General features: G+C 42.5%; 728 protein-coding genes, 3 tRNA genes and 1 riboswitch (2 of these 732 running past the window's edge). Of the genes, 284 read left to right on the top strand and 447 right to left on the bottom strand.

Annotated elements, in window-relative coordinates:
• Positions 1–961, top strand: the 3' portion of a protein-coding gene (locus AC57BQ_RS11345; RefSeq protein WP_496406390.1) for a M36 family metallopeptidase. The gene continues 611 nt to the left of window position 1, outside the view; only the last 961 of its 1,572 coding nucleotides appear in the window; its start codon lies off the left edge, out of view; it ends in the stop codon at positions 959–961.
• Positions 962–1,053: 92 nt separating this feature from the next.
• Here AC57BQ_RS11345 and AC57BQ_RS11350 read toward each other — a convergent pair whose 3' ends face one another.
• The 14 genes from AC57BQ_RS11350 to AC57BQ_RS11415 all read right to left on the bottom strand — a co-directional run bounded on the left by AC57BQ_RS11350 (position 1,054) and on the right by AC57BQ_RS11415 (position 26,628).
• Positions 1,054–1,791 (bottom strand): hypothetical protein, encoded by a 738-nt coding sequence (locus tag AC57BQ_RS11350; RefSeq protein ID WP_496406391.1) that lies wholly within the window; start codon positions 1,789–1,791, stop codon positions 1,054–1,056.
• 11 nt (positions 1,792–1,802) lie between these two features.
• Positions 1,803–2,057 (bottom strand): hypothetical protein, encoded by a 255-nt coding sequence (locus AC57BQ_RS11355; RefSeq protein WP_496406392.1) that lies wholly within the window; start codon positions 2,055–2,057, stop codon positions 1,803–1,805.
• A 13-nt stretch (positions 2,058–2,070) separates the two neighbouring features.
• A complete protein-coding gene (locus AC57BQ_RS11360) occupies positions 2,071–3,219 on the bottom strand; it encodes a hypothetical protein (RefSeq protein WP_496406393.1) in 1,149 nt (382 codons plus the stop codon).
• Positions 3,216–3,599 (bottom strand): hypothetical protein, encoded by a 384-nt coding sequence (locus AC57BQ_RS11365; protein ID WP_496406394.1) that lies wholly within the window; start codon positions 3,597–3,599, stop codon positions 3,216–3,218. The genes AC57BQ_RS11360 and AC57BQ_RS11365 overlap by 4 nt, the downstream gene beginning before the upstream one ends.
• Positions 3,600–4,539: 940 nt before the next feature.
• Positions 4,540–5,091 carry a hypothetical protein gene (locus AC57BQ_RS11370; RefSeq protein WP_496406395.1) on the bottom strand — a complete coding sequence of 184 codons (552 nt, stop codon included), beginning with the start codon at positions 5,089–5,091 and terminating at the stop codon, positions 4,540–4,542.
• A 139-nt stretch (positions 5,092–5,230) separates the two neighbouring features.
• Positions 5,231–6,778, bottom strand: a complete 1,548-nt coding sequence (locus AC57BQ_RS11375) for an FG-GAP repeat domain-containing protein (RefSeq protein ID WP_496406396.1) — start codon at positions 6,776–6,778, stop codon at positions 5,231–5,233.
• A gap of 103 nt (positions 6,779–6,881) precedes the next feature.
• The gene (locus AC57BQ_RS11380) at positions 6,882–8,657 is read right to left on the bottom strand and encodes a RagB/SusD family nutrient uptake outer membrane protein (RefSeq protein WP_496406397.1); all 1,776 of its coding nucleotides are present in this window, start codon (positions 8,655–8,657) and stop codon (positions 6,882–6,884) included.
• Between the two features lie 14 nt (positions 8,658–8,671).
• On the bottom strand, positions 8,672–11,932 hold the full coding sequence (locus AC57BQ_RS11385; RefSeq protein WP_496406398.1) for a SusC/RagA family TonB-linked outer membrane protein: 3,261 nt from the start codon (positions 11,930–11,932) through the stop codon (positions 8,672–8,674).
• Positions 11,933–13,113: 1,181 nt separating this feature from the next.
• Entirely contained in the window at positions 13,114–14,655 is a 1,542-nt protein-coding gene (locus tag AC57BQ_RS11390) for an SGNH/GDSL hydrolase family protein (protein ID WP_496406399.1), read from the bottom strand.
• Between the two features lie 75 nt (positions 14,656–14,730).
• On the bottom strand, positions 14,731–16,449 hold the full coding sequence (locus tag AC57BQ_RS11395) for a glycoside hydrolase family 99 protein (protein WP_496406400.1): 1,719 nt from the start codon (positions 16,447–16,449) through the stop codon (positions 14,731–14,733).
• Positions 16,450–16,800: 351 nt separating this feature from the next.
• On the bottom strand, positions 16,801–20,427 hold the full coding sequence (locus tag AC57BQ_RS11400; protein WP_496406401.1) for a glycoside hydrolase family 2 protein: 3,627 nt from the start codon (positions 20,425–20,427) through the stop codon (positions 16,801–16,803).
• Between the two features lie 87 nt (positions 20,428–20,514).
• Positions 20,515–21,645, bottom strand: coding sequence for a glycoside hydrolase family 99-like domain-containing protein (locus tag AC57BQ_RS11405; RefSeq protein ID WP_496406402.1), 1,131 nt, complete (start codon positions 21,643–21,645; stop codon positions 20,515–20,517).
• Between the two features lie 14 nt (positions 21,646–21,659).
• Entirely contained in the window at positions 21,660–23,387 is a 1,728-nt protein-coding gene (locus tag AC57BQ_RS11410; RefSeq protein WP_496406403.1) for a SusD/RagB family nutrient-binding outer membrane lipoprotein, read from the bottom strand.
• Between the two features lie 4 nt (positions 23,388–23,391).
• On the bottom strand, positions 23,392–26,628 hold the full coding sequence (locus AC57BQ_RS11415; RefSeq protein ID WP_496406404.1) for a SusC/RagA family TonB-linked outer membrane protein: 3,237 nt from the start codon (positions 26,626–26,628) through the stop codon (positions 23,392–23,394).
• Between the two features lie 388 nt (positions 26,629–27,016).
• On the opposite strand from AC57BQ_RS11415, the gene AC57BQ_RS11420 reads away from it, so the two are divergent.
• Positions 27,017–29,629 (top strand): galactose oxidase, encoded by a 2,613-nt coding sequence (locus AC57BQ_RS11420; protein ID WP_496406405.1) that lies wholly within the window; start codon positions 27,017–27,019, stop codon positions 29,627–29,629.
• Between the two features lie 220 nt (positions 29,630–29,849).
• On the opposite strand, the gene AC57BQ_RS11425 is transcribed toward AC57BQ_RS11420, so the two are convergent.
• The 4 genes from AC57BQ_RS11425 to AC57BQ_RS11440 all read right to left on the bottom strand — a co-directional run bounded on the left by AC57BQ_RS11425 (position 29,850) and on the right by AC57BQ_RS11440 (position 37,155).
• Positions 29,850–31,601 carry a RagB/SusD family nutrient uptake outer membrane protein gene (locus tag AC57BQ_RS11425; RefSeq protein ID WP_496406406.1) on the bottom strand — a complete coding sequence of 584 codons (1,752 nt, stop codon included), beginning with the start codon at positions 31,599–31,601 and terminating at the stop codon, positions 29,850–29,852.
• A gap of 52 nt (positions 31,602–31,653) precedes the next feature.
• Positions 31,654–35,103, bottom strand: coding sequence for a TonB-dependent receptor (locus tag AC57BQ_RS11430; protein WP_496406407.1), 3,450 nt, complete (start codon positions 35,101–35,103; stop codon positions 31,654–31,656).
• Positions 35,104–35,379: 276 nt separating this feature from the next.
• Complete coding sequence (locus tag AC57BQ_RS11435; RefSeq protein ID WP_496406408.1) at positions 35,380–36,513, bottom strand: FecR family protein; 1,134 nt, start codon at positions 36,511–36,513, stop codon at positions 35,380–35,382.
• Between the two features lie 69 nt (positions 36,514–36,582).
• Positions 36,583–37,155: an RNA polymerase sigma-70 factor gene (locus tag AC57BQ_RS11440; protein WP_496406409.1), complete on the bottom strand. Its 573-nt coding sequence runs from the start codon at positions 37,153–37,155 to the stop codon at positions 36,583–36,585.
• A 316-nt stretch (positions 37,156–37,471) separates the two neighbouring features.
• Between AC57BQ_RS11440 and AC57BQ_RS11445 the strand changes: the two genes are divergently transcribed.
• Genes AC57BQ_RS11445 through AC57BQ_RS11470 form a run of 6 tightly spaced genes read left to right on the top strand, consistent with a single transcriptional unit; the run spans position 37,472 to position 44,785 of the window.
• Complete coding sequence (locus tag AC57BQ_RS11445) at positions 37,472–38,320, top strand: ABC transporter ATP-binding protein (RefSeq protein ID WP_496406410.1); 849 nt, start codon at positions 37,472–37,474, stop codon at positions 38,318–38,320.
• Positions 38,313–39,083, top strand: coding sequence for a hypothetical protein (locus tag AC57BQ_RS11450; protein ID WP_496406411.1), 771 nt, complete (start codon positions 38,313–38,315; stop codon positions 39,081–39,083). Before AC57BQ_RS11445 ends, AC57BQ_RS11450 begins: the two co-directional genes overlap by 8 nt.
• Positions 39,084–39,094: 11 nt before the next feature.
• Positions 39,095–39,499, top strand: a complete 405-nt coding sequence (locus AC57BQ_RS11455) for a GntR family transcriptional regulator (RefSeq protein ID WP_496406412.1) — start codon at positions 39,095–39,097, stop codon at positions 39,497–39,499.
• Positions 39,486–40,229 (top strand): hypothetical protein, encoded by a 744-nt coding sequence (locus tag AC57BQ_RS11460; RefSeq protein WP_496406413.1) that lies wholly within the window; start codon positions 39,486–39,488, stop codon positions 40,227–40,229. Before AC57BQ_RS11455 ends, AC57BQ_RS11460 begins: the two co-directional genes overlap by 14 nt.
• Positions 40,226–41,113, top strand: coding sequence for an ABC transporter ATP-binding protein (locus AC57BQ_RS11465; RefSeq protein WP_090465172.1), 888 nt, complete (start codon positions 40,226–40,228; stop codon positions 41,111–41,113). Before AC57BQ_RS11460 ends, AC57BQ_RS11465 begins: the two co-directional genes overlap by 4 nt.
• Before the next feature lie 21 nt (positions 41,114–41,134).
• Positions 41,135–44,785, top strand: coding sequence for a hypothetical protein (locus tag AC57BQ_RS11470; RefSeq protein WP_496406414.1), 3,651 nt, complete (start codon positions 41,135–41,137; stop codon positions 44,783–44,785).
• Positions 44,786–44,981: 196 nt separating this feature from the next.
• Here AC57BQ_RS11470 and AC57BQ_RS11475 read toward each other — a convergent pair whose 3' ends face one another.
• The 5 genes from AC57BQ_RS11475 to AC57BQ_RS11495 form a co-directional block, all read right to left on the bottom strand.
• Entirely contained in the window at positions 44,982–48,653 is a 3,672-nt protein-coding gene (locus tag AC57BQ_RS11475) for an ABC transporter permease (protein WP_496406415.1), read from the bottom strand.
• A gap of 206 nt (positions 48,654–48,859) precedes the next feature.
• Complete coding sequence (locus AC57BQ_RS11480) at positions 48,860–51,016, bottom strand: c-type cytochrome domain-containing protein (RefSeq protein ID WP_496406416.1); 2,157 nt, start codon at positions 51,014–51,016, stop codon at positions 48,860–48,862.
• A 35-nt stretch (positions 51,017–51,051) separates the two neighbouring features.
• Positions 51,052–52,077, bottom strand: a complete 1,026-nt coding sequence (locus AC57BQ_RS11485; RefSeq protein ID WP_496406417.1) for an NHL repeat-containing protein — start codon at positions 52,075–52,077, stop codon at positions 51,052–51,054.
• Positions 52,078–52,093: 16 nt separating this feature from the next.
• The gene (locus AC57BQ_RS11490) at positions 52,094–53,551 is read right to left on the bottom strand and encodes a DUF1501 domain-containing protein (protein WP_090466782.1); all 1,458 of its coding nucleotides are present in this window, start codon (positions 53,549–53,551) and stop codon (positions 52,094–52,096) included.
• Between the two features lie 5 nt (positions 53,552–53,556).
• Complete coding sequence (locus tag AC57BQ_RS11495) at positions 53,557–55,884, bottom strand: PSD1 and planctomycete cytochrome C domain-containing protein (protein WP_496406418.1); 2,328 nt, start codon at positions 55,882–55,884, stop codon at positions 53,557–53,559.
• Positions 55,885–56,355: 471 nt separating this feature from the next.
• Between AC57BQ_RS11495 and AC57BQ_RS11500 the strand changes: the two genes are divergently transcribed.
• Positions 56,356–56,610 carry a hypothetical protein gene (locus AC57BQ_RS11500; RefSeq protein WP_496406419.1) on the top strand — a complete coding sequence of 85 codons (255 nt, stop codon included), beginning with the start codon at positions 56,356–56,358 and terminating at the stop codon, positions 56,608–56,610.
• 42 nt (positions 56,611–56,652) lie between these two features.
• Here the strand turns inward: AC57BQ_RS11500 and AC57BQ_RS11505 are convergent, their stop codons facing one another.
• Positions 56,653–58,662, bottom strand: coding sequence for a PAS domain S-box protein (locus AC57BQ_RS11505; RefSeq protein WP_496406420.1), 2,010 nt, complete (start codon positions 58,660–58,662; stop codon positions 56,653–56,655).
• Between the two features lie 263 nt (positions 58,663–58,925).
• Between AC57BQ_RS11505 and AC57BQ_RS11510 the strand changes: the two genes are divergently transcribed.
• Together AC57BQ_RS11510 and AC57BQ_RS11515 are read left to right on the top strand one after the other, a co-directional pair.
• On the top strand, positions 58,926–59,084 hold the full coding sequence (locus tag AC57BQ_RS11510; protein WP_496406421.1) for a lmo0937 family membrane protein: 159 nt from the start codon (positions 58,926–58,928) through the stop codon (positions 59,082–59,084).
• A 168-nt stretch (positions 59,085–59,252) separates the two neighbouring features.
• The gene (locus AC57BQ_RS11515; RefSeq protein WP_496406422.1) at positions 59,253–61,928 is read left to right on the top strand and encodes a DUF7133 domain-containing protein; all 2,676 of its coding nucleotides are present in this window, start codon (positions 59,253–59,255) and stop codon (positions 61,926–61,928) included.
• Positions 61,929–62,022: 94 nt separating this feature from the next.
• Here AC57BQ_RS11515 and AC57BQ_RS11520 read toward each other — a convergent pair whose 3' ends face one another.
• From AC57BQ_RS11520 to AC57BQ_RS11540, 5 genes are all read right to left on the bottom strand, one after another.
• Positions 62,023–62,547, bottom strand: coding sequence for a C40 family peptidase (locus AC57BQ_RS11520; protein ID WP_496406423.1), 525 nt, complete (start codon positions 62,545–62,547; stop codon positions 62,023–62,025).
• Positions 62,548–63,087: 540 nt separating this feature from the next.
• Positions 63,088–64,404 carry an amidohydrolase family protein gene (locus AC57BQ_RS11525; RefSeq protein WP_496406424.1) on the bottom strand — a complete coding sequence of 439 codons (1,317 nt, stop codon included), beginning with the start codon at positions 64,402–64,404 and terminating at the stop codon, positions 63,088–63,090.
• Positions 64,405–64,504: 100 nt separating this feature from the next.
• On the bottom strand, positions 64,505–67,594 hold the full coding sequence (locus AC57BQ_RS11530; protein ID WP_496406425.1) for an amidohydrolase family protein: 3,090 nt from the start codon (positions 67,592–67,594) through the stop codon (positions 64,505–64,507).
• Between the two features lie 260 nt (positions 67,595–67,854).
• On the bottom strand, positions 67,855–69,723 hold the full coding sequence (locus AC57BQ_RS11535) for a RagB/SusD family nutrient uptake outer membrane protein (RefSeq protein WP_496406426.1): 1,869 nt from the start codon (positions 69,721–69,723) through the stop codon (positions 67,855–67,857).
• 11 nt (positions 69,724–69,734) lie between these two features.
• On the bottom strand, positions 69,735–73,004 hold the full coding sequence (locus AC57BQ_RS11540; protein ID WP_496406427.1) for a SusC/RagA family TonB-linked outer membrane protein: 3,270 nt from the start codon (positions 73,002–73,004) through the stop codon (positions 69,735–69,737).
• 613 nt (positions 73,005–73,617) lie between these two features.
• On the opposite strand from AC57BQ_RS11540, the gene AC57BQ_RS11545 reads away from it, so the two are divergent.
• Entirely contained in the window at positions 73,618–74,541 is a 924-nt protein-coding gene (locus AC57BQ_RS11545) for a S1C family serine protease (protein WP_496406428.1), read from the top strand.
• Positions 74,542–74,613: 72 nt separating this feature from the next.
• Here the strand turns inward: AC57BQ_RS11545 and AC57BQ_RS11550 are convergent, their stop codons facing one another.
• The 13 genes from AC57BQ_RS11550 to AC57BQ_RS11610 form a co-directional block, all read right to left on the bottom strand.
• Positions 74,614–75,777, bottom strand: a complete 1,164-nt coding sequence (locus AC57BQ_RS11550) for an acyltransferase family protein (RefSeq protein ID WP_496406429.1) — start codon at positions 75,775–75,777, stop codon at positions 74,614–74,616.
• A 1-nt stretch (position 75,778) separates the two neighbouring features.
• Positions 75,779–78,013 (bottom strand): alpha-N-acetylglucosaminidase, encoded by a 2,235-nt coding sequence (locus AC57BQ_RS11555; protein WP_496406430.1) that lies wholly within the window; start codon positions 78,011–78,013, stop codon positions 75,779–75,781.
• 28 nt (positions 78,014–78,041) lie between these two features.
• Positions 78,042–79,574 (bottom strand): glycoside hydrolase family 28 protein, encoded by a 1,533-nt coding sequence (locus tag AC57BQ_RS11560; protein ID WP_496406431.1) that lies wholly within the window; start codon positions 79,572–79,574, stop codon positions 78,042–78,044.
• 138 nt (positions 79,575–79,712) lie between these two features.
• A complete protein-coding gene (locus tag AC57BQ_RS11565; RefSeq protein ID WP_496406432.1) occupies positions 79,713–81,311 on the bottom strand; it encodes a RagB/SusD family nutrient uptake outer membrane protein in 1,599 nt (532 codons plus the stop codon).
• Between the two features lie 19 nt (positions 81,312–81,330).
• Complete coding sequence (locus tag AC57BQ_RS11570) at positions 81,331–84,666, bottom strand: TonB-dependent receptor (RefSeq protein WP_496406433.1); 3,336 nt, start codon at positions 84,664–84,666, stop codon at positions 81,331–81,333.
• 196 nt (positions 84,667–84,862) lie between these two features.
• Complete coding sequence (locus AC57BQ_RS11575; protein WP_496406434.1) at positions 84,863–86,056, bottom strand: FecR family protein; 1,194 nt, start codon at positions 86,054–86,056, stop codon at positions 84,863–84,865.
• Between the two features lie 68 nt (positions 86,057–86,124).
• Entirely contained in the window at positions 86,125–86,724 is a 600-nt protein-coding gene (locus AC57BQ_RS11580; RefSeq protein WP_496406435.1) for an RNA polymerase sigma factor, read from the bottom strand.
• Positions 86,725–86,902: 178 nt separating this feature from the next.
• A complete protein-coding gene (ligD, locus tag AC57BQ_RS11585; protein WP_496406436.1) occupies positions 86,903–88,729 on the bottom strand; it encodes a DNA ligase D in 1,827 nt (608 codons plus the stop codon).
• A 20-nt stretch (positions 88,730–88,749) separates the two neighbouring features.
• On the bottom strand, positions 88,750–89,397 hold the full coding sequence (locus tag AC57BQ_RS11590) for a DNA polymerase ligase N-terminal domain-containing protein (RefSeq protein ID WP_496406437.1): 648 nt from the start codon (positions 89,395–89,397) through the stop codon (positions 88,750–88,752).
• Between the two features lie 2 nt (positions 89,398–89,399).
• On the bottom strand, positions 89,400–90,170 hold the full coding sequence (ku, locus tag AC57BQ_RS11595; protein ID WP_496406438.1) for a non-homologous end joining protein Ku: 771 nt from the start codon (positions 90,168–90,170) through the stop codon (positions 89,400–89,402).
• Positions 90,171–90,599: 429 nt separating this feature from the next.
• Positions 90,600–92,195, bottom strand: a complete 1,596-nt coding sequence (locus tag AC57BQ_RS11600) for a SusD/RagB family nutrient-binding outer membrane lipoprotein (protein WP_496406439.1) — start codon at positions 92,193–92,195, stop codon at positions 90,600–90,602.
• Between the two features lie 18 nt (positions 92,196–92,213).
• Entirely contained in the window at positions 92,214–95,525 is a 3,312-nt protein-coding gene (locus AC57BQ_RS11605; RefSeq protein ID WP_496406440.1) for a SusC/RagA family TonB-linked outer membrane protein, read from the bottom strand.
• 44 nt (positions 95,526–95,569) lie between these two features.
• Complete coding sequence (locus AC57BQ_RS11610) at positions 95,570–96,751, bottom strand: ROK family protein (RefSeq protein ID WP_496406441.1); 1,182 nt, start codon at positions 96,749–96,751, stop codon at positions 95,570–95,572.
• Between the two features lie 117 nt (positions 96,752–96,868).
• Here AC57BQ_RS11610 and AC57BQ_RS11615 point away from each other — a divergent pair, with 117 nt between their 5' ends.
• A complete protein-coding gene (locus AC57BQ_RS11615) occupies positions 96,869–98,218 on the top strand; it encodes an alpha-L-fucosidase (protein WP_496406442.1) in 1,350 nt (449 codons plus the stop codon).
• 160 nt (positions 98,219–98,378) lie between these two features.
• Here the strand turns inward: AC57BQ_RS11615 and AC57BQ_RS11620 are convergent, their stop codons facing one another.
• Positions 98,379–99,497 carry a Gfo/Idh/MocA family protein gene (locus AC57BQ_RS11620; protein ID WP_496406443.1) on the bottom strand — a complete coding sequence of 373 codons (1,119 nt, stop codon included), beginning with the start codon at positions 99,495–99,497 and terminating at the stop codon, positions 98,379–98,381.
• A 534-nt stretch (positions 99,498–100,031) separates the two neighbouring features.
• Here AC57BQ_RS11620 and AC57BQ_RS11625 point away from each other — a divergent pair.
• On the top strand, positions 100,032–101,051 hold the full coding sequence (locus AC57BQ_RS11625) for a class I fructose-bisphosphate aldolase (RefSeq protein ID WP_496406444.1): 1,020 nt from the start codon (positions 100,032–100,034) through the stop codon (positions 101,049–101,051).
• A 63-nt stretch (positions 101,052–101,114) separates the two neighbouring features.
• On the opposite strand, the gene AC57BQ_RS11630 is transcribed toward AC57BQ_RS11625, so the two are convergent.
• Entirely contained in the window at positions 101,115–103,229 is a 2,115-nt protein-coding gene (locus AC57BQ_RS11630) for a beta-N-acetylhexosaminidase (protein ID WP_496406445.1), read from the bottom strand.
• A complete protein-coding gene (locus tag AC57BQ_RS11635) occupies positions 103,226–103,831 on the bottom strand; it encodes a TetR/AcrR family transcriptional regulator (RefSeq protein ID WP_496406446.1) in 606 nt (201 codons plus the stop codon). Before AC57BQ_RS11635 ends, AC57BQ_RS11630 begins: the two co-directional genes overlap by 4 nt.
• A 170-nt stretch (positions 103,832–104,001) precedes the next feature.
• Here AC57BQ_RS11635 and AC57BQ_RS11640 point away from each other — a divergent pair, with 170 nt between their 5' ends.
• On the top strand, positions 104,002–104,751 hold the full coding sequence (locus AC57BQ_RS11640; RefSeq protein WP_496406447.1) for a hypothetical protein: 750 nt from the start codon (positions 104,002–104,004) through the stop codon (positions 104,749–104,751).
• An 83-nt stretch (positions 104,752–104,834) separates the two neighbouring features.
• On the opposite strand, the gene AC57BQ_RS11645 is transcribed toward AC57BQ_RS11640, so the two are convergent.
• Both AC57BQ_RS11645 and AC57BQ_RS11650 read right to left on the bottom strand, forming a co-directional pair.
• Positions 104,835–105,752: a collagen-like triple helix repeat-containing protein gene (locus tag AC57BQ_RS11645; RefSeq protein ID WP_496406448.1), complete on the bottom strand. Its 918-nt coding sequence runs from the start codon at positions 105,750–105,752 to the stop codon at positions 104,835–104,837.
• Positions 105,753–105,992: 240 nt separating this feature from the next.
• Positions 105,993–106,376 carry a winged helix-turn-helix transcriptional regulator gene (locus AC57BQ_RS11650; RefSeq protein WP_496406449.1) on the bottom strand — a complete coding sequence of 128 codons (384 nt, stop codon included), beginning with the start codon at positions 106,374–106,376 and terminating at the stop codon, positions 105,993–105,995.
• A 113-nt stretch (positions 106,377–106,489) separates the two neighbouring features.
• On the opposite strand from AC57BQ_RS11650, the gene AC57BQ_RS11655 reads away from it, so the two are divergent.
• On the top strand, positions 106,490–107,899 hold the full coding sequence (locus tag AC57BQ_RS11655) for an MFS transporter (protein WP_496406450.1): 1,410 nt from the start codon (positions 106,490–106,492) through the stop codon (positions 107,897–107,899).
• A gap of 653 nt (positions 107,900–108,552) precedes the next feature.
• A complete protein-coding gene (locus AC57BQ_RS11660) occupies positions 108,553–110,028 on the top strand; it encodes a hypothetical protein (protein WP_496406451.1) in 1,476 nt (491 codons plus the stop codon).
• 80 nt (positions 110,029–110,108) lie between these two features.
• Here AC57BQ_RS11660 and AC57BQ_RS11665 read toward each other — a convergent pair whose 3' ends face one another.
• From AC57BQ_RS11665 to AC57BQ_RS11715, 11 genes are all read right to left on the bottom strand, one after another.
• Positions 110,109–111,611, bottom strand: a complete 1,503-nt coding sequence (locus AC57BQ_RS11665; RefSeq protein ID WP_496406452.1) for a serine hydrolase — start codon at positions 111,609–111,611, stop codon at positions 110,109–110,111.
• A gap of 315 nt (positions 111,612–111,926) precedes the next feature.
• Positions 111,927–114,119, bottom strand: a complete 2,193-nt coding sequence (locus AC57BQ_RS11670) for an alpha-galactosidase (RefSeq protein ID WP_496406453.1) — start codon at positions 114,117–114,119, stop codon at positions 111,927–111,929.
• Between the two features lie 144 nt (positions 114,120–114,263).
• Entirely contained in the window at positions 114,264–116,357 is a 2,094-nt protein-coding gene (locus AC57BQ_RS11675) for an alpha-galactosidase (RefSeq protein WP_496406454.1), read from the bottom strand.
• A gap of 16 nt (positions 116,358–116,373) precedes the next feature.
• Positions 116,374–118,701 carry a glycoside hydrolase family 95 protein gene (locus tag AC57BQ_RS11680; protein WP_496406455.1) on the bottom strand — a complete coding sequence of 776 codons (2,328 nt, stop codon included), beginning with the start codon at positions 118,699–118,701 and terminating at the stop codon, positions 116,374–116,376.
• 13 nt (positions 118,702–118,714) lie between these two features.
• Positions 118,715–120,016, bottom strand: coding sequence for an alpha-L-fucosidase (locus AC57BQ_RS11685; RefSeq protein WP_496406456.1), 1,302 nt, complete (start codon positions 120,014–120,016; stop codon positions 118,715–118,717).
• A gap of 7 nt (positions 120,017–120,023) precedes the next feature.
• Positions 120,024–121,961, bottom strand: coding sequence for an SGNH/GDSL hydrolase family protein (locus AC57BQ_RS11690; RefSeq protein ID WP_496406457.1), 1,938 nt, complete (start codon positions 121,959–121,961; stop codon positions 120,024–120,026).
• A gap of 271 nt (positions 121,962–122,232) precedes the next feature.
• The gene (locus AC57BQ_RS11695) at positions 122,233–124,515 is read right to left on the bottom strand and encodes a glycoside hydrolase family 95 protein (protein ID WP_496406458.1); all 2,283 of its coding nucleotides are present in this window, start codon (positions 124,513–124,515) and stop codon (positions 122,233–122,235) included.
• Positions 124,516–124,695: 180 nt separating this feature from the next.
• Positions 124,696–125,127 carry an L-rhamnose mutarotase gene (locus AC57BQ_RS11700; RefSeq protein WP_496406459.1) on the bottom strand — a complete coding sequence of 144 codons (432 nt, stop codon included), beginning with the start codon at positions 125,125–125,127 and terminating at the stop codon, positions 124,696–124,698.
• Positions 125,128–125,138: 11 nt separating this feature from the next.
• Positions 125,139–126,794 carry a sodium:solute symporter gene (locus AC57BQ_RS11705; RefSeq protein ID WP_496406460.1) on the bottom strand — a complete coding sequence of 552 codons (1,656 nt, stop codon included), beginning with the start codon at positions 126,792–126,794 and terminating at the stop codon, positions 125,139–125,141.
• Positions 126,795–126,936: 142 nt separating this feature from the next.
• On the bottom strand, positions 126,937–128,166 hold the full coding sequence (locus AC57BQ_RS11710) for an enolase C-terminal domain-like protein (RefSeq protein WP_496406461.1): 1,230 nt from the start codon (positions 128,164–128,166) through the stop codon (positions 126,937–126,939).
• A 5-nt stretch (positions 128,167–128,171) separates the two neighbouring features.
• Positions 128,172–128,969: an SDR family NAD(P)-dependent oxidoreductase gene (locus tag AC57BQ_RS11715; protein WP_496406462.1), complete on the bottom strand. Its 798-nt coding sequence runs from the start codon at positions 128,967–128,969 to the stop codon at positions 128,172–128,174.
• A 347-nt stretch (positions 128,970–129,316) separates the two neighbouring features.
• Between AC57BQ_RS11715 and AC57BQ_RS11720 the strand changes: the two genes are divergently transcribed.
• On the top strand, positions 129,317–130,219 hold the full coding sequence (locus tag AC57BQ_RS11720) for an AraC family transcriptional regulator (RefSeq protein WP_496406463.1): 903 nt from the start codon (positions 129,317–129,319) through the stop codon (positions 130,217–130,219).
• A gap of 202 nt (positions 130,220–130,421) precedes the next feature.
• On the opposite strand, the gene AC57BQ_RS11725 is transcribed toward AC57BQ_RS11720, so the two are convergent.
• Positions 130,422–132,752 (bottom strand): GH92 family glycosyl hydrolase, encoded by a 2,331-nt coding sequence (locus AC57BQ_RS11725; RefSeq protein WP_496406464.1) that lies wholly within the window; start codon positions 132,750–132,752, stop codon positions 130,422–130,424.
• Positions 132,753–132,968: 216 nt separating this feature from the next.
• Positions 132,969–134,078, bottom strand: a complete 1,110-nt coding sequence (locus AC57BQ_RS11730) for a twin-arginine translocation signal domain-containing protein (RefSeq protein WP_496406465.1) — start codon at positions 134,076–134,078, stop codon at positions 132,969–132,971.
• Between the two features lie 338 nt (positions 134,079–134,416).
• On the opposite strand from AC57BQ_RS11730, the gene AC57BQ_RS11735 reads away from it, so the two are divergent.
• The 3 genes from AC57BQ_RS11735 to AC57BQ_RS11745 are packed head-to-tail and all read left to right on the top strand — an operon-like array spanning position 134,417 to position 137,245.
• Positions 134,417–135,796 carry an ATP-binding protein gene (locus tag AC57BQ_RS11735; RefSeq protein ID WP_496406466.1) on the top strand — a complete coding sequence of 460 codons (1,380 nt, stop codon included), beginning with the start codon at positions 134,417–134,419 and terminating at the stop codon, positions 135,794–135,796.
• A gap of 28 nt (positions 135,797–135,824) precedes the next feature.
• Positions 135,825–136,202, top strand: a complete 378-nt coding sequence (locus tag AC57BQ_RS11740; protein ID WP_496406467.1) for a response regulator — start codon at positions 135,825–135,827, stop codon at positions 136,200–136,202.
• Positions 136,202–137,245: an adenylate/guanylate cyclase domain-containing protein gene (locus tag AC57BQ_RS11745; protein WP_496406468.1), complete on the top strand. Its 1,044-nt coding sequence runs from the start codon at positions 136,202–136,204 to the stop codon at positions 137,243–137,245. The genes AC57BQ_RS11740 and AC57BQ_RS11745 overlap by 1 nt, the downstream gene beginning before the upstream one ends.
• Positions 137,246–137,373: 128 nt before the next feature.
• On the opposite strand, the gene AC57BQ_RS11750 is transcribed toward AC57BQ_RS11745, so the two are convergent.
• The 3 genes from AC57BQ_RS11750 to AC57BQ_RS11760 form a co-directional block, all read right to left on the bottom strand.
• Entirely contained in the window at positions 137,374–138,252 is an 879-nt protein-coding gene (locus AC57BQ_RS11750; RefSeq protein WP_496406469.1) for a YitT family protein, read from the bottom strand.
• 11 nt (positions 138,253–138,263) lie between these two features.
• Entirely contained in the window at positions 138,264–138,842 is a 579-nt protein-coding gene (locus tag AC57BQ_RS11755) for an HD domain-containing protein (protein ID WP_496406470.1), read from the bottom strand.
• A gap of 213 nt (positions 138,843–139,055) precedes the next feature.
• The gene (locus AC57BQ_RS11760; protein WP_496406471.1) at positions 139,056–141,449 is read right to left on the bottom strand and encodes a TonB-dependent receptor domain-containing protein; all 2,394 of its coding nucleotides are present in this window, start codon (positions 141,447–141,449) and stop codon (positions 139,056–139,058) included.
• A gap of 484 nt (positions 141,450–141,933) precedes the next feature.
• Here AC57BQ_RS11760 and AC57BQ_RS11765 point away from each other — a divergent pair, with 484 nt between their 5' ends.
• The gene (locus AC57BQ_RS11765; protein WP_496406472.1) at positions 141,934–143,154 is read left to right on the top strand and encodes a dicarboxylate/amino acid:cation symporter; all 1,221 of its coding nucleotides are present in this window, start codon (positions 141,934–141,936) and stop codon (positions 143,152–143,154) included.
• Between the two features lie 433 nt (positions 143,155–143,587).
• Positions 143,588–144,202: a trimeric intracellular cation channel family protein gene (locus AC57BQ_RS11770; RefSeq protein ID WP_090468586.1), complete on the top strand. Its 615-nt coding sequence runs from the start codon at positions 143,588–143,590 to the stop codon at positions 144,200–144,202.
• 52 nt (positions 144,203–144,254) lie between these two features.
• Here AC57BQ_RS11770 and AC57BQ_RS11775 read toward each other — a convergent pair whose 3' ends face one another.
• The 36 genes from AC57BQ_RS11775 to AC57BQ_RS11950 form a co-directional block, all read right to left on the bottom strand.
• The gene (locus tag AC57BQ_RS11775) at positions 144,255–145,787 is read right to left on the bottom strand and encodes a RagB/SusD family nutrient uptake outer membrane protein (RefSeq protein ID WP_496406473.1); all 1,533 of its coding nucleotides are present in this window, start codon (positions 145,785–145,787) and stop codon (positions 144,255–144,257) included.
• Between the two features lie 24 nt (positions 145,788–145,811).
• Positions 145,812–149,216, bottom strand: coding sequence for a TonB-dependent receptor (locus AC57BQ_RS11780; RefSeq protein WP_496406474.1), 3,405 nt, complete (start codon positions 149,214–149,216; stop codon positions 145,812–145,814).
• Positions 149,217–149,501: 285 nt separating this feature from the next.
• Positions 149,502–150,707, bottom strand: coding sequence for a FecR family protein (locus tag AC57BQ_RS11785; RefSeq protein ID WP_496406475.1), 1,206 nt, complete (start codon positions 150,705–150,707; stop codon positions 149,502–149,504).
• Positions 150,708–150,802: 95 nt separating this feature from the next.
• On the bottom strand, positions 150,803–151,408 hold the full coding sequence (locus tag AC57BQ_RS11790; protein WP_496406476.1) for an RNA polymerase sigma factor: 606 nt from the start codon (positions 151,406–151,408) through the stop codon (positions 150,803–150,805).
• Positions 151,409–151,576: 168 nt separating this feature from the next.
• Complete coding sequence (locus AC57BQ_RS11795) at positions 151,577–152,173, bottom strand: TMEM175 family protein (RefSeq protein WP_496406477.1); 597 nt, start codon at positions 152,171–152,173, stop codon at positions 151,577–151,579.
• Between the two features lie 15 nt (positions 152,174–152,188).
• Positions 152,189–153,412, bottom strand: a complete 1,224-nt coding sequence (locus AC57BQ_RS11800) for a glycoside hydrolase family 88 protein (RefSeq protein WP_496406478.1) — start codon at positions 153,410–153,412, stop codon at positions 152,189–152,191.
• A 115-nt stretch (positions 153,413–153,527) separates the two neighbouring features.
• Positions 153,528–154,292, bottom strand: coding sequence for a riboflavin biosynthesis intermediates N-glycosidase (ybiA, locus tag AC57BQ_RS11805; protein WP_496406479.1), 765 nt, complete (start codon positions 154,290–154,292; stop codon positions 153,528–153,530).
• Positions 154,293–154,303: 11 nt separating this feature from the next.
• Positions 154,304–156,502, bottom strand: a complete 2,199-nt coding sequence (locus tag AC57BQ_RS11810) for an outer membrane protein assembly factor BamB family protein (protein WP_496406480.1) — start codon at positions 156,500–156,502, stop codon at positions 154,304–154,306.
• Between the two features lie 9 nt (positions 156,503–156,511).
• The gene (locus AC57BQ_RS11815) at positions 156,512–157,822 is read right to left on the bottom strand and encodes a hypothetical protein (RefSeq protein WP_496406481.1); all 1,311 of its coding nucleotides are present in this window, start codon (positions 157,820–157,822) and stop codon (positions 156,512–156,514) included.
• A 624-nt stretch (positions 157,823–158,446) separates the two neighbouring features.
• On the bottom strand, positions 158,447–160,099 hold the full coding sequence (locus AC57BQ_RS11820) for an alpha-amylase family protein (protein ID WP_496406482.1): 1,653 nt from the start codon (positions 160,097–160,099) through the stop codon (positions 158,447–158,449).
• 339 nt (positions 160,100–160,438) lie between these two features.
• Positions 160,439–161,740 (bottom strand): sensor histidine kinase, encoded by a 1,302-nt coding sequence (locus tag AC57BQ_RS11825; RefSeq protein WP_496406483.1) that lies wholly within the window; start codon positions 161,738–161,740, stop codon positions 160,439–160,441.
• Entirely contained in the window at positions 161,724–163,097 is a 1,374-nt protein-coding gene (locus AC57BQ_RS11830) for a sigma-54-dependent transcriptional regulator (protein ID WP_496406484.1), read from the bottom strand. Before AC57BQ_RS11830 ends, AC57BQ_RS11825 begins: the two co-directional genes overlap by 17 nt.
• Before the next feature lie 21 nt (positions 163,098–163,118).
• Positions 163,119–164,306, bottom strand: coding sequence for an ABC transporter permease (locus AC57BQ_RS11835; RefSeq protein ID WP_496406485.1), 1,188 nt, complete (start codon positions 164,304–164,306; stop codon positions 163,119–163,121).
• A 27-nt stretch (positions 164,307–164,333) separates the two neighbouring features.
• Complete coding sequence (locus AC57BQ_RS11840; protein WP_496406486.1) at positions 164,334–165,563, bottom strand: ABC transporter permease; 1,230 nt, start codon at positions 165,561–165,563, stop codon at positions 164,334–164,336.
• Between the two features lie 24 nt (positions 165,564–165,587).
• Positions 165,588–166,253, bottom strand: a complete 666-nt coding sequence (locus AC57BQ_RS11845; protein WP_496406487.1) for an ABC transporter ATP-binding protein — start codon at positions 166,251–166,253, stop codon at positions 165,588–165,590.
• A 110-nt stretch (positions 166,254–166,363) separates the two neighbouring features.
• The gene (locus AC57BQ_RS11850) at positions 166,364–167,821 is read right to left on the bottom strand and encodes a TolC family protein (RefSeq protein WP_496406488.1); all 1,458 of its coding nucleotides are present in this window, start codon (positions 167,819–167,821) and stop codon (positions 166,364–166,366) included.
• A 54-nt stretch (positions 167,822–167,875) separates the two neighbouring features.
• Positions 167,876–169,123: an efflux RND transporter periplasmic adaptor subunit gene (locus AC57BQ_RS11855; protein ID WP_496406489.1), complete on the bottom strand. Its 1,248-nt coding sequence runs from the start codon at positions 169,121–169,123 to the stop codon at positions 167,876–167,878.
• A 408-nt stretch (positions 169,124–169,531) separates the two neighbouring features.
• Positions 169,532–170,326 (bottom strand): NIPSNAP family protein, encoded by a 795-nt coding sequence (locus AC57BQ_RS11860; protein WP_496406490.1) that lies wholly within the window; start codon positions 170,324–170,326, stop codon positions 169,532–169,534.
• Positions 170,327–170,433: 107 nt separating this feature from the next.
• Positions 170,434–170,712: a hypothetical protein gene (locus AC57BQ_RS11865; protein WP_143013897.1), complete on the bottom strand. Its 279-nt coding sequence runs from the start codon at positions 170,710–170,712 to the stop codon at positions 170,434–170,436.
• A gap of 122 nt (positions 170,713–170,834) precedes the next feature.
• Positions 170,835–171,605 carry a 3-keto-disaccharide hydrolase gene (locus AC57BQ_RS11870; RefSeq protein ID WP_496406491.1) on the bottom strand — a complete coding sequence of 257 codons (771 nt, stop codon included), beginning with the start codon at positions 171,603–171,605 and terminating at the stop codon, positions 170,835–170,837.
• Positions 171,606–171,740: 135 nt separating this feature from the next.
• Entirely contained in the window at positions 171,741–172,616 is an 876-nt protein-coding gene (locus AC57BQ_RS11875; RefSeq protein ID WP_496406492.1) for a sugar phosphate isomerase/epimerase family protein, read from the bottom strand.
• 51 nt (positions 172,617–172,667) lie between these two features.
• Complete coding sequence (locus tag AC57BQ_RS11880) at positions 172,668–173,561, bottom strand: hydroxypyruvate isomerase family protein (RefSeq protein ID WP_090468623.1); 894 nt, start codon at positions 173,559–173,561, stop codon at positions 172,668–172,670.
• Positions 173,562–173,565: 4 nt separating this feature from the next.
• Positions 173,566–174,813 (bottom strand): nucleoside permease, encoded by a 1,248-nt coding sequence (locus tag AC57BQ_RS11885; RefSeq protein WP_496406493.1) that lies wholly within the window; start codon positions 174,811–174,813, stop codon positions 173,566–173,568.
• A gap of 28 nt (positions 174,814–174,841) precedes the next feature.
• The gene (locus tag AC57BQ_RS11890) at positions 174,842–175,282 is read right to left on the bottom strand and encodes a c-type cytochrome (protein ID WP_496406494.1); all 441 of its coding nucleotides are present in this window, start codon (positions 175,280–175,282) and stop codon (positions 174,842–174,844) included.
• Positions 175,283–175,422: 140 nt separating this feature from the next.
• Complete coding sequence (locus tag AC57BQ_RS11895; RefSeq protein ID WP_496406495.1) at positions 175,423–176,730, bottom strand: MFS transporter; 1,308 nt, start codon at positions 176,728–176,730, stop codon at positions 175,423–175,425.
• 181 nt (positions 176,731–176,911) lie between these two features.
• The gene (locus AC57BQ_RS11900) at positions 176,912–177,964 is read right to left on the bottom strand and encodes a sugar phosphate isomerase/epimerase family protein (protein ID WP_496406496.1); all 1,053 of its coding nucleotides are present in this window, start codon (positions 177,962–177,964) and stop codon (positions 176,912–176,914) included.
• A 6-nt stretch (positions 177,965–177,970) separates the two neighbouring features.
• The gene (locus AC57BQ_RS11905) at positions 177,971–179,122 is read right to left on the bottom strand and encodes a Gfo/Idh/MocA family protein (protein ID WP_496406497.1); all 1,152 of its coding nucleotides are present in this window, start codon (positions 179,120–179,122) and stop codon (positions 177,971–177,973) included.
• Between the two features lie 94 nt (positions 179,123–179,216).
• Positions 179,217–179,783 (bottom strand): gluconate 2-dehydrogenase subunit 3 family protein, encoded by a 567-nt coding sequence (locus AC57BQ_RS11910; RefSeq protein ID WP_496406498.1) that lies wholly within the window; start codon positions 179,781–179,783, stop codon positions 179,217–179,219.
• A 115-nt stretch (positions 179,784–179,898) separates the two neighbouring features.
• Positions 179,899–181,329, bottom strand: a complete 1,431-nt coding sequence (locus AC57BQ_RS11915; protein WP_496406499.1) for a Gfo/Idh/MocA family protein — start codon at positions 181,327–181,329, stop codon at positions 179,899–179,901.
• Between the two features lie 30 nt (positions 181,330–181,359).
• Positions 181,360–183,039: a GMC oxidoreductase gene (locus AC57BQ_RS11920; protein ID WP_496406500.1), complete on the bottom strand. Its 1,680-nt coding sequence runs from the start codon at positions 183,037–183,039 to the stop codon at positions 181,360–181,362.
• A 324-nt stretch (positions 183,040–183,363) separates the two neighbouring features.
• Positions 183,364–185,076 (bottom strand): GMC oxidoreductase, encoded by a 1,713-nt coding sequence (locus tag AC57BQ_RS11925; RefSeq protein ID WP_496406501.1) that lies wholly within the window; start codon positions 185,074–185,076, stop codon positions 183,364–183,366.
• A 2-nt stretch (positions 185,077–185,078) separates the two neighbouring features.
• A complete protein-coding gene (locus AC57BQ_RS11930) occupies positions 185,079–185,633 on the bottom strand; it encodes a gluconate 2-dehydrogenase subunit 3 family protein (protein WP_496406502.1) in 555 nt (184 codons plus the stop codon).
• Positions 185,634–185,811: 178 nt separating this feature from the next.
• Positions 185,812–186,726 (bottom strand): sugar phosphate isomerase/epimerase family protein, encoded by a 915-nt coding sequence (locus AC57BQ_RS11935; RefSeq protein ID WP_496406503.1) that lies wholly within the window; start codon positions 186,724–186,726, stop codon positions 185,812–185,814.
• Positions 186,727–186,977: 251 nt separating this feature from the next.
• Positions 186,978–188,486, bottom strand: a complete 1,509-nt coding sequence (locus AC57BQ_RS11940; protein WP_496406504.1) for a TolB family protein — start codon at positions 188,484–188,486, stop codon at positions 186,978–186,980.
• 199 nt (positions 188,487–188,685) lie between these two features.
• Positions 188,686–189,762, bottom strand: a complete 1,077-nt coding sequence (locus AC57BQ_RS11945; RefSeq protein WP_496406505.1) for a fatty acid desaturase — start codon at positions 189,760–189,762, stop codon at positions 188,686–188,688.
• Between the two features lie 449 nt (positions 189,763–190,211).
• Positions 190,212–190,781, bottom strand: a complete 570-nt coding sequence (locus tag AC57BQ_RS11950; RefSeq protein ID WP_090468648.1) for an acyl-CoA thioesterase — start codon at positions 190,779–190,781, stop codon at positions 190,212–190,214.
• Between the two features lie 139 nt (positions 190,782–190,920).
• Between AC57BQ_RS11950 and AC57BQ_RS11955 the strand changes: the two genes are divergently transcribed.
• Positions 190,921–193,728: an outer membrane beta-barrel protein gene (locus AC57BQ_RS11955; RefSeq protein ID WP_496406506.1), complete on the top strand. Its 2,808-nt coding sequence runs from the start codon at positions 190,921–190,923 to the stop codon at positions 193,726–193,728.
• 64 nt (positions 193,729–193,792) lie between these two features.
• Entirely contained in the window at positions 193,793–194,482 is a 690-nt protein-coding gene (locus tag AC57BQ_RS11960) for a hypothetical protein (protein WP_496406507.1), read from the top strand.
• Between the two features lie 613 nt (positions 194,483–195,095).
• Here AC57BQ_RS11960 and AC57BQ_RS11965 read toward each other — a convergent pair.
• Entirely contained in the window at positions 195,096–195,593 is a 498-nt protein-coding gene (locus tag AC57BQ_RS11965; RefSeq protein ID WP_496406508.1) for an FKBP-type peptidyl-prolyl cis-trans isomerase, read from the bottom strand.
• 25 nt (positions 195,594–195,618) lie between these two features.
• Positions 195,619–197,631, bottom strand: coding sequence for a thioredoxin domain-containing protein (locus tag AC57BQ_RS11970; protein ID WP_496406509.1), 2,013 nt, complete (start codon positions 197,629–197,631; stop codon positions 195,619–195,621).
• A 255-nt stretch (positions 197,632–197,886) separates the two neighbouring features.
• On the opposite strand from AC57BQ_RS11970, the gene AC57BQ_RS11975 reads away from it, so the two are divergent.
• Positions 197,887–199,512, top strand: coding sequence for a sensor histidine kinase (locus tag AC57BQ_RS11975; RefSeq protein ID WP_496406510.1), 1,626 nt, complete (start codon positions 197,887–197,889; stop codon positions 199,510–199,512).
• A gap of 177 nt (positions 199,513–199,689) precedes the next feature.
• On the opposite strand, the gene AC57BQ_RS11980 is transcribed toward AC57BQ_RS11975, so the two are convergent.
• Positions 199,690–200,706 (bottom strand): DUF6438 domain-containing protein, encoded by a 1,017-nt coding sequence (locus tag AC57BQ_RS11980; protein ID WP_496406511.1) that lies wholly within the window; start codon positions 200,704–200,706, stop codon positions 199,690–199,692.
• Between the two features lie 130 nt (positions 200,707–200,836).
• Between AC57BQ_RS11980 and AC57BQ_RS11985 the strand changes: the two genes are divergently transcribed.
• On the top strand, positions 200,837–202,801 hold the full coding sequence (locus AC57BQ_RS11985; RefSeq protein ID WP_496406512.1) for a M1 family metallopeptidase: 1,965 nt from the start codon (positions 200,837–200,839) through the stop codon (positions 202,799–202,801).
• A gap of 84 nt (positions 202,802–202,885) precedes the next feature.
• Here AC57BQ_RS11985 and AC57BQ_RS11990 read toward each other — a convergent pair whose 3' ends face one another.
• Complete coding sequence (locus tag AC57BQ_RS11990) at positions 202,886–203,995, bottom strand: DUF4097 family beta strand repeat-containing protein (protein ID WP_496406513.1); 1,110 nt, start codon at positions 203,993–203,995, stop codon at positions 202,886–202,888.
• A 128-nt stretch (positions 203,996–204,123) separates the two neighbouring features.
• Between AC57BQ_RS11990 and AC57BQ_RS11995 the strand changes: the two genes are divergently transcribed.
• Together AC57BQ_RS11995 and fabV are read left to right on the top strand one after the other, a co-directional pair.
• The gene (locus AC57BQ_RS11995; protein ID WP_496406514.1) at positions 204,124–205,929 is read left to right on the top strand and encodes an alpha-1,3-galactosidase-related protein; all 1,806 of its coding nucleotides are present in this window, start codon (positions 204,124–204,126) and stop codon (positions 205,927–205,929) included.
• Between the two features lie 462 nt (positions 205,930–206,391).
• Positions 206,392–207,585: an enoyl-ACP reductase FabV gene (gene fabV, locus AC57BQ_RS12000; protein ID WP_496406515.1), complete on the top strand. Its 1,194-nt coding sequence runs from the start codon at positions 206,392–206,394 to the stop codon at positions 207,583–207,585.
• A gap of 242 nt (positions 207,586–207,827) precedes the next feature.
• On the opposite strand, the gene AC57BQ_RS12005 is transcribed toward fabV, so the two are convergent.
• The 3 genes from AC57BQ_RS12005 to AC57BQ_RS12015 form a co-directional block, all read right to left on the bottom strand.
• A complete protein-coding gene (locus AC57BQ_RS12005; protein WP_090468668.1) occupies positions 207,828–208,031 on the bottom strand; it encodes a helix-turn-helix domain-containing protein in 204 nt (67 codons plus the stop codon).
• A 2-nt stretch (positions 208,032–208,033) separates the two neighbouring features.
• Positions 208,034–209,017, bottom strand: coding sequence for a DUF2975 domain-containing protein (locus tag AC57BQ_RS12010; RefSeq protein ID WP_496406516.1), 984 nt, complete (start codon positions 209,015–209,017; stop codon positions 208,034–208,036).
• A 393-nt stretch (positions 209,018–209,410) separates the two neighbouring features.
• A complete protein-coding gene (locus tag AC57BQ_RS12015) occupies positions 209,411–210,172 on the bottom strand; it encodes an AAA family ATPase (RefSeq protein WP_496406517.1) in 762 nt (253 codons plus the stop codon).
• 620 nt (positions 210,173–210,792) lie between these two features.
• Between AC57BQ_RS12015 and AC57BQ_RS12020 the strand changes: the two genes are divergently transcribed.
• The 3 genes from AC57BQ_RS12020 (at position 210,793) to AC57BQ_RS12030 (ending at position 214,142) form a co-directional block, all read left to right on the top strand.
• Positions 210,793–213,090: an ATP-dependent helicase gene (locus AC57BQ_RS12020; RefSeq protein WP_496406518.1), complete on the top strand. Its 2,298-nt coding sequence runs from the start codon at positions 210,793–210,795 to the stop codon at positions 213,088–213,090.
• Between the two features lie 147 nt (positions 213,091–213,237).
• Complete coding sequence (locus AC57BQ_RS12025; RefSeq protein WP_076374337.1) at positions 213,238–213,606, top strand: helix-turn-helix domain-containing protein; 369 nt, start codon at positions 213,238–213,240, stop codon at positions 213,604–213,606.
• A 233-nt stretch (positions 213,607–213,839) separates the two neighbouring features.
• Entirely contained in the window at positions 213,840–214,142 is a 303-nt protein-coding gene (locus AC57BQ_RS12030; protein ID WP_090468675.1) for a hypothetical protein, read from the top strand.
• A gap of 24 nt (positions 214,143–214,166) precedes the next feature.
• Here the strand turns inward: AC57BQ_RS12030 and AC57BQ_RS12035 are convergent, their stop codons facing one another.
• Positions 214,167–215,606 carry a tetratricopeptide repeat protein gene (locus AC57BQ_RS12035; protein ID WP_496406519.1) on the bottom strand — a complete coding sequence of 480 codons (1,440 nt, stop codon included), beginning with the start codon at positions 215,604–215,606 and terminating at the stop codon, positions 214,167–214,169.
• 572 nt (positions 215,607–216,178) lie between these two features.
• Between AC57BQ_RS12035 and AC57BQ_RS12040 the strand changes: the two genes are divergently transcribed.
• The 4 genes from AC57BQ_RS12040 to AC57BQ_RS12055 all read left to right on the top strand — a co-directional run bounded on the left by AC57BQ_RS12040 (position 216,179) and on the right by AC57BQ_RS12055 (position 219,152).
• Positions 216,179–216,322: a hypothetical protein gene (locus AC57BQ_RS12040; protein ID WP_176852055.1), complete on the top strand. Its 144-nt coding sequence runs from the start codon at positions 216,179–216,181 to the stop codon at positions 216,320–216,322.
• A gap of 58 nt (positions 216,323–216,380) precedes the next feature.
• A complete protein-coding gene (locus tag AC57BQ_RS12045; RefSeq protein WP_496406520.1) occupies positions 216,381–216,524 on the top strand; it encodes a hypothetical protein in 144 nt (47 codons plus the stop codon).
• 260 nt (positions 216,525–216,784) lie between these two features.
• Positions 216,785–217,657, top strand: coding sequence for a hypothetical protein (locus AC57BQ_RS12050; protein WP_496406521.1), 873 nt, complete (start codon positions 216,785–216,787; stop codon positions 217,655–217,657).
• 118 nt (positions 217,658–217,775) lie between these two features.
• Entirely contained in the window at positions 217,776–219,152 is a 1,377-nt protein-coding gene (locus AC57BQ_RS12055) for a dipeptidase (RefSeq protein ID WP_496406522.1), read from the top strand.
• Between the two features lie 191 nt (positions 219,153–219,343).
• On the opposite strand, the gene AC57BQ_RS12060 is transcribed toward AC57BQ_RS12055, so the two are convergent.
• From AC57BQ_RS12060 to AC57BQ_RS12070, 3 genes are read right to left on the bottom strand one after another with little or no spacing between them, the layout of a single operon-like run.
• Positions 219,344–219,961: a gluconate 2-dehydrogenase subunit 3 family protein gene (locus AC57BQ_RS12060; protein WP_496406523.1), complete on the bottom strand. Its 618-nt coding sequence runs from the start codon at positions 219,959–219,961 to the stop codon at positions 219,344–219,346.
• A gap of 3 nt (positions 219,962–219,964) precedes the next feature.
• On the bottom strand, positions 219,965–221,722 hold the full coding sequence (locus tag AC57BQ_RS12065; protein WP_496406524.1) for a GMC family oxidoreductase: 1,758 nt from the start codon (positions 221,720–221,722) through the stop codon (positions 219,965–219,967).
• An 11-nt stretch (positions 221,723–221,733) separates the two neighbouring features.
• Positions 221,734–222,738: a sugar phosphate isomerase/epimerase family protein gene (locus tag AC57BQ_RS12070; protein WP_496406525.1), complete on the bottom strand. Its 1,005-nt coding sequence runs from the start codon at positions 222,736–222,738 to the stop codon at positions 221,734–221,736.
• Positions 222,739–222,877: 139 nt separating this feature from the next.
• Here AC57BQ_RS12070 and AC57BQ_RS12075 point away from each other — a divergent pair, with 139 nt between their 5' ends.
• Together AC57BQ_RS12075 and AC57BQ_RS12080 are read left to right on the top strand one after the other, a co-directional pair.
• Positions 222,878–223,654, top strand: a complete 777-nt coding sequence (locus AC57BQ_RS12075) for an NUDIX hydrolase (RefSeq protein ID WP_496406526.1) — start codon at positions 222,878–222,880, stop codon at positions 223,652–223,654.
• Between the two features lie 118 nt (positions 223,655–223,772).
• A complete protein-coding gene (locus AC57BQ_RS12080) occupies positions 223,773–223,898 on the top strand; it encodes a hypothetical protein (RefSeq protein WP_496406527.1) in 126 nt (41 codons plus the stop codon).
• A 42-nt stretch (positions 223,899–223,940) separates the two neighbouring features.
• Here the strand turns inward: AC57BQ_RS12080 and AC57BQ_RS12085 are convergent, their stop codons facing one another.
• Entirely contained in the window at positions 223,941–225,038 is a 1,098-nt protein-coding gene (locus AC57BQ_RS12085; RefSeq protein ID WP_496409472.1) for a mandelate racemase/muconate lactonizing enzyme family protein, read from the bottom strand.
• Positions 225,039–225,124: 86 nt separating this feature from the next.
• Between AC57BQ_RS12085 and AC57BQ_RS12090 the strand changes: the two genes are divergently transcribed.
• On the top strand, positions 225,125–225,493 hold the full coding sequence (locus tag AC57BQ_RS12090) for a hypothetical protein (protein WP_496406528.1): 369 nt from the start codon (positions 225,125–225,127) through the stop codon (positions 225,491–225,493).
• Between the two features lie 187 nt (positions 225,494–225,680).
• A complete protein-coding gene (locus AC57BQ_RS12095; protein ID WP_090468688.1) occupies positions 225,681–226,421 on the top strand; it encodes a DUF4290 domain-containing protein in 741 nt (246 codons plus the stop codon).
• Positions 226,422–226,484: 63 nt separating this feature from the next.
• Here the strand turns inward: AC57BQ_RS12095 and AC57BQ_RS12100 are convergent, their stop codons facing one another.
• Positions 226,485–226,874, bottom strand: a complete 390-nt coding sequence (locus AC57BQ_RS12100) for a protease inhibitor I42 family protein (protein ID WP_496406529.1) — start codon at positions 226,872–226,874, stop codon at positions 226,485–226,487.
• Between the two features lie 314 nt (positions 226,875–227,188).
• Here AC57BQ_RS12100 and murA point away from each other — a divergent pair, with 314 nt between their 5' ends.
• Both murA and AC57BQ_RS12110 read left to right on the top strand, forming a co-directional pair.
• Entirely contained in the window at positions 227,189–228,496 is a 1,308-nt protein-coding gene (murA, locus tag AC57BQ_RS12105; RefSeq protein ID WP_496406530.1) for a UDP-N-acetylglucosamine 1-carboxyvinyltransferase, read from the top strand.
• 185 nt (positions 228,497–228,681) lie between these two features.
• Positions 228,682–230,247: an ArnT family glycosyltransferase gene (locus AC57BQ_RS12110; protein WP_496406531.1), complete on the top strand. Its 1,566-nt coding sequence runs from the start codon at positions 228,682–228,684 to the stop codon at positions 230,245–230,247.
• A 6-nt stretch (positions 230,248–230,253) separates the two neighbouring features.
• Here the strand turns inward: AC57BQ_RS12110 and AC57BQ_RS12115 are convergent, their stop codons facing one another.
• Together AC57BQ_RS12115 and AC57BQ_RS12120 are read right to left on the bottom strand one after the other, a co-directional pair.
• Positions 230,254–231,108, bottom strand: a complete 855-nt coding sequence (locus AC57BQ_RS12115; RefSeq protein ID WP_496406532.1) for a hypothetical protein — start codon at positions 231,106–231,108, stop codon at positions 230,254–230,256.
• A gap of 123 nt (positions 231,109–231,231) precedes the next feature.
• A complete protein-coding gene (locus AC57BQ_RS12120) occupies positions 231,232–232,593 on the bottom strand; it encodes a pyridoxal-phosphate dependent enzyme (protein ID WP_496406533.1) in 1,362 nt (453 codons plus the stop codon).
• Between the two features lie 279 nt (positions 232,594–232,872).
• Here AC57BQ_RS12120 and AC57BQ_RS12125 point away from each other — a divergent pair, with 279 nt between their 5' ends.
• Entirely contained in the window at positions 232,873–238,722 is a 5,850-nt protein-coding gene (locus AC57BQ_RS12125) for a carboxypeptidase-like regulatory domain-containing protein (RefSeq protein ID WP_496406534.1), read from the top strand.
• 96 nt (positions 238,723–238,818) lie between these two features.
• Here AC57BQ_RS12125 and AC57BQ_RS12130 read toward each other — a convergent pair whose 3' ends face one another.
• The 8 genes from AC57BQ_RS12130 to AC57BQ_RS12165 form a co-directional block, all read right to left on the bottom strand.
• Positions 238,819–239,673: an AMP nucleosidase gene (locus AC57BQ_RS12130; protein ID WP_496406535.1), complete on the bottom strand. Its 855-nt coding sequence runs from the start codon at positions 239,671–239,673 to the stop codon at positions 238,819–238,821.
• A gap of 180 nt (positions 239,674–239,853) precedes the next feature.
• Entirely contained in the window at positions 239,854–241,092 is a 1,239-nt protein-coding gene (clpX, locus tag AC57BQ_RS12135) for an ATP-dependent Clp protease ATP-binding subunit ClpX (RefSeq protein WP_090468698.1), read from the bottom strand.
• Positions 241,093–241,260: 168 nt separating this feature from the next.
• Positions 241,261–241,989, bottom strand: a complete 729-nt coding sequence (locus tag AC57BQ_RS12140; RefSeq protein ID WP_090469314.1) for an ATP-dependent Clp protease proteolytic subunit — start codon at positions 241,987–241,989, stop codon at positions 241,261–241,263.
• 298 nt (positions 241,990–242,287) lie between these two features.
• On the bottom strand, positions 242,288–243,646 hold the full coding sequence (tig, locus tag AC57BQ_RS12145; RefSeq protein WP_496406536.1) for a trigger factor: 1,359 nt from the start codon (positions 243,644–243,646) through the stop codon (positions 242,288–242,290).
• Between the two features lie 102 nt (positions 243,647–243,748).
• Positions 243,749–244,738 carry a c-type cytochrome gene (locus tag AC57BQ_RS12150; protein ID WP_496406537.1) on the bottom strand — a complete coding sequence of 330 codons (990 nt, stop codon included), beginning with the start codon at positions 244,736–244,738 and terminating at the stop codon, positions 243,749–243,751.
• Positions 244,739–245,124: 386 nt separating this feature from the next.
• Complete coding sequence (locus tag AC57BQ_RS12155) at positions 245,125–245,844, bottom strand: head GIN domain-containing protein (RefSeq protein WP_496406538.1); 720 nt, start codon at positions 245,842–245,844, stop codon at positions 245,125–245,127.
• A gap of 176 nt (positions 245,845–246,020) precedes the next feature.
• Positions 246,021–246,635 (bottom strand): GIN domain-containing protein, encoded by a 615-nt coding sequence (locus tag AC57BQ_RS12160; RefSeq protein ID WP_090468704.1) that lies wholly within the window; start codon positions 246,633–246,635, stop codon positions 246,021–246,023.
• Positions 246,636–247,116: 481 nt separating this feature from the next.
• Complete coding sequence (locus tag AC57BQ_RS12165; protein ID WP_496406539.1) at positions 247,117–247,413, bottom strand: hypothetical protein; 297 nt, start codon at positions 247,411–247,413, stop codon at positions 247,117–247,119.
• 99 nt (positions 247,414–247,512) lie between these two features.
• On the opposite strand from AC57BQ_RS12165, the gene AC57BQ_RS12170 reads away from it, so the two are divergent.
• Together AC57BQ_RS12170 and AC57BQ_RS12175 are read left to right on the top strand one after the other, a co-directional pair.
• Positions 247,513–248,346 (top strand): AraC family transcriptional regulator, encoded by an 834-nt coding sequence (locus tag AC57BQ_RS12170; RefSeq protein ID WP_090468708.1) that lies wholly within the window; start codon positions 247,513–247,515, stop codon positions 248,344–248,346.
• A gap of 19 nt (positions 248,347–248,365) precedes the next feature.
• The gene (locus AC57BQ_RS12175; protein ID WP_496406540.1) at positions 248,366–248,905 is read left to right on the top strand and encodes a shikimate kinase; all 540 of its coding nucleotides are present in this window, start codon (positions 248,366–248,368) and stop codon (positions 248,903–248,905) included.
• 572 nt (positions 248,906–249,477) lie between these two features.
• On the opposite strand, the gene AC57BQ_RS12180 is transcribed toward AC57BQ_RS12175, so the two are convergent.
• Positions 249,478–250,461, bottom strand: coding sequence for a phytanoyl-CoA dioxygenase family protein (locus tag AC57BQ_RS12180; protein WP_496406541.1), 984 nt, complete (start codon positions 250,459–250,461; stop codon positions 249,478–249,480).
• 127 nt (positions 250,462–250,588) lie between these two features.
• Between AC57BQ_RS12180 and AC57BQ_RS12185 the strand changes: the two genes are divergently transcribed.
• A complete protein-coding gene (locus AC57BQ_RS12185; protein ID WP_496406542.1) occupies positions 250,589–251,449 on the top strand; it encodes a helix-turn-helix domain-containing protein in 861 nt (286 codons plus the stop codon).
• A gap of 67 nt (positions 251,450–251,516) precedes the next feature.
• Entirely contained in the window at positions 251,517–252,191 is a 675-nt protein-coding gene (locus AC57BQ_RS12190; RefSeq protein WP_496406543.1) for an SGNH/GDSL hydrolase family protein, read from the top strand.
• A gap of 66 nt (positions 252,192–252,257) precedes the next feature.
• Here AC57BQ_RS12190 and AC57BQ_RS12195 read toward each other — a convergent pair whose 3' ends face one another.
• The 5 genes from AC57BQ_RS12195 to AC57BQ_RS12215 form a co-directional block, all read right to left on the bottom strand.
• Positions 252,258–252,860, bottom strand: a complete 603-nt coding sequence (locus tag AC57BQ_RS12195; RefSeq protein WP_496406544.1) for a GIN domain-containing protein — start codon at positions 252,858–252,860, stop codon at positions 252,258–252,260.
• 269 nt (positions 252,861–253,129) lie between these two features.
• Entirely contained in the window at positions 253,130–255,025 is a 1,896-nt protein-coding gene (locus tag AC57BQ_RS12200; RefSeq protein ID WP_496406545.1) for a RecQ family ATP-dependent DNA helicase, read from the bottom strand.
• A gap of 130 nt (positions 255,026–255,155) precedes the next feature.
• Positions 255,156–256,442, bottom strand: a complete 1,287-nt coding sequence (locus tag AC57BQ_RS12205) for a citrate synthase (RefSeq protein ID WP_090468716.1) — start codon at positions 256,440–256,442, stop codon at positions 255,156–255,158.
• A gap of 189 nt (positions 256,443–256,631) precedes the next feature.
• Positions 256,632–257,165 carry a DUF3347 domain-containing protein gene (locus AC57BQ_RS12210; RefSeq protein WP_496406546.1) on the bottom strand — a complete coding sequence of 178 codons (534 nt, stop codon included), beginning with the start codon at positions 257,163–257,165 and terminating at the stop codon, positions 256,632–256,634.
• Between the two features lie 7 nt (positions 257,166–257,172).
• A complete protein-coding gene (locus tag AC57BQ_RS12215) occupies positions 257,173–258,420 on the bottom strand; it encodes an ABC transporter permease (protein WP_090468720.1) in 1,248 nt (415 codons plus the stop codon).
• A 247-nt stretch (positions 258,421–258,667) separates the two neighbouring features.
• On the opposite strand from AC57BQ_RS12215, the gene queA reads away from it, so the two are divergent.
• Both queA and AC57BQ_RS12225 read left to right on the top strand, forming a co-directional pair.
• Positions 258,668–259,717, top strand: coding sequence for a tRNA preQ1(34) S-adenosylmethionine ribosyltransferase-isomerase QueA (gene queA, locus AC57BQ_RS12220; protein ID WP_090468721.1), 1,050 nt, complete (start codon positions 258,668–258,670; stop codon positions 259,715–259,717).
• Positions 259,718–259,800: 83 nt separating this feature from the next.
• Positions 259,801–260,529: a 2-C-methyl-D-erythritol 4-phosphate cytidylyltransferase gene (locus AC57BQ_RS12225; RefSeq protein WP_496406547.1), complete on the top strand. Its 729-nt coding sequence runs from the start codon at positions 259,801–259,803 to the stop codon at positions 260,527–260,529.
• 42 nt (positions 260,530–260,571) lie between these two features.
• On the opposite strand, the gene AC57BQ_RS12230 is transcribed toward AC57BQ_RS12225, so the two are convergent.
• The 3 genes from AC57BQ_RS12230 to AC57BQ_RS12240 all read right to left on the bottom strand — a co-directional run bounded on the left by AC57BQ_RS12230 (position 260,572) and on the right by AC57BQ_RS12240 (position 261,683).
• Positions 260,572–260,718, bottom strand: coding sequence for a lmo0937 family membrane protein (locus AC57BQ_RS12230; RefSeq protein ID WP_143013900.1), 147 nt, complete (start codon positions 260,716–260,718; stop codon positions 260,572–260,574).
• Positions 260,719–260,821: 103 nt separating this feature from the next.
• Entirely contained in the window at positions 260,822–261,043 is a 222-nt protein-coding gene (locus AC57BQ_RS12235) for a DUF2795 domain-containing protein (protein WP_002996718.1), read from the bottom strand.
• 91 nt (positions 261,044–261,134) lie between these two features.
• Positions 261,135–261,683: a cob(I)yrinic acid a,c-diamide adenosyltransferase gene (locus AC57BQ_RS12240; protein WP_496406548.1), complete on the bottom strand. Its 549-nt coding sequence runs from the start codon at positions 261,681–261,683 to the stop codon at positions 261,135–261,137.
• Between the two features lie 252 nt (positions 261,684–261,935).
• On the opposite strand from AC57BQ_RS12240, the gene AC57BQ_RS12245 reads away from it, so the two are divergent.
• Positions 261,936–262,940, top strand: a complete 1,005-nt coding sequence (locus AC57BQ_RS12245) for a chitinase (RefSeq protein WP_496406549.1) — start codon at positions 261,936–261,938, stop codon at positions 262,938–262,940.
• Between the two features lie 14 nt (positions 262,941–262,954).
• Positions 262,955–264,004, top strand: coding sequence for a cyanophycinase (locus tag AC57BQ_RS12250; RefSeq protein WP_496406550.1), 1,050 nt, complete (start codon positions 262,955–262,957; stop codon positions 264,002–264,004).
• Between the two features lie 512 nt (positions 264,005–264,516).
• On the opposite strand, the gene AC57BQ_RS12255 is transcribed toward AC57BQ_RS12250, so the two are convergent.
• From AC57BQ_RS12255 to AC57BQ_RS12280, 6 genes are all read right to left on the bottom strand, one after another.
• Positions 264,517–266,166 (bottom strand): serine hydrolase domain-containing protein, encoded by a 1,650-nt coding sequence (locus AC57BQ_RS12255; protein WP_496406551.1) that lies wholly within the window; start codon positions 266,164–266,166, stop codon positions 264,517–264,519.
• Between the two features lie 60 nt (positions 266,167–266,226).
• Entirely contained in the window at positions 266,227–267,042 is an 816-nt protein-coding gene (locus AC57BQ_RS12260) for an AraC family transcriptional regulator (RefSeq protein ID WP_496406552.1), read from the bottom strand.
• Between the two features lie 49 nt (positions 267,043–267,091).
• Positions 267,092–267,832 (bottom strand): ABC transporter ATP-binding protein, encoded by a 741-nt coding sequence (locus tag AC57BQ_RS12265; protein ID WP_496406553.1) that lies wholly within the window; start codon positions 267,830–267,832, stop codon positions 267,092–267,094.
• Between the two features lie 136 nt (positions 267,833–267,968).
• Positions 267,969–268,259, bottom strand: coding sequence for an Asp-tRNA(Asn)/Glu-tRNA(Gln) amidotransferase subunit GatC (gatC, locus tag AC57BQ_RS12270; RefSeq protein WP_496406554.1), 291 nt, complete (start codon positions 268,257–268,259; stop codon positions 267,969–267,971).
• Positions 268,256–268,987: a lysophospholipid acyltransferase family protein gene (locus tag AC57BQ_RS12275; protein WP_496406555.1), complete on the bottom strand. Its 732-nt coding sequence runs from the start codon at positions 268,985–268,987 to the stop codon at positions 268,256–268,258. Before AC57BQ_RS12275 ends, gatC begins: the two co-directional genes overlap by 4 nt.
• 38 nt (positions 268,988–269,025) lie before the next feature.
• Complete coding sequence (locus tag AC57BQ_RS12280) at positions 269,026–269,769, bottom strand: lysophospholipid acyltransferase family protein (protein ID WP_496406556.1); 744 nt, start codon at positions 269,767–269,769, stop codon at positions 269,026–269,028.
• Between the two features lie 45 nt (positions 269,770–269,814).
• Here AC57BQ_RS12280 and trpS point away from each other — a divergent pair, with 45 nt between their 5' ends.
• From trpS to AC57BQ_RS12305, 5 genes are all read left to right on the top strand, one after another.
• Positions 269,815–270,810 carry a tryptophan--tRNA ligase gene (gene trpS, locus AC57BQ_RS12285; protein ID WP_496406557.1) on the top strand — a complete coding sequence of 332 codons (996 nt, stop codon included), beginning with the start codon at positions 269,815–269,817 and terminating at the stop codon, positions 270,808–270,810.
• A 139-nt stretch (positions 270,811–270,949) separates the two neighbouring features.
• The gene (locus AC57BQ_RS12290; RefSeq protein WP_496406558.1) at positions 270,950–271,564 is read left to right on the top strand and encodes a deoxynucleoside kinase; all 615 of its coding nucleotides are present in this window, start codon (positions 270,950–270,952) and stop codon (positions 271,562–271,564) included.
• A gap of 31 nt (positions 271,565–271,595) precedes the next feature.
• Complete coding sequence (locus tag AC57BQ_RS12295) at positions 271,596–272,276, top strand: hypothetical protein (RefSeq protein WP_496406559.1); 681 nt, start codon at positions 271,596–271,598, stop codon at positions 272,274–272,276.
• Complete coding sequence (gene kdsB, locus AC57BQ_RS12300) at positions 272,273–273,010, top strand: 3-deoxy-manno-octulosonate cytidylyltransferase (protein WP_496406560.1); 738 nt, start codon at positions 272,273–272,275, stop codon at positions 273,008–273,010. The genes AC57BQ_RS12295 and kdsB overlap by 4 nt, the downstream gene beginning before the upstream one ends.
• A gap of 124 nt (positions 273,011–273,134) precedes the next feature.
• Entirely contained in the window at positions 273,135–273,713 is a 579-nt protein-coding gene (locus AC57BQ_RS12305; protein ID WP_496406561.1) for a hypothetical protein, read from the top strand.
• A 35-nt stretch (positions 273,714–273,748) separates the two neighbouring features.
• Here the strand turns inward: AC57BQ_RS12305 and AC57BQ_RS12310 are convergent, their stop codons facing one another.
• Together AC57BQ_RS12310 and AC57BQ_RS12315 are read right to left on the bottom strand one after the other, a co-directional pair.
• Positions 273,749–275,254, bottom strand: a complete 1,506-nt coding sequence (locus tag AC57BQ_RS12310; RefSeq protein ID WP_496406562.1) for a TlpA family protein disulfide reductase — start codon at positions 275,252–275,254, stop codon at positions 273,749–273,751.
• Between the two features lie 266 nt (positions 275,255–275,520).
• The gene (locus tag AC57BQ_RS12315; RefSeq protein WP_496406563.1) at positions 275,521–278,559 is read right to left on the bottom strand and encodes a glycosyltransferase family 117 protein; all 3,039 of its coding nucleotides are present in this window, start codon (positions 278,557–278,559) and stop codon (positions 275,521–275,523) included.
• 342 nt (positions 278,560–278,901) lie between these two features.
• On the opposite strand from AC57BQ_RS12315, the gene pyrG reads away from it, so the two are divergent.
• From pyrG to AC57BQ_RS12330, 3 genes are all read left to right on the top strand, one after another.
• Complete coding sequence (gene pyrG / locus AC57BQ_RS12320; protein ID WP_496406564.1) at positions 278,902–280,512, top strand: CTP synthase; 1,611 nt, start codon at positions 278,902–278,904, stop codon at positions 280,510–280,512.
• A gap of 192 nt (positions 280,513–280,704) precedes the next feature.
• Positions 280,705–282,534: a membrane protein insertase YidC gene (gene yidC / locus AC57BQ_RS12325; RefSeq protein WP_496406565.1), complete on the top strand. Its 1,830-nt coding sequence runs from the start codon at positions 280,705–280,707 to the stop codon at positions 282,532–282,534.
• Between the two features lie 186 nt (positions 282,535–282,720).
• Positions 282,721–284,088 carry an exonuclease domain-containing protein gene (locus tag AC57BQ_RS12330; RefSeq protein WP_496406566.1) on the top strand — a complete coding sequence of 456 codons (1,368 nt, stop codon included), beginning with the start codon at positions 282,721–282,723 and terminating at the stop codon, positions 284,086–284,088.
• A 156-nt stretch (positions 284,089–284,244) separates the two neighbouring features.
• On the opposite strand, the gene mutS is transcribed toward AC57BQ_RS12330, so the two are convergent.
• Both mutS and AC57BQ_RS12340 read right to left on the bottom strand, forming a co-directional pair.
• Entirely contained in the window at positions 284,245–286,854 is a 2,610-nt protein-coding gene (gene mutS / locus AC57BQ_RS12335; protein WP_496406567.1) for a DNA mismatch repair protein MutS, read from the bottom strand.
• A gap of 169 nt (positions 286,855–287,023) precedes the next feature.
• Complete coding sequence (locus AC57BQ_RS12340) at positions 287,024–287,512, bottom strand: hypothetical protein (protein ID WP_496406568.1); 489 nt, start codon at positions 287,510–287,512, stop codon at positions 287,024–287,026.
• A 247-nt stretch (positions 287,513–287,759) separates the two neighbouring features.
• On the opposite strand from AC57BQ_RS12340, the gene AC57BQ_RS12345 reads away from it, so the two are divergent.
• The 4 genes from AC57BQ_RS12345 (at position 287,760) to AC57BQ_RS12360 (ending at position 290,662) form a co-directional block, all read left to right on the top strand.
• Positions 287,760–288,278: a hypothetical protein gene (locus AC57BQ_RS12345; protein ID WP_496406569.1), complete on the top strand. Its 519-nt coding sequence runs from the start codon at positions 287,760–287,762 to the stop codon at positions 288,276–288,278.
• Between the two features lie 406 nt (positions 288,279–288,684).
• Positions 288,685–289,089: a ribosomal maturation YjgA family protein gene (locus AC57BQ_RS12350; RefSeq protein ID WP_496406570.1), complete on the top strand. Its 405-nt coding sequence runs from the start codon at positions 288,685–288,687 to the stop codon at positions 289,087–289,089.
• A 2-nt stretch (positions 289,090–289,091) separates the two neighbouring features.
• Positions 289,092–289,862 carry an oxygenase MpaB family protein gene (locus AC57BQ_RS12355; protein ID WP_496406571.1) on the top strand — a complete coding sequence of 257 codons (771 nt, stop codon included), beginning with the start codon at positions 289,092–289,094 and terminating at the stop codon, positions 289,860–289,862.
• A gap of 5 nt (positions 289,863–289,867) precedes the next feature.
• Positions 289,868–290,662 (top strand): DUF817 domain-containing protein, encoded by a 795-nt coding sequence (locus AC57BQ_RS12360; RefSeq protein WP_496406572.1) that lies wholly within the window; start codon positions 289,868–289,870, stop codon positions 290,660–290,662.
• 214 nt (positions 290,663–290,876) lie between these two features.
• On the opposite strand, the gene AC57BQ_RS12365 is transcribed toward AC57BQ_RS12360, so the two are convergent.
• The 4 genes from AC57BQ_RS12365 to AC57BQ_RS12380 form a co-directional block, all read right to left on the bottom strand.
• Entirely contained in the window at positions 290,877–291,365 is a 489-nt protein-coding gene (locus AC57BQ_RS12365; RefSeq protein ID WP_496406573.1) for a hypothetical protein, read from the bottom strand.
• 62 nt (positions 291,366–291,427) lie between these two features.
• Positions 291,428–291,994 carry a hypothetical protein gene (locus AC57BQ_RS12370; protein ID WP_496406574.1) on the bottom strand — a complete coding sequence of 189 codons (567 nt, stop codon included), beginning with the start codon at positions 291,992–291,994 and terminating at the stop codon, positions 291,428–291,430.
• A 198-nt stretch (positions 291,995–292,192) separates the two neighbouring features.
• Complete coding sequence (locus AC57BQ_RS12375; RefSeq protein WP_496406575.1) at positions 292,193–292,612, bottom strand: hypothetical protein; 420 nt, start codon at positions 292,610–292,612, stop codon at positions 292,193–292,195.
• Between the two features lie 11 nt (positions 292,613–292,623).
• Complete coding sequence (locus AC57BQ_RS12380) at positions 292,624–294,291, bottom strand: hypothetical protein (RefSeq protein ID WP_496406576.1); 1,668 nt, start codon at positions 294,289–294,291, stop codon at positions 292,624–292,626.
• A gap of 658 nt (positions 294,292–294,949) precedes the next feature.
• Here AC57BQ_RS12380 and AC57BQ_RS12385 point away from each other — a divergent pair.
• The gene (locus tag AC57BQ_RS12385) at positions 294,950–295,198 is read left to right on the top strand and encodes a hypothetical protein (protein WP_496406577.1); all 249 of its coding nucleotides are present in this window, start codon (positions 294,950–294,952) and stop codon (positions 295,196–295,198) included.
• Here AC57BQ_RS12385 and AC57BQ_RS12390 read toward each other — a convergent pair.
• The 4 genes from AC57BQ_RS12390 to AC57BQ_RS12405 form a co-directional block, all read right to left on the bottom strand.
• A complete protein-coding gene (locus tag AC57BQ_RS12390) occupies positions 295,195–296,997 on the bottom strand; it encodes an alpha-L-fucosidase (RefSeq protein WP_496406578.1) in 1,803 nt (600 codons plus the stop codon). The two genes, AC57BQ_RS12385 and AC57BQ_RS12390, sit on opposite strands and share 4 nt — an antisense overlap.
• Before the next feature lie 494 nt (positions 296,998–297,491).
• A complete protein-coding gene (locus AC57BQ_RS12395) occupies positions 297,492–298,049 on the bottom strand; it encodes a sugar O-acetyltransferase (RefSeq protein WP_496406579.1) in 558 nt (185 codons plus the stop codon).
• 15 nt (positions 298,050–298,064) lie between these two features.
• Complete coding sequence (locus AC57BQ_RS12400) at positions 298,065–298,547, bottom strand: hypothetical protein (protein ID WP_496406580.1); 483 nt, start codon at positions 298,545–298,547, stop codon at positions 298,065–298,067.
• A gap of 72 nt (positions 298,548–298,619) precedes the next feature.
• Positions 298,620–299,555: a cation diffusion facilitator family transporter gene (locus AC57BQ_RS12405; protein ID WP_496406581.1), complete on the bottom strand. Its 936-nt coding sequence runs from the start codon at positions 299,553–299,555 to the stop codon at positions 298,620–298,622.
• Positions 299,556–299,755: 200 nt separating this feature from the next.
• Here AC57BQ_RS12405 and AC57BQ_RS12410 point away from each other — a divergent pair, with 200 nt between their 5' ends.
• Positions 299,756–300,166 carry a hypothetical protein gene (locus AC57BQ_RS12410; RefSeq protein WP_496406582.1) on the top strand — a complete coding sequence of 137 codons (411 nt, stop codon included), beginning with the start codon at positions 299,756–299,758 and terminating at the stop codon, positions 300,164–300,166.
• Between the two features lie 154 nt (positions 300,167–300,320).
• Here the strand turns inward: AC57BQ_RS12410 and AC57BQ_RS12415 are convergent, their stop codons facing one another.
• A complete protein-coding gene (locus tag AC57BQ_RS12415) occupies positions 300,321–300,878 on the bottom strand; it encodes a DUF6252 domain-containing protein (RefSeq protein ID WP_496406583.1) in 558 nt (185 codons plus the stop codon).
• 166 nt (positions 300,879–301,044) lie between these two features.
• On the opposite strand from AC57BQ_RS12415, the gene ppnP reads away from it, so the two are divergent.
• Positions 301,045–301,326, top strand: a complete 282-nt coding sequence (gene ppnP / locus AC57BQ_RS12420) for a pyrimidine/purine nucleoside phosphorylase (RefSeq protein WP_496406584.1) — start codon at positions 301,045–301,047, stop codon at positions 301,324–301,326.
• A gap of 146 nt (positions 301,327–301,472) precedes the next feature.
• On the top strand, positions 301,473–301,802 hold the full coding sequence (locus tag AC57BQ_RS12425) for a YbjQ family protein (protein WP_496406585.1): 330 nt from the start codon (positions 301,473–301,475) through the stop codon (positions 301,800–301,802).
• Positions 301,803–301,948: 146 nt separating this feature from the next.
• Here AC57BQ_RS12425 and AC57BQ_RS12430 read toward each other — a convergent pair whose 3' ends face one another.
• Together AC57BQ_RS12430 and AC57BQ_RS12435 are read right to left on the bottom strand one after the other, a co-directional pair.
• A complete protein-coding gene (locus AC57BQ_RS12430; RefSeq protein ID WP_090468778.1) occupies positions 301,949–302,146 on the bottom strand; it encodes a hypothetical protein in 198 nt (65 codons plus the stop codon).
• 31 nt (positions 302,147–302,177) lie between these two features.
• Positions 302,178–302,672, bottom strand: coding sequence for a hypothetical protein (locus tag AC57BQ_RS12435; RefSeq protein WP_496406586.1), 495 nt, complete (start codon positions 302,670–302,672; stop codon positions 302,178–302,180).
• Between the two features lie 282 nt (positions 302,673–302,954).
• Here AC57BQ_RS12435 and AC57BQ_RS12440 point away from each other — a divergent pair, with 282 nt between their 5' ends.
• Entirely contained in the window at positions 302,955–303,575 is a 621-nt protein-coding gene (locus tag AC57BQ_RS12440; RefSeq protein ID WP_496406587.1) for a magnetosome magnetite crystal formation protein family, read from the top strand.
• A 90-nt stretch (positions 303,576–303,665) separates the two neighbouring features.
• Here AC57BQ_RS12440 and AC57BQ_RS12445 read toward each other — a convergent pair whose 3' ends face one another.
• Positions 303,666–303,830 carry a hypothetical protein gene (locus tag AC57BQ_RS12445; RefSeq protein WP_440740528.1) on the bottom strand — a complete coding sequence of 55 codons (165 nt, stop codon included), beginning with the start codon at positions 303,828–303,830 and terminating at the stop codon, positions 303,666–303,668.
• A 421-nt stretch (positions 303,831–304,251) separates the two neighbouring features.
• Between AC57BQ_RS12445 and AC57BQ_RS12450 the strand changes: the two genes are divergently transcribed.
• From AC57BQ_RS12450 to AC57BQ_RS12470, 5 genes are all read left to right on the top strand, one after another.
• On the top strand, positions 304,252–305,178 hold the full coding sequence (locus AC57BQ_RS12450; RefSeq protein WP_496406588.1) for a hydroxypyruvate isomerase family protein: 927 nt from the start codon (positions 304,252–304,254) through the stop codon (positions 305,176–305,178).
• 19 nt (positions 305,179–305,197) lie between these two features.
• Positions 305,198–306,391 (top strand): M28 family metallopeptidase, encoded by a 1,194-nt coding sequence (locus AC57BQ_RS12455; protein ID WP_496406589.1) that lies wholly within the window; start codon positions 305,198–305,200, stop codon positions 306,389–306,391.
• Between the two features lie 3 nt (positions 306,392–306,394).
• Positions 306,395–306,946, top strand: a complete 552-nt coding sequence (locus AC57BQ_RS12460; RefSeq protein ID WP_496406590.1) for a GNAT family N-acetyltransferase — start codon at positions 306,395–306,397, stop codon at positions 306,944–306,946.
• A 143-nt stretch (positions 306,947–307,089) separates the two neighbouring features.
• Entirely contained in the window at positions 307,090–307,305 is a 216-nt protein-coding gene (locus AC57BQ_RS12465; protein WP_076371974.1) for a hypothetical protein, read from the top strand.
• Between the two features lie 274 nt (positions 307,306–307,579).
• On the top strand, positions 307,580–307,873 hold the full coding sequence (locus AC57BQ_RS12470) for a DUF3892 domain-containing protein (protein ID WP_090468788.1): 294 nt from the start codon (positions 307,580–307,582) through the stop codon (positions 307,871–307,873).
• A 16-nt stretch (positions 307,874–307,889) separates the two neighbouring features.
• Here the strand turns inward: AC57BQ_RS12470 and AC57BQ_RS12475 are convergent, their stop codons facing one another.
• The 6 genes from AC57BQ_RS12475 to AC57BQ_RS12500 all read right to left on the bottom strand — a co-directional run bounded on the left by AC57BQ_RS12475 (position 307,890) and on the right by AC57BQ_RS12500 (position 313,835).
• The gene (locus AC57BQ_RS12475) at positions 307,890–308,363 is read right to left on the bottom strand and encodes a CYTH domain-containing protein (RefSeq protein WP_496406591.1); all 474 of its coding nucleotides are present in this window, start codon (positions 308,361–308,363) and stop codon (positions 307,890–307,892) included.
• 57 nt (positions 308,364–308,420) lie between these two features.
• Complete coding sequence (locus tag AC57BQ_RS12480) at positions 308,421–309,005, bottom strand: O-methyltransferase (RefSeq protein ID WP_496406592.1); 585 nt, start codon at positions 309,003–309,005, stop codon at positions 308,421–308,423.
• A gap of 154 nt (positions 309,006–309,159) precedes the next feature.
• Positions 309,160–310,404 carry a PA2928 family protein gene (locus tag AC57BQ_RS12485; protein WP_496406593.1) on the bottom strand — a complete coding sequence of 415 codons (1,245 nt, stop codon included), beginning with the start codon at positions 310,402–310,404 and terminating at the stop codon, positions 309,160–309,162.
• A gap of 101 nt (positions 310,405–310,505) precedes the next feature.
• On the bottom strand, positions 310,506–311,921 hold the full coding sequence (locus tag AC57BQ_RS12490) for a serine hydrolase domain-containing protein (RefSeq protein ID WP_496406594.1): 1,416 nt from the start codon (positions 311,919–311,921) through the stop codon (positions 310,506–310,508).
• Between the two features lie 88 nt (positions 311,922–312,009).
• Positions 312,010–312,951, bottom strand: coding sequence for a nitrilase family protein (locus AC57BQ_RS12495; protein ID WP_496406595.1), 942 nt, complete (start codon positions 312,949–312,951; stop codon positions 312,010–312,012).
• An 80-nt stretch (positions 312,952–313,031) separates the two neighbouring features.
• A complete protein-coding gene (locus tag AC57BQ_RS12500) occupies positions 313,032–313,835 on the bottom strand; it encodes a DUF6597 domain-containing transcriptional factor (protein WP_496406596.1) in 804 nt (267 codons plus the stop codon).
• 148 nt (positions 313,836–313,983) lie between these two features.
• Here AC57BQ_RS12500 and AC57BQ_RS12505 point away from each other — a divergent pair, with 148 nt between their 5' ends.
• From AC57BQ_RS12505 to AC57BQ_RS12515, 3 genes are all read left to right on the top strand, one after another.
• The gene (locus tag AC57BQ_RS12505; RefSeq protein ID WP_496406597.1) at positions 313,984–314,568 is read left to right on the top strand and encodes an outer membrane beta-barrel protein; all 585 of its coding nucleotides are present in this window, start codon (positions 313,984–313,986) and stop codon (positions 314,566–314,568) included.
• Between the two features lie 313 nt (positions 314,569–314,881).
• On the top strand, positions 314,882–317,602 hold the full coding sequence (locus tag AC57BQ_RS12510; RefSeq protein WP_496406598.1) for a carboxypeptidase regulatory-like domain-containing protein: 2,721 nt from the start codon (positions 314,882–314,884) through the stop codon (positions 317,600–317,602).
• Positions 317,603–317,790: 188 nt separating this feature from the next.
• Complete coding sequence (locus AC57BQ_RS12515) at positions 317,791–318,195, top strand: DUF1761 domain-containing protein (protein ID WP_496406599.1); 405 nt, start codon at positions 317,791–317,793, stop codon at positions 318,193–318,195.
• A 30-nt stretch (positions 318,196–318,225) separates the two neighbouring features.
• Here AC57BQ_RS12515 and AC57BQ_RS12520 read toward each other — a convergent pair whose 3' ends face one another.
• Positions 318,226–318,711 (bottom strand): DUF6526 family protein, encoded by a 486-nt coding sequence (locus tag AC57BQ_RS12520; protein WP_496406600.1) that lies wholly within the window; start codon positions 318,709–318,711, stop codon positions 318,226–318,228.
• 75 nt (positions 318,712–318,786) lie between these two features.
• On the opposite strand from AC57BQ_RS12520, the gene AC57BQ_RS12525 reads away from it, so the two are divergent.
• Both AC57BQ_RS12525 and AC57BQ_RS12530 read left to right on the top strand, forming a co-directional pair.
• Positions 318,787–319,644: an aldo/keto reductase gene (locus AC57BQ_RS12525; protein ID WP_496406601.1), complete on the top strand. Its 858-nt coding sequence runs from the start codon at positions 318,787–318,789 to the stop codon at positions 319,642–319,644.
• Between the two features lie 79 nt (positions 319,645–319,723).
• Positions 319,724–320,137: a hypothetical protein gene (locus tag AC57BQ_RS12530; RefSeq protein ID WP_496406602.1), complete on the top strand. Its 414-nt coding sequence runs from the start codon at positions 319,724–319,726 to the stop codon at positions 320,135–320,137.
• A 921-nt stretch (positions 320,138–321,058) separates the two neighbouring features.
• Here the strand turns inward: AC57BQ_RS12530 and AC57BQ_RS12535 are convergent.
• Entirely contained in the window at positions 321,059–321,349 is a 291-nt protein-coding gene (locus AC57BQ_RS12535) for a YciI family protein (RefSeq protein ID WP_496406603.1), read from the bottom strand.
• A gap of 41 nt (positions 321,350–321,390) precedes the next feature.
• Positions 321,391–321,831, bottom strand: a complete 441-nt coding sequence (locus AC57BQ_RS12540; RefSeq protein WP_496406604.1) for a VOC family protein — start codon at positions 321,829–321,831, stop codon at positions 321,391–321,393.
• 222 nt (positions 321,832–322,053) lie between these two features.
• Here AC57BQ_RS12540 and AC57BQ_RS12545 point away from each other — a divergent pair, with 222 nt between their 5' ends.
• Complete coding sequence (locus AC57BQ_RS12545; protein ID WP_496406605.1) at positions 322,054–323,220, top strand: galactokinase; 1,167 nt, start codon at positions 322,054–322,056, stop codon at positions 323,218–323,220.
• A 106-nt stretch (positions 323,221–323,326) separates the two neighbouring features.
• The gene (locus tag AC57BQ_RS12550; RefSeq protein ID WP_496409473.1) at positions 323,327–323,857 is read left to right on the top strand and encodes an RNA methyltransferase; all 531 of its coding nucleotides are present in this window, start codon (positions 323,327–323,329) and stop codon (positions 323,855–323,857) included.
• A gap of 268 nt (positions 323,858–324,125) precedes the next feature.
• Here AC57BQ_RS12550 and AC57BQ_RS12555 read toward each other — a convergent pair whose 3' ends face one another.
• Entirely contained in the window at positions 324,126–325,097 is a 972-nt protein-coding gene (locus tag AC57BQ_RS12555; RefSeq protein ID WP_496406606.1) for a quinone oxidoreductase family protein, read from the bottom strand.
• 313 nt (positions 325,098–325,410) lie between these two features.
• On the opposite strand from AC57BQ_RS12555, the gene AC57BQ_RS12560 reads away from it, so the two are divergent.
• On the top strand, positions 325,411–326,043 hold the full coding sequence (locus AC57BQ_RS12560) for a YdeI/OmpD-associated family protein (RefSeq protein ID WP_496406607.1): 633 nt from the start codon (positions 325,411–325,413) through the stop codon (positions 326,041–326,043).
• 337 nt (positions 326,044–326,380) lie between these two features.
• On the opposite strand, the gene AC57BQ_RS12565 is transcribed toward AC57BQ_RS12560, so the two are convergent.
• Positions 326,381–328,954 carry a phosphoenolpyruvate carboxylase gene (locus AC57BQ_RS12565; RefSeq protein WP_496406608.1) on the bottom strand — a complete coding sequence of 858 codons (2,574 nt, stop codon included), beginning with the start codon at positions 328,952–328,954 and terminating at the stop codon, positions 326,381–326,383.
• Between the two features lie 293 nt (positions 328,955–329,247).
• Here AC57BQ_RS12565 and AC57BQ_RS12570 point away from each other — a divergent pair, with 293 nt between their 5' ends.
• Positions 329,248–331,395 (top strand): FUSC family protein, encoded by a 2,148-nt coding sequence (locus AC57BQ_RS12570; protein WP_496406609.1) that lies wholly within the window; start codon positions 329,248–329,250, stop codon positions 331,393–331,395.
• A gap of 562 nt (positions 331,396–331,957) precedes the next feature.
• On the opposite strand, the gene AC57BQ_RS12575 is transcribed toward AC57BQ_RS12570, so the two are convergent.
• The 7 genes from AC57BQ_RS12575 to AC57BQ_RS12605 all read right to left on the bottom strand — a co-directional run bounded on the left by AC57BQ_RS12575 (position 331,958) and on the right by AC57BQ_RS12605 (position 342,846).
• On the bottom strand, positions 331,958–333,364 hold the full coding sequence (locus tag AC57BQ_RS12575; RefSeq protein WP_496406610.1) for a RagB/SusD family nutrient uptake outer membrane protein: 1,407 nt from the start codon (positions 333,362–333,364) through the stop codon (positions 331,958–331,960).
• Between the two features lie 22 nt (positions 333,365–333,386).
• Entirely contained in the window at positions 333,387–336,584 is a 3,198-nt protein-coding gene (locus tag AC57BQ_RS12580; RefSeq protein ID WP_496406611.1) for a SusC/RagA family TonB-linked outer membrane protein, read from the bottom strand.
• Positions 336,585–337,131: 547 nt separating this feature from the next.
• On the bottom strand, positions 337,132–338,001 hold the full coding sequence (locus tag AC57BQ_RS12585; protein WP_496406612.1) for a helix-turn-helix domain-containing protein: 870 nt from the start codon (positions 337,999–338,001) through the stop codon (positions 337,132–337,134).
• A gap of 8 nt (positions 338,002–338,009) precedes the next feature.
• On the bottom strand, positions 338,010–338,366 hold the full coding sequence (locus AC57BQ_RS12590; RefSeq protein ID WP_496406613.1) for a VOC family protein: 357 nt from the start codon (positions 338,364–338,366) through the stop codon (positions 338,010–338,012).
• Positions 338,367–338,614: 248 nt separating this feature from the next.
• On the bottom strand, positions 338,615–339,241 hold the full coding sequence (locus tag AC57BQ_RS12595; RefSeq protein ID WP_496406614.1) for a response regulator transcription factor: 627 nt from the start codon (positions 339,239–339,241) through the stop codon (positions 338,615–338,617).
• 16 nt (positions 339,242–339,257) lie between these two features.
• Entirely contained in the window at positions 339,258–342,212 is a 2,955-nt protein-coding gene (locus AC57BQ_RS12600; RefSeq protein WP_496406615.1) for a sensor histidine kinase, read from the bottom strand.
• 157 nt (positions 342,213–342,369) lie between these two features.
• Complete coding sequence (locus AC57BQ_RS12605; protein WP_496406616.1) at positions 342,370–342,846, bottom strand: hypothetical protein; 477 nt, start codon at positions 342,844–342,846, stop codon at positions 342,370–342,372.
• A 232-nt stretch (positions 342,847–343,078) separates the two neighbouring features.
• On the opposite strand from AC57BQ_RS12605, the gene AC57BQ_RS12610 reads away from it, so the two are divergent.
• Both AC57BQ_RS12610 and AC57BQ_RS12615 read left to right on the top strand, forming a co-directional pair.
• Entirely contained in the window at positions 343,079–343,963 is an 885-nt protein-coding gene (locus AC57BQ_RS12610; protein ID WP_496406617.1) for a helix-turn-helix domain-containing protein, read from the top strand.
• On the top strand, positions 343,953–344,360 hold the full coding sequence (locus tag AC57BQ_RS12615; RefSeq protein ID WP_496406618.1) for a DUF983 domain-containing protein: 408 nt from the start codon (positions 343,953–343,955) through the stop codon (positions 344,358–344,360). The genes AC57BQ_RS12610 and AC57BQ_RS12615 overlap by 11 nt, the downstream gene beginning before the upstream one ends.
• A 989-nt stretch (positions 344,361–345,349) precedes the next feature.
• Here AC57BQ_RS12615 and AC57BQ_RS12620 read toward each other — a convergent pair.
• Positions 345,350–347,188 carry an ABC transporter ATP-binding protein gene (locus AC57BQ_RS12620; RefSeq protein WP_496406619.1) on the bottom strand — a complete coding sequence of 613 codons (1,839 nt, stop codon included), beginning with the start codon at positions 347,186–347,188 and terminating at the stop codon, positions 345,350–345,352.
• Between the two features lie 148 nt (positions 347,189–347,336).
• Between AC57BQ_RS12620 and AC57BQ_RS12625 the strand changes: the two genes are divergently transcribed.
• A complete protein-coding gene (locus AC57BQ_RS12625) occupies positions 347,337–347,981 on the top strand; it encodes an HAD family hydrolase (RefSeq protein ID WP_496406620.1) in 645 nt (214 codons plus the stop codon).
• An 8-nt stretch (positions 347,982–347,989) separates the two neighbouring features.
• Here the strand turns inward: AC57BQ_RS12625 and accC are convergent, their stop codons facing one another.
• The 8 genes from accC to AC57BQ_RS12665 all read right to left on the bottom strand — a co-directional run bounded on the left by accC (position 347,990) and on the right by AC57BQ_RS12665 (position 358,763).
• Positions 347,990–349,474, bottom strand: a complete 1,485-nt coding sequence (gene accC / locus AC57BQ_RS12630) for an acetyl-CoA carboxylase biotin carboxylase subunit (RefSeq protein ID WP_496406621.1) — start codon at positions 349,472–349,474, stop codon at positions 347,990–347,992.
• A 461-nt stretch (positions 349,475–349,935) separates the two neighbouring features.
• Positions 349,936–350,442: a GNAT family N-acetyltransferase gene (locus AC57BQ_RS12635; protein WP_496406622.1), complete on the bottom strand. Its 507-nt coding sequence runs from the start codon at positions 350,440–350,442 to the stop codon at positions 349,936–349,938.
• 61 nt (positions 350,443–350,503) lie between these two features.
• Positions 350,504–351,007, bottom strand: coding sequence for a c-type cytochrome (locus AC57BQ_RS12640; protein ID WP_496406623.1), 504 nt, complete (start codon positions 351,005–351,007; stop codon positions 350,504–350,506).
• A 221-nt stretch (positions 351,008–351,228) separates the two neighbouring features.
• A complete protein-coding gene (locus AC57BQ_RS12645) occupies positions 351,229–352,092 on the bottom strand; it encodes an SDR family oxidoreductase (protein ID WP_496406624.1) in 864 nt (287 codons plus the stop codon).
• Positions 352,093–352,244: 152 nt separating this feature from the next.
• The gene (locus AC57BQ_RS12650; protein WP_496406625.1) at positions 352,245–354,602 is read right to left on the bottom strand and encodes an ABC transporter permease; all 2,358 of its coding nucleotides are present in this window, start codon (positions 354,600–354,602) and stop codon (positions 352,245–352,247) included.
• A 171-nt stretch (positions 354,603–354,773) separates the two neighbouring features.
• Entirely contained in the window at positions 354,774–355,766 is a 993-nt protein-coding gene (locus AC57BQ_RS12655; protein ID WP_496406626.1) for a Hint domain-containing protein, read from the bottom strand.
• Positions 355,767–355,884: 118 nt separating this feature from the next.
• Positions 355,885–357,057, bottom strand: coding sequence for a pyridoxal phosphate-dependent aminotransferase (locus tag AC57BQ_RS12660; RefSeq protein WP_496406627.1), 1,173 nt, complete (start codon positions 357,055–357,057; stop codon positions 355,885–355,887).
• A 122-nt stretch (positions 357,058–357,179) separates the two neighbouring features.
• The gene (locus AC57BQ_RS12665; RefSeq protein ID WP_496406628.1) at positions 357,180–358,763 is read right to left on the bottom strand and encodes a flavin monoamine oxidase family protein; all 1,584 of its coding nucleotides are present in this window, start codon (positions 358,761–358,763) and stop codon (positions 357,180–357,182) included.
• Between the two features lie 265 nt (positions 358,764–359,028).
• Between AC57BQ_RS12665 and AC57BQ_RS12670 the strand changes: the two genes are divergently transcribed.
• On the top strand, positions 359,029–359,385 hold the full coding sequence (locus AC57BQ_RS12670) for a BlaI/MecI/CopY family transcriptional regulator (protein ID WP_090468871.1): 357 nt from the start codon (positions 359,029–359,031) through the stop codon (positions 359,383–359,385).
• Between the two features lie 11 nt (positions 359,386–359,396).
• Positions 359,397–361,154 carry a M56 family metallopeptidase gene (locus AC57BQ_RS12675; RefSeq protein WP_496406629.1) on the top strand — a complete coding sequence of 586 codons (1,758 nt, stop codon included), beginning with the start codon at positions 359,397–359,399 and terminating at the stop codon, positions 361,152–361,154.
• Between the two features lie 307 nt (positions 361,155–361,461).
• Here AC57BQ_RS12675 and AC57BQ_RS12680 read toward each other — a convergent pair whose 3' ends face one another.
• Positions 361,462–362,547, bottom strand: coding sequence for a DNA topoisomerase IB (locus tag AC57BQ_RS12680; RefSeq protein WP_496406630.1), 1,086 nt, complete (start codon positions 362,545–362,547; stop codon positions 361,462–361,464).
• 152 nt (positions 362,548–362,699) lie between these two features.
• Here AC57BQ_RS12680 and AC57BQ_RS12685 point away from each other — a divergent pair, with 152 nt between their 5' ends.
• Positions 362,700–363,713, top strand: a complete 1,014-nt coding sequence (locus AC57BQ_RS12685) for an aldo/keto reductase (RefSeq protein ID WP_496406631.1) — start codon at positions 362,700–362,702, stop codon at positions 363,711–363,713.
• An 88-nt stretch (positions 363,714–363,801) separates the two neighbouring features.
• Here AC57BQ_RS12685 and AC57BQ_RS12690 read toward each other — a convergent pair whose 3' ends face one another.
• Positions 363,802–364,338, bottom strand: a complete 537-nt coding sequence (locus AC57BQ_RS12690) for a hypothetical protein (protein WP_496406632.1) — start codon at positions 364,336–364,338, stop codon at positions 363,802–363,804.
• A gap of 215 nt (positions 364,339–364,553) precedes the next feature.
• Here AC57BQ_RS12690 and AC57BQ_RS12695 point away from each other — a divergent pair, with 215 nt between their 5' ends.
• Positions 364,554–365,069, top strand: a complete 516-nt coding sequence (locus AC57BQ_RS12695; protein ID WP_496406633.1) for a YceI family protein — start codon at positions 364,554–364,556, stop codon at positions 365,067–365,069.
• Positions 365,070–365,187: 118 nt separating this feature from the next.
• On the opposite strand, the gene AC57BQ_RS12700 is transcribed toward AC57BQ_RS12695, so the two are convergent.
• Positions 365,188–366,204 carry a threonine aldolase family protein gene (locus AC57BQ_RS12700; protein WP_496406634.1) on the bottom strand — a complete coding sequence of 339 codons (1,017 nt, stop codon included), beginning with the start codon at positions 366,202–366,204 and terminating at the stop codon, positions 365,188–365,190.
• A gap of 147 nt (positions 366,205–366,351) precedes the next feature.
• Here AC57BQ_RS12700 and AC57BQ_RS12705 point away from each other — a divergent pair, with 147 nt between their 5' ends.
• Positions 366,352–367,041, top strand: coding sequence for a hypothetical protein (locus AC57BQ_RS12705; protein ID WP_496406635.1), 690 nt, complete (start codon positions 366,352–366,354; stop codon positions 367,039–367,041).
• A gap of 112 nt (positions 367,042–367,153) precedes the next feature.
• Here the strand turns inward: AC57BQ_RS12705 and AC57BQ_RS12710 are convergent, their stop codons facing one another.
• Together AC57BQ_RS12710 and pdxH are read right to left on the bottom strand one after the other, a co-directional pair.
• The gene (locus AC57BQ_RS12710) at positions 367,154–367,651 is read right to left on the bottom strand and encodes an NADH-quinone oxidoreductase subunit C (protein WP_496406636.1); all 498 of its coding nucleotides are present in this window, start codon (positions 367,649–367,651) and stop codon (positions 367,154–367,156) included.
• A complete protein-coding gene (pdxH, locus tag AC57BQ_RS12715) occupies positions 367,648–368,295 on the bottom strand; it encodes a pyridoxamine 5'-phosphate oxidase (RefSeq protein WP_496406637.1) in 648 nt (215 codons plus the stop codon). The genes AC57BQ_RS12710 and pdxH overlap by 4 nt, the downstream gene beginning before the upstream one ends.
• Before the next feature lie 162 nt (positions 368,296–368,457).
• Here pdxH and AC57BQ_RS12720 point away from each other — a divergent pair, with 162 nt between their 5' ends.
• On the top strand, positions 368,458–369,021 hold the full coding sequence (locus tag AC57BQ_RS12720; protein ID WP_090468888.1) for a YqgE/AlgH family protein: 564 nt from the start codon (positions 368,458–368,460) through the stop codon (positions 369,019–369,021).
• 124 nt (positions 369,022–369,145) lie between these two features.
• Here the strand turns inward: AC57BQ_RS12720 and purE are convergent, their stop codons facing one another.
• The 5 genes from purE to AC57BQ_RS12745 form a co-directional block, all read right to left on the bottom strand.
• Entirely contained in the window at positions 369,146–369,643 is a 498-nt protein-coding gene (gene purE, locus AC57BQ_RS12725) for a 5-(carboxyamino)imidazole ribonucleotide mutase (protein ID WP_496406638.1), read from the bottom strand.
• Positions 369,644–369,676: 33 nt separating this feature from the next.
• Positions 369,677–370,027, bottom strand: coding sequence for a four helix bundle protein (locus tag AC57BQ_RS12730; protein WP_496406639.1), 351 nt, complete (start codon positions 370,025–370,027; stop codon positions 369,677–369,679).
• 68 nt (positions 370,028–370,095) lie between these two features.
• Positions 370,096–371,235 (bottom strand): 5-(carboxyamino)imidazole ribonucleotide synthase, encoded by a 1,140-nt coding sequence (locus tag AC57BQ_RS12735; RefSeq protein WP_496406640.1) that lies wholly within the window; start codon positions 371,233–371,235, stop codon positions 370,096–370,098.
• 57 nt (positions 371,236–371,292) lie between these two features.
• Complete coding sequence (locus tag AC57BQ_RS12740; protein WP_496406641.1) at positions 371,293–371,691, bottom strand: hypothetical protein; 399 nt, start codon at positions 371,689–371,691, stop codon at positions 371,293–371,295.
• A gap of 74 nt (positions 371,692–371,765) precedes the next feature.
• Positions 371,766–372,146 carry a hypothetical protein gene (locus AC57BQ_RS12745; RefSeq protein WP_090468893.1) on the bottom strand — a complete coding sequence of 127 codons (381 nt, stop codon included), beginning with the start codon at positions 372,144–372,146 and terminating at the stop codon, positions 371,766–371,768.
• A gap of 183 nt (positions 372,147–372,329) precedes the next feature.
• Between AC57BQ_RS12745 and AC57BQ_RS12750 the strand changes: the two genes are divergently transcribed.
• On the top strand, positions 372,330–373,784 hold the full coding sequence (locus AC57BQ_RS12750) for an NADP-dependent isocitrate dehydrogenase (protein ID WP_496406642.1): 1,455 nt from the start codon (positions 372,330–372,332) through the stop codon (positions 373,782–373,784).
• A gap of 807 nt (positions 373,785–374,591) precedes the next feature.
• Positions 374,592–375,185 carry a fasciclin domain-containing protein gene (locus tag AC57BQ_RS12755; protein WP_496406643.1) on the top strand — a complete coding sequence of 198 codons (594 nt, stop codon included), beginning with the start codon at positions 374,592–374,594 and terminating at the stop codon, positions 375,183–375,185.
• Between the two features lie 64 nt (positions 375,186–375,249).
• Here AC57BQ_RS12755 and AC57BQ_RS12760 read toward each other — a convergent pair whose 3' ends face one another.
• The gene (locus AC57BQ_RS12760) at positions 375,250–375,792 is read right to left on the bottom strand and encodes a GNAT family N-acetyltransferase (RefSeq protein ID WP_496406644.1); all 543 of its coding nucleotides are present in this window, start codon (positions 375,790–375,792) and stop codon (positions 375,250–375,252) included.
• Positions 375,792–376,289: a hypothetical protein gene (locus AC57BQ_RS12765; protein WP_496406645.1), complete on the bottom strand. Its 498-nt coding sequence runs from the start codon at positions 376,287–376,289 to the stop codon at positions 375,792–375,794. The genes AC57BQ_RS12760 and AC57BQ_RS12765 overlap by 1 nt, the downstream gene beginning before the upstream one ends.
• Before the next feature lie 112 nt (positions 376,290–376,401).
• Here AC57BQ_RS12765 and AC57BQ_RS12770 point away from each other — a divergent pair, with 112 nt between their 5' ends.
• Together AC57BQ_RS12770 and AC57BQ_RS12775 are read left to right on the top strand one after the other, a co-directional pair.
• Positions 376,402–377,013, top strand: coding sequence for a hypothetical protein (locus AC57BQ_RS12770; protein ID WP_496406646.1), 612 nt, complete (start codon positions 376,402–376,404; stop codon positions 377,011–377,013).
• A 549-nt stretch (positions 377,014–377,562) separates the two neighbouring features.
• A complete protein-coding gene (locus AC57BQ_RS12775; protein WP_496406647.1) occupies positions 377,563–378,699 on the top strand; it encodes an acyltransferase family protein in 1,137 nt (378 codons plus the stop codon).
• Between the two features lie 261 nt (positions 378,700–378,960).
• Here AC57BQ_RS12775 and AC57BQ_RS12780 read toward each other — a convergent pair whose 3' ends face one another.
• From AC57BQ_RS12780 to AC57BQ_RS12790, 3 genes are read right to left on the bottom strand one after another with little or no spacing between them, the layout of a single operon-like run.
• Complete coding sequence (locus AC57BQ_RS12780; protein WP_496406648.1) at positions 378,961–380,235, bottom strand: MFS transporter; 1,275 nt, start codon at positions 380,233–380,235, stop codon at positions 378,961–378,963.
• Between the two features lie 9 nt (positions 380,236–380,244).
• Positions 380,245–380,478: a hypothetical protein gene (locus AC57BQ_RS12785; protein ID WP_496406649.1), complete on the bottom strand. Its 234-nt coding sequence runs from the start codon at positions 380,476–380,478 to the stop codon at positions 380,245–380,247.
• Between the two features lie 5 nt (positions 380,479–380,483).
• On the bottom strand, positions 380,484–381,074 hold the full coding sequence (locus tag AC57BQ_RS12790) for a TetR/AcrR family transcriptional regulator (protein ID WP_496406650.1): 591 nt from the start codon (positions 381,072–381,074) through the stop codon (positions 380,484–380,486).
• Positions 381,075–381,272: 198 nt separating this feature from the next.
• Between AC57BQ_RS12790 and AC57BQ_RS12795 the strand changes: the two genes are divergently transcribed.
• On the top strand, positions 381,273–381,473 hold the full coding sequence (locus AC57BQ_RS12795; RefSeq protein WP_496406651.1) for a hypothetical protein: 201 nt from the start codon (positions 381,273–381,275) through the stop codon (positions 381,471–381,473).
• A gap of 210 nt (positions 381,474–381,683) precedes the next feature.
• On the opposite strand, the gene AC57BQ_RS12800 is transcribed toward AC57BQ_RS12795, so the two are convergent.
• The 3 genes from AC57BQ_RS12800 to AC57BQ_RS12810 are packed head-to-tail and all read right to left on the bottom strand — an operon-like array spanning position 381,684 to position 383,304.
• Positions 381,684–382,205, bottom strand: a complete 522-nt coding sequence (locus AC57BQ_RS12800; RefSeq protein WP_496406652.1) for a hypothetical protein — start codon at positions 382,203–382,205, stop codon at positions 381,684–381,686.
• 12 nt (positions 382,206–382,217) lie between these two features.
• Positions 382,218–382,700, bottom strand: a complete 483-nt coding sequence (locus AC57BQ_RS12805; RefSeq protein WP_496406653.1) for an NADH-quinone oxidoreductase subunit B — start codon at positions 382,698–382,700, stop codon at positions 382,218–382,220.
• Positions 382,690–383,304, bottom strand: a complete 615-nt coding sequence (locus AC57BQ_RS12810) for an NADH-quinone oxidoreductase subunit A (protein ID WP_496406654.1) — start codon at positions 383,302–383,304, stop codon at positions 382,690–382,692. The genes AC57BQ_RS12805 and AC57BQ_RS12810 overlap by 11 nt, the downstream gene beginning before the upstream one ends.
• Here AC57BQ_RS12810 and AC57BQ_RS12815 point away from each other — a divergent pair.
• Positions 383,303–384,517 (top strand): BaiN/RdsA family NAD(P)/FAD-dependent oxidoreductase, encoded by a 1,215-nt coding sequence (locus tag AC57BQ_RS12815; protein WP_496406655.1) that lies wholly within the window; start codon positions 383,303–383,305, stop codon positions 384,515–384,517. The genes AC57BQ_RS12810 and AC57BQ_RS12815 overlap by 2 nt on opposite strands.
• Positions 384,518–384,654: 137 nt before the next feature.
• On the opposite strand, the gene AC57BQ_RS12820 is transcribed toward AC57BQ_RS12815, so the two are convergent.
• From AC57BQ_RS12820 to AC57BQ_RS12830, 3 genes are all read right to left on the bottom strand, one after another.
• Positions 384,655–385,185 (bottom strand): hypothetical protein, encoded by a 531-nt coding sequence (locus tag AC57BQ_RS12820; RefSeq protein ID WP_496406656.1) that lies wholly within the window; start codon positions 385,183–385,185, stop codon positions 384,655–384,657.
• A 137-nt stretch (positions 385,186–385,322) separates the two neighbouring features.
• Positions 385,323–385,778, bottom strand: coding sequence for a hypothetical protein (locus AC57BQ_RS12825; RefSeq protein WP_496406657.1), 456 nt, complete (start codon positions 385,776–385,778; stop codon positions 385,323–385,325).
• Between the two features lies 1 nt (position 385,779).
• Positions 385,780–386,742, bottom strand: a complete 963-nt coding sequence (locus AC57BQ_RS12830) for a glycosyltransferase family 2 protein (protein ID WP_496406658.1) — start codon at positions 386,740–386,742, stop codon at positions 385,780–385,782.
• A 160-nt stretch (positions 386,743–386,902) separates the two neighbouring features.
• Here AC57BQ_RS12830 and AC57BQ_RS12835 point away from each other — a divergent pair, with 160 nt between their 5' ends.
• Positions 386,903–387,751 carry a cupin-like domain-containing protein gene (locus AC57BQ_RS12835; protein WP_496406659.1) on the top strand — a complete coding sequence of 283 codons (849 nt, stop codon included), beginning with the start codon at positions 386,903–386,905 and terminating at the stop codon, positions 387,749–387,751.
• Positions 387,752–388,021: 270 nt separating this feature from the next.
• Positions 388,022–389,218: an NADH-quinone oxidoreductase subunit D gene (locus tag AC57BQ_RS12840; RefSeq protein WP_496409474.1), complete on the top strand. Its 1,197-nt coding sequence runs from the start codon at positions 388,022–388,024 to the stop codon at positions 389,216–389,218.
• A gap of 184 nt (positions 389,219–389,402) precedes the next feature.
• Here the strand turns inward: AC57BQ_RS12840 and AC57BQ_RS12845 are convergent, their stop codons facing one another.
• A complete protein-coding gene (locus AC57BQ_RS12845) occupies positions 389,403–390,509 on the bottom strand; it encodes a S1C family serine protease (RefSeq protein WP_496406660.1) in 1,107 nt (368 codons plus the stop codon).
• A gap of 17 nt (positions 390,510–390,526) precedes the next feature.
• Positions 390,527–391,096: an RNA polymerase sigma factor gene (locus AC57BQ_RS12850; RefSeq protein ID WP_090468915.1), complete on the bottom strand. Its 570-nt coding sequence runs from the start codon at positions 391,094–391,096 to the stop codon at positions 390,527–390,529.
• A gap of 347 nt (positions 391,097–391,443) precedes the next feature.
• Between AC57BQ_RS12850 and AC57BQ_RS12855 the strand changes: the two genes are divergently transcribed.
• The 5 genes from AC57BQ_RS12855 (at position 391,444) to AC57BQ_RS12875 (ending at position 396,127) form a co-directional block, all read left to right on the top strand.
• Positions 391,444–391,635: a hypothetical protein gene (locus AC57BQ_RS12855; RefSeq protein ID WP_496406661.1), complete on the top strand. Its 192-nt coding sequence runs from the start codon at positions 391,444–391,446 to the stop codon at positions 391,633–391,635.
• A 324-nt stretch (positions 391,636–391,959) separates the two neighbouring features.
• Positions 391,960–394,584 (top strand): phosphoenolpyruvate synthase, encoded by a 2,625-nt coding sequence (gene ppsA, locus AC57BQ_RS12860; RefSeq protein ID WP_496406662.1) that lies wholly within the window; start codon positions 391,960–391,962, stop codon positions 394,582–394,584.
• 379 nt (positions 394,585–394,963) lie between these two features.
• Positions 394,964–395,182, top strand: coding sequence for a hypothetical protein (locus tag AC57BQ_RS12865; protein ID WP_496406663.1), 219 nt, complete (start codon positions 394,964–394,966; stop codon positions 395,180–395,182).
• A gap of 178 nt (positions 395,183–395,360) precedes the next feature.
• Positions 395,361–395,567 (top strand): hypothetical protein, encoded by a 207-nt coding sequence (locus AC57BQ_RS12870; RefSeq protein ID WP_496406664.1) that lies wholly within the window; start codon positions 395,361–395,363, stop codon positions 395,565–395,567.
• A 116-nt stretch (positions 395,568–395,683) separates the two neighbouring features.
• Positions 395,684–396,127, top strand: a complete 444-nt coding sequence (locus tag AC57BQ_RS12875) for a hypothetical protein (RefSeq protein WP_496406665.1) — start codon at positions 395,684–395,686, stop codon at positions 396,125–396,127.
• A gap of 75 nt (positions 396,128–396,202) precedes the next feature.
• On the opposite strand, the gene AC57BQ_RS12880 is transcribed toward AC57BQ_RS12875, so the two are convergent.
• The gene (locus AC57BQ_RS12880; RefSeq protein WP_496406666.1) at positions 396,203–396,655 is read right to left on the bottom strand and encodes a ferritin-like domain-containing protein; all 453 of its coding nucleotides are present in this window, start codon (positions 396,653–396,655) and stop codon (positions 396,203–396,205) included.
• 89 nt (positions 396,656–396,744) lie between these two features.
• Complete coding sequence (locus AC57BQ_RS12885) at positions 396,745–396,912, bottom strand: hypothetical protein (RefSeq protein WP_496406667.1); 168 nt, start codon at positions 396,910–396,912, stop codon at positions 396,745–396,747.
• A 280-nt stretch (positions 396,913–397,192) separates the two neighbouring features.
• Between AC57BQ_RS12885 and AC57BQ_RS12890 the strand changes: the two genes are divergently transcribed.
• From AC57BQ_RS12890 to AC57BQ_RS12905, 4 genes are all read left to right on the top strand, one after another.
• The gene (locus AC57BQ_RS12890) at positions 397,193–398,698 is read left to right on the top strand and encodes an ATP-binding cassette domain-containing protein (RefSeq protein WP_496406668.1); all 1,506 of its coding nucleotides are present in this window, start codon (positions 397,193–397,195) and stop codon (positions 398,696–398,698) included.
• A gap of 229 nt (positions 398,699–398,927) precedes the next feature.
• Complete coding sequence (locus tag AC57BQ_RS12895) at positions 398,928–402,221, top strand: T9SS type A sorting domain-containing protein (RefSeq protein ID WP_496406669.1); 3,294 nt, start codon at positions 398,928–398,930, stop codon at positions 402,219–402,221.
• 254 nt (positions 402,222–402,475) lie between these two features.
• Positions 402,476–406,012, top strand: a complete 3,537-nt coding sequence (locus AC57BQ_RS12900; protein WP_496406670.1) for a T9SS type A sorting domain-containing protein — start codon at positions 402,476–402,478, stop codon at positions 406,010–406,012.
• Positions 406,013–406,019: 7 nt separating this feature from the next.
• Positions 406,020–406,253 (top strand): hypothetical protein, encoded by a 234-nt coding sequence (locus AC57BQ_RS12905; RefSeq protein ID WP_496406671.1) that lies wholly within the window; start codon positions 406,020–406,022, stop codon positions 406,251–406,253.
• Between the two features lie 55 nt (positions 406,254–406,308).
• Here the strand turns inward: AC57BQ_RS12905 and AC57BQ_RS12910 are convergent, their stop codons facing one another.
• The 6 genes from AC57BQ_RS12910 to AC57BQ_RS12935 form a co-directional block, all read right to left on the bottom strand.
• Positions 406,309–406,962 carry a DUF4136 domain-containing protein gene (locus AC57BQ_RS12910; protein WP_496406672.1) on the bottom strand — a complete coding sequence of 218 codons (654 nt, stop codon included), beginning with the start codon at positions 406,960–406,962 and terminating at the stop codon, positions 406,309–406,311.
• A gap of 65 nt (positions 406,963–407,027) precedes the next feature.
• Entirely contained in the window at positions 407,028–407,600 is a 573-nt protein-coding gene (locus tag AC57BQ_RS12915; RefSeq protein ID WP_496406673.1) for a Maf family nucleotide pyrophosphatase, read from the bottom strand.
• Positions 407,601–407,695: 95 nt separating this feature from the next.
• Positions 407,696–408,217 carry a KdsC family phosphatase gene (locus AC57BQ_RS12920; RefSeq protein WP_090468938.1) on the bottom strand — a complete coding sequence of 174 codons (522 nt, stop codon included), beginning with the start codon at positions 408,215–408,217 and terminating at the stop codon, positions 407,696–407,698.
• A 91-nt stretch (positions 408,218–408,308) separates the two neighbouring features.
• Positions 408,309–408,551: a Fe-S cluster assembly protein IscX gene (gene iscX / locus AC57BQ_RS12925; RefSeq protein WP_496406674.1), complete on the bottom strand. Its 243-nt coding sequence runs from the start codon at positions 408,549–408,551 to the stop codon at positions 408,309–408,311.
• A gap of 166 nt (positions 408,552–408,717) precedes the next feature.
• Entirely contained in the window at positions 408,718–409,050 is a 333-nt protein-coding gene (locus AC57BQ_RS12930) for a 2Fe-2S iron-sulfur cluster-binding protein (RefSeq protein ID WP_090468941.1), read from the bottom strand.
• Positions 409,051–409,069: 19 nt separating this feature from the next.
• Complete coding sequence (locus tag AC57BQ_RS12935) at positions 409,070–409,891, bottom strand: Rossmann-like and DUF2520 domain-containing protein (RefSeq protein ID WP_496409475.1); 822 nt, start codon at positions 409,889–409,891, stop codon at positions 409,070–409,072.
• 51 nt (positions 409,892–409,942) lie between these two features.
• On the opposite strand from AC57BQ_RS12935, the gene AC57BQ_RS12940 reads away from it, so the two are divergent.
• Positions 409,943–410,866, top strand: a complete 924-nt coding sequence (locus AC57BQ_RS12940; RefSeq protein WP_496406675.1) for an alpha/beta fold hydrolase — start codon at positions 409,943–409,945, stop codon at positions 410,864–410,866.
• Between the two features lie 339 nt (positions 410,867–411,205).
• Complete coding sequence (locus tag AC57BQ_RS12945) at positions 411,206–411,934, top strand: hypothetical protein (RefSeq protein ID WP_496406676.1); 729 nt, start codon at positions 411,206–411,208, stop codon at positions 411,932–411,934.
• 83 nt (positions 411,935–412,017) lie between these two features.
• Here the strand turns inward: AC57BQ_RS12945 and AC57BQ_RS12950 are convergent, their stop codons facing one another.
• The 9 genes from AC57BQ_RS12950 to AC57BQ_RS12990 form a co-directional block, all read right to left on the bottom strand.
• Complete coding sequence (locus AC57BQ_RS12950; protein ID WP_496406677.1) at positions 412,018–412,245, bottom strand: hypothetical protein; 228 nt, start codon at positions 412,243–412,245, stop codon at positions 412,018–412,020.
• Between the two features lie 120 nt (positions 412,246–412,365).
• A complete protein-coding gene (locus tag AC57BQ_RS12955) occupies positions 412,366–413,091 on the bottom strand; it encodes a phytanoyl-CoA dioxygenase family protein (protein ID WP_496406678.1) in 726 nt (241 codons plus the stop codon).
• 448 nt (positions 413,092–413,539) lie between these two features.
• Positions 413,540–415,993, bottom strand: coding sequence for a cytochrome c biogenesis protein CcsA (ccsA, locus tag AC57BQ_RS12960; protein ID WP_496406679.1), 2,454 nt, complete (start codon positions 415,991–415,993; stop codon positions 413,540–413,542).
• 117 nt (positions 415,994–416,110) lie between these two features.
• A complete protein-coding gene (locus tag AC57BQ_RS12965; protein WP_496406680.1) occupies positions 416,111–416,521 on the bottom strand; it encodes a cytochrome c maturation protein CcmE domain-containing protein in 411 nt (136 codons plus the stop codon).
• 732 nt (positions 416,522–417,253) lie between these two features.
• Entirely contained in the window at positions 417,254–418,690 is a 1,437-nt protein-coding gene (locus tag AC57BQ_RS12970; RefSeq protein WP_090468954.1) for a Glu/Leu/Phe/Val family dehydrogenase, read from the bottom strand.
• A 152-nt stretch (positions 418,691–418,842) separates the two neighbouring features.
• Positions 418,843–419,052, bottom strand: coding sequence for a CcmD family protein (locus tag AC57BQ_RS12975; RefSeq protein WP_143013904.1), 210 nt, complete (start codon positions 419,050–419,052; stop codon positions 418,843–418,845).
• A gap of 4 nt (positions 419,053–419,056) precedes the next feature.
• On the bottom strand, positions 419,057–419,728 hold the full coding sequence (ccsA, locus tag AC57BQ_RS12980; RefSeq protein ID WP_255366941.1) for a cytochrome c biogenesis protein: 672 nt from the start codon (positions 419,726–419,728) through the stop codon (positions 419,057–419,059).
• 162 nt (positions 419,729–419,890) lie between these two features.
• Positions 419,891–421,084, bottom strand: coding sequence for a carboxypeptidase-like regulatory domain-containing protein (locus tag AC57BQ_RS12985; protein ID WP_496406681.1), 1,194 nt, complete (start codon positions 421,082–421,084; stop codon positions 419,891–419,893).
• Positions 421,085–421,442: 358 nt separating this feature from the next.
• Positions 421,443–422,126, bottom strand: coding sequence for a heme exporter protein CcmB (locus tag AC57BQ_RS12990; protein WP_090469355.1), 684 nt, complete (start codon positions 422,124–422,126; stop codon positions 421,443–421,445).
• A 393-nt stretch (positions 422,127–422,519) separates the two neighbouring features.
• Between AC57BQ_RS12990 and AC57BQ_RS12995 the strand changes: the two genes are divergently transcribed.
• Positions 422,520–423,005, top strand: coding sequence for a methylated-DNA--[protein]-cysteine S-methyltransferase (locus AC57BQ_RS12995; protein ID WP_496406682.1), 486 nt, complete (start codon positions 422,520–422,522; stop codon positions 423,003–423,005).
• A gap of 3 nt (positions 423,006–423,008) precedes the next feature.
• Here the strand turns inward: AC57BQ_RS12995 and AC57BQ_RS13000 are convergent, their stop codons facing one another.
• From AC57BQ_RS13000 to AC57BQ_RS13035, 8 genes are all read right to left on the bottom strand, one after another.
• Positions 423,009–424,937 carry a hybrid sensor histidine kinase/response regulator gene (locus AC57BQ_RS13000; RefSeq protein ID WP_496406683.1) on the bottom strand — a complete coding sequence of 643 codons (1,929 nt, stop codon included), beginning with the start codon at positions 424,935–424,937 and terminating at the stop codon, positions 423,009–423,011.
• Between the two features lie 20 nt (positions 424,938–424,957).
• Positions 424,958–425,548, bottom strand: a complete 591-nt coding sequence (locus tag AC57BQ_RS13005) for a chemotaxis protein CheB (RefSeq protein WP_090468960.1) — start codon at positions 425,546–425,548, stop codon at positions 424,958–424,960.
• Positions 425,538–426,368 (bottom strand): CheR family methyltransferase, encoded by an 831-nt coding sequence (locus tag AC57BQ_RS13010; RefSeq protein WP_496406684.1) that lies wholly within the window; start codon positions 426,366–426,368, stop codon positions 425,538–425,540. The genes AC57BQ_RS13005 and AC57BQ_RS13010 overlap by 11 nt, the downstream gene beginning before the upstream one ends.
• 1 nt (position 426,369) lies before the next feature.
• A complete protein-coding gene (locus tag AC57BQ_RS13015; RefSeq protein ID WP_496406685.1) occupies positions 426,370–429,819 on the bottom strand; it encodes a response regulator in 3,450 nt (1,149 codons plus the stop codon).
• A gap of 250 nt (positions 429,820–430,069) precedes the next feature.
• A complete protein-coding gene (locus AC57BQ_RS13020; RefSeq protein ID WP_496406686.1) occupies positions 430,070–430,525 on the bottom strand; it encodes a hypothetical protein in 456 nt (151 codons plus the stop codon).
• A gap of 120 nt (positions 430,526–430,645) precedes the next feature.
• Positions 430,646–430,975, bottom strand: a complete 330-nt coding sequence (gene gldC, locus AC57BQ_RS13025; protein ID WP_076372156.1) for a gliding motility protein GldC — start codon at positions 430,973–430,975, stop codon at positions 430,646–430,648.
• 85 nt (positions 430,976–431,060) lie between these two features.
• A complete protein-coding gene (locus AC57BQ_RS13030) occupies positions 431,061–431,327 on the bottom strand; it encodes a hypothetical protein (protein ID WP_090468967.1) in 267 nt (88 codons plus the stop codon).
• An 87-nt stretch (positions 431,328–431,414) separates the two neighbouring features.
• Complete coding sequence (locus AC57BQ_RS13035; RefSeq protein WP_076372160.1) at positions 431,415–432,761, bottom strand: DEAD/DEAH box helicase; 1,347 nt, start codon at positions 432,759–432,761, stop codon at positions 431,415–431,417.
• A gap of 415 nt (positions 432,762–433,176) precedes the next feature.
• Here AC57BQ_RS13035 and AC57BQ_RS13040 point away from each other — a divergent pair, with 415 nt between their 5' ends.
• Positions 433,177–434,511 carry a dihydroorotase gene (locus AC57BQ_RS13040; protein WP_496406687.1) on the top strand — a complete coding sequence of 445 codons (1,335 nt, stop codon included), beginning with the start codon at positions 433,177–433,179 and terminating at the stop codon, positions 434,509–434,511.
• 182 nt (positions 434,512–434,693) lie between these two features.
• On the opposite strand, the gene AC57BQ_RS13045 is transcribed toward AC57BQ_RS13040, so the two are convergent.
• The 4 genes from AC57BQ_RS13045 to AC57BQ_RS13060 form a co-directional block, all read right to left on the bottom strand.
• A complete protein-coding gene (locus tag AC57BQ_RS13045; RefSeq protein ID WP_496406688.1) occupies positions 434,694–435,149 on the bottom strand; it encodes a GyrI-like domain-containing protein in 456 nt (151 codons plus the stop codon).
• A 94-nt stretch (positions 435,150–435,243) separates the two neighbouring features.
• Positions 435,244–435,666, bottom strand: a complete 423-nt coding sequence (locus AC57BQ_RS13050; protein WP_496406689.1) for an SRPBCC family protein — start codon at positions 435,664–435,666, stop codon at positions 435,244–435,246.
• A 97-nt stretch (positions 435,667–435,763) separates the two neighbouring features.
• Entirely contained in the window at positions 435,764–436,240 is a 477-nt protein-coding gene (locus AC57BQ_RS13055; RefSeq protein WP_496406690.1) for an EVE domain-containing protein, read from the bottom strand.
• A 232-nt stretch (positions 436,241–436,472) separates the two neighbouring features.
• Positions 436,473–437,420, bottom strand: coding sequence for a helix-turn-helix transcriptional regulator (locus AC57BQ_RS13060; protein ID WP_496406691.1), 948 nt, complete (start codon positions 437,418–437,420; stop codon positions 436,473–436,475).
• A gap of 156 nt (positions 437,421–437,576) precedes the next feature.
• Between AC57BQ_RS13060 and AC57BQ_RS13065 the strand changes: the two genes are divergently transcribed.
• From AC57BQ_RS13065 to AC57BQ_RS13075, 3 genes are all read left to right on the top strand, one after another.
• Positions 437,577–437,993, top strand: coding sequence for a putative signal transducing protein (locus tag AC57BQ_RS13065; RefSeq protein ID WP_090468981.1), 417 nt, complete (start codon positions 437,577–437,579; stop codon positions 437,991–437,993).
• 233 nt (positions 437,994–438,226) lie between these two features.
• On the top strand, positions 438,227–439,234 hold the full coding sequence (locus AC57BQ_RS13070) for a glycosylasparaginase (RefSeq protein WP_496406692.1): 1,008 nt from the start codon (positions 438,227–438,229) through the stop codon (positions 439,232–439,234).
• 189 nt (positions 439,235–439,423) lie between these two features.
• On the top strand, positions 439,424–440,176 hold the full coding sequence (locus AC57BQ_RS13075; protein ID WP_496406693.1) for a copper homeostasis protein CutC: 753 nt from the start codon (positions 439,424–439,426) through the stop codon (positions 440,174–440,176).
• A 398-nt stretch (positions 440,177–440,574) separates the two neighbouring features.
• On the opposite strand, the gene AC57BQ_RS13080 is transcribed toward AC57BQ_RS13075, so the two are convergent.
• Positions 440,575–443,412 (bottom strand): TolB family protein, encoded by a 2,838-nt coding sequence (locus AC57BQ_RS13080; protein WP_496406694.1) that lies wholly within the window; start codon positions 443,410–443,412, stop codon positions 440,575–440,577.
• A 1,029-nt stretch (positions 443,413–444,441) separates the two neighbouring features.
• Here AC57BQ_RS13080 and AC57BQ_RS13085 point away from each other — a divergent pair.
• The 3 genes from AC57BQ_RS13085 (at position 444,442) to AC57BQ_RS13095 (ending at position 445,804) form a co-directional block, all read left to right on the top strand.
• Complete coding sequence (locus AC57BQ_RS13085; protein ID WP_496406695.1) at positions 444,442–445,014, top strand: RNA polymerase sigma factor; 573 nt, start codon at positions 444,442–444,444, stop codon at positions 445,012–445,014.
• A gap of 49 nt (positions 445,015–445,063) precedes the next feature.
• Positions 445,064–445,477 (top strand): hypothetical protein, encoded by a 414-nt coding sequence (locus AC57BQ_RS13090; protein ID WP_496406696.1) that lies wholly within the window; start codon positions 445,064–445,066, stop codon positions 445,475–445,477.
• Between the two features lie 111 nt (positions 445,478–445,588).
• Entirely contained in the window at positions 445,589–445,804 is a 216-nt protein-coding gene (locus AC57BQ_RS13095) for a hypothetical protein (RefSeq protein WP_496406697.1), read from the top strand.
• An 89-nt stretch (positions 445,805–445,893) separates the two neighbouring features.
• Here the strand turns inward: AC57BQ_RS13095 and AC57BQ_RS13100 are convergent, their stop codons facing one another.
• Positions 445,894–446,391: a VOC family protein gene (locus AC57BQ_RS13100; protein ID WP_496406698.1), complete on the bottom strand. Its 498-nt coding sequence runs from the start codon at positions 446,389–446,391 to the stop codon at positions 445,894–445,896.
• A gap of 72 nt (positions 446,392–446,463) precedes the next feature.
• Positions 446,464–446,694, bottom strand: a complete 231-nt coding sequence (locus AC57BQ_RS13105; protein WP_496406699.1) for a hypothetical protein — start codon at positions 446,692–446,694, stop codon at positions 446,464–446,466.
• Between the two features lie 175 nt (positions 446,695–446,869).
• Between AC57BQ_RS13105 and AC57BQ_RS13110 the strand changes: the two genes are divergently transcribed.
• Positions 446,870–447,484, top strand: coding sequence for a hypothetical protein (locus AC57BQ_RS13110; RefSeq protein ID WP_496406700.1), 615 nt, complete (start codon positions 446,870–446,872; stop codon positions 447,482–447,484).
• A gap of 14 nt (positions 447,485–447,498) precedes the next feature.
• Complete coding sequence (locus AC57BQ_RS13115) at positions 447,499–448,161, top strand: Pr6Pr family membrane protein (protein WP_496406701.1); 663 nt, start codon at positions 447,499–447,501, stop codon at positions 448,159–448,161.
• Positions 448,162–448,500: 339 nt separating this feature from the next.
• On the opposite strand, the gene AC57BQ_RS13120 is transcribed toward AC57BQ_RS13115, so the two are convergent.
• Both AC57BQ_RS13120 and AC57BQ_RS13125 read right to left on the bottom strand, forming a co-directional pair.
• On the bottom strand, positions 448,501–448,698 hold the full coding sequence (locus AC57BQ_RS13120; RefSeq protein ID WP_090466280.1) for a hypothetical protein: 198 nt from the start codon (positions 448,696–448,698) through the stop codon (positions 448,501–448,503).
• Between the two features lie 203 nt (positions 448,699–448,901).
• Positions 448,902–449,759, bottom strand: coding sequence for a glycoside hydrolase family 16 protein (locus tag AC57BQ_RS13125; protein WP_496406702.1), 858 nt, complete (start codon positions 449,757–449,759; stop codon positions 448,902–448,904).
• A gap of 220 nt (positions 449,760–449,979) precedes the next feature.
• On the opposite strand from AC57BQ_RS13125, the gene AC57BQ_RS13130 reads away from it, so the two are divergent.
• Positions 449,980–451,233: a metallophosphoesterase gene (locus AC57BQ_RS13130; protein WP_496406703.1), complete on the top strand. Its 1,254-nt coding sequence runs from the start codon at positions 449,980–449,982 to the stop codon at positions 451,231–451,233.
• Between the two features lie 9 nt (positions 451,234–451,242).
• Here the strand turns inward: AC57BQ_RS13130 and AC57BQ_RS13135 are convergent, their stop codons facing one another.
• Positions 451,243–451,647 carry a VOC family protein gene (locus tag AC57BQ_RS13135; RefSeq protein WP_496406704.1) on the bottom strand — a complete coding sequence of 135 codons (405 nt, stop codon included), beginning with the start codon at positions 451,645–451,647 and terminating at the stop codon, positions 451,243–451,245.
• Between the two features lie 195 nt (positions 451,648–451,842).
• On the opposite strand from AC57BQ_RS13135, the gene AC57BQ_RS13140 reads away from it, so the two are divergent.
• The 3 genes from AC57BQ_RS13140 to AC57BQ_RS13150 all read left to right on the top strand — a co-directional run bounded on the left by AC57BQ_RS13140 (position 451,843) and on the right by AC57BQ_RS13150 (position 454,010).
• Positions 451,843–452,133 (top strand): DUF3892 domain-containing protein, encoded by a 291-nt coding sequence (locus AC57BQ_RS13140; protein ID WP_090466287.1) that lies wholly within the window; start codon positions 451,843–451,845, stop codon positions 452,131–452,133.
• Between the two features lie 435 nt (positions 452,134–452,568).
• The gene (locus tag AC57BQ_RS13145) at positions 452,569–453,048 is read left to right on the top strand and encodes an Lrp/AsnC family transcriptional regulator (RefSeq protein WP_496406705.1); all 480 of its coding nucleotides are present in this window, start codon (positions 452,569–452,571) and stop codon (positions 453,046–453,048) included.
• An 8-nt stretch (positions 453,049–453,056) separates the two neighbouring features.
• The gene (locus AC57BQ_RS13150; protein WP_496406706.1) at positions 453,057–454,010 is read left to right on the top strand and encodes an EamA family transporter; all 954 of its coding nucleotides are present in this window, start codon (positions 453,057–453,059) and stop codon (positions 454,008–454,010) included.
• Positions 454,011–454,114: 104 nt separating this feature from the next.
• Here the strand turns inward: AC57BQ_RS13150 and AC57BQ_RS13155 are convergent, their stop codons facing one another.
• A complete protein-coding gene (locus tag AC57BQ_RS13155) occupies positions 454,115–455,122 on the bottom strand; it encodes an ABC transporter ATP-binding protein (RefSeq protein ID WP_496406707.1) in 1,008 nt (335 codons plus the stop codon).
• Positions 455,123–455,307: 185 nt separating this feature from the next.
• Here AC57BQ_RS13155 and AC57BQ_RS13160 point away from each other — a divergent pair, with 185 nt between their 5' ends.
• Positions 455,308–455,520 carry a hypothetical protein gene (locus AC57BQ_RS13160; RefSeq protein ID WP_496406708.1) on the top strand — a complete coding sequence of 71 codons (213 nt, stop codon included), beginning with the start codon at positions 455,308–455,310 and terminating at the stop codon, positions 455,518–455,520.
• Here the strand turns inward: AC57BQ_RS13160 and AC57BQ_RS13165 are convergent, their stop codons facing one another.
• Together AC57BQ_RS13165 and AC57BQ_RS13170 are read right to left on the bottom strand one after the other, a co-directional pair.
• Positions 455,521–456,435 (bottom strand): ChbG/HpnK family deacetylase, encoded by a 915-nt coding sequence (locus AC57BQ_RS13165; RefSeq protein ID WP_496406709.1) that lies wholly within the window; start codon positions 456,433–456,435, stop codon positions 455,521–455,523.
• 116 nt (positions 456,436–456,551) lie between these two features.
• A complete protein-coding gene (locus AC57BQ_RS13170; protein ID WP_496406710.1) occupies positions 456,552–457,802 on the bottom strand; it encodes a DUF2130 domain-containing protein in 1,251 nt (416 codons plus the stop codon).
• A gap of 116 nt (positions 457,803–457,918) precedes the next feature.
• Between AC57BQ_RS13170 and AC57BQ_RS13175 the strand changes: the two genes are divergently transcribed.
• Entirely contained in the window at positions 457,919–458,314 is a 396-nt protein-coding gene (locus tag AC57BQ_RS13175) for a hypothetical protein (protein ID WP_496406711.1), read from the top strand.
• A gap of 75 nt (positions 458,315–458,389) precedes the next feature.
• On the opposite strand, the gene AC57BQ_RS13180 is transcribed toward AC57BQ_RS13175, so the two are convergent.
• Together AC57BQ_RS13180 and AC57BQ_RS13185 are read right to left on the bottom strand one after the other, a co-directional pair.
• Positions 458,390–458,965 (bottom strand): YceI family protein, encoded by a 576-nt coding sequence (locus tag AC57BQ_RS13180; RefSeq protein WP_496406712.1) that lies wholly within the window; start codon positions 458,963–458,965, stop codon positions 458,390–458,392.
• A 183-nt stretch (positions 458,966–459,148) separates the two neighbouring features.
• The gene (locus AC57BQ_RS13185; RefSeq protein ID WP_496406713.1) at positions 459,149–459,370 is read right to left on the bottom strand and encodes a hypothetical protein; all 222 of its coding nucleotides are present in this window, start codon (positions 459,368–459,370) and stop codon (positions 459,149–459,151) included.
• A gap of 210 nt (positions 459,371–459,580) precedes the next feature.
• Here AC57BQ_RS13185 and AC57BQ_RS13190 point away from each other — a divergent pair, with 210 nt between their 5' ends.
• Positions 459,581–460,045, top strand: a complete 465-nt coding sequence (locus AC57BQ_RS13190; protein ID WP_496406714.1) for a hypothetical protein — start codon at positions 459,581–459,583, stop codon at positions 460,043–460,045.
• Between the two features lie 70 nt (positions 460,046–460,115).
• On the opposite strand, the gene AC57BQ_RS13195 is transcribed toward AC57BQ_RS13190, so the two are convergent.
• Positions 460,116–460,934, bottom strand: coding sequence for an N-acetylmuramoyl-L-alanine amidase family protein (locus tag AC57BQ_RS13195; protein WP_496406715.1), 819 nt, complete (start codon positions 460,932–460,934; stop codon positions 460,116–460,118).
• 231 nt (positions 460,935–461,165) lie between these two features.
• Between AC57BQ_RS13195 and AC57BQ_RS13200 the strand changes: the two genes are divergently transcribed.
• Positions 461,166–461,993: an alpha/beta fold hydrolase gene (locus AC57BQ_RS13200; protein ID WP_496406716.1), complete on the top strand. Its 828-nt coding sequence runs from the start codon at positions 461,166–461,168 to the stop codon at positions 461,991–461,993.
• Between the two features lie 16 nt (positions 461,994–462,009).
• On the opposite strand, the gene AC57BQ_RS13205 is transcribed toward AC57BQ_RS13200, so the two are convergent.
• The 5 genes from AC57BQ_RS13205 to AC57BQ_RS13225 form a co-directional block, all read right to left on the bottom strand.
• Positions 462,010–462,705 carry a hypothetical protein gene (locus AC57BQ_RS13205; RefSeq protein ID WP_496406717.1) on the bottom strand — a complete coding sequence of 232 codons (696 nt, stop codon included), beginning with the start codon at positions 462,703–462,705 and terminating at the stop codon, positions 462,010–462,012.
• Positions 462,706–462,997: 292 nt separating this feature from the next.
• Positions 462,998–463,222 (bottom strand): hypothetical protein, encoded by a 225-nt coding sequence (locus AC57BQ_RS13210; RefSeq protein ID WP_496406718.1) that lies wholly within the window; start codon positions 463,220–463,222, stop codon positions 462,998–463,000.
• A 258-nt stretch (positions 463,223–463,480) separates the two neighbouring features.
• Positions 463,481–463,762, bottom strand: coding sequence for a YciI family protein (locus tag AC57BQ_RS13215; RefSeq protein ID WP_496406719.1), 282 nt, complete (start codon positions 463,760–463,762; stop codon positions 463,481–463,483).
• 43 nt (positions 463,763–463,805) lie between these two features.
• Positions 463,806–464,174, bottom strand: coding sequence for a VOC family protein (locus AC57BQ_RS13220; RefSeq protein ID WP_496406720.1), 369 nt, complete (start codon positions 464,172–464,174; stop codon positions 463,806–463,808).
• A gap of 51 nt (positions 464,175–464,225) precedes the next feature.
• Positions 464,226–464,816 carry a TetR/AcrR family transcriptional regulator gene (locus tag AC57BQ_RS13225; protein ID WP_496406721.1) on the bottom strand — a complete coding sequence of 197 codons (591 nt, stop codon included), beginning with the start codon at positions 464,814–464,816 and terminating at the stop codon, positions 464,226–464,228.
• A gap of 659 nt (positions 464,817–465,475) precedes the next feature.
• Here AC57BQ_RS13225 and AC57BQ_RS13230 point away from each other — a divergent pair.
• A complete protein-coding gene (locus tag AC57BQ_RS13230) occupies positions 465,476–467,707 on the top strand; it encodes a tetratricopeptide repeat protein (RefSeq protein ID WP_496406722.1) in 2,232 nt (743 codons plus the stop codon).
• A 75-nt stretch (positions 467,708–467,782) separates the two neighbouring features.
• On the opposite strand, the gene AC57BQ_RS13235 is transcribed toward AC57BQ_RS13230, so the two are convergent.
• Positions 467,783–468,142, bottom strand: coding sequence for a hypothetical protein (locus AC57BQ_RS13235; protein WP_496406723.1), 360 nt, complete (start codon positions 468,140–468,142; stop codon positions 467,783–467,785).
• Between the two features lie 98 nt (positions 468,143–468,240).
• The gene (locus AC57BQ_RS13240; protein ID WP_496406724.1) at positions 468,241–468,549 is read right to left on the bottom strand and encodes a hypothetical protein; all 309 of its coding nucleotides are present in this window, start codon (positions 468,547–468,549) and stop codon (positions 468,241–468,243) included.
• 223 nt (positions 468,550–468,772) lie between these two features.
• Between AC57BQ_RS13240 and AC57BQ_RS13245 the strand changes: the two genes are divergently transcribed.
• Entirely contained in the window at positions 468,773–469,111 is a 339-nt protein-coding gene (locus AC57BQ_RS13245; RefSeq protein ID WP_496406725.1) for a hypothetical protein, read from the top strand.
• Positions 469,112–469,264: 153 nt separating this feature from the next.
• Here AC57BQ_RS13245 and AC57BQ_RS13250 read toward each other — a convergent pair whose 3' ends face one another.
• Positions 469,265–469,678 (bottom strand): hypothetical protein, encoded by a 414-nt coding sequence (locus AC57BQ_RS13250; protein WP_496406726.1) that lies wholly within the window; start codon positions 469,676–469,678, stop codon positions 469,265–469,267.
• Positions 469,679–470,108: 430 nt separating this feature from the next.
• Here AC57BQ_RS13250 and AC57BQ_RS13255 point away from each other — a divergent pair, with 430 nt between their 5' ends.
• Complete coding sequence (locus AC57BQ_RS13255; protein ID WP_496406727.1) at positions 470,109–470,810, top strand: S24 family peptidase; 702 nt, start codon at positions 470,109–470,111, stop codon at positions 470,808–470,810.
• 58 nt (positions 470,811–470,868) lie between these two features.
• Here AC57BQ_RS13255 and AC57BQ_RS13260 read toward each other — a convergent pair whose 3' ends face one another.
• Complete coding sequence (locus tag AC57BQ_RS13260) at positions 470,869–471,174, bottom strand: hypothetical protein (RefSeq protein ID WP_496406728.1); 306 nt, start codon at positions 471,172–471,174, stop codon at positions 470,869–470,871.
• Between the two features lie 836 nt (positions 471,175–472,010).
• On the opposite strand from AC57BQ_RS13260, the gene AC57BQ_RS13265 reads away from it, so the two are divergent.
• A complete protein-coding gene (locus AC57BQ_RS13265; RefSeq protein ID WP_496406729.1) occupies positions 472,011–472,364 on the top strand; it encodes a hypothetical protein in 354 nt (117 codons plus the stop codon).
• 94 nt (positions 472,365–472,458) lie between these two features.
• Here AC57BQ_RS13265 and AC57BQ_RS13270 read toward each other — a convergent pair whose 3' ends face one another.
• The 3 genes from AC57BQ_RS13270 to AC57BQ_RS13280 all read right to left on the bottom strand — a co-directional run bounded on the left by AC57BQ_RS13270 (position 472,459) and on the right by AC57BQ_RS13280 (position 474,908).
• The gene (locus AC57BQ_RS13270; protein WP_090466339.1) at positions 472,459–472,761 is read right to left on the bottom strand and encodes an RNA recognition motif domain-containing protein; all 303 of its coding nucleotides are present in this window, start codon (positions 472,759–472,761) and stop codon (positions 472,459–472,461) included.
• Positions 472,762–472,925: 164 nt separating this feature from the next.
• Positions 472,926–473,522: a hypothetical protein gene (locus AC57BQ_RS13275; RefSeq protein ID WP_496406730.1), complete on the bottom strand. Its 597-nt coding sequence runs from the start codon at positions 473,520–473,522 to the stop codon at positions 472,926–472,928.
• Positions 473,523–473,690: 168 nt separating this feature from the next.
• Positions 473,691–474,908, bottom strand: coding sequence for a BamA/TamA family outer membrane protein (locus AC57BQ_RS13280; RefSeq protein ID WP_496406731.1), 1,218 nt, complete (start codon positions 474,906–474,908; stop codon positions 473,691–473,693).
• A gap of 494 nt (positions 474,909–475,402) precedes the next feature.
• Between AC57BQ_RS13280 and AC57BQ_RS13285 the strand changes: the two genes are divergently transcribed.
• From AC57BQ_RS13285 to AC57BQ_RS13310, 6 genes are all read left to right on the top strand, one after another.
• On the top strand, positions 475,403–475,864 hold the full coding sequence (locus AC57BQ_RS13285) for a hypothetical protein (RefSeq protein WP_496406732.1): 462 nt from the start codon (positions 475,403–475,405) through the stop codon (positions 475,862–475,864).
• Between the two features lie 296 nt (positions 475,865–476,160).
• The gene (locus AC57BQ_RS13290; protein WP_496406733.1) at positions 476,161–477,414 is read left to right on the top strand and encodes a PBSX family phage terminase large subunit; all 1,254 of its coding nucleotides are present in this window, start codon (positions 476,161–476,163) and stop codon (positions 477,412–477,414) included.
• An 85-nt stretch (positions 477,415–477,499) separates the two neighbouring features.
• A complete protein-coding gene (locus tag AC57BQ_RS13295) occupies positions 477,500–478,240 on the top strand; it encodes a hypothetical protein (protein ID WP_496406734.1) in 741 nt (246 codons plus the stop codon).
• Between the two features lie 248 nt (positions 478,241–478,488).
• A complete protein-coding gene (locus AC57BQ_RS13300) occupies positions 478,489–478,932 on the top strand; it encodes a hypothetical protein (protein ID WP_496406735.1) in 444 nt (147 codons plus the stop codon).
• 168 nt (positions 478,933–479,100) lie between these two features.
• Complete coding sequence (locus AC57BQ_RS13305) at positions 479,101–481,224, top strand: hypothetical protein (RefSeq protein WP_496406736.1); 2,124 nt, start codon at positions 479,101–479,103, stop codon at positions 481,222–481,224.
• An 88-nt stretch (positions 481,225–481,312) separates the two neighbouring features.
• Positions 481,313–483,364, top strand: coding sequence for a hypothetical protein (locus tag AC57BQ_RS13310; RefSeq protein ID WP_496406737.1), 2,052 nt, complete (start codon positions 481,313–481,315; stop codon positions 483,362–483,364).
• Here AC57BQ_RS13310 and AC57BQ_RS13315 read toward each other — a convergent pair.
• The gene (locus AC57BQ_RS13315) at positions 483,361–483,540 is read right to left on the bottom strand and encodes a hypothetical protein (protein ID WP_496406738.1); all 180 of its coding nucleotides are present in this window, start codon (positions 483,538–483,540) and stop codon (positions 483,361–483,363) included. The genes AC57BQ_RS13310 and AC57BQ_RS13315 overlap by 4 nt on opposite strands.
• Positions 483,541–483,712: 172 nt before the next feature.
• On the opposite strand from AC57BQ_RS13315, the gene AC57BQ_RS13320 reads away from it, so the two are divergent.
• The 17 genes from AC57BQ_RS13320 to AC57BQ_RS13400 all read left to right on the top strand — a co-directional run bounded on the left by AC57BQ_RS13320 (position 483,713) and on the right by AC57BQ_RS13400 (position 500,303).
• The gene (locus AC57BQ_RS13320) at positions 483,713–484,282 is read left to right on the top strand and encodes a hypothetical protein (RefSeq protein WP_496406739.1); all 570 of its coding nucleotides are present in this window, start codon (positions 483,713–483,715) and stop codon (positions 484,280–484,282) included.
• Between the two features lie 795 nt (positions 484,283–485,077).
• The gene (locus AC57BQ_RS13325; RefSeq protein ID WP_496406740.1) at positions 485,078–485,584 is read left to right on the top strand and encodes a hypothetical protein; all 507 of its coding nucleotides are present in this window, start codon (positions 485,078–485,080) and stop codon (positions 485,582–485,584) included.
• 80 nt (positions 485,585–485,664) lie between these two features.
• Positions 485,665–485,943, top strand: coding sequence for a hypothetical protein (locus tag AC57BQ_RS13330; RefSeq protein ID WP_496406741.1), 279 nt, complete (start codon positions 485,665–485,667; stop codon positions 485,941–485,943).
• A 256-nt stretch (positions 485,944–486,199) separates the two neighbouring features.
• Positions 486,200–488,521, top strand: coding sequence for a hypothetical protein (locus tag AC57BQ_RS13335; protein ID WP_496406742.1), 2,322 nt, complete (start codon positions 486,200–486,202; stop codon positions 488,519–488,521).
• Between the two features lie 105 nt (positions 488,522–488,626).
• Positions 488,627–488,857, top strand: a complete 231-nt coding sequence (locus tag AC57BQ_RS13340) for a hypothetical protein (RefSeq protein WP_090466360.1) — start codon at positions 488,627–488,629, stop codon at positions 488,855–488,857.
• A 451-nt stretch (positions 488,858–489,308) separates the two neighbouring features.
• The gene (locus tag AC57BQ_RS13345; RefSeq protein ID WP_496406743.1) at positions 489,309–490,502 is read left to right on the top strand and encodes a head maturation protease, ClpP-related; all 1,194 of its coding nucleotides are present in this window, start codon (positions 489,309–489,311) and stop codon (positions 490,500–490,502) included.
• Between the two features lie 110 nt (positions 490,503–490,612).
• Positions 490,613–491,821 (top strand): hypothetical protein, encoded by a 1,209-nt coding sequence (locus tag AC57BQ_RS13350; protein WP_496406744.1) that lies wholly within the window; start codon positions 490,613–490,615, stop codon positions 491,819–491,821.
• A 164-nt stretch (positions 491,822–491,985) separates the two neighbouring features.
• Positions 491,986–492,573, top strand: coding sequence for a hypothetical protein (locus AC57BQ_RS13355; RefSeq protein ID WP_496406745.1), 588 nt, complete (start codon positions 491,986–491,988; stop codon positions 492,571–492,573).
• Positions 492,574–492,665: 92 nt separating this feature from the next.
• Positions 492,666–492,926: a hypothetical protein gene (locus AC57BQ_RS13360; RefSeq protein ID WP_143013852.1), complete on the top strand. Its 261-nt coding sequence runs from the start codon at positions 492,666–492,668 to the stop codon at positions 492,924–492,926.
• Positions 492,923–494,206 carry a hypothetical protein gene (locus AC57BQ_RS13365; protein WP_496406746.1) on the top strand — a complete coding sequence of 428 codons (1,284 nt, stop codon included), beginning with the start codon at positions 492,923–492,925 and terminating at the stop codon, positions 494,204–494,206. Before AC57BQ_RS13360 ends, AC57BQ_RS13365 begins: the two co-directional genes overlap by 4 nt.
• 93 nt (positions 494,207–494,299) lie before the next feature.
• Entirely contained in the window at positions 494,300–494,914 is a 615-nt protein-coding gene (locus AC57BQ_RS13370; RefSeq protein ID WP_496406747.1) for a DUF6712 family protein, read from the top strand.
• On the top strand, positions 494,914–497,655 hold the full coding sequence (locus tag AC57BQ_RS13375) for a hypothetical protein (RefSeq protein ID WP_496406748.1): 2,742 nt from the start codon (positions 494,914–494,916) through the stop codon (positions 497,653–497,655). Before AC57BQ_RS13370 ends, AC57BQ_RS13375 begins: the two co-directional genes overlap by 1 nt.
• A 2-nt stretch (positions 497,656–497,657) precedes the next feature.
• Positions 497,658–498,506 carry a YncE family protein gene (locus AC57BQ_RS13380; protein WP_496406749.1) on the top strand — a complete coding sequence of 283 codons (849 nt, stop codon included), beginning with the start codon at positions 497,658–497,660 and terminating at the stop codon, positions 498,504–498,506.
• A 402-nt stretch (positions 498,507–498,908) separates the two neighbouring features.
• Complete coding sequence (locus AC57BQ_RS13385) at positions 498,909–499,136, top strand: hypothetical protein (protein ID WP_496406750.1); 228 nt, start codon at positions 498,909–498,911, stop codon at positions 499,134–499,136.
• A complete protein-coding gene (locus tag AC57BQ_RS13390) occupies positions 499,133–499,603 on the top strand; it encodes a lysozyme (RefSeq protein WP_496406751.1) in 471 nt (156 codons plus the stop codon). Before AC57BQ_RS13385 ends, AC57BQ_RS13390 begins: the two co-directional genes overlap by 4 nt.
• Positions 499,600–499,851, top strand: coding sequence for a hypothetical protein (locus AC57BQ_RS13395; protein WP_496406752.1), 252 nt, complete (start codon positions 499,600–499,602; stop codon positions 499,849–499,851). The genes AC57BQ_RS13390 and AC57BQ_RS13395 overlap by 4 nt, the downstream gene beginning before the upstream one ends.
• Positions 499,848–500,303: a hypothetical protein gene (locus AC57BQ_RS13400; protein WP_496406753.1), complete on the top strand. Its 456-nt coding sequence runs from the start codon at positions 499,848–499,850 to the stop codon at positions 500,301–500,303. Before AC57BQ_RS13395 ends, AC57BQ_RS13400 begins: the two co-directional genes overlap by 4 nt.
• 24 nt (positions 500,304–500,327) lie before the next feature.
• Here the strand turns inward: AC57BQ_RS13400 and AC57BQ_RS13405 are convergent.
• Together AC57BQ_RS13405 and AC57BQ_RS13410 are read right to left on the bottom strand one after the other, a co-directional pair.
• Positions 500,328–500,411 (bottom strand) — tRNA-Leu (locus AC57BQ_RS13405).
• Positions 500,412–500,475: 64 nt separating this feature from the next.
• Positions 500,476–500,559, bottom strand: a tRNA-Leu gene (locus tag AC57BQ_RS13410).
• 181 nt (positions 500,560–500,740) lie between these two features.
• On the opposite strand from AC57BQ_RS13410, the gene AC57BQ_RS13415 reads away from it, so the two are divergent.
• Together AC57BQ_RS13415 and AC57BQ_RS13420 are read left to right on the top strand one after the other, a co-directional pair.
• Positions 500,741–501,760, top strand: coding sequence for a WD40/YVTN/BNR-like repeat-containing protein (locus tag AC57BQ_RS13415; RefSeq protein ID WP_496406754.1), 1,020 nt, complete (start codon positions 500,741–500,743; stop codon positions 501,758–501,760).
• 133 nt (positions 501,761–501,893) lie between these two features.
• A tRNA-Lys gene (locus AC57BQ_RS13420) sits at positions 501,894–501,966 on the top strand.
• 71 nt (positions 501,967–502,037) lie between these two features.
• Here the strand turns inward: AC57BQ_RS13420 and AC57BQ_RS13425 are convergent.
• Both AC57BQ_RS13425 and AC57BQ_RS13430 read right to left on the bottom strand, forming a co-directional pair.
• A complete protein-coding gene (locus AC57BQ_RS13425) occupies positions 502,038–502,754 on the bottom strand; it encodes a DUF3307 domain-containing protein (protein ID WP_496406755.1) in 717 nt (238 codons plus the stop codon).
• Positions 502,754–503,401: a hypothetical protein gene (locus tag AC57BQ_RS13430; RefSeq protein WP_496406756.1), complete on the bottom strand. Its 648-nt coding sequence runs from the start codon at positions 503,399–503,401 to the stop codon at positions 502,754–502,756. The genes AC57BQ_RS13425 and AC57BQ_RS13430 overlap by 1 nt, the downstream gene beginning before the upstream one ends.
• Positions 503,402–503,602: 201 nt before the next feature.
• Between AC57BQ_RS13430 and AC57BQ_RS13435 the strand changes: the two genes are divergently transcribed.
• The 4 genes from AC57BQ_RS13435 (at position 503,603) to AC57BQ_RS13450 (ending at position 507,600) form a co-directional block, all read left to right on the top strand.
• Positions 503,603–504,289 carry an NUDIX hydrolase gene (locus AC57BQ_RS13435; RefSeq protein WP_496406757.1) on the top strand — a complete coding sequence of 229 codons (687 nt, stop codon included), beginning with the start codon at positions 503,603–503,605 and terminating at the stop codon, positions 504,287–504,289.
• An 84-nt stretch (positions 504,290–504,373) separates the two neighbouring features.
• Positions 504,374–505,270 (top strand): NUDIX domain-containing protein, encoded by an 897-nt coding sequence (locus tag AC57BQ_RS13440; RefSeq protein WP_496406758.1) that lies wholly within the window; start codon positions 504,374–504,376, stop codon positions 505,268–505,270.
• 4 nt (positions 505,271–505,274) lie between these two features.
• A complete protein-coding gene (locus AC57BQ_RS13445) occupies positions 505,275–506,687 on the top strand; it encodes a nicotinate phosphoribosyltransferase (RefSeq protein ID WP_496406759.1) in 1,413 nt (470 codons plus the stop codon).
• Between the two features lie 7 nt (positions 506,688–506,694).
• Entirely contained in the window at positions 506,695–507,600 is a 906-nt protein-coding gene (locus tag AC57BQ_RS13450; protein ID WP_496406760.1) for a ribose-phosphate diphosphokinase, read from the top strand.
• Positions 507,601–507,667: 67 nt separating this feature from the next.
• Here AC57BQ_RS13450 and AC57BQ_RS13455 read toward each other — a convergent pair whose 3' ends face one another.
• From AC57BQ_RS13455 to AC57BQ_RS13465, 3 genes are read right to left on the bottom strand one after another with little or no spacing between them, the layout of a single operon-like run.
• A complete protein-coding gene (locus AC57BQ_RS13455; protein ID WP_496406761.1) occupies positions 507,668–508,045 on the bottom strand; it encodes a DoxX family protein in 378 nt (125 codons plus the stop codon).
• Between the two features lie 20 nt (positions 508,046–508,065).
• Entirely contained in the window at positions 508,066–508,725 is a 660-nt protein-coding gene (locus AC57BQ_RS13460) for an NAD(P)-dependent oxidoreductase (protein ID WP_496406762.1), read from the bottom strand.
• A 26-nt stretch (positions 508,726–508,751) separates the two neighbouring features.
• Complete coding sequence (locus AC57BQ_RS13465) at positions 508,752–509,228, bottom strand: hypothetical protein (protein WP_496406763.1); 477 nt, start codon at positions 509,226–509,228, stop codon at positions 508,752–508,754.
• A gap of 180 nt (positions 509,229–509,408) precedes the next feature.
• Between AC57BQ_RS13465 and AC57BQ_RS13470 the strand changes: the two genes are divergently transcribed.
• The 6 genes from AC57BQ_RS13470 to AC57BQ_RS13495 all read left to right on the top strand — a co-directional run bounded on the left by AC57BQ_RS13470 (position 509,409) and on the right by AC57BQ_RS13495 (position 516,915).
• Positions 509,409–510,035 (top strand): MarR family winged helix-turn-helix transcriptional regulator, encoded by a 627-nt coding sequence (locus AC57BQ_RS13470; RefSeq protein ID WP_496406764.1) that lies wholly within the window; start codon positions 509,409–509,411, stop codon positions 510,033–510,035.
• Between the two features lie 82 nt (positions 510,036–510,117).
• Positions 510,118–510,912 (top strand): DUF5995 family protein, encoded by a 795-nt coding sequence (locus AC57BQ_RS13475; RefSeq protein WP_496406765.1) that lies wholly within the window; start codon positions 510,118–510,120, stop codon positions 510,910–510,912.
• A 162-nt stretch (positions 510,913–511,074) separates the two neighbouring features.
• Positions 511,075–511,944 (top strand): alpha/beta fold hydrolase, encoded by an 870-nt coding sequence (locus tag AC57BQ_RS13480; RefSeq protein WP_496406766.1) that lies wholly within the window; start codon positions 511,075–511,077, stop codon positions 511,942–511,944.
• Between the two features lie 24 nt (positions 511,945–511,968).
• Positions 511,969–512,199 (top strand): DUF4287 domain-containing protein, encoded by a 231-nt coding sequence (locus tag AC57BQ_RS13485; protein ID WP_496406767.1) that lies wholly within the window; start codon positions 511,969–511,971, stop codon positions 512,197–512,199.
• A 930-nt stretch (positions 512,200–513,129) separates the two neighbouring features.
• Complete coding sequence (locus tag AC57BQ_RS13490) at positions 513,130–514,995, top strand: DNA topoisomerase 3 (RefSeq protein WP_496406768.1); 1,866 nt, start codon at positions 513,130–513,132, stop codon at positions 514,993–514,995.
• A 588-nt stretch (positions 514,996–515,583) separates the two neighbouring features.
• On the top strand, positions 515,584–516,915 hold the full coding sequence (locus tag AC57BQ_RS13495) for a hypothetical protein (RefSeq protein ID WP_496406769.1): 1,332 nt from the start codon (positions 515,584–515,586) through the stop codon (positions 516,913–516,915).
• Between the two features lie 213 nt (positions 516,916–517,128).
• Here the strand turns inward: AC57BQ_RS13495 and AC57BQ_RS13500 are convergent, their stop codons facing one another.
• From AC57BQ_RS13500 to AC57BQ_RS13520, 5 genes are all read right to left on the bottom strand, one after another.
• Positions 517,129–518,130: an NADP-dependent oxidoreductase gene (locus AC57BQ_RS13500; RefSeq protein WP_496406770.1), complete on the bottom strand. Its 1,002-nt coding sequence runs from the start codon at positions 518,128–518,130 to the stop codon at positions 517,129–517,131.
• Between the two features lie 21 nt (positions 518,131–518,151).
• Positions 518,152–518,919: an SDR family oxidoreductase gene (locus AC57BQ_RS13505; protein ID WP_496406771.1), complete on the bottom strand. Its 768-nt coding sequence runs from the start codon at positions 518,917–518,919 to the stop codon at positions 518,152–518,154.
• Positions 518,920–518,943: 24 nt separating this feature from the next.
• On the bottom strand, positions 518,944–519,756 hold the full coding sequence (locus tag AC57BQ_RS13510; protein WP_496406772.1) for an SDR family NAD(P)-dependent oxidoreductase: 813 nt from the start codon (positions 519,754–519,756) through the stop codon (positions 518,944–518,946).
• A gap of 137 nt (positions 519,757–519,893) precedes the next feature.
• The gene (locus tag AC57BQ_RS13515; protein ID WP_496406773.1) at positions 519,894–520,544 is read right to left on the bottom strand and encodes a TetR/AcrR family transcriptional regulator; all 651 of its coding nucleotides are present in this window, start codon (positions 520,542–520,544) and stop codon (positions 519,894–519,896) included.
• A gap of 344 nt (positions 520,545–520,888) precedes the next feature.
• The gene (locus AC57BQ_RS13520) at positions 520,889–521,992 is read right to left on the bottom strand and encodes an LptF/LptG family permease (protein ID WP_496406774.1); all 1,104 of its coding nucleotides are present in this window, start codon (positions 521,990–521,992) and stop codon (positions 520,889–520,891) included.
• Positions 521,993–522,234: 242 nt separating this feature from the next.
• Between AC57BQ_RS13520 and AC57BQ_RS13525 the strand changes: the two genes are divergently transcribed.
• The 17 genes from AC57BQ_RS13525 (at position 522,235) to AC57BQ_RS13605 (ending at position 538,105) form a co-directional block, all read left to right on the top strand.
• Positions 522,235–524,637, top strand: a complete 2,403-nt coding sequence (locus AC57BQ_RS13525) for an ABC transporter permease (protein ID WP_496406775.1) — start codon at positions 522,235–522,237, stop codon at positions 524,635–524,637.
• 39 nt (positions 524,638–524,676) lie between these two features.
• The gene (locus AC57BQ_RS13530) at positions 524,677–527,058 is read left to right on the top strand and encodes an ABC transporter permease (protein ID WP_496406776.1); all 2,382 of its coding nucleotides are present in this window, start codon (positions 524,677–524,679) and stop codon (positions 527,056–527,058) included.
• Between the two features lie 359 nt (positions 527,059–527,417).
• The gene (locus tag AC57BQ_RS13535) at positions 527,418–528,020 is read left to right on the top strand and encodes a phosphatase PAP2 family protein (RefSeq protein ID WP_496406777.1); all 603 of its coding nucleotides are present in this window, start codon (positions 527,418–527,420) and stop codon (positions 528,018–528,020) included.
• Between the two features lie 143 nt (positions 528,021–528,163).
• Complete coding sequence (locus AC57BQ_RS13540; RefSeq protein WP_496406778.1) at positions 528,164–528,649, top strand: hypothetical protein; 486 nt, start codon at positions 528,164–528,166, stop codon at positions 528,647–528,649.
• A 20-nt stretch (positions 528,650–528,669) separates the two neighbouring features.
• On the top strand, positions 528,670–529,335 hold the full coding sequence (locus AC57BQ_RS13545) for a hypothetical protein (protein WP_496406779.1): 666 nt from the start codon (positions 528,670–528,672) through the stop codon (positions 529,333–529,335).
• Complete coding sequence (locus AC57BQ_RS13550) at positions 529,316–530,113, top strand: sensor histidine kinase (protein WP_496406780.1); 798 nt, start codon at positions 529,316–529,318, stop codon at positions 530,111–530,113. The genes AC57BQ_RS13545 and AC57BQ_RS13550 overlap by 20 nt, the downstream gene beginning before the upstream one ends.
• A gap of 191 nt (positions 530,114–530,304) precedes the next feature.
• Positions 530,305–530,952, top strand: coding sequence for a response regulator (locus AC57BQ_RS13555; RefSeq protein ID WP_496406781.1), 648 nt, complete (start codon positions 530,305–530,307; stop codon positions 530,950–530,952).
• Between the two features lie 360 nt (positions 530,953–531,312).
• Positions 531,313–531,627 carry a hypothetical protein gene (locus AC57BQ_RS13560; RefSeq protein ID WP_496406782.1) on the top strand — a complete coding sequence of 105 codons (315 nt, stop codon included), beginning with the start codon at positions 531,313–531,315 and terminating at the stop codon, positions 531,625–531,627.
• Between the two features lie 67 nt (positions 531,628–531,694).
• Positions 531,695–532,246 carry a hypothetical protein gene (locus AC57BQ_RS13565; protein ID WP_496406783.1) on the top strand — a complete coding sequence of 184 codons (552 nt, stop codon included), beginning with the start codon at positions 531,695–531,697 and terminating at the stop codon, positions 532,244–532,246.
• A gap of 6 nt (positions 532,247–532,252) precedes the next feature.
• Complete coding sequence (locus AC57BQ_RS13570) at positions 532,253–533,074, top strand: HTTM domain-containing protein (RefSeq protein ID WP_496406784.1); 822 nt, start codon at positions 532,253–532,255, stop codon at positions 533,072–533,074.
• Entirely contained in the window at positions 533,059–533,478 is a 420-nt protein-coding gene (locus tag AC57BQ_RS13575) for a thiol-disulfide oxidoreductase DCC family protein (RefSeq protein ID WP_496406785.1), read from the top strand. The genes AC57BQ_RS13570 and AC57BQ_RS13575 overlap by 16 nt, the downstream gene beginning before the upstream one ends.
• Before the next feature lie 41 nt (positions 533,479–533,519).
• Positions 533,520–534,377 carry a lipase family protein gene (locus AC57BQ_RS13580; RefSeq protein WP_496406786.1) on the top strand — a complete coding sequence of 286 codons (858 nt, stop codon included), beginning with the start codon at positions 533,520–533,522 and terminating at the stop codon, positions 534,375–534,377.
• Between the two features lie 35 nt (positions 534,378–534,412).
• Entirely contained in the window at positions 534,413–535,261 is an 849-nt protein-coding gene (locus AC57BQ_RS13585) for a lipase family protein (RefSeq protein WP_496406787.1), read from the top strand.
• A gap of 166 nt (positions 535,262–535,427) precedes the next feature.
• Positions 535,428–535,658: a hypothetical protein gene (locus AC57BQ_RS13590; RefSeq protein WP_496406788.1), complete on the top strand. Its 231-nt coding sequence runs from the start codon at positions 535,428–535,430 to the stop codon at positions 535,656–535,658.
• 178 nt (positions 535,659–535,836) lie between these two features.
• Positions 535,837–536,655: a DUF6597 domain-containing transcriptional factor gene (locus AC57BQ_RS13595; protein WP_496406789.1), complete on the top strand. Its 819-nt coding sequence runs from the start codon at positions 535,837–535,839 to the stop codon at positions 536,653–536,655.
• Between the two features lie 165 nt (positions 536,656–536,820).
• Positions 536,821–537,201 carry a YybH family protein gene (locus tag AC57BQ_RS13600; RefSeq protein ID WP_496406790.1) on the top strand — a complete coding sequence of 127 codons (381 nt, stop codon included), beginning with the start codon at positions 536,821–536,823 and terminating at the stop codon, positions 537,199–537,201.
• 130 nt (positions 537,202–537,331) lie between these two features.
• On the top strand, positions 537,332–538,105 hold the full coding sequence (locus tag AC57BQ_RS13605) for an isocitrate lyase/PEP mutase family protein (RefSeq protein ID WP_496406791.1): 774 nt from the start codon (positions 537,332–537,334) through the stop codon (positions 538,103–538,105).
• A 256-nt stretch (positions 538,106–538,361) separates the two neighbouring features.
• Here the strand turns inward: AC57BQ_RS13605 and AC57BQ_RS13610 are convergent, their stop codons facing one another.
• Positions 538,362–538,958: an RNA polymerase sigma factor gene (locus tag AC57BQ_RS13610; RefSeq protein WP_496406792.1), complete on the bottom strand. Its 597-nt coding sequence runs from the start codon at positions 538,956–538,958 to the stop codon at positions 538,362–538,364.
• A gap of 228 nt (positions 538,959–539,186) precedes the next feature.
• Here AC57BQ_RS13610 and AC57BQ_RS13615 point away from each other — a divergent pair, with 228 nt between their 5' ends.
• The 3 genes from AC57BQ_RS13615 to AC57BQ_RS13625 all read left to right on the top strand — a co-directional run bounded on the left by AC57BQ_RS13615 (position 539,187) and on the right by AC57BQ_RS13625 (position 545,410).
• Positions 539,187–540,188, top strand: a complete 1,002-nt coding sequence (locus tag AC57BQ_RS13615) for a FecR family protein (RefSeq protein ID WP_496406793.1) — start codon at positions 539,187–539,189, stop codon at positions 540,186–540,188.
• A 292-nt stretch (positions 540,189–540,480) separates the two neighbouring features.
• On the top strand, positions 540,481–543,729 hold the full coding sequence (locus tag AC57BQ_RS13620) for a SusC/RagA family TonB-linked outer membrane protein (RefSeq protein ID WP_496406794.1): 3,249 nt from the start codon (positions 540,481–540,483) through the stop codon (positions 543,727–543,729).
• Positions 543,730–543,739: 10 nt separating this feature from the next.
• On the top strand, positions 543,740–545,410 hold the full coding sequence (locus AC57BQ_RS13625) for a RagB/SusD family nutrient uptake outer membrane protein (protein ID WP_496406795.1): 1,671 nt from the start codon (positions 543,740–543,742) through the stop codon (positions 545,408–545,410).
• Between the two features lie 78 nt (positions 545,411–545,488).
• Here the strand turns inward: AC57BQ_RS13625 and AC57BQ_RS13630 are convergent, their stop codons facing one another.
• Positions 545,489–547,915: a TonB-dependent receptor domain-containing protein gene (locus tag AC57BQ_RS13630; protein WP_496406796.1), complete on the bottom strand. Its 2,427-nt coding sequence runs from the start codon at positions 547,913–547,915 to the stop codon at positions 545,489–545,491.
• Between the two features lie 199 nt (positions 547,916–548,114).
• On the opposite strand from AC57BQ_RS13630, the gene AC57BQ_RS13635 reads away from it, so the two are divergent.
• On the top strand, positions 548,115–549,101 hold the full coding sequence (locus tag AC57BQ_RS13635) for a 3-keto-disaccharide hydrolase (RefSeq protein WP_496406797.1): 987 nt from the start codon (positions 548,115–548,117) through the stop codon (positions 549,099–549,101).
• 102 nt (positions 549,102–549,203) lie between these two features.
• Here the strand turns inward: AC57BQ_RS13635 and AC57BQ_RS13640 are convergent, their stop codons facing one another.
• The 7 genes from AC57BQ_RS13640 to AC57BQ_RS13670 all read right to left on the bottom strand — a co-directional run bounded on the left by AC57BQ_RS13640 (position 549,204) and on the right by AC57BQ_RS13670 (position 563,380).
• The gene (locus AC57BQ_RS13640; protein ID WP_496406798.1) at positions 549,204–549,608 is read right to left on the bottom strand and encodes a DoxX family protein; all 405 of its coding nucleotides are present in this window, start codon (positions 549,606–549,608) and stop codon (positions 549,204–549,206) included.
• A 200-nt stretch (positions 549,609–549,808) separates the two neighbouring features.
• Positions 549,809–551,341, bottom strand: coding sequence for a glycoside hydrolase (locus AC57BQ_RS13645; RefSeq protein ID WP_496406799.1), 1,533 nt, complete (start codon positions 551,339–551,341; stop codon positions 549,809–549,811).
• Between the two features lie 49 nt (positions 551,342–551,390).
• Positions 551,391–552,887, bottom strand: coding sequence for an RICIN domain-containing protein (locus tag AC57BQ_RS13650; protein WP_496406800.1), 1,497 nt, complete (start codon positions 552,885–552,887; stop codon positions 551,391–551,393).
• Between the two features lie 132 nt (positions 552,888–553,019).
• The gene (locus tag AC57BQ_RS13655; protein ID WP_496406801.1) at positions 553,020–553,400 is read right to left on the bottom strand and encodes a hypothetical protein; all 381 of its coding nucleotides are present in this window, start codon (positions 553,398–553,400) and stop codon (positions 553,020–553,022) included.
• 83 nt (positions 553,401–553,483) lie between these two features.
• Positions 553,484–555,163 (bottom strand): RagB/SusD family nutrient uptake outer membrane protein, encoded by a 1,680-nt coding sequence (locus tag AC57BQ_RS13660; protein WP_496406802.1) that lies wholly within the window; start codon positions 555,161–555,163, stop codon positions 553,484–553,486.
• Between the two features lie 11 nt (positions 555,164–555,174).
• Positions 555,175–558,393 (bottom strand): SusC/RagA family TonB-linked outer membrane protein, encoded by a 3,219-nt coding sequence (locus tag AC57BQ_RS13665; protein ID WP_496406803.1) that lies wholly within the window; start codon positions 558,391–558,393, stop codon positions 555,175–555,177.
• 799 nt (positions 558,394–559,192) lie between these two features.
• The gene (locus AC57BQ_RS13670; RefSeq protein ID WP_496406804.1) at positions 559,193–563,380 is read right to left on the bottom strand and encodes a hybrid sensor histidine kinase/response regulator transcription factor; all 4,188 of its coding nucleotides are present in this window, start codon (positions 563,378–563,380) and stop codon (positions 559,193–559,195) included.
• Between the two features lie 477 nt (positions 563,381–563,857).
• Here AC57BQ_RS13670 and porK point away from each other — a divergent pair, with 477 nt between their 5' ends.
• The 5 genes from porK to porM are packed head-to-tail and all read left to right on the top strand — an operon-like array spanning position 563,858 to position 569,080.
• Positions 563,858–565,147: a T9SS ring complex lipoprotein PorK/GldK gene (porK, locus tag AC57BQ_RS13675; RefSeq protein ID WP_496406805.1), complete on the top strand. Its 1,290-nt coding sequence runs from the start codon at positions 563,858–563,860 to the stop codon at positions 565,145–565,147.
• 13 nt (positions 565,148–565,160) lie between these two features.
• Complete coding sequence (porN, locus tag AC57BQ_RS13680; protein ID WP_496406806.1) at positions 565,161–566,063, top strand: type IX secretion system ring subunit PorN/GldN; 903 nt, start codon at positions 565,161–565,163, stop codon at positions 566,061–566,063.
• A 17-nt stretch (positions 566,064–566,080) separates the two neighbouring features.
• A complete protein-coding gene (locus tag AC57BQ_RS13685; RefSeq protein WP_496406807.1) occupies positions 566,081–566,677 on the top strand; it encodes a hypothetical protein in 597 nt (198 codons plus the stop codon).
• Between the two features lie 26 nt (positions 566,678–566,703).
• Entirely contained in the window at positions 566,704–567,498 is a 795-nt protein-coding gene (gene porL, locus AC57BQ_RS13690; RefSeq protein WP_496406808.1) for a type IX secretion system motor protein PorL/GldL, read from the top strand.
• Between the two features lie 52 nt (positions 567,499–567,550).
• Positions 567,551–569,080, top strand: a complete 1,530-nt coding sequence (gene porM / locus AC57BQ_RS13695) for a type IX secretion system motor protein PorM/GldM (RefSeq protein WP_496406809.1) — start codon at positions 567,551–567,553, stop codon at positions 569,078–569,080.
• 319 nt (positions 569,081–569,399) lie between these two features.
• Here porM and AC57BQ_RS13700 read toward each other — a convergent pair whose 3' ends face one another.
• From AC57BQ_RS13700 to AC57BQ_RS13750, 11 genes are all read right to left on the bottom strand, one after another.
• The gene (locus AC57BQ_RS13700) at positions 569,400–570,308 is read right to left on the bottom strand and encodes a PepSY-like domain-containing protein (RefSeq protein ID WP_496406810.1); all 909 of its coding nucleotides are present in this window, start codon (positions 570,306–570,308) and stop codon (positions 569,400–569,402) included.
• Between the two features lie 204 nt (positions 570,309–570,512).
• Positions 570,513–571,133, bottom strand: coding sequence for a tetratricopeptide repeat protein (locus AC57BQ_RS13705; protein ID WP_496406811.1), 621 nt, complete (start codon positions 571,131–571,133; stop codon positions 570,513–570,515).
• Complete coding sequence (locus tag AC57BQ_RS13710; protein WP_496406812.1) at positions 571,121–572,299, bottom strand: tetratricopeptide repeat protein; 1,179 nt, start codon at positions 572,297–572,299, stop codon at positions 571,121–571,123. Before AC57BQ_RS13710 ends, AC57BQ_RS13705 begins: the two co-directional genes overlap by 13 nt.
• On the bottom strand, positions 572,278–574,440 hold the full coding sequence (locus tag AC57BQ_RS13715) for an urea transporter (protein WP_496406813.1): 2,163 nt from the start codon (positions 574,438–574,440) through the stop codon (positions 572,278–572,280). Before AC57BQ_RS13715 ends, AC57BQ_RS13710 begins: the two co-directional genes overlap by 22 nt.
• A complete protein-coding gene (locus AC57BQ_RS13720) occupies positions 574,437–575,792 on the bottom strand; it encodes a hypothetical protein (protein ID WP_496406814.1) in 1,356 nt (451 codons plus the stop codon). The genes AC57BQ_RS13715 and AC57BQ_RS13720 overlap by 4 nt, the downstream gene beginning before the upstream one ends.
• A gap of 10 nt (positions 575,793–575,802) precedes the next feature.
• Positions 575,803–576,858, bottom strand: a complete 1,056-nt coding sequence (locus tag AC57BQ_RS13725) for an ATP-grasp domain-containing protein (RefSeq protein WP_496406815.1) — start codon at positions 576,856–576,858, stop codon at positions 575,803–575,805.
• A 4-nt stretch (positions 576,859–576,862) separates the two neighbouring features.
• Positions 576,863–577,105: a PqqD family protein gene (locus AC57BQ_RS13730; protein ID WP_496406816.1), complete on the bottom strand. Its 243-nt coding sequence runs from the start codon at positions 577,103–577,105 to the stop codon at positions 576,863–576,865.
• Between the two features lie 145 nt (positions 577,106–577,250).
• On the bottom strand, positions 577,251–577,628 hold the full coding sequence (locus AC57BQ_RS13735; protein ID WP_496406817.1) for a response regulator: 378 nt from the start codon (positions 577,626–577,628) through the stop codon (positions 577,251–577,253).
• A gap of 119 nt (positions 577,629–577,747) precedes the next feature.
• Complete coding sequence (locus AC57BQ_RS13740) at positions 577,748–578,443, bottom strand: LytR/AlgR family response regulator transcription factor (RefSeq protein WP_496406818.1); 696 nt, start codon at positions 578,441–578,443, stop codon at positions 577,748–577,750.
• 11 nt (positions 578,444–578,454) lie between these two features.
• Positions 578,455–579,648 (bottom strand): sensor histidine kinase, encoded by a 1,194-nt coding sequence (locus AC57BQ_RS13745; protein ID WP_496406819.1) that lies wholly within the window; start codon positions 579,646–579,648, stop codon positions 578,455–578,457.
• Between the two features lie 751 nt (positions 579,649–580,399).
• A complete protein-coding gene (locus AC57BQ_RS13750; RefSeq protein ID WP_496406820.1) occupies positions 580,400–582,667 on the bottom strand; it encodes a TonB-dependent receptor in 2,268 nt (755 codons plus the stop codon).
• 234 nt (positions 582,668–582,901) lie between these two features.
• On the opposite strand from AC57BQ_RS13750, the gene AC57BQ_RS13755 reads away from it, so the two are divergent.
• The 4 genes from AC57BQ_RS13755 (at position 582,902) to AC57BQ_RS13770 (ending at position 587,734) form a co-directional block, all read left to right on the top strand.
• The gene (locus tag AC57BQ_RS13755; protein ID WP_496406821.1) at positions 582,902–584,050 is read left to right on the top strand and encodes a sensor histidine kinase; all 1,149 of its coding nucleotides are present in this window, start codon (positions 582,902–582,904) and stop codon (positions 584,048–584,050) included.
• Positions 584,047–584,748 (top strand): LytR/AlgR family response regulator transcription factor, encoded by a 702-nt coding sequence (locus AC57BQ_RS13760; protein WP_496406822.1) that lies wholly within the window; start codon positions 584,047–584,049, stop codon positions 584,746–584,748. The genes AC57BQ_RS13755 and AC57BQ_RS13760 overlap by 4 nt, the downstream gene beginning before the upstream one ends.
• Positions 584,749–584,975: 227 nt before the next feature.
• The gene (locus AC57BQ_RS13765) at positions 584,976–586,382 is read left to right on the top strand and encodes a DUF3500 domain-containing protein (protein WP_496406823.1); all 1,407 of its coding nucleotides are present in this window, start codon (positions 584,976–584,978) and stop codon (positions 586,380–586,382) included.
• Between the two features lie 17 nt (positions 586,383–586,399).
• A complete protein-coding gene (locus tag AC57BQ_RS13770) occupies positions 586,400–587,734 on the top strand; it encodes a HupE/UreJ family protein (protein WP_496406824.1) in 1,335 nt (444 codons plus the stop codon).
• 58 nt (positions 587,735–587,792) lie between these two features.
• Here AC57BQ_RS13770 and AC57BQ_RS13775 read toward each other — a convergent pair whose 3' ends face one another.
• Positions 587,793–588,956 (bottom strand): acyltransferase family protein, encoded by a 1,164-nt coding sequence (locus AC57BQ_RS13775; RefSeq protein WP_496406825.1) that lies wholly within the window; start codon positions 588,954–588,956, stop codon positions 587,793–587,795.
• Between the two features lie 173 nt (positions 588,957–589,129).
• Between AC57BQ_RS13775 and AC57BQ_RS13780 the strand changes: the two genes are divergently transcribed.
• The gene (locus AC57BQ_RS13780; protein WP_496406826.1) at positions 589,130–589,918 is read left to right on the top strand and encodes a glycoside hydrolase family 16 protein; all 789 of its coding nucleotides are present in this window, start codon (positions 589,130–589,132) and stop codon (positions 589,916–589,918) included.
• A gap of 205 nt (positions 589,919–590,123) precedes the next feature.
• Positions 590,124–591,188, top strand: a complete 1,065-nt coding sequence (locus tag AC57BQ_RS13785) for a substrate-binding domain-containing protein (RefSeq protein ID WP_496406827.1) — start codon at positions 590,124–590,126, stop codon at positions 591,186–591,188.
• A 7-nt stretch (positions 591,189–591,195) separates the two neighbouring features.
• On the opposite strand, the gene AC57BQ_RS13790 is transcribed toward AC57BQ_RS13785, so the two are convergent.
• From AC57BQ_RS13790 to AC57BQ_RS13865, 16 genes are all read right to left on the bottom strand, one after another.
• A complete protein-coding gene (locus AC57BQ_RS13790) occupies positions 591,196–592,782 on the bottom strand; it encodes a beta-N-acetylhexosaminidase (protein WP_496406828.1) in 1,587 nt (528 codons plus the stop codon).
• A 1-nt stretch (position 592,783) separates the two neighbouring features.
• Positions 592,784–593,431 carry a carbohydrate-binding family 9-like protein gene (locus AC57BQ_RS13795; RefSeq protein ID WP_496406829.1) on the bottom strand — a complete coding sequence of 216 codons (648 nt, stop codon included), beginning with the start codon at positions 593,429–593,431 and terminating at the stop codon, positions 592,784–592,786.
• Positions 593,428–594,987: a beta-N-acetylhexosaminidase gene (locus AC57BQ_RS13800; protein ID WP_496406830.1), complete on the bottom strand. Its 1,560-nt coding sequence runs from the start codon at positions 594,985–594,987 to the stop codon at positions 593,428–593,430. Before AC57BQ_RS13800 ends, AC57BQ_RS13795 begins: the two co-directional genes overlap by 4 nt.
• A gap of 149 nt (positions 594,988–595,136) precedes the next feature.
• Positions 595,137–596,771, bottom strand: coding sequence for a RagB/SusD family nutrient uptake outer membrane protein (locus AC57BQ_RS13805; protein WP_496406831.1), 1,635 nt, complete (start codon positions 596,769–596,771; stop codon positions 595,137–595,139).
• Positions 596,772–596,781: 10 nt separating this feature from the next.
• A complete protein-coding gene (locus AC57BQ_RS13810; protein WP_496406832.1) occupies positions 596,782–599,838 on the bottom strand; it encodes a SusC/RagA family TonB-linked outer membrane protein in 3,057 nt (1,018 codons plus the stop codon).
• A 445-nt stretch (positions 599,839–600,283) separates the two neighbouring features.
• Positions 600,284–601,045, bottom strand: coding sequence for a glucosamine-6-phosphate deaminase (locus tag AC57BQ_RS13815; protein ID WP_496406833.1), 762 nt, complete (start codon positions 601,043–601,045; stop codon positions 600,284–600,286).
• A 32-nt stretch (positions 601,046–601,077) separates the two neighbouring features.
• Positions 601,078–602,274, bottom strand: a complete 1,197-nt coding sequence (gene nagA, locus AC57BQ_RS13820) for an N-acetylglucosamine-6-phosphate deacetylase (protein ID WP_496406834.1) — start codon at positions 602,272–602,274, stop codon at positions 601,078–601,080.
• 17 nt (positions 602,275–602,291) lie between these two features.
• Positions 602,292–603,581 carry a sugar MFS transporter gene (locus AC57BQ_RS13825; RefSeq protein ID WP_496406835.1) on the bottom strand — a complete coding sequence of 430 codons (1,290 nt, stop codon included), beginning with the start codon at positions 603,579–603,581 and terminating at the stop codon, positions 602,292–602,294.
• 429 nt (positions 603,582–604,010) lie between these two features.
• Positions 604,011–604,418 carry a DoxX family protein gene (locus AC57BQ_RS13830; RefSeq protein WP_496406836.1) on the bottom strand — a complete coding sequence of 136 codons (408 nt, stop codon included), beginning with the start codon at positions 604,416–604,418 and terminating at the stop codon, positions 604,011–604,013.
• Between the two features lie 227 nt (positions 604,419–604,645).
• The gene (locus AC57BQ_RS13835; RefSeq protein WP_496406837.1) at positions 604,646–605,095 is read right to left on the bottom strand and encodes a protein-disulfide reductase DsbD N-terminal domain-containing protein; all 450 of its coding nucleotides are present in this window, start codon (positions 605,093–605,095) and stop codon (positions 604,646–604,648) included.
• Positions 605,096–605,195: 100 nt separating this feature from the next.
• Positions 605,196–606,737 (bottom strand): redoxin domain-containing protein, encoded by a 1,542-nt coding sequence (locus AC57BQ_RS13840; protein ID WP_496406838.1) that lies wholly within the window; start codon positions 606,735–606,737, stop codon positions 605,196–605,198.
• 35 nt (positions 606,738–606,772) lie between these two features.
• The gene (locus tag AC57BQ_RS13845; protein ID WP_496406839.1) at positions 606,773–608,275 is read right to left on the bottom strand and encodes a RagB/SusD family nutrient uptake outer membrane protein; all 1,503 of its coding nucleotides are present in this window, start codon (positions 608,273–608,275) and stop codon (positions 606,773–606,775) included.
• A 69-nt stretch (positions 608,276–608,344) separates the two neighbouring features.
• Positions 608,345–611,893: a SusC/RagA family TonB-linked outer membrane protein gene (locus tag AC57BQ_RS13850; RefSeq protein WP_496406840.1), complete on the bottom strand. Its 3,549-nt coding sequence runs from the start codon at positions 611,891–611,893 to the stop codon at positions 608,345–608,347.
• Positions 611,894–612,179: 286 nt separating this feature from the next.
• On the bottom strand, positions 612,180–613,343 hold the full coding sequence (locus AC57BQ_RS13855) for a FecR family protein (protein ID WP_496406841.1): 1,164 nt from the start codon (positions 613,341–613,343) through the stop codon (positions 612,180–612,182).
• 118 nt (positions 613,344–613,461) lie between these two features.
• Entirely contained in the window at positions 613,462–614,028 is a 567-nt protein-coding gene (locus AC57BQ_RS13860; protein ID WP_496406842.1) for an RNA polymerase sigma factor, read from the bottom strand.
• Positions 614,029–614,392: 364 nt separating this feature from the next.
• Positions 614,393–615,142 (bottom strand): SDR family oxidoreductase, encoded by a 750-nt coding sequence (locus AC57BQ_RS13865; RefSeq protein ID WP_496406843.1) that lies wholly within the window; start codon positions 615,140–615,142, stop codon positions 614,393–614,395.
• A 162-nt stretch (positions 615,143–615,304) separates the two neighbouring features.
• Here AC57BQ_RS13865 and AC57BQ_RS13870 point away from each other — a divergent pair, with 162 nt between their 5' ends.
• Positions 615,305–615,667 (top strand): winged helix-turn-helix transcriptional regulator, encoded by a 363-nt coding sequence (locus tag AC57BQ_RS13870; RefSeq protein ID WP_496406844.1) that lies wholly within the window; start codon positions 615,305–615,307, stop codon positions 615,665–615,667.
• A 58-nt stretch (positions 615,668–615,725) separates the two neighbouring features.
• On the top strand, positions 615,726–616,067 hold the full coding sequence (locus tag AC57BQ_RS13875; protein ID WP_496406845.1) for a nuclear transport factor 2 family protein: 342 nt from the start codon (positions 615,726–615,728) through the stop codon (positions 616,065–616,067).
• 246 nt (positions 616,068–616,313) lie between these two features.
• Here AC57BQ_RS13875 and AC57BQ_RS13880 read toward each other — a convergent pair whose 3' ends face one another.
• The 8 genes from AC57BQ_RS13880 to mnmE all read right to left on the bottom strand — a co-directional run bounded on the left by AC57BQ_RS13880 (position 616,314) and on the right by mnmE (position 632,837).
• The gene (locus tag AC57BQ_RS13880) at positions 616,314–616,475 is read right to left on the bottom strand and encodes a hypothetical protein (RefSeq protein WP_496406846.1); all 162 of its coding nucleotides are present in this window, start codon (positions 616,473–616,475) and stop codon (positions 616,314–616,316) included.
• A 66-nt stretch (positions 616,476–616,541) separates the two neighbouring features.
• Positions 616,542–621,764 (bottom strand): SDR family NAD(P)-dependent oxidoreductase, encoded by a 5,223-nt coding sequence (locus AC57BQ_RS13885; protein WP_496406847.1) that lies wholly within the window; start codon positions 621,762–621,764, stop codon positions 616,542–616,544.
• Between the two features lie 56 nt (positions 621,765–621,820).
• The gene (locus tag AC57BQ_RS13890; RefSeq protein WP_496406848.1) at positions 621,821–624,115 is read right to left on the bottom strand and encodes a pentapeptide repeat-containing protein; all 2,295 of its coding nucleotides are present in this window, start codon (positions 624,113–624,115) and stop codon (positions 621,821–621,823) included.
• An 11-nt stretch (positions 624,116–624,126) separates the two neighbouring features.
• Complete coding sequence (locus AC57BQ_RS13895; protein WP_496406849.1) at positions 624,127–624,813, bottom strand: hypothetical protein; 687 nt, start codon at positions 624,811–624,813, stop codon at positions 624,127–624,129.
• A gap of 112 nt (positions 624,814–624,925) precedes the next feature.
• Positions 624,926–626,164 carry a hypothetical protein gene (locus tag AC57BQ_RS13900; RefSeq protein ID WP_496406850.1) on the bottom strand — a complete coding sequence of 413 codons (1,239 nt, stop codon included), beginning with the start codon at positions 626,162–626,164 and terminating at the stop codon, positions 624,926–624,928.
• Between the two features lie 34 nt (positions 626,165–626,198).
• A complete protein-coding gene (locus AC57BQ_RS13905; RefSeq protein ID WP_496406851.1) occupies positions 626,199–626,621 on the bottom strand; it encodes a hypothetical protein in 423 nt (140 codons plus the stop codon).
• A gap of 32 nt (positions 626,622–626,653) precedes the next feature.
• A complete protein-coding gene (locus AC57BQ_RS13910; protein WP_496406852.1) occupies positions 626,654–630,634 on the bottom strand; it encodes an NHL repeat-containing protein in 3,981 nt (1,326 codons plus the stop codon).
• A gap of 775 nt (positions 630,635–631,409) precedes the next feature.
• Entirely contained in the window at positions 631,410–632,837 is a 1,428-nt protein-coding gene (mnmE, locus tag AC57BQ_RS13915; protein WP_496406853.1) for a tRNA uridine-5-carboxymethylaminomethyl(34) synthesis GTPase MnmE, read from the bottom strand.
• 538 nt (positions 632,838–633,375) lie between these two features.
• On the opposite strand from mnmE, the gene AC57BQ_RS13920 reads away from it, so the two are divergent.
• The 3 genes from AC57BQ_RS13920 (at position 633,376) to AC57BQ_RS13930 (ending at position 636,900) form a co-directional block, all read left to right on the top strand.
• The gene (locus AC57BQ_RS13920) at positions 633,376–634,434 is read left to right on the top strand and encodes a nucleoid-associated protein (protein WP_496406854.1); all 1,059 of its coding nucleotides are present in this window, start codon (positions 633,376–633,378) and stop codon (positions 634,432–634,434) included.
• 151 nt (positions 634,435–634,585) lie between these two features.
• Positions 634,586–636,184 carry a GmrSD restriction endonuclease domain-containing protein gene (locus tag AC57BQ_RS13925; RefSeq protein ID WP_496406855.1) on the top strand — a complete coding sequence of 533 codons (1,599 nt, stop codon included), beginning with the start codon at positions 634,586–634,588 and terminating at the stop codon, positions 636,182–636,184.
• A 542-nt stretch (positions 636,185–636,726) separates the two neighbouring features.
• The gene (locus AC57BQ_RS13930; RefSeq protein WP_496406856.1) at positions 636,727–636,900 is read left to right on the top strand and encodes a bacteriocin-like protein; all 174 of its coding nucleotides are present in this window, start codon (positions 636,727–636,729) and stop codon (positions 636,898–636,900) included.
• A 252-nt stretch (positions 636,901–637,152) separates the two neighbouring features.
• Here the strand turns inward: AC57BQ_RS13930 and AC57BQ_RS13935 are convergent, their stop codons facing one another.
• The 5 genes from AC57BQ_RS13935 to proS form a co-directional block, all read right to left on the bottom strand.
• Positions 637,153–639,150: a KUP/HAK/KT family potassium transporter gene (locus AC57BQ_RS13935; protein WP_496406857.1), complete on the bottom strand. Its 1,998-nt coding sequence runs from the start codon at positions 639,148–639,150 to the stop codon at positions 637,153–637,155.
• Positions 639,151–639,906: 756 nt separating this feature from the next.
• Positions 639,907–640,725: a TIGR02757 family protein gene (locus tag AC57BQ_RS13940; protein WP_496406858.1), complete on the bottom strand. Its 819-nt coding sequence runs from the start codon at positions 640,723–640,725 to the stop codon at positions 639,907–639,909.
• 92 nt (positions 640,726–640,817) lie between these two features.
• Positions 640,818–641,957: a cystathionine gamma-synthase gene (locus AC57BQ_RS13945; protein ID WP_496406859.1), complete on the bottom strand. Its 1,140-nt coding sequence runs from the start codon at positions 641,955–641,957 to the stop codon at positions 640,818–640,820.
• Positions 641,958–642,035: 78 nt separating this feature from the next.
• On the bottom strand, positions 642,036–642,551 hold the full coding sequence (locus AC57BQ_RS13950) for a hypothetical protein (RefSeq protein WP_496406860.1): 516 nt from the start codon (positions 642,549–642,551) through the stop codon (positions 642,036–642,038).
• Between the two features lie 11 nt (positions 642,552–642,562).
• Entirely contained in the window at positions 642,563–644,035 is a 1,473-nt protein-coding gene (gene proS / locus AC57BQ_RS13955) for a proline--tRNA ligase (RefSeq protein ID WP_496406861.1), read from the bottom strand.
• Positions 644,036–644,136: 101 nt separating this feature from the next.
• Here proS and AC57BQ_RS13960 point away from each other — a divergent pair, with 101 nt between their 5' ends.
• The 3 genes from AC57BQ_RS13960 to AC57BQ_RS13970 all read left to right on the top strand — a co-directional run bounded on the left by AC57BQ_RS13960 (position 644,137) and on the right by AC57BQ_RS13970 (position 648,598).
• Positions 644,137–645,030 (top strand): hypothetical protein, encoded by an 894-nt coding sequence (locus AC57BQ_RS13960; protein ID WP_496406862.1) that lies wholly within the window; start codon positions 644,137–644,139, stop codon positions 645,028–645,030.
• 106 nt (positions 645,031–645,136) lie between these two features.
• The gene (locus AC57BQ_RS13965) at positions 645,137–646,624 is read left to right on the top strand and encodes an OmpP1/FadL family transporter (RefSeq protein ID WP_496406863.1); all 1,488 of its coding nucleotides are present in this window, start codon (positions 645,137–645,139) and stop codon (positions 646,622–646,624) included.
• Positions 646,625–647,053: 429 nt separating this feature from the next.
• Positions 647,054–648,598: an FKBP-type peptidyl-prolyl cis-trans isomerase N-terminal domain-containing protein gene (locus tag AC57BQ_RS13970; RefSeq protein ID WP_496406864.1), complete on the top strand. Its 1,545-nt coding sequence runs from the start codon at positions 647,054–647,056 to the stop codon at positions 648,596–648,598.
• Between the two features lie 301 nt (positions 648,599–648,899).
• Here AC57BQ_RS13970 and AC57BQ_RS13975 read toward each other — a convergent pair whose 3' ends face one another.
• Entirely contained in the window at positions 648,900–649,430 is a 531-nt protein-coding gene (locus tag AC57BQ_RS13975) for a lipocalin family protein (RefSeq protein WP_496406865.1), read from the bottom strand.
• A 122-nt stretch (positions 649,431–649,552) separates the two neighbouring features.
• Here AC57BQ_RS13975 and AC57BQ_RS13980 point away from each other — a divergent pair, with 122 nt between their 5' ends.
• Positions 649,553–650,353 (top strand): SDR family oxidoreductase, encoded by an 801-nt coding sequence (locus AC57BQ_RS13980; RefSeq protein WP_496406866.1) that lies wholly within the window; start codon positions 649,553–649,555, stop codon positions 650,351–650,353.
• A gap of 130 nt (positions 650,354–650,483) precedes the next feature.
• Here the strand turns inward: AC57BQ_RS13980 and AC57BQ_RS13985 are convergent, their stop codons facing one another.
• The 17 genes from AC57BQ_RS13985 to AC57BQ_RS14065 form a co-directional block, all read right to left on the bottom strand.
• Positions 650,484–652,652 carry a GH92 family glycosyl hydrolase gene (locus AC57BQ_RS13985; RefSeq protein WP_496406867.1) on the bottom strand — a complete coding sequence of 723 codons (2,169 nt, stop codon included), beginning with the start codon at positions 652,650–652,652 and terminating at the stop codon, positions 650,484–650,486.
• Between the two features lie 3 nt (positions 652,653–652,655).
• On the bottom strand, positions 652,656–654,965 hold the full coding sequence (locus tag AC57BQ_RS13990; RefSeq protein ID WP_496406868.1) for a glycoside hydrolase family 3 N-terminal domain-containing protein: 2,310 nt from the start codon (positions 654,963–654,965) through the stop codon (positions 652,656–652,658).
• An 11-nt stretch (positions 654,966–654,976) separates the two neighbouring features.
• The gene (locus AC57BQ_RS13995; RefSeq protein ID WP_496406869.1) at positions 654,977–657,256 is read right to left on the bottom strand and encodes a beta-N-acetylhexosaminidase; all 2,280 of its coding nucleotides are present in this window, start codon (positions 657,254–657,256) and stop codon (positions 654,977–654,979) included.
• Between the two features lie 15 nt (positions 657,257–657,271).
• Positions 657,272–658,423, bottom strand: a complete 1,152-nt coding sequence (locus tag AC57BQ_RS14000; RefSeq protein ID WP_496406870.1) for an acyltransferase family protein — start codon at positions 658,421–658,423, stop codon at positions 657,272–657,274.
• Positions 658,424–658,455: 32 nt separating this feature from the next.
• Positions 658,456–661,245 carry a family 78 glycoside hydrolase catalytic domain gene (locus tag AC57BQ_RS14005; protein WP_496406871.1) on the bottom strand — a complete coding sequence of 930 codons (2,790 nt, stop codon included), beginning with the start codon at positions 661,243–661,245 and terminating at the stop codon, positions 658,456–658,458.
• Between the two features lie 201 nt (positions 661,246–661,446).
• A complete protein-coding gene (locus AC57BQ_RS14010) occupies positions 661,447–662,943 on the bottom strand; it encodes a RagB/SusD family nutrient uptake outer membrane protein (protein WP_496406872.1) in 1,497 nt (498 codons plus the stop codon).
• 57 nt (positions 662,944–663,000) lie between these two features.
• Complete coding sequence (locus AC57BQ_RS14015; protein WP_496406873.1) at positions 663,001–666,327, bottom strand: TonB-dependent receptor; 3,327 nt, start codon at positions 666,325–666,327, stop codon at positions 663,001–663,003.
• 253 nt (positions 666,328–666,580) lie between these two features.
• Complete coding sequence (locus tag AC57BQ_RS14020) at positions 666,581–667,720, bottom strand: FecR family protein (protein ID WP_496406874.1); 1,140 nt, start codon at positions 667,718–667,720, stop codon at positions 666,581–666,583.
• 70 nt (positions 667,721–667,790) lie between these two features.
• Positions 667,791–668,372 (bottom strand): RNA polymerase sigma factor, encoded by a 582-nt coding sequence (locus AC57BQ_RS14025; RefSeq protein WP_496406875.1) that lies wholly within the window; start codon positions 668,370–668,372, stop codon positions 667,791–667,793.
• A 239-nt stretch (positions 668,373–668,611) separates the two neighbouring features.
• Positions 668,612–669,232, bottom strand: a complete 621-nt coding sequence (locus AC57BQ_RS14030; RefSeq protein WP_496406876.1) for an alpha/beta hydrolase — start codon at positions 669,230–669,232, stop codon at positions 668,612–668,614.
• Positions 669,233–669,236: 4 nt separating this feature from the next.
• Positions 669,237–670,172 carry a ring-cleaving dioxygenase gene (locus AC57BQ_RS14035; protein ID WP_496406877.1) on the bottom strand — a complete coding sequence of 312 codons (936 nt, stop codon included), beginning with the start codon at positions 670,170–670,172 and terminating at the stop codon, positions 669,237–669,239.
• Between the two features lie 250 nt (positions 670,173–670,422).
• Entirely contained in the window at positions 670,423–671,217 is a 795-nt protein-coding gene (locus tag AC57BQ_RS14040; RefSeq protein WP_496406878.1) for an FHA domain-containing protein, read from the bottom strand.
• Positions 671,218–671,351: 134 nt separating this feature from the next.
• Positions 671,352–675,479 (bottom strand): FtsW/RodA/SpoVE family cell cycle protein, encoded by a 4,128-nt coding sequence (locus tag AC57BQ_RS14045; RefSeq protein WP_496406879.1) that lies wholly within the window; start codon positions 675,477–675,479, stop codon positions 671,352–671,354.
• An 86-nt stretch (positions 675,480–675,565) separates the two neighbouring features.
• Positions 675,566–677,017, bottom strand: coding sequence for a PP2C family protein-serine/threonine phosphatase (locus AC57BQ_RS14050; RefSeq protein ID WP_496406880.1), 1,452 nt, complete (start codon positions 677,015–677,017; stop codon positions 675,566–675,568).
• 90 nt (positions 677,018–677,107) lie between these two features.
• Positions 677,108–678,070, bottom strand: coding sequence for a hypothetical protein (locus AC57BQ_RS14055; RefSeq protein WP_090466570.1), 963 nt, complete (start codon positions 678,068–678,070; stop codon positions 677,108–677,110).
• A gap of 23 nt (positions 678,071–678,093) precedes the next feature.
• Entirely contained in the window at positions 678,094–679,533 is a 1,440-nt protein-coding gene (locus tag AC57BQ_RS14060) for a serine/threonine protein kinase (protein WP_496406881.1), read from the bottom strand.
• A 225-nt stretch (positions 679,534–679,758) separates the two neighbouring features.
• The gene (locus tag AC57BQ_RS14065) at positions 679,759–682,056 is read right to left on the bottom strand and encodes a glycoside hydrolase family 20 protein (RefSeq protein ID WP_496406882.1); all 2,298 of its coding nucleotides are present in this window, start codon (positions 682,054–682,056) and stop codon (positions 679,759–679,761) included.
• Between the two features lie 121 nt (positions 682,057–682,177).
• Here AC57BQ_RS14065 and AC57BQ_RS14070 point away from each other — a divergent pair, with 121 nt between their 5' ends.
• Entirely contained in the window at positions 682,178–682,561 is a 384-nt protein-coding gene (locus AC57BQ_RS14070; protein WP_496406883.1) for a hypothetical protein, read from the top strand.
• Positions 682,562–682,599: 38 nt separating this feature from the next.
• Here AC57BQ_RS14070 and AC57BQ_RS14075 read toward each other — a convergent pair whose 3' ends face one another.
• The 3 genes from AC57BQ_RS14075 to AC57BQ_RS14085 all read right to left on the bottom strand — a co-directional run bounded on the left by AC57BQ_RS14075 (position 682,600) and on the right by AC57BQ_RS14085 (position 684,392).
• Positions 682,600–683,430: an N-acetylmuramoyl-L-alanine amidase family protein gene (locus AC57BQ_RS14075; protein ID WP_496406884.1), complete on the bottom strand. Its 831-nt coding sequence runs from the start codon at positions 683,428–683,430 to the stop codon at positions 682,600–682,602.
• Positions 683,427–683,873: a Fur family transcriptional regulator gene (locus tag AC57BQ_RS14080; RefSeq protein ID WP_496406885.1), complete on the bottom strand. Its 447-nt coding sequence runs from the start codon at positions 683,871–683,873 to the stop codon at positions 683,427–683,429. The genes AC57BQ_RS14075 and AC57BQ_RS14080 overlap by 4 nt, the downstream gene beginning before the upstream one ends.
• A 102-nt stretch (positions 683,874–683,975) precedes the next feature.
• On the bottom strand, positions 683,976–684,392 hold the full coding sequence (locus tag AC57BQ_RS14085; protein ID WP_496406886.1) for a MerC domain-containing protein: 417 nt from the start codon (positions 684,390–684,392) through the stop codon (positions 683,976–683,978).
• 141 nt (positions 684,393–684,533) lie between these two features.
• Here AC57BQ_RS14085 and AC57BQ_RS14090 point away from each other — a divergent pair, with 141 nt between their 5' ends.
• Both AC57BQ_RS14090 and AC57BQ_RS14095 read left to right on the top strand, forming a co-directional pair.
• The gene (locus tag AC57BQ_RS14090; RefSeq protein ID WP_090466580.1) at positions 684,534–685,166 is read left to right on the top strand and encodes a phosphatase PAP2-related protein; all 633 of its coding nucleotides are present in this window, start codon (positions 684,534–684,536) and stop codon (positions 685,164–685,166) included.
• A 106-nt stretch (positions 685,167–685,272) separates the two neighbouring features.
• Positions 685,273–686,466, top strand: coding sequence for a GTP-binding protein (locus AC57BQ_RS14095; RefSeq protein WP_496406887.1), 1,194 nt, complete (start codon positions 685,273–685,275; stop codon positions 686,464–686,466).
• A 10-nt stretch (positions 686,467–686,476) separates the two neighbouring features.
• Here AC57BQ_RS14095 and AC57BQ_RS14100 read toward each other — a convergent pair whose 3' ends face one another.
• Positions 686,477–687,973, bottom strand: coding sequence for a gluconokinase (locus tag AC57BQ_RS14100; protein ID WP_496406888.1), 1,497 nt, complete (start codon positions 687,971–687,973; stop codon positions 686,477–686,479).
• A gap of 536 nt (positions 687,974–688,509) precedes the next feature.
• Between AC57BQ_RS14100 and rhaT the strand changes: the two genes are divergently transcribed.
• The 4 genes from rhaT to AC57BQ_RS14120 all read left to right on the top strand — a co-directional run bounded on the left by rhaT (position 688,510) and on the right by AC57BQ_RS14120 (position 694,682).
• Entirely contained in the window at positions 688,510–689,589 is a 1,080-nt protein-coding gene (rhaT, locus tag AC57BQ_RS14105) for an L-rhamnose/proton symporter RhaT (RefSeq protein ID WP_496406889.1), read from the top strand.
• A 79-nt stretch (positions 689,590–689,668) separates the two neighbouring features.
• Complete coding sequence (locus AC57BQ_RS14110) at positions 689,669–691,789, top strand: bifunctional aldolase/short-chain dehydrogenase (RefSeq protein ID WP_496406890.1); 2,121 nt, start codon at positions 689,669–689,671, stop codon at positions 691,787–691,789.
• 225 nt (positions 691,790–692,014) lie between these two features.
• Positions 692,015–693,289, top strand: a complete 1,275-nt coding sequence (locus AC57BQ_RS14115; RefSeq protein WP_496406891.1) for a sugar isomerase — start codon at positions 692,015–692,017, stop codon at positions 693,287–693,289.
• A 1-nt stretch (position 693,290) separates the two neighbouring features.
• Positions 693,291–694,682, top strand: coding sequence for an FGGY-family carbohydrate kinase (locus AC57BQ_RS14120; RefSeq protein ID WP_496406892.1), 1,392 nt, complete (start codon positions 693,291–693,293; stop codon positions 694,680–694,682).
• 89 nt (positions 694,683–694,771) lie between these two features.
• On the opposite strand, the gene AC57BQ_RS14125 is transcribed toward AC57BQ_RS14120, so the two are convergent.
• The 20 genes from AC57BQ_RS14125 to AC57BQ_RS14220 form a co-directional block, all read right to left on the bottom strand.
• Entirely contained in the window at positions 694,772–695,635 is an 864-nt protein-coding gene (locus AC57BQ_RS14125) for an alpha/beta fold hydrolase (protein WP_496406893.1), read from the bottom strand.
• 104 nt (positions 695,636–695,739) lie between these two features.
• Positions 695,740–696,591, bottom strand: coding sequence for a ThuA domain-containing protein (locus AC57BQ_RS14130; RefSeq protein ID WP_496406894.1), 852 nt, complete (start codon positions 696,589–696,591; stop codon positions 695,740–695,742).
• Positions 696,592–697,062: 471 nt separating this feature from the next.
• Positions 697,063–699,027, bottom strand: coding sequence for a c-type cytochrome (locus AC57BQ_RS14135; RefSeq protein ID WP_496406895.1), 1,965 nt, complete (start codon positions 699,025–699,027; stop codon positions 697,063–697,065).
• Positions 699,028–699,039: 12 nt separating this feature from the next.
• Entirely contained in the window at positions 699,040–700,875 is a 1,836-nt protein-coding gene (locus AC57BQ_RS14140) for a 3-keto-alpha-glucoside-1,2-lyase-like domain-containing protein (protein ID WP_496406896.1), read from the bottom strand.
• A 536-nt stretch (positions 700,876–701,411) separates the two neighbouring features.
• Positions 701,412–704,357, bottom strand: a complete 2,946-nt coding sequence (locus tag AC57BQ_RS14145) for a DNA polymerase III subunit alpha (RefSeq protein WP_496406897.1) — start codon at positions 704,355–704,357, stop codon at positions 701,412–701,414.
• Complete coding sequence (gene dinB, locus AC57BQ_RS14150; protein ID WP_496406898.1) at positions 704,347–705,537, bottom strand: DNA polymerase IV; 1,191 nt, start codon at positions 705,535–705,537, stop codon at positions 704,347–704,349. The genes AC57BQ_RS14145 and dinB overlap by 11 nt, the downstream gene beginning before the upstream one ends.
• Positions 705,538–705,719: 182 nt before the next feature.
• On the bottom strand, positions 705,720–706,520 hold the full coding sequence (locus tag AC57BQ_RS14155; RefSeq protein WP_496406899.1) for a M12 family metallopeptidase: 801 nt from the start codon (positions 706,518–706,520) through the stop codon (positions 705,720–705,722).
• Positions 706,521–707,379: 859 nt separating this feature from the next.
• Positions 707,380–708,546 (bottom strand): glycoside hydrolase family 88/105 protein, encoded by a 1,167-nt coding sequence (locus tag AC57BQ_RS14160; RefSeq protein WP_496406900.1) that lies wholly within the window; start codon positions 708,544–708,546, stop codon positions 707,380–707,382.
• A 65-nt stretch (positions 708,547–708,611) separates the two neighbouring features.
• On the bottom strand, positions 708,612–709,301 hold the full coding sequence (rpiA, locus tag AC57BQ_RS14165) for a ribose 5-phosphate isomerase A (RefSeq protein WP_496406901.1): 690 nt from the start codon (positions 709,299–709,301) through the stop codon (positions 708,612–708,614).
• A 26-nt stretch (positions 709,302–709,327) separates the two neighbouring features.
• Positions 709,328–709,750, bottom strand: coding sequence for a nuclear transport factor 2 family protein (locus tag AC57BQ_RS14170; protein WP_496406902.1), 423 nt, complete (start codon positions 709,748–709,750; stop codon positions 709,328–709,330).
• A gap of 6 nt (positions 709,751–709,756) precedes the next feature.
• Complete coding sequence (locus AC57BQ_RS14175) at positions 709,757–710,296, bottom strand: carboxymuconolactone decarboxylase family protein (RefSeq protein ID WP_496406903.1); 540 nt, start codon at positions 710,294–710,296, stop codon at positions 709,757–709,759.
• Between the two features lie 63 nt (positions 710,297–710,359).
• Positions 710,360–711,220 (bottom strand): helix-turn-helix domain-containing protein, encoded by an 861-nt coding sequence (locus tag AC57BQ_RS14180; protein ID WP_496406904.1) that lies wholly within the window; start codon positions 711,218–711,220, stop codon positions 710,360–710,362.
• Between the two features lie 239 nt (positions 711,221–711,459).
• The gene (locus AC57BQ_RS14185) at positions 711,460–712,674 is read right to left on the bottom strand and encodes a DUF4998 domain-containing protein (protein ID WP_496406905.1); all 1,215 of its coding nucleotides are present in this window, start codon (positions 712,672–712,674) and stop codon (positions 711,460–711,462) included.
• A gap of 24 nt (positions 712,675–712,698) precedes the next feature.
• Positions 712,699–713,943: a DUF4959 domain-containing protein gene (locus tag AC57BQ_RS14190; RefSeq protein WP_496406906.1), complete on the bottom strand. Its 1,245-nt coding sequence runs from the start codon at positions 713,941–713,943 to the stop codon at positions 712,699–712,701.
• A gap of 52 nt (positions 713,944–713,995) precedes the next feature.
• Positions 713,996–715,903 (bottom strand): RagB/SusD family nutrient uptake outer membrane protein, encoded by a 1,908-nt coding sequence (locus AC57BQ_RS14195; RefSeq protein WP_496406907.1) that lies wholly within the window; start codon positions 715,901–715,903, stop codon positions 713,996–713,998.
• A 28-nt stretch (positions 715,904–715,931) separates the two neighbouring features.
• A complete protein-coding gene (locus tag AC57BQ_RS14200) occupies positions 715,932–719,147 on the bottom strand; it encodes a SusC/RagA family TonB-linked outer membrane protein (RefSeq protein WP_496406908.1) in 3,216 nt (1,071 codons plus the stop codon).
• A gap of 599 nt (positions 719,148–719,746) precedes the next feature.
• On the bottom strand, positions 719,747–720,793 hold the full coding sequence (locus tag AC57BQ_RS14205; RefSeq protein ID WP_496406909.1) for an aldose epimerase family protein: 1,047 nt from the start codon (positions 720,791–720,793) through the stop codon (positions 719,747–719,749).
• 176 nt (positions 720,794–720,969) lie between these two features.
• Complete coding sequence (locus tag AC57BQ_RS14210) at positions 720,970–724,314, bottom strand: DUF5107 domain-containing protein (protein ID WP_496406910.1); 3,345 nt, start codon at positions 724,312–724,314, stop codon at positions 720,970–720,972.
• Between the two features lie 17 nt (positions 724,315–724,331).
• A complete protein-coding gene (locus AC57BQ_RS14215; protein WP_496406911.1) occupies positions 724,332–725,678 on the bottom strand; it encodes a sugar porter family MFS transporter in 1,347 nt (448 codons plus the stop codon).
• A gap of 50 nt (positions 725,679–725,728) precedes the next feature.
• Positions 725,729–727,948: an alpha-amylase family protein gene (locus tag AC57BQ_RS14220; protein ID WP_496406912.1), complete on the bottom strand. Its 2,220-nt coding sequence runs from the start codon at positions 727,946–727,948 to the stop codon at positions 725,729–725,731.
• 396 nt (positions 727,949–728,344) lie between these two features.
• Between AC57BQ_RS14220 and AC57BQ_RS14225 the strand changes: the two genes are divergently transcribed.
• Positions 728,345–729,250 (top strand): AraC family transcriptional regulator, encoded by a 906-nt coding sequence (locus AC57BQ_RS14225; protein WP_496406913.1) that lies wholly within the window; start codon positions 728,345–728,347, stop codon positions 729,248–729,250.
• A gap of 9 nt (positions 729,251–729,259) precedes the next feature.
• Here AC57BQ_RS14225 and AC57BQ_RS14230 read toward each other — a convergent pair whose 3' ends face one another.
• From AC57BQ_RS14230 to AC57BQ_RS14240, 3 genes are all read right to left on the bottom strand, one after another.
• Positions 729,260–729,577 (bottom strand): hypothetical protein, encoded by a 318-nt coding sequence (locus tag AC57BQ_RS14230; RefSeq protein ID WP_496406914.1) that lies wholly within the window; start codon positions 729,575–729,577, stop codon positions 729,260–729,262.
• A 227-nt stretch (positions 729,578–729,804) separates the two neighbouring features.
• Positions 729,805–730,884, bottom strand: coding sequence for an L-dopachrome tautomerase-related protein (locus AC57BQ_RS14235; RefSeq protein WP_496406915.1), 1,080 nt, complete (start codon positions 730,882–730,884; stop codon positions 729,805–729,807).
• 25 nt (positions 730,885–730,909) lie between these two features.
• On the bottom strand, positions 730,910–731,851 hold the full coding sequence (locus AC57BQ_RS14240; RefSeq protein WP_496406916.1) for an NADP-dependent oxidoreductase: 942 nt from the start codon (positions 731,849–731,851) through the stop codon (positions 730,910–730,912).
• 35 nt (positions 731,852–731,886) lie between these two features.
• Between AC57BQ_RS14240 and AC57BQ_RS14245 the strand changes: the two genes are divergently transcribed.
• Positions 731,887–732,819 (top strand): AraC family transcriptional regulator, encoded by a 933-nt coding sequence (locus tag AC57BQ_RS14245; protein WP_496406917.1) that lies wholly within the window; start codon positions 731,887–731,889, stop codon positions 732,817–732,819.
• Here AC57BQ_RS14245 and AC57BQ_RS14250 read toward each other — a convergent pair whose 3' ends face one another.
• Positions 732,820–733,560, bottom strand: a complete 741-nt coding sequence (locus AC57BQ_RS14250) for an SGNH/GDSL hydrolase family protein (RefSeq protein ID WP_496406918.1) — start codon at positions 733,558–733,560, stop codon at positions 732,820–732,822.
• Between the two features lie 903 nt (positions 733,561–734,463).
• Here AC57BQ_RS14250 and AC57BQ_RS14255 point away from each other — a divergent pair.
• The gene (locus AC57BQ_RS14255) at positions 734,464–735,756 is read left to right on the top strand and encodes an esterase-like activity of phytase family protein (RefSeq protein WP_496406919.1); all 1,293 of its coding nucleotides are present in this window, start codon (positions 734,464–734,466) and stop codon (positions 735,754–735,756) included.
• Between the two features lie 949 nt (positions 735,757–736,705).
• Here AC57BQ_RS14255 and AC57BQ_RS14260 read toward each other — a convergent pair.
• The 8 genes from AC57BQ_RS14260 to AC57BQ_RS14295 all read right to left on the bottom strand — a co-directional run bounded on the left by AC57BQ_RS14260 (position 736,706) and on the right by AC57BQ_RS14295 (position 750,042).
• Positions 736,706–739,444, bottom strand: a complete 2,739-nt coding sequence (locus AC57BQ_RS14260) for a S8 family peptidase (protein ID WP_496406920.1) — start codon at positions 739,442–739,444, stop codon at positions 736,706–736,708.
• Between the two features lie 160 nt (positions 739,445–739,604).
• Entirely contained in the window at positions 739,605–740,444 is an 840-nt protein-coding gene (locus tag AC57BQ_RS14265; protein ID WP_496406921.1) for a M57 family metalloprotease, read from the bottom strand.
• 128 nt (positions 740,445–740,572) lie between these two features.
• Positions 740,573–741,433 carry a M57 family metalloprotease gene (locus tag AC57BQ_RS14270; RefSeq protein ID WP_496406922.1) on the bottom strand — a complete coding sequence of 287 codons (861 nt, stop codon included), beginning with the start codon at positions 741,431–741,433 and terminating at the stop codon, positions 740,573–740,575.
• A gap of 443 nt (positions 741,434–741,876) precedes the next feature.
• Positions 741,877–742,050 (bottom strand): BF3379 family histone-like protein, encoded by a 174-nt coding sequence (locus AC57BQ_RS14275; protein WP_076372516.1) that lies wholly within the window; start codon positions 742,048–742,050, stop codon positions 741,877–741,879.
• A gap of 117 nt (positions 742,051–742,167) precedes the next feature.
• Positions 742,168–743,631 carry a rubredoxin gene (locus AC57BQ_RS14280; protein WP_496406923.1) on the bottom strand — a complete coding sequence of 488 codons (1,464 nt, stop codon included), beginning with the start codon at positions 743,629–743,631 and terminating at the stop codon, positions 742,168–742,170.
• A 7-nt stretch (positions 743,632–743,638) separates the two neighbouring features.
• Positions 743,639–747,175 (bottom strand): molybdopterin-dependent oxidoreductase, encoded by a 3,537-nt coding sequence (locus AC57BQ_RS14285; protein WP_496406924.1) that lies wholly within the window; start codon positions 747,173–747,175, stop codon positions 743,639–743,641.
• 5 nt (positions 747,176–747,180) lie between these two features.
• Complete coding sequence (locus AC57BQ_RS14290) at positions 747,181–748,476, bottom strand: MFS transporter (protein ID WP_496406925.1); 1,296 nt, start codon at positions 748,474–748,476, stop codon at positions 747,181–747,183.
• 24 nt (positions 748,477–748,500) lie between these two features.
• Positions 748,501–750,042 (bottom strand): alginate export family protein, encoded by a 1,542-nt coding sequence (locus AC57BQ_RS14295; protein ID WP_496406926.1) that lies wholly within the window; start codon positions 750,040–750,042, stop codon positions 748,501–748,503.
• Between the two features lie 502 nt (positions 750,043–750,544).
• Between AC57BQ_RS14295 and AC57BQ_RS14300 the strand changes: the two genes are divergently transcribed.
• Complete coding sequence (locus AC57BQ_RS14300; protein ID WP_496406927.1) at positions 750,545–751,243, top strand: Crp/Fnr family transcriptional regulator; 699 nt, start codon at positions 750,545–750,547, stop codon at positions 751,241–751,243.
• Positions 751,244–751,316: 73 nt separating this feature from the next.
• Here the strand turns inward: AC57BQ_RS14300 and nirD are convergent, their stop codons facing one another.
• Both nirD and nirB read right to left on the bottom strand, forming a co-directional pair.
• Complete coding sequence (nirD, locus tag AC57BQ_RS14305; protein ID WP_496406928.1) at positions 751,317–751,673, bottom strand: nitrite reductase small subunit NirD; 357 nt, start codon at positions 751,671–751,673, stop codon at positions 751,317–751,319.
• Positions 751,674–751,710: 37 nt separating this feature from the next.
• Entirely contained in the window at positions 751,711–754,200 is a 2,490-nt protein-coding gene (gene nirB, locus AC57BQ_RS14310) for a nitrite reductase large subunit NirB (protein ID WP_496406929.1), read from the bottom strand.
• Positions 754,201–754,468: 268 nt separating this feature from the next.
• On the opposite strand from nirB, the gene cobA reads away from it, so the two are divergent.
• The 4 genes from cobA (at position 754,469) to AC57BQ_RS14330 (ending at position 759,857) form a co-directional block, all read left to right on the top strand.
• Positions 754,469–755,206, top strand: a complete 738-nt coding sequence (cobA, locus tag AC57BQ_RS14315; protein ID WP_496406930.1) for a uroporphyrinogen-III C-methyltransferase — start codon at positions 754,469–754,471, stop codon at positions 755,204–755,206.
• Positions 755,207–755,231: 25 nt separating this feature from the next.
• The gene (locus tag AC57BQ_RS14320) at positions 755,232–755,591 is read left to right on the top strand and encodes a DUF7009 family protein (RefSeq protein ID WP_496406931.1); all 360 of its coding nucleotides are present in this window, start codon (positions 755,232–755,234) and stop codon (positions 755,589–755,591) included.
• Between the two features lie 312 nt (positions 755,592–755,903).
• A complete protein-coding gene (locus tag AC57BQ_RS14325; protein WP_496406932.1) occupies positions 755,904–756,305 on the top strand; it encodes a hypothetical protein in 402 nt (133 codons plus the stop codon).
• 543 nt (positions 756,306–756,848) lie between these two features.
• Positions 756,849–759,857 (top strand): lantibiotic dehydratase, encoded by a 3,009-nt coding sequence (locus tag AC57BQ_RS14330; RefSeq protein ID WP_496406933.1) that lies wholly within the window; start codon positions 756,849–756,851, stop codon positions 759,855–759,857.
• Here AC57BQ_RS14330 and AC57BQ_RS14335 read toward each other — a convergent pair.
• A complete protein-coding gene (locus AC57BQ_RS14335; protein ID WP_496406934.1) occupies positions 759,854–760,585 on the bottom strand; it encodes a LytR/AlgR family response regulator transcription factor in 732 nt (243 codons plus the stop codon). The genes AC57BQ_RS14330 and AC57BQ_RS14335 overlap by 4 nt on opposite strands.
• Positions 760,578–761,645 carry a sensor histidine kinase gene (locus tag AC57BQ_RS14340; protein WP_496406935.1) on the bottom strand — a complete coding sequence of 356 codons (1,068 nt, stop codon included), beginning with the start codon at positions 761,643–761,645 and terminating at the stop codon, positions 760,578–760,580. The genes AC57BQ_RS14335 and AC57BQ_RS14340 overlap by 8 nt, the downstream gene beginning before the upstream one ends.
• Positions 761,646–762,276: 631 nt before the next feature.
• Between AC57BQ_RS14340 and AC57BQ_RS14345 the strand changes: the two genes are divergently transcribed.
• From AC57BQ_RS14345 to AC57BQ_RS14395, 11 genes are all read left to right on the top strand, one after another.
• The gene (locus tag AC57BQ_RS14345; RefSeq protein WP_496406936.1) at positions 762,277–762,462 is read left to right on the top strand and encodes a class I lanthipeptide; all 186 of its coding nucleotides are present in this window, start codon (positions 762,277–762,279) and stop codon (positions 762,460–762,462) included.
• Between the two features lie 114 nt (positions 762,463–762,576).
• Complete coding sequence (locus tag AC57BQ_RS14350) at positions 762,577–762,762, top strand: class I lanthipeptide (RefSeq protein WP_496406937.1); 186 nt, start codon at positions 762,577–762,579, stop codon at positions 762,760–762,762.
• Positions 762,763–762,871: 109 nt separating this feature from the next.
• Positions 762,872–763,051, top strand: a complete 180-nt coding sequence (locus tag AC57BQ_RS14355) for a class I lanthipeptide (protein WP_496406938.1) — start codon at positions 762,872–762,874, stop codon at positions 763,049–763,051.
• Between the two features lie 108 nt (positions 763,052–763,159).
• A complete protein-coding gene (locus AC57BQ_RS14360; RefSeq protein WP_496406939.1) occupies positions 763,160–763,342 on the top strand; it encodes a class I lanthipeptide in 183 nt (60 codons plus the stop codon).
• 77 nt (positions 763,343–763,419) lie between these two features.
• On the top strand, positions 763,420–764,607 hold the full coding sequence (locus tag AC57BQ_RS14365) for a lanthionine synthetase LanC family protein (protein WP_496406940.1): 1,188 nt from the start codon (positions 763,420–763,422) through the stop codon (positions 764,605–764,607).
• An 8-nt stretch (positions 764,608–764,615) separates the two neighbouring features.
• Positions 764,616–765,830, top strand: a complete 1,215-nt coding sequence (locus tag AC57BQ_RS14370; protein ID WP_496406941.1) for a lanthionine synthetase LanC family protein — start codon at positions 764,616–764,618, stop codon at positions 765,828–765,830.
• Positions 765,831–765,839: 9 nt separating this feature from the next.
• The gene (locus tag AC57BQ_RS14375) at positions 765,840–766,814 is read left to right on the top strand and encodes an LLM class flavin-dependent oxidoreductase (RefSeq protein ID WP_496406942.1); all 975 of its coding nucleotides are present in this window, start codon (positions 765,840–765,842) and stop codon (positions 766,812–766,814) included.
• Positions 766,789–770,016, top strand: coding sequence for a lantibiotic dehydratase (locus AC57BQ_RS14380; protein WP_496406943.1), 3,228 nt, complete (start codon positions 766,789–766,791; stop codon positions 770,014–770,016). Before AC57BQ_RS14375 ends, AC57BQ_RS14380 begins: the two co-directional genes overlap by 26 nt.
• Positions 770,017–770,096: 80 nt before the next feature.
• Positions 770,097–772,520 (top strand): TonB-dependent receptor domain-containing protein, encoded by a 2,424-nt coding sequence (locus AC57BQ_RS14385; RefSeq protein WP_496406944.1) that lies wholly within the window; start codon positions 770,097–770,099, stop codon positions 772,518–772,520.
• 19 nt (positions 772,521–772,539) lie between these two features.
• Positions 772,540–774,726: a peptidase domain-containing ABC transporter gene (locus AC57BQ_RS14390; RefSeq protein WP_496406945.1), complete on the top strand. Its 2,187-nt coding sequence runs from the start codon at positions 772,540–772,542 to the stop codon at positions 774,724–774,726.
• Positions 774,727–774,737: 11 nt separating this feature from the next.
• Entirely contained in the window at positions 774,738–775,253 is a 516-nt protein-coding gene (locus AC57BQ_RS14395) for a hypothetical protein (RefSeq protein WP_496406946.1), read from the top strand.
• 402 nt (positions 775,254–775,655) lie between these two features.
• Here AC57BQ_RS14395 and AC57BQ_RS14400 read toward each other — a convergent pair whose 3' ends face one another.
• The 4 genes from AC57BQ_RS14400 to AC57BQ_RS14415 all read right to left on the bottom strand — a co-directional run bounded on the left by AC57BQ_RS14400 (position 775,656) and on the right by AC57BQ_RS14415 (position 778,919).
• Positions 775,656–776,438, bottom strand: a complete 783-nt coding sequence (locus tag AC57BQ_RS14400; protein WP_496406947.1) for a DUF4350 domain-containing protein — start codon at positions 776,436–776,438, stop codon at positions 775,656–775,658.
• 145 nt (positions 776,439–776,583) lie between these two features.
• Positions 776,584–777,402 carry an SDR family oxidoreductase gene (locus AC57BQ_RS14405; protein WP_440739207.1) on the bottom strand — a complete coding sequence of 273 codons (819 nt, stop codon included), beginning with the start codon at positions 777,400–777,402 and terminating at the stop codon, positions 776,584–776,586.
• A gap of 31 nt (positions 777,403–777,433) precedes the next feature.
• Complete coding sequence (kduI, locus tag AC57BQ_RS14410) at positions 777,434–778,264, bottom strand: 5-dehydro-4-deoxy-D-glucuronate isomerase (protein ID WP_496406948.1); 831 nt, start codon at positions 778,262–778,264, stop codon at positions 777,434–777,436.
• 175 nt (positions 778,265–778,439) lie between these two features.
• On the bottom strand, positions 778,440–778,919 hold the full coding sequence (locus AC57BQ_RS14415; RefSeq protein WP_090466663.1) for a Dps family protein: 480 nt from the start codon (positions 778,917–778,919) through the stop codon (positions 778,440–778,442).
• Positions 778,920–779,014: 95 nt separating this feature from the next.
• Here AC57BQ_RS14415 and AC57BQ_RS14420 point away from each other — a divergent pair, with 95 nt between their 5' ends.
• The 3 genes from AC57BQ_RS14420 to AC57BQ_RS14430 are packed head-to-tail and all read left to right on the top strand — an operon-like array spanning position 779,015 to position 781,466.
• On the top strand, positions 779,015–779,779 hold the full coding sequence (locus tag AC57BQ_RS14420) for a DUF4905 domain-containing protein (protein ID WP_496406949.1): 765 nt from the start codon (positions 779,015–779,017) through the stop codon (positions 779,777–779,779).
• 21 nt (positions 779,780–779,800) lie between these two features.
• Positions 779,801–780,841, top strand: coding sequence for a DPBB and LysM peptidoglycan-binding domain-containing protein (locus AC57BQ_RS14425; protein WP_496406950.1), 1,041 nt, complete (start codon positions 779,801–779,803; stop codon positions 780,839–780,841).
• Positions 780,834–781,466, top strand: coding sequence for a uridine kinase family protein (locus AC57BQ_RS14430; protein ID WP_496406951.1), 633 nt, complete (start codon positions 780,834–780,836; stop codon positions 781,464–781,466). Before AC57BQ_RS14425 ends, AC57BQ_RS14430 begins: the two co-directional genes overlap by 8 nt.
• 64 nt (positions 781,467–781,530) lie before the next feature.
• Here AC57BQ_RS14430 and AC57BQ_RS14435 read toward each other — a convergent pair whose 3' ends face one another.
• From AC57BQ_RS14435 to AC57BQ_RS14465, 7 genes are all read right to left on the bottom strand, one after another.
• The gene (locus AC57BQ_RS14435) at positions 781,531–782,187 is read right to left on the bottom strand and encodes a 3-oxoacid CoA-transferase subunit B (RefSeq protein WP_496406952.1); all 657 of its coding nucleotides are present in this window, start codon (positions 782,185–782,187) and stop codon (positions 781,531–781,533) included.
• A 125-nt stretch (positions 782,188–782,312) separates the two neighbouring features.
• The gene (locus AC57BQ_RS14440; protein WP_496406953.1) at positions 782,313–782,663 is read right to left on the bottom strand and encodes a four helix bundle protein; all 351 of its coding nucleotides are present in this window, start codon (positions 782,661–782,663) and stop codon (positions 782,313–782,315) included.
• Positions 782,664–782,723: 60 nt separating this feature from the next.
• Positions 782,724–783,419: a CoA transferase subunit A gene (locus AC57BQ_RS14445; protein ID WP_496406954.1), complete on the bottom strand. Its 696-nt coding sequence runs from the start codon at positions 783,417–783,419 to the stop codon at positions 782,724–782,726.
• A 129-nt stretch (positions 783,420–783,548) separates the two neighbouring features.
• Positions 783,549–784,634 (bottom strand): SGNH/GDSL hydrolase family protein, encoded by a 1,086-nt coding sequence (locus AC57BQ_RS14450; RefSeq protein WP_496406955.1) that lies wholly within the window; start codon positions 784,632–784,634, stop codon positions 783,549–783,551.
• A gap of 154 nt (positions 784,635–784,788) precedes the next feature.
• Positions 784,789–785,151, bottom strand: a complete 363-nt coding sequence (locus AC57BQ_RS14455; protein WP_218128255.1) for a VOC family protein — start codon at positions 785,149–785,151, stop codon at positions 784,789–784,791.
• 160 nt (positions 785,152–785,311) lie between these two features.
• Positions 785,312–787,675 (bottom strand): endonuclease MutS2, encoded by a 2,364-nt coding sequence (locus AC57BQ_RS14460; RefSeq protein ID WP_496406956.1) that lies wholly within the window; start codon positions 787,673–787,675, stop codon positions 785,312–785,314.
• Positions 787,656–788,213, bottom strand: a complete 558-nt coding sequence (locus AC57BQ_RS14465; RefSeq protein ID WP_496406957.1) for a DUF4296 domain-containing protein — start codon at positions 788,211–788,213, stop codon at positions 787,656–787,658. The genes AC57BQ_RS14460 and AC57BQ_RS14465 overlap by 20 nt, the downstream gene beginning before the upstream one ends.
• 43 nt (positions 788,214–788,256) lie before the next feature.
• Between AC57BQ_RS14465 and AC57BQ_RS14470 the strand changes: the two genes are divergently transcribed.
• The 6 genes from AC57BQ_RS14470 to AC57BQ_RS14495 all read left to right on the top strand — a co-directional run bounded on the left by AC57BQ_RS14470 (position 788,257) and on the right by AC57BQ_RS14495 (position 793,406).
• Positions 788,257–788,943: a YggS family pyridoxal phosphate-dependent enzyme gene (locus AC57BQ_RS14470; RefSeq protein WP_496406958.1), complete on the top strand. Its 687-nt coding sequence runs from the start codon at positions 788,257–788,259 to the stop codon at positions 788,941–788,943.
• 88 nt (positions 788,944–789,031) lie between these two features.
• Positions 789,032–789,499 carry a GNAT family N-acetyltransferase gene (locus AC57BQ_RS14475; protein ID WP_496406959.1) on the top strand — a complete coding sequence of 156 codons (468 nt, stop codon included), beginning with the start codon at positions 789,032–789,034 and terminating at the stop codon, positions 789,497–789,499.
• A gap of 3 nt (positions 789,500–789,502) precedes the next feature.
• Positions 789,503–790,309, top strand: a complete 807-nt coding sequence (locus tag AC57BQ_RS14480) for a DUF3298 and DUF4163 domain-containing protein (RefSeq protein WP_496406960.1) — start codon at positions 789,503–789,505, stop codon at positions 790,307–790,309.
• On the top strand, positions 790,310–791,566 hold the full coding sequence (locus tag AC57BQ_RS14485; protein WP_496406961.1) for an aspartate kinase: 1,257 nt from the start codon (positions 790,310–790,312) through the stop codon (positions 791,564–791,566).
• A gap of 232 nt (positions 791,567–791,798) precedes the next feature.
• A complete protein-coding gene (locus AC57BQ_RS14490) occupies positions 791,799–792,659 on the top strand; it encodes a YitT family protein (protein ID WP_496406962.1) in 861 nt (286 codons plus the stop codon).
• A 123-nt stretch (positions 792,660–792,782) separates the two neighbouring features.
• The gene (locus AC57BQ_RS14495; RefSeq protein WP_496406963.1) at positions 792,783–793,406 is read left to right on the top strand and encodes a porin family protein; all 624 of its coding nucleotides are present in this window, start codon (positions 792,783–792,785) and stop codon (positions 793,404–793,406) included.
• A 190-nt stretch (positions 793,407–793,596) separates the two neighbouring features.
• Here the strand turns inward: AC57BQ_RS14495 and AC57BQ_RS14500 are convergent, their stop codons facing one another.
• The 3 genes from AC57BQ_RS14500 to metE all read right to left on the bottom strand — a co-directional run bounded on the left by AC57BQ_RS14500 (position 793,597) and on the right by metE (position 797,520).
• On the bottom strand, positions 793,597–793,980 hold the full coding sequence (locus AC57BQ_RS14500) for an acyl-CoA thioesterase (RefSeq protein ID WP_090466692.1): 384 nt from the start codon (positions 793,978–793,980) through the stop codon (positions 793,597–793,599).
• A gap of 167 nt (positions 793,981–794,147) precedes the next feature.
• Positions 794,148–795,152: a beta-ketoacyl-ACP synthase III gene (locus AC57BQ_RS14505; protein WP_496406964.1), complete on the bottom strand. Its 1,005-nt coding sequence runs from the start codon at positions 795,150–795,152 to the stop codon at positions 794,148–794,150.
• Positions 795,153–795,210: 58 nt separating this feature from the next.
• Entirely contained in the window at positions 795,211–797,520 is a 2,310-nt protein-coding gene (metE, locus tag AC57BQ_RS14510) for a 5-methyltetrahydropteroyltriglutamate--homocysteine S-methyltransferase (protein ID WP_496409476.1), read from the bottom strand.
• Between the two features lie 167 nt (positions 797,521–797,687).
• A riboswitch (cobalamin riboswitch) is annotated at positions 797,688–797,890 on the bottom strand.
• A gap of 185 nt (positions 797,891–798,075) precedes the next feature.
• Between metE and AC57BQ_RS14515 the strand changes: the two genes are divergently transcribed.
• Positions 798,076–799,419, top strand: a complete 1,344-nt coding sequence (locus tag AC57BQ_RS14515) for a hypothetical protein (protein WP_496406965.1) — start codon at positions 798,076–798,078, stop codon at positions 799,417–799,419.
• Between the two features lie 55 nt (positions 799,420–799,474).
• On the top strand, positions 799,475–799,756 hold the full coding sequence (locus AC57BQ_RS14520; protein ID WP_496406966.1) for a hypothetical protein: 282 nt from the start codon (positions 799,475–799,477) through the stop codon (positions 799,754–799,756).
• A 15-nt stretch (positions 799,757–799,771) separates the two neighbouring features.
• On the opposite strand, the gene AC57BQ_RS14525 is transcribed toward AC57BQ_RS14520, so the two are convergent.
• The 8 genes from AC57BQ_RS14525 to AC57BQ_RS14560 form a co-directional block, all read right to left on the bottom strand.
• Positions 799,772–800,380 carry a TetR/AcrR family transcriptional regulator gene (locus tag AC57BQ_RS14525; protein WP_496406967.1) on the bottom strand — a complete coding sequence of 203 codons (609 nt, stop codon included), beginning with the start codon at positions 800,378–800,380 and terminating at the stop codon, positions 799,772–799,774.
• 61 nt (positions 800,381–800,441) lie between these two features.
• Entirely contained in the window at positions 800,442–801,989 is a 1,548-nt protein-coding gene (locus AC57BQ_RS14530) for a DHA2 family efflux MFS transporter permease subunit (protein ID WP_496406968.1), read from the bottom strand.
• Positions 801,990–802,248: 259 nt separating this feature from the next.
• Entirely contained in the window at positions 802,249–803,265 is a 1,017-nt protein-coding gene (locus AC57BQ_RS14535; protein WP_496406969.1) for a hypothetical protein, read from the bottom strand.
• 125 nt (positions 803,266–803,390) lie between these two features.
• Positions 803,391–803,972, bottom strand: coding sequence for a YdeI/OmpD-associated family protein (locus AC57BQ_RS14540; RefSeq protein WP_496406970.1), 582 nt, complete (start codon positions 803,970–803,972; stop codon positions 803,391–803,393).
• A 27-nt stretch (positions 803,973–803,999) separates the two neighbouring features.
• The gene (locus AC57BQ_RS14545) at positions 804,000–804,566 is read right to left on the bottom strand and encodes a DUF4256 domain-containing protein (protein ID WP_496406971.1); all 567 of its coding nucleotides are present in this window, start codon (positions 804,564–804,566) and stop codon (positions 804,000–804,002) included.
• An 83-nt stretch (positions 804,567–804,649) separates the two neighbouring features.
• A complete protein-coding gene (locus AC57BQ_RS14550) occupies positions 804,650–805,030 on the bottom strand; it encodes a DoxX family protein (RefSeq protein WP_496406972.1) in 381 nt (126 codons plus the stop codon).
• Positions 805,031–805,034: 4 nt separating this feature from the next.
• A complete protein-coding gene (locus tag AC57BQ_RS14555) occupies positions 805,035–805,505 on the bottom strand; it encodes an SRPBCC family protein (protein ID WP_496406973.1) in 471 nt (156 codons plus the stop codon).
• Between the two features lie 6 nt (positions 805,506–805,511).
• A complete protein-coding gene (locus tag AC57BQ_RS14560; RefSeq protein WP_496406974.1) occupies positions 805,512–805,835 on the bottom strand; it encodes an ArsR/SmtB family transcription factor in 324 nt (107 codons plus the stop codon).
• A 496-nt stretch (positions 805,836–806,331) separates the two neighbouring features.
• On the opposite strand from AC57BQ_RS14560, the gene AC57BQ_RS14565 reads away from it, so the two are divergent.
• The 4 genes from AC57BQ_RS14565 to AC57BQ_RS14580 all read left to right on the top strand — a co-directional run bounded on the left by AC57BQ_RS14565 (position 806,332) and on the right by AC57BQ_RS14580 (position 810,442).
• Positions 806,332–806,670: a YciI family protein gene (locus AC57BQ_RS14565; protein ID WP_496406975.1), complete on the top strand. Its 339-nt coding sequence runs from the start codon at positions 806,332–806,334 to the stop codon at positions 806,668–806,670.
• A 104-nt stretch (positions 806,671–806,774) separates the two neighbouring features.
• Positions 806,775–807,665 (top strand): helix-turn-helix domain-containing protein, encoded by an 891-nt coding sequence (locus tag AC57BQ_RS14570; protein WP_496406976.1) that lies wholly within the window; start codon positions 806,775–806,777, stop codon positions 807,663–807,665.
• Between the two features lie 91 nt (positions 807,666–807,756).
• The gene (locus tag AC57BQ_RS14575; RefSeq protein ID WP_496406977.1) at positions 807,757–808,797 is read left to right on the top strand and encodes an NAD(P)-dependent alcohol dehydrogenase; all 1,041 of its coding nucleotides are present in this window, start codon (positions 807,757–807,759) and stop codon (positions 808,795–808,797) included.
• Positions 808,798–809,626: 829 nt separating this feature from the next.
• The gene (locus AC57BQ_RS14580) at positions 809,627–810,442 is read left to right on the top strand and encodes a DUF6597 domain-containing transcriptional factor (protein WP_496406978.1); all 816 of its coding nucleotides are present in this window, start codon (positions 809,627–809,629) and stop codon (positions 810,440–810,442) included.
• A gap of 27 nt (positions 810,443–810,469) precedes the next feature.
• Here the strand turns inward: AC57BQ_RS14580 and AC57BQ_RS14585 are convergent, their stop codons facing one another.
• Both AC57BQ_RS14585 and AC57BQ_RS14590 read right to left on the bottom strand, forming a co-directional pair.
• Entirely contained in the window at positions 810,470–810,823 is a 354-nt protein-coding gene (locus AC57BQ_RS14585; protein WP_496406979.1) for a YybH family protein, read from the bottom strand.
• A 33-nt stretch (positions 810,824–810,856) separates the two neighbouring features.
• A complete protein-coding gene (locus tag AC57BQ_RS14590; RefSeq protein ID WP_496406980.1) occupies positions 810,857–812,050 on the bottom strand; it encodes an MFS transporter in 1,194 nt (397 codons plus the stop codon).
• Positions 812,051–812,309: 259 nt separating this feature from the next.
• On the opposite strand from AC57BQ_RS14590, the gene AC57BQ_RS14595 reads away from it, so the two are divergent.
• A complete protein-coding gene (locus AC57BQ_RS14595) occupies positions 812,310–812,720 on the top strand; it encodes a cupin domain-containing protein (protein WP_496406981.1) in 411 nt (136 codons plus the stop codon).
• Between the two features lie 114 nt (positions 812,721–812,834).
• On the opposite strand, the gene AC57BQ_RS14600 is transcribed toward AC57BQ_RS14595, so the two are convergent.
• Positions 812,835–813,416, bottom strand: coding sequence for a Crp/Fnr family transcriptional regulator (locus AC57BQ_RS14600; RefSeq protein ID WP_496406982.1), 582 nt, complete (start codon positions 813,414–813,416; stop codon positions 812,835–812,837).
• 157 nt (positions 813,417–813,573) lie between these two features.
• Here AC57BQ_RS14600 and AC57BQ_RS14605 point away from each other — a divergent pair, with 157 nt between their 5' ends.
• Positions 813,574–814,620: a hypothetical protein gene (locus AC57BQ_RS14605; protein ID WP_496406983.1), complete on the top strand. Its 1,047-nt coding sequence runs from the start codon at positions 813,574–813,576 to the stop codon at positions 814,618–814,620.
• Between the two features lie 26 nt (positions 814,621–814,646).
• Here the strand turns inward: AC57BQ_RS14605 and AC57BQ_RS14610 are convergent, their stop codons facing one another.
• The 4 genes from AC57BQ_RS14610 to AC57BQ_RS14625 form a co-directional block, all read right to left on the bottom strand.
• Complete coding sequence (locus tag AC57BQ_RS14610) at positions 814,647–814,892, bottom strand: acyl carrier protein (RefSeq protein ID WP_496406984.1); 246 nt, start codon at positions 814,890–814,892, stop codon at positions 814,647–814,649.
• Positions 814,893–814,923: 31 nt separating this feature from the next.
• Positions 814,924–815,343, bottom strand: a complete 420-nt coding sequence (locus tag AC57BQ_RS14615; protein WP_496406985.1) for a DUF1003 domain-containing protein — start codon at positions 815,341–815,343, stop codon at positions 814,924–814,926.
• Between the two features lie 80 nt (positions 815,344–815,423).
• A complete protein-coding gene (locus tag AC57BQ_RS14620) occupies positions 815,424–816,392 on the bottom strand; it encodes a zinc-binding alcohol dehydrogenase family protein (RefSeq protein WP_496406986.1) in 969 nt (322 codons plus the stop codon).
• A gap of 406 nt (positions 816,393–816,798) precedes the next feature.
• Entirely contained in the window at positions 816,799–817,761 is a 963-nt protein-coding gene (locus AC57BQ_RS14625; RefSeq protein WP_496406987.1) for an NADP-dependent oxidoreductase, read from the bottom strand.
• A gap of 122 nt (positions 817,762–817,883) precedes the next feature.
• On the opposite strand from AC57BQ_RS14625, the gene AC57BQ_RS14630 reads away from it, so the two are divergent.
• Positions 817,884–818,252 carry a winged helix-turn-helix transcriptional regulator gene (locus AC57BQ_RS14630; protein WP_496406988.1) on the top strand — a complete coding sequence of 123 codons (369 nt, stop codon included), beginning with the start codon at positions 817,884–817,886 and terminating at the stop codon, positions 818,250–818,252.
• Between the two features lie 114 nt (positions 818,253–818,366).
• Here the strand turns inward: AC57BQ_RS14630 and AC57BQ_RS14635 are convergent, their stop codons facing one another.
• Entirely contained in the window at positions 818,367–819,626 is a 1,260-nt protein-coding gene (locus tag AC57BQ_RS14635) for an MFS transporter (RefSeq protein WP_496406989.1), read from the bottom strand.
• 87 nt (positions 819,627–819,713) lie between these two features.
• Positions 819,714–820,151, bottom strand: coding sequence for a MarR family winged helix-turn-helix transcriptional regulator (locus AC57BQ_RS14640; protein ID WP_496406990.1), 438 nt, complete (start codon positions 820,149–820,151; stop codon positions 819,714–819,716).
• Between the two features lie 760 nt (positions 820,152–820,911).
• Between AC57BQ_RS14640 and AC57BQ_RS14645 the strand changes: the two genes are divergently transcribed.
• The 5 genes from AC57BQ_RS14645 (at position 820,912) to AC57BQ_RS14665 (ending at position 825,964) form a co-directional block, all read left to right on the top strand.
• Positions 820,912–821,814 carry a gliding motility protein GldB-related protein gene (locus tag AC57BQ_RS14645; protein ID WP_496406991.1) on the top strand — a complete coding sequence of 301 codons (903 nt, stop codon included), beginning with the start codon at positions 820,912–820,914 and terminating at the stop codon, positions 821,812–821,814.
• 732 nt (positions 821,815–822,546) lie between these two features.
• Positions 822,547–823,665 carry an epoxide hydrolase family protein gene (locus AC57BQ_RS14650; protein WP_496406992.1) on the top strand — a complete coding sequence of 373 codons (1,119 nt, stop codon included), beginning with the start codon at positions 822,547–822,549 and terminating at the stop codon, positions 823,663–823,665.
• A gap of 413 nt (positions 823,666–824,078) precedes the next feature.
• Positions 824,079–824,471, top strand: a complete 393-nt coding sequence (locus AC57BQ_RS14655; RefSeq protein WP_496406993.1) for a group III truncated hemoglobin — start codon at positions 824,079–824,081, stop codon at positions 824,469–824,471.
• Between the two features lie 93 nt (positions 824,472–824,564).
• A complete protein-coding gene (locus tag AC57BQ_RS14660) occupies positions 824,565–825,416 on the top strand; it encodes a glycoside hydrolase family 25 protein (RefSeq protein ID WP_496406994.1) in 852 nt (283 codons plus the stop codon).
• Positions 825,417–825,466: 50 nt separating this feature from the next.
• The gene (locus AC57BQ_RS14665) at positions 825,467–825,964 is read left to right on the top strand and encodes a nuclear transport factor 2 family protein (protein ID WP_496406995.1); all 498 of its coding nucleotides are present in this window, start codon (positions 825,467–825,469) and stop codon (positions 825,962–825,964) included.
• On the opposite strand, the gene AC57BQ_RS14670 is transcribed toward AC57BQ_RS14665, so the two are convergent.
• Complete coding sequence (locus AC57BQ_RS14670; RefSeq protein ID WP_496406996.1) at positions 825,948–826,793, bottom strand: SDR family NAD(P)-dependent oxidoreductase; 846 nt, start codon at positions 826,791–826,793, stop codon at positions 825,948–825,950. The genes AC57BQ_RS14665 and AC57BQ_RS14670 overlap by 17 nt on opposite strands.
• A gap of 188 nt (positions 826,794–826,981) precedes the next feature.
• Here AC57BQ_RS14670 and AC57BQ_RS14675 point away from each other — a divergent pair, with 188 nt between their 5' ends.
• On the top strand, positions 826,982–827,488 hold the full coding sequence (locus AC57BQ_RS14675; RefSeq protein ID WP_496406997.1) for a DUF6265 family protein: 507 nt from the start codon (positions 826,982–826,984) through the stop codon (positions 827,486–827,488).
• Between the two features lie 146 nt (positions 827,489–827,634).
• Positions 827,635–827,976 carry a YciI family protein gene (locus AC57BQ_RS14680; protein ID WP_496406998.1) on the top strand — a complete coding sequence of 114 codons (342 nt, stop codon included), beginning with the start codon at positions 827,635–827,637 and terminating at the stop codon, positions 827,974–827,976.
• A 90-nt stretch (positions 827,977–828,066) separates the two neighbouring features.
• Here AC57BQ_RS14680 and AC57BQ_RS14685 read toward each other — a convergent pair whose 3' ends face one another.
• Positions 828,067–828,768 carry a head GIN domain-containing protein gene (locus AC57BQ_RS14685; protein WP_496406999.1) on the bottom strand — a complete coding sequence of 234 codons (702 nt, stop codon included), beginning with the start codon at positions 828,766–828,768 and terminating at the stop codon, positions 828,067–828,069.
• Positions 828,769–828,903: 135 nt separating this feature from the next.
• Between AC57BQ_RS14685 and AC57BQ_RS14690 the strand changes: the two genes are divergently transcribed.
• The gene (locus AC57BQ_RS14690) at positions 828,904–829,830 is read left to right on the top strand and encodes a glutamate--tRNA ligase family protein (RefSeq protein WP_496407000.1); all 927 of its coding nucleotides are present in this window, start codon (positions 828,904–828,906) and stop codon (positions 829,828–829,830) included.
• A gap of 2 nt (positions 829,831–829,832) precedes the next feature.
• Here the strand turns inward: AC57BQ_RS14690 and AC57BQ_RS14695 are convergent, their stop codons facing one another.
• A complete protein-coding gene (locus AC57BQ_RS14695) occupies positions 829,833–830,744 on the bottom strand; it encodes a polysaccharide lyase (protein WP_496407001.1) in 912 nt (303 codons plus the stop codon).
• A 1,510-nt stretch (positions 830,745–832,254) separates the two neighbouring features.
• On the opposite strand from AC57BQ_RS14695, the gene AC57BQ_RS14700 reads away from it, so the two are divergent.
• From AC57BQ_RS14700 to AC57BQ_RS14720, 5 genes are all read left to right on the top strand, one after another.
• Positions 832,255–833,742: a TolC family protein gene (locus tag AC57BQ_RS14700; RefSeq protein WP_496407002.1), complete on the top strand. Its 1,488-nt coding sequence runs from the start codon at positions 832,255–832,257 to the stop codon at positions 833,740–833,742.
• A gap of 17 nt (positions 833,743–833,759) precedes the next feature.
• Complete coding sequence (locus AC57BQ_RS14705) at positions 833,760–834,944, top strand: efflux RND transporter periplasmic adaptor subunit (RefSeq protein WP_496407003.1); 1,185 nt, start codon at positions 833,760–833,762, stop codon at positions 834,942–834,944.
• Positions 834,945–834,991: 47 nt separating this feature from the next.
• Complete coding sequence (locus AC57BQ_RS14710) at positions 834,992–838,243, top strand: efflux RND transporter permease subunit (protein WP_496407004.1); 3,252 nt, start codon at positions 834,992–834,994, stop codon at positions 838,241–838,243.
• 5 nt (positions 838,244–838,248) lie between these two features.
• On the top strand, positions 838,249–841,533 hold the full coding sequence (locus AC57BQ_RS14715; RefSeq protein ID WP_496407005.1) for an efflux RND transporter permease subunit: 3,285 nt from the start codon (positions 838,249–838,251) through the stop codon (positions 841,531–841,533).
• Between the two features lie 102 nt (positions 841,534–841,635).
• A complete protein-coding gene (locus tag AC57BQ_RS14720) occupies positions 841,636–842,067 on the top strand; it encodes a MarR family winged helix-turn-helix transcriptional regulator (RefSeq protein ID WP_496407006.1) in 432 nt (143 codons plus the stop codon).
• A gap of 211 nt (positions 842,068–842,278) precedes the next feature.
• On the opposite strand, the gene AC57BQ_RS14725 is transcribed toward AC57BQ_RS14720, so the two are convergent.
• The 5 genes from AC57BQ_RS14725 to AC57BQ_RS14745 all read right to left on the bottom strand — a co-directional run bounded on the left by AC57BQ_RS14725 (position 842,279) and on the right by AC57BQ_RS14745 (position 846,334).
• Positions 842,279–843,034, bottom strand: coding sequence for a LytR/AlgR family response regulator transcription factor (locus AC57BQ_RS14725; protein ID WP_496407007.1), 756 nt, complete (start codon positions 843,032–843,034; stop codon positions 842,279–842,281).
• Entirely contained in the window at positions 843,031–843,933 is a 903-nt protein-coding gene (locus AC57BQ_RS14730; RefSeq protein ID WP_496407008.1) for a sensor histidine kinase, read from the bottom strand. The genes AC57BQ_RS14725 and AC57BQ_RS14730 overlap by 4 nt, the downstream gene beginning before the upstream one ends.
• Before the next feature lie 317 nt (positions 843,934–844,250).
• A complete protein-coding gene (locus AC57BQ_RS14735) occupies positions 844,251–844,628 on the bottom strand; it encodes a hypothetical protein (RefSeq protein WP_496407009.1) in 378 nt (125 codons plus the stop codon).
• A gap of 334 nt (positions 844,629–844,962) precedes the next feature.
• Entirely contained in the window at positions 844,963–845,439 is a 477-nt protein-coding gene (locus tag AC57BQ_RS14740) for a YybH family protein (RefSeq protein WP_496407010.1), read from the bottom strand.
• A gap of 79 nt (positions 845,440–845,518) precedes the next feature.
• Positions 845,519–846,334: a DUF6597 domain-containing transcriptional factor gene (locus tag AC57BQ_RS14745; RefSeq protein ID WP_496407011.1), complete on the bottom strand. Its 816-nt coding sequence runs from the start codon at positions 846,332–846,334 to the stop codon at positions 845,519–845,521.
• A 299-nt stretch (positions 846,335–846,633) separates the two neighbouring features.
• On the opposite strand from AC57BQ_RS14745, the gene AC57BQ_RS14750 reads away from it, so the two are divergent.
• Positions 846,634–847,218 carry a hypothetical protein gene (locus AC57BQ_RS14750; protein ID WP_496407012.1) on the top strand — a complete coding sequence of 195 codons (585 nt, stop codon included), beginning with the start codon at positions 846,634–846,636 and terminating at the stop codon, positions 847,216–847,218.
• 26 nt (positions 847,219–847,244) lie between these two features.
• Positions 847,245–848,327, top strand: a complete 1,083-nt coding sequence (locus AC57BQ_RS14755) for a papain-like cysteine protease family protein (protein ID WP_496407013.1) — start codon at positions 847,245–847,247, stop codon at positions 848,325–848,327.
• Positions 848,328–848,687: 360 nt separating this feature from the next.
• Here the strand turns inward: AC57BQ_RS14755 and AC57BQ_RS14760 are convergent, their stop codons facing one another.
• The 6 genes from AC57BQ_RS14760 to AC57BQ_RS14785 form a co-directional block, all read right to left on the bottom strand.
• On the bottom strand, positions 848,688–849,770 hold the full coding sequence (locus AC57BQ_RS14760) for a hypothetical protein (RefSeq protein WP_496407014.1): 1,083 nt from the start codon (positions 849,768–849,770) through the stop codon (positions 848,688–848,690).
• A 307-nt stretch (positions 849,771–850,077) separates the two neighbouring features.
• Complete coding sequence (locus AC57BQ_RS14765) at positions 850,078–850,335, bottom strand: hypothetical protein (RefSeq protein ID WP_496407015.1); 258 nt, start codon at positions 850,333–850,335, stop codon at positions 850,078–850,080.
• 16 nt (positions 850,336–850,351) lie between these two features.
• On the bottom strand, positions 850,352–851,533 hold the full coding sequence (locus AC57BQ_RS14770; protein WP_496407016.1) for a L,D-transpeptidase scaffold domain-containing protein: 1,182 nt from the start codon (positions 851,531–851,533) through the stop codon (positions 850,352–850,354).
• A gap of 117 nt (positions 851,534–851,650) precedes the next feature.
• Positions 851,651–852,061: a hypothetical protein gene (locus tag AC57BQ_RS14775; protein WP_496407017.1), complete on the bottom strand. Its 411-nt coding sequence runs from the start codon at positions 852,059–852,061 to the stop codon at positions 851,651–851,653.
• Complete coding sequence (locus AC57BQ_RS14780; RefSeq protein WP_496407018.1) at positions 852,049–854,433, bottom strand: phosphoketolase family protein; 2,385 nt, start codon at positions 854,431–854,433, stop codon at positions 852,049–852,051. The genes AC57BQ_RS14775 and AC57BQ_RS14780 overlap by 13 nt, the downstream gene beginning before the upstream one ends.
• Entirely contained in the window at positions 854,423–855,619 is a 1,197-nt protein-coding gene (locus AC57BQ_RS14785; RefSeq protein ID WP_496407019.1) for an acetate/propionate family kinase, read from the bottom strand. The genes AC57BQ_RS14780 and AC57BQ_RS14785 overlap by 11 nt, the downstream gene beginning before the upstream one ends.
• Before the next feature lie 339 nt (positions 855,620–855,958).
• Between AC57BQ_RS14785 and AC57BQ_RS14790 the strand changes: the two genes are divergently transcribed.
• The 4 genes from AC57BQ_RS14790 (at position 855,959) to hemN (ending at position 860,682) form a co-directional block, all read left to right on the top strand.
• On the top strand, positions 855,959–857,146 hold the full coding sequence (locus tag AC57BQ_RS14790) for a PAS domain-containing sensor histidine kinase (RefSeq protein ID WP_496409477.1): 1,188 nt from the start codon (positions 855,959–855,961) through the stop codon (positions 857,144–857,146).
• Entirely contained in the window at positions 857,143–858,195 is a 1,053-nt protein-coding gene (locus AC57BQ_RS14795) for a response regulator (RefSeq protein ID WP_496407020.1), read from the top strand. The genes AC57BQ_RS14790 and AC57BQ_RS14795 overlap by 4 nt, the downstream gene beginning before the upstream one ends.
• A gap of 82 nt (positions 858,196–858,277) precedes the next feature.
• Entirely contained in the window at positions 858,278–859,297 is a 1,020-nt protein-coding gene (locus AC57BQ_RS14800; protein ID WP_496407021.1) for a 2-hydroxyacid dehydrogenase, read from the top strand.
• Between the two features lie 11 nt (positions 859,298–859,308).
• Positions 859,309–860,682 carry an oxygen-independent coproporphyrinogen III oxidase gene (gene hemN / locus AC57BQ_RS14805; protein WP_496407022.1) on the top strand — a complete coding sequence of 458 codons (1,374 nt, stop codon included), beginning with the start codon at positions 859,309–859,311 and terminating at the stop codon, positions 860,680–860,682.
• 57 nt (positions 860,683–860,739) lie between these two features.
• On the opposite strand, the gene adhP is transcribed toward hemN, so the two are convergent.
• The 4 genes from adhP to AC57BQ_RS14825 all read right to left on the bottom strand — a co-directional run bounded on the left by adhP (position 860,740) and on the right by AC57BQ_RS14825 (position 863,878).
• Entirely contained in the window at positions 860,740–861,777 is a 1,038-nt protein-coding gene (adhP, locus tag AC57BQ_RS14810; protein WP_496407023.1) for an alcohol dehydrogenase AdhP, read from the bottom strand.
• A gap of 23 nt (positions 861,778–861,800) precedes the next feature.
• Positions 861,801–862,148 carry a hypothetical protein gene (locus AC57BQ_RS14815; protein ID WP_496407024.1) on the bottom strand — a complete coding sequence of 116 codons (348 nt, stop codon included), beginning with the start codon at positions 862,146–862,148 and terminating at the stop codon, positions 861,801–861,803.
• A gap of 82 nt (positions 862,149–862,230) precedes the next feature.
• Positions 862,231–862,971: a YoaK family protein gene (locus tag AC57BQ_RS14820; protein WP_496407025.1), complete on the bottom strand. Its 741-nt coding sequence runs from the start codon at positions 862,969–862,971 to the stop codon at positions 862,231–862,233.
• A 46-nt stretch (positions 862,972–863,017) separates the two neighbouring features.
• Positions 863,018–863,878: a universal stress protein gene (locus AC57BQ_RS14825; RefSeq protein ID WP_496407026.1), complete on the bottom strand. Its 861-nt coding sequence runs from the start codon at positions 863,876–863,878 to the stop codon at positions 863,018–863,020.
• Between the two features lie 867 nt (positions 863,879–864,745).
• Between AC57BQ_RS14825 and AC57BQ_RS14830 the strand changes: the two genes are divergently transcribed.
• The 4 genes from AC57BQ_RS14830 to AC57BQ_RS14845 all read left to right on the top strand — a co-directional run bounded on the left by AC57BQ_RS14830 (position 864,746) and on the right by AC57BQ_RS14845 (position 869,176).
• A complete protein-coding gene (locus AC57BQ_RS14830) occupies positions 864,746–865,216 on the top strand; it encodes a (2Fe-2S)-binding protein (RefSeq protein ID WP_496407027.1) in 471 nt (156 codons plus the stop codon).
• A complete protein-coding gene (locus AC57BQ_RS14835) occupies positions 865,213–865,824 on the top strand; it encodes a hypothetical protein (RefSeq protein WP_496407028.1) in 612 nt (203 codons plus the stop codon). The genes AC57BQ_RS14830 and AC57BQ_RS14835 overlap by 4 nt, the downstream gene beginning before the upstream one ends.
• Before the next feature lie 28 nt (positions 865,825–865,852).
• On the top strand, positions 865,853–868,003 hold the full coding sequence (locus AC57BQ_RS14840) for a xanthine dehydrogenase family protein molybdopterin-binding subunit (RefSeq protein WP_496407029.1): 2,151 nt from the start codon (positions 865,853–865,855) through the stop codon (positions 868,001–868,003).
• Between the two features lie 63 nt (positions 868,004–868,066).
• Positions 868,067–869,176, top strand: a complete 1,110-nt coding sequence (locus tag AC57BQ_RS14845; RefSeq protein ID WP_496407030.1) for an XdhC family protein — start codon at positions 868,067–868,069, stop codon at positions 869,174–869,176.
• A 16-nt stretch (positions 869,177–869,192) separates the two neighbouring features.
• Here the strand turns inward: AC57BQ_RS14845 and AC57BQ_RS14850 are convergent, their stop codons facing one another.
• Positions 869,193–869,336, bottom strand: coding sequence for a hypothetical protein (locus AC57BQ_RS14850; protein WP_496407031.1), 144 nt, complete (start codon positions 869,334–869,336; stop codon positions 869,193–869,195).
• A gap of 586 nt (positions 869,337–869,922) precedes the next feature.
• Between AC57BQ_RS14850 and AC57BQ_RS14855 the strand changes: the two genes are divergently transcribed.
• The 5 genes from AC57BQ_RS14855 to AC57BQ_RS14875 all read left to right on the top strand — a co-directional run bounded on the left by AC57BQ_RS14855 (position 869,923) and on the right by AC57BQ_RS14875 (position 881,192).
• Positions 869,923–871,392, top strand: a complete 1,470-nt coding sequence (locus AC57BQ_RS14855) for a hypothetical protein (RefSeq protein WP_496407032.1) — start codon at positions 869,923–869,925, stop codon at positions 871,390–871,392.
• A 38-nt stretch (positions 871,393–871,430) separates the two neighbouring features.
• Entirely contained in the window at positions 871,431–875,993 is a 4,563-nt protein-coding gene (locus tag AC57BQ_RS14860; RefSeq protein WP_496407033.1) for a molybdopterin cofactor-binding domain-containing protein, read from the top strand.
• A gap of 572 nt (positions 875,994–876,565) precedes the next feature.
• Positions 876,566–879,430, top strand: a complete 2,865-nt coding sequence (locus AC57BQ_RS14865; RefSeq protein WP_496407034.1) for a TonB-dependent receptor — start codon at positions 876,566–876,568, stop codon at positions 879,428–879,430.
• A complete protein-coding gene (locus AC57BQ_RS14870; protein WP_496407035.1) occupies positions 879,421–880,230 on the top strand; it encodes a DUF4249 domain-containing protein in 810 nt (269 codons plus the stop codon). Before AC57BQ_RS14865 ends, AC57BQ_RS14870 begins: the two co-directional genes overlap by 10 nt.
• Positions 880,231–880,277: 47 nt before the next feature.
• A complete protein-coding gene (locus tag AC57BQ_RS14875; RefSeq protein ID WP_496407036.1) occupies positions 880,278–881,192 on the top strand; it encodes an FKBP-type peptidyl-prolyl cis-trans isomerase in 915 nt (304 codons plus the stop codon).
• Positions 881,193–881,281: 89 nt separating this feature from the next.
• Here the strand turns inward: AC57BQ_RS14875 and AC57BQ_RS14880 are convergent, their stop codons facing one another.
• Both AC57BQ_RS14880 and AC57BQ_RS14885 read right to left on the bottom strand, forming a co-directional pair.
• Positions 881,282–881,638 carry a hypothetical protein gene (locus tag AC57BQ_RS14880; protein ID WP_496407037.1) on the bottom strand — a complete coding sequence of 119 codons (357 nt, stop codon included), beginning with the start codon at positions 881,636–881,638 and terminating at the stop codon, positions 881,282–881,284.
• A 12-nt stretch (positions 881,639–881,650) separates the two neighbouring features.
• Positions 881,651–882,358 carry an MBL fold metallo-hydrolase gene (locus tag AC57BQ_RS14885; protein ID WP_496407038.1) on the bottom strand — a complete coding sequence of 236 codons (708 nt, stop codon included), beginning with the start codon at positions 882,356–882,358 and terminating at the stop codon, positions 881,651–881,653.
• Between the two features lie 426 nt (positions 882,359–882,784).
• Between AC57BQ_RS14885 and AC57BQ_RS14890 the strand changes: the two genes are divergently transcribed.
• Both AC57BQ_RS14890 and AC57BQ_RS14895 read left to right on the top strand, forming a co-directional pair.
• Positions 882,785–883,972, top strand: coding sequence for a sensor histidine kinase (locus AC57BQ_RS14890; RefSeq protein ID WP_496407039.1), 1,188 nt, complete (start codon positions 882,785–882,787; stop codon positions 883,970–883,972).
• 3 nt (positions 883,973–883,975) lie between these two features.
• Positions 883,976–884,680, top strand: a complete 705-nt coding sequence (locus AC57BQ_RS14895) for a LytR/AlgR family response regulator transcription factor (RefSeq protein ID WP_496407040.1) — start codon at positions 883,976–883,978, stop codon at positions 884,678–884,680.
• On the opposite strand, the gene AC57BQ_RS14900 is transcribed toward AC57BQ_RS14895, so the two are convergent.
• Positions 884,661–885,026 (bottom strand): hypothetical protein, encoded by a 366-nt coding sequence (locus AC57BQ_RS14900; protein WP_496407041.1) that lies wholly within the window; start codon positions 885,024–885,026, stop codon positions 884,661–884,663. The genes AC57BQ_RS14895 and AC57BQ_RS14900 overlap by 20 nt on opposite strands.
• 169 nt (positions 885,027–885,195) lie before the next feature.
• Positions 885,196–886,596 carry an EndoS/ChiA family endoglycosidase gene (locus AC57BQ_RS14905; protein ID WP_496407042.1) on the bottom strand — a complete coding sequence of 467 codons (1,401 nt, stop codon included), beginning with the start codon at positions 886,594–886,596 and terminating at the stop codon, positions 885,196–885,198.
• 317 nt (positions 886,597–886,913) lie between these two features.
• Here AC57BQ_RS14905 and AC57BQ_RS14910 point away from each other — a divergent pair, with 317 nt between their 5' ends.
• Positions 886,914–888,278: an Hsp70 family protein gene (locus AC57BQ_RS14910; protein WP_496407043.1), complete on the top strand. Its 1,365-nt coding sequence runs from the start codon at positions 886,914–886,916 to the stop codon at positions 888,276–888,278.
• A gap of 824 nt (positions 888,279–889,102) precedes the next feature.
• Here the strand turns inward: AC57BQ_RS14910 and AC57BQ_RS14915 are convergent.
• From AC57BQ_RS14915 to AC57BQ_RS14990, 16 genes are all read right to left on the bottom strand, one after another.
• Complete coding sequence (locus tag AC57BQ_RS14915; RefSeq protein ID WP_496407044.1) at positions 889,103–890,947, bottom strand: beta-L-arabinofuranosidase domain-containing protein; 1,845 nt, start codon at positions 890,945–890,947, stop codon at positions 889,103–889,105.
• Between the two features lie 179 nt (positions 890,948–891,126).
• The gene (locus tag AC57BQ_RS14920) at positions 891,127–893,247 is read right to left on the bottom strand and encodes a galactocerebrosidase (RefSeq protein WP_496407045.1); all 2,121 of its coding nucleotides are present in this window, start codon (positions 893,245–893,247) and stop codon (positions 891,127–891,129) included.
• Between the two features lie 221 nt (positions 893,248–893,468).
• Positions 893,469–895,481: a glycoside hydrolase family 97 protein gene (locus tag AC57BQ_RS14925; protein WP_496407046.1), complete on the bottom strand. Its 2,013-nt coding sequence runs from the start codon at positions 895,479–895,481 to the stop codon at positions 893,469–893,471.
• Between the two features lie 90 nt (positions 895,482–895,571).
• Positions 895,572–897,524, bottom strand: coding sequence for a sialate O-acetylesterase (locus AC57BQ_RS14930; protein WP_496407047.1), 1,953 nt, complete (start codon positions 897,522–897,524; stop codon positions 895,572–895,574).
• Positions 897,525–897,540: 16 nt separating this feature from the next.
• Entirely contained in the window at positions 897,541–898,806 is a 1,266-nt protein-coding gene (locus AC57BQ_RS14935) for a glycoside hydrolase family 27 protein (protein WP_496407048.1), read from the bottom strand.
• A 284-nt stretch (positions 898,807–899,090) separates the two neighbouring features.
• Complete coding sequence (locus tag AC57BQ_RS14940) at positions 899,091–900,638, bottom strand: glycoside hydrolase family 43 protein (protein WP_496407049.1); 1,548 nt, start codon at positions 900,636–900,638, stop codon at positions 899,091–899,093.
• Between the two features lie 97 nt (positions 900,639–900,735).
• A complete protein-coding gene (locus tag AC57BQ_RS14945; protein WP_496407050.1) occupies positions 900,736–902,850 on the bottom strand; it encodes an alpha-L-arabinofuranosidase family protein in 2,115 nt (704 codons plus the stop codon).
• Between the two features lie 157 nt (positions 902,851–903,007).
• Positions 903,008–905,164, bottom strand: coding sequence for a glycoside hydrolase family 3 C-terminal domain-containing protein (locus AC57BQ_RS14950; protein ID WP_496407051.1), 2,157 nt, complete (start codon positions 905,162–905,164; stop codon positions 903,008–903,010).
• Positions 905,165–905,274: 110 nt separating this feature from the next.
• On the bottom strand, positions 905,275–905,505 hold the full coding sequence (locus tag AC57BQ_RS14955) for a hypothetical protein (protein ID WP_496407052.1): 231 nt from the start codon (positions 905,503–905,505) through the stop codon (positions 905,275–905,277).
• A gap of 420 nt (positions 905,506–905,925) precedes the next feature.
• Positions 905,926–907,713, bottom strand: coding sequence for a family 43 glycosylhydrolase (locus AC57BQ_RS14960; RefSeq protein WP_496407053.1), 1,788 nt, complete (start codon positions 907,711–907,713; stop codon positions 905,926–905,928).
• Between the two features lie 141 nt (positions 907,714–907,854).
• Positions 907,855–909,330 (bottom strand): cellulase family glycosylhydrolase, encoded by a 1,476-nt coding sequence (locus AC57BQ_RS14965; protein WP_496407054.1) that lies wholly within the window; start codon positions 909,328–909,330, stop codon positions 907,855–907,857.
• Between the two features lie 64 nt (positions 909,331–909,394).
• A complete protein-coding gene (locus AC57BQ_RS14970) occupies positions 909,395–910,906 on the bottom strand; it encodes a glycan-binding surface protein (protein ID WP_496407055.1) in 1,512 nt (503 codons plus the stop codon).
• A gap of 24 nt (positions 910,907–910,930) precedes the next feature.
• Positions 910,931–912,520, bottom strand: a complete 1,590-nt coding sequence (locus AC57BQ_RS14975) for a RagB/SusD family nutrient uptake outer membrane protein (protein ID WP_496407056.1) — start codon at positions 912,518–912,520, stop codon at positions 910,931–910,933.
• A 31-nt stretch (positions 912,521–912,551) separates the two neighbouring features.
• Entirely contained in the window at positions 912,552–914,711 is a 2,160-nt protein-coding gene (locus tag AC57BQ_RS14980; protein WP_496409478.1) for a SusC/RagA family TonB-linked outer membrane protein, read from the bottom strand.
• Positions 914,712–914,717: 6 nt separating this feature from the next.
• On the bottom strand, positions 914,718–915,719 hold the full coding sequence (locus AC57BQ_RS14985; RefSeq protein WP_496407057.1) for a TonB-dependent receptor plug domain-containing protein: 1,002 nt from the start codon (positions 915,717–915,719) through the stop codon (positions 914,718–914,720).
• A 601-nt stretch (positions 915,720–916,320) separates the two neighbouring features.
• Positions 916,321–920,433, bottom strand: a complete 4,113-nt coding sequence (locus AC57BQ_RS14990; RefSeq protein ID WP_496407058.1) for a hybrid sensor histidine kinase/response regulator — start codon at positions 920,431–920,433, stop codon at positions 916,321–916,323.
• Positions 920,434–921,317: 884 nt separating this feature from the next.
• Here AC57BQ_RS14990 and AC57BQ_RS14995 point away from each other — a divergent pair.
• A protein-coding gene (locus tag AC57BQ_RS14995; RefSeq protein WP_496407059.1) for a cellulase family glycosylhydrolase crosses the window boundary here: on the top strand, positions 921,318–922,746 show its 5' portion. The gene runs 269 nt beyond the window's last position; only the first 1,429 of its 1,698 coding nucleotides appear in the window; the start codon lies at positions 921,318–921,320; its stop codon lies beyond the right edge, outside the window.

A 922,746-nucleotide genomic window follows, 5' to 3' on the forward strand; every position in this document is an offset into this window, starting at 1 on the left:
GAAATACTGTAGCGGCAAAGGAATAGTGTTTGATCCTAACCCGGTCGCCGTACTAAATGACACCAGCTTAAGGGACCACTCGCACATCCCCGACAATGCCTATACCGAGGTTGTCCTGCAGGAACTTGATGGAACAGGTATGCTCACTGGGACATATATAACGACAAGCTCGACGACTACTGCTAACAGGATAACCCAACCCGACCTGTTATTCTTTTTTAAAAGAGGGATGAAGGGTTTTACCGAAGTAATGGCCTACTTCCATATAGACAGCGCGCAACGATATATCCAGAGCCTGGGAATCATGAATATTTTATCGACAAAAGCAATACCAGTCAACGTTGATGGAGGACCCGGTATCTCGTCCTATTACAGCCCCCACTTAAAGGAAATTACATTTGTAACCGGCTCTATAGATGATGCAGAAGACGCGGAATTGATTTTACATGAATATGGCCATGCTATACAAGACTACCTGGTTTGCGGGTTTGGAACCACCCCAGAAGCAAAGGCCATGGGCGAAGGTTTTGGTGACTATTTCGCGGCCAGTTTCTTTTCAGATAAAAAACCGGCGTCAATGAAAACTACTTTCGCTAATTGGAAAGGCGTTACCTTGATTGGCCCAGAGCCGCCATGCATGCGGGTGCTAAACAGCAATAAATTATACAGTGACCGTGGAGGCAATATCTATAAAGATGCAGAGATCTGGTCTGCCTGTCTCTGGGAGATCCGGCAGGGTATGGGGCGAATGAATGCAGACAGAATCATCATACTGCACCATTCGTACCTTACACCCTGGGCTACTTTTGTCGACGGCGCCAAGGCCATCATTACTACGGATCAAATCATTAATGGCGGAAGAAATGAGGAGCTATTAGCCGGGATATTTATTAAAAGAGGAATTTTACCAAATCCAGCCAGACAAAACTTACTTGCAGGGGCCGTGCCCGATTTGATGTAGCTGCCGATTATATTAATTTAGTCAACTGGTTTTCCCGGAAAACAGGGCAAAAAAAACGGCCGCTAACACGGCCGTTTTTTTTTCGGTGATTTTCATTTTCCGGCGGGTGTTGCCTTAGGAATATTCAATTCCTTTGTCACTACATGCAAATTCCTGGAGTCTGTTCCTTCTTCCCAGATGGCAGAAACTTGATACCTGCCTTCAGCGACTGGTGCAGGTATCGTGTATTCGAACCGGTTATTCTTATAAACTATACTGTTTTGAGATAAGACACTCACGAACTTTTTATTATCAAACCGTTCCAGCTTAACAGTTACCACCGTTTTATCTGGTATATCACCAATCAACAGCAATTCATGCTGGGCCTGCAGGTAATTGATTGTGATTTTTTTATCCAGGGTCACCTTATCATGTGTAAAATTGGCCAGGGTTAATGCAACTGCCAGCATAATACCAGACACAGCGGTCACGATCATTGACCACCAGAGCCTCCTTTTTTTAAACCTGATGTTACTATTATAAAAAGACTCGATATCTAAGGGAACCCGTGGATCTACACCGGTTGAGCCAAACCTTGGCATCTGGGCCCAAACCGCAAATATATAAGCCAGGATCAGGGATGGAATAGGCATGACCAGCAGCACCATAATATACCAGGGTTCATCAAGCTTTTTCAGCGATGTGCCAATCACAAAAACCGCAATGTACATCCCCCAAAAGGTCGCTGCCAGCGTCCCTATTTTGGCCGCAGCTTCCGTCAGTTTTGTACCCGAGTCGTCTACTGCTTTCTTGGCGTAACCAAGCCAGTATTCATCATTTACAATTTCCATTTTTTAAGTTTTTATTTGGTTGGGATTTGGTAACTGTGGGTATGCGATGGGGAATTATCACAGTTTAAAAAGATCGCCTTTGTTTCGTTGTAATCATTATTTTTTGCGTTTACGATGTTGGTTACAGCCTTGTCGAAACGTGAACGTTCCATTCCCAGTTTATTTTCCCCTTTTAGTTCCACACTAAAAGCGGTGCTTAGATCAATTTCACGAGGGATATAAGTAACGTTCGCAGTACATCCGGGTTCTTTACATTTAAATCTCATAATCTTTCTATTTTTAAGGTAAATCAACTTTTTCTGTACCAAAGCCCCAATTGATGCCGAAGGCGGAAATTAGCTTATTGGGACCGGCAAAATCCTTTCCGAAGGCTCCATTGATATACAGGTTTTCGGCAAGTTTAACGTTGATAATGCCAATAGTACGTACCGAACCGCCGCTGATACCTTTTGTATGCCTGTATAGCGACTCTACCCCTATTGACAGTTGACTGAAAGAAAAACCGGCTTTACCACCAATATCCGTATTGTCGACATGCACAATTTGATCCAGATCATTTTTTTGAAAATGATCTGACAGGTATCTGGCAGATGCGCTGATCTCAAAATAATTCTTGTTATCTATCTGCGTTGATAATGGGATATAAGAGGATAATGTTGTCCATGCACCGACGCGTCCCGTCCTCGCCTCCTGATCGGTGACGCCATAGGCTGAATAAGCCCCTGCAATATCCAGATTAAATAATGGTTTTCGGGCGATCAAATTATTGATGTTTTCTAATATTCCCGGGGTGTTCTTCTGTGAAAATTTTGCAATGATTTTTTTCCTTTCGACAGAATCTTTAGGATCACTTCCTAATTTCGCCAACTCAATCAGCATTTTTTCGCTACTATCAATTTCCTCCTGGGCAGCACGATGCCAAGCTGCTATACTTCCTCCCAGCTCCTGTGCATAACCTTTGGCATGAATTTTTAACAAAGTAGTATGGATTCCAATTGCAAACACTTTTTGTGTTGTTTTTGCAGTATCCGGAATCATGTCTTTATTTACAAAGGCTGTAGAGATACTCGTGTATTTTAAACCAGCCGTCGGATCTGTTACCCATTTGGTACTATCCCTTTTAGATCTATGTATTCCCTGCGCATTATAAACGCTACGGGAATGCAATTTCAGCCACCAATAGGGCGTAAATTCGGCCGAATAATTATTGGGGAAACCTGTGCCTGACTGTTGATAGGATTGGGCTACGCCTAATACAAAAGCTTTTGGCGTTGCGGGATTTTGAACCAGCGTGGGTGTAATATCTGTTATTACAAACGCCGGGGATGATGGAACTGCTAAATCCTTAAGGTTCACCGTTGGAGTCTGAACTTGTGCACCGGCCCTGCCGGCAGCACATAACAGGATGAAAATAATATACTTTTTCATATCAGATCAACTAAAAATTGCAGGAATACATTGGGATCCACATAATCTTTTGTGGAATGTGCATAGGTTTTCAATCCATCGCGCCCACCGTCCAGCGTATAGGTGCCGCTTAATTGTGCAGCTTCCGCAGCTCTTAGAGCTGCATCAGATCCGGTAAGCGCAATTTTTGTAAAAACCTGGAGTCTGCTGCCTTTTAAATCATTGCTGTTGCCTATCCCTTGGTTTGCAATATCACCCGTTGCATCGACAGAATGGGCTACTGCCGTAGCACTTCCGTCTTTATAAATAGTTGCGCGGCTGGCGGCCAGACCGATCGTGTCAATATCAGCACTCAGGCTGATAGTGGAAACACTGTTTCCGAGGTTGTAGGTTTTTTCCATGATATTTAATTTTTAATACAGATCAAAATTACCATGACCTAACTCCCTAACCTACCGTATTTTAACGGTTTTAATTCCCGGAAAATACCCGAATTAGGATAAGGATTAATCAAATCAGGAAATTCAAGGGTTAAAAATCAGCTCTGTTCCGTTCAGGCTATCACTATGGATATTGCAGTGCAAAAAACGGAGAACACGCAGCTCTTTGAAGATTCAGTCAAATTAATTAGTGAACAATTAATTTTGATATTAGCACTATACAGTGCAACTTTTTGATTTAAAATGCACCGAATGATCGGTTTCTAATTATTTCAATCATACAATCACCACTACAGACTTTTATAATAACACTTTACCATATTAGGCAGAAGCAGTGATTTTATAGACAAGTTAACAACCATAATTTAGGCAGTAATACCTGATACTTTCAACTCCGATACGCTGTATAAAAGTTAATTTCTTCAAATCTGCTATAAACGTGTTCAAAAACTATAGTATAGCGATCACTGCAGCAAAAAATAAGATGTGGTTAAAAAAAGCGCTCCGTATCTCACCCCGGAGCGCCATTCAATGTTCCTACAAACATCGATCAACTAAACTCAGATCTCTACAATCTAAGGTTTTTACCATTTTATAAAGTCATCGTCTTAAATACAAACTCTTTGTTTTCATAACTTTAACTATGGCTTTTATAAGTTTTATTCTTAATTATTATATATCATTTATCCATTCAATAGATCAAAAAACGCACAATTATGCATAATTAATATTACATAATATAATATTAATTATAAAATACATTACATATCTATGCCGTAATATTTCTGAATACAGACAATAAAATAATTTTCTGCTAATTCAAGCATCGTTGAACTGGATGCTTTACTTAAACCAAAACAATCATATCAATCAAATAAAAGAAATTGCAGAAATTACCCGATTAGCAATTAAACCTGGGCGGTTGTTTAGGCATAGTTACATGATGCCATGTTTCGGGTTGAAAGTATAGGGTATTAGCCGGCGTAATTAGAGTGACCGGCGGTTCAAAAGTTGTATTTAAAAAGACAAAAGACGAAAATACATCCACCAGTTGCATACTCACAAAAGGCACATGGTCTTTTTGTTTAACAGGCACATCCTTAGTTGATTGTGCATGAATTACGTTATGCGTATTAAGACGGGTAGAGCGATAGTTAGGCACACACTTCAGAAATAAAGTATGCTGAGTTATCTTCATTTTAACATAATTATAGGCTTGGTCGCCAAAGCGTATCTGGCCGCTAATGCTCTCGTATCTTGTCCAATTGGTGATGCCAGGCATATTTACTGGTACCTCAATATCCACCAAATCCCTGGTATTATAAAGCCCCTTAGCCGCCTGTGCTTCATAAAATTTATCGACGCGGTATGACATGTATTGATGCAATATCAAATAACCACCTAAACTATACAGGTGAACGCTCAATAACAATATAGCAGAAAATTTTTTCAAAGGTTAAAATTGGTGCACTTTGTTTATTATTAGTAAATATAGCATAATTCTATATAAATGAAAAGAAAGTGAAAACTATTTCATCATTTTTTGAACATATTTATTCATAAAGTATCAACATTAAACATATTATAATTCGTTATTTACGTTTGGCTTGATGGCTGATGTTTTTAAGTATAATAAAAGGTGTAAAGGCATCCCAGTCGGGTTTAAGATCGGGTTGGTTAACAAAGCCAAAAGAATAGTTTCCCAGTATAATATCAGGCTTTCCATCGGCATCATAATCGGCAACATCCATACATATCCATCTGCCCTGTTTGGCTATAGGTAAATTATGAGGGATAAAATGCAGCGGCTTGTCCTGCTCAAAATAAGTAAACCCTTCCTCCGGATTGTTTTTCAGATCAGAAAAAAAAGCGATGAGTGCGATATCTATTTTCCCATCGCCATTAAAATCAGCGGCAACAGCTTTTGTGGCTCCATTAACCGGGTAAAAATAGGCTTGCTTATATTTAAAATTGCCCTGATTAAGAAAAATGTAAACCCCATGATAAGGTTTTAATATTCTGGAATAGTCACTGTTATCGCCACTGGTGTATAAAATATCGAGCCGGCCGTCGTGGTTAAAATCAACCAACTGAAAACTGCTGGAGCCATAAACCGGAGGGAACCTCAATAAATTGTGTGTAGTAAAACCGCCTTTATGATTATTTAAAAAAAGCCATACCCCTTCTTCAGCCTGTGCAAACAGGCACATGATATCCGGCCATCCATCGTGATTATAATCACCTATCTCCACATACTCCGCTCCGGGCATAGTGCTGATGATGTGTTTTTCATATTGCTTTCCCGGTTGTTGTTTGTACCAGTACAGGCCGCCGGCATTGTGGCCGAACCCGCATATAACAAGATCCTTAAGCCCATCCTTATCCATATCTTCCTCGCGTGCTTTTACCGGGCGGGGCAGCTTATCAGCCAGTGGTTTATTAGTATTCCCGGTCTGGCCATTAACTGGTAAATTCGTCACAAAACCATTGGACACATCAATAGCATCCATAGAACCAATAAAAGTGAACAGGCCCTGCTCAACCCCTGAAGCATCTTTGTCAAAACTGACGTCAACTGCTGGTGAACTGTATTTTTGTGATGACAACAATTTTAACCTGGGCGACCATTGGCTAATGCTACGGGTCATTCCATCGCTGGTAAAAATGTGGTGACTTATAGAGTCAAAGGCAACCAGGCTGGTGGTAGCAATGGTTTGGCCCGGAAGCGGTTTGAGTAATGAAAACACCCCCATGTCTTTAACCGGAGCCACCGGTGCTCTCGCAGGTTTCAGTTTTTTGGGGGCGGCTGTTTTATAATAGTTTACAAGTTTTAACCAATCCTCATAACCCAATGCTGATTTTGCCTGGGGATCATTCACGTACTGGTCTTCGGCATAAACGGCTATACCTAAGCGGCGGGCCATGGCGGGCAATACGTGCTTACCCCATGTTTCCTGATCAAGCAAGCTGGCATCGGGATATTGGTGACAGCTTTGGCAATATTTTTTTGAGAGTGCTTTACCATCAAGAGCAACAACAGCTATTGGTTGAGCATTATTGCAACCTAAAGCCAGCGAACAAATACCAACGGCAAATAAAACAATAGAAGTAAGTATAATATGATGGTTTCTAAATGCCATTGAGCGATGGATGTTGATAAACTTAAAGGTATAATTTAGTAACAATAAAAAGCGACAGCAATGCTGTCGCTTTTTATTGTTATATAAGATGATAAGGTATTTATTAATAACCCGGATTTTGTTTTAAAGCGGACGTTGTTCCGTTAGATTCCAGGTCAATTTGAGCTTGAGGAAGTGGATAATATTCATTTTTATTTGGAGTAAAACTTGCACCGCTAACATCGGTTATTGTCTTACCATCAAAATTAAAATAGGTAGCCAAAGCTTGTTGCGCAATACCCCAGCGTGATATGTCAAAGAAACGGTGGCCTTCCATCGCCAACTCCAGTTTGCGTTCAAAATAAATAGCCTTTAAAGCCAGAGTCTTGCTTGAAAAATAACCGCCAGGATACTGTTTTACTACATAATTTGCAGCGGGTGTTGCAGTGTACCCCCCTGTTGGATTAGCGGGATCTTTATAAGTATATACAAAGCCTGTTGGGTTTGCAGCCCTTGCCCGTACACGGTTAACATACACCAGGCCCATATCACCGGTACCCAATTGCGCTTTAGCTTCTGCTGCCAATAGTAAAACATCAGCAAAACGGATCACGTTAACCTGATTGGCATTACCCGGCGCCCAGGTATGGCTATCGCCATAAGTTCCCTTAGTTGCCTGAAAGTAAACATTCTTTTTAGCTGAATACGGGCCGGCTGAACTTTGCTCACGGATCCAGTTTTGACCAGGATGATTACCCCAATCCAGAAAAGGGATTCCGCGACGACCAACTGTCCAATCCAAACGTGGATCAATATTGCCTGCATCAAGTGTAAAGGCTGCTGTTGAAGCAATGCCCTGATCTTGAGCTATAGGATGTGTGTTATAATCATCAAGATAAGGCAAACCGGTAGCATCGGTGCGGAAAGAGTTGGCCAGATCCAATGTTGGTTGATAAAAACCGCAGCAGCCAAACGGACTGTTATACGGATAGTTCAACATATCGCCGTTGTTAGCCTCGCTGATAGTATTGGTACCATCATTAGCCGCCTGTTGAATAGCAAATACGGTTTCCTTGTTGTTTTTTGTTGCCGCATTAAAGTTGTCAAAATAATTGGCAACCAGGTCATATGCAACACCAGCAGAGTTTGTACCGCTTGCTATAACAGTGGTAAATATGGCGTCGGCCTCAGTCCATTTCTTTTCAAATACATAGGTTTTGCCCAAATAAGCACCTGCTGCCCATTTGTTCACCCGTCCTACCTGGGCTTGGGTTGCTGGTAAATTATCGTATGCAAACTTAAAGTCAGCTTCAATTTTCGGCCATATATCTGCCACATTTGGCTGCACAAAGTTTGTAGTGGTTTCATCAATGTAAGGCACCATATTAAACATTTTTTTCAAATCAAAATAATAGTGTCCGCGTAAAAACCTTGCCTGTCCAATAATATTGGCTTTGGCAGCATCTGTTAAACCAGATACTGCGGCAACTGCTTTTAATACGTTGTTTGCCCTGGTTATGCCTTCATAATCAGCCTTCCATTTACTGTTCAGAAATCCATTACTTGCGTCAACTGTAAACCTTGCAATAGAGTTAATAGCTGGCTGATCCGTTCCGGAACTGCCTTTATGCGCATCACCACCGGCTACGCTGCCATAGATCCAGTTATCTGGTGATGACTCCCATGGACCGCCACCACCATAAGCTGCGTTGGCACCTTGTTGACCATCAAGAGCAGAATAAGCACCTATCAATAACCCGTCAACCCCTGCCGCCGTGGTAATTGTTGTTGAACTTAGCGCGCCAATTGCAGGTTGCTGCAAATAGGCCTTTTTACATGAACCCTGTATCATACCAGCTGCAATCAATGCAAATACTGATAAACGTTGTATATTTTTCATAATTTCTTTAATTATTAAAATTTAACTTGTACACCTAACAAATAAGTACGAACCGGTGAATAGTTACCCCGATCAACACCAAAATTGGTAGTACTGGCAGTATTACTGTTCTGACCACCACCTACAATTTCCGGATCAACACCAGAGTATTTAGTTATGGTAATCAGGTTAGCTCCTGATAAATAGATCTTAAGCCTATCAATACCAACAGATTTTAATATTTGAGGATCAATAGTGTAACCTATCTGCATATTGCGTAAACGCAGGTAAGACCCATTTTCTACATAATAAGAGTTAGGCACGGTACTGGTGCTGAATGAACCATCAATTTCCTGAATAGGCGCTTTAGCATTCTGATGAGTAGGAGTCCATGAATCATATAAAGCAGTTTTGCTTTTTGCACCAAGGAAGTTGGTATAAAAGTCAGTCCACCATCTCACGTCATTCCAGATCTTGTTACCATATGAGCCATACCAGAACATATTCAACTCAAATCTTTTGTATGAAAAATCAAGATTAAGGCCACCTGTAAATTTAGGATTAGGGTTACCTAGCAATGTACGATCGGCGGCGGTAATTTTACCATCACCATTCACATCAGCATATTTGAAACGACCTGGGGCCGCATCATTTTGAAACGCTCCTCCGGCTTTTGCATTAGCTGCATCAATTTCGGCTTGTGAATTCCAGAAACCATTGGTTTGATAGCCAAAGAAACCACCAACAGGACCACCTACGCTGTTACGTATGATACTACTACCATTGAAACGACCTCCGTTTACTTCAAAATAAGGCTGTCCAAGGGTCACTTTCTTAATTACGTTATGATAAGTTGTAAACGTTAGTGTTGCGTTCATTTTCAAATCATGTGTAATGTTGGTATGCGTAGTAATAGCAAGATCTAAACCGGTATTATTCATTGCACCAACGTTACTATATGGTTGAGTAGCAGAACCTGCAGTACCCGGAAGATTTGGGTTATACAACAAATCAGTGATTATCTTTTTGTAGTAGTCGGCAGAGATCTCTAACTTCTGATTGAAGAATGTACCATCAAAACCGACGTTAAAGTTTTTATCAGATTCCCATTTAGCACCCGGGTTACCAATCCTTGTTTGTGTAAAACCGGCAACTGTACTGGTTGATGTACCACCAATATCATAATAAGAGTTGTTTTTATTTGCACCAAATGTGGTAAAGGCGTTAGCAGGGTCAACATTTAACTGGTTACCCATAATACCGTAGCCACCACGGATCTTCAAATCGTTTATCCAGCTTACTCCTTTTAAAAAGCTTTCCTGCGACACACGCCAGCCGGCACTTACAGCCGGAAACCAACCATATACGTCATTTACAAACCGGGTTGAACCGTCACGACGGATAGTTGCATTCAAAAGATACTTATCATTAAAAGTATAATCTAAACGGGCAATCAATGATGCTATCCTGTCTTTTTGTAACGTACTGGTAGCTGTAGGAGTTCCTGTACCTGTACTGATCGTAGTATAGTTCGGATCAAACGAAAAATAACCTGTATTTGTGGCTCCTAATGTTTGATAGCGATTTTTGTAGTTTTCAGTACCAACCAATAATTTGATATCGTGTTTACCAAGGATCTGATGATAGGTTAAAGTATTAGACCAGGTATAATTAAACCCGTTATATGAATTCTCTGAATAAGTATTGGTTACGTTATTTTCAGAGTTTTCGTATTCCGGAAACGCAAATGTGTGGTTATAGTTTGAATAATACTCACCACCAAACTGGGTACGTATCGTAAAGTATCTCAGGAAATCAACCTCAGCAAACATATTACCAAATAATCTGTTGGTAACACCATAGTTATTCATGGTGCGCGTTGCTATAGCTACAGGGTTCCGGGCGTTACCCAGATTAGCTGTGTTTGAGCCCGCAAAATTTCCTTTTATATCGTATACCGGGATAATAGGTTGCTCCCTGAATGACATACCGATAGCGGTTCCTTCGTCGTTTTCATTAATCAGTGGATTTTCAGTTAGCGAGTAGGATAAGTTTTCACCAACCCTGATATGTTTAGAAACATTGAAGGTTGTATTTGCCCTTACTGTGTAACGTTTCAGGTACGTATTTAACAAAGTACCTTGTTGATTAAAATAGTTTGCAGAAAACAAATAACTGGCCAGATCTGAGCTGCCATTTAAGTTCACATTATGGCTTTGAATAGGTGCTGTGCTGAAAATTTCATGATACCAGTCAGTTCCCCCTTTATTAGCCCTGGTGATCCGATAGAAACCGGAAGGATCGCCTGAGGTATAAAATGGATTTACATTGTATTTGGATGGATTAACAGCTGGATCGCCGTCATGAACACCATATGGCCCCACACCACCCGCACTGATATAATCAGGCAATACGTTACCGTTAGGACCATAAAGGTTGCTGCTCAAATCCACCGGAATATTCTTTAACCTTGCAGTGTTTTGGATAGCCAGGGTTCTTAAACTCATCATCTCTGTAGGATTCAGCAAGTCATATACGTTACCACCTTTGGGAACCTGAGTACCATAATAGGCATCGTAAGAAACGCTTGTTTTACCCTTACCCTTTTTAGTTGTTACAACAATAACCCCGTTTGATGCGCGTGCACCATAAATTGAAGCAGATCCTGCATCTTTCAGCACCTGCATGCTTTCGATATCATTAGGGTTGATATCCGTTACATTTGTTGTAGGTACCCCATCAACTACGTATAATGGCTGATTGTTTCCAAAAGTGTTGGCCCCGCGAATTTTAACCGCTGGCGCTTCACCTGGTTGCCCGGATGCAATTACAGTAACACCCGCTGCCTGACCTTGCAACTGGTTCTCTATAGATCCGGTTGGTTGCCTGTTTAAAGCAGCCACATTCACTACAGCAACCGCACCGACAAGGTCTTTTTTACGTTGTGAGCCGTAACCCGTAACTACAACTTCATTTAAGGAGTTGTTACCGGCTTTAAGCGTAATACTCAGGTTAGTATCTGAGCCTACCGTAACATCCGACGTTATATAACCGATGTATGAAATGGTAATTACATCGCCCGCTTTGAGTGTAAGCGTAAAACTACCATTCACATCTGTTACAGCCCCCGTAGTAGTCCCTTTGACGCGTACGGAAGCTCCGACTACGGGCAGTTTGTCATCGCTACCGATAACCTTGCCCTTGTACTTTGTTTGGGCCGTAGCCACTAATGAGGATATGAGGAAACATAATAGCACCCCCATAAATCTCCCTTTGAGAAGTAAACTTTTAAGCATGATTTTAATTAATTTAGTTAATATATTGGATTAAGAACTTGTTTAAGGCACTGAAAATCAGGACCTATAAAAGCAATGGTAGAGACATTGCTGCCATATTTTAATTATTATTCTTTTTGGCTTAAAAGCAATGGTAGAGACATTGCCGGCTAATAATGCTTTTTACAAGCAATAACCAGTAATAAGTATTATAGGGTTAATGTGTAGGCAATAACCAAATAATGGCCAAAAAATATGAAATACCAATATTGTGTAGGCAATAATGGTTGATTTATCTATCTCTGGTTTAATTGTGAGATAAGCCTTGCGGCAATAACCAGAAACAACATAAATACATTGGTACTTTATGTATGATTAATTACTTGTGAAGCCTTGACGATTTATCGGATTGATTGTGAGATAAGCCTTGCGGCAATAACCCGATAAAACAGATATATGATATGTATTAACGTGTAAATAACATCCTATATCTTAAGCCTTCATGTTCATCATCATTAAGTTTTGCAATGTGTGTTATAATAGTATAATGTATGTTATAATAATATTAGGTGTCTATTTTGCTGTATAGATGGTATTGGTTTGCAACTAAAGTAGCAATAGTGTATCGTTTACACAAGGCATTTTTTTAGAATTACGAATTAATCACTTTAACGTGCTTGATAATATTTAATATTCGCAAAAAAATGATCAATAGTTAATAATTAAGCAATAATTAAAGAGTAGTGATTCAATTTTTATAATCAATCATTTGTAAATAAAACTTAGTTATATAGATATTATACACTTTTACTTGATTAAACAACAGTTTTATTTGCCACTTATTTAGTTTCTTCTACTGAAAAACAGGCTATAAACATGTATTGGAATTAAAAAGGCGTGGGACAGGCAATTATGGAATTCTTCCTATCAATTCGCAGCTGAGAAAATTCCGCAAAGGTAGGTGTTCGAGAATTTTGGTCTATCGGTCACCTTAGGCTGAAAATCAGATTTTAATACCTGTTTCTGCAGTCTTTTTTTGATCAAAAACGGCCTTTAAGCTATCAAAAACGTGAATGGCTTCATTTACGAAAAGAGTTCGATGTTGTTCCCTGTCAAAGGTTAATTTTGGGAAAACATCGAACTCATTATATACCTTTTCTTCTCAGAGTCAGCAATTTGCCTTAAGCCCTTACACAATTCTATTAATGCAGTATTTGTATGGCATCTATCTTAGTGGTAACGCTACCTGTTTTGCTGTGATAGATACGGAACCAGTTGATGGCATTCAAATTTGGCATACCGCCCGTCGTACCTGCACTGGCGAATGTTTTGGTGATCAGGTTCCAGCCATTGCTAAGCGGCCCCATATCCCAATTATATTCACTAACATCATTGGCACCGCCGCTGCCCAACTCAACCTGGTTGTTGGGGCCAAGCAGGCTTACATCAGACACATAATACCAAAACCTGACAGATCCATTAATTGCAGTAGCACCGGTATTTAATGGGATAAATACTTTTTGAAAATCAAGCATGCTGCTCCCTGCTGACTGCAGTGAACCACTACCTTCTTTTTTATCCGAAGTATTTAAACTCAAAGTATTTGCCGATACCCAACCGCTGGCGATGTCACAATGATCAAGGTATGCTACAGTGGGTGGCGTACCGCCTGTTAAATAAGGCGCAATAAAAGGCTTTAACAGGTTGGCTACCTTGATATGGCCGCTTACGCTTGGATGCACGCCGGAATTTCCGGTATAGTCGGCACTATTGGGGGTTAGCCAGCCGTTGGTATCAATGTAATGCAGCCTAGTATCGCCGGCTGCTATCCGCGCGTTTACAGCGGCCAGAGTTGGCGTTACCTTAAGCCCCATCAGGGTACGCATTACAAAAATTTCGGCGTTGGGAAATTTTGACCGTACATTGGTCAAAAAAGATATATAATCGGTTTGAAAGGTATCGTCGGGTACGCTGGTACTGTTATCATTCTGTCCCAGATTAATTACAATTATCTTTGGTGTATAAACGCTAAAATCCCATACTGGTGAACCGGGGTTAGCCAATGAACGTGCCTTAAAATACTGTAGGTCCATACCTGTTTTATCCGTATTGAGACCAAAGCCATTCACCAAAGCAATACCCGGATAGGCTATCTGCGTATGCTCCACACCCAGAGCCTCGGCACAAACCCAGGCATAATCTGATACATTAGCCTGTGGATCTGTATAGCCTGCAGTAATAGAATCACCAATATATTCTATCAGATCGGTACCGGTTGATGGCGCGCCGGTAACTGCCCCCGCGTCCAATAGTAAGCCCTGAAAGTTGAATACATAGCTATAGTCTTTACCTTGCGCCACGCTCAATGTGTGGGTACCTGCTGTCAACGGCGTTGGTGTTAAGTTAACGATTCCGCTGGCTCCGATATAGCTAATCCAAGGACCGTTATCAATCCGGGCATAATAATTGGTTGTATTACCCACTTTGATCTTTACCGTGGTACCTGTAAAGTTTACTTTGATATAAGCACCTCCCCAGTAGCTTATATACTGCATGGTATTGCTAAAATCCCAGCGACCAAAATATTTAATATTGCTATCTCCCAATGATCCGTTACCGGCCACTGCATTAACGGCTATATTTTTTGTTGCTGATGCATTAGACGTTAAAGCTAGTTCTTTTTTGGCGCAGCTCATGCACAGGTAACCAATTACCACCAAGAGGCCAAGTGTTATTTTTTTCATTGTTGAATAGGTTTCATCAACAGGAAGAACCGGGAGCGATTCTTCCTGGGTTAGATTTTTATATTAGTAAGCTATTTAATGTATAACTGTTATGGCATCAACCTGGGTAGTAATGCTGGCTGTTTTTGCATGATAAATACGAAACCAGTTGATAGCGCTCAAATTAGGTGTCCCCCCTGTGACTGTTGCTGTATTGAACGACTTGGTGATCAAATTCCAGCCGTTTACCAACGTACCGATGTTCCAGCTGTATTCATTTACATCGGCCGCACCGCCACTACCCAACTCTACCTGATTATTGGTACCAAATTGGCTGGCATCAGAAACGTAGTACCAAAACTGAATAGAACCATTAGCTGCTGTTGCGCCTGTATTAACTGCTGTAAAATTTTTCTTAAACTCATCTATACCGCTACCAACTGATTGTAATGCCCCGGTTCCCTCCTGCTTATCTGTAGTGTTTACAGAAAGTGTGTTACTGGAAGTCCAGCCGGTAGCAGCATCGCAATGATCAAGAAATACGGTAACAGGTGCACTGCCTACAATAAACGGTGTAGGATGCGAGAAAGTAAGCGGTATTTGCCCCTTAATCATCTTGCCGCCATCATTGGTAAGTCGCAGATAATAATCGGATGATACGTGTACCCCGTCGGCATCAAGCGTTAAAAAATATTGGTTAGTTGGTTTCATCGAGGCATCCTCGGCGGCTTTGGCTATGGCTGTCGCCTCGTCATATTCATCAAACATACCTACATACACATTGCCTATACCCTGGTTGCGGATGTTGGCGAATTGCTCCCACATCAGGTCACCGTGCAAACGGGGGATCTGGTTTTGTGCACCGCCATTCCAGTTTGACCACGAAAATCCCGGGAATACTTCTGCCTGATAATCTATACCATGCGAGTTGCAATAGGCAAAATCTGCACTCAGTGTTGGTACATAAGAATCGGCCCCGGCAACATTGCCAAAAGTACCGGTAGCCCATGGCATGATCATATTGGCGAGGTTAAAAGCAGGCAGGTTGGCTGTTTGTGATCGCCAGTCGCGCGGGCCACCGATAATGACATAGCAACCCAGGTTTTTAAAGTAGTTGATCACATCCGTATAAGAATTCACATCGCCCGGTCTGCCGGATACGCCAAAACCCCATATACAAATTACAGGTTTACCATTTTGCATGGCATAGGCAGAGGATGAAGTGAGATGCAGCGCACCCACAATATCATTAGCCCAGTCGGTTTTTATTTCGGACTGAAAATTAGTCCAGCCAGAAATATCATACATCACGTAAAACTTGCGCCCATAAGTTTGGGCAGCATTCATTACCCGTGTAGCAATACCATCCAATTGCGTGTTGCCCTTACCAAAGCGTTGCAGGGCGGCGCAGTCAATACCATATTGCTGCATCCACGAAAAATGTGTATTTACTGTTTGTACATCCCAGGGCGAAAACAGCTTGGCCGGTTGCCCGTTGCCCAAATTCGCGTACCCTGTTTGATAGGAATTGGTATACTCCCGCATATCTGGCCAAAGCTCAAAAGTCTGGTGCCCGGGCGAAGGTGCAGCCCCACCGGCATTACCAGCCCAGTGTACCCAACGGTTATTGGGCGATCCATCCCCCGTGGCCGAAAACCAGCCCTGGTAGCCAACCACCAGCTTACCCACTACATCGCCTGGAGGCGAAGCCTGGGTATTTAGTTTACCTCCGCCATTCAGTGCATCGGCAGGCATGTTTTTTTTAGTACAGCCAAGGGACAGCCCCATGATGGCTGCCAGACATAAAATGTTCATTTTTCTCATTTGGTTTGTATTTATAGGTTAGTAAATGCAATAGGTTATCAATTGATAATGAAAGCCACAGCACAGCCCAAGCGGTACACGTAAAACCGGTTAAGCACATAGCAAACCACCATCCTCACGACGGGGAGTAGAACAAACACGATTAATTAAAGGTTATCACATACCGCTACTTGTATTAAAACAGGTGCGATAATAATTGGTTATAAACACTAATTTCTTTAAAAACATTAATCAATACTTAAAAAAAGCTTAATGGATCATATATTTTGATAAATATTAAAATATTGATATAACTTATTTCAAAACTCACATAAGCAATCCTCCAAACAACCACTATCCATTTTAATGGGTTAAATCAAGCAGCATGTTAACTAATAACTTACCAGCGACAGGGTCGGTGACGGCTTTATCAAGCCTGATCCCGGACAATATCAGAGCTCCATGGTCGTCGTTGATCTTAACAATTGGGAAACCTTTGATCTTATCAAGCGTATTCATCCGTTGGTTAACATTACCTGAGAGATAACCGTGTATTTTGATGAATGATGCCAGTGCTTCCACATGTGTATTACGGTTGATGCGAAAAGCGCCTGATGTTACTGATGGGCTTTCACGCAGGTTATTGTTGAGGTATCGGATTTCCAAAGGCTCAATACCATTAAATACCGGGGATTCCGGGATATCGATATTGGCAATCTCACCCTTTTCTTTAAGTATACTTCTGATATACTCAGGATATAAAGTGTGCGCCACATCGCCAGAGCCAGAGAGCAAAACCCTGCCCCCATCATGAACCAAATTCCTGATCTGTTTGAGATTATCAGCAGTAGTGTTTAATGAATCAAGTCCCGAAAGCACGTAAACATCTGCCTTTTGTTTTAGTGCATCTGTAAGTGTAGTTGATGTGGTGTGGCGAATACCTAAGTAATTCAATGCTCCGGTTATTTGATTACCGGCATCAAACACAGCTATTTTTTTACCTGCCAGCTTATCTGCTTGCAGGCTTGGCTTAGCGGCCAGTAATACTTCATAACTGTTTACCGATACAGTTTTACCATTGACCATCAATTGTAACTGTAACCGGGCATTTTGTTTTTGCTGTGGCAAGTTCTCAGGAATACTGATCTGCGGTTCTATCCAGTGGCGGGTGTAGTGATCAACTTGTGGTACAGTAATATTTCCGCTCGCCAATACAACATCTTTATCATCCGTGAGCTTCCATTGCAGCGTTGATGTCGGTAATGCAGTGCCATTTTCCTGGTCATTAATGACACAGAAACGCGCAGGCAGTTTAGTACCGGTATAAAAGTGGCGCCCCCAAAGTTCGGCAGATACCAGCACAGGCTGCAGGGCTTTTTGCATATCGTAATATACCGGGAAGGGTTTAATATGATCATGCTGATAAACATTGGTAAACCAGGTAATCAATGCAAAATGTAATATTCCGGCCGACCGGTCATCACTGCGGCGCAAGGCTTCGGCCAGTTCTTTGGTGATAAAGGCCTGGGGTTTCATGAAATAGGCAGGATCACTATATTCATAGGTAAACTTGCCGGCCAGCGACTCGGGGTTTTGGTGAACATAATTATAGAAACGGGTGGCATGGCCTGTTTCATCGGTATAGCCGGTTGACATTTCCTGGCTGATGAGCGGGCGGCCGTTATTCTTATACTTTTGCTGCCACTCGCCTTTAAAGTAATCGAATATAGAGTAGTCGTACCAATTGAGGTAGGCATGCTGATCGTCGATATCACCATCATCAATATCTTTATAAAAATCGTCACCAAAACGCTTGGTATTACGGCGATAGTTGGAATCGAACACAATAGGACGTGTAGGGTCGATCTGCCGCATATGCTTAACCACATCAGAGATGATCTTCATTTTTACCTTGGCACGTTCCGTATCCGGGTCGTTATCATAAAACTTCATCTCATTATTTACAGTCCAGATCCATAATGAGGGATGATTCCGATACTTTTTTAACAGATCATAAAATTCCTGTTTCCAAAGATCGATGAGATTTTGCGAAGGCATACTGCTGCTCAGAAACAACCACGACCAGGTGCCTTCATAACTTACGCCGATGCCGTTTTTATCAAATGCATCCATCCAGGTTTCGGTACCCGGTACGGTATGTGTACGGGTAACCATCATATTACCCTTATTCATCAATTTAGTAAAGGTGTCTGCCAGCAGGGTGTCGTTAGGTGCCAGTCCCAGCGGTGTTTGGTTGGCGCCCCGCAGCCAGTATCGTTTGCCATTCAAGTACAGATAATCCCCTTCGGCCTTAAATGTCCGGAAGCCTGAGCGGATAACCTTTGCATCAGTTTCATGCCTATCTGCCGTTGTCAGTTTAAAATTGAAATCATAAAGATCGGGATGTTCCGGCGACCAGATCCTTGGCTGTAGACCTGTTATGGCCGCTGTAAAAGTCCGTTCTTCGCCGGATTTAAGCTGTTGCTGATTGAGTATTGTTTTGTTGTATAATTCATCTTTGGGTTGTACTCCGTTGATATCTGCGGCGATTGAAAACGGTACCGTCTTATCGCTATAATTTTTTACCGTAATATCTATGTCAGCACCGGTAAGGCTGGGTTTAATAAACACATCCTGTATCCGAACGGCATCTGTAATAATAAGTGATACCGGCTGCCAGATACCCGCCGGATCGTCGCCAAAAAAGCCATGCGCCAGATCCTTCATCATTTTCTGGGTAACGGGTACAGTAACTGCAACATCCATCACCTTATCAGCATCTTTGATATCTTTTATATAATCCTTTACTACTTTTACCGCAACCAGGTTTTTTCCAGGTTTAAACAGACCTGTACCATCTACCTCAAAATTGCCAAACATACCGATGTGGCTCCCAGCCTTATGCCCATTTATATATACCTCGGCCACTTTGGATACCGCATCAAATGAAAGCTGCAGGTTTTTGGCACCAATACCGTTTGGCAGATCGATCCACTGGCGATACCAACCTACATTGGTCTTTTTATAATCGAAGGTATAAGCCTCGCAACGTGCGGTTTCTTTCTGGTAGTAATTATCGGCTACGCCCTTGCTATCGTTATTATATTTTTCGCCGTGCAACCAAACACGGGTGGGATTCCAGAAGTTGGGGACGGTTAAAACATGCCAGTTCTTGTCGCTCTCTTCGGGCATTATGGCGTTAACCTGCTCGGTAATTTCATATCCCGGCGAAAACAACCATTGGCCATTAAGTGAAATAACCGTACGGCCAGTTGCGATCTGCGCAACAGAAACCGGTTTATAAGTGCTCCGTTGCTGCCTGCGCAAAGCTTCTTTATCTTTTGTGGCTACGGTATATCCCTGTACGCGAATGTTTTTCAATTGACCTTCACTTAGTGGTTTAATAACCAGGTCATCAAACTGGTTAGTGATCCAGCTACCGCCTAAAGTTACCTGGCCCTGCGGCGATAAATAGCTTAGGGAGTCGGTAATATCAATACGCGGCAAACTTTCATTATTTAAGAACACCCTGATCCGTTTGCCGCTTGCCTGCACCCTGAAATTATACCATTTACCCGGTTCGGGGTGAAAATCTAAACGGCGCAGGGCCAGGAAGTCATCACTGCCCATATAGCCCAGCCGGGCCAGGTAAATATCCTGTTGGATGCCTCCTTTAAGCATTAAAATATAACGGTCATCATGGTTACCAGCCCTGAAACCGGCGCATATCTGCACCTGTTTAGCTGTATCTGGCACCCTTGCCTTGAAACTGATCTCGTAGTCCTTCCAACCCGCATCGCCAAAACTCAGGTATGCATCTTTAGTAGTTAATACCCCGCCGGTGATGTTGCACTCGCCACGACCTGTTTTTTGATAGTGTTGGCTGGGGTTTTCAAAATTTTCAATTAGGGTATTATCCTGTGCGTATAAACTGCTGCCGGTAAAACCTGACAGTATCAGTATGCTTAAAACTTTTGTAAGTACGTTCATTAGGTAGAAATATCAATGTTATTGCATCACTCCGGATGCTGTGAACAAAGAGCAGACAGGACAATAGCCCATCTGCTCCTGTTTTATTTAATTCAATTTAAAGGCTTGCCGGGTAATGTCCAGGTAAGTATTGCCATAAGCCTGTGTTGGCTCAATTTGTGAATCGACCGAGAAATTATTGAAAGAGTCGACAAAGATGAGCCTGCTTTTGGAGGCATTCCGTTTGGCCACATTGGTAAACGTTTTATACCAGCTGCCATCAGCAGTACGTTTAACGCTGAGCTGATTGGTTGTTGGGTTATTGATCTGGTAATTATAACCAGCCATTACACAGGGGACAAACTCCATGTTCCAGGCTTCTATAGTCTTTTTCCAATAGGCCCAATTCTGGTCAGTATATTGCGGAAAGTTCCAGTAACGGTCGTTATCTCCGGCTACATCACCCATATTGGCTTCATACATGGCATCGGTACAGTTTTGAAAGCGATAATAATAACGCTCTGGCGGCGACCACCGGTTTTGCATCCCCACGATATACAGATCAAAACCCAGGGCCAATAAATTAGCACGCAGCTGTTTGTACAAGGCCACATTATCTTTTGAATTCAGATCCTGGGCGTTGTTAATGATCAGTAGATATTTACCGTTAACCTTCTGATAATTGGCTTTACCCAGGAAAAAAGCCAGCCTTTTAAAATCGTTATAAAATGCTGCCAGTTTTACCGGGTCGGTTTCAATAGTTACACCACTACCTGTAGTACCGCCCGAATTGGTAATACCCAGCAAACCTGTATTGAGGTTATAGGAAAGCGCAAATTTTACGCCGGCGCTGTTTGGCGCATTCAAAAACGAATTCACCGTAGTTGAATCGACCAGGTAATTTTTATTGTCCAACGTGGGTGAGCGTATGGAAAATATAAAATAATCAATTTTAGCTATACCCGCATCTGCAATGTGCTGTTGCATTACCCCATCGGGTGGCAAGCCATTGGTATAGCCATATTTGCCAATCGTTGGTATCTGTGTAACGTTGGCATTAAGCGTAATAAAAGTGTAATAAAATACCCCTACCGTATAGTTGGAGGTTACAGGAACATCAGGGATCTGATAATTCAGGAAATTATCTTTTACGCTGGGCTCACTTTTTTTACAGGATAAAAGCCCTGCCGACATTAATAATACCAACAGGCTGTAGCGATATATGTGTTTCTTTTTCATGTGGCTGTTATTAATTAGTAAGTAGATAGTACGGTGTATTTTATACCCGCCGCGGTAAGGTCTTCAATGTTGTTACCATACCACTTTTGCACAAAGCTTATGTCAACAAAAGCATGAGCCTTTGTCCAGTCAGTTGGTGTATACTGTGGTTCTATCTTTAAAGGGGTAAATACATAATCGCCGATACCGCCCAGTAGTTTTACGCCATTAGCATAACCTATTGGGTTGTTCTGCACTTCATTTTTTATAGGATATGGCCAGCGGTCGTTAAGATTGGAGTAGGTAGTGATCACATTAACGCTACCCGGGTTTGTATGTGGCGGCAGCACCAGATTGCGTGTGCGGCGTTGTAGCACCCAGGCCTCAAAAGCTTCGTCATCAAAAAAGTTTATCCACTCCTGGATCCATATTTTGGTCAGGTTATCAGCCGGGATGCTGGTATTGATAAAGCCCAGGTCATAATTAAAGCCTTTACCTGCGGTGCCCCATTTAATGCCATCTTGTGCCTGGTAGGCAAGAGCCTGGGTCGGTGTTAATCCCCAAAAGGCAAAATTGGCGTTGATACCTGCATAATAATATTGCTCGGCTGTTTGCGAACCTCCGTAACCACGCTGGGCTGCTTCGGCCTTCATAAAACAAACTTCGGCGTAGGTCATCATATAAAACGGACGGGTGGCAGCTGTTAACGCTGCTGGCAGCGTACTAAAATTAACCGGCACCGTAGCTCCAGCGAAAGGTGGATTTTGAAGACCCCATTGACTTAAAAGCGCAGGTGATTTGGGTTGTCCCAGGTGCGGTATGGGATAAATAACGATATAATGCAGGTTATCATTTTTACTTGTCAGCGTATCCTGGATATTAAAGGGCGTAGCTGCCTTGTTAAAGTAGGTATCCAGACGCGGATCATGATAAGAACGAAAATAAGTGAACACATAATCACTCATGACCGGCGTGGCCGTCCCCTGATACGATGTACCCTGCACCAACATCACATTATAAGGCGATTGGCTACCCGTGGCTGTACCATAAGTGAGTTTAGGATCATCTGCATCTGAACCGATCAAGGTACTTTCATTACCCATCAGCTCTCGGATATTGGTGCCAGCCAAATCAGGCAGATTATTTTGTACGGTTAAGGCTATCCGCAGCCGCAGGGTGTTGGCAAATTTTATCCATTTGGCCATATCACCATTGTATATCACATCGGGGCTAAACTTATCCCCTGAGGTACTGATGGCTGCGGCATCGGCCTTAAGACGGGCAAGCAACGAGGTATAAATGCTGTTCTCATCGTTATACTCCACATCGGTGTTATCTGTTTTGCCGGCATTGTCATAGGGCACCGGACCGTAGCAACCTACCAGGTAAGTATATACATAACATTCCCATATATCGGTAATGGCCATACGGTTGGTATAGGCCGGATTTCCCTGGTATAGTTTTCTAAGTTGACGAGTAGATCCCAATACGTTGGCGTAAAACAAGGTCCATGTAGCACCACCACCATCGTCACCGCCTATATAGCGACCAACGGGATCGATTAAATGCGAGTATTCCCACAGGTAAACCACGTTATTGGACTCCAACTTATTGATAGTATTTACAAAGGCACCGGTCAATACAGCTTCGGGCGCTGCCGATGTAAAGCTGGCCGGATTGGTATTGATCTTGGTAAAATCCTTGGTACAGGATACGGTAAAGGCAATAAGCAGTACCGCTAAATATATAATGATCTTTTTCATGATTTTATAGCGAGAATTTTAAGTCGACACCATAGGTTGCATAAGGAAGCGATCCGCCCACTTCAAGCCCCTGGGCATTGCCCGAATAGGCCGCAGACTCGGGATCGATACCCCGCGGCGTTTTCTGGAAGATCGTCCACAGGTTGCGCCCCACCAATGATAGCGAAGCCAACCTGAATGGTGTGCCTCTCAGGAATCTTGATGGTAATGAGTAACCTATAATTACCTGGGACAATTTCACATAAGAGGCATCATAGGTGTATAGATGCGATATGTGGTTAGTCTGCTGCCAGTATGTTTGCGGCGAAATGTATTTGGTATTTGGCGCCGATAGATTGGCCACATAATTACCGTTAGCATCCACAATAGGCTGTCCATTGCTGCCCAATACGGGATAGTAACCCGGATAAATAGAACCTTTTACGCGGTCAGATCCCGGGTATGGCAGGTTATATATGCTCGTTATGCCGGTCTGCTCATTAGCGTTTTCACCCAGCACACCATCGCTAAACAACCAGGCATCCCTGCCACCCAGTGTTTGCGAGGCCACACCCGATATAAAGTAGCGATATCCCGTTCCGGAAAATAGCGAACCACCGATACGGCTTGATACCAGGAAGTTGAACGAAAAATTCTTATACCGAAAGTTCGACCCAAATGACATCAACGCACGCGGACTTGCATAACCCACAATAGGGTTTACGGTAGTAAAATAAGGTATCCCGCTAGTTGGGTTAATAATAGCATGACCATCAGACGAGTAAGCCTGATCCTGCGCCCGGATAACACCTATGGGCTTACCCACTTCGGCGTAAACACCGGCGGTAACAGCGCCACCCAAAAATACGGATGGTATACCCGGAGTTAACGATTTAACCAGATTGCGATTGAGCGAGAAGTTGTAGGTAGCATCCCAACTAAAGTTTTTGGTACGAATGGGGGTGCCGATGACCGTAACTTCCAAACCTTTGTTCTGAATTTCACCGGCATTTAATATTTGAGTTGTAAAGCCAAACTCTGGCGGCGTATTACCGGTAAGCAACTGGTTTACGGTTTTTGATTTGTAAACATCGGCATCAATGCTGAGTCGGTTATTCATAAAATGTAGCTCCAGGCCCAGTTCGGTTGAGGTGGTGAGCTCTGGCTTCAGGTTTTTGTTTTTTAACTGCGACTCGAACGTCATATAGTTAATTCCGTTAAAGTTGCCTGAGTTTATAAAAGCGTTGTACAGGTTATAAGGACTTGTGTCGTTACCCACACGGGCTATGGAAGCCCTGATCTTACCAAAATTCAGAAAGTTGGGCGATATGGTTTTCCAAAGCTCTGTAAATACAAAGCTGGCACTTGCAGATGGATAAAAGAAGGATGCATTTTCGGGAGGCAGGGTCGACGACCAATCATTTCTGCCCGTCAGGTCAAGATAAAGGAAATCCTTATACCCAAAATTGGCGGTACCGTATACCGAATTTACCTGCGATTTTAAAAAGGACTCATTGGCCGTAATGATACTGGTAGTATTAGCCAGGCTGCGAACATCATGAACCGCCAGCGATGATGTGCCCGCACTGGTATTGTAATAATCTGTTTTACGCAGGTTACCGCCCACATTGGCCACAATAGAGAAATCAGAGATGCGTTTATTATACATCAGCAGGCCTTCAGTATTCCATACCTTATTATTTTGCTGAAATTCATTGTAGGACCCGTTGATGTTGGACAGGGAGCCTTTCTGGATAAAAGTGTACCGGTTGCCCCACAATAAATTACCCGATTCCTGTGCGCGAAACTGCAGATCTTTAAAAATCTTAACAGTAGCAGTTACCCCGCCAATGATGGTATTGTGAACATCCTGGTTTCCATTTTCGTTAATATCCCAATAAGGATTTTCGATACTGCCGTTACCGCCCCCGTTAAAGGCATTTCCATTGGCATCTTTCCATGGGATCAAGCTGCTCAACGGTATACTGGTTACCGCATTGATCAAATAGTTAAGCGGGTTTGCGGGATCTTCATTGCGGTAAGTGCGGTTGGTCACCCTTTCCTGTATATATTGTAAACGCGTTTCAATCTTAATAAAGGATGTAAAATCCTTGCTGGTATTTAATTGAAAATTGTTTTTAGCCACCTGATTTTGTTTTTGCACCACATCATTGGCATCATACCGGGTATAGGAAAAACGGATAGCCGAATTATCAGTTGCATTGCTGAAAGCCACGTTTTGTGACGATGCCCCTCCTACCTTATACAACCCGGTAACCGTTTCGGGATTAGGCGAGTAAGTAGTTTGTTTACCATCAAAGGTTAAATATGGTTGCCCCAGCATAGGTACACCCCAGTTACGACCGCCACCGGTACCAGCCTGTATCACACCAGAGCCTAAAGGCCCCACCAGGGTGCCAGACAGCCTGCCATTCCCGCCTTCTCCATAAACATTTTGAAATTCCGGAAACTGCAATACCCTTGATGCCATGTAGTTGCTATTTACCGAAATACCCATACCCGCATTTTTTTTACCTTTTTTTGTGGTGATCAAAATAGCGCCGTTGGCCGCTTTTGAGCCGTACAGGGCCGCAGCATTGGGGCCCTTCAGCACCTCGATACCTTCAATGTCATCGGGGTTTAGGTCGGCGGCATTATTACCATAGTCGAGGTTACCTACCTGGCCGTTGGAGTCGTTATTGTCAATGGGCACGCCGTCAACCACCCACAACGGCTGGTTATTACCGGTAATAGAATTAGCACCGCGAATCTGTACCCTGGTTGAGCCTGTCGGCTGGCCGCTGGTTGATATCTGTAAACCGGAAACCTTACCATCAAGCAGATCGGTAATGTTGCCCGCGCGGGCTTCCGTCATCTCGTTAACATTTACACTTTGCTGTGCCACGCCCAATGATTTTTTTGCACGTGGAATGTTAAGCGCGCTGATCACCACCTCGCTGAGATCTTTTGAATCAGGCAACAACTTAATGTCAATTACAGTTTTACCAGTAACATTCACTTCCTGAGTCTGGTAACCCACAAATGAAAACACCAGCACATTACTGCTAAGGCTTCCCAGGTCGAGGGAATAAATGCCGTCTTTATCGGATACCGTCCGGCGCTGGGTTTGCTTGAGGGTGACTGTAACACCGGGCAACGGAGCCCCAGTTTCATCAATCACCTTTCCTTTGATAACATGGCTTTGCGCAAAACTGCTTAACGCCATCCATGTTAAACACAGAATACATAAAAGTTTCTTCATGCTTAAGATTTAATTGGTTTAAAATTGGACTAATTGGTATCGCTAAATAAGCCGCAATCCTTAATGAAACCTTAAACATTCCTTAACCAGCAGAAAAAACTCAACAATATTAAATAAACATAAATTAAAGAAAACCAATAAGTTACGAGTACTAACAAAGATTTAGAACCATAACAAGCATAAATATGACGCAATAATTTACCATTAATGAGATCTGGTTAGTGTACCACTTGTAATGTCATTATGGTAAATATGTTACTTGCGTTGTGATTGTGAGTTTATACTTTTAATTTTGAATAGTTATAAATCCTGTAATATCCAAATCAGGGACCCGGTCATTTTATTTGAAAATTTAATAAACCAATTAAAATTGTTAATATAGTTATTAATGAAACTGTCCACTTATTGCTATAAGTTTATCCCTCTTTGTTTCTTAATAATTATACTTTGCGATTTAAAAAGTTGGGGGCAACAATCCTATGGTTTAGGCTTTTATAGCCATGAGGTAGTAGCTGATCAACGTACCAGTCTTGATCTTTTCCCGGGGCAGGGATTTTCCCCGGCGCAAAATTTCCGGATGTCATTTGAGATTTCTTTTTTGCCTGATCAGATAGATTATTTCGGCTATATCTTTCGTATTATTGAAAATGGCAACCGTAACATTGATCTCATTTACAACAAAAGGGATATGGTAATCGATGGCCCGGACGTAGACCATGATCACTTTAAATTAGTAGTAGACGGCCGTTTTACCAAAATTGGATTTGATATATCACAAAAACAACTGCTTAGTAAATGGAATAAAGTAATGCTGGAATTTGACGTTGACCAAAATCAGCTGCTGCTTTATGTTAATGGACACAAATACATCGAGCCTAACACCCGACTCAGTAAAAATGCCGTTTATAAACTATGCTTCGGTATTAATAACTATCCTAATTTTAAAACCAACGATACTCCCCCATTCAAGCTCAGAGATATTAAAATTGATGTTGGCAACCAACCTCGCTTTTACTGGCCCTTAAATGAGGCTAAAGGCTATGTAGCACATGATATATTGAGCAAACAACAGGGTGTTATAAATCATCCGCTTTGGGTGAGGGCACTACACCAAAACTGGGCGCAGATAAAAACGGTGAGAGCACAGGGTATGGCCAGCATGGCGTTTAACCCGTTAACCGCCGAAGTATATGTAATAGGCAGCGATTCATTGTGGAGCATATCGGTTAAAAATGGCAAACAAACTGCAACAGCTTACAGCAATGGTCGTTTTAACCTCAAGCCCAGTAATGAGTCGATATATAACGTGTATGACCATAGGTTATATAATTACTATATCGATCACAAAAACGCCACTGTGGCAACTTATAATTTCAATAACCACACTTGGAGCAGGGACGAACCCTATTTTCCCATCATTGATTACTGGCACTCCAATAATTTTTTCTGCGCAGCGGATACCTCCTTATATGTGGTTGCTGGTTATGGACAGCTTACCTATAAAAACAATGTACACCGTTACAATATCCCCACTGGGAAATGGACTGAGGTAAATACCCGGGGAGATAGCTTTTGCCCACGCTACCTGGCCGCCTGTGGTGTTACCGACAGTGGCCGCTATGCTTATTTTTTAGGTGGATATGGCAGTTTAAGCGGTCAGCAAATGTTGAATCCCAGGAATATTTATGACCTGGTTAAATATGATGTAAAAAACAAAACGTTTAAAAGGTTATATAACCTGAAAATTCCCGACGAAGACTTTGCCCTGGCCAACTCCATGATCATTGACGAAAAAGCGCAAACCTTTACTGCATTGGCATTTTCAAATCATAAATATAACGCTTATCTGCAACTGATGATCGGTTCATTAAACCATCCTTCCTACCATACTATCGGCAGTAAGATACCGTTCAGTTTTTTTGATACGCATGCTTTTGCCAATTTATATTATAGCAATGTAACTCAACAATTTGTTGCCGTGACATTGTCCCGATCGGCCGATAATATATCAACCGTAAATGTTTTTACGCTATCAAGCCCTCCGGATGCTCAACCGCCAGCCATGGCTCTGCCAGCAAATAAATCAGGTGTCAAATATTATATAATAGCATTATTATTGGCCCTTATCGCAGCAGCAGGCTTTGTTTATTACAAACGACGCAGATCTGTAATACAAACAGATGTTTCGAAAACAACCGGAAACATTTATTCAAAAGAACCTCTATTACCCACGGAACAGGGACAAGAAGTTATAGCAACAGCAAATACTACCCCACCCCGGCAAAGAACCATTTTACTGTTTGGCGACCTAAAACTTTATACGCTTAAAGGTGATGACATTACGGGGCAGTTCACTTCTCTGATCAAAGAGCTTTTTTTGATTATTTTGATTTATAGCTTAAGATCCGGACGGGGTATAAGCCCTGAGAAACTGATCGAGCTTCTTTGGTTTGATAAGTCAGAAACAAGTGCTAAAAATAATCGCTCAGCTAATTTATCCAAGCTCCGTAGCCTGCTGAACCAAATGGAGCATGTACATCTGTCAAAAGAAACCGGCAATTGGAAAATAGAAATTGATTTTAAAGAAGTTTATGTAGATTATCATAACTACTTGCAGTTAATGGTTAATCATAAACCGATAGATCAGGAAAAAATAGCAGCCCTGACAGAAATTACACGACGCGGCAGCTTTTTGCCCAGCGCTGACTATCCATGGCTTGACCAGATCAAATCTGACATATCTAACGAAATCATCGATATCCTGCTGCAATATGCCAGCCAGATCAACCTGGAAGAGGACCCAGAAGTGCTAATCAAACTGGCTAACTGCATATTTAACTTTGACCTGGTGAATGAAGAAGCGATGACCATGAAGTGCAAGGCCTTATCATTTCTGGGTAAACATTCATTGGCTAAATCTACCTTCCAAACTTTTAATAAGGAATACTTAGCGCTATATGGAGAAGAGTTTAAGAAGGATTTTCATTCAGTTGTGACGTAGCAAAAATCCAGAGCAATTTCGCCTGGATGAACAACAAGTTACGCAGGTCCCGAAACTTGTCAATCGTTTTTTGGTCTGTACTGATGCTAGCCAATGTTCAGAAAAAGATTTATTTTCCTTTCAGATCCTCATCAATAACACAGTCCTGTTTGATACCTCTTCTAGCTTATCAAACAGGACTGTAATTATTCTCGCGGGTAGAAACCCATCAATTAACCAGCTACCATCCCGGGTTTTGTTTTATATTAGGATTCAATGAGATTTCCTGTGTTGGAATTGGCAGTAAATACATTTTATCGTTCCAGGTACGATTGGTTATACTTGGATAAAGCCTGATGTAATTATTGGCATCTACCACAATATTACTTACCTGCTGAGCCGGATATTGTGCCCGCAAAGCCGCAGTTAATTTCATGCCCAAAATGGTATTAGGGTTGTTGATCAGCGTACCAGCGTGCCACCTTTTGATATCATCAAAACGAAAGCCTTCCGAACCTAATTCAATACGACGTTCCCTGCGGATCTCGTCTATCAACACAGGCAGCCCCGGAAAATTTGATTTAGGGTCTTTAACCAGGCTGGCTATAATCATGTGCGGCATACCTACCCTATCCCGCAATTTATTGATAGTGTTATCAATAACGGTTTGTGTAGCCTGCCCCAATTCAGCTTTAGCCTCAGCCTCTATCAACAGCACTTCGGCATAACGAAAAATAAAGAAGTCATAGGTAGATGCGTTAGCGTTCCAGGCTGCCAGACTGTTTGAGCGGCCTTTAATGGGCTGATAGCCCGTTGAAGTAACCGTTGTACCGATGCGTGGCAGGGTAATTAGGTCACCAGCTAAAAAATCAAAGCCACGTGTAGCTATCTGCTGTTTGTAACGAGGATCCCGATTGGTAGCTTCATCATCGGGGGTGTCATCACCTTTATACAACGGGCTTAAAGAAGTAGGCAAACCATCGGAACATAAAATAGAGTTCACAAAATCCTTACTATAACCATCCCCAGCTTCACCCAATGATCTGTCAATGCCATTCATTAAAACGCTCGACAAATATCGCATCGGTAATATAGCTTCGGAATTACCTTTTAGTTCATCCTGAATAAACAGGTTATAGTAATCAGACTGTGGATTACCTGTAGTATATAGTTTGTACAAGCCAGAGTTCATGATCTGCTCTGCAGCGTCGCTGGCCGCCTGCAGGTAAGTAGTTTCATCTCCCACACCAAAATATTTCCTGTAGGTGCCTTCCCATAAGCAAACGCGAGCTTTGAGGGCCAGGGCCGCATATTTACCCAACCGACCATCGGCAGGGCTTACCGGCAGGTTGTTCACCGCGAAGTTAATATCCTTCAGTACAGAGTCCATCACCTGCTTATGCGGCATTCTTGGGCCATACAGTACCGATTTTGAAGAATCCACAATATAGTGGTTCACATAGGACACATCACCAAAAGCTTTCACTTTTTTCCAGAAATCATTGGCCCTGAAAAACAAGGTTTCACCCACATAGATATTTTTGGTAGCATCGGGAATATTAGCTTTTTGATAATTGGCCAGGAAAAAGTTACAAGCCCTGATAAGCGCAAAATCCCAGTCGGTACCTGATTGATTGACATTTACAGTACTGCTATTGATTACTGTACCTGGCGTATTTGAATTAAAATCTAAAGTAGTACCATTCGAATAATTATGAGTAGCCGCACTGGGAACAGTATAACTACCCGCTAAAAACTGATTGATAGTGGCATTAGCCTTATCATCAGAATTGTCATCAGCCTTCAAAAAGTTTTGCAAAGTTAATGCCGAATAATACTGATTGCAATACAGTTGCAGGTCGGTTTCATTTTTAAAGAAATTAGCCGGGACGATATCGCTTAAAGGTGTCCTGTTCAGGAAGCTTTCCCTTTTGCATGATGCAACGATAGTTAATGTTGCACAGGCTATATATAGGATATATTTATTTTTCATTGTTGTAATTTTTAACATCGGTTAAATACCCATTTAATTGATATGCTTTTGATTAAAACGTGGCTTGCACTCCAAATGACAATGATTTGTTAAGCGGATAGGTGCCAAAATTTGCAGCCGTCTCTGGATCATAGCTTTTGTTAAGAGATGTAATGGTGAATAAATTGGCACCCGTTACATACACTCTTAATTTTTGCAGTTTGATGTTTTTTACTACCGATGAAGGCAGACTATATCCTAATGTTAGCTGTTTAACCCTCGCATAACCTGCATTCAATATATACTTATCCTGAGCCTGTTCATTACCACCACCTGCAAACCGGATACGCGGATAATAAGCGTTGGTGTTGGTTGGTGTCCAGTAGTTAGTAGTCATTTGCGATGGAATGCTGTACTCATCGTCCCTGAACGCGTAAAACACATATTCATTAGGGTAAAAATCTTGTTTTAATACTCCTTGTATAAAGGTGGCAAAATCAAAGTTTTTGTATGACAGGTTTAAGTTGAAACCGAATTTGTAATGAGGTGTTGTATTACCGATCAGCTTTTTATCGCCCATGTTACCAAGAGTGTTATCACCATAATTGATCTTACCGTCGCCGTTCAGGTCTTTATATTTGATATCACCGGCAAGCCATTTATAACCAGCCAGAGCTGAGTTATCAACCGCAGCGGCTTCGGCGTCGGTTTTATAAAAACCCTCGTTAACATATCCATAAATATTACCCAGGTCTTGACCTTGTATAAAGTCATTGATGCTGTTGGTTGGGTTACCGCTATACTTAGTTACACGGGTATTGGATGTATTTGACAACCCCAGGGTAATGCTGTATTTTAATTCATTGATGCGGTCATTCCAGTTTAAGCTGAACTCCCAGCCATGAGAAGCCACATTAGCCGAGTTGCTTGGCGGTACAGGTGCACCTAATGTTGACGGCAGTTGCTGACCCGGTACCAGAATATCCTTAATATTGGTAATAAAATAATCAAACGAGCCGTTTAGTTTGCTGTTGAACAAGGCATAATCCAAGCCTATATTTTTGGTTTGAACTTTTTCCCAGGTAAATGATGAGCTTACCAGGCCTGGCGAAGCTACCATGATACCCTGCTGACCATTTAATAGGTAATTTACCAAGCCTGTTTGCTGCACCGCAATGTAAGGGTATTGATAGGCCGATGAAGCTACAGAACTGGCCAGCATGTTTAACATTTGACCAGTTGAACCTGTTCCAGGCACCAACTGGTTAGGCAGCTGACCATAAGAGGCTCTTATTTTTAACTGGTTAAGCGTACCCTTGATGCCTTCCATAAATGATTCTTCTGCTACGTTCCAGCCTACTGATGCTGATGGTGAGAAAGAATAACGGCTGTTGGGCTGAAAGCGCGAAGTACCGTCATAGCGGGCGTTGATCTCTACCAGGTATTTATTGTCATAAATATAGTTCAACCTTGAAAAGGTACCTACCAGGGCGTATTCGGTTTCAACACTGCCCACCTGTGGTTGGGCGTCATTATTAATGCCTGATGCCGGCAAATTAGGGTCTATCAGGTTTTTAACCAGTGTACTGCCCAGCATATAGTGCTGATATTCCTGGTTATAACCTACCAGTGCTTTAAAGTAATGTTTGCCAAAAGTATTCTCATATGTGGCAAAGGCATTTAAAGCATTGTAGTTGTTGTTTGTTTTATTTTCAATTACCTGCGATGGGTTTGTCCATGGGTATATATCCAGGAATGCGCCATTCACACCGTACTCATTAAATGGTATCAGGTTAGCCTTGCGGTTATCATTCAGCGCGTTCCAGGTGTAATCAACATTTACAGATACATGATCTATCGGTCTGATCACCACACGACCCGTTGTCCAGAAATCATTTTGCGAATCAATATCTCTTCCTGAAAGCGCGTTAACGGCCAGTGGGTTGGTATAATTACCCTGACCGGCAAAATTGCCATCGGGATTGTAAACCGGCATTACCGGCGGTATATTAGAATATAACCATGCACCTCCCTGATTGATGCGTGTTGCAGCTGGCTGGTTGTTATCGGTATGCGTCATGCTCATGTTTAAACCCAGCGTTAACCACTTGGCCACATCTGAGTTCACCTTTAAGGTGGGTGTATAACGCTCGTAAACCTGGTTGGCTGATTTTTCCAAACCATCCTGACGGAAATAACCTAAACTCGTTAAGAAAGTAGTTTTGCCTTCGCCACCAGAAACAGAAACGTTATGCTGCTGCTGCGGGGCCCAACCCGGATATAATACCTTTGTCCAGTCGGTATTGCCTACATAGCGATATCTTTTAGGATTTGCCGGATCCGGATAACCGGTGGGGTTATTAGCCGGATCATTAAAATAAGCCGCAGCCATAGTAGAGTCTTGTTCAGAAAAAGGGGTGGTTGAATATCCTCCACTTTTTAACCCTGTCCTGTTGGCCTCGTTAAACATCTTGATATAATCCATGGAGTTTACCTGCTGCACCAATCGTGTAGGTCTTGAAATAGTGTATGAGCCTGAGTAACTAACCCGGGTTGGCCCTGCTTTGCCTGTTTTGGTGGTAATTAAAATAACACCATTAGCCGCCCTACCACCATAAATGGCCGCGGACGCGGCATCTTTTAATACGGTTACGCTGGCCACATCATTCGGATCAATCAGGTTAGGATCACGGGCCACACCATCAACCAACACTAAAGGGGTTGTACTTACGGGCTGTGATGATAAATCAAGTGTAGTACCGCCGCGTACATTAAAGGTAGCCGCTGTACCGGGTTGACCGCCACCCAAACTTACGTTTAGGTTGGGGATAAGGCCCTGTAATCCGTCGCCCAGATTTACTATTGGGCGATTCTCTAATTTATCACTATTAACCGTAGCGATAGAGCCGGTTAGGTTCACTTTCTTTTGAGTACCATAACCAACCACGACCACTTCGCTAAGTTTGCCAAGGTCGGTCTGCACATGTACTACCATCTGTCCGGAACTTACCGGCAGCTCTACAGTGGTAAACCCGATATAAGAAAACACAAGGATCGCTTTGTTATCAGGCACATCGAGTTTAAATTTACCGTCAACGTCTGTAATAACTGCGCCGTTTCCCCCTTTTATCTTTATAGTTACGCCAGGTAAAGGATTGTTCTTTTCGTCAAAAACCTGACCGCTTACCGGGACTGGGGCAACAGCTGCTGCCTGAGCAGTTGCCTGTACCGCGTCTTTTTCCTGCAAAAGAATGGTATTGTTAACCAGTTTATAAGTTAACTGCAAGTTTTTCAGGCAGGTGTTTAACACATCCTCTAATGAAGCATCTTTCACAGTAATGGATACATTTTTATTACGAACGTCTTTAGAGTCGTAAAAGAAAACATAACCCGTTTGTTGATTAATGCTTTTCAATACCTTTTTTAAGGGGGTATTGATCTCATTAAGACTTATCTTTTGACTAAATGCACTGGCGCTGCATTGCAAAAGTCCTAAGAACATAATTACGGTGGTCAATTTCATAACCAGGAGAGTTTTTTTTAGCAGCCGCTGTCTGTAAGCGGCTATAGAAAAAGCATTTAAATTCATACTTTTGATGAGTTTGGGTTAATACTGATTAAGCTTCGCAAAGTTTTTTATCCCTAACGGGGATGGGTTAGCTCAAATGTCTTTCGTACCCCGATTGCAGTCGGGGTACGTTTTTTTGAACACCCTTGATTTGAGGTGAGTCTGTTAAGACTGAGGTAGTATTTTTCTTTCCATTTTTAATTAATTAGGTGATTATTTAGTGTGTTGGTATTATGGTGTTATCACTATGGTTTTCCCATCAATCCGATAGTGTATTTTCTTAAAGCTCAAAATGTCCAGGATCTGCCTGGCGGTAACGTTTCTTGAAATTTCTCCGGTAAACTGTCTTTGTGGAATTTCGCCTTCGTATTTTACCTCCATATCGTACCATCTGGTAAGCTGCCGCATCACATTATCGATATCGGCATCTTTAAAATTAAAAAAACCATTTTTCCAGGCCACAGCTTCATCTGTATCAACATTCTCAATGGTTATTTTACCGCTTTTTAGTTGGGCCTGCTCTCCTGGTTTAATCATTTTACTATTAATACCGGTCACTATACGCACACTACCCTGGAGCAAGGTTGTTTTTACAACCTGTTCATTATCATAAGAGTTGATATTGAAATGTGTACCCAACACTTCAACAACCTGCCCATTGGAAACTACTTTAAATGGCCGGTTCTGATCATGAACCACCTCAAAATAAGCCTCACCAGTTAGTTCAACCTTGCGTTCCTTATCGGCAAATTCAACCGGGTATTTAACAGACGACGCCGCATTAAGCCAGACCTTTGTTCCATCAGACAGCACCAACTGGTACTGCCCTCCCCGAGGTGTGGTAGCTGTATTAAACAGGTTCTGGTTCTTCTGATGATCTGTAGCTGAGGGCGCTACGTAACTGATCTGTCCATCGGCCGTTTTATCTATAGAGGTGCCGCTTTCATCAGCCAGTTTACCTTTTTTGGCATCCGTAAGCTCAACCCTACTCCCGTTTGATAAGGTCAGGATCGCTTTATTGCCACCCGGGGCAAAATCATGAACCGCAGGGCGGTTAACAGCTATAGATTGTTGAGGTTTTTGATAGTTTTTTAATGCATATATACCGGCTAAAACTACTACAATAAGAGCAGCCGCAGCTGTAAGCCGTACCCATAACCGTACAGAACGAGGATGGCCTATCTGATGCACCAAAGCATCCAGGCTTTCCCGCTGATCATGTTCCAAAACATCATCGGGCAAGTCATCGGCTGTTGTATGGGGTTCCATGTTCAGGTACCAGGTTTCTACCCAGGCCTTTTCTTCTTCAGAAACGTTTCCGGTATTATATCGGCGTAATAAGTCTTCAGCGTCTTTTTTATGCATAATCAAATAAAGGGTAGCAGCCCTGATTATGTTATAGACAACTGATATGCGTTGAGGGAGTAGATGAAACTAAAAAAAAATTGTGAAAAAATTGGCACCTAACTTAACCCTCAAAATTTTGAGAGAATTATTAACCTGTTTTTTTACAGTGAGTGCACTAATATGTAGCTCATCCGCTATTTCCTGATGGGATAAATGTGCGTTTCTGCTCATTTCAAAAATGAGTCGCATTTGAGAAGGTAATTTAGCTACCTCCGCTTCTATGAGTTCAATCAATTGTTTTAACCGGATACTCTCGTCGGGTTCTGGTACATGCTCATGGTCAATAAATTTTTGAAGCGAAGTGATGTAATCCGATTTAATTTTATGATGCTTATGAACATTTAATACTCTGTTTCTTACGGCGGTATAAAGGTATGCCGGTAAATTGGTATTTAAGCTCAAATCATTCTTACTGTTCCAAACAGACGAAAAAAGCTCCTGTAAAATATCTTTAACCTCTTCGCGGTCTGGCAATCGGTTGTAAGCGTGTCTGTATAATATACCGTAATATCGCTTATGTATCTCAGAAAAGGCAGTCACATCCCCCTTCTTTAGCAAGTGGATCAATTCTGTATCAGAAAAAAACTCGTAAGAACTCATTGGACTACCTAAACACAATTGGTGTTAAATAAACAATAATAAGTATTTTTTTTCTATACATTATCAAATTGTAAATTCTTATCAATGAAATTTAAGCAATTTGTATCAATTGCTTATCAACCAATAGTCTTACTATCTGTCACTTACCCAGCTATAGATACAGATAGACCTCAGTTACTTCCGGTTAAGAAATCCATCGGAATCCATTAACGGAAATATCCGCAAACGTAAATTGTAAAATAATTTCATCATAAGATTTGATTTATAAATTCTTTTCTTACATTTGACTGTACTACTTAACTAATACACTAAAACAATGATTCAAATAAACAATTTGAATTTCAGTTATGACCGCAAACGCCCTTTGTTTAAGGACCTTAGCCTTAACCTTAGTGCCGGTCATATTTATGGACTGCTCGGAAAAAACGGGGCAGGTAAATCAACCTTACTAAAAAACATTGCAGGATTGGCATTTCCCGCGTCGGGCAAATGCATGATCAATGGTGTGGAAAGTGCAAAAAGATCTGTGTCTGTTTTACAGGAGCTTTATTTTATTGCTGAAGAGGTTCATGTACCTGTGCTAACACCTGCGCAATTCCTTAAGCGTACAGCCGGCTTTTATCCCAAATTCAGCACCATTGATTTTTATGGTTATCTGAAAACTTTGGATATTGACGATGCTTTACCGATGAGCAAAATGTCATACGGGCAACAAAAGAAAACAGTTATAGCTTTCGGACTGGCCACCAATACAGGTGCACTTATCATGGATGAACCCACCAACGGCCTCGATATCCCGTCGAAAGTGCAATTCAGAAAACTGATAGCATCTGTATTGAATGATGACAGATGTATTGTAATATCAACCCACCAGGTACGCGATCTGGACAGCCTTATTGATACCGTATTGATACTGGACGATCACCGGATAGTGATTGAACAATCAGTTGATGAGCTTACCGAAAAATTAGTTTTTGGTGTGTTTAACGATACTGATGGTTTGCCTGTATTGTATGAAGAAGACTCATTTAAAGGCAAATATGCCATATTAGAAAACACCGCCGGTAAGTTCAGCAAAATGGATCTTGAGCTGCTTTTTAATGCTGCTACAAGCGGTAATACTAAATTATTAAATACCCTAAAGCCGTCTGCATATCATGAATAATTTTTTCAGCTTTAATCGTTTTTTGCGACTACTCATTAAACACAGCGCCGAGCATTATCGAACTTATTTAATGTCAATTGGTGTTTTGGCCGGTGTAATGGTATTAGGCGGCTCATTTATATTTTACATGATTCCCGGACCTATGGATGCCGGCTTTCAAACCGCGTTGTTTGCTATACTGATGCTCATTGCCGGCAGTGTTTTCACCAGTACTATTTTTGCCGATATGGGCGATAAAAGAAAAGCCATACCCGCTTTAAGTCTGCCTGCGTCTACATTTGAAAAATACCTGGTAGGCTGGTTTTACTCCTACCCCTTGTTCATGATCGTATATACAGCTGTATTTTATATTGTTCTGCTTGGCCTCATCAGCATAAAACACTGGCCCGGGCATAACAGCGAGGTATTCAGCATTTTTCAGGACAGATTTTCGATATTAATTATTCTTTTTTCGCTGCTGCACGCTATTAGCATGTATGGCGCAATCGTTTTTGAAAAACTGCATTTTATTAAAATTGCCTTTTGCTTTTTTGTAAGCTATGCCTTTCTTATCATCTGTAATACGTTCTTTTTGCGATCCATTATGGGGCGTAATATATTCCCGGCTACACCGTTCGGCTTCCTGAATTTTACGGAGGGCCATAACTTTTACTCTCTTAGCGTCGGTTACGAACAAACGCTTTGGATTTTTGCATCCTTATCGATAGTGATATTGCTATTCTGGATAGCTACTTATTTCAGGCTTAAGGAAAAACAGGTTTAAAGGAACACGAAATGGAATTTAAGGATAACGAAGCGATATACCTCCAGATAGCTGCTTTTGTGTGCGATCAGATCTTGATGGGCAAATGGCCCGCCGATCAGAAAATACCATCGGTGCGCGATATGGCTGTTGAACTGGAAGTAAACCCTAACACGGTTATGCGTTCATACGAGTTTTTGCAGGGCCTGGAAATAGTTTACAATAAACGCGGACTTGGTTTGTTTGTTGCCACCGATGGCTTTGTTAAAGTTAAAGCGTATCGTAAAGAGAGTTTTGTACGCCAGAACCTGCCGGAGCTATTTAAGAACATGTACCTGCTTGATATTTCAATAAGAGAGATTAGCGAGCAATACACACAATTTCAAAACAACCAGGCCGCCATAACACCTAAACATAATCAGGATGAAAACAAGTAATAAATTTTTAACAGCCGCCATAATCCTGCTCCTGCTATCTGTTGTCTTATACGATTTTCAGCTCAGGGCCGAATATAAAAAGGGAGATTTCAGAAATCCATATGGCAACTTTATCAAGTTAAATTTAAGTGGCTTTAAGGTGATCAACCTTAAATCATCTACCGCTATAAACATGATAGTTGTGAAAGGACCTTTTAAGGTACTTGCCGATCCGGATGCTATTGAATATGCTAAAATAAACCAGCATGGGGATACCCTAAATGTGGAAGCCCGTTTCAAATCCAACTATCACAATGTACGCTCCTCGTATATTATGCATGTTTCATGTCCTGAGCTCCATGCATTTATTGCGGATGCCCGTTATACAGCAGGCGAAAACCAGGTGATAGATACACTTGCTGCTGAGGATTTTAAATGGCGTTCAACTATTATAAGCGGGTTTACGAGCAACCATTTAAAAATAACGCAGGATCATGCCAGTAACATCCTACTCCAAAATAATAGCATAGGTACCCTAGATGCCGTAACGGGTATAACTAATGGCAGTGCATCAAATCTTACCCTCGGTAAGGGTAATCATATCGGCAAGGCTCAGCTTGATATCAGGAACAAGAGTCGTTTATGGATCAGGGAGGCTGGCGATACGCAATTCAATTACCATATAGCCGATAGTGCCAAACTTATTGTAAATGGCGCATCGCAAAATATTTTAAAACTTAAACAGCCATGAAATTAATTATCGATTCTCTTTCAAAAACCTATGCCAATGGTGTGCACGCGTTAAAAAACGTATCGCTCACATTATCAAATGGCATGTTTGGTTTGCTTGGGCCTAACGGAGCAGGTAAATCATCACTGATGCGTACCATAGCAACTTTACAGGAGGCTGATTCAGGAAGTGTGTTTCTTGACGACCTCAATGTATTGAAAAACAAAACGCAGGTGCGGCAGTTGCTGGGGTATTTACCACAGGAGTTTGGCGTTTATCCAAAAATATCGGCCGAGCGTATGCTAGATCATATAGCTCAGCTAAAGGGTGTGGGCAATCATGCCGAACGAAAAGACCTGGTACAGGGCTTGCTTGAAAAAGTTAACCTGTTCAAAGATCGTAAAAAACACCTCGGCACATATTCCGGCGGGATGAAGCAGCGCTTTGGCATAGCGCAGGCACTTATTGGCGATCCCAAACTTATTATCGTCGATGAACCCACAGCAGGGCTTGACCCGGCCGAACGTAATCGCTTTTACAACTTATTGAGCCAACTGGGCGAAAATACCATCGTTATCCTATCAACCCATATTGTGGAGGATGTAAGCACACTTTGCGCCAACTTTGCCATTATTTGCCAGGGTGAAGTACTTTACGCCGGCGACCCTGAAACTGCGGTAAATGAATTGAACGGAAAGATCTATTCCAAAGCGATCGATCGCTCGGAGATCAAATATTACCGTGATGTTTATAATGTGATATCTACCCAACTTAAAACGGGCAAGCTCCATATCAGGATATTACAGGAAACCGGACTACAGGATGGCTTTGTTCCCGCCACCCCCAATCTCGAAGATGTGTACTTCAGCAACATCGCCAAACGGGTTGATGTAAATACCATGTAAACACTAAAAAAACAACAACTTATGTTCTTGAAAATATTTCTGTTCGAGATCCAGAATAGGGTCCGCAGGCCAGCCTTTTACCTGTATTTTTCCGCAGTATTGCTTTTTACCGTGTTCGCATTTTCTACAGGCGCTTTGCCGGTAGCCGAAAAGGAGCACATCAATTCGCCTTTTTTAATAACGTTTTGGTGCGCGGGTATCACCATGATGATGATGCTTATCAGCTCGTCGGTTATGGGTTCGGCAATTTACCGCGATATTGAATATCAAACCAAAGATTATTACCTCACCTACCCTATTACCAAGCCTGGCTATTTCTGGGGCAGATACCTGGGTTCGTTTGTTTTTATGCTCGTTATAGCGCTGGCTATTTTACTCGGCATATATCTCGGCACCATGATAGGCCCACTTATTGGTAAAACAGATCGCGCTCAATATGGGCCAAACCACCTGTTATATTACTTATATCCATTTTTCACCATCGCGTTACCAAACCTGTTCTTTACCTCATCTTTGTTCTTCGGCCTGGTAGCCATAACCCGTAATGTGAAGGTGATCTATTTTGGCGGTATCCTTTTGTTCCTGTTTTATTTTATCGCCCTATTCTTCCTCAACCATACAAACAATACAACGGTTATCGGCATATCTGATCCATTTGGAATGAACGGCATTCGGTATCAAATGAACAATGCTACAGCCACCGAACAAAACAATAACCTGATCCTGATCAGCGGTCCTATGGCCATTAACAGGATCATTTGGCCGGGGCTTGGACTTGTCATCCTGCTGTTTACCTACGTCCGCTTTAATTTTGAAAAATTCTTTAGCGGCAAGCGCGATAAGGCAACCATAGATGATATAAATGCAAAGGCAACCAATAAGGCTATTAAAATACCTGCGGTGAGTTTCACGGGCAAATATGAACGGCGGGTTTTATCAAACCTTGTAAAGCTGGAGCTGTTAAACATCATCCGCGATAATTACTTCTGGATCATTGTAGGTAGCGGCAGTATCTTTCTGGGCTTTGTATTTTGGCTGGGCGAAAGAAATTATGGCATACCCGATCTGCCGCGAACCGTAATGCTCTTAAGTATCTTTAATGATGCTTTCCCGTTCTTCATCTTCTTTATTATCATGTTTTACACCGGCGAAACGCTGCAGCGTGACCGGCTTACCCGTTATGCCTTTATCAACGATTCGTTACCACCACCAAACTGGGTATTAAACGGTTCAAAACTGATCCCTTTACTCGTTATTGGCGCCGGTCTATCGTTTATCCCCTTAGTTATCGGCGTAATTGTACAGCTTACCAAAGGGTATACGGCGCTGCATTTAGGTATATATTTTAGTTATATTTTCATTATCCTGTTACCAAAGCTACTACTGATCGTTGTATTTTGTTACCTGGTACATGTAATCATCAACAATAAATTTGCTGCTTACGCGGTAGGCGTCACTTTATGGATAGGTTTTTTCTTTCTGGAACTTACCGGCATGTTCAATTACCATTTATTGCTGTACTCCTACACACCAAACACAGGCATTTCGGATATGGACGGTATAGGCCACATGGTTGGGCCGATAAGCTGGTTTAACCTATACTGGCTTTTAGGGGGTGGGATACTCATCATTGTGGCTGCATTGTTTTATTACCGTGGTGTAAGCTCATCATTTAAAGAACGCTTGCAGTTGATACCTGAACGGTTCGATAAAAAAACGAAGCTATTTGCAGCGGTACTCATTCCCTTGTTTTTAATTGCAGGCGCATATATCTATTATAATGTGAGCTACCTTAATAATTATTTAAGCAAAGACGAGCAGGAAGATCGTGCTATTATTTATGAAAAAGCCTTAAAAAAATATCAGTCACTGCCATTGCCCAAAGTAACCCGCATAAAAATGAAAGTTGATATTTTCCCGGATAAACAGCAGGAATTTGTAAACGCCCAGGTCACTATAACAAACAAAACAGATAAGTCCATTTCAAAAATGCTGCTTGATGCCGATGGCCTGAATTATTCCCTAGCTGTTAATGGAAAACCAATTCCGTTCACTAATCCGCTATTTTATTCGCGGGGATTTTTTAATTTATTCAGGGCAAAGCAGGATACAGCCGATTTTAGATTATACCAATTGAGGCAGCCGCTTGCACCTGGGGATTCGGCCGTTTTGGAGGTTAATTCATCGGTAACCCATACCGGCTTCACCAACGGACTCTATTCAGTTAACCTGTTGCATAATGGCACCTTCTTTACAGGCGGCCTGCCTGGTTTGGGCTATGACGACGATGATGAGGTTGGTAGCCCATACGTTCGTAAAAAAGCAGGTTTACCACCCAAAACAGCAGAAAGCGAAATACCTCAAAACGATCCAATTGGTATTAAAACCCTGAAAGCCGGAAAATCTGCTGACCTGCTAAGTCTTGATGTTACGGTAAGCACTTCTGATGACCAATCTGTTGTAACTCACGGCCAGCTGGTAAAACAATGGAAACAGAACGGTCGCAACTATTTTCATTACATCCAGGACAAGCCGGGTATGTACGTGCCTTTCGGTATTATTTCGGCCCGGTTTGCCGATACCCGTGATAGTATCATGCTCGACCATAAAATATATATTGACGTTTATCATCACCCGGAACATAATGAAAATACCGCCCGCTTTATAGACGCTTATAAAGAAGGGCTTAAATATTATAGTTCCGTTTATGGGCCATATCCATTCAAAAACATCAGGCTTGCGGAAACCTCTACTTATGGTCCGCGTGAATCTTCAACTACCACACTTGATACCTATGCCGAGTATAATAGCTGGAACGCGCATTTCACTAATCCAAATGAGTTTGATTACCTGCACTTTACCACTACTCGTAATCTTGCCCAACAGTGGTGGCGTTTCCAGGTAGCCCCAAACAACACAGTAGGCTCATTAGTGATACCCGAAGGCCTTGCCAATTACGATGCATTGGTAATGGCTGAGAAAAAATATGGAAAAGCCAACATGCGGGCCATAGTGCTCGACCAGTTATGGTATTACCTCTTTGTAAGGCGCCGGCTGGAAGAACGGGAGCACCCGCTGATTAGGGCCAATCAATGGTTTGAATGGAGCGGCAAGGCAAGTGTGGCCATGTACGGCTTATGCAATCTCATTGGCGAAGACAGCCTGAATAATGCCCTCCGTGAGTTTAAAAACGCTTATGCATTTAAAAGTCAGCCGCCTTTTGCAGGCGCGAATAACCTTTACCATTACCTGCAAAAACATGTTCCGGATTCTTTGCAGTATTACATGGCCGATACCTGGCAAAAGGTGACGCTTTATGACAGCAAGGTTAACACCGTAACAGCTACAAAAATAGCTGGTAAAAACGAGTATAAAGTAACCCTGAAAGTAAATATCAACAAAGTTTGGATAGATAGCAAAGGTAACGACGTGCCTGCATTAAAGATGAATGATTACATCGATATTGGGATCTTCGCCGCAGATACAAAGGATAAAAACGGACGGAATCGCGCCAACCTGCTCTATCTCCAGAAATATAAATTAACCCGGGGCGAGCACCAATTGACCATTATAATTAAAGGCAAGCCAAACGCCGTTGGAGTTGACCCATTTGGTACGCTGATAGACAGAAACCCAAATGATAATATGAAGACAATTGACCAAGTTAACTAACGTGATTGCCAGGTGAAGGCATGTAATTGTGTTCTTCCCTGGCACTTTTGAGTTCGGTCCTCGCTTGTATGCCTGAACACGGCACAAAAATGCGTTCCGTATCTCACCCCGGAACGCACCACATTAATGTGTGTCAACTAAACCTCAGATCTCATGTTTGTGGACCTAAGTTCTTTACTGCAAAAGCAGTTTTATGTCATTCACTTCTCAGGCTTTTCACCGGGTTTGCCTGGGCTGCTTTTACCGCCTGGAAACTTATAGTTGCCAGGGCAATAATTGTTGCAGCAAGTCCGCCTATAGCAAATAACCACCAACTGATGTTGATGCGATAGGCATAATCCTGTAGCCATTGGTGCATGTAATACCAAGCAATGGGTGTAGCAATCGCGAAGGCGATCGCGATGAGTATGATAAATTCTTTTGTAAACAAATAAACGATACTGCCTGCAGTAGCGCCAAGCACTTTACGGATACCAACTTCTTTTATTCGCTGCACTGCCATGAACGAGGCTAAACCATACAAACCCAAACAGCTAAGGAATATGGCGATAGCTGCAAAAATTTTATACAAAGCGGATAACTGATTTTCCTGTTTGTAAAAGCTGTCAATTTTATCATCCAAAAATTTGTATTCATAAACAAAGTCAGGAAGTGTTTGCTCAAATACGTTTTTAACAGCTTCTATTGTCGAAGGAAGGTTTGTGGTTGTCAGTTTTATTCCAACCTGGTTGTACATCGCTTTATCTGTAGTAATCAACAATGGTGCAAGACCATTGCGAAAAGATCTGTCATTAAAGTCTTTCAATACACCAACAACCGGACATTTTATTTGACCGTTCCAGATACTTATTTCTTTATTCAATATTTCATCAGGATTTTTTATTCCTAAACTTTTCATCAGCGACTCATTCACCAAAAATTCTCTTGTGGTATCAGAAGGTTGTATATTTCTTCCGGCTATTAAAGTCAATTTGTAAGCAGGCGCGTATTCGTTGTCGGCGAATTTGGTAATAGCTTTAAAATCTGTTTCTTTTGCGGCATGGTTAAATCTGAGCGTGCTCCACATATCATTAGCATCTTCAACCGGAGTGTTGGAACTGTAGCTTACTGTTTGCACGCCATTAATCGTCAATAACTGTTTCTTTAAATAATCCAGTCTGCTCAAACGAAGACTATCTACGCGGAAAGGAACATTTACGATGGCCTCTTTATCAAAGCCTAAGGGTTGATCCATAAAATAATTCATTTGCCTTACAATGACGAGCGTTCCGATAATGAGTGCCTGTGCTATGATGAATTGAAACACCACCAATCCTCTTCGCAGTGAAATGCCCTGTGAATTGTTTGATGTGAGCTTACGCTGCAAAGCATTAACAGGATTGAAACGTGACAAAACAATAGCAGGATAAAAGCCGGCGAGTGCGGTTACCATAATAGTTACAATCAACAGAAACAGGATAATTGCAGGGTTGCTGAATATGTTGAATGAAAGTGAAAGCTCTAAAAGCCGGTTTATATAAGGCAATGCCAAAATTGTAATACCCGCTGCCAATATTACGGCGCTTGTAACTATCAAAAATGTTTCAATGATGAATTGGATCTGTAATTGAGATTTACTACTCCCCAAAACTTTTCTTACGCCAACCTCCTTTGCACGATTAACAGCTTGTGCGGTAGAGAGGTTGATAAAGTTTACGCAGGCAATTAACAGGATGAATGCCGCGATGAGCCACAATACATTGAGCAGTTTATGACTGATTATTTTGTTGCTGTAGTTACCGGCTTCTGCATCATAATGCACCGCGCTTAATGATTGTATAATATGACTATCCTTATTGTCGGGAGATTCCACTTTTCGGGAGTACGCTCTTAATTGTTGATTAAAATTGTCAGCAGAAATATTCGGCGGCAGCAAAATGTAGCAGCCAAAATCAGCTACCGTTTGAGCCCAATCGGTAGATTTTTGCAGGTAACTTCCCGTAAAACTTGTTCCAAAGGCCACAACCAGTTTTAGCTGAAAGTCGGTATTGGCCGGTATGGTGGCCAGGATACCCGAAACTTTCAATACATCAGTACCGTGCTCGAATATGTAGCCGCCTACTTGCAGTTTAATGGTTTTGCCTATTGCTGTTTTCCAGTCGCCGAAATATTTCTCAGCGATCTCTTTGGTAAGCAATACATTGTTTGGATCTTTTAATGAGGCATATGAACCGGCAAGCAGGGGGTAATCAAATATTTTAAAGAATGAAGGCCCCGCAAAAAATACACCGCGCTGCTCTTTGAAATTTTTTACAGTGGTTCCGTTAACATCAAGTATCTGTAACTGATCATCGTGGCTTGCAAAAACCGGGGCTACCTGTTCTACCTGGGGAAAAGCAGTTTTCAGTCCCAGCGGCATTGGAAAAGGGAGGTCTTTCCCATAAGAAATATTTGCCGATTCGGCGTGGTGATATTCGGTTAACACACGATAGATGCGATCCTTCTTTGTGTGAAAACCATCGAAACTTGTTTGATATTGTATAATGATAAAGATCACCATACAAACGGCAATACCAACAGCCAAACCGGTAACATTAATAGCGGTATAGCTTTTATTGCGCAGCAGGCTGCGCCGTGCTATTTTTAAATAATTCCTAAACATATAATTGCCGTTTAATTTTTCATGAGACCACTTTAACAGGGTTTCACGATGCAATATTACCGGCACAGATTGGGATTGACTTCCCAACTTATAAGATGGGTGCTCTTTTTTTAGCTCATTTTTATATTCCAGCGGGCTTTTCCCGGTCATTTGCTTGAAAATGCGGTTAAAGGTGCTTTGGGAATTGAATCCCGATTCATAAGCAATACCCAGGAGGGTGATGTGATCAAAAGCGGGATCCTGCATTTTCCGGGCCACCGCCTGTACACGATAATCATTAATGAAATCATTGAAGCTTTTTTTAAGCGCTGTATTGATGATCTTGGATAATTCATGGGTAGTCAATTCCAACTTTTCGGCCAGTGAGCTTAAGCTTAGTTCCGGGTCCTGGTAATATAGGTTGGCTTGTACAGCTTTCTTTAGCCAAATACCCATTTGCTTCATTTCCATAGGAAGCGCCGGCTTTAAAAACGGTGGTGGGGCGACTAGCATGCCGGTCTCCTGCCTTAAAAAAGCTACTGCTGCGATCCAGATAGTCATTACCACTAAAAGGAGATATAAAGGATAATAAGCATGTGCGCTTAATTGGTAATGATAATAAAAATAGTTTGCGGCTGTAAAAGGTATCCACAATAGCCATAACAGGCCAAAGCCTATCAATAAATGATGCAGCCACCGCAATTCGTAACGGTACCTATCGCCACCGCTAAATTTCAGGCCCTGGTAAAAGCGTTCTATCTGCCTGTGAGATGCATACAGGTAGGTGCTGACCGAAATAAACGTCAGCAATAGTAATATAGGGTTCAGCTGATGAAAGGTCGGCGTTTCATCAATAGCTGCGCCGGTTTTTATACTATCCATAACCTCCAATGCATGGGCAGTCAATTGCAGCAGCAAGGGACTAAAATGCAGCAGGTCATTTGACCGGAATTTATATTCGGGCCGGGCTATTTTAAGCACATAAAAGAAAACAAAGGGGCCAAGCGCAAGCGAAAATTGCAGTGGCAGCCAGCTCCAATGAGAAAAATAAGTTTCAAGACCTATATCCCTGCCCAGTTCCCAAAGCAGCCACAGTACCATCGCAGCCAGGGCCAAACTCAAAAAGCGGTTTGCAGACCGGTTGACCCTTTTGGTGAACCACAACTGCAGCGCAAAAGAGAGCCCAATAAATATCGATCCCAGGAAAGCCAGGTCATATAAATTGATATGGATTGTGTATGGATTCAAGTGAACTAAATGCATCAATCGCTGTTCCAAATTATTAACTTACTGATATAAAGCAAATAACGCTTTATTTATATCAATTGGTGTAGCGAAACCGAACATTAGGCCGTTCGGTTTTGAGTATTTAGTCTATTACCTGGTATGATCATTAGGCAAATAGATAGTATTAAAATGCAGAACATTGAATAATAGGGAACCATCTCCTCTTTCTAATTTAAAAAGAGCTCATCTGTAAAAACCCAAGCTGGCTTTCCCTTTGCAGGATGCCAGTCCGGCACCTTCTGAAGCGGTTTAATTGCCAGTTTGATACAGGATATGTTCCCGGCTGTTTTTATTTTACATTCCAGATTAATGGCAGCAACAGGATCTTTTTTCTGTGGGGTGGCTGTTTTCAGGCTTGTCAATAGTTTTAAATGGTGTTCATCGGCCCCGCCCCAAACTTCAACCTCAGCCGGCAAAAATATCTGGCTGCCTATATTGCGTATGGTATTCAACGTGAGCGAATGCAATGCGATCGGTTTTTTGAAAAGCATCAGCATAACCATGTCTTTTTGCGAGCCCAGCCATTTCATATTGCCAAAGTTGGTACCACCCAGTTCTTTGTCAATGATGGTCTTAGCTCCATCGGCGGTATATTTTCCGTCGGCGGGTGCTAAAAAGCTAATGCTATCTGGGGTGTAAGTATTCTTGTAAAAATTAAATTGCACGGTATCGCTCCCCAGCCAGCCAGCTTTAAATGCCCGGGCACGCAAAACGGTGTTCTGTGTAAACAGGAGACCTGGTTTGTAAATGGCCGATTTTAAACTATCCGGGGCGCTACCATCCGTAGTATAACGCATATCTACCCCTTTGATAGGATTGCTCAATTGCAACTGAAATGATTGCTGGAATATCTGGCTCGTGTTTTTAAGCTGTGGATTGGTCAGCTTTAAGGGTTTACCGTCATCTTTGTAGCCACTCAACAGTCTGATCTTTTTATGGGCAGCCTGTAGTTGCTGTATATCAGCGGGTTTTAATCCTGTATCCCAAATAGCCAGTTCCGTTAGGCTTTTGATCGCCATAATTTGTCCAATCGTGTTTGGGTTAAGTTTAGTTCCGGCCAATGATAAGGTTTTAAGATATTTGAGCGATGCCAGATCTTTTAAACCACTGCCATTAATGTCAGAAAAGTTAAGATTAAGCTGACGCAGATTTTCAAAACGGCTAATCGTTTTCAGATCTCCGTCCTTTACCGGCATTTTATTAAGATCAAGTATAACGATCTGTTTTTTGATGGGCTCAAGCTCATCTAAAACTTTCACGGAATAAGTGCTTTTGTTATAGATATTAACGGCCAATGCCGGTGATGCGTTGGCCAGGGCATATATTACCCGATAATTATTGTTGAGCTTTTTGATATCCTTATCATCAGCAGCCGAAAAATCATAAATCTCCTCGGTACTTTCTACAGGTTTTAACCGGGTTGCCGCTAACATTCTTAGGGAGTCAGTTGCCGGCAGTTCGATCACTTTTTTCTTAAAATCGGGATTATTCTTTATCCAAAGGTACAGCAACAATTTATCCTGATCTGTTAACTGCGGTTTGCCGATGGGCGGCATGTGCTTTTTTTCATCTTCGGGCAGGTGTACACGCTGTAATAATAAGCTGATGCCCGGTTGCCCGGCAACAAACAACTTACCTGTTTTGCCGCCTTTAAGTATGGCGTTAGCAGTGGTTAACATCAGGCCGCCTTTCATTTTATCGGCGTTATGGCAACTCTGGCATTTCGTTTCAAAAATAGGGGCGATCACATCCCGGTACACCAGCGCCTGTTCTATGGGTACTTTGCGGTTTTCTTTTTGCAGGATGGGGGCCAATATAAAATCTTCGCCGTGGGTAAGATCGGCTCCAAAATGCCCGGCAAGTGTAAGGCAGATTACGATGATAATGGCACCTGTTTTTGCTATGGTTGCTGTATAGACCGATGTATTGCGCCACAAATAAATGCCATAACCTACAAACGCTACGCTTACGCCAAACCATTTATGCCATTGTAAAGTGCCCCCTTCGTAACCAGATTCCCTCGATAGGAATAAACCCATAATTACCGTGAGTGAAGACAAGAGGGCACCCAATACCAGCAAATAGGTAGTAAAACGCTGGTATAATTTTTCATCCACAAACTCGGGTCTAAAACGGAAGAACTCCATCACCATTGCCAGCAGGAGTATGACTATTGGAAAATGCAGTATAAGTGGATGCAGGCGACCAACAGGTTGCAGCCATTGAGGTATAGCCAGGCTATCACCAGCCCATAATAAAACAACAATGAAAATATTTAGCGCAAATAATAATCCCTCGGCAAAACCTTTGTGGCTGGTCCTCATTCAAATAACCGGTATAAAAGCAGTAAAGCTTTAGTTTAAACTCTTGTAAATTTATAAGGGTACACCTTACCCGATGCCCACTGGGCTACATAAAGGTTTTCATCATTATCCACACATACATCATGCGGATTTAAAAATATCTTTTCGGCCTGCGCCATAGGCTGCAAAACGCCATCCTGATAAACCGGTTCGGTACCGCCTATATTGGATACTACTTTGTTGTTTTTATCCAATATGGTCGTAAATCCGGTATTTTCATGCCCCAGATCCGGCGACCGCAATACGGCGGCATACAAATAATCGCCTTTGATGACCGGACGGCATACACACGCGCCAGGCAGTTTGATCACTTCCAGCAATTTACCATCTAAGCTAAAGCGTTTAAAGCAATTGCGGGTACGGTCGGTTATCAATAAGGTAGGGGTGCTTTGACGCCTGTCTATCACAATGCCATGGGCATTATCCAAATGTTCGTCCCCCTCCCCTTTGCCTCCAAAAAAACCTTTCAATTTGCCCTCTTTATCATAGTGCGTAATATACTGTGCACCATAACCATCAGCAATAAAAAAATCGCCATTGGTATCAACCGCGGTTTCAGTAGGTACAAACTCTTCAGCTTTATGATAAACTCCTGTTTCCAGGGGCACGTCAATGGTCATTAATATGCGACCATCCAATGTAGTTTTATATACCTGGTGTTTTACCGTATCGGTGATGAATAAAAACTCGGTGCCGTTCTCGTTCGTTAACGTTAAACCATGAGCTCCCGGAAAGGTATGTCCCCAGGTATCCAGTAGTTTGCCCGATTTATTATAGATGAGTACGTTATTTTTGGTTTCGTTAGTCAGCAATAATATCCGGCCCCGGGCATCCTGCACCATCTCGTGGCAATCATTCACCGGGTTCTTTTGCGAATCGGCCTTGCTCCAATTTTTATCCATGCGATACCGCATATGACCATGGCCATAAATAGGTCCGCTGTTTTGGGCAAGCAAATCTTTAGCTATAAAAAATCCGGCCGATAAAGCAGTGGTATGTTTAATAAAATCTCTTCGTTCCATTTATAATTGGTATTCCTTATGCAATTATTCCTTTGATCACATTACCGGCCACGTCTGTTAACCTGTAACGCCTGCCCAAACTTTTAAAAGTTAGCTTTTTATGGTCGATGCCTAACTGGTTAAGGATGGTAGCATGAAAATCATGTACATGCACCGGATCTTTTACAATGTTATAACCAAATTCATCCGATTCACCATATACCAAACCTGGTTTGATACCGCCGCCAGCCATCCATATACTAAAACAACGGGGATGATGGTCGCGGCCATAATTGGCTTTTTCCAGTTTACCCTGGCTGTAATTGGTACGGCCGAACTCACCACCCCATATCACCAGCGTTTCGTCGAGCAAGCCGCGTTGTTTCAAGTCTGTAACCAATGCTGCTGAGGCCTGGTCAACATCTTTAGCCTGGCCGGCCATTTCCTGCGGTAAATTGGAATGCTGATCCCAACCCTGATGATATAATTGCACAAAACGCACGCCGTTTTCTGATAGTTTGCGTGCCAACAAGCAGTTAGCCGCATAAGTACCGGGAATCAAACAATCGGGTCCATACATCTTTACTATATCGTCCGATTCTTTGGATACATCCATAATTTCGGGAACGGCGGTTTGCATACGGTAGGCCATTTCGTATTGCTGCACTTTAGCGTTTATTTCAGGATCGCCAAATGCCTTGTAATTGATATCATTGAGGGCGGCCAGGTTATCCAGCATTTTTCTGCGTTCATGCCGGTTTAAGCCATCGGGATCATTTAAATAAAGTATAGGATTTTCGCCGCTGCTAAACTGCACCCCCTGGTGAATAGAATCTAAAAAACCGTTGCTCCATAACTTGGAGTACACACCCTGGCCATTCCCCTTGCCTTTTGACAACAATACGGTAAAGGCTGGCAGGTTTTTATTTTCGCTGCCCAGGCCATAGCTTACCCATGAGCCCATACTTGGCCGGTTACCCTGTTGCGCACCGGTTTGAAAAAAGGTAAGCGCCGGATCGTGATTAATGGCATCCGTATTCATGGAGCGGATAATGCAAATATCGTCGGCTATTTTACCAATATGCGGGAACAAATCGCTTACATAGGCACCCGATTCACCATATTGTTTAAAATCATAAAAGGAACCTACCAGCGGAAAGGAAGCCTGTTTGGCGGTCATTCCCGTAAGGATCTGATTACCGCGAACCGATGCAGGCAGCTCCTGCCCCATCATTTCCCTTAATTTTGGTTTATAATCAAAAGATTCCAATTGTGAAGGTGCACCATCCTGGAAAAGATAGATCACCCTTTTGGCTTTTGGGGCAAAATTAGGGATGCCCGGAATAAAATCGGCCTCGCTTTCGGCCCCGGCACCACTAAACAAATCAGGAATAAGCAAAGAGCCCAATGCCACGCTGCCTATACCTAAACTAAGTCTGGACAGAAACCTGCGCCTGTTAATATTGAGTCTGCTCTCTAAAAAATCTTTTTCCATATCGCTCAGGTTTTGGTTATCGCTTCTTCTAAATTATAAATGGTGTCAACCACCTTCATCATCGCGGCCAGCGTTATCTTATCGGCATCAACAGGAAGCGGGTATTCCCCAACACTCAGCAATTTTTCTGCATCTGCTTTTCTCATAGTCTTTAACTCATCTGTATAATAAGCAGTTAATATGGTCAACTCTTTTTCTTGCGGATGGCGACACATGATCAACCTGAATGCTTTGGTAACTTTGGCAGAAGCTGAGCTGTTATCCTGTAATAACCTGGCTGCTAATACCCTCGATGCCTCCAATACGGTTGGATCGTTCAACATAACCAATGCCTGGAGCGGCGTATTGGTACGCAAGCGTTTTACTTCGCATTGATCGCGGTTGCTGGCATCAAAAATACCCAATGAGGCTGGTGGTACAGTGCGTTTAATCAATGTATACATCCCTCTTCTATAGAGATTGGGACCATGAACCTGTTTGTAATTGGCCAGTATGCCACGGCCAGATGTAGCGTTTTCCCAAAGACCGGGTGGCTGGTAAGGGTTAACGCTTGGCCCCCCGATGGTACGCGTTAATAGTCCACTGCTGGCCAGTACCAGATCGCGGACAAACTCTGCGGGCAGGCGGTAACGAGGCCCGCGCGACAGGTAAGTATTTTCCGGATCTGTTTTTGCTTTTTCGGGCGTAAGCGCGGCTGATTGCCTGTAAGTGGCTGATAATACGATCTGTTTGACGAGCCGTTTGATATCCCAGCCATGTTCCCTGAAATCGACGGACATCCAGTCCAGCAGTTCCGGATGTGAGGGCAAATCGCCCTGCATTCCGAAATCACCTGAGCTTTTAACAATACCTTTACCAAAAAATTCCTGCCAGATCTGGTTAACAAATACCCGGGCAGCCAATGGATTGTTTTTATTGAACACCCACTCCGCAAGTCCAAGCCTATTTTTAGGATAGCTGCCGGTAAAAGGCAAAATGGATTTTGGAGTTCCCGGTTCAACTTCATCACCGTGCGCATCGTAGTTACCGCGTTTCAGGATGTAGGTTGGTCGCACCTTGTCACTATCGCCCATTACTGATACGATGAGTTTTGCCGTATCCTGCTTGTTTATAAAGTTCAATACCTTTTTTACATCTTCATTACTGATCTGCATCATCGGGCGTTTGGCATAAGTTTCGGGCCCTCCTACTGTCGACTGGATGCCTACCTCTTTCACATTATTGAAAAAGGAATATACCTGGTAATACTCTTTCTGCGAAAACGGATCATATTTATGATCATGGCAATGGGCACATTCCAGGGTGATCCCTAATAAAGCTTTACCAAATGTATTGGTACGGTCGGTTACATAACTTACCCGGTATTCTTCATCAATTACGCCGCCCTCTTCTGTTATTTTATGATTACGGTTAAAACCGGTGGCGAGCAATTGTTCCTGCGTAGAATTGGGTAGCAGATCTCCCGCCAGCTGCCAGGTAATAAATTTATCGTAAGGTAGATTCTCATTAAAAGCGTGGATCACCCAATCGCGCCAGGGCCATTGGGTACGGTAATTATCATCCTGGTAACCGTGCGAATCGGCATAACGGGCAACATCTAACCAATGCAGGGCCATTTTTTCGCCGTACTGTGGACTTTGCATCAATTGGTCGACCATCTTTTGGTAAGCATTTGCACTTTTATCCGCCAAAAACGCATCCATCATGGGCAAACTGGGTGGCAAACCTGTGAGGTCAAGCGATAACCTTTTAAGCAAGCGTTCCTTGTCGGCTTCGGGATTAGGATCGATACCTTTTTGCTCCAGTTTTTGCAGTATAAAATTATCTATCTGATTTTTGGGCCAGGCTGTGTTTTTTACTTGTGGTACTGCAGGCAATTGAGGTGGTACAAAAGCCCAGTGCTTTTCATATTTGGCACCTTGTTTTATCCATTTTTTGATCAGATCAACTTCATAAGCTGACAATCTTTTCAAATTCGACGCAGGTGGCGGCATCAACTCTGTTGTATCCTGGGTTGAAATGCGCCGGTAAACCTCCGACAGACCTGGCTCGCCGGGTACCAGCGCATGAGCTTTGGGGTTATCTTTTAAAGCATGATAGGCGCTTTCCGGCATATCAAGCCGAAGACCGGCTTCCCGTTTACTGGCATCAGGCCCATGGCATTTATAACATTTATCAGAAAGAATAGGTCTGATGTTAAAATTATAGCTTATAACGTCCGGAACTTGTTCCTCGGTACCCTGGTCTGATCCTGAATGCTTACAAGCAGAAAACAGGCATAACATGCAGCCCGCACACCAGACCCAAAAAAAATACACCTTCCAATTCATCATCAATTTGGCAGTAAGGGTGGTTTAAATAATAATTACTATCAGATGTTTTCTCATTTAATCAGCTCTGATAAACTAAACAGGTTCATCCGCTCCAATTTCAAATTGGTTTAAGGAAAACACATGATTAAAGGTTTATAATTGGTTCTTTAATCAGCTATTTATTGGCATTTATAAATAAAGGCCTTTGTATTTACACAATAAATATATGATTAAAATGATTTTGTTTATATGTACAAACAAATTAAATATCTGCTAAAATTATTGCCCCACCATGAGTTTGACAATGGACTAACGTGCTATTTTAATGCACTATCCTACTATCCTGGTTACGAAGATTTATCAAGAGCTGATTTATCAGATGAACGATGACTTACTGAGTGGTGATCATGAATGCTTACTTTTTTATAAACCAGCCTGTAATTGTCATAGACGGATGTTTGTGGTTATATATATTACAGCGATATTTATAACATGGATGCAAAATTATTTTCTTACAAAGCTGATGGCATTGTACTCAAGCCTTTAAATGACCATTTGAAAACCAGCCCGGTTTTTGACAGGAAAGAACTGATAGAAAAACTAAAGGAAATTTTAAAAGATGATAATTTTACGCTTGATGAACGATCAATCGAATACAAAATTGAAGACGGTCAGCTTTATCTTCAAGGATTGGCTGTAAAACAGGAGGAAGCAAAATCCATTGGGTTTATGATGAATAGTAAATGATCACGTCGTCACCTGTCCAGGCTTTTTAAAAAGAATGTGATTTTAGAGCCGTTCTTTTCCATTTTCATGGTACTCCATACTCATACTGCCTTTGGTTTTTACCGGTAATGCAAAAGAAAAAGTTGACCCTACCCAGGGTTCACTCTCCACCCAGATACGGCCCCCATGCCGCTCAATGATCTCCTTGGTAATATACAAGCCCAAACCCAGGCCTGTAATACTCCTGTTAATGCCTTTGGCACGATAAAACTGACTAAATATGTGGTTTATATTTTCTTTATTGATACCCATGCCGTAATCTCTAACAGATACGATAACTTCTGCCCCGGCCTTTTGTACCGATATCTCAATTTTATCAGACTCTGGTGAATATTTTACCGCATTGGTGATCAGGTTAATTAATACCTGCTCCAACCTCATTTTATCCCCCTCTAAAAACATTTCTAAAGTTTCATCAAAGTAGATATTATGCGATGAATGAGCCTCCCCAATAGCTTCAAGGGTTTCTTTGATAAGCACGGTAAGATCAAATTCTTCAAAATAAAACTGCAACTTTCCCGATTGTATTTTTGAAATATCGAACAGGTCGTTGATCAAGGTATTCAGTTTTTTTACCTGGTTCAATGCCTTTTCAACAAAAGGCTTGTTTGCATCAATTACTCTTCGATCCAGCAGCTGCAGAAAGCCACTCATAGAGGTCAGTGGTGTTTTTAATTCATGGGAAGCCAATGCAATAAATTCATCTTTTTTCTGGCTCAGTTCCTTTACTTCTGTAAAAAGCCTGGAATTGTCAAGCGCGACCGCTGTCTGAGAGGCCAGACTAACCACCAGGTCCTCATGCTCTTGCTGGAACACACCGGCTTCCGGATGACCAAAAAACAAACCGCCAATAACGTCGCCGGAACTACTTATAACCGGAACTGCGAGATAGCTGACCACTGGCAGATGCTCCTTTGGCATTCCTAAATGGGGAGCATTTTGTCCATATCTTGGGTCCTTGGTAATATCATCTACTCTCAGCACACCTTCACCGCTAAATGTGGAATGAAAAACGGCTGTATTCCTGAGCATCCCGAAACCTTCAAACGCCTCCCTCGGTGCACCCGATAAGGTGTATAGCTTAAAAGCCTCGTCGTCATTGGTTATGGTATTATAAAAAAATGCACCAAAGGCCGCGCCGGTGATCTGGGTAGTGGCATCGGTTACTTTTTGCAGGATAGACTCTGTATCGAGTTTCTCCGAAATGACTTTTCCGATGGTATTCAGGATCTGTAGCTTTTCTGCCTGATGACGGATGGCCATTTCGGCTTTTTTTGCGGCTGTAATATCCCTGGCCACCTTGGATGCCCCAATGATTTTTCCGTATTGATCCTTTACCGGCGAAACAGTAAGGGAAATGTCAATGGCACTTCCATCTTTATGTAATCTGATGGTTTGAAAATGATCAACTTTATTGCCGCTTTTGATGTTTTCAATAATGATATTTTCCTCATTCAATCTATCCTGTGGGATAAGAATAGATATATGCCGGCCAATGATCTCGTTTTCCTGGTAACCAAATATCTTTTCAGCGCCACCGTTCCAGGTGGTAATGATCCCATTAAGTGTTTTACTGATAATGGCATCATCAGAATTCTCCACAATAGCAGCCAGCATACCCCGTTTTTCAGCGATCTCTCCCTCACTCGTAATATTACGCATGATATGAGATGCCCCAATAACTAAGCCTTGATCATCTCTTATTGGAGAAATTGTGAGTGATACCGGGAAGTTCTTATTTTCTTTGTTGAGACGAATGGAATGCAAATGAGCAAGTTTTTCACCTGCCATTACTCTTTTAAAAACAGCTTGCTGTTCCTGCTGAAGATATTCAGGGATTATGGTAAAAATATTCTTGCCTAAGAGTTCCGAAGCTGCATAACCGAAAATTTTCTCGGCCGCCGGATTACAATTTAAAATAATATGGTCCAGATCGTGGCTCAATACCCCATCTTCCATTCCTTCAAATATGGCCGCTAATGTAAAGAGGTCTGGTAAAATGTCATTTTTCATGGAAAGCCTACTTCTTTTTTTGATCCCGTCAATAAACGCCTGGTTTTATTTAGATGTGGTTATTTTTCTAAATTTTTATTGAAAACATAACAAGCTATTTCAGGTACAGATGTAACATGTATCAGAACAAAAGGTTTTAAGTCCCTTACCTTACTTGAATTATATATTATTCTATTTCTCAAGCATTTAACGACCATCCTTCCCCGGCAAGAAGAATTGGCATGGTTTTTTCTAAAGTTTAAATACATCAAACTATAAAAACTATGAGATCATTATTGTATTTGATCGCAGTCATCCTGATCATAGGATGGGCGATTGGCGTGTTTGCTTACTCAGCAACCGGTTTAATTCATACATTGCTCGTTATCGCTATAATTGCACTTTTGCTCGGTATCATCAGGAGATCTTCCGCGACGATATAGGCACAACAGATTCAAGTAAAAAAGTAAAAACGCGGGTTAACAGCCCGCGTTTTTACTTTTTTACCCCCTGTCTGAATAAATTAAATAAAAAATGCACCTACCATTAAATGAAACACATAAATTTATCCGTTTAAATAACACTTATTATTTCCTAAAATTTTTAACCTTATGCTAAAACTGTCTTTCACCCTGTTTTTTGTCGTCGTTTTTTTCGGTACGCTTAGATATTTCACAGGCGCTTTTTTTCAAGAAGATCAACCTCAAATTAAGCATGCTTTGCTCAATCAAAGCCATGTATCAAATATCGGGCAAAGAGATACCTCACGTGGGCCGGATGGGTTAACCATTACCAGGTTTGCAGGTCCCGAGCTTACACCAAGTCCCGCTTGTATTGCAACAGCGCCAACAGGTGAGGTATTTGTGGGTGTAGATATGATAGGCTCCCTGGGTAAAACTCCCGGAAAAGGAAAAATTATCAGGCTTGTAGACAGCGACAATGACGGTAAGATAGACAAGCATACAGAATTTGCCGAAGTTGATGATCCCCGCGGAATCCTGGTGATGGGCAACCAGGTTTTTGTGATGCACACTGTATTTTCAAAAGAAACAGGTAAAGCTACCGGAATGAACCTGGAAGTTTTTACTGATAAGGACCAGGACGGCATTGCCGATGGGCCACCAAAGCCACTTATTGAACATATAAGCAACGCCCATATGCTGGCCGAACGGGGTACAGATCACGCTACCAATGGCATACGGATGGGGATTGATGGCTGGATATATATAGCTGTTGGCGACTTTGGCTTTCACGATGCTATAGACCGCAGTGGCAAGAAACTAACCATGCTGGGTGGCGGCATAGTAAGGGTAAGGCCGGATGGAACCGAGATGGAGATTTACACCCACGGCACCCGGAATATTTATGATGTAGCCATTGATCCTTACATGAATGTTTTCACCAGGGACAATACCAATGATGGCGGTGGATGGAATATCCGTTTTTCTCATCACATACAATCGGGCGAATATGGATATCCCGTATTATTCCAGCATTTTACGGACGAGATCTTGCCAGCCCTGGTTGATTTAGGAGGCGGATCGGGTACAGGATCTTTGTTTATGGACGAGCCTACCTGGCCAGAAAAGTATAACCATGTACCCATGACGGCTGACTGGGGAAGAAGCGAATTGTATATTAATCGTTTAAAACCAGATGGCGCCAGCTTTCAGCAAAAAGAAGAAGAATTTATTCAATTACCGCAAATTACGGATCTGGATGTAGATGGATCAGGAAGGCTTTATCTTTCTGCATGGGATGGTGCCGGTTATTCCGGCGATGCGGCTAAAGGCTATGTTGTAAGAGCGGTACCCAAAGACTGGACTTACAAAGCTTTCCCCGATCTTAAAGCCGCCTCAGCAAGCGATTTGGCAAACCTGCTTAAATCAGCAAGCGCTGTAGCCCGGTTAAGCGCATCCCAGGAACTCCTTACGCATCATGCCGACGAGGCCGGAAAACTGTCGCTTGCAATTGCAAATGATGCAAGCCTCCCATTATATGCCCGGGTAGCGGGTGTTTATACCTATGCCCAGGCAGCCCGTGAAAATGGGATACCCGCATTAGTACAGCTTACAAAGGATAAAGACTTAAGAGAATTTGCCTTAAGAGCACTGGCCGACAGAAAGGCTGGTATTCAAAATGTTCCCACTGAACCGTTTTTAGCTGCTTTAAAAGATCCTTCTGAACGTGTTCAGGCAGCAGCTATTGTTGGTTTGAACCGCCTGGACAGGATAACGTCAGCACAGGCATTATTAGCAACACCGGTTCCGGCTACTTTTGTGGCGCCAAACAAAAATGAAGAAGGCCCGCATGCCAAACCTAATGCGGCCATTATATTACCACACCTTGCAGTAAGGGCATTGGTGAGCATGAATGCTGTTGATGATTGCGTTAATGCTATCGGCACACCGAATTCAACTCTGGCCTTATGGGCTTTAAGGTATATGTATGATACCAAAGCTGTTGATGGTCTAATTAAATCCTACGCCAGAGTTAAAGATGATAAAACTAAAAAGCAAATACTGGTAACGCTATCACGCCTTTATAAAAAAGAAGCTGATTATGATGCTTCCTGGTGGTGGGGTACCAGACCAGATTCGCACGGGCCAATTTACAAAGGCGTTACCTGGGCAGGTTCAGCACGGATCGAGCAATTTTTAAAAACTCAATGGACCAAATCAAGCCCTACCGGAAAACAGTTCTTTGCCAATTTAAATGCACGCCATCAAATGGGTATTACAGCATTTGGCGGTGAAGACAAAGGTGTTGCCCAGAAAGAGGTTAAGATCGATTTGGCCAAGATCACGAATAAGAAAGGTCAGATTGGGAAATCTTCTATCGAGGATGTGATGCTGATGATCGCTAAAATAAAAGGAGATCCCTTAAAAGGAAAAGCTCTTTTTGCCCGCCAGGGTTGTATAGCTTGCCATAGCCTAACCAGGGGCGAAAAGCTGAAAGGGCCGTTTATGGGGCAAATCGGTTCCATCATGACGCGGCAGCAAATTGCGGAGTCGGTTCTAAAACCAAGCGCGTCAATTTCGCAGGGCTTTGCTACCGTTGTAATATCTGCAAAAGGAAACAAAAGCTATATGGGTTTCATCACCGAAGAATCGGCCCAAAAAATAGTGATGCGGGATATAACAGGCAATGTTTTTACAGTAAAAGCTGCTGACATCATCAGTCGCAAGGAATTGAAAACATCTATGATGCCTACCGGTCTTGCCAACGCGTTATCATACGAGGAATTTGCTTCGCTTATCACTTTCCTTTCACAGCAAAAGAACTAATTATTATTTGTTAAATCTGCTGATTTCCATCATCATAAAAAAGCTTCTGTGATATCACAGAAGCTTTTTTTATATCAACAGGATAAGAAAAATGTTAAATTAACAAGCGGATAACCTGTACAAAGCGGCGTTTATACCTTTCATCCATATTGGATATGGTAACGCCATGTTCTTTACCGGAGGTGGAGTGGATAAATTTAAACTCATCGCTCGAATTGCAATATACGATACCCACATGGCCAATTCTGCGGGTATGTTTTTTAGTGCCTGTAAATAGGATGATATCACCAGGCCGGGCATCCTCTAATCTGATTTTTGTACCTACACTGATAAACTCGCAGGAGGAACGGGGTACATTAAAATTAAATTTCTTGAAAACATAACTTACAAATCCCGAGCAATCGAAACCCGCTGATGGATCAGAACACCTGGAACGATACCGCGTACCTAAAAGGGATTGGGCAAAATGAAGGAGCGTATCTGCCGAAACACTATCTGTTGATAGACTGGCGTTTACGTGTTTTATTTTATGAGTTAATTTAAATCTGCGTACATGCGTTTTTGAAAACAGCGATGTGGTAAGGCCTATAAAAAGAAAGAGGATTAAATATTTACTCATATTGCACCGGCAATTTATAAAATTAAGCTAATAAGCAATTGAAATAATAAGCAATTTTTTTTACACAATTTCTTAACATCATTTTATGTCTTTGCAGGGCTCTTAGAAAGAGTAATCGCCAATCATTGGCGGCTATCTAAAAAGGGTGTCATGCTGAGCTCCGTCGAAGTATGGTGGGCAGGCCTCTGCCCTCTACCCTTCGACGGAGCTCAGGGTGACAGCCACCCTTTTTTTGAACATTTTCATCCTTTTTGTCATATGATGGGCTAATACCCTCCCAAGGGAGGGAATCGCACATATCCCATGCTTTTAAATTTAATCAGCCTAGCTCATGAACCATTCCCTCCCTCAGAAAGATAATTTAACATCTTCTACATTTCCCTCAACGTCTCCCGCAGAGGCCCTCAAACATGGTTTACAGTGTAAACCCAAAAAACGACATAAATAATAATTAATTATCTGATTATCAATTATATAAACTAACAAAACCTTTAAAAAGTGTAAACTATGTAAACCCACTTTTTATACCCAAAAAAGCAATTATAGCTTTAAGCCGTATTTGTCGCTAAATTTTTTGTAAAGCTGCTTGTGCAGGTTATCCAGGTTGATATTGCGGCCTTGTATAAAAGCGGTTTCCACATCAAGGCCTATCATATCCAGGGCATCGCCTTTAGATATAAAAAGGTTTGCATCCTTTCCGGTTTCTAACGTACCTGTGGTTTTATCAATACCTAATATTTTGGCATTGTTCAGGGTGATCATGGATAAAGCCTGTTCTTTGGTTAAGCCATATCCTACTGCCTGCCCGGCTTCAAAAGGCAAATTGCGCTGACGCCAGAAACCTGTACCGGTTAAGCCGTAAAGTACGCCCCCATCCTGTAACAACTTAGGCAATTTGTACGGCAGGTAAACATCATCTTCATCCCTATCGGGTAAGGCCTGGGTTTCGCGGAGAATTACCGGCACATTATTTTCCCGTAACAGGTCGGTAACCAGGTATGATTCTTTCCCCCCAACAATGACCGCCGAAATACCAAAGCGTTTGGAAAATGTTACTGCCTGCCCTATTTCTTTAGCATTATCAGCAATGATAAACAGTTTTTTTGTACCGTTAAACAAACCCTTCATAGCCTCAAAACGGATATTGGTTACTGACGGCTTAGTTATTTCCGCATATGATTTAGCTTGCTCAAACAAACTGGTGATCTCATCTATCTTTTTCTGGGCACGCTGGGCCGGTGTTTCCTGCACAACTCCAGGTACCGGCACCGCCCCTCTTCTTTCGCGGCCACCTACAGCAGCTGTAGGCCAGTTTAAATGGATGGCGATATCTTTTTTATAAGCCGCATCCTCCCAGTTCCAGGCATCCAACTGTACCACTGAGGATTCCCCGGAGATCACGCCTCCATTTGGAGTGGGCTGAGCCAATAGAATGCCATTGGAACGTACTGTAGGAATAACTTTGGAATCGGTATTGTAAGCCACCAACGAGCGTACATGCGGGTTGAGATCACCGGTTTCTGTATCGTCAACTGTACCGCGGGCTCCCTCTTCTACTTCAACTAAGCCTAATGTGGTCATTGGGGCTATAAACCCGGGGTATACTTGTTTACCGGTGGCATCAATCACTTCTGCATCGGCAACGCTTGGTGCAGCGCCTTCACCAACACCCGTGATTTTACCTTTTACAAAAGTGATGTAACCGTTGTTAATTACCTGTCCGTTCCCGACGTGTATCGTTGCGCCTGTAATTACAACAGGTTTTGCTTGTGGTTTGGCCGGCGAAATATTGGCCTGCCCATAAGAGAAGGAAATGCCAAGCAATAATCCTCCTAAACTTAATATATTTTTTTTCATGTTGATTTTAAACTAAGAGCCAAGATATTAGAATCAAGAATTAAGACAGAAGGTTAATTTCTCTCTTGATTCCTGACTCTTGATTCTTGATTCATATAAATTATTGCTCGTTACGATCTCTTGCCTGGCGTGCTGCTTCTTTGGCCCGCTCCATTTCTGTATAATCGTCGGCTACTACAAAATTGTCTTCCTCAACACTTTCACACTCATAAAGACGACGGCGGGTTGCAGTTGGTCTTTGCGTAGCCGCGCCTTTGCTTTTAGCTTCCAGCATCTTTTGTATGATACGTCCTTCATCCGCGGCCAGGGCCTTTTGCTTTTCGGCATCCTTTTCAATATCCCAGTAAAGCACCCCATCAACAAAAGTTTTTTCGGCAACGGCATAAACAGACAACGGGTCTGCCGACCATAAAACAATGTCGGCATCTTTACCTGGTTTAATACTGCCTATCCGGTTATCTACATGCATCATTTTTGCAGGGTTCAGGGTTACCAGCTTTAAGGCGTCTTCCTCGCTCATGTGTCCGTAGGTTACCGCTTTCCCGGCTTCCTGATTCAGGCGACGGGCCATTTCAGCATCATCTGAATTAAAGCCTGTCACCAAGCCCACCTCATGCATCAGCTTGCCATTATACGGAATAGCCTCGGCCACCTCACTTTTGTATGCCCACCAGTCCGAAAATGTAGAACCGGCAATATTGTGCGCTTTCATTTTATCGGCCACTTTATAACCTTCCAATATATGAGTGAAGGTATTGATGCGGAAACCCATGGAGTCGGCTACATGCATCAGCATATTGATCTCCGATTGTACATAGGAGTGGCAAGTGATAAAGCGTTTGTTATCCAATATTTCTACCAGGGCATCCAGCTCCAGATCTCTCCGGGTGGTGCTTCCTTTTGCGGCACGGGCGGCTTTGTACTCTTTAGCTCGTGTAAAGGCATCTATATATACTTCTTCAACCCCCATACGTGTTTGCGGAAAGCGCAAGGCTGCGTTATTAGCAGGCGCCCCATTATTACTTCCTTTTACGTTTTCACCTAGGGCAAACTTGATAAAGCCATCACTACCCGCAAATTTGATCTCTTCGGGCAGCATACCCCAGCGGTGTTTAATTAATTGTGTTTGACCGCCAATGGCATTAGCCGAACCATGCAATATATGCGATGTGGTTACCCCACCAGCCAATTGTCTATACAGGTTGATATCCTCTGCGTCAATAACATCCGCAATGCGCACTTCGGAGGTAACCGACTGCGTACCTTCGTTAATACCTCCTGTTGCCGCGATATGCGAGTGTTCATCAACAATGCCGGCAGATATATGCTTGCCTGTTGCATCAATTACTTTTGCTCCTGCTGATGACAGGTTTTTACCTACTGCCTTTATTTTACCGTTTTCAATTAATACATCGGTATTTTTTAATACGCCATCTTTTTCATTTGTCCAAACAGTACCGTTTTTTAGTAATACAGTCTCCGCTTTGGGTATCTCGGCATTACCAAACGCCGCAAACGGATAAATGACCGGCCCCACGCTTGCATTAGGTTTGGGGGTATCCTGCGGAGATCTGGATGGCGGTGCAGCACTCGTGAATGTTGCAGCCCATTTACTCAATGATCCATCCGGAAATACGGCATCGCCTTTCAATGTTATCGGGGAAACCGAAGATATGTACCCCGATAAACGGATAATGCCTTCCGGATTTTTCTTGTAATCAAAATAGATGCTTACCCGGTCGCCGGCCCTGGTAATGGTGCCCCGGGTGCGGGTACTATCCACGCCAGAGCGTTTAACACTCACTTCATATACGCCTGGCGTACCGCTAATAATTAAAGTGGTATTGGCAAAACCTGTTCCGTTAACCTGATAGTTGCCCCGTAAGTCGGCAACGTTCATTTTACTTACCACATATTGGCGGCCTTCTGTCCAATTCTCATAAATAATGTTATCTGGTTTGAATAGATCGCCTGAAGTAATAATAAAGCTGGCCAGTTTACCTTTGGTCAATGTACCTACTTTATCAGCAACACCAAGCATTTCTGCCGGGATGGTTGTTAATGAGTTCAGCGCCTGTTTTTCACTAAGGCCGGAGGTGATGGCGCTTCTGATGTTTGTCCAAAAATCACGGGCATTGGTTAAACCAAAGGAGGTTATGGCAAATTTCACACCTGCTTTTTCCAAAGCTCCTGGATTGGTTGGAGCCAGTTCCCAGTTTTTTAATTGCTCATATTTAATGCTCCGGGCATCCATAGGATCCTCCACATCATAAGGCTCAGGGAAATTTATGGGGATGATAAACTCACTACCAGTAGCCTTTATAGCAGCAATGCGCTGATATTCCTGACCATCCGTTTTGTATATATAATGCCGGCCAAACTCCCTGGCTATTTTGTCTGCGCGTAAAATGCTTTGCGGGTCAGTCACCTCGAAAATCTGGGGCAGATTTTGTGTCCGGTTAAACTCATCAAGGGAAATATTGTATTCTCCTTTTTGTGTTTTATACCATTGCGCATCATAGTAAGTTTGACGCAGCAACGCTATACTGCCCATTAATGATGATGGATAATTGGTAGCAGCAGTACCTTTGCTGAAGGAATAATGTGCCGCTGCCTGGTCGTTCAGCATCACTAAATTGTCGCGTTCATCGCCTAAGCTCACCACAACCGAAGTTCCGCGGGCAATTCCATCATGTATGAGCGATTGCACGGTACTAAAGCCATTCTTTTTTAAATCTTCACTCTTTACAGCATCTCCATGAAATACTGTTTTGGCATTCATTTCGGGTTTTATGGATTCGTTCCAACCATAAGCTCCGGGTTTTGTTGATACGGGAACAATAGTTCGTCCACCAAAACCTCCGGCTCCAAACGCCTGTCTAGGTTGTTCAGGCATACCATAAGTGGAATAAGCATCAATCAACCCGGGGTAAATAAATTTCCCTTCCAGGTTAACTACGGTATATCCTTTGGGGATGGGGATATCTTTACCAACGGCTTCGATTATCCTGTCTTTAACCAATAAAGTCCCCCCGCTTATCGTTTGATCGGCGCTGGTAACTATGGTGCCATTTGTAAAAGCGTATTGCCCCGGGCGGATATCCCACGCACCGTTAACCGGGAACGTTTCCTGCGCGTCGCAGATTTTAAGAGCAAAAAAGAGAAAGCAAAAAAGTATTGTTTTTTTCATATGTATTGACTTACTTCTAAATTTATTAATTAAGCTCAGAAAAAAAACAAATATTTTAATTATCATAGGTTTGTTACATCCAGGCAGCCATATTAAACCTTATGAATACCATTTTTAATAAGTTTTGGGTGATAGTAACAAGGTATTATGACCGCTGAGGTTTAAGTGTTAATCCACCAGATTAAAAGACGAAGGCTTTGCTGTTAATAACAGCAAAGCCTTCTGAGCAGATTACTTTTTAAGAATAAACTTTCTGCTTTTTAATTATAGCCCGGGTTTTGGATCAGCTTAAGGTTTTTATTTACCTCTGTTAAGCTGATGGGTAAAAAGTACATCTTATCAAGCCATTGCCTGTTTTCGATCCCGTTATCAATTGCAGGCGTGTAAGTATAGTTATAAATAGTTTCGTCATGCTTGTAAGGCGACGGAGCTGTTTTGCCTGGCTTTAGGGTGCCTGTTACGGTTATGAAGATCAGTTTTTGACCCAGGGTAGCAGGCGCTATCATCCAGCGACGTGCATCATGGAATCGCTGTTCTTCATAAACCATTTCTACCCTCCGTTCATTCCGGTAACGTTGCCTCAGCGCATCGCCCGATTCTGTAAGGGCTGGCATCCCCGCACGGAAACGGATCTTATTGAGCCAGGTGCGGGCTTCGGCGTCCTGCCCTAATTCGATACAGGCTTCGGCATAATTAAATACCGCTTCGGTGTACCTGAAAAACGGCCATGGAATAAACTGTTTAGTGTTATTATCCACAACGTTCGGGTCGATATCAATAAATTTACGCACATAGTAGCCAGTCCAGCTGCCGTTCCAGTTTTCGATGCTGCTTTGGCGGGTATCCAAACCAGCCAATGTTCCCGAGCCTACCTGGTAGCTTCCGGTTTGAATTTGATTGGCCGGATCAACATTACCTGATATTTTGTCGCGGGGTTTCCATCCTGCACCATCAAATAAGATAGAAGCATACAACCGCGGGTCCCTGTTCTTATAAGGCGCGGCTTTATTGGCCGGGTTATTCCAGTCGAATTTAGTACCATCGCTATTTTCATAATCGCTTACTAAATTTTCAACCGGCGTATTACCTGCCCAGTTATGATAACCATTGGGGCCATTATTTAAACCTACATTTTCGCCGCCTTCGTCTTTACCAGCAACAAAATACCTGGCAAAAATAAGTTCGCTCGAAGCTGCGACATCAACAAAGGTGGCTTTACTGCCGCCGCCCATCGCAATAGAGATATAATTAGTCTTAGCATCGTCAAATGAGGCCGGGGAAGCTAAATTGAGTTTATAACCAGTGCCAGCAGCATCTATAACAGCTTTGGCCGCGTCTTTTGCTGCCTGCCAGCGGGCAGTCCTGTCGCCACTTATATAACCCAAAAGCTCGGGATGAGCATAAGCGCTGATCACAGCAGATTTAGCTTTGGCTGTGGGGATATCATGCAGATCGCTTGCTGCATATAACAACACCCTTGACTTTAAAGCCAAAGCGGCTGGCACTGATGTGCGGCCTTTATCCATAGTTTTACCGGTTAAAAGGGTAATCGCACTATCACAATCAGCAGTGATAAATTTAACACAATCATCATAGCTGTTTCTGGCCGCTGAGTAATCGGCCTCACCAAGCTGGTATACTTTGGTAATGAGCGGTACCCCTCCATAATAACGCACTAATTGTTGATAATAATAAGCCCGTAAAAAATGAGACTCCCCCTGCAAGCGTTCTTTGAGTGATTGATCTATCGGGGCCTTAGCCAGGTTTTGTAACGCCACATTACATGTCCTGATACGGTTATACATGCTTCCCCACTCATAGGTATTGTTTGTCCAGCCGATATTGGTTGGGCCAACCGTACCTTCATTAATAACATTTATGCTTCTGCCAGGATGGGTAAATACGGCTTCGTCTGATAGGGAGGCCAGCTCCTGCTCATCAAAACCTCCATTGCCTAAGCCGTTATAAATTTCGTTTACAAAAGCGGCAGAAAGGGCGCCATCTTTCCAGGTATCTTCAGAAGGCACTTCTGTTAGGGGCTTGGTATTTAAAAAGTCTTTCTTACATGAGGTAAGTAACGCGCCCGAAACAATTAATACAGTTAAAATATGTTTGATTAAATTTTTCATGGTTTTCGTTATTAAAAGGTTACTCTGATACCGGTGTTTAAAATTCTTGACTGCGGATAATACTGTCCGTTGCCTGAAAGTGATTCCGGATCCCATATTTTCAATTGATCCCAGGTGAGCAGGTTAAGACCGCTTACATACACCCTTAAATTGCTCATTCCTATTTTTTGAGCTATCTGGCCGGGCAGGTTATAACCCAATTCCACATTTTTTAAGCGGAGATAATTGGTGCTTCTGTAGAAATAAGTACTGGGATTGTTATTAACCGAATACCAGGTATCGCCCCGGTTAGCTATCCTTGGATCAACACTGCTTGGCTTATCCACAGACCAGCGGTGGTCATAAGTATATTGGAGGTAATTCCCAATATCACCCGATTCAGTATTGATAGGCAGATAACCACCTGTAGCACCCTGAAATAATATTGACAAGTCGAAACTTTTATATTGCAGATTGAGTGATAACCCGCCTGTAAATGTTGGTGTAATACCCCTATTAAGCCGTTCGCGGTCGTCACCGTTAATTTTACCATCGCCGTTAACATCCTTGAATTTCAGGTCACCAGGTCTAAGCTGAGGGGTTAGCCCGCTGTAATCTAACTTATTGGCATTAATTTCGGCCTGATCTTTAAACACACCGTCGGAAATGTATAAAAGCGGAGCCCCGATAGGATGTCCTGTAGCAAACTGATATGGCGGTGCACCAGGAGCTTCGTCCTGGAATATAATTTTGTTTTGGGCATATCCACCGTTGATGCTTACATTATATTTGAGTTCACCTATCTTCCCTTTATAACCTATCTTAAACTCATAACCTTTATTGTTAACCTTGCCTATATTTTCAGGAGGTAAAAGATTGCTTATGCCTGTACTTGCCGGTGTAGATCCCTGGCGCTCCCAAAGTATATTGGTTCGTTTATTATAGAAGTAATCAAATTCAAAATTAATGCGGCCTTCAAGCAACTCACCCTCCAAACCTATATCGTAATTATTGGCTACTTCCCAGGTAAAATTTGGGTTAGGTACCCGAAGCTCATATAAGGATTTGGTTACCTGATTATTAAATATATAACTCCCAAAACCATAGGTTGACAGATATTGATTTTCCTGTAACGTGTTATTGAAATACGGCTCAGCTCCCATTTGTCCGTATGAGGCACGGATCTTTAGGTAATTGATGGCCTTAAAGTTATTTTTCCAGAAATCTTCCTGTGATATATTATAACCTAACAATAAGCCCGGGAAAAATCCAAAACGATGTGCTGCCGGGAAAATATATGATCCGTCATAACGCCATAAAAACTCCGCCAGGTATTTTTGCTTATAGTTATAGGCTGCCCTGCCAAAGTAACTTAACCGGGCCCGCTCATAAGCACCGCCTGAATTATCTTTTTCCGCGTCGCCACCGGCAAATAACTGATCAACATCGGGAGAAAGAAAATAACGGCGATAGGCACTAAAATAATCATCGCTTATGGTTTCGCGGGTTACGGCAGCCATCAGGTTAATGGTATGGTCGCCAAAAGTGCGGTCGTAGTTGACAAAACCGCCGAGTAAAACATTCAACTTATTTTCATCACTTTGTGACAACCGCGGATCAGTAAAGGTAGAACGTACACTGGGTGTAAGTACAGGGGTTTTGCCATCTGCCTCATAGGATTTATGATCCCAGTAATACAATGTCCATGGTGTTGACCATACCTTGTTACGCTGTATAAACTTATCGATAGAAGCCGTACCCGTCAATTTTAAACCCTCTACTCCGGGAATCAATAACTCTACCTTTCCATTGGTCTGAAAATAGTCTCTCCTGTCCCTGTTATAACCTGTTTGGTTAGTTGTAATCACAATAGGGTTTTGTCCGTTCTCGATATCCGGTCCGGGTAAGCCATTGGGCCAAACTTCCTGCTCAGTTGGCTTGCCTCGCATCAGCATCCTGAATATATCTGCCGCGCTTTGTGTTGGAAAATTCCTTGCTTCCTCACGTGCCGTTACACCAATACTGGTATTGATATACTTATTTACCTTGGCATCCAGATTTACGCGGAAGTCATACTGCTTGTAACCAGTTGCGGAATTTTTGTAGTAGCCATCCTGGTTGGTGTAGCCAAGTGAGGTTAAAAATTTCACATTGTCTGAACCACCATTTAACTGAAGATTGTGGCGGCTCTGAGGCGACCATGTTTTTAAAGTAGTGCCAAACCAATCGGTATTTGGATGACCGAGAGGATCTGAACCATCGCGGTATTTTTGTATATCGGCAGGTTGAAAAGCCGCGTTAATTACTTTTCCACTCTGTTGCTTGTAACTACCGGCTGTGTTAAAAGCCGACCACGCAGCACCCCATTCAGATACAGGTGTATCGCTATTATATAAAGTAATTTCATTATTCAGCGTGGCGTACTCCGCGGCGCTGGACATTTTGGGTATTACCGTTGCCTGCGCAAAGCCCTGGTTAAAATCATACGACAATTGTGTTTTTCCTGATTTGCCGTGTTTGGTCGTGATCAAAATTACACCATTTGCTGCCCTTGAACCATAAATCGCGGCGGATGCGTCCTTCAAAACCGATATGCTTTCTACATCAGCCGAGTTTAAACGCTCCAAACCTCCGGCCCTGTCTGGTACACCATCAATAACCACAAGGGCATCACTGTTACCCAAGCTGTTTGTTCCGCGGATGTGGATAGCAGAGCCATCATAGCCAGGTTCGCCGCTGGATTGTACGGCTGTAACTCCGGGTAAACGCCCGGCCAGCGTATTTGATAAATTTACCGTAGGCGACTTTTCCAGATCGGCCCCTTTTACAGATGCCACAGCACCGGTAACAGTTACCTTTTTTTGTACACCATAACCTACAACTATAACCTCGGTGAGGCCTTTTGAGGAGGCTTGCAATTTAATACTGAGGGCATTTTTCCCATTAACAGGAATCTCTAAGGTATTGTAACCAATGTAGGTTATCACCAAAACGCCATCATCAGGAGCGGTGATTGTAAAGTTTCCCTTAACATCGGTTACAGTGCCGTTATTGCTACCCTTAACCATGACCGATACACCGATCAATTTCTCACCGGTAGCCTGATCGCTTACATTACCAGACACTTTTATAGGGGTATTTATGTTATTTTTTCTTCCCAATATGGTTTTTGGCGATATTTTCCGGGTATTAGTAACACCCGCATAGGATAGCGGTGCAAATATCAGAACTATTAATATTTGGTACAGAACAGTTTTACAAACTTTTAGCAGGGGGTTATTCCTATCCAAATTGTGTTTCATAGCTTTTTAAATTAGTTAATACTTAATTTGTGTAATAAGATGTGTAGATTCTTTCAGGAGGAAATCAACATGTAATGGCCTCCCTGACATTACATAATCGTTTTAGCTTATTTTCCCATAGGCAATTGTTTTAGTTTATTTTTTACTAATTGGTTAATTCAATAAAAAGGCTGATATAAGGCGATATCCGATATCCGGGTGCCTGGGCAAGAGCAAATAATATCACGTCCTGATACTCTGGGGTTTGAGTAAGAGGGGGCTGTGTATTAATGCTGTTTCTGATAAAAAGTTGATAAGTGCACTTTATCAACCAGGGAATTATCAGGTAAATGTTTAATTATCAATAGGTTCTAAGGAACAATAATTGTCCTAATAACACTTCTTTAATTGGCAGAGCTAATATAATAATATTTAAATAAGTTGTACCCCGGATAAGAATATTAATAAACTATAGAAAATATTTCCGCTAAGGAACGCCTAATAGATATCCTTATTAAAAGCAGATTAATGACAAAACAGCATGTTTTTTAATGGATTTACACAGAATGCGGAAATTATTACAGCCTTTTTCAATGGGTTCATTTATTGATGGCTAATGTTTGAAAGGATTTATATGGATCAGTATTCTTCGACCATTATTAATGCCGTAGAGAAAGTTAAAACGGCAGTGGTCAAAATCGAACTTTTTAAACAACAGAAAGACAAAGAACAGCCGGTTGGCTCTGGCTCAGGTTTCTTATTTTCTTCGGATGGGTACCTTTTCACCAACAGCCATGTGGTGCAACAGGCAGAGATAATTAAAGTTAAAATGCATGATGGCACTACGCATATGGCTGCCCTGGTAGGTCAGGATCAGGATACAGATCTGGCTATACTAAAAATATCGGCCTCTGATTTTATACCGGTTCATATGGGCGATTCCGAATCCCTTGCAATAGGCCAATTGGTTATAGCCATTGGAAACCCATTAGGTTTTCAGCATACCGTAACAGCGGGGGTTGTAAGCGCCCTTGGCCGAACACTTCAAGGTCAAAACGGGCGATTGATGGACAGCATGATCCAGACAGACGCGGCTTTAAATCCTGGAAATTCGGGTGGCCCGTTGATCAATACAGACGGAGAGGTAATTGGAGTGAACACGGCCACCATAAGTGGTGCCCAAGGCTTATGTTTTGCTATCAGTATCAATACAGCAAAAGATATAGCCAGTCAGCTGATTCGTTTTGGAAAGGTTAAAAGGGCTTATCTGGGTTTGGTACTACAGCAAATAGATATTGTACCCAAATTAAGGACAATAGCCGAAGTATCGAATAAACAGGCTTTGTTTATTTCTGATGTTGCGAAGGGAAGCCCTGCAGACAAAGCCGGCATTCAAAGCGGGGATATATTATTTTCATTTAATGATGTGGCCATTGAAAGTTCAGATACGCTTTTTAAGTTGTTATCTGAAGAAAAAATAGGGCAATTTCAGTTTATAGGGATCTTAAGAAACAATTATAAGACTGAGTTTCGTGTAACGCCTATTCAAAAAAATTAATTAGTGAGTATCCCCATGCTCAAATCGACTATCCAGATAGTTTTCCGGGTAGTCGGTTAGGGTATTTATACATCAGATCTTCAGGAAAATTTTATTCCGGTATAAAATATACAGGAGTGTAAGCTGTATAATAACTATCGAAACAGCATTCCAGAAAGTTTGCCAGTTTTGGGACAGGTGATGAATAAGTCCGCCAAAAAAGAAATTGGCCGTATGCTGAAAATCAACCATCCCCTCAGCTGCTAAATATATAACGATAGAATTTACCCCGATAAGCACAAAAGGGAAAGCCCACTTGCGGTAACCGGCTACATCGATGATCAGATAAAAAACTGAAAGAAAGACCAAACTCCATCCCCCAACAAATAAAACAAAAGAGCTTGTCCATAAACGTTTGTTGATCGGGAAAATCATATCCCACAATATACCCAGGGAAATTAATACCAGACCTGCCAGAAAAAGCCCAAGCCCCTTTTTCCACATGGGCCATTTTGTTGATTCATATTTTAAAAATTGCCCGGTAAATATGCCCAGCATAGCCGTACCAATTGCCGGAATGGTGGATAATATCCCTTCGGGATCATGCACTTTATCATGTAACCTGCCGGGTAGTAGTAAACGGTCGATGTATGATTCCAGGCTTCCGTTCATGGTTAAAACACCGGCCCCATAACCCGGAACCGGGATCAGCTCCATTGCCGCCCAATAACCCAGTAATAATATACCGAACCATAGTATTTGCCCCCGTAAACCAAAGTTTAGATAGATGAGACCTGCAAAAAACCAGGCCAGGCCAATGCGTCCGAGCACGCTGGCAAAGCGGGTATTTTCATAACCATTAAACTTAAACAGCCCGTTAACTACCATGCCTAAAAAAAGCAGGATCAAGGTTCGCCTGATCATTGATTTATAGATTTCTTTTTTTGCGGCGGAGGGCAATAAATCAGGATAAGCAACCTCATATTTGCTGATCTTATTACTCATGGAGTATGGCATGGAAACCCCGGCGATAAACAAAAACAGCGGGAAGATCATGTCATAAAAGGTGATCCCATTCCAATCGGTATGGTGCAGCTGGCCCGACATCCATAAAAATAGTGGCCAGCCCGTAGCTTTAGCCAAGGCGTGGATAACGCCCTCCCCACTCATGATCCAGAACATATCAAAACCCCGCAGGGCATCAAGTGATAGCAGGCGTGCTGGTTTTGTGGGAATTTTAACGTCGCTCTTTCCCATCTTATTTAAGGTCTTCTCCCATCACATTTCTGTACTTTTTATATAGTTGCTCAGCAATAACCACACTGTTTCCCGAAGGTGATACGGGATAACTTTTCCTGGTATTAACCCACTGCCATTCCCATGCGCTGATCGATTTATCAAAAGCTTTAAGATCCGGCGTTTTATCAGTTTTCAATGATTCACCCAGCAGATCAAAAAATTGTTGCCAGCGTACTTTATAAAAATCGTTCAACAAGCCGCTCCACTGCCTGCACGAATATTCATGCAGCGGACTATTTTCGTCTCCCCAAAGGGTAATCAGGTTACGGGCATTCCGCTCGTATAGATTTTTTTCTTCTTCATTGCTTCCCCAGTTGCGGGCACCAGCTACCCAGGGACCTAATAAAAAATCTTTCCGGGTAGCCAGCAGCTTATCCATATCCGCAATAAGCTCCAGGTATTCGCCGGTGTATTGATCAAATGCCTTGCGGTCTTTATCATTATAGGCCTTTAGCCATTTTAACTGCAATGGCCTGGCGTAATTGGCCAGTGCCTGGCGGGAGACATCAACCAGATCATAATTAAAACCGTCGCTTTTCTGGCAGGCTGGAATAGCCTCTATCATTTTATCCCATGCGGGTAACAAATCCTTACGTTTATAATTCAGCCTGGTACGTGTCCAAACAGCTGCGGAATCAAGCGTGGGCCTGCCGGTGATGATGGATTCGGCGCCATCACGGATATCTTTTCCGTTAAAAACAGTATTTCGCAGTGTTTGCCAAGCCCCTAATGCGGCAGTGCTTTTTACACCATAGCGGTTCAGGATATATTCTGGCAACCACTTATCCAGGTCGATTGGTTCCTTTTGCCAGGTATTTTGGGTCATTAGCTCATACAATACCGGTGTTTGTTCAATAGCTTCCATGGTTAAGCCAATACCTACCATGCGGCCCGAGGCTGGGTTATGAAGAGCTGCGGCGGGTTCTTTTGCCACGGCATCCATCCTGCCAAATAAACTGATATTGCCACCGTAATTATGCAGCATGTTCCAGATCCAGGGTTTTCCGTAAAACGCGTTGGTACGCTTCCAGATAGGTTCAAAATCTGTATTCAGATCCAAAACGATCATGTGTTCATTGGGGACGGCATTCAATAAAGCTTTAATTTGCTGATCGTGCCAAAACTCGCGATCGCTGTAAAACAACCAGCCCTGCATAACCCAAACCGCTTTGGGATCAGCGCCTTTCATTCCATCGTACACACGGGCACTCAATTCGGCTAAAAATTGGGGATCATTGGATGGCGGCTCGTTTTCATTAAAGGTATCTGCCGAATACAAATGATCCGTTCCGTAGATCCTGGTTTGTTCCTGGATAAATTTCTTGCCAATCTCTGCAAATAAAGGATCCTCTGAATCCAGGATATAAGTATCGGCAAACCCGTTTTTCCAGTTGGTTTGCTTGAGCTTGGCCTTTGGAAAATGTGCTTTAAACGAAGCGGGCACATGCCCGGTAAAGGCTGGCAGCACGGGTTTTAAGCCCAGCTCCCGCTCTCTTTTCAATATTTTTAATTGCAGGTCTTTGTGATTGTTTATCCAGCTTTCGGGTAAAGGGCCGTCCCACTTATCCATATTGCCCATATAAAACCATCCGAAGTAAGCCGGACCGGTAAAAAAGTCCTGCATATCGGCTTTGTTAAATCCCATATCGCTGTATACCTTGTTCCACACATATTCCTGTCCGGAAATGGCCAGGGGCATATTAATACCATGCAGCGCCATCCAGTCAATCTCCTTTTCCCAACGTTTCCAATCCCACCAGCTCATGCTGTAACTGTAGGTGCAATAGTTTAAATAGTAGCGATAATCATAAGGTGTATTTTTCCTGACTTTTTTAGCGGGGACTGGTAATTTGGCGGGTAAATTCAGATTTGTACCGTTCCAGGTTATTTGACAATGCGTGTACTCCGTTAGATAATAATACAGCGCCGAAGCCACCGCAATGCCATTATTACCCCGCAGAATGATCATACCATTAGCGCCATCAACCTCAAAAACATCTTTGGAAGTATGGCTTTGCAATGCCTGAACTTTAAATTTTTGTGCATAACCCGGTATTACTCTTTTGATGAGCGCGTAGGAAGCCGATAGATTTAATTGCGCGTGGGCATTGGTAAAAACGCCACAAATAAAGCATACCAATAAATATTTGAGGCGGTCTTTATTACCTATCATCATTTTTAATTCTTTTGACACTTTTTTACCCCAAATCATCAGCAATAAACTATTGTATTTTAATAAATTTCTTATCGTCTCCCGGAAGCTGGATATCTTGCAATAAGGGCTCCTTTACATTATTCAAGATCATAATGGGCAATACATCAGTACGGACAACGCTTACCTTTTCCAGTGTCAGCTTGTTTACATCATCAAAAATAAATGGGGTACGAAAATCTTTACCGGCATAAGTTACACGGATATTTTTCATTTTTATACCTGTGGCGTGCCTTACATAAAATCCGGAAGCCGGTAATTCCCCAAACATGGAGAACTCGGGGTAGTTGGTTATTTTTTCAGGGATCCTGGTTAAAGAATCCGGGTTAAAATAAGCCACCTGTTTTTTGGCGATACCAGCATAACTGATGTCAATATTTTCGAGGGTGATATTATTGGGAACAAAACCGGGGATACCAGTAATAGAAGAAGGGAAAACATTATGGGCAAATTGCTCGGGAGGTCCATCCATGTGATAACCCTTGTCTGGCTTACCTGCAGGTATCTCACACTTAACATTCCCGATGTAAACGTTATTAATTGACCCTGGCGCGCTTTTTTTATTGCGTTTTCCCAGGCGGATAAAAATCGCGTTACCTGTATTTTTTGCAACGATGTCCCTGATATCAATGTCGCTTATCACAGCGCCATCTACCGATTCAATAGCTATGGCTGAGCGGTAAGTATCGTACACATAAATATTCCGAACCGTTATTTTTTTAAATCCACCCCAGGATGCCGTTCCCATTTTAAAGGCGCTGGCGCTTGAACGTATCCGGCAGTTAGCGATATATATATTTTCGCAGGCCCCTTGTGGGTCAGATGATTTCAGGCAGATGCCGTCATCGGCCACATTAAAAAAGCTATTTGTCAGTTTTACATTTTTACAGTCGACCAGATCGATCCCATCATTGTTTAAAAATGTATTGCTGATCACTTTGATGCTGTCAATAACCATATTGGTACAACTTCTGTAATCCTGGATCCAGCATAAGCCGTTTTTAATAGTGATGTTTTTAAGGGTCACCTTATCGCATTTTTCAAAAACAATGAGTTTGGGCCTGTTATCTTCTTCCGGGCGTAATTGGTGCCAGTCGTTATAGGTTTTCCATTCCGCATCTTTCAGCGTGCCATCGTTCAGCATCCGGTAAATATCTTTTAACAAAGCTTCACCCTGCCCGTTTATAGTGCCTTTTCCGGTGATGGAAATATTTTGTTGTCCTTCTGCCCTGATCAGCGGAGACGCTTTTCCAGGGCCATAGGTAATGCGTTTGACAGATGCACATAACTCAGCACCCGCAGCAAGATGCAATTCGACATTTGACCGTACATGGATAACGCTGGTCACAAATTTACCAGCCGGAAACCAAACAGTCCCCCCTCCTGCTTCAAAAGCCTGGTCGATAGCCTTTTGAATAATGAGGGTATTATCGGTTTTGCCATCAGCTATCGCTCCAAGGGTTTTGATATTATATACTTTTTTTTGAGCAAGGGCCGCATTACAAAGGACTAATGAAAATATGAATAATAGGGTTGATCTCATACTATTTTAAATGATTTAAAACCATTATTTGGTTTTAATCTATCTGCTTATGATCAAAATTATAACAATCGGTTTTATTGAAGAAAGATAGAAATAAATCCCCGGCCGTAAATGGCCGGGGATTTTAAATAAGAACTATCAATAACCCGGGTTTTGTGTTAATTTAGGATTTAACTGCATTTCTGGTCTGGGAATAGGGAAAATGCGTTTATTGGGATTAGCGTCAGTTTTTATACCCCATGCTTTTTCAAATTGCCCAAACCTGATCATGTCGTTTCTTCTCCAGCATTCCATAGCCAACTCTCTTCCCCGTTCGTCCAATATATCCTGCAATGCTACAGAAGCAAGGCCGGTAGCTTTGGCACGTGTACGTACCTGGTTAACCAATGATAATGCAGTTTGGCCGTTGGTAGCAGTTGCTCCTCTTAATATGGCTTCAGCTTTTTCTAATAAAACATCGGCATACCTAAACATAGGCACATCGTTACTTTGGTTGCGGGTGGTACTCAGGCTATCCGGATAAAATTTATTATTTCTGTAGCCTTCTTCGTTAGCCAATTCATCATTACCAATATCAAAAGTTGCGTTGTTTTTCCATACAATATCCGGCGTAAACTCCAACTGGTGTACAACAACTCCGGTAGGGTTAGGGCCGCTGTAACTGGCATCAAGGCCTATATTAGTTGTGGTAATGTTAATAGGTGTTCCGTCGTTATTATATTGTTTGCCGGCAAGGTATTGTTTTTTGCGAACGTCGTTCGCATCGTTAAACAGGGCGTAATATTGTTTATAGGTATATACAGGCCCATCGGGCGTGTAAGGCATTTTATACTTAGCAGCTAAATTGGGATTGATTGTCCACCGTGCGTAATACATGCCTTGCGCCAGTAAAGCGTCATAGGGTATGGCAAAAATAAAATCTTTTACCGCCGGTCCGTTACTTGGTTTAAACATGCCTAAATAATCACTATCTAAACTGTACTGGCCTCCTTGTATAATGTTATCGCACATGGTAACCGCATCCTGGTATCTTGCTGTTCCTATATAGTATTCTGCATTCAGATACATTTTAGCCAAAATGGCGTAGGCCAGGTATTTTGTAGGCCTGCCATAAGTTGCGGCCCCTACGGTTGTGCTCAAATTAGGAATTTGCGCCAGTAACTCACTTTCAATAAAAGCAAATACAGTGGCCCTTGGTTGTGTGCCTAAATTGGTGGTATCGCCAAAGGTTTTAGATATGGGCACATTGCCAAACAGGTCCATCATATAAAAATATGATAAGGCACGCATGGTTTTTATTTCGGCAATAGTTTGTTGTTTGGCTGTACTTTCAGGTGCTGAAGCAAATACCGACAGTACCTTGTTACAGTTACTGATGGTCGTGTAACCCCATGACCAGCATGATTCTATCATACCGTTATCCGGTGTTACGGTATGTAAATTAACCGTGGAGTATGTACCACCATCTAACCAGTTACCGCCACGGGCCACCAGTACACTTTCATCTGTACTAAGGTTTTGTAACAGCCAGTACTCGCGGCCTGGTGAGGTGCGGAATGAGGTATAAATAGGACCTGTTGCTGCCACAAATTGTGCAGCTGTTGTTGGGAAATTGCTTGGTGTAAGCGCAGACTTCGCGGCGACATCCAATTTTGTACAGCCCGACAGGTAAACTGCTGCTCCAGCAAGCAAAGCTACGATGCTGAGTTTCTTATATATATTATTGATGTGGTTCATGTCAATTAAGTTTTAGGTATTATAAATCTACTTGTACGCCAGCCAGGAAGCTCCTTGTTTTAGGATAAAAGTTATTACTATCTACTCCTATAAACTGGCCGCTGGCCTGATTATTCAGACTCAGGTTCAACTCTGGGTCAACACCTTTATACTTTGTAATGATAAATAAGTTGGTACCGGTAACATATAAACGTAACCCATGTATGTAGTTGCCTTGGATCTTAGTTTTGTAAGACAAGGTTGCATTACTTAACCGCACAAAAGTGCCGCTTTCAAGGTATCTGGTTGAGTATAAATTCGCATTTACGTCATTAGCCGGCTCGCTTAATGTTAGCACTGGTACGCCATGCGCCGAGGCTTGTGTGGGCTGATTAAAGCTTGCCAGTGATGCATTCATGATTTTATTACCACCCTGACCACGGAAAAAGAAATTCAGGCTGAATTTTTTATAAGTAAAATCGTTACCCCAGCCAAATGTATAAGTTGGCTGCGCGTTACCGGCATAAGTTTGATCGGCACTTGTTGGCGTGGTAGTGGGCTGCCCGTTGGCGCCCAGAAAGGTTGATACGCCATTAGTACGACCGAGATATTTTAAAGTATAAAACTCACCAAGCGGATATCCTGATTCAATAATAGACGTTTTGATACCACTTTGCCCTGGCCCTTCGGGATCGCCTACATAAATTTTGGAAAGGTTGGCCCCCATTGAGGTGATCCTGTTTTTATTAAAAGCAATATTTCCATAACTGCTCCAGGTGAAATCCTTTGATTTTACAGGGGTTCCGTTTAAAGATACCTCAACGCCTTTATTGCTCATACTGCCTACGTTGGCTGTAGTAGTACCCACAAAATTATTGATCAGCGCAACCGGAATATCAAAGATCATGTTGGTTGTTTTTTTACTGTAAACATCAACTGATCCACCTAATCGTCCTTTAAGTATTGAAAAATCAATACCACCGTTTAAGGTAGCTGTTGTTTCCCACTTTAAATCTGGATTAGGATTTTGAGTTATACCAACAGCATTGGTATAAGCCCCATTATAATAAAAGTAGCCGGTTGTGCCGTATAAGGTTTGCGGTGTATACGGATTGAATCCTACTGCATTACCCGTTTGCCCATAACCTACACGAAGTTTCAGATCATCAAACAAAGTTTGTGATTTCATAAACGATTCGTCACTAACCCGCCATGCCGCTGACGCAGCCGGAAAATATCCCCAGCGGTTATTGGTACCGAACGCATTTGAACCATCACGACGTATAGAAGCCTGGAAAATATACTTGCCCAGATAGCTGTAATTCAAGCGCGAGTAAAACGATATTAAGCGTAACGTATTAAATGATGTGGTTGTATTTGCAAGATCAGAGTTAAGACCGGTCTGGCTACCTAAACCCTGGTTATAATAACTGGTCACATCGGATGGAAAGCCCTGAGCTACTGACTGAAAGCCATTGCCTACCGTAGTTTCATCATACGAGTAACCAAACAAAGCCTTAAAATCATGCTTATCGTTCCAGTTATGGGCATAGGACAAATAGTTTTCAAATACCTTTTTGGTATCCTCATAGGTTGAGCGTATAGCTTTTCCACCCAGGTTAGGCGCCAATTCCGAAGCCGAATCATAATAAGTGTTATTATTGGTGGTCCTGCTCTGATAGGCTAAGTTCAAGTTATATAATAAACCAAATGGTAATTGCAGTTCGGCTTTGGTATTGGCCAATAAAAGATTGATTTTTTGTTGATAGGTATCATTGGTGATCAACCCTACCGGGTTATAACCCAATTTTAAAGTAGGGTCATTATATAATGTACCATCGGCATTATAAATTGTGCGGGTTGGTAAATACTGTACTATTGATTTAAATAAACCCGGGCTTTGACCATTTGCTGTGTATAACGGGATATCGTTCACCAGTAAACCTGAATTGGTTACTGAATTACTGACGGAAAAGTCAAGTTTCAATTTATCATTCAATGTTTTTTGGGATACGTTAAGCCTGCCGATAACACGCTTTAAATTACTGGTTTTCACAATACCCTGGTTATCCAGGAAATTTATACTTCCGCCGTAAAGTGTTTTATCTGTACCGCCGCCAAATGAAAGGTTATGATTCTGAGAAAAACCACTGCTGCGTTCCACTGCTTTTTGCCAGTCGGTATTACCTCCGTTATCATTAGCGGGTGTAAAACTTTGTCCGTTGGCTTTAACATAAGCCCTTAGCTGATCGGCACTGGCTACTTTAAACGAGTTAGATATCTTATCCATCGATGCATAAGCATCATAGCTCATCCTTAATTGCCCTGGTTTGGCTTTTTTAGTGGTAACAATAATTACCCCATTAGTGGCCCTGGTACCATAAATAGCAGCAGCAGAGGCATCTTTCAATACATCAATTGAGGCGATATCTGCCGGTGCAAGTAATTTAAAATCGGCATCAGGCACGCCATCAATTACATAAAAGGCTGATGAACCTGCAGGACGTACGGTTGAGGGGCCACGGAGTGTAACTGTTGCGGCTCCGTTAGGGTTACCATCATTGGTAATATTTAAACCGGCTACCTTACCTTCTAACAGATCGGCAGGTGTTGATACCACGCCCGCGTTAAATTGCTCAGCCTTAACAGTCGAAATGGCGCTGGTTAGCTGCCTTTTGGTACTGGTACCATAACCTACCACCACCACTTCATTCAGCCCCTTCTGATCCTCATTAAGTATAACATTAAGTACTGTTTGGTTTTCGATCAGCACCTCTTTCATCTCAAACCCTATGAAGCGGAATTGAATAACACTCCCCTTCTCGGCATTTATAGTAAATGTTCCATCAACAGAAGTTGAGGTAACTGTAGATGTACCTTTAACTTGTACAGTTACTCCAGGAATGGATACACCTTTTTTATCTACCACCTTGCCGGTAATGCGTATCGGAGCCTGCTTCTCCGTTTGATCTGCAGATGGCTGACCCGGTTCTTTGATGATGATGGTATTTTCATCCAATTCATAGGTTAATGGCTGATCTTTAAATATTTTCATCAGCACCTCGCTAAGCTCCGTGTTGGTAACGTGTATGGTTATAGGCCGGGCTTTTTTGATAACCTGGTTATTATACATAAACAAATACCCGGTTTGTTTTCGTAATTCTCTCAAAACCGATCTGAGGTCGCCGTTTTCTTTGGAAAGGCTAACTTTTTGCGCCATGGTTGATGCGCTCAGGTGCATGGTCAGTACAAATAAAAGGACGCCCGTTAGTTTCATTATCCGTAATACCTGTTTAAAATAGCTATCGCGTAGGTTTGTGTCATTAAGCCCCCCGCCATAAGGCATAGGGGCTTTAGAATGTAGAAGTTGTTTCATACATTTGAATGTTTGGGTTAAGTTTAAAATCAATGGTTACAATTGTAATTTGGGTTGATCCAAGCATTTAGCCTCCCTGGCCGGAATCCGGGGGGGCTTGCTTTTGGAGACCCTTTTTGTGGGGCTTATGTCTTGCGTTTTCTCATCTTATAGGGGTTTTATTGGTTTTTGATTAATTGGTTAATATTCTTCTATATTATTTCTTTTCGACCGTTACAATGTTTCCGTTAATCGTAAACTTTGCCCCACCAGTCGATTCCAGGATCTTAAATACCCTGGAAAGATTACTATCTTTTCTGATCTCTCCTGTAAAATTCAGGGTTGGCTTAGGTCCTTTGTAAAACACATCAATGTTATACCATCTGGCCAGTTGAAGCATTACATTATCGATCTCGGTATTATCAAACAGGAACAAGCCATTTTTCCAGGCCAAAATATCATCGGTATCCACTGTTTTCACGTTGAACTTATGGCTACCCGGTTCATAAACCGCTTGCTGACCCGGCACTAATAATTGATTTTCCGGCCCCTGTGAAATTTTCACTGAACCTTCCAAAAGCGTTGTTTTAAAAGCTGGCTGATCTTTATAAGCAGAAATATTAAAATGGGTTCCTAATACCTCCACCGTTTGATCGCCAAAATGTACCCTGAAAGGCATATTTTTATTCTTAGCCACTTCAAAATAAGCTTCACCGGATATCGTCACCATTCTTTCTTTACCTGTAAATGCTATGGGATAAGTAATGGATGATTCTGCGTTGAGCATAACCGTGGTACCATCGGGTAATTGTAGTTTATATTGCCCGCCCCTTGGAGTCGACATGGTATTATAAACAGGCGCTTCATCAGAAGATACGCCTTGTTTGTAGGCCAATTCGCCGTTGGCCAGCTTTACAACAGAGGCATTCCCCTGTTGAGCCAGCGTTCCGTCCTTCGCATCATTCAATACGATCTTTGCCCCGTTTGAAAGCGTCAGGATGGCTTTATTTCCACCGGGCTTTACATCATTACGAGATTTAGTTAGGTCAAGCTGTTCCGAAGAGTTCCGGCTTACATAAACATACAAACCGGCAGATAAACATAAGAATATAGCGATGGCCGCTGCATACTTTACCCATAAAAACCTGTTCCTGGTTATGGGCACAACCCTATCCGTAAAACTGTCTGTTGAATTTTCGCCTAAAACGGCATTCAATATTTTTTCGCGCTTACCTTCAGCAAAAGGATCTTGCACTGTCGGCTTACCCGACATATACATTTCCTCCATCAGCGAAGTAACCACAGCCTCAGAACCAGGATCATTAATGAGATGCATCAATTCATCCCGTTCCTCAACGGTTGCTGTTTTATCAAAATATCGACGGAATAAATAGGTTAATCTTTCAGACATGCTTTTCAGTCTTATACCACTAAAGACCCAAAAGGATTAGAAAAGGGGTAATGCCAAAAAAAATATTTTTAAATAAAAATCAACGGGGTTAATAAAATCAGGAGGATGACATCATTATTTTCCAGACTGATGCTGTTTTTAATGGCACGCAGGGCCAATTTCATGTGTTTTTTAACGGTTTCGGCAGAGATATTTAAAACCGTGGCGATCTCCTCATACTTTAAACGTTCGTTACGACTCAGGAGATAAACTTTTTGCTGTTGCGGCGGCAATTTGTTGATCGCTTTGTCAATCTGGATGCGATAAGACTCTTCCGTACTTACCTGATCCAGTTCATAGATCTCCTCTTCAAATTGTTTTTCCCAGGCTAATTGCCGTACCCGTTCACTTGCTTTTTTCCGCAGGAAATTGTAGGTCTGATTCCTACTGATAATGAAAAGGTAATAACTAAAGTTATCTATTTCGGTGAGGCATTCTCTTTTAGTCCAGATCTTTATAAAAACATCCTGTACAATTTCTTCGGCCAATTCTACAGACTCTGTTAGTCTTACCACATAATCACCCAGCTGCTTATAATAAGCATCAAAAAGTTTTGTAAAAGCGCGCTCGTTGCCGCAGGCTACCTGCTTTATCAACTCACTTTCATTGGATAGGGGTTTTATGGCCAACTTTTGCTTCTGTTAATTCCGTTTTAAATTTATGTAAAATTCGCTCCGGTCAAACTAATTTAACATAAAAAAGAAGGTACGATTTTTCAGCCTTTTGCACAATAAACCGCAATAGAATTTTGTACGATAGCAATTGCACGGAAAGACCGCAATATAGAAGCATGAAGAAGCTGAATGTTTATTTTCCCTTTATTAATTTAAGCGCTTCCTTTAAATTTCCGGGAGTAGCTGTTAAATTTTCCCAGGGATCCTGTATTTTCTTTACCCTTTCTGGCATGTTATAAATTGTATAATCAGATAGTTTAAGCTGATCATTCACTTCATGCCAATGTAAAGGAGCCGAAACCGTTGCACCGGGCTTCGGCCTGACAGCGTAAGGACAGGCCACTGTTTGCCCACGCCTGTTTTGTAAAAAATCAATGTAGATCTTGTTTTTTCTCTTAGCCGGGCTTCTTTCTACACTGGTTGTGCCTGGCAGCTCCTGATGGATCAGGTTGGCTGTGTACTCAGCAAACATTTTAACAAAATCGTAATCATATTTTGCGCCCAGGTAGCAATAAATATGCAGGCCTTTTGAACCTGATGTTTTAATAAAAGCATCAAGGTGCATGCGGTCAAAGATCTCTTTTGTTTTTAATGCCGCCTCTACCGCCTCGGTAAACGGTACATCATGAGGGTCAAGATCGATCACTACAAACTCCGGATTATCGGGTTTCTTATAGGAGCTTAGCCATGGATTAATTTCAATACAGCCCAGGTTTACCATATACAGTAAAGTCGCGGCATCTTTCCCGATGATGTAGTTGATATCTTTATCATTACTTTCCGAGTGCAGGGGCTCTGTTTTTATCCAGGCAGGTAAATGTGTGATATCAACATCCTTCTGAAAAAACCCACCGTCTTCGATGCCATTAGGTTGGCGGCGCATGGAGATAGGCTTATCTTTTAAATAAGGTACAATCCAATCCGCCATATGCTGATAATAGCTAATTAATTCGCCTTTGGTTATCCCCTCCTGCTTCCAGAAAACTTTATTCAGGTGAGTTACTTTCAACTTTGTACGACCAAATTCAATCGTTTCTTCATCGGCCATTTGTTTCTCAGGTGTTTCCATAATTACATCCTCCGTGTCCTTATCTATTCGCAATCCTTTAAAAACGGGCTGCCTTAAATGGCCATCCGCCGTCCACTCCGCATACCAGACCTCACAAACCAGTTCTGGCCGCAGCCAGGTTACTTTAGTGGCTTGATGGGGCTTTTCTTTGAAGGGCTTTTTATCTGTTTCTAACAGGTGCAATTTTTCATACAGTTCTTTTAAGCCGGTTTCATTAAAACCTGTTCCGCAATTACCAATGTACCGGATACTTTCGCCTTCATGAATACCTAATACCAGGGCCCCGAAATATTTTCTTGATCCGCCGGGTGCCGTATAACCACAAATAATAGCCTCCTGCGAGTTTCGTAATTTAAATTTCAACCACCTGTCTGATCGCTTTCCGCTGTGGTAAGTACTTTCTTCATCTTTACCGATGATCCCCTCCCATCCTAAGGATTGTGCTTTTTTAAATAGATCAATCCCGTTGCTCTCGATATGCGCATTGTAAATGATAGTCCCGCTATTCAATGGTTCTATCAATGCTTGCAATAATTTTTTGCGTTTCACTAATTCCAGGTTGCGCAAATCGTGTCCTTTAAGGTTCAGCAGATCAAAAACATAATACTTAAGGATCAAATTAGCATTGTCGCCTTCATAGTGCTGAATATCCTGGAAACGACTTTTACCACTTTTACCTTCAATAACTAACTCCCCATCCAATACGGCATCCTGATCAATCTGTTTTAGCGCATCTATTACCTTATCATACCTCTCGCTAAAATCTATCCCATTACGCGAGATCAGTTTCGTGTTTTTACCTGTGTATCCAATGGCGCGATAACCATCCAATTTACGTTCATATACCCACCCTTTCCGATCAGAAACATTGGTTTCCAACTTAGCCATCATGGGTGTATAAGCTTTTTCGGCTATACGTTTTTCACTCTTTTCAGGTCCGGGCTTTTTTTTTTGACCTCGATTTCTTTATGATCTGGTAATGAGGTTGCTTCCCCGTTTTTGTTATTCCGCATTTTTTTAATGTCGGCAGGCACCAGGTCTTCGCTACTATATTTTCTTTTTACAGCAAAATCATCCGAATGTTTGATCAGCAACCAGGCATTATTTTCGGCATTATGCAATTTTACCAGGGCAAATTCGCCTTTTAGCTTTTCGCCGTTTAGTTTAAACTTCAGGTTACCGCTTTTTAAACCGGCTCTTAAGGTTTTTACATCATCGGCCCGGGATTCAGCAAGTGATTCATAAGTACCATGATCCCAGATCAATACAACCCCAGCCCCATAATTACCATTCGGAATGATCCCTTCAAAAAATTGATAATCAATGGGATGATCTTCTACCATCATGGCCAGGCGTTTATCGCCAGGGTTCATAGACGGGCCCTTAGGCACAGCCCAACTTTTTAAGGTACCATCCAACTCCAATCTGAAATCATAATGCAAATTGGTGGCATGGTGCCGTTGCACTACAAAAGACAGTGTTTTACCAGTGCTTTTTCCAGTTTTAGGTTCAGAAGTTTGTTTAAAATCGCGCTTTTTGATATAATCCGTTAAGCCCATTTTTATGCTCCTTTCTTGGTCTGCAAACTTTCCATCAATTGTTCATACAGATCATCGCTTGTGGTTTTATGCGGTTTCAGCTTTTTGATGGTTGGTCGTTTTCCTTTTGCTTTGGCTTTAATAATGTTTAGCAGTTCATTACTGTACTCATCTTTAAACTTCGAGATATCAAAATGCTCGGTATATTGTTTGATCAGCGCCAAACCAACATCCAGTTCCTTTTTGGTGATCCCAACATTGTCGGCAATATTTAACTCATCCGTTGGTCTGATTTCCTGGGCAAAACGAATACGGGTTACTACCAGCACATTGTCTGATGGGTGAACAATACATAAACTCTCGGTATTACGTAATACAAAGCGAGCCAAACCAACTTTTCCGGATTTCACCATGGCCTTTAATAAAAGCGCGTAAGCTTTGTTGGTGGGAATATCAGGTTCGATGTAATAGGATGTTTCATAATACATAAGGTCAATATCGGCGATGTCGACAAAATTCTCAATCTCGATCACTTTGCTTTTTTCGGGGGCCGCGTCTGCAAAGTCACCTTCCTCTACTATTACATATTCATCCTTAAGCTTATAACCTTTAACAATCTTATCGTACGGTACCTCTTTATGCGTTTGTTCGTTAACCCGTTGGTAACGGATCCGGGAATGATCCCTGCCATCCAGCATATCCAGATCAAGGGAACTTGTTTGCACAGCCGAATACAACTTAATTGGGATGCTAACCAGTCCAAACCCGATCGACCCTCTCCATATTGCTCTCATACTAAAATATTTAAGAATACTTATAGTATAACCCAATAGGCCTGGCCTGGTTTGCTTTAAAATAAAATCATCCAACAAAAGAGGCTGTGCTATAAATCAAATTGATCATTCTTGGTGTTGTGTTACCGATGAATTGAAATTTAGCCGATAATATTTATGCAAAATTGGGTTTACATGTTTTTTGAATAAAAATACACAATTAATTGATTATCAATTATATAAATCAATGTTAACCATAAAAAGTGTAAACCATGTAAACCCACTTTTTGTTAATCGAGCCAATCCAACCCAAGGCTATACATCGCTTAAGTATCTGAATAAATCAAAAAAAAGAGGCTGATCATGATTTATGATACAGCCTCTTTACTATAGAAAACAGTAAAAAAGAGGCGCCCACTATGGTGAGCAACCCCTTAATCAACTATTGTATTACTTTACATCCCAGAATATTTTTGCATTACGCTTATCCTTAGCCTGTACATCACTGTAGTGGCTGTTAAAGCCGGTTTCGATACTTGGATATACCAACCTTGTTGGCGGAGTAGTATAATTAGCCAATTTACCTGCGCTTGGGAAGGTTAGTACAGGATATTTAGTTCTCCTGTATTCGCTCCAAGCCTGTGTACCTTGCATAAATCCAAAATGAGCCCATTTTTGAATCCATATTTTCGCCAGCTTATCTGTTTGCGAACCTGTGTAAGCAACAGTAGCAGAGGCAAGGAAAGTTGGAATATCAGCAGCGTTCAACGTCGGTTTAACACCTGTGCCTAAGCTATTCAGGTAAAAATAGAAGTAAACTGACTGACTAATCGCTGTTTCATAAGCAGCTTTAGCATCACCGCCACCCCAACGCTCAAAAGCCTCGGCTTTCAGGAAATTAACCTCGGGCGCGGTAATTACAATACCCGGAAGTTTATTATTCGTTAAGAAAGTAGTTGAATCAACCACTGAGTATTTAAGAGCCTCTGCCGATGCCTGATCACTTGTAAACGTTACCGGCATCGCTCTGTAAACAGGGTTACCTGGATTACCGGTCACCAATGCGTTGCTGCCTTTGTCAAATAACACCGGGATCCTTGGGTCATTAGCCGGCAACATTACTGTATTTAACAGATAGTCAGGAGCGTAATTACTACCACCTTCGGTAAGAGCGCTTTGTAACGACCCCGTGTAGGTAGTTAATGGCACCAATAAAGCATCGGTAGTTGCAGGATTATATGCAGCCACATTTCCGCCATCCATCAATGGGTATGATGTTGGATCGGACAGCATTTTGGTAACTTCGGTTTTTGATCCCGCTTCGTCATAAAAAGACATACGCATCAGCAGGCGCAAACGGATAGAGTTAGCATAACGTCTCCATTTATCTACACTACCACCTAATAAAATATCCTGAGTGGTAAATGCCTTACTTGCCTGACCCGATAAAGTAGCCGTTTTAAAATAAGTAGAAGCGGCATCCAAACCGGCAATAAAAGTTTTGTAAAGCGCTATCTGATCGTCAAATTTAGGGTTCTTAACCGTAGCACTTGTTTCCAAACTACCGGCCTCACTAAATGGGATATCGCCCCAGCAATCAACCATTTGCGCTGCCTGATCATAAAGAGCTACCCGGGCAGCATTCATGATCACATCATTGTTTGCCTTATCCGTAGCCGACATTTGGTTGTAAGTAACTTCCATGGTGCGGTACAAAGCCATCACACCATTGGCAGAACCATTTGGATGATAAAAATCCTCCCAACGGCCACCCATATAGCCATCATTTGGTTGATATACCGTATTGGTATTAGGCAGAAAAGAGGTTTGTGAAAAATCAGCTGTTGCTGTTAATATAAACGTTCTGTAGTGCCAGTATTCGGCTCTTACCCTGGTATTGTTCAACATACCTGTAAACATATATGGAATAGTTACTACAGCTGTTTTTTCAGGGTTATTAAATTTTTCGTCGATGCTTTTTTTGCAGCTTCCTAATGATAAAGCCAGCAAAAACGCGTATCCTATATTTTTAAAATTCTTTTTCATAATTAATGACTTGTGCTATTAAAAATTCGCGTTTAGTGAAAATCCAAAACTCCTGGTTGCCGGTGATGAACCTTCGTCAACACCTTGTCTGTACCATTTGTCGCCAATTGGGGCTTCCGGATCCAGGTTTTTAAGTGTGCGGTAGATGTACAGTAAGTTTCTGCCTACTAAGGAGAACCTTAAGTTATTTACGTGCAACGCTTTGCTTACACTGGCAGGCAATTTATACCCAAACACAACTTCGCGCAATTTGATGTAGTTGTTTTTAAATACCGCGTTTTCATTCACCGAGTTCTCGCCCCAGTCATAAGTATTTAAGTAATAGGTAGCCGCATCAACAATAGTGCTGTTTGCTTGTCCGTTGTCATTTACACCTTGTAGTATTACACCATCATGGTATGTTTTGCTACCGCTTGGTGCAGCTCCTAAGTGTTTGCCGCCACTACCATCAATATAATAAGCTAAACCACCGTGTGATTCATCACGATATTGTAAAGTACTTTCGTACATACCGGCAGCAGTACCATATTTTAATGGGTTTGATACCATTTTACCACCAAAGCGATAATCAACTAATACATCAAGTGAAAAACCTTTGTAGTTGAATGTATTGGCAATACCACCTGCAATTTTAGGCTGTATATTACCTACGTTTACATATTTTGATTTATCAATAGTATATAAACCATCGCTGTTCACAATCTTATTGCCATTAGCATCTTTTGCTATTGGGTAAACTAATATGTTACCAATAGGCTGGTTTGGCTGAGCTACTACCAATAACGCAGACTGGTCGCCAGTGTAGAATGTCAGCCTGTCAAAACCAGGGGCCAGGTTATTTACCTTAGAATGGTTAATCGCAAAGTTTAAACGGGCATCCCAGCTGAATTTACCGGTGATCGGTTTACCGCTGAAACCAACTTCCAAACCATCACTGTGCAAAGTAGCAGCATTGGCCAGTAAGCTCGAAGCTCCGGTTGTAGGTGCCACGTTCAATGCCATAATTACGTTTTTAACCTGGTTAGTATAGTAAGTGAAATCCAAACCTAAGCGGTCTTTCAGGAAACGTGCCTCCAAACCATACTCCTGCTCATATTTCATTTCAGGTTTCAGCTGTAGGTTACCATAAGTAGCATCATAGGTAAGCTGTGTAACAGAGCCGTTTTGTGTTTGTAATGACGATTGGTTGTACAACACGTTCGGAACATACCTTGGCGCTTTATTACCAACTACACCATATGAAGCTCTTAATTTTCCGTAGCTGATAAATTCAGGCATTTTAAACGCGTCTGTAAATACAAAACCTCCATTTACCGATGGATAGAAGTAAGTGTTGTTTTGTGTAGGAAGCGTTGAAGCGGACTCATTACGCGCTGTACCTTCTAAGAAAAGGTAATTTTTATAGTTAAAGTTCAATATTCCAAATACAGCCTGGCTTTTCTGATAACCCCTGGTAGCACTTGTATTTGGCACCCCGTAAGAGTTTGAGATAGAAAAGAAGTTTTCGGTTACTAAACCACCATTGGTACCTGACGATTGATCACGATAGGTTTCGCTACGTGAAGTATAGCCACCACTAACAGACATGTTAAGGTCTTTAGTCAATTTTGGTGAATAGGTTAACAATAAATCGCCGTAAGTGGTAGAATATTGCCCTTTGCTAACACCGTAATAACCAGTACTTGATGAACCGTTAAAAGCTGCAGGGTACTCATTATATTGTTGTGATTCGGTGTTACGACCGGTATAATCACTACCGATACGACCTCTGAATTTTATGTTTTTAAACACATCCCAATTTAAAGTAGCACTGGTGATCAACCTGTTTTCGGTTTCATCCTCGCTGTTCTTTAATTGTGTCCAGAAAAAGTCCATAATATCAGCACCGCTCATATTGTATTTAAAAGCCTCAGCTGGGTTTCTGGACGCATTAGCCAGCGTTACATATTTGTAACCATCTGATGTCTGATAGTTATCCAACAATACGTCCGCTTTTTCTGAACGGTTTAGGAAGCCACCAAAGTTGGCTAAAACACGACCTAACTGGTATGGACGATTGTGGGTTAATGTATTAACATAACTCGCAACGATGTCTGTGCTTATTTTGTCGCTTAACTTAACCGTAGTGTTTAAGTTAAAGGAATTTTTTTGTTGTTTTTGACCGCGTTGTATACCAGTATAATCCAAACGGGTTGCCGACAAACGGTAGTTAACCTTATCTGTTTGATTGGAGATAGCGATATTGGCGTTTGAGCTATAACCTGTTTGAAACAGATCTTTGTAGTTATTAGGCTGTGGGGTATAATCCCTGATCTGGCCGTCCCACCACCTGATCTTCTGACCTTCCATTTTAGGGCCGAACTGGGCATATGAGCTAAAACGCGGCCTGTAACCTGATGGTGAAGCAGGATCAGCTAACCAGCCATCTTCGGTAAAACCACCGGCAAGGTTGGTTGCACGGTCATAACCAGGGCCGTAAACATTTTGGAATTTTGGTGTAAAAGCAACTTGTTCAGCAGTACCTACGTAGTTGAAATCAACACCAAGACCTCTTGATTTGGAGCCTTTTTTGGTAGTGATAACAATAGCGCCACTCATGGCGTCTGAGCCATAAAGCGCTGTCGCGCTCGCGCCCTTTAATACGGTAAGGCTTTCGATATCCTGTGGGTTGATGTCCAGGATACCATTACCCCTGATACGCTGATCAGACCAGTATCCGTCGTTATTTGAACCACCCGCGCCAGCTTCGCTATTGTTACGGATAATAACACCATCCACAACGTACAGTGGCTGCGTGTTGTAATTAAGCGAGTTGATACCACGTATCTGCACGTTAACCGCGCTGCTTGAACCACCCGGAGCTGTAGTGATCTTAACACCCGGAGCTTTACCATACAATGCCGAAGCAAAGTTGGTATTACCAGCCTCTGTCAGTTGTTTGGCAGTAACCGTAGTGGTAGCATAACCCAGTGAACGCTCCTGGCGTTTAATACCAAATGAAGTAACAACCACTTCATTTAGTTCGCCCTTGCCAAGAGCCAGCGTTACGTTGATCACGGCATCATCGCCAACAGTAACCTCTTTTGCTGCATAGCCTACAGACGTAAATTTAAGTACTGCGCCTTTGGCTACTTTAATGCTGTACGCGCCGCTTGAGTTGGTTTGCGTACCCGTTGTTGTGCCCTTAATAACCACACTAACACCAGGTAAGGGGCCGCTATCATCGCGCACCACTCCCGTAACATTTGTTTGGGCAAATACATTTGCCGAGATAAAAAGAGGCAGTAGCAGGACCACCCACTTTTTTAAGTTTAGATAAAATTGTTGCATGAAAATTAATTAATTAAGTTAAAAAAAGAAGATCTTGGGTATGTTTAAGCAGGCTCGGAAATATTGGCCTGCGGACTAAGTTTATACAGATTTTCAATCACGGTGGTCACTCCTCCTAATAGTTGCGCGTTATTGCCCAGGTTCGAGACCGCCAATTGCGTATAAGTAGTTAAATGGGGGATGCAATGTTCATTCATTGCCTGCTGAATGGGACTAAGCCATAATTTGCCGATGACGCTCCCTTTCCCGCTTAAAATAATACCTTCGGGATTCATCAGATGTACCAGGATAGCCAGGCCCTGACCAATGAAATAGGCTGCTTCAGCAATTATTTTTACGGCGAAAGCATCGCCTTTAAGTGCTTCGGCGATGATATTATCTGCCGATACGGTATCGTATTTTACAAGACTGCTTACCTGCCCTTGCTTTAAGCCTTCAATAGCTTTGGCTTCAATAGCCAGTAAAGAGGCCTCTGTTTCCAAACAGCCTTGCTTTCCGCAAGAGCATAGCTTTCCGTTTTTATGAAGTGGTAAATGGCTAAACTCTCCTGCAAAACCACTGTGCCCCTTAAATATTTCTTTGTTGATGATCATTCCCAAACCAACTCCCCAACCCAGGTTAATGATCATGGAATTATTACGCGCTATAGGGAGACCAAATTTTTGCTCGGCAAGGGCTATAGCCGTCGAATCGTTTTCTATAAAAACCGGCAATTCAACCTGCTTGCTTATATAGTTTACCAATGTTCCTTCTGGGGTTTTCAGAAAGCTCAGGTTATTACCCAAAAAAGCGTCGATAAAACCCGGCATGGTAATGCCTATAGCCAGGAACTTATCTTTAGGCAGCCCCGAATTAATAACGGCAGCTTTAATATGGGTTATTAATGTATGGACGGCATCATTGTTATCACTAAGCTTTAGCTCAAATTCCTGAGTATCACCCACAAACTCATTACCCATATCGGTAATAGCTATACGGGTCATAAACTGGTTCATCGCAACCGAAATAATAAAACCGGTATCAGCTATCAGCGAGTAGGTTGCCGGTTTACGGCCCCCGCTTGATGTTCTTATACCAATTTCCTTTACGATATTTAGCTTGATTAAGTCGGCTATCCCCTTGGTTACGTAGGGGATGCTTCTGCCAGTGTCGACGCTGAGGTCGTTTAGCGAAGCTGTTTTACTGTAATACAGCCCTTTAATGATATCAATGTGTTTAAAAAACATATAGCAGGAGGTTATATCTGCATATATAAAAAAATTAATTTAATAAAAAAAGAAATCTTTTTAATTTTTTTAAAAAGTATATATAAACATTTATAATCTGATTAATTACTTTTGAAAATGCTTAAAAAATTATCACACACTTTTATAGTATTGTTTACCCTGCTATGTACAAGCAATATACAGGCACAACACCATGTAAATCCTGATGAGATCAAAGAAAAAATGCAATGGTTTGCCGATGCCAAACTGGGCATATTTATTCACTACGGCATCTACTCTGTAAAAGGGATAGATGAAAGCTGGAGCTTTCACAACAAAAAGATCAGCTATCCTGATTATATGAGCCAGTTAAAAGGCTTTTCGGCAAGCCAGTATAAACCCAATGAACTGGCCGACCTGATTAAGGAAAGCGGTGCCCGTTACGCTGTAATGACCACTAAACACCATGATGGTGTGGCTTTATGGAACAGCAAATACGGTCCGCTAAACGTGGTGCAGAAAACTCCTGCTAAAAGAGACCTGTTAAAACCACTTTATGACGCTTTACGCCAGCGTGGGGTAAAAGCTGGCGCTTATTTTTCGCTGATTGACTGGAGCCATGCCAATTATCCCGGTTTTTTAAAGGATAGCAGCAGGTACCAGGTAAAAGATCAGCCTGCTAAATGGACTAAATATTTAACTTTTATGAACGGGCAACTGGATGAGCTTGCCAAACAATATAACCCCGACCTTTGGTGGTTTGATGGTGATTGGGAACACAGCGCCGAAGAATGGAACGCTTCTGGGGTCAGACAAAAATTGTTAAGTTACAATCCTAATACCATCATCAACGGCCGCTTACAGGGCTATGGAGATTATGATACGCCCGAACAAAATTTCCCGGTATCAAGACCCGGCTATAAATGGTGGGAGCTTTGTATGACCACTAATGATAACTGGGGTTTTCAGCCGCAGGACAAGAATTTCAAAACACCTTATGAGATCATTAGCATTTTTACCGATGCCGTAAGCTATGGCGGCAATTTACTGTTGGATATTGGCCCCAAAGGCGATGGTAGCATCCCGGCAGAAGAAGTAAACCTGCTTAAAGAACTGGGTGCCTGGAACAAAAAGAACGGCGAAGGCGTTTTTAATACCATTGCCGGTATGCCGCAAGGCCATTATTACGGTGCAAGTACTTTATCAAAAGACTCCACTACGGTATACTTGTTTGTACCTGCTAAAACAAGCGCGCCTGTGTTAGTAAAAGGATTAAAAAGCAGCATCAAAAAAGTAAGCGTTCTGGGCAGCGATACTCCACTGACCTATAAAATTGTGGGTAAGATATCCTGGAGCCCAGTACCAGGTTTAACGTACATAAGCATCCCCGAAAACTTGCAGGACAAATACATGTCTGTCATAAAAATTGAATTGAATGGCAAACTCGACCTTTATCGTGGTAAAGGCGGTTTCCTGACTAATGAATAGAACGTTGGCTAAATCCATCCCAACATCGCTATTCTTTTCTATATGTCATTGCGAGGAGGTACGACGAAGCAATCTCGTAGCTGTTCATTCCAACAAGAATGCGAGGAGATTGCCACGCTTCGCTCGCAATGACATGCTTTTTTATTATCAGCACCCAAAACTAAAAACTGATAGCAACCTTTGACCCGGTTTTTACCGCCTGGTAAATAGCGTCAATAATTTTCAGGTCTTTTACCGCTTCTTCTCCATTTACCGGCACTACAGGCTGTTTATTATCAAAAATAATTGCCGACATTTCTTCCATTTGTACCGTTTGGTGTGTAGTAACCGGCTGGGTGAGTTCGCCTTTGTGGGTACGTCCCTGTATTGGGCCATAACCTGTAGATGGCTGCATCTCTGCAAAACCCTTTTCACCGTCCAGGAAAAAGCGGTCGAGGTTATTCATATTATAGGTTGATAAGCAGGATGCCACGGCTCCGCTGGGAAAGCCAAACTGAAACTGGATGGTTTCGTCCACCCCTTCTTTAAATTTCACAGGGTCGGTTTTGGTTTCCTGGGCAGTAACCCAAACAGGCTCTTCTCCGGTCATATAACGCGAGCCGTTGATAGCGTAAATGCCAATATCCATCATAGAGCCACCGCCGGCCAGTTGTTTATTTAGTCGCCATTGTGTAGGGTCGCCAATTTTAAAACCACACTGACCCTGAAAAAACAAGATCTTCCCAAACTCGCCGCTATTCCGCATCCGGATCACTTCGAGCGTTTTGGGCTCAAAATGCATGCGGTAACCTACCAGCAATTTCACATTAGCTTTTTTACAGGCATCTACCATCTCCTGCCCTTCTTTGGCGTTTATGGCCATGGGCTTTTCGCAAATGGCATGTTTGCCTGCTTTAGCCACCCGTATTACCATATCATGATGCAACCCGTTCGGTGTGATCACATAAACGGCATCGATATCGGGGTTATTTTTGATGTTATCGAAATTCTCATAATTGTAGCAATTCTTTGCCGGGATACCGTACTTGCCTTGCCAGTCCTTAACTTTTGAGGGCGTACCGCTGATTACGCCAACCAGCTTAGCTTTTACGCATGATTGCATGGACTCAGCAACGCGCGTCCCATAGCTTCCGAGTCCCATAATAGCTACACGGAGCACACGACCTTCATAGGCAGCTTCGTTATTATTCTTCATGTCGGCCCATCCCGAAAGCGGGGCCAGATGTAAGGCTAAGGCAGAGATCCCTAACTTCTGTAAAAAGTCGCGGCGTGAATTCATAGGTATTGGTTTTAAGGTTCGTAATCGATTACAATTTAGGCTTTTTTACAAAACCCTTAAGCATTAGAAATGTTTTTTTTATCCACTTTTGCCGGAAACAGAGGTCTGAAATAAGATAGGTAGCATTCCCTTTTATTTTAGTATATTTGTATACAACGGCCCGGTTTTCTCCCAAACAGAGAGATTCGGGCCGTTTGCATAAAGACCCAAACAGGCTAAAAAACGACTGATTTTAAGTTAGTTATTTGAATATCAAACATTTAATACTTTTTAAACCTTTCAAAACCCATCAAAAATTTGTTAAAAAGTGTTAAAATGGCATTAAAAAAGTGTTAAACAGGACAAAAGATACCCGGTTTTACCCTGTTTTCGACTAAAAAAGTGTTAAAATTTAAGGTTTAAAAAGTTTTTTCCGGCTATCAATTTTCATCATAGTCACATATTCCAAAATCGTCTTTTTATTGCCCCTGATGGTTTAGTATATTTACAACAAAGCAACGCTTCCCAGCGTTTACTTTACATACCTCATACCCCATGAATAAACAAACTTTAAAAAATACCGCTCAGCAACTAATGGCGGGCGACAAGGGCCTTTTGGCTATGGACGAAAGTGTGGCCACCTGCAATAAACGCTTTGCAGAAGCAGGCATACCACAAACGGAAGAATACCGCAGAAAATACCGCGAACTGATTGTAACAACACCCAAATTGGGCGAATGTATAAGCGGCGCCATCCTGTTTGACGAAACTACCAAACAGGCGGCTGCAGATGGTACACCATTCATTGATCTGCTGGTTAAAGCCGGGGTGATCCCGGGCATTAAACTGGATGAAGGCGCCAAAGATATGCCCGCTTTCCCGGGTGAAAAAATAACCGAAGGTCTTGACGGACTGCGGGAAAGATTGAAAAACTATGCTGCAGCCGGTCTCAGGTTTGCCAAATGGCGTGCTGTGATCGTTATTTCGGGCGATACACCAACAGATGGTAGTATTTATGCTAACGCCCATGCCCTGGCCCGTTACGCGGCTCTTTGCCAGGAAGCGAATGTGGTACCCATAGTGGAGCCCGAAGTGCTAATGGATGGCAACCACACCATTGAACGCTGTTTTGAAGTAACCCAACGGGTATTGCATATTGTATTTGAAGTGCTGATACAACAACGTATTTACCTGGAAGGCATGATATTAAAGCCCAACATGGTGGTATCTGGCGTTGGCGCTTCTGAACAAGCCACCATTGAACAGGTTGCCGACCTAACCGTTCAGTGTTTACTGCGTTGCGTTCCTGCAGCGGTACCGGGTGTGGCCTTTCTGTCGGGTGGACAACCGGCCCCTGATGCAAGCGCGCATTTAAGTGCTATGCATGTAAAATATAAAGGCAAATTACCCTGGGCACTCACTTTTTCGTTCGCCAGGGCGGTTCAGCAACCGGCTATGGAATATTGGCAGGGAAAAGATGAGAACGTAACCGTTGCCCAGCAACTATTTTATAAACGCCTGAGCATTAATAATGCGGCACGGCGCGGTGAATACACACCGGCACTTGAAGCTTAATTTACCTAAACACCACAGCAAGTCGCTGAAATAGACCACTTGCTGTGGTGCTTATACCTGATCTCAGAAAATAGGATAGCTCGCCGGCTCCACATCCATCTGTTGAGTGACCAATGCCCTTATCTCGGGGATAACGGATAGTTCAACCTCACCATAAAGTTTTTTCATCTGATCAAGCGTGCCCGACCGCTGTTTTAGCCAATCGGCCGATGGTTTTTCTTTATTTTGTAATAGTTTGATGGCATCCAGCCCGATCACTGCCGCAGCGTATAGTTTTTTTGAATTTTCATTAATGTTGTTGTCTATTAATCCCCTATCTATCAGGAGTTCTAATGCGGCACGATGATCACGCCATTTTTCAAGCTGCAAGGTGATGGCTGTTGCATCTGTATCATTATGTTTATCCAAATAGCTCTTTACAGCCACTCGAAATTGCCTTTTTACTTCCGAATCAACAAAAACAATATCGGACACGGCTGTCAGTGGCATGGTTTGATAGCTCATACTTTTGGGGGCAGTCATTCTTGCAAACAGTTTTTTATAGCCTTTTAGCGGGGTTAAAACATCCGTTAGTGTTTTTAAAGGTGCAATATCAGCACCACCGGTAAAGCGCCGTAAAGCACGTTCATAACTACCGATATGCTGCACACCAATTTCATCCAGCTGATGGCTGATCACAAACAGGCGGCGGTACATATCATCTGCATCATTTACTTTATAGGGCGACCATAGCCTTTCGGCAACGGCAGCGGCCCGCGGCCATATCCGGGTTTCGATATTATCTTGATCAACCGCCTCGGCCCATTGCGCGGCCTCGCCACCTAAAACTTTTGACGCTACACTATCAGGGATATTAGTCGCGAGCAGATCATTCTGATAATGTATATATGCCGGCATAAACAAGTCCAAATAAAAACCTTTGGATATAATAACCGGGTGCCCCAGCTTAGCGGCCTCGTTCATTTTGGCACCGTCAGTCCATACTTGTACGGCTACATCCTTTGGGAGATCTTTGGATAACAGCTCTTCCCAGCCCAGGGTGTACCGGTGATGTTTGGTTAATATCTGTTGTACGCGCTTTACAAAATAAGCTTGCAGAGCATGGGTATCGGCCAGGTTGTTCTTTTGCATAAATGCTACTATATCCGGGTTATTGCGCCAGGACACACCGTTATTTTCATCAGCGCCGATGTGGATATAAGGCGAAGGGAAGAGCGCCGCCATTTCGCCCAGGAATTTATCAATGAAGGTATAGGTTGATTCTTTTGAAGGGTCAAATGAGGGCGTTGGATAGGTATTGATCATTTTCATGATATCCATCAGGCCCATAGGCTTGTCGCCCAAATCAAATCGTGGGCCTGGTTGATAGGTCTGTCCCGGGGTGCTTGATAAATTAGGATATCCGGCTAAAAAACCGGTGGTATGCCCGGGCATATCAAATTCGGGCACAATGATTATGCCCCGTTGTTTGGCGTAAATGATCAATTGTTTTATTTGTGCCTGTGTAAAATATTCGCCGTAGGAGCCCTTCTTCTGCAATTCAGGGAATACCTTTGATTCCACCCGGAAACCTTCATCGTCAGACAGGTGTAGGTGTAAAACATTCATTTTTACAGCCGCCATGGCATCTATATTTCTTTCGATCACCTCAACCGGGATAAAGTGCCGGGCCACATCAATCATCAATCCTCTCCATACAAAGCGGGGAGCATCCTGTATACTAAGCGCAGGCAAAAAAAAGCCTTCCTTATCGTGCTGTACCAGCTGTAGAAAAGTTTCAAGGCCATGTAAGGCGCCCGCTGTGGTTGGTGCCGCCAAATGTATATTTTGGGGTGTAACGGTTAACGTATAGGATTCATCACTACCCGGGATCGCTTCCTTGATCTGTTTAACTTGGATGATCAATGAACTCGTATCACTGGCATCCTTAGCGGTTATCCGTTGCTGCCTGAAATAAAGGGCGGTGCGCCGGTTAAGCGTTTGAAAAGCCCTGTTAACAGCAAAATATAGAGTACTATCTCTCGGGTCAGCTTTTACCGCGATGGTAAAATTGACGTTCAGTTGAAAACGCCCGCTACCAAGTGATACATGCTGGGGTACAGGCAAAAGCGAGCTATTTTGTGCGTTAGCTGTAAATACAGCATAAAACAAAAAACTGATCAGGAGCATTTTTTTCATGGTGATAAGTATTTAAGGTTATCCAATATTTTTATTCCTTTGGGCGTACAAATTCCTCGCAGATATACTACCAGCGTATTTGAGGCGAGTTCAAAAGGACTCAGGTTAAATTTTCGATATTCCCCGGTACGGGTAAGCGATCTGTACAGCAGGTACAAAGCGGTTAACACTACGGAGGTATTAAGCTCTGGCCTGAAAAAACCTTGCTCTATACCATTTTTGACGACATCATTAACATATTGACTATTGTTTTCAAAATACCTGGCAATCACTTTATCCTGCATTTCGGGATAGTAATAGTTCAGGTCGTGGTAAAACACCGGTGCTACTTTAAAATCCTCCTCCAGGCTCATAAAAAATAACCGGAACAGCTTCTCTGCCGGATTGTCGCTACTTGCCATCAGCTTTTTAAAATCCAGGCTCATTTTTTCGTAATGAACTAAGAGGCAAGCTTCGAGCAATTCCTCTTTGCTGCTGAAATATTTATACACCGTTTTGGTCGAAATACCTAATGGGGCCACGATCTGCTGAACGGTCATTTTCCGGATGCCATTGAACAAAAACTGCTTAAGCGAATTTTGGATAATATCTTCTTTAGTCATAAATGGAAAATAAAATTAAAAAAATATTTTCCATTTACAAATAAATCTCTTGCTTAATCAGCTATTATAAAGCATGTTTAAACATAATTAATAATCTGAATATGAGTATTCTAACCTATTTGTTTATTGATTTTTTCTTTATCTTATGCCACATTCAAAAAACCTAAATAATGAATAACAACCTTTACCTTAGTGCCGGAAAACTTTTCCTGGTGATCAGTATTATCGCCATAGGCGCAATTCACATCATATCTGGTCATTTCCCAGTCGGATTATTGCCCGTCGCGGCCTCATTGCCAGCAAAACAGGCATTGGCCTATTTAACGGGTTCGCTCATGATAGTGGCAGGCATACTTGTCCTGGTCAAAAAATACACGGCGTACGGCGCATTATTAGCAGCACTGTTGTATTTATTAGCCTTGCTCCTGATCCACGTACCAAAAGTATTGGCCGAACCCAACAATCCATCAGAATGGACGAGCACCTTTGAAGTTATCTGTATTATGTCCGGCGCCCTTATCCTGTTAGGTAATATCAGCAAAGACGGTGGTTCTAAGCTAATAAAAACCGGCACTTATCTTTTTTCAATTGGCCTGCTGGTATTTGGTGTACAACATTACATGTATGCCCAGTTTGTAGCCAACCTGATACCTGCCTGGATACCCGCTCGTTTGTTTTGGGACTACCTGGTGATGGCTGCCTTTTTCGCTTCCGGAATAAGTTTTATTATCAACAAACTAACCAGATTGGCCGGTGGGCTTTTAGGCCTCATGTTTTTGATATGGGTGCTGATACTCCATTTACCGCGTGTTATAGCCAATGTACACACCGAACCCGAATGGACAAGCCTGTTTGTAGCCCTGGCATTTAGCGGTATATCTTTTTTAATAGCCGGTTTAGCTACTGCATCAAAGAATTAAAATTACCTGAAAAGCCTGCAGACCGAATGGTCTGCAGGCTTTTATTTTTTTTAGTTATCCCTTTTATCAGGACGTTTTATTTATCAATGATCCTCTGGTATCCGTAAATAACGCTGTAACGTTGTATAATTCAAAGTACCAGGAATACTAACTCCGCCCGGTATAATTACAAAACGAAACTGGTGAGCATTAGAAATGTTGGTATAAGCGTTCAGGCTGCTTATTAATTTAACCCTTACTTTGCCCAGCGAAACAACATCAGACCAGGTATCTAAATTAGGAGTTGTGCCTTGCAGGTAAGTAATAATGATAGGCAACTGCCCTACCTGGTCTGTAGGCCAGATAACCGGATTATAACCATTTAACTTGCCAAAAGCTATTACAGTACCTTTATCAAGCACATTTTGCGTAATAGCCGGAATACTGATATCATGGTAAAATCCCAATGATCCAAAAACAGTTTCCTGTACATAGGTAGTTGGAGTAAACCAGCCGGTGTACATCACGTTGGCAGTACCCGGAGGGCCCTGTGCCCCTTTGAATGATACCGGTGCTCCCCATCCTCCGTCGGTTTTAGGACCGTACAATAAATAATTTACCACATCAAGATAATAATCGCCATTATTACCTAATGAACTGGCAGGAACTCCTGTTCCGTTAAGGATCTTATTACCAGGTGCGCCAGCGGCACCGGCGGGTCCTTTAAGTGCGAAACCCGTGCCCCAGCCTGCAGCAGTTTTAGGTCCGTATAGCAAGCTGGTAGATATGTTCAAATAAAAATCACCAACCGCGCCTGTAGTTGTGGCCGGAACTGTTGTGCCACTGAAGATAACGCTTCCGTTTTGCCCGTTAGCTCCCGGAGGGCCTGCGGGGCCAACTGCGCCCTGTGCACCTGTAGTTCCTTGTGAGCCTGCAGGGCCAACAGCCCCATCTTTTCCACACGATGCTGTTATCAACATTACCAACGCTGACAACACAAATAAGTAATTAAGTTTTTTCATGAAATTTGATTGTTAAAGAGTTATAGAATTTATCGGTACAGATAATACTGCGGCTCAAAGTTGAGCACTGCAACATCAAAAACACACCGTATAACTACCTTAAAATCAGCGTATTTACACTCAATTCACCAACTTAAAAACGCGTATTTATACCTATAGAAAACAGGTTAATTATGACGACGATTCTTTTCTCGACCTGGCGATCCCCTATAATATATGAAGATGTCTAACTGATTTGAATTATTTAATGCTCTTTTTCATCTGGCAATAATTATTGCCCCAATCACACAGCGCATCCATAATGGGGATGAGCGTTTTACCCAGCTCGGTAAGCTTATACTCTACCCGCGGAGGAGATTCGGCATAAGCTGTTCTTAAAAGGATGCCGTCGCGTTCCAGTTCTTTAAGCTGGGCGGTCAGCGTGGCCTGGGTGATATATTGCATCTTTTTCCGGAGCACGCCAAAGCGCATAGGGCACTCCTCCCTAATCTTGTTGAGCAGCATCAGCTTCCATTTTCCGCCAATAATGTCCAGTGCATTTGTCATCGGACAGTTATCTTCCAAAAATTCTTCATTTTCGGTTTTTATAACCAGCTGATCGTCATTATTAGTATCATTTTTCATACTTAGTATCCTCCTTCAAACTACTTGTGAGCTTTTTCCGCCGCACCCATCTTTGAACCGTAAAGTTAACAAAATCAGGCTTAAGGCCGGTTAAATTCATTTATCTGCAAATTATGAACAAGCAAATTTCAAGGTGGTTTCTGCTGGTTATCTTGTCGTCGGCAGTGTTTTTATCAGTGATCGATATATTCATCGTTAATGTAGCTATCCCCTCCATAAAAAGAGGCATACACGGGTCCGACAGTGATATCCAGCTGGTTATTGTACTATACCTGCTGGGCTACGCCGCCTTCCTGATCACGGGTGGCCGGGCCGGCGATCATTATGGCAAAAAGAACGTTTTTATAATTTCTATGCTGCTGTTTATTGTTACCTCCTGCCTGTGTGGCTTTTCGCAAACCGCCTGGCAGATCAACACTTCGCGTTTTTTGCAGGGTATCAGTGCCGCTTTTATGATCCCGCAGAGCATTACCTACATCCAGGTACTTTTTCCACTACACCACGACCGCATCCGGGCCCTGGGTATTTATGGCAGTATAGCTGGTACGGCATCGGTTATAGGGCAGTTTTTAGGTGGACTGCTGCCCGATATCCATTTTTTGATGGACGGCTGGCGACTCATTTTCCTTATCAATCTGCCCATAGGTTTGGTTGCGGTGATATTGGCTGTCATATTTCTGAAGGATACCAAAACCTCCAAAAAATCACGGTTTGACCATTCTGGTGTTAGCTTATTGACAGTAGCCCTGATAACCCTCATTTATCCGCTGGTACGTGGCCCTGAGCTTCATTGGCCCTGGTGGAGCATGGCATCTATCGCGCTCTCACTCTTGTTGTTATACCTGTTTGTGCTCGACCAGCGCCGGAAACTGCATAACGGCCAGGAGCCTCTGGTTGATGTCCGCCTGTTTGGGTTTAAGGACTTTAATATTGGCCTTTGCGCTGTACTGTTCTACTTTATGGTACAGGATACCTATTTTGTGATCAATGTGATCCTGTTCCAGAATGGCTTTGGCATCAGCTCGTCCGAAACCGGGGTGTTCTTTGTGTTCCAGGGTGTTGGGTATGTGGTGGCCTCGCTGTTGTCCCTTCGCCTGGTACCACGTTATGGCAAACGGGTGCTGCAGGTTGGTGTTTTGATCATGGTTACTTCGCTCCTGTTTCATTTACTGTTTTTCAATTCAGCGACAGTCAGCAGGTATTTACTATTACCTGTGCTTTTTATTTATGGTACCGGCTGCGGATCAGTGCTGCCATCGTTGTTGACTATGGCCCTCAAAAGCATCCCAACCCGTTTTGCAGGGGCCGCTTCCGGAACTTTCTCCACCTTTCAGCAAACCGCTATTGCTTTGGGGATAGGTATTGTAGGTGGTGTATTTTTTTACCGGCTGGCCGGCGATACCAGTTTGGCCGGATACATATCGGCTTACCGGCTGGCTACCGGGATCAATATTTTTTTGCTAATTATTGTGAGCCTGTTTCTTTTTTTGCTGCCAGATAAACCGCAGACAAAAACTTTTTAAACCTTAAATTTTAACAATTTTTTAGTTAAAAACAGGGTAAAAACGCATCAATTTGCCCATTTTAACAAAGTTTTAACGCCATTTTAACACTTTTTAACAAATTTTTGATGGGTTTTGAAAGGTTTAAAAAGTATTAAATAATTGATTATCAAATAACTAGATAAAAAACAATCGTTTTTTTAGCCTCTTTTGACCCTTATGCAAACGGCCCGGTTCGCTCTTTTGGGAGAAAACCGGGCCGTTGTATATACAAATATACGATTTTTTTGGGTGGGATAAAAGCTTTATCAGTGGCTCTCTCAGTATCCTTTCAGAAAGCCCAGAGCGGCCTGAAGACAAAATAATTTCAAATCAACTACAATCAGCTACTCTTTTTTCAAATAAACATAGCCAAATCACGTAAAATATCAAAATTTTAGCCACACTACCTATTTAATTTACATCTATTCAATAAATCAAATTAAAAAAATCACAAAAACACTTAATAATCAGTAGTTTTTTTTAGATCGATATTTTATTTTATAAAAGTAATTTATAATAAGCTATATATTTATAAATAACATTTTTACAATTACAATAATCATAAAAATTACAAAAATAAAGTAAAATATCAATAAAATATTAAATTTAAGTCAAACTTTAAACTCAATTAAATGAAAAATCTCAAAAACCACACATTTATTGTATTTATTTTTGCCACAAGTTTAATAGCTTGCAAAAAAGATCTCAAACCCATTACCCCTATTACTAAAACAAGGGGCAAAACCCAGGACGCGCTTAACTACTCCTTTAATTGGGAAACGGCAACAAGCATGCCGGTTAACCCAAGTTCTCCAACAAGTGTATCTCTTCCATGGCAAAGTCAGTCGGGCACCCCTATTGATGCTTACCTTGTTAGTGATTATAAAAGCGCAGACGGCTGGAAATTGGTTTACAATACGTTTAATACTACTGTTTACCCAACTGCCAGTCAGCAGCCGGCTGGTGGCTTGTATTTTGCCTTATATAATGTTTACAGGGGCTTGTTAAGGTTCTATTTATATATACCTCCATCGTATATTAATAATAATGTAGATATTGAGCATGGATTAAGCCTTTATACAAACAATAGTACAACCTCCAAAATGCTGAATTTTGAAGGCGGGGATATTGTTGATGTCACTGCTAATACAAGTGTTTTTACCAAAACCAATAATAGCGGTGTTTCTTATGGCGGTGGATGGTATGCCATGCAATATCAAATTGCTTATGACCCTAATTTTGCAGCAACCACCTACCCTAACCTGGGCTTTACATGGAATTCAAGAACAGTAAGTATTAGTCAAATAAATTTGAATGGTACCTCAACAGGGGGGATAACCGGTAACATAACCCAAAAATCCAGTGGTTTTAATTGGGCAGGAGCTTTAATTAATGCCGGATTATCCGCTGTAGAAATATACGGAACTGCAGGTTTTGCTGCCGGGACAAATATTGCCGGCGCTGCTTCCGGTGGTTTAGCAGGCAATATAACCGGATTTTTAGATGCTATTTTTGGAGGGAGCAGCGGCAATACCCAGGAAGTTGACTTAAAAATGAATTCAACCATTACCATGAATGGAACCTTGACAGCCAGCCAGCCCCTTGTACCTAACAGTCTTGTGGTACCAGGTCAAACTGTTGGCAATTCGGTAGGCGCCCCTCCTCCGTTATATACTTCGCCCTTAGGTGTATTTAATTTTCCTAATAAACCAACTGTACATATTACCAGTACAAAAACCACAGCCCCTTCCAGCTGGGACGGCCCGGCCAATGCTTATTATGTAAACACCTTTACTTTAGATCCTTCTTTTGTTACCTCTATACAAAAAAACACCGCTGTTACAGGTTCCGCAACCGTAACTGTACAAAATGCCCAGGTATTGTTAGAAAACCTGGATGCGTCAAGTTCATTTTATAATTACTCGGCAGCCACAGAAACCATTGGAAATATTGCAGTTATTGATAATACTACCATTGATGGAAGAAAGCTTACCCCAACTACTGAAACTGCTTTAGTAAGGGTAACCGTTTTGGTAACCCCGAGCAATGGAACAACTCCCCCCATAAGAATTGTTAAAACTTTTTTAGGGACTTTGGTAACGCCATAGTTCATTATATTTTGCTTGTGGTACGGTGATAACACCGGCCACAAGCAAAAATGACACTGTCTGCGCTTCACTGCACGCCCCTACTTACCTGCTTTGGCAAAATTGGCCAGCTGGTCGGCAGCGTTTTTATTATTGGGGTTTAATTCCAGTGAGCGTTTGTAATTTTTGATAGCCGAAGCCCTGTCGCCGTTGGCTTCGTAGGCATCAGCAACGCTGTCATACACGTTGGCGCTTGCAGGATAAAGATTTACGTTAAGGTTTAATATGTCCAGACCCTCCTTTTTCTTACCTTGCCACAGAAGAAAGTAGCCCCAGCCATTTAGCTGATTTTCTGTTAATTGAAATGCCGGGTCTTTCTTTTTCAAATCATGAGCCACTTTGATGGCCTTATCAAAACCTTGTTTCAGTAGTACCGTACGCAGTTTTTTAACCGAAGGCGGCAAGCCAAAACCGTTCGCCGCTTTCATATCCGGTATGTAAAACCCGGCCATTTCATCAATAAATTGCTCGGGGTTGGTACCCTGCAAATTGGATAAAACGATGATAGATAGATCGTCCTTAGGATAAACAAACAGCGCGGAGCGGAAACCGCCAACAGGCGCGGCTGCAGGGTGTTCATCCCTTACCGCCATAGGCCAGCCCAAGGCATATCCGTTCAGCAGATCGTCAAAACCACCTGTTTTACCATTGTTGAGTATAGCGGGTGTCCATAGGGTGGTTAAGCTTGCTTTATCTTTCAGCAATTTGCCTTGTTGCAAGGCCAGTACCCAATTGGCCATTTCTTTAGCGGTTGATAATATGCTTGCCGCCGTCCTGAAAAATACGGGAAACTCCGCGAAGGCGTTTTTCAATTGGTCGCCCTTATTCCACTGTCCGTTTACATTGGTCAGGAAAGTATAACCTCCGGCATAATGCGGTATAATATCTGCGCCATCGCCAAAGCGGGTTTGGGTCATGCCTACAACCTTAAACTGGTTATCTTCAATAAATTTAGTAAAATGCTCGCCACTTAGTTTGGTAATGATCTTGCCCAGGATCACGTAACCGGTTTGATTGTACTGAAACCTGTCGCCCGGTTTAAATGCCATAGGCAGGGTTTTAACCTGGGCCCAGGCGGCATCCTCTACCCCATTTGCCAATACATGTTCATACTCATCAATAATATTTGGCAACCCCGAACTATTGGTGAGTACCTGTTTTAGTGTGATAGGCTGCCACGCGGCTGGCAGACTGTCCAGGTATTTCGATATCGGGTCGTTAATATTCAGCTTACCCTGTTCGGCCAGTTGCATAATCGCTACACCTGTAAACGCCTTGGTCATGGAGTTGATAGAGAATACGCTTTGATCAGTGGTAGGTATATTGTTCTCCAGGTTGGCCAAACCATAAGCGCCAAGCTTTACAATTTTGCCGTGCTGTATAATGGCCACCTGCAGCCCGGGGGTCTGCAAAGCTTTCATTTTATCCTTAAGGAACAGCTCGACACTGTCTGATACCGATTGTGCAAATACAGCGGTATTGATAAGAGTAACAAAAGCTAGCAGGGCGAATTTGATGATGCCTTGTTTTGTAGGGTAGTGCATATTTTTAAGTTGATGTATGGTGCTAAGACGCCAGGGGGAATTAAAACGTCACTGGGAAAGTGAAATTTTAATTTGGGGAAGGATGCGGGTAATGAACGCAGGTTACGACTCACCCGGTCTGCGCTTGGCTGGACGACCCTCTCTCCGGCTTCGTCGCAAAGAGGGTTGGGAAAATAAAAAATGTCATTGCGAGGAGGAACGACGAAGCAATCTCCTCGCGTTTATATACGAGGAGATTGCCGCGCTATCGCTCGCAATGACATAGCTTGCAATGATTTTTAAAGCCCTCTCCTTTGAAGAGGGTCGGGTGAGGTTTTACTTCACTTCATCCAGTTCCAGCACTACACTGGTTCTGTTTTTATCTACGTGTGGGTTTACACCTACGTTCATTAAAAAGTCGCCGGTTAATACCAGGTCTTTTTCTATGGACGAATTAGCACCCGGGTAAAGGTTGATCTCTTTTACTGCATATTTTTTCTGCGGATCAAGGCCTTTCAAACGGATAGGCACCGGGGTACCTGTACCGTAACGGTTATTCACCAGGTAGTTAAACATCACCGCTTTTGCTTTGGCATTATCTACATACATGATCGAAGCTGCGTCGTTATCCCAGGGGCTTTGTAAACGGTACTGATCGCCATGCCAGATAGCATCCTTCAGGTTATCATAGCTCTTCAAGGCACCGTGTACATAGCCCAGGTCCTGCTCGCCCAATTTGCTGATCACAATATCAAAGCCCAGTTTACCCATCATGGCCACATCTGTACGGAACTTGAGCGGTTGTTTGCCCCAGTCGGTAACGTGGTTTGAGCTGGTGATGGCTGGGTAGAAATAAGAGTACTCCCACTGGATAAATACGCGCTCCAGCGGATCGGTGTTATCACTTGGCCAAAACTCAGTGAAGTATTTCAGCGCGCCATAATCCACACGACCGCCGCCGCCTGAACACAGCATCAATGGCACTTTTGGATATTTAGCCCGTACACGTTCCAGCACTTTGTATAAGCCACGCACATAATCGGTATACAAATGCGACTGATCTTTTTTCAGATAAGCCGAATACGCGTTATAGATCACCGCGTTACAATCCCATTTGATATAAGCCAGATCGGGATTTTTGGTGAACAGGTTATCTACTACGCCAAATACAAAATCCTGCACCTTTGGATTAGTCAGATCCAGCACCAGTTGGTTACGGAAATATTTTTCGGGACGATTTGGTTGTTTGATTACCCAATCCGGATGTTTCTCGTACAGCTCGCTTTTAGGATTAACCATTTCGGGCTCAATCCAGATACCAAATTTCACACCATTGTTTTGCGCTTCTTTTACTAACCAACTGATGCCGTCGGGCAGTTTTTGTTTGTTCTCCTGCCAGTCGCCCAGACCTGCATGGTCGCCGTTACGCGGATATTTATTGGCAAACCAGCCATCGTCCAGCAAAAACAGGTCGACACCCAGTTTCTTGGTATCTTTTAATAGTTCGGCCAGTTTGGTTTCATTGAAATCAAAATAGGTCGATTCCCAGTTGTTCAGCAGGGTAAGCCTTGAACCTTCGCCATCCACAATTTTGTATTTGCGGGCCCAGCGCTGTAATTTTCTGCTGGCATCGCCTTTACCCTGATCTGAGTAAGTATATACCAAGGCCGGTGTAGCAAACTCTTCGTTCGGTTTTAAGTGATATTCAGCCGCGGCATTGTTGATTCCGGCAATCAGTCGCAGGTTATCAGCAACATCCAACTCAAAGTCGATCTTGAAATTGCCAGACCATTCCAGCGCACCCAACAAAACCTTGCCTTCATCTTCGGTAGCCGGTTTATCTACAGATACTGCGAACATGGATGGCTCGTACAAATTAGTACGGGTACCCAGTTTACTGTCGATAGTTTTGATGCCGTGCGTTAGTTTAGCTTCTTCGGGACGCATTTCTTCTGCCCAGTTGCCATGATATTGTTTCAGCCAAAAGCCACTGCCTTTTAAATTCAGATTAGCCGACGCGAACTTATTTAATACCACCTCGCCTTTTTCATGATGTTTTATCACCGACCATTGTTCGGTCACATCCTCTTTAAAATAGGTTTTATAAAACAGTTTCACCTCAAAATCATAAACAGGATCTTTCAGCGTAATCGTTAATAACGAAATATCATCCGCAACCTTAGTAACCTCATGGCTCACATAAGCCAGGCTGAGGGATTTGTCGCCATTGGCATGGGTTACGGTGATGGCAGGCTCGGCCAGATTTGCGGAGCCTGATGGCGTATAAGCCGAGTTGAGGATGCCGGAGTCATCCTTTTGATTATACATTTTTTGGATACGAGCGTACTCGCCTGTATTGCTCAGTTTGGCGCCAAAGTAAACCATCTTCAGGTTTTTGTCGGCATCGGTTTGCAGCACAAGGGCATTGTGCTGTGTTTCGACCGGGATAGTCACTACCTGGGCAAAACTGCTGCCTGCTGTAAACAGACCACCCACCAGGCATAAGGGCAGTAAATGATTTCGGAACATATTTCTCAATTTATAAGGTTATTTTCAGTGTTATGTGTTTAGTAATTTTATTTGTAGAGACGCATATTTGCGTCTCTCGTATAAAAGACAGCTTTGCATGGTCTGAGACGCAAATATGCGTCTCTACGTAAAAGATCTTGTTGTTTATTTCTTTTCATCAATATCCAATTTATACAAAGCCGCGTCACCGCCATTCAGTTTAAAGCTCAATGTTTCGCCCAGAACGTTGCCCTGCAACAATTCATTTAACTTGTACTCTGCTTTATCGTCCAAGCCCAGGCGTTTGCCATCCATAGCAAAAGTTTTGGGCTCGCTGCCGTAATTGAAAATGGCAATATAGATACTATTTCCAATTTTCTGAGTAAACATTTCGGAGGCATTTTCGCCGGTATTGCCTTCAACGGGTTTAAACGTTTTGCCGTTTTCAATCAGTTTGATCACCTCTGGGTTTTGATACCAGGCTTTGGCCCTGTCGCTCCATTGTCCGTGTACCGAAAAGTCGTCGCCGGTAATTACTGTACCGGTGATCACAGCTGATAAAAATCGGGCACGATTTGCCCCTTCGCTTTCGGTTGACAATACCACGTGATCAGCATCAACATAGTTATATAAAAAGGTTTGCCACCAGCCGTAGCTTACGCTATTGAGCGTGTACTGGGTATCTTTTATGGTTTTAAAAGCATCGCAGGCTATGCGGCGGGTGTGTACATAACGGCCTGTAGCCAGGCTAGGCGAAATAGCGGCATAAATAAGCATCTGGTCGCCTAGTTTATCGGTCAGGTATTCCATGCCTTTGCGGTAAGCCTGCATGCCTGTGGTTACTGTGGGATCATAAAAATGAGTCGACTCGGCTGTGGCATGACCTAAAAAATCGATCTTGATCATTTTAAAACCGCAAGCTTTCAATTTACCTATGGTGAGGTCAATACGTTCGCGGGTGCCGGGATGTGTTGGGTCGATAGCGCGGGCGCCGTCGATATCGTGATAGCCGCTACCTACTTTTGTCCAAATATCACCGAAGGTATAATTGCTGCCGGGAACTTTACGGTTAGGGCCGTCTTTCCAGCCCCAGTCGGTAAAGGGCGCCCAGTATACGCCGGGTTCCAGACCTTTACTTTTGCAGTAATCGGCAAATTCTTTAAGCTTGCTGTAATCACCTTCGGCGCCGCCTTTCACCATAAAATCCCAGTAAGAATCCAGGTCGATAAAAGCGGTTTTACCCGTGCGGAAGCCTGCCAGGCTATCGGCGAAGAAATCGGCTACTTTGGTAGCTTTCTCATAGGTGAGTTTATCCTGCATCACACCCCAGCTGTTCCAGCCTACGGGTGTTGGTTTTGTCCAGTTAAACACATAAGGAGGCTCGGCAATGCGGTTGGCTTTGGCATACTCTTCCATGCCGGTGCGCCAGTCGTCAAAGTAGCCTACCAATATTTTTGGAGATTTAACCACATCCCCGCTGATAGCTCCGTGGGCGATGTTATCACGGGTAACACTGTTTTCGGTATATCCGGCCCAAACCTGGATGGCATTCCCGCTGTCTTTTTTAGCGGTACTGCGGATACCTGTTTTCCATACTTCGTGTTCAATAGAACCGACTACAAAACCAGTGCGACTATCGTTGTTGTATATAGCCCCTACCTCGGCGCTCATGTTTGTGAACGGAGCCACAAAAGGTTTGGCATTATAGCGGATGAAAGTATCGTTATCAAAAGGTACAAAAATGCTGCGTGCATCGCCGTCAACAGCGGCTATATTGCCCGAGAACGGGATGATAGAATTGGTTTGCAGCCCTTTGCCGGAAGCTTCTATCTGAGTGATAAAATACTCGTGATTGGGATAAGTATAAAACACCTGTTTGATAGAGTTAAGACCTTTGCCGCTTAATGTAATGGTGTATTTAAAGCCCTTGCCAAAACCATCGGTAATAGCTGTTTTGGTATAGGTGCGGGATGCATAATCTTTAGTGGAGATGATTTTACCATTAATTGAGATGGAGGCACCTACCTTACTGTATGCCAAATACTTACCCCTGGTTACCGAATACAGGCCGCTTTTCAGGTTATAGATGACAGCGTTACCATCACCATAAGGTATTACGACCTGGTCTGAGGCAGCTTGTTTGCGCACCTGCGCCGAGACTATGTTTACAAATGGCAAAGCCAGTAGTAGTGTTAACACTAAAACCGGCCGGGCTATTTTTGGGATGAATGGGTTTGTTACTATTGCAATAGGCTTCATGTATAGTTTAAATTGTTTAGCTTTTTTGGGCAGTAATATTTTTTATTACCCCGTTTACTTTAACCTTCACGCTGCGCGGATCAGGCGAAGTAATCTTGTAGGTGGTTACTACACCATCCTTCCAGGCAAAATCAACGGTAAAATTTCCGCGGGCTTTGAGGCCTTTAACCGAACCAGATGCTTTCCAGCTATCGGGTATGGCAGGCAGCAGATCGATATAACCAGCGTGGCTTTGGATCAGCATTTCGGCTATGCCTGCAGTAGTGCCAAAGTTACCGTCGATCTGGAACGGCGGACCGGCAGAAAGCAAGTTGGGATAAATCCCCCCGCCCGAGCCATAATTGATATCGGTACGCGTGGTAGGTTTCATGATCTCGGTGTACAGCTTGTAAGCGCGGTTACCATCATGCAGCCTGGCCCAGAACAATAGTTTATAAGCGATTGACCAGCTTGGGCCATCATCACCGCGAACGTTGAGTGTTTTTTTGGCTGCTTCGGCCAGTTCGGGTGTACCATCGGGCGTAATTTCGGAGGCAGGGTAGATACCATACAGATGCGAAATATGGCGATGCTGAGGTTCAGTCTCTTTATAATCTTCCATCCACTCCTGTATGCGGCCGTCTTTGCTGATCACACCTGGAGGCGGGATCTGTTTTAATCTTGCCTGCAGCGTATCGCGGAATGCTTTATCAATTCCCAGGGTCTTAGATGCCGTAATTACATTGGTAAACAACTCGCGCATGATCTGGTTATCAAAAGTAGCGCCGATGCAGATGCTGGCATGACTGCCATCGGGCAGGTAAAAAGCATTTTCGGGCGATGAAGACGGCGCTGTAACCAGGTAGCCGCTTTTAGGATCTTTGATCAGGATGCTGCTATAAAACTGCGCCGAGCCTTTTAAAATGGGATAAATCCTTTTTAAATAAGCTTTATCATTGCTGAAAGCGTAATGATCCCAGATGTTGCTGCACAACCAGCCCGATCCGCCTTTGGTTACACCCCAGGAGGCGCTTTCGCCGGGCTCTGTCCAGCCCCAAACGTTGGTGATCACATGGGCCACCCAGCCATCGGCATTATAGTAAGCTTTGGCTGTACGTTCGCCGGATTTTACCAGGCCGCGTACCAGTTCAACCAAGGGTAAGTTCAGTTCAGATAAATTGGATACCTCTACCGGGAAATGGTTCATCTGTACGTTCACATCCAGGTGGTAGTCGCCGTTCCATGGAGTATGCACCTGGTTGGCCCAAAGCCCCTGCAAGTTTGGTGGTAACAGGCCAACACGTGTACTGCTGATACTTAAATATCTGCCGAACTGGAAGAATAGCACCGGAAGATCTTTGTGTTTGCCTGGTTCTTTATGAAAACTGATCAACTGCTGATCGGTAGTTTCGGTACTTTCCGGCGATCCTAAATTGATATCAACCCGATTAAACAGTTTTTGATAGTTGACGATATGCTGTTGTTTCTGCGCGGCATAAGGCTTTTTTATAGCAGCCTCCAGATCACGTAGGATCCTTTGTTTAAAATCGGGTTTCCTGAAATCGGTAGCTGCTGAGATATAGATAATAACTTCGGTCGCATTTTTCACAACCAGGCTATTTGCAGTACTGCTCAGGGTTCCACCTGTTAATTTGGCTTTTACATTGGCCTGGTATTGCATGCCGTTGCCATCGGTACCATTATCCAAACGTCCTTGCAATTGCAATGTATTACCACTGGTACTTGTGGCCGAGCGTTCGGGACGGGATATATTGATACTGAAATTCAGCTTACCCGGCTTATCAGCCGTTAGCCTGATCATGTCGACATCATCGCCAAAACTGGTAAAGTATTCGCGTTTGTAGGTAACGCCATCAACCTGATAGCTGGTATTGGCTACTGCGGTGTTCAAGGATAATGCTCTTTGGTAATTGGTAACCTGTGCATCTGGTTTACCATAGTCAAACTTCAGGTCCAGATCACCCAAAACCTGGTAGCAGCCCCATCGCGTACCGCCTGAGCCCGGGCCTTTACACACAAAATCTTTATCAATCAGGGCCTGTGCCTCTACATTTTTACCGGCCAATAGTAATTCTTTTATTTGCGGCAATTTTTTATAGGCCTCGTAGTTATTGGCGTCCTGCGGCGAGCCCGACCATAGCGTAATATCATTCAATACGATCTTTTCATCGTTCACGCCACCATCGGGCATCATACCCAGGCGACCGTTGCCCAAAGGCAAAGTTTCTTCCCATACGGCTGCGGGTTTGTCGTAATGTAGTCTCAATGCCTGTTTTTGTGCAAAACTCAGCGTTGAGGTTAATAACAAAATACTTGTTATTGATGTGAGACGTTTGGATATCATTGGTTTTAAATAATTAGGCTTTTACGGGTATTACCGGGATGTCCTGCGCGCTTTTGTTAAGATCCAGAACAATCACTGAGCAATTTTCATCGGGCATAGTAGCTGGCAGATTAATCTGGTAGCTGTTTTTATCCGTTTTAATAATAACAGCATCTCCATTCATAAAATAGGATTTGGTGATCTTAACACCCGGAATGGCAGGAATAGTCAGCACTCCATCTTTACGCTGAAAAACATGCAGGTATATTTTATTGCCCTTACGGGTAGCAGCGTAAACAGCATTCGGGGCATAAGGTCCTCCCTGGGTACTGTAGATACTTTCACCGTATTGTTTTAACCAATCGCCCATTTCCTGCAGGCGTTTTACCTGCCGGGCTTCTATATGGCCATCCATAGCCGGGCCAACATTAAACAACAAGTTGCCATTGCCAGCTGCGGTTGTTACCAACGTCTGGATGCATTGTTTTAATGACTTCATCTGATCGTTCGGTTTCCAGGCCCATTGATTACAAATGGTGATGCAGCTTTCCCAGGGTTCATTCATGTTGATCTCCCCTACGCGCTGCTCCGGAGTCAGAAAGTCCCCTACCGATTCTTCATTCAGCTTTTCGCTGATCTTGCCCAGTCTGTTGTTGACGATCACATTGGCGTCAACGCTTTTGATAAACTGGTATATTTCTTTACCGTCTTCTTTTGTCCATGGTTTTTCCCAGTAGCCATCAAACCAAAGCATAAAGGGTTTGTATTTGGTGATCACTTCCTTCAGCTCATTTTTCATGCGGGTTTTAAAGGCGGTCATATCACCTTTAACATTTTTGGTAGAGTCATAAGGGTTGTGGATCGGATAATCAGGATCATCCCAGTCTAACACCGTAAAATAGATGCAAAAGGTTACGCCTTGTTTTTTACAGGCTTGGGCCAGCTCGCCCACGATATCTCTTTTAAATGGCGAATTGGATATGTTATAATCTGAATAAGCGGTTGGCCATAAACAAAAGCCATCATGATGTTTGGCGGTGATGGTGAGATATTTCATACCGGCATCTTTGGCGGTTTTTACCCAGGCATCAGCATTAAACAATTTCGGGTCGAACTCATGGTACAGGTTGTCATAATCAGCCTGCGCTACTTCTTTGTTGCGACTCCAGCCAATTTCGGTACCACGTTGGGTTACCGGGCCAAAATGAATGAACATACCAAAACGTTTGTCCATAAACTGATCCATAACCACTTTGGGTGTTTTAACCTCCTGGGCAAATACAGTGCAAATGCTTAATGCCAGGGCCAGTATCAACCCCCCTTTTTTCTTCATCATATCAAGTTTATTTGTTGTTTACCAAAAAATGAACGATCCGGCAAGCATGCCCTTTACTTGAACTGTTCTTTTTATCGCTGATCTTAATTTTAAGCACATGGTTACCATTGCTCAAATTATCGCCCAGTATATGATAAATGGGCAGGTGAAGCCAGCTGCTCCACTCTGTGAACAGATCCTTATCTTTATATGGGCTGTTGTCAACCGCGTAAGATATGGTACCTGCATCACCACCGGCTACAATGGCAATACCTACCGCGTTACCTTTAAATGGCAAGGAAAGCTCTGAACCAGGCTCATCGGCATTCAGTACCGGCACATGCACAAAACCATCACGGGTTGAAAGACCGTCCTTCGGACTCCAATCGGGTGTGATCTGCCATCCTTTACCCAGTTTGGCATTTGTCAGATCGTAATAGCTGCCGTTTTCATAGCGGGCCTTATCAATAACCGATGGCATAGTGATCTTAAACGGTGCTTTGTATTTATCCTCCACACATTCCTGTAATAGTGTTCTGATCGTGGCGAAGTAAAGTTCCTGCCCATAATGTGCCGGGTGGATATCTTTAAAATCATCCGCCCAGGTGAGTTCTTTATTTTTGATCTTGTCGTTCACTTCCAGCGCCAGGTTTACATAGGGCAGGTTATAGTGTTTAGCTATCAGTTCGTGGTTCAGCAGTTCGGGCGATACTTTGCCTTTAGCGTAGTTCTCCATTTTTTGAGGATCGACAAAAGCCATTAGGATCACATCAGCATACGGGTTGGCGTTGCGGGCGTGCCTCACAATACCTTCTAAAGCGCGTACCTGGGTGGTGCTGTCGGTACCACGATCATTCACGGCAGCTTCTAAAAACAGCAGATCGGTTTTGCCCGAATCCAGGATATCGCGCTGTACGCGGAAAGCATGCGGCAAACTGCCTAACGAAGGTATACCGGCGGCTATAAAATGAAAATCGGTTTCCGGATAGGTCTCTTTTAAATACCGGCAGATCTTATCGCGCCAGCCGGGGTTAAAGGTGATCGATCCGCCTAAAAACGAAACTGTGGCTTTCTTTTTAACCGTAACCGCGTAGTAAAAGTTATTGAGCTTGCTGGCCGGGTTCACATAATTGCTGTATGGCAGCGCATTTTTTACAGGGTATGAGTTGTTGTAGATAAAATCGGCATAATAATCGGGGCGGTCAATTTTAACATGGTGCCCTTGCAGTTCTACCGGTCCCTGGGTTATGGGTTGAATGCTCACCGGGCCACCCAAAGCCAGGTAGTTTTTGGCAAAGGGATAAGTATTTTCATCCGGTGGCACCAGTTTATCGTTCAGGCCGATTGTATGTAATACCGGCACCCGGAATGAGGCCAGTCCTTCCAGGTTGTCTATAGGATTATCTTTATAAGCCAGTGCTTGCTCTTCGGTAAAGTGGTAGACTTCTTTTAACTCTTTCCAGCTATTGGCATCACCCGGACCTTTACCCTTACCACCGGGCCAGCTCTTGAAATCGCAAACCGGGGTTTCGCCATAAATACAGCTTACCTTATCGGGATTGCGCTTGGCCCAGCCGTACACATAAAGACCGCCACGACTCACCGCTTCGAGCGCTACTTTGTGGGCAAATGATTGTTTTTCGGTTAAATAGGTATAGAATTTATCCCAAACCTGCAAGGCCTGCGGATTGCCGTATTGATTATCGACATTGACAAAGGCAACGTAAAAGCCCCTGGTAAGCAATATGCTGTCAATTTCGGTATGCCAGTCCGGGAAGGAGGCGCGCCATACCCAGGGATTACCGGGCAGTGGGTGCGCGGGTTTTACATAATAGGCGTCGTGCCCGTCAATTGTCACGGTTGTTTTTTCAAAACCCTTCCAAAGGGTATTTTTATCCTGGGCTTTTACCGGTAAGAAAGCGCCGAACGATATCGTTAAAATAAATAAGTATTTAAATTTTATCATGCCTTGTATCTCTGTTATAATGGTTTTGCCGGAAGGCTTCTTACTGGTTTGGTAAATGTATTGGCTAATTGTATCTCAAAAAATGGATAAATCTTTGAAATAGATGGACAATCCCCTCGAAATACCCTCCGCAGGCGACTCACCCCGTCTGCGCTTCTTTCCCACACGTCATTGCGAGGTACGAAGCAATCCCCGATAAGCAGGTTCGCTCTGTATAGCATAGAGATTGCTTCGTACCTCGCAATGACGTTGTTTTTTAGACTTATAGCTGTCAGTTCCCCTCAAAATCGTAAACCTTACCTACCAACGTCTTAAAGCTATATGCCATATCACTACCTGCCCCGCCATTTTTTGACACCTCTACGCTGGTTTTTAAAGCATTGGGGCTTTGCAGTTTACATTCACCACCTGCTAAGGATTTAATGCTGAGCTTAACAATTTTGCCGTCTTTCCATTCCATATTCACGATCTCAAAATCGCCGCGGGCACGCAGGCCTTGTACACTACCCGTTAGCCATCCTTTTGGCAATGCCGGTAATAATTGTAATTCGCCGGTTTGGCTTTGCAACAGCATTTCGGTTACCCCGGCTGTGTAGCCAAAGTTCCCATCGATCTGAAACGGCGGATGCGCGCAGAAAAGGTTGGAATATAAACCGCCGCCTTCGTTATAATTCACCCCGGAACCACCTACCAGCGTTATAAAATTATTCAGAATAGTATAGGCATGGTTGCCGTCCTGCAGGCGCGCCCAGAAATTGATTTTCCAGGCCATTGACCAGCCTGTAGATACATCGCCACGGGCCAATAAGCTTACTTTGGCAGCCTTGGCCAGTTCAGGTGTTTTCAGAGTGCTGATGCGGCTACCCGGATGCAGGCCGAACAGGTTTGAAGAATGGCGGTGCGTATCTTTCGGATCATCACGGTCGGTTTCCCATTCCTGCAGTTGACCCCATTTACCAATTTTGGGTTTCAGCAAATGCTCCCGCATATCGGCAACACGGTCGCGGTATGCTTTATCGATACCTAAAACATCAGCTGCTTGAATATAGTTCGTGAACAGGTCGTACACTATTTCCTGGTCGTAGGTTACACCATCTTCGGTAGGACCATGCTCTGGCGACCAGCCCAACGGCGATACCAGCGTTCCGTCGGGGCGGCGTTTCAGGTGATCGTCCCAAAATTCTACCACTTCTTTTAAAATAGGATAGCCAAAGTTTTTAAGATAGGCTTTGTCCTGCGTAAAAGCGTAATGCTCCCAAATGCCCTGCATATACCAGGCACTGCCGGGAGTGTTCCACAAAAAGCTGGAACCGCCATAAATATTATTCTCTGTTTTTACCGTCCAACCACGAACGCCGGGATATTCCTTGCGGGTGCTTTCTTTTTTCACCTCACGCATGCTGTTGATATAGTCAAGGTATGGGAAATGACATTCGGAAAGATTGGTAGGCTCGGCCAGCCAGTAATTCATCTGGATATTGATGTTGGAGTGATAATCGCTTCTCCATGGTGGGTTATTGCTTTCATTCCATAAGCCCTGTAAGTTAGCGGGTAACCCACCTTTACGTGATGAACTAATGAGCAAATACCTGCCGTACTGATATAATAAAGCTTCTAACTGCGGGTCGCCTTTGGTTTTATAAACCGCCAGACGCTTGTAAGTGGGTAAAGCAGCTTGCTCTGCCGGGGTATTCCCCAAATCAATAGCAACCCGGCCAAATAAAGCCTGGTAATCCTGAAGATGAGCCGCTAACAATTGAGTAAAGGTTTTACCCAGAGTAGCCGCAAGCGCTTGTTTTACTTTGATGCCTGGGGCTTCGCCGCGCCAGTGCTGGTCGCGCTGGTTGCTGTAATCGGTAGCCGCTGCCAGCAATACGGTAAAACCATCTGCTTTGCTGATCACCAATTGTGACCCGCCTTTACCATCCGGTTCGGCGTGGGTAGAACCGCCTTCTGTTTTAATGGTTACTTCGCCATCATAGGCTAGGCCATTATCTAACTTGCCGGTAATTTGTAATGTTGTACCATTAGCGGTAACCACTGAGTTATGAGCATCTTTTAATTTAATAGTGGCTGAATAGGCGCCTTTTTTATCAGCGCCAAAATGTAGCACCATCACCTTGCCAGGAAAGCTGCAAAAATACTCCCGTTTGTAAGCTACGCCAGCATCGGTATAGCTGATCTGCTGTACCGCCTTACTGATATCCAACTCACGGCGATAATTTGCGGGTATTTTTTGGGTAGAATCTTTACCCTTAAAATCGATGTACAGATCGCCAAAAGCCTGGTAAGCACCGGTTTCGTTTTCGTCGCCTGTCCATAAACTGATCTCGTTGAACTGGATATGTTCCTGGGCCAATCCGCCAAATACCATACCACCAATGCGGCCATTACCTATGGGATAGGCTTCGGTCATCCAGGTTTTAGCGGGTTTATCATCCCAAACCACCAAACTTTTTTGATGTAGGCCGGGGTTTACCTGTTGGGCACCTGCGGTAAATACCCATACGGTTTGCGTTAAAAAAAGCGAAAAACAAGCAATCTTTTTAATCATCAGAAACGAAAATTTATGTGTTTAATTGGTTTTTATTGCTTGCTCCGGTATTCATACCGTATTCTATCTCCAAAAGCACCCAGATGTAGCAATCGGGGCTAAAAATATAAATTAAATGTAATACTTACAGTTTTAATTTAAACACATATGATATTTGTTACATTTTACCGGATATCATGATCAATCGGTATGGAAAACCTCTTCCATATTTTGCCATATTTTTTGCTGGGCGGCCGCTTCGGGCAATGGATTTTGTGTGGGATTAGTTTCTTTCCACCAGCGTTGGGTGGTGGTATCGGCAGCCATCCGGGCCATATCTTTGTTGAAATCAGTCCCTGCATATTCAAAATAACTGAACAGAAAATATTTGCCCTCTATTTTTTGAATGTAGATAGAGTAGTTGCGGATATGGCACTCTTTAATCTTTTTTAATACCCCCGGCCAGGCTGCGGCATGCAGTTTTTTATAGTAAGCCAGCTTTTCGGGCTTTAGGCCGGTAACCATGCCAAAGCGCTTTACTTTGACGGTATCGACTGCTGATTGTTGTGCTTGCTGATGATTACACGCGGTGAAAGCCAGCAGACAGATGATTACTATACAGAACTTTTTCATATACATCAACGTTATCTAAAAATGTAAAAAAGCACCACCATAATGAGTACCAGCAATACCGAGAGCACTTTGTAATTCCCTAAACCGCTCCATGCCGGGCCGCGCAGAGGCTCCCAGGGCGATCGCCAGTAGAGCGTCGAACTTTCTTTGGTATGCTGTACCGGATAGGCATAGGATAGCGTTACCTGTATCAGCACACAGACCACAAAAAGGTAAAAAGCCATCATCATAAATGGTATCTGCCCTATCACCGTATCCGGAAATAACTTATTCATCGCGAATACGATCACCCCAATAGCCGAACCTATCCATAAAGTATATTTAGCTGATACCGCCGATGCCTTTTTCCAGAATACTCCCAGCAGGAACACGCAGGTTATGGGTGGCGCTATATGCGCAATGATATCATTCAAGCCGTCGAAAATACTACCATAGCGGTTAAGCAGGGGCAGCAATGCCAGCGATAAAACCAGCGATACTCCGGCAGCTATTTTACCCACTTTCACCAAACCTGCATCCTGGGCATCGGGCTTATAGCGTTTATAAATATCGTAGCTCACAATGGTGGAGATGGAGTTCAAGGCACCCGAGATCTGGCTCATTAAGCCGGACAATAAGGCAGCAACCAACACCCCTATCAATCCCTGCGGTATCAACTGCGTGATCATGAGGGTGTAGATCCCTTTGCTGTCCACTACTTCTTTCCCGCCAACAACCGATTTTAATGCCGAAATATCCAGGTGGCCGCTTTGGGCCAGGGTGTAAGCAAACAAGCCGGGCATTACAAAAATAAAAACGGGTAATATTTTAATAAAGCCGCAAAATAAAGGTCCTACTCGGGCATGGTTCTCGTCCTTGGCACCCAATACTCGTTGCACAATGGTTTGATCGGCGCACCAATACCAGATCCCTAATACCGGATAGCCTAAAAATACGGCGTACCAGGGCATCCCGCTTGGATCGCCATGAGGGCGAAGCATCGAGAGTTTGTTCAGTTCGCCGGTATGTTTTAATACATCAACCATGGGTTCCCAACCACCCATTTTATTGTACGCGGCCACACTCATGATAATAGCGCCGCCTAAAAGCACCAAAGTTTGGATAGATTCGGTTACCACTACGGCGGTTAAACCGCCAACAATCGTATAAATAGTGGTAATAATGGAGATAACAATAACGCTGGTATACATATCAACCCCAAAAAGCGTATGCAGCACCACCCCACCGGCCAGTAAGGAAAACGCAATATGAATAAGCACCGCGGATACCACCGATATAATTGCCAGCCAATCGCGACTGGCACGATCATATCTTTTCTCCAGGAAATCAGGCAGCGTAGCCACGCCAGATTTAATATAGAATGGTGCGAAGAACAAAGCCAGCAAAATGAGTGTAAAGGCCGCCATCCACTCAAAATCGCCATTAAGCAGCCCTTTATCAAAGCCGCTTTGGGCCAGGCTCACCAAATGCACGCATGATATATTGGTAGCGAACAGCGCCAAACCGATCATGGGCCAGCGTAGTTTTTTACCCGCCAGAAAGTACTCCCCCGCCTCGTTATTGTTATTCCGGGTTTTACGCTGATGACGGATGCCCGACCATAGCCCTATAATAAAAATAAAGGCGATGTATAAGGCACTGATAACTAAATCGGGGGTGTGGATCATGGTTTTTTGTTTAGAATCAAGAGTTAAGAATCAAGAGTTAAGACAAAATTTTGTTACTTTATCAATCCTCTTATGATTCTCATATCTTGATTTTACATTCTTGATTTTTCTTTTCTTGATTCTTGTCTCTTGATTCTTGATTCTATCCCAACGCTATCAGATCGCAACTACTGCCGGGCTCCTGCGGAGTGATGTATACACCGTTGCTGATATGCACCGGGTTTACAAAATGCTGCTGCAAATGCGGTATGTGTTCTAAAAACAAAGCCTCGTGCCCCATCGAAATATGGTTGAACAATACCAGGTGTTGATGCAGCTGCCCCATATCGCCTACGTGTGGCACTACCGGTACACCATACTTTTTACATAACAGGCTTACCGTAATAAATTCGCTTACCCCACCTACACGCACCGCATCAACCTGGATAAAGGAGGCGCAACCGGTTTGCAGGTAGTTTTTAAAGATGATCTTATTGGGCACATGCTCACCCAGGGCCAGTTTTACCGGGGCTACAGCATCGGCCAGGGTTTTATGGGCCAGTACATCATCCGGATGAGTTGGCTCCTCTACCCAGTAAGGGTTCATGCTTTTGAATTTATTACAGATAGATATAGCCTGCGGCAGATTCCATTGCTGGTTGGCATCCAACATTACTTTTACACTGTCACCCGCCACTTCGCGCACGATGTGTGCCCTGCGGATATCCCTTTCCGGATCAACAGAACCTACTTTAAGCTTCATGGCCGTAAAACCTTCTTCCAGCGCTTTTTTACAATTTTCACGCACTTTTTCGTCGGAATAATTGAACCAGCCAATAGAAGTATCATAGCCCGGATAGCCTGTTTGCAAAATATTTTCCCGTTGAACGCTGGTTGACCTTTGATCCGCCAGCATTTGGATGGCCTGCGCGTGGGTCAATTCATCTTCGAGGTACGAAAGATCAAGCGTGGCCACGATTTGTTCGGGTGAAAGATCAGTCAGTAATTTCCATAAGGGTACACCTCTCTTTTTGGCCCAAAGATCATAACAGGCATTGGTAACCGAAGCCAGAGCCAGGTGCACCACACCCTTATGCGGCCCCAGCCACCGGAATTGCTGATCATTAGACAATTGATTAAACAGGCGACCAAAATCGGCCATGGTTTCTTCAATATCTTTACCCACCAGTTTGCTGGCATAATAGTGGGCTGCTTTGCAAACCAGGTCGTTGCCTTCGCCAAGGGTAAAGGCAAAGCCGGTGCCTGTTAGTCCGCTATCATCAAACAAACGGGTTACCGCGTAGGAATAAACCGGATTGGTATGTATGGCATCACTTCCGGCGCTACCGTCAAGAGCATAGCGTACGTCGTCAACTTGGATATTCTTTATCATGTATTTCAGATCTGATTTAATGGGTTTGATGGATTAATAACACGACGATAGCCTAATTCGGCCCCACCGCTGACGGGTAAAATACAGCCTGTAATAAAACGGGCCTGTTCAGATACCAGGAACAAACAGGCATCGGCCACTACATCACCTTCTGGGCAATACCCTAAAGCGTGTATGCCATCCAGATAATTTTCAATAGTGAGCGGATCGGGTTGTTGCTGGCTCCAGCTGCGTAACATGGGCGTCCATACACCCGCCGGGGAAACCGCGTTCACCCGGATACCAAAAGGTGCATAATCAAGCGCCATTGATTTAGTAAGCGCGTTAACGGCTCCCTTGGTGGCGCTATAAGCTGCATGGATCTCCTGTCCTATCTCCCCAACAAGACTGCTGGTATTCAAAATATTTCCCTTAGTTTTTTTGAGCTCATCAATACCAAAGCGGGTGGTGTTATAAATACCTTTTACATTCACGTCAAATAGTCTATCCCACTCTTCGGCAGTAGTTTCATGTACGGCTTTGGAGGGATTCGATATACCGGCATTATTATGGATCACATCAATGTTACCAAAAACAGTTACTGTTTCGGCAATGGCTCTTTGCATGTCGCCGGCTATAGAAACATCTGCTTTTATAAACAATATCCCGCCTGCCGGCAATTTTGCCTTTGCTTCCAAAATACTGGTTTCATTATTGGAGATGATGCTCAACCGGGCTCCGGCAGCGCTGTATACTTTGGCGCATTCTAAACCAATACCCTCGGTACCACCGGTCAAAAAAATCACTTTGTTTTTGAGTAACATATATTTTTATAGTTAAAATCAAGGAATCGCATCAGCTACTTAGTGTGTAGCTTTCAATACGGCATCTCCTTAAAATTTATTTACAGTCCGGTTAAATTGGTGCTTACAGAACAATTCAAAAGTAAAGCCCTGCGCTATTGTTTATAATAGGTAAAACATTTTTTTTAATGGATTATTCAACTAAAAATGAGTTAATAAGTGTTGGATATTGGCAAAATGCTGTCACTAGTTTACAATATGCCTTAAATGATTGTATTTGCAGATTGTTTTATCTATAATAGCATCATATATTACAAGCAAATCCTTTAATGATGTAATATTCCATTATAAAACCAATTGTCACCTTCATGAACAGCAGCTTAAAAAGACGGGATGGCTTTATAGGAGAAAAGCTTTTGGCTATTCCGCAAAAAATACTGAGGCAGGCTAAAGATAAAAACCCCGAGCTTTTCCGTATTTATATTACCTATATGGGCTATTTTCCAAAAGCGGCCGCGCATTACCGCGAGCGCCGTAAGGGCTGTGAAGATAACATCCTCATTTATTGTCTGCAGGGAAAGGGTCACTATATATTGGACAATAAGCGCTATGAGGTAACATCAAACCAGTTCATCATTATACCTGCTACGGATAAGTACATCCGCTACTGGGCCGACAAGGACGATCCCTGGACAATTTATTGGGTACATTATACAGGTGATAACATCCACGCTCTTAATCAATCACTCAACCTGAATATCAACAAAGGACCAATACCCATACCTTTTAATGAAAAAGCCATAGAGATATGGCAAAACATTTATCAAACATTGGAAATGGGCTACAGCATAGAGAATCTGTGCAACGCCAGTTTTTGCCTGCATCATTTTATAGCTACATTTCTGTTTCCGCAGCGGCATATTCAACATGATAAAGAAGATGAGGGTGATATCATTACTAAAACCGTCAATAATATGCGTGGTAATATCAGTCAAAAACTCACTGTGGAAGATATGGCCACCCGGCATAGTTTATCCGTATCGCATTTCTCCAATATCTTCAGAAAAGCCACCGGTATGCCCCCTATTGACTATTTTATCCACTTAAAAATGCAAAAGGCCTGTCAGCTGCTTTATACTCATGATGATAAAATAAAAACCATAGCCACCACCCTTGGTTATGATGACCCTTATTACTTTTCGCGCATCTTTAAAAAGTACGTTGGCTCATCGCCGGAACAGTATAGGGTTACGGCGAAAAATACGGGGTGATACCTTAGCGATGAGCCCCCTTCATGTCATTGCGAGGAGGTACGACGAAGCAATCTCGTAGCTATTCTTATTCGTGAGAACGCGACGAGATTGCCACGCTACGCTCGCAATGAGATATTTTTTTATCCTTTTAAGGACGAAAAATGGGTCTTCAGTGAAGCGATGTCAGGGTAAATCTACTGCTAACCGCAAACTGCCCCCTCTACTTCCCCCAGGCTTTATTAGGCTTAGGTCCCATCACCAGCTCTAAAGTTGCGCCTGATGAAATAGCGGCATAATCCAAATAACAATGATGGTATGGCCTGCCGTTTAGCGTGGCACTTTGAATATACACGTTAGCTGCGGAATTATTTTTGGCTACAATAGTAAATGCTTTTCCTTTGGCATATTTAGGATCGAGATTGATCTTCACTTTGCTGAACACAGGACTGGTGATCTCATAGCGCATATCTCCCGGACAAACCTGCGCTATACCACTTGCGGCCAATACATACCAGGCCGACATTTGGCCAACATCTTCATTGCCAACCAATCCCTCAACTTTATTATGATATGCACGCTGACAAATGATCCTCGTCCATTTTTGGGTAAGCCATGGCGCGCCTAAGCGATTAAACAAAAATGGCACATGATGCACTGGTTCGTTGGCGTGGTTGTAATAATCGTTCCAAAGTAAATTGGCCGGGGCTTTTTCAAAAAAGTTGGTCAGATCGGCTATCGCCTTTTCATTACCACCCAACAGCTTGGCCAAACCCGGGACATCCTGCGGAACAAACCAGCCTTGCTGATACGGGTTGCTCTCCACCGTACCATAGCCTTGCTGCAATCTGCCGGCGACGGGCCATTCTTGCCATTCGCCATTATTGTTTTTCGGGCGGAACCAGCTTTTATCTTTATCCCATACATTTTTATAGGCCAGGGCTTTTTCGGCATACTTAGCGGCATCTTCTTTTTTACCAAGCGATTTGGCCAGTTGCGCTATACACCAATCAAAATAAGCATACTCCAGCGTGCCGGAAATGCTGTTACCACCTGTAGTAAAACCACGCTGCCCGTTACCGTCTTTGGTATTGGTATTTACACTGTACTCATAAGCTTTATTTACATCATAGCCGCGGATGCCTTTTTGGTAAGCATCGGCAATAACAGATATAGATGGGCTACCAATCATACAGCCGCTGTAAGCGTTCAATAATTCCCAGCGATCAAAAAAATGCGAACCGTTCTCAGTTGCCAGCGTTACCTGCGAATTGATCAAATCATTCACCAAGCCGGGATTGATAAGCGTTTGCAAAGGCATTTGGCTGCGGAACACATCCCAGCCGCTAAAAATGGTTCGTTTAGTAAAATGATCGGCAACATGAGGTTTCAGATCACCACCAGGATATTTTCCGTCCACATCCTGAAACGTGCGTGGATCTATCATGGTGTGATACATCGCCGTATAAAAACTATACTTTTCTTCGGTTGAACCGCCGCTTACCTGTATTTTTGATAAGGTCTTGTTCCACAAAGTGCGGGCCTGCTGATGGACTTTATCAAAATCAAAGTCTTTAATTTCGGTTTCCAGGTTATTTTTTGCGCCTTCAATACTGTTATAGGAGATACCTGCTTTTAATATTACCTGTTCATTAGCCTTGGTATCAAAATCGGTATAAAAGCCCAGGTGTTTGCCCAGTTTCTCTTTGGTTCCGGGCAATATAGTTGCGTGGGCTATCAAATCCTGATATCTGGCGCTTTCAATATCTTCCAATTTGCGGGTTTGGCCCTGCGGGATGTTGGCACTCCAGACACCATATTCTTTTAAGGGTTTATTGAATTGGGCATAAAAGTAAACGGTATAAAAAGCATGACCTGCCCCGTTACCCCAGCCACCGCCTTCGGGTGTACATTTTATCCAGCCCTGTATGGTATGGTCGTCAACCACTTTTACATATTGATTAACCGAGGTACCGCCAACGCGCCGGGCCAGGTCGATCTGGATCCGGGAGCCACTGCCTTGCGGAAATGTAAACCGCATGATCCCACAATGCGGTGTGGCCGTCAATTCTGATTTGATCTGATGATCGGTCAGCATCACTGAATAATAGCCGGCTGATGCTTTTTCGCTAGCTTTATCATAATAAGAACGATAACCATCGTGATGCCCTTCTTTACCGGCACTGGTTTTTAGCGTGCCTGCAGTAGGCATCACTAAAAAGTTACCAAGGTCACCATACCAGCCTATACCGCTCATTTGGGTTAAGGCAAAGCCTTCTATAGTTTTATGCTCGTAGCTATAACCAGGACCGTTATCTCCCCCGGTGATGGTATTAGGGCTTACCTGCACCATACCAAAGGGAACTGCAGCTCCCGGAAAGGTTTTGCCCAAGCCGGCCGGATTACCAGCCGACTGCATATTGGTGCTGGCACCAATAAGGGGGTTAACATAGTCGGCCAGTTGTTTTTGCTGGGCAAACAATGTAGTATGGAAAGATAGCGACAGACCGATGCCGATACATACAGTCTTGAGTGTACTATTATTTTTAAGCATCTTTTATTTACTAAGGTTTATTGATAACCCGACAACAAGGTATTACTGGTTTAACAAATAACGGATTGGTAAAAATATACCTGAACCCTTTTGCCTAACATAGATTAAAATACGATGTTGATGGATTATATATGGAAACGATAGCAAATTTATGATTTAGCCCGGTTTTATGAGATGCCGGGCTATTATTAACGCTATTTTTACAATCTACCCGGTTTATACACGAGTTAATTTTACCGGAGCGGTGTGGTAAGCATTCCACTGGCATACGTAAACGTTTTTATCTTCATCTACACAAACATCATGGCCATGCTGAAAAATTGGATTAACTGCCTGTAAGGTTTGCTGGAGTACACCATTCTTATAAACCGGAGCAGCGCCACCTGGATTTGATACTACTTTATCCTTCGCATCCAATACCGTTACAAAGCCCGAATAATCAAAACGTTTCCCGGTTGCATCTTTCGACCAACATACACCTGCATAAATATTTTGCTCGTTGATCACCGCCCGGCATACGTACATGCCAGGCATATCAATGCGTTTAATGAATTTACCGTCGAGCGTAAATACTTTAAAGCAGTTTTCTTCACGCGAGGTACATATCAGTGTTGGGTTATTTTTATCGCGGGTATCAACCGTTACACCATGCGCATTCACCAGGTTATGATCTTTATTGGTATTGTGATGACCACCAAAATGATTGATATATTGACCTTTGCTGTTGTAGTGAATAATATAATCAGAGCCATAACCATCGGCCACATAAATATCACCATTAGGCGCTACAGCTGTTTCGGTGGGTTTAAAGGGTTCATCATCCTTGTAAATACCAATGGTTCGGGGGTGCCCTATCGCAAATATCAGTTTACCATCAAGCGTGGTTTTCAACACCTGGCCAGATTGACCGTAGTTATTGCCAGTTCTGTCCGAAGCCCAGCCGCAATCGGTCAGTAATAAGAAATCTTCGCCACCTTCTTTACTGATACTTAAACCATGCCCGCCGGGTAATGAGGTACCCCAATAATCAAGCAGTTTGCCCGACTTATCAAATATCAGGATGTTGTTATGGGTGTGGTCGCCCAGCATAATCAAGCGGCCTTTACTGTCCTGTACCATTTCATGGCAATTGGCCAGCGGGTTGCTGTTCACACTGATCTTTGCCCAGTTTTTATCGGCTTTATAGGTAAATTCTCCCTGTCCGATGGTTTGGTCATTTGGTTTCATATCCTGATGTAATATAGCAAAACTTTTTGCGGGTGCAGTGGCAACCAGGGCGGATGCAATGGCTGAATTCTTTATAAAATTTCTTCTCGATTTCTCCATGGATTTACAATTGTTCTATTGTATGAACATAATGCTAAGGTAATATATTTTCTTGCAAATTTCCGATACCTTAAGGCTTGAAAAAGGAAATTATTTACTCTGCCCTATCCAACTGTTTTTTTATGAAACAGCTGCAGAAACGGGTTTTGAAAACTTGTCGTATTTTTCGCAGGTATTTTTAAATATAACCAGGCAAACATCAACTACGTATAAAGAAGCCACCTGCTGATGTAATAAAATGTAACATGAACAGGCTATACATTTAATATATTGAAATTAAATATTTAGTTTTAAAAACTGATCACTATTAACCATACCAGGACTAACTGAATTGAATTATGGCGGGATTTGCGGCGCTTATTACCTTTATCTTATGTACACAACTGCGTAAAAACCTAAAACGTGATGGTGTCAATTCGCCGTGGTCGCAGTATTTGCTATATGCCATGTGTACCGCTGTCGCACTCATGGCGACGAGCTTTAATTTTGATACTCGATGGATTTTTCAATTGCTTACTTTTGCCCTGGCGGCTGGGGTTGTAGCCCTGCCATATACGGTAGAAGAGCTAAAATCCAGTCGCTCTCTTGTTAACGCGGTGATCCCCATTGTGGCAGTTGGTTTTCTTACGTTTATTTGCGAACATTTATTCCCTAAATTATACGAGAGCCTTGATAATGTTATGGAAAGCGCCATATGGTTCGCGGTAATTTGGTTTTGTGCCATGTGGTTTATCAACCGCAGGCAAAGCAAAGCATTGGAGATTGAGCGTACCAAACGCCGTAATGAGGAAGAGCAGAACCGTATGATGGCCGCCATGAAGGTTAACCTGGAAAGCCAGGTAAAAGAGCGCACCGCCGAACTTACGCAGCAAAAAGAAGAGCTGCAACAGGCTCTTGCCGAACTAAAAAGCACGCAAGCACAACTGGTACAGCAGGAAAAAATGGCATCACTTGGTGAACTTACGGCTGGTATCGCGCATGAAATACAAAACCCTTTAAACTTCGTCAATAACTTTAGCGAAGTAAGTATCGAGTTACTGGATGAGCTTAAAGAGGACATTTTAAGCAAGCTACCTGATGAGACTAAAGAAGAGGCGGACGACATTATTAACGACCTCACCCAAAATCTTTCTAAAATAAACCAGCATGGTAAACGTGCCGATGCCATTGTAAAAGGCATGCTGCAGCATTCGCGTGCATCAACCAGTAAAAAAGAACCTACAGATATTAATGCCCTTGCCGATGAATATCTACGCTTAAGCTATCACGGCCTGCGCGCTAAGGACAAATCATTTAACGCAGGCATGAGAACCAGTTTTGATGAAACCATTGGCAATGTTGATGCGATGGCGCAGGACCTCGGACGCGTATTATTAAACCTGTACAACAACTCGTTTTATTCCGTAGCCGAAAAGAAAAAATTGAAAGGTGAAGGTTATGAGCCTATGGTTAATGTAGCTACCAAACACGTAACGCTTGCTAATGGTCATAATGCTGTTGAAATTACAGTAAGTGATAATGGTATGGGGATCCCGCAAAAAGTGCTGGATAAAATATATCAGCCATTTTTCACTACCAAACCTACCGGGCAGGGAACTGGTTTGGGCTTATCCATGAGTTATGATATTATTACCAAGGCGCATAATGGCGAATTGAAGGTAGATACCGCAGAAGGTGAATACGCAAAATTTACCATCACCATACCGACAAATGGTTAATTAAAAAAGACAAACTGTTATTATACTAATGAAAATACTTGTTGTTGATGATGAGGCCGATGTACAGCCATTATTTACCCAGCGTTTCCGCAAGGAGATCAAAAGCGGTGAAATGGTTTTTACATTCGCGTTATCAGGTGAAGAAGCCATGGGATACCTGGAGCAAAATCACTCAGAGGTGATCCTTATTTTATCGGACATTAATATGCCCGGCATGAGCGGACTGGAGCTGCTTAAAAATATCAGGAGCACTTACGAAAAACCACCGCCGGTAGTGATGATGATAACCGCTTATGGTGATGATGAAAACTATAGACAATCAATGGATTTGGGGGCCAATGATTTTTTAACCAAGCCCCTTGATTTTAATAGCCTTAAAGATAAACTAAAACACATAGAACAATAATGGCCAAGATACTGGTGGTTGATGATGAATCTGACCTGGAATTACTCATCAAACAGAAATTCAGGAAAAAGATAAGAGAAAAGGTATTTGATTTTGTATTTGCCCAGAATGGTTTTGACGCCCTTAAAAAATTAGCCGAACAGCCGGATATTGATGTGGTTTTAAGCGACATCAACATGCCCGAAATGGATGGCCTTACCCTGCTTACCAAACTGCCCGAGGCCAATCCTATCTTAAAGGCAGTCATGGTATCGGCCTACAGCGATATGGAAAATATCCGTACCGCCATGAATCGCGGCGCTTTTGATTTTGTATGCAAACCCGTTAATTTCGACGACCTGGATATCACCATCGAAAAAACGCTGCTGCACGTTATCGAGCTCAAAAAAACCTTACAGGCTATCAAGGAGAATAACATTTTGCGTATGTACGTTGACGAGAATGTTTTAAACTTTATGACCCACAAGGAGTTTGAAACCAGCCTGCTCTCCAACGAAAGTATCGACGCCACCGTTCTATTTATTGATATATGCGGCTTTACAGCCATTTCAGAGCATGTACCTGCCAACACCGTAGTAGGATTGATTAACAAGCTTTTTGATGCCATGGTAAAAGAGATCATCGCACAAAACGGGCATATCGATAAGTTCATGGGTGATGCGGTGATGGCCGTTTTCAGGGGCGAATATCATCTCGACCGCGCTATTGACGCCGCCCTTGCCGTACGGGAGAAAATGCACGCCGCCGAAGCCATAGTTTATGGCGACAGAACTTTTAAACCTGAGGTTTCTATAGGCATCAATTCGGGCGAAATGATCTCTGGTAACATCGGCTCGGCCTCTCTGAAACGGTTAGATTATACCGTAATAGGCGATGCGGTTAACCTGGCACAACGCTTACAGTCGGTAGCACAGGCCAATCAGATCATTGTAACCGACGAGGTTTACGAAAAGGCCAAAGAATCATTCGAGTTCAATAAAATTGGCGAAGTAAGTCTGAAAAACAAAGCCAAACCGGTAGAGATATACGAGGTGGTTTCTTAAGACGGTATCCAGTTTTAGTATCAAGTAGCTAGTATCAAGACAGGATTTTCAGGCGTCTAAAATATTCAAGAATCTTGATACTTGATACTAGCTACTTGATACCAATTAACAACTTGATACTTAAAAAATCAATGCTCCCTTACTCTTTTCTTCAATACACCACCTGCGGCTTCCTTGATGCTATTGGTAAATACGAAAGCTTTGGGATCGATACTGTGAACCAGGTTTTTTAACCGGCGTACTTCAAAGCGGGTTATTACGGTAAAGATGATATCAACCGGTTGGTGTACATTAAAACTTTCTTTCAGGAAACCACGCTCGCCTTTGTAAATGGTAATACCCCTGCCTAATTCCATCACCAGTTTTTCTTTGATGATCTCGCTTTGACCAGATATGATATTTACTGCCGTGTACTCTTCCAGGCCGTCAATCACAAAGCTGATGGTTCGTGAAGCGGTATAATAGGTTAAGATGGAATACAATGCAGTCGGCAACCCAAGTTTAAAGGCCGCTATTAAAAATATGATGATATTGATACCCAGGATGATCTCGCTGATGGTAAAACTGCTTCGCTTTAAGGTGTAAAGCGCCAGTATCTCGATACCATCCAACGCACAGCCACCACGGATGGACAGGCCTACGCCCAGCCCCATAAATACCCCGCCGAATATGGATACCAGCAGTTTATCAGACGTAATAACCGGGTATGGTACATAATGCAGACAAATACCCAATGCAACCACACAGGCAAAGGTTTTAAGCGCGAACGACTTGTTAACCTGGAACATCCCCATGATAATGAAGGGGATGTTGGCTACTACAATAACAAATGCTATGTTAACATGGTACAGTTCATGTATTAATAGCGATATACCGGTAACACCACCATCAAAAAAGCTATTGGGTACCAAAAAGCCTTTCAGGGCAAAACCGCAAAATAATATCCCGATGATAACCGTTACTACATCCTTAATTATTTCGGGTAAACTGTGTTCCGATTGGGTCATGAATTATACTTTTAAACTGTTCTTTTAATAATCTCATCCAGATGCAACTGCTTAACAGGGCCGCGCAACTGGATAGCCGTTTTTGTAAAGTAATGATGATTTTTAAGAAAAATGATCTGCTGTTTATCCCAGTCCTGTTCACTTTTTAAACCATCAGTTATTACAAGTTCCGAAAATAGCTTTTTACTGAGTACAAAAAAATCATTCCGGCCTAAATAATCCAAATCGGCATCACAAATAATTTCACCTAAATGATCATGCGGGCTTTGCGGCATTTTTGTGGCCATAATAATATCACAGATCCGCTCAATATTTTCGCCGGTGTAACCAAAGTTAGGTAAATATAAACGGGCATTATCACATGATTTGCTTTCATGATCTTTTTGACCCGATAAAAAGCCCGAATCGTGAAATAATGCCGCAGTGAGCAGTAATTGGGTCTCCTCCTCGCCTATCCCCTCACTTTGCGCCAGTTGCTTTGATGCCGTATACACATCCACAGCATGATCGGCGTTATGATAATGAAAACATTCAGGAAGCTCTTTTTTTAGTTTATCCAGTATAAATTCCCTGGCCTGTTCAATCTGCATCGGTGGTTAAAATTGATCGCTAATATAATAAATTGCCTTATTGGAGGAGACAAATATGTACCCGTACATTAAAACAAAAAAGGAGACACAAATATGTATCTCCACATCAAAACAAAACGTAGAGACACATATTTGTGTCTCCCGATAGATAGATAAAACAAAAAATCCTGCTGACTACACATGTAATCAGCAGGCCTTTTGATATTCAACAATTTAGAATTTCAGATTCAGACTTAAAGTAAAACGTGTGGGGTTTTGCGGTGCCAAACGGAACGACCAGTATTTTTCGTTAGTCAGGTTATCCACCTTTACACCGATGCGGTATCTGGGCTGATCATAAAAAGCTGTCGCATCAACCGTGGTATACGATGGTATGGTGAATTTAAATGTAGCCGTATTGGTTTGGTATGATGAGCTGCCATAATTGCCACCAACACCCAAACCTAAACCCTGCACTTTGCCATGGGTAATGCGATAGCTCATCCACAAATTGGCTAAGCGCGCAGGACCTGATGCTGCCGGGCGTAAACCCTGCAAGCCTGTTCCCGCTGCCGCGTTTGTTATTTTACTGTTGTTGTACGCGAAACCACCCACAATGTTGAACCCGGCAAAAGGGTTGGCAATCACTTCGGCCTCGATGCCTTTACTTAGCTGTGTACCGGCCTGGGTTGAAAATCCTGCGTGTGCGGGATCATCCATGGTTGTATTGGTTACCGAGATATCATAGTAGCTTACTGTGGAGCTTATTTTATGATCCCAGGCATCAATCTTTACACCTGCTTCCCATTGGTTGGCGTATTGGGGTTTAAAAGGGGTGTTATCAAAGCTGATTGCGGTAACATTGTTAAAACCATTCATGTAGTTACCAAACAATGATACCTGGTCTTTTACAACCTGGTAAACCAGGCCTAGCTTTGGCGACCATGCTGTTTGACTAAAATTACCTACAGTTTTGCCATCAGCCGGGGTGTAAGCGCCTTTGTTCACAAACCGGTCTATACGGATACTGGCCATGGCGTTCAACCTGTCGGTAATGTTAAACACGTCCGATACATAGGCCGCGTATGAGCTCTGGTTGTTTTGAACATAATTGCCCGCTATTGGTGCCTGGGCGGCAATGAGTGCAGAAACCTTTTCAGGGGTAAAATTATTGTAAGCAGCTCCCGGGGTTTTATAGTTGATGAGCGGCATATTTACCGAAACATTCGTATTGTTACTTTTTTGGTTGTAGTACTCTATACCGGCAACAATGCGGTTACGAAACTGCCCTATTTTAAAGTCGCCGATAAAATTTTGCTGTACATTGGTAACATAATATGGATAATCTTCTTTAATCGCCTGTCGTCTTATGGCAGTATCCGCTATGGTAAACGCTGTAACAAAGCCTTTTGTGGTGGAGAAGGTTTTGTTGAACATGGTTTGTGATTTCCAGTTATCAGATATCTTATAATTGATCAACCCATAAATATCAATTTGACGGCTCTGATAATCGAGGTTGTTATTAGCAAAGGAGCGTTTATAATCGATACCCAGATCCTGAATATTGTAAATTTTCGCTTTAGGATCCGGCGCGAGGCGATAAGCGGAGGTTGCATTTCCATTGCCTATTTCGGCATCAACATCAATCGATAAGCGATCGTTAACGATGTAGGTAATACTTGGTGCTATAAAAAAGCTGCGGTTAAAGCCCGCATCCTGAAAGCTATGCTCATTATGTAAAGCCGTATTCACCCGGAATAATACTGTTTTATCCTTATTTAAAGGCATGTTCACATCGGCTGTAAGACGATTAAGATCGAAACTGCCGGTTTGATAGGTAATTTCTGTACGCGTTCCGTCAAATGGCTGCTTGGTAACCCGGTTAAACAGACCACCAAATGAGGCCAGGCTGCTGTTGAATAAAGTGCCTGTAGGACCTTTGATCGCTTCTATCTTTTCGATATCCGCAGGGTCAATAGCGTTAAAGTTGTAGCCCGCAACGCTGTTACGGATAAAGTTACCGGTAGTAAATCCGCGGGATAAAAGGGTGGTACGCCCGTTATTGTATACTAATGGCACACCTGTTCCGGGAATGTTTTTAAAACCATCTACATAGCTGGTTACTACCTGCTCTTTCATCAATTCGCTGGTTACTACGCTATAAACCTGTGGGTTTTCGAGGTTTTTTATAGGTAAGCGGGCAACATCTTCTGTTTCTTTTTTCAAAAACTTGTTATGTTTTGCGCTTTGAACATAAACCTCCTGCAGCTCTTTACCGCCTTCGGCTAAAACAAAGTTTAAAGTGGCGGTTTCGCCGGCAACTACTACAACCTGTTTAGTTTGCGTTTGCAGACCTATAAAGCTGGCCGACACACTATAAGTGCCAGGCGCTACATTTTTAATAGTAAAGTGACCGTTTTGCCCTGAAGTAGCGCCCTGGTTTGTTGCCGTAATAACAACATTCACATATTCAGCGGCTTTGCCATCAGATGTTTTCACTGTTCCTTTAACAGTACCCAGCGTTGATTGAGACCATACCAAACTGGTATTCAGGCAAAGTGTTAAAAAGAAGATGAAGGCTATAAAATTGAATGAGGGTGGATGAATTTTTCGTAAAAAATGCGTCATTGCTTTGGAATTAATTGCATTAAGGGGATCAATAGTTATATATGTTTAAACCGATAGCGATTCAATGGCGCAAAGTTATTTTTATTTAGAATAAATCCAAATAAAAATACCAATACATTTTTAATTATAATCAGCTAAAAGTTTAGCTCGGGTTTTGACCCTAATACCCCTATGCCAGCTACTGTGTGGACACATCTCTTTGATAAACCCCAGAGGGGTTGAATGTCGGTAGAATAGGATCAAAAAAAATTCACGTGCCGTAGGTTACGTCAATCTCAACCTTTGGATCAAACAATTGTGCCATAAAAGTCAATCTCGATTAGTGTAGTACCTACGGCACTAAAAGAGGCGGGATTTTATTATTTCTACCGACATTTTGCTCCTCCGGAGCAGCTTTCCAAAATTATTAGTTCGTCAAAAAGATGTGTCCACACCATAGCCTATACCGAGGGATATTTCGCCATATAACAGTTATATTAGCCCAATGAATAACTGGTTTAAAAATTACAAGGGCATCATACTGCTCATGATCGGTATTATAGCAGGCAGTATAGCCGGATTATTTTTAGGCAAAAAAGTTGAGCTCATAAAACCTATCGGTGATATTTTCCTGAATTTGTTATTCACGGCCGTAGTGCCGCTCGTGTTTTTTGCCATAGCATCGGCCATTGCCGGGCTCGATGGATCAAACCGGCTTGGTCGGTTACTGGGAATTACCTCGCTGGTGTTTTTATCAACCGTACTTATAGCCGCTATCATCACTATTATTGCTACATGGATATTTCCTATCCACCAACATTTGGTGGCCAGCCCCATCACCGAAAGCATCGTCAAAAAACCATTTGGCGATCAGCTCACCCAGCTATTTACAACCAGCGAATTTTATGAGCTCCTATCCAGGAAAAGCATGCTGGCCGCTATTATATTTTCGATACTGATAGGCTTTGCTACCTTACGTTCGGGCGAAAAAGGGGCTTCTTTTGCCCGTTTTTTACATAGTGGTAACGAGGTATTTAAAAACATATTTATCCTGATCATGAAGCTCGGGCCCATTGGTTTGGGGGCGTATTTCGCTTACCAGGTTGGTGTGTTCGGTCCGCAATTATTTGGCGGGTATGCCCGTTCCATGGGTTTATATTATGGCGTTGGGGCTTTTTATTTTGTAGTGATATTCAGCTTATATGCTTTTATAGCCGGCGGTGTAAAGGGTATAAAAAAATACTGGCGCAACAACATTATCCCATCGGCAACAGCCGTAGGTACCTGCAGCAGCATAGCTACGATACCCGCCAATTTGGATGCCGCAAAAAAAATAGGCATCCCGGATGTTATAGCCAATGTAACCATCCCGCTGGGCGGCACACTGCATAAAGATGGTTCAAGCATATCTTCTATAGTAAAAATGGTGGTAGTGTTTGCCTTATTCGGCAAAAGTTTTAACAGTGCCGATACCATAGCCCTAGCCCTGGGCATGACCGTACTGGTAAGCCTGGTTGAAGGCGGGATACCCAACGGGGGATACATCGGCGAATTGCTATTTATATCCGCCTATGGCTTTCCGCCAGAGGCCCTCCCTCCAGCCATGATCATCGGCACCCTGGTTGATCCTATGGCTACCCTTTTAAACGCCACAGGCGACACGGTTGCCGCCATGCTGGTAACGCGCTTCAGCGAAGGTAAAAACTGGCTTAATAAGGCCGAATAGCCATTCTCCTGAGTAATAGTTCATAATAGATAAAGGGTTATTTGCAGTTTAAGTTCCCTCCCTCGGGAGGGGTGCGATGGGTTGCGCGGTAGCAGGGAGGGGTTTATTCTGGATGCAGGAAGTATATAACCCCTCCCTACCCTCCCAAGGGAGGGAATCGCACATATCCCATGCTTTCAAATTTAAGTCTGCCATCTCTTATGCTATTACGCGCTCAAGCGGAGAATTTAACATCCTCTCCCCCCTCGCAGAGGCCGAAAAGATGGTTTACACTGTAAACCCACAATACAGCAATAAAAAATATTAACTAATTAATTTTCAATACATTAAAAAAATGTAAACCATAAAAAGTGTAAACCATGTAAACCCAGTTTACCTGTCTGTTTAAACGTCGTTTATTTAGTAAATTCGCACTCAAAACCCCAGGATCATTATGCTGCATATATTATACATCATCGCCATTATTGCCGAAGCTATGACGGCCGCTTTATCAGCCGGAAGGCGTAATATGGATTGGGTGGGTGTTTGTATCATTGCCTGGGTTACCGCACTGGGCGGAGGTACCGTGCGCAATATCCTGTTTAACCATTACCCCATGAGCTGGGTTGAGCATCCCGAATACCTGCTCATCACTGCCGGGGCGGCCATATTAGCTGCCATCATTGCCTCCTTAATGACCAAACTCAAAAAGCTATTTTTATATCTTGACGCTTTGGGTTTGGTGGTATTTACCATTATAGGTTGCCAGATAGCGCAGGAAATAAACCTCCCGCCTATCATTGTGATGTTTAGCGGGATGATCACTGGCTGCGCGGGCGGTGTGCTTCGTGATGTTTTATGTAATGATATCCCCTTGCTGTTTCATAAAGAGATCTACGCCAGCGCCTCGATAGTTACCGGAGCAGCTTATTTAGGTATTGAGTATCTGGGCGGCAGTTCAGAGCTTGCCATCGTACTGGCATGCGTTATTGGTTTGGCATTACGCCTATTATCAATCCGTTATAACTGGCAGATGCCCAAATTTGTTTACAACGAAGAATGGCATTAAACAAAAAAGTCCCCGGTTAACCGGGGACTTTTTTCATTCTGGTTATTCATTACTACCAGCCTGTGTTTTGTGTTAATTTGCTATTGGTAGCAATTTCACGTTGTGGTATTGGCCACAGATAATACTGATCCTTCATCGTAACTCCCTGCTCATTTGCAGTAGAGGTTGCCGGACCAAACACATTATTCTTCACATCATATACCTGATGGGTGCGTTGGATATCGAAATAAGCCTTATTTTCATAAGCCAGTTCATGATAGCGTTCTTTCCAGATAGCAACACGGAACTGATCTTTTGTTAAACCACTCAATGGCGCCAATTTTGCACGGGTACGTATCTGATTAACCGCATCGTAAGCATCAGCAGTAGGACCATTTACCTCATTTGATGCTTCGGCATAAATCAGCATGGCTTCCGGCAAACGTAAAAGCGTCCAGTTTTCATCACATTTACCACTATTAGCCGTGCCTGATACTGAGCTTTCAACCTGGAAATATTTATACAGGCAGTGCTCTCCAAAAGTGATCGTATCAGCAAGATTATTGGCATCCGGATATTTAGAAAAATAGAATTGTTTTTCCTCTGTACGTTTATCCCCGGCCTCATAACTGGCAAAGAAAGCGTCTGTTGGGATCATTGCTCCCAGGTGATCTCCATAGGCACCAACCTGCAAGTTGAAGGGCACAGTTAATTGAGTTATGGAATTAGTGGCTACTCCTACCAGGTACTGGCTTTGAAATATCAGTTCACCCTGGTTTTTGTGAGGATTGTCATGCAAATAAGCATAATCTGTAAACAGCGTATACAAAGGCAATATCTGTTTAGCTTCATCAGCAGCTTTCTGATAGTTTTCTGTTTTTTGCAAGGGATAACCGGCCATGGTTAAATAAACACTTGAAAGCAAGGTGTGTACCGCGCCTAATGATACTTTACCTGTTTGATCGGTATTGGGTAAACCAGACTGTTCCGCAGCAAGCAGGTCACTAACAACCAGGTCATAAACCTGTGCCTGTGGTGTACGGGCCGGATACAAAAGCGGACTTGATAAATCAACTGGTTGGGTTATCAACGGAACATCGCCGTACAGTCTTACCAAGTGGTAATAGTAAAAGGCCCTCAAAAAGTAAACTTCTCCTAACAGCGACTTTTTAACGGTAGCATCCATACTGATAGCTGGAATGCGGGCAAGGGCAAGGTTGGCTTCTTCAATGGCCGTATAACAGCTTTTCCAAACGGTTTCAAAGCCCGGGTTGGTAGGGTCGGTATTCTCATTTATTACTTTTTTATTATTTACACTTTGCCCCAATGTTGTGGTATGTCCGGCAAAAAGTTCCAATGTAATAAACGGAGCCTCGCCATAAGCATCTCCATTTTGAAAAAAGTAAAGACCATAATTGATGTTATTAATATAACCTCCATAAATGCCGTTCACAAAAGTACGGGCCTGGTTGGCAGAGGTAAAATAATTATCTTGTGTAAAGTTGCTGCGGTTATCTTCATCAAGATATTTTTTGCAACCAGATACACTTGCTATAACGATCAGCGCTGAAAGACCGATCCTGTATTTTTTTAAATTAAATTTCATAATTATACGTATTGAGGTATTTAATTAAAAACTTGCATTTAAACCCAATAAGAAGGTTCTTGGCTTTGGATAATCATAAAATTGTATACCCTGGGTAAAGTTACTGCTGCCGTTATAGGTAGAAGTTTCAGGATCATACCCGGTGTACTTAGTGATCAGGAACAGGTTTTGTCCTTGTGCATACACTCTTAAACGGCTTAGTTTTATTTTCTTAACCAGATTATCCGGGAAATTATAGCCTAAGGTTACGTTACGGCCACGGATGAAGTTACCGCTCTCTACCTTGGTTGAGTAGATCTCTGTTTGATAATAAACATAAGCCGGACGATCCTGTGCAATACTGGTATTTTGGTTAGTAGGCGTCCATGCGTTTAACACAGTAGCATAGCTGTTTGCCTGACCGGTACGGTCCTGACCAGAGTGGCGGGTTAAGTTCATGATCTGGTTGCCATAGTTAAACTGCAACTCGATACCGAGGTCAAACGCTTTGTAACGGAAGGTGTTGCTAAACGTTCCATAACCGGATGGTGTTGATTTACCCAGGATCTGTTTATCAGCAACCGTGATCTTACCATCGCCGTTGGTATCCTGAATTTTCAAATCTCCTGGCAACAGGTTGTATTTGGCTGCTTCAGCAGCCTCTGCAGTACCCCAGGTACCTAACACTTTATAGCCATAAAAAACACTGGCCGGCTGACCAACACGTAGTAAGTTAAACTGTGAAAGGAATGTTGGATCAAGGAAAATATCATCATTTGCTTCCCCTAAATGCAATATCTTGTTTTTCAGGAAGGAGATATTAAATGTAGAATTCCAGCTAAAATTATCCGTTTTAATGTTAACTGTGTTTAACGTTAACTCAATACCTTCATTTTCAAGACTACCAATGTTTTTATATACACTATTAAATCCGCTGGTTTCAGGTAGTGGTGCATTTAACAACAATGCTTTGGTTTTTTTGTAATAAGCATCAGCGTCAAGGGTGATCCTGTTATTCAATACACCAAATGACAAACCGAAGTTATACTCCGACGTTTTTTCCCATTGCAAATCCGGGTTGCCAGGGCTGCCGATATCAATTACTGTTGCTGAGTTACGGTTACCACCAAACGGATAGCTGCCTATTGGTAATGACGCTTGTGATCTGTACTGACCAATTTCAGAGTTACCGGTTAATCCATAACTAAATCTAAGTTTCAGATCGGAAATGGTTTTGTTATCCTTCATGAAATCTTCCTGAGAAACACGCCAGGCCAATGCCGCTGATGGGAAGAAACCATATTTTTTACCTGTACCAAAACGTGACGAACCATCTTCACGACCGGTAACAGTTAACAAATACTTGTCTTTATAACCATAGTTCACTCTCGCGAAATATGATTGTATCTGCCATGAATAATATCCTGATGCGGGTGTACCCGGTACTGAGCCGGCACCGAGGTTGTTGAATTGGAAATAATTATCTGCTAAACCCGATGTTGATGAACCAACACTCAACTCATTAAAGTTTTGCCTTTCTGTACCTAAAACTACGTTTAATGAATGTATTTTATTAAACGTTTTGTTATAGGTAAAGTGGTTTTCCCACTGCCAGAAAGTATCATTATATTCATTTATAGAAGCCGAGCTATTGCTTTGATCTGCCGTTGCCCCGCCTACTAAACCACTCTGAAAATGTGGGTTGTAATTGGCCTGCGTAGTAACGCCTAATGTACTGCGAAACTCCAGGCCCGGTGCAAGGTTTAGGTTTACATAACCATTGCCGCTAAATACACGTTTTCTGTAAAGATTTTCTATCTCATTAGCCTGTGCAACCGGGTTGTCACCACCCTCCATGTTTGGATAATCGGTTCTTTTACCATAAGTGCCATCCGGGTACCTTATAGGCACAATCGGAATCATCTCAATCAGCATACGCGGAATATTATTACCACCTGTACCGTCATCCGCGGTGCGTTGCTCAGAGCTGTTATAGTTAATGGTAGCACCTACTTTTAACCATGGCTTTACCTGGTGATCAATTGTTAAGCGTGCATTGTAGCGTCTTTGATAACTATTCAATATAATACCCTCATCATCTGCGTAATTCAGGAACAAACCATAAGTAAGGTTGTCAGAACCACCGGTAAATGTAACGTTGTGATTTTGACTATAGGCTGTACGAGTGGTAGCTTTTTGCCAATCCACATCATACAGCGGATTCAGATTCTGATCAAACAATTTACCAATCAGCGCGGTACGGATCTTTTTAGGATCATCATCAACATATTTGCCCGCAGCCCAGCCGGTAGGGTCATATTTAGGAATGTTGGCATATGACTGGTCTTCAACTGATAAAAACTCTTTTGAATTTAATACGGGCAGTTCTTTGGCCATGTAGCTGATACTTCCATAAGCATCGTAGCTTACAGAACCACCTTTTTTACCGCGTTTGGTAGTTACTAAAATTACACCATTAGCACCACGGGTACCGTATATAGCTGTTGAGGAAGCGTCTTTCAGTACGTCGATAGTTTCGATATCATTAGGATTCAACGCCGCACCGCCAGCTGTCCATACCACCCCATCCACTACATATAAAGGATCTGTTGCCGCATTGATAGAGCTGTAACCACGTATACGGATCTTGGTTTCACCACCCGGAGCACCGGAGTTTGTTGATACGTTTACACCGGCAATTTTCCCAGCAAGCTCCTGCTCAACGTTAATAGCAGGGCGTTCCTGTAAACCTTTGGCACTTACACTACCCACTGAGCCGGTAAGATCGACCCTTTTCTGTGTACCGTAACCTACAACCACCACTTCGCTTAACGCTTTTGGGCTTTCAACAAGCTTTACATCAAGCTGGGCTTTATTCGCGATAGGCACTTCCTGGGTAACATAACCAACAAAACTAAACACCAGGGTACCATTAGCATCGGGTGCGTTTAAAGTATACTTACCGTTCACATCGGTAACTACCCCCACGTTTGAGCTCTTCACCCTGACACTTACGCCAGGCAGCGGCCCTTTATCGTCACTTACAGTTCCCTGCACCTTAAATGCCGCCGCGGGGGCAGCTGGAGCGTCTGCATCCTTCTTTTTAACTACAATGGTTTCTTCGAATATTTTGTAAGTTAAGGGCTGATCTTTAAAACACTGATCAAGCGCTTCTGCCAGTGAAGCATTCGATACTTCAACATTTATTCCACCGGTATTGGATACATCCTTTTTATCATATAAAAAATGATAACCGGTTTGTTTTTCAATTGATCTGAGTACTTTTTCAACAGTAGTGTTCTTCTGATGCAAGGTCACTACCTGACTATAACTTTTTGCGCTTACATTAGTAAGGGCTGCAATTATAATAATAGCCGTTAGCTTCATAGCCAGTATTATTTTGGATAATTGGGGCCATGCCAAAGGCGTGGCCTTAGAATTAAAATTCATAAGTTTGTAGAGTTTGGGTTAAACATTAAATTCAATTCGTCGATTGCATTTTTTTGGGACCCAGATAATTAGCCGGGAAAGTGCAGCGAACACTTCCCGGTTTTTTATATATCGTATACCTATGTACATACTGCTTTTGCATTACAAGATTGATGAGCAAAAAACGGCATATAAAAAGTTGAGGGTCCCCCTGCCGGGAGCTAACTTATTTTTGGTATTTCTTCCATCATAGGGTTGTTTAAGGTGAATAATTGATTAGTTATCTTCTTATCCTGATAAACAGGATCATTGCGTTATCGTAATGTGTTTATTTTCTATTTTGAAATTGACACCCGCATATTTAAGCATCCCCAAAAGCTCCGATGCTTTTACATTACGGGATATACGGCCGGTAAACTCCCTAACGGGTATCTGGCCTTCATAACTTACTTCCACATCATACCAGCGGGCAGCCTGCCTCATGATCGATTGAATACTGGCATCCGTAAACTGAAACAGTCCGTCTTTCCAGGCTACCGACTCATCAGCATCAGCATCATTAACCACCCTGATCTCGCCATTTTGGTTTAAAGATGCTTGCTGGCCCGGTTTTAAAACACTGGTATAATGATTGTTGCTTATTTTAACAGCTCCTTCAAGAAGGGTAGTTTTCATTACGGCCTCGTCATTATAAGCCATGGTATTAAAATGGGTGCCCAAAACCTCTATAACGGTATGGTTAGCTTTTACCCTGAAAGGCATTGCCGCGTTTTTGGCAACTTCAAAATAAGCTTCACCGGTAATTTCAACCTCGCGGGTTTTACCGGTAAATACGGCTGGAAAGCTTAGTGACGATGCAGAGTTTAACCAAACCTTGCTCCCATCGTTAAGTACTAATTGATATTGCCCGCCCCTCGGGGTAGTAATGGTATTCATCGGCACCGCTCCGTTTACTGCCCCGTCTTTGCCACCTTTATAGACCAATTGTCCATCGCGCGTTTTATTGATTTGGGTGCTTCCTTCCCTGGCCAGAACGCCGTTTTGAGCATTGTCAAGATAAATCGTTTTACCATTAGCAAGCGTCAATAAGGCCCTGTTGCCTCCAGGTAACGCGTCATGAGTGGGCTGTGTTTTGGCTATGCTCTTTTTGGGGTCAGATTGCTTTTTTTTGTTGATCAAAACGTAGGCTCCAAAACCTAAAAAAATCATCAATGCGGCAGCAGTACCTAATCGCAGCCATAATTTGTGATGATCAGGAGGCTTAATAATATGAATAGTGTCCTGGTTGCCATTTTTCAGGATATTGTTTAACATATCCATGCTTTTTGAGGGGTCAAAAAGCGGTTCATTTACGTCAAGATCATTCCATGCTTGCTGAATAAGTGCTGTTAATTCGGCATCATTGGTTGAGGCATTAATAATTTGAAACAGCTCATCCTGCTCCTGTTCGGTAGCCGTTTGATTATAATAACTGTTAAAAAGATAACGTAATCTTGCATTCAATGCACTCATACCGTGTAATTGTTTATCATAGTAAATAATTGGCAAATTAAGGGTCTTAGGAAAACCTCAACTACATGACAACAAGCAGGATAAAAAAGGGGGTATCAGCTTTTAAAAAAAATAAAAAAACTTTTTAAAGCGATCAGCAACAGAACTATAACTTCCAGGTGTTCATGCACATACTCTGTTATGGACACGGTAGCTATCTGCAAATATTTTTTCACGGTTTCGCGCGATAGCTCCAGTTGATCAGCTATTTCGGTGTATTTCAAACGGCCATGTCTGCTCAGTAAATACACTTTTTGCTGTTGAGGTGGTAGCTGATCAATAGCCTCATCCAATAAATTATAATACATATCCGTACCGGCCATTTCGGGGTTAAGACTACCGGCACCAACATCCTCCAGTTGTTTGATCATGGCACGCTCTTTAGCCAGTTTTTTTAAACAGTTTAAAGCGTGGTTCTTGGATATTACAAACAGATAGGCCTTAAAATTATCAACACGAACCAATGATTCACGGGTGAACCATATTTTCACGAATACATCCTGCACTACTTCTTCAGCCAGTTCAATGGAGTTTGTTATACGCAGCATATGCACCCCCAATTGCTGGTGATGCCTCGTAAACAACTGGCGAAAGGCATGTTCATTACCCGAAGCCACCTGCATCAACAGTTCCCTCTCATCAGCATGAGCAATTTCAAACATAGTTTAGTGTATAATAATGGCAATAATTAAACTTTAATAAAACCTTTAATGCGCTTGATTAATTCAAGAGCAATAACAGTACTGCGGTGATAAAGTTTATTCTTTTAGAAAATCACTATTGCAGGGCGATAATCTTTTACTCATTAGTAGGGGTATCTAAACCAATGGTTACTCTTTAGGTGCTTCTTGGGTTAATTTGTTTTCGATTCTTTTATCAGGAATGAACCAAACGGCGGCAACCACACCATATAAGACAAAGCTAATTGCAGGACTTAGCCATGAAATACCAATTGCCGCAGCATAAATAAATACAGAACTTTTTGCTTTCCAATCGCGCCCCAATACACTGGCTATGAGCGACTTTTTACCATTGTGCCTGATCAGCGTTTTTTCCAGGATAGTGTAAGCCAAACCATTCATGGCCAGTATAAATCCATAGCACGCCACAGGTAATTGTGTAAAATGGTTTTCGCCCATCCAGCCGGTTACAAAAGGTATCAGGGACAACCAAAAAAGCAGGTGAAGGTTGGCCCATAATACAGCTCCGTTTACCGATTTTACAATATGAAACATGTGGTGATGATTATTCCAGTATATGCCCACATAAATAAAACTCAGTATATAACTAAAAAAAACAGGCATGAGCGGTTTCAGCGATGTCCAGGTATCGCCGTGCGGCACTTTCATCTCTAACACCATAATAGTGATGATAATAGCGACAACGCCATCACTAAAAGCCTCTACTCTTGTTTTGCCAAACGCCATAGATCTTAATTATCGTTAATTTTTACTTTTCACGTTAAAAGCCTGGTATCTTTTCATTGCTTCAATAAAATAATAATCGGCATAGGTCAAGGGCACATCAACCTCGCTGTGTCCGGGTAAATGACCTACACTGTGCTCCAGTATAAATCCTCCGTTTGTTTGGGCGGCAGCTTTATAGGCTGGTGATGATAATGTTTTCAATATAGTTTCGGCGGTAGTAAAATATTCCTGCCCTTTGTTGTTATCAGCATAGCGGCAAAGTTCCAGCAAAGCCGAAGCCGCAACAGCAGCAGCCGAGGCGTCTTTCAGCGCATTAGGGATATTGGTAGCATTATAATCCCAATAAGGTATTTTATCGGCTGGGAGGTTAGGATTTGTCAGGATGAAGCGGGCTATGTTTTGTGCCTGTTCCAGATATTTTTTATCTTTTGTCTCGCGGTACATCACGGTATAACCATATAGGCCCCAGGCTTGTCCCCTGGCCCATGCCGACTCATTAGCAAAGCCCTGCGCGGTTTTCTTTTCTTTAACTGCTCCCGTTTGCGCGTCGTAATTAATCACGTGGTACGAGCTATAATCGGGCCTGAAATGGTTTTTCATGGTGGTATTGGCATGTGTAACCGCTATTTTGTAATAGCTGGAATCGCCGGTTTCATGGGTGGCCCAAAACAACAGTTCCAGGTTCATCATATTATCGATGATCACGAGGTAGTCCGACGGATTTTTAGAATCCCATGATTTGATGCAGCCTACCGTTGGGTTGAACCTGGTGGATAACGATTTAGCGCTATTGATCAAAATTTGTTTGTACTCCGGTTTGGGTTCGATCTTATTGGCATTACCAAAGCTGCAATACATCATAAAACCCAGATCGTGCGTGTGTGTATTGAATTGCTCTTTAGCCAGAACGCCTAGTATACGGTTAGCTTCGGTCTGTAATTGCTGATCATGATCCTGCTCATACAGGTACAGTAAACTGCCCGGGTAAAAACCACTGCACCACCAGCCCGAATTGCTGTTTTCCTGTTTTTTGGTATCCGGGTGATAGGTTTTAGGAAAATCCTCTGCGCCTATCTGTTTTGCCAAAAATTTATACTGATTATCAGCATCCTTAAAGTTTTTTTTGATGGCTGATAACAGTTCCTTTTGTGGCTTAAAACTATGCTGCGCAAACAGATTTAAGCTAAGTGCGGAAAATAAAAATACAAAACAAATAACAGGTAGAGTTCTGGACTTCATAAAAGGTAGTTATAAAAATTTGGCTGGGGGTAAAAATGCAAATTTTGATTGGAATTGCAAGCAATATAATTTAGCCGCTAAGCTTAATGTTAGGGAATAAAAGCATAACATCGGACTAATCATAAAAAAATCTCCAATCGTATGGCTGCGGGTGTACAAGTCTAAAAATACGCTTATCCCTATCGGATAAGCCTTGATAGTAATTAAAAAAATTATGCGCATAATCCTCGCCTGCCCCCATACGCCAAAACATATCCAGAGGATGTATACCAGGATAAGCTTTCCATGGGACCTGCATTGTATACACTAAACTTTCAAAATGTCCGTGTTCCTTCAAAAAGTCCCTAACTTCCATTAAAGCAAAACCTAACAAATTTAACCCTCTCCAATTATTAGGATCATTGATGTGTTCGTTATCCTGTGCTAAGCCGACTCCCCAGATGATATCGACAGGACTGGCTTCTACTAAGATCCTGTTACCTGTATTTATCAAATATTGAGCAAACTCAGGGTGTTGATTAAATTTATGAATATTGCCGTTGACCACTATTTGATACCTATAATCTTTCCAAATCAGCTCATCAAAATTCCAAACCATTCTGCCCAACTCTTTTACTTCACCGGGACGATTGGCCTTGACGATCTTATCATGGCTCTTTTGATCTCCAAATAATAGTGCTTTATTGGCCATCATCCAATGCTCCGCGGTTTTGTAAGTTATACCATCAACCGTAAACGGTAATTCAAACCATTGGCTAAAGCAAAATTTCCCTACCTGTTCCTGAGGCTTTTTATTATGCCCCCAGAAAAACAAAAATTTAATTGGCTCATCATTATAATACTTTTCAATAAGCCATTCTGTATGATAGTTTTGTTTCATTTTTCGATATATTAAAGAGCAAAGCAAACATACTCATCACCCGACTTACTGCCTATTTTGCCGCCGCCACAGGCTATTACTACATATTGTTTCCCATCGATGGAATATGTAGCAGGTGTGGCATAACCGGCCGCGGGTAGCTGGGCTTCCCATAATACTTTGCCTGTTTTATTATCAAAAGCGCGGATCTTTTCGTCCTTAGTGGCGGCTATAAACACCAGGCCGCCTTTGGTTACCAGCGGGCCTCCATAGTTTTCGGTACCGGTAATGGGGATACCTTTTTTGGTCAGTTCGGCATATTCGCCAAGCGGTACCTTCCATAATAGTTTACCTGAAGTCAGATCGATAGCATTTAATGTACCCCAGGGTGGTTTTATGCCCGGATAACCATCCTTATCCAAAAAGCGGTTGTAGCCCGTCATGGTATAAGGTACTTCATCTACCATTTTCTTTTCTATTTTAGTGCTGGCTGTATGGTTGGCCGCAGGTTCTTTCGCTATTATTTTAGCTGCCTTGGCGTCTGGTAGTTTCAGCAAAAAAGCCAACAACGCTTTTTTATCGGCCGGAGTTATCTGCTTAAATGATGGCATCATATTACGGCCGTTGGCAATGATCTGGCTGATCTGCTCCTCCTTATATTTTTTGCCGATGTTCACCAGTGACGGATATGATGTGCCATTGCCTTTTAGCTCCGGTCCATGGCAGCCGATGCAGTTTTTATTATAGATAACCTGCCCCATGCCTTTTAGCGACTGGTCATTGCCGCCCTTCGGCACATTGATCATGACCTGCGCCCAGGGCATTTCGGAGCAGTTGATATACATGATCTTTGATTCGGCATCAACCGCTGCGCCACCCCATTCGCCGCCGCCATCAAAACCCGGGAATATCCAGCCGCCCTGTTTGCTGGGTGGGGTAAACATCAGCCTGTTTTTAACCTGGTTATACTTCTGTAGCATATCCTGGTGTGTTTCGGGCGAAAGATCGGTCACATCCTCCGGGTTAAAGGTTTGCCTGGTAAAAGGCACTGGTAAGGTAGGGATAGGCTGTGTAGGCCAGGCTTGTTCGCCTGGCAATGCCATAGTGGGTACAGGCTTCTCCTCGATCGGGAATATCGGTTTGCCATTGGTTCTGTCGAACATAAAGATATAGCCATGCTTGGTGATCTGCGCCACAGCATCTATCTGTTTGCCATCATGGGTAATGGTCACCAGGTTGGGGTTGGCAGGCAAATCCCGATCCCACAGATCATGATGCACCACCTGGAAATGCCATTTCAGCTTCCCGGTAGCCGCATCCAATGCCAGCAGGGAATTGCCGAACAAATTTTGCCCTTTGCGGAAACCACCATAAAAATCGCCGCCGATAGAACCCGTCGGGATATACACAATACCGCGTTTTTCATCCAGTGACATGCCCGCCCAACTGTTGGCCCCGCCAAACTTTTTCCAGGCGGCGGTATCCTGCCAGGTTTCATATCCCTTTTCACCGGGTTGGGGTATGGTGTGGAAGATCCAGCGCATTTTGCCCGTACGGGCATCATAGGCCCGGATATGGCCAGGTGCAGCATCGGCAGATTCGGCCACACGCGTACCCACAATAAACAGGTCATGATAAACTACACCCGGAGTAGTACCCGCCACAAACGATTTGGTTTCGCGTCCCAGATCTTTGGTCAGGTCGATATATCCACCCAATCCAAATGATTTTACGGGAGTACCCGCATCGGCGTCAATGGCATAAGTTTTAGAACCTACGCTGTAAAAAATGCGTTTCTCAGCACCTTTACTGTTTTGCCAGTAGATCACTCCCCTACTTACTTTGTAATAAGCCATCGGATCATTTTTACCGCTGGTATCCACGCTTGCCGGATCAAATATCCAACGCTGGGCGCCCGTAGCCGCATCCAGGGCAAATAATTTTAGCTTAGGACTTGTACCATACAGCACACCATTAACCACAATGGGGTTACATTGATTCTGGCTGCGATTAGCGGTATCCCTGTCCTTTGTGCTGAATGTCCAGGCTACTTTCAGCTGTTTTACATTATCCAGGTTGATCTCGTCATTTGATGAATAACGGTTCCCCTCCTTAGTGCCTGCATAGGTTTGCCAACCGCTGTAGGCTGTGGCCGGCGCTGTTGGTTTCTTTTTGCAAGAACAATAGACCAGGGCAATCAGGCCTAATAAAGGGATAAGCTTTATTTTCATGACAATGATTTATTTTTTCACCAAACTCGCCGGTGCTACTTCATGGCTCAGTAGCTGACCAAACAGTTCCCAGCGTTTTTGGGGGTCTTTGGCTGTGCCGCCGTTGCGTTCAATATAATTTTTCACCAGGTCGAGTCCGTAATTATAATTGATCACATAGCTGCGATATTTTTTGATAAAGCTGAGTGATTTATCGGCGGTTTCATCATTCATGAGGCAGTATTTGGTCAGGTAATTCCGGGCCTTATCACGCGACATGGTATTATTTACCAGTCCCCTGGCAGCTTCGTTACGGGCATAGTTCAGGTTACCTTTGATAGCCAGAGCCTTGAAATACAGGTCGACACCGGCAGTATCTAAGCCCGCCAGCGGCAGCAGCACGCTTTTGGCAAATTTCACCTTTTCCTCACCCGGAAAAGCCATCTCGATACCGTAATTGGCACTTCCCTCGGCTATTAACGACTGCGGACTAAACAGCGGATACAGCGAGATCTCCACCCAGCCTTTATCATGGTATAAATTCTTCTCCAGCAGCATATTATATACATGATGTCCGGGATAACTCTCATGGCTTCCCACATCAATGGCCCTGTCGATAAAGATCTTCAGATCGGTATTGATCTGTACGGTGCTTTTGTAGTCGCCTTTGTACCAGTTATAGCCGCTCCAGGGTTTATTGGTCACATATTCCAAGGTAAAGGTCTCGCTGGCAGGCAATTTATAGTGAGCCAGTGTACGCTTGCGGGCTTCGGCTATGGCGGCTTTGATCACCGGATCGAGTTTATCTTTGGGGATGATGAATTTATTGGCCAGTTTCTGAAAGCGGTCGTTCACACGGCCTTTTCCGGGTAAGATACTGTCCAGCTGCGCTATCTGGGCCTTGAAATAGTCCTCGGTATAAACCGGGGCGGTTACGCCGAACAGTTCGCGGGACTCCTCATCGAAAGGGCGCTCCTCGCCAGAAAAAAGGCGGATCCGGCGACTAAAAGCCAGCAACTGATCAGACATCCATTCGGCACGCATTTTATTGGAATCAACTATAGCTGAGGTCTCTACCGACCTCAGTTCATTCATCAAAATATTGGCATCGGCCAGCAGGCTATCCTTCGGGAATTCCTTGGCAGGCTCCGTTTTTGGTTTTAGGGAATCGGGACCGTAGTAGGCATCCACAAAATCGGAATCATACTGACCTATGGTAAGGCCCAGTTTCACATATTTAACAGCCAGGCTGTTAAGTCTTTGATTTTCGCGGTCACGGGCAGGATCGACATTGCACGAGAGTATAAACAGTATAGGTGCAAAAAGCAGTAGTTTCTTCATGGTAGATTTTCGGGGTGATGTAAAAGTGGAACAAGATAATAATTCCATTGTTTATAAAATAAAAAACAAGGGATCGACCGCTTTGGAACTTTTTAAAGGTTGGATTTTAACACTTTTTTACACCAAAACAGGGCAAAAACCAATCAAAAAGCGCTCATTTTTCATTCAAAACACCCAATTTTAACACTTTTTAACAAATTTTTGATGGGTTTTGAAAGGTTTAAAAAGTATTAAATATTTGATATCCAAATAACTACATACCAAACGATCTGTTTTTCGGGCTATTTTTCCTTTAACAAAACAGCCCGGTTCTCTTGGGTTTAGAGGGCCGGGCTGTGGTTTGTATAAATATACGAAAAAATATTGGGATGCGTGATGGCATCGACTCACCCCGGCATCGCTTCACTTGCCACCCCTCTCTTCGCCTGCGGCGGAAAGAGAGGAATAAAAAACCACGTCATTGCGAGGAGGAACGACGTGGCAATCCCCAACACACAAAGCGTCTCTGTAAATCGGGGATTGCTTCGTTCCTCGCAATGACGCACGGAGAAAAGATACTCCCCCTCTTTGCGGCGAAGCCGAAGAGAAGGGGATCCAGCGTAGCGCAGATCGGGTGAGTCGGCTCTACGCCCAGTTAAAATCTACCTCCCGATTGTTCAGTTTCCATTTTTGGGGTTGCATGTCGTCCATCCAGTCTAAAGGTTCGCCGATAGGTTGTACTTTGGCGGCCTGGGCGAAGGCTTGTTTTATGGCAGCTTTTTGCTCGGTGCCGAGGGCTTCGGGTTGGGCTGATATAAAGAGCGGCGCACCACTTTCGGCCAGCAGCTGTAGCCATTGTTTGTTGCGGCTCCAGGCAATATCTGTGGTCAGGCCCACGCAATCGCCGTCGACAGCATAAAACTTATCGTGCTGCGGCAAACGGAAGGCCAATGTGTTCACGCCCATTTTACGGGTACGATCCCATTCGTGGCCACTTGTATCATCGCCAATGCGGCACATCTCAAACACTCCTGCTGATAAATGGCTCATGGTATTACAACCGATAACGTAAATACCATCGCCGGCAGCCTGGCGGATAGCGGCATACAGATCGTTAATGATCTCGGCGGTGGTTTTGCTGCGGTCGTTAAAGTTCCAGCCGGGCGCGGTGATGCTGTCCTTCATACTGCCTCCCCATCTGCCGGTAATATCATAGGTGCTAAAATCATGCTTTACCATGTCATAACCCCATTGTTTGTACACATCAAAATTATGTTTGATGCGGGCGATGTTCTCGGGGATGGTAGGATCAAGCACGGGATTTTTCGGATTGTCGCGACCAGGGATCTTTGGCGCCAGCAAACTGGCCTTTTCGTCATGACGGGCACAAAGCGGGCGCATCCACAAACCGGGGCGCATACCCAGCTGTTTGATCTCATTGGCCAGCAGATGCATGTCTTTAAACTTATCGTTAGGTTTGGAGAAATCATCGTTCCAGCCGCCATCGCCAGGCAAAAAAGGCGAATAAGTAGCCCAACCCGCATCCACTACAGAAAAGGGGCGATTACGGGTATCGGTCACCAGTTCGGCCATCATGGCGGTTGTTTTTTTGATCAGATCGAAGGAGTTATTGCCATAGGCAAAATACCAGTCGTTAATACCATAAGCAGGCTGTTTGGGCAGGCGTGGATTAGGGCACATCATACCGCAAAACCGGCGGTTAGTATAAAAAGTGTTTTCGCCCTGGCGGCCGTTAGTGGTAATAATATCAGCAGCATGCAACTGGCGACTGCCCAATAAAACACCGTTGCCGCCGGAGTGCGTATCTAAAGTAAGTTCCAGGCTATCATTCGTCAACCCCCACCAGCAAATACTTTTGCAACCGGTTTTTACGCCGAAGCAGGCGGTTTGTTTATCGTCATGAATAATCACATACCAGGGGTTTTTAACATGATCGGGATTGGTTTTCCATTGGAGGTCGCCATAGGAGCGTTCCCAATGATCACCCAGGAATTTGGAATTGGGCGACAGGTGATGTTTCCATTTCAGGCGCACCGCATTAAGCTGCTGCGTTGGCGAGCTAACCAATACGCTTTTAGCATTGCCAGTGCTTTTAAAACTAACGCTGATATCTTTATAGATAAACGAAGTACCGTTGCTACCCTTCAACTGAAACCATTCATCGCCAGATTGCGCCCAGACTTCGTCGGGAGTGTTGATAGCGGTAGTTTGGGTTGATGTAGCATGCGTGATCCTGCTAAAGAGTACAGCAGCGGTGGCCGCTGAAGAAAGTTTCAAAAAATGTCGCCTTTGCATAGTTGTGAATTGGTATTACAACGTTACTAAAAGGATTCAGCTAATAAAAATATTTTGGGCGGAAAATAAAAAAGGCTGTCATGCTGAGCACCGTCGAAGCATGGCGGGCAGGCCTCTGCGCTCTACCCTTCGACGGTGCTCAGGGTGACAACCCCACTGTTTTTTAGTTCCCTGGGGTGCGCTTGGATTGTGTTGTGGCAGGGAGGGGATATATGCATGATGTGAACTTATAAGGTATAGAAACCCCTTCCTCCCCTTCCCGAGGGAAGGAATCGCACAAGGCCCTGGCTTTTAATAAGGGGACAGGCCGGTGATTGGTAATTAACTATAATGTATCCTAAACTCCGTTTGCCTGTCAGCAACAGTTTTGAGGCTGAATTCGAAGCCATGGTTGATCAGAATCTCGCGCACCAGGGTGAGGCCTATACCCTGACCATCTTTTTTGGTGCTGAAAAACGGGGAGAACAGGTTGGTATGCTCACTGGCACTGATGCCTTTGCCGGTATCGGTGATCACCAGCAGGCGTTTGGCAGGGATGGCTGTAAATTTCACGGTACCTCCTCCTTCAATTGCTTCTACGGCGTTTTTTACAATATTGATAAATGCCTGCTCCAGTTGCTGTTCATCTGCCCGGATACGGATCTCGTCAGCCGGCAGTTCCATTTCAAATACCACGTTATTTTCGCGGGCTTTGGCGCTCATGAGCGTAGCTACCGAATTGATTATTTTTTGCAGTACAATGGGCTGTTTGTTGGCCGGTGGCAGTTTCACCAGGTCGGCAAAGTTGCGCATAAAATGGTTCAGGTTTTGGTTGCGGTCCATGGCTACCTGCAAGGCGTCTTTCAGCACATCAAATTCATGGCCTTCCCAAAGCTGATCGGTATGCATGGCCGATTGCATAATGGAATTTACCGGACCAATGGTATTATTCACTTCATGTGCCATCATCCTGATTACTTTGCCATAAACCTTTTTCTCGGCAGCCAGGATCTCGGCGGTCAGGTCTTCGATCATGATAAAATGCCGGGAGAATCCCCTATCTACAAAATGCGATTTTTGCAATTTGAACGAGCTGATGCCATCAACCCGGGCCACTACCGTTTCGCCCGACTGTAATTCCCTGATCTGTTGCATCAAGGGGTGCTCGAGTTCATAAATGGAGTACCCTTTCAGGCTTTCTTCGCTAACCGAAAGCAATTGCAGCGCTTTGGGGTTCACCTGCTGGATACGGTTATCATAATCCAGAATAATGATGCCCGTTGGCGAAGTGTATATCAGTTTCTCTAAAAAAAAATGCTGCTGCTCCTGCATGGTACGTTCCTTTCTTAACTCATCCATCATCCGGTTATACACCTCAATCAGTTCGTCGACCTCATGTTTACCCGTGGAGATTAGTTTTACGTTAAAATCTTTGTCCTTAATAGCATCTACGCCCTGCATCAATAGTTTGAGCGGTTGTATCAACTGGCGATAAAGCTGCCAGGCGATGATGGCCGAAATGATGACAACCACCTCCGAGGCGATGAAGAATATTTTATTATCGCTGAAAATAAAGTAAGTGAGCACCAGCGTTAACAGGTGCAGTATAAGTACGAATAAAATATATTTAGTCCTCAGCTTCATCGTAAGGGATCTGGTATTTATCTAAACGGCGGTACAGGGCGCTACGCGTGAGGCCCAGCGCGGCGGCGGCCCGGCTTATTTTGTTTTTATGGTGGTCCATGGCGCGTTTGATCATCTCTACCTCTACTTCTTCCAGTGTGAGCGTACCTACACCGGGCAGTTGCATATTACCTTTTTTTACCGGCGAAAGTTCCAGTTGTGAGCGGAAATCATCAATACCCAGTTCATCCTTTTTACTTACCAGAATGGAGCGTTCCACCAGGTTTTTAAGCTGCCTGATATTGCCGGGCAGCGGCAACTGCTGTAGCCACTTCATGGCGCCCGGCGCTACGGATAATTTTGGGCGGTTATAGATATCCTTTAAGTTATTGATAAAAAATTCCACCAGTAAAGGGATGTCCTTCGGCCTGTCGCGCAGGGCGGGCAGGTAAACCGTGATGAGGTTAATGCGGTAAAGCAGATCCTCGCGGAAGGTGCTTTTGCTCACCATTTCGTTCAAATTTTTGTTAGTGGCACAAACTATCCGCACATCAACCGTTTTGGTGCGACTGCTGCCCAGCACCTCGTAGGTACGATCCTGCAATACGCGCAGCAATTTTACCTGGCTGCTGGCATCCAGATCGCCTATCTCATCTAAAAATATGGTGCCTTTGTTAGCCATTTCAAACCGACCGATCCTGTCAAACCGCGCGTCAGTAAAAGCGCCGCGGATATGACCGAACATTTCGCTTTCAAACAAAGAAGTACTGATACCGCCCAGGTTTACCTTGATAAACGGTTTGTTTCTGCGCAGGCTGTTTTGGTGAATAGCTTCGGCGATCAATTCCTTACCCGTGCCGCTTTCGCCCATGATCAATACCGAGGCATCGGTTTGGGCAACGCGACCAATGGTTTCCAGTATATCCAGCATTTTAGGGTCCTCCCCTATAATGTGCTGAAAGTTATAGCTTTTATCGAGTTGTTTGCGGGTACGATGCTCGACCTTATTCCCTTGCAGATCGAGCAGGGTTTTAACCGATTGTACCAGGTGTTCGTTGCTCCAGGGCTTATTGATAAAGTCGCTGGCGCCTATTTTCATACCGGCTACGGCCAATTCAATACTACCCCAGCCGGTTATCAGTATCACCGGTATAGCGCTGTTGATCTGCTTTATTTTGGCCAGCAGATCAAGGCCTTCCTTACCCGAAGTATCTATCGAAAAATTAAGATCGAGCACGATCAACTCCGGGTTTTGCTTCCGGATAAACTTCAACGCCTCGGCAGGGGTTTCGGTACATTGCACATCGTACCCTTCGCCTTTCAGCAACAGCATCAGCGAGGTACGTACCGCTAAATCATCATCAATAACCAATATCATAACAGCAGGTTAATATCGTAATTATTCTTCATGTAAAGCCACTGCCGGGTAAATTGCCGCTGCCTGCCTGCCCGGATATAAGGAGCATACAAATACAAGTAGGTAAATGAATATGATAGCCAGCAACATAGCAGAAATATAAATACCTGCCGACAGGTCAAAAACATTGAGCAAAGGGAATTGCACTGCAAAAAATGATCCCACAATTAAGGATAAAGTAGCCAGGATCATCGATTCATAAATAAGCTGCGATGATACCGCATTGCCGCTGGCACCAACCGCCCGGCGCAAACCTATCTCGCCCCGGCGCTGGTTAATGTTATACCAAAGCACGCCAAAAAGCCCCAGCGCTACGTTAATAGCCAAAAAGCCCCCCACAATACTCAGCACGATCATAGGTACCAGGGTAAAGTAATTGATGCTGATGCGCTTATTGGTCAAATGCTCTATTTCTACATTGGAATTTTTCATGTAATTGGCCAGGGTTTTATATAAACGCCCTTCAAAAGCGGCGCCGGCACCTGGTACAACCTGCACCATGATCTTGCCCATCCAGCGTAATGAACCAGTGTCGGTCTTTTGATAGATCCCTAAACCGGTAGCTGCATAATCGCCTTTCATTTTAATACTTTGTACTACCCCTATCACCCTCATTTTTTCTTTTTCGTCATAGTTACTAACTAACTGACCTACCGCAACACCTTTGCCAAATAGTTTTTCTTTAATATCGCTATTAATCACAATAGGTTTATTTGTCGTAACAACATCCGTTTTATTAAACCAGCGCCCTTCCAATATCTGCATGTTCATAGTGACTGGGTAACGTTCATCAGCTGTATAAAAGTTTACATGGTCGAGCGGTTTTTTATGATAAGAGACACGGCCTTGCGACATATTGTTAGTGAACGGGGTATTAAAACTGCAAAAGCTGAGATCCCGTACCTCGGGCATGGCTTTAATGTTTTTACGTAAAATTTCATAATAGGTATTGAGCGAGTCGGCATTTTTGGTTTGGTAGGCGTTATTATAGCTTACCACCCATACATTTTGATACTCAAAACCCATCGGTTTTTTATAGTTATCGTAATAATACACCAGCAGTGTAAATACAGCAAACAGTACCAGGAACGAGAATAACATCTCGGTCATGAGCAAAAAGTTCTGTTTCTTTTTGTTCCAGATCAGTTTAAATAAATGCTTAAACATCATATCGTGATTTAAATGAGTTAATAATATTTATTGCGCCTTTAAAGCGGTTACTACATTGAGTTTTGACATGCGCCATGCCGGGTAAACGCCCGATAGCAGGCCAAAGAAAAAACAAACAAGCAGGCCAATACCCAACACCGTAAAATTGATAGACAGTACCAGGTTAGGGATCAAATGAAAGCTATTTATAACCTGGATAGCAATAAATGACAACACTACGCCAATAAGTCCGCCCAGCAACGTAAGGATAATATTCTCTACCAGAAACTGGTAAACCAGCGTACCGGATGATGCCCCAAACGCCTTACGCACCCCAATTTCTGATGAGCGCTCCATGATACGGGTAATGTTGATATTCACCAGGTTAAGCGTTGGCAGCACAGTCACCAGCAGAACAAATATGGTTATGGTGGTAAGCACAATGGTAACGCCAGACAAATTATCATTACCGGTATCAACATAACTCCTGATATATGACTCGGCATGGCTGTGCACTTGGTTGAATTGTACACTTTCCATAGGTATGCGGCGCATCATGGCATCATATTCATCGCGCATGCGTGGTACATCGGCAGCCGATTTAGCCAGCAGTACTGCGGTAGAGCCCCCAAGATATCCCTTACCCTTCGTAAGATCTGTTTTTGACACTGTGTAAGGCAGATATATATCGCTGTATAAAGTGTAACTGGTTATCGGCACGTTTTTCACTACACCTATTACCCGGTACTTTACATTATCGGCCTCTATATATTTACCAATTACAGATGGGATATCGCCAAAGTATTCACTTTTCATATCCTCAGATATCACGGCCACTTTATCGGCATTATCTATCTGCTGTTTACTGAATGCCTTGCCTTCGGTAAAATCATACTCCATAATGTCCCAGTAATCGGCATTGGTGTATTTGTAGTTTACAGCTAACTTTTTATTGTTAACATAAGTATTGGTGCCTTCGTAAATTGTTGATATACCCAGCTTAACCGGTGTTTTTAAACTCCCCACAAAGTGATTTAAAAAATAATAGGATAATGTGCTGGAGCTTTGTCCGTCTTTACCCGACTCGGAGAGGCGCGTAACATACAGCGAGCGGTCGCGTTTTCTGTCAGGGTAAGTATCGCCCACAACTTTGTCTAAAAACGCGGTGAGCACCAGCAATATAGTGAGCGTAAAACTGATACCGAACAGACTGATAAAGGTGAAGAATTTTCTGCGCCTTAATACCGCTATGGCTATTTTGAAGTAATTTTTAAGCATGATCTTAGTTTTTAAGCGGATGTATTACTGAACCTGCGAACCATCAAATAAGCGTACCAGCCGGTGGGTTTTATGGGCCATATTTTCATCGTGCGTTACCATTACAATGGTGGTACCCTCGTTTCGGTTCAGGTTGATGAGGATCTCCATGATCTCGTTACCCATAGCGCTGTCCAGGTTACCGGTAGGCTCATCGGCCAAAATAATCTCCGGCCGACCAACAATGGCACGGGCTATAGCCACACGCTGCCGCTGACCGCCTGAGAGCTGTGTAGGGAAATGTTTGATGCGGTTGGATAAGCCCACCTTTTCCAATGCCTCGGTGGCCAGCATTTTGCGTTCTTTGGCGGTTGTGTTACGATACAGCAGGGGCAGTTCTACATTGTCCAGCACCTGCAGATCGTTAATCAAATGATAGCTCTGGAAAATAAAACCCAGTTTCTGGTTCCTGAACTGTGCCAGTTGCTTGTCCGTCAAATGATCGGTCTTTTGATCACTTATCTTGATATCACCTTTTGATGGGGTATCCAGCAGTCCCATGATATTCAGCAGGGTACTTTTGCCGCAGCCTGAAGGGCCCATGATGGATAAAAATTCTCCTTTGGCTATATCAAGGCTGATGCTATTGAGAGCCAGTGTTTCTATAGTGTCTGTACGGTACACTTTTTCGATGTTTTGTAAACGGATCATATCTTTTTAATTTTGAGTTATTGATTTATTGAATTATTGATTTCTTTTTAAATTTTGACCTATGGAATGCTTTATTTTTTGACTTTTAACTTTTGAATTTTGACTTAAATCTACCGATAGCTTATCTTATGGTTGCTTTCAAAATCATATAATGACAGCTGGCGTAGCTGGTAATAGGCTCCCCAGAAATCGCGGAGCGAGGTGATATAATCGCGCTTGGCTGCGTCATTGTCGCGAAAGGCGATGCTCAGGTCGGTAATGCTCAGGTCGCCCAGTACATAACGTTCACGGGCTATTTTGTACTTTTCTGAGGCAATGCTGTCGGCCTCGGCGGTATACACCAATTGTTCCTTCATCATATTAAAAAGCGATACCTGCGTAAATATTCCCTGTTTAAAATTTTGCTTATCCTGCTCCACCGTGTATTCCATAAGTTGTTGGTTGGCCAATGCTGTTTGGGTACGTGATTTTGACCTGCCCCAATCCAATATAGGTACAGACAGGGTTAACTGTACTATCTGTTGGTTTTGCGGATTATTATATAACCCCGGGATACTGCTGGCCGTATTTGAAAAACCCAGGTTAGCGTTAAGTGTGGCTTTCAGGCCGGTTTCGCCTTTAGCTTTGGCCACATCCCTTTTGGCTTCGGCTATACGCCTTAAAAAGCCTATAGCGTCTGAGCGGTTGGCATAAGCCTCGGCCAAAACTTTGTCTGAGGTAACGTTCATCCGGCTGATATTTTCTGGTATCACCAACACAATTTTGCTATCATCCTCCTGCCCTATATAGCTGCGAAGATTAAGGGTAGTAGTTTCTATATCGCGTTTGGCGGTACCTACGGCTTTTTTGGCATTAATGAGTTCCAGCTGCAATTGTAATATTTCATTTTTTGACACCTTCCCTAACTCAAATTTGATATTGGTTATCGTCATTATTTTTTGAGTGTTGGTATAGTTGGTTTCGGCAATGTGCAAGTTAACTTGTGCCAGCAACAGATCAAAAAAATAACCCTCAACCGTAACAGCTATATTTTCCTGGTCTTCAATATACTTCTGTTTACTCTCGTTGTATTTTAGCGGCTCAATTTTTTTATCCCACTTGAGCTGGTTAAACTGAAAAAGCGGCTGTGTATAAGCAATACTATATGGAACACCATTATATAATGCATTGTGCCTGTCGAAATCAGTAAAACGCTGCAGTTGGGTTCTGCCGTAAATGGTACCACCGGTAGCGGTAATGCTCTGGCTAAAATCAAGCTGCAATTGTGAATTATCATTATGCACAGGCTGAAACAATATGGTACCATCGGGCTGAAACACCTGTGAAAAAGTTTTTTGGTAATCGGGCAAAGTACCGCTCAGGGCCAGCTGCGGCTGGTAGTTTGATTTATAGGTGCGATACTCCCAGTATTTGGTTTCGCGTAAGGTAGCGGCCTGTTTGGCGGCTATAGAGTTTGCCTTGGCCATTTCAACCACCTGCTGCAGGGTTAGCCGCAGCGTATCGCTGTTACTGCGGCCAAATGCCCCTGCGCTCATGGTCAACAAACTTATGATGTATAAAATTTTCATTCTGTTATTCTAAGCGTCGCTGCTTCGTGCCTCGCAATGACGTGTCTCTTTATCTTAATTATTTATCGTTATCTCCTGGGAGTTTTTATACTCGCTCATATCCGAAGTGATCACCACGTCGCCGGGTTTTACCCCATCTTTGATCTCCACGAAATCAAAATTGGTGAGACCGATGTGAACCGTCCTGCGCTCGGCCTTTGCACCATTGATCACAAAAATATCCTGGAGCGACGATCCCTTAAATGCCGGACCGTTAGCCACCTGCATCACTTTGCTATGCGTTGCGGTTACCAAAAAAACATCCACTTTCATGTTGGGCCGCAGCAGCTTGCTAGAGCGGTCGTCCAGCTGGATATCAAAAGAAATGATACTATTTTGGATGGATGGCGATACGTTGCTAACATGCCCGCGCAGTTGGTTATCATTAAACCGGATGATGACCGGGATACCCGCATGCAATTGATCAACCGAATTATCGGATATGCTGCCCTGTACCTTAAAACTTCCCAGATCGGCAATGCGGGCCAGCGTTTCGCCCTCATGTATATTGGCGCCTATGTTTTTGTTTACATAGGTAATAACGCCTTTGCGGGTGGCCACTATGTTGGCCAGCTGTAATTTGCGTTGCAGAGCCTTCAGATCGCTTTCCTGTATGGCGGCTGCAATCTCCGCCTCCTTGATCTCAATCCGCATGGTTTGCTGCTTGTTTTTGATCTCGTTCTCCAGTTGCTTTTTCTCCAGCTGGGCCACTTTCAGGTTAAGCTCGGCCTGTTCAATATTTTCGCGGGTACCGCCTCCTGCTTTGTACAGGCGTTTGGCATTTTCAACCGCATCGGCCAGGTTACTGATGTGCAGCTGTTTAATATCATTGTTCGATTGGATATCATAAAAACTTTTGCCCAGATCAAGCTTTAATTTGCTGATCTCGTTACGTTTCGACTCCAGCTGAAAGTTGAGCTTGTCGTATTCCGTTTGGGTAGCGGTTTTATCAAGGGTGATAACGGATTGGCCCACATTCACCTTATTGCCGGCATCCATCAGCGCGTTTTTGATGGAGGCATTGATAGGACTGGTGATGATCTCTTCAAATTCAGGCAAAACTTCGCCGGTAGCGTTGATGGTATTTTCGATATTACTAACCTGAACGGCGGATGCTGTAATTTGACTCCTGTTTATTGACGACTTGATGAATCCACGTAAAGCCCAGATCAGCAGCGCCATAACAGTTATAACTGCCAGACCTATGATCATACCCTTTCTACGTTTTTGTGTGGTTACTTCAAGGGCTATTTCCTTATCCATTGTTATACATTTTTGGATAAGGATTTGCAAGAGCTATACCAATATCAATATATTGATTATCAGTATATTATGAATTTTTAATTTTCAAAAAGTGATCGATTCCGGACATTTTTAATGATAATGGACAGATGGGGATTGGGTGGGGAGGGAGCTGGGAGATTATTCTTTTGTCATCCTGAGGGACGAAGGATCTTCTTCGACATGCCTGCTGAAGAAGATGCTTCACTACGTTCAGCATGACAAACTTATTGTTTTAGAGGGGAATCAAACAAACAAATGTCATCTCGAACGAGGTACGAGGAGAGATCTTTTGCGCGGGATATGCTAATCGCAAAAGATTTTTCGCTCCGCTCAAGAGATAGTTTCTCCTCGTACCTCGTTCGAAATGACAACAGTGATTTACAAAAATCAAAAATCCGAATAAGCCGCAGGATACAGGAAAATGATATCCGCGTGCGATACATTGTTCTGATATTCTGGTTTGGCGACGAGACTTTTCCAGTAGGCATCATTGCTAAAAGTTTCCCAGTGCTTGTCCCTGTCTTCTTTATTGTTAAAAGTAGTCATGTACATGAGGTTGGGCATACGACTGCCCGCGATCACCTCCGAATAGAATACGGCATTAAAGCCCAGGCGTTTAAATAACCCAACTTCATCGCCTACATTAAACATGCGCACTTTGTTAAAATTATATTTTTCGGTAGCGCTTTCGTAGCTGCGCAGCTCGTACACCCTATCGGCTTTGGCACCTGTTAAATTAGGTACAGCCGGTGCAGGCATACCAGGGAAAGCCTGTAATACGATGGTTTCTATACGGGTATACGGGGCATCTTTATATTCGGCATTAATATAGTCGTCACCATCCGTTAGGTATTCGGTATCGCCTTGTAGTTTTTTATCAATCCCCATCAATTTATCAAAAGTGGCAAATGGTGTAAAAACATAGATACGCATATCGGCGGTATCCTGCTTCACCGGTTTAAATACGCCTACGTTTTTTATACCCGCCCGGTGCATAGCCGGCACATAGGCATGCTCCAGGTAACGCTCAATCCTGCCCTCCTGTGCCGTGGTTTTATAATGATATACTTTAAACTGATAATAAAACCTTTTAGCTGCCATGGCCGAAGAAGCCGACAAGCCCAGCATAAAAAATAATATCAACGCAAACAGTGAATAGCGGGTTTGGTAAAATGATTTCATGAGTTTATTAAAATGGTAAAGATAGGTTCAAATCTGATAATTTTCTGTGTTTTTTCGATGGAGATTGTCACAATTTTGAGGGCATTTATACTCTGATACCGCAAGCACTATTTATTGACTTCCTTATCGGTTTCCTTGCGTTTTTTATAAAGTACACCTAATTGAATACAGAGGTAACCCAAAAACAAAACTGCAGCCATTTCAAAAAACCCTGCCGCTCCATAAGTTACAGTTGTTGAACCACCGTATTTACCATATAACGTTCCACCGATAGAGCTTCGGGTAAAAAGTGAATAAATTCCCATCCCAATCAGTAAGACCATCGTGAAAATAAATACAAATCGTAGTTGTCTTTCTATTATCAATGGTTTGCGCGCCTCTTTCATTATACCTAAGATAAGAGATTGATTTCGAATAGCTCTTGCAAAATCTATAGAAAATATGACAACAAAAAAGCCTGTAAGCTTTTCGCTTACAGACTTTAATATTTCAAATCAGGTAAGCGATATTACAACTCGCGCACCCAGATATTTCTGAAGCTAAGCGGCTCGCTTTTATCGCCATGTGCCTGTAATTTAATTGGTGCGGCACCGTGTTTTTTACCTTCGTAAGATGCCTTGCCGATGTACTGGGTTGGTCCCCACAGTTCAAAGTTATTTTCAACTAAAACACCGTTAAAGAACACGGTAGCTTTAGCAGCTGATTTTAAAGAACCATCCTCGTTAAATACAGGAGCGGTCCAAACTACATCATATACGTTCCACTCGCCTGGTTTACGGCCTGGGTTTGCCAATGGGATAGCCTGTTTGTACAAACTGCCTGCCATACCGTTAACATAAGTTTTGTTGTTGTATGAATCTAAAACCTGCAGTTCATAACCTGCATCACCTTTACCTAATGATGCCAGGAAGATACCGCTGTTACCGCGGGCTTGTCCTTCGCCGGTAATGCTGGCTGGTACGCGCCACTCAATATGCAACTGGTAGTTGGTAAATTTTCTTTTGGTTTCGATATTGCCTTTGGTTTTATCAACGGTTAAAATACCACCTTTAACCACCCATGTTGCAGGTGTTTGATCGGCTACAGAAACCCACTCGTCCTGATTTTTGCCATCAAATAAAACAATAGCGTCAGACGGAGCTTCGCCCAATACTTTACCCGGAACAACTACTTTGGGTATCGGTTCCCATGTTTCAGTATCTTCTGGTTTTGCCTGTTGCGCGTTGGCTACAAAAAAGCTTCCTGCTAAAAGCGCTGTTAATACAATTGGATATTTCATATCAGTATTATAATTGGTTTTTAATTTTAGAGAGTATCAAGTAGCTAGTATCAAGTATCAAGACATATTTCATCTTCGGTTCCTGTTCCTAATAAAAAAACAAAAATCTTGATACTTGATACTAGCTACTTGATACTACACGTGTAGTGTATTTTTTAAGTACGACGCACTTTTGGCAATACTTACATACGGATCAATATTGGTATAGTTTTCCTGCTCAACAATAAAGTGTTTAATGCCGGCAAGCTTGGCTTTGCTTAAAATGGTTTTAAAATCAATATCGCCGGTACCAATTTCGGTGTTCAGGTTGGCATTCGTTTTATCACGATCCTTAATGTGTACAAAGGTAAAGCGGCCCGGGTGTTTCTGGAATATAGCTATCGGATCCTGACCGGCACGAACTACCCAGTAAAGGTCCATTTCCATATTCACCAGCTTAGGGTCGGTATTGTTCAGTACTACATCATAAAAAGTAGTATCGCCAACCGGATGCCATTCAAAATTGTGATTGTGGTAACCCAGCTTTAAGCCTGATGCTTTGCAGATCTCGGCAATCTTATTCATCTTATCGGCAACAGCTTTGCAGTCGTCAACCGTTTTGATGAAATTATGGTTTAGCGAAGGGATAATGATATAAGTTTGACCGATAGTATTAGCCACTTCAATGTAAGCTTTCAGATCGTCGGTTTTACCTTCGCCAAAATACTGATCAAGTCCGTAGTGACCACTTGGCGTGCTCAGGCCGTTATCCTTTAACAGCTGACCAAAATCTTTACCTGGTAAACCCCAATAACCGGTTTGCTGATTAAAGCCAAAGGTTTCTACTTCTTTGTAACCGGCTTTGGCAACCTGAGCTATTACCCCTTTTACATCTTTTGGCAGCTGATCGCGCAGGCTATATAATTGCAGCCCGACACCATTAGTGCTTTTGGCCGATAGTAAGTTTGGTTTTATCATCACACCTGCCGCAACTAATCCGGCTTGTGCTAAGAATGTTCTTCTGGTTGTCATGTATAATTATTTGGTTAATGTATTGGTTAGAGCAGTTGCAAACCATAAGGTTTAAACATCACAGATATGTACCGCCTTACGTAAGGAAGCGATATGATCTGGCTGCTTTGGAATAAACTCCTGGGCTACAAAGCCTTTATGGCCTACGGCTACAATAGCTTTCATAATGGCAGGGTAATATAATTCCTGTGTATCATCAATCTCGTTACGACCAGGTACACCACCGGTATGATAATGCGCGATGTATTGATGATTGTCGCGGATGTTGCGGATCACGTCGCCTTCATCTATCTGCATGTGGTATATATCATACAGGAGCTTAAAGTTTTCGGAGCCTAATCTTTTGCACAATTCAGCGCCCCATGATACACGATCACACTGATAATCTTTATGATCAATCTTGCTGTTCAGCAGTTCCATCACCAATACTACGTTGTGTTTTTCGGCAAGGGCTACTAAAGGTTTCAACCCTTCCACACAATTGTTCCAGCCGGTTTCGTTATCCTTACCCCGGCGGCTTCCGCTAAAGCAGATCAGGTTTTTATATCCAGCCGCGGCCACCTTAGGTATCATTTCCGAGTAGTTTTTTTGCAACTGGGCATGAAACTGCTTATCGCCAAAACCATCGGTCAGGTTTATTTCGGCGCCATTACACATGGATGAGTACAGACCATACTTTTTAAGCGTAGGCCAATCGGAAGGGCCAACCAGGTCGATCCCTTTAATGCCGATATCTTTAGCAGCTGCACAAAGTTGCTCCACGGTTATATCACCATAACACCAGCGGCAAACCGCGTGGTTAATATTTCCTTTAAGCGTATCAGGTAACATTGGTTTATCTTGTTCGGTTGATGTAAATGAAGTAAGCACGCCCGACGCTGTAATAGCAGCCGTGCCTGCAAGCATGTTTTTGATAGCCGATCTCCGGTTTTGGTTTGATGCCATTGGTTTAGTTATTAGTTGCAGATTCGTTAATAGCTACGTTATCTTTTTGATCTTTAAAGAACAATACAAACAGGATAAATACTACTGCCGCAATACCAGCAGGTATCAGCCATATCATTTTCCAATCGTGCCCGGCAGGACTGTTATAACTGTCGGAAATTAATCCGGCAATATAAAACCCGATCAACATACCTACGCCATAAGTAGCCAGAGTTATCATACCCTGGGCAGCGCTTTTATATTGGATGCCGGCTTTTGAATCTGTATAGATCTGTCCGGAAACAAAGAAGAAATCATAACAAACGCCATGAAGCGCAATACCTATAATCAACAAGAAGCTTAATTCGCCGGCGTTACCGTAAGCGAACATCGCATACCGAACCGCCCATGCCAGCATACCTACCAGGATCGTTTTTTTAAACCCGAATTTCTTAAAGAAAATAGGCAAACAAAGCAAAAACAATACTTCCGAAGCCTGACCAATGGTCATTTTTCCGGTAGGGTTATCAACCTTAATGTCGGCTAAAAATGCGCCTGCATTCTGGTAATAAAACGCTAATGGGATACATATCAGGATAGAAGCCACAAAGAATATGGCAAAATTCTTATCCTTTAACAATTTCAAGGCATCAAAGCCTAATAACTGACCAACGCTTATTTTTTCGCCTTTGGCTACCTTAGGCGGAGTATTTGGTAACGTGAAACTGAATAAACCTAAAACCAGGGAGGCAATTCCTGCCATCAGGAAGGTATTTCTTAAAAAGCCCTGTGCAATACCATTTTGAGAATCCCAGTGGAACAAATAGCTGATCAATATACCCGCCAATATCCAACCTACGGTTCCCCAAACGCGGATAGAAGAAAACTCTTTCTCCGGATCGGTCATCTGGTTAAATGAAACTGAGTTTACCAGCGCCAGCGTTGGCATATACAGCACCATGTAACCCAATACGTACGGGTAAAAAGCAGCCACATCCGGGGCTTTGTACATCTGGTACATTAATACAGCACCGGCAATATGCAGTATGCCCAATATTTTTTCGGCGTTAAAATACCTGTCGGCAATTAACCCGATAACAAAGGGCGCTATAATAGCCCCCCATGATTGGGTTGAAAATACAGATCCGGCCTGAACGCCTGTGGCGTGCAGTGTTTTGTCTAAAAATGCGCCCAGTGTTACAAACCATGCTCCCCAAATAAAAAATTCGAGGAACATCATGGCAGAAAGTTTTACCCTGATTCCAGTGGTCATAGTTGTTTTTTAAGAAGATAAAATCAGGTTATTTTTTCAGAGACAAAACGTATTTCACCATTTCTTTAGCGTCATCTAAAGACAAAGCAGGGTGAGCTGTCATCGGGATATCGCCCCAGTTACCTTTACCACCGTCAATAACTTTTTTAGCCAGGGTTTCAATGTTGGTTTCGGTAGCCGGATATTTAGCAGCCACATCCTGAAACGCAGGACCTATAATTTTGGTATCCACTTTATGGCAGGTATTGCAATCAGCTGCCGCTATTAAACTTTCGCCTTTAGCTGAGCCTGCTGATCCGCCTGCCGCTTCTGTACCTGTTTTTGCAACAACTGTATCAGCATTAGCATCAGCAGCTTTTGCGGTTTGATTTGCCGCGCTGGTGCTGTCGCTGCCACCTTTAGTTGATGAATTACTGCCACAAGCTGTTACTACCGCGCTGATACAAAGAATAAAAAAAGCCTTTTTCATGAGTGTTTTTTTGTTTTTTAATAATAACCTGACAGGGGCATATCTGTTTTAGCTTATTACTCCTGCCGGTTTACTTCTGTTTTTTGGTTGTGATTAACGAGGGTGAAAAATACAATTTTTTATCATAATCAGTGTACTTTTTACACGGTAACTGTGCTTAATGGTTCACTTTTTTTCTTGCCACGCATGTAAAACACCAAACCGGCAAAAGCAACTATCAATGCTACCGGGATAATGAGGGTAGTATTTAGCACTTCGGGACCGGCTGCTGACCGGGCAGCATCAAAAGCTTTGGCCATGTCTGTACCTGCGGCTGCCGACCGATAGGCGTCCAAACTGGCACCTGCCGGAAGTTTCTGAGCCATGATAGTATCATAATGCCCACCCATAAATATCATATAAATAGATACGCCGAACATGCCTGCACCGCCCATCAGGTTTAAGCCAACAGCTCCGGTACGTGGCAGGTTCTCGGCTACAAAGCCTATCATACAAGGCCAGAAAAAGGCTACACCCAATCCAAAAACAACAGCGGCCAGGTAAATAGCGTCGCCGTGCAGGTTAATCATCAGAAAAATACCCAGAGCCGATAAAACCGCTGAAATAAGTAATACACCCTGCGGAGCCACACGATGTACAATTGGACCCGCAAATGCCCTGCCCAGTACCTGTACCGAGGCCACAAAAGTGAGTATCAGTATAGCATTATCCGTAACGGTTTTGAACAGTACGTCCGTCCACTGGTTGGTAAATAGCTCTGTAATAGCCGTACCGAACATGCAGATGATCATGAACACGAACAAAGGGTTGATGAGCGCCTTGTACATATCGCTTGTACTTACACCCGCCGATACCCTTTCGGTTACCGGGAACTCCAGCTTGGAGAACAGGAAACCATAAGCCAAGGTAGGGATGAGCATAATAGCAACTTCCAGCTGTGATATCCAGTAAGGTTTTGGTGATACGTCATGTGCCAAAGCTTTATCCAGCCCAAATACTATTAATGTACCGATAACGATACCCGCCGGAAACCACAAGTGAAAGTGGTTGAGCTTGGTAGTTTTATTATCGGTATATAAAGAAGCAACTAAAGGATTACAGGAAGCCTCGACAGTGCCGTTGGCAATACCGATCATCAGTGTCGACAGGAACAAGGTCCAATATCCATTGGCGAAAATAGTAAGCAAAATACCTATCAAATGGAAAACAAAAGCCGATACCAGCAATTTTTTCATGCCGATGATATCCACAATAAAGCCCCCTACAATGATAGCTAATGGAAAGCCCCAAAAAGCTGTTGCAGCAATGGTGCCCAATTCTGAGGCGTTCAAATGAAATCTGACACCCTGGTCGTTCAATATACCCGCGCGGATACCAAAGGATAGTGATGTTACCAACAGGGATAAACAACTGGCCCTGAAAAGCTGTGTACGGTTAATGGCTTGCATTTAAAGATATTTAGGTTAAATTAATTGGTTAATTGGTATCTCAAATATAATGCTTTTATCTTCTCACTTACATCAATATGTCATTGCGAGGAGGAACGATGAAGCAATCTCATCACAGGACTATCTGCCCTGTATAGCATGCGATTGCCACGCTTCGCTCGCAATGACATAGTTTATTATATTATATCCCCAGCGTTTTCCTGTTAAAAGCTTCATCAGAACCCGATGCGGCGAAATCGTCAAAGGCACGTTCGGTAACCCTGATGATATGATCCTTGATAAATGTGGCACCTTCTCTTGCCCCATCTTCCGGATGTTTAAGCGCGCATTCCCATTCTAATACGGCCCATCCTTTATAATCATACTGGGTTAATTTGCTGAAGATGCCTTTAAAATCAACCTGGCCATCGCCCAATGAGCGGAAGCGGCCTGCACGGTCGACCCAATTCTGGTAACCACCGTAAACACCCTGACGACCTGTTGGGTTAAATTCAGCATCCTTTACATGGAACATTTTGATGCGCTCATGATAGATGTCGATATATTCTAAATAATCCAGGCATTGCAATACAAAGTGCGATGGATCATACAGCAGGTTGGCGCGTTTATGGTTATTCACTTTTTCAAGGAACATTTCATAGGTGATACCATCATGCAGGTCTTCTCCCGGGTGAATTTCGTAGCAAAGGTCGATGCCATTGTCTTCGTATACATCCAGGATCGGTTTCCAGCGTTTGGCCAGTTCATCAAAACCTGTTTCTACAATACCTGCAGGGCGTTGAGGCCATGGGTACACCATTGGCCAAAGCAAGGCGCCACTAAAGGTAACAGAAGCGTTAAGTCCTAAATTTTTTGAGGCCTGTGCCGCGTATTTCACTTGCTGTACAGCCCATTTTTGCCTTTCAACCGGGTTGTTGCGAACAGCCTCTGGCGCGAAAGCGTCAAAAAGGGAATCATAAGCCGGGTTTACAGCTACCAGCTGACCTTGCAGGTGAGTTGATAGTTCGGTTATTTCTAATCCGGCAGCGTTCACAATACCTTTGATCTCATCGGCATAGGTTTTGCTTTCGGCAGCTTTTTGCAGATCGATAAAGCGGGCATCATTAGTTGGCAGCTGAACACCTTTGTAACCCAGGCCCGCGGCCCATTTACAAATAGATTCCAGGCTGTTAAATGGCGCGGTATCGCCTATAAACTGCGCTAAAAATATGGCTGGTCCTTTTATAGTTGTCATAATGTTTTAAATAGAAAATTCGGTCCACTTTTTATCTGATTTTCCCGAGGCGATCACATTTTCAATAAATGCCATGCCGCGAACGCCTTCTTTTACTCCCGGAAAATCCAGTTCTTCGGGGGTTGCTGTTCTGCCTTCAATACCAGCTTTTACCGTTAACGCAAAGTTGCGGTACAGGTTGGCAAAAGCTTCCAGGTAACCTTCGGGGTGACCGGCAGGTGTACGGGTATTATGCTGCGCGAACGAGCTGGTGTAACCACCGCCTGTGCGCCATACTTCCATAGGTTTATCGGTATACATCACCGTGAGGGAATTAGCATCGCTCTGGTGCCATTCCAATCCGCCTTTTTCTCCGTAAACGCGTATTTTAACATTATTTTCTTCGCCGGCGGCAATTTGAGTGGCGGTTAATACCCCGCTAGCGCCGTTGTTGAATTTAAGCAATGCCGCGCCGTCATCATCCAGCTTACGACCTTCAACCACGATGTTGATGTCGGCACAAATTTTGGTAACCTCCAGGCCTGTTACATATTCGGCCAGGTTAAAGGCATGGGTACCAATATCGCCCATAGCACCTGCAATACCGCTTTTACCCGGATCGGTGCGCCATGAGGCCTGTTTATTATCATCGCCTTCCAGAAAGCTGCTGAGCCATCCTTGCGGATACTCTACATATACTTTGCGGATTACGCCTAATTTTCCTGCTTTGATCAATTGCTTGGCCTCTTTTACCATAGGATAGCCGGTATAGGTATGCGTGAGGCAAAATAATTTGCCTGTAGCTTTTACTATTTTATCCAGCTCTTTGGCTTCGGCCAGGGAAAAGGTCATGGGTTTATCTAAAACAACATGAAAACCGTTTTCCAGCGCCAATTTTGTTGGAGCGAAGTGTACGTGGTTGGGTGTTACAATACTGATCACCTGTACACGCTCGTTCTCTGGCAGTTGTTTTTCTTTTTCGATGAGTTCGGTGTATGAATTGTAGATGCGGTTGGCGGGTAGTCCCAGTAACAAACCACTGGCTTGTGATTTTTCGGCATTGCTGCTAAAAGCACCGCAAACCAGTTCATATTCACCATCTATACGTGCGGCTATGCGGTGCACGGCGCCAATAAACGCGCCCTGACCGCCACCGATCATTCCTAATCTTAGTTTCATTCTTTTTAGTGAGTGGTTAATTCAATCGATTGGTGAGTGGTTGCATGAGTTTATAACCATTCTCCACTCACCTAATCAACTAATAACTAATTTTTTAAGTAGCCCAGGCTTTATCGCCTTTTTTGTAGGGCACGTTGCCGTCATAATGTCCGGGTACAGCAATGTAGCGCAGGGCTTTGGTTGCACCAACTTCTGAGGTGAAGAAACCCAGCAGGGTTAGCTCTTTCATCATCCTGAAGTAATGGTTCGGATCTTCTGGCTTTTTGTTTTTGGTATAGTTTTTTTGCTCGGCATCCAGTTCGGTAAGCAGTTCGGTGCGTTGTTTGGCATCGGCTTCCATAAACGATTTGCTGAATTTTTTCTTGCTGGCCTCATTCAGGTCAGCTATACCTTTTACAAATACTTTCTGATCTGCGGGTTTATAGCAATCCTGAACCATCATGGCCATAAAATTGCCTACAGCGGCGGCTTTGGCACCTGGTGTACTGGTAGCCGGTAAAATGGTTTCGCCAATTTCATCAAATAAAGCTACATTGTCCTGATCAAACAGTTCGTTCACTTTTTTGGAGCTTGGTTTACAACCCGAGATAAAGAACTCAGCGCCGATTATGGTACCTCCCAGTATCAATCCAACCCTGCCTAAAGCTTCTCTTCTATTCATGATTAATTATTGATTTAATGAATTATTGAGTTATTGAATCAAGTAAATATTGAGTTATCGAATATCGTTTTTTTCAAATCAATAATTCAATAACTCAATAATTCAATAACTAAATTTATGCTTTCAGTTTAAATCCATCAGGATAATCCCTTTGGATGTATTGGTTCACAGCGTCAAAGTTGGTCACTTTCATGGCTTGGTTATCCCATAACAATTTTACCTGACCACCTTTAAGGTCATGACCGCGTACGGCAAGGTTAGCCATTAACAAGGCTTCGGTAAGCGGACCAGCTTTATCAAATGATGAGCTCAGTTCTGTTTTACCGTATCCCGCCAAACAACCTTCAACCCATTGCGCATAGTGGCCTTCGGCACCACCCGGTACACGTTTCCATTTCTGAGGCGCATTAGCGCTTGCAGTTAATGATTTTGGTAACAAAGTTGCCGCGTCTGAATAAGTGCTGGCATACATTTTACCTTTTGTACCGATAAACAATGTACCATTACCTTCTTCGCCGCCAAATTTTTCATTAGCTTCTAATTCAACAGGTCTTTCTGGCATAATACCGCCATCCATCCAGTGCATGGTAACATCGCCTTTTGTTTTCTCGGTTTTAGGGAAAGTTAAGGTGATGTGGCTTGACGGAGGACAGCTTTCAGGGAAATGACCTTGTTTAAACTCATCAACATACACACTGCCTACACTGGCCTGTACGTCTTTTACATATTGTAAACCCAATACACGGAACGGAGCTTCAACCAGGTGACAGCCCATGTCGCCCAAAGCACCGGTTCCATAATCCCACCATCCGCGCCAGTTAAATGGCACCAGTTTATCTACGTAATCTTTTTTAGGCGCTGTACCCAACCACAGGTTCCAATCCAGTTCTTTTGGGATCTCTTTTGCAGGCTGAGGCCAGGCAATACCCTGAGGCCATACCGGACGGTTTGTCCAGCAGTAAATGGTGTGCACATCACCAATCAGATCGGCATCATACCATTCCGACATCAGGCGGGTACCATCATTTGATGATCCCTGGTTACCCATTTGCGTAACTACTTTATATTTTTTTGCCGCCTCGGTTAATAAACGGGCTTCCCAGATATCATGGGTTAATGGTTTTTGAACGTATACGTGTTTGCCCAGCTGCATAGCATGATAGGCAATTAAAGCATGGTTATGATCTGGCGTCGAAACTGATACCGCGTCAAAATGTTTTGACTCTTTATCATACATCTCGCGCCAGTCTTTATAATACTTGGCTTTAGGAAATTTAGCACGTGAATTTGCCGACCTTCTATCGTCTACATCGCATAGAAAAGCGATCTCGGCTTTTCCACTTTTGTAAAAGTTGGCAATATCGCTTTGGCCCTTACCGCCCGCGCCTACACCGGCAATAAGCAGTTTGTCGCTGGGTGCTATAAAGCCCTTACCGCCCAGCACAAAACGTGGAACGATCATAAAACTTGCCGCAGCTAATGTGCCCTTTTTAAGAAAATCCCGTCTGGAGGCGTCGGGAGTACTTTTGTCCTGTTCTTCAGTCATTGGTTTGTATATTTTGGATATCCGGTTAATTTAGATCTCGTTTTTCTTCAAGGCATCAACCGCGTAGTTAGCTGCACGGGCGGTCATGGCCATATAAGTAAGTGATGGATTTTGACAGGCTGCCGATGTCATGAAAGAGCCATCGGTAACAAATACGTTTTTGGCATCCCAAACCTGGTTCCACTTGTTCAATACGGATGTTTTTGGATCATGGCCCATACGAGCGGTGCCCATTTCGTGGATACCACGACCCAGATATGGGTTTTTGCTGCTCGTTTGTACATTTTTAATACCTGCGGCCTCCAGCATGGCTTTTCCTTCGCTTTCCATAGCGATACGCATCTTTTTCTCATTGTCTTTCAACTCTGCGTCAATAGCGATAACCGGAAGTCCCCATTTATCTTTCTTGGTTTTATCGATGAACACTTTATTGTCATGATAAGGCAGTGTTTCGCCAAAACCACCCATACCAACAGACCATGAACCTGGCTCGGTTAAGGCATCTTTAAAGGCCCCGCCTATGCTCAATTCGGCAATATCGCGGCTCCATCCTTCGCGGCTTGCACCACCCTGGTAACCAAATCCACGTATAAAATCGCGTTTATCGTTGCCCAGATTAGCAAAACGGGGAATGTAAAACCCATTTGCCCGGCGCCCGAAATAGTACTTATCCTCATAACCTTCTACATGACCCCATGCATTAACATTTAAGTGGTGATCCATCAGGTTATGACCCAACTCGCCGCTGCTGCTGCCTAAACCGCCTTCCCAAACATCATTTGCTGAATTCATCAGGATCCAGGCAGAATTGATAGTAGAAGCGTTCAGGAATACCACTTTGGCAAAGTATTCATAGGTTTGGTTAGTTTCGGCATCCAATACCTCTACACCTTTGGCTTTTTTGGTATCCTTATCGTACAAGATCTTGGTAACGATTGACCATGGGCGAACGGTTAAGTTACCGGTAGCCATAGCCGCAGGCAAAGTAGCCGATTGTGTGCTGAAATAAGCCCCGAACGGACAACCTAACCAGCATTTGTTACGATACTGGCAATTGGTGCGGTTATTATGCGGCACAGTGATATTGGCTGTACGGCCAATGATCATAGCCCTTTCTTCTTTATAGTATTCTTTTAATCTTTTGGCCACATCTTTTTCAACCACATTCAATTCCATGGGTGGCATAAAATCGCCATCGGGTAAAATGGCTAAACCATCCCTGTTACCAGATATGCCTGCAAATTTCTCAGCATAGCTGTACCATGGAGCGATATCCTTATAACGGATAGGCCAATCCACAGCAATGCCATCTTTCAGGTTGGCTTCAAAATCAGTATCGCCCCAGCGGTATGACTGCCTGCCCCACATCAGTGAGCGACCACCCACGTGATAACCGCGGAACCAGTCAAATCTTTTTACTTCCGTATAAGGACTGTCTTTATCACTTGCCCAATAATCCAGGTTAGTTTCGTTCAAGGGATAATCACGCTTCAGCACGGGATAATCCTCAATCATTTTTTCTGTACGCCCGCCACGATGCGGGAATTCCCACGGCGCTTTGTTAGCGTTCACATAATCCTTAATGTGCTCGATGTTACGACCACGCTCCAGCATAATGGTTTTTAAACCCTTTTCTGTTAGTTCCTTGGCAGCCCACCCGCCTGAAATTCCTGAGCCAATGACTATAGCGTCATAAGTGTTTGCAGACATATTTATTCGGTTAAAATGAATTTGTTTTGTACTTGGTTATCCTGCTAAATGTATGAATAAAAATTATTTTACAAATATTACATTGTGTTTTTTTTACACATTGAAATCTATAATCGGTTTATAACAATTAAGCAGTTTAGCTTTGGTATTTGGGATCTCATGCTCCCATTGCTCTAAGTAACTATCAGCTAATTGCATTACCTATTTATATACTAAAAATTTAAAATTAAAGTATCTCTAAAAAACACAAACTATTATATATCAATAAGTTTCAAAAAACATCAACCCAAAAAGTATAAATACAATTTAGGCCGTATCATATAACTATATATTCCCCTTTTTCATTTCATTAACTGCATAGTCTGCCGAGCGGGCGGTAAAGGCCATGTAAGTTAAGGATGGGTTTTGGCATGAGGTTGATGTCATGCTGGCTCCATCGGTTACAAACACATTATTAACCGCGTGCATCTGGTTCCATTTATTTAATACCGATGTTTTAGGATCGTTACCCATGCGTGCTCCACCCATTTCATGAATATCCAAACCAGGCGCACGATTGTCGCTTTCGGCTTTTATATTGGTAAAACCGGCGCTGGTGAACATTTCGGTTAGTTGCTCTATATAATCCTTCTTCATTTTGGCGTCGTTATCGTCATAATCCATGGATATTTTCAATAACGGTACACCCCATTCGTCTTTTAATTTATCATCCAGTTTCACATAGCTGGCTTCTTTGGGTATGGTTTCCCCCATCATGTGTGATCCTACATGCCATGGGCTCAATTCACCCTTAGCCAGGTTATCTTTAAAGTCGCTGCCTACACCATCCCAGTTTTGCTGCTTCCATCTATACGCGCTGAAACCCGAAGCATAGCCGCGTAAAAAGTCGGTTTCCTGCTTATGCAGGTTCCTAAACCTGGGGATATAACCGCCACCTGCCGGATTACGACCGTCGGTAGTCCACTCCAGCATGCCATCATATTGCGCGCTGATATGTGCCGAATAATTGTGGAAAGCCACATATTTACCCAATACACCACTATCATTACCCAAACCATTTGGGAAACGATGCGAGGTTGAGTTAAGCAACACCAGGTTGGTGTTCATAGCCGCCGCGTTCACAAATATGATCTTAGCGTAATATTCAATGGTTTCCTTGGTGTTGGCATCCACCACACGAACACCGGTAGCCTTACCTTTTTTATCATCATAAATGATAGATTCCACCACCGAATGAGGCCTTAAGGTTAAATTGCCCGATTTTAATGCCCAGGGTATGGTTGAGGCGTTAGCGCTGAAATATCCGCCAAAGGGGCAACCTCGCTGACACAGAATACGTTCCTGGCATTGTACCCGGCCCTGATCTAAATGGATCTGGTTGGGTTTTGACAAATGCGCGCAACGGGCGCTGATCACATGCCTGCCGTATTTACCTTTAACATGTTTACTAAAATACTGCTCCACGCTATTAAGTGGAAAAGCAGGTAAAAATTCACCGTCGGGCAGTTCGGGGAGACCATCTTTATTGCCGGATATACCCGCGAATTTCTCTACATAACTATACCACGGCGCGATATCCTGGTAACGGATGGGCCAGTCGACCGCGAAACCATCGCGGGCTGGGCCTTCAAAATCAAAATCGCTCCAGCGTTGGGTTTGGCGGGCCCAAAGTAATGACTTACCCCCCACCTGGTATCCACGGATCCAGTCGAAAGGTTTATCCTGTATATAAGGGTGTTCTTTATCTTTTACAAAAAAGTGGGCGGCGTCTTCATGAAAGGCATAACAACGGTTTACAATGGGGTTGGCTTCCTGAACGGCCATGGGCATTTCGCCGCGGTGTTCAAACTCCCAGGGATACATATTGGTTGTGGGGTAATCCTTAATGTGCTTTACATCACGGCCACGCTCCAGCATCAGGGTTTTAAGCCCTTTCCCGGTAAGCTCCTTAGCAGCCCAGCCCCCACTCATTCCCGAACCTATTACGATAGCATCAAAAGTGCGATCTTTTACGCTATCAACATTTAAATTGGCCATTGTTATACTGCTTGTTTTTTCTTAACGGGGTAAAACGCGTTGTACCTGCCGGGTACCAATTCATATACCACTTGTTTGGTCATAAAATATTTTGATGTGGTGTACCCATTAACCGTTTGCCCTTTTACCGCGCCATAAAAAGTTTTCAATTCGGCAGGATAAGTGGTGCTTTTAGGGTCTTTATCCTTTTCAATATCCAACAGTATCTGCTCGCGTTGCTTTACAGTACAATCGCTAAATGAGTTACTATAACGTTTTCGGACATAGTCATTAAATTGGCTCATACCCGTCATAAAAGCCTGCTGATCTTTTTTGGTGGCGCAATCATCAACCATTTTCAACACAAATAAATGCAGCTGCAGGTCTTTAGCTCCGGGCGTGCTGGTTTTGGGGATGATGGTTTCGGCCATATCACCTATCAGCTTTTCCTGGTCGGCGCTGATGTTCAAATTAGTCAGCTTGATTGATGCTTTACTATTTTCATGTACACATGACGGTAATAAAGCAGCGCCCCCAATAATTAAAGCTAAATTTTTTATAGCTATACGCCTGTGCATATGGTAAATGGTTTTAGCAGCTCTTAGTTAAGCTACCTGTACTTTAAAACGGGTACAGGCGTATGGGCTTAATAAATGAACTTTGGTTTATAAAACGATTTTCAAACTTAATAATTTTAACCACTAAAAAAAGAGTCGGTCTGGAAATTTATTGTATGGTGAAATTACCTTAATAATATTAATAACCCCATTTTTTCATGATTTGTAAATCAATTTTTACACAATCAACGGGATCTTTTCCCTGGTAGGCCTCTTGTTCAATGATAAACAAAACCGTGCCTCCTTTTTTGCTTGCCGCTTTTACAATTTCTTTAACCGGCAGTACACCCTGACCCAGTACAGTACTTTCGGTATCATCACCGTCACTTCTTGGAGCAACTTTGATCTCATCTTTTACATGTAATGATTCAAAACGCCCCGGATACTTGTTGATAAAATCAAGCGCTACGCCACCAGTGCTGAACATATTGCCAATATCCATTTGCTGGGCAACCAAATTAGGATCGGTATTTTGAATAATAAAATCATACAGGGTGATATCCCCTACTTTGGTACTGATCTCAAAATTGTGGTTATGGTACCCAAATTTCATGGATGATTTTTGGCACAGCTCGCCGCATTTGTTAAACTGCTCCATAAAGCGTTTTAACTTGTCGGTATCGTGGCGCAGGCTTTCATCCAACCATGGGCTGATCACATAACGCTGACCAACAGTAGCGGCATCCTCCACCGTATATTTCCAGGCATCGGTAAAATCGTTTTTCGCATCGTCCCAATGCTGAGCCGTCATTACAGTATGACCGCTTGGCATTTTTATTTCCAGGTCGGTTATTATCTTTTTAAACTCCTTAGCTGTAAAACCATAAAATTTACGGTCGACATAGTTGGCATGCTCTACATGGTGATAACCGGCATCGGCCAGTTTTTTTAGCGTTCCTTTCGGATCAACTTTCATGGCATCGCGTACGCTATACAATTGTACACCTACACGCTGCAGGCGTTTTTCTGATGCCAGTAAATGATCCGGTAATAAAGCCGCGCCCGCTAAGGCTACTGCGCTCGTTTTTAAAAATGATCTGCGGGAGGTTTGCATTGATATGATGTATTAAGGTTATAATTTGGAATCTTAGAATCAAGAGTTAAGAATCAAGAGACAAGATAGCTACATATTTGAAAAAAGAATCAAGATATTAGAATCAAGAGACAAGATAATTACATATTGGGTTATTTCGCTCCATTTAATTCAATTAATTATTTTTATTTCATAAAGGTGATTTTCGCACATTTTAAAATCTCCATTTTTGGCTTTTCCCTGATTCTTGACTCTTATCTCTTGCCTCTCTTTCAGTTCGAATTACTTACAAACGCGATGTGCTTACTATCCGGCGACCATGATGGGGTATTGATGGTACCCTGCCCGCCATACAAATAGGCCACCACTTTGGAAGGGCCGCCACCAACCGGCATTACCCGGATGAACACATGCTTATAAAAAGGGTGGTCGCCGGGCTCTACTTCGTTTTTAAGGAAGGTGATATAGCAGATCCATTTACCATCGGGCGATACGTGCGGAAACCAGTTATTGTAATCATCACTGGTGATCTGCGTTTGTTCGCTGCCATCGGCTTTCATGCGCCAAACCTGCATCAGTCCGCTGCGTACCGAATTAAAATAAATGTATTTTCCGTCGGGTGTGTACTCAGGACCATCATCCAAACCCGGACTGGTGGTCAGTCTTACCTCTTTGCCACCGCCCGAAGGGATGCGGTATACATCAAATTCCTTATTGCGTTCGCCGCAAAATACAATGTACTTACCATTGGGCGACCAGCCATGCATATAACTTGCGCCAACACCTACTGCGGATACCCTTTTAGCTTCGCCACCGGTAACCGGTACGGTGTAACCAATTGACGGACCGCCATCGTTGCTACTTATAGCCAGCATTTTGCCATCGAAAGACAGCACATGATCATTATTGTTATTTTTGGCCGGGGCCGTATTCAACACAGTCGGCTTCCCGGTTTTGAGATTGAATTTGTATAAAGATCCTTCGCTATTATAAATAAGCGATTGCCCATCGTGCATCCAATTGGGTGCCTGTAACGATTTTGGCGATTGATAAATAACGGTGCTGTTTTGCGTAGCCAGATCAAGCAATTCGATACTGCTGCCCAGGTATTGTTTATACGGCACCAGCGTTGGCGGGGCCGGTACTACAATGCGTACATTATTAAAGATGGCTTTTTCGGTTACATTGGCATTGTGCGAACAGATAAATATGCCTACATAAACTTCGTCGCCCAGGTCAAGATCGCTTACTTCTTCGGTCACAAACATATCGCCTTTGCGAGCTACCGACATGGTATAAGTATTACCTTTCCGCTCCAATTGGATCACATTGGCAGCGGTAAGGCTTGATTTTTTTTCTTCAGTAATACCGCCAACCGTTTTGCGGTACTGCAAGGATGTTAAACCATCGCCATGAACAACCGCGTTAATATGTTTGGAATTGGAATCGAGCGTGCTGCGGATCATTAAACCAACTTTACGATGCTCCTCTACCCCTTTACCTATAAAAGTTGCATTGGTGCGTAATATAAAATCGCCTTTCATACGCTTCCACACAAAATGAAAGGCATCGCTGGTGGCCCATATATTAGCTCCTGAGCCTTCCAGGTGATATTGCTGTAATTTAGGGTCATATTGTAAGCTGCCTTTATGCTTTACTGTGCCTACATCACTTTGATCATCAAATATCCCTGTGGACGAAGCCTGGGCAATTGCTTTTTGGTTAAGAAGAATAATAAAACAGAGCAGGCAAAAAAACAGAAATTGTATTTTACTACGCATGGGTTTGGGTGTTTATATTACACTATATAATTGGCCTCACTAAGTTATAAAATCCGTTTGTAAATAGTATAGTACTATTTTAACCGTATCATATATTTTACTTACCTGTCTTTATTTCTTTATGCGTGTGTTTTTAACAAAAAATGGAGTGATAGCTAAGCTATCACTCCATTTTAATTTTATTTAGTATAGGTTAATATTATTCGACCACGAGCAAAGTTTTAGCCGTTTGCGGGTATTGGGCAATTGGCCCAACAACCGGTTTCACGGTGCAGTACTCCAGCAGAAATTGTTTCTTAGAATCGCGGTAGGAACTCACTGCTCCTATCAAACTTAAAAATTTAATGTAACACCAGGCCAAATCAAGCTGATGTGATTTAAAACCAGAGCGGGCGCTGTTTGGGAACAGGTGATGATTATTGTGCCATTCGCCGGCAACGTAACCCGGCCACAGCTGATTGATGGACATATCCTCGCGGTTATAATCGGTTCCTTCACGACGTTTATCCTCGCCTTTACCATGACCTTCATAATTAAAGGTACGCACACCAACGGCCCAGATACCGGCCGAACCAAAAACGGCACAAGCCAATGGCATACCACCCATCAGGTAAAATGCAGCAAACCAGAAACCCCAGTTTAATATAATACCCACAACGGTGCGGTATGGGTTAGCAATGGTGCCCCATTTTTGATATTGTTTGTAGGTATTTGGTGTAACGCCTACATGATTCATGAGCTTAACACATTTTTTATAGCAGGCCTCGTCCATATTGCGGGCAATAGGCTGGTGATTTACATCAGCCAAAAAGCAATACATAAAACCACCTTGTGCATTGTATGGATCGCCGGGTTGGTCAGAAAGCGCGTGATGCACATGGTGCGATACCGCGTAGATCTCTTCAGGAATGATCTTCAGTGTAAGGTTCTGGGTAAAAAAGCGCCAGAATTTATTTGTGAAGGTATAAGCACTATGCGTACAATACCGGTGATGCCAGATAGTACCATGCGTACCCATGATGATCATGCTGTACACAAATGCCACTATTAAACCAACAATACTGAAATATTTAAATATAAACAGACCTAAAAAAGGCACTAAAGCCAGCACCAGAAACCAGCTTAAAAACGACAGCCAGTTCTTTTTGTCTTTAAATACATTGAGTCTTAAAAAAAATTCTTTTACAATTTTGCCGTTAGAGGGTTTCGAGAGATCTCCATTTTCATCCGTCCAGCCGTACGAAGGCGGTTCAAGTACCGTGTTTAAAAAAGCCATTAAGTTCGTGGGTTAATAGTAAATAGTTTAAAGGGGATAATTAGTCGGTCACAATGTAGCGATATAATATCACCGAATTGTCATCTTCTAAAGATATATTATGTTGTGCCCATTCCCTGCTAAAACTTAAACCCTTTTCGGAATATTCCTTTGAGTTGTAAGTGGGATAGACAATTGGTAGGAGTAGTATGGGTGTATATTGATTAGTGACGGTTAAGTCCTTCCATTTAATGCAGGTTAATTCGTGAAGAGCGAAAGGGTATTATACTTAATACCTATAGTTTAAACTCCGAATCGGATACTTTATTTCATCCAATGTCAAATAAATGTCAGAAAACTTACCGTTGATGCTTTTGATTACGTTGATCCCGCTGATTTTTTAACACGATTGAAGGATTCTCAGGATTTAATCCACTTAACATAATGCCCTTTTGACTTTTGACTTCCCCCTATTCCCCCGCTACCAAACAGCGCTCCCCCAGAAGCATGGCGATGCAATGTTCATAATTATCGGGCATCTGGATCTGCTCTACTTCCTGCATATAGCTTTGTTTGATCTCTTTACGCCTGCGCGATTCAATAAAACGTCTCACCTGTTCGCGGTTTTCCAGGATCAGGCCGGGTACTTTTACCGGCTTGTTGTTATCATCCTTGGCTACCATAGTAAAGTAACTGGTATTAGTGTGCATCACGGAGTTGTTCTTGATATTTTCTGATATCACCCGGATACCAACCACCAGCGATGTTTTACCCACATAGTTAACCGATGCCATGAGCGATACCAGTTCACCAACTTCTACCGGTTGCAAAAAATCAACCGTATCAATTGATGCCGTTACGCAATAATTACCGGCGTGTTTGGCCGCGCATACATAGGCCACCTTATCCATCAGCGACAGCAAAATGCCCCCGTGTATCTTCCCCCCGAAGTTGGAGTAGGAAGGTATCATCAGTTCGGTGATAGTAGTTTGCGAAAAGCTTACCGTTTTGTAATCGGCTTGATCGGTCAGAGCTGTCATGCGTTATCCGTTTTGTTATAAGTTCGTTACAAGTTTAAGCATCAAAATGCCAATTTCTGCAACAATAGTATTACACACGTTTAATATATTAAACTTAATTAAATCTTTATGGTCAATAAAGCAATTTTAAACCTGAACTATGGCCAAACACCTACTACTCATCCTCATTTGCTCTCTGTTTATAACACGAACCCTTGCACAGCAAAGCCGTAAGGTGAGCGGTACAGTTATAGACAGCGTTGGCGCAGTACCCGGTGTTAATGTAAAACTAATTTCAGATAAAGATAGTCTTACGGCTGCGACAGGCGTGGGCGGCACATTCAGCTTTCCGGCGGTTAATTCAAAAAACTTTAAAATAACGGTTAGCGGCATTGGCTATCAAACCCTCATACGCCGCTATGTGATGGATAATGATACCAAACCCATCAAACTCGATCCGATAAAAGTTCAGGTACAAACCAACTTCTTGAAAACGGTGCACGTGGTTGCCGAAGCTAATCCCATCACCATTAAAGAAGATACGGTAGAGTACAAGGCAAGCGCCTACAAAGTACGCGAGGGCTCACCGGTGGAGGATCTGCTTAAAAAACTGCCCGGTGTAAGTGTAGATAAGGATGGAAACGTTACGGCACACGGTAAACAGGTAAGCAAGGTGCGGGTTAATGGCAAGGATTATTTTACTGGGGATGTGCAAACCGCTACCCAAAACCTCCCTGCTGACATTGTGGAGAATATACAGGTAATTGATGATTATGGCGATCAGGCTAACCTCACCGGCATTAAAACCGGCGACCCCGACAAGATCCTGAACATTACCATACAGAAAGGTAAAAGCCGGGGCAACTTTGGCCAGGGCAGCGTTGGTGTGGGTAATGATGACCGGTACCAGGCGCGCCTATCGGCCAATACATTCTTGGATGCCCGGCAGATAGCTCTTATCGGCACGCTTAACAACACCAATACTAACTCGTTTAATATCGGTAGCGCAGGCGGAGGTGGCGGCAGGGCTGGTCGTGGTGGAGGTGGTGGCAGCGGCGGCTCGCAGATCAGTACGGCAAACGGCATTACTACGAACCGGTCGGTAGGTACCAATTACCGCGACGATTGGGGTAAAAAGATCACCGTTTACGGCAGTTATAGCTTTGCCGATAAAGACAAGGACCAGAATAGCACCACCGTACAGCAAAACCTCTTTCAATCAGGCACGCTCATTAATAATGATAACAGTGACGATAGAAATCACGGCATAAACCATCGTTTTGATTTTAATATGGAGTACAAGATCGATACTTCTAATTATCTCAAGGTAAATCCCAGTTTTTCATATGGCATCTCCAATACCATCAGTACCGACACTTTCAGCAATACACGTAACGGCACCCTGGTTACAGGTAACGAATTGGCTTTGACCGACGCTACCTCCAAGAGCGGGAGCATCAACGTATTATACAATCATAAATTTCATAAAAAGGGTCGTAATTTCAGCGTAAGTGCCGGCCTGAGCCTGTCGCAAAGCGATCAGAGTTTAAACGACCAGTATACTACCCGGCAGGATACGGTGGTGACGCCGCTTTTTCAGCAAATCAACAGCAACAACAACTCGCGGCGGGCAAACGTACATTTATCATACATTGAACCTATCGGCAAAACAACTTACCTGGAAGCTAATTATGGTTACAGTTATTCCAACACCGATAATAACCGGTATAACTACCGGGTTGATCCTATAACAGGAAGCCAAACCTTTGTCGATTCATTGAGCACCATTTACAATTACCAGTTTATCACCAATCGGTTCGGTTTAAATATCCGCGGGATCGGTGCCAAGTATAATTATACCATCGGCATGGCCGTACAGCCCTCAACGCTGGAGGGCGAATCACACAACTTCCGCACTACTACCAATACCTTTAATGTAATACCAACGGCCAGGTTCATCTATAATTTTTCGCGTAATCATTCCTTCACCATCAATTACAGTGGCTCTAATAGTCAGCCTTCGTTTACACAATTACAGATCCAGCCCGATTATTCAAACCCGCAGAACCGGGTGTATGGTAACCCCGATCTTAAACCATCATTTACCAATAGCTTAAACCTGCGTTATAATCAGTTTGATATCGCCAGCGGTAATTCGTTGTTCACCAACCTGTCGTTTTCAGAAACCCAGAATGCCATAGTAACCAACACCTCACCTGTTTCAACCGCAACAGGATCAACAGGTACCGACAGTCAACGCAACAACACCATACAGGAAACCCGTTATCTAAACACCAACGGTCTTTATAATGTTAACGGCAACTATTCCTTCTCCAAACCATTTGCCGAGCGCAAGTTTACCGTATCATTAAACGGCAGTGCGGGTTACAGCAACAATGTATCTTTCATCGAAGATCAGCGCAACCTGGGCAAAAACTGGGTATGGAACCAGGGCTTAAAACTTAGGGTGGATATAGATAGCATTATGGACAGCGAATTAAGTGCTAACTACAGCGTGAACACCACCCGCTACAGCCTGCCATCATCCCTAAACACCGATGCCAGCACCTGGACGTTGGGCCTTGACGGTCGCAACTATTTCTTTTACGCCTGGGTAGTAGGCTATAACCTAACACAAACCATCAACCATGGCTTCAGCAGTACGGTAAAAGCCAATCCTACCTTATTGAGTAGTTACATCGAATACCAGTTTCTGGCCAAACACATCGCATCGCTACGTTTCCAGGCCTTCGACTTGTTCGACGAAAACAAGGGCGTAAGCCGTACCGTATCCGGTAACCAGATCATCGATACCCGCACCAACCGGCTGGGCCGATATTTTATGCTTTCATTTACCCTGCGATTGCAAAAGTTCAAAGGCAGCCGTCCTTCGGGCGGTGGTGGAGGCGGTGGTCGCAGAAATGGCGGTGGCGGTGGTGGTGGCGGACGCAGAGGCGGCCGGGGCTAATTTAAGCAAGGGCGTTTTTGACATTACGTAAAACCTGTTTTATATTTACCGAAATTGAACTGCGTTGAAAATTATAACCTTATTTATCGCCCTGCTTTTTTATTTAAACACCGGTTTTGCACAGGAAACGGTGGTTCGCAAACATCGCCTTACCGATCAGATAACCGAACGGATATCGGTACTCAAGAGCGATAAAAGTACCCGGCAGGGCATTTATCAGGCCGTAACCGAAAAAAACATAGCCGTGGCAAGCGGAAGTTTTGATCAGGATAAGAAAACAGGTGTCTGGCATTTTTATGATCCGCAGGGCCGCTTGCTCCAAAATTACGACTACACCAAAAAGACTTTATTATTTGAAGCCCCCGAAGATACCACCTCAAATCTGCGGTATTTTGTAGATAAAGCATTAACCGATTCTGACCGTACCGCCAAACCCGTTAAAGCCGGTGGCCGGTATTTTGGTTATATCCCCTACCTCAAAGTATTTAAATTACCGGAGGCCCTGATGAGTATCAGTCGCACCGCATCCTATGCCGTTATTGAATTGTTGGTAAGCCCGGGTGGCCGCCTGGCCGATTTTAAGGTACATTTGTTTAGCGGACTGAATTATCACAAAGTATTCACCATGAGCACCGACATGCCCAACGAAGAAGATAAAATATTTATACCCGCCACGGTAAACGGTGATCCCATAGGCTGCCGCATCATGATCAGGTGCTGGATAGATAATGAGGGAGGGTTGGAACTGCCGTGATTCAATTAGTGAATTAGTGATTTTTCTCTACTCCGTTCGGAGTGCCTGATATCACCGCACCACAGACTAAAAAAGTTTGTCATCCTGAGGAACGAAGGATCTTCTTCGATAATACCAATCGCAAAATAGATGCTTCAACCGTTCAGCATGACAAAAGTAGTTGTGCAAAGGCTTTCTTCCCTCGTCAGCAGATAAGCTTCGGGCGAAAGCGGGCAGAACGATGCTGGCTTGTGCGGTTGCAAGGGCATAGCAAGTTTTTGCTGAAGCGCAGGGAGATGTGGGAACGAAGTAGGGCAAAATAATTGCAGCCCGTGGTTCTGTCCGGTTTGCCGGGCAAAGGCCTTGTGCGGCAAAGAAGCATTTCTGCTGACTTGATTTATTCGTTGTTGTTTGTTTTTTTATTGGTACTCATTATCTCGCTACGCTCGGTCTTGGTTACTTTTCATCAAGGAAAAGTAACTGGCCCTCCCGCGGCCAAGAGCGGGTATACGCCAGGTAAAGCGGCCCTGTATACTACGAGATTGCCACGCTACGCTCGCAATGACATATTTTAACAAAAAAAACGCCGGGCATAATGCCCGGCGTTTTTAATTTCTATTTTATATTAATAAAATTAGTGAGCGTGGTGACCATCCGGACCATGTGCATGGCCGTGTGATAATTCTTCCGGAGTAGCCGGACGTACATTCAGGATGCTGCCTTTAAAGTGCAGTTCCTGGCCAGCCATCGGGTGGTTCAGGTCGACAATAACAGCATCTTCTGCTACTGATACCACCTGCGCCTGGAAGCGATTGCCATTGTTATCCTGTAAAGGCAAAATGCTGCCGATCTCAGGAATTTCCTGACCCTGGAACATTTCTTTAGGCAAATTGGCAACGGCTTCTTCATCATATTCGCCGTAAGCATCCGCTGCGGTAAGCCTGAATTCATAAGTATCGCCGGTTGACAGCGTGCTTAAATTTTCTTCAAATTTGGGCAGCATCTGGCCGGCACCAAATAAAAAGGTTAATGGTTGTTCTTGTGTGGCGCTTTCGGTTAAAACTTCGGCTCCATCCTGGTCAACATACAAATCGTAAGTTAATGACACTACGTGCTGTGGTTCAATCTTCATTGTAAAGTATTTTTTAAATAAGCAATCAGGCCTCTAATTGTTTTAAAGCATCGGCCGTGTTATTAGCAGGTAATCCGCAGGTTTTATCTTTACAAATAAAAATTTGTGTTGATTGACCAAACTTATCCTGCAACAAAGGTAAACTTCCTTTTTTACCACCCAAGATTATTTTGTTGGGGATGTAATTATTTTCTATTTCCCTTCGCACAGTTTCGGTTTCGTTGCCTGTTATCGCTATCTCATAAATACCAAACACTTCGTCCAGTAATAATAAGGTCCAGTTAGAATAAGCTGTACCATATTTAGCCAATTGCGGCATAATATTGCGTAACAGCTGCGCCGAAACCGCTGCATAGCCTTCGTTATCAAAAAGCAAGCCTAACTTTTTCAGGTTAAGCGCCATGGCCGAATTACTGGCTGGCGTTACCCCATCCATGATCTCAGATTTGCGGGCTATCAGCTGTTCATCATCATCGGCAGTGTAAAAAAAGATGCCGTTTACTTCATCATAATAATGCTCGATAGCGACATCTGTTAGCTTTTTGGCCTGTTGCAGCCAGTCTTCATTAAAAGTAACTTCGTATAGGGCTATGAGGCCATCAATAATATTGGCATAATCATCTAAAAACGCCACCGAAGTTTCGTCTGTCTTATTGGCATTATAAACCCTTGAGATCCTGCTATTTTGACTTATCAAGTTAGCCGAAATAAACCCGGCATTCTGCAGCGCCAGTTCCAGGTATTTTGGATTGTTAAAGGCCCGGTAAGCCGTACACAGACCTTTTAACATCAGTCCGTTCCAGGAAGCGAGTATCTTGTTATCAAGCCCCGGCCTGATGCGGTGACGGCGGGCTTCAAATACGTTCTTCCTGGATGCCTTGATCTCCGATAGCAGATCGTCAACCCTTAAACCCAATTGTTCGGCCAGTTCCTCATCGCTTTCACGGCGGAATAATACGTTGGAATGCTCCTCTTCCCAGTTACCATCGTCGGTAATATGGTAGTAAATACAGAACAGTTCGGCAGCATCCACGCCCAAGATCTCTTCAATTTCTTTTTTGGTAAAAATATAGAACTTGCCCTCCACCCCTTCGCTGTCGGCATCCAATGCTGAATAAAAACCAAGTTCGGGCGAAGCCAGTTCCCGTGTCGAGAAGGTGATGATCTCCTCTACTACCTGTTCATAAAGCGGGTCAGGACTCCAGGTGTTAGCTTCCGAATATAGAGTGATGAGCTGGGCATTATCATACAGCATTTTTTCAAAATGGGGCACATGCCAGCGGCCATCAACCGAGTACCGGGCAAAACCGCCACCCACGTGATCATAAATACCACCGAAGGCCATTTTATGCAGCGTAAGTTTTACCTGTGCAGCTACCGCGTCATCCTTCATCAGGTGGGCATAGCGCATCAGCAGCAGCCAGTTGTTAGGCATCGGGAATTTGGGCGCATTGCCGGTGCCGCCTTCGTACTGATCAAAATAACGTTTCCAGTTATCCCCGATCACTTCCAGATCGGCTTTGGTATATTCGGGTTGCTCCTCAACAAACTGTACCGATTCATAATTTTGGATCCCTTCGGTAAGGCGTACAGCATATTCTTCAGCCTCTTCGGGTTTTTGTTTGTAAAAATCGGCCAGATTAAAAAGCAAAGAAGTCCAATCGTTCTTGCGGAAATAAGTACCTCCGTAAATAGGCCGCTGATCGGGCAGGCAGATACAATTCAGGGGCCAGCCTCCACGACCGCTCATCAATTGCACGGCACTCATATAGATCTGATCCACATCCGGGCGCTCCTCCCTGTCCACCTTAATACAAACAAAAAATTCGTTCATTACGGCAGCCACGGCTTCGTCCTCAAAACTTTCATGCTCCATCACATGGCACCAGTGGCAGGCGGAATAACCTATACTCACCAGGATCAGTTTGTTTTCGGCTTTGGCTTTATCCAGGGCCTCTTTTCCCCAGGGATACCAGTTAACCGGGTTGTTGGCGTGTTGCAATAAATAAGGCGATGATGAATTGGCCAGGCGATTCATAGTAGATGTGTTATTTGATAGCAAAGATGCGGATATTAAATGTACCTGTAAACCATCAATGGTAACTTCAAAGTATATATCCCGTATAAAAGGCCGATAATTATTTTTTTTATTACAAAAAACAGCTATTTCAAAACTATTGGAGACATTTTACTTTCAGCACATATTTTCACAAATCACTATCCTATAATAATTTATATTTGTTGATCCCTTTTAATAATTATTGACATAAATCAACAAAACAACACGTTTGTAATGGCTCCTAATACCCCTAACCTTAGTAACCATGCGGTTTGCAATTCAACAGCCTGCCCATCTGTTGTTGAAAAACCTCATCATTTAAATACCGGTACTTTTCAGCAAATCAAAGATTTTTTTAGCACAATACTCAATACCAATGATTGGCCCCCGCGCTGGCATTGCGGAAACTGGACTGATTTTCATGGCTGGTTGTACATCATATCTGATGCGAGTATCTGGGCAGCTTATTTTGCCATCCCCTTTTTATTGATCCGTCTTATTGTCAAAAGAAAGGACATCCCTTTTAATAAGGTATTCTGGCTATTCATAACATTTATACTCTTATGCGGTTTAACCCACTTAATAGATGTTATTATATTCTGGTGGCCAGCATACCGTTTAAGTGCTTTGATCCGGTTTATAACTGCTATTGTATCCATATTTACGGTATATGCCCTTTATAAGATCCTTCCGTTGGTGTTTACATTAAGAACTGTTACAGAACTGGAGGCCGAGATCAACAAAAGACGCGTTATAGAAGAAAAACTAGCAGCAAGCGAATTTCTATTATCGGAAGCAAGCAGAATAGGCCGGGTAGGCGGCTGGGAGCTGGATGTTATTCAGAATAAAATAACCTGGTCAAAAACGGCATTTGATATTTATGGCCTCCCCTATGACGTTGCCATAGATAAAAATGAGATGATGAATTATTTTCTGGAACCATACCGGCAGATGTTAGCAGATGCTTTGGCCAGGGCTCAGGCCAAAGGTTTAAAATGGGATGTAGAGCTATTGATGATAAACGCTAAAAAAAATACCATATGGGTAAGATCAATAGGCGAACCTTTGTATGACGAGAAAGGAGCATTAGTAAAGCTGAGAGGTGTTTTTATTGATATTGACCAGTATAAATCCACCGAAATGGCGCTTCATAAATCTATTGGATTAATTACCCAAAGCAATCAGCAACTTAAAAACTTCACACATATTTTATCGCATAACATCAGAAATCATGCAAATAACATATCCTTAGTGACATCCCTGGTTAACACAGAAACCATGGATCCAGAAAATGCTGAACTTTTCGAGAAATTAGATAACGTTTCAAAAGGATTAAACGCAACGCTGGATGATTTATCTGAAGCTATCAAAGTAAAAGAAAGCACGATCAAATCAGAAATTATCAATTTTAATACGCTCATCAAAAAAGTATTAGATGTTATTGCTTTAGAATTAACAACCAGCAATACTGAAGTTGAATTGCATTTAGAGGTTAGTCGTGTGAATTTTCCACCAATCTATCTGGAAAGCATTCTTTTAAACCTGATCTCCAATGCCATCAAATACAAAATGGCTAATAAACAGCCGCACATTATTTTAAAAACATATAAGAATGAGCAAAATGAAACGGTGTTGGAGTGCCGGGATAACGGCCAGGGAATAGATCTTGAGTTATATGGTGGGAAAATATTTGGTCTTTATAAAACCTTTCACCAACAAAAAGATGCTCATGGGGTTGGTTTATTCTTAGTCAAAACCCAAATAGAGTCGCAGGGAGGGAGGATCGAGGTGATGAGTTCTCCAGATAATGGCACTGTTTTTAAATTAATCTTTAATGAAACTTCAATAAACCTCAATTAATACAGTGGCTTTAGTGTAAAGTTTTTTCTCCGCGCGTCATTGCGAGGCACGAAGCAATCCCCGATTAGTAGATCACTCTGTATAGCATAGAGATTGCTTCGTACCTTGCAATGACGCGTTTTTTATTTGAATATCCCACTCTTTCCGCCGCAGGTGAAGAGAGCGATGACAGGGCATCTAATTAACTTTGCTCCACTTTTCGCTCGTTCTAAGTTCAGAAATTAAATAATACAACTGACTTAATCCACGGGTGCCGATCATGCCGTAATCTGTTATCTCTTTAACAGAACCATTTTTAAACCCTATTTTAAGTATCGCGGTAGCATCGTCTGTCCATGGTACGCGATAATTATCTTGTAGTTTTTTTATTTTAATATAATTAACAAGCGATTTGATCTCGTTTAATTTATCAACCGAGACGGAACCTTTAAAATTACCCTTTACCGGATTAAACTCATCCGCTTGGTATGTTGCCTTTCCATCAGCTGAAACACGAAGCGTATATATCGGGCATTCGCCATAACACCCTCTTGTTTCCACTGCAAAATAGCTGATCTGATATTGATCAGACTTGGGGTTATACTCCACAAAATCGCCGTACCTGAAAATTAGAGTATCAGTTCTTGGTTTGAGATCATAAATCCACTCTCTTTTACCTTTACTTACTCTGTACCTTTTTGAATAAAAAAGAAGCATCTGTTGTTTGTTGACCATGACAGGTTTTGCCATTTGACAATCATCTTGACCGTGGCCCTCAGATAAACCTAATATTTTAAAGGAATCCGTGCCTTTATCAATAACCGCGTACAAATAAAAGGCAGATCCCCACTTTACCATAACCAATAAGTCTGTTTTTCCATCCTGATTAAAATCTACCTTTTGCCAGGTTTTCACACCCCATCTGCGTGCCACATCATTACATGTTACTAATTTAAGCAGGGTATCGGTAGGGACTATGCTAATTTTAGAACTACCCTTATAAGCAAAATTGGTATCAACTTTAAGCATAAATTTCAAAACGTCGTTATCTGTTTTCAGGCTGTCAATGGCGTTAGCAGAAGCAGTTGCGACAGAGGAGAAACACAACAGAAATAGCAGTAAGTACTTCATAAGGTTAGGATGATTTATATACTTACATGAATGTCGTCCAATAAATTTATAAATCAAAGTGTTAATTATGCTTTGCTCAGTCATTATTACTTATCAGGTAACATTACCATTACTCATACGGTAAAATTCGCTTATACGCAATCGGTTAAGTATTCAAATTACCAATTTCACAAATTATTTCCCTTTATTTGCGCCTTTATTACTAAAAATTCAAATGCGCTATTTTAAACTGATCGACTTTTTATGCGCCATGGGCTTATTAGCCGGTGCAATACCCGTGGCAGCGCAAACTGCCGATACTTCTAAATATAATCACCAGGATGTATTTGGCCCTATTACCTGGCCGGTTACCAGCGGTGGCACCCGTTCTGCCAGTGGACAGCCAGCTGCTAATTACTGGCAAAACCGTGCCGATTACCAGATAAAAGCCACATTGAACGAAGGTCGCGATACTACCATTACCGGCGAAGTAACCATCACCTATACTAATAACAGCACAGATAAACTGGATTATCTGTGGCTGCAACTGGACCAAAACCTATTCCGCCCCGACTCACGCGGAGCGGCAACTACCCCGGTATCCGGTGATCGTTTTGATGTTCGCGGATTTAGCCGTGGTGGGTATCATATCGGTTCAGTTACCGTTACCTACAAAGGCGAAACCTATACCGTAACCCCGATCATCACCGATGCGCGCATGCAATTGCGTCTAAACACCCCATTGGATGGTAAAGGCGAAAAAATACAGGTAAAGATCAACTATGATTTTGCTATTCCTTTTTATGGCGCCGACCGTATGGGTCGTAAAAAATTCAAACAAGGTTATGTATATGAAATTGCACAATGGTACCCGCGTATGTGCGTATATGATGATGTAGAAGGCTGGAATACCCTACCCTACATGGGCCTGGGTGAGTTTTACTGCGAGTATGGTGACTTTGATTATTACATCACCGCCCCTGCCAACATGATCGTGGTGGGTTCCGGCGATCTGCAAAATCCGGAAGAAGTACTTAGTCCTGCCCAGCTTAGCCGACTGGCCAAAGCCAAAACCAGCGATAAAACAGAAATGATCATTAAAGCTGGCGAAGTTGGTAAAGCCTCTACCCGTCCGTTCAAAGGCAGTTTAACCTGGCACTATAAAATGGAAAACACCCGCGACATTGCCTGGGGCGCCTCCAATGCCTTTATATGGGATGCCGCGCAGGTTAATTTCCCTTCGGGTCGTAAAGGTATCGCCATGTCGGCTTACCCGGTTGAAAGTGCTGGCAACGATGCCTGGGGCCGTTCAACGGAATACCTGAAAAACAGCATGGAGATCTACTCCAAAGCTTATTTTGAATACCCATGGAACTCGGCCGTTAACGTATCGGGCGTGGCTTTGGGCATGGAGTACCCGGGCGCTATATTTTGCCTGAGCAACTTCAAAAAAGGTCAGCTTTGGGGCGATGTTACGCATGAGATAGGCCATAACTGGTTCCCGATGATCGTAGGTTCAAACGAGCGCAAATACATGTGGATGGACGAAGGTTTTAACACCTTTATTAATGAGTATGCCAGTCAGCAGTTTAACAATGGCGAGTATGCCGATCCATCAAAACAAGCACAGAACATACTGGCCTCCTATCGCAACAGCAAAGATCCTTTAATGACCGCACCGGAAGCCATTGGCTTAAATGATTATGGTCAGTACTACAATAAAACAGCTTTAGGTTTGGATGTGTTGCGCAATGTAGTGCTTGGCCCCGAGCGTTTTGATTATGCTTTCCGTGAGTATATCAAGCACTGGGCGTTCAAACATCCCCTGCCTTACGACCTTTTCCGGGCTATGAATGATGCCAGCGGCGAAGACCTGAATTGGTTCTGGAAACCCTGGTTCTTCACCACCTGGAAAGTTGACCAGGCCATTACTTCGGTTAAGTATGTGAAAGAGGATGCGGCCAACGGCGCCATGATCACGCTAACCAATAAAGAAAAAATGGCCATGCCGGTTGATCTGAAGATCACCCAGGCGAATGGTAAAATCGAAACGCTTCATCTGCCGGTAAACATCTGGCAGCGCGGCGGTGTGTGGACCTTTAAATATCCATCCACATCGGCCATTAAATCTATCGTGATCGACCCAGAGCGTGAATTGCCGGATGTTGACCTGAGGAATAACACGTACGACGGAAATTAAAATTATAGTTTTGAGTTAATAAAAAAGGCGATGAGTAAAACACTCATCGCCTTTTTTATATTCCCTAAGCTCCCAGCCAAACCCTTAATTAAAATCTACATGCCCAAAATTAGATTTGATGGTGATGGTTTTATCCGGGTTACCCTTACCTAACTGACCTGTGTAACTTTTTTGAGGTTCAGAACCCGGTGTTTTACCCGACATACTGGTGTGGGCTTTATCGTAATTAAATAAGCCATAATAGGTGGTGATATCAAAGTTGGCGTTTTCGTTGTTATCGATACCTACTTTTACCCCGGAGTAAGACGCCGTGATATCCAGCATTTTCAGGTTTTTATCCAAACCAGCTATCTGGAGTTTACCGCAATATTTAACCTTAATATTTGCGAAAGTGTGCAGGGTGCCTATTTTAACCGGACCATAGCTGATATCGGCATTCAATTTATCGCCTTCTGTTATATTAAGGCTGCCATAGGCTATTTGTAAATTACCGCCTGTAAGACTGCCGATAACAACATCTCCGGAGCGTACCTTAATTTCACTCAGCGGATTTGACAGGCTTTTTGCTTTCAAATTGCCATAAAAGCTGTTTATAGTTACCTTTCCCTGCAGATCTGGCAAAGTGGTGTTGCCATATTTATTATTGATGCTCAGCATATTTTTTGCCGGCATGTAAACCACATAATTGATCTCTATTTTTTTGATATGGGTGTTGCCCTCCCCTTTCCATAATTCGGGGCTCAGGCTGCCACTATCGCCAATGACCGTTTTAAACCATGCCAGTCCGGCTGTTTTGCTATCGTTTATTTGTATAACACCCAAAAATTTGTCGGCGTCGGCGTCAACATTGGCGTAAACTTTTATCTGTACTTCTACCTTAAATTCCTTGCGGTCCCAGGTGTTTACAGATACCTCGCCAAAGCTGTTCTCTATTTTTAACTCATCATTGCTGGCTGCCGGGTAAACTTTGCTATAGGTTTTAACTTTTTCTTTCACCTCGCCGTTCTCCACTTTATTTTTCAGATCGGTGTCGGAGTATTCAGCTTCAAACGGGCTCGGTACAGCTTTCGTAATTAGGGGAACAAAAGCCGTATCCACGCGGGTGTTGTCATTATCAGACGGTGCTTGCGCGTTTGCCGCATTTATTCCGAATACTACGGCAATGAGGCATAATAAAATGAGCTTAGGTTTCATGTTGTCGGTCATTTAATTTTTTTATAGTGATACTTTTCTGCTTTAAATGACAAACAATTTTCCGGCGCGTTGCACAACAAAAAATAATCATAAACGCTGCCACTATTTTTTCTATTTTTCTGCCCGATATGAAAAAACACCACCTGCTCCTGATATTGCCTGTTTTTCTGCTGATACTTTTTTGCTCCATCCCGGCACAAGCAGGGAAAAGTAAAACGATATATTACATTAACCCGCAAACCGGCAACGATCAAAATACAGGTAAAGACAGCCGCCATGCCTGGAAAACATTTGCCCCACTCAACCAGCTGACCCTTTTAGCCGGCGATAAGGTGAATATCATCACCCCTGGCGATTTCCATAACTCTTTAATATTAAATGCAAAAGGAAGTAGCGTGGCGCACGTTACTGTTAATTTCGCGCCGGGCACTTATAACTTTTATCCCGACGGTGCTTTAAAAAAACAATTACAGATCTCCAATACCAATGATGTACCCGATGGTATGAAAGCCATCGCTTTATATGTAAACAAATGCCGGTTTGTGGATATCAAAGCTCGGGGTGCTAAAATAGTACTGCGCGGTAAAATGATTGAAACCTGTATTGACCACAGCGAAAATATCAGCATCGACGGTATTACTTATGATTATTACCGCCCCACCGTATCGGAATTACAGGTTTTAAATACCAGTGATCATTTTGCCGATCTCCAGATCCACCCCGAATCAAAATACAGCATCACGGATAGCCTGCTTACCTGGCAGGGCGAAGGCTGGCAACACAAACCTTTTTGGCTTTGGCAAGTACTTGACCCTGCGACCGGCGATCTGCAGCGTACTGATATTGCTGTGGACAATATCCGATATGCAGAAACCGGCAACAACACGGTGCGCGCCTATTTCAAAAAGAACCCGGGCTTTAAAACCGGCTTGATATACCAGAACCGCGATGTAACCCGCGATTGCGCGGGCATATTTATGCAGCGCAGCAAAAACATCAGTCTCAAAAATATCCGCATCAATTTCATGCATGGCATGGGTGTGGTGAGCCAGTTTTGCCAGAACATCCGCATGGATAGGATCAGTGTTCGGCCGGACCCAGCCTCTGGTCGCACCTGCGCTGCCTGGGCAGATATCCTGCATTTTTCGGGTTGCCGGGGCAAGATCGAGATCAGTAATTCCTATTTATCAGGTGCTAATGACGATGCCATCAACATACACGGCACTTATTTACGGGTGATCAGCACCACAAAGCCACAACAGGTACTCGTGCGTTTTATGCATAACCAAACCTATGGTTTTGATGCTTTTACCCCAGGCGATAGTATAGCCTTTATCCATGCCGAAAGCCTGCGGGAATATAACAGTAATGTGGTAGTGCAAGTGCAAAAGATCAATGCTAAAGATTTCCTGCTCACGCTTAAAACCCCTGTTCCCGCGCATATCGACCCAACAGATGTCATTGAAAACACAACCTGGACGCCCCAAATTTGGATCCACCACGATACCGTAGCCCGCATACCTACACGGGGGATACTGGTCACCTCGCGCCGTAAAACAGTGATCGAAAACACCGTTTTTCTGCATCCGCACATGAGCGGTATATCCATTGCCAACGATGCCGCCAGCTGGTATGAATCGGGCATGGTTAAAAACGTAACTATCCGGCATAATCAATTTATACAATGCGGCGAGCCGGCTATCATCATCTGCCCTGAAAACAAACAATCAGACGGCCCTGTGCATCAAAACATAACTATTACAAATAACCAGTTCAACTTGCAAGGCTTGCACGTACTTTCTGCTAAAAGCACTTCGGGGATCATTTTTAACAACAACACCATCAAGGCAGAAAAGGCTTTTGATATTAAAAAAGGTTTGGAGCTGAAAGATTGTGTCGATGTTAAGGTATCTGGGAATATGATTGGGCAGTAGGTGTGTCTCCATTTCGCAGTCGCTCGGCTCCAGCCGAGTGACGACTATTTTCAGGCCTCTGGCCTACGAATTAAATAGGACCTTGTCCCATACAGCGGCCGGAGGCCGGGTAATAACGGTCACTCGGCTGGAGCCGAGCGACTGCAGGGGTGTGTTCCTTACAGGTAAAATAAAAAGGTTGTCATTTCGACCGTAGGGAGAAATCTTCTGCTGCATACAAAGTCCCTTGCATGGCGAAAAAGATTTCTCCTCGTACCTCGTTCGAAATGACAGCCTTTTTATTTTTTCTAAATACTTCTCTCAACCACCCACTTCTCCCCTTCCTTAAAAATTCAGCCTGTGGTCGGTGTTATCACCGTACCACTTCTAAGCCCCTTTCCCTCCTTCCTTAAAAATTTTAAACCATTTTTAGAAAAGTTTGCTTATATATGCCCCCGATATTGTTAAAATCAATTTTACATTATGATCATTGAACCCAGAATTCGCGGCTTTATTTGTTTAACTACACATCCAAAAGGCTGCGAGCAAAACGTAATAAACCAAATCAATTACGTTAAATCAAAAAACAACCCTGCGGGTACCAAAAAAGCGCTCATTATTGGCGCATCAACCGGTTTCGGTCTTTCTTCCAGAATCACCAGCGCATTTGGATCTGGTGCAGCCACCGTGGGCGTTTATTTTGAAAAACCACCGGCTCCGGGTAAACCGGCATCTGCGGGTTGGTATAATACCGCCGCTTTTGAAAAACAGGCCCATGCAGCCGGTTTATATGCCAAAAGCATCAATGGTGACGCTTTTTCTGACGAGATCAAACAAAAAACTATCGACCTGATCAAAGCGGACCTCGGACAGGTTGACCTGGTGATCTACAGCCTGGCTTCACCCCGTCGTACTAATCCAAAAACCGGTATAACCCATAACTCTGTATTAAAGCCTATTGGAGAATCTTTTACAAATAAAACCGTTGATTTTCATACCGGTGTGGTATCCGAAATTTCCATCAACTCCGCTACTGACGAAGAAATAGCCAATACCGTGGCCGTAATGGGTGGCGAAGACTGGCAATTCTGGATCAACGACCTGAAAGCTGCCGGTGTATTGGCTGATGGCGCTACCACTGTTGCTTACTCCTACATTGGTCCGGCAGTTACCGAAAAGGTTTACCGTAAAGGAACTATCGGCCGCGCTAAAGACCATTTAGAGGCCACTGCGAAACAGATCAGCGAGCAATTGAAAGATATCAATGGTAAAGCATTGGTATCGGTCAACAAAGCGCTGGTAACCCAGGCAAGTTCGGCTATACCGGTTATTCCGTTGTACATTTCGCTGCTGTATAAGATCATGAAAGCCGAAGGCACGCAGGAAGGTTGTATTGAACAGATACAACGCCTATTTGAGCAGCGTCTGTTCACCGGTGGTGTTATCCCTACCGATGCTGTGGGCAGGATCCGTGTGGATGATTGGGAAATGAACCCTGAGGTACAAGCCCAAATAGCCCAATTATGGCTGGAAGCGACCACTGAAACCCTACCCGACCTGGGCGACCTGAAAGGTTATAGAACCGATTTCCTGAACCTGTTTGGTTTTGACGTTCCCGGTGTAAACTACCAGGAAGATGTTGACGAAATGGTAGAGATACCGGGATTGGTGGGATAAAGCCTCACCCCAACCAACTAATCATGTCATTGCGAGGAGGAACGACGAAGCAATCTCCTCACTGTTCTTATCCGTGAGAACGCGAGGAGATTGCCACGCTATCGCTCGCAATGACATATTTAATTAATACCTAAGCTATATAGAAAAAAGCCTGTTAGTCTGAGCTTGTCGAAGACTCGAGCGCAGAGGCCTCCCCACCATGGTTCGACGAGCTCACCATGACACCCTGTATTTAAAATACCCTACTCCACATACTCCAATATATCGCCTGGCTGGCAGTTCAGGATCCGGCATATGGCATCCAGCGTTTCTAATCGTATGGCTTTGGCTTTTCCAGTTTTCAGGATAGACAGATTGGCCATGGTAATACCCATTTTTTCGCTCAGCTCGGTTAACGACATTTTTCGTTTGGCCATCATAACATCCAGATTTACAACTATGGGCATCGTTAAACGGTTAGATCCTGTTCGTCTTTTAATTTCTTCCCTTGACGAAAAGCTTTATACAGCAGTAAAAATATAATTCCAACAACTATAATTTTCCAGTCGTTACTCCATGCCCTGCTATTCAATACAACATCATCTGTAAAATAACTACTGAATACTGGATACATCAATAGGTTGAGTAAAAACGACACTATCGGGAACCCCAATAAACTCAGGGAAATAAGCTTTAAACGGAAAACGTTTTCACTGGTAAAGGAAAAGCCTTTGGATACATCAACAATGAATTTCAAAAATGCCGCTACCAGGTAAAATATGTAAACAACAACTAATATCACAACACCCAACAGAACAATATTTACTGTATTTCTTATCTGCTCACTTACGGGTATCATGATATGGTTCTGCAAGGTATTATATCTGAATTTCACCGGAATATCTGCCATGTGGATCTGGTAATTTTTCGATCCATCTTTTTGGGGTACTATTTTGTCAACAATAGCTTTCCGAATATAGGATTGTTTATGCTCCACATGAAATACAACAGAATCTAAATTATAATAGTCAAAGGTGGCATGCTTTACCTTCCAGCCGGGAAGTTCAATGTAGTATTGTTTTATACCCGGTATATTCCCTTTATTGAGATCTACGGTACAGGTATCGCAAAGCATTCCGCCACTCATGCCCATCAATCCGCCCATTTGAGCGCCACCCACATTAAAAAACTCGCCGTTTTTTAACAGGCGTGTGATTTCGATCTTCTTTTTCAGGGCCAGATATTGAGCATAAGGTAGTTCGGTAGAAACAGAAGGATCAATGTCGGGCAAATGATTATTCCAGCTATAGCTATCACCAGGCATCGTTTTGCCATGAATAATGGTATTACCGCTGGTAAAGAAAAAGCTGCCACCTATTATAATGATGTAAAAAACAATTACACCTATTATAAATAAGTTAACCACCAGGTTGGTATTGATTTTAATCTTCATGATTTCATCTACGGTTTAGTGATACAATAATAAACATACTTTATTGCAAAACAAATATATTTTATTGTTTTACAATAAATAATTATTGTTATTTAAAAACAGGTGAATAGTAGAGCTACTAACAACTATGTCATTGCGAGGAGGAACGACGAAGCAATCTCCTCACTATTCTTATCAATGAGAACGCGAAGAGATTGCCGCGCTACGCTCGCAATGACATATTCAATTAATTCCTCAGCCATATAGAAAAAACAGCCTGTCAGTCTGAGCTTGTCGAAGATCCGCGCGCAGAGGCCTACCCACTATGCTTCAACAGGCTCAGCATGACACCCTATATTCCCCCCTGTCCAAAGTCTCTGACTTCGGACAGCGCCATTTCATTGAAATTCCTTTTTACGAAAGATTCAGGGGATCGCCCATCAACGTCCGGGTCATTGCTTCGTGATTGTTCAAAAAGTATTGGGTGATCTGGAAGTGCTCGGTTTCTTCATACTTTACTTTATGCATCCCTTTCCCATCCAACTGATAAATAACTGCATTGGGATAAGCGAGTAAAATAGGCGAATGGGTAGCTATAATAAACTGCGAATTGGCTTGTACGAGCTCATGAATGGCCGAGAGGGCAGCCAATTGCCTTGCCGGCGATAAAGCCGCTTCGGGCTCATCAAAAATGTAAAGGCCATTGCCCGAAAGCCGGTGGGTTAGCGTGGCCATGAACGATTCGCCGTGCGAGCACTCATGGAGGGATTTGACCCCATAATTACTTTGCACATAACTTGTATTTCCTTCTTTGTCAAGTTCTTCCAGGTATGTGGCCACATTATAGTAACTCTCGGCCCGCAGAAAGAAATAATCAGAAGGTTTGCGATAACTTTTGGCACTGCTTAAGTAATCAAACAAACCCGAAGCATTCTGATGCGTTTTCGTCTGTACATTTTTACTGCCGCCTTCAATACCAAAGCCCAGGTGCAGGGCTATGGCTTCTATCAACGTTGATTTACCCGAGCCATTTTCGCCTATAATAAAAGTAACATCCCGGTGAAAAGCCATCGACGACAAATTCTTTACCGCGGGTATATGAAAAGGGTACGCATCAAATGACGGCACCGACTCGCGCTTAAGCGATATTTGCTGCAGATAGGGCTTTGCTTCCATGGCTTGGTAAATTTAAGGAAGAAAAGAAATAATATCGAATAATGAATTTTGAATATCGAACATCGAATCTTTTACTTCGTTATTCAACGTTCGATGTTCGATATTAAACCTGAAGGCCTTGCAGGTTCCGCACAATTTTCGTATCTTTAAGTATACCAAGGGCCAGCCCTGCTTACTTTGAAAATTGTAAGCAGGGCTGTTTGGTTAAAGGACAAAAACGTCCGAAAAACCGACCGTTTTGTATCTAGTTATTTGAATACCAATAAATTAATACTTTTTAAAGCTTTCAAAACCCATCAAAAATTTGTTAAAAAGTGTTAAAATCGATGGTTTTGATTGAGTTTCTGATCAATTTTTGAGCAATTTCACCCTCATTTTGGCTGAAAAAGTGTTAAAATAAAGGTTTAAAAAGTCACCCGGGTACAGGAGGCTGTTTGAATTTTATAAGTTTGGTTTTTTGCTGATAAAAAATGTGGACTGGAATCAGGGCGAAAGTTTTGGACACTCATTTTTCGCGCCTTTACTATTGTTGATATTTTTATCCCATCTGGTGTCAATCTTACTTTCCCCTTTCGGCTCAAAACCTTAATTTCGCTGATTCAAGAAAAGAGGAAAAGATTTTGGATTATCTACAGGGTTTAAACCCCGAACAAAGGGCAGCGGTTGAACAAACCGAAGGACCGGTAATGATTATTGCCGGCGCCGGATCTGGCAAAACACGGGTTATTACATACAGAGTGGCACACCTGGTACGCAAAGGTGTCGACTCCTTTAACATACTGGTATTAACATTTACCAACAAAGCCGCCCGCGAAATGCGCGAGCGTATTACCCATGTGGTGGGTCCCGAAGCCAAAAATATCTGGATGGGTACTTTCCACTCGGTATTTGCCAAGATACTGCGCGTGGAGGCCGATAAAATTGGCTACCCGAGCAATTTTACCATTTACGATACCGACGACAGCAAAAGCGTACTACGGGCTATTTTAAAGGAAATGAACCTGGATGATAAGCTGTACAATGTAAACTTTGTGCTCAACCGCATATCAGCTTCTAAAAACAACCTTATTTCGTGGCAGGAATATCAAAAGAACGAACAGATCCAGGCCGACGATTTTTCGAGCGGCCGCGGTCAGTTGGGGCTTATTTACCAAACCTATGCCACCCGCTGTTTCAGGGCCGGCGCTATGGATTTTGACGATTTGCTGTACAAAACCAATGAGTTGCTAAAGCTTCACCCCGATACGCTCAACAAGTATCAGCATAAGTTTAAATACCTCATGGTGGATGAGTATCAGGATACTAACTTTTCGCAATACCTGATTGTAAAAAAACTGGCTGCCGTAAATGAAAACCTGTGTGTGGTGGGTGATGATGCGCAAAGTATCTATGCCTTCCGTGGCGCCAATATTCAAAACATCCTCAATTTTGAAAAGGATTACCCTGATCTGAAAGTATTTAAACTGGAGCAAAATTACCGCTCTACCCAAAACATTGTAAATGTTGCCAACAGCATCATCAGCAATAATAAGGATCAGCTTAAAAAGAACGTTTTTTCAGAAAAGGAAAGCGGCGACAAAATAAAAGTAATGCGTGCCTTCAGCGATAACGAGGAAGGTAAAATGGTGGCCGAAACCATTATGCAGGACCGCAGTCTGAAAGGTCGTAAATGGCATGATTTTGCCATCCTGTACCGTACCAACGCGCAATCACGATCAATGGAGGAAGCCTTGCGCAAGCTCGGTATCCCCTATAAAATATATGGCGGACTGTCCTTTTATCAACGCAAGGAGATCAAGGATCTGATAGCTTATTTCCGGCTTACCTTTAATCCTAACGACGAGGAAGCTCTGAAACGGGTGATCAACTACCCTAAAAGGGGCATTGGCGATACCTCGGTTGATAAGATCATTGTAAGTGCCGATCAGCATGGCATCACTCCATGGGAAGTGATTGTGGAGCCGGGCAAATACCTGGAAGGAAAAATATCGGGCGCGGTAGGCACCTTTGCTACCATGATCCAGAGTTTCCAGGTGCTGGCCAAATCAAAATCGGCTTATGAATCGGCTTTGTATATCGCACAGCATTCCGGCTTATTGAAAGATCTGTATGAGGATAAATCGGTTGAGGGACTTAACCGGTACGAGAACATACAGGAGTTGATGAATGGTATCAAGGAATTTTCGGAACGGGAAGACATTGAGGAAAAGGGGCTCGACGTTTTTATGCAGGATGTAGCCCTGCTCACTAATGACGATAAGGACAAGAATAAAGATGCTGATACGGTGTCATTAATGACCATCCACTCCAGCAAAGGATTGGAGTTTCCGCAGGTATATGTGGTGGGTTTGGAAGAAAATCTGTTCCCTTCACAAATGTCGCTCAATTCACGGAGTGACCTGGAAGAGGAGCGCCGCCTGTTTTATGTAGCTGTTACCCGTGCTGAAACCAAGCTTACCATCAGTTATGCCACATCGAGGTTTAAGTTCGGTACGCTCATTAGCTGTGAGCCGAGCCGTTTCCTGGATGAGATAGATGCCAAATACCTGGAGCTTGACTACAGCGCCAAACCGGCAAGCAGTGGTGGTAACGCGTTCTTTGACGATGATCGTAAAGCCTGGAGCGGCGGCAAACAAGCTGATGCATTCTCCAAGCCCAAACCGGCAACATCCGCCCCGGTTAAAACAACATCCATATTGGCTAAGGCGCACGTGCCATCGCCCAATTTTAAACCGTCTGATACTTCAAACCTGCAGGTAGGTATGGAAGTGGAGCATGAACGTTTCGGTTTTGGAAAAGTATTGAGCCTGGAAGGCAATAAACCCGACATTAAAGCAACCATATTTTTTAAAGAAATAGGCCAGAAACAATTACTTCTTAAATTTGCCAAACTTTATATCGTTAATAATATCAACTGAAGGTTAAGCTTTGTTTTTGTGTAAATAATTCCCCACTTTTTTTGACATCCCGTTAAACGGTAAGGCATTCCCGATAGTTTTAACGGGAATGAATGATGGCATACCATTTGGATATGTTCCCTTAGTTAATTATGAGGAAACATTGATATGAACGACAGCACCAAAAAGAAAACGAACAAATCCGTTGGAAAAAACATCAGAACTTTACGTCACCAACGCGGATGGAGCCAGGAGGATGTAGCAAACCGGTTAGGTATTTCTATTCCGGCCTTTTCAAAGATCGAAACCGGTGTTACTGATATTAACCTGTCGAGATTGGAACAAATTGCCAATATATTTGAAATAACAGTTGCGCAAATATTAAGCGTTGAAGAAGGTGAAGTAGATCTTACGCCATCAAACCTGAGCATTGCCCAGAAAAAATTGGTAGATAGGGAATCGGAGATCGCGAGCCTGCAGCGCAAAGTGATTTTACTTTATGAAGAATTGCGAAACAAAAGCATTTTAGTCCTATAATTTAATAATGTGTTCTGTAAACCTTACAGTTACACCTTTTATGCTACATACCTTGATATAAATTATCGATTAATTTAGTCCAATTCAATTAAATATTGGTTAACAATATTTAATTTTAGTAAACTTTTCAAGAAAAAGGCAAATAAATTGACACAATTTCATTTTATATCCCATATAATTTAAAATTGGAGTAAAAATTGTGGCATAAACATTTTTTATCATAAAAAATGTTTATGTCAAATTATCTTATATCTATTTCAAAAAACCAGGCTTTGAAAGATGGGACCATTCATGACCCCAAAAGCAAACTTAAAGTTAAGGTATTTGATCTTTTACAATCAAGATTTAAACCCAGGAAGGGTGAAGTTAGATTTTTTGTTACCGCTGGTGATGAAACGTTGGCCTTTGAAACCGAGGGCTATGATAAACATCGCCAATTGCTTATCCTGCAAATGATATCCAGATACTGTATTTACCTGGGACTTATTGAGGCGCAAATACACTCTACATGGCCAAGCGCTTTTAATCTAGGCTGATCATTATAAAAAAGCAGAACTGTTTCAGGGGTTGCTATTATGCGAAGGACCGTGCAGCATATCGCTCATTTCAATTATTTTTTCGTCAATTTCCGAAACGCATTTGTCCATCATAGCGATACATTCTTCCTGATCAACCAGCCCTTCCTTTTCCAGGTTTATTAAACCACGCAAGGTAGCGATCGGCCCCCTGATCTGGTGCGAAAGATAAGAGGAATGTTCAGAAAGCTTTTTGTTTTTGATCTGCAGGTCTTTTGTTCTTTCATCGATGATCTCCTCCAGGTGATGGTTTATCCGGTCAAGATTATCCTTTTGTCTTAAAACCTCCCCGTTAAGCATAGTAAGCTGCGCATTGGTTTTTGCCTTCCGTTTCACATTACCAACTAATAAGCCAATTACAACCAGTAACAAACCGGCTACAGTGCTCACAGCCCAGAAACGGGAACGTTCATAAGCTTGTCTGTTGGCAATAAGTTCATTTTCTTTTGCCTGCTCTTCCTGCTTGCGTTTGGCCTCAATCAGGTTCATCTGTACAGATACATTCGTTTTATACGTTGCACTGTCCAGTTTATATATTTCTCTTAGCGATGATAAAGCGCTCTCAAAATTCTTTCGGTTAAGCTCCAGCTCATAAGTGGTGTACTTATAATCATATTCCAGTTTGGGATCTTTAACCAACTGGGTGTAGGCTGTACCCTCGCGTACCATTTTTTCGGCATCATCAAACTTACGCTGTGCCATATACAACGAAGCCAGTGTAAGGTTAATACTGGCTACGGATTCGTTCAGATCTCTTGCCTTGGCTCCTCTGTTAGCTTCCAGCAACAGACCAAGAGCTTTGTCATAATCCTTTAACTTATAGTATATCACCCCTCTGTTTAGCAGACACTGTATCAGATTTACAGAATCTTGTAATTTACTGAACAGTTGATAGCTTTTATCATAATAACCAAGGGCCTGATGCAGGTTATTTTTACGATTGTAGGTGTTTCCAATGTTCAGATATGAAGCGGCTATCAATTTATTATCACCAATTTTTTGGGCAATAGCAAGAGACTTGTTTAAATAAACCAGGGAACGATCATAGTCATGATCGCGAAATAACACCCCTATATTGTTATAAACTTTAGCTTCACCCCTAAGATTACTGCTCCTGGAAAAATAAGCCAGCGCGTTAAGGTAATTATCAATAGCTTTTTCGGGCTGGTCGAGGTAATACTTTCCAATACCTATAACACGATAAGATTCTGCAATACCGTCTAAATAACTGAGTTTAGTAGCCAGCGTTAAAGCTTTAGTTGCATCCTCAACTGTTTGTTTTGGATCGGTTAATCTATTTGCATAAGCCTGACTATTTAAATTTACTACCTCGTTTGTATCCTTAGCCACCACTTCATTAATATCCCTTGCATATACAGTAAGTGTTACAAAAAAAAATAATAAAAATGTACAGTTTTTTTTCATTAAAGCACTTTTACGGTCATTTAGCGTGAAAGTTATGAATTATGATGTAATATATCCAATAACTAGGATAAAAACGTTGTTGAAAACTTTTTTATTTTTTTTACTTAAAAAACAAAAAACATATTTATATTTGCGGTGTTAATTAATTGATATACAACACATTGCATAAGTATAATTTACTATATTATAATATTTACATAGCATAAAAATAGCACTTCACACTTCAATTTGAAGCATAAAAATACTTAAGAGGCTATATTTTAAACTATTATACTATCTGATTAATTAAAATAAATAAAAAAAACAATAAAAGTTTTACTAAGCATACAACTAACGCCTCTAAAACTACTGTTTTTTTTCAAGAAAATGATATGAATTATTATGCATAAGGTTAAAATAATTACTTCGTATAACATTGATTATCAAATTAAAATTTAAAACAATATAACAACCGTTTAAACATATGATAAACCGGTTGCAGACAAGTTAAACACACGTATTATTAAATATTAGTTACAGTATTATTTAACAATAGTTAATTAAATATAATATCAATATAAATATTAACCAGCATGAAAAGAACCATCCTATTGGCATTGCTTATAGTAAGCACAGGAGTTTTATCGTCATCATCGAAAAAGACAGCAGAATTACCAGTGGCAACTTTTAACAAAACAGCTACCGGGTTTAAAAGAGATTTAGGCAGCGCCGACTAAACTTTTAAATTTTACACTAAATATTAACTGAATCTGTACAGCATTAGATATATAAGTCATGAAAAAACTGATCATCATTACACTAGCTATTCTTTTTACCGGCATTGTTTCATCCTGCCAAAAAGTAAATGTACGCACCGAGCTCATTGGTACACACTCATTTACCAATGGCTTTAAAAGAGACTTGGGCAGCGCCGATTGATCTTTATTTAATCATGACTACAAACACGATTAAATCATTTGGCCAAATGAAAAAACTACCTGCAATAATATTTACAGACATGAGTACCAGCGTATTGTTGTCTCAAAAAGAAAACACAGTGCCGCATCGACCAAATGAACATTTAGCCTTCAACAGGATTTAAACAATGTTGATTAAACCTGCATACAAATACAACTTAGAAATAATTTAACAAAAACAAAAATATTCATCCCCCACAAACAAAATTTAAAAAAAACATTATGAAAAAGTCAACAATCATAACAGCTTTGGCATTAAGCGCTTTCCTAACCTCTTCAGTTTACAGCTCAAACCTTTCAACTCCTGATGGAGGCAAAACTGCCGCTGTATCTGGTCCTAAAAGAGACTTAGGTTCTGCTGACTTCGCCGCTGTATCCGGCCCGAAAAGAGATTTAGGTTCTGCTGACTTTGCCGCTGTGTCTGGTCCTAAAAGAGACTTAGGCTCGGCTGACTTCGCTGTTGTATCTGGTCCTAAAAGAGACTTAGGCTCGGCTGACTTCGCTGTTGTATCTGGTCCTAAAAGAGACTTAGGCTCGGCTGACTTCGCTGCTGTATCTGGCCCAAAAAGAGATTTAGGTTCTGCTGACTTTGCTGCTGTGTCTGGCCCTAAAAGAGACTTAGGTTCTGCTGATTTCGCTGCTGTGTCTGGTCCGAAAAGAGATTTAGGCTCCGCTGACTTTGCTGCTGTGTCTGGTCCTAAAAGAGATTTAGGCTCCGCTGACTTTGCTGCTGTATCTGGTCCTAAAAGAGATTTAGGTTCTGCTGATTTCGCCGCTGTGTCTGGTCCGAAAAGAGATTTAGGCTCTGCTGATTTCGCCGCTGTGTCTGGCCCTAAAAGAGACTTAGGCTCTGCTGATTTCGCTGCTGTGTCTGGCCCTAAAAGAGATTTAGGTTCTGCTGACTTTGCTGCCGTATCTGGTCCTAAAAGAGATTTAGGTTCTGCTGATTTCGCCGCTGTGTCTGGTCCTAAAAGAGATTTAGGTTCTGCTGACTTTGCTTTTGCATCTGGTCCGAAAAGAGATTTAGGCTCTGCTGACTTCGCTGCTGTGTCTGGTCCGAAAAGAGATTTAGGTTCTGCTGACTTTACCGCATAATTATTTATACAGATAAATCACCTTCCATATATACGCAACAGTTCATGCCATTAAACCGCATGAACTGTTGCTGTTTTAAGTCAATAAACATCAATATATTTGCTGCAAATTGATAACTATGCAGCATATAAAACAGTATGTAGACGAAAACAAACAACGTTTACTTGACGAATTGTTTGAGCTTTTACGTTTCCCTTCGGTTAGCGCCGATCCTAAATACAAACCCGACGTTTTAAAAACCGCCGATTATGTGGCACAAAAGCTACGCGACGCGGGCGCCGATAAAGTGGAGGTTTGCCAGACAGCTGGCTACCCCATTGTTTACGGCGAAAAAATAATCGATCCTTCAAAACCTACCGTATTGGTATACGGGCATTATGATGTGCAGCCGCCAGATCCGCTGGAGCTTTGGAAAACCCCACCATTTGAACCAACTGTACGCGATGGTAAAATATATGCCCGCGGTGCCTGTGACGATAAGGGCCAGTTTTACATGCATGTAAAAGCCTTTGAACTGATGATGCAAACCAACACGCTGCCTTGTAACATCAAATTCATGATAGAGGGCGAAGAAGAAGTTGGCTCATCAAACCTGGCTATTTTTGTAAAGGCCAACAAGGAACGACTGAAAGCCGATGTGGTATTGATATCAGACACCTCGATGATCAGCATGGAACATCCTTCATTGGAGACTGGCCTGCGTGGCTTATCTTACCTGGAAGTTGAAGTAACCGGCCCTAACCGTGATCTGCACTCTGGTGTTTATGGTGGCGCGGTAGCTAACCCGGCGACTATACTGGCCAAAATGATCGCATCTCTACATGACGAAAACAATCACATCGCTATTCCCGGTTTTTATAATGATGTAGTTGATCTTACTCCTGCAGAACGTACTGCGCTGAATAACGCACCTTATAATGAGGATGAATATAAAAAAGACCTGGATGTACAAGAGCTTTGGGGCGAAAAAGATTATACTACTTTTGAGCGTACCGGCACCCGTCCCACTTTAGAAGTAAACGGTATTTGGGGTGGTTACATTGGCGAAGGTGCCAAAACGGTATTACCTTCAAAAGCAAGTGCCAAAATATCTATGCGCCTGGTACCAAACCAAACCAGCGAAAAGATCACCGAGCTTTTCACCAAACACTTTTTAAGCATAGCCCCGGCAAGCGTTAAAGTAAAGGTGACCCCACATCATGGCGGCGAACCAGCTGTAACACCAACCGATAGCGTGGCCTATCGTGCGGCCCAGAAAGCCATAGCCGAGTCATTTGGTAAAGATCCGATACCTACGCGTGGTGGTGGCAGTATCCCTATTGTGGCACTGTTTGAAGCCGAACTTGGTCTTAAAACCGTACTGATGGGTTTTGGTCTCGATAGCGACGCATTACACTCTCCTAATGAAAAGTATGATATTTTCAATTACTATAAAGGCATTGAAACTATTCCATTGTTCCACAAATATTTTGCGGAGCTAAGCCATTTGGGATAAAAGATTCTTGGATTAAAGAACAAGGATTACAAGAAAGCCCGGCAGTTTAAAAACTGCCGGGCTTTCTTCATAAAAGGAAGTCATGCCAAACTTGTTTCGGCATCCCATAAGCTGCGTATACATCATGCAGACAGACCACCCTGTGAGATACCGAAACAAGTTCGGTATGACGGGCTCTTATCTTATAAAGACTACACGCCCTCCAACCCATACTGCTTTAATACATCGGCAGGTACTCCCTCCCATTTTCCAGGTGAATTTCCTTTGTAACCCAGATCGGCTATGCCAATTTTACTGGTGAAAAAACCGATGGCCGTCAGTTCACGCATTTTATTAAAAAAGGTAACGCCTGGCAACATATCGGGCTTGGCCAGTGCAGGGTAAGCAATCTGGCTGCACATAGCCTCCTGCTGCTGTGCTGTACAGCTTTTAAACTCGCTGCCATATACATTCAAACATTTTACATCCAGCCAGCGCAGACCGCCGCGCATAGGCAGGGCATGTTCGGGTTCGTCCTTAACAATAAACTCTATAAAATCGGCCACTTTAGCATCCGAGGCGCTGCCGCTATGCTCATCCCTCGGAATAATGATATCGGCCAGTACCGTTATAGTGGCCAGTTCATGATCGGTAAAATATTTTTTAGTCAGCAGGTGTTTTTCCCGTTCGGTTTCATAAGTCTGGCGACCAGGTTCGGCCGCCGTTTTACTGTCTTCCGTTTTAACATCAGTATTCGTTTTACAGGCATCCAGCAGCACTACTGTTGATACCGATAAACCTATGGCTTTTAAACTCTCTCTTCTGTTCATGGCTTACACGTTTAGTTTTCGTTTCTGATCTAAAATATATTCGGCTGTGCGCATCGAGAGCGCGAGGATAGTCCAGGTGGGGTTCTTTTCAGATTGTTGGGTAAACGCTGCGCCATCCACCACAAAAAGGTTTTTACAATCATGCGCCTGACACCATTTATTCAATGCCGACTTGCCTACCTTATCGCCCATGCGTACGGTGCCCACCTCATGGATACCTTTTCCCGGCTTATCCAACCCATACTTTTTATCGGGGCCCGCCGGTTGCCCCAGCGGAATACCGCCCATGGCTTTAATAATTTCCTGGGTGGTTTGCTGCATGTGCCGGGCCTGTTTTATTTCTTCGTCGCCCCATTTATAGTTAAACCGTAATACCGGGATACCGTATTTATCAACCACACTGTTATCTATCTCACAGTAATTATCTTCCTTGGCGATATCGGTGCCGTGACAGCCTACTCCGGCCATTGTACCGTAAAAACGACGGTAATCTTCTTTCAACGATTTGCCAAAGCCACCGCCCGGTTTCATCTTACCATCTGCCCCGGGCAAATACCCATTAATATAAGGCACCAGCGTACCCTCAAAACCCAAATATCCCCCGTACGATGGCATCATCATCCCGCCAAAGATCTCCAGGTGATACCCCCGGGCAAAATCGAGCTTTTTATGATCGCCCCACCAGGGTGCGTATAAGTGTAAACTGCCAACACCATCCTCATTAAATCGTTTGCGATTGAGCAGTTGAGGCATAATTGCAGCGCCGCCGGTTTGGGTAGAGTCATGCAGGTATTTCCCTACTACATTACTACTATTGGCCAAACCATTGGGATGTTGCGGAGATTTAGAGTTGAGCAATATACGCGCCGACTCACAGGTACCAGCCGCCAGGATCACTGTTTTTGCCTTTACCGAGTACTCCTGCATATCATTCTTATTGATATAAGATACACCGTTAGCAAGGCCGTCGAATCCGGTAAGTATCTCGCGCACCACCGCATTGGTAATCACAGTGAGATTGCCTGTTTTGATGGCCGGGATCACCAGGCAGGAGGAAGCCGAAAAGTCGGCATATATTTTACAGCTGCGGTTGCATTGCCCGCAAAAAAAGCAGGAACCCCTGTCCTTATTACCGGGCAGTGGCGCGGTAAGTACAGAACCTCTGCCGGCTATTACTTTAATACCCAGCCCGGTAGCTGCCTTTTTCACAAACAGCTCGTTAAGCCGTGGTTTGGGTGCCGGTAAAAAGATGCCGTCCGGATCATTCTCCATACCTTCCATAGAGCCATACACACCGATGAGCCTGTCCACCTTATCATAGTAGGGTTTAATGTCATCATAGGTGATGGGCCAATCGTCGCCCGCACCAAAGCTGCTGTAACATTTAAAATCTTTAGGGCCCATCCTTAAAGATATACGCGCCCAATGATTAGTACGCCCGCCCAGCATTTTGGCCCGGAACCATTTAAAATCAGTATCGCCTTTTTGCGTATAGGGTTCGCCATCGATGTCCCAGCCGCCGTATGCCGCATCAAAATCGCCCATGGGCCGTGTAGCATTACCACCACGACGAGGCGACTCATAAGGCCATTTCAATTGCAGCGAATCTTTAGCCGGGTCAAAAAAAGGTCCTGCTTCCAGCATCAGCACTTTTATTCCGGCATGTGCCAGCACATAACCGGCCATACCACCACCTGCGCCCGAGCCAATGATCACTATATCATATACCTCGGCCGACTTTTTGATCTGAATATCTTTCATATCAGGATGGGTTAAGCGGCTTTACCGGCTTTTTCAACTAATTTTTTTGTAGCGAGTACACCAGCGTCATCATCCAGGTAATTGCTTTGAGGGGCATACATTTTAAACAAACCGCCCTCATATTCAATACTCACCCAACCATTAAAACCCGACTTTTTAATAATACCGAACATTTTATAATGATCGGTCTCGGTATCATTACCTGCAGCATCAAACGTGTGGCTTTTGGCGTGAACCCCTTTGGCATAGGGTATCAGCTCGGTAATACCTTTGTACCGGTCGTACTCTTCCAGGCATTTGGTTTTCATGTAGGCATCCATGGTTTGCGCTTCGGGTTTAGTACGATTGATACAGAAATTACCAAAATCGGCCAGGGTGCCGCAATGTTTATTATTGACGTTTTTCATTACCCTGGCCAGCCAGGCGCCATTGCAGGAGATCCCTACGTGATTCTCAACAATAACATCTATTTTGCTTTTACTTCCATATGCTATGAGTTTAGCCAGACTGTCAGCAGCAGCTTTGGCCACTTCTTCGGGAGCTCCCTCTCCTTCTACGTTCACTCTGATCATGGGGCAACCCAATAAAGCAGCGGCATCTATCCATTTATAATGATTTTCGATAGCTTTTGTGCGTTCGGCAGTGTCGAGATGACCTAACACTCCTTCCCCATCAACCATAATACGCAGGTTGTAGCATCCATTATCTGCCGATCGTTTTTTCAATTCATTCAAAAACGTGGTATCCTTTGCTTTGTCGGCAAAAAACATGGAGCAGTAATCCAATCCTTCAATACCGAAGACTGTTTTTGTCTTCATCGGAAAATCAAGCGGATCGAGCTTTTTACTCCAGAACTGGCTCGCCAGCGAAAACTGCGATAAGGCAAGCTTAAAAAACAGTCCATCAGCTTTATGTTCTGTTTTTGCATACAAAAAATCCGGAATGCTGGCAGCTATACCAATCCCGGCCGCACCCATTGCGGCACGGGTAATAAAATCTCTTCTGTTTAATGTCATAACTGGTTAATGGTAAAAGGAGGTTTCTATTTGGTAAATTTTACACAATAAAGTTATGGCTTAATTTCTATTTTGCAAATTTTACCAAATAGAAATTTATTAGTTTAATTTGAGATATATTTGATGTACCCTAACTTATATGGAAACCACAAACGAACTACAAGATTTTATTATCAACGGGTATAAACATTATATACCACACATATCTATTGATGCCGCCATATTTGGCTATCATGATCACCAGTTAAAAATATTATTATCGGGTTTCAAATCATTAGGAGGTTATTGCCTTCCAGGCGGATACATTAAACGAACCGAAACACTGAATGAGGCCGCCAACCGCATTGTAGCTGAGCGAACTAGCCTGACAGACCTGTATCTGCAGCAATATAAAACCTTTGGCGATCCGGACCGCATTAAGTGGAATGAGTTAGATTTTGAAAAATTTTCGGAGAAGCTGGGCATACCTTATTTTAAAGATAGCTGGCTCATAGATCAAACCATTTCTGTGGGGTACTACGCTCTTACCGATTTTTCACTGGTTACACCGAAGGCAGGTCTAATGTCCGACTCTTGTGACTGGTTCAATATCGACGAGATTCCACCCCTGTTATATGATCACGACCAGATGGTTAAAGATGCACTCCACACCCTGCGCGTGCAGCTGTACTATTACCCTATAGCCGAGAAACTGCTGCCGGCCAAGTTCACTTTGACCGAGATACACGCGGTTTACGAAACCCTGTTAGGCAAAAAATTGGATATCCGGAATTTCCCCAAAAAGCTGGTGTTTTTAGGACTAATTAAAAAACTGAATGAGAAACGAAATATTGGGCCGCACCGGGCACCTTTTTTATACAAATTTGACCTGAAAAAATACACTAAGGCCCTGGAAACCGGCACAACTTTGACGTAGATATGACAACATTTTATTCACATTAAATAAATACAATAATATGACAGTTTTCGTTATATTTACTTGAAACAAAAGCACCTGATAGAAAGTATTATTCATATATATAAAACATACTATTATGGAAATCAAGGAAAAATCAAAAGGCGAAACTGTAAAGGAAGTAAGGGAGGTTAAAAACACTAAAGCCGAAAAGAACACGACGGCAAAAAGCGCCAACAGATTTAAGCGCAAGCCGCTATTATAAACCATACGATGGGGCCCCGGCAAACACCGCGGCCCCCATTGCCTAAATCTTAAAATGCTCACAATGGGCCAAAGATGCTTCGTTCGCATCAGCGCCTATCCCGGGTTCATCCCCGATGTTTAACTGATAACCTTCGTAAATGACACCACCAATGCAGGGATCTTCCAGATGCCCCAGCATACAGGTATCCATATCATAAAACCGGATATTAGGACAGGCATATACAAAATGCAGTTTAGCGCTCAGGCCAATGCGGCTCTCGAGCATCCCACCCATCATACAAGCAATCCCTTTGGAGGCGGCTTCATCATGGATCTGTTTAGCTTCCAGTATCCCGCCCGATTTTGACATTTTGATATTGATATAATGGCAGGAGCCACTGTTGATCTGTTTACGGGCATCATGATGGTTGTATACGCTTTCATCGGCCATGATCTTAACGGGCGATAACTGCATCAGCTGTGGTAAACGGTCATCGTACCAGGTACGCATAGGTTGTTCACAAAACTCAATATCGTATTGCCCCATGGCCTGCAGGGCAAAAACGGCATCGTCAAAACTCCAGCCCTGGTTAGCATCAATACGTATCTTAATTTCGCCGCCCACAGCTTCCCGGATCTGACGGATGCGTTCCACATCTTCCACGGCATTCTTGCCCAGCTTCACCTTCAGGATAGTAGCACCAGTCGCTTTAAAATCAAGTGCCTTAAGCGCCATCATGTGCGGTCCGGCAATACCTATGGTGATGTCTGATTCTATTTCGCGGCGTTCGCCTCCCAACAATTGATATAAGGGCACACCGGCGTTTTTGGCGGCAATATCAAACAGGGCGATATCAAAGGCGCTTTTAATGGTGGTATTGCCGGCTGTGAAATTGTGCAGCTGCTGCATGCGGGCAGGTATATCCAGGGCATCATGACCTTTCCAAAGCTTGGCGAATTCACGGGCCATTACCAGACAGGTATCCTGCGTTTCGCCCACAATCATGGGGAAAGCCGAGCATTCTCCCACACCATAAAAACCGGCATCGGTATGTACCCGGATAAAAACGTTCTGAGCATGATCCATAGTTCCCGTTGCAATGGTAAAAGGCTCCATGGGGATGCTGAAACGGTATATATCAATATGGGTAATGATTATTTTGTTTTTCACGATGTAAGGAGTATTAGAAATAGTAAATTTGATTTTATTATTATAAAAATTAAACCTATCAACTATTTATTGCAATGTCAAACGTACATCCCAATTATATTAAAAGCTCTAACATAGTCCTTTCAACCATTGTAATAGCTTGTATAATTTTATTTTTAAAAAGTACATCTTTTACAATTGCAAGAACTATAGGAGCTATGGTTTCCACATTTATAATAATAGGATCTTTAGCTTATTTAGTTAGAAAAGGTTATACATGGGTAAAATACCTGTTACTGGCTTTTTCTATAGTTGTAACTTTACCTGCACTAATTTTGGCATTATCAGAAAACACGATTGTTGGGATACTTAATATTGCTCAAATTATATTACAAACCTGGGCTGTGGTGTTACTTTTCAAAGTACCAAAGTCCGTTGACACCAGCACAGATACAACTGCCTAAATATTTGTAATCTTTACTCCTAAAGTAACATTTTAGCTCAATAATTTGCACATTGATACTATTACGTTATATTTGCGTTACTACAATATTAGTAACAATTCAATTTTAGCCTCATATCCCAAATTCACGGGCATTTGTCTGGCTAAATTTAAAACCTTCTTAATAATAACATTACAACAGCATAAACATGGCTCAACAAAACACGCCTGAATTTGACTATAATTCAACCAGGAACAAACTTATCCTGTCGGAATATGGCCGCAACGTACAAAACATGGTAAAATACATTGTTGCGTTGCCTACTAAAGAAGAACGTAACCGCTACGCGCAAGTAGTGATTGACCTGATGGGTTTTTTAAACCCGCACCTGCGCGATGTGGCCGATTTTAAACATAAGCTTTGGGATCACCTGCACATTATATCTGATTACCAGATTGATGTAGACTCACCATATCCAAAACCATCACCAGAGGCTATCCATATTAAACCGCAGCCTTTAAGATATCCGCACCAGCGCATTAAATACAAGCACTATGGCAAAACCATTGAGCTGATGATCGAAAAAGCCAAAAGTATTGATGATGCCGATCGTAAACGCCACATGGTACAGGCCATAGCCAATTTTATGAAAATGGCTTATGTGCAGTGGAACAAGGATTCGGTTGCCGATGAGAGTATCCTGGCCGATCTTTACGCATTATCAGGCGGCACGCTGAAACTGGAAGAAAACATCAACCTTAACCGTGTTGAATTTCGTCCTAACCAAAACAACAGCAATAACAACCAAAACAACCGCGGGCGCAGCAATCAGAACAATAATCAAAACAACCGCGGGCGCAGCAATCAGAACAATAATCAAAACAACCGCAGCAACAATAACAACCAAAACAACCGCAACCGTAATAACGGCGGCGCTAAGAAATATTAACAGTTTCTATACAAAACAACAAAGGGCGGTGCATACATGTACCGCCCTTTGTTGTTTATTGATTTATTTTACTGTGATCTGATTAGCAAATAGTGATATTTTGTCTACACCACGGTTGGCTGTAATTTCAAGTGTTGTAGTGCCATTTTCACTCGCGGTAAATTTCCAGGTATCGCTACCAAAATCCCCTATCTTATTTACATCGCCGCCTTGTTGTGTATGACTTACCAGTGTTAATACCGTGTTTTTATATTGGGGATCATTCAGCGTATAACCGCCATCGCCGGGATTACTTAGGGTTAAGGAGATGGTTTCACCCTTTGTAACTGACACCGTACTGCCTGCATCGGCCATGGTTAGCTGCTTATCTATTATTTCCACCTTTTTATCTTTATGGCATGCCGTTACGGCTAAAAACGCCACAATGCACATACCGCTGTAAAATAACTTCATGATTAGTGTTTGGTTTAGTGGGTTTATAAAAGCAAGCGCCATTTATTCAAATAACACCCTAATATACAATATAACGTTGCTTCAATCACAAACGCTACACCTTTTCTCGGGATTAATGATCTGAGGATAAAGAAACCCGTTATAAAACATAACCTATTTCAAAACAAAAAGCCCAATAAACAATTGAACTATTGAACTGGTGAAGGCTTAAGAATGTCCATTAATTTTATAATCTTTGCCCTGCAATACCACACTTGTTTTACTAAATGAAGTGTGTATAAAAATGAATCATGATCAATCAATTATAAACTCCTATGACTAACGCATTTGTGATAAACGGCGGGAAACCGCTAAAGGGCGAGATTACTCCGCAGGGAGCAAAAAATGAGGCTTTACAAGTAATTTCGGCGGTATTATTAACCGATCAGAAAGTTACCATCAGTAATATACCCGATATAAAGGATGTAAATAAACTGATAGAGCTACTGGGCGATATGGGCGTTATTGTGGAGAAAACCTCTGCCGATACCTATACCTTTATAGCTAAGGATATTGATCAGGATTTTTTCCAGTCAGAAACTTTTAAATCAAAAGGCGGTGGCCTTCGCGGATCGATCATGATCGTAGGTCCGCTGCTGGCCCGTTTTGGCAAAGCATCCATCCCCAAACCAGGTGGTGATAAAATTGGCCGTAGGCGTTTAGATACCCACTTCCTGGGTTTCGAGAAACTGGGCGCGCAATTTAACTACAACCCTGCCGATGGCTTTTTTAATGTTGACGCTTCAAACCTGAAAGGAACTTATATTCTGCTGGATGAGGCTTCAGTAACCGGTACTGCCAATATTGTAATGGCTGCTGTTTTGGCCAAAGGTGTTACTACCATTTATAATGCGGCCTGTGAGCCCTACCTGCAACAGCTTTGCAAAATGCTGAACCGCATGGGCGCCAAAATAAGCGGCATAGGTTCCAACCTGCTTACCATTGAGGGTGTTGACTATCTTGGCGGTACAGATCACCGTTTGTTACCCGATATGATCGAGATAGGTTCATTCATCGGCCTTGCCGCCATGACTGGTTCCGAGATCACTATTAAAGATGTAAAATACCCGGAATTGGGTATGATTCCCGACGTATTTAAACGCCTGGGTATTAAACTGGAGCTGCGTGGCGACGATATCTACATCCCGGCCCAGGATCATTACGAAATAGAAACTTTTATCGATGGATCTATCATGACTGTTGCCGACGCTCCATGGCCTGGCTTTACACCCGATCTGATCAGTATTGTATTGGTAGTAGCTATACAAGCTAAAGGATCGGTGCTGATTCACCAAAAAATGTTCGAGAGTCGTTTGTTCTTTGTGGATAAGCTGTTGGACATGGGCGCGCAGATCATCCTTTGCGATCCGCACCGTGCCACCGTTATCGGTTTAGACAAACAGGTACAGTTGCGCGGTATCTCCATGACCTCGCCCGATATCCGTGCCGGTGTAGCCTTGCTGATAGCCGCATTATCGGCGCAAGGCCAATCAACTATTTACAACATCGAGCAAATTGAACGCGGCTATCAACATATCGATGATCGCCTGAAAGCTCTTGGCGCTGATATAACCAGGATTTAAAAAAGCTCAAAGCGGAAAGCTTAAGGCCAAAAGCAGGATAAATAGCTTTCGGCTTTAGGCTTTTTGCCTTTAGCTTCCCTCCCCTAAATCGTTACATTTCATCTTTTTGTTTTTTAAGGATTGTTATGTTACTTTAGCTTTTGGCTTTGCCCCTGCTTTGAGCCATTATAAAACCTACCAGAACAATGCCATATAAAAACCGAAGGTCAACTTATGCATACTTCATACTGATTTTTGTATTTATAAAAGTTGTTCTTAATTTATTCGCTATAAGCCATTTTGGCTTTCACCGCGACGAATTACTGCACCTGGTTTTGGCTGATCATCTGGATTGGGGTTATAAGGAAGTCCCCCCGTTTATTGCCATCGTAGCCAAAGTTTCCAACATACTTTTTGGACATTCAATTTTTGCCGCACGTATTTTCCCGACCATTTGCAGCGGACTCATTGTTTGGTTTACCGGTTTGATTACGGTTGAATTTGGCGGGCGCAAGTTTGCCATTACCCTAACTTGCCTGGCGCTTATATTTTCGCCGGCATTTGTGGCAAGCGGCTATCTTTTTCAACCTGTAGTGTTCGATCAGTTCTGGTGGGTATTAACTGTTTGGCTATTGATCAAATACCTCAACACTACCGATGTTAAATACCTGTACTGGTTGGGCCTGGCGGTAGGCCTGGGTATGCTCACAAAATATACCATGGCCTTTTTCACGTTTGCCATGATCATTGGTATCCTTATCAGCAAACAGCGTAAACTATTATTCAACAAGCACATATTGGGTGCGGTTTTAGTGGCCTTTTTAGTTTGCCTGCCTAATCTTATCTGGCAAATTCAACATCACTGGCCACTCATCCATCATATGAAAGCCTTGCGCCAGGAGCAATTAAGCTATATTAAACCTGCCGAATTTATTGAACAACAGTTATTGGTACATGGTGTGGCTCTTTTTGTATGGTTCACCGGTTTGCTGTTTCTCATATTTTCTTTCAGGCTACGCAACTTTCAGTTTTTAGCCATCGCCTACGTGCTTATATTTATTTTTTTACTGGAGATGGATGGCAAAAACTATTACCTGTTTGGCGCCTACCCTATGTTGTTCGCGGCTGGTGGTTTTGGGTTTGAACGATGGCTAAAAACCAAAGGCTATGTGCTTCGCACCTTTACCATAGCGGTATTTGTGTTGCCCAATATGATCTTGCTGCCCATGTTGTTACCTCTATTTTCGATAGATAACACGCTGGCATTTTTCAGGTTTGCCCATAAAAATATACCTGCCACAGATTTTCTCATCACCTGGGAAGATCAAAAGCAACACCCCTTAACCCAGGATTATGCCGATATGTATGGCTGGGATGAGCTGGCCCAAAAAGTAGGTGAAGCTTATCATAAACTAACTCCGGAGCAACAAAAGCAAACCCTCATTTATGCCGATAATTATGGCGAAGCGGGCGCCCTGAACCAGTACAGTAAACAATTCAAGTTCCCAGGGGCAATATCCCTCAACAGCAGCTTTACGCTTTGGGCACCAGATAGCCTTAAGTGCAAATACCTGATTTATGTGGATGATAACGGCGGCGAGAACATCCGCCAGTTTGTAGCCGGTAAGATGATAGGCTCCTACGAAAAACTGGGCCAAATTGATCACTACCTGGCCCGCGAAAAAGGCACCAGCATCTACCTGATAATCGATATTAAAGCCCCCCTACAGGAACGGTATACCAAGGAACTGGCGAGGAAAAGGTTGGAGTAGAAATTCTTATTTCTCTGCAATCAATGAATATTTCTCCTTTGTACTTGCAGTCATAACTCCCGATGAATTGTAAGAAAGTAAACCGTCATAAGCTACCCATCTGCCTTTATCAACAGAAAACTTAGCTATGCCCTGGTAACTCATACTCATCACGGTTTTTACAGGTGTCTGTGCTCCCATTGGTGACGGAATGGTAAAATCACCTTTAATATATTCGTCAATATCGTATTTCAGGGTAAAAATTTGTTCCCCGTTTATAGTTTCTACTTTCACGGCTGTTACCATGTTTTTTCTATATGAACTGTCACATTTAAAATTTTGGTCGGCTGTAAGCAGGTTAACACTCAGTGGCCATGAATCGCCCTGTTTAATACTTTTCCCTGGCAATTCAAATAACAACGCTATAATATTCTTTTGCTCACCTTTGAGGTAAAAGCTTTCTATAGTTCCATCTTCATGTATTGCGCCACGCAACTGTACCCCTGCCGACATTTGTTTGAACATTTTTTCTACTTCGCTTAAAGTAGAATTTGCGGTATCCTGCTTATCATCATTTTTAGTTATTAGCTCAATATCAATGATTCCTTTACGTTTTTCGGCGAGTGTGGTAACTATACTACCGGGTTGTAAGGTTGCGTTAATCTTTTTAAGCATTTTCTGCGCGTCATCCCAATTCACAGCGTCGCCCGCCCCCATAGCTTTTGTAAGCCCGCTCATGTCAAACTTTTTATCAGCCGTATCCACGCCAACCATGATGGTTTTATAAGTAATTACTTCGTTAGGATCTAACTTCCACTTAAGAAATACAGTTCTATTATTTTGCGAAAATACTGATGTAGTGACCGTTATCATAACAGCCATGAAAAGAAATTTTATTTTGTGCATCGGTTAGTTTGTGCCTAAATATATAGATAAATAAATCACAAAAAAACAAAAGGTGCCATGCATAAGCACAACACCTTTTATCTTTTTGTCTTTTATCTCTTAAGCCGATATCGCGTTGATGATATCGTATTGGGTAATGATCTCAATTTTACCCTGGCCGTCTTCAACCAGCACGGCGATGTTGTCCTTATTGATCATAGCTGAGATCCTGTCGATAGAAGTATTCAGATCAACAAAAGGGAACGGCGTTGTAGTGATATTTTTGATCGGCTGAGATTTGATGGACGGGTTTTCGAGCAATGAATTCAGAATATCACTTTCGGTGATCTTGCCGATCACCATACCTTTTTGTGTAACCGGGATCTGTGATATATTGAGTGATTTGATGGTATTGATAGCCTCCAGCACACTTTTTTCGCAGTCGATAGTGATAATTTCCTGTACATCTTTTTTGCTGATGATATCAGCAGCGGTTAGTTTGCCATCCTTTAAAAATCCGCGGTCGCGAAGCCAATCGTCATTATACATTTTGCCCAGGTAACGTGTACCATGATCCGGGAAGATGATCACCACTACATCGCCTTCTTTAAATTTGTCTTTCATTTGTATAGCACCTGCCACAGCCGATCCGGTAGAGTTACCGGCAAAGATGCCTTCCTTACGGGCAATTTCGCGGGTCATGAGGGCGGCGTCTTTGTCGGTTACCTTTTCAAAATGATCAATCAGGCTAAAGTCGACGTTCTGCGGTAAAAAGTCTTCACCAATACCTTCGGTAATGTATGGATAGATCTCATTCTTATCCATAATACCGGTTTCTTTATACTTCTTAAATACAGAGCCATAAGTATCAATCCCCAACACCTGGATGTTTGGGTTCTTTTCTTTCAGGTAACGCGCCGTGCCCGATATGGTACCGCCCGTACCTACCCCTACTACCAGGTGCGTGATCTTGCCCTCGGTTTGCTCCCATATCTCCGGACCGGTTTGCTCATAATGCGCCTGGGAATTACTCAGGTTGTCATACTGATTTGGTTTCCATGAATTAGGCACTTCGCGCTCTAAACGAGAAGATACAGAGTAATATGAACGCGGATCTTCGGGTTCTACGTTGGTGGGGCAAACAATTACTTCGGCGCCAAAAGCGCGCAGGGCGTCAAACTTTTCTTTTGATTGTTTATCGGTACTGGTAAAAATACATTTATAGCCTTTTATTACCGCTGCTATAGCCAAACCCATCCCGGTATTGCCAGATGTACCTTCAATAATAGTACCGCCTGGTTTCAGTTTACCGCTTTTTTCGGCATCCTCTATCATTTTAAGAGCCATGCGATCTTTGATAGAGTTACCCGGATTGGTGGTTTCTATCTTAGCCAAAACCGTTGCCGGGATGTCTTTTGTTACCTTGTTTAACTTAACCAGCGGCGTGTGACCAATGGTTTCTAATATATTGTTATACCACATAATTTAAATATCTACTAACCCGGTATATTTAGCCGGATAACTCCCCAAAATTAGCTTTCTTAAATGATATTTCTTAAAAAAAGAAACAAGAGCCAAGAATCAAGATATAAGACCTTTGTTTCCAGGTAAAAAACGACAAGGGTAAAACTAAGATTTGTTACTCTTAATTCTTGACTCTTGTTTCCTGATTCTTTTTACCACAAATTATATATTTTTTTTATGGAATAGTTCACCAACCTGCATCCTTTAAGTATTACCCAAAAGCTTATATTTAAACCTATGGTATCTACAACCTACAACAACCTTTCCTTATCATTAAAATTAGCCATATTTATTTTAATACTGGTAGGCATTTGCGAAAGTCCAGCGTTTTCACAAAAGCTGCTGAGCCCAAGCCGGCAGAGCAGTTATTATACCTATATCTATAAATTATCGCCGACTGATGTGCTGAATTTTTATAAATACCCGGGTAAGGATCCTGATGAAAATATACTGCGCAATCCCCTTGATTCTTTTAAAACGGATAAATACTGGGAGAATAAATTACCAGCCGGTAACTACCTGAGGGTACATGCGTCAAAAAATAAACTCGTGTATGAGCTGATCGAAAACCGGTCGGCTTTTCTACAGTTGTTCAGGAATAATTACGATCTGCGCTTTATACTCACCGATAAGCAGGGTACTGTAATCAATAACGCTACGGTTCAGTTTGATCAAAAAACCATTCCTTTTAATACCCAAAGCGGCCTGTACTGGCTAAACGCTGCTAAAAAAGATACGATATTAAAAGCCGAGTTTGCCGGCGTTACCAATTACTACAAAATAAAACAGGAAAAACCTTATCGCTATAATAACCGGTATAATCATCAAAGCTGGTTCAAAAGGCTTTGGCTGTCGGTTAAAAACATATTTAGAAAACGCACTATCAATCAATGGCCGGGCAACAAGTACCAGGGCTTTATGGTATTTAACAAAGCGATGTACAAGCCCAATGATACCGTAAAGTTTAAAGCTTACATTTTAAATAAGGACTCAAAAAAACCCATCAATACCTCACACTTATTGGTGCGACTGAAAGAAGATTACAATGACGATGGTAAGATCATCGGCAAAGTGAACAGCTATCGTGCCGGTGGCTTTGAGTACAGTTTTGTACTGAGCGACAGTCTTGACCTCAGTCTGGATAATAACTACACCATCAGCCTAGAAGACCCGGATAAATACTTGCCCAAGCAAAAAGATGGGGATAAAGAGGACACCAAACACATAACTTACCTTACGGGTAATTTCAGATATGAGGAATACGAATTAAAGTCGCTCACTTTTAGCGCCCGTACCGATAAAAAAGAACATTGGCCGGGCAATCCGCTTGCCTTGTATTTAAAGGCGGTTGACGAAAATAACCTACCCTCGCCGGATGGACGGGTCACTATCACGTTAGTTACCAGCAACGCTAAAGAATTTAATACCTATCATGTATTTGTGCCCGACACCTTGTGGAAGCACCAGCAAGCCCTTGACCCGGTTGGCGAAACCAAAATACTCATCCCCGATTCTATTTTCCCCAAAGCTAATATTGATTACCGCATAGATGCGGAATTTTTAAACAGCAACAATGAAAGCCAATCGGCAGATGAATCAGTAAGTTTCAGGTATAAACGTTTCAATATAGCAGCCAGCTTAAGTGCCGATACCCTCATCAGCACGTACCAGGAACTCGGCAAGGATACTAAAGGCAAAGCTCTGATAGCCGCCCTGGATGCCAAGGACGATACCATTTCCAAACAAGAGGTTATCCTGCCCTCCAAGATCACCATCAACCCCAATGCAACAAGCTACAGCATCATCACGGATAGTACCAGTACCGAACTGGAATTAAAACAACAGCAAAGTGAGGTTTCTTTATCGGGTTACCGTACTGCCGATTCCCTATTTGTTAAGGTTGCCAATACCCGTAACCTACACTTTTGGTATAGCGTTTTTGCGGGCAACAAGCTCATCGATGCCGGGGAGTCCGTTCAGCTGTTTTACAAACGTGCTTATCAGGGGCAAAACAACGTTACCTTCCTCATCCATTATATCTGGGCTGGGCAAAGCCGTACCGATCAAAGTGTTATCCCGTATCAGGATAAGTTATTAACCATTAATGTAAAGCAGCCCGTATCAGTTTACCCCGGTCAACAGGTAAAAACAGATATTGTGGTTACCGACGTGGCTGGTAAGCCTGTGCCTAATACCGACCTTACCGCCTGGGCCATGACCAGCAAATTTCCCAATTACCAGGTGCCTTATGTGCCTTATCTGGGCAAGCTTTATCCCAACCGCAAATACAAAAATCCTTTTAATAATAAAGGCGTTGACGGCGATGGCTCTCTGAAACTGAACTGGAAACGATGGAGCCATGAAATGGGCCTGGATAGCATTACCTATTACCAGTTTACCCACCCAGCAAAAACCTACCGGGTTGAAGAGCCTACCAATGATACGCTGGCACAGGTAGCACCATTCATTGTAAAAGATGGAGATGTAGTCCCTGTGCATATCTTGTACATTGATAACCGGCCGGTATATTTTGATCAGGCACAACAATTACAGCGTTACAGTTTCCAGGTAAGCCCGGGGCTGCACTCGTTCCAGTTCAGGACAAGCAAACAGGTTATTAGTGTGGATAGTATACTGGTTAAAAAATCCAGAAAACTCATCCTGAGCATCAATGCCGATAATGCCAAAACTATTAAAGTTACCGATACCCTAACTGCTTACGAGGCCGATCTGCTCAATAAGTATATGGTTACGATGGTGAACAATTTTGAATCGCGGATGGCTACCCTGGAGCAGCAGGACAAGATCATGCTGCTTAACCCAAACCCGGGCTATCATAATGATATACTGACCGGCCCGCTGACCAATAATTACGCGCAGCTATCCGTTCGGGGCGAAAAACCGCGCTATTTTATGGCCGAACCCGGGTATAGCTTCCTGTTTGAGCCCGGTTTGATCAAACAAAAAAGTATTCCTTATAAATACCCCTTTAACAAAAAGCTGTCTGTCACCAATGGGACGGATGATTATACGCAATTGGTACTCACCAAAGCCCAGACAGATAGCCTGTGGCAGCAATACCTGGATCTGCGCGCCAATACACAAAGGCTATTCCGTAACGACGATAATAAAAGTACGCGTACTGGTCACCTGGTTATGGATATCAATCAGCCAAAAGGGAAAAAACTATTGATCAAAAATGTGATCATGTACAAGTATGATGATCTGGAATTTATCAGGATATACCCCGGCAACACCACCGACCTGTATGGCATCGAAGCGGGGAATTATCGTTTGTTGTTCCTGTTAAAGGGCGATGTATATGACCTAAAAGAAAATATCAGCATTAAACCTTATGGTACTAATTTTTATAAGTTGCACATCTTACCTACTCATCCAAAAGATTCGGTAAGCATCCGCATCAGCAATATCATCAACAACCGCAATAGCCAATACGATTATAAAGACAAGGATATTGAAAACGATGCCTTAAAGATCAAGGAAGCCTTTAATGAAAAATACCTGGACATGAGCGATTTTACCGGCCAGATGGGCGGCGTTGTTACTGACAATAGCGACAAGAAGCCAATGCCTGGCGTAACGGTGAAAGTAAAGGGCACCAGTAATGGAACTGTAACAGATATTTACGGCCGGTTTAAACTCAACGTCCCCTCGCACGGTAAACTGATCATCAGCTTTATTGGCTATGAAACCAAGGAGATCACGATAGAACCTGGCAGCTATCAAAAAATAGCGCTAAAGGAATCAAATAAAGCTTTGCAGGAAGTTGTGGTGGTGGGTTATGGTTCACAAAAGAATAGGGAAATAACCGGCTCCATTTCAACAGTATTGAATGGCCAGGTTGCCGGTGTATCCATATCCGGCCGACCAGGAGGGGCATATGATACTATTAGTATCCGCGGCCTGTCATCGGTACCGGGCAAAGCACCATTGTATGTGATAGATGGCGAAATAGTGACAAACATGAACGGAATAGATCCGGCCAGCATTGGTGAGATCAGCGTATTAAAAGATGCCGCCGCTACAGCCCTGTATGGCTCAAGGGCCGCTAATGGAGTGGTGATCATCAACACCAAAAAGAAACCAGGTGAAGCGCAGGCTTCGGAAGCCACACAACCAGGCAGCGAGGCTACCCTGCGCAAAAACTTTTCGGATTATGCCTACTGGCAACCCAAACTTACTACCGACGCACAGGGCAAGGCCAGCTTCACCACCACCTACCCCGATGATATTACCAGCTGGCGTACGTTTATTATCGGCATCAATGGGCAGCTAACCGGTTTTAAAGAGGCACAGGTAAAATCGTTTAAACCCTTGAGCGCGAATTTTACTTCGCCGCAATTTGCAGTGGCTGGCGATGAGCTGAGCGTTATTGGCAAAGTACTAAACTATAATTCGCAAAGCGCGGATGTTAACCGCAGTTTTAGTTATAACGGCAAACTATTGAAACAAGAAAACATCAGCGTAAAAAACTCCAAAATAGATACCCTGAATATTATTGCCGACGCGATTGACAGCCTGAGTTTTGAATATACCATTAAACGCGACAATGGCTATTTTGATGGCGAACGCCGCAAGATACCAGTCATCAAACAAGGTGTAAAAGAAACCAAAGGATTATTCGAAGTATTGAACGGCGATACTACCGCCCGCTTAAAATTCGACCCAGCATTAGGCCCCATCACCTTCCACGCCGAGAACTCGGTATTGCCCGCCCTGATGGAAGAAACCCAAAAGCTGCGCGATTATAAATATTTATGTAACGAGCAGCTGGCATCCAAACTAAAAGGCCTGCTCTCTGAAAGGCGCATCAAAAAGTTCCTGGGCGAGGAATTTAAATATGGCAAAAACATTACCGAGGTGATCAAAAAGCTACAGGAAAACCGCAAAAGCACCGGCACCTGGGGCTGGTGGAAAGATACCGACGAAGAGCTTTGGATAAGTCTGCATGCTGTTGAAGCTTTGATAGACGCGCAAAAAGAAGGTTACACCATACAACTGGATAAACAAAAATTGACCGATTACCTGGTTTATCAACTGGAAAGCTACCGCGGGCAGGATAAGCTGGTTTGTCTGCAATTGTTGCATCAACTGAGCGCCAAAGTGGACTATAAAAAGTATTTCGATGTAATAGCCAAAGAGAACGCTTCCATCAAACTCAAAACCGATATCAGCGTATCCACTTACGATAAATTCAGACTGATGCTGTTGAAACAGGAAGCCGGTGTTCCGGTGAAGCCGGATAGTTTACTCTCCACACAACGCCACACCCTTTTTGGTAACACTTACTGGGGCGAGAATAGTTATAGATTCTTTGACAACTCCACCCAACTCAGTATCCTGGCTTATAAGATCATTAAGAACGATGGTAAACATCCTGACCTGCTGAACAAGATAAGAGGTTACTTTTTAGAACAGCGTGGGCATGGCGACTGGCGCAACACCTATGAAGCTGCCCTGATACTGGAAACCATATTGCCCGATCTGTTGGTGGAAGGCAAACCGTTGAAACCGGCTACCTTAACGCTCAAGGGCTCCAAGACCGAAACCATCAGCCAGTTCCCGTACACCGCTACCATTGCAGATAATGACATCAGCATAAGCAAAACCGGTACATTACCTGTTTATATTACCGGCTACCAGCAATTCTGGAATCCTAAACCCGAAAAGGTAAATAAGGATTTTACGGTAGATACCTGGTTTGAGAAAAATGGCGAAAAAACCGGCAAATTAAAAGGCGGCGAAGCCATTGAATTAAAAGCCGAAATAACAGTCAAAGGCGATGCAGATTTTGTGATGATCGAGATACCTATACCTGCCGGCTGCTCCTACAACAGCAAAGAGCAGTCATGGGATAACAACGAGGTTCACCGGGAGTATTTTAAAGAGAAGGTGAGTATATTTTGCCGCAAACTGAAACAGGGCAAATATACTTACACCATTAACCTCATGCCGAGGTTCGACGGCAGGTATAACCTTAACCCGGCCAAAGCCGAGATGATGTATTTCCCGGTATTTTATGGCCGCGAAGGGATGAAAAAGGTGGTGATAGGGTCACACCCATAGTTTGTCATTCTGAGCATAGCGAAGAATCTATTCTTCAACATATCTATTGTTGAATAGATGCTTCACTTCGTTCAGCATGACAACTTTAATGATTAATTAAAACTTCAAATGCTTAACCGTTAAGCCATTATTAATTAACTGTTTTAATGATTCGATACCGATACGCAGGTGTGTTTCTACAAATTGCTCCGTTACGGTCGAGTCGCTTTCAGCGGTTTTTACACCTTCCGGAATCATCGGCTGATCTGATACTAACAACAATGCCCCTGTAGGGATCTTATTAGCGAAACCGGTGGTAAAAATGGTAGCGGTTTCCATATCAACAGCCATGGCGCGCAGATCTTTCAGGTATTTTTTAAATACTTTATCATGCTCCCAAACACGGCGATTGGTGGTGTAACAGGTACCAGTCCAGTAATCGCGTGAAAAATCACGAATGGTGGTTGATATTGCTTTTTGCAAGGCAAATGACGGCAAAGCTGGTACTTCTGGTGGTAAGTAATCATTTGATGTACCTTCGCCACGGATGGCAGCTATCGGCAGTATCAGATCGCCTACAGCATTCTTCTTCTTAAGACCACCGCATTTACCCAAAAATATAACCGCTTTAGGGTGTATGGCTGTAAGCAAGTCCATCACAGTAGCCGCTACCGAACTACCCATACCAAAATTAATAATAGTGATACCATTGGCGGTAACGCTTTGCATTGGTTTTTCCAGCCCCATGATCGGCGCATTATCATTCCACTGCGAAAACAGCTGAATATACTTCGAAAAGTTAGTCAGTATGATATAATCGCCAAAAGCTTCCAACGGGCGACCGGTATAACGCGGCAACCAGTTAACCACAATAGCATCCTTGGTTTTCAACCCTGATTTTACGGCTGAGTGCACTTCTTTTACTACCTGTGCATCGGTAGGATCCTTTTTTACATTCAATTGTTCATTCATATTTTTTTAGTTTACAGTTTGCAGTTGCCAGTTTGCAGTAAGCAGTGACATTTGGAGAAGAATTATCGACTGCTAACTGCCAACCGATAACTGCAAACTAAAGTATACAACAAACCCCGGCGTTTCACCAGGGTCTGTAATTATTATAATAAAGATAGCTACTTAATTGATATCAAATTGTTACGCTACTTTTAATTTTTTCAGATCCGATTTTTCAAACTTCTCGTGGGCATAGTCTAAAGTAACCTGCAGGCGTTTCACATCTTTTTTAGATGGGAACTCAAACATAGCATCTATCATGATCGCTTCGCAGATAGAGCGCAGGCCCCTTGCGCCAAGCTTAAACTCCATGGCCTTATCAACTATAAACTCTAGCACTTCATTATCAAAATCAAGCTTTACACCTTCATATTCAAACAGTTTTTTGTACTGTTTCAATAAGGAGTTTTTAGGCTCAGTTAATATGTTGCGCAGGGCATCCCTGTCAAGCGGGTTCAAATAAGTAAGTACCGGCAGGCGGCCTATCAGCTCGGGTATCAACCCAAATGATTTCAGGTCCTGCGGGGTAATATATTTGTACAGGTTTTTCAGGTCAACCTCGCTATCGTCACGTTTCAGTTTGTAGCCAACCGTTTGCGTACGCAGACGGTTAGCTATTTTACGATCGATACCGTCAAATGCCCCGCCGCATATAAATAATATGTTGCTGGTATTTACGGTGATCATTTTTTGATCGGGGTGCTTGCGGCCTCCCTGTGGTGGTACGTTAACCATGGTACCTTCCAATATCTTTAATAAAGCCTGCTGTACACCTTCGCCGGATACGTCGCGGGTGATAGAGGCGTTATCGCTTTTACGGGCTATTTTATCAACCTCATCAATGTAAACAATACCTTTTTCGGCAAGGGTTACATCATAATCTGCCGATTGCAGCAAACGGGTCAATATGCTTTCCACATCCTCCCCTACATAACCCGCTTCGGTGAGTACGGTAGCATCACAGATACAAAACGGAACGTTTAATATCTTGGCCATGGTTTTTGCCAGTAAGGTTTTACCCGTACCGGTTTCGCCCACCATAATGATGTTTGATTTTTCGATCTCTACCTCGTCCTTATCAATACGCTGATTTAAGCGTTTGTAATGGTTATATACGGCAACAGAAAGTATCTTTTTGGCATCATCCTGACCGATGACATACTGATCAAGGTGACCTTTAATTTCGGCAGGTTTTAATAAAGAAGGTGCCGAAGGCGAAGCTTTTACCTTGCGAACCTTTAACTCCTCAGCCAATATTTCATTAGCCTGGTTAACGCATTTATCACAAATGTGAGCGTCGAGGCCTGCAATTAACATCAGGGAATCCTGTTTACCTGCACCGCAAAATGAACACCTGATTTCCTTACTGTTCTTATTCATCTGATTCGTTTGTTATCCAAAATTAACTAATTAGTGGCAGAAAAAAAAGTTTTGGGTCTGAAAGTCGAGATGAAAGCCGAAAGCCGTTAAAGTCTGTATGCAAAAGCAGCTCTTTGAAACTCCCTCACTTCCAGACTTTAACACCTTTCAAACTCGTCGACTAACGACTTATTTATTCGTTTTACCGCTACCTTTTAAAATCTCGTCGACCATACCAAATTCTTTGGCTTCTTCGGCGATCATCCAGTAATCACGATCCGAAGCGTCCCAAACTTTCTGGAATGGCGCACCACTATGATCGGCAATGATCTGGTACAGCTCTTTTTTCAGCTTGGTGATCTCATGGTAAGAGATCTCGATATCTGATTGCTGACCTTGAGCACCGCCTGATGGCTGGTGGATCATTACCCTGGCATGTGGCAATATAGCCCTTTTACCTTCGGTACCGGCACATAATAATACCGCTGCCATTGATGCTGCCATACCTGTACAAATGGTGGCTACATCGTTTGATATAAATTGCATGGTGTCATAGATACCTAAACCCGCGTAAACAGAGCCACCAGGTGAATTGATATAGATCTGAATATCGCGTTTGCTATCGGCCGACTGCAGGAACAGCAATTGAGCCTGGATAATGTTTGCAATATTTTCATAAATGGCATCGCCCAGGAAAATAATACGGTCCATCATCAAACGTGAAAACACGTCCATCTGGGCCACATTTAACTGACGTTCCTCGATGATATACGGGGTCATGCCGGTTGGGGTATAAATACCGGATGGCATTCTGCTTCTGTCAACAGCAGAAATATATTTATCTACATGCAGGCTGTTTAAACGGTGATGCTTAACAGCGTAATTTCTGAATTCGTTCTTATCGATGTTACTACTCATGGTTTTTGTTATGTTATTTTTTAGAATGCAAGTGTTACTTGCGATAAATATAGTTTTTAGTTGAATATAATTTTAAACAGATAGTATGTATTAAGTAAAATATTTTGGTGGTGAAGGCATCTTCTACACGTCATTGCGAGGCACGAAGCAATCTCTATACTGTACAGAGCAGCTATACAAATCCGATCTGCCTGTGTAGAGATTGCTTCGTACCTCGCAATGACGACTTTTTGCTTTTATACACCAAAAGCAACCTTGTGAGTTGCTTTTGGTGTTTTGTACAGAAGTAAAAATGAGCTTATTGCTGCTCTTTTACCAGCTCGCTGAAATCTGTATAAAGGATATCTTTTTTATCTAAAGTGATCACGCTTTTGATATGATCAAATACCTTAAGCGCTTTTACTTCTTCAAATATCTTGTTAGCATTCTCTTTGTTTTGAAGATATTGTACAGTGTACTGACCTAACTGCTCGTCAGGAATAGGCTGTGGGCTGTACATCCTGAACTGCTGATCTAAACGAACTTTTGCCAAAGCAAAAACCTCGTCATATTTGATCTCGATCTGGTTGTCCTTAATGATCTTGTTTTCGATCAGGGTCCATTTCAGGTTGGTTGCAAAATCGTTATAACCGCCTGCTAATTCCTCGTCGGTCAGTTTTTCGTTAGTGGCTTTTAACCAGCGTTTCAAAAACTCATCCGGCAGGTTAAAATCAACCTTGGCCACACTCGCTTTGTAAATATCGTCCTGTAATTTACGCTCTGAATCCTGAACCATCATGGTTTCAATTTCTTCAGTAATTTTAGCTGTAAATTCCGCTTCGGTAGTTACTGTACCTTCACCAAATAATTTGTCAAAGAACTCCTGGTTCAAATCGCTTTCTTCTAAACGGTTTACATTTTTAACCGTTAACTGAAATTTCGATTTTAACTCAGCCGCTTCGTCTTCTTCAATTTTTAATAAACCGGCAACCTTTGGCGCTTCGTTATCAAAAGCTTTCTGAATATCAAGCGTTACTACATCACCTTTTTTAAGGCCGATCAATGATTTTTTTATCTTTTCATCTTTGATCTGGTCTAATCTAACCGATGCGGTATTGCTTATGCCTCCCTCAAAAACAGAACCATCCGGAGAAAGCTGGGCCAAATCCGCGTAAAGCACGTCATCATCTGCCGATACGTCAGGATTTGTCATTTTGCCATAGCTACGGCGAATATTTTTGATACGTGAAGCCAGCGTTTCGTCATCAACTTTGATCACGTACTGGGTTACTTTATCTTTTGATGAGAAATCAATATTGAACTGTGGCGCTAAACCCAGCTCGTAGTTGAATTCAAAATTATCGTTAAAATCCCAGTTGTATTCTTTCTCGTCATCAACCTTTGGTAATGGCTGACCCAATACTTCCAGTTTTTGCTCGTCGATGTATTTATTTAAAGTGTCTGATAACAAGTTGTTGATCTCATCAACCAAAATACTTTTACCGTACATTTTTTTGATATGTGCCGCAGGCACCATTCCGGGACGAAAGCCTGGCAGTTTAGCCTTTTTAGCGTTTTCTTTTATGGCTTTGTCAACACGTGGCTGGTAATCCTCAGGGTTAATGTTGATCTTAACAACTGCATTCAGGGCATCTACTTTTTCCTGTGTAATATTCATCTTTTTACCGGGTATTTTTAATTTAATCGTTTGAAACGTAGCCGTAAAACCAATTCAGGCTATACAAATTTCGAGGCGCAAAAGTATGAATTTTATTTTAATTTAATCACGCAATTCTGCCGGGGTAAATTTATCTACTTTGTTTTTTACGGGCTTTATGGTTTTGATATAGGCATATATGGCCTCCAGGTCGGTAACCTTCATGGTACCGTATTTATACCAGGGCATAATGGTTTGAAACTCATTTGGTTTTATAGGGGTCTGTTGACGGGTGCTATCGGCATATTGTGTAAAACGACTTAAAAACTGCGCTTTTGTCCAGTTGCCTATACCTGTTTCTTTATCAGCCGTAATATTAGAGGATCGAATGGTACCACCGTTGGGCGATGTATATTCATGCCCGCCGGCAAATTCCAGCCCTTCAATGATCTTACCTTTGTTGGCCTGGCTGTGGCAATCTTTACAGGCTCCTATCCGCACCAGGTAAGCGCCGTACGCCAATGTATCATGCTGATCGGGCACCGTACCCAGCGTGGCCTTTGCCGGCATGGTATGCACCAGTATGTTTAATGGAAAATCGAGTTTACGCTCGGGATAGTCGGTCGTTTGCGGCTTAAGCGTGCGCAGGTAGGCAATAATGGAATAAACATCTTCCCGGCTCATTTTGGAGTACGACTCCCAGGGCATGATCGGGAATATAGCCGAGCCATCTTTTTTAACCCCGGTGGTAATAGCCCTGAACAGTTCGCCGTCGGTCCAGTTTTTTAAATGGTACGGGGTAATATTGGGCACGTAAACAGAACCCGGAAAACCCACATTGGCATCAAACTTTTCGCCGCCAGCTCCTAATGTTTCTTCTTTTACCGGCCCGGCCAATATGTTCCATTCGCGTTTGGAGTGGCAATCAACACAAGCTGTTATATGATTGGCCAGGTATTTACCGCGTTCAATACGCTGCGGGGTGGCTTCTACCTTAATATTTTCCGGATCGCCTACATTGGGCAAGGCCAGGGTAATATAGCTTATACCAGCTACAACAATTAAAACAATGGCTATTACAATATAGCCTGCAAACTTTAAGATCTTTTTCATGAATAGGTAATAGGGACGCGGCAAAACTAATCAACTTTTTAAACTTATGATTAACCTTCTACACCGTATTTTCACCGAAAAATCACGCGTAGATTTACGTTGTTTCGACTCACCCCGGCATCACTACATCTCCGATAACCACACACGTCATTGCGAGGTACGAAGCAATCTCTACATAGGCAGGGTAACTATTAAGGGTTTAAACTGTTCAATTTGCTCTGTATAGCATAGAGATTGCTTCGTACCTCGCAATGACGTTTTTTTTTAGTTCCCACTCCTTCGGAGAGGCTTATTACATGAGGGCTTCGCCGTTTAGGTGAGGCTCCACCCCCAACAAAAAAAGCAGAGACCTTCGCCCCTGCTTTTTACAAAATAGTAATACCTATTTAGTCAACTTTTTCGATGCTTGATGCGCCCGACTTATCGTTATTCACAGTAGAAGGAGAACCTTTATACCTGATCTCCGAAGCGCCAGAAGAGTGAACATTCAGTGTTTTTAATACGTTGATCTTGCAATGACTTGCGCCTGATGAATTAATAGTGTATTCGCCAACCACAAAATCAAAAGCGTTGATCTTGCCTACGCCGCTAAATTCCACCTGGTGGCTTGCCGCCTGCCCGGTTAAGTTCAGTTCGCTTACACCACTGCCATGGCTGTTTACATTGGCCGCGTTCAAATCCAGATTAACTTTGGTAGCGCCTGATAAATGAATGTTCAGATCGCCGGTGGTGATTTTACCTGTTGATGAAACCTCCACTGCTCCTGATGATTTAAGCTCTTCCAATTTACGGATACCAATATTTACTACCAGGCTATCATCAAGGCATATAGTTTTTGTGGTTTTGATGATCAGTTTACCGCCATTAACAGAGGTAGAAACATATTTGAGCAGGTTATCATCCCCCGTAACCGAAATGGAGAGGGAACTATCCTGTTTTAAATGAATTTTATACGCGCCTGATATATCGATCCTGCTAAAATCGGTGGCTTTGCGTTCCTCGGTAATTATTTTTCCCGAGCCATGTACACAAACGAGCTTACATGATGATATGATACTTAATGATGCACATGCGATGATGGCAATGACTAAACCTGTTTTTCTCATAATATAGATTTGTTTAAGATAATGAAGCTACCATACGCTATAGCTCAGGATAGTTTCATGGTATTTTTTCTTTTTTGACGCTATTTACCGGATTGAAGTTACATAAAAAATAAAAAAAGCTGCCACAAATTGTGGCAGCTTCTCAGAATATATGATGAACTTTTGCAAAAGTTGGATTAAAGACCGGCAAACTCGTTTGCTATTTCTTTTTGAGGTACACCGTTTAATTTATCGGTGAAGCTTTCGGCAGCAAAGTTGTTGTTATTTACACTGGTAGTGTTGCTGTGGTTTAAAGTATAAACAGTAGCGTTACCACTCAGGTCAATTTTAGCGTGATCATTTACGTTAACGTTGGCAGTATAAGCATCTACATTTAAGGTAGCGGTAGCGTTGTTGTGCAGGTTAACTTCCAGTTCAAGGGCTGATAATTTACCAAATGATTTTACCTGGGCGTTGTCATAAGCGCTGATAGCACGCAAATCATTAGCAGTTACCCAAACAACCAGTTTTTCTGCTTTGTATGAAGTGATACGCAATACGCCGTTTTCGCTTTGAACAAGGGCGCTTTCGCCATAATAGCGGTTGTAAACTTTTACCTGGTCGGCTGAGCCGTCAGAAACAAACAGCTCCACATTACCACGGATCTCGATCTTGCTGATCTTGCTTACTTCTTTTACTACAGTGGCAGTGTTGCTGGTAGTGTTATTATTATTGGTAGTTGCATAAGTTGTGCTGGCGATACCACCTACTAAAACTAACATAGTTGCGATGGTGAATAATTTTGTTTTCATGATATTAATATTTTGATTGTCAATTAATTATATTGTCTTTATTTTTTAAATACATCTATATGACGCCTCCATTTTTAAAACGTTACAGCAGTTTGGGGCCAAATAGATGTACGGCCCTATTTTGTCGGCGAACGGAGGATTTACATCGGTGAACGGCGAAAATATTTTTAGGAGGAAAAGAGGGAAATGACCGATTAAGGTATGGGATGAGAAGAATAAGGGGCTAAGCAGTCGCCAGGCTAAGCAAAAATAGCCCATTATGTCATTGCGAGGAGGAACGACGAAGCAATCTCATCAGATACAAATCTATCGTACATGCGAGGAGATTGCCACGCTTCGCTCGCAATGACATACTTCCTATCTAATCGCTATAAAAAACAGTCTGTCATCCTGAGCTCCGTCGAAGGATAGCGCGTAAAGACCCGCCCACCATGCTTCGACGGCGCTCAGCATGACAGCCATAAACAATATAAGTTTTTTCTCAATTAACCATCAAACTTACCGGCCGGTAATAAACCTCACTGCGGCCATTCACTGTTTTAACTACAAAACCATGCTCAATAAGCCATTGCAGCACCAGGTAAATACTGCTGGTGCTCACTTTAACACCATTAATGCGGATATGCCTTGAAAGGGTATCTACATCGGCATCATCTGCCAGCTTTAAAACGTGTGCTATGATATGCTTTTTTTTAACCGACAGGTTATATTGATGCAAATGACAATATTGTACAAATTCATCAGGAAGGGCTGTTGCCGTTAGGTTAAAGTGTGTCATAAAGTGATTCAATTGAAATACCGTGTTTTATTTCAAAGAAAAAAATATATACACGTACAATTGTTGTACATAGGGGCGATATAATTGTAAATTTACGACATGAAGAAAAAGCAATTTGCGCCCCTGGTAATTTGCGATGTGGAAGGGGCCGGCATCATCCAATCCCGGCATAGCCACACCTACTATGAAATCATCTATGTACAAAAAGGTACAGGCACACATATCCTTAATCAGAACCGTATCCCCTACAAGGCGGGCGACCTGTTTTTAATATGTCCTGAAGATGAACACTGTTTCGACTATAAAAAGTATACCTGTGTCACGCTGATCAAGTTTACCGATGAGTTTTTTAGTTCGCAAAATCAATCCATCCCGCATGTAGGTATCGTATTCAGTCCGCAGGACCTGATGAGGCACAAATTATTAAAGGAGATAAAACTCACTTTCGACGAGCCTTTTAAAACCATTTTAAAGAGCACCGTCGACAATATTAAAGCTTACAATGGGTCGACAGATATAGCTACCTGTCCCTATATTTTTTACCAGATCCTGTCGCTCTTTGGTTTAATAACACAGGCATTGGGGCGTATCGACGCGCAATTGGTTAACTGCCCCCCGGGTAAACAGGAGCTGATATCTTATATCCATCAGCATATTTACGAACCCGAAAACATCCAGATCAAAAACGTAGCCGCGCATTTTAATATCGCTACCAGCTATTTTAGCGCCTGGTTTAAAAGAAATTTTGATATCAGCTATCGTGATTACATCAACGGGTACCGTGTTAAATTGATTGAGATCCGTATCAGCAATAAAACCTCCACCCTCAGCCAGATAGCGGAGGAGTTTGGGTTTACCGATGTGAGCCACCTGTCCAACTATTTTAAAAAGAAAACCAACACCAACGCGAGTCATTACGGCAGAACAGCGTAATACTACTATTATATAAGGTATGAAAATACACATCATGGGCGCATCCTGTGCCGGCTCAACCACTTTGGGCACCGCCTTAGCCCAACAATTGAACTATCCACTGTTTGACAGCGACAAATATTTCTGGGAAGCAACCGAGCAACCTTTTACCGTAAGGCGTGATCCGGAACTGCGAAACGCTATGATGATGCACGATGTTAACAGTAACCCCAATTGGATACTCACCGGATCGATGGTAAGTTGGGGGGCCGTATGGCTGAATATGTTTGACCTGGTAGTATTTCTGTACATTCCCCACCACATCCGGATGCAACGCCTGCATAACCGCGAACTGGAACGCTATGGTGATGCTATTTTTAACGATCCGGAACGCGCCGCCAATTACCAGGCATTTATTAAATGGGCAACAGGCTATGACGATAATACCACTAAAGGCCGTACCCTGCAGGTACATGAAAACTGGTTGAGCCAGGTAAGCTCCCCTATTTTAGAAATACGTGGCGATACTACCGTACAACAACGTGTGGATCTGGTTTTGGAGAAAATGAAGGAGTTGTAACGTAAAAACTGGGGATAGCGCGATTCCTTCCCTCGGGAAGGGCAGGAAGGGGTTTATACACTTTACCTGTTTATGTCGCCCGTATAAACCCCTCCCTGCAACTACACAACCTACCGCACCCCTCCCGTGGGGAGGGAACTGAAAAATATCATTACTAAATTTATGCAGAAGTCATCCTGAACTTGTTTCAGGATCCCTCAGGACATTTAACCAACATGTTGTACACCTTGCTTATGGGATGCCGAAACAAGTTCGGCATGACGTTGGCTATTCTCCTTAATTTTTCGTATATTTATATCAATAGCAGCCCGCTTGTCTTTTCAGGAGATAAGCGGGCTGTTTAGTTAAGGATAAAAGGGCTCCAAAATAGGCTATTTTTCATTTAGTTCATTGACAATCAATAATTTAATACTTTTTAAACTTATCAAAACCGTGTTAAAATTTGTTAAAAAGTGTTAAAATCGATGGTTTCGAAGCAATTTTCGATGGTTTTTGAGTGATTTTTGCCCCATTTTTAGTTAAAAAAGTGTTAAAATAAAGCTTTAAAAAGTTTTTGTGTTAAAAGAATGGCATCACCATTTATCCAAACCCAACAACTTTTTACCCAGGGGCGAAAGTTCCGCGACTGGATTTTTCTTCTCCCGTTCCAGCGGGTCGCCGGGGAAAGCGTAGCCTTGCATAGCCTCCCTGTTTTGCCAGCTGTTAATGCGCCATTGCCGCAGCTCCTCATGATGTTCCTGGGCGGGCATCATGGCCACATACTGGGCAATGCGTACTTTGTTACCACTGGTATTGGGCCTGATGCCATGCGGCTGTAAGCTATTGAATATGAGCAGATCGCCGGCTTCCAGTTTTACTTTAACAATATCTAAACCGGTAGTATCAGGTTTATAATGGTCGCGATCAGCGGGTTGGGTCAACTTCCAGGTATCATAGGTGCGATAAAGCTCTGGGATACATTGAAAACCACCCATGTTTTCGTCGGTTTGGTCGGCCAGGGCCAGTACACCCTGCACGTTCTGGGGCTTGGTTTCAGGATCATAATCCCAATGGATAAAACCCTTGTATTCAAAACCGGGCCGGAGCGGGAAATTCAGATTTGCCCGGTCGATATTGGCCCACAGTTTTTCGGTGCCCCAGATATCGGCAAAGGCCTGGTGCACCCGGGGATACTGGCGGTTATCCCACAAATACTGGTGGTTATAGATCTCTACCATACCAGTATTATTCAGTTCTTTCATTTGCATTTGGGCATTGGGTCTTTTATACCAGCTTTCTATATCGTTGGGGTCTTTGTCTTCATACTGCCATAGATAGTCGGCAGTCCGTTGGGCCATTTCTTTGGGTATAGCATTCTTCACAACCACGTAACCATTGTTGATCCAAAAGGCCCAGTCGGCTTCGCTCAGCACCCGTAAAGGTTCGCCATTGCTGCGGTCGTTCAGTTTTATCTGGCTCGATTTGGCCGCCGAAGGATTACCCGGGATATCTTTATGGGCCTCGTTAGGGTTCATTGTTGGGGTCATAGCGACCATTGTTTGATTTGTTGCTTCCATGATCTGTATTGGTTTAATAATTCAAAATTACAGGGATACAACAGGCAGTATATCCGTCACAATGATCAATATTTGCTCTACATTGATCTATTTAGTATATTTATAATAAAAAATAATACAATACAAGATGAACCAGATACAACTGGAGCGTGTAGAATTTGAACCAGGAAAATCATTCAAACTGTTTTCGCCCCGGTTACGCAACACTTTTCTATGGCATTATCACCCGGAGGTGGAGCTGGTGTATGTGGAGGCCGACGCGGGAATCCGCCATGTAGGCACCCATATTTCAGGCTACACACAAAGCGACCTCGTATTTATCGGGCCCAACCTCCCTCACCTCAACTTTGATTATCGCCTGCGCAGCGATTATCACCAGATAGTGGTGCAGTTACGAACCGATTTCATGGGCGATGCCATCAATTACGCGCCTGAATTTCAACTGGTTAATAAACTATTTAAAAACGCAGCATATGGCATTGCCTTTCATGGCGATACCCGGGCACTGGTGGCACAAAAACTAAAGGACTTCGGCAGTTTAAGCAATTTCGACCAGCTACTGGAGTTGATGAACATCTTTCGGATACTGGCTGATTCTAAGGAATATACCCTGCTCAATAATGACGAAAGCAGCAAGGATTTTATCCTGAAAGACAAGATCAGGATGGGCGCTATTTACGAATACATAGATGCCAGCTATGCTCAAAAACCCGACGTGAATATAGTAGCAGCAAAAGTAAACCTCACCACACCGGCCTTTTGCAGGTATTTTAAACGGCAAACCAATATCACCTTTACCGAGTTTGTGAACCAATACCGTATTGAACGCGCTAAAAATTTACTGATGCAGGATAAAAACATCACCGAAACTTGCTACGCTGTTGGCTTTGAAAGTTTGAGTTATTTTAATAAGCTGTTTAACAAGCTGGTAGGCCAAAATCCATCGGAGTTTAAAAAGAAATGGGTTGCTGATTCCAATCAGTTTTGATAAATATCTGAACCCATCATACCCTTGAAATGAAGAATCTATATCTTTAGCCCCATACTATAACACTATGAAAATAAACCTGTTAATCATTTCACTCACTTTACTTTCTGTCGTCTCTTCGGCTCAAACGCAGCTGGTCAAAAATCTGCAGGCAGGCAAACCACAAATCCTGGTTGTTTATGGTACCAGCTTAACCGCAGGCGCAGGCGGGCATGCCTGGGTAGATTCTGTAGCTACCGATCTGAACAACAAGTACCACAACAACTTAACCGTATATAACGCTGCCAAAAGCGCTATGTGGTCGACCTGGGGTGTGCAACATCTGGAAGACAGTGTGATCAGCAAAAAGCCCGACGCTGTTTTAATTGAATTTAGTATGAACGATGCTTTCCTGAACTACAAAACCAGCAGGGAGCTGGCCGAACTGAATCTGAACTATATGATCGATCGTATCAAACTGTTTAACCCAAATTGTGAGATCATCCTGCAAACCATGGACATAGCGCTCGACAAACATGCTACTGACAGGCCCGAGCTGAATACTTACTACGATCTTTACCGCGAGGTTGCCAAAAAACGAAAGCTTTTACTGATAGATCATTATCCGCATTGGAAAGCCATACTGGATAAAGGAAAAGAAGAATATTTGAAATATGTACCTGATGGTCTGCACCCAGATGCTGAGGGAGCCCGCAAAGTGATAGCGCCTTACGTAATACAAAAACTAACTGAAGGGAAATAATATAAAAAGACAAAGCCACCTGGCTTCAGGTGGCTTTGTTCGGTGATTAGCCTGCTGTGATGGTGATTATAAACCTGCATACTCATCAGCTTTAACTTTTACACCATTCAACACTTCGTTGGTGTGCTCTGCTATCAGGTTTGATCCATTTACGCTTGAGCCATAGCTGCGGTTTAAGCTATATTCATTAACAGTACCGCTTAAGTTGGCACAGGCTTTATCGTTCATAGTAACACGTGCACTGTAAGCATCTAATTTTAAAGTGGCTGATGCGTTGTTGTATAATTTCACATCCAGTTCAATGGCTGACAGGTTACCGAATGAGCTGATGTTAGCATTATCATAAGCAGTGATGCCTGAAAGTTCTTTGGCGGTAACCCAAACCACTAACTTTTCGGCTTTGTTATATGATGATATACGTAACACACCGTTCTTTGCTTGTACCAATGCGCTTTCGGCATAATAACGGTTGTAAACTTTTACTTCATCGGCCGGGCCGTTGGATACATATACCTGAACGTTACCATAAACTTCGATCTTATCGATCCTGGTGATGTCGGTTAAAACGATGCCTTTGTTGTTGTTTGTGTTAACAGTGGCTTGTGCTTGATTTCCAATTCCAAATACTATAGCTGCTACAGTAAAAAGGGTGATTGCTAAAGTTTTCATGATTTTAATATTTTGATTGTCAGTTGATTAATATTGTTATTTTAAATACACCAATATGACGATCTCACTAAAAAAACGTTACAGCAATATGGCCTGTAATAGTTGTACGCCGGGTTTTTGTCGGTAAATGAAAGAATGTTGTCGGTGAAAATGGTGAAGAAAAAGAGCCGATTTTGGAAGTCTATGGATTGATGAGGTAAATGCCGCCAGACCGAGGGCAAAACGAATCGCGCAAAACGCAAAACTCAGGACTTAAAACCTACTACTATTTAGGCCAGATAATACTTTTCGCCGTCGGTTTTTATTTTGCCGGCATCCAACAGCAGGCGGATGGTTTCCATTTTTTCTTTTTCGGTGCCAACATTGATGGTATTTACCAGTGTGCCGATATCCGGGGTGGATATGCCAAGCAGTTGCACAATTTCATGGGTGATATTGTCAAATATCTCGTCGGCATTTTTTTGGCGTTTCTCCTCCAGGCAAACGTCGCAAACGCCGCATTTACGGGCATTGGCTTCATCGAAATAGGCCAGCAACATTTGGCTGCGACATTTTTTGGCGGTCGCGTAAGCAAACACCGCTTCCATTTTCTGGCGATAGGTCTCCTTGCGTTCTTCTATGTACTTTTTGTTGATAAAGAGGCGGTCGGCCTGCTGGCGGGGCTTTAAATAAGTTACCTGGGGTTGATCTGTCTGCTGCAAATAGCTGATCAGCCCAAACTCCTGTAGCTGCATTAATCCATCTATCACCTGCTGAACGTTTAAGTTAGTGCGCCGCGACAGATCGTATTCTTTTAAGCGTACGTAATTTTCAAATGAACCGCCGTAGGAGCGCAGCAGGGTTTTAATAAAAGGATCCCACCCGGCATTCTGTATCTGGAAGTTATACAATACCTCATTTACCACCTCAAACCGGAAACGCGATGGTAAAAACACGCTTTCGTTGAAGGAGAGGTATTCGTCCTTTTCCAGAAATTTTAATGCGTTGAGCGTTTTAACGGCATCCAGCTTAAAGCGGCTGCAAAACTCGCCCAGGTCAAGGTCAAAACTCAGCCCCTCGCCTGCGCCATAGGCCAGCTGGTAGTAATTGGCCAAACAATGATACACATGTTTGATCTCCTCCACCGATGGAAAGTTCAGCACAAACATTTTTTCCTGCCTTAGTCTATCGGAATGTGTATATAGTAAAATAGCGTAGGCTTTTTGCTCATCGCGCCCGCCACGGCCACCTTCCTGGTAGTAGGCTTCCAGGCTTTCCGGCATATCCTTATGGATCACAAAACGTACGTCGGGTTTATCAATGCCCATTCCAAAAGCGTTGGTGGCTACAATAATGCGGGTACGGTTATTTTTCCAGCTTTCCTGTTTCTCGGCCCGCTGATCCATGGCTAAGCCGGCATGATAGTAATCGGCTTTTATACCGTTCTCATTATAATATTTGGCAATATCTGCAGCATCCCGGCGACTGCGTACATAAACAATGCCGCTGCCTTTAACACCACGGGCAATATCCAGCATCTTTTGCAGCTTATTTTCAGCATTTTGCACTACATAGCTTATATTTCGGCGTTCGAAGCTCTGCTGGTAAATAACCGCGTCCTTGAACAATAATTTCTGCTGGATGTCGAGTTTCACTTCGGCCGTAGCAGTGGCTGTAAGGGCTAATACGGGCACTGTGGGGTGCAATTCCCGCAGATCGGCAATGTGCAGATATGGCGGTCGGAAATCATAGCCCCATTGCGATATACAATGCGCCTCGTCAATAGCTATCAGGTTTACTTTCATATACCGGATCCGCTCGCGCACCAGTTCAGACAACAAACGCTCGGGCGACAAGTACAGGAACTTAACCGAACCATAAATGCAATTATCCAGCGCCAGATCTATCTCCCGCAAACCCATGCCCGATACAATGGATACCGCGTTGATCCCTTTTGCTTTCAGATTCTCCACCTGGTCTTTCATCAGCGCTATCAGTGGCGATACTACGATACAGATCCCCTCTTTAGCCAAAGCAGGCACCTGGAAACAAACAGATTTACCGCCACCGGTAGGTAATAAAGCCAAAGTATCGCGACCTAATAAAACAGATTTGATGATCTCGGCCTGCATAGGCCGGAAACTATCGTGGTTCCAGTACTGTTTTAATATTTCCTCTATGGTCATTGGTTCATGGTTGATGGTTCATAGTTCATAGTCTACGGCTATTAAAAAAATAGCGATGACCAAATCATCGCTATTTTTTTAAGTATGAATATGCCATGAACCATCAACTATGATCCATGAACCAAAAAAACTATCTCTTTTTTACATCAACATATTCCCTGTCAGTATCGCCGGTATAGATCTGACGTGGGCGACCGATAGGTTCCTTGTTTTCTTTCATTTCTTTCCATTGCGCTATCCATCCCGGCAAACGGCCCAGGGCAAACAGTACGGTGAACATTTCGGTTGGGAAACCTAATGCACGGTAAATGATACCTGAGTAAAAATCAACGTTAGGGTATAATTTACGCTCTACAAAGTATGGATCTTTCAGAGCTACTTCTTCCAGCTTTTTCGCTATTTCCAGTACTTCGTCATTGATGCCTAACTTCTCTAATATATCATCGCAAGCCTTTTTGATGATCTTGGCACGTGGGTCGAAGTTTTTGTACACACGGTGACCAAATCCCATCAGGCGGAACGGATCATTTTTATCTTTTGCTTTGGCAATCCATTTATCGGTATCGCCGCCATCGTTCTTGATCTTCTCCAACATCTCGATAACCGCTTGGTTAGCACCACCATGCAGCGGGCCCCATAATGCAGATATACCAGCAGAAATTGAAGCGTACAGGTTAGCATCGGACGAACCTACAATGCGTACTGTTGAAGTTGAGCAGTTTTGCTCGTGATCGGCATGCAGTATCAGTAATTTATTCATTACATCAACTACAACCCTATCCACCTTATAATCTTCTGTACGTTCCGCAAACGTCATGTACAGGAAGTTGGTTACATAGTCGAATTTATTTTGAGGATATACAACCGGATGGCCTAATGATTTTTTGTAAATCCAGGATACTACCGTGCTCATTTTAGCCAGCAGTTTTATAATCTCCAGGTTAACTTCCTCGGTCGAAAGACCTTGCTTTAATGATTCAGGATTGAAAGCAGCCAAAGCGCCAATCAGCGATGAAAGCTGACCCATTGGATGAGATTTTGACGGAAAACCATCAAAAAACTTCTTCATATCCTCATGAACCAACGTATGGCGGCTTATTTGGTATTGAAAATCGGTAAGCTGTTGTTCACTTGGCAATTCGCCGTAAATAAGCAGATAAGCTACTTCGATGAAGCTAGCATTCTCGGCCAGTTGCTCAATCGGGTAACCACGATATTTTAATATGCCTTTTTCTCCATCTAAAAAAGTGATGGCACTTTTGGTAGCACCTGTATTTTTATAGCCGATATCCAGCGTTACGTAACCGCTTTGATCCCGGAGTTTTGAAATATCAATAGCTTTTTCACCTTCTGTACCCTCAATCACCGGGAGGTCAAATGTTTTATCACCAATCTTTAGTTGTGCTGTATCCGACATAGAATATAATTGTTGTAACAAATGTAATTAAATCTGTGTATTATAACCCTCCAGATCATTTACTGTTTTGTAAATTTTATGTGCAAATCTATTAATTAAACCCAGTTTTGCTAATTACAAGACATCAATTATTCGTTAAAAAAACATTATTTACAAAGCGGGGACACATCAATAAAAAAACCTGCCGGCTTAATTGATCTGCTCTTTAACCTGTCCGCAGGTTTTCATGTGCTCGGGGAAGTATGGATTTTCGATGGCTTTATTTACCGATAGCCAATAGCCGCCTTTACCATTATCGGCCATGGGGCAAAAATCAACATATATTGGGGCTGATTTAAATTTAGCGCCTTTTATAAGACCGATGACATCTTTACTCAATATCAAAAACGCGTCGCGCTGCGCTTTGATATCATCACCTGTTGCTATTTGATGAGCAAGCATAGCGGTTTCAGTACAACCTTTAATACCGGCCAGTTTATCCTCCAACATAGCGGCAGTACTTTTAATGCCCTTTATGTTCGATTTCAGGAACTGATTTTTAAGACCTATATAATTATTAAATACATCGGCTGTATTGGAGGTATCAGCTACTTTGGCTACGATAGTTTTAGTACTATCTGATTTGATTGCTGTTACTTCTGCCGGTTTGTTGGTTTGTTTACATGCGGCTAAGGCAACAATGAGGCCTGCAAATAGGGCGCTATTAAAAAGATTGATCTTCATATGGGTATTAATTTGTGCGTATGGCTTCCACAGGATCAAGCCTCGAAGCGGAATACGCCGGAATAATACCCGAAATTACACCTATTCCCAAAGAAAAACCTAAGCCTTTTATAATATTATTGATATCAAGTACCACCTGCACATCAAACAGCGCCTTGACCCCGAAGGTTGAGAAATACACCAGTAAAAGCCCAACCAAACCACCCAACAAGCAAAGCACAATGGATTCGATCAAAAACTGAAGCAGTATGAAATAATTTTTAGCACCTAGTGATTTCTGGATACCTATAATATTGGTACGTTCTTTTACCGATACAAACATGATGTTAGCTATACCAAAACCACCCACCAGCATCGAGAACAAACCAATAATAAAGCCCCCTTTATTAACGATGCTGAAAAGATCGTCCAAAGCGTTAGTAAGCATCGTGGTGCGATTGAGTGAAAAGTTATCTTCCTGTCCGGGCCGCAAACTCATGATGGAACGCATCAAACCTCTCAGCTCACTCTCCACATCATCAACCGGGATACCCGTTTTACCCCTTACGATAATTTGCGGGTTATATTTTTCATTTTGTACATCAATCAAATTATGAGCAAAATTAAGGGGTAATAAAACCTCTTTATCTGTAGATATGCCCAGCATGTCTTTCCCTTGTTTTGAAAACACACCAACCACCGTTACATAACGGTTCAGTACTTTGATCTGCTTACCCACAGCATCGCCCGCCGGAAACAGGTTTTCGGCTATATCAAAACCTATATTAACTACAGGCGCTCCTGTTTTTGATTCCATTTCGGTAAAATACCTGCCGTTCGCAAAGTCAAAGTTCCAGGTTTTGTCATGATCTTTTGAGGCTGCATCTATCTGGGCGCCTTCAACCGTGTTGCTCTTATATTTAATGGTGCGGTTATCTATGGATATTTCGTATGATAAGGCTTCGGCGGTTTGGCTTCGGCGCTGCAACTCATCAAAATTGCGCAATTTAGGTACCGGGCGCTGTAAATATTTCCACCAGGGAAAATCGCTGCCCCCAACCCAAGGCCATTTTTGAACATAAATACTGTTATTACCCAACTTATCGACACTCTTTTGCAGGTTATTGCGCAAGGTATCAACAGCCGAAAAAACCGCGATGATCGTAAATATGCCTATTGTTACCCCAAGCAAGGAAAGCATAGTGCGCAGTTTATTTTGTCTTAGCGCATCATAAGCGAATAAAAAGCTTTCTCTGAAAAGTTTTAAAAATAGCATACAACTTATTTTGATCTCGATGGTTAATCATTCTACCACACAGGTTTACAAACTATGGCAGCAGAATATTTTTGTAAAATATACCAGTATGGAATATTTCGTTTTTTAGACGATATTACAGCTGTTAAGTTACATTCTTTTTATATATAAACTGAATAATATGCAAACCATGTTGTTCATAAAAAAATCGGTGACATTAACAAAAAAAATTCATACATTTGCGCCCTGAAAATTCATAAATACAAGCATGAAATTATCTCAATTCAAATTCAATTTACCCGAATCATTAGTAGCACACAACCCCTCTGCCACCCGCGACGAAGCCCGTTTAATGGTTTTACACAAAGATTCAGGAAAAATTGAGCATAAAATATTTAAAGATGTACTGGATTATTTTGATGATCAGGATGTCATGATCCTGAATAACACCAAAGTATTTCCTGCACGTTTGTATGGTAATAAAGAAAAAACAGGCGCTACAATTGAAGTGTTTTTATTACGCGAACTCAATAAAGAACTTCGTTTATGGGATGTGCTGGTTGATCCGGCCCGTAAAATACGCGTAGGTAACAAATTATACTTTGGTGATGACGACCTGTTGATTGCCGAAGTTGTAGATAACACCACTTCACGTGGCCGTACTATCCGTTTCTTATTTGATGGTACAGACGAGGAATTCCGCAGAAACGTGGAGATCCTGGGTGAAACACCACTGCCAAAATACATCAAACGTAAAGCTACCGCCGAAGATAAAGAGCGTTACCAAACCATTTTTGCCAAGCACGAAGGCGCTGTTGCCGCCCCTACTGCCGGCTTGCACTTTAGCCGTGAGTTAATGAAACGCCTGGAATTAAAAGGTGTTGATTTTGCCGAAGTTACCCTGCATGTGGGTTTAGGAACTTTCCGCCCGGTTGAGGTGGAGGACCTGACCAAGCACAAAATGGACTCAGAGCAATTTATCATTGAGCAAAAACAAGCTGATATCGTAAACCGCGGTATCGAGCGTAAAAAACGTATTTGCGCGGTAGGTACAACTTCTATGCGTGCCATTGAATCAGCAGTATCTGCTGGTAAAACATTGAAAGCCGCTAACGACTGGACAAGCAAATTCATTTTCCCGCCGTATGATTTCAGCATTGCCAACAGCATGATCACCAACTTCCACACACCAGAGTCGACCTTGTTGATGATGGTATCGGCATTTGGCGGCTATGAGCATGTAATGAACGCTTACGAAGTTGCCGTTAAAGAAAAATATCGTTTTTACAGCTATGGCGATGCCATGCTGATCATCTAAGCTTACACTTTAGATAGGATATTTGAGATACAAGACTTTCTTGTATCTCATTTTTTTTGCTTTAGATTTGGGTAATATTTTTTATGGACGATCAAAATCTTATAGCTCACATCTCATACCCCACATCTAAAAAATACTACGCCGTTATAGTGGCAGGTGGTACTGGTACCAGGATGCAATCAGTGGTTCCTAAGCAGTTTTTATCGCTTAATGGACTGCCTGTTCTGATGCATACTATACAGGCTTTCACCCAATCGGCCATAAAACCTGACATTATTTTAGTTCTACCAGCGGCCTATCATGATTATTGGAAAGAGCTTTGCCATACCCATCAATTTGATACACCCCACACTTTAGTAACAGGCGGCGAAACTCGTTTTCATTCTGTCAGGAACGGACTTGACCTGATATCGGCTGACGATAACACCCTGGTAGCCATTCATGATGCCGTACGACCGCTTACCAGCAATCATATTATCGAAACCTCATACCAATACGCCCAGAAACATGGCAATGCGGTAACGGCCGTTAAAAGCCGTGATTCGGTAAGGCAGCTGGTCAATAGCAGGTCTGTAAGCTTATTAAGAGATCAAATCTACCTGATACAAACCCCGCAAACTTTTAAAATAAGCTTATTAAAAAAAGCCTACCAACAACCCTATAGCGAACATTTCACCGACGATGCCAGCGTGGTTGAACAGGATGGGGTTGAAATACACCTTACCGAAGGCAGCCATCAAAACATCAAGATTACTTTTCCCGAAGACATAGCCATAGCCGAACTGCTTTTAAACAAAAAGCCAACGACCTGAGGTCATTGGCTTAAAATTTTTAATTGCATGAGCAGGTAATTGCTATGCCCTGCGGATAATTCCTAAAAGTACAGCGATAATAGCTATAACCAATAAAATGTGGATCAGTCCGGTAGCGTGACCAAAGAAAAATCCAAATATCCATCCTATTACCAGGATAACGGCGATAATGTACAATAAACCTCTCATTTTTGATATGTTTTAAGTGATAAATATGAAAGGCATATTACTAAAATCATTCCAAAAAGCAGAGTTCATAAAAAAACCCTCCATAAGAGGGCTTTTAATGCTGTTAATATTCGTCTTCGTTAAAAAAGAAATCGTCTTTTGTCGGGTAATCCGGCCATATTTCTTCGATATTTTCATACGGTTCACCATCGTCTTCCAGCGCCTGCAGGTTTTCAATAACCTCAACAGGAGCTCCTGAACGGATAGCATAATCAATTAATTCATCCTTTGTTGCGGGCCAGGGCGCATCTTCAAGGTGAGATGCTAGTTCAAGTGTCCAATACATGTTTCTCTATTTATATTTAATTCAGTAAATTAACTTTTTCGCAAAAGTATAATATTTTCAATTGGAAAATCAACATTTTTTTTCACATTTTTCATATGCGAGGTATCCATTGATTTTCAGGTATTTTATGCTCATTTGCAATCTTACGTGCTAAAGTGAACAGGTAATCGCTCAATCTGTTCAGATAAATGTTCACTTTTTCATCAACCGGGCTTTCTTCGGCTAAATGAACGGTTATCCTTTCGGCCCGTCGGCAAATACATCTTGCAATATGGCAAAACGAAATGGTATTATTTCCGCCCGGCAAAATAAAATGACGTAATTCAGGCAATTTTTCGTTCATAGCATCCATTTCCTGCTCCAGTAGCTCCACATCGGTCATATACAGGTCGGGTATTACCATTTTTGATCTTTCCGGATCAGCAGCTAATGAGGAGCCTATAGTAAACAATCTGTCCTGTATCTGCTTCAATATGTCCTTATCATGCTCAGTAATATCCTGATCGCGAATAAGACCAATATAGGAATTTAGCTCGTCAACCGTTCCATAGCTCTCAATCCGTATATGGTGTTTGGCTACCCGGGTTCCTCCTATTAATGATGTAAACCCCTTATCGCCTGTTTTAGTATATATCTTCATATTTTATCCGGCAGCATTTATCCTTTAAGTTCAATATACGTGTATATATTTTGTATTGATACCACTTGTAGTATAATTTTTGCTAATAAAGTGTAAATTTTTAAATGATAGGCTTAAACTTGCATTTAGTTGATGGTTCATAGATCATAGTTCATAGTTGAAAAGTCACTTTACGACGTTTTAAGAAATTCAGCTGTGAATCATGAACTATGATCCATGAACTATTATCCATGAACTATAAAACTACTAACTATGAGATCGATCATATCATCAAAATTCGTAATTATACCCTTTGCCGCATTAGTAGTATCAGCTTTTAGCTGTGGTAACAGTAATAGTTCCAAAGCACCGGCTACAGCAACAGCTCCCCAAAAAACGGCATCTATATCAACACTCATCAGCGAACAACAATTCAATGAGCTTTTTCCGCAACGCGATAAATTTTATAGTTATGCGGCTTTTATAAAAGCTGCTAACGAATTAGGCGAGATAAAAATAAAGGTTACCCGCAGGGCCACCTCCGTATATCAATACATACGTACCGATAAAAGTACCGGCAAGACGAGTACTGTAAGACAAGATGGCGACTGGAACGAGGAATGGGCCAAAAAGAAACCCGACAGCACTTTTACGGTAGATTACGGCAACTTCGGGACCCAATTTAGCGCTGAAGCCAATAAAAAAGAGCTGGCAGCATTCTTCGCGCATATAGCCCACGAAACCCGCCACGGTGTAAATGCTACTTATACCGACGGGCTGATGCTGATTCATGAAAGCAATACCTCTTTAAGTTACATAGCCGAGAGTGATGAATATCCACCGGTTGCAGGCAAAAAGTATTATGGCCGCGGTCCTATGCAGTTAAGCTATAATGGCAATTACGGTCTGGCCTCTACTTGTATATTTGGTGATGCCAAAATTTTATTGAACAACCCCGATATGGTGGAGACCGATCCGGTAGTGGCTTTTAAAGCAGCCATTTATTTCTGGATGACCCCCGAAACGCATAAACCATCGGCACATGATGTAATGACGGGCAAATGGCAACCCAATGCTACTGATAAAGCAAAAGGTCGCACACCCGGCTTTGGCATGACCATCAATATTGTGAACGGTGAAGTAGAATGCAACAAAGGCGAAAACATGTACAGCATGAATGATCGTATTGGCTTTTACCAGTTCTTTTTAAAGAAATTGGGTATCACCGATGCCAACTGCGCCTGCTCATGCGGTAAAATGGAACCTTATAAGTATTAAGCTTATATTTACACATGCGTTTTTTTCTTTCTATAATTACCTTGTTAAGCTTTAGCCTTACGACATGGGCTGCTGCTTTGCCTGATACGGTTAAAAAAGATAAACATATTCCGGGTCGACCGGCCTCGATAGGCATTATAGGCGATACCGCTAACGTAAATACCCCAGTTAAAGCCGGCCTGGTGATGATAGGTGGCGGCAGGGATGTTGACGAGGCTTTTAAATGGATGATAGACCGCAGCGGCGGTGGCGACGTGGTGATTATCCGGGCGTCGGGTAAAGATGGCTACAACCCCTATATTAATGGACTGGGTAAGGTAAATTCGGTGGAGACCCTTAAAATTGATTCAAGGGCTTTGGCCAATAATGATACGGTTGCCTATATCATCCGCAATGCCGAAATGCTTTTTATAGCCGGTGGCGACCAATCCAACTACATGAATTTTTGGCGGGGCACCAAAACTATGGATGCCATCAATTACCTGCTCAATGTAAAACATGCACCAGTTGGCGGCACCAGCGCAGGCTGTGCTATTATGGGTGGCATCTATTATAGCGGCGAAAATGCCAGCGTTACCGCCGAGCAGGCCCTGGCTAACCCCTACAATCCGTTGGTAAAATTATATCATGACGATTTGCTGCATGCCCCCTTCCTTCAATCGGTAATTACTGATCAACACTATATCACCCGCGACAGGCAGGGCCGCCATGTGGCCTTTTTAAGCCGTATTGTTAAAGACTGGCACTTATTTGCCAACGGCATAGCGGCTGATGAGCATACCGCGGTTTGCGTTGACGAAACTGGTCATGCGGTAGTTATGGGTACCAGTAAGGCCTATTTTTTACTTACAAATAACCAAAAATCACCCGAAACATGCGAGCCAGGCAAACCTTTAACCTGGAATAATAACCAACAGGCCATCCATGTTTATGAAATACAAGGGACAGCAACAGGCAGCGGAAGTTTTGATGTAAGTAGTTTTAACCCCACACAGGCATCGGGTGGTAAATGGTTCTGGTGGTGGGTTGATACGGGAAAATTAAGGCGACAGGAGGCTAAATAGGCCTACTTCAGGCTCGGAATAAGATGTCATTTCGAACGAGGTACGAGGAGAAATCTTATACAATTTGCTATAACGGACAGCATTGAGCAGAAGATTTCTCCTCACCCTCCCGTTTCGCCCATTACTGTTCGTTCGAAATGACATGGGGGCTTCTTAGCCCATTCAGGCGTTCACGCTTGAATGGGCATTGTAAAAGTGGGTTTACATGGTTTACACTTTTTACGGTTAACATTGAATTACCTAATTGATTATCAATTTATTATGATAAAATTCAATAAATTTATGTAAACCGACTTATTGGCTCATTTAAGCGTCCCTGCTTATGATTATTTGAAGTCTCACCGCTCCCGCGAGATTAGCGTGGCGTAGACGGAATAGCTACGAGATTATTAATGTTGTATTTGTTTTTAACGGTATTAATGAACTCCCTTTGGTCGGTTGTCTTCGTCGTGCCTCCTCGCAATGACATACTTTTTTGAGATATAATTTCTTACCCTCAATTCTGGCGTAACCTACTTTAACACCGCCGGTAAAATATACTGCTGCATCATTTTATCAACCTGTGGATGCGCGTAGGGCTTGTTATACGCGGTAGCGGTAACAATCACCACCAATGGCACATCGGTAAAAACAAATATTTTGTTGCCCCCGTTACCCGAGCAATAAAAAGTTTCGTATGATTTATTATTCACTGTGTAAGTCTTATTCCAGAACAGATAGCCGTAATACCCCTCGCCTACCACATCTTTTGGCAGGGTAAGATACTTGGTAAACGATTGTTTTACCCAGCTTTCAGGAATGATCTGTTTGCCATTCCATCTCCCATTGTTTTTGTATAGCTGCCCAAATTTGCCATAATCCAATGAACGCAGCTGCAATCCGCCTGCGGTACTGGGAATGTGTTGTGGGGAATACGGCCACTGATACTTTGTTATTCCCAGTGGTATAAATAACTTCTCATCCGCGTATTTTTCCAGTCCTCCTGGAGCAACTTTATTAATGATATCACCCAAAAGCATAGCACCTGCCGTAAAATAATTCCACTGCTTGCCTCCGGTTTTAGTACTATCTACCCAAAGATCAAGCGTAAATTTTGCCCAATCAGGCGTTGGGTACATATTTTCCTCGTTCCCCGGCGAATCGCTATCGTTATCATCCCCATCAAATATGGAGCTCATGGTGAGCAGGCTTTTCAGGGTAATGCCTTCTTTCCGGGGCGAGTAGTTGTTAAACTTTTTGAGGTCGTAAAAATCTTTTAGCGTTTGGTTTTCACTTTTAATAAATCCATCATGAATAGCAATCCCCATCATAGCCGAGGCGAAAGTTTTGCCAACCGAGCGTGGATCATGCAATGAATCGCGCGAGCTGCCATTAAAATATTCCTCAATCAGGAGCTTTCCATTTTTAATGACCACGATACTGGTAATATCTTTCAGCTTGTTTTGAGCTATTAAGCCATTCATTTCCATGATCTTGCTTTGATCAAAGGGTTCGCTGGAAACCTGCCAGCCGCTATTGGGTTTTATAGCCTGTACCTGGACGGCCTTTGTATCAGGCGGAGGAACGATAAACCGAAGCTCTCCACTGGCAATTATTTCGCCAACCTTTAAATCCGGGATATTGATATACGGCCGCACCTCTATTTTCAATAAATGCTCACCCGTTATCAACGCGTCATCGCCGCCCCTGGCTGTAAAGCGGTACCAAAGTCCCCTTCCCCAGGAATCTTCGCCACGGTTACTGATCAATGGGACACTTATAGTTGTTTTAGTATTTTTAGTGGCAGGTAAATTAGCCCCTTTGTTCAGATTTTCCTGGTATATCTGCCGACCATCTACATAAAAAGTAAACTGAAAGTTCCCTTTATTTGAATCCTCAACGCTTAAAGAGGAATTGAGTTGGTGTTGATAATTGGTTAAGGAATTGGCTATAAAAAACCTCATATACAGATTATTTTGAGGCTTTGCTTCAAATTGATTAAGCAGGTCGGTTTGTTTTAACCTTGTTAAATTGATGGTATCGGCCAGAAAAACAACTTTCCCCACATTGCCTTTGTAGACGGGCAAAGTGAGCAACTCGGGCTGGGTAATATTGCTGGTTTGCGCAAATGATGATGTGGTAACAGTAATGAAGGTTAGGATAAAAAGTATATAGCGTTTCATCTTTTTATGATATGATATATGCAAAGCTGCATGGATAAACTCACACAAAATAGAACAGAATTAACATGCCCGCGTAAGCAGTTTACGGTAGGCCGATGGATTGCCGTCGCTAAACTGCTTAAAGCTGCGTAAAAAATGGCTCTGGTCTGCAAAACCGCATCGAAAAGCAATATCGGTTAACGACAGATGATGATCATGCAACAAGGAGAACGATCTTTCGACCCTTAACTTCCTGATATACTCGCCCAGGTTACAGTTAAAATATTTTGAAAAGTCACGGGAAAGATGAACCGGGTGAATTTGCAATTGAGCCGACAGATGATCAAGTGTATGCTTTTGAGTAAACTCATCTGCCAGGATCTCCTTTAATTTTTTGGCCCAAAGCGGCACCTGCTGTGGCGGACTTAATTTGCCAACCTGCATTTTGACCAGTGTTTGCAACAACAGCGCTTCAACAGCAAGGGCGGTTACTTCATCGTCAATTTTTGATTCCTTAAAGAGCCGGTATAACAAGAATTTAACATCCGGATCATTGATCGTGAAACTGCCCTGAATTTTATCCTGCTGAAGGTCAAAGCCATCAAACCAGTTTTTTTGCAGCTCGATGTGGAAGCCGCGTGTAAAGCCTTTGGGTTTTATATTGTAATGCGGGTCCTGCCAATTATGAAACAGCAAGCTACCGGCCGAGCAATTGTAAATTTCTTTCTTGTTGCCTTCAATAACATTGCCGGCTAATATAAATGTGAAGTAGGCGTTTTCGTGATAATGCCAATCTACCTTATCATGCGTGTATTCCGTATCGGTTAAAGTAATCCCTTTCAAACGGATGGTTTGATTAGTTTGTCCGTAAAAGCTTCCTGTTTGTAAATGTTTCACGGATGATTGGATTTTCTTGATTCCTGTACCTAAAAGTCCTGTATCATTTCTACACCTCCTCTACCTTGCGGCTTACGGTTTGGATCTCGGTATTGGCATAATCATTTTCAATCAGGCCATCGCGCATACGCACAATACGGTGAGCGTGTTTGGCTATATCCTCTTCGTGGGTTACTAAGATGATGGTGTTGCCTTTGGCGTGGATGTCTTCTATCAGACCCATTATTTCAATGGATGTTTTAGTATCCAGGTTACCTGTAGGCTCATCGGCCAAAATAATAGATGGATTGTTGATCAAGGCACGAGCCACAGCTACACGCTGGCGCTGTCCGCCCGATAATTCATTGGGTTTATGATCAATACGATTGCCCAAGCCCACATTTTTAAGCGCGTTGGTAGCCCGCTCTGTGCGGTTTTCTTTATTAACGCCGGCATAAATTAATGGCAATGCCACATTATCAAGCGCGGTATTACGCGGTAGTAGGTTAAATGTCTGGAAAACGAAACCGATCTCGGAGTTACGCACTTCGGCCAGTTCATTATCGGTCATGTGGCTTACATTAATACCATTCAGGATATATTCGCCTTTTGACGGCGTATCCAGGCAACCCAGGATATTCATCAATGTTGATTTGCCAGAACCTGAGGGGCCCATCAATGCTACAAACTCACCTTTATTAATATTCAGGGTAACTGATTTAAGCGCGTGGATCACTTCGGAGCCGATCACGTACTTACGCCCGATATCTTTAATGATTATTAATGGTTTGTCAGTATTCAATGGCTCCATATATATTTTTCGTTTGGACTAAGGTAAGGTTATAATTGTTACAGCGGTTTTAGTTTTTAGTCTTAAGCTATGAGTAATAAGTCAGAAAATCTTTCTATCACAAACACTCAAAACTTATGACTCAAGACTTCCTAACTTATTTTTCAATCACTTTGGCAACCAGAAAGTAGTTTTCATCGTGTTTTGGGGCGTTTTGCAGCGCTTCCTCATGGGTTATCCTTTGTTTTACCACATCATCGCGCAAAACATTGGCATCGCCGGTCATGTAAACCAGGGGCTCAACACCGGTTGTATCCAGTTCATTCAGTTTCGCCATAAAGTCAAGGATCTTGCTCATATCCTTTATCATTTCCTGCTTTTCTGTTTCGTTAAGTTCTAAACGGGCCAGGTGGGCAACTTTTTCAACTGTTTCTTTATCAATGGTCATGCCTGTAGCAATTTTTGTTTAATAATAGCGTAAACCTCATCGCGCAACGCATCGGCATCATCTAAAGTTAAATGGGCCGTTTCAATGGGTTTATGTACAAATATATCACAAATTCCGGGTCTGCTGCCAAATTCCTTTCCGCTATTCCAAAGCACTTTCCAGGTATCCAGCGATGTAATAGGGATGATGGGTACCTTCATTTCAATAGCCAGCCTGAAAGGCCCATTCTTAAATGCGTGTAAAGCAGGCGGATAAGTATCAGGAATGGTACCTTCTGGAAATATCACTACACTCACGCCATTCTTTAACCTTTCGGCTGCCACTTTAAATGCTCTGAATGATGATATTTTGCTTTCGCGGTTAACCGTAATATCTATTGTTTTAAAAAAAAAGTTTAGCACAAAATAAGCTTTCAGTTCTTCTTTGGCCATAAAACAATGATTATTATGTAAATTGGTGCTGATAGCCAATACGTCAAGGTTTGAAGTATGGTTAGGGCATATTACATAAGTTTTGTTCCAGTCAATAGGCGCCTCATAGGTGGCCCGATAAAATATACCTGAGCATGCCGAGCTTATCAGGGCAATTATCTGCCTGAATTTATTGATGTATTTATAAAGCTTTGGTCTTTTACTAAGCAGGTACAGAATTGGGAAACAAAGGATAAAAAAGAATGTAACACTGGTCTTGTAAAACTGTGTATGTATTCTTTTTATTATTGATTTCATGGCGACCAAAATTAGAAAAAATACTCAATCACCACAGGCTAAACCATCACTAACTGTTGTTGCTCGTTAAGTTTCTGTTGCATCAGGTCATAAACCCTGTCGCGTAGCATGTCGGCATCGTCAACAGTTAGGTTGTTGGTATCAATGGGTTTATGCACATAAAAATCGCAAACACCTGGCTTACTGCCGTATTGCAGTCCGGTATCCCAGAGCATTTGCCAGGTATTGGATGAGCTTACCGGGATAATGGGTATTTTTAACTCAATGGCCAGCCGGAAAGGCCCATTTTTAAACTCCTGTAATTGTGGTGGGTAATCATCAGCTATTTTGCCTTCGGGAAAAATGATCATGGTTATACCGCTCTGTAATTTTTCGGCTGCCTTTTTGAAAGCCCGGAATGACGACATTTTACTTTCCCGGTTCACCGGGATATCAACCGAACGGAAGAACAGACCGGTCACCAGGCCATCTTCCAGCTCCTGTTTACCCATAAAGCTACAGTTATTATTTACCAATGAGCACATGGCTGCAATATCCAGGTTAGAGGTATGATTAGCGCATACAATATAGGTTTTGCTCCAGTCAACAGGTTCTTCAAATTCAAAACGGTAAAAGAAGCCTACCGCGGCCGAACTGACTAAGCCCCAGAACCTTCGTAAGCGGTTCAGGTTCCGGTAACGCTCGGGTTTTCGCGAGCAATAGTAAAAAAACGGCCAGAATATAAAATAAGATAATGCCACACTGAGCACATACAGGTAGATATGCACTTTTTTCAATATCATTTTCATCAGCATCAAAAATAGAAAAATTCCTTACTTTCGCAACCTATGGAAACTGTTGTTAGTGGCATCCGTTCAACCGGAAATCTGCACTTAGGAAATTACTACGGAGCGCTGCAAAATTTTATAAAAATGCAGTCGGAATATAACTGCTTTTTTTTTATCGCCGACCTCCACTCATTAACTACGCACCCTACCCCAGCCGATCTGCATACCAACGTAAAGCAGGTTTTGGTTGAATACCTGGCTGCCGGTATCGATCCGGATAAAGCAACTATCTACGTACAATCAGACGTACCGGAGATAGCCGAACTATACTTGTATCTCAATATGAACGCCTACCTCGGCGAGCTGGAACGTGCCACCTCTTTTAAAGATAAAGTCCGCGCCAATCCCGATAACGTAAATGCCGGTCTGCTTACCTATCCGGTATTGATGGCTGCCGATATCATCATTCATAAAGCCACTAAAGTACCTGTTGGTAAAGATCAGGAACAACACCTGGAAATGGCCCGCACTTTTGGCAACCGCTTTAACAGGTTGTACAATCACGATTATTTCCCCGAGCCTTACGCTTTTAATTACAGCGACAACCTGGTAAAAATTCCGGGACTTGACGGTAAAGGAAAAATGGGCAAATCAGAAGGCGAAGGCAATGCTATTTTCCTGGGTGATACCCCTGAAGCTATCCGCAAAAAAGTAATGCGCGCGGTAACTGATGGTGGCCCGACCACAGAAAATCAAACCAAACCCCAGGAGATCCAGAATTTGTTCGACCTGATGAAAGTTGTTTCATCGGCCGATACACTGACTCATTTCAATAACTTGTATAATACCTGCAGCATCCGTTACGGCGATCTGAAAAAGCAACTGGCCGAAGATATGATCATCGCCACAGCCCCTATCCGCGACCGTATCAATGCCATTGCCGGTGACGCCGCTTACCTGAGTAAAGTAGCCCAGCATGGTGCCGATAAAGCCCGGGAAAGCGCTTCAAAAACCATACGCGAGGTAAGAGAAATTATAGGTTTTAGGAAATTTTGAGTAGCCGATAGTTGATAGTTCATAGTTCATGATGTATATTAGGATCGGCTTATAGCTTGTAATTGGATTTTAAAAATTCAGAAAAAACCACCAATTGTGAGCTATGATCTATGAACTATCAACCATGAACAATTAATATATGCACATAGCTATTGTAGGAAACATAGGAGCGGGCAAAACTACCCTCACCGAAATGCTGGCCCGGAACTATGGATGGGAACCGCTGTTTGAAGCTGTTGATAACAATCCCTACCTCGAAGATTTTTACAGCGATATGAAACGCTGGAGCTTTAACCTCCAGATCTATTTCCTGAACAGCCGTTACCGCCAGATAGTGGACATACAAAAAAGCGGGCGCAACATTCTGCAGGATCGTACCATTTATGAGGATGCCTATATTTTTGCCGAAAACCTGCATGATATGGGCCTGATGACCACCCGCGACTACGAAAACTATCAGTCTATATTTGATAATATTACCGAGTTCATTAAACCACCTGATCTGCTGGTTTACCTCAAAGCATCTGTACCTACCCTGGTGAGTAATATACAACGCCGCGGTCGGGAATATGAAATAGGTATTCGCCTGGATTACCTCTCTAAACTGAACGAGAAGTATGAAAAATGGATCAGGAACTATAAGTTGGGCAAATTATTGATATTGGATAAAGACAACCTTGATTTTGCCAACAATACCGAAGACATGGCCACCATTGTTCAACTGATCGAGCGCGAAATTAACGGGCTGTTTTAGGACGTTGTACGTTTAATGCTATACGTTCAATATGAAAAAATTACTCGTTATTGCTTTATTGCCACTTTTGTTTGGGTGCAAGCCGAAAGTAAATAATGAGCCCAAGTTAAATGCAAATGGCTGGCAGGACCTTGACTTGGGGGCTTTCAAAATATCAATTCCTCCAAACTGGAAATACCAAAAACAACAAGGCAGGGATTCTTTCGTTGGTGAAATAAAAGGATCTGGCGTATCCCTATCTTTTGATTTTAGCAGCATGGGCTATGCCAATCGCCTCATATCAACAGAACAAGAGTATTTAAAGGGAAATGATTGGTTACGTCAATGTTACTTTTGCAAATCCGGTGTTACCTATGCAAACAATCAAATTCCTGACGGGAAGGCTCAAAAAAAAATCCATATTCCCACAGCGAAGCAAAAGGCCAAATATCCTAAAGCTGATTATATCGCTGATCTGACTTATAAAGACAGTACTATTTATATCCCTATTGAGCTCCCTGAGGAAATAAAAAGCGTTAATATTAAAGTAGATAGTACCAAAGAACATATCGTCAAAACAATCTGGTCAAAGATTCCGTCAAAAGGAATGACAGGCGTTTATTATCAAAGCAGATTATCAACGTTAAACTTTCAAATGTCGGCCAACAATCTTTCAAAACAAGATCAGTACCTTGCCTTACAAGCTTTTAAAACCATTGTAATTAAAAAATGAAAGTATTAGGTATCATCCCCGCCCGTTATGCATCTTCCCGTTTCCCGGGTAAGCCACTGATTGATATTGGTGGTAAAAGCATGATACAGCGGGTTTATGAGCAGGCCAAAAAATGTACCAGCTTAAGCGAGGTTGTTGTAGCTACTGATGACGACCGCATATTTAGTCATGTACAGGCTTTTGGCGGGGTAGCCGTGATGACCGGATCTGACCATCAAAGCGGAACCGACCGTTGTGCCGAAGTGGCCTTGCTGCACCCGGAATATGAAGTGATCATCAATATACAGGGCGATGAGCCATTTATCGATCCGGAGCAGATCACCAAACTAACCGCCTGCTTTACCGACAAAATCACGCAATTGGCTACACTGATCAAAAGGATCAAAACCGAAGAGGAGCTATTTAACAACAACTCGCCTAAAGTAGTAGTCAACAAACTATCTGAAGCGGTTTATTTTTCACGCTCGGCCCTGCCGCACATCCGCGGACAAGAACCCGAAAACTGGCTGGAATTTTATACTTTTTTTAAACACATCGGCATATACGGTTACCGCGCCGATATCTTACAGCAGATCACCGAATTGCCTGTATCTTCACTGGAAAAAGCCGAAAGCCTGGAGCAGCTACGCTGGATAGAGAACGGTTACCGCATTAAAGTTGCCGAAACCGAACTGGAAACTTACGCGGTTGATGTACCCGAGGATCTGTTGAAATTGAAGTTTGACCAGCAATAGCAGCGCTTTGCTTTTATTACCCCCTTGTTAAATCCCCCATCGATCCAGTTAAAAGATGGCATTCATATAACACTATGAGGTTAAACATGTAATAACTTTGTCTTTACATTAACCTCACAGTACTATGAAAACTCTTTTGAAAAAAGTAGCCATCTGCTTAGCGGCTACCTTATTTACATTAGGAGTAAAAGCGCAAAGCCAGGACTACGTGATTACCACCCAGGGCGATTCGATACCCTGTACCATCAAGATCCCCTTAATAACCTGTGGCGATGGCAATTATAAAACAAGTACCAATGGTCCGTCTGTAAAGATCAAGCCTGAAGAGATCAAGGAATATTATATCAGCAAAAAGGAAACACTATATAGAGCTGTTATCAAAGAAGGCAAAACCAAACCTGAATTCCTGCTTGTTTTGGAAACCGGAAAAATAAGCCTGTACGAAGAAGTTACCGAAGTTTATGTTAACAATACCGTTACCACCCTTACTAAGTGGTATGTTGCCAAAGGCTCCGATGTAGCCAGACCTTTAAAAACCGACGATGTATTCATGTCCAAATCCAAAAAACAGCGTAAGGGAGAATTTACCTCGCTGATCAGCGACAACAACGCGGTTTATGCGCAATACACCGCCGAAAATAAATTTAGCTTTAAGCGGATCAGGAACCTGGTTCAACAGTATAACAGCACTACAAGTATTTAAAAAGAAAAGGGGGGATTTACCCCCCCCTTTTCTTTTTATCTGTTAGCCAAAGCCTTATCCAGTTCCTGGGTGAGCACGTCACCTTGCGATGGCCTTGCGGCGTTATTGTTCACTATTTTACCATCGGTACCAATAGTGACATAATGCGGGATGCCTGTTATATTATATTTTTGACAAACCGGATTTCGTGTCCAGCCTTCGGCAATGAGGTTTGTGCCGCTTACTTTTAACGAGGTCAGGCTATTTTTCCCGGTTCTCTCGTCAGAGTCTACACAAACATTCAGGAATACCACATTTTTATCCTTATACTTTTCATGGAGGGGCTTGGTGGTGTTTTGTATTTCGTACACGCATGGGCCACAGCCTACTCCCCAAAAATCAATGTAAACAACCTTGCCCCGTAAACTTTTTAGGGATACCGTTTCGCCTTTATCATTCTTTAAACTAAAATCGGGCGCGGGGTTACCCGGTTTCAGCTGCTGTACTGTTTTATAAAATTGTTTCAAGGTATCCACATATCGCGGGGTTTTAACCTTGGTCATAAAATCCTTGTAAATATCACTTGCATCGTTAAATGGATAAAACTCAAATGCCAGTTCTATGTCCTTGGTAACAAACCAATCCCGAACCTCAGGCAAGCGAAAATTAGCCATACCCATATAATATTCATTCCATGCCGGTACAGAAGTCAACAGCTTTTTATCCCAATCTGTTCCCTGGATAGTTACACCATTTAATGCCTTATTAAAACGGATATAATTAAAAAGAAAGCTTTTATAGGCATTACTGTTCCTGTATGCATATTCCGATTCGGTGCGATAAGTTCCGGGAGCAAATTGTACGTTCATCACTTTACCTACAGCGCTGGTATCTTTAATTTTCAAATCAAACCTCGATAATAACCGCTGATCACTTAGCAGGCTGGCATATTTATAATATACATCGGTGATCAGTTTCTGGCTTTCAGGCTGGTCAAGATGTACAGCCGCTATCATCATCTCCTTGTTGTACAAATTATTTATTTTTTCATATTTCACTGAATCGGGAGCTTTATCGGTATACATAGATTGCATCAGATCCATCAACTCTTTACGGCAATGGTCATAAACAGACATCATGGTCTGTAACCTGGTATTAATGCGCGGTTGTGGCGATGAAACGCGGAACGTGTTCTTAAAATCCTTATTGTCCCAGTTTACCAGTATAGTATCATTTTTTTGGGCACATATGGTAATAGCGTCGTCATTAAGATACAGGTATATATCCTCGGTTTCACCGTCAATACTAATGCTTTTGCTAAAGTTACCGTCCTTATCAACAGGTATAGTTACGGAGTAATTGGTCAAATCGCCGGTTATAGCCAATTCCCAAAATTTATCGCCAAAATTTTTAACATTCCCTTTTATTGTGGCGGTGGCTTTGGGTGCAGGCGTGGCGGTTAATGGCGTAAAGATTAAATCTTTATGAACAATTTTCTTTTTTATTTGAGCACTTAGGTTCAGGGTCAAAAATAGCAAGGGTATAAACAGCAGGTTTTTCATGTGATGTAATAAGATTAGATTATTGTAAATATAGGACTAAAACAACTAAACTTAAGTTTGCATGATGTTTATTCAAGATATGTCATTGCGAGCGCAGCGTGGCAATCTCCTCAACAGCAGAGGCACGCGAGGAGATTGCTTCGTCGTTCCTCCTCGCAATGACATATTCTTGATAAGTAATTAAGTTCGTGCCTTGAACGTAACACATCATCTTATCTTCAGAGTTCCTGGATTTTAATTCTCAGGAGGCCCCCGTTTTTACTTATCTATTCCTGCCTGTTCAGCAAAGCCGCAAACTTATTTCCATAGTCGTCCAGTTGCGCCTGGTACTGTTGGTGCAGGGCTGTTTCCTTATAGTTTTTGGTGGTATCGGCCAGTCCGTTCAATACATATAGCTGAAACTGCACTTCGTTGGCATTCAGCGCTTCGGGTTTATTTTGTAGTAATGTATAATTATAAGCCAGCTGATCGGTCAGATAACTATCAATGCCTTTTACATAGCGATTGGCCAGTTCCTTATCATTCAGTTTATAGGCAACCTGGGCCAACATCAGTTTGCGATGGGCCGAGTCGATATTGGGGTTGATATCCGGCATCTCCTGGTCAAATTTATGTAGTACATTCAGCGCCAGGTCGTTCCGGCCATCCTTGATCAGTCCTTGTGCCAGGTCATGGAAGGTAGTTTCCATAAAAGGATAAAACTCAGTTTTGGCCACCGGATCAAGATACCGGGCATGCTTAAAATTGCCGAACTTAAATTTGTTCATCACATTATTGTAGGCTACCAAACTATTAACCTTGCTCAGCTGATCGTTCATCGAAGTATCCTTTTTAAAAGGTATCAGGTGATAAACAAAGCCTTCTTTATATAAATATGGCTGTAAACCGTTCATCCCAGACGGGGGTACCCCTATGGTAAAGCATACAGGCCTTTGCCAATTGTTATGAGCCAAAATATCCATGATGGCCAGGTTATCCTTAAAAATATAATTGGCCGGATATTTCCACTCCATCTCCGTAGTCAGTTTACCTTTTTGCTCCGCGGTGATTACCTCCTTCTTTACTATGTTATCCGGGTTAATGCTGAGTTTAAAGTTTTTTGTGGGCAGATAGTTCATGGTTTCGCCATTCTGATACTGTACTTTGGTTCGGCTATCGTCGGATGTAATAAAATCAAACACATCCTTTACATCTACATATCCGGGTATCTTGGCGTCGTTAAAGGCAATTACATCGCGTGTGCCCAATTTATATTTATCAAAAGGCATAGTAATAGGTAATGGTGCCGATTGGTTCATTGGCCGCTGCATTTGCCGTATCATCCAATCACTGCCAAATAAGCTGGTAATTACTATTCTTACATCAGGCCGAATGCCTTCCACCTCCTGGTCATACCAAAGGGAATAGGTATCATTATCGCCATTGGTAAACAGGATAGCATTTTTGGGGCAGGATATCAGGAAATTGTAGGCCATGTCATGCGGGATCATTTTGGTCGACCGGTCATGCCCTGCCCACTCCTGCCGGGCCAGCAATACGGGGGCAACCAACAGACAAGTTGCCACCGATGCCAGCGCCGCGCTGCGCGCGTTTATCTTGCGGCGTGCGGCATCATACAGAGCCAGCACACCCAGTCCTATCCAAATAGCAAAAGCGTAAAACGAACCTACGTACGAGTAATCGCGCTCGCGGGGTTGCAGGTTCACCTGGTTTACATACAACACAATGGCCAAACCGGTAAAAAACCAAAGCAAAGCTATAATGGAGGCGTCGCCTCTTCTTCGTCTAAAATGATAAACCATCCCTAATAAGCCAACCACCAATGGCAGGGCGTATAAAGGGGTATAAGTGTTTGAATTGGTAATGGATTTGGGCAGATGACGCGCACCATCAAATATGCCCGAGGTCCAGTTACCATCAGTTGATGCCGTGCTGGTTTGCCCGTCCAGATCATTATAGCGGCCAACAAAATTCCATAAAAAATAGCGCCAGTACATCTGGTACATCTGCCAGCTCAGCATCCATCGCATATTATCGGCAAAGGTTGGACTTTGGCCGTCGGGCAGGTTAAGCCATTGCTTGTAAAACTGCACATTCTGCGCAAAATCCTGATCGCTTTCGGTGCTGTGCATGCGGGGCATAATGGTATTATGATCAAACACATAATTCTGCTTTTTGCCCGATACTTCATAGCGATTGCGGCCCTTGCGGTACATGGTGCTGCCTTCGCTCTGGTCAATTACTTTGGCGTCGAATTGCGGGCCATATAGCAGGGGGTTATCACCATACTGCGTCCTGTTGAGGTAGCTATTCAGGGTAAAAGCGTTATCCGGGTGCGTGTTGTTCAAATTGGTATTGGCGGTAGCACGGATAGGGATATACATAAATGATCCATACCCAAAATAGATAAAGGCTACGCATACCAGCGCCAGGTTCAGTGCCATTTTTTGATGACGGATACTATATTTGATAGCAATAACCAATAAGGCGATGATGGCTACAAATACAAATGCCGCGCCGCTGCCAAAACCCAAACCCAGGGTGTTTACAAAAAACAGATCGGTGTAGGCGGCTATTTTGATGGTATATTCCCTGATGCCATATTGCACCAGGCCCAGGATCACGATGCTGATCAAGAACACCGCGATGCTGCTTTTTACAGTAGGATTTTTATACCTGCGGAAATAATAAACCATAGTAATAGCCGGGATGGTTAACAGATTAAGCAGATGTATACCTATGGAAAGACCCATAATATAGGCTATCAGCACAATCCATTTATCCGCGCCGGGTTCATCGGCGTGGGCTTCCCATTTCAGTATAGCCCAAAATACCACCGCGGTACATAATGACGACAGTGCGAACACAATAGTTTCTACTGCCGAAAACCAGAAGGTATCGGTATAAGCAAAAGCCAATGCCCCTACCAGGCCGGCGCCCATTACCGCTATCATTTGCGATGAGCTGATTTCCTGACCTTTAGCTACCAGCAATTTTTTAGCCAGCGCGGTTATCGTCCAGAATAAAAACATCACCGTTACCCCACTGGCCAATGCCGAACCCAAATTGGTGAAATAGGGTACTTTAGTGTTATCGCCGAAGGATAACAGGGAAAACAGTTTACCCAGCATGGCAAACATGGGGTAGCCCGGCTGGTGCGATACCTGCAGGCGGTAAGCGCAGGAAATAAACTCACCGCAATCCCAAAAGCTAACGGATGGCTCCAGGGTTAAAACGTAAGTGGTAAAAGCGATCAGGAGGCATAGCCAGCCTAACAGGTTATTTATCTTTTGGTAGCGTATCATAAATAAGGTTGTAAAGTTTAATCATATGTAATTGAGCACCAATTTCGTGGTAAAGGGTCAAAAGTCCATGGACATTAACATACCTTAACATCTTTTAACACATTTTAACATATTGATTTTAAGCTAATAGCGATAGATATTGATCTGCAGATATTGCCTGGGTAAATCATTATGCATAGAATGTATGATTCAATAAACAGAAAATACATCCTGTTAAATCACTAACTCACTAAATCAATAATTCAATAATTAGTAAGGCGAAACCCAAAAATTTTCATACTTTTGTATCCCGTACACAAACAATTGGTGCCGTGTAAAAAAGGCGCCACTTTACACAAAATCATGACTAAATATATTTTTGTTACGGGCGGCGTTACCTCGTCGTTAGGAAAAGGTATTATCTCAGCCTCTTTAGCCAAACTTCTTCAATCGCGCGGTTATCGCGTCACTATCCAAAAATTTGATCCCTATATCAATATCGATCCGGGAACATTGAACCCTTATGAACATGGAGAGTGCTATGTGACCGAAGATGGTGCCGAAACAGATCTTGACCTTGGCCATTACGAGCGTTTTTTAAATACCCCTACTTCCAAAGCAAACAACATTACTACAGGTCGTATTTACCAAAATGTGATCAATAAGGAACGTGAGGGTGCTTTTTTAGGTAAAACCGTACAGGTTGTACCGCACATTACCGATGAGATCAAAAGAAATTTCCGCATACTGGGCGAAAACGGCGAGTATGATATTGTGATCACCGAACTGGGTGGTACCGTAGGCGATATTGAGTCGTTACCTTACATTGAGGCCGTACGTCAGTTCAGGTGGGAAAATGGCTCAGGTAACTCCCTGGTTATCCATTTAACATTAGTGCCTTTCCTGGCTGCCGCTGGTGAATTAAAGACCAAACCAACCCAGCACTCTGTAAAAATGCTGCTGGAGTATGGTATACAGCCCGATATATTGGTTTGTCGCACCGAACACCCGCTTACCAATGATATCCGTAAAAAAATAGCCTTGTTCTGTAATGTGAACATTAACGCGGTAATCGAGTCAATAGATGCATCAACCATCTACGATGTGCCTTTGCTGATGCTGAAAGAGCAATTAGATAAAACCGTACTGACTAAGCTAAAATTACCTCATAAGAATGAGCCCGACCTGGAAAGCTGGAAAGATTTCCTGGGCCGTTTAAAAAACCCGACAGCCGATGTACGTATTGCCCTGGTAGGTAAATACGTAGAGCTTCCGGATGCTTATAAATCTATCAGCGAAGCGTTTATCCACGCCGGTGCTAAAATGGAGTGTAAAGTAAGGGTTGAATATATCCCATCGGAGCAATTAACACCCGAAAACGCCATCGAGAAACTAAAAGGCATGCACGGTGTACTGGTTGCCCCTGGTTTTGGCGAGCGTGGTTTTGAAGGAAAGATACAAGCTATACGCCATGTGCGCGAAAATAACATTCCGTTCTTTGGTATATGTTTAGGTATGCAATGTGCGGTTGTGGAATTTGGCCGCAATGTTTTAGGTCTGGATAATGCCAATAGTACCGAAATGAACCCTGAAACCCCATACCCGGTAATCGGCATGATGGAAGATCAGAAAAATATAACCAACAAGGGTGGCACCATGCGCCTGGGCGCTTATGCCTGCGAGCTAAAAAAGGGCAGCAAAGCCGCTGCTATATACGGGAAAAACCGCATTTCTGAGCGTCACAGACATCGTTATGAGTTTAATAACGAGTTCCTTAAACAATATGAAACAGCCGGTTTAACACCATCTGGTATCAATCCTGATAATGGTTTGGTAGAGGTTGTAGAGCTAAAAAATCACCCATTTTTCGTAGGCGCACAATTTCATCCCGAATTAAAATCAACAGTTGCTAATCCGCACCCACTTTTTATTAACTTTGTCGCCGCTTCACTGGCTTATGCCCGCAAGAAGTAAATACAGATATTTATAATGCCTGAACGTGTTCTGAATATACTATAATTGAGCTAAAGTATCGTAACATACCTACTGACGATAACTCTAAGCAATATATGGTGTACAAAGTGGCATCAATTTAAGCGACAAAGACGAAAATTTAACAGTGATGATCAATAACTGATAAAAACTGATCATTCGATACAATAGATAATGGATAAAAATACATTTACAGGATTATTCCTGATCATGGCAATTATAGCCGGCTCAATTTACTTTCTGAAGCCATCTGATGCCGAACTTAAAAAAGAACGCCTGGTACAGCAGCAGGACTCTATAAGAAAGGGCTTAACTAAAGCAAAAACCGCCGCTACAGCAGCAATCAAACCAGATACCAGCAAAGCCCAGGTAGTTGACTCAGCTCTGTTGAAAAGTCCTTTTGGAGCAGCCTCTGTAGGCAGCGAAAAAGTAATAATCTTAGAGAATAAGGACTTATTAGTAAAACTAAGCACACGCGGTGGTAAGGTTGCTTCTGTGGAACTTAAAAACTTTAAAACCTTTGATAAAAAACCACTTATACTTTTCAGTGGCGCTCAAAATCATTTCGGCTTAAATTTCACCGCCGGTAATACGCCTATAAATACCGACAATTATTACTTTACACCAAGCGCTCCTGAGCTTAAAGTTGCCGAAAAAGATTCGGCTTCGGTTACTCTGCGCTTAAGCTATAGCCCTACCCAGTATATTGACTATATATACAGCTTAAAAGGTACCGGCTATAAACTGGGCTTAACCATTAAACCAACCGGGCTTGACGGTGTCATCAACAACAGCGGTAACATTAACCTGAACTGGGCGGCCAGCCTGCACAAACAGGAAAAAGACATCAAGCAGGAGCGTCAGTATTCAACTGTGTATTATTACAACACCGAAGGACATGATGATTGGTTGAGCGAAACCAAGGATGACCAGAAAGATATCAGCGATAAAAAAATGGCTTGGGTTGCCTTTAAACAACACTTCTTTTCAAACGCGCTGGTGGTTAAAAATGGCATTAGCCGTTCAAATTTAGCAGTGTCAACCGATGTAGCTGATACTGCCGATGTTAAACAAATGAAGGCCGACCTGACCATTGCCCGTAGTGCAGATGGCAGTGTACCTATGGAGTTTTACTTTGGCCCTAATCGTTATTCTACATTAAAAGCACAGGGATCTGATCTGCAAAAGCTGGTTAACCTGGGCTGGGGACCTTTAAAATACATCAACCAATTTGCCGTATTACCAGTATTTAACTTCCTGAACCAGTTTAACTGGAGCTATGGATTGATCATCCTGGCTTTAACTATCCTGCTTAAATTGGTATTGTCGCCACTTACTTACAAATCATACCTGTCAATGGCTAAAATGCGTGTGCTGAAGCCGGAGATGGATGAGATCAAAACTAAAGTGGGCGAAGATAACCCAACCCTTTTACAACAAGAATATTTAAAGCTGTACAAAAAGGCCGGTGTAAATCCATTAGGTGGTTGTTTACCGTTATTGATCCAAATGCCGATAGTGATCGCCTTCTTCCGCTTTTTCCCAAGCTTATTTGAGCTGCGTGGCGAAAGCTTTTTGTGGATGCATGACCTATCGACCTATGACTCAGTGATCACTTTTGCTCCGATAGCTATATTGGGTGGTATAAGCCACATCAGCTTAATGTGTTTACTGATGACCATATCAACCCTGATCTATACTTATTTTAACAACCAGATATCAGGTGCTACCGGCCAGATGAAATACATCGGTTACATCACCCCTATCGTATTCCTGGTTACCCTGAACAGTTATCCTGCCGGTTTGAACTATTACTACTTCCTGGCCAACATGCTTACCTTTTTACAGCAATACCTGATCAAATTCATGGTTGATGATAAAAAGATACATGCCCAGATTCAGGAGAACAAAAAGAAGCCAGAAGAGAAGAAAAAGAAATCAGGCTTTGGAGCTCGCATGGAAGAAATGATGCGCCAGCAACAAGTACAGCCTAAGAAGAAATAGTTTTTTGGAATAAGGATCTTGGGATCAAAGAACAAGGACAAGGACTAATTATAAAAGGCTCGGGAAGATGATCTTCCCGAGCCTTTTTTTGAATCATATTATCACAGGGAATCCTTGCTCCTTATTCCCAAAATCTTTAATCCAAAAAACACTAAAATAATTAGCAAAATATATTACATTTGAAGCATGTATGCAATTGTCGATATCGAAACCACCGGAGGTCATGCCAGCGCTAATGGCATTACCGAAATTGCCATATGCATACATGATGGCAAAAAGGTGGTTAAGCGTTTCCAGTCGCTGGTAAACCCGCTTAGGGAAATACCAGTTTATATCAGTGCGCTAACCGGCATTACCAATGAGATGGTACAAAAGGCCCCTCCGTTTGAAGATGTGGCCGCTGATGTTTACCACCTTATCCACGGCAAAATATTTGTAGCTCATAACGTTAATTTCGACTATTCATTTGTACGTTATCATTTAGCAGCGGCCGGGTACGATCTACAATGTAATAAACTGTGTACCGTACGCCTGGGCCGTAAAATATTACCCGGACTACCCTCTTATAGTCTTGGGCGCTTATGCAAACACCTGGGTATTGATAACGAAAGCCGCCACCGCGCAGGTGGTGATGCTGAGGCTACAGCTGAATTGTTCACCCTGCTATTGAACAGCGATACAGAAGGACATATCAAAGGAGCATTGAAGCAGGGATCCAAGGAGCAATTGCTCCCTCCTAATCTTCCCAAAAAGGATCTTGACCAGTTACCTTATATGCCCGGTGTATATTACTTTCATGATCAAAAGGGTAAAGTGATCTATGTAGGTAAGGCCAAAAGCCTGAAGAAAAGGGTAAGCAGCCATTTCACCGGTAATAACCCAGGCTTGCAGCGACAGGAATTTTTACGCAACATCCACCAGGTAACTTACCAAGTTTGCGGTACCGAATTGATCGCTTTTGTATTGGAAGCCATTGAGATCAAACGTCTGTGGCCCAAATATAACCGTTCTCTGAAACGTTTTGAGAATGCTTATTGCTTATATGCTTTTGAAGATCAGCGTGGTTACCTGCGCCTGGCAGTAGATAATTACCGTAAATACAGCGACCCGATATACACCTGTAATTCCCTGCTCGATGGCTATAATTTGCTTAACAAGCTGATCGAAAATTTTGAGCTTTGCCCTAAATTGTGCTTTATCCAAAAGAACCAGGACCTGTGTACCAGCGTTGCTGGCAGCTCCTGTGCCTGCGAAGGTGTAGAGACAGTGGATGACTACAACCGCAAAGTAAATACCGCTATTGACCAATTAAAACAGGCCTTGCCTACCTATGCCATCCGTGATGAAGGCCGTACCGGTGATGAGCATAGCTGTATATTGGTGGAGAAAGGCCAGTTTTATGGGATGGGCTATATCTCCCATTATTTCGACGCTGATAATATCCAGCAACTCAAAAATTACCTCACCCCATACCCGGGTAATGACTATATCAAGAATATCGTATCCAATTACGCCAGCCGCTATCCAGATCGAATGGTGGTATTTGCTTCCTGAGTAAACAAAATTGTTGTCATGCTGAATTTATTTCAGCATCCCACAGGCGGATACCCTTTTTAGGGCTGATAGCTTTTCCTATGAGATACCGAAATAAATTCGGCATGACTCATATTTTATCTGCACATCTGAAATTTGCACATCCGCACACCTGCCTTAACTTTTTATCACCCGTTGTATTTCATCCAGCTTCATCAGAGCCTCAACTGGAGTAAGGGTATTTACGTCAAGGTTATTCAGGGTATCACGGATCTTGACCAATACCGGGTCATCTATAGAGAACATTTGCATTTGTACAGCTTGTTTTTGCACTTTGCGGATACTCTCCTTAATATGCTCGCCACCGGTACGCTCGTTTTCCAGTTTCTTCAAGATCTCGTTAGCACGGGTAAGCACTTTTGGTGGCATACCCGCCAGTTTAGCCACGTGAATACCAAAGCTATGCTCGCTGCCGCCCGGTACCAGCTTACGCAGGAAAATGATCTGGTGGCCAACCTCTTTTACCGATACATTAAAATTTTTGATGCGGTTAAAACTATTGCTTAGCTCGTTCAGCTCATGATAGTGGGTGGCAAACAACGTTTTGGCTTTGGCCGATGGATGATTATGCAGGTATTCGGCAATTGACCAGGCTATGGAAATACCATCGTACGTTGAAGTACCGCGACCGATCTCATCCAGCAGGATCAGGCTACGGTCTGACAGGTTGTTCAAAATACTGGCGGTCTCATTCATTTCCACCATAAAGGTTGATTCGCCGGATGAAAGATTGTCTGAAGCACCCACCCTGGTAAATATCTTATCTACCAACCCTATCGAAGCAGATTTGGCGGGTACAAAACAGCCCATTTGAGCCATCAGTACAATCAAACCGGTTTGCCTTAACAGGGCCGATTTACCTGCCATGTTGGGGCCGGTAATGATAATGATCTGTTGGGTTTCCGAATCCAAATAAACATCATTGGTGATATAAGATTCGCCCAGCGGCAGGTTCTTCTCGATCACCGGATGGCGGCCACCTTTAATATCCAGCTCCCGGCTTTCGCTCATTTCGGGCTTTACATAGTAGTTTTTGATAGATATGGTAGCAAAGTTAAGCAGCACATCCAAACGGGCTATCAATTGGGCATTAAGCTGTATCGGCTTAATATATTCGGCAAGGGCGTAGAGCAGGTCGTTATACAGGCGTGTTTCCAGTGCTAGTATCTTTTCCTCGGCGCCTAATATCTGCTCTTCGTATTCTTTTAATTCGGGGGTGATATAACGTTCGGCATTCACCAGTGTCTGCTTGCGGATCCATTCCGAAGGCACCTTATCACGATGACTGTGCGTAACTTCCAGGTAATAACCAAATACGTTATTAAAGGATACTTTGAGCGATGGGATGCCTGTGGCTTCAGCCTCACGCTTTTGAATCTCCAGCAGGTAGCCTTTACCGCCAAAGGCGATCTTACGTAACCTGTCCAGTTCTTCATTGATCCCCTCGTTCATCACTGATCCTTTTACGATCATTACCGGAGGCTCGGCGTGCAATTCCTTTTCTATCTTTTCGCAAATGAGCACACATGGGTTAAGCTGCTCGCCAATGGCCCTGAGCGGTTGGCTCTCTGATGTTTCGGCTATTTTTTTGATAGAGCCGATAGCTATCAATGCTTTTTTAAGCTGGCATACTTCACGCGGGTTGGCCCTTTGCAAGCCAATCTTTGAAATAAGCCTTTCCAGGTCACCTATCTGGCGGATGTATTGCTGTAGTTCTTCGCGGAGTTCTTCCTGGGCTATCAGGTATTCCACCACACCAAGCCGGTCATTGATCGGCTTTATTTCCTTTAGCGGCATCACTATCCAGCGGCGCAGCAAGCGTGCCCCCATGGGCGAACTGGTCTGATCAAGCACATCAACCAAAGTTTTGGCGTTTTCATTAGTCGAACCAATCAATTCCAGGTTGCGAATGCTGAACCTGTCCATCCACAGATACCTGTCTTCTTCAATACGACCTATTGAGGATATATGCTGCAGGTTGCGGTGTTCAGTCTCGTTCAGATAGTGTATAGCGACGCCCGCGGCAACAATGCCCAGGTTAAGCTTATCGATACCAAAGCCTTTGAGCGATTTCACCCCGAAATGCTTTAGCAGGGTTTCATTGGCATAATCGCCGCTGTAGGGCCATTCGTCAAGCGCATAGGTATAAAAGCGATCACCGTAGGTATCCTTAAAATCACGGGTACGGCCTTTAGGGTAGATCACCTCACTGGGCGAAAAGCTTTGCAACAGTTTATCAATATAATCGCTGTTACCTTGCGCGGTGATAAACTCACCTGTCGAAATATCAATGAGGGCAATACCGATACTATTTTTTTCAAAATGCAACGATGCCAGGTAATTATTGGTCTTCTGATGCAGTATGTTATCATTGGTAGCCACACCTGGGGTAACCAATTCGGTAACGCCGCGTTTAACAATGGTTTTAGTGGTTTTAGGATCTTCCAGCTGATCGCAGATAGCTACACGCTGCCCTGCCCTAACCAATTTGGGCAGATAAGTTTCCAGCGAATGATGCGGAAAACCGGCCAGTTCAATATGGGTACCAACACCATTACCACGGCGGGTAAGTACAATGCCTAATATGCCTGAGGCTTTAATGGCATCTTCGCCAAAGGTTTCGTAAAAATCGCCCACACGGAATAGCAGCAAGGCACCGGGATACTTAGCCTTTATGGCATTGTATTGCTGCATTAAGGGGGTTTCTTTGGTAGTGTCTTTAGCCAAGCGGTTACTCCTTTTGTTAATCGGGTAAAGTTAATGCATTGACTGCGCATTTACGGGATTGTGGAAAAGTTACAGCTTTGTGGAAATCAGCAAAACCGTGGGCTTTATATACGGAGAACTAATAACCTGAAAACAAAACTCAAAAGTCTTAAATAGCAGTTGATTGCAATTATCTGCTTAATCCACCAAAGGTTTTCTGATCAGAAAAAGGTGATGCTGGCCTAATTTTGGCCTTGATGTAGCGATCTATAATATCATTATAAATGTCCTTGTCGTTTCCCTCTATCAAATCGGTCGACACACAGATACAACTGTTCCTGATACCCTCTCCTTTTACAGTAAAAAAGATAGACAAGCCCTGTCCACGCATTTTCCCGCAGCTGATGTCTGTAACATCTTTCCAGTAAACAACCTTATTTTCAATATGATAGATCAGTTTTTCATGATCAATTTGCAGTGCGGCTTTATCTTTCAAATCGTAAGTAAAACATTGCCTGCAGTAATAAACCGCAACAGCACTAAGAATAGCTATTACCGGTAAAACACCCGGCCAGTTATGGGTATTCATGTCCGCAACACATATAAACGCTATAGCAAAAGGTATAATAATACCCACAAGCCACAAGGCTTTACTGCATTTATAAGTAATAACGTTCATTTTAGGTTTTACGGAAATACTAAAATAAAAAAAATAATTGGAATTAAAAAATATTTAATGTCAATATTACAGTTTTTTTATTTTTATTCTTACTAATTGGTTTACAAACAGATATACGATAGATATTGTTCCTGGGTTTGCTGGCGTAAAACATTTTTATAAAAACCCTTCAATATTTTTTGGCTGGAGTTGCGCCACCGGTCACAAACAACTTTTTCCAAATACTGTTTAAGCTAAAATTTACCTGATGAGCACCTTAAGACTACTAAGCGACGAACAAAGCAACCGGATCAAACTTTTTTATAAAACCGGTTTTCCCATCGGTATTATATTTATACTGGCTTTTGGCATCCCTTTGAGTGTTGTTGCATTAGCTTTTGCGGGTATAATGGCCTCCATAGCCATGCTTCTTTTAATTACCGGTGGCATTTATCTTATTGTCAAAAAACGAAATCAAAAAATAGCTCATGCTCTGGAAGTATATCAATACGGAACCGAAGAAGACATCTATTTCGACTCCATTGAACTAAATTATAACTACCAGGTAAATGGCCGGCCACAACAGATTATCCATATACGGCGCGGTAACGAACTGATACAGGTTAAAACATTCAGCAACAGGGTTTGCGATGCCTTTAGGCTGCCTTCGCAAAAGGCCTACTTTTATGAGCAGTATCCCGAGATTGTTTTACCCTCGTCTATATTTTATACCGCTATTGACGATAAACAAGATCCGCCTCAAAAAACCAGGAGCATTAATATTTAATCATCCTCTTTCGCTGCTCAAAAAACTTCTTAAACCCTAAATTTTAACACTTTTTTGCTCAAAAAGAGGGCTAAAATGGCTCAAAAACTGCCGAAAACTCGTTCAAAACCATCGATTTTAACACTTTTTAACAAATTTTTGATGGGTTTTGAAAGCTTTAAAAAGTATTAAATATTTGATTATCAAATAACTAACTTTAAAATAGTTTGTTTTTGGCTTGATTTTCTCCTTAATAAAACAGCCCGGATTTTCTTTTTGATCAGAAAAACCGGGCTGCCGTTCACTCAAATATACGAAAATTTGGGCGTAAATCCAACTCTTAATTTCCTGATATACGGCCTTGCTCCTGCCTTCATTTGGAAATATGAATTTTTATTAATTACTTTGAATTACAAAGTACTTTTAAATGATAAGATCATATCGATATTTCACCCCTGCCCTGCTGCTTTTTTTGCTGGAGGCTTTGATTGCCCGGTACGTGCATGATAGCATCATCCGCCCGTTTGGCGGCGATTTCCTGGCCGTATTATTTCTTTACTGCCTTATCAAAAGCTTTTTTTATATACCGGTATTCAAAGCCGCTTCATGGGCATTGCTGGTGGCCTATGCCATAGAGGTTTCGCAATATTTTCATTTAACCCGCTTACTGGGCCTGCAAAACTCCAAAACCATCACGTTAATATTAGGCAGTTTCTTTTCATGGACGGATATATTGTGCTACACCTGTGCTTTTGTGCTCATTATCATGACAGAACAATTCAGAGCCCGCCTCGCGGCAGGTAATCAAATAATCAGGAACCTGAAACAATAAATATGGAATATTTTGTAGATGAGCACTCTATAGTGCGAAAGATTTGGGGCAAGGCCGATACCATCCTGTTTATTTTTGCGGGGGCGGCTGCCGAGTTTGCCCTGAACAAAGCGGTTGACTGGCTATACTTTACCGGTAAGCTCCCCGCAGATCCGCTGGGCCGCTTATTCTCTACGGTGGCTTATTCCCGGCAGATCATTTTTTCGGAGCGTGAGGCGGCCCTAAAGGCTATTGACAGGATCACTGCCATTCATCAGGGTGTTGAAGCCAGCCGGGGCGCACAAATCCCCGATTGGGCCTATCGCGATGTGCTGTTCCTCCTTATCGATCTTTCTATCAGTTCCTACGAACTGTTGGAACGGCCCCTAACCCTGTTAGAAAAAGCCCAGACCTTTGCCGTATTCAAACGCGTAGGTACGCGCATGCAGCTTACTGGTTTGCCCGCCACCTATTCCGAATACCTGGACATGCGTCACCAACATCTGCAACAAAACCTGGTTCAGGGCGACTTAACCATCGACCTGTATCATCAATATCGCCTGCATTTGGGTGCCGCGCGCTACCAGGTATTAAAGCAGGCTCAGTTGCTGGTGGTGCCATCCCAGGTGCGTGATCGCCTCCGCCTAAACACGGTGTCGTGGTTGCGGCCCGTATTATGGGGATACAAACTTTTAAAACTGTTAAAACTGAGCGCGTTTTTACGCGACGCGCTGCTACCGGCAGCCTACAAATCGCAAATAAAAGATCTTGATAACGTATACCTCCAATCTTAAAAACGGTGAAGATAAGTCACTTTTTTACATTTGTTAAGCAAGAGGCCTTATCCTGCCTGTTCCCGGCATTGGTTTTTACAATGCTGGCTATATCGCATTTGTTTAAGGTGTTTATTCCCCGGTATGATTTTATGCTGATAGCCTGCCTGTTGATCCAGGCGGCCATGTACTACACCAAAATTGAGACCAAAGATGAAGTACTGGTGATCTGTGTATTCCACCTTTTGGGCCTCGGGATGGAGCTGTTTAAAGTGCATTACGGTTCCTGGGCCTATCCCGAGTTTGCTTATACCAAAGTTTTTGGCGTGCCTTTGTACAGCGGTTTTATGTATGCCAGCGTAGCTAGCTATCTGTGCCAGGCCTGGCGGCGGTTAAAGCTCCGGATCATCAACTGGCCGCATCACCGTACCGCACGTGTCATAGGCGCGCTTATTTATTTGAACTTTTTTACTAATAAGTTTTTCTATGATGTGCGATACCTTATCGGTTTACTGATCCTTTACTTTTTCTGGCAATCGGTAGTGATATTTGATTTGAAAGGCAAGTTGTACCGCATACCTACCATACTTTCGTTCCTGCTCATCGGCTTTTTTATCTGGCTGGCCGAAAACGTGGCTACCCTGCTTGGCGCCTGGAAATATGCTTACCAGCACCACGGCTGGGCCATGGTGAATTATCAAAAAATAAGCTCCTGGGGCTTCCTGGTGATCGTAAGCTTTATTATAGTTGCCGAATTAAAAATGCTGAAAAGTGGTGTAAAAAAGCCAGCTCCTTTAATTGCCGACACCGTGCATAATTAAGATAGGGTGTCATGAAGTCAGTCGAAGCATAATGGGCAGGCCTCCGCGCGGGTCTTCGACAAGTTCAGACTGACAGGTCATTTTATTTGCGGCTTCTGTCTACATGATTTATTTTTAAACAGAATGAAGACTTACAAAGTTTCGAAAACTTCGTAAGTTTCTAAATACCACCCGTTACCACAAGCGAGACGCTTGCGGTAGCGGGTGGTAACTTTTATTTTATTACGGGTTTAACAACAATGGGAGTAACTTGATACATGGCACCACAATGAATCGTGTGGAATATTTCTACATATTTTTCAGGCCCTTCTTCCACAATCCTATCCCTTTCGTCATAGATTGCATCAGCCATTCCGCTATGTGAACGCTTGGGATTATTTTTATTAATAGTTAAGTATCCATAAAATTTACCATTCTTATCCAAAACCTGGGGCGGATATTTTGCATTGATATTAAAAGGCGAATAATCACTCGTTTTACTGCCGTAAACACCGTATTCATTCCATATAGATTTGGCACCATGCGTAGCGCCATAATCACTGAACTGACTCCATATCGAGTTTAATTCATCGTTCTCGATATAAGTGAGATAGCCTAAAAATTGATCATGATTTTTACCGCCGTATAATTTTAGTTTGGGTTGAGCATTTGTATTAAATGATATAACAAACAATAATAAGATGATGGCGGCCAGTGATTTCATGAATTGATTCTTTTATTATATTACCCTCCAGTTGATACGCATGTGCCAGGAGCTAAACTTATTTAGTATGGAAATTCGATGAGAGACTCTCCGTATGGCTTTAATAGCAAGCAGTCAATGGCTTGCAAATCAGATTTATTAAAATTTAGCATTGCTAAAAGTGTTTCCCGCGTATTTTCTCTTTGGATAAATACTTTTAATACCTTTACTGTATAACTTCTGATCTCGTCATCTTTCATCTCTTTAAAATTTGGAGGTGGAAGATGGCATCCCACCCGATAATCATATACAAACGGCTGTATAACAGTTTTTTCAGATTGTTTTAAGGTTTTTATCAAAGCTTTATCGTACTGCAAAAATTGGATTGCTTTATATAGTTCACCCGTTACAACACTTGATGAATCATTGCTAAATGCAATATTTGTAACGATTCCTTGTTTGCTGACATTGAATTTCACGAAAACGCAGGCTTGCCTGCATAAATGTTGTAAATCTTTTACGTCTGGATGATAGTTTTCGCGGAGACAATTGGCAACGTGCTCTCCAACTTGAATATTGGTTAAAGTTTGGGCGGATAAGGTATTTATCGACAGATATATACCTATAATTGCAATAATTGTTTTTTTCATATGCTACTACTTGCAAATTGTTCTTTGGAGCCTCAGATAGCGCACGCATGTGCTTTTTTAAAAACATCCCCCTGCTACCGCAAGCGTCTCGCTTGTGGTCTCCATGATTATACTTCCAGCTATTCAATTATATATCAACACAAGCGAGACGCTTGCGGTAGCGAGAGCCTTGCTCAAATTAAATCCTGATCAGGATATTCACTGAGTAACATACGTAGGTTTCACTACTACTTTTCGTACAATAAATCTTTCGCCTTCTGGTTCTATCATGAAAAATGCAAATTTCATTTTATATCCACTTTCAATAAATAACTTTGATGAAGATATTAAATTAGGAAGATTAACCAACCTCAATGATTGTAATTCCTTCCGGGTAACAGTAATACTTTTTGTTTTCCGACTATCATAAATAAAAGAGGGTTTTCCATTTAATTTTATACAAACACAATTAATTATATAATACTTTAATGGGCCATCAGTCTCTAAATCAAGCATCCTTGCGTTGACAGGAATCTTTGCTGTATCGACCAAATAATAAACAGAATCAATTTTAGGCTCTTTTTGTGCAAATACGTCCAATGAGCAAAAAACCAAGAGTGCAAAAAGTAAATTTTTCATAATATATTTTATTAACATCCGCTTTTAGGCAGTTTATCCGTAGTTACAGTTGTATTCAATTGAGAGTTCCAAAAGGAATTCAGCTGTGTTGATGTAATGTTATACTTCGTCATTATACTATTAAATATCGTATTTAAAGACCCTTGCATTGGTAGTGAGTCTCCAGTATCCAAACCGTATAACATAGCCATTGCGTATTGTTGGTCGGTATGTGCTCCATTATCCCAACTCTTTAAAATTCCTACGGCTTTAGTAAAGTAATCATTTAACATTTCATTATGATCTCGATAGTTAGAGGGAAGCCCATTCATTAATCCCCAGTAATCTAATGAATATAGCCAAGGTTTTGAGGAACTATAATTTGGAGGCGTCTTAAAGCCATCTGTATACGATATTATATTATAGTTTATGTATGCATGCAGAGTTTCATGTATTGCCGCAGCCGCAATTAAGAGCTCAGAACTATTTTGAAGCATAGTTGTGTTTAATGTAATTGTAGCGCTCCGACCTATGGCTTGAGTGTTTCCTAACTCATAAACATTTGCGGAACCAGTAATTGGACTGGGGCTATTCCAAGCCAATGGAGAGTTTCCCCAATTTATATCCGGTTTTATATTAGTTGTAAATGGAGCAACAAAGGTATTATAACCTGGAATTCCCATAAGTTTATTAATTATCAATTTTACCGCACAAGGAAAATGTTTTGCCAGGCTATCAGTATTGATGGTTATAGGTGTTGTCCCACTACCCGGCGGCGGAACCACAACCACACATGGCCCGAGCGGTGCAGGAGACGGGAACCCTCCACCATCATCCGGAGGTGGCGGAGGCATATTGTTTACAGCTAAATGACCTGTAGATTGGCCACGTGCAGTACCAGGCGGGCAAGACGGCGGTGTATAACTACCGTTGTCTCCTCCTCCGCTTCCATCACCGGTAAAGCATTGAGTGTATTCGTACTCTACCTCTACAAGTTTTCCATTCACATATGTTAAATCGTAATAATCGAAACACTCTTCTCCTCCCGGCTCTACCATATTGTCTGGCTTTAATTTGGAGCTGCCGGTGCTTTGTACTTTGGTGCCCGGTGTAGCCGTCTGTGTTCCCGGCACAACAATATGCCCGTCCTTATATCGCCAGCCGCTCACATATTTACCATCAGGAGTATAATAGAGTACCAGTCCGCTAAAATCAGCCTCGCGTTTACTATAGGTGTTGCGGGTCAGTTTATCCAGGTCGTTTTTTAAATAGGCCGAATCGGCAATCAGTGTCATGACATATGCATCATAACTTGTTCCGTTGTTCAGTAAAATATACGAGCTTCGGCTATAGTTTTGGTTGGTGGTTTGGCCGGTGGTCATGTTTTTGATGGCCGAACCAAATTTAACAGATGGATCAACCGGCATTTCTATTACCTGTTGATTAAATCTCGAATAGCTGGCAGTATGCTGCCAATCGGGTTTTATCAACTGGCTCCAATCTTTATTCCCTGTTGTAGCCTGGGAACTTAGTTTGCTACCGGTTGGATAAGTACTCTCGTACCAGCTTTTAGCCTGGGCAATAGCTGGATCGGAAACTTTATTCTGCTGTTCGGTATGAACATCTTTTTTACAGCTGTTAATGATAACAGCGACTAAACAGGTAGCGGCAAATAATAGCAGGGGCAGTTTTTTGAACATGGGTTTAGGTATAGGAAAACAATAATTTATTTAAAATAATACCGGACAATATGTTGTTAATATTTTAGCGTGGCAATAGGTGTTTTCACGGTATTTAAAGAATGAGGAAATTAAAGATTATCATTTTTAATTCCCTCCCCACGGGAGGGGCGCGCTGGACAAGTGTAATGGCAGGGAGAGGTTTATACGCGCGATGATCATCCTGTTCCATAAACCCCTTCCTCCCCTTCCCGAGGGAAGGAATCACACTGGGCTTTGGCTTTTTTGGTCGGGTGGGCGAACCATGGTGGGCAGGCCTTTGCGCGAGGGTCTTCGACAAGCTCAGACTGACAGGCCATTTTTGAAGGTTATATAAAAATAAAGACCATCATTTTTTAGTTCCCTCTCCACGGGAGGGGCGCGCTGGACAAGTGTAATGGCAGGGAGGGGTTTATGCGCGCGATAATCATCCTGTTCCATAAACCCCTTCCTCCCCTTCCCGAGGGAAGGAATCGCACTGGGCTTTGGCTTTTTATTTACGACTTCTATAATACCCCCATCCATGGTCTATGAACTATCGACCATAAACCTATCTGTAACATTTTCGATGCTTTTTTGCCGGCGACAATAAGCCTACGCACCTCACCGTTCCTGCTTAAAACCCCTTTCGCTATACAACATGAATAAACAATTCAGCCAGGTTAAAATACGTTATAATACCGATAGCAATGGCCAGGATCAGTGCTGGCGACTCATCCTCGATGGCGATGAAGTATTGGTTGAATCGGTACAGGTTAACGCCCCGGTTTTTACCTCCCGGGATTGGATCGAATCCGTCGGCAAATTCAAACACCACATCTCGGTAAGCGATTGCCATGTCAGCATCGACGAAGAAGGTACTGCCCTGATAACGGCTAAAACCCCTTAAGGCTTTTTACTTAACCAGATCCTGTTCAATAATAATGCCTCGTGTTCTTTTGAATCTGCCTTTAAAGTGATCTTATAAAAGCCTTCTTTAGGGAAATTGAAAGTACCAGCCCGTTCGTTCACAAATTCATCGGTATAACTGTCATGTGGTTCTACAACCACTTTCCCTGTTGGTTTTAATGATTGCGACAGATTTTGATCACCGGCCGTAATTTTTATCGGCATGGCGGTTTTTGAATTGTTGTGGTAGGATATATCTGCATTATATGATCCTGCCGCAGGTACATACACCTTCCAGCTAAGCGAACCGTCTTTATCTATGATCAAATGAGACGGACGCAAACCATCAAATGATATCTTTTTGTATACTGATGTTTTTTCCGAAGCATTATTACCGGTTAGAGCTAATCCACCAAATGTCGATTCGGCTACTGCCTTTTCATCAAGTTCTACAGGTTGCGCATACTGTAGGGCGATCACGGATACAAAATGATCTCCGGCAACATCCGGCAATTGGATATGGGTATATGGGCCCGTTTTTGTAAAGTTTAAGGCAACCTTACCCGCATCAGTTATTAGCTCCGCTTTTTCGGGTTTCGACAGGATGCCGGTTAAACGTAGTATCCTATCCAATGGCCAGTTATACACCTGGAGGTAAACGATCTGCTTTTCACCTTGTTTCTTTGTTGTTATTCTTCCCCAATCATGCTGATCTGGTCGTAATTGAAGCCCTGTACAGCCATAAACAGATTCGCCGTTTTTGGATAGCCAGACACCCATGTCATTCAATCGTGTCTGATCTTCGTACGGAATAGCACCATCTGCCCGGGGACCGATGTTTAAGGTAAACCCGCCGTTGAGACTAACGTTGCCTATTAAAGATTGCAGTAACTGGCTGGTTGATTTATATTCATTCTCCAGCGCATTGTACCCCCATGAATTGGCAATTGTTCCGGATGTTTCCCAGGGATGATTGGTATAAGCGGCGCCCAACTGGTTATCGCCCATGGTTTCGAAATCAATACCTGGAGTATTCGCCGGCAAGCCCAGTCTTGAATTGATGAGGCAATTTGGCTGTAGCTCGTGTATCAGTTTGATAACCTGGTCAAGCTGTTCTTTTTTTACAATGGTTGTTTTATAATCTACCCACATATCAAACCAGATCATGGCAACGTCGCCATAATTAGTCAGCAGTTCGCGCAGTTGTGGCAAAACCTTGCCCTGCCAGTATTTATTGTATTGCTCATCGGTAATACGACCGGTTATTTCCTGGTTATGATCCCAGCCATCCGGATGTTCCCAATCTAACCAATGCGAATAATAAAAACCCAGCTTCATACCATGTTTTTTACAGGCAGCAGCCAGCTCTTTAAGCACATCCCTGTTGGTACCGCTGAGCTTACTTAAATTGTTATCACTTACTTTGGAGTTCCAGATAGCTATGCCATCATGATGTTTGGCGGTAATGAGGATGTATTTCATTCCTGCTTTTTTAGCCTGCAGTACCCATTGTTCGGGGTTTATTTTATCCCAATCAAAGCGTTTGGCCAACTGCACATATTCTGCTTCGGGTATACGGTTCCGGTAGCGGATCCATTCGGCATAGTTGTTTCCGTTTCTAAGTCGCTCACCCTCCCAGATCCCTTCGGCCGCGCTGTACAATCCCCAGTGAATGAACATACCGAAACGGGCATCGGTAAACCATTTAACTTTTTCACTATTAGTTGATGCCGGTTGAGCGTTAACAGCACCTATGAAAGAAAAGAATAACAATAAAGCAAGCAGTGTACGTTTCATCATTTTGTTGATGTGTAGGGATTTGACAATTAAGAACATTTATAATGGTTTATAAAAGTACTAATCGTTTATAGCTTAAAATTTCGCGAAGTTATCATATGACTAAGCGAAATTGGCACAAAATGGCACGTCATTTCGAGGAACGAAGCAACCTGAATGCTTATAGGGCTGCTTTACATGACGTATACCCGCTCTTGGCCGCGGGAGGGCCAGATACTTTTGTAGCCACAAAAGTATCCAAAAAGGCTTTCAGCAGAGAGGCTTCTTTGCGCACAAGGCTTTTGCCCCGCAAAGCTGACAGAACCACGGCTGCTAAACCTCACCTCCACTTCGTTCGCTCATTCCTCTACTTCGGCAAGGTTTGCTAATGCCTTTGCTACCGCACAGGCCATCATCGTTCTGCCTGCTTTCGTCCGAAGCTTATCTGCTGACGGGGAAGAAAAAAGCAGACTATCATCGGTTATCTGATTCCGGTGACCTTTGAAATTTTTAACTACTTACAACTCCCTGATCACCCGGCAGGGGTTACCTGCTGCTATAACGTTAGCGGGGATGTTTTTTGTAACCACACTGCCCGCGCCAATGGTGGTATTATCGCCAATGGTTACACCCGGGCACACAATTACCCCGCCGCCCAGCCACACATTATTCCCGATGGTGATAGGCGACGCGTACTCGGGGCCTTTGATGCGTTCGGCTGCAATAACGGGATGATAGGCGGTATAAAGCTGCACATTGGGCGCCATGGCCACGTTATGACCGATGGTTACACGGGCGCAATCCAATATGATACAATTAAAGTTCATGAACAGGTTTTCACCGGCGAAAATATTGGAACCATAGTCGCAATAGAATGGCGATTGAATATCGATCTGGTTTTCAAAACCACCCAGCAATTCTTTTAAAATGGCTGTTTTACCGGGCTTATCGTCATAACTTAAAGCGTTATACTGCATAAATAATTTCCGCGCCCTTGACCGGCCGGCTACCAATTCGGCATCACTGGCATCGTAAAGTTCCCCGGCAAGCATCTTTTGTAATTCGGTTTTCTCCATAAGTTGTATTGGTTATTACGCACCAAGTTCTGCTTTGTCATCATAACCCAGCTGCAGGTCATCTGCTATGAGGCTGGCAGTGGGCCTGCTCCGGAGTAAAATAAGCATTAACATTACAGATATCAACAGGTAAAACAAATTACCACTCAACATAAAGGCTACGATATTAAAAAGAGAAGCCCCTTCTAACAAAGCCGCTCTGGTGATAAAAGCAGCCTGGTAACCGGCAATTTTGCTTCGCAGATCAGTCTTTTCAGTAAGACGTCCCGTCAGTTGCTTAAATAAAAAGAAACCCGCAACAATGCTGCCGAAAGCCAGTATCGGGGCGACAAAGAAAAAGACGTCCTTGGTATCCCTGGCATTAAAATATACTGCTTTGATACCCGTTGCATAGGCAACACCTGCAAATAATACCTGCCCGGCCAGTAATGCGCCGTGTATAATTTTCATGGTTTTAACAGCAGCAGCCGGATTTTGCGGTACTAAAGGTGGGTTCATTTTGCGATTGATTTAGTAATGCATTATACAGATATTTTACGAGAATGCGGCCGTTTATTTTCAGGCATCAGTTTAAATATAGGCTTGTACATCGGGGCTTATTTTATCCAGGTAAATATCAGGCTGGATGATCACAAAATGAATGAGGCCATACTCATCCTTTACCGCATTGCGGATGCGCGAGATAGCTTCATTGATCTGCCCGGTATCCAGATTGGGTTTAAAAGCTATAATGAGCATGAGCAATATCTCGCTTGGCGATTGATAGGTTGACAGGATATGCATCAACTTTAACACATCGGCGTCATGCTCTACAATTTCGGCGATCCTGGTTTTGGTTTGCTGGCTTATCCCCTCGCCCATCAGTAAACTCCGGCTCTCCCTTGCCAATATAACAGATACCCCAACCAATAATAAACCCACCAGCAGGGAGGCCACACCATCCAGGTAATCCAGGTGATAGCGATGCCCGATGAACAAACAGATCATTACAATAAATAACCCGATAACCGCGGCGCCGTCTTCAAAAAGCACCAGGAAGGTTGATGGGTCTTTACTATTGGTGATGGCCTGCCACCAGGTTTGATCGCCCCGCAATTTGTTAAATTCCTTTGCCGATATGACAAACGAAGTGCCTTCAAATAAAATAGACGAACAGAGCACCACATAACTCCAGGTTGGATCACCCGGCACATCGGGCTTGATGATGTGGTTAACACCCTGGTAAATAGAAACACCACCACCCAAACCAAAAATAAGTATGGATACAATGAACGAATAAAAATACAATTCCTTACCATAGCCAAAGGGATGCCTTGCATCGGGCTTCTTTTTACTTTGGTGCAAGCCCAGCAAAAGCAGCAACTGATTTGCTGTATCAACAAGCGAATGCACACCTTCGGCAATCATAGCGGCGCTGTTACTTACCACACCTGCCACAAACTTGGTGACCGCTATCAACAAATTGGCCGCAAGCGCGCTGTAAATAGATTTTTTTGACGATGCCATACCATTAGCTTAATGCTTATACAAGGTATTTGTTTGGATTAAAAGAAACAGGTATTTTTTCAGAGAATCTGCTCCTGCAGATCAGTATTAAAAACACTCATTATCAACAGGATAAATTCAAAGTTTTCGATTTATTAAAACTATTCCCAGTCGCCCATGTTATCATATTAGTTAATTTTTTAAATTAAAAAAGAAACATTATGAAAAATTCAAGAATAACGGCTACGGCTATTGCACTCACATTTGTGGCTTCTGTAGTATTTGCCGGTAACCATAAAGCTGGCGACCAGCAAAAAGCGAATGGACTGAATATAAAGAGAACCGTTATGGTTACAGATACAGTTCCGGATAAAAAGAAGAAGAAAAAAGAGCCAAAAGCTCCAACTCCGGCGCCAAATCCTACACCGGCACCAACACCTACGGATCCAACTAATCCAAGTCCCACTCCTATGCCAACACCTGCGCCTACACCAAACCCTAATCCAACACCTACACCTACACCAAATCCTAGCCCAACACCTGCGCCGGTGCCAAGTCCAACACCTACGCCAAGTCCTTCACCAACCCCAAGTCCAAGCCCTTCACCAACGCCAACGCGCCCTGGTCAATAGTTTGGTTTAGGTTAATATTAATATAAAGCAAAAAGCCCACTGTGAAAATTCACAGCGGGCTTTTTAAATATGTTGGGACGCAATCAAGTAATTGTTGACGATCCCGGAATATGTGTTTCTGATTTAACTTAAATATGAGATAAAAAAACTCCTCTTAGTTACTTACAAAGGTATAAGGTAAATTGGTGAATGTACCTGATAATATTTGTTGTACGTTGATAGATATGATATTGCCACTATCGTCGTAATTAACTTGTTTGGCTGTAAATGAATAAGTACCTGTTATCACCTTTTTAACCGAATCAATAGCAGTTGTAATAACAGATCCCGATCCGGGTTCTACAACACCTATTTGGGTAAAATCTCCCCCGATGGCTGCCTGGGTGTAATAAGCCAGCTTAACATTGTTAGTTGCGTCAACTTTATAGGTAGCAAACGGAAAACCAGCGGTATTTGTGCCGTTGGGTACGGCTACGCTGATAGTTACTTTTTGCTGTAAAGCTATGCCAGTAACAGAAAAAGTCTTGGTTTTAGCAGCAGCATTATAGGTGATGGCAGCGCTTACCGTATCCGGATTCCAGGCGACACCGTTAATATTAGCAGATAGTATTTTGTCGGAAGTTGTAGAAGCAGAAGTAGTTACGTCCTTTTTACAGCTTTGAATACATATAGCTGATAAAAGTAACAGCATCAATAGTTGAATTTTCTTCATATATAAATTTTATGCAAATAACGCTTTTTACGAAGTAATAATTACAACCGAAGTTGCTTTTTTCACATATTTTAACATTCTACGTAAGTGCACCATGTAATTGAAGTTTGCAAATTATAAAACAATTGATTTTAATTAAGCATATTAGGCCCTAAATTTTTTAAGCATGATCAACGTAAACGAATATTTTGAAGGCGCCGTTAAGTCGCTGGCTTATACCACCGCACAGGGCCGCAGTACTATTGGTGTTATTGAAAAAGGCGAGTATGAATTTGGAACATCGAGCCATGAAACCATGACCGTTATTGAAGGCCGGCTGGAAGCTTTATTACCCGGCGAAACTAACTGGCAATCCTTTACAGCCGGACAAACATTTGAAGTAGATGCAAACGTGGTATTCAAAGTTAAAACCGAAGTACAGAGCTCATACCTGTGCACCTACCGGTAAATTATAATATTTAAAACATGCGCGAGCATCTGGTAAAATAAAAAGGAGGTTATTTGTAATTATATGGTTGGCGTTTTATCTAATTATAAAAACATACCAACCATTTAAATGGTTAACCTAACATCAATACCAATAATTAAAAACAAATGGATACTTCACTTATTACTACCAGTACCTCTTTAGAGGGTTATCGCGTCACCAAACATTTAGGTGTTGTTCGTGGTATTACCGTACGCAGCCGTAGCGCTCTTGGTAATATTGCCGGTGGCTTTCAATCACTTTTTGGCGGCAGACTCTCTATTTATGTGGAGCTGTGTGAAAATGCCCGCGAAGAAGCTTTCCAGCTTTTAATACAGCATGCACAAGCTTTGGGCGCCAATGGTATTATCAACATGCGTTATGATGCCAACGAAGTGATGCAGGGCATTACCGAAGTGCTGGCCTATGGAACTGCCGTTGTGGTTGAAAAAGTGTAAAACTGATATATGTTCTGTAAAAAAGAAGGAGCGGTACTGAGTATCGCTCCTTCTTTTTTAAACATCAAATTATGAGATCTGCGGTCATATCATAAAAAACGGCCATGTAACCGGTTTTTATAAAGACAATATCAAAACGCCTGTATTTAATTAAAATACGAAAGCGGGATGGTTTTCCACATACCATTGGCCAGGTGGCCGATCAGTAACTCATAAACCAGGTAAAGTGGCCAAAACAAATAGTGTATTAACAGCAATATCAGCGAATGATTATAATACCAGCTGATCATCAGCGTGTACAGGCCTAATACAAGGTATAGTATACTGGTTTCTCTTTTCTTCATTATTTATTTTAAGCTAATGTACTGATTCGGCTTAATTAGTGCAATTTTTCATGTTGTAAATTACGCTGTAATCTGCACCTGCGCTGGTTTGTTGCCTGCCCGTTTTAGCATCATAACTATACGGTTTTTGAGCAAGGGCATTCCCCCTTAATTGAAACTCTACGCTCATGGTATCTTTTGAGCCTTCCTGTGCAAATGTCCATACGGCTTTGATGGCATTACCACTAAGCGTTCCTGTGATGGTTCCTTTACGTGCGTCTTTCTCTTTAGGGAGCCAGCTCATTTTTCCGGTTACTTTATCGCCGTTGATCAGCATATTGACCATAGTGGTATCCCCGGCCTGTTTGCCATCGGTATGGTAAAAGCAATATTGCATATTTACCATGGGCGCGTCAGCCTGGTTGGCCAGTACTGTATCCTTTTTGCCGCCCGTACTTAGGGTATCAGTGGTATTACTATGGTTGCCTGAGCATGAGGCAGCCATCATACCTGCAACAAGCAGGCATAGTTTTATTTTTATGGCCATTTATAAATATCGTTATAAGTTATGACAAATTAAATGTTAAAAGGTTCAATGCCCCATTACGATATTTATAATCTGATTTACAATTATTTAATAAACCATAGTAATAAATAGTCTGGAAATTATACAACAGCGGAGCATGTAGACATAAATGCCGTAAAATTGTCGCAAATAAATTGATGGATAGCAGTAGCTTTAGCGCAAATGCCGTATAAATGCCGTAAGTCTGTCGCAAAGAAATGTAAATGGATAAAATACCTTTGCCCTACATCAAAAATAAAACAAATGAAAGAGACCGACCTATCCAAAAAAATTAAAGAATTACGCATTCGTTTAGGATTAAGCCAGGATGAATTAGCCACTACATCGCAACTAAACTTAAGAACAGTACAAAGGGTTGAAAATGGTGAAACTGAACCAAGGGGCGATACCCTAAAACGGTTAGCCAATGCGTTAAATGTGACGCCGAACGACCTGATAGAATGGACCGAGCAAGAAGACAGAGGCTTTTTGACGTTTTTAAACCTGTCGGCATTAGCCTTCCTGGCATTTCCGTTGTTGGGCATCATTATACCGCTTGCTTTGTATATGCTTAAAAAAGATAAAATAAAGCATATTGATTACACCGGAAAGAAAATACTTAATTTCCAGATATCCTGGTGTTTATTGATATTTCTGGGTTATATCATATTCATCGGCACAGCTATCATTCATTTCAATATCCATATTCCAGAAGTGTCTTTTGGAGGTCTTGGATCACTGGAACTTATTATGATATTTATTCCGCTACTTTTGTATTCGGTTAATATTCTTTTGATAGTGATCAATGCTTTCCGAAGCTATAAAGGCAGGGCAAGTGATTTACAAACCAGCTATACGGTTTTTAAGGTAAGGCGTTTATTGTGAGGGGATGTATACTGTATTGAAAACAGATACATTACAATGGTTATGCAGTGTAAACAATAGGTGTTACACTACATAAATTGTAAATTGAATTTATACTTTCTTTTCGGGCGGGGTCGATACGATCTCGCCAAATTCATTAACATAAGCCATCATGCTTTCCAGATCGCTGCCGCCGCTATTTTGCTGACGTTCCTGTTTACGCAGTTCTTTTTCTTCTTTCTTTTTTTGCCTGTTTTTTTCGAGCTGTTTTTTCATGAAGGTTGCTTGCGATTTAGCCATATTTATTAAAAATTTAGTTAAACAATGTGCTACTCCCGGTTAAAACCTATAAAACCCTATTACCTGAACAAAAAGTTCTACACTGAACATGCATGAAGAGGAGGATCATCAATTTAATTTCCGGGCAGCAACGGTATCAGCGGGGATAAAAATGAACCCTGGTCAACAAGGATTGATTTGCGGTGGCTATATGGGAAATAGCAATAATTTTCCGTTTGTGGTACAAATATACGATATTTTAAGAAAAATCACGAATATGCCAGCCCTAATAGTTTGATCTTTGGAGCTCAGCCTTCGTAATCATACCCGACATAATACACAAGGTGGGCGATAGCACCTCCAAACTCAAAATCACATCTTTTTTTTATATTGCTGCCTCAAATCCCAATTACCTATTATGAAACGCAGAAACTTTGTGCAAAACTCTGTATTGGCAGGTGCATCATTATTAACAACCGGGCTTTTAAAAGCAGATCCGGCGACAGCCGCAACCACAGCTCCCGATACAGGCAAACCCTTTCATTTAAACTATGGCATACATGATGGCATGTTTAAAAACCATGCCGGTGACGATTTTATTGATCAGATTAAGTTTGCTTATGACCAGGGCTTTCGCAGTATTGAAGATAATGGTATGGCCCGCCGACCAGTTGATCAGCAGAAAAAAATTGGTGATACGCTAGCCAAATTGGGTATGGCCATGGGCGTTTTTGTGCAACCTGGTTTAGGTAATGATACCAATCTGTTAGCATCGGGCAAAGCTGAGCATCTCGACAAGTTCATCGCCAGCTGTAAAGAAGCGGTTGAGGTGGCCAAACGGATCAATGGCAAGCTGGTTACCGTAGTTCCCGGCGATTTTGTGCGTAACCTGCCTATTGGTATACAAACGGGCAATGTAATTGAAGCCATCAAAAAGGGAACCGCTATTATCGAGCCTCATGGCCTGGTTATGGTGCTGGAACCACTCAGCGATAATCCCGACCTGTTTTTACGCACACCAGATCAGGCCTATGCTATCTGTAAAGCGGTGGGTAGCCCTTCCTGCAAAATTTTGTATGATATGTACCACGTACAGCGCAACCAGGGCAATATCATTCCTACCCTTAATTGGGTTTACGACGAAATAGGTTATTACCAGATTGGCGATAATCCAGGCCGTAAAGAGCCAGGCACAGGCGAGGTTAACTACAAAAACATATTCAAACACATTTATGATAAAGGATACAAAGGTGTGTTAGGTATGGAACATGGTACGGCGGGCGCCGGTAAAGAGGGCGAATTGGCCCTGATCAAAGCATACCGCGAGGCTGATAGTTTTATGTAAGCAACCGTTATCATAAATAATGAAATCAAAAACACCTCTGCGCCTATTTCTTACTGCAACCTGCCTACTGCTAACCGCCAACTGCACACTGGCACAGGACAGCCTGTTTGCCCGTAAAATGGTGGATACTTTAACTTCGCCTTACTTTTGGGGGCGTGGTTATACCAAAGACGGCGTACACAGGGCTGCCGGCTTTTTAGCCACGCAGTTTAAGGCTTATGGCGTAAAACCTATGGATGGTAAAAATTATATGCAGGAGTTTAGTTACCCGGTTAATACTTTTCCGGGTAAAATGAAGCTAGTGATCAATGATGTGGAGCTTAAACCCGGCGTTGATTATATTGTAAGTCCGGACAGTAAAGGTGTAACAGGAACAGGCAAGCTGGAACAAATTGATAGTACACACTTTGTCGACAAGCAAAACCGTGTGGTTTTATCGCTCGAAGATAAGCTTACCTGGTCTGTTGAGGGAAAAACGCTTGATTATACGCTGATACAAATGGATAAAAAATCGGTAAAACAAACACCCGCTACTATCCAGATCGATGTAGAAAATCAATTGATCCCTGATTTTAAAACAGCAAACATCTGTGGTATGGTGAAGGGGACTTCCAAGCCCGACTCGATATTGGTGGTTACCGCGCATTATGATCATTTGGGTGGTATGGGTAGCAACACCTACTTCCCGGGTGCTAATGACAATGCCAGCGGGGTTACACAGTTATTAAGTTTAGCTAAATACTACGGAGCCCATCCGCAGCGCTACAGCATGGCCTTTATTTGCTTTTCGGGTGAGGAAGCCGGGCTGCTGGGTTCTAAGTATTTTACCGATAATCCTTTGATCCCCTTAAAAAACATCCGCTTCCTGATCAATTTAGATCTTGACGGGACCGGAATTGATGGCATTACCGTAGTGAATGCCACCATTTACCCTAAAGAATTTGCCGCCTTAAAACAAATTAACAGCCAGGGCAATTACCTGGTAAAGGTAAACCCGCGCGGAAAAGCCGCCAACAGCGACCATTATTATTTTACAGAAAAAGGGGTTCCTGCATTTTTTATATACACATTGGGCGGTATCAAAGCCTATCATGATGTTTTTGATATCAGCAAAACTTTACCTCTTACAGAATACGCCGATCTGTTTAAGCTCATCCTGAAATTTAACAGCAGCCTGATGACCAAACAACGCACCATATTAACAGCAAATTAACCTATGCTCCAGCTTAATTTTGATCCGTTTCCTGTTCTCACTACCGAACGTTTGATATTACGACAGTTTACTTTTGCCGATGCTCCAAAGCTTTTTGAGATACGAAAAGACCCGGTTATTATGCAATATATATCCCGGCCACTGGCAAAAACGCTTGATGATGTTATTGATCTGATAAAAGTTATTAACGATTTGTTAAGCAGCAATAATGGCATTACCTGGTGCATTACGCTTAAAAACGAGCATGAGTTTATCGGCAGCATAGGGTTTTGGCGTATAGAAAAAGAAAATTACCGGGCCGAGATAGGATATCTGCTAAACCCGGCCTATCAGGGTATGGGTATTATGCAGGAAGCCATAGAAACCATTATTAATTATGGTTTTGGGCCGATGAACCTGCACTCGATACAAGCTATCGTGAGCCCGCACAATGCCGCCTCTATAAAACTACTCCAAAAAAACAAGTTTACACAGGAAGCCTATTTTAAGGAGAATTATTTTTATAATGGGGCATTTAAAGACACCGCTGTTTACACGTTATTAACAAAAACTTAAATGTGTTAACAAAATATTTACTTCAGGTATTTTGAATTAAAAATTTTTAATGCATGTTTACAGCATAAAAACCAATTATAACTAAGGCCGAAACAATTCGGCGAAAATGGGGTTAACAATTATTAAAAACAAAAGAACTTATCATGGCAACAGAAAAAGGAAGCGGCATTACCGCGTATTCAGTAAAAACCAAAACTAAAAATGTACCTATGATCGATCCTGTTATCGACATAAAATCAGGAAGGTACATTGCAACGGGAAAAGATAGCGCAGGTAACAAAATGGCCGCTATTATGGGAAAAGCAACTGCCGAAGAGCATATCAAAAACGGTAACGCCAAAAAAGGCACTGGCTGGTAAATAGCACAATAAAACCCCAGGTATCAATTGATACCTGGGGTTTTATTTTATATCATCTCTCCCCTCTTCTCTTAGTTTTCATTTTAGCCGGTCTTCTACCGGTATTATCACATATTCTTCAAGCTGAAATTTATTTGCCAGGCGCTGGTTAACCGTGTGGTTTTTACGCATTTCGGGTACTTTTACGCAAAAAAAATGGGTGAAAACACCTATTTTCCTTCAGTTTCATTTGTTTTATTTTTGTAACACCTGTTAATTAAAAACGAATGAGCCGATGTCTGTACGTATTCTTTGTATAAAAACCGATGCCAAGCTGCACAAAAACCCTTATGTAGCTATAGATTCATTAGAATGGGTAAATGAACGCATTAATGTAAAGGGGGTTACCGAGAGAGCAAAACTTTATGATTGGATAAAGGACGCCGACGGGGAAGCTTATGTTATTGACGAGTATGGCAATAAAACTACGCTGATCCCTGCACTTTGCCCGGATGGTAATAAATATGTAAAAACCGTGTCTGACGAGTCGAAGCCAGATTATTTATTGACATTACCTCAAACCGCATAAGTTTTATATTAAATACCTACACGTTCCACGTGTTAAACGGATTTACCGATAAAGCCGAATTGTAGTATTTTTTGTCGCCGGTAACCTCAATGGTGATCCATGGGGGTAACTTAAACGTTTCGGCCTCGTTTTCCAGTTCAATTTCTGCTACCAGCAAGCCTTGGTTATCGCCTAAAAACACATCTACCTCCCAAACTTTGCCCTCATAGTTAATACAATAACGGATCTTTTCGAGCTCCGATACAGCAAAATTGTTTAGTAGCTCTATGCCTTCGTTAACGGGGATGGCATATTCGTATTCCAACCGACTGATGCCTTTTGTTTTTCCTTTAATGGTTATATAACCATGTTCGTCCGTAACACGCACCCGAATTGTTTTGATATCGTCGCTCAAAATATATCCCTGACGGTAGTGTTTACCTTCGGGTTTATTCAAAAGCCGCCACTGTTCGTGATCAACCAGGAACTTGCGTTCAATTTCAATAGCCATAGTTGTATATACCTGTGTGGCAAAGATAGGAATGAAAGCAACAAAATTTTGGTCTTGTTACACCCGTTTCTTAACCGCTATCACTATCCCGGTAGCCCAACATTGTTTGGTGAGCACCAGGTCAGTCCGCTGTTCCAGTACCTCAATAAGGTTGATTGCTTTTTCATGATGACCATCGGGCCAGTTGGGCTGCGGTAGCATATCATCAATAATATATAAACCGCCTGGGTTAAGCATGGCTATAGCTTCATCAAGCAACAGGTACTTACCATGCCAGGTATCGGCAAAAACATAGTCGAACTTTAAATGCTTGTTTTGTTCAAACCAGTCGGCACCATCTATGCAAACCAGCTCCAGTCGGTCATCATTACCCAAAAACTGGTCGGCAATGGTCAAAAAGCGGGCATCATTATCAATAGAAATAAGAGAAGAAGAGGCATCCATTCCATCCAATATCCAGGAGGTTGACAGACCGGTACCTGTACCCAGCTCCAGGAATTTGCCGCCTGGCTTTGAAGCAGCAAGCGTTTTTAATAAAGAACAGGTTAAGGCATCAGAAGCCATAGTAAAACCCGACTCGATAGTGGCTTTATCAATATCGGTATACGATTTGGGATAGGGTTGTTTTATTTCCTGGTTCATGGGATATTGTTTTAGATCATGATTGTTTTATTTACAAGTATAGTTAACAAAATATCATTTTAAAACAACATAGACAATAATTTATACTAAAAACCAATTCGGTATTTAGATTAATCAATTATAAAAGCTTTCTTTATAATCAACCTGAAAGACTTTATTTTATTGGATAGGAATGCAAAGCCCCGTTAGCCAGGTTAAGGCAAAGCAGCTGTTGCATGGGATAATTGAACTTGCCTGCGGGTGTGCCCATTAAAAATAGCTTACCCCCATCAGGGTGTTTGTAAAGAAAACCGATATCGGCATAACCAGTGTTGGCCTGCCAGATAACCTTACCATCGGGCTGCAAGGCTGTAAGCAATACCGGCGCGGTATTCTCCATAGATGCTTTGTGCATCACAATCAACCCTCCATTATTTAAGCGGATGGGGGCATGTATATTGTTATAACTGTCGGCAAATAGCTGATAGGTTTCACTATTAGTAAGCGAATCAATAGGCCGCCGATAATTTTGATGCGGATCGGTTAAAAAACCGCCGTATATGTAGACAGCATCCTTTATCTTTTTCCAGTCGCCGCTAAGCTTATTGGCAGGATGGCTATATACAGATCTTCTCACCGATTTTTCTGAACTGCGGTGTTGTACTCCTTCCATTAAATTATTGGCCTGTAACAACTGCACTTCTTTCTCATCCAGCAAAGCCAGGCTTTGTTTACCATCATCATAGGCCTGTATCATCAAACTATTATAAGAAGGCTGATTTTTTGATTTAAAATACCGGTCGGGATTGTTCAAATTGATAACATCTGTTTTTAAGGTAAGACCATTAATGGCATAAAAAAGGCCATCCGTACCTTTAAACAAGATGGATTGTAAGGAGTCATTATAGGCATATTTGATATCGCTATCGTTGTATGATGACAGTTCTTCTTTACTCATTTTATCCTTAACTGTTTCAAAATGATCATTTTGCGCTATCACCTCCCCTGTTTGTTTATCGATCACGTACAACTCATTCCGCAGAAAAAATAAATATTTAGAAGACTGACCCAATAATGCCGCATGGCCAAAATCTTGGTCGCGGTTGTTTTTAGCATCAAGCTTTGCTCTCCATAATCTTTTGCCGCTTTCTACATCAATAGCTTCAGCATACCTGTTGTTGTCGATATAGGTTTCTGTCGTTCCTGATTCATGGGTTACTACGGTAGCCATAACCGTATGTCCATTGGCGTTATAAAATAAGGCATCTGGCTGGGCATAGGTGGCAGCACCACTACTTATGATGCTGATTATACCTAAAACAATAGCAATTACGATCAATACAGGTAACAGAAAAAGCAATACGAGTCGCCAGTAATTACGCTGAAATGGCAGCGCGCCAGGGAAATTGTGTTGTTGCATAAGGTAGTTTAACCAAAAACACGATGGCTTTCGATTTGTTTGACCTCTCAGCAGCACGGGTTAAAGCCGCATAACGTTATGTACGTTACGCGGCTCTTCATTTATTTTTTGTTAAATGAGGGCAAGATATATTTACTGATCAGCTCATCAGATGGCGATTTGGAGTTATAATTACCACCAGTTATGGCCACAACCAGATCCTGATCTGGGAAAACGTATATTTTTTGACCGCCATTGCCCTGTGCCGCTTTTCCATAATATCGCACACCACCATCGGCATCCAGGTACTTTAACCACCACAGGTAGCCATAATCAACCCCTTGCACTACGGAGTGTTTTTGGAACGAGGCTGTTACCCAATCGGCAGGGATGATCTGTTTATTATTCCAAACGCCTTTGTTGAGGTATAACAACCCAAACTTAGCCATATCACGCGGGTGCAGGTAGATCTGGCAATATTCGTTAATATTTGACCTGTCGGGTTTAAAATTCCATTTGTAGCCGGTAATACCCAGCGGGCCAAAAAGTTTTTTTTGACCAAAAGCCGGAAGCTCCATATGGGTAGCTTTTTCAATAATGCGACCGATGGTAATGGGGTTGCCAGAGCAATACCTTCCATCGTTACCTGGTTTATCGATCATCGGCAGGTCAAGGGTGAATTTAACCCAGTCGTCTGATGCATCCATACCTTCTTCACTGCCTACCGATTTGGGGTTGCTCACGTCGCAATCCAGACCGCTTTGATTGGCCAGCATGTTTTCAATGGTAATGGTTTTCTTGATATCGGTATTATTAGCCAGATTATATTCGGGAAAGTAGGAAACCACCCGCTCGTTTTTACTCTTGATAAACCCTTTATGGATAGCAATGCCGGTAAGCGCCGATACCATACTTTTAGTAGCCGAGCGCATTTCCTGCAGACTATCTTTGGTATACTCGTAAAAATACTCTTCAAATACCAGCTTGCCGCCTTTTATAATTAAAACACTATGCACATTGGGATATTTACCGCGTACAATCTTGTTCATCATTTTATCGAGCAAAGCTGTATCCAAGCCAACAGCAGTGGCGTTGCCAGGCTGTAAACCATCTTTAAATTTGGCAGGCATAGCATATTTATACTGATAGGTTTTAACGTCAGCCCCTAATTTAGGATACCACATTTTTGGTGAAAATGAAACACTTCTCGTAATGAGCTTATTGGTCTCATTACCTTTGGTATAGCCTATGATCTGGTTTGAAGCATTTCTCAAAAAACTGATCTTATTTTTGCCGACATCCAAAAAAACATCTTTACCGGAAGTTTTTAAAGGGTATACGCTTAGTTTAATAATGGCAACCAAACAGGTATCAACCGGCGAGGCTGCGATCTGTAATTTATCTTCTTTTCCATATTCATAAACACCTTCATATTCTTTTAATTGCTGATAGGTTATTTTATAAGGTTGTTGCGCAAACAAGCATTTGGCGGTTAATAACAACATCAATGCGAACAGCGTAGTCTTCAGGTTTTTCATTGTTTAGGATTTGTACTGATGACGCAATCTATATCATTTGCGTTACAATACATCGGGATAATAAAACTAATATGAGTAATATTTAACCTTATAACCAAACCACCTTTTGTTCGCTCTTGTGCTCTTTTCCAATAATATCCCGGTATAATTCGGGCCTTCTGGCCTTGATATAGCGGTAACCACCCGCCAGTGTTAATTTATCGGCATGGATATCGGCAATGGCAATTTCATTATCCAGCGAGGTGCACTCTGCTATAACATCACCGTAAGGGTCAACAACCATGGAACAACCATTTTTAAGCTGATCATCGTCCATACCTATCGGATTGGCAAAAACCGCGTATATCGCATTGTCATAAGCCCGGGCAGGTAACCATTTCATAAGCCAGGCCCTGCCTTTAAGTCCGTCGAACTCTTCGCGTAGCCGTTTGGCGTTGCCGGCTTTATCCTTCCACAATCCGGCATCAACAAAACCGGCACCTGGCCTGGTAGATGGCGTACACATGGTTACATGCGGCATAAAAATAATATCGGCACCCAATAATTTTGTTGCTCTTACATTTTCAATAACGTTATTATCATAACAGATTAGGATGCCGCATTTCCAGCCTAAAATTTCAAAAATGGTATAGCTGGTGCCTGGCTGTAAATGAGGGTTGATGAACGGATGTAGTTTGCGATGTTTGGCTACCAGGCCATTTTTATCTACGCATACATAGGGTTTAAATAAGTTACCTTCTTCATCCTTTTCAAACAACCCGGCCAGTATAATAATATCAAATTCCCGGGCATAAGCGGTAAGCGCCGAGATGCTTTCTCCCCCGGGAACCACTTCAGCCAGGTCAAGCATTTGCTGTTTATCCAGATGCCGGGCAAAAGTATAGCCGGTAATGGAGCATTCATGAAATGCTATGACATCAGCCCCCTGTTGAGCAGCCTTTTGTGTAAGTTGTTTGATCACAGATAAATTATAGGCTTTGTCGCCGCTTTTATGCTCAAATTGGGCTGTAGCTATTTTCAAATTTTCCATATGCTAAGTATTTAATATACAGCAAAGCTATGCCTCCTTGTAAACGCCTCCTTGTAAAAAACCGACAATTACAAAAGCAACTAAACCTGCATAAAATTGATAGCCAGCAGGTTGTTGGTTTTATAGGCAGATGGGGTTATACCAATGTTCTTTTTAAAATAGTTACTGAGGTGTGCCTGGTCATAATAACCGCTTTCATAAGCAGCATCGGCGATCTTTGTATCCGGCGAGTGGCTTTGTAGGTTCTTTAGAAAATATTGCAGTTTCACAATAGCTGTGAAACGCTTCGGGCTTATCCCGATATACTGGTTAAACCGGCGTTCGAGCTGCTTTTCGGTTATGGGTAAAACATTTAGCAAATGCGATACGGATATGTTTCCTTTATGGTTCTCTATCAGTTTTAAAGCTCCGGTAAGTATTTTATCAGGGTACAGAACATCAGCCAGCTTTTTGAATACAAAATTTTCGATATGTTCAATTTTGTTTTTGATATAAGTCTCATTTAAAACCCGGTCTTCCAGATCTTCGGCATCACTTTTAAAAAGTTCGTTTAGTTTGATCAGGCTGTCATTTAATTCAACAGAGGCTATGCCAGATAAGGCATACAGGGCATAAGGCTGAAATACAACTACCAATATATCTAGTTCCCCGGTTGATGCCAGGTCCTTGTATTGGGTTAACTGACCGTAAACAAAGCTGCGCGGGTGGACATAGGTTTTCGACTGATCCATCGCATATTCTACCAATGGTGCTTTAAAATAGAACACCATCCCCGGGTTACCGTCAGAAAACAAACGATAATTTAACTGCTTGCCGCAGTTATTTTCCAGTATTAAATAGTGCTTAATAATATGAGCAAGATGTGGCGATGGCGGTATTTGCATAATAAGCCTGATAACATAGTAAAGTTACTATTTTTAATATAATTGGGATCGTACAACCATACCAGTAACAATTATATAATATTCAAAATTCGCTCGAATTAAATATCTTAGGCATCATAAAATGTCAAATCCTGCTATACAACATCTTATGAAGATTAAACTTATCATTTTAGCGTTTGTGTTATTCAGCACACAGGCGTATTCCCAGTCAAAAAACAGTATATCCTTATTTTATGGTGTAGCCGCCAATAATGTGAACATCCACGGCGACATCGGCGATTATGGATACAAGTCAAAAAGCAGCACCATTATAGGTTTCGGTTACACCCATAATTTAACCAACTCTTTTGCGCTGGAAACCGGCCTGCAATACTCCAGCAATAAACTAATATTAAGCTATATTGTTCCTGACAGGGGCGAGATCCTGAGTCCTGGCAGAGCTAAACTAATCACGGTACCAATCTACGGTAAATACACTTTTTTAAAATATCTGTATGTTAATGCCGGCCTCTTCGTCGACTTTGATTTTGGTGCCGATAATGATACCGGGATAAACGACCAAAAAGGCATCGGCGCTGAGATTGGTGTTGGTGGTAAATATGATTTTGGCAAAGTAACTGTTTTTATCAACCCATTTTTACTGGAACATCGCTTAATTGGCTTTAAAAACTATGGCCGAACCAATAGTATAGAAAACGCGGGTGTAAAGTTTGGCGTTGGGTATAATTTTTAGCGCGGAGAAGTTGAGGAGACGCATGTGATGCGTCTCTACATTTATTTTTTGTAGCGGCACATTACATGTGTCTCATAGATATCCAATAAGTAACAATGATGTTATGATGCCCCCCTATGCAACATATTGGTTATAACTTTCCGTTCATACAGAAAAAGCTATAGTTTTGTGTGTTGACCGTGCTATAAATGGCTGAATTAGCATCATTCAAATTTACCCCGATTGTAAAAAAATGTTAAATGACAGGCCTGTCCGGCACGCTGCAACCCTAAATGTTTATATTAGCCCCTGTTAGCCGCTTTATATTATATTAATGATATCTAGAAAAATTTTACTCATAATTTCCCTGTTATTCTCTTTTGGTTTTGCCGCTTCGGCGCAACAGGATAGCATACCCTTAAGTACGCTTATTCAAAAGACTGCTAAATTTCAAAGCAGTTTCCCCATTGAAAAAGTTTACCTCCATTTAGATAAACCTTACTATGCCGTGGGCGATACCATTTGGTTTAAAGCCTATGTAACTGTCGAAAAACACCAGCCATCGGGCTTAAGCGGTGTGGTTTATGTTGATGTGATCAACAACCAGGATTCGGTTATGGAAAACCTGCGTTTGCCGGTTAAAAATGGCTTCGCTAATGGCAACATTACCCTTACCGGTGATACCTATAAACAAGGTCCTTACCGCATCAGGGCTTACACTAACTGGATGCGCAATTTTGACCCTGATTATTTTTACGATCATACCATTAATGTAGGTAACGCCATCGATAACCAGGTAAATACCTTTGTCAGCTACAAAAGCTCCGCAAAAAGAGGTACTGTAAAGGTCGACGCGGACATCCTTTATAAAGATCCTGCCAATACCCCCTATGCCAACAAAAGAGTAAGCTGGCAATTGATGCGAAACGGCGATGCGGTAACCAAAGGCAGCGGTCGTACCGACGATAAAGGTCATTTACTAGTTGACATACCCGAAAATGAGACCGCTACCATCACATCCAGTTCGTTGGTAACTGCCATTGATATGGGCGAACGTAAATCGGTTACCAATTCATTTTCGTTAAAAGCTGCGGTAACGGCTTATGATGTCCAGTTTTTTCCCGAAAGCGGGCAGCTTACCAATGGTATACGCTCAAAGATCGCCTTTAAAGCCATCAACTCCAAAGGTTTGGGAACTGATGTAAAAGGAACTATAACCGACGATCAGGGTACTGTTATGGCATCTTTTACCTCTGCGCATCTGGGCATGGGTGTATTTGCCATAACCCCGGAAAGCGGAAAGGTGTATACCGCCAATGTTACTTTCCCTAATGGTTCCACTGGTACCTATAAGCTTCCAAGGGTACAAGCCATGGGTATCAATCTGGCCGTATTTAACGCCGATGCCGATAACCTTACTGTTAAAATATCAGCCAATGAATTATTTTTACAGCGTAAACAAAATAAAAGTTTTTACCTGGTAGCGCAAAATGGTGGAGTTATTTACTATGCCGCCCAAACTGTATTACAAAACGCTGCCTACACAGCCAATATTCCAAAAAGCAAATTCCCCACAGGTATTGTACAATTCACCCTGTTCTCATCTGGCGGCTACGCTTTATGCGAGCGTGTTGTTTTTGTACAACATAACGATCTCCTAAATCTTACTTTAAGGCCCGATAAGCCTTCTTATACAACCCGGCAAAATGTAAGGATAGCGGTATCGGCAAAAAACAGCACTGCTCCTGTTGAAGGCAGCTTCTCTGTAGCCGTACTCGATGATACCAGCGTACCTACCAACGAAGATTCGGAATCAACCATATTAAGCAACCTGCTGCTCACATCAGACCTGAAAGGATATATCGAAAAACCCAATTACTATTTCAATAAACCCGACCAGGAAAAACAGGACAACCTGGATATCCTGATGTTGACGCAGGGTTACCGTCGTTTCTCGTATGAGGATATCCTGGCAGATAAAAACCCGCCGATCTTCATCGCGCCTGAACAGGGAATTGAAGTATCGGGTATATTAAGAACCAATACCGGCCTCCCGGTAGGTAAAGGGAGCATACGCCTGCTGATACCCGACCGTAACTTTTCGGCCGAAACGGTAACCGACCTGTCGGGTAATTTCAAGTTCAGTAACGTGGTGGTGATGGATACCTCTAAAATAACCCTGAGCGCCCGTAATAACGTAAATGGCAAAAACATGGTGATCAGCGTAAACGGCGAATTGTATCAGAAATTAAGTAAAAACCCTAACCAGCCCGACGAAATTGTAAATATCGACAGCGCGATGCGCCCCTACCTGGATAACAGCCGCAGACAATACCAAAACTCCCGCGTGCTGAAAGAGGTGGTAGTTAAATCAACCAAGTTCGAGAAAAAACCAAGTCATAATGACTTTGGCACATTTGCCGGTTTACCCGGACAGGCCGATCACGATATATCGGGCGATCAGTTGAAAGATTGCCCCCTGCTGATCAACTGTTTAAGCACCATGGCTTTTGGTTTAACATATGTAGACAATAACTTTTATGTCACCCGTGATTATAACGCCGGCAAAAAAGTGCCAGTACAGATATATGTGGGCAGTATGCCGGTTGATGTGAACTTTTTATCAACCATTACAGGTGCCGAAGTAGCATCTGTTGAGATATTTTTAAAGGACGGTGTAAGCGGTATCAATCGGATGAATCAAACAAACGGCGTTTTGATCATCAACAAAAAAGTGATCAAAAAGGAGAAAATAACACTGGCTCAGCTACAGGCGCTTATACCTAAACAAAACGTAGTTACTTTCGCCATACAGGGTTATGGTAAAGCCAAAGAGTTTTACATGCCTAAATATGAGGTTAACAAACAAAGCTCGCTCGGGGCCGATCTGCGTAACACCATTTACTGGAACCCGAAAGTGATAACCGATAAAAACGGTGTAGCCTCATTCAGCTTTTTTAACAGCGATGCCCGTGGATCATACCGTGTAATTATTGAAGGCCTGGATGCCGAAGGCGACCTGGGCCGCCAGGTGATGCATATCCAGGTGAAGTAATTTTGAGCAGATTTTGGGAGCAAGGAACAAAGGCTATAGGACAAAATGTCCTGTCAATCCATGCTCCCAAAATCCTTGTTCTTTGTTCTAAAAATCTTTGCTCCAAAAGTCCCCAAATCCTTGTTCCAAAAGTCCTTGCTCTTTACTCCAATAATGGTTAGATTTATGAAACACATAAACTTATCATTATGGATTTTTCACACATCAATTGGCTGGCCGTGGTAGCGGCCGGTGTTTCGGCATTTTTAGTTGGCGGTATCTGGTACTCCCCATTACTGTTCGCCAATCCCTGGATGGCTGATAACAAGCTTACTCCCGACGAATTAAAGACATCCAACAAAGCCCGTACCTTTGGCATTTCGGCTATATTTTCCATCATCATGGCCATTAACCTGGGTATGTTCCTGTCCGATGCTAAAACAGACGTATCCTGGGGTGCTACAGCGGGTTCCCTGGCCGGCGTGTGGACATTCAGCGCTATTGCCATACAAGGCTTGTTTGAGTTGAAAAGCTGGCGACTGATATTTATAAACGGAGGCTACAGCCTGGTATCTTTAACGCTGATGGGCACCATTATAGGCTGGTGGAGATAGGCTGAAAAATACTAAACTCTAACTATTAATCTACACCCGGTGATGATCAGCACGCCAGTTTTTGACGGCTCTTTTAATTTCAGTTGCCGATAGATTTTCGGCTAACACTCTTTCTATTAAGGGAACCAGTTCATCATCGGGGGCAAAACGCAGGGCAGCTATCTGGGCTATGGTAAGTCTATTGTCCAGCGGTTGGCGGGTGAGTATAAAATAACGCAGACCTTCTTCGGCCCGTATGGCTCTGTCTTGCGCCTTTAGCGGAAACATGCGTGCAAACAGGCCCATCAGCAAACTACAGCCAAAAAGCAGCATAATGAGCAAGGCGCTCAAAAAGCCCGTCGTCTGCCATTGCATCACCACATTCACCATAGAAACTATCAATCCTACAATAAGCATACCTCCCAACAAATAATGGAAGCCTGCAGCAGTGCGTTTATGGTTGGCGAAGTTTTGTGAGGTCATGGCTTGTTTTTTGGTGAAAGATACTACTAAATTGTTACCACTGGCACACGCCATTATTACAATCGGGTTATAATATTTTTAAACAATGCAAGCATATTTGAGTTGATTTTAATACTAACAATTGATACTATGGCAAACACATTTGAAAAAACGTTCACATTAGGTGGCGACTATACCATAAACCGCCTGGGCTACGGTGCCATGCGCATTACCGGCCAGGGCATCTGGGGGCCACCCAAAGACAAGGATGAATGCATCCGTGTACTTAAACGGGCTGTAGAACTGGGCGTAAACTTTATTGATACCGCCGATAGCTACGGCCCCAATATTTCAGAAGAACTAATAGCCGAAGCGCTTGCACCTTACCCTGCCGGTCTCATCATTGGCACCAAGGGCGGTTTCCTGCGTACAGGCCCTAACCAGTGGAATATCGACTCATCCCCGGCTCACCTCCAGGAAGCGTTGGAAGGTAGCTTAAAACGCCTGAAACAGGACCGTATCGACCTATATCAGCTGCACCGTATAGATCCAAACGTTCCTGCCGAAAAAAGCTTTGAGTTTTTACAAAAAGCACAGCAGCAGGGCAAGATCAAACACATTGGCCTATCCGAAGTTAGCGTAGACGAGATCAAACACGCGCAGCAATTTTTTGAAGTGGTATCGGTACAAAATATGTACAGCGTTGATAACCGCAAATGGGAAGCCGAACTACAGTATACCCGCGAACAAAATATTGCCTTTATACCCTGGTACCCACTGGGTGGTGGCAATGTAAAAGGCGAGCAGATTTTACAGGGTGTAGCCGATAAATATAGCGTTACCATTCACCAGGTAGCCTTAAGCTGGTTACTGCACCACTCGCCAAACATCCTGCTTATTCCGGGTACATCAAGCGTGGAGCACCTGGAAGAGAACATGAAAGCAGCCGATATCAAGTTGGACGAAGCCGATCTGCTGATCCTGGAAAGTTTGAAAGACATCAAATAAACAGCTCTGCCAAACGGGTAAAATAAAGGGATGCCATAATATACAGGCATCCTTTTATTTTTGTATCATCATCACATACATGAAAAGTAAAGAAGAGATCCTGAATAGCTATAATACCACCAGCAACGATGGTTTACCCGAAATATCCGCTCCCGACCTACTAAAGGCCATGGAGACTTACAAAGAACAATGGGCCGAAGCAGCTTTTAATGCAGCCCGACAGCTAAAGAATAGTGCATATGAGTTTGCCACCTATGCCGATTATGCAGCTCATACCCTGCAGGAGGCCAGCCAGCAGCAGAAGAACCGCGATGATTTTACCGAAGCCATTACCCTGGCCGCCAACAGCGTACTACCGCATTTTTTACCCCACGATCGTTCGGTGCAGGAATTTTCATTCAACTTTACTATGCGGGGAAAATCCTATACCGCCTTTTATAAAAAAGATGCGGAGGGTTACTGGCAACTGACCACCTGGACCGCCGCCATTTAATATCCCGACAGACCAAACGGTCGGTCATGGTTTTGCGCGTGCTGGCACTCCCCTTTTTTAGCTTAAAACTTTTTAAAGCTTAAATTTTAACACTTTTCTGCCCGAAAACGGGCTAAAAACGGGTCAAAAACCGTTGAAAAACCCTCATTTTAACACTTTTTAACAAATTTCAACACAGTTTTGAGCAGTTTTTAAAACTTTAAAAAGTATTAATTTATTGATTATCAAATAGCTAACAACAAAACACTCCATTTTTAGTCTTGTTTTGCCTTAACTAAAACAGCCCGCTGATCTCCTGAAAAGACAAGCGGGCTGCTGTTGATATAAATATACGAAAAATTATGGGTAGATGTGGTGGCGGAAAATGAATATCGTAGACTACTCACCCGTCTACACATTTCGTTTTTCTCCCCCCGTCATTGCGAGGTACGAAGCAATCTCTAAACTATACAGAGTGGCTCTGCAAATCGGGGATTGCTTCGTACCTCGCAATGACGCGTAGAGAGAGGAGTGTTTTCCAATCTAATATTCTCCTCCGTCAGCAGAACAGCTTCGGGTGAAAGCGGGCAGAACAATACTGGCCTGTGCGGTCGGAGGGGCATTAGCGAACCTTGCCGAAGCCCGGGATTGAGCGAACGAAGTAGAGGCAAGGTTTAGCAGCCCGTGGTTGTGCCTGATTTGCAGGGCAAGGCCCTGTGCGGCAAAGAAGCATTTCTGGTGACAGCCTTTTTGGTTACTTTTGTGGCGACAAAAGTAACTGGCCCTCCCGCGGCCAAGAGCGGGTATACGTCATACATTTACGCCCTGTATAGTATGCGATTATTAATGTTGTTAATTGTTTTTAAGGTATTAATGAGCTCCCTACGGTCGGTTGTCCACGCTTCGCTCGCAATGACATGCTTTTGATTATTCGTTTCCCTATCAAACCACCGCTACTTTAAACGGCTTCACATCAACCGATTCCCATACTTTTTGGGTAATGTAGGGTTCGTTCTGTTTCCAGGCGCCAAGGGCTTCCTCGGTTTCAAACTGCATGATCATGACGGAGCCTATCATGTTACCTTCGTCGTTCAATATAGCCCCTCCTTCCACGTAATTACCGTTTTCTTTCAGCACTCTTACACCATCTAAATGATGCGGGCGCACATCCATGCGGCGTTGCAATGCGCCGTCATCTGTATAATCATATCCCGTAACCAGGTATTGCTTCATAATTAGTGAGTTAATGATTTACTGAATTAGTGATTTTTTTGTTATTGTTTCTTATCGGGATCAAAGGTGATCTTCCAGCAGATCCCATATCTATCGGCCAGCATCCCGTAATGTGTGCTCCAAAAAGTTTCACCTATGGGCATGGTGGCCTGTCCTCCTTCGGATAGTTCATTATATATGCGATAAGCTTCGTTCTGGCTAACCGTGCTGAGATAGAGATAAAAATTATTGGCGATCCCGGGTGTTAATCCTTGGTGTGTTTCTATACTATCGCAGCCCATGATAACCGTATTCGGGGCAATTTGTAAAGAAGCATGCATGATCTTTTCATCTGCCGAAAGTGGAAATAATTTTTTATCCGCCTGCGGTACATCCTTATAACGCCCCATGAACAGGATCACACCACCAAAAACAACTTTATAAAAATTGAAAGCTTCTTCGCAATTATCTTTAAAAACAAGGTAAGGGTTTAGCGTTGTCATTGTTTTCTGATTAATTTAAGCGTACTGCTTCCAATTATTTTATCCAACAGGTAAGTTACTGTTCTGTTTGCCTTTGTTATCGTAAAACTATACATTTAAACCTCCTGCACGGCCACATCATTGTCCGAAAAAATTAAAAATTTCTATTTTAAATTTATTTTATAAATGTATATTTGACAATTTTTACAATATTTGTTATTCCAAAATAACTAACCTGAAATAATGAAGAATACTTTGCAGCAGGAATTTACTAAGCTTTATAATAAAGAGGCCGACGCTACCTATTTTTCTCCCGGTCGCGTAAACCTTATCGGCGAACATATTGACTACAACGGCGGACTGGTTATGCCATGCGCCATCACTTTCGGAACTTACCTGTTAATATCCCCTAATGAGGATGGCGTTTTTCGCTTCAGGAGTTTAAACTTTACCGACCAGGACGATATCCCTGTTCAGCAACGTTATGAAAAAACTGGCGACGAATGGTTTAACTTCCCTATCGGTGTCATAGATCATTTTGGTAAGGATGGCCATCAGCTAAAAGGCCTGGATATGCTTTTTTATGGCGATATCCCTATCGGCTCTGGTTTATCCTCATCAGCCTCTATTGAAGTAGTTACAGCTTATGCCCTGAATGATCTGTTTAACTGTGGTTACAGCAAGCTCGACCTGGTTAAACTGTCAAAATCTGTCGAGAATAATTTTATCGGCGTAAACAGTGGTATTATGGATCAGTTTGCCGTTGCCTTTGGCGAAAAGAACAAGGCCCTGATGCTGAACTGCGACACCCTGGATTACCAGGCGGTTGACAGTAACCTGGGCGATCATGTGCTGGCTATCATCAACACCAATAAACCCCGCAAACTGGCGGAATCGAAATATAACGAACGTGTACAGGAATGTCAGCAAGCGCTGAAAACCCTGCAACAGGAGCTGGAGATCAATCACCTGTGCGATATTGATGCCGATACATTCAAAAAATATCAACACCTGATCACCAACCCGGTAGTGCTGAACCGCGCCAAACATGTGATTGAAGAGAACGACCGTGTAAAACTGGCCGCAACAGCGCTGGCCGCTAATAACTTACAAGAATTTGGCCGGTTAATGTATGCTTCGCATGATTCATTGCGCGACTTATACGAAGTAAGCGGTGCCGAACTGGATGCCGTAGCCGAATACAGCAAAACCAATCCCAACGTGGCCGGTGCCCGCATGACCGGTGCAGGTTTTGGCGGTTGCGCTATAGCATTGGTTAAAGCCGATGCATTTGATAATTACAGCGCTGAAATAACCGAATATTACACCAAAAAAATTGGCTATGCGCCATCCGTTTACAACTCGCTGATCGGTAATGGCGTAGGATTGCTGAATTTACTGGTTAATTAATACTTTTGCGCATATTGGTTCATCGTTGATGGTTCATAGATCATAGTAAGTAAATGGTGAAGCCATCAACTATGAACCATCAACTATGAACCATCAACCACCAACTATGCGCAAATTAAAATTAGATGAGCTAAACCGGGCTTCGGTTGATGAATTTAAGGCACAGGATAAGCTGCCGGTTGCTGTTGTACTGGACAATGTGCGCAGCATGCACAACATAGGCTCTATTTTCCGTACTTCGGATGGCTTCGCGGTGGAGCAGATCTGTCTTTGCGGAATTACCGCCCAGCCCCCGCACCGCGAAATTGAAAAAACCGCCCTTGGCGCCACACAATCCGTTAACTGGACCTATTACGAAACCCCGCTGCAGGCTGTAGAGCAATTGCGCAAGGATGGTTACCGCATTATAGCCGTTGAACAAGCCGAAAACAGCACCATGCTCAATGAATTTACCCCGCTTGATAATGAAAAATACGCCCTCATCTTCGGCAACGAAGTAAACGGCGTAAGCGATGAGGTAATGCAAAATATCGATGCCTGTATCGAAATCCCTCAATTCGGTACCAAACATTCTTTTAACATCGTCGTATCGGCAGGGATAGTCCTTTGGGATTTCTTTGCCAAAATGGCGATATAAGGTAAATGCATTTAACTAAATCCATGTCATTGCGAGCGAAGCGTGGCAATCTCGTAGCTATTCTTATCCATGAGAACGCGAGGAGATTGCTTCGTCGTTCCTCCTCGCAATGACATAGTGGTAAAAGCCCCAACCCTTTAGACAAAGGCTGTCATGCTGAGCTCGTCGAATCATGGTGGGCAGGCCTCTACGCACGTCCTTCGACAGGCTCAGGGTGACAGACACGAGGCTTTAAAGACTTACGAAGTTTTTTAGCAAAATCAGTCACTTAAATAACCACCACCAAACGGTTACCGCTATCCACTTCCAGATCCCAAAGTTCGGCGATGTTCTCCAATTTTACGGTGATGGTTTCAACCTTGAGCTTACCCGCTGCTGCCAACGCAAACATCTCGGGTAAGATCTGACTAAAAAGCTGCCCAACCTGTGGTTTTGACCATGCGCCCAAACCCGAGCCTGTTAATTGCAGATCGACACTGCGCAGGTTTGCGGCCGATAGTTGGATCAGGTCGCCCGACATGCTGCCTACGGATACATACCTCACCCGGTTGGTAAATGAGCCCTTGCCCTTTATACAGGCGAGTATCATTTCGGCGGTATGTCCCCACAGGTAATCAATAATGATATCAATAGGCGTAGAAGAATGAATCACGGCCAATTGCGCTTTAAAACTTTCATCATCCTGCAATACCGAAACTATCTCGTCGGCACCAAGCGATAACAGGTCATCCAGCGAAGCCTGGTTCCTGCCCGTTGCGATCACTTTTTTGGCGCCGTAGTGTTTGGCTATCTGCACCGCTACGCGCCCGGTAAAACCGGTGGCCCCATTGATCAGTACTACATCGCCCGACTGGATATCTGCTTTGAATTTGAGACCCATGGCTGCACCGATCACCGCGTTGGGCAGGGCTGCCGCTGTAGCATCGTCCAAGCCATCCGGAATTTTCACAATGCGGTCTTTATCAATGGTCGCTCTCTCAGCCAGCATACCGCTTATACCCATGCCATATACGCGCATTCCATCTGCAAGCAGACAAACGCCGTCGCCCCCGATGACCTTTCCGTTTTCTTTTGGCGCATCGCTTGAATAGTGCTTGCCGCTGGCCTTGCTTTTATCCAAATGTTTGATGGCTACCGCCTTTACGGTTACCAGTACTTCATCCTCGTTTTGAGCTATCGGCTCCGGAAAATCTGTATATTGAGGTAAACCTCCTTGTTGATACATTACTGCTGCTTTCATTTTATTTGTTGTTTACACAAAAGTAGAGTGGCAAACAGCGTCGGACGATAACATTTGTTATCAAATGCAGGAATGTGCGTTGCCTATCATCCAGTCTGACTTATAAAGCATGTCATTGCGAGCGTAGCGCGGCAATCTCCTCACCGCACCTTCACACTACGCTTTCTTGAATTGAATGCGAAGAGATTGCCACGTCGTTCCTCCTCGCAATGACATAAAGGGAAAAGCACTTTAATACAAATTGTTATTAAATTAGCTATCCCATAGTTTTCAATAAACCAACCTCATGAACACCCTTGCCAAAAAATTGCAGATGAAACCCAACACACGCTGGTTATTGCATAAAGCGCCGGCTAACTACCTCGAAAGCCTGGAGCCTCTGCCCGATGATGTAGAGATAGTACACAATACCGCGGGTAGTTTTAACGGCGTACAGCTGTTTGTCACCAATAGTGTGGAACTGGCAGATGAACTGAAAGTGATCGTTCCACTGCTAAAGGATGATACCATATTCTGGATCATCTACCCTAAAAAGAATTCGGGCATCACAACCGACCTCGAGATGATGAGCAGCTGGGATGCACCAGCTCAATACGGTATCCGTCCGGTAGCCTCGGCAGCGGTTAATGAGGTATGGACGGCCCTGCGTTTTCGCCCGGTGGACAAGGTAAAAGTTTCGGCGGGCCGTAATGAGGCGGTGCGGAATAACGAGTACAGCGCCTATATTGATGTAGATAAAAAAACCGTGACCCTGCCCGATGATATCAAGGCATCACTGGAACAGCATCCCGATATACTGAACTGGTTTCAGCAGCTGGCCTACAGCCATAAAAAGGAATATGTACTATGGATACTCAGCGCCAAACAGGAAAAAACCCGCCAGGATCGCATGGCTAAAATGGTAGAGATGCTGATCAATAAAAAGAAAAATCCTTCGGATAAATAAGCGATTTCACTTGTCATATCGTCGGCCGGAGGCTGGGTAATAGTGGTCACTCGGCTGGAGCCGAGCGACGGCGGTGTGTATCAGAAAGATTTTTAATTCCCTCCCCACGGGAGGGGTGCGATGGATGAAGCGTAAAGGCAGGGAGGGGTTTAGCCAGCGTTGAAACCCCTTCCTCCCCTTCCCAAGGGAAGGAATCGCGCTGGGCCCAGGCTCCTAAATTGCTAACAAATGTCATCTCGAACGAGGTACGAGGAGAGATCTTTTGCGCCAGACTTATCGCGCGCAAAAGATTTCTCTCTTCGTTCGAAATGACAAACACGTATAAAACACCAGGCTCTTACGCCAAATTCCTACCGGCGTTCACGATGCCGTAAACGGTACGGATCACCAGCTTATCATATATATCAATCAGTTCGCTATCGTCGCTGCTATTGAGCTTCTGTAAGGCATAATGTTGTATGATCACGAGTGGTAATACTATTTTCTCGCGGATGGCGATAGAACGGCGCTCAACCGGGTATTCTTCCATCAGCACAGTGCTTCCGGTTAGGTCAAGCAACATTTCGCGGGTCAGTTCAAACTCGTCCTTCAGTAATTTCCAGAAAGCGCCAAATTTTTTGTCTTTTTCCAGGTAAGCTGTCACCCTGAAATCAGATTTCGACATGGACATGGCACAGTTATCCAGCATGGTTTTAAAGAAACCGGATGTCCGGTACAGTTCTTTTATTTCGAGCCAGTTGCCACTGTCTTTCATCTTTTTCAAAGCGGTACCTACCCCATAAAAACCAGGGATACTTTGTTTTAGCTGACTCCAGGAAGTTACAAAACTGATGGCACGCAGGTCTTCCAGTTTCAATGGTGCGCCGGCGTTCCGTTTGGTTGGGCGGCTGCTGATATTGATACGCGATAACAATTTAAGCGGACTGAATTTCTCCAGGTACTCCACAAATAAAGGGTGCGCGCGCAGGGCCATGAACAGCTCATAGCTTTCGCCTGCCATTTCCGATATCAGGGCTTTGTGCCTTTCATCCAGCAAGTCGTTATGATTTGGGTGCAGAGCCGATATGATACCCGCATTGATCAGCTGCTCCATATTAAAGCGGGCAGTTTCTACCGAGCCATATTGTGAGCTTACGGTTTGCCCCTGGATAGTTAGTTGGATATGATCGTTGGCGATCTCGTTACCCATGGAGGCATAAAAACGGTGTGTTTTGCCACCGCCACGTGCCGGTGGACCTCCCCTGCCGTCAAAAAACGCCAGGCTGATATCATATTTGCGGGCCATAGCGGTCAATTCCACTTTAGCTTTATATATCGACCAGTTGGCCATCAGGTAGCCGCCATCCTTGGTGCTGTCAGAAAAACCAAGCATAATGGTTTGCCTGTTACCGCGTTTTTTCAGGTGCTCGGCATAGTACGGATGCGTGTAGAGTTGCTCCATGATCTCGCCTGCACGGGAAAGATCGTTCACGGTTTCAAACAGTGGCATAAAGTCGACACTCAGGCTGTCTTTTTCCCATCCGCTCCATAAAAACAGGTCGATGAGCTGTAAAATATCAGATGCCTGCTGGCAGTTACTGATAATAAAACGCTGGCATGCCTTTTCGCCGTTAGTTTGCTGAATTTCCTGCATCAGGCGGATGGTATTCAGTGTATCCTGCGTCATGGCATCCGCGTCAGACGGGCAATGAAAATCGGCTTCGTTAAAACTGATCTGTTTTAGCTTTTCTTCTTCGTCCAGATCGGCATAGCCTTTAACAATACCTGTTTTAATATTTTTTACACCATAATCAAACACGCTGCGTAAAACGCGGCTATCCTGACGGATATCCAGCGTGGCAAAATAACAGCCAAACAAGCGTACCTTCTGGATCAGGTTCTCCACAATATCCACAAACAAACTGTCGTGATCAGTTATGATAGTTTGCTTGATAGATTGCAGCAGGCTCAGCAATTCGCCCTGCAGATTTTTAGAATCCGGATGTTCGTTGGCATTTTTGTACAGCAGTTTCTCCAGTTTGGCCATAGCCTTTTCAACCCCACGGAAAGTGATGCGACGTTTAAGCACCCTGAAATCGCGGTAGTAACAACGGAACAGGCGCTGCCTTAAAAAGCTGGCCACCTCTTTGGTAGTTTGTGTAGTTACGTTAGGGTTGCCGTCCCTATCGCCACCCGGCCAAAAACCAAGCTCCAACACACGGCTGCTGGCGGCGTCAATATCAAACTCCTCTTCGAGTTTTGATTGTATGCCCGATACGGCGTGGTAAAATATATTCTCCAGGAACCAGGACAGGCTGATGGCCTCGTCAACCGGTGTTGGTGATGTTTTGTTAAAGAAAGGGGTTTTGCCTAACTGTTGCAGCAGCACATCGATATTGTTGATATCGTTGTTTTTCACCGCTTCGATCAGGTCGGTCATGATGCCCAGTACCGTGCCCGGGTAAAACTGTGTTGGGTGCGCGGTCAGTACCAGTCGTAACGAGAAGTCTTTTAGTTTCTCGCTGATCTTAGCGCGGGTTTCCTCGCTGTTGGTGGCTTGTGCCAGTAAGCTTTGCAGATTACCTGAATCATCAAACTTACCCAGTTTATTAAAAGACGAATCTTCAATAGCATCAAATAAAACTACCTGACGCTCGATGTACTGGATAAAGCGGAACATGCGGTTGATCTGCTCGCGATGGTCAATATCCGGTACATACTTTTTAAAGAACGACTCAATGATATCCGTTGGTGAGGCCTGCTTAATGGCGCCCTTTTCGCAATGTGAACTAAAAAACGGCAATAAAATACCGGTATCCTTTACCTGATAAAATGGTAATGTTTGAAATAAACTGTTATATAACTCAAACCTGGTTACAACTTCGTTATTAAAAGCTGCTTCCCGCTGACTGAGTTTTAAAGTTAATGACATAGTTCAAAATATAATTGGGTTAAAATTGAGTGGTACCGGCTATTGCGCAAACCGGGGGTGAATTTAATTATCTAAAATTAAATTTCAACTAAAAGTAACAAATTTAATAATAGTATTATGAATTTGATATCAATTTTACTAAAACAAGGCAAAAAAATTTAATTATTGTAAATTTACAGCCTGATTTAGAATCAAAATGATATTAAAGAAATTATGCCGTTTAGCTGTAAGCAAAGATTTTTATAACTTGCCTGTGTATTGCCCGGCCACTGCCAAAAACAAACACTATTTTGATGAATATTAATACCAGGGAAATAAAAAGCTTTTTTTACAGCCAGTATTTTTCTGACGGTTTACGTATCACAGCGGGTATACTCCTGCCCTCGCTGGTGTTGCTGGAATTTAACCAGTTTGATCTGGGTCTTACCTTTAGTTTGGGAGCGCTTTGTATTTGTGTAATTGACAATCCCGGTCCGGTAACCCATAAGCGCAACTCTATGGCTATAGGCAATTTATGCCTTTTCCTGGTAGCGGCCATTACCGGTTTTGCCCGGCTTAATTTATATACGCTTGGGTTAGAGATCACTTTGTTCTCGTTCCTGTTCTCCATGTTTACGGTTTATGGTAACCGAGCCGCTTCTGTGGGCACCTGCTCCCTGCTCATCATGATATTTATGATGGATAAGGCCCAACCTGCTGGCAATGTACTGTGGTACAGCGCCACTATCCTGGTAGGTGGTTTATGGTACATGGCCTTCAGTTTGATATTCTTTGGCATCAGGCCTTACCGTGCGGCACAGCAAGCCTTGGGTGAGAACGTAGCCGACATTGCCAAGTTTTTAAGGATCAAAGCCGACTTTTATTTACCCGAGAAAGATATTGATGATAATTACCGTAAACTGGTATCGCAACAGATCCAGGTTAGTCAGCACCAGGACGCCGTACGCGAGCTGTTGTTTAAAAGCCGGGTGCTGGTTAAGGAATCAACCGGGGCCAGCAGGGTATTGGTATTAACTTTTGTTGACCTGGTAGATATGTTTGAACAGATCATGGCTACCCATTATGATTACAGTGAGATACGCGAACGGTTTAAAGATACCGGCATCCTGAACGAGATTGCCCGAATACTACAGCACATGGCCGATGAGCTGGACGAGATCGCTTATATTGTACTGTCAAATACCCGCAACCGTCATCTTACCGATTTTAACCTGGAGCTGGAAAAACTAAAGTTAAAGATTGATGATATAGGCAAAAACAACCAGGAGATCAGTAACCTGGTACTCAAAAAGATCCTGATCAACTTGCGCGACTTGAGCGAGAGCATCAACAATATATATAATTATTACCATTCCAAAACAGCCCCCAAATCAACCGAATTGCGCGGTGAAGTGGAGTACTCACAGTTTGTTACGCACCAGGATTACGCCCCACACATCTTCTTTGATAACTTCACTTTGGATTCGGGCGCATTTAAACATGCACTGCGGGTATCGCTGGTTTGCTTGATGGGTTTTATTACGGCCAAAACCGTGGCCCAGGGACATCATAGTTACTGGGTGTTACTCACTATCATTGTGATCCTGAAACCCGGTTTTAGCCTATCTAAACAACGAAATTACCAGCGCCTCATCGGCACTATCTGCGGGGGGGCTATCGGCATACTCATCTTAAGCTTTATACCTGATAACACTGTACAATTTATTTTTTTAATAGTGTTTATGATCGGCACCTATAGCTTTTCAAGATTAAATTATGTAGTATCGGTAATTTTTATGACGCCCTTTGTACTTATCCTGTTCAAGTTTTTAGGTGTAGGCTTATTGAATGTAGCGCAGGAACGTATACTGGACACCCTCATCGGTTCGTCCATCGCGTTTATTGCCAGTTACATGATATTCCCTACCTGGGAGTTTGACCAGATACAGGAAACCCTGCGTGATGTGATCGTGGCCAATATCAATTACCTGATAACCATTGCCGAAAGTTTATCGGGCAAAGTTACCGGCACCACCATGTACAAACTGGCCCGTAAGGATGTGTATGTAAAATCGGCCAACTTATCGGCTGCTTTTGAACGGATGACGTCGGAACCCAAAAGCAAACAACGTAAAGTAAAAGACGTACATAAGTTTGTGGTTTTAAACCATATTCTGTCGTCGTACATCGCCAATATCGCATCGGGGCTGGTAAAAACGGAATCGCAGTTACCACACACCGAAGCGCTTAAACTGGTTAAGAAAAGTATATCGGTATTAAATGAAAGCAACAAAAAGCTTCTGGGGGAGCCAATTGAATTCAATATAGGTAAAACAACAACCGTTAGCGACGCCGAAAAGATTGAATTATCCGCAGAGGATACCTTATTGAAAGAACAGTTAGGATTTATCAACAAGATCAGTTACGATATTGCCAAAATAACTGACAATATTTTGCAGTAAGATGAAACTAATGACGCTTGTTAATGATTGGTGTAATTAACTGGCCGCCTTTGCTTTTTTGGCATGATTGCAACTTTTTTTCACACAGTGCTTTACATAACTTTTTGTACACAGTTTGTTGCTTTTTACATGCTTGTTATCTAAACCAGGAGAGTTAAAAAACAAGCCGCCGGTAATTGCCAATAAGATTAAAGTTTTCATGTTTAGGAGTTTGGTGCTTATATGACGATAATAAATAGCAAAACGTTACAATCAATCGAAAAAAAAGTGATTTTGGCGCATCCATAAACAATTAATGTATTATTAATTAATCAGTTACAAGCTTGGTAGGCATAAATAAAAAAAAGTCAGTGACCTCGCGTTACTGACTTTTTTAATTAACTATTAACTGACCAAATATCTTAACGAAAACTACTTGGCTCCTACAAACATAGTGCGTAAATCAAAAATGGGATATGTGAAAATCACCCATAATGGTTATGTTTATAAGTAATATTTTGTTTAAAACAACAAAAGCCACTCTAAATGAGCGGCCTTTGTTGTAATTTTAATGTGATAGCAATTAATAACCAGGGTTTTGAACCAGGTTAGGGTTTTTATCCGTATCGTACTTAGGAATAGGCAGGATAACATAGTCAGAGCCATATGCCTGAGCGGTAATTACGCTGTGAGCCGGGATCCCTCTACCTGTACGCAGATAATCAAATTCGCCTTGTCCTTCAAAAGCTAATTCAATACGTCTTTCTGTTAAGATAGCATTTATCAAATCAGTTTTAGTTGCAGGAGCAATAGCGGCGGCATGTGAACGTGACCTAACCTGGTTAACTAAAGTCACCGCGTTAGCATCTACTGCGCCGGCTAAATTAGCGAGTGCTTCTGCTTTAATCAAAAGAATTTCAGAATACCTTAAAACAGGTACCCAATCTGCTACACCAACATATTTACCTGTCCAAAAAGCTCCACCTTGTTGAACGATCATGTTTTTATAGCGCAGATCATTGGTGGTATCCATTAAAGAAACATAATTTGTACTAACCTGAATATCACCTCTCTGATCAGGATTGTAGTGCTGACCAAGCGCATTATTTGTATTAGGGTTATCAGCACCATTCATAGCTACCGAGAAAATACTTTCTTTGGTAGTATATGTACGGAAAGGAGTAAGCGGGTCAGGATTTAAAATATAACCACCTCCTATAATCTTGTCTGCATAAGCACTTGCCTCAGTATATTTTTGTTCATATAAATATACACGGGCCAATAAAGCTTGTGCTGCACCTTTTGTAGCCCGGGCAACATTTGAAAATCCCGGATCACCATAATTAGCCGGAAGTTTAGCTTCAGCATCCAACAGATCTTTCTCAATTTGAGCATATACTGCCGCTACCGATGCGCGTGGTAATTGGTTTGATGAATCAAATGGAGCATCTGAACTGGTTAATACCAACGGTACACCTGGATGAGTGGCTCCGGCCGTAAATTTATAAGGTTGTGCCCACATATTTACCAGGTAAAAATAGTTCAACGCTCTGATAAATTCTGCTTCGCCATTATACTGGCCAATTTTAGCAGCACTTACACCACTGGCGCTTGCCAGGTTTTTTAAAAATAGGTTAACCTCACCTATTGATCTGTATGCACCTTGCCATGCACCAGCGGTATATCCTTCGCTTGAAGTTACCGTTACAAACTGCGGCAGGGGGTTAAAATAAGCCGGAGGGTTTACATCAGTACCCCTTACATCAACGTAAATTAATACACGTCCACCAAAAAAGTTAATATTCTGCAATTGATCATACATACCAATGGCTGCCTTTTCAATCCTGTCGGGGCTTGAGAAAACCGCATCCGGAGATAAACTGGTTTTGGGGTCCTGAAATAATTGTTTACGGCAAGAACTTGCAGTAACTGCAATCACAGCACTTAATGCAATAATGCCTGTTTTATATTTATTGAAATTTTTCATCATTTTCTCTATTACTGTTTAAAACTTAGAATGAAGCATTTAAACCTAATGTATAAGTTCTTGGATTTGGTATTGCACGGTTATCATAACCAGTGGCAATGTTAGTATTAACCCTGTTACTGTTAACCTCTGGGTCAACGCCGCTATAACCAGTTATAACAAAGGCATTATATACAGAAGCAGAAATACGCAGACTTTGTAAGCCTATGGCTGATAATGTACGGCCTTTTAAGCTATAGCCAATTGACGCTAATCTTAAACGGAGATAATCACCTTTTTCAAGGAACCTGGTTGAGGCCTGGTTTGCAGTATTATCTAAGCTTGATAAACGTGGGATATCAGTTTTCTGACCAGGAGCAGTCCAACGGCCCAGTATTCTGGCATCATTATTCTGGAAATAGTTGGTCATTAAGCCAGAATAAGTTGAGTTATACAGATAATTACCACCAGAATAAACAGCAGAAACGGTCAAATCAAAATTCTTATAAGTTAAAGTGTTATCAAAACCACCAAACCATGTTGGGTTACCGGTTTTACCTTCCTGGTATTGTGCATCGGCAGAAGTTATTGCTGTAGTAGCAGTACCATCTGGCCTGGTGTATTTTTGAGTTACCTGATTGTACATTTTTATACTACCATCAGCGGCATACCACATTGGATAACCGGTTGCAGGATCAACACCGGCCCATTTGATCAGCTTATAAGTTCCTAATGGACGGCCTACGCTGGCAACTGTAGCTGCAGATGTGATATCTGCATTATTGTTGGATTGTATCAGGCTTAAAACTTTATTAGCAACATGGGTATAGTTAATTGATGATGTCCAGCTAAAATCTTTTGATTTAATATTTACCGTATTAACAGTGATCTCGATACCACGGTTGCGCATATTACCAATATTGGTAGCAATAGTTGAGTTTGGTACACCCACAGTATATAATACAGGCGCATTTAATATTAAACCATTAGTAGAGTTATTGAAATAATCGGCATCTAAAGTAATGCGATTGTTCAATGCTGCTAAACTAAAGCCAACATCTGTTTTTAATGAAGTTTCCCAGTGTAAATTGGCATTACCTAATTGACTGCTTGAAAAACCACTTAATGCTGCATATAAACCACCACCATACAGTGTTCTGGAAGCATAAGGATCAAGACCACGTGAGTTACCTACTTTACCGTAGCTGCCTTTTATTTTCAAGTAACTTATATACTTATTGTCTTTAAAGAAATCTTCTTTTGACACAACCCAGCCTGCAGATACACTTGGAAATTTACCCCAGCGGAAATTGTTACCAAAACCAGAGAAAGCATCCTGGCGATAAGAACCTTCAACAAAGTATTTATCATCAAAGGTATAACCTAAACGCCCAAAGTATGATTCTAACCCTGTTGTATTGATGGTACCACCAGAAGCTAACAGAATGTCGCTGGTAGTTGATGGATCAATACCACTATAAGTATTATCAATAATATCCTGGAAGAATGGGTCAACAAAGTTATTTGCTGACGCAAATGTTTGTTGCTCTTTGGTAAACTGATACTCCATACCTGCTGTTGCAGTAATACGATGTTTTTCTGCAAAGGTATGATCATATGAAGCATAGTTTTGCCAAACCCAGCTATTGCGGGTTAAGTAATTATCCTGAACCAAACCTGCATAAGATGATCCTAAACCAGAAAGTACCGGGTTGCTATATTGATCTTCAAAAGATTTCTGAAGGTCAACACCATATTTGGAAGTTATTGATAAACCAGTAACTGGCTTTATTTCAACAAAAGCGTTGGCCAGAACCTGCTCTGGAGTAAGGTTGTTTCTTTGTAGGGCAACTACTGCTAAAGGGTTGCTTATACGATTTTGGATAAGATTGGTACCGTTAACTGATATAATGTTATTACCTAAACCAAGATAACCAAAACCTTCTTTAGCTCCAGATCCTGTTATATTATACCCCCCTTGTTGTATAGACCCGGCAGGGTTATAAGGAGAAACTGTTGGAAATGCGTTATAACCCGAAACGCTGGCACCTGCCAGGTATGCATCCGTTAACACGCCATTGTTCATTGATCTGGTATACTCTAATTGTACACCTGCGTGAACATATTTGTTAGGGGTCAGGTCAATATTTGTTCTAACCTGCGCTGTTCTTAAACGGTTACCAAATACAATACCTTTTGCATCAGAGTAACGAACAGATGAAAAGTATCTCGCCTTTTCAGAGCCACCTTCTAATGATAAGGAATTATCAGAAGTAAAACCGGTATTGAATATTTGTTTCATCCAATCGGTACGATCAGGCTGTCCATCACCATTAATATCACTGTTTACGGCAACTGTAGGCGCGCTTGCACCAAATCTGTTTTTAACTTTTTCGTTATTAATGATATTAAATTGATCGCCATTTAACAGCTTAGGTACTTTGCTGGGGCTTGACCAACTTTCTCTTGACTGAAAGCTTATTTTGGTAGTTCCGGCCTTACCTTTTTTAGTGGTTATAATAACTACTCCATTTGCGGCACGCGAACCATATATAGCGCCTGCACCTGCATCTTTCAACACATCGACAGACTCAATATCATTGGGATTGATTAATGCCAATGGGTTAAAACGAGTTCCGTTACCACCGTTAAACTGGCTTAAGTTATCTGATGAGTTCATCGGTATTCCGTCAATAACAAATAAAGGCTGTGAGCTTAATGAAATAGAGTTAACACCACGGATGCGGATACTATTTCCATCAGCTAATGTACCGCCAGCTTGAGAAACCTGAACACCCGCAGTTTTACCACTCAATGCCCTATCTAAACTTTCAACAGGCTGGCTTGATATTGCATTCCCGGTGATGTGGCCAATAGCGCCATTTTGCTCACGAACTTGCTTTGCGCCATAACCAACAACCACAACTTCAGTTAATTGGCTTTGAGCTGAGCTTAATGAAACTGTAATTGTAGTAGCTGTACCAATAGTTACTTTCTTAGTAGTATAACCTATAAAAGAGAAAGAAAGTGTACTACTACCACTCGGAACTGAAATTGTAAACTTCCCCTGAGCGTCAGTTTGGGTACCCGTTGCAGTTCCTGTTACGCCAACTGTTACACCGGGAAGCGGCAAACCTTCTTCCTGCGAAGTTACCGTACCCTTAATGGTTCTATTTTGCGCGTAGGCCATTGAAGCCGTGCAGAAAAAACAAACCATGAAAATTTTAAGTAATTTGTGCTTCATGCTTTTTTTAATTTATTATTAGTATATATATTTAAAAGATTTTGCGTTTATATAACCGGATAGATTGCGTGTTGGATTGCATTCAGTTCTTTCATACTTATCAATTTATTTATTATAAAAAATTAAAAATGATACCTGCAAATGAGCAAATACCTATTAATTTTTTAACATTTCTCAAGTATTAAAGAGCGAAAAGAAACCAACTTAACGTATAATAAATTATACCAGATCTTTATATAGTTAGATAATTACGCAGGTTAAAAGATCGATTGATGACTGTGATTCGGCTGCAGGTATTTTGGTGATACCCGTAAATAACCGTAAATGAAATAATTTAAGTAGGTGCTATTATCATAAGACATGTGGTTAATAGTTAATCATATATAAGCTAAGTCAACTTATATCATTAATATAAACACAATAATACTATATGAAAATATTGATGGATGTGCGATAATCACCATTTTGATCACTTTCGCACATCCATTTGTCGTTTAAATGTAAACTTAATATTATATTATTATTTAAGAGTGAAGCAAAACAACCATTAAGCAGTTTGCCTGTATTTTAATGGTGTAATTTTATAATGCGTTTTAAATAACCTGATAAAGGAGCTTGGGCATTCAAAGCCAATAAGGTTTACAACTTCGTTAATAGGATAAGCTGTGCTTTTTAGTAAAGCTTGTGCTCTTTTTAGGCGCAGTTGTATTAAAAACTGATGTGGGGTTAAATTAAATGCCTGTTTAAAAGTCCGTAACAAGTGGTTTACCGACAGGCATGAATGTTCTGCCAGATCTTCCAGACTTATATTTTGGTTATAGTTACTGTACAAGTATTCTTTAGCGCGGTTAAGCCTGCGTAATATCTCTATTTTGGTACTGGCATTTAAAAAATGAAGCTTATCTGCTTTTTTAAATATCTCTTCATTATAGATACTGAAATAGTTGATGAGGCAATGGTGCAGATATTCATTGATCAGCAATTCATCATGCAGACCCGTATCCAGGTATTTTTTGAGGTGATACACATTATGCATAATATCACCGGTAAATGGGTAAATAGTTTCATCAAACTCCTGGAATTGTTTTCCTTTATTTCCTCCCTTTCCAGATAGCCGATTATCGCCCAACAGCCAGCAGTCTTTAAAATTCTGCAAAAATTGCTGATCAAAGCTTATACTGAATGACTGTACCGGAATATCTGAGTCGGTATCCGTAGAATATTGTGTGCCCCTATTCAATATTAAAAAAGAATCGGGGTATATGGATAAATGCCGCTTACCTATATCGTAACGCTCATTTCCTGCAAAAACAAACCTCAGGCTAAAATCTGAGCTATATTGCTGATTTTGTTTCTGACTGCTGGTACGGCTATAAATTTTATTATTGTTCCGTAATGTTTTTGAATAATCCATCATATAAAAATTTATATTTCTGTATAATTTCTTTCCTCTAATAAAATAAACCGGTTGCCTGATGGGTCCAGAAACTCGGCCGCAAGGCCCGTTGGCAGGTAACGTGGGACTGTTGAAAAAAACACACCCGCGGTTTTGTACAAATGATAATCTTTCAAACAATCATCGGTATTTAAAATAACACAGCTCTTAAAGGCGCTGCCACCAACAACAAGAGCTACATCAAGATTGTCGGCTTGTAATACGGCATATTCTTCGCCTTCTGCAAACGACATATTACTGATCGGGTTGAAGCCTAACTTTTGCGTATAAAAACTTATCTGCGCGTCGGCGTCCTCTGCAAAAACAGGGATATATTTCAATTTCATGTTGCAATAGCTCTTATAAAAGATTTTTCCGGAAATCAACCCAATATCAATAACAAGTAGTTAGGGGTGATGATTTGGTGTGAGGTACAGTAGCCGATCAGTTAAAACTACTGCACATACCAAAGATAGGCTGGTAGCAAAGGCAACGTATCCCCCAAATAGGGGGATTTATTTATTATTAAACAATAATAAATACAATAAAAAATGCACGGGAAATTACTCATTTACAGAGTAAAGCATCGTTTTGATCAGATAAGTTTATTTTGCTTAGCCATTTTTATGGCATCTGCACGGGAGTTAACATCAAGCTTTACGTATATGTTTTTGATGTGGCTACGTACAGTTTCAAGGTCAATAAATAGTTCTTTGGCAATCTGGCTGCGACTTTTTCCATCGCCAATCAATTCCAGTATTTGAGTTTCGCGTTTGGATAAGGGCGACTCCTGATTTTTTTGGAATGAACGTATAACCAGTTTGGCAATATTAATGCTCATTGGGCCGCCACCATCCTTAACCTCTTTGATGGATTCAATTATTTTAGCGGATGGCGTATTTTTAGTAAGATATCCGGATGCCCCATTGGCTAAGGCGTTGAATATTAATTTCTCGGATTCATAAACCGTTAATATTAACACATAACATTGTGGCAACAGCTTCTTTAATTTAGGGATGGCGTCAACCCCATTGGTGCCAGGCAATTCAATATCCAGCAGTACAACATCAGGGCGGTCGATCGTTATTTTCTTGGCGGCTTCGTCATAGGAGCAATAGGTGCTCACTACTTCATATCCTTCGGTGGCGCCAATTAAGTAAGCATAACCATTTCTAATGGTTTCATCGTCCTCAATAATGGTTATTTTTATAGTGCGATTCATCTTCTTTTTCTAATAATTAAGCGACAACGTTTTTTCTGAACTTTAGCTCTACCGAGGTTCCCTTACCTTCTTCCGAAACAATAACCAGCTCGGCATTAATACGTTTTGCCCTTGCTTTTATGTTATGCATACCATGCCCCTTTGATAGGGTATTACTGCTAAAGCCTTTACCATTATCGGTAAGTCGCAAACTGACCTCGTCTTTATCAACATAAGCCCAGTGTAATATAACCTGCCCGGCATCAGCATGTTTAAGCGCGTTATTCAGCAGTTCTTTATATATCATGGTAATATTGCGGCTATACTCCATCGGTAGTTTAACTTGTTTCAGGTTATCATCAATTTTGTTAAACTCAAAATCAACCGGCATATCCTGAAACAGCTCAATGCCAATTTCTTTAATGTGTATCAAAGTTTCATATAAATTATCGCTTTTGGGGTCTAGGGCCCATAAAATATCTTTGGTACCATTATAAAGGGCAGCTGCATTTTGTTTGATCTGGTCAACAAGCCCATGCTGATCTGTTTTGCTTTGATCAATTTTGGCGTTTAAAATTTCTGAAAGTATAGAAATACGGGTAAGTTTATTCCCCAGGTCATCATGAAAATCTTCAGCTGTTTGCTGCCTGATCTTTATTTTTTCTTCCTGTTTAATGGCCTCAATGGCTTGTTGCCGTTGTATTTTGCTATGGTGCCAAATATTTTGTAAACCAAAACCTATTAATACAAAGAACAGTACCGCCGATATTTGAAAAGTAAGCGTTTTATAAAATGGTGGAATAATTTCAAAACTAAAATTAGCCGTATCCGGCGAAACTTTGCCATCAGGGCTTATGGCCTTTACCCTAAACGTATATTTACCAGGCGGCAACATGGGGTATTCAACAACATTGTTTTTTACGGGCGAACAAAAAGTGCTGTCTAAACCCACTAATTTATAACGATATGACACACCCGTAGGATTTTTTAAATAAATGCCTAAAAAGGAGATGGCCAGGTGGTTTTGATTATAAGTTAAAGTAGCCCCATTATTTAAATAAGTAAAAGCGGTATCCTTACTCCTGCTTATCTGCGGCATCAACTTTACATTTTCAATAATGATATGTGGGGGTGGTGAAGATCGCGTTTGTAAACGGGTATTGTAAACCATAACAGATTTGGTGGTTGCCACCCAAACCTGATGATCCTTATAAAGTATAGCGTTTTGATTGGTTTCAAAAATGGGCTCCTTTGAACCCGAATTATCGATAACTGCAAATTTATCCGCGGCCTGATCAAACTTCATTTGATTCACGCCTTTACCTGTACCTATCCAAACATTGTCTGTATCATCAGTTATCAAGCTGTATATTGTATTTGCTTTAAGACCATCATTTACGGTATAACTTTTTAACTGATTATTTTTCAGGTTCCAAACAAATAAACCCCTGTCATCGGTGCCTATTAAAATCAGGTTATGATATTTGATCATGGTGAGGATAGCGGAGTTTTTAAGAACGCTTTGATTATAGGTCTGCACTACTTTTTTATTTACCAGCAGTACAATACCATTTTGCGTGCCTATAAACACAGAATCGCGACCTGCCGCTACTAATGATGATGAGTATTCAGGCACGCCTTCCAACTGTTTAAGCACCCCCTTTTCATAATAATAGCAACCTAGTGATGTGGCCAGCCAGATAACCCCGCTATCATCAGCTATAATGGCGTGGTAAGCTATTTCATCACTTCCTTTTACCTGCCTGAAACCCTTTTGATCATACTGCCACAACCCAGCCTGGCTTGTACCTATCCAAACGGTTTTATTTTTATCGGTATATAAACATTGTATACCCGCTAAATACTTAGAACTGGCTGGTGTTGTTATACTGCTGAGTTTTTTACCATCATATCTTATCAACCCTCCCCCATCTGCCCCCAACACAATATGATCGTTCCAATCTTTGGTGATCCCCATAATTATTTTTGACTCAGGCAAACCCTGTGTGCCATCAAAAGTCACATATTTACTACCCTCGCAACGGTATAAACCATTACCCAGGCTCCCAAGCCAAAGATTATTGTCTGTATCAACATATATATCTGCAATAGAGATATCGGTAAGTCCATTTGAGGAGTCGTAATGAATAACATCACCATCCATTAAACAATAGGCGCCATTATCTGTACCTATCCAAAGGTTCTTGTACTCGTCCTGTTCAATGCAGAGCAGCTGCCCCTTTACGTTTGCCATTTGAGCTGAGGCATAGGGCATCACCTGGTTATCGCTTATATAAAATAGGCCTTTCCAGGTTAACAGGTAAGCCCTTTGTGTATCAAATTTGTCAAACAATATTTTTCTTACGGCAAGCTGCTCATATTTTCCACTAAAGCGGGTGGAATATGCCCATCCATTGCGGGTTAAAGAATATATACCTTTTCCATAAACGGCTGCATAAAGTCTGCCGGTTTTATCAACGGTTATAGTGGTCACTTTGCTGCTATCATCAAATGTCACAGGCTCCATCTTATTGCCGGTAATTTTAAATAAAGCATAGCCCATCACCGCCCAAATAGTACCACTTCCATCCTGGGCTATATCGGTTACAATATTGTGTTTCTGAGAGGCTACAGGTTTGTAATTTACTATTTTGCCATTGTGAAGCATAGCCAATCCATCAAGTGTACCAAACCATACACGCCCGGCACGATCAGAAAAAACGGTGCTTACGTAGTTATTAGGCAACCCATTCTGCCTGGAATATCCTAAAAACTCCTTTCCATTAAAACGGCAGGCTCCTCCAAAAGTGGCTATCCATAAACGATGGTCATTATCCATCGTGAACTTATTTACCTGCGATTGGATCAAACCGTCGTCGATATCATAATGCGCAAACGTATATTTTTGCCCCAACGCCGGAAATATCTGCATTAAACAAATAAATACAACACACCAAAACACCCGCACCAGATATAAAAAATACTTGTTCACTTACGTGTAAATTAATAGTTTGCAGTATTACCGCAATTAAATTCAAAATAAAGCTAAATAAAATAAAAAAAATCACCCTTTTGGGGTGATTCATTAATATAGGGTATATTGGTTAATTCCCCTATGAATTTTTATAATAAGATCAGTTAAATAAAACTCAACTTTTAGCAGTTATAGCTCCGTTACCACCTGCCGGGGTTTCCAGATCTTCAAACATTTTACAAACCTGGGTAATTTTCCATTCCTGGGCATCGTCCTTTTCTAATATTAGATAATTATGCTGTATACTATCATGATAGCTAAAATCAACCCTGGCTATTACCAGCGCATCGCTTTTAGCCAGCACTTCGTAGTTTGACTGGCAGTTTTGCTGAGTGCCTGCCTCTTTTTTCATGGCATCAACCAAACTTGCTTTACTTTGCTGAATCACTTTATTGCCGCGGGGAATTTTCAATGTATAGTTTTCATCTAATACTCGGCTAAGCTCTTTATAATTGCCATTCATATGGCTGTCAATAAAGTCGCGGATCACGGCGGCATAACCAGTTTCGCCAGTTTTTGGGCCTGTATAAGCGTAGATTGATGTGACTGATAATAAACTTATTAAGCAGGTCACTAAAAATTTATTTTTCATTGTGATATTTTTTTTATCAAATGTCACTACGGTTGTAAAATAAAAATGTGTGTATCGCACCCTAAAAATATGCGTATAACACCAATAAGCAGTGATTGGTCATGGATAAGTCATGGCAAAGTAAACTGTGGGCTTTTTAATTTATGGTACTATTCAATTATCATTGAATAGTACCATTTAAAATAAAAATAGTACCATTATAAAAGGTAAATTGGTGTGTAATTTTGTTTCCATGTTACAAAACATACCACTATATGATATCTGTTCGTTATCTGACATCAATCAGGATGACATACTCATAAGCCGTTTTGCACCATATCTGGATACGCATAAGAACCTGTTTGCCACCCATCGCCACACCTTTTATCATTTGGTACTATTTACAGCTGGATCAGGTACTCACACTATAGATTTTGAAAGTTTTGAGGTTAAACCCGGACAAATTTATTTTATGATACCCGGCCAGGTACATTCCTGGGGGTTTGAGGGTTTTACAGATGGTTATATCATCAACTTTTCGGCATCGTTCATACAATCATTTGTGTTGCAACATGGTTACCTGGATAATTTTTCCTTTTTCAGCGGTAACCTGGCCGATGCGGTGATCAATTTACCGGCCGAAACTTATACAGCTATCAAGCCACTTTTTGAAACTATATTAACCGAAGCTACCAATCCCGGCACCTCAGCTGCCGATATGATCAGGTTGCTGATGCTCCAGATATTTATCAGGGTTAACAGGGTAAAGACCATTGCAACGGTAAACAACAATTCATCATACAACCAAACCCTGCTTAAAAACTTTAAAAACTTAATTGAGCATCATTATACCGACATTAAGCTACCGAAGGATTATGCCGCTATGTTATATATTACCCCCAACCACCTTAACGCAGTTTGTAAGGACATTATGGGTATCCCGGCTGGCGAAATGATCCGTAACAGGGTAATGCTGGAGGCTAAACGTATGCTGACCAACCCACAGCTCAGTATCAGCGAAATATCACTGAAATTAAACTTTAGTGATAACTCCTACTTTACCAAGTTTTTTAAAAAACTGGAAGATACTACACCCGAAGAATTCAGAAAAAAATTACTATACGATCATGGAAAATAACAACTATAAATTAGCGGCATGGCCAGCTTTTGTACATGCCAAATGTCCGCGTTGCAGGCGTGGCGACATGTTTGCCACCAGCATGTATGGCTTTAAGGGTCAGGAAATGCACAAAACATGCCCTCACTGTGGTTTAACTTACGAAAGAGAGCCTGGCTATTTTTATGTGGCCATGTTTGTAAGCTATGCCTTTAATGTGGCCGAAATGGTAACAGCAGCCATAGCTATAAGTGTACTGACCGGAAGCCATAATCCATGGTTATATGTTACTATTATATTGGCTATTGCAGTTATACTTTCGCCATTTAACTTTAGATATTCAAGGGTTATGTTATTGTACTGGCTTACTCCTGGCCTGCATTATCATCCCGAAATGAGCCGCGACAAAATAAACTGATCTTTTGATGAATGATGATGATAAGCGTCGGTAGGTTTTTATCTGCCGGCGCTTTTTTATGCTCTAATAATTTTGTCGCTATTAAACTATGGAGCTTGATTTTGGTCATAATTGTATATAACATCTATATTTTTTGAACCATGAAATCGAAATTAAACATCATAAAAAAAGACCTATATAATGTATTTGTAATGGGTAACGCCGATGATCGGCAATTGGCAAGAATTTATTTTTTATTGGCCATCCCCTTCTTTATTTTACTCTTTACTTTTGGGCATTTCCCAATTTATAAGTGAGGTAAACTTGTATTGTTTAGTCCGGATTGCAGCAATATTACCTGCAACCGGGCAAAAAACAAAACAGCCACTACATTGCTGTAATGACTGTTTGCCAACTGTTTCCCTAATTAAAAAACTAAACTAAAAACGAAATTAATATTGCTGTGTGTACCGGCCTAAACGGTTAATGACCATTTGTACATTTTTAATGTAAAAAACACTGTTATAATCACATTGATTATCTGCCCACTTTTTTGTTTTTAAAAGGTTTTTGTAGTTAAAATCCGTGATCGTAAAAGCCCCTTCCTTAACATCAGCTGGTGCTGCACTATCGGGTTGATTATTAGACTCCTGTTTTATCTCGGATGGTTGATTATTAAATGATTTTATTTCACTATCTGAAGTAAATATTTTGGCACATGCTACGAGCATAAGGGATACAAAAACAAAAATTAAAAAGTGGTAAAAAAGTTTCATAGTAAATAGCTTTGTATATGTTTATTGAGTTGCCTGCCCAAACATGAATCCAAAATTAATCTTACCATAACACAAATAACAGGGTGATAATACGGTATCACCTGCGTATTTCTACGCATTTTTACACATCATGAACTAAACTCTTGATTTATTGACAATAACCCTGCGATAGACTGAAACAGCTATGAGTTGCTGTTGATTATTGCTTAATTGATAGTTAGTTACTGATCAATTTTATCTGTAGCCGGCGGCCTGCAAGTCGAATAATTCGGCGTAGCGGCCTCCTTTAAGCAATAATTCCTGGTGACTGCCTATTTCTATCAGTTCTCCTTTTTCCAGTACCAGTATCCGGTCGGCCATGCGAACAGTGCTAAAACGGTGTGAGATCAATACGGCCGACTTTCCTTTGGTTAATTCTGCAAAGCGCTCAAAAACATTGTATTCTGCCCGGGCATCAAGTGCAGATGTAGGTTCATCCAATATAAGCAACTGCGCGTCGCGCATGTAGGCCCGGGCCAGGGCCACCTTTTGCCATTCGCCTCCGGATAGTTCTACCCCATCGGCAAAGCGTTTGCCTAATTGCTGGTCATAATTACCAGGAAGTTTGGCTGCCAGTAGATCAGCCAGGCTTTGACGGGCCGAGTTTTCGATGAGCGGCCGGTTATCCTTCTCGCTTATTTTACCTACGGCTATATTTTGAGCAAAGCTCATCTGGTAGCGCAGATAATCCTGAAAAATAACACCCACGTTAAGCCGAAGGTCGGTCAGGTCATATTGTTTCAGATCGATGCCATCCAGTAATATCCGGCCTTCTGTGGGGTCGTACAAACGGGCAAGCAATTTCACCAGCGTGGTTTTACCCGCGCCGTTTTCACCTACCAGTGCCAGTTTTTCACCTGGATACAGCGTAAAATTCAAATGCCGATTGGCCCATCTGTCGGAATTAATATACCGGAAGCCCACATCCTCAAAAGTAAAACCCTGCTGTATGGTTTTAGGGAAGGGCAGCGCGTGCTCAGCCAGTTTGATCTTAGGTGCGATCTCAAAAAATTCAAAAAAATCGCGCAGGTAAATAGCCCCCTGCGATACTGCTGTAAAACGGGTTAAAATACCCTCAAGCAAGGCGCGAAGCTGCCGGAATGAACCAGCCAGGAATGCCAGTTCGCCAATAGTCACGCTTCCGTTAACTGTACGTACAATAATAACCAGGTAAGCCGCATAATAGCCCAAGCTACCCAGCATGGCAAAAAAAGTACCCCATAGCGAACGTTTTATAGCCAGCCGTCTATTATCGCCATAAAATTTACCAGACAGGAGCCTAAACCTGTCGATAATAAAACCCGAAAGGTCAAATATCTTTACTTCTTTGGCCGTTTCATCGCTGGCGCCCAGGTACCGGACATAATCCAGCTCGCGCCGCTCAGGCGTTTGCCCACGGGTAAGGGCATAACTTTGATCGTTAAAATATGATTCACCTAAAAAAGCAGGAATAATGGCAATAAGCAGCAGCACAATAAGCCATGGATTAAAAGCCATTAAACCCACGGCCAGGAAGCCCATGGTGATCAGGTCCTGCACCTGGCTCATTACCTGCGAGAGTAATATAGTGCGCCCCACGGTTTGCTGTCGGGCTCGTTCCAGCTTATCATAAAATACAGAATCTTCAAACTGATCCAAATCAAGCGTGGCAGCATGCTCCATGATCCTGACAGAAGTATAATTGCTAAAGAGGTCGCCCAACAGGCTATCCATCAACGTGATGGCCCGGCTAAGCGCATCGGTGAGGATCGCTAAGGCAAACTCCAATCCTACCAGTTGCCACAGATAGGTCATATCCTTCACATGCGCGTGGCTTACCATCACCACCTGATCAATGATCAGCTTGCCCACATATAACAGCCCCAGGGGCATGGCAGAGCGTATGATGCGCAGTAGGGCGTTTACCACTGTCATCCATCGGCTGGTTTGCCATACCAGTTTAAAAAACGCAGGTAAGTTGCGCAGTGCCTCAAAGCGTTCTTTTAAGGTAACTTTATGAGTGATAGTATTTTTGGGCGGGCGATCGGTCTTCAATAGTTATGCTCTTTCTTGTTGATGATAAGCGAATTTAACCAATTAGCCGTCTTGCTCTTTATAAGGAAGCATTATTTTACATTGGTTTGTTTTTTCATAAACTGCCTGTCAGAACTATAACCTGCTTTTTATTACTTTTGCCGGCATTATGGATACTTCACTACACAATCAATTTGACAGTATAATTTTTGACTTGGATGGCACTCTTTGGGACAGTACAGCCAACGTGGCCCTGGCATGGCAGGCAGCCCTTTCAAAAGTGGATTATATTGATGAGTTGATGACGGTAGAACGTGTTAAATCGATCACCGGCATGACCTATGATGCCATTTTTGATAAATTATTCCCCAACCTTGATACCGATCAACGCAAAGAAGTACAAGCCCTTTGCGCCATCAGTGAGCTTGAAATTTTACATACCAAAGGCGGTGAGCTATATCCGCAACTGGAAGAAACTTTAAAATACCTGGGCACAAAATACAAGCTGTATATTGTAAGCAATTGCCAGAGCGGTTATATTGAAGTATTCCTGGATCTGAATAACATGCACGCGCATTTTTTAGGTCACCAGTGCTTTGGTACCAAAGGCAACCCGAAAGCTGATAATATTAAGGATATTGTAAACGACCATCAGCTTAAAGCACCGGTGTATGTAGGTGACACCATGGGCGATTATACCGCAGCATACCAGGCTGGTGTACCCTTTATTTTTGCCAGCTATGGCTTTGGTCAGGTACCCGATGGCATGGTTGCTACTGTGGATAGTTTTAGTGAACTAACAGAACTACTATAATACCCCTGCTATTGCAAACGGGTACGGTTCTTTACCCAGTTACTTGTTTCTGCAGTTGTTACTGATGCGGTAACAGCTTTCTTTTGATTGAGCAATTGTTCCATAATTACGGCAGCAATCGCAATTTCGCCCGCATCTTCGGTGTTCAATACGTCGGGGGTAAAATACTTTTTCACAAAATGCGTATCGAAGTTGCCCGATGTAAAGGCCTCATGCTTCATAACAAACCGGCCGAAACCAAGTGTAGTGGTGATCCCTGTTATCTGGTATTCGTCAATAGCCCGTAACATCCTTTCAATAGCCTCGGTTCTGTCTTTACCGTAAGTTATCAGTTTAGCTATCATGGGGTCATAGTAAATAGGTATTTCCATGCCCTGCTCAAAACCATCGTCAACGCGTATCCCCGCTCCTTTGGGGGTAATATAAGTTTGGAGTGTACCGATATCGGGTAAAAAATTATTTGCCGGGTCTTCGGCATAAACCCTTAGTTCAATGGCGTGCCCGCGTATCTGCAGATCTTCCTGTTTAAAGCTGATCGCTTCACTCCGGGCTATACGGATCTGCTCTTTTACCAGGTCGATGCCGGTTATCAGCTCCGTTACTGGGTGTTCTACCTGCAGGCGGGTGTTCATCTCCAGGAAATAAAAGTTCAGCGCATCGTCCATAATAAACTCAACCGTACCTGCACCTGTATAATTTACTGATCGGGCCACATCAACCGCGCATTTACCCATCTGCTCCCTGATCTGCGGGGTAAGCACTTTTGAAGGCGCTTCCTCGATCACCTTTTGATGACGGCGTTGCACCGAGCAATCACGCTCAAAAAGATGTACGATGTTGCCGTGTGTATCGCCCAAAACCTGTATTTCGATATGCCTGGGAGATGATACATAGCGTTCAATAAACACAGATCCATCGCCAAATGCCGAAGTAGCCTCGGATACGGCAAGCTGCATCTGTTCTTCAAAATCGGCCTCGCCTTCTACTATGCGCATACCCTTGCCCCCACCACCTGCAGCGGCCTTGATCAGGATCGGGAAACCAACCTCTACAGCTCTTGCTTTTGCCTCGGCGATATCGGTTATAGCCTCTTCAGTTCCGGGCACCATGGGTATACTATACTTTAAAGCTGCTGCTTTGGCCGATAACTTGTTGCCCATAATCTCCATAGCCTCTGGCGAGGGGCCAATAAGCACCAGGCCGGCTTCTTTTACCTGCCGTGCAAAGGCCGCATTCTCGCTCAAAAAACCATAACCGGGATGGATGCCGGTGGCGCCTGTTTTATGGCAAGCCGCTATGATCTTTTCGCCGTTAAGGTATGATTGATTTGATGGGGCCGCGCCGATATAAACTGCTTCGTCGGCATAACGTACATGCAATGCATCACGGTCTGCGTCTGAATATACAGCAACGGTTTTAATACCCATTTCGCGCGCGGAGCGCATTACTCTTAAGGCTATTTCGCCACGGTTAGCGATCAGTATCTTTTGCATCTAACAAATGTAATGGATTTACACTTTGTAAAGCATTATTTTATTGATGGCAAAATGATACAGGAATATGGCAAACAGGTAGTAGTTTGATCAGGGTTTCCAACGGTATGATTTGCGATGGCAACGATAGCAAACGTATTTTTTAAGTGGAAGCCAGGACAAAAACATTTTTACAAATGGGCCCCGGGGTATGCGATTAATGTTGGGATTATTACAGCGTCTGCAATGAACACCGTGTGTATGGCTTATTCGCTTTGAGGAAGCAAGAGTGAGAACAGTTTTTTCTTCAATTTCAACAGTCATGGTCAGTCAATTAAGGGGTTTTTTACTGCCCGACTGAAATAAAACTATCAAAAGCGCATACTTATTCAATAAATTTGCATTTCAATCAGGGTGTGACTAAAGTTAACTGAAAAATAATAAAGTTTATAGTTTTTTTTGCTTTAAAATAAAATTTAATATTACTCATCAAGCAATAATTGCATAAAAAGTAGGTCGAGCCAACGGTTAAACTTAAAACCAACCTCTTTAAAGTGGGCAACCTGCCTAAAACCCAGTGATTGGTGCAAATGATAGCTGATTTGATTCTCGCTGTCGATACCCGCTATTATAGCATGAATGCCATTCTTTTGAGCTATTTCAATAAGCGGTCTGAGTAAAAGTTTGCTAATACCTTGTCCCTGAAATACAGGATCAACGTATACAGAATGTTCAACAGTATAACGATAACAAGGCCAGATCCGAAAATGTCCATAAGTGCAAAAACCGGCTATCTTTCCACCCGACTCCGCCACCAGTACCGGAAAGCCGTTACTTACCCTATCCTGGTACCATGCCTGGCGCATTTCAAGCGTGTGGGGTTGTTCGCTGTAAACAGATGTGGTATTTAATATGGCATCGTTATAGATGTGCAGAATGGCCAGCAGATCGTCCTCATTCGCATTTCTGACATTGATTACACTGTTCATATTCATAGTAAATTAAAACACCCCTTACTTTACGTAAGAGGTGCTTTGAATATTTTAAGGATCATCCTTTTTTATCAGGGCTACCAGCAGCTGGCTGGCCTCCTGGAGCTGGTTGACCGCCTGGAGGCATACCGCCAGGGGCGCCACCAGCAGGTATAACAACTTCGGGATGGGCTGTACCGCGATGACAGGTATTACAGTTGATACCAGATTGCATGATCATGCCTAATGAATCTTTTTTGGCGTGAAAATATTTCTGGTTTATTTTATTCATCATCTTGTACATATCACGGGCCATTTCCTTTTCGGGTTTGGCATCACTTGCCCAATCCATCTTTTTGGTTTCTTCATTACGTACATGGCAAAAGTTGCAATGCACCCCTAATGAATGCTCCCACTCTTCCATTACTTTATGAAGATTATCGCCCGAGATGCTTTTTGGTAATACCTTCAGGTTTTTAAACCCTTCATCCTGTGGCTTTTTGGGGGTCATGGATGTCATGGCACCTAATACCACAACAGATAACAATCCGAGGGTAGCAATTATTTTTTTATTAAAAGGCATGATTGTCATATTTAAGTCACCTAAAATAACTATTAACTTTTAATGTCACAACACCGGATTGTGTAAAAAAAGGTAATTTTTAAGATACAATTTATGGAATCGGGATTTCAAATGCCAGAGTCAAGAACAGAGAGTCAAGAATTAAGATAAAAATAATAAACGAAGAGCAAAACTCATCTTAATTCTTGACTCTCGTTTCTTGATTCTCACGGTCCTGCTTCCTATTCCGCATTGATAACTGGCCAGATCAAATAACGTGAAAGGAGTTTTTCGCTAATGGCCCAGAGCTTATTTCGGGATTCGGTGTCTGTTGCAATGGCCGAGGTATTTGCCTTTTTCTTCTTTTTAAAATAAGCCCCATTGTATTGGTCAAGTCGTGGAGCTGTTGCCAGGAATACCGAAGTTTCGGTAGCTTGTTTTACTGTTACCATAAATGGAGTAGCCAGCAAAAACAATACTTTACCCAAGCCTTTAATACCTGCCCCAAAGCCCGTTTTTACCGTACCTGGATGTAATGAAAAAGCAAGTATTCCCTTATCGCCATATTTCTCTGCCAGCGACTGGGCAAAATAAATATTAAACAATTTACTCATCCCGTAAGCTTTAAAGCCATTGTAAGTTTGTTGCCATTGCAAATCATCAAACCGTGGTTTACCCCATTTATGAGCTTCCGAACTTACATTGATGATGCGGGCCTGCCCTTTTTGTAATAAAGGCATCAAGCTATTTGTCAGTAAAAAATGCCCCAGGTGATTGGTAACAAAGGTCATTTCAAACCCATTCTTACTCACCTCCCGTTCTTGAAAAACGCCACCAGCATTGTTGATCAGGGTATTAATGGCGAAAAGTTTTTGATTGAGTTCATCCGCAGCTTCGCGTACACTTTGCAAATCGGCCAGGTCGCAACGTACCACATATATTTCTTTGTTACCTGTTTTCCCAATTATTTGGTTCTTGAGCCGCTCGCCTTTTGGCGTATTGCGTACCAGCAAATAAAGCGCGTGTCCTTGTGTTGCCAGCTCTAAAGCGGTTTCTTGTCCTATGCCCGATGTTGCACCGGTAATGATGGTTGTTTTTAAAGCCATGCCCTTTACCTTCTGAAAAGATAACTTTCAGACTTGCAAGATACTCGTTTTTTTAGCCCATAACCTCCCAAAGGCAGTTTTTTTTGATTAGCATCAATACTTTTACAATTCTATTAAAATACCTCAATTTTACTATTTAGATTGCTCCTCTGTTACTCGCTTCTTAAGCTCTTTACCGGGTTGGTTAATGCTGCTTTAATTGATTGAAAACTGATGGTGATAAAAGCTATCAGTATCGCCATTAATCCTGCTAATACAAATACATACCAGCCAATATTGATGCGGTAGGCAAAATCTTCCAGCCATCTATTCATCGTGAACCAGGCAGCCGGAATGGCTATAGCTATAGCAATCAGCACCAGTTTGATAAAGTCTTTTGCCAGCAAGCCAATAATTTCGCTTACACTGGCGCCTAATACTTTTCGAACACCAATTTCACGGGTACGCACTTGTGCTGTAAAGGCTGCTAAACCTAATAAACCTAAACACGAGATCATGATAGCTATACCTGCAAAATAATTAAACAAGGTTCCTTCCCGTTGTTCGCCTTTATAAAGGTTGTTAAAAATATCGTCCAGAAAGGTATAATCAAAAGGGTATTGCCCGTTGTATTGTTTAAATTGTTCTGCCGCAGCGTTAATCGCTTTTTGAGCGTTACGTCCATCTGTTTTGATGTACATTGAGTTTAAATCCGTCGTATAGTAAAAAATAGCAGGCGAGATCTTCTCCCTCATAGAAGCGAAGTGGAAATCTTTTACCACCCCAATAATGGTACCTTTAGTTTTCCACATCCTGAATCTTTTGCCTATCGGGTTTTGCAAACCAATCTCTTTAACTGCTGCTTCGTTTAAAATAAAATGGGTGGAATCGGCTACCGCACCTGTAAAGCCAGCTCCCTGCACTAATTTCATTTTAAAAAAGGACATAAAATCCTTATCAATGGCCATAGGGTGCACAATAAATGTTTGGTTAGCCGCCTTGCCATCCCAATCATTATCGCCACTTAAACCTCCAAGGCTTACAATGTTTGAGTTGGAGCGGGTAACCCCTAATACGCCAGGTTGCTTTAAAAGTTCGGCTTTTACGGCATCATAATGTTTTGCCATATCCCGCATCCACAAACCCAATACGTGGCTTTTATCATAACCCAATTGTTTTGAGCGGATAAAACTGAGCTGGTTGGTAATTACTATTGTTCCAATAATGAGTATCACTGAGAATGTAAACTGGGTGACCACCAGTATTTTGCGGAAAGTAACATCACCCATCCCTGCAGAAACTTTACCCTTTAAGGCTTTAAGCGGCTCAAATGATGAAAGCAGTAATGCCGGATAAATACTGGATACGATAAGCGTACCCGATATGGTTGCCAATATAACTATCCATATATGATAGTTATTAAGATTAAACACCAGTTGCTTGCCCGATAGCTGGTTAAATGCGGGCATCAGGGCATAAATAAGCAAAATGGCCAAACCAGCGGCTATCAAAAACAGCAAGGCCGTTTCTACAATAAACTGCAGGAATAAATGTGATTTTGCCGCTCCGATAATTTTACGCATGCTGATCTCTTTTGACCGCAGCATTGACCGTGCAGTTGAAAGGTTTACGTAATTGATACAGGCAATTACCAATATTAACAAAGCTATAACAACAAATATCCTTACTGTGCTTATACCACCGTCACTGCCGTCCAAGTGATATAAATGGGTTTTTGTTATGGGTAATAATAAATATTCAACATCGGTATCTTCCTTTTTATGGCTGATGTGGATGTTAAACAGCTTGGTTTTTAAACTTTCCGGGGCAATACCCGGATTAAGTAAAAGATAGGTTTCGTAATTAAAATTGCTGAAATTGCTATTCACATCTTCCTTATTATCAGCAAGTTTTTTATTGATATGGTAGCTCATCGGCATGATCAGTCCCATATTAAAGCTTGAATTATCCGGAAAATCATTGATAACGCCGCTCACAGTAAAGTTTGCCTTATCATCTGCTACGATTACTTTTCCTATAGGATTTTCATCACCAAAATATTTTTTAGCCGTTTTTTTTGTAATTACTACAGAATTATCATTTGCAAAAGGCTTTGCCGTATTGCCCTGCACCAGTGGAAAATCGAAAATGGAGAAAAATGATGGATCAGCAAAAACAACGTTCTCATTACCAAAAACTTTATCCTGGTATTTAAACATCGAAAAAAACTCATTCCCCGTTATACGCACCTGATCCTTTACTCCTGATAATTGCTGCTTAGCCAGCGGGCCCATCGGGGCTACATCCTGCGACCAAATTTGCCTGCTGGCGCCGGTGCCACCAAAAATGGCCATCCTGTAAATATTTGGCGCTTTTTTGTGAAAGCTGTCAAAGCTCAGCTCATCCTGCACCCATAATAATATCAGGATGCCGATAGCCAGGCCAGCAGTTAAACCAACAATATTAATAAGAGAGTAAAATTTGTTTTTTAACAAATTACGCCAGGCAGTTTTGATATAATTTTTCAGCATGAGTGGAGCATTTAGGCCAATATGCTTACCAAGATTATGCCATTCATATAAATTACTGATTATTAAATAATTAGAATAAATTATCCCATATAGTTCCGTACGGATATATTATAGTAATTGTCCGCATGCGGACAGTTTGAGCTGGGATTTTATAAAGGTGAGGCCAGCGTTTTATTTTTGCATCACCATTACGCCATTCATCAGCAGGGTGCTACCACCATCCGCTACAATGTTGTACACTTTTTGTAAACCGCCGCTATGTTCTGTCTTTTGTAACACCGTAAACGTTTCGTACTTGCCGGTTTGCTCATTCATGCATAGCACCTCCTGCCCTTCTGTTATCTGTCCCATTTTCAGATTGCCTTGTTTGGTGAGCATAGGGTGATTAGGGGTAGCCTGCAATATTTTGGTATTTAAGCTGATCTGCTGCCCGGCATCGCTATTTTTTACAATAGCCGATACCAGCACCAATTGGGTCAAGGCGTAGTTTTTAGCTTCATGTACAGTTAGTTCTTTCACTTTTACGGCTGAACTTATTTTAGTAGCCGGATCAATAGTGATCACCTTATCACCCGCTTTTACAGTTTTTAGCATTTTCTTTTCGCCGCTGGCCATCGTCACCAGTTCGTCCCCCGGGAAACAAATATCGTTACCATAAGTGGCGGCCTCTTCTTTCATATCCTTCCCCCCATTTAAAACTTTATACTGCTGAAAGCTTACCTCTTTTGACAGGATATAAGACAGCTTCAGGATAAAATTTGTTTCTTCTTTGTTGATGTTGTCAATATCCTGGAAATATTTTGCCCAAACTTTGGCATCAGCCGTAAAATCCGGAACAAGCGCCTTGTATAGCTTTCCTTTTTCGTTGGTATAAAATACCATCAGCCCTATTTCCTGCATTCCTTCTTTAGCGATGAGTTTGTACAGGTCAATACGTTTTTTCAGACCATCGGCTCCGGTAACAAAATAAGGCTTACGGCCCTCATACCTATCGAGCACATAAGTATTCTCAAATTTCACATAAGTGTCCTTATCCAGGTCGGCAATAGTAAAAGCTTGCGCCTTATCATATTCGGCCATGGTAAGCGGGCGTGGGTTTACAGTTTGCGCCCGGCACAAATAAATTGAAGCTGTTAAAAGCAGTGTTAATGTTAGTTTACGCATGTGTAAAAGAGTCAAGAGATAAGAGTCAAGAATCAAGAGTGGGAAAAGCTAAAATCAAGAAACAAAAGCTGATATTTTAGTCTTGTTTCTTGACTCTTATCCCTTGACTCTGTTAAGATTAAGATATTTGTTTAAATGCTTCGGCGAAGGCTTCCATTTCGTCCATACGGCCAATGCTTACCCGGCACCAGTCCTTGCCATTAAATTTCCAGTTACGGATGCCCACTCCCCGTTTCATCATTTCGCCTACAAATTTTTGTCCATCCATTTTAAGCGGGAACATCACAAAATTAGCCGATGATGGGATATACTCGTACCCCTCTTTTTTAAGTACGGAATACAAATACTCTTTTGATTCATTCGTTTTCTTTAAGGTATCGTTTAAAAAATCGGTTTCCCGGTAAGCGGCAATCGCGGCAGCCAGTGTTGGAGCCGAAATACTCCATGATTGGGTGGTATATTTTTTAAATGTTGCAATAGTATCCGGTTGTGATATAATATACCCCAAACGCATACCGGCAAAACCGTACAATTTAGAGAAAGTACGTGCCACGATCACATTATTACCCGCTTTAACGGCGCTGATCATGGTAGAAGCCTGCGGATCGGGCAGGTAATCTATATAGGCCTCATCAACAAACACCGTTGTTTTTTTGGATACCCGTTCGCAAAAAGCTTTCAGTTTTGCTGTATCTACAATAGTAGCGGTTGGATTATTGGGGTTACAGATGTAAACTAAGCCAGTGCTATCATCTACTTTGGCTTCCATAGCATCCAGATCAAGTTTATAATCGGCAGTAAGCGGTACTTTTACCCATTTTCCGTCCAATGCTTCAGCACGACCTGGCAGGTCATCATAAGAAGGGTCGCCGGTGATCACCGTTTTACCGCCTTTGGTATAGTACATAGCCGCGGCAAGCAATAGCGGCGTTGAGCCGGCATCCATCAGGATATTCGCGGGTTTTACACCCTCATAATCGGCTATTTTATTATAAAGCAGCGGCAGATCAAAAAATGGATATTGATAACTTTTTTCAATAGCATCCTGGATGGCCTTTTTTGCTTTGGCTGATGGGCCGAATGGATTTTCATTAGCCAACAGTCTCGCTTTCAACTCAAACCCAACATTGGCTATAACCTCCTGATCATTCAGGCTACGTGGCGATGGTTTAAACGAACGGACAACCGGCATTGCCGCCAGCTTACTGATGGTACCAGAAAAGAGGGCCAGTCCCCCGGCCATAAATGCGCTGGATTTGATCCAGTTTCTGCGGTTTAGTGAATTTGCCATGGTGGTTTGGTTTTAATTTAGTATCAAGTAGTGAGTATCAAGTATCAAGACAGCTTCATCTTTCTTTTAACTCTTTAAAAAATCTTGATACTTGATACTAACTACTTGATACTATTATTATACTACTTGATACTCTTATACTGTACTCGTTGTTCGCTCATTCTGGCATGCAGGGCAGCTACCGTGCTCCGGGCCGATTCAAATGCACCGGCCATCCAGGCATTTAAATAAGTTAAATGTTCGCCGGCAAAATAAACCTGCTTATCCGGTTTCAACAGCACAGGATACTGGGCTTTACGGGTTTCTGTGGTATAAACAGCCCATCCGCCTAAATTGTATTTTGTTTTGTGCCAGCTTACCGAAAATGAGCGTTCAAATTCTTTATCGTACTGCGGGTGTATGAGCCTGCCTTTCTCCAACGCGAATTTTTCGCGATCGGCATAGCTTAAAGCGCCTGTTTTCTGGGCCTTTTCGTTAAAGTTGTAATATCCTATTAAGATACCCTTTTTCCCCAGGTAATCATAGGATGGATAAAAGATCTGCGTCAGGTCGTTATTGGTGTGCGTAATACCCCCATAAATATGTTCATCCTCTTCCCAAAACCGGCGTTTAAACTGCAAGCCTATTTTACCGGTTGAGTTATACCCGATGTAATCAATAGCCCTGCTTACATCGCCCGAGAAATTATTACTGATATTACTTAAAACCGGGAGTGGAAGGGTGCAAATACACATATCGCCGGTAAGCACATGCTCGCCCTGCGCGTCCTTGTAGGTAATTTTTACGCCTTCTGCCAAATTATTGATGGCGGTAACTTCGGCTCCCATTTTTATAGCCGGCGCTACTTTTTTCTCCAGTGCTTTGGCTATCTGATCCATGCCTCCTACAGCCTGGAACATGGTCATCTGCAATTCGTAAGTATATTCGGCAACGTTATAAAAGTCGGGATCCATTAAGCCCGAATGCAGGATATCAGCCAGTTTATGCGCATCGGCGATTTTACCTGGCCTGTCACCAGCTCCCGGCGATTCGGCGTAACCCCTGCGTGCGGAGGCTTTATAGAGCTTATCAATATCCAAACCACCCTCTGCCCTTAAATATTCGATGATCTTTTCGCCATCCTCTTTGGTCAGGTTACTGTCGAGACTGCCATGATCAATGCTTTTGGCCAGCATCTCGGTCATGTATCCCCGGATATCGTTATGCACCTCCCTGACCCTTACTTTTTTGTTTGACAGCGGCCCCTTGCCCTCTGCAAAATAATAGGCGCCCTCGTTTACATTATTATAAACCTGTATAGGTACGCCCAATTCTTTACAATAATGCAGGGTAAGCTCATGATGATGTGGTATACGCGATGGCCCGGCGTTAAAATACAAACCATCATCAAAACGGGCAGTTACAGTGGGTTTATCAATCTCCTGCTGCGTACTACCGTTACGAATACTCCAGCAACGCCCACCGGCCCGCCAACGGGCCTCGAGTATGGTGCACTGATAACCTAATTTATTCAGTTCGTAAGCACAAGTCATACCGGCAAGCCCAGCCCCCAGTATAATGATGTGTTTGCCTTTGCCGTCACCCTGCAAGTTAAAGGCATGTACAGGCGCCGGGCGTAACAAACCCAGGGCCATCATAGCAGGATAAGCCCCACCGGCAAGCATAGCTCCTTTACCTAAAAAGTCTCTGCGGGTAATCGTTTTCAATAAGCGTTTTATGTTTTATACTATGTTGTGTGTTAAAGATAATTTTTTTTACGTTTTAATAAAAGACATAGCACAAATTTTTAAATATGATAATACCTACAGGCTTTGTATGAATTATTATCAACAAGGGCAAACACACCTCCGTCATCGCAAACCCCGGCATAGCTTATTTTAAAAAGACATCGCTCCCCTTTTTCAAAAAAAATAAAAATAAATTTGGATTACTACGAAACTTTCGTAGTTTTACGAAACAATCGTAAATACAATGGAGAAATTATCGCAACAAGAGGAAGAAGCCATGCAAGCGGTATGGCAGTGTGGCCCCGGTTTTATTAAAGATTTTCTGGACCAATTGCAGGAGCCCAAACCTCCTTATACCACCCTGGCATCCACCATTAAGAACCTGGAGCGCAAGGAATTTTTAAAAAGTGAAAAAATGGGCAATTCGCTCCGTTACATCCCCATCATTAAAGAGGAGGAATATAAAAAACGCTTTATGAGTGGTTTTGTGAGTGATTACTTCCAAAACTCTTACAAAGACCTGGTAACGTTTTTCGCCAACGAAAAAAAGATAAGTGCCAGCGACCTACAGGAGATCATTAAACTAATTGAAAAACAATAAACCTTAATACCATGCCAGCACTGTTTGTTTTTTTACTTAAAGTAAATATGGCCCTGTTATTGTTTTGCGCGGGTTATTACCTGGTGCTCAGGCCGCTTACTTTTTATACGCTTAACCGTATTTACCTGCTTGCAGCCATCGTATTTGCCAGTGTGTACCCCTGGTTAAACCTTTCGGCTTTTGTGCAGCGGCACGAGAAGTTGGTGAAACCGGTACAACAAGTAGTTATCAATTGGCAGGCACCGGTACAAAGCCTGGTAAAACCATTGAGCCAACCCGATTACTGGCGCTGGGCCGAAGTTATTTTCTGGCTGGGAGCCTACATATTGGCCATTAAACTGGTGGTGCAGCTATTCTCATTATACAGATTGTATAAAAGCTCCAAACCAGCTACCATCAACAATCACCAGGTACGGATTATGGATAGAGACGCGGCACCTTTCTCTTTCTGGCAAAGCATTTTTGTAAATCCGTCAAAACATGAACCCGCTGATCTGAAGGCCATATTATTGCATGAGCAGATCCACGTGAATGAGTGGCATACCGCCGATATATTGCTGGCCGAGGTAAGCAGTATTTTTTACTGGTTTAATCCAGGCATATGGCTAATGAAAAAGGCTATCCGCGAAAACGTGGAGTTTATCACCGACCGCAAGATACTGAACCATGGTATCGATAGTAAAACCTATCAGTACAGCCTGGTTTCGGTAAGTTTTAACAACCAACAGCCCGGTATAGTGAACCATTTTAATATATCAACCATCAAAAAACGCATTATCATGATGAACGCTAAAAGATCTTCGAAAATAAACCTTACCCGGTATGCCTTCCTGGTACCCGCGGTGATTACTTTACTGCTGATATTCAGCATATCAACGGCCGATTTTGCCAAACCGATCAGGATCAAGCTGGCTAATGCGGTTAAACCGCTAACAAGCATGGTAGCTGTAGAGGCTATTCCTAATCCCGCAGGTGGCAATGTTATTTTTACTAAGCCTAAAAAGGCCGCTCATAAGGTCACTAAAACAAGTACCGCTTTCAGGACTGATACAACCAAAAAAAAACTGGTTATTGTAAGTGATAATAACAAGAAGGACTCGATAGTTTGTTATATCAATGGAGTAAGAGGCAATCTAAAAAATATTGATCCTAATAATATAGCACAGGTTAATGTAATAAAAGGCGACCGCGTAAGTGACCTGCCTCCATTTATTAACCAGGATGATGTAAGAAATACTGGCGTAGTACTTGTTGTTACCAAAGATTCGCCAGAGGGAAAAGTAATAGAAAGATCTAAACAATCAAATGGTGTTACTGTAACTGGCTATAGAGCAAGCCCCAAGGTGAGTGTAACTGGCACTACAGTAAAAGCTTACCCCACAACAGCTGTTAGCACCAGCGCTACCGTAAATGTTGCCCCGTATGTAGTCACTGCTGATACTGCCATAAGGGTAAATGTAAAGAGCAATGCGAAGGCTCACATTATAAGGGTTTCATCCACGTCAAGCGTATCAGTTAATGGTAAAAGTACCGCTGCTCAGAACATCTCAGTAAACAATGATGAAGGCATGCATATTTCTTTTGATAAAGATAAAACCCCATTGATCCTGGTTGATGGAAAGGAAATACCCGCCGCTGATATCAATAAAATAAATCCTAAGGCGATTGAAAGTATGAATGTTATCAATGGCGAAGACACCGTAAAAAAATACGGCAATAAGGCAAAAGATGGGGTTATACAGATAACAACTAAGAAGAAGACTGATTAAGGATTGTCTGAAAGGCTGTCATGCTGAGCGCCGTCGAAGTATGGAGGGTAGGCCTCTGCGCTCTACCCTTCGACGAAGCTCAGGGTGACAGCCTTTTTAACCATATTACAGTCCCATCGGGTCTCTTGCAGAGGCCCCTGAAGCATAAAAGTGGGTTTACATTGTAAACCCACTTTATGATGAAAAAATAATATAATTATCTGATTTTAAATAAATTAAAATCACGTTAATCATAAAAAGTGTAAACCATGTAAACCCACTTTTTAGGTAATACAATGGCCCTACCGATCACAATTAATAACACCAACTAACTGGCTTCGGCCAGTTTTTCTGTTTCAAGGAGGGTAAGCAATGCTTTTTCGGCCTGGTTGAGTTCAGCTGCTTTTACATCTTTTTCTTCATCCAGCGCGCTGATATATTTAAACAGCGTACCTTCCTCATAACTTTTAATCACCGAGGGGTGTACATAATACTTTTTACAAACCGAACGGGTATTGCCCAAGCTAACAGCAACTTCGTCAATTACGCTGATGATTTTTTTACGGCACTCCGTTACATTGGCAAATTCACCAGCCGATTTAAACGCATATAAAGCGCTTACGCTGCCTGCCCAGGTACGGAAATCCTTCGCAGTAAAATCTTCGCCGGTGATCTCTTTCAGGTAATTATTAATGTCGCCAGAGTCAATGCTGTGGCGCTCACCGGCTTCGTCATAGTACTGAAAAAGCTCTTTTCCCGGGATGTCGCGACATTGCTTTACCAGTCGGGCCAGTTTTCTGCTTTGCAGGCTTACTTTATGTTGCACGCCTTTTTTCCCTTTAAATTCAAACCTGATGGTTGATCCTTCAATTTTAATATGCCGGTTTTGCAGGGTGGTTAGGCCAAAAGAGCCATACAGTTTTTGATATGATTCGTTCCCTACCCTGATGCTGGTCAATTCCATGAGGCGCACAGCAAGGGCAACCACCTTTTCATGGTCGGGATCAGGACGGGCCAGATCTTTATCTACCTGCTCGCGTATGGCCGGTAAATACGATGCAAAAGTTTGCAGACGATGATATTTGGATTGATTGCGGATCTGGTTCCAGCCAGTGTGATATCGGTATTGTTTTCGCCCGGCAGCATCAATACCTGTAAATTGCAAATGCCCGTTTTCATAGGGTGATATCCAAACATCCGTATAAGCAGGAGGGATCACCAGGTGGATAAATCTGGTTATCAATTCCTCATCTTTTACCAATAGACCGTCCGCATCGTAAAAGTTCCATCCTTTGCCCGATCTTTTACGGGTATATCCGGGCGTTGAATCTGATACATACCTCAAACCAACCGCCTTTGCAGTAACCTTGGGGTCGCGGCCAATTTTTTCCAGTTTTTGCAGCAATCGGTTCATGGGGATGGAACAGCAAAGTCCATACCACTAAGTTTTGCTGACCAGGGACTAGGACGGAAATACCCGAACCAACTTTTAATTAATAATGATGTTTATATTTTATAAACATAGGATTGTTAGCTAATTTCACATCAAACAAAAACCACTAATTGATGAAATACAATTTTTTAGGAAATACTGGCCTGCTGGTTTCCGAGCTTTGCTTTGGCACCATGACCTTTGGAGGCACCGGCTTATACGAAGCCATTGGTAAAGCCCAGCAAAAGGAGGTTAACGACATCATGAAAACAGTTGTTGACTCCGGTATCAATTTTATTGATACCGCCAATGTATATTCCTTCGGTGAATCTGAATCGCTGTTGGGCCAATCCATCAAAAATGTGGGACTCGACCGCAACCAACTGGTTATAGCCACTAAAGTGCGTGCTTTTTTAAACCAGGGACAAAACAGCGGCGGTTTATCCCGGTATCATATATTTCAATCAGTTGATGCCAGTTTAAAACGCCTACAGCTGGATCATACCGACATCTTATACGTACATGGTGTGGATTACCATACACCTGTAGAAGAGATCATGCGGTCATTAAACGATATTGTTTTAAGCGGCAAGGTGCGTTATGTGGCCGTATGTAACTGGCCCGGCTGGATGGTAATGAAAGCCATGGGCATTGCCGAAAAAAATGGCTGGCACAAATTTGTGGGTATGCAATGCTTTTACTCATTGGCAGGCAGAGATATTGAAAGGGAGATATTACCCGTAGCTATTGATCAAAATATGGCTATGATGCCCTGGAGTCCGTTGGCAGGTGGCTTTTTATCGGGTAAATTCACCCGTAACAACCAAAACGCCGAAGGATCGCGCAGATCGACTTTTGATTTCCCGCCGATAGATAAAGAAAAGGCTTATGATATAATCGATGTAATTGTGGAGATAGGCAAACAGCATAACGTATCGGCGGCACAAATCGCGCTGGCATGGGTACGCCTCCAAAAAGGAATTACGAGCACTATTATTGGCGCAAAAAATAACGATCAATTGTTGGATAATATCAAATCAACCGAAATAGAACTTTCGGCTGATGATCTTCAAAAGATCAATGAGGCAAGCGCGCTGCCCATTGAATATCCGGCCTGGATCATTGACTATCAGCATAGATTTAGATAGGCTAGAGAAGTTTTGAATAAACCTTTACTCCATAACAAACAAAAGGGAAGCCATGATAGCTTCCCTTTTGTTATATCAGATAGTAAAATTACAATCCAAATCCATAAGCTACACGTAGGGCAAATATACCCAAGTGATCTTCTTTGTGAGTAAGGTAGTCATAATGGATGCCAAAATCCCAGTGTTTGGTGGCATAACCCAGGTTAGGCGACAGATCTAAACGACGGGGGCCCCAATTAGGACCTTCCAGTTTTTCAAAGGCAACACCAATTTCACCACCTACATATATATTGGGCAGAAAAAACTCTTTAACACCGGCTTTTATAGGTAATTCCCCGTAGCTTTGATATCTTCTGTCTTGTCCTGGTATTTTTTTCGGGAAAAGGTGGTAACCGCCAGCGGTAAATGTGATCGCAAGATCATTAGTGACACCATACTGTAAGCGTGCGGTTCCACCTAAACTGAAATTTGTGCCATACTTGGCAATTCCAGTCGGAAGTCCCGATTCAATGCCTAAGCTTAAAACAAAAGCATTGGCTGGGGTAGTTTGTGCTTTTACGTCAGTTGCAAAAAACAAAATAGCTGCCAGAAAAGCTACACCTATTAGTTTTGATAGTTTTTTCATTTGTAATAATTTTTAGTAAACAATATTTATATACATTACTATCTCATTTACAAATAGGTTGCCTCATCCCCAATTTATTTTTTAAAATCGAGCAGAAAAAAATACCTGGTAACGGAAATTTTTACCACAGGCAACCTATTACTTAAAGCCATCGTATTTTTTGTAACGACCATCATTTAACCGGGGTTATATATATCAAACAAAAAAATATTCACATGAAAAAAACTATCTATCCAGCGCTGATCATATTATTCATCAGTTTTTCGGCCTTTATTGTAGCAACTACCTGGAAAGTAAAAGATCCTTATGAAATAAAATTTTCCAACGGAAAAATCCACGGGGAGTTTCAGGGTTTAAAAGCTAATATCCAGTTCGATAAAGCACATCCTGAAGATTCAAAAATCTCGGCTACTATTGATGCTACTACATTAAGCACCGGTTTTTTTATTAAAACCAGCCACTCTAAGGATGCTATTGATGTTGATCATTACCCCACCATTACCTTTACATCAACTGCTGTAAGCAAAACCAGTGCAGGTTACGATGCCAGCGGTAAGCTCACCTTAAAGGGTGTTACCAAGCCTATTACCATTCACTTTACGTTTGATGACAAGGGAAACGAAGGCATTTTCAAAGGCGATTTTAAAGTGATCACCAAGGATTTCGGCATCACCAAAAATGGTTCACCTGATTACCTGGACATCTCTTTAAATGTTCCGGTAACCAAATAAGTTATTTATGAATTTTGAGTTATGAGGGGGAAATAGTGTGTTTTATTTAATAACTCAAAAAAAGAAAGCCCGAAGCTTAAAAACTTCGGGCTTTTGATTTAATATTCTGTATCCTTTACTAAAAGCTTTTCAATACTTTCACAACGTGTTCTATTTGCTCCGGATGAACATCCAAGTGAGTTACAAAACGGATGCGGTGCTTGTCGGTATCCCCTGCTTTGATACCATGTATAGCCAGCTTGGCCAACACTTCAGTTGCTGGTTCAACCGTGTCAAAAAGCACGATGTTGGTTTCAACCGGTACTACATTGCTTACCCAGGATAATTTGCCCAGTTCCTCGCCTAAAATAACAGCATGAGCATGATCAATTTTAAGCCGCTCCACATGGTGATCAAGCGCATAGATACCCGCGGCAGCTAAAAAGCCTGCCTGCCGCCATCCACCACCCAAAACTTTACGGATACGACGGGCGTATTTGATCGTTTCGGCATCAGCCAGTAAAACCGAGCCAACGGGCGCACCCAGTCCTTTGGACAAACAAACGGATATCCCGTTAAAGTATTTACCATAGTCAATAGCCTTGTCGCCAGTATGGGTCAAAGCATTAAATATACGCGCGCCATCCAGGTGGAGCTTCAAACCTTTGGCCCGGCACAGTTCGGCAATAGGGGCAATATCGGCCAGTGTATAACAACTGCCGCCGCCCTTATTTACTGTATTTTCCAGCACCACCAAACTGGTATGTGGGTAATGAATATTTTCGGCATTAATCTCGGGCTCTATCATTTCGGCGGTGATAATGCCCCGGTAGCCGGTTAATAAACGGGTAGATACTCCTGAGTTAAAGGCAATCCCCCCACCCTCATACCGGTAAACATGCGCGGTTTGGTCGGCTATTAGCTCATCCAGGGGCTGTGTAAAGCATTTAATAGCTATTTGGTTAGTCATCGTACCGGATGGACAAAACAAGCCCGCCTCCATCCCAAAAATGGCTGCAGCTTTTTGCTCCAGTTCTTTAACGGTTTCGTCTTCACCAAAAACATCATCCCCTACTTTGGCGCTCCACATCGCTTCGAGCATGCCTGGTGTCGGTTTGGTAACCGTATCGCTGCGTAAATCAACAGTTAATTGCATGGTAATTTTTAATTCCTATTTTAGATGCTCAAATCTAAATGATATGCTTTCAATTTTACAATCATCCATGTATTTTATGCTTGTAACAAATATGTATCTGTCATATTAAAATGTTTTAAATTTACGTTCTCTGTTTTTTAACTCACTATGCGTACTACCATACTTCTTTCATTAATCATACTGAGCTTTACATCGGTACAGGCTCAAAAATGGCAGCCCGGTACTTTTACCGATGTAAAAGGCAACCGCGAAACCGGTTTTATCAGGCTTAACCCTCCGGGCAAAGGGCCTATAAAAGATGAAGGCTTTATTGAATTTAAAGAGACTGAAAAAAACAACCCATACAAATTAAGCGCCAGCGACCTGCGGTCGTTCATAGTAGCTAAAGACAGCTTTGTAGTGGCCCACGCCCCGCAAAACGGTGCATGGGGTAAAGAAGAAACCGATTTTGTAAAGGTGGTGTTGGATGAACCCACTAAGCTTTATGTAGCCGAAGGTGGCAAAGGCAGCGGCGGTGGAAGCGGCTTTGGTATTTCGCCGGGAGTAGGCATGGGGGTAGGTACCGGCGGATATGGCAGCGGCATAGGCGGCGGTATAGGCATATCCCTTGGTGGTGGCCGCGGCCGTAAAGGCGGCAAAACAGTTTATTATTACGGCACCAATACTGCCGAAATGAAACAGCTTACTGACGAGAATTTTGAAGACATTATGACCGATATTATGGGCGATGAACCCGATGTGGTCGAAAAAATACACGCGCACCAGTTTGGGCTAAAGAATATTGATAAGCTGGTAGCTTATTATAACGCGCAGGTGGCGGCGCATAAAAAGCAGTAAATCAAGAGAAGTCATGCCGAATTCATTTCGGCATCCCATATCCAAGGTTGCATATACGTATGATTTAACCTGCTAATGAGATGCTGAAATGAGTTCAGCATGACACCCTTATCTAATCGATCTTTATTCCTTTATAATACTCCGCATTCTGGTAATCTTTCCGGAGCGGAAAGCCTTCCCAATCGTCGGGTAATAGTATCCGGCGCAGATCCGGGTGACCTTCAAAAAATATACCCAGCAAGTCATAAGCTTCACGCTCATGCCAGTCGGCAGTACGGTATACGCTGGTTATGCTTTTAAATTCAGGCAATTCGGTACTTTCACGGTCATGCGGCTTGCTTATTTTTAACGTAAGCTGAGTTTTATAAGGTATGGATGCCAGGTGATAAACCACACCATAACGATTATCCTCATCATTGTAATGCACCCCACTTAGGCTCGACAGAAAGTCAAAATAGGTTTGAGGGTTATTACGCAGCTCCTGGCAAACCGATGTAATATCATCAGGATTGATCAACAGGGCGGGTTGAAGCCCGCCTGTTTCTTCGCCCGTGATTACGGTTTCGCCAAATTTTTGAATAAGCAATTGTTTGATATCGTTAAACATCATGGTGCTAAACGTACTTTTTTCCAGCTTTTTTTATCAACTTTTTTATACAGAATACGATCATGCAAACGGCTCGAACGGCCCTGCCAAAACTCAACCAATTGCGGGTTCAGGATATAACCTCCCCAAAATGATGGTTTGGGTACTTCCTTGCCTTCGTATTCAGCTTCCAGTTCGTTCCATTTTTTTTCTAATTCGTCACGACCTTCTATCTCCTGACTCTGCGGTGAAACTACAGCCCCTATCTGACTGCCTTTCGGCCGTGTGTGGAAATATCTTTCAGAGTCTTCCTTGCTCAATTTTTCTATCGTTCCTTCAATACGTACCTGGCGTTCCAGCTCAGCCCAAAAAAAAGTGATGGCACCCTGCGGGTTCTTAGTGATCTCCTTACCCTTACGACTTAAGTAATTGGTATAGAACATAAAACCATGCTGATTAAAGCCTTTTAACAACACGATACGTGCCGATGGTTTTCCGTTTGGGGTAGCTGTAGCCAGCGTCATGGCATTGGGCTCATGCAATTTTGCGGCTAAAGCTTCGTTAAACCATTGTTCGAACTGATTTATCGGGTCGCCCTTGGTATCATTTTCGGACAATGTAGCGGCAGTGTAATCCTGCCTTAAATTTTGTATTTCCTGCTGATTCATTGAATGCAAACTTACAAATTAGTATCAAGTAGTTAGTATCAAGTATCAGGACAGCTGCATTTTGTTTTATAAGGCGTTCAAAATCACGATACTTGATACTAAGTACTTGATACTAGAACATATTTTTGTTATGCTTGTTGTATTATTTAAAAACTGAACCTTATGCTAAGTCCAATTCCGGCTGCCGCGGGGCGTCTGCTCATTTCGGAACCCTTTATGATGGATCCGAATTTTAAAAGATCGGTTATCTTACTGACAGAATACTCTGCCGATGGCGCTATGGGGTTTATTTTAAACCATCATAGTGAATATATGCTGGGCGACGTATTACCCGACGTTTCTTACTCCGAAATGCCGGTTTATGACGGCGGACCTGTAGCCAAAAACACCCTGCATTTTATGCATTGCTGCCCCGAAAAAATAGAAGGTGGCATTGAAATAGCCGAAGGCGTATTTTGGGGCGGCGATTTTGAACAGGCAAAAGAACTGATATCAAACTACCAGCTAACCGAAAACGAGATCAAGTTTTTTGCCGGATACTCCGGCTGGACACCGCAACAACTTGACGAAGAAATACTACAGGATAGCTGGATAGTGGCCGAAAAATTTAAATCTGAAACGTTATTTTCCAATGATGAGCAAAACCTCTGGAAAGAAGTGGTTATAGGCCTTGGCCAACGCTATGCCCACATTGCCAATTTCCCAGAGAACCCGGCTTTGAATTAGTTAGCAGTTACCGGTGGGCAGTTTACACTGAACTAAGCCATATTTAAGATACCACAAAGAGCGATGATTACCCTCATCGCTCTTTGTGTTTGCTAACTGCAAACTGCCCACCGGTAACTGCCTACTACCCCTCCATTTCCTTTGCAGAGTCTTCTACTTTCTTCTTGAGGTCCTCTTTAAAGTCGATCAGATTTTTAACCAAATATTCATCGGCAGTCGATAGTATTTGCGCGGCCAGTATGCCCGCATTTTTTGCTGCATTAAGCGCTACGGTAGCTACAGGGATACCATTGGGCATTTGCAATATGGAAAGTATCGAATCCCAGCCATCAATAGAATTGCTTGATTTAACAGGCACACCAATTACAGGTAAGTGGGTTAAAGAGGCCACCATACCCGGCAAATGAGCGGCACCACCGGCACCGGCAATAATTACTTTAATACCCCTATCAGCAGCAGCACGGGCATAACTGAACATCCTGTCGGGCGTACGGTGTGCTGATACTACGGTGATCTCATACTCTACACCTAATTCTTTTAAAACATCGGCGGCATCCTGCATCACATTCAGATCGGATTTGCTACCCATAATGATGGCTACTTTTGGTTCTTTATTGTTCATAGTTGATGGTTCATAGTTCATGGTAAAAAATCGTCAAACCGAATTTCTCAGTGCTGTGATCATTTTTACCAATACCTCATATTCATTATACAGTATTTTAAAATTTTCTTCTTTCAGATACCCTCTTCTTCTTGCGATGAATAAACAACTCACAACTTCTATTGCGGATCTTAGTGAGCAACCTAAAAACACTTTAAAAACAGCTTTGCTTTGCCCCGTTGAGCCTTCGGCAATATTTAATACTACAGAATCTGCCGCTCTTTTTATCTGAGATATTAGGATATAAATTTCTTCTTTAGGAAAGGTTTTGGTCAACTGATTGATTTGTTCGTCTAAGTCCATGGCCTTTTGCCACACCTGAAGATCTTCAAACCTAAATGCCATTTGTCTCTATTTGATAAGTAAATAACCTGCCTTACTATGAACTATGATCCATGAACTATGAACCAAATTTAACTAATCACCTTCAACGTCTGCTGCACAAATCTTGCTTTTTCAATGGCTTTTTCCCGGTCAGAATCAACAATGGTTACATGCCCCATTTTGCGGAACGGTTTTGTTAAAGCTTTTCCGTACAAATGCACATATACACCAGGAATTTTTAATATTTTTTCGATGCCCTGATATATAGCCGGACCTTCATAACCCACCTCCCCTAAAATATTCACCATAATGGCATTGTTAAGACATGCTGTATCGCCCAGTGGCTGGTTAAATATAGCCCTTAAATGCTGTTCAAATTGCGAAACTACATTACCCTCAATAGTTTGGTGCCCGCTATTATGCGGACGTGGCGCCAATTCATTAACCAGTATTTTGCCGTGTTTGTCTAAAAACATTTCAACCGCCAGTATGCCTACAATTTTAAGGCTCTCGGCTATTTTTTTGGCAATTTGCTCGGCCCGTTCCAGTATCTCGAACGGTAAGGTTGATGGCGATATCAAAAACTCAACCAGGTTGGCCTGAGGGTTAAACTCCATCTCCACCAAGGGAAATGTACTTACCTCTCCATTCTCATTCCGGGCTACAATTACGGCTATTTCTTTTTCAAAATCGATCCATTTTTCGATCAGGCTGGGCTCTTTGAATGCACCGGGCAAATAGCTTTCATCAGCTACTTTATAAACGCCTTTGCCATCGTAACCATCCTTGCGCAGCTTTTGGATATATGGGAATGGTATAAAGCTTTGCTGTAATTGCTGCGGTGATGATATGATCTGAAAATCAGCTGTAGGAATGCCGTTCTCTTTAAAAAATTGCTTTTGCAAGCCCTTATCCTGTATCAGCCTGATGATGCGCGACTGCGGATAAACCATCACCCCTTCTCTCTCCAGTTGTTCAAGAGCGTCAACATTAACCTTTTCTATCTCGATAGTAATCATGTCTACATTTTTACCAAAATTGTAAACAGTCTCATAATCGCTCAGTGAACCTATGGTAAACTCATCGCAGAGTTTACGGCAGGGCGCTTCCCGATCAGGGTCAAGAATTTTTATGGTTACGTTATAATTTATGGCCTGTTGTATTAGCATACGACCAAGCTGGCCGCCGCCCAGGATACCTAATTTTAAATCTCCGTAGAATGCTTTCATGTTGAAGATGCAAGTTTACCTGAAATCTTTCAAAAAGCCATAAAGCAATTTAGTTTCCTATACTTCAACATCGTCAATGATCTTTTTGCGGCTGGGCTTACCAAAAAACAAATAAGATAAAACGATGAGAAACGCAATTACAGTTATGGCATAAAACTCTCGGTCTACCCCATCCATTCCCGAAAAGGCGACAACCCAAATCAGAATTATAGCCGGCACTATTGCAGAGGCAGCAAAAGCCCTTGACATCTCATCTGGTGATTGAAGGGATAATAACAGACCCGGGATACTCACCAGTACTAAAGGTATGTTCAAAAACAGGCTTCCCGAAATAAGCAGGTACAATCCGATATGCTTATCATCGCTCATAATGAATGAAAAATTAAAAGCGACCGATAAAACTATAGTTAACAGGAAAGAAAACAGATATAGTTTCAGGATACGTTTAAAAAGCATAAATAAGACTTAAGAGGCTCTATTACGCTAATATAACCAAATAACACACTCATTAAAAAGTGACCAAAATCTTATTACCGTTTTTTAACCAGCAAATAATAAAAAATGGCGTGTACAACCAGGAATATACCACCTGTCATCAGGTAAACCACTCTAACAGGAGGACTTATTTTCATGCTCAGGGCAGTAATGATAAACACAACCGATCCACCAAAATACAGCAGAAAACGCACAACGCGATTATTCCAATATTGCGGGTTAACCAGGAACATAGCAGGCAGGGTCATCACAAAAATAATGATATTTAAAAAGGTGACATTCTCCATGATCTTAGGTAATGTCTTGGTATAATCGTCGCTCTTTTGCGTTATATTGTAATAAACGCAGACGGCAGCTATAGACAGGATAACCGCGAATAAGAAGACCCTGAAAAGTTGTTTAGGAATTGTTTTCATCTTGAAATCAAATATAATAAATAAGCCCGACTGTGAGCCGGTATCATTGCCGCAAAGAAACGTATATGAGCTTGAAAAGCCTTAATCCTATTGTCACAAATTGGATTGCAACATGGCGCATCTCCCTTTAATACCCTAAAAACAGCTACCTTTGCCCCGTTTTTTACATAAATATAATTTTCAATGAGAACCAAAATAGCAGTAGCCAACGGTGATGGAATAGGTCCCGAGATAATGCAGGCCGTACTTAAAGTTTTTGAGGCCAATGATGTACAGCTTGAGTATGAATTTGTGGAGATGGGTAAGTCGTATTTCGACGCGGGGCACTCCACCGGTATGACGGCTAAAGCAAAGGAAACCATTGAAACCCTGGGTATACTGTTTAAAGGCCCTATGGAAACTCCAAAAGGTAAGGGCGTAAAAAGCATCAACGTAACTGCCCGTAAAGTTTGGAATACTTATGCCAACCAGCGTGACTTCAGGACTTTGAACGGTGTTGAGACTGTTTTTTCTAAAGCCGGTATCCCCATCAACCTCACCATCATCCGAGAAAACATCGAGGATACTTATGGTGGCATTGAACACCTGCTTACTTATGATGTTGCTGTAGGTCGCAGGATCATCACCCGTCCGGGTTCGGCACAGGTTATCCGTTATGCTTTTGAAATGGCTAAACGCAAAGGCTTAAAAAAATTAGCCTGCGGTCATAAAGCCAACATCATGAAATTGACCGATGGTCTTTTCCTGGAAACTTTCCAGGAAATAGCTAAAGAATATCCCGAAATTGAAGCATCAGACATTATTGTTGACGACCTGTGTATGAAACTGGTTACCCGTCCCGAAACGTTCGAAGCCATTGTTTTAACCAATTTGCAGGGCGATATCGTATCAGACCTTTGCGCCGGCCTGGTTGGCGGATTGGGTTTTGCTCCATCAGCCAACATTGGCGATAACATATCCATATTTGAGGCCGTGCATGGTACCGCTCCTGATATTGCGGGAAAAGGTATTGCCAACCCTACTGCGTTGTTACTTTCCGGTATTTCGATGTTGCGCTTTTTAGGTTTCTCCAAAAACGCGGCAGATATCGAAAATGCGCTACTGTATACTTTAGAACAAGGTGTGCACACCGGCGATTTTGGCAACAAATCTGTACCATCATCAAACACCAATAGCTTTGTGGATGCCATTATTGACAACTTAGGTAAAGTACCGGCCAACGGCGGTGTTTTTTCAAACCCCGATTTTGAAACCAGAGTGAGCCATCTGCAACCTATAAAAAACAAACTGACCGTTACCAAAAACATCAAAGAAGAGATGATTGGCGTCGATGTGTTTGTGGAAGCCAGGCTACAACCCAATGAACTGGCCGAAATGGCAAAAAAGGTATTAACCGATAACTTTGAACTGGTAATGATCTCTAACCGTGGTACGCAGGTATGGCCAACAGGTTCTATTTATACCGAACTGGTTAACGAGTACCGTGTACGCTTTGAAAAGAAAGCCGGTAAAAATATCACCCAGAAAGAGTTGCTGCACATTGCCGCTGATTTTTCTGAACTGGCTAAAGTTTGCTCAGTTGAGTTCCTGATGAATTTCGACGGTAAAATTGGCTATACATTGGCACAAGGTCAATAAGCATTTGTTTGCATCAATATCAGAAAGAGCCTGTGATTTATCACGGGCTTTTTTTATGCGATAATGTGAGTTGAGATAGTTCTACCGTTGAATATTTTATTAAAAAATGGGTTTACATGGTTTACACTTTTTATGGTTTACACTTATTTAATTAATTGATTATCAATTAATTAATTTTTATTTTGTCATAAAAAACGGTTTACAGTGTAAACCATGTTTTTGGGATAAAAAAGCGTCACTTTTAATTCCCTCCCCGTGGGAGGGTAATAGCCCATGGTTAGACATTTGTTCAAAAAGGGTGTCATGCTGAGCCCGTCGAAGCATGGTGGGCAGGCCTCTGCGCTCTCCCCTTCGACGGCGCTCAGGGTGACAGCCCCTATTTTTGGATATTATTTATTCGTTATGCTTAACCATGGGCTATTTACCCACGGGCGGGGTTTGTACGCGCGATGATGAGCCTATTCCATAAACCCCTTCCTCCCCTTCCCGAGGGAAGGAATCGCACAAGGCTTTGGCTTTTTGATCGGCTGTCACCCTTTTTTGAATACTATGATGGGCCCTAACTCATCCCATAAGACTTGATCAATTCGTGTAATTCGCGGCCAATAGTGTAATTCGTACAATTTTTACTTCCCTCTTTTTTAGCGGTTTAAGCACCTTTTTTAATTATTTAAAAACCTTTCATTGTAATTATAAGTTATAAACATACATTAATTACAATAAACTATTAATTTAAACGACAATTTATAAGGAAAACTGCTACTTATTTACATGCAAATTATGAACAAAATCAAAAGAAAGATGAACATGAAAAAGTCAGTTTTAATTGCCGTTGCATCACTAACTATCGGATTTTTATCAACCAGTGCAATTGCCCAAACACAACAACAAGACACTACTAAACGCGATACAAGCAATAAAGCCGCCTCTGCCTCAACCGCCGCTCCTTCAGCTGCCTCTGGCGATGTGGTTGGCGTACTTTCAAGTTCCACCAATTTTGCACCAATGGCGCTGGCCATCAAGAACGCTGATCTGGAAGCTACTCTAAAAGGCGCCGGACCGTTTACTGTTTTTGCGCCGAATGACGTAGCATTCAGCAAAGTGCCCAAACCTACTATGGACGATCTGATGAAGGATAAGGCCAAACTGGCCAGGGTTTTAAAATATCACGTGATAGCTGGTAAATACACTAAAACCGATATTATTAAAGCGCTGAATGCCGGCAAAGGGAAGGCTGTTTTAAAAACCATCGACGGTGATGCCTTAACCCTATCGGTTAACGACAAGAGTAACCTTCAACTCACCGATGCCAAAGGAAATAAAGCAGTTGTGGTATCATTTGATAGTATGGCCAGCAATGGTGTTATACATGGCCTTGATAGTGTGATAATCCCCCAATAGAACGATTTCGTTTGTTTAATTCTAAATCCAAAAAGGCCCAGGTATGCAAATACCGGGCTCTTTTTTATGTAGGTTGATGAAGCTGCCATATCTGGCGGCTTAGTTTATAAAACAAATGGCCATCAATAATTTCATCATAACTAAAATCATTCTTTTCCAATAATTTAACCGACCGACCATGAACTTCTAATGGGAAAGCGGTAATAACCTCCAGCCTCATATCATTAAAACCCCAGGCAATTACCGGCACTATGGCTTCTTGCATGATACCCTGTCCCTGCATATCAGGAAGCAGTTCATACCCTATCTCGGCGGTGTTATCGTTATCATTTAAATTCCAGTAACAAATAGTACCTATCAATTTACCGGTAGCTCTTGATTCAATAGCCCAGTACACACCCTTATTTTCAATTATATCCTGTATCCTATCCCTAATAAACCTGTCAGCGTCAGCAAGCGTTTGAGCCGCATCACGGCCAACAAAGCGGTTAACTTCCTCATTGCTACGCAGGGCGAATATAGCGTCCCTGTCAGCAACTGTTAATGCGCGCAGCAACAACCGCTGCGTTTGTAGTTCCGGAAAATGCTCTGGGAATTGCATGCTCATTATTTTTTTGATAAGATCTTAAATTTCCCCTGTTTCAGATGGCGGTCTGCAATCAACGCTACTGGCACTCCCAGGCAAATGATCAGGACAGCTATACCGGTTATAACAACAGGCAGTTTAACTACCGGGAACCCTTTTTGAGTGATGGGTATAACCACCAGGTTCATGATGATCCAGGCGGTAAAACCATACAACACCGCTATCAGATAAGCATTTTTAAGTCCTTTTTTAAAGAAAGGATACAACAGGTAAAACGCGCTGGTAAACAAAATAGCTATCAGATAGTGGAACACCACACCCGCCACAACCATTTCGGCACCGCCTTTAAAAGCCGCTTTGCCAAACGCTGCACTGGCTATAAATTTAAAAATGATGGCCGGTTTTATTTTATAGTTCCAGATCAGGGCGGCCAAACCGTCAAGCGTACCGGTTATTAGTCCAATACCCAGGATATTGAGCAGGACATTGCTTTTACGAGGTGTAGTATCTTTTTGCATCAGGAGATTTGAATGGCTAATTTATGCTTTTTATAAAATTGTGGTGTGGGCATTATTAATTTATTTTTTGCTTTTAAGTAAATTTTTGTAACAGATGCTTATTTTTATGGCAATGAATAAAGACACCTGCCTTATTGAGGTTCCGGCTTTGCTGAATAAGAAAACGAGTAAAATATTAACGTTTAAAACAGAAAGCCTGATCATCGAAAAACCCATGGGTTTAAAGTCGCCTGATTTTATACCTGCCGAAACTATTACCGGTTTCCGGTATGGTATTAGTTGGTTAAGAGGCTATGCTTTTACCATTGGCAGACAGTATTTTATCGAAATTCAAACCGATCAGCAAAAGGTGATCAGCGTTAAACTGGGTAGTTATTACGGCCTCCGCAAAAATCTGTATAACCAGCTCTGGTCAGAGATCATCCACCAGTTATGGCGCTATTACTTTGTAAATCAATACAATTACTATTATGATCTGTATAAGATCAACCAAACATTTGAGCTTTGCGGCATCTACTTTCACCCCAATGGTATTGGCTGGGACGCGCTCAACATTTTGCAATGGGGCGAAGTAGGTATCAGCAATTACTACAACTATTTCATGATCTACAACCGCAATAACAAGCGGCAGTACAAAAGCCGCAGTTTTGCCAAAGACTGGAACGCCGTGGTGCTGCAGGCTATTTTAAAAGAGATAGTCGACGAAAAAAAAGTACTTTACTAATAGTTAAATTTTAGCTACTCAAAACTTTTTAAAGCATAAATTTTAACATTTTTCGACTCCAGAATCGATCAAAAACAGTCTCAAAAATTCTCTAAATTCACTTCATAACCATCGTTTTAACAAATTTCTGACAGGATTTACGTGATTTAAAAAGATCCAGCTGATTGACCTTCAGATAACCACCTACCTGATCAATCGGAAAACTTGGGAGAAAGTCAATTAAGTATTTTCGCATTATGGTGATTATTTTTTTGCAAGTCGGATTTGTGTAAAAAAAGTCTTTTAAAACCAAGCAGGTGATGTTCATTTCGATAATTTGGCCGGCTGGTTCTGAAAAAAGAACATAGCTTAAAGGTCTGCCACAAATTTTAGTAGGATTTTTTTTTCACGAGTATTTGTTAGCTTGCCGGGAATTACTGAACCAGTACCTGAACTGAAATATGTTTTGTTACGTGGCGTCAAATTTTGATCTATGGGAGCAGCGGATCTCCATTTGCAGACCTGACGAGAACTAAAGTTTTTATATATTATCCTCAATAAAATTATTATATGACGCCAACAAGGTATTATAAACCCGAGTTAGATTTGCTACGGCTTTGTGCATTTTTATTTGTATTCTTCACACACCGAATGGACCTGGCACCAATTGACCCGGCACAATATTATTGGGGATACCATATTAGTTTGATTGGCGTTTTCGGAGTACCGCTTTTCTTTTTTCTCAGTGCTTTTTTAATAACAGAATTACTTACTAAAGAACAAGACCAATTCGGAAAAATCAATGTAAAGTCTTTTTATATCAGACGTATTCTTCGTATTTGGCCATTGTATTTTACCTTCTTTTTTGGGATGGTATTAGTTACACACCTTTCAGACAAATTTGGATACATATCATCCGGAACACAACTTGCATTCAGTTTATTTTCTGGCAACTGGTATATTACTTTTAATGATTGGCTTCCTTCTTACCCCATTAATCCTCTTTGGAGTATTTCTGTTGAAGAACAGCTTTACATTTTACTTCCGTTAGTCGTATTCTTTGGAGGCAAACGAGGACTGAAAGCTTTTTCATTCCTCGCACTTATAGGAGCTTACACGGCTGTTATTTACTATGCTCAAAAACCCACAAAAGGATTTAGCGGTGAATGGACAAACAGCTTTGTTCAATTTCAATTTTTTGCAGCAGGGATTCTTTTTTCCGTTTTTTTAAAGGGCTGGCAACCAAAATGGCAAATATTTCCAAGAATTATACTTTTTATATTTGGCCTGATATGCTGGTTGTTGGCTTCAATGGTCTGTGAAGTTCATGCAGATTCTCCACATCTTTCAACTATTCCGCAAGCTATTTGTGGTTGGGTTTTGATACTTGCGGGTGTTGCATCATTTTTTTTATCATTATATGGGATCAAATTAAAAAACAAGCTTTCTCCGTTTGTGTATCTGGGTCGAATATCCTATGGTATGTACGTATTCCACATCACAATTTTTTGGTTGGTTTATAATATATTTAAGGATGAATTAACTCTTTTTAGTAAAATGATAGGCTTGTTGGAATGGCAAAATGATATTGGCTTTGTGATAGCTTTCCTTGCTACGGTAATTGTATCGTTATTATCTTACAATTTTTTTGAAAAACCATTTCTAAAGCTGAAAAGAAAATTTACAATCATTCCTTCAAGAGATTAGTGAGACAAGGAATGGCATAATAACCCATACCGATAATGCATATTTATTAACTGCAAGAGTTGATAATAGAACGCGGCATTTTCATTCTAAGTTATAAGTACACTTTTTTGTTTTTTATTCCGGTTAGCTAAAATCTATGCTTAGAAATCTTACCAACGGTCGGTTTTTGTTTTCTTTTTCCGCTTAATAAAACAGCCCGGATACCTGTTAAAAGGCACCCGGGCTGTTGATATAAATGCATGAAATTTAACAGGGAAAAGTTTACCCTTCCAAAATTATAACTTCATCGGGGGTAATCGATTTGCCGCTTTCGACTTTCTTTTTAGTAAGATTATCAACCCTGCGCATTAAAAGGATGGCGATGATGGATATCCCTACAATTACATAGCCTACTATGTTATAATGCTGCAGCGGCGCGCCTTTGCCCGGCTGCGTTACAATCATGCCCGCAACTGCAGCGGCAACACCGCCTGCAATTTGCTGTAAAGAGGCGTTGATGCTCATGAAAGCCCCACGGTCGGCCATATCGGGTATGGCGCTGGTTAAGGCCGATGAAGGTATCATCCTGCTCATCACGCCCATCATCATTAATATATTGTAAAAAATAACCATTGGAAACGCAGTAACACCCAAATTGGTATACAACACGCACATAAACATCATCCATGTGGTGGCAATTGCAAATATTTTAAACTTGCTGATCTTATCGCTCAGTTTACCCACCAATGGCATAATTACCAATGCACTCAGGCCCGATACCATAAACAGTATAGGCAATTGCCCGTTGGTTAACCCCAGGTTATTGATAGCAAAAGCGCTGCCGAAAGGCATCATCATAAAACCACCTATTGAAAGCAACGCTGTAGCCGCGAAGCCTATGCGATAATTGCTTTTGGTAACCGTATGTAACAAATGTTTAAAAGCCGATTTTTCGGTCTTGATGAGTAAATGGGCTATCACGGGTTTCATTTTAATGGCTATTAAAGCTGCAATGCTGATGCTTAACAGTGCCACCATCCAGAATGGAGCTTTCCAACCCCAGGCATTGGCTAAATAAAGACCGATAGGGATCCCAAGAACCTGACTTGCGCCAAAGCCCATCTGTACAAAACCCATCACACGTCCGCGTTGCTGCAGGACAAACAAATCGGTAATGATAGCCATGGATATGGAACCGATAACCCCACCAAACAGGCCGGTAATGATACGCGCGGCAACCAGCATGGCATAAGATTGTGCCAAACCGCAAAAAACAGTACCGGCAATAAAGCCCAGGTAAAAGAATAGCAACAGCTTTTTACGATCAAACTTATCGGCAAAGCCGGCGGTTAACAAGCCCGATATACCCGCGCTAAACGCATAAGCCGATACGGCAATGCCAAAGGCCGAGGGTTTCAGGTTAAGCGATTTCATCAATATATCGCCCAGGGGCGACATCACCATAAAATCAAGTATCACGGTAAACTGGGTGATAGCCAGTAAAAATATAATGAGTTTTTGGTAACCTGTAAAAGCTACCGGTTGTTGATTGTCCATAGTTTAATTTTAAATTAGTTCACAGCACTGGTAGCCGTGATAGTTTATGATTTCAATAATTTGTGTATGCGACAGTGTTTCTGATATGATCCGCAATACATAGTCGCTATCCTCCATGTCTATATTCCAGCATTGTACCGAGGGATGCTTATCCAGTATAGTATGCAGCAGCTGTTTACCCTTATTGCTGCTGATGCTGGTTTTAAACAGCAGGATATGATCAAAATTTAAAGCCGTTTCCATCAGTTTTACTTTTTTAGAGATTTCACAACCAGGTCAAACGCCCTCCAGAGTATTTCGTCGGTCATTTTAAAGGGCTTACCACCCAGGCTTTTTCCCTCCATATCAAAGCGGATGAGGTTATATAAAGTACCATACGCGATTGACCAATACACCTCAAAAGGCATAGTTTCTATCTCGCCGCGCTCCGTAATATTGTTCATAAACCTTGTCATGGCACTGATAAAGCCGGTCATAAAGCCCGCAAGAAACTCTTCCTGGTAACTTGAACTGCGCAGCTGATCAAAAAACTGGTTCATCCCGGGGTTTTCCCTGGCGTAACGGTAACGGTTTTCCCATTGCTTACGCAAGCCTTGTTCAAATGGCTCTTCCGGATCAAAGTCTTTGATAAAAGCTTCTTCCATCACTCTCAGTTCCTCCATAGCCACTTTCATGATCAGGTCGTCACGGTCTTTATAATATATATAGGGCGTAGCTACCGAAATATTACAAGCCTTGGCCAGTTTATTCATACTAAAGCCTTCTAAACCATCTTTGATGATGAGCTCGATAGCTTTTTGCTTTACCAATTCTTCCTTATCTGTGTTTCTTGATCGCATAACGGCTCAAAGATAAATAAATATTCATTCATTTATGATGATGTTTTATTTATGTGACTATTTTGACAATGTGAAACAGACGTTTTCTGCAAGTTCTTAACCTTTGTCGAAAAACACCATGGTCAATTTACTATAAAGTAACATTACCGCTCTACCTTTAAAAGCAAGTAAATGAACCATCATTTTAAAACAAACACCATGAAAAATTTAAAATTGAAAGCTTTAGGGCTTGGTGCTACCGAAGCACTTACAAGGGCACAATTGAAAAGTGTAACCGGTGGCGCCAGCGGTCCTACCTGCAGTATTAACCAGGGTGGCTGCAATACCAGCATTACCTGTGTGGGAGGCGAGATATGCAGATGCTCTGAAAACCCATGCTGGTGCGGTTGCAGGGGTTAAGCTAAACTACAGCAGTAAATTTCTTCCCCTCAGGATCTCTTTCAAGTGAACCTTAGGGGACGAAATTTATACGCAGTCGCTCGGCTCCAGCCGAGTGACGATTATTTGCAGGCCTCTGGCCTGAGATTTAGATATAGCCTTGCTTTTTACAGCGGCCGGAGGCCGGGTAATAACGGTCACTCGGCTGGAGCCGAGCGACTGCGGGAAGCATCATTTAACAGATACGGCTAATACGGTTAAACCACCCACGCTTCCAAAATAGACCGCAATTAACACAAAATCTAAAAAAGTAATAGCCCTATTATCAAGCAGATCTATACCACCCCTTGTTGGTATCGCTAATTCCTGATGCTGAACTTTTAGGCTTATTATTCTTAATACCTGATATATCAGCAGTAAAATCACGGTGTTTAATAAAACTCCGCTTGTCCCGCCGTACACATCGTTATTTTTTATTAAAAGGTAAAAAACTATGTGTAGCGTACCAAACCCATACCAAATAAAAAACGATTTCAGATTTCGCAATGATCTGTAATTAAAGGCATAAATAAATATCTGTGAAGGAATAGTATAAAAGATCAGAAAATCTTTCTTGTATTCATTTGCTCCCAAATAGTTATATATGATAAACACAATGGAGGCTAAGCCATAAAGCCCAATAGCGCCCTTATCCCAGGAGTTCAGCTCCTCAAAATAAAACGGTGGCTTTTTTGTGGTTCTACGTTTAGGCATGAGTTCTTAGTATTACCCCCTCACCCAATGTTCCTGCTCAATTTTCTTTTGCAGTTCCAGGATCGAGCCGATGAGGGCTTCGGGGCGGGGCGGGCAGCCTTGTACGTATACATCCACAGGGATCACTCTGTCAACCCCTTTTACTACGTGGTAACCGTGCTGCCAGTACGGACCGCCGCAATTGGAGCAGGAGCCCATCGATATCACATATTTAGGCTCGGGCATTTGTTCGTACAGGCGTTTAATGCGTTCGGCCATTTTAAAGGTAACGGTACCTGCAATAATGATCACATCGGCCTGGCGGGCTGATGGGCGCGGGAAAACGCCAAAACGGTCCAGATCATAGGTAGATGCCATAGAACCCATCATCTCAATCGCGCAGCAGGCAATCCCAAAGCTTAAAGGCCACAGGGACGACAAACGTGCCCAGTTGAGCAGATCGTCCAGTTTGGTTACTACAACACCGCCGCTTTCACTCGTTATATCACTGCTCATTAGTTGGCTTTTTAAAGGTGGGTTTAAACATCGGTTTCCGGATAGGCGCGGCTTCGGCGGGAGCTTCTGCAACAGCTGTTTCGGCAATTACCGGCTCATTACCCATGCTAAAGGGTTTCACAACAAATTTTCCCTGCTCCATATTTAGCTGCTCGTACAGCGAAGCAGGAATGGTTACATCGGTAACTGGCACCACGGGCTTGGCTTTTATCCATTCCAGGTCGCCTTTGCGCCAAACGTAAACCAGGCCCAATATCAGGATGCTTAAAAAAATAAACATTTCGGTCAGCGAGAACCAACCCCAGCGGGCGTCCTGCGCTATAATTTCATGGCTGCCAAATACGGTTGCCCATGGGAAAATGAACACCATTTCCACATCAAACAGCAAGAATATCAGGGCTATAACATAAAACCGGGAATTGAAGGGCAGCCAGGCATTGCCGGTGGGTTCTTCGCCGCATTCGTACGAGGTTAATTTCTCGTAATTCGGATTTTTAGGAGCAAGCAGGCGGTTAATAAAAAATATTACACATACCATTATTATTCCGGTGATCAGAAAGATGAGTATCTTTCCAAATTCTGATATTTGCGAAACATCGGTCATGACTACAAATTTAACAAAACAAACCCATTTTGATGCAATAATTATTGGCGGCGGCGCCTGCGGGCTCATGTGTGCTGTGCAGGCGGGCTTTTTGGGTAAGCGTACGCTGATACTGGAAAAGGCCGACCGCGTGGGCGCCAAGATCCTCATCAGCGGGGGCGGTAGGTGCAATTACACCAATATGTACGCTACCGATCAGCAGTTTATATCGCAAAACCCGCATTTCTGCAAGTCAGCCTTTTCACAATGGACGGTGGAAGATACCATCATCTTTTTTGAAACGTATGGTATTGAAGGCAAGGAGAAAACGCTGGGTCAGCTTTTCCCGGTGAGTGATAAGGCTAAAGATGTGGTGCAGGTTTTTATTGATCTGTGCGCCGATATGGACCAGGAGATCTGGTGCGATGCCGAGGTTAAAATGGTGGAAAAAACCGACGATGGTTTTACCGTTAGGGCCGAAGTTAACGGCCGGCAGGAATATATCAGCGCACCCAGCGTGGTGATTGCCGCGGGCGGTTTGCCTATCCCCAAAATGGGTGCTACCGATTTTGGGTTGCGTACGGCGCGCCAGTTCGACCTTAAAATTGTGGATACAGCCCCTGCCCTGGTACCCCTTACCATTACCGGGAAAGATCAGCCCTGGTACGAGCAGCTGAGTGGCAACAGTATTTTTTGTAGGGTGTGGAACGACAGGATCAGCTTTGAAGAAAACATCCTGTTTACGCATTGGGGCCTGAGCGGTCCGGCCATCCTACAGATCTCCTCCTACTGGAAACCCGGCGAATACATCAATATCGATTTGCTCCCCAACCAAAATATAGCCGATCTGCTGCTGCAGGAAAAAGAAGTGAACGGCAAAAAGATGCTGCTTGCTTATTTGGCGGGCTTATACACCCGCAAATTTGCCGAAGCCTTGAGCGATAAACTACCGGTAGAGAAAAACCTGGCCTCGCTCACCAAAACCGATATCGAGAACATCAGCGAGCTGATCCACGAGTTTAAGGTAAAACCCGCCGGCGATAAAGGCTACGACAAAGCCGAAGTAATGCGCGGCGGCGTATCCACCGATGAACTATCCTCCAAAACACTGGAAGCCAAAAAAGTTCCAGGCCTGTTCTTCGGCGGCGAATGCGTGGATGTTACCGGCTGGCTGGGTGGCTACAATTTTCAATGGGCCTGGGCCAGTGGTTTTGTGATTGCGCAGAATATTTGAGTCGATACCATGTAGAGAAGGGGTGTCATGTTGAGCTCCGTCGAAGCATGGTGGATAGGCCTCTGCGCACGCCCTTCGACAAGCTCAGGGTGACAGCCCACTTTTTTATTCTATTTTACTTGCGCTCGCTCGTTATTTTAGTGTGATAAAGCAAGCACAGTAAGACCAAACCACGATGCCATGTAAATTATAAAAACTGTAAAATCTGCAAGGCTTACCTTTTTGTTTTCAATTAAATCAGGACCGCCCCCTTTTGCCGGTGCAACAAATTCGCGATGCTGTACTTTCCGGCTTATATATCTGAGTAATTGAAAAAGCAATAGTAATATAAGCGTATTCACTAATCCTGTGGATGGGTTTCCCTTTTGTGTATTTATCCCGGGAATCCATTTAAAAAATAAATAAAGAATCACATGCACTACGCCGAAACCACACCAAATTAAATATGACCTAAAATTCCTTAATGAGGTATATAAAAAAGAATACATCAGTAATTGTGTCAAAACAATATACATGATGATCGTTACCTCTTTAATTTCAGGATTACTTAAAATATACGTCAAAGCAACAAACAATGTAGCAACAGCATAAAACCATATGGAAACAACTTCCCAAGGTTTAAGATCTTCGTAATAAATAAATGGTTTTAGACTTTTTACTTTTTTCACTTAGCGATAGGCTGGCTAACAAAACTATTAATTTCTAATGAACGTTTTCATGATGATAGAAATTGCTCGAACATTTTTCAGTTCCCCTCTTGAGAGGGGGCGCGTTGGATGGTGTAGTAGCAGGGGTGTGTTCTTAATTACTTTATCAACCCAAACTGTTTTAAATGATGGGTAAAGTGCTTGCCGTGCCATATAACCCATTCGTGGTGGTTCATGGGGCCGAAGCCGCCGTGGATGGCGATGGCGCCGGGTTGTTCAAAATAACGGTCGAAGGCTTCCAGTTCCTGCATCAATTGGTTAACAGCGCTTGCTATATCGGGGAACTGGTAATGCTCAGGCGGTTCTTGAAAAACTACATTTCGCCCGATCTCCTTGTCGGAGTATACCATTAGCTGTTTCATTTGATAAGCCTTGTCGGCCGGCTGTTCACAAAAAGGTGTTTTTTTCCCGTTTGTCCATTCTACCTGGTCAACCAGGTGTTCTACCATTTGCTGAGCTCTCATTTTACCCCAAATGGGTGTGGTATCGGGTTTAAGCGACAATAATAACCGGCGTAGTTCTGCCCGGTTGTTGATATCAAAAAATTGCGCCATTTTACCGTTCTACTATTTCATAATTCCGGTACTCGCCAATACGCCAGCCGGTCAGCTGTTCCACCCTTTGCAGGAATTTACGACGGAAGGTCATGTTTTTGCGCAATGCCTTGGTACTGAAATCGATCTTCCAGTTGGTGGCGGCTATGCGTTTTTGTATGGGCGCCGGGTGTGTGCCCGTAAAGTGTACCAATTTATCGGCATTGCCATAGTCAAACTCGTAGGTTTCGGGCAGGTTTTGCTCCATCCAGGCATCGTCGTGGTAAAACTTATTGAAGTTGCGGATCTTGTTATTCAGTCCCTGCGGTGGTTTGGCCCAGCCGTAGTGGTAGATATAAGCATCGATGAGTTTTACCTTGATCTTACGGTCGTTAAGCCTGAAACCCTGCGCGTCGCGATAGGCCCGGATCCCTTTGATGTTCTTCAACAGGCGGATCTCGCGCCGGTACCAACGCCTGGAATCGCCATAATAATCATACGAGCCATAAAAGTGTAAGTATTTAAACAGCAGGCCCTCGATGTTGGGTTTGTTCAGCGCCTCCTCCATTTCTTTTTTGATGAGCGGGTGATATTTTTCGTGCACGGCTTCGTCACCCTGGATGTAGAAAGCCCAGTCAGTATCCGGCGATATGGCATCAAAGGCTTTGTCGGTCTCCACAGCAAACACACGTCCGCCATCTTTTAAAGTGTCATCCCAAACCGAATCAATGATCCTGATCTTTGGCGAACCGATGGCCTCGATCAATTCCCGGGTACCATCATCAGAGTTTCCGGACATCACAATAAACTCATCGCACAGCGGCAAAATGGAGCTGATAGCTTCAACAATGGGATAGTCGTTTTTAACCGCGTTTCTGATAAAGGTAAATCCGGATACTTTCATTAAGCCAAAGGTATTTAAACAGGGGATAATTTTGGTAAAAGTAAATGGATAATTATTACAGCCAAAAATTAGCTTGTGCATTTTGTTCACCCAATCTTCATGATATTTTACAACCTTCAACTCGTATTTTGCGTAACAGAGTTCAATCCCATCTACCTCCCAATTTTAAAGGAATCAATTAATTATTAGCTAAGAGCTTAAACTTTTACTAAACCTGTATCACCCTGCAATCAGTTTAAACATGGATATCATTAGAAGAGACAACATTACCTACGAGGAGTTTATGGAAGAGCATTATAAACCCGGCATACCGCTGGTGTTTACCAATGCTGCCAAAGTGTGGAAGGCTAACGGACTGTTTAGTCCGGATTGGTTCCGGGAAAATTACCCCGACCGTAAGACCGATTGCCGGGGCAATACTTATACCATGCAGCAGGTGATGGATATGGTGGAGGCCGCTACCGAGGATAAGCCTGCGCCCTACCCTATCATATTTGATATCCCCAGCACCCTGCCCGAAGTATTACCCCTGCTTGATCCGCTCGACCTGAACTATGCATCGCCCAACTGGCTGAAGAATAAAATGTTCAGCATTGGCAAATGGGGCGGCGCTACCGAAATGTTTGTGGGTGGCCCGGGCGGCAGGTTCCCGTACATGCATATAGATTATTACCACCTGAATGCCTGGATAACCCAGTTGTATGGCGAAAAGCGTTTCACCGTTTTCCCACGCGGACAGGAACATTTGCTTTACCCTCGTCCGGATGATCCCTGGCGCTCGGAACTCAATGTTTTTGAGCCGGATTATGAGAAATACCCGCTGTTTAAAGATGCTACACCCATTAATTTTGTGGTTGGCCCCGGCGAAACTTTGTTCATCCCTTTTGGTACCTGGCATACGGCTTACTCGCTTACACCTACCATCTCTGTTGCTTTTGATACCCTGAACAGCAAAAACCACAAGGAATTTATGAAAGATGTGTGGACCTTTAAAAAACGCGATAGTAAACTAAAGGCCGTTGCCATGTATGCCTACGCCGCGGTGGCTACACAAAGCTGTAAAATTGGCGAAGCTTTGAGGGGGAAATAAGTCGACTCACCCAGTCTGCGTTAATTTATTCCCTTACCCCACACGTCATTGCGAGGTACGAAGCAATCTCTACGTAAGCAGAGCACTCATGCAATTCTATTCACTCTGTATAGCATAGAGATTGCTTCGTACCTCGCAATGACGTGTGTTTCTAATTACCTGTTTCGGCATGTCTACCCGTAAAGACTACAATTTTTATAGATTTTTATCCCGATAAAACCAAAAAAATGTTGATTTTTGAAACCTACAAAACAGCATACAACATTGGTTATCACAAATCCCAAATACGAAGAAGCTTTAAATAACTACTATAAAAAAATAGCTGAAGCCAGCGTGGAAGATATGGTGCTTAATATGGGCCCGCAACATCCGTCTACTCATGGTGTTTTGCGTTTGGAGCTGATCACCGATGGCGAAATTGTAAAAGAGGTGATCCCGCACATCGGTTACCTGCACCGCTGTTTCGAGAAACATGCCGAGTCATTAACCTACCAGCAAACCATTCCCTTTACCGACAGGATGGACTACCTGGCATCCATGAACAACAGTCACGCTTTTGTGATGGGTGTGGAACGGATGATGGGTATTGATAAAGATATCCCTAAACGGGTAGAGTACATCCGGGTACTGGTTTGCGAGCTTAACCGCATTGCCTCGCACCTGATAGCTATTGGCACTTACGGTATTGATATAGGCGCTTTTACTCCCTTTTTATGGTGCTTTAGGGACCGCGAACATATTATGGGTATGCTGGAGTGGGTTTCGGGCTCGCGCATGCTATACAATTATATATGGGTTGGCGGCTTGTTTTACGATCTGCCGGTAGGTTTCGAGGAACGCTGCCGCGAGTTTGTGGAATACTTTAAACCCAAAATGGTGGAGCTTAACCAGCTGCTTACCGATAACCAGGTGTTTATATCGCGCACAGCCAATGTGGGTGTGTTGCCGCTTGATGTGGCCATTAACTACGGCTGCTCAGGTCCTATGCTAAGGGCATCGGGCTTGAAATGGGACTTGCGGCGCATTGATAATTACTCGGCTTATCCCGAGCTTGATTTTGAAATCCCGGTTGGTACTGGTCTTATGGGTACTGTAGGCGACTGCTGGGACCGCTACAAGGTGCGTGTGGATGAGATCGAGCAATCCCTACGGATAGTAGAACAATGCCTCGACCGCCTGCAAAACGAACTGAAACGCACACCCGATTTTGACCCCCGGGCTAAAATGCCGCGTAAAACTATTCCTAAAGCACAGGATTACTATGTACGCTGCGAGGGTGCCAAAGGCGAGCTGGGCTTTTACTTTATGGCCGACGGCAAATCCGAGATCCCTACCCGTGTAAAATCGCGCGGACCAAGTTTTAATAATCTTTCCGTACTGCCCGAAATATCCAAAGGCGTACTCATCGCCGATCTGATAGCCATTGTAGGTTCTATTGATTTTGTGTTGGGTGAGGTGGATAGGTAAACAAAATCCCAAACAAGTCATGCTGAACTTGTTTCAGCATCCCATAAGCAGGTACGAACATCTTGAGAGATCCTGAAACAAGTTCAGGATGACCCTTACTATATTTTATCCGAAACAAAAAAAGAGGCACCTTACGGTACCTCCTTTTCATTTTAATATATTAACTTTTATTGGATTGGGCTAATTATTGATTGTAAACCTTAACCATGAAAACATAGTTTTTAAGTTTCTTTAACTGCTGGGTACGACTTAAACCGGCCAGCGTGTTTTTGGTATTTAAGGTTAATGATTTGCTTAATGAATCAGATGGTATATTCTGGATAGCTTTTAACAGATACGCTGATTTTACCGCGAATGCTGCTCCTGCTACCTGTGTCTGTTTGGCGTTGATGATACCGATCACATTTCCCTTATCATCCAGTAAGGGACCACCGCTATTTCCTGGGTTAACCGGTATAGAAACCTGGTATTCGGTTGTATCGCCCTGATAACCGGTGGCTGATGTTAATGCACCCGGGCCAAAAACCACCGTACCACCCGGATAACCGAAGGTGAATACGTTTTCACCAAGATCTGTTGATGAACGTTTAAAGCTATATGGTATAGAGCCCAGTCCTTCAAAGGCATCATCATTTATCTGTAGTATAGCAATATCGTTACCTGGTTCGGTATAAATTACTTTGCTGTGGAATGATTCGCCGGCAGCATTTTGAACATATACAGAATCCGCGTCTTTAATAACATGGTAATTGGTAACAATATACCCGTTTGACGAAAGTGCGAAACCGGTACCTCTGAAATTGCCGGGGTTAATTGGTCTCTTACTTCCTTTTATATCATTTATGATGCTATTGGTACGGGTATTCAGTGTTGCCTGCGACTGTTTGATCTTACCGATCTCCTGGCTTAACTGCTCAAAGTTCGATTCGTGGTTATTCAGTTTACCGGTAAAGAACAGGGTACCCAAAATAGCGAAAATAGCTATGGATGCTGCTACCGATATTTTAGAATGATGGTGCCTCCACATGCGCACTACCCAGGTTGGATGGATGGTTACTTCTTCTTTCAAAGCATGTACATCAATCTCGTCATGAATAGCGTTCAAGCGTTTTTCAAGCTCCAGGCGTTCGCCATATTGTTTTAGTAAACCAATAAACTGCATATGCTCGGCAACCCGGCTTTCTACAGTCGCATCATTTTTGCGGAGCAATTCAAACTGGGTACGCTCTTCGGCGGTCATACTGCCGTCAAGGTACCTTTCAATTAATTCCGTAAGTTGGTGATCACTCATCTCTTTGCTTTCCTTCCTTATTTCTGCTGAAAAAATAACTTTTTCAGCCTTTGCAGGCATTTATATTTTTGTGTTTTGGCATTATCAGCATTGGTATAGCCAAAACGTTCGCAGATATCCTGCATTGATCTGTTATGTATATAAAAATCTTCCATAATGGTTTTGCAGGGTTCGCCCAGCAATTGCAGGGCACTTTCCATTTTACTGAACTGTATGTCCCGCTCATTATGATCATCAACCTCTTCATCAACAGGCAGGTACTCTTCAAAATCACGAATATCGCCTCCGTACCTGTTCATGTGGCTAAGCCTTTTGAGCCAAAGCCTGCGGCAAACCGAATAAATATAAGTTTTAAGCTTACTGCTTAGTTCGAATTTGCCCGATTTGATCTTATTGTAAAGAACGATGATCGCTTCCTGGTAAATATCTTTGGCATCATCCTCATCCCCGTTGTTATTGACAATTAACTGTAGTATCATCGGAAAATAGGTAGTGTATAACTTTTTTAACACTATTTCCGAGTTGTTAAGTATACCAAGAACTATCTCGCTATCTGTTGGTGCCGAAGCTTTTAACTCTTTATTCACTCTTAATACTATTTATACGAAATTGTAACCCATCATTATAAAAAATAATTTATCTAAAATAAATTATTAGCATTAACCCGGATATTTAGTGTTGTAACAATTATGCGCCCGAATGTTTCATCCGTTTTAATACAATAATTCAAACAAGGTAACCCAAGCCTATTTTAACCTGCTTTTTTATAAGATGGCAAATCTGCAATAAAAAAAACCGGCCTCAAAAACATTTCGTCAAACAGCTGCCAACCCTGGCATATGCAGCCTATTTTGCCCCAAAATCCAGGCAGGTTACCTTTTTGTTTTCATTGTATTAACATCAAAAAACAATTAAAATTTAAAACTTACCCAAAATGAAAAATTCAATTAAAACCGGCCTGGCCGCATTAGTAATCGCTGTTTCTTTCACTGCTTGTGATCCTCCTTCAAAAGCTCCAGCTAACTCAACTCCGGTTGATTCAGGCAAAGCAGTTGCTGTTGATTCGGCTAAAAAAGCCATTGCCGATTCGACAAAAGCTGCTCTTCCCGATTCAACTAAAAAATAATTAGCTAACTGTCCGGGATCAAACCGAAGCGTACAAAAATATACCTGGAATAAATCAGGACTTGTTGTTTGTACAGGGGTTTAGGTAGAGCCTAAAAAAGCCGCTCTGGGGAGCGGCTTTTGTCATTTAGTGAGTCTTTTTATTTGTCACTTGTTGTAAGGTTAACGCAATGTTCGCGGCAATTATTGCGCGAAAAAAAATATAGTGCAAAATGCTTTTTTAACAATTGGTTATCAGATACTTTTGAATATTCGGTGCTGTTTTTTATTAAAACATTCACCTCTCCAGGCGTACTAAAAGCAATTGTAAATCAAATAAAAAAACATGGCGAAAACTATCAGTAAAGGTTCATTTGTATTTAATTTTCAGGATGTCGACAAAACAAAACTCAACCTTGTTGGGGGTAAAGGTGCAAACCTGGGCGAGCTTTCCAGGATCGAAGGTATCAACGTACCACATGGCTTTTGTATTTCTACCGAGGCTTTTAAAAAGGTCATTAATGAAACACCGTCTATTAACGAGTTACTCGACCAATTATCACTTCTAAAGGTAGAAGACCAGGGTAAGATCGGTGAACTTGGTACTGAGATTCGCAAGACCATCGAAGGGATAACCATTCCTCAGGATATTAATGACGATATCACCCGCTTCCTCTCCGGGCTTGATGAAAAAAATGCCTACGCGGTACGATCAAGCGCAACTGCCGAAGATTTACCGACGGCATCCTTTGCGGGACAACAGGATACCTATTTGAATATTATCGGGAAAGAGGCTATCTTAAAACATATCAGTAAGTGCTGGGCATCGTTGTTTACCGATAGGGCAATAACTTATCGCATTCAAAACGGCTTTGATCATCGTAAAGTACACCTGTCGGTAGTTGTTCAGCAAATGGTTTTCCCCGAGGCGGCGGGAATTTTATTTACTGCCGATCCTGTTACCGGTAACCGGAAAGTATTATCTATTGATGCCAGTTTTGGGCTTGGTGAGGCCATGGTATCGGGCCTGGTGAATGCCGATTTGTATAAAGTGCGTAAGGGCCAGATCATCGATAAAAAGATATCCACCAAGAAACTGGCTATCTATGCCTTAAAAGATGGTGGTACCAAAGAACAGGAGATTGCACCAGGGCAACAGAATAAACAAGCGCTGACTGATGAACAGATCCTACAGCTGGAGAACATCGGCAGAAAGATCGAAGCACACTTCGGTCGCCCCCAGGATATTGAATGGTGTTTGGCCGGCGAAATATTTTATATTGTACAAAGCCGCCCCATCACTACTTTATACCCCATTCCGGAAGCTGATGATCAGGAAAATCACGTGTATGTATCTGTCGGTCATCAGCAAATGATGACTGACGCCATGAAACCATTGGGATTATCTTTTTTCCTGTTAACGACTGCTGCACACATGCGCACAGCCGGTGGAAGGTTGTTTGTTGATATTACACAAATGCTGGCTTCACCTGCCGGCAGACACACGCTGTTAAATGTTCTTGGGAAGTCCGATCCGCTCATCAAAGACGCCTTGACAAGCATCATTGAGCGGGGAGATTTTTTAAAACCATTGCCAGATGATAAAGAAGAACCAGGCCCCGCTAAAAATGTGCTGAATAGAGATTATCAGGCACTTAACGACTATGAGCCAACAATCGTTTCTGAACTGATCAAGAATAGTCAAACATGGATAGAATCATTGAAGCAAAACATCCGGCTGAAATCAGGGTCGGATGTGTTTGATTTTATCCTGGAAGATATCCAGCAACTCAAAAAAGCCTCAGCTAACTCACAAAGTTTTGAGGTGATCATGACCGGAATGAATGCTTTATTATGGATCAATGAAAAAATGAACGAATGGTTAGGTGAGAAAAATGCGGGAGATACGCTTGCTCAATCGGTGCCAAACAATATTACTTCGGAAATGGGCCTGGAGCTATTGCATGTTGCCGATGTGATTCGCCCTTACCCGGCAGTAATTGAATATTTGCAACAAGTAGAAGATGATAACTTTTTGGATGGACTGCTTCAATTTGATGGCGGGCAGGAAATCCGGGACACTATTGATGCTTATCTCAACAAATACGGCATGCGCTGTGCCGGGGAAATCGATATTACAAAAACCCGCTGGAGCGAAAAACCAATTACCATTGTCCCCACTATTCTCAATAACATTAAAAACTTTGAACCAGGGGCCGGCAACCGGAGATTTGAGCAAGGGCGGCAGGAAGCTTTGAAAAAAGAACAAGAATTATTAGCCAGGCTGGCGCCATTACCAGATGGCGAACAAAAAGCCAAAGAAACAAAACGAATGATCGACCTGATCCGGAATTTTGCAGGTTATCGTGAATATCCAAAATATGGGATAGTTAGCAGATACTTCGTTTATAAACAAGCTTTATGGAAAGAAGCCGAGCAACTGATACAAGCCAACGTTATTCATGCAAAAGAAGATATTTACTATCTCAGCTTTGAAGAACTCAGAGCAGCGGTGGAAACGCACCAGCTGGATTATCATCTTATCGATAAACGAAAAGACGAGTATAAATTATATGAAAAACTAAACCCGCCACGTATTATGACGTCTGACGGTGAAATCATTAGGGGTAAATATAAACACGATGATCTCCCGGCCGGGGCTATCGCGGGTCTGGCTGTTTCTTCCGGAGTTATAGAGGGACGGGCACGTGTCATTTTAAACATGGAAGATGCTGACCTGGAAGATGGAGATATATTAGTGACCTCTTTCACCGACCCCAGCTGGACACCATTGTTTGTATCCATCAAAGGGCTGGTTACCGAAGTTGGCGGATTGATGACCCATGGTGCAGTTATAGCACGTGAATATGGCCTACCAGCGGTTGTTGGATTGGATAATGCCACCAAACTGATCAAAGACGGGCAGCGGATCCGGGTGAATGGAACCGAGGGATATGTAGAAATACTATAAAGTGGATGTAGAAGGAATTACCGTATTTCTGGATGAAAGGCCTTAGCAAAGGAAAATACCATGTCATGCCGAATTTATTTCGGCATCCCACAGGATATGCACACCTGTGCGATCTGCGACTTACGTGTTGCAGCCGTACTCCGTGCTTACCTGCAAGTGAGATGCCGAAATAAATTCGGCATGACCTCTGCTTTTTAACTTTTATCTTCCTCAAGAACACGCTAAATTCTTAAAAGCGGTTTGCCTGAGGAAAATGGCAGCCATTTACCAACATCAAAAAATATTTTATTTTTTTTTAAAAACGTGGGTTACCTTTTCTCTTTACCCGTATTAACTCCTGAAAACGATCACAAAATATTTAAATTTTAAAACTAACAAAATGAAAAATTCTTTCAAATTAGGTTTCTTAGCATTAGCTATCGCTGTTTCTTTCGCAGCTTGTAAAGGTTCTGGTTCAGCTTCATCTGCTGATTCTGCTAAAGCTGATTCAGCTAAAGTTGATTCTGCAAAAACTGATTCAGCTACTAAAGTTGACTCTACTGCTAAAACTGGTGCTGCTGCTGTTGACTCAGTTAAAAAAGATACAACTAAGAAATAATTATACTGCAATATAAAAGGCGTTAGAAATATAAATTCTGATCCCTTTTTATTGATTTTTAGTTATTCGTTAATTTATAAAGGGTAACCTGTAATTTTTTTATTAAAAATTATGGGTTACCTTTTTTTGTTTACAGTATTAACAAGAAAACTATTAAATCACTTATTAAAAATTAAACATGAAAAATTCATTCAAATTAGGTTTCTTAGCATTAGCTATCGCTGTTTCTTTCGCAGCTTGTAAAGGTTCTGGTTCAGCAGGTTCTGCTGATTCAGCTAAAATGGACTCAGCTAAAATGGATTCTGCTAAAACTACTGCTGTTGATTCAGCTAAAGCGGATTCAGCTAAAACAGATACCGCTAAAAAAGACACTACTAAAAAATAATTTTTCATTTTTTAGAAAAAAAGAAACGCCCTGGTTTTACCGGGGCGTTTTTTTTGTGCCTTTCATCTTCAAAACAATTTGTGCGGATATTGCTTCATATGGTAAGTTGATACGATATGAAATATTCTGAATGGCAATTACTTAGTATGGACGAACGCAAAAACATAGGCTGGCACCGGCATCCGCACATTAAAACTGCCACACTTTTTAGCATTGCTTTAGTTATTGTTTTTATCGCGGTAGTTTTTGGCATTAGTAAAAACAGCACGGTACATCTCAACCGTAAACCTACGGGCCAGGAAGCTTTTCGTATGGCCCAGGGAATTGTGAAGGATCATTTAAAACAACCCACAACGGCCCAGTTTCCTGATCATGATTTTAAGCCCTTGATTGACACCGCAACCGATAGTTATCAGATCCGGTCGACCGTAAAGGCATTGAACATTGATGGCAAAACCATAAACTCAACATGGGTAGTGGATATGAATTACACAGGTGGCGATTGGTCTGAAAAAACAAGCTGGCAGGTTAAATCCGTAAGTATATCGCCAGAAAACTAAACAGCAAAACATATTGATATAAAAAAGACCGGCTATTGGCCGGTCTTTTTGTATAACAGGAGCATCATCTTTTTATTAAACCCGGTCGCGCAGCGCCTTTATTTCATCGTGAGCATCCAGCAGTTCATCCAATTGCGTATTCACTACCTCGCGTAAATGAGCTGATAAATGTTCCTCTTCAAGAGCTTCGCGGTAAGCTTTAACAATAGCATCTTCTCCAAATTCGCATTCTTCCAGTATATCATGGGTATCGTGAGCGGTAAACGCGGCTTTAACATCAAGCCATGTTCTGTGAATTTTACCGCTGGTGCTTGTTCCGGTATCGATATCCTGTCCTAATACCTCAATTTCGGTACCCAGTTCCAGCCTAAACCGGTGGCTATCGCCAATCAGTGTTGTAAAAAGTGCTTTAAGATCACTCTCGTTATCCTTCAAGTCTTTCAAAGCGCGTTGATATCCCTCAATGCGGTCGTTATTAATCTGTACCAGGTCATTTAATACCTCGGCTGTTGCTTGTGTGTTTTCCATAATTATAAGTTTTATACAAAAGCAACATCTAAATGAATTAAATTGTTTAATTTAAAATAAATAATTTATCTTATTTATAAATTATATCATTATGATTTGCCGCGGAACAATGAGATGATCCAGATTAATACCAGAATAACCACAACCACCGCTATAATGCCTACAATGGCGCCAGCTTTAAATATCCCTTCAATCACTGAACAGCCACTCATGGTGAACAGTAACAGGGCAATAAGTACCCAATGTGCGTTTTTCATCAGCATAAATTGTTTTTTTAAGGTGAAGCTATCATGAACCGTTTTATACATTCCGGTTTGTAAACCTTAGCTCATGATGGTTTCATATATTGATTTATTTGGTTAACAATAATATTAATACAGTAGCGCACAGCTATTTGTTTGCCATGTAATACGATAGCCACATCCTTTTCAAGCCTTATCCCAAAGTCAAAGTCTTCATATACGTTATGAAATACTTAAATAAAACGTATTGCCTTTTTAAGGCAGATAAGTACTTTTACAACCTACTTATACAGCCATGTTTAATACACTTTTCTCTATAAATAATGCTACCGTAAGATTTTTGACCAATACATTGTTCAGTGATCTTACTTTCAAGATAAATAAAGGTGAGCACTGGGCACTAATAGGCGAAAGCGGCTCAGGAAAAAGCGCCCTGTTACAAACTATAGCAGGGCGCTTTAATGTAACCGGGGGCACCATCAACTACTATTTTCAGGATGATGTTTTGGGTTTGCAGGTTGCCGAAAATGGTCAGAATTTACATAGCAAGCTGATATCGTTGGTTGAACCAAGGCATCATTTCCGGAACTTATCAAACACTAGCGATTTTTATTACCAGCAACGGTATAATTCGTCAGATTCGGAAGATGCCTTAACTGTTGATGATTATTTATCATCGGTTAAAAGTATCCCACGTCCTGGTATCAGCTGGACAGCCGACAAGATCCTTACCCTGTTAAACCTGCATGCTTTACGTGATAAGCAGCTCATCAAACTCTCCAACGGCGAAACCAAGCGTTTAATGCTGGCCGCCGCCCTGCTCAAAAACCCTGTATTACTCTTGCTCGATAACCCCTTAACCGGTTTGGATGTAAAAACCAGGCAGGAATTTAATGGCATTATTGAGCAGATCAGCGCATCTGGTATCAGCATCATTATTGCTACATCGGTACATGAAATACCCGAAGCCATTACCCATGTAGCGGTTTTAAAAAGCGGAGAAATTATTCACGAAAGCACCAGGGCTGCCTTCAATCCGGAGCTATTTGCAGGCGACACAGCAGACAGTATTGACAAGCAGGAACTTACTGCATTGTTAAATATTAATAAAAACCCGGTTGCCTTTAACCAGATAGTGACGATGGATAAGGTGCACATTCAATATGGCGACAAGGTAATATTGGATGATGTAAACTGGCAGATCGAAACGGGCGACAGGTGGGCACTGCTTGGCCCTAACGGAGCGGGTAAATCAACTTTGTTGAGCCTGATTAATGGGGATAACCCACAGGCTTATGCTAATAACATTATTTTGTTTGACAAAAAACGCGGCAGCGGCGAAAGTATCTGGGATATAAAAAAGAAGATCGGTTTTGTATCGCCCGAGCTGCACCAATATTTCCCTACCGATAATAGCTGCTTGCAGGTCATTGAATCAGGGTATTATGATACCTTGGGTTTATTCAGACCCAGTAATAAAGAACGGGCAGACATTGCCTTGAGGTGGATGAAGGCACTAGAGATTGACCGCTATGCCCGCACCCTGTTAAAAAACATCCCTGCAAGTGCCCAGCGTTTATGTTTACTGGCCCGCGCGCTGATCAAAAACCCGGCTTTGCTCATTTTTGATGAACCCTGCCAGGGTATGGACGATCATCAGCAGCTTCATTTTAAAAACCTGGTTGATACTATTTGCAGTTTGAGTAATGTTACCCTGATTTACGTAACGCACTACCAGCATGAGATCCCCAATAGCGTTGATAAAGTATTACAGCTCGACAAAGGAAAGGTGGCTAATTGATGGGTATTATGCGCTACCTACGCCCGTATCGGGTGCTTAACATTTCTTAATAGTTAAATTCGATTTTATTGATCTGTATCAGATTTTTCTTTTCAATACCATTTATTTATTCATTTTGTTCATTGCCTTAAACACTATATCCTTATAGTAAAACACACGTAATAACCTGTAAATTACTTATTAGTTGAATAGCCGATAAGAATTACTTGCGATTATAAACCTGTGTTTTATGAAGAGCCTTTTGCGTTATTTGATATTGCTGCTGGTAGTGTTTGGTTTACAGGCAAAAAATGATGTAAAAGCTGCTACGAAATCATGGGCAGGCGGAGCCGCGGGTGATGTGTCTAACTGGAATAACGGGGCTAATTGGTCGCCTGCAGGAGTACCGCTCGCTACTGATGACGTAAACATTGGTGCGTTGCTTTTTTTCACCAATCCTCCTATCGTAAATGCCGGGGATAATGTATCCTGTGCGTCTATTACGTTTGGTGTCATACTAAGTTTAACCACTGTACCTTTAACGGTGAACGGCACTTTAAATGTAACCAATTCCATTACCCAGCAACCAACTTTATTAATTTCTTATTCGGTTCCACTATCCGGTACCGGCACCCTTAACTGCGGCTCTATCCAAATTAACAATAATTCAAACCCCGGTAGTGCCCTATTAGGTATCTTCCCGAGTTTAAATTTTATAGTAACTCTTCAAAATTTAAATGTTAGTGGAAACGTAACTGTTAATTCAACTACTGTTGTAGCCCTTGTTATCCCATTGGGGGAAATTGACGGAAGGTTTTCATTAGTAAGCGGAACTACTACTATTGGCGGACAAATACTTACACAAAACACCCTGTTTCGCATACTTGGCCTCAGCAACAGTGTAGGAAATCCTGTATTTAGTATCGATCCTCCTACTGGTTCCACTGCTACATTAATACTCACCAATGCAAATCCTATCAATACAACACCTGTTTCCGGATCAACTTATGCAGGATCTATTGATTTTTACAACAGCACAGGAACCGGACAATCAACTGTTAATTACGCATATGCAGGTGCGGGTGTACAAACAGTATACGCAACAACTGGTATTAGTAATTTAGACATAAGCCCGGCCTTGTACCAAAATTTAACATTTACAAGCACAGGTAATAAACGTCCCAGTGTTTCATCCGGTTTGTTGACCGTTGCCGGTAATATTGATAACTCAGCCAGCTCGCCCATTGATTTTGTTACCAATACCAATACCGTTCGGTTAACTGGCACTACGCAAACCATCGCTGGAGGAGCATATGTCAATACAACCTTGCCTGCATCACCAATTGGTACAGTGTTCTATAACCTTACTTCGTGCGCCGCCACTACTACCTTAAGCGGTCGTAATGATATAGCCGCGCTGGGCACATTGGCCTTTTTAAAAACTGCCAATACCACCATGACTGTTGATGCTACAGCAACTAACAGTCTTACACTATTATCAAACAGTACCGGTGATGCCAGCATAGCCAGTTTAAGCGCCGATGCCAGCGCCGTCGCCATCACAGCCACGGTTGCCGGCACCATAAATGTACAACGCTACGTAAGAGGTTTGGGCGGATCAGTAGGGCCGCGCCGTTATATGCTTATTTCCTCGCCGGTTGCCAATGCATCGGCCAGTACGTATAACCTGCTGCCATTTTTTGCAACTACCTATATTAGTGGCCCGGGTGGTGCGGGCAATGGTTTTGATACCTCGCCTCAGAACAACCCGTCAGTTTTTATATATGACGAAAATGCGCCACTAACAAGCAACCCAAACCTGGTAACAGGCAATGAATTTAAAGGCTTTGCTACTATTAACGAAACCGTACCGATGGGCAATGGGTTAGAATATTATTTCAGGGGCAGCCGTACGGGGGTATCAAGTTCCACCGTATTTGTGAGTCCCTTCCCTGCTCCAGATAATGCCACTTTAAATTTTTCGGGCGCGGTATATAAAGGTGCGGGTGCCAGTGGTGCTTTCAACGTGAGTGTCATTAATTTCCCAGCCACACCGCCAACTTATTATAGTTCATCAGCAGTTACACTGTCAAACAATTTATCGTTTGCCAGCTCTGCTCCGACAAAAAAAGGACTTAACCTGGTAGGTAACCCTTACCCTTCGGTTATCGACCTGTCAAAGGTTTATTCTGTTAATGGTAACGCCTACAAGTTTTATTATATGCTGGTTAAAAATGTCACTACCGGTACCAACAGCTTCTCCACCACGTATGCCGTTTATGATGCTACGAATGCCGGTACCCCACCCGCCGGGGCCAGCAAGTTTGCCGTATCCGGGCAGGGCTTTTTTATAACTGCACCTAATGCAACTACAACGTTGATTTTTAACGAAACCATGAAAGTGCCTTATAGTTCGTATACATCACCTGCTTCTACCAAACCGGTGTTTAATGTGATACGCAACCCATCGGTAGTAGCCAAGCAACTGGCCGTTAGTCCCGATAAAAACAATGTACAGCAGGCAGCAGTTGCAGCGCCGTTATCTGTCGAAACCAATACCGACCCTATACCCAGGTTACGTTTGGAGCTGATGCGGGATACCAACATACTGAATACCGCCGACATTGCTTTTGATAAAAACTCCAAGGCTAAATTTGTACTAGGCGAAGATGCACAATACATAGCCGCATCGGGCCAGGGTGATTTCTTTTATTCGCAATCTGCCGATTCTGTTGGTTGTTTTGTTAATTATACTGGTAACCTGGAAAAACTAAAACGCATCAATTTATTTATAGCGTTTTCGAATTTCGGCCAGTACAAGATCACTTCGCCCATTAAATCAAACATCGACGAACGTTATACCATCTATTTAAAAGATAAGTACACCAACGACTCTTTAGATGTGGTGCATAACCCTGTTTATACTTTTAATGTCGATCAAAACGCCGCCAGTTATCCCCGCGATCGCTTTTACCTGAGCATTGGTATTGCTCCGGGGCATGAATATAAACTATTAGGCTTTAGCGGCAGTAAAGTAACCAGCGGTATCCAGCTGACCTGGAAAACCGACAATGAAAGCAATTTTACAGGTTTCGCGGTTGAAAAAAGCACTAACGGAGGCAAGTCATTTGTAGTGATCGACAGCCTGCAATCAACCGGCGCGGGTAGCTATACCTTTACCGATCCTGCACCAGGTACCGGGCAGATCACTTATCGCCTGGCTCAAAGCCTGGTAACCGGTGATACCCAGATGTCAAAAACGCTCGTATTTGATTACAATGGTGATCTGAATATTTTAAAATTCATGGTATACCCCTCCAGCACAGCTGGTGACATCCATATTAAACTAGGCAAAACTTACAGTAATAATATCAAAGTCAATATTATAAGCGCGACCGGCGGCCTGGTAAAAACCCTAACCACTGCTGATACCGATTCTGTACAGGAAAATGTGGGCAACCTTACCAAAGGGCTTTATATTGTAGAGGCTATTGATGTTGCCACAGGTAAACGCATCGGGAGCGCTAAATTCTTTAAGCAATAATATCTTATCCCCATAAATTCCGGTCATCAAAATATTCAAATCCTCTGTTATCAGTTAATCTCCGGAATAACGAAGCAAACTCCCATATGTTAAATTTTTTCACTAAAAAAGATACGTTTTGTTCATTTTATTCACTGATTAACATGTCTTTAGGGTGTAAAAATGAAACTTAAACGAAAATAAACCCGTATAAAGCCCCATAATTGTAAGCTTTAATACACAAAACATTGCCACTCCTAAATTTTCAAACACGTTTGCCCCAAACTCTCCTCTCCGTTATTTTTCTGATATTTATACAAAATCGCGCACTTGCCAATATAACTTTTGACTGGGATGGCAGTACATCTTCGGACTGGACAGTGAAAACCAACTGGACCATTACAGCCAACAGCGGTGAAAATTTATCAACAGTAAACTATCCCGGTGAGAGCGGTCGCATTACTGATGTGGTACGATTTGGTGTTGCTTTAGGAACCTATCTTAATCAACCTGTTCTGGCTACCAGTGCAACCGTATCATCTATTACCTTCGGCAGTAATCAATATGTTCCGCTTTATGTATTAACAGGCACAACAATAACCGGAACCATTTTAACTATTAACGGGGCAACGCTTACCGTATCAGGCGATATTACCCAAAATTACAACTCAAACAGCGTAGTCGGCAGCAGTATTTTTAATGACATAAGAGGAACCGGCACTTTAACCTGTAATAACCTGCAATTTGGTAATACATCCGGAACTGTAAGCAGTCAATCCTTTTTAATATCAGAAATAACAAACTTTAATATCAATACCAATATCAATATAAACCTGAACGCGAAGGTACAAAACGGTAGTGGCATACGGCTTGAGGGTGGCACGATGACACTAACGGGGCAAATAACGTTTACAAACCGTGGGGTTGTTTCATCAAACTCCGGTTATTTTACCGTTAACGCCCTTACATCTTATAAATCAACCAATACAGTTACCAATCCAACACTTATTCTGAAGAGCACTATCGCTATAGGCACTATGCCCACCCCTTATGCTTCTTGTAATTTTTATGGTGACCATGGTGGTAAAGCAACTATTATTTATCAGGGAGCTAATCCACTGATTTATACCTCTGCTTATCCAGGCTTTGGCTCGGGTGGTGGCAACCCTATTGGCGCGCCTGCTACCAGCCCTACTTATGATAACCTGGTAATACAGGGTACAGGCACCGCAGTTGTGGGTGGTGCAGGTGGCAGCAACCCGGCTTACTTAACTATTGATTCTACATTAACCACGGCCAGCAACACTACCTTTAATACGGTTAACACTACTACCATCATTGGCGTTGTAAACGGCGCTACCGGTGCCAAATGGACAAACAATACCGGCGTAACCGTTACAGGAGGCGCGGGTACTATTGATATCAATGGCTCACTAAGCAATGCCGGGACCATGAGTATGGGTACGGGTAACTTAACCATTGCTAAAGATTATACTAATTCAGGCGTATTTACACCCAATACTACAGCGCTTATCACCTTTGACGGTACAGCCACCCAAACTTTAATTGACAACACTACAGCAGGTACAAAATTCAATAATGTAACTTTTACTAACGGCACAACCGGAGCAACCAGCAAACGGATGAAATTAAATAGTCATTTTTTTGTGAACCCTACCTACACCATCAATGTGAACGGATCGGGGATACTGACGGTTGAGAATACGCCTTCCACCTATACATCGGCCTTGACCCTGCTGTCTAATTCAACCGGAGATGCCAGTATCGGTAACCTTACCGCCGGGGCCATTGCGGGTAAAATTGACGTACAGCGTTTTATAACGGGCGGGGCACGCAGGTATATGCTTATTTCATCGCCGGTTGCCGATACGACCAATACGACCATAAGCAGTGTCTCCAACAGTTATAGCCTGAAACCGATCATATTACCGGGCGCGGCAGGTACCAGTACTATCGTTACCGGATTAAATGGCTCTACTAATGGTTTTGACAGCGCCCCGGCTACCAATAATAGTCCGTCGGTTTTTGTTTACAATGAAAACGCCCCGGGGTCTACCAACCAAAACCAAGTGGCAGGCAATGAGTATAAAGGGCTTACGAATACCAGTGTATCTATACCTATAGGTAACGGCATATTACTTTATTACAGGGGAAGCCGGGCTTTGTTAAACTCAGCACCTTTTGTAAAACCCTTCCCTGCTGCCGATGATGGTACTTTAACATTTTTTGGATCGGTTATTAAAGGCACAACCGCCACCAACTCCCCTATGACGCCTAATATCATCAATTTACCTGCTACCACCTTAACGGATGCATCAACCTATCCCTTGACGGGTACAACCTACCCAACCACTTTATCGTTCAGTAGCACTGTCGCTACCAAAAAGGGATTTAACCTGGTAGGTAACCCTTACGCCTCTGTTATTGATCTGGTTAAAGTTGGCGCAGGTAACACGACTAAGTTTTTCTATTTACTCATTAAAAACGCATCAACCGGCCCAAATAGCTCGTCTACCCGGTTCGTAGTATGTAATACAACCACCCTTAACTCACCTGTTATAGGAACCGGGGGTAGTCAATATGTATTGTCGGGACAAGGCTTTTTTGTAGTTGCACCTGCTGCCAGTACAAAGATCACCTTTGACGAAAGCATGAAGGTATCCTATGCAACTTATACCGGCACCACTCCTCCTATTTTCAATGTAAAAAAAGGAGGTCCTGCAGTTGTAAAAACCCTGGCTGTTAACGGGGGGCAGGATAGTAAACAGGCAACAGCTTCATTAAGCACGGAAGCAACAACAGTCAATACCAGTACAACACCATGGTTAAGGCTGGATATGATGCAGGATTCCAGCACTTTTAGCTCTACCGATATCTATTTTGATAAAACCGCTCAAACTAAATTTGTTCCCGGTGAGGATGCCCCTTATTTAGCATCATCCGGACAAGGAAACTTCTTTTTTTCGCAGACTGCCGATTCGATAGGATGTTTTGCCAATTATACTACCGATCTGGAAAAACTGAAGCGGGTAAATCTTTTTATCGCCTATACCAATTATGGCACATTTAAGCTTACCGCACCCATTAAACAAAATATTGACGAACGTTATACCATCTTTTTAAAGGATAAATTCACCAATGATTCTTTGGATGTGATACATAATACCGAATATACTTTCAACGTAACCACCGCACCGGCCAGTTATGCGCGCGACCGATTTTACTTAAGTATTGGCATAGCCCCCGGGCACGAATATAAATTACGCGACTTTAATGGCGCTAAACAAGCAAGCGGGATAAAACTCACCTGGCAAACTGATAATGAAAGCAATTCAACCACCTTCGTTGTTGAAAAAAGCACTAATGGTGGCAATTCCTTTGCAGCTATCGATAGCTTACGGTCGACCGGTGCTGGTATCTATAGTTATACCGATATGACGCCTGGCAGCGGACAAGTATTTTATCGTTTAAAACAACAATTAGTAACAGATCGTGTAGATGTTTCAAAAAGTTTAGCCTTTAATTACCTCAACACAAATCCTTTAACATTTATTGTTTACCCCAGCACTGCTTCACAGAGTATAAATATTAACTTTGGTAAAACTTATAGCAATTCCATTAAAGTGAGTATTGCAACCGCTTCCGGAGGTCTTGTAAAAACCATAACAGTAAGTAATACCAATTATCTACAGCAAAATATTGGTAACCTGTTGAGCGGACTTTACGTAATAGAAGCAGTTGACGAGTCTACCGGAAAAAGGATTGGCAGCGCTAAGTTTTATAAACAATAACATCACCATGAAATTATCAGCCTTTGTAAAAACTATTTATAAATTTTTACCAGGGATATGTCTTTTATTGATCACCTCCAACAGTTTTGCCCAATCAAACCCGGGCGGTGGTCTTTGTGATGGGAATGACGGTGGACCAGACGGTTGTCCCCTGGATACCTGGGTAATTGTATTGGTAGTGATGGCCGTTATTTTTGCTGTTGCCCATCTATACCGCCAAAAAAAATCCCTTCAGGCTTAACACCTAAAGGGATCTTCATTATATTTTTTTGCAGGAATGAAATAAAGGTTTTGGCTTAGCCTCGTTGCATTTGCGATGGGCTGATCCGGTTTAGCTCTAATTGTTTCAACACACCATCAACTACTTTAGGTAGCTCATCAAGTGTCCGCTGAGGGTTATGCAATTCGCCAACACCAAAGCCTCTCCACACTATACGACCGGTATTACGGTCAATCAGATCAATGATAAGGGTACCTTCTTTGTAAGGAACACGGGCATAAGTGCCGCCGCCGTACCCATACGGGTAACCCCAGCCGCCCCAGCCACCGTAGTAGCCATAAAATCCGCGGGATCTCCAGCCCCAACCCCAGCCCCAGCCACCCCAGCCGCCCCAACCGAAGCCGCCATAGTAAGCCGGATAAAACTCAGTTTTAACACCTCTGCCTGTTATGGTAGAATAACTCACCAACAGATCGGGATTGTTTTGCTGTAATCTTAGGCCTTTAGTTTGTAATGCCGCGATAGTGGCATCTTTCACCCTTTCATCAGCGATCTCTTTTTTGATTACACCACCGGCCTTGTTGCTTGTTTCGGGCGCTACCCAGGCAAATGTACGGTAAGATGAAAGATCGGTTTTGTTGCGGGCTGCTGTGTAGTAATTGTAACTGCTGCAAGCAGACAGGGCCGAAACCAGCAATATTGCCAGCCCTGTGTACATAGTTCTTTTCATAGTTAATTCACTCCCTTATATTTATTCATTAGACTATTGAGTAAACAAAGGTTTAATTTAAATAATTATTTATTTAAATTGACTAACTGAGCATATAACTTTTCTGTAGGCAGGCCTACAACGTTGGTATAAGAGCCGTTAATGCGCTCAATACCTATTAAACCAATACGTTCCTGAATACCGTATGAGCCTGCTTTATCAAGCGGGTTATATTCAGCCACATAACTCTCGATCTCCTGGTTGCTTAGTTTACGAAAAAACACTTCGGATACATCAAAGAAGTTATTATAACGCCCCTTATACAGCAAACAAACCCCGGTAATAACCTGGTGCACTTTGCCCGATAATGTTTTGAGCATTTCAACGGCATGTTCCGGTGTTTCGGGCTTACCTAATATGAGGCCATCTATACTAACAATAGTGTCAGCAGTCAACACAACCTCATTGGTTATAGTACCATCAAACGCTTCGGCTTTTTTACGGGCGATGTAAACCGCTATCTCCTGTGGTGTTAAACCTTCTGGGTATGATTCGTCTACGTCCTTTAAAACAACCTCAAACTCCATGTCCATGAATTTGAGCAGATCCTGCCTGCGCGGTGATTTTGATGCCAGAATGATCTTGGGTATATTGTGCATTTGCTTATGTTTATCTTTAGTCCATGGACCATAGACAATAGACCATGAATATTTGTGAGTGCTATGGACTATGGTCTATCGACCATTGCCCCCCCCTACCAGCTATAAGCCTGTTCGCTCATCCACTTGTCCTGAACTTTAAGCACTTTTTCGATAATATCACGGGCGCAGCCTTTACCACCGCCATATGGCGATACATAAGTGCTTACGGCTTTTATTTCTTCAACCGCATCAGCAGGGCAAACCGGCAAACCGGCCAGTTTCATCACCTCCAGATCGGGGATATCATCACCCATGTATAAAACATTGGTAGCAATGATTGCTTTTTCTTCGAGGTATATTTTAAAGCGTTGTGATTTGGTATGCGTACCCATGTAAACATCCTGTATACCCAGGCTGTTCAAACGGTATATAGCACTTTTTGACCGGCTGCCCGATATGGCGCATACATTGTATCCGCATTTAACGGCCAGTTGCAGGGCATACCCATCTTTGATATTAAAGGCCCGGCTTTGCTCTCCGCTGTCTGTCACAAAAACAGAACCATCCGTAAGCACGCCATCCACATCAAAAATAAACGTGGTAATATCTTTTAATTTTTGTAGAAATGATTCCACCCGTAATTAATTATTGAATTAGTGAGTTAGTGAATTATTGAGTAAGTAAGTTTTACTGCTAACTAAAAACCGCCTACTGCCAACTGCAACACTATTGATTATCGCGCCATTCATAAACCCAGGCCGATTGAATCTGCTCCAGGTGCCCTTCGTTTGATTCGACTTTTGTACCGGCAAAGTTGGGTAATGATAAAACCCATTCCAGCAATTCGGTAAAACGGATGCGGTATATTTTTGATTCGTCAAAATCATCACCAAACTTTTCATAAAGTTCAATAGCGATGTCTTCGTAATCATTCCAGTGAATGGGTAAGGCAAATTTATTTTCGCTCATTTTTGGTTGTACTTATTTACGTTATACGTAATATGTTGTACGTTATACGTTCTGTTTTTCTATTTGATCTTTCTTACGTAAAACGTATAACGTTAAACGTAAAACCTTATATCTTCATCCGGTCCTTCTACGTAAAACGTATAACGTCAAACGTAAAACCCTCTCTTTAGTGCCCCAGGAATTGTGACTGATCTGGCAGGGTTACTTCTATATCACCGTCAACTATTACACACTGGCAACCCAGGCGCGAGTTGATACGCGGATTTACAGCCCTGTCAATAAAATCTTCCTCTTTATCAGATATCTCCTGAATGTTATCCATCCCTTTATTTACGTAAACGTGGCAGGTACTGCATCCGCAAACACCGCCGCAATTATGCTGTAGCTCTATGCCGTTCTCCAGGCAAACATCCAATACAGATTCTCCTTCGGCAATAGGCAGTTCAATTGGTTCGTGCCCTTTTTCCTCGAAATTTATCTTTACTTTAAAAACGTTCATTTAGGCAAAAGTAACAAAATTACTTGTCCCCATGCCCTCCATTATTGTTTTTGATAATACCCTGACTTAATAAGGTATAGATCTCCTGTAAATATGGCTCAGCCTTAAGCATTTGCAGGTGAGCATCCATTGTAACAACATCATTTCGTACAGCGGGTCCGGTTTGCACGCTTGCGGGTAGCTGTGTCTGCACTTTCTGGGCCGTTTCCAGTATCAGGGGCTTCAACATATCAAAGTTCATTTGATGCCCGGCCAGCAGCTGTTGCGCCACAGTATACAGGTAATTAGGGAAATTACAGGCAAATACTGCGGCCAGATGCAATATTTTACGATCGGCAGAGTTAACATGGTAGATATTATTACTGATAGTAGCGGCCAGTTGTTCCAGATTGCTTTTGATATGGTCATTAGCTGCTTCAATGCATAATGGTACGGTCCAAAAATCAACCTCTTTGATTTTGCTAAAGGTTTGCAGCGGATATAACACCCCCGCATTATCTGTAAAAACCAGCATATCATTTAAATTGGTTGAGCCGGATGTGTGTACAATGAGTTTTTGATACCCGGCCAGCGCCTTTACCATTTCTATAATGGCATCGTCCTTAACAGAAATGATAAACATATCGGTGTCCGGACTTATAACAGACAGGTTATCAATAGCCTCTGCCCCCACGTGATAGGCCAGCATGGCGGCATGCTGGGCATCACGGCTATAAACCTGTATGATGCGATGGCCCGCATTTTTTAGTGCGGCAGCCAGGTGTGTGGCTACGTTGCCCGATCCGATTAAGGTTATACGCATACTATTTTTGCAATTTAATATTCTGTAAACTATTGTAATTTAAATATTTCTGTATTTTAGCGATCATCATCTATATCTATCTATTCCCCTATGAAAATACTTAAGGTAAGTATAATCATTATCGTATTTCTGGCAGGAGCCTCTGCCTTGATATTATATGGTTTTTACGAATATAACAATAAGGAAAAAACGGTTTTAACCGCCGCTGATCGCAAAAACATCGACGGCAAATTTATTAAATTAAGCAAGGGCATCACACATTATCAGCTCGAAGGACCAGAAAATGGTGAAGTAGTGATATTAGTTCATGGTTTTAGCGTTCCGTATTATATCTGGGACGGCACCTATGAGTTCCTGGTGAAGAATGGCTACAGGGTACTGCGTTATGATATGTATGGCCGGGGCTATTCTGACAGGCCTTCCACCATATATGACAAGGCCCTGTATAACACCCAATTGCTGGACCTGATAAGCGCCCTGAAACTACAAGGCCATGTAAACCTGGCCGGCATATCATTTGGTGGCGAAATGGTAACCAATTTTGCCTGTGAACACCCGAACATCATCAATAAAGTGATCTTGATAGACCCTGCTTATGAAAGTCTTAAGCCCAGCGCTCCCCGTCATTTTACCCTGTATAACGAAGCCGTGAATTCCAACAAACGGGCTAAGGACCAACTGAATGATTTCCTATACCCCAAAGAACACCCCGGATGGGTAAAACGCTACCTGCCGCAGATGGAATATAAAGGCTTCAGGCATGCGCTGGTATCAACCATGTATGATTACGACCAGCACGGCCGGGAAAGCAACATATGCCTCAACAATGCCAATAAACCCGTATTACTGATCTGGGGCGAAAAGGACGGCACTGTACCCATCCGTTACAGCGATTCGATTCGCAGTGTGCTCAAGGTTGATTTTTTCCCGGTTGCCGGGGCAGCCCACTTGCCATCTGTTGAAAAACCCGATACCGTGAACAACAAAATATTATCATTCTTAAAACAGGGGTAAAATCACCGGTAAAACTTTTTAAAGCTTTAGTTTTAACACTTTTCTGCTCAAAACAGGGACAAAACGAGTCAAAAACTACTCAAGATTCATTCAAAAACATCGATTTTAACACTTTTTAACAAATTTTTGATGGGTTCTGAAAGGTTTAAAAAGTCTTAACATTTTGAGATTCAATTGACTATATATCAAACGATCGTTTTTTGCTCCCTTTTTCCGGTTAACCAAACGGCCCGGCTCTCTGAATAAAAGAGAACCGGGCCGTTTGTATATACAAATTTACGAAAATTTGGGCTGATCTGGAACATCCGGGTTTCAAAAAATAGTTGTAATATTAAGGTGATGAAACCTAAGCTACTATTCTGTTTGCTTTTGATGATCGCGCTCAATTGCTGGTCGGGTAGCAAGTGTTTTGCTTTTGCTGCGGATACACTTAAGCTCCATAAAGCAAAACACATTAAAAAGCAGCAATTCCATTTATATCATGATACCTATAGCCGTAAATCCGTTAAAGGTTATAAACCCTGGTATGACGACTGTGTTTTTACCGATCAATATACTATTGCACAACGCTTAAAAAAGTACCCTTTTTCAAAAGCAGTAAAAATATTGGCCATATCATTTAATGGGGATGGCGAACCAAATACTCCTATCGTTATTGGTGAGCCCAAACCAGATACCCGATCACATAAGGAAAAACAGTTACTTAAAGGATTAACCATCATTAATAATCGTTTAGATACCTCTACCTTATACGAGATTAAAACATTAAATCAGGATCAGATCAATCATCTTACCAATATTATTTACAATACAGCTTACAAGAAAATTCTACCTAATACCGGATCTTTAGGGCGTGCTTGTTATAGCCCCCGCAATGCGTTTGTATTTCTCAGCAAAGACGGCAAAGTAATAGATTATTTAGAAATATGTTTTGAGTGTAAGAAGTACGAATCAAAATATGGAAAATTAGATGTTGGTGATTATTGTACGCAAAAATTCGATATGCTCAGAAAATGTTTTGTTGACGCAGGAATAAAACATGGGACTGCCAAACGGCGGGACGAATAATATAGCAGCTTTATTTTCATGATGCAGAAACCCCTTCCTCCCCTTCCCGAGGGAAGGAATCGCGCAGGGCCGTAGCTTTTCTATTACTGTTTCATCCAGCTCCCCGTCAGCAGATAAGCTTCGGGCGAAAGCGGGCAGAACATGGTGGGCAGTGCGGTTGCTGAGGCATTAGCAAACCTTGCCGAAGTATGGAATTGAGCGAACAAAGTTGGGGTAAGGTTTAGCAGCCGTGGTTCTGGCTGATTTGCAGGGCAAAGGCTTTGTGTGGCAAAGAAGCATTTCTGGTGACTTGATTTTTGGTTACTTTTCATCAAGGAAAAGTAACTGGCCTCCCCGCGGCCAAGAGCGGGTCTACGATATATAGAACCGCTCTGTATTACAACGAGATTGCCACGCTATCACTCGCAACGATATATTGAAAAAACATCAATCTATACAACACTCATTCTTTCCGCCCAATCAATCCCCTCTGGTAATACAGCGCGACTAAATTCAATGTGCACCACCCTTCTTTTTTGATTATTAGTAGTTCGGTTGGAAGCATGCAGCAGCAAGGGGCGCATGATCATTACCCCGCCTGCAGCAACCGGGCAAAGCCTTTCTGTTTCTACCTGCCAGTTGATGGTTTCAGGGCGATAAACCGCTTTCAGGTGCGATCCTGGGATTACCTTGAGCGCGCCATTATCCGCGCCGGCATCGTCCAGGTGGATACGGATGGTAAAATTATCCTGTAATATATCCAATGGCGGCTGTACGCCAAACTGGTTATGTTTAACCGTCCAAGGACCGTAGCCTGGGATATCCCTTTTCTGATCAACCACAACGGTAAGATCCTGGTGCCAGGCTACAAACCAGTTGGAAAGCTCGGGCTTGTCGAAATAGATAGATTTCACGGCGAAATACCCATCGCCAAATAAGTTATTGATCAGCGCTTTTAAATTGCTGTTAAAAATTAAAGGGACTGTCGGTCGTATTTCCTTTAAAAATTGCCTGATAGCAAAAAGATCTTCCGTTTTACGAAAAGCCGGATTTGATGGGTCGACAGCTTCGATGATGGCGAGGATGGCTTCTACTTCTGCTGATGAATAAATGGCATCAATAATGGTAAATCCGTCATTGAGGATATTTTGACTATACGGAGCTAAATAAGTATCCATGCTTGCGGGCAAACTTACGAAGATTTTATATTTCCTTAATGAAGAATGAAGGGTGTCACCCTGAGCTCCGTCGAAGGGTTGAGCGCAGAGGCCTTACACACCATGCTTCGACGAGGCTCAGCATGACAGCCTTTTATTACGCGGTGACGAAACCCCTTCCCGAGGGAAGGAATCGCGCAGGCCTTGGTTTTGCATATTTTTTAGTTCCCTCCTCGCGGGAGGGATGCGACTGAATTGTGTTGTGGCAGGGAGGGGTTTATACGCCCAGTGTTAACTTGCTATCAATCTTGCGCTCGTTTGCAACGAGTGCTTAACATGAGTTTGCGTTTAAAACGCAAGGGCGATGCAATCGCCGCTCCACAATAAGCACTCGTTGCAAACGAGCGCAAGTAGAGACCAACATGAAGCTTTCAAAAGCCCTCTCCTTTAGAGAGGGGTGGGTGAGGCCTTAAACTACTTTCAATTCTTTTTTCCTGCGCAGTATCGACATAAAGAAACCGATCACCATAATGATAGTACCCGCCCAGAAGAAGTTGATGTATGGGAACTGGATGGCCTTCATCACAATAAATTTCTTTTTGCTTTCGGGTTGTTGGTACACCATGATCTCTACCTTCTTATTTTCGGGTATCACCTTGCTGAAACGCAATTTCAAGCCGGCATCATCAACCTTGCGGGCAAAATCAAACACGTTGCCGTTTTTGATCATATACACTGGCACCACATTGTAATGGTTACCGTGCGATACTACTTCCAGGTTGGCGCCGATAGCCACATCGCTGTCGCTCAGCGGGATGTTTTGTACTTTGGCTTCTTTGTTCAATCCTTTTACTAAAATATAGCCGTCGCGATATTTGATGGTATCGCCCGGGGCTACTGTGTGACTTACCGGCGTATCGTAGTTCTTATCATCATCGGCCTCGTCATGAGCACTTTCGGCACCGCCTTCGGTTGCACTGATAGCATTTGACATGGTGATGTGTGTGTACATGTCATGGAACAGGTAATGCTTGGTATCGGGCGATGAAGCCAGCTGACCTTTGTTCACCTGAACTTTTGGTTTCAGCACAAACTCATTGGTTACTTTGCCATTGGCATCAACCTCCTTATAATCAACTTTAAAGAAATGATTAGGAGCCGAGATCGAGTCGCCGGTATAGGTTACCAGGAAGTCGCCCATTTTTACCGGCTGATTACGGTAAACTATAATGTTTTCGCGTGGATTTTGCTCCTTGGCAAACTCAGGCGAAAAGCCTTCGCCGGTATTGTTGATAGATATCACATTGGTGGTACCCGCGGCAATTAGCGCGCCTACCAACAGCAAGCCAAAACCAATATGTGCTACGGCCGATCCGGCCAGTTTGAATTTACCTTTTAAGGCGTCGGCCAGTATTTTCGCATTCGCTACTACTGAATATACCGCCCCCCACATCACCAGGATAAACACCGCGTTTAATTTGTAAACGCCGGTGGCATACACTACCAACGCGGTTATTAATGCCGCGAAAAGCAGATACAGGCCCGTGGTGATAAAAAAGCGGGTAACATCAGTTTTCTTGTATTTTAAAAATTGGGTAAAACCAGTGAGTATGGTTACTACAAAAGCAAATGACGACTGGATAACGTTGTAATGTTTAATGATATCAGATGGTGGCGCTATTTTAGTACCGAACATGGCGTTCCATACCGGTACAGAGGTTACCACCAGCAAATGGAAGCATGACAGGCCCAAAAACACCGAGCCCACAAACATCCAGAACTCACGCGAGTAGGTGTCTTCGTCTTTTTTGGTGATGGGCAGTTGTTTCCACCGGGCCACCAGTAATACGACCGATAGCACCAGGAATATCAACACCCCGATAACCAGTTGCCAGAACATGCCATTATCAGTAAAGGAGTGTACCGAAGTATCGCCTAAAATACCGCTGCGCGACAGGAACGAGGAGTACCATACCAGCACAAAGCTGATCAATACCAAAAAGGTAGCGGTAAAGTAAGAGTGCCCTGTATTTTTAAATACGATAAGTACGTGCAAGGCTGCCACCATGGTGATCCAAGGGAAGATAGAAGCATTCTCTACCGGGTCCCAGGCCCAGAAACCGTCAAAATTCAGCGACTCATATGCCCAGAACGAGCCCATGATAACACCCGTACCCAATATCATACAGGCAAACAGGGTATATGGTATAGCGGGTGCAACCCACTCTTTATAACGTTTTTGCCAAAGACCGGCTACCGCGTAAGCAAAAGGTACAACCATAGATGCAAAACCCAGGAACAGTGTTGGCGGGTGAATGATCATCCAATAGTTTTGCAAGGACGGGTTCATGCCCTGTCCGTCTTTTATAAAGGAAAGATAATCGGGGCTTTGGAAGATAGGCGCTTCGAGCGCTTTACGTAACAGCAGGAATGGTGAGCTGCCGATGCGGGTACCTAATATCTCCACACCCAGTACCATAGTGGCTAAAACTATCTGTGAAAAGGCAATCACCGTCATCACGGGGCGTTCCCATGATTTGGCGCGCCAGATCAGGATATTACCTAAAACCGCCTGCCAGAAGGTCCACAGCAGGAAGCCCCCCTCCTGTCCGTTCCAAAAACCCGATACAATGTAGTAAACCGGTAGCGAGCGTGATGTATAAGCCCAGGCATAATGATACTCGAAATAGTGGTTATAAATAACATAGAACAGGCATACGCCCATGCCCAGTATAGAAATAGAATTGATATAAAAACCGATTCGGCCCAGACGCTGCCATGAGCTGTCATTTTTGCCTGCATCCTCGGTAGTGGCAAAATAATAGCTGATAAACGATAAAAGAGCCGCGCCAAAAGAAAGAACGATAAAAAACTGACCTATCTGGCCGGGTAAAAGGTGTTCACCTTTAAAAACTATATCCATAATTAGATTCAAGTGATTAGTATCAAGTAGTTAGTATCAAGTATCACGACTTCTTAAATGCGGTATTTAAAACCGGTAAAAAAATCTTGATACTTGATACTAACTACTTGATACCAATTATATACTGGCCTGCGTGGCCTTTACTTCTGTAATTTCTAACTTGTCCTGAGTGTATTTGGAAGGGCATTTCATCAGGATCTTGGAGGCGTGAAACTCCTGGCCAACCATGGTGCCGGTTAATACCAGCTGCTCGCTGCGCTCAAAGTCTTCGGGTTTGGTACCTGTAAAAACCACCTTACGCTCCTCGCCTTTATTATCTTTCATGTAAAATGAAAAGTAATTGGCATCCTTAGTGGCATCATAATACAACTTTTTTGTTGTGTTCAGGTGCCCTACAATATGCAGTTCGCTGGTAGTTTTTTGCGCGTCGCTAAAAGAACCATAAGTACTGGAGTTGGAGTAAACACTAATGATAACCGCTATAGCGATGGCTATAACTACAAGACCAAAAATTGCACTTTTCTTCATTCCGAGGCTTATATATTATAAAATAGTATGCAAAAATACAAAACATAGCGCTAATAAAGTTTTTTACAAGCCATATGTGCTATTTAGAATTATTCTTGATAGATAAAAGAATCAAGATGTAAGAGTCAGGAATCAAGATTTTTATGGAACACGGGGGTTGACTCACCCGACCATCGCTTCGCTTGGTCACCCTCTCTTCGCCTGCGGCGGAAAGAGGGACAGAAAAACGATTTGTCATGCTGAACGGTTGAAGCATCTATTTGACTACCTGCATATCGAAGAAGATCCTTCGCTACACTCAGGATGACAAGAAAAAAGCGGGTGTCATGCTGAGCTCCGTCGAAGCATGGTGGGTAAGGCCTATGCGCACGCCCTTCGACAAGCTCAGGGTGACAGTCCCTCATTTTTTAAACCAATTTGGTATATTTACGTAAAGCTAAAAATCATGAGTAACGAATGCAGGCTAAGATTGGAATGGGTGCCGGAGGCTTATAAAGAGGATGATAAGACTTCTCCCCAACCCGTTTCTTCGGCGCAGAAGTTAGTTAAACCATTGGTGAGAGAAGGTCAAAGCTTGAAAATAAGTAAAAGAAAATATAGAAGATAGATTGCATAGCTACGAGATTGCTTCGTCGTTCCTCATCGCAATGACATAGTGGAGGGTATAAAACAAAAGCGGCAGGTTTTTCAACCCGCCGCTTCAAGCTCTGCCTTATGACAAAGGAAATGTATTTACGGCCAAACACCAAGGTTTTGGTACGATACGGCTATCTTGTTGATAGCGCCTACCATGGCTGCACTGCGCAGGGTATCGATCTTAGGGTTATTTTTGTAAGTCTCCCTGATCTCGTGGTATGAGCGGATCATGGTATCTTCCAGTCCGGAATTTACCAGTTCCAGTTCAGACGCGCCTTTGATAATGGTTGAACGCTGCATTGGGGTTAATGATGTTCCGGTGATACCTTCTACCATGTTTACCAGGTTAAGGTTGGAGTTTTCTTCAAACCTGCGGTTCATACGGCCAAAAGCTACGTGGCTCAGGTTCTTTAACCACTCAAAGTAGGATACGGTTACACCGCCTGCATTGGCATACATATCTGGGATGATCAAGCCGCCATTAGCATAAAATATAGCTTCAGCCTCCGGTGATGTTGGACCGTTTGCACCTTCGGCGATGATTTTAGCCTGTATGTTGCGGATGTTATATTCAGTGATCTGGTTTTCCAACGCGGCAGGTACCAGGATATCGCATGGTTGCTCCAGGCCTTCCATGGTGTTGGTAAACTCGCGCAGGGCGCCGGCATAACCTAAAATAGAACCGGTTGCTTTACGGTGCTGAAAAACAGCTTCGATGTCCAGTCCGTCTTCGTTGTAGATAGCGCCTTCAAATTCGCAAAGACCTACAATGATGGCACCAAACTCAGCTAAAAACTTAGCCGAATAGTAACCCACATTACCAAGTCCCTGTACAATTACTCTTTTACCTGCTAAACCAGGCAACAAACCCAGTTTCTGCATATCCTCGCCAACGCTTACACACTCGCGGATGGCAATAGCCACACCACGACCGGTAGCTTCACGACGACCTGCGATACCATGCAGCGCGATAGGTTTACCGGTAACGGCACCCATAGCATCCAGCTGACCTGGGTTCATGGTAGCATAAGTATCAGCGATCCAGCTCATTTCACGCTCGCCCGATCCATAATCCGGGGCAGGTACGTCAATGCTGGGGCCAATAAAGTTTTTCTTGATCAATTCAACAGTATAGCGGCGGGTGATGTTTTCCAGCTCGCTTACATTGTAGTTTTTGGGATTTATTTTGATACCGCCTTTGGCGCCGCCAAACGGAACGTTTACAATGGCGCATTTGTAGGTCATTAAAGCGGCCAGTGCCATTACCTCATCCTCATTCACCATTTCGCTGTAACGGATACCGCCTTTGGTTGGCGATTGGTGGTGTGAGTGCTCAACTCTCCAAGCGTCGATCACCTCAAAACCATTACCCCTGCGGATAGGGAAACGGAAGCGGTAAACACTGTTACATGATTTGATCTGGTCTAATAAACCAGCATCGTGTTTAGTAAACTGCGCTGCGTAATCGAAGTTTTTACATACGTCGCCAAAGAAGTGGGTATCCTGATCAGCGACTAAAATATTCGTAGCCATAATTGTTATATAAATATTAAACTCTTAAAAAAGTGCACAAATTTGGTACAATTTTTATCAATATCGCAAATATTTTATTGTTAGTGTTTCAGATACACCTTATAACAACGGTACAAAAACCATGTTTAAACAAGATAGGCAAATTTTTTGAACTATTTTTCTTTTTCGATTTTTTTTAATCGACGGTCCATCGAGAACAAATAAAGGGCCAATCCGGCAAAAATAATGACTATGGTAAGTATTACAACGTATATTTTGCCCGAGCTGCGTAAGGCGTCGGCCATTTCAACTTGCTGCGCTTGTTGCGCCATGACAGCGGTACAACTCATCAGCAGCAATAACGAAAAGATCAATTTTTTCATATTATTAATTGTCATTCTTTTTATTCTCAACTAAACGGATACGATAACGAAGCGTAGCTATCCAAAGCGCTATAAAACTCCAGCCTAACAGGGCTGGGTAAAAGGCTATTTTCATGCCGTTATCCAGGTCATATTTTCCAAAGGCGGGGTTACCGCCGCTTCCGGGATGCAAGGAGTCCGTCATCCGGGGTAAAATAAATATCAGCACAATCATGATCGGGAAAGCGAAAATGTTGTAAATGGCCGATATTTTAGCGCGTTTCTGCTCCTCGTCTATCGAGTTACGTAACACGATATAAGCACAATACAACAGAAAGGCTATCGCGGCGCTGTTTTGTTTAGGGTCGCCGCTCCAAAACTCGCCCCAGGTATATTTTGCCCACAGCATGCCGGTTAACAGGCCAAGCGAGTAAAACAGCAGTCCTGTGTTTACACACTCTACAGCTGCCAGGTCATGCTCTTCTTTACCCGAGCTCAGGTATTTGATGCTGAAATATACCGATACCACAAACACTGTAAGCATCCCCATCCACATAGGTACGTGGAAATATAAATTACGTATGGTTTCGTGGATGATCTGCAGGCGGGGCACCTTAAATAATAAACCGGTTATAAAGGTGGATAACACCATTAAAACGGCTATCACTTTCCACCATGTTTGATAAATAAACTTCATATTGATTGATGGGCAAATGTAGTGAATTTGATTATCATTAGGTCATTTGTTTCACAGTCATTAAGTCATTGTGCTTTGTGTCATTAGATCATTGAATAGTGAAATCTTGCTTTTTAATCGTTCTTTAAAAATGACAACAAAGTAAATGACTCAATGATCTGATCAGTCCCCCGGCTCGTAATCCACGGGCAGCAGATCGGCCAGCTTGGCTTTGGACCAGGTACCTTCGTAAAGCGGGCTTGGGTTTGATACCACGATGCCGTTCATATCAAACAAAATATAACTAACACCGGTAAGGCTTACAATGCTGGTTTCATAGTTGCCCATATCCAGCGGACGGTAAACATCTCTAAACTCCGTAGTTTCTTCTTTTTTGGTGTACACTACGTATAACAGATGCGGAAAAACAACAGCGTATATACCTTTTTCCTGTGTTTTACGCAATATTTCGATAGATTGGTAAGGAACGCGAACCAGATTCTCCCGGTTCCATTTGGTGAGGTTATTGATCCTGTACCAATTGACCAGCGAGTCGCGGTTAGGGGCGATATCCCTGTATCTTTTGATCTTTTGCAGGATCAGAGCTTCGTCCGGGCGCTCCCGGTTTAGCATGCGTGTAAAGTCATGCGCTTCAAAGCCTTCTTCTTTCAGTTTATCTTTATATAACGACCGGTAAAAATGCTGTGCCGAACCATAATAAGCCAACTCACGTTTCTGTTTCCAGATCTTTTTTTGCTCTGCCGATCCGGGCAGCTCTTCAAAAAGGGCTTTGCCTGCGTATTGTATGGTATGTTCAATAGCATCGCTCAAAAAGTTTTTGAGCAGGAATTTGGTACGATATCCCAGCGCGTGGTTCTCTACCACCAGGAACTCATCGCCAGAGGCTTCCAACTGCTGCTTGTTACGATGATAAATGAGGTTGAGGATATGCGGATTAACCACCCGGCAAAGTTTGGAATTCTCGGTAGTGCCAATAAATTCACGCCTAAACTGTTCATAATTCTTTTTCCAGTCGGCCGCGCTGCTCACTACTACTTCGCGCAACATCAGTACCTTTTGGGCAAGTTCAATATTGAGTTTCAGCGGGGCGCCGCTCACCTGTATAGTTTGCGAATAGTCTTCATAGCCAACGGTAGTAACCACCAACTCGTACTGGCCGGGTTTAACACCACCAAGCGTAAATGAGCCATCGTCGGATGTTACCGTGCCATAGGTAGCGTTGCTTAAGAACACACTGGCCCTGGTTACCGAATTTTTGCCATTGGCATTAACAACCGTACCGGTAATAGTAGTATTTTGAGCTACTGCTATAAACGGGGATACTATAAAAAGAAGGATAATCCAATAAGGCCGCATTAACAAGGGATACAATTTTTTTCCAAGGTACTAAAAAACACTTTTTTTATGAACGCTTGATGAAATTGCAGGCATTTATTTATTGATACAAGAAAGTTACAATGGATGTTGATATGATAACAACTCTCACATCTGTTCCAATACTTGAAAAACATGTTATTGCGAGCGCAGCGTGGCAATCTCCTCATTGTACTTCCGCATCATGCTTACTTGAATTGAACATGATGAGATTGCTTCGTCGTTCCTCCTCGCAATGACATGGTTTTTAGTTCTTTTTAAACGGGAAAATATAATACACTCTCCTGTTTGCTCTATTTTCTCTTGATTCCTGATTCTTATCTCTCGACTCTATAAGCACTCAATCGCGCCACAAGTAAGGAAAAAGCAAAAGCGCGGTGGTGATCACGATGGCGTTGATGGCGAACAAAACGCCTATGTTGCCCAGGCTCAGGCTCCTGTCAATCCCATCCATTGCGTTTTTACTCAGGCGGATAAGCACCAGGATCACCGGTATGATAACCGGGAAGCTCAGGATAGCCATCAGTGTACCATTATTACCCGCTTTGGAGGCGATGGCCGATATCATGGTGAACACGGTTGAGAAACTTAGGCTACCCAGCAGCACCGTTAAAAAGTAAAACAGCGGATCGCCGAGGGTATTGGTAAAAAACACCATATATACCAATAAGGCGAGTATGCTTAGTAAAGACATCAGCATAACATTGTATATGGTCTTGGACAGGATAATGGCCTGTGGACTGGCTATGGAATAATAATAAAGCAATCGGCTCTTGCTCTCCTGCATAAAACTTTTGGCTATAGCATTAACCGAAGCAAACAGCATAATGATCCAGAACAGCACATTCCATACTACTTTGTAACCATTGCTGCCGCTAAAACCCGGGGTAAGGTTAAAGGAGATGTAGCAAATAAATACGGTTGATACCACGTATAACAAAACACCATTAAAAGCATATTTTGATCGCCATTCGAGCAAAATTTCTTTTTTTAACAGATGCCAGGTTTCGTTAACGAGTTTCATGGCGTCAAAGGTAATTATTTGGTTCATTTGTTCATTAGGTTTATTGGTTCAATGGTTTTGCCGGGTGGAGCGTGCTGCGTTTTTTCTCTTCATGTCATTGCGAGGAGGAACGACGAAGACAACCGACCAAAGGGAGCTCATTAATACCGTTAAAAACAAATACAACATTAATAATCTCGTAGCTATTCTAATCCATGAGAACGCGAGGAGATTGCCACGCTACGCTCGCAATGACATATAGGGAATACGAAGCGTATCTACAATCGCAATGACGTGATTTTTATGAGATCGTCTTGACGCATGCATTTGCTCAATTCCGTCGTTTGCATTAAATTTGAAGAATAAATCACATTGCCGCCGGCAGTCCATTATCAACCTGTAAAAATAAAATTCATGCCCGTTGCTTATTGTAATACCCCGCTTGGCATAACCCGTATTATTGAAGAAGATGGTTTTATCGCTTCCATATCGGCGCGGGATGAGGAGTATGAAATTACACCGGCACCTACCCCATTGCTGCAAATGGCCATCGATCAGTTAGATGAATATTTTAAAGGCGAGCGTAAGGAATTTGACCTGCCCTTGAAACAAGCGGGTACACCTTTTCAGCAACAGGTATGGGATGAGTTATTGCAAATAAAGTATGGGCGTACCATAAGCTATGCCCAGCAATCAAACCAGATGAATAGTCCGCTGGCTATAAGGGCCATAGCTTCGGCAAATGGCAAAAATGATCTGTGGATAGTAGTACCCTGCCACCGGGTTATCGGTTCAGATGGTAGCCTTACCGGTTATGCGGGCGGTCTTTGGCGCAAGAAATGGTTGCTGGAACACGAGGCTAAAGTGATGGGCATAGGTCAAACCAAGCTCGATTTTTAACGCTTATACCACGGTCTTTAGCAATTGGCTCATTTTTTCGTGTAGTTGATAGGGCTGAAATGGTTTTGCCAGTACATCATTCATACCAGAAGTAATCGCCTGTTCCTGCTCGTGCCCAAATGAAGATGCCGAAAGGGATATAATAGGTATGCTCCTTTTAGGTTCTTCAAAGTCGACCCGGATAGTGCGGGCTGTTTCATAGCCATTCATTTCGGGCATGTGGGTGTCCATCAAAACAAGGTCGTATTTTTTGGCTTTCAGTTTTTCGATCAGTTTGCGCCCGTTATCCACCATTTCAACATCTACATTCCAGTCTTTGAGCATTTTCGACAGCATAAACTGATTCACCATGTTATCTTCGGCCACCAACACGGTGATATTGTTAAAAGGGCTTAGGACCTTATCGGGTTTACTGCTCATTTTTTCAACGGGTTTTGCTGCTATAGTATGCCAGTTTATAAAATTAAAAGTACTTCCTTTTCCTAACTGACTGCTCACAGTAAGCTCCCCGCCTTTTAACTCGGCCAGTTTTTTTACAATAGTTAGCCCGAGCCCGGTACCGCCATATTTACTTACGGTATCTTCTTCGGCCTGTTCAAATGATTCAAAAATTTTGCTTAGCCGGTCGGCCGGAACCCCAATGCCCGAATCTTCCACGCTATATTTTAGTTTAACCTTATCGTTATGCTTTTGCAATACTGATACTTTCAGCTTAACATACCCTCTTTCGGTAAATTTGATAGCATTGCTCAACAGGTTCATCAGGATCTGGTTCAAACGCAGCGAATCAACCATGAGGTTTGGCGGCACGTTATCCTCTATCTCCAGTATAAATTCGATATTGCTTTCATCAGCTCTGAATTTAAGCAGGTCGAAAGCTGATTTGATGAGATCGCGTATATTATTAGGTGTACGTACAATGTTAAACTTGCCCGCTTCTATTTTGGATATGTCCAGCACATCGTTGATAACGCCCAGCAACGATTTTGATGAAGTCTCCAATAAATTAAGCATGTTCTTTTGCTGCTCATTTAATTCGGTACGCAACAGCAGATCGGTTATGCCAATAATACCGTTAACTGGTGTACGCAATTCATGGCTCATATTGGCCAAAAAAGTTTCTTTTACCTTTTTGCTGTACTCCGCATTTTCTTTCGACTTGATCAGCTGCTCCTGGTAACTTTTTTGCGGAGAGATATCGCTGATGTTTAAAAAGATGGTTTTATTATGATAGGATGCACGGCACTCCACCCATATCACCCGTTTATCAAAAGTTTCAAACTGCAGTTCAAAAACGGCAAAGTTCAGGTTGTCCTTTATGATCTCGCCCAGCTTTTTACGAAACAGAGTCTTCTGATTTTCAACCGCCAGATCGATGATACTTTTGCCAAGCAATTCGACCGATTTAAAACTCATAATGGTTTCAACCGCCGGATTAATGTTACTGATGCGGAGGTTTTGCGCATCAACTGAACAGATAATATCGGCAGAGTTTTTTACAACGATGGCAAAATTCTGTAATTCTTCGTTCTTTAACCTGATCTCGGCCTGGCTGCGTGCCAGGTGCACAAATGAATCAACCTTCGCCGATGTTATGTAGGGATCAAGGGGTTTATACAAGTAATCAATAGCGCCCGTGCCCAAGCCTTTTACCGCGTATTTAGCTTCTTTCGATATAGCGGTCACAAATATCACCATGATATCCCGGGTACGCGGATTTGATTTGAGCATTTCAACCAGCTCAAAACCATCCATCTCGGGCATCTGCACATCAATAAGGGCAATAGCAATATGCGTGTCCCAGGCAATTTTCAGGGCCTCATTTGGCGATGTTGTAGAGAATATACGAATATCATCGCGCTTCAATAATGCTTCGAGCGCAACAATATTTTCTTCTCTATCATCAACAATAAGAATATTAACGGGACTCATTTGATGCTAATGTAAGTGAATTACTGTGTATGTAAAAGTTTAAATATCTCATCTGTATGTAATATATACCCGGCTCCCCCATTGTTAATGGCAGCCCCCGGCATTTCATCCATTTCAGCATCTTCCGGATGCTGGGCTATGGTAACCGCCCCACTGTTTCTTAATTTAAGCATCCCATCGGCGCCATCCTGGTTTGCGCCCGATAATAAAATGGCCATGCAGCGCTCTTTATAAACATCAGCGGCACTTTCGAAAGTTACATCAATTGATGGCTTTGAATACCAGACCGCCTCTGATACATCCAAACTAAAATACCCGCCCTTTTCTATCAGGGTATGGTAATTGGCCGGCGCTATGTAAATAGTATTTTTTTCAAGAACGTCTTTATCTTCAATTTCGCGGAGTGACATGTGGCTGTTCTCGGCAAAAAGTTTCGCTATTTCGCTGAAAAAGTTCCGCTTGCGGTGAATAACAATGATCACTGTTTTACCCAGATCGGCCGGAAGCAACTTTACCATCTGGAACAAAAGTTTAAACGAGCCCGCAGAACCACCCAGTAACAATAATTCGGTAGTGCGCCAGCGTTCGAGTAAATTTTTATCAGGTCCCAATTTTTTGATAAATATTTTCCTTGTGATTAATCACCTTGAATTTTCGTTTAAAAGTATCAGACCGTATGGTTTCCTTACTGCCTAAACATAAATAACCCAACGGGCACAGGCTTTTATAAAACAATTCTAATATCCGTTCCTGCAGTTCCGTTTCAAAATAGATAAACACATTGCGACAGCTGATGAGTTGAAACTCGTTAAACACATCATCAGATACTAAATTATGTACCGAAAATAAGGTGTTCTGTTTTAACTCATTATGCACCGATGCCGCATCATACAAAATAGTAAAATTATCTGATATGGAGCCTGTTAAGCCCGTAAACTGATAATTTTCGGCATAGCTTTTTATGTTGCGTAAACTGTATATCCCCTTACGGGCTTCCCTCAATACTTCGGTATTGATATCGGTACCGTAAATGAATGATTTTTTGCTGAGCCCTGCCTCGCGCAGTAATATGGCCAGGGAATAAACCTCTTCGCCTGTGGAACAGCCGGCACACCATATTTTGGCATGCTGGTAAGTTGACAGGTAAGGCATTACCTGTAAATTGAGCGCTTTATAAAACGATGGGTCACGAAACATCTCGGTAACGTTCACCGTAATTTCCTCTAAAAAGTATTGAAAAAAATGCTGATCATTCACCAGGGTGTGTTTCAGATCATAAAACTCCATTTTTTTCAATTGCATTATCCTAACCACCCGCCTTTTTAACGAAGCTTTGGTATAACCAGAAAAATCAAACCCGTGCACCCTTCTTACCAGGTCAATCAATTCGGTTATTTGGGTGGATGTTATAACAATAGACGTATCACTCATACTAACTCTCTAACCACAACTGCATCAATGAAATAAGCCTGTCCATATCAACCGGTTTTGTAATATAATCATTAGCGCCGGCCGCTATGCACTTTTCCCGGTCATCCTTCATCGCTTTCGCGGTTAAAGCTATTACAGGCAACTTGGCCCATTTGTTTTGCTTGCGGATGTACCTGGTGGCCTCGTACCCATCCATCTTAGGCATCATGATATCCATCAGTACGATATTAATATTGGGCACCTCTTCCAGCTTGGCAATGGCCTCTTCGCCATCATTGGCTATCTCCACAATCAGGTCATAACTTTGCAGGGCGCTACTTAGTGCAAAAATATTACGCATATCGTCATCAACAATAAGCACTTTTTTCCCTTTCAGGGCACCCTTGCCTTTTGAGGGCAGTTTTACTTTGGTAAATGCCGGCATCTGCTCATACTGGGCGCTGTTTGATTCGCTGATCTTGTTCAGGAACAAGTTCACTTCATCAATCAACCTGTCGGCAGATTTGTTGGTTTTTACCACCATGGCGTTGGCATACTGCATCAAACGGTTAACCGATGCTTTGTCCAGCTCCATGGCTGTGTTCACAATTACCGGGAGCGACGCGAAACGTTCCACCTCCTTGATCTTATCCAGCAGGTCGAGCCCTGATATATCGGGCAGGTTCAGATCCAGTATCACGCACTGGTATTCGTTTTCATGCAGCATCCTAAAGGCCGATTCGCCATCAAAGGCCTGGTCAACCGTGATACCCTGGCCCTGCATCATATCTTTCAATGCCTGGCTCTGGGCCTTATGATCTTCAACCAATAATATCTGTTTAAATTTGGTACCGCTTTGCAGCATGATATCGGCAAAAAGCTTATCCAGCGTTTCGGTATTGATCGGTTTTTTCAGGAAGCTGATAGCGCCTTCTTTGCGTACCCGGTTTGCTGCCGCATCACCCGCCGACATTAAATGCACCGGTATGTGCATAGTTGCTTCATTATGTTTGAGCTCTTTCAGTATCTGCCATCCATCTTTACCCGGTAGCATAATATCCAGTATCACGGCATCGGGCATATTTTCCTTCACGGTTTCAACAGCGTTAGTTCCTTCATGAACCATCACCGATTTATAGCCATGATCGCGCGCGTAATCCTGCAATATGTGGGCAAAGTTCTTGTCATCTTCCACAATAACCACCAATGGTTCGCGGTTAGTGTCGATAGCAGGTTTGGCGGCCGGTGCTAAAACTGGGTTTTCGGCCCTGAAGGTTTGTGCGGTTGGTAGTATCTCCTCTTCATGAGGCGCTACCTGTATAGCTTTCAATGGTATGGTCAGCACAAATTCGCTACCCACGCCCTGTTCACTGCTCAGGCTGATGCTGCCGCCAAGCAGCATAGCCAGCTCCCGGCTTATAGAAAGACCTAAGCCCGTACCGCCATATTTGCGACTGGTTGATCCGTCGGCCTGTTGAAATGCTTCAAATATGATGCGTTGCTTTTCGGCCGGGATACCGATACCCGAATCTTTAATGGCGAAACTGATAGTCGCTTCTTTTTCACCAGGGCGGGCGGTGATGGATATAGAACCGTTTTCGGATGTAAATTTAAAGGCGTTGGAAAGCAGGTTTTTGATCACCTGTTCTACACGTACCTTATCGGTAAATATGATTCGCGGCAGGTTTTTACTAACACTGGTGGTATAATTGATCTTTTTGTTACTGGCCACCTCTGCAAAAAGCATTTCCATATCGCCCAAAATATCGGATACTTTAATATCCTCATTTTGCATATCCAGTTTGCCCGACTCAATTTTCGACAGGTCAAGGATATCATTGATCAGCGTAAGCAGGTCGTTACCGGCATTAAATATTACACTGGCATATTTCACCTGATCTTCAGACAGGTTTAGTGGCTTGTTATCTTTTAGTATACGGGCCAGTACCAGGATACTGTTGAGCGGTGTGCGCAGCTCATGGCTCATGTTAGCCAAAAACTCCGATTTGTATTTTCCGGTTACTTCCAGTTCATCAACTTTAAGATTGATGGCGGCACGGGCCTGTTCAATAGCTTCGTTCTTTTCTTCCAGCAGGCTTGCCTTTTCTTCCAGTTCGGCATTAATGGTGCGGAGCTCTTCCTGCTGCACGCGCAGTTCTTCTTCCGATGCCTGCAACATTTCTGTTTTGTTCACCAACTCTTCGTTGGTAACGCGCATTTCTTCCTGTTGTGCTTCCAGTTCTTCGGCTTGTTGCTGGGTTTCCTCAAACAGGTCGTGCATAATGGTACGCGCCTGGGCGGTATTTACGGCAATACCAATATCGTTGGCCACGGCCAGTATATAATCATTGCTGTGTGCAGGCAGTTGGCCCACGTATGCTACTTCCATTACCCCTTTTAACTTTTTATCAAAAAAGAAAGGAACAATAAAGTTTTCGGTTAAAGTTTCTTTGATCACCGACGATTCCAGGTCGAACTTCTCATTCAGTTTTCCTTTAACAACAGCTGCCTTTTGATCTTGTGCCACCTGCCCCAACCAACCTTCGGATAGCTGAACAGTTTTCTTGATCAGATCGGGATTATGAAAAGCGTACGAAGCATATAACTCCAAGCGTTGGTGCGTTTCATTGTACAAGTACAATGTGCCTGCAGATGCATTGGTGTGGGTACAAACTTCGGTAAGTATATTGCCGGATAGTTCCCTTTCGCTTTGCTGGCCCTGCATTTTTTCGTTCAATTGCCCAGTTCCGGTAAGCAGCCAGTTTTTGGCTTCGTTTTCGGCCAGTACTTTACCCAGTTCAATATTGGCTACTTTAATTTCGGCCTCAATTTTTTTCTGCTGATCAAAAGTGCGCTGTATGTAGAAGAATAATATCAGGATAATGATCAGAAATATCAACGAACCACCCACAATAACCCAGATAGCTGTAGTGGAAGCCGTTTCCGAACTATCTTTGCGGGCGGCAAGCAAACTATTTTCCGTATCGTTAATGTGGGTATTGAGCTGGCGTATCTCGTCCATGTTCGCTTTCCCGTTGGTAAACATCTGGTTTTGCACCATGTAATCAAGCCCCTTGCTTTCACGTGCTTCAATATTTTCTTTTAAAATACGCAGCTGGGCAGATACCGATGAAATTAAGGAGTCGACCCGCTTAACCTGAATTGGGTTATCTGCAATCATTCCCTTCAGCTCCTGCAAATCACTGTTTACCCTGGGCAATGCATCATTATATGGTTCGAGGAATTTTTTATTACCTGTGGAGCTATAACCACGCATACCGGTTTCGGCATCTATCATCAACTGTAACAGGTTTGTTGATGTGCGGATAACTTTCTGAGTATGGTCAACCCATTTATTATCCTCCTCAAACTGATGGATACTATTGTAGGATAATACCCCGACTACTAAAACCAAAATAATAGATACCACAAAGCCGGCTAAAACTTGCTGGCGGAAAGAAAACTTTAACATGCAGACCTTTTGTTTATAATACAAATATGTTTAAAAAAAACCTTTTAATTATTTAAAAGGCTAATAAACATTTAAGGAATAGTTAATTGAGAAAATTAGAATCAAGAGTTAAGAATCAAGAGTCAAGATTAAAAACGTCGGTTGCTTAAATACGTCTTCTCTAATTTAAATCAAAATCAGGACCAGGATTATTGCTTTTCTTGATTCTTGACTCTTGGTTCTTAATTCTAATTTATTACGATTCTTGACTCTAATTTCTTGACTCTAATTCCCCAGCATCTTTGGCGGCCGGCGCCGTCTTAATGTATGTTTTAGGTTTGCTGCTTAACGCACCTGCTATGGCCAATATTACTCCTGAGAATAGCACATACCAGCCCCATTTAAATCGTACATGCCTGGTTAAATAGGCATCGAGCTTTTTAAAGGGGATAAAACTAAAGGCCGTTTCCACTTTGAATATAGAAGCTAATAACAGCAGTATCACCAGGGCAAGGGCCATCCAGGAAGCTGCCTTTATGATTTTTGGTTGGTTTAAAAACGATGCCGCCACGCCAACCACCGCCACCAGCGCCAATACCAAACCGTAGGGCTGATTAAGCTGATAAACATTCCAGTTAAATAAGCCAAGCGGCCGCAGCAAAGGACAGTAAGTACCGGCAAAAAGCAGCACAAAGCCCAAAAATGATAAAATAGAACTGATACGCATAAGGTGAGGTTTTTTTTAGTATCAAGTAGCTAGTATCAAGTATCACGACAGCTTTTCAAAGCTAAGCCAAAACAAGTCTTGATACTAGCTACTTGATACCCTATACTACTAAAGTTAAACTTATTGTTTTATTTCCATTTTATCGGCAAAGTGGGCGCAATAGTCGCGCAGGTCTTCTACAATGTTGGTTTCGCCGGTGGCGCGTAAAAAGCTGTCGCCCATGGTTTGCAGGGTTTCGTAAAAAAAGCGTTTCATTTCATCTACAGGCATATCTTTTGTCCAAAGGTCAATGCGCAGCGTATTTTTGTAGCTTTGATCCCACAGGGCCAGCATCATTGACTTTACAGGCAGGGCCTCTTTGTTTTGCGAATCTGTCGATTCCCACAGGATGCTTTCCGGTACATTGTTATCATCAAGGCTGATGGTCAGCTTTATTTCAGCAGTTTTCATTAGAGTAATTTTCTTTTTATCAATAATTATTTTGAGGCCGCAAGTATCCTAATTTTTAAACAAGGGGCATATAATGCTTTTGTAATTATTTAACCAATAAAAATATAACGGTTACCAGGGCTATAAAACACAGCTCTACTATCCATAGCTTTTTAAGTTCGGCAAAAAAGTTACGGAATATCAGATCCAGAAAAAACACTACCGCCGCAAACAGCAAAAATATCCAGCCAATGGTAGTGCTCCAGGTTTCCAGTGGCCTACCCGCTATGTGGGCGCCATAGATCCAGATATAAACCGCCGCCACAATAAAAAAAGTAGTAGCGAAATTTAAAGGGGTAATACGAAGTTTCAATTTAGTTATTGAATTAGTGAATTATTAGTTTTCATTCCCGGTTGGTAAAAAGTCCTTGTTCCTTTATCCAAAAATCCTTCCATCCAATTACCGTTTTTTCCTGGATGATTTACTGTTCGGATTTTTTTTGCCTACTTTACCATAACGTGCCTTATCCCGGGTGGCATCAAATTTTTTGCGCTGGTTAAGGGTTTTCTTTTCGTGAAAGGCCCCTTTAAAGTCGGGATCGTCCTTACGCTTTTGCAGATCGATCTCCTTGTTCTGCTCCTGCCTTTCGTCGTAACCGGTTTCCTCCATAAATACATCATCAGGAATGGCCGATACGGGTATGCTTTGTTTGATCAGTTTTTCGATCTTTTTGAGATAATATTCCTCAGCCGGACCACAGAACGTAATGGCTTCGCCCGATTGCAGGGCCCTGCCTGTACGCCCAATGCGGTGTACATAATCTTCTATCACTACCGGTACATCAAAGTTGATCACATGGCTCACATCACTTACATCAATACCGCGCGATGCCACATCGGTTGCCACCAGGATCTTCACTTCATCGTTCTTGAACGAATTGATGGAGTTGATGCGGGTATTTTGCCCTTTGTTGGCATGCAGCACCCGTACACCATTTTCGCCATATTTACGCAGCAAAAACTTATACACATCTTCGGCAGCGATACGGGTTTTGCAGAATATAATGAGCTTGGTGATGTCGCCTTCCAGGTCAAGTAGCTTTTTGAGCAGGTTGATCTTGGTTTTGTTATTGGGCACATGGTACAAATGCTGATTTACCGTTTGCGCCGGTGTAGCCTGCGGGGTTACCTCAATAATGGTGGGGTACTCCAGGAAGTTGTTCGACAGCTCATGGATCTTATCGCTCATGGTAGCCGAAAAAAGCAGGTTTTGCCTTTTTACCGGCACCACTTCCAGTATGCGGTTTATCTGGGGCATAAAGCCCATGTCCATCATTTTGTCGGCCTCATCCAACACCAGCACCTGTAAGGTTTTGGTTACAATATGCCCGGCCAGGTAAATATCCATAAAGCGACCTGGTGTAGCCACAATAATATCAACCCCTTTATTGATCTGCTCAATTTGTGTTTTGGGACCCAATCCGCCGTAAAGTACCACCACACGCAAATCGGTATTGGCGGCAAATGTTTTTACGTTCTCCTCGATCTGCATGGCCAGTTCGCGTGTTGGCGAAATGATCAGCGCCCGCGGATTTTCGCCCTGGGCATATTTTAGTTTCATCAGGATGGGCAACACATAGGCCGCCGTTTTACCGGTGCCGGTTTGCGCAATACCCATCACATCCTGCCCGTTCAGTATCGGGGGGATGGCCTTTTGCTGTATGGGCGTAGCTTCGGTATAACCGGCATCAGCTATCGCGTTCAATATTTGCCGGTTAAAATTAAATTCTTCAAAAGTTACAGCCATGCCGCAAAGATAAGCTTTTGAGGAAAGAGTCAAGAATTAAGAATCAAGAGGCGGGGATAAGAGTCAAGAATCAAGAGTTAAGAGGCGAGACACGGGCGTTAAAATTGGTTTGGCGAGCCGACCCACCTCGTCGGCGCTTTGATTCCTTCTCCACACACGTCATTGCGAGCGTAGCGTGGCAATCCCCGATATACAGAGAAGCCCTGCATATCGGGGATTATTAATGCATTAATTGTTTTTAAAGGTATTAATGAGCTCCCTCCGGTCGGTTGTCTACGTCGTTCCTCCTCGCAATGACGTTCTTTATTAAGCTCCCTTTTTGTCTCTTACATCTTGTTTACTGTCTCAAACCCCAAAATCCTATATTTGCCTTAATTTAATCCGAATTCGAACATCCCAAATCCGAAATCAATATATGTCAACAATCCTCATCAAATCAGCAACAGTAGTAAACGAAGGCCGGCAATATGTAACTGATATCCTGGTAAAAGATGGTTTTATTGAACGGATAGATTCAAGCATTGATACCCCAGCCGATGAGGTGATCAACGCTGAGGGCCTACACCTACTACCCGGTTGTATTGACGACCAGGTGCACTTTCGCGAGCCGGGTTTAACCCACAAGGCCAATATTCATTCCGAATCGCGCGCTGCCGTGGCCGGTGGTATTACTTCGTTCATGGAAATGCCTAACACCGTGCCTAACACTTTAACGCAGCAGTTACTGGAAGATAAATATGAAATAGCCTCGCGCAACTCGCTGGCTAACTACTCCTTTTTCATGGGTGCATCAAATGATAATCTTGACGAAGTACTGCGCACCGATGCCGCCAATGTGTGCGGTGTTAAAGTGTTCATGGGCTCATCAACCGGGAATATGCTGGTGGATAATCCGCGTACGCTGGATAATCTGTTTGCGCAATCGCCCATGCTGATAGCCGTGCATTGTGAAGATGAGGCCACCATCAAAAGTAACCTGAACCATTACAAACAGTTGTTGGGCGAAAACCTGCCGGTGAGGCTGCACCCCAAGATCAGGAGCGCTGAAGCCTGTTACCTGTCGTCGTCGTTGGCGGTAGAGCTGGCCAAAAAGCATAATACCAGGTTGCATATCCTGCACATATCCACCGCGCTGGAAACACATCTTTTTACGAATAAGATCCCGTTGCAGGATAAGCGTATTACTGCAGAGGCCTGCGTGCACCACCTGTGGTTCAGCGATGCGGATTATGAAACCAAAGGAAACTTCATTAAATGGAACCCCGCGGTAAAAACCGCCCAGGATCGTGACGCTGTTTTACAGGCTGTGTTGGATGGCCGTATAGATGTGATCGCGACGGACCATGCCCCGCATACTTTAGAAGAAAAGGAGCAACCCTACCTACAGGCGCCATCGGGCGGTCCGCTGGTTCAACATGCCTTACCGGCCATGCTAGAACTGTATCATCACGGCAAGATAAGCCTTGAACAAATAGTCGAAAAAATGGCGCACAACGTGGCCATCCTTTTCCGGATAGATAAGCGCGGCTTCATCCGCGAAGGCTACTGGGCCGACCTGGTGCTGGTGAATTTGAATAAACCCTGGAACGTGAACAAGAGCAATATTTTATACCATTGCGGCTGGAGTCCTTTTGAAGGCACCACTTTCCGCTCGCAAATTGCCTATACTTTGGTATCGGGTAATATAGCTTACGCCAATGGAAGTTTAACTGAAGGTAAAGCTGGCAAGCGTTTGAATTTTAATCATTAATAAAATTTACATTTTCAAATTACAGAATTTTCTGTAGAGGAAAACACATAAAAAGCACGTCATATAACCTATGTCATTGCGAGCGAAGCGCGGCAATCTCGTAGCTATTCTTATCCGATGAGAACGCGAGGAGATTGCCGCGCTTCGCTCGCAATGACATGATGAGTTTATCTTTTGCCAACCTACTCCACCGCTACATAAATCTCAACCCGGGCATCATCCGAATTGCAGCCACTGCAGCCATACACATCAAAATCGGCGGTGTATTTGCGGTTAAGACTACTGTTCCAGATGTATTGCCAGGTTTCGGCCACACGATCAGGCATCCAGCTTTTAGCTGTGAATTTTACATAAGTACCTGGCGCAACCGCCAAACTCACCAATCCTTCCGGAATGTTATCCAGCGAATTCACTTTACAACCCAGCACAGCGGTATAAGGCCCTGTATGATCTGTTTCATATTCGGTATAAACGCAATGTACCTCATCGCTTACCCTATCTTCAATTTGCAGTAAAATATTATCGTCCATAAATCGACACCACAGGTCGCCAATGTCCTGGGCTGCCTGTCCATTCTGGTTGGTGGTGCGTGTGGAGATCCCCAGCAAAAAGAAGCCTATTACATCTATCTTATCCATAATTGAAGTTATCACTATTTGTTATATTGATACATAATTTATTTTATATCAATTTTTTATAACGTTTATATAAATTATTTATTTAATAAGAAAATTACTCGATCATTTTTCGCAATCCATCAAAAACGCCGCGCCAGTTTTGCTCAGAATGTTCCTTGGCTGCCTCGTCTTTGATATTATCCTGGGTAATGGCCAGGGTGGTTACCCCATCTTTTTCAGTCAGGCTGTAAGTGATATCGGCATAGTTTTCGGGCTTATCTTCGGTGCCGGCCATGCTGCTCCAGTAATTATACTTTACATATTTGCCTGGGTCGATCTCCAGTATGGTACCATGATCGTGATAAGCTTTGCCATCCCATTCGCCGCTGAAAGAAATAGGCTCCCCTACCCTCCATGTCGACTCCAATTTAGTACCAAAAAAGTAGGCTTTTACCATTTCCGGATCAGTAAGTCCCTGCCAAACTTTGGTTATCGGGGCTTTAAATGTTAGATTAATGCTTAATGTTTGATTTTTCATTTGAGTAATTTGTTTTTTAAAGGTAATGAAGCTATCATGAGCCTATTTACTCATTCAGGTTGCTGAACTTTAGCTCATGATGGTTTCATAATGTGGTTTATTTATGGTTTATAATTGCCTCGCCTAAATCCACTCCAAAGGAGAGCGCAGGGTGAGGCTCTTCTGTTATCATTTGCTTTTTGATCAGTTCAAAATCCTTTTCACCTATCTCCAGGAAACCAAAGCGGAAAGGGTAACCCCATGATTTTTTGTTGATGATAAAATCGAGCTCATCAATCAGGGGAATGATAGGCGCTTCGTTACTTTCGTAAAATTGGACGTTGCGGCGCCAGGGTATAAAATCCTCAGACATTTTATGCTGGTAGATCTCGTCGCCAACAGCCTGTCCAATGGCCGTAAAAGCCTTGCAAGGTTCAGTACCGTTCATACTTTGTTTTGGCGAATAAAAAAGCACCCAATCACCGGCATGTACCTTTTTTAAGGCGGCCTGTTTACCATGATTGGCCTGCATAAAGCCGCCGGCTATGCCACGGGCTATATGATCTTTAGAAGCTACGGTTATCCAGTATTTCATAATACAGTTATTGAATTATTGATTTAGTGAATTAGTGATTTCATGTAACAAGCCACAAAAACACGACCATAAAAACACGTGTATAAAGTACTGAAGCCACAAGTCTGATTTGTTCCTTTTTAACTCAGAACTTAAAACTTTCGACTAAAGACTTTAACACACTGTTTGTAATGGTTAAGCAAAGTAAACACCGGCTAATGACAACCCTATGTCAGCAGGGAAAAAGGAAGGATTATTTATTTTTTTGAACGATGGCTGCAGCTATAGTTTTAACCTGATCGATGAGCTCCTGGGGTTTCACAATTTCGGCACAATCGCCATACATCATAAACCAGCGGGCAAAGCCTTCAATAGAGCGGGTTAAAAAGGTCATTTCGATCTTATTACCCACCGCTTTGTCGGATACAAACCCACTGTAATATTTTTGATAATCTAAATGACGGGCTATCTCTTTATCTACCCTGATCAACACCGTTTCCAGCTGTTTCTCTTTGGCGGTTTGTTCAATATAGGCCTTCAAGGTAGGGTGCTTGCTATGGTTATAAGAAGCATCGGCTATTACCGCCTTGCGCATCCTGTCCACCCTAAAATCACGATAATCGTTACGTAAACGACAAAAGGCAATTAAATGCCAAAAACTATCCGCGTAAAAAATGCCAACCGGTTCTACATCTCTTTTGGTAGCCTCCTGGCTGTGGGCTGCAAAATAGTCAAGCGTTAAAAGCTTTTTTTGCGCTATGCTATCCAGTATGGTCTGGATGTGATCGGTATTGGCTGCCGGTTTATGGTACCTGTTTTTCAACACCTCAATGCTCCCGTCAAGGTTTTCCAGTATATCCTTTTCAGCCGTTTTGAGGATGGCCCGCACCTTGTACATCGCCGATTGATGGTGCTTCATGGTACTGGTATCCGTCATCTTCTCCACAAACTTTTCGGCGGTTAAAAAGGCCGTGGCTTCCTCGCGGGTAAACATTACCGGGGGCAAACGATAGCCGTCCATAATCGAATAACCCACACCGGCCTCACCCATGAGGGGGATGCCCGCCTCTTCCAGCGTTTTTACATCGCGGTAAACCGTACGCAAACTGATATTAAAACGCTCTGCAATATCCGAAGCTTTTACTACCCTGCGCGATTGTAGCTGTATCAAAATTGCCGAAATACGGTCGATGCGGTTCATAAATCAAATTAAGCAAAAAACAAGCTATCTTTGATGGAATAATTCATTAAAAAGAGTCAAGAGTTAAGAATCAAGAACCAAGACCGCTTCAAAGGGAGTATGCATCCTTAGCTTTGTCTTGATTCTTGACTCTTGGTTCTTACATCTAATTACGCTATGTCCAACCCTGCTGAAGATAAGATCATAACCCTCGAGACCTATTACGATGTAATGCTGGCACACATTATGCGCACCAAGCTGGAAGATAACGGCATACCCTGCTTTATTGCTGACGAAAGCTTAAATGCCCTTGGCCCATTATACAACCAGGCCGTTGGCGGTATAAAGCTTAAAGTTTTTGAACGCGATCTGGAGCGCAGCCGCGAAATACTGGCTACCGAGGGCGATCTGCACGAGCAGGACCATATAGAAATTGATGAGGAAACCAATAATGCGATCATCTGTCCTTTTTGCGCTTCAACCAATATCGGTCCGGCAGATCCGGGTAAGTTTTCCGTTTTCCTTTCGACTGTTTTCCCGTTTTACAATACCAAAGCCTGGCATTGTTTTAACTGTTTGCAGGATTTTGAGTAAAGTTCTTTCCCTTTATGTCATTGCGAGGAGGAACGACGAAGCAATCTCCTCGCCTGTACAAACGCGAGGAGATTGCCGCGCTACGCTCGCAATGACATGATTTTGATTTAATATTATTCCCCGCACTCTTTGCGGCAAAGCCGAAGAGGGTCGTCCAACGATGTGCAGACGGGGCGAGTCTACTGCCGTTTAGGTGAGGTCATTTTATTTGCTGTTTTTTATATATTAGCAGCATGTATAACCGCCGTAAGTTCATCAAAATATCAGCCGCGGGCGCTTCGCTTGCCGCATTATCCAACTCTGCTGTAGCCAAAGCCATTTCGTCAACCACCGACGCCACTTTACCCATCGTCATATCCACCTGGGATTTTGGAATCATCGCCAATAAAGGTGCCTGGAAGGTACTGTCAACCGGTGGTCGCGCGCTGGATGCCATTGAGGCCGGTGCACGCATACCCGAAGAACAGGATATCAGCAGTCATACGGTTGGCCGTACCGGTTTACCCGATCGCGATGGTCACGTTACGCTCGACTCCTGCATTATGGATGAGAATGGTAACTGCGGCTCGGTAGCTGCTATGGAAAACATAGCCCACCCTATATCCGTAGCCCGTTTGGTGATGGAAAAAACCCCGCATGTGATGCTCGTGGGCGAAGGCGCCACCCAGTTTGCGGTAGAACAGGGCATGAAAAAAGAAAAACTGTTGACCCCGGAGTCTGAAAAGCTCTGGAAAGAATGGCTTAAAACAGCCAAATATGCCCCGGTAATGAATATTGAAAACGGTCAGAAACCAGGTAATAAATATAACCATGATACCATCGGCATGCTGGCTATCGATGCCAAAGGCAATATATCCGGTGGTTGTACCACCAGCGGCATGGCCTTTAAGCTGCATGGCCGCGTTGGCGACAGCCCCATCATTGGTGCCGGTTTATATGTGGATAACGAAGTAGGCGGCGCCACATCAACCGGTGTGGGCGAAGAAGTGATCCGTAACGTGGGCAGCTTTTTGGTGGTGGAACTGATGCGCCAGGGTTATTCGCCCGAGGATGCCTGTAAGGAAGCTGTTCGTCGTATCATCAAAAAGAAACCCGAAACCGCCAAACAGATCCAGGTAGGCTTTTTGGCCATTAACAAAAAAGGCGAATACGGTGCTTACGCCATACAAAGCGGCTTTTCCTTTGCGGTTTGCAACGCGCAGCAGCAAGACCTTTTGATTAAGGGAAAGAGCTTTTATTGATTTGATAGTTCATGGTTCATAGTTGATGGTTCATGGTAGGAAATTTATCCGTAGTTCATGGGATCATAGTAAATTTAAGCCGGTCAGGAATACTCCAAGTACTATGATCTATGAACTCAAAAAACTATGAACCATCAACTATGATCCATGAACTAAACAACTAACGACTAACGATAATCTTAACCAACTATGATTAAACCCGTTAATCTTGAAGTTTGCGCTAATTCGGTTACATCCGCACTGGCAGCCCAGGAGGGCGGCGCCGTACGGGTGGAACTGTGCGAAAATTTAAAAGAAGGTGGCACTACTCCCTCACATGGGCAAATATTAATGGCCCGCAGCTTACTGCATATTAAATTGTATGTACTCATCCGTCCGCGGGGTGGCGATTTTTTATATTCCGATCTGGAGTATCAGATCATGATGGCCGATATCCGGTATTGTATCGAGGCTGGTTGCGATGGCGTGGTGATAGGCATGCTGAATCCCGATGGCTCTATTGATACCGAACGTTGCCTGGAAATGGCAAGGCTGGCCCGCCAATGGGGACTGGGTGTTACCTTTCACCGGGCGTTTGATATGTGTGCCAACCAGGACAAGGCCCTCGAAGAAATTATTGAAATGGGTTGCGAGCGTATCCTTACCTCGGGTGGTAAAAGCACCGCTATGGAGGGCGCTACCGTGATCAATCATCTGGTTCAAAAAGCGAAGGGCCGCATCAGCATTATGCCGGGCAGCGGTGTTAGCGAAGCCAACGTGGCCGACCTGGTACATTTTACCGGCGTAACCGAAGTACATTCCTCAGCCCGCACCAGCGTGCAAAGCAAAATGCAATACAAAAACGACCATATCCTGATGAGCAACGAACCCGGCGATGAATACAGCATCGACCTCACCAGCGTTGACCGGGTCAGGAAACTGGTAGAGTTGGCTAATAGCTGAGATCGCTTCGTACCTCGCAATGACGTGTGTGGAGAAGCAAAACATCCCGCCTTCCCTTACTGTTTGTTTTCCAGTTCCCTCCCCACGGGAGGGGTGCGGCTGGCACGAGCGTAAAGGCAGGGAGGGGTTTAGCCAGCTGATGAAACCCCTTCCTCCCCTTCCCGAGGGAAGGAATCGCACAAGGCCTGGGCATTTTCTCCTCAATCACTAATTCACCCAATCACTAAATCATTCAACCTTGCGCTCGTTTGTAACGAGTGCTTATTGCGGTCAGGCGATTGCATCGCCATTGCGTTTTAAACGCAAACCCATGTTAAGCACTCGTTACAAACGAGCGCAAGCAGATAAAGTCTCCCCTTCGGGGAGATAAGGGAGGGCTTCGCCGTTTAGAGGGGTAATTAAAAAAACGTCACTGGCAATACCAGTTCTATCCTATTCCGGCCTGTGCCGCCAAAAAAGTCCTCGTCCAATAACCTACTATATCTGATGCCGAACGAAATGCTGTTCTGGTTAAAGAATTTGGTATCAAAAAACACAGCCGCTCCTGTCGAGCGGAAGTTTTGTTTAAAACCGGCACCGTTTGTAAAAAAATTATCGGAAGTGGCGCGGGTATAATCAAAAAACAGCTGTCCCCTTAAACGCAGCAGGTATACGATGTTCCCAAAACCGGCATCGGGATAGGCAAAGGGAAAATGATAGTTAAGGCCTACCTTATTCATATCGTCCAGACTTTCGGCAGTATAGCCCTTACTAAAGGGAAAATCATTAGAGAAACCGATCACATTATTCTTGCCTTTTTGCTGATGGGCCACATTGATCACCAGGCTGTGATTGGTTGCCAGTCCGGGGAAATAGAAAGTACCTTGTGCCAGCAATTGGGTGGCAGCCCCGCCAGATACACCGGCTTTATAATTCAGACTGATGCTTTGCGCCAGCATGGGGTATATATTCTGTTTAGCCACCAAACCCTGGTTGCTGAAGGATATATAATTATTGAGATAGGCATAGTTGCGGTCTTTAAACTGTTGGACATTGCCCTGCTGAAAGTGCGTTTGGTTAAAATACAGGTCGCTGCCAAAGGTAAGCCAGGTGGAGTGTTTGCCCGCGCTGAAGTTAAGCGGCACTTCGAGGCCGCCATGTACCGATGTTTCGTTCCAGTATACGTAGCTGCCTTTATAAAACTGACGGCGATCGAGCGTATAATCAACCCCGGCAGATATATAAGGATACAAAGCGCCGTAAATAGCATCAAAGCCAAACTGTTTATAACCTTCGTTACGGTTATAATCAAAGGATATCTGCGACTGAAAAGTATTCAGCACGTTTTCGCCGGTAATGGCAAAAGAGTAGTTCGGATCGCTGATATTCGGGATGATGCTATGAAAATTGAACAAGCCATGCCCTTTGGAATATGGCGTAACCGGCAGGGGTTTATCCACCACTTCGGTTAGCATATCGGCCGATGAATCACGTCCCAGCGCGCTGATACCCATGTTTGGCAAATGCCGTACATACTGTGGACCGGCATCAATCCATTTCAGGTCCTTTTTGTTTACCTCGTTAATCTGGTAGCCAAAAGCGGTAAACCCAACCCAGGCCAGTTTATTATCGGCTACAGCGGGCTGATAATGGCCTACACCTGTGTCATGACTGGTAGGCAACAGTTCAAAGCATTGATTATCTTTCAGTTTCAGTACAAACAGGCGGTCGTTTACATCTTCGGTTTGGGTAAAGTATACGTCGTTGTTTTTAACCGTGGTAAAGCCAATTGGTCTATAACTAAAAGGGACCAGGTATTTAGCGCTGCCGCTGGCAATATCGATCAGCGCCAGTGTCATTTTACCTTCGGGATTACGAACCGCGACCACCAGCTGGTCATCGCCATAAAATTGCGGATAGGTATAAAATAGTTTCTGCGGATTGGGCAATGCTTTGATCAGCTGACCATCGGTGTTCAGCAAATGCAGCTCACTTGCCCCCGAAGTAGCCACCCGCGACACCACGATACGTTTACCATCGGGACTAAAGGCAGGCGAAAAATATTTTGTTTTCCGGGTGATGCGATGCTCCTTGCCGCTGGCTATATCCAGTATCATCAGTTCGCTGTAATTGCGGTAGCCCCAGCGCGGGTCGGGGCGATAGCTGGCATAAACCACTTTACCATCATGATAATTAAAATAATTATCCAACGACGACGAACGCGTGCTGATCTTGCGTTCCCGGTTACCGGTCCGGATCACAAAAGCCGGGATATGATCATACGGACTCTTCATATAAATGAGCGTACTGTCGTTAATATAGGCGGGATACTCCCTGTCGGCATCAAAATGTTTGGCTTTGGCCGCGGGCGTTTTTTCATCATCCTTAAACACCTCTTTAAAATGACTGAGCCCGTTATTGGTAAAAGTCTTAAAATCGACGCCCGTGTATTTATTGATAGCCCGCTGAAAGGGATAAAAACCGCCCCTGAAAGCCGCGGCATCATGCGTTACGTTTTTCCAGAGGTTATCGCCATATTTTTCGCGCCCGTAGGAAACCAGCATATAACCCAGTGGGTAATGATCAGGGGTGAAATCAAGGTATGATCCATTGCGCAGCTTCATATAGCTGTAATCGCGATCGGCCGCCCACAGGGCACGGTAGCCATTAAAAAACCAGGGAAGCCGCCCACGGCCCTGCCCGCTTACATGGGTTTCGTTAAATACGGCATCGCCCTCAAAAAACCAGTTAGGGACCGATAGATCATTACCCAGGGCCTGCCCACCTTCACCAAAAAGGATATGCAGCAGGTGCGAAACACCCACATTAAAGTTATTGTACTGCTGCACGTGCCTAAATTCGTGAATGGCCAGTTGCTGCGGCCAGGGCAAACTGCCTATGTCAAAGCTATTTTGCTCGGGCGTTAAAAAAAACTCACTGCGGAAAGGGGCCAAACCCACATAGCCATTGGCAATAGTAGTTTGGTTTTGCAGCACAATGCTCACCTGCTTTTGCTTAAGCCCAATAGAGGGTTTGATGAGCCCGTTCATTTGCTGCACAATATTGGCCACCCTCAACCCTGCCGAATCCATCCCCGCCGGGAAAATGATCCGGGCTGCCGGTGTATTTACCTGCTTCCATTTTATCGAAGGTGGATTACCACCAAACTCCTGCGACCGGGCAACAGTAGCGGCAAATAATAAGGCAGGCAACAGCAGTTTTTGTAAGGTTTTTTTAACGGCGGGGTAATTTTTCATAGAGTGCTCAAAGTAAGCACAATTTGTAATTTAAACAACAGCCTCACCCCAACCCTCTCCAGAGGAGAGGGAGCTAAAATCTGCATATCCATTTGTCATCCTGAGCGCAGCGAAGGATCTATTCTTGATTGTGTAGGGCGCAGAACAGATACTTCAATCTAAGGGCGTTACCTTCGGCCCGCGCTATCCGCTCATACGCCACAAGGCATTAGCCACGGGCCGGTATCCGCTGCTATCGCTAACGCGGAATTGTCTGAACCTTGATTTTCCGGATTTTAGGATTACCTGGATTCTTTAATCGTGATAAAACAAACCTTCTTCCCGTCAGCAGATAAGCTTCAGGCGAAAGCGGGCAGAACGATGGTGGCTCTGTGCGGCTGCAAGGGCATAGCGAACCTTACCCGAAGCATGAGATAAAGAGCGAACGAAGTGGAGGTAAGGTTTAGCAGCCGCGGTTCTGTCCGATTTGCGGGGTAAAGGCCCGTGCGGCAAAGAAGCATTTCTGGTGACTTGATCTTTTGGTTACTTTTGTATCAAGACAAAAGTAACAGCCTTAGCGGCAATTGAGCGCTCTACGACTTGCATTATTCGCCCTGCATAAAGGGGATTGCTACGCTCGCAATAACGTACGAGAAATAACCCCATAAAGAGCTTTGTTATCCTTCTGAATTTTCGTTATATTTGTATATACTACAGCCCGGTTTTCGATCAAAAAGGAAAACCGGGCTGTTTTGTTAAGACGAAATACAAGCCAAAAACCACCCATTTTACAATCAAATAATTGACAATCAGTAATTTAATACTTTTTAAAGTTTCAAAAACTCATCAAAATCGTGTTAAAATTTGTTAAAAAGTGTTAAAATGAGGATTTTTCGATCAATTTTTGGCCCTTTTTACCCTGTTTTCGACCAGAAATTTGTTAAAATTTAAGGTTTAAAAAGTTTTCCAGCAGTGCACTTCATTTTTCTTTAAAATAATTTAAAATGTTTTTGGTGGTCAATCGTCTTTATCTTTATAAGGAGTAAAAAATTGATAACCGCCATAATGCCCGACGATAAGAACAGCCAAATTATACATACTATAAAAGCGTATGGTAAAAGCCTGTTGGGTTTTATTCGCCGGAGGGTAAAAAACGATGCCGATGCCGAAGACATTCTGCAGGATGTCTGGTACCAGTTTAGTTCGGTGCTCAATTCAGAACCTATTGAACAAACCAGCGCCTGGCTTTACCGGGTAGCCCGCAATAAAATAACCGACAAGCATAAAAAAAAGACGGAAACCCTATTGGACGATATGCTTACCGGTGAGGATGAGGAGGACGATACAGCCGATTTTAAGGCTATTTTATTCACCGAAACCAGCACCCCCGAAACTGAATACCTGCGCAACCTGTTTTGGGACCAGCTATTTATTGCACTGGACGAGCTACCCAATGAGCAAAAGGACGTGTTTGTATGGCATGAACTGGATGACATGTCATTCCAGGAAATTGCCGACATCACAGGCGAAAAAATGCAAACCCTGGTATCGCGCAAAAGATACGCGGTGCTGCATTTGCGTAAACGCTTACAACAATTGTATAAAGAAATAACAGAATATTAAAAAATGACCGGCACAAAGCCGGTCGCACAAAAAATTAAAGATTAAGAAAATGAGAAAGATATTTTTTAGAGGGCGTTTTATATTTATCCCGCTGGCAGTCGCCGCCTTCCTGTCGCTCATCAGCTTTGTAGTGATGCAGTTGTGGAACAATTTATTACCTGATATTTTGCACCTGGGTACTATTACCTTCTGGCAAGCCATGGGCATATTCATCTTATGCAAAATACTGTTTGGCTTTGGTAAAGGCGGTGGACGCCCTGGTTGGGGCGGCGGCGGATTTATGCGAGCCCGCATGGCCGAACGCTTTAAAAATATGAGTCCAGAGCAACAGGAAAATTTTAAAGCCAAAATGCGCGACCGTATGTGCAACTGGAAAGATCGCGGCGGCCCAGGCTTTAGCAGGTTCGGCCCAGAATGGAACGATTTTAAAACCGAAGAGGAAACTAAAGCGAGCGGAGAGTAATAGTGAGGGGCGAATAGTGAGCGATCTCAAATTGACAGAAAACAATTTACATCCATTCACTACTCACCACTCGATAATTCACTAAATCAATAATTCACTAATTATTTAAAGATGGATGTGCTGGTATTTTCAACAAGCGTTAAAGAACGGCGCCAGGTGAGCAGGGTAACTACCTTGCTTACCAAATTTCCGGCTATTATGCAATGGAACTTTGACCTGGAAGATTGCGATAATATATTGCGTATAGAGGCTGAAGGCGTATGCCCACGCAAGATCGAAACGCTTTTACAAAAAGCAGGCATCCAATGCCAGGAACTGGAGTATTAATAAGAATCAAGAAATTAGAGCCAAGTATCAAGACAGGAAAATAATAGGTCTGTGTTTTGTCCTGGCTCTTGACTCTTGATTCTAACAATCTATTTCCCCTTAGCCGGGCTATTGATCTCGATCCAGTATCCGTCGGGGTCCTGAAAATACAGTTGTAGCACACCATCGGGTCTTAAAGTGGGTTCCTTACTGTCACCTTTCCAGTTACCATAAGGAATATGCAATTCATCAAGCCTTTTGGCAAATTCTTTTACCGAACCTACGGCAAAACAAAGATGCTCGGTAATATCGTGCTTATAGCTGCAATTGCCCTGTATGGCATGTAGCTTTACATGATTCCCCAAACTATACCACTGGTGCAAGGTGTCGGCAAAGGGATTGGGCACTTTTTGCAGATGCATCACTTCGGTATAAAAGGCGGTACTTTTTTTAAGATCGCGCACACAAATGGCAATATGATCAACTATCGGTGCGGCATCAGTTGCGGTTTGGGCCTGGCAAAAGCCGGGTAAAATAAATGCCGCCAACAAGATCGCCCATTTTAGCCTGCCAGCCTTATGCGTACTTAAATTCAAGAAAATGTTCATGTTAAGTTTTGGTTTTAAAGCCTAAAGATATAGGTTTAAACGAAGTGGCGATCAAAGTCAGTGAATTGTTACTTAGCAGGACACCTGCGGGTTAAAATCGCGACAGGGCACATAAAACACAGAATTGTGGCGGTTCCAGTCGTCTATATCTATTAATCCGGACCGGGTTTGATAATGCCTGTCATCAGTGGGGCACTTAACCACATACAAACCTGCCTCACTTGCTTTGATCACCGGACGTGCCCCACAAGTTTTGCAAAGTTTGCAGTAAATAGATTTAGGTATGGTCAAATAGCCATTCATAACATTTTTTACGGGTAATATCCTGATGTTGTTACCTGTGTACTCTAATTTACAGCATAAAAGTGGATTATAATGGAAAGCATTTTATTCATTTAATTAAGTGTTGCTATTAGTCTTTATTGAAATGTGTTTGAGCATCGGTTTCTTTTATTATATTTAAAATCATTTAAACTTTATGCAACCAACCTTAGAACAATTAAGCATTACCTATAAAAACCTGCCTGATGATAAACTAACACGACTGGCGGTTACTGATGCAGCAAGCTTACGACCAGAAGCCCTTGAACTGCTAAAAGCCGAAATAAAAAGTCGTGGATTGGATGAGGGAATTACACGGGGTATAAATGTGCAGTTAAATAACATAGACGACACCCAACTCCATAACTACCTCTCCCTCATACGCAGCCAGGCCTGTCCCATTTGCGGTGGTACATCTCAACAGCTTAATGCGGCTTTGAGTGGTACCGTTATTAGTATTATTATATTCACACATTACAAAAAAGCGTTTTCCATCGGCTGCCCCGCCTGTTTAAAAAAGGTAAATCAAACGGCCAATTTAAAAACCGCGTTATTAGGTTGGTGGGGACTTCCATGGGGACTTATACGTACGCCTGAAGCATTAATAAAGAATATCAGAACCAGCAAACGTTTAAATACAAACGAACCCTCCGATATTTTAGTAGATTTTGTAAGAAACAACGCAGGTATTATTGAGAGCATTAAAAACAACGATCAGTCATTACAGGTTATGCTAACTAACGTGAACAACAAGCAGCATTACAATAAGTAAGCTGATCTCTAAACATGGAACACAGCCTATCTCCGTACAAACCCAGTAAAGCTGCAGCTATTTACAGCGCAGCAGTCGGGCTGGTAGTATGGTTTGCTTTGATATTGCAGATAAGCATCTCGATACCGGCTTATATGAAAGCAGATCATAGTTTGTTAGGCGCCATTATCCAATTACTGAGTTTTTTCACTATTCAAAGCAATATAATGGTTGGCGTTTGTTTGTGGGCCTTATCACTAAAACCATCAAACGTTCTTTACAGATTTTTTTCAAGAGGATATGTACTTGGGGGAATCTGCCTATACATTATAGTAGTTGGACTGGTTTATAATATTATACTGCGTAACCTATGGCATCCAACCGGCATGTTTAAATTAGCCGATGAGTTACTGCATTCTGTAAACCCTCTACTATTTGTGATTTACTGGCTGATCTTTATGCGGCAGGAGAAATTAAAATGGAGGCAGGCATTAAACTGGCTTTGGTTCCCGTTCCTGTATCTGGTATACACGCTTATCCGTGGAGCTATAACCCAGCTTTACCCCTATCCTTTTATTGATGCGGTTAAATTGGGATACGGTCAAATATGCATTAACTCACTCGTGTTATTGTTGGTCTTTTTAGTGCTTGGGCTATTACTCATCCTTATAACCCGCGTACTTAAACGCAACACCTGAATCAATACTCAGCAAAGTAACATCGGCGTGACTAATCATTGATATTCAAACTTTTATGCGATAAAAGTGTTGTACTTATAACGTTATTAAAACAAAAATATCATGAAAATTCAATTATCACGCCTCATAGCATTGCTTATATTGGCAGCTATGGGCTTTACAAGTTGTTCTGCTTCTTATCGCGAAAACAGAAGACACCGCCATGACGACCATGGGCACGAACATAATCAATACAGAAACTAAACAGCACATCCATAAAATAGGAAAGCCCTGCTGTTAAGCAGGGCTTTCCTATTTTATGGTGTATTAACTTTAAAAATTTATATTAAATATCGACGCTTAATCGTTCCACAAATAATTTTTATGTACCGATTTGGCGAGTTTATTTTGAATAAAGAAATCTTCTTTTTGTAAACACTCATTGGTGTGTATGTCTTCGTCAGCATTAATTTTTATTACGCTGCCGGCTACTTGTTCAACTATACTTGATAAAGTATGAACTTCGTTGTCTGGGATCTGAATTGTTAATATGGCCATAATAGTAGATGTTTGATGTTAATGATCGATATTCAAAAATATGCAATTGCTATTTAGGCAATGTTTAAAAAAAGTAAAATTAGAGCCATAATTTGATGACAATTTTACATTTTTTGCATTTTATAAACAAACGCACTATCAAAGGCATGTATTATGTCTGCCATGGCTTTGTTACGCTTCTTTAACAAATTTTAACAACAATACTACTCTTTACTCCTGGTAACCAACACCCAATCAACATAAACCTTAGCTTCGCCGGCCTTTATCTTATTAACGGTGTTTTCCGGGATCCCAAAATAGGGTTTGGCAACCTTGTTGTATCCTGCCGGGTATCCCCCACCCAGAGCGAAATTAAGGATGATGAATTTTTTATTATCATAAGCCCAACGCCCATATTTTTCGACCATAGGTTTGGTTACAGTATAAGTTACTTTACCATCAACTTTAAATATCAGGCTAGCTGGACTCCAGTCAACCGAGTAAACATGCCATTGGGTAACATCTGTGCCTGATTCAAAATGTGCCCGGTAAGCCAGTGGTGTATTACCAAAATAATTTGGTCCATGCAGGGCGTGGCTCACCCAGCTGGAATCGCCTATGGTTTCCATCATATCTATTTCACCGCAATCGGGCCATTTGCCATTTCCCAGAGCCCAGAATGCAGGCCATAACCCGGCGCCAGCGGTCATTTTCATCCGCGCTGAAGCGGTGCCATAGGTGAATTCCATTTTGCGCTGCGTATTGATACGGCCAGATATAAAATCATACTTTTTTTGCTCTTTGCTGGTAAAGCCGGGTTTATATATGGCTTTCAGCACCAAAGCACCGTTTACCGCACCCTCCGCATCCTTACCTTTTACCATATATATAGTGGCGGCAGAATCAACATAAGCCTGTTGCTCATCATTCACGGTATGGCCGGTAACTTCCACATTCCATTTGCTCCTGTCGAGGCTTTGTTCATTAAAATCCTCAAAAAATACGGTGTCAGTTTTGGGCTGTTGCGCATTGGTATGTAAGGCCATTAACAAACCTGCGGATAATAAATAATATAATTTCATTGTTACGTTTAATTGAGGCTAAGATAAGAATCAAGAGCCAAGAGTCAAGAAGCAAGACTTGGCCTAAAATAGTCAGTTAAAACCAAGGGTTAAGAGCCAGGAAAACACCCTTTGGTTTTGTCAATGTCATAATCCTAACCCTGATGTCCTGGTTCTTGACTCTTGTCTCTTGATTCTAATAACGATTCTTTTTTTAAATTGCACGCTAATACCCATTTATATGCACGGTAGCGGTTTTTTAAAAGTATTTCTTATTATTTCGGCCATCAGTTTATTGTTCGACTGGTATATTTTTTCCGGACTTAAAACATTAAGCGCCGATTGGTCATCGCAGCTGTGGCGTAACATTATGCTGTTTGGCTATCTGTTTATTTCTGTTGGGGTGGTTGCTTTGTTCCTGATCGGTTTTGGCAGTTTTAGCACGGCCAATGGTATGCGTCCCTTTCATGAGTGGATACTGAGTCTGTTCATTACGTTTTTCTTAACCAAACTTGTATTTGTTATTATTTTATCACTGGGAGATCTGGGCCGGTTTATTGTTGGCTTGTTTAACCTCGCCAGCCGCTCTGGTAACGAACCGGTATTCCCTGCCCGTCGCAAATTTATCAGCGAAGTAGCTGTATTAGTTGCCGCTATTCCCTTTACCTCCATGTTTTATGCCATGTTCAAGGGTAAATACGATTATAAACTACACCGCACTACCCTTTATTTTGATGATCTGCCGGATGCTTTTAATGGCTTTACAATAACTCAACTATCAGACATCCACTCAGGCAGTTTTGATAATACCGATGCTATGCAACGGGGAATTGATATGGCCAAGGCTCAAAAAAGCGACCTGTTTGTTTTTACCGGCGACCTGGTTAATAACGCCGCATTTGAAATTGAACCTTATATTGACCGCTTTAGCCAGATCAAAGCGCCTTATGGTCAATTCTCGATATTGGGCAACCACGATTATGGCGACTACATCCACTGGAACAGCGAACAGGAAAAGGCTGCTAATCTGGATAAATTAAAGCAACATCACCAAACATTAGGTTATCGCCTATTACAGGACGAAAATGTGACCATTGAAAAAGATGGTCAAAAAATATCGCTCATTGGCATACAAAACTGGGGGCGTGGTTTTATACAGATAGGCGATCTGAACAAAGCGCTGCAAGGTGTACCTAAAAACGCCTTTAAAATATTATTATCTCACGACCCAACCCACTGGGAAGAACAGGTACGTTACAACGAAACCAATATTCACTTAACGCTTTCAGGTCATACTCACGGTGCGCAATTTGGTGTTGAAATCCCGGGTTTTAGGTGGAGCCCTGTAAAATACCGTTACCTTGACTGGGCCGGCCTGGCGAATGAAAAAAAACGGTATCTGTACGTGAATCGAGGTTTTGGCTTCCTGGCATTTTCTGGTCGGCTGGGCATATGGCCGGAAATTACCGTTATTGAATTACGGAAAAAAGCATAAACAAGTTATTCAGGAAACTGTATTTTTTAACTCAGTTACAATGATCTCGTTGCCGTACAAATCATAACAATGAAAAAAACAATAAGCATCGGTATAAACCGGTTCAAGCTTTATTTTAACTTCATTTTTTAAAAGTTTTTGATATAAAGCATCTAACGCATTAGTGTACATTACAAAAGTTGGTTCACCGGCGGTTTGATTACCAACTCTTTGATGATTGTTACCCTCATTTTTCAAAAACCATATTCCTATGGCATCTGCAGTATCAAAACCAATATGCAAAAAACGTTGCCCTTCGGTTGTGGTATAATCAACCAGTACTTGGGCGTTAAAATTGTTTTGATAAAAGTTTAGCGCATCGTCAAAGTCGTTAACAAGAATAATAAGTCGTCCTATGTGATTCTTTATCTCCATCTGTTTACCGGTTTAGGTAATCAAATATATGTTAATTTAAAGCATAGTATACCATGTGGGATCATGATAGGGCATAATAAAACACCCCGTGAAAACACCGTGTTTCAACACGTAAAAATACGGTGTTTTCACGGATTGACCCATTGCTATAAATTTCGGAGTTTTAAAGCATTCAAACCCTGATATTATTTAACGATGCCCTTACAAATAACCGGAGTAAACAGCACGATTGGTGAGTATGATAATCCTTACCTGGCTATTAACTCATTAGTGTGGATCGACGACTACACACAAAATCGCGGAATTACTACAAGAGATGTGCTTTTTGACTGGATCAATGACAATGGTACAGCCTATGTTTTAGACGAAGAAGGGAATAAAGCCAAATTACTTACAGCAACTACTAAAAGTGGTTATAAGTATGTAAAAACGGCTTTTGACGAAACTAAACCCGACAAGTTGCTAAAACTATTGGCTACGAAATAGTAAATACCTTAACCTTATCGTACTTGCACCTGTCATAAAACAATGACGGGTGTTTGTTTTTTATAGGTGTATTGAAGTCAAAATCAATAGCCTATTTTCCCACTAAATTATCGCGATACAATACAGCAAGTTTCGGGTTTAAACGCTGCAGCCAACAACGTAGTTTTGGATAAATAAACAAACATTAATAGCCTGTTAAATTAATGTTTATCCAAATAAAAAGTCAGGTGTATTAAGCTTTTCGCTCCTTCCGGATTTAATAGTAGGTAAACGTTTAGCAGATTTTTCTCTGCATCATTATTGCTTCACAGGACATCATTCAGGCTTTGATGGTTAAAATATACGTTTAAACACCAAAAGTAGACTTTTGTCGAATTAAATTCATATTTTACTATTTTAATTGAATTTAATTCATTAATTATATAATATTACAGAATGATTAGCGAAACAGAAATCAACTTAGATAAAACCGACCTGCATATTTTACGACTGATGCAGGAAAACGCCCGAATATCAAACGCCGACATGGCCCGTGAACTGGGTATGGCGCCGTCGGGCGTGTTGGAGCGTGTAAAAAAGTTGGAGCAAAAAAATGTGATACAGCAGTATACTACCCGCATTAATCCGGTTGCACTGCAGCAAAAACTACTGGCCTTTATATTTATGAAGGCTGCTGACGGACCAGGTTACAGCACCGCAACGCTGGAGCTTGCCAAAATCCCCGAAGTACAGGAAGTGCACCACGTAGCCGGCGAAGATTGTTACCTGGTAAAAGTACGCACCTATGACTCAGCCTCATTGATGAGTATTATGCGTAACCAGTTTAGTAAAATACCCAACATCATTAGTACCCGTACTACTATAGTGCTGGAAACGGTTAAAGAAGAACAACAATTAGTTATACCCGAAAAATAAATATCATCATGGCCTTAACACCTCAAAAATCCGCATCACCATTAATGGTTATCATCGCCTTCGCAACAGTTTATATTGTTTGGGGATCGACGTACTTTTTTATAAAAATGGCTGTCGATGGGTTCCCACCAATGCTGTTGGGCGCCCTTCGTTTTCTTACTGCCGGTATTTTGTTATTAACCTGGTGTAAAATTAAAGGAGAGCAGATCTTTATAAAACGCAATATTATTCATGCCGCTGTTACCGGCTTTTTACTACTGGTGATAGGTAACGGTGCCGTAATTTGGGTTGAGCAAACACTTCCCAGCGCTATGGTGGCCATCATGGTATCATCGGCCCCTATTTGGTTTGTATTATTTGATAAACAAAACTGGCGTGTAAATTTCAAAAGCACATCTACCATTGTTGGCTTAGTTATAGGCTTTGCCGGTGTTGTGTTGCTGTTTAGCGAACAAATACGAGGCTTATTTGATTCGTCGGTGGGCCTTTCAAAACTGCCGGGGATGTTGCTGTTACTCATCGGAGCAATGTCATGGGCATCAGGATCTTTATACTCTAAATACAATAACACGCAGGGCTCTGCCTCAGTAAATACAGCCTGGCAGATGCTGGCCGCAGGCTTTATATTTTTACCATCGAGCTTTTTTAACCACGAAGTGCAAAACCTGCAATGGCAAAACATCCCAACCCATAGCTGGTTAGCCTTACTTTACCTGATAATTTTTGGCTCCATAGCTGCATTTAGCGCTTATGTGTGGCTTTTACAGGTTCGTCCGGCAACACAGGTGAGTACCTATGCCTATGTAAACCCGGTTATAGCGGTTATACTGGGCGTGCTGTTTGCGCATGAAAGCATTACGCTTTTACAAGTGGGTGGCCTGGTGATCATTTTAGGCAGTGTACTGCTCATTAACTTAAGCAAATACCGCAAAGAGAAACATGCTAAAATGGAACTTGCATAAGCCGAGAGTCAAGAACCGAGAGTCAAGAATCAAGAAAAAACATTTGGGTAATATAAGTAAAGTACCTAATCTTGATTCTTGACTCTAAGAATCTTGCTTCTATCTTACCCCTCCCATTTTCCAAACTCAAAGTATTTATTGATGTTGATACTGATTTTAGTACCCTTGGGATATTTACCCCTGTCATGATTGGTTACACGAAGAATAACTTCTTCGCGTTCAATGATCAGCTCTTCATAAAAGCCTTTGAACAATACCTGCGTTACCAGCCACTTATTGCCTAAAACACCAATTTTGATATGTTCGGCATATATAACCACTACGCCGCGCCTGCTTTTAATACCACAAACTTTAGCCTGGGTAGATGTAAGCTGACTACAGCTGGCCAGTATTTGCGAAGTATATAACAGCTTAGGCGAATGATATAATTGCTCCGGGCTTCCGTTTTCAACGATCTCCCCCTCTTTCAGTACTATCAATTCATCAGCCATCGACAGGATCTCTGCGGGGTCATGTGATACCAACACTACGGTAACTCCCCATGCCTGTACAATATAACGGATATCATGCTGCAGACCCTCACGATAGGTAGCGTCAACCTGGTTAAAGGGCTCATCCAACAACAATACTTCCGGGCGACTGATGAGGGCTTTGGCAATGGTTACCCGTTGTTTTTCGCCGCCGCTTAATTTACCAAAAGGCTGTTCCTTCAACTGATAAATATGCAGCATATTCAAGGCCTCGGTTACTTTTTGTATGGTAAGGCTTTTATCTTCCTCCTGAAGCCCGGCACCTACCGTATCCCAAACAGATAATTGCGTATCCATATCGCTTCCGTTTTGGGTAACCAGGCGCATTACTTTATGAGCGTGCTGCAATCCATTATCCCGGCTTAAAACCTGCTCCTCCTTAAAAAACACCTCACCATGATCGGGCTGCAGATGACCATATAACAAATTGAGCAGTGTAGTTTTACCACTCCCGCTTTCGCCTACAATGGCGGTAATTTTACCCTTAGGTATAAATATGGTTATATTGTTAACACCGGAAGATTTATCGCCAAAAAAGTTTTTGGTTACCGATATGGTTTCCAGTATCAGGTCGTCGTTCATTTTACAGGGGCATTTTAATTAGTTAATCAACTCTTATACAGACAAATATATCACCATGAATAAAGTACCTAATCTATAAAAAAGTTCAGGATCAAAAAATGCAGATATGGGTATATTTTAAAATGAATAGCAAACAAATACAGATTGTATTTTATTGTTATGATATATTCATTTAACTATCAGTTATGAACAAAATTATTGGAGTAGTGCTCATTGTTGTGGGCATCATTATGCTCGTTTGGACAGGTTTTACCTATACCAAAAAAGAAAAGATCATTGACGCGGGCCCGGTACAAATATCGGCCGACAGGCAAAAAACTGTAAACTGGCCGCCTTATCTGGGTGGCATATTACTCATTGGAGGTATAGTGATCGTAGCTACATCAAAAAATAAATGATCAATTGTCATTAGCTTTTAATACGCTGACATCTTTTTTAGCCAACAATTGTTGATAGTTGATGAGCCTGAACTTTTTACCGATCATAGCTTTAAATTCCGGTGATAGCAAAGCGTTCAATTCGGTTTGGCGATGCAGGCTGGTTAATGGTTTACCTTCTTTGCTGTTCATCATATTACTATTCATATCTACCAGCACATCCATCTCGGGGCTCGGTGTAGCCGTGTGCAATACCATGAGGTTAGGTCGATTGGGATCAAGCTGGGTATCAAGATAATTCAAAAATGCAGACTTTTTAGTAGCGATCGGTTCGCCCCACATTTCTTTGTAGGTTTCGCCAAAATAATTCACCTTACTAAGTATGGATATGCCCAATTTATATTTACGGGCCAGCTTCTCGGTCAATGCGCGCAACTCAGGTGTTGAAAGCGCTATGCCCATATGCGGATCGATATAACTTATTTTTAAGCCAGACGACAAAGCCCGCTCAATTTGAGCTGAAAGTTCCTGTTCTATCTCACTTATTTTATAACCGCTTTTAGCAAATGCACGGGTTGATTGTGGAAAGTAACCATTGCTATCGACCAAGCTGGGTACTGCTGTACGGCCCAGCACAGGTCCCCAGCGATAATTTTTCCACTCGGATGTTAGGGTTAGGTGCACACCAACACTTACATTGGGATATTTTTTAAGGATCGCCACCGCCTCCTGATACCAGGGACAGGCAAATTGCAACGAAACCGAAACCGGCATTCCTGTTTTAGCTACTGCTTCGGCAGCCATATTTACAGAATGGTTCATACCGATATCATCTAAACGGATGAGCAGCTCGGGAAGTTTACCAGATGTTTGTTGTGCCCGGACCATGGAGGCCCCTAAAAACAGCACGAAACAAAGAGTGGTTATCTTTTTCATATAAGCAGATTGAATGATAGTGGATCAGCAGATGTTAAGATAGAAATTTAATAACAAAAAGGGCCGGCTATTAAACAACCGTCCCCCTGTTTATCAAATTTTTACGTGATGTATTCTTATTCCAGCAACAACGCGTCCTCATCATCGGTTAAGCTCAGTTGTATAGAATCGCTGCCCGCTATACCTTCTACACTACCCTTGATATGCGCGGCATTCAGCAATACTTTATCCAGTTGTTTCTCGCGCGATTTCCACATCTTTTCCATGGCATCACGTTCCTTTTGTATGGACAGGCGCATGCTCATATATCCTTCGCGGATGGCTTTCCATTGTTCAGAAAATTCGCTGCTGGTTAAATAGTCATACAACAAATGCATTTTATCGCCTTTGTTGTCCTGCGACCGGGCCTGGTTTGATAGTTTGATCACCCCATCGCGCAGGATGTAGGATACCGCTTTTACTTCATCAAAGCTACAGATCCAAACTCCATCCTTTTCGCCAAAGCAATCCATTCCTTTCGGATAACATTGCGTAACAATAACGGCTACATCTACGCCTACACTGCGCATATCTTTCTTTAACTTTTCGATCCAATCGGTGCCGAAGGTAGCTGTACGCTTACTTTCATAAATGATCTTCCCGCACTCCTGTCCAAACTGGTTGCGTACGGTTTGGATACAATCCGCCCCACGCACACCTTTGCCTACCTCGCTGATCAAATCGAAAGGGAAATAATTACGCAGCAATTCTTCCAATATCAGTTCCTGGGCCTCACCCTGTAATTGCATGGAGCCTTGCTCGGCTTTGCGTTTCATCTCTTCGGCCAGCTTTTTCTGATCGTCAAGCTGTTTTTCAAGCTCCTTTACTTTGAGCTGGTATTCGGTATCTTTTATACTATGGCGTTCGCTTTCCTGCTTCCTGATCTGCTCGCTCAACTCGTTACGCTGCTCCTGCAATTTGCGTTGCAGCGCCAGTTCCATTTCTTCTTCTTTTTGTTGCAGTTGTTTTTCGCGCTGCAAAAACTCCAATTCTTTCTGGCGGGATAGTTTTAGCTTTTCTTCGGCTTCCAGCGCTGATGTTTTGAGCATTGTCACCTCGTTCTCATAATCCTGGCTGATGGATTTACGCAAATTTTGCTCCATAGCCAATTGCAATTGTTTTTTTTCGTCGGTAAGCCGTTGTTCAAAAACCTCCTTTTGCTGGCGCTCTTTGGTTAAAAAATCCTCATCCTTTTTACGGTACTCCTCTTCTTTTTGGCGGGTATAATCCTGCATTTTAAGCCGAAGCTCCTTCTTATACTCCTCTGCCATCACTTCCTCTATCGGGAAACCAAAACCACAACTGGGGCACTTAACTTCTGTAGCCATATGATAAATACTGCGAAAAATAGTTCTGCAGATCAAAGATAATGATTTTACTTAGGCATGAGATAACACAAAACAGTGCGGTTGCAGTTATCAATTATATTGTCGAAATTTAAACGATGCAAATTTTACAAATAGGTAAGGCGATGTGGAGCTATGATCATGAAATTGCAGCATGCACATTAATTGACGCGGCTGGAGGGCTTTTTTCGCTTACTCCGCCCCCTCATCATCGCGAAGGGGAAATTATATTAACCTCCGGCACCCTGGTGATTGATGGTTATAACTATTTAAATATCCCTTTAAACCAATTGGAACAGGTTTACCTGGGGTTTGACGAAGTATACAAACGTTCGCTCATCAAAAATAATGGTACGTTTTGGCAGCCTCTAAGGCTCCGCTACAAAGTTGCCGATGGGCACAATACGATATACCTCATGATCGACAACGGCTTTTTCGGCACCAAAAACCAGCTTTGGTTTGATACCCTGAAACAACTCCTAGCCGACGATTAAGACAATTATTAGTAAAAACAAACGGCGTACCCACTTATATGAGCACGCCGTTGCGTTAATATCTGTTGATTAAGATTATTTAGCTTTAGCGAATTCGCCGTTAGCTTTAATAGTTACTTCGTCGCTTAACATAGCCGCGCCAAATTTACTACCAAAATTAAAATCAGAACGTTTGATAACACCGGTTAACTGGAAACCTGCATCATCAGCCTTGCTCATTGGGTTGGTAATAGTACCACGGTACCATAAATCAAATGTAACCGGTTTAGTAACACCTACTAAAGTAAGGTTGCCCTTTACCGCATAATGTTTATCAGATGTTTTGGTGATACCTGTACTGGTGAAAGTAATGGTTGGTTTATTGGCAACGTCAAAAAAATCGGCACTTGAAAGGTGCTTATCGCGATTCTCATTTTCGGTACTTAAAGAAGCTGTTTGTACAGAAAAGGTAACTTTAGCATCGCTAAAATCCGGTTTTGCTGCGATTATAGCTGCATCAAAGTTTTTAAAAGTACCGTCAACGTCATTTACCAATAAGTGAGTTACTGTAAACTTAACGTTTGAGTGGTTTTTGTCAGCAGTCCAGGTTGTTTGTGCCGATGCAGCCGTATACAAAAATGCTGAGGCTAACAGGATAAAGATCTTTTTCATTGTGTTAATTTTTTTTAATTTCTTTTGTTTATGCGCCAAAAGTATATATTTGAAATCGATCTTTTTTAAAATAAATGTTTAAACATCTTTTTATTGAAATTTAATGACAAATCTCTACTATTTTAGTGGGCTTTATGTCGGTACATATCAATAACAAAGATACTTACCCCGATTGAGATACCTCTATTGCTCGTCGGGTAAATGGTCATCAATGGCCATTCCAATCTGCTCAAGCGGTATAATCGCCGATAGTGGTTCATGCTTGATATAAACCCAATTACCGGCATCTGTTTTGCCGATGGTATAATTAATGTTTTTATTATAAACATCGAATAACCTGGGGAATGCCGAATGAAGGCTCACCTGATAATCTACATTATTGATGGTTATTACAAAAGATTCCAAGCTATTTGAACTTGACGTTATGCTAAGTTAACATTTTAAAAAGCTTTGGTAAAAATTAATCTAGGTGATTAATGCACAGATCAAAACGCATCACCATGTGCATAAAACGATAATAAAATTTGCCCTTTGTGAAAACTTTTTAAAACCAACAATGTTACGTTTTCAATAATTAATTAAAAAACGCAAAATTTGTAAACTTAAAGAGTTACTATGAACATTAAGAGTTATTATACAAAAGCAGCCATGCTGGTTGTTTCATTAGGATTGATCACAGCTATACAATCATGTACTAAAAAGAGCGAACTTCCTGATGCCACAGAAGATGTAAACCTGCATGGTGCATGGAAAAGGGTCATACACCGTGCCCCACTGGGTGATAGTGTTCAAACAATTGCTTTTTATGAAGGTCAGTTTTCAACTTTGCAAACCGATGTTTATGCAACTCTTGTAGCAACAAGTCCAACCAGCACGTTTTATAGAGCAACGTATAATACCGATGGCACTTTAATCTATGTTAACTTAACCCAAAAATCAAATTCAGCAGATCCCAATAGCAGCGGTACTCCTATAAGCCAGCTCTTGTTTGATAAGGTACCGTACAAAATAAACAGTACCTTGGATACGCTTACAGTTACTTCCGGAGGTACCTTGAAGTATGTCAAACTTAAACAGTAAATTAAATCTTTAACAAGAAAGCCGGGCCTTTATGGCCCGGCTTTCTTGTTAAAGTAATAATTAAATACAACTATCTTCCTTCCAGATTATCACGATATTGTTTCAGGGCCCTTAAAATCGATCGGGCTATTTCATTTTGACCAGTATTGGAATTAAGGTATTCCTCATCGGCAGTATTATTAATAAAACCGGTTTCCACTAATACCGCGGGCATGCCACTTTGTGCTAATACCAATACCCCCTGTTCCTTTACGCCATGAGTGTGCCGGCCATCTGTTTTTTTAAATTCCCGATCAACCAGGTCGCCAAATTGAATACTTTGCTTGCGATACTTTTGCTGAAAAGCATTCAATACAATTGTATTTACAACCGCATCACTGCCATAGCCATTATACTTATCCTTATAATCCTTCTCAATATAAATAGAGGCATTTTCGCGCAAGGCCTCCCGTTGTTCTTGACTCCGGTGAAAACCATAAACCAGCAACAAGGGCCCCCGCTCTGTACTATGCTTTTGAGGCGACGAGTTACAATGTATAGATATAAACAGGTTACCATGATTATCATTAGCTATATCCGCACGCTTATGCAACTCAATAAAAACATCAGTACTTCGGGTCATGACCACCTTAACGCCGCTCATTTCGTCATTAATAAGGTCACGCAGTTTCTTAGCAATACTAAGAGCTATGCTTTTTTCTTTTGAATAAGAGCCATGTGCTCCCGGATCTTTACCACCATGGCCAGCATCAACAATTACGGTTTTAAATTTAAAAGTGCTTCTGCTAGTAACATCTTGCTGCGCAAAAGAGGCGCTGACGGTAAGTAAGCCAGGTATAAAAAAAAGAAGAAAAGCTATATAATTACTTTTTAGGCAAATGGCAGGCATGAAATATATTGGTATAGGTGGTAAAACATTTCTATCTAATTACATTTAGTAGGATATTGTTTTACGCGTATAGTTTAAAAGTATTTAAATTAATATTGCAAAGGTAATATTACTTAACGTGTTAGCACAGTTTTTTATATTTTCAGCAATTATATATTCAAAGTAATTATACATTTATACCGTCGGCACACCCAATTTATCTGCAGACTACATCCTTGATTGTTAACCTTTATGAAAATTCAAAAATCACTTTATCTATTATTTGCCGGCTTATTATGGATATTTTCCGAATGTAGCGCTCAAGTAAAAACGCCATATGGTGATAATGCTGCTGTGGGTAAATACTATAATGTACGGGGCATAAAGCTGTACACCGAAGTTTATGGCGCCGGCAAACCATTACTTTTGATACATGGCAACGGAGGCAGTATGGGCAATTTTGCTAATACTATCCCTTACTTTGCGAAGAAATATAAAGTTATTGCTGTTGACAGTCGGGCACATGGTAAATCAAAAGATGATCGCGATTCTTTGAGTTTTGAAATGATGGCTGATGACTTTGCCGGTTTACTTGACGCTATGCATATCGATTCGGCCTACGTGATTGGTTGGAGCGATGGCGGTATTAATGCGCTTGAACTGGCCATGCGCCATCCGGATAAAGTGATCAAGTTGGCATCAACGGGCGCCAATTTATGGCCCGATTCAACAGGGCTTATCCCCTCCTACTGGAAACAGGAACAAAAGGATTATGAAGCCAAAAAGAATACGGTATTTAAAACAGCAAAAGAAAAAAACGACTGGAAGATATTTCTGCTCGATTGGTTTCAGCCCAATATCAAGCTTTCGGCCTTAAAAACCATCAAATGTCCTTCATTGATTATAGGTGGCGATCATGACCTGATCCCTACGCAGCACACGGTGCTTATTTCGCAAAACATCCCCAATGCTTATTTATGGATAGTGCCTAACTCCGGCCATGGCACACTGATTGAGCACAGAGACGAGTTCAACAAAAAAGTTGACGAGTTTTTTACAGCCCCTTTTAATAAACGATGAGCCTTCAATTTTACATTTAGAATTTGTAGGTAAGTGAAGCCAACCCGGTTACTGAGGTATAAAATGTTCCTCCGTTGTCGTTTGATTTTTTTAGTGGCGCATAAAAGTTATAGGTCGACTCTATACTTACGCCGATGCGGTCACTAAGCGTAAAAATCAACCCTAAACGGGGAGCCATGTAAAAACACTTACGCACAGGCGTAACTATTGTTTCCCCCTGATCGCTATTGGGATCAAAAATCAGATAGGAATAATCTGTATAATAACCACCAAGATTAGCGCCTCCGTAAAGCCTTGCCCCATCTGACACATTAATATTATAAACGATGCTGGCGTAACCTGAAAACACTCTATAGGGTGAAAAAACGGCTATTGGCCCTTGCTCCAGAGTGCCATTACCTTGCTCGTTCCCAATTTCGATGGCTACCTTCTCTGAGTTAAAAGCATCTTTCGGCTGATATTCATGAAAACCCACGTTAAGGCTTATGGTAAACTTATCCATAAAACGCGCCACGCCTAAATTAAACGCGGCAGCAGGTTTATAAATATCCTTGAAATAATTCTGTGGGGCATCAATACCGACACCAAATGTGATACCATAACCAGAATCAAAAAAATCACCGCCGCTCCCACCGCTTCCGCCACCGCCCCAGGTCAACGCTTCGTGCGATCGGTGCTGCCCCATGGCTGTACCCAAAAAGCATGTAAACATTAAAATTAAAACTGCTTTTAAACAGCGGGTGGCTTTAAACGGATACGCGTTAAAGTGCATAAAACCAGGGTTGCAAGGGTTAAATTGATCAAGGTTCATTTACAGTAAAAATATGAAAAAACCTCAATTCATCACTACAAGTAAAAATATTACATCATTTAACCGTAGCAACAAAAAATAAAGCCCGGCTTAAATATGCCGGGCATAAGGGTATTAAATAGGATAGGTTTATAATTGGCTTATATTATATATCTCAAAACATAGTTAACCTGTTTTATGCTAAAAACAGTGATCAGGCACCCGCTGTTACCTGCATACCACTATTTCGTTCCTGCTTTTGGTGATACCAGATACCAATGGTACAAATGAGAATGGTTAACAATAAAAAACCCTCTACATACAGGTGTGTTACAGAGATTTGCTTCACCGGGAATATAAATAGTGATGAAAGATCAGGAATCAGTAATCCCAATAAGGGGAAGCTTGAGAATATTCTAAAAATCGCTATTTCTTCCATAACTAACAATTTGATATCCCTAATTTACACCTTTTAGGAATACGATGCAAGTTATTTTGCTTAAAAAGTAAAATAATATTTCAAGTAGGTTAATTTTAATAAATCTTGTCGAAATATTTTCAATATTTACGAATAAAACTTGCATAAATATTTTCATTTTGGCATTATTATTAAGCATAAACACTCCAAATATTCGTTATTTTGAATATAAATCGATTTATTTAAAATATCATTAAAAAAGATACGGCTTACTCAGGATCAAAAAGGCATGGCCCGTACTAATTCAAACAAATTATTACGCACAGCCGGGTCATTATCTATAATTTGCTCCAGCTCCGTATCAGACGATACATATACGATAATAAAATTACGGGCCTGATTCCAAAAATTACCGCTTAACAGTACCTTACCCATTTTTTTAAGGTTTTCGTAATAACTAATACGCTCATTAATACATTTATGCTGTGCATTTGTTATTTCTTTCTCTTCAAAAAACAGCATTACGTGATGGGGTTCTTTATAAGCTGATGCCTCTGTCATAAGATGAAATAATTTAAATTTTGATTTAACTTTCGATTAATTGTTACACCTGGCAGGTAATTTCTGTAAGCAGGTTTCCTGGGGCGTTAAAGTAAAAGCCATAACTGCCACGCAAATTACCCGGAGGATGTTCGGTGGCGTATCCTCCTTCAAGCAACCGGTTATATATATCTGTAACCTGTTCGCGGCTTTCAACAAAAAATCCGATATGGAACGCGTCGGGATATGTTGTGTTGCCATTCCGGTTAAAACTATCAGCCATCAATACCAGAGTAAAGCCATCTGAGCCTTGCAAAACAGCCAGCAGATTATCGCCTTTTATTTCTGTACATTTAAAATTAAAGTATTGTTCAAAAAAGCTGATACTGGCAGCTACATCGGTTACTGGCAGATTAATATGATTAAGTTTCATTGTTTATTTTTTTTATAAGTGAATGTTCGTTTATTTAAATAGATAAATTTTTTAAGGTTTAAGCGCTTTTAATACCAGGTTCAAAGTTTGCATCATTAACTCTTCGGTCAATTTAAATTTGTTATTTACATAACTATTACCCTGGTGATGGTATTTTATTAATTGATACAAAGGAGCGAAAGCAATTGACCAGTAAACCTCAAATGGAAGTGGTATCAATTGCTTTTTTTGAATTGAATTTTCTATAAATGGTCCCAACACCGATCCAAAGTTGATAGTAAGTGCTTTACTTACCTCTTCATAATAATGAGTATACCGCATAATTTCAATGAATTCCATTTCGGTTGGAAAACTGCTGAAATATTTCATCCGGTTTACCCATTGTACTTTAAGTCCGGCAGCAAAATCCATTTCCGGCGAAAAATCTTTAAAGCTAAAGTCCATCATTTTGCCCGCTACCTCAACGCACAACCGGGTAATCAGATCGTCCTTATCCTTGTAATAAATATAAATAGTAGCCGGTGATACTGCTGCAGCCTTTGCCAGTTTACTTACACTAAAACCGTCAAGGCCATTATCAACTATTAGTTCAATGGCTTTTTGGCGTATCAGTTGCTCTTTATTTTCGTCTCGTGGTCTCATATATCGTTACAAATATAAGTGAACGTTCATTCATTTAAAAATTTATTTCTCTTTTTTCCTTGCTCTATAAGTAAATATGGCATCCTCCCTGGGCCGAGAAATTATTAAAAAAAAGCAAAAACATTTTCACTTCTCAATTGTAGTACGAGTGATTTGTTTTTTTATTCAAATAGTAATCAAATAATGTTTATCTTAGCATTATCATACTAAATGTTAATAATTATGGAAAAATTAATAATATTGAGAATGTTCTTTTGTTTTCCACTATTTGGATTACTTCTGCCCGATGCCGGTATTTTAATCTCCAATAGCCCGGGACATATTCCATTGACTCATGTCATTATTGAAACATCAGCAATTTTCTGTATCCTGATTTGCACCGCGTTTATTTTCTATAATAAAAAAAGAGAGCAAAACCAGGCCAACAAAACAAACGAGGCATCGTATTTCTAATACTTAATATTTAGCATCTATAAGTTAATATCTACAGGACCACATTATTTGATCAAAAAATTGATTATGGGGTTTTTATACCCCATTTTTTTTGCCCCGCTTTAGTAAATCATTATTCAGTGTAAATTTAAGGCGCTTTTATTTTCGGTATGGCCTTTGTTATATTTCTATTGGTTTTACTGAAACTCGCAAACCAGTATTCATAAATGAAAAAATTCTTACTCCTTATCCTATTTCCATTAAGCACATTTGCCCAAACGGCAAGTACTTATATACAAAATGGAAATGCCAGGGCTAATACAAAAGATTATAATGCCGCTATACAGGAATTTACCAAGGCCATCCAACTTAATGATAGTAACAGTGAGGCTTATTTTTATCGTGCAAATGCTTATGGTAATCTTAAAAATGATGAAGCTGCAATTGCCGATTATGCTAAAACTATAAATCTGCGGCCAAATTTCGCGACAGCTTATTATTATAAGGCTAATTCAGAAAGCAGTATTGGCAATTACCACAATGCCATTGATGACTTTAATAAAGCCATTGCCCTTGAACCGCAGAATGCGAAAATGTACCAATATCGCGGCAGTGCCAAATCAAATCTCCAGGATTATGCCGGTGCCATTTCAGATTTCTCCTTTGCATTAAAACTTAGCCCAAACAACGCCGAATTATATGAATACAGAGGTCTGGCTAAAAACAACAAGGGCGATTTTACCGGAGCTATTAATGATTATAATACAGCTATAAAATTTAATCCTCAAAAAGGTGACTTATACAGATACCGTGCGGACTCTAAAGCGAGTATTAATGATTATAGCGGGGCCGTGGCCGATTATACCACAACGTTAACCTTTAGCCCTCAAAATGCCGAGGCATATTTGTACCGTGCAAACACCAAAGGGAACCTGGGCGATTATAAAGGCGCGGTTGACGACTATAAAAAAGCAGCAGCTCTTAATCCTAATCTCAAAAACCTGTTTTTTTACCTTGCCAATGCCGAAAATAACATGGGCGATAGCAAAGGAGCCCTTGATTATTTTAATAAAGCCGTTAGCCAATACCCAAACAGGGCCGATGTATATTTATACCGGGGGCTCGTAAGGAGCAATCTGAAAGATTATAAGGGTGCTATGAACGATCTTGACCATTCTATAGCACTTGACCCTAAAAATCCGGATGCTTACCAAAACCGTTCTTCTGTTAAGCTAGAACTCAATGATGGTGAGGGAGCTAAATCAGATGCCGACAGCGCGATTATATTAAACCCCCAAAGTTTAAAAGCATATATAAGTCGCAGCAAGGCAAAAATGGCTTTAAAAGATACCTCAGGAGTAATAGCCGATCTTACCCAAGCCATCAATATCAATAATAAAAGCGATGAGGCCTATTTGGTGCGTGGCGATGCTTACCGTAACCTGGGTAACAGGCAAGCGGCTATTCGTGATTATACTACAGCCATACAGGTAAACCCTAATTATACATACGCTTATTTAAACCGTGGCATCGAAAAGGATAAGATCAATGATCAGGCCGGGGCTGTGAAAGATTTTGAAAAACTCTTAGCAATTTCGCCACAGCGCCAGGATGTTTACACACGCTTGGGCCGCGTAACTGATTTTTTCAAATACACTACTAAAGGTGTATCGCTATTTACAACTGCCATTAGCTTAAACCCGGCAAACTCAAACTTTTACCTGTTCAGGGGAGAAGCAAAAGCCGCTACCGGCGATATACGGGGTGCCATGGCCGATTATGATGCAGGTATTGTTAAAAATCCTAAAAACATTACCATTTTGCTAAAACGCGGTCTTAATCGTGCCGACTTTCAGGATAACAGTGGGGCACTGGCCGACTTTAGCGCGGCTATAAAAGTTGATTCAACCTCTGATTCATCTGCAGTGGTATATCAAAACCGCGGTCATATTCAGGCCAGGTTAAAAAACTATAAGGCAGCCATGGCCGATCTGGATAAAGCGGTATCTATTTATTCAAATGACGAAACCTTTGTGTTCAGAGGTGATGTTAAATTAGCCATAAAAGACTATGCCGGAGCTGCAGACGACTTTCATAATGCCACTTATATCAATCCCAGGAATGCGAAAGCTTATGCTCATAGCAGCGTCGCCAAAAATAAACTGGGTGATGAACAGGGTTCAACGGAGGATTTTGACAATGCTTTAAAGTTTGGTGATGGCGCATATGTTTACACCGATTTGGCTGAGTTAAAGCTTAGTCTTAATGATGCAGCAGGCGCGCTCGCCGATTGCGTTACAGCTATTACACTAAACCCTAAATATGCAGAGGCCTATTTACAAAGGGCACTTATAAAAACCGCGCTCAACCAAAAACCAGAAGCCTGTACCGATTTCAACAAAGCTATTGAACTGGGTTTAAAAAAAGTTTCGATAATAGCAAGTCGTTATTGCCGGTAAAAATTTAAAGAATATACAAAAAGGCCATCCTGTACTGGGGTGGCCTTTTATTATTTCAAGTTTCTTGATGTTAAACTATCCGGCTTTTTTATCAATACGCAACTGATCACGCAGTTCTTTGATCTCCAATTCATAAGCACGCATACGCGCATGCAAAATATCAACCTCGGTACGCATCATTTGGATCTCGGTAATCAGTTTGGCTGATTCGGGTTTATCTATTTTTTTTTCGCCGGTACCCAAAATAAGCCACTCCGGCGAGTATTTAAGTTGAAAGCAAAGCTTGCGGATCAAATAATAACTGATATCCTGTTTTTGATTGATCACTTTACTGATAAAACCTTGGTCAACCCCTATTGCACCTGCAAGGCCTAGTTGCCCGCCGTGCTCCTTTACAATTACTTTTAACCGCTTTATTATTGCTTCGTCAGACATATACAACTGCAATAATAAACAATTTGTTCATTTGGCAAATATTTATTTACGCTTTGCCATCACTACTCATATTCAATACATAACAGCATCATAAATCATCATCCTCCTACCCTTTGCAGTAATTCATTAAGCTGGTTATTATACGCTTGAATACTGATTCGGCCGCAGTTGTAATCGGTACTTATTTTTTTAAGCTGATCACCAATTTCACTTTCGGTGGAATTTTGAACTAATACCTTATTTAACCGGTTAAGCTTTTGCCCTAAACTTTGCATCAGTAATAATGGCTGAACATCATTTGTTTGCTTTAAAAGCGCCCTTTGCTTACGACGTTGTTGTTTATCAAATCTCAAAATAAGATAAACTGCTGCCGAACCTATAATCAGAAAAAAATAAAAAAAGCTCATTGCCTCCAAACATTTATATTATAATATGTTATTACGACATTTTTACCGAATAGGTTACTTATGGCTCATAAATTCGATAAATACAAAGTTTATGACATACAACTCTACCCAATAACCGGAGAATTATTGGCGATGTTTTTTCAATTCCGATTTAAAAAGCGGTACTTTGTAGTGTATAATGGCTGTGGATACAATAAAGCTCAGCTCAAATAGTATATATATCATGAAACCAGGAGACAAGGTAATTTGCATAAATGACAGGATCGATCCTGAAAAAAGCGAAGAAATAAGAAGGGATTTTGAGATCTGGATAACCAAGGATAAGGAATATACCATCCGCGAAATATTGGATAATAATGGCATAGTAACCGGTGTGCTATTGGATGAGGTTCACAATTTTCCAAAATTCTTTAAGCTGATCAATCGTTTCCAGGAGCCTGCTTTTGCCCAATGGCGCTTCCGTAAACTGAACTACGCCAGTCAACCAGCCGAGGCGATCAGCGAGGTGGAGGAATTAGTAGAAGCAGAACAACCAGAAAAACAGCAGGTCAGAGTGAAGTAATAGATCCCTGTTTGGATCTATATTATTGCCAGGCATAATTCATATCTATTTAAGTCAAAAGCATCTAAGGCAGGGATAATAACTCTGTCTTAGATGCTCTTGTTAATTATGAACATAATTCCATTTGGCATAATAAAATGCACAAAATTAATCTTAGTCATAAATGCGGGCAGCCTCGGTTTCAACAAGTTGAGTTAGCATGGTTTTTAAAACAGCTTCACGTGCCCACTGCTGTTCAATTATAGCGGCATCATTCTGATACCATTTCAATGGAGTATTTATTTCAATACGTGCATTGTATACAAAGTTTTTGGTTGGGTGCATCTTACTCCCTTCATAGCTATTTAAACCTTCCGCTTTTATTATTTTAGCAAACTCACGAGCCTTTATATCTACCTGCAGGCATTCGTCCAAGGAATTTTTGTAATCCTGTTTATCTTCCAGCCAAAGTGTAAGCGTGTCGTCGTTTAAGTCGTGGTCTGCTATGGCGATCCGGCTATAATCGTAATCTACAGATATAATAAGCCACCATAGTTGGTCTTTTAATTTTTGTGCGATTTTTATCATTGTATTGTTTTTTAATTACTGAATAAGGTGTTTTTGGCAGACGAGGTACTATCGGAAGGTCGGAGTCCAACCGGGTATATATTGCTGTATAGCTGCTATTTCTTTACTATACTTTGCACACGTTTCTATATATGCCTGGTATCGTATAAACTGTTCGTGATTCGGAGAAACTGTAGAATTTTGCTGGTCATGGTCGTTTTGCTTTTGAATGGCGGAGTAGGCTATATACATGGTAAAAATTTGTTTACGGTTTGGGTATTCTTGAAAGTTGATCCCTATAGCTAAAATTTTCTGTAATAAACATTCTTTAATTTCTGTATTAAATATATTTGCTATTGAAAAAAATTGTAGTACTTTAGTAAAACCAACAAGACAAATATACAGAATAATCTTTATTTTTATCAAGAATAATCTTTAAAAAGTTATCAACATGGATGATACCCCAAAAGCCAACAAGATCAAGACAATTCGCCCGGAAACATTAGAGTTTATTATACTCTACAATCAACTTAAAGGAAAAGCGTTCATGGGAAACGCTCAGCTATCCGAGGCGCTTGGTTTTAACTCACCAAGCTCTATCACTGAAATAATAAAGAGCAGGCAAAACATAGATCCAGAAAAACTCAGAATATTTAAAGAAAAATATACAGAGTTTATTTCAGAGGCAAAAACAGATGTAATTCAAGAAAAAAATACAGAAAAAAGAACAGAAGAAGGCATCCCGATGTATGAAATATCAGCTACCGCCTCGGGGGTTGAAGTTTACAATGACATTAATGATTCCATGCCGGTTGGCCGCATGAACTTCCCAGGCATTGAAGACTGTGACTTCGCACTGCCAGTTTGGGGACACTCCATGTACCCATACCTGGAAAATGGCTGTTGGGTAGCCTTAAAGGTAATACATGATAAAAAAATACTACCAGGCGAGGTATATTACATTGAATGGGGTGAGTATCGTATGTATAAAAGGTTATTAGTTGGCGATAGCCCAGAAGAAGTAGTTGCTCATTCAGATAATACTACAGAGATGATAGGAAACCGGCTTAAGTATGCCCCCTTTATCATTAAAATAGCCGATATTAAAAAACTGTGCCTGGTAAAAGACATTCATAAAAAGCACAATCACTGATGTGTACAAGATAAACCCACCGTTGACTGGTGAGGTTATCATAGTTTATGCCATGCCTTTAAATAAGTGGTTTGCTCCCTTGCTCAATCCGAAAGATCATGCAATCTAAATCTGTTTTTAGGCTCTCGAGGATCTCTCCTAAATCACTTTTAGACAGATCATTCCTGAATTCATCTCTTTGAGTATTGGCGATATATTGCAGGTATGTTGTGATCATAAGGGCGTGTTTCTTATCTAAACGCGCACCATCATACGCTACTATTTTAAATAACTGTTCTAAATGAGCAAAATAATTACGTGCATTCAATTTTTCGATATCCTCAGACTCTCGTTTAAGCCATTTTAAAAATTCCACGAGGGTCATAGTTAATATATTTAAAGTAATTATTTGCCGTTTAATAGTAAATATATGAACAATGCAATGATAATCATGCACTCAACAACCTTAGACTTGCTGCATCATATTGATCCCGGCATAAAAGCTTGTACATTAAAATATAATTTCACTATTTTTGATATCATAAACCACTGTAAAACAGACCAATAAAACCTATTAATTTCAACTCAACACAATTGACATGCTGGCTAAAGCCCTACATTTCATTGGTTGCCTTCTTAGTGTTGGCAATAAGTTACAGAATATGGTCTTTTATACCATGCTACTGTTTATGATATGGATTGTTATCATACAGCTAAAAACCAAACAACACAAACCTTATTGATGGTTAAACGGATTAAACCCATCTTCGGGATTAGGCATAGCATCCACCTTATTACAACAAGCTGAACACGAAGCTCTAAGTCGGAATATAAAAATATTACTATTGACACAAATACCAATAACCAGGCTACTCAAAAATTATTTCCTAAACTGGGTTATACATATACCGGCGAGACCGGTCTGGGCATTAGACCTGGGCTGAGATTTTACTGTTATGAAAAGCGACTTTAAATGTGCTTATAATTATATAACCCAGGCATCCTATTCCCCAATCGTAAGTTAACCTCACCTGTATAAAGCACCTCATCATATAAATAAATGTTTGTTTTTTTTAACCAAAAGGCAAAAATTAAATACTTATCAACATTTGTTCGATTTATCAACATTGCAGTAATAAGTAAGATATAATACTCATATATTTATTTAATAAATTGCTGATAGCATCCCGCTACAGTCACCTAAATTATAAAACTAAGAAGATGGAACCTGTAATGATGTTTGTAATTACCGCTATTATTGCTGCGATACTTTTAGTTGCATTTAATAAGCAACAGGAAAGTAAGATAAGCAATCACCTGTACACCAGCGATGTACAACAAATCTACCTACTTACTGCTGCTGAATACAAAATTAATGTGTTAGAGAATCAGCAACAGCTAAACAATACGACTGCTGACTTTGGTATCGAAAAGCCCAATATCTCCGCAGAATTAGATTTGCTTACTACCGCATTTGAAAGTGGCCAAATACCGCTTAACGAGTTAAATTTAAGGCTTGACTATTTATTGGACACCCTCAATATCAGTAGTTCATCAATGATTCAGGCATATTAATATCAAGAATAGTATAAATAATAAAATCGGAGGGGCATAAAAAAAGCCGGAACATTCCGGCTTATATCAAAAAAAGAATATTCTTACTTCTGGCTTAATTACGTTTAAAGCTGCCTTTTCCTGCAGTGCTATTACCACCGCCATTAAAGCCAGGTCCTTTGTCTTCAGCAATATTAACGGTAATACGGCGACCATAATAACTTGCACCATTCATGCACCTTATGGCTTCTTTCGCCTCATTATCATTAACCATTTCTACAAAGCCAAATCCCCTACTCTCTTTTGTTTCGCGATCCTTAATGATCCTGAGCGATTTAACCGGCCCAAAATCACCAAAAACAGCTGTTAATTCGGCTTCATCTACTTCTAGAGGAAGCCCTGCTATAAATACTTTCATTAATCTCCTTAAAATTTCCGTAAAGGTACAAAAAAAGAGCCACATTTTGGGCATGCACGTAAAGCAGAAGTGGATATGTTAGTCTTTTTTACCTTTAAATTACGCAAAGGAAATTTTTAAAAGATTATACTAAAAATCTAGGGAAACAGTTATGAGGAGTTAAATTATTTAAGTTGAAGTTCAAAACTACCCTCCACCCTGTAAAAAGGCGAATTAGCTTTATCGTCCTTGGCTAAAAAGGTAAAGAAAGTTCCCTTAGCTATCAGATTATCATTATTGTACTTTTCAATACTGATCTTTCCGGAATCATCTTTGCCTCCGTATTTAGTTAAAGTATATTGCAATACAGGGTTTTTCTCATCTAATTTGAAAAGAAACTGACTACCAGCTACTTTATTATCAATATTAGCCGCAGCAAAACCGGCAGAACTGATGCCGAAACTCATGGTATGAGCCTTGTTTATAGCCGTAATGCCAAAATATTTACTATCACCACTATTCACATTAATAAATGCTACGGAGTCTGTAGCTGCGTCAAAAGTATAAGTGGAATCTTCAATGGTGATCTTTAGCGTTCCTTTACCAGCTAAAAAGTTACCAGGGCCATTAGTAATGCTCATGGTGGAAGCGCTATCGGCAGCGGCGATTGACTTAGTGGAATCCATACTCTTTACATTCTCATCTTTCTGGCATGACGAAATAGTCACCAAGATGAGCAAAAGGGCAGAAAATAACCATTTAGTAAACCGAATACTGTTCATAGGCTAATATGATGGCTAAATTTAATAATAAATAGTTTTAATTTTATCAATTTAATAGCGTTAAACAAAAATTTAACATTTTTTTACAATTAATAGCCATTATTATTAACCTCGCAAAAAATATTGTATTTGCGGTTCTATAAAAAAGATAATCGTAAAATAATATCTCTAAAATACTTCGCCGACATTGATGAACAAGCCCCTGGAGCCCTCGCGACCGAAACCATAATCAATAGCGATGTTGGTTTTGGATACTTTATTGAGCTTGATTCGCAAACCTGGGCCAAAACCGGGCTGAATACTTTGCAAGCCGGAGCCCGGAGCAGCCGAGAATGACTGCGCGTTGATGAAAGCTACGCCACCTAATAACCCGTTGCGGGTGATCCTAAAACGGTATTCGCTTTCCAGGTAAACCATTTGCGCGCCCCTGAATCTTCCCTGGATATATCCCCGGCCCGTTGTGTTACTGGGATCGTAGCCGGTAGCCGGCAAGTCGAGGTAAGCGGGACGCCCGTTGATGACCAGCCAATCGTATGACCAAAAGGCCAATACATTATCAGACTCCGCCGGGAGTTTATAATACTTACGTATGTCGATAATTAAGGAGCGCCAGGGAGATGTACTACCCAAAAAGGAATAATTATCACGGTATTGCATCGACGCATAGAAACCCCGGGAAGGATTTATAGAATTATCCCGGCTGTCAAACAGGGCATTAAATGTAACACCAGTTGAAATGGAGCGGGCAATAGGCCCGTATCTTTTATAATCAGATACACCGCCGTTAAATTGCCCTTTCTCAGACATGTTCCAGCGATCATCAAAAATATAGCCCAAGCCAGCGTAAAAATTGCCGGATATTTGTTTCAATACCGTTTCCGAAAATCGAAAGAAGGAATAATCAAGCGGGTTTTCATCGGCCAGATTGGAATGGCTTCCCAGGCCATAAGTGCTTTGTGGATATTTGTAAAACCTGAAATCGCCAATGAAATCATACTTGTTGTTTTTTGTCCATATGTTCGACAACAAGGGTATGATCACCTGCTTTTTTTGAGTATATGCCGGGTTGATAGTAATGGTAGAGATACGGGTATTTGGGGCCGTTCTAAAAACCACATTGCCCGATAAGGTACCCGCCAGATCTGTTTGCAAGGTGTAACCTATCGCGGGCACAATGGAGAACACCGGTTTTGTGGTCACCGAGTCGGCCTTGCTTTCTTTGTAGTTTTTATCAAATATTGATTTGATAACATCAAAAATATCTTTTTCAAAAGTGGTATCCGGATGGGCCACTATCAGGGTATCTTTAAATTTGGGATGCCCCAGAGGAATATACCGCTTATCCTGCGCATATACTTTTTCATTACCGAAAAAGAAGACTGCCAAAGTAAAAATCAGAACGAGTATTTTTTGTAGGCGCATTACGATAGTACCAGGGTAGATAAATGGTTATCAGCTGCAATAATAAAAATAATAAGCCAAATGGTTGGTTTAATAAACTAATTTGACAGGTATCAAACAAAGATTACAGCTAAATTTTGCGTTAGAAGTCCTTATTTTCCAAAATATAAAGCACATTGGCTAGCTTACATTTTATGGGCATTCGTCATACATCGGCGCAGATGAGGTCTTCAAAAAATTAGCAGTCTTCTTATCAGTCTTTTACAATAAATTACCAAAAAAATTAGCATTTTATAAATTTATTCCCGACATTTGCTTGTGATTATTCCAATCGGAATTAATATCATATTCTTTAGCGTAAAGATTTTTGGAGCAAAGACTAAATGGTGAAACCTGTTTGCACGATTCAGGAATCCTTGCTCTTTGTTCCAAAAATCCTTACTCTAAAAATCTTTGCTCACCAATTCAAACATTAATTTATGAAAATTCATGCCTATTATTCAAAATCGGCGGCGGTATTAGCCAACCGTATTGATCAATATTTTAAACACATTGAGGGTACATCCCATATCGAACAAAAACCAGTCAAGGGAAAAGATCCTACCCTAACAGCACAAAAAGTTTGGGATCGTGAGCCAATAGCCGCCACCATTGCGGGTATGGCACTGTTCCTGGGTTTTAGCAGTAAGCAGGAGTTTGAAGCTTATGAGGTTAGCGGCAAACATGCCCATGTATTAAAACGCGGACGCCTGCGCTTAGAAGCCGCTTATGAATCACGCTTATACCAAACACCCACCGGGGTTATATTCGCGCTTAAAACCCTGGGCTGGAATGATAAACCTGAAGTACAAAAGCCTGTCAAAACCGATAATAACCTCAAAGTGGAAATCCTAAACACCGGTCCCCTACCTGTGGGCAGTGAAAAGGAAGTGATTCTTTAATTGGAGCAAGGATTTTTGGAGCAAAGAGTAAGGACTCTTGGAGCAAAGATTTTGGGAACAAGGAGCCAAGATATTGCTATATGGATTGGAGATTTTCATTTCTCGTTATCCTTAATTTTCCTATCCTTGCTCCTTGTTCCCAAAATCCTTGCTCCGAAATCTCAAATACATTTTGATTTGACTAATTTTATTAGTATATTTGAATTCATTTATGCCAAATGGCATTATTAACATAATAAACCCTTTGTCACCTCTGGCGATGGGTTTTACTAAAAAACTTCTTAACGCTATACATCATGATGAATGACATCAATGCTCCTCCGTTTAACGGTTTTGGAGGGTCGGTCCTTTTTGGGCAAAACTATTTCTCCAATGCCCAGGTGATCGTGAACCAGGGCGGTACCAGTTCGGGCAAGACTTACGCCATTGAACAGGTTCTGTTTTGCCTGGCATGCCAGACCTCCAAATTAGTGATAACCGTAGTGGCCCAGGATATACCAAATCTGAAAGCCGGGGCCCTGCGCGATGCTTTAAACATCTACCAGGAATCTACAGCCTTACAAAGCGCGGTAAAAAATTTCAATAAAACCGACAGGGTATTTGAGTTTAATAATGGCTCCATTATCGAGTTCAAGAGCTACGATAACCAACAGGACGCCAAGTCTGGAAAACGTGACTATCTATTTGTGAACGAGGCTAATGGCATAACCTGGGATGTTTACCATGAGCTGGCACTGCGTACCAAACGGCGCGTTTTTATTGATTACAATCCCAATACAGGCTTTTGGGTACATGAAAAGCTGATAGGACAACCCAATGTACAGTTGATCATTTCTGATCACCGGCATAACCCCTATCTTGATCAATCCATGCGGGATAAGATCGAATCATTAAAGAAAGATGATATAGAATTGTGGAAAGTATATGCCCGTGGCATTACCGGCAAGATCACCGGCCTAATATTTAACAACTGGTACCTTTGCAGCCAGATTCCCGATGATGCCCGTTTAATTGCTGCGGGCCTCGATTTTGGCTTTACCAACGATCAAACCGGTTGCCTGCTAGTGTACCGGCAAAATGGTGAACTCTGGGTTAACGAACTGTTTTATGAAACCGGCTTAACCAATACCGATATTGCTGAAAGACTTAAAGCATGCGGTGTAAATAAAAGAACGGAGATCATTGCCGATAGCGCCGAACCCAAATCAATAGAAGATCTTAAACGCATGGGGTGGTATGTCAGCGGCGCTAAAAAAGGTGCCGATAGTATTAAAAACTCTATCGACATACTTAAACGTTACAAAATAAATGTAACCCGCAACAGCGTCAACTTACGCAATGAGCTTAACCGCTATAAATGGCGTGTAGATCAATCGGGCAAAACCATTAACCAACCTGTTGATAAATGGAACCACCTGATAGATCCCCTGCGTTATGTGGCCTTAAATAAACTGAAGATCAGCAGCGAAGGCAGGCTGAAATCACGTTTGCCTTTTGCGCCCAGGCTTCATTCCGCAGCTGGAATTTTTGAACAACTGATTGGTTGGTAGTTCATAGTTGATGGTTCATAGTTCATGGATTATCAACTATAAAAACCATGAACCATCAACTATGAACCATTAACCATAAAAACCTATGATCGAAAAGACACTCAAAACAACCACCGGTAAATTATCGGTAAAAATTCCCACGGAGCTAAACGAGATAATACTCGGGCAAATAATGGCCATGCAGCAAAAGCCGGATCTGAATGATATAGAAGCTATCAGTATACTTTCGGGTATTGCTGTCGATGAATTATACAACGTAAAGAGCATTGGCGATTTCCAGGTATTTACCGAGACGATATTAGCCCTGTCGCAGCAGATCAAACACCTGTACAACAGCGAAGTAATACCCAAAGAGGTCGTTTTTATTTTACATGATGCACAAGCCAAGCAGGTGCGGAAAAATGTAAAAGTAAGCCATGACCTTTCGGTTGAACCAGCCGGGGCATTTATGGCAGCCAGGGACATTATTGCCGAGGAAATTAACAACCACATTAAACAGCATGGCGACGAAGACTGGCAGGAACGTTTTAACCCGTCGTTAAGCGCCTGTTGCCAGGTGCTGGCCCATTACTTTTTTTGCCGGGCCACCGGGCAAAAGTACAATGAATACCAGGCCGAGGAATTTTGCAACGAAATAAAAAAAATGCGGGTAACGGAGGCACTGCCCATCGCGCGGCATTTTTTTTCCTGTTATCCCAGCTTATCGAGATTGAAAACGAGTTGCTGGCATCGGCTCCTACAGCGCTGGAAAAACGGGCGGGCATCCAGTCGTTCGAGAAATTCAAGTACATCAATACCATCAACTCACTGGCCGGCGGCGATATAACCAAATGGGATATCATCATGAACATGCCTTATGAACGCGTGCTCACCAAACTCCTGCTCAATAAAACCGAAGCGGAATATCAACGGAAGTATAGTGAGGTAGTGAGTGGTTGATTGAGTTGAATAAGTGAGTGGTTCTGAACAATGACAATCGATGCACCCAAAAAACTCATCATACACTAAACCAACCACTTAACTCAATTAACCATTCACTAATTCAATAAATCACTAATTCAATAATTAAACCTTATGCGCAATCAGATAGAAGCTATAGTACAAACCCTTACAGGCAGCCCAACGTTTGCCTATGGTACACAAACAGAACTTAACACTCTTGCCGATGATGTAGCGGTATTTCCTTGTGTATTTATGTATCCCTTGCAGCCCATTGATGTATCGCCGCAGGTTAATGGTTCTGTCGATAATGTTTTTACCGCCTATATCGAATTCCTTTACCAGACTGAATTTGGGCAGTACACGGCAGAAAACGAAACTTTTGTAAACCAGGCTTTGCGCCTGGCCAATGAGTTTATTGTGAAAGCCGCCAAATACCGCGATGGCGACGGCCGGTACTTCCGCATCAAGGCGGGCAGCAAGGCTAAATGCCAGCCGGTTTATAATAAATTCGACGCTAATACTACTGGTATCGGTTTAACTATTTCTCTGTCAACCATGTACTTTGATACTTTTTAATTATTGAATTAATGAGTTATTGAATTAGTGATTTTTTTGTCTCAACTATGACCCACCGGATTTAAAAATACCTGGGGACTAAATTTTCGTCATTTCTTCAACATCGCAACTCATTACTTCCTAATTCAATAATTCACTAATTCAATAACTCAATAATTAACCACCAAGATGGGCATTTTAGCTATAATAGAAGAAACTAACTGGGTAAGTACTTACCCTGATCAAAACGGAGGCGAGATTGATACTGCCGATGTATTGATATCCATTATTGATACCACGACGGGGCAATATACCAATGGCAATAATTGCGTGGTAACCTACCAGATTAACACAGATGGCTATTCCAGTACCGAAACCGTTACTGTACCCGGTCAGTCCGTAAAAATATATAGCGGGGTGCTGCGCGAAAGCCATTATAGTCCGCAAGGTGATCCCATTTCCAGTACTTATACCACTTTTTCGATAGTTTCATTACAACCGGGAGATGGGCCTCCACCAACGAATCCGGCGGTGTGCGATCTGAAGATCAATTATGTTAACGTTGATAAATCGGAATCGGCCGTGGGTGCTGCCGACGCGCAGATCAAGATTAATGCGTCATCAAGCTATGCTCCTATACAGTACAGTAATAATTCAGGTGCTTCCTGGCAGTTATCGCCTACTTTTACAGGCCTAAGCGGAGGCTTGGTACAACCCATGGTAAAAGACAGTAACCCACTGAGCTGCACAGCCCAGGCTTTTACTACTATACCAACCACATCAGGTTTATTGATCGATGATCCCTCGGTAAACCTGGGCGGAGGCAATATATCCCGTTGGAACGCGGCTTTCAATCCAATTGTATTTACCTATCAGCGTAAAGATTTTGGCATCATCAGCATCACACAAGACAACGAAAAGGGGTACGCCAAAATAGCTGTAAATACTGCCTTGCTTGATTCTAAAACGGGCAAATACAAAGTTGTTACCGGCGACAAGGTATATGTGAATGCCGGCATATATCAAGGTGTATATGTAGTTGATAAAGCCGGTAACAATAACGAAATTACTATTACCACCCCATTTAATGGCAATGCGGCCGGGTATATCAACATTAACAGCATGCGACCGTATTACAACGTCATTACGCGCATTACCTATCAGGATAAGCTTACCGGCCGCCAAAACACTATCACCGCCACCAACAGACCAAACAATGAAGGGATTATTAAAGCCGACCTGTCGAATTTTTTGCAGAGCTTACTGCGCCCGGTTGATAACAGCGATTTTACGCTGACCAATTTCAGGGACGACAATCTGAGCGCCAGCTATCAAATTGAATACGCCGAGCATTATGATGACGGAACAGTGGAGGGTTTTACATCGGCATTTATACCCTTACCCTACCCTTTTTATGTAATGTATACGGCCAAACAATTGGGCGAGCGTTATGGTGGTAACCTGGCAGCTTATGTACCATTTAAAACAATGAGCAACCCTGCGCTCCTGGCCCGATGGGTAACTGACTTTGCAGAACCGGCCTATTCCATCGGCTATCCCTTTGATATCGGATTTATTTACAGTGAAGATCTGCTGGGGCTACAGCTATACGCGGAGCTCACCTTACTGGATATTAACCGTAACCCACTTGCCGGCGGGCAACAGACCAGCTACCTGCTTAACGAGGATGGTTCCTGGTTATTGAATGAAGATGGCAGTTCATTTATCATTGCCGATCAGACTCAGGTAAACACGCCTTTAGCCGCTCAGCTGGGGCTTAACCGCCTGCGCATTAGCGGCAGCTTCCCGCGGGAGGCTTTCTATATGAACCTTGTCCTCAAATATAAGGACGATCAGGACATTACCCATACCGTTACCCAAACCCAAACCATCAGGATTGACGATGCGGTTGACGATAATTCCGTTTACCTGCGCTGGATAGGATTAAGCGGAGCCTGGGAATACTATCGTTTTGTTTTTAATCAGGAATTAAGTTTGGACGTACAGAACGCCGTAATCATTAAAAACTTTGTAAGCGATTGGGAAAACCAGGAAGGTATTGAACAGGTGATCAGCAAAACAGCCGGACAAAAAATGAAGGTAATGGCCGAGGATCTTTCGGTTAATGATATCAAGGGCCTGCAATCCATCAAGTACTCGCCCAAGGTGCAGATGCTGCTGAACAAAAATCCGGTAAAATGGCAAACCATCGTGATCAATACCGCAACCTACAGCGAGTACGAAACCCGTAATGGCCAGGCGCCATTCAGCGTAACCTTCAATATGCCATCTATTAATATTCAAACGCAGTAGTGTAAGTCTTTAGTCGTAAGTCATGAGTTCTGAGACTTGATTTTATGATAACGACTTCGTACTTAAGACTCCCGACTTTATACTTAACATGAACCAGATACAACTATACCTCAATAATCAACTGGTCGACCTTAGTGACGACAGCCCCATTGCGCTCACCTTCCAGATCAATAACCTGGCGGAGGTGAAGAACCAGCAGGGTAATACCAGCAACCAGTTTAAGCTGCCTTTAACACAGCGCAACCGGCAGATCCTGGGTTTTCCGGATGATGTAACGTTTACCACTAATCTACCCTATGATAATTACGATGCCCGGATCATACAGGACGGACTGGAGATTATTCCTTCGGCTATCGCTCAGCTTAATCTGATTGAACAGGATACGGCCAGTATCACGGTTCTCAGCGGCAATGTTGATTTCTTCGACGCGCTGGATGTGAATATCTATGACATGGGCGATACCACTACCGATATAGGCAAGCAAAGCGCCTTTTTACCGTATCAGCATATATGGGATTTGAATACGGTGGCCCATTCGCAAAACAACACCAGCGGCTATATATGGCCAGTGGTTGATTACGGAAGAATAGCTACCGATTTTTTAAATAATCCTCAAGTTGATGTTCGCTACCAGCGACCAGGCTTTTTCCTGAAAACAGCTATCGAACTATTCGCACAAACAGCAGGTTACAAGATTGATCAAAGCTCGTTTCTATTGAGGCAACCCATGTATGATAAACTTATCGTACAGTTTGCCAATGATAATTTTGAGCACGGTACCGATTATCAAAACTCAACAACCCTTGGCGTAAATGCGTCATTGGGTGATGATTTGAATGTATCACATCCCGGGGTACAGAACAATATCGGGACGGTTGTTTTTAAAAACGTAATCAACAGCGATCAAAATTACCAGGCATCGGCGGGCAGGTATATCGCAAAGGCGGTTACTAAAGTTACTATTACGGTAAAAATACCTTCCTTTTATTTCTATGGTAAGTTTGTTGGCGATTATGCCTCAAACCTGGATATCAATATCATTTACACCGATCCTGCAAATGGCGAGGTAACTCTGGCTACCCAGAATTTTGATCTGAAAAATGATATTGTTATCGATAAGCAATCGGGCTTTTTTAATCTTTTCGCTCATAAAAACACTACGGAACCAACAACCCTCTCAGCCGATGCGGAGTTACCTATAGGAGGGCAGCTGCATGTAGGGTATGAATTTAAAGGTTATACAGGTTCCCGGTTTACCATGCCAGCGACTACGGAGTTAACCATTAAGGCTGATAATCAGGACGTATTATTCGGGCAGGATGTCCAGTGCGAGCGCATTTTCCCGGATATTACCCAGAAGGATCTGCTGAAAGATACCCTGCAGCGTTTTGGTATTATTTGCCAAACCAACAACACCACGCGTATGGTTACTTTTTCGTCCTTCCGCGATATTGTGAATAATATACCTGTAGCCGCAAACTGGACAAGTAAATGTGTTGACCAGGGTAAAACCGTTTCCTTTCAGCTGGGTAATTACGCCCAGGTAAACACCATTACCTATAAGGAGGATGACGCCATTTTACCCAAAAACTTCGGCAACTCGCAGATCAATGTGGCCGATAAAACCCTGCCATTAACTACTACCCTGTTCGAGAGCCAGTTTGCCCCTACCCTCAACCGATCCTACATTGGCGGTAACATGGCGCAGATATTAAAGATAGATACCTCGCAGGATGCCGATGCCGTTGATTTCAGCATCAGCACACAGCCGCGTTTATTGATAGATCAGAAAATCGACCTGCGCAAGCAAAACGGCGCCCCATCAGTTACCTTTACCGATGGTAGTAACCACATTACGGTGAACGATATCATATCTGTACCCTATTTTTATAAACCCGGCGGCGAGCACAGCCTACTGTGGGAAGATCTGCGGATAGCCTATTACCCCGAACTGGAAAAAATACTGCAGCAAACCAAAAAAGTGGTGCGCTACTTCCTACTGACTCCGCGCGATATCCTGGAGCTCAATCTCCTCATCCCCGTTTACCTGGAGCAGGATGGCTGCTATTACTACATCAACAAAATTGACAGCTGGCGCAGCGGGCAGCCAACCAAAGTAGAATTGGTGAAACTGGGTTAAGAAAATATACCGTGTGTTATTTCCTCCACGGAGTCATCTCCGTAAAAAAACATAGTGAACATGCCCAGATGATCCTGGGTAATAACCAATATATCCTCGCGTTTGGTGTGATTTTCATTTATAAAGCGGGTAAGGCGCTCATGGCTACTAAAGTAATCGGATTTTAAGACGATCATACAGGTGATTTTTCAATAGGATGATGAAGCTGATATTTTGTTACAGGTTTTGGCCTGGGCTACGATACTATTATCCACAACTTTAATTATTATTTGCAATTAATTATTCTATTGCTTATTTTTACTAAAATAATTAGCAAACAAATTAATAAAACCTAAGCCGTTTTAAAGCATGAAAATTTCTAACCTACTTCTACTTTCACTTATTATTGCGGGATGTAATTCGGCACCAGAAAATAAAATAACGGATAACCGACCGGCTACGCAACTGGCATTAATTAAAAAGTTCAATACGGCTGATTCTCTTTATTTTTATGAGTCAAACGATATAAAAAAGACCGAGGCGCTTGAAAACGGAAAAACTGAATTAATAAAATTCATTACGGATAGTCTGCATGATGATATTAAGCAATGGCCTGCCGTTGTTCATGAAATTTCTGTTGACAAATTGCTCGATTATATTGATGTTACTTTAAATATTTCAAAAAAGATGGGCAAATATGAAGATCCATCTGAATACAAAATTATCATATTACATTCAAAAGTTTCATTAAGCGACACTACTGTTAAAAATCAACTGAAAGAGTTGTTAGCTGGCGATTCGGTTTTTGTAAACGGTTCATTCGAAAAAGATGAAATAGGCAAGATTAACTTTCACGGCAATAATTACGATGAAAGAAATATATTTTCTTCACCTGAACTTAATTTTCAGATCAAAAGTATAACTAAACAAACGAAGTAATAAATCGAAGATTTATAATACAACTCAATACATTAGAATGATTTTTCACAAATACGAATATGCCAAATAGCATTTTTTACATAATAGAATAAAGTGGCCCCCTGCTGGCGCACGCCTGTCGTGAGTGTATCTAATGAATAGATTTAGCCTGGATATTGAAAACACATGCGACATATCTGCGTCAGCTAAGGTTGTTTCTTGTAAGTCAGCTACCTGTGACTATTAGACAACACGAGTCCACTTAGTCCGCTTTATATACCTCGTGTCATTGTGCATTTTACATTATGCTGATAGGCACATGTTCAATATTATATTGATACTCGTTGCAAATACGCTTTACACTTCAGTTACTTTTCAGCATAATAAAACAAGAAGAATCCATATTCTTTCATCGTTATAATTAAAATGTCTTCCTTTTTAATTTCTTGCTCGTTTACAAAAACTGCTAAGCTCTCATGTTCTCTAAAACTCTTTGATTTCAAAATTTTCATATCCAATTAATTATTTACTAAACCTATAAAAATGGCAGATGATAACAAAATATCCATTGAAGTTACTGTAAGTGACAATGACAAAAACAAATTGATAACTATGTCAAATCATTCGATAGTTTGCGTAATTCCATTAGCAATTTGAATATGCCCTTAAATGATGTTCTATACTTCGACAGGTACTCTTAATGTTCTTACTTCTAAATGCCCGATAATTATTAACACTATTTGATTTGTTCAAACTATTATTTTTATTTACCAATAAAATTAGCAAATTTCAAATCACTGCTTTACCTAACCTTCAATGTCAAACAAAAAGAAATATATCATACTTAGTGTCGTAGGAGTTTTAATATTACTATCTACTTTAGCGTTATTTAATCTTCAACTAATTAAAGCCCATTATTACAGACTAAAACATCATCGCTTTAACAAAGGTGATAAGGTTTATGCTTACAAGTATTTTGTGAGTGATGTTTCTGTATCAAAATTAGAATTATTGAGGTTAATAAAATCAACGACCTCGTCTGAATTTAGACTTATTTCTTCTGGAAAGACAATTGTAGATGATAGTCTGGAAAAATCTAAATCCTCTTATATCGGGACATATATAGATTATAAGTTTTTACCTTATATCTATAAAAACAAGGAAACTATACAATACATTTATTCCATAGAGCCCAACTGGAAAGTTGTAAATAAAAATGATACAATTCCTGACAAATTGCCGCAGAATTTTGAGTTTGTAGATAATAATTTCTATTTAAGCTGGAAAATAATTGTAGAGAAAGATTTAAATAAATTCCAATAATTAATTCATACTAATCATATACAATGAATAAATGTTCGTTGTAAAATATGCCAATTGGCATCTAAAACATTATATTTATTATGGCCAATCCACACAACAATACCGGTATTACCGACGATGACATTACCAGAGCGAATAAGTACAAAGATGCTTTAGACTCGTTAAAAAATTCTATAAATGGAGTAAATAGTAAGTTGCCTGAATTTGCCGACGGCTTGCAGGCAGGGCTAAAGGCCATTGGCGAAAAACTACCTGAGGTAGTTGACGCGATGGTAAAATTGAATGCTCAAAACAGGGAGCTTGCCGCATCTGGCCAGCAGCCCAAAAGCGTTCTTAAAGAATTAGCTTCCCTCAGCTGAAGCACTCTATACACATGCACCGGTTGAGAGGTAAACTAATTTGAATAATGCATAGCATTCGATATTAACTATACCATGTTACTTATTCCTCATCATAGTACCATAGAACAATCCAATATTCGGTTTGCGTAATTACTACTATATCATCCTTTGTAAGTCTGAGATCATTAGCAAACGATGTTAGTTTGTCAAAGTCCTTAAACGCTTTTGATTTTAATATTTTCATAACAATTAATTATTTACTAAACCTATAAAAATGGCAGATGATAACAAAATATCCATTGAAGTTACTGTAAGTGACGATGGACAAAAACAAATAGATAACTATGTCAAATCGTTTGATAGTTTGCGTAATTCAATAAATAGCCTTTCACAGCCATTTAATTCGTTTTCAAACAATCTAAATAACTTAGATAGAAATTTGTCTAAGTACACCGAATCGCTAACTAAACTTAATACCCAAAATCAGGAATTTATATCCACCGGAGATAAGGTTGATGAAAAAGTTTCAAAAGCCTCTAATTCTTTCGCATCGTGGCTAAGTGTAATTAATCTTTTTGTAGATGTAATTAAAGGATGGCAGGTTGCTTTAACTGGTGGCTTGTCCATCGTAGTTGCTTTCCTTCCCGAAATTATAAATTTTGCAAAAGCATTATTTATGGGAAAAGACGCCACGAATGCAATGGCTCTAAACTTTAAAAACCTAAACGATGTAATGAAGGATTCCAACAAAGAGGCATCCTCAGAAATTACCAGGTTACAAATTTTATATAAATCAGCTACAGATGTAAATAACGGCTATAGTGATAGAATTAAAAGCGTAAAAGAGCTCAAAAAAGAATTTCCTGAACATCTTAAAGCTATAAGTGATGAAAGTATTTTGAACGGTAATGCTAAAAAAAGTTATGATGAACTTACTAAATCAATATTTGAAAATGCAAGAGCAAGAGCCGCCGAAGCTAAAATAGAGAAGCTTAGCGCACAAATATTAGACCTTGATTTAAAAAAAGAAAAGATAAATAATGCAAAAGCTCATGAATTAGCAAACACAGGCACAGTATCCGATAATTTTTCGGCACAAGGTGGCGGCAGAGGTGCAACATTTGGTTCACTTAGAAAAGCTATAAAAGATAGAGCAAATCTTGCACAGGCCCAAGCAGACCAAGATAAGAAAATACTAAAAGATCAAATTGATTTCCTTGTGAAATTTGCTGGAGGCAATAACAAAATTGCAAAAATGATGGCTCAGGATAATAATACGGAAATAGCAACTCCTACGAAACTTAAAAAAGCCAGCGTTAAAAAACCTACCCAAACCCATAGCGCCGATTTACTCGAAGCTAAATCCATCACTTTTACCAAACAAATTGAACTGGATAAGCAGTATTACGATACCGAACTGGCTTTGTTAAATGATCAGTTGAGTAAAAAATTGATCAGCCAGGACGATTATAATAAACAGGCCGAGCAACTGCAAGACAAGTTCCACCTGGCCATTGGCGATAAGGTACAGTTTTTTAATAAAAATGATTTTGACGAAGCCAAAAAGCACATGCAGGACATGTTTAATGAGGCCGAGCAACAAAGATTGACTATAGAAAACGACCAAAAGAACGTTGATAAAGCCATCTTCCCCGGTCAAAAACTGGATGCCGAAAAGCAACTGATCACCGATAAGTATAACTATGAAATAACCCTGGCTGCCGGCAATGCCGATAAGATCAAAGAGCTGGAAACAAAAAAACAACAGGAAATTACCCAGCTTACCCAGCAATACGAGCAGCAGCGCCAGGATTTTGCCATGCAAAGCACCCAACAGGTAGCCAACGCGGCATTTTCCATCCTCCAAAACAATATCAAAAGTCAAAGTGACGCCAAAATAAAGGGGCTAGAAAAAGACAAGGCTACCGAACTGAGCAACAAAAGCCTCACCGGCACCCAACGCCAGGCCATCGAAGCCAAATACCAAAAGCAGGAAGCTGCCGAAAAGGTAAAAGCCTTTAAATCCGAACAAAAGGCATCCATACTGCAGGCCGTTATCAATGGTGCATTGGCGGTTACCAAAGCTACTTCGCAAGCGGGTATCCTGGCTTCTTTTGTTATCCCGGGCATTATCGCTTCCACAGCTATACAGGTAGCCACCATTGCGGCCCAAAAACCGCCTCAATATGCCCAGGGAGGTCTGCATTACCAGTCGGACGGGCGCGGTGCCCTGCTGCCCGGTTATAGCCGTACTGATAATACCAACGCCTACCTGCGTTCGGGCGAAGCTATTGTGGTATCCGAAGCCATGCGCAATCCCTGGGCACGTAACCTGGTGAGTGCCATCAACGTGGCACACGGCGGCAGGGATTTCTCGATGCCCAATACCAGTCGGGGTTATGCCATAGGCGGCATATTTACCGACGGCGGCAATGCCAACCGCTATTACAACCAGCCGGTTAACGATGTAAAAGAGCTGGCCAACACCCTGGCCTACCAGATGATTAACAACTTCCCATCCGTTTATGTAGATGTTAAAGACATCAACAACCAGCAAAACATTCTGGCCCAAACGGTTAACAGAGTAAACCTTTGATTAAGTAGCAAGTAGTTAGTAGCAAGTAGCAAGACTCTCATTGCACATACTCCACTAATTCCTAAAATACTTGCTACTTGATACTAACTACTTGATACTAAAAACATGAACATCCAACTTGCCAACACGCTGTTTGATGAAGGCGTATTTTCGGCCATGTACAAGGCCGGTTTCATCACTACCAAAATATTTACCTATCGCGAAATTTACCTGTGGGTTGATGCCCAGATGCAAACACGCGGCATCAGCAAAAACCAGGCGGTACTGGAGGCCGAAGTCAAGTTCAGTAAAGACGAGCGTACCATTTGGCGGGCGCTGAATTGCTTTTCGGAATAGTGTATCTGAATTTTGTCTGAACCACGATCTTTAGGATTTTTGGATTGCCACGATTCTCGCAATCCTGATAAAATCCAAAATCTAACGAATCCAATAAATCCTGGTTCAGACAACCACTGACAAACTACTGTCACCACGCTGATAAATAATTGTCCCGATATTTGAATATCAATTAGTCTGAACCACCATTCAGACAAAATCACCCACTGACAAAACACTGTCACCACCAAAATAAAAACTAACTACGATCTTTGATTTATGCCAATCAGCATATTAAACACATTAGCAAACCTGCTTCACCTTTAATACCGGCACACCTCCAAAGACTACTGTCTGAATCAGAATTTACTGAATTAAAGAATTTTCAAAATTATTCTGTTCATTCTAAAATCCTGAGAATTCTGATTCAGACAATCTCAATACTCAATACTCACATCTAATATCCCAACAAATGAGTTACAAAATTTATTTACATGATACCGAAACCGACTGCATAGGTTCGGGCACCTTATCATCAGCCTATATCCAGCAACAACTGGAGGCCGCCGCTGGTGCAGATGTGGAAGTACACATCAGCTCGGTAGGCGGCAGCGCGTTTGATGCCATCGCCATTTATGACTTGCTTAAAAAATATCCTGGCAGAGTAATTACTTACATAGATGCGCTGGCCGCCTCAGCAGCTTCGGTTGTAGCCATGGGCGGCCAGCAGGTGGTGATGAGCAAATATGCCCTGCTCATGATCCACAAACCCATGGTAGGCTCCGGTGGTAATGCCGATGAGCTTTTAAAAGATGTGCAGATGCTCAATGTAGTACAATCGCGCCTGGCACAGATCTACATGGATAAATCGGGGTTGGATGGGCTTACCGTTAACAGCCTCATTAATTCTGTTACCTGGATGACTGCCGACCAAGCCCTTGATCTGGGCTTTATTGACCGCATTGATGATTACAACTCGCCCATTACCAACAGTGCTCTCATCCAAAAATACACCGATACCGCCCCCGCGGTTTACCAGCGATGCATTAACAAAATCTTAAACAATAAAAACAACATGAACATCGAAAACAAAGAACTTATCGAGAAAACCACGTCGGTTTTAGATAAGATTATGAACTTCTTCAAAAAAGTGGTAAACAAGCAAACCATTACCGACAAAGGCACGTTGCATCACGCCGGCGACATTGGCGAGGGCACCGAAGTGTACCAGGACGAAGACCTGACCACCCCTGCCCCCGCCGACACCTACACCACTGCCGACGGCAAAAAAATAGCCGTACAAAAAGGTCAGGTTCAAAAGGTAAGTCCGTGTGAAACCGATGCCAGCGACGGAGAGGATGATGAAGACCTGCCCGACGACAAGTTTAAATCATCAAAAAAACCTGTCGATATGGAGAATCGCGTACAACAACTAAAAGCCAGGCTGCACGCTCAGAACGCATTACTGAGCGAAGCCAAAGCAGCCCTGGAAACCGCCAACAATAGCCTGCAAAAAACACGCGTAGAAGTTAAAAACGAGATCAAATCGACCTTTACCCCCGAGGGCTCCAAACGCAGCAACAAAGCAAAAGCCGAGGCAACCCCATTCTTCGCCCCACAAAGCGAAATAGCTAAAAACGCGGTTAAAAAAGCAATTTCAAAATAGTTGGCAGTTAACGGTTTGCAGTTAGCTCATCAAATCCTAACCCCTTCATAACTGCATACTGCCTACGGCAAACTGCATACTAACAATCAAACAATATTCTAAAAAAACAAATGGCTCAATTTACATTCACTAACAACACCTATGCCGGCGAAGCGCTGGCCGGGTTCATGGCAAGCACGCTGCTGGAAGCTGATTCCGTAAAGCGTGGCCTGCTCACCGTAATTAACGACGTAAAATCGCGCAAGGTTATACTTGATGTTGATGACGACGTTGTACTACAAAACCCATCCGGTCTGTTCACCGATCAGGGTACCACCGCTCAGCAAACTGAAAGCTACCTTGATCCCGTAGTGTACGAATTCATGAAGCAGGAACAATGGGACAAGCTGGCTCAATCATGGGAAGCCCAAGCCTTGAAACCGGGCGCTTTTATGGACTATGAAGGCATTGTTGACCTGTCTGACTTTATGGTGCAACGTTATTTAACCAAAATACAAATAGCTAACGAGCGCCTGTATTGGTTAGGCAAAAGTGCCACCAAAGAAGCTGCCTTTACTGCCGATTTCGCAGGTTTATTACCAACCATAGCTGCCGCATCCGGAGTTTACAAAGTTGATCTGGGCAAATCAGCCACATCCATGGCGGCAACCGCTATTGATGCATCAGGTATAGTAACCGTAGCCAGCACAGCCTCTTTACGTGATGGCGACGTGGTTACTATTACTGGTGTAACCGGCAGCAGCAAGGATACTACCAACGGAGTTACTGGTATCAACGTACAGGGACAATCGTACTTCATTAAAGTAGTAAGCGCTACAAGCTTCAAGTTGGTACGTAACTTTAACGAGGTAAACACCCGTAAACCGGCTACTTTCACCGGTACATCAACCGCGGCAACTGTTAGCTACATCAATGCCAGCAACGTATTAGGCGTACTCGCCGGCATCTATGCACAATTGGATCCAGCCGATCGTAGCCAATCTGATTTTAACCTACAGATCCCATTACACGTAGGTTACGCCTATGCACAGGCACAGGCTGATAAAGCGGTTAATGTGCTTAACGCTTTCACCGATCCTAAAAAGATGGACTACTTGGGTTTACCATTACAATTGATGAACCACTGGCAAGCCAATACCATCCTCGGTGCACGCTCGTCAAACTTGTTCTTAGGAGTGGATCTATTGGGTGATGCTTCGGAACTATCAACCGTTTACATGAAACCCTACACTAATGACAACGTAGTGCGCATGAAGGCCCGCATGAAAGCCGCCGTAAACTACAAATTCGCCAACGAGCTATTCTACCTGAGCGCGTAAGCGGCTGCGCAATTACTGAATTATTGATTTAGTGAATTAGTGAATGAAAAAACTCTCTATATCAATTCACCACTTCAATAATTAAAAACCTAAACCCAATCAATAATTCAATAATGAGCTCCCATCACTAATTCACTAAATCAATAATTCAACAATTAAAATACATGTCAATTTATAATAAAATAAATGCGGGGTTTAAGCTGGGTACGGCTGACCCAATTACAGCGGGTATTGAGGATGTAGTTTACATCTTTAACCAGGATGATATCGCGCTCACCTATGATATCACCAATCCGCTTATCGTTACCGGTTTAACGGCGGTTAGCGCAGCCAAAGTTTACAAGTTTGAAGGAACCAACAACAGTTTTGGTACCACCTCAAAACTGGCCAAAACACAGGTTGGTCCGCGCTATACAGAAGAGATTGATTTTAATATCGCCGGGCTGTCTGTTGATATCAAAACACAGTTAACCGCCATGGGTTACGGCAGGGTTTGCGCCATCACGGTTAACAACTACAAATCAAGCGATTCGGCCATCGAACTTTTTGGAGCCGTAAATGGATTGATCCTGACCGACGCGGAACGCAATGCAGCCGATGAAACATTGGACGGGGGTTACAAGTTAAAACTTACCAACCCTGATAAGCTGAAAGAACCCTATCCTCCACGCGCGGTATCTATTGCGCCGCAAAGTGGCATAGCAACTTACGCCAGCACCATTGCCGCATTAGAGGCTCTGGTAGCCGCATAATCATTGCGTCATTCGGTCATTAGTCATTATAAAATGGCTAATGACCATAAAATTCATCAACATCAACTAATGACCTAATGACTAATGATCCTATGACAAAAAAATATATCCTAAAGCCCGGCAAGCATCAGTTCGCCCCGGGCTCCGCGGCAGTGCATGATAATGACTCTCTTACAGATGCTGAATTGGAATGGTACATGGAAAGATATCCGCATATAATAAGTTTGTTTGCCCCCCAGGCTCCTGAAGGGGGAGTCGAAAAGGACGAACAAGAAATAGAAAAACCAAATAACAAAAAAATAAAAGGAGTTGGCTCGCTAACTTCTCCTTCAGGGGGTGAGGGAGGCTTATGAAAACATATCTCCCTCAGATTGAGCGAAGAATATTGGTACGACCCAACCAGACGTATGGCATTCTAAACTATGACCTGGATAATGCCTATCCGCAGCGAATGCTGGAACTGGTTGCCGCCTCACCAACAGCAAAAGATTGCTGGAACAAAAGAGCAAAATTCATAACCGGAAATGGTTTTGAAGTAAAAACCCTGAGCAAACAAGTTGTGAATGAAAAGGGGCTGACATTGGCTAAATTATTAAAAGCCTTAGCCACTGATAAAGCCCTGTTCAGTGGCTTTGGTATCCACATAAACTACAATGCAAACTTTAAAATATCATCAATAAACTACGTAAAGTTTGAAGATATACGCATAGGTGACACGGATTGCCCGGATACTGCCGATAAATACGCTCTTTATTCAGACTGGGGGCGCAAGACCTGGAAAAACATCATGCGCAGCAAGATCATCTTCCTGGATAAATACAACCCAGATCCAGCAGTAATCGCACAACAGGTTGCCGATGCAGGTGGCTGGGAGCATTATAAAGGACAGCTTTTATATTTTAATCCCGAGGTAGATGATTACCCTTTAATTGAAGCCGATTCTGTTTGGGAAGATTTTGAGACCGAAGCCGGTATCAAGATCTTTAATAACCGCGAAGTTACCACGGGCTTTTTGCCTTCAACCATGCTATTTATGCAAGCCCGGCGTGAAGAAGCCGATAATAGCCGTCCAGACGCAGATGAGTATGGTGGGATAAACACTCCATCGCAACTGGAAAAAGATCTTGGAGCTTTTCAGGGGACAAAAAGTGCTCAAAAAATAATTGTTATTGAGTACGAGGATGAAAGCACAAAACCGGAATTTAAAGCTTACCCCATTCAAAATAATGATAAACTGTTTGAGACTACCGAAAGGTCGGTTGAGGCACGTATCATTAAAGGCTTTTCGGTACCAAAGGAACTCATCAATTCCGAGAAATCTTCGGGACTGAGTAATGGCAGTGAGAAAAAAGAGGCGATCATCGAATTTAATGATAATACCTCGCCTGATAGGCTGGAGCTTTCCGAAACTTTTTCTGAGTTATTCAGTCATTTCCATATCAATATTAATCCGACCGATAACTGGAATATTATACCTGTACCAACCATCATTGCTGATGACAATATTGGGGTTAAAGCAGGGAGCAGTATCAATGACCTTTTGTTATCAAATATCCCATCAAAAAACAAAATAGCGACACTGGTGCATGCATTTGGGTTTAAACAGGCAGAAGCCGAAGCCATGTGCCCTTAATCCTTTCCAAGGGGGATTATAGTTACACTTTAACAATATTAATATGAACAAATACTTTAAAATATCCCCTTTAAGGGGTTGGAGGGCCATGCTATGACTTATCTCATCAATAAAACCACTTTTCAGCAATACGAGGATATCACTGTAAATATAAAACCCGAACGTCTTAACGTGTTCATCAAAAAAGCACAAGACCTGGATCTGAAACCATTTTTGGGGCATGCGTTCTACTATGATTTTTTAACCTACTTTAATGAAGATGGCAGTCTGAAAGATGAAACTCCGCAACATTACAAAGACCTGTTAAACGGCACCGAATATCTTGATCAATACGGGCATATCATATTGTACGAGGGATTGATCCCAACGCTTGTTTATTTCACCTTTGCACGCTTCATTGAAAACGACGCGATACATTATACGCCTACTGGCCCGGTGATCAAACATCATGAAAATGGAGATCCATTATCGGCATCTGCTATAATAAAATTGGTACAGCAGCAACGCAGCACGGCAAATGCCCATGCCAATGAAGTTGAAAAGTTTTTGTGGGAAAACAAAGAAAATTTCCCCCTTTGGCGACATAATGCAAAGAACAACAGCGCCAGGCAAGCCGGGCCCCGCATCAGAGGTATCGACAAAACAGATTTCAACTATCCCGGCACCTACAACAACTATAATTTATCTATAACTGAATTTTTAAACTGATGGCAACCGATAAAAAAATAAGCGATTTACCCATAGCGTCGACCATTAACGCAAACGACAATTCAGTTTTAATAAAAAATGGCACAGATTATCAATTTGCATTCGATACGCTGCTTCAATTTATCAGCTCGGAGTTAGCCGTTGGGGCCAATATCACTTTTGGGAGTACGCTCCCGCCAAATAATACAGGCAAGAGTGGTGATGTGTTCATAAATACCAACACGGGATCTTTTGCTCAAAAACTCACCAACACCTGGACTGTCGTTTACACCCTGCCACAAGGGAATAATGCTGTAGACGGCACCGTTCTATATGGCAATATTAATCCTGGAGCTTCAACAGGCAACAATAACGATACCTACATCAATACGGCAAGTGGTATTTTCTTTAAGAAATCGGCAGGTGTGTGGAACCAGGCATTTTCCATGCAAACTGGTCCGGCTGGTCCGCGTGGCAATAGCGTACTTAATGGAACGATAGACCCAACGGCATCAATCGGCCAAAACGGCGACTTTTATTACAATACAGTCACTCAATATATATTCGGTCCAAAGTCGGCCGGTGCGTGGCCAGCGGGCATCCGCTTAAAAGGAGCAAACGGTAATACTATATTGCACGGTACAACTACCCCCTCAAACCTTACCGACGGGGTTGATGGCGATTTTTATATCAATGTTAGCACTTATGATATGTTCGGGCCTAAAGCCGGTGGCGTATGGCCTGCGCCCTTTCCTTTGATATATGATCTGGGATATACGCCAGAAAACTCCGCAAATAAAAATCAGCCCAATGGTTATGCAGGATTAGATGGCACAGGAAAGGTTGCCGCATCCTTGTTACCCAGTTATGTAGATGATGTAGTAGAGGCAAATAGCTTTGCAACGCTACCGAATCCGGGCGAAACCGGCAAAATTTACATTACTCTGGATGCTAACGCCGAATATCGATGGAGTGGATCAGCTTATGTGCAAATTGTTGCCTCACCTGGCTCAACTGATGCCGTACCCGAAGGTAGTGTAAATAAATATTTTACTAGTTCCAGGGTATTAAATACCCTTTTAACTGGGATAGGCTTTTTGACCAAAACAGCTGTATTGGCTACCGATACCATACTGCAGGCCATAGGCAAATTGCAAACGCAGTTTAATGCATTATTTAAAATACCTACAGGTGGAACAACAGGTCAGGTTTTAGCAAAAACAAGCAATACTGATGGTGATACCCATTGGATTGACATGTCTGGCGGCGGTGGTACAATTGACCCTTACCTGGCTTTACCTACAAATGCAGGTAAAGATGTAGAAATATTCGGAACAAGTATTTCGGCAGGCTATGGTATTAATTTCCCCGATTTTCCCTTTGGGGTTCTGTTCGCCCAAATAACTGGCATGCAAAACTATAATAACAGGGCGCAATCAGCAACAAACTGCTTTGCTGCTTTAATGCAACACTATGCATATATGCCGGTGATATCAAATAGGACTGTCATCAGCCTGATTGAGATGGGTTTTAATGATTTCAAAAGTACCGATAACGCTAAAAATTGCTCAAAGATATTCGGGTGTTTAAGCTCTGCTTTAGTGAGTAATTTTACCGAAGTGATTTATGCCGGAAATTTCACTTTCATGCAAAAAACGGGAACATGGGCTGATTACGACACCAGTGTACACGGAGGTAAAGCGGCTTATATTGAAGCTAATCAAGGTCCGGCTTCAAAAGGTATATCTTCCAATGTTGCTGGTTCTACCTACGCATTTGGCAGCACAGGAGCACCTTTAGTTATTGGAACTTATGCTGACGATGGATCTGGGACTAATTCATTGGGTGGTTTTACGGTATCTATAAATGGAAAAGTTATATATACCTATTCTCCAACTGGTAAAACAAACGGCATTACCGACAATAACAATTATGATAACAGTATAACACCTTACCCCGTATTGATTAAGAGCCAATATCCAGGTACTTTAATTACAATTACTACGCTTGATAACCTGCCGACCATCATTGATTATATAGCCTTTTTGGGTGATTGTAATATATATTCACCTGCTTTTGTAGCATTAGTACCGGAAAAATCAGATGCGGAATACGCCGCCACTGCCGGGCTTTCAAGCAAAGCAAAAACAGCCGAAGCCAATACAGCTATAAAAAATGCGGTCGGCCAATTTGCGGGATATCCGGTAACTATATATGATCCCAATAGCAACGGTTACGACCCGAACAACACGGATCATAGCGCAGATGGTATACACCCGACAGCATTGGGCCATAGATTATTTTTAAAAAGCCAGTTAAATAAAACATTACCTATTGTTGGTTACCCTATGCCAAGCTTACCTCCTGGTTCTACAGAAAAAGTAGTAAGTGTAGTATCCACCGGGCCAGTATTAAACTATGATGTTGTAAACATTTTTGTTGCACCCAATAATTTAACCACTGCAGATTGGTCAACCGGTGTGGCGGCAGTTACGGGTATAATAGGTCAGGAAAGTGCAGATAGTACCTACCGGTATAAGTGTATAGGAGTTAATCAATGGGTAAGATCATTAAACATGCCCCCCACAGTTTTGGATTATTATATAGGAACTATTGACGACACCGGCGGCGATAAAACAAGCGCAAACCTCCAAACAGCTTTCTCTTCGGCATTAATTGGGCAGCATGTGAGAGGGGTAAACAAGATGTATGAAAAAATTAACAGTACGGACTGGATTAAAACAGCAATAGCGATAGCATAGATATGGGAACAATGTTTAAAACAGGCAGCCAGTTATTAGGTATAAATGGCTCTATTTATAAATTTAGTACCTCGACGGCAAGTATTATTAAACCGCTTACCCCGCAGCCAACAAGCAGTATAGATGATATGTGTATAGACGACCTGAATAACAGGCTGTTTGTAACCGCGCGAGGTACAGGAGAGGTATGGGTGTATGATACGATTACCTTAATCAGAATAGCTACTATTCCTGGTTTTTCATCTTTCCTTTTTATAAGAAAAGATCCCAATCCAACTAATAATAGAATAACCGTTTATGATTATTATAATTCTCAATTTAGGTTTATTGATCTCACCTCATTGGAGCTTAGTAGTACAATAATTTCAAACAGTTATGGAAGTGGTAAATTTGAATATGATCAAGATGTCGGGCGAAATCAAATACTAGCGTGCATTAATACATCAAGCATAGCTATTTTAGATGCGACTACCTTCACCCTTATACAACAAATTAACGATCCTCTATTTAATTACGTTAACGCAGCAAGGCGGAATGCTCATAACCTAGATGAAATATATGTATTTAGCGGTGGATATAGTGATGTAATAGCGGTAAACATGGTTGATTTGTCTTATAAAATTAAATCATTTTCAGCAGGCGCAAGCGACGCAGACGCCGACCCCAACTTACCCAACAATAGAATATATGCAGTATATGGTGGAACCAATATATATACCGCATCTGATTTGGGATTCATAAAGAATTTAAATTTTCCGGCTGCTTTTACAGTGGTTGCTGATCCAATCGTAGCTAATCACAGATTATTTCTAGGAGGTAATTCGATATTGTTTACTGCCACACTGGGTTAAGTCTAATAGCTGGGTTGATGTTGAAGGTTGCTTATTAGATATTTGAATAACGTCATAATAAAAAACTAAGCCAACTACATTTATACATGAAATTTTATCTTGTTATTAGCCAATCTCCTTGATTATTTAACAACAGATAGGCAACTATCTAAGTCCCTACTTTTAAAATAAAGCAATCTCATCAACTCCCCAAGACTCATTTTGGGCAATAACTGATTCTCATTCCACACCAAACCCAATCACCATGAAACGATATATAATTTTTATCAGGGGCTTCGCCATGCTCACCGGATGTGTAACACAGCATCAACATAAACTGGAGCGTCGCGCTCTTGATAGTGTGATCATGCTTAACACAATCGGCGCTACAACTGATAGTATTTACTCCTTAAAAAACAAACCATGCAAAAAATAACTTCAAACTTTTTAAGTCTAAACACTCAGGACTTTATTAAGGGTTTCATCATCACCATAACCAGCGCGGTGTTCACCCTGGTTGCAGAATCTGTTCAACAAGGGCAGTTTACATTTGATTTCACTACCATATGGCATACGGCAGTAGCCGCAGGTATAGCTTATCTGGGCAAAAATCTGTTTACTCCGGCAAAAACCATAATACCCGTTCAATGATGATGAAGATCAGTAAAAATGGCCTTGCCCTCATCAAAAGCTTTGAGGGACTGGTACTCCATGCTTATAAAGATATTGCCGGTGTATGGACTATCGGTTACGGTTCCACAAGATATGAAAATTGCAAAGAGATAAAACCAGGTGATAAGCTGGGTAATGAAGAGCAAGCTAATCTATTATTACACAATACGCTTAGTAAATACGAGGCTGCGGTAAATAGCTATGTACTTGTGCCTCTAACTCAAAATCAATACGATGCGCTTGTGTCTTTCACTTACAATTTAGGTACAAACGCACTGTTACATTCTACTTTATTAAAAAAGCTGAACGAAAAAGATTATGCAGAAGCTGCCAATTGGTTTGCCCCATGGAATAAAATTACCGACCCGCAAACCGGCAAAAAGATAGTAAGCGACACATTAACAAAACGACGCGCTAAAGAAAGCGCTTTATTCAAACAACCATGACAACTATAGAACATCGCGAAATTAAAGGCATTACCCTTAAAAATATCCTGGTGACTGTACTCAGCACAATCAGTATAGTGATGTCCGTAATGACAACCTACTTTCAATTAAAGAGCGATATTAAAGATGTTCGTTCAACACAAGAAATACAATCACGCGTCAATGAAATAAGATTGAAAGTTTTAGAAGGCCAGGTGGCCATATTACAACAAGACGTAAACAAACTTAAAGACAGTAAAAAACGATGAGCCTAAACACTTTTTTAAAAAAGATCTGGAACCAGATTGAAGTACTTTTTGGTGGACTTCCATCAGAGATTAAAACAGCATTGCAGATTGGGATCACCATAACTGAGAATATTAAAAATTTTGTCGACTCCCCCATTGCAGATATTTTCACTTTGATTATTCCAGGAAATATTGATAATATGATTAAAGATAGGCTCAGACTATCTCTCCCCATTTTCTTAACCGAGTTAAAACTGGTTGAAAGTTCTTTAAACTTAACTCAGCCAGATCTCATTGTAAAAGCTGCAACCGAGGTTATAAAAGCTATGGATAAAAATATTAAGCCAGGAATTCTTCATCAGCTATCTATACTGATTGCACAAATTGCCGCAGATGGAAAGCTAAGCTGGAGTGATGGCGTACTTTTATCGCAGTGGTATTATGAACATAAGTTCAAAACGATAGATCAATAAATATTTATATTGCTATTTAAGGTGTGCCCAGGAGCGGATTCGAACCGCCACATCCTTACGAATGCCACCCCCTCAAGATGGTGCGTCTACCAATTTCGCCACCTGGGCTTTTCATTAAAAAAATAGTAGCCTTAAATAATAATTACTTAAGGCTACTCAATTAAATCAGGCGTGCCCGAAGAGAGACTCGAACTCTCAAGAGACAATTCTCAACGGCTTCTGAGACCGCAACGTTTACCAATTTCGCCATCCGGGCCTATTGCTCTGATGTTTCAGGATCGCAATGAAGCGACTTTCCACATCAATTAATTAACAAGCGTGCAAATATAATCGTTTCAATCAAATTGCAATCTAAATAATATAAAAATTGATAAGTAATTGCCATTTGCATCCTTTTCAATTAATTTCGGATAAAACTGTATTCTTTATCCGATTCCATGAAAGCAAAATATCACCTCATTACCAGCATTTTATTTCCGCTTCTGTTTTTGTCATCAATTACGAGGTCACAAAGCATCGTGCTTTTACAGCAAGATAAACCTACAAGTATTAGAGGTTTATCTGTTGTAGATGATAAAACGGCATGGATCAGTGGCAGTAAAGGATACATTGCAATAACCAACGACGGAGGAAAAACATGGGATTGGCAGCAGATAAAAGGTTATGAAAAATCTGAATTCCGGGATATTGAAGCATTTTCAGACAAAGAAGCAGTGATCATGAGCTCAGGTACACCATCCTTAGTACTAAAAACCATCGATGGCGGTAAAAGCTGGCAGGAGAAATACCGAAAAACCGATACTACTTATTTTTTTGATGCTATGGATTTTGCGGATGAGCGACATGGGTACATCCTTGGAGATCCCATTAAAGATAAATTTTTACTAATGGAGACTAATGATGGCGGTGAAACATGGACTAATATGGCCAACCCTCCCACTGCGTTGCCGGGCGAGGCTGCTTTTGCGGCCAGTGGTACTTGCTTCCGGGTATATAACAGAAATTTGTTTATTGTATCCGGAGGTAAAAATAGCAGAATGATCACTACTATAAAAAATGGCAACGATGGATATAACTATGTCAATCTCCCCATCGCTCATTCAAAATCAAGCCAGGGCGCATTCTCTTTAGCATCCGGAAAAAATGAGATCATAATAGTTGGCGGTGATTATGAAAATGATAAAAGAACAGATTCTGTAGCCACGATTTTCAAACTCCACCCTCCTGCTTTTAATAATCCAGTTCAAGGGCCTTGGGGCTTTCAATCATGTGTAGAATATATTAAAGGTGATATATTTCTCTCCACCGGCACTTCCGGAAGTAACATCACCACTGATGGCGGTCATACCTGGAGGAAGATAGACAACACAAATTTTAATGTTTGCAGGAAATCAAAGCACGGAAAAATGGTTTTACTTGCCGGAAATAACGGCAAAATAGCAATTTTTAAAATGTAGTTTATTGGCAATGAATGCCTTAAAAAATACTTGTGAATTAATTCAAAAAAAGGCTTGCACCATATATCAAATACTCCTATATTTGCACCACTTTAAACGGAAACGGTAACACAATCGAAGAAGTTAAAAGGAAGATTCCGTAGCTCAGCTGGTAGAGCATAACACTTTTAATGTTGGGGTCCTGGGTTCGAATCCCAGCGGGATCACAAAAAGCCTCACAATGTGAGGCTTTTTGCATTTAAACCATCTTTACAACCGCTTTCTCCCAATCTTCCTTTCAGGTTTTTAAAATACAGCTTACTATAACTCCAATAATTGCTGCTGATGAAAAGCTGATCAACGTACCAACTAAAATATACTCCGTCTTTTTTTGCTCCCGGTCATCTTTATCACCAAAACGAAGTATAGATTTAGCGGCCATTAAAAAACCTAAAGCTGTGTATTGATTACTTATAATAAACGTTAATATCAAAACCCGCTCACATCGACCAATCCACATACCGGCCTTACTCAAGCCTCCTGCATCCATACCTGCCTCTTTTTGCCATTTTTCTGTTGCTTTGCCAATAGCAATCCCTAACGGACCAATTACCAAATAATAAGACAAGATCAATACCCAAAAATGGGTTGAACTTAAGTATTCAATTGCCCATGCCGTTATCAAATGACAGTTAAAATAAACAGCTATCCAAATCAGGAGAATAACAGCCAAATGCAATAACTGATCAAATAAAAAATAGATAAAATTATTGGAACGGTGGCTTTTCCAGATGTCTACTGCCAGGTGAGTTACCATCACAATCAGCGGGATATACCATTTGCTCCAATCCCACAAAAACATATAGGTTAATACCGTTACCACCAATACGTGGTAATACATTTGAGGCGCTTTCTCCTTTTTTCTTTCTTTAGCTTTTACCCAACTCTGGGGCTGAAACAGAAAATCACCCAACAGGTGCGCCATCAGTAACCGTAATAAAATACTAAGTTCCATTATTTAAAATATTGCTTTTTTAGATCCGTATTTATATAACTAATACCTTTTTCAACTTCTTTCCACTTAGCCGCTCTTAAACTCTTAGCGATAGCCGGCTGACTCATTTTTAGTTCCTTTGCTATTTTATCCTGCGTACTATCTTCTATACTTAATAACTGATATATAGTTTCTGCCTGGTTTATCGTCCAGCCCCTTACAATCATGTTAATATACATCAGTATCACCTGATATGTGCCGGTTTTAGCCTCATCAAAGATAGTGAGCCTAATGATCTCCTCTTTATCCATTTTATCGAAGTTTCTTCCCGAAAGATGAAACGCTTCTCCGTCAGAATCCAGAACATTTTTACCAAGATACGCTATTTCACCAATTCCAATCGAAAGCCTGGTACCCAAGCGGGCAAGACTATGTTTATCAGAATTCATCTTAAACCAGCATATCAACCGTATGCATTTGTTTAAAACCTCACCTATGTCATTTATTATAAATTGATAGCTATCCCCCCTAAATATTGCCGCATCCAGAGGTTGTTTAACCATTGATCTTAATAACTGCTCGGTATCACCAACTAACTTACCCCGTTTTTGATCTGATAACTTGGTAAAGTTTTTAATATCCCCGGTAACAACTGCATATATCTTCATAACATCTATATTAACATATACTAAGTTATAACTAATTTTAGTTATATTAAAATAAAACAACCAATTTTAGTTATATTAATAAAATATAACCAATCTAAGTTATAATATAAAAATATAACCATTTTTAAACGTGTTCCATCACACAATGGACATCAGCCAAACCACGCTTGACTGCTTTGTGCATATTAATAACTTTGTAGCATGTCAGCTTCTCAGAACATTAAAGTAGCCGTTGATGCGGTTGTATTTGGATATACTTCAAAAGAAGGCTTATCAGTACTATTGATCAAGCGAAATATTAAACCTTATAAAGATAGCTGGGCCTTACCCGGTGGATTAGTTGGCGACGATGAATCACTCGAGGATGCTATACAAAGGGAATTAAAGGAAGAAACCGGCATCAGCATTAACTATCTGGAACAACTATACAGCTTTGGCAAACCAGGGCGCGATCCACGCAACCGGGTAATATCCATTACCTATTATGGCCTGGTAAAACCCGACGCCTTTGAAATTAAAGCCGACACTGATGCCAGCGACGTTGCCTGGTTTAACATCAAAAACCTCCCTCCTTTGGCTTTTGATCATGATCAGATCGTTAATGTGGCGCATGATCGCCTTAAAAGCAAAATGCTTTACCAACCGGTTGGCTTTGAATTACTGGAAGAAAAATTCCCTTTCTCTGAACTCGAAAAACTATATATGGCCGTTCTTGACCGCCCTATCGACCGCCGTAATTTCAAAAAGAAGGTGGTTAAATTTGGTTTCCTGGAAGATACCAATGAGAAACAAGCGCTTGACGGTGCCGGCAGACCAGGAAACCTTTTCCGTTTTAATGAGGAAAAATACTACCTACTGCAAAAACAAGGCATCAGCTTTGAAGTTTAAATCATCAAAATCAATAAAAAAGCAAAAATAATTTGCGTATTATAAACACATATTTATATTTGCGTATAACTAACGCAATTAGTCATGAAAACAGGAGTAATAATAGCACGTTTCCAAACACCATACCTGCATGAAGGGCATCGTCAGTTAATAAAACAGGTAAGCGGTAGTCATAATAAACTGATCATCCTGCTGGGTGTTAGTCCGATAATCGGCAGCCGAAAAAACCCTTATGATTATCATACCCGCGAAAAAATGATCAAAAAAGATTATCCGGAGATCATTGTATTACCGGTAAGCGATCATCCAAGCGACCGGGTATGGTCCGAGACATTAGATAATTTACTAAAAAGCGTTTTCCCGTCAGAACATTTTTGTTTGTATGGCAGCAGGGATAGCTTTATCCCCTACTACTCAGGCAAATTTGAAACGGTAGAGTTACCCGAGCATGGCGACTACAATGCCACTGAGCTTCGTAAACAATATGCCGATAAGGTATTCGATTCCAATGATTTCAGGGCGGGCATCTTATATGCTTACTATAACCAGTATACTAAGGTTTACCCTACTGTTGATATAGCCTTGTTTCGCAATAACAGAACCGAAATACTCCTCGGCAAAAAAGCGGTTAATAACAAATGGCGTTTCATCGGTGGTTTCTCTGATCCTGAGGACGCCGATTATGAAAGCGCCGCCAAACGGGAACTGATGGAGGAATGCGGTGAACTGGAGATCACTGAAATGACCTATGAAACCTCTCGCAAAATAAACGACTGGCGCTACCGTAATGAAGCCGACAAGATCATAACCCTGCTATTTAGTTGTGATTACATAGCGGGTTCTCCTACAGCACAGGATGATATTATCGACCTTAACTGGTTTCAATTATCTGATCTGCCGCAAATGCTCACCGATGGTTTCATCAGCGATGAACACCACGAGTTGTTTGATTTTATGATTAACAAATACCTAAAAAAATAAGGCCATGAAACGCGAAAATCTGATCCTTTTGGCTGACGCATATAAATACGCCCACCATAAATTTTACTACCCCGGCACCACCCAAATATATAGCTACCTGGAAAGTCGCGGCGGCTGGTTTGACGAAACCATATTTTTTGGTTTACAATATTTCTTAAAGGAATACATTCAAGGACAAGCATTTACACAACAAGATATTGACGAAGCCGAGGGCTTTCTACAGCAGGTTTTTGGCCGGGATGATGTATTTAACCGTGCAAAATTTCAATACATCCTGGATAAATATAATGGCCATTTGCCCATAAAAATAAAAGCAGTTACCGAAGGTACCGCCGTGCCAACCGGCAACGTGTTAATGACCATAGAGAACACCGACCCGGAGTGTTATTGGCTTACCAACTTTTTGGAAACCCTATTGATGCAGGTATGGTACCCATGCACTGTGGCTACGCTTAGTAATCAGATCAGGAAGGTGATCACTCAGTACTACCAGGAAACCGCTACCGATGGTGCCGAAGCAGGAATTGATTTTGTACTGAACGATTTTGGTTTCCGTGGGGTAAGCAGCGTAGAGAGTGCTAAACTGGGCGGTGCCGCACATCTCATTAACTTCAGCGGTAGTGATAACCTGGCTGGTAGCAGCATGGCCATCAATTATTATGATGCTCAGAAAGTTTATGGACTCAGTATACCGGCAACCGAACACAGCATTTGCACCCTGCTGGGTAAAGAGGGTGAACTGGAAGTCTTCAGGCACGTATTGAAAAGCTTCCCAACCGGCACTATCGCCTGCGTATCTGACAGCTACAATATCTTCAGGGCATGCGAAGAGTACTGGGGTACCGAACTACGCGATGAGATCCTGAACCGCAAAGGCACCCTGGTTATCCGTCCGGACAGCGGCGACCCCATCAGGACCCTGCTGGAGATATTTGAGATCCTGTTCAGCAAATTTGGCTACACCGTTAACACCAAAGGCTACAAAGTTTTACCACCGCAATTGCGGGTGATACAGGGTGATGGGGTTAATTATACCGAGATCAAAAACATTTACAAAACACTAAAAGAAAACGGCATCAGCGCCGAAAACCTGGTATTGGGCATGGGTGGAGCCTTACTGCAAAAAGTGGATCGCGATACCCAAAAATTCGCACTTAAATGCAGCAGCGCTGTGATTAATGGTAAAGAAGTAGCCGTTGAAAAAAGCCCAACCGAAATGGATGCACAGGGCAACATTACTGAAAGTTTCAAAAAAAGCAAAGGCGGGCGGTTGAAACTGGTAAAAATAAACGGCATCTTTAAAACTGTCAAAGAACAAGACTACACAGAACTGGGCGACCATTTGCAAACCGTGTTTGAGAACGGTAAGCTGGTAAATACCATCAGTTTTGAACAGGTAAGGGCAAATGCCAATTAATATAAATATGAAGAAGTTACTATTTAATATAACCGACTATGAATACCTGGCCGAAAGAGTATTAGCTTCCGGCTTGTTTGAAAAAGGCGAACTGGAAGTAAGCCACTTTACCGATGGCGAACGCTATCAGCGCATCATCTGCAATGTCGAAGACCGCGATGTAGTACTACTCGGCGGTACCGTATCCGACCAGGCTACGCTGGAATTGTACGACCTCGCTTCATCACTAGTGAGCTATGGCGCTAACTCGCTAACGTTGGTTATACCCTACTTTGGCTACTCTACCATGGAACGTGCGGTATTAAGCGGAGAAATTGTGACTGCCAAAACACGGGCAAGGCTTTTATCCTGTATTCCCCGCTCTAACCGGGGTAACAAGGTTTTATTGTTCGATCTTCATTCCGAAGGTATTCAATACTATTTTGAACATGGGCTGTATCCTGTACACGTTTATTGCAAGGATATTGTGATAGCTGCTGCCCGCGAATATGGGGGCAATAATTTTGTAATGGCCAGCACCGATGCAGGCAGGGCCAAATGGGTAGAATCCTTAGCCAATGATATGGGTGTAAACGCGGCCTTTATTCTCAAACGCCGCCTTAAAGGTGACCATACGGAGGTAAGCGCCATCAACGCCGATGTGGCGGGCAAAACAGTAATTATTTACGACGATATGATCCGTTCGGGCGGTAGTATCATCAACGCCGCGCAAACCTATAAAAATGCCGGTGCGGGCGATATCTATGTGATCACCACACACGGACTTTTTGTAAATGATGGCATCAATAAATTAAAGAACTCCGGATTGATCAAAAAGCTCATCTGCACCGACTCGCATGTCAATACCCAATATATAGCGGATGATTTTACCGAGATACGAAGTTTGGCCGGGCTCATCAGCAGCAATCTTTAAAACTATATCTGTAATTATTTCAAGCCTTGCATGATGATCATTTTCACCATGCAAGGTCTCTAAATGATTACTTATCATTTTCTGGCGCTGAGGTTTTTCTCATCTTCTCCAGGTAAAACAAGCCGGCCAGCATGATCACCAATACCAATAGAGGTTCTAAAGATGCCGGTATGGAATAACCACTGTTCAATTTGGCAATAAAAGCCGAAATAAGGTTAATTACAAAACCAACATATATCCACTCTCTTACCCGTTGACTCACTTGTGGTATAAGCAGTAAAAAAACACCAATTATTTTGATCACAATAAGCTCTATTCTGAAATAGTTGGGAAAACCCAGATGTTTAAATTCTACTGCATTAATGCCTGCATAATAAGCGCTAAACAGCATAAAGAAGATAATACCGCCAGTTACGCTCCAATAAACTACTTTTTGTTTTTTCATCTTTTTAAGGTTATTGCTTGCTAATAGCCTATTTCTACCGTGGTTTTGATGATTGCCGGATTATTGATGTTGTGAATAATAAAATGCGCCACATCAGCACGCGAGATCTTAAGACAATCCTTTAGCCAATTATTAATAGCTGTACGATAATGTCCGGTAACAGGCTGGTCGGTAAGTTGAGGAGGTCTAATGATCGTCCATTTGGCATCGCTCGCCTTGATAATGGACTCCATCCGGCGCAGATCGGCGTACATATGTTTTAAGAGCTTCTGGATAACATATTTGGCGAGGAATTGAACAAAGCGGGGTATCACCGGGCTTATTTCAATAGCCGAGGCAGATATGAAGAATGCCCGTTTAACTCCTACAATTTCCATAGCCTGTAAAAGGTTCGCGTTCCCCTCCGAGTACAAAGTAGTAGGTTTATCACCAAACATCCCTCCCTTAACACCAATTGCTGATATAATAGCATCTTTACCTACCAGGTATTTTTCCAGTGTAGCGGGCTTGAGCAGATCGCCCTGAACTACTTCAAGATTTTGATGAATTAATGGCAGATTGGCCGGGTTACGCACCAGGGCGGTAACCCGATGACCTGCATTCAGAGCCAGCTCTACACACTGCCTGCCTATACCGCCATTCGCGCCAATGATCAGTAATTGATATGTTTGATTTTCCATTCAGATATTTATTAATACTTTGATGATCAGTTGAATTTAAATACACTCAAAAAAACGATCACGAAGAAAATGATCAGTTGCACCAGGTAAAACCGGCTGAGACGAGCCCTTATCACAAAGGCTTCGGCGGCCAGTGTGGTGCCTGAGCTTTCAATAACAGTTTTTAATTTAAGGGCCTGCCGTCTGCCGGCAAGTATACCATTGAGGATCAAAATAATCACTAGTCCAAATTTTATCCTAAACCATAACTGCTCGCCAAAAGCGCCATGGGTTATGGCCATCATGCCTATACCGGTTAGTACAAGCAAGGCCGCCCCAATGCCAATAAGCCTCGAAAATTTCGAAGTTGCCTCCATTAACCCGGCAGAACTAGGTTCGCCCCGATCAATTTGTTTCCAAAAGGTTTTAAATACTGAATAATCAACAATGGTGGTACCGGCCATAATCACCAGACCGGAAAGATGCAGAACAAGCAAAGTTTGAAGAAGGATCTGTAAGTTCATAAAAAATGAGATAAGCTTGAATAATTTGATTAGCAAACAAATACGATCAGTTGAATAGAGCCCTGGATTATAAATACTTCCTTTTGGTTGTATTTATAATCCAAATCTATACCTTTTGGTATCAACAATGATAAGATATTATGCCATTTTTATGTAAATTTGCTACCAAAAGGAAGTAATTTGAATAAGACAGTAGAACTGGTTAAGCTATGGGGAGCCTATGAGGAGCAAAACCCGAATGCTACATTAGATAATTTTTTCAGGTATCAACTATCCCTGATCCCAAAAACACCCGAAAAAGTCGATCAGCAGGAAAAACTGATACCCGATATCAACGGTCGCCTGATGATCCTGTTAAGGAGGGTCGCTAAATACCATATTATTTACTCCAATAAGGCCCTGGAAGGCACCGGGTTTGACCAGATAGAGGAATTTGGACTCCTGGTTACTATTTTTAACGAGGGAAACCCTATCAAGTCCGAAGCTATTTACAATAATATCATTGAGCTGTCAAGCGGTACCAATATGCTCAACCGGCTCAAAAAAAGGGGCCTGGTAAGCGAGTATGCCGATACAGGAGACAAACGTGTAAAAAGACTCCAGGTAACCGCAAAAGGCAAAGAAGCCCTCATGATCGCCAAAGATAAGGTGCAGCGAGTAGCCAGGATGATGTCATATGTTTTATCTGATGAAGACAAACAGTTATGCATCCAACTGCTTAGCCCTGTTAACAGCCGGTTTAACGGTATGTTCCAGAAACAAAAGAACAAGTCATTTGACGAAATATTCCGGGAGATGACCTCCTGATATTTCCGGTGCAGCATCGTAGTTTAATCCATATTGTTATTTTGTTTAACTTTATGGCAGTACCACTTAAACCTGAACACCTATGCCCGCCACCACTATTAATGAGGTTATAGACGCCTTACAAACCATTATTACCGAAAGCATTGCCAGCAACAACCGTGTAGGGTATTTTGCCGCTCTGTATTATAAGGTTACCGCCGCCGTTCGCGATGGTATTGTTAAAGGCCAGTTTGAAAATGGTCCCCGGATGGAAAAATTCGACGTTATTTTTGCCAACCGGTACCTGGATGCCTTAACCGCCTGGAAAAACAAGCAGCCCCTGAGTGACTCCTGGCGCGTGGCCTTTGAAACCGCCGAAAGATCATCACCCCTGGTATTACAGCAATTGCTGTTAGGCATGAATGCCCATATCAACCTCGATCTGGGTATCGCCGCCGTTGAAGTATCCAATGGCAATATGGATGGCGTACAAAAAGATTTTGATGCCATCAACACCATCATTTCGGCATTAACTTATGAGGTGATCAGCGAGATCAACCGGATATCGCCACTGTTTTCCTTACTGGGCCTACACTCCTCCAATTACTCTATCATCATTCAGTTTAGTATTGGCAATGCCCGCGATGGCGCCTGGTGCTTTGCAGAAGACCTGCTGACCAAACAGGATGCAGCCTATACCGATTGCATCAACGCCCGTGATAAAACCATTGCCCAATTGGCTGGTGGCCTGGCCCATGCCACCGGCCTGATGCGGATTACTCTTTGGCTCATTCATGTTTTTGAATGGAAAAGCCCTTCAAAAATTATCAAGGAACTGCATGATTATCAAAAGGAAAAAATAACCATCAACCCTATTGCAACAGCTCCGGCCGCGTAAACCATCTTGTTTTCATTGCAGCAATTCCGTAGTTTCATTTATCCAATTATAGTATTATTCAGATTAGTATACTGCTTTGTCGCAAAGCGCCCTTTAATTGTCGGATATGCCCATTTAGCAATTGAATGAGCGCCCGTACATTTGGATATAAAATTTACCGTTATGAAGAACACGATCAGTAATAAATTCACCCACATCCCATTAATCATTATGGCTATGATGACAGCCGGCAGCGCAACACAAGCCCAAACAACAGAACAAGGCAAATATGCCAACGTGAACGGCATCAAAATGTACTATGAAATTCATGGTACAGGTAAACCACTGGTATTGATACATGGTGGTGGTTCAACCCTCGCCACTTCTTTTGCCCGTATCATCCCCATATTGTCCAAAACCCACCAGGTAATTGCCGTTGAACTACAGGCTCACGGCCATACCGGCGACCGCGACGCACCCGAAACTTTTACGCAGGATGCTGATGACGTTGCCGAACTGTTACGCCAGCTTAATATCACCAAAACCGATGTTTTAGGTTTTAGCAATGGCGGCCAAACAACGCTTGAATTAGCCCTGAGACACCCCAAACTGGTAGACAAGCTCATCATCGCTTCGGCATTTTATAGCCGCGATGCCGTACCTGCAGGTTTCTGGGAAGGCTTTAAAAACCCCAAATACAGCGATATGCCACAGATTTACAAGGACGAGTACCTAAAAATAGGTGATCAGACAGGGCTCACGAACATGTTTAATAAAGACGTTCAGCGCATGAGCGTGTTTAAAGGCTGGACCAAAGAACAGATAGCCTCTATACAGGCTCCTACCCTGGTGGTCATTGGCGATCATGACCTGGCAACCCCGGAACATGCCGCCGAAATGTCGCGCTTATTACCTCACGGTCAGCTGGCTATATTGCCCGGTCACCATGGTGAGTACTTTGGCGAGGCCTTTTTCCCGAACGCCAGCAGCAGAAAGGTTGAAAGTTTTAGCCTAATCGTAGAGGATTTCCTGGCAAGCTCAATTAATCAGTAATCAGTATTGTAAAATTATAAGAACATGTCATTCCAAGCATACCTTACCACCATCAAAACCAAAACCGGCAAAGATGCCGCCGACTTCAGAAAACTGGCCGAAGAGAAAGGCTTCACCCAAAACGGCGAGCTGACCGCCACTACCAAAGCCGGCGATATTGTAAACTGGCTTAAAAGCGATTTTGAGCTCGGCCACGGTCATGCTATGGCTATCTACGCACTACTCAAAGGTATCAAGAACGAAAGCAGCCAGTAAAACGGCGATCATCATATATACATCCTACCACCATGCCCGTTTTTCCGCGGGCATTTTTTGCTGATGATAATACTTTTTAAACCCCCAATTTTAACACTTTCCTGGCCAAAAACAGGGTAAAAAAGGGTCAAAACTCGTTCAAAACCATCGATTTTAACACTTTTTAACAAATTTTAACGCGATTTTGAGTAGTTTTTAAAACTTTAAAAAGTATTAATTTACTGATTATCAAACAACTACATATAAAATAACTGATTTTGGGGCTCAATTTCCCTTAACCAAACAGCCCGGTTTTCTCTTTTTTGGAGAAAAAACCGGGCTGGTGCATGTATATAAAGATACCGAAAATTTGGGAGAATAGCAAGGAGTTTTCTCCAGGCTCCCCTCCCCGCGCGTCATTGCGAACGCAGTGTGGCAATCCCCTACTTACAGAGCGGACCTGCTTATTGGGGATTGCTTCGTTCCTCGCAATGACATGTTTTGATATTCTTTTCCCGTCAGCAGATAAGCTTCGGGTGAAAGCGGGCAGAACAATGATGGGCTGTGCGGCTGTAAGGGCATAGCAAGTTTTTGCTGAAGCGCATGATAAGTGCGAACGAAGTGGGGCAAAATAATTGCAGCCCGTGGTTCTGTCTGATTTGCAGGGCAAAGGCCTGGTGCGACAAAGAAGCATTTCTGATGACTTGATTTTTGGTTACTTTTCATCAAGGAAAAGTAACTGGCCCTCCCGCGGCCAAGAGCGGGTATACGCCATGCAAAGTGGCTCTGTATAGCATAGAGATTGCTTCGTGCCTCGCAATGACGTATTCTTTTACTGACCTCCTTTGGAGAGGGCTGGACTGACTCCCCCTTTTTTCCACATCCATTGTAGCAACCGCTTGGTTTATCTAACTTTCACCCCTCAAATTAATTTTGAGTGCCACCCTGTACATGAAAGTTATTATTGCCGAAAAACCATCCGTAGCCCGCGAAATTGCCAAAGTATTTGGCGCTACCACCAAAAAGGATGGTTATATGGAAGGCAAAGGATATACGTTTACCTGGGCTTTTGGTCACCTTTTACAGCTGGCGCCACCGCAGGAGTATGGCTTTTACGGCTGGAGCATTCAAAACCTGCCTATGCTGCCGCCCAAGTTTAAGCTCAGCATCCGCAAGGTAAAAACCAAGGATGGTATAGTGGATGATCCCTCCGTTAAAAAACAGCTGAACACCATCAAGGCCTTGTTTGACGAAGCTACCGAGATCATCGTAGCAACGGATGCCGGGCGCGAAGGTGAGCTCATCTTCCGGTACATCTATTATTATCTCAAATGCAAAAAGCCCTTTAAAAGGCTCTGGATCTCATCACAAACCGACGAAGCCATCAAAGAAGGTTTCCGTAACCTGAAACCGGGCTCCGATTATGATACGCTGTTCAATTCGGCGCATTGTCGGTCACAGTCGGATTGGCTGGTGGGTATGAACGCCACGCAGGCGCTCAGCATTTCGGCAGGTACCCGGTCGGTGCTTTCGCTGGGCAGGGTGCAAACCCCTACCCTGGCCATGATCTGCTCGCGTTACCTCGAAAACAAGAACTTTGTGCCGCAGCTGTATTACCAGGTCAGCATCCAGGTGGATAAGGACGGGCAGGTTTTCCGGGCCATCTCCACCGAAAGCTTTAAAACCACCGAAGAGGCACAAGCCATAATAGATAAGGTAGAGGACGTACCTTCGGGCTTCCCTAATGGCGGCCATATAGTAAGCGTAGAGGCCAAACCCCGCAAGGAACCGCCGCCGCTATTACATGATCTGAGCAGCTTACAACAGGAGGCCAACAAACGCAAAGGCTTTACGGCAGATCAAACCCTTGGTCTGCTGCAAACCCTGTATGAAGGCAAGCTGGTTACCTATCCGCGTACCGGCAGCCGCTATATTGGCGACGACGTATTTGCCACCGTACCGGGATTGATAGAAAAATTTAATGAGCACCCGGAGTTTGGCAAGCAAGCCGCCTTTTTAGCTACTGTAAAGCTCAATAAACGCAGCGTGAACGCTAAAAAAGTAACGGATCACCACGCGATACTCCCCACCGGCGAAAAACCCTATCAGCTATCCGGCGATCTGCAGGCCATTTACGACCTGGTAGCCGCACGGATGTTGGAGGCCTTTCATCAGGAATGTATTAAGGAGATCACCAAGATCACCGTACAATCGGGCTCCCTGTTTACCGCCAGTGGAACGGTGATCAGTTCGGCCGGCTGGCGTTCGGTATTAAATGATCCCGACGAGGAAAAGAAGGACGAAGAAAACGCGAGTCTGCCCAAGGTGCAGCAGGACGAGCGCCTGCCTATCCCAGAAAAGGCACTGCTCGAGAAACAAACCAAGCCCAAGCCACTCTACAACGAAGCCTCACTGCTAAAAGCGCTGGAAACCGCGGGCAAGGAAATTGAGGACGAAGAACTACGCTACGCCATGAAGGATAGCGGATTGGGCACACCCGCCACCCGTGCATCCATTATTGAAACATTGATTAAACGGGATTACATCATCCGCGAAAAAAAGAACCTGGTACCCACCCCAACCGGGCTCAGCGTATACACCGTAGTAAAAGATCAGAAAATAGCCCAGGCCGAGTTGACCGGTAACTGGGAAAAACGACTGGAAGAGATCCGTTCGGGTGCTTCTGTTGATGATTTTCAGCAAGAGATCAAAACCTATACCCGCAATATTACCCAGGAGTTGCTGCAAGCCGGCAAAAGCCTGATGGCTCAACGCAAGGAGGCCTCAGCCCAACCCGCTCCAAAGGAGAGTGCGTAGAAAATCTTACCGCCATGTTGTTATTTAACCTTGCGCTCGTTTGCAACGAGTGCTTATCGTGGAGCGGCGATTGCATCGCCCGGGCGTTTAAAACGCAAAACCATATTAAACGCTCGTTGCAAACGAGCTCAAGTAGGATTTTTAGTTCCCTCCCCACGGGAGGGGTGCGGTTGGTTGTGCGGTGGCAGGGAGGGGTTTATGCTGGTGACAGGATTATCAAGCGATGAAACCCCTTCCTCCCCTTCCCAAGGGAAGGAATCGCACATACCCCCGGCTTTTTTATTTTTCAATTCCATCCCCACGGAGGGGATGCGGCTGACCGTGAAATGGCAGGGAGAGGTTTATCCAAGCTACAGAATTACCAATCGATGAGACCACCTCCTTCGCTAAGGAAGGAATCACACACAATCCTGCTTTTAAAAACTGCAAGAATGCTCAAGACAACAAAACTCCCCCCCGATAACTAAAAACTTTATTAAAGAACCAATTACCCTTAATTTTAATTTTCTTTGTCTAACTGGTTTTGTATCATCCGCCGTGAGCTATATTGATCAATAATAAAACTCGTCCGTTATAAAGTAATCTAAAATGGTAACAACTAAACCAATTCGCATTAACAGTACCTTTAAAGATAAAAAATGGATTGGCGCTGTTTTTTTTACCATAGTTATTCTTTTACTTTTACCCAATCTCTTTACTCCTTTAAGGTTAAATACCGATGGCATTCGATATTTGAAAATCATGGAATACCTTGCCGGTAACCTCGACCAAAATAGCGATGCAGCGCATGATTTTTTCCCGCATGGTTACCCCCGTTTTTTGTTGGCACTAAGCAGGCTACAACTATTAAACCCATTAACCATCACTTTTATAAACATACTATCCATAGTATTGGCTTCTTATCTGCTGGTTGTTTTTTTAAAAATAAAAAACAGCTTATTTTTTATGGGGTTAACCATGATTTCGGCCATCAATGTAAAGCAATTTACATTACCTATAGCCGATCAGTTTTTCACTTTGCTTTTTTTAACAGGCATTTACCTGTGGACACTGTTTTTTAAAAGGCGGTGGTTATATGTAATTCCTGCGTTAGCAGTAACCATCATCAATTTATATTTACGCACCGCGGGTATAGCACTTATTGCTGGAGTATTATTGTATGTAGTTTATTTAAATAAGCACATATTCCTTAAGCACAAAAAATTACTACTTACAACTTTAGTGTGCCTTATAATTGGTTTTGCCGCCTTTATTTTTAAACTCCCGCAGATCGAAAAACGGGTTACCTACATTAGCCAGTTAAACCTCGGACTAATGATACATCAACCGGCCTCGATACCGGAACGACTTGCCATACATCTTAAAGAACTTGGTGAAATACTGATCAATATACCTTACAGTAAGTTATCAACAGTGATCTCTCCAACCATTACCGGCTATTTATTGATTGCGGCAGGCTTAATCATGTGTTTTATTCTTTGCAAGGTAGTTATCAAGCAACAATTATTTCATATGCCCATGTTTTGGATGTTTGCGGCCTACATGATCATGATTTTTTTATGGCCTTTTTATGATACACGCTTTTTAACTCCTTTGGTGCCATTATTGGTTTATTCGTTATTTTATTATTTCGGTACAATGCTTAAACCGGTATACATCAGATATACCTATGGATTTATATTTATGTCATTAGGAATCTTTGCTGTTTTGTACTCTGATGCGCTATCAATAAGCAACAACTTCTTTTTAAAACATTATGGCTTTGACCCTGCCTTAACCGAAAAATACCGGATACACTTTAGCAACCAGGAAAAAAACATATCCAACCTGCCGCGATATGATATCCATACAGATGAAGTTCTGTTTCTATTAGAAAAATATGATCGCAAGCCCTTGATCTCCAAAATCAGTATAAATTAAAAAACAAAAATTCAAGCCTTATAGCGGGAGTTATCCATATATGGCCAAATAAACGTTTGAAAGAACAAGGGTAATGAGCAGGAACGCATTAACTATTTTGCCCGGGGATGAAACCCCTTCCTCCCCTTCCCGAGGGAAGGAATCGCACACACCCTGGCTTTTAAAACTTGTTCAAACGTTCATTGTTGTCATGCCGAACGAGGCAAGACCATCTTACTTCATTTTAACAACAACTTTTCCTTTAGCCCTTCCGCTTTCAACATAAGCCATTGCATCTTTGATCGATTCAAATGGGAAAACTTTGTCCACAACCGGTATTATAGTACCAGAGTTTATAAGCGAAGTGATCTCTTTTAACTGCGCTCCATTTGCCTTCATAAATAGAAATGAAAAACCCACATGAAGCCGCTTTGCTTTCTTCCTTACTCCAAAGCTTAATAGGCGCATGATTAATTTCACGAACCAGGGGACTCCGATTTCTTCCGCAAAGTCCGGATCAGGCGGACCAGAGATCGAGATGAGTTTTCCACCCGGTTTTAGCACACGCAGCGATTTTTCGAGTGTCTTTGGGTCCTGACTATTCAAAACCAGATCGTAACCGTTAAGAATTTTCTCAAAGTCATCTTTTTTGTAGTCAATAACAACATCTGCACCAAGGCTTTTCACTAACTCTATATTGGCTGCACTGGTTGTTGTAGCCACGGTAGCACCCAGATACCTGGCCAGTTGGATGGCAAATGTGCCTACACCACCAGAACCAGCCTGGATGAAAACTTTTTCACCTTTCTTCAGGTTACCTTTTTCGATCAGTGCCTGCCAGGCGGTCAGGCCCACCAGTGGGATGGATGCGGCTTGTTCCATGCTCAGTTTTTTCGGTTTAATGGCCACATCAGCCTCCTTTATCGCAATGAAATCAGCAAAGGTTCCAATCCGGTGATCAGCGGGCCGTGCATAAACTTCGTCTCCAACTTTAAATTGCTGCACACGGGCACCGACCTTAGTCACAATACCCGCTACGTCATGGCCCAAAACGAATGGCGTCTTATACGGTAAAATGAGTTTGAACTCCCCGTTTCTGATTTTGGAATCAAGGAGATTAATACCGGCAGCGTGTACTTCTACCAGTACTTCGTCTGCCTGCGGTTCCGGAACAGGTATTTGCCCAATGCGGCCGCCATCCTTGCTTTTATATTTGTCTATAATGAATGCTTTCATTTTTCTATGGTTATAATGGTTTTACGAGGCTATTACTTTGTAACTTTTCTTAGGATTTGCCAAATCAAAAGTCATTTTCGGAAAAAGCCGGTTTAGTATATACACTACTTTGGTATCGCCTATACGGATAGTGAGCTGATCCTTTTGAAGGCCTGCAATAAAGGCTTTCACCATATCTGCCGTGGTCATTTTTTTGCCGTTCATATCAGTTGTCATTTCTGTGGCAACAAGCGGCGGTAAAAGTTCAAAAACCATTACGCTGCTGTTCAAAATTTGCAGGTGCTTTCTAAGCGATTTGGTGTAAAACTGCAATGCTACTTTAGAAGCTGAATAAGTGGCTTCCAGCAATGACGGAACATAACTGAGTAATGAAGTAGTGTTGATAATCGCGCTTTCTTTCCTCGATTTAAGCATATCGATAAAGAGATTATTAAGCCGGATCACCCCCAGGTAATTAACGTTCATTTCGTAAGCAGCGTCCTCAAAATGCTGACCGTTTGCTGTTCCAAGGTTGATCGGGTCAGTTAACACCCCTGCGTTATTATATAAAATATCTATACCGCCCAATTGCTGCACCTGGTTGAAAAGTTTTTGTGCATCACCGGCATCTGATACATCACTTTTAATGGCCGTAATTGCCGGATATAGCTTCCTGGCTTCATTTAATTTTTCCTGGTTTCTGCCGGTGATGATCACACTGGCGCCATTGGCTAAAAATTGTTTTGCTGCTTCCAGCCCGATACCTGATGCACCACCTGTGATCAATACCGTTTTTCCTTTTAATTGCATGATTTTAATTTCTTATTGTTAATTCTATTTTGAAGCGTTAATCGATTTCAGAATGGATTTCTCGAAAAACTTATAGGCGAAATGTTGAAGCAGTAGTACGATTGATGATCCTTTTCCGACGGGGTAACCAAACGTTGGATTTTTTTCCTTCACTGTCCGCAATAAAGTAGCGATAACCGGCGCAGGATCGGGTGCCTTATCAAATGCCATTTTGGTATACGCGATGACCTTTTGCCGGAACTGATCATAGTCTGCGATCGTTCCTTTTGCTACAGTTGCACTTTCGCCGATATTGGTTTTGAAACTGATCGGCTCAACCATAACCACCTTGATGTTAAACTGGTTCAATTCAAACCGAAGTGCCTTAAAATAGCCTTCGAGGGCATGTTTGGAAGCCGAATAGTAGGAAGTATTTGGAAGACTCACTAAACCCAGCAGGGAACCAAGCGTAATTATTTTTCCGTGCTTTTGCTTCCTGAAGTAGGGTAGCAACTCGTTAGTTAATTTGATCGTCCCCCAAAAGTTGGTCTCAAACTGCTGTTTGCCTAACGCAATAGGGGTTTCCTCGGCAAGTCCGTTTACTAAGAAACCCGCGTTATTGATCAGCACATCTAAAGTTTTGATCTGACTGAACAGTTGCTCTCCAAAAGATGCTATAGAATGGTCATCATTCAGGTCCAATGGCAGTAGCTTAAATGGTAATTTTGCCTGGTGTTTTTCCGGGTTCCGGCTTGTGCCGATTACCTGGTAGCCATTTTCGTGGAGCTTGCTGGCCACAAGCAGCCCGATGCCCGATGAGGCACCTGTGACTAATACTGTTTTTCCTTTTAATTCCATGATTTTTTTAGACTTTTTGGTATATTTTACAACACTTTTGTGTTTTTATTTACTTAATTAATATGATGTGTTTATGCTTTGTTCTTAGTTATGTTTATCAAAAAAAAGACTTTTTAGTATATTTTATATCAAAAAAATTATATCGCATAACTTTCTAACTCCGCTTTCAGGCTCCTGAGTAAACCAGCCATTGGCTTTGCAGTATTCATTGCCCTGCACATCACAACTGCACCTTCAACTGCAGACACCGCTTTGAACGCATAAACGGCCGGATCAAGCTGATCAGAAAATTCACCGCCGGCAATGCCTTGATTTAAAATATTAACAAACAATTCCTGTCCATGTCGAAGGACACCTCCTATTTTTTCCTTAATGGCCGGAAAGTTATCATCAGATTCCACAGCCATATTAAATACAGGGCAACCGCCCTTAAGGTAAGTATTCAAAGGATCTCTATAAAAATCGAGAAAGGCAAATACCTTAGCTTTGGCTGTTTTACCCTGGCTAATGGTCAGTAACATTTTCTCGCCATTATTATTCAGCATAAAATCAACAACCTGCAAGGCAAGGTCTTCCTTGCCTTCAAAATGACCGTAAAGGCATCCTTTAGTCAATTTTGTGGCAGCAAGCACGTCGTCTATATTAGCGCCAGATATCCCTTTTTGATTAAAAATAGGGGCCGCTGTTTCTATGATAAATTGCTTTGTTCTTTCGGCTTTAGTAAGCATATTAATAAATTTTACGATACAAAAATATACTAAAAAGTTTATTTTAAGATAAAATTTCAAACTTCTCATTGTTTATGACCCGAGGATGATATTCGGCATGTCCAATCCGAATCTCTTTCAGGAGCCCTTGAGAGAACAAAGTTTCCAGGCGATGAAACCCCTTCCTCCCCTTCCCGAGGGAAGGAATCGCACCAGGCCCTGGCTTTTTAAAAATCCAACGCAGATTCAGTCATTTTTTAGTTCCCTCCCCACGGGAGGGGTGCGGCTGACCGAGAAGTGGCAGGGAGGGGTTTATACAAGCGACAGGATTGCCAAGGGACGAAACCCCTTCTCCCCTTTCCGAGGGAAGGAATCGCGCCGCCCCATGCTTTTAAAATTATTCAGTACCTAGATGACAGCATTGCCTACTTCGGCGCTTTGATGAGTAAATACCCGCCTATAACACTAAACAAAATATTGGGTATCATCACGGCAACAAGAGGCGGCACGCCCCCGTTTACCGAGAAAACGATGGCGAACCGCTCGATGATCACATAGGTAAAACAGAGTATAATACCTATCCCTAAAGGCAAACCCACGCCTCCGCGTACCTTGCGTGACGACAGGGCCACACCCAGCACGGTTAACACATAAGCCGATAAGGGATAAACAAACCTGTGCAGTTTTTCATAGTATAATTTATTGAGTACCTCGGGCCGGCGCAGTTTTTCTGTGCTGATGTTTTTATTGAGATCATTTAATGACATGGCCGAGTATTCGTTATCATAAACAATAAAATCCGTTGGGCGCATGTCTAAAACGGTATCTTTTTTAGTCCCGCTGCGGATAAACTGTTCGCGAAGGCCATTGACATACTTTACGGTATAATCCTTTAATGACCATATCCGTTTTACCGAATCATAAGTTACCTGGCTGGCGATGAGCTTTTCGCGAAGGGTATCCTCATCAAACTTCTCCATAATAAATTGATAGCCGGTGTGCTTTCCCGGGTTATACTGATCCAGGTAAACATAGGTGTGTTTATCTATCTGCATGTGCACCTGGCTTTTGTTAGGGTCGTTATCCGTGATCCCGTTGGCATTCTCGAACCTGTTTTTCAGGTGATTGGTATAAGGGATGAGGTATACATTGGCAAAAAAAGATACGATGAATATAAGGGTGGCTGCTATAAAATATGGCCGCAGAAAACGGTTAAAACTAACCTTCCCACTCAGGATGGGCACTATTTCTGTTTGATTGGCTGTTTTCGCGGTAAAAAATATCACCGCCAGGAAGTTGATGAGCGGCGAAAGCAGGTTGAGATAATATGGGATAAACCCTGCATAATAGCCAAATACAATATCATGCAGTTTGGCGTGATGATCAGTAAAGTTTTCTAACTTTTGTGAGATATCAAACACCACCGATATCACCAGGAAAATGGCCATGGTGAATACAAACGTACCCAGGTATTTTTTGATGATGAACCGGTCGATAATCAACAGGTACCGGTGTATAAAAGCCCTCATCGGTTGATCATCATTTTTTAGCGTTTAATTTAGCTTAGCAACGCTAAATGCCTGGCATTTATTTTTGTATAGCCTATAATTAAACCGATCCTTATAAAACCGGACATCAACTGTATCAGAAGCGAACGCTTTTACAAGGCATTTAAAACACAAAAATCACATTATCAATTACTTAATAATATGGTATTTATTTAGCGGTAGAACACCGACCATACCGAAATTGTCTCTTAAATTAATAAGCCATGCTAAAAAACTACATTAAAACAGCCATCAGAAACCTTGGCAGACATAAAAGTAATGCCGTGATCAATATCGCGGGCCTTACAGTGGGTTTTGCCGCTTTCCTTTTAATATTCCTGGTGGTTCAGTACCAACAAAGCTTTGACGAGTTTCATACAAAAAAAGACAAGATATACCGGGTGGTACGGATCGGACGAAACCCTGTTAACCGCGAATACCGAACAGGCGTGCCTGTACCGGTAACATCAACTATACGTACAGAGTTACCGGAAGTTGCTAACGCAGCCGCCATTGTTAACACCGGCGACCTACAGGTGATTGTAACACCCAGGAATGAATCGGCACAGAAAAAATTCAAAGAGGCAAGCGGGTTCTTTTTCGCGGAACCCCAGTTTTTCCAAATATTTGATTTCCCCTTAGCCGAAGGTGATATAAAAACAGCGCTTGCAGAACCCAACACGATACTGCTTACCAAAGCCAGCGCTTCAAAATACTTTGGCAGCTGGCAAGGAATTATAGGCAAAACACTGAAAATGAGCGGAATAATTATAAAAGTAACAGGCATTCTTGAGAATCCACCTGCCAATACCGATTTCCCTATTAAAGGTGTATTATCCTATATTACTTTATTTAAGCCTGACAATAAAAACTGGGGAGGTATTAATGATGGTAATTATTGCTTTGTTCAATTGGCCCAAAACCACACCGTAAACCAGCTTAGCCGGGCGCTTAGCGGCTTTACCGACAGGCACATTAAACCCATAAACTCGGGCTACAATCTTTCGCCCCAGGCGCTGAATGAGTTGCATTATGATGAACGGTACGGAAATTTTACCGGTCGCACTTTTAGCAAGGATCTGATATTGGCGCTTAGCCTTATTGGCCTGTTCCTGCTTATTGTAGCCTGCGTAAACTTTATAAACCTTACCGTAGCCCAGGCTGTTAACCGTGCCCGCGAAGTAGGTGTAAGAAAAGTTCTGGGCGGCAGCCGCACACAATTGATATCACAGTTCCTGGGCGAAACCGGTATCACCAGTCTGCTGGCCATGCTCATTTCGCTCATTATTGTTGTTGTCGCTATCCCTGCCGTTAATAACCTGTTGGAGATCAATCTTACTGCATCAACCTTATATAGCCCCCGATTGGTTGTATTTTTGTTTGGTGCCCTATTACTGGTATCGTTCCTGTCTGGATTTTACCCGGCGCTGGTACTTTCGGGTTTTAAACCGGCAAGTGTTTTAAAAGGCGCCTCGGGTGCCGATCAAAAACAGGGGGTTATGTTCAGACGGGGGCTGGTTGTTTTTCAGTTTGTGATTGCGCAAACTCTCATCATCGGTACGCTGGTGGTGGCTTCGCAAATGGATTATTTCCGCACTGCAAACATGGGCTTCAGAAAAGACGCTGTTATTTACGCGAGCTTCCCTGGCGATAGCCTCAGCCGCACCAAGGTCGATTATCTTCGCGATCAGTTAGCCAAAATCCCGGGTGTTGAAAAAGTTGGCTTCAGTATGTTTTCACCGGTATCAGATGGCGGCGGCTGGGCTACCGACCTCAATAAGGAGGGCCATAAAGGTGTTAATCCGGATATGATCGTGAACATGAAAATAGCCGATCCGGGTTTCTTCGGCGTGTATAATTTACAGCTTGTGGCGGGCCGGATATACTTCGCAGCGGATACCATGCGCGAGTTTGTGGTAAATGAAACCGTAGTCAGAAAATTAGGCATCCAAAATCCCAAGGATGCTATTGGCATACCCATCAATGTAAGCGGAAGAACCTTACCTATAGTAGGTGTGGTGAAGGATTTTCATGCCAATTCGCTCCGCGACCCTATTGATCCGATTGTATTGAGTACCCAAAAAAACGGATATGGACTGGCCAATTTGAAAATAGATCTGAGTAAAGCAAAATCGATCACCACGGCAATGGAAAGCTTATGGAACAAGAATTTTCCGGAGTTTACGCTCGAGTATAAGTTCATGGATCAAACCATAGCCAACTACTATAAACAGGAAAACCAGCTTTCAGCTTTGTATACCATATTTTCGGGCATCGCCATTTTCATTTCCTGCCTGGGCTTGTACGGGTTGATATCGTTTATGGCCATACAACGCAAAAAGGAGATCGGTATACGCAAAGTATTGGGTGCACCTATAAAGGATATCGTGATCCTGTTATCCAAAGAGTTTACCATGCTGGTGATCATTGCGTTTTTGATTGCTTCGCCCCTGGCCTGGTATTTTATGCATCAATGGCTGCAAGGCTATAGTTATCACATCATTATAGGCGTCTGGTTTTTTGCGGCCACTATTTTGGCTTCGGTATGTATTGCCTGGTTAACCGTAGGCTACACGGCTATTAAGGCCGCGCTGGCCAACCCGGTAAATAGTTTAAGAACCGAATAAAAACAAGATCAGTAAAAGCAATTATTTTAATATCAGATCATGATAAAAAGTTATTTAAAAGTAGCCTGGAGAAACTTAATGAAAAATAAGCTTTACTCCCTTGTAAATATCATTGGCTTAACTATTGGCATTGTTAGCTGCCTGTTGATAGGAATATACATCAAACATGAATTAGGCTACGATCATTTTAATAAAAATGCAGACAATATTGTACGCGTTAGCATGGAATATAATCATGGCGGCGCTTCGCAGAAAATGGCGGTTACAGGTACCAGGGTTGGTCCGCAGTTTAAAAGGATGTTCCCCGAAATAAGTGATTATGTAAGGCTGTACAAAAACTCCCAGATAGTTGGCTATCGCGACCTCTTGTTTAAAGAAGATAATTTCATATACGCAGAACCTTCACTTTTTAAAATATTTTCGTACAAACTGATCAAAGGTGATGTTAACGAAGCTTTAAACGCACCGGATAAGATCATCATCACACAATCTGCCGCTAAGAAATACTTTCATGACGAAGATCCTATGGGCAAGGTCCTGAAATCAGAAAATAAAAATTATATCGTGTCGGCAGTAGCGGCCGATGTGCCCTCCAATTCACAGATCAAATTTGATTTTATAATACCCTTCAACACCCTGAGGCAGGCAAAAAAGGAACAATATTATGGCGCTAACTACATCACTTACCTGTTGCTGAAAAATAAGGATCAAATGCGCTCCTTGCAGGAAAAGATAACTGCCTACATGAAAATTGTTGACAAAACCGAGTTGAATTTAACAGGGAGCCAGTTTGTAACTTTTTACCTGGAGCCTTTAACAAAGGTTCACTTATACTCCAACCTGCCCGGCGATCTGGCACCTGCAGGCAGCATTGTTTATATTTATATACTGATCATTGTAGCGGTGCTCATATTGGTTATAGCCTGTGTTAATTATGTAAACCTGGCCATTGCCCAATCGGCAGGGCGCGGTGCCGAAATCAGTATCCGCAAAGTGATGGGGGCTGGTAAACCACAGTTATTTACCCAATTTATAGGAGAAGCGTTACTGGTTACCCTTATAGGCATCTTACTGGCTATCGGTATTGCCTACATCGCTTTGCCTTATTTTAACCAGGTTGCGGGCATCCAGTTTAAATACTCCGTATTTTTTGACCCTATCATTATTTCCAGCCTCATCCTTTTAGCGCTGACCATTGGTTTAGCCGCTGGGGCATATCCTGCGCTGTTATTATCAAACATTAAGTTGTCAAAAATATTAAAGACCGGCTTTTCATTTACTTCGGGCAAAAGTATACGTAAACCGCTTATTGTTTTTCAGTTTGTTATCTCCATATTTCTGATCATCACCACCGTAATTATTTTACAGCAGCTTTCATACATCCGCAATAAGGATATCGGTTATAACAAAAGCAATATAGTGGTTTTGCCTACCGGCTATAATATGCAGCATATTGACGAACTTAAAAAAGAGATGAACAATATTCCTGGCGTCGAAAGTGTAGCCTCGGCCAATAACGAACCGGTAAATGTAATGTGGGGTGATGCCATACAAACCCCAGATGGTAAAAGCCTTACCGTAAATGCCCTGCCGATGGATGAGGATTTTATAAAAACCCTACAGCTTAAAATAATTGCCGGCAGCGGTTTTACTCAAACCGATGTTTTACAGATTGATACCACCAACAATTATAAGAATTTCCAATACGCGTTTATACTCAATGAATCGGCAGTAAAAGCTTTGGGATGGACACCCCAGCAGGCTATAGGAAAGCATATTGCGAAAGGAGAAGCAGGTGTTATCAAAGGTGTGGTAAAGGACTTTAATTTCAAATCGTTCCATACCCCTATCAGTCCTTTGATCTTATTTTTGGATCATTTTCAAACAGAGGCTTTATTTGCCCGGATAACCGGAAACAATACTTCCAATACCATTAAGGCCATACAAACATTGTGGAAACAACGCGTGCCTGACCGTCCGTTTGAATACAAATTTTTAGACGATGATTTTGATGCTTTATATCGAACAGAACAACAAACGGCAAAAGTATTTACCACTTTTTCTTTTTTAGCTATTTTACTTGCCTGCCTGGGACTGTTTGCTATTACCGCTTATTCGGTTGTTCAGCGTACTAAAGAGATCGGCATCAGAAAAGTACTGGGCGCCAATGTATCATCCATCATTCTACTCATTTCAAAAGACTTTTTACTCATGGTGATCATGGCCATGATCATTGCTTCGCCTATAGCCTGGTATATGTCATATAAATGGCTGCAGGATTTTGCCTATCGCATTAGTATTCATTGGTGGATATTTATTGCAGCCGGCGCCGCTTCATTAATAGTAGCAGCTATAACCGTAAGCGTACAGGCAGCTAAGGCCGCCATGGCCAATCCGGTAGATAGTTTGAAAAATGAATAAAAATTGGGGAGGCTTTAGCTTACTAAATCGTTATAGTCAGTAATTTTTTTGTTAAAAGGATAATTTCCGCCTATTGTGCTATGAAAATTTTTTTTATACTTGCGCCATCTATAAGGTAAGCATCCTGCTTACTTATTGTGATAAGGTTTAGGTTGAAAGTCCCCGGCGGCGAGCGCTTTGGGGACTTTCGTTTTTAAACACTTTTTCAAAGGTATTGCATACTTGCATTGCCAATATTATCTCAATATTAAGTTTTAAGTTATTTTAATTAACAAACCCAAGCATTAATAATGCCTTAAAGTGCCTACATTTGAATAAGCATCTTATATATTTACTGTTATACTAAACCTGCAATACCTATGAAGCTGGTCCAAAAAACATATCTTTTTTGCCTCCTTTTATTATTCATCCTGTTATTTAATTTACCGTCACAGGCACAATCGGGTCTTCAGCAGTTAGACGATCGTATCATGATCGATCTGCAAAATCAACGCACACCCGAGCAAACTGGCGTATTCATGTTTCTGTCCCGCACACATTTATACGGCGATATTGGCGTTCCGGTAGGCTTACTGGCAGCAGGCGTGATCAGTAACGACAAGCAAATGCGGCAAAACTCTTTATACGTAGCCAGCAGTACCCTATTATCAACTGGGCTCACCTATTTGATCAAACATATTGTTAAGCGGCCACGCCCATTTGTTCAGAATATTAATATTGTACCGATTTACCGGGCTGGTAGCACCTCCTTCCCATCGGGACACACCTCCAGCAGTTTTGCCACCGCCACGGCCTTATCCAGGGCTTATCCTAAATGGTATGTGATAGCTCCCGCGTTTTTGTGGGCAGGCTCGGTGAGCTATTCGCGCATGTACCTGGGAGTGCATTACCCCACCGACGTTGCGGCGGGTGCTGCCCTGGGCGTGGGATCAACTTTTATATTGCAATCATTAAAAAAATAATGTTTCGCCATAAGTTGTTTAACCATAAAGCAACAACCCAATCACCAGCTGCGTAGAAATACGGTATAAAAAAATCAGGTACTTATACGCTTACCCACTTCAGTGCCATCCTGTACATTTGTTATATAAAACTAAACACTACTATGGACGAGATTCAAACACTAAAATTTTTCTGGTTAAAATACGAGATCAGCGCCATCCGGAATATGATCAATAATTCTCCTGGCATTGATAGTTTTGTGTTCTCCTATTTTTTCGCCAGCACTACTGATGATAGTAAGCCACTGCAATTGATAGCATACGGACACATGTCGCCGGCTAATCAATACAGCAGTTATTACGATACGCTGGAGGACTATAACAATAACGCATTGGAGTTAAGTGGTCCGCTTATTATGAGCAACAACGTAATATCACTTGCCGATATGTTATTGCTTATTGATACTCCTGATCCAGATGGTGATAAACCAGATTACCTGGTGTTTATACCGGATGTTAACGATACTCGTCATGTGTATTATGATGTTGATCGTTATAAAAGGGCTGGCTCGGGTGATGTGATATTGCCGGGTGATCCGATAACCGATCCGATTAACACCAATCCATCCCCACCCGCAACTATTAATTAAACAACTGACCATATTCCCGAATGTTAAAAATATTTCAGATCGTTATTGATTGGTCAGAAGTTTGGGCGTTATTAATACCTATATCCTTATTACTAATTAGAAAACAGCCGGCTGTACTTAAGCCGGTTGTTTTTTACGTTTGGATAGCGCTGGTTATTAACCTGGCCATCGATATGACCTGGAAGTTCCGGACCATCTTACCTGCTGCGTACAACTCCAATAATTATCTGTATAACCTGCATTCGATCATACGTTTCTTTTTATTCAGCACATTTTTTATACGGCTGAAACAACCATTTTTAACAACTATAAAAAAAATCATTCCGTTTTGCTTTCTGGCTTTCGTGATCATCAATTTTTGTTTTTACGAAAACTTTTTTGATTACTGGAAATTGAGCAGTCGCCTGCTATCGGTAGAGGCCATTTTGCTTTTGTTTTACACGTTACAGTATTATTTATTTAAGATCAATGACAGCCCGGAGGTTAATGTTTTTAACTCCGATTTCTGGATAGTGACCGGTTTAGGTATTTATGTTACTATTAATTTCTTTATATTTCTTTTATACAACGAGTTAACTATACGCATGCAGCATTTCGCCATAAGCTTATGGAATGCTCATAATATTTCGTACATAATTTTCAACTTGTTTATAGCCAAAGGTTTTTATGAATCAAGGGAGCACTGATATTCGTTTGTTACTGGTAGTTGGGATTGCCGCCATGTTGATGCTTTTTATAAGCCTGCTACTCATTTTTATATTTACGCAACGCAAAAAACTGCAGTACCAAAATGAGCTGCAAGCCATGCAAAACGCACAGAAAAATCAGTTGATAGAGGCCGCCGTACGAAGTGAGGAGATTGAACGCCATCGTATTGCCGAAGAACTGCATGATGAGGTTGGTGCCATACTGGGTGCATCAAGCCTGCATTTTAACAGTGTTAGGATAGAAGACCCCGATGAAAGCAATCAAAGCCTCTATCAAAAAGGCAAGGATCTGCTTGATGAAGGGATCAACAAAATCAGGGGCCTTTCGCACAGCCTGCATTCCAGCATATTACAGGAGTTTGGTTTAAATGAGGCCATCAGTCACTTTTGCAGCAATATATCGCATGAATCGGTAATGGATGTCAGCGTAACCCTTGATAATAGCTACCCTACCCAGGTAGGGCGAAACGACATCAGTATTTATCGTATTGTACAGGAGTTTATTCATAATATAACCAAACATGCCAAGGCCACAAAAATATTTGTACGGTCCATCTATCTCAATAAAACATTGATGCTTACCATCACCCATAATGGTAAAGGCCTTACACAAACCCATTTTGAGGAATTACGGTTTAAAAAAGACGGACTTGGTTTAAAAAACATACAAAACCGGGTAATTTTACTAAAAGCCGATCTTAAATTTTCGCACCATGCCGGTGGATACGCCATTGACATCTCTGTTCCTATTGATTAATAATAAACCAATAGTTAATTATTAAATTAAATCTTTTTTTATAATTTATGAAAAAGGGGTATTCATACTATTCATTTTTTAATTCAAAAGCATAAACTATAGTATATACATAGCACATATAGCTTTTGGGAATATTTATTATTTTTTTTCATAAAAGTTTAATTATTTTTATGGCTCCAACCTAAATAATAATGCAAAAAATAAAAGTAGCTATAGCCGATGATTATGCCATATTTAGAGATGGGTTAAAAGTAGGGCTTAACCGGGATAAAAATCTGGAAGTAGTACTTGAAGCAGATAATGGCGAGGAATTATTACAACAGATAGAACTTATACAACCCGATGTTATTTTAATGGATCTGAAGATGCCCATTATGGATGGTATGGAGGCCACCAAACACATCCGGAAAAAATATGATAACATTAAAATATTAATAGTGACCATGTATGATGAGGCCAAATTCATTATACACCTGATGGAGAATGGCGCTAACGGCTACCTACTCAAAAACGCCGACCCCAAGGAGATCCGCAAAGCCATTTACTCGGTTCATGAGGATGGATATTACTTTAACGATATTGTAAACAAGGCCCTGTTAAAAAAGCTGGTTATCAAAGGCAATGTTAAACCATCATTTAACCAGGACATTGAATTTTCTGAACGTGAACTGGATGTTTTGAAAATGATATGTAACGAAAAAACCGCCACCGAAATTGGCTCCGAACTCTTTTTAAGTCCCCGCTCTGTAGAAGGCATCAGGCAGCGCATTATTGAAAAGGTGGGTGTACGCAACACTGCCGGCCTGGTGATGTTTGCCGTTAAAAACGGGGTGATATAAGCCCCCTCCTCATTCCACAATTTTTATAATAAAATACATTTAAGCGGTTATGATCCTTTAACCGACCTAATCTATCTGCATTTTTTGTCTTCATTTCCCCTCTTTTATACTACTTATTCTATAGTTATTAAGGAACATTTTTCATTCAAAAAAGCCTCCCGGCGCAAAATAAACAACTAACTGCAATACAAGCAATTGCGTACAATTCCTGATACTACGTGAAAATACCCGATATCAGGAATAGGTATTTATACTGTGGCAAAGCGCGCAACCTCTCCCGTACTTTATGTTGTGCAATGAAGCTTCAATGAAGGCACAAAAACAAAAATTTATTTACATCTAATCAAAAAAAACAAGAGAATGGCAAAGTTAAGTTTAACCCATGCAGAATTAGCTGCATTAGACGCGCTGATCGCTGAATTAAAAGGCGATAACAAAACTGTAGAAGCAGAAGTTGATTCAGCTGCATTTATCACTGCTATAGCTAAAACAGCTATTGCAGTTACTAAAGTAACTCTTAAAGCAACCCCGGTTGTTACTGATCTTACTGATGTAGCTGTCGCTGCTCTTTTAGGCAAAGAAGCCCATGACGAAACCAGCAAAGCGCTTCGCGCTCATGCAAAAGAAGGCGTGTCGCTGGAGCAGCTGATCGAGCTTCGTAAAAAATTCAATTAATTAAAAACCTATCAGGGAGAGCATCGGCCAATGCTCTCCTTGCTTTAATAACCAAAAAATTAAAATTATGATGGCAAAATTAGATGCAACTGTTGCTTATGAGATCATAGTAACAGTTTTCCTGGCCTTTTGGTTTTTGATAACCATCGTTTGCCAGTTCAGAAATACCCTGTTATCCAACTTTTTTAAACACAAGGTAGATATATTCGGTCTGATCCCCTTGTGGACATTTTTTGCACCTCATCCTGGCAAAAGAGATTACCATCTTTTGTATCGCGATAAAATAACCGAAGATGATTTTAGCGACTGGCATGAGTTGGATATTACCGAGGAACGCACCTTCTGGTCCTGGTTATGGAACCCCGAAAAGCGTGACAAAAAAATATTATCAGATGTAGTGCAAAGCCTGGTAACCATGATCCCGGCTTATCGCAAAGAGGAATTAAGCATGAACCTGCTCATGTTCTCGATGCCCTATATCATCGTACTGCACGCTGTTAGTCAGTGCAAAAAAGAATCTGAGGATGTTTATCGCCAGTTTATGCTGGCCGAAACATCGGGCTATCAAAAAACAGCCGAACCTGCATTGGTATTACTATCCACCTTTCATCAAATATAAACAGCCATGATATCATTTAACAATACTACACAGCTTATACTCCTTATCCTGAGCGTTGGCATATTTATATCGGCCATGGAGTATATCAAAAAGATCCAAGTGTTTTCATCCAGTGGCCTGCTTTCCTGGAACGTAATGCAGCTTAGATGGAACAACCAGGATAAAAAACCATTATTAAAACCGCTTTCTAAATTATTTAATGAACGCGGCCTGGCTACCTTATTTATCATCCGTTGCGCGCTCATTATTTCACTATTATTTTTCCCGTTGCAATCTACAATGGGTTGGGTATTGGTAAGCCTGTTAGGCATTAGCCTGTTAACCAGCTCGCTGGTTACCCATTATGGCAGCGACGGATCTGACCAGATGACCATGCTTATTATCATTACCCTGGTTATCTGCTATCTGCCAGGCCTGGTAAGTCCTAAACTGGCCGAAATCGGCCTGTGGTTTATCGGCCTGCAAGCCTGCCTGTCATACGCTGTGGCCGGTATAGCCAAACTGGTATCGTCTGAGTGGCGTGGGGGAACTGCTGTTAAGGATGTATTTTCCACTAAAACTTACGGATCGAAAAAGGCAACCCTATTTCTTCAAAAATATCCTGCCGCCAATGGTTTTCTGTGCTGGAATGTGATGATCATGGAAACCCTGTTTCCGTTATGTTTGTTTTTACCCTGGCCCTACGCTATGATCTTCCTGATCTGGGGTTTTACATTTCATTTTTTAACGGCGCTTATCATGGGTCTGAATTCCTTTTTCTGGGCGTTCATGGCTACTTATCCGGCGCTTTACTTTATCAATCATCAAATGCCATGGCACCTGTTTTAGATTACAGCAAGGACATTATCCTGTTTGATGGGGTGTGCAATTTCTGCAACCGCTATATCAACTATGTGATAGAACATGACAAGGCCGATAGGTTTGCTTTTGCTCCGCTGCAAAGCCATACTGCTACACGTATGGAAGCCCGGTTCCAAACAGATTTTAAAGAGCTGAACAGCGTGGTAGTTATCCATGGCGATGAAGTATACACCCACTCTAGCGCTGTAATTCATATAGTAAAAAACCTGTCTACCGTTTGGTTACCGCTGGCTTATTTAGCCTATCTCGTACCGCCTTTTATCCGGAACAGGCTCTACACCGCCTTCGCCCATAAACGGTATACATTGTTCGGCCAATCGGAAACTTGCATGGTACCTTCTGTACAAGTCAGAAACAAATTTCTAAGCTAATCCACTATTCAAAATAAAATCTATCAAAACCATTTTTAATCATGAAAAATCAAAAACTTAGCGCTACGATACCACCAAGCGCACTTCAGTATGGGCTTTTTGTACAAGCAGCAATTGACGTTTATACGCTTTATCCAACGGAACTGAGCCCTACCCAGGATCAATACCCAAGCTTTCCAAGCGGGTATACCTTATTGGCCAACATCCAGATGAACGATTTTTTTGGAACCGATAAAACCACTGCTTATTTTGGTTTTATAGCCGTTGATAATGCTAACCCCACAAGCATTGTTGTTGCTATCCGCGGAACTAAAAGCATCATGGAATGGTGGGACGATTTCCAGGTTTCTTCTACACCCTGCCCATTTGCACCAAACTCGGGTAAAGTAGAAAGCGGCTTTTTAGAACTGTATAACAGTCTCCACATTTCGAACCCCGGAAGTACCGGCAACACCATTGCCCTTAGAGAAACCGTATTCACAGGTTTAAAAAGCGAATTTGACCTGGGTCAATACAAACAGGTAACCATGGTTGGCCACAGCCTGGGATCGAGCCTGGTAACTTTATATGGCCTGGACATGGCGGCCCAAAACAGCAGCAAGGAAGTAATTATTTATACCCTCGCCTCGCCATGCACCGGTGATCAGGATTTTGTTAATTATTACAATACCATTATCCATGAAAGCTACCGCATTTACAACGAACCTGATATCGTTCCTAAATCGCTTTTATTACTGGGTTACAGCCACGTTCCGGTAGGCATTGAGGTGAACTCTCTGTTAGATCCATGGATAAAGCAAACCATAGGATGCTTTCATTCACTGGGCACCTATTTATACCTGTTGGGTGGTCAGTCAAGCCTTGTTGGTTCTCTCTGCACGGTTACTACACCGAAATAACTATACTAATAACGTAATAGCACAAAATTCCAACCATGAAAAATCAAAAATTTGGTGTTATGCCCCCATCCGCGTTGGATTATGGGTATTTTGTAAAAGCGGCTTACGACGTTTATAATGCGTTACCCGATGTATTGAGTCCTACACAGGATCAATACCCGGAATTTCCAAGCGGCTATCGTTTGCTTTTCAACATTCAGATGAGCAATTTCTTTGGACCGATCTTAAAACCGGTTTATTTCGGATTTGCAGCTATTGACCTGTCGAACCCTTCCAGTATCGTTATCGCCATCCGCGGCACCGTAGGCTGGATGGAGTGGTGGGATAACCTGCATGCCTATCCGGTGCCATGTCCGTTTGCACCTAACTCAGGTAATGTTGTAGCAGGCTTTTTAGATCTGTATAACAGCCTTAAGATCCTGGCACCCGGAGTATCGTCGTTCGATAATGCTATTGCCCTGAGCGAAACCGTAGTTCCGGGTTTGAAAAGCGTATTTAACCTGGATAATTATACCCAGGTAACCGTAGCCGGACATAGTTTGGGAGCAAGCCTGACAACTTTATATGGTTTGCATATGGCGGCCACCAACAGCAAACGGTCGGTTGTTATTTATACCTACGCTTCACCATGTACCGGCAATGCCGATTTTGTTAATTATTACAATACCGTTATTTCCGAGAGTTACCGCATCTATAACGAACCCGACGTAGTGCCTAAAATTTTGTTATGGCTGGGATATAGCGCGGTACCCGTGGGTTTTGAACTTAACTCCCTGCTTGACCCTAACGTAAAACAATCCATAGGGTGCTACCATTACCTCACCACTTACCTGTACTTATTAGGTGCGCCGGCCAGCATTCTGGGTACCTGCGCAACAACCTAAGCCCTTAATTTCTATTATATATACCTACCCGTGAAAAGCAAAAGCCCGTAAATGGAAACATTTAGGGGCTTTGTTATTAACACACAATTCATGATGGCTTAAACGTGAGTTTGCAGTATAATGCTATTATTAGATCAAAAAAATGCGTATCTCTTTTCCTAAAAAAATGTTCCAGCATTTTTATACCTGTCCGCTTGAGCAACTGGAAGAAGAGCTATCCCGCTCATCTATCCGGATGAAGTTACAGGACAGCCCCAAAACCGACGAAGACCGTGCTCTGTATCAAAATGAGCTGGACCGCCTGAGCGTACTAAAATACATCAACCAGTTGCGTAAGGGTAAATTAAGTCGGGAAGATTTTGGACTGAAGGTAGAACTGGCCGATACCCCGGCATAAAAAATTTAAAACACTTCCGTTTTGTACAATTTCGTAAGCTCCATTCTTCATTTATTTGTACTGCTTATTTAAAAGTTAACTGAATGTAATAAGGTATGTATTTAACTGTCAAAAAGTTATTTTTCTTAACTTTATGTAGATAAATCATACTTCGGGATACGTTGCAATAGAACAACAGATGATATTTAAAGAATTTGCACCGAGCGAGCGGCTTAAGCCTTATATCAAATGCTTGTATTTTTACGAGTCGGGCTCGGCTGTGAACTATGATGATATTGTATTCCCCAGTGGCAATACAGAAATAATTTTTAACCTGGGACAAGGCCATTGGCAGGCTAAAAAGGATGGCGCTTTTTATACCACCCCTCTTATCGAGCTCTGGGGGCAGATCACCAAACCACTATCCATTAAATCAATAGGCGAAAACACGATGATGGGCGTACGGTTCTACCCACATTCGGCAGCTTATTTTTTTAATGAAAGCTTGACTGAATTTAACAACGAGGTTGTTGATGCCGCCGATCTGATGGGCGCATCGTTAAAAACCTTGCATGCCCGCTTGCTGGATATCAACGATCTGGACAAAAGAATAGCCTTGATTGAAGATTATCTATGGAGCAGATTAGTACTATTTGAGAAAAATCACCGCAAGATCAACTTCATTGGTCAGATTGTACACAGTTTATATAACAACAACTCAGGCAACGAAAAAATAGAAGCTATCTCAATTCGTAACAATATATCGGCACGTTATCTCAATATGTTGTTTTCGCAATATACCGGACTACCACCTAAATTATTCTGTAAAATAAACCGCTTTCAGCACAGCCTGAACCTGGTAAATACCAACGGACAGAACCTTACCAACATCGCGTATGAGTCTGGTTATTTTGACCAGTCGCATTTTATCAGGGAGTTTAAGTCGTTTACGGGCATAACACCCAATTCTTTTAATACCCAGGCATCTCCCATAAACCAGGTGCTGGCCGGCAATTAATCTTCTATTATTTGCTATTCTGCTAACTTGTTCAATTATCGAAATTGAGCTCACTTTACCTACATTTTCAAATTGCTGATCAATAAAATTAATCATTGCCGATTTGTACAATTTCCTGAAATCCGGGTGGTATAATTTTGTATCAACAAATAAAAATCAGCAAAAATGAAATCAGCAAAAACACCTGAAGAGGTACACACAGCATTGGCAAATGCATTTAACACCGGAGATGTAAACACCGTATTGAGTATGTATGATGTTACCGGTATTATTGTTCCTGAACCCGGTAAACCCGTTTCCGGAAAGGAAAACTTTGAAGAAGCCATCAAAGGCATATTATCTATCAAAGGCAAAATGGATATTAAAACCGTTTACTGTATTCAGACAGGCGATATGGCTTTAGGTCGGTCTGAATGGAGCATTACCGACAATGGCGAAGTTAAAATAAGCGCCAAAGGAATTGAGGTAATGAAACAACAGGCCGATGGCAGCTGGAAGGTTTTGTTCGACCACGCGTTTGGCGCAGAGGCAGATCTTGTCGCCTAATATCAGCAACAACACAAAGGGCCGGCGAATTTGCCGGCCCTTTGTGTTTAAAAAATTGGGGACTTCCGTTTTGTACAATTTCTGGATAGCTCGCTAACCTAACTTTGTATCAACAATAAAAAATAAGATCATGAACAATAAATTTGAAGCGTTCTTAGCACTACATCAGCAAGCAGAACCATTACTCATAGGCAATGCCTGGAATGTGCAGAGTGCCAAAGTATTCGAGCAGAAAAATTTTAAAGCCATAGCCACATCCAGTCTTTCCGTAGCGGAAACTTTGGGCTATGAGGACGGGCAGGATATGATCCTGGAGGATTACCTGTTTGTAGTTAAACGTATCGCGGCATCGGTATCCATCCCTTTCTCAGTCGACCTGGAAGGTGGTTATGGCGATACTCCTGAGCAAATAGCCGATAACATTATTCAGTTATACCATTTGGGCGTATCGGGTATCAACATAGAGGATTCGGTTGTAGCTAAGGGACAACGGAGTATTGAGAGCGCCGAGATCTTTGCAGAAAAACTTCGCCGGATATGTCAACTCTTAGATGCAGAAAACATAAAGATATTCATCAATGTGCGGTCCGATTCCTTCTTGCTTGGTTTACCCAATGCATTGGAAGATGCGCTTAGCCGGATAAGTCTCTATCAACATACAGGCGTGCATGGTTTATTTTTCCCCTGCGTGAGCGAAGTATCCGATATGCAAAAGCTTACCCAAAGCTCAAAATTGCCCATCAATGTGATGTGCGTACCCGGCTTACCCAATTTTAAGGAATTACAAAACGCCGGTATAAAAAGAATCAGCATAGGTCCTTTTTTGAACAAAGCTATTTACCAGAAAATGGGGGCTTCTATAGATCAAATGAATGAGGAAGGCAGCTTTGACAGTCTTTTTTAAACTATGCTTAAAAGATGGATTGAAGCATAATCCTTGAACAGGCGGACCATTTTGTTAAAAAGTGGGTTTACATGGTTTACACTTTTTATGGTTAACATCAACTTATTTAATTGATAATCAAGTAAATATAATAAAAAACAGTAAATTTATGTAAACCGACTTATCCGCTCATTTAAACGCCTGGTGCAAAAATATTACTCAGGGCAAACGTATCTCCATGGAGATACGTTTGCCCTGAGACAGTAAAGGATAAGCCCTAATTCATGTAATATAAGGACAAAGACAGCAGCACAAAGTAACCCACATCTGATTGTGCAAACTGACCTTTCAGGTTTTTGAGGGCGGCAACCAGGTGGTTTTTTACCGTGTTCCTGGAAATCTTTAAGCGTTCTGCTATCTGTTCATAGGAAAGGCCCTCTTCCCTACTCAGTCGAAAAACCAATTGTTGTTGCGGAGGCAGATTGTTCAATGCCGATGCCGCAAATTCCTGCAAACTATTTAAAATAACCTGTTCCTCGGCCTCATTGTGTAATTCGGTTATCGATGCCCACAAACGTTCCAGGCCCTCTTTTGAAGCCGCTGTTTTTTTCATGGAGTTAAGCGTTAACCGCCTGCCAATGGTAAACAGGTATGGCCCTATCGGGTACTCTTCTTTTAGCTTTTCGCGATTTATCCAAAGATTTAAAAACGACTCCTGTACCATCTCTTCACTTTGTTCCTTACTCTTTAAAAAACGGTAGGTAAAATTATAAAGCCGTTTACCGTATATATCATACAATTCGCGAAAAGCGGCCTGATCTGAATTTTTCAGACGGATTACATAGTTCGCGGCAGGGGTCTCGAGTAGCTTCACAAAATGGGGTTGATGGGTCTACAATAGATCAAATCTAAAAAATATTAACAATAAACAATATATAATAAAAACGGCTTTTTTACCTAATGTAAAACGTTTTTCCTTTACGCTATAGATTTGGGCATAACAACAATAAATAAAAAAATATTTTTTTGAAACTGCACTAGCCCTAAAGCAGATTCGGGTTGTATTACGCAATATATTACCTCTCTGATATCAACCATTCATATGACTAAGGATAGCATCAATAACCTGCTTAAACAATATCTCGATAACACCATCACTAAAAATGATCTGGAGCAGTTGATGCATTATATTTCCCGGGCTTCGGCTGATGAAGAGCTGCATCAGTTAATGAAAGCGCAATGGGAGTTGGAGGAAAGTGGTCATTCATTTGATGACCTGCAAAGCGAGCTGCTGTATCAAAAAATAATAACTGATCCAAGATTTGGCGACAGCGAAACCACAGCTCCTAAACCTGTTTTTCCGTTCAGGCGGTTTATTTCTATTGCCGCCGGTTTATTACTTTTTTTAGGGATAGGCTTTATTGCCTACCGGTATTTAAAAACACCCGCTCCCCCACCAGAGATCGTTTACGAGGAAAAAACAGTCCCCTTCGGTCAAAAGATACAGATGCAATTGACTGACGGCACCGTTGTCTGGATCAACTCCGGTAGCAAATTGAAATTTCCAACAAAATTCAGCGGGGCAAAAAGAGAACTGTACCTGGAAGGCGAAGCTTATTTTGATGTAGCCCATGACGCTTCAAGGCCATTCATTATACATACCGGTAAAGTGGCTACTCAGGTATTGGGAACCGCATTTGATATTAAAGCTTACGGCCCCAGCGAGTTTGATGTAACCGTAACCCGGGGAAAGGTAAGCGTTGGATTGATAGATCAGCAACTGGGTGTATTAACATCTGAGCAGGGCTTAAGCTATAACAGCATCAGTAAGCTATCAAAGAGATACCCGGTAACGCTCGCAAAATTAAGATGGATGTATGGCGATCTCATTTTTGATAATATGAAGATGGCAGACGCGGCAGAAACACTGGAAAGATGGTACGATGTTAAAATAACCATCACCGACCCACAGATCTGGTCGCGCCGGTTCAGTGCTTCATTTTTAAAGCACGAACATATTGGCCAGGTATTAAATGTGCTGAGCGAGATAGCGCATTTTAGCTATAAGCAACAAGGCAAAAGCTTTACTATTCAAAAGCATTAATAATCAACAATTAAATAATAACCCATTAACCTAAATAGCAGAAAAACATGAAAAAAACCTAACTCTCCCCAAAGCTGTCGGTTACCGATGGCACCCCTTCATTAAAAAACCGCTGTGGCGCCAACCACAACGGCTTTGTTTGATAGCAGAGCTGATATCTCTGCTTATCTGATTGAGTTTAAACAAGTTTGTGAACCGCTTAAATCAAAGTAAAATTATGAAATTTTTACTGTTAAAATTCTTTTCTCCTCCCAAGGGGGATTCTTTACCAATTTCAATTCTCCTAAGTGTCATGAGGTATACCACCGTAACCTTAACCGTTTTAACTATTTGCTGCAGTACACTGCTGGCCAGCGAAATAAAAGGGCAAACCATCAGGGATGTTAACGTTAACCTTGGCGTTAACAATAACAACCTGGAGTACGCGGTAAAGCAAATTGAAAAACAAACAGATTTTCGGTTTGCCTTTAAACGCAGCGAAATGAAAGATTATAAGCACATCATGCTGCCTAAGGCTACCCGCACGGTAGAAGAAACGCTTTTGCTGTTGCTTAACCGTACCGACCTGATGTACAAGCAATGGAATAACTATATCTTATTGGTTCCTAAACCGGCACCGGTCAGTAAACTACCAGGAGCCAAGGCTCCGGTAGTGGCCGATGATATTACCGTAAAAGGAAAAATAACCGACAAAACTACCGGTGAACCGCTGGTAGGTGTATCTATACGGGTAAAAGGCAGCAATTTAGGCGTAGTGACCGATGCCGGTGGCTCCTACACTATTTTGGCTCCGGATAACGGTATACTGATAGCATCATACATTGGCTATCAAACCGCGGAAGTTCATATCAATAAAAATCGCCAGCTCAATATATCGTTACAACCGGCGGCCAACAATCTGAATGAGATCGTAGTAGTAGGTTATGGCTCGCAAAAGAAAGGCGAGATCACATCGGCTACAGCCCATACAGACAGTGCCGATTTCAGGCAAAGCGGCTCACGTAACGCGCTCGACCTGATACAGGGTAAAGTGGCAGGCCTGCAGATCACCCGTACCGGTGGCTCAAACCCAAACTCGGGTGTTGCTATACAATTGCGCGGCGTGATAACGGTATCTGGTGATGCCAGTCCATTGATTGTAATTGACGGGATCCCGGGTGGTAACCTCGATCTTTTGCAGCAGGACGATATTGAATCGATAGACGTATTAAAAGATGGATCTGGTGCGGCGATTTATGGTACCAGCGCCAATGCCGGTGTAATTTTGGTAACTACCAAAAAAGGTAAACCCGGCCCGCCACAGTACGCCTATTCAAACTACTTTCGGAGGGAATATCTTTCTAAAAGGCCAGACTTTTTAACCGCGTCGGAATTTAGAGATAAGATCAAATCGGGTCAGTTGGATGCTACTGACTATGGTCATACATCCGACTTTTTTAACGACCTGGTACACAAAAACAACTTGTCGCAAAACCACAACTTTTCATTAATGGGTGGAACCGACAAGACTAGCTACCGTGCCAGTATCAATTATCGTAACCTGGAGGGTTTTGCCCTACAAAATGACCGCCGGGAATACACCCTTCGCTTAAACATTAACCAGAAAGGTTTAAAAGACCGTTTAACATCACAAATAAACCTGGTGACCAACTTTAACAATGCCAATTTATTAGGCGGTGGCGGTTGGGAAGATCAGCTAAGTAAAAACCCTACACTATCTAACTACAATCCCGACGGCAGCTTTTATTTTGAAAACACCAGTACCAACCAGCTTGCCCGTTTAATGCAGGAAACCAATAAACGTAAACAACAAACCACTGCCGCCGACGCCAAGGTTGATCTGCAGATCATTGATGGTTTAAAGGCATCAATTTTTGGTTCGGTACAACGCGACAGCTATATTGATGGTGCTTACCGCGACCTGAAAAGTGAGTTTTCTATTGAAAATGATGTTTATAAGAACGGAGGTTACGCATCAAGAGCAACTGCTTTAAGTCAGAATTTTGCCATTGAGCCTACTATTCAGTATAACCGTACGTTTGCGCAGAAGCATACCATTACCGCGATATTTGGTTATAGCTACCGCTATAATGTTTACGAAGGCTTTAGCGCCAATAACTATGGCTTTGTAAACGACATTTTTGAAGAAAACAACCTTGGCGCCGGTAACCAGTTATCTGCCGGTAAAGCAGGCATGGGAAGCTATAAAAACGATAACAAGCTGATAGCTTTTTTTGGCAGGGTGAACTACTCTTTTGATGACAAATACCTGGCCCAGTTTATACTGCGTAAGGAAGGCTCATCCAGATTTGGTGCCAACCATAAATGGGGATATTTTCCGGCGGCTTCTGCGGGCTGGGCAGTTACCCGCGAGGATTTCATGAAGAATGTGAACTTCATTAATTACCTTAAGCTAAGAGTTGGTTACGGTATCACCGGTAACTCGGGCTTTAGTAACTATGCCTCGCTGGTTACATTGGGTACGGGTGGTATCTATCGTTTCCCTGATGGCGAATACCGCCAGACTTACGGGCCCGACCGTAACCCCAACCCTGACCTTCGCTACGAGAAAAAGAAAGAGCTGAACATTGGTGCCGACTTTACCATTTTTAATAACCGCATAACAGGCGCTATTGATGTGTATAACCGCAAAACGCAGGATCTGTTAGATACTTATGTAACACCGCAGCCACCATTCATCCGTTCCAGTATCTATGCTAATGTGGGTACCATCTCGGCAAAAGGTATTGAGTTGTCATTAAGTTTTTCCGCTATAAAAAACAAAAACTTTAAGTGGAACATGGATGTAACCGGTAGTACCACCAAAAACACGCTGGATACCTACTCTAATTCCATTTATAAACAAGAGTATAAAACCTTTGGCGGGATAGGCGGCTTCGGCGCCCTTGGTGATGCTATCCGTACTTATGAAGGGGGTAAGCTGGGTGAGTTCTGGGGTAAACGCTTCGCGGGTTTTGATGCCGATGGTAAATGGTTATTCTACAAACGCGATGGCTCAAAAGTTCATAATGACGAGATCAATAACTCTTTTGACCGCAATGTTACCGACTACGCACCCATTGGTAATGCTATACCAAAGTATTACGCGTCATGGACCAACACCTTCAACTACAAAGGTTTTGATCTGAGGGTGTTTTTAAGGGGTAAATTTGATTACGACATCCTGAATACTACTGCCATATCATATGGTAATAAAGTGAGTAAAACCAACCTGTTGAGAAGTGCCTTTACCAAATACGCGCAGATCAATGATACTTACATGTATTCTGATTACTACCTGGAAAGCGGGTCATTTGTAAAGCTTGACGAGGTAACGTTTGGCTATACCTTTAAGCTAAAAACCAGTTATATCCGTAACCTGAGGATTTATGCATCCGGGCAAAATCTGGCCACCATGACCAAATACAAAGGTAACGACCCTGATTTTATTGCTGATACCGGCTTAGGTCCTGGTATTGACGGCCGTGGCCCGTACCCAAGCACCCGTACTTTTTTACTTGGATTAAATGTTGGTTTCTAATCTGTTTAACATGAAAAAATTAAATCATCTGATAAAATACAGCTTATTAATAACTGTATTGATATGCGGGAATGCTTGCACCAAGCTTGATGAAAAAGCTTATGACACCCTGCTCACAAGCAATTTCTACAATAATAAAAACGAAGTACTTTCGGCCGTTTTGCGTCCATATACTCATGCCAACGCCTGGGTTACACCATCCGGACAGGATGGCTGGTGGCGCCCGAGTGAACTCTCTGGCGATCAGCTGGCATGGCCTACCAAAGGTCGCCACGGTGAAGACGGTGGTAAATGGAAAAGGCTGCATTACCATACCTGGACCAATGACGAAGGCGGGATTAATAATGCCTGGTCATTAATGTACTGGGGCATGGGTTTATGTAATGACCCTATTGAGAACATTACTAAGCTTGATCTTGTCAGATTAGGCATTACGCAGACAGAAAAAGACGCTTATATCGCCGAATTGAAACTGTTGCGGGCATTCCATTACTTGAAACTGATGGATCTGTTTGGCAACATACCTATCGTAACGCAGGTAGGTATACCTGCAAAACCTCCTACTGTGGCGCGCAAAGATGTTTTTGCCTTTATTGAAAAGGAGATTAAAGACAATATTGACAAAGCGCCTAAGCTTTCGCGGGATATGCTTGGCCGGATGACGCAGGCCGGTGGCTACGCTATGCTGGTAGAATTATATCTTAATGCCGAAAAATGGTCGGGCACACCCCGGTGGGACGATTGTATTGCGGCGGCCAACAAACTCATTAACGGTGAAGCCGGCGGACAGAATGGTGTCATGGCTCTTGATCCGAACATCAATGATCAGTTTAAACCTACTAACGACCAATCAAAAGAGGTTATATTTTCCATTAGTTACGAATTTCAGAAGGCTAATTTTCAACCATCCTGGACTGGTGAGTTTTATCACTTCCAGCAACAGTTTATTTATGGTGGCAGCCGTAATGGTAACGACGGCGTTGTTTTAATACCGGGTGTATATACCACTTTTGATGATAAAGATCTGAGAAAAGCTGGTTGGTTACTGCAAGGCCCTATGATCCGTTTTGATAATCATCAACCGGTTATAGCCACAGGAGGCAATGAATATGACGGGCAGCAACTGGTATTTGTCGATAACATCCGCAAAAACAAAGTTGCCGCGCAAAACGGTACCGATCCTAACGCCCTGCCCTCTACCATGAGCGAGGGTGAGGAAAACAGTGGTGTGCGTTTTAATAAATATAAATTAGGTAACCAGGTAGCCGGTTTTGGCGGTATAGCGCCTGACCTTAACTATAATAACACCGACTGGAACATTTACCGCTTAACCTGGATATATTTTGCCAAAGCCGAAGCCATTATGCGCAAAAATGGTGGCACCACTACAGCCGAAGCCGTACAATTGATCAACGATTGTAAAAAGCGGGCGTATAACGATGCCGACTGGGCAGCCATTGCTTACACTCCTGCTACTTTAACACTGAACGAACTACTGGCAGAAAGAGGTCGTGAGTTTATTTTTGAAGGTTTCCGCCGTGATGACCTCATCCGTTTTGGCAAGTTTGGTACCGGAAGCTGGTGGGATCATCAGCCAAGTAATCAAAACAAGGAGCTGTTCCCGATACCACAACAACAAAGGGCACTCAATTCGGCTCTGACCCAAAACCCGGGTTATTAATCGGTCACCCATAACATAAAAAAAAGCGCGGTCTGTAACAGACCGCGCTTTTTATTTATTCGAATATTTAGTCTTTACTTAAAACTTATAGGCAAAGCTTAAAGCAAAGCTTCTTTGCGCTTGCGGGTTTATTGACCAATAGCTGGTATAATATTGTTTATTGGTGATGTTATTCAAGTTAAATGTGATCCTGTAGCTATCAGCATTATAAAACAAGCTCGAGTTGATCAGCACATAACTTGGCAAATAAAATACGCCGGTTACGCTATTGTCAATTGCCTTTTGCTGGCTGGCATAATTACCACCAACTCCAAAACCAAAGTTCTTTAAATTGCCTTTCATAAATTTATAAGTAGCCCAGAAATTGGCCAGATCTGGTGCGCCTTGCCCGCCGGGAGTTCTGCCTGGTTCATTATAAAAATCATCGCTATTACCTTTTAATATTTTGATGGAGTTATGGCTGTAACCGGCAAGCAGGTTTAATCCAGGCGCCGGGTTGGCATTCAGATCTATTTCAAAACCCTTACTTCCAACTGTACCACCTTGAAGGTACCCATTTATATTAGCCGGGTCTGTATACACCCTGTCGCTTACTCTGATATCATAGTACGAGGCAGTGATATTCAATTTATCCGACAATAGATTGGTCTTTACACCCACTTCCCATTGGTTAGCATGTTCTGGCTTAAATGATTGCGTGCCCGGGTTATTACCATCGGCATCAGCTATTGAACGCGGATCGACGTTGATGAAAGCGTTCATGTAGTTAGCAAAAAGTGAAACCTTATCCAAAACAGGTTGGTAAACCAATCCAAATTTGGGCGAAAAAAATGTTTGGTTATAGTTACTGGTCGGGTCGCCTTTAAGGCCTTTAGATACGTAATGATCAACCCTTAAACTGGCCATGGCAGCCAATGCCGGTGTAAAATTAACTACATCCGAAACGTAGGCGCTGTAGGCGCTATTGGTAACATTAGTTCTGTTTCCGGTTTTAGTTGCTAAAATATTATCAACCAGGGGCTGAGATAAATATACCGGCGGTATAGTATCATGGGTACCCGGAACCGGATATGCAACTTCACCGCTTTGTGGGGTTACATGTCTTACTACAGCATAACCCGATCCGTTATTGATCACATTACGGCTAAAATAATCTAACCCGATCAGCAACCGGTTCCGCACATTCCCTATCTTGAAATCACCATTAAAGTTCTGTTGAACATCAGTTGTACTGGTTGTGTAATTAGCTTTATTAAAGCTTTGCTCAAAATATTGATCTGTTGCTACGGCATCATCATAAATATAGGTATAGTAACCATCCGATTTTACCGTTGTACGTGAAAGCACCGTTTGTGAGGTCCACTGGCTGGATATTTTATACAGCATTTGCGCCTGCAAATTAAACCTCGGGTTTTTCATGGTCAGATCATTGCTCGTGAATGACTCGTTGTAATTCAGGTTTAGGTCTTTCACATTTTTAAAAGGCAATGGACTATACCTGTCGGATTGGAAAAATATTGGTGCTATTGCCCTTTCTTCCTGCAATATCTCGGTCAGGAAATGAAATGAAAGCTTGTCATTCACTTCATAGGTTAAAGCAGGCGCTATAAAAAAGGATTTTTGAAAGCCAGCGTTTTGAAAACTATTTTGATTAGTGTATGACGTGTTTACCCGCAACGCTACTTTTTCTGTTTTGCTCAATGGTGTATTAACATCGGCTGTAACCCGGTTTAGTCCAAAGCTTCCTACGTTATAAGTTATCTCTCCGCCTGTTTTAAAATAGGGTTTCTTAGTGATGGTATTGATCATACCACCATAGCTTAAAAAGGCTCCACCAAACAACGTCCCCGATGGCCCTTTGATCACTTGTATCTCTTCTACATCAGCCAGGTCAAGATCTCCACTGGTTAAGCCAGGTAAACCGTTTATAAGAACAGGCTGAGCTTCAAAACCACGTATTGCGAAATACGTGCCACCATCACTCGCTCTGCCGGTTGATCCCCACGTTTTGGTAATTCCGGGCACATTACGCAAAGCATCGTCATATACGGTAATTCCCTGTTGTCTTATTATTTCGGACGAAACAGCATTGTAAACCTGTGGGTTCTCCAGATTTTTCAAGGGCATTTTAGCCACAATCGCGTTTACCTTATTTGATTTTTTTGTTGAAACTACAACCTCTTGTAACTGGGTAGAGTTTTCTTTCAATATAAAATTAACAATTAGCGTTTCACCTGACCGTGTCACAACTGTTTGTTCCTTTTTCTCGAGCCCGACAAACGACGCGATCAAAGTATGAGATCCAGGTGTTACCCGTTTGATCTGGTAATTTCCATTTTCATCGGTCAAAGCTACTTTATTGGTGCCTTTAATGGCTACACTCACCAGATCGGCGGGTTTCCCGTCAACTGTTTTTACAGAGCCGGTAATAGTTGCTGTTTGTGCTAATAAGGTTAAGGAGGGTAGCAGGAACAGGATTAAGCAGTAGGTAATCTTTTTTATCATAGTTGGTGTATTTGATATGCCGCAAAAGTATCGTTTAAATTGTTTTTAAACAATATTATTTAAAACCATTCTAAACAAGAATTTATTCACGTCTTTTTTCGCGGGTATCAAGAATATGAACATCTGTTATACAGATATATAATGGCTGATATTTTTAATAAATGTGATGGTATTGAATGTTAGTTTGTAATTTAGAATTATGAAAAACTTACCAATTACAAGCTACAAGGGTATTTCCGGTTTTATCCGGGCGCAAATCATTTTGTCATTGTTCCTTTTTTCAGCGGTCAGTGCATCAGCTGTTTCATTTAAAAAAGCAGCTGATCCTGCTGTCATCGGGCGATGGGACATCACGATAGACAAGGCGGGCAAAAGTTTGCCATCATGGTTGGAGGTGCAAAAATCAGGCACCCACATCCTCATTGGTCGTTTTACTTACGCTTTTGGAAGCGCGCGACCAATTTCTGAAATTAAACCTCATGATGGTAAATACAGCTTTTCCATCCCTCCTCAGTGGGAAGAAGGAAACCGAAATATGGATTTTGAATTTGAGCTTAAGGGTGAGGAATTAGTAGGCACCATGGTGTATACTGATGGGGTTACCTATCATTTTACAGGAGTAAGGGCACCATCGCTGATAAGGGCCAAAGACCCTGTTTGGGGCACACCTGTTAAATTATTCAACGGGAAAGACACCAAAGGCTGGCATACCGATGGCAAAAACCAATGGACCGTGGAGTCGGGCATATTGAGAAGCCTGCACTCCGGCGCCAACCTGATCACTGACAAAACCTTTAATGATTTTAAATTACATATTGAATTTCGTTATCAAAAAGGCAGTAATAGTGGGGTTTACCTGCGAGGCCGGTATGAAGTACAGGTTATGGATGTTAAAAGCGGCGAACCTGAACCTATCAATAACCAGTTCAGTGCCATTTATGGTTTCCTGCCCCCGAACAAAATGATGGCGAAGGACGCGGGAGAATGGCAATCATATGATATTACACTGATCGGCAGGTTGGTTACCATAGTAGCCAATGGCACTACGGTCATCAGCAGGCAGGTGATACCGGGAATTACAGGCGGAGCTATCAACAGTAAAGAAGGCGAACCAGGACCTATTCTGATCCAGGGCGACCATGGGCCGATAGATTACAGGAATATCGTGATCACACCTGCCAAATAACGCTGAAGCCTTATTTTAAATAAAACAAAATGCCTGAGCAAATACTCAGGCATTTTGTTTTGAAGGGCTATCCCGGATAGTAAGTCCTTAGACGAAGATCGCTTAATTCTGTATCTGATTAAACGCCTTGAAGTATGTATCAGCGTATACCTTTCTGAACATGATATAAGTTACGGTTACCATGATAAATGCGATAACGGCATCCATAGTGCTTGCCAGCCCTAACACATTCAACTTGGAAGCAAAGGCAAAAATAATATCGAAGAAAATACCTGCAAATACCCACTCTTTTAATCGGAGCAATTTACCTGGGATTAAAAGAACGATAATACCCAATACTTTGGCAATACCCAATGTGTAAATAAAGTGAGGCGGGTAACCCAACTTCAAGGTGATGTCCCAAACGAGTTTGTTGGTGGTCAATTCACAAAACCCGCTTGTACCAAACCATAAAGAGGTAAGTGCGGTGCCTATCCAATAGATTGTTTTTGTTGTTTTTGGTGTCATGATTTCTTGTTTTTAATTCTTTTGTTGCTTCAAAAATGGCCCTTACTCTTCAGATCACAGAGCAGTTTTAAAGCGAACCGGACAAAATGCATGACGGAAAAGACATTTTTGATTATTAAATAGTATCAAGCTAAAAAATAAAACCCCGTACCAATAGCTGGTACAGGGCTTTGTCTTTTGTAGAGATGAGAGTTAGTGCTTTATTTAATAAACCCCGTAAGGGTGATAATGGAACGTGATGGAATAATTGTTCTTGAACCATCTATTTTGCTGGCCTTAAGCTCATCGCTATGCGACGTTAAGTACGAGCTAGTAAACTGGACTTTGGCATTGCCTGTATTAAACGCTGCAACTACCTCATCAGCATTAGGATTGATGATAACCATAACTATATTTTTCCCGTTTTTAAAGGCCGAAACAAGCAGCGGTTTACTTGATGAAGATGAAACTTGTACGTTAACTCTTACAGCACCTGGTTTGATGAACCTGCTATAGTTACCCATAGCCCAAAGCATTTTGCTGGTGTAAAAATTGCCGTCGGTTTTATTTTTATCGATGTAAATAAGACCGTCCTTATAATCATAGGCCGAAATGGCTGTCCACCATTGCCATGCCGAAGCATTAGCCACCGTAAGATCAGTATGGATCACCGAGGCTAAATATAGCGCTGCGTCAATACCCAGGTCGCGTTTGTTACCGTCCATCTCCCCTGCGTTATCGCCTAAAATACAATACTCGGATTGCCAGTAATCAAGACCCTTTATAGCAGTTATGTTATCTGCCAGCGCCTTACGTGCCTTGATTGCTGTTGGCATTGGCGATGTGGTAAAGTAACTATGCGCTGCTATGGTTTTACTTACACCCGGCAGATCGCCAATGTAATTTGCCGATCCGGGCTTAAAAAAATCATTTATTTGATTGCCCTTTCCCGGTTTATCAACCGTGGTAAATAGATAATTAATGCTTCCGGCTTCACCAACAAGAATTTCTGAACCGATCTTTTTAGCCACAAACGCTTTACTGATGGATCTCATGATGCCGGCAATCTCCGTGTTGTTATACGGGCATCCCTCCTGCCCGCCATCGCTCCAATCCCACTGAGGTTCATTTATAGGACTTATATAGTCAAACTTAACTTTACTTACCTGTTCAACACCCTTTACAACTTTTGCCAGGTATGCAGCAAAGTCATCATATTTATCTGCCGCGATATTTACTTTACCACCGCTCGCATAAGCCTTTTTATTGATGGTGAACTGCACCGGCGGACTATTCGTAAAACCCAAAAACTGCTTTACGCCACGTTTTTTTGCCGCTTTTAAAAACCAAACCTGTCCGGCCTGATTTTGCCAATTATAATCACCATTGCTGGTTAAAAATGATTCGGCACGACGCCACTCATCTTTAATACCGCTTTGATCTGCCTGTTGAGAGCTACCAGCTCCAATGTTAAACCGCCATAGCGACAAGCCTATCCCCTTGGACGAGCCATCGGCATAAGTATCACTGCTAAAAAGCAGATCGGCAATTTTATTTCGCTTATCATCGGGCCAGTTGCCTACAAATTGGCATGACCACGCATCAGACGCGCCAAAATTGCTGATGGTTTGATATGTTTTCGAAAAATCAACGCTGATTGTCGCTTCCTTATTCTGCCCATTGACCAAGGAAACATTAAATGCTAAAGCAATGCCTGTTAAAAGGATTTTTTTTGTTGTAGATAATATCATCATATTCAGATCAACAATAAAGCAGGACCATCCGATCCTGCTTTATTGCAATTTATTGTTGTACGATTTGCCATTGCTGGTTGTTGCCACCACCCCATGTCCATTGTATAATGCCCGCTCCATTAACGGTTGAGGCACCATTAACATCAAGCGCCAGGCCGCTGTTACGGTTGATAGCCTTGTATATGCCATCACTGGTGGCGGTAAGCTGCCATTGCTGGTTATTACCACCGTTCCATGGCCATTGTATAATACCCGCGCCAGTGGCTGTTGAACCACTATTAACATCAAGTGCCAGGCTGCTATTACGGTTAGTTATTTTATAATATCCACCGCCGTTATCAGTAATTTGCCATTGCTGATTGTTACCTCCATTTTGAGGCCATTGTATGATGCCTGCACCATTGGCAGTTGAGCCACCGTTAACATCAAGCGCCTGCCCGCTGTTGAGGTTCAGGAACCTGTAATAAGCCCCGGTATAAAACGTATCTGTACCACCCGCACCAACACCCCAGGCATACTTTAAACGGCTTAAACCCGACGCGTTTGTGGTGGATACGGTTAAGCTTGTACCGGTACCATTAATTTCCTGGATCCTGTAACTATCGCCTGTACGGATACCCGGCCAGTAAACTGCGCCCATACCAAATGCACGCACCTGGTTGGTAAGGCCCTGCAGGTAGGCTATCTCCACATCGCCGCCAATAGCGCCGGTGTAATTTTTACCACCTGTCATCGGGATACCAAACTCCGTTAATACCGCACGGCTGCTATAGCTACCAATGTTACCCTTCAACCTGTTTTCCCATTGCAACGCGGTTGTATTGGTACCATTGCTAAAGAAAGTATAATCGTGAATAGATAACAGACAACCTGAAAAGCGGCTATCGGCACCTACACCTGTAATATCCTGTGAGTAAGAGGTCCCGCTGATGAGGATCCGGCCCTGGGGTATGGATGGATAATTGCTTAACCATTGCGCACAGATGGTTGTCCAGTCGGTTAAGGAATAACCATGCGGTTCGTTAAAGATCTCGAAGTATACATGTGAGTTACTGCCGTATTTGGTAACAATAGTTTGCCACATAGACCAAAACTCCGTAGTGTTATCGATCTTACCATCTTCGGATGACTTGGCTTCCCAGTAGCCCAGTATCACGTTCATTCCTTTGCTTAACGCCTTATCAATAACGCCGGTATAAGAGTTCCACCAGGTTTGTGATACGGTGGAGTAATTTACAGGTAAGCGAACGGTATTTGCCCCTGTATTGGTTTGGATACCCGTTAACACGGCGTCAGCTTTTGCAGATACGGTAGCGTAAGTATCAGACGATGTTAAACCGCTCAGCACCAGTATGCCATCGCTGAAATTGTCACCATCGGCGGCCCAGTTAACGCCTTTGAGTGCACTTGCAGGTGTAGCATTAACTTTGATAGTTTTTGTTTTCACTTCGTCGGGGGATGATGATCCCTTGACCGCGGTAATATCCTTTTTACACCCTGCCATTAAACAACATCCCGCTAATAATAAAATGCTTAGGTTTTTCATAATTTGGTATAGGTTAGTATGAGGTAAAAAAAGGGGGACGAAAACATATCCCTCCCCCTGTATAATGATGATCAATAGCTGGCATTCCGCTGTAAGTAAGCACCGAAAGCACAAGGCCTGCTATTAATACTATTAATTAGTAATACCCACTGTAAGGGTGTTTTGTGCGTTTATAGAATAAACAGCCCCGTGACCATTCGCATTATTGATGAATGTTGGTGTGCTCCCGCCACCATTTAAACTATAATTGTAAGTACCAGGACCGGTAGTGTAAATACCTACAGTATATTGGCCAGGAGTTATAGGGCCATAACTACCAGAGGTCCCAGGCGCAACAGTAATAGTATGGGTGGTAGGTCCACTCAATTCTATGGTACAAGTGTAGGACGTTGTATTATAGTAATTGACACCAATAGTGAACGGGCGGCCTGTGGCATGCTTTTCAATCGTCATGGACTGAGAAAAGAAAAACGAAGAAAAGCATAGGAAGAGAACGAGCATTTTTGTTTTCATAATTGTATGGTTTTTAAGTTAGTATTTGGTTTAAAAGAAGGCCCCGCAGAGCCTTCTTGATTGATATAGATATTTCGGATTTTCTAATTAGTATAATCAGGATTTTGCTTTAACTGCCCGTTTGAAGCTTGTATCTCGGTCAATGGTATTGGCAACCAATAATGTTGTGAGTGAAAAGCCCGGCCGGTTAGCGCTACCTTTTGTGCATAACTGTAGCCAGAAGGGTTGGCAGCATTTATACTTACTGCAACACCATAAGCCGGAACATTTTCAGTTTGCTCGGCAATTTTCCATCTGCGTACATCATAAAAACGGTGTTCCTCAAAAGCAAGCTCAATCCGCCTTTCATTTCTAATGGCGGTACGCATATCATCTTGCGATAAGCCTGACAGGGCTGGCATATTTACAGATGAACGTTGCCTGATCGAGTTAATGGCCTGGTAAACACTCGCATCTGGCCCTACTGCTTCATTTTGTGCTTCGGCATAGTTAAGCAGAATCTCGGCATACCTGAAATAAATCCATGGCTGTGCACCCGCCTCGCTTGAATTGGTGATGGAATAAGCGTCATTCGCAAATTTTCTCAGATAATAACCGGTTTTACTCGCGTTTTGAGGGTTAGGCCCCTGGTTGCTGTCTTTACCACCAGGCAAAAATACCTGGACAACATTGTCTCTGTATGGCGCCCCATTGTAAAGAATAGTTGCATAAAATCTAGGATCTCGATTGACGTATGGGTTTTGTGAATCATAACCCGACGCCGGATCGGTAATGGGTTTGCCATTACTCATTGGATAGGCATCCACCATATTTTGCAGGGGAACATTACCGCCGTAGCCACCATAGCTGTTAGGGCCGTTATCCAGCTCTATTGGAAGGTGGGCAGCAGTAACCGGGTAAAATAACCTTTCAAATATAATTTCGTTACTATTGGGCGTTAAAAATAACTGGCCATAACCACCCTGGAATAAACTGTATTTGCCCAGATCCATAACCGCCTTGGCAGCCGCGGCAGCTGCAGGCCAGGTCCCCGCATTGTACAATGGGCTGGCAGCATATAGCAATAATCTTGATTTTAATGCCAGCGCAGCTCCTTTTGTTGCCCTGCCTAAGGCCCATGATGAGCTATTATCCACCGGGAGCTTTGAGGCAGCGTCATCCAATTGAGAACTGGCATAAGCAATAGACTCTGTAATAGAAGCGCGATTGAAAAGACTTGGATCCTGTAGGTTATCGGTTAGTTCAGTCACCTTATCACCCATTAATACTACGCCGGCATAATTACGAATGAGATCCTGATACCTGAACGCCCTGATAAATTCGAGTTCGCCAATTAGTTTGTTTTTATGTCCTGCGCTTAATGGTAAGCCACCTATTACACTTAATGCATAATTACACTCCCGGATGCTGCGGTAACTGCGTGCCCAAATGGTGCCCGCATCGCCCAGATTGTTAGGAGCCAACTGCCCTTGCTGGATCACCCAGGTGTTATCATTGTTGTTGTATATTGATTCGTCTGTCAATGAACTCCAGAGTGCCCATTGAAAGCCTCTGCCAAAACCAGTGTCGTCATCTTCTTTATCTTGTAATTTAACACCGATATATCTGTTGATAACATAAGCTTCAAAAAGTGAGGTATCGGATAAAATAGAGGCATTACTTATTCTATCAGTAGGCGGTGTAGACAGGAAATCTTTTTTACAGGATGTCATGAATGCAACGCAAAGTACCAGGCAGCCTGTTATATATTTTATAGTTTTCATAATGTAGCGTATTAAAATTTAATGTTTGCGCCCAGGTTAATTATTTTTTGTTGCGGATAGAACTGGCCACTGCCATACTGGGCGCCACCGAATTGGCCACTGCCATTGGTTCCCTCAGGATCGTAATCCTTTACCTTAGTGAACGTAAGCAGGTTAAAGGCACTTACGAAAACCCTAACTCCCTTAATATGAAGCTTTGACAATGCTTGTGACGATAGTGAATAACCCAATTGAACATTTTTCAATCTCAAAAATGAAGCATCGTTAAGCCAGAAGGTATTGTTGTAGGAGCCGCCACTTACCGCGTTTGAAGCCCGGTCTGATACTTTTGGATATGATCCGTTTGGATTGCTTGGGCTCCAGGCATTGTCTGCCCATGAGCTGTAAAAATTACCGATGACTCCGGATTCAGGCAATACATACTGGCTCACCTGGGCCTGACCCGCAAATAAGATCGACAAGTCGAAATTTTTGTAGCCGGCAGTAAGGTTTAAACCATACACTATTTGTGGGATATTGCCATATTTTGACCGTTCCTGATCAGCCGCGGTTATTTGCCCATCATGGTTAACATCGGCATAAATAAGGTCCCCCACTTGCGCACCGGCCACATGTGGTGTATTATCCAATTGCGCCTGATTTCTGAAAATACCTGTAGCCTGATATAACAAATAGGTATTTAAAGGATTACCTGTTTGGCGCTGGTAGGATAATATACCGGCAGCTTCATCAATATAAACGATTTTACTTTTGGCATAGGTAAAGTTGCCTGATACGCCCCAGGAAAATGTACCGGGATGGTTATAACCCAATGTTGCCTCGAAACCCGCACTGTTAACCTTGCCAATATTTTCTGCAGGTACTAACGGATTACCATCAGATGGGTTCACTATTCCGGAGGTACCAGGCAGAGAGCCGTTACGGTACGCCAGGATATCTGACCGCACCTGGCGGAAATAGATGGCTTCTAACGTAAAATTCTTTAAGAATACTGCATTGATACCTATGTCCGTCTTTTTGGCCTTTTCCCAGGTAATATTGGGATTTGCAAGCTTGGTTTGATCGATACCAGGTTGAGGTGAGGCCCCTGAACCATTATCCAGCACTACCGAATTATTAAAAGCGTAATTATCAATGTACTGGTAAGGAGCGATATTATCATCTCCCAGGATACCGTATGAGGCCCTGATCTTCAGGTCGTCAATAAATTTAAATTTGTTCTGAAACCAGTTCTCTTTAGATATGCGATAACCTGCGGATATGGAGGGGAAATATCCCCACTGATGGCCGGGAGCAAAAAGGGAGGATCCATCCGCGCGAAACTGTGCTTCTAATAAATATTTTTCGTCATAATTATAGGCCAGCCTGCTGATCACACTACGGCGGTTATAGTTGTAGTTGCCATTGTTATCACTGCTGCTGCCGCCATTAGTAGCATCGCTGGGAGCACTACCACCCTGCGAAAGTTCTGGCGTAGTAGCTGTTGGGAAATTATTTCGTTGGGCCCAGAAGTAATTATAGGTATTTTGACTTTGTTCGTACGCTACGAAAGCATTGATATTGTTTTTACCTAATTGCCTTACAAAGTTCAGTTTAATGTTGGACGTAATGAGCGATTGATTAAGCTGTGACTCATTCAAATAAGGACGCCCGTTGGAGCCGCCCTGTGTACTTGGTGTGTAAATATTGGTAGCACTGTTATAGGTATAAACCGTGTAAGGCGTATTAAATGTTTTGGAAAATACACCTGTTTTATCCGCCGAAAAGAAACCATCAAGCGAAAGACCTTGTACACCCGGAATATCATAGCTTGCTCTGAGTATACCGTTAAAGGTTTGTGTTGGATTGTTGTTGGTACCACCAATACTTGTTGGTGTAAGAGCCGGGTTTGTATTATCGAAGCCAGAAGTAGGCAGGCCATTGGGGTAAAAAGCAGCCGTGGTTGGGTATCCCCTGTAAATACCACGAAAATTATTAGCGGCCGAAGTAGTTGGGAATTTCCGGTCTTCCTCCCTGCCCTGTAATGATAGCCCTACTTTAAATCCTTTGGCAACTGTGGCGTCAATATTCGCCCTGAAGTTATACTGATTGTATTTTGTAGCGCCATTTTTATAAAGACCATCCTGGGAGGTAATACCAACCGAAGTGTAATATTTAACATCGTCTGAACCACCTGCAACCGTTACGTTCTGTTGGTTCTGCAACGCGTAATTCTTTAAAGTTATTTTCTCCCAGTTAGTGTTTGGATAATTAAGCGGGTCAGAGCCGTCCCTGAATTTTTGTATCTGATCATTGCTATAAACCTGGTTAAAGCCGCCCGTTGGATTATCATAATAGCTGATATCATTCATTATCTGCGCATAGGTTGGCGCATCAGCCAATTTAGGTAAACGTGTTGGTGAGCTAAACCCTTCATTAAAATTATAAGAAATGGCAGCCTTACCTGTTTTCCCATGTTTGGTAGTGATTAAAATAACACCGTTTGCCGCACGATTTCCATAAACCGCCGCGGACGCGTCCTTTAATACCGAAACACTCTCGATATCATTAGGATCAAGGCGTTCCAAACCACCGATCTGGCCGGGGATACCATCAACAACAATCAGCACCGAATTGCTGCCGGTTGTTGCCAAACCCCTGATCGAAATGTTTGAACCATCATAACCTGGTTCGCCAGATCCGTTGCTGGCAATAAGGCCGGGTACACGACCCGCGAATGAACTTGAAACGTTAGGCTGAGGGCTTTTAGCTAAATCGCCGCCCTTCACTACGGAGATGGAACCGGTGAGGGTGGCTTTTTTCTGCGTGCCATAACCTACAACCACTACCTCATTCAATGATTTTGAATCGGCTTGCAATTGTACGTTAATGGTGGTTTGTCCCTTTAAGGGAACTTCCTGAGTAGCATAACCGATGTAGGTGAACACCAGAGTTCCTGATGAAGCATCGGGAACATTAAACGAAAATTTACCGTTAATATCAGTAACAACTCCCGTTGACGTTCCTTTTAATGTAACACTTACGCCGGGTAGTGTTTCGCCTTTTTCGTCGGTAACTTTACCGCTTATTTTTACGTCCTGCGCGCCCAGCACTTTACTACCATTGGCAAAAGCGACCGATGGCATCTGGCAGGTGATAAAGCAGGCAATTGCCATACTTGCTATCAACAGGAAAAAACGGGGTGATCTTTTCCAATGAGGAGAATCCTTTACATGTAAATTTAATTCCATATATTTTTTTAGTTGGGGTTTAATTGGTTTAAACCTTAGTCCGTAAAAAGCACAGCTATCGGCAAACGGTTAAGGCAGGTTAATTGCCTTCCGTGTTACCTCGTGTCAGATCAATGCCAGATACAGAAGTTTGGTTTAAACCATGGTTATTGGTGAGACTAAAATGAGGCTAAATTCCAGGATCAAGTGAGGGGTAAATTCGGATTTAAAACGGGATAAAATCATCAAAAAGGGCCATTACAACGTCTTTAGGGCTTTTTACTGAGGGGGTAAACTCATATCACCAATTATTTGTGGTCATATTTTCAATCTCCGCAGGGACTAAAAAAGTGGGTTTACATGGTTTACACTTTTTATGGTTTACATCTATTTAATTACTTGATAATCAATTAATTACTTTTTACTTTACCATAAAAAACGGTTTACAGTGTAAACCATGATTTTAACTAAAGCCCCATATCATTTCGACGAATAGCGCGGGCAATGTCTTTCTCTCGAGCGTCATTGCGAGGTACGAAGACAACCGACCAAAGGGAGCTCATTAATTCCGGTTAAAATAAACACAGCATTAATAATCTCTACGATAGCAGGTCAGCTATTCATGTTTGCTCTGTACAGTTTTTAGAGATTGCTTCGTACCTCGCAATGACGTGTTTTGAAGTTAGGTCCTCTCAGGGTCTCCTGGAAGGGACCCTGAGAGGACAGGAAAAGTCTGTCACCCCGTCGAAGGGGCGTGCGCAGAGGCCTGCATACCATGATTCGACGGGCATGACACCCGTTTTAAGTCAGGGGGTAATGATCAATTATCCTTAACCATATCACGGTTAACATTATAGTTATTATGGAAAGGCTTGCGATATTTTTTCACGTAGTCTGAAGGATTGATGCCGAAAAGCTTATTGAACTGCTCCCTGAAGTATTTAAGATCGTTTATACCAACCATAGAAGCGGTTTCGTATACGGTGTTATCGGTAGTTAACAGGATCTCCGCTGCTTTTCTTAACCTGATAAAACGGATAAAACCATTAGCCGATTGGCCTGAAATGGATTTGATACGTTTATACAAATTAGAATGACTCATGCCAATTTCTGAAGCCAGGGTTTTTATGCTAAACTCAGGATCGGTTAAATGCTGTTCTACAATTTTGAGGCATTTCTCCAGAAACTCCTTGTACTCCGGAGATATCTTTAAATCATTTGATTTGTTAAGTGTGATCTCATTATAAAAATACTTTTGCAGGTTGTTCCTGCTTTTCAGGATGCCATTAACACGTGCTATCAGTATTTCTTTTTCAAAAGGCTTGCTGATATAATCGTCGGCCCCTCCTTCAATGCCTTTGAGTTTAATTTCGGGCGATGAACTGGCTGTTAGTAATATTACCGGGATATGGTTTAAAAGCGGATCTTCCTTAATACGGCTGCACAACTCAATACCACTTAAGCCCTGCATCATTACATCGCTTATCACAATATCAGGCACCAGGTGGTAAACCAATTCAAGTCCATCGGTACCATTATCAGCCTCAAAAATCTCAAACTCACCGGCAAATATCCGTTTAAGGTAAACGCGGATCTGCTCGTTATCATCTATAAGCAGCATTGTTTTGGTATCCGAGCTCAAAGCTTCCGTACTTTTAGCTGTTGTTGAACTTTCGGTCTCATCTGTTTCCAGTTCCCCTTTATTCTCTATCAATTCGTCTAAAAACACAGAGGTTTCGGCAACATCCTCAAAAACAAACTGCTGGCCAAAATGCTCCCGTCCTTTTAGTAACAAAACGTTGAACAGTGTGCCTTCCCCTTGCTTACTTGTGTAGCTGATATTGCCTTTATGATTCTCAATAAATGCCTTAACCAGGTAAAGCCCAATGCCAAAGCCTCCGGTTAAAGGCATTGCATTTTGCAATTGATAAAACTTGTTGAACAATTGATCGCCAATTCCTTCGGCTATACCGCAGCCGCTATCTTTTATTTCGATACTAACTTTATCATCATTATCAGTTATAGTGCAACTTACCAGCCCATGCTCTGGCGTGAATTTTAACGCGTTTGATATCAGGTTAAATAAGGCTATCTCCATTTTTTCCCTGTCGGCAAATATTTCAATAGCTTCTTTTTCAGTCGAAAAATCAAACTGTATATGTTTGGTACGAGCCTGGTGATTAAAGCATAAGAACACCTCACGGCAAAGAACCACTATATTCAATTTTACTATTTTAAGTTTATCCGTATCACTTTCAGCTTTCCTAAAAAGCAATAGCTGATCAACCAAACTCAATAAGCGGCGCGCGTTACGATAAATAATATGCAAATTACCAGGATCACTCTCCTGCCCCCCCTTGCCAAACAACATATCCTTAACCGGGTTAATGATCAGCGTTAGCGGTGTACGAAACTCATGCGAAATATTAGTAAAAAAAGAAAGTTTGCGCTCATTCAGCTCCTTATCCTTTTCTGCGGATAGCTGGGCAACTTTTATTTCATATTTAAGTTTAGTTTGATTGGCTTTGTACAATAAATAGTAATAAATAGCCAAACCGGTTACAGCCATATAGATCAAATAGGCCCACCATGTTTTGTACCAGGGCGGCATGATCTTTATTTGAATGGTAGCATAATTTTCAAACCATAAACCATCCTGGTTAGAGGCTTTTACCTTAAATGTATAATCGCCAGGTTCAAGATAACGGTAGGTCGCCAGTCTTTGATTACCCACATAGTTCCATGATTTATCAAGGCCTTCCAGTTTATAGGCGAAATTGCCTTTTTGCGGATAGGTATAATTTAATGAAGCATACTGGATAGAAAATACAGACTGATCTGGCTGTAAAGTAATCTGCCTGGTTTCACTGATCGCTTCGGGTAATACGGCATGGTTCCCATCCAAAGCACCAACCTCTACCTGCTTACCGAAAATTTGCAGCCCCGTGATGATAACCTTTGGTTGATAATTGCTTTGGGTTACTTTTTCGGGATCAAAAAAATTGAGGCCTTCCGTACCTCCAAAATACAGGAGTCCATTAGAGGAATCAAACAAAACAGATCCGGCATTAAATTGCCCAGCCTGCAAACCATCCGACTGATCATAGTTTAATATTTTATCAGTAAGGATATTAATGTTTGATAAGCCCTTATTGGTGCTTAACCATAAAGAGCCATTACCCGATTCTTTGATGGCTGATACCGTATTGTTAGCTAAACCATTGGTTTCATTAAATTTCTTAAAAAACCTCTTTTTTAGATCGTACGAGATCAGGCCATCACCTTCAGTTCCTAACCACAAGCGATGTTGCTTATCGGGATAAATTGAAAAAATTACCTGACTGGGTAAATTATTCTTTTCGTCGGCCGGTTTAAAATATCTACTAAATTTATTTTGTTTAAAATCATAAAAATCAAGCCCCCCTCCGTAAGTACCTATCCACAGGTTTCCATTTTCATCTTCGGCAATAGAGCGTACATCATTAGAAGTAAGGCCGCTATTAGCCGGTGTATAATTTGTAAATGTTTTTGCAGCTGCATTAAACAAACTCAAGCCCCCGCCATTAGTCCCCACCCATAAATTTTGATGACTGTCCTGAAAAATCACCCTTACATCATTCGCCCCTAAGCTTTTACTATCACTTGGGTTATTGGCGTAGTTGATAAATGAATCTGTTTTTTTATCATAAAGAAAAAGCCCCTTTGCATAGGTACCAAACCAGACATTGCCATTTTTATCATTATAACCGTATAAAATAGCATTATCCTTAATACTTCCAGGCTTTCCATCGGCTTTATATTGCTTCACCAGATTGCCGTTATGACTGGTTTTAAATATGCCCTCGCCATCGGTACCCAACCATAAAAACCCGTCCTTATCCTGGCACATTCCATAAAACCTCACCAAACTTTCTCCACTGGGTTCAATGCGTTTCCTGGTGATCTTGGAAAACTTTTCCTTGATGCTGCTGATCATATAAATACCATCGCCATAGGTGCCTACCCAAATATTCTTGTCTTTATCTATAAAAAGAGCTTGAACGGAGCGTTGCGTAAGGTAATAGCCATCGTCACCGGTTACCGGTTGCAGTACAAAACTTTCCGTATTGTAATTAGGGCTGGCTCCCAGGTTAATTTTATATAATCCGCCATCCTGCAAACCAACAAGTAGTTGTTTGTTACTATCCTCAATAACCGAAATATATCTTTTACTTTTAATATCGGGCTGGCTGCTTTGCAATAAAGTAAATTTATTTGATTGCCGGTGATAATATAAAAGTCCGTTTTCAGTTGCTATCCAAATGTTATGAAAGTGATCTTCAAAAATATCATTGATCCGTGCTGCAGGAAGATTTTTTATTGGGGGTATCAGGTTCTTTTGATTAGTTATTATACCTCTTTTATGGTCAAATACGTTGATACCTGTTTCTTGTGTGCCAACCCATAGCAGGCCCTTTGAATCCTCAAACAAACTTATAACCCGGTTACTTGATAGTTGGGGTAAATTGGCTTGAGTATAATTAGTGAACTTTGCCGACTTTATATCAAAATAGGAGAAACCTAAGCCATAAGAGGTTATCCATAAATTACCATCGCGGCTTTGTATAATATTCCCGACATCATTTTTAACTGTATGGTTGGAGGATAGTTTATAGTGGATGAATTTCTCTGTACGGGTGTCCAGCTTACTGAGCCCATTTCGTGATGACACCCAAATGTTTCCATGTGCATCGCAAAAAGTCTTCTGAACATAATTACTGGCCAGGCTTGCAGCATCGCCCTGCCTGGATTTAAAAACCTTAAAGTTTGTTCCATCAAAACGATTCAGTCCATCATTTGTGGCAAACCACATAAACCCTTTATCATCCTGGGTAATGCTGTTTACAATACCAAAAGAAAGACCATTTTTTAAAGAGTAGTTCAGTATTTTATTCTTTATCGGAGATTGGGCATAGCTCGAAGAAACGATCAACAAAAGAAAAAAATAAAGGGGGTATCTTTTTTTCATTAAAATAATTTCAGGTTGTCAATTACACGATAATTGGGGATTAAAACTACTTATTAATTGTTTAAAATACAATAATTATTACCTCCATTTGTAATTATACTTTTACAAACACTCGTATAAATTACGTTTCCCTCCTTTGTCATCATCGGTTTTTTGACATCTAAAAAGCTTGCTAAAACATTTTATTTTACGATGCTGGACACTATCAGACCCGCAAATCCCTAAATCATCACGCCCTGCCATTAGTGAAGATCAGGAGCTTTTCTATTTCAAAAACTCAAAGAGAATTTTGCCGGGACACCAGTTCATGGCGGTTAAAATCCATTAGCAGCATCTGTTCATCGATAAGATGAATGTGTTAATCGACACTTAACACTTCTTAACATGCGCTTCTTTCATATTTGATCATTGTTTCACTAACTAATAAAAACCCCATATGATATCACTTTGACTATTTCTTAATTAATCTAAAGTCAAATGAAATCATCAATTAAATTAACAGGGTTGCTGTTGTTAGTACTCAGTTCCTGCCAGCAAAGTTTATATAACACCCCTAAAACCCGTGCTATTGCCGCAAGCCGGATATCTCCGCCAGAGGGGATGGTTTATATTCCTTCGGGTACTTTCTTATACAAAATGCTTAGTGACGACCAAACTGAGCAAAGGAAGGTTAGTGTCAGTGCCTTTTTTATCGACAAAACTGAAGTTAACAATAAACAGTACCAGGCATTTGTAAACTGGGTAACCGATTCGGTTGCTATAACTGATTACCTGCATGATGATGCGTTTTATTTGCCCCGCACTGGTGAAACGGTAGGCGCCAATAGTAAGGAAGTACGGTTGATCGACTGGAATAAAGTAAACAAAATATCCCCGCTCTGGAAGAAGGCTCCCCCCGAAACCAAAGAAAAACTTGCCGGAATGATGACGATGATCAATGGTGCCCGGGTACCTAATCCTGCACTGATCCGCTATAGGTTTTACTATGTACGTATGGATGGTGAAAAAAATAACACCTATGTAATGGATACGGTTGGTGTGTTTCCCAATGAGCGCGTATGGTCAACTGATTTTCCAAATGCCCAAATGATGGTTATGGATGCCAATTATTTCAGCAATAAGATCTATCAGTATAACCCGGTGGTTGGTGTAACCTGGAAACAGGCACGGGCTTATGCCGACTGGCGGAGCACCCAACTTAATTTGATGATCAAAAAGAACCCGAATCTTAAAAACTTCAAATTAAGCTTTTCTCTCCCAACCGAAGCGCAATGGCAATACGCTGCAGAAGCCAAACAGGATCCATCAGATACTACTGACCGAACGGTAAAAACCTTTGTGGATGAAGCTTCGGGCAAAGAGAAGCTTTCCCTGAATTTTAAACAAGGCGAAGGCGCTTATTCCAGCGACGGATCAACATTTACCCTTCCGGTTACTTCCTACTCGCCTAACGCGTTTGGTATTTACAATATGGCCGGTAACGTAGCCGAATGGACCATGGATGCCTTTAGCCCATCAGCCTCCCAATTGGTGAACGACCTTAACCCGGCATTGCTTTATGATGCCAGCTCTAAAGACTCCCCCCTGATGAAACGTAAAGTGGTAAGAGGTGGCTCATGGAAAGACAATGGACAGATGCTCAATAGTGATACACGAAGTTTTGAAGATCAGGATGCCGCACATTCCTACATCGGGTTCCGTTGCGTAATGGCAGCTTTCGAACTGCCAGGTGATCAGGTTAAAACCAGGAAATACGCTAAAAAATAAGGAGACAGAAAAGATGAAAAAATTATTGATCGCTGCCCTTTTCATAATCGGGCTCAGTATTAAAGCTGGTTTTGCCCAGTCGGTTTTAAGCGATAGTACGCTAACAGACACGCTTCCAGCATATGATAAAAACTTGCAACCGGCAGATCTAAGCTCGGCAAAGCCATTTCCTTACCCTAAATCTAACCCGGCAAATATCAGGCTTTATGTAAGGGTATGGCGCGAAATCAACCTGGAAGATAGCACCAATGCCATCTTGACTATCCCCGGTCATTCATTAATGGAAACCATTATGAAGGGAATAGAGAAAGGTAAGCTTACGCCTTATGAAAAGGATGATTTTAAAACTAAACTCACGGCCAAGCAGGGCGAAATGCGTTTCGCGGATTCGGTACTGGTACCAAAGTTTGACAAAGATGGGAATCAGATCTCCTCAAAAATGGTACTGAATGAGTTTAATCCGGATAAGATCACAAAGTTCAGGGTTGAAGAAGATGTTTTCTTTGATAAACAACGCGGAAGAGTGGATACGCGAATAGTGGGCATTGCCCCTATGATGAATATCAGCACATCGGCAGATCTTCCGGCAAATATCACGTCAGTCCCCGCGTTCTGGCTGTATTTCCCCCAGCTGCGTTACGCGCTTGTAAAAGAAGATGTAAGCGACCCCGCTAAGAACATTTTTGATGTGACTTTGGACGATGTATTTATTCAGCATAAGTTTTCTGCCTCCCTGGTCAAAGAGTTCTCTCCGGGAGGACAGCAAACAGGTTTGTTGGAACCGGGAAGCCCGGAAGTACACCAGTTAGAACAAAAGATCGCCGAACTGAAAAAAAGTATCTGGCAAAATCCCAAAGGGGTAAATGCTAAGAACCTGACCAAACAGACAGCTAATAAAAAGGAGGATAAGTTATGACAACGCAGGTAAAATTAATGAGAGAGTTTTTATGGATGATGTTGATATCCATATTACTACTATGCTGTGGCAAAGCCAGTGCACAGGTATTGCCAGAATACAGCGCCTTTCCGGAATCATCAGTTGGTGTGCAGGTAGGAACGCAGGGTGCAGGCATACAGGCATCAAAAAGCTTCGCCAAAACATTTAACATCAGGGCAGGCTTCAATACCGTGCCGGGCATAACTGTGCAGTATAATAACCGGGATCTTAAACTCGACCGTACCAGCATATATGCCATTGCTGATTGGCAACCGCTATACGGCAATAATGAATGGCTGGCCCGCAAATGGTTCATTTCGGCCGGAGCCGCGTATTATTTCAGTAATACTTTGTACAGGGAGGCTAACCCTGATTATAGTATAGCCTTATCCAAATTCAGGCCATATATAGGTACCGGACTGGGAAATATACGTGTACGCAATAATATAGGTATGCGGCTCGACTTCGGCTTTTATATCCCTACCAAGTCACCGGTTTCTACCTATGAAAACAAAGCCGAAACAATAACCAATGGCCTTAAAGGGCTTTTACCCGGACTGAATACCGGGGTAACATTTTACATCAAATTCTGATTTACTAACCATTAAATATTAAAAAGATGAAAAAGACTAAAAAATTCAACTGGCTGCATGTAGCTATCTCCTGGGGAGCCAGTATCGTGATATTGGGCGCTATGTTTAAGATCAATCACTGGGGCGGACAATTGGGAACCTATATGATAGGACTTGGCCTTTCTGTAGAAGCATTACTGTTTTTTACTTTGGGATTTTTCCCGCCGGCCGAAGAGCCTGAATGGGAAAAAGTATACCCCGAACTGGCCCTTGATTACCAGGGCGAACCAAGGTCAACTATGAAAGCCGTGTTTCCGGATACCGTTAATGCACTTGATAAACTATTGGTGCAGGCAGATCTTAGTCCGGAAAATATTGGCAACCTGGGCGAGGGTTTAAAGCAGTTCAGTCATAAAATAGAACGCATTAACACCATTGCCGATGCCTCATTAGCTACGGATGAGTTTTCAGAGAAATTGAAGCAGGCTGCATCAAAATTCGATCTTTTTGGCTTAGCCTTTGAAAAAGCGGCGGCGGATTTGTCAACAGTAGCAAACACCAAAACAGATGCAGAGGCTTATCAGCACCAGGTGTCCAGGCTTACCCATAACCTATCACGCTTAAATTCATTATATGAAACAGAGCTAAAAGGAGCCGATACTAACCTTCAGCAGATCAATCATTTTTACGAAGGTTTAAGTACAACCTTGTCGAACCTGAATGAATCTGCAGATGACAGCAGGCTGTTTAAGGAGGAAGTAAATAAGCTGGCAAAAAATATTTCAGGGTTGAATGTATTTTATGCCAATATGCTTTCTGCCATGAACCAGCCGAAGTTTTAGATCCGGGCTGAATTGTAAGAGAATAATCATTAAAATTTAAAACTATAATACAATGGCTGCAGGAAAAGAAACCACCAGGCAAAAAATGATCAATATCATGTACCTGGTTTTATTAGCAATGCTGGCCCTGAATATATCGGAAACAATTCTGGACGCGTTTAAAACCATAGATGACAGTCTTACTGCTTCGGCAGATAATGTTGGAAATTCGGTACAGCAATTATTTACCACCTTTGAGCAAACCAGGCTCAGGGAATCTCCGGAGCGGGCAAAACCTGTTTACGAAAAGGCAAAACAGGCACAGCAAGCAACCCGGGAGTTGGATAATTATATCAGGGATGTAAAAAAAGAACTGACAGAACAAGGCGGCGGATATGACGAACAAACCGGCGATCTGAAACAACGGGATAATCTTGATATTGGTTATAACGTGATGATCAATCAAAGGAAAGCATCCGTACTTAAACAAAAGATAAATGATACCCGCGAAAAACTGCGATCTCTATTGGACAGGGAAGACAATAAGCAGGTGTCATTTAACTTGAATGCCACAGATCCGGTACATCACCGGGGCAATATACGCAGATGGGAAGATCTCAATTTTGGGGAAGGCGTACCTTTAACCGCTACGTTTACCATTCTGTCGCGCATACAGGCTGATAATAAAAATGCCGAATCGGAAGTAGTGAAAAAGATCCTTGGAAAAATGGATCAGGCGGTGGTTAATCTCGACAAGTTTGAAGCCGTTGCTGTGACCCCTACATCCTACCTCATTCAGGGGCAGCCTTACCAGGCACAGGTTTTTTTAACTGCTTATGATTCAAGATCAACCCCTTCAATGGAGGTAGGTGGACGTGTGATAGATGTAAAAGATGGCCGTGGCCAATACACTGTATCAACCTCCAGAGAAGGGGTCTTTAACTGGAAGGGAACGGTAAGGGTTAAACAAACCGATGGAACCGTTAAAACTTATACCACGCCCGAACAGCAATACATGGTGGCACGCCCCTCTGCTGTTGTATCGCCCGATAAAATGAATGTTTTCTATATCGGGGTTGATAATCCGGTGTCTGTTTCTGTTCCGGGTATCCCATCAAGCAGTGTGCGGATAAGCATGTCGGCAGGTTCACTCACCGGCTCTTCGGGAAAATATGTTGCCCATGTCAATACCCCGGGGACAGTAACCGTATCCGTTTCAGCAGCAATTGGCGGCAGATCCATGGTTTTAAGTCAAACCAAGTTCAGGGCAAAACGGATCCCTGACCCGGTTGCCCGGTTCTCAGGAAAATCAGGTGGTAATGTGCCAACGGTCGCCCTAAAGGCGCAAGACGCGCTTTATGCCAATCTGGATAATTTTGATTTTGACGCGAAATTCAGGATCACGAAGTTTAACCTGATCATAGCCAATCCGCGGGAGAGCGCTTCCATACAGTCGGCAAGCGGTAATACATTGAATGATGCCATGCGATCGGCATTAAATATGATAAAACCCGGTTCGCGTGTAATTTTTGATAACATTATAGCGGTTGGACCGGATGGCTCAGCCCGGCAACTATCCCCGGTTGCACTAACAGCAAATTAAGTAAACAAAGAGGTTGTATTAAATCATGATCAACCTCTTTTTCTTTGATCTATCCGGATACTCAATCACAAATTGATGTATAGTCTTGGATCAACTCCGTTAACAAAAATTGGGTTTACAGTGTAAACCATAAATTATGTAAATCCAATTTGTATAAATATGACCAGCTTAATTTCAATTCATAGCTGGCACAACACCAAGGGTAGTCAATTTGATTTATACAGCCTCTTAACCAGTGAACAGTACATAAAATGATGAATAAAAAACCCGGCTCCTTTTTAAAGAAGACCGGGTATTAATTAGGGGTTATGAAGAAATTTTAATGAACGGCAAAGGCCTTTACAAGAACACCGCTGGCATCAAATACTATGGCATACTTTGTACTGTTTGATGTGATTAATACAACGTATACCTTGATGGCTCCACCCACGCTTAATGAGTAAGCTTTATCAAATACATAACCCGGATAAGTTGTTGTTAAATAAGTAGTGATGCTTGCCAACAGGTTAGCTTCTGTTACCCCGGTAAGTTTATTACCTATATGTTTGTCAATCTGCATACGTTTAATAAAAGTGCCGTTGGCTTTAATGGCGGTTGCAAACAATCCGTTATTCTTACTGATCAGAATGTAGGTACTATCCAATGCAATTGAAGCATGCAAAAGTGTATCCGTTGGATAGTTGGTTGAAAAATAGCTTTTTACGGCTGTAGGCAAGGCCGATAAAGCGATAGTGTCCCGGTGTTTACCATCCCTGTTATCAAACGGGCCGCCTAAATGCCAGCCTTTGCCTACCAAATCAGGACCGGTTCTTTGTTCCAGTACGCTTACAAACGTTCCTGTCGCGGTAAATTTGAGGCCTATATAATTACTATCGTATTTTATGGTCACGATGTAGTTGATCACCTTTTTAAGGCTATCGGTAATTGAATAAGCCTTTTTGAAGGTATAACCGCTGTAATTAGCCGTAAGATATGTACCGATGGCTGTTGGCAACGCGCTAAAGGCAACAGTATCTTTCTTGTCGTGATGGCCGTAACAGCCAACCATGTACAGACTATCAGTAGTACCTGTGGCTAAACTAACGGCAATAGCCCCGGTTGACGCGGCTGTAGTGGATGTTGACGAAGTGCTTGTAGCGTCTGTTGATTTAGAGTCGCTGCTTTTTTTACATGATGACAGACAGCCTGCCGTGCCTAACATGAATAACATAAAGTAAATGGGTTTCATGGTTTTTTGAATTAATTTCACAATCAGTTAATGCAGGAATGTAAGCGATTTTGGTTGCGTGAAATTAACGGCGGCATACAGTGCATCCAACAGTGTATCGATGAATGTGGGGTAAAAATCGATAAATGAAAAACCAGCAAGGGAATTTATGGGCAAGCCCCGATCAAGGGCAATTTTAATCGATAATTGAGTTGAATTATGCAGTTAATTACAGCGGCTCAAGCCATCAGAACTGGAGGCATCGGCAGGTTTAATGATTAAGGCTTTTTCAAAAAGGGCACGGGCTTCGGCTTTTTTACCGGCCATCAGGTTTGCCCAGCCCAACATATGATTGCCATCATAATCAAAGGGATATAGCGTAGCCACCACTTTAAAGCACCTTATGGCAGGTTCATACTGTTTGCGGTTATAGTAAATAACACCTGCCCAATAATTGGCCTGTGTATTTTGGGGATCAATTTTTAGTATGGCCAGGTATTGTTCAAGCACTTTGTCCCAGCTTTGCAGGAACGACAGGGGCTTTACGTAACCAAATTTGGCTTCGATAGCGCCAGGTTTCAAATTAACAGCTTTTTGGTAATACGATTGCGAAGCTGTATAATTTTTGTTAAGGTAGTGCAGCCAGCCCAGGCGTATATTCACCTCGTAACTATTGTCGGTATAATATGGATAAATATCATTAATAGCGGCTACATAATTCTTGTTCAGTTCATCAGTATAACTGTTATGAAAAGCTTTTTGCAGTACGGCATTAGTTTGCGCCTGTAGTTGTAGTACAAATAATATTAAAAATGCTGCTATAAACGTCTTCTTTAAAATTTCCATGAGATACCAAACGTAACAGAACTTTGATTATAATTTACAGAACGGTAAATGTCTGTTTTCTTTTCATAAATATAATTTAATTCCAGTAATGCGTGAGCAGTTGCCTGGTAAAAAATAGTTTCGCCACACTTAAATTTTGTAGGATCGATGGAATTATATACATAGAGCCCGTCAGCATCCTGGTAATCATCCTGGTTTCCAAAAGTAGCTGAAGATTCGAGCCAGGTTTTTTTTGCCAGTTTAAAACCGATGGCCTGGCTATATATCAAATGATTCTTATTACTAAAATTTAAGACAGATCCCCTGCTTGTACTGTATAGATTAAGATTACCTAATGGATAAAAATCCAATTTTGTATTATACTGCCTCAAAGTTTTATTAATAAGCAGTCCAAAATTAACATCTCCCTGCATATCTAAATAACGGCTTACATATTTTACACCCAATAAGCCTAAATTACTGTTATACGTGTTACTTCGATAATTGGTATATAAATAATGGTATGATCCCAGAAAACTGATGTTTTTATTCAGCGCGAACGTTGCCTTTACAAAGTATTCAAACTGGTTGTCAGTTGTGCCTTTTTGATTGGGATAGTCTATATATGCTGAGCGAAATATATTCTGCTTAAAAAATATAGCCGATTGCTCCAATTGCAGGCGCCATGATAAACGGTTACTCAGGCCAATACGTTCATAAAAACCATTATCGCGCTCCGCATTATCTGGTAATTTAATACTGGTTTCAAACCCGGCATCAATCAGGCCGAATGGCGTAAGTTTTAGGTTGCCCAACATTTCCTTATCCAGGAATGATGCGTGGTATGAGGCCCCAATATAATTATTAAGGTAGGTATTGCAGTAATACGCATAAAGCCGCGCCGTTGAATTGTACGAATCATTACTTAATACTTTGTTAAATTGTGTAATGGCTGCTTTATAATTACCGGTAATAAAATAGGCATAACCCATTTTAAAGCGCAAGCCAGGAAAATCGAGGCTATCGGTTATTGCCTGGTTACCATAAGTGATGAGCTGTTGCCAATTGCCGTTGTTGTATAAATTCTCAGCAGTACTATCGGCCACAGCAAATTTATTTTCCTGTGTGTGGGCAGCAAGAAAAGCAAAAATTAAAACAGAAAGAGTTATATATTTTCTGTAGTCCATCGTGCTTTAATATTACTTCCATTTATAGTTATACTAAACGCCTGCAAACTGTCCTGGTCAATATGTACAACAGCGTCCATGACCGGTGTCTTTTTTCCGGCAATCTCCTGGTATTGTTTTGCCTCGATACTTAAACTATTTTTTTGAAGCCGGCACCTGCTTTGATAGTTAATATTGATGAACCGGTAAAAAGGAGCCATGAGATCCTGCAGCCAAAGCAATGGTTTGCTCGCTGTAAGCTGTAAAGGAAGATGATCATTGGCCACTATGCTTTCGGCATCGCTGAAGATAACTTTTTGGGCTGCCAGGTAAAAATAATAGAGCAGGGAATGTTTATCGCCATAGTAGCTGGTAAAATAAAACAAGGTACCGTTGTTAATAAAATAGGCTGCGTCGCCGGTATTTTTGCTGTACAGATATAATTGACCTAAGGCATCTTTAAAAACCTCCCAGTTTTCTACCCTCCCTTTTTCATCACTTAATTGAGCGGTATAGCCGGGTTGCAGGTCAAATGCTTTTTTAACGGATTGGTTGATCTCCGGGTTACTTAATAAAATTCCTTCTGCCGGGATCTCATAACTCACCAAACCGTTTTTGTTATCACGGCGACTAAAGTAATAAGCAAATGGGTAAGCCAGTGTTTTTGAATCAATATAAGGTGTAGTTTGCAATTGGAAATGCAGGTGTGGCTCCGGTGAACGACCCGAATTACCGCAAAGTCCCAGCAGATCGCCCTGTTTCACGATATCACCGGGTTTAACTTTTATCGTATTTTTTTTCAGGTGCGATACTTTTGAATATAACCCTATGGCGTGCCATATCACTACGGTATTACCCCAGTTTTCTTTAAGGTTTGTATGACCAATGGCATTCTCTTCAATGTGATTCACTACCAATTCTACAACCCCATCGCCGCAAGCCAGCACCGGTTTGTTGTAACAGTAAAAATGCTCTGGTAATGTGCCGGAATACTGGTAGGTATTTTGTTCCTCATCACTGATCACAAAATCCAATGCCTGCCCCCACTCTCCTTTATGGGTTATTTCCCCATCATAACCCTGCGAAACGGTCCAGAATCCCATAAAAGGCAAATTCAGTTTAAAATATTTCAGATCGTTTAACCGGCTCTGATGATTTAAAAACTGGTAAAGGTTTCTTTCGGGAGAATAATGCTGCACCATTACCAGCTGAAGTTTTCCGGGATTTTTACGGAGCATTAAAAAATATAACAGGCTTATATTAATAACGCAAAATGGCAGTGAAAAAACCGGCAGCAGATGAACGGACATAAAAGCGGCAAATGCATTAATCAATATAAACACTACCGGAACGCACAATACTGCCAATAAATAAGAGCGTAGAGATGGGATGGTGAAAAAACTTCCAATGGCTACGGAGGTCATCATCATATTTGCGCCCAAATGATAATAACTAATACCCTCGGGATAGGTATTGGTGAAATGATTAAATCCGCAGGCAGCTATAAAACCAATAATGAGCAAACTAAAAGAAATGCGTGAGTGGATAAGTAAGCCAAAGGCTATTAACATACCCGCGATAATGTTATGCTGAAATAAGACCGCGCTTAACGCACGGAAAAATAAACCAAGCAATTTAGGCAGATGAGTGGCAAAATATCCCTCCAAACCAGCAAGATTTCCGGAACCGTTGTAGATCTCCTCCAGCAAATAGCTGTCTTTTTGTTGTAGACCGGTATTAAAAATACTGTGTGTGGCCAGCAATACCAGCCAAAACACCAGGATAAAAGGCAGTGAAAGCATTGGAAGGCCTAATTTCCCAAGACGCTGTGAAAGTATGATGGCTGCAATAACAACCATGATACAAACAATCACCAACCATATTACAAACATGCCGTTTATATGGTAAAATGAACCGAAAGCTATACCAAGCAGTAAACTGTTAAAGCTGTAAATTCCCATCTGCAGGTTATCGTCAGAAAATTTTAACAGACTCGCGATTGATAAAGAAAGAATGACGCAAGCCAGGCCCGCAAGGCCGGAAACCGGGTTGAAAAATGAAACCAGCAACAAGATGATCCCCAATATCCGGTTCTGTGAAAAAAACAGAACCGAATATGAATTGATAACCGATCTTATAAATACTGAAATTTGTTGTTTCACTTACTATAATTTAAATGTGCCGGTATAATTTCCGGTTCTTCGGTATAATGAAGCGTTTCATTGGTGCGTATCAGATGCGTACGTTGCTGCTCGTCAATCAATACTACAGCAGGCCGCAGGGTGATGAACTGCATCCACTGAGTCATGTTATATGCCCCAACCTTATGAACAACAACCTGGTCACCAGGACTTAATAAAGGCAAGTTAATGCTTTCCCTTATCACATCTATATTCATACACAGCGGGCCGTAAATGATGGTATTTTCACTATGCGGGTTAAAATCCTGTGCCGGACTTATTTGATGCTCATACCAAAATGAGGTAAACAAAATATTTACGCCAAAATCCATAATGGTAGCCCTTTTACCATTGCCTAAACGCTTATTGGCTATAACTGTACCTAACAGGTAGCCGGCATCGTCAATAAGTACTCTCCCACTTTCCAGGATAAGCGTGGGCAAGTCTTCCTGTGCAAAGCCAAAGTTTAGTATTGTTGAAGTTATGGTTTCGGCAAAGTCATCAACCGTTGGTACTGTATCAGCTCCCGGGAGATAAGCCCCTTTTAGCGTATTGGTTGACGGAAAGCCGCCGCCCATATCTATATATTCAATTTTTTGATTCAGCTGGGTATTACAACGCATGGCCAGATCACATAGTTTATTTGCGGCTACTCCATATGCAGCCGTCGAAAGCATATACGTGCCTATGTGACAGTGCAAACCAACTAATTGTAATTTACCCGAGTCAACTATTTTCTCCAGCGCTGTCCATGCTTCATTATTCTCATAATTAAAGCCAAAACGGTCCCAGGATGGATATACTCCTGTATCCATATTGACACGGATGGCCACGCTCGGCTTGTTTACCAGGTCCTTACTTAAGGTAAGCAGCTGGTTTAATTCTTCAAAATGATCAATATGGATAAGTGAATTATTGTCAATTGCCGTTTGAAGATCATCAATTGATTTGCCTGGACCATTAAAAATAATCTTGTTTCCGGGCACACCGTTCCCCAACGCCTTATGGTATTCAAAACCAGATACTACTTCGGCCCAGCTACCCTCCTGGTGAAATATTCTGCAAACAGCATTCAGGTAGTTGGTTTTGTAGCTCCATGCAAACTGCACCTTAGGGTAACGGGTACTGAATGCCCTGTAAGCCGACCGGTAATTTTTACGGATCTGCTTTTCGGACAAAACAAAGATCGGAGATCCATAACTTTCGATCAGGCTTTTAACTGAAACCCCATCTATTTGTTTAAGGGGTTGAACACCGGTACGCGTACCAAATTTATTCATTACTCCCGCATGAAGTTTTTTAATATATGGTTTTTCGTAAGTCAGCTTTTCCATAATAATAAGATTAAAACTCTCCAAATACCGAGATCTGTTGAAAGTCTTTAATATCGGCAATGTGATCCCATGAGTACCTGATAAATAATTTACCGGCTTCGTAATCATCATAAGGTATAACCTCTTCCCCAAGTGCCATTTTAACCAATGCAACAGGCTGGTTGTGCCCTGCCGCTACCGTCAGGTATATCCATGCCGGAAAGCGGGGATTGATCTCCAGGATATACAAATCCCCTTCCTCGTTCTTCATGATCTCCAGTTCATAACCACCTTTCCAGTTAGTAACGCGGGCAAAACTATTTGCCAGTTCAATAAATTCAGGGTCTTTGATAGTTACTCCTGCCCATGCTTTACCTTTATCAGTAATGTATAGTTTGCGCATGGCAACTACACTGATATTATTGCCTTTGCCATCGCCCATGGCCGCAATGTTGATCTCGGTACCTTTAATATATTGCTGGGCTATTACCGGCCCTCCCCAGGAGGCATTAAGCTGATTGAACGATTTAAGCGCCTGATCCATCGTGTAAACCACATAAGCCTCATAAAATTTCCCCTTGATAACCATCGGGAAGTTGAATTCATCAGCCGCTTTTTTCACATCGTCGGCAGTAAATAATTTATGATCGGCTGGTACATAAAAGCCATTTTTTGATCCAAATTCTTTCAGATGCACCTTATCACGCAATGTAAGCTGATGGTGAGAAGGCAGAAAGCTTGATATCCCCATCTCTTGCAATTGCGGAGCTATTTTTATAAAATTAAACAGTTCCGAGTCAAAATTAGGGATAATGATATCCAGGTTTTCTTGTTGATGGATGTAGCTCAAACGATCAAGCAGCGCCTTAGTCCCCTCTGTTGGATAAGGCAACTGATAGGTTTTTTTGACGTGATCGTGCATATAAATACCTGGCTCGAGTGATTCATACGCTAAGCCAATTATTTTGATCCCATCTCCAAACCCGGCTTTTAATGAACGTATCACAGCCATACCCGGCCCCGGGTTGTCATTGGCATTAAGCCCGGTAACCGCAATACATAGACCGGAGTACTTATCTGGCGCCATAAGCCTAAATTTCAAGCAGGTTAGCTTCTTTTAACTGCACTATCCAATCATCCCAGTCGCGTTCCAGTTGCTCAGCGCTCACATCATACTTTTCCAGAATATCTTTTTTGATATCTTCTTCGGGTTTCCCATTTTTCATAGCCAATAATAATTCTGCTGCCACGGCATTACCCGAAAAAGAATCACCGGTGGCAGGGTTAAAAATAAACCCATTTTCACTGGTTGCGATATTACTTTTGATTTTCATTTAACAGTATCGGTTTTTTATAATATTACAAGGTTAAACTTAGCAGGTTCAAATGAGTTTTACAAAAAACTATCTGTTACCCAAGTATAATATATTTATTGGCCCTCAACATGTTTTGATTGGTTCTTTTTTAACAAACTGTTATTTATGAAGCTATTAAATATTCCATACGTGAGGCCAGCAGCTCCATATCAAGGGGCTTTATAAAAAGAGCATCGCAGTTATAAGTGGTTTCCTGAGCTTTTTTAGTTTTGAATGTGGTTAAAATAATAATCGGAATACCTTTCAATCGGTCATCATCCTTAAAATCCTGACAAATCAAAGCACAGTCATTATCAGGGATCAAATAATCTAATATGATCAGATCTGGGTTTAGCGCTTTTGCTTTATCGTATATAGCATTAGGATCATAGATTAAATGGACGTCAAAATTACCAAAATACGTAATGGCATCAAGTGCTGATAACATCCTACCGTTTTTATCCAGGATCAATATCTTTTTTTTGTTGCTGGTGGTTTCCATGATGCTTAGGTTTTATTTCAACGATTATTTTATAGCATAAAATTGAAGCTATTTCCACCAGCATAAAAAGATGTGTCGCTCAATAACATAAATGTATCGACGAACGCATGGAGAATCAGCTATTTAGCCCAGTCTTTAATAAACTCTGTGTAGTTAGTTCCAACAGGGAGTTCGATCTTACTTAGCTTGATCTTCCTGTTATAAATAGACCTGATCTGGACACGAGCCACCACATAACTTCGATGAATTCTAACAAATTGGTTGGCAGGTAGCTTTTCAATAACGCTTTTTAAAGGCATCAGGGTTAATACAGGCTTTTCGGTATTTATTAAATAGATCTTGATATAATCCTGCATACTTTCAATATATTCAATGTCTCTTATACTGATCTTAATCACCCGGTATTCTGAATGAACGAACAAAAAGTCCTCTGCTTCGGTATGACTGGTATTCTTAAATTGGTAATAGTCAATAGCTTTTTGTATCGCCGCATTGAAGCGGGAATTGTTAATGGGCTTCAATAAATAATCAACAGCCTCGAGCTCAAAACCTTCAAAAGCGAAATTTTTATACGCGGTGGTAAATATGATCATCGGTTTTTCCTGCAGCGAACGAACCAGGTCGACACCGGTAATATCCGGCATATCAATGTCGATAAAAAGTATATCAATTTTATTTCTTTTTAAATATTCAGCACCTGAAACAGCATCATCAAAGGTGTTTACCAATTTTAATGAGGGGTAATCTGATACATATTTTTTGATGATCTCCAGCGCCAGCGGCTCGTCATCAATAGCTACACATTTCAACTGCATATAAGGATTTATTAAGTGTCAATTTCTAGTTCAACCCGGTAAAGTGCATCTACAGAACTGATGTTTAAGCGATGTTTCCCGGGATAAATATGCTGCAAGCGCTGCCGGGTATTGGCTATGCCTATACCTTTCCTGCTGGCAGCTGGCCGGTTCTCAAACATGGTATTTTCGCATTCAAACAAAATTTTGCCGGGTATTACATTCAGGTTAATCCGGATGATGGAGGGCTCATGTTTACTTACGCCGTATTTAAATACGTTTTCAATAAAAGTCATTAATACCAGCGGAGGGATCTTCTGCTGATCTGTTTCGCCAGAAAAATTAAAGCTCAAAGCCGTTTTCTTACTCAGCCGGAGTTTTTGCAGGTCGATATAATCATTGATACAGTCTATCTCGTTTTTCAATAAAACAAAATCCTCAGTCACCTCATCGGTAACGTACCGCATGATGTTAGATAATTTCATGATACTCTCTGAAGTGTGCTTACTATCGGTAACTGATAAGGCATAAATATTATTGAGGGTATTGAAGAGAAAATGCGGGTTGATCTGCGCTTTAAGGAATGAAAGCTCAGCGTGGGCCTTTTCGGCTTCGGCTCTGATCACCATTTGCTCGGTGAGCTGCCATTTTTGTACAGTACTTACGGCAATACCTAATCCCATCACAATGATGAAAATAAAGAGTGCAACCATATCAATATTGCCCGACTGATGGATAAAGATAATACGGTTGGAGGGCTTTAAACTTGGGTCCTGCATCCGCAGATCTTCGTGCGGAAGCGGGCCAAAGGGCATATTCTGCTGATTGGGGGCTGTACTGTCACCGGCGGCAGGAATAATCTGAGGGCCAATATTAGGTTGTCCGGCTATAGCGTTTCCGTTTTGCTTATTGCTTTTAAGCAAATTATGCCCAAGCAAGTTATCAAATGGCTGTAAAAAATATACACAGCCCGAAAGTAATAAAACGATGAGCCCGTACCAGATATATTTTTTATGAAATACAAACCGGGGTACCAGGTACCAGGCGTTAAAGTAAAACATAAAAATATACGTAAGACAAAACAGCCAGTAATAAGGCGAAAGAACTACAGTAAAAGTAAAAGTGCTGTTTTGCTGTGTACGGTTCATGAATAACAGCGGGAAACCTAAAAATACCAACCAGCCGGCGGCATGAATAAAAAAGGTAGTGGCTTTTGAACGGATCATATAGCTACTAATTTAATAAAAAAGCACACCAGAAGCCACAACGCTGACATTTGTAACCATTCCTGGCCTCGACAGCAAAAAATGAATATTGAAAGATCTGTTTTATTTATATGAAGCGCCGCCTTGAAAATATACATCGCAATGATTCTAAAAATCATAAAAAGCGCCTGCGCTTTGCGCAGGCACTCAACCTAATGAAAACTGAACATAATAGTTCATGGATCCTGCCATCCTGAATTATTAATTAAAAGTGGCAAATCATTAAAAGACAACCAATGATCTATCGGTGAATAGCTATTTTGTATAGATGAATCAGGATAGAAACCTGCGGCTTGCTTAAATATTGGGGATCAATAGTGGTATACGTTATGATTTCAAACTCCTGCCAACCTTAATGAATAGCGCTGCTGCTTTGATTAAAATTAAAGAAACGTTAATGTGCTGTTAGTTATCTTTTTTTGGGAAGCAAGCGAACAGCAAGCAGACATATTAAACAGCTCAATGCCAATACAACTATTACAATGGATACAATCATTTAGATATTTATACAGTATTGGTTTTGATTAGAATGCATTATCCTGTTTATAATAAAGCCCCCTGGCTATTACAGCCTGGAGGCTTTAAACCTAAACCTTATCACCAAATCAAGTATAACTTGAGTTTGATAGGGATAAATGTACCAGTTCATGAATGAATAAATAAAAAGGACTCGATGAATAGCATAAATGTATAGACGAATAGGCTAAAATACTTATTTAAGAAAATAACTAAGATGCAGCAAAGCAGCGAACTTAGTACCGGCGGTAAAAGCAATCCCATCCACAGGGGACTGGCCTTTTAACCGTGTAATGGTTTCAAACTGCGTTTCCTTCCACCGCACATTGAACAAGTTATTTATCGTTAAGCCAATTTCGTATTTGGGCCGGGTATAATTCAATACCATGTCATTAATAAAATAACCCTTAGCAATCAAACTATAGTCGGCATTCGCTGCGCGGTCGCCAAGATAGCGGTAACGTAAACTGCCATTGAAACCATCCTTTAAAATGTAGGTTATGCCACCTGTGCTGCTCCAAACTGGCGCTAAAGGAATATAGTTTGCGCCGGACGGCCCGTCCAGCGACCGGCCATGGGCGTAATTTACATCCGCATTAAAATATAAGGATTTGAGCGGCTGGTAACGGCCGGACAAGTCAAATCCAATCCGACGCGTGCGACCACTGAATTCTACCGAACCTCCATCGCCTGCATATACATATTCTTTTTGCAGGTAACTATACCATAGGGCAGCATTAAACAGTAGGTTTTTGACCGGCTTAAACACAGTGCCCAGATCGGCGCCATATGCTGCGGGCAGCGTTTGCAAACCTCCCTGCGCCACTACCACCCGCGTATCATTGGAATGAAAACCTTTCCCCGTTAATAAATAGAATTGCGTCTTATCATCAGCATTATAATAAAAATTCAGTTTGGGACTGACTATATTATTCCTGGCGGAATAAACGCCAATACCATTAAGCGTACTATCGGTGGCCAGTTTATTGTTATACCTGTAATAAAACTGATCAAACCTTAACCCGGCATTCATCGAGAATTTTGAACTGAACTGAAATGTTTCACTCAGGTAGGCTCCGGTATTCAGTTCGGTAATGTCACCCAATTTAATGGGATCGATGACCGTGAAGTTATTCACGGTATGCGACAATTCCGAACCTTTGGTCATATCCAGCCGGGCATTGATCCCTGCTTCCGTTATCAGTTTAGTATTACCCATGTAGCCTTCATACTGATAACTGCCGTTATAGCCATACAAATTACGGGCTTCCCGTTGCCGTATCTCGTCACCATTAACTGTGTCTACCAGGTAAAACGTAAAATTCGTGTGCAGATCAAATTTATAGCGCGAATAGTAGAGTTGGTTTTTGATAATGTCATGATTTGAAAGCGTAGTTAAAAGCTGTGCGCTTACATTGGCACGCGATGTTATCCCTCCCTCATTGGGGTCCAGTGCACCGTAAAATCCAACCGCACCGTCATTTACCGCGCTTTCCGGGATCTGTCCCGATGCTTTCCAGGTACTGTACAAAGCGGATGCGCTAAGGGTTAGCCAGTTATTGGCATTTAGCCGGCCATGATATTTGGTAAAAAAGTTAAAACGTTTAAAATGCTGAGGGTTATCAAAATAACTATCACTATACCGGTATTCCGAAGCAGCATACCAGGATTGATTATTTGCTTTAGCTTTTTCACCAAGCAGGTTAACCATACCGAATACCCGGTAAGTATTAAACTGCCCGCTTTCTATTTTGATCTGATCAGCGCTGATCGCGTTGGCTGTGTTAAAATTTACAAAGCCGGTTACTGCCAGGTCGCCTTTCTCCGCATTATACATGCCTTTTTGGTACTCGGTGCTTTCAATTGTTTCCGGGATGATAAAATGGCTGTCTGCATAACCCTGGCCATGCGCCTGCGAAACCATATTTATCGGCATGCCATCAATGCTCATATTGATATCGGTGCCATGGTCATTATCAAAACCACGCAGGAAGATCTGTTCTGCTTTACCACCACCCTGATGTTGGCCGATGAACAAACCAGGCACTATCCGCAATACTTCCTGCGAATTGGACACGCCGCGGAGCTTGATATCGGTTTCGCTGATCGCCCTATATGGGTTTGGATTATTAGCGGTAATGATCACGTCGGTTAACTGGGTTTGCTGTGGGCTCAGGCAGATGGTTGGGTTTCGCTGCAAATCTGTTATTAAAACGGTCGTCTTACCATAGCCAACGGCAGTAACTGTAACAGATCGCGCCGCAGACCCTGCATCCCTGTAGGAGAAATGCCCTGTCTCACCGGTGATTTCTGTTTTGTTTACCGGGTTTAAAATTATGGTAACACCGTTAACCGGCACCCGGGTAGCACTGTCGATAACCGTTCCTGAAATAGTTTTTTGCTGTGCATATAGCCCGCTGCTGCTCAATAGTAAAATGCTTAATAGGGGTATTGTAAGTTTCATGTCATCAATCAGTGTAAACGTAGCGGCAAACTTTAATTTAAAACGGGGTGTATAGATGAATGACCTTTTTTTAGTGATGAATACTCAAAATAGCTGAAATTTCTAAAGCTCTGATGTTAGTGGCAACCAGGATTTACCCGCCGTGTAAATTGTATATTTGTCATTTCATCCATACATTTAAGTCAATCATCGATACTTTTATTTCCTGCATAACCAATTGTGTTACTTTATCGCATGTCACGAATTAAAGCTATTTCAATCATCCTGCATTTCGCCGGTTGGGTAGTACTTATGGCCATCCCACTCATCTTTCTGCATCGCGGCGGCAGCTTTGACGGTGATATTGTCCTTTTGCAAAGCCCCGACTATTGGTTATTCGGACTTACTTTTATGGTCGTTTTTTACATCAACGCCTACCTTTTTGTTCCGCGGCTGCTGCTCCGTAAAAAACATATTTTTTATGGAATTGCTGTTTTTTTCCTGTTCTTCGGTGTTTATTGCATCCGGCCATTTGACCGCTTGCTACATATCAGGGAAAAAGAGGACGATAGCCGGCGACCTGGGAACCGGTCACCTTTCGATGGGCCCGGCGCCGAAAATTATCAGCCCGTAGGGCCTTCGGAGCAAGGCGCCAATTTGCCATCCTATCGCAATAGGTCTTTAAGCAGATCGCCATTTGGACAACCGATGGATATCACCAGTTTTTTTATCTTTTTTACGCTTGTTGCTTTCAGTGCCGCCATAAAAACCATACGGGAATGGCTGCTGACGGAACAAAGGGCGGCCCGGGCAGAAGCGGACAAAGCAACTGCAGAGCTCTCTTTTTTGAAAGCGCAGATCAATCCGCACTTTTTGTTCAATACCATGAACAATATCTATACGTTGGTTTTAACTAAGGATGATCATGCAGCTGACAGCGTTATGCGGCTTTCAAAAATTATGCGCTATGTTACAGAAGACATAACCGGAAATTTTGCACCATTGCAGCGGGAGATTGATTGCATTACAAGTTATATCGAACTGCAGCGTTTACGCACAGGCAACCTTACCATTATTAATTTTAAGGTAGATGGTGATATAGATGAAAAACAAATAGCGCCCTTGCTACTGATGACCTTTATTGAAAATGTATTCAAATATGGCGTTAGTAAACATGAGGCATCTACTATCGAAATCAAATTGATCGTCCGGGAAACGAGCCTGTCTTTTTATTGTAAAAACCGGATATTTGGTTTAAATAACAGCGAACACCACGGCACCGGGATAGGGATCAAAAATACCCGTAAACGCTTAGCGCATTTATATACCGGCAAGCATTTATTAAATATCAGCAACGATAACCAGGAGTATATTGTTCAGCTAACCTTACAAACTCAGCCATGACCCTCAAATGTATAGCCATTGATGATGAGCCTTTAGCGTTACGACTTATCGGCGAATATGTATCCCGGTTTCCCTCGCTGCAACTCATCAGAACATTCGAAGACGCCATTTCAGGAGCCGAATTTTTAAAAAGCACAACGATTGACCTGATCTTTTTGGATATCAATATGCCTGATATCTCCGGAATTGATCTGGTAAGGTCGCTGGCCGTAAAACCTATGGTTATTTTCACTACCTCCTACCGGAACTATGCCTATGAGGGCTTTGAATTAGAGGCATTGGATTTTGTTGAAAAACCAATAGAATTTGAACGCTTTACAAAGGCGGTAGAAAAAGCGGTTGCCCTTTATCAATATAGGAACCGGGCAAATGAGCAATTAACTCCTACAGACGAAAGCCTGTATGTGCATTCTGAATACCGGCTTGTAAAGATCGCCCTGGACACCATCGAGTATATCGAAAGCATGGAAAACTATATACGGATCCACTTAACTCATGATAAACCTGTTCTTACGTTAATGCCCTTAAAAGAGGTATTGAAAAAGCTACCTTGTGCTAAATTTCATCGTATTCACCGCAGCTATATTGTTCCGGTAAATAAAATAAGATCCCTTCAAAATCGTAAAGTGCAATTGACAAACATTGAATTACCGGTGGGCAATGCTTATTACGAAGCTATCCGTAGCTTAGTTAATTAGCCGTTCATGTGTGCTAACATACTCATGCTACATTTTCCAAACCAGTTTGTTGCTGAAACGGCTATAGCTATATAGCGTTAATAGAGCCCCCTTATTCTACATTTTTTATAAAATATTGCCGGTTACCCTCTTTTCATCACCACATCCGCCCTGTTCATCGATAATATTTATCATCTGAAAAGATTGGGCGATACTTTCGGATAAGTAAACTAAAAAAATATTAAAAAATGAAAAAGTTAATACTTTTATCCGGCGTAGGCTTACTCATAGCGGTCTGCATCCTGGTGGCTTGTAAAAAGAGCAGCGACACAACAACAACTACTACAACCGCTTCAGTTTCGGCTTTAACTTGCGGTTCGGCCGTAGTGTCATCAACAGCAACTATTAATACAGTATTTAGCGGCAGCGCTACCATACCGTATACAGGTGGTAACGGTGCTACTTATACCGCAGGTACCGCTATTTCTTCAACCGGGGTTACCGGATTAACGGCAACTTTAGCCGCGGGTACATTGGCCAGCGGTGCGGGTAACCTTACCTATGCAATTGCCGGTACACCAACATCAGCAGGTACCGCCTCTTTTGCAATTACCTTCGGCGGGCAAAGCTGCAGTTTTTCAGTCACTGTAGATGATGCCAGTACAACAACAGGCTGTTCTACCTCAACAACTGTTGCATCAAAAGTAGTATGCTTAGCCAATACTTTTTTAGCAACGCTTACTACCACACAACAAGCATCTGTTGTACTTACATTAAATCTTACCAATGCTAAAAGATGGTCAAATTTACCATGCGGAGTTTCGTGCAGAAACGGGTTGGCATTTAGCAGTTTAACCAGCACACAGTTAGCCGCTGCAAAAGCTGTTGCACAAGCTGCTTTTGGAACAACAACCGGGGAAGGTTATGATGAATTTACACAGATTATGGCTGCCGATGATTACCTGGGGCAAACTGCTTCCGGCTATTCTTCAGGCAATTATGTTATCGCTTTTTTGGGTACACCAAGTACAACAGGAAAATGGATGCTGCAGATCGGCGGGCACCATTACGCGCAAAATATCACTTATGACGCCGGCAGCGTTACCAGTATCACCCCTTTGCACCAGGGAGTAGAGCCCAAAGGTTCATTTACTTTAAGCGGAACTACTTACAGCGGCCCAATGGAATCTGAACATACGGCTATGCAGAATATGCTGGGTTCTTTCACAAGTACCGAATTAGCCTCGGCAAAAATATCCAGCACTTTTTCAGACTGCCTGATGATTCCGGGCTCTACCACCAATACATTCCCAACCACCAAACAGGGAATCCAGGTAAGTACATTAAGCAGTGCCGCACAGGCAAAAGTGCTGGCAGCCATGATGCCATGGATTAATGATCTGGATGCCACCTCCGCGGCTGCTTTCACTACCATTTATCAAAATGAACTTGCAAATACCTATGTATGTTATGCCAGCAATACATCTGGTGTTGCCGGTACCGCCAGTTCATTTTTAACAACTAATACCGATTATGTAAGGATTGATGGACCAAGTGTTTGGATAGAGTTTATTTGCCAAACAGGTGTGGTTCTATCAGGAATCCACTACCATAGCGTTATGAGAGATCATAGCCGTGATTATATAGGTTTATAAAAAGATAAATAGAAACTATGGACAACATTTTTTCGATAAACAGTCGCCATAAAAACAGTTGGCGGCTGTTTATTTTTGTAGCTTTTTTTGCTGTTACAGCATTAAAACCAACGATTTCCAGCGCACATCAAACACCAAATACGCTTGTTTTTTTAGATGCAAGTCCGAACAGGGTTGCATTGGAACTCCAAATGCCGCTATCAGAACTGGAGCTTGCTTTTGGCAACAATATATCTAAAAACCCGGAAACACTTATTGAAAAGTTCGGACCGCAGTTAAAAGAATACCTTAAAGCGCACATACACGCGTATTCGAAAAAGACCGCCCCATGGGATGTTGAAATAGAAGCTTTGAGGATGGACAAAGGAAAATATATCGAGAATGGTATGGACTATTGGGAAGTAGTTGCCAATGTTGTTATCATACCGCAGCCGGGCGAAAGTACCCGGAAGTTCATGCTCGATTATGATGTAATTATGCACCAGGTTATTAACCATGCGGCCCTTGTTTCCATCCGCAGCGACTGGGAGGCCGGAAATTTAAATACATCTTCGGCAGACGCAATGGTCATCAGCTGGAATACCAAAGATAATGTGATATATCCTTTGGAAATAAATTTGCAGCAAGGGAGCTGGTTTAAAGGTTTCAAAAGTATGCTTGCTTTAGGCATGCAGCATATCAAAGAAGGTACTGACCATTTACTGTTTTTAATTGTGCTGCTATTACCCGCCGCGCTTTTGACAAATGGCAGGCAATGGGGAAAATTTGGCGGCACAAAATATAGTATCCTGAGATTATTGAAAATTATTACTTCGTTTACAATTGGGCATTCCATTACCCTGCTGATTGGTGCTTTAGGCTGGTTAAGATTGCCTGCACAACCGGTAGAAATATTGATCGCATTTTCCATTTTAGTTTCTGCAATTCATGCCATAAAGCCAATTTTTCCAGGGAAAGAGATGTATGTAGCGGCTGGCTTTGGCTTAATACATGGCCTGGCATTTGCATCCATATTAGCTAACCTTAAATTGAGTGCAGGTACTATGGCGCTAAGTATTTTAGGCTTTAATTTAGGGATCGAGATCATGCAGCTTTTTGTTGTATTAATTACTATTCCCTGGTTAATTTTACTGAGCCAAACACCAGTCTACAAGTATGTCCGCGTTGGTGGCGCCGCTATCTCCGGTATAATTGCCATCGCCTGGATCCTGGAACGTGCTACTCAAACACCTAATTTTGTTTCTGCTTTTGTAAATAAGGCGGCAGAGCAAGCCCGGTGGGCGATCCTGATATTGGCAGTTTTGGCGTTGGTGAGTGTACTATTAAAAAGGCGCGTTCCTCGTCTACAATGAAATACCTGTTGTAGAATTTTCATGCTTCATAACCAAAACGCCGGCAGATGACTATTGCCTAAATTTTTATTACAATCTTCTTTCTATATAAAATATACATTATAAGCCAGATCAGGATCACGAATATACAGGCTGAAAATAAGGATGCATTCTCCGGCGAAAAAATTGGTAGAAATACAATCTTATAAAAATATTTCATACCACTTATCGAATGCCCGTTATATGGTATCCGCAAAAAGTTAATAAGTCCCGGCATAATCTCCGATAAAACATACGCAGTTATGGCATTTATCCCAAAAACCGAGCAAATCCAGGCGTACTTTTGATACCCCTTAACATCTATGATCCAAAATGCCAATGTAAGTCCGAGCGTACATATCCCTCCTGAATACAACACATAAGAGCTTGTCCATAATGATTTATTGATGGGGAAAAACGAGTCTGTGATCAGTCCCAATACGATAGCAGCGATCCCTATTAAAAACAAGCGGATACACTTTTTTTTAACATCCTGTCCCGTCTTTTTTAATATGGCTCCTACCCTGATTCCCAAAAGCGTTGTTCCGATAGCCGGCCAGGTGCTCAGGAGACCAACAGGGTCCCACTGTTTGGTAAATCTATACATATGGTTAGTAGAAAACACAGCCCGATCTACCCAGGCAGCCAGATTAAATTCAGGAATCAGATTGGGTGGATGTCCGTCTGGAACAGGTATATAGTTCAACACAAGATAATAACTCACTAAAATTACAGCCAGAAGCCAGTCGCGGGTACGTTCATTTGTTTTTAGATATAATAAGGTTGATAAAAAATAAACAACACCTATGCGTTGCAATACCCCTGGAAAACGCAGGTGCGCAAAATCGGGACGGTAGAATAGAAATATCGAAAGACCAATCCCTATTAGAATCAGCATCCGCCTGAGTGCATTAAAAATTATCGTTCTGTGATTTTCACGATCGGCCTTTTTACTTTCCAGGGCGTAAACTATTGATACGCCCACCATAAATAAAAAGAAAGGAAAAACCAGGTCGGTAGGCGTACAGCCATTCCACTTAGAGTGCTCCAGCGGAGCATAAACGTGATCACCGTCGCCCGGCGTGTTCACCAGGATCATGGCTGTAATTGTCAGTCCCCTGAAAAAATCAAGCGACAAAAGCCGTTTTTTTTCCGCAACAATATCCTGTCCCGGATCAGCAGTCCCAGAGTGCATTTTTTCCATTTGTATTTTTTATAACTATCTAATAAACAATGCAATTAATAAACAATCATATTTAAATTCTATTGCAAAATAGGAATAATAATTATATATTCGTGTACGTACACGTTAATTATTTTTATTTCTTAATCTTATCCTTCTGCTAACCATTTTTTAAACAACAACTTATTGAAATCATGAAAAAAATAATCTATCTTTTGCTGTTCGCGCTATCATTCGTAGCGTGTAAAAAATCTGACGGAAAACTGTCAGATACAACTAAAACAACAACCGGCAGCGATGCTGTTAGTAAACTCAAAACAGCTTCAACCCTTTCGTTTGCGGGGTATACCTGGGAGGTAACAACTAACCCGAGTGGCCAGGGACCAGGACCAAATGTTTTCTCTGCCGGGAGCGCCTATGTAGACGCCAGTGGTTTTCTGCATTTAAAAATAAAGAAAAACACTACTACAGGTAAATGGGAATGCGGTGAGGTTACCATGCTTTCGAGCCTTGGCTATGGCACTTATCAATGGAAGGTAGAGGGCCCCATCAGCACCCTTGACAAAAACGTTGTTTTTGGTCTGTTTAACTACTCTGGAAATGAGAACTTTGATGAAATGGATATAGAGTATTCAAAATGGGGAGTTGCATCAAATAACCGGGTGCTCAATTATACCTTATATCCAGAAACCGGAAGCACCCTTGATACTGTTGAAGTTACCTACCCTGTTACTTTGAGCGGCACTTACACAACCCAAAGATTTAAAAGATCAAGCAGTGCTGTAACTTTCAAAAGTTTAGCTGGTTTTTATGATAATGATACAAACTTATATGCCAGCAAAACCTGGACCAGCCCGCCACAATCAATCAGCACACTATCAATGCCTGTAATGATGAACTTATGGCTATTTCATGGCGTTGCGCCATCAAACGGACAAAATGTAGAGATCATCATCCACGATTTTAAATTCACTCCGTTATAAATTTTAAAACCTAATGATAAGATAAGCAATTTATATAGTTAATATTCAACGTAGTATGGTGAAGGACAAAATCCTTCACCATATTTTTTTGCCAACTATTTTAAACCATTTCAGCAGTTTTTAAACGTCTTATCAATGTTACATTAATGAACTTTTGCCATTTAAAAATGGTTATTAAAATGTATTATATTTGGTTCGTATATACATGAAGAAGACAGAAACTGAGTTAACAGGCGTTAAAGAAATAGCCCGTAGGGCAAACGTATCCATCGGTACCGTTGACCGGGTAATTCATAATCGAAAAGGGGTCTCTGAAAATACCAAGCAGAAAATAAATGCCATTATTGAGGAACTAAATTTTCAGCCAAACAAGATGGCCAGCCTGCTGGCCTCCAGAAAAATATTAACCTTTGCCATTTTAATACCCGCGGTTTCCAACGAAACTGATTATTGGAGCTACCCTTTGAACGGAATAAAACAGGCAGCAGCCGAAATAAAGCAATTTGGCGTAAGCGTTAAATATTATTTTTATGATCTCGACTCAAAAAACAGCTTCAACACAGCGGCCGATGAGCTATTAAATAGCGAACCACACGCCATCTTGTTAGCGCCATCTTTTGTGGAAGAGTCGATAATATTGGTGAAAAAAATCCAGGAGCTTGGCTTGCCCCTCGCGTTTATAAACTCTGATTTGCCCAATCAGGATAACCTGACCTATATTGGCCCCGAGCTTTATCAAAGCGGCAAACTTGCCGCTCAGCTTATCAGTTTCGCCATTCAAAAATCGGACAAAGTATTGACCGTTAACATATCCACAGATCTGGAAAATGATCACCATTTATTGCGGAAAGAACAAGGTTTTAAGAAGTTTTTTGATGACGCCGGCAAAACGAACGAGTTATTAACACTTAATATTAATGAAACTAAGCTTGTAGCAGTAGAGAAATCATTGTTAGGCGCTTTATCCACCAACACCGCCATCAAAGCAATTTTTGTTACCAACTCCAGGGTAAATATTGTGGCCAAGATATTAGAGAAGCATAACAAAAAGGATATTTTGCTGATTGGTTATGACTTTTTAAAGAAAAACATCAATTACCTTTTAAGCGAACAAATTACCTTCCTGATCTGCCAACGTCCTAAAGAACAGGGATATTTGGGCATCATGGCACTCTACAAATATCTTTTTAAGATCAGCGAAGTCGAAAAATCCGTTTATATGCCCATCGATATCATCACTAAGGAAAACTATCAATTTTATAATAGTTGATCAAGCCTTAATCCTGTATTTCCTGTTTTGCTTTTTTATCAACCGGTTCTTTATGATAACCCGGGTTAAAAGGGTCATAATAATATATACCTGCCTTTATATAATAATTAAGATGCATCCGAAGCCTTTCGTTAAATAAGCGATCATCTTTCATTGATATATTAGTCCAGCCTGATTCAGCCAGTGCTGCTAAACGAGGGAACAATAAATAATCCAGTCTTTTCTCTGAGACAACAGTCTCTGTCCATAAGTTAGCCTGTACCCCAATGATGTTCCCGTGGCTATAAATTGTATCCGAAAGCGAGTTTTCGGGAAAATGATAAACATTTGTATAGGAGTTGTAAAGCTTAGCCCATTTTCTGCCAGACCTATGCGTACTATCCTGAACAAAATCAAAATACATGGGTAATCTTGGGCAAAGGATCACTTTATACCCATCACGAAGTGCTTCAGTAAGAACAGCCGGCTTATCCTGGCGCCACCAATTGATCACAACACGGTTAGTTGGTAAACCAGCAGCCACAGCTTCATCCCAGCACATCACTGTACAATTAAGTTTTTGGACGGTATCGGCTATCCTTTTTAGAAAATAAAATTCCGCTTGTTTATAATCGGTAAACCCCTTTCCATTCATCAGCTTTTTAACATCCGGGTTATTCTCCCAAGCCTTTATACCAAGCGTAACCTCGTCGCCACCTATATGGATCATATTTCCGGGGAAGACTTCTTTAACTTCTTTTAGAATATTGCTAATGAAACTATAGGTGATCTCTTTGCCCGGATTAAACGTAAAGTTTTCAAATCCGGGCGTTGTACCTCCGGAATATATAGGATAAGCATGGTTTGCGGCGGTTGCATGGCCGGGCATATCAATTTCAGGTACAATTTCGATGTTACGCTGTTTAGCAAAATTGACAATTTCCTTTATATCATCTTGTGTATAATACTTTGTGGATGCCAGCGAGTCGGTAAAATTGCCAATTCCTCCAGTTGTAGTGAGTAAAGGATATTTTTTTACTTCAAGTCTCCAGCCCTGCGCATCTGTCAAATGCCAGTGAAAACGGTTCAGCTTATAAAAAGCCATCCACTTTAATATTTTCTTTACAACCTCTTTCCCGAAAAAATGTCTTGATTCATCAAGCATAAATCCCCTCCATTGATACCGGGGCTGATCGGTGATCGTAACGCCCTGTAAAATTATTTTCGCCCTCTCAGTTTTTGCAGATCTGCACAATTGCAGCAAAGTAACTATCCCATTAAATACACCAGCGCTGTCTGGCGCCTTAATACTTATTACACCGCCGGAAATACTTAATGTGTAAGCGCCGGAAATTCCACGGGTTGTATCCCTGTTAATGAGTATTTTCTGTAAAGGCCCCTTCGCCCGTTTATCCTGAAAAGCCAGCTCCTCGTTTAAATAATCTACCGCATAATTGAACCGGCCATTATTGGTGTAAAACCGGCAGTGTTTTGCCAAAGGCAAGTTATATTTGAGCAATTTTACTTGTTGGGGATAGGGTATCAGGTTTAAATCCTGCGCATATAAAAAAACAGGTAAGGTTATTATGAGGAAGATCAAAAAGGCTCTTTTCATACTAGGCAAGTGTTAAAATAGGTTTTGGTTCGAATTTCACCCTGCCAAAAGCTGCGGGCTGATGAAAATCGGGTTTCTCGGAAACAATTTCAACCCAGCTTAAAAAATGTGGCTGGGGCAGACTATCACCACATTTCGCGAAATTGACAGAACAGGCTTCTCCGCTTAATGATACTTTATCGTGATAACAAAATACCGCTACAGGCAATATGATAGAGATATCCCATTTGATTGATCTATCTTTTGAAATATTATCCATGGAGATACAGATACTATCCTCCACCGTTTTTAGAAGCTGCGATGGTAAAAATTTACGATGTACCCTGCTTTTTCCGTAAGCTCCCTTAACCGAGCCTAAACAGTTAAATTCAAAATTATAGTAACTGGTATCATGCTCAAAAGCTATAAAAAATTCCACGCAATTATCCCTGTGTACTTCCCCATTGAGCTTCCGTGTTCTTACCCGGAGAAACTGTTCTGTTACAGAAAATTTCAAGTGGATACCATCATCAAAATGTGAGATAGAAAAGGCAGCAGTGCAGGATATGGTTTTCTCTGCGTTCCATGGTTCGTAGTCAATCGTATGCAGTGTTGATTTTTCATGGGCATGCACCTCCTGCGAAACGAAAGGTATATTTAAAAATTTCATTTTTGTTTTGCTAAACGATCATATAAAACATGGATCTTCTGATTTCTTAAAAGGTTTTCTTCGTCTATAGCCGATTGATAAAGAAAATCCTTGTTAAGCGCAGTAAATTCATCGTTAAGCCTTTGCTCGTTAGATAAAAGTTTTTTGAGTTGAAGAATATACAACGGTATTTTATCACCCGAAAAATCCGTGGAGTTTATTTCAGCTTCGACCTTCATATAGGTAAGATAATATACCCTTATATCAGCCATTAAAAGATAGTGCCTGAATTCTTGCACACCTTTTACAGGCTGAAGTGATTTGAGCGCTCTCAGAACTTCGGTGGCGCTATCTAACAATTGTCCAACTGTAATTTCTTTAAAGGCTATCACCTTCCCATGAACAACATTGAATGGAGCAGAAAAAAGAGCTTTTGTAAACAGTTTTGATTTCGGGGAATCAAAGCCATAATGGCTGTTACAATAGCTTTCGATAAACTGATCATTACTCCGTTTTCCATTATCATTTAATGTCTTCAAATAGTAATCAACCAGTATATTAAAACCGCTTAGGGGGTATACATGCCGAATGGCGTACAAATCGATAAGTTCATCCTCAGATTCAAACAAGGAAGAGTAAACACCGGAGGTTGACCATGAGGTCATCACGATACCTTTGTACCCCAACTTTCTTGATAAGGGAATAAAATCCCTGATGTTATTAAAATGCTTTTGCCAATCAGTCAAAAAATAATTATCCGGATAGCTCCTTATTGCCGGCGATCCCCATATTTCATACCCGGATTTTAACAATTTGGAATGATCGCCGAAGCGGTTTACATCCCAGCCATAATTCCAATCAATAAAAATGGTTTCTTTGGGAAGTAAGTTGATATAGTCGGGGTATTTCAAAGCAATGTCGGCCCACACTATTGGCCTTTTGCCCAAGCCAACCACAATATCACATAACATTTTAATGTGATCGAAATATAATCTGGACAGTCCTATCTCAGCAGCCCTTTTCTTACACTTTTCGCAATGCCCTAATAAATAAGTTTCGTCACCGCCAATGTGTATATAGGGCGAATTATGGGTTGAAACAAGATCGGTATAAAGTGCTGTAAACAATTTTTTATTTAACTCGGGCTCGCTCGGGCAAACCTGGCTAAAATCTTTCTGGTCTTCCCTCAAAGCGGCGTATTTATAGTTTCTTAAAATATACTCCACATGGCCAAAGCTTTGTTGCAGTGGAATAACCTGTATATGAAGTGATTTACAATAGCCAATAAATTCAGCTACCTCCTGCCTGGAATAAGCATACCTGTTTGCGATCAACGGTTCCTTTACAAATGGGTAGCTACCCTCCCATTCCATGATAATGGTATTGATCCCTTTTGTGCTTAAATTAAGAACAAACTTTTTTAAAGCTGGCAGCTTCATCACCTGTATCCGCATATCCAGGTGAAAACCTTTTATAGCAATTGAATCAGCTGGCTGTGAGTTTACTGCCGATGCAGACAGGCTTAGTCCTATAAGCAATAGCATTAGCCATAATCTATTTTGTAAATAAGCTTTCATAAACTTTTAAGATATTTTGCTTACTATATTATTGTCATTCGTGTACGCACACGAATGACAATAATAAGCATTTATTTGCAGTTTGTTTTACCTAAACGGCGTTCGATAAAAAATTTAACCTTTACAGATCATATTGTAATTCCGATAAATTAATAGCCGGGGTTTTGCTCTAATTTAGCGTCTTTGTTCAGATCAATTTCAGACTGAGGAATAGGCAAAAGCAGGTTTCTTGATGAAATCCCGGTGATCTTTAGTCCCCTGCCTGTAACCCTTTGCAGCAATGTACCGGTGCGCATTAAGGTCATCCGACGATTTTCTTCGGCGATCAGCTCTCTCGCCCTTTCATCCAGGATAAAATCCATCGTTATCATCCCTGCATTTACGGTAGCAGCCTTTGCCCTTGCCCTCAATACATTAATAGTTTCTGCAGCGCCACCTTTATTGCCTTGTTTAAACTGGGCCTCGGCTTTTAGTAAATAGGTTTCACCTAAGCGCATAATGATAAAATCCTTGATCATACTGCTACCGAAGGTATCATTCGGGTCAAACTGATCCCATTTATTGGTTTTGGGAACAATATTCCTGTTGGTATCAATTCCCGGCCCGGTTACAAGCTGACCATAATTGGGCGAAGAGGGGTCATTGTAATAATATTTTCTGCGCAGGTTATATTTTGAATTACGCATATCATTTGCTCCGTACAGGTTTAAAACAAAATAGGTTAAGGCCATTCTACTGATACCTCTTCCTCCTAAGGTATCGCATAAAAGCATGCCCGGTGTATTGTAATACCTGCTGCCCCAAACCCTGCGATGCTGGGATCCCAAAAACCGGTAACCGGGGAATTTAGACTGTAGATCCGGCCCAGCTCCATTTGGTACCGATGCCGGGTTTTCTGTCTCCTCCACCCAGATGGCCTCTTTATTACCCTGACTTCTTCTTTGATTGCCGTATATGAACATATCTGCAAAAGAATCTCCTGGCTGGGATGCCTTAACGCCGTAACGCTCGGTTATCAGGCTAAAATCGCCACTGTTAATAATGGTATTACATTCTGCCTCTGCTTCAGCATCTTTACCGCCAATTCTTAAATATGCCTCAGCGAGTAACTGGGAGGCCATGGACTTGTTAGGCAGCGATTGTGCTACCAACTGGTCGATAGCAGGTGCATTTACTTTGGCAAAAGTAAGATCAGCTACAATCAAATCATTAATGTCCTTTATCGGTGCGCGAACAAAATCAGTTTTAGGTGCGGTTAAAGGCTTGGTAATTAAGGGCACGCCCCCATATAATGTAACCAGGTAATTATAAGCCAATGCTCTGTAAAACATGGACTGTGCTTTGATCTTGTTTCTGAAGTTTGCGCCCAGTTTTACGGCAGGATTATCAATATTAGCAATAACCACGTTGGAATTATTGATGATATTATAGGCCCATTTCCAGACAAATGCGGCAGCACCGTTAGCCGAATTTAACTTTTCGTAATTTGTATAAGGAATTGATACGGGGTCCAGGTCGTCAGGGGCCTTATTATAGGCAACATCGGTCCCCATTTGCCATACGCATAAAAATCCCTGGTTACCATTATTATCCTCATTCATGGTATTCCAGAGCGAGTACTGGCTTTGTAAACCTACAATACCAGCTTCAAATGCAAGAGAATCGTTTAAAGCCTCGGGAGTGAACTTTGAGTAGACATTCTCTTTGAGAAAATCTTTTTTGCATGCCGTCAGCATACAAATTGTTGCTGCGACAATTGCTAATAATATTTTATGATTTTTCATTTGATCTTAATTAACGGAGTGTGATGTTAGCGCCTAAAATAAATGTACGAACCAATGGATAGTTACCTTCCGTATTACCGGTAATGCCATAGCCCACTTCAGGATCCCAGCCATACCATTTGGTAAATGTTGCCAGGTTTCTTCCACTCAGGTAAACCGTAAGGCCGCCAAGTTTCAATTTGTCGAGCAATGCTTTGGGCATACTGTAACTTAAGGTCACATCTTTTATCCGGGTATAACTTGCATCTTCGGGATAACCGTAATTCAAATAGTTAACATAAGTAAGCTTAGGCCTGGTATCGCTTTGATTTGTGGCAGTCCAGTAACCTAAGCCACTGGGTAGATTTTGCCTTCCGCCAAAATCCTTAAAATTGATCGCATCATTGTTTTTTGTAACCCCCTGAACCGTTTGGATAAAGATATTGAGGTGGAAGTTTTTATAATGAAAGGTATTGGTTATCCCACCGGTCCATTTTGGAATTTCCTGCCCGATGATGGTCTGATCTTTACCATCCGAGGTAATCGTTTTACTTCCATCAAGGTCGGCAAATTTCAGGTCGCCGGGCGTAGCGTTCGGGTCCTGGTTTGCCGGATTTTCCCCAACCTTCCATACCCCTTGCAATTTATAGTCATAAACAATATTAACCGGGTGCCCTATAAAAAAACGGTTCCCTATATCGTCTTTCTTATCGCCATACAGATCAACTATCTTATTGCTATTGGTAGAAAAATTCAAATTGGTTTCCCATTTTAAATTATTACCAATAATATTCTGCGTTCTAAGCGATATTTCCAGTCCCTGATTGGAGACCTTACCAACGTTAGTAACTACCTGCGAGTAACCAGTTGCAGAGGGTAAGGCCCGATATAAGACCAGATTTTTGGTCCGGGTATTGTAAGTTTCAATTGTACCGGTAATCCTGTTATTCAGAATGGTGAAGTCGATACCTATATTGCTGCCGTAGGTACTTTCCCACTTCAGATCTTTATTGCCCAGGATGTCGGCAATTACACCAGTTGTTGGATGGCCATTAGACGGAATGGAAATGGTTGTGAATGTGGAGATGGTAGATGTAGGGTCGACTGCCGACTGATTGCCGGATAAGCCGTAAGAACCACGTAGTTTCAGGTTATTGATAAAACTTACGTTTTTCATAAAGCTTTCATTACTGATATTCCAGCCAAGAGCAACCGATGGGAACAAACCATATTTGCTGGTGTTAGCGCCAAATGCGGAATAGCCATCCCGTCTTGCTGTAGCGGTAAATAAGTACTTGCTATCGTAATTATAATTAACCCGCAACATTTGCGAAACCATTTGAGTGGTAATAGCTTCTGACGATGCCGATATGGTATTAGCCCCTTGCAGATTATTAAACTGTAACGCGTCATTAATAAAACCCGAAGCGTTTATTGTAGATGAGTACAATTTATTTTCCTGGGCACTGTATAATCCTGTAAAATCGATGTGATTTTTATTCCAGTTTTTCTCGTATGACAATATATTTTCAACTATCCATTTTTTGCTTTCGCTGTTCACTACTGCTGCGGTACCTCCTGCAATATCACCGGCAAGCCTTCCTTGGTAATTCTGAAACAGCGTGGGTGTATAGGTGTAACCAGCGTTAACACGATATTTGAAATCTTTAAACGGCTTTAATTCAACGTAAACATTGGTTATAACATTCTGGCGCCTGTCATTCCTGTTGTTAAGCGTGCCTAACATAGGGCTCTGAATGGCTTGCTCTCCCTGCATGGGAAAAATAGCATAAGTACCATCCGGGTTTTTAAATCTTCCGTAAGGGCTTACATCAGATGCCAGTGTTAAGCTGGCCCTTCCTCCGTCAGAGTTATTGCTAACCAGGTTAAGGTTTACACCAGCGCTTAAATAACTGGTTATTTTGGCATCAATATTTGACCGGATACTGGCCCGCTTATTCTGATAGCCTAATAGCACCCCCTTCTCGCTAAAATAATCTCCGGAAACGTAATATTTAACATCTTCGTTACCGCCCGATATACTCAGGGTATGATCCTGGATAAATCCCTGCTGCTGGATCTCTTTCAACCAATCGGTGGTTATACCTGCCGCATAATTCTGTTGCTCATACAGGTTGGGCACAACAAAATCATTAGTTACGCCGGCTTGTTCTTTCCAGTCGGCATACTTTTTAACGTACTCCGCTGGCCCCATTGGTTTTAAGGTATGTGCAAAGTTTTCAAAGCCTGCATAGGTATTAAAATTGATAGCGGCCTTACCCGTCTTGCCACGCTTGGTAGTGATCAATATAACACCATTTGCACCCCTGGTACCATAAATTGCGGTAGCCGATACATCTTTTAAAACATCTACAGAAGCAACATCAGAGGTACTGATATCGCTCAGTGAACCATTTTCAAAGGGGATGCCATCAATCACGATCAGGGGTGCTGTTTGTCCGTTGATGGTATTAACCCCACGAACCAGTACCGAAGGTGACTCACCAGGAACAGCGGTACCTGTGGATATATTTACACCGGCAACGGCCCCTTGCATGGCTTGCAATACATCACCAACAGGGAGTTGCGATAATCTGTCTTTGGGGAGTGATGAAACTGAACCTGTTACATCAGACCGTTTGGCGGTACCATAACCAACAACTACAACCTCGCTGAGGGCTCTATTAACCGAAGTCATGCTGATCTGCATCATCTGGTCAAAATTGGCCCTTACTTCTACGGGCTTGTATCCAATACTGCTAATCTCAAGAATAGCGTCATTGGAGACATCGATCTTGAACATACCCTGCGCATCAGAAATTGTACCGGTCGAAGCATTTTTTACTTTTACCGAAGCACCAACCACCGCCTCTTTAGTCACATTATCGGTTAGCTTTCCTGTGAGCGTTTTGTGCTGCGCGAAAGCCTGGGAGCTTATAAAAACGGTCAGCATTAGAATCAGGGTTTTGAGTACCCCTCTGAAGGAAAATCCATAACAACAAAAAGTAGTTGTTGTTGGCTTTACTGGTTTAGGCAGTCGCTTAAACTCAATTAAAGAAAAAGTACTGGGAGGTCGTTGTTTGATCATAGCTTAATTGATTAGGTTAATTTATTAGGATATTAATTTTCCTTTACATGCTGATTAAAACCTGCAGTCTCATCCGTTGATCACGTTCCCTTATTTTCTTGTAAAGGATCGCCTTAGTTAAAGGCGATCCTGCTTAATCAGAAAAAATAGCATATCGTTAACGTACACATTAATATCGTTAACGTACACGTTAAAACAAATATATACACTTATGTTAATTATCAAAATTTCTTTTTTGCTTTTTTTTACAATATTTTGAGATGTCCGTCCTGGATTGGCAATGGATAGATTTAGTGCCTTTCAAGTACCCTGGATGGTTATGAATTTTTAAAATACCAAGGGAAATATTGATAAACCTGATTAAACCAAAAAAGAGAAGGTATACCTTCTCTTTTTTGGTTTAATCAACAAATCCTTATAATCTACGGCTATGGCAGAGGATTATTTAAAGCAGGCTGTAACTATCGTTATCAACAAAGAGGATAGCATTATCATGTGTTTTCAATATCGTTGAAGGAAAAATTTCAGATACGGGCTGCATTAGCGTATATTGTATTGCTGTCGCTTTATTAACTCCCGGAACCATGCAAAACAAGTAAGTTCCTTTCATTAAAGCAGGTATAGTCAACGTCACTGCGTATTCTGGCACGTGAGCCAGAGTATCAAAGCAACCGTCATTAACTTGCTGTTGCCTGCAGGCCAGATCAAGTTGAACTATTTTTACCAATTCCGGATCATTAAAATTTGCCACATGTGGATCATTAAAAGCGATGTGGGTATTCTCCCCTATTCCCATGCACACAATATCAGTTGGGTTATTGACCAGCAAACGAGAATATCGCTCGCATTCGGTTTTAACATGAAGTAAATCTCCATTAATATAATTTACCGATGCGAAAGGAACGCGATCAAAAAGCTTTTCCTTAAGAAAACTGCTAAACAACTCCGGAGCACCCGTTGGCAAGCCTACGTATTCATCCATATGAAACGCATTTATTTTCACCCATTCAATACTTTTATCGCTGGCCAAAGCATTTAAAAATTCATTTTGTGAAGGAGCGGCAGCAAAAACTATGTTGATAACCGGCTTATCAATCAGTAATTGTTTAATCTTTTTGCTTACCATTTTGGCCGCTGTTTCGCCAAGGGATGTCCTGTTTTCAAAAACCAGCACTTCGAGTTTTTCTTTTTTTATAATTTGCTGCATTTGTATTGCTTATTTCAGGATAGGTTTAATATCTATTTTATATTGCTGGTATAAACTACTTTGCCTCCAATAATGGTTTTACAGAGGTTGATCTGCTCATCAAAGAGCACCAGGTCGGCATCTTTTCCAAGCTCAATAGATCCTTTTCGGTCATTTGCCCCCATTATTTTAGCAGGCGTAGCGGTCATCATAGTTATGGCATCAATCAAAGGCACATCGGCAAGTCTGACCATGTTTTTTACCAATTGGATAGTTGTGGCTACACTTCCGGCAAATGCGCTTCTGTCAGGTAATTTCGCTACATTATCTTCTACAATCACTTTCAAGCCATTTTTGAGATCACCAAGAATACTTTCTCCTGGCGGCATGCCGGCGGCCCTCATCGCGTCGGTTATCAGGGCTATTTTATCAGGGCCTTTGATCTTATAAACCAACTTGAGCAAAGCCGGGGGCAAGTGTACCCCATCAGCAATTATCTCCACGGTCATGTTATCCAGCAGGTAACCAGCCTCTATAACACCAGCATACCTGAAAGCATTACGCCTGGATACGCCCGACATACAAGAGTAGAAGTGCGTAATATGGGTGTAACCATTCTCATAAGCTTCTAAAGCCTCTTCATATATGGCATCGGTATGCGCAATAGATGGTAATATTCCCTTTGATCTAAGGTATCTGCCAAACTCCAGAGCACCTTTTAATTCGGGGGCGGCGCTCCATCGCTTTACAATGGATGATCGTTGTAAGACCTCTTTATATTCATCAGGGTCAGGCAATCGTATAAACCTGGGGTCTTGAGCACCGCGCTGATCCATTGCAAAGTACGGCCCCTCAATATGCATACCTAAATAGCTTGCTCCCAAAACGTTTAATTTTTCCGACTCTTCATACAAGCTCAATGTTTTAAACAATGCCTCCGGTTCGCAGCTTAGCGTGGTTGGCGTAAATGATGTTGTTCCGTGGCTTGCGTGTAATTTGGCAATCTCTAAATAAGCAGTAACCGTATTATCCATAAAGTCGTGACCGCCACCGCCGTGTACATGAATATCAATAAACCCGGGAGAAAGGTATTTGCCGGCAGCGTCAATCACCGTATCGCTTTCCGTATCTATATTATTTTCAGCAATAGCGGTTATCTTGCCATGATTAACCAATAAGCTTCCGTTTTTAAAAATCCGGCGGGGTGTTATAATTTTTGCATTAATGATTTTCAAACTTGAAGAATTCATTTTTTGAGTTATTTATATTAAAAAGTCCATTTCATAATCCTATGGCCATAAAACGCGTAAAAAACCAGGTAGCAATAACAAGGTAATAATACCAGGTAGGCTTGTTGTAAATTAAAACGATCTGCAAAATAACCGTAAAAAAGCGGCAGGATCGCATTACCACACAATCCCATAATTAACAATGAAGCACCAATTTTTAAGTATTTGCCCAGGTTATTGAGCGCCAACGGCCAGATGCCCGCCCAGATCATGGAATTTGCAAAGCCTAAAAGCACAATAAACCATAAAGATATAGCAGAATGATGGCCAAGGAGATCAACCTGCCCCCAGCTGGTAACCACAAAGATCGAGAAAACAGATCCAAGTACCGTACAAACACGAAGTGCGTTTTTTTGAGATATCGCCCATGGAATTAAGCAGATCCCCATCAGGTAACCGCATATGGTTGCAAATAGCGTGTAAGAAGGAAATACCTTAGCCTCTGCTAATGGCATTCCCATGCTTTGCGCGTACGGTATGATAGTATCTATGGCAATAACCTGCGAGCCAACATGAAAAAAGATCGCTACTGCACCAAGTACCAGGTGAGGAAAATGGTAGATCTTTGTTTTGCCAAATTCGTCCGGGAGCTCTTCATTATCCCCCACTTTATCAATTTCGGGCAGCGGTGAATACCTGGTCAATAGGCCAAGCAAAGCGAGTATACTGCCCACAAAAGCGTAAGGCGGTATAACACGCTTAATGAGTATATCCAATGCCAGTTTTTTATGAACCTCATCCATCAATTGAATATCTTTGAATAATTGACTATCACCTGGTTTGATGATTACAGCAGCCAATAGTAATGGCGCAATTATGCCTGCCGTTTTATTACAGATCCCCATCATACTGATTCTTTGGGCTGCCCGATCTTTTGCTCCCAATATGGTAACGTAAGGGTTAGCGGCGGTTTGCAATATGGCCAATCCAATGCCGATAATAAAAAGACCTGTAAGAAACAGATAATATGACCTGATCATAGCTGCAGGAATAAAAATGAATGCCCCTATAGCCATAATCCAAAATCCAACCATCATACCATTTTTGAACCCGATCTTCTTTAGCAGATACGAAGATGGAACTGAAATTACGAGGTAAGAAATATAGAACGCAAATGTGACCAGATACGACTGAAAATTTGTAAGCTGGCAGGCAATTTTGAAATATGGGATGAGTATGGCATTGATCCATGTTGCAAAGCCAAACACAAAAAACACAACACAAATGATCAGCAAGGGTATGATGTTTTTAGATGCCGGGCCTTTCATAAAATAAGCAGTTCTAATTAATATATCTTCGTGTACGTACACGAAGATATATTAATTATATCCATCTGTCAATTTTTTTCGAACTAATTTTCAGCTACGCCCGTCGTAACAGTAGCGCGGTCGACTATTTATAAAGTTATTTATTTACCGATACAGAAAGTACTTATATACTGGTAATTAAGTAGTTGTGGATTTTGAGTAACAAATCAGGAACAAAAATTTCAACCTGTTTTTAGTGTGGTTTTCACAGGAGGTGATGTGGAAAACTCAATGCTAATTAAAGTAAATTCCAGATCAATTCCAAGTCAAAACATAGGTTCTCTTTTCTCTCCGTTTCTCAGCGCGATGAACCGCCCTCAAAAGAGAGGAAAAAAGATTTAATATCCTGTACTGTTAAATTAGATATTTCCTGTTCAATAAGCAATATGATTAATACTCAATATTACCGGTACTCTTTGCTGCCCAATAAACAAGTGCTGGCTGTAACAATAGGCGTACAAACCTTTTATTATCAGAATTTAAGCCGAACGCACTTCTCTTATAAATGAATTGAGAAATATTGCCCGGGAAAACAGCAACGAAAAAAGCAGCAGTTATCTTTCCTATGGTCCTTTTATATTTTTCAGGGGTAAACACCAGCGCACTCCCTAAGGCTATTTCAACTATTCCCGAATAAAGAACAGTATCGTCTTTTTTTAGAGGAACCCAATCTGGCACCTGCGCCTGAAAGTCTTTCCTTGCAAAGGTAAGATGACCGATCCCTGCAAATACCAAACTTATGCCTAACAGCATCCTTCCAATTCCCTTTACATTTTCTTCTTTTATCTTCTTCTGCATTGCAACTATTGTTTACAAATACCATTCCATCTATTTTAACGGTCTGACAAAACAGCGGTTTGAGTACCGTTGGGTAAACAGCAAAAAAAGGCGCTCCAGATTACACCCTCCTTAACAGCGGCGTCATGTTAGCGACAAGATATTTAATTACAACATGTTTTTCACAGTTCAGAGTACCCTTAAATTCTAGTCATTCCCTTGATTTGGCAGTCAGATATAATTCCCGATTATCTGACTTGTATACTAAAGCGCAGGTTATCTGGTGGTAAACATTTTTCATCATTACAAACCATAAAACTCAGCGTCCCCTTTATCGTAGCTGCGGCAGGTTTAAGCCTGATCTTTTGCTGAAAGATCACTGAATGTTCAAAGAAACTCACATTCATGCTAAATGATTCCTCAAAACGGGTTATTGGCTCCGGTTCGATGGTTGCGCCTATAAGTACATAATTTATCGAAGGAGTAAACACAAAACTGGTTCTTACAGGGCCGCCATTATCCACTTTTTTTTGCGAATAAATATGCCAGCCATCATCTATAGTAGCTTTAAGAAACAATACAGCTTCGGTTTTACTTATTTTTTTCGCTGCATAACTCCAGTGCACGGGATTTTCGATCTGCGCTTTAACATAGGTTGTAATCAGTAATAATATTCCAATGACCAGTAGCTTCTTCATTTTATTTTTTAATTCCACAGCATCTCCTGTTTTTAATATTTTGTTGTAATAGAAATGAGGTAATGCTATTATTAATGATAGCGTTACCTCATCTCGTTAATTAGGCCTGGCTTCCAAGCAACAGATCTATCATAAGTTTCAGATCATCCTCGTTATCTTCACCTATCCGGAAGTTTGAAAAGATAAGGCGCCCGTTTTGATCGATAATGAAATTCATGGGGGCCGCATTTCTATTATCCAGATTACCCTTTACCCTGCCTTTAACATCTTCCAACGGGGTAAAGCTATAACCACTTGTTTTCATAAATGGAATAACATAGTCATTTTGGTCAGAAACTATATTGATGCCAACATATTCCAATGGTTTGTTCTTATATTGTTTCACCACATCTTCAAAATGCGGAAACTCACCGCGGCATGGCCCACAACCAGGAAACCAATAAGTCAGCAAAATAACTTTCCCTTTATAATCAGACAGCGAGGTACTCCCTTCTCCAAAATATTTTTTTAGCGTAAATGATGTGGCTGGCACGGCTTTAACATCCAGGTTCTTTAAAATATCATCCTTTACCTGACTGACATTCTTACCTAGTTTTGTTCCATAGGTATATAGCGCTTTTTGAAACATGGTTGTTGGCGCTTTAACAAACGCATTCATCAAACTGTCATAAGCTGCTTTAGTATTTCCGGTTTTATCAGTTGCCTGAGCTTTGAGCAATACCAGATTTTTGTTAAAGCTGTCATACTTAGAAAGTTTTACTTTACTAAGCGTGATTAGGGCTTCATCCGCTTTATTTTGCTCCATTAGCTTTTTTGCAGCTGCAATGTATTGAGCTTGTGTACCCAAGCCAGTCCAGTTTTTTGCTTCCTTCTCATCCTTCGCGTTCTTTTCCATATCAGCAGCAAAAGCCACGGCCTTTTCTGGATCGGTTTTTAACAAAACAGAAAGATAAGCACTCATACCCGATGCTGACCAGTTAAATTTTGCCGGCGAATAGTTGCTACGCAGCATTTCTAAATATTTGAGCTTATCCTGATCATTGGTTGACCTTACACCAAGCCAATACAGTGCCTGCGCGCCACGCTCGCTGTCAGGGAATTTTTTAGCAACGGCCAGACTCAACTCCCTGTATTTGCCCTGGTCAATTGCGCTAAACGATGCCGCATAATAAAATGCATAATTGGCGTTAGATGGATCAGCCGTGGCAGCCTTAGCCAAGTATTCCCTACCTGCTTTAAAGTCGCCCCAGCGTTCGGCATCTGTTGATAAACCACTCCAGGCTTCACCATACTTAGGATCAATAGCTACCGTTTTTAATAAATATGGTTTTGCTTTAGGACTCTCTATATCTAAATAGGCTTTACTAAGCGCATATGGAACTACGGCAGATTTTGGAAATTTTTTCATCCATACATCATACTGCTTTACCAGCTCAGGATTTTCCAATCCTACAGCATTGATATAAGCTGCGTGTTTGCTCAGGCTATCGGGACTGGCTTCTACTGCCAGTTTTAATTTGTCCAGTTCGGCTTTATCGGTTACAATAACCGGCTTAGTCCGTTGCGCAAAAATTTGAGTTGTCTGAGTGCTGATCAATGCTCCGATCAATACAGCTCTGAAAATTTTTAGTTTAATTGACATTTTGTTTTAGTTTATAATGTTCAACAATAAGATCCTTAATAAGTATTCTGTTCAATTTGTCCCTGGCTGGCATTTATTTCCACACCGTTAATAGGCACCATGTACCTGTTGCTTTTTACTGGTAATGTATAGGTTTGCGGTGTATTCACATCTACAGTACCCACCCCTACTTTAAAAAAATTGCGGGTTACTACCACATCGTCAGAGGCATCATCATTTACGCTGAAACGGCGGATATCCCACCAACGGAATGAAAACGGAAGCTCTCTTCTGCGTTCCTGTAAAATTTGGGTCAAGGCATCAGCTTTATCCGTTGAAGTTAGGGCCACGTATGTTTTTAAACGTTTTGCCCGGAGTAGGTTCACCGCCTCCATCGCGGTAGCTACATCGCCTTTACGGGCAGAGGCTTCTGCTTTATTTAATAATACTTCTGCAACGGTTGGCCCGGTAGGCAGAAAACAGCCATCATAAAAAAAGGTATAACGGAATGTAGCTGGAGTAACAACACCAAAGCGCCTTCCGCCATTCGGGATCATAAAAAGTTGATATCGAAGATCATTGGTAGTATCGTACAGAGAAAGCAGGTTGGAACTTGGAAGAAACCACTGCCTGGAGGTATAAGTGACACGCGTATAAAAGAACTCATCCCAGTTTAAAATCTGAACGATATTCCGGTTGTTTAGAATTGAGTAATTTAGCGTAGCCGCGGGGTTGGCATACGATTCCGGAATGCCGGCACCAATGGTTTTATAATCAACCAGTTTGGCCACGGCAGATGTTAAAGCGCTGTTGGCATTTTGCAAACTTTTGTCATAATCGCCTGTAAACAAGTAATAACGGCTTAAAAAAGCATCAATCGCGCGTTTACTGATGCGCCACCTCAAAGATGCCTGCACATCAGCGGATGCCACCAGGTTTTGGGCCTGTGATAAATCAGCAAGAATAAAATCGTAGGTTTCCTGCAAAGTGGCTCTTTTCAGGGATTCGGTGTAACTGGTGGTTTTTTTTAAAGGTAAACCTTTGCTTTGCATATTGCCTGCGGCATATGGCTGGCAGTAGTAGTTTACCAGGTTCCAGTAACAATATGCCCTGATAAAATAAGCATCGGCTTTGATCCTGTTTTTTTGAGCCTGATCGCCGGTTACCTTATCCACGTTTTCCAGGATCACATTGATCGTAAATATCTTTTTGTACTCCCCATTCCAAAGGGCATCCGACGTTGCGCCGATAACCTGGTTAATGTCAAAAATGTAATAATTAAGCAGATCGACGGTAAATGCAGTAGGATTATTTTTATATAGATCTGTTGTGATCTCTGTATCATCGGTTGAATAAGCCGCTGTAGAATTAGTCCCGTCACAGGGAAAGTTACTACTGCTTAGTGAACTGGTACCCGAGGCATTATTGAGCAAAGCTTCCAATTGATCAGCAGTTTGGATATCCGTTTGTACCTTGGGCTCTTTTTCCAGGTATTTTTTACAGGATGACAGCGGGATAAACGCCAGCATCAGCATATATATTTTTAATTTTTTCATCATTTTTATATTGAATATTTTGAATCCGGTTAGCTTATTGATGTTAAATGCTGTTTTTAAACGCTGATGTTTTTAAAAATTGAGGTTTACACCAAACGTATAAGTAGTCATCGGGCGATCCGTTCCAGGGAGCCAATCCGGATCATAGCCATGCTTATTGGCCGCCCAAACTATTCCTAAATCCCTTACCTGGGCAAAAATTTTAATATTCCGGAATTTGGTCTTACTTATCAATGATTTGGGTAAACTGTAATCCAGCATCATTTCCTTGCATTCTATATAGGAGGAACTTTCCACCAAACCGCTTAAATAAGGTACATACCTGTCCCATAAATATTCCTGGGTTTCGTTGGCATTGGGAAAAGGTGGAATATCAGTTCGCCCGGCAAATACATCTGCTACGTATTTGTTGGCAACAGTTTTACCAGATCCAACATAAGAAGAAGAGTAATTAAAGGTATTATCACGATAAACACCACCCAATTTGCCAATAAATAACACCGAAAAGCTGACGTCCCGGTACCTGAAACTGTTATACCAACCAAGCGTATGTGGCGGCGTCGCGGTGCCTTCATAATTTAAAAACTGCTTGCCCTGACCAGAATTGTAAAGCGCCGCGCTGTTCATGGTCGTGGGCACGCCATTAGGGCCGGCTACCTGCGGCACACCATTAATGGTACCCAGGTAAGTAAAGGAATATACCGGATTAACGGGTTTGCCCTCGACATAAGCATTTGGTATATCCAGCATATTGCTGGCGTAAATGGCAGGATTATACAGGCTGGTCACCTTATTTTTGTTATAGGCATAGTTAATGGAGGTATTATAAAATACAGGGACCCCTGGTATTTTAAGATTTGTGCCCAGTTCAACTTCTATACCTTTATTGGTAATACCTGCATTATTAAACTTCTGGCTGGTTGTCCCGGTTGCTGCGGCCAGTGCAACTGCACCTGTTATATCCGTTCCAACTTTGTTGTAAACATCAATTTTACCCGAGAGTTTACCTTTAAAGAGTATAAAATCTGCCCCTATGTTGGTGGTGGTTGTTTTTTCCCAGCGAAGCGTTGGGTTACCATTGTCTGAGATGGTTGCCGTTATGGTACCGGTATTTACATTTGGTGAAGTGGATACGGATAAAAGGGTATTTGTCGAAGTACTCCTTTCCACATTACCATTCCGGCCATAAGTAACTCTCAAATTCAACCGGTCAATAAAGCGGATATCACTGGCAAAACTCTCTTCTTTAATATTCCATAAACCACCAACAGACCATAAAGGCTCCCATCTTAATGACGGGATACTGGTAATAAAGTTTGACGCGTCACTTCGGATACTCCCTGATACAGTATACTTACGATCGTAGGTATAGGATGCATTGCCATAATAAGACACATAACGGTTGAGGTTATACCCCAATGTTGTTGCACCTCCGTTTAAGGTGGCGGTTGCCCCGGTTACCGTTTTAAACTGATCAACCGAACTGCCATAACCATATATGGGCACTGTTGATTGCAGCTTATCCGGATAATATCCATAAAGCCATGGATTAGATCTTGTATCCGTGCGGTACTGAGATATCTCCATACCCGCGATCGCGTTAATACTGTGTTTTGTTCCGAAATCCCGGGTAAAATTCAACTGGTTCCGGAATACATAGCTTGCCGTGTTAACCGCGTTGACCATCGCTGTGGAGTTAGTAGGGTCCACCTGTGCCTGGCCCTGGTCAATGCCCCCCTTTGGTAGAAATACCCGGCCCACTGCTTTGGTGGTATTATTGTATTCCAGGTTGGTATTAACCATATTACGTACATAATAGGTATCATCACTATAATAATTATCATAATCTGTTTTCCCGCGCTCATACTGCAGTTTGGTATCAAAGCTTAACCCGGGTGCCAGCTTTATATTGAAGCCCGTTTGTATCCTGGCATTATAATCCTGGCTGGTCAGATTCCGCCCTCTTACTTCCCGTAATAAATTATAACTCCAGTCTGAATAAGGAAAACTGCTTAAGGGCAATGAGGATAGTATCGCCCGGTTTTTACCGTTCAGGTTCACAGAATAATTGCCGTTAGGGTCCTGCAAGGTTTCATAAGGCGACAGCTGCTGCAATTCAGCAAGCGTAGCGCCGCTGGTTTCCTGCTTTTTATATTGAAGGTAAAGTCCGAAGTTGAAGGTTAAAAACTTAGCTATTTTGTATTCATTGCTGAAATTCATGGCGTACTTATTGTATCCAGAACCCTGATAGCGCGTTTTATTATCTTCAAACATCAATGAAGCGTATGATTTTGACCGATCCGTGCTCGCGGCAAAGCTCACGTTGTACTGGCTGAGCACGGCGCGCCTGAGCAGCAGGTCGCTGATCTGTTGGTGATTATTGATCCTACTTAGACTGTCCAGACCAGAATTCATCACGGCAGTACTGATCTTGCCGTTTTTATTGGCATAAAGCAATTCCTGGGCTAAGGTCAATGAATTGCTTAAATCAGTAGGAAAAGCACCGGTGTACTGATTCCCGCCGAATAACCAATTATTGTTAAAGGCCAGCTTCTCGTATTTTACCTGGTCGGCGGAACTGGCTGTCGGCAGTAACTGATTAAGATCTGTTAGTGCCGAAACCCTGGTGAATACATTGGCATCAATTGTAAGCCCCGTTCCCGTCTTCGCTTTTTTGGTTGCAATAACTACCACTCCATTTGCTGACCGGGCGCCCCAGATTGATGCCGCGGCAGCGTCTTTCAGCACGGTAACCGATTCAATATCATTCGGGTTGATGGTCGAAAAGTCACTGGTAGCAAGCGGGAAGCCATCTACAACCACCAGGGGATTCCGGTCCGCATATAAGGAGGTATTGCCCCGGATCAGGAAACTGACGCTCCCGTCGGCATTTTCTTTACCCTGCATACCTGCTACCATCCCCTGCAAAGCGGTTGACAGATTCGATACCGGCCGTTTTGATAATACGTCCTGCCCCACCTGATCAAAGGAACCAGGCGCCCTTTCTTTTAAAAGGCTTTGATAACCGGTGCTTACCGTTACTTCTTTTAATGATTCGTTTGCTACTACCAGGGCGATGTTCCCCAGGTTGGCCTGCACCGCTATTTTCCGAATTCGGTATCCCAAAAAGCTAATGATCAGGGTATCCCTTTCATCAACATTATTTAAAGAGAATTCGCCATTAATGTTGGTCACCGTTACCTGGTTCCCCATTTGAAGTTTAACAGTCGCACCAACCAAACCCTGGCCTGCATCATCCACCACCCTTCCCTTTACGTCGATTTGCCGGAAATAATCGATAAGCTTATCAAAAATCGATTTTTCTTTTGCTGAGATCAGGATCGTTTTCTTTTCAATAGTGTAAGTCAGGGATTTATTCTCCAGGACATTATCCAGTACGTCTTTTAAAGGGGTATTTTTAAAATCTGCATTGATCAAACCTTTGTTCGCCAGGTTATCCGTCGACAACAAAAAATTATAACCGGTTTGCTTTTTGATCTCTTTAAATAATTGTTCAAGAGACATGTTATTTCTTTTCAAGGTGATCTCCTGGGCAAAACCAGTCGCACTAACCCGCGTTATAATAAATAGTAATAAAATACTGGTTAGTTTTAAATTCATGATCAACCGTTTTTTGAATAACCTGTCAATCCCCATGGAGTGCGAAGGATTGGTTTTGGTTATTTTTCGCCAATAGTAATTAGGCCCACTTAAACATTGGGTAAAAGTTTCATACATTTGATTCTCTGATTTTAGTGAATAAATTGTTGTTTCCGCAAGAATTTCCGGCGCGATCAGATTTTGGATCAGGGGTGTTACAAGCGCTCCTGATTTCTTTTTTCTAATGGCCAGTTGTCAATGGATAGTTAGGGTTCTCTCATATGTTCCTGGTTTAAATGATTAGGGATTATTGTTTTTTCTTTACTACAATTAGTGATCCTTTCACTTCAAAATGAATTTTTCCGGTTTGTTCGAGCATATCCATCACTTCCGAAGCATTTTTAAACCTGGACAAGCTGCCTAAAAAGACCTCATTTTTTACGGATGGATCCTGGTATTCTATTTTAACATTATACCACCTGGAAACTTTACGCATGATGCTTTCCAGGTTCTCATTATTGAAGAGAAACAACCCGTTTTTCCAGGCTATCGCCTCTTCCCGGTCGACCGCCGAGACCCCAATTGAAGCAGTGCTGCTGTTATTATCAATAAGCGCCTGCTGACCGGGCTTTAAGATAACTTTTTGATTATTGCTTTTCACACTGACACTGCCCTCCAGTAAAGTAGTCTTTTCTGCAGGCTCATCGCTATAAGTGTTAATATTAAAATGGGTGCCAATATCCTCTATTATCCCATGCGGGGTTACTACCCTGAATGGGGCAGAAGCGCTATGGATAACTTCAAAATAAGCTTCCCCACTGATCAGTTCAATTTTTCTCTCCCGTGAATCAAACATTTCCGGAAACCGGATAGAGGTTGATGAGTTTAACCATATTTTACTCCCGTCAGCCAATTCTATGTTATAAATTCCTCCGGCCGGCGTCGTTAAAGTATCATAAACAATGTGAGCGATATGGCCGTGTTTTGTCGCTTCATACTTCAATTGGCCATCGCTATTTTTGTTGATTTGTATGTTACGTTGTGCAGCCAGGATGCCGCGTTTCGCATCTGATAAAACTATTTTCTGACCGTTGGATAAAGTTAAAATAGCGTTATTGCCTCCTGGTGATATGTCCTGATCGATCTGAGCAAGGGAGTGCTTGCCAGTAGGTTTATTGGTATTGAATAAAAAATATCCGGTAATGGAAAGACATATTAAAACCAATGCGGCAATGCCAGCAATACGCGACCATAAAATAAACCTGCGGGGTTGAGTTTTTTGCATCCCCACCTGTACCCGGTTCCAAAGCTCCAGCCGAACTTGTTCCTGATCATCCAGTCCAAGCTGATCCCAATCGGCACTGCCGGGGGCAATTCGGTTCATATAAGCATTGTATAAACCCAGCTCTTCTGCTGTTGCTGAGCCTTTGTTTATGCTTTCAATTAAATCCTGTAACGATATTTTGTCCATGCTGCATCCGCTGTTATAAGTAAGGCACACAAAACCAGCATAACACCTGCCCGGATATAAAAAAAAGTTTAAAAAATCATTACCATATTGTAAACGACTAAAATTATATCAAAAGGCATTAAAAAGAAAGGAAGATAGTGGCCATCCTGCTCAGTGGAGTACGCAGCTTTTTTAAGGCCCGGGTAATATGATCATCAACGGTTTTTTCTGAAATACCTAAACGTTCCGATATCTGCCGGTGACTGAGGTGTTCATCACGACTTAACATAAAGACCTCCCGACATTTTTCCGGTAATTCTTCGATGAGTTGTGTAATGAAGTTTTTAAGCTCTTTAATTTCAAGTGCCTTAATTTCTTCAGCAACAAGGTCGGCAACAAGTATATTTTCCAATAAGGTTTCCCGTATTTTCCCCTGGCGTATGAGATTGGCGATTTTGTATTTAACGGCGGTATAGAGGTAGCCTTGCAAGCTCGTTTTCACATTGATCTGCAGCCGGTTTTCCCAAATCCAAAGGAAAACAGTTTGGCATATATCCATACTATCCGCCTGATGACGCAGGGCATTGTAAGCAGCGGTAAAAAGGAATTTCCAATGACGGTTATAAATTTCAGTAAAAGCAATTTCGTCGCCTGCCTTTAATAAGGCTAATAATTCCTGCTCGCTATATTTACCGTAAGTTGACATTGATCGCTATACCAATTGCAATTTCGCATTATTTCTTAATAAAAATTAAGAATCGTGAATAAATAATATGGTTTTAATCCTAATTTGTTATTTTTTATCTATCTCAATAAAATTCGATTTTTAAAAACCGGTGTTTTTGAAATATTTCTGGAGGATCCAGACCATGCGACCGGAGCGGCGGATATTTTGAAGTATAAAGAAACGTATGATGAGGAAAAATGATTTACAAACTCCCGGATATTACGAGGAATGACGCAATCCTCAATAAGCAGAGTCGCTCTGTATATCGGGGATTGCGTCGAACCTTATTGCGGTCACGGTTTGATAAATTTCAGCAGTTACACAACCTACCGAATAACTATTATCAACTAAGCGCCATTCCGCCATCAATTACGATCTCAGCCCCGGTAATATAAGCCGAACTATCTTCACATAAGTGAACCACCGTTTTAGCTATCTCTTCGGGTTCACCTTTCCTTCCTAAAGGGCTTTTGGTCATAATGCTCTGGTAAATTTTGCGTTGCAGTTCAGGATCAATATCAACCCGGCTCATCAGGTTGGTATTGGTTGGGCCAGGGCTTACAATATTTACCCTGATCTTTCTGGCAGCCAGCTCTAATGCCGCAGTTTTAGCGATAGCGTTCAACGCCGCCTTACTTGCCGCATACACCGAGAACAGAGGTGTACTTACATTTGCCGCTATTGACGACAGGATTACTACTGATGCACCATCATTTAACAGGGGTATAAATTTGCTCAGCGTAAAATAAAAACCTCTGACATTAACATTCATTACCTCCTCAAAATTAGCTATCGTGCCATGTTCTATCGGAAATACTCCCCCGCTCATCCCGGCATTGATAAAAAGAAAATCCACCTTTTTATATTGGGCTTTAACCGTTGCTGCCAGTTGATCAATATCAGCAAGACTGCTTTGATCGGCCAAAACACTGTGCACCCCTAATTCTACCGCGGCCTTATCCAACGCATCTTTACGGCGGCCTGTTATAATAACGGTGGCTCCGCGTTCTTTAAACTCTTTCGCAGCAGCATAACCTATACCACTATTTCCGCCGGTTATTACGGCTGTTTTATTTTTAAAACTGTTTGACATGATTAAGTAATTTAATTAAACACTACACAAAGCTATTTTGCAAATGCCATAACTTTACAAATCAGTATACTCGAGTATACCTTATAACATACTGATTATGTGTGATTAACTTAGATTTTTGCAGAGCAGGCATAAAAGAATATGTTTGATAATGATAACCATATGAAAATAATAGAAAACAGGACAGCCACCTGCAACCAGAACGATCTTGCCCTACAGGATACCATTTATATCATTAGCAGTAAATGGAAAATACGTATTATTAAATCTATATGCATGGGTCATATCCGTTTTACTGAAATTGAGAAAAGTTTAACAGGCATAACTAAAAGAACGCTTTCCAAAGAATTAAAAGAATTGGAGATCAATCAGCTTGTAACCAGAAAAACATACCCCGATCAACCTTCAAAGGCCGAGTACAAACTTGCCAGTTATGCCAGAACAATGGTTCCGCTGATTAATGAAATGATACGCTGGGGTACTGAGCACCGACAGATGATCATTAAAAGGCAAAAGACGGCGTAAGGATTGAAAAAACATCTGTTTAAGTATTGCCGACCAAAATTACTTTGAAAACAAGAAAATGAAAAAAGCAGATCTCGAAAACACAATTCATAAATTCATTGAAGCAGCAAATGCATTTGACACCCAAAAAGTTCTGGATCTATTCGCTGCAGATGCGGTGATCGACGATGTTTCCGTCGGTGAAAAATTTGAGCATACTGCAGGAATAAAAAGATACTTTCTGAACTTTTTTATAGGATATCATACTTTAACCAAGCTGATATCATTTGAGCACATCAATGCCAAAAGGATCATTGTCTGGGTAGATTTTACAGGCGATTTTGGTCATGAGACTGGTAGCCTGGATGTCGGTGTCAATGATAAAGGGCTAATCACACATATCGACGCCAACCTTGATTAGCTATCTGTCATCCTGCAAAGTGAGGGGCAGCCTGTAGATTTCAGGAATATATAGATCAAACAACTGCTGGATACTAACCGATACAAAAAGCAATTACCAATTGATAATCAGAAAGTTATAGGCTTTTAGTTACAAATAAGTAACAACTATATAATATAGTAAAAAATGTTAATAACTCACAATTTTTATTCTCAAGTATCTGAAGAATAAATTCATAATTAACTGAAAATAAATTAGTTACGAAGACTACTTGCCCGTATCGGCTAATCTGCGTTCCTGTTGTACAATAAACTGTTCTTTCAGTTTCTTTTTGGTCGGCCCGGCTTCTGGCTTCGCTTCTTCTCCTTTCTTTACTTCCCCGGCTTTCAGTACCTCAGCAAGGTTAGCGGATTGGTTATCCGCTGTCAAGCATATTTACGTATGTATCATCCGCAACCTATAATTCTTTTCATTTTAAAACCATTATAAAATACTTTAACTAATCAGCTGATCTTCCTGATAAAGGCCCGAAACTGCAATGGTTATTTTTGAAATAAGATCTGTCAGACTACTTATTACCCATAATTCGTCTACCGAAATTGTAATTCCCCATCGCTCTTCTATGATGTCACTAAGCACCATAACTGAAATTGATTCCATCCCATAGTCAGTTATTGATTGGGATAAATCAATTGCCGACTCTTGAATGTTCAGAAGAGCTGCTAACTCTCTGATCAAATCTACTTTTATCGTGCTTATATCAGATAGAGTTTTGTTTACCGAGGTATTATTCTGTAATAAATGCTGATAGTTGACAAACAGCTTATTGCCAGATAATGATGAAGTTAAAAACTTTGACCATTCCGTAAACTGCACAACTATTTGTGGCTGGTTTAAATAAAAGACTGATTCAAGAAAGCCTATCCCTTGTTCTGCCGTTAAGGTATTGATGCCCATTAATGAAAACATCTTTTCAAAGTCGGCTTTTTGAACCATTCCAATTGACCAGGGGCTCCAGTTAATACTTAAGGCGGGTAAACCCAGAAATCTTCTTTTTTGTGCAAGCGCATCCAGCATAGCATTAGCCGCAGAATAGCTGCCCAAACCACGGTTAGGTAATAAACTACCAACAGATGAAAATAAAATAAAATGTTCAAGTGGCTCACCTAAAAGTATTTCATGCAAACAATAAGCACCCCGAACTTTAGCTCCCAAAACTTTTCTCAGTGTTTTATTATCTATGTTTTCCAGTAATTGATCTTCACTAACTCCGGCACAGTAAATAACTCCCCTTATTTTTCGGTTAACTATCTCATTTTTAAATCTCATAGTTGACTCCTTATCTGTAAAATCAACTTTAAGAACTTCTATTTTAGCACCCTGTTCACGAATGGATTGTAACCACAATAAATCAGGGTTTTTATTTTGTTTGATGATATTCCTGCTTGTAGTCACCAATAAATTACGTACACCGGCGCGCAACATCCATTGTATTACTTCCTTACCTATAGCCCCAAATGCTCCTGTTACAAGATAGATAGCCTGGGGATCAAACGATACAGAAAACCGTTCGTGGATTACCTCCTGATAGGGATTTAACCGCTTACAAAATAAACGTCCGTTCCTTATAGCGATCTGATTTTCCTCAACAGATTCAGCGCTTAAAACACTGGCTAACAAATCAATATCATCCATACCACTTATATCAACCACGCCTTTGTAATTATCTTTAAACTCCTGATGACCAAACACATTGGTTATGCCCCAAAGTGCAGCCTGAAAAATATTAACATCATGCGTAAAATCCTGCACCTGCTGTGCTAACTGTGATACAGACCATAACCTACCTGCAAAACCAGTAGCCTTAATAACTCTTGCCAGATAGATGAATGGCTTAATTACGTACATAATGCTCTTATCAAATTCTACGGCACTCAACGGAAGGCAATTAATTATTTCTGCTTGTTTGCTTACACCACTTAATAAATTGGCAAGCTCATTAACCACAATATCTTCGTCATCAATTTGAAAAAACGCTGAGTTTACAGATATTACATTATGGCCTTGTTTATGCAACAAAAAAGCTAATCTTTCAGCAATTGGTTGCTTATCTGAAAAGATGATAAATTGTTTCTTTCCCGTATTTAATGTGGCTACATCTTCCAGATTAAACTCCTCCCATGAAGGTACAGCAAGTGCACGTTGGGCTTGCATTGCAACAGAATTTCTTTTATTTCCGGCGTCTAAGTTATTGGTTCTAAATCCTGATATTATCCCAATTGGTTCGCCCGCAGCATCATATAAATACAGGTCTGTTTTGCTGGTATGCTCCAATTTTTCAGTTAGTTTTGCATACACAAACATCTTTGTTACCGGCTGTTTAAATATTCTTATCTCATCAATTCCTTCCGGTATCTCAAGAGCAAAACTATTTTCGCCCTCTTTATATTTTAACGATAGCGCTGCGTGAAAAACAATATCCAGTGCCACCGGATGAAACTCATAGGAACCTGTACAATACAGATCAGGAATTGTTATTTCACAAAAAGCTTCATTTTCATTTCTATACACTTTTTCCAGGCCCTGAAATGAAGTACCGTATTTGTAATAAATGCTATTAAAAAATTGATACATATCGGCCCCGGCAACAACCTGTTCATATGCCTGCATATGTTGCTCAGGATTAATATTGGCTATGTTTCCCGGAGGCAGCTGACGAAACCGTCCTTTGGCAACGTCTTCAAAATCCATTGGCCAAAGTGATTTGGTTGCTGCAATACGAAAGCTACGGCTTTGCTCATCTAATGTAAAACGAATAAAAAAGGCCGATTTTTTCTGTATCCTTACTGCTTTAATAAAGCAAAGGTCCTCGATAACAAAAGCTTTGTCATTGCCTCTCTGTGTCAAAGCTGCTAATGCCATATCAATATAGGTAGCACCTGGCAAAAGATAATCCCCCATAATATTATGCTCAAGCAACCAGGGCATTTTTTCTGTTGAAAAAATTGTTTGCCACTGGGTATCCTGACCATCGGTCAGTGCACCAAGCATGGTATGTTTTGCTAATTTCAGTCTCCGTCTTCTGCTTTTTTCAGGTTCTTGCCAGAACCTTTCATTTTGCCATGAATATGACGGCAAATCAATCCAATTACCTTTGGAATAAACTGCTGTCCAATCAATGTCATATCCTGCTTCAAATATTTTAGCCAGCGATTGCCGGTCTTCAGGGATACCCGGCAAAACAAACAATGGGTTTAGTATGTTTGTTTTTTGAATACCCTTAACTGCACACAAATAAGGTATAAGCATGGGCCTTCCTGATAATTCCAGGAAATGACATGGGCCGGATTCTGATATCTTTTCAATTACCTGCCTGAAATAAACCGGTTCGCTTATATTTTTAGCCCAATGATCTGCCGAAAATGTTTCCTGCGTTATAAGCGAGGCCGTTGTTGCTGAATACAGCAGCGTATGAGGTTTAGCTGGCTGTGGATCATAGCTGGGATCGTTATATTTATCATACGAAAGTACTTTTGAATGATGATAGCCAACTTGCTCAGATAACACACTATATGAAATATTTTCTGCCTTCATATCATTAACTATGCCCGATATAGCTGCCTTACTGCCGGCTAAAGTAAGATGAACAGGGCTATTAAACGCAGCAATAACTACGTCGCCGGCATAGGGTTTTAGTAATGGTGCTATTGTTGCTTCACCAACATTAACAGCTACCATGGCACCAGTGCCCTCCAATTTCATCAAAAGCTTTGTACGCCTATATATAAGCTCAAGACACTCCTGAAGTGTAAATACACCTGCTTCATAAAAGGCAGCAAACTCACCGGCGCTATATCCAACAATAGTATGTGGTCCCCCTCCCCTGGTCCGCCATAGCGCTGCCATGCTAACCTGATGAAAAAACTGTGCGGGATGTGATATGGTTGGGTTAGTTATTATTTCTTCCGTGGGGGTGTTAAGCATAATTTCTGAAAGAGAGAAACCGCTTAATGCCGCATATAGCTGATCGCAGCGATCATACATTTCTCGAAAAACGGGTTCGCTTTTTAACAGCTCATTGCTCATGCCGTAGAAAAGCCTGCCAAGCCCGGAAAATACCCATACAAGCTTTTTGCTACCTAATTGCAAGGGCAACGCTACATCCTGATCATCTGCAAAATGCTGCAATTGCATTATTAAATCATCTTTACTTTTTGCGATAAACACCTTACGCTTGGAGAGTTGTGATCGCCTGGTTGCAGCATTATAACACCAGTCGGCTATGGAACAGTCAGACTGCCGCAGCGATTCTGCATAACACAGTGCAAGTGCTTTAAGTGCTTTTTCAGACTGAGCAGACAAAGGCAGGGAAAAAGAACCCGGATTTTCCAATTGATCTTTTTTGTTTTTTACGGCTTGATATTCCCTGACCAGCACATGAGCATTTGAACCACCAAATCCAAACGAATTAACACCAGCTATTAAAGGTTTATCTCCTGAATCAAGGCTTTGCGGTATCAGGGGAACTTGAAGCCGTAAATGATCAAAGGGTATGGCTGGATTTAAACGCTCAATATGAAGATTAGGGGGTATCTGTTTATGTTGAACGCACAAAATTGTTTTAATCAGTCCCGCTATTCCCGAAGCTGATTCCGTATGTCCTATATTACTTTTACAAGAGCCAATCCATAGTGATTCCTTACGATCGGGCTCCAGGCAAAATACAGTCCCAATGGACCTTGCCTCAATGGGATCGCCGGAAAAGGTTCCGGTTCCGTGGGCTTCAATATAATTTACATCGGCCGGGTTTATCCCTGCATATTTACATGCACTACGCATAACTGCCATTTGCGATTCGGCACTGGGTAATGTAATACCATTGGTACGGCCATCCTGATTTACTGAACTTCCGATAATAGTACCCAATATATGATCTCCTGCGGCTAAAGCATCATCCATTCGTTTTAAAACAACCACACCAACACCCTCACTGCGTACATAACCGTTTGCAGTTGCCGAAAATGATTTACAACGGGCATCTTTTGATAATACGCCGGTTTTAGTTTCGGCTATGTGGTAATCAGGGATAAGCATTATCATTGAACCACCGGCCAGGGCCATATCCGAGTCGCCGCATTGCAAACTACGACAAGCCTGGTGGACTGCTGTTAATGAAGCCGAACAGGCTGTATCCATAGATATAGAGGGGCCCTTAAAATCAAAAGCATATGATATTCTATTTGACAGCATATTGTTCATGATCCCGGTAGAGGCGAAAGCACCAATTTCTAACGGATCAAGAAACTGCATCACATGATAATCCATGGTAAAACAGCCCATAAATACCCCTACCTGCTTGCCAGCCCATTTATTACAGGGAATGCTTCCCTGCTCCATCGCCTCCCATGATACCTGTAACAACAATCGTTGCTGCGGATCCATATTTGCGGCCTCTAAATTTGAAAAGCCAAAAAAGCTATTATCAAACCCGGCAATATCATTAATAAAACCACCCTGCGGAGCTATAAGACTACCAGGTTGCGCCCTCTCATCAGAATAAAAGTATTCCTGATTCCAACGATCTTTAGGAACATCCTGAATAGCATCTATTCCGCTCATCAATAATTTCCAATATTGTTCTGGCGTATTCACATTCCCGGGGAACCGGCAGCCCATACCAACAACAGCAATGGGACTGTATCCATTTTCCTGTATCATAAAACAGATTTTTATAACTGGTAAGTATTCTTTTAATTAGTTAGTAGCAGGTATTATTAACTCCAGCAATTAAGACAGGTTGGTGGTTTTGGCGGCAGCGCCGGCGTCATAAGCTCCTCATAACTCATATAATCAGAAAGATAATACAGCTTCATACCTGACGGGCATGTAGTAACAGCATTCATTTGATCCTGGGTAAGTCCTGATGGACCAAAGGGTAATTCGCGTTGAACTTGTCCGCCATCTCCAGTGGCATTCAAAACGAGTATCGGGGATGCACCGTACACCTGTATAAATAGCGTCCCGTTATCCTGGTCAACCAATTCAAGAGAGAAATTGGCATACCCCGTTTGTGAAGCATTTGAAGTATTCCTATTGCCAATGCTCCAGCTTGTGCCTTTGCTATTGACTTGAATATAAGCAGTAGCCACAAGCGGGTATGCCGCACCGCTAAATGCCGACTTTAAATCCTTGGATACTACCCCACTGTCAAGTGTTGCAACAAAGTAGGCTAAGATGGTAAACAACGGAACTCCGTTATCCAATGATATAGCAGCGTTGGTAAGATTAGCGCTAAACAGATTAGATGAACCGTTAAAAGTTGTACTCTGCATAGATGAGAATGCAAACGAAGTTGGCTTCAGGTTATCTGTAGGACTCAGGTTAGCGCCATCAAAAACAGTACCGATAAGTACAGCATAATCTAATGATACTCCCTGCATTAATGATTGTGTAAAGTTCATACTGGCAAGATAGGAGTTGGATAAATTTGCCATACCAAGATCAGCACCAAGCGCGCTGGCAGCAGAGCCATACCAATGTACTCCCGACATTTCTACTGCATACAGGTTAGCCTGCTGTAAATTGGTTTGATACATATAGGCGTTTGAAAGTATAGCAGCATTTGTTGTCGCATCTTTAGTTTGCACCAATAAACTGACGCTGGTATTGTTTACTTGGTATACCATTGAATTATCAGTTACCTCCCATATTAAGCCAGCCTGTATAGTGCTTACTGTAGCTTTATCTGATAACTTTAAATCAGCTTTTAAATCAGCCGGGATCTGTGAACTGTCAAGTATAGCGCTGTCTGATAAAGGCAGTCGGTATAAAATCAGTTTTGCGCCTAATTGGGCTCCCGGAAGTTGTGCACTCTCAAGGTTGGCATTTGACAGGTTAGCCCCGATCATGGATACCGCGCCTGTAATACTTGCTAATAAAAGGTTAGCAAATGCCATCTGAGCACCATCTAGTACGGTTAAATCTAGTTTAATCCTTTGCATACAGGCCCGGACAAATACCATATTGGCAAGATTTTGCCCGGTAAAGTTGCAGTCACTAAGAGAGGCGTTCATGAAATTGGTATATTGATCTAATGCCACCGCCGTGAGGTCTTGCCCGGTTAGGTTTGCTGCAATAAGGATAGCTCCTTCAAAACTAATTATTGATTCTACCCCCAATGCTTTGCTTAAATCTGCATTGGTTAATATGGCATTTTTAAACGTAGCCCCATTTACCTTGGCATTAGAAAAGCTGGATTTTACCAGCGCGGCACCTGTAAAGTCACTGCTCTGCAAAATTGCATTTTGAAAATTCACTTGGTTTAAGGTGCAACCTACCAGTTTTGCAGATGACATTTTCACATTGTCCATATTAGCATTAACAAACGAACAATTACTAAATGCCAAGCCGTTAGCTACCCAATTTCTCATATCTGCTCTGTCAAATATGGTATAACTGGCAGTTGCGCCATTAAAATTGGAGGTGTTATTTAACTTGGTATCAGAAAAGTTGGCATAAGAAACATCCGTTCCCATAAAGGCAATATTTGTCAGGTCTAAGCCGGCAAGGTAAACCCCCGTTAGCGGATTGGCCATTGTACTCCTTTGCTTGCGTATGTCTGCAATGCCATCCGTTACCTTGTTTGGAATAAAAAGGGCGTTGGTTGGTGGGTCGCCATTCACTTCCGCGCGGTTAAGATTGTTGGAGCTATCAACCACAACATAATAATTTACACCTCCGGATGTTTCAATTATGCAAATTGCATTACTGCCACTGGCTTGTATAGAGAATACAGAACAAGCTGCATCGCCGCGGTCCATTTCTGCAAGGTATCCGTTATTAAACCAAACATACTTCCAATTAGGAGCCTGCATTACAAAGGCGGTTTGCATATCACCATACATATTGAACAATTGGTTTGCAGCGGGATTATTATAATCGCCCGTCGCTACACTAAGCAAAGTACCTGGTACATCGCTGGAAAGGGTTATCAATAGGCTGGTATTACCAGATGTTGAAAATGACCATTTACCTGTAAAATCTGCTGAACTTGAATCAAATGTTGACATAATGTTGTTTGTTAATTTTTTGAAACATGTACATTACTACTTCCCTGGCCGCCTGTACCGGCAGTACCTGGGCTACCATTACTTCCTGGACTTCCGAACGGCTGAAAGGTTCCGTTGCCGTTACGGCCGCCATTACCTCCGTTACCGGCACTACCACCACTGCCTGGTGAACCACCCGCACCACCGATTGAACGGGGTGATACCGGATTTGCTATGTTAGCAATTTGATAAGTTACATTGATAGAGCCCCCGCTACCGCCATTCCCGGCCGCCCCGCCGTTGCCCCCGCTGCTGCCATTACCGCCAAGCCCGCCAGAAACAGGATCCGATTTATGTCCGGATTCATTAATACCTGCATTGCCGCCTATACCACCAGCGCCGCCGGTACCACCAGCACCACCGGCACCGCCGGTACCGCCTATACTTTGTACAGACAGTTGGCTTGACAGGCTAAAGCTGGTTACATTGAGCACAAAGCTGCCCGCATCGTCACCAATAGTTCCCAGCCCCCCGAGGGTCCCATTTACCAGTGCACTTACGCCAGGAACTCCATTAGTTGCGGGGATATATTGAAACCAATTGTGGTATCCATTGGCTCCGTTTGCACTTACCGCTGGTACCGCGTTTGGCCCGGCAGTTCCGTCTGTTCCTTTAGTTCCGGGGCTGCCAGTAATTATAATATCAGGTTGTGTTGCCATGATCGTTTACTTTTTGTTGAATGAAAAATATTTAACAATTCACTACAGGTTTTACTTTAGTGAATGATGAATAATACCAGGCCGGCAAAATCAATTACCGGCCTGGTACCGTTTAATTAGATCCGATGATACCACTAATAAAAACCTCGCCAGGCTGACCGCCTGCACCTCCGGCTCCCGCGGTACCGGCATTACCAGGTGCTCCGTTTGGGGATCCTGTACCACCAGCACCGGCATTTCCGGCATTTCCACCGGCACCACCATTAGCTGTCAGGTTTGAAATGCTAAGATTGGGCGTTCCGTTGATATAGTTAATGTATACTTTTGATCCATTGCCGCCGGCACCACCAGTACCACCGTTACCACCATCGCCACCCGGGCCACCCTGGCCCTGCGGGCCGGTACCACAATCTCTACAACTTGAGCCACCAGGACCACCAGGGCCACCAGTACCACCAGAGCCGGCAAGACCACCAGCACCACCACTTCCTCCAATGCTGCCAACACTATATGTCCCGTTTAAAGTATTTACTGAGTAATTAATTTCACCTGCCGGAGCTCCAGTACCACCTGGTCCTCCGGGAGAACCAGGGCTTCCAACTATACCAACTCCACCTGGTCCGGCAGCATTACATCCACTTTTTCCACTTTCGGTAGCATTTGATCCTGCCGCTCCTGCTGAACCAGTAGCGCCGTCACCACCGGCCCCACCGTCACCACCGTTGCCGCCTACTGATAATAAGCTAGGAGAATTACTATCAAGAGCCACACTCTGATCCCCCCCGTTCATCACATCAACGATTACCTTGCCCGGCCCCTCTGTAATTACCTGACCTCCGGGTTCAATAGTAAGAGAATCACAAAGCAGGGAGATAGGATTTTGATCGGTACCTTGAAGTATAAGCGGGCTACCAGGTTGCACAATTATGGAATTACCAGTAAATACGGTTATCTTCATCGGGAAACGCAATTTATTGATCGTATCCTTCCATGATGCAACCTGCCGGCTGTCGCCATACACATAAGCATAAAGAGCATCACAAACGTATGGGTGCTGCGGATTGGTAATAGCCTCACTTATTTCATTCCGTACGGGAGGAATGCTACGCGTGTCTTTAAGCGTTCCCTGGCTATACAAACTATTATGAATGCCACAGATATCCTTCAGGGTATCAACATCACCTACCGTAATAAAATTTGGTGGGATATGCGACTTTTTAGGATCGGCAGATAATATAAGCCCACCCGGAGTATCTCCAGTGTTGTATGATCCGGTGCGCTTTGCGGCACTTTTTACGCCCATAGCTACGAGTACTTCAACGTCTTTTTGAAAATTAACTAAGCTTGCCATAAATTTATTTTTTAAGTTTTTAATAATTAACTGGTTATTGCTTTATAAAAGTTGTCACGTTCATAATTACACTGGTAAGGCATTCTACCTGTCCTCCCGGCTCCATGGTAAGGGTGCCAATATTAACAACCACCGGATCGGTACCTGAAGGGTTTATTATCAGGGGGTTCTGCGCGGTTACCACTACATCATTGGCGCTAAAGGTTGTTACCTCCATGGGGAAATTATCATTGCTGTAATTGGCAAAAGACAAAAAGCTATCCCGTTGGGCAATGTTGTCAAACTTTACCTTAACCGGTCTGATAATAGAAGTATCCGAATCGTCAGTAACCAATTTTGTAAAAGCTGAGGTTTGCAGCCTGCCCGTGTTAATTTTATCCGGTGATATGCCCAGCAGGTCAACCGCCTGTTGAAAACGACCTGTACTCAGGTTGTTTCCTGTATTATTTTTTTCCATGATATTTAATTTGATAAGTGAACAATCCGGGTTTACACCAGCGCGTTATAGATCTCTATTTTCGCTATGCAGGTGACTGCGTCATAATTTTTCAATACACCCGGATCATTTATTCTCCAATGCTCACCTGTCTGCAACACCTTACAAGTAGCGGATGATGATAAGGTGATACCCGCATCAGCAAATACTTGCGTTATCTGAGTCATGTCAGAGTTATCAAACATGGCCACATTGGCACTGCTTGCATCAATATCAAAAAGCGGGGGTGTTGGTGTCCACTGGCTAACAGACGGTTCTGTACGCCCTGACGGGCCTGATAATTTTTCATAGTTGAGTGAAAAAAGATTACGCCATAAATCAACTGTTATCCTTCCTGCAGCAATATATTCCATATCAGCGGCCGGGGTAAGGCTTGAATCGGGAGTTCTGAATAAATGCTCGCCTTGAGGGGTATACACATCCAGTACATAAGCCGTGTTGGGTACGGTACCTATTTTTGGATCGCCTGTGTATGCCAATACATATACATAGCCCTTGCTCTCGATGGCCAGATCACAATAATTAAGTTGCTCATTCTTTGGATTTACAGGGAAGTATGACAAATATTGGGCAACATCTATGGTATCACCATCCAGTGTCAATAAATATGAATTACCGCCAGCCAGATCCTTTAACTGCCATGACACGCCCTGCTGCAGAATAATGATCTCGGTAGAGGTAAACTGATCCTGAACAAGTATACCCTGGCCAGTTAAGGTAAGCACATATACATAGTTACGGCTCGGATCGGTAATAGTCCAATTACTGCCTGCATTAATTACTGTGATGTAAGAGGTCTGTTTTGGATCAGGTAAAATTACCCCGTTTTCATTCACGTAGGCCAGGTAAACCATGTTATCAGAAAACGCATCGATTATATTCATTGTCATGATGCCTTTATTAAGCTCATCAGTTAATGTTGGATCGATGTCGAATAAATCAGTTACCTTATCATTCAGGAATGCATTAATCAGCTCATCAGGAACAATTTTTTGATCTAATTGGGGCGCTAATGTTGCACCATCCGGTACTGTAAACAAATCGGCCCCCGTAAAGCTTGGCGCTGGATTACCCATAATATCGAAGGCTTGCACACGGTTGTTCAGCGATTCAAGAACATAAATTTTTCCATCCGGGGAGATAGCCAGTGCTATAGGGCCCATTAATAACCCCTGCTCAACCCCCTTACCTGCAACCAGCGCTGCTGCCGGGGCCGAAGCATCAAGAACGGCTTCTTCAGGCAAACGAAGAATCTGCATGCGGCTGCTTGCCCAGTTTGCAGCTATAATATAACCGTTAGGGTGCACTGCTACAGCATCAATATCGCCAAGCGTAAATGTTCCGTAACTCAGGCCACTATCCAGGTTAAAGGTAGATGAGCCGTCCATGAGGTCAACCAACCGCAAATATCCTGTTGACGCGTTCCGGGTATCGATGGCAAAATTCAGCGGTCCAACAGATGTAGAGTTGCCGCCATATATGTCATATGCCAACCCTGGTTTGGTTTTAAATCCAAATTTGGGAAACTTATACCTGCTTTGCGGATCGCTAAGTACCGAAAGATTCTGGAATACAAACATTTGTCCCGAGTCGGGAGTACCTCCTGATTCCAGTGGGATGTTTTCTCCGGAAGCCTGCCAGGTATAACCAATAATAAAGGCACTTTCGTTAATAGTTATTCCTGAAAGCTGGGCAAGGTTATTACCTACGTTACCAGGATTCAAACTACTTACCGTTTCGATTGGTGCGGTTGCCCCGTCAGTTTTGCCCCACCAGTAATGATTTTGTGTGTCATTGTAGGCAATTTTTTGCATAAAATTATATTGCGTATCTATGGTGAGCGGTACCAGTACCTCTGTAATATTACCACTTACGGTTTTGCCTGATTGTCCGGTATCCGGCACGGCATCCAACCAATCGCTTTGATATTTGCCGCACAACCAGCCACTTTGAGAGTATACAGCTGCTATGATCTGCATATTTCCGCCCCATGGCACGGTAAAGTCAACAGTAATGGGTGTGTTGGAAGATCCGCCTGACGGGGTTAAAGGAACTTGCCCTTTTGCTTCAAAACCAGTGCCGTTTTTATAGTTCACCATAATACGGTAATGATCAGCAACCGCAGGCCATATGGCTGTTTCCGGGTGTCCGGCTTCACCATGCGCAGGATCTGGATGCAGGGTAAAGGATAATCCCATTTGCCGTTTAATATCAACGTTTATTACAGCCGGTGATGACAGTACTTCCCCTAATGAAACGGCCATTTCGGCAACATTAAGCGCTACGCTTAAAGCCCGTAGTGCCCAGCCAACAAACGGTGCTGCCTCTGCTATTTGCGAAGCTTCTATAATAGCCATCAGTCTTTTGGTAACGGCTGCCATGCCCTTTTGTACCAAAATACCCGCTATCATATCTCCAAACGTAAATAATGAAGCTTTAAGCCCCTGTATTTCAGATATGTCAACAGCTAATGCGGCACCGCCAACGCCTGAGCCTACACCCACTGCAGCCATGATATTATCAGTATCATTCACAAACTCCTTATACCAGGATGTATCGGTAATTGCCGATGTGGCAACCATCATAAAAAAAGGTATACCAAATGAAAATATCCCCGTTTCAATAAAGCCCGGCCATACAATGTGTTTATTATAATTCCAGGTACCCGCCCCGGCAAACATCAGCCTGGCGGCCTGTGCCTCACCGGGCCATTTTACCTGTAAATTAGTTGGATCAGTAGGCATTGGTATACCCATAATGGTATTAACACTGCTGATCATTGATATGTACGTTTTAGTTTCTGTTTGAAACTGGTCCAACATATCAGGATTCATCGGGTTGTAAAGCGGCGGCTTACTCATTTCTGCATCCGGAAAAAACTCAACATATGCGCCTACTATCCGCATAAAATTATTATAGGCATCAACAGAAAATGTGTTATATGTAGGATCAAATTTGATAGAGCCCTGATCAACCGTTACTCCATGCGTTGATGTGTTGGGCGATACCGCCCACTGCGATGACGAAGTACTTGTCTTTGTTCTTGAAAATGAAAATTTACTGACCTGCTGGGAAACATTTTGATTGGCTACATCAGATGATGCCTCTCCCTGATTTACTGACCAGGTTTGGTTTTGGAACTGACTATCGTTTCTGGATGTTTGTACAGGCAATGCAACTGCCGGAGCCATGGCACTGTTGGTAATATCTGTAAGATCATATATTAAAACCTTATCTCCTGCACTACGTGGTCCAACAGGAAATTCATAATACAAGGGATTGTTATTTCCATCAACAGATTCTTTTACTACGGCGAAGCCCGAAGTTGGAGTTGGCTTTCCCTGGCCCTTTATCGCCTGCGCAAGATCATCTACATTGATACATTGCCTAGCGCTATCAGGGGTATTAATATTTACCGGATAGATATGCTCATTTTGCATAACCAAATGAGTTTGCGGTTTATTACTCATCACCATGGGATGTTGTCCCGCAATATATATGGCAATGTCCTGAGGGCCTACCAGCGAGTGTTCGTCGACTAGAATGTCCCATGGATCGTTGTTAGCTGTAGCTGTAAGTTTGTATGAATGATAAAGTCTTGGTTTTACAGAACCAATTTTCTTTTTTAGTTTAATAAAGTATTTCTTGTAGTCATCAATATGAGTCATATAAGATATATGATAAAGCGCCCCCAGGTAATTATTAGGATCACTTTCGTCTGCATCTCCCACTACGAATATCCTCGTGAGGCTATTTTTTTGAATAAGCTCCTGGGGCACATCAACAAAATGGGTTAAAGCCTTGGGGTGATGATTTAATAAAACTGCTGCAGCCTTGTTTGTTTGCCGGGCAGTTTTCAAGGTTTCTGGCGTGTGCGCGTTAAGAGGAATCTTTTGCCCCCTTACTTTTAAAAATAAGACGTGAGTAGCCGGATCTTCTAAGTGGCTAAAATCAAAATGAAGTTGTTGATACATGGCGTTGTTTTTTTATAGGTTATTAAAAAAGATATCTATCATTTGATGTTGCTATGATATTATTCATATCAGCAGATTACCGGTCAACAGGGATATTATTATCAGTTTCTCACAGCATTTAGTATCTGTTATTACACTCAAAATAAGGGGATTACGCAAGGTATGGGAAGAGTATAAATACTTATTATAAAATATGCGTACTTATACTTATAATTAAAATTTGAGCGTTGGATGGAGATTAACTGCCTTTTACTTTGACTTATTAAAAGGGTAAAAGACAAAAAATCTTAATTACGGGTAAGGCAATAGTCAAAGCCCCGGTACACAGCTTGCAACAAAATCGAGTTACAGTAGTTTTGGCATCGAATGTTTGTTTACAATGCACACATTTTCATTGGATCGTGAAATTTGAACTCATATATTAATTTTCAAAATCTAATCAGAATTGAACATTTAACATATGAAAATTATGTGTTGGACATCCGTTGTTATTTCCCCTATATTTTGTGGTGTTTTGTGTTCTTTAGTGCTGTTTAGTATTAAATAGTCACCAATAGTTACAATGATTTTACTGGGATTAAAAGACGAGAAACAATCTGTACTTTGAGTAACAAATAAGTACCCAAATAAAATGCTATTGGTAACAAAATATAAAAATATACCAATTGGTCTTATTTACAACTGTCTGAAAATATGCTATTTATAAAATAGAAAATAAGATTTTGACTTTCTGTAACACTTTTATAAGTATCTGAAAATCAATTATTTAACTTAACTACTTACCAATACAGAACTTGCTGAATATATTTTCCAGCAGATCGTCTGTAGTAACGGCCCCGGTTATTTCGCCGAGGTAGTGCAGGGCCTGTTTAATATCCATCGACAGGAAATCTGAGGTGATGCTGCCATCAATTCCGCCTAATACCCTGACCAGGGCTTCTTCGGTTTTTTGCAGGGCCTCCAGGTGGCGTATGTTGGTTACCAATGTTTCATCGCCGCTGAGCTGATCTTTAATGGCTGTGCCGTAGATCTTATTTTTCAGGTCGTCTATATGCAGTTTTTCTTTGGCCGAGATAAAAATGGTCTGCAGATCCGGAAGACCGGAGGTACGGAAAAACTCCTGGATGCTTTCCCGTTTTTTGTCCTGTTGTAGCAGGTCCATCTTATTGGCCACCAGCAACATGGCTATACCAGGGGATTGCAGGCTTTCCAGATCGCTTTTTAGCTCTTCCGGGCTTATCTGCTCCGAGTCAAAAACATAAATGAGCAGGGCGCTCTGGCTTATCTTTTCCATGGTGCGCTGTACCCCTATTTGCTCAATAGCATCCGTAGCTTCGCGTATCCCGGCGGTATCTATCAGCCTAAAATTGATGCCCTGTATATTCAATACCTCTTCAATGGTATCGCGGGTGGTGCCTGGTATGTGGCTCACAATGGCTCTTTCCTCATTTAGCAAGGCATTGAGCAGGGTTGATTTACCTGCGTTGGGCCGACCGGCTATCACGGTGTTAACTCCCTGTTTTATCGCATTTCCCAACTCAAACGACTGTATCAGCCGGCCTATAATACGGGTAATATCAACAATCAGTTGTTTAAGCTGGTCGCGGTTAGCAAACTCTACGTCCTCTTCGGCAAAATCCAGTTCCAACTCAATGAGCGAGGCAAAGTTTACCAGTTGCTCACGCAGGGTTTGCAGTTGGTTGCTAAAACCGCCCCGCAATTGCTGTAAGGCTACCTGTTGCGAGGCCTTGGAATTGGAGGCGATCAGATCGGCTACGGCCTCGGCTTGCGACAGGTCCAATTGGCCATTCAGGAATGCCCTTAGCGTAAATTCGCCGGGTTTGGCGCTTCGCGCGCCCTTTTTGATGAATAGTTTAATGATACTCTCAATAATATATCCCGAAGCATGGCAGCTTATTTCCACCACGTTTTCGCGGGTGTAGGATCTGGGGGCTACGAACAGGGATACCAGCACCTCGTCCAGCATCAGGTCGCCATCCATAATATGGCCGAAATGGATAGTGTGTGAAGCTTGTTTGGTCAGATCCTTACCTTTCCATACGCTGTTGGCTATGTTGATAGCGTCCAGACCCGAAAGGCGGATCACCGCGATCGCTCCTATCCCATTTGGTGTAGCCAGGGCTACTATGGTTTCCTGTTGCGCGTGTTGTAAGTTGTCCATGGTCAATAGTCGATGGTCCATAGCGGTCATGTTTTGAGGTCTATGGACTCAAGGCACAAAAGTAATACAAATTACTTTCCTCCTCCTTGTTAGCTGGATTGTTAGCCCGAGCTTTTACTTTTGGATGGCTCTAAAACTTTTTAAACCTTAAATTTTAACACTTTTCTGCTCAAAAACGAGGCAAAAACGACTCAAAATCACTCCAAAAACATCGATTTTAACACTTTTTAACAAATTTCATCATGGTTTTAACGTGTTTTTAAAACTTTAAAAAGTATTAATTTATTGATAATCAAATAACTAACTAAAAAACAGCCGTTTTTTGGCTTGCTTTTATCCTTAATAAAACAGCCCGGATGTCTAATAAAAGACACCCGGGCTGTTGTTGATATAAAGGTACGAAAATTCGGGCAAAGGAGCAAATGAGAAGGGTTGAAGAAGTCCATAGTCGATGGTGGGACGGTCTATGGTCCATAGCTATTTCTGGCATATTTTTTACCATGGTCTATGGACCATCGACTATGGACTATAACACAAAAGCCCTACCTTCGCAGCCATTATGGTAACTTTTTTTGAAGCTTCGCTCGATACTATTTCGGTTCATCATGTAGGCAACCAGTCGCAGGAAGAAATGTACGCCCTGTCTGACCAACCCCTGGAACTGAAGGACGATATTATCCCCAACCTGCTGATGCAGTATTTTTTAAAGCCATTTGAAAAAGCTAACGAGGTATATCACCTCATGCACAGCAGCGGCAACCTGGCTTTGAACGAGATCCATCACTTTGCCACACAGGCATTTGAGGATAAAGAGAAATTTCACGAAGCATCGGAACAAATAGCCAAGCACCTGTACAAAACTACCACGCATCCCAACATTAAAGGCGGCGAACTGTATGTGGTGTACTTTAACGATGTACAAATTGAGGGCAATCCGCTGGATGCCATCGGCATTTTTAAATCGGAAAACAAGGAAACCTATTTAAAAGTTTACCCGGATAAAGGTGGTTTCCAGGTTGATTATGAACAGGACGCCATCAACATCAATAAACTGGATAAAGGTGTGCTCATCTTTAATATCGAAAAGGAGAACGGTTACAAAGTGGTGGTAATAGATAAAACCAATAACGGACAGGAAACCGCTGTGTACTGGAAAGACAATTTTCTACAGCTCCGCATCCGTAACGACAGCTTTAACCAAACCAATAATACCCTGGGTATTTACAAAAACTTCGTAACCGAAAAGCTCGACGATCAGTTTGAAATGAGCAAGGCCGACAAGATCGATCTGCTGAACCGCTCCATGAAGTATTTTAAGGAGAAGGATGAGTTTAATATGGATGAATTCTCGAACGAAGTGATCGGCAACCCGGAGGCCATTGAATCGTTCAAGAACTTCAAAAACCAGTACGAGCAGGAGTTCGACAGCCCCATTGCCGATAACTTTGTGATATCAGACAATGCCGTAAAAAAACAGGCCCGGGTTTATAAAAGCGTACTCAAGCTTGATAAAAACTTCCACATCTACATTCACGGCGACAAAGAGCTCATTGAAAAAGGCTTTGACGATGGTAGAGCTATGAACTATTACAAGGTGTATTTTAAGGAGGAGGCATAGATTAATTATTGATTTATTTTTTTAAACGCACTCAACCGCAAACACCTCACTTGCGGCTGTACATTAGTGGCGAAGGAGGCCTACGGTCAATTTTATTCTTTTTCCATTGAAATTTTGGGTATAATTACGATATCTATAAACCTTAATACACATGAAAGTTAATCTTGATGCCTTAATTCAAAGAGAAGATTTTGAAGTAATAAAAGACAGTCAAATTTCTGCTCCTACCTTAAACACTATTGCAATATCAGAGCTGGAGCAGGGCAAGTTTTTTCTTACACTTTTGAGAAAACCTGATTTTCAAAGAGAAACAAATGAATGGACACCTGACAAAATATGTGATTTCATTTTAAGTTTTCTGGATGATAATTTAATACCATCTATTATTTTGTGGAACTCAGGAAGTAAAAATTTTGTGATCGATGGTGCACACAGATTAAGTGCTTTAATATCATGGGTTTTAGATGACTACGGAGATGGAATAATTTCACGCGCCTTTTTTGGTCACAATGTATCACTCGGCCAAAATATAATTGCTGACAAAACCAGAAAATTAGTCAAAAAGAAAGTTGGTTCTTATAAAGATTATCAATATGCGGTTACCCATCCAGATTCCTCAGATTCTATAATGTTAGCAAGGGCGCAAAGGCTTGCTTTTTTATCATTACAACTACAATGGGTAAGAGGGAATGCATTGCAAGCTGAAAGTTCATTTTTTAAAATAAATGAAGCAGCGGCCCCTATAAACGACACCGAAAGGACACTATTAAAATCGAGAAATAAGCCAAATGCAATTGCTGCAAGAGCAATTGTTAGATCAGGAACAGGTCATAAGTATTGGTCTAAATTCGAAGAGACCCAAAAAAACTCTATTGAAGAATTATCTAAAGAACTAAACATTCTATTATTCACGCCAAATTTGGAGACTCCGATTAAGACACTAGATATCCCGTTAGCAGGAAAGGGATACTCCGCAGAAACATTATCATTGATATTTGATGTGGTTAATTTAGCTAATTACATAGAAAATAAGAATCGAACTAAAGCACAGGACCCAATATTCGTGAAGAAAGAAAACGGAGCAGAAACCGAAATTATAGATGATATCGACGGTGAAAAAACAATTGAACTGTTAAAGAGAACACGAAAAATGATGTTTCGTATATCAAGTAGTCATGCGTCTTCATTAGGTTTACATCCTGCAGTATATTTTTACAGCAATACGGGACGCTATCAAATCACATCTTTCTTAGCAATAATAGAGATGATGAAAGACTTTGACAAAGAGAATTTTTTTAATAATTTCATCAAGATAAGAGCTTCTTTTGAAGCTTTTTTAATTAAGTATAAGATTTTTATAAATCAAACTACAATTAAATATGGAAGCGCTTTAAAAGGTTATAGACAATTAAAACAGCTTTTTCGACTTATAATTGACTTATTAATCGGTGGTTTTGATCCAGAACAAATTATAGAAAAGCTAAATGAATCAAAGGAATATGCGTATTTAAATGCTAAGGAAATTGAATTAGAATACGAAAACAGGAAGGAGTTTTCTACAGATAGTAAATCAGGTGTATTTTTAAAAGAAGCTTTTGAGCATCCGATTAGATGCAAAATCTGCAAGGGTTTTATTCATCAAAATTCAACATCAATTGATCATATTGATAGAAAACAGGATGGAGGAAAAGGTACTATAGATAATGGCCAGTTAACACATCCTTATTGTAATACTACTTTTAAAAATTAACTTGATTAGACAAAATGGCTGCTTAAAATTCCTCCTATCACTCAACCCCTTTCTCGCGCTATCACAAGTCTCCCACCCGATGGAAATTCTATAATTTAAAAGTGCATATTACCACAAGGGGCGATCATAACAAAAATCAGCCAATGGAAAACCCTTTCTTCCCCTTCCCGAGGGAAGGAATCGCACAATCCCCGGCTTTTACCTTTTAGTATGATAATTAAGCCATCCTGTCCTACTACATTTCAGGTTTATATTTGCTCATTTCTGCTTAAATTCTTTGTAAAAACCATCTGGTTTAAGAAAAATTTCGATATTTTTATGTCTGAACATTACGTATGATTTAAGGTATTTAATTGATTAACGATTACGATTAATTAAATACAATAACTCCCTTATTATTTTTTGAATTTTTTCTTTTCCTGCACTCCTGTTATTTATCATCCTGATCAAAAAAACTTTGGCCATAAGTAAAGGAGCATGCACTTTGGTAATACATGCCGCCGTTCAGGGCGTTTTCTGGGTTTTATTAAAAAAGGTACTAAATGGAAAATTCTAAAAAACTAAGCAGAGAGGAAATGAAAGAAATTGTTGGTGGTAAGTGGCCAATAATCACTTACACATGCAATGATGGCACCACCTATCAAAGCGGCGGAGTTTGTGACCCGGCTTCGAACATTTGCTATTCAGATGGAGGTGTTGCCTTTTGCAATAGCTAATTAAAAAGAATGGGGGCGGGCAATCGCCCCCACTCTTTTTATCTCCGCTACCACGAGCGGGCCGCTTGCTGCAACGGATGGTGAGCCTTCTCCCTCAAGTCATGCCGAATTTATTTCGGCATCCCACGGGCAAGGTGTACAACATGATGATTAACCCGTCCTGAGAGATCCTGAAACAAGTTCAGGATGACAGCTTCCATACCACTCCCGTCATGCCGAACTTATTTCGGCATCCTATAAGCAAGATGCGTATCAGTTCACTTCCAGAACACCATTACCATAGGTAACGGGTTCGATCCTTTTAAGGTGTACGTTACTTACAGGTTTTACAACCAGCGGTATTTTTTCTATACGGGTTTCGCTGGTATCCAGGCCGAAAGCTTTGGCTTCTGACTGGGCCAGTTTTTTAATGGCGAAATAACTATTGAGGATAAACGCTTCCGACGTGTTGAACAGGTTATTGTACGACAGGAATTTCTCCATGATCACAAACCTGAAATCGGCGGCTATTTTGTACCTGTTCAATGATTCGTACTGGCTGGTGATGTCAATTTCCTTGCGTTTCACCATATCCTCCACCACATTCCTGAACAATACATTTACCCTCGGCTGGATCCGGAAACCTAAGCGGAACTCGATACGGATCACCTTACCTGGCTCTATCTGGTCAACGCTGTATTCCATGGTATAAGGCTCGTCGGTACGTTCAATATGTACAAACCAGTAGGTATCGGCACGTTTAGGCCGGCGACTCATGATGGAGTAAATGATCTTTTCCTCTATCTGTTTGCCGTTGTTGGCTTTTGTCAAATAAATGAGGTGAGTGGCGTATTTGTTTACCGTAGTATCGGCGCTCAGGGCGTTCAGTAATGGCAATTGCTCCTTGATGTCGATAAAGTTCAGGAAACGGTTATTGATCTTACGGGCCTTAAACCAAATGTACATGGTAAATATCAAACCAATTTCAAAGCCTACAAAAAACAACCGGTGTATAATTTTCACCGCGTTGGCTACAAAAAACGAAAACTCTACCGTTAAAAACACGCATAAGATCATCGTAACTATCCATACCGGCCAGTGTTTTACATAGCGCATAAAGTAATACATTAAAATGGTGGTACTGAGCATGGCTATGGTGATACTGAAACCATAGGCGGCTGTCATGGCGGCTGATGTTTTAAAGTACAGCGACACCAGGATACAACCAACGCACAGGATCCAGTTGATGCTGGGAATATAGATCTGTCCGCGTATGTTGGATGGGTATTTAATGGTGATACGGGGCCAGAAATTCATGCTTACCGCCTCGCTGATCAAGGTGAACGATCCGCTGATGAGGGCCTGACTGGCAATAATGGTAGCCATGGTAGCCAGCGCTACGCCGGGGATCAAAAACTGGTGTGGTACGATCTCAAAGAAAGGGTTAACACCGGTAAAATCTTTAGTTGGCGCTTGTGCCAACACCCAGGCGCCTTGCCCCAGATAGTTTAAAACCAGGGTGGTTTTTACAAAAATCCAGCTTACCTGTATGTTTTTGCGGCCGCAATGGCCCAGGTCGGAGTATAAGGCTTCGGCACCGGTGGTACACAAAAATACCGCACCTAACAGCCAGAAACCTTTGGGATGATCCATCAGTAAGCGTGCGCCGTAATAGGGGTTTAAAGCTTTAAATATAGATGGATGGTGGATTACCTGCATGGTACCCAAAATACCCAGCATCACAAACCACAACAGCATAATGGGGCCAAATGCCGAACCCACCACCTTGGTACCAAACTGTTGAAAAAAGAACAGCAGAATGATGATACTGATGACGATGATGAGGATAAGATTATTACCCGGTACAATAACGCTGGAAAACGCGGGTACCAGGTTAAGGCCTTCAATGGCTGATGTTACCGAAATGGGCGGGGTAATGATACCGTCGGCCAGCAAAGTACCTGCGCCTACAATGGCCGGGATAGCCAGCCATTTGCCATAGCGCCTTACCAGGGCATACAGGGAAAATATACCGCCCTCGCCTTTGTTATCGGCCTGCAGGGTGATCACGATATATTTAAAAGTGGTTTGCAGGGTGAGTGTCCAGAAGATACAGGATATGGAGCCTAGTACCAGCGCCATGTCCACCTTGCCGCCCTCCACCAGTAAGGTTTGAAAAACATACAGCGGCGAGGTACCGATATCGCCAAAAATGATACCGAGGGTAACTATCAGACCCGCGAAAGAGAGTTGCTTAACGTGCGAATTCATTTAATGAGATAAAAAATAGGGGTTGGTACGATGGAAAAAAGACTGCCCGGGAGATTTTTGCCATTTGTTTTATTTTTTGGCTGGCAGCTACAGAAAACAATACCATCATACATTAATTTGATTGATGTTTTCCCATAGCCAAAATGCGTGCCGGGAGGTATTATACTTAGATAAAACTGTATATTACAGATATATAACTAAACAATCATCATTTTCATAGTGGTTTATAAACCTATCATTTTGATAGGTTTTATCATTTTGATAGGATGTTCTAAGAAGGAAATTTTTGAAAAATCGGGGTCGACTCACCCGGTCCGCGTTATGCTGGACCACCCTCTCTTCGCCTGCGGCGGAAAGAGGAAATTCTTTTCTCTACGCGTCATTGCGAGGAGGAACGACGTGGCAATCCCCGATTAGCATAGCGGCTCTGTACAGTTAGGGATTGCCACGCTACGCTCGCAATGACGCGCGTTTGGGCACACTCTTAACGACAAAGCCAAAGAGAAGAAATTTGAAAAAGTTCAAGAGTCGACTCACCCGACCGTCGCTACGCTTGGTCACCCTCTCTTCGGCTTCGCCGGAAAGAGGGAGGGAAAAAGTTCAGATGTGATGGAATAAAAAAACAAATTCTTCACCCTCTTTCCGGCGAAGCCGAAGAGAGGGTCGGCGAGCGCAGCGACGCCGGGGTGAGTCTGCGCCGGCATGCTGTCTTGTGGGATCCTGAAACAAGTTCAGGATGACTTAGGTTGGGTGAGGTTAAAACTGCACACCCCAACGTTCTTCGATCCCTAATCCGAAGAGAGCGAAATCATATTTCACGGGGTCTGATGGGTCAAACTCGCGCAGGCGGGCGGTGAGTTCGAGGGCGGTTTGCCAGTCGGTTTGTTTACGGGTGATGAGGAGCAGTTTACGCGCCACCCTGTCCACGTGCAGATCAAGCGGACAGATCAGATCAGCAGGGCTAATCCGGTTCCAGATACCAAAATCAACTCCGCAATTGTCCTGACGCACCATCCAGCGTAAAAACATGTTCAACCGCTTGCAGGTAGATTTTTGGGAAGGCGATGATACATGCTTTTTGGTACGGTGCGGATAATCGGGCGGCGAGAAGAAATAGGAGCGAAAATAATTAAGCGCAGCCTCAACACCGAGGCTTTCTGGTGAGCCAGCCGTTTGATTAGTTTGTTCCCACTTAAGGGAACTGGGTGGTATAAACGCATCTTCCAGTGATTCAAACCGCTCATAATGCTGCCTGAAAAAGGCAATAAAATATAAGGTATCAATATCGTTAAACGTACGATGCTTAAAGCTGAGCAGTTTTTTCAGGTCAACTTCTTCATGGTTCATGATAAAATCATACGGAGCGCCATCCATGAGGGTGATGAGCTCCTTGCATTTTTTGATGATGGTAACACGCTGCCCCCAGGATAAAGTAGCGGCCCAAAAGCCCATGATCTCGATGTCCTGCTTACGGGTAAACATATGCGGGATGGAAATCGGATCGTTCACAATAAAACCGGGCTGGTTATACTGGGCTACTTTAGCGTCGAGGAAGGCTTTTACGTTTTCGATCATTGATTATGATAGAGTCAAGAGACAAGAATCAAGAGTCAAGAAAAACGTTGCAGCTAAATCTTAATTCTTGATTCTTATCTCTTGATTCTCTTCTAAGAAAGTGCTTGTTTCAGATCCTCCAGCAGGTCTTCAATATCCTCTACTCCTACGCTCAGGCGCAGCAGGTTGTCAACTACACCGGCTTTTTCGCGCTCGGTTTTGGGGATCGATCCGTGGGTCATGCTTACGGGGTGATTGATCAGTGATTCTACACCTCCCAACGATTCGGCCAGCGAAAACACTTTAAATGAAGATGCTATGCGGAAAGTTTCCTGCAGATCGGCACCTTTCAATACGATACTGATCATACCGCCAAAATCAAGCATTTGCTTTTTAGCGATTTGGTGATTAGGATGATCGGTAAAGCCTGGCCAATAGATCTTCTCAACCTTGGGATGCGTTTTCAGGAATTCCGCTATCTGGCGGCCATTCTCGCAATGAGCTTTCATGCGCAGGTGCAACGTTTTGATACCACGCAGCACCAGGAAGCTATCCATCGGGCCCGGGGTAGCGCCACAGGCGTTATAAATGAACCACAGTCTTTTGTACAGGTCCTCGTCGTTCAGCATCAGGGCGCCCATTACCACATCAGAGTGACCGCCGATGTATTTGGTTACCGAGTGCATCACCACATCGGCGCCCAGATCAATAGGGTTTTGCAGATATGGCGAGGCAAAAGTATTATCCACCACAAAAAGCAGACTTTTCTCTTTAGCTATTTTGCCTATCGCCTCAATATCCACAATTTGCATGGTGGGATTGGTAGGCGTTTCTATCCAGATGAGCTTGGTTTTATCGTTGGTATACTCGCGGATGATTTCGGGGTTCGACAAATCCAGAAAATGGAACTTGATGCCGTAGTTAGCGTATATCTTGGTAAATATCCGGTATGAGCCACCATAAAGATCGTTCCCGGTGATCACTTCATCACCAGGTGCCAATAGTTTCATCACCGCATCGGTAGCGCCCATACCGCTTGAAAATGCGAGGCCGAATTTGGCGTTCTCCAATGCTGCCAGACAATCCTCCAGGGCCTTACGGGTTGGGTTGGTACCACGCGAGTACTCGTAACCCTTATTATCACCAGGCGATTTTTGCCAGTAGGTTGATGTCTGGTATATCGGCGTCATGATAGCGCCGGTTGTTGGATCGGGCTCCTGCCCTGCGTGTATAGCTTTTGTTGCGAATTTCATAGGCCCCCTAACCCCCTAAAGGGGGAATTTTTGATTAGCCTCCTTCCCTAAAAGGAAGCCTGTTTGTGTTATTATCCTTTAGGGAAGGATTATTTCATTTTCTATAATTGAAATATTATTCAACAGAAGATCAAGACCATTTTGCATCACCTTATTTAATATATCAATTTCAGCGTCGTCAAAAACTGGATTGGGTTCATTTGCCCAATAACCATTACTTGCGTTAAATAACTTGTCATACACCGAGTCACGAATATCATCCTTTACATCGCCCATAAATGGAAGTTTTGTTGATTCTGAGATATCCGTAAACAGGTTCCATAAATTCAAAAACTCATTATAGTCAAATTGAGGATAAGGATTAATTATCCATTGCTGTATTTTGTATATATTGTAATCAGTTACTTCTGTATTTGATCCTTTTATATGGTCGTTCCAATATTGCAATAAGCCGGCTTCTCTTTTAAATGCAATTATTTTAAGATCATCATCAACTAAAACCCCATCTACCTCATTACCAATCCATATAATATATAACTGATAAAATTTAAAATCGAGCCGAATTATATAATAATTATGTCCTTCAAAATGCATCTAAGTCAATCCTAATAAGCGCGAGCAAATAATACTCTTTGTTTAGAAGGGGCTCCTGTAAAAATACATTTACCTTCTTCCTGTTTGTTATCCAAAGGTATGCAACGGATTGTCGCCTTAGTTTCCTCTTTTATCTTTTGTTCGGTTTCTGGTGTACCATCCCAGTGCGCGCTCAGGAAACCTGGCTCTTCATCCAGCATACGTTTAAACTCGTCGTAGGTATCAACCTCGGTGGTGTTTTCGGCACGAAAATCGAAGGCTTTTTTGTAGATGTTATTTTGGATCTCTTCCAGCAAACCTTCAATATGCTGTGCCAGGCCTTCCTGGTTCACGGTTTCCTTGGTTTTGGTATCACGACGAGCCAGTTCCACAGTGCCGTTTGTCATATCGCGGCTGCCGATGGCTACGCGCAATGGCACACCTTTCAGTTCGTACTCGGCAAATTTGGCTCCAGGGCGGTGGGTATCGCGTTTATCAAATTTTACAGAGATTCCTTTTGCTTTCAGCTCTTTGGTTAATCCGGCTACGTAAGCGGCAATATTGTCCAGCTCTTCGTCGTGTTTGTAAATAGGTACAACTACTACCTGGATTGGGGCCAGTTTTGGTGGCAATACCAGTCCTGCATCATCGGAGTGGGCCATGATCAGCGCGCCGATCAAACGGGTTGACACACCCCATGAGGTTGCCCAAACAAAATCCTGAACGTTCTCTTTATTCGTAAATTTCACATCAAAAGCCTTGGCAAAATTTTGGCCCAGAAAGTGTGATGTACCTGCCTGCAGTGCTTTACCGTCCTGCATCAAAGCCTCAATGCAATAGGTATCCAAGGCACCGGCAAAACGCTCGTTGGCTGTTTTACGGCCTTTTACTACCGGCAAAGCCATCCAGTTTTCGGCAAAATCGGCATATATGTTCAGCATTTGCTCGGTTTCGGCTACCGCTTCTTCTGATGTGGCATGGGCGGTGTGGCCCTCCTGCCATAAAAACTCGCTGGTACGCAGAAACAAACGGGTCCGCATTTCCCAGCGCATTACGTTGGCCCATTGGTTTACCAGGATAGGCAGGTCGCGGTATGATTGGATCCAGCCTTTATACGTATTCCATATAATGGTTTCTGATGTAGGGCGAATAATGAGTTCTTCTTCCAGCTTAGCATCTTCATCAACTATAATATTGCCATCGCCATCGTTTTTTAAACGATAGTGAGTCACCACAGCACATTCCTTGGCAAAACCTTCCACGTGGCTGGCTTCTTTTGAAAAGAAGGATTTGGGTATCAGCAGCGGGAAATAGGCATTACTATGCCCGGTATCTTTAAACATCTGATCCAGTACGGCTTGTATTTTTTCCCATATCGAGTACCCGTACGGCTTAATGATCATGCAACCTCTAACCGGCGAATATTCGGCCATGTCAGATTTTATTACCAGGTCATTAAACCATTGCGAATAATCTTCGTCTTTACTAATAACACCTTTACTCATATTGATTGGAATATATAATTTGACTTGTGCGAATATTGTATATTGCGCCAAATTTATAAATTTAAAAGTTATTTGAACTCGAACTTTTCACATACCTGCATATGAAACGGAACATTGCTATAGGAATTTTTCTGATCGGCGCCATGGCGTTGAGTTCCTGCTCCACAACCAAGCTTGCCAATACAGATACCAGCGATGACGTTTACTTTTCAAAAGCAAAGGCCGGCGACGAACCAACTTACGCCGCGGCCGACAATTATAACCCAAACGCGACACAAGGTCAGGCTTATGTTGACGATGATGACGATTATTTTTATTACGATGATTACGCATCACGCATCAACCGTTTCAGCTATTTCTCTCCCTTTAGTTTTTACGACAATTTGTACTACGGCTATAGCGATCCATATTACAACAATGGCTTTAGCTTAGGCTTTAATTATGGCCCATGGGGCTATGGCTACTCTCCTTACGGCTACGGTTATGGTGGCTGGGGATTGGGCTACGGCGGCTGGGGCTTAGGATATGGCTGGGGCGGCGGATACGGCGGTTATTATGGCGGTGGATATTGGGGTGGTGGCTACGGTGGCGGTTATCCCGGAGGATATTGGGGCAGCAATTACTTTACCTCTGGCAGGCCTCGTCCAAACAGGGGCCCAGGCATTCCATTTGGCAGCGGTGGCAGTCGTGGCCCAATCAATGTACCCGGCAACGGAACACCAGGCCGTACACAAGGTGGCATAGGTTATATACCAGGCGGCCGGGGTACCAACAACAATTATTCGCGACCGGCCCGTACCGATGCGCGTCCATCACGACCAGGTTCTCAACAAACAAACGCTGATAACTCCAGACCGGTTACGCAACAGCAACCACAGTATCAACCCCAGGTTGATCGTACCTCTACAGCGCCTTCCAATAATTCTTCGGGAGGAGCCTCCAGAAGTTCGGGTGGCGGCGGTGGTGGTGGCGGTGGCAGACCAACCAGACCATAAATTTTATTATCCTGAAATACCATGAAACCATCATGAGTAACCACTTATAAAAAAATGAACAATTGCTCATGATCGCTCCATCATCCAAAAAAAACCGATCACATCGATGAAAATAAAATATTTACTTAGTGTAATCGCTATAGTAGCTATTACCAAAGATAGTTTTGCGCAATACTCACAGGATGTAGTCCGCTTTTCGACCTTTCAAAATGGCTCTACATCACGTATCAAAGCCATTGGAAACGCGGGCACCGCTATCGGCGGCGATCTGAGCTCCATCAGTGGTAACCCGGCTGGCCTGGGCTTTTTCACCCACTCCGAATTCAGCATAACACCTGAATATAATGGGTCAAAAGTAAACTCTACTTATTTTGGGCAAACCGGCAACGCCAGTAAAAACAGCGGTAATTTAAGCAATGCCGCCATTGTATTTTACCAGCGCCTCAATACCCCAAAAGGAAGCGATAAAACCAAAGGATGGCTAAGTATCAATTATGGTGCAGGCTACAGTCGCACCAATAATTTTTATGAGAATATAGCATATAGCGGCAAAAACGCATCAAACTCCATATCTGATTATTACGCTGGCACCGCCAATAACCACCCCGATGACGCGCTTGCTCAATGGGCTTATAGCGATAAACTGATTGATAATTTTGGCACAACTCAACGACCTGATTTTGCAAGTACGGTATCCGTTCCGGTAAACCAAACCGGAGTAATTTCGCGTATAGGTGGTCAGTCGGAATTTGATTTTGCCTTTGGCGCCAACTATAGCAATAAGCTGTACCTGGGCCTGGGTGTTGCCATAACCGATCTACGGTATGATTATTCCCGCCAGTTTATCGAAGATGGCACAGCCTCTATCACTAACGGCGGTACAGTCGGCACCCCTACTCCTTTTAGTTCCAACTATGCCCAAAACCAATCTACCAGGGGCTCGGGCGCTAATGTTAAGCTGGGGGTTATTTATAAGCCTGTTGAAGCTGTTCGTTTAGGATTTACTTTCACCTCTCCTACATTTTACAGCATCAATGATATATATGCCGAAGGACTGGCTACCTCCATCAATGGCAAAACTAATCAACCAAACTCATCTGGCGATTACGGGCTAAACTACAACATGCGTACCCCGCTTAAACTGGCTGGCGGCGCCGCGGTATTTATTGGCAAATATGGTTTTATATCAGGCGATGTGGAATATATCGACTATTCAACAACCCATATCAGCAGTAATGACAGTTATGATAATACCGGCGATATCGATGCCATTAAAGCCAACTACAAATCGGCTATCAACCTACATGTAGGTGCGGAAGCACGCGTAACCAATATGTTTTATTTACGCGGTGGTTACAGCCAGCAAGGCAGTCCGTTTAAAAATAATACAGGCGCCACAGATGTAAGCAGCGATGTCAAAACCGTTAGCGGAGGTATAGGTTTAAGGTTTGGTCAATATTATGTGGATGCTACCTATGCGCATGTTACAGGTTCCGAATCGTTTTCGCCTTACTTGATCAACAACGGAAACCCGACAGCCAACTTCAAAAAGACAAATGATAACGCCTTTTTGACTTTGGGTTACCGGTTTTAGAGAAAGAATAAACAGTTTGTCATTTCGAACGAGGTACGAGGAGAAATCTTTTACAGCATGATAAGACATGTCGCAAAAGATTTCTCTCTCCGTTCGAAATGACATTTTTTTTGTGGTTTATTCAAACCAATACCTTCCCACCGTCCGTGTCCTCACATGCGTTTTTTCTACCGTCTTTCATTTCCTTTATTGCTATCCCTTGCCCAACTCTTAACTGGCGCAAGTATGAAGGGCAGGCAACGGGGGATAATGGCTGCTTTAACCCTTTCTTTAACAAGTAAGAGATGTTTGTAATGTCAGGGCCTTGCGCCTGAGCTTTTATTTTGGTAATTCATTTTTGGATTTAATTAAGATTCTGTTCGCTAACTTTATTATAATCCTATTCGTATAATAAATTGTACGAAACTGTACGCGTAACCTTAACCAATTATGAAAAAGCAATTACTTACACTAAATGGCCGGCTCCTGCTTGCCGGTCTGATTAGCTTTTTATCTTTTAGCGCAAATGCGCAGCACAACAACAGTAGTAACAAGAAACCTGCTAACATAACCGGAACGCCGCAGAACCGAGCGGACATATACCTGGCCGGATATTCATATCCAGATGGAAAAACAGCAGTTGCAACCTATCTTAAAAACGGTGTAGCGGTATTGCTGGCCAATATGCAAAGCGAATCGGAAATTACATCGCTGGTTGTAGTTGGTAATGATGTTTATGCGGCAGGCTCACACAACGGCCAGGCGGTGTATTGGAAAAACAACGCAGAAGTACAGCTTACCAGTGGGAGCAGTAGGGGGAGTGCTGAAGACATGGCTGTAGACAACAGGAACGGCGATGTTTATGTAGTTGGTTATGAGCGGGGTGTCTACGGCGCACCTGGTGACCTGGCCAGGTGTTGGAAAAATGGAAAGTCGGTACCGCTCACTGTTATTAACCGATCATATGCTACATCCGTTGCCATTGATTACAAAACGGGAGATGTTTACATTGCCGGTGGAGATCATGACCCCCAGGCTAAAAGCTACATTAAGTATTGGAAAAATGGAGAGCCCGTAAAAATAATTAACGATCCTTTCCCCGTACAACCGGCATCTATCCGTATAGTGAACAATAATATTTATATCCCTGGCAGGTACTACGGACCTGGAGGGCATCGCGTTGCTTATTGGTGTGGCGATAAAGGCACCGTTTTCTTAACCGACCCAAGTTTGAATGAAGCCACCATGGCCGTTGCCATTGCTGTTTCAGGTAAGAACGTGTGTGTGGTCGGATGGGAAAATGGGTTTATCAAATATTGGAAAAATGGCGTGCCTACAGTGCTTACCAGAGGAGGATTTTTTTCGGATTCTTATAATATAGCCGTAGACGGTGACGATGTATACGTAACCGGTTTGGGAGAACTTGATGGCAGTATGGGGATGCGCTACTGGAAGAACGGTCAGTTAGCGGGAACGTTTGCTGTTAATATACACGATATTGTTGTTGTAAGGCAAGGGGATAACTTAGTTAAAAATATAAAATCTACACCCGCCGTTAAAGATAAGCAACCTGTCATTTCTGAACCTCCTCCTGCACCCGCAGCCTTAACTCCTAAAGAGGAAGCCGAGAAGTTTTTAGCCGAAAACAAAAAGAAACCAGGTGTTATTACCACAGCCAGTGGTTTGCAGTATGAAATAATAAGCCAGAGAACAGGGCCAAAGCCTTTAGCAACAGATAACGTGAAATTCAATTCCCAAAGGACCTTTATGGTGGGTAGAGAATCTAAAGAAACAAACAATAGTCATTCGCCGGTCAACCAAATAATTCGTGATTTACTTCCAGGCTTGGCAGAGGGCATACAATTGATGAGCGTAGGCAGCAAATACAGATTATTTCTCCCTCCTAAGCTCGGATACAACAGACCTACACCCGATTATCCTGCAGGAGCGGTTATACTTATTTGGGAGGTTGAATTGCTGGAGATACTAAAATAATCCACCCTATCATCGAGGCAAAAAATATTGTTTCCAAGAAGAGGGGTTCAAATTGTGTAGGGGGTAATATTTAGCCTGTGGTCGGGTTATCACTGCACCACTGCCTACACTCATTTTCAGCTATAATAAATAGCTTATCAATGATGCGGTGATAACACCGACCATAAGCTGAAATAAACAGTTTGTCATTTCGAACGGAGAGAGAAATCTTTTACAGCATGATAAAACATAGTGCAGAAGATCTCTCCTCGTACCTCGTTCGAGATGACATACTTTTTTAGTGTCTTATGCAAATAGCCATTTATATCCCTGATACATCAGCTATCTGCTCTGTTTTTACCAGGTTGCGTACATCAAAGCCTTTATCAGCGGCACGTACCACCAGTTCATTATAGGTTTGTTCATCCAGCGTTGGCCTGCGGCTCAGGATCCATAAATGGTTACGGTCAGGATGACCAACTACGGCGTAACTATAATCTTTGGCCAGGTCAATGATCCAGTACTTACTCCTGAACGGCCAAAAGAATTCTACATTAAGTTTTGCGTTGGTATGATCGGTCACAAAAGCCCGTCCTTCCTTCACTTTTAGACTACCGTCTTTAATGCAACGGTTCTTGACGATCAGCGAACCATCCTCGGCCAATCCATAAGTTGCCGATGTACAGCTGCAGTCCTTTTCAAAAACCTGCGGGAAGGCCGCTATCTCAAACCAGGTACCTAAATATTTTTTTAATTCTACGTATTTAACAGTTTCTAAGGGTTTACACCTGGCTTGCAGAGCCAAAGCAGCTAAACCTAAAACGACAGATGTTGCTAAAATCTCCTTTTTCATACAACAACAACGATTATAGCCGGCAAAAAGTTTAGATGATAAATGCACATTCTGCGCATTTATCTGCCTTAAATATTTAATTACCTTTGCGCCAATCCATTAAAATGGGCTCAAAACAGACCATGTCACAGAAAACGAACATCAGTATTTTAGGTTGCGGCTGGTACGGCCAGCCATTGGCAAAGGCCCTGATCAGTGCAGGTCATGCGATAAAAGGCTCCACCACATCGCCACAAAAACTGGATGCACTAGCCGCGGAAGGTATTGACCCGTACCTGGTGAGTTTTTTACCTGGCGACGAACAGTATGACGATGCGTTTTTTACCTGCGATGTGCTTTTTATCTGCATCCCTCCCAAAAGCAGGGGTGGCGAAGGGCCTGAGTTTATTTACAAGATACAGGGCATCATCAAAGCCATCAAAAAACATGGCGTACAAAATGTGGTCTTTATCAGTTCTACAGGTGTTTATGCCGATGTAAACGCGGAAGTTAATGAACTAAGTGATCCACAACCCAATACCGAGGCAGGAATGATACTATTAGCAGAAGACCTGTTCAGAGCGGAAACTAAATTCAAAACCACTATTATCCGCTTCGCGGGATTGATTGGTCCAGGGCGTGATCCGGGCAGATTTTTTGCCGGCAAAAAGGATATCGCCAACGGCAATGCCCCGGTTAATCTTATTCATTTGGATGATTGTATTGGTTTGAGCATGGCTATCCTTGACCGGCAGGCATTTGGCTATTTATTCAATGGCAGCTCTCCTGACCATCCAAGTCGATCGGTATTTTATACTCAGGCGGCTCTTAATTCGGGGTTAGAAGCTCCGGAGTTTGTTGATGAATTGAAGGAGTGGAAAGTTGTGAAGAGTGTGAATGTGGAAGCGATTTTAGGGTATCGGTATAAAGTAAAGATTGAATGATAGTAAGAGGGTGTCATGCTGAGCCCCGTCGAAGCATGGTGGGCAGGCCTATGCGCTCGCCCTTCGACAAGCTCAGGGTGACAGCCCTTTTCCAAGAGGGGAATCGCACATATCCACGCTTTTTAATTTTTTACATCCTCGGTTTACCCCCCATCACAAAAACCAACCGCCCTCCTTTTAAAATATCAGCATGACTGATATAACCTTTCAGATAAGGCTTTCCATTCAGACTGATACTTTGTACATATTTATTGGCCTCCGATAAACCTTTGGCTTCGATCATAAAACTTTTACCACCAGGCAGGGTTATGCTTATCTTATTCAATTGCGGAGCGCCGAAAACGTACCGGCCGTCGGCGGGGTTAACGGGATAAAAACCCATGGCAGTAAAAATATACCAGGCCGACATTTGTCCGCAGTCGTCATTACCCGACAGGCCATCCGGTTTGTTCTGGTAAAACTGATCGGTAATTTGGCGTACCAGGCGCTGGGTTTTGTAGGGTTCACCGGCCAACGTATACAAATATGCTACATGATGATTGGGCTCGTTGCCATGCGCGTACTGGCCTATCAACCCGGTAACATCCAGGGTAGAACCTTTACCAAACACTTTGGAGCTCATGCTGAACAAGGAATCGAGCTTGGCGGTAAAAGGTTTCCTGCCGCCCATGAGTTTGATCAACCCGGGAATATCCTGCTGCACCGACCATACATATTGCCAGGCATTGCCTTCGGTATAATCGCCTCCGATAGCCAGTTGACCGCTATCCAGATTGGCAAAGGGGCGTACCCAATCACCATTGGCTAAACGGCCCCGCATCAGGTTGGTTGACTTATCAAACAGGTTATTATAGAATTGAGCCCGCTTACTGAAATAGTTGTAGTCAGCTGTTTTATGCAGTGATCTGGCTAATTGCGCGGCACACCAATCATCATAAGCAGCTTCCAGCGTGCGGGAAACAGCCTCGCGTTTTACAGAGTCTGATGGCAAGTAGCCATAACGCATGTAGGTATCCCAGTTGTACTTGGGGTTTTTATTATTGGTGAGCGAAGCTTTAACGGCAGCAAATGCCTGCTCCCGGTCAAAGCCTTTAATTCCTTTTAATGCGGCATCCGTTATAGCAGGCACCGCATGGTTACCGATCATGGCGTAACTTTCCTTGCCCCATAAAGTCCATACGGGTAATAGTTTGGCTGTGTTAAAATGCTGCAGCATGGTCTCTACGATCTGACCGTCTTTATCAGGGCACATCAGCGTATAAAATGGCTGAGCGGCACGGTAGGTATCCCATAGCGAGAGGGTGGAGTAATACACTTTATTTGCTGATTGGTGCACTTCCCCATCGGCGCCACGATATAGCCCATCCACATCGGCTATGTTATTGGGTTGTATCAGGGCGTGGTAAATACTGGTGTAAAAAGCAGTTTTTTGAGCTATGGTACCTTCGGCCTTCATCCGGCTGAAATAGCTTTCCCATATTTTAGCGGCCTCGGCTTTAACCTGGTCGAAGGTTTTGTTCAGCGATTCGGCAGCCAGGTTTTTGCGGGCACCATCAATGCTTACGCCGGATATGGCTACTTTGGCTTCGATAGTTTCGCCGGGCTGGGTATCAAAATCAACTATCAAACGGCGATGATCTTCGTCAATAAAATGAGAACCGGTAAATGCCTTGCTGAATTGCGCGCTGAAGTAAACCTTTTTCTCGACCCACTGGCTGGAAAAAGCATAACCGCTGATATCCGTTTTTGAATTGATGGTGATGCTCCCCTCGGATACATGCTCTTTCAATTCGTTTGCATTCTCTACCAGTCCGCTTTGCATATCAATAAGCAGGTGCGATTGCCCAGCTTTGTTAAAGGTATAACGGTGCAGTCCGGTATGCGCGGATGCGGTAAGTTGTACTTTGATGTCATGATCGTCCAGCACTACTTCATAATAACCAGGCGAAGCTTTTTCCTTACGATGCGAAAATCTGCTGATGAGCTGGTGCGGATCTTTACCCTGAAAGGGGAAGAAGAGCACATCACCGAGGTCGACCCCACCGGTGCCGCTCAAATGGGTATGGGCAAAGCCGGTGATGGTGCTATCCTCATAACGGTAACCCGACGAATAATGCCAGCCAAAATTACCCGTTTCCGGACTTAGCTGTACCATACCAAAGGGCACCGTAGCACCCGGAAAAGTATGCCCCGTAGCGGAAGTGCCAATAAATGGATCAACGTATTTGCTGTAGCCCTGCGCATAAACGCCGAAGCATCCTGCAAAACAAAGCATTCCGATCAACAGGCATTTCCGCATAGCTTATTCTTTATATTCCAATGTTTTAGTGAATACTACATCCGTTGCCGAGCGGGCTATCATCACATCAAATGTGCCGGGTTCGGTCACCTGTTTCATATCTATGTTCCAAATGGCGATATCTTCGGATGTGATGCTGAACTTTACCGTTTTGGTTTCGCCGGGTTTAAGGGCTATCTTCTCAAAACCTTTCAAGGCCATTACCGGGGTGGTTACCGAATTAATTTTATTACCCAGGTACATTTGCACTACTTCTTTACCTCCCACACTGCCGCTGTTGGTCACATCAACAGAAACCTGCACCTGTCCGTTTTTACCAAATGACGACGCCGATACCTGCATATTGCTGTACTTAAACGAGGTATAACTCAAGCCAAAACCAAAAGAAAAAAGCGGATCGGCAGATGAAAAAACATAATCCTGCCCCGGTTTATCCGCTGAGCCTGGGTTATGATAAAAGCCCCTGCCCGAACTCACATGATTATAAAACACCGGGATATGCCCCGTAGACTGCGGTATGGACACGTTTAACCTGCCCGACGGATTCACCTTACCAAACAGGATATTGGCCAGTGCCGCGCCACCCTTTTCGCCGGGGTACCAGGCTTCGAGTATAGCCGGGATATGTTCTTTTTCCCAAGTAATGCTCCAGGGTCGGCCATGCACCAGCACCAATATCACGGGCTTCCCAGTTTTATAAATAGCCTGCAATAACTGCCGCTGCACGCCTTCGGGGTTAATATCGGTCACGTCATAACCTTCGCCGCAGGTAAAAGGATCTTTGGGTTCGCTTTCGGGGGCGTGGCCATTCCAACCTATACCCGAGAATACTACGCTGGTGGTACCTAAAACTACTACCACGGCATCGCTGTTTTTGGCAGCGGTAACAGCTTCCGCAAAACCGCTTGTATCCTGACCAGACAGCGTGCTGCCTTTGGCATAATTGATCTTTATTTTATTGCCTGCTAATTGTTTAATCCCATCCAATACCGTAGTACCGGAACGATTATCGCGGGTGGAGCTGTAGTCGCCGTATTGTACCTGATTGGCGTTGGGGCCAATTACGGCCAGCGATCTCAGTTTATTGATATTTAGCGGCAGCAATTGCTGATCGTTTTTAAGCAGGATAATAGACTCCTCGGCTATTTGCTGCGACAGGGCCACATGCGCCGGGGTATGCACGCGTTTTTTAAGCTGCAGGGTATCCACCAATGGTTTCTCGAACAAACCAGCCTTAAACTTGGCGGTGAGGATACGGGCCACCGCGGTGTCAATCTGTGCTTCTTTTACTTTGCCGGCTCTTACCAGTTCTATGAGTTTACTGTATACATCCGGACTTGGTGCCTCCAGATCGACACCCGCGTTGAGGGCCATCGGTGCAGCAGCCTCCGCGTCTTTAGCCGTACGCTGAAAACCATATAACATTTTCAAACCCTCATAATCGGAGAATACATAACCTTTAAAACCCCACTCCTTACGCAATACCTGATCCAGCAAAAACCGGTTGGCATGGGCGGGTACACCGTCCATTTCGTTATAGGATGGCATTACGGAGTATATATTAGCCTTTTGCACCGCATCACGGAAAGGCGGCAGGAATATCGATCTAAGTTCCCGCTCACCGATAGATGCAGGTCCTAAATTGATACCGGCAACCGGGATACTGTAGGCGGCAAAATGTTTGGCGGTACACATCACTTTATCTTTTCCTATACCTATCAGGCTTTGCGCAGCATCGCCCTGCATACCGGTTACAAAGGCGGTTCCCAGTTGGCCTACCAGGTAAGGGTCTTCGGAGTAACACTCTTCAACCCGGCCAAAACGGGGGTCTCGGATCAGATCGAACAAGGGCGACAACGCCTGGTCAACTCCTGATGAGGATGCTTCATAGGCGATAACCGAGCCCATTTGTTTAATAAGCGCCGGATTCCAGCTGCTGCCCTGCGCTATAGCCTGCGGAAATATAGTAGCTCCAGCCGCCAGCTGCCCGTGCAGGCATTCGCCTATTTGTATGGGCGGAATGCCCAGGCGTGTTTTTTCGCGGGCATATTTTTTGGCTTTGATGGATAAGGCTGCTATCTCATTGATGGTAACAAAAGGGCTTTCGCATACGCCATAGGCGATGGGGTTATCTAACGAACCTTTTAAGGAGTTCATGCTCATTTGCCCCACTTTTTCTTCCAGCGTCATCCGGCCAAGCAGGTCTTTGACACGGGCGGCCACGGGAGCTTTCGGGTCTTTATAAACCTGGGCATGGGCGGCGAATATGATCAAAAATGCCGCTATCGTTAAACTCCATTTTTTCCGCATCATACTGATATGATCTATAAATGAAACAGGTATGTTATCGGATCAAGCAACTTGCCGCTGGCATCCTTTAATGCAAACAATATCTGCTTACTGTTAGCCTCATTGGCCATGTAATCACCGTTAAACTCATAAAAGCCTTTTTTAAGGTACAGCACTGCCTTTTGGGGCTCTACATAAGTATTCTTTTCACCTTTGATGAGCAATTCATTGTCCAGATATAAAGTGGGGCTCACTTCAAAACCCGAGGTCAGTTCATAATTACCATCCGCCTCAATTTTAATCAGGCCGCTGAATTTAACCAGGGTCAGGTCGCCATCGGCTACCGGCATCACCATAGGATTTGCTGTTGTTATTACGGTTACCAAAACAGGCGTAACAGCTTCCAGCTTGGCATAATTATTTTCTTTGGTTTTGAAGATCTTATAACCTAAACCCGGTTTAAGTTCGGCTATACTTACCGTTTTGGGCTTAACCCTAACATGTTTTATGGTAGCGCTTTGAAATATGTGCTGCGCGTTCAGGTTCCAGGTAGTATAAGTTTTCAGCTGCAGACTATCCTTCAGCGGAACATCGATATTTATGGGGAATGCTACCGCTTTGGCCGTACTATCGGGCATTTTGCCGTTGAGTGAATAACGCACCTGCGCGCCCAATAAAGGATATTGCAGCGTTTGTTTAAACCGGTCGGCATTGGTGGCGATATGATCAAGGCCTACAATATCGGGCAGGCGCGCATTCAGGTTCCAGAGTTTAAAATAAGGATATTGTTGCTTCATTTTGTATTCAAAACGGTCGATATTCTTATTTTCTTTGCTGCTCCAGGCCAGTTCGGCAACTGCCAGCGCACGCGGGAAAACCATATATTCCAGGTGCGGGGCATTGGGGATCTTTTCTGTCCAGATGTTGCCTTGTGCACCTAAAATATAGGCAGCCTCGGCAGGTGTCAACTGGCTCGACTGCGGCTCATAGTTATATACCATTTGCCAGGTAACGGGTGGGTTCCAGCCGATAGGTTCCAACTGTTCATTGGCCTGCGGCGCGTCAAAGTACATATAAGGCAGCGGTGTCATCACTACGTGATGATGCATGCGGGCCGCTTCAATGCCGCCAGCCTCGCCTTGCCAACTCATGACGGTTGCCGATTCGGCCAAACCGCCCTGCAGTATCTCGTCCCAACCCACCAGTCTTTTGTTTTTGGAGATCAGAAATTTCTCGATGCGTTTAATGAAATAGCTTTGTACTTCCTTTTCGTTCTTCAAACCTTCCTTTCTCATTAGCGCAACAGCTGTGGGACTCTTGAGCCAGTCGACCATCTCGGCTTCATCACCACCGATGTGTACATATTGATTCGGGAACAGGGCGATGACCTCGGTCAGCACATCTTCCAAAAACTTAAAGGTATATTCGCTGGGATCGAGCATGCGCACCCGGTGTTTGGCTCCTGTAGAGTCCTTGCAGCCCAATTCGGGATAGGCGAATATGGCGGCCTCGCTGTGGCCCGGCATTTCAATTTCGGGTAGTATAGTTACAAACCTATCCTGCGCGTATTTGATCACATCACGGATCTCGGCTTTGGTATAAAAGCCATCGTTACCGCCATCTACCAGGTTATCCAGCTTCCGGAACTTTCCTTCCTTAGCGTAGTAGGCTATTTTAGAACCTACTTCGGTCAGCTTTGGATATTTATCAATCTGGATGCGCCAGCCTTCGTCATCAGTCAAATGCCAATGCAATACATTCAGTTTATAATGTGCCATTACATCGATGTATTTCTTCACCTCATCCACCGTAAAAAAATGGCGGCATACATCCAGGCTCAAACCCCGCCACTGAAAACGGGGCTCGTCGCTAATAGCACAGATGGGTAGCTGTAAAGGCTTCGCAGTAACCGAAGGCAACAATTGGATAAGCGATTGTACGCCGTAAAATATCCCGCCCCCTTTACCGGATATAGTTATTTTGCCGGCAGTAATACTCAGGGCATAAGCACCGTTTGCGCCTGCAAGGTTACTGCTGATTAATCTGATTGCTGTTGATGGCGGAATCTGAGTATAAACTTTCAGGTTTAACTGCAATTTATAATACTGTGCCAGGTAGCCCTGTAAGTATTTACCCACCGCGGCGCTTTCTTTATCAACCCCGATAACGGCTTTACTGTTCAATATAAAATTGCCTTTTTGTATTGTTAAATGCAGTGGCTGCGGGATGATGCGCATTTGAGCGGCCGACTTTTTTACACCTAAGCCCAAGCAGGTTATTATTAAAAGCAGATATATTTTGCTGAAACGAATCATAAAAGGAATAAAGGTTTAAATTTTAACCGTGATGTTTTTCTTATACAATATCCAAACCGGTATAAAGATGATGATGACGGTAAAGATAGCCGATATAAGCGAGGCATTCTCGGGCGAAAAATTTGGCGTGAGCAGGTGAAAGTACATGTACGACCAGATATTGGTCTTGTGCCCGTTATCCGTAACCGGGATAATGGATATGATAGCGGGGATGACATCAGCCAATACATAGGCGGCTATAGCATTACGCCCAAAAGCCAGGAAGGGTGGTAATAATTTCTTGTAGCCCTTTACATCGATGAGCCAATAGGATACTGCAAGGATGATGATGGCCAACCCCGCAGTGAACAATACAAAGGAGCTTGTCCATAAAGATTTATTGATGGGGAAAAACGTATTCCAAATGAGTCCGGCTACAGCCAGCAGGGCACCGACATTGGTCATCCGGAGTATCTGGCTGCCGGTTTTTAGTTTATCACTTTTGAGCCAGGTACCGGTAAGCACACCGATCAAGCAGGTACCGATAGCAGGGATGGTACCCAGTAAACCTTCCGGATCCCAGGTTTTGGATGCGCCCCAAAGGTGGTCGGGCGTAAATACCAGCCTGTCGACCCAGGCACCCAGGTTAGTTTCGGGATTGAGATTAGCGGGCCCGAAACCAGGTACAGGTACCTGTGTCATGAGCAAATAATAGTCAAATAAACAAAGCGCGGCGATAGCTATCTGTATGCGGGTATTGGTTTTAATGTACAATATCGCGGTAATGCCAAAAACAATACCAATGCGCTGCAGGACGCCGGGGAAACGTAAATGGCTGAACTGAAAATCGCCGATGAGCGGCAAACAGATCCCCAACAGCACAATAATGATGGTACGGCGAAGGATGGACAACATCAGTTTAGGATGACCTACAGGGTCAGCCTTTTTGGCCTGCATGGCATAAACTATAGATACGCCTACCATAAATAAAAAGAAAGGAAAAACAAGATCTGTCGGCGTACAGCCGTTCCATTTGGAATGTTCCAGCGGCCAATAAATATGGCCCCAGTCGCCGGGATCGTTCACCAGGATCATGGCTGCTACCGTAAATCCGCGAAAAAAATCTAGCGAAAGCAAGCGTGGGCGACTGATACTGGTGGCTTTATCGCCAACGATGGTGTTTGCCATATATATTTTTATTCTCTGTTGATCAAAGCTTCTTAGTTAACGTGTTTGCCAAACGTTTTTAGTGTATACACAAAATGGTATGTCCCCGAGCCGACATTTAAATGCTCATCGTTACCTATTTTTTGGATACCTGTAATTTCCTTTTCGGTATTGATATCGAGGCCGCTTTCGGTGATCTGATCGGTTACCGATGGCAGTACGATCTCGGCGGTGGCATTGGGCGGCACAATAACATCCAATGTAAATATACCACTATCAATACTCCATGCCGATTTCACTTTACCATATAAAGTTTCCAGTTCGGCCTGGGCGCTGGTCAGTTTGCCACCCGGGTGCGGCGAAATAATGATCCTATGAAAGCCTGGTAAGGTTTCGTCGGTATTGATGCCTGCTATCACCCGGTACATCCAATCGCCAATGGCACCATAGGCATAATGGTTGAAGGAGTTCATTTCGGGGTCTTCAAAACTACCATCGGGTTTGATGCCGTCCCAGCGTTCCCAAATAGTGGTAGCACCGTGTTTTACCGGGTACAACCACGATGGGTACGATTCTTTCATCAGCAGGTCATAAGCAATATCGGTATGCCCAAAACGGCTCAATACATGGCAAATATAAGGTGTACCCAAAAAGCCGGTAGTGATATGCTCGTCGTAATCCTGGATATTATTCACCAGCCTTTTTGCAGCCGATTCCCGCAAATTTTCGGGTAGCAGATCAAAATTGAGCGCCAACACATAAGAGGTTTGGGTACCCGATATCATGCGCCCATTAGGCGTTACATACTCGCTCTGGAAGGCTTTTTTGATATTGTATAACAGCTGCGTGTATTTCTGTACATCATCGCCCCTGTGCAATATCTTGGCGGCGTTGACAAGTAATTGGGTAGAATACGCGTAAAATGCCTGGGCTATCAGGTTTTTATCTGTAAGGGCGGCACCATCTTCATAATTGGTTCCGGCATAAAACAGCCAGTCGCCAAAGTGGTTACCGGTATCCCAAAGGTAATTGCGGCTGTGGAGCTGAATATAACCCACCCAGGCCTTCATACTTTCGTATTGCTGCTGCAGCACCTGTTTATCGCCATAGGCCAGGTAAATAGTCCAGGGCGCTATAGTGGCCACGTCGCTCCAGCCCGAGGCAGCCGATGAGACACTATCCAACACGTTAGGTACCACATACGGCACCGCCCCATCCTTATGCTGATCAGCCGAAAGATCTTTTAACCATTTGGTAAAAAAGCCGGCCACATCCATGTTAAAGGTGGCGGTACGGACAAAGGCCTGCGCGTCGCCAGTCCAGCCCATCCGTTCATCCCGTTGCGGGCAATCGGTAGGCACATCCACAAAATTACCTTTTTGCCCCCACTGTATATTATGCTGTAGTTGATTGATCAATGGATTGGAAGTAGAGAACTTGCCGGTCTGCGCCATATCTGAATATAAGGCATAGGCGGCCACGTTGGTAGAGTCGAGCGGCCCGGTATAGCCTACTACTTTCATATAACGGAAACCCTGGAAGGTAAAATGCGGTTCATAGCTTTCCGCGCTGTCGCTTTTAAATACGTAAGTGATCTCCTGTTTGGCAGTGCGCAGATTTTTGGTGTAAAAATTACCTTTCTGGTCAAGCACTTCGGCGTGGAAAAGGTGGATGGTGTCGCCAGCCTTTGCTTTCAGCTTAAATTGTACCCAGCCCACCAGGTTTTGCCCAAAGTCGATCACCTTTTCGCCGGCTGGTGTGGTAAATACTTTTAGCGGTAAAAATTTCTCGTGTTTTTTTACCGTAGGACCAACAGTGGTGATCAGGTTGCTTTTGATGCTTTCGTCTGTTTTTACGGTATCCCAGGTAGCATCCTTGTAAAGGGGATCTGTCCATCCGTTCTTTTCCTTACGGGCATCATACACCTCACCATCAAAAAATGATGATGAGCGGATAGGGCCATAAGCTACCTTCCAGCTTTTGTCTGAGGTGATCACCTCGCGTTTGCCATTGGTATAAACTATCTCGAGCTGATAAAGCAGAGCAAGCTTTTTACCATAGACATTCTTTTTACGATTGTAGGTATAACCCCTGTACCAGCCATCGCCGATGGTTACGCCGGTGGCATTATCGCCCCTTTTGAGTAGCGAGGTAACATCATATACCTGGTATTGCAGGCGTTTGTTATAACTTGTCCAGCCGGGCGTAAAGTAATCGTTGCCAACCCTTTTGCCGTTGATCTGTGCTTCAAATACGCCATGGGCGGTGATATATAAATGGGCCGCTCGTATTTTATGATCGAGTTTAAATGCTTTGCGGAACATAGGGCTCGGGCCGCCGGTGGTATCAGACACGTAATTATCCTGGATCCACTTGGCCGACCAGTCCTCCTGTTTCAGCAAGCCCATTTTCCAGAAGTTAACCATACTCCAGGGTGTTACCTGGTTTTTATTATTCCAAACCCGCACCTGCCAGTAACATTTTTCGCGCGAGGTAAGCATCGGCCCGCCGTAATATACATGTGCCGACTCATCAGATGGAATCTTGCCCGAGGTCCAGATCAAGTCTTGTCCCTTGGTTAACGATACCGCGTTGGTACCCACCCGTATTTCGTAATATGTTTGTTGTATGTTGCGATCCTGGGTTATCAGCTTCCAGCTCAGGCGCGGGTTGGCCGCGTCAACAGCTATAGGGTTAATTTTATACTCACATATCAAATTATCAACCCTAAAATTAACAGGCACATTTTGAGCCTGTGCAAAGCCCTGGCGGCAAATAAAAAGTAATATTACGATACTCAGGCACATCTTTTTGAGCGTGCCTGTTTGGGCTATATAATTCATGCTATTAAATATAGCTTAAGAACGGTTTTTGTTTGTATAAATAACATATTTTTTAGCCGCAAAAGTAAATATGATGGCATTGTTACAAATTTAAGAGTCAAGAATCAAGAGACAAGAACCAAGAAAGAAAAACAAATAATAACTTGGGTTTCGCCTTTGTCTTGATTCTTGTCTCTTGTCTCCTGATTCTCCTTCCCTTAATCAATGTTCCAGTTGCCCTTCACCTAACGGATATTGGAAAAGCAGGCGGATGTTGGTATATGCGGCCGAGTTCACAGTCCAATATGGCTTTTTGATGGCTTTTTCCCTGGCGCCGTGGGCTGTCATTACGGCCACTGCTTTTCCGGTACGCAGGAGGTCAAACCAGCGGTGATTTTCGAAGCATAGTTCAATTTGTCTTTCATGCGCCACAGCCGTACGGAAATCTTCCTGGCTAGCCACATTCAGCGCAGGATCGGCATTGCCGGCGCTTTTATCAGGTAAGCCGGCACGTTCCCTCACCAGGTTTAAATATCTAAAGGCATCACCCCCACCTGCAAAACCTTGCTCATTCAAACATTCGGCCAGCATCAGGTAAACATCGGAGTAGCGATACACCGGGAAGTTATTACCGGTGATGCCTTGAACAGCGCCTATGCTTTGGTACTTTTTGATAAAAGGCATAGTGATACCGTATTCGTCTGATGTAAAGGTCTCATCAACCGAAGCTTCCCTTCTGTTATCATCGGGTTCATAGGCATCCAGCAGGTCCTGGGTTGGTATGTTCCAGCCGTTTTGGGCGCCGTTAGCTATTTCATAACCGGTTACCGAATCATCATAAACATCCCAGGGCACAAACGTATCTATAAAGTCGCTGCCCAGGCCATTGGGGCCTTCGATGTACTGAATCTCAAATATCGACTCGGGGCCGTTTTCTTTTGTGAGATCAAAATTATCGGCGTAATTGGCATTCAGGTGGTAAACGTTAGAGGCGATAATACTACGCAGCAGCGGTACGGCCAGGTCGAATTTTTTCTGGGTCATATACACTTCGGCGAGCAGTGTTTCGGCAGTACCTTTAGTAACCCGGCCTTTGTTACCCGCACCAGAATACTGAGTCGGTAATTTGGCTATGGCAGCAGTAGCATCGGCAATTATTTGTGTATACACATCGGCAACATGAGCTTTAGTAGCTACTTTAAAAGCTTCACTTACCGATTGTACTTCGGTGAGTACCAAAGGCACATCGCCAAACATACGCACCACGTTAAAATAGTTAAAAGCACGTAAAAAACTGGCCTGACCGCCAATAGTATCAGCAACAGCAGCAGGCAGGTTAGCTGCCGGTAAACGCGCTAAAATAACATTGCACCTGCCAATAGCAGTAAAACTGGCATTGAAGAAGGCGCCAACCATATCGTTATTGTTCAGTTCCCTGAATTCGTCTATCTCCTCCTTATTGGTACCGGAACGGTCATTAGGATTAAACTCATACGATGTATTGTCTGATCTCATTTCGCCCATGGCCCAAAAAGATCCCGTATATAAACCCTGCAAGGGGGCATAGGCGCCATTAATTGCCTGGGTAAACTGGGCCGGTGTTTTAAAGAAATTGGCCTTATTTTCGGTATCTGTAGGTTGAAGGGCGAGGTAATCCTTTTTACAGCCGGCAATACCAGCGGTGGTAAGGATCAAAAATAGATATATGTATTTTTTCATGTCTTCAGTTGTTAGTTTATTGGTTCATTGTTCCAAAAATCCTTGCTCCAAAATCTCCTAAAAGGTTACATTGCAACCCACAGTATAAACAGCAGAAACAGGATAACCGGTAAAATTCACATTTGGCGAAAGCGATCTGTTACCGTCCTGCCCGTCGATACCCACTTCTGGGTTACCGCCTTTATAGCCGGTTATGAGGATAGCATTCTGCGCACTGAAATAAACCCTGATATTTTTGCTGAATTTGGTTTTGAAGTTGTACCCCAGGTCGATATTCTTGACCATGAGGTAGGAGTTACTTTCTACCCAATATGAGGGATAATAATCGCGGGCCAGGTTGGTATTGGATACCGTTGTAGGCAAAAGCCCCGCACCTGGCTGACTGGCAGAACGCCAGCGCTGAATCACGGATTGCTCTACATTAAATACCCCATCCAGATTGGTGGTAAACTGCTTATACATATCAAACACATGACCACCAACAGAACCAGCCGAAATAATGTTCATATCAAAGTTTTTGTATGACAGGTGATTGTTAAAACCAAAAGTGAATTTTGGCCAGGGGTTGCCAATAGGCACCTGGTCGCCGCCATCAATCACCCCATCACCATTAACATCCTTATACCTGATGTTACCTACCTGTTCGCCATCAAAATGCGGATACTTGTCAAGCTCTGCCTGGTTTTGAAAAATACCTTCGAATATATATCCGTAAAACTGCCCAAGAGGTAAGCCCACATTGGTAATGCTGGTTGGATTGTCATTGGCAGGCGCATCATATATTTGTTGGGTAGATCCCAGGTCGAGCACCTTATTGCGGTTGAAAGATATATTCATATCCGTACTCCAGTTAAAGCCGCTGCCCACAATATTTTTGGTGGTTAAAGTAAATTCCCATCCGCGGTTACGTACATTGCCCACATTGGTATAGGAATAATCATACCCTGAAGCAATAGGTAGAGCGATACCCTGCAACATGCGTTGTGTATAACGATTATAATATTCAGCAATCAGGTAAATGCGCCCCTTGATCAGCGAAATATCCATACCAATATCCGTTTGCTTGGTAGTTTCCCATCCGAGCAATTGGTTTCCCAGAACGGTTAAAGACTTGCCTGGTACCAACACACCGCCAAACGTATAATTGGTTTGATCAACCGAAGGTATAGATGGGTAGTTAGGTATATTATTATTGCCGGCAAGGCCGTAGCTGGCTGTAAATTTCACCTGATCAATAAATGAGGTTTTTGGAAAAAATGATTCATCAGAGATACGCCATCCGCCGGATACTGAAGGGAAGGTACCCCATTGGTGCCCTACCGCAAACCTGGATGAACCATCCCGGCGGACAGAGGCACTTAACAGGTATTTATCTTTATAAGCGTAATTTACCCTGCCTATTAATGAAAGTAGTCGCCATTCTTCATCACCCGCACTTGCCGTAACAATAGTTGCGGCATCAACCGACCGTATGACATCATCAGGAAAGCCAGACCCGAAAGTTAAACGGTTATGCGTATTTTCCTGTTGTATCGAGTAATCAGCCAAAGCGGTTAACGTATGGTTTCCCCATGTTTTTTTGTAGTTAAGGGAGTTTTCATTGAGCCAGTTAAGTGAACTTGCCGAAGTAAAAGAACCTATAGCCTTTACCTGTGTACCATCACGGTTTGGCGCATTAAATCCTCCAAGGAACGATGGCCGGAAATAGTCCTGTGATTTGGTTTGATAATCAACTCCAAATGTTGATCTCGCGGTTAAGCCGGGGATGATCCGCCATTCCACATAGGTGTTGGCCAATGCACGGAACTCGTTACGGTTATTGGTAATATTAACCAGTTCGCTTACCGGATTAGCGTTTTGGAACGTACCAGGTGAGCCTACCACATTGGTATAGGAGCCATCGGGCTGTTTTACTGGGACTAATGGACTTTCCAGATAAGCCTGGCTCAATACTGCCGACAAAAAATGGCCATCTGTTTCCTGTAAATTCCTGATACTGTAGGTAGGCGCAATGCTGAGGCCAATTGTTACGTTTTTTGCCACATCGGCATCCATATTACCCTTTAAGGAGTACCTTTTAAAACCCGTATTCAGCACCGTACCCTGCTGATTGAAAAAGCCCATCGAAAACAACGATCTTACCTTCTCGGTACCATTGGCAACCGTAACATCATAGTTTTGCATCGGGGCTACCCGGGTAACCGCATCAAACCAGTCGGTACCTTTACCCAGTGATGCCGGGTTTTTATAAGCATCCGGTATAGGATTATCAGTTCCATTAGCCTTGTTGGCATCTTCAATAGCCTCCGTACGCCATTGCGCAAATTGAGAAGCCGTCATCATTTTAAGCTTGCTTTGCGGCAATATGGTTTGGATACCTGTTGATGTATTTACGGTAACTGTCGATTCACCTTTTTTTGCTCTTTTCGTCGTGATCAATATAACACCATTTGCACCCCGCGAACCGTATATGGCTGTAGAAGCAGCATCTTTTAACACACTAATATTTTCGATATCATCGGGGTTAATAGTGCTCAGCGGATTGGAATACTGATCAAAGCCCGGAGAGATGGGAAATCCATCTATCACATACAGCGGATCGTCACCGGCCCCTACCGAACCCGCACCCCTGATATTGATAGACACACCACCACCCGGAGTACCGGTTACCTGGTTCACCGTTACACCGGCTAATTGCCCTGCCAGTTTCAGATCAACGCTGGCCGCCTTAATCTCCTTGATGTTAGACATTTTAACCGTCCCTACGGCTCCTGTTACATCCTTTCGTTCCTGGTTACCATAGCCTACCACCACTACTTCATTCAACTGGGTCTTATCCTCTTCCAACACGATATCGATGGAGGTTCGTTTATTTACTGGTTCTTCTTTAGTTTTGAAACCCACAAAAGTGAATACCAATACGGCGTTATCCTCAGCCTGTAAACTAAATTTGCCATCAACACCTGTGGTTGCCCCGATGTTTGTTCCTTTTATTTTCACATTAACACCCGGCAGCGGTTGATTTTGGGAATCTTTTACCTGACCCGTTATGGTTATAGGCGCCTGCACTGGACTAGCCATAACACTTGCATCTTTTTTATTGACGATGATGGTTTTATTGTCAATAGTATAGGTAAAAGGCTCGTTTTTAAAGCACTCCTGCAAAGTCTCTTCCAACGAAGCATCTTTTAGGGATAAAGTAACCGGCTTAGCTCCTTTAATATCGTTGTACTTGTAAAAGAAATAATACCCGCTTTGCTTTTCAATAGCCTTAAATACTTTTTCAATAGCCGTGTTGCTGGTGCTTAACGTAATGGTTTGCGAGAAACTTTTAGCGCTAAGCTGTAAGCAACCGATAATAACTAATAAGACCGTTAACTTCATAGTTAAAAACAGTTTTGAGGTTGATGTACGGGGTACGTAAAATACTTTACCCCTAAAGTTTAATTGCATAACTTCGTCGTGTTTGGGTTAATGTGTCTGTTAATGTAACTCAGTAAAATTGATCCAATCATTTACGCCGGGAGTGTTGCCGCACTTCCGGTTTTTTTATGAATGGTCAAGACGGGGGGAGACTGCTATTGACTGGGCTGGTATTTGATCATCATGTTATTTGTTGGTGTTTAAAACTTGTTAATTATGGGGTTACTGTTATTTTTTTATTCTCGACCTTAAAATGCACCCGGTTAAGCTCCAGTATATGCAGCACCTGCGACAACTTTACATTGCGCTCAATTTTACCTACAAACTCATCATCAGGTAACTTGCCATCGTATATTACTTCAATATCATACCAGCGACTTATCTGCTTCATAATATCATAGATGCTTGCCCGGTTAAATTCAAAAAAGCCATTTTTCCAGGCAATGGTCTGCTCCGCATCAACTTCTGCAACCCGAATGTTACCTCCTTTTGCCACGCCCTGCTGCCCGGGTTTCAGAAAACTACCCGAGCTGCCATCATTGAGCTGAACAGATCCCTCCAACAACGTAGTTTTTATGGCCGGCTCATCCTGATAGGCCATAATGTTAAAATGAGTTCCGAAAACTTTAACCTGCATATGATCAACCTTTACAGTAAAGGGCTGAGCTGCATTTTTTACAACTTCAAAATAAGCCTCACCTGTGAGCTCCACATCGCGGGTATTGCCCGTAAAAGCGGTAGGAAATTTTAAGGACGATGCCGCATTCAACCACACTTTGGTACCATCGGGTAATATCACCTGGTATTGTCCGCCACGCGGGGTGCTGATGGTATTCCAGGTAATGGGTTCATTTTGTGTTTTGCCGTCAACCGTGTACATAAGTTGGCCGTCTTGAGTTTTTTGGATACTGATATGGCCTTTTTTGGCCAGGAGGCCAATTTTAGCAGAGTCGAGCACCAGTTTAGTTCCATTCCCGAGTGTAAGTATGGCCTTGTTATTACCGGGCTCAGCATCGTGTTTAACCAGTTGGGAATGATTTGCCTTAAGTGCTTGTTTATGCGAATAATAATATGCCCCGACACCAATAGAAATTAATATGATCGCCGCAGCAGCTATCTGACGAAATGTAAAAAGTTGTTGAACTTTTGATTCCTGCTGTTCATGTACGGCCTGTTGCAAACGGTTCAGCATTTTATTTTCGAGCTGATCTTTAAGGCCTAATATCGACTCGTCCCAATGATCCTGATCAGGTTGAAAGCGTTCGAAAATATCCAGCAGCAGTTGTTCTTCTTCGGCAGAGGCTTGTCCGTTCAGGTATTTATCAATCAGTTGTAGTAATTCCTGTTGCTGCACGTGGGTTTGGTTTTTTATGGGAGAGTATAAAAAACCGCGTATCCCCTACGTGATATGTATTTTTTTCGGACTATTTTTTTATAAAGAGGTACAGGGTGTGCAGCAGTAAAGTACAGCCAATAGAAGTGCGCAGGTAGCGCAAGGCTTTGGTGAGGTGATTTTCGACGGTTTTAGTGGATATGTTGAGTTGCGATGCTATTTCTTTATGGCTTAAACAATCCTCCCGGCTTAGCTTATATACTTCACGGCATTTTTCTGGAAGGGTATTTACAATAGAACTTACCCGGGTACTCAACTCCTTATACTCCATACTGTCATAGGCATCCGGACTGTGGATATGATTTAGGGCCTCATCAAAAATATCTGCCCTTACCGGCCCCTTCCGTATCTGCCGGTAAACCTCGTAACGGATGCTGGCATACAGGTAAGCCCGAAGTGAAAATGTGATCTGTAATTGATACCGGTTATTCCAGAGTTTAATAAACAGTTCCTGGATGATGTCCTCGCAGGCATGACCGTCTTTTAAAACATGGTAAGCAGAAGTGTATAATAGTGCCCAATATTTTTTATAAATAGCCGCTAACGCAGTTTCGTCATCCAGTTTCAGACGATCTATCAGCTCTATATCACTTAAAACTATTTTGGCAGGCATATTTATGACAAGGGCTAAATGTTAAACCATAAGCTAAATTGAGTTTATATTAACTGAATATGCGTTTCAATACCTCTACAATCCAATACAACTGTAGCACAATCAATTACATGCTTAACAAATTTTACACGGATTGGTTGTGTTAAATTAAAATGAATTTAAAATTTAGTTAAGTATGATATATAAAACAAAAGGGGCAGCTTTTCAGCTGCCCCTTTTGTTACTTATTGAAGATATATTTATAATAAAATACTGTTAGCTAAAGCCAGCTCTTCGGCTGTCACCGTATGCTGACGTCCCTTATATATTTTCAGGGTAACGTTGGCGTTGAGTTTTTTGAGCAGGCTCACGGTTTCGTTCACCCGGCTTACAGGCACATGCGGATCAGGATCGCCGGTGGTAACAAGTATGGGTGTTTGACCAAAATCGCCCTGATAGTTTTCGCTGATCAGTTTTTCACCTATCAATCCACCTGTAAAAGCTATCACACCGCCATATTTACCGGCATTGCGGGTTACATACTCCAGCGTTAAACATGCCCCCTGCGAAAAACCAAGGAAATAAATATTCTCTTGTGCTATGCCTTGTTCTTTAATATCCTCCACCAAACTGCCAATCACCTCCAGTGCCGAATCGAGGGCAGGTTGGTTATTACTAACCGGAGCCATAAAGCTATATGGGTACCAGCTATGTTCGGTAGCCTGTGGTGCAACAATAGCATAACCATCCAGTTGCAGGTGATCTTTCAATGTAAGGATACTTACTGCCGATGCCCCGCGCCCATGCAGCATGATCATGGCTTTTTTGGCCTGATCGGCGGGTGTCCCCGCTGTAACTATCTGTTTACGATGCGTGTACATGATTTTATATTAATGAAGGTAACGATTTTTCCAGATCCTCGCGTATATTCTCATATTGTGCAGGCAGTTTCAAACCGTTGCCCAATTGATCAACTGGTTCATCAACCGAAAAACCCGGATTATCGGTAGCCAGTTCAAATAATACACCACCTGGTTCACGGAAATACAGCGAGTAAAAGTAATTCCTGTCGATCTTATCAGTGATATGTAAACCTAATGTTGCTATCTTTTCGCGGTATTGCATCAATATTTCCTCGTTTTTAACCCGGAACGCTACGTGGTGCACCGAGCCGCCAGCCACATGCCCGGCAATCTCACCGGCTACTTCAACCAGATCTACGATGGCCGCATTATCTACCGCATCGGTCACAAAACGGAAACGGTTTACATGCTGCTCCAATAATTTGTAACCAAACACATCGGTTAATATTTTAGCGGTAGCATCCATTTTGTTGGTAGTGATAGTAATGTTGTGGAAACCGCGGGTAGCATTTTCAGCCTTCACCTCTGCTGTTTCCCAGGGCAGCCTGCTATCGGCTGTTTTAGGTACGATCAGTTCCAGCTTTAAGCCATCCGGATCCAATAAGGTAAGGTATTGCTCACCGAATTTTTCGGCAGGCTTGTTATACAGTACATTGTTGGCCTCCAATCTTTTTAACCAGAAATCCAAACTGCCTTCGGGTACGCTGTAACCAATTTCAGTAGCCTGACGAGCCCCTCTCCTGCCGGCGGTAATACCTTCCCATGGAAAAAAGGTTAGAATAGTGCCGGGGGTACCGAATTTATCACCATAGTACAGGTGATATGTTTGTGGGTCATCAAAGTTTACTGTTTTTTTAACCAGTCTTAAACCCAAAACACGGGTATAAAAATCATAGTTCTTTTTGGCGTTACCAGCAATAGCAGTAATGTGGTGTATGCCGTTTATTGTATTTTCCATTGTTGTCCTTTCGTGATCAAAAATTAATAATTGTTTTAATTGATGATTCAAAGTTACCCCACAAAACACGGTTTACACTTGATGTAGGATAAGAAATAAAAGAGACTTTTGGAGCAAGTTTTTTGGGAATAAGGACTACTCCACACGTCATTGCGAGCGCAACGTGGCAATCCCCGATAAGCAGAGCCGCCCTGTATTTTAGGGATTGCCACGCTGCGCTCGCAATGACGCGTGAAGAGTAAACTTATAATTACCCCTCCGCCTTAGTACTAAACAAAAATACCGCCGATTCACCCAGGATCACCTGGTCTCCTTCGCTCATAGGGTGACCTATCTGCGTGGAGTTCAGCTTGATCATTTTGCCATCGGCAGCAATATGAATCTTGGTTTTGTTGCCCGGAGGCACGCCACCTTCATCGGCAAATATCATAAAACACTCCGAGTCCTTATTCCATTCAATATGGGCGTGCTGGCGACTGATGAATTTATTACTCTCATCCTTACTATCGGCCGGAAAAACCAATTTGTTCAGCCGGTATGACCCGTTATCGGTAACCGCTTTTTTATCGCGACCGATGTTTATTTTATCGTCGGTGGCTTTGATCACGTACTCTTCCTGTTCCGCCTCTCCGTTCAAGATCCTGATATAGGCCACAGCCGATGAAGCGTTATGCATTACCTGCCTGCGGGTGTGCATCAGGAAAGCGGCATCCAGATCAGGGATCGGGGCTGCTTCCTGGGGTAACTCATCAACAAATTCCACCTCAATTGTCCAGTCGGATGGTAAGTCAAGCGCATAATCGTCGGCTATTTTTTGTACCTCATTCCTGAATTTTTCTTTGTCGTGCACATAAACCGCTCCCTCATACAGATGTTTATCCTCGGGATTGGCAGCTATATAAAGCAGCAATTCTTTGATATGACCACCTTCACCGCCTTCTATTTTTTGTAATGCTTCTTTGATAAAACGCAAAAGGGCATCGCGCAGACTTTTTACATCCCATTCGCGTTTCTCGCCTTTATTTCCAAATAATTTAAATGCCATATTTCTGTTTTTTTGAGCAAGGATTGGGAGATCAAGGAACAAAGATTTTTGAACGATACAAAATACTTTTAAAGTTCTGTCCTTACTCCTTTATCTAAAAATCCTTGCTCTATAAATCCTTGTTCCAAAAATCCCTATTGCGTGGTATCCGTAGGAAAATTTATTTCCTCAGGTGCTTCCGCTTTTTCATGAACTATCACTTTTTCGGGATCGAAGCTTTTCATATAACCCTTTTTCAATAAAAGTGGGATTATATGATTCCCGGCCAGATGTACCGCATCCGACGAGCCCCGTGTTGATTCGATACGGATACACACCACCATATTGCCGGTGCCTTTAGCCTCTGGCGCAAAAAACACATACCAGCCGTCATTCACACTTTTATTTTTTACAATACGCTCGGGCGTACCGCTTTTACCGGCTACTGCTATATGCAATATAGGCACTTTCGGTGCACTTTGCGCTATCATGTATTGCTTCAGTAAGGCAGCGTACTCCGGTTTTTCGGCCAGTTTAAAGGCCGGTTTTACCGCTATTGCCGTATCGTTGATCTTGAGTACAAAGCGATTAGGGTGCAACATCCCATCATTAGCCACACCCGATATAAGCCTGGCTACAGACGCAGGGGTCGCGATCAGCTCACCTTGTCCCCAGGCCATGCCCGATATACCTTTGGCCCTTGTTTTATGGATATTGTTAGGGTCATAGCGCGGCTTGGTATTAAATTCGGTTTTACGCCACAGGGTACGCCATTTCTCTTCCTGCGCATCATTTTCTGGTGGTTTGTTATAATAGTAGCCGCCTACACCATGCAAAAACATCCCAGTTTTCAGGTACAGGTTACCCATATACTCTTCCAGGTGCTGCTGATTAGCCAGTTTGATAAAATATACGTTGTTTGATTTGGCAATGGCCCTTTCCATGGTGATCATCCCGGTTTCATCGGGCTCGATACCTTTTGTCCGGATGCGTTCTTCGGTACTTACATGATACACCACATCGGCAGCGCCCATGCCCAACTTATTAAATGCCGACATGGCTGTGAGCACCTTGGCCGTTGATCCCGGTTGCGAAGCATAGGTAAAACCCAGATCGGTAGTGGTCATCCAGGTAGCCAGTTTGTTCTGATCAGCCTGTGCCATGGTCAATTGATCCCAGTTATGCACGGGAGGTAAGGGGTACACCGCCGAAGCCAGTACATCCCCGGTATTCGCTTCCATCACTACTACCGAAACCCGGTTATCCTGCAGCGAGGTATCGGCAGCAATAGCCTGTTGTATACCGGTTTGCAGCTCGGCATCTACCGTAAGCTGTACATCGCGGTTCTTATTTTTAAAAGCGGCTATTTCAGGGCCATTAATGTCGGCTAATAACAACGGTGCCAATGCGCTGTAATCGCGCTTGCTCACCGTCATCTCTTTCATACCACGGGGTAAAAAGCGGTCTTCCTGGTAGCGGGAAGCTTTCACGTTGTAGCTGGTAATAGGCATTTTAAATCCACGCAGCTCGGCGGCATGTTCGTACTCGGCGAAGTAACCATTGGTGCTGCCATTAAATACGCCGGTATTTTCGTCGCCCGTCCAAAAGAACATATTTTCTTCAAAAGGGTAATATCTTTCAAGCCGTTTGTGCATAGCCGAATCCAGATCATAGTGCATGATACCGGTAGCGGCTAGTTTTTCTTTTTGTTTTTCTATCAGTTCTGGCTTGCTCGTAGCCAGGATCAATCCGTTACGATCCAACAATGAGCCCGCCTGCAATTTATTCATCAATATGGCGATACGTGGATTATAGCTAAACATGCGCAGACCGCTTTTATCAGCCACCAAAGCCGGTTTTACCACCCAATGCTTATTGTCGGCGCTATAACGCGAAACATTTACTGTAAGCAAAATCACCGCGGCCAAAGCAGCAGCGAGAGCGGGCACCAGGTTTTTATCCTGTTGCTTGGTGATAAAGCTCATTTGTACCTGCGTCCCTTTTACAGAAGACACAGATAGCAGAAAACCTGCCGCCACCATATTGATCACCAATGACGAACCGCCATAGCTTTCAAATGGCAAGGACACACCGGATAAGGGCAAAGCTCCTATTGACCCACCAGCTATCAGGATGAACTGCACAAAACTACAAACACCAATACCTGCGCTGAGATAAAACAACAGCGGCGTACCCGTTTGCCGACCTATGATGATGGAGCGATGTAAATAAAGTAAGAACAGTATAAATATAGCCGCCATGCCTGCCCAGCCAAACTCCTCGCCGATGGATGGCAATATCATATCGGTATGCGCCTCGGGAATAGTTTTGGCAAAACCCTGACCTACGCCCGTGCCACTTAAGCCTCCGCTAGCCATGGCCCAGAGTCCGTTAGCTACCTGATCGCCTCCATACACTTCATTGTTCCAGGGATCCTGCCAGATGGCTTTACGTTCTGTTAATCGTTCAACAGGGCCGGGAATGATCTTGTCCAGACCGGGTATTTTATCGATGGTTAAAAAGGCGGTGATCACGATTAAAGCCATAAACGACGATTCGCTCAGCAAGCGGGGTTTTAAGAAACCTACAATACCCCATACGCCAAAGGTGATGGCCGCGCTGATCCAGACATTCTCAAAAAACCAGGTGGCGAGTACAAACAGGATCACGTAAGCGGCCATATGCATAAAATCGCCGCGCGAAAAGGAGAACAGGATAATAAACGTAAAACAGATCACCATCGCGGGGCCCAGATCGCCCAGGACCAAAAACAGCAGCAAAGTGATAACCGTAGCAATAAGCGCAAAGGAGAAAAACGACCAGCGCTTACCCCAACTGGCATACTGACTGATAAATTTTTCGTTAGCGGCAAAAAAGCCGGCCAGGAATATCATGATCAGGTATTTCACGATCTCACTGGGCTGTACACCCAGCAGATTTACCTTTACCCCGCTGCCTTCGGGCCCGGTACCAAATAAAATAGTACCAAATAATAGAGCCATGGCCACCAAAGCCCAGGGCCAGCCATTGGCCGCGCTGCGAGCTCCTTTAAAAAACAGCAGGCGATATAAGGTAGAATCGGCGTTAAAGCGGCGCAGGTTAAAGAATTGCATGATACAGATTCCACCTACACCAATGCCTAAATATGTTAACGTATCCTTAGCTAAAAAACGGTCGCGCAAAGGATCTTGTAAACTCAGCAGGGTGAGTATAGAAATACCGGTGAGCAGCATGACCAGGGGTAATATCAACTGATCGGCCTGCGGGTAACGACTGCTGAGCAGCAGGTGTATGATCACAAATCCGGCAAAAAAGCTTCCTACAATGATCCAGTACCAATCATTAAACTCCTCGTGCGTACGTACAATGAAAGCTCCCTCCTTTTTCAGGATATTAAAATCGCGGGTGGATAATAGCTTTATAGTATGGGGCGACTGGATGAAATTGAGCGTTTTATCTTTATTCAGTTCCGTTACACCCTGCGAACGACCAAATTCAAAGCCGGGCTGTAGTGGCAGTACCTCAAAAGCTTTACCCGTAGGCAGGTTTTTAAATGCGTAATGGCCCTCAGCATCTGTACGGGTAAAGGCGGTTAATGATTGCAGCTGACGTTTTTTATCAGCATTAACCACATAAGTCTTTTTGTATGCGGCTGATGCTTGCGTGGTAGCTCCTCTTGATGTGGTTTCTTCATCGCTATAGATACTATCCTGCGGCAGTATCATGTTCAGTCGTACTAATACACCGCCAATAGCTTGCTCTTTATGATGAATGGTTCCCGATATGCTGTATTCACCCAGGCCCAGATCAGTTTGTGCAGGTAATTGCGGGGGATGAACACGTTCCTGTGTAAACCGGATAGAATCATCGCCGGTATAGCCCAATAGAGAACGGGAAACCAGCACCCTTTTTTTAAACGACTCCCCGCCATTGGCGAAAGCATCATCGGCATTTACATAGTAACGGCGTTTGTTCAACTCACCCGCGTTATCGATCTCTTCACCAATATTTACTTTTGAAGCTATAGTAGACTTGATATAGTCAACATCCTTAGGGTCATCAAAATAATAACCTTTTTGTAACAGGGAGGCCACATTACGAGCGGTATTAGGCGTATTGAGATTAACAATGGTACCGTCCTGAAGTCGCTTATCTACATCAACAAACTTCTGTTGCAGCACAAAATAAAGCTTGCCAAAAAGCATCAGCAGTATAATACCTGTCAGCAATAAAAATAGCCGCTCCATTCCCCTGCCCGGTGACTTCGGTGTACCCTTATCCATTTTGAGAATTAAAGAGAGAATCAAGAGTCAAGAACCAGGATTCAAGAGCTAATATTTTGGAATTAGGGAAATATCTCATCACATCATTATTTTTTCTTGATTCCTGATTCTTGCATCTTAGCTCCTGGTAAGGTATCAATTTTGAAGATGCCGCCAAATAACCTGCCCGACACTTGTTTGTTAGCCGGAAAGCTATACGATGTTTGCACCGGCACCAGGCAATCATTAAATACCACATGCTTTAATACCAGGGCATCATTATGCGTAGTAATAGCTACTTTAAAACCTTCAAAAGCTACGCTGTCCAGCACGATGAATTTGCAGGTAGCCGCTAATGTAAGTGCAGGTCCGTGGTATAATGAGTCGCGCTTAAACAGGATGTTTCCTTTTGCTTTGATATACAGGCTGTCACCATCAATATGCAGGCTATCGGTTAAAACAATAGGCTGCGGATAATCAGCAGCAGATAATATGAGCGTTTTTCCTTTTAGTTTGTTGATCGTATCCTGTAGTTTGATTTCCTGGGCATTTTTTACTTTAACTTTAGTAACCGGCACTTTTACCGCGGTTTGTTTAAGCTGATAATTGAGCCAGTACTGCCACAGGAAACCTGCCACTGCCAGGGCCAGCAATATAAAAAGCATGATCATACTGCCCCGATTGCTTTTTTTTCTGACTGGTATAGTTTCAGGCCCCTCTGGCAATTTAGGCTGTGCCAGCGGATCAACGATCTCATCCGTAACTTTGGCTGCTGGCGCTGCCGGACGGGTAGCGCTATGCTGCCGAGGGGCTTTATCATTGTGAACCAGCACTACGGTAACATTATCTTTTCCGCCTTTGCTATTGGCCGCGTCTATTAGTTTTTTGCCTTTCTCTTCTATCGGATTATTATCGGTCAGTATACCGGTAATGAGGTTTTTGTCGACCAGATCGGTCAAACCATCGCTGCAAACCAGCAGCGTATCGCCCGGAAGAAAAGGTGAATGCCCGGTCTCTACAAAATCAGGATCTTTTGATATTTCAGGGTTAAAACCAAGAGCCTTATTGATCTCGTTCCGTTTAGGGTGATCCATGGCAGCCTCTTCGGTTAACCGCCCGGAATCTTCCAGGAAGCCAACGAAAGAATGATCTTTGGAGATCTTGATGAGGGTGTAATCGCGCAGCAGGTACAAGCGGGTATCACCTACGTGGGCGTAATAAAACTGGTTATTTTGAATGTCGATCACGGCCAGGGTAAGCACACAGGCCATGTTTTCCAGTTGCTTGTCTGTCTTTTTTTTATCGTATATTTTTTGGTTGGCTATAATTATACTATTTACCAGCAGCGGCACCACATCACCGGCAATATAAGAGAGCTGCTCAAGGATACAGTCGCGCGCTATATCGGCAGCCACTTCACCACCTACATAACCACCTACGCCGTCAATTACGCAGGCAATAATAAAATTGCCGTCACCGGATTTTTGGGCAATAAAGGTATCCTCATTATTATCCCGCTGCCGGCCAATATCTGTTATTCCGAAAAAATTATTTGTCATGGTTTTTACTGGAATTTTTGATGTCGATAAAATGGGCCATTAATAATAAAACGCCTATTGCCAACAGCCCGAATGATAATATTTGTGACATTATGCTTCGGGTTTAAATATGTTGATGCCAATGATGCCGTTCAGTAATATTTTGGAGTTGAAGGGAAGGTCTACCCACTGCGGCGCGTTTACATCGCTGCGTACAACCTCCTGCTCGTTGATCAGTGTGCGTTCGCCAAAAGATGCCAGGTAAAATTTACCATCGGCCTTATTAAGGCGAATACGCAGGTGCGGGGTGTTCACCCAATCGCTGGGCACTTTGAATACGGCACGCTCTTCCCGGGTTTCCTCGTTGCCTGATACCACAATATCATCATCCATTACCAGGAACTCCACTTTACGGCCCACAAACTGCTTGTCTGGCATAATGGTATCCAGGCGGGCGAGTATCTTATCGCCTGGCCGGTCAATTTCTTTTTCTTTATGGTTCAGATCATAAGCATATGGCAGTTCATAATAACCTTCGCTGTAATAAGTAAAGCCCTTCAGGATATCGTTGCTGATATCGAGAGTCTGAGCTACACCTGTATGACGAGGGATAAAAGTTACCCGCAAATTTTCTTCTTTTTTATCACTACCCGGCAACAGCTTGCCGATGAAACCCTTATCACCTTTGGCATAATCGGGGTGTGAAACCAGCCGGAACACCCATTTGGAGCTGGAAGGTTCAACTTTTTTACCTACTTCCTGATACTCACGCAGCAGTTCGTAAAACTTCTTTACCGATTCATTAACGATGATACCAAAAAGCCCCGAACGGTTATTGATAAATTCCTGGTAGTCTTCCTCGTTAAAGCTGATGATGAACTCGTGGTAAAATACCACGCGATCAGCAAATGAAAGCTGACCGATAGATTCTTTAAATTTTTCGATGATGTATAAATAAACATCATCGGGGGTAAGCGCTTTTATACTTGCGGCCGCGGCATTGGCTGGTTTCCCGTTTGGCAAAAACCAATCCTGCAGCCCTATTTTTTGCCAGAATGTAGATTTTGGTTCCATTCTTTTTGTTTACGGTTAACTAATTAAAAATTCAAATTGGAAGTATCCTTTGTTTTGGCGCTATCGCGATAAAACTGAGGCTCCTGTGCTCCCGATTTTTTATATTTCATGCCTTTCAATATCGAATCGGCTTGCGAATCAACTTCTGGTGGTATACCCGATTCATCATTAGTCGGGGTAGTATCCTGCTGTTGTTTCTCGGGTTCTTTTTTTTGTTGCGGGAGTATAACGTTCTTTGTGGAATCAGCCGGCTTTTTCGACTTAAAAAGCCGATTATAAACACCATGATATATCCTGTCGCCATACTTGCTCAACACCACGGCCGAAAACACAGTAAATCCGCAAAGCATCAACATAAAAAATATAAAAATTGGCTTCGACATGCGTACCTGCTTTCCGTTATCTACAGCTATCTCAGCCCCTTCGGTAATTACCGGCTGAACCATTTTACTATTTTCGGCTTCCTGGTAATATAAAAGCAGGCCCTGCAAACGCTCGTTTTCTTTAAGTAATACCGATGAGTTCCAGGTATCATCTACCTGGTTATTGCTTACTGCCGATATGCTACTATGCATCAGGGTTTCCTGCAGCTCAATACCATCAGCAAAGCGATCGTCCGGATCTTTTTTAAGGCATTTGGCCACTATTTGCAGCAGCCAGGCTGGCACCAGCATTTCGTGCTCTTTTTTCTTATCGGCCCAGCTTTCTGGCAGGTTATTTTTACGCAGCTCCATCACATCGGGCACCGGGGCTTCCATGTGGGCCAACATCACCGCATTGCGCGCGGTTTCGCCGTTATCACGCAGCGGGAAGGGCACCTGCCCTGCTATCAGCTCATACAAAATAACACCATAGCTATACACATCGGTCTGAAAGTACATCAGTCCTTCGTTTTGCTCCGGCGCCATAAATTCTATAGCCCCGGCGTGACGGATACTGGTGCGGCGCTGATCATCAGACATAGCCGAAAGGCCAAAATCCAACAATACATAATTACCGGTATGGATATTGAATTTGACGTTATTGCTCTTGATATCGCCATGTTTTACGGAGACTTTGTGACAGTGCGACAGCGCATTGGCCAGCTGATCGGCCAGTTTTATGATCTCTTTAATCGTGAAGATGGGCTCGTGCGGTGGTTTCAATAGGTCCTCCAAGTCGGGGCCATCAATAAATTCCATTTCGATAAATGGGAACGAACCGCTTTCTGTAATGCCCGAATTTAATATCTTAACTACATTAGGATTAGGTTCTTCGTTTACCTTTTTTAACTTTTCAACCTCGTTTTGAAAATTACGAAAATTCTTATCGTCGGTGCTTTCGGTATGGATGGGGGTCGGTAATAATTTTACCGCGGTAATGATGGGGCCGTAACGTCTGCCTTTGTAAACTGAGCCCTGGCCGCCCGTTCGTAAAGCGCCCATATTCTCCAAACCCTCGGTTATTGTAAATACTTTGCTCATGGAGTAATTGTCCTCGCGGTGCTTTCTGTGTAAAATAACTTCATATTAAACATTATATTATTTCAACATAACGCACGCATTAGTGTTTGGTATAAAATTAGGAAAAAAAATATGGATGAGGTGTAGATGTGCAGATTGTCTGAATCAGAATTCTCAGAATTAATGAATTAACAAAATTTAATACATATTCTGAAAATTAAAATTCTGTACATTCTGATTCAGACATTAATTTACTAATATTTCGTCAACCATCAGCCATGCTTTAGCCCCAGCAATATATTCGCCGGGAGGAATGATGCCTTTGTTGGTTCCTTTTACCCTGATGTACCTGGCTTGCACAGGTTTTATACTCGCCCTTACCGCATTGATCCCATTATCGTTAAAAGTAGTCTGGCGATAAACCTCGGTATAGTTTTTACCATCAGCCGATGTTTCAAAGGTGAGCAACGTAGGTTCCCACATTTTTTGCCAGTGGTACTTTAATATATTGATACCCAGTTGCGATACAGCCTGAACCTTTCCAAGATCAACTACAGCCTCCAGGTCATCACCGTTGAAACCATACCATTGCCCGTCGTTATACAGTTTACTGCCAAAGATCCCGTTCACCAAGTCGAATGTATTGCCCGGATTATAACCACCTTGCGGTTGATTAGTAAGCGTTACCGTTTTACCAATGGCCTTATGGAGGTAAAAATCTTTTTCATAAATGTGCCCGTACCGCTTTACTCCGCTAAATACTGCTGCCTTTACTTTACCTGATGTGCTGATCAGAAAAGGCTTATAATACTTTTTACTTTTTAACCCGGGCTCAGTTCCATCGGTTGTATAATAGATATGACTGCCGGGTAGTGTACTGTTTAAAGCCAACTGTACCTGCTGATCTGCCGACTCGCTTACACTATCAGTGATTTCATCAAAAGTGTTAGCTGCGTTGATATTTAGTTGCTTAAGGAGTGGTTGTTCGTAGCGTAACCGTTTCAAAAAATTAGGATAATTTTTATTTTTCTTATCTGTCCATCCTATTTCGGCCAAAGCCAGTATCCGTGGGAATATCTGATGCTCTGCTTGCGCGGTGCTGGCCAGGTATTCGCTCCAGGCGTTGGCTTGCACACCTTTAATATATTTAGCCTCATCGCCACTCAATTCTTTGGTTATCGGCTCATAATTATAAACTTTACTTAATGGCGTATAACCTCCGCCTGCCAACGGTTCGCTGGGATACAGGGATTGGTAATAATCCAGGTAAACGTATTTTTCGGGTGTCATGATGGCGTTGTGGTGAAGTTTTGCCGCGGCAATGCCACCCTCCTCACCTGTCCAGCTCATTACGGTTGCACCAGGCGCCAATCCGCCTTCCAGTATCTCGTCCCAGCCAATAATCTGGCGGCCTTTGCTGTTCAGGTACTTTTCCATCCGGCCAATAAAATAACTCTGCAACTCGTGCTCGTCTTTCAAATGCTCTTCTTTAATGCGTTGCTGGCATTTAGGGCAGGTTTTCCATTTGGTTTTAGGGCATTCATCCCCGCCGATATGGATATATTTAGATGGGAAAAGCGGTAAAACTTCATCCAGTACATTTTGTAAAAAGGTAAAGGTTTGCTCGTTACCGGCACAATATACATCGTCAAAGATCCCCCAATAGGTGGCTGCTTTGTATGGCCCTCCGGTACATCCCAATTCGGGATAGGCTGCCAATGCGGCTAACGCATGACCCGGCATTTCTATTTCGGGAATGATGCTGATATGCCTTTCCATAGCATATTTCACAATAGCTTTAACTTCCTCCTGGGTATAATAGCCACCATAACGTTTGCCGTCAAACCTGTGCGGGCTATCCTTTTTATGACCAATAATGGTTTCATCACGATAAGCGGAAATACTTTGCAGCAGCGGATATTTTTTGATCTCGATACGCCAGCCCTGGTCGTCGGTGAGGTGCCAGTGAAAGGTATTGATCTTGTATAAGGCCAGCAGATCGATCCATTTTTTAATTGCATCCACTTTGAAAAAATGGCGACTCACATCCAAATGCATTCCCCGGTAGGTAAACCGCGGATGATCTTCGATAGTACAACCCTGCACAATTACTTTTCCATTTGATTTATGCAGTAATTGTATCAGTGATTGTAAACCATAAAATACGCCGGCCTCATCATGCCCAATAATGCTGATCTGTTTTGCAGTTACTGACAATCGATAACCCTCTGCCTGTGTAACTTTAGCAGAATCAATATTTAATAAAAAGGATTGATAAGTTAACTTTTTGCCTGGCGGTAAACTATACCCCGCGATAGAATCGAAATACTGCTCAAAGAAGTCCAGGTTATCAATACTGACACCTGCGCCAAGCCATATACTGGTCGATAGGTCAAAATTGAATACCTCTTTACTTTTTTGCACTTTAAATGGCTGCGGTATAATACCCTGCTCTCTGACCTGGGCATGTACCACATTCATCAATAAACAAAAGCATAAAGTATAACGGATATGTTTTAAAACGACGGTGCAGGTATTGATCATCGGCATGGAGTTGTTAAAGCCGAATATAGCTGTTTACCGTTAAAAAAAGCACTATACATTAGCTTATTCCTTAATAAGGGAATAAGAATAAATCATTATATTCAAAGATTAAATATTTTTCATGTCCTCATATTTTCCTTTTTTAGTATTAGTCACTCCATTCCTGCTAGTAGTCATTGTACTACTTATTCCTCGTGTTAAATCAAAAATTAGAAAGGAACAGTATTACCCAACATTAGGGCTGATGTGTTTACTCGTATTGGTTTCCACTACCCTTTCTATATGGGCAATGCACGGATTAAATGAAGCGAAAGATTATAATTTTAACGGCGTAATAGAGCAAGCGTACTATGAAAAGCCTAAACAAATACCACACATAACAATTAAAGGAGTAGAGTATGACCTCGGCAGTTTAAATTATCCCGATTATGATACCATCTTAGCCGGAGACAGTGCAATAAAACAAAAGGGAACACTTACCTTCAGGTTAATAAAAAAACAATAGACATTGTTTTTCATTCTACTTTAGCACCCTGACCCTCTTTACAGCGCTCCGATCGCTTTTCGATAGTTATTAATAGCCCTGATGATAGACTGAACGATCTCATTTTGTCCTTCGGGTGAGTTCAGGTAATCTTCCTCCTCCGGGTTATTGATAAAACCAGTTTCGATGAGTACGGCCGGCATAGCGCTGTGGGCCAGCACCAATACGCCTTGCTCCTTTACGCCATTGCTTTCGCGGCCATTGGTATCTACAAATTCGGTGTTCAGTAAATCGCCAAAAAGAATGCTTTGTTTACGATATTTTTGGATATAAGCATTGAGTATGATGAGGTTGGAAGGATCGCTTTCATCGTAACTCTCATAATTTTGCTTGTAATCTTTTTCAATAAATATGGAGGAGTTTTCGCGCACGGCTTCTTCCTGCTCTTTTAACCTGTGGAAACCATAAACCAGCAACAACACACCTTTACGTTTATGCGCGACAGCCGCGTTACCCTCGGGTGATGAATTACAGTGGATAGAAATAAACAGGTTACCATGATTTTGATTAGCAATAGACGACCGTTGATTGAGCGGAATAAAGGTATCATCGGTACGCGTCATGATGGTTTTAACGCTGGTGATCTGCGAATCAATAGCGGCCTTTAGCCGTTGGGCTATGGCCAACGTTACCGTTTTTTCGTTAGAATATGATCCACGGGCACCGGGGTCTTTCCCGCCGTGACCGGCATCAATAATAATGGTCTTGAACTTAAAAGTAGAAGTAGCCGGAATGGTATCCCTGCCAGGGGTAAACGAACAAAGACCAAGAAATAAAAATACCAGTCCGCAGTTTACGATAATGTAGAAAAGCTTTTTATCTAAGATCATTTTTTAGCCGCTTTTTTACTGCATTTTGGGCATAAGCCGGTAGCATACAAGGTAAAACCAGTGGGTTCAAATCCGGGGGGAAGGGTTATTGTCGGCAGATGCAGGTCGTCAAGACAATAAACGTTTTTACAGTTGGTACAATTAAAATGTAAATGTTCATCGTGATGATGGCCCTCATCGCAATTGGAGGTACACAGGGCATAATTAGCCGTACCATTTAAATCAAATACCTTATGGATAATACCCTTTTCTTCAAAGGCGTTCAGGATGCGATAGAGCGTAACACGATCAATGTCGCTCATCACACTTTCCAGATCTGGCTGGGAAGTGGCTGCACTCCTTGATGACATCATAGATAAAACCCTGAGCCTTGGCGCAGTTTTTTTTAAATGATGCTTGTTCAGCAAATCTTCAAAATGAAAATTATTGCGGGTTTGTGCCATTTAATTAGGGTATAATATAAGCCTACAAATTTAGCAAGAATAACTAATGGTTTAAAATAAGGTTTGGCTAATTGGTAAAAGTTTAAGATTGTTGCCTATCATTCAGTATACCGGCATTTGATCATTCTCTTTTATTAAATATTTGCAAGTGCCTGTATATTTATAGTTTACAAAATGCGCTGCCGCGATGAGCAAGCCGCCGGTTGGTACTATAATTACTTCGGGCCAGCCACTTACAAACACATGTCCCAGCAAAATAATTGCAAAGCCCAATATCAGTAAGCATAAAGGCAGCAACCGTTTGTGTATGCGCAGATAAGACAAGCCTATAGAATACGTTCCGATGGCTAATGCCAGCAGGATCATCCCCCATTCTATCCAAACATTGGCCAAAAAACCCAAACCTAATAATGGTAAACTGGTAAACAACACCGGCACTATGGCACAATGTATGGCACACAAAGTTGATGCTGTTATTCCGATATGATCAAGCCGGGATGCGTTTTTTGGAATACTCATGTGCAAATATAAAACAAAACGCAACATCATTGCATCAGTTTAATTTCATATTTTTACAAGATTTATTTTAACTATTTAGTAACAACTGCTTAATATTAACGTCAATCATTTATTTTTGAACATATTATCTGTATATAAACCGTGCCCAATACCGCTCTATATAAATTAAAACAAAACTGGTCAACCGCTTATGATACCAGTTTAAAACGTGTAAAATTACTCATTGGCAGTATCCTCATAACAGCCATTATCAATATTATGCCTGGCTTTTTCAGGGGAATTGAAAGCCGGAATGGTGCAGTACTTAATGATTGGGTGCTTACCCATTTACCTGCTTATGATGTTTCCATACCTATTTTTGCCTTGATATGGGGCATGGGGATCCTGATGGCCGTAAGGGCTTTTTATAAACCGGCCGTTTGCACTACCTACATCTGGACGATGATATTTGTTTGTATTGCCCGTTTCCTATCGCTCACTTTGGTAAAGCTCGATCCTCCGCCGGGCCTGGTTCCCCTGGTTGATCCGCTCACGAGTTATTTTTATGGACATGCTGCCATCACTAAAGATCTCTTCTTTTCCGGGCACACTTCAACGATGGTGCTTATCTATCTTCATCTTGATAAAAAACGGGATAAGATTATCGCCTTTATTGCTGCCTTAATAGTAATGTCTTTACTCCTTGTACAACACATTCATTACACACTGGATGTATTGGCCGCTCCGGTAATAGTTTATTGTTGCTACCGTTTTGCCCGGGCTTTTGACCTGTAATCATTAGAAGTTAACATTCTTCATAGAAATTTTATGTTTCATTTTTTAAATGCAACACAATTGCATTTAAAAAGAAATCGGTTATATTTGCCTTAAATAATAAGCGATGGAAAAGAAATTACCGGTAACCGTGCTCAGCGGTTTTTTAGGCAGCGGCAAAACAACCCTACTCAACCATATACTACATAACAAGCAGAACTTAAAGGTAGCCGTTATAGTTAATGACATGAGCGAGGTAAACATTGATGCCCAACTGGTGGCGAATCAAAAAACGTTATCCCGTACCGAAGAAAAGTTGGTAGAAATGAGCAATGGATGTATCTGTTGTACCTTGCGTGAGGATCTGATGATCGAAGTAGAAAAACTGGCCAAAGAAGGTCGTTTTGATTATTTGCTGATTGAAAGTACAGGTATATCCGAACCTATTCCCATTGCCCAAACGTTTAATTTCGCGGATGAAGAAGCAGGTATCGACCTGAGTCGGTTTTCGGTACTGGACACCATGGTTACCGTGGTGGATTGCTTTAACTTTTATAAGGATTTTGGCAGCTCTGAATTATTATTGAACCGCGACCTTGTGGATGATCCAAACGATCGCCGTACCATCGTTAACCTGCTTACCGATCAAATTGAATTTGCCGATGTGATCCTACTCAACAAAACCGATTTGGTTTTATCCAAAGAGGTAAAGGTATTAGAGGCAGTGATCACCAAACTTAACCCTGGCGCTAAAATATTGCATACCCAATTTGGACGGATAGATCCAGCCGAGATCCTGAACACCGGGTTATTTGACTTTGATAAAGCGTCACAATCTGCCGGATGGATCAAAGAATTGAACGGAGAGCATACACCCGAAACCGAAGAATATGGTATCAGTTCCACCGTGTTCCGGTCAAAGAAACCATTTCATCCCGAAAGATTTTATCATTACCTGCATCATGATTTCCCGCAAAACATTATCCGCTCCAAAGGTTTGTTCTGGATAGCTTCTGCTCCGGATGATGCCTTAAATTTTTCGCAGGCCGGTGGTTCATCGCGCCTGGAGAACGCCGGCGTTTGGTGGGCCAGCATGCCCTATCAGAAACGCATCAAATTTCACGACTTTGTAGAGAACCAGGAAATGATCGAAAAAAACTGGTCGAAAGAATTTGGCGATCGTCATAACGAACTGGTTTTTATTGGCGAACATTTAAATAAGGAAAAATTAATACAAGAGCTAAACAGTTGCCTGATCACCGATGCCGAATTTCTGGATCTTTTAGCCGGAAAAACCTTCGCCGATCCCTTTAACCATTAAATACCCCTATCTAAATATCCAAATCATGCAGTCGGTGCATTGATTCCATGAGATCACGGTACAGCTTTTTAAATGTTGGAAATAATTTGCTGTACCGCTCATGGTTTTGAGCATTGGGTTCAATAATTGTCTGATTATCTATATGTGTAAGTTGATCATAGCTTTCCGGGTGCAGCACCTGCATAGCCAGATAAATAGCCCCCACTGCCGATGCATCTTCGGGTTGCAATACGACCAACTTTTTGCCAGTAATATCGGCCAGGATCTGTGTCCAGGTAGCCGAGCTTACAAAGCCTCCGCTAATGTTTACCTGGGTAATATTTACCGAGGCATCTTCCACCGTTTTCAAGACATCATACAAGGCAAAACAAACGCCTTCCAAGGCGGCCCTTAAAAAATGAGCTCGGGTGTGGGCAGGCTTTATATTTAAAAACGCGCCACTGGTTTTAGTATCCCAAAGCGGTGCACGTTCACCATATAAATAAGGCAAAAAGATCAATCCATCGCTTGCAGCTGGTACGGTATTAATCGTGGTAAACAATTCGTCGTAGTCTGTGGGTATTAGTTTTTCTTTTTGCAGAAAGTTTTGCAGCAGCCAGTTAATGGCTATACCTCCATTATTTACCGCGCCGCCGCATACAAAAGTATCCTGGTTAAGCAAATAGTTGAAGGTCATCCCCTCGAAATTGTATACGGGTTTGGGGCTAGTGATACGTACTGCCCCGCTGGTACCAATAGTAAGCGCCGCTATGCCCGGTCCGGTGGTATGACTACCTAAGTTAGCACAACAGCCATCACTCGCGCCAATAACAAAACTGGTTTGTGGCGAGATATTCAGCAAAGCAGCTGTATCCGGGTTCAGGTTATTGCGATAATAGGTGGTGTTCCTGGGAGTTGACAATTTATCAGCCCGGATACCCGCCAGCGCACAGGCTTCTGTGCTCCAATCCAGTTTTAATATATCAAACAAACCCGTAGCCGAGGCAATGGAATAATCGATCTCGAAACTACCAAACAGCTTGAACCAGATAAACTCCTTGATCGATATAAATTGAGCCGCTTGTATAAATAACTCCGGTTTGTTGGTACGCAGCCATATCAGTTTACATAATGGCGACATGGCATGTATCGGTGTACCGGTAATACGATATATCTCCCGGCCTTGCGCAGAACCTCTCAGTTCCTGTGCAATATCTTCACTCCGTGAGTCGGCCCAGGTAATCATGGGTGATAGAGGTGTTCCCATTTCATCAACCGGGATAATACTATGCATGGCACTGCTAAAACTTACCGCAGCAGGTGCATAACCTATTTTTACGGTAATATCCCGCACACATTTTACAAAAGCATCCCAGATCAATAATGGATCCTGCTCACTGTAGCCCGGCTCCGGACTGTTAATCGGATAATGGTTTTGTACCACCCCCAAAGCCTTCCCGGTTAAAGCAACAGCCACCGCTTTAGTGCTGCCTGTACCTATATCTATACCTAAAATGTATGATTGCATATCAAGCCCTAAATTAGGATAAAAAGATAAAGCACGAAAAGATAAAAGACAAACACATTCCTATTTGAGCTGATTTGTAATCAACAAATATTGGGAAGCTAATAATGTTATAATGTAGGTTTACATGGTTTACACTTTTTATGGTTTACACTTATCTAATTAATTGATAATCAATGAATTAATTTTATTTTTCTATAAAAAAACGGTTTACAGTGTAAACCATAATTTATCACTTCCCAAAGGAGAGTGATGGTTCACGAAAAGGCAAGTGGTATGTATAGTAGGGGTTTCGACTCAGATCTACGCTTCCGTACTTGCGCTCGTTTGTAACGAGTGCTTATTGTGGAGCGGCGATTGCATCGCCCTTGCGTTTTAAACGCAAACCCATTTTAAGCACTCGTTACAAACGAGCGCAAGTAAATCAATATTTGCCAGAGCACACTTCATGCTACCACTCCTGTTATCCATGACAGTCCATGACAGTTCCAACCCAATTATTCCCTAAATTAGCTGTACCAATATAAACCTGTTAGTATATGCAAATAATCTTTGGAGTCTTTTTCCATTTTATCGGCGGCTTTGCCTCGGGGAGCTTTTACATCCCTTATAAAAAAATTAAGGGCTGGGCCTGGGAAAGCTACTGGATAGTGGGCGGCATCTTTTCCTGGTTCATCGTGCCGCCGCTGGCTGCATGGTTAACTATTCCGGGTTTTGCAGATATTATTGGTCATACCGAAGGTTCAGTTATCGGTTGGACATACCTCATGGGTTTGCTCTGGGGCATCGGGGGCCTCACTTATGGTTTAGGGGTACGATATCTCGGCGTATCATTAGGCAGCACTATTATACTGGGCCTTTGCTCTGTTTTTGGGTCGTTGATACCATCAATTTATTACGATATTTTCCCAAAAGCCGGCAAGGACACTTTTAGCATGATGCTGCACTCTTCCTGGGGGCAAATGGTACTGCTGGGCGTTTTGCTATGTGTAGCGGGCATTGTGATATGTGGTAAAGCGGGTATGATCAAAGAAAAAGAGCTATCAGCCAATAAGGATATAGCACAGGAAAATAAAGATTATCGCTTTGGCCTGGGTATACTGGTAGCTATTGTATCCGGCGTACTGAGTGCCTGCTTTAATTTTGGTATAGAGGCAGGTAAAAGCATGGCCGATACCGCCAATCAACTCTGGCAGGCTGCTCATCCGGCCCAGGGTAATTTTCTGTTCCAGAACAACGTTACCTATATTATTATACTTTGGGGCGGTTTAACTACCAACTTTATATGGTGTATGGTATTAAACGCCCGCAACAAAACTTTTGGCAATTATACCGATCAAAAAACGCCGCTGCTTAAAAACTATCTGTTCGCGGCGCTGGCAGGGACTACCTGGTTTTTGCAGTTCTTTTTTTACGGCATGGGCGAAAGCAAAATGGGCAATGGCGCCAGCTCATGGATACTGCACATGGCTTTCATTATCCTGATAGCCAACATGTGGGGCCTGATATTAAAAGAATGGAAAGGTGTAAGTAAAAAAGCCTTAGCCACTGTAATAACCGGTATAGCGGTCATTATTTTATCGGTACTGGTAGTTGGCTATGGTAATTCAATCAAGTAAACAGATAACCCAAACAATCGTTAAGCTAATAATTCAAATCACTAATTCACCAACTCAATAATTCAATAATTAAAAATATATGTCTGTCAGAACAACACCATTCAAACACGTAAGCTATCTGTGGGATGATGCCGAAGCCGCCAGGTTAGAGGGGGATGAAGTTGCCCTGTTAATATACCGATCGAACCTGTTAGGGGCCGATCTGCGGCTCACCAATTACGGGGGCGGCAATACTTCATGTAAGGTCATATCAAAAGACCCGCTTACCGGTAGCGAGGTAGAGGTGATGTGGATCAAAGGCTCTGGTGGCGATATCGGCACACTCAAAAAAAGCGGACTGGCAGCATTGTACGTCGACCGTCTGCGTAGCCTCAAAAACGTTTATCGTGGTGTAGCCTATGAGGATGAAATGGTAGAGCTTTTTAACCATTGCATATACGATCTGGCCTCCAAAGCGCCCTCTATTGATACCCCCCTGCATGGCTTTTTACCATTTAAACATATCGATCACCTGCACCCGGACGCCGCCATTGCCATTGCCGCGGCCAAGGATGGTAAAAAAATAACCCAGGAACTTTTCAACGGCACCATTGGCTGGGTGGAATGGAAAAAACCGGGTTTTGAATTGGGTCTTCAACTCAAACAATGCCTGGATGAAAATCCCGGTATCCGTGGTATTATGTTAGGCTCACACGGCTTGTTTACCTGGGGCGATACCGCTTATGAAAGCTATATCAACACGCTGGAAGTTATAGAGCGCTGTGCCGAATACCTGGAAGAAAACTATGGCAAAAAAGCCCCGGTATTTGGTGGGCAAAAAATTCAAAGCCTCGATGAAGCTGATCGCAAAAAGCAGGCTGCGGCTGTTGCACCTATCCTACGCGGCTTTTGCTCCAGCGAAAAGCACATGATCGGTCATTTTACGGATGATGCCCGTGTATTGGAATTTATCAACTCCAATGATCTTGACCGTTTGGCTCCTTTGGGAACCAGCTGCCCTGATCATTTTTTGCGCACCAAGATTAGTCCGCTGGTGTTGGACCTCCAGCCTAACGAGGATCTGAGTGATGTAAAAGCATTACAGGAACGCCTTGCGCCTGCATTTGCTGCTTATCGCCAGATGTATACCGACTATTACAATACCTGTAAGCATGATAACAGTCCGGCCATCAGGGACACCAATCCGGTGATCATCTTGTACCCCGGTGTGGGTTTATTTTCGTTCTCTAAAGACAAGCAGACCGCACGTGTAGCCGCCGAGTTTTATACCAACGCCATCAACGTAATGAAAGGCGCTGAGGCCATATCTGAATATACTTCATTGCCACGACAGGAAGCTTTTGATATCGAGTACTGGTTACTGGAAGAAGCCAAATTACAGCGGATGCCAAAACCCAAAGCCTTGTCGGGCAAAATAGCCCTGATCACAGGCAGCGCGGGCGGCATCGGCAAAGCCATCGCCAAAAAATTTGTGGACGAAGGCGCTGTGGTGATCTTGAATGATATGAACACTGAACGACTGGAAAATGCCGGTGAAGAATTTAAAAAACAATACGGTAAAGACTCCTACACTACAGCTGTTCTGGATGTTACCAATGCCGGGCAGATAGATACTGCATTGAAAACCGCAGCCTTAGCTTTTGGCGGAGTTGATATTGTGGTCAACAACGCGGGCCTGTCCATATCCAAATCCATTGCCGACCATACCGAAAAGGATTGGGACTTGTTGTATGACGTACTGGTAAAGGGGCAGTTTTTTATTACCCAGGCTGCCGTAGCCGTAATGAAAAAACAAGATATTGGCGGTGATGTTATCAATATAGTAAGCAAGAACGCCCTGGTAAGCGGGCCCAACAATGCGGGTTATGGTTCTGCCAAAGCAGCACAGTTACACCTGAGCAGGCTGAACGCTGCCGAACTGGGTGCCGATGGCATCCGGGTAAACGTGGTAAATCCTGATGCGGTGATCAGCGACAGCAACATATGGGCCGGCGGATGGGCCGAAGGTCGCGCCAAAGCTTATGGTATTACGGTTGAAGAGTTACCGGCCTACTATGCCAAACGTACCCTGCTCAACCAGATCATTCTCCCTGCCGATATTGCCGATGCCTGCTTCGCCTTTACCGGCGGCCTGCTCAGCAAATCAACAGGTAACGTATTGAATGTTGATGGCGGTGTGGCGATGGCTTTTGTGAGGTAATTTTTGGAGCAAGGATTTGGAGATAAAAGACAAAAGATAAAACCAACCATGTCATTGCGGGCGAAGCGCGGACAACCGACCGGAGGGAGCTCATTAATGCCTTAAAAAAACAATTAATAGCATTAATAATCTCCTCATTTGTTTGTAAGCGAGCGAGGAGATTGCTTCGTCGTTCCTCCTCGCAATGACATGGTTCTAACAATACATCATTATAAACCAATAACCATGCAATTAGAGAAGAGCATTATTGAAGAAGCCAACCACAAACAACAAGCCGCTCACCAGCGTCAATTTGATTTTGTGGCTGCCGATATAAAAGAATTAGATACTATCCTCAAAAAACTGAGCGATTTCCAGGTAGCTATACCCAGTTGGGCATTAGGCACCGGGGGTACACGTTTTGGTCGTTTCTCGGGCGGTGGCGAACCCCGCAGCCTGGAAGAAAAGATAGAAGACGTAGGTTTGATACATGCCTTGAACAAAAGCAGCAATTCCATTTCCCTGCACATCCCCTGGGATATTCCGGACAATGCAGCTTCAATTAAAACACTGGCTGCCCAACACGGCTTACACTTTGATGCGGTAAATTCCAATACCTTTCAGGATCAGTCGTCACAGCAACATAGCTATAAATACGGTTCTTTGCACCATGTAGATAAGGCAGTGCGCAAGCAGGCTGTTGAGCACAACATCGAGGTGATCAATTACGGTGTCGAGTTGCAGTCTAAAGCACTGTCGCTTTGGCTGTCAGACGGGTCAAACTTCCCGGGGCAGCTTAACATGCGCGGCGCATTTGAACGTACACTGGAGAGCCTTCAGGAAATTTATAGCGCCTTGCCCAACGACTGGAAGATCTGGATAGAATATAAGCCCTACGAGCCTAATTTTTACTCTACCACCATTGGCGATTGGGGACAATCGTACCTGCTGGCCTCTAAACTGGGTAACAAAGCACAAACACTGGTTGATCTCGGTCATCATTTACAAGGCGCCAATATCGAGCAAATTGTCTCTCTCCTATTGATGGAGGGCAAACTGGCCGGCTTCCATTTCAATGATTCGAAATATGGTGATGACGACCTTACTGTGGGCAGCATAAACCCATACCAATTGTTCCTGATATTTAATGAACTGGTTGAAGGTATGGATGCCCGGGGACTAAACCATGCCACCGGCATTGGCTGGATGATCGATGCTTCACACAATATCAAAGACCCGGTGGAGGACCTGCTGCAGTCTGTAGAAGCCATCAAAATAGCCTATACGCAGGCATTACTGGTTGATCAGCAGTCATTGAAACAGGCTCAACAACAAAATGATGTGGTACTGGCCCAGGAAATTTTACAGCATGCCTACCGCACCGATGTACGTCCGCTGCTTGCCGAATCACGCTTAAGAGCAGGCGGTGCACTGCAACCATTGGAGGTATACCGGCAGCAAGCGGTACGCAAGCAACTGATCAGCGAACGTGGCGCATTAGCCGTATCAACAGGTTTATAATATGGCGCCCATACCCGTTATAGCTGTTTTTGATGTGGGTAAAACCAATAAAAAGCTGTTCCTTTTTGACGAGAACTATAAAATAGTTTTTGAAAGAACGGCCCGCTTTACCGAAACCCACGACGAGGATGGCGATGCCTGCGAAAACCTGGACAGTTTGCGGTTATCGGTATTTGATTCGCTGCGCGAGATCTTCAAACACAAAGAGTTTGACCTCAAAGCAGTTAATTTTTCCACCTATGGGGCCAGTTTTGTATATGTTGACGACAGTGGTAATCCGCTTACGCCTTTGTATAATTACCTTAAACCATATCCACCCGAATTAGGCAGGCAATTTTATGAAACCTACGGCGATGAAGCCCGGTTTGCCCGTGAAACCGCCTCGCCTGTTTTAGGCAACCTGAACTCTGGCTTGCAGCTGTATCGCTTAAAATACCAACAGCCGGATGTGTTTAAAAAGATAAAATATGCCCTGCACTTGCCGCAATATATGAGCTACCTGCTGAGCGGCCAGATGGTAACCGATTTGACCAGCATTGGCTGCCATACAGCCCTTTGGGATTTCAGCAACAATAACTACCACCGCTGGGTTGCCAAAGAAGGCATCTTACCAAAAATGGCACCTCTTAAACCTGCTGATAGTGTATTACCTGCCATATTTCCGGGAAGTACTTATAGCGTAGGTATTGGGCTGCATGATAGTTCGGCAGCGCTTATCCCCTATCTGGTGAGCTTTAATATGCCCTTTGTATTGATATCAACAGGCACATGGTCTATCAGTCTGAACCCTTTTAACCAAACACCGCTTACCGAAGATGAATTGAAACATGATTGCCTCAACTATCTGCAATACAAGGGTAGCCCGGTTAAAGCGTCGCGGTTATTTTCCGGTTACGATTATGAGGAGCAGGTAAAACGCATAGCTGCCCATTTTAACCAGGACGCGATCAAATACCGCACTATGGCTTTTGAACCGGCTATCATTACCCAGTTACAAACTCAAACAGCATTACAGCATAAATCCCAGGAAGGCGAACTGCAAAAATCAGTTTTTGAACAGCGCGACCTGCATGATTTTAAAACCGATACCGAAGCGTATCATCAACTCATGATGGATATTGTACAGCAGCAAGCCATTTCAACCGGATATGTATTGCAGGGTTCCAAAGTACAACGGATCTTTGTAGATGGCGGATTCAGTAAAAACACCGTATTTATGCACCTGCTCGCATTCGCCTTCCCGCATCTGGAAGTATATGCCGCGTCTATGGCACAAGCCACCGCTGTAGGTACCGCATTGGCCATCCACCAGGCCTGGAATACCAAGCCACTGCCTCATGACCTTATTGAGTTGAAGTATTATTCAGGGCAAAGTGAAACAGCTTTAAAATAGAACCTATTTTGTCATGCTGAACGTAGTGAAGCATCTTCTTCACCATACCTGTCGTACAATAGATTCTTCGCTACGTTCAGAATGACAAATCAGTCGAATTGCTTCCTCACCAACTCCAAAATATCTTCTATCAACCTGGGATCCTTAATGATCCTTTCATGCGTGGCATCTGGATATTCTTTAGAGGTAATCACGGGGTGCTTATTTAAAAGCTCCTGCATATAAACAAAAGGTGTCATTTTATCATCCTTATCGTAAGCAAGCCAGTGTTTTACGGCCACCCCTTCCTGGTATATATCGGCAAGGTTAAAATAAGATGTAGGCACATCAAATATTTTATTAAAACTCTCAAAAAACTTATCCTGAGCGGCCTTTGGCACATCGGCGCTATTCATGGTGGTTATAAAGTTTTCCTTTAAATTCACCATAGGCGTTATATTGATCAGTAAGGAAGGTTTAATGCCGGTTTGCTGAATAGCAATAGTATTGGCTACTACCCCTAAGGAATGTCCTATCATCACATCCGGAGTACCGTAACTATTAATAATTGCTTCAGTCGCTTTGGCAAAAAGCAGCAAGTTTGATAATTCCCCTTCCGAACTGCCATTACCCGGCGCATCAAAGGCGATGATCTGCAGATCGTTTATAGTTCGGAGCGCGGTGATCAGGTCGATAAAATCAGCGCCTTTTGAGCTCCAGCCATGGGTGATCAACACCTTACGGCTTCCATTGCCCCATATAAAACCATTAAATTTTAATACCGAATGACTAAAATGCGGGTCATCAACCTCCAGCGTAAATAGTGTTGCTTCGTCCAATAACTGCTGCTGTTGTAGCCTCAGAGGGAATTTTGGCGAATAGCAGATCAACTGCCAAAGGTGATCGGTTATATCTTCATGATCAGCGTGTTGTAACTCTTTTACCCGGGTAAAAATCTCTTTTATTTTCTTCATAGGTGCAGATTGGTATCTCCAAAGGTATAAACCAATGGCAAAAAGCCGCCCAATGCAGGGCGACTTTCTAAAAAAATGACACCATTAAGAAGAATTAAAGTTCTTTACTTTTTACCGCTCCCCAGCCACAGCAGGGTATTGAGGATCAGCTTGTTTTGAATATCGTTATCAAAGGTTTGTGATTGTTCCTTGTTGGTACCGCCATCATAATCAATAGCGTTATGCCCCATGTTAAAGTAAATCATGCGGTAGTTTTTGTTTGTCCATACCACCGGGTAGTAGCCGCTATGCCATATTTCATAAGGTTTTGGCCCCGTACCCAGCGGAAAACTGGTAGAATCGATAGACAGCAATATTTTGATATCCGGGTTGGTACGCAAGTCTTTCTCCCAGCGGTACCATTCATTTGGTGATGCTTTGAAGGTAATTGGCAAACCCTTGGTTACCGGGTGTTTACGATCCTCCACCCGCAAAATAGCCGAGGTGGGGTGCCAGGTATTACTTTTATACTGTCCCGATCCCAGGAACTCGTTATGGTACCAGTCCCAGTTTTGAGGATAATCTGATGGTGTAAGCGCAAAGGCCGAAAAATGGAAACCCATCCAGCCGCCGCCTTTTTTCATATATTGTTCAAAAGCAGCCCTTTGCGCGGGGTCATCGGCCCGGGTATCTAAAAATATCACTACCTGATATTTGGCCAGAAACTCCGGATTCATGTTACTCCAGTTATTGGTGGAGTCGTAGGCAAAATTATACTTTTTGGCCATGGCCGGGAACCAGCGGTTGGCTTCGTGCATAAAGCTGATATGAGCCTTATCATTACGCCCGGTATAAAAGGCTATTACCTTAAATTTTGGTTTAACACCCTGTGCTTTAGCACTATACAAACTAAAGCACACGGTGCAGATGGCAATGGCCAGTGCTGCAATTTTCCGGAGACCTGTACGGCTGATCATGGTTTTAAATTTGGGTTTGGGTTGAAGCCATAAAACTAAACGATTTTTATAAAACGCGTACATCAAAACCGGGCATGAGAGGTGATGTAGGGGCGGGAGGTAGAATCAAGACATAAGATCTTAACAATTCCACGACCCATTCATCCCAAAAAACTTTTTAAACCTTGAATTTTAACACTTTTCTGCTCAAAAAAGGGGCAAAAACGGCTAAAAAGCACTCGAGAAACATCGATTTTAACACTTTTTAACAAATTTTAACGCGGTTTTAACGTGTTTTTGAAACTTTAAAAAGTATTAATTTATTGATTATCAAATAACTATACAAAAAATAGTCGATTTTCGGGCTATTTTCTCCTTTAAGCAAACAGCCCGGTTCTCCTTTTTGATCAGGAAAACCGGGCTGTTGGTATATACAAATATACGCATTTTAGACGAAAGTTCTAAGTCGCAAGCACTGAGCCAAACCTTAATTTATTTAGCCAGTGATTTGATCCACAGCGCAATCTTGCGCGCGTCTTCTTTTGGCACCTGTGGCATCGGCGGCATAGGTGTCGAATAATCGGGCCAGTGCTCGGGCTTAGGGTTACGGATCAGTTGTATCAATTCAGCCACGCTGTATTTCCGTTTAGCCACATCCATATACGCAGGGCCAACCTGCCTTTTTGTAGCATTATGGCACGATAGACAGGTATTTTTCAGCAAAAGAGGCTGCACTTCGGCATAGGTAGGAATAGCGTTTACTAACCCTCCTGATTTTACTGCCGCGCCTTTTTTAACGCCCCCCACTTTTTTAACACCTGCCGAAGCCGCTGCTTTAGCCGAGTTTACGGTACTTACTTCCTTCATGGAAAGTTTTTGCCCTTCGGGGATATTGTTCAAGGTGTAATAGGCGGTGGGATGCACCAGGTTAAAATAACTCTCCTTATCCCTGATCGCGGCAAGTGTAATGGTATGGATATAATACCTGCGTAAATTATTAACGATAAGTCTTGCCTTTAAACCATCCTCAGATACTTTAACACCTGCTATCGGGCATTTTTCGGTATTCACCGGCGGACTTCCATATACACCATGATATTTATAAATAAAGCTTTCTATGGAGTAGGATGCAATGTCGGCTGCTACCTTTTTATCAACCGGTTTGGTAAATTCTATTTCAAAACCATCGGGCATGGCTCTAATGGCACGCATTTCAAACGGAACCCGGTTATTCCATACCAAACGCTGCAAGCCCATGGTAGCCTCCCCTGCCGATCCCCAGCCACGGTTAGTTTCGCCGGCAGCCAATGAACCGTCGGGCAGCCAGGCCAGCCTTACTATGCCCGATTGAAAACCGCTTCGGAAAGCCCAGGCCGCGCCCTGGTATTCGCCGTTAACTTTTTCCAAAAAGATCCGGTCGATCATACTTTGCCCCTGGTCACAGATGAGTAACTGTCCCGAAAAAGGACCAAATGCACCTTCGGGTATCTTCACAATTTCAGAGTTGGAAATTCCTAAGATACCATGAGGTAACCAAACCGCAGGCAGCTGTAAGTCAGGAAATTCTTTTTTAGCCTCAAACTCGGTTTTGAATTTTTCATTCACTATATCCTGCGGTTTTACAGGCTGCCCGTTTTTATCAAACTCTATTCGCGGATTGTTTTTGGCAAAGAATTGCTCAGATGTAAGCTTTAGCGGTGAGTTGGGTAAGCCTGTCCAAACCAGGCTGGAAGGATGCCCCATAAAAGCTCCTTTTTTGATAGGCATAATACTGCCCGATCCAACCCAATCGCCCTGGTTATCGGCATACCAAAGTTCGCCATCAATCATACTGATACCACAGGGCGAACGGAATCCGGCCGCCCATGGTGTAACCGTACCGTCCTCCTTAATATTTAAGGCCCAGCCACGCCATGGTACAAAACTTTTAGGGTGCCACCAATCGGGCGGAAAACCCAGGTTCAGGGTTACAAAAAATGAACCATCGGGAGCAATTTTAGGTCCGAAACTGTATTCATGATAGTTGCCTGATAAGGGCCAGGCATAAATAGTTTCAAAAACATCGGCCTTGCCATCCATATTGGTATCCACCAACTTGGTCAATTCACCGCGTTGAACAACGTATAAAGCGCCATCTTTCCAGGCGGCGCCCAATACCTCATGCAAACCAGAGGCAAACTTGCGGAAAAATGGATGCTGCCCGGTAGGATTTTCGACCATAAAAATATCCCCGCGACGGGTGGTTACCGCCAAAGTGCCATTAGGCAGGGTACACAAGCCGCCCACCTCCAATATGGTACCTTCGGGTGCAGGCACTTTCATGATCTTAAAAAAATCATCCTCTTTAGGCGATTCGGCCTGGGCGAAGGTATTTTTAATATCGCTTAACAGCGCGATAATGACAAGCGTACATAAAAACGCGCCCCTTTTTATCATTTGTTTTAAAGTATTATCCATGATCAAGGCAGCTTAAAGAATGATAGAATAGGTTAATTTCTTTTGAATAGGGATGATGAGCTCCTGCTTCCCGCCGGCATCACGAACAAGGGCTTTAGCCCCGCCCGCGTCATCAATACGGATGTAATATGATTGATCATCAATAGCATATAATCCGTTTCCAAGCGTTTCGATATTACCCGAAGCCAAGTGATAAAACAGGCCATCTACGGCATTTGCAAGTGTTATTTCCCGGTGAATGCCTTGTCCTTTATCCATCAAAGTACTCGCATCGTTTACCGGCACACCATAAATTAGGTATTTAAAGGCAGGCACATCGTCGGCATTTAATACATAGCCTTTAGGTTTATAACCGGTGCCCGCGGTATCCAAAACCCAGGCGGCATTGGCATCATGGAGTTTTTCGATAGCCGGTACCGGCTTTCCCAGGTATTGAACAGAACCTGCCGGGCGGGATGAGCCATCGCCCCGGTCATGCCACATCGGTGTAGCATCCAAAAAACCGCCGCGCCATATCGCTACTATCATCCCTTTATCCAGGTCATAAGTATAATGCAGCAATCCGGTACTGCCTACATTTACGCCATGGGTAACCCTGATGCCTCCCGGCAGATCAGAAAAACTGCGGACTATAGGAGTTGAAGCAGCGTTGATTATAATAGGATCAACCGGGTCATTGTTACTTACGTTGGCATCGCTTAGCAGGTACTCACGTACGCCTGGACCTGCTACAGTAAGCCCCAAAGCTGGTTTAGCCCAATCCACCGTTTTTGAATAGAATAATTCAAACGGATGATCGCCAGCCTGCAGTTGTATTTTACCTTGTCCCGCGTTTTCAGTCAATGCGACAGCATCGGTTCCGTTAATACGAAATATACCTTTCCCCCCGGGCACACTCAATTTAAAAGCATACTCGCCGGCTTCTTTAACCCGGATATTACCGGTGTACCGCATTAAAAAATCGTTATTCAGTTTACTTTGATTTGATGACAACACAGGCGAAGTCCCTTCCGACTCGGGCTTAAGCTTTTTATACCCATCCAAGGTGATATCACCACCTTTATAAACCCAATATTTCAGGTTCGAAAGCGTCGGCTGCGGTTTGTCGTAACTGATTATGTTGATATTGCGAAAAGCAACCGCGCCATGATCACCCTGCAGGCGCAGTGGACCGGTTGCAGTCTCTCCCTTATCAAAAGCTCCCCGGGTTGGCCCGCTAAGTTCTACATTGTCCTGGATCAAAACACCATTTAACCAAACGTAAAGCACTTTGGCATTGGAGATCTTTTGCCCCTTGCCATCAAAGCGCGGCGCCTGGAACGAAATTTTTATATGCTGCCACAAACCCGGCGCGCGACTGGCATTTTGCCTTGGCGCATGGCCATCATAACCCTGCTGTCCATCTGGCTTGCTATCATCCCAGCGCTCGTAAATACCACCGTTATCACCCGATTTAGGATTTACTGTTCCCCAGCTATCTAAAAGCTGAATTTCATAACGGCCCTGCAAATAGATGCCCGAGTTTGATCCTTTGGCCATCATATAATCAAGTTCCAGATCGGCATCCCCATAAACAGTTTTGGTAAACAGGTCTTTCGCGCCCTTTTTGCCGGGCAGGTTTACCAAAATTCCGGTACCATCTTTAACGGTTAAAACTTCATCCTGCGTAATATCAGCCTGTGCGCCGGCTGCAATTTTCCAGTTTGATGAAGGATTATCGAAAAAAGAAAGATCATGAAGAGATACCGCGTTTTGCGCCCTGACTTGCTGGTAACCCAACAGGCAAAAGCACGCTATCCAAAACTTTTTCCGCCCAAATAGTTTAGGAAATTGATTAAAGCAATCCATCGATTTTTAATATAATATGATTTATTAGTTATAGGGTATAATAATACCCGACTTACACTGGCAATGCCAAGGTAATTATTTTTAACAATCGATTGCGAAAAATTAAAAAATAAGCTGAATTTAATTTCACATTTGCTGAATATTGGATGGGCTGGGTGATCGATTTCTTATTGTACAGCGGCCGGAGGCCGGGTAATAACCGTCACTCGGCTGGAGCCGAGCGACTGCAGGGAGGATTATACTATTGGGGAAGCCCAGGTTCGTGCGATTCCCTCCCAACGGGAGGGGAAGGGAGGGGTTTATGAATGCGGCAAAACTCTACATGGCGCATAAACCCCTCCCTGCTTTTGCGCACAAGCCAGCCTCACCCCTCCCGTGGGGAGGGAATGGAAGTCATGCCGAACTTGTTTCGGCATCTCACAGGATAAGTAACCAGCTTGTTATATACCTTGCTTATGGGATGCCGAAACAAGTTCGGCATGACGAGTTTTTTTTCTTTCTTCTTGATTCTTGACTCTAACCCTCTTGCCTCTTTCCTACCCCCATTGCAGCATTTCCATCTTGAAGCCTATTTTGTGCATCTCCCATACTTCAACGGCGTATACGCCAAACTCCTCTACTACTTTGCCGGTCATCCGGTAAAAGCCGTCGCCCTGGAAAGTATAGCGTTTTAGTGATTCGGGCCAGTGTACGGTATCGAGCCAATCGCCATGTGGGTCAAGGAAGGTACCAAAATTCATGATCTCGTGCTTAATGGTATTTGATTCTTTGATGGCTACCAGTTGCCCTAATATCTTCACCGTTTGCCCCAGCTTGTTGGGCAGGTCTTTTACATAAGTGAGCCCCTGCTGATCGTCATCCACCATCGGGAAGGTATCCGTAAGAGCAAAGCCCAATATCTCTATCTCATCAAAAGCATCCTGCAACGGGCGACTGCTTAATGCAGGCAGTTTAAAATCAGCCACAGGCTCATGAAACAGGGCCACGGTAATGGGCTGATCTTCCTGCTGTTTCTGGAAAAAGTTGGCACGCCACAGCAATTCCTGCTTGCTGGTGCCGGTAAAGCGTAATGCGCCAATGCGGATCAGGATATTCAGCTGCTCCATGCCGGGTTGGGTGCGTTCCATAAAATCCTCCATCGTGAGGTATGGCCCATGGTGTTGGCGCTCGGTAATAATGGCCTTCAGCAGGCCGGCGGTTAGTCGTTCAATATGCACCAGGCCAACATACACATCTGTGCCTTTAATATTGGTATAGGTATCGCTTTGGTTTACGCAGGGTGCATGCAGGTACGCACCGGCCCTTTTTAATTCATGAAAATAAAAGGGGGTACGGTAAAATCCACCAAAATTATTGATCACCCCTACCATAAATTCCATCGGAAAATAGGTTTTGAGGTAAAGGCTCTGATAGCTTTCTACCGCGAAACTGGCCGAGTGCGCCTTGCTGAACGAATAGCCGCTAAAACTGGCTATCTGCCGCCAAACCTCCCTGCTGATGTGGGGCGGATAACCTTTCTCTTTACAGTTACTAAAGAACTTGCCTTCGATCCTGATCATTTCCTCGTTACCCCGGTACTTGCCCGACATGGCCCTGCGCAGGATATCCGCCTCCGCCATATCCAGTCCGCCAAAGTGATGCGCTATCTTGATCACATCCTCCTGGTACACCATAATGCCAAAGGTTTCCTTCAGCAGTTCCTCCATTTTAGGGTGCAGGTATTGTACCTTGTCCTGGTTGTGGTAATTGTAAATATAGGCCTTCATCATACCCGATTGCGCCACACCCGGCCTGATGATGGAGCTGGCTGCCACCAACGTGAGATAATCATCACACTCCAGCTTCATGAGCAGTTGGCGCATGGCTGGACTTTCGATATAAAAGCAGCCGATGGTATCGGCCCGGCGGATCCTGTCGGCCACCAGCGGATCTTTCATAAAATCATCAACCCGGGTAATATCTATGTCGATACCTTTATTTTGTTTAACCAGCTGTATAGTATCCTTAATGTGCCCCAATCCCCGCTGACTCAGGATATCCAGCTTAATAAGCCCCACACGCTCGGCCCCAAACATGTCAATCTGCGAGGTCGCGAAACCTTTCGGGGGCATTTCCAGCGCGGTATATTGGTAGATAGGTTCTTCGGATATCAGCATCCCGCCGGCATGTATGCTCAGGTGGTTCGGAAAATCCTGCATAAGGGCGGCATATTTCAGGATAACTTTTTGTATACTGTCTTCCTTCAAAGTAGCATTTCTGTTTTTTACCAGTATATCTATTTCTTCTTTGGGTAGGCCCAGTACTTTACCCAGTTCGCGAATGGCGGCCCTGCGCTGAAAGGTGCCGTGCATACCCAGCAGGGCCACATGGTTTTCGCCATACTTTTCAAAAATATACCGGATGATCTCGTTCCTGTCCTTATGACCAAAATCCATATCAAAATCGGGCGGGGAAGTGCGGAATTTATTCAGGAAACGTTCAAAGTACAGATCAAGCTGTATGGGGTCGACATCGGTTATTTTTAAATTATAAGCGATGATGGAATTGGCGCCGCTTCCCCGGCCCACATAGTAAAAACCCCTTTCGCGGGCAAAGTTCACCACATCCCATACAATTAAAAAGTAGGAGTTAAACCTCAGGTCGTTAACCACTTTTAGTTCCTTTTGTACCCTTGCTTCAATCACCGGGTCATCGGGATAACGTTCCTTCATCCCGGTTAAGGCCAGTTGCTCCAGTAACAGACGGTCCCCTTCCAATGAATCGGTATAGGTTTGTTTGTTTTTGTCGGATTTTGGGTCGATGATCATCGCTGTACCGCATGCTGCTATTAGCTGTTGTGTTCGCCTGATGATAGCCGGATACCCGCTAAATTTGTCCATCAGTTCCTCTTCGGTCATGAACGTTTCGTCGGGCGATGCTACCTCATCGGGTGATAATTTCGACAGCAGCGTATTCCCGTCAATGGCCCTTAAAAGCCGGTGCAGGTTAAAGTGCTTTTTACTTTGAAAAGTTACCGGCTGGCGAATGATGAATTTTTCGGGATGATCTTTTACCGGCACGCTAAACAGCTTGTTCACCTCATTTGCCCGCACACCGATCAGTTCATTATCCTTCAACTCCCGAGGCTGTAATGTGCCCAGGACATAAATAATAAAAACATCATCATCAAAAATGGGTCTGACGGGAAAGGGATGATCGGCCATTTTATACCGGGAAACAAAACGGTTGATCTGCATCAGGCCCTGGTCGTTCCGGGCTATCAGCAGGTAACAAAATCGTTTATCGTTATGAATTTCGCAGCCTAAAATGGGTTTGATATCCGCTTCGCGACAATAATGCACAAAATCCCAGGCATCGGGATTGCCATTAATATTGGTGAGGGCTAAGGAACCAATGCCCATTGCCTTTGCCTGCGCTATCAACGCTTTGGTTTCATACGTACCATACCGGTAGCTGAACCATGTTTTACAATTAACGTACATAACGCTCCTTTTCTACCGCGTTTAATTGCTGGGCTATAGACCGATGTACAGCATCCTCGCCAAAACGCTTTCGGATATGATCCATAGCCTGGTAAAGCCGGATATTTTCTACCGTATCGTTAAACAGGTTGATCTGGTATTGCCCCTGCACCAGGTGGCTTAAGCGCACACCCAGCAAGCGAACCAGCTGGCGGCGGTCGTACACTTTTTTAAAAAGTTCTTTAGCGGTTTGCAGCAGCACATCATCAGACGAGGTATAGCTGATCACCGCCTGCTTGGTTTCGGTATTAAAATCGGAGTAACGCAGCTTGATAGTGACGCAGCCGCATAGCTTTTTTTGCTGCCGGAGCTGAAAGCTTACCTTCTCGGTCATCCGTACCAGTTCGCGGTGTAGAAACTGGACATCAATGGTATCGTTCTCAAAGATCTCTTCGGTACCGATACTTTTTTGCTCGGAATAAGGTACTACCGGACTTTCATCAATACCATGCGAACGGCGGTGCATTTCAATACCCGGCTTGCCAAAGCGGCTCTGCATCATGGGCTGTGGGATCTCACTTAAAATTTTAATGGTAGTTACCCCCATCTGCCTCAGCAACGACGATGTTTTTTCGCCAACACCCGGCAACTTCTGCACCACCAGCGGGGCCAGGTATTCCCGCTCGGTACCAAAAGGTACTTCTTTGTGACCGTTTGGTTTATTTTCATTAGTGGCTACCTTCGATATCAGTTTATTGGAAGCCAGGGCATAGGATATGGGTAAACCTGTTTGCTTGGCGATGCGTTGTTTCAGTTCGCTCATAAACAGGCTGCAGCCAAAGTAGCGGTCCATCCCGGTGAGGTCGGCATAAAATTCATCAATACCGGTTTTCTCATATAAGGGTACCTGCTCGCGAATGATCTCGGTAACATCGCGAGAGAGCTGGCTATAACGGTCGAAATCGCCGCTTATAATTTCGGCAGCCGGACAAAGGCGCCGGGCTATTTTCATGGGCATGGCGGTGTGCACGCCAAAGGCACGGGTTTCATAGCTACAGGAAGCCACAATGCCCCTGTCGCTTAAACCACCGACAATCACAGGTCTGCCCAGCAGCTTGCTATTATCCAGCCGGGCCACGCTCACAAAAAAAGTATCGAGATCCAGATGGGATATAAAACGACGGTCGGCCGGGGTTGTCATGTTGATTGCTGTAAATACAATGCTAAATTACTAATATTTTTAGCAATTAATATACAACACCCATGCCATTTTTTTGTTAAATTATTGTTATTGAGGGCGATAAAAGTGGATTTATCAGATATAAGAAACGCGTCATTGCGAGGTACCTCGCAATGACGCGTTTCTTAGTAAAGACCTTTATATTATCTACCCGGATAATACTTTTTCATATAGGCGGCATCGGTAGCCGTAATGGTGGTATTGTTAGCGGCTATAGCTACATTATTTGTTGTAAACCGGGCCGGAACCGGGTAGTGCATAATGGATGATTTATCGTAGGTCAGCAGGTTGCTTCCGGTTCTGGGGCCAACCCACAATACATTAAAATCTATTTGATCTTTTGTCCAGAAGTTAGGAGAGCCTTCGTAATAAGCATACACCGCGTCTTTGTTCCATGGGATGTTGGCATCCGGGTGCGCCTGCTCATGCTGTAAACCCAGCACGTGACCAAATTCATGAGTGGTGGTTCTTCTGAATTCCTCGTCGGATGTAGTGTTGTCAAACCAGCCAAAATTAACCGACTGGGTCTGGCCCCGGCCATCTATACCCACATAGGCCCATGAGCCCCCGTCACCATTATGTTTAAAGCCAACCGTCAGATCGGCGGCTGCGTTATCAGCCACAAACTGAAATGTCAAATTGGCGCTGCTTTCCCAGCTCTTGGCATATTGCTGTACTTTTCCGCGTACAAATGATGTCCCTTCGCCACTAATAAAGCGTACTTTAATGGTGCGCCCGTTTGTCCATAATTTGTTATTAGGTCCCCAGCTTTCGGTTACAGGGCCCCCTGTTACAGTTTTCATTTGGCAGCTAAAATCTGTGTAAAGTGTTTCCTTGGCTACAGAATTTGTTTGCGGTACCTTTTCTTCTTCGTTGTTGTTTTTTTTACAGCCCGCGGCAGCCAGCAGCGCCAGGGAAATGAGCAGGAGATTTGTTGTTTTCATAGATGATAGGTTAATTTATTATTTAAGATATTTCAAATATTCATAAGATTAAGGTGATAAGAAATTAGTGTATTGATCGACGGATCATCCAAATTTTGAAGAAAATTGCGCTCTACATGATCCATGGATCTATGAATCATCCGTTTGTGATTTTTAATATTACCAATAATCGGTCTATAATCGGGGTTATAAATGCCAAATTAATAAAATAATCATATATTATTATATTAATTAAAAAAATAAACAAAAATATCTTACAAGAAAGCTTTAAATAAAAGACACATAGATATTATTTCAATGCAGATCCTGGGGTTTATAAATTGAGCTGCGTCGAAGCATGGTCTGTGGGCCTCTGCTCCCAACCCTTCGACGGCGTTCAGGTTGACAGCCATCGTTGTTCAAAGTTTACTCGTCGCGTAAACCCCTCCCTATCCTCCCGTGGGGAGGGAATCGCACTTGGACCGTACTTAAAAATCCGCCATAAACAAACAACAGCCGCTACATTACTGTAAGCGGCTGCTCCTAAGTTATTATCCCTAATTTATAACTTATTATCTTTATCCTGTTATTACAGGTTCATGAACTTATTGATAACGGTTAGCATTAATGAGCTGTAGTGTAGTAGATTGAAGTAGTACTGTTTTTTCATAAATATGCTTTGGCTTTTTGTATGGTCAAAGATATTTGGATAACGCCAAAGCACAGGCAGGGTTACTACTGAAATAGTCTTCGGGATTTACTGTATCTGATACGTAGTTTTACGCATGCGAAAGCTGAAAGCCTAATGCAGAAAGCGGAGAGAGCACAAAAACAAAGGAAGGCATAAAGCCTCCCTTTGTTTTTATAAGAATATTCAATTTTAGTTTTTTGCAGCAGCCGGATGCGCGTTCAGGTACTGGTATAGCTGGGCTCCTGTAAGCAGGAACGCGCCTATGCCGTACACTTCGGTACTGTCCTCAGTAACAGCATCGGGACCGGCACCGATACGTTGTACATAGCCCAGCATCCCATCGGCATGAACCGAAGTTGCCAGTACTGCCCAGGCCTTTTTCACTACGGGCCAATAGGTTTTATTATCCAGCATACCATGGTTAAGTCCCCATAGCAGGGCATAGCAATAAAAACCGGTACCGCTTGTTTCTTTAACCGGGTAGCTTTCCGGATCAAGCAGAGAGGCGTGCCAACTGCCATCGGGTTGTTGCAGCGAGGCTATCTTAGCGGCCATATCGCGGTATAGTTTTTCAAATTTCTTTTTTTCGGGATGGTTGGCCGGCATGTTTTCCATTACCCTTACTAATCCGGCCAGCACCCATCCGTTACCCCTTGCCCAAAATATTTTTTTGCCGTTCTTTTCTTTTTTATCAAAGTAACTACCGTCTCTAAAATACAGATGTTCGGCAGGGTCATACAGGTAATCGGTTGTTTTCCACCAGAGTTTGGTGGCTGTATTTAAATATTGAGGATTGCCGGTAGCTGTGCTTAAATAACTTAAGGCTGTAGGCCCCATAAACAAGGCATCGCACCAGGCCCACTCCCTGGAGGCTATATGATTCTTCCACTCCAACGATTCATCATGCGGTTTATTGACAATACTATCGGCCAGTGAAATAAAGGGAGCTATCATTTTTTTGTCCTTGTATTTGGTATACAGCAAAGAGTAGGTTTGGCCTATACAATAATCATCAGCCATGAAGCGGTCGCGCCCGGTATTCCAGCCCAGGTCGTTGCCTATGTTCACCAGCGTGGTTAAATACTTTTCGTTGTTTTTGATAGATCCCAGCGCGTAGATGCCTGTATAACAGGCAGCGTTTGTCCAGTCGACCTTGGCATGTTTAAAACCGTTGGTATTCCAGTCGTTGATCTGCCAGTCGGCAACCCGCTGCATGATGTTGAGTATATATGCTTTTTGCAGCAGCGAGTCGGGTTTAATAACCGGCCCTGTGGCATACGTTTTTACACCCGGGATCAGGAATAACAGTACCAACAATAACGAACAGGCGCGTTTGGATTTTAACGGGAAGATCATTTTTATGAGTTTTTAGGTTAGGCTTTAAAGATAAAATTTTTTGCCGACCAAACATAAACCAACCCTTATCTTATCGGGGTAATTATCCGAATCCCGCCTTCCCCGGCAATAATAGCTTTGGTAGCCATACCATAAAACAGGGAATGCTCCACTATACCGGGGATCATTTTTACCTGGGTATTGAGCTGTTGCCATTGCGGCACATGGGCAAAGTGAATATCGGCCAGCAGGTTACCGTTATCAGAAATAACAGCCCCATCTTTCTGATCGCCCATGCGTAATTTGATATCCGCATCGGGATAGACCAACCGTAACCTGTCCAACACGATCTGTAAAGCCTGGGGTAAAATTTCGATCACCAACGGGTAGGTGGCATTCAGCTGTGGTACAAACTTGGTGTCATCGCCCATTAAAATAAACTCGGTAGCCATAGAGGCCAGGATCTTTTCGGTGGTGTGGATACCACCGCCGCTTTTCAGGGCATTCAGTTGCTGATCGAACTGATCGCAACCATCAAAATAGATATCCAGGTGCTTGGTAGCCGATGCCGGCTTTACATTTAAGCCCTGCTCCTGCAGGTAAGTATTTGTTTTGAATGACGACGATACCAAAACAACAGATCGGGCCAGATCCTCATCCTGCCCGATCATATTGGCCAGGTGTAGAACGGTTGTCCCGGCGCCTAAACCAATTATTTGACCTCTTTTTATAAATTTAAACGCGGCTTTGGCAGCCTCCAGTTTATGATCAGCCATGTGTTTTAATTTTGCGGCAAGATAGTTTATATCCCCGCAATAAAAAAAGCGTTGATACCCGGCACATCAGAAAGATAAGTGGCCATGTCGATTATCTTTCCATCCGCTACTTCAAAAACAATGGCTACTTGTTCGTCCAGTATCAACTCTCCCCTGCTTGCTGTGTTACGTAAAGACAAGGTAAAACCTTTAAAACCAATCAGAATATATTTCAAATCGAAATTAACCCCGAAATGCTTTAGACCCTGCGCCCGCTTGATAATAGCTTCGGCACCATTGGCATAGCCGGATAGCAAGCTTGTGCCGGGCAGCGTCCAGCTGGCATCAGCAGCCAATATGGAGCGCATGGTATCCCAGTCGTTACTTTTTAGCGAGGTAATAAAAGTATTGGCCAAACGCAATTTGTCTTCATCAGATGGCAGATTACTATTTTGCTCAGTGGTTTTCATTGCGGCTTAGTTTAATGGTTCGGCTAAAGGGAAATCAACCGGAATACCTGTTGCTGCAAAAACATAGTTGGTAAACACACGCACGGTAACCAGACCTATCAGGTCCATTAAAGCAGCTTCATCAAAACCGGCGGCATAAAAATTATCCAGGGCTTCCTGATCTGCATGGCCTTTGTTAATGGTTACCGATTTGGCTAATTGTAATATGGCATTCAGCTTATCATCATTGGTTTTGCCTCTTCTAAGGTCGAGAGTTTCTTCTTTGGTAAAACCATTTTTAATAGCGGCCAAAGTATGCCCGGCCAAACAATAAGCACAACCATTTATCTCTGATACCACCAGGGCAATGGCCTCCCTTTCTTTGGGACGAAACACACCATGGTTTAAAGCGGTTTCAAAATCCACAAAGCCTTTTAAGGCGTTTTCTGAATAGCCCATAGTGGCATACAGGTTGGGTACTTTGCCCATGCGTTTCTGATACTGATCAAATATAACCTGCGATCCGGCACTTACCTGATCTCTGGTAGGAACTTGTATTGTTTTCATGATATTGAATTTGTTGAGTCAAATCTACATCAGTTATCCCTCCCCCAACATGGACGAATATGGCTATTGCTTGGACAAATCTGCCACGATGGAGATACCGGTTTTATCGCGAAAGGTTTGAGGCGATACCTTGGTTAGCTTTTTAAAAACGCGGCTAAAATAAAATTCGTCCTTAAACTGAAGCGCGTAGGCTATCTCCTTGATGCTTTGCCGGGTTAGGTGCAGCCGCTTTTTGGCTTCCAGTATCAATCGTTCCTGGATCAGTTGCGAGGGTGTTTTTTTGAAATACCGCATACAACGCTTACTAAAGCTATTGGGCGTTATGGCCAATAGTTGCGCGTAATCATTGGGTTTGTGCAGGGTAAGATAATGCTGATCCAGCAGTTTGCTGAATTGCTCCATTTGCTCATCTTTTTCTTTCCGGTCCTGGTTACCGGCTATCAGTTTAACTTTAATATTGCTTGATTTGGCCAGGAACAGCTGCAAGTAGGCCCTAAGCACGATCTCCGAGGGTGACTCCTGTCCAAACTCTTTATCTACCTCGGCTAACAATTGCTCAAATACCCGGGCATCGCTCTGGGTTAATTTAACACAGGGTTGTATGTAAAGATTATTGAACAACAGGCCATTGCAGGCCACTTCTTCCCGGTGATATTCAATACAATAAAAATCGGAGTGAAACTGCAGCATGGTTAATGACCGGGGTTTATCATGCTCCAGGTAAATAACCTGTAAGGGTGTTGAGAATAGGAGAATAGGCCCTGCGTAATTAAACTTGCCAAAATCGGCATGATAAACACCTTCTCCTTCGGGAATAAATAAGATCGTATATTCTGAGAATTGGGCCGGTGAGCTCAGCAAATCGGTATCCGCGTTTTTCAATCCAATCAGATACTCGCCAGACCTTGAAAATACTTCTTTCATTAATTTATGTTAAGCCAAAAGTAGCTATTGAGTGGGGCTTTTGATGGGTATGCTCAATAAAAAAACAAAAAAAGGGGTGTCACCCTGAGCTTGTCGAAGGGTAGAGCGCAGAGGCCCGCCCACCATGCTTCGACAAGCTCAGCATGACACCCTTTTTAAGATAGCGGTCACTTCATCGGGTATTCTTCAATAAAAAAGGAGTAGCTGATAACAGCTACTCCTTTTTTAAGATTTCTAAACTATTTTAATTGCTTAAATACTGATATTTCAATGGCGTGGAAATAATTGGTTCCACCCCATGTTTCCAGGATCTTAAACCTGATGTAACGTACCGTAGGGCCATTTGCCGGGAAGTTGAAAGGTTCGCCGGCTTCAGCAAACTTTTTATCGTCGTCTGAATTTTGTCCCCGAGGTAAGCCCGAAGGTTTATAAGAAGTAAAGCCGGCTAACTGGGTCCAGCCGTTCCAACTGCCCGATGGATCTGGCGTGTTGTTGGTTCCCCATATTTCAAAGCGTTTGGCGTTGCCTACATCATACAGGGCCGACATCCTTTGCCACAGCTTTAATTGTGATAAGGAAGCCGATTGCCCCAGGTCGATGGTGAACCAGATGGGGAAGTCGGTACCCGGTGTATGGAAGCCTGGCTCATTGGTGCTCTTATCCCATAAGAAATAAAGTTCCCAGCCATAGGCCGAGCCTACATCTGTTGGCAGGTAAACTGCCTTAAACAGGCTTTTATCCATTTCTGCAACGCCAATAATTGTTGGGAACTTATCATAAGTCAAGGCGTTAAATATATCGGCAGCATTTTTTACCGGGATGTATGATGACCGGTATTGAACCTCCGTTCCAAACTTATAGTCGGGCAGGGTGATCGAGCTGCTGTCGGCCACAAAGGAGCGTTCTTCGCTGGCTCCCAGTTTATTGGTGTACTTTACGGTGGTAGCCACATTTCCGGTATCGGCCTTATTAAAGTTAAGGGTTACGGAGCCATCACTATGTATAACATAAGGATTGGTTGTGTTATAGGCCCTGTTCAATAAGGTAGACTGATAAGCCGGCCCATAAACGCGCACGTTATTCAGATCCTGACCGATAGAGGGGTTTCCCTTATCATCATAAGTGAGGAGATGAAAGCTGTACACATACTCCTGCAGATTTGGGATACTCAGCTGTATGGAATCTGCCGGATCGTGACTGGTGGCATCCAGTTTTAATGAATCACGACCATTATTCCATTTTACCACGTATGTTTTAATGCTGGGATCAGGGCTTGGGTGCCAAACCAACACGGTTCGCAAATTACCGGCATGGTAAGTAAACCCAGATGCCAGCCCCGGATAGGTTACCTCATGATTATCTAAAAATGACTTATAATCCGTATCATATTTTTTGCAACCGACAATTGCCAAACACATGAATAAGAAAACAGTAAGGTTGAATGCTATTTTCATTTCTTTAATTTTTTAATTAACGGTTTACTGTACAGGCGCGCCAAACAAGGTGATCTCTTTGGCATGCACATAATCAAGTCCGGCCCAGGTTTGTGTACATTGGAAACGCACATATTTAACTGCCGGCATCTGGCTTACATTTGGCATATTAAAGCTAAAGCCATTGGTACCCGCGGTGTTCTTATCGGCATCAGTTGCCTGATTTGGCGGTGCGCCCGATGGTGGCAACGGCACCACAAAATTGCCCAGGTTTATCCAATCGCCCAGTACGGTGCCTACTGCCGTAACGGTTGCAGGCCATGATGGATAGTCGGCCGGGTTATCTTTGGTAGAACCCCAGATGGTAAACTGACGGCTATTTTGGTAACCCCATATATCGGGTAGCCTGTTATACAATACTACGCGACTTATTTTTGACAACTGCCCAATGCCAAAGCTGCCTATTTTTAGAGGTGCGCTCAGGGTATGCCATCCGGGATCGCCCAGATTACCATCAAAGAAATACTTGAATTCCCAGCCATACCCTATCGGGCTATCGGTACCCAGGTGATAGGTAAAGAATTTGGTCTTATCCAGCTGGGTTTCAAACAGCGGCGTTAATTCCTTGGTAACTGTGTCAGACACATTGCCGAACCTATCAGTAGTAAAAACCGCGAATTTGGTATTCTTTACCGAAAAGCCACGCACCGATATATTTACCGTATCGTTGCTTAAATACTGCGGATCCTGCTCATCATAACCTTTGGTAGCGTCGTTATAGGATAAAATATGTATAGCCACCGGGGTTTTATTGGGGTTGAAACCATAAAAGTTGGCCCCACCAAAGTCTGGCGTAATAGCCAGGTTATCATTAATGAGCAGATAGTTGGGTATTTTAGGATTAACCTTTACCGTTATCGCATCAGACATGATATTGGCCCGGCTTACCGCGTTTAGGGTAACCGTATACTCTTTAGCTTTGGCAAAGCCATCAACCATTATGGTATCGGTGTAATAGCTTGATTTGGTTTGCCTTACTACTTTATCATTGATATTATAGGTTGCCAAAACGTACAACAGGTTTTGGGAGTTGGGCAAGGTATAGGTGATACGGGCCGAACCGTTCAGGTTTTCCACCTTTACATTGGTAACCACACCCGGTTTAGTTTTATCGTTGGATACTACCTCCACACTCGACTCACCTTTTTTACAGGAAGTTAAAAGCATGATGAACAAAACCGGCACATAAAGTATCGATAATGCGTATCTGCCGTTATTAATCTTTTTCATAATTGATATGTTATATTAATTATTATAAATAATGTCTTCATAACCGATGCTTCTACCAGTATGGATTTTGGGTAAGGTTTTCATTTACCACCAGGTCGGTTGAGCTGATAGGCCATAAATAATCACGCAAACCAAAAACCGGAGTGATTACATTTGTTGGGCGATAATAATTGGCCGATGTGCCCTGGTTAATATTCCAGCCCTGTACCGGACGACTTAAAACTTCCTGTAACTCTTTCCATCTGCGCAGATCCCAGCCTATCTGTCCTTCAAAGGCCAGCTCGATCCTTCTTTCCTGGTGTATGATCTGGCGTAAGCCTTCTTTTGAAGCAGGCTTTGACGGATTTTTTGAATAGTTGCTCCATGATTCCTGCACACCTTTCAATCCGGCTCTTGTCCGCACTTTATCAATGTAGTTGTACACATCAGCTGTTGGGCCTTGCGCTTCATTTAAAGCTTCGGCATATAAAAGATACAGTCCTGATAAACGGATCAATGGCAGGTGATAATCAACTGTGGTAAAGGTTTGATCCATTACGGTGAGGTAATTGCCCAGTTTTTTTGGCCATATACCGGTGATATTGGTGGAGTTGAAGCTTTTAGGGCCGGCCAAACCAAAAATACCGCGCGCCTGTACATAATAGGCCTTGCTTTCATCAGTTACACCATTACCAAACCAAATACCACCGTCAAAACCTATAGAGGCGTAGAATCTTCTTTCGCGGTTAAAATGTTCTTTTGCGGTTTCGTAGCCTTGCTCAATATAATGCTGATTGGCTTCATCACCAACTTGCGGGGTAAAGCGGTTGCTATAATCAAAGTTTTTATCCTCCGTTAAAGGCACGCCGTTATTGGTATAAAACAACTCCGATTCGGCCAATGGCACAGCCCAGTTGGATGGGTAAGTATTTGCCATACCTACCGACTGACTGGTTAATTTGGGTATCACATAGCCCTGGTAACTAAAGGTGTAATTCAAAGCCCATATCAACTCCGGGTTCTGCTCCCATTTGTCGGTTACTGCCAATTGCAGGGTTAAAATTTGCTTCAGCTCGTCAGATACGTTGATGTTGCCAGTTGGCTGCAGTGTATATAATTTAATGCCCTGTGCCTCGCATTCGGTGATGGCAGCTTTGCAGGCATCAGCCGCTTTTTGCCATTTAGAAGCATCGTAAGCAGCAGAAAATAAACTTTTACCTGTTTTATCCTTGAAGCCCTGATAATCCGGATTACCATTAAATAAAGGACTGGCGGCTGTTGTTAAAACCTCGGCCTTTACACTCATGGCTATAAATTTGGTGATACGGCCAAATTCCTGTGCCTGGTTTTGGATGGTTGGCGGCAAATCAGGTATGGCCTCATCCAATAACGACACTACGTAGCTAAATGACTCATCAACTGATGCCCTTTTACGTTTTAAAGTATCTGGCGGAGCATCAATAGGGTAACTGTCTTTGATCAAAACGATGGGGCCGTACATCCTGATGAGGTAATAATGATAGAATGCTTTCAGGAATTTCACCTCGGCTATCCATCTCTTTTTTTCATCGGCCGAAAGATCTATCGGTTTATTAATATTCTCCAGCATGATGTTACACCTGCGGATGGCCTGAAAAATGGCCGCGCCGCCATTACTGTTGCCCCAGTAGTTTAATATGGGGTTACCCGTAGTTTGCACACCTCGGATCAAATCGAAACCCTGCTGACTAAAAAAGTTGGTGGTTAGGTTATTGGGATAAACAATCTCGGCAGAAGCCGTAAAACCCGCGTTGTAAATTACATTGGAGGTTTGCTGCATGGTGGAGTAGCAGGCAAACAGGTAATTTTCGGCCTCGTTACGGTTCCTGAAGGCATAATCAAGCGTACCAACGTTGCTGGGTGTAACGTCAAGATATTTCTTGCAGGATACCCCTGTTGTACAAAGCGTTATTGCCAGTAATAATTTATAATATGATCTCATATCGTTCTCTTTTTAAATCGGTTTGTAATTATAAATTCACATTCAGACCTACGTTAAATACTTTCTGGATAGGGTAAGCAAATCCGTTTCCGCCCTGCTCCGGATCCCATAATTTGAAGGGGCTCCAGGTAAGCAGGTTCAACCCGTTAAAATATATGCGGCAGTTGGACAGCTTCATGGCTTTTGAGATGCGTGCCGGCAGTGTATAACCTACTTCTAATGATTTAAGCCTCAGGAAACTCCCGCTGCGCAGCCACCAGGTGCTAGGTTGCAGGTTATTGGTTATGGAGGCTGTATTTACACCAAGCCTTGGATATAAGGCATACAGATCCTGGTTTTCTTCGGACCAATGGCTATCGGCAAAGGCTTGCAGCACCTGTGTGTTGCCATAGATGTATTTATCGGGACTTGGTATAAAAGGGCTTACCCTGGTAGGATCGATAAAGAATGATACCCTTGCCTGTCCCTGGAAGAACGCGGAAAGGTCAAACCCTTTAAAACCGGTTGAGAAACCAAAACCGTAAACGATCTCGGGCACTTGCGGATAACCCAGGAAGGTAAGGTCGAGATTATCTATTTTACCATCATGGTTCAGATCCCGGTATTTGATATCCCCACCTTTTGGCGGTAAACCGGTAATTGTATTTCCATAAGCATCGGTGGTTGTCATTAACTGGGTTGGTGAATTGCGGGCTTCCTGGTCATCAACAAATAACCTTTCGGCCACATAACCATAACCACGATTGATAGGCTGACCAATAAAATGGCGCCATGGCTCGGCATAATTGGGCTCCTCTATGTATTTATATTTGTTAGTAGAGTAAGTAAAGTTCCCCCTGAATGATGCCCACAGACCATTACTGAAGTTTTGTTTATAATCGGCAGATAAGTCGATACCTTTTGAATCCACCTGGCCTAAGTTGGTTGCTATAGAAGTTTCAAAACCCTCGGTTGCCGGCACTACACGATCCCGCAGGATGTTGTAACGGTGATTTTTATAAAACTCTGCCGTAATGTTCAGATTTTTCAACAAGGTGATTTCAACAGCGGCGTTGAGTTGCCTTGAGGTTTCCCAGGTGATGTTATTATTATCATAACTTACTATGGTTAAACCCTTACGCTCATAAGAGTTATTAAACCCAAACTGGGCATAGTTATAACCCTCGTTAAAGTGCACATCAGACAGGTAATAAAAACGCTGCGCGCCGATAGCATCGTTACCAACCAAACCATAACTGGCACGGAACTTTAAGCGATCGATAAATGAAGGGTTCCAGAATTTTTCGTTAGATACCACCCATGAAGCGCCAATGGTTGGGAAAAATCCATAACGGTGACTATCTGAGAAACGCTCGGAACCGTTGTAGCCAAAGTTAAACTCGGCAAAGTACTTGCTTTTGTAACCGTATGTTGCACGGCCCGCCAAACCTAAATTACGGTAAGGCAGTGAGTATTGTAAGGAGATCTGGTTTGTTTTTGGATCTATGGCGTTTGAATAAACAGTTTGCTGAGCAGTACCGATCAGCGTGGCGTTGATATTATGGCTACCTAACTGTTTATTATAATCAAGCGAGGTTTGCAGATAGAAAAAAGTATCGGCATTGGGGGTACTCCTGGAATATGACAGGTATTCCTGCGCCACATTATCGCCAGTAGGCTGCGGGTTAAGCCAGGTTAGTGAGTAGTTATTGGTTTGTTTATCATAGGAACCTACATTATAATAAAATGGACTATAAGCTAGCTGCGAATCAAAATAAGAGTGTCTGTTGGTACTGAATATACTCCTGAATTTTAACCCATCGGTCAAAAAGCCCAGGTTCTGGTTCAGCTCCAATTGGGCCTGCATCCGCGACTCCGACGAGTTTTTATGCCCGCGTAATAATGCGGCATAAGGGTTATTATATAAGATCCGGTTGCTGCTGGTACCATCCACCCCGCCTACGTTACCAAACAAAATATGCTGCGCGTTTAAGTTAGCGGCATCGGGCTCAAAATAGGCCGGAAATAATACCGGGCTGGTATGTATGGCCACATTATATAAATCGGAAGCAAAAGAACCATCGCTCGTGATCGGACCGTTGTACTCGTTAAAGTTACCCCATAACCGTACGATGATCTCGGTTGTTTTGGTGAGATTGATGTTCACGTTTGAGCGCAACTGGTAATTCCTGAATTTGACGTTGTTATTATTGTTATTGCGGATATCGGTATTTAATACCCCGTTATCCACATTATAAGTACCTGTGATATAGTACTTCGCCAAACCTGTACCACCACTCACACTCATGTTGTTACGCATGGTGGTAGCGTTCTTTTTGAATAACATCTTCAACCAGTCGACAGCAGGGTATACATAGGGGTTGTTACCAGGACCATGATTAATGGTGTTTTGGGTATTGTTGATCTGCGTTTGCGTAAAAGGTAATGGCAATGTGGGATCACGAGTTAGGGAAGCCTCATCATAGAGGTTCATGTACTGAATAGGATCAACCAATTGAGGCGTTTGTGTTGACTGTGACGAGGAATACTCAGAACGGAAGTTGATCTTAGCCGGACCTTCCTTACCTTCTTTTGTACTCACCAGGATAACACCATTGGCACCCCTTGCTCCATAAAGCGCGGTGGCGCTGGCATCCTTCAATATCACAAAGCTGGCAATATCATCAACCTGCAAACGGGCCAGGTCGGTGGTGGTGAGCTCCACATTATCGATCAGGATCAATGGATCCTGTTTGTAACCAAATGTTGTTACGCCACGCACAAAGAACGAGGCATTATCCTGCCCTGGCTGACCGCTACGCTGGTAGGCTATAATACCTGCGGCTTGCCCGGCAAGCGCGGCAGTGAGGTTACTCGCCGGAATTTTTAACTCCCCGGGTTTTATACTGGTAACCGACCCTACCAGGGCCTCTTTACGCTCCTTTTTACCAAAAGCGGTAACCACTACTTCGTCGGCAAGCAGCTTGTCTTCTTTAAGGGCTACATTGAATATCTTGTTCTGTGCCGACACGGTAAATGTTTGTGCCTTGAAGCCCACAAAGGAGATCCTCAATACTGCACCATCCTCAACATCCAGGATGAACCTTCCGTTGCCATCTGTTACGGTACCTACCCGGGAGTTGCCCACCACAGAGATAGTTACACCGGGTAACTTAACATGGGCGGTATCGGACACGGCACCGGTAACCGTAATTTTTGTTTGCGCGCGGGCTGTACCATAAAATAAGGCTAATGTTAAAAACACTAAGCAATATCTTATCAAAAACCGCCCGGGCCTCTCATACTTTTTAAAAAGTGCTTTACTAAAAATGTAAGATTGCTTCATAAAATTGGGTTCATAAAAATTATTTTACTTAATCAGGGTTTAATCAAATTGGATTTGTGTTATTCACCGGATAGCTTGTGGAAATTTGCGAACTGTGATTGCCGCTTAAACGGCATTTTTCTGATACAAAAAGTCAGGCTTTGATCTGGTACAATCCGATGCCTTGGGTTTGATCATTATCAGTTCCAAACAGGCCATAGAAATCCTGTTAAGTCTTTTTTTGATCTTAAGACTTTTAATAACAATCACCTAATAATTAAGCATATAGGATTACCAAATCACCTGAATTAAGGATATATCGGCATTCGCTTTCCCGCTAATGTGGTAGTCGAGTTTTTACATACATATTTGGTTTAGTTTACAATTGGTATTGTAAATGTAAGTGGAAGCATCGCATTTAAAAATGGATAAACTTTCAAAAAAGATGGACAATTTTATGAATTTACAACTCATGCATGGTTTTGTCCATTATTTATTCTTTACTATAAACCAGCTATAAAAAATTGCGGGTGAGACCCTTAGAGCGTTATAATACCAAACTTGTAAATGATACTTTCATGATAAGTATCGCCAGGGTTTAAAACTGTTGTAGGAAAGTTAGAATGGTTGGGGCTATCCGGATAATGCTGGCATTCCAGGCATATACCATCAAAGGGGCTGTATGGATTTTGATGATGCCCTAAATATTCACTTTGTAAATAATCGCCGGTATAAACCATCAGGGCGGGGTAAGTGGTAAATATCTCCAGCTTACGGCCCGACATTTTTTCGGTCAGCTCGGCCGCCAATTTATGGTAAGTACCGGGTTGCTCATCCAATATATAACAATCATTTAAACCCGTAATATGGGTTTCATTCACCATCATTTTATTTTTGATGGATGTGCCTGAAAGTCTTCTGTTCCCCACAGGTTCAACAACTCCTGTTGGTATATAATCCGCGTCGTTTTGCAGCACATTACCGGCATGAATGGTCAATGTATGGTCGAATATTTTAGCCCCATCATTTGACAAATTAAAGTAGGCATGATTGGTAAAATTGGCAATCGTTCTTTTATCTGTCGACGCGTAATAACTGATGATCAATTCATTCAGATCCGTCCACATGTAATGTACCGTAAGTTCCAGGCTACCGGGATATCCCCCATCACCGTCGGAGCTATGGATAGTAAAAAATAAGCCTTCAGCGGTAACCGCGTATTTGAAAACCCGGGTATTAAAACCATTACTACCCCCATGATTGGTATTTTCACCATCATTATTTTCCAGGTGCCAGGTGGTGCCATCGAGCTTAAAACTGGCCCCTCCTATCCTGTTGGCATAGCGGCCAATAGTTGAACCAATATAACAGTCATCATCCAGATAGGCTTGCAACGATGGAAATCCCAAAACCACGTTACTACATACGCCGTGCATATCGGGCACTACGGCCGAAACCAGCGTGGCCCCGTAATTGCTTAGTTCCACATAGGCGCCATCTGCGTTTTCCATTTTAAAAAGATACACAGGTTCGCCTGTATGCTCGCCCCAATGTTGGCAGGTTATTCTGGTAGTAGTTTTATTCATGTTATAGCTATACAGGCTATTTTCATTTACCTGATCGTATTTCCGCAGAAACGTGGTCTTAATTTCTTTTCCGGTTATTATTAAAATGCTATTGCTGATTCAACAAATGTTTACCCAATATACCGCATCAAATACAGGCACATGATAGCCGATCTGATGCGGTGATAGGGATATGATCAATTGGCTACACTTGCTGATTGTTTGGCCATATCCAGATGGATCTTACTCCCTGCATGCGTGGCATCGAGCTCCAATACTTTGTTCAACATTTGTTGTGCGGTATCCAGTTCGTGCAGCCCTAATGTGCCCAGTCCCTGTAAAAAGCTGGTATGAATACGGTTGCGCAAGTTCAGATCATCATCAAATATCAGCAGGTTGGGTAACGATACGGCGAAATAATCGATCTTCACCTCATCATCGGCGTGTTGCGCACCATAGTTAACCAACTTTTTAAATATGCTGTTGGCGCGCTCTGTATTACCTAGTTTTTTCCAGGCCAATCCCTGGTAAAAGATCTTATCCGGTTGCTGATCATTATAAAATACCGCTGCAGATGGCTCGTCTAGGCCAATGGTAGCCTGCTCAAAGTATTTTTTAGCCTGCTCTGGCTGAGCCGCTGCCTCATAGGCACAACCTAGCCAGTAATCAATATCGTTCTCCTGGGTTCCGTATAATTTACCTTCACCCAGGTTATGCGGGTAGGTTTTGGCATTTGTGAGGTAGGTAATAGCTTTTTCGTACAAACCTTCTTCTATCTGTTTTTTAGCCAGCTCAATCAGGTTGAACACATACTGACCGGATGCCTTACCTTCGCCGCCCTCCCATGGATGGAACTGGCGACTGTTCAACAGGTTCAAAGCGGTTTCGTGATCGCCTAAAAGATTGTACAGCGTTACCCTTTCCAGGTAAACATCATCGCGCTGGTTAGTTACTTCCAGATTATGTTCCAGGAATTTCAAACGTTCCTCCGGCGATCTGTTTAGTCTTTTATACAGCTGATCAAGCTCCATGAGTACACGGGCATCGGTTTTGTCCAACGCAAAAGCTTTTTCAAAATATTCCAGCGCCTTTTGCTCATTATTCTGCTTATTGAAGTAAGCGATAGCCAGGTTACGGAAAACGGTCGGGAATTTATCCTCCAGTTTGGCTGATTTTTCCCAGTAAATGACCGCATCGTCATACTGGCGTTTATCATAAAACAAATTACCCAGGTAGTATGGCGCTTTGGCATCGGCCGGATTAAGTTCAATAGCCAGTTTCAGGATATTGATCTCATCCAAACGGTTAGGGAAACACAGGTACGGATCAGCTTTGGCAGCTTTAACCAGCCATTCGGCGGCCTCGGCCTTGCGGCCGCTCTGATGGCTCAACCAGCCCAATGTATAATAAACAATCGGATTGGATTCAGCTGGTTTTACGACTAATTGCAACAATTGTGATGCTTCATCATATAAACCGGCGGCGGCATAATCCAGGGCATACTCTATAAAATTCTGGTCGTCATGGCGTGAAAGGGTTAACAGTTGGTTCAGGCTTTCTTCTATCCTATCTCCATCATTGTTTATCCTGTAAGCCAGTACTTTTTCAAATAGCACACCCAGGTTAAAACCATCACGTTCTAAAGCGGTGCCAATAGTAGCCAACGCTTTATCTACCTGATTAAGCTTACGATAAGCTGCCGCTTTGATCACGTACGATTTACTGTTGGCGGCGTTCCTATCCAATGATTGGTTGATGTGATCCAGCGCCAACGCATAATGACCACGGGCCATATCTATCTGCGCCACGCAGAAAAAGCCGGTATCTTTCCAGGCATTACTCCAGGTTGATTTGTAGAAAACCGTGTACGCCTCATCGGCCCTGCCTAAAAATTTCAGGCAAAGACCGAGGTTGTAATAAGGCTCACTATCATAAGGATTAGGGTTACGTTGTATGCTGGTTTCTACCGCCTGGCGCAAATAAGATTCAGCTTTGGCAAACTGCCCCTTGCGGATGTACCATTTACCCAACGCATTATTATTGCGGATGTCTGTAGGTTCCCGGCGTAAAGCTTCTTCATAATACGGAATAGGGCTGTATGTAGCGTGGCGGTATTGCTCCAAATGTTGGGCGGTTAAAAACAGCTGCTCTACGCTTTCTACATCGGCGGGAGGCAGAGCGGGTTTGGCCGCCAAAGGCATCTCGTTCTTTTTATTTTTAGCAGGTTCGTAGCGCAGTAATTCTTGTTTGCTGCTGTTGATGATGATCAGCAGTAATTCGTTCTCATTCACATCGCCTTTAACAGCTACTTCCTGCACGAAAACCTGTTCTGGACTGATATCTGTCGTCTGCGCAAATAATGTTTCCCCTTTGTAGCTCAGGTTGATATTCAAGCTACTTTGTGCCGATGTTACCTGTATTTTGATAGTTACTTTGTCCCCCTCTTTGCTTAGCGCCAGCAGGATATCTTTGGTCGCATTTTTCACCATACCCAATTCGCGGTAAGGCAGAAAATACTGCGTAAAAGTTTTCTCTTCGTAAGGCATCAGCCAGCTAAAATCGGGTTGGTTATCGGTAAATACGCCCGTCATCAGTTCGATGTACGGACCGTCCTCATCGGTCAGGTTCCTGTCCCAGGCCTGGCCAAAATCACTGTGCCCCCAGGTCCACTGTTTTTTGCCTGGCGATACATGATGATTGGCCACGTGCAGCAAACCACCTTGTGAATCATGCTCGTAACCGCCGACAAAATCATAATCGGAATTGATAGCCATGTACGAGGTTGGCACCGGGATATTCTTATACATCGAGATATCGGTACCCGGCGAATAATCAACCTTATAATAGGTACCGGTAGCGATAGGAAAATCAGATACATCACGCTTACCATGATCAAACACCGCGTTCACATCCGGCGGAAAAACCGACTGGTAGTAATCATTCACCTTTACCGCCGGATTTGCCCACCACAGGAAAGTTTGCGGTAAAGGGGAACGGTTAAACAATTTGGCTTTTATCTCGATATAAGCCGTATCCGGGCGAAGCGTAAAACCAGCCATTCCCTTGGTATGGAACATCCGCTCCACCTCATTCACCCAAACGGTTTTACTGCCGTCGGCGTGTTCTTCTAAAGTATAATCGATCGGATCAAAAGTACTTGGGCGATGATGCTGCGGCCAGTTAAACTCGATACCACCCGAGATCCAGGGACCAGTTAAACCTACCAGCGCGGGTTTAATCACCTGGTTATAATATATAAAATGACGCTGTTTGATCTTGTCAAACGCCATCTGGATGCGGCCGCCCAGCTCGGGCAGGATCATTATTTTCAGGTACTTGTTCTCCAGGAATAGGCCAGTGTATTCTTTGTCTTCTTTCTCGTCGGCAATTTTTTCGATCACCGGGTTGGGATATACCACACCACTGCTGCCCTGATAAACGCGTTTTTCAAAAAACATCGGGTTTTTATCCGGCTTGCCCACACCATACGTAGGGATCACAACTTTTTCTTCCCAAACGGATACATTAGAATGATGCATCATATAATTCTTCTTAATGATTAATGTCTGATTAAATTTTCTTCCAGTTCTTCGAGGGTTTGGCCCTTGGTTTCTTTAACACGCGCCTTTACAAACAGGAAACCCAGGAAACAGATACCTGCGTACAGGTAAAAGGGCCCGTAGGTACCTAACTTTTTAGCCAATATAGGAAAGGTGAAAACCAGTATAAAATAAGCGCCCCATAGCGAAACTATGGCTACCGACGATGCCACACCCCTGATCTTATTAGGAAATATCTCTGAAATAAGCACCCAGGTAACCGGGGCCAGCGAAATAGCATAAGTGCTGATAGCCAGCAATACAAATATGGATACCAGCCCCGCCGGGAAATGGTTTTGTAAGGCAATAGCCAGTATAATATACATGATGGACAAACCAAGCGAACCCACCAGCATCAGCGGGCGGCGGCCCAGTTTATCTACCTGCCACATGGCCAGTAAGGTGAATACCAGGTTCACTACGCCTATGGATACTGTTTCCAAAAGCTGACGGTTCAGATTCGCCCCTACCGATTCAAATATGGTGGAGGTATAGTTGAACACCACATTGATACCGCAAAACTGTTGAAACACGGCCAGCGTAATACCTACTACAACCGCCGGGCGAACGGCTTTTTCAAATACCATTTTGTAAGATTGTTTGGCTGTACTTCCTGCCAACGATCTTTCAATGGCTTTCATGGTGGTATCGGCAAAGTCTACCGATCCAATTTTGTTGAGCACTTGCTGCGCTTTGGCCACCTGGCCCGATTTCATGAGCCATCTCGGGCTCTCCGGCAGCCAGGTTACCCCGATCAGGAATACAGCAGAGGGCACTGCCCCCAGGCCAAACATCCATCGCCAGGCATCATGGCCATGATCGGCCAGGAAATAATTGACCAGGTTGGTTACCAGTATACCAATAACCACCGTAAGCTGGTTAATAGCCACATTACGTCCACGTACTTCGGCTGGTGAAACTTCAGCAATGTACATGGGGCAAAGCATGGAGGCCATACCTACGCCTATACCTGCTGCAAAACGCAGCACAATAAAATAAGTGAGGCTTTGTGCAAAAGCGATACCTATGGATGATACCGCGAAAATCAAGGCGGCCACCATCAGTCCGGGTTTACGGCCATACTTATCGGCCATGTTGCCGGCAAGGAGGCAGCCTACAATACATCCTAAAGCTAAGGAGCCGGTCAAAAAGCCTTCCCACACCGGGTCGAGCGCAAATTGGGTACGCAGGAATGGTAAAGCGCCCGAGATCACCGCAAAGTCGAACCCGAAAAGGTATCCGCCCAGAGCCGATATAAAGGAGATCCCGATAATATAACTGCTATTGAATGTTTTTGAACTACTCATTTTTTAGGGTGTGTTTTACTGGTTTAAGCATAATATCGTTATTTGGTCGCTTATTCCTTTACCGCGACTAATTTTATCATCACCGCATCGATAGGTGCAGCGCTCAGTTTAAATTCGGTATCGCCCTTTTTTAATTCGCCCACAACAGCATCGGTCAGCATATCTTTAAACTGATAGGCTTTGCCGGCATCCAGGTGCAGGGCCGTGCGTGTTAAAACCTGCTCAAAATTCTTTTGCCTATCGAAATTGAACAGGGCCAGTAATATATTTTCGCCGGGCAGGTAAAACGACATTTGCTGATCCAACGTTTCGCCATCGGCAGCTTTCAATGGTATAAACGCTTTAGGATGACTAAAAAACGCCGCTATCTGTTTATTGTTTAAAAACGTCTGCGCACGGGTTGCCGCCAGCGGGTGCCTGAAATCGGAACCATCGCCCAGTATGCTTCCCATCACCATCATGGCATATAACCTTACCTTGATATCCTGCTCACTCAGGTCGGGATTTTTCTGGAAACTTTTCATGATGCTCACATCCAGGTTGGTATATGGGAACAAAGTACCCTGCACCCAACCCATGTGCGAGCCGGTAGCCAGCGAGGCCCCGGTACTACCATAATGCGGGAAGCCCGGCTGATCATCCCTCAAGTGCGAATACACATCAGTTGATATAAAACGGGTGTGTGCATACTGATGCGGGAACATAGGCGATATGGCCTGGCTGATAAAAATATCTTTGCCCAGGATAGAATCAACCAAATGACGCAATGTTTTCATGCCATAATCATAAGCCTGCATGCCTGTGCGGATGTTTTTATTATAGCGGGTTGTACTTTCCAGCGCACCGCCTGTCAGGAAATCGATCTTCAGGAATTTAGCGTTGATAGCTTTGGCTTTTTTCAATTGCTGGATGATATACAAGCGAACAGCCGGATGGGTAGGATCCATCGCGTAAGCTCCCCATTTGCCGTCTTTATACATAATGGGTTTACCCTCATTATCATGCAGTAATACATCTTTGAGCAGATAATTTGATCCTGCTATCTTTTTTCCATCAATATCATCCTTCCAGTTCCACATGGCAAAAGGGATAAAATAAAAGCCCATTTGCTGGTTATTCTTCGCGAAGTACTTACCCAGATCGGCCAAAACTTCTGTAGAGTAAATACCCTGATCATATGAGTCGATACTCATGACCGGTTTAGAATAACCGCTGAAATTGGTGAGCGTATGCAAAAAATCGGAGATCTTTTCAACCGCTGGCGGCATCATTACACCCTCGTAACCTAACACGCCTTCCACTCCAAAGCTATTCCAGTATATCGGGGCATTACCATTCCAGGTTTGTTTCCCATTGATGGCCGAATTTACCTGTCCGTACTGTGTAAAAGCCTCATGCAGATCGTCCATCGCGCATAAAAATATGGGAGGCGAACTTACTGATTGCCCTATTGCGGTACCATGTGCCACCAGGTCATGCGTACCATCGTTACCACCATAAGCTGGCTGTAATTTAGGATCATCAGGTGTAGAAGCGCCGCCAAAAACCTTGAGAGAATCCACATAACCTAATTCGGTAGAGGTTTGATAAGCCAGGCCTGTTTTCCAGAAATCGTGCTTTACACTGCCGATAACCAGGCCTGAGTTTTTCAGCATATCATAAATGGCTGCGAACTCATAAGTAATACCCGTCGTTTTAGGCCCCCCTGCTTTAGGCCAGCTTCTTTCTAATGTAGGCGTCCAATCGTCATTATCAAAGGGCATATCCAATATGCGGGGTTCGGTACCGGGAATATATAACTTGCCTTTATATTGAGGAAGCACGGCTATAGGACTAATATCGCGGGTTTCTAAAGGCGCAGCTTTCGAGTCTTTATTTTTCGCGGTTAAACTGATCAGGGTATAAGGATGGCCCTCATAATTGGTAAAACGCTGCTCTAAAATAAATGGATGCTTATGATCGCTATGCGTAATAGTTATCTGTCGGCCGGTGCCTATATTGTCATGCACTTCGGCAGTAGTATATCGATGGTCTGTAAAATCAGCCGATGAGGTAATTCCCGATTTTAAGTCATTGATATAGGCAACCGTATTTTCGATCCGGATGCCGTTAGGGAATACATAATTCACCATGCCGTTATGGGCATCCAATTTAATAGTAACGTGACTGGTGGTCACTTCCAGCGTAGTAATGGTCTTTTGCGCGGATGCCCATTGACCACATATTAATAAAACGACAATAGTAAAGGGGCGGAGTAATATTTTCATCATAGTTTATACCGGTAAATCATATTATCAATCGTTAGCAGGCAGGCCGTCATCTACAATGCGGCGGGGCAGGCACTCTTAAATATGGATAATACGTTCAATTGGTTACGATGTAAATCTCACAGATTAAAACAGATTAAAAAATAGTTAATGTTACGATAATGATGGACTTTTTTATGACAACCACCATAATTGATGTAGAATAAACATTTAACCTTTGGTTTAGCAATTTTCTGCTTTAGGATATATACAACAGGCAGATAAAACACCTACCTGTTGTATATCGCGTAATACTGGTTTCCGTAAAATGAAATATTTTATGGTGTTTTTGTTTTTTTTGATTAATGTTGTGTTCCATATTCCAAACCAGTTAAAATACCCTATATACCCCTGCAAAAAATGATAAAAAGCACAGCGTTAAGAAGGCGCGAAGGTTTTGAAGGGCAAAAACTTATTGTGTTGCCCAAAAAGATCATCGCCAACTTTTTAAGTAAGGACCCTGTAACCAAACAGGTGTATATTACTGATATAGGGTATTATCCAAAGGCCAGCCATCATTATGCCGAACGTCCCAATGGTATCAACCAGCATATTATCATCTATTGTACAGAGGGTTATGGTTGGCTGGAGATCAATAAAAAGAAGGTTGAGGTTTCGCCCTCACAATTTATAGCGATACCGGCCAATACGCCCCATAAGTACGCCGCCAATATGGACAAACCCTGGACCATTTACTGGATACACTTTAAGGGTGAAATATCGGCTTTTATTATTGATCTGATCCTCCAAAACTCCGAGAACTACAAACCCTACTTGTCTTACAACGAGAACCGTATCAAACTATTCGAGGATATCTGCCATAACCTTGAGAAAGGCTACAGCGGTGATACTTTACGCTATGTGAACATGATATTTTCACATTTCTTATCCTCGTTGATATATGAAGATAAATTCAATCAGCTGGAAGAAAATACAGATAACAATGTGGTAGAGAAAACGATCACTTTTATGCAGGATAACATCAGCAAGATCCTCAGGCTTGATGATCTTTCTACATTTGCCAATTTATCAACCTCGCATTTTTCGGCGCTTTTCAGGGCCAAAACCGGTTATGCCCCTATAGAATATTTTAACCAGCTCAAAGTGCAGAAAGCATGTCAGTATATTTCGTTTACAGCCATGTCTATCAAAAATATAGCAATTAGTTTGGGGATCGAAGATCAGTATTACTTTTCGAGGATGTTTACCAAATTGATGGGGAGCTCGCCTAATGAATACCGCAAAAAGATCAAGTCGACATTATAAACCATTATTTTAAGCCAATAAAGCAGGGTTTGGATCGCCTATATGCGTAAATAAGCGCTTAAAAAAAGAAGTGATCCTATCCAGCAAGGTTTGAGTTTTTACGGGAGCAGCAGTTAGTATATCCTCTTGTTTCGGCTCATCCGGAGGCTCATTTACCCCTTGCATTTCTTCTAAAATACTTTCACGTATGGTAGGGTCGCGGTTCACAATGGCGTCCAATTCTGTAAGCTCGTTAAAGGTGGCTTTCCCGCTTTTTTGTCGTTTTATTAAAATATCAAAACGATCCTGGTTAAACGTACGTCGCTCCAAATATTTACGCTGTTTCATAATAACCTCACTCCTTGCATAATTGATATCAAAGCAAATGCCATCGTTATATTTAATTGATTATCAATACTTTAAAATGACAATTTATTTTAACGTGTGCTATTTTGATACATCATATTGTTCGTTTCCGGTCGGTTAATAATTGTTGTAAATTTACGGTTCAAACTACCATAATACCCAATACCCCAGCAGGCTGATACTACCAGTGCTGGGGAAATAGGTATAGGTTAGCTTTTAAAAGGCCGGGCATGAACCTGGAGCTTATAAACATAAACCGGGAATTTAACCTGCGATTTGCCGTTTTGAAAAGCGGCCAATCGGTTTATCTGCCCTGCGGGTATCCACAAAAAGCCTTTTTCATCTATCCAAAGCGCATCGGCCCATAACAGCCTTTTGTCCTCTATAATAAGCTCACTTTTACCATAGGGTTTTATTTTGATGATGCGCAGGTGATCAACATCCGACAGATAGATATTGCCATCGGCATCCATCGCGGTACCACCGGTTGTGGGCGAAGTGTAATATTTGGTGACGTGAGCAGCCAGTTGAGTAGCGCTTAGACTAGCGTCGTTGAGATAGGTCATCTCCACCCGTGCCAGCGGACCAGAGACCGGTTGAAAATAGAAGTATTTGCCATTCGGCGATATTTCTAACTGATCGGCATTTACCCTTAGCTCCTGGCCATTTTGCAGGTGTATTATCTTTCCTTCAGCCACCAGGGCTTTACTATCGGTGGTAGACCAATGGTTTTCCAGCACCCGCCTGCCCTTTCCGCTTTGTTTATCTAATATCACCAGGCCAGGTTCACCGGCATCGGTAATGTAAATATGTGAGCCGTAAACACGCAGATCATCCATAAAGCTATTGGGTTTCATGACCCCATCCAGCGGGATGGTGCGGATAACCCGGTTACTTTTTACGCTGATCACCACAATTTTAGCACCGCCCCGCAGGGCTTGTTCTCCCAACTTTGGCGCTCCGGTGTCCATCACCCAAAGGTTGCCATCAGGCCCTATTCTCAACGAATTGGTGCGGATAAATTTATTTGTGGTGACCTCTCCTTTTGTCCAAATATTCCAGCTTTTGGAAGGATAAGGTATAATGCTGCCGTTTTTAAATACTTCGCCAATACTTATCCCTTTTTCACCCTCCAGACGCGGGAAACATACAAATATCCTCCCATCGCTGGTTGTTGTTACACCGTTCCATACTTGTGTGGATGAACTGGCCACGGGTATTAGTTGAGGTTTGGTTTGAGCCATAACCGAGCCGCCAAACAACACGGTTATGAATACTAATATTTTCATTTATATCGATCTAAAAATACTCTCATTAAACCGTTACCACTACTTTACCCCTGGTTCGGCCGCTGGCTATCTGCTGATGGGCTGCTGCCATATGGTCAAAGGGGAACACCTGCGATACATGAGATTTGATGATACCCTGTTCCAGCCATTGGGCTATTTGTTTCATGTCATCACCGTTTGATTCTACCAGGAAAAAATAGCCATGGATTCCCCTGGCCTTTGCTTTTTCGGTTACGGTTTCGCCGATGCCCGATGGTATGCTGATCACCGTACCACCTTTTTTGGTTACCTCAAGTGATCTGTCGATATTATCGCCGCCGATGGCATCAAACACCAGGTCGATATCGTGCAATACTTCCTCAAAACGTACCACCTTATAGTCAATATGCTCATCGGCACCTAAACCCAGCACAAAATCTTTATTGGCTGCAGACGAAGTGCCGATCACATAAGCACCCAGGTGTTTGGCTATCTGTACTACATAATTCCCAACACCACCAGCAGCTGCATGCACCAACACTTTTTGACCGGGCTGTACATTGGCCTTATGCGTTAAGCCCTGTAAAGCTGTAAGTGCGGCCAGGGTTGCGGCGGCAGCTTCTTCGTGACTGATATTGGCCGGTTTCAGCGCCAGGTGATTGGCCGGAGCGGCTACATATTCGGCATAGGCCCTGCCATGGCCTGGAAAATTCACCATACCAAATACGGCGTCGCCTACTTCAAAGCCGGTAACCGCGCTACCTTTTTTGGTTACAATACCCGATATATCCCAACCCAGTATAAGCGGATCCTCATTTTTTAAACGGCCCGACATGCCCTTGCCTATAGTTGTTTTTACATCGACAGGGTTTACACTGATGGCCTTTACCTGTACCAATACTTCGTTATCTGCAATTTCAGGAACAGGTATTTCGGCTATCTGTAAATCATCAGCACCTTCAAATCCTTTTAATATTATCGCTTTCATGTTCTTTTTTAATTTTATGGTACAAAATTATACAGATGATACACACCATCATTTGTACAAATAATACCAAATGCTGTACATTTGTGTATATGTACCAGGAAAACTTACACCAGGAGTTTGAGATAGTTTATAAAGAACTTAATGAAAGCCCTCAAAAGGCGCATCAGCACAGTTTTTTTGAGCTGATCTATATTGTAAGCGGCACAGGTACGCAATGCATCAATAAGAATACTTTTGATTATCACCAGGGGCATTTATTTTTGATAACCCCGCAGGATTGCCATTCCTTTGAGATCAAAACCACAACCGGCTTTTTCTTTATCCGCTTTAACGATATCTATATCCGCAACCAGCAGCAGGACCGCAAAGCCAAGAACGACTGGCTGCAGCAGATGGAGTTTATTTTACAGCATGCCAGTCATCAGCCGGGTTGTTTGTTGTGCAACAATGGTGATAAGCCACTGGTAAAAACCTTGGTTGAAAGCATTATCCGCGAGCAGGTAAACCGAGAAGCCCATTATACCGAATTGATCAAACAGTTGGTGAACACCATATTGACCATTGTGGCCCGCAACATGACCATGATGCCTGTCAGCTCTTGCCAGATCACCGGGTTGAGCAATGAGCCTGCTGTGGACATTATCCGCTACATTCAGGAAAACATCTACGAGTCCGAAAAGCTGCGTACCGAACTCATCAGCGATCATTTTGGGATAGCGCAGGCATACCTGGGTCGTTATTTCAAAAAACATACCGGCGAAAGTCTGCAGCAATACATCTCCAATTACAAACTTAAACTGGTAGAAACCCGCCTGCAGCACAGCGATATGCGCATTAACGAGATCGTGCGGGAGTTGGGCTTTACCGACGAAAGTCACCTGAACCGCCTGTTCAAAAAGCACAAGGGCATCAATCCTTCCACGTTCCGTAAACAGAACAACGCGGCTTATCAGCCTGTGCTACAATAACTATTTTAAAGCTTTGGCTATAGCCTGCTCCGTAACTGTAGCCATCACCCGGTAACCTGCGGCGTTAGGGTGTACCCCGTCGGTAGTGAGTTCGGGCTTCTGGCCGTTGCGTTCATCAACCAAGGGGGTAAAATAATCCAGCAGGGTCAGGTTATTTTCGGCGGCGTAGGCTTTGATGAGCTTATTGAGCGCCATGATCTTACCGGCAGGTTCAATGCCTTTACGCCAGGGATAGTCAAATACAGGCAGGTAAGCACACAGTATCACCCTGATATGATGCAGCTTAGCAAGCTCGGTCATAGAGCGAATATTGTTCATGATGTAATCATTGGTCAGATGGCCGTAGTTTGACGCGATATCATTACTGCCAGCCAGTATGATCACCGCTTTGGGTTTCAGGTCGATTACATCCTGTTGAAAACGGATAAGCAGTTGCCCCGAGATCTGTCCGCTCACACCCCTGTCCAGGTAAGGCTTACCCTTAAAAAACTCAGGTACAGTGGTTTTCCATCTTTCAAAAACAGAGCTCCCTAAAAACACCACCCGGTTTTCGCCCGGTTTGGGATCGCCAACCTCTTTATTCTCCCGGGCATAATGAGAGAGCGCGGCCCAATCATCCCGGAAATCTTCTTTGGCAACAGCCGCTTTATTTTTCCCGGTGTCGGTACTGTTTTGCTGGGCGCGACCGGCAAAGGCGATCAGTAATCCGGCGGATAATAACAGGGTAAATTTTGTATTCATTTTGGAGATAGATATCGGTATAAAAACTTTTTAAAGGTAGTATTTTAACACTTTTCTGCCTAAAAGTGGGGCAAAAACGAGCGAAAAACGTCTAAAAAACACTCATTTTAACACTTTTTAACAAATTCCAACACTGTTTTAACGTGTTTTTAAAACTTTAAAAAGTATTAATTTATTGATTATCAAACAACTACATTAAAAACAGTCTATTTTTGTCTTGTTTTCCTGTTAACTAAACAGCCCGGTTCTCTGGTAAAAAGAGGACCGGGCTGCTGATTGATATAAATATACGAAAAGTTATGGGAAGATCTGGTGGCAAACATTTACTAAACGTAGACGACTCAGCCCGGCATCGCTATGCTCGCCGACCCTCTCTTCGCCTGCGGCGGAAAGAGGGTGGGAATTTTTTCGTGTCGGACATTTTTCCCCGTCAGCAGAACAGCTTCGGGCGAAAGCGGACAGAACAATGGTGGCCTGTGTGGCTGCAGGGGCATAGCAAGTTTTTGCTGAAGCGCAGGGAAACGTGCGAACGAAGTAGGGCAAAATAATTGCAGCCCGTGGTTCTGTCTGCTTTGCAGGGTAAAGGCCATGTGCGGCAAAGAAGCATTTCTGCTGACTTGATCTTTTGGTTACTTTTGTATCAAGACAAAAGTAACAGCCTTAGCGGCAATTGAGCGCTCTACAATAGGCATTATTCACCCTGTAAATCGGGGATTGCTTCGTGCCTCGCAATGACGCGTGGAGATAAAAATCGCCGCACCTTATTTCCAGCGAAGCGATGGTCAGATGAGTCCTCTGCAACACCTCATTCAACCACTACCCAATCAATTATTTTTAACTTAACAATTCCTTTACAAGCCAGGGTTTACTTTGTGGCAACTTATTCTATAAACCCTACCACCCATGAAAAAAACTTTATTAACCCTCTTTACTTTTACAGCTATAGCGCTAAGCGCCTGTAAAAAAGACCATAAGGTAAATATAGCCCCTGAATATCCTGATATGGCCGAAGCAGCAGATCCTGCTGTTTTGATGACCACCGCCGATGGCGTAAAAGTATACAACGGCGGCTTTGGTTCGGCCATTGCCCCCGATTCTAAAGATGCTAATGTTTTTTACCTGCTTACCGACCGCGGACCAAATGCCGCCGGTTCAGTTGCCAACGCCATCATATTTGGCAAAGCCGACTTTACCCCTGAGATAGGTAAATTCAGACTGAAAGACGGCAAGCTGGTATTAGAGCAAGCCATCCAGCTTAAAAATGCTGCCGGACAACCTCTAAACGGTTTACCCAACCCTACAGGCGAGGGTGCTACCGGCGAGATCGCTTTTGATCTTAGCGGCAACCAGATTGCCCCAAACGCAGATGGTATCGATTCAGAAGGCATGGTTTTAGCATCTGACGGCAGCTTTTGGATCAGCGATGAGTATGGCCCTCATATTGTACACTTTGATGCCTCTGGCCGCACTATTGAGCGTATCAACCCCTTCGGAACAGGAACCGGCGGGCGTAAAATACCATTGGTATTTGCCAAGCGAAAACCCAATCGCGGCATGGAAGGCTTGACCATTACGCCCGATGGCAAAACGCTGGTGGGCATGATGCAATCGCCTATGCTTAATCCAACCAAAGCAGCGGGTGCCGCTTCAACCATACTCCGTATCTTAACTTTTGATATCGCTTCAGGCGCTACCAAACAGTACGCTTATGTAATGGACAACATTTCCCTTACCGGTGTAAGTGATATTGTAGCTGTTAACGCCACCACATTTTTAACCATTGAGCGTGATGGTCTTTATGGCGGCGCGCCAACCAACCCGGCTACCTTTAAAAAAGTATTCAAGATCAGCATTGCCGGCGCTACCGACATTTCCGATGAGGCAAACGGTGCTAATGGCAAGTTATATGGAGGCCAAACCGTAGAAGAGTTGAACAACCAGGCTGGCCTACAAGGCGCTGGGATTACCCCGGTGTCCAAAACCCTGGTGCTCGACCTGTTAAAAGACCTGCCAACCGTTTATCCGCATGATAAGGCCGAAGGTTTGGCCCTGTTACCAGGCAATATCCTGGCCATCTCCAACGATGATGATTTTGGTGTATTGGACAACGGCAAAGGCGGTTTCGCGGCCAAGATACTGCCAGCTACCAATACTGTTGACCATAACAGCATTTATTTTGTTAAGATCAAACTTTAGAAGCAAGAGGTTAGAGTCAAGATAAAAGAGGCAAGAGATAAGAACCAGGAATCAAGATAGAAATCTGCGTTCATAAAAAAGCCATCCCGAAATTCGGGATGGCTTTTGTTTTTGTTTATCTTCTTTATGGATTATCACATCCCTTACATCAGCTTAAGCCCTGAAATACAGAGAATTTACTTCAAATAACAAGCTAAAACACCGGTAATTTTCTTTTTGAAAATACGGTGTTTTCACGGATTGCGGAGGCCTTTAACTCTACTTACATTTGTATCAATGCGTTTTACTAAAACTGCTGATAATGAAATTAGGGTTAACTGGTAAAGTACTTATTTTTTTTATCCTGCTTTTGGCCATTTTAGTGCAACGCCCAAACTATCAATTGGTGAATGTCATAACTGATGGTTTACGTCCCAGTTGGGGATTGATACCACACCTTAGATCATTCATTTCATTGTTTACGAATATATCAAACTTCTTTAGGGGAGTTTATTAAGAATAACACCTATGAAAAGCACCTTGAGAAAGTGCAAACAAGATTAAGTATATTGTTGGTGATATGCTTAGTTAAATGGTCCTGACCGGCCGCAAAAACAAGCATTACCTTTAATAGGGTAGTGCTTTTTTGTTTGATAAAGGGACCTTTCGCCCTGACTATCGCAACCATTAAAAGCCCGGGCCACGTGCGATTCCTTCCCTCGGGAAGGGGAAGGAAGGGGTTTATACATCATACCGGTTTATGCCGCATGAATAAACCCCTCCCGTGGGGAGGGAACTGAAAAAACAAGAATGGCTACTCAAGCAGTCGCTCGGCTCCAGCCGAGTGACCACTATTACCCGGCCTCCGGCCGCTGTAAAAGCGATTCATCTTTGAATCGCAGGCCGGAGGCCTGTAGATAATCGTCACTCGGCTGGAGCCGAGCGACTGCATGAAGGGTGATAAGCTTCACTAAACCTTTATCAACTTGCCCCGCGTAATGATCTTCCCTTTGAGCATGATCACATAAATGTATATCCCGGGATTGAGGTTTAATTGAAATGTGTTTTGCAACTGGGTAATGCTCCGCTCCAGGCTTATATGTCCAACGGCATCATATAGCTTAAAATCGTAGGTATTGTTAATATCGCCGCTCAGGATATTGAGCTGCGTGCTTACCGGGTTAGGATAAAGGGTAAACTGACTGGCTTGTAAAAACGTGGCATTAGCCAGATCGGAATAAGTTACCTTGCCGTCGTTAGTCAGCAATTCTACCCGGTAATACTGAATACCTTTTTTTGGGTTGGCATCTGTAAACTGATACCCTAAAGCTGAGCCTACCGTAGTTGTACCCAGGTTGGCGTAAGCATTTGCGCCGGTTTGTTTTTGCCAGGTAATGGATTTAAGGTTGACCACGCTACCAATCTGCAGATCGAGCACAATGGTATTATTCACCACATTGGCCAGCAGGGTTTTAACATAACAACCTACCCCCTGGTTGTTAGCATCAATGGTCAAACTTTTTAATCCTTCAAAACCATCGCCCTGCGCGCTTACCGCAAAGTAAGATGAGCTTTGTTGCTGAGCGGATATAATAATGGTGGTATCGGTAACAGTAGTTAACTTTTGCAGCAAATTATCTTTAATGGTATAAATAACATAACCTTTACTGCCGGCTTGGGCTTTCCAGTGCAGCAGGGTGCCATCGGTACAGTTATAGCCAACCTCCAAATTGATAGGTTGAGAAAGCACAAACTCCTTGCTGATGAACGACTGGCTGCCAATGTCCATTTTAAGCACGGCGGTGGTAAAAATGTCGGGGGCCGTCCAATCGTAATACCTATTTTTCAGGGTAACGTTGCTGATGGCTTTCCAGGTGCTACCATGATCGTAACTTACGCTCAGCTGGCCGGTTGTGGCGCTGAACGAACTTTGCCAGCGCAGGTAGTTTTCACCGGCCGCAAAAAGCTCATTATGCCCCGAGGGATAGGTCCATTCAAAACGATTAACCGCTGTGGCCCCATGCGCTATATAAAAAGTTTGCGCGCCGGAACTTACTCTGTTTCCTTTTACATGAATGATGTAATTACCGGCAGCGGGATTTTGCAGACTGACCTGTTCTGTATTATTCAGGATATCCCTGCGGCGTACTGCTGGTTTTGTTAAAGAATCTGTAGATGGATAAGTGCTTAAGCTCCATGGCAGCAGAGTTTGACCATCGGGGGTGGTAACAGACAGGTCAAGATCGTTTATAAGCGCTGTGGGGGCATTCAACACCGCCGGTGGATCATTCCATGCCAGTGACACTTTAAACAGGCTGCTGCCCGCCGGAACATTGATGGTATAGTCGGTTTGTTGCTGGTTGCTTACAGCTCCTTTTTTAAACCGGTTATCGGTAAGTGTACGTAAAGCTTCCAGGGCGTTTAGTTGTCCGTAACCAGTTTTATGATCTACATTGGGCAAACCAATATCATCTGCCGAATTGATGAGCACGCTTTTGATGAGCGCAGCCGAAGGCAGCTGAGCAAATTGCTTTTTGTAGGCCTGCTGTAACAGGGCCACCGTTCCCGAAACCAGGGCCGCGGCTCCGGATGTACCATCTTCGCCGTTGGATACCAGCTCCGGTTTCACCCGGCCATCATAAGCCGGCCCGGCCGAACTCAGATCTGCCGGCACACCGGTTTGATCGGAACCGCCAATAACCAGTACATTTTTGGCCTGTTTAAAAGTTCCCGAAAGGTTGGCCACATTCGGGATGCCGTTATATAAGCCTGTTGTGGGCGCGGTAGTACCGATATTACCCGAGGAGAACACATGGATGATGGAATCATTCTGCATCACCTGCTGATCATAAGCTACCGCCTCAACCCCGTAATAATTTTCGACGCCGGTACCGTAGGAGTGGTTTTCAACGCCAATATCAAAAGCTTTAAAAAGCGCGGTACTATCGGGCAGCAAACGGGCAAAATCTGATGAGGTAAACCTCACTTTAGGTGCGGAGCCCAATCCCCTGATAAAGGAATTGCCATTACCCCCTATCAAAGTGGCCATAGTGGTGGCATGCCCCGAGGTAATAGCCGCCGCCGGGAACGAGCTGAATGAACGGCCCAACAAGTCGATGTCATCGTCATAGCGTTCTTCCTTAATAGCCACGTTGATGCCGCTGCCATCTATGCCTGGAAAATTATCGGCAATGGCCGAGATTTGGTTAATACCCAGGTCAATATCATTGATCACCAGTTCGGCATGGGCTTTCCGGGTAACATTGACAAAAGTAACATAGGATTGCTGCAACAGATCGGTAAGGCGCTGCAATGAAATATTGAGGGTGACTGTGTTGGCGGTTTGAGCGGTTATTTCACCGTATTTTTTAATATCGCTGATCACCGAATCGCTGTGAGAGGTAACCGACAGATCGACCGATTGATTAGCGGAAGGGTGTTTTTGCAAAAGCTGCAATAAATTATCAGTGGCTTTCCATAAGGAATTCGCGGGTGTAGCCTCCTGTATATTGGCATCGGTTGCTATATCGGCAGTGGTAGCTACCACATAAAAATTATAAGATACCCGTTTTACCGGGCGAAGTTTTTTAACGTCGGCCTTATCCGGTTCTTTAAATTTAACCAGGTAATATTTAACCGTGTTGTTTCCCTGTAATGGCCGGGCAGCGGGTGCTGCTTTGTAAAGTTCGCCAATGGTTTTGTCGCTCATTGGTTTTTGCGCCCAGGAGCATTTAAAACATAAAAATCCCAGTATAAAACAGAGTAATTTTTTAACCATACTGCATATTAAAAAAATAAAGGGGAGTTACACTCCCCTTTATTTGTAAAACTACTTGATTGATCAATAAGAAGCAATACGATAAGGTTTTTTAGTACAAATAGTTCAACGCTATTTTATCATTCGCGTTAAAGGTACGGTCGGTACCACTTGAGCAGGCTAACATCCATGAGCCGGCATCAAATGTTTTGGTTGGTGTACCCGGAATGTGAATTGCTCCAACACCAGAAGAACCTTCATTACCGCCGCCGCCTGTTCCGCAGCTTAGGTTACGATTAAAATAATCGGTATGGCGCATACCTATACAGTGACCCATTTCGTGCTGAATAACAGAAGTAAGGTATCCCAGATCAGGATTAGTTCCGTAAGCGGCAGGATTAGTGTTCATCTGGATCTGGCTGTAAGGATTGCCTGATGAAGTTGGGAAACCAGAAGAACCTAAGGTAATAAAACCACCACTTGGGCCTTCGTTAAAACCAATGAGCTGAATAGCACCGCCACTACTTACGATCTGAAATTTAAGCGTCAAGTTTAACGCGTTGTAACGAGCTACGGCTTGAGCTGCAGCTGTAGCGTAAACTGTTGGCAAATTTGAAACCGATACGGTAATTGTTCTTGGAAGATTTTTAACCAGGTTAGTTGTCCGGTATTGCTCAACTTCAGCAATTCTCAGTGTTGGACTGGTGCTGGTTTCAGAAAGATTAGCCGGGGTTAACAAGATATCACCTTCTACCAGGTAATTATCACCTATCTTACGCATGTTATCGGTGCTGAAACCCAGGGCAGTGATCTTACTGCTAACATCCGCAGAGATTTGTGGAGTTTGATCGACCTTTTTGTCGGCGCCTTGATTGTTTTTAGTACAAGCAGATAGTAAGGCAGATGCACATACAATGCATAATCCCATTTTTAGCAAGAGTTGTTTTTTCATGTTGTCGGTACTCTAATTTTGTTAAATAGTTTAGTTAATAAACAAATAATATGCAGGAGAACTAAAGCCTCCCGCTATTATCAGTAATAATTACTTCATTGATCAATAAGGAGCAATACGATATAGTTTTAGTACAGATAGTTCAGTGCTATTTTATCATTCGCATTAAAGGTACGGTCGGTACCATTTGAGCAGGCTAACATCCATGAAGCGGCATCAGCGGCAGAAGGTGTACCCGGAATAAGAACAGCTCCCGGATAGTTTTGGGGATCGCTGCTGCTATAAGTGTTGCCTTCATTTACTGCTGTACCACCGCAGCTGAAAGAACGGTTAAAGTAATCGGTATGACGCATGCCGATACAATGACCCATTTCGTGCTGGATAACAGAAGTAAGATAACCTACATTCGGGTTAGTTCCGTATGCTTGTGAATTGGTATTCATCCCGATAGCATTGTAAGGATTACCTGTTGAGCTTGGGAAACCTGAATATCCTAAAGTGATGTAACCACCGCTTGGCCCTTGGTTAAAGCCGGTAATCACAATATTACCACCACTGCTAACCACCTGGAATTGAAGCGTAAGGTTTAACGCGTTATAGCGGGCCACGGCTGCTGCCGTTGCTGTTGCGTAAACAGTTGGCAGGTTTGAAACTGAAACAGTAATAGTTCTTGGTAAATTTTTCACCAGGTTGTGTGTCTGGTACTGTTCTGTTTCGGCAATTCTAACAATAGGGCCGGCAATAGCAGCATCATTTAAATTTTCCGGGGTAAGCAAAATATCGTCTTCTACCAGGTAATTGTTGCCCATTTTACGCACATTGTCGGTACTGAAACCCAGCGCAGCGATCTTTTTAGAAGCATCGGCTGAAATTTGTGAAGTTTGATCTGCTTTTTTGTCGGCCCCTTGATTGTTTTTGGTACAAGCGGTTAGTAATGAAGATGCACATAAAATGCATACCCCCATTTTGAATAAGAGTTGTTTTTTCATTTGTCGGTACTCTAATTTTGTTAATAGTTAAAAAAAATAATTATAAACAATCATTGTAATCAGCTGGCCAGCTTGTTGTTTATGATTATAAATATATTAAAATACAACGACATTAATTTTATATTTAATAAACATAACAACCATTATTGTCTTTAAAATTAAAAAATAGTAAAAAAACAAACCCGTATAATAACTAGTAAAAATTAGCGTTATAAGGTGTTTAAATTACCTAAAGACAGTTTTTGCAGAAAATACACCCCATGACTCAATCGGTGTAAACACCTACCGGGCAACCGGGTAAAATACGGGTAAAATAAAAATGGATAAAGCCTGAAACATGCCCGGATTTATCTATTTTAAGTTTTCGAACATGGGTACTTCTCAAACAAAAAAAGCCCGATCCGGAGATCAGGCTTTCTACCCAAAATAGATTTAATTTCTAATTATGCGTTTTTCTTTTCGGTTACTTCTTTGCGGATATCGGTAGCCACAACTTTCAATTGTTGCATGGCGTTTCTTAACCGTGTTCCGGCAGCCTTGTTTCCTTTTTCATAAAATGCTGCTGCTTCTTTTTCTGTAGCGGCTACTAAATCCTGTAATGCTTTGAACTTTTCCATAGTATATTATTGCTTAAATAAAGGCGCGAATTTAATATTTTAGCTTAATAATTTATGTCCTAATGCAATCTCTGTAATAGTATATATCCTAACAGTAACTAATAAACCTTTATTTTTCTATATAGTGCTGATTGTCCTGCTTTCGATGCGTATAAAACTTTCCTTTGACGATTCGCAAACCGGGCATGAATAATCGGCCAGCAATTCAAAATCTACTCCGGGAGCAATACCATTCATGGCGTCGCCATAGGTTTGATCATATATACTGAAACAGCTTTTGCACTGATAAACGGGTGAGGCTTCTTTACCGGCTTTTTCTTCAGCTTCGGTTTCAGCAACAGACAGCACAATACTATCATCAATTAAAATACCATAAAAGTAATTGCACAGCTCTATTAAACATTGTCCAAGGTCAGCTACGGGCACTTTTTCTTTGTAAATGATATCATCCTTTGTATTTGGGTTAAAATCACGGGTGTGCAAAATATCAAAAACACCCGGCGCGCGTTTTTTGATGATGACAGAACCCGGCAAACCCGTTTTGGGCTGCATTTTTATGGCGAAGCAAAGCCGGTAGGTACGCAGGTCATGTGCTTCAAATTCGCGAACCAATTGCTGCTTAAGCTCCAGGCTTTCGCTGTTCAGGTTTTCCAGTTGCCAGTTTAGTTCGTTGGATGCATGGCGTACGTTGATCCGGTATTTATTGAGGATGATACCCCAGTCTTTACGATTAGTTTCACTGATACCTTTGATCAGTAAAGATTTCCAGGGCGTGGTATATACCTGGCCAATACGGTTTTTAAGGCAGATGGTGCAAATATCCTTCATGAAATCAATAGCGAACAACTCATTGCGCCGGTAAATGCCCAGCCAGTATTTATTATTTACATACCGGTTAAAACCCTCATAATAGGGAAGCTGAAAATCGGGCAATTTTAAAGGTTCGGTGATGGGCTGATCTACAAAGTCTTTTTGAGCCATGATAAGCGCATGGAATTTTTGATGATTGATCTTTTGCCGGTCATAGAATAGGGCTTGATGATCCATGATCACCTTTTCGGCTATCTGGCTCAGCGCAGGGATATCATCCGAATAAACCAGGGAGGGCCAGCAATAAATATCGGTTGTTTTAGGAAAGCGGATATACAAATACCAGTAATTACTTACAGGCGAGGTGATGAAATTGAAATTCCCGCTAAAAAAGGGCACAAAGGTTTGATTTTGGTCAACCAGGTTGATCTTTAGTCTGGACTTAAAATTAAACAGGTCGAATATGTCTTTATAAACGCCCTCCTTTATCCAACTTTCTGTATTGAAAATGGCATCGGTAACATAGGAGCTGATGATATTTGGAAATTCATCCTCATTTATTTCATAGCTAACCTCGGCCCGCAACATATCCATTTCCAGATCTTCCAGTTGACCGGCATCGATGCAAAAAAATAACTGCTGCCGGTTTCCGATACGGATAGCCTGCGCCCCGGCATTTTCGGCGATGAGCAATAACTCATACAGATCGCCCGCGGATATTACGCCACCGGGCAGGTTTACTTTGATACAACAGGTTTCTTTTTTGTCCATAGCAATTTTATTTTACCAATACCTCGCCTTTAAGCATTTCTTCTAATAACCGTTTCACTTCGGGACGGCATGATCCGCAACCGGTACCCGCGCCCGTAGTCGCGCACAGGTCTTTCAGGTTATTACAGCCTGATGCTATTTTGTTCTGGATGTTTTCGCTGCCTACATTATTGCAACTGCACACCAGCTTACCCAATACAGGTTCGGCTTTGTTGCCGCTGCGTAACAGCTGGATGCGTTTTTCGCTTAGTTCGGTTTTATTAGCTATCAGCTCCCTGAATTCCTGAAACTCGCTTTTATCGCCTATCAGGATGGTACCCACTAGCCTGTCTTCATGAATGATACATTTTTTATAATAGCGTTTGGCCTTGTCAATAAATACGATCTCCTCATAATGCTGATTATCCGGGCATTCAGACAGACCGATACTGCACAGATCAAAGCCATGAATTTTGATAATGTTCATGAACAACGTGCCTTTATAATAACTGGCAATATCGCCGTTCATATATTTAGCCATCACTTCGGCCTGTTGCTCTGCAGCGGCGGTGATGCCGTACATGGTACCTTCAAACTCCGCGATCTCACCAATGGCATATATATCAGGATCGCTGGTTTGCATGCGTTCATTCACAATTACACCACGTTTACATTCCAGACCGCAGTCTTTAGCTATTTCCAGGTTGGGCGTGGTTCCTATAGCCAGGATCATGGCATCGCAGTCTATTTTGTTACCACTTTTTAAGCCCACCCCGGTTAATTTTGATCTGCCGTAAAACAGCTGCACCTCGTCGTCATAATATATATCGCAGCCCTGGTCGGCCATTTCCTCGGCCAACAGCTGGCTGCCCAATACATCCAGTTGCCGGTTCAAAAAGCGCGACACCCGCTGCACAATAGTGATGCGCATGCCAATTTCACGCAGCGATGCCGCCATTTCCAAACCCAGCAAGCCACCGCCTACAATAACCACATGACCACCCTGAGGCACATGTTTGATAAAGCCATCAGCATCGTTACGGTTGCGCATGGTGAATATGCCGGGCAACGACGGCACATTTTTGGGTACCGATGCCCGGCTACCGGTAGCCAGCAGTAATACATCATACGAAGTTTTAACACCCCGCGAATCGGTGACCTGTTTGTTCACACGGTCAACTTTTTCAATACTTACCCCCCGCAGCATTTTGATCTTATAGGCAGGCTCTTCCGAGTCTTTCATTTTTACCAGCTGCTCCCAGGATTGTTCGCCGCTGATATAATCGGGCAGCATAACTCGATTATAAAAAGGATGGTTCTCTTTACTAAATATCGTGATCTCATCATCGGGATTCAGCTCCCGGTACGATTTTACAAAACCGTAGGCTCCCGCACCTGCCCCTACCACCACAATACGCTGAAATGGTTTTTTATACTTTTTAAGATTTACAGCGCAATATTTAAAATCGGGCTCTTTAGATATGGGATCAACCCGGTCGCTGGTCACATTATTGGCCCGGTTCAGGTCATTATTTAAAATTTTGCCCCAGTGCATCGGCAAAAACACCACACCTTGTTTTATCTGCGTGCTTAGCTTAGCCTGCACCTGCACCTCACCCCTTCGCGATGTGATAACGATAATATCACCCTCATTGAGTTTTAAAACTGCCGCATCATCGGGATGGATCTCTAAAAAAGCCTGTTTATAATGCTGATTCAGTTTGTTTACCTTACCCGTTTTGCTCATGGTATGCCATTGATCGCGGATGCGGCCTGTGGTGAGGATGAATGGGTAATCATCGTCCGGTGCTTCACTGGTTAAAGTATCTGCAACCGGACTGATTACCGCTTTTGTTGACGGGGTATAAAAAATATGATCGGTAAATAAACGTGGCGTGCCTTTGGCAGGGCTTTTCTTTTTATAGGGCCATTGCACCGTTTTTTGCTCTTTCAAAACGGCATAGCTCAATCCGCTAATATCAATATTAGTTTTGGCGGTGAGCTTTACATGCTCTGCATAAATGGCCGCCGGGTTTTCAAAATCAAACCCCTTATAGCCCATTTTGCGGGCAAAGCGGCAAATGATCTCGGCATCGGGCAAGGCCTCACCGGGAGGCTCAATCAGTTTGTTTAAATAACTGATCCGCCGCTCGGAGTTGGTCATGGTACCCTCCTTTTCGGCCCAGGCAGCGGCCGGCAGTATCACATCGGCATAAGCCAAAGTTTCGGGTTTGTTGCTGATCTCCTGCACCACCACAAACTTCGCCTTCTTTAAAGCTTCTTCGGCCAGGCGAACGTTGGGCAGACTGGTAAGCGGATTGGTACACATGATCCAGATGGCTTTTAAGCGCCCATCGTTCAAAGCTTCAAACATCTCGGTAGCTGTTAAGCCCGGTTTGGGTTGAATGATAGTACCACCCCAGAATTTCTGTACCTCTTCCCGATGCAGCGGATTACCCAGGTTGCGATGGGCCGGGAGCATGTTGGACAATCCACCAACTTCCCTGCCACCCATAGCATTAGGCTGCCCCGTTAATGATAAGGGGCCGGAGCCGGGTTTACCAATATGCCCGGTGATGAGATTCAGATTAATCAGGCTCAGGTTTTTATTTACCCCTATGGCGCTCTGGTTAAGCCCCATCGTCCACATGGTAATAAAACCTTTGGCCTCACCAATATATTTTGCAGCCAGGCGGATATTGCTTTCGCTCAGTCCGCAAATATTTGCTGCTTCGGTCAGCGTCTTTTCAAAAACGATGGCACTATATTGCTCAAAGCCTTCGGCATGGTTATTTATAAAGTTAATGTCGATGTCACCATTTTCGATCAACAGGCGACCAATAGCATGATTGAGCGTTATATCGGTACCCGGGTTGATCTGTAAATGCAGATCGGCAATGGCGCAGGTATCGGTAGCACGCGGATCAACCACAATGATTTTTGTATCCGGATTGGCTGCCTTGTGAGCTTCTACCCTGCGCCATAATATAGGGTGGCACCAGGCCGGGTTGCCGCCCATAATGTAAAAGCAATCGGCCAGTTCAATATCATCATAACAAAGCGGAACGCTATCCTCACCCAAAGCAATTTTATAGGCAGCCACCGCACTACTCATGCACAAACGCGAATTGGTATCCAGGTTATTGCTGCCGATAAAACCCTTCATCAGTTTGTTAACCACATAGTACTCTTCAGTTAAACACTGGCCCGAAGCGTAAAACGCCACAGAATCGGGGCCATATTTATCGATGAAAGTTTTAAAAACGGCCGCGGTACGATCAAGCGCTTCGTCCCAGCTTACCTGCTGCATGGGCATACTTTTATTGTAGCGCATTTGCGGGTAAAGCAGGCGGTCGCTTTTATCATTCACGGTATAGTGCAGGTTCATGCCTTTACTGCATAGCATCCCTTTATTTACCGGGTGATCCTTATCGCCCTGTAGCGTAACGCTGCCGTTTTTTTCTTTATTCAGCACAACGCCACAACCCACCCCGCAATAACAGCAGGTAGAGGTTACGGCATTGGCGGTTAACCTGTTTTTTGATGATGATGCCTTTACGCTCATTATGTTTATGCGATACTGCCCGCTATTACCGGGTCAGTTTCTGTACTGGGAACTGTTTGTTTATAAAAACGGGTAACAAAAACAACTAAAGCCACTGCAATAACCGTGTAGCCGATATAGGTAAATGCCTGTACATAAGTAATAGAGTTGGATTTGAACAGGAAGCCGAACAGCATCCCGCCGAAATTACCGCCGGCCCCTACTATGCCACTCACTAAACCCACATTTTTAGTACTTACAAATGGCACAATACCATAAGTAGCGCCATTAGCCATTTTTAGGAAAAGCGCGAATGATAACATGGAAACGATAGCCGCCAGCAAGGTGCCTGATTGTGCGAATAATATCAGCCCAAAACCTTCAAACAATAACACACCAGCCAATAGCAAGCCCTTGCCACGCATACCAAACTTGCGGCCAACCTTATCTGATACAATGCCGCCCAGTGCACGGGCAAACAGGTTCATAAATCCGAATATGCCCGCCCAAAAACCAGCCTGGCTTTGCGACAGATGGAACGAATCGACAAAATGAAGTGAGGCCACATTATCAAAAGTGATTTCCATACCAAAACACATAGCGTAGGCCATGGTCAGGGCCCAAATACGCCAGTCGGCCAGTACACTCCAGTCGGTTTTGGATGATTTGCCTTGTGTGTAACCAACTTCATCATAATTACCGTTAGGGGTATCCTTGGTATATTTATAATATAGGTAAGCGATAACCAGCATCATGACACCCGGCACGATCATGGCATAACGCCAGGCTTCGGCCTTGGTATAGCCAAAACCTACTATGGCTGCAAATATTAAAGGCATCACCATATTGGTTACACCGCCACCCAGGTTGCCCCAGCCGCCGGTTACCGCGTTTGCTGTACCTTTTAACTGCGGCGCAAACATCATAGAGGTATGAAACTGCGTGATCACAAACGAAGCGCCGATGATACCGATAGCCAGCCTGAACAATAAAAAGGTTGTATAATCATGTGCCAGGCCCACAAAAAATACAGGCAGCGAACCCACCAGCAACAGCCTGATGGCGGTTTTACGTGGCCCCCAGGTATCGCAAAGTTTTCCTATAATAAGGCGTGCTATGATTGTAGCCGACACCGAGGCGATAATGATATTACCCACCTGACCTTTGGTTAAATGCAATTCGGTACGAATGGTGGGCATCAGCGGAGCCAGGCCAAACCAGCCGAAAAAGCACACAAAAAACATGAGCCAGGTAATGTGGAACGTGCGCATCTGCACGCCTTTGAGTGAAAATATATTGAGTTTGGTAAGTTGATTTTCCATAATTCTGAATTTTAAAAGCAGGGGTTATTTATTTAAAAATTCGGGTTTAATGTTAAGCTGCAGGTAGGCCCATACCGGTTTTAAATTAGCGGTACCTGGTGTGATATTTTTGGCATACTCCATACTGCGGGTAGCCGCCATGTAGGAAAAGCCAAGGTCGATCCCTGTAAACTTATTGAGCTTATAGCCGGTGGTGAGGTCAAACTCGGTACCGAGATATTTACTAACCGCGTTGCCGTTAATGTCTTTCTGGTCTTTAGCCAGCATAAAATAGTGGTTGGCCAGCTCGGTTGTAAACCTGTTGTTTGATGAGGTATACTTTATTTTTAAATACGGATTACTCAAACCACCTGTTGGCGAACCGCTTACCGCATAAAAATAATCCATGTATCCCCAAAACTTATGCGGTGTGCCATACAGGGGATCAAAGCGATGATTGGTTTTTGACGTAGAAAATGCATCATTGCCGGACAGATAGTCCCAACCAGCCGTATAGCTTAACACATTGGGTTTATAGGTCACCGAAGCTGTAATAGTATATGCACTTAATTCCAATCCATCACGGTCATGACCTCCCTGGTAGTAAAACCCACCGGTTAATGCCAGCTGATTTTTATCGCCAAAGGCCGGATTGATTAACAGCCCGGTGGTATAACGGGTATTTACGCCTGTTTGGTTAAAACGTTTACCATACACATAACCAACATCGGCACCCGAAGTATTTTTAACCGAATCCAGTATATATTTACTAAACTGATCGGCCAGGAACAAGCCTGATATTTTGGTTTTACTGAACTTTTTGGCCACATATAAGTACTCCAGGGCTTTATAGTTTTGGGTTGCCGCATTACTGCCGGGAGAGTTTAAATAAGCGGGGCTGCCATTTTTAGCGCTCAATCCAGCACTGTTGACAAGTGGGATCAGGTTTGCGGGGGTATTTACAAGATTGCCTTTACTGTCTTTTACTGTGGCGGGAATATTTGCGGGAGTATAAAAGGTACCATTATAATTAATAGCGTCGGAATTTTGATTAAATGCCGCGCCGAGGTCAAGCTGCCAGCCGTTTTGCAGTAATTTTAACACAATGGCATCATGGCGCCGCCCTTGTTGTGTCCAATCCAGGTTACCCAGCAGGCGTTCATCGTCATAAACCAGCTCCTGCCGACCGGCTTTGATAGCAAAATAATCAACAGGAGAAATTTTAAAGGAAGTATCTTTTTTGTTGGATAAAATAATTTCGGCCCAGGCTTCATGCAGACTTAATTTATTACCATCGGTAGCGGTTATGGTAGATGCATCCTGGCCCCATAGCCTGACATCCTGAACCGAGGTGTGAAAAATAAGTTTGCTCGATTTATAATCAAGCGTTAAACGCGTTCGCTGGGAAACAAACGCTGCATCTTTGTATCCGGTGGTTTGCAGAGTACCGTATCCATCCCTGAATTCGCCCCGGGTACGTAATTGCCCTGCGAACGATAGCTGTGCATTTGCATTTAAAGAAGAGAAGCAAACAATAATAAATGCAATAGCAGGAATAGTGTATTGGTTTAATACATTTTTGTACATTTGAGATAGTTTTTTATTTGTTAAAGCAATGAAAACTGTTTAACCCTGTCTGGGAATGCGACCTCCCGGCAGGGCTTTTTTATGTTTTGTATTTAAATGTTTATATCCATAGGCATTTAATTTTTTATTCCTTTCTTTTTAAGCTTTTTATTGTCATAAATATATCCAAATTGATGTTATATATCAATTTATGCAATGTTATTTTATAATTTTTATGATTTAAATCATAAAAATTCATTTTTTTATCAAATCATTAATTTCACATCACTTAAAAACGATGTAAATAACATTTTCGTAATAAAAAATTCATCTTTAATCAATTTTAATTGACCACAATTTAATTAGCATCAAATTAATTATTGATTTTTTGATTTAATTTTCCTAAATTTTATAAAAATGTTACAAATTGTGACATTTATCATGTTATTAATACACATGATTTATGGTAATTATTAATTAGTATTGCAAATACTGTTATTTGTATAGAATAAAATAGGCATAAATGAAAAAAAGTCAAAATATTTGTGACGTAGAGAGCTGTTTTTTGTGCAAAAACAGCTTAGACGAGTGGAAGCCAGCAATTGCGGCACATAAAACAACCTACAAAGTAAAAAAGGGTGAAGTTATTTTTAAAGAGGGCGATCCGGTAACGGGGATCTACTTTGTTAATTCCGGCTGTATAAAAGTTTATAAAAAATGGGATAAGGATAAAGAACTAATCGTACGCTTTGCCCGGGAAGGCTCTCTTTTTGGCCATCGAGGTTTAGGCAAGGGGGGCTTTTATCCCATATCAGCGGCAGCGCTACAACCAACGGTTGTTTGTTATGTAGATATAGCTTTTTTTGAAGCAACCTTAAAAGTAAACTCCGGTTTCACTTACCAATTACTCATGTTCCTGACAGAAGAATTGAAACAATCTGAACGAAAAATGCGCAACCTGGCGCATATGCCCGTAAAGGGGCGTGTTGCAGAGGCATTAATATCTTTACAAAACCAGTTTGGCACAACCCCGGATGGCTTTATTAATATTGACCTGAGCCGGCAGGACCTGGCATCATACGCCGGAGCTACCTACGAAACCGTATTCCGGATGATGAACGAACTTGTGAATGAAAAGCTAATCGATCTATCGGGCAAAAGCATCCGCCTCCTTAATCGCGATGAGCTTTTAAAACTGGCGCAGGACATCGTTTTTCTCTAAAATCCTAAAACCAGACTTGAGCATCCGAAATAAAAAATCAATAAATCCCAAATCGAACATCCGAATTCCCAAATCAAGCCATACCGATATAAACCTTCCCGTCCTCTACCTTTACGGGATAGGTTTTAATCTGATACTCTTCACCCGTTAAGCACTCACCGGTTAAAAGCGAGAAAGATTTTTTATGAAAAGGACAGGCAACCTTCGGGTTACAATCATCCCCGGTACTGCCGATCATGCCACGCGAAAGCACCATCTGCTGCTTATGCGGACAAAGATTTTGCGTGGCATACCACTCTCCGCGCCGTGAAAAATTATATAACGCTATTTGCTCATCGCCATGTTTTACGCAGGCACCTCCGTTTTCCGGAACATCATCTGTGTAACAAGCTAAAACCCATTCAATATCTATCGTCGTTGTAGTTTCCATGTTGTGTTTTCTTTTAATCTGTTTACAGTTATAAGTTTTACCACTTTGCTTTCACCTGCTCGCGCATGGCTTCAAATTTCACCGAAGGATCTTTCTCCTCAGGAGCATTCACAAAATGAGCAAAGCGCTTACGCAGAGCGGGATTTTCTACCACTTCCTTCCATTCGCAATGATAGGTATCCACCAGCTGTTGCATTTCCTCGTCCAGCTTTTCGGCAATGCCCAAACTATCGTTGATCACTACATTTTTCAGGTAACTCATACCACCATCCATTTTATTAAGCCAGGTTGCGGTACGGGTAAGCGGATCGGCAGTTTTAATGTAAAACATCAGGAACCTATCAATATATTTAATGCAAGTTTCGTTATCCACATCGGTAGCCAGTAATTGCGCATGCTGTGGTTTTGATCCTCCATTGCCGCACACGTACAGATTCCAGCCTTTTTCGGTAGCGATAATGCCAAAATCTTTTGATTGCGCTTCGGCACATTCACGAATACAGCCACTCACCCCACCTTTTATTTTATGCGGCGCGCGGATACCTTTATACCGCTCCTCAATTTCAATAGCGAAGGATACGCTATCGTGCAATCCGAACCGACACCAGGTACTACCCACACAACTTTTAACCGTTCGCAGCGCTTTACCATAGGCATGCCCGCTCTCAAAACCGGCATCTATCAATTCTTCCCAGATCTCGGGTAGATCATTCACATGTGCGCCGAACATATCAATACGCTGCCCACCTGTTATTTTGGTATAAAGACCATATTTTTTAGCCACCTGACCTATCACGATCAATTTATCAGGAGTGATCTCACCGCCTGGAATACGCGGCACAACAGAGTAAGTACCACCCTTTTGTATATTGGCCAGATACCGGTCATTACTATCCTGAATGGTATCCTGCTTTACGATCACATCATTCCAAAGGCTCGACAGGACACTGGCCACTACCGGCTTACAAACCTCACAACCATCACCTTTACCAAAATGATCCAATACCAGATCGTAATTTTTAACCTTGTTTATTTTAACCAGATCAAACAATTCCTGGCGGGAGTATTCAAAATGCTCACATATTACATTTTTAACATACTGACCATTCGCCTTCATAGTACCAGCTATCAGGTCTTTCACCAATGGCACACAACCGCCACAACCCGTGCCTGCTTTAGTACATTTCTTGATATCTTCAACACTACAGGCCCCATCATTAACAACCCCACAAATAGTCGACTTACTTACTGCCTCACAAGAGCAGATCAGCGCATCATCGGGCAAACTCATTACACCCGCACCTTCGTTCGCTTCAGCACCCCTGGAGCCCAATATCAGATCCTCCGGATTGGGCGGCAGGGCAATTTTATTATTAACAGTTTGCAGCAGCATATTATAAGCATCGGCATCGCCAATTAAAATACCGCCTAACAGATACTTACCGTCATTACTGATATTAATACGTTTATATACCCCCTTGTGCGTATCTTCAAATACAATAGTACGGCAATCGGGCTCAGTAATAAACGCATCACCAAAACTGGCGACATCAACACCGATCAACTTGAGCTTAGTACTCATGTCGTAACCATAAAATCCCTTTTCGTTACCGGATAAATAATTAGCCACTACATCGGCCATTTCATAACCAGGAGCAACAAGGCCATATATCATACCTTCATAAAGAGCGCACTCGCCTATAGCAAAAATATACTCATCGCTGGTTTGCATTTTTTCATTAACCATAATACCGCCACGCGTACCAGTATGCAATCCGGCCAGCTTAGCCAGCTCATCACGCGGTCGGATGCCTGCAGATATCACCATCATATCGATGGGTAAACTGGTATCATCATTAAACTTTAGCGCTTCAATTTTATGATCACCAACAAAAGCTGCCGTATTTTTATTAAGATGAATATTTAAGCCCAGACTTTTTAATTTAGATAACAACATGCCGCTACCTGCCGAATCTATTTGCCGGGGCATCAAACGGGGAGCAAACTCAACCACATGCGTTTCTTCAATACCCAGATCTATCAAAGCTTTTGCCGCTTCGAGCCCTAACAATCCCCCGCCCATTACTGCACCCACCCGGGCATTCACAGCGTAGTTTTTGATCAGATCGAGATCATCAATGGTACGGTAAACAAACACACCCTCTTTCTCGACACCAGGAATATCGGGCACAAAAGCCGATGAACCAGTAGCCAGCACCAGGTAATCATATTTTACTGTGAAGCCCTTTAGAGAATGAACTGTTTTTTCGGCGCGGTTTATTTCCTGAACAGGATCATTAAGATGTAACTTTATGCCATTATTAACATACCATGCAGATGAAGATAGCGATAGGTCATCTGCTGATTTACCGTTGAAATATTCGCTGAGGTGAACCCTGTCATAAGCAATGCGGGCCTCTTCGCCAAAAACAATGATATTGAAATGTGATGATTTGGCTAATAGTTTTTCACAAAACTTATAACCTACCATTCCATTGCCAACAACTACGATGGTTGGTTGAAACATACCTTTATTTTTTAAATGTTAAAGCAAAAACTGTATTTATAATGCATTATAGTTGCGACCTTAAAGCATTACGATAACAATATTAACTAATTAAATCAGTATTTCAATTTTTACAATCAATAAAAATTAAATTTTTGATGATTTTTATGATATTTATAATAATTTAACAGTTAATAACTTAATTTTTTACACTTTTTTATGATAATTATCATTTCTTAGTGACTTAAATTGAGTATTATTGGTGACAATTCAATTTCTAATTGAAAATATGAAACAAAATACTCCAATTCCTGAATTATTTGTACTGGGTGCAGGCCCCGGAGATCCGGAACTGATCACCGTGAAGGGATATAAGATTTTACAGCAGGCCGATGTTATATTATATGACAACCTGGCTAACAAAGCACTATTAGATATAGCCAAACCCGAATGTGAAAAAATATATGTAGGCAAACACCCTTACGGTAGTTATACTCCGCAGGAAACCATCCATGAGATGATAAAACATTACGCTTTTACTAAAGGAAGCGTTGTAAGACTAAAGGGTGGCGACCCTTTTATATTTGGTCGTGGTTTTGAAGAGATCGTATACGCCCGGGAACAGGGAATCAAAACCCATTACATTCCCGGAATCACCAGCATACAAGCTTCTGGATTTTTAGATATACCATTAACCCACAGGGCCATGAGCGAAGGGGTATGGATCATTACAGGCACTAAAAAAGACGGATCATTATCTGCCGATCTGAAACTGGCCATGCAAAGCAATGCTACTGTAGCCATTTATATGGGCATGAAACAAGTAGATGCCATTGCCGAAACTTATATATCCGAAGGAAGGGGTGATACACCTGCCGCCATTATACAGCATGCCTCACTGCCACAGCAAAAAGTAGCTAGAGGGCTGGTTAAGGACCTGCGCGAAATGACAGATTCGCACCAGCTAACCCACCCGGCCATTATTATTATAGGCGAGGTTGCGGGTCTAAGTATTGAACATTTATAATTACTATAATAAAGATAAAGCTGATATGAAAATTAGAATAAAAGGCAATTCGATACGCTACAGGCTTACCAAAACAGATATTGAACAATTTTCGAAAGAAGGTTACCTGGAAGAGATCACCTCTTTTGGCAACAGTACTTTTATTTATGCCCTGCAACAGTATAACCAGGATGCTTTGTCGGCCAGTTTACAAAATAACAAGATCACGCTTTTTGTGGCCGAACAAATGACCCGGGAATGGACTTTAACCGACAGAGTGGGTTTTGAAGGCACTGATGGTTCGCTATATTTATTAATTGAAAAGGATTTTAAATGCCTGGATGTTACCATCGAAGATCAAAGTGATCATTATCCTAACCCACTTTTAATGGGTAAAGCGCATTAACCAGCTTGCAAAATTCAAGGATTTAGTGATGAACAAAATAAGTAGCAGAGCCTAACCCTTTCGTATCAAACTTTCAATATACGCAACAGCATTGTTAATGACCGATTTTATAAAGAATTTAAAGAAAATCGATCATCCCGGCATGTAAAATCATATTAAAAAAAACCAGGCCAGCTATTGGTTAATTCTTCAGCTTTAACACCGATCTCGTAAAACTCCTTTTTTTTATTATATTTATATAAGTATCAAATAATTACTGGCGGTTCCTGAAAAGCCTTTAGAGTAAGGATCACAACCTAAAACCTTTTTAAAATGAACAGAAGATCATTAGTTTTCAGTACAGTTTTTATGCTTTTTGCAACAATCAGCTACGCACAAAAAACAACCGGTAACGACCGCGACAAACATGGCTGCATAGGATCGGCCGGGTATACCTATTCTATTATAAAAAAAGATTGCATACAAACTTTTGCGCAAAAAATTAAACTGAAGGAAGTCGATCCCAAGAGAAGTTTTTCCACTATTGCGGCCGTTATTTTTAGTGATGATAACAAAAAAGCAGAGAGATTTCTGTCTGATTACAAAGAGAGCCAGATCTTAGTCAGAACAGGTAAAAAAGGAAACTACGTTTGGAAGAAAGGTGATTTGAAGCTGACCGATAAAAAAGATGGATATCAACTTAAAAAAGGACAAAAACTCATTTATAGCTTGTAACGAAATACTGCAAGCACCGTTAGGACTTTACAGAACATGTGGTTTTTACAAAATAAGGGCTAACAATTTGATTGTTAGCCCTTATTTTGTGTACTCAGCGCCGGAGTCGAGCCGACAAATTATTTTTAAGTTTTCCTGCATGGGTGCTTCTCGAACCATTTTATGGATGACCTGCGTAAATTAGCCACCCTTAACCTTTAAACAGGTATTCGTTTTTAAATGAATTGACATACAATCACTCTATCTGATTAATTTTTCATTAATAGCTTTAGCGATATTACCCCAACCAACACATTATCAACATTTTAAGAGAAACCCTGATAAACTACGCCATCCGCGGAGGCGCACGCAAAGGAAAATTTAAAGGTAATGGTCGAAAAAACCAGGAGAGCGTCTTGCCGTACTGAATTCCGCTATAAAACTAAAAGGCAATAAATTCGTATGTTTAAAATTAAATCCCCTTTAATACATAAACATTTGATTTTTAAATTATTCAGCAAGTGATAGTCGATAATTTCATTTTATTTTTTTCAAATTTTAAACATGCATAATATTGAACTTGGATCCAATATTTTTATAAGGGCTGCTGAAAGAAGTTATGTTGAATTTGATTACAAAAATTTAAAGTTTGACTTAAAAAACAAGGATTTCCAGGCTGCCATATTTTTTGCCAGCGAAAGTCTTTTCAACGAACTGAAAAAACATGAATTCATTTACGAAGCATTATCCGAAAGGACAGTCTTCAGTCTTAGAAAATATTACAACAGAGTCCACTTTCGGGCTACTCCATTTGCCTTGTTTGCTTCTGTTGGATTAATAAAATGGGGAGAAAAGACAAATATATTACCTCAAATAATTTCCCGTGAAATTTCCATATTCCCTGACTTTCAGATAATGTATGAGTTAAGCAGACTGGATTTCTTAAACAATAAGGATGACCAAATTTATTTTACAAATAAAACTATTTATAACGCCAAAACAGGATATCGTTATTTGCATTTTGATTTCGCGGAAGATAGCCAGTCGGCAAAATTCAAGATATCTTCCTTTCAAAACAGTGCTCTCTTAAAAAAACTCCTAAAACACGCTTTATCCGGCAGAACAAAGCAACAGCTTATGGAAGATTGCATGAGTTATGGTGGGGAGTATCATGATTCAAAATATTTTGTAGAATATCTGATATCCTCAGGAATTTTATATGCTGAGTTACTGCCCAATTATGTAGGAAACAGTTACTATCATAAACTAAACGCTGCAATTGAACAAAAAGGAGCAGAATTTAAGGATAATCAGAATTGGGCAGCTGCTAAACAATTTTTCAGAAGGTATGAAACTCAAGAAACAATTCCGCTCAGTGAGCTGATGAAAATAAATTGGCCCGACGTGGTTATGCCTATAAAAAACAAATTCTATGTTAACTCCTACATACAGTTTGATTTGGGCATGGAAAAAAAATACCAGAAAAACGTTCTGGAAGGGTTAAAGTGTCTTGATAGCTTAAGTCTGGTAAAAAAGATTCCATCGTTAAACGACTTTAAGGAAAAATTTAAAAAAAAGTTCGAATCACGGGAAATACCATTTTTACAGGCACTTGATCCTGAAATTGGTATTGGTTATCTATCCTTAGAAGAAGGGATAAATAATAATTCCATTTTGGAAAACCTGGCTTTTAAAAAGGAAGCCGCCCCTGAAACCAGTCAGTGGCTTCCAATCCATAAACTATTATTAAAAAAACTTTATCATTCGAAACCCTACCAGCCGATTAGTTTTGATGATCAGGATTTAGACCATCTGCCTCAAGATAATTTAGCATACCCGCCAAGCTTTTCGGTCCAATTTACAATTTATGATGATTATATAAGCATAGAGAATGCTGGTGGCTGTTCAGCAACCGCGTTGACCGGCAGATTTACATTGAACAATGAATTATTCAAATGCTATAATCTGGAAATCGCCCAAAAGGAACAAGCGATCAATAAGGATGTGATATTTGCTGAAGTCTCTTGTTTTATCAAAGGTCAGGCGGCTAATGTCTGTACCCGCGAAAGCGCATACAATTATGAAATCCCTATACTTGTTAATTCAGAAATCAATAGGGCTAACATAATTTCTCCTGCAGATCTTTATATATGTATTGTAAATGATGAGATTATTTTAAGGTCCAAAAGATTGAAAAAGAATATTATTCCAAGGTTCACTTCAGCCTACAATTTTAATCATCATGATTTGGCGCCATTTAGATTTTTATGCGATTTACAATACCAATCCATTAAAACCGATTTTAATCTGAATTTACAACAATTATTACCAGGCTTATCTTTTTATCCCAGGGTTGTTTATAAGTCCTGCATACTTTACAGGGCAACCTGGATACTGGATGAAAAACAACTAAACAAATTAATAAATAATAAGGAACCCGTTTTAGCCTGCGCGGAATTATTCGAAAAATTGTTGATACCAATTTTTTTTATAATTGTAGAACACGATAATTCATTATTCTTTAATTCCAAATCAAAAGATGATATATTGATGTTTATCCATGTGTTGAAATCGAAATCTTCGGTTACCATTAAAGAGGTGCTTATCAGTAAAAAATATAATATAATAAATCGTAATCATGCTCCTTTAATACATGAGCTCGTAACTCCAATATTTAATACTTCTCCTTCCTACAGTAATCCAACTTTATTAAAAACGATTACCCCTAATAAAATAAAACGTATACACCCGCCGGCCGACGAGTGGCTATATTATAAAATATATTCCCATACCCAAATTTCAGATGATATTTTAGGAAATGAGCTTCATTTACTTATTAAAAAGCTTATTAAAAAAAACCTCATTCAGCAATGGTTTTTTATCCGTTATAAAGATCCGGAGGATCACTTAAGATTACGGTTTAAAATAAAAATAGAAAATATTGCTGCAGCAATGTCACTCTTTAACAATGCACTAAACAAACGAATAGCAAATGGATCGATCTCCACGATCATATTGGATACTTACAAAAAGGAAATCGAACGATATAGCGCTGAAAATATCGATTTAATGGAAAGTGTGTTTTATAAGAGCAGTTGTTTTGTAATGGATTTTCTTTACAAAAGATATACCGGCAAGACCGAGTATTCAGTTTTTGAAACCCTCATTGCATCCATCGACGCTATTATTGATCAATACGATTCAGGTATTGCCAAAAAGGAAGAATTTACGAAAGAGATGTCGCAAAAATTTGGAAAGGAGTTTTTTTTTGATCAGGATCTGAAGTATCAGTTAAATACAAAATATCGAAAAACAAGAAGTCAAATCGATCACTGTCTGCTCCCTAAAAACAGAGCGATTATTTTGTCTGCACCAGGGAAAGAATATCTCCGAATCATTAAAACGGCATTAATGGCCGCACCGCAAAAGTTAAAAGTAAAATTATTAGCAGATATCATCCACATGCACGTCAACAGAATGCTTAACGAGAATCAAAGAAAACAGGAATTCATACTTTATTATCTGATTTCAATGCAATACCATTCTGTTAAAAACAGGAATAAAACCTATTAACCCTTTCTTTTTGTGATGATGGAATTCGAATTAACAAAATTTATTAATGCGTTTTTATAACTTCCACCTAAAGGAAAAGTCAGATTGTCTGCCATATGAATGGTATTTCCTTCAATAGACTGAAGCTTGGACAGGTTGATAATATATGATTTGTGAACTCGTAAAAACCTGTCAGCAGGCAAAGCTTCCTCCACCTCTTGCATAGTCAGATAGGTAATATGCTTCCCCCCTTTCAGGTATATAATGACATAGTTCTTTAAACCCTCCACATAAATAATATCAGTTAAGGCTATCTTAATAACTTTTCCTTTAATTCCCGGGTTAATAAAAAAGAAATCTGATTGTCGCAATGATGGTGCCGGCCTGTGATTAGCCATGATGTTCATCACTTTATCAATAGATTTCAGGAATTTAGAAAATGAGATTGGCTTTAATAAAAAGTCATAAACGTTGGTTTCAAATGATTTTAAAGCATAATTGGCAAAGGCAGTTGTATAAATGATCGCAATATCAGGAGGAAGTAATGCTGCAAGTTCAAAACCCGTCAGTGCCGGCATATCTACATCCAGGAATAAAAGATCAGGTTTTTCTCCTGACTTTATTGCTGCTAAAGCTTCCATAGGATTGGAGTACTCGGCTATGAGTCTTAAACCACTTGTTTTAGCAACATAATCAGATAAGGTTTCAATAGCGTAGCTTTCGTCATCAATTATTATACAATTAATCATTTACTGTGATCGATAATTTTAAAACATATTTTTTTTCAGCATCATCTACATGCAATTTGAAACGGCCTTTATAATTGTATTCCAATCTTTTTATTACGTTTGACATTCCTATTCCAAATCCTTTGATATTTTCCTGCTTCCTTTTCGTATTAATAATATCCAAATTTAATTCTTTACCATCGGTTTCTAATAATATGCTCGCAGGATCATTTTCATCAAAAAGGTCTCCGTATTTGAACATATTTTCCACAATTGTAATTAATAACAAAGGAATAATCTGTACTTGGCCGATTTCTCCGTGATACCGGAATTCAAGAAATAGCCTATGATGATAACGGTACTGATTTATAGCAATATAGTTATTAATGTGCTCAATTTCATCGATCAGATCTACTTTATTCCCCGGCTCTGGCTTCCTTAAGGCGTACCTCATCATGTCAGATAGCAATATGACCATATCGGCTGCATCTTTTGAATATTTTAAAAGAGAGTTATGTATAAATCCTAATATATTAAATAAAAAATGTGGATTTATTTGCGCTTTTAAATAAGTATTCTCCGATTCGAGCATGCTTCTTTCAGCCAGTTCTTTTTCTATAATTACTTTTAATCTGTCCCGTTCTAACTCAGCAATAAGCTTCTGTTGTTTGATGTTAGACCGGGCGAACCAATATCCCGTGCTCAGTCCTATAAAGTATATAGCCCGGTAAAGGCTCTCGGTCATAAATAAGGAGGAAATCTGGTTTAGCTTGTATATCTGAAAAAAAATAAAAGCCAAATACATCAAATATTTAATTGCCACGTATGCGGCTAATTCAAGTAATATGATCAATGCAAACTTAAAGATCTTACGACCATCCTTTACAATATAACATTCAATAAGGTAGGCATTTAAATAAAACAGGCTAATATTTAAGCTATAATGCCCCACATAATCAAAATAACCGGGTATTGTACCTGTATAGGAATAACTTACAAGAGATTCATAAAGAATAAATAGCCCCCAACAAATTATATGGGTTTTTAAATTTTTAAACCGGGGGGAGCTTAAATTAAACATAAAGCTAATATATACTTATTTGTATATGTAATATTTGACTTAGTGTAATAATATTTCAGAGACAATCTGCACCTCATAACTTATTAAAAAAAAATAGAGTTATGAAAAGTAGAATGTTAAAAAAATTAAAATTAAAGACGGTAATGGGCTTTAAATCCAGTTCAAAAGGTAATGGTTATAATGATACAGATCCAACCGGAGTTACCATAATGACCGTAACGCACATTTCATCCCCTTTAAGTAAATAATAGCTTAAAGCGCAACTGCAATTGGTGTAAACCCTTTCATATTTCCCCTAAATATCTAGACAAACTTTAGACTTAAAACAGGAGCTATCAGGAGTTCAATTGCCTGAAAAATTAAGCTGCCGCCAGTAAGCGTATTAAAGTTTGTAGCGGGAAAATCTATGTTCGTGTAATTAATTTGAGCTGCGAGGATGTAATTTATAGATTTAAGAGTATCCATTCGTTTGTGTTCAAAACATTAAAATTTATCAATAATTAAATTAAAGTTATATAAGATATTACTTTTTGGCCAATTCAGTAATGGTGACTATGCAACCAGTATGTATAGCATCTAACTTCCAAGATGAGAGTTGGGAGAATTTGAACAATTGAAAAAAAACATAAAAATGGAAATTAAAAAATTTGCACTACCAGGTAAACTCAACTTAAACAAGGAAACCATTGCCGCTCTTAATGAAGAACAAATGACAACTATCGCCGGTGGAGGTCTTTCAGACTGCAGTACTGATGGTTCCAAATGCTCTTGCACAAATGATTCATGCAAAGCAGAAGAATTACCGGTAACGGAATAACCTTATTGTTTTTATCAGGCCTGGCTGCTTAACGGCAATCAGGCTTGGTTTAATATCCAGCTTCCAGGATAAGCGTTGGGAGAATTTTATTTAACAATTAAAAAAACATAAAAAATGGAAACTAAAAAATTTGCATTACCGGGCAAACTTAACCTAAACAAGGAAACTATTGCTGCGCTTAACGAAGAACAAATGACAACTATAGCCGGCGGAGGTCTTTCTGATTGCAGCACTGACGGCTCTAATTGCTCTTGCACCGATAATTCCTGCAAAGCAGCAGAATTACCGGCAACAGAATAATCGCGATGTTTTACCAGACCGGGTTTCTTGACAACAATTGAGCCAGGTCTTAATATCTAACTTCCAGGATGAGAGTTGGGAGAAATTGATAATTAAAAAAACTATAAAAATGGAAACTAAAAAATTTGTATTACCAAACAAACTCAGTTTAAACAAAGAGACTATCGCTGCTCTTAATGAGGAGCAAATGACAACTATAGCCGGTGGCGGTGTTGTAGAATGCAGCACAGACGGTTCTCGTTGCTCCTGCACAAATAATTCATGCCTGGCAGATCCGGTAGGAGAATAATCATCATGTTCTATCAAACCAGGTTGCTTAATAACAATAGAGCCAGGTTTAAATATCTAACTTCCAGGGTGAGAGCTGGGAGAATTTAACAATTAAAGAAACATAAAAATGGAAACTAAAAAATTTGTATTACCAAGCAAACTTAGCTTAAACAAAGAGACTATCGCTGCTCTTAATGAAGAACAAATGACAACTATAGCCGGCGGTGGTGTTGTAGAATGCAGCACAGATGGTTCTCATTGTTCCTGCACAAATGATTCATGCTTGGCAGAAAGCCCGGTAGCAGAATAATCGTAATTCTTTTTTTTATTAAGCTCAGTTGCTTTGCAGCAACTGAGCTTTGTCTCTAAACACTTTAATCGTATAAAATGGCTGAAACATGGTTATTGTTGGAAGAAAAGCTCAAAGAAATAAATCAAAGCCTTTCTAATAATTATAAAAATGCAGATGTATTTAGTTTGTCAAGGGGGCAGTTAGGTATCTCCCTGTATTTTTATAATTACTATAAATGCACACTCAATGAATCTTGCTTTAATATCTCACAGGAAATTTTATACCATTCATGTAACACACTTACCGAAAGAAGTACTTCTCATAAATTATTCAGGGAATTGATTGATTTGGGCAGATACCTGTTGTTACTTTATAAAGACAAACAGGTAGACCAAAGCATCATTCCGCTTTTAGATGAAATTGATGACATACTTATTCCCTTTACGCTGGATAAGTTAAAAAAAAATGATTTTGATCCGGTTGTGGGTGCCATTTCGGCGGGATATTATTTTTTGGAAAAATTAAAATATCTTAATGAAGAGTCATCCAGAAAAATACTGGTTACTATAGTTGATAAAATTAAGAGCGTTGCCGTTGAAGATAATGCCGGCGGCGTTTACTGGACAAGTAATTTCAGAAAAGAGAATAGTGTCGAATTAGGAATATCCCATGGGGTAAGCGGCATACTTCTTTTTTTGACCCGGGCATATGAAGCTCAGGCATTAAATGACAAGCGATTTCTGATCGAAGGAGTAAATTTCGTGTTCGGTCAACAACAGGATATCTCAAAATATTCGTTCTTTTTTCCTCAGGAAGTCGGCAAACAAGAAAAATTATTAAAAGTTGTTAACCTGGCCTATGGTGACCTTGGTGTTGCTTACGCCATATATGAAATATCAAAAGTGATCTGCGATGACCGCTTGAGAGAAACGGCGATACATATTTTTAAATATTATGCTAAAGCTGAAAGCAGGATAGATTACCAGGTTTATGATGCTAATCTGATATACGGATCTGCTGGCCCTGCAGCATTTTTCAGAAAGCTATTTGCCGAAACCAATGAAACATTGTTTGAGGAAGCCGCTTATTTCTGGCTGAATAAAACGCTGGCATTTTTGTCGGCAAATAAAAATGAATATGCAGGGTTCATCCCTTATTGGAATTCAGTATATCCGGAAACACTCACATCAATTTCAGAAGGTATAACCGGAATAGGCTTGGCATTATTATACTTTAAAGACCCTGAACTGAACTTTTTTTTTCCGGTAATAAATTATAATTAATAAGCAAGATGTTAGGACTTACTGATACAAATTCAATCCTCGACGAGGTAACGGATTATTTATATGACAGTGATTATAGCGATCTGGATTATATAGGTCTGTATAAAGGAAAAATAGGTGCTGCTTATTTCAACTATTACCTGTATAAATATTACCAGGATGACAAATACGCGTTTCGTTCTATTGGTTTTATGGAAGAAGTAATTGATGAAATTAATAACCCGGAAGCGACTATTTATAATAACCCCTCTCTGGTAAATGGATTAGCCGGTGTAGGTTCCTGTCTGAACCTGTTGCAGGATGAAGACTTTTTATCTGAAGACCTCAAGGAGCAGCTCGCCGTATTGGACCTGTATCTAAAAAGGTTTTATACTATTCTGCTGAAAGAAAATAATACCGATTTTTTTGGTGGTGCCATCGGTCTGCTGTACTATTTTTCTCTCCGCTATTTATCCGACCCGGAGCAGAACAATCAACTTATGGATGAAGTGTTTGACCTTATTAATGACCAGTTCATTGAAGATGAAAAAGGGATCAGGTTATCAACCAGATTTGGTTACTTAAACCAAAATGGCGTGGACCTGAGTACGGCGCATGGAATTGTAGCTATGTATCTGATCTTCCTGAAACTTTATGAGGCCGGTTATAAGCCCGCATTAATGAAAGATATTGTATGCAAGGGGATTGAATATATCATACACGTTCAGAACATTTGTAAAAATACATCTAATGATCATACTGTTTTTCCCAATTTTGTTACTGAAGCCGGTTCAGATGAACAGGGAGCGCTTGCCGCGCATCATTCACACCGCCTTGCCTGGTGTAATGGTGATTTAAGTATGTTATGGTTATTGGTAAGAGCAGGAAACCTTTTTAATGCACCCCGTTTACTTATCGTTGCGGAGGAACTGAAGCACAAAGTAATCTCAAGAAAAACTTTTGAGATTACCCGGATTGAGTTCTCTTATTTCTGTCATGGAACTGCAGGGGTAGCTCAAACTTACCGTAAGTTATACCAGCTAACCCATGATCCGGTTTACCTGCAAACTTATGAATATTGGATAAAGCAATGTTATCTGCAGCTCGAAAAGGATTATCTGGGTGCAAATCCTTTTCCCTATAAATCAACCCTATTGTTCGGTTGGGCCGGCCCGCTGCTCACGTTACTGAATTATAAAACAGATAAAGACTATAAATGGGATCAAATCTTTTTACTCTCTTAACTAAAAAACATGAGTAACATTACGCTTGGCTTGTTGGATTTTGGGTACCGCCTGGATCTGAATAGTATGGCCCGCATTGAGGACGTCATTGATTATGCTGTCCTCGCAGATCAACTTGGATTTAGCCGGTTTTGGGTTAGTGAACATCATAATCCGCTTCCCAAACAAGCATGGAACAGCCCAGAAATGCTGTTACCTATCATAGCCGGAATGACAAAGGATATCAGGGTAGGTATAGCCGGCATTCTTTTGCCTGTTCATATGCCTTATAGAATAGCCTTAAACTTTAAATTGCTCAGCAATCTTTACCCGGGAAGAATTGATCTTGGACTGGCAAAGGGTTTTCCGCTTATTGAAAAGGTAGGTTTAATGCTCAATGCCGAATTTAAAAAAGACAAGGTAGCCACTCTCTTTGATAAGCATCTATCCGAGTTAATGACCCTTTTTTTAAATGAAAAGGAGGAATTTCAACGGGATAACATCGTTGTGCCACCTTACGGCGGGCAGATACCAGAGCCCTGGTATTTAGGCAGGTCTTATGGATATACAGAACCGGCCATTAAATATAAATTAAATTATTGCAGGTCTCTATTTCACTCGGGAGCCAACATCGACCCTGAGGTCGACAAAATACGTTGTTTTAAGGAGCAATTTGAAAAAGTGAACGGGTACCTGCCCAAAGTCAGCGTAGCTATAGCCGGCTATTTATCAGATACCACCCGAAAGGCGGAAGAAGGGCTCCGGATCATTGCAGAGAGGCATCCGGAAAATCAAGCAGGATTTCATTGTGTAGCAGCCTCGCCGGAAGAATTCCACGACAAGATCTGCTCCTTTCAGCAGTTGTATGAAGTTGATGAATTCATATTCCTTGACATAGCAGAAGAGTGCAGCGAACGTCACCAATCATTGCATTGGCTGAGCGAGAAATTCAATCTTAAACCATTTAGATCTGAAAAAAATGAACAACAATTCCAAACTATATGAAGCATTTCAAACCGTTTGTTTAAGGTCACCTTTGTTACCGCTTCAGGATTTTAAGCTTTTAGATGAACAGGAAAATACCATAGCTACCGTTAAATCATTTTTTGAAACTGATCTTGGTCTTGAAACGCTGTTTCTTACTTCTCCTGATTTATGCAATGAGTTCAAAAAGTACCTCAACGGGCATATTAAAGATGCCAGGAAAGCAGAGCGCTTAGAAAACACCCTCCTTAAATACTATATCCGGTTAACTTCCAGGTGTACCCCCTTTGGCTTATTTGCGGGTTACAGTGCGCTTCATATCGGCGATCAGACCTCAATTGCATTTGAAAACACCCGGCAGTTTCTCAGAAATGCCCGGGTTGATATGAATTACATTTGCCTGTTATTGGACAAAATAGGTAAGGATACCCTGATCAAGCCCTGTTTGCAATTTTATCCCAATTCCAGTATGTATAAACTGGCTGATCATTTAAGATATGTGGAGTATTCATATAAAGGCAATAAACGAATACATAACCTGGTTGGAATAAGCACCAATGAGTACCTGGAAAAAATTCTTATGGAAGCCGAAAATGGCATCTCGATAAGCAAAGCGGGTGCATTAATTGAGGATGAGGATATTACGACAGAACAAGCCCATGACTTTGTTGAATATCTTATTGATAATCAAATATTGGTAAGCGAGTTTGAACCAACGGTAACCGGAAAAGATGTTTTGCAGCATTTGGCAAACCAGCTTACTACAGTAACCAAAAGAACAAGTGAACAAGGTGCCCTTGAGCGGATCAAATTTTATCAGGAATTTATACAAAAGATACAGCACTTACTTGATCTAATCAATGAGAACAAAACCGACGATTATCTTGGTACTTATGGGGAGCTGAAATCGCTGTTAAAAAGCATGGATATTTCGGTAGAGGATAAGCATTTAATCCAGGTTGATTTAAATAAAACTACGAAATCAAAAATATTAAGTACTGATATTGTCAATGATATATATAGCGGTCTTGAAATATTCAGCAAGTTTTCCCCCAGGGTTTTCAGGTCTTCAAGAACCAGCCAAACCAATCATCAACAGTTTAAAAATGCTTTTTTGGACAGATACGAGGCAAGAGAAGTCGATTTATGTGAGGCTCTGGATTCTGAATTTGGGATTGGTTATTTTCAAAATATAAAAGAAGATGCCGATTATTCAGATCTTTTAAAAACTATCAATATCCCTGCCCCTAAAAACCAGTCGCTAAGCGATATGACATGGGATGCTAAACTACACACTTTCTGGTGCAAGAAATTTATTGAAGCCACACAGCAAAATAGCTATGAGATCAAACTGACTGAAGAAGATCTGGCTGCATTTCCTTCCCGCCTGGAAGAGCTTGGTGAAACCGTGTCCGTACTGGCCAGTACGATGTCACAAAATAACCAAACGTATATCCAGATCATGTACGTCCAGGGAACTTCCGCTTCCAAGTTATTAGGCAGATTTGGTACTTCAAGCGAGGAAATAGACCAGTTATTAATTGACATTACGAATAAGGAAGCCGAATTAAATCCGGCAGCCGTAGTTGCCGAGATTGTTCACTTACCGGAGGCAAGGGTTGGCAATGTATTACTAAGACCTGCAAACAGGCAGTATGAAATACCCTACCTAGCCCAATCAAATGCGGATAAGGAGTTTCAGGTACCCTTGAATGACCTGACCGTTTCTCTTAAAAACGACCGGATAATTTTAAGGTCCAAAAAGTTTGGGAAAGAAGTTATCCCTTATTTATCAAACGCCCATAACTTTTCTTATAACAGTTTACCGGTTTACCAGTTTTTGTGTGATCTGCAATCGCAAAGGCATTTAACCGACATTTATATCAACTTAGGCATTCTTTACAGGGTAGCTAATTTTTATCCCCGTATAGTTTACCATAATATTATTATTAAGCCCGCTACCTGGTTATTTCAAAAAACAGATCTGGATATGTTTACAGAAGTCCCGGCGGAAGAACAGGTGAAAAAGTTTCAGGAATTTTGCGAAAAATTCAAGATTCCCCAATATGTATGCTGGATGGTATCTGATAACTCATTACTGATCAATACGCATAATAGCGTATTTGTCCGCATGTTTATCAAGGAAGTTAAAAACAAGAAAACGATCACATTACAGGAGTTTTTACAGGGCGATTGTCATTCTTCGCCCGGTGCAACTCCGGAAGAGTTTGCCAATGAATTCATTGTTGCTTTTTATCGTGACGATGCCAAGCCTGTAAATAAATCAGTTGCCAATACACCAGTTAAAAGCTCAACCCCCAATATAGATCCCGGGGTTAAAAGAAAGTATGCTATCGGTGATGAATGGCTGTATTTTAAATTATACTGTGGTTTAAAACTTACTGAAAAAGTGCTAATACAGGGCGTAAGACCTTTTATAAAGAAATTAATCTCGGAAGGGTTGCTGGAAAAATGGTTTTTTATCCGTTTTTCCGATCCGGATTATCATTTAAGGCTGCGTATCCAGCCGAAAAATAAAGAACAGCTGAATCAAATTATTCAAATTTTCAAAACATACTTTGGAGCATTTGAGGCATCAGGAGAAGTATGGAAAATACAAACAGATACTTATGTAAGAGAGCTCGAAAGATACGGAACCCCGGCTATAGCACATGTGGAAACAATATTTTACCATGATAGTAACTTTTGCCTTGATATGTTGAGTACCCTGAAAGGCGATCAGGGTGAAAAGTACAGGTGGTTACTCGGAGTAAAAAGCGTAGATAATTTCTTTAATTCATTTCAATTTTCAATTGATGACAAAATTGAAACATTAACTTTTGCACGTAATGGGTTCGCTATAGAGTTTAATGCTGATGAAAATTTAAAAAGCACCTTGTCAAAGCTTTACATACAACATAAAAAGGATATCAGGCAATTGTTTCAACCCCAGGATGATGACTGGTTCCTGTTACTTGACCAGCAATTATTGCGGCGCGAGCAGTTCTTTCAGAAGCCGGTGAATACGATCACTGAGCTTTCCCGTAACCAGACCGAACTGAAAGGCTGGATCCTGCAGTATACCCACATGAATATAAACAGGCTCTTCAAATCGAAACGGCGGTTGCACGAGTATGTTATTTATGATCTCCTTATTCAGCACTATAAATCAATTAAGGCAATAACAAATATGAATAAAAATGATTTTGTTAAAATATCTTGAATATTAATATTACTTTCAAGCAACGTGGGTGTTTTAATAGCGTCTTAATATATATGAAAATAAACATACTTGTAATTATAATGCTTTTCATATTTGCACCACGGCAAGCTGTTATAGCTCAATTAGCAAATAAAAGGTTAAAAGATAACCGGGGGGAAACCGGCGAAATAGCAGGCAGTCTGAAAGATTCTGTTACAAAAGCGGCTATTGAGCTGGCAACCGTTTCTTTAATACAGGAAAATGGCAAAGTAGTTAGCGGCACGTTAACCAATACCAAAGGAGAATTCATCATCAAAGATCTGCCCTTTGGGGATTATTATTTGTCCGTTTCAACAGTGGGGTACAGCCCATTTAAGACCCCTTTGCTGCATATAACACCCGACACAAGATCTGTTCAATTAGGAAACATCAGTCTTTTGGCAAATACCCGGCAATTAAAAGAGATCAATGTAAAGGCTACACAACAGATCATCAGAATTGAACCTGATAAAATAATATATAGTGTTGAAAATGATATAACCAACAGGGGCGCCAGTGCTTTAGATGCCTTGAATAAAGCCCCGCTTATCAGCCTGGCAGGCAATGAACGGATCACACTGAAAGGGAGCTCCAATTATAAAGTTTATGTAAATGGAAAACCATCTTCATTATATACCAATAAGCTTGCCGAAGTTTTAAGGGCGATGCCTGCCGAATCGATAAAGGACATTGAAATTATAACAAATCCCTCTGTTAAATATGATGCAGAGGGAACCGGAGGAATAATTAATATCATAACACAACGAAAATTATCAGGAGGATACAATGGTTCGGTGTACGGCGGAATAAATAGTATTGGAGATTTTTCTGACGGGATACAGGCGGCAGGTACATTTGGAAAATGGAATTTGAATGTACAGTTGTCGAATGGACGTTATCATCGCCCCCGGAATAATATCGAAGTAAACCAGGAAAATTATACAGACAAGGGAACAGCATTTTTGCATCAGGAACAAAACAATCTTTTTAAATCGAACTTTTTGACCGGCTCCCTTGATTTAAATTACCTGATGGATAGCCTGAATACATTGTCGGCTTCTATATTACTTTATAATGGCAGAAATTCAACTACCGGAACTCTTAACAGTGAATATGCCAATGAAAACATGGTGACCGAGAATGCTTTTGAAAGAGCGTATTTTAGAAAAACACACTATCTGACCACAGAAGTAAATGCAGGTTATCAGCATAACTTTAAAAGGCCCAAACAATATTTATCAGTTACTTACCGGCTTAATTATGAACAGCCCGAAATTTACTATCAAACCCAGCAGCAACCTATTGTAAATTCAACCATATTGGCTGAGCTAAATAATAATAATGAAGTTAATAAAGAGTCGGCTGTACAAATTGATTATGCACAACCACTTTCATCAAACGGGTTATTGGAAGTAGGTACAAAAGGGCTTTACAGAAAATTAGATAGTAAATATGAAGATTATCTGGGCACTGCGTTGGATGACCTGTCCCTTAATCCGGCAACAAGTGATCTGCTGAAATATAAACAAACCGTTTATTCAGGTTACGCTTTATATAGCCTGAAGGTGAAACGGTACAACATGAAAATAGGCGGGAGACTGGAGCATACCGATTTAAATGCCAGTTTGAGAGATCAAAATATCCACTTCAAACAATCTTATTATTCTTTTATTCCAAGTTTAAGTACCTCCATCACCTTCCACGATCAAACTATTTTGCGTTTTAGCTATTCCCGAAGGATCCAGCGACCCAGCTTGTTTTATTTAAACCCATATGTTAACCAATTAAATCCCCAAAACATATCCTACGGCAACCCCAACCTGCATCCTGAATATGTTGACTCGTACGAGCTGGGTTATAATGTTCATAAAAATAAAACAGAATTTAACTTTGTCCTATACTACCAGAAAACAAACAACTCCATCGAATCATATCGGTTTCTGCAACAGGATAGTATACTGGTTTCTACTTATAACAACTTTGGGAACCAGGAAAACTGGGGGCTTAACATATATGCCTCTACAACGCTTTTTCAAAAACTGTCTATATCCGGTAATATTACGCCCGGGTATTATCATGCCCAGTTAAACAGCGATAATACATCATTATTTGATAGCGGTTTCAATTTAAAGGTTTCAACAAATATGTCATATCGTTTTATCAAGGGCTTAACAGGGCTTTTAAATGTTAGCTATTATTCTCCTGTTATCAGTTTCCAGGCCAGGGGCTATAGTTATTTTTATAGCAGCGTAGGTTTAACCAAAAGTCTTCTTAAAGATAAAGCAAGTTTAACGCTAAACCTTAGCCAACCTTTTTATAAAACATCTACTTATCGTAATGCTTACAGTAATACCCAGTTTTATCAGCTATCTGTTAACAGATACCCCGAACGCTTTGCAAGATTAAGTTTCAGATACAAGTTCGGAAAAACGCAGACTGCCAGCAAGTTGCCTAAAAAAATAAAGAATGACGACCTAAAAAATTAAATCTAAATAGCATTTCAATATGAGCTTCCCATTTTATAAACAGTATGACCAGAGAGACTGCGGCCCCACCTGTTTGCGGATGATTGCTAAATATTATGGCAAGCAAATGAGCTTACAGAGCCTCAGGGAAAAATCTGACATGGGTAAAACTGGGATAAATTTATTAGGACTTAGCCGTGCTGCCGAAAAACTGGGATTCAGGACAATCGGTAGCAGATTATCCTATAAAACCTTGAAAGAAGATGTTCCATTTCCCTGTATCGCTCACTGGAAACAGGATCACTTTATTGTTATATATAAGATTAAAAAGGATAAACTGTACGTTGCCGACCCCTTTATTGGCTTACTTACCTACAAAAAAGAGGAATTTTTAAGAGATTGGATCAGCACAAAAACATCGGGTATTGAAGAAGGCGTTGTATTGTTGCTTGAACCCACCGCCCAGTTTTATGAAATTGAAGAAGAGAAATCTTCAGGTATAAATTTCGGTGTCCTGCTAAAATATCTGTTTCGGTATAAAAAGCTGCTCTTTCAGCTGATTCTAAGCCTTGCTGTTAGTAGTTTTATCCAGTTAATGTTTCCTTTTTTAACCAAAAGCATTGTTGATTTAGGTATTGGGACAGGTGATATTAATATTATTTATATCATTATTATAGGGCAGGTATTTCTGTATTTGTCACGGCTTGGAATTGAACTTTTACGGGGCTGGCTTTTGCTCCATATTAGCTCCAGGGTAAACTTATCTATCCTATCAGATTTCTTCCTGAAACTAATGCGTTTGCCCTTAAATTACTTTGATCAAAAAATGACCGGGGATATCCTGCAGCGAATCAGTGACCATGAAAGGATCCAGACATTTTTAACTGTATCGTCCTTAAATTCAATATTTTCAACCATTAACCTTTGTGTTTTTGGAACCATCCTTTTCATTTATAACAAAACAATATTTTTAACCTTTGCCGTAGGTACCATTTTATACTTTATCTGGATATTCTTTTTCCTCAAAAGAAGACGCGAACTTGACTTTAAAAAGTTTGAAATCTCCACAAAAAACAAAAACAAGGTAGTTCAGCTTATATTGGGTATGCAGGAGATAAAACTGCACAATTCTGAGATTCAGAAAAGGTGGGAATGGGAACGTATCCAGGCGTTATTGTTTAAATGGAACATCAAAACGCTGGCACTGGGGCAATATCAGCAAACGGGGGCCTTTTTTTTTAACGAAGGTAAAAACATCTTGATCACATTATTGGCCGCGATTGCTGTGGTTCATCATGAAATAACTTTGGGAACCATGCTTGCCATTCAATACATAATTGGGCAGCTTACTTCTCCTGTTGAGCAATTGGTACAGTTTATTCAAAATGCACAGGACGCCAAGATCAGCATGGAACGCTTCGCCGAAATTCATGATATGGATGATGAGGAACCGATCACAAAACCTACTATTGGCGAATTACCTTTAGATAAAACCATTACCATAGATAATTTATCATTTACATATCCCGGCGCCGGTAATCAACAGGTTTTAAACAACGTTTCTTTTGAAATTCCGCAAAATAAAGTGACCGCTATTGTTGGGATGAGCGGTAGTGGGAAAACAACCTTGCTTAAATTAATGCTCAAATTTCATAAGCCTGATGCCGGATCCATTAACGTTGGCGGAATAAATCTGGATAATATTAAAAACTCGGTATGGAGGGATAACTGCAGCATGGTTATGCAGGAAGGGTTTATTTTTTCTGATACGATTGCAAAAAATATAGCACTGGGCGAGGATATCCCCGATATAAAACGCCTTATTAATGCCGTTAAGACCGCGAATATTGATGAATTTATCCAGCGGCTACCATTAGGATTTAACACCAAGATAGGAAGTGAAGGACATGGTATAAGCCAGGGGCAAAAACAACGGATTTTAATAGCGCGGGCTATATATAAAGAACCCGAATTTATATTTTTTGATGAGGCCACCAATTCCCTCGATGCCAATAATGAGAAAGTAATTATGGACAATATGAACATATTTTTTAAAGGCAGGACCGTTGTTGTGGTAGCACATCGCTTAAGTACCGTTAAAAATGCCGATCAAATTATTGTATTAGATAAAGGCAATATCGTTGAGTTTGGCACCCATGACCATTTGGTGAAGATACAGGGAGACTACCATAAATTAGTCAGAAATCAATTAGAATTAGGAAATTAACATAAAAACAGATGGAAGAGGCAAACATTGATTTAAGAAGCGATGAAATAAATGATATTCTCAGCCGCATACCCATATGGTTAATTCGTTGGGGAATTACCCTGATTTTTCTGTTACTGGCCTCCGTCATAACCACTTTGTCTGTGTTGGATATCCCCTCAAAAATCAACGGATATGCAACCGTGATGATGCAAAACAAACCGGGTAACACTGCTGCCATGGCATCACCTGCATATACACTTGTTTTGATGGAAATTCCACAGGAAAATATACAAAATGTAGAGATCGGACAAACTGTATTGTTTAAACTGCGGAGTCTGCCTTATCAAAAGTTCGGGATGCTCAGGGGAGAAATTTATGCCGTTTCCGATTCGGTGAATAGCAATGGGGGGGTTTATTTGAAAGTAAAAGTTCCGGAGGACAAAAACCCTGTAATTTCCAGGTATCTTAAAAACAGGATGTCGGGAACCGGGGAAATCGTTATCGGCAAAAGATCTATTTTTAAGGAGTTTATTTTGGGGGAATAATCAGGATGAAACGCATTGGACTGTTTATGTTAGTGCAGGTCCCATGCGGACAGACCATCATATTCCGTACGGGGTTGATCGGTGACCTGCTCACATACTCTGCTCCCCGGTAGGCGTCATCCTTATTCATATAGTGCACCAGAAAATAACCAGGCTCGAACCAAAACATGCCCAAATTCGCTCTAAACGCGGGTTGAAAAATATCTAAAAACGAAAAATGGCCTTAACGACATCGTTAAGACCATTTGTTTTCCTGCATGGGCTCGAACCACGATCGTCTGAACCAGAATCAGAAGTGCTACCATTACACCACAGGAAAAGATAGGCAAATATACTACTTACTGCCTCATTAATCAACAGGCACTTGTCAGCCTGGCGTTATATCTGCGATTTCCTGTTCGTCTATTTACCGATAGCTAATTGCAATAACCAATGCACCAGATCGTTAGCAGCCTTATCGTTTTCAAAACCAGCAGGCAACCTGCCATTTACATATTCATTATATAACCAGGGATCGCCTACGGCAACTACCGTACCCTTACCATATTTGGCACTGGCTATAATAGTAGCGCCATTGCTATTCTTCAGAACAGACTTTGCCGGGCCTGTAAGCGCAATGGAGCATACATCCTTCATGAATATTTTGGTAGCGGTTGTAAACACTGAGTTACCGGTGGTTTTTACAGCGCCATCTTCAAAATGGGCATCATCAATTACATGGTTTTGCAGATCGTCGTTAAAATGCATACCAAATTTGGTTGCCAGCGTGTTAAAGTGAGGCAACTCTACATTGGCGCTGTCGTTAGCCATCATTAAAAGCACACCGCCCTTTTTTACCCATTTAGCAATCTCTTCCACATCCTTCGGCTGGATATAATTGGGGTTTGGACTTTCTTTTTTTGTGTCAGGATCGACAATAATATAGATAGCCGTGTTTTTGAGGTTATCCACAGTAGGTGCCTGGTCAAGGGAATCCAGTTTGGCACCTGCAGTGGCAAAAGTAGCACCGAAGATAGAAAAGCCTGAATTTTGCTTTTCGCCCCAGAGGTAATGAAAACGCTCCTGCTGCCCTGCTTTATTTTTATGCACTTCGTGGTTAAAATAATAATCGAGCGTAACAGTTTGCGCACTGGCTGCTAAGCCTGTGCTCATCAACAAGGTTATTATAGTTAATTTCAGTTTCATAAAAATGGGTTTATAATCAATTTTAATATTGAACACTGAATACCTAATAATGAATTCCGAAGGTTCAAAATCAATCATTATTGGACATTCAGCATTCGATGTTCGATATTATCTCTTTATCAACAGGCGAGCTTATTCTTTGTTCTTATACCCCGCCAAATATCGAGAATCCACCATCAACGCAGATCATAGAACCGGTTACAAATGCCGAAGCATCACTCAATAACCAGGTCAATGCACCTTTCAGTTCATCGGCATGACCAAAACGTTTAAATGGCGTTTGCTTGATCACCAGCTCTCCGCGCTGGGTATAACCGCCTTCGGGTTTGGTTAGCAGATTACGATTTTGCTCTGTGAGGAAAAATCCTGGTGCAAGGGCGTTCATCCTGATCTTATCGCCATAGCGATTAGCCAATTCCACGGCAAACCATTGGTTATAACAATCAACCGCGGCCTTGCCAATATTATAGCCCAATACCTTGGTGATAGCACGCTTAGAGTTCATAGACGATATATTAACGATACTGCCTTTACCAGCGGTTTTGGCAATAGCCTCGCCAAATATCTGTGTTGGAATGATAGTTCCCCAGGTATTCAGGTCCATTACCTTTTTCATACCGGCAATGTTCATTTTAAAAATATCCTCTTCGGGAGCCAAAACGCCTTCGGGCATATTACCGCCAGCGCCATTCACCAAGCCGTCAACCCTGCCAAAAGCTGCCACAATTTTATCTTTAGCTGCTATCAGTTCTTCTTCGTTCAGCACATCGGCTACCAGCGCTATGGCTTTGCCGCCATTTTTGTTTATCGCTTCGGCACGCTCTTCTGCCACCTCTTTTTTACGACCTAGTATGCCTACCGCACCTCCGGCTTCCACAATAGCGTTTACAAACGCATCGCCCAGGATGCCGGTACCGCCGGTTACTACAATAACTTTACCGGCTAATGAAAATGAATTTTCCAATGTCTTTTATATTTTGTTAATCAATTGATCTTTATCTGATATCAGGAATAGCGATAGCATCCATATCGGTATAGTCGAGGTTTTCGCCTGCCATGCCCCAAATAAAACTATAGCTGGCCGTGCCACTGCCAGAGTGTATGCTCCATGGTGGCGACACCACGGCATCATAATTATCCATCAGGATGTGACGGGTTTCCTGTCCTTCGCCCATATAATGGAATACTCGTTGTCCTGCAGGCACGTCAAAATAAAAGTAGGCTTCCATACGACGATCATGAACATGTGACGGCATGGTGTTCCATACACTGCCATCATGCAGTATGGTTAAACCCATCACCAACTGACAGCTTTTGATACCTTCCAGATGAATGTATTTATTGATAGTACGTTTATTGGCTATTTCGATGGAACCGGTATGCACTTTGGCAGCATCCTCGTTGGTCATTAAGGTGGTAGGGTATACCGCGTGTGCCGGGGCCGAAAGCAGATAGAATACCGCAGGCTGCGCACTGTTTTTACTGGTAAACTTTACACTTTTTACACCCTTACCTATATAAAGGCAATCCAGTTTATTTACCTGGAAAGTTTTCCCATCGGCAGTGATCTCGCCATCGCCGGCTACATTGATGATACCTATTTCGCGTCGTTCTAAAAAATAATCAGCACGCAGATTTGGGTAGTTCTCCAGTTCCAATGATTTGGTTACCGGATGAGCTGCTCCAATAATCATGCGGTCATAATGGGTATAGGTACAATTCAGTCTATCAGCCTGTACCAGCTGGTCAATTAAAAAGCGTTCTCTTATTTGTGCGGTTTGATAACTTTTAAAATCTTCGGGGTGTACGCTGTGTATTACTTTCAAGGCTTTTATGATTTGGTAAGGCAATTCTACAACGTATCTTTTTCAAATCAAAAGTATTCGGCCCTTTATTCTACTCAAACGTTTGCGCTGAGTGGCCCTATTAACATAAAAGCAATAAAAAAGCCGCTGACATAAATATCAGCGGCTTTAAAAAATGATACTTGACCGGTGTTTATTAATCTTCGTTCACAAACGAACGCAGCATCCAGGTATTTTTTTCGTTAAACTGCATAAAGCGGTTCACCATATCGTTACTGCCATCATCGCCAGCTTCGGCAGTGATGTCCAGGATCTCTCTTTCTTTAGCAATTAAAACGGCCAGGTCATCAATAACAGCCTTCACCATTTTGGTATCTTTTAAACCAATGGTTTGGATCTCTTTAATAGCCGATTCTTCGATGTAATCCTTAAAAGTGCTGTATGGCGATTTGCCCAGTGTCAATATCCTCTCGGCAAGCTCATCAATGGTAGTTAGTGCGGCGGTATACAATTCTTCGAACTTTAAATGCAGGGTAAAAAAGTTTTGCCCCTTGATATTCCAGTGGCAGCCGCGTACTTTTTGGTAGTAGATATGATAGTTGGCCAAAAGGTCATTTAAGTGGTCAACAACAGGTTTTACTTTACCTTCTTCCAGACTAATTTCTTTAGCGTTCATATATAAATAGTGATTTTTATGTTTAACATTAGCTTGGCAGCAATGTTTGGTAAATATAAGCAGATTTGAATTTATTGCCCATATTTACACACTTTATGACACAGATGCTACCTTTTATCAACCAACAATTTGACTGGCCCATCTGGCGCATGGAAATTGATGACGCCACCTCCACTTTGTTTGTTGAATTACGTAACAGCGAGGAGAAAAAAGTAGCTTTTGGCGCTGTAAACCTGCTCAGCGGCCAGGTCTATTTTAAGGATGTCACCACGCCCGAGCGATGGCTCACCGGCATTGAAACGGCCTATGATGGTGTACTGCTGATACACAACTACCAATCAGCAAACGGCCCCGGGCATAAAGGCCTGGTGGCTATTGATGGCGTGAGTGGACAAAGCTTGTGGAGCAATTATACTTTGGCGTTCGATCATCTGTCTGTAAATGGCCCTATGGTTTATAATGTCCAGATACAACCTAAGAAATTATTTTTGGTTGATATGAAAACAGGTGAGCCACTACGAGCCCATCAACCGGTGATAGATACCCCATTATATAACCATATTGTTGTGCCACAGGTGCTCCCGGCTGAGCTGTTAAAAGAATTGCCCTTACCTGCCGAACCTTATACAAATACCCTTCATTATTTGGAGCACAATAGCTACAGAATTGTATCTTTGCACACGTTTTTTCAGGAAAAAATAAAACAGCATTTATATATTATCGACAGCGAAGGCATAGTTGTTTACCAGGATTTGTTAAACAGCAACATACAAAAATTGCAGCCCGAGGCGTTTGTAGTACATAAGAATAACCTGATCTATTTAAAAGAACGATCAGCATTAATAGTTTTAAACTTATAAGTTACTGTATTATAATTCATTATGAAAGTAAAGATTTTATTAGTCATCGCTCCCCTACTTACCCTGTCCATATCCATTTTTGCAAACCCGGTTGTAGACTCTGTTGGAGTTGAAAACCTGAACGGAAAAAAAGTTGTACTACACAAACTTGATCCTAAAGATAATTATTACTCTATCGGTCGCCGTTATAATGTAAGCCCAAAGGCTATTATCCAATTCAATAACAATGCGGCCCTTAAAATTGGCGGTATTATAAAAGTACCTACCGAGCAATCATTTTTACAAACTACTGCGACAACACCTGCACCTGTTCAACAAACCAAGCCACAAGTGCAGCCGCCGGTTCAGCAGCCAAAGCCCCAGGTACAACAACCTGCAGCACAGCAGCCAAAACCGCAAACGCAGCAACCGGTAGTTCAACAACAGGCACCGGCACAGCAACCAGCCACAACAACAGCAGCTACTACAACACCACCAGCCGATACCACACCTGCCAAACCAGTTAATATGGATAATGTGCAGCAGTACAAAGTATCTGCAGGTGAAACGCTTTATTCCATAGCCAAACGTTTTGGAACTTCTGTTGAAGATATCACCAAACTCAATGGTTTAACCTCCAGTACGCTTGCACCAAACCAGATCATCAAAGTACGTTCGGGATTGCCTCCTGAAGAAAGACCGGTAGCAAAGCAAGATGCTGTAGTAACCCAGGACTCGACCGTTGCGGCTATTGACAGTGCAGGTAACAAACTTAAAGCCAACAAATTTGGTCTGTACGAAAAAAATGAAACCGGTGTAGCCACCTGGATTGATGATACCAGCCTTGACCCTAAAAAAGAACTGGTATTACACCGTACCGCCCCTATCGGTACCGTGATCAAGATCACCAACCCCATGAACAACCATACCACCTATGCTAAAGTTGTAGGCAGATTTACCGACAGCGAGGCTACTAAGGACGTGCTTATTGTTATGACCAAGAACACTGCCGACGCATTAGGTGCTTTAGATAAACGCATTCACGTAAACATCAGCTACGGCAGTCCGAACCCGAATGAATAAACCTTATATTATTGGAATTGCCGGTGGTAGTGGATCCGGCAAAACCTTTTTTTTGAAATGTTTCCTGGAGCATTTTACTGCCGAAGAAGTGTGCCTGGTATCGCAGGATGACTACTATTTTCCGGTGGCCCATAATATGACGCCCGAAGAAAATAAGGAGTATAATTTTGACCTGCCGGCGACTATCGATCACGAGCATTTTCAGCAGGATATCAGTAGACTTTTTAATAATGAAACCGTTATTAAGCCCGAGTATACCTTTAACAATCCTAATGTAGTGCCCAAAATGCTGGAAATAAAACCGGCGCCTATTTTAATTGTGGAGGGTTTGTTTATCCTGCATTTCAGGGATATTGCCGATATACTGGACATGAAAATTTTTATTGAAGCCGACGAAGATGTGGCCCTACAGCGCCGCCTTAAACGTGACCTGATAGAGCGCGGCTATTCGCACGATGATGCCATGTACAAATGGGTAAACCACGTGGTACCAGCCTATAAAGAGTTTTTATTGCCTTATAAAGACGAATGTGACCGGGTGATTATCAACAACAGTCACGTTGCCGAAGACATCATTGCCGTAACCGAAGAAATATCGGCGGATTTAAGGAAGAAATTATTTTAATGGATCATAGTTAATGGTTCATGGCACTACTATGAACCATTAACTATGATCCATGAACTACGAATCAAATAACAATTTCCGGAATCTCCCCTTCAACAATCAATTTACCGGTTGTAGCATTTTTGATATCCTCTACACTTACCCCCGGTGCACGTTCCAATAGTTTAAATCCGCCTTCGGGCAATACATCAAATACACCCAGTTCGGTCACTATTTTTTTTACGCAGTGAACACCGGTGAGCGGTAGGGTACATTTAGGTAGCAGCTTTGATTCACCGGCTTTATTCACGTGCTGCATGGCTACGATGATATTTTCGGCAGATGCTACCAGATCCATCGCGCCGCCCATACCTTTTACCATTTTACCTGGGATCTTCCAGTTGGCGATGTCGCCATTTTCGGATACTTCCATGGCGCCCAGTATGGTGAGGTTCACCTTTTTGGCACGGATCATCCCAAAGCTCATAGCCGAATCAAAAATAGCCGAACCAGGCAGCATGGTAATGGTTTGTTTACCCGCGTTGATCACATCCGGATCCTCCTCTCCTTCAAATGGAAAAGGACCCATTCCCAGCAGTCCATTTTCTGATTGCAGCACCACATCCATAGTTTCTGGGATGTAATTGGCTACCAATGTCGGAATACCGATACCCAGGTTAACATAGTAACCGTCTTTTATTTCTTTAGCTATTCGCTTTGCTATTCCTGTTTTATCAAGCATGATTTCAATTTGAAAATTTGATGATTTGAAAATTTGAAAATGTCATTCGATTTAGAATTTCAATTTGAAAATTTGATGATTTCAATTTTCAAATTAACACATCTTCAAATTTTCAAATCAAGCTGTTATTTATTTTTTGAACTCGATATTATCTTTGAAAGAATCTTAGTTATCACTTTTACTTTATCGAGCAATACCTCATTAAATGGATAACTTTTAGAAAACTGACAGAGCAATAAAAGATATTCCGTCTCATCAGCTTCTTTTGCTGCTATCTTTAATTTGTGTATAAAATCATTTTTACTTTCGGCATTTTGGGCCTCGCGCACATTAGCTCCTATCGAAGTACCTGACCTGATGATTTGCTTTGCTATTGCAAATTTCCTATTAGCTTCTAACTCCTCAGAAAATTCTATAATATCCAAAGCGAATTCAAATGTTAATTTAACAATTAGGTTTTCCTTATCATCTCTCATTTATTATTCTGCTTTGCATGTAATATAATAGCATTTTCAAATCTTCAAATAGTCAAATTTTCAAATTGAACGCACCGTCCTTTGTTCTATCCTTTTCTCATAATCTTTTCCCTGGAAAATACGGTGTACATAAATACCGGGGGTATGGATATGATCGGGATCAAGCTCTCCGGGTTGTACCAGTTCTTCTACCTCGGCAATGGTTATTTTACCGGCCATGGCCATAACCGGGTTAAAATTACGCGCGGTCGACCGGTATACGAGGTTGCCCATGGTATCCCCTTTCCAGGCTTTTACAATGGCGAAGTCGGCATCAAAGGCCATTTCCATCAGGTAATCCTTACCGTTAAAATTGCGTGTTTCTTTACCTTCAGCTACTTCAGTACCCACACCGGCAGGAGTAAAAATGGCTGGCATACCATAACCGGCAGCCATACAGCGGGTAGCCAATGTTCCTTGCGGCAGCAGTTCTACTTCCAGTTCGCCGCTTAATAACTGACGTTCAAATTCGGCGTTTTCGCCAACGTACGAGGAGATCATTTTTTTTACCTGGCGCTGTTTCAGCATCAGGCCGATACCAAAGTCATCAACCCCGGCATTGTTGGATATGCAGGTTAATTCTTTCCTTCCCTGTTTCACCAGCGCGGTTATACAATTTTCGGGCAGCCCGCAAAGGCCAAAGCCACCCAGCATTAAAGTCATGCCATCCTGAATATCGCGGATGGCCTCATCGGCACCACTAACTACTTTATTCATGTTCAATAATTGGTTGCTCAAAGTTAGAGATAAGAAATTAGAGTCAAGAATCAAGACATAAGAAATAGCATATAATAAAGCTTTTTCCTTCTTGATTCTTGACTCTAATTTCTTGACTCTACTGGTATTTTACCACTTCACCTGCTTATCTATAAAGCTGATCAGATCATCGGCCATAGCTTGCTGTTCTTTGGCGCTGGGATGTCCCGGCGTATTTTTGAATGGAAAAAAGTGAGTATAAATAGTTTTATCGTTGAGGCTGGCTACGGCTTTTTCAATATAGCCCGGCCATGGCGAACCCTCTTTGGTGGCATCCATACTGCCCAGCGCGCAAATGATCTGCGCTTTGGGGTATTTTTTGCGGATATTTTTTACAAATTCCCGGTAGGCTTTGATGATCTGGTCGGGCTCTGGGGCTTTGGCGCCAAAGCGTTCTTTAAACTGCTGATTGTTGGGTTGCTGAACTATCCAGGAGTCGTTTTGAAACAGGTTGATGACCACCAACTCCGGCGTATATTTCGAGAAATTCCACAAGCTGGTTGGATCTGTGGGATCGAGCCGGTTATACATTTCGGGCATGATGAGCGGGAACCAGCTTACCAGAACACCGATACCGCTTTTGGAGGTACACACATAATCGGCATCAAAATGACGGGCGGTAATAGCCGCATAACTGATATAGCCGTTTTCGTAAGGAGCGCTGCCCCTATCCTTCCCGGTGGTATCCTCTACCGCGTAGCCGCAGGTAATGGAGTTACCGAAAAACTCTATCCTATGCTTTTTAGCAGGTGGTACAGGCAAAACCGTAGCCTCTTTGGCTAATATAAACTGGTAAAAAATGGTTTTGCCCATTTCCCATTCAGTACGTTTAAATAATTCCAGGCTGTGCGAACCTGCGGGTAAATCTTCGGCCAGGGTATAAACCCGTTTAGTATTATCCAGGTGGATAGTATTGATCACCTTACCATCAACAATTACGGTAAAATAGTTTTCGCCGCGCTCATCCTGTAGCATTGCCGAAGCACCGGTACCGTTAAAATTGATGCGGATAGATGAGCCCGTCCAATAAAGCTCGGCGGCTTCATCCGTCATGTTGATACGACCGGTATAGCGAATATGTGAGTCTTTACTTTTAAGTACCGCGATTTGGGCATTAGAGCAGCCTAAGCCGGCAGCAAAAATGAGGAACAGAACGGTAGAGCAAATCTTGCGCATTGTTAATGGTTGTGATTAAAATATGGGTTTACATGGTTTACACTTTTTACGGTTAACACGCATTCAAATTATTGATAATCAATTATTTATATTTTATTTCTCCAAAAAAGTGTAAACCATGTTTTTGGTATGTTAATTCATAAATGACACGATATTAGTCCAAAGGAGTACCAAACTGCAATATATAGGCATTGTTATCAAAAACCGCGAACTCCCGCATGCCATAGCTAAAATCCTCAATAGGATAGCAGATCACAGCTTTCTCCTTCATTTCGTTCCAGATCTCATCCACATTATTGGTGCGGATATAAAACGAACCCGTGAATTTGGGCACCGTAAACGTTTCATGTTCATTAGGGAGCGCCAGCATAATTTCGATATCATCCCTGCTCACGGTTGCCCAGCCCCAGTCTTCATCAAAACCAACGCAGGTAAAACCCAGATTACTTACATAAAAATCAACGCTTTCCTTAACACGAAGCGTATACAACATAGGAGTGATACTTTTTAATGCCATCTTTTTTGGACTATGGGATTTTTAGATTATTGGATTAGGGGACTTTGACACCAAGGAGCAAAGATAATTGAATAAAAGATTTGGGTTTTAATCCCCTGATCCAATAGTCCCCTAATCTCAAAGTCCCATAGTCCCCTAATCCTTGATCCAAAAGGCTAATTTACTTTAAATATGCATATGTTATACCATCTCCACCCCGGTCAGCGTGTTCATCTTCCAAACGGTCAACCTGGTCGTATTTTTTAAGGTATTGCCTGATCATTTTACGCAGGATGCCATCACCTTTACCATGAATGATCTTGAGGTTATTAAAGCCCATCATCAGCGCTCGGTCAAACAGTTTTTCAATAGCATGCAGGGCATCTTCAGTGCGCATGCCACGTACGTCTATCTCCGGACTAAAACTGGCCAGATCACTGGTATGCGAATTAAAGTTCCTGCGGATATCTTTTGGCACCGACGATTTAGAAACCTTGATCACCCGTTTCCTTTTGGCCACTGTACGCAGATCGCCAATGGCTATTACTACGTTGTCCTTGATCAGCTCGATCACCTGACCTGTAGTTTCCGAGTCGGTCAGTTTTACCCAATCGCCGGGTTTCAGTTCTTCGTCAGCCGCCGGATTTGGTTTTACTGGTTCAACCTTAACGGTATTCTTTTTCAGCTCCGTGTTCAGGTTTTCGCGCAGGGTACGGGTCACTTCCTTATCGGCATTACTGCTTTTTATTTCAGATATGGTATTCTCTACCAGCTTATTGGCATTCAGAATAATGTTTTTCGCCTGATCCTTCGCCTCTTTAATCAGCACCTTTTTATTTTCATCCAGGTAGCTTTTCAGCTTTTCATTTTCGGCTTGCAGCTCGTTCACACGGCGTTGCTGCTTATCCAGCTTTTGCCTGGTTTCAAATATCTCTCGCTTTTCGCGTTCCAGATCAACCAGCAGGGTATCTACCTTTTTCTGACCTTCGCTTATTTTATTTTTGGCGAGGTTAAGCACATTAGCGGGCAAGCCTATTTTTTGGGCTATCTCAAACGCGTATGAACTGCCTGGTTTACCGATTTCCAGCTGGTAAAGCGGTTTCATCTCCACGTTATTAAACAACATCGAAGCATTCTCGATACCCTCGGTATTGCTGGCGAATATTTTGAGGTTGGAGTAGTGAGTGGTTACCATCCCCCGTACCTTTTTCTGATTCAATGACTCCAGCACAGCCTCGGCAATAGGGCCGCCAAACTGCGGATCGGTTCCTGTACCAAATTCATCAATCAGTATCAGTGTTTTGCCGTTGGCATCCTCCACAAAAGTTTTCATTTTACTCAGGTGGGCGCTATAGGTACTCAAATCGCTCTCGATCGACTGGTCATCACCAATATCAACAAATAGCTGCTTAAAAACCCCAACCACACTGGCTTCGGCAGCAGGGATCAGCAAACCGGCCTGCACCATCATTTGCAGCAAACCAACGGTTTTCATACAAACCGACTTACCACCGGCATTTGGCCCCGATACCACAATAATACGGGTACCTTCATCAATATGTACATTGAGCGGCACCACCGTTTTTTGCTCGGCTTTAAAATTCAGGAACAACAGCGGATGCCGTGCATTATATAATTTCAAGCGGGCTTCATTCACTACCTGCGGCATTTCGCCCTCTATATCAATAGCAAATAAAGCTTTGGCGCGTACAAAATCAAGCTTAGTTAACAGACTGTGGTACGATAGCAAAAGCGGCGTATATGGCCGTAACTCGTCTGTTAAAGCGGTTAATATTTTAACTATCTCGCGGCGACGCTCAAACTCCAGGTCGCGCACACGGTTGTTCAAGGTAAACACTTCCTCAGGTTCCATGTAAACGGTTTGGCCCGATGCGGATTCATCATGAATAAAACCTTTAAGCTTACGCTTATTTTCGGCCAGTAAAGGGATACACAAACGACCATCGCGTACGGTAAGCGAACCATCGGCCGTCCAGCCACTGCCGGATGCGGCTTTAAATATCTGGTCTATCTTTTTGCGGGCCTCTTGCTCGGCTTTGGCAATGCCCAGGGTAATTTCATTCAGCTCGCGCGAAGCGTTGGGTCTTATCTTCCCTTTGGCATCAATAACAGCATCTATCTTTTTAAGGATAGCCTTTTCAATGGGCAGGTGTTCAAATAAAGCTTCGAGGTTGGGATACAGCCCTTCACGCTCGCTGAAATAAGCGATCACCGCGAACACGGTTTGCAGGGAGGCCTGCACCTGGTAAAATTCTTCCTCAGACAAAAATACACCCTCAATACGGGCTTTATTGGCTAAGGTTTTTATATCGAAAAAGTGGTGAATGGGTAAGGCAGCATCGTTAACCAGGATATTTTTAAATTCATTGGCCTGGTTCAGGAACTTGTATATCAGATCGTAATTGCTCATCACCTGTATCTTGTCAACCATTTGTTGACCCATTTCGCTCAGGCAATGCGCTTTTATTAATTCTTTTACCTCGGTAAACCCCAGCTTATCAACACTATTTTTTGGGTAAAGCATCAGGATGTTTTTGTTTTAACTTTTTTAGAGAATCGGCCTTGCTCAAAGCCTTTACAGGCTTTTTCGCGGCTTTTTTAATGGAATCGGCTTTGTCTATGGCCCTTACAGGCTTTTTCGAAGCTTTTTTAATAGAATCGGCTTTATGGGCCATTTTGATGGAATCGGCTTTTAAATCGGCCTGGCGTTTTTGGGCCGACACCTTATTAACCGAATCAGATAGGGCCTTGATCCGCTCATCAACCTTATCATATATAGCCGTCAGCTTATCCGGGTACGTGGCATAATAATTCAGGCTTTTTTTAAACGCTCCCGAATCGGTATGGAACCGTTCAAAAGCTGCCAGGTAATTACCCATTCCATATTTATACAAGGTATCGGGGGTTTGTAAACCGGTATATAAACGTCCGTCGGTGATGTGAATTTCGGTCAGTAAGCCGGCCATAGCATCGGGTTTTATAAGCCCTTTTGGCGGGCTATCGTTTTTACAGGCACATAAAAATAGTGATACTGAAAAAAACAAGGTTAAATATTTATGCATTCTGTAATTTAGCGGCTAATTAATTAAGCAAATTTACGGATAAATGAGCATTGCAGATAACATCAAAAGCTTAAAAAAAGAAACGGGTACAGGGGTAACTTTATTGGCAGTGTCGAAAACTAAACCTGCCGCCGACCTGCAGGAGGCCTATGATGCCGGCCAGCGCCTGTTTGGCGAAAATACCGTTCAGGAAATGGTAGAGAAATATGAGCAACTGCCAAAGGACATCCAATGGCACCTGATAGGACATTTACAAACCAACAAGGTTAAATATATTGCGCCTTTTGTGAGCATGATACAATCTGTCGACAGCCTGAAACTACTGCATGAGATCAATAAACATGCGGAAAAAGCTGGTCGCATTATAGATTGCCTGTTGCAGATATATATTGCCGATGAAGAAACCAAATATGGATTGGGATTTGACGAAGCCATTGAACTGCTGCGTTCCGAAGAATTTGCAACTTTCAATAACGTACACATCCGCGGCCTGATGGGCATTGCCACCAATACGGATAATGAAAAGCAGATCAGGGATGAATATTACGAGCTGAAGACATTTTTTGATGGCATTAAGCAAAGCTATTTCCGCAAGATAGATACTTTTGATACCCTGTCGATGGGCATGTCATCAGACTATAAACTGGCTATTGAGCAGGGAAGCAACATGGTACGCGTAGGCAGCACTATTTTTGGCAGCCGGGTTATTAAGCACTGGAAAAATAACTGATTTTTGATTTCGGATATCGGATGTTCGATGTCGGATTTAAGTCCAATGACTTAATGACGCGCAGCGAATGACTAATGACAATAAAAAAATGAACATTGATATAAGAGTTGCCCGCAAAGAAGATTGCCCTCGTTTAATGGAACTGGTACATGAACTGGCCCTTTTTGAAAAAGCGCCCGAAGAAGTGACCGTAAGCCTGCAGGAATTTGAAGATGCCGGCTTTGGACCAAAACCTGTATGGAAAGCATTTGTTGCCGAAGCTGAGGGGCAAATCATTGGCTTCGCGGTTTATTATATACGTTACTCTACCTGGAAAGGCTGCCGTTTGTACCTGGAAGACCTGATCATTACCGAACAATATCGCGGTAAAGGTGTTGGTAAATTATTGTTTAACGTATTGATTGCTGAGGCTAAAGAATTAGGCTTTAGCGGTATGGTATGGCAGGTGCTCGATTGGAACGAGCCTGCTATCAACTTTTATAAAAAGTACGAGGCTAATATTGAAGCCGGATGGCTCAATGCATCGTTGTCAAAAGAACAGCTTTTAAACTATTAAGCTATGAAAACCAGCTACCTGCTCTGTTTTATTACCCTTAGTTTCGCCTTCACGTCATGCCAATGGGGTGTTCCGTCAAAGAACAAGGATACAACCAGTAATGATACGCTTTCTTATACCTATAAAAGTATACACGAGCGGGCAGCAGATTGCGGCAGCAAACCGGATAGTGCTTGTACCGTTGTGCAGGTAAAATACCCGGTATTTGTTGGACAGAAAAAGCTCAATGATTCGGTGACCAGAAAGCTAACCAGCCTGTTTGCTACCGATGGCAAACCGGATAGCAGCATTGAACTGATGAGCAAAAACTTTTTGAAGGCTTATGCCGATTTCAAAAAAACGGATCCCCGTACAGAGATGTTTTATGAACTGAACAGTTACGCCAAGGTATTGTTACAGGATTCCAGCTTTACCGCGCTTGAACTTGGCGGCTATACTTACCAGGGCGGTGCACACGGCGGTTCGGCAACCTTTTTTATCAACTGGGATACGAAAGCCAATAAAGACCTGGTACTGGACGACATATTTAACACAGGCTACCAGGACAAGCTGAAAAAAATCGGCGAAAGCATTTTCAGGAAAGACGAAAAACTGAGCGACACCGCCTCATTGGCTAACGATTATTTTTTTAAGGATGATAAATTCGCCCTTAATGATAATTTCCTGATCACCCCTCTCGGTCTTAAATTTTTCTATAACCAGTACGAGATCAAGCCTTATGCGGCCGGCACTACTACCCTGGTTATCCCCTATTCACAAATAAAATCATTACTACGGCCAAATACGGTTGTGACCAAATACATCAAATAAATGCTTGTTTTTAAATTCGGAGGTGCATCTGTTAAGGATGCTGGTGGCATTATTAACCTGGCCAGCGTTGTTAAAAAATATACAGGGGAACAATTACTTATCGTGGTATCGGCCATGGGCAAAACCACCAACGCGTTGGAAGGTCTTACCAGGGCTTATGTGGATCAGTCGGACAATATGCATCTCATCTACGAGGGCATCAAACAATATCATTTTGACATTCTGCATGAACTGTTTGAACCCAAACATCCCGTGTTTGACGAGATAGCCAACACCTTTGTGGAAATTGACTGGATGATAGAGGATGAACCCCAGGATGAGTACGATTTTATTTATGATCAGATCGTATCTATCGGTGAACTGGTATCCACCCGTATCATCAGCGCCTACTTAAACAAAGAAGGCCTGAAAAACCAATGGCTTGATGTGCGCGGCTATATCCATACCGATAATACTTACCGCGAAGGCATTGTACAATGGGATAAAACCCGCGAAAGCATTACCAGGGACATCCCGGCTTTGCTGGATAAAGGCATCGTAGTAACCCAGGGCTTTCTGGGTGGCACATCAGAGAATTTCACCACAACGCTGGGTCGTGAGGGTTCTGACTATACCGCATCTATTTTCGCGGCCTGCCTCAATGCCCAATCGGTAACCACCTGGAAAGATGTACCGGGCATTCTGAATGCCGATCCGAAGTTTTTTAAGGATACCGTAAAATTTGATGAGCTTTCCTATTCAGAAGCTATCGAGATGACCTATTACGGAGCAAGCGTTATTCACCCAAAAACCATCAAACCGTTACAAAACGCCCATATCCCCCTGCTGGTTAAACCGTTTACCGATCCTGCAGCTTCGGGTACTATCATTAAGGAAGATGGCGTAAACACGTTTATAAAGCCCGTCATCATCCTGAAACAAAACCAGGTACTGCTTTCCATATCTTCTAAAGATTATTCTTTTATTACCGAAGATCACCTGAGTGATATTTTTGGTCTGTTTGCGCAGAACCAGGTCAAAGTAAATGTGATGCAAACCTCGGCCCTGAGCTTTTCGGTTTGTTTTGACTTTTACGAAGAGCGTTTTGAAAAGCTGCTCAACAGCCTGCAGCAAGATTTCAAAGTAAAATACAATACCGGCTTAACCCTCATCACCATCAGGCATCATGCAGAAAACGCGCTGAAGGAACTCACCGAAGGTAAAACCGTACTGATGGAACAGATTAGCAGGAATACTGCGCAGGTGGTGGTGAAGTAACAAAAACAACAAACGCGTCATTGCGAGCGATAGCGTGGACAACCGACCGAAGAGAGCTCATTAATACCGTAAAAATCAATTAACAATATTAATAATCCCTAACTATACAGAACGGCTCTGCAAATCGGGGATTGCCACGCTTCGCTCGCAATGACGCAAGTTTTTCCCGGTCAATTCCCAACAAAAACCCTCCATTATGCCTCCTTTTAGCCTCAAACGGCTATATTTGGGCATGGACGCTATAAAGACAGTAAAGGATGCAATAACTATCGGTCTCGGGATATTATCTGCCGGATTTGGATTAAAAGGCTTTTTGTTATCGAGTCATTTTATTGATGGTGGCGCTACCGGTATAGCCATGCTGGTGTCTGATATTACACATATATCTATCTCCATACTCATTTTTATTATCAATGTACCGTTCCTTTGGCTTGGCTATAAAAAGCTGGGCCTGCAGTTTGCTATCAAAAGTACCCTGGCTATTGGTTTGCTTTCGATAGTTCTGGCGGTTGTTCAGTTTCCGGATGTTACGCACGATAAATTACTGACCGCTGTATTTGGCGGTGTTTTTATAGGCACGGGCAGTGGCCTGGCTATGCGCGGTGGAGCTGTACTTGATGGTACCGAGATTGCCGCCGTACTGGTGAGCAAAAAAACACAACTGCTTAAAGTGAGCGATTTTATCCTGCTGCTCAATGTATTGATATTTAGTTTGGCCGCCTTCTTTTTAGGTGTGGAACCCGCCATGTATTCTATACTTACCTACATGGCTGCCGCCAAAATGATCGACTTTATTTTGAACGGTATTGAGCAGTACTCAGGTATTACCGTGATATCCACCCATAGCGAAGCCATCCGCAAAGCCATTACTGAAACCCTTGGTCGCGGGGTTACCATTTACCAGGGTAAAAGTGGCTACGGCAAGGATGGCTATATTAATGATCCACGTGATATTGTTTTTACAGTAGCTACCCGCCTCGAGATCCCTTCGCTTAAACAAACCATCCTGGGTATCGATCCTAAAGCTTTTATTGTACAGCAAAGTATTGATGATACTACCGGGGGCCTGCTCAAACGAAAAGGACTCCATTAAAAGCCTAAAGCCAAAGGCAGAAAGCCGAAAGCTTTTCAGACGAGAAAATAAGATATTTTTTGCTTTACGCCTTCTGCTTTTTGCTAAAAAAATGTTTCCTTTGCGGCCTAAACCATATCATATATGAAAAAAATCTTTACCACAATTATTATTGTTCTGGGTGCTTATGCTGCTACATTCGCACAACAAACAAAAGGCGATGTTGAACTGGGTATCAATGCAGGATATAACTCATCTACCGTATCCAACAACAATTACACCAATTCATCGTACAGATCATCTTTCAATTTCGGGGTTGCTGCCGATCTTTACTTTTCAGACAGATGGAGTATCAAAGGCAAAGCGATATATGATCAAAAAGGCTGGAACGATGGTCTGGTTATTGAAAAAAATGGAGTAGGTATAATCAGTAATTACCATTTGAATTATTTAACGGTCCCAGTAATGGCCAACTGGCATTTTGGTAAAACCCGTAACTGGTATTTAAACTTTGGCCCTTATGTTGGTTTCTTAACAGATGCTAAAGAAACTACAGGTGGCACTGATTTAAAACCTTATATCAACAGTACAGATTTTGGCCTGGCACTCGGCATTGGTGTTAAGATCCCATTATCTGACAAGGTAAAACTAGCCCTGGAGTATGACGGACAGGGAGGTATTTCAGATATATCAAAAGGCACCGGAGGATCAGACATCCGCAATGTTCGTGGAAGCTTGAACGTTGGATTTAGCTTTCCGTTGAAATAAGCAAATTAAAGGCTAAAGCAACAAAAGCCCCGGTATACCAGGGCTTTTGTTGCTTTATAGAAAACCGTCATTACGAGCGATAGCGTGGCAATCCCCGATTAGCAGAGCCGCTCTGTACAGTTAGGGATTGCCACGCTATCGCTCGCAATGACATAATTGGGTTATTTCATTCAAGCCTTCGGCTTTAAGCTTAAAGAACGCTTATTTTGTGCTTATTTTCATCAATGGCTACAAAGGTGAACGTGCCGGTTATAGCCTTTTCTCGTTCAAAGGAGTACATTTCTTCAATGTAGATTTCTACCTGCACCTTCAGGCTTGTATTGCCGATATGTGATACCGTCCCGATCAGTTCAATAATGGTACCTGCCGGTATAGGGCGAGTAAAATCGATCCGGTCTGAAGATACAGTTACCATTCTTTTACGGGTAAAACGGGTAGCCGTAATAAAAGCCACCTCATCCATCATATGCATAGCGGTACCGCCAAAAAGCGTATCATAATGGTTAGTTGTATTTGGAAATACAGCTTTAAATATGCGTGTTTCGGATGCTTTGATCCTTTCGTCTGTTGTCATGATGTTTTGTTGTTGAACGCAACTCGTTATAAGGCATGTCATTGCGAGCGATAGCGCGGCAATCTCCTCGAATCCAGGGCAAATATGCACCGCTACGAGATTGCTTCGTTCCTCGCAATGACATGTTTACGTTATTGCGCTTAGTAATTAAAAGGAGAAAATGTGCTTTACGCAGTTCTCAGCTTACCCCATTTTAGCAGGGTGGCACCCCATGAAAAACCGGCCCCAAAGGCGGTTAGTATCATGTTGTCGTTATATTTAAAGTCGTCTTTAAAATCCCAAAGACAAAGTGGTATGGTGGCAGCAGTTGTGTTTCCGTATCTTTCAATGTTCACCTTTACACGATCGGCAGGTAAACCTAAATGATCGCCAACGGCATGTATTATCCGGTAATTGGCCTGGTGCGGTATCAGCCAGTTGATATCATCAATGGTCAAATCGTTACGTTCCAGTACAGCTTTACAGGTATCTGTCATACCGTTAATAGCGGCTTTAAAAACTACCCGGCCGTCCTGGTGTATAAAATGTTTGTTGGCAGCAACACTTTCGGCCGTTGCCGGAACTTTTGAGCCCCCGCCCGGTACCAGTAAATGCTCCCTGCCTTTACCTTCGGTTTTAAAAACACTGTCAATTAAGCCCGTACCATCTGTAGTAGGTTCAATTAAAACCGCTCCGGCACCATCACCAAAAAGAATACAGGTATTCCTGTCTTTATAATTGATAATAGCACTGTTCTGGTCGGCACCTACCACGATCACTTTTTTATAACGACCACCTTCAACCAAACTGGAGCCTAAGGTATAGGCGTACAGAAACCCGCTGCATGCAGCATTAACGTCCGTAGCCCAGGCGTTGGTCATGCCCACCTTGTCACAAACAATGCTGGCGGTTGATAGCAGCAAATGATCGGGAGTTGATGTAGCGATGATCACACAGTCAATTTCGTCGGCAGAAACTTTAGTACTATCCAGTAAATTTTTTATGGCCCAGGTGGCCATATCAGAAGTAGCGAGCGTTTTATCGGTTAAAATTCTTCGTTCCTTTATCCCGGTTCGTGATACTATCCATTCGCTGTTAGTATCAACCATTTTTTCTAAATCACTGTTACTCAGGATACTATCTGGAACATAACCACCTATACCCGTAATAACTGCGCTGCTCTTTACCTTCATAAATACTAAAATTCTTCAAAAAACAGGCAATTATACGGAAATTGCCTGTTTTTCATGGTCAGGAAACTGTTGTTTCTACAACTAACTGACGAAGTTGTTTTGCAGCCTGTACCATATTCACCAACGCGGTCTGTGTTTCGGGCCATTTCCGGGTCTTTAAACCACAATCAGGGTTAACCCATAAATTGCCCGCCGGTAACAATGCAGATGCTTTTTCGAGTAGTGCAGCCATTTCATCAACCGTAGGCACACGGGGCGAATGGATATCATAAACACCGGGACCAATTTCATTGGGATATTTAAAATCGGCAAAAGCGTTAAGCAATTCCATTTGCGAGCGCGAGGTTTCTATCGTGATCACATCGGCGTCCATATCGGCGATGTTTCCAATGATATCATTAAATTCGCTATAGCACATGTGGGTGTGGATCTGTGTTTCGTCCTTAACCCCGCTGGCCGATATCCGAAAGGCCCGCACCGCCCAGTTTAGGTAGCTTTCCCAATCTTTTTTGCGTAAGGGTAAACCTTCACGTATGGCGGGTTCATCTATCTGGATCACTTTGATATCTGCTCTTTCCAGCGCTACCACCTCGTCACGGATAGCCAGGGCTATCTGGTAAGTGGTTTCGGACCGGGGCTGATCATCGCGCACAAACGACCATTGCAATATGGTAACAGGGCCGGTGAGCATACCTTTCATCAACCTGTCGGTATTAGCCTGTGCAAAGCTGCTCCAGCGCACCGTCATATCTGCCGGGCGACTCACATCACCATAAATAACCGGTGGTTTAACACAGCGGCTGCCGTAGCTTTGCACCCAACCGTTTTTGGTGAACAGGAAACCATCCAAACGTTCACCAAAGTACTCCACCATGTCGTTACGTTCAAATTCACCGTGCACCAATACGTCTAAGTCGATCTCTTCCTGCCAGCGAATAGCTTCGATAGTGGCTTTTTCTATTTGTTCGTCGTATTGAGCTTCGGTTAGCTCACCTTTTTTGAGACGTGCACGCAGCGTGCGAATATCATTGGTTTGAGGGAATGAGCCTATGGTAGTTGTAGGGTACAGGGGTAATTTAAAACGCTGCTGTTGTATTTTTTGACGAGCACTGAATGGACTGTCCCGGCGCGCGTCGGCATCAGTGATAGCGGCTGTACGTTGTTTGATCTCCTGTTTATGGATCAGTTTTGACAGATTGCGGCTGCTGATAGCTTGAATGTTGGTTTGCAACAGATCGTTGTCGCCTTCGATGATCTGAGCCAGCTCATTAACCTCATTCAGCTTTTGTTTGGCAAAGGCCATCCAGTTTTTGATCTCGGTATTGATGGTAGTTTCCAGGTCAAGATCAAACGGAGTATGCAGCAATGAGCAGCTTGGCGCTATGATCACCCTGTCTTTACCCAATACAGCAATGGCTTTTTTGATGTGCGATATAGATTTGATATAATCATTTTTCCAGATGTTACGGCCGTCGATGACGCCTAACGACAGGCTTAGCTTTTTGGGTAGCAGGGTAAGCACCTCGTCCAGTTGCTGCGGGGCACGCACCAGGTCGATATGCAGGGCACTTACCGGCAGGTTTACCGCCAGTTGGGTATTATCCTTCAGACTTTCAAAATAAGTGGTGAGCAACACTTTGATATCAGGGCAGTGTTTGCTGATCTCTGCGTAGGCATAAACAAAGGCGTCTTTTTCGGCCTGGGTCAGATCAAGCGCCAGGAAGGGCTCATCCAGCTGTACCCAAACAGCACCGTATTCTTTCAGTCGCTTCAGCACTTCGATATAAACCGGCACCAGTTTTTTGATCAGATCGATCTTGTTAAAACCCGCCTGTTTCTCTTTACCCAGCAACAGGTAGCTTACCGGACCGATCAATACCGGCTTGGGCGTGGCACTGCCGGTATGTTGTTTGGCAAGGGTAAACTCATCAAACACTTTTTCAGAAAACAACCTGAACTGTTGGTTTTGTACAAACTCGGGCACAATGTAGTGGTAGTTGGTATCAAACCATTTGGTCATTTCCATGGCGGTTACATCCAGGCCATCCTTTTGATAACCGCGGGCCATGGCAAAATACAGGTCGATCTCGGTATTGGCTTTGTTTTGGGTTAAAACAGGGGTGTAACGTTCCGGGATAACGCCCAGCATGAGCGAAGTATCCAATACCTGGTCATAAAAGCTAAAATCGTTACAGGGGATCAGGTCGATACCGGCATCAACCTGGGTTTGCCAATTACTGATACGGAGCTTACGGGCAACGGCAAACAGCTCGTCGCGGGTAAATTGGCCCGCCCAGTACGCCTCATTGGCCTTTTTAAGTTCACGGAGGGCACCTACACGAGGATACCCGAGATTGTTTTTGAGCATACGCATAAAACTTTTTTGGTTAAACATTAAATTGAATTAATGCTCCTTACGGTTTTCGGTATGCTTTCGGGAAATGGTAATAAAAGGCAAAAGCATAACCTACACGCAGATGATTGCCTATAGCGCTATTCTTTTTCTTTGACTACTGCTTCAAAACGCGAAAGCATTGTCTTTTATACAGTGGGGCAAGTATCCTGGCTTGTAACATTGCTGCCATCCTTCTCATCCCGATGAGTCGGGACAATGGACCTGGTAAAAGGCATCAATTTTTTATGGTTACTTACAGTTGCGCGACAGCCCGTGATTTGCACACGGTTCCTTATTAATCCCTGCCCGGTAAAGGCAGGAAACCACACTGCTGAAAAAAAGTAAAGAACTTTATTACAACAAATATAGGTTTTAATGCAACATGATAGTGGAAAACAAGGTCGGGCGTGTAGGAAATTGCCCTAGGATAATTTTTTAGTGGAAATTTTTAAGTACTGCGATGTTTAATTCACACCCGCTAAAATAATTTAGGATAGATCATCGTTATCCCGATATTAGCCAAACCTTATGCGTATACGTCTTATTTTTATTTTCCTGTTTTTAATTTCTACTACAGGTATAGCCTCTGCCCAGGTCAATGTTTCCATCAATGATATAGCTAAAATTCACATGGTTGATGGGGCCAGTTATCTCAGCTCTTTTTTCCGTAATGATTATGACCTGATACTCCGGAACGGGCAATGGGAAAGTTACCAGGTGCGTGAACAATATCAGCGAATGAACCCCAGAGTACGCGACCCTAAAAAAATGATAGAACATAGGGATAGCGTAGAACACCGCTTTATAAAAACCATCCCACAGGATTCCATCAATTTACTACTGCAAGCTATCAGTAAAATTAAGCCTAAGTTTAATCCAGCCGACCTGCACCTATCTATCCCCAAACTCACCCAACAGATTGATACCGCCTACCTGAAAGGGATGGATGCAAAGCGCGTACGATTGTTTCATTCCTTTTTTGATACCCCGGCAAAGCTTTATCGTTTGTTAGACACTATACAACATGATTTCTGGACAGATGACTATCCCTACTCTGTTATGGAGATCGTGAAAAAACAAGGCGATACAGTTAAGGTGATCACTACCGCACAAACACAATATATGATGCCATGGCGGGTTAACGACGTATCTACTTACGATTTGAGTATCAACAAATTTTTTATAAATGCTACAGGTGTTATACATCACCGTATGGCGGGTGAACGCGTATATCGCAGTATTTATGACTATGCAGATTTTTTACACGCCCGTGATGCATTTGAACGTCTGCGCTGGCAAGAGCTTGCACCAGAGAATTTCAAATATATTCGGCAGCATTTTAATATAATCAAAGCAGATCGCTATAACGCGGATAGTTCTACCTATTCTTTTAATCCAATAAAACTCAATAAACATATTATTATTAATGGCGTACTGCATATTGCTAAAAAAGATGAGTTAATGAGACTAACCCGCTTTGCCGAAGATACGCTTACTACTTTTTTAAAAAGCCCTGCGTTTATGATAGATAGCTGTATGGCAAAACCGGGATGTACCATCGCTTTTTTAAATAGAAGCGGACATTCTTTTCATGGCTATTATAGCTGGAATAATCAAAAAGCCGAGGATTATTTAAAGAAACTCGACGCCCGGCAAATGTGGTGGTTTACAATTAAAGCAGGTGAAAGAAGAGAGAACAACTGGACAAAACTCCCTGACGGAAATTTTGCGATCACCTCATACATTGATGATTATGCTGTGGGCATATTACCCAAATACATCAAAAAGGACGGCGTGAAAATGGCAAAATTTGTTTTCATGATATTTTCGCCAGATGGAAAATTGATTTATGATGGTTCGGGCATTCAGTAATGTTATTTAGTCTGAAACGGTAAAAAAGATATTTCTTCTGATATTTACGTTTCAAATGCCAACAACAGAAAACATCATCCTGTTTAAAGTATCCTACCAGGGCCACACTACCGAGGTACAGACCTACCCCAATCAATACTACAGCCTCATGACGCTGATTTCCGATCAGCTGGCTATTCCTGGTTTTGGTTTATGCAGTGGTATGGGTAGTTGTGGTACCTGCCTGGTACAGATCCGTAATGGCTATCACCATGGCGTAAAAAACGTACTGGCCTGCGCCGTTAGCGTTAATGATGAATTGGCTGGTGCAGTGGTTACCGTACCGAAACAGTTTTGAATCTTATATACCCGATCAGCCTTTAATGATCAGCTTCATCCAAAGCGGGATGAGTTTTTTGCGCTCCTGCATCAGCTCAAAAAATTCATCGGAGGTAAAATAACCTAAATGTAACATCTGAGGCCGACTCAGGAATGGCGACATGATCATGCCGGTGATATTCCAGAACAGATTAACCGGGTGATAATTGATATCGCCGTTTGTTTTTAACGCACGCAACTGCCTGGCAAAATGCGAGTTAACCAGCAGTTTCATATTATCGATCATCGGTAATTTGGTTAAGCCACCCATTACTTCGCTCACCATAAAAAAGATAAAGTCGGGATTTTCCAGTACCTGGTCGATGTAATAACCTACACAAAGTTCTATTTTTTCGGTAACGCTGGTGCCTTCATCATTCAGTACCGGTTCTATCTTGTCGAAAAGCTTTTTGATGGTTTCGTCCATAATAAAAGCAAAAAGATTTTCTTTACTACGGAAGTAGTAATTTATAGATGCCACATTGATATCCGCTTCGGTAGCGATATCCCTGATGGTAGTAGCCAGGAAGCCTTTCTTAGTAAAGATCCTCCTGGCCGCGTCTTTTATTTTTTCTTCTGTTGATAGTTCAGTGGTTGCTGTCATTTTGGTGTTAATGGTGTAAAGCTAACCATTAGCCAACAAATTAGCAGCCACAATTAAACGCTTAATGCGAATCGGATACAGCTTTTTGTCCTTTCACAAATGGCGCTAAATAAACCATTGGAATGGCACACAGCATCACGATGCCCACTATCCAATAAGCATCATTATAACTTAAAAGCGTGCTTTGTTTTTGTACAGCGCCTTCTATAGCGCCATAAGCCATACGTGTGGCATCGCTGATAGATTTGCCTTTAGCTATAAAAGCCTGGATGTAGCCGTTAAACCTGTCGTTATAAAAAGGATTGTAAGAGTTGATATTCACCAGCAGGTTATTGCGGTGCACGGCCTGCCGTATGTGGATCATGGTATTTAAACCAGCTATACCAAATGAGCCGCCCAATTGCCGCATCATATTGTTTAAGCCGGTACCCTGCCCTACTTCCTGCCCTTTTAGACCGCCGATAGCCAGCGTTGTGAGCGGCACAAAAAGCAATGACAACCCAACACCACGGATAGCCAATGGCCAGAAAAAATCGCCAATACCGGATGATAAGGTAGAGTGGCTCAGCATGGCCGAAAACACAAAGAACAGCAGCATCCCTATGGTGGCCATAAACTGGGCCGGGATCCCCTTATTGAGCATAATCCCCACAAAAGGCATCATCACAATGGTGAACATCCCTCCCGGGAATAATATTTCGCCGGTTTGCTGTGCCGAAAAGCCCAACAGCCCCTGGCAAAATACCGGGAATACAAAGGTAGAGCCATATAAGCCCACACCCAGAATAAAGGAGGTGACCATACCAGCCGAGAAACTCCGGTGCCGCATGATCTTGAAATTAATGATCGGGTATTCGGTACTCAGCTCGCGCCATATAAATAGCAGCAAACCAAAAACAGCTGTTACGGTTAAAACGGTGATATAAGGCGTAGCAAACCAATCTTCGTCCTCTCCTTTTTCCAATATGGTTTGCAGACTCCCTACGGCTATTGCCAATAAGGCTATTCCCCACCAGTCAATCGGTTTTCCTTTACCGTCGCTTGGGGTGGCCCTCACAAACATATAGGTACAGGTAGCAGCCAGGGCGCCTACGGGTATATTCACGTAAAATATCCAGCGCCAGGCGGCATGGTCGGTAATATAACCACCTATAGTTGGCCCAATGGTTGGACCAACTATGGCGCCCAAACCAAATAAAGCGGTAGCCGTACCCACCTGGTTAGGCGGCCAGGTTTCCAACAGGATGGCTTGCGCGGTAGAGATGAGTCCACCACCGGCCAGGCCCTGCAATATCCTAAACATCACCAGCTCAGACAGGCTGTGCGCGTTGCCGCATAAAAAAGAGGCTATGGTAAATACAATGATGGAGGTTAAAAAGTAGTTTTTACGTCCGAAGAAACTTCCCAGCCAGCCCGACATGGGCAGGATGATCACATTGGCCACACTGTAGCCGGTAACCACCCAGGCGGCATCGGTAATGGTGGCGCCCAGGTTACCCTGTATCTGGGGGATGGAGACGTTAACGATAGTGGTGTCGATCAGTTCCAGCAACGATGCTGTTATAACTGTAATGGTAATGATCCATTTTTTGATGCCGGTTTCAGCCATTTGATTATTCCTAAAAAGTTAATGATAAAACTTCCCGTCAAAATTAATCAAACGATTGATTAAAACATTTGTTTAAATCATATGTTTAGTTTATTTACACAGCGTTGACGGAATGGTGATTTAACTATAACCCAAGCTATAGGCAGAGCAAACCAAGCCTACATCGAAAAATATATGGCTGGGATTTATGATGGTTCCGGAATTAAATTATTGAAGAGCTAAGGAAAAATTCTGCTTTGAAGGTAAAACGGCAATTGGTTTATTTTTTTGGCCCATAAAACGTAGTACCGCCAGCCTTTGTTTTTATTTCCAATTGCTGAGTTATAACGGTTTTATTTTTATCAGCTAACAAAAGATATTTATGTAGTATTTTCTTTTGCAACGGAGTGCCGATTTTAAGTGTAGTGTCAATATGCCTTCGAAAAGCTTTAATGAACAGACTATCATTACCAAAATTGGCAAAGCAGGCGATTTTTTCCGCAGTCAGATCGTCTGCCTTGTCTTTATAGCTTGGAATATCGAGCTTATATTGATGTTCTTTATTGTCATATGTATAATCAACATTGTCTTCACCTTTTATTAACGGAATATCATCATGTGCGCACCAGGGGCAATCGGTTTTATAAATACTACCCGGGAAAAAATTATAGGAGTAATCTACCGACAGCTCATCGTTGGTATCCCCACTAAATTCAAAAGATGATTTCACTTCCTGGTTCATGTAAAGGCCCCAGCCATATATATGAGCATCATTTACAATATCCAGGCAGTTGTAAACATGGTTATCTATCAATTTATAAAAACTATATCCATCAATAAATACATCTGAACCATGATCATAAACACGACGCAGGTAAAATGTTTTATTTTTGGAATAATTGTTAGCTATATAAAGCGTAGGAGAACTATAAAATGTATCGATCATCTCCATATAAATGAGATACCAATTGCTATTCACCTGCTTAAATACACACAAGTATGGAGAATAGACATCCCAACCTTGCAGACAGAGAAGTTCATTATTGTTATCTCCGTCCAGATCCACAAGAACAGAATTGAAAATAAACCCATAATTCGGATCGACATGCATAGCATGTGGATTAAATAGCGTATCGGGTTTGATGAGTTTAGCAAAGTCGCTGAGCAACAGGGTGTCTGATTTTTTGTAATTAAACTGCGTTGCCTTCTTGATCCAACTATCGGGTATTTTTTTCCACTTGGCATCAACAATTCCCTTGCTTTTAAATTGTTTACCGGTGTCGTTACAAGACACCATTAATAAAACGATAACAAGAATGATAAGATAAGGCTGGCGGCGCATAATTTCGGATACTTGAGCTTAAATTTAAGCTATTTAACTCGACAAATCCTTATGACGATTTAACTTTATTTGAATAAAAATCACAGATCATTTAACCCTTTTCCACTGAGAATTTGCGGTATATATTTTTCGACCCTTGCTTCCCGGGTTTTGGATTGTTTGGGTGCAGAAAAATGGAGAATGTAGGCTCTTTGCCGCCCCGGTGTTAATGCCTCAAAAGCGATTTTCAGCGCAGGGATCCTATCCAATTTACTTTGAAATTCTTCCGGGACAGGGAATTCATCCGTCTTTTTCAATTCCACCTTTAAACCGGCTTTTTCCACTTCTATAGCTTCATAAATATGGGCTTTCAGGATGGCTTTCTGCTCTATTATTTCCAGCGCATGAGTGAACCTGATCTGGCGCGCCGCTTGTACATTCTCCGATTGCTGGATCAGGAGTCCATCGTCATTATTTAACAAAGCCCCTTTAAAAAACAACAGCGCGCAATACTCTTTAAATACATGTATTAAAACAATGTTGTTTTGCTGAAATGTGTAACAGGGGCAGCCCCATTTTAATTCTTCGCTGAGCCCGCAGTCAAGAACTATCATTCTTAATTGTTCCAGTTCTTCCTGCCACTTTTGGACCTTGTTAAAATAAAAATCAACTTTAGGATTCATGTTAGTCTTTTTAACTGTGCACAAAATTTAAACCCTCAGCGAGCCCCGGAAACCCCTGGCGGCATAGTATGATTCCGCGCCGTTATGGTACATAAAAACGGTATCGTACCGGCGATCACAAAAGATTGCCCCGCCCAATTTCCTGATATCGGCAGGTGTTTTTACCCAGCTGGATGTCTTGGTATCAAACTTTCCCAATTGTTGCAGCTCTCGGTATTGTTCTTCCGTCAACAATTCAATGCCCATGTCACGCGCCATCTCCACAGCGCTGTTTTCGGGTTTATGTTCTTTACGGGCCTCCAGCGCTTCATGATCGTAACAAATACTCCGTCGGCCCTTAGGGCTTTCTGCCGAACAATCATAAAAAATGTACTCGCCTGTTTTTTTATCATGCCCAACAACATCCGGTTCACCGCCGGTTATTTCCATTTCATCAAGCACCCATAGTTTTTCGGCATCAGTCTCCAGCCTTGCCTGTACTTTAGCCCATTCCATACCTTTATGGCGGTTCATATTTTTTTCAAAACGGCTTTTCAATGTGTTGATCAATTCGTCACACTGTTCTGATGACAATTGCTTTTTATTGCTCTTCATATTGTTTTATAGGTTTATTACCCCTGTTGGGCAGGTGTATTATTTAAATATACATGAACCTTAGGGTTCGTGCTATTCATTTATTAATTAACCGAAATGATCTTTCTATCCGCAGGTCTTAAATACCAGGATAAAACAGCAAAAACAGCCAATATTAATGGAGCAATTATTTGCGCGGAGATATCATTACTGGCAATATGCGAAATTACGGCACCACTCATCACAAAAAATATACCCGCGTATGCCCATTCCTTTAGCAATTTAAATCCGGGAATTAATATCGCTATTATACCTAACATTTTCCAAACACCTATAATCGAAATAAAGTAAGTAGGATATCCCAGAGGCTTAAAACCCTTCACCACCCCTTCTGCCTGTACAGCCTGTGCTAATCCACCCGAAAAAATACAAAAGGATAATATTACCGTAATTATCCAATACCAAATCAGTTTTTTCTTTTCCATTTTTTTATTTTTTTAATTGGTTTACAATGTTTTGCAAGCGGTTATGCGCCATATTGATGCCCTGGGCAAAAGGTAATTGTAGCATCTGATCACGCAGGGCTACTGACCTGTATACAACATACATAGTGAGTTTACTGGTGTCGCCGCTGAGTTGCTCAAATTCCAGGAACTCTAACTGAACGTCAAAAGGTGCATTCTCCATTTCAAACGTCCGGGTGATCTTCTGGTTCGGAACAAACTCATGAATTGTCCCATTGGCTTTAAAAACCACGTTTCCCTTGGCATCAGATGTTTCAAATTGATAACCGCCGTGCTTTTTATTGTCCAGTTTCAGCACTTTAGTTCCCATCCATTGCTCCACAAGCTCAGGCTCCTCATAGGCTTTAAAAAGTAATTCCAATGGTAAATCAAATTCTCGGGTGATCACTAAATCATGCTGGCCGTTTTCGGCATGGATCTTTGTTTTTAGTTCCATCGTGTTTTATTTTTTGGATTGATAGTTTTTCATTATGGCTTCCAGTTTGTTAAATCTGTCATCCCACATCTGGCGGAATGGTTCAATAAAGTCTGCTACATCTTTCATTTTTTGCGCGTTAATGTGATAGTAAATTTCCCTGCCGTTTTGTTTTTGCTCCAATAATTCGCACTCGGTAAGTATTTGTAAGTGTTTGGATACTGTTGGTCTGGCGGTATCAAAATTGGAGGCTATGGCTCCGGCTGTTAAGGCTTGTGATGCAACCAGCAACAGTATGGCCCTTCGTGTCGGGTCGGCTATGGCCTGAAATACGTCTCGTCTTAAATTCATTGCGTAGTCATTTGACTACAAATATATATGTAGTTATTTAACTACGCAATTTTTTTGAGATATTTTTTTTACGGATACGTTATAAACTGTAAATCTGAATAACAGCAAGACTTAGTATTTAGCTAAAAACTAATACTTTATACAAACGGGAGGGAGATCACAAACAGCAGAAGAAGTTTTGTGCAAATGTGCATGTGTGGTGGCATGCACATTTGCAGGTTTTAGATTAGCCCTTTTTAAAATATCTGTTTTTAATAAAGGACGTGAACAGGATACCCGCCACACTACAGGCAACCAATAGATAAACAATCAGGATGTGTTTTTGCATTTTGGTTTATAATTTTCCTAAATGTAACAGATGTGATACAAGAGATGCAAGTGTTTTGAAAAATAATCTTTTAACCCGATGGGATAAAAAGTCAGAAAAATGTCATTTGATGGTTTGTTTTATGTCATTATTCCTGATCATTTTATAATTGTAAAAATAAAATCCATCATGAAAAATTATATTGTACTGTTCCGCGAACCGGATGGCCGCGTTGATGAACATCCGGTCGAAGCAATCAAAAAGCATCAGGAAAACTGGGCCGCCTGGTTTAACCAATGGGGCTCAGCAGGCAAACTGGCCGGCGGAAGCGGATTAACCCTGGAAGGCCGCATCATCAAAGAAAACGGCAGCATCGTAACAGATATTCACCGGGTGGGTACCGAGATAGTAGGCGGTTATCTGCTAATTAAAGCGGATAGCATTGATGAGGCCACGCAAATAGCAGCCTCCTGCCCCATTTATGAATTCGGTGGCTATGCCGAAGTGCGCGAACTGCAAAACCAATAGCCGGTTTATCATACTTTAAGTAAAGTATTTGTTATAAAAGGCGCTTTAGTATCCCGGCATCTATACCTCAGTAACATTTTTCTTTGAAATGTTTAACTTTGGGCATGGAAGCCATCGGTGTAAAAAAAGCGATCACTAACGAATACCTGGAAAATTTAAGCAACGAACCCGGGCAGTTCAGGGTTGCACCCAGCTACGAGGGGTATTGCAACCTTGCTTCTTTTAATCGCCGTGATTTTTATAAGATCACGTTAACCCTGCATGGCAAAAGTCAGCTGATGTATGCCAACCGGGGTATTGAAATTGATAAACCCGCGCTGGTGTTCACCAATCCAATGGTTCCTTACTCCTGGGAGGGCGATCATGTAGGCCCCGATAGCTATTTCTGTGTATTTACCAACGAGTTTCTGCAAAACGGCAACCGCATGGAAAGCCTCGAAGAATCAAACCTGTTTAAGGCGGGCGGCGACCCGGTTTATTTTTTAACCGACGAACAGGCAAGCTATATAGGCAGTGTGTTTAAGCGGATGTTGCAGGAGTCTGAAACCGAATATATCTACAAATACGAGCTGATCCGTAACCAACTGAACCTCATTATACATGAGGCTATTAAAATGCAACCAGCTGTGGCTTTTTATAACCCGCAAAACGCGGCCTCGCGCATTGCGCAGTTGTTTTTGAAATTGCTGGAGAAACAGTTTCCGGTTGATTCGCCGCAGTATACGCTGGTACTCAAAAAAGCCAGCGACTACGCCGATAAGCTGGCCGTGCACGTAAACCACCTGAATGCCGCCGTACGCGAGATCACCGGAAAATCAACTACGGCGCATATTAATGACAGGATATTGAACGAAGCCAAATCATTATTAACGCACACCAACTGGAGCGTTGCCCAAATAGCCCGCAGCCTGGGTTTTGATTATGCATCGTACTTTAATAACTTTTTCAAGAAACACGCCGGCCTTACACCAATGTCCCTGCGTAAAACTCTTTGAAAAGTATAATTATTACTTTGAAACGTTTAACAGCTGTTCAAGCCGTCCATTATAACTTTGCTTTAACGAAAACATAAAATCAACATTTATTATGATACAAGCAAAAGCGTATGCCGCTCAAACGCCAGAAACTGACCTGGCGCCATGGGGTTTTGAACGCCGTGAGGTTGGCCCTCATGATGTTCAGATAGAAATACTTTTCTGTGGTGTATGCCACTCCGATCTTCACCAGATTAAAAACGATTGGTTCCCGGGGATATTCCCGATGGTACCGGGCCACGAAATTGTGGGCAAAATTGTTAAAGTAGGTGATCATGTTAAAAAATTCAAAGTAGATGAACTGGCCGGCGTTGGCTGTATGGTTGACTCCTGCCAGGTTTGCGAAAACTGTAAAGATGGCCTGGAACAATACTGTTTAGAAGGCAATACCCCAACTTATAACGGTAACGACAGAAGCGGTGTACCTACCTATGGTGGTTACTCTAATACCATTGTGGTTCGTGAAGAATTTGTACTGCATGTGTCAGACAAATTGCCGCTTGCCGCGACAGCTCCGTTACTTTGCGCCGGTATTACTACCTACTCGCCATTACGCCACTGGAAAGTGGGCAAAGGTCACAAATTAGCTGTATTAGGCTTAGGTGGTTTAGGCCACATGGGGGTTAAATTTGGCGCTGCCTTTGGTGCCGAAGTAACTGTTTTAAGTACATCACCTTCAAAAGAAGTTGAGGCCAAAGCATTAGGCGCGCATCATTTTGTAGTGACCTCTGATCCTGCGCAGTTAAAAGCCGTTAAAGGCTCTTTTGATTTTATTCTGGATACCGTTTCGGCTGAGCATGACATGAACCTGTACCTGTCGTTATTAAGAACAAACGGCACGCTGATTGGTGTAGGTGTACCATCAGAACCTTATTCCATTCAACCATTCTCCTTACTGGCTGGTCGTAAAAGTATGGCTGGTTCCGGTATCGGTGGCATCCCCGAAACTCAGGAAATGCTTGATTTTTGTGCCGAACACAATATTGTTTCAGATATTGAACTGATAGATATCAAGGACATCACCAAATCATACGAGCGTATGCTGAAAGGCGACGTGCGTTACCGCTTTGTAATTGATATGGCAACTTTGTAACATTAACTAAACTAAAACTAAAAGCGCCTTTCCGGTTTTCCGGAGGGCGTTTTTTTTAATTAAGGCCACATGTTTTCCAGTTCCCTCCCCACGGGAGGGGTGCGGTTGGATGGTGTTGTGGATGGGAGGGGTTTATGCGCCCAGCTCGTTAAGAAGTCAATTCATTAAACCCCTTCCTCCCCTTCCCGAGGGAAGGAATCGCACAAACCACAGGCTTTTTATAGGGTTGTCATGCTGAGATTCGTCGAAGCATGGTGGGCAAGGCCTATGCGCTCGAGTCTTCGACAAGCTCAGACTGACAGGCCTTTTCCTTCCCTGTCAGCAGATAAGCTTCGGACGAAAGCGGGCAGAACAATGGTGGCCAAGTGCGGCTGTAAGGGCATTAGCAAACCTTGCCGAAGCCGAGAATGGAGCGAACGAAGTAGAGGTAAGGTTTAGCAGCCCGTGGTTCTGTCCGGTTTGCAGGGTAAAGGCCTCGTGCGGCAAAGAAGCATTTCTGCTGACTTGATTTATTCGCTGTTGTTTGTTTTTTTATTGGTGCTCATTATCTCGCTACGCTCGGTCTTGGTTACTTTTCATCAAGGAAAAGTAACAGCCTTAGCGGCAATTGAGCGCTCTACGACTTGCATTATTCGCCCTGCATAAAGGGGATTGCTTCGTACCTCGCAATGACGCGTGGAGAGAACACAGGCGCATAGAGGGGGTGGTGAGTCGATACCGCACGTTTGATTCTTACCCTCCGTCTATTCCTCCACAAAAAAGAAGATTTTCGCATAAATATCTGATTAATAATATACTTATATTTGTATATCACCTGCTTGAAACCATAATGAATTACCGTCAGTTATCACCGCCTGACTATCTAAAAAACCATATCCGCTTTTTCTGGACACTGGAAAGCGACGATTCGGCTGTGTTTACCCGTTCCTTCAGAACCATGGCCGAGGGCTGCCCGGGCCTGATCTTTCAGTCGCCCGATAAGGGGCCTATGTACCAGTTTGATAAAAAACTACCCCATATTTTTATCTACGGGCAATCAACCCGCCATGCCGATATTCAGTTTGGCGCCGTTTTCAGTACCATTGGTGTTTGTTTTTTCCCCAACGCCATCAAAGCCATATTCGGGTTTGATGCCTATGAACTTACCGACGATTGCACCTGCCTTGACCTGATAGCCCGTAAAGACGGCTTTTTGCTATCAGAGCAGCTATTGGAGACCGAATCACTGACCGACCGCATAGAGGTATTATCCGCCTACCTGTTTTTTAAGCTCCAAAAAAATACCCGGTATGAAGATGAGACCATGCAGTTTGCCATAACCCGTATTGTTCAATCAAAAGGAAATATCTCACTTAAGGAGTTGCAGGATTATCTGCAACTTTCGGAGCGTAGTTTTGAACGCAGGTTTAAGCAATATGTAGGTATATCACCCAAATTATACTCCAGGATCTCCCGGTTCCAGGCAGTGCTCAACCAAATCCGCCTTGGCCAGCACGACCGCCTTACCGACCTGGCCTATGAAAACGACTATGCCGATCAGTCGCACTTTATACGCTCGTTCAAAGAGTTTGCCGGCTGCTCGCCGCTGCAATATCAAAAGCAATCCATGCAGCAAGTGGAGAATTTTTATGAGAAGGTGATATAAGTATCAGGCATTTTGCAGATCGGATATTTACCTCGCCTGTCCGTAGTAAGCTTTTACCAGCGTGGCCTTTCCATTTTCGTCCAAAACAGCTACATCAGCCACCAGCGCTCCGGTTTCCCGTTTGTAAATAATGGTGATGCCATCCGTCCCACTCAGCATATCAATAAACTCAAAATACAGGTTGGGGGCCAGCTCCAGTCCTTTTAAAAAATGTGCCCTTAAGTTTTCTTTCCCGATGATCTTACCATCGGCAATATTCCACCTTTTAATAACCGTGAGCGAGTAAAATACAATATCGTCTGTGTAGTGCGTCATGATCCGGTCAATGTCCCGTTTATTCCAGGCATCTATCCAGTCGAGTGCTATGGCTTGAGTATCCATTTGGTTTATTTATGATATATAAATATACGCTTTTTAGTTTTTATAGGCCATTTCTTCAACTCCTTCTGAAACTGGAACAGCCTTATTCCTGCCGTCGTTTATTTTAAAGATCAGCCCGGCAAATAAAATACATATCCCGATAACACCCAGTGCCAGCGGCAGTGTGAGCAATTGCGCTATAAAACCGATAAGCGCCGGACCAGCCAGGATACCGGCATAAGCCATAGAAGTAACCACCGGGAGTGCATAAGCCGGCGCAAGCCCTGGCATATTACCCGCCGTTGAAAACAGAATGGGGATGATATTGGCACAACCCAGGCCCACCATCAGGAAACCCACCAGGGCCAAACTCACGTACGGGAAACAAACAGCGATGATCAATCCTGCCGAAGCGATGATGCTGCCCCATATCACCACTTTTAGTCTTCCTACGGCGGCTATAACACTGTCGCCCGTTAAACGCATAATAGCCATTGACACGGAGAACATGGCGTAGCCTACGCCTGCAAATTCGATACTTAAATGCCGGTTAGCAGTTAAAAAAACGGCGCTCCAATCCAACATGGCCCCCTCGGCCAGGGCTGATATAAAACAGATAGCACCCAATATTAGCAAGGCGGCCGAAGGCAGTGTAAAACCTTTATTGGTTTTCTCAGGTGTTTCCACAGCGTCATCGCTCATTAAACGGGAGAATTGTGAATACGTGATCAGCACCAGCAAAACGGATATAAAAATAATGGTTGACATGGCGTCCAGCCCGGCTTTGAGCAACAATCCAAAGCCCAGGGAACCTACCAAACCACCTATACTGTATAAGCCATGAAAGGATGACATGATATGTTTGCCATACGATCGTTGCACTTTGATAGCCTGCGCGTTCATGGCCACATTAATACCCCCGGTGGATGCCCCGAAGATGAGCAGGCATATACTCATCTGATAGGTATGATCCAGGATCAGCAACAAAGGCAATATGGCCGCGATCAAAGTCCCCGAAACCACAATAACCCTTTTACTACCGAACCAGGTAACCAGCTTACCGGTAAGCGGCATAGTGATCATGGCGCCAACACCAAAAAACAATAATAAAAGGCCAAGACTGCCATTATCCAGACCGAGCCTTGTTTTGGCCAGGGGCACCAGCGGTGCCCAGCTGGCTACACCCAAACCACAAACTAAAAACATTAAGGAATTGGCTATTCTGGCTTTTCTAAGATCGCTCATCATGCAAATTTTAAAAGGTGTTTGAATTTTACATTGCAATAATATGCAATAAAATTTAACAAATTGCATTATTATGCAAAATATTGCAATTAATTGCAAAAAGATAACATACGGGTAACAAGGGCTTTATTTTATGAACGCGGAAAACTTTCAGGGCTAAGTATGCCCATTTCGGCTCCCCTATTGTCTATTTACCCTATTTAGCAGTTGAATGGAGGCGCTATTAAGCACAACTTAGTATCATAAAACAATAACTCAAACCATGGAAAAGAAAAAAGACATCCTTGCCGGCATCATTATTATAGTTGCACTGACCTTATTAACTATCTCAACCTCCGCCTCAGCGCAGCAGCAGGGTGTTAAACGTAACGACCTGCAACGTCATGATCTCAGCATCGCCGGATACGAGACGGTACAGGCACGAATCGACTTTGAACCGGGAGCCCTGGCCGTTAAACATAAGCACCCTGGCGAAGAGATCATTTATGTACTGGAAGGTTTACTGGAGTATCAGGTAGCCGACAAACCAGCGGTGACACTTAAAACCGGTGACGTGCTGTTTATACCAGCCGGTACAGTTCATTCGGCCAAAAATGTTGGCACAAGCATAGCCAGGGAGCTCGCCACCTACGTGGTTGAAAAAGGAAAGCCGCTCGTTGTGCCGGTTAACTAAGCATCCTGAAGATACTCCCCGCTACCGGGATGTCTGTCGGTAGCGGGGATTGTATTAATTACTTTTAGCCTTCAGCAATCGCATCTTGCCAATTGACAAGAAATGAACCGTTTACTATTTCTTCGAAAATTCCTTCCGGATCCTGCTTAGCGATGTATCGGTAATGCCCAGGTATGAGGCTATATTTTTTAAAGGCGCTTGTTGAAATATCTCGGGATTGGTTTTTAACAGATGCGCGTAACGCTCTTCGGCTGTTTCGGTGATCATCAACAACATCCGGTTTTTCAACTGAGAAAACCCTTTCACCAGTGTCCATCTGCCAAATTCCCGAAACTCCGGCAGGGCATGAAAAAGTTGATTGAGCTGTTCATAGGTGATATACCAGCCCTCGCAATCCGTTAATGCCTGGATATTTTCTTTTGACCGGGTACGGTTAAAAAAAGACGACACCTCCAATATGATCTGGCCAGGCGAACAAAAACCGGTAGTAACCTCATTGCCTTCGGTATCATGTGCAAATGTGCGCATATAACCTTTTTCAAGAAACAGGTATTGGTCGCATATTTTCCCGGCCTCTAGTTGAAACTGATTTTTAAGAATGACTTTGTGGCTAAATTGCCCAACAATTTCCTGGGCCGAGGATAAGGAAACCAGGTTGCTGTTCAGGAGAAATGTGGTGAGTGCTTCTTTATCCATAAAAGCGATACTAATCAGGCATCTAATATACTAAAAGCATCACTATCGTTTCGGCAACTGCAAGGTAGCCAGCGTTAAAAATCATATAATTAATGGTAACTTTCCGATAAATACAAGATCAACAAATTATTACCTGTTTCTTCAATCTGTAAACCCTATGAACAAAGCAGCGTACAACCCCATCTTTAAAATCGTAAAATTCAGCCTGGTCAAATTATTGGCCGTAAGCTTTTTATGCATACCCTTAGTTTTTACTGTAACCGGATGTGCCGCGCAATCAACCCCTGCACGTTCCCTGCTCGCGCTTTCCAAAGGCGATCATATTTTGGCCATCATTGACCCGGTTAGCCTGAAAGTTATCGCGCGCCTCCCGGTGGGTTCCGATCCGCATGAGGTTATCGCTTCAGCAGACGGAAAAACGGCCTATGTTTCGATCTATGGTGGCGGGAGTTTTCATGAACTTAGTGTGATCGACCTGGTGGCGCAAAAACCACTCCCCCCTCTGGATACCAGGCCGCTGATGGGGCCGCATGGCTTAGCTTTTGCCAACGGCAAGGTGTGGTTTTCGGCAGAGGGCTCCAAAGCGGTTGGCAGCTACGATCCGGCAACCGCTAAATTCGATTGGGCCATGGGAACCGGAGAGGACCGGACCCACATGATCTATGTAACCAACAATGGGAAAAAGGTTTATACTACCAACGTTAATGCGGCAACAGTGAGCATTCTGGAGGATAGCTCTACACTTCCGGCTTATCATGAATGGGTGCAAACCGTTATCCCGGTGGCTAAAGGATCGGAGGGCTTTGATGTATCGCCCGATGGCCGTGAATTATGGACCGCGGGTGCCACCGACGGAATCATTTCTATCATCGATTTGACTACCAAAAAATCAACCGGCAATATCGATGCAAAGGCAGTAGGTGCAAACCGGCTCCAGTTTACACCCGATGGCAAGCGTGTGCTGATCACCAGCCTCAGGACCGGCGATCTGTTCATTTATGACGCGGCATCGCACCAGGAATTAAAGCGTGTGAATACCGGCCATGGCGCTGCAGGCATCCTGGTAGATGGTGACGGATCACGCGCCTTTATTGGCTGCACCGGCGATAATTATGTAGCCGTGATAGATCTCAAGACCTTAACCGTAACCGGCCATATTGATATACGCGGGGCCGACGGCCTGGCCTGGGCGGTTCGGCCTTAGGATGAAATGTACCAGGCTAACTTAAGCTATTTGGCTAATTTCTTATCCAGATAAGCAACCATATCATTAACTGTAATGAACTTCGCCAGTTCCTCATCCGGAATGCTGATATCAAAATCTATCTCAATCTGTACCACAATCTCCCTGGTTTCATAGCTATCCATTACCAAATCATCAAATCGGGTGGCAGGAGTTAGTACTATTCTGCCGTCCTCAATACCTAATATTTTATCAAGCATTTTTTTTAGTTTGTTAAAAACAACATCAGACATAGGTTTTTTATTTAAAGAGTGAAAGAGCTGATCAATTATTTTTATCCATTTTTTCGAGCAAGGCCAGAATTTTATCGAGCTTATCTGTTTCGATGGCGTTTAGACGCAGTTGTAATTCTTCAATTTCTTTTTTGGCTTCCACGTTGGTATGGAAATCCTCATTGGCCTGGGCGCGGTCGCGTTCATTCTGACGGTTTTGGGCCATCATGATAATCGGCGCGGCATAGGCTGCCTGGGTGGAGAATAATAGATTTAATAAAATGTAGGGATACGGATCCCAGTGGCCGATAATAGCCACAACATTGAGCAACATCCACACAGCAACAATAATGGTTTGAATGATGATGAATCGCCATGAACCCATGCCGGTTGCCACAGAATCAGCCAGGCGCTGACCGAAGGCAAGCGAGTCTGTATGCCTTTGATACCAATTTTTTTTACCGTTTATCATTTTTTAAGGGGTTAAACTTTGTATGATAAATATAAAAAATTAATTGGCTGGGCCGCCCCCCTCTTCGCTCCCGTATGGGTTTATATTTCCACTATTATTTTCCCCTTAGCCTGGTTACTTTCCATATAGGTATGAGCCGCTACGATCTCATCCAGTTTAAATACTTTATCAATGTTTAAATTGATCTCTCCTTTAGCCACGGTATTGATAAAATCCTGCAGCAGATCTTTATTTAAATTGCCTGCATCTCCACCATAAATCGTTAACCGGCCTAAAGAAGGGATATCGCCCATCGGGGTAAACTCTTTCATTGTCCACTCATTACCTAATATCCCGGTCATACAAACCGTACCCTTTTCCCGGATACATTTCAGTGAATCTTTGAGGGTTACTGTACCAATGAGTTCGAGCACTTTATCCACACCTTCGGGAAATAAGTTTTTCAGTTTGCTGCTAACCTCACCGTCGTCAATTAAAACATAGTCGGCTCCATTGGCTTTCAAATGCGGTGCTTTATCAGGGTTCCTGGTGGTGGCAATCACCGTTAGTCCATAATGTTTAGCCAGCTGACAGGCCAGCATCCCGATAGATGAAGTTCCGCCGCGAATTAAGAGTGTTTCTCCTTTTTGAACTTCCAAAGCCTGGGTAAGCGATCCGGATACGGTTTGGAACATCTCTGGTATAGCGCCCAAAACATTCCAGGGCAGATCGCTTTCAAAAGGGAAAGTAATTTCTAACGGAACCGCGGCATATTCGGCATAGCCCCCGTCAAAATCACGCCCCATGCCACCCATGATCGCAGCTACTTTCTGTCCTTTTTTGTAAGTTCCGGTAGCATCCTCCTCTACCTCGCCTACACACTCGATGCCCTGTATCCTGGGGAACTTTACATTGGGCGAATGGCCCTGCCTGGTAAATATCTCCGACCTGTTAATGCCAAACGCTTTGATCCTGATCAAGATCCAGTCTTGTTTCACTTCGGGTTTTGGTCTTTCCTGTATTTCAATTATATCTGGGCTACCTGCTTTAGGGGTTACTGCTGCTTTCATAATACGCATTAATTTTTCTACCGTTCATTGTTTTAATAACAACACAAAGATGAGGAGCAAAAGAAGAAACTACCAACAAACAAGCTTAAGAAATACCCTTAATGTAGATTAAGGGTTGGTTACTTTTTAGCGATGTTATTACGGAAAAGGTATTGATTGACAGAATCTATTTCTAAAGATCCCGCCTATACAGGAATCAAAAAAACGACGGCCGGTGCGATTCCTTCCCTCGGGAAGGGGTTTCATCACCCGCTACCGCAAGCGTCCCGCTTGTGGTCATCATGATGGTAACTGTATATTAGTCTATTAAATACCGCAAGCGGGATGCTTGTGGCAGCGAGGGTTATAGCTTTAAAAAAAGCAGGGCAACCATGATTGATCTGCCCTGCTTTGAAACGTTATTAAATTAAACAGTTACAATAATTTTCCCTACCGCGTTTTTAGTCTGGATCAGTTCGTGTGCTTTAGCTGTCTGCTCCAGTGGAAATGTAGCGGACACATAGGTTTTGATAGCGCCAATTTCCAACAGGTTGGCTATCATCAGCAGATCATCCAGATTAGCCTGCGTAAACACCCGCATACCAGCTACCCCTTTATCTTTTAATTTTTGCTGCATATCCTCATCAAAATCTACTATAAGACTTAAAAGTTTCCCGCCTGGTTTGATCGCTTTTAATGAGCGCTCCACATGGCGTACATCATCGCTCCAGACAGCATCATGCACAAGGTCGGCATCCTGTACAAGGTCTTCGAAAGGTTGGGTTTTATAATCGATAAATTCGTCGGCACCCAGGCCCAGTACAAAATCTTTATTGGTGGCAGAAGCCACAGCGATAACATAGGCACCAAAATGCTTAGCAATTTGAACAGCGTAGTGACCTACACCGCCGGAGGCTCCCGTGACTACTACCTTATCACCTTTTTTAACGCCGCCGTTTGTTACGATTGATTGCCAGGCGGTTAAAGCGGCCAACGTAGCACCGGCGGCTTCGTTAAAGCTGGTATTCCGGGGTTTTAACACCAGGTCTCCCTCTGGCGCGGCTACATATTCGGCGTAACCGTCAGCCTGTCCCGGAAATTTAACCATGCCGAAGACCTCATCTCCGGTTTTAAAGCGGGTTACAGCACTACCTGCTGCTGTAACCACACCCGCTACGTCCCAACCTAATACAATCTGTTTTTCGTTGCCTTTAATCTGGTAAACATAATTTAAGAGTTCCGGCATCCGGGTCACCGCTGCATCCACCGGGTTAATGCTGATGGCTTTTGTTTCAATTAAAACTTCATTTTCTTTTATAGATGGTACCAGGATCTCTGCCAATGTCAAATTTCCGGGGTCACCGGTTCCGTTTAATACGATTGCTTTCATGATTAAAATATTTATCACTACAAATTTGAATTGTTTATATCTTTACATCAAGTACGCACTTTTTGGTACCCTACATAACAAAAATATACCATAATGATTATCAGGCAATTGAGTAACACAAAATGACACTTAGTAAACCAACACCAGATTGCTGTGTGGATTTCGCCTTTCAAAGGATCGGTGGAAAATACAAAGGCCGCATTATGTACAGCATTCATACGCATGGCGTATCGCGCTATGGCCAGTTAAAAAAATTAATTACCGGGATCACGCCCAAAATGCTTACGCAGACCTTAAGGGAGCTTGAAAACGACAAACTCATTAACCGGAAAGTTTATACCGAAGTACCGCCAAAAGTGGAATATACATTAACAGAGTCTGGTCAGAAACTCATCCCTTTTATCGAATACCTGAAAGAATGGGTAGAAGAATTGGTATCCTCCAATCCCGATCATGAGCTTTATAAACATCACGAACTTTACGGTCGGTAACCTTTTATCAGCCAGGATAGGGGTTAAAAAGATGTCTTAAATACCACAAGCGGGATGCTTGCGGTAACGGGGGCTTGTCTTATATCTTGATTCTTAACTCTTAATTCTGATATCTCAACTAAGCGTATTCATAGGCTGTTGCTCCAGCGTATGCACGGTATCCTTCTGGAGTTGGGTTTTGCGCAGGAAACGAAAATGCAGTACCCCGATGATGAGGGCTACTATACCTTCCAGCATCACGGTATCGGCCGTGCCTATCCATTGCGATACGGAACCTACCAGCAAACCGCCAAGCGGCTGCATTCCAAAAAATGCCATGGCATAAAAGCTGATCACCCGTCCGCGCATGTCCGGCGCTACCGTAGTTTGGATCAGCGTATTACTGATGGTGATCTGCGACATCATCCCGAAACCGGTAACCGCTGCGAACAGCAGGGCCAGCGGATAACTGGGCATATGCGAAAAAATGACCAGTCCACCGCCAAATATCAGCGTATTAACAGCCAATATCTTTTTGAGGTTATGGCCGGGTTTAAGCGAAGCCAGGTAAATAGCACCCGAGAACGCGCCCAGGCCTATCAAACTATCCAAAACACCAAAGGTGGATGCCGTACCCTTAAAAATATCCTTGGCATACACCGGTATCAGTGTACTAAAGGGCAATACCAGTAAGCTGATAGCAGCCAGCATAATGAGGATGGATTTGATGGACGGCGTATTGCTGATATAAACAAAACCTTCCTTCAACTCGGAGAAAATATTTTTATCGTGTTTTTTAGATTCCGTTTTGGGTAAGCGCATCATCAATAAGGAACCTATTACGGCTATAAAGCTGAAGGCATTGGCTCCGAAACATATGGTATCGCCAAATTTCTCCAGCACCAGTCCGGCTATACCGGGACCAATAAGTCTGGACAGGTTAACCATGGAAGAGTTCAGAGCAAGGGCATTGGGCAAATCGGCTTTGTTATCCACCATCTCATACACCAGTGATTGCCGGGCTGGCACATCAAAGGCGTTAATGAGACCCAGTACAGCGCTCAGCGCGATGATCTCCCATACCACATAATGCCCCCAGAATACCAGCGCGGTAAGCAGCAGCGCCTGTATCATGGATGCCGCCTGTGTAAGCAGCAATAAACGGTAACGGTTATAACGATCGGCCACTACACCACCCAGGAACGAGAATAAAAACGATGGAAACAAGCTGGCAAACAGGGTAAGCCCCAGCATAAATTCCGAGTGGGTAAGCGAGTAAATAACCCAGCTTACAGCGGTTTTCTGCATCCAGGTACCAACTAAGGATATGGACTGTCCGGCAAAATACAGCCTGTAGTTGCGGCTTTTAAAGGCATTAAATGTGCTTATATTCATCCGTTTGCAATGATTGAATTAGTGAATTATTGAATTAGTGATTTGCTTTACCCTCCTAACGGGAAAGAGAATACAGGATTTGTCTGATCAATCAAAATCAACTAATTTGGTTAGGGGGCCTATGGCCTGTTTAAGCAACGCTTTTTCTTCCGCGGTGCAGGTAGCCTCCAGGGCTTTATTGAGCCACTCGTTACGCTCATTACGCACCTGGTACAACAGGTCACGACCAAGATCCGACAGTGTGATGATGGCCTTGCGTTTATCTGTTTCAGAAATACGCCTCTTGATCAGCTCCATCTGCTGCAGCTTGCTCAATATTTGCGACATGCTTTGTGTGGTGATCTTTTCCATCGCGGCCAGCTCATTGGGCAGCAATTCCACATGTTTATCCAAAAGCGCGATGATCGATCGCTCAGTGAGCGACAGTTTATCGGCAGTGGATGATTGTTTACGCAGTTTTTTGATCAACCGTGTTACCACGGTACGCAGCTCAGAAGCCAGCAGGATATCTTTTTGCTCTGTCATGATTCATTAAGCAAACTTGTAAGTTTACCTTACAAAGGTAAATATTGTTTTATCTGCGGAAAGTCATAAAGAAAAGAAGGGGTTGAATCACCCGACCCGCGCTTTTAATACACGCGTCATTGCGAGCGCAGCGTGGACAACCGACCGGAGGGAGCTCATTAATACCTTTAAAAAACAATTAAAATATTAATAATCCCCGATAGGCAGATCGGCTCTGTATAGCATAGAGATTGCTTCGTTCCTCGCAATGACGTACGTTTTCCTTCCCCGTCAGCAGATAAGCTTCGGGCGAAAGCGGGCAGAACAATGGTGGCCATGTGTGGTTGCAGGGGCATAGCGAACCTTACCTGAAGCGTGGGATAATGAGCGAACGAAGTGGAGGTAAGGTTTAGCAGCCCGTGGCTCTGCCCGTTTTGCAGGGCAGAGGCCCCGTGCGGCAAAGAAGCATTTCTGCTGACAGCCTTTTTGGTTACTTTTGTGGCGACATACGGCGAAGCCATCTTGAGTACCTATAAAAAACAAACTACAACGAAAAACGTAACTGGCCCTCCCGCGGCCAAGAGCGGGTATACGCCATACAAAGCGCAGACTGTCCTCAGGAGATTGCCACGCTGCGCTCGCAATGACATATTTTTTATAATCTGGCGAGCGCAACGGTGCCGGGCTAAGTCTTCACCATCGCCACCTAAAATAATTTGACCAAAAAAATGCAACCTTTTTTATTCCTCTTGCGTCTTGCATACAAAACTATTATCTCACCATGCGTCAACACCTTAAACTCATCATCCTTACGGCTCTATTGCTCACTTTTTATGCACATGGCTTTGCCCAAAGCAGTTTCTCCAGCTTGCCCGATAGCGCCCGATTTGTAACCGCCGATATCGACAATTTCTGGAAAGCTTTTGACCATTATAAAAAAGACACTTCCGTAAACACTTTCGGTAAAGAATATATCGACATTGGCAGCGATGGCGTAAAGGGTTTTACTCCCTACCGCATCCGGAGCGCCGATAACCTGTACAAAATGGTTAAAAAGCGGCAGGCCGATTATGAAAAAGTAAGAACCAACACCCTGCGGATAAAAGAAAAAGAAAAGCAATGCCGGAGCACATTTTATGCTTTGAAATATTTGTATCCACAGGCCAAATTCCCACCGGTTTATTTTGTGATCGGAGCTTATAATTCGGGGGGAACCTCCGGCGACCAGGGTTTATTTATTGGTGCCGAAATGCAAAACAATATTGATGGCCTGCCGGGGATTGTAGCCCATGAACTGATCCACTTTCAACAAAACTTAACTGGCGAAAACCCTACGCTGTTGCAGCAAAGCATAGTGGAAGGCAGCGCCGATTTTATAGGCGAACTGATATCCGGAACACGTGGCGACGATGCTGCGAACAACTATGGTAATGCCCATACTGATCAGCTTTGCAAAGAGTTTGTTTCCAGGATGAATGGTACCGAGCGTAACGACTGGCTTTACGGAACTTCAAAAAAAGACGACCGCCCCAATGACCTGGGCTATTGGATGGGTTACCAGATCACCGCTCATTATTATGCTAAGGCAAAGGATAAAAAACAGGCTATCTATGATATCCTGAATATTAAAGACTACACAGATTTCCTGAAAAAAAGCGGGTATCTGGATCAATATCTGAAGTAGAGGAGCTTCAAAAAACCGCAGTTTAAAAAAGTTTGTCATCCTGAGGAACGAAGGATCTTCTTCAACATGTCTATCGCTCAATAGATGCTTCAACCGTTCAGCATGACAAACATAATTTTGTACTATAAATTTTTCCTTCCCCGTCAGCAGATAAGCTTCGGGTGAAAGCGGACAGAACAATGGGGGGCCTGTGCGGTTGCAAGGGGCATAGCAAGTTTTTGCTGAAGCTCGGGATTGTGTGAACGAAGTAGAGCAAAATAATTGCAGCCCGTGGTTCTGACCGCTTTGCGGGGCAAAAGCCCTGTGCGGCAAATAAGCCTCTCTGCTGACTTGATTTTTGGTTACTTTGTATCAAGACAAAGTAACAGCCTCAGCGGCAATTGAGCGCTCTGCGACATGCATTTTTCGCTCAGTATGCAGGGGATTATTAATGATGTATTTGGTTTTATTGATATCAATGAGCTCGCAATGACGCGTGTATTTTGTCTTGACTCTTGACTCTTATATCTTGACTCTCCCCTACTTTCCCCAAAAGCTTATTCTTTAAATTATTTGTATCGTGTTTGTTACATTTAGATACCCAAGCTCGTATTCCCAAACGAGGGTGATTCGCGAAAATATTTTGTTCAAACAAAACCATAAACTACTATGAGCAAATTTCAAACTCTTCTTTTCGCGTCGCTAATCTGGGGCGCAACAATCTGCCATTCACAAACTCCCAAAATATCAACAATGAAGAACACAACATCATTTAAAGTATCAGTACCTCAGTCCGTATTAGATGACCTGAAAACCCGTTTAAAAAACACCCGTTGGCCCGGTGAAGCAGAAGGTTCCGGCTGGAACTTCGGCACCAGCGAAACTTATCTGAAAGAGCTGGTAAATTACTGGATCAATAATTACGACTGGCACAAGCAGGAAACTGAGCTGAACAAGTACCCTCAATATACGGCTGATGTAAATGGTGTAAAAATCCATTTTCAATATATTAAGGGCGAAGGCAAAAATTCCAGGCCCCTTTTGTTAACCCACGGCTGGCCGGATAGTTACTATCGCTTTCACAAGATCATCCCCTTATTAACCAAGGGCGATCAAAGTTTCGACCTGGTTATTCCGTCTATCCCAGGCTTCGGCTTCTCTGAAAAAACCGCTATCACCAGCGAAGCGGTTGCCGATCTGTGGAAAATATTGATGACCGAAAACCTGGGTTATACTAAATTTTACGCGGCCGGGGGCGATGTCGGCATGAGCGTTACCAAGGCCTTGGCCTCAAAATATCCTGATGTGGTGGCGGGCGTGCATTTTACCGATATTGGTTATCCCATGGGACAGGAAGACCCCAATACCATGACCGAAGCCGAAAAGCAATTTGCACAGTTTGTGCAGCAGTGGTGGTACAGCGAAGGCGCATATGCCATGGTGCAATCCACCAAACCACAATCGCTGGCTTACGGTCTGAACGACTCGCCCGCGGCGCTTGCCGCCTGGATGCTGAGTTTCGGCAATGCAGGGGCTTCTCCAGAGATCCTGGAAAAAGCATTTGGTGGCAGGGATGAATTGCTGACCAACATCATGATCTACTGGACTACACAAACCATAGCCACTTCCGTTAAAATGTACAAAGTGGATGCCATGGCACAATGGAGTGGTGCCAAACCATTACAAAAAAGTAATGTGCCCGCGGGTGTATCGGTATTCCCGAGGGAAGCGCAATTCCCCAAAGAATGGGCGGAGCGTTTTGTAAATGTGACCAGCTACAAGAAAATGAACGAAGGGGGACACTTTGCCGCCCTGGAAGTACCCGATGTTTTTGCCGATGAATTAAGAAGCTTCTTTTATAGTATCAATTAGTAGTAATAGATCTGCCATTTGTTATTCCGCCCCAATTTTCGTATATTGTATAAAACCGCAGCCCGGCGCCCCTTTATCAAGGGCACCGGGCTGTTTTGTTAAGGACAAAACAAGGCCGAAAACTGACCTATTTTAATTCAACAATTTGATTATCAATAAATTAATACTTTTTAAAGTTTTCAAAACGCATCAAAATCGTGTTAAAATTTGTTAAAAAGTGTTAAAATGAGGGTTTTTCGAGTGATTTTTAGTGGCTTTTGCCCCGTTTTTGAGCAGAAAAGTGTTAAAATTTAAGGTTTAAAAAGTTTTTGGGGAGACGATGGTTTTAACATCAGAAAAAATGAAACGGTCAAAAATTACTTCATCATTAAATATCTGTCGATCCAAAACCACACCTTTGTAATCAATAAATCATGGAGCCCAAACACGACATAGCCACGCTGGATGATATCAAACTACTGGTAGATACTTTTTATACCCGGGTAGCTGCCGATGCCCTGCTGGTTCCCATATTTACCGAACGCCTGGGTGGGCACTGGCTCCCACATCTCGAAAAAATGTATACCTTTTGGCAAACTGTATTGCTGGAACAATATACCTACAACGGAGCGCCTTTTCCACCCCATGCCCGCTTACCGGTGGATGAGCAGCACTTTGAGGCCTGGCTTAACTTATTCTCGGCCACGGTAGATAGCTTGTTCCGGGGCGAAAAAGCGGATGAGGCCAAATGGCGCGCGGGAAAAATGGCCCAGATGTTCCAGCTTAAAATAGCGCATATCAAAAATAACCCGCTGAATATATTATAGCGGAATTACCGGGGCATACCGGCATTTTTGTAAATTTGCACCGTGCCACCTACCGAAAAAAAAGTTACTGAAATCCCAAATCCCTTTGTCCCGGTGAAAACAAAAGCTCCTGCTAAAAGAAAAACCGTGGCCCAAAAGAAAAAGGAGCAAAAAACCACTATATACTGGCGAATAGCTATAGTCGGTCTGTTACTCATCCTGCTTTCGCCCTTTTATTATGGCTATGTTTTGCGGAGCTTTAGCGCTACCTGGCGCTGGGTACTTGATATAGGGCAGGATACCCGTTACCGCACCTACAAAAACTTCAATGTGCGTATCCCGGCTGGTTTTACCGTCCACGGCATCGATGTATCATCGTACCAGGGTAAAATAAACTGGCAAAAGGTAAAAGCCATGAATGATGATGACGTGCACATCACTTTTGCCTTTATCAAAGCTACAGAGGGCGTTTTAAGTGTCGATCCATACTTTCAGCGTAACTGGCGCGAGGCGCCTAAAGCCGGGATCATTTGCGGGGCGTATCATTACTTTCTGCCGCAAAAAAGCGGGATCTGGCAGGCTAGGTTCTTCCTGCAAACCGTAAAGATGGAAAAAGGTGATCTGCCCATGGTGGTTGATGTGGAGCAGCTTTACAGAACGCCACCGGCCAAAATGCGCGAGCAGCTGCTATCGTTTGTAAACCAGATAGAAAATAAAACGGGGGTTAAACCCATTATTTATACCAACATCAGTTTTTACCAGGATTACCTGCAAGGCTACTTTGACGATTATACCCTTTGGATAGCACATTACTACCAGCCGGTGTTAAACATCAGTAACAAAACCAACTGGCAGTTTTGGCAACACTCTGATAAAGCCCGCATTAACGGCATCAATCAGAAAGTTGATTTTAATATATTCAGGGGCGATAGCACGGCTTTCCGGAAATTGCTCATCAATCAATGATTTTCTGTAACGGTATACGATTACAAATCGTCATCAGTAAAATAAAAACCATGAAAACACCGATATACCGTTTCCTGATAGCTATAGCCTTTTTAATATCCTGTACATTTTTAGGTTTAGGCAATAATGCACAGGCCCAAACCACCCAGAAACATTTTGACCAGCAGTTGTACAACACCATTTTACATATGGACAGTGTTTGTTTCGACGCTTTCAACGCCCATGATATGACCGCGCTTAAAAAAGTATTCGCGGAAAATGTAGAGTTTTACCATGACCTGGGCGGTTTGACCTATTACGACCAGACCATGATCAACTTTGAAAAAATGTTTGCACAAAACAAGGATTCCGGTATGAAAAGAGAGCTCGTAAAAGGCAGTCTGGAAGTTTATCCCATCAAAGATTTTGGCGCCATTGAAGTTGGCATGCACAGATTTACCCATACCGAAAATGGCAAGGAAGTAGTTGGCCTCATGAAATTTTTACACGTATGGCAATACAAAAACAACGAGTGGAAAATTACCCGGGTGATCAGCTATGATCATTAAACCGGTAATTACTCCTGAACCTTTTTAGTTCTTTTAATGCCATTTTCAGGTAGCCCGTTTTTATATAGCGTGCAAAAAGAAAAATGGTACGGGCCATCTGCGGAAACAGTATAACTTCTTTATTTTGAGCCACACCCTTTAAAATATAATTGGCGGCTTCCTCCGCAGATATTCCGGGCTCAAATTGTTTTATAGAATCCCGGTTCCAGCTCGGATCGGCGTTAACTGCAGGCAAGCTACCGATGATGGGCGTGTCGATCAATCCGGGGCAAACGATGCTTGCTTTAATATTAAACAGCTTTGCTTCCTGTCGCAGGCAGCGGGTATAGTTTACAACCGCGTGTTTGGATACGCTATAAGGCGTAATTAAAGGGATATAGGCCACCACGCCGGCAAGTGAAGAAGTATTGACAATGTGGCCCGAGCCTTGTTTTATCATATGCTGATAAGCCACCTGCGAACCATAGAGCACACCATAAAAGTTGATGTCCAGTACCTTTTTCCATTGATCGATGCTGATATCGCGCAATTCGCCGGTTATAGCAATCCCCGCATTGTTGAATATCATATCAATACGGCCATGTTCTTTGACAATGTCACCTATCACCTCTTCAAAATCGGGTAATTGGGCAACATCCAGTTTACGGGCCACAGCGCTTTTTCCGTTCCGCGTTATCATGGCCACGGTTTCATCGGCATTTTGAGTATTGATATCGGTACAGATCACCGTGGCGCCAATTTCGGCCAGCTTTTCGCATAATGCCCGGCCCATACCCGAGCCGCCACCGGTTACTAAAATAATTTTATGGAGATAGTAATTGTTGTACATGGCAAGTGTGATATAAGATTTAGGAAACGGGGTAAACAAAAATCTAATATACTAATATATAGCCCTTTAAAACACAAAAAGCTAAACAAGTTAACCTGGTACAAAAACATTTTTCGCCGATTAAATGATCCGGCAAGGTATTATCTTTATAGTACAATTGAATTATCACCATCTAAATACCTGCAATTATGAATAGCTTTTTAAAACTTACACTTTCGCTACTCAGCTTAGGGGTTATTACAACCGGTATCGTTTCGGCACAAGCAGGTGCAAATCGCCACAAAAAACAGCAGCAGATAAAAAAGGCTGCCTGGTTATTAGGCAACTGGCAAAACAAAACAGCAAAAGGCATAACTATGGAGAGCTGGAAAAAACTCGACGACTCCACTTACCTGGGTAAAAGTTACCAGTTAAGGGGCCAGGATACCGTATCTGCCGAGCACATCCGACTGGAGGAACATCATGGTAACCTGTATTATATCCCCGCTGTTAAAAACCAGAATGAGGGCAAACCGGTAACCTTTACCCTATCCGGATCATCAGCAACCGGTTTGATTTTTGAGAACCCTGAACATGATTTTCCGCAAAAGATCAGCTATAACCTCATCGGCAGGGATAGTTTGGCAGCCGAAATATCAGGTTTATACAAAGGGAAACAACTCGCTATAAAATTCCCGATGAGCAGGGTTAAATAAATTGTATCCCGGAACCATACAGCGGTTCAGTACATTGCATCGCATAATTTATTTTTAAATTTTTCTGAAAGGATGTCCAATTGATGAAAGTCTGCTTGATATGGTGGTATAATTCATTGATCAGATAACCTTTAAAAATTAAAAAAATGAAAGAGTACGCATTAATTTTCCGACATGAAGATGGTCAAAAAGTGGCCTCACCAGAGCAAATGCAAATCTGGATGAAACAAACCATGGACTGGATAGCTACCATTGCAGCCAAAAATAAATTTGTAAACGGTACCGGTTTACCCTTTGCCGATGCCCGGGTTGTACACGCCAATAAAACGGTGACCAACGGCCCTTTCGGCGAAATTAAGGAAACCATTGGCGGTTATATTATTGTAAAGGCCGATACTGTTGATGAGGCTGTTGAATTTGCAAAAGGCTGCCCTATTTTGCAGGGCGAAGGTAACAGTGTGGAGGTACGGACAATTGCCCATCACTGAGAATACGGTTAACTTATCAGATTTATTCAAAAACAGAAAAACCGTTAGCGCCAGGCTAACGGTCTTTCTGTTTCTATAAATTAAGGGAGATTAATTCACATGATTAACCCTGCCCGAGCCTGTGTATCTGGTTTCGGCTATGGTAGCGTTGCCGGAATAGGATACTCCTCCTGAGCCGGTAATACGTGCGGAGACGGTTTTATTAGCTACTACTGATATACCGCCTGAACCGCTAATGGTAGCAGTAAGCGTTTCGGTAGTTAAACCTTTAGCATTGATCTCGCCAGAACCACTGATACGAAATTCAGCAGCATCGGTACTACCTTTAAGGTTAATACCACCAGAACCACTGATGCGCGACTCCAGTGTGGATGCTTTTACAGCGGCACGCATGTTACCTGATCCGCTTAAGATAACTGATACATTTTGACCGGTTAAAACCCCGTCAAGATCAAGGTTCCCCGATCCGCTGTTGGCCAGGGCGCTAAGCGATTTGGCGGTAACATAAATATCGCCCCGCTTGATGTTGTGGTTGCGTAACGAAAAATTATGGCGGAAACCTATTTTTAAAACACCGCCTTCTACTTCGGTTTTAACATCATTAACTACATCGTCATCAATATCAAGCCTAACGCTTTCGGTGCCGGTAATTTTAACATGTACATTAAAAGGGCCGCCTGATTCAATACTGTTAAAGCCAGAAACAGACCTGCTTTGCCCACTTTGGGCGAAGGTATTTAAGGTCAGCATGGTTATAGCTGATACAAACAGGATAAAGATTTTTCTTTTCATAATTCGATTGTTTTTTAGAAGACGTTATATTCAGGTAAATAGTTGCAACAAATAATAAGGGACAGGGATTTTCTTTCCGGAACAGGTTTTTTATACTATTTTGGATGAAGTTAGTACATAAAGTTCATAAAATAAATGTCGGCTCAGCCTATCCATTTTAACAAAACCCGCATAGCGCCCACCCCAAGTGGTTTTTTACATCTGGGGAATGTATTGTCATTTACGCTTACAGCGGCATTGGCGAAACAACACGAGGCTAAAATACTGTTAAGAATAGATGATATGGACCAGGCCCGTGCAGAACAAGCATATATACAGGACATTTTTGACACGCTGAATTTTTTAGAGATACCCTGGGATGAAGGGCCGCGTAATGCCGAAGAATTTAAGGATAACTATTCGCAGCTGCACCGGCTGACGCTGTATTCGAAGGCTATTGAACAATTGAAGGATAATGGATTGTTATTTGCCTGTACCTGTTCACGTAAACAGCTTGAAAAAGAAGCCTGTACTTGCTTTGACCGTAAAATTCCCCTGGATACAAAAGATGCCGCATGGCGTTTGCATACTTATAATAATCGTGAGTTAACCATTCGGGATTATAATGATCAACCAGTGACCGCCGTTTTACCCGTTGAGATGCAAAATTTTGTGGTCAGGAAAAAAGATGGATTTCCGGCCTATCAGCTTACTTCGGTAATAGATGACATGCATTATGGGGTCGATCTGATCATTCGCGGGCAGGATCTTTGGTCGTCAACCCTGGCTCAGCATGAACTGGCGCTGGCCCTTGGCAAAAACGAATTTCAGAATATTACTTTTTATCATCATCCTTTACTTACAGATGAACTGAACCAGAAACTGTCCAAATCAGCAGGAGCTACTTCGGTACGCTACCTGCGTCAAAACGGTAAAAGCCCGGCTCAAATTTATACCATGATAGCCGGTATGCTGGGGTTGGATATCACTGTCAACAACTGGGAGCAACTAACCGGGGTAGTACTCTCTTTTTATAAAAATAACCCTGCCCCGGTAACTACCGGGACAGGGTCTGATGTTTAAATTTAGTTTGTACTTATGCGGTGTACGCTAAGATTATCATAGTAGATATAATCAGTAGTGGTGGCTGTCCAATAATCCTGACTGCCTCCTCTGAAGGTATGCCAAGTTAACTGGTCAATCATCCGCTCGGAATCGTTGGTTGTCCACCGGATGTCTTGATCAAGTACAACAGTGCCATCAATCACGATCTGCGCGTGGCCATTGGTGCTGCTGCCTGTATTACTTTTAATATACATGTGCACATGATACCATTGTCCTTTAACCAAAGCGCCACTGGTGGGGTACGTTTTACCAAACGTATCGCCAAAGTTGTTACCTGATGACGGGCCGCCATTCATATCCTTATAATAAAGATATGGCTGAAAATAAACCCGGCCTGGATTGGAATTGGGCGAATACCACATTAGCCTTAAAGTTCCGCCGTTACCATCCCAGGCGGCATCCCCACCGGTATTGTGTTCGCCTATACCGAAACCAAAGCCCACTTTACCACCACGACTCCAGTTAAACTGGCTGTGGAATTTTACATCGTAATCCATTTCGTAAGCGGTACCGGCACCTATACTGATATTGGTTACCAAACCACCCGCGCCAGAAAGCTGGCCGGGCAGCAGCGTAACACGGCTGCCTACGGTGTTATCCTTACCGTTGGTGGTGTAAGCACGATCATTCCAGGAGCTGGTATTACCCAAATCGGCGTTGGCCTGTGCCTGGGTGTAAGTAGCCCCATTTGTCCGGTTATTCCAATTGGCTGTAAAAGTGTTGTTTACCGCGTCAACCGCCAGGTTTGGGCCGTTTACAACTGGTTTGTCATCAACATTGTTTGAAGGTGCATTCGCTTCCTTTTTGCAGGAGGTAAGCGAGAGACCGATAAGCATGATAGCTGCTCCCGATCTTAAAAAGTTCTTTTTCATAATACTGGTTTTAAATGATAAATGGTTAATTGGTTATAGTTAAAAGTTGATGATTTGCTGCAGCGGTTTTCAACTGTAAAACTCAGGTTCATATATCCGCCCTGGTGATAAGGTTATAGCGGATATATATGAAATGTACAAGCATGGCAATGCCCTGCGAAATGTATTATTTTTTCAATTCCGTTAATTTTAATAAATAATTATTAATGTATTGATTGCGGTTTAAGCTCCAAATGAGTACTGACTTCCACTTGGTTAATTGGTTATTGTACAGGCAGTAAGCCTTGTAACATCATATCAAAACTATTTAACTAAAAGATAATATTGTAACAATATGGTGACTTTATTTGCGCAATCGTTTTCGTAGAGCATATCATAACAACTTCGTTTAAAATCAATTACTGCGAAAAATCCTGATAAACTATTCGATAATAAGCAGAAAAAACATCTCGTTTAAACCTTGTCAGGCGTGCATCATAGGGGATTATTAATTATTTTACATATTAATAATTAATAATAACTTCTATACACCATATTGTAACCCTGCTGTAAGTAATTTAACAATAAGCTCTAATTCATCATCATTTGGCTACGCTACCTTTACCTGGACGGGCACCGGAAATCCCAACGGACAAAAGGCAGCACCCAAAACATCACCGTCTGACCTTCTTCAGAGCGTCTTCATGAAAAGTTCATGAATCACCAAATAAATAACAAGGACAGAAAAAGCCTGTTGTTCCTGTTATTTAGCCCTTATTTAGTCTGATAAACTCTTTCTTATTAAAATCCCGAACTTATTTTATTTGAGGTATTATTTCTTGTATCTAAATAATTACAAAACAGTTGATAGTTAAAACTGTATTTTTACAGCAGTTAAAATTATGTCGTGAAAACGCGGAAACAAATCATAAGGCAATATATTGTTTTATCACTTTTAGTGATATACGAGGCTGTTACTTTGATCCATATCGCGTCTATGCCTAAGTTTTATACCCCTATCAACAAGTCCCTGTCGTCTTCAAGTATAGATCTTCTTCATAAAAATCAAAGCGCGGGTAATGCAAGGATATTATTTCAACGCGGTATAGAAAATAACCGCAAAGCTTTAATAACTCCTCCCAATAAGACTTTTGCACTTATTTTATCTTTCTTTTTAGGCAGCCTTATCTCACTGACTTTAGTTAAAAAGCGCGACACTTATTTAAGTCAGCCAGGCATTCGATCAACGAACTCTTATCTGAGCTTGTGTACGCTTAGAATCTGACCCTCTCCTGCTATTTCCTGCTATTTCCTGCTATAAATTGATTGAAACTTCTAAGCTATAGAAATTTCAATTCCTGATACGTCCGTGTTTCCGTTTTTCTGGGAAATAACGCGCCATATCTCAACTCGTTCATCTGGTTTTTAAAATTTGTTACTCAAAAAACAAGTAGAAAAAATTATAGATCGAAACATCTTCTGATAAAACTAAATACGGATGTGTTGAAAAACACAAACAACATGTTTTGAAATGAATAAAATACAGTTTAATATAAACCGCACCCCTTTCGTTGTACTCGCGGGTATCTTATTTTTATCGTTGAGCGTTCATGCGCAAAACGGTAAACCTAAACCCAAATCGTACCCCGTTCCGGAAAATATCCCGGACACCAATAAAGTTGGCTTTCCTGTTATGCCTAATGCTACAAATTCGGGCAATGGCAGTGATCAGTTTATGACACTAAAACAGTGCATTGATTATGCTATGATCCATCAGCCAGCGCTGAACAAATCGCTGATCAATGTAGATATAGCCAAAACAACCAACGCCATTAATTTATCGGCATGGTTGCCCCAGGCCAATGCAAACGGCAATTTGATCCATTATATACAGCAATCCAACGCCAATATATCAACCGGTGTAGGTACTGGTGGTACGAGCACAGGCAGTACGGGTACAGGTACCGGCTCTACCACTAATGTGCGTTCGAGCTACTCCAATACATTTATTCCCGAACTGGCTGTTACACAAGCTATAGTAAGTCCTAATTTATTGTATGCGGCTAAAACTGCCCCTTTGCTGGTTAAACAGGCCCAGGAAGTAACCGACAGCACCAAAATATTCCTGGTATCTGCAGTAAGTAAGTCGTTTTACAATGTATTACTTACGCTGCAGCAAATCAACGTTTTAAAAGAGGACACAACCCGCCTGGGTAAAAATCTTCGCGATACTTATCATCAATACAAGGGTGGCATTGTAGACGAAACAGATTATCTGCAGGCTACTATTACGCTCAATAACTCCAGGGCCCAGCTTAAGCAGGCCAACGAAAATATAGTCCCTCAATACGCGGACTTGAAACAGTTGATGGGTTATGAGCCGGATAAGGATTTTAATGTAAGTATCGATACGGTACAAATGATGAATGACATCCAGATTGATACCACCAGGCAATTACAATATGAAAAACGGATAGAGTATCAACAGATCAAAACACGGAAAGATCTGCAGCTTCAATTAAGCAGCTATTACAGGTACCAGTTTTTGCCTACCGTGTCCGGATTTTTTAATTATAGCGCGCAATTCGCTAACAATAATTTTCCGAATCTCTTATCCAAAGCCTATCCAAGTTCATTGGTGGGTTTATCAGTCAGCATACCCATATTTACCGGTTTTGCCCGCCTCCACAATTTGCACAAATCACATTTACAGGAACAGCTGATCGGTTGGGATGAGGCAGATCTTAAACTGCAGCTACATAAAGAGTACGCCACCGGATTGGCCAATTACCGGAGTAACCTTTACAACTTTAATGTTCAGCAGAAAAATGTGGCCATGGCCAAACGGGTATACTTTGTGGTCGACCTTCAATATAAACAAGGTATTGTGGCTTACCTGAACGTGATCACCGCCGAATCCAACTTAATTACCGCCGAAATAAATTACACCAATTCGCTGTTCCAGCTGCTATCAAGCAAAATTGACCTGGAAAAAGCAATGGGAGATATTACTTATTAATATAAAAAACAAACTCAATGAAAAGAGTATTTTTAAATGCCATTTTTATAAGCCTTATTATTCTGGCAGCTTGCAATAAAAAGCAACCACCCGTTAATTCTGAAGTTCCTGTTAACTTATTTAAGGTTAAGGAGAAGCATGTATTGTATTATGATCAATATCCTTCAACTACCGCAGCGCTTAGCCAGGTTACCCTGCTTCCGCAGGTGCAGGGTGCTGTAACAGGCATATTTTTTACAGAAGGCACACATGTAAAAAAAGGTCAGAAGCTATACGAAATCGACAGACGCATATACCAGGACAGCTATGATGCCGCGGTAGCAAACCGTAAGGTGACCGAAGGTACTTTGGTACAGTCGCAACAGGATGCCGATCGTTATGAGTATTTAAATAAATATAATGCAGTTGCCAAACAACTTTATGATCACGCGGTAATTACCCTGCAAAACGCGCAGAGCCAGGTAAAATCGGCTGATCAAGCGGTAAAAACGGCTCGTACAAACTTAAACTATGCCACTGTGTATGCACCTTTTGATGGCACCATAGGTTTTAGCCAGGTAAAACTGGGTAATGTAGTTACAGCCGGTTCAACGGTGTTGAATACCATATCTACTGATGACCCAATGGCTGTGGATTTTGTGATCAATGAAAAACAGCTTCCGCGTTTTGAACTGCTACAACAAAACAAACACCAAACTACCGATTCCCTTTTCACCATTTTACTGGCCGATAATTCACTTTATCCGGTAAACGGAAAAATTTCGGTGATAGATCGCGCGGTTAATTCGCAAACAGGCTCTATTACCATCAGGCTTGTGTTTCCAAATCCTAAAGGAATGCTTAGGGTTGGTATGAGTTGCGTGGTGCGAGTTCATAATCAAGAGAAAGGTCCTCAGTTGCTGGTTCCCGGCAAAGCGGTGGTTGAGCAAATGGGCGAATACTTTGTGTATACCGCGAAAGACAGTCTGATGAATAATCCTAAAGCCGGTGCCGACTCTGCTATAAAAAAGGTAAAGAAATTGGTTGCCGTGCAGAAAAAGGTTCAGGTTGGTCAAACTATTGGACCTAACATGATCATTAAAAGCGGTATTAACAGTGGTGAACGGATTGTGGTTGATGGTGTGCAGTTATTACATGATGGCTCGCGGATCACAACTGCTAATAAGATTGCACCATCAGCAGGTGGTAAGGGCGGACGCTAATCGCATCGCCAAAAAACACAATCTGAAATTTTTAGACAAAGTATTGTATGATTGCTAATACCTTCATTAAAAGACCTGTAACTGCTATAGTTATATCTATTGTACTGATTATTACCGGTACAGTGAGTATACTGCTTTTACCGATAGACCAATATCCGGACATTACGCCGCCTATTGTACAGGTGAACGGTCAGTTTACCGGTGCCGATGCGCAAACCGTTGAACAAACCGTGGCCACCCCTATTGAAGAACAGGTAAACGGAACTCCAGGCATGGAATATATGCAAAGTAATAACACCAATAACGGGCAAATGAGCATGAATGTCACCTTTAAAATGGGAACAGACATTGACGTTGCCGCGCTTGATGTTCAAAACAGGGTAAGTATTGCTACTCCACTTTTACCAGCCGTTGTAAGTCGTCTTGGCCTTACCGTGCGTGCGGTTAACCCCAGTATGCTGATGATGGTAGCCATTTATGCGCCGAAAGGAACGCATAACATCACCTTTCTGGATAACTACACTAATATTTTTATACAGGATGCTTTATTGCGCGTACCCGGTGTAGGCAGTATCAACCGGTTTACCGATGATTTCAGTATGCGTATCTGGATGAATCCAGATAAGATGGCTGCTTACAGCTTAACCCCGCAGGACGTGATCAACGCCCTTAATGCCCAAAACGTGCAGGTAGCAGCGGGTACGGCAGGTGTGCCACCGCAGGCATCAAGTCAGACTTATGAGTTGGGTATCCTGGTTAACGGCCGGTTAAGTAAAGTATCTGAATTTGAAAAAGTTATCGTAAAAACAGTGCCGGCAACGGGCCAATTGGTATATCTGAAAGATGTTGCCCGGGTTGAGTTAGGTAAATTTACTTTTTCAAGTAACTCCTTTGTCGATGGGCATAAAGCATCCTACCTACAGATTTACCAGGCACCAGGTAGCAATGCCTTGGAAACCGCCAATGGCGTATATGCCGCCCTGGCTAAATTAAAAACCAACTTCCCATCGGATGTGGAATACAGGGTACCTTTTGAATCGGTTACCGTGGTTAAGGTTTCTATGGAAGATGTGGTGGGTACGTTATTAAAAACCCTGGCATTGGTTGCCGTTGTGGTATTCCTATTCCTGCAAAACTGGCGATCAACCCTGATCCCGGTACTGGCTATCCCGGTATCTATTTTTGGTACGTTCTGCTTTTTTATACCCTTAGGATTCACGATCAATACCTTAACTATGTTTGGGTTTGTACTGGCGATTGGTATTGTGGTGGATGATGCCATTATTGTGGTGGAAGCTGTGCAGCATTATATTGATCATGATGGTATGTCGGCCAAAGAAGCTACCTACCAGGCCATGAAGGATATCTCGGCACCGGTAATAGCCATCGCGTTGATATTGGCGGCGGTGTTTGTTCCGGTAGGTTTTATCCCAGGCATTGTGGGTCGTTTATATCAGCAATTCGCTATTACCATCGCCATATCGGTGATCATATCGGCATTTATAGCGCTTTCTTTAACCCCGGCGCTGTGTACCCTGTTATTGAAGCCATCGCATATTGATAAAGAAGCAAAAGGCATTAATAAATGGTTCTTTAAGTTTAACAGCTGGTTTGACCGGGTAACGGCCAGTTATACCGAAGGTGTGCGAAAGAGTATCAAAGCCTCGCGTTTTGTGGTGATCATTTTGGTGTGTATTTGTGTTGGGACTTATTTTATGTTTCAGCATAAACCATCGGGCTTTATTCCGTCTGAAGATGATGGAAACCTGTACGTGACCTTCCAGCTACCCCCGGCATCTTCGACCGCAGCGTCCGTTGATGTGATGTCGAAGTTGATGAAAGTTATCGGATCAACGCCGGGTGTAGCCCACTATGCAGCGCTATCAGGCCTCAACGTGGTAACCAACGCCAGTAACTCCAACAACGGTACCATTTATTGCCAGCTTGCCCCCTGGGACGAGCGTAGTAAATCCAGCGAACAGGTGCCAGGAATTATCGGCGAGTTACAAAAACGTATTGCTGATGCCGGTATAAGAGATGCTAATGTTGAAGTAATTCAACCATCTCCGCTTCCGGGTATTGGCACAACCGTAGGCTTTAGTTTGCAGATAGAACAGCGTAACACTTCGGATAACTTACAGGATTTTGAAAAAGTAGTGAAAAACTTTGTTGCCGAGGCCAATAAAAACCCGGTCATCAGCAAAGCTTTCAGCTTTTACACTGCCCATACCCCTAATTATAGTTTAACCGTTGACCGGGAAAAATGTGAAAAGCTGGGTGTAAATGTTGCTGATGTGTTTACGACGATTCAGGCCTATATGGGTAGCCTTTATATCAATGACTTTACCACCTACAACCGCACATTTCACGTGGTGGTACAGGCTGATACCGCCTTTAGAAAAGTGGTAGGCAATATGGACAAATACTATGTACGTAATCAGGCTGGCGATATGGTACCGCTGGGTACGCTCATCAGCTATAAGCCTGTTGACGCGCCACCGCTGATATCGCATTTCAACATCTTCCGTACTGCAGAGGTCGACGGATCTTCGGCTCCCGGGCATAGTAGCGGCGAAGCCATTGCTGCCATGCAGGAGTTGGCCAAAAGAGTCTTACCACAGGGTTACGAATACGAATTTTCGGGTTTGAGTTATGAGGAGATAAAGGCGGGTTCAACCACCATTTATATATTCCTCTTTTCTATCACCTTCGTATTCCTTTTCCTGGCAGCATTGTATGAAAGCTGGTCGGTTCCTTTTTCCGTGTTGCTGGCCGTGCCTGTAGGCGCTATGGGAGCAATCCTTGCCCTGATCCTCGTGCCGAGTTTAACCAATAACGTATATGCTCAAATCGGTCTCATTACATTGATCGGTCTCGCGGCTAAAAACGCGATCCTGATTGTGGAGTTTGCCAAAGTGAGGGTGGATATGGGCGAAGAGTTGATCAAATCAACATTGGAAGCTGTGAGTCTGCGCTTACGCCCTATCATCATGACCTCCCTTGCCTTTGTTTTGGGCGTATTGCCATTGGTATTGGCTACAGGTGCAGGCGCGGTAGCACGAAGAACCATTGGTTTTACCGTTTTAGGCGGTATGATCGCGGCTTCAACCCTTGCCATTTTTATTGTCCCCGTACTTTTTGTGCTGATAACCCGCTTCTCCTACGGTAAAGAAAAACTGGAATACCTCCAAACCCATAAAGAAAACCTGCGGGAAAAAGCAAGAAAAGTTGAAGCCCAGAATATTGATCCGGAACTGGAATATGAGATTGAAAAATCCCGTGAATTACATAAAAGCTAATAAGGATGGTTTCAAATACATTTATAAAAAGGCCGGTAACCGCAATTGTTATATCATTGGTATTAATGATAGCGGGACTGATCTGCCTTTTCAATCTGGCGGTTGATCAATATCCCAATATATCGCCACCAAGCGTATCGGTAAACGGATCGTATACCGGCGCTGATGCTCAAACAGTTGAGCAAAATTTAGCTACGCCTATCGAAGAGCAGGTAAACGGCACACCCGGTATGGAATACATGACCAGCACCAATACCAACAGTGGCAGCATGGGTATACGGGTTACCTTTAAAATAGGCACCAACGTACATATCGCGGCGCTTAACGTTCAAAACAGGGTTGGCATTGCCGCACCTTTATTACCTTCTGTGGTAAGTAAGCTGGGACTAACCGTACGTGCCAGTAACCCCGACCAATTGATGTTGGTGGCAATTTACTCGCCTAAAAAAACTCACAACATTACCTTCCTGGATAACTATACCAATACATTTATTCAGGATGCCATACTCCGTGTTCCTGGTGTGGGCGATGTTAGTGCACGTACTGATAATTTCAGTATGCGGATCTGGATGAACCCGGATAAAATGGCCTCCTACAGTTTAACTCCTGCCGACGTAACAGCCGCCCTGGATGCCCAGAATGTGTATGTTGCCGCAGGTTCAGTCGGCGCTCCGCCACAACAATCCTCACAAACTTTTGAAACAGGAATTTTGGTAAATGGGATGCTCAGCAAAGTTTCGGACTACGAAAAAATTGTGGTCAAGAGCATTCCCGGAACCGGGCAACTGGTTTACCTGAAAGATGTGGCCAGGGTTGAACTGGGCAAGTTCACTTTCTCCAGTAATGCCTTTGTTGATGGAAACCGGGCATCAACCATACAGGTATATCAATCACCGGGAAGTAATGCCTTGCAAACCGCCGAGAATGTTTACGCGGCGCTTGCTAAGCTAAAAAAATCCTTTCCAAAAGATGTGGATTATGTGGTTCCCTTTGAATCGATAACTATCATTAAGGTATCTATGCAGGAGGTGATAGGAACTTTGGTAAAAGCATTGGCTTTAGTAGCCATTGTGGTATTCCTGTTCCTTCAAAACTGGCGTTCAACGCTGATCCCTATACTGGCTATCCCGGTATCCATCCTGGCAACCTTTATATTTTTTATACCACTGGGGTTCACTATCAATACATTAACTATGTTCGGCTTTGTATTGGCCATTGGTATTGTGGTTGATGATGCCATTATTGTGGTAGAGGCGGTACAGCATTATATAGATGAAAAGGGCTTGTCGCCCAAGGAAGCTACCTATCAGGCCATGAAAGAGATCGCGGCGCCGGTGATCGCGATAGCATTGATCCTGGCATCGGTGTTTGTACCGGTAGGTTTTATTCCGGGTATTGTGGGTCGTTTGTATCAGCAATTTGCCATTACCATCGCTATATCGGTTATGCTTTCGGCTTTTGTTGCATTATCATTAACACCGGCGCTTTGTACCTTGCTTTTAAGACCAACTCCTCCGATAACTGAAAAATCGAACTGGCTTACCAAGTTTTTTGATCGCTTTAACCATGTGTTTGAAAAAGCAACCCTCAAGTATACCAATGGTGTTCACCGCAGTATTAAGGGGGCCCGGTATATTGTGATCATACTGGTGTGTATTTGCGCGGGTACTTATATCATGTTCCGGCTTAAACCATCCGGGTTTGTGCCGGCAGAAGATGGCGGACGTTTATATGTAACCTACCAATTACCCGAGGCATCATCAACTATTCAATCAGTTAATGTGATGGAGAAACTGATGAAAATAGTAGCCTCAACGCCTGGCATATTGCATTATACGGCTATATCTGGTTTTAACATATTGAATGGCGGTGCCAACTCCAATAATGGATCCATGTTCTGTATGCTTACCCCCTGGGACGATCGTACCACCCCGAATACCAGGGTGCCCGGACTGATGAATGTGATCAAACAAAAAATTGCCAAAGCGGGTATCAAGAACGCCAATGTGGTTGTGGCTCAACCCCCGCCTATCAGGGGTATAGGTCAGGCAGCCGGCTTCAGCATGCAGATTGAACAAGGCAACACCACCGACGATATTTATGCTTTTGAAAAAGTGGTTAAAAAGTTTGTGGCAGCGGCAAAGGCCAATCCCGCTACTGCAGGCGCCTATAGCTATTTTTCGGCACATACGCCCAGCTACGAGCTTAATGTCGATCGTGAAAAGTGTGAAAAGTTGGGCATTAATATCTCGGATGTTTTTTCAACCATGCAAGCCTATATGGGTAGTTTGTTTGTCAATAACTTCACCTTATATAACCGTACCTACCACGTGGTTGTACAAGCCGATACCGCTTACCGGGCGCTTATATCCAATATGAACAAGTACTATGTGCATAATTCTGCCGGACAAATGTTGCCTTTAAGTACGGTGATCAGCTACAAACCTATAGTGGCGGCTCCGTTGATAACGCACTTTAATATCTTCCGTTCGGCTGAAGTTGATGGTTCTATACCTACGGGCTATAGCAGTGGGCAGGCTATTGAGGCATTAAAAGAATTGGCTGCAAAAACATTACCGCGTGGCTATACTTATGAATTTTCAGGCTTAAGCTATGAGGAGATCAAAGCGGGCTCAACCACGGTGTATATCTTCCTCTTTTCCATCGTTTTTGTATTCCTGTTCCTGGCTGCGTTGTACGAAAGCTGGTCGGTACCTTTTTCAGTCATGCTCGCGGTTCCCATCAGTGCTTTTGGCGCTATCCTGGCGCTTACAGCTGTGCCTACGATCACCAATAACGTATATGCACAGATTGGATTGATCACCTTGATTGGGCTTTCGGCAAAAAACGCGATCCTGATTGTTGAATTTGCCAAAATAAGGGTCGACCGCGGAGAGGAACTGATCAAATCGACACTTGAAGCCGTACGCCTGCGTTTGCGTCCCATCATCATGACCTCTTTAGCCTTCATTTTAGGGGTGTTACCACTCGTTTTGGCAACAGGCGCCGGCGCCGAATCAAGGAATACCATAGGGGTAACCGTTTTGGGTGGTATGATCGCCTCGTCAACCATTTCCATATTTATTGTACCGGTGCTCTTTGTTTTATTTACCCGTTTCTCTTACGGAAAAAAACAACTGGCGTATTTGCAGGAGCATCATGAAGAATTAATGGAAAAGGCCCGAAAAGTAGAAGCTCAGAATATTGACCCCGAACTGGAATATGATATTGCTGAAGCGAATGAAAAACACAACTATGACAAGCAAACAGCAAAGGATAATAACAAATAGTGTAGCGATCTATGAAACCATCATGAGCTAAAGTTCACAAACCGGAATGAGTAAACCGGCTCATGATAGCTTCATCACCATTAAAAAAAACAATTTACTCTGATGAAACACACACAGCTGATATCAGAAAATTTAAGACTGATCAATTATTTATATAATAAGAACCTCGCCAAAGAATTATCTTCTATTAAGATAAATCATCATTTTGAGGTATTACTGATTTTGGCCAAACAAAAGGGGCCGATCACACAGAATAAATTAGCCGAATTATTGCATGTTGATAAATCGAGGGTGGTGAGTATTGTTTTTTCATTGGAGCAAAGAAAGATGCTGATCGTGAAAACAAACCCAGCCGACAGGCGTCAGCACTATATCTCTTTATCTCCACATGCCTTAGTGTCCATTCCGTTTATCGAAACAAAAATAAAACAGGTAAATGAATTGGCTAATACCGGCATCAGCGAAGAAAAATTAGATACTTTCTTTGAAGTGGCTGAAGCGATAATGCAAAACCTGACAAAAAAGGAACATTGAACTTTGCAATGGCTTTTATAAAAGTATAATATTTCCCGGTTTACAGTCAGGGTGATCTGCTGTTAAATGTGTCATGGTGCTAAATACTTACCATGAAATATTTAACAGCAGATTTTGGATGCCAACACCTTGGATAATACCTATGTGGTTAAATGATATGGAGGGTGCCTACAGCCGGAAGCCAGCCACTTCAGCATACGTACCTATTTGTTTAAATCCATTTACGCTGAAATTTTAAAAATATTTCTTTGTATTGTTCAGAAACATAAATGGTTGTATCACGGATCTGTACAGCGTTTTTTGTCACCGCTTTAATTTGATTAAGAGACACAATAAAAGAGCGGTGTAACCGCAGAAACCTATCGGCGGGAAGCTTTTCTTCCAATGTTTTCAAACTGCTAAGTGAAAGGATGGGCTTTGGTTCATCGGCAAGATATACTTTAACATAGTCCTTCAGCCCTTCAATATATAAAATATCATTCAGGTTAATCTTAACCACCTGGTATTCCACTTTTAAATAGATATAGTCATTTTGAGGCAGATCTACTTTATTAACCGGCACAACCACATTACCGCCTCCATGCTCCAGACCATCAAAATAGTCCAAAGCCTTTGCTGCAGCCCTTGAAAAATCGACAAAATTAAATGGTTTTAAAAGATAATCCAACGCCTCTACTTGATAGCTTTCCAGCGCGTACTGGTCATAAGCGGTGGTAAAAATAACCCTCAGGGTTTTTCTTCTCATAGATGCTTCGAGTATTTTGGCAAGTTCCATGCCGCTTAAATCAGCCATTCTGATATCCAGAAAAATCAACTGAATATCGGGTTCTGTATGTATTACCTTTAAGGCCTCTACCGCACTCAAACATTTGGCAGCCAGCTTTAAAAAAGGAGTTTGGGCAATGTAAGACGCGATCAGGTTTAAAGCTATCGGCTCATCATCTACAGCTATGCAGTTAATTATCATTGGAGATCGAGTTTTAACCGAACAATAAATTCGTTGGGAGTTTTGTCATTTCCTGCTTTTAATTCATATTTACCGGGGTAAAGCAGATCCAGCCGTCGCCGGGTATTAGTCAGCCCGATACCATTACTTTCCTCCATGTGATCAGCTTTTTCTAAAAAAATTGAGTTCCGAACCTCTAAATTTAAAACAGATCCTACCTCGGAGATATCGATATCAATATTACTGGGATGTACGCTGCTGATACCATGCTTAAATGCATTTTCTACAAATGGTAAAAATAGCATGGGAGCTATTTGTGTACTTTTAGAAATGCTGGTTTTTTTAATGGTAACCTGCGTCTTTTCCGTTAATCTCAATTGCATCAGCCTGGCGTAGTCTTCAATAAAGGCGACCTCTTTATCGAGCGTTGTGGTGCCGTTTTTTGTATCATATAATACATAGCGCATCATGTGAGAAAGGGTATAAATAGATTCCTGGGCCTTTACAGTATCTGTCTCCGTTAGTGCATAAATAGTATGCAACACATTAAAAAAGAAGTGAGGATTAATTTGGGTTCGCAGAAAAGACAATTCAGCAGTAACTTTTTCCTTTTCTGCATTTTGAACCTGAAACTGATCATTCCTGATTTTATTGCTTACACCCGCTATAGTACTTACACCTGCTACCATCAGGCTAATAATGATCAGGCCAAAATCTACTGCAGTCAAAACAGTTGAGCCGCCGTTTTTGTTGATAGCCTTTTCAAGTGCCTGATGCAGCCCAACGGCCCTGTCGTATTGATTATCAATAATCACAATGACGGAAATCGCAGCCAATAAAAAGACGAAAAAGCGACCATTATGCCCCTTGTACAAAACTTTGGGAACAAGTATTTTCAGATTTAAATAGAACAAACCCAACCATAATACAAATTTATTGACCTGGTCTACCCAAAATACTAAGGGGAACGATACTGGAAAAGACAATGGTAACAGTATCACTGTCAGTAGTCCTATAACCGTTAAAAAATGTATGGAGAGTAAAAATTTTCTTAGGCTGCTTTTGGGCATTTTTTTGATTTAGGTTTAAATATAACGATATGTAGCCTGTAATTAAAAAATGCGCTCCGGTTCTCACCCCGGAACGCAAATCATTATTCAAATAATGATATCAACTAAAAATCTGCCCCGGGATGATCTCACACATACCGGAGCAAGGATGTTTCCGGGATGCTACTTTATTGCATCATCAGATATGTTTTCTTACCATCTTCAACGTAAACATGAATTTGCTTTTTAACAATTTCTAAACCGGTTAACGCAGTTATGGTATAATTTCCATCTTCAAGTGCTCCAATCCGAAATACTTTTCTGTTTCCTGCAACCGAAGTAATCTTGCCTTTATATAACACATTATCGTCACTGTCATTAATAAGAACCAGTGTTTTGGCAGCGGCATTCTTGTTAAGTTTAACCTCGATACCGAAGTTGGTTTTGCCTTGAATGGTGACAGTATTGCTTGTAGTTTTTTCGTCGTTTTTTTCTTTAGCAGTGGCAGCGAACAAACCGGTGCTTAGTACTAAAAATAATGCTGTTAGTTGGATTAACTTTTTCATGATCTTAAATATTTAATTTTTTTTGTTATCTATTGATTTGATACTCAAAGTAACGGTCAATAAGGCAAGCTGTAAAACGCGATAGACCAGATGGAAAAACATATCGACAAACTGGGTAAAACTATCGCTCGGTTACCAAATCAGCCCGGTTTATGGCTTTATAGGATAAACCATCGGTAGAATAGCCAATTTGATAGATCAGGAGAGGCATTTGGGGGATTTACACAGTTGATCTCTGTTATTACTTATATGAAATAAAAAAGGATAAAATCATATGATTCTATCCTTTTTTATCTCTAACCGATCTGAAATTATTCAGGTCTTGATTTCATCGTTACTGCACCTTATGATTGCTGTTAAACAGATCTCTGAATATTTTCCAGCCGGCCTTTGTTCGTCTCCACAATTTCAAGTATTTACCATCGTCCAAAAGTTTTCCCTTCAGGTCAAAAACCTGCCAGGTACCTTCTTCAGTTACATATTCCTTACTGTCGCCGTAAACATTACTGGTTTGGAACTTCACCCCCTTAACTTTTCCCGCTGCAAACGTATCTTCAAAATCTTTTTTAAGCGCTTTTCTGCCAGATATAGGAGGCGTGTTTGGGGCTAACAAGGATGCGTCTTCGGTGTAAAGGTTGACAATAGACTCGTCATTTTTTTCGAACAGGTTAAAATAAAGCGTATTGATATTTTCAATCGCCTTTTTAACTGCGGCTAAACCCCGGGTAGTAGTACTTTGAGCCTGGCAATTATCATAAACGAAAAAGAGGGTTATACATACGATTGCCGTTATTAGGTTGTTTTGTTTCATGATCCTTTAATTAATTGAATAAATAATGAAAGCAAAATTACCCCTTGAAAAAGAGTATAAATTGTAAAAAACGGAACAATCAATTATGGAGGGTTACAAAAAGATCGGTTGAGCTTTCCGGAGAAAACTGCGAGGGCGTTGAGCCGGTGAAAAACTTAAAGTCTTTTATAAAATGCGACTGATCGAAATAGCCGCATTGATGTGCGATTGTAGTAAGTGATGAATTTTTACCCACAACAAGGTGAATACTTTTTTGAAACCGGGCTATCTTAGTAAACAAATTGGGGCTAAGACCCGAATAATTTAAAAATATTTTCTGCAGGTAGCGGGATGAAACACCGTATCGGGACGCGACTGAGTTAATATTTTCAAAAAAGTCATCTTTGCTTAAATCATGCATAATACTGTTTACCAGTGCTAAGCGGGTAAATTTATTCAGGAAAAGGGAAAGCCTTCGCAGTAAAAATTCTTCTATTAGTTCAATTCTTCGATCGATAGATTTGGCTTCCCACAATTTCGAATGCAACAAAGCGATCTCTTTACCGCCTATATCTTTAAAATCAATTACCTGGTCATTAAATTCTTCTATCCGTTCATTGAAAAAACAAGCCGCTGTATGTGTAAAGAACCGGATGCCCAACATGGCATGTTTTCCGAAAGAAGTAAAAGTGAAGGGCTGGATGGTTTGGCCCCATAACTGTACATCGGGCTGGGTTATCAGATCACCATTGATGAGTTGTTGTGGACCGTCATCCCCCAAATTAAACATGATCTCGATAAAACCCGTCGCAAAAACTTTATCCTGGGTAAATACAGCAGTATCCGTTTCACATACAAAGTAACATTGTACGTAATTTTTTAAAAAGTTACTCGGACTGAATTCTCTGTAGTGCATATATAACTAATAGCTATATCTAAGTTAATATAAAGCAAACGCATTTTAAATAAAGGTAGATATTTTGAAGCGCGTCGCTACCGCAAGCGTCCCGCTTGTGGGCATCATACCAAGTAACTGAAGACCTTGCACATTTACCACAAGCGGGACACTTGCGGTAGCGGAGGACGCTTGCGGTAGCGGGGAAATCAAATTCATTAATATAAATTTTATAACTTATTTATAACCAGCCTATTTGTTTATTTTTTCACAATAAATTATCTTATATTGTGGGGACTTATTAACCTTATCAATAAATCATGAAAAATATACTCCAATTTTTGGCATTAGCTTGTCTATTGACCTCCTGCTGTGCCAGTAAAATCCCTGTTAAACCACTTAAAGAAAGAACATTAGGTGACCTTGTACAAGCTGTGCAGGATCAATATGCAAAGGCACAGGGTATATTAAATAGCAAAAATATAAAGATTGATATAAGCGAAGCTGATCTAACTGTTAAATTGTCATCAGTATCAACTGAAAATGCTGATGTGGCTATTTGGATTATGAAGCCGTCAACTAAATTCATTCAAACTAAAACCACATCGGTTACTTACACCTTATCAAAAGACAAATCTCAATTAGGTGGTACCGCAAAAAGCCTCGCGGTTGACGATAAATTATGCAACCTGATCGTTGACGCAGCCACTAAATTTTCAAAACTGGACAACACGATAGGAACTTTAACAAAAGATAGCTTTTCACTTGATATTGTATTCGCAATAGAAAATGATAGCGCTGTTGGTTTTACTTTTACAATCCTTGGTGTCGGTGCTGATGCAGGATATGAAATTGATAACAGTGTAGAACATGAATTAATATTAAAGTTTGTTCCAACGAAATAAGTCAGACAATCTAAAAGAATAAAATTATGCCAATTAATAAAGAATTGATTTTCAACATGCAGGCTCAATTGCAGGGTAATTGGTGCTGGGCGGCAAATGCCGCTAGTATTTCCCATTTTTATGATACAGCTTCAACATGGAGCCAATGTGGGATTGCATGTAATACGTTGATGCGGGCCGATTGCTGTCTTGGGGGAAGTCCAAACCCTTGTGACCAACCCTGGTATTTAGACCGGGCGCTTGGCACAACAGGTAATTTTCATGCTCCGACAATTAATAATCCTTTGTCTGAAAATGATATGATGGGACAAATCGATAGTGGGTGCATAATCGGTGTTCGTATAGGTTGGTCGGGCGGGGGTGGGCATTTTGTGTCAATCTATGGCTATAACTCAACAGGTACTGATTTTTTTGTTTATGTAGGTGATCCTATTTATGGCAATTCAATCGTAAATCTTAATAACTTTACTAATAACTATCAAGGTTCGGGAAGCTGGACCCATAGCTTTCTAACAAAATCAATTGTAGGAGGAATGCTTCAATTTACAACAATTAATGAAAATCTCGTTAGACAGGCTAATCTGTTAAAAGAAAGTATTCTGCTTACAAATGATGGAAAAGCAAAACCTTCTACATTAGAACCCAAGGATTTTACCATTCCGCATGATGTATTTACCGTAAGTTTAAATTCCTTAAAAGAAGGTAATCGGGAAATTCATAAAGATGGCTTTCGCGTTGTGGAATCAGGAAAAAAAGGAAAACAGAAAATGTACGACTACAGTGATAATGGGCCCAATGCAAAAATTCAACAAATTATTGAAGAACACACTTTCGAACAAAAATATGAAAGCGTTATTGAGAGGGTATTTAGCTCGCAAAGCAACAACCGGGATGTATTTTCCTTACGAACTATTCGTCAACCGGAACTTAAGATAGAAGCGTTTTGGGTGCACAGCGAGACACATCCTGAAAGAGATACATTTATTCCTATTATTACATCATCAATACTTAAAGCAAATGAAACTTACGGTGAATCTGATTTTTTTAAAATATTAGAAAATGCGGCTAAAAATAGAAGTATATACACTGATGATCTACTGGGCGGCTGATAGAACCCGTTTCAGCCCTTAGTTGGTGTTATCACTGCACCATATAACCCGAAAGCCTCTCATTTCCATGCGAGGCTTTTGCGTAAATGATGGGGCTCGAACCCACGCTCATCAGCACTATGACTATTACGATATTCTATCGGACATTTATAAAGTTGGGGCAAGAAGCAAGCTCAGGTGCCCCAAAGATGGTTTACAGTGTAAACCCCAAAAATGGCACAATAATTATTAACAAATTGATTATCAATTAAATATATAAATGCAAACCATAAAAAGTGTAAACCATGTAAACCCAATTTTAAGCTTTAATAAGCACCTAGTTTATCAGACGCTGCACCGCATACAACAAGCTGGGGTTGACTATAACGGCGTAACCGCAATGCATGATAAATAGCCACTTTTTCCAACTGGGGCTGAAAGATATACCGGTATGCTGTTTTTCCACACCGTTGGCACCGACTTCTTTTGATAAGTAGATTGCCCGGCGATATATACATCATTATTAATTACAGCAATCCCGTACACATCTGCAGCAGATCCGGAAAGGAAGTTTAATTTATCATTTTTAAAATAGCCTCCTCCTTTTTCTGTGAAGCAGGCTACGTATACATCCGGCCCGCTTACTGCCAGTTTGGTGGCTAATATGGCTATCGTCCCGTCACCTAATGTAACAGGTATGCTGTTTTTCCAATAAGTAACATAAGCTTTGTTCAACTTTGGGTAGGAGGCCGCTACGTATACATCACCGTTTTGCACCGCAATATTGCCCGCATAGCCAGGTTGGCTGTTAGGGAGTGTTGCAGGTACAAAATTTTTCCAAAAAGTTGGTCGCCCCCCGGTATTTCCTGAAATATAAATATCGGATCCCTGTATCACCATGCCTTCTGTCGAGCCGCCTCCCCCATTAACACCCTGTAGGACGAACATTTGCCCATTTTTCCAGTAAACAGCGCTAAACTCAAAAAATCCGGTTACATAAACATCGTTTCCCTGTACAGCAATACCTGATGTTGAAGCACTTGTAGTATTGTCCGTTAAATTTACCTGTACCCCATTTTTCCAGTAGGCTGCAATATAGTTACCATTTTCGTCCTGTACGTAGCCTGCAGCATAAACATCATTCCCTTGAACAGTAATGGCGTTTACTGAGGCTGTTTTTTTTATGTGTGTAAGAACTACCGGAACCTGATTTTTCCAGTATACGGCCTGGTATGCGTTAGCCAATGAATCGAAAACAGTACCACCTACATAAACATTCGCGGTATATTTGGGGATTGTATCCTTAGGGATTGTGTCTTTAGGAATTGTATCCCTGGGAACTGTTTTTGTAGTATCTTTTGGAGTGATCTTAGCTAACAGATCTTTGAAGTCATTTTTCTTACATGCAGCAAATAGCAACGTTAAGGTAAGTGCCAGGCACGCGACAATTTTATTATTTAACATGATAAGTGTTTAGTAGGCTTAAATATAGGCTTTTTAAGCAATTACTTATGATCAAAAAGGCCCGCCTTTTCATTCAGTTTATGGTCGGTGTTATCACCGCGCCGTTTTGTGGGCGAATTGATTGAAATAGGCAGTTTTTCAAAAATACTCAATGATATTAACCTTAGGATAAAGAAAACCCATTTCTTCAAATCTCACGAACCGCGTTTAAATACATTAAACGCGGTTCACTATTGCGTTTCCATGCAATAGTGGTACTTTTTGAGTTAGATCCCCTCCTGGTCACCCATAACGAATGTACACTACTCTATACTAATATTATGGCTATCTCATGTATGAGTTCATGGGCATCATTTTTAAATTTCTCAATGATGCTTTGTTTTTCAGATTCTTTCTTTTTGCGTAAATCCAGCATACTCCGCTCAAAACTGCTTACTTCCATTCGCCGTTTTTTAAATGCATCTTTTACAAATCCAATTGCACAATCTCCGACTTTATTGATCTCATTTTCTTTGGCAGCAAGGGCTAACCTAACCTCGACCATAATTAAATTTAACTCGCTCATAACATTTTATGATTAACTATAAATTAGCTTTTTCAATCTGTTTTTTTTCTGCATGATACAAGGCCAGCTTCAAGCCATTGTCTAAACCATATATATCCTTGTAGTTAACAAGTTCTCCCTCCTTTATCTCGCAGGTTATATATGTGAAATTTACGGGACTATAATTCACTTTTATTTTTTCAACATCCAAAGACGATAATAAAGCGGACAATTCTTTGCTCTTTAACACTAGAATATTGAACGGTTCTTCCGTCGCTGTTTTGATCTGCGGAATATTGTTTACTTCCTGTAGATTTTTTCGGATAGCGGGTGTAATATGAAGTATCGGTTGCCTATGTACAACTGACATTGTCATTATAGCCGGATAGATTGACTGTTTTGCCAAAGCCTGTAGTACTGATTTGCTCATCTTCAATTTAAAATGATAGTCGTTGTGCCGCAAATGGATGGTTAAGACCCGGGATGGAATATTGATTTCCATTACTTCTTTTCTACGGGAGCTATACCAGCGTAAACGCTCCATATTGATAGCCATTCTTTGAATCGCTCCCTCCGGAAATTCATAGCAATCACCCGTGTATAGTCCTGTTTCCAGGTACATCTGATACTTTAGATCATGATAGATTTTGGATTTGGGCTGCACCAGTGTGATGGTCTTTTTAAATTCTTTACTTTTAAGTGCATCATTCAGAACAACCAGGGAATTGAAAACTTCACGCTCATTTGCATCAATTTTTCTTGCGGTATAATCAGGATTAAACCTTCCGTAATGCAGGTTATTTTCAAACGTAAGTATGGCATCTGTTAGCCAGATATCGAACATTGCTTTTCGTTCATTGCTCACCTTGGCAGTACTCAAGGTAAGTAAATTCAATTCATCATATAAGAGCTTGTTAGGATGATAGTCTGCATGGTTTAAGCCATATTGAACAACACAATCCAATAATAACATCGCATCGGTTGCATGCGTTTTAACTGTGTCGGGTGCAACCCAAACTAATTTATGACCGTTGCTTTTATAAAAACGCAGCACAGATAGTGGGTAATACAACTCTTTTTGATGCATTTTGATCTGCATCTGAATAGAAGCTGCCATGCCTGTATCAACCAATATGACAGGTGCGGCCGCCACCGAAAGTGCTAAAAGGTTTAACAGGGCAAGTAGATAACGGGTTGATCTTAAAAAACTTTTCATCATAACTGGATTTGTTGTAAAGATCCGGCTAACAGGTGTTTTAATAAATGATATCCGTCATTTAAAACATTGACGATCAGCAGAAAAAGGGATCTGTATCCTGATCTATAGTTTTCATATTTAATGTATCCGGTAAGGGTGCCAGGCAAATTGTGTATTGCTTATAGCAGCTTCTTCTACCAATTGAATATTACTATAAACCAGGTTTATATGGAGGTCTTCATAATGATCCATCCGGTATTGCAGCAGTTTTGGCAAGCTTGCCTCTCCTTCTGTGATCAACTGTTCAATATACCCCAGCGCACCCGCTTTCGCCCTTTCCATCGCCTGGCCTATATCTGCATATTGATCGTAGCCTTCCCATCCGGGCAACAGCGAATAATCGCTATTGCCCGTCAGAACTCCAGGCCGGGGTTGTAAGTCATTGACGGAAAAAGCCTGTAAAGCGGTATCATTTTTATTTACCCTGTAATACCGGTAATAATGATGCTGTTTTAGCTGTGGGTAATTATCGTTGATTATGCTTTCCATTTCCAGTTAAGTATTTCGGGCATATCCTTGCCGTGAGCATTGATGTAGTGTTTGTGTTCTATCAGTTTATCAAGCAATAGCTGTTTGAGGTAAACACCTTTGCTGCCGGTTTGTGGAAGACGGTCTATCACATCAATCACCAGGTGAAACCTATCCATCTCGTTCAGTACCGTCATATCAAATGAAGTGGTAATGGTTCCCTCCTCTTTATAGCCGCGCACATGCATGTTCACATTGTTTGCCCGGTTATAGGTAAGGCGATGCACCAGCCAAGGGTAACCGTGAAAAGCGAATACAACCGGCTTATTGGTAGTAAATAGCGCATTGTAATCGGTATCGGTTAATCCATGAGTATGTTCGGTACTTTTTTGCAGTTTAAACAGGTCGACCACGTTAACTACCCGGATCTTCAATTCTGGTAAATGTTCACGTAAAATGGAAACTGCTGCAAGCGTTTCTAAAGTTGGCACATCACCACTACAAGCCATCACCACATCCGGCTCTGCCTCCTGGTCGTTACTTGCAAAATCCCAGATGCCTATGCCACGGGTACAATGTTCAACCGCCTGCTCCATATTAAGCCATTGCGGTGCTGGGTGTTTACCCGCCACAATCACATTTACATAATGATAGCTGCGCAGGCAATGATCCATTACTGATAAAAGACAATTGGCATCTGGTGGTAGATAAACGCGAACGATGGTAGCTTTTTTGTTTACCACATGATCCAGGAAGCCCGGGTCTTGATGGGTAAAGCCGTTATGATCCTGACGCCATACAGTAGAGGTTAGTAAAATATTCAGGGAAGCGATCCTTTTGCGCCAGGGAAGCTCCAAACTTGTTTTCAGCCATTTGGCATGCTGGTTAAACATCGAGTCGACGATATGAATAAAGGCTTCATAACAATTAAACAGCCCATGCCTGCCTGTGAGCAGGTAACCTTCCAGCCAGCCTTCGCACTGGTGTTCGCTCAGCATCTCCATCACACTGCCGTCTGCCGCCAGGAATTCATCATGAAGTTCTACAGGTGCATCCCACTGGCGGTTGGTTGCTTCAAATATAGCATCCAGCCTATTGGATACCGTTTCATCCGGACCGAAGATCCGGAAATTACGTTCCTCCTGGTTCTCTTTGATCACATCCCGCAGGAAACGACCACTTACAAAAGTGTCGCCTTCGCCGTCCGCGCCAGGACTTTCCACTATTGTGGCATAATCCCGAAAATCGGGCAAGCGCAGGTCACGCAACAAATTACCGCCATTGGTATACGGATTGGCCCCCATCCGGCGATCGCCCTTTGGTGCCAGTTCAGCCAGTTCAGAGAACAATTTTCCTTGTTCGTCAAATAATTCTTCGGGGTGATAGCTCTTCATCCAATCTTCCAACATTTGTAAATGCTCTGGCGGTGCTGATGCCGAAACTGCCAGTGGGATCTGATGCGCCCTGAAGTTGCCTTCAATTTTATAACCGTCTACCTCTTTCGGGCCTGTCCAGCCTTTGGGCGACCGCAAGATGATCATCGGCCAGCGCGGGCGTATTCCGTTCGGGTGTTCGGCATCATATTTTACCTGTTTTATCCGATCAACCGCATAGTCCAGGGCTGCTGCCATATCCCGGTGCATCTGCTCAGGCTCATCCCCCTCCACAAAGATGGGGTTCCAGCCATAACCACGGAACAATTGCTCCAGCTCTTCATGGGTAATGCGGGCCAGAACAGTGGGATTAGAGATCTTATAACCGTTCAGATGCAAAATAGGCAACACAGTTCCATCGGTTAGCGGATTCAGGAACTTATTAGAATGCCATGCAGTTGCCAGCGGACCGGTTTCAGCCTCACCATCACCCACTACGCAGGCTACTACCAAATCAGGATTGTCTAATACAGCACCAAAGGCATGGCTCAATGAATACCCCAATTCCCCACCTTCATGTATCGAACCTGGTGTTTGTGGTGATGCATGGCTGGGTATACCTCCGGGATAAGAAAACTGAGTAAACAGCTTTTTAAGTCCGTCCTCATCCTGGGTAATATTAGGATAAACCTCAGTGTATGTACCCTCCAAATAAGTACCTGCTACAACAGCCGGCCCGCCATGACCAGGACCTGAAACATAGATCATGTTCAAATCGTATTTATTGATGATCCGGTTAAGATGCGTGTAAATAAAATTCTGTCCCGGCGTGGTACCCCAGTGCCCAAGTAGCATGTTTTTCACATGTTCCAACTTCAAGGGTTCTTTTAGTAATGGGTTGTGCCGCAAATACAATTGCCCCACCGAGAGGTAATTTGCCGCGCGCCAGTAGGCGTGCATTTTTTGCAGTAATTCCGCAGATAATTCCTCGTCTTCTATAATCGATAATTCAGTTTTCATTTGATTGATGTTTAAGAACGGTTTGTGTACGTTGTGCGATCATCGCTTCTTCATTAGTTTTCATCACCAGTACGTTTACCTGGCTTTTTGCCAATGAAATATTTTTCTTGTTATCGTAATTTGATTTTTTATCGAGATTGATTCCTATGAATCCCAGGTCCAGGCAGATACGTTCCCGGATAACAGCAGAATTTTCGCCGATGCCCCCGGTAAAAACCAGCAGATCCAATCCTCCCATGGCCGCTGCAAGTGAACCAATAAACTTACGGGCCTGGTAACAGAATATGGTGATGGCAGCCAAGGCTTTGGGATCCTTGACTTCCATTTCTAATAACTCCTGAATATCACTTTTACCCGCAATAGCCTTTAGTCCGGAATCTTTACTCAGTAATTCATCCAATTGCGTAACGGTAAGTCCTCCTTGTTTTAACAGAAATAATATGACACCCGGGTCGAGATCTCCGGAACGGGTGCCCATCACCAATCCACCTATTGGACTTAAACCCATAGTTGTTTCTATACAGGTTCCGTATTTTACTGCGGCCATGCTGGCCCCGTTGCCCAAATGAGCAATAATGATTTTCTGTGCTTTTATCTTTACCATATCGGCTTTCAGCTTCTGCATGATGTATTCATAAGAAAGCCCGTGAAAACCGTAATGCAATAACCCTTGCTCCCGATATTTGGCAGGAAGCGGATAATATTTAGCTTCATCGGGCATATTGCGATGAAAAGCGGTATCAAAACAGGCTACCTGTGGTAATCCTGGGAAAGCGAGTTGAAATATTTTAATCGTTTTAAGCTCATCTGGCAAATGATTGGGTGCCAGATAAACAAACTGATGCAAGTTTTGCAGCAAAGCTTCTGTGATTAGTTCTGGTTCCCGATGATTCGGGCCGCCCTGTACCAGGCGATGCCCAATGGCTAACAAACTGTTTTTATATTCACTATTTTTCAACCAGTGAATAACTGCCTTTACAGCCGCGTCCAGATCTTTAAAACCGGTGGTCTTATGTTCAATGGATTGTTCGCCCTTCCTGATGTCAAAATTACCTTCCGCGCCGCCAATAGCATTTACAGTACCTGTGCATTCCGGCATTAATGAGCCGGAACTGTGTAAACTGAACTTTAGGCTGGATGAGCCACAGTTGACGCTTAGAATATAGGACGGTTGTTTATTTGTCATATAAATTGAACATAATAGAGGGTATCAGGATCAGCAACAAAGCTACCGGCCACGTCCCTTGTTAAAAATGACTGCAGATGCTACAACAAATGATACATATCATTAATTAGGCGCAGCTAACCAGACAGGGTATTTTAACAGAAGCAACAGCGGAAGGAAAAGCTTAAGGAGTATCATAAGTTCAAGGAACCGGAATGACTTTTGTTTCAGCTATTAACTAATAAAGATCAGCTGTTGGTTAAAAAATGATCTTCGTCACTTTTCTGCATGAAACTAATTACTTGTTGTGTGATAGCTTATGCTGATATTTGAACAATGGCCGTTCGGCCAAATCTGCTTATGGAGAATGCGGCCCTTTTACGTGCGATAATTGACAATGCTATTGATGGTATTATTACCATAGATGCGCGGGGTAATATAGAATCAATCAATCCGGCTGCATGTAAACTTTTCCAATATTTGCCCGAAGATGTAATAGGTAAAAATGTATCAATATTGATGCCACCGCCAGATAAACAGCAACATGATGAATATCTTGGCCGTTACCAACGTACCGGGCATGCCCATATCATTGGTATTGGCCGTGAGGTGACCGGGTTGCGTAAAGATAGTACACAATTCCCGTTCCGCCTTGCTGTAAGCGAGGTTAAATACTCAGGGCGACAAATTTATGCCGGCTTTATTCACGACCTGAGCCGTGAGAAAGAAGCTGAGCATCAACTCAAGGAGTACGCCGCCCATCTGGAAGACCTGGTTGCAGAAAGAACGCAATCGCTCCGGCATACCGTTGAGGCTTTGAGCCAGGCAAAAGAAGAAGTGAGTATATCGCTTGAAAAAGAAAAAGAACTGGGCCAGCTAAAAAGCAGGTTTGTATCCATGGCCTCGCATGAGTTCCGTACCCCTTTAAGCGCGGTACAGTTATCAGCCAGTCTTATTGATAAATACGCGCAGCCTTTTGATAACCCTAATATAACCAAACACGTTGCCCGCATCAAACAAGCTGTTGGCAACCTTACCGGTATCCTCAATGATTTTCTTTCCCTTGAGAAGCTGGAAGCCGGACGAGTGGAACCAGCATTCACTGATTTTGATCTGGTGAAATTGGCGGAAGAGATCACCGAAGAAATGCAAATGCTGGCAAAACAAAATCAAAACATCATTTATCAACATACAGGCATAAGCCATGTAGCCAACCTGGATGCCAACCTGTTGAAGAATTGTATTATCAACCTCATTGCCAATGCTATTAAATATTCGGGCGAAAACACTTTCATTGAATTTAATACGGAGATAAATGAAGTCGGTTGTCATATTACCGTTAAAGATAATGGTATAGGCATTCCGGAAGCAGATCAGAAGCATTTGTTCGAAGCATTTTTTCGGGCGCATAACACGGGCAATATTCCAGGAACCGGCCTTGGCCTCAATATTGTTGCACGCTATGCCAGCCTGATGAATGGCATAATCGACTTTAAAAGTAACGTAAACAAGGGCACTTTATTTACCATTTCATTCCCCATCAAATGAGCAAAAAAGTACTGGTTATTGAAGACAACCATGATATCCGCGAAAACATATCCGAAATTTTGCAGCTGGCTGGTTATGTAGTATTTGAAGCCGATAATGGCAAAACAGGTATTGATCTGGCCCTGAAAAACATTCCGGATATTATACTTTGCGATATCATGATGCCCGAACTGGATGGCTATGGTGTGCTCTTTATGCTGAATAAACATCCCGAAATGGCTGCGGTACCTTTCATCTTCTTAACGGCCAAGGCCGAGCGGCTTGATCTGCGCAAGGGCATGGAGATGGGGGCCGATGATTACCTCACCAAACCATTTGATGATATGGAGTTATTAAACGCCATTGAAACAAGGCTAAAAAAACAAGACAGCGTACACCAGTTATACAGCAAAGGCCTTGACCGTTTACAATCACTGGTGGCAAAAAACGATGGCCTGGCCGAATTGAAGAAGCTGATTCAGGAACGAAAAACACGCCAATTCAAAAAGAACCAGGTAATTTATTACGAGGGTGATAAGGGTTATGGTCTATACCTCGTTATCAGCGGTAAGATCAAAACAATAAAACAGGTTAATGACGGCAGAGAGCTCATGACCGGCATGTATACAACAGATGATTATCTGGGCATCCACGCCATTTTGAGCAACGAAGCTTACGCGGATACCGCCACCGCTTTGGAAGACTGCCAGCTTTGCCTGATACCGAGAGACCAATTGGATGAATTGCTTAACCTGTACCCGGAAGTGGCCAGGGCATTCATCAAACTGTTGGCTAATGATATCCGCGAAAAAGAAGAGCAACTACTGCAATTAGCTTACCATTCCGTTCGTAAAAAATTGGCTGAAGCTATCCTGCGAATTTACCGGCAACAGGATAGCGTTGAAATGAGCTTTAAAATCTCGCGCGAAGACTTGGCTGCTATGGCCGGTATGGCTACCGAAACGGTAAGCCGTACACTTGCCGATTTTAAGGATGAAGGATTGATAGAAAAAAAAGGCGGTACTATTACTATACTGGATCCTGAGCGCCTTATTAAAATGAAGAACTGACGAAGATCACTTTTTCGCCTGACGATAGGCATACCCCAAACCCCGCTTAAGCTATAATTTTGATGTAACAAAATATAGTCTGATGAAAGCGGTAGCTTATAGTATAAAACCATTTGAGAAAGAGTACCTGGCCAAAGCCAACGAAAAAAAGCATGACATCACGCTGATATCCAATGCGCTAAGCCAGGATACCGCGATCTATGCGGATGGCAAGGATGCTGTTATTGTGTTTACCAACGATGATGTGTCGGCAGCAGTGATCGAAAAACTGGCCAAATCGGGCGTTAAATATATTGTCACCCGCTCTACAGGAACCGATCATATTAACAAAGAAGCCGCTGCCCAATTTGGCATTAAGATCGCCAACGTACCCTCCTATTCTCCACAGGCCATTGCCGAACACGCGGTGGCCATGGCATTCGCACTAAACCGTCATCTGGTTACGGCAGATCAGCATAGTCACCATTTTGATTTCAGGAACGATGAACTGATCGGCTTTAATTTCGCCGGAAAAACGGTGGGCCTTATTGGCTTGGGTAATACCGGCAAGGCTGCTGCTAAAATATTTAACGGAATGGGATGTAAAGTTGTCGCTTATGATCCGGCGTTTCCGGCTGATGTACCTTACGTTCACCCTGTTACTTTAGATAAGCTGTTGATCTCTGCCGATATCATATCCCTGCATTTACCCTTAACGCCTGCAACAAAGCACCTGGTAAAAAGAGAAACCATTGAACGGATGAAAAGTGGCGTTATGCTCATCAATACATCAAGGGGTGGGCTTGTTAGAACAACAGATGTAATAGCAGCGCTAAAAAGCGGCAAAATAGGCTACCTCGGCCTGGATGTTTATGAATTTGAAAAAGGCCTGTTTTTTGAAGATCACGAATGCGACGTGGTCAAAGATCCTTTACTGCACAGCCTATTAAACTATCCCAATGTACTGATAACGCCTCACCAGGCTTATTTAACTAAGGAGGCATTGCAGGAAATAGCAGACCAGACCATTAAAAACCTCGATCTATGGCAGTTGAACAAATGCTTAGGTAAAGCATGTGTTTGCCAGAAAGACTGCAGGTCTATTGATAAAGCACAATTGTAAAAAACATTTATATGCCAGTTCCAGAAAACATTGATCTTACCACAAAGTACAACGTGGCATTACCCCGTTATACCAGTTACCCAACTATACCTTATTGGGAGGTTGCTGCTTTTAATAAAAATGATTGGAAACAAACAGTAAAGCGATCTTTTGAGGAAAGCAATCAGCAGGAAGGGATAAGCCTTTATATCCACCTTCCATTTTGTGAAAGCTTGTGTACGTATTGCGGCTGCAATACCCGTATCACCAAAAATCACCGCGTTGAAGAGCCATACATTAAGGCGCTGTTGCTGGAGTGGGCAATGTATAGGAATATTTTTGGTCGAAAACCCATCATCCGCGAGCTCCACCTTGGCGGCGGCACCCCAACTTTTTTCAGTCCCAAAAACTTAAAAATGCTGATCAATGCAATACTTCTCCATACAGATCTTCATCTGGATGCTGTGCTTAGTTTTGAGGGGCATCCCGCCAACACTACTGTAGACCATTTACAGGTATTATATGATCTTGGCTTTCGCCGGCTGAGTCTGGGCATCCAGGATTTCGACCCAAAGGTTCAACTCATCATTAACCGCCAGCAAAACTTTGCACAGGTGCAGGCAGTTACCTGCAATGCGCGCTACATTGGTTATACATCTGTTAACTATGATCTCATCTACGGCCTCCCATTACAAACCTTGCAGGGTTTAGCTACCACCATACAACAGGTAGCCGAACTGATGCCCGATAGGATAGCTTTTTACAGTTATACACACGTTCCCTGGATAAAACCTGGTCAGCGCCGTTTTACAGAAAATGACCTGCCAAATGCCGAAGCCAAAAAAAAGTTACATAAAATCGGTCACGCTTTATTGAATGGTTATGGTTATTCGGAGATAGGCATGGATCATTTTGCATTACCCGGCGATGAGCTTTTCACAGCCATGAAAAACGATAACCTGTATCGAAATTTCATGGGTTATACCGACTTGCACACGCCACTATTGATCGGGCTTGGGGCATCAGCCATAAGCGATTCCGGCTATGCCTATGCCCAGAATGTAAAAAATGTGGAAGAATACCTGCAGCTGTTAAAACAGGGAGAATTGCCGATATTTAAAGGACATTTGCTTACTGCAGACGACCGGGTGATCCGTAAACACATCCAAAACATCATGTGTACAGGCGAAACCACCTGGAATCATCACCTGGAGCCCTGCGTTTCACTATTTGCTGGTATAGATCGTTTACAGCTTTTGGCCGATGACGGGCTGATAGAACTCAACTCCTGGGGATTGAAAGTTACTCCATTAGGGAAAGGATTTTTAAGAAACATCTGCATGGCATTGGACGTACGCTTTTGGGCCGATAAACCTACTGTTCCGATGTTTAGCATGGCTATATAATAAAAAAGGGAGAACCTGACTTAGATTCTCCCTTTTTTATTATGATGGTACTATGTATCAATTGGGTTTAGCAATCTCCAATACTACCCTACCTTCTATCTCCCCCTTTTTCATCTCCTCAAAAACCGAATTGATATTCTCCAGCTTAGCTGTATGAACTGTTGCTTTCACTTTACCATCCAGGGCAAACTCAATTGCTTCTTGCATATCTTTCCTTGTCCCCACAATAGAACCGCGTACTGTATAGCGGTTGATTACCGTATCAAATATCGGCAGATCGAAACTTCCTTTTGGCAACCCGTTTAAGGCGATAGTCCCTTTACGCCTTAAAGCAGAAATACCTTGCTTAAAGGCAATTGGCGAAACCGCTGTAACCAGTACGCCGTGCATACCACCGGTTTCTTTCTTTAAAAATTCGCCCGGATCCTGTTCTAACGCATTGACGGTTAAATCGGCACCTAAACTTTTAGCAAGGTTTAATTTATCATCTGCAATATCTATCGCCGCTACATGCAAGCCCATAGCCTTGGCATATTGAACGGCCAAGTGGCCCAAACCACCTATACCCGAAATAGCTATCCATTCACCGGGTTTAGCTTCAGTTTCCTTTATCCCTTTATAAACGGTAACACCCGCGCAAATGATGGGTGCCATTTGCGTAAAGTTGATATTAGCCGGAAAGTGGGCAACATACCTTGCATCGGCAGTAACATATTCAGCAAAGCCGCCATCTACGCTATAGCCGCCATTTTGCTGTGTATCGCATAAGGTTTCCCAACCAGTGATGCAAAACTCGCAGCAGCCACAGGCGCTGAAAAGCCAGGGCACGCCCACAATATCACCTTCTTTTACATTTTTAACACTACGTCCCAGTGCCACTACATAGCCTAAAGCTTCATGCCCTGGGATCAATGGCAGTTTAGGTTTGGCGGGCCAGTCACCCTGGCAAGCGTGCAGGTCTGTATGGCATACACCACACGCTACCACCTTCACCACTATTTGATTTTCACCGGGTTCTTTTACCGGCATTTCTTCGATATGCAGCGCTTTTCCAAATTCATGGATCACCGCCGCTTTCATTTTTTTAGGTAACATATTTTTTTGTTAGGATAGATTAGTTAGATGATAAACGCAGCCAGCATAACCAGGTGTATGATAACGCTTGCAGCAAAGAAAGATAATACCGTCCTGATGCCGGAGCCGCCCATACCGGCAATGATATTGGCAAAGAACAAGATCATTGTAATACCTAATGTAATAATGGGTGCATCATAATAATACATCAGCACTGCAGGGATAGGCAGAAAAAGCACGCCCTGTATGATCAGCGAAATCAGGAACCACATGGTTTTGTTATCAGCTTGGCTATCTGTAATGGCCAGCCATTTATTCCATAATGTGGTGTGGTTGTTTTGATCAGTTGTTGTTACTTCCCAGGTTGGGGCATTTAATTTTAAAGTTGCCATGATTGATATGTTTTAATGATCAAAGATGGCCAGGATTGCTATTTTATGCCATGACGGGCATTGGGCAAAAAAATGATGCTCCTCACTTTCTTACTTTGAATAAACCATCCAATTGCTGGTAGAACCGTTTAATTTTAATACGAAAAACATCATACAATAAGGTATATAATAGCAGGATAACGGGTACAAAAAAAGCGTAGAAACTAATAAACCGGAACAAATATGCACCGCCCAATGCACCGCACATAAAAAAGAAAATAATAGCCGACCGCAATTTTATCTTTGGCACAAGGGCACCCCTGCCTTCCGCACTTTCTTGAAAGAATTGTGCCAGCTCGATACCCAGGTCTGTAAAAGTTCCTGTTAAGTGGGTTGTTCTTACAACAGATCCTGATACCATGGACACCAGTGAATTTTGCAGGCCCATGGCAAAAAGCAAACTTCCCGCAAAAATCTCCTTAGCCATCAAACTATGGTTATACCTGTAACCAAATAAAGCTACTGCAAGCAGTATGATAATTTCTATCAGAATAGGCACAACATAGGAAAAGCGCTGATTCCGGCCAATTCGTGAAACGATAGAACCGGAGATAAAAGCACCCGCTAAAAATAAAAACATCCACAAAGCGATAACCCGCGCCGCTTTCCAATCCTGCAAGGCTATGCGTTCGGCAAAGAGCGCGGCATGCCCCGTTACATTGGTAGTTAAAACGGCAAAACCTAAAAACCCGGCTGCGTTAACAAACCCGGCTGTAATACCAAGCAAAGAAGCCAGTTTAACATTATGCCCGTAAGTTCGTTTGGTGCCCAGGTGTCGTAACATATGGATTTATTAGTGACAAACATTTTTTTAACTGAATCGGTTTTCACTATTCAGTAGCAGGAAATATCAATAAAGGCACAGCGATATGCCCGGCCATTTTTTCGCAATGACTGCTTTTTAACAATTTATAAAAGAAACTGTGCGGGCGGTGTACCATCACCAACATATCAACATGCCCATGCTCGCATAACCAGTCCAGGCCGGTTTCCATATGGCTATTCTTTACGCTGCGATAATAAATGTGTGGATAATCTGCTTTGTTAGAAACATCGGTCATAAAATATTTAATTGTTTTTTCAAGGCCCGGTAATTCTGTTAGTTTATTGCAAATATGCGTCAACAGGATCTCTGCCCCAAGTAACTTAGCAAGCGGGATAAGGTGATATAAACATTCCAGATCACTTTCGGGGTGTGTGAAATCGGTAGCAAAAGCAATTTTTTTCACCGGCAAAACAGAAGTTTCGGGCGAAATGAGCATTAAGGGTTTAGTAGTACTATTGATCATATTGCTGCTATGGTTGCCTAATAAAAATTGGCTCAGTCCGCTGCTCCCGTGCGTGCCCATTACCACGAGATCAATTAAACCATTGCTGATCTGGCTTTGAACTACATCGGTTACGGTGCCAGATTCGTTTTTGCAACTGATTACCGGTTTAAACCCTTTTTCCTGATCCGCGCCTTCGAGATGCTTTTTTAAGGATTGTAATTCTTTTGTACTATCCATCAACAATTCATCAGACTCCTCCATTGGCCAGACAACCAAACCCGCCTGAGGCATTTCTGCAGGCACAATAACAGCATTGCACAATATGATATTGGCTTTGATCTGTTTGGCCAGATTATATCCATATTCAGCAGCATGCCTGGCATTAGCCGAAAAGTCTGTAGCAACAAGAAATGTTTTCATGATTTTGAGTAATTATTTATTACCACAAAATTGGGCAAAACACCACCACATAATAATGACCATGGTCATTACCTGGTGTGATATTAAGCTTAATAGTTGCCCCATATGTATGTGAAGTGGTGGCATCAGAACAAATAACCGCATGACAGGTAGTCAGATGGTGGTCAATACAAAAGCGAATATGGGTATGTATACCTTATTTAAGGGGCAAAACATGTTCTATTAGGGTGTAAAATCTTGTCAATTAGACAACTGTATAATGAAACAAAAAAAGCAGCTCTTTCAGAACTACTTTTAAAACCCGGGTGGATAACGGTGCAAAATCCGCACCGTTTTGTCGATGAATTGATTGAAATAGACAGTTTTTCAAAAATATTGAGTAAATGATTCTTATTGGATTCGGGGCCTTAATTCCAATCCTTTTTTAACAGCCGTTGACCGTGTGCTCGACGAGATTATGAGCACTATGAAATGGAAAATCATCAAAGGTGCAAATGCAACGATGCCTACCCAGTGCGCACCCCATTTGTAAAAACCGTTCAGAAAGTGGACGATGATAATTAATTGAATGAATTTTAGTCATCGACTACAAAAGCTAAACTAAGGTAGGAGAGGCCGATTGCTTTGACAATCGGTCTTTAAGCCCTGTTGAGTGGCCCAGGTGTTGTCATCTATAAATTGCCCTCAAAAAAGTTCAGGCTTTATAAGTTTTGGACTAAGCAAATTGTTCATAATCGGTAAATTTAAAGGTTGAACTAAACTCAGTTTGAAAAACTAACTATTTGAATATCGTAATCAAAAAGCATAACTCAACTGATATTTATATTGGATTTTTTAGATTAAATTTACTTAACTAAATATTTGCTTATGATCACCATTACCGTCAACAGTCAACGTCATGATATTGATGTTGATCCAAATATGCCGCTTCTTTGGGCCATTCGGGATATCCTTGGTTTAACAGGTACTAAATTTGGTTGCGGAGCAGCTCAATGCGGAGCTTGTACCGTTCATCTGAACGGCGAAGCGGTACGATCCTGTGTAACAAAAACAGGCCGGGCGGCCGGGCAAAATATTGTAACCATCGAGGGACTCTCTTCTGGTAATAATCATCCCTTGCAATTGGCATGGAATGAAATGAATGTTCCTCAATGCGGCTATTGTCAATCCGGGCAAATCATGTCGGCAGCGGTGCTGTTGAGGGAAAATCCGAACCCAACTGATCAGGATATTGACGATGCGATGTCAGGCAATATATGTCGTTGCGGAACCTATCAGCGTATCCGCGCCGCGATACACAAAGCGGCTGCCATGCAGGCGGAAGGAGCGAAATCATGAAAAAACTGATCATCATAACCGGCATCGTGTTAATAGCGGGGATGATAACATTGTCATTCAGCGAGCTACCGGCAAAAAAAGAAAATAGTTTCATTACGTTGCCAAAGGACAGTATCGGCTCTGTAAAAGCATATATGTCGGTATATAAGGTATTGATGAGCGCACGTTGCATGAACTGCCACCCCTCTGGCAATGCGCCGTTACAGGGGGATGATAGTCATATTCACACCATGAATGTACAACGAGGTGTGGATGGCAAAGGCGTTTACTCCATGCGTTGCAGCAATTGCCACCAGGCAGAAAATACCGCCGGGCCGCATATGCCGCCCGGAAATCCTAAATGGGGCTTGCCGCCTGCTCACATGCGTATGGTATTTCAGGGGCGCACGCCGCGACAACTCGCACTACAGCTTCTTGACCCTAAACAGAACGGTGGACGAACCAAAGCACAACTCATAGATCATATGGCTAATGATGATCTGGTAGGTTGGGCCTGGCATCCGGGAGATGGCCGAACCCTGCCACCGATGAGCAGGCAGGCTTTTGCCGCCCAGGTACGTTTATGGATAGCCAAGGGCGCCTATGCCCCCTCTGCTAAAGTAAAATAAAGGATTTAAACGATCATAGTAACCAATTATGGAAACTAACGCAATATCAAGAAGAAATTTTCTCCGGGCATCAGGCCTTGCCGGTACCGCGCTTTGCTTAGGGTTTTATTTTCCTGCGAATGCGAAAAAGGAACAGCTAATATCAGGTGCCGATCAATCTGGTTTTGAATTTAATGCCTGGATACGTATCGATACCAATGGTAAAGTCACCTTAACGGATCATCGTGCAGAAATGGGCCAGGGTTCTTACCAGTCTGTACCGCAGATTATTGCGGAAGAGCTTGAGGTTGACCTGAAGGATATCAACGTAATATTTGCCCAGGGCAGTCCTACGAAATACGGAAGTCAGATCACCGGTGGAAGTTCAACCATCCGGGGCTCATATAAAAACTTGCTGAAATTAAGTGCAACCGCGCGCGAGATGCTGATCACAGCAGCGGCAAACCAATGGAACGTCCCTGCAAATGAATGCTATGCCGAATCGGGACATGTGATCCACAAGCCTTCTGGAAAAAAATTAAATTATGGAGAACTGGTAACGGCAGCATCAAAACTACCGCCCCCCCAGGAGGTTAAGCTCAAAAAGATATCCGAATATAAACTGATCCGCAAGCCGCTCCAAAGGCTCGATACCCCCATGAAAACCAATGGAGAGGCCATCTTCGGTTTGGATAAAAAACTACCGGGAATGCTTTATGCAGCGGTTGAACGAAGCCCAAGGTTACGCGGCAAAGTAAAAAGTTTTGATGGTTCCGCCGCTTTAAAAGTTCCTGGTGTTAAGCAGGTATTTAAGGTGCAAATGATTGTTTTTAATACCACTCGTGATGGGGTGGTCGTTATAGCCGATTCCACCTGGGCAGCTATGCAGGGCAGAAAAGCCCTGCGCGTTGAATGGGATGATAGTGGATTTGAGCATGTGAACACCAGCGATATCTATAAAGCCCACGAAGAACTACTTAAAACGAAAGAAGGGCTTTCTTTTAAAAAGCAAGGCGAACCGGATCCGGTCCTGGCACAAGCCTCAAAAAAGATAGACGTGATCTACCAGACGCCTTATCAATCGCATGGCGCTATGGAACCGCTGAATTGCGTCGCCCATTATCAAAGCGACAAAATAGAAATATGGGGACCTATACAAGCTCCCGATTGGGTGCAAGGCGACATTAGCGATAAATTCAAAATGCCGAAAGAAAAAGTCGTAGTCAATATGACCTTTTTAGGCGGAGGGTTTGGAAGAAAAGCTTTTTTGGATTATACCTACGAAGCGGTTGCCATCTCCAAGCAAATTGGCGGACCGGTTCAGGTAGTTTGGACCAGGGAAGATGATCTGACACAGGGACCTTATCGTGCCGGGATCTCCTACCGGGGAGAAGGATCGATTGAAAATGGCGAGATCAGCGCTTTGAAATTCAAAATGGCCGGTCAAAATATAGACCACTGGAATAATAACAAAAGAGATAAGGCGAATGATAGCACCACGGAAGGTTTTTTAAAGTCTTATTTCGACAATATTAAAAACATCAGCTTTGCTGACGTTCCCTATGAAATGCCCCTGCCCAACATGTGGTGGCGTTCAGTTTATGCGTCTACCAATGGTTTTGCCTATGAAAGCTTCATCAATGAAATGGCTGTTTTAGCAGGACAGGATCAACTCGACTTTAGAAGGAAATATTTAAAGGATGAGCGCTGCCAGGCTTTAATCGATAAAATGGAACAGGTTTCAGGCTGGAAATCCAGGAAAAAGAACGAAGGGTTTGGCGTAGCCATCACCGAGTGTTTTGAAACCACGGTTGGCCAGGTTGTTAAAGTTTCCAGGCATACCGATGGAAAAGTTAAGATCGACCAGGTTTGGGCGGTGATGGATTGCGGCTGGTATGTGAACCCCGATATTATCAAAGCGCAGGTAGAAGGATCTATCGTAATGGGCCTGGGCGCAGCTACTATTCATGAGATCACTTTCAAAAATGGACTAGTAGAACAAAAGAATTTTTACGACTACCTGATGCCGCGCATGAGTGACATGCCTCCTGTTGAGGTGCATATTATGGAAAATACGGCGGATGCCGGTGGTGTGGGTGAGCCGGGGCTCCCTCCTTTCGCTCCGGCGCTTACAGATGCCATTTATGACTTAACCGGCAATAGAATCAGGAAACTTCCATTTAATCTAAACGCCATCTAAATCAACCCGTTTGCCCGGTGATTGCCTATCAAAAGCTAAGATAATCGACCGGCTGGTTTAACTATGAAAGAAATTATTGATATCGTAACAGCTTATGAGAAAGCTGTGAGTGAACAAAAGAAAACCGCATTAGCTACGGTCGTGCTTGTAGAAGGTTCCGCCTATCGCAGGGCCGGTGCCCGGATGCTGATCACGGAAGACGGACAATTAACCGGCGCGATAAGCGGGGGCTGCCTGGAAGGCGACGCTTTGCGTAAAGCCAGGATGGTGATATTACAGCAGGAGCCACTGTTGGTTACTTATGACACGATGGATGATGACGATGCCAAACTGGGTGTTGGCCTGGGCTGTAACGGCATCATACACATTCTGATTGAACCGATCAATGACGGGCAAATCAACCCGATAATATTATTGAAAGCCGCAATAACTTCACGAGGATACTCCGTATTGGTTACAATATTTTCTATTGAAGACAGGAAAGCGCCACAACCGGGATCCTGTTTATATCTGGCCAATGACGGAACCCTCCCGAATGGGTTGGAAATTCTGCCTTACAAAAATGAACTACTGGAAGATGCCAGAAATGCACTGGGCAACCAGCGTTCAGCTATTACCGCCTACCAGGGTTATACCGCATTTGTGGAATGCGTAAAACCATTGATCTCCCTGGTTATTGTCGGTGCAGGCAATGACGCTATCCCGTTAACCCGGATTGCCGTGGTCCTGGGCTGGGATATCACTGTTGTTGACGGAAGGCCAAATTATGCTTCTATCGAACGCTTTCCATCAGTCAAAAAGATATTGATCGCTAAACCGGAAGGAATTTTAGATAACCTGGAAATAAATGAGTGGACAGCCTTTGTGCTGATGACACATAACTATAATTACGAGAACGCTTTTTTGAAAGAGCTTTTGCCTTTACACCCTCCTTATATCGGAATTTTAGGCCCCAAAAAGAAACTGGAACGTATGCTGGATGACCTGGAAGTAAACGGTACTGTTATCACCGAAAGGAACCTGGAAACGATTCATGGACCTGTCGGCCTGGATATTGGGTCCGAAACATCCGAAGAAATTGCGCTGTCGATCATCGCAGAAATAAAAGCGGTGTTCTCCGAAAGGAACGGAAGGTCGCTGAAATATAAAACTACCGTCATCCACAGCACCTAAATGGTGGACTTTCTGATTACCAGACAGCAAATATTCTTGCTATTCCTCCCGTTGCCCCTCCTACTTTTGACGCACCTACGATAAGGGTGGCTCCTGTTACGGGTACTTTATCTAAGTTGGCCACATTCTCCACGGCCCATTTTCCGTAGGCAAAAAGCATTTTATGGGTGATATAATTATGTCCCTACAGGGATCGAACGATATTACGTCTGCACCAATACCTGCTATAGCCCTGTTCTTGGCAAGAAACTACACGGCAGCTACTGAAAAGTCCGGGAAATGTTTGTTACCGCTACTGTTTATACCCATATCCATGTTCTGGCATGCAATAAAAACAGCATAGGTTGCACCTATCGGTCACAGCCAAGTGGAGGCAGCTTATTTTTCATCCGTGATTATCTGTTAACACACCTTTTGATTTGTTATTGATCTTTAATGCTGTTTAATAAATATATCAATTCAACATTGGGCATTCAATGGCTTGCATAAAATTCCCGGGCATAACGTGATATAAATACACAATAATATTTCAATACTATACTTTATTAACTCATGGTAGTATTAATATCATCAGCATTAATTTATTTATACTTAATATCGTTATATTTTAATAAGCATAACGATATTATATTAATTTTTAATTCATTTTATTCATATTAATTAAAAGTATTATATAAACATAATTCGTATTTATATTTATATAACATAATTAAAACTAATATTAAACCTGCCTAATCCTTTAAAAAATGAACAAACACCGTATGTTATGGATCGTTGTATCCATTTTTATCATCGCCATTATCGCTCGCTGTTCCGCCCCCAATAATCACCAGAACGGGGATTCCGGAAGTAATGAAGAAAACAAAAATACCTTTCCGGATTTCGGGGCTATGATCCCGATAAGTCAGTTTCTAAAGCAGTATCCCGGCCAAAAAGTTTTTAAATTAAGTCAGGACTATCCCAAAACCCTGCCCGGTGAAGACAAAATCCCGGATTTTTTTAAAATTCCGTTTGATGATAAAAGCAGATGGAAAGAATGGCTGATGGCGGCCCGTGACTATTGCTTTGATGGCATGATTGAAGCTAATTTTGTTGCGCAGGATAATAAAAAGCATAATTGGTATCACATGCCATGGCTGCATTATGGTCCGCTTGCGTCCGAAGGGTTTAACGGCCTTGCCAAAGAAGCTCCTGTTAACCCATACCAGCTCTCCCCGCAACAAAAACGTCCCGGGCAAGTATATGCACTCGGATTTTATAACGATTTTGCCGGCCATGTGCTTTATAAGATGTGGGATACCGCTAACGATCCAGACCCATTCGTTACACAGGGGCCCAAAGGTGGTTTCCCGGAAGGTACGGTGATATTTAAACTGCTATATACGGACCTGGATTCTACTGATGTACCATATCTTAAAGATTCCTACGCAAGAACAGCTTACATCACACCAACGTTTGCAGATAGCGTTAACCGGGTTGTAAAAAAGGTACACCTGATACAAATGGATATCATGGTGCGGGATAAAAGGGCCGAAAAATATGGCACAGGCTGGATATTTGGCAACTTCTGTTACAATGGTAATTTGAATAATGGTAAAACCATGCGCGAAAGAGTAAAAAACCTCGTTCCGGTGGGCATACAGTTTGGGAATGATCCACAATACAAGACGAACTGGATAAATCCTTACCCGGTTATTAAAACCATGATCAACGATACCTTGAAGGAAACCTTTATTAACACTTCCGCGGATCTTCCACCTCAGCATCTTGGATGGGGAGGCAGGCTTGATGGCCCGGTTGATTTGAATACCGCGTCTTGTATGTCATGCCACCAAACCGCTGAGTTTCCGCAAGTAGCGGCGCTGGTGCCTGATGAGGCCTTTATCGGCGATACGCTGGCAAATGGGTCCATGGGCCATCTTACACAAACGAACGATCCGGCCTGGATAAAATACTATCAGAATTTCAAGTGTGGCACAGCTTATAATCCTAAACAAGCCTTGTCAAACGATTTCTCCTTACAAACATCACTGGCCTTAGGCTACTACTGGGATTGGAAAAATAAAAACATAGGCGGGTATTATGCCAATCAATTTTCTGGTGTTGAGCATGTCGTAAGACGCGGCGGGGTACCATTTAAAAGAGCCCGGATACTCAAAAAGGCAGGTCCAAGACAGAAAGCAAATGTACTGCCTGAAAACCAGGGCAATTTTTAAGTAACCGTACTCCGTAGTTAATTAAAGCTGATATCACCATGAGTAATTCCATATCCTTCTTTTTGAACGGCCAGCAGGTTGTTGTACAGGACCCGGCCGTTGATACCTTATTAATAGATTACCTGCGGTCGCCAGAGGTAAATCTCGCCGGACCCAAAAAACCATGTGGGCAGGGCGGCTGCGGTGGTTGCACCGTGATCCTCTCAGATTGGGATGAGAAAGGAAAAAAAGAAAATCACCGAGCCATCAATTCATGTCTTCGACCGCTGATCGCGGTTGATGGCATGGTTGTTACAACCGTTGAAGGTACAGGCGGTGCACGACGACCTAATCCCGAATTTCTTACCCAAACCCAGGTATCCAGCCGTGCGGCCCGCCCTGCAGACCTCCCCTTACCAATCGAGGTACTACAGGCATATGATGAGGCGCAAGCCAAAAGAGCTGAAGTAGCTACAGCGGTTGAAAAGGCAGAAAACGCGGTTGCATCACCAAGCCTCTTGCTGCAAACCGCCACTGCACAACACCCCTCAGAACTCACCCACATAGGCATGAATCCTGTGGCGCATCGTCTGGCTATGAATAACGGCACACAATGCGGCTATTGTACCGTTGGCTTTGTCATGAACATGTCTGAGTTCATTTTCAATAACCCAAAGGCTACAAAAAAAGAGATCGAAGCTATCTTTGACGGAAACATCTGCCGTTGCACAGGTTACCGGCCCATATTGACAGGTATGAAAACCTTCGCATCCGACTGGACTGAACAGGACGAGCTGGAACGTATGAAATGCTTGGGCGATGAGGCTGTATTACAACAATTAGCGGCTCCATTCATCGTTATTCCATTTCCACCAGAAGCTAAACACCCTGCGCCGGCAGTATCAGTTTTAAATAATAAAAGGCAATGGCTGAGTCCGGTTTCGCTTGACGAACTGGTTAACTACTGGAAAACTTACAAGCAGGACAAACCGCATATCGTACATGCCAACACTTCTTATGGTATATATAAACAAGAGTTCCTGGATGCAGACAGCCTGATCGATATCAGTCATGTGCAGGAATTAAATTTCTCCCCGGTTATTGATGCCAAGGGCATAAAAGTAAGTGCGGGTACAACTTATAGTCATTTGATTGATACCCTGGAACTGGCTTTAAAGAAATATCCGGTTAATATACCTGAAGGCAGGGATCGGGAGACTATACCATGGGGAGCTGTACTTTTTATGGCGCAACGCACAGCCGGCAGGATCGTAAGAAATGCGGCAACCGTTGGGGGCAACGCCATGCTGGTTTTTAAACATATTGCTACAGGTACAGGAGAGCCATTTCCATCAGATTTAATGACCGCGCTTTTGGGATGTTACGCTCAAATTGAATACATTGATCCCGAGAATTTTAACGGGCAAACTACCACTGCTTATATTGATGATCTGTCAGTCATCATTAAAAATCATCCCGACCTGGCAACAAGGATGATCCTGATATCTGTTTATATACCTTTTGGAGATACTAATGATGTTCAGCTGGCACAAAAAGTTGCCCTGCGCGATGTCAATGCGCATAGCATTGTTAACTCCAGCTGTACCATCAGATTAGGTACTGACCTCAAAGTAACGCATGCAACAATAGTATTTGGAGGTTTGGCGCCATTCCCCTGGAGGGCTATAAGCACAGAGGTTATGCTGCAAAACCAGGTGTTATCGATGGAAAGGATTCCTTTCCTCATCGAAACGCTTAACCGCGAGGTTGGTGTGATATTATCGCAATGGGCATCCCGAATGAAAGGCCTGCCTGATGAAGGTTTTACCCATGAATATAAACAACAATTAACCGCGTCATTCCTTTATAAGGCCATCGTAAAAGCTTTGCTTGAAAAAGGTGGGCCTGTGCCACCACACCTACGCTCAAGCGGTGACATTACCTGGGGCAGGTGGCCTGTTAGTAATGGTCTGCAGTTTTATGAACCGCAGGGGTTCAGGGCGCCGGTAGCCCAACCTTACGTGAAATTTACGGCAATGGAACAGGCTTCCGGTCAGTTACATTATACGCATGAACTGCCGGTCCCTCCCAATACAGTAAACGGGGCGCTGGTGCAAAGCAGGCGTGCATTAGCCGATTACCATTTCATTATTCCCGAAAAAAAGGGGCGCGCTAATACGACCGATTTACGCAGTCATCTTTCACAAATATTTACCAACTTCATTGACCTGGTGACCAGTGAAGCCTTCAAAAATGGCGCTACTAATATGCAGGGTATGGGATCTGACCAGCCGGTATTTGCCGTTGATCAGGTTAATTATGTTGGTCAGACCATTGCACTGGTCGGAGCAAAAACCGAGCTTGATGCAGGCATAATCGCTGAGTATGTTGCCGACTATTGCGTTGGCTACACAGCAGTTCAAATAGATTCTGATCCAAAAAGCTGGAAGAATAAACCCGTTTTAAGTATTGATGACGCTCTTGCTCACGGAAATATCTATCCCGATTGGCCTACTACCGCCAGCTTTAATTCACATATATGGCGTATTACCAGGCCCGGTACGCAGTTGACCTGGATTAACGAAAAAGACGCACTCGATAAAAATATCGTTAACCGAACCGGGACGGTAGATGGGAATATTTGCCAAATCGTTGAAGGAACACAGCTTACCGGTGGCCAGGTACACTTTTATATGGAAACCCAGGCTGCTATAGCTGAACCAACAGACGGTGGCAAAATGGTACTCAAATCGTCTACTCAAAGCCCCATGACTATTCACGGCACTATTGCATCAGCACTGGGGGCACAATATAACAGCATTGATATACAGGTACCACCGGTCGGCGGTGGCTTTGGTGGTAAAACAGAGCAAACTCGTTTTGTGGCCGCGGCGACCGCTGTCGCTGCAAAAGCCCTGAAAAAACCCGTCAGGCTGGCCCTTACCCGTGAACAGGATACCGGTATGATTGGCAAACGCCATGCCTATTATGCACAATATCAGGTGGCCATAGACAAGGGCGAAACCACACCGGCGAACAAGGGTATCATCAGGGGCTTCCTGAACCGGATGTGGGGTGATGGCGGCGCATTTTATGATTGTTCGTTCATTGTTTCCAATTGTATTATTACGCGGTCAGATAATGCCTATCGAATCGCCAATTTCCAGACACAGATTGATGTTTGCCGGACCAACACGGCCCCCTCTACGGCCTTCAGGGCTTTTGGAGATGTACAGGGCAAAGTGATGATGGAAAATGCTATTGATGATGCTGCGTTTTCTATTAATATGCCTGCGGAAGAAGTGCGAAGGATAAATTTGTATGACCGCGGCGATGTCACCCCATTTGGCCAGGCTCTTTCCTATTGTTATATGAAGGATGTTTGGAAATATCTGAAAGATGTTTGTAATTATGATATCAAAGTAGCCGCTGTTGAAGACTTTAATAAAAAAAATAAATGGCGTAAGCAAGGGATAGCTATTATGCCGGTGAAATATGGCTCGGGTTATAACCTGACTATGCTTGAGCAGGCAGGCGCTATGATCTCGGTATACCAGGGGGATGGCAGTATTATTATACATCAGGGTGGTGTAGAAATGGGGCAGGGTTTGCTGACGCAGGTGCGCCAGGTAGCCTCCTATATTTTGAATGTACCCATGACGCTCATCGAGATTGAAAGCCCTAAAACCAGTATCGTTACCAATCCAACCAGTACAGGGGCCTCAACCGGAACAACCTACAGCGCGGAAGCAGTTAAGCGGGTTTGCGAACAATTACGCAGCCGTATAACCGAATTTGGATATGAAATGCTAAAAATAAAGGGCGATGACTGGTGTGGAACTCAGGGAATTGACTTTTGGAATTACGGAACAGCTGGCTGGCAGGCGAAGCCTAAGAGAGGCGGGCGGCACCCCATCATCTGGCAAAACCTGGTAGCAATGGCTTATCAAAACAGGGTTAGCTTAACCTGTAGTTTAAATATTCCCATTCATGGCGGCGAGGTGCCTTTCCCCAATATTACCTATAAAACATATGAACAGCAACCCATAATACCAGGCTACGAGAGCAGTAAGACCGGTGTGCCCGGCGAATTTGATTCTTTCAGCGGGTTTACTTATTCTGCGGCTTGCTCTGTAGTTGAGGTTGATATATTAACTGGTGAAACCAAAATATTGAGTTCTGATATCGTATATGATGCTGGATGGAGTATGAACCAGGCTATCGATATTGGCCAGGTAGAAGGGGCCTTTGTGCAAGGCATTGGTTATGTGCTCTCTGAAAAGTTGGTATTTGAACCAGACGGCCCAGATGCGGGGCGATTAAACACCCTAAATACCTGGACCTACAAACCACCAGCCACTACCACCATTCCTCTGGAACTGAATGTGCATCTTTTCCCAAGAGGCTCGGTGAATGTTCCGGAAAGCCCTACGGATATCATGTCTGCCAAGGAAATCGGGGAACCGCCGCTGGTATTGGCCGCCTCTGTGTTTTTCGCGGTTAAGGCCGCTATCAGGGCATCAAGGATAGAGCGGCGCTTAAGTGGTTTATTCAGGTTTGACTCACCTGCAACTGTGCAGGAGGTAAGCCGTGCCTGTGCGATAGATAATAATTATATCTAATTATTTCATAATGCCCCACTGTTTAATAGCAGTAGTGCATTTTTTAATAATTGTATGTCTACTGAGAAGATAATTGTAAAGAAATAATAGTATCATGCAAATGTTATCACCTTGCTGATCCTTTTAAATACTTCAAAAATATAGCATCATAAAATATAAAAAACTGCTGATTAATATCTCAAAAAGGTTTTTTTAGCCTTTTGAGGTATTAATCAGCAAAACGGAAACCTGATGGGGCTCGAACCCACGCCCCTCAGTACCACACAACCAACGCTTTTGAAGTAAATAATCCTATACCAACCCTGGCCTCCATGTGTGCTGTGCAGAGGCAGCAAAAATGGAGTAAGGCATTGGATTCTGGATAGAATAATACTATTAAGGAATTTGTAAAATGAATATAAAAGGATTGCCGTGGCCTGCCAATTTTGCAACAGCGAGGGAAATGTCTCAACATACCCGACATTTTAAAGAATTTCTGCGCAGAAATTCTCCCTTTTAACTTATAACAAAACCCGTTGGTCTACATTAACATTCGTTAACATTTGATTTTTGAAGATTTGCTTCATCGAAATATGAAGCAAATTTTATTAATCACCAGTTTTATTTTACTTATTATCCTCACAGCCAGGGCACAACGCCCTCTGGAGTCGCAGGCCAGGGTTGATGGTTTTTACACCTCATCACTGGATAAGGTGCTGGACTCTATTGCTGCTAAATGCCATGCCAGGATTATTTATGACAAAGATGTTGTAGATGATTACAACGTAGTTGATCATTTTTTTAATGAAAGCCTTAAGGAGGTGTTAGGGAACCTTTGTGACAAATATGGGCTTCATTATTGGGTTGAACCAGACCAAACCATCTATATCATCCGCCAGCCTGGTGACCTTGCTCATTTAAAAAAATTAGCACAGGTTAGGAAATTAGCAGAATTGGCGGAGACAGAAAAACCAGTAAGCGCCCCAGTTGCCATGACCCCGGTAGAGCGGTATCTGAGCCTGGATAATGCAGCTGCCAATACCGTTAAGCCCGCGGAGCCAAAACCTGCTGTCCTCCCACCGGATGAAAGAGCTAAGCGTCCGTTTAATTTGAGCGGCAGGGTAATTGACGCATCAAACGGGGAATCACTTCCCTCGGCCATCGTGCGTGTTCAGCATACCAACATTAGCGCCGTGACCAATACCGACGGCTACTTTACGCTTTTAGGTGTTCCGGCAGATACCTGCCTGCTGGATGTTACCTACATCGGGTATCAGCAGGATAACTTTCGTTTAACCAGGGAAAATGTAAAACAGAAGATCACTATCGGGCTTTTCTCGTCCATAAACTCATTAAATGAGGTGGTTATCTCTGACAAAAAGAGCCAGGGAGTGATGAGCACCGATAAACGCAGGGTAAGTGTGCTGCAAATTTCACCGTCAAAGCTGGATGAACTGCCCAATATCGGCGAAAAGGATATTCTACGGTCTTTCCAGCTGATGCCTGGCATAAGCGGTAGTAATGAATCATCATCTGGCGCCTATGTTCGCGGAGGTACACCTGATCAAAACCTGGTGCTTTTTGACGGGTTTACGGTTTACCAGGTTGATCACCTTTATGGTTTCTTCAGTGCATTTAACAGCAATGCAGTTAAGGATGTAACGCTTTACAAAGGTGGCTTTTCGGCCAAATATGGCGGGCGTTTATCAAGTGTAACGGATATTGTAGGTAAGGAAGGCAACAGTAAAGAAGAAAATATTGGAGGCGACCTGAGTTTACTAAGTGCCAATATTTATATTGAAAAGCCCCTGAATGATAAATCGACCCTTTTACTGGCTTTCCGCCGGTCATACCAGGGACCGTTGTATAAAAAGATATTCAACTCATTCAATAACAGTAGCACTACTGCTACCGGGAATAATACAGGCGCACCGGGTGGGCGGCCACCGGGCGGTGGCGGTGGTTTTGGTGGTAGTGGCCCTACCGTTACAACGCCAACTTCCTCCTTTTATGACCTGAATGCCAAGTACACCTATTCGCCCGATGAGAAAAACAGGTTTTCGTGGAGCATTTACCAGGGTAATGATAACCTGGATAATAGCAGAAATATTACCCTGCCATTTTCTACCGCCAGTAATTTGAGTATGACCGATAAAACAACTTATGGTAACCTTGGATCAAGCCTAAAATGGTCGCGCCAATGGAATTCTAAGCTATATTCAAATACATTGCTGAGCTATTCAACTTATCATAGTAACAGGGATAACAGCACTTCCATTACCATTCAGGATGCGGACGGAAATGATGAGAATGTGAGTACCGGCACATTCGAGAAAAATAACTTAAAGGATTTCAGCTTAAAATCTGATTGGGAGTGGCAGGCAACAAGCAAGGCCAAAGTGTTATTTGGCACTTTTGCATCAAGGCAGAGTGTTTCGTATGAGTACAGCGAGAATGACACCAGCAAACTGATAGATCAGCATACAAAAGCTTTTACCGGTGGTGTTTATGCCGAACTGGAAGCCGATCCGACAGACAAGCTTCAGATCAAACCGGGTTTACGGGCTACCTATTACAATCAAACCGGCAAGCCATATCTGGAACCCCGTATGTCGGCCACTTATACCTTAACAGATCATTTTACATTGAAGGCTGCCACAGGTAAGTTTTACCAGTTTACTAACCGGGTGATCAGGGAGGATATCCTTTCGGGAAGCCGTGATTTTTGGGTACTATCCAATAACTCGACTATTCCGGTAAGTTCAGCCAATCATTATACCGCAGGCTTTAGTTATGAAAGAGGGCAGTTTCTGTTAGATATTGAGGGTTATTATAAAACACTGGGTGGGCTGTCAGAGTATTCGCAGCGGCAAACCGGGAACAGCAGGCAGGGAACAGTGTCCTTAGAAGAGCATTTTTATACCGGCACGGGCTACACCAAGGGGATAGAGATTTTGTTTCAAAAAACACGCGGAAAATATACCGGGTGGATAAGTTATACACTAGCTCAAGCTACCAACCATTTTGATGTTTATGGCGGAGATTTTCCGGCGAACCAGGATACCCGACATGAATTTAAAACAGTTAACCTTTACCATTTAGGGCGATGGTCTTTTTCGTCAACCTGGATATTTGCTACAGGAAAGCCTTATACCGCCCCCTTAACCAGTTATACGGTTAATAACTACACCGGCAACAGTCAGACCTTTTTAACCATCAGCTCCAAGAATGGCGAACGGATGCCCAGCTATCACCGCTTAGATGCAGCAATAACTTATGACCTTATCAAGATAGATAGCCGCAAGATCGGTAGCATAGGATTCTCCATGTTCAATATTTACAACCGTGCCAACATATGGTACAAACAATACACTATAGTAAACAACCAGGTGATCACCTCTAATGTAAACTACCTGGGTTTTACCCCCAATATAACCTTAAGCTTAAAATGGAAATAAATAAAATACAACAATTAATGCTGTTTTTGTGGATATGCTTTGCAAGCACGGTATGCCTGGTATCCTGCCAAAAAACGGGCAGCTCAATCTCTGATTATCAAAGGCCCGTGGTTGAGTCATACCTGGTTCCCGGTAAACCCATACAGGTTAAAGTTTATTACCAGAAGTATCTTGAGGACACCATTCAATATGGGTACCCTATAACTGCACTAAAGCTCCAGATATCGGATGGCGTTAACACAGTTCAACTGGCAGAAAGCCAGCCAGGTATTTATACCTATGCCGATTCCTCATTTATAAAAGATAAAAAAAGCTATTCCTTAAGTTTTGAGTATAACAATAAAGCCATTACAGCTAAAACAACTGTTCCTGACAAACCCACCGGGTTTAAACAGTCGAGCACAGTACAGGATATAGTAGGCTTTACCCCGGGCAGTACGACCACCTTTGAACCGGTTACTTTTAGCTGGAATAATACCTCAGCGCAGTATTATTTGATAGCATTTAAAAATATCACCTTAAATCCTGATCCTGTAAACTCCGGCGACACGGTAGCCTACAAAGATTCGGAAGTAATAGCAGGTCAGGTAGCTTCATATGAAACTCAGCGAAACACCTTCAGGTATCTCGGCAATTACAAAGTGCTCCTGTTTCATATCAACAAAGAGTATAGTGATGCGCTTACCACCAGTTCCGGAACCTCCCTGAATTTAACCAATCCGGCTACCAATGTAGTGAATGGCCTGGGAATATTTACCGCTATGCAGGCCGACACTTTAAATCTGTTGGTGTATCAGTAAAAAGCCCAGAGATCAATCGCTTTTCAATCAAAATAAATCAAAACTTCATGACAAAAAAAATTATATATACTATACTTACCTGCCTGACCATAGCTTTTTTAACTGGCTGCCGGAAAAGCGGCGATAATATCAATATCAGGCAATATGATGCAGATCAGATAAAGGCATATATCCAGGCAAAAGGTTTAACGGGTATGCAAAGGGATACCACTAATGGCGATACCTCAGGTATTTATTATCAGATCATAACACCCGGAACGGGAAACCCATTGGAATACTATGATGAGACATCGCTCACGTACAAAGTATATAATTTTGCCGATACCTATAGCAGCACTGATACAGTTGTTAATCATATGTATAACTATGTTGGTTACCTGGCTCCTAAGGGTGTTCAATTAGGCATTAAGTTCCTTTTGAAAAAAAGAGGCGGCAAGATCAGGCTCCTGGTACCTTCGCGCTCGGCATATGGCGTAAATGGAATTACTACGGATAATGTTAAAGTACTTCAGGGTAACCAGTGTTTGGATTATACCATAAATGTTGTGGATAACCAGGCCGCATATGATGAACTCTGTATTCAGAATTATCTTAAACGGTATAATTTATCAGGCTATACCAGGACAGCTTCGGGTCTTTATTATAAAGTGACCAAGGTTGGGACGGGTACAGATGTAGTTGGTCTTTACTCCGTAGTTGGTGTTCAGTACACGGGTTATTTATTAAACCAGACCTCTTTTGATTCGGCAAATAATAGTGATGGCACAGCCGCATTTACTACAAGCTTGTCTGACGTAGTGGTAGGATGGCAGGAGGGCTTACCACAAATTACCGCTGGAGGTAAAATAACATTGATCATGCCCTCTGCTTTAGCATATGGCGATACAGGAAGCGGTACAACTATACCCGCGTTTAGCTGCCTGAGATTTGATATAAACCTGATTACGGTTGAGAATCCGTAATAGCTTATTAGAGGGTCTGAAAAGATTAAACCAGTAATACTAAAACAGTATTACTGGTTTAAACAGGACTAAGAAATTGATAATAGGGGTTAATAACCAACCTTGAATTTTTGCCAAAAATGAACTGATTTTAATAAATGGTCACCAAATCCCTTCAAATCTTTATTTAATTTAACGCTGGCCAGGGCAGATGATAACCTGCTGGTTTTATTTCGAGCATGAATATGATAAGCTGTTAAATTCAGCAAAATAAAAAATACAATACAGGTTATACCGGTCATCTGCCTGATCGTATCGGGCCCTTTTTCAATTTTATTTAACACGTAAAAAAGCCTGTCGAAACAGTAGTTCAGGCAGGTATCAGCTATTGTTTCACCACGGTAGGCTATAAGCGTAAGCGCCATGCCCAAACTGAACTTGTGAATATGATTGAATATCCGTTTCATGATGATTACCGGTTAGATCAGCGAGTAGTTTAGCCTGTTGAACTTTTCTCTTAATACCTGGTTGGCATGCTGCCATATCGGTTTGCCATGACCAAAAACAGCTATATCAAAATCGAATTCAGCGGCTTTGATGATACTCTTTATACCCAGTTCCCGGTTTTCGTATACAACACTCAGACCAGGGCCACCCATGTTTGCGCATATATCACCGGCAATTAAAACACCTTCGCTTTTTATATACAATGCAATATGACCTGCGCTGTGACCCGGAGTGTGGATAACCTGTATGCCACCCGCTACCGGGATAATCTGGTTATCAATTAATGATTCATCAACAAGCACGGGTTCAATGATAACTCCGGCTCTTTTAATAAATAAACGGTATACCAGCCAGTTTATAACTCCTGGAGATAGCTGTATATCCCGCCTGCCGGCAATCCCAAACCGCATGAGTACGGCATCTTTTTGCGAGGCAAACAGGGGTACTTCCAGTCTCCTTTTAATTTCTTCGGCACTGCCTGCATGGTCTGGGTGGGCATGTGTTATAATAACCTGTTTTATATCATTAGGATCTTTACCACCTTTTTCAATGGCGTTGAAGATTTTATTGGCACTACCCTTCGGACCTGTATCAATAAGTGTCAACCCATCGTCCTCGATCACAAAAACATTGACCATACCCAAGCTGATCTGGTAAACTTTATTACTGATCTGTTTCATACTATTACTGCTTTTTAAAAAATGAAAAATTGTTTGTTAATAGTGTAAAAAGAAGCGGCCATATTGTGTTGTAATGGGGTGTTTTAATTTGTTAGTGGTGATCGTTTTGTTTGAATCAGTAATGGCATTAGCCCTTGTCCTGCCGCACATTTTTTCTAAGCGAATTTTGAAAAGTTATGTGTTAACAAATGTTAAATGAGACGTATCGGCTTATTTTTCATACGAAAGGCCGATTTTCTGCGAAGAATTTGCTAGTCAGTTAATTAGGGCATTGATGACTTCATATTATTTGATGGTGCTTACATAATATTACGCTGAAATGTAAGTTAGAATGTCTACAATAAACGGGGTTTGATTGTAATAATGGGCTCTTTGATCGCAATTTTAAAATGGTGAGTGTTGTAACCTTTACTTTTAACTTTTACTATGCAGAAACCAAAGCACTTAAACAGATACAGCGGAATTTTCCCGGTATTGATATGGACGATTGTTTTTGTTCTGCCTTTTTTGTTCAGGCTCATTGCCGCCGGTAACGACCCGCAAAAAGGAGCTATTTACAATATCTCCTTCTCCTTTTTGGCGCTGATCGGTATATTTTATTTGCATACCTATATTGTTTATCCTATCAAGGAAAAAAAACATGGCAACTGGTATTATAGCCTGCTTCTTTTAGCTTGCTTTTTGCTGTTTTTTGTTTCACAAAACTATCTTTGGCCCGATCCCCGAAGCATGCATATGCCGGGTCCGGGAAGGATGTATATGCGTGGCCAGGGAGATAGGTTTATACCCGATTCTGGCTTCAGTCGTATGTATGGACCGGAAAACAGGTTCATGTCCGATTCGGCACACATGCGTATGTCTGATCAGGAATTCACGCGCAGGAGGGAAAAACGGATGGCTGGAGGTATATTAAATCCTGGGCTTTTTTTTTCCGTATTTCCCTTTTTTCTGGTAATTTTTGGCAGCTACGGCTACCGGCTTTATATTGATAAAATAACTCAAAACAACTTTATAAAAGAGCTGGAAACCGTCCATCTGAAAACAGAACTTGATTTTTTGCGCTCGCAGATAAGTCCGCATTTTATGTTTAATTTAATGAACACGCTGGTTTCCATGGCGCGTAAGAAATCAGAGTTGATGGAACCTTCGCTGATAAGCCTTTCGCAGCTCATGCGGTATATGCTTTATGACAGTGATGGCGACCGGATCAGCCTGGATAAGGAAATTGAATATCTGAAAAACTATATCAACCTCCAATTGCTCCGCTTTGGCGATAGCCTGAGGTTGAATCTTTTTTTATCTGGCGGCTTTGAAGGATACCACATAGAGCCAATGCTGTTGATCCCTTTTGTTGAAAATGCATTTAAGCATGGCACAGCCATGACCGAGGATCCCATTATGGATGTTGCTATCAATGTGGATGAAGAGACACGGACGCTCAAACTCATGGTGGTGAATAATATAAGCAAAAGAGAAACCGTTAAGGATAAAAATTCAGGTATTGGCCTGACCAATGTGCGCAGGCGGCTGGAATTACTTTATCCCGAAAATCATCATATTTCAATTGAACAAAGAGACAGCACTTTCATTGTAAACTTAGAAATCAACCTTTAGCCCATGAATTGTTTAATTATTGATGATGAGTTGCCCGCAAGAGAGTTATTGGAAGATAATATAAGGCAGTTACCAGCCTTAAACCTGGTTGCAAAAGTCCGTAGCGCATCTGAGGCTATGGGTATACTGAGCGAACAACCTATTGATCTTGTTTTTCTGGATATACAAATGCCTGGCATAACCGGGATTGAATTTTTGCGATCGCTTAACCATCCACCTCTGGTTATCCTGGTAACGGCTTATGAGGAGCATGCCCTTGATGGTTTTGATCTGGATGTGGTTGATTACCTGATAAAACCGGTACCTTTTCACCGGTTTCTAAAGGCCGTGCAGAAAGCTCAGAATATGTTAAAGGTAAATAAGTTTGTACATAAAATGCCCGCCGAATCTGAACATGTATTTGTAAATGCCAATTATTCACTGGTTAAAGTAATGCTTCATGAAATTAATTTTATTGAAGGACTTAAAGATTATGTGCGAATTAACCTAAACTCGGGAAAAATCGTAATTACCCGGCTAGGGTTAAAAGCTGTTGAAGAAAAATTTGATGCTACCAAATTTATGCGGGTACATAAATCATATATTATAGCACTAGATAAAATTGATTCTATCCAAAAAACACAACTAATTATACAGGGAAAAGAAATCCCTATCGGCGATGGATACCGGCAATTCCTGCAGAATTATATTAACGGTAAAAATCTATAAATACTCCTGACTTTAGGCCCCTATGTGGATAAACCACATCGGATTGCCTCCGGCTGATCAGTTCTAAAATGATCGCTTTACCTTCAAATTTAGCCTCATACTTAATTAAGGTACGTATCATTCTTTCATCAAGCTTTACCAGTCCCCCCCGCTTATTAACACCGGACTGCCATGAAACAAATTGTATTAATTGCTTTAATATCTTTTTTGGCGGCGTGTGTAGCAAAGTTCTGGTAGCGATTAATGCCGCTCCCAATGGACCTAACTGGCCTTCGTCGTTCACCAGAATGGCCAGTTCGACATCTTTCGTTTTGTAGATCACTCCTGCTCCAAGATGGGCTAACAAGCGAATTTCACGCACCTCATAATAAAATCAGCATCAAATCCGTAAAAGCCGTTTCCAGGTCGGAACATATTAAAGTAGGCAGCTGTTAAAAAACCGGATGAACGACAGCAAGAAGATAAAATAGGCTACAAACAATATGTTCATTTGTAGCCTATTTTAAAAAAAAGCATTAATTTCTTATGAGCTCCCACTCTGAGAATTGGAGAATACTGCCGGTTTGTACAGCTGAAATATTTAAGCGGTAATAAGCATAGGAAGTTGTATTCGTGAAGGTATAAGTCTTCTTAAGCAATCTTGATGCAAAAGTTTGGTTGGTTTGCGTATTTAAAGTTGTCCAGGAGGTGCCATTATTTGAACCTTGCAGGGTCCAGTTTTTAGGGTCACGATTGGGAACATCATTTGCAGATGTAATAGTATATTGAACAACTGTTGCTGCTGTAGTTGGCTTAAACTGCACCCAGCCAGATGCATTTTGGGTAAGATATTTTGTAGCGGTGTTGTTATCAATGATTTTTGTAAACTCTTCACCTGATGGCGAACCTGTTTGATATTGAGCAGTAAGCGAACCGGCATAATCAGTTATATCTGAACCACTTGGTGCCGGTGTTGTATTAACCTCAAGCGCAGAAAAAATGGCATCTGTATAAACTTTATTTTTATTGCCTGCAAAAACCATAATGCCTGCCTTATCCGGGTCCGGATGCCACTGTGCCTGAGCTACGGCACTACTTTGCGAGTTATCATCATAAGACATTCCAAGCATTACCTTTGCATTGCCCAGCGTGTTAGCCCAATAGTTGAACCGTGAGGTATTATCCTGAAAATAGCCCATATCCATAACAAAATTCAAATATTGACTTAATGAAGTTTCCCGGAAAATTGGACCGGGAGCGCCACCTGAATAAAAAGCACCGCCGTACATCTTTGTGGTGCTATTTGTCGATAGGGGACCGAAATATTTGCCTAACTCCTTGATCAGGTTTCGGTAATTTGTGTTGTCGGTAGCACCATGCTCAACATCAAGTGAAATTCCGTCAAAACCAACAGTATTAACGCAATCGTTCACAAATGAAGCGAATTGAACATAATTGTAAGCAGTGCCGTTATAAGTGGTAAACGGAGTTGCAGAACTCCAGTTGGCGTTATCATCAACATTCATCAATACTTTCACCCCTCTTGAACGTAGTGTTTGAATATCAGCAAGAACCTGTCTTTTATTTTTATAATATGCATTTTGCATCGAACCAGTATTATAATGCACCGTATCTGCAAGCTCCCATAGGGTTCCTTCAAACACCACCACCACATTTGCTTTATCCGTAAATGTGGTCATTGGTAATATGCCTTGATTTGCGGGGGTAACATCAAAGACATAATAGGCTACTTTGTTTTGCCCTGCTGCAGGCAATGCCGTAGCGGCCAGGCTTAGATTCTGAGATGCAGTAAGCTTGTTTTTTTGTGCAGCATCCATAGCAGATGTGCTTAAATCTTTTGCTTCTTTTTTACATGCAATAAAAGACAGTAACAAGGTTGAAGCAAACATGCATTTTAAACGGTTCAATTTTTTCATAAATGGTAGTTTTAGTGTATGGTTTATTGGTAAACTATTCGTTGGTAAGCGTGTCGCAGAGCCTATTTACATGGTTTCCGGCAGCAGTATGGATATTGAACATTTCTCTGTGTTTTCCAAGCAGAGACAAAGTGAATGGCTTAGTTATATTTATAAAGATAATGCTGTCAATATTTAATATTGACAATATATTATCATACTATAGCAGCAATTTATCAAGATTTCGATGGAGTGATAAAAAATACTATAATTCGATCCGTTTAGTTGAACAACTGAAGTTTTCAAGTGAAAGTCAATTAGTTAAAAAGGGAGAATCCTTGGAAAAAGAACAAAAACAAATATCAATTTCCTTATTAAGCCATTTTTTAATATTTTCGCCGCCCTCCAAATTTATATTGCTTTATCTCCCTGACATGAAAAAAATTTTATACGGAATTGATTTTGGGACAACCAACTCAGCCTTGGCTATTTATGACGAAGAGACGAAAGAAATACATAGCACCATTATTATTCCTTCGCTTATTTATTTCTATCATCAGCCTAATGCAGCAAGCGGATCAAATTACGTGGTAGGTGAGGATGCAATTACGGCCTACCTTAACGATGGCATGAAAGGGCGTTTTATTAAGTCCATTAAGCAAGTGTTGTCAAGGAGCAGTTTCACAGAAACCCGTATTCACAATAAGAAGTATAATGCTTCTGATTTGGTGGCTATCATTTTAAAGGAACTTAAAGGCCGTGCTGATCAATTAATTGGGCAAGAATGCCGAAAAGCAATAATTGGGAGGCCGGTTTTTTTTGATGACGACGATGTAAAGAAAGATACATTAGCACAGACACGATTAGATAAAGCAGCGGAAATCGCCGGTTTTGTGGACGTCAGGTTTCAATTTGAACCCATTGGAGCGGCCTTTGCCTATGAAAGAAGCCTCCTAAAAAAGGAAAATGTATTGGTAGCTGATCTTGGCGGAGGTACTACAGATTTTACCTACTTGGTGCTTGACCCTGAAAAAGTTGGGAGCAAAGACAGAAAGAATGATATGATGGCCAATGGAGGGATTTATGTGGGCGGAGATAGCTTCGATTCTGCTTTCATGTGGGAGAAGGGTACGCCGTATTTCGGTAAAAATACTCAATACGAAGCAACTCCTGGTAAGGTATTAACCGTACCAAAATCGCTTTTTGCAAACATTTGTTCATGGGAACAAATGAATTTCTTTAATGGGCTTCGCATTAAAAAAGATATTGAAGATTACTACTATTTTTCGGGCAAAGATCCGCAGTTTAAGAATCTGATCACGCTTATTGAAAATAACCTGGGCTATTCAGTATTTCAATCTATCGAAAAAACAAAGATCACGCTTTCAAAGGCTGATACTGCTTTGTTTCACTATCAAAAAATGGATATCAAAATTGATGAGAAAATACCCTTGTCTGATTTTGAACGGATTATCGCAAAAGACGTAGATCGGATTGCAAACTACCTGGATGAATTTATGGTACAAAATGGTATTAAGTCCAAAAACATCGATAGCCTCTTTTTAACTGGAGGAACTTCTATGGTTGGTAGCATCCAAAATCTCTTCAAACAAAGATTCCCCCATGTTAGCCTAAATTCGGGGGATAACTTCAAAAGTGTAGCTAAGGGTTTAGCTTACAGTGGTTACCTATTTGGAGATTAACAATAATTTAGCAAGCCGATGAGGCTATTTTGAAACGGGTGTCAAATTTTAGTGTTTTGCATTGGCCTTTTAAATCTCACTAATCCAAAAGTATCCGCTTTTCGGCGAGAGACTCTTAAGTCTGATTAGTCATAGGCTGAGCCCAAACCTATTTAACATGCTAAACACTTCTTATGAAATCAAATGGCCTAGATTATGTCATCCGCATAGACCGGCATTAGGCTTGAGCTTGGCCAAACACTTTGAAAACGACAATGAGGGACAATTGACCCAAGCCATTATCAGCGGCTGTGCAGATTAGTGTGGCTAGGCCCAGTGACTCTTCGTTTATCATCAACGGTACAAGGCGGTCGGGTTCCAGGACCAAATACATCTGACCAAAGCGTTTGCGGGTATGATTGAGATGAATTAAAGCAATTGAGCATCCTACACAAAGGCGACGGCGCGGGTGTAAAGCCATCTTGTAAAATATTTGTAAAACATTTTCGTCAAGTTGGGCAGTGTTAAACACAACGCATCAGCTTTCAACTTACGAACATTATTTTTTATCGAAAATCTACCCTGAGGGCATAAAAAAAGCCCTTTTACTACTGTAAAAAGGCTTTTTAGAAATGGGGTAAATGATGGGGCTCGAACCCACGACCCTCGGCACCAACATCTGAGGCACTTTTAAAGATACCACACATGGGCTCGAACCATAGGAAATCGATAATCTACAATTGAAAATTTCAGGTACTTGAAATTTTGTTTTCATCTTTCAAAATCGGCTCTACAGCCTCTAAAAACTCGAATAAGTGTTCTAAGATTTTCCCTTCTGGGCTCCATTAATACCCTCTGATAGTACCGTATACTCCGTATGATTGATCTCCAATGTCATACAGTGGACGGAGTGAGTAAATTCTCCCCTCGTCAGCTAAATGAAAAAGGTTGTTATCGGATACTGTCAGGTTTTTCAAGATCTCTTCCTTTGTTCCTTTTAAAATAACCTCAGATGCGGTTTCAAATGCCAGGAGATTGGGTCCGTAAAATATGGCCACTACTTTTGGATCATCAGGCATAGCCTTGATATAAAAATTGTAGTGGAAAACCAGTTTTACTTTTTCCTTGTTCTTCCATTTACGATTTATACTGTAATAGGATGAAGGCGAAACATTTGCATTCTGCTTTTGGTCATTGACATATATATCTACTTTTCCTGCCCAAGCGGGAATTAAAAAATTAAGATTAAAAACCTCCTCCTTCTTTGCTGAAACAGTAAATTCTACGGTGGAGTCTGTGGGAAAATTGCCTTGTTGCTCCAATACTATACCTTTTTCAGCCCATGCAACTTTGGAGGGAATGTACAGGTTGACCCACAAATCAGAATGGCCATGAAAATAGATTCCTGAATTTAATAAAGCAAATGCCTCGATGCTGGTGCCGTTGCAGCAGCGAAAATCATTCTCTTTTAAAAAAGCCTTAGCTCTGGGAGAACCAAGCGGTAAATGATAAACATTAGCTCCTGTGAGGGAATTTTGTGTTGGCAATACGGCATTGTAAAATGCATTCATGTACTCGCTGGCATAGATCGGATTGGCTGTCCATGAAAAAAGCGTTGAAGTTAGTTTCTGCGTGTTGTGTGATACACATGATTCTGCAATCTCATTTGTCATCGTATTGCTGAGATGGTCAGGTACGCCCCAATGTTCTGCAGTGAGTGATGTGGGTGTGACAACATTAGGCCGTGGCCCGCTGCTTGATCCGTTTGCGTAGGCGTGATGCTTAATGAGCATATCCCAGAAATTCACTACAGCATCATGGTACATATTTTCATGCGTAATGGAATATCGCTGAGCAAATCCATTGACTAATACTAAATGCGTATTGGAGTGCAGCCCACTCAAAATATCTTCGTTCTTTGACAGAGGAACGGCAAACCAATCACGGTCGAATATTTTCGCTAGTGCCAGGTGCTTAGGGTCTTTTGAAATTTTGTAGAGTTTATATAAAACATCGTTCATTGCACCGGATTCGTTTGCAGGATTCGCCGCTGGGGTGTAAAGTACCTTTTCAATGGTTTCCTTATCAAGCCTGGACATTCTGTTATTGACATAGGCTGCCATTTCCACGACCATCCCATATGCCTTTTTGTTTTTGGTACGTACAAAAACATCCAGCAGGCCCTGCATGATCTTGTGATAAGTGTAATACGGTGCCCATACACCACCATACTTTTTTTCCAATGTGTCAAATTCGCTTTCCGGAAATGCGCTTAAGTAACCGTTGCCCAAAGCTTGCTGGCATTTGTATAATTCATCTATCATATAACTAAGCCGCCTGCTTAATAATGTATCCTGATACTTTTCTACCAATAACGAAGCGGCGGAAAGATAGTGTCCGGTGAAATGGCCTCTCAATCCAACATCCGGGGCTTCCCAGCCTTCAAGAGGCTTGGCGTTAGAGGGCAATTTTGCATTTACCCTAAAATTGTGTAATAACCTGTCGGGGTCAAGAGATTTAACATACCTTGTGTTCAAGTCTTCTCTTTGTTTTATCCATGACGGTTTTAATACAACCGAAGCATCAGGGAAGGACTGCGCTTTCTCGATAACATTATTGACCTCCTGGCCAAACGTTTTTAAATAACCAAAAATGCATAATGTTGCAACCGCTAATAATCTAATTTTCATCGCGAATTTTTAATTTGTTTTATAAGATCAATCAGCACCAATGAGGTATTGCGTCCTTCCTTAGCCTGCACTCCCAATAGCGCACAAGCTCAGCAGACGCACAAAACCAGTCCATAAGCTTGCCAAGGAGGGGGAAACGGAAGTAAATCCGCTCCAGAGGGGATTGTTCGCCGACAAAATTATTTAACGATATAGATCGGCAGTTGTCCTGGTGCTGCAAGAGAAGGCTTCGGCACGGGAGCATTTCTGCCCTTGATCAATAAATTATCGAAAAAAGGTGTACTGGGCTTTTTACCGCCCCCAGCAATCAGTCCTGCCATTCCTTGGGTGTACAAGCTATCCGTCACTTGTATCACCTGCTTTTCATCAACGAATGCGCTAATAATAGATCCTTCGAATTGGAGTTTCAGGTTATGCCATTCACTGTGGCTGATATTTGAAAGTTGTATTTCACCAAGCACCTTTTCCCCACCTTCACTTTCATCGTTTTGTTTTCTGATAATTGCTTGTTGTTCAGCGTCTCCGGTAAGCTTCTTTTTATCCTCTTTTCCCCTGGTTACAATTATCCTACATTTGCCATTGTCTTCAAGCTGTAGGTAATAGCCTTTTGGAATAAAGCCATACCCGGTACCAACGTGATTGACCCTGCCCATAACCCCAACAATATCGCCTGCATTTAAATAAACCTCAGCGCTTACTTCATAATCCTTCCACTGCGCATCACCTAAAATACTGTAAGGCCGCCAATCTGGTGCCCAGGAGTTGGTTGCGTCTGGAACAACCTGGCGCAGGCACTTGCCTTTTTTATCCGGGCGTTCAGTGATTTCAAACGCATCGACAATATCGGCAGTGTAGCGTGGTAAATATCCCCATACTTTAGGCAAGGAATATTGTTCAAATGTTTCATAATATGGAAAAGGGAAGGGCTTGGAATCGGGAATATTAGCAAAGCTTCCTTTTTGCTGCCCTGTAGTAGTGGAAAGAGAGTAAACTGAATTGGGTTCTAAGGTAAGTGTAAATGTGCCCTTTGTTGGTTTTATGCCAACTTGCTGTACAAAATGCTCTTTCTCATTACTACGCCATACGCAAAGCTGTTTTAGAGACAGCCCCTCGCCGATCTGAAAACGGATTTGTTGTGGAGCTTTTGCGTTTTTTGTTTCGATAATGATGCTGTAGTCCTTTGCGGGCGATTTTAAGGTTACTAAAGTTCCACCACCTTTAAGGTTAACACTACCCCCATTCAGGTATTGCCATCCAACTTTCGAGAATTGCCCATAATGTGCATAACCCCACAAAGCCTCGCGTACCTGGTAATGCCCGCTCCATGGCGACTGTGCCAGTACAGCAGCAGGGTCTTCCGAGTATGGCTCGATAGAGTAAACACCTGCAATATCATACCAATTCACGATCTTGGTAGCACCGCTTTGAATAAAGTTGCGGTTGAAACACTCCACAATACTGATCAGGCAATCGAAGCCTTTCTTATAAACATGATCCTCAGTGTTCCAGATAGGTTTATCAAGTTTCTGAGCCATCTCCTGAACTTGTTGGGAAGCGGTGTCTACTTCATAAAATACGTGAGCGCTGATAATATCTATGGATTTGCGAAGCTGCTCATCTTTAAACAAGTCCTTAACGAAGTCTACTTTCCCTTTCGGCCAATCATCAAACGCATGAAGTTTAATTTTTTCAAAGCCGTTGGCATCAAGGGTAGAACGGAGTGTCTTCGCAAAATTGTAGTCAAAACCCTTTTCATTGCGGCAGCCGATGGCATCTAATTCAAGGCCGTAAACTTTACGAAGGCCCTGAAGCCATTTAACGTAATAATCGGCTGCATCCTGCGACCAAAAATTTCCGCTCCCAACCCATCCGGGAGCACTCCACGCGGTAGCATCGAGGGTAAGATCGGGATTGCGCTTTTTGGCTTCTTGTAAGATCCACCAGGTGTAGCCCCGGGAGTAATCAAGATCCTTACGCGTGTGCATGTGGCTCGGCATGGACCCCTGCGTTGAATTGCCATCGCCGGGAATCTCAACAAGCAGTGCGCTTACGGAAGCTCCAAATTTTGGCTTATAAAGTAAGTCGAGAATCTGACTGCGTTGGGGTTCGGGATAATCCTTCAGCAGTACCGATGTAGCGCCTCCCCCATTTACCACACCAATTCCATCGAAACGCTTTCCCCCGGCATTGCCCTGTAGTTTCACCGTCTGGACAGAATCCTGATACATGATTTGTTGTGCATTAGATTTAAAGAAAAATAAAAGAAGAATTAGAGATACTGAATTAAAAATTGCTTTCATGAATCGGTGTGTATGTGTTAAAATAAATAAGACCGTTGATGGGCGTTGCTTTAGCTAGCACACGCGACACGCGTGCGCCAACTCGGGGTATAATCAGGTTTTGAGCCTGCACACTCGCTGCAGCAAAAAGAGCTGTTACCTGCAATACTTTCTTTTTGATATTCATTGTTGTTCTAAGCTGCCAGATGCTTTAAAAGTTGCCTGCGTTTCATAATATTTTTTTATTTAAGTGTGTTTGAGTCTTTGTCGCTGATCACCCCCGCAAAGCCACCCATAGGAAGACATTGAATTTGAAGCGTATCTGATTTTTTCACATTTTTGGTTTCGCTTGCGATTGATTTGGTATCAGCTCCGTCTTTGAATTGTTGGAAAGAATAGTTCGAACTGCCTAAAAAGTTAAAATTAAGATTAAGTATCTGCGGAGTGTCTTTCCCGTTAAGCCCGGCAACATACCATAGCTTGCCTTTTCTCCGGGCTATCACGACCATTTCCCCCGGATAGCCGTTTATCAGCTTTGTTTCGTCCCAGGTGGTAGGAAAGTGTTTTAGAAATTCCCGGGGCTCTTCGGCTAAGTCATAATAACCAGAGGGCCTGTCTGCAAAATGCTGTATCCCTGATTCGAATACCACCGCCAGCGCTAACTCGTGAGCAAAGGAAGTGATATGCGGGTGCTGCGAATTGGAAAATGTTACCGGTGTGTAATCCATAGAGCCTACAATGTTCCGGGTAAATGGAAGTGTGGTGTTATGCGCGCCAGCCTTATTGGTTAAAACGCCGGCGTTATTGTACCATTCGGCTCCGTACACCGCTTCGGTACTCATTAAATTGGGATAAGTACGGGCCCATCCACGGGGTACGGTAGCCCCATGAAAATTAACCAGCAGGTGGTACTTTACGGCATCTTCCAAAATATCCATATAATATTGCATCATTTCCTGCTGGTCTCCGGCAAAAAAGTCGACCTTGATACCTGCTACCCCAATATCTCGAAGCCATGAAAATTCCTTTTCTCTTTTCTCATGCGTTAATAACCGCTCAGCCGGAGTTGCGCCAAGCCATTCGGTACCCGAGTTATACCATAAAAGCGTTTTGATACCCTTGCTTTTAGCATAGCTCAAAGCATCCTTTAAGGTACCGCCGTTTGCCATAACATCCCATTCCCAGTCAATAAGCACATATGGCCATTTCATTTTTGCAGCCAGATCAATATATTCTATTACTTTTTGATAATCTTTTGAACCATGATTATAGGCCCAATACACCCAGGCTACGGCTCCTGGTTCGATCCATTTGGTGTCCTTAAAGGCGGCAGGTTCGCTTAGGTCGGTGATCAGTGTGCTCTCCACCAGATCAGCCAGGCCGCCCACGATCATCACATGCCATTGCGATTTCCATGGCAAATCGGAAACAGCGCCGCCATGCCAGTTTTTTTTTGCCGCAGGGTAACTCACTTTATACAGGTTTGAGTTTTGTTTATTGTTAAGTTTCGCCGCACAATTTTGCCTGGTTATACCTGCCTCTGAAATTAATACCCATAATGGCTGGTTATTAACTTTATACAAAGCAGGATAACCCCAATCACCGCTCCCCTTTTCAATAACTCCATCAGTATTAAGCGGATAAAAATTCTCATAGGATTGATCAAACGGCTGCATCCATCTTGCCGTACCTTCAGGAATTACATAGGCTGTCGCTTCATCTTTAATCGATAAACTGGAGTCTGAGCGATTGGGAAATGCATACCGGAACGCAACCCCATCGTTATAAATCCTAAAAGTAATATTCAAGGGCTGTTTTGAAGAATTCTGATAGTTAAATGTTTTTTCGATGCCAAAATTCTCGCAAAGCTTTCGCTTTCCGGTCAGCATTTCATATTTGTCATGAACTATAACAGGCTTGCTCTCGCCAATTAATTTGAGATTGGATACGAATTGCTGGTCCTCCCTTAATATGCCTAATGGCGAAGGCGGCAACACTTCAATATAAGCTCCCTTGCTTTTATACAGCACCTTAAAATAGGCCTGACCTAAACCTCCCTGCCCTGCCTGCTGCATTTCTACAACAACTTTAATATTTTTATCTGGAGATAAAACTTGAGCCTGGCACACAATGTTGACGGTCAAAAACAGCAGGGCTGTAGCTATTGCTTTGATTAGATGTTTATTACTGGTAGTTTGTACCGATGCCAGAAAACCTAACATTATAAATGGCAGTAGTATTTCAATGAATTTCATATTTTGATTATTTGGCTCTTTTTTAACTAATATGCTATTGATCTACTTTAGCTATTCTGATCAAACATTCTTTTTAGTTTGTAAACGAAATTATTTGGGGGTAATTCCCTTCCATTCATCTGTTCTGAAGGGCACGGCCGGCAGCCCTTCTTTGTTAACAAGGTTACAAACGGGGTTGTCGGCCCACGCGTAACGTACGGCTATGGGTATATTTACCTTATCCGAACTAACTATTACCTTATCACCTTCGATCCTGGCGGATGCCCAATAGAATTTTTTATCGTCTCCGGCAATCGCAAATCCTTTTAGTGAAGCTGTATCGCGGATTGCAAGTCCCGAACCTGGATCGGTAAACCTTATAATTATATCTTTCCCTTTGACAACGAAGCTTTTATACATTGGCCCCGAGGCGATAATATCTTTCCCATATACTTTTTTTTCTGCTATCAGCGCCAGCCTGCGTCCTACCTCCTGTTTATTTGTCGGATGAATACTGCCGGCATCGCCAATATCTATTATACAAGCCATGCCTGTGTTGGGTTGTGACAGCGTTAGTGTTTGGGCTTCTCTCAATTCGGCCCATTCGCTTTCAGCAGGAAGCGGATCTTCTTTTTTGAAGTTCGCCAACTGCACATATAAAAAAGGGAAATTACCCTGATGCCAGTGTTTTCGCCAGTCGTTGATCAGCATTGGGAATAATTCCCTATAGCGGTAAGCCTCCGTATCATTCGCCTCTCCCTGGTACCAGATAAACCCTTTGACCCCAAAAGGAATTAACGGATTAATCATGGCATTAAACAGCACCGCGGGGTAATTTTGGTAATTGTGGATTTTAGGAATGGCCGGTTCAACATTTGTTTTATACAACCATTTCCCTGCTAAAGAGATCTTAGAATAACCATCAGTAATATAAATATTTTCGGCCGGAGGGTTCAATCCACCGCCGCCCCACAGCATAGCCATTCTTATAGCAATGGTATTTTCCCCGTTTTTAACCAGGCCGGCCGGAATGGTATAGGATTGCTTTGGATTGCTATTCCAAATTGTTTTGCATATTTCGGCGCCGTTAAAATAAAGGGAGTAATTCATTTCAGGATGGCCAATATTCAGCACTAACTCTTTTCCAGCAAAAGATGGGGGTAACACAATTTTTTTTCGTAGCCACATCATTCCTTCATATTTTCCAATCCCAAAATCCTTAACTAAGCGGGGCATCTCAACCGCGGTCCAGCCAGAATCATTATATTCCGGTAAGGGAACGGTCTTATCAGTATTGCCCTGGGGGTGATAAACGATGTCCCAAAACCGTATCATATTTAAGCTGTCTTTTACAACATCATTTTGAGTCAGCGTATCGCCTGCAAGCATTTTTGCCCTGGTAGCTGGCGATGTAAGCTGCATTTCCCGGCTTGTCCATGTCTGTACCGGCGTTCCACCCCAGGTACTTTGAATGATCCCGATTGGAACGTTTTGTTCTTTATGTATTTTGCGGGCAAAATAATAGGCCACGGCAGAGAACTGCTTTACATTATTTGTGTCACATAGTTTCCATTTACCCGCTAAAAAATCAGATTGAGGAGTAAACTTAATATCATGTTCTACCAAAAGAAAGCGAATTTGCGGAAAATTGGCTTTAGCGATTTCATTCGGAGCATCCCGCGCCTGCTGTACTTGCCATTCCATATTGGATTGACCCGAAGCCAGCCAAACATCTCCGATAAGGAGCCCTTTTAGTTTGATCGTGGATTCCGGCTTTCCTGATTCAGAAATTTTGAGATCATAAGGACCACCTGCATTAAACTTCGAAAAATGCAACATCCATTTGCCGTCTTTATCAGTTTTCGCTTTTGCACCTACTTTACCAAGCGTTGCAACAATCAAGGAACCTGGAGTTGCGTTACCCCAAACAGGAATTTTTATGCCTCTTTGCAAAACCATATTATCGCCAAACACTTTTGGCAAAGTTACCTGGGCATAACCGGATGTTTGGAAAAAGTGGAACAGTGTAAAAAACACTAATAATATCCGTTTGTTTATTTTCATTGTTTTATTCGAATAGCTAATTAAGCAACGATAGTTTTAACAAAGCGGCCCCGTGTGTATTGATTGTTTTTTTATATCCATCTTTAAAGGTACCTACATCTTCTTTTTCCCAAAGGTCCCGAACGGCTACTTTTCCTTTCAGGCCAAGCTGGGCAAAGTTTACATCCACATCCTGCGGCTGTGCCGCCAGGTTGAATAAAGCAACATAAATATCCGTGCTATCGGGCACGTGCGAATACCAAACCATTGCATCATTAATTTTGTATAACTGGCGCGGTTCAGTCCCATGTTGGTTAACGGCTATCACCTCATCGTTTGTAAACAATTTCAATTCCTGTTCCCTGTTTTCGGGCAGGTTGCCGCCCAAAATTAACGGGGAGCGGAAGATGGTCCAAAATGTCATATGCGAATACTCCTCGTCTTTTGTAAAACGGCTATAACGTTCGGCACCTACAGGGCCCCGTTTTGACAACTTGCCTATTTGTATCATATCACAATCGGGCCAATGGCTGCGCCCGCCAACGCCTTCCCATTGTTTGCCATAATTAAACATTTGCAATACTGCGTTCCACTCGTCCCAAAAATCATCGGCCACCCGCCACATATTGGCATTTTGTTTTATGTTATCAGCTTTATCAACAGGCGTAGCCCCCGGTGATGTGCTAAACACGATGGCTCTGCCGCAATTATCAATTGCCTTGCGGTAGCCCTCAACCTCCGCAGTGCTATATGGCCTTGATAAGTCATCGACCTTAATAAAATCAACGCCCCAACCTGCATATAATTTCAATATTGAATTCAGGTATGCCTGCGCACCGGGTTTAACCATATTCAGGCCAAACATGTGGTTATTCCAGGCGCATTTTGAATTAGTATCGGCTATCATATCAGCAGTTATGCCATTAGTGCCCATTACGGGTGATTTTGCCCATACTGCCTGGCGTGGGATGCCACGCATTACATGAATACCAAATTTCAACCCCAGCGAATGGACATAATCAGCCAATGGCTTAAACCCCTTACCGCCCAATGCCGACGGAAACTTAATTGTATCAGGTGTTAGACGCCCCCATTGGTCCATTGCCAGCCAGGGGCTATATGAGCCATCTGCAAGTCTTTTTTGAAACGGGTCGCCACTTCGGCTATCAAAGGACCATAAAAAATCCACGACTATATATTGCCAGCCATGCGCCCTCAGGTTTTGCGCAACGTAATCAGCATTTGCTTTTACCTCATCCTCATGAACCGTCATACCGTAACAATTGTAACTGTTCCATCCCATAGGGGGGGTTAGCGCAACATTCGTGTTTTGCGCCTTTATTGATGTACAAAAACTAAATACTATTAAAAAAGTTAAAATTTTCCAAGTTGAGGTCATCTATCGGAGATTTATATTGTAAATAAAACGTAACTGGTTGCGTCGAACGACTTATTAGCGTTTGTAATAACTGGTTTTACGCTTAAATCATTAATTTCTTGCTTACTGCATCTTGTTAATGTCAGAATGCCTAATAAATAATTTAGAGTTTTTTTCATAAAAATGGTTAAGTGTTAATTTAATGCGCTTTATTTTTCCGGGGAAATGGAATCTGTTATATGAAAAAAGTCAAAGTCAGCCGCTCCCCCTATGTTTTTTGTAGCATAATTAAACAAAGCAAAACGATAGCCCATGAAATGCGGGAAGGTATAGGCCATTTTTAATTGTGTGCCCAATGGTATCCATGTTTTCCCGTCCAGGCTATAAAAAAAGTCTGCCACGTCTTTTCTGTTCGTAAAATTGCATTCCGCTTTAAAGTATACTATCTTTTGGTCCAGGGGGATTTTCTGTGCTTCTACAGGTTTTCCGGTGCTTGCATTGATCATGACGACAGCTTTGCTATCCCCGGTTATTTTGACACCTGCCAATCCGTAATTTTTTTGCAAAAGGCCCAAACCCGCAAAATCACCATCTTTCATGTTAGAAATGTCGAGTGAAACTGTCCCGGAGCATACCGGGCCAATAGTGCGTTGTGTCAATGAATTTCGTGCCATCAGGAAATTGGTATCAATCCTGCCGGTGGTGAGCCGTAAATACCCTTTCCGCGCGGTAACAGACCACAAGCTATTATCCGGGTTATGGTTCCATTGACAAACCAGTGGTAATGCCCGTTCGCCTTTTTTACGGGTAAAATCGTCTGAAGCAACAATACCTGGAATCAAACCTTTACCGGCGGGCAGGTCGAGTGTTTCAGGCACTTTGCCGCCAGTGCCCAAAACAGGCCATCCATCCTCCCACTTTACAGGAACCAAATAAGGAATACGGCCCACCGAGCCATAATCACGGAACAAATAAGAATACCAGGCTCCATTTGGCGCTTCAACCAATCCACCTTGTGCCACACCCAGATCCTGGAGGCCAATTCGTCCTTCGTACGGGCCGGTGATTTTATCTGCCCGGTGTATGATAACAGTACGTACGTGGCCCGGTGGCCATGTAATATTGAAAAGATAATATTTGCTGTTTATCTTAAACAGCTGAGAGCCCTCCGGACCGAGGCCGGTACCGCCCGAAGGCACGTTTGCTTTTTTAATGATAACCTGATCCGTTCCGCCGGGTTTTATACCGGAAAGATCGTTCTTTAATTCAACTAACCTTAAATCTCCGCTCCCGCTAATCATATACGCTTTTCCGTCATCATCAAAAAACAAGGAGTGATCACCCAGGTCGGGGGCAAATGACCTGGCTTTCCACGGACCTTTTTCGATATTTTTAGTACTGTAAATGTGCATTTTGCCCGTATTTGCAGAAAATGTGCTTACATAATAGGTGCCATCATGAAAACGAATAGAACTTGCCCACGACCCCTCCCCATACATGTTTTTGCCATTTGTGAGATTTGTTGCGTCAATATTTGCTAAAGTATCATATGCATAACCTACCGTCTTCCAGGTCACCAGGTCGTTCGACTTCATAATCGGTACACCGGGACTCATGTGCATCGTTGTGCTGCTCATGTAATAGCTATTGCCTACACGTTCTATCGATATGTCCGGTACATCTGCATAAATAATAGGATTAGTTGCTTTTTGTGCGTATAAACACGGCGCTATAAGCATGATAATTAAGGTCGTCATCCATAACCTGTAAATCGCATTTCTCATATTCACATTTGTTTTTTTGTCCTGCTATTCTTAGCTGGTTTTATTTATTTAGTTTCTTACCTGGTTTCAATTATTTGGTTAATGTATTTATTTGAAGCATGCTTACTGAATATGGATCGAAAGTCCTGGTGAATTTAGCGCCGGCCACTTTTATCCTGGAGGTAACCGGAACTATTTTTACCGGATCGCTGATCGTGTTCGTATCTTTGGGTTTATCACCTTTTATGACCACGATAAGACCCTCGGGAGAAAACTTTCCAGCGCCCTTTAAATCAATATCAACCTGCTGCGGCTTTCCTGTTGCATTTACTACTTTAAGAAACAATTTTCCCGTTTTAGTGTCCCGGGTAGCTACATAAAACATGGCTGGTATAGGTTGGGGCATTTTGTTCGCCGCGCTGTCCGTTTTATTAGCCGGCCGCGTTTGGGTTGGTATATTGGCGCCCGCTATAGGCACCACTTTATTGCCGATATAGCTGTTAAACATTACTTGTACATAGTACGAGGGCGAACCAAAACTTGTCAATGCATCATAACCTATCAGGTTTGATTCCCATTGCCATCCTTTCTGCACGGTTGCAGTAGCCTTATTTACATTTGCAAGTAATGGCGCGTAGCATGAGCGGATAACCAGGTCCGAATTGCGCTCCATACCGGTCATCCAGGCGGCATCGCCCAGGGCAGCATTCAAATTGGTGGTGGGCATGCCTTCCGTTGTTGCCCATTCACCTACAAACACTTTATATCCATTGCGGTCGTAGTTATCATAATGTGCCGCATCCTCTTCCATTCCCCAGGCATTGCGATAATAATGTTCATCTACAATTTCGGGCTTGCGAATTGTTAATTTACCCCTGGTCCCAAGCCAGTCCTTACCGCCGATGCTTGCAATACAATGAAGGTTGGGGTATTTGGCTTTAATACCATCAACAAACTGGGCAAAACGTCCATCGTAACTGCCAGACGCATCAAACCCGTCTTCGTTACCAATCTCCACATAGCTGAGTTTAAAGGGCGCCGGGTGCCCATCTGCCGCACGCTTAGCGCCCCAGTACGTGTGTACATCGCCCGTAACATATTCAATTTCATCAAGCGCATCGTCTACATATGGCTTTAAAAGCGGGCCTGCGTCTACATGGTCGCCATCGAGTGAATAGCCGGCATAAACGGCAAGCAGCGGTTCCATTTTCAGGTCTTCGCACCATTCTAAAAATTCAAGTAAGCCCATTCCGTCAGTCGGGCGGTAACCCCATGAGCCGGTATGACCGGGCCGCCCCTCAAGCGGTCCCAAAGTAGTCTTCCACGGAAATGCATCGGTCAATTTTGGGCCTTCAAGGAAATTACCACCGGGGAAACGTAAAAAACGGGGTTTCATATCAGCCAATAATTTCATTATGTCTATCCGGTTCCCATTCGGGCGATTATGATAAGTTGGCGGAAATAACGAGACGAGGTTAAAATAATAAACCCCGGTACGGTTTGTTGAAATAACAAAACGGGCGTCAGTTGTTGGTTGAACGCCAGCGCCGGTTGTTAATTTAAGTTCATATTTTTTCCAAAAGGCGCTTTTTACCAAATTAATAGTCCCCGAAGCATATATTGTTTTACCGTCATTACTTTCTATACTTACGGTTATAGGCCCGGCAGTGTTATCAGCAATTACCGGAACTGCAGTTTTAGGCGCGGGAGCCCATTGCTCGGTCAATGGCTTGCTTTCCATACCTTTAATATAAAAAGAGGCGTTATAAGTTGTATTAGGCAAAACAGGTATGCCCCAATAACCTTCATTTGCAATACCGGCACGACCACCGCCTGTATCCACCAATAGTCTTAAACAGGTTGTTAACGAGCCATTAATTGCATGACGCCGCTCATCTGCAGGTACATAGTTGGGGTTTGCGGCAACTAATTGAATTGTGGCTTTCGCGCCACCTTCCTTGATTACGCTCCATGCTTCCGGTGTATTGGGGTTATCCTTAAATATCCTGTTTTTGATCAGCTCGGCATACAGACCCCCATCGTACGAATGGTTGATCTCTTCGGTCATCAAACCATACAGTTGCGGGCTTACGTTTGCGCCGGGTTTAGTTAAATCAAGCGTAAGCTTTGGGTTTTGCGCTTTTAAGCTTGTTGCCGTGAACAGGAACAGGCACAAACTTGAAATGGGTAATAACTTTTTCATCATGAAATTTAATATTATTTATTGTGTTTTTTACACTTATTTTATAAGACCAATGGGTCATCTCCATTGAAAATTATTTCTGAGTTTATCGGTATTCCGGATAGCCTGTATGTCCGGTTCACAGATTTTCCATAAACCACACACAGCTGCTGAAATGACTTTATTTAACCAAGATTTTTACTGTTTTTGAAATATGGCGTGATGAATTACCTAATAGAAGAACAAATTCACCTGCTTCCACTTTCCATGATTTTTTTGATTCGTCGTAAAATGCCAGGTCGGCAACTTTCACCTGTATTTCTACCGTTTTTGTTTCGCCGGGCTTTAAAAATACTTTTTTAAACCCTTTAAGCTCTTTTTCAGGGCGCAATACCGAACAAACCGGGTCGCTTACATACAATTGCACAACTTCGGCGCCATAACTGCCCCCTGTATTTTTAATCGTAAACTTTGTGTGGATTGTTTCATCTTTTTTATAGCTGGATTTGTCAGTCGAAAAATTGCCAAAAGAAAAATCAGTATAGGAAAGACCATAACCAAAAGGGAATAACGGTTCTATGTTTTTAGTATCATACCAGCGATATCCAACCAGTATCCCTTCTTTATAGTCGGTAGTCAGGCCTTTACCCGGATAGGTATTCAGGTTAAATGCAGGCGAATCATGCAGCGAAACCGGAAAGGTAAACGGCAGCTTACCAGATGGATTGATAACACCCTTTAATACATCAGCCAGCGCGTTACCGGCCTCTGATCCGTTAAACCAAGACCAAACAACGGTGTGATTTGATTTTTTAATTTCGTTCAGATCATATGGCGCACCAGCCATAACGACGATAATGGTGTTAGGATTAACGGCGCTTACCGCATTAACCAGAGCCTGCTCCCCAAAAGGCAGTTCCAGGCTTTTACGATCATGACCTTCACTCTCATATTCACGGTTTGAGCCGATACACAAAATAGCTACATCGCTGGCCTTTGCGAGCGCCACAGCTTCATCAATCAGGTTCTGATCGGGTTTATCATAGCCGCGGTTTTGTTCGTCGGTTTTGCTTGCCAGGTAATTGGCCCTGTAACCCTGCGCAAAACTGATACTGGCTGTTTTGCCGAATCTTGATTTTATGCCCTCCAATGCGGTAATCTCATATTTGGCCTTTACTCCCGCGCCGTACCCCCCCAGGGCAAATGTGCGTACCGCATTATCTCCGATAACAGCAATGCGTTTTATTGCGCTTGCTTTTAAAGGTAATAAATGATTGTCGTTTTTTAGCAGAACAATAGATTCTGATGCAATATCATAAGCGGTTTTCGCATGTTCCAGAGTAGCGATAGATCCTTTAGGATGATGGGTACTCATAGACGTGTGATACATGAGCCATAAAATCCTGCGCACTTTATCGTCAATTTTTTTTACCGGAACCTGGCCTTCCTTAACAGCCTTAAGCAACGGCTGGGCAAAATACCACTGATTATACGGCCCGCTTGATCCCATTTCAATGTCCAGCCCGTTGTTGGCCGCAGCAACGGTATGGTGTACACCACCCCAATCCGAAATGACAACTCCTTTAAAGCCCCACTCGTTTTTTAGCACCTTATTTAATAAATAGTCATTCTCGGAACACCAATAACCATTCAGCTTATTGTAGGCCGACATAATGGTGTAGGCATTGCCTTGCTGTATGGCTGCTTTAAATGCCGGGAAATAAATTTCGCGTAGGGCCCTTTCATCAACTATCGTGTTTACGCTATCTCGGTTAAGTTCCTGGTTATTTGCGGCAAAATGTTTTATACAAGCTGCTACATGCTGGCTTTGAATTCCTTTTACAGATTGAACAGCCAATTGGCTGTTCAAATAGGGATCCTCCGAATAATATTCATAGGTACGGCCGCAAAGCGGCATCCTGCAAATATTGAATGCCGGTGCAAGCATTATATCCTTTTTACGGGCATTCGCCTCCTCCCCTATAACTACGCCATACCAGTTGGCCATGACGGGGTTCCAGGTGGCCGCTATCGCCGAGCCATTCGGTAAAAATGTAGCAGAATCGGTTGTCCAGTTAGCCGAAGCCCAATCAAAACGCTTTATTTCTTCACGTACGCCTAATGGTCCATCATCGCACGTAAGCTCAGGAATACCTAAACGGCTTACGCCTGCGGAAGAAAATAGCGCGTTTCCATGAAGCATTTCTATTTTTTCTTCCAGTGTCATTTTGCTGACGATGCTGTTGATCTTCGCATTAAGCGCAACCTCACTTTTGTTTTGTGCCGAAACTCCGCCGGCCACTAAAAATGCCATAATACAGGCAATGGTATATTTCATAAAATATTATTTCTTTACTTGTTGTCGATGCTATTTATCTGCGGCCGTAATTTTCAACAGCATATGCTTTAAGGCCAACTCAGGATTCCACATAACCTGTCCTTGAAATCTTATTTTGAAAGGTAACGCATCCCATAATGTTCTAAACATTTCTGAGTGAACTTCTTAATAAGAACCAGGCCCTCGTTACACATTTTTTTCGATTCCGGCGTTACGATAGGGTTACTGAAGATAGTAAGGTGCTCCTTAAGCAAAATACCAATCGTATCAAAATTCTCTATCAAAGCCTTAATTTCACTTTGATCTAATTCTGGCGCTTTTGAAATAATTTGATTTTCCATATCGTCTTTTTTAACCAGGTATCATTTGCCGCGGCAATCGTCATGCGTTCAAATAGATCACTGTTGATTTCCGTCATGTTGAAAACAGAATTGTCAGAGTTAAAAAATGCCGGGCCCTTTCAGTAAAGGCCCCAGGCATCAACTTTTATTCAACTAAAACTCGCTCTTATTTAATTTTCAAACTTCCGATCTTTATCGTAAAACTTAGCGTATTTTTAAAACCCCGCCCCTCTTTTCAGCAGTGTCGGGCCTGGAGGCAATTACTGGTTATACCCTGCTTTAATGGCATCCATCATACCCAGATCAAGCACCTTACCTGGTTCCCAAAAGAAAGGCTTAACGGTTTCACCGAATCAACGGTAACAGCCCATTTTGATCGAACATCGACTTATAAATAGCACCAATAAACCGGCAACGGACTTAATAAAATTTCCATTCATCAAACAAAAAACCCTCTCCTTTAAATACAAAATAGATATTCCCTACTCCTTTAGCTATGTTCAGTTCTATTTTCTTTGAGAGCGTAGTCCATTCCTTCTCATCACATGTAAGGGAAACAAGAGCCGGGCCTTTAAGATTATTTACATAAACATCAATTTTACCTGTTCCTTTCACCCTGGCTTCGAATTTGGCGGGAATCTGATTGCTAAAATCGGCTCCCCGGACCATGAGACATTGTTTATCTATTTGTCCTTTGGCAACCATATTACCCACATTACCAGTAGTATCGAACTGGACGTGACCCGAAGTTCCTGCAGTGGTTTCTGCTTGCTGAACAACGAATGGATTTAATAGGTTAGTTTGTGACGGACCTTTAAAAGTTGCGTTGACCTTGGGGATATTCACGCCATTGCCTTCATCCACTGGTGCTTCTTCGATACCCACATTACGAAAACCACCCGCAGTGTTAAAATAATCCTGTAAATACATGGCATGGTAAGCAAAATAATATTTCTGATTAAACTTAAATAAGTGAGAGTGATTGTTTGTAAAAGGACCCACGTTATCACCCACGTTGTCGCCAGGATTCCTAAAGTAATTATCGCGATACTGCCAACTATCCGGATTTAAGGGTGTTTTACTCGTCATATAAGATATGTTGCATGCGGTTGGTTTAGCAATATTGCTATAAGGCCATACCGTGCGTTCATCCCAACTCGTACAATAGCTATAAACCCAGGTTCCATTGATAAAGTTAAGATCGCTGGCCTCATTAAAATAAGGAGCGGGTATCTTAGAAATATTGCCGGCCAAGCTGATCATATCTGCTCCTAATTTGACGATTCTGGAATTATCCGGCATATATTTTGTTTTAGGCGTTCCGGCTCCAAAAACCAGCCAGCCTGTACCTTGGCCGTCAATCACAACTCCTGGATCGAATGGAACATCGACATCCACACCGGGGACAGAGCGGTCGACGATGTTCTTTCCTAATGGGTCTTTCCAGGGGCCAACGGGAGAGGTGGAAGTAAGCACGGCTGAGCCAAAAGCGTTATTGGAGTAATACAAATAGAAGTGCGTCTTACCATCTGCTTCCAGTCTGGATTCAATGGAAGGCGCCCAGGACGAAGCGGTCCATGGAGCCAGCTTTGCTGTATTTATGAGGCCATGATAAGTCCAGTTAACCATATCAGCGGAAGACATCATGACCAGTGAACGGATAGACTCGGCACTATTTTTCCCATCCTTTCCTACCTTCTCAAACTGTTGATTATCATTCGTGGCATACACATAAACTCTTCCATTGTATACTATAGCTGTTGGGTCGGCCGTAAACATAAAATCTAATAAAGGATTCCCATTATTGGTGAGAAGTTTCGGCGAAACTTTTGCGAATTTTGCTTCCAGATCTTGATTATCTGGCTGTGAAACTTGAATTTGCCTGGCATCACCATTCGAAGCTGTGATAGTCACTATCGCCTCGCGGCCAGCCCCCGTGTTGTTAGCGTTCGCAATTAATTTAAGCGTAACATTTCCCGGGCCTCCCGATGACTGACTTATGGTGAACCATGGAGATGAGACGTTGGCTGTCGCTGTCCAATTAACATTTGTAGTGATAGAAACATCAGAATTACTTCCTTCCGACTCAAAAACAATTTGCACAGAAGAAACAGTGAATTGAGGCTCAATCCCTTTCTTCTTACAGGAAAAAGAAAGCAATGGGACCAACAATAGTAAGCCTAAAAATATACCGTAACCCTTTTTCATATTATTATATTGTTCATTTTTGTTATTTTAATTTATCTTTTCACAATCAATACCAATCACATACGTCAAGCAGAAAGCGGTACTGTCTAATCTGTTCACAGTACCGCTATTCCAGAAAAAGCTTTAATCCAGCATTACTTTTTACTTATATCCTAATTTAATGGCATCATACATACGCTGGTCCTTTATCACATTATTAGCCCTGTCTAACATAAAACCTATCTCCCACCAGAATGGCAGAATACCATTCGCTTTGGCCGTTTTGGTCGCAAAAGTTGCCCAGTAATCCACAGACTTGTTGTGCATATCCAGATCCTTAGGAAGATACTTGCTGTTGGTGGCGGCAGTCCTCCTCCAGACTGCATATTCACCCAGCACCACAGGGATACCTTTATCAACAAACTTCTGTTTCACCTTTTGTAATTCGGAAGTGATCGCATCCTCTTCTCCATAGGTGGCGTTGCGCTCCGGCTCAATAGTAGAATGATACCCAGCCCCCCAATAGTAAACCATGTTGCCCCAACTTACATCTCCATCCGTTAGTATCGTAAAAGTAGCAGGCGTGTAGTCGTGCACCTCCACCATCAACTTGTTGGGGATCTTGTCTGTTGGAAGCGTATTCATCAAGTCATTAGTTTTATTAGGGTCAGTGTGAGGCCCCTGCACAACCAGCACCCGGTAACTGTTCCTGCCTCCGGTAGAGCGAACTGCATTAATAAATGTCTGGTGGTAACCATTGAGTATGGCCATCTGCTCGGCATTATCAGCCGCAGGTTCATTCGCGCCGGCAAATATAAGGTGCTCATCAAAATCACGCATGGTTGTAGCAATCTGCTCCCAAATGGCCTTTTGCATCGCATTAACGGAATCTTTCTTTAACGCATTAACATTATTTTCCAGCCAGCCATTATCCCCGTGAGCATTCAGTATCACATACACATCATTAGCCACACAATATCCAACCACTTCCTTCACCCGCGCAAGCCATGCAGGGTCAATTTTTGCCTTGCTCCGATCGCTCAAATGACTCCAAACCCAGTTACAGGGGAGCCGTACAGCATTGAAGCCTAAACTTTTTATATATTTCACATACGATTCGGTGATTTTACTATTCACCCACTCACCTTCGTTTGGGGACTCCATGGTATTGCCAAAATTTATTCCCATTCCCGTACCCATCTTTGCTGCCAGTTGCACGGCAGTACTGGTCATTCCAGTCATGTCTGGCGCTATGGGAAATGTATTATAACCCGGGTATAAGGTGGGGGCCTGGGTAACCGTCACCCTTCTTGCCTGGCCGTTGGAACAATCAATGTATAAAACACCAGAGCGGCTTGCCCCTGTAGCATTTTGCGATAATGTTGTTAAATGAATAACAGTGCTGCCACTTTTGCCTGATGTTGTGTTTAATTGCAACCACGAATAAACAGGATTGCTGATACTCCAGTCTGCATTAGATGTAACGGATATGTCCTGGGTACTTCCATCTGCCGTAAAAGCTATGGTGGATGCATTAACTGTTAATTGCGGGTCAGGATTATTCGTTTTTTTACAGGAGAGTAAAGATATAACTGTAATAAGAGATATCAATATTTTAAAAGAATACCTAATTTTCATTTTTTTCTTCATTTTTTAATTAGTTAAAAAGCCCCACGGCGATATGCTGCCGCGGGGCTTTAGCTTATTTAATTTTTACAACTCTCAAGTTATCAACAGCGCCATAAAAGCCGGTTGCTGTATTGAAACCGCCATAGTTATGTAACCATATAAAGCACGTACCATTTCCTGTACTATCCAGTATATCTGAAAATTTTGTCATTGCAACACCTTTGCCAGCGCCCAGATCAAGATCTGTTTTACGGAACTCCGTAAAAGGAACCGTCAGCGTCATCCAACCTTTTGTAGTATATGCTACCGTAGCAGTCCCGGATTTTTTCCATGGTTCCCAACGATAAATAAATGTGTCATTACCGTTAACATCAATATTAAGTGCACCTCCATTCCATGCTTTCGGAATACTTATTTCAAATTTTAATGCATAGTTCTGAATAGAATCGCCCAAATTAGCTTGTGGTATCCATTGCTCCTTATCAAAGGCAAGTTGATAATCAGGCGGCCAACCATTACCATAGCCTTCTCCCGGCTGCAAAATATTGGTTTTTAGCACAGCAAAGTTTGAAGTATTTCCGGGAAAATCAGGATTATATGGCAGCCACGATTGAGCATTAGCAGGGTTGCCAGTACTTTGGGTTCCCCCATCCCAGCCTATCATACCCCACTTATCATTTTCTATATTGGCAATTATACCATGCACAAGATCGTGCACATTGTACACGGTAGTACCCGTGCCAAACTCTGAAGTAACAGATACCGGCCCGCTTTGCGTTAGCGTTGGCAAAACGAACCCAACATAACTCCCATCTTTTGATGAACTATAAGAAGTAACTGGCGTGCCGGCAAAAGTTAGCTTTTGAATATTTTTAAGATAGCTACCATAAATATAAACCGAATCGCCCGGGTTGGCATTTTCATTGGAAATACCTGCTATGACCGGGGTCGCAATTAGTTTAAAATTCACCGAACCGATTTTGGTGGTTACCAATACCCGATCATTGGTCGTTGCAGTCGGCATCAAAAATCCAATAGAAGTCCCGTTAGTGTCTAATTTAAACGAGGGGATTGCTGTACCCCTATATGAAAAGCTTCGAACAAAAAACAGATTTGCACCATAAACAAAAACAGAATCACCCGGGTTGGCATATATATTGGAAATTGTCCAAACAGCAGGTGCCGCCGGGCCTAATTTAAAAGAAAACGTTGTTGATCCGGCTGTTGTAACATATTTCACTGTATACAGTTTGGCAGTATCAATTTTTGCATACTGTATGTTAGGTATTTGCACAACAGCACTGCCGGGGGCAAATAAAGCACCATTAAAAGGGGCGGAAACTCCGTCAAAATAAATTTGTGTTGCATTTTTCAAATTTTGCCCGGTTATTACTATCCATTGGCCCATTGCCACGGCGCTATGTAAAACCGTGTCATTTGGTGAGGCTACATAACTTTTAATAGACGTAATAACCGGAGGAGCACTGCTGCCGACATCTGCATTCTTTTTACAAGCTGGCAGTAAGGCCACTATCATAAAGAGAAGTGACAAAAAATACAAGCTTAAGTATGATTTCTTTTTCATAACAATATATTTTTAATATTTTAATTAATAATAGGGTACCGGCGGCTGCGCCAATTTAGGGTCAGTGGTTAACTCAGATGACGGAATTGGCAACGTAAATGAGGCGATAGTTGCCGGAAGCGTAACTGGCGGAGCAATAGTATCCCTTCTGGCTATCTTCGTTTTAGGATCATAAGTAAACGAAATCCGACCGTGATTAAGATCCTGATCATTAAGAAACTTCACAGCATTAGTTGGATCATAATAAGAATACCGAACCAGGTCTATCCAATATTGTCCTTCAAAAGCAAGTTCAACCCTTCTTTCCGTGCGTAGTAAAGTCGGGGTTATTGCAGTCACAATATCCACGCCGGCCCTTGCCCGCACAGCATTGAAATACTTTAGAGCATCACCATTGCTTGTAGTACCATCGTTACCCAAAATAGCTTCGGCATATACCAAATACACATCGGCCAATCTAAGAATTGCATTATGTTCGGGAGATGACCAAGAATCCATTGTTGGCAAGTTGTTATCTTTTTCGGTGCCAACAATGTGTTTTTTCAGGCCTGTATTTTTTGCCGTATAACCACCACCGGCTTGATTCAATTCGGGATAAAAATCTCCGGTAAGCACAATAGTGGCTTTACGCCTTACCGTATCCTTAGCCGAATACATCTGGTATAAATCATAGCTTGGCGCTATGCCCTCCCATCCACCTTGTTGTTGAGGAGTAACTTTACCATCTGGCGCAAAATATTGTTGCAGGGCATTGCCAATACCATAACCCACACCTCCGGCCCACTGGAGCGCGAACAATGATTCAGGGCTATCGTTGTTTTGCACCTTGAAAAGATCATAATAGCTGGGAAACAAATTTAGCCCACTATTTTTACACACATTGCCCGCATATTTTTTGGCACTGTCCAACAAGGCCTGGTCGCGGCTGCCACTTTTGCCTAAACCTGCCATCGTTAAATATACTTTGCCCAGCATTCCCTGCGCCGACCAGGTAGTTACCCGGCCTTTTTCATCTGTTTTGGGAAGATATTGCGCTGCGTAAGTCAGGTCTTTAGTAACAAATTTATACACATCCGAAACAATATTACGAGGGAGCAGCGGATCTTTTATCAGTTTACTGTTATCTTCAACAATGGGCACAGCCCCCCAATACACCGCCAGGTGATAATAAGCAACGGCACGAATAAATTTTGCCTCAGCTATGGCAGCATTTTTGTCTGTTGCCGAAATTGACGAAGATGCCTGTTGCTGTATGGCACTGATAACGGTATTACATTGCGCTATAACATTGTACAACCCAACCCAACCATTTGTTACTAGGCCATTTTGGGCGGTAATAGTGCGTGTAAAAAGCTGTACCAAATCGCCATTATACGGAAAGCTGGCGGAACCGGCCAATACGTCGCCAAGTGGTATGTAGCCCTGCGTGTTCCATTGAAACCACTCTGAACCGGCGTACAGGCTTGCCGTAGCCAGCCGTAATTCGGAAGTGGTTTTGTAAAAAGTATTAGCACTGATCTGCGAGTTGGACGGACGGTCCAAAAAACTCTTTTTACATCCGGCTATTGCGGCAACACATAGCAGGATGGTGATAATTTTGTGAATTGATTTCATAAACAAATATTTTAAATCGATAATCGTTTTATTATTTCAAGGTTATGTTTGCACCTAAAGTGAATACTCTTGGCTGCGGGTAATAACCGTTGTCCCAACCTGCCTGAAGCGGGTTCCACGAACCTATCTCAGGATCCATGCCTTTATATTTTGTAATTATAAATAAGTTGGATACATTGGCATATACCCTAACAGACCGCACAGATATTTTGGATAAAAGGCTTTCTGGTATCCGATAACCTAAGGTGATATTTTTGCATCGCAGGAATGAACCATCCTCAATCATTAAACTATTAGGTCGGTTATTGGTATTGGTATTATCATTTCTCAGTCCTACAACCGTTGTATTGGGGTTGGTAACATATACATTGTTAACATCGGTTGCAGAGCCTTTGGGATCTACCAGAGCCAATTTCGCATAATTTAACATCGATGTGAAAAAAGTGGCCTGACCTCTCGGATCGGTTTCCTGTATGGCTATTTGATTGAATACCTTGTTGCCATAACTGCCGCTGAAGAAAATATTCAGGTCAAAATTTTTGTAGTTAAATGTATTATTGATACCATACTGGAATTTGGGGATGGGGGAGCCCAAAAAGGTTTGATCTTTTGAGTCGATAACACCGTCGCCGTTCAAATCCTTGAACATACGGTCGCCGTACCAGATCCCCCCACCTGCCGAAGAAATTGGATAAGGGTTACCATTAGCGTCGGTAGGCCGGGCATGTGTTAGAAAATCACTTGGCTTTGAAAATATCCCGTCAAATATATAGCCATAAAATTCGCCAATGGGCTGGCCTACTACTGTTTTTTCGATTATATCATTAATTGTATACGATTTTTGGCTTAAGTTGGCCATGTCTCCACCTGCACCTAAACTGGTCACTTTATTAATGTTCCGCGATATGGTAAAAGTAGATTTCCAACTGAAATTTTTAGAAACAATATTGGTAGAATTGATTTGGAAATCAACCCCTTTGTTACTTAGTGAGCCGACATTGGCAAAAGGCGATTTCATAGCCCCCGGCCCCCAACCATCTACGGTACCAGAGTATTCCGGAAGCGGCACCCGTAATAAAAGGCCGTGTGTTTCGCGGTCGTAAACGTCTACTGAAAAACCTAACCGCCCATTCCAAAACGATCCGTCAATCCCGGCATTGTAATAATCAGTTTTTTCCCACTTCACATCCGGATTTGCCAGATTGCTTTGAAACTGCGCTGTACCCGACAGGCTGTTAGGCACCGATGTAAGTTGGGTTACAAAACTATTGCCGTCTATACCTTGATTGTTAGTAAGCCCATAACCAAGCCTCAGCTTCAATTCATTTATAGATTTTACGCCTTTTAAAAAAGCCTCGTTATTAATTTTCCAGGCAAACCCACCCGAATAGGTAGTAACCCAACGATTATTGGGGGAGAATTTTGAAGAACCATCATTCCGTATATTCCCGGTGAGCAGGTACCTGTCATCCCAGGAAAAATTGAGACGGCCGAACCAGGATTCCTGTGCATTGCCGCCATTGGGGGTTGATTGTGAATTATCGCCCGAGTTTGTGGCCGTGCTGGCATCCCCGCCATTAAGGGCTTGCACATTGTCTGAAGCAAAATTCCTTCGCGCACCGTAAAGATATTCAAAAGTTCCCTCCTGCGATTCATGCCCCGCTAAGGCATCAACATGAAGTTTTTTGAAATTATGGTTATAAGTTAAAAAATTGCGTATTGCTATATAAAAATTTTGGCCGGCATTTGAGGAACCGTTATTACGGCTGACACTACCTTTGCCAAAACTATAAGTTGGTGAATACCTATTTTCCGTATTAAATTCGAAATTACCGGATAGTTCACTTCGCAGGTTTATATCTCTGGTAAACTGTATTTCGGAGTACAGATTGCCGAATATTTGATTGTTCTTTCTCTGGTCTTTTACAATTTGGGCTAATGCCACCGGGTTGGCAATGGGTGCTACCCAACCGGCGGGGTCTGTAACACCGCCATAGGAACCATCAGGGTTTTTTACCAGAACATCAGGGCTAATGCTTAGCGCGGTGGCAATTACATTACCTGAGGTTGAATTTACACTTTCATCAACATGCGCCAACTGAAGGCTGGTACCTATTTTTAGCCAATTAGTGGTTTTGTTATCTAAATTCAGCCTTAACGAGTATCTTTTAAAATTAGATCCAATGGCTATCCCGTCCTAGTCAAAATACGAGGTTGATAATAAATATTGGGTTCTGGCATCTCCGCCGCTTATTGTAAGTGTGTGATTCATCTGCGGAGCCTTCCGGAATAATTCTTTTTGCCAGTCGGTACCGGGGCCCAGGTATTGAGGGTTGGCAAATTGGGGCCTGGTATCAAAGCCCCAGACAATACCCCGGGCATTAATGATAGTAGCAAACTGCTGCAAATTCACTGTAGGCATCCGCTTTAGTATTTCCTGGTAACCGGCATAGAAATCATAAGTTATCTGCGGCGCTCCGGCCTTACCCCTTTTTGTAGTGATAACAACTACGCCATTGGTTGCCTGCGAACCATATATGGCTGTTGCTGAAGCATCTTTCAATACATCTATTGATTCAATTTCGGAAGGATTGATGGCATTTAATGGATTAGAACCACTCCCGGGATCACCCACTGGTGGAATAATAATACCATCTATGACGTACAATGGCGAATTTGAGCCGCTTATTGAAGACACGCCACGTATCTGGATAGATACGCCGCCACCGGGCTGGCCCGATACCTGCTGGACCACTACACCTGCAACTTTACCCTGCAGGGCCTGGTCAAACGTGGTGGGTTGGGTTTTGTTCAATTCTTTACCCGATATGGAACTTATTGCCCCTGTAAGATCTTTTCTTGCCCGCTTAGCAAAGCCAACAACAACAACCTCGTCTAAGTTGCTGGATGTTGATTTGAGGGTGACATTAATTGCGCCAGCTTGCTTAACAGTTATTTCCTGTGGCGAATAGCCTAAAAAATTAAAAACCAGCACCTTGCCGGGTTCGGCCGCTATGGAATAACTACCGTCAATACTGGATATAGACCCGAGGCCCGTCCCTTTAATTTTAATGCTTGCTCCGGGTATTGGCGCACCATCGTCGGAGCTTATTATTTTGCCCGTAATATTTACGGTTTGTGCATGGGCAGAAAAATAAAGAAACATGCCCGTGATAAACAATGAAATCTGGTATTTCATTCTTCTTTGTAAATTTTTATCCATCTTTTAAAAGGATTTTAAGGTTTGATAATTGGTTCATTGGTTTGGTTAGTGTTTAATTGGTTTTTAATCTCATTTTTTCTTCATAATCTAATAGGTGATCTATACGGGTGTGAAATTTAGGTTCAGTATTATTTCATGTATCAATCAGGTGTACCGCCTGAAGGCCAGGGGGCCGATTATCCGCTCATAGCAAAAAGGCTTTATATTGAGAGTATCCTAAAAGCGGGAAACTCTCCAATAAAAAGATTTCTACAGCGTGAAAAAATCAAAAAAAAGATAAACGTGTAAATGGCGTTTTTTAGGCATAATCTTAATAATTGGTTTATAAATCAGGGTTTACATATAATAAGTTGGGTCTTATTATATTGGGGCAATATACCCTGTATGCGCAGATCGACGAGTGTACTAATGTGGGTGATTGGTATGAAAAATGTCAATCTCATCAAAAGTCAAATTATTGATAATAAGACAATTAACGTAATTAATAGGAGAAAAAAATGATTATACTGGCCCTTTGCAAAAGGCGTTTTTTCCAGGACTATAAACTATTTGATTTGATGCGATTGACGTAAGAGGATCAATCTATACTGTCCAGGTACTCGGAAGGTGTCATCAAAAATTCTTCTTTAAATACTTTAGAAAAATATTTCGCATCATTGAAACCTACCTCATAGGCAGTTTCGGCTATTGTGAATTGTTTTGTGAGCAGGAGTTGAACTGCTCTTTTTAACCTTACCGACCTGATAAACTCAACCGGAGTTTTACCAGAAAGATTAAATACTTTATTATATAATGTTGCGCGGCTCATATTCATCTTATTGCTTAGCAATTCAACTGAAAAGCCAGCATTTGGAATATTCTCTTCAATGACCGTCAACAACTTTTTCATAAATTTCGTATCGGGAGTTTCGATCTCCAGATCGCCCGGTTTCGCTTCAATTTGCCTTCGATATGTTTCTTTTACTACCTGTTGATTCTTTAGCAAATTATGAACCTTAAAACGTAATATTTCAAAATTAAAAGGCTTGGAAAGGTAGTCGTTCGCCCCCGTCTCCAAACCTGTCAGTTCCTTTTCGTCGCCGGTAAAAGCGGTAATTAATATAAATGGTATATGTTCGGTGCGTTTATCGCTACGGATTTTTTTACAAAAATTAATACCATCAATTTCGGCCATGTTAATATCGCTTATGATCAGATCGGGATGTAAAGCCAACGCTTTTTGCCAGCCCTCTTTACCATTTACGGCTTCGGCAATAGTATATAAATGCCTGAGATCATCTTTCAGATAGGCCCTGAAATCGGGGTTATCCTCCACAATTAAAATGATAATATTTTTATTGCGTTTTTCCTGACCTGGCCTGTCGGGTTTAGGAGCTTCCACTTCTTTGAGGGTATTCTCAATACCGGTAAAATTATTTTTCTGGGATATCTTTAATGGCAGCCGCACAATAAAACAACTCCCTTTCCCATGTTCACTTTCAACAGAAATGGCGCCACCCATCAAATCAACAAACTCTTTAGTAATTGACAAGCCAATACCACTTCCCTGGTTAATTAACGAAGCTGGCATGTCATTCTGAAAAAAACGTTCAAAAATTTTATCCTTTTTGTCTGCGGGAATGCCGACACCCGAATCTATTACCTTAATTTCGAGCAAGGTCATTTCCATGCTATTGGATTCCAACAACCGTACTTCAACTGCTACATTACCAAAGTCAGGGGTAAATTTAAATGCATTTGAAAGCAGGTTAAAAAGTATTCTTTCAATTTTATCCTGATCAAAAAAAGCAAATCCCGAATCAGTATCACACTTAAAGGAAAAACTGATATGTTTTTTATCCGCCAGATCGGTAAATAAATCGCTTGCTTCTGTAATAATTTTAATGATATCAGCTTCACGCAGGTCAAGCTGAAGTTTTTTTACGGTCATTTTACTAAAATCCAATAGCTGATTAATCATATTAAGCAGCCGCTTAGAATTTTCGTGGATCAATTGAAGCTTTCGCCGGCTATAATTATCGTCAGCCTGTTTTAATAACTTTTCGACTGGCGCCATAATCAGAGCGATAGGCGTTCTGAATTCGTGACTAACATTGGTAAAAAAATCTATTTTCATTATATCCAGCTCGTGCTTATCCTGTGCTTCCTTTCGCACGCGCGCGATCTCAAACCGCGTTTCTATTTTTTTAATGCCTTGTTTGCGGATGTAATACAAGATCCCAAGTATGGAAAATACATAAATAACATAGGCTATTGGCGATTTCCAGAACGGGGGCAATACCTTAATTTTTAATTTTATATAGCTGGGTTTCCATTTTCCCTCCTGGCCAATAGCCCGTACCTTAAAAGTATAATCGCCTCCGTCAAGGTTAGTATAGGTAGCTTTCCGGGTAGCATTATTTGCAGTAAGCCACCCTTTATCAAAACCTTCCATCATATACTGATGCGTTATTTTATTGGGGTTAAAGAAATTTAAGGCGGCAAATTCAATGGTAAACACATTTTCGCTGTGGTTCAGCGTTATTTCCTGTGTGGCCGAAATTGCTTTAGATAATACGACATGGCCGTCAACTTCTTCATTGGCTGCTATACTTTTGTTGAATAGCTGAAAATCGGTGAAAATTAATTTAGGCTCATCTATATTCGGATGTATACTCTGTGGGTCGAAAATATTGAAGCCGTGCGAGCCTCCAAATACCAATTCCCCTTTACTGGTTTTTAAAGCTGCATTTACAGTGAACTCTCTGCCCTGCAGGCCATCTGTTTCATCAAAGCTTTCAAATTGAAACTTATAGGTGCCATTGCTTGGTGTCAATGTTATCCGGCCCAGCCCTTTTGATGTACTTAGCCACATTGCCCCCCTGTTATCTTCCAATACATTCAAAACCTGGTTGTCGGGCAACCCATCCTTTTTAGTCAGCGAGATAAAACGATTTGTTTCAGAGTTAAATATGCTCAGTCCGTCTCTTGTTGCTATCCACATCAGGCCGCGGCTGTCCTGCGTGATATTATGGATGTCATCATTGACCAAACCGTTAGGGTCGCTTTTCTTTTTACTATAATGTAGAACGCGACGTCCATTTTTTAATATTTTATCTATCCCCAAATATCCTCCTACCCAGAGATTACCTTTGGTGTCCTCAAAGAGTGCGGATATATATAGCGACCTGATATCCGTTTGCTTAAAGGGAGGCGAAAATATTTTTTTGTCTCTGTCAAATATTTGCAAACCTGCCGCAAAAGTACCTATCCATAACCGGTTTGATGAATCTTCCAGGATATTCCACACCCGGTCATCAGCAATGCTTGTGGGCACCTTGCCATTATGTTTGTAGTGAATAAATTTTCTTCCGTCAAAATGATCCAACCCGCCAAAATAGGTACCTATCCATAGTTGCTGATCATGGTCGATACATAAGCTTACAATAATATCACTGCTGAGGCTATTAGGGTTTCCCGGATCGTGTTTATACTGGGTAAACTTGCCTGTTTTGCGATCAAAATAACTTAAACCGCCTCCATTGGTTCCAATCCATAAGTTACCGTTTTTATCCTCAGCGAATTGATTAACATCTTCAAAACTAAGACTCCGGGGATCTGAGGCGAAGTGCCTGTACAGCGGGAACTTGATAATATTTTTATGATAATAACTTACCCCCTCTCTAAGCGTACGAGCCCACATAATGCCTTTGTTGTCTTTGTAAAGCGCAACAGTGTTCTGTCCTAACGATTTTGAGTCATCTTCCCTGTTCAGTAGATAAGTAATTTTTCCACTTTTTTTATCCAATAAGTTTATGCCGCCATGATCAGTGGAGATCCACATAAGACCGTCGTCGGCCTGAATAATGTTAGTGATGTTATTCGATGTAAGCGGTGTTTCTGACGATTCTTTTGTGATGTACCGAAACCGTCCCGTACGGCGGCTGTAATAATAGATGCCGGAATCCATATTGGGGTTAAACACCCAGAGATCGCCTTCGCTATCGATAGTTATCGAGTAGTCTCTACCCCTGATATTGGCAGCTTTTTTAAAAATATCGGTATGGTACGTAATTGCATTATGTTTTACATCAAATAGCTCTACTACGCCGTCGTCATATGCTAGCCATAAATTGCCGCTTGCGTCCTGCACCATGTCTGTAACAGAACTTGAATATAATGATAGGTTGGAATTATGGTGATGATAATAACGCATGGCAGCTCTTTTCAGTTCATTAAACCTGTAAAGGCCTGAACCGGAACACAAAAACCAGAAGTCGCCTTTCCCGTTGTGAAGTATCTTGGAAACGAACGGATACCCTGGAAGTTTGCAAGCATAGAGCACCGACGATACGTCATTGTTAAACTGCTCCGTTTCGGGGTCATAAAGGGAATATCCAGCCGGGGTTATTACCCATAATTTTTTGTCAGGCCCTTCAAAAATATTAGTTATGTAATCATCATTAACGGAGTTTTTATTATTTACATCGTGCTTAAATACTTTAAAAGTATAACCGTCATAACGGTTAAGGCCCGAAGCCGTGCCGAACCACATGAAGCCTTTGGGATCTTTAAATATGCAATTAATCTTGTTGTGAGATAACCCGTTGCTTATATTGAGTCGTGAAAATTGGTACTGGCTCTTTTGCGCAAAATTGTTCGTGTAAGCAAAAAACAACACTGAAACGACAATATAAAGTTTTACACGCATTAAAATTTAGTTGAGATCTTCGAAATCAGGAGCCTGGCCCTTGGCAAGCCGGTACACCTAGATAGCATAAAAGTAAGATAAATTCGTAATTAACGAGATAAAAGTGGCAATTCCTTATCTAATCACCAGAAGATAAATAACCGGCCTCTGAAGCAAACGAGTTGCCGATGCTATGATACGGGCCATGCCTGAACATACAGTAAAATAAAGCTTCTTACAGGTTGTCGTTTAGGAGGCTATCCGGATCATCCGGTTAAAAAAAGCAGCGACACGCCCTTAGTCACAGTTTTTGAAATGATTAACATTTATTTCCGACACCATTTTTATCAATTTATTTCAAATAAGGTGGCTGTTTATATAAAACCTTATAGATTCCATGTTTTTGTGACAAATTAACATTTAGCACCCTATTTTCTAACTTTTATCTCCCATCATTAAATTATCGCTTCTGTAGTTTTACTACTCAATTAATAAACCTGGTACCAATTCAACTATTGCTAACTAAAACATGCCCGTTGTTCCAACCGCTGTATTATGTTGACTTAATTGCATTGAGTTCATTAATTGTCCTTCTGCATCGAAAAACAAGAATTAGCCAATTAAACAAATAAACCGGTTCAGGCCCGTTTTATCCTATCGAAAAATGATACTAATGTTAAACTCCGCCTTATGCGGAATGGCAACTGCCTTATTATTAATTTTTTTAATACCCCGTTGGTTAAAGGCAATTATCAACACAATTGCCTGTGCCAATAGCTATATAAGCCGCAAAGGCAATGACAAATATATCCTCGTTCAGCCTCGCTGCCTGACACTTTCATACGCAATTAACCAATTTATTAATAGCGGCAGATTTAAAAATCGCCAACCTAACCAATTTTTTTATGAAGAAAACTTTAAGTTATTTTTTATGCATTCTTGCTATCCCGGCATTGACAAGATGCACGAAGCAACAAATCGCTTCTCCGGACGTTAAACCGCTTGTTAAAACGATCACCAAAAAGCTGACCGCCACCAGTTATCCGAGTTATAACATTTCACCACTACCACCCGATCAAAGCGGCGTTTCCAGTACGGCAACTCAGCTTGCTGCAAAGTTCCAGTTAGGTTGGAACATCGGTAACACATTGGAGGCAACAGGCGGCGAAACTGCCTGGGGCAACCCTACGGTGACTCAAGCGCTTATTGATCAGGTTAAAAGAAGCGGTTTCACCGCCGTCCGTATCCCCTGCAGCTGGGACCAGTATGCTAATCAGACCACGGCCCAAATTCAGCAAACCTGGCTTGATAGGGTTAAGCAGGTTGTTCAGTACTGCGTTAACGATGATTTGTACGTAATATTAAATATACACTGGGATGGCGGGTGGTTGGAGAACAATTGTACTACCAGCGCACAGGCAGCAGTTAATGCCAAACAAAAGGCTTTTTGGGAGCAAATCGCTACTCAAATGCGTGGCTTTGACGAACATGTTATTTTTGCAAGCGCCAATGAACCCGCTGTATCAGATGCGACAGGGATGGGGGTGCTGCTTTCTTATCATCAAACATTTGTTAATGCGGTAAGATCAACAGGTGGGCACAACAGTTACCGCGTGCTGCTTATCCAGGGTCCATCTACAAATATCGACTACTCAAATACTTTAATGAATACCCTTCCCACAGATCCGGCCGCCAACCGCCTGATGGTTGAAGTGCACTATTACACTCCCTTTAATTTTGCCGGTTTAACCGCCGATGTAAGCTGGGGCAATATGGCCTATTATTGGGGCAATGGATACCACTCTACAACCGATGCTTCACGAAATGCCACCTCGGGCGATGAGTCGGATGCCCCCGCGGAGTTTCCGCTTATGAAGACAAAGTTCATTGATAAGGGGATCCCGGTAATATTGGGAGAATATGGCGCTATCCGCAGGTTCCAAACGCTTTCGGGAGATGCATTAACGCTGCACCAGGCCGGCAGGGCGTATTATATTAATTACATCACACACCAGGCTTTGAAATATGGCTTGCGTCCATTTTATTTTGATGATGGATCGACAGGGAATAATGCATTCAGGCTTATTAACAGGCAAACCAACGGAGTTGCCGACCAGCAAGGTTTAGCCGCGGTGGCACAAGGCGCGCAAAACGGTACATCATCAACCATCCAGGTTGGGCAAGTTTACCAGATTTATAACAGGAACAGCTTTAAAGCCCTGGAAATTGCTGGCTGGGGTACCGCAAATCAAACGCCGGCCGGTCAGTGGGAATATTTAGCCGGCGCAAACCAGCAATTTAAAATTGAAGATGCCGGAGGCGGTTACTACCGGT

The organism is Mucilaginibacter sp. BGA-UO-ETr-C110 (assembly GCF_059567985.1).

Bases quoted from the DNA above. Each gene is read 5' to 3' on its own strand.
- AC57BQ_RS14935 (WP_496407048.1), bottom strand. From the start codon at position 898,806: ATGGGATGGAACAGTTACAATTGTTACGGTATGACGGTTCATGAGGAT.
- AC57BQ_RS12400 (WP_496406580.1), bottom strand. From the start codon at position 298,547: ATGAACCCACCTTTAGTACCGCAAAATCCGGCTGCTGCTGTTAAAACC.
- AC57BQ_RS14210 (WP_496406910.1), bottom strand. From the start codon at position 724,314: ATGATGCATCATTCTAATGTATCCGTTTGGGAAGAAAAAGTTGTGATC.
- AC57BQ_RS14290 (WP_496406925.1), bottom strand. From the start codon at position 748,476: ATGGAAAATCAACTTACCAAACTCAATATATTTTCACTCAAAGGCGTG.
- ybiA (WP_496406479.1), bottom strand. From the start codon at position 154,292: ATGAAACAAAACTATCATACAGAATGGCTTATTGAAAAGTATTATAAT.
- AC57BQ_RS14415 (WP_090466663.1), bottom strand. From the start codon at position 778,919: ATGAACGCTAAAGAAATTAGTCTGGAAGAAGGTAAAGTAAAACCTGTT.
- AC57BQ_RS14795 (WP_496407020.1), top strand. From the start codon at position 857,143: ATGAGCAAAAAAGTACTGGTTATTGAAGACAACCATGATATCCGCGAA.
- AC57BQ_RS14635 (WP_496406989.1), bottom strand. From the start codon at position 819,626: ATGAATATAAGCACATTTAATGCCTTTAAAAGCCGCAACTACAGGCTG.
- AC57BQ_RS12685 (WP_496406631.1), top strand. From the start codon at position 362,700: ATGAAATACAATTTTTTAGGAAATACTGGCCTGCTGGTTTCCGAGCTT.
- AC57BQ_RS12575 (WP_496406610.1), bottom strand. From the start codon at position 333,364: ATGATGAAAAATTTCAATAAATATAAAACAGGCATTATTGCATTAAGT.
- AC57BQ_RS11520 (WP_496406423.1), bottom strand. From the start codon at position 62,547: ATGAGTAAATATTTAATCCTCTTTCTTTTTATAGGCCTTACCACATCG.
- AC57BQ_RS11665 (WP_496406452.1), bottom strand. From the start codon at position 111,611: ATGCACTACCCTACAAAACAAGGCATCATCAAATTCGCCCTGCTAGCT.
- AC57BQ_RS14295 (WP_496406926.1), bottom strand. From the start codon at position 750,042: ATGTACAAAAATGTATTAAACCAATACACTATTCCTGCTATTGCATTT.
- AC57BQ_RS13745 (WP_496406819.1), bottom strand. From the start codon at position 579,648: ATGATCCGTTCAAAAGCCACTACCTTTTTTATTCATGCCGCCGGCTGG.
- AC57BQ_RS14895 (WP_496407040.1), top strand. From the start codon at position 883,976: ATGAATTGTTTAATTATTGATGATGAGTTGCCCGCAAGAGAGTTATTG.
- AC57BQ_RS14070 (WP_496406883.1), top strand. From the start codon at position 682,178: ATGTCCTCATATTTTCCTTTTTTAGTATTAGTCACTCCATTCCTGCTA.
- AC57BQ_RS14280 (WP_496406923.1), bottom strand. From the start codon at position 743,631: ATGGACAAAAAAGAAACCTGTTGTATCAAAGTAAACCTGCCCGGTGGC.
- AC57BQ_RS12100 (WP_496406529.1), bottom strand. From the start codon at position 226,874: ATGAAGTTATTTTACAGCGGTATGTGCATTGTGGCGTTTTTAGCCGTA.
- AC57BQ_RS12455 (WP_496406589.1), top strand. From the start codon at position 305,198: ATGAAATCAAAAACACCTCTGCGCCTATTTCTTACTGCAACCTGCCTA.
- AC57BQ_RS11510 (WP_496406421.1), top strand. From the start codon at position 58,926: ATGAGATCATTATTGTATTTGATCGCAGTCATCCTGATCATAGGATGG.
- AC57BQ_RS14870 (WP_496407035.1), top strand. From the start codon at position 879,421: ATGGAAATAAATAAAATACAACAATTAATGCTGTTTTTGTGGATATGC.
- AC57BQ_RS13825 (WP_496406835.1), bottom strand. From the start codon at position 603,581: ATGAAAGGCCCGGCATCTAAAAACATCATACCCTTGCTGATCATTTGT.
- AC57BQ_RS12585 (WP_496406612.1), bottom strand. From the start codon at position 338,001: ATGATGGATTATTCAAAAACATTACGGAACAATAATAAAATTTATAGC.
- AC57BQ_RS11400 (WP_496406401.1), bottom strand. From the start codon at position 20,427: ATGAACGTACTTACAAAAGTTTTAAGCATACTGATACTGTCAGGTTTT.
- AC57BQ_RS12165 (WP_496406539.1), bottom strand. From the start codon at position 247,413: ATGACACACTTTAACCTAACGGCAACAGCCCTTCCTGATGAATTTGTA.
- AC57BQ_RS13545 (WP_496406779.1), top strand. From the start codon at position 528,670: ATGTTAAAAATATTTCAGATCGTTATTGATTGGTCAGAAGTTTGGGCG.
- AC57BQ_RS14065 (WP_496406882.1), bottom strand. From the start codon at position 682,056: ATGATCAATACCTGCACCGTCGTTTTAAAACATATCCGTTATACTTTA.
- AC57BQ_RS14095 (WP_496406887.1), top strand. From the start codon at position 685,273: ATGGAAAAGAAATTACCGGTAACCGTGCTCAGCGGTTTTTTAGGCAGC.
- AC57BQ_RS14725 (WP_496407007.1), bottom strand. From the start codon at position 843,034: ATGATAATTAACTGCATAGCTGTAGATGATGAGCCGATAGCTTTAAAC.
- AC57BQ_RS11955 (WP_496406506.1), top strand. From the start codon at position 190,921: ATGGCCAAACACCTACTACTCATCCTCATTTGCTCTCTGTTTATAACA.
- AC57BQ_RS14360 (WP_496406939.1), top strand. From the start codon at position 763,160: ATGGAAACTAAAAAATTTGTATTACCAAGCAAACTTAGCTTAAACAAA.
- AC57BQ_RS13485 (WP_496406767.1), top strand. From the start codon at position 511,969: ATGTCATTCCAAGCATACCTTACCACCATCAAAACCAAAACCGGCAAA.
- AC57BQ_RS13375 (WP_496406748.1), top strand. From the start codon at position 494,914: ATGGCAACCGATAAAAAAATAAGCGATTTACCCATAGCGTCGACCATT.
- AC57BQ_RS13965 (WP_496406863.1), top strand. From the start codon at position 645,137: ATGAAAATAAAATATTTACTTAGTGTAATCGCTATAGTAGCTATTACC.
- AC57BQ_RS13870 (WP_496406844.1), top strand. From the start codon at position 615,305: ATGAAAATAATAGAAAACAGGACAGCCACCTGCAACCAGAACGATCTT.
- AC57BQ_RS11635 (WP_496406446.1), bottom strand. From the start codon at position 103,831: ATGACTAAAGAAGATATTATCCAAAATTCGCTTAAGCAGTTTTTGTTC.
- AC57BQ_RS14490 (WP_496406962.1), top strand. From the start codon at position 791,799: ATGGACGCTATAAAGACAGTAAAGGATGCAATAACTATCGGTCTCGGG.
- AC57BQ_RS14710 (WP_496407004.1), top strand. From the start codon at position 834,992: ATGATTGCTAATACCTTCATTAAAAGACCTGTAACTGCTATAGTTATA.
- AC57BQ_RS13560 (WP_496406782.1), top strand. From the start codon at position 531,313: ATGGCAAAGTTAAGTTTAACCCATGCAGAATTAGCTGCATTAGACGCG.
- AC57BQ_RS12800 (WP_496406652.1), bottom strand. From the start codon at position 382,205: ATGCCTAAACGTAGAACCACAAAAAAGCCACCGTTTTATTTTGAGGAG.
- AC57BQ_RS11465 (WP_090465172.1), top strand. From the start codon at position 40,226: ATGAAATTAATTATCGATTCTCTTTCAAAAACCTATGCCAATGGTGTG.
- AC57BQ_RS12965 (WP_496406680.1), bottom strand. From the start codon at position 416,521: ATGAAGAAAAGTGCAATTTTTGGTCTTGTAGTTATAGCCATCGCTATA.
- AC57BQ_RS11890 (WP_496406494.1), bottom strand. From the start codon at position 175,282: ATGAAAAAGGCTTTTTTTATTCTTTGTATCAGCGCGGTAGTAACAGCT.
- AC57BQ_RS11375 (WP_496406396.1), bottom strand. From the start codon at position 6,778: ATGGCATTTAGAAACCATCATATTATACTTACTTCTATTGTTTTATTT.
- AC57BQ_RS13885 (WP_496406847.1), bottom strand. From the start codon at position 621,764: ATGATACAGGAAAATGGATACAGTCCCATTGCTGTTGTTGGTATGGGC.
- AC57BQ_RS13010 (WP_496406684.1), bottom strand. From the start codon at position 426,368: ATGAGTGATACGTCTATTGTTATAACATCCACCCAAATAACCGAATTG.
- AC57BQ_RS14535 (WP_496406969.1), bottom strand. From the start codon at position 803,265: ATGGTGTCTTGTAACGACACCGGTAAACAATTTAAAAGCAAGGGAATT.
- AC57BQ_RS13285 (WP_496406732.1), top strand. From the start codon at position 475,403: ATGAAAATTCATGCCTATTATTCAAAATCGGCGGCGGTATTAGCCAAC.
- pyrG (WP_496406564.1), top strand. From the start codon at position 278,902: ATGACTAAATATATTTTTGTTACGGGCGGCGTTACCTCGTCGTTAGGA.
- AC57BQ_RS14860 (WP_496407033.1), top strand. From the start codon at position 871,431: ATGAGTAATTCCATATCCTTCTTTTTGAACGGCCAGCAGGTTGTTGTA.
- AC57BQ_RS13910 (WP_496406852.1), bottom strand. From the start codon at position 630,634: ATGTATCAACAACTTCATTTTGATTTTAGCCACTTAGAAGATCCGGCT.
- AC57BQ_RS13845 (WP_496406839.1), bottom strand. From the start codon at position 608,275: ATGATGAAAAAATTAAAAATATATATGCTGATGCTGGCGTTTATCCCG.
- AC57BQ_RS14245 (WP_496406917.1), top strand. From the start codon at position 731,887: ATGATACACACCATCATTTGTACAAATAATACCAAATGCTGTACATTT.
- AC57BQ_RS13370 (WP_496406747.1), top strand. From the start codon at position 494,300: ATGACTTATCTCATCAATAAAACCACTTTTCAGCAATACGAGGATATC.
- AC57BQ_RS12215 (WP_090468720.1), bottom strand. From the start codon at position 258,420: ATGCTATTTTTAAAACTTTTCAGAGAAAGCTTTTTATTCGCTTATGAT.
- AC57BQ_RS14435 (WP_496406952.1), bottom strand. From the start codon at position 782,187: ATGCTTGATAAAACAGGAATAGCAAAGCGAATAGCTAAAGAAATAAAA.
- AC57BQ_RS12110 (WP_496406531.1), top strand. From the start codon at position 228,682: ATGCCATATAAAAACCGAAGGTCAACTTATGCATACTTCATACTGATT.
- gldC (WP_076372156.1), bottom strand. From the start codon at position 430,975: ATGAAAACTGCTGAAATAAAGCTGACCATCAGCCTTGATGATAACAAT.
- gatC (WP_496406554.1), bottom strand. From the start codon at position 268,259: ATGACCATTGATAAAGAAACAGTTGAAAAAGTTGCCCACCTGGCCCGT.
- AC57BQ_RS12435 (WP_496406586.1), bottom strand. From the start codon at position 302,672: ATGGCCATAAAAATAAAACTATGCCTGCTTGTTGCAGGTATGATGGCT.
- AC57BQ_RS14650 (WP_496406992.1), top strand. From the start codon at position 822,547: ATGAAGAACACAACATCATTTAAAGTATCAGTACCTCAGTCCGTATTA.
- AC57BQ_RS12395 (WP_496406579.1), bottom strand. From the start codon at position 298,049: ATGGAGAAAACCGAATTACAAAAGATGCTTGCCGGGGAACTTTACGAT.
- AC57BQ_RS12030 (WP_090468675.1), top strand. From the start codon at position 213,840: ATGTCAAATTATCTTATATCTATTTCAAAAAACCAGGCTTTGAAAGAT.
- AC57BQ_RS11460 (WP_496406413.1), top strand. From the start codon at position 39,486: ATGAAAACAAGTAATAAATTTTTAACAGCCGCCATAATCCTGCTCCTG.
- AC57BQ_RS11650 (WP_496406449.1), bottom strand. From the start codon at position 106,376: ATGAAAAATGATACTAATAATGACGATCAGCTGGTTATAAAAACCGAA.
- AC57BQ_RS11365 (WP_496406394.1), bottom strand. From the start codon at position 3,599: ATGGAAAAAACCTACAACCTCGGAAACAGTGTTTCCACTATCAGCCTG.
- AC57BQ_RS12200 (WP_496406545.1), bottom strand. From the start codon at position 255,025: ATGACCATAGAGGAAATATTAAAACAGTACTGGAACCACGATAGTTTC.
- AC57BQ_RS12225 (WP_496406547.1), top strand. From the start codon at position 259,801: ATGGACGATCAAAATCTTATAGCTCACATCTCATACCCCACATCTAAA.
- AC57BQ_RS12160 (WP_090468704.1), bottom strand. From the start codon at position 246,635: ATGAAAACAAAATTATTCACCATCGCAACTATGTTAGTTTTAGTAGGT.
- AC57BQ_RS13115 (WP_496406701.1), top strand. From the start codon at position 447,499: ATGGAACACAGCCTATCTCCGTACAAACCCAGTAAAGCTGCAGCTATT.
- AC57BQ_RS13225 (WP_496406721.1), bottom strand. From the start codon at position 464,816: ATGAGACCACGAGACGAAAATAAAGAGCAACTGATACGCCAAAAAGCC.
- AC57BQ_RS13360 (WP_143013852.1), top strand. From the start codon at position 492,666: ATGACAAAAAAATATATCCTAAAGCCCGGCAAGCATCAGTTCGCCCCG.
- AC57BQ_RS13730 (WP_496406816.1), bottom strand. From the start codon at position 577,105: ATGAAAATCAAAAGTAATATCGCAACCAGTGAAAATGGGTTTATTTTT.
- AC57BQ_RS14545 (WP_496406971.1), bottom strand. From the start codon at position 804,566: ATGAAGAGCAATAAAAAGCAATTGTCATCAGAACAGTGTGACGAATTG.
- AC57BQ_RS13385 (WP_496406750.1), top strand. From the start codon at position 498,909: ATGCAAAAAATAACTTCAAACTTTTTAAGTCTAAACACTCAGGACTTT.
- AC57BQ_RS12765 (WP_496406645.1), bottom strand. From the start codon at position 376,289: ATGCAAAAAGATACTACACCTCGTAAAAGCAATGTCCTGCTCAATATC.
- AC57BQ_RS14775 (WP_496407017.1), bottom strand. From the start codon at position 852,061: ATGGAAAGCATAATCAACGATAATTACCCACAGCTAAAACAGCATCAT.
- AC57BQ_RS12230 (WP_143013900.1), bottom strand. From the start codon at position 260,718: ATGAGAGGTTTATTGTACATTATCGCCGTTATCCTGGTAATAGGATGG.
- AC57BQ_RS13325 (WP_496406740.1), top strand. From the start codon at position 485,078: ATGTCAAACAAAAAGAAATATATCATACTTAGTGTCGTAGGAGTTTTA.
- AC57BQ_RS12700 (WP_496406634.1), bottom strand. From the start codon at position 366,204: ATGCAATTAACTGTTGATTTACGCAGCGATACGGTTACCAAACCGACA.
- AC57BQ_RS14765 (WP_496407015.1), bottom strand. From the start codon at position 850,335: ATGAGCGAGTTAAATTTAATTATGGTCGAGGTTAGGTTAGCCCTTGCT.
- AC57BQ_RS13240 (WP_496406724.1), bottom strand. From the start codon at position 468,549: ATGAGCTTTTTTTATTTTTTTCTGATTATAGGTTCGGCAGCAGTTTAT.
- porK (WP_496406805.1), top strand. From the start codon at position 563,858: ATGAAATCATCAATTAAATTAACAGGGTTGCTGTTGTTAGTACTCAGT.
- AC57BQ_RS11485 (WP_496406417.1), bottom strand. From the start codon at position 52,077: ATGGAACGAAGAGATTTTATTAAACATACCACTGCTTTATCGGCCGGA.
- AC57BQ_RS13120 (WP_090466280.1), bottom strand. From the start codon at position 448,698: ATGGCCATATTAACAATTCAGATCCCAGACAACGAAGTTCATACTTTA.
- hemN (WP_496407022.1), top strand. From the start codon at position 859,309: ATGCCAGTTCCAGAAAACATTGATCTTACCACAAAGTACAACGTGGCA.
- AC57BQ_RS12195 (WP_496406544.1), bottom strand. From the start codon at position 252,860: ATGAAAACTTTAGCAATCACCCTTTTTACTGTAGCAGCTATAGTATTT.
- AC57BQ_RS14695 (WP_496407001.1), bottom strand. From the start codon at position 830,744: ATGAAAAAGAACTTTTTAAGATCGGGAGCAGCTATCATGCTTATCGGT.
- AC57BQ_RS12410 (WP_496406582.1), top strand. From the start codon at position 299,756: ATGAAAAATTCAAGAATAACGGCTACGGCTATTGCACTCACATTTGTG.
- AC57BQ_RS12210 (WP_496406546.1), bottom strand. From the start codon at position 257,165: ATGAAGATCAATCTTTTTAATAGCGCCCTATTTGCAGGCCTCATTGTT.
- AC57BQ_RS14850 (WP_496407031.1), bottom strand. From the start codon at position 869,336: ATGCTTTTTGCCTACGGAAAATGGGCCGTGGAGAATGTGGCCAACTTA.
- AC57BQ_RS14420 (WP_496406949.1), top strand. From the start codon at position 779,015: ATGACACAGATGCTACCTTTTATCAACCAACAATTTGACTGGCCCATC.
- AC57BQ_RS12730 (WP_496406639.1), bottom strand. From the start codon at position 370,027: ATGGCATTTAGGTTTGAAGATCTTCAGGTGTGGCAAAAGGCCATGGAC.
- AC57BQ_RS14455 (WP_218128255.1), bottom strand. From the start codon at position 785,151: ATGGCATTAAAAAGTATCACTCCTATGTTGTATACGCTTCGTGTTAAG.
- AC57BQ_RS14345 (WP_496406936.1), top strand. From the start codon at position 762,277: ATGGAAATTAAAAAATTTGCACTACCAGGTAAACTCAACTTAAACAAG.
- AC57BQ_RS14955 (WP_496407052.1), bottom strand. From the start codon at position 905,505: ATGGAAAATCAAATTATTTCAAAAGCGCCAGAATTAGATCAAAGTGAA.
- AC57BQ_RS14035 (WP_496406877.1), bottom strand. From the start codon at position 670,172: ATGGAAAATACAATAAACGGCATACACCACATTACTGCTATTGCTGGT.
- AC57BQ_RS13555 (WP_496406781.1), top strand. From the start codon at position 530,305: ATGCAAAAAATAAAAGTAGCTATAGCCGATGATTATGCCATATTTAGA.
- AC57BQ_RS11695 (WP_496406458.1), bottom strand. From the start codon at position 124,515: ATGATTAAAAAGATTGCTTGTTTTTCGCTTTTTTTAACGCAAACCGTA.
- AC57BQ_RS14430 (WP_496406951.1), top strand. From the start codon at position 780,834: ATGAATAAACCTTATATTATTGGAATTGCCGGTGGTAGTGGATCCGGC.
- AC57BQ_RS11850 (WP_496406488.1), bottom strand. From the start codon at position 167,821: ATGAAAATTTTATACATCATAAGTTTGTTGACCATGAGCGCAGGGGCA.
- AC57BQ_RS12640 (WP_496406623.1), bottom strand. From the start codon at position 351,007: ATGCCTTTTAATAAAAAAATAATTGCTACCCTCGGATTGTTATCTGTT.
- AC57BQ_RS11815 (WP_496406481.1), bottom strand. From the start codon at position 157,822: ATGAAGAAACTACTGCTTTTTGCACCTATACTGTTTATACTCTCGTGC.
- AC57BQ_RS13645 (WP_496406799.1), bottom strand. From the start codon at position 551,341: ATGATGATATTATCTACAACAAAAAAAATCCTTTTAACAGGCATTGCT.
- AC57BQ_RS12120 (WP_496406533.1), bottom strand. From the start codon at position 232,593: ATGTGGTATAACAATATATTAGAAACCATTGGTCACACGCCGCTGGTT.
- AC57BQ_RS13040 (WP_496406687.1), top strand. From the start codon at position 433,177: ATGTCAACAATCCTCATCAAATCAGCAACAGTAGTAAACGAAGGCCGG.
- ku (WP_496406438.1), bottom strand. From the start codon at position 90,170: ATGAGAGCAATATGGAGAGGGTCGATCGGGTTTGGACTGGTTAGCATC.
- AC57BQ_RS13600 (WP_496406790.1), top strand. From the start codon at position 536,821: ATGAAATCAGCAAAAACACCTGAAGAGGTACACACAGCATTGGCAAAT.
- AC57BQ_RS14235 (WP_496406915.1), bottom strand. From the start codon at position 730,884: ATGAAAATATTAGTATTCATAACCGTGTTGTTTGGCGGCTCGGTTATG.
- AC57BQ_RS13540 (WP_496406778.1), top strand. From the start codon at position 528,164: ATGGACGAGATTCAAACACTAAAATTTTTCTGGTTAAAATACGAGATC.
- AC57BQ_RS11450 (WP_496406411.1), top strand. From the start codon at position 38,313: ATGAATAATTTTTTCAGCTTTAATCGTTTTTTGCGACTACTCATTAAA.
- AC57BQ_RS12690 (WP_496406632.1), bottom strand. From the start codon at position 364,338: ATGAAAAAACTATCAAAACTAATAGGTGTAGCTTTTCTGGCAGCTATT.
- AC57BQ_RS14355 (WP_496406938.1), top strand. From the start codon at position 762,872: ATGGAAACTAAAAAATTTGTATTACCAAACAAACTCAGTTTAAACAAA.
- AC57BQ_RS13110 (WP_496406700.1), top strand. From the start codon at position 446,870: ATGCAACCAACCTTAGAACAATTAAGCATTACCTATAAAAACCTGCCT.
- AC57BQ_RS14225 (WP_496406913.1), top strand. From the start codon at position 728,345: ATGATAAAAAGCACAGCGTTAAGAAGGCGCGAAGGTTTTGAAGGGCAA.
- AC57BQ_RS13230 (WP_496406722.1), top strand. From the start codon at position 465,476: ATGAAAAAATTCTTACTCCTTATCCTATTTCCATTAAGCACATTTGCC.
- AC57BQ_RS14640 (WP_496406990.1), bottom strand. From the start codon at position 820,151: ATGACAGAGCAAAAAGATATCCTGCTGGCTTCTGAGCTGCGTACCGTG.
- AC57BQ_RS14855 (WP_496407032.1), top strand. From the start codon at position 869,923: ATGAACAAACACCGTATGTTATGGATCGTTGTATCCATTTTTATCATC.
- AC57BQ_RS14520 (WP_496406966.1), top strand. From the start codon at position 799,475: ATGCCAACAACAGAAAACATCATCCTGTTTAAAGTATCCTACCAGGGC.
- AC57BQ_RS13045 (WP_496406688.1), bottom strand. From the start codon at position 435,149: ATGGATAAGATAGATGTAATAGGCTTCTTTTTGCTGGGGATCTCCACA.
- AC57BQ_RS14625 (WP_496406987.1), bottom strand. From the start codon at position 817,761: ATGAAAGCAATCGTATTAAACGGAACCGGTGACCCCGGAAATTTGACA.
- nirD (WP_496406928.1), bottom strand. From the start codon at position 751,673: ATGGAAACTACAACGACGATAGATATTGAATGGGTTTTAGCTTGTTAC.
- AC57BQ_RS11385 (WP_496406398.1), bottom strand. From the start codon at position 11,932: ATGCTTAAAAGTTTACTTCTCAAAGGGAGATTTATGGGGGTGCTATTA.
- AC57BQ_RS14840 (WP_496407029.1), top strand. From the start codon at position 865,853: ATGGAAACTAACGCAATATCAAGAAGAAATTTTCTCCGGGCATCAGGC.
- AC57BQ_RS11845 (WP_496406487.1), bottom strand. From the start codon at position 166,253: ATGATCCGTTTACAAAACATCGAAAAAGTGTACCGTACAGACACTATA.
- AC57BQ_RS12155 (WP_496406538.1), bottom strand. From the start codon at position 245,844: ATGAGAAAAACAGGTTTAGTCATTGCCATCATCGCATGTGCATCATTA.
- AC57BQ_RS12025 (WP_076374337.1), top strand. From the start codon at position 213,238: ATGAACGACAGCACCAAAAAGAAAACGAACAAATCCGTTGGAAAAAAC.
- AC57BQ_RS14940 (WP_496407049.1), bottom strand. From the start codon at position 900,638: ATGACGACCTTAATTATCATGCTTATAGCGCCGTGTTTATACGCACAA.
- AC57BQ_RS11755 (WP_496406470.1), bottom strand. From the start codon at position 138,842: ATGCAGATTGAACAGGCCAGGGAATTTATACTGGATAAACTAAAAAAA.
- AC57BQ_RS11720 (WP_496406463.1), top strand. From the start codon at position 129,317: ATGAACAGCAGCTTAAAAAGACGGGATGGCTTTATAGGAGAAAAGCTT.
- AC57BQ_RS14120 (WP_496406892.1), top strand. From the start codon at position 693,291: ATGGCGCCCATACCCGTTATAGCTGTTTTTGATGTGGGTAAAACCAAT.
- AC57BQ_RS12515 (WP_496406599.1), top strand. From the start codon at position 317,791: ATGGATTTTTCACACATCAATTGGCTGGCCGTGGTAGCGGCCGGTGTT.
- AC57BQ_RS13670 (WP_496406804.1), bottom strand. From the start codon at position 563,380: ATGAAAAAAAGATACCCCCTTTATTTTTTTCTTTTGTTGATCGTTTCT.
- AC57BQ_RS12490 (WP_496406594.1), bottom strand. From the start codon at position 311,921: ATGAAAAACCTGAAGACTACGCTGTTCGCATTGATGTTGTTATTAACC.
- AC57BQ_RS13365 (WP_496406746.1), top strand. From the start codon at position 492,923: ATGAAAACATATCTCCCTCAGATTGAGCGAAGAATATTGGTACGACCC.
- AC57BQ_RS12070 (WP_496406525.1), bottom strand. From the start codon at position 222,738: ATGACATTAAACAGAAGAGATTTTATTACCCGTGCCGCAATGGGTGCG.
- AC57BQ_RS13260 (WP_496406728.1), bottom strand. From the start codon at position 471,174: ATGACCCTCGTGGAATTTTTAAAATGGCTTAAACGAGAGTCTGAGGAT.
- AC57BQ_RS14175 (WP_496406903.1), bottom strand. From the start codon at position 710,296: ATGAAAACAATACAAGTTCCTACCAGAGATCAGGTAAGTGCCGGATCG.
- AC57BQ_RS12810 (WP_496406654.1), bottom strand. From the start codon at position 383,304: ATGACCGATGTTTCGCAAATATCAGAATTTGGAAAGATACTCATCTTT.
- AC57BQ_RS11985 (WP_496406512.1), top strand. From the start codon at position 200,837: ATGCGCTATTTTAAACTGATCGACTTTTTATGCGCCATGGGCTTATTA.
- AC57BQ_RS12780 (WP_496406648.1), bottom strand. From the start codon at position 380,235: ATGGACAATCAACAACCGGTAGCTTTTACAGGTTACCAAAAACTCATT.
- AC57BQ_RS13735 (WP_496406817.1), bottom strand. From the start codon at position 577,628: ATGGAAACCACCAGCAACAAAAAAAAGATATTGATCCTGGATAAAAAC.
- AC57BQ_RS14670 (WP_496406996.1), bottom strand. From the start codon at position 826,793: ATGTACAACAATTACTATCTCCATAAAATTATTTTAGTAACCGGTGGC.
- AC57BQ_RS13930 (WP_496406856.1), top strand. From the start codon at position 636,727: ATGGAAAATTCTAAAAAACTAAGCAGAGAGGAAATGAAAGAAATTGTT.
- AC57BQ_RS14600 (WP_496406982.1), bottom strand. From the start codon at position 813,416: ATGGATAAAGAAGCACTCACCACATTTCTCCTGAACAGCAACCTGGTT.
- AC57BQ_RS12530 (WP_496406602.1), top strand. From the start codon at position 319,724: ATGAAAAGTAAAGAAGAGATCCTGAATAGCTATAATACCACCAGCAAC.
- AC57BQ_RS13525 (WP_496406775.1), top strand. From the start codon at position 522,235: ATGCTAAAAAACTACATTAAAACAGCCATCAGAAACCTTGGCAGACAT.
- AC57BQ_RS11730 (WP_496406465.1), bottom strand. From the start codon at position 134,078: ATGGAGAAATCGAGAAGAAATTTTATAAAGAATTCAGCCATTGCATCC.
- AC57BQ_RS12680 (WP_496406630.1), bottom strand. From the start codon at position 362,547: ATGAACCGATTGCTGCAAAAACTGGAAAAAATTGGCCGCGACCCCAAG.
- AC57BQ_RS14915 (WP_496407044.1), bottom strand. From the start codon at position 890,947: ATGAAAATTAGATTATTAGCGGTTGCAACATTATGCATTTTTGGTTAT.
- AC57BQ_RS11785 (WP_496406475.1), bottom strand. From the start codon at position 150,707: ATGAGTGCATTGAATGCAAGATTACGTTATCTTTTTAACAGTTATTAT.
- AC57BQ_RS12895 (WP_496406669.1), top strand. From the start codon at position 398,928: ATGAAGAGCCTTTTGCGTTATTTGATATTGCTGCTGGTAGTGTTTGGT.
- AC57BQ_RS14715 (WP_496407005.1), top strand. From the start codon at position 838,249: ATGGTTTCAAATACATTTATAAAAAGGCCGGTAACCGCAATTGTTATA.
- dinB (WP_496406898.1), bottom strand. From the start codon at position 705,537: ATGACAACCCCGGCCGACCGTCGTTTTATATCCCATCTGGATCTCGAT.
- AC57BQ_RS12855 (WP_496406661.1), top strand. From the start codon at position 391,444: ATGAAAAATTCAATTAAAACCGGCCTGGCCGCATTAGTAATCGCTGTT.
- AC57BQ_RS11455 (WP_496406412.1), top strand. From the start codon at position 39,095: ATGGAATTTAAGGATAACGAAGCGATATACCTCCAGATAGCTGCTTTT.
- AC57BQ_RS11610 (WP_496406441.1), bottom strand. From the start codon at position 96,751: ATGTTTTTTAAACACATTGATATCATTAAAGGGCTGTATTACAGTAAA.
- AC57BQ_RS13810 (WP_496406832.1), bottom strand. From the start codon at position 599,838: ATGATCAAACAACGACCTCCCAGTACTTTTTCTTTAATTGAGTTTAAG.
- AC57BQ_RS13935 (WP_496406857.1), bottom strand. From the start codon at position 639,150: ATGAATTCGCACGTTAAGCAACTCTCTTTCGCGGGTCTGATAGTTACC.
- AC57BQ_RS13340 (WP_090466360.1), top strand. From the start codon at position 488,627: ATGAACATCCAACTTGCCAACACGCTGTTTGATGAAGGCGTATTTTCG.
- AC57BQ_RS11880 (WP_090468623.1), bottom strand. From the start codon at position 173,561: ATGGCATCAAACCAAAACCGGAGATCGGCTATCAAAAACATGCTTGCA.
- AC57BQ_RS12590 (WP_496406613.1), bottom strand. From the start codon at position 338,366: ATGAAATTGAAATATATCCCTGTTTTTGCAGAGGACGCCGACGCGCAG.
- AC57BQ_RS12405 (WP_496406581.1), bottom strand. From the start codon at position 299,555: ATGGCATCGTCAAAAAAATCTATTTACAGCGCGCTTGCGGCCAATTTG.
- ppsA (WP_496406662.1), top strand. From the start codon at position 391,960: ATGGCGAAAACTATCAGTAAAGGTTCATTTGTATTTAATTTTCAGGAT.
- AC57BQ_RS13460 (WP_496406762.1), bottom strand. From the start codon at position 508,725: ATGGAAAATCAAACATATCAATTACTGATCATTGGCGCGAATGGCGGT.
- AC57BQ_RS13075 (WP_496406693.1), top strand. From the start codon at position 439,424: ATGATTAAACCCGTTAATCTTGAAGTTTGCGCTAATTCGGTTACATCC.
- AC57BQ_RS12310 (WP_496406562.1), bottom strand. From the start codon at position 275,254: ATGAAAAACCTGCTGTTTATACCCTTGCTATTTTTGACCCTGAACCTA.
- AC57BQ_RS13155 (WP_496406707.1), bottom strand. From the start codon at position 455,122: ATGAACGACGACCTGATACTGGAAACCATATCGGTAACCAAAAACTTT.
- AC57BQ_RS13595 (WP_496406789.1), top strand. From the start codon at position 535,837: ATGATATTTAAAGAATTTGCACCGAGCGAGCGGCTTAAGCCTTATATC.
- AC57BQ_RS13475 (WP_496406765.1), top strand. From the start codon at position 510,118: ATGCCCGCCACCACTATTAATGAGGTTATAGACGCCTTACAAACCATT.
- AC57BQ_RS13320 (WP_496406739.1), top strand. From the start codon at position 483,713: ATGAAAATTTCTAACCTACTTCTACTTTCACTTATTATTGCGGGATGT.
- AC57BQ_RS12315 (WP_496406563.1), bottom strand. From the start codon at position 278,559: ATGATACGCTACCAAAAGATAAATAACCTGTTAGGCTGGCTATGCCTC.
- AC57BQ_RS13780 (WP_496406826.1), top strand. From the start codon at position 589,130: ATGAAAAAAATAATCTATCTTTTGCTGTTCGCGCTATCATTCGTAGCG.
- AC57BQ_RS14735 (WP_496407009.1), bottom strand. From the start codon at position 844,628: ATGAAAAAGTTAATCCAACTAACAGCATTATTTTTAGTACTAAGCACC.
- AC57BQ_RS14470 (WP_496406958.1), top strand. From the start codon at position 788,257: ATGAGCATTGCAGATAACATCAAAAGCTTAAAAAAAGAAACGGGTACA.
- AC57BQ_RS12775 (WP_496406647.1), top strand. From the start codon at position 377,563: ATGACGCCAACAAGGTATTATAAACCCGAGTTAGATTTGCTACGGCTT.
- AC57BQ_RS14890 (WP_496407039.1), top strand. From the start codon at position 882,785: ATGCAGAAACCAAAGCACTTAAACAGATACAGCGGAATTTTCCCGGTA.
- AC57BQ_RS11625 (WP_496406444.1), top strand. From the start codon at position 100,032: ATGAATAAACAAACTTTAAAAAATACCGCTCAGCAACTAATGGCGGGC.
- AC57BQ_RS13740 (WP_496406818.1), bottom strand. From the start codon at position 578,443: ATGCAGTTGAAATGTGTAGCTATTGATGACGAGCCGCTGGCGCTGGAG.
- AC57BQ_RS12500 (WP_496406596.1), bottom strand. From the start codon at position 313,835: ATGCAAATACCGCCATCGCCACATCTTGCTCATATTATTAAGCACTAT.
- AC57BQ_RS14760 (WP_496407014.1), bottom strand. From the start codon at position 849,770: ATGTTAAATAATAAAATTGTCGCGTGCCTGGCACTTACCTTAACGTTG.
- AC57BQ_RS12845 (WP_496406660.1), bottom strand. From the start codon at position 390,509: ATGAGTGATCACCAACTTACGGAATTAATTGAAAGGTACCTTGACGGC.
- AC57BQ_RS12750 (WP_496406642.1), top strand. From the start codon at position 372,330: ATGAGAACCAAAATAGCAGTAGCCAACGGTGATGGAATAGGTCCCGAG.
- AC57BQ_RS12430 (WP_090468778.1), bottom strand. From the start codon at position 302,146: ATGAAGAAAAGAGAAACCAGTATACTATACCTTGTATTAGGCCTGTAC.
- AC57BQ_RS14655 (WP_496406993.1), top strand. From the start codon at position 824,079: ATGGAGCCCAAACACGACATAGCCACGCTGGATGATATCAAACTACTG.
- AC57BQ_RS11715 (WP_496406462.1), bottom strand. From the start codon at position 128,969: ATGTTACTCAAAAACAAAGTGATTTTTTTGACCGGTGGTACCGAGGGT.
- AC57BQ_RS14950 (WP_496407051.1), bottom strand. From the start codon at position 905,164: ATGAAATATACCATTGCCTGTATTATGGCATTTTTAGTGGCCGGCGGA.
- AC57BQ_RS11855 (WP_496406489.1), bottom strand. From the start codon at position 169,123: ATGGATAAGGAAATAGCCCTTGAAGTAACCACACAAAAACGTAGAAAG.
- AC57BQ_RS14170 (WP_496406902.1), bottom strand. From the start codon at position 709,750: ATGAAAACCACTGAGCAAAATAGTAATCTGCCATCTGATGAAGACAAA.
- AC57BQ_RS12615 (WP_496406618.1), top strand. From the start codon at position 343,953: ATGGAAAATAACAACTATAAATTAGCGGCATGGCCAGCTTTTGTACAT.
- AC57BQ_RS12480 (WP_496406592.1), bottom strand. From the start codon at position 309,005: ATGAACCAGGAAATAAAACAACCCTATCCCAAATCGTATACCGATATT.
- AC57BQ_RS12770 (WP_496406646.1), top strand. From the start codon at position 376,402: ATGAATAAAGACACCTGCCTTATTGAGGTTCCGGCTTTGCTGAATAAG.
- AC57BQ_RS13050 (WP_496406689.1), bottom strand. From the start codon at position 435,666: ATGAAAAATCAAACATTAAGCATTAATCTAACATTTAAAGCCCCGATA.
- AC57BQ_RS13570 (WP_496406784.1), top strand. From the start codon at position 532,253: ATGATATCATTTAACAATACTACACAGCTTATACTCCTTATCCTGAGC.
- AC57BQ_RS14460 (WP_496406956.1), bottom strand. From the start codon at position 787,675: ATGCTTTACCCAAAAAATAGTGTTGATAAGCTGGGGTTTACCGAGGTA.
- AC57BQ_RS14560 (WP_496406974.1), bottom strand. From the start codon at position 805,835: ATGAATTTAAGACGAGACGTATTTCAGGCCATAGCCGACCCGACACGA.
- AC57BQ_RS12350 (WP_496406570.1), top strand. From the start codon at position 288,685: ATGATAAGATCATATCGATATTTCACCCCTGCCCTGCTGCTTTTTTTG.
- AC57BQ_RS14155 (WP_496406899.1), bottom strand. From the start codon at position 706,520: ATGAAAACAACAAATCTCCTGCTCATTTCCCTGGCGCTGCTGGCTGCC.
- AC57BQ_RS11395 (WP_496406400.1), bottom strand. From the start codon at position 16,449: ATGAACATTTTATGTCTGGCAGCCATCATGGGGCTGTCCCTTGGCTGT.
- AC57BQ_RS14125 (WP_496406893.1), bottom strand. From the start codon at position 695,635: ATGAAGAAAATAAAAGAGATTTTTACCCGGGTAAAAGAGTTACAACAC.
- AC57BQ_RS14390 (WP_496406945.1), top strand. From the start codon at position 772,540: ATGAGCTTCCCATTTTATAAACAGTATGACCAGAGAGACTGCGGCCCC.
- AC57BQ_RS11775 (WP_496406473.1), bottom strand. From the start codon at position 145,787: ATGAAATTTAATTTAAAAAAATACAGGATCGGTCTTTCAGCGCTGATC.
- AC57BQ_RS13250 (WP_496406726.1), bottom strand. From the start codon at position 469,678: ATGATAAAAATCGCACAAAAATTAAAAGACCAACTATGGTGGCTTATT.
- AC57BQ_RS13070 (WP_496406692.1), top strand. From the start codon at position 438,227: ATGTATAACCGCCGTAAGTTCATCAAAATATCAGCCGCGGGCGCTTCG.
- AC57BQ_RS12330 (WP_496406566.1), top strand. From the start codon at position 282,721: ATGTATGCAATTGTCGATATCGAAACCACCGGAGGTCATGCCAGCGCT.
- AC57BQ_RS13200 (WP_496406716.1), top strand. From the start codon at position 461,166: ATGAAAATTCAAAAATCACTTTATCTATTATTTGCCGGCTTATTATGG.
- nagA (WP_496406834.1), bottom strand. From the start codon at position 602,274: ATGAATTCTTCAAGTTTGAAAATCATTAATGCAAAAATTATAACACCC.
- AC57BQ_RS13160 (WP_496406708.1), top strand. From the start codon at position 455,308: ATGAACAAAATTATTGGAGTAGTGCTCATTGTTGTGGGCATCATTATG.
- AC57BQ_RS11790 (WP_496406476.1), bottom strand. From the start codon at position 151,408: ATGTTTGAAATTGCTCATGCTGATGAGAGGGAACTGTTGATGCAGGTG.
- AC57BQ_RS12125 (WP_496406534.1), top strand. From the start codon at position 232,873: ATGGTATCTACAACCTACAACAACCTTTCCTTATCATTAAAATTAGCC.
- AC57BQ_RS12535 (WP_496406603.1), bottom strand. From the start codon at position 321,349: ATGAAGCAATACCTGGTTACGGGATATGATTATACAGATGACGGCGCA.
- AC57BQ_RS13890 (WP_496406848.1), bottom strand. From the start codon at position 624,115: ATGTCAACATTTGATTCAAGTTCAGCAGATTTTACAGGTAAATGGTCA.
- AC57BQ_RS13215 (WP_496406719.1), bottom strand. From the start codon at position 463,762: ATGACAGAGGCATCAGCTTATAAAGAACCCCATCACGTAATGCTGTTT.
- AC57BQ_RS11575 (WP_496406434.1), bottom strand. From the start codon at position 86,056: ATGTCTGAAAGATTAACCTATTTATTCCGTCGATATTTTGATAAAACA.
- AC57BQ_RS14990 (WP_496407058.1), bottom strand. From the start codon at position 920,433: ATGCGTGTAAAACTTTATATTGTCGTTTCAGTGTTGTTTTTTGCTTAC.
- AC57BQ_RS12905 (WP_496406671.1), top strand. From the start codon at position 406,020: ATGAAATTATCAGCCTTTGTAAAAACTATTTATAAATTTTTACCAGGG.
- AC57BQ_RS13425 (WP_496406755.1), bottom strand. From the start codon at position 502,754: ATGGAACTTAGTATTTTATTACGGTTACTGATGGCGCACCTGTTGGGT.
- AC57BQ_RS14920 (WP_496407045.1), bottom strand. From the start codon at position 893,247: ATGAAAGCAATTTTTAATTCAGTATCTCTAATTCTTCTTTTATTTTTC.
- AC57BQ_RS13635 (WP_496406797.1), top strand. From the start codon at position 548,115: ATGAAAAACTTACCAATTACAAGCTACAAGGGTATTTCCGGTTTTATC.
- AC57BQ_RS12035 (WP_496406519.1), bottom strand. From the start codon at position 215,606: ATGAAAAAAAACTGTACATTTTTATTATTTTTTTTTGTAACACTTACT.
- AC57BQ_RS11355 (WP_496406392.1), bottom strand. From the start codon at position 2,057: ATGAGATTTAAATGTAAAGAACCCGGATGTACTGCGAACGTTACTTAT.
- AC57BQ_RS14690 (WP_496407000.1), top strand. From the start codon at position 828,904: ATGTCGGCTCAGCCTATCCATTTTAACAAAACCCGCATAGCGCCCACC.
- AC57BQ_RS14205 (WP_496406909.1), bottom strand. From the start codon at position 720,793: ATGAATAAAACTACTACCAGAATAACCTGCCAACATTGGGGCGAGCAT.
- AC57BQ_RS11380 (WP_496406397.1), bottom strand. From the start codon at position 8,657: ATGAAAAATATACAACGTTTATCAGTATTTGCATTGATTGCAGCTGGT.
- AC57BQ_RS12380 (WP_496406576.1), bottom strand. From the start codon at position 294,291: ATGTTCAAAAAACTGCCCCTGCTATTATTTGCCGCTACCTGTTTAGTC.
- AC57BQ_RS14300 (WP_496406927.1), top strand. From the start codon at position 750,545: ATGAAAAAAAGTCAAAATATTTGTGACGTAGAGAGCTGTTTTTTGTGC.
- AC57BQ_RS12015 (WP_496406517.1), bottom strand. From the start codon at position 210,172: ATGGAAGCAAAGCCCTATCTGCAGCAAATATCGCTTAAGCGCGAGTCG.
- AC57BQ_RS14375 (WP_496406942.1), top strand. From the start codon at position 765,840: ATGAGTAACATTACGCTTGGCTTGTTGGATTTTGGGTACCGCCTGGAT.
- AC57BQ_RS12040 (WP_176852055.1), top strand. From the start codon at position 216,179: ATGAAAAGAACCATCCTATTGGCATTGCTTATAGTAAGCACAGGAGTT.
- AC57BQ_RS14260 (WP_496406920.1), bottom strand. From the start codon at position 739,444: ATGAGCGACAAAACCATTGGCGAACTTTACAAAGCAGCACCCGCTGCC.
- AC57BQ_RS14885 (WP_496407038.1), bottom strand. From the start codon at position 882,358: ATGAAACAGATCAGTAATAAAGTTTACCAGATCAGCTTGGGTATGGTC.
- AC57BQ_RS12910 (WP_496406672.1), bottom strand. From the start codon at position 406,962: ATGAAAAGAACTATGTACACAGGGCTGGCAATATTGCTGGTTTCGGCC.
- AC57BQ_RS13100 (WP_496406698.1), bottom strand. From the start codon at position 446,391: ATGAACATTTTCTTGAATTTAAGTACGCATAAGGCTGGCAGGCTAAAA.
- accC (WP_496406621.1), bottom strand. From the start codon at position 349,474: ATGCAAAAGATACTGATCGCTAACCGTGGCGAAATAGCCTTAAGAGTA.
- AC57BQ_RS11710 (WP_496406461.1), bottom strand. From the start codon at position 128,166: ATGATAAAGAATATCCAAGTTGACGACGTACGCTATGCTCTTGACGGT.
- AC57BQ_RS14615 (WP_496406985.1), bottom strand. From the start codon at position 815,343: ATGATAAACGGTAAAAAAAATTGGTATCAAAGGCATACAGACTCGCTT.
- AC57BQ_RS13270 (WP_090466339.1), bottom strand. From the start codon at position 472,761: ATGAAAGTATTTATAGCAGGGCTTCCTCTAGAAGTAGATGAAGCCGAA.
- AC57BQ_RS12175 (WP_496406540.1), top strand. From the start codon at position 248,366: ATGAAAATACACATCATGGGCGCATCCTGTGCCGGCTCAACCACTTTG.
- AC57BQ_RS11600 (WP_496406439.1), bottom strand. From the start codon at position 92,195: ATGAAAAAGAATTTTAAAAATATAGGATACGCGTTTTTGCTGGCTTTA.
- AC57BQ_RS13060 (WP_496406691.1), bottom strand. From the start codon at position 437,420: ATGAACCGCATCGACCGTATTTCGGCAATTTTGATACAGCTACAATCG.
- AC57BQ_RS12830 (WP_496406658.1), bottom strand. From the start codon at position 386,742: ATGCACAAGCTAATTTTTGGCTGTAATAATTATCCATTTACTTTTACC.
- AC57BQ_RS14610 (WP_496406984.1), bottom strand. From the start codon at position 814,892: ATGTCTGATGTTGTTTTTAACAAACTAAAAAAAATGCTTGATAAAATA.
- AC57BQ_RS11925 (WP_496406501.1), bottom strand. From the start codon at position 185,076: ATGGCCAATTTAAATGTTGATAGCGTAAAAGATCGCACTTTTGATGCT.
- AC57BQ_RS13765 (WP_496406823.1), top strand. From the start codon at position 584,976: ATGAAAAAGTTAATACTTTTATCCGGCGTAGGCTTACTCATAGCGGTC.
- AC57BQ_RS11630 (WP_496406445.1), bottom strand. From the start codon at position 103,229: ATGAAAAAAATGCTCCTGATCAGTTTTTTGTTTTATGCTGTATTTACA.
- AC57BQ_RS12560 (WP_496406607.1), top strand. From the start codon at position 325,411: ATGAAACCCAACACACGCTGGTTATTGCATAAAGCGCCGGCTAACTAC.
- AC57BQ_RS12180 (WP_496406541.1), bottom strand. From the start codon at position 250,461: ATGGAAGCAACAAATCAAACAATGGTCGCTATGACCCCAACAATGAAC.
- AC57BQ_RS12645 (WP_496406624.1), bottom strand. From the start codon at position 352,092: ATGGCTTTAAAAACAACCATCATTACCGGTGCAACATCGGGCATAGGA.
- AC57BQ_RS13770 (WP_496406824.1), top strand. From the start codon at position 586,400: ATGGACAACATTTTTTCGATAAACAGTCGCCATAAAAACAGTTGGCGG.
- AC57BQ_RS11410 (WP_496406403.1), bottom strand. From the start codon at position 23,387: ATGAAAAAGATCATTATATATTTAGCGGTACTGCTTATTGCCTTTACC.
- AC57BQ_RS12275 (WP_496406555.1), bottom strand. From the start codon at position 268,987: ATGAAATCAATAATAAAAAGAATACATACACAGTTTTACAAGACCAGT.
- AC57BQ_RS13170 (WP_496406710.1), bottom strand. From the start codon at position 457,802: ATGGCTACAGAAGTTAAGTGCCCCAGTTGTGGTTTTGGTTTCCCGATA.
- AC57BQ_RS12815 (WP_496406655.1), top strand. From the start codon at position 383,303: ATGACTACAAATTTAACAAAACAAACCCATTTTGATGCAATAATTATT.
- fabV (WP_496406515.1), top strand. From the start codon at position 206,392: ATGATCATTGAACCCAGAATTCGCGGCTTTATTTGTTTAACTACACAT.
- AC57BQ_RS14645 (WP_496406991.1), top strand. From the start codon at position 820,912: ATGCGTCAACACCTTAAACTCATCATCCTTACGGCTCTATTGCTCACT.
- AC57BQ_RS11445 (WP_496406410.1), top strand. From the start codon at position 37,472: ATGATTCAAATAAACAATTTGAATTTCAGTTATGACCGCAAACGCCCT.
- AC57BQ_RS14620 (WP_496406986.1), bottom strand. From the start codon at position 816,392: ATGAAAGCAGCAGTAACCCCTAAAGCAGGTAGCCCAGATATAATTGAA.
- AC57BQ_RS14790 (WP_496409477.1), top strand. From the start codon at position 855,959: ATGGAGAATGCGGCCCTTTTACGTGCGATAATTGACAATGCTATTGAT.
- AC57BQ_RS12660 (WP_496406627.1), bottom strand. From the start codon at position 357,057: ATGGCAAATTCACTAAACCGCAGAAACTGGATCAAATCCAGCGCATTT.
- AC57BQ_RS13760 (WP_496406822.1), top strand. From the start codon at position 584,047: ATGACCCTCAAATGTATAGCCATTGATGATGAGCCTTTAGCGTTACGA.
- AC57BQ_RS12950 (WP_496406677.1), bottom strand. From the start codon at position 412,245: ATGAAAAGTAACCAAAAATCAAGTCACCAGAAATGCTTCTTTGCCACA.
- AC57BQ_RS14250 (WP_496406918.1), bottom strand. From the start codon at position 733,560: ATGAATACAAAATTTACCCTGTTATTATCCGCCGGATTACTGATCGCC.
- AC57BQ_RS14930 (WP_496407047.1), bottom strand. From the start codon at position 897,524: ATGAAAATAAACAAACGGATATTATTAGTGTTTTTTACACTGTTCCAC.
- AC57BQ_RS11870 (WP_496406491.1), bottom strand. From the start codon at position 171,605: ATGAAATATCCAATTGTATTAACAGCGCTTTTAGCAGGAAGCTTTTTT.
- porM (WP_496406809.1), top strand. From the start codon at position 567,551: ATGGCTGCAGGAAAAGAAACCACCAGGCAAAAAATGATCAATATCATG.
- AC57BQ_RS11895 (WP_496406495.1), bottom strand. From the start codon at position 176,730: ATGCAAGCCATTAACCGTACACAGCTTTTCAGGGCCAGTTGTTTATCC.
- AC57BQ_RS14755 (WP_496407013.1), top strand. From the start codon at position 847,245: ATGCCAATTAATAAAGAATTGATTTTCAACATGCAGGCTCAATTGCAG.
- AC57BQ_RS13975 (WP_496406865.1), bottom strand. From the start codon at position 649,430: ATGAAAAAGGAGATTTTAGCAACATCTGTCGTTTTAGGTTTAGCTGCT.
- AC57BQ_RS12280 (WP_496406556.1), bottom strand. From the start codon at position 269,769: ATGATATTGAAAAAAGTGCATATCTACCTGTATGTGCTCAGTGTGGCA.
- AC57BQ_RS12710 (WP_496406636.1), bottom strand. From the start codon at position 367,651: ATGATGTTTAACGATATCAAACAATTGCTTATTCAAAAATTTGGCGAA.
- AC57BQ_RS14395 (WP_496406946.1), top strand. From the start codon at position 774,738: ATGGAAGAGGCAAACATTGATTTAAGAAGCGATGAAATAAATGATATT.
- AC57BQ_RS12995 (WP_496406682.1), top strand. From the start codon at position 422,520: ATGCCCGTTGCTTATTGTAATACCCCGCTTGGCATAACCCGTATTATT.
- AC57BQ_RS14330 (WP_496406933.1), top strand. From the start codon at position 756,849: ATGCATAATATTGAACTTGGATCCAATATTTTTATAAGGGCTGCTGAA.
- ligD (WP_496406436.1), bottom strand. From the start codon at position 88,729: ATGATGGCTAAGTTGGAAACCAATGTTTCTGATCGGAAAGGGTGGGTA.
- AC57BQ_RS13655 (WP_496406801.1), bottom strand. From the start codon at position 553,400: ATGAAAACAAAAATGCTCGTTCTCTTCCTATGCTTTTCTTCGTTTTTC.
- AC57BQ_RS12190 (WP_496406543.1), top strand. From the start codon at position 251,517: ATGAAAATAAACCTGTTAATCATTTCACTCACTTTACTTTCTGTCGTC.
- AC57BQ_RS13390 (WP_496406751.1), top strand. From the start codon at position 499,133: ATGATGATGAAGATCAGTAAAAATGGCCTTGCCCTCATCAAAAGCTTT.
- AC57BQ_RS12875 (WP_496406665.1), top strand. From the start codon at position 395,684: ATGAAATATTCTGAATGGCAATTACTTAGTATGGACGAACGCAAAAAC.
- proS (WP_496406861.1), bottom strand. From the start codon at position 644,035: ATGAGTAAAGGTGTTATTAGTAAAGACGAAGATTATTCGCAATGGTTT.
- AC57BQ_RS13450 (WP_496406760.1), top strand. From the start codon at position 506,695: ATGAAGAAGTTACTATTTAATATAACCGACTATGAATACCTGGCCGAA.
- AC57BQ_RS12825 (WP_496406657.1), bottom strand. From the start codon at position 385,778: ATGGCGCAATTTTTTGATATCAACAACCGGGCAGAACTACGCCGGTTA.
- AC57BQ_RS14565 (WP_496406975.1), top strand. From the start codon at position 806,332: ATGAAAAATTATATTGTACTGTTCCGCGAACCGGATGGCCGCGTTGAT.
- AC57BQ_RS14145 (WP_496406897.1), bottom strand. From the start codon at position 704,357: ATGTACGTTAATTGTAAAACATGGTTCAGCTACCGGTATGGTACGTAT.
- AC57BQ_RS14465 (WP_496406957.1), bottom strand. From the start codon at position 788,213: ATGCATAAATATTTAACCTTGTTTTTTTCAGTATCACTATTTTTATGT.
- AC57BQ_RS11745 (WP_496406468.1), top strand. From the start codon at position 136,202: ATGGCCAAGATACTGGTGGTTGATGATGAATCTGACCTGGAATTACTC.
- AC57BQ_RS12390 (WP_496406578.1), bottom strand. From the start codon at position 296,997: ATGATGAAACGTACACTGCTTGCTTTATTGTTATTCTTTTCTTTCATA.
- AC57BQ_RS12940 (WP_496406675.1), top strand. From the start codon at position 409,943: ATGAAAATACTTAAGGTAAGTATAATCATTATCGTATTTCTGGCAGGA.
- AC57BQ_RS11620 (WP_496406443.1), bottom strand. From the start codon at position 99,497: ATGAATTCACGCCGCGACTTTTTACAGAAGTTAGGGATCTCTGCCTTA.
- AC57BQ_RS12795 (WP_496406651.1), top strand. From the start codon at position 381,273: ATGAAAAATTTAAAATTGAAAGCTTTAGGGCTTGGTGCTACCGAAGCA.
- AC57BQ_RS14590 (WP_496406980.1), bottom strand. From the start codon at position 812,050: ATGATGAGCGATCTTAGAAAAGCCAGAATAGCCAATTCCTTAATGTTT.
- AC57BQ_RS14705 (WP_496407003.1), top strand. From the start codon at position 833,760: ATGAAAAGAGTATTTTTAAATGCCATTTTTATAAGCCTTATTATTCTG.
- AC57BQ_RS12290 (WP_496406558.1), top strand. From the start codon at position 270,950: ATGCACATAGCTATTGTAGGAAACATAGGAGCGGGCAAAACTACCCTC.
- AC57BQ_RS13790 (WP_496406828.1), bottom strand. From the start codon at position 592,782: ATGAAAAGAGCCTTTTTGATCTTCCTCATAATAACCTTACCTGTTTTT.
- AC57BQ_RS13125 (WP_496406702.1), bottom strand. From the start codon at position 449,759: ATGAAATTATATTATTTATTATCCGCAGGTTTGTTAATGGCCTTACAT.
- AC57BQ_RS13480 (WP_496406766.1), top strand. From the start codon at position 511,075: ATGAAGAACACGATCAGTAATAAATTCACCCACATCCCATTAATCATT.
- AC57BQ_RS14800 (WP_496407021.1), top strand. From the start codon at position 858,278: ATGAAAGCGGTAGCTTATAGTATAAAACCATTTGAGAAAGAGTACCTG.
- AC57BQ_RS12075 (WP_496406526.1), top strand. From the start codon at position 222,878: ATGGAAACCACAAACGAACTACAAGATTTTATTATCAACGGGTATAAA.
- AC57BQ_RS12345 (WP_496406569.1), top strand. From the start codon at position 287,760: ATGAGCACCTTAAGACTACTAAGCGACGAACAAAGCAACCGGATCAAA.
- AC57BQ_RS12465 (WP_076371974.1), top strand. From the start codon at position 307,090: ATGGCAACAGAAAAAGGAAGCGGCATTACCGCGTATTCAGTAAAAACC.
- AC57BQ_RS14075 (WP_496406884.1), bottom strand. From the start codon at position 683,430: ATGATCTTAGATAAAAAGCTTTTCTACATTATCGTAAACTGCGGACTG.
- AC57BQ_RS14060 (WP_496406881.1), bottom strand. From the start codon at position 679,533: ATGAGCAAAGTATTTACAATAACCGAGGGTTTGGAGAATATGGGCGCT.
- AC57BQ_RS14040 (WP_496406878.1), bottom strand. From the start codon at position 671,217: ATGGCATTTAAATTATTTGGAAATAAAGGCGAGAAACGCGAATGGGAT.
- AC57BQ_RS11645 (WP_496406448.1), bottom strand. From the start codon at position 105,752: ATGAAAAAACTTAATTACTTATTTGTGTTGTCAGCGTTGGTAATGTTG.
- AC57BQ_RS12880 (WP_496406666.1), bottom strand. From the start codon at position 396,655: ATGGAAAACACACAAGCAACAGCCGAGGTATTAAATGACCTGGTACAG.
- AC57BQ_RS11865 (WP_143013897.1), bottom strand. From the start codon at position 170,712: ATGAAAGAGGCGCGCAAACCATTGATAATAGAAAGACAACTACGATTT.
- AC57BQ_RS14180 (WP_496406904.1), bottom strand. From the start codon at position 711,220: ATGAAAGAAGTATTTTCAAGGTCTGGCGAGTATCTGATTGGATTGAAA.
- AC57BQ_RS14785 (WP_496407019.1), bottom strand. From the start codon at position 855,619: ATGACAAATAAACAACCGTCCTATATTCTAAGCGTCAACTGTGGCTCA.
- AC57BQ_RS14045 (WP_496406879.1), bottom strand. From the start codon at position 675,479: ATGGATAAGGGTACACCGAAGTCACCGGGCAGGGGAATGGAGCGGCTA.
- AC57BQ_RS13980 (WP_496406866.1), top strand. From the start codon at position 649,553: ATGTCACAGAAAACGAACATCAGTATTTTAGGTTGCGGCTGGTACGGC.
- AC57BQ_RS12625 (WP_496406620.1), top strand. From the start codon at position 347,337: ATGGATACTTCACTACACAATCAATTTGACAGTATAATTTTTGACTTG.
- AC57BQ_RS14570 (WP_496406976.1), top strand. From the start codon at position 806,775: ATGGAAGCCATCGGTGTAAAAAAAGCGATCACTAACGAATACCTGGAA.
- AC57BQ_RS12240 (WP_496406548.1), bottom strand. From the start codon at position 261,683: ATGAAGATATATACTAAAACAGGCGATAAGGGGTTTACATCATTAATA.
- AC57BQ_RS14605 (WP_496406983.1), top strand. From the start codon at position 813,574: ATGAACAAAGCAGCGTACAACCCCATCTTTAAAATCGTAAAATTCAGC.
- AC57BQ_RS13210 (WP_496406718.1), bottom strand. From the start codon at position 463,222: ATGGAAGAAATAGCGATTTTTAGAATATTCTCAAGCTTCCCCTTATTG.
- metE (WP_496409476.1), bottom strand. From the start codon at position 797,520: ATGCTCAAAAACAATCTCGGGTATCCTCGTGTAGGTGCCCTCCGTGAA.
- AC57BQ_RS12655 (WP_496406626.1), bottom strand. From the start codon at position 355,766: ATGCGTAAACTAACATTAACACTGCTTTTAACAGCTTCAATTTATTTG.
- AC57BQ_RS12060 (WP_496406523.1), bottom strand. From the start codon at position 219,961: ATGAACAGAAGAGAGAGTTTAAAAGCCATAGGTTTATCGGTATCAACA.
- AC57BQ_RS12130 (WP_496406535.1), bottom strand. From the start codon at position 239,673: ATGAATGAACAATTGAATGTAAAAAAGGATCCTACCGATGCACAGGTA.
- rhaT (WP_496406889.1), top strand. From the start codon at position 688,510: ATGCAAATAATCTTTGGAGTCTTTTTCCATTTTATCGGCGGCTTTGCC.
- AC57BQ_RS12565 (WP_496406608.1), bottom strand. From the start codon at position 328,954: ATGTCATTAACTTTAAAACTCAGTCAGCGGGAAGCAGCTTTTAATAAC.
- porN (WP_496406806.1), top strand. From the start codon at position 565,161: ATGAAAAAATTATTGATCGCTGCCCTTTTCATAATCGGGCTCAGTATT.
- AC57BQ_RS12450 (WP_496406588.1), top strand. From the start codon at position 304,252: ATGAAACGCAGAAACTTTGTGCAAAACTCTGTATTGGCAGGTGCATCA.
- AC57BQ_RS13265 (WP_496406729.1), top strand. From the start codon at position 472,011: ATGGAACCTGTAATGATGTTTGTAATTACCGCTATTATTGCTGCGATA.
- AC57BQ_RS13575 (WP_496406785.1), top strand. From the start codon at position 533,059: ATGGCACCTGTTTTAGATTACAGCAAGGACATTATCCTGTTTGATGGG.
- AC57BQ_RS14575 (WP_496406977.1), top strand. From the start codon at position 807,757: ATGATACAAGCAAAAGCGTATGCCGCTCAAACGCCAGAAACTGACCTG.
- AC57BQ_RS11605 (WP_496406440.1), bottom strand. From the start codon at position 95,525: ATGCAACAATTTTATCTAAACTTAAAAAAGTGGGTGGTCCTGCTACTG.
- clpX (WP_090468698.1), bottom strand. From the start codon at position 241,092: ATGAATAAGAACAGTAAGGAAATCAGGTGTTCATTTTGCGGTGCAGGT.
- AC57BQ_RS13640 (WP_496406798.1), bottom strand. From the start codon at position 549,608: ATGACACCAAAAACAACAAAAACAATCTATTGGATAGGCACCGCACTT.
- AC57BQ_RS12755 (WP_496406643.1), top strand. From the start codon at position 374,592: ATGAAAAAGTCAGTTTTAATTGCCGTTGCATCACTAACTATCGGATTT.
- AC57BQ_RS11965 (WP_496406508.1), bottom strand. From the start codon at position 195,593: ATGAAGATTGAACCACAGCACGTAGTGTCATTAACTTACGATTTGTAT.
- AC57BQ_RS11685 (WP_496406456.1), bottom strand. From the start codon at position 120,016: ATGATGAAGAAAAAAGGGGGGTTGATACTGGCCCTGGCATTAAGCATT.
- AC57BQ_RS14480 (WP_496406960.1), top strand. From the start codon at position 789,503: ATGAAAACCAGCTACCTGCTCTGTTTTATTACCCTTAGTTTCGCCTTC.
- AC57BQ_RS13705 (WP_496406811.1), bottom strand. From the start codon at position 571,133: ATGGAAATTTTAAAGAAGACGTTTATAGCAGCATTTTTAATATTATTT.
- AC57BQ_RS11945 (WP_496406505.1), bottom strand. From the start codon at position 189,762: ATGGCTTTTTTAAACACGGTACTTGAACCGCCTTCGTACGGCTGGACG.
- AC57BQ_RS11420 (WP_496406405.1), top strand. From the start codon at position 27,017: ATGAAACTGTCCACTTATTGCTATAAGTTTATCCCTCTTTGTTTCTTA.
- AC57BQ_RS11990 (WP_496406513.1), bottom strand. From the start codon at position 203,995: ATGAAACCTAAGCTCATTTTATTATGCCTCATTGCCGTAGTATTCGGA.
- AC57BQ_RS12790 (WP_496406650.1), bottom strand. From the start codon at position 381,074: ATGCGATCAAGAAACACAGATAAGGAAGAATTGGTAAAGCAAAAAGCT.
- AC57BQ_RS13295 (WP_496406734.1), top strand. From the start codon at position 477,500: ATGATCGAAAAGACACTCAAAACAACCACCGGTAAATTATCGGTAAAA.
- AC57BQ_RS13080 (WP_496406694.1), bottom strand. From the start codon at position 443,412: ATGAAAAATTACCCCGCCGTTAAAAAAACCTTACAAAAACTGCTGTTG.
- trpS (WP_496406557.1), top strand. From the start codon at position 269,815: ATGGAAACTGTTGTTAGTGGCATCCGTTCAACCGGAAATCTGCACTTA.
- AC57BQ_RS11535 (WP_496406426.1), bottom strand. From the start codon at position 69,723: ATGAAAAATTTAATCAAACATATTTTAACTGTATTAATTGTTTCGGGC.
- AC57BQ_RS12865 (WP_496406663.1), top strand. From the start codon at position 394,964: ATGAAAAATTCTTTCAAATTAGGTTTCTTAGCATTAGCTATCGCTGTT.
- AC57BQ_RS14530 (WP_496406968.1), bottom strand. From the start codon at position 801,989: ATGGCTGAAACCGGCATCAAAAAATGGATCATTACCATTACAGTTATA.
- AC57BQ_RS14015 (WP_496406873.1), bottom strand. From the start codon at position 666,327: ATGAAGTTAACGGTCTTATTAGTTATTATCGGTTGCTTACAGCTTAGC.
- AC57BQ_RS14505 (WP_496406964.1), bottom strand. From the start codon at position 795,152: ATGAAGGTAAAGAGCAGCGCAGTTATTACGGGTATAGGTGGTTATGTT.
- AC57BQ_RS12540 (WP_496406604.1), bottom strand. From the start codon at position 321,831: ATGACAACGCTAAACCCTTACCTTGTTTTTAAAGATAATTGCGAAGAA.
- AC57BQ_RS13755 (WP_496406821.1), top strand. From the start codon at position 582,902: ATGTCACGAATTAAAGCTATTTCAATCATCCTGCATTTCGCCGGTTGG.
- AC57BQ_RS14960 (WP_496407053.1), bottom strand. From the start codon at position 907,713: ATGAAAAAGGGTTACGGTATATTTTTAGGCTTACTATTGTTGGTCCCA.
- AC57BQ_RS11725 (WP_496406464.1), bottom strand. From the start codon at position 132,752: ATGCTTAAAAATAATAGTACACTCAAGACTGTATGTATCGGCATCGGT.
- AC57BQ_RS13510 (WP_496406772.1), bottom strand. From the start codon at position 519,756: ATGGAATTAAAAGGAAAAACAGTATTAGTCACAGGTGCCTCATCGGGC.
- AC57BQ_RS14385 (WP_496406944.1), top strand. From the start codon at position 770,097: ATGCTTTTCATATTTGCACCACGGCAAGCTGTTATAGCTCAATTAGCA.
- AC57BQ_RS13305 (WP_496406736.1), top strand. From the start codon at position 479,101: ATGGGCATTTTAGCTATAATAGAAGAAACTAACTGGGTAAGTACTTAC.
- AC57BQ_RS11470 (WP_496406414.1), top strand. From the start codon at position 41,135: ATGTTCTTGAAAATATTTCTGTTCGAGATCCAGAATAGGGTCCGCAGG.
- AC57BQ_RS13865 (WP_496406843.1), bottom strand. From the start codon at position 615,142: ATGTCAAACAGTTTTAAAAATAAAACAGCCGTAATAACCGGCGGAAAT.
- AC57BQ_RS12720 (WP_090468888.1), top strand. From the start codon at position 368,458: ATGCTAAGTCCAATTCCGGCTGCCGCGGGGCGTCTGCTCATTTCGGAA.
- AC57BQ_RS13875 (WP_496406845.1), top strand. From the start codon at position 615,726: ATGAAAAAAGCAGATCTCGAAAACACAATTCATAAATTCATTGAAGCA.
- murA (WP_496406530.1), top strand. From the start codon at position 227,189: ATGACTAACGCATTTGTGATAAACGGCGGGAAACCGCTAAAGGGCGAG.
- AC57BQ_RS11905 (WP_496406497.1), bottom strand. From the start codon at position 179,122: ATGAAACTAAGATTAGGAATGATCGGTGGCGGTCAGGGCGCGTTTATT.
- AC57BQ_RS12550 (WP_496409473.1), top strand. From the start codon at position 323,327: ATGCGCAAATTAAAATTAGATGAGCTAAACCGGGCTTCGGTTGATGAA.
- AC57BQ_RS11920 (WP_496406500.1), bottom strand. From the start codon at position 183,039: ATGTCTGCAAACACTTATGACGCTATAGTCATTGGCTCAGGAATTTCA.
- AC57BQ_RS13830 (WP_496406836.1), bottom strand. From the start codon at position 604,418: ATGCAGAAGAAGATAAAAGAAGAAAATGTAAAGGGAATTGGAAGGATG.
- AC57BQ_RS14970 (WP_496407055.1), bottom strand. From the start codon at position 910,906: ATGAAAAAGAAATCATACTTAAGCTTGTATTTTTTGTCACTTCTCTTT.
- AC57BQ_RS12095 (WP_090468688.1), top strand. From the start codon at position 225,681: ATGGCTCAACAAAACACGCCTGAATTTGACTATAATTCAACCAGGAAC.
- AC57BQ_RS13580 (WP_496406786.1), top strand. From the start codon at position 533,520: ATGAAAAATCAAAAACTTAGCGCTACGATACCACCAAGCGCACTTCAG.
- AC57BQ_RS13140 (WP_090466287.1), top strand. From the start codon at position 451,843: ATGCCCTTACAAATAACCGGAGTAAACAGCACGATTGGTGAGTATGAT.
- AC57BQ_RS12445 (WP_440740528.1), bottom strand. From the start codon at position 303,830: ATGAAAAAACAGCTCGAAAAAAACAGGCAAAAAAAGAAAGAAGAAAAA.
- AC57BQ_RS13585 (WP_496406787.1), top strand. From the start codon at position 534,413: ATGAAAAATCAAAAATTTGGTGTTATGCCCCCATCCGCGTTGGATTAT.
- AC57BQ_RS11860 (WP_496406490.1), bottom strand. From the start codon at position 170,326: ATGAAATCATTTTACCAAACCCGCTATTCACTGTTTGCGTTGATATTA.
- AC57BQ_RS11405 (WP_496406402.1), bottom strand. From the start codon at position 21,645: ATGAAAAAGAAACACATATATCGCTACAGCCTGTTGGTATTATTAATG.
- AC57BQ_RS11430 (WP_496406407.1), bottom strand. From the start codon at position 35,103: ATGAAATTGACCACCGTAATTATGTTCTTAGGACTTTTGCAATGCAGC.
- AC57BQ_RS12185 (WP_496406542.1), top strand. From the start codon at position 250,589: ATGAACCAGATACAACTGGAGCGTGTAGAATTTGAACCAGGAAAATCA.
- AC57BQ_RS14585 (WP_496406979.1), bottom strand. From the start codon at position 810,823: ATGGATACTCAAGCCATAGCACTCGACTGGATAGATGCCTGGAATAAA.
- AC57BQ_RS14320 (WP_496406931.1), top strand. From the start codon at position 755,232: ATGAAAATTAGAATAAAAGGCAATTCGATACGCTACAGGCTTACCAAA.
- AC57BQ_RS13985 (WP_496406867.1), bottom strand. From the start codon at position 652,652: ATGCGGAAATGCCTGTTGATCGGAATGCTTTGTTTTGCAGGATGCTTC.
- AC57BQ_RS12580 (WP_496406611.1), bottom strand. From the start codon at position 336,584: ATGAAGCACAAATTACTTAAAATTTTCATGGTTTGTTTTTTCTGCACG.
- AC57BQ_RS11835 (WP_496406485.1), bottom strand. From the start codon at position 164,306: ATGATGTTTAAGCATTTATTTAAACTGATCTGGAACAAAAAGAAACAG.
- AC57BQ_RS13150 (WP_496406706.1), top strand. From the start codon at position 453,057: ATGGCCTTAACACCTCAAAAATCCGCATCACCATTAATGGTTATCATC.
- AC57BQ_RS13800 (WP_496406830.1), bottom strand. From the start codon at position 594,987: ATGAAAGCTTATTTACAAAATAGATTATGGCTAATGCTATTGCTTATA.
- AC57BQ_RS13035 (WP_076372160.1), bottom strand. From the start codon at position 432,761: ATGGCTGTAACTTTTGAAGAATTTAATTTTAACCGGCAAATATTGAAC.
- AC57BQ_RS14720 (WP_496407006.1), top strand. From the start codon at position 841,636: ATGAAACACACACAGCTGATATCAGAAAATTTAAGACTGATCAATTAT.
- adhP (WP_496407023.1), bottom strand. From the start codon at position 861,777: ATGTTACCTAAAAAAATGAAAGCGGCGGTGATCCATGAATTTGGAAAA.
- AC57BQ_RS13660 (WP_496406802.1), bottom strand. From the start codon at position 555,163: ATGAAAACTATAAAATATATAACAGGCTGCCTGGTACTTTGCGTTGCA.
- AC57BQ_RS11490 (WP_090466782.1), bottom strand. From the start codon at position 53,551: ATGGAAAAAGATTTTTTAGAGAGCAGACTCAATATTAACAGGCGCAGG.
- AC57BQ_RS13605 (WP_496406791.1), top strand. From the start codon at position 537,332: ATGAACAATAAATTTGAAGCGTTCTTAGCACTACATCAGCAAGCAGAA.
- AC57BQ_RS14835 (WP_496407028.1), top strand. From the start codon at position 865,213: ATGAAAAAACTGATCATCATAACCGGCATCGTGTTAATAGCGGGGATG.
- AC57BQ_RS11705 (WP_496406460.1), bottom strand. From the start codon at position 126,794: ATGATCCACACCCCCGATTTAGTTATCAGTGCCTTATACATCGCCTTT.
- AC57BQ_RS13960 (WP_496406862.1), top strand. From the start codon at position 644,137: ATGAAACGGAACATTGCTATAGGAATTTTTCTGATCGGCGCCATGGCG.
- kdsB (WP_496406560.1), top strand. From the start codon at position 272,273: ATGAAAGTATTAGGTATCATCCCCGCCCGTTATGCATCTTCCCGTTTC.
- AC57BQ_RS13855 (WP_496406841.1), bottom strand. From the start codon at position 613,343: ATGGACAAAATATCGTTACAGGATTTAATTGAAAGCATAAACAAAGGC.
- AC57BQ_RS13920 (WP_496406854.1), top strand. From the start codon at position 633,376: ATGGTAACTTTTTTTGAAGCTTCGCTCGATACTATTTCGGTTCATCAT.
- AC57BQ_RS14115 (WP_496406891.1), top strand. From the start codon at position 692,015: ATGCAATTAGAGAAGAGCATTATTGAAGAAGCCAACCACAAACAACAA.
- AC57BQ_RS13105 (WP_496406699.1), bottom strand. From the start codon at position 446,694: ATGAATGGCTATTTGACCATACCTAAATCTATTTACTGCAAACTTTGC.
- AC57BQ_RS13055 (WP_496406690.1), bottom strand. From the start codon at position 436,240: ATGAAATACTGGATAACCGTAGCTTCTAAAGATCATATAGCCCGTGGC.
- AC57BQ_RS11950 (WP_090468648.1), bottom strand. From the start codon at position 190,781: ATGACAGCTCTGACCGATCAAGCCGATTACAAAACGGTAAGCTTTTCG.
- AC57BQ_RS13135 (WP_496406704.1), bottom strand. From the start codon at position 451,647: ATGGAGATAAAGAATCACATAGGACGACTTATTATTCTTGTTAACGAC.
- AC57BQ_RS14550 (WP_496406972.1), bottom strand. From the start codon at position 805,030: ATGGAAAAGAAAAAACTGATTTGGTATTGGATAATTACGGTAATATTA.
- AC57BQ_RS11970 (WP_496406509.1), bottom strand. From the start codon at position 197,631: ATGAATCGCCTGGCCAATTCATCATCGCCTTATTTATTGCAACACGCC.
- AC57BQ_RS13165 (WP_496406709.1), bottom strand. From the start codon at position 456,435: ATGAAAAAGATAACCACTCTTTGTTTCGTGCTGTTTTTAGGGGCCTCC.
- AC57BQ_RS13995 (WP_496406869.1), bottom strand. From the start codon at position 657,256: ATGATTCGTTTCAGCAAAATATATCTGCTTTTAATAATAACCTGCTTG.
- AC57BQ_RS13235 (WP_496406723.1), bottom strand. From the start codon at position 468,142: ATGTCTGACGAAGCAATAATAAAGCGGTTAAAAGTAATTGTAAAGGAG.
- AC57BQ_RS13775 (WP_496406825.1), bottom strand. From the start codon at position 588,956: ATGGAAAAAATGCACTCTGGGACTGCTGATCCGGGACAGGATATTGTT.
- AC57BQ_RS13815 (WP_496406833.1), bottom strand. From the start codon at position 601,045: ATGCAGCAAATTATAAAAAAAGAAAAACTCGAAGTGCTGGTTTTTGAA.
- AC57BQ_RS12785 (WP_496406649.1), bottom strand. From the start codon at position 380,478: ATGGAAACGGCTTTAAATTTTGATCATATCCTGCTGTTTAAAACCAGC.
- AC57BQ_RS11750 (WP_496406469.1), bottom strand. From the start codon at position 138,252: ATGACCCAATCGGAACACAGTTTACCCGAAATAATTAAGGATGTAGTA.
- AC57BQ_RS14675 (WP_496406997.1), top strand. From the start codon at position 826,982: ATGAATAGCTTTTTAAAACTTACACTTTCGCTACTCAGCTTAGGGGTT.
- AC57BQ_RS11550 (WP_496406429.1), bottom strand. From the start codon at position 75,777: ATGGGAAAGAGCGACGTTAAAATTCCCACAAAACCAGCACGCCTGCTA.
- AC57BQ_RS11660 (WP_496406451.1), top strand. From the start codon at position 108,553: ATGAAAAATCTCAAAAACCACACATTTATTGTATTTATTTTTGCCACA.
- AC57BQ_RS12065 (WP_496406524.1), bottom strand. From the start codon at position 221,722: ATGAAAGATATTCAGATCAAAAAGTCGGCCGAGGTATATGATATAGTG.
- AC57BQ_RS11640 (WP_496406447.1), top strand. From the start codon at position 104,002: ATGAATAACAACCTTTACCTTAGTGCCGGAAAACTTTTCCTGGTGATC.
- AC57BQ_RS11565 (WP_496406432.1), bottom strand. From the start codon at position 81,311: ATGAACCACATCAATAATATATATAAGAAACTCAGCATCGTAGCTTTG.
- AC57BQ_RS13945 (WP_496406859.1), bottom strand. From the start codon at position 641,957: ATGAAATTCGCAACAAAAGCTATACACGCAGGGCAGGAGCCCGATCCA.
- AC57BQ_RS14220 (WP_496406912.1), bottom strand. From the start codon at position 727,948: ATGATGAAAATATTACTCCGCCCCTTTACTATTGTCGTTTTATTAATA.
- AC57BQ_RS12340 (WP_496406568.1), bottom strand. From the start codon at position 287,512: ATGAACGTTATTACTTATAAATGCAGTAAAGCCTTGTGGCTTGTGGGT.
- AC57BQ_RS12055 (WP_496406522.1), top strand. From the start codon at position 217,776: ATGCAGCATATAAAACAGTATGTAGACGAAAACAAACAACGTTTACTT.
- AC57BQ_RS13330 (WP_496406741.1), top strand. From the start codon at position 485,665: ATGGCCAATCCACACAACAATACCGGTATTACCGACGATGACATTACC.
- AC57BQ_RS14190 (WP_496406906.1), bottom strand. From the start codon at position 713,943: ATGAAAAAGATTAATAACGGCAGATACGCATTATCGATACTTTATGTG.
- AC57BQ_RS13650 (WP_496406800.1), bottom strand. From the start codon at position 552,887: ATGAAAAACCTAAGCATTTTATTATTAGCGGGATGTTGTTTAATGGCA.
- AC57BQ_RS11885 (WP_496406493.1), bottom strand. From the start codon at position 174,813: ATGACCACTGGAATCAGGGTAAAACTTTCTGCCATGATGTTCCTCGAA.
- AC57BQ_RS14185 (WP_496406905.1), bottom strand. From the start codon at position 712,674: ATGAAAATAGCATTCAACCTTACTGTTTTCTTATTCATGTGTTTGGCA.
- AC57BQ_RS11915 (WP_496406499.1), bottom strand. From the start codon at position 181,329: ATGACTGAAGAACAGGACAAAAGTACTCCCGACGCCTCCAGACGGGAT.
- AC57BQ_RS12090 (WP_496406528.1), top strand. From the start codon at position 225,125: ATGTCAAACGTACATCCCAATTATATTAAAAGCTCTAACATAGTCCTT.
- AC57BQ_RS13400 (WP_496406753.1), top strand. From the start codon at position 499,848: ATGAGCCTAAACACTTTTTTAAAAAAGATCTGGAACCAGATTGAAGTA.
- AC57BQ_RS14685 (WP_496406999.1), bottom strand. From the start codon at position 828,768: ATGAAAAGAAAAATCTTTATCCTGTTTGTATCAGCTATAACCATGCTG.
- AC57BQ_RS11675 (WP_496406454.1), bottom strand. From the start codon at position 116,357: ATGAAGCCTATTGCAATAGTAACAAACCCATTCATCCCAAAAATAGCC.
- AC57BQ_RS14680 (WP_496406998.1), top strand. From the start codon at position 827,635: ATGAAAGAGTACGCATTAATTTTCCGACATGAAGATGGTCAAAAAGTG.
- AC57BQ_RS12520 (WP_496406600.1), bottom strand. From the start codon at position 318,711: ATGGCGTGTGCCAGTGGTAACAATTTAGTAGTATCTTTCACCAAAAAA.
- AC57BQ_RS13895 (WP_496406849.1), bottom strand. From the start codon at position 624,813: ATGGCAACACAACCTGATATTATAATTACTGGCAGCCCCGGAACTAAA.
- AC57BQ_RS14750 (WP_496407012.1), top strand. From the start codon at position 846,634: ATGAAAAATATACTCCAATTTTTGGCATTAGCTTGTCTATTGACCTCC.
- AC57BQ_RS13290 (WP_496406733.1), top strand. From the start codon at position 476,161: ATGATGAATGACATCAATGCTCCTCCGTTTAACGGTTTTGGAGGGTCG.
- AC57BQ_RS12495 (WP_496406595.1), bottom strand. From the start codon at position 312,951: ATGGAAAATTTGAAAATAGCTACAGCCCAATTTGAGCATAAAAGCGGC.
- AC57BQ_RS13255 (WP_496406727.1), top strand. From the start codon at position 470,109: ATGGATGATACCCCAAAAGCCAACAAGATCAAGACAATTCGCCCGGAA.
- AC57BQ_RS11830 (WP_496406484.1), bottom strand. From the start codon at position 163,097: ATGATATTGGTTATTGATGATGATTTAGCGGTACGTACCTCGCTGATG.
- AC57BQ_RS13795 (WP_496406829.1), bottom strand. From the start codon at position 593,431: ATGAAATTTTTAAATATACCTTTCGTTTCGCAGGAGGTGCATGCCCAT.
- AC57BQ_RS11615 (WP_496406442.1), top strand. From the start codon at position 96,869: ATGCTTAAAAAATTATCACACACTTTTATAGTATTGTTTACCCTGCTA.
- AC57BQ_RS12305 (WP_496406561.1), top strand. From the start codon at position 273,135: ATGAAAACTCTTTTGAAAAAAGTAGCCATCTGCTTAGCGGCTACCTTA.
- AC57BQ_RS14350 (WP_496406937.1), top strand. From the start codon at position 762,577: ATGGAAACTAAAAAATTTGCATTACCGGGCAAACTTAACCTAAACAAG.
- AC57BQ_RS11735 (WP_496406466.1), top strand. From the start codon at position 134,417: ATGGCGGGATTTGCGGCGCTTATTACCTTTATCTTATGTACACAACTG.
- AC57BQ_RS14515 (WP_496406965.1), top strand. From the start codon at position 798,076: ATGCGTATACGTCTTATTTTTATTTTCCTGTTTTTAATTTCTACTACA.
- AC57BQ_RS11690 (WP_496406457.1), bottom strand. From the start codon at position 121,961: ATGATAAAATTTAAATACTTATTTATTTTAACGATATCGTTCGGCGCT.
- AC57BQ_RS14740 (WP_496407010.1), bottom strand. From the start codon at position 845,439: ATGAAACAAAACAACCTAATAACGGCAATCGTATGTATAACCCTCTTT.
- AC57BQ_RS13175 (WP_496406711.1), top strand. From the start codon at position 457,919: ATGCAAATTTTACAAATAGGTAAGGCGATGTGGAGCTATGATCATGAA.
- AC57BQ_RS13145 (WP_496406705.1), top strand. From the start codon at position 452,569: ATGATTAGCGAAACAGAAATCAACTTAGATAAAACCGACCTGCATATT.
- AC57BQ_RS11930 (WP_496406502.1), bottom strand. From the start codon at position 185,633: ATGCACAGGCGTATAGCTATAAAAAATTTAGCTTTAATTATTGGGGGC.
- AC57BQ_RS14780 (WP_496407018.1), bottom strand. From the start codon at position 854,433: ATGAAAACTGAATTATCGATTATAGAAGACGAGGAATTATCTGCGGAA.
- AC57BQ_RS14050 (WP_496406880.1), bottom strand. From the start codon at position 677,017: ATGACAAATAATTTTTTCGGAATAACAGATATTGGCCGGCAGCGGGAT.
- nirB (WP_496406929.1), bottom strand. From the start codon at position 754,200: ATGTTTCAACCAACCATCGTAGTTGTTGGCAATGGAATGGTAGGTTAT.
- AC57BQ_RS13505 (WP_496406771.1), bottom strand. From the start codon at position 518,919: ATGCAATTAAAAGGAAAAACGGTATTGATCACAGGTGGTGCATCAGGT.
- AC57BQ_RS12555 (WP_496406606.1), bottom strand. From the start codon at position 325,097: ATGAAAGCAGCAGTAATGTATCAACAAGGAGGTTTACCTCAATATACA.
- AC57BQ_RS11515 (WP_496406422.1), top strand. From the start codon at position 59,253: ATGCTAAAACTGTCTTTCACCCTGTTTTTTGTCGTCGTTTTTTTCGGT.
- AC57BQ_RS11570 (WP_496406433.1), bottom strand. From the start codon at position 84,666: ATGAAACAACTTCTACATTCTAAAGCCCCTATGCCTTATGGCGGGGGG.
- AC57BQ_RS13095 (WP_496406697.1), top strand. From the start codon at position 445,589: ATGGATGTGCTGGTATTTTCAACAAGCGTTAAAGAACGGCGCCAGGTG.
- AC57BQ_RS13315 (WP_496406738.1), bottom strand. From the start codon at position 483,540: ATGATCGTCTTAAAATCCGATTACTTTAGTAGCCATGAGCGCCTTACC.
- AC57BQ_RS12265 (WP_496406553.1), bottom strand. From the start codon at position 267,832: ATGGAGCCATTGAATACTGACAAACCATTAATAATCATTAAAGATATC.
- AC57BQ_RS14595 (WP_496406981.1), top strand. From the start codon at position 812,310: ATGGAAAAGAAAAAAGACATCCTTGCCGGCATCATTATTATAGTTGCA.
- AC57BQ_RS12355 (WP_496406571.1), top strand. From the start codon at position 289,092: ATGGAATATTTTGTAGATGAGCACTCTATAGTGCGAAAGATTTGGGGC.
- AC57BQ_RS13195 (WP_496406715.1), bottom strand. From the start codon at position 460,934: ATGCCTGCCATTTGCCTAAAAAGTAATTATATAGCTTTTCTTCTTTTT.
- AC57BQ_RS14240 (WP_496406916.1), bottom strand. From the start codon at position 731,851: ATGAAAGCGATAATATTAAAAGGATTTGAAGGTGCTGATGATTTACAG.
- AC57BQ_RS13625 (WP_496406795.1), top strand. From the start codon at position 543,740: ATGAAAAAATTAAATCATCTGATAAAATACAGCTTATTAATAACTGTA.
- AC57BQ_RS11590 (WP_496406437.1), bottom strand. From the start codon at position 89,397: ATGGGCTTAACGGATTATATCAAAAAGCGCGATTTTAAACAAACTTCT.
- AC57BQ_RS14985 (WP_496407057.1), bottom strand. From the start codon at position 915,719: ATGAAATACCAGATTTCATTGTTTATCACGGGCATGTTTCTTTATTTT.
- AC57BQ_RS14555 (WP_496406973.1), bottom strand. From the start codon at position 805,505: ATGGAACTAAAAACAAAGATCCATGCCGAAAACGGCCAGCATGATTTA.
- AC57BQ_RS13500 (WP_496406770.1), bottom strand. From the start codon at position 518,130: ATGAAAGCATTCATTATAGACAAATATAAAAGCAAGGATGGCGGCCGC.
- AC57BQ_RS12045 (WP_496406520.1), top strand. From the start codon at position 216,381: ATGAAAAAACTGATCATCATTACACTAGCTATTCTTTTTACCGGCATT.
- AC57BQ_RS12675 (WP_496406629.1), top strand. From the start codon at position 359,397: ATGCCAGCACTGTTTGTTTTTTTACTTAAAGTAAATATGGCCCTGTTA.
- AC57BQ_RS12080 (WP_496406527.1), top strand. From the start codon at position 223,773: ATGGAAATCAAGGAAAAATCAAAAGGCGAAACTGTAAAGGAAGTAAGG.
- AC57BQ_RS12510 (WP_496406598.1), top strand. From the start codon at position 314,882: ATGATATCTAGAAAAATTTTACTCATAATTTCCCTGTTATTCTCTTTT.
- AC57BQ_RS14475 (WP_496406959.1), top strand. From the start codon at position 789,032: ATGAACATTGATATAAGAGTTGCCCGCAAAGAAGATTGCCCTCGTTTA.
- AC57BQ_RS14370 (WP_496406941.1), top strand. From the start codon at position 764,616: ATGTTAGGACTTACTGATACAAATTCAATCCTCGACGAGGTAACGGAT.
- AC57BQ_RS13940 (WP_496406858.1), bottom strand. From the start codon at position 640,725: ATGATCGAAAACGTAAAAGCCTTCCTCGACGCTAAAGTAGCCCAGTAT.
- AC57BQ_RS11540 (WP_496406427.1), bottom strand. From the start codon at position 73,004: ATGAAACACAATTTGGATAGGAATAACCCCCTGCTAAAAGTTTGTAAA.
- AC57BQ_RS14140 (WP_496406896.1), bottom strand. From the start codon at position 700,875: ATGGATTGCTTTAATCAATTTCCTAAACTATTTGGGCGGAAAAAGTTT.
- AC57BQ_RS12050 (WP_496406521.1), top strand. From the start codon at position 216,785: ATGAAAAAGTCAACAATCATAACAGCTTTGGCATTAAGCGCTTTCCTA.
- AC57BQ_RS12635 (WP_496406622.1), bottom strand. From the start codon at position 350,442: ATGAACAGTGTAATCAATGTCAGAAATGCGAATGAGGACGATCTGCTG.
- AC57BQ_RS14495 (WP_496406963.1), top strand. From the start codon at position 792,783: ATGAAAAAAATCTTTACCACAATTATTATTGTTCTGGGTGCTTATGCT.
- AC57BQ_RS11975 (WP_496406510.1), top strand. From the start codon at position 197,887: ATGGCTCCTAATACCCCTAACCTTAGTAACCATGCGGTTTGCAATTCA.
- AC57BQ_RS11770 (WP_090468586.1), top strand. From the start codon at position 143,588: ATGCTGCATATATTATACATCATCGCCATTATTGCCGAAGCTATGACG.
- AC57BQ_RS14085 (WP_496406886.1), bottom strand. From the start codon at position 684,392: ATGAGTATTCCAAAAAACGCATCCCGGCTTGATCATATCGGAATAACA.
- AC57BQ_RS13990 (WP_496406868.1), bottom strand. From the start codon at position 654,965: ATGATGCGGAAAAAATGGAGTTTAACGATAGCGGCATTTTTGATCATA.
- AC57BQ_RS12955 (WP_496406678.1), bottom strand. From the start codon at position 413,091: ATGGATACTTATTTAGCTCCGTATAGTCAAAATATCCTCAATGACGGA.
- AC57BQ_RS13630 (WP_496406796.1), bottom strand. From the start codon at position 547,915: ATGATAAAAAAGATTACCTACTGCTTAATCCTGTTCCTGCTACCCTCC.
- AC57BQ_RS11940 (WP_496406504.1), bottom strand. From the start codon at position 188,486: ATGCGTAGTAAAATACAATTTCTGTTTTTTTGCCTGCTCTGTTTTATT.
- AC57BQ_RS13750 (WP_496406820.1), bottom strand. From the start codon at position 582,667: ATGAAACTTACAATACCCCTATTAAGCATTTTACTATTGAGCAGCAGC.
- AC57BQ_RS13850 (WP_496406840.1), bottom strand. From the start codon at position 611,893: ATGAATTTAAAACTAACCAGTATTTTATTACTATTTATTATAACGCGG.
- AC57BQ_RS12170 (WP_090468708.1), top strand. From the start codon at position 247,513: ATGAAGAAAAAGCAATTTGCGCCCCTGGTAATTTGCGATGTGGAAGGG.
- AC57BQ_RS11560 (WP_496406431.1), bottom strand. From the start codon at position 79,574: ATGAGATCAACCCTATTATTCATATTTTCATTAGTCCTTTGTAATGCG.
- AC57BQ_RS13590 (WP_496406788.1), top strand. From the start codon at position 535,428: ATGTTCCAGCATTTTTATACCTGTCCGCTTGAGCAACTGGAAGAAGAG.
- AC57BQ_RS13345 (WP_496406743.1), top strand. From the start codon at position 489,309: ATGAGTTACAAAATTTATTTACATGATACCGAAACCGACTGCATAGGT.
- AC57BQ_RS14195 (WP_496406907.1), bottom strand. From the start codon at position 715,903: ATGAGATCATATTATAAATTATTACTGGCAATAACGCTTTGTACAACA.
- AC57BQ_RS13350 (WP_496406744.1), top strand. From the start codon at position 490,613: ATGGCTCAATTTACATTCACTAACAACACCTATGCCGGCGAAGCGCTG.
- AC57BQ_RS11390 (WP_496406399.1), bottom strand. From the start codon at position 14,655: ATGAAAAAAATAACACTTGGCCTCTTGGTGGTAATTGGTTACCTGTGC.
- AC57BQ_RS12255 (WP_496406551.1), bottom strand. From the start codon at position 266,166: ATGAAACGCTATATACTTTTTATCCTAACCTTCATTACTGTTACCACA.
- AC57BQ_RS13130 (WP_496406703.1), top strand. From the start codon at position 449,980: ATGCACGGTAGCGGTTTTTTAAAAGTATTTCTTATTATTTCGGCCATC.
- AC57BQ_RS11800 (WP_496406478.1), bottom strand. From the start codon at position 153,412: ATGAAGTCCAGAACTCTACCTGTTATTTGTTTTGTATTTTTATTTTCC.
- AC57BQ_RS11350 (WP_496406391.1), bottom strand. From the start codon at position 1,791: ATGGAAATTGTAAATGATGAATACTGGCTTGGTTACGCCAAGAAAGCA.
- AC57BQ_RS13300 (WP_496406735.1), top strand. From the start codon at position 478,489: ATGCGCAATCAGATAGAAGCTATAGTACAAACCCTTACAGGCAGCCCA.
- AC57BQ_RS13440 (WP_496406758.1), top strand. From the start codon at position 504,374: ATGAAAACAGGAGTAATAATAGCACGTTTCCAAACACCATACCTGCAT.
- AC57BQ_RS12990 (WP_090469355.1), bottom strand. From the start codon at position 422,126: ATGAAACTCGTTAACGAAACCTGGCATCTGTTAAAAAAAGAAATTTTG.
- AC57BQ_RS13805 (WP_496406831.1), bottom strand. From the start codon at position 596,771: ATGAAAAATCATAAAATATTATTAGCAATTGTCGCAGCAACAATTTGT.
- AC57BQ_RS12470 (WP_090468788.1), top strand. From the start codon at position 307,580: ATGTCTGTACGTATTCTTTGTATAAAAACCGATGCCAAGCTGCACAAA.
- AC57BQ_RS12250 (WP_496406550.1), top strand. From the start codon at position 262,955: ATGCGTTTTTTTCTTTCTATAATTACCTTGTTAAGCTTTAGCCTTACG.
- AC57BQ_RS14110 (WP_496406890.1), top strand. From the start codon at position 689,669: ATGTCTGTCAGAACAACACCATTCAAACACGTAAGCTATCTGTGGGAT.
- AC57BQ_RS13615 (WP_496406793.1), top strand. From the start codon at position 539,187: ATGACTAAGGATAGCATCAATAACCTGCTTAAACAATATCTCGATAAC.
- AC57BQ_RS14580 (WP_496406978.1), top strand. From the start codon at position 809,627: ATGAATTACCGTCAGTTATCACCGCCTGACTATCTAAAAAACCATATC.
- AC57BQ_RS14270 (WP_496406922.1), bottom strand. From the start codon at position 741,433: ATGAAAAAACAACTCTTATTCAAAATGGGGGTATGCATTTTATGTGCA.
- AC57BQ_RS11505 (WP_496406420.1), bottom strand. From the start codon at position 58,662: ATGAAAAATGACATTTTACCAGACCTCTTTACATTAGCGGCCATATTT.
- AC57BQ_RS14055 (WP_090466570.1), bottom strand. From the start codon at position 678,070: ATGGAACCAAAATCTACATTCTGGCAAAAAATAGGGCTGCAGGATTGG.
- AC57BQ_RS11530 (WP_496406425.1), bottom strand. From the start codon at position 67,594: ATGAAAAAAACAATACTTTTTTGCTTTCTCTTTTTTGCTCTTAAAATC.
- AC57BQ_RS12425 (WP_496406585.1), top strand. From the start codon at position 301,473: ATGGATACTTCACTTATTACTACCAGTACCTCTTTAGAGGGTTATCGC.
- AC57BQ_RS14365 (WP_496406940.1), top strand. From the start codon at position 763,420: ATGGCTGAAACATGGTTATTGTTGGAAGAAAAGCTCAAAGAAATAAAT.
- AC57BQ_RS12885 (WP_496406667.1), bottom strand. From the start codon at position 396,912: ATGAAAAACGCACATTGGGTACTTATTGCCCTGTTACTGTTCACCATG.
- AC57BQ_RS11655 (WP_496406450.1), top strand. From the start codon at position 106,490: ATGAACAAGCAAATTTCAAGGTGGTTTCTGCTGGTTATCTTGTCGTCG.
- AC57BQ_RS12705 (WP_496406635.1), top strand. From the start codon at position 366,352: ATGCGTACTACCATACTTCTTTCATTAATCATACTGAGCTTTACATCG.
- AC57BQ_RS14975 (WP_496407056.1), bottom strand. From the start codon at position 912,520: ATGAAATCAATTCACAAAATTATCACCATCCTGCTATGTGTTGCCGCA.
- AC57BQ_RS12890 (WP_496406668.1), top strand. From the start codon at position 397,193: ATGTTTAATACACTTTTCTCTATAAATAATGCTACCGTAAGATTTTTG.
- AC57BQ_RS12985 (WP_496406681.1), bottom strand. From the start codon at position 421,084: ATGCGGCCTTATTGGATTATCCTTCTTTTTATAGTATCCCCGTTTATA.
- AC57BQ_RS11840 (WP_496406486.1), bottom strand. From the start codon at position 165,563: ATGCTTAAAAATTACTTCAAAATAGCCATAGCGGTATTAAGGCGCAGA.
- AC57BQ_RS12670 (WP_090468871.1), top strand. From the start codon at position 359,029: ATGGAGAAATTATCGCAACAAGAGGAAGAAGCCATGCAAGCGGTATGG.
- AC57BQ_RS12525 (WP_496406601.1), top strand. From the start codon at position 318,787: ATGGCAAACACATTTGAAAAAACGTTCACATTAGGTGGCGACTATACC.
- AC57BQ_RS14425 (WP_496406950.1), top strand. From the start codon at position 779,801: ATGAAAGTAAAGATTTTATTAGTCATCGCTCCCCTACTTACCCTGTCC.
- AC57BQ_RS11425 (WP_496406406.1), bottom strand. From the start codon at position 31,601: ATGAAAAATAAATATATCCTATATATAGCCTGTGCAACATTAACTATC.
- AC57BQ_RS14500 (WP_090466692.1), bottom strand. From the start codon at position 793,980: ATGACAACAGACGAAAGGATCAAAGCATCCGAAACACGCATATTTAAA.
- AC57BQ_RS13490 (WP_496406768.1), top strand. From the start codon at position 513,130: ATGAAAGTTATTATTGCCGAAAAACCATCCGTAGCCCGCGAAATTGCC.
- AC57BQ_RS13355 (WP_496406745.1), top strand. From the start codon at position 491,986: ATGTCAATTTATAATAAAATAAATGCGGGGTTTAAGCTGGGTACGGCT.
- AC57BQ_RS12460 (WP_496406590.1), top strand. From the start codon at position 306,395: ATGCTCCAGCTTAATTTTGATCCGTTTCCTGTTCTCACTACCGAACGT.
- AC57BQ_RS13455 (WP_496406761.1), bottom strand. From the start codon at position 508,045: ATGAAAAAACAAAAAGTAGTTTATTGGAGCGTAACTGGCGGTATTATC.
- AC57BQ_RS14745 (WP_496407011.1), bottom strand. From the start codon at position 846,334: ATGCACTACAGAGAATTCAGTCCGAGTAACTTTTTAAAAAATTACGTA.
- AC57BQ_RS14025 (WP_496406875.1), bottom strand. From the start codon at position 668,372: ATGCCTGCCAAAATAGTTTTAAGTGATATAGAGCTGATAGATCGTCTG.
- AC57BQ_RS14905 (WP_496407042.1), bottom strand. From the start codon at position 886,596: ATGAAAAAATTGAACCGTTTAAAATGCATGTTTGCTTCAACCTTGTTA.
- AC57BQ_RS14825 (WP_496407026.1), bottom strand. From the start codon at position 863,878: ATGAAAACATTTCTTGTTGCTACAGACTTTTCGGCTAATGCCAGGCAT.
- AC57BQ_RS12870 (WP_496406664.1), top strand. From the start codon at position 395,361: ATGAAAAATTCATTCAAATTAGGTTTCTTAGCATTAGCTATCGCTGTT.
- AC57BQ_RS12930 (WP_090468941.1), bottom strand. From the start codon at position 409,050: ATGAACGTTTTTAAAGTAAAGATAAATTTCGAGGAAAAAGGGCACGAA.
- AC57BQ_RS14010 (WP_496406872.1), bottom strand. From the start codon at position 662,943: ATGAAAAAATACATATATCTATTTTTGATCCTTACCACCGCTGGTATT.
- AC57BQ_RS13530 (WP_496406776.1), top strand. From the start codon at position 524,677: ATGATAAAAAGTTATTTAAAAGTAGCCTGGAGAAACTTAATGAAAAAT.
- AC57BQ_RS13725 (WP_496406815.1), bottom strand. From the start codon at position 576,858: ATGGCGCCAGATAAGTACTCCGGTCTATGTATTGCGGTTACCGGGCTT.
- AC57BQ_RS14450 (WP_496406955.1), bottom strand. From the start codon at position 784,634: ATGCGCAAGATTTGCTCTACCGTTCTGTTCCTCATTTTTGCTGCCGGC.
- AC57BQ_RS13380 (WP_496406749.1), top strand. From the start codon at position 497,658: ATGGGAACAATGTTTAAAACAGGCAGCCAGTTATTAGGTATAAATGGC.
- AC57BQ_RS13550 (WP_496406780.1), top strand. From the start codon at position 529,316: ATGAATCAAGGGAGCACTGATATTCGTTTGTTACTGGTAGTTGGGATT.
- AC57BQ_RS14400 (WP_496406947.1), bottom strand. From the start codon at position 776,438: ATGAAACTGAAATTAACTATAATAACCTTGTTGATGAGCACAGGCTTA.
- AC57BQ_RS12835 (WP_496406659.1), top strand. From the start codon at position 386,903: ATGGATATCATTAGAAGAGACAACATTACCTACGAGGAGTTTATGGAA.
- AC57BQ_RS13925 (WP_496406855.1), top strand. From the start codon at position 634,586: ATGAAAGTTAATCTTGATGCCTTAATTCAAAGAGAAGATTTTGAAGTA.
- AC57BQ_RS14135 (WP_496406895.1), bottom strand. From the start codon at position 699,027: ATGGATAATACTTTAAAACAAATGATAAAAAGGGGCGCGTTTTTATGT.
- AC57BQ_RS11700 (WP_496406459.1), bottom strand. From the start codon at position 125,127: ATGAAAAAGTTCTGTATAGTAATCATCTGTCTGCTGGCTTTCACCGCG.
- AC57BQ_RS12805 (WP_496406653.1), bottom strand. From the start codon at position 382,700: ATGAGCAGTGATATAACGAGTGAAAGCGGCGGTGTTGTAGTAACCAAA.
- purE (WP_496406638.1), bottom strand. From the start codon at position 369,643: ATGAACAATAAAGAACCAAAAGTAGCCATCATTATGGGTAGCAAATCC.
- AC57BQ_RS14275 (WP_076372516.1), bottom strand. From the start codon at position 742,050: ATGGAAAAGTTCAAAGCATTACAGGATTTAGTAGCCGCTACAGAAAAA.
- AC57BQ_RS11480 (WP_496406416.1), bottom strand. From the start codon at position 51,016: ATGAGGACCAGCCACAAAGGTTTTGCCGAGGGATTATTATTTGCGCTA.
- AC57BQ_RS11875 (WP_496406492.1), bottom strand. From the start codon at position 172,616: ATGACAACCAGAAGAACATTCTTAGCACAAGCCGGATTAGTTGCGGCA.
- AC57BQ_RS11670 (WP_496406453.1), bottom strand. From the start codon at position 114,119: ATGTTCCGAAATCATTTACTGCCCTTATGCCTGGTGGGTGGTCTGTTT.
- AC57BQ_RS14820 (WP_496407025.1), bottom strand. From the start codon at position 862,971: ATGTTACGACACCTGGGCACCAAACGAACTTACGGGCATAATGTTAAA.
- AC57BQ_RS13900 (WP_496406850.1), bottom strand. From the start codon at position 626,164: ATGGCAAGCTTAGTTAATTTTCAAAAAGACGTTGAAGTACTCGTAGCT.
- AC57BQ_RS14865 (WP_496407034.1), top strand. From the start codon at position 876,566: ATGAAGCAAATTTTATTAATCACCAGTTTTATTTTACTTATTATCCTC.
- AC57BQ_RS11810 (WP_496406480.1), bottom strand. From the start codon at position 156,502: ATGAAAATAAAGCTTATCCCTTTATTAGGCCTGATTGCCCTGGTCTAT.
- AC57BQ_RS12370 (WP_496406574.1), bottom strand. From the start codon at position 291,994: ATGAAAAAAACAATTATTGCAATTATAGGTATATATCTGTCGATAAAT.
- AC57BQ_RS14700 (WP_496407002.1), top strand. From the start codon at position 832,255: ATGAATAAAATACAGTTTAATATAAACCGCACCCCTTTCGTTGTACTC.
- AC57BQ_RS12475 (WP_496406591.1), bottom strand. From the start codon at position 308,363: ATGGCTATTGAAATTGAACGCAAGTTCCTGGTTGATCACGAACAGTGG.
- AC57BQ_RS14770 (WP_496407016.1), bottom strand. From the start codon at position 851,533: ATGATGAAAAGTTTTTTAAGATCAACCCGTTATCTACTTGCCCTGTTA.
- tig (WP_496406536.1), bottom strand. From the start codon at position 243,646: ATGAATATTACACAGGAAAAAGTAGATGCCCTGAATGCAGTTGTTAAG.
- AC57BQ_RS13180 (WP_496406712.1), bottom strand. From the start codon at position 458,965: ATGAAAAAGATCTTTATCCTGTTAGCCTCAGCATTTTTGTATACGGCT.
- AC57BQ_RS12365 (WP_496406573.1), bottom strand. From the start codon at position 291,365: ATGAAATCACTGGCCGCCATCATCTTATTATTGTTTGTTATATCATTT.
- AC57BQ_RS11910 (WP_496406498.1), bottom strand. From the start codon at position 179,783: ATGAATAGAAGAGAAGCTTTAGGCAGGGTTGGATTGATACTGGGAGGT.
- AC57BQ_RS13495 (WP_496406769.1), top strand. From the start codon at position 515,584: ATGGTAACAACTAAACCAATTCGCATTAACAGTACCTTTAAAGATAAA.
- AC57BQ_RS12735 (WP_496406640.1), bottom strand. From the start codon at position 371,235: ATGAAAGCATTCTACGGAGATTTAAAATTAGGTATCCTGGGCGGCGGC.
- yidC (WP_496406565.1), top strand. From the start codon at position 280,705: ATGGATAAAAATACATTTACAGGATTATTCCTGATCATGGCAATTATA.
- AC57BQ_RS12115 (WP_496406532.1), bottom strand. From the start codon at position 231,108: ATGGCTGTTATGATAACGGTCACTACATCAGTATTTTCGCAAAATAAT.
- AC57BQ_RS13700 (WP_496406810.1), bottom strand. From the start codon at position 570,308: ATGAAACCCATTTACTTTATGTTATTCATGTTAGGCACGGCAGGCTGT.
- AC57BQ_RS11765 (WP_496406472.1), top strand. From the start codon at position 141,934: ATGAATAACTGGTTTAAAAATTACAAGGGCATCATACTGCTCATGATC.
- AC57BQ_RS13220 (WP_496406720.1), bottom strand. From the start codon at position 464,174: ATGAAACTTAATCATATTAATCTGCCAGTAACCGATGTAGCTGCCAGT.
- AC57BQ_RS14000 (WP_496406870.1), bottom strand. From the start codon at position 658,423: ATGGCAAACACCATCGTTGGCGATAAAGCCACCAGTATCAGTCGCCCA.
- AC57BQ_RS13950 (WP_496406860.1), bottom strand. From the start codon at position 642,551: ATGCATTTTGAAGGACATAATTATTATATAATTCGGCTCGATTTTAAA.
- AC57BQ_RS13000 (WP_496406683.1), bottom strand. From the start codon at position 424,937: ATGAGTCCCGTTAATATTCTTATTGTTGATGATAGAGAAGAAAATATT.
- AC57BQ_RS14005 (WP_496406871.1), bottom strand. From the start codon at position 661,245: ATGAATTATATAGCCCAAACAGGCACGCTCAAAAAGATGTGCCTGAGT.
- AC57BQ_RS14830 (WP_496407027.1), top strand. From the start codon at position 864,746: ATGATCACCATTACCGTCAACAGTCAACGTCATGATATTGATGTTGAT.
- AC57BQ_RS13090 (WP_496406696.1), top strand. From the start codon at position 445,064: ATGAGAAAGATATTTTTTAGAGGGCGTTTTATATTTATCCCGCTGGCA.
- AC57BQ_RS11525 (WP_496406424.1), bottom strand. From the start codon at position 64,404: ATGAAAAAAAATATATTAAGTTTAGGAGGATTATTGCTTGGCATTTCC.
- AC57BQ_RS13720 (WP_496406814.1), bottom strand. From the start codon at position 575,792: ATGGAAAAGCTGACTTACGAAAAACCATATATTAAAAAACTTCATGCG.
- AC57BQ_RS12010 (WP_496406516.1), bottom strand. From the start codon at position 209,017: ATGAAGATTAAAATCAATACCAACCTGGTGGTTAACTTATTTATAATA.
- AC57BQ_RS11780 (WP_496406474.1), bottom strand. From the start codon at position 149,216: ATGAATTTTAATTCTAAGGCCACGCCTTTGGCATGGCCCCAATTATCC.
- AC57BQ_RS13275 (WP_496406730.1), bottom strand. From the start codon at position 473,522: ATGAACAGTATTCGGTTTACTAAATGGTTATTTTCTGCCCTTTTGCTC.
- AC57BQ_RS14525 (WP_496406967.1), bottom strand. From the start codon at position 800,380: ATGACAGCAACCACTGAACTATCAACAGAAGAAAAAATAAAAGACGCG.
- AC57BQ_RS14335 (WP_496406934.1), bottom strand. From the start codon at position 760,585: ATGATTAATTGTATAATAATTGATGACGAAAGCTACGCTATTGAAACC.
- AC57BQ_RS13840 (WP_496406838.1), bottom strand. From the start codon at position 606,737: ATGTCAATTAAACTAAAAATTTTCAGAGCTGTATTGATCGGAGCATTG.
- AC57BQ_RS11415 (WP_496406404.1), bottom strand. From the start codon at position 26,628: ATGAAGAAACTTTTATGTATTCTGTGTTTAACATGGATGGCGTTAAGC.
- AC57BQ_RS13535 (WP_496406777.1), top strand. From the start codon at position 527,418: ATGAAGCTGGTCCAAAAAACATATCTTTTTTGCCTCCTTTTATTATTC.
- AC57BQ_RS11545 (WP_496406428.1), top strand. From the start codon at position 73,618: ATGGATCAGTATTCTTCGACCATTATTAATGCCGTAGAGAAAGTTAAA.
- AC57BQ_RS14255 (WP_496406919.1), top strand. From the start codon at position 734,464: ATGAAAAAAACTTTATTAACCCTCTTTACTTTTACAGCTATAGCGCTA.
- AC57BQ_RS12385 (WP_496406577.1), top strand. From the start codon at position 294,950: ATGAATAAACAATTCAGCCAGGTTAAAATACGTTATAATACCGATAGC.
- queA (WP_090468721.1), top strand. From the start codon at position 258,668: ATGAAATTATCTCAATTCAAATTCAATTTACCCGAATCATTAGTAGCA.
- AC57BQ_RS13785 (WP_496406827.1), top strand. From the start codon at position 590,124: ATGAAGAAGACAGAAACTGAGTTAACAGGCGTTAAAGAAATAGCCCGT.
- AC57BQ_RS14080 (WP_496406885.1), bottom strand. From the start codon at position 683,873: ATGGCACAAACCCGCAATAATTTTCATTTTGAAGATTTGCTGAACAAG.
- AC57BQ_RS13335 (WP_496406742.1), top strand. From the start codon at position 486,200: ATGGCAGATGATAACAAAATATCCATTGAAGTTACTGTAAGTGACGAT.
- AC57BQ_RS14380 (WP_496406943.1), top strand. From the start codon at position 766,789: ATGAACAACAATTCCAAACTATATGAAGCATTTCAAACCGTTTGTTTA.
- AC57BQ_RS12605 (WP_496406616.1), bottom strand. From the start codon at position 342,846: ATGAAAAATAAATTTTTAGTGACCTGCTTAATAAGTTTATTATCAGTC.
- AC57BQ_RS11360 (WP_496406393.1), bottom strand. From the start codon at position 3,219: ATGAAAAAGTATATTATTTTCATCCTGTTATGTGCTGCCGGCAGGGCC.
- AC57BQ_RS14630 (WP_496406988.1), top strand. From the start codon at position 817,884: ATGACACTTAGTAAACCAACACCAGATTGCTGTGTGGATTTCGCCTTT.
- rpiA (WP_496406901.1), bottom strand. From the start codon at position 709,301: ATGGCTGATCATAAACTGGAGGCTGCCAAAGCCGCGTTTAAATTTATA.
- AC57BQ_RS14440 (WP_496406953.1), bottom strand. From the start codon at position 782,663: ATGAGAGATGATAAGGAAAACCTAATTGTTAAATTAACATTTGAATTC.
- AC57BQ_RS11680 (WP_496406455.1), bottom strand. From the start codon at position 118,701: ATGATATCCAAACGTCTCACATCAATAACAAGTATTTTGTTATTAACC.
- AC57BQ_RS14875 (WP_496407036.1), top strand. From the start codon at position 880,278: ATGACAAAAAAAATTATATATACTATACTTACCTGCCTGACCATAGCT.
- AC57BQ_RS12485 (WP_496406593.1), bottom strand. From the start codon at position 310,404: ATGCAACAACACAATTTCCCTGGCGCGCTGCCATTTCAGCGTAATTAC.
- AC57BQ_RS14880 (WP_496407037.1), bottom strand. From the start codon at position 881,638: ATGAAACGGATATTCAATCATATTCACAAGTTCAGTTTGGGCATGGCG.
- AC57BQ_RS14540 (WP_496406970.1), bottom strand. From the start codon at position 803,972: ATGAATCCTAAAGTTGATTTTTATTTTAACAAGGTCCAAAAGTGGCAG.
- AC57BQ_RS14845 (WP_496407030.1), top strand. From the start codon at position 868,067: ATGAAAGAAATTATTGATATCGTAACAGCTTATGAGAAAGCTGTGAGT.
- AC57BQ_RS12140 (WP_090469314.1), bottom strand. From the start codon at position 241,989: ATGAGTAGTAACATCGATAAGAACGAATTCAGAAATTACGCTGTTAAG.
- AC57BQ_RS14100 (WP_496406888.1), bottom strand. From the start codon at position 687,973: ATGCAATCATACATTTTAGGTATAGATATAGGTACAGGCAGCACTAAA.
- AC57BQ_RS12375 (WP_496406575.1), bottom strand. From the start codon at position 292,612: ATGAAAAATTTACTTTTTGCACTCTTGGTTTTTTGCTCATTGGACGTA.
- AC57BQ_RS12545 (WP_496406605.1), top strand. From the start codon at position 322,054: ATGAAGAATACTTTGCAGCAGGAATTTACTAAGCTTTATAATAAAGAG.
- AC57BQ_RS14215 (WP_496406911.1), bottom strand. From the start codon at position 725,678: ATGAGTAGTTCAAAAACATTCAATAGCAGTTATATTATCGGGATCTCC.
- AC57BQ_RS12695 (WP_496406633.1), top strand. From the start codon at position 364,554: ATGAAAAAAACTATCTATCCAGCGCTGATCATATTATTCATCAGTTTT.
- cobA (WP_496406930.1), top strand. From the start codon at position 754,469: ATGAAACAAAATACTCCAATTCCTGAATTATTTGTACTGGGTGCAGGC.
- ccsA (WP_496406679.1), bottom strand. From the start codon at position 415,993: ATGGATATAGTTTTTAAAGGTGAACACCTTTTACCCGGCCAGATAGGT.
- AC57BQ_RS12415 (WP_496406583.1), bottom strand. From the start codon at position 300,878: ATGAAGAAAATTCAACTATTGATGCTGTTACTTTTATCAGCTATATGT.
- AC57BQ_RS14160 (WP_496406900.1), bottom strand. From the start codon at position 708,546: ATGATCTTCCCGTTAAAATCCAAACGCGCCTGTTCGTTATTGTTGGTA.
- AC57BQ_RS12570 (WP_496406609.1), top strand. From the start codon at position 329,248: ATGAATATTAATACCAGGGAAATAAAAAGCTTTTTTTACAGCCAGTAT.
- AC57BQ_RS14815 (WP_496407024.1), bottom strand. From the start codon at position 862,148: ATGGCAACTTTAAAATTAAATGCCCCAACCTGGGAAGTAACAACAACT.
- AC57BQ_RS12440 (WP_496406587.1), top strand. From the start codon at position 302,955: ATGAAAGAGACCGACCTATCCAAAAAAATTAAAGAATTACGCATTCGT.
- AC57BQ_RS14965 (WP_496407054.1), bottom strand. From the start codon at position 909,330: ATGAAAATTAGGTATTCTTTTAAAATATTGATATCTCTTATTACAGTT.
- AC57BQ_RS11795 (WP_496406477.1), bottom strand. From the start codon at position 152,173: ATGGCGTTTGGCAAAACAAGAGTAGAGGCTTTTAGTGATGGCGTTGTC.
- AC57BQ_RS11435 (WP_496406408.1), bottom strand. From the start codon at position 36,513: ATGCATAAAAAAGACGCTGAAGACTTATTACGCCGATATAATACCGGA.
- AC57BQ_RS12245 (WP_496406549.1), top strand. From the start codon at position 261,936: ATGAGATCGATCATATCATCAAAATTCGTAATTATACCCTTTGCCGCA.
- AC57BQ_RS14030 (WP_496406876.1), bottom strand. From the start codon at position 669,232: ATGTACACGCATCGTAAACAGATAGTTACAGCGGGGACACCCGCCGAT.
- AC57BQ_RS11935 (WP_496406503.1), bottom strand. From the start codon at position 186,726: ATGCAAACCTCCCGCAGATCATTTTTAAAAACGAGCGCAGTAGCCTTA.
- AC57BQ_RS14230 (WP_496406914.1), bottom strand. From the start codon at position 729,577: ATGAAACAGCGTAAATATTTGGAGCGACGTACGTTTAACCAGGATCGT.
- AC57BQ_RS14485 (WP_496406961.1), top strand. From the start codon at position 790,310: ATGCTTGTTTTTAAATTCGGAGGTGCATCTGTTAAGGATGCTGGTGGC.
- AC57BQ_RS11995 (WP_496406514.1), top strand. From the start codon at position 204,124: ATGAAAAAACACCACCTGCTCCTGATATTGCCTGTTTTTCTGCTGATA.
- AC57BQ_RS12975 (WP_143013904.1), bottom strand. From the start codon at position 419,052: ATGAAAAAATTGATCTTTTCGTTATTGCTGCTGATGAGTTGTACCGCT.
- AC57BQ_RS13245 (WP_496406725.1), top strand. From the start codon at position 468,773: ATGAAACCAGGAGACAAGGTAATTTGCATAAATGACAGGATCGATCCT.
- ccsA (WP_255366941.1), bottom strand. From the start codon at position 419,728: ATGAAGTTTATTTATCAAACATGGTGGAAAGTGATAGCCGTTTTAATG.
- AC57BQ_RS13310 (WP_496406737.1), top strand. From the start codon at position 481,313: ATGAACCAGATACAACTATACCTCAATAATCAACTGGTCGACCTTAGT.
- AC57BQ_RS11980 (WP_496406511.1), bottom strand. From the start codon at position 200,706: ATGACTGAGCAAAGCATAATTAACACTTTGATTTATAAATTTATTGGA.
- AC57BQ_RS14130 (WP_496406894.1), bottom strand. From the start codon at position 696,591: ATGATCAGCCGTACAGGTCTCCGGAAAATTGCAGCACTGGCCATTGCC.
- AC57BQ_RS13205 (WP_496406717.1), bottom strand. From the start codon at position 462,705: ATGTTTACATGCTTTTTGGGTACAGCCATGGGGCAGCACCGATCGCAC.
- iscX (WP_496406674.1), bottom strand. From the start codon at position 408,551: ATGAGCGAAAATAAATTTGCCTTACCCATTCACTGGAATGATTACGAA.
- pdxH (WP_496406637.1), bottom strand. From the start codon at position 368,295: ATGAATCAGCAGGAAATACAAAATTTAAGGCAGGATTACACTGCCGCT.
- AC57BQ_RS13065 (WP_090468981.1), top strand. From the start codon at position 437,577: ATGTCCAACCCTGCTGAAGATAAGATCATAACCCTCGAGACCTATTAC.
- AC57BQ_RS11825 (WP_496406483.1), bottom strand. From the start codon at position 161,740: ATGAAGCTGAGGACTAAATATATTTTATTCGTACTTATACTGCACCTG.
- AC57BQ_RS14925 (WP_496407046.1), bottom strand. From the start codon at position 895,481: ATGAAATTCATTGAAATACTACTGCCATTTATAATGTTAGGTTTTCTG.
- AC57BQ_RS12595 (WP_496406614.1), bottom strand. From the start codon at position 339,241: ATGAATCGCACTATAAAAATAACCATTATTGAGGACGATGAAACCATT.
- AC57BQ_RS13905 (WP_496406851.1), bottom strand. From the start codon at position 626,621: ATGGAAAAAAATAATACAGGAAACAACCTGAGTACAGGTCGTTTTCAA.
- AC57BQ_RS12915 (WP_496406673.1), bottom strand. From the start codon at position 407,600: ATGCACAATATACCCAAGATCATTCTGGCATCAAAATCACCGCGCAGG.
- AC57BQ_RS14325 (WP_496406932.1), top strand. From the start codon at position 755,904: ATGAACAGAAGATCATTAGTTTTCAGTACAGTTTTTATGCTTTTTGCA.
- AC57BQ_RS13395 (WP_496406752.1), top strand. From the start codon at position 499,600: ATGACAACTATAGAACATCGCGAAATTAAAGGCATTACCCTTAAAAAT.
- AC57BQ_RS12235 (WP_002996718.1), bottom strand. From the start codon at position 261,043: ATGTATTGGACACTTGAACTAGCATCTCACCTTGAAGATGCGCCCTGG.
- AC57BQ_RS13445 (WP_496406759.1), top strand. From the start codon at position 505,275: ATGAAACGCGAAAATCTGATCCTTTTGGCTGACGCATATAAATACGCC.
- AC57BQ_RS13860 (WP_496406842.1), bottom strand. From the start codon at position 614,028: ATGTCAACTTACGGTAAATATAGCGAGCAGGAATTATTAGCCTTATTA.
- AC57BQ_RS12650 (WP_496406625.1), bottom strand. From the start codon at position 354,602: ATGCTGAAAAATTATATCAAAACTGCCTGGCGTAATTTGTTAAAAAAC.
- AC57BQ_RS14265 (WP_496406921.1), bottom strand. From the start codon at position 740,444: ATGAAAAAACAACTCTTGCTAAAAATGGGATTATGCATTGTATGTGCA.
- AC57BQ_RS14665 (WP_496406995.1), top strand. From the start codon at position 825,467: ATGAAAACACCGATATACCGTTTCCTGATAGCTATAGCCTTTTTAATA.
- AC57BQ_RS13665 (WP_496406803.1), bottom strand. From the start codon at position 558,393: ATGGAATTAAATTTACATGTAAAGGATTCTCCTCATTGGAAAAGATCA.
- AC57BQ_RS13835 (WP_496406837.1), bottom strand. From the start codon at position 605,095: ATGAAGAAGCTACTGGTCATTGGAATATTATTACTGATTACAACCTAT.
- AC57BQ_RS12205 (WP_090468716.1), bottom strand. From the start codon at position 256,442: ATGTCGGATACAGCACAACTAAAGATTGGTGATAAAACATTTGACCTC.
- AC57BQ_RS13565 (WP_496406783.1), top strand. From the start codon at position 531,695: ATGATGGCAAAATTAGATGCAACTGTTGCTTATGAGATCATAGTAACA.
- AC57BQ_RS13020 (WP_496406686.1), bottom strand. From the start codon at position 430,525: ATGCGTATCAGTTCTATTTTATCATTTTTGGGCTTTGTGCTGCTTTTT.
- AC57BQ_RS11760 (WP_496406471.1), bottom strand. From the start codon at position 141,449: ATGACGCATTTTTTACGAAAAATTCATCCACCCTCATTCAATTTTATA.
- AC57BQ_RS12945 (WP_496406676.1), top strand. From the start codon at position 411,206: ATGAAACCTAAGCTACTATTCTGTTTGCTTTTGATGATCGCGCTCAAT.
- AC57BQ_RS12740 (WP_496406641.1), bottom strand. From the start codon at position 371,691: ATGCTTTTTAAACGTATCCTGAAACTATATCTGTTTTCTTTCCTGTTA.
- AC57BQ_RS13465 (WP_496406763.1), bottom strand. From the start codon at position 509,228: ATGAACTTACAGATCCTTCTTCAAACTTTGCTTGTTCTGCATCTTTCC.
- AC57BQ_RS13435 (WP_496406757.1), top strand. From the start codon at position 503,603: ATGTCAGCTTCTCAGAACATTAAAGTAGCCGTTGATGCGGTTGTATTT.
- AC57BQ_RS11900 (WP_496406496.1), bottom strand. From the start codon at position 177,964: ATGACAACTATAAAAGGACCAGCCATATTTTTAGCGCAGTTTATAGGC.
- mnmE (WP_496406853.1), bottom strand. From the start codon at position 632,837: ATGGACCATCGACTATTGACCATGGACAACTTACAACACGCGCAACAG.
- AC57BQ_RS13620 (WP_496406794.1), top strand. From the start codon at position 540,481: ATGAGGTATACCACCGTAACCTTAACCGTTTTAACTATTTGCTGCAGT.
- AC57BQ_RS13710 (WP_496406812.1), bottom strand. From the start codon at position 572,299: ATGGACTACAGAAAATATATAACTCTTTCTGTTTTAATTTTTGCTTTT.
- AC57BQ_RS12970 (WP_090468954.1), bottom strand. From the start codon at position 418,690: ATGGCTACGAATATTTTAGTCGCTGATCAGGATACCCACTTCTTTGGC.
- AC57BQ_RS14445 (WP_496406954.1), bottom strand. From the start codon at position 783,419: ATGAATAAAGTAGTTAGTGGTGCCGATGAGGCCATCCGCGATATTCAG.
- AC57BQ_RS13520 (WP_496406774.1), bottom strand. From the start codon at position 521,992: ATGAGGGCTTTTATACACCGGTACCTGTTGATTATCGACCGGTTCATC.
- AC57BQ_RS13015 (WP_496406685.1), bottom strand. From the start codon at position 429,819: ATGTTAAAGTTTTCTTTCCGCCAGCAAGTTTTAGCCGGCTTTGTGGTA.
- AC57BQ_RS13415 (WP_496406754.1), top strand. From the start codon at position 500,741: ATGAAAGCAAAATATCACCTCATTACCAGCATTTTATTTCCGCTTCTG.
- AC57BQ_RS12745 (WP_090468893.1), bottom strand. From the start codon at position 372,146: ATGAAAACAATTCCTAAACAACTTTTCAGGGTCTTCTTATTCGCGGTT.
- AC57BQ_RS11500 (WP_496406419.1), top strand. From the start codon at position 56,356: ATGGATGCAAAATTATTTTCTTACAAAGCTGATGGCATTGTACTCAAG.
- AC57BQ_RS13685 (WP_496406807.1), top strand. From the start codon at position 566,081: ATGAGAGAGTTTTTATGGATGATGTTGATATCCATATTACTACTATGC.
- AC57BQ_RS14285 (WP_496406924.1), bottom strand. From the start codon at position 747,175: ATGAGCGTAAAGGCATCATCATCAAAAAACAGGTTAACCGCCAATGCC.
- AC57BQ_RS13430 (WP_496406756.1), bottom strand. From the start codon at position 503,401: ATGAAGATATATGCAGTTGTTACCGGGGATATTAAAAACTTTACCAAG.
- AC57BQ_RS12295 (WP_496406559.1), top strand. From the start codon at position 271,596: ATGAAAAAATTACTCGTTATTGCTTTATTGCCACTTTTGTTTGGGTGC.
- porL (WP_496406808.1), top strand. From the start codon at position 566,704: ATGAAAAAGACTAAAAAATTCAACTGGCTGCATGTAGCTATCTCCTGG.
- AC57BQ_RS13190 (WP_496406714.1), top strand. From the start codon at position 459,581: ATGAACATTAAGAGTTATTATACAAAAGCAGCCATGCTGGTTGTTTCA.
- AC57BQ_RS11740 (WP_496406467.1), top strand. From the start codon at position 135,825: ATGAAAATACTTGTTGTTGATGATGAGGCCGATGTACAGCCATTATTT.
- AC57BQ_RS12150 (WP_496406537.1), bottom strand. From the start codon at position 244,738: ATGAAAAAGATCTTAAAGTTTGCAGGCTATATTGTAATAGCCATTGTT.
- AC57BQ_RS14340 (WP_496406935.1), bottom strand. From the start codon at position 761,645: ATGTTTAATTTAAGCTCCCCCCGGTTTAAAAATTTAAAAACCCATATA.
- AC57BQ_RS14945 (WP_496407050.1), bottom strand. From the start codon at position 902,850: ATGATGAAAAAGTTATTACCCATTTCAAGTTTGTGCCTGTTCCTGTTC.
- AC57BQ_RS13970 (WP_496406864.1), top strand. From the start codon at position 647,054: ATGAAAAAGCAATTACTTACACTAAATGGCCGGCTCCTGCTTGCCGGT.
- AC57BQ_RS12005 (WP_090468668.1), bottom strand. From the start codon at position 208,031: ATGCCCATAGTTGTAAATCTGGATGTTATGATGGCCAAACGAAAAATG.
- ppnP (WP_496406584.1), top strand. From the start codon at position 301,045: ATGATCAACGTAAACGAATATTTTGAAGGCGCCGTTAAGTCGCTGGCT.
- AC57BQ_RS11440 (WP_496406409.1), bottom strand. From the start codon at position 37,155: ATGAGTTCTTACGAGTTTTTTTCTGATACAGAATTGATCCACTTGCTA.
- AC57BQ_RS11495 (WP_496406418.1), bottom strand. From the start codon at position 55,884: ATGATGAATTGGAAGGTGTATTTTTTTTGGGTCTGGTGTGCGGGCTGC.
- AC57BQ_RS12610 (WP_496406617.1), top strand. From the start codon at position 343,079: ATGTTACAAAACATACCACTATATGATATCTGTTCGTTATCTGACATC.
- AC57BQ_RS12505 (WP_496406597.1), top strand. From the start codon at position 313,984: ATGAAGATTAAACTTATCATTTTAGCGTTTGTGTTATTCAGCACACAG.
- AC57BQ_RS12760 (WP_496406644.1), bottom strand. From the start codon at position 375,792: ATGAGCATGCAATTCCCAGAGCATTTTCCGGAACTACAAACGCAGCGG.